This is a genomic window from Pseudomonas sp. MPB23 (assembly GCF_046605395.1).
In the GTDB taxonomy this organism is placed as follows: domain Bacteria; phylum Pseudomonadota; class Gammaproteobacteria; order Pseudomonadales; family Pseudomonadaceae; genus Aquipseudomonas.
In genome coordinates this window covers 3,073,919-3,996,664 of the sequence record NZ_CP176771.1, presented here as the reverse complement: position 1 = coordinate 3,996,664, position 922,746 = coordinate 3,073,919, and the positions used below count along the sequence as shown (strand labels likewise).

At 61.9% G+C, this 922,746-nt stretch carries 762 protein-coding genes, 5 tRNA genes, 17 pseudogenes and 2 riboswitches (2 of these 786 only partly in view); of the genes and pseudogenes, 309 read left to right on the top strand and 475 right to left on the bottom strand.

The window, feature by feature from the left end; all coding sequences use genetic code 11:
* Together ACLH0J_RS18135 and ACLH0J_RS18130 are read left to right on the top strand one after the other, a co-directional pair.
* Positions 1-86 carry the end of an isochorismate lyase gene (locus tag ACLH0J_RS18135; protein ID WP_411388425.1) on the top strand. Its footprint begins 220 nt before the window's first position, so the window shows 86 of its 306 coding nt (coding positions 221-306); its start codon lies beyond the left edge, outside the window; it ends in the stop codon at positions 84-86.
* Positions 83-1,480, top strand: a complete 1,398-nt coding sequence (locus ACLH0J_RS18130) for an isochorismate synthase (protein WP_411388424.1) — start codon at positions 83-85, stop codon at positions 1,478-1,480. Before ACLH0J_RS18135 ends, ACLH0J_RS18130 begins: the two co-directional genes overlap by 4 nt.
* 235 nt (positions 1,481-1,715) lie before the next feature.
* Here the strand turns inward: ACLH0J_RS18130 and ACLH0J_RS18125 are convergent, their stop codons facing one another.
* Positions 1,716-3,914 (bottom strand): TonB-dependent receptor, encoded by a 2,199-nt coding sequence (locus ACLH0J_RS18125; RefSeq protein WP_411388423.1) that lies wholly within the window; start codon positions 3,912-3,914, stop codon positions 1,716-1,718.
* Positions 3,915-4,089: 175 nt separating this feature from the next.
* Between ACLH0J_RS18125 and ACLH0J_RS18120 the strand changes: the two genes are divergently transcribed.
* From ACLH0J_RS18120 to ACLH0J_RS18085, 8 genes are all read left to right on the top strand, one after another.
* Positions 4,090-5,319, top strand: a complete 1,230-nt coding sequence (locus ACLH0J_RS18120; RefSeq protein ID WP_411388422.1) for an MFS transporter — start codon at positions 4,090-4,092, stop codon at positions 5,317-5,319.
* Positions 5,320-5,436: 117 nt separating this feature from the next.
* Positions 5,437-5,952: a sigma-70 family RNA polymerase sigma factor gene (locus tag ACLH0J_RS18115; protein ID WP_411388421.1), complete on the top strand. Its 516-nt coding sequence runs from the start codon at positions 5,437-5,439 to the stop codon at positions 5,950-5,952.
* A complete protein-coding gene (locus ACLH0J_RS18110) occupies positions 5,953-6,930 on the top strand; it encodes a FecR domain-containing protein (protein ID WP_411388420.1) in 978 nt (325 codons plus the stop codon). It begins immediately after the preceding gene.
* Between the two features lie 102 nt (positions 6,931-7,032).
* Complete coding sequence (locus ACLH0J_RS18105) at positions 7,033-9,435, top strand: TonB-dependent siderophore receptor (RefSeq protein ID WP_411388419.1); 2,403 nt, start codon at positions 7,033-7,035, stop codon at positions 9,433-9,435.
* A 64-nt stretch (positions 9,436-9,499) separates the two neighbouring features.
* Entirely contained in the window at positions 9,500-10,654 is a 1,155-nt protein-coding gene (locus ACLH0J_RS18100; RefSeq protein ID WP_411388418.1) for an ABC transporter substrate-binding protein, read from the top strand.
* On the top strand, positions 10,651-11,697 hold the full coding sequence (locus ACLH0J_RS18095) for a FecCD family ABC transporter permease (RefSeq protein WP_411388417.1): 1,047 nt from the start codon (positions 10,651-10,653) through the stop codon (positions 11,695-11,697). Before ACLH0J_RS18100 ends, ACLH0J_RS18095 begins: the two co-directional genes overlap by 4 nt.
* Positions 11,691-12,446, top strand: a complete 756-nt coding sequence (locus ACLH0J_RS18090; RefSeq protein ID WP_411388416.1) for an ABC transporter ATP-binding protein — start codon at positions 11,691-11,693, stop codon at positions 12,444-12,446. The genes ACLH0J_RS18095 and ACLH0J_RS18090 overlap by 7 nt, the downstream gene beginning before the upstream one ends.
* A gap of 440 nt (positions 12,447-12,886) precedes the next feature.
* Positions 12,887-13,816 carry a LysR substrate-binding domain-containing protein gene (locus ACLH0J_RS18085; protein WP_411388415.1) on the top strand — a complete coding sequence of 310 codons (930 nt, stop codon included), beginning with the start codon at positions 12,887-12,889 and terminating at the stop codon, positions 13,814-13,816.
* 8 nt (positions 13,817-13,824) lie between these two features.
* On the opposite strand, the gene cptA is transcribed toward ACLH0J_RS18085, so the two are convergent.
* Genes cptA through ACLH0J_RS18045 form a run of 8 tightly spaced genes read right to left on the bottom strand, consistent with a single transcriptional unit; the run spans position 13,825 to position 22,892 of the window.
* Positions 13,825-15,558, bottom strand: coding sequence for a phosphoethanolamine transferase CptA (gene cptA, locus ACLH0J_RS18080; protein ID WP_411392857.1), 1,734 nt, complete (start codon positions 15,556-15,558; stop codon positions 13,825-13,827).
* A gap of 28 nt (positions 15,559-15,586) precedes the next feature.
* Positions 15,587-16,306, bottom strand: coding sequence for a hypothetical protein (locus tag ACLH0J_RS18075; RefSeq protein ID WP_411388414.1), 720 nt, complete (start codon positions 16,304-16,306; stop codon positions 15,587-15,589).
* Positions 16,306-17,040 (bottom strand): nucleoside triphosphate hydrolase, encoded by a 735-nt coding sequence (locus ACLH0J_RS18070; protein ID WP_411388413.1) that lies wholly within the window; start codon positions 17,038-17,040, stop codon positions 16,306-16,308. The genes ACLH0J_RS18075 and ACLH0J_RS18070 overlap by 1 nt, the downstream gene beginning before the upstream one ends.
* Before the next feature lies 1 nt (position 17,041).
* On the bottom strand, positions 17,042-18,781 hold the full coding sequence (locus ACLH0J_RS18065; RefSeq protein WP_411388412.1) for an ABC transporter ATP-binding protein: 1,740 nt from the start codon (positions 18,779-18,781) through the stop codon (positions 17,042-17,044).
* Positions 18,778-19,977, bottom strand: a complete 1,200-nt coding sequence (gene spt / locus ACLH0J_RS18060; RefSeq protein WP_411388411.1) for a serine palmitoyltransferase — start codon at positions 19,975-19,977, stop codon at positions 18,778-18,780. The genes ACLH0J_RS18065 and spt overlap by 4 nt, the downstream gene beginning before the upstream one ends.
* On the bottom strand, positions 19,964-20,227 hold the full coding sequence (locus ACLH0J_RS18055) for an acyl carrier protein (RefSeq protein WP_411388410.1): 264 nt from the start codon (positions 20,225-20,227) through the stop codon (positions 19,964-19,966). Before ACLH0J_RS18055 ends, spt begins: the two co-directional genes overlap by 14 nt.
* Before the next feature lie 32 nt (positions 20,228-20,259).
* Positions 20,260-21,168 (bottom strand): NAD-dependent epimerase/dehydratase family protein, encoded by a 909-nt coding sequence (locus ACLH0J_RS18050; protein ID WP_411388409.1) that lies wholly within the window; start codon positions 21,166-21,168, stop codon positions 20,260-20,262.
* Entirely contained in the window at positions 21,168-22,892 is a 1,725-nt protein-coding gene (locus ACLH0J_RS18045; protein ID WP_411388408.1) for a fatty acyl-AMP ligase, read from the bottom strand. Before ACLH0J_RS18045 ends, ACLH0J_RS18050 begins: the two co-directional genes overlap by 1 nt.
* Before the next feature lie 378 nt (positions 22,893-23,270).
* Between ACLH0J_RS18045 and ACLH0J_RS18040 the strand changes: the two genes are divergently transcribed.
* The 7 genes from ACLH0J_RS18040 (at position 23,271) to ACLH0J_RS18010 (ending at position 30,168) form a co-directional block, all read left to right on the top strand.
* Complete coding sequence (locus tag ACLH0J_RS18040; protein WP_411388407.1) at positions 23,271-24,395, top strand: N-acetyltransferase; 1,125 nt, start codon at positions 23,271-23,273, stop codon at positions 24,393-24,395.
* Entirely contained in the window at positions 24,379-25,209 is an 831-nt protein-coding gene (locus ACLH0J_RS18035) for an NTP transferase domain-containing protein (RefSeq protein ID WP_411388406.1), read from the top strand. The genes ACLH0J_RS18040 and ACLH0J_RS18035 overlap by 17 nt, the downstream gene beginning before the upstream one ends.
* Before the next feature lie 67 nt (positions 25,210-25,276).
* Complete coding sequence (gene lptF, locus ACLH0J_RS18030; RefSeq protein ID WP_411388405.1) at positions 25,277-26,350, top strand: LPS export ABC transporter permease LptF; 1,074 nt, start codon at positions 25,277-25,279, stop codon at positions 26,348-26,350.
* Positions 26,347-27,426 carry an LPS export ABC transporter permease LptG gene (gene lptG, locus ACLH0J_RS18025; RefSeq protein ID WP_411388404.1) on the top strand — a complete coding sequence of 360 codons (1,080 nt, stop codon included), beginning with the start codon at positions 26,347-26,349 and terminating at the stop codon, positions 27,424-27,426. Before lptF ends, lptG begins: the two co-directional genes overlap by 4 nt.
* Positions 27,427-27,434: 8 nt before the next feature.
* Entirely contained in the window at positions 27,435-28,412 is a 978-nt protein-coding gene (locus ACLH0J_RS18020; protein ID WP_411388403.1) for a diacylglycerol/lipid kinase family protein, read from the top strand.
* A 9-nt stretch (positions 28,413-28,421) separates the two neighbouring features.
* A complete protein-coding gene (locus tag ACLH0J_RS18015) occupies positions 28,422-29,387 on the top strand; it encodes a hypothetical protein (protein WP_411388402.1) in 966 nt (321 codons plus the stop codon).
* Between the two features lie 19 nt (positions 29,388-29,406).
* Positions 29,407-30,168 (top strand): aspartyl/asparaginyl beta-hydroxylase domain-containing protein, encoded by a 762-nt coding sequence (locus ACLH0J_RS18010; RefSeq protein ID WP_411388401.1) that lies wholly within the window; start codon positions 29,407-29,409, stop codon positions 30,166-30,168.
* Positions 30,169-30,218: 50 nt separating this feature from the next.
* Here ACLH0J_RS18010 and ACLH0J_RS18005 read toward each other — a convergent pair whose 3' ends face one another.
* Complete coding sequence (locus tag ACLH0J_RS18005) at positions 30,219-30,752, bottom strand: RimK/LysX family protein (RefSeq protein WP_411388400.1); 534 nt, start codon at positions 30,750-30,752, stop codon at positions 30,219-30,221.
* A 260-nt stretch (positions 30,753-31,012) separates the two neighbouring features.
* Here ACLH0J_RS18005 and ACLH0J_RS18000 point away from each other — a divergent pair, with 260 nt between their 5' ends.
* Entirely contained in the window at positions 31,013-31,504 is a 492-nt protein-coding gene (locus ACLH0J_RS18000; RefSeq protein WP_411388399.1) for an acyl-CoA thioesterase, read from the top strand.
* Positions 31,505-32,083: 579 nt separating this feature from the next.
* Here ACLH0J_RS18000 and ACLH0J_RS17995 read toward each other — a convergent pair.
* The 24 genes from ACLH0J_RS17995 to ACLH0J_RS17880 all read right to left on the bottom strand — a co-directional run bounded on the left by ACLH0J_RS17995 (position 32,084) and on the right by ACLH0J_RS17880 (position 55,346).
* A complete protein-coding gene (locus tag ACLH0J_RS17995) occupies positions 32,084-33,289 on the bottom strand; it encodes an ISL3 family transposase (RefSeq protein WP_411388398.1) in 1,206 nt (401 codons plus the stop codon).
* A gap of 334 nt (positions 33,290-33,623) precedes the next feature.
* On the bottom strand, positions 33,624-34,688 hold the full coding sequence (locus tag ACLH0J_RS17990; RefSeq protein WP_411392856.1) for a 2,3-butanediol dehydrogenase: 1,065 nt from the start codon (positions 34,686-34,688) through the stop codon (positions 33,624-33,626).
* A 368-nt stretch (positions 34,689-35,056) separates the two neighbouring features.
* A complete protein-coding gene (gene hypE / locus ACLH0J_RS17985; protein ID WP_411388397.1) occupies positions 35,057-36,124 on the bottom strand; it encodes a hydrogenase expression/formation protein HypE in 1,068 nt (355 codons plus the stop codon).
* Positions 36,121-37,257 carry a hydrogenase formation protein HypD gene (hypD, locus tag ACLH0J_RS17980; RefSeq protein WP_411388396.1) on the bottom strand — a complete coding sequence of 379 codons (1,137 nt, stop codon included), beginning with the start codon at positions 37,255-37,257 and terminating at the stop codon, positions 36,121-36,123. Before hypD ends, hypE begins: the two co-directional genes overlap by 4 nt.
* Positions 37,254-37,487 carry a HypC/HybG/HupF family hydrogenase formation chaperone gene (locus tag ACLH0J_RS17975; protein WP_411388395.1) on the bottom strand — a complete coding sequence of 78 codons (234 nt, stop codon included), beginning with the start codon at positions 37,485-37,487 and terminating at the stop codon, positions 37,254-37,256. The genes hypD and ACLH0J_RS17975 overlap by 4 nt, the downstream gene beginning before the upstream one ends.
* Positions 37,478-38,641: a carbamoyltransferase HypF gene (locus ACLH0J_RS17970; RefSeq protein ID WP_411388394.1), complete on the bottom strand. Its 1,164-nt coding sequence runs from the start codon at positions 38,639-38,641 to the stop codon at positions 37,478-37,480. Before ACLH0J_RS17970 ends, ACLH0J_RS17975 begins: the two co-directional genes overlap by 10 nt.
* Positions 38,634-39,647 (bottom strand): hydrogenase nickel incorporation protein HypB, encoded by a 1,014-nt coding sequence (hypB, locus tag ACLH0J_RS17965; protein WP_411388393.1) that lies wholly within the window; start codon positions 39,645-39,647, stop codon positions 38,634-38,636. The genes ACLH0J_RS17970 and hypB overlap by 8 nt, the downstream gene beginning before the upstream one ends.
* 23 nt (positions 39,648-39,670) lie before the next feature.
* Positions 39,671-40,018 (bottom strand): hydrogenase maturation nickel metallochaperone HypA, encoded by a 348-nt coding sequence (locus tag ACLH0J_RS17960; RefSeq protein WP_411388392.1) that lies wholly within the window; start codon positions 40,016-40,018, stop codon positions 39,671-39,673.
* The gene (locus ACLH0J_RS17955; protein ID WP_411388391.1) at positions 40,011-41,093 is read right to left on the bottom strand and encodes a HoxV; all 1,083 of its coding nucleotides are present in this window, start codon (positions 41,091-41,093) and stop codon (positions 40,011-40,013) included. Before ACLH0J_RS17955 ends, ACLH0J_RS17960 begins: the two co-directional genes overlap by 8 nt.
* The gene (gene hybE, locus ACLH0J_RS17950) at positions 41,090-41,593 is read right to left on the bottom strand and encodes a [NiFe]-hydrogenase assembly chaperone HybE (protein ID WP_411388390.1); all 504 of its coding nucleotides are present in this window, start codon (positions 41,591-41,593) and stop codon (positions 41,090-41,092) included. The genes ACLH0J_RS17955 and hybE overlap by 4 nt, the downstream gene beginning before the upstream one ends.
* A complete protein-coding gene (locus ACLH0J_RS17945) occupies positions 41,580-41,810 on the bottom strand; it encodes a rubredoxin (protein ID WP_411388389.1) in 231 nt (76 codons plus the stop codon). Before ACLH0J_RS17945 ends, hybE begins: the two co-directional genes overlap by 14 nt.
* A 7-nt stretch (positions 41,811-41,817) precedes the next feature.
* Positions 41,818-42,711, bottom strand: a complete 894-nt coding sequence (locus ACLH0J_RS17940; protein WP_411388388.1) for a hydrogenase expression/formation protein — start codon at positions 42,709-42,711, stop codon at positions 41,818-41,820.
* Positions 42,708-43,190, bottom strand: coding sequence for a hydrogenase (locus ACLH0J_RS17935; RefSeq protein ID WP_411388387.1), 483 nt, complete (start codon positions 43,188-43,190; stop codon positions 42,708-42,710). Before ACLH0J_RS17935 ends, ACLH0J_RS17940 begins: the two co-directional genes overlap by 4 nt.
* Positions 43,187-43,561, bottom strand: a complete 375-nt coding sequence (locus tag ACLH0J_RS17930; RefSeq protein WP_411388386.1) for a HypC/HybG/HupF family hydrogenase formation chaperone — start codon at positions 43,559-43,561, stop codon at positions 43,187-43,189. The genes ACLH0J_RS17935 and ACLH0J_RS17930 overlap by 4 nt, the downstream gene beginning before the upstream one ends.
* Position 43,562: 1 nt before the next feature.
* A complete protein-coding gene (locus ACLH0J_RS17925) occupies positions 43,563-44,222 on the bottom strand; it encodes a HyaD/HybD family hydrogenase maturation endopeptidase (protein ID WP_411388385.1) in 660 nt (219 codons plus the stop codon).
* The gene (gene cybH, locus ACLH0J_RS17920) at positions 44,219-44,902 is read right to left on the bottom strand and encodes a Ni/Fe-hydrogenase, b-type cytochrome subunit (RefSeq protein ID WP_411388384.1); all 684 of its coding nucleotides are present in this window, start codon (positions 44,900-44,902) and stop codon (positions 44,219-44,221) included. Before cybH ends, ACLH0J_RS17925 begins: the two co-directional genes overlap by 4 nt.
* A 61-nt stretch (positions 44,903-44,963) precedes the next feature.
* Positions 44,964-46,820 carry a nickel-dependent hydrogenase large subunit gene (locus ACLH0J_RS17915; protein ID WP_411388383.1) on the bottom strand — a complete coding sequence of 619 codons (1,857 nt, stop codon included), beginning with the start codon at positions 46,818-46,820 and terminating at the stop codon, positions 44,964-44,966.
* Between the two features lie 6 nt (positions 46,821-46,826).
* Positions 46,827-47,927 (bottom strand): hydrogenase small subunit, encoded by a 1,101-nt coding sequence (locus ACLH0J_RS17910; protein WP_411388382.1) that lies wholly within the window; start codon positions 47,925-47,927, stop codon positions 46,827-46,829.
* A 435-nt stretch (positions 47,928-48,362) separates the two neighbouring features.
* Entirely contained in the window at positions 48,363-49,418 is a 1,056-nt protein-coding gene (locus ACLH0J_RS17905; protein ID WP_411388381.1) for a HoxN/HupN/NixA family nickel/cobalt transporter, read from the bottom strand.
* 201 nt (positions 49,419-49,619) lie between these two features.
* Entirely contained in the window at positions 49,620-50,945 is a 1,326-nt protein-coding gene (locus ACLH0J_RS17900) for an ATP-binding protein (protein WP_411388380.1), read from the bottom strand.
* A 5-nt stretch (positions 50,946-50,950) separates the two neighbouring features.
* A complete protein-coding gene (gene nikR / locus ACLH0J_RS17895) occupies positions 50,951-51,406 on the bottom strand; it encodes a nickel-responsive transcriptional regulator NikR (protein ID WP_411388379.1) in 456 nt (151 codons plus the stop codon).
* A gap of 12 nt (positions 51,407-51,418) precedes the next feature.
* Positions 51,419-52,876: a nickel-dependent hydrogenase large subunit gene (locus ACLH0J_RS17890; protein ID WP_411388378.1), complete on the bottom strand. Its 1,458-nt coding sequence runs from the start codon at positions 52,874-52,876 to the stop codon at positions 51,419-51,421.
* A gap of 8 nt (positions 52,877-52,884) precedes the next feature.
* On the bottom strand, positions 52,885-53,889 hold the full coding sequence (locus ACLH0J_RS17885) for a HupU protein (protein ID WP_411388377.1): 1,005 nt from the start codon (positions 53,887-53,889) through the stop codon (positions 52,885-52,887).
* Positions 53,886-55,346, bottom strand: coding sequence for a sigma-54-dependent transcriptional regulator (locus ACLH0J_RS17880; protein ID WP_411388376.1), 1,461 nt, complete (start codon positions 55,344-55,346; stop codon positions 53,886-53,888). The genes ACLH0J_RS17885 and ACLH0J_RS17880 overlap by 4 nt, the downstream gene beginning before the upstream one ends.
* 440 nt (positions 55,347-55,786) lie before the next feature.
* Here ACLH0J_RS17880 and ACLH0J_RS17875 point away from each other — a divergent pair, with 440 nt between their 5' ends.
* Positions 55,787-56,305: an isochorismatase family protein gene (locus ACLH0J_RS17875; RefSeq protein ID WP_411388375.1), complete on the top strand. Its 519-nt coding sequence runs from the start codon at positions 55,787-55,789 to the stop codon at positions 56,303-56,305.
* 240 nt (positions 56,306-56,545) lie between these two features.
* Here the strand turns inward: ACLH0J_RS17875 and ACLH0J_RS17870 are convergent, their stop codons facing one another.
* Positions 56,546-57,901 (bottom strand): FAD-dependent monooxygenase, encoded by a 1,356-nt coding sequence (locus tag ACLH0J_RS17870; protein ID WP_411392855.1) that lies wholly within the window; start codon positions 57,899-57,901, stop codon positions 56,546-56,548.
* Between ACLH0J_RS17870 and ACLH0J_RS17865 the strand changes: the two are divergent.
* Positions 57,898-58,683: pseudogene (locus ACLH0J_RS17865) on the top strand (AMP-binding enzyme); the annotation flags it as partial. The gene ACLH0J_RS17870 and the pseudogene ACLH0J_RS17865 sit on opposite strands and share 4 nt — an antisense overlap.
* 168 nt (positions 58,684-58,851) lie before the next feature.
* On the opposite strand, the pseudogene ACLH0J_RS17860 reads toward ACLH0J_RS17865, so the two are convergent.
* The 13 genes and pseudogenes from ACLH0J_RS17860 to ACLH0J_RS17800 form a co-directional block, all read right to left on the bottom strand.
* Positions 58,852-59,918, bottom strand: a pseudogene (locus ACLH0J_RS17860) (protein-glutamate methylesterase/protein-glutamine glutaminase).
* Positions 59,915-60,436: a chemotaxis protein CheD gene (locus ACLH0J_RS17855; protein ID WP_411388374.1), complete on the bottom strand. Its 522-nt coding sequence runs from the start codon at positions 60,434-60,436 to the stop codon at positions 59,915-59,917. The pseudogene ACLH0J_RS17860 and the gene ACLH0J_RS17855 overlap by 4 nt, the downstream one beginning before the upstream one ends.
* Entirely contained in the window at positions 60,429-61,232 is an 804-nt protein-coding gene (locus ACLH0J_RS17850; RefSeq protein WP_411388373.1) for a CheR family methyltransferase, read from the bottom strand. Before ACLH0J_RS17850 ends, ACLH0J_RS17855 begins: the two co-directional genes overlap by 8 nt.
* Positions 61,233-61,253: 21 nt before the next feature.
* Positions 61,254-61,778 (bottom strand): chemotaxis protein CheW, encoded by a 525-nt coding sequence (locus tag ACLH0J_RS17845; protein ID WP_411388372.1) that lies wholly within the window; start codon positions 61,776-61,778, stop codon positions 61,254-61,256.
* Between the two features lie 55 nt (positions 61,779-61,833).
* Complete coding sequence (locus ACLH0J_RS17840; RefSeq protein WP_411388371.1) at positions 61,834-62,340, bottom strand: chemotaxis protein CheW; 507 nt, start codon at positions 62,338-62,340, stop codon at positions 61,834-61,836.
* A gap of 3 nt (positions 62,341-62,343) precedes the next feature.
* Positions 62,344-63,405 (bottom strand): methyl-accepting chemotaxis protein, encoded by a 1,062-nt coding sequence (locus tag ACLH0J_RS17835; protein WP_411392854.1) that lies wholly within the window; start codon positions 63,403-63,405, stop codon positions 62,344-62,346.
* Between the two features lie 57 nt (positions 63,406-63,462).
* Positions 63,463-64,491, bottom strand: a pseudogene (locus tag ACLH0J_RS17830) (MCP four helix bundle domain-containing protein); the annotation flags it as partial.
* 23 nt (positions 64,492-64,514) lie between these two features.
* The gene (locus ACLH0J_RS17825) at positions 64,515-66,662 is read right to left on the bottom strand and encodes a chemotaxis protein CheA (protein ID WP_411388370.1); all 2,148 of its coding nucleotides are present in this window, start codon (positions 66,660-66,662) and stop codon (positions 64,515-64,517) included.
* Positions 66,663-66,666: 4 nt separating this feature from the next.
* The gene (locus ACLH0J_RS17820) at positions 66,667-66,984 is read right to left on the bottom strand and encodes a lipid asymmetry maintenance protein MlaB (protein ID WP_411388369.1); all 318 of its coding nucleotides are present in this window, start codon (positions 66,982-66,984) and stop codon (positions 66,667-66,669) included.
* A gap of 33 nt (positions 66,985-67,017) precedes the next feature.
* Complete coding sequence (locus ACLH0J_RS17815; protein WP_010563050.1) at positions 67,018-67,386, bottom strand: response regulator; 369 nt, start codon at positions 67,384-67,386, stop codon at positions 67,018-67,020.
* A gap of 13 nt (positions 67,387-67,399) precedes the next feature.
* Positions 67,400-68,008 (bottom strand): annotated as a pseudogene (locus ACLH0J_RS17810) (methyl-accepting chemotaxis protein); the annotation flags it as partial.
* Positions 68,009-68,741: 733 nt separating this feature from the next.
* Positions 68,742-69,371, bottom strand: coding sequence for a response regulator (locus ACLH0J_RS17805; RefSeq protein WP_411388368.1), 630 nt, complete (start codon positions 69,369-69,371; stop codon positions 68,742-68,744).
* A complete protein-coding gene (locus ACLH0J_RS17800) occupies positions 69,371-72,271 on the bottom strand; it encodes a PAS domain S-box protein (protein WP_411388367.1) in 2,901 nt (966 codons plus the stop codon). Before ACLH0J_RS17800 ends, ACLH0J_RS17805 begins: the two co-directional genes overlap by 1 nt.
* Positions 72,272-72,680: 409 nt before the next feature.
* Here ACLH0J_RS17800 and ACLH0J_RS17795 point away from each other — a divergent pair, with 409 nt between their 5' ends.
* The 6 genes from ACLH0J_RS17795 (at position 72,681) to ACLH0J_RS17770 (ending at position 79,754) form a co-directional block, all read left to right on the top strand.
* A complete protein-coding gene (locus ACLH0J_RS17795; RefSeq protein ID WP_411388366.1) occupies positions 72,681-73,802 on the top strand; it encodes a PAS domain-containing protein in 1,122 nt (373 codons plus the stop codon).
* Positions 73,799-75,253, top strand: a complete 1,455-nt coding sequence (locus tag ACLH0J_RS17790; RefSeq protein ID WP_411388365.1) for a sigma-54 interaction domain-containing protein — start codon at positions 73,799-73,801, stop codon at positions 75,251-75,253. The genes ACLH0J_RS17795 and ACLH0J_RS17790 overlap by 4 nt, the downstream gene beginning before the upstream one ends.
* 252 nt (positions 75,254-75,505) lie before the next feature.
* Complete coding sequence (locus tag ACLH0J_RS17785) at positions 75,506-76,105, top strand: dimethylamine monooxygenase subunit DmmA family protein (RefSeq protein WP_411388364.1); 600 nt, start codon at positions 75,506-75,508, stop codon at positions 76,103-76,105.
* A complete protein-coding gene (locus tag ACLH0J_RS17780; protein ID WP_411388363.1) occupies positions 76,102-77,070 on the top strand; it encodes a PDR/VanB family oxidoreductase in 969 nt (322 codons plus the stop codon). The genes ACLH0J_RS17785 and ACLH0J_RS17780 overlap by 4 nt, the downstream gene beginning before the upstream one ends.
* Before the next feature lie 13 nt (positions 77,071-77,083).
* Positions 77,084-78,124, top strand: coding sequence for a heme-dependent oxidative N-demethylase family protein (locus ACLH0J_RS17775; protein ID WP_411388362.1), 1,041 nt, complete (start codon positions 77,084-77,086; stop codon positions 78,122-78,124).
* A 103-nt stretch (positions 78,125-78,227) separates the two neighbouring features.
* Complete coding sequence (locus ACLH0J_RS17770) at positions 78,228-79,754, top strand: APC family permease (protein ID WP_411388361.1); 1,527 nt, start codon at positions 78,228-78,230, stop codon at positions 79,752-79,754.
* Positions 79,755-79,843: 89 nt separating this feature from the next.
* Here the strand turns inward: ACLH0J_RS17770 and ACLH0J_RS17765 are convergent, their stop codons facing one another.
* The 4 genes from ACLH0J_RS17765 to ACLH0J_RS17750 all read right to left on the bottom strand — a co-directional run bounded on the left by ACLH0J_RS17765 (position 79,844) and on the right by ACLH0J_RS17750 (position 84,895).
* Positions 79,844-80,392 carry a cupin domain-containing protein gene (locus ACLH0J_RS17765; protein WP_010563061.1) on the bottom strand — a complete coding sequence of 183 codons (549 nt, stop codon included), beginning with the start codon at positions 80,390-80,392 and terminating at the stop codon, positions 79,844-79,846.
* Between the two features lie 262 nt (positions 80,393-80,654).
* Positions 80,655-81,935, bottom strand: coding sequence for an NAD(P)/FAD-dependent oxidoreductase (locus ACLH0J_RS17760; RefSeq protein WP_411388360.1), 1,281 nt, complete (start codon positions 81,933-81,935; stop codon positions 80,655-80,657).
* A 59-nt stretch (positions 81,936-81,994) separates the two neighbouring features.
* Positions 81,995-83,485 (bottom strand): aldehyde dehydrogenase, encoded by a 1,491-nt coding sequence (locus tag ACLH0J_RS17755; RefSeq protein ID WP_411388359.1) that lies wholly within the window; start codon positions 83,483-83,485, stop codon positions 81,995-81,997.
* Between the two features lie 33 nt (positions 83,486-83,518).
* Positions 83,519-84,895: a glutamine synthetase family protein gene (locus ACLH0J_RS17750; RefSeq protein WP_411388358.1), complete on the bottom strand. Its 1,377-nt coding sequence runs from the start codon at positions 84,893-84,895 to the stop codon at positions 83,519-83,521.
* 265 nt (positions 84,896-85,160) lie between these two features.
* Here ACLH0J_RS17750 and ACLH0J_RS17745 point away from each other — a divergent pair, with 265 nt between their 5' ends.
* The 6 genes from ACLH0J_RS17745 (at position 85,161) to ACLH0J_RS17720 (ending at position 90,912) form a co-directional block, all read left to right on the top strand.
* Positions 85,161-85,922 (top strand): gamma-glutamyl-gamma-aminobutyrate hydrolase family protein, encoded by a 762-nt coding sequence (locus tag ACLH0J_RS17745; protein WP_411388357.1) that lies wholly within the window; start codon positions 85,161-85,163, stop codon positions 85,920-85,922.
* Between the two features lie 246 nt (positions 85,923-86,168).
* Entirely contained in the window at positions 86,169-87,311 is a 1,143-nt protein-coding gene (locus tag ACLH0J_RS17740; protein ID WP_411388356.1) for an ABC transporter ATP-binding protein, read from the top strand.
* A gap of 44 nt (positions 87,312-87,355) precedes the next feature.
* Positions 87,356-88,237, top strand: a complete 882-nt coding sequence (locus ACLH0J_RS17735; RefSeq protein WP_411392853.1) for an ABC transporter permease subunit — start codon at positions 87,356-87,358, stop codon at positions 88,235-88,237.
* The gene (locus ACLH0J_RS17730) at positions 88,234-89,124 is read left to right on the top strand and encodes an ABC transporter permease subunit (RefSeq protein WP_411388355.1); all 891 of its coding nucleotides are present in this window, start codon (positions 88,234-88,236) and stop codon (positions 89,122-89,124) included. The genes ACLH0J_RS17735 and ACLH0J_RS17730 overlap by 4 nt, the downstream gene beginning before the upstream one ends.
* Before the next feature lie 236 nt (positions 89,125-89,360).
* The gene (locus ACLH0J_RS17725; protein ID WP_411388354.1) at positions 89,361-90,347 is read left to right on the top strand and encodes a DUF6602 domain-containing protein; all 987 of its coding nucleotides are present in this window, start codon (positions 89,361-89,363) and stop codon (positions 90,345-90,347) included.
* Positions 90,348-90,387: 40 nt separating this feature from the next.
* Positions 90,388-90,912, top strand: coding sequence for a DUF2867 domain-containing protein (locus ACLH0J_RS17720; protein WP_411388353.1), 525 nt, complete (start codon positions 90,388-90,390; stop codon positions 90,910-90,912).
* A 67-nt stretch (positions 90,913-90,979) separates the two neighbouring features.
* Here ACLH0J_RS17720 and ACLH0J_RS17715 read toward each other — a convergent pair whose 3' ends face one another.
* Positions 90,980-92,320, bottom strand: coding sequence for an ABC transporter substrate-binding protein (locus ACLH0J_RS17715; protein ID WP_411388352.1), 1,341 nt, complete (start codon positions 92,318-92,320; stop codon positions 90,980-90,982).
* A gap of 538 nt (positions 92,321-92,858) precedes the next feature.
* Between ACLH0J_RS17715 and mexE the strand changes: the two genes are divergently transcribed.
* From mexE to ACLH0J_RS17700, 3 genes are read left to right on the top strand one after another with little or no spacing between them, the layout of a single operon-like run.
* Complete coding sequence (gene mexE, locus ACLH0J_RS17710) at positions 92,859-94,100, top strand: multidrug efflux RND transporter periplasmic adaptor subunit MexE (RefSeq protein WP_411388351.1); 1,242 nt, start codon at positions 92,859-92,861, stop codon at positions 94,098-94,100.
* Between the two features lie 15 nt (positions 94,101-94,115).
* Positions 94,116-97,295: an efflux RND transporter permease subunit gene (locus ACLH0J_RS17705; protein WP_411388350.1), complete on the top strand. Its 3,180-nt coding sequence runs from the start codon at positions 94,116-94,118 to the stop codon at positions 97,293-97,295.
* Complete coding sequence (locus ACLH0J_RS17700) at positions 97,292-98,707, top strand: efflux transporter outer membrane subunit (protein ID WP_411388349.1); 1,416 nt, start codon at positions 97,292-97,294, stop codon at positions 98,705-98,707. Before ACLH0J_RS17705 ends, ACLH0J_RS17700 begins: the two co-directional genes overlap by 4 nt.
* 97 nt (positions 98,708-98,804) lie before the next feature.
* Here the strand turns inward: ACLH0J_RS17700 and ACLH0J_RS17695 are convergent, their stop codons facing one another.
* The 10 genes from ACLH0J_RS17695 to ACLH0J_RS17650 form a co-directional block, all read right to left on the bottom strand.
* Positions 98,805-101,009, bottom strand: coding sequence for a lipase family protein (locus tag ACLH0J_RS17695; RefSeq protein WP_411388348.1), 2,205 nt, complete (start codon positions 101,007-101,009; stop codon positions 98,805-98,807).
* Positions 101,010-101,021: 12 nt separating this feature from the next.
* Positions 101,022-101,798: a hypothetical protein gene (locus ACLH0J_RS17690; RefSeq protein WP_411388347.1), complete on the bottom strand. Its 777-nt coding sequence runs from the start codon at positions 101,796-101,798 to the stop codon at positions 101,022-101,024.
* Between the two features lie 49 nt (positions 101,799-101,847).
* A complete protein-coding gene (locus ACLH0J_RS17685) occupies positions 101,848-102,624 on the bottom strand; it encodes a hypothetical protein (protein WP_411388346.1) in 777 nt (258 codons plus the stop codon).
* A gap of 49 nt (positions 102,625-102,673) precedes the next feature.
* Complete coding sequence (locus ACLH0J_RS17680) at positions 102,674-103,438, bottom strand: hypothetical protein (protein ID WP_411388345.1); 765 nt, start codon at positions 103,436-103,438, stop codon at positions 102,674-102,676.
* Positions 103,439-103,487: 49 nt separating this feature from the next.
* Complete coding sequence (locus tag ACLH0J_RS17675) at positions 103,488-104,261, bottom strand: hypothetical protein (RefSeq protein WP_411388344.1); 774 nt, start codon at positions 104,259-104,261, stop codon at positions 103,488-103,490.
* Between the two features lie 49 nt (positions 104,262-104,310).
* Positions 104,311-105,084 carry a hypothetical protein gene (locus ACLH0J_RS17670; protein WP_411388343.1) on the bottom strand — a complete coding sequence of 258 codons (774 nt, stop codon included), beginning with the start codon at positions 105,082-105,084 and terminating at the stop codon, positions 104,311-104,313.
* 49 nt (positions 105,085-105,133) lie between these two features.
* Positions 105,134-105,898: a hypothetical protein gene (locus tag ACLH0J_RS17665; RefSeq protein ID WP_411388342.1), complete on the bottom strand. Its 765-nt coding sequence runs from the start codon at positions 105,896-105,898 to the stop codon at positions 105,134-105,136.
* 49 nt (positions 105,899-105,947) lie between these two features.
* Positions 105,948-106,667 carry a hypothetical protein gene (locus ACLH0J_RS17660; protein ID WP_411388341.1) on the bottom strand — a complete coding sequence of 240 codons (720 nt, stop codon included), beginning with the start codon at positions 106,665-106,667 and terminating at the stop codon, positions 105,948-105,950.
* Between the two features lie 53 nt (positions 106,668-106,720).
* Positions 106,721-107,575, bottom strand: a complete 855-nt coding sequence (locus ACLH0J_RS17655; protein ID WP_411388340.1) for a DUF4123 domain-containing protein — start codon at positions 107,573-107,575, stop codon at positions 106,721-106,723.
* Between the two features lie 427 nt (positions 107,576-108,002).
* Positions 108,003-109,022: an AraC family transcriptional regulator gene (locus ACLH0J_RS17650; protein ID WP_411388339.1), complete on the bottom strand. Its 1,020-nt coding sequence runs from the start codon at positions 109,020-109,022 to the stop codon at positions 108,003-108,005.
* Positions 109,023-109,190: 168 nt separating this feature from the next.
* Between ACLH0J_RS17650 and efeU the strand changes: the two genes are divergently transcribed.
* From efeU to efeO (ACLH0J_RS17630), 4 genes are read left to right on the top strand one after another with little or no spacing between them, the layout of a single operon-like run.
* Positions 109,191-110,036 (top strand): iron uptake transporter permease EfeU, encoded by an 846-nt coding sequence (gene efeU / locus ACLH0J_RS17645; RefSeq protein ID WP_411388338.1) that lies wholly within the window; start codon positions 109,191-109,193, stop codon positions 110,034-110,036.
* Positions 110,037-110,046: 10 nt separating this feature from the next.
* On the top strand, positions 110,047-111,249 hold the full coding sequence (gene efeO / locus ACLH0J_RS17640; RefSeq protein WP_411388337.1) for an iron uptake system protein EfeO: 1,203 nt from the start codon (positions 110,047-110,049) through the stop codon (positions 111,247-111,249).
* A 13-nt stretch (positions 111,250-111,262) separates the two neighbouring features.
* Positions 111,263-112,567: an iron uptake transporter deferrochelatase/peroxidase subunit gene (gene efeB / locus ACLH0J_RS17635; protein WP_411388336.1), complete on the top strand. Its 1,305-nt coding sequence runs from the start codon at positions 111,263-111,265 to the stop codon at positions 112,565-112,567.
* Positions 112,568-112,594: 27 nt separating this feature from the next.
* Positions 112,595-113,413, top strand: a complete 819-nt coding sequence (gene efeO / locus ACLH0J_RS17630) for an iron uptake system protein EfeO (protein WP_411388335.1) — start codon at positions 112,595-112,597, stop codon at positions 113,411-113,413.
* Here efeO (ACLH0J_RS17630) and ACLH0J_RS17625 read toward each other — a convergent pair.
* Positions 113,311-116,703, bottom strand: coding sequence for a hypothetical protein (locus tag ACLH0J_RS17625; protein ID WP_411388334.1), 3,393 nt, complete (start codon positions 116,701-116,703; stop codon positions 113,311-113,313). The two genes, efeO (ACLH0J_RS17630) and ACLH0J_RS17625, sit on opposite strands and share 103 nt — an antisense overlap.
* A 124-nt stretch (positions 116,704-116,827) precedes the next feature.
* Positions 116,828-118,171, bottom strand: a complete 1,344-nt coding sequence (gene pssA, locus ACLH0J_RS17620) for a CDP-diacylglycerol--serine O-phosphatidyltransferase (protein ID WP_411388333.1) — start codon at positions 118,169-118,171, stop codon at positions 116,828-116,830.
* A 123-nt stretch (positions 118,172-118,294) separates the two neighbouring features.
* Between pssA and ACLH0J_RS17615 the strand changes: the two genes are divergently transcribed.
* Together ACLH0J_RS17615 and ACLH0J_RS17610 are read left to right on the top strand one after the other, a co-directional pair.
* Positions 118,295-118,846 (top strand): TetR/AcrR family transcriptional regulator, encoded by a 552-nt coding sequence (locus ACLH0J_RS17615; RefSeq protein WP_411392852.1) that lies wholly within the window; start codon positions 118,295-118,297, stop codon positions 118,844-118,846.
* Between the two features lie 28 nt (positions 118,847-118,874).
* A complete protein-coding gene (locus ACLH0J_RS17610; protein ID WP_411388332.1) occupies positions 118,875-119,354 on the top strand; it encodes a DUF1348 family protein in 480 nt (159 codons plus the stop codon).
* A gap of 25 nt (positions 119,355-119,379) precedes the next feature.
* Here the strand turns inward: ACLH0J_RS17610 and ACLH0J_RS17605 are convergent, their stop codons facing one another.
* Both ACLH0J_RS17605 and ACLH0J_RS17600 read right to left on the bottom strand, forming a co-directional pair.
* Entirely contained in the window at positions 119,380-120,534 is a 1,155-nt protein-coding gene (locus ACLH0J_RS17605; protein ID WP_411388331.1) for a PQQ-dependent sugar dehydrogenase, read from the bottom strand.
* 12 nt (positions 120,535-120,546) lie between these two features.
* Positions 120,547-120,864, bottom strand: a complete 318-nt coding sequence (locus ACLH0J_RS17600) for a hypothetical protein (RefSeq protein WP_411388330.1) — start codon at positions 120,862-120,864, stop codon at positions 120,547-120,549.
* 168 nt (positions 120,865-121,032) lie between these two features.
* Here ACLH0J_RS17600 and ligD point away from each other — a divergent pair, with 168 nt between their 5' ends.
* Entirely contained in the window at positions 121,033-122,415 is a 1,383-nt protein-coding gene (gene ligD / locus ACLH0J_RS17595; protein ID WP_411388329.1) for a non-homologous end-joining DNA ligase, read from the top strand.
* A gap of 22 nt (positions 122,416-122,437) precedes the next feature.
* Here ligD and lpxO read toward each other — a convergent pair whose 3' ends face one another.
* Positions 122,438-123,337 carry a lipid A hydroxylase LpxO gene (gene lpxO, locus ACLH0J_RS17590; protein ID WP_411388328.1) on the bottom strand — a complete coding sequence of 300 codons (900 nt, stop codon included), beginning with the start codon at positions 123,335-123,337 and terminating at the stop codon, positions 122,438-122,440.
* 625 nt (positions 123,338-123,962) lie between these two features.
* On the opposite strand from lpxO, the gene ACLH0J_RS17585 reads away from it, so the two are divergent.
* The 3 genes from ACLH0J_RS17585 to ACLH0J_RS17575 all read left to right on the top strand — a co-directional run bounded on the left by ACLH0J_RS17585 (position 123,963) and on the right by ACLH0J_RS17575 (position 128,212).
* Positions 123,963-125,201 (top strand): MFS transporter, encoded by a 1,239-nt coding sequence (locus ACLH0J_RS17585; RefSeq protein WP_411388327.1) that lies wholly within the window; start codon positions 123,963-123,965, stop codon positions 125,199-125,201.
* A gap of 142 nt (positions 125,202-125,343) precedes the next feature.
* Positions 125,344-126,930 carry an ABC-F family ATPase gene (locus ACLH0J_RS17580; RefSeq protein WP_010565450.1) on the top strand — a complete coding sequence of 529 codons (1,587 nt, stop codon included), beginning with the start codon at positions 125,344-125,346 and terminating at the stop codon, positions 126,928-126,930.
* 106 nt (positions 126,931-127,036) lie between these two features.
* A complete protein-coding gene (locus ACLH0J_RS17575) occupies positions 127,037-128,212 on the top strand; it encodes an MFS transporter (RefSeq protein ID WP_411388326.1) in 1,176 nt (391 codons plus the stop codon).
* Here the strand turns inward: ACLH0J_RS17575 and ACLH0J_RS17570 are convergent.
* Together ACLH0J_RS17570 and ACLH0J_RS17565 are read right to left on the bottom strand one after the other, a co-directional pair.
* A complete protein-coding gene (locus tag ACLH0J_RS17570) occupies positions 128,206-129,243 on the bottom strand; it encodes an alpha/beta hydrolase family protein (RefSeq protein ID WP_411388325.1) in 1,038 nt (345 codons plus the stop codon). The two genes, ACLH0J_RS17575 and ACLH0J_RS17570, sit on opposite strands and share 7 nt — an antisense overlap.
* A gap of 230 nt (positions 129,244-129,473) precedes the next feature.
* On the bottom strand, positions 129,474-130,085 hold the full coding sequence (locus tag ACLH0J_RS17565; protein ID WP_411388324.1) for an FMN-dependent NADH-azoreductase: 612 nt from the start codon (positions 130,083-130,085) through the stop codon (positions 129,474-129,476).
* A gap of 125 nt (positions 130,086-130,210) precedes the next feature.
* Between ACLH0J_RS17565 and ACLH0J_RS17560 the strand changes: the two genes are divergently transcribed.
* Entirely contained in the window at positions 130,211-131,119 is a 909-nt protein-coding gene (locus tag ACLH0J_RS17560; protein ID WP_411388323.1) for a LysR substrate-binding domain-containing protein, read from the top strand.
* Positions 131,116-131,472, top strand: coding sequence for an MmcQ/YjbR family DNA-binding protein (locus ACLH0J_RS17555; protein ID WP_042946946.1), 357 nt, complete (start codon positions 131,116-131,118; stop codon positions 131,470-131,472). Before ACLH0J_RS17560 ends, ACLH0J_RS17555 begins: the two co-directional genes overlap by 4 nt.
* On the opposite strand, the gene ACLH0J_RS17550 is transcribed toward ACLH0J_RS17555, so the two are convergent.
* The gene (locus ACLH0J_RS17550) at positions 131,461-131,844 is read right to left on the bottom strand and encodes a DUF1294 domain-containing protein (RefSeq protein ID WP_411388322.1); all 384 of its coding nucleotides are present in this window, start codon (positions 131,842-131,844) and stop codon (positions 131,461-131,463) included. The genes ACLH0J_RS17555 and ACLH0J_RS17550 overlap by 12 nt on opposite strands.
* Positions 131,841-132,671: an undecaprenyl-diphosphate phosphatase gene (locus tag ACLH0J_RS17545; protein ID WP_411388321.1), complete on the bottom strand. Its 831-nt coding sequence runs from the start codon at positions 132,669-132,671 to the stop codon at positions 131,841-131,843. Before ACLH0J_RS17545 ends, ACLH0J_RS17550 begins: the two co-directional genes overlap by 4 nt.
* Positions 132,672-132,893: 222 nt before the next feature.
* Between ACLH0J_RS17545 and ACLH0J_RS17540 the strand changes: the two genes are divergently transcribed.
* From ACLH0J_RS17540 to ACLH0J_RS17530, 3 genes are all read left to right on the top strand, one after another.
* A complete protein-coding gene (locus ACLH0J_RS17540) occupies positions 132,894-134,528 on the top strand; it encodes a methyl-accepting chemotaxis protein (protein ID WP_411388320.1) in 1,635 nt (544 codons plus the stop codon).
* Between the two features lie 159 nt (positions 134,529-134,687).
* Positions 134,688-135,251 (top strand): nicotinamide riboside transporter PnuC, encoded by a 564-nt coding sequence (gene pnuC, locus ACLH0J_RS17535; protein ID WP_411388319.1) that lies wholly within the window; start codon positions 134,688-134,690, stop codon positions 135,249-135,251.
* Positions 135,248-135,766, top strand: coding sequence for an AAA family ATPase (locus ACLH0J_RS17530; RefSeq protein ID WP_411392851.1), 519 nt, complete (start codon positions 135,248-135,250; stop codon positions 135,764-135,766). Before pnuC ends, ACLH0J_RS17530 begins: the two co-directional genes overlap by 4 nt.
* Before the next feature lie 38 nt (positions 135,767-135,804).
* Here the strand turns inward: ACLH0J_RS17530 and ggt are convergent, their stop codons facing one another.
* Positions 135,805-137,529: a gamma-glutamyltransferase gene (ggt, locus tag ACLH0J_RS17525; protein WP_411388318.1), complete on the bottom strand. Its 1,725-nt coding sequence runs from the start codon at positions 137,527-137,529 to the stop codon at positions 135,805-135,807.
* A 180-nt stretch (positions 137,530-137,709) separates the two neighbouring features.
* Between ggt and ACLH0J_RS17520 the strand changes: the two genes are divergently transcribed.
* Positions 137,710-138,855, top strand: a complete 1,146-nt coding sequence (locus ACLH0J_RS17520) for a MalY/PatB family protein (RefSeq protein ID WP_411388317.1) — start codon at positions 137,710-137,712, stop codon at positions 138,853-138,855.
* Positions 138,856-138,906: 51 nt separating this feature from the next.
* Here ACLH0J_RS17520 and ACLH0J_RS17515 read toward each other — a convergent pair whose 3' ends face one another.
* Positions 138,907-139,122 carry a molybdopterin-binding protein gene (locus ACLH0J_RS17515; protein WP_003173733.1) on the bottom strand — a complete coding sequence of 72 codons (216 nt, stop codon included), beginning with the start codon at positions 139,120-139,122 and terminating at the stop codon, positions 138,907-138,909.
* Between the two features lie 319 nt (positions 139,123-139,441).
* Between ACLH0J_RS17515 and ACLH0J_RS17510 the strand changes: the two genes are divergently transcribed.
* The 3 genes from ACLH0J_RS17510 to ACLH0J_RS17500 are packed head-to-tail and all read left to right on the top strand — an operon-like array spanning position 139,442 to position 141,964.
* Positions 139,442-140,413 (top strand): aliphatic sulfonate ABC transporter substrate-binding protein, encoded by a 972-nt coding sequence (locus ACLH0J_RS17510; RefSeq protein WP_411388316.1) that lies wholly within the window; start codon positions 139,442-139,444, stop codon positions 140,411-140,413.
* Positions 140,414-140,423: 10 nt separating this feature from the next.
* Entirely contained in the window at positions 140,424-141,251 is an 828-nt protein-coding gene (locus ACLH0J_RS17505; RefSeq protein WP_411388315.1) for an ABC transporter permease, read from the top strand.
* Positions 141,248-141,964 (top strand): ABC transporter ATP-binding protein, encoded by a 717-nt coding sequence (locus ACLH0J_RS17500; protein ID WP_411388314.1) that lies wholly within the window; start codon positions 141,248-141,250, stop codon positions 141,962-141,964. Before ACLH0J_RS17505 ends, ACLH0J_RS17500 begins: the two co-directional genes overlap by 4 nt.
* A gap of 48 nt (positions 141,965-142,012) precedes the next feature.
* On the opposite strand, the gene ACLH0J_RS17495 is transcribed toward ACLH0J_RS17500, so the two are convergent.
* Complete coding sequence (locus tag ACLH0J_RS17495; RefSeq protein WP_411388313.1) at positions 142,013-144,211, bottom strand: OsmC domain/YcaO domain-containing protein; 2,199 nt, start codon at positions 144,209-144,211, stop codon at positions 142,013-142,015.
* A 163-nt stretch (positions 144,212-144,374) separates the two neighbouring features.
* On the opposite strand from ACLH0J_RS17495, the pseudogene ACLH0J_RS17490 reads away from it, so the two are divergent.
* A pseudogene (locus tag ACLH0J_RS17490) lies at positions 144,375-144,641 on the top strand (PAS domain-containing protein); the annotation flags it as partial.
* A gap of 201 nt (positions 144,642-144,842) precedes the next feature.
* Entirely contained in the window at positions 144,843-145,940 is a 1,098-nt protein-coding gene (locus ACLH0J_RS17485; RefSeq protein WP_411392850.1) for a methyl-accepting chemotaxis protein, read from the top strand.
* A 51-nt stretch (positions 145,941-145,991) separates the two neighbouring features.
* Here the strand turns inward: ACLH0J_RS17485 and cysC are convergent, their stop codons facing one another.
* Genes cysC through ACLH0J_RS17465 form a run of 4 tightly spaced genes read right to left on the bottom strand, consistent with a single transcriptional unit; the run spans position 145,992 to position 151,397 of the window.
* The gene (gene cysC / locus ACLH0J_RS17480) at positions 145,992-146,573 is read right to left on the bottom strand and encodes an adenylyl-sulfate kinase (protein ID WP_411388312.1); all 582 of its coding nucleotides are present in this window, start codon (positions 146,571-146,573) and stop codon (positions 145,992-145,994) included.
* Positions 146,563-147,423 carry an alpha/beta hydrolase gene (locus tag ACLH0J_RS17475; protein ID WP_411388311.1) on the bottom strand — a complete coding sequence of 287 codons (861 nt, stop codon included), beginning with the start codon at positions 147,421-147,423 and terminating at the stop codon, positions 146,563-146,565. Before ACLH0J_RS17475 ends, cysC begins: the two co-directional genes overlap by 11 nt.
* A gap of 4 nt (positions 147,424-147,427) precedes the next feature.
* A complete protein-coding gene (locus ACLH0J_RS17470) occupies positions 147,428-150,535 on the bottom strand; it encodes an autotransporter domain-containing protein (RefSeq protein WP_411388310.1) in 3,108 nt (1,035 codons plus the stop codon).
* Positions 150,536-150,578: 43 nt separating this feature from the next.
* Positions 150,579-151,397 (bottom strand): sulfotransferase family protein, encoded by an 819-nt coding sequence (locus ACLH0J_RS17465; protein ID WP_411388309.1) that lies wholly within the window; start codon positions 151,395-151,397, stop codon positions 150,579-150,581.
* A 449-nt stretch (positions 151,398-151,846) separates the two neighbouring features.
* Between ACLH0J_RS17465 and ACLH0J_RS17460 the strand changes: the two genes are divergently transcribed.
* From ACLH0J_RS17460 to ACLH0J_RS17440, 5 genes are read left to right on the top strand one after another with little or no spacing between them, the layout of a single operon-like run.
* Positions 151,847-152,899: an AMP-binding protein gene (locus tag ACLH0J_RS17460; RefSeq protein WP_411388308.1), complete on the top strand. Its 1,053-nt coding sequence runs from the start codon at positions 151,847-151,849 to the stop codon at positions 152,897-152,899.
* A gap of 10 nt (positions 152,900-152,909) precedes the next feature.
* A complete protein-coding gene (locus ACLH0J_RS17455; protein ID WP_411388307.1) occupies positions 152,910-153,686 on the top strand; it encodes an ABC transporter ATP-binding protein in 777 nt (258 codons plus the stop codon).
* 2 nt (positions 153,687-153,688) lie between these two features.
* The gene (locus tag ACLH0J_RS17450; RefSeq protein WP_411388306.1) at positions 153,689-154,570 is read left to right on the top strand and encodes a branched-chain amino acid ABC transporter permease; all 882 of its coding nucleotides are present in this window, start codon (positions 153,689-153,691) and stop codon (positions 154,568-154,570) included.
* A gap of 22 nt (positions 154,571-154,592) precedes the next feature.
* Entirely contained in the window at positions 154,593-155,660 is a 1,068-nt protein-coding gene (locus ACLH0J_RS17445; RefSeq protein WP_411388305.1) for a branched-chain amino acid ABC transporter permease, read from the top strand.
* 59 nt (positions 155,661-155,719) lie between these two features.
* The gene (locus ACLH0J_RS17440) at positions 155,720-157,051 is read left to right on the top strand and encodes an ABC transporter substrate-binding protein (RefSeq protein WP_411388304.1); all 1,332 of its coding nucleotides are present in this window, start codon (positions 155,720-155,722) and stop codon (positions 157,049-157,051) included.
* Between the two features lie 2,006 nt (positions 157,052-159,057).
* Here the strand turns inward: ACLH0J_RS17440 and nirD are convergent.
* On the bottom strand, positions 159,058-159,420 hold the full coding sequence (gene nirD / locus ACLH0J_RS17435; protein WP_411388303.1) for a nitrite reductase small subunit NirD: 363 nt from the start codon (positions 159,418-159,420) through the stop codon (positions 159,058-159,060).
* Positions 159,420-161,981 carry a nitrite reductase large subunit NirB gene (gene nirB, locus ACLH0J_RS17430; RefSeq protein ID WP_411388302.1) on the bottom strand — a complete coding sequence of 854 codons (2,562 nt, stop codon included), beginning with the start codon at positions 161,979-161,981 and terminating at the stop codon, positions 159,420-159,422. Before nirB ends, nirD begins: the two co-directional genes overlap by 1 nt.
* A gap of 564 nt (positions 161,982-162,545) precedes the next feature.
* Between nirB and ACLH0J_RS17425 the strand changes: the two genes are divergently transcribed.
* From ACLH0J_RS17425 to ACLH0J_RS17410, 4 genes and pseudogenes are all read left to right on the top strand, one after another.
* Positions 162,546-166,550 carry a molybdopterin-dependent oxidoreductase gene (locus ACLH0J_RS17425; protein WP_411388301.1) on the top strand — a complete coding sequence of 1,335 codons (4,005 nt, stop codon included), beginning with the start codon at positions 162,546-162,548 and terminating at the stop codon, positions 166,548-166,550.
* Positions 166,540-167,787 (top strand): annotated as a pseudogene (locus ACLH0J_RS17420) (cache domain-containing protein); the annotation flags it as partial. The gene ACLH0J_RS17425 and the pseudogene ACLH0J_RS17420, both read left to right, overlap by 11 nt.
* An 87-nt stretch (positions 167,788-167,874) precedes the next feature.
* Entirely contained in the window at positions 167,875-168,642 is a 768-nt protein-coding gene (locus ACLH0J_RS17415) for a methyl-accepting chemotaxis protein (RefSeq protein WP_411392849.1), read from the top strand.
* 105 nt (positions 168,643-168,747) lie between these two features.
* Positions 168,748-169,668 (top strand): GNAT family N-acetyltransferase, encoded by a 921-nt coding sequence (locus ACLH0J_RS17410; protein ID WP_411388300.1) that lies wholly within the window; start codon positions 168,748-168,750, stop codon positions 169,666-169,668.
* Between the two features lie 34 nt (positions 169,669-169,702).
* Here the strand turns inward: ACLH0J_RS17410 and ACLH0J_RS17405 are convergent, their stop codons facing one another.
* Positions 169,703-171,106 carry an MFS transporter gene (locus ACLH0J_RS17405; protein WP_411388299.1) on the bottom strand — a complete coding sequence of 468 codons (1,404 nt, stop codon included), beginning with the start codon at positions 171,104-171,106 and terminating at the stop codon, positions 169,703-169,705.
* Positions 171,107-171,488: 382 nt separating this feature from the next.
* Here ACLH0J_RS17405 and ACLH0J_RS17400 point away from each other — a divergent pair, with 382 nt between their 5' ends.
* Entirely contained in the window at positions 171,489-174,041 is a 2,553-nt protein-coding gene (locus tag ACLH0J_RS17400; protein WP_411388298.1) for an EAL domain-containing protein, read from the top strand.
* Here ACLH0J_RS17400 and ACLH0J_RS17395 read toward each other — a convergent pair.
* A complete protein-coding gene (locus tag ACLH0J_RS17395) occupies positions 174,038-174,880 on the bottom strand; it encodes an AraC family transcriptional regulator (protein ID WP_411388297.1) in 843 nt (280 codons plus the stop codon). The two genes, ACLH0J_RS17400 and ACLH0J_RS17395, sit on opposite strands and share 4 nt — an antisense overlap.
* A 97-nt stretch (positions 174,881-174,977) precedes the next feature.
* Between ACLH0J_RS17395 and ACLH0J_RS17390 the strand changes: the two genes are divergently transcribed.
* From ACLH0J_RS17390 to ACLH0J_RS17380, 3 genes are all read left to right on the top strand, one after another.
* The gene (locus ACLH0J_RS17390) at positions 174,978-176,189 is read left to right on the top strand and encodes an MFS transporter (protein ID WP_411388296.1); all 1,212 of its coding nucleotides are present in this window, start codon (positions 174,978-174,980) and stop codon (positions 176,187-176,189) included.
* Positions 176,190-176,298: 109 nt separating this feature from the next.
* Complete coding sequence (locus tag ACLH0J_RS17385; protein ID WP_411388295.1) at positions 176,299-177,465, top strand: GGDEF domain-containing protein; 1,167 nt, start codon at positions 176,299-176,301, stop codon at positions 177,463-177,465.
* A 143-nt stretch (positions 177,466-177,608) separates the two neighbouring features.
* Positions 177,609-179,315, top strand: coding sequence for an amidase (locus tag ACLH0J_RS17380; RefSeq protein WP_411388294.1), 1,707 nt, complete (start codon positions 177,609-177,611; stop codon positions 179,313-179,315).
* Positions 179,316-179,346: 31 nt separating this feature from the next.
* On the opposite strand, the gene ACLH0J_RS17375 is transcribed toward ACLH0J_RS17380, so the two are convergent.
* Positions 179,347-180,672: a PLP-dependent aminotransferase family protein gene (locus ACLH0J_RS17375; protein WP_411388293.1), complete on the bottom strand. Its 1,326-nt coding sequence runs from the start codon at positions 180,670-180,672 to the stop codon at positions 179,347-179,349.
* 91 nt (positions 180,673-180,763) lie between these two features.
* Here ACLH0J_RS17375 and ACLH0J_RS17370 point away from each other — a divergent pair, with 91 nt between their 5' ends.
* From ACLH0J_RS17370 to ampC, 4 genes are all read left to right on the top strand, one after another.
* On the top strand, positions 180,764-181,678 hold the full coding sequence (locus ACLH0J_RS17370; protein ID WP_411388292.1) for a DMT family transporter: 915 nt from the start codon (positions 180,764-180,766) through the stop codon (positions 181,676-181,678).
* Positions 181,679-181,717: 39 nt separating this feature from the next.
* Positions 181,718-182,212 carry a PaaI family thioesterase gene (locus ACLH0J_RS17365; RefSeq protein WP_411388291.1) on the top strand — a complete coding sequence of 165 codons (495 nt, stop codon included), beginning with the start codon at positions 181,718-181,720 and terminating at the stop codon, positions 182,210-182,212.
* Between the two features lie 44 nt (positions 182,213-182,256).
* Complete coding sequence (yghX, locus tag ACLH0J_RS17360) at positions 182,257-183,144, top strand: YghX family hydrolase (protein WP_411388290.1); 888 nt, start codon at positions 182,257-182,259, stop codon at positions 183,142-183,144.
* 80 nt (positions 183,145-183,224) lie between these two features.
* Positions 183,225-184,379: a class C beta-lactamase gene (gene ampC, locus ACLH0J_RS17355; RefSeq protein ID WP_411388289.1), complete on the top strand. Its 1,155-nt coding sequence runs from the start codon at positions 183,225-183,227 to the stop codon at positions 184,377-184,379.
* A 12-nt stretch (positions 184,380-184,391) separates the two neighbouring features.
* Here ampC and ACLH0J_RS17350 read toward each other — a convergent pair whose 3' ends face one another.
* The 5 genes from ACLH0J_RS17350 to ACLH0J_RS17330 form a co-directional block, all read right to left on the bottom strand.
* Positions 184,392-187,283: a bpX6 domain-containing protein gene (locus tag ACLH0J_RS17350; protein ID WP_411388288.1), complete on the bottom strand. Its 2,892-nt coding sequence runs from the start codon at positions 187,281-187,283 to the stop codon at positions 184,392-184,394.
* A complete protein-coding gene (locus tag ACLH0J_RS17345; RefSeq protein ID WP_411388287.1) occupies positions 187,276-189,102 on the bottom strand; it encodes a hypothetical protein in 1,827 nt (608 codons plus the stop codon). The genes ACLH0J_RS17350 and ACLH0J_RS17345 overlap by 8 nt, the downstream gene beginning before the upstream one ends.
* Entirely contained in the window at positions 189,089-189,535 is a 447-nt protein-coding gene (locus ACLH0J_RS17340) for a hypothetical protein (protein WP_411388286.1), read from the bottom strand. Before ACLH0J_RS17340 ends, ACLH0J_RS17345 begins: the two co-directional genes overlap by 14 nt.
* Positions 189,532-190,653 (bottom strand): AAA family ATPase, encoded by a 1,122-nt coding sequence (locus tag ACLH0J_RS17335; RefSeq protein WP_411388285.1) that lies wholly within the window; start codon positions 190,651-190,653, stop codon positions 189,532-189,534. The genes ACLH0J_RS17340 and ACLH0J_RS17335 overlap by 4 nt, the downstream gene beginning before the upstream one ends.
* A gap of 156 nt (positions 190,654-190,809) precedes the next feature.
* Positions 190,810-191,412 carry a tRNA-(ms[2]io[6]A)-hydroxylase gene (locus ACLH0J_RS17330; RefSeq protein WP_411388284.1) on the bottom strand — a complete coding sequence of 201 codons (603 nt, stop codon included), beginning with the start codon at positions 191,410-191,412 and terminating at the stop codon, positions 190,810-190,812.
* A gap of 154 nt (positions 191,413-191,566) precedes the next feature.
* Between ACLH0J_RS17330 and ACLH0J_RS17325 the strand changes: the two genes are divergently transcribed.
* Positions 191,567-192,430: a universal stress protein gene (locus tag ACLH0J_RS17325; protein ID WP_411388283.1), complete on the top strand. Its 864-nt coding sequence runs from the start codon at positions 191,567-191,569 to the stop codon at positions 192,428-192,430.
* 3 nt (positions 192,431-192,433) lie between these two features.
* Here the strand turns inward: ACLH0J_RS17325 and ACLH0J_RS17320 are convergent, their stop codons facing one another.
* A complete protein-coding gene (locus tag ACLH0J_RS17320; RefSeq protein WP_411388282.1) occupies positions 192,434-192,904 on the bottom strand; it encodes a DUF1289 domain-containing protein in 471 nt (156 codons plus the stop codon).
* A gap of 400 nt (positions 192,905-193,304) precedes the next feature.
* Here ACLH0J_RS17320 and acnB point away from each other — a divergent pair, with 400 nt between their 5' ends.
* A complete protein-coding gene (acnB, locus tag ACLH0J_RS17315; protein WP_411392848.1) occupies positions 193,305-195,905 on the top strand; it encodes a bifunctional aconitate hydratase 2/2-methylisocitrate dehydratase in 2,601 nt (866 codons plus the stop codon).
* Between the two features lie 51 nt (positions 195,906-195,956).
* Here the strand turns inward: acnB and ACLH0J_RS17310 are convergent, their stop codons facing one another.
* Together ACLH0J_RS17310 and ACLH0J_RS17305 are read right to left on the bottom strand one after the other, a co-directional pair.
* Positions 195,957-197,609 (bottom strand): SulP family inorganic anion transporter, encoded by a 1,653-nt coding sequence (locus ACLH0J_RS17310; protein ID WP_411388281.1) that lies wholly within the window; start codon positions 197,607-197,609, stop codon positions 195,957-195,959.
* Between the two features lie 143 nt (positions 197,610-197,752).
* The gene (locus tag ACLH0J_RS17305) at positions 197,753-199,030 is read right to left on the bottom strand and encodes a serine/threonine transporter (protein WP_411388280.1); all 1,278 of its coding nucleotides are present in this window, start codon (positions 199,028-199,030) and stop codon (positions 197,753-197,755) included.
* 306 nt (positions 199,031-199,336) lie between these two features.
* Between ACLH0J_RS17305 and ACLH0J_RS17300 the strand changes: the two genes are divergently transcribed.
* The 4 genes from ACLH0J_RS17300 (at position 199,337) to ACLH0J_RS17285 (ending at position 202,606) form a co-directional block, all read left to right on the top strand.
* Positions 199,337-199,546 carry a hypothetical protein gene (locus tag ACLH0J_RS17300; protein WP_411388279.1) on the top strand — a complete coding sequence of 70 codons (210 nt, stop codon included), beginning with the start codon at positions 199,337-199,339 and terminating at the stop codon, positions 199,544-199,546.
* Positions 199,547-199,664: 118 nt separating this feature from the next.
* Positions 199,665-200,618 carry a 2-hydroxyacid dehydrogenase gene (locus tag ACLH0J_RS17295; RefSeq protein WP_411388278.1) on the top strand — a complete coding sequence of 318 codons (954 nt, stop codon included), beginning with the start codon at positions 199,665-199,667 and terminating at the stop codon, positions 200,616-200,618.
* Positions 200,619-200,747: 129 nt separating this feature from the next.
* Positions 200,748-201,815, top strand: a complete 1,068-nt coding sequence (locus ACLH0J_RS17290) for a phosphotransferase family protein (RefSeq protein ID WP_411388277.1) — start codon at positions 200,748-200,750, stop codon at positions 201,813-201,815.
* 23 nt (positions 201,816-201,838) lie between these two features.
* The gene (locus ACLH0J_RS17285; protein ID WP_411388276.1) at positions 201,839-202,606 is read left to right on the top strand and encodes an SDR family oxidoreductase; all 768 of its coding nucleotides are present in this window, start codon (positions 201,839-201,841) and stop codon (positions 202,604-202,606) included.
* Between the two features lie 59 nt (positions 202,607-202,665).
* Here ACLH0J_RS17285 and ACLH0J_RS17280 read toward each other — a convergent pair whose 3' ends face one another.
* Entirely contained in the window at positions 202,666-203,298 is a 633-nt protein-coding gene (locus ACLH0J_RS17280) for a DNA-3-methyladenine glycosylase I (protein WP_411388275.1), read from the bottom strand.
* A gap of 216 nt (positions 203,299-203,514) precedes the next feature.
* Between ACLH0J_RS17280 and ACLH0J_RS17275 the strand changes: the two genes are divergently transcribed.
* From ACLH0J_RS17275 to ACLH0J_RS17260, 4 genes are all read left to right on the top strand, one after another.
* On the top strand, positions 203,515-204,840 hold the full coding sequence (locus ACLH0J_RS17275; protein WP_411392847.1) for a C4-dicarboxylate transporter DctA: 1,326 nt from the start codon (positions 203,515-203,517) through the stop codon (positions 204,838-204,840).
* A 63-nt stretch (positions 204,841-204,903) separates the two neighbouring features.
* Positions 204,904-205,605 (top strand): FadR/GntR family transcriptional regulator, encoded by a 702-nt coding sequence (locus tag ACLH0J_RS17270; protein WP_411388274.1) that lies wholly within the window; start codon positions 204,904-204,906, stop codon positions 205,603-205,605.
* 17 nt (positions 205,606-205,622) lie between these two features.
* Positions 205,623-206,309 (top strand): GntR family transcriptional regulator, encoded by a 687-nt coding sequence (locus ACLH0J_RS17265; protein ID WP_411388273.1) that lies wholly within the window; start codon positions 205,623-205,625, stop codon positions 206,307-206,309.
* Between the two features lie 90 nt (positions 206,310-206,399).
* A complete protein-coding gene (locus ACLH0J_RS17260) occupies positions 206,400-207,425 on the top strand; it encodes a tetratricopeptide repeat protein (protein ID WP_411388272.1) in 1,026 nt (341 codons plus the stop codon).
* A gap of 95 nt (positions 207,426-207,520) precedes the next feature.
* Here the strand turns inward: ACLH0J_RS17260 and ACLH0J_RS17255 are convergent, their stop codons facing one another.
* Complete coding sequence (locus ACLH0J_RS17255; protein WP_411388271.1) at positions 207,521-212,380, bottom strand: NAD-glutamate dehydrogenase; 4,860 nt, start codon at positions 212,378-212,380, stop codon at positions 207,521-207,523.
* A gap of 490 nt (positions 212,381-212,870) precedes the next feature.
* Here ACLH0J_RS17255 and ACLH0J_RS17250 point away from each other — a divergent pair, with 490 nt between their 5' ends.
* The 11 genes from ACLH0J_RS17250 (at position 212,871) to ACLH0J_RS17200 (ending at position 232,721) form a co-directional block, all read left to right on the top strand.
* Entirely contained in the window at positions 212,871-213,221 is a 351-nt protein-coding gene (locus ACLH0J_RS17250; protein WP_411388270.1) for a hypothetical protein, read from the top strand.
* Between the two features lie 138 nt (positions 213,222-213,359).
* Positions 213,360-215,921: a S8 family serine peptidase gene (locus tag ACLH0J_RS17245; protein ID WP_411388269.1), complete on the top strand. Its 2,562-nt coding sequence runs from the start codon at positions 213,360-213,362 to the stop codon at positions 215,919-215,921.
* A 203-nt stretch (positions 215,922-216,124) separates the two neighbouring features.
* Positions 216,125-217,084, top strand: a complete 960-nt coding sequence (locus ACLH0J_RS17240; protein ID WP_411388268.1) for an AAA family ATPase — start codon at positions 216,125-216,127, stop codon at positions 217,082-217,084.
* Between the two features lie 5 nt (positions 217,085-217,089).
* Complete coding sequence (locus ACLH0J_RS17235) at positions 217,090-218,022, top strand: DUF58 domain-containing protein (protein WP_411388267.1); 933 nt, start codon at positions 217,090-217,092, stop codon at positions 218,020-218,022.
* On the top strand, positions 218,019-218,513 hold the full coding sequence (locus ACLH0J_RS17230; protein WP_411388266.1) for a DUF4381 domain-containing protein: 495 nt from the start codon (positions 218,019-218,021) through the stop codon (positions 218,511-218,513). Before ACLH0J_RS17235 ends, ACLH0J_RS17230 begins: the two co-directional genes overlap by 4 nt.
* Complete coding sequence (locus ACLH0J_RS17225; RefSeq protein WP_411388265.1) at positions 218,506-219,594, top strand: vWA domain-containing protein; 1,089 nt, start codon at positions 218,506-218,508, stop codon at positions 219,592-219,594. The genes ACLH0J_RS17230 and ACLH0J_RS17225 overlap by 8 nt, the downstream gene beginning before the upstream one ends.
* Positions 219,591-221,330, top strand: a complete 1,740-nt coding sequence (locus tag ACLH0J_RS17220) for a tetratricopeptide repeat protein (RefSeq protein WP_411388264.1) — start codon at positions 219,591-219,593, stop codon at positions 221,328-221,330. The genes ACLH0J_RS17225 and ACLH0J_RS17220 overlap by 4 nt, the downstream gene beginning before the upstream one ends.
* Positions 221,327-222,967 (top strand): BatD family protein, encoded by a 1,641-nt coding sequence (locus ACLH0J_RS17215; RefSeq protein WP_411388263.1) that lies wholly within the window; start codon positions 221,327-221,329, stop codon positions 222,965-222,967. The genes ACLH0J_RS17220 and ACLH0J_RS17215 overlap by 4 nt, the downstream gene beginning before the upstream one ends.
* Before the next feature lie 222 nt (positions 222,968-223,189).
* On the top strand, positions 223,190-227,362 hold the full coding sequence (locus ACLH0J_RS17210) for a YncE family protein (protein WP_411388262.1): 4,173 nt from the start codon (positions 223,190-223,192) through the stop codon (positions 227,360-227,362).
* A gap of 482 nt (positions 227,363-227,844) precedes the next feature.
* A complete protein-coding gene (locus tag ACLH0J_RS17205; protein ID WP_411388261.1) occupies positions 227,845-229,086 on the top strand; it encodes an exonuclease SbcCD subunit D C-terminal domain-containing protein in 1,242 nt (413 codons plus the stop codon).
* Positions 229,083-232,721 (top strand): AAA family ATPase, encoded by a 3,639-nt coding sequence (locus ACLH0J_RS17200; RefSeq protein ID WP_411388260.1) that lies wholly within the window; start codon positions 229,083-229,085, stop codon positions 232,719-232,721. The genes ACLH0J_RS17205 and ACLH0J_RS17200 overlap by 4 nt, the downstream gene beginning before the upstream one ends.
* A gap of 26 nt (positions 232,722-232,747) precedes the next feature.
* On the opposite strand, the gene ACLH0J_RS17195 is transcribed toward ACLH0J_RS17200, so the two are convergent.
* The 4 genes from ACLH0J_RS17195 to ACLH0J_RS17180 form a co-directional block, all read right to left on the bottom strand.
* The gene (locus ACLH0J_RS17195) at positions 232,748-232,873 is read right to left on the bottom strand and encodes a hypothetical protein (protein ID WP_411388259.1); all 126 of its coding nucleotides are present in this window, start codon (positions 232,871-232,873) and stop codon (positions 232,748-232,750) included.
* Positions 232,874-233,046: 173 nt separating this feature from the next.
* On the bottom strand, positions 233,047-233,223 hold the full coding sequence (locus ACLH0J_RS17190; protein WP_411388258.1) for a hypothetical protein: 177 nt from the start codon (positions 233,221-233,223) through the stop codon (positions 233,047-233,049).
* Between the two features lie 156 nt (positions 233,224-233,379).
* Positions 233,380-234,555 (bottom strand): lactonase family protein, encoded by a 1,176-nt coding sequence (locus tag ACLH0J_RS17185; protein WP_411388257.1) that lies wholly within the window; start codon positions 234,553-234,555, stop codon positions 233,380-233,382.
* Positions 234,542-234,832, bottom strand: coding sequence for a DUF5629 family protein (locus tag ACLH0J_RS17180; RefSeq protein ID WP_411388256.1), 291 nt, complete (start codon positions 234,830-234,832; stop codon positions 234,542-234,544). The genes ACLH0J_RS17185 and ACLH0J_RS17180 overlap by 14 nt, the downstream gene beginning before the upstream one ends.
* A gap of 151 nt (positions 234,833-234,983) precedes the next feature.
* On the opposite strand from ACLH0J_RS17180, the gene ACLH0J_RS17175 reads away from it, so the two are divergent.
* A complete protein-coding gene (locus tag ACLH0J_RS17175) occupies positions 234,984-239,579 on the top strand; it encodes a hypothetical protein (protein ID WP_411388255.1) in 4,596 nt (1,531 codons plus the stop codon).
* Positions 239,580-239,600: 21 nt separating this feature from the next.
* On the opposite strand, the gene ACLH0J_RS17170 is transcribed toward ACLH0J_RS17175, so the two are convergent.
* Together ACLH0J_RS17170 and ACLH0J_RS17165 are read right to left on the bottom strand one after the other, a co-directional pair.
* On the bottom strand, positions 239,601-241,976 hold the full coding sequence (locus ACLH0J_RS17170; RefSeq protein WP_411388254.1) for an efflux RND transporter permease subunit: 2,376 nt from the start codon (positions 241,974-241,976) through the stop codon (positions 239,601-239,603).
* 15 nt (positions 241,977-241,991) lie between these two features.
* Complete coding sequence (locus ACLH0J_RS17165) at positions 241,992-243,032, bottom strand: WD40/YVTN/BNR-like repeat-containing protein (protein WP_411392846.1); 1,041 nt, start codon at positions 243,030-243,032, stop codon at positions 241,992-241,994.
* A gap of 311 nt (positions 243,033-243,343) precedes the next feature.
* Between ACLH0J_RS17165 and ACLH0J_RS17160 the strand changes: the two genes are divergently transcribed.
* Positions 243,344-244,459 (top strand): Gfo/Idh/MocA family protein, encoded by a 1,116-nt coding sequence (locus ACLH0J_RS17160; RefSeq protein WP_411388253.1) that lies wholly within the window; start codon positions 243,344-243,346, stop codon positions 244,457-244,459.
* 87 nt (positions 244,460-244,546) lie between these two features.
* Here ACLH0J_RS17160 and ACLH0J_RS17155 read toward each other — a convergent pair whose 3' ends face one another.
* Together ACLH0J_RS17155 and ACLH0J_RS17150 are read right to left on the bottom strand one after the other, a co-directional pair.
* On the bottom strand, positions 244,547-245,851 hold the full coding sequence (locus ACLH0J_RS17155) for an ATP-binding protein (protein WP_411388252.1): 1,305 nt from the start codon (positions 245,849-245,851) through the stop codon (positions 244,547-244,549).
* Positions 245,852-245,854: 3 nt separating this feature from the next.
* Complete coding sequence (locus ACLH0J_RS17150; protein WP_411388251.1) at positions 245,855-246,556, bottom strand: response regulator; 702 nt, start codon at positions 246,554-246,556, stop codon at positions 245,855-245,857.
* 161 nt (positions 246,557-246,717) lie between these two features.
* Here ACLH0J_RS17150 and ACLH0J_RS17145 point away from each other — a divergent pair, with 161 nt between their 5' ends.
* The 5 genes and pseudogenes from ACLH0J_RS17145 to ACLH0J_RS17125 all read left to right on the top strand — a co-directional run bounded on the left by ACLH0J_RS17145 (position 246,718) and on the right by ACLH0J_RS17125 (position 252,807).
* The gene (locus ACLH0J_RS17145) at positions 246,718-247,872 is read left to right on the top strand and encodes an efflux RND transporter periplasmic adaptor subunit (RefSeq protein ID WP_411388250.1); all 1,155 of its coding nucleotides are present in this window, start codon (positions 246,718-246,720) and stop codon (positions 247,870-247,872) included.
* Positions 247,873-247,878: 6 nt separating this feature from the next.
* Positions 247,879-250,977 carry a multidrug efflux RND transporter permease subunit gene (locus ACLH0J_RS17140; protein WP_411388249.1) on the top strand — a complete coding sequence of 1,033 codons (3,099 nt, stop codon included), beginning with the start codon at positions 247,879-247,881 and terminating at the stop codon, positions 250,975-250,977.
* A 38-nt stretch (positions 250,978-251,015) separates the two neighbouring features.
* The gene (locus ACLH0J_RS17135) at positions 251,016-251,657 is read left to right on the top strand and encodes a DUF1345 domain-containing protein (protein WP_411388248.1); all 642 of its coding nucleotides are present in this window, start codon (positions 251,016-251,018) and stop codon (positions 251,655-251,657) included.
* A gap of 72 nt (positions 251,658-251,729) precedes the next feature.
* Positions 251,730-252,164 (top strand): AraC family transcriptional regulator, encoded by a 435-nt coding sequence (locus ACLH0J_RS17130; RefSeq protein ID WP_411388247.1) that lies wholly within the window; start codon positions 251,730-251,732, stop codon positions 252,162-252,164.
* A gap of 54 nt (positions 252,165-252,218) precedes the next feature.
* Positions 252,219-252,807: pseudogene (locus tag ACLH0J_RS17125) on the top strand (LysE family translocator).
* A gap of 53 nt (positions 252,808-252,860) precedes the next feature.
* On the opposite strand, the gene ACLH0J_RS17120 reads toward ACLH0J_RS17125, so the two are convergent.
* From ACLH0J_RS17120 to ACLH0J_RS17105, 4 genes are all read right to left on the bottom strand, one after another.
* Positions 252,861-255,134, bottom strand: coding sequence for an autotransporter outer membrane beta-barrel domain-containing protein (locus ACLH0J_RS17120; protein WP_411388246.1), 2,274 nt, complete (start codon positions 255,132-255,134; stop codon positions 252,861-252,863).
* Positions 255,135-255,343: 209 nt separating this feature from the next.
* Positions 255,344-257,341, bottom strand: coding sequence for a hypothetical protein (locus tag ACLH0J_RS17115; protein ID WP_411388245.1), 1,998 nt, complete (start codon positions 257,339-257,341; stop codon positions 255,344-255,346).
* Between the two features lie 192 nt (positions 257,342-257,533).
* Positions 257,534-259,549 carry a hypothetical protein gene (locus tag ACLH0J_RS17110; protein WP_411388244.1) on the bottom strand — a complete coding sequence of 672 codons (2,016 nt, stop codon included), beginning with the start codon at positions 259,547-259,549 and terminating at the stop codon, positions 257,534-257,536.
* Between the two features lie 408 nt (positions 259,550-259,957).
* Positions 259,958-261,583 (bottom strand): methyl-accepting chemotaxis protein, encoded by a 1,626-nt coding sequence (locus tag ACLH0J_RS17105; RefSeq protein WP_411388243.1) that lies wholly within the window; start codon positions 261,581-261,583, stop codon positions 259,958-259,960.
* A gap of 236 nt (positions 261,584-261,819) precedes the next feature.
* On the opposite strand from ACLH0J_RS17105, the gene ACLH0J_RS17100 reads away from it, so the two are divergent.
* Both ACLH0J_RS17100 and ACLH0J_RS17095 read left to right on the top strand, forming a co-directional pair.
* Positions 261,820-263,247 (top strand): nucleobase:cation symporter-2 family protein, encoded by a 1,428-nt coding sequence (locus tag ACLH0J_RS17100; protein ID WP_411388242.1) that lies wholly within the window; start codon positions 261,820-261,822, stop codon positions 263,245-263,247.
* 12 nt (positions 263,248-263,259) lie between these two features.
* The gene (locus tag ACLH0J_RS17095; RefSeq protein WP_411388241.1) at positions 263,260-263,721 is read left to right on the top strand and encodes an LEA type 2 family protein; all 462 of its coding nucleotides are present in this window, start codon (positions 263,260-263,262) and stop codon (positions 263,719-263,721) included.
* A gap of 44 nt (positions 263,722-263,765) precedes the next feature.
* On the opposite strand, the gene ACLH0J_RS17090 is transcribed toward ACLH0J_RS17095, so the two are convergent.
* Complete coding sequence (locus ACLH0J_RS17090) at positions 263,766-264,692, bottom strand: carbon-nitrogen hydrolase family protein (RefSeq protein ID WP_411388240.1); 927 nt, start codon at positions 264,690-264,692, stop codon at positions 263,766-263,768.
* 119 nt (positions 264,693-264,811) lie between these two features.
* Between ACLH0J_RS17090 and ACLH0J_RS17085 the strand changes: the two genes are divergently transcribed.
* A complete protein-coding gene (locus ACLH0J_RS17085) occupies positions 264,812-265,732 on the top strand; it encodes a LysR family transcriptional regulator (RefSeq protein ID WP_411388239.1) in 921 nt (306 codons plus the stop codon).
* On the opposite strand, the gene ACLH0J_RS17080 is transcribed toward ACLH0J_RS17085, so the two are convergent.
* Complete coding sequence (locus tag ACLH0J_RS17080) at positions 265,704-265,958, bottom strand: hypothetical protein (RefSeq protein ID WP_003190904.1); 255 nt, start codon at positions 265,956-265,958, stop codon at positions 265,704-265,706. The genes ACLH0J_RS17085 and ACLH0J_RS17080 overlap by 29 nt on opposite strands.
* A 163-nt stretch (positions 265,959-266,121) precedes the next feature.
* Between ACLH0J_RS17080 and ACLH0J_RS17075 the strand changes: the two genes are divergently transcribed.
* On the top strand, positions 266,122-266,442 hold the full coding sequence (locus tag ACLH0J_RS17075) for a YqjD family protein (protein ID WP_411388238.1): 321 nt from the start codon (positions 266,122-266,124) through the stop codon (positions 266,440-266,442).
* 34 nt (positions 266,443-266,476) lie between these two features.
* Here the strand turns inward: ACLH0J_RS17075 and ACLH0J_RS17070 are convergent, their stop codons facing one another.
* Positions 266,477-267,514, bottom strand: a complete 1,038-nt coding sequence (locus tag ACLH0J_RS17070) for an Ldh family oxidoreductase (protein ID WP_411388237.1) — start codon at positions 267,512-267,514, stop codon at positions 266,477-266,479.
* A 181-nt stretch (positions 267,515-267,695) separates the two neighbouring features.
* Here ACLH0J_RS17070 and ACLH0J_RS17065 point away from each other — a divergent pair, with 181 nt between their 5' ends.
* The 8 genes from ACLH0J_RS17065 (at position 267,696) to ACLH0J_RS17030 (ending at position 279,036) form a co-directional block, all read left to right on the top strand.
* Positions 267,696-272,855 (top strand): dermonecrotic toxin domain-containing protein, encoded by a 5,160-nt coding sequence (locus ACLH0J_RS17065; protein ID WP_411388236.1) that lies wholly within the window; start codon positions 267,696-267,698, stop codon positions 272,853-272,855.
* A gap of 187 nt (positions 272,856-273,042) precedes the next feature.
* Entirely contained in the window at positions 273,043-274,038 is a 996-nt protein-coding gene (locus ACLH0J_RS17060) for a FecR family protein (RefSeq protein ID WP_411388235.1), read from the top strand.
* Between the two features lie 432 nt (positions 274,039-274,470).
* Positions 274,471-274,818: a hypothetical protein gene (locus ACLH0J_RS17055; protein ID WP_411388234.1), complete on the top strand. Its 348-nt coding sequence runs from the start codon at positions 274,471-274,473 to the stop codon at positions 274,816-274,818.
* Position 274,819: 1 nt separating this feature from the next.
* Positions 274,820-275,383: an adhesin gene (locus ACLH0J_RS17050; RefSeq protein ID WP_411388233.1), complete on the top strand. Its 564-nt coding sequence runs from the start codon at positions 274,820-274,822 to the stop codon at positions 275,381-275,383.
* A 66-nt stretch (positions 275,384-275,449) separates the two neighbouring features.
* Complete coding sequence (locus ACLH0J_RS17045; RefSeq protein WP_411388232.1) at positions 275,450-276,154, top strand: heme utilization protein; 705 nt, start codon at positions 275,450-275,452, stop codon at positions 276,152-276,154.
* A 63-nt stretch (positions 276,155-276,217) separates the two neighbouring features.
* Positions 276,218-276,895, top strand: coding sequence for a C39 family peptidase (locus ACLH0J_RS17040; RefSeq protein ID WP_411388231.1), 678 nt, complete (start codon positions 276,218-276,220; stop codon positions 276,893-276,895).
* A gap of 36 nt (positions 276,896-276,931) precedes the next feature.
* On the top strand, positions 276,932-277,681 hold the full coding sequence (locus ACLH0J_RS17035; RefSeq protein WP_411388230.1) for a hypothetical protein: 750 nt from the start codon (positions 276,932-276,934) through the stop codon (positions 277,679-277,681).
* A 50-nt stretch (positions 277,682-277,731) separates the two neighbouring features.
* Positions 277,732-279,036, top strand: coding sequence for a hypothetical protein (locus tag ACLH0J_RS17030; RefSeq protein WP_411388229.1), 1,305 nt, complete (start codon positions 277,732-277,734; stop codon positions 279,034-279,036).
* 104 nt (positions 279,037-279,140) lie between these two features.
* Here the strand turns inward: ACLH0J_RS17030 and ACLH0J_RS17025 are convergent, their stop codons facing one another.
* The gene (locus ACLH0J_RS17025; RefSeq protein WP_411388228.1) at positions 279,141-280,466 is read right to left on the bottom strand and encodes a sigma 54-interacting transcriptional regulator; all 1,326 of its coding nucleotides are present in this window, start codon (positions 280,464-280,466) and stop codon (positions 279,141-279,143) included.
* Positions 280,467-280,738: 272 nt separating this feature from the next.
* A complete protein-coding gene (locus ACLH0J_RS17020) occupies positions 280,739-281,719 on the bottom strand; it encodes an IS5 family transposase (protein WP_198865554.1) in 981 nt (326 codons plus the stop codon).
* 300 nt (positions 281,720-282,019) lie between these two features.
* Here ACLH0J_RS17020 and ACLH0J_RS17015 point away from each other — a divergent pair, with 300 nt between their 5' ends.
* Positions 282,020-282,280 carry a hypothetical protein gene (locus ACLH0J_RS17015; protein ID WP_411388227.1) on the top strand — a complete coding sequence of 87 codons (261 nt, stop codon included), beginning with the start codon at positions 282,020-282,022 and terminating at the stop codon, positions 282,278-282,280.
* Between the two features lie 76 nt (positions 282,281-282,356).
* On the opposite strand, the gene ACLH0J_RS17010 is transcribed toward ACLH0J_RS17015, so the two are convergent.
* Genes ACLH0J_RS17010 through gnd form a run of 3 tightly spaced genes read right to left on the bottom strand, consistent with a single transcriptional unit; the run spans position 282,357 to position 285,681 of the window.
* Positions 282,357-283,181, bottom strand: coding sequence for an HAD family hydrolase (locus ACLH0J_RS17010; RefSeq protein WP_411388226.1), 825 nt, complete (start codon positions 283,179-283,181; stop codon positions 282,357-282,359).
* Positions 283,178-284,701, bottom strand: a complete 1,524-nt coding sequence (zwf, locus tag ACLH0J_RS17005; RefSeq protein WP_411388225.1) for a glucose-6-phosphate dehydrogenase — start codon at positions 284,699-284,701, stop codon at positions 283,178-283,180. Before zwf ends, ACLH0J_RS17010 begins: the two co-directional genes overlap by 4 nt.
* Entirely contained in the window at positions 284,698-285,681 is a 984-nt protein-coding gene (gene gnd, locus ACLH0J_RS17000) for a phosphogluconate dehydrogenase (NAD(+)-dependent, decarboxylating) (protein ID WP_411388224.1), read from the bottom strand. Before gnd ends, zwf begins: the two co-directional genes overlap by 4 nt.
* A gap of 270 nt (positions 285,682-285,951) precedes the next feature.
* Between gnd and ACLH0J_RS16995 the strand changes: the two genes are divergently transcribed.
* Complete coding sequence (locus ACLH0J_RS16995; protein ID WP_411388223.1) at positions 285,952-286,131, top strand: DUF6026 family protein; 180 nt, start codon at positions 285,952-285,954, stop codon at positions 286,129-286,131.
* A gap of 163 nt (positions 286,132-286,294) precedes the next feature.
* Positions 286,295-288,052 carry a phosphoethanolamine transferase CptA gene (locus tag ACLH0J_RS16990; RefSeq protein ID WP_411388222.1) on the top strand — a complete coding sequence of 586 codons (1,758 nt, stop codon included), beginning with the start codon at positions 286,295-286,297 and terminating at the stop codon, positions 288,050-288,052.
* Positions 288,053-288,192: 140 nt separating this feature from the next.
* On the opposite strand, the gene ACLH0J_RS16985 is transcribed toward ACLH0J_RS16990, so the two are convergent.
* The 8 genes from ACLH0J_RS16985 to ACLH0J_RS16950 form a co-directional block, all read right to left on the bottom strand.
* Positions 288,193-288,684, bottom strand: coding sequence for a GNAT family N-acetyltransferase (locus tag ACLH0J_RS16985; RefSeq protein ID WP_411388221.1), 492 nt, complete (start codon positions 288,682-288,684; stop codon positions 288,193-288,195).
* A 160-nt stretch (positions 288,685-288,844) separates the two neighbouring features.
* Positions 288,845-289,957 (bottom strand): cell division protein ZapE, encoded by a 1,113-nt coding sequence (gene zapE / locus ACLH0J_RS16980; RefSeq protein WP_411388220.1) that lies wholly within the window; start codon positions 289,955-289,957, stop codon positions 288,845-288,847.
* Positions 289,958-290,061: 104 nt separating this feature from the next.
* Positions 290,062-292,719: an aminopeptidase N gene (gene pepN, locus ACLH0J_RS16975; RefSeq protein WP_411388219.1), complete on the bottom strand. Its 2,658-nt coding sequence runs from the start codon at positions 292,717-292,719 to the stop codon at positions 290,062-290,064.
* Between the two features lie 13 nt (positions 292,720-292,732).
* Positions 292,733-293,563 carry a DUF2797 domain-containing protein gene (locus ACLH0J_RS16970; RefSeq protein WP_411392845.1) on the bottom strand — a complete coding sequence of 277 codons (831 nt, stop codon included), beginning with the start codon at positions 293,561-293,563 and terminating at the stop codon, positions 292,733-292,735.
* Positions 293,560-293,820: a YeaC family protein gene (locus ACLH0J_RS16965; protein ID WP_411388218.1), complete on the bottom strand. Its 261-nt coding sequence runs from the start codon at positions 293,818-293,820 to the stop codon at positions 293,560-293,562. Before ACLH0J_RS16965 ends, ACLH0J_RS16970 begins: the two co-directional genes overlap by 4 nt.
* A gap of 12 nt (positions 293,821-293,832) precedes the next feature.
* Positions 293,833-294,705, bottom strand: a complete 873-nt coding sequence (locus ACLH0J_RS16960) for a rhomboid family intramembrane serine protease (protein ID WP_411388217.1) — start codon at positions 294,703-294,705, stop codon at positions 293,833-293,835.
* The gene (locus ACLH0J_RS16955; RefSeq protein WP_411388216.1) at positions 294,702-295,673 is read right to left on the bottom strand and encodes a metallophosphoesterase; all 972 of its coding nucleotides are present in this window, start codon (positions 295,671-295,673) and stop codon (positions 294,702-294,704) included. Before ACLH0J_RS16955 ends, ACLH0J_RS16960 begins: the two co-directional genes overlap by 4 nt.
* A complete protein-coding gene (locus ACLH0J_RS16950) occupies positions 295,673-296,563 on the bottom strand; it encodes an NAD(+) kinase (protein WP_003190745.1) in 891 nt (296 codons plus the stop codon). The genes ACLH0J_RS16955 and ACLH0J_RS16950 overlap by 1 nt, the downstream gene beginning before the upstream one ends.
* Before the next feature lie 144 nt (positions 296,564-296,707).
* Between ACLH0J_RS16950 and ACLH0J_RS16945 the strand changes: the two genes are divergently transcribed.
* Positions 296,708-297,655, top strand: coding sequence for a DUF1853 family protein (locus tag ACLH0J_RS16945; protein WP_411388215.1), 948 nt, complete (start codon positions 296,708-296,710; stop codon positions 297,653-297,655).
* Positions 297,656-297,884: 229 nt separating this feature from the next.
* Here the strand turns inward: ACLH0J_RS16945 and ACLH0J_RS16940 are convergent, their stop codons facing one another.
* Genes ACLH0J_RS16940 through cobW form a run of 4 tightly spaced genes read right to left on the bottom strand, consistent with a single transcriptional unit; the run spans position 297,885 to position 304,365 of the window.
* On the bottom strand, positions 297,885-298,487 hold the full coding sequence (locus ACLH0J_RS16940) for a vWA domain-containing protein (protein ID WP_411392844.1): 603 nt from the start codon (positions 298,485-298,487) through the stop codon (positions 297,885-297,887).
* A 53-nt stretch (positions 298,488-298,540) separates the two neighbouring features.
* Positions 298,541-299,539 (bottom strand): ATP-binding protein, encoded by a 999-nt coding sequence (locus ACLH0J_RS16935; RefSeq protein WP_411388214.1) that lies wholly within the window; start codon positions 299,537-299,539, stop codon positions 298,541-298,543.
* Positions 299,539-303,300, bottom strand: a complete 3,762-nt coding sequence (cobN, locus tag ACLH0J_RS16930; protein WP_411388213.1) for a cobaltochelatase subunit CobN — start codon at positions 303,298-303,300, stop codon at positions 299,539-299,541. Before cobN ends, ACLH0J_RS16935 begins: the two co-directional genes overlap by 1 nt.
* Before the next feature lie 3 nt (positions 303,301-303,303).
* Positions 303,304-304,365 carry a cobalamin biosynthesis protein CobW gene (cobW, locus tag ACLH0J_RS16925; protein ID WP_411388212.1) on the bottom strand — a complete coding sequence of 354 codons (1,062 nt, stop codon included), beginning with the start codon at positions 304,363-304,365 and terminating at the stop codon, positions 303,304-303,306.
* 92 nt (positions 304,366-304,457) lie between these two features.
* Positions 304,458-304,658, bottom strand: a riboswitch (cobalamin riboswitch).
* A 41-nt stretch (positions 304,659-304,699) separates the two neighbouring features.
* A riboswitch (cobalamin riboswitch) is annotated at positions 304,700-304,910 on the top strand.
* Positions 304,911-305,006: 96 nt separating this feature from the next.
* Between cobW and ACLH0J_RS16920 the strand changes: the two genes are divergently transcribed.
* From ACLH0J_RS16920 to cobM, 4 genes are all read left to right on the top strand, one after another.
* Positions 305,007-305,195 (top strand): CbtB domain-containing protein, encoded by a 189-nt coding sequence (locus ACLH0J_RS16920; protein WP_010564748.1) that lies wholly within the window; start codon positions 305,007-305,009, stop codon positions 305,193-305,195.
* A gap of 11 nt (positions 305,196-305,206) precedes the next feature.
* On the top strand, positions 305,207-305,911 hold the full coding sequence (locus ACLH0J_RS16915) for a CbtA family protein (protein ID WP_411388211.1): 705 nt from the start codon (positions 305,207-305,209) through the stop codon (positions 305,909-305,911).
* Positions 305,908-306,300, top strand: a complete 393-nt coding sequence (locus ACLH0J_RS16910) for a cobalamin biosynthesis protein (RefSeq protein ID WP_411388210.1) — start codon at positions 305,908-305,910, stop codon at positions 306,298-306,300. Before ACLH0J_RS16915 ends, ACLH0J_RS16910 begins: the two co-directional genes overlap by 4 nt.
* A gap of 68 nt (positions 306,301-306,368) precedes the next feature.
* Positions 306,369-307,115 carry a precorrin-4 C(11)-methyltransferase gene (cobM, locus tag ACLH0J_RS16905; protein WP_411388209.1) on the top strand — a complete coding sequence of 249 codons (747 nt, stop codon included), beginning with the start codon at positions 306,369-306,371 and terminating at the stop codon, positions 307,113-307,115.
* 246 nt (positions 307,116-307,361) lie between these two features.
* Here the strand turns inward: cobM and nfuA are convergent, their stop codons facing one another.
* Both nfuA and ACLH0J_RS16895 read right to left on the bottom strand, forming a co-directional pair.
* On the bottom strand, positions 307,362-307,946 hold the full coding sequence (gene nfuA, locus ACLH0J_RS16900; protein ID WP_003190728.1) for a Fe-S biogenesis protein NfuA: 585 nt from the start codon (positions 307,944-307,946) through the stop codon (positions 307,362-307,364).
* A gap of 95 nt (positions 307,947-308,041) precedes the next feature.
* Positions 308,042-310,336, bottom strand: coding sequence for a fatty acid cis/trans isomerase (locus tag ACLH0J_RS16895; protein ID WP_411388208.1), 2,295 nt, complete (start codon positions 310,334-310,336; stop codon positions 308,042-308,044).
* Positions 310,337-310,499: 163 nt separating this feature from the next.
* Between ACLH0J_RS16895 and metH the strand changes: the two genes are divergently transcribed.
* The gene (gene metH, locus ACLH0J_RS16890; RefSeq protein WP_411388207.1) at positions 310,500-314,210 is read left to right on the top strand and encodes a methionine synthase; all 3,711 of its coding nucleotides are present in this window, start codon (positions 310,500-310,502) and stop codon (positions 314,208-314,210) included.
* Here the strand turns inward: metH and ACLH0J_RS16885 are convergent.
* Together ACLH0J_RS16885 and ACLH0J_RS16880 are read right to left on the bottom strand one after the other, a co-directional pair.
* The gene (locus ACLH0J_RS16885; protein ID WP_411392843.1) at positions 314,198-317,095 is read right to left on the bottom strand and encodes an NEL-type E3 ubiquitin ligase domain-containing protein; all 2,898 of its coding nucleotides are present in this window, start codon (positions 317,093-317,095) and stop codon (positions 314,198-314,200) included. The genes metH and ACLH0J_RS16885 overlap by 13 nt on opposite strands.
* Before the next feature lie 2,964 nt (positions 317,096-320,059).
* Positions 320,060-320,980 (bottom strand): annotated as a pseudogene (locus ACLH0J_RS16880) (dermonecrotic toxin domain-containing protein); the annotation flags it as partial.
* A 348-nt stretch (positions 320,981-321,328) separates the two neighbouring features.
* Here ACLH0J_RS16880 and ACLH0J_RS16875 point away from each other — a divergent pair.
* Positions 321,329-321,544: a DUF2970 domain-containing protein gene (locus ACLH0J_RS16875; RefSeq protein ID WP_411388206.1), complete on the top strand. Its 216-nt coding sequence runs from the start codon at positions 321,329-321,331 to the stop codon at positions 321,542-321,544.
* On the opposite strand, the gene ACLH0J_RS16870 is transcribed toward ACLH0J_RS16875, so the two are convergent.
* Positions 321,541-322,608, bottom strand: coding sequence for an ABC transporter substrate-binding protein (locus ACLH0J_RS16870; RefSeq protein ID WP_411388205.1), 1,068 nt, complete (start codon positions 322,606-322,608; stop codon positions 321,541-321,543). The genes ACLH0J_RS16875 and ACLH0J_RS16870 overlap by 4 nt on opposite strands.
* A gap of 422 nt (positions 322,609-323,030) precedes the next feature.
* On the opposite strand from ACLH0J_RS16870, the gene ACLH0J_RS16865 reads away from it, so the two are divergent.
* Together ACLH0J_RS16865 and ACLH0J_RS16860 are read left to right on the top strand one after the other, a co-directional pair.
* On the top strand, positions 323,031-324,689 hold the full coding sequence (locus tag ACLH0J_RS16865; RefSeq protein ID WP_411388204.1) for a nitrite/sulfite reductase: 1,659 nt from the start codon (positions 323,031-323,033) through the stop codon (positions 324,687-324,689).
* Entirely contained in the window at positions 324,673-325,170 is a 498-nt protein-coding gene (locus tag ACLH0J_RS16860) for a DUF934 domain-containing protein (RefSeq protein ID WP_411388203.1), read from the top strand. The genes ACLH0J_RS16865 and ACLH0J_RS16860 overlap by 17 nt, the downstream gene beginning before the upstream one ends.
* A gap of 25 nt (positions 325,171-325,195) precedes the next feature.
* Here the strand turns inward: ACLH0J_RS16860 and ACLH0J_RS16855 are convergent, their stop codons facing one another.
* Positions 325,196-325,603: a MerR family transcriptional regulator gene (locus tag ACLH0J_RS16855; protein ID WP_411388202.1), complete on the bottom strand. Its 408-nt coding sequence runs from the start codon at positions 325,601-325,603 to the stop codon at positions 325,196-325,198.
* 71 nt (positions 325,604-325,674) lie between these two features.
* Here ACLH0J_RS16855 and ACLH0J_RS16850 point away from each other — a divergent pair, with 71 nt between their 5' ends.
* Positions 325,675-326,907 carry an NADH:flavin oxidoreductase/NADH oxidase family protein gene (locus ACLH0J_RS16850; protein WP_411388201.1) on the top strand — a complete coding sequence of 411 codons (1,233 nt, stop codon included), beginning with the start codon at positions 325,675-325,677 and terminating at the stop codon, positions 326,905-326,907.
* Positions 326,908-326,984: 77 nt separating this feature from the next.
* Positions 326,985-328,709 (top strand): ubiquinone-dependent pyruvate dehydrogenase, encoded by a 1,725-nt coding sequence (gene poxB / locus ACLH0J_RS16845; protein ID WP_411388200.1) that lies wholly within the window; start codon positions 326,985-326,987, stop codon positions 328,707-328,709.
* Positions 328,710-328,725: 16 nt separating this feature from the next.
* Here poxB and ACLH0J_RS16840 read toward each other — a convergent pair whose 3' ends face one another.
* Positions 328,726-329,283, bottom strand: coding sequence for an NADPH-dependent FMN reductase (locus ACLH0J_RS16840; RefSeq protein WP_411388199.1), 558 nt, complete (start codon positions 329,281-329,283; stop codon positions 328,726-328,728).
* 228 nt (positions 329,284-329,511) lie between these two features.
* Between ACLH0J_RS16840 and ACLH0J_RS16835 the strand changes: the two genes are divergently transcribed.
* The gene (locus ACLH0J_RS16835) at positions 329,512-329,748 is read left to right on the top strand and encodes a hypothetical protein (protein WP_106578721.1); all 237 of its coding nucleotides are present in this window, start codon (positions 329,512-329,514) and stop codon (positions 329,746-329,748) included.
* Positions 329,749-329,811: 63 nt separating this feature from the next.
* Here the strand turns inward: ACLH0J_RS16835 and ACLH0J_RS16830 are convergent, their stop codons facing one another.
* Together ACLH0J_RS16830 and gspG (ACLH0J_RS16825) are read right to left on the bottom strand one after the other, a co-directional pair.
* Complete coding sequence (locus ACLH0J_RS16830) at positions 329,812-330,156, bottom strand: hypothetical protein (RefSeq protein WP_411388198.1); 345 nt, start codon at positions 330,154-330,156, stop codon at positions 329,812-329,814.
* A gap of 102 nt (positions 330,157-330,258) precedes the next feature.
* The gene (gspG, locus tag ACLH0J_RS16825; RefSeq protein WP_411388197.1) at positions 330,259-330,747 is read right to left on the bottom strand and encodes a type II secretion system major pseudopilin GspG; all 489 of its coding nucleotides are present in this window, start codon (positions 330,745-330,747) and stop codon (positions 330,259-330,261) included.
* 156 nt (positions 330,748-330,903) lie between these two features.
* On the opposite strand from gspG (ACLH0J_RS16825), the gene ACLH0J_RS16820 reads away from it, so the two are divergent.
* Positions 330,904-331,791 carry a LysR family transcriptional regulator gene (locus tag ACLH0J_RS16820; protein ID WP_411388196.1) on the top strand — a complete coding sequence of 296 codons (888 nt, stop codon included), beginning with the start codon at positions 330,904-330,906 and terminating at the stop codon, positions 331,789-331,791.
* A gap of 19 nt (positions 331,792-331,810) precedes the next feature.
* On the opposite strand, the gene ACLH0J_RS16815 is transcribed toward ACLH0J_RS16820, so the two are convergent.
* The 5 genes from ACLH0J_RS16815 to ACLH0J_RS16795 all read right to left on the bottom strand — a co-directional run bounded on the left by ACLH0J_RS16815 (position 331,811) and on the right by ACLH0J_RS16795 (position 336,893).
* Positions 331,811-332,380 (bottom strand): GNAT family N-acetyltransferase, encoded by a 570-nt coding sequence (locus ACLH0J_RS16815; RefSeq protein WP_411392842.1) that lies wholly within the window; start codon positions 332,378-332,380, stop codon positions 331,811-331,813.
* 20 nt (positions 332,381-332,400) lie between these two features.
* A complete protein-coding gene (locus tag ACLH0J_RS16810; protein ID WP_411388195.1) occupies positions 332,401-334,656 on the bottom strand; it encodes an Orn/Lys/Arg decarboxylase N-terminal domain-containing protein in 2,256 nt (751 codons plus the stop codon).
* 129 nt (positions 334,657-334,785) lie between these two features.
* Positions 334,786-335,526, bottom strand: a complete 741-nt coding sequence (gene dnaQ, locus ACLH0J_RS16805; RefSeq protein ID WP_411392841.1) for a DNA polymerase III subunit epsilon — start codon at positions 335,524-335,526, stop codon at positions 334,786-334,788.
* Between the two features lie 69 nt (positions 335,527-335,595).
* Positions 335,596-336,048 carry a ribonuclease HI gene (rnhA, locus tag ACLH0J_RS16800; protein ID WP_003173571.1) on the bottom strand — a complete coding sequence of 151 codons (453 nt, stop codon included), beginning with the start codon at positions 336,046-336,048 and terminating at the stop codon, positions 335,596-335,598.
* A gap of 86 nt (positions 336,049-336,134) precedes the next feature.
* The gene (locus tag ACLH0J_RS16795; RefSeq protein ID WP_411388194.1) at positions 336,135-336,893 is read right to left on the bottom strand and encodes a class I SAM-dependent methyltransferase; all 759 of its coding nucleotides are present in this window, start codon (positions 336,891-336,893) and stop codon (positions 336,135-336,137) included.
* 65 nt (positions 336,894-336,958) lie between these two features.
* Between ACLH0J_RS16795 and gloB the strand changes: the two genes are divergently transcribed.
* The 9 genes from gloB (at position 336,959) to ACLH0J_RS16750 (ending at position 351,378) form a co-directional block, all read left to right on the top strand.
* Positions 336,959-337,726, top strand: a complete 768-nt coding sequence (gloB, locus tag ACLH0J_RS16790) for a hydroxyacylglutathione hydrolase (RefSeq protein WP_411388193.1) — start codon at positions 336,959-336,961, stop codon at positions 337,724-337,726.
* Positions 337,727-337,824: 98 nt separating this feature from the next.
* On the top strand, positions 337,825-339,237 hold the full coding sequence (locus tag ACLH0J_RS16785) for a transglycosylase SLT domain-containing protein (RefSeq protein ID WP_411388192.1): 1,413 nt from the start codon (positions 337,825-337,827) through the stop codon (positions 339,235-339,237).
* Between the two features lie 211 nt (positions 339,238-339,448).
* Positions 339,449-341,278: an extracellular solute-binding protein gene (locus tag ACLH0J_RS16780; protein ID WP_411388191.1), complete on the top strand. Its 1,830-nt coding sequence runs from the start codon at positions 339,449-339,451 to the stop codon at positions 341,276-341,278.
* Complete coding sequence (locus ACLH0J_RS16775) at positions 341,275-343,113, top strand: extracellular solute-binding protein (protein WP_411388190.1); 1,839 nt, start codon at positions 341,275-341,277, stop codon at positions 343,111-343,113. Before ACLH0J_RS16780 ends, ACLH0J_RS16775 begins: the two co-directional genes overlap by 4 nt.
* Positions 343,114-344,190 carry a microcin C ABC transporter permease YejB gene (locus tag ACLH0J_RS16770; RefSeq protein WP_411388189.1) on the top strand — a complete coding sequence of 359 codons (1,077 nt, stop codon included), beginning with the start codon at positions 343,114-343,116 and terminating at the stop codon, positions 344,188-344,190.
* Position 344,191: 1 nt separating this feature from the next.
* Positions 344,192-345,211: an ABC transporter permease gene (locus ACLH0J_RS16765; protein ID WP_411388188.1), complete on the top strand. Its 1,020-nt coding sequence runs from the start codon at positions 344,192-344,194 to the stop codon at positions 345,209-345,211.
* Position 345,212: 1 nt separating this feature from the next.
* Positions 345,213-346,832 carry an ABC transporter ATP-binding protein gene (locus ACLH0J_RS16760; RefSeq protein WP_411388187.1) on the top strand — a complete coding sequence of 540 codons (1,620 nt, stop codon included), beginning with the start codon at positions 345,213-345,215 and terminating at the stop codon, positions 346,830-346,832.
* A gap of 111 nt (positions 346,833-346,943) precedes the next feature.
* Positions 346,944-350,429, top strand: a complete 3,486-nt coding sequence (locus ACLH0J_RS16755) for a hypothetical protein (protein ID WP_411388186.1) — start codon at positions 346,944-346,946, stop codon at positions 350,427-350,429.
* Positions 350,430-350,502: 73 nt separating this feature from the next.
* Complete coding sequence (locus ACLH0J_RS16750; RefSeq protein WP_411388185.1) at positions 350,503-351,378, top strand: AraC family ligand binding domain-containing protein; 876 nt, start codon at positions 350,503-350,505, stop codon at positions 351,376-351,378.
* Here the strand turns inward: ACLH0J_RS16750 and ACLH0J_RS16745 are convergent.
* The 3 genes from ACLH0J_RS16745 to ACLH0J_RS16735 form a co-directional block, all read right to left on the bottom strand.
* Positions 351,320-351,907, bottom strand: a complete 588-nt coding sequence (locus tag ACLH0J_RS16745) for a LysE family translocator (protein WP_411388184.1) — start codon at positions 351,905-351,907, stop codon at positions 351,320-351,322. The two genes, ACLH0J_RS16750 and ACLH0J_RS16745, sit on opposite strands and share 59 nt — an antisense overlap.
* A 119-nt stretch (positions 351,908-352,026) precedes the next feature.
* Positions 352,027-352,656, bottom strand: a complete 630-nt coding sequence (locus ACLH0J_RS16740; RefSeq protein WP_411388183.1) for a ribonuclease T2 family protein — start codon at positions 352,654-352,656, stop codon at positions 352,027-352,029.
* 36 nt (positions 352,657-352,692) lie between these two features.
* Positions 352,693-353,673 carry a Gfo/Idh/MocA family protein gene (locus tag ACLH0J_RS16735; RefSeq protein ID WP_411388182.1) on the bottom strand — a complete coding sequence of 327 codons (981 nt, stop codon included), beginning with the start codon at positions 353,671-353,673 and terminating at the stop codon, positions 352,693-352,695.
* A gap of 127 nt (positions 353,674-353,800) precedes the next feature.
* Here ACLH0J_RS16735 and ACLH0J_RS16730 point away from each other — a divergent pair, with 127 nt between their 5' ends.
* Both ACLH0J_RS16730 and ACLH0J_RS16725 read left to right on the top strand, forming a co-directional pair.
* On the top strand, positions 353,801-354,163 hold the full coding sequence (locus tag ACLH0J_RS16730) for an NUDIX hydrolase (RefSeq protein WP_411388181.1): 363 nt from the start codon (positions 353,801-353,803) through the stop codon (positions 354,161-354,163).
* Between the two features lie 188 nt (positions 354,164-354,351).
* Entirely contained in the window at positions 354,352-354,885 is a 534-nt protein-coding gene (locus tag ACLH0J_RS16725) for a hypothetical protein (protein WP_411388180.1), read from the top strand.
* A 49-nt stretch (positions 354,886-354,934) separates the two neighbouring features.
* Here ACLH0J_RS16725 and ACLH0J_RS16720 read toward each other — a convergent pair whose 3' ends face one another.
* From ACLH0J_RS16720 to ACLH0J_RS16705, 4 genes are read right to left on the bottom strand one after another with little or no spacing between them, the layout of a single operon-like run.
* Positions 354,935-355,438 (bottom strand): periplasmic heavy metal sensor, encoded by a 504-nt coding sequence (locus tag ACLH0J_RS16720; protein ID WP_411388179.1) that lies wholly within the window; start codon positions 355,436-355,438, stop codon positions 354,935-354,937.
* Entirely contained in the window at positions 355,435-355,866 is a 432-nt protein-coding gene (locus ACLH0J_RS16715; RefSeq protein ID WP_411388178.1) for a hypothetical protein, read from the bottom strand. The genes ACLH0J_RS16720 and ACLH0J_RS16715 overlap by 4 nt, the downstream gene beginning before the upstream one ends.
* On the bottom strand, positions 355,863-356,441 hold the full coding sequence (locus ACLH0J_RS16710; protein WP_411388177.1) for an RNA polymerase sigma factor: 579 nt from the start codon (positions 356,439-356,441) through the stop codon (positions 355,863-355,865). Before ACLH0J_RS16710 ends, ACLH0J_RS16715 begins: the two co-directional genes overlap by 4 nt.
* A gap of 31 nt (positions 356,442-356,472) precedes the next feature.
* Entirely contained in the window at positions 356,473-356,784 is a 312-nt protein-coding gene (locus tag ACLH0J_RS16705; protein ID WP_411388176.1) for a YXWGXW repeat-containing protein, read from the bottom strand.
* Positions 356,785-356,999: 215 nt separating this feature from the next.
* Here ACLH0J_RS16705 and ACLH0J_RS16700 point away from each other — a divergent pair, with 215 nt between their 5' ends.
* The gene (locus ACLH0J_RS16700; RefSeq protein WP_411388175.1) at positions 357,000-357,140 is read left to right on the top strand and encodes a hypothetical protein; all 141 of its coding nucleotides are present in this window, start codon (positions 357,000-357,002) and stop codon (positions 357,138-357,140) included.
* A gap of 354 nt (positions 357,141-357,494) precedes the next feature.
* Here ACLH0J_RS16700 and ACLH0J_RS16695 read toward each other — a convergent pair whose 3' ends face one another.
* The 5 genes and pseudogenes from ACLH0J_RS16695 to ACLH0J_RS16675 form a co-directional block, all read right to left on the bottom strand.
* Complete coding sequence (locus ACLH0J_RS16695) at positions 357,495-357,824, bottom strand: hypothetical protein (protein ID WP_065941186.1); 330 nt, start codon at positions 357,822-357,824, stop codon at positions 357,495-357,497.
* An 87-nt stretch (positions 357,825-357,911) separates the two neighbouring features.
* Positions 357,912-358,097: pseudogene (locus ACLH0J_RS16690) on the bottom strand (hypothetical protein); the annotation flags it as partial.
* A 36-nt stretch (positions 358,098-358,133) separates the two neighbouring features.
* Positions 358,134-358,571, bottom strand: a complete 438-nt coding sequence (locus ACLH0J_RS16685; protein ID WP_411388174.1) for a DUF3995 domain-containing protein — start codon at positions 358,569-358,571, stop codon at positions 358,134-358,136.
* 81 nt (positions 358,572-358,652) lie between these two features.
* Positions 358,653-359,669, bottom strand: a complete 1,017-nt coding sequence (locus ACLH0J_RS16680; RefSeq protein WP_411388173.1) for an ABC transporter substrate-binding protein — start codon at positions 359,667-359,669, stop codon at positions 358,653-358,655.
* Between the two features lie 132 nt (positions 359,670-359,801).
* Positions 359,802-360,251, bottom strand: coding sequence for a hypothetical protein (locus ACLH0J_RS16675; RefSeq protein ID WP_176463024.1), 450 nt, complete (start codon positions 360,249-360,251; stop codon positions 359,802-359,804).
* Between the two features lie 418 nt (positions 360,252-360,669).
* Between ACLH0J_RS16675 and ACLH0J_RS16670 the strand changes: the two genes are divergently transcribed.
* The 3 genes from ACLH0J_RS16670 to ACLH0J_RS16660 all read left to right on the top strand — a co-directional run bounded on the left by ACLH0J_RS16670 (position 360,670) and on the right by ACLH0J_RS16660 (position 361,601).
* Positions 360,670-360,942 (top strand): hypothetical protein, encoded by a 273-nt coding sequence (locus ACLH0J_RS16670; RefSeq protein ID WP_411388172.1) that lies wholly within the window; start codon positions 360,670-360,672, stop codon positions 360,940-360,942.
* A 114-nt stretch (positions 360,943-361,056) separates the two neighbouring features.
* Positions 361,057-361,287, top strand: a complete 231-nt coding sequence (locus tag ACLH0J_RS16665) for a hypothetical protein (protein WP_411388171.1) — start codon at positions 361,057-361,059, stop codon at positions 361,285-361,287.
* Positions 361,288-361,364: 77 nt separating this feature from the next.
* Positions 361,365-361,601, top strand: coding sequence for a DUF2789 domain-containing protein (locus tag ACLH0J_RS16660; RefSeq protein ID WP_411388170.1), 237 nt, complete (start codon positions 361,365-361,367; stop codon positions 361,599-361,601).
* A 7-nt stretch (positions 361,602-361,608) separates the two neighbouring features.
* Here ACLH0J_RS16660 and ACLH0J_RS16655 read toward each other — a convergent pair whose 3' ends face one another.
* The 13 genes from ACLH0J_RS16655 to ACLH0J_RS16595 form a co-directional block, all read right to left on the bottom strand.
* The gene (locus ACLH0J_RS16655; protein WP_411388169.1) at positions 361,609-361,812 is read right to left on the bottom strand and encodes a hypothetical protein; all 204 of its coding nucleotides are present in this window, start codon (positions 361,810-361,812) and stop codon (positions 361,609-361,611) included.
* A 133-nt stretch (positions 361,813-361,945) separates the two neighbouring features.
* Positions 361,946-363,172, bottom strand: a complete 1,227-nt coding sequence (locus ACLH0J_RS16650) for a methyl-accepting chemotaxis protein (RefSeq protein ID WP_411392840.1) — start codon at positions 363,170-363,172, stop codon at positions 361,946-361,948.
* A 563-nt stretch (positions 363,173-363,735) separates the two neighbouring features.
* Positions 363,736-364,140 carry a TraR/DksA family transcriptional regulator gene (locus tag ACLH0J_RS16645; protein WP_010564800.1) on the bottom strand — a complete coding sequence of 135 codons (405 nt, stop codon included), beginning with the start codon at positions 364,138-364,140 and terminating at the stop codon, positions 363,736-363,738.
* Positions 364,141-364,546: 406 nt separating this feature from the next.
* Positions 364,547-365,569 carry an ABC transporter permease gene (locus ACLH0J_RS16640; protein ID WP_411388168.1) on the bottom strand — a complete coding sequence of 341 codons (1,023 nt, stop codon included), beginning with the start codon at positions 365,567-365,569 and terminating at the stop codon, positions 364,547-364,549.
* 58 nt (positions 365,570-365,627) lie between these two features.
* On the bottom strand, positions 365,628-367,181 hold the full coding sequence (locus ACLH0J_RS16635) for a sugar ABC transporter ATP-binding protein (protein ID WP_411388167.1): 1,554 nt from the start codon (positions 367,179-367,181) through the stop codon (positions 365,628-365,630).
* A gap of 65 nt (positions 367,182-367,246) precedes the next feature.
* Positions 367,247-368,182 carry a sugar ABC transporter substrate-binding protein gene (locus ACLH0J_RS16630; RefSeq protein ID WP_411388166.1) on the bottom strand — a complete coding sequence of 312 codons (936 nt, stop codon included), beginning with the start codon at positions 368,180-368,182 and terminating at the stop codon, positions 367,247-367,249.
* A gap of 48 nt (positions 368,183-368,230) precedes the next feature.
* Positions 368,231-368,407, bottom strand: a complete 177-nt coding sequence (locus tag ACLH0J_RS16625; RefSeq protein ID WP_411388165.1) for a hypothetical protein — start codon at positions 368,405-368,407, stop codon at positions 368,231-368,233.
* A gap of 128 nt (positions 368,408-368,535) precedes the next feature.
* A complete protein-coding gene (locus tag ACLH0J_RS16620; protein WP_411388164.1) occupies positions 368,536-369,564 on the bottom strand; it encodes a Gfo/Idh/MocA family oxidoreductase in 1,029 nt (342 codons plus the stop codon).
* A gap of 135 nt (positions 369,565-369,699) precedes the next feature.
* Positions 369,700-370,710, bottom strand: coding sequence for a Gfo/Idh/MocA family protein (locus ACLH0J_RS16615; RefSeq protein WP_411388163.1), 1,011 nt, complete (start codon positions 370,708-370,710; stop codon positions 369,700-369,702).
* Between the two features lie 20 nt (positions 370,711-370,730).
* Positions 370,731-372,662, bottom strand: coding sequence for a 3D-(3,5/4)-trihydroxycyclohexane-1,2-dione acylhydrolase (decyclizing) (gene iolD / locus ACLH0J_RS16610; protein ID WP_411388162.1), 1,932 nt, complete (start codon positions 372,660-372,662; stop codon positions 370,731-370,733).
* 10 nt (positions 372,663-372,672) lie between these two features.
* Positions 372,673-373,461 carry a 5-deoxy-glucuronate isomerase gene (iolB, locus tag ACLH0J_RS16605; RefSeq protein ID WP_411388161.1) on the bottom strand — a complete coding sequence of 263 codons (789 nt, stop codon included), beginning with the start codon at positions 373,459-373,461 and terminating at the stop codon, positions 372,673-372,675.
* 3 nt (positions 373,462-373,464) lie between these two features.
* The gene (gene iolE / locus ACLH0J_RS16600) at positions 373,465-374,352 is read right to left on the bottom strand and encodes a myo-inosose-2 dehydratase (RefSeq protein ID WP_411388160.1); all 888 of its coding nucleotides are present in this window, start codon (positions 374,350-374,352) and stop codon (positions 373,465-373,467) included.
* Between the two features lie 105 nt (positions 374,353-374,457).
* Positions 374,458-376,395 carry a bifunctional 5-dehydro-2-deoxygluconokinase/5-dehydro-2-deoxyphosphogluconate aldolase gene (locus ACLH0J_RS16595; RefSeq protein ID WP_411388159.1) on the bottom strand — a complete coding sequence of 646 codons (1,938 nt, stop codon included), beginning with the start codon at positions 376,393-376,395 and terminating at the stop codon, positions 374,458-374,460.
* Positions 376,396-376,679: 284 nt separating this feature from the next.
* Between ACLH0J_RS16595 and ACLH0J_RS16590 the strand changes: the two genes are divergently transcribed.
* Positions 376,680-377,588, top strand: coding sequence for a MurR/RpiR family transcriptional regulator (locus ACLH0J_RS16590; protein WP_411388158.1), 909 nt, complete (start codon positions 376,680-376,682; stop codon positions 377,586-377,588).
* 159 nt (positions 377,589-377,747) lie between these two features.
* Here ACLH0J_RS16590 and ACLH0J_RS16585 read toward each other — a convergent pair whose 3' ends face one another.
* Positions 377,748-378,653: a hypothetical protein gene (locus ACLH0J_RS16585; RefSeq protein WP_411388157.1), complete on the bottom strand. Its 906-nt coding sequence runs from the start codon at positions 378,651-378,653 to the stop codon at positions 377,748-377,750.
* 336 nt (positions 378,654-378,989) lie between these two features.
* Here ACLH0J_RS16585 and ACLH0J_RS16580 point away from each other — a divergent pair, with 336 nt between their 5' ends.
* Complete coding sequence (locus tag ACLH0J_RS16580; RefSeq protein ID WP_010564812.1) at positions 378,990-379,673, top strand: response regulator transcription factor; 684 nt, start codon at positions 378,990-378,992, stop codon at positions 379,671-379,673.
* The gene (locus ACLH0J_RS16575; protein ID WP_411388156.1) at positions 379,651-381,045 is read left to right on the top strand and encodes a sensor histidine kinase; all 1,395 of its coding nucleotides are present in this window, start codon (positions 379,651-379,653) and stop codon (positions 381,043-381,045) included. The genes ACLH0J_RS16580 and ACLH0J_RS16575 overlap by 23 nt, the downstream gene beginning before the upstream one ends.
* Positions 381,046-381,561: 516 nt before the next feature.
* On the opposite strand, the gene ACLH0J_RS16570 is transcribed toward ACLH0J_RS16575, so the two are convergent.
* Genes ACLH0J_RS16570 through ACLH0J_RS16555 form a run of 4 tightly spaced genes read right to left on the bottom strand, consistent with a single transcriptional unit; the run spans position 381,562 to position 385,794 of the window.
* Positions 381,562-381,978, bottom strand: a complete 417-nt coding sequence (locus tag ACLH0J_RS16570) for an SRPBCC family protein (protein ID WP_411388155.1) — start codon at positions 381,976-381,978, stop codon at positions 381,562-381,564.
* 55 nt (positions 381,979-382,033) lie between these two features.
* A complete protein-coding gene (locus ACLH0J_RS16565) occupies positions 382,034-383,329 on the bottom strand; it encodes an NAD(P)/FAD-dependent oxidoreductase (RefSeq protein WP_411388154.1) in 1,296 nt (431 codons plus the stop codon).
* Complete coding sequence (locus ACLH0J_RS16560; protein WP_411388153.1) at positions 383,326-384,414, bottom strand: polyamine ABC transporter substrate-binding protein; 1,089 nt, start codon at positions 384,412-384,414, stop codon at positions 383,326-383,328. The genes ACLH0J_RS16565 and ACLH0J_RS16560 overlap by 4 nt, the downstream gene beginning before the upstream one ends.
* A gap of 21 nt (positions 384,415-384,435) precedes the next feature.
* Positions 384,436-385,794 carry a glutamine synthetase family protein gene (locus ACLH0J_RS16555; RefSeq protein ID WP_411388152.1) on the bottom strand — a complete coding sequence of 453 codons (1,359 nt, stop codon included), beginning with the start codon at positions 385,792-385,794 and terminating at the stop codon, positions 384,436-384,438.
* Positions 385,795-385,932: 138 nt separating this feature from the next.
* Between ACLH0J_RS16555 and ACLH0J_RS16550 the strand changes: the two genes are divergently transcribed.
* Entirely contained in the window at positions 385,933-386,829 is an 897-nt protein-coding gene (locus ACLH0J_RS16550) for a helix-turn-helix domain-containing protein (RefSeq protein WP_411388151.1), read from the top strand.
* 237 nt (positions 386,830-387,066) lie between these two features.
* Here the strand turns inward: ACLH0J_RS16550 and ACLH0J_RS16545 are convergent, their stop codons facing one another.
* The 3 genes from ACLH0J_RS16545 to ACLH0J_RS16535 are packed head-to-tail and all read right to left on the bottom strand — an operon-like array spanning position 387,067 to position 390,203.
* Positions 387,067-388,170, bottom strand: coding sequence for an acetoin dehydrogenase dihydrolipoyllysine-residue acetyltransferase subunit (locus tag ACLH0J_RS16545; protein WP_411388150.1), 1,104 nt, complete (start codon positions 388,168-388,170; stop codon positions 387,067-387,069).
* The gene (locus ACLH0J_RS16540; RefSeq protein WP_411388149.1) at positions 388,167-389,186 is read right to left on the bottom strand and encodes an alpha-ketoacid dehydrogenase subunit beta; all 1,020 of its coding nucleotides are present in this window, start codon (positions 389,184-389,186) and stop codon (positions 388,167-388,169) included. The genes ACLH0J_RS16545 and ACLH0J_RS16540 overlap by 4 nt, the downstream gene beginning before the upstream one ends.
* Before the next feature lie 39 nt (positions 389,187-389,225).
* Positions 389,226-390,203 (bottom strand): thiamine pyrophosphate-dependent dehydrogenase E1 component subunit alpha, encoded by a 978-nt coding sequence (locus ACLH0J_RS16535; RefSeq protein ID WP_411388148.1) that lies wholly within the window; start codon positions 390,201-390,203, stop codon positions 389,226-389,228.
* A 309-nt stretch (positions 390,204-390,512) separates the two neighbouring features.
* On the opposite strand from ACLH0J_RS16535, the gene ACLH0J_RS16530 reads away from it, so the two are divergent.
* Positions 390,513-392,375 (top strand): sigma-54-dependent Fis family transcriptional regulator, encoded by a 1,863-nt coding sequence (locus ACLH0J_RS16530; RefSeq protein ID WP_411388147.1) that lies wholly within the window; start codon positions 390,513-390,515, stop codon positions 392,373-392,375.
* A gap of 53 nt (positions 392,376-392,428) precedes the next feature.
* Here ACLH0J_RS16530 and ACLH0J_RS16525 read toward each other — a convergent pair whose 3' ends face one another.
* Entirely contained in the window at positions 392,429-393,223 is a 795-nt protein-coding gene (locus ACLH0J_RS16525; protein WP_411388146.1) for an acetoin reductase, read from the bottom strand.
* A 181-nt stretch (positions 393,224-393,404) separates the two neighbouring features.
* Between ACLH0J_RS16525 and ACLH0J_RS16520 the strand changes: the two genes are divergently transcribed.
* Positions 393,405-395,549 carry a TonB-dependent siderophore receptor gene (locus tag ACLH0J_RS16520; RefSeq protein WP_411388145.1) on the top strand — a complete coding sequence of 715 codons (2,145 nt, stop codon included), beginning with the start codon at positions 393,405-393,407 and terminating at the stop codon, positions 395,547-395,549.
* A 253-nt stretch (positions 395,550-395,802) separates the two neighbouring features.
* On the opposite strand, the gene ACLH0J_RS16515 is transcribed toward ACLH0J_RS16520, so the two are convergent.
* On the bottom strand, positions 395,803-396,711 hold the full coding sequence (locus ACLH0J_RS16515; protein ID WP_411388144.1) for a LysR substrate-binding domain-containing protein: 909 nt from the start codon (positions 396,709-396,711) through the stop codon (positions 395,803-395,805).
* Between the two features lie 216 nt (positions 396,712-396,927).
* On the opposite strand from ACLH0J_RS16515, the gene ACLH0J_RS16510 reads away from it, so the two are divergent.
* The gene (locus ACLH0J_RS16510) at positions 396,928-397,326 is read left to right on the top strand and encodes a helix-turn-helix domain-containing protein (RefSeq protein ID WP_411388143.1); all 399 of its coding nucleotides are present in this window, start codon (positions 396,928-396,930) and stop codon (positions 397,324-397,326) included.
* Between the two features lie 58 nt (positions 397,327-397,384).
* Entirely contained in the window at positions 397,385-400,147 is a 2,763-nt protein-coding gene (locus ACLH0J_RS16505; protein WP_411388142.1) for an ATP-binding protein, read from the top strand.
* Here the strand turns inward: ACLH0J_RS16505 and ACLH0J_RS16500 are convergent.
* Positions 400,094-401,617 (bottom strand): winged helix-turn-helix domain-containing protein, encoded by a 1,524-nt coding sequence (locus tag ACLH0J_RS16500; protein WP_411388141.1) that lies wholly within the window; start codon positions 401,615-401,617, stop codon positions 400,094-400,096. The two genes, ACLH0J_RS16505 and ACLH0J_RS16500, sit on opposite strands and share 54 nt — an antisense overlap.
* A 95-nt stretch (positions 401,618-401,712) precedes the next feature.
* Complete coding sequence (locus tag ACLH0J_RS16495) at positions 401,713-402,663, bottom strand: GlxA family transcriptional regulator (RefSeq protein WP_411388140.1); 951 nt, start codon at positions 402,661-402,663, stop codon at positions 401,713-401,715.
* A 181-nt stretch (positions 402,664-402,844) separates the two neighbouring features.
* On the opposite strand from ACLH0J_RS16495, the gene ACLH0J_RS16490 reads away from it, so the two are divergent.
* The 6 genes and pseudogenes from ACLH0J_RS16490 (at position 402,845) to ACLH0J_RS16465 (ending at position 408,042) form a co-directional block, all read left to right on the top strand.
* A complete protein-coding gene (locus ACLH0J_RS16490) occupies positions 402,845-403,567 on the top strand; it encodes a pirin family protein (RefSeq protein ID WP_411388139.1) in 723 nt (240 codons plus the stop codon).
* A gap of 144 nt (positions 403,568-403,711) precedes the next feature.
* A pseudogene (locus ACLH0J_RS16485) lies at positions 403,712-403,891 on the top strand (hypothetical protein); the annotation flags it as partial.
* 403 nt (positions 403,892-404,294) lie between these two features.
* Complete coding sequence (locus ACLH0J_RS16480; protein WP_411388138.1) at positions 404,295-405,023, top strand: winged helix-turn-helix domain-containing protein; 729 nt, start codon at positions 404,295-404,297, stop codon at positions 405,021-405,023.
* Positions 405,016-405,708: a hypothetical protein gene (locus tag ACLH0J_RS16475; RefSeq protein ID WP_411388137.1), complete on the top strand. Its 693-nt coding sequence runs from the start codon at positions 405,016-405,018 to the stop codon at positions 405,706-405,708. The genes ACLH0J_RS16480 and ACLH0J_RS16475 overlap by 8 nt, the downstream gene beginning before the upstream one ends.
* Positions 405,709-405,739: 31 nt before the next feature.
* Complete coding sequence (locus ACLH0J_RS16470) at positions 405,740-406,411, top strand: helix-turn-helix domain-containing protein (protein ID WP_411388136.1); 672 nt, start codon at positions 405,740-405,742, stop codon at positions 406,409-406,411.
* 239 nt (positions 406,412-406,650) lie between these two features.
* Positions 406,651-408,042: an undecaprenyl-phosphate glucose phosphotransferase gene (locus ACLH0J_RS16465; RefSeq protein ID WP_411388135.1), complete on the top strand. Its 1,392-nt coding sequence runs from the start codon at positions 406,651-406,653 to the stop codon at positions 408,040-408,042.
* A 53-nt stretch (positions 408,043-408,095) separates the two neighbouring features.
* Here the strand turns inward: ACLH0J_RS16465 and ACLH0J_RS16460 are convergent, their stop codons facing one another.
* The 18 genes from ACLH0J_RS16460 to ACLH0J_RS16375 form a co-directional block, all read right to left on the bottom strand.
* Positions 408,096-410,171: a YjbH domain-containing protein gene (locus ACLH0J_RS16460; protein ID WP_411388134.1), complete on the bottom strand. Its 2,076-nt coding sequence runs from the start codon at positions 410,169-410,171 to the stop codon at positions 408,096-408,098.
* A complete protein-coding gene (locus ACLH0J_RS16455) occupies positions 410,168-410,938 on the bottom strand; it encodes a capsule biosynthesis GfcC family protein (RefSeq protein ID WP_411388133.1) in 771 nt (256 codons plus the stop codon). Before ACLH0J_RS16455 ends, ACLH0J_RS16460 begins: the two co-directional genes overlap by 4 nt.
* Positions 410,935-411,594, bottom strand: a complete 660-nt coding sequence (locus ACLH0J_RS16450) for a YjbF family lipoprotein (RefSeq protein ID WP_411388132.1) — start codon at positions 411,592-411,594, stop codon at positions 410,935-410,937. Before ACLH0J_RS16450 ends, ACLH0J_RS16455 begins: the two co-directional genes overlap by 4 nt.
* Before the next feature lie 12 nt (positions 411,595-411,606).
* Entirely contained in the window at positions 411,607-412,719 is a 1,113-nt protein-coding gene (locus ACLH0J_RS16445) for a polysaccharide biosynthesis/export family protein (protein ID WP_411388131.1), read from the bottom strand.
* An 87-nt stretch (positions 412,720-412,806) separates the two neighbouring features.
* Positions 412,807-413,046, bottom strand: a complete 240-nt coding sequence (locus tag ACLH0J_RS16440; protein WP_411388130.1) for a hypothetical protein — start codon at positions 413,044-413,046, stop codon at positions 412,807-412,809.
* A gap of 180 nt (positions 413,047-413,226) precedes the next feature.
* Positions 413,227-414,636: a mannose-1-phosphate guanylyltransferase/mannose-6-phosphate isomerase gene (locus ACLH0J_RS16435; RefSeq protein WP_411388129.1), complete on the bottom strand. Its 1,410-nt coding sequence runs from the start codon at positions 414,634-414,636 to the stop codon at positions 413,227-413,229.
* A 23-nt stretch (positions 414,637-414,659) separates the two neighbouring features.
* Positions 414,660-415,118, bottom strand: a complete 459-nt coding sequence (locus ACLH0J_RS16430) for a GDP-mannose mannosyl hydrolase (protein ID WP_411388128.1) — start codon at positions 415,116-415,118, stop codon at positions 414,660-414,662.
* Between the two features lie 5 nt (positions 415,119-415,123).
* The gene (locus ACLH0J_RS16425) at positions 415,124-416,332 is read right to left on the bottom strand and encodes a glycosyltransferase WbuB (RefSeq protein WP_411388127.1); all 1,209 of its coding nucleotides are present in this window, start codon (positions 416,330-416,332) and stop codon (positions 415,124-415,126) included.
* The gene (fcl, locus tag ACLH0J_RS16420; protein WP_411388126.1) at positions 416,332-417,309 is read right to left on the bottom strand and encodes a GDP-L-fucose synthase; all 978 of its coding nucleotides are present in this window, start codon (positions 417,307-417,309) and stop codon (positions 416,332-416,334) included. The genes ACLH0J_RS16425 and fcl overlap by 1 nt, the downstream gene beginning before the upstream one ends.
* A 2-nt stretch (positions 417,310-417,311) precedes the next feature.
* Positions 417,312-418,433: a GDP-mannose 4,6-dehydratase gene (gene gmd, locus ACLH0J_RS16415; protein WP_411388125.1), complete on the bottom strand. Its 1,122-nt coding sequence runs from the start codon at positions 418,431-418,433 to the stop codon at positions 417,312-417,314.
* 69 nt (positions 418,434-418,502) lie between these two features.
* Positions 418,503-419,438: a glycosyltransferase family 2 protein gene (locus ACLH0J_RS16410; protein WP_411388124.1), complete on the bottom strand. Its 936-nt coding sequence runs from the start codon at positions 419,436-419,438 to the stop codon at positions 418,503-418,505.
* Position 419,439: 1 nt separating this feature from the next.
* The gene (locus ACLH0J_RS16405; RefSeq protein WP_411388123.1) at positions 419,440-420,399 is read right to left on the bottom strand and encodes a nitroreductase family protein; all 960 of its coding nucleotides are present in this window, start codon (positions 420,397-420,399) and stop codon (positions 419,440-419,442) included.
* 14 nt (positions 420,400-420,413) lie between these two features.
* Positions 420,414-420,965 carry a putative colanic acid biosynthesis acetyltransferase gene (locus ACLH0J_RS16400; RefSeq protein WP_411388122.1) on the bottom strand — a complete coding sequence of 184 codons (552 nt, stop codon included), beginning with the start codon at positions 420,963-420,965 and terminating at the stop codon, positions 420,414-420,416.
* Complete coding sequence (locus ACLH0J_RS16395; protein ID WP_411388121.1) at positions 420,962-422,125, bottom strand: polysaccharide pyruvyl transferase family protein; 1,164 nt, start codon at positions 422,123-422,125, stop codon at positions 420,962-420,964. Before ACLH0J_RS16395 ends, ACLH0J_RS16400 begins: the two co-directional genes overlap by 4 nt.
* Positions 422,122-423,297, bottom strand: a complete 1,176-nt coding sequence (locus tag ACLH0J_RS16390; protein WP_411388120.1) for an O-antigen ligase family protein — start codon at positions 423,295-423,297, stop codon at positions 422,122-422,124. The genes ACLH0J_RS16395 and ACLH0J_RS16390 overlap by 4 nt, the downstream gene beginning before the upstream one ends.
* Positions 423,294-424,589: a lipopolysaccharide biosynthesis protein gene (locus ACLH0J_RS16385; RefSeq protein ID WP_411388119.1), complete on the bottom strand. Its 1,296-nt coding sequence runs from the start codon at positions 424,587-424,589 to the stop codon at positions 423,294-423,296. The genes ACLH0J_RS16390 and ACLH0J_RS16385 overlap by 4 nt, the downstream gene beginning before the upstream one ends.
* Positions 424,590-424,613: 24 nt before the next feature.
* Complete coding sequence (locus tag ACLH0J_RS16380; protein WP_411388118.1) at positions 424,614-426,833, bottom strand: polysaccharide biosynthesis tyrosine autokinase; 2,220 nt, start codon at positions 426,831-426,833, stop codon at positions 424,614-424,616.
* Between the two features lie 41 nt (positions 426,834-426,874).
* Positions 426,875-427,315, bottom strand: a complete 441-nt coding sequence (locus ACLH0J_RS16375; RefSeq protein ID WP_411388117.1) for a low molecular weight protein-tyrosine-phosphatase — start codon at positions 427,313-427,315, stop codon at positions 426,875-426,877.
* 230 nt (positions 427,316-427,545) lie between these two features.
* On the opposite strand from ACLH0J_RS16375, the gene ACLH0J_RS16370 reads away from it, so the two are divergent.
* The gene (locus ACLH0J_RS16370; protein ID WP_275970382.1) at positions 427,546-427,854 is read left to right on the top strand and encodes a phosphomannomutase; all 309 of its coding nucleotides are present in this window, start codon (positions 427,546-427,548) and stop codon (positions 427,852-427,854) included.
* 59 nt (positions 427,855-427,913) lie between these two features.
* Here ACLH0J_RS16370 and ACLH0J_RS16365 read toward each other — a convergent pair whose 3' ends face one another.
* On the bottom strand, positions 427,914-428,537 hold the full coding sequence (locus ACLH0J_RS16365; RefSeq protein WP_411388116.1) for a hypothetical protein: 624 nt from the start codon (positions 428,535-428,537) through the stop codon (positions 427,914-427,916).
* 189 nt (positions 428,538-428,726) lie between these two features.
* Positions 428,727-429,632: a LysR family transcriptional regulator gene (locus ACLH0J_RS16360; protein ID WP_411388115.1), complete on the bottom strand. Its 906-nt coding sequence runs from the start codon at positions 429,630-429,632 to the stop codon at positions 428,727-428,729.
* 97 nt (positions 429,633-429,729) lie between these two features.
* Between ACLH0J_RS16360 and ACLH0J_RS16355 the strand changes: the two are divergent.
* Positions 429,730-429,986, top strand: a pseudogene (locus ACLH0J_RS16355) (rhodanese-related sulfurtransferase); the annotation flags it as partial.
* Between the two features lie 155 nt (positions 429,987-430,141).
* Positions 430,142-431,767 carry a methyl-accepting chemotaxis protein gene (locus ACLH0J_RS16350; protein WP_411388114.1) on the top strand — a complete coding sequence of 542 codons (1,626 nt, stop codon included), beginning with the start codon at positions 430,142-430,144 and terminating at the stop codon, positions 431,765-431,767.
* A 185-nt stretch (positions 431,768-431,952) separates the two neighbouring features.
* Here ACLH0J_RS16350 and ACLH0J_RS16345 read toward each other — a convergent pair whose 3' ends face one another.
* The 5 genes from ACLH0J_RS16345 to ACLH0J_RS16325 all read right to left on the bottom strand — a co-directional run bounded on the left by ACLH0J_RS16345 (position 431,953) and on the right by ACLH0J_RS16325 (position 438,393).
* Entirely contained in the window at positions 431,953-432,720 is a 768-nt protein-coding gene (locus tag ACLH0J_RS16345; RefSeq protein ID WP_411388113.1) for a TonB family protein, read from the bottom strand.
* Entirely contained in the window at positions 432,717-433,163 is a 447-nt protein-coding gene (tolR, locus tag ACLH0J_RS16340; RefSeq protein ID WP_411388112.1) for a protein TolR, read from the bottom strand. Before tolR ends, ACLH0J_RS16345 begins: the two co-directional genes overlap by 4 nt.
* Before the next feature lie 14 nt (positions 433,164-433,177).
* A complete protein-coding gene (gene tolQ / locus ACLH0J_RS16335) occupies positions 433,178-433,870 on the bottom strand; it encodes a protein TolQ (RefSeq protein ID WP_411388111.1) in 693 nt (230 codons plus the stop codon).
* A gap of 47 nt (positions 433,871-433,917) precedes the next feature.
* Positions 433,918-435,783, bottom strand: coding sequence for a phytase (locus ACLH0J_RS16330; protein WP_411388110.1), 1,866 nt, complete (start codon positions 435,781-435,783; stop codon positions 433,918-433,920).
* A gap of 96 nt (positions 435,784-435,879) precedes the next feature.
* The gene (locus ACLH0J_RS16325; RefSeq protein WP_411388109.1) at positions 435,880-438,393 is read right to left on the bottom strand and encodes a TonB-dependent receptor; all 2,514 of its coding nucleotides are present in this window, start codon (positions 438,391-438,393) and stop codon (positions 435,880-435,882) included.
* 382 nt (positions 438,394-438,775) lie between these two features.
* Here ACLH0J_RS16325 and ACLH0J_RS16320 point away from each other — a divergent pair, with 382 nt between their 5' ends.
* Together ACLH0J_RS16320 and ACLH0J_RS16315 are read left to right on the top strand one after the other, a co-directional pair.
* Positions 438,776-439,690, top strand: a complete 915-nt coding sequence (locus tag ACLH0J_RS16320) for a GGDEF domain-containing protein (RefSeq protein WP_411388108.1) — start codon at positions 438,776-438,778, stop codon at positions 439,688-439,690.
* Between the two features lies 1 nt (position 439,691).
* Positions 439,692-440,729 carry an AraC family transcriptional regulator ligand-binding domain-containing protein gene (locus ACLH0J_RS16315; RefSeq protein ID WP_411388107.1) on the top strand — a complete coding sequence of 346 codons (1,038 nt, stop codon included), beginning with the start codon at positions 439,692-439,694 and terminating at the stop codon, positions 440,727-440,729.
* Here ACLH0J_RS16315 and ACLH0J_RS16310 read toward each other — a convergent pair.
* The 5 genes from ACLH0J_RS16310 to ACLH0J_RS16290 all read right to left on the bottom strand — a co-directional run bounded on the left by ACLH0J_RS16310 (position 440,716) and on the right by ACLH0J_RS16290 (position 445,515).
* A complete protein-coding gene (locus ACLH0J_RS16310; protein WP_411388106.1) occupies positions 440,716-441,597 on the bottom strand; it encodes a LysR family transcriptional regulator in 882 nt (293 codons plus the stop codon). The genes ACLH0J_RS16315 and ACLH0J_RS16310 overlap by 14 nt on opposite strands.
* A gap of 166 nt (positions 441,598-441,763) precedes the next feature.
* Positions 441,764-442,381 carry an isochorismate family cysteine hydrolase YcaC gene (gene ycaC, locus ACLH0J_RS16305; RefSeq protein WP_411388105.1) on the bottom strand — a complete coding sequence of 206 codons (618 nt, stop codon included), beginning with the start codon at positions 442,379-442,381 and terminating at the stop codon, positions 441,764-441,766.
* 21 nt (positions 442,382-442,402) lie between these two features.
* Complete coding sequence (locus ACLH0J_RS16300) at positions 442,403-444,241, bottom strand: amidohydrolase (protein WP_411388104.1); 1,839 nt, start codon at positions 444,239-444,241, stop codon at positions 442,403-442,405.
* A complete protein-coding gene (locus ACLH0J_RS16295) occupies positions 444,238-444,828 on the bottom strand; it encodes an antibiotic biosynthesis monooxygenase (RefSeq protein WP_411388103.1) in 591 nt (196 codons plus the stop codon). Before ACLH0J_RS16295 ends, ACLH0J_RS16300 begins: the two co-directional genes overlap by 4 nt.
* Before the next feature lie 210 nt (positions 444,829-445,038).
* Positions 445,039-445,515: an Lrp/AsnC family transcriptional regulator gene (locus ACLH0J_RS16290; RefSeq protein ID WP_411388102.1), complete on the bottom strand. Its 477-nt coding sequence runs from the start codon at positions 445,513-445,515 to the stop codon at positions 445,039-445,041.
* A 123-nt stretch (positions 445,516-445,638) separates the two neighbouring features.
* On the opposite strand from ACLH0J_RS16290, the gene ACLH0J_RS16285 reads away from it, so the two are divergent.
* A complete protein-coding gene (locus ACLH0J_RS16285) occupies positions 445,639-446,886 on the top strand; it encodes a methionine gamma-lyase (protein WP_411388101.1) in 1,248 nt (415 codons plus the stop codon).
* On the opposite strand, the gene ACLH0J_RS16280 is transcribed toward ACLH0J_RS16285, so the two are convergent.
* Positions 446,883-448,508, bottom strand: coding sequence for a PvdJ/PvdD/PvdP-like protein (locus ACLH0J_RS16280; RefSeq protein WP_411388100.1), 1,626 nt, complete (start codon positions 448,506-448,508; stop codon positions 446,883-446,885). The genes ACLH0J_RS16285 and ACLH0J_RS16280 overlap by 4 nt on opposite strands.
* A gap of 142 nt (positions 448,509-448,650) precedes the next feature.
* Here ACLH0J_RS16280 and pvdM point away from each other — a divergent pair, with 142 nt between their 5' ends.
* Both pvdM and ACLH0J_RS16270 read left to right on the top strand, forming a co-directional pair.
* The gene (gene pvdM / locus ACLH0J_RS16275) at positions 448,651-450,009 is read left to right on the top strand and encodes a pyoverdine-tailoring dipeptidase-like protein PvdM (protein ID WP_411388099.1); all 1,359 of its coding nucleotides are present in this window, start codon (positions 448,651-448,653) and stop codon (positions 450,007-450,009) included.
* A gap of 76 nt (positions 450,010-450,085) precedes the next feature.
* Positions 450,086-450,952: a formylglycine-generating enzyme family protein gene (locus ACLH0J_RS16270; RefSeq protein ID WP_411388098.1), complete on the top strand. Its 867-nt coding sequence runs from the start codon at positions 450,086-450,088 to the stop codon at positions 450,950-450,952.
* A gap of 45 nt (positions 450,953-450,997) precedes the next feature.
* On the opposite strand, the gene ACLH0J_RS16265 is transcribed toward ACLH0J_RS16270, so the two are convergent.
* Positions 450,998-451,825 carry a formyltransferase family protein gene (locus ACLH0J_RS16265; protein ID WP_411388097.1) on the bottom strand — a complete coding sequence of 276 codons (828 nt, stop codon included), beginning with the start codon at positions 451,823-451,825 and terminating at the stop codon, positions 450,998-451,000.
* A gap of 199 nt (positions 451,826-452,024) precedes the next feature.
* On the opposite strand from ACLH0J_RS16265, the gene ACLH0J_RS16260 reads away from it, so the two are divergent.
* Both ACLH0J_RS16260 and ACLH0J_RS16255 read left to right on the top strand, forming a co-directional pair.
* Positions 452,025-453,677: a cyclic peptide export ABC transporter gene (locus tag ACLH0J_RS16260; RefSeq protein WP_411388096.1), complete on the top strand. Its 1,653-nt coding sequence runs from the start codon at positions 452,025-452,027 to the stop codon at positions 453,675-453,677.
* Positions 453,678-453,830: 153 nt separating this feature from the next.
* Positions 453,831-456,218, top strand: a complete 2,388-nt coding sequence (locus ACLH0J_RS16255; protein ID WP_411388095.1) for a TonB-dependent siderophore receptor — start codon at positions 453,831-453,833, stop codon at positions 456,216-456,218.
* A 134-nt stretch (positions 456,219-456,352) separates the two neighbouring features.
* Here the strand turns inward: ACLH0J_RS16255 and ACLH0J_RS16250 are convergent, their stop codons facing one another.
* Genes ACLH0J_RS16250 through ACLH0J_RS16235 form a run of 4 tightly spaced genes read right to left on the bottom strand, consistent with a single transcriptional unit; the run spans position 456,353 to position 496,444 of the window.
* Positions 456,353-460,471, bottom strand: a complete 4,119-nt coding sequence (locus ACLH0J_RS16250; protein WP_411388094.1) for an amino acid adenylation domain-containing protein — start codon at positions 460,469-460,471, stop codon at positions 456,353-456,355.
* The gene (locus ACLH0J_RS16245) at positions 460,471-474,618 is read right to left on the bottom strand and encodes a non-ribosomal peptide synthase/polyketide synthase (protein ID WP_411388093.1); all 14,148 of its coding nucleotides are present in this window, start codon (positions 474,616-474,618) and stop codon (positions 460,471-460,473) included. The genes ACLH0J_RS16250 and ACLH0J_RS16245 overlap by 1 nt, the downstream gene beginning before the upstream one ends.
* Positions 474,619-474,628: 10 nt before the next feature.
* Positions 474,629-482,410 carry an amino acid adenylation domain-containing protein gene (locus tag ACLH0J_RS16240; RefSeq protein WP_411388092.1) on the bottom strand — a complete coding sequence of 2,594 codons (7,782 nt, stop codon included), beginning with the start codon at positions 482,408-482,410 and terminating at the stop codon, positions 474,629-474,631.
* A gap of 3 nt (positions 482,411-482,413) precedes the next feature.
* A complete protein-coding gene (locus ACLH0J_RS16235; RefSeq protein ID WP_411388091.1) occupies positions 482,414-496,444 on the bottom strand; it encodes a non-ribosomal peptide synthase/polyketide synthase in 14,031 nt (4,676 codons plus the stop codon).
* Positions 496,445-496,594: 150 nt separating this feature from the next.
* Here ACLH0J_RS16235 and ACLH0J_RS16230 point away from each other — a divergent pair, with 150 nt between their 5' ends.
* A complete protein-coding gene (locus ACLH0J_RS16230) occupies positions 496,595-496,762 on the top strand; it encodes a hypothetical protein (protein ID WP_411388090.1) in 168 nt (55 codons plus the stop codon).
* On the opposite strand, the gene ACLH0J_RS16225 is transcribed toward ACLH0J_RS16230, so the two are convergent.
* The 11 genes from ACLH0J_RS16225 to urtA all read right to left on the bottom strand — a co-directional run bounded on the left by ACLH0J_RS16225 (position 496,754) and on the right by urtA (position 508,084).
* Complete coding sequence (locus ACLH0J_RS16225) at positions 496,754-497,926, bottom strand: MFS transporter (RefSeq protein ID WP_411388089.1); 1,173 nt, start codon at positions 497,924-497,926, stop codon at positions 496,754-496,756. The genes ACLH0J_RS16230 and ACLH0J_RS16225 overlap by 9 nt on opposite strands.
* Positions 497,927-497,966: 40 nt before the next feature.
* Positions 497,967-499,322, bottom strand: coding sequence for an MATE family efflux transporter (locus ACLH0J_RS16220; protein ID WP_411388088.1), 1,356 nt, complete (start codon positions 499,320-499,322; stop codon positions 497,967-497,969).
* Positions 499,323-499,392: 70 nt separating this feature from the next.
* Positions 499,393-500,352, bottom strand: coding sequence for an AAA family ATPase (locus tag ACLH0J_RS16215; protein WP_411388087.1), 960 nt, complete (start codon positions 500,350-500,352; stop codon positions 499,393-499,395).
* A gap of 3 nt (positions 500,353-500,355) precedes the next feature.
* A complete protein-coding gene (locus ACLH0J_RS16210; protein ID WP_411388086.1) occupies positions 500,356-501,399 on the bottom strand; it encodes an aliphatic amidase in 1,044 nt (347 codons plus the stop codon).
* A gap of 15 nt (positions 501,400-501,414) precedes the next feature.
* Positions 501,415-501,762 (bottom strand): FmdB family zinc ribbon protein, encoded by a 348-nt coding sequence (locus ACLH0J_RS16205; RefSeq protein WP_411388085.1) that lies wholly within the window; start codon positions 501,760-501,762, stop codon positions 501,415-501,417.
* A gap of 2 nt (positions 501,763-501,764) precedes the next feature.
* Positions 501,765-502,994, bottom strand: coding sequence for a formamidase (gene fmdA, locus ACLH0J_RS16200; RefSeq protein ID WP_411388084.1), 1,230 nt, complete (start codon positions 502,992-502,994; stop codon positions 501,765-501,767).
* A gap of 229 nt (positions 502,995-503,223) precedes the next feature.
* Positions 503,224-503,913 carry an urea ABC transporter ATP-binding subunit UrtE gene (gene urtE / locus ACLH0J_RS16195; RefSeq protein WP_411388083.1) on the bottom strand — a complete coding sequence of 230 codons (690 nt, stop codon included), beginning with the start codon at positions 503,911-503,913 and terminating at the stop codon, positions 503,224-503,226.
* A 10-nt stretch (positions 503,914-503,923) separates the two neighbouring features.
* Positions 503,924-504,682 carry an urea ABC transporter ATP-binding protein UrtD gene (gene urtD / locus ACLH0J_RS16190; RefSeq protein ID WP_048731454.1) on the bottom strand — a complete coding sequence of 253 codons (759 nt, stop codon included), beginning with the start codon at positions 504,680-504,682 and terminating at the stop codon, positions 503,924-503,926.
* Positions 504,679-505,839, bottom strand: a complete 1,161-nt coding sequence (urtC, locus tag ACLH0J_RS16185) for an urea ABC transporter permease subunit UrtC (protein WP_411388082.1) — start codon at positions 505,837-505,839, stop codon at positions 504,679-504,681. Before urtC ends, urtD begins: the two co-directional genes overlap by 4 nt.
* 10 nt (positions 505,840-505,849) lie before the next feature.
* Positions 505,850-506,767, bottom strand: coding sequence for an urea ABC transporter permease subunit UrtB (gene urtB, locus ACLH0J_RS16180; protein ID WP_010564283.1), 918 nt, complete (start codon positions 506,765-506,767; stop codon positions 505,850-505,852).
* A 108-nt stretch (positions 506,768-506,875) separates the two neighbouring features.
* On the bottom strand, positions 506,876-508,084 hold the full coding sequence (urtA, locus tag ACLH0J_RS16175) for an urea ABC transporter substrate-binding protein (protein ID WP_411388081.1): 1,209 nt from the start codon (positions 508,082-508,084) through the stop codon (positions 506,876-506,878).
* Positions 508,085-508,331: 247 nt separating this feature from the next.
* On the opposite strand from urtA, the gene ACLH0J_RS16170 reads away from it, so the two are divergent.
* On the top strand, positions 508,332-511,709 hold the full coding sequence (locus tag ACLH0J_RS16170) for an ATP-binding protein (RefSeq protein ID WP_411388080.1): 3,378 nt from the start codon (positions 508,332-508,334) through the stop codon (positions 511,707-511,709).
* On the top strand, positions 511,690-512,355 hold the full coding sequence (locus tag ACLH0J_RS16165; RefSeq protein WP_010564280.1) for a response regulator: 666 nt from the start codon (positions 511,690-511,692) through the stop codon (positions 512,353-512,355). Before ACLH0J_RS16170 ends, ACLH0J_RS16165 begins: the two co-directional genes overlap by 20 nt.
* 31 nt (positions 512,356-512,386) lie before the next feature.
* On the opposite strand, the gene ACLH0J_RS16160 is transcribed toward ACLH0J_RS16165, so the two are convergent.
* From ACLH0J_RS16160 to ACLH0J_RS16105, 12 genes and pseudogenes are all read right to left on the bottom strand, one after another.
* Positions 512,387-513,952 carry a methyl-accepting chemotaxis protein gene (locus ACLH0J_RS16160; RefSeq protein WP_411388079.1) on the bottom strand — a complete coding sequence of 522 codons (1,566 nt, stop codon included), beginning with the start codon at positions 513,950-513,952 and terminating at the stop codon, positions 512,387-512,389.
* 335 nt (positions 513,953-514,287) lie between these two features.
* Entirely contained in the window at positions 514,288-515,391 is a 1,104-nt protein-coding gene (locus tag ACLH0J_RS16155) for an HD domain-containing phosphohydrolase (RefSeq protein WP_411388078.1), read from the bottom strand.
* Complete coding sequence (locus tag ACLH0J_RS16150; RefSeq protein WP_411388077.1) at positions 515,384-517,567, bottom strand: ATP-binding protein; 2,184 nt, start codon at positions 517,565-517,567, stop codon at positions 515,384-515,386. Before ACLH0J_RS16150 ends, ACLH0J_RS16155 begins: the two co-directional genes overlap by 8 nt.
* Before the next feature lie 172 nt (positions 517,568-517,739).
* Entirely contained in the window at positions 517,740-518,720 is a 981-nt protein-coding gene (locus tag ACLH0J_RS16145; RefSeq protein WP_198865554.1) for an IS5 family transposase, read from the bottom strand.
* 53 nt (positions 518,721-518,773) lie between these two features.
* Positions 518,774-519,430: a hypothetical protein gene (locus ACLH0J_RS16140; protein WP_411388076.1), complete on the bottom strand. Its 657-nt coding sequence runs from the start codon at positions 519,428-519,430 to the stop codon at positions 518,774-518,776.
* 390 nt (positions 519,431-519,820) lie between these two features.
* Positions 519,821-521,008, bottom strand: coding sequence for a GGDEF domain-containing protein (locus ACLH0J_RS16135; protein ID WP_411388075.1), 1,188 nt, complete (start codon positions 521,006-521,008; stop codon positions 519,821-519,823).
* 141 nt (positions 521,009-521,149) lie between these two features.
* The gene (locus ACLH0J_RS16130) at positions 521,150-523,870 is read right to left on the bottom strand and encodes a cation-transporting P-type ATPase (protein ID WP_411388074.1); all 2,721 of its coding nucleotides are present in this window, start codon (positions 523,868-523,870) and stop codon (positions 521,150-521,152) included.
* Between the two features lie 350 nt (positions 523,871-524,220).
* Entirely contained in the window at positions 524,221-525,180 is a 960-nt protein-coding gene (locus tag ACLH0J_RS16125; RefSeq protein WP_411388073.1) for a quinone oxidoreductase family protein, read from the bottom strand.
* Between the two features lie 30 nt (positions 525,181-525,210).
* The gene (locus ACLH0J_RS16120; protein WP_010564275.1) at positions 525,211-525,384 is read right to left on the bottom strand and encodes a DUF1427 family protein; all 174 of its coding nucleotides are present in this window, start codon (positions 525,382-525,384) and stop codon (positions 525,211-525,213) included.
* 70 nt (positions 525,385-525,454) lie between these two features.
* Positions 525,455-526,239, bottom strand: a pseudogene (locus ACLH0J_RS16115) (AraC family transcriptional regulator).
* Between the two features lie 72 nt (positions 526,240-526,311).
* Positions 526,312-526,764: a DMT family transporter gene (locus ACLH0J_RS16110; protein ID WP_411388072.1), complete on the bottom strand. Its 453-nt coding sequence runs from the start codon at positions 526,762-526,764 to the stop codon at positions 526,312-526,314.
* 4 nt (positions 526,765-526,768) lie between these two features.
* Positions 526,769-527,257, bottom strand: coding sequence for a DMT family transporter (locus ACLH0J_RS16105; RefSeq protein ID WP_411388071.1), 489 nt, complete (start codon positions 527,255-527,257; stop codon positions 526,769-526,771).
* A 118-nt stretch (positions 527,258-527,375) separates the two neighbouring features.
* On the opposite strand from ACLH0J_RS16105, the gene ACLH0J_RS16100 reads away from it, so the two are divergent.
* From ACLH0J_RS16100 to ACLH0J_RS16090, 3 genes are all read left to right on the top strand, one after another.
* On the top strand, positions 527,376-528,308 hold the full coding sequence (locus tag ACLH0J_RS16100; protein ID WP_411392839.1) for a LysR family transcriptional regulator: 933 nt from the start codon (positions 527,376-527,378) through the stop codon (positions 528,306-528,308).
* 131 nt (positions 528,309-528,439) lie between these two features.
* Complete coding sequence (locus tag ACLH0J_RS16095; protein WP_411388070.1) at positions 528,440-528,799, top strand: type II toxin-antitoxin system Phd/YefM family antitoxin; 360 nt, start codon at positions 528,440-528,442, stop codon at positions 528,797-528,799.
* Positions 528,796-529,173: a type II toxin-antitoxin system VapC family toxin gene (locus tag ACLH0J_RS16090; protein WP_411388069.1), complete on the top strand. Its 378-nt coding sequence runs from the start codon at positions 528,796-528,798 to the stop codon at positions 529,171-529,173. Before ACLH0J_RS16095 ends, ACLH0J_RS16090 begins: the two co-directional genes overlap by 4 nt.
* Before the next feature lie 25 nt (positions 529,174-529,198).
* Here the strand turns inward: ACLH0J_RS16090 and ACLH0J_RS16085 are convergent, their stop codons facing one another.
* From ACLH0J_RS16085 to ACLH0J_RS16070, 4 genes are all read right to left on the bottom strand, one after another.
* Positions 529,199-530,518 (bottom strand): Nramp family divalent metal transporter, encoded by a 1,320-nt coding sequence (locus ACLH0J_RS16085; RefSeq protein WP_411388068.1) that lies wholly within the window; start codon positions 530,516-530,518, stop codon positions 529,199-529,201.
* A gap of 41 nt (positions 530,519-530,559) precedes the next feature.
* Positions 530,560-532,113, bottom strand: coding sequence for a DUF726 domain-containing protein (locus ACLH0J_RS16080; protein ID WP_411388067.1), 1,554 nt, complete (start codon positions 532,111-532,113; stop codon positions 530,560-530,562).
* Between the two features lie 141 nt (positions 532,114-532,254).
* Entirely contained in the window at positions 532,255-532,560 is a 306-nt protein-coding gene (locus ACLH0J_RS16075) for an XRE family transcriptional regulator (protein ID WP_411388066.1), read from the bottom strand.
* On the bottom strand, positions 532,553-532,867 hold the full coding sequence (locus ACLH0J_RS16070) for a type II toxin-antitoxin system RelE/ParE family toxin (protein ID WP_411388065.1): 315 nt from the start codon (positions 532,865-532,867) through the stop codon (positions 532,553-532,555). The genes ACLH0J_RS16075 and ACLH0J_RS16070 overlap by 8 nt, the downstream gene beginning before the upstream one ends.
* A gap of 262 nt (positions 532,868-533,129) precedes the next feature.
* Here ACLH0J_RS16070 and ACLH0J_RS16065 point away from each other — a divergent pair, with 262 nt between their 5' ends.
* Positions 533,130-534,938, top strand: coding sequence for a monovalent cation:proton antiporter-2 (CPA2) family protein (locus ACLH0J_RS16065; RefSeq protein WP_411388064.1), 1,809 nt, complete (start codon positions 533,130-533,132; stop codon positions 534,936-534,938).
* A gap of 72 nt (positions 534,939-535,010) precedes the next feature.
* A complete protein-coding gene (locus ACLH0J_RS16060) occupies positions 535,011-535,565 on the top strand; it encodes a hypothetical protein (protein ID WP_411388063.1) in 555 nt (184 codons plus the stop codon).
* Positions 535,566-535,595: 30 nt separating this feature from the next.
* Here ACLH0J_RS16060 and ACLH0J_RS16055 read toward each other — a convergent pair whose 3' ends face one another.
* The 15 genes from ACLH0J_RS16055 to ACLH0J_RS15985 all read right to left on the bottom strand — a co-directional run bounded on the left by ACLH0J_RS16055 (position 535,596) and on the right by ACLH0J_RS15985 (position 552,437).
* A complete protein-coding gene (locus ACLH0J_RS16055; RefSeq protein WP_411388062.1) occupies positions 535,596-536,315 on the bottom strand; it encodes an alpha/beta hydrolase in 720 nt (239 codons plus the stop codon).
* An 11-nt stretch (positions 536,316-536,326) separates the two neighbouring features.
* Complete coding sequence (gene cobF / locus ACLH0J_RS16050) at positions 536,327-537,082, bottom strand: precorrin-6A synthase (deacetylating) (protein WP_411388061.1); 756 nt, start codon at positions 537,080-537,082, stop codon at positions 536,327-536,329.
* A gap of 45 nt (positions 537,083-537,127) precedes the next feature.
* Entirely contained in the window at positions 537,128-537,682 is a 555-nt protein-coding gene (locus ACLH0J_RS16045) for a histidine phosphatase family protein (protein WP_411388060.1), read from the bottom strand.
* Positions 537,683-537,779: 97 nt separating this feature from the next.
* On the bottom strand, positions 537,780-538,757 hold the full coding sequence (locus tag ACLH0J_RS16040) for a LysR substrate-binding domain-containing protein (protein ID WP_411388059.1): 978 nt from the start codon (positions 538,755-538,757) through the stop codon (positions 537,780-537,782).
* Positions 538,758-538,808: 51 nt separating this feature from the next.
* Positions 538,809-539,756 carry a peptidylprolyl isomerase gene (locus ACLH0J_RS16035; RefSeq protein ID WP_411388058.1) on the bottom strand — a complete coding sequence of 316 codons (948 nt, stop codon included), beginning with the start codon at positions 539,754-539,756 and terminating at the stop codon, positions 538,809-538,811.
* A complete protein-coding gene (locus tag ACLH0J_RS16030; protein ID WP_411388057.1) occupies positions 539,753-540,223 on the bottom strand; it encodes a YbjN domain-containing protein in 471 nt (156 codons plus the stop codon). The genes ACLH0J_RS16035 and ACLH0J_RS16030 overlap by 4 nt, the downstream gene beginning before the upstream one ends.
* A gap of 20 nt (positions 540,224-540,243) precedes the next feature.
* Positions 540,244-540,870 carry a DNA repair protein gene (locus tag ACLH0J_RS16025; RefSeq protein WP_411388056.1) on the bottom strand — a complete coding sequence of 209 codons (627 nt, stop codon included), beginning with the start codon at positions 540,868-540,870 and terminating at the stop codon, positions 540,244-540,246.
* A gap of 18 nt (positions 540,871-540,888) precedes the next feature.
* The gene (locus tag ACLH0J_RS16020; RefSeq protein WP_411388055.1) at positions 540,889-542,589 is read right to left on the bottom strand and encodes a putative porin; all 1,701 of its coding nucleotides are present in this window, start codon (positions 542,587-542,589) and stop codon (positions 540,889-540,891) included.
* 43 nt (positions 542,590-542,632) lie between these two features.
* Positions 542,633-543,337, bottom strand: a complete 705-nt coding sequence (locus tag ACLH0J_RS16015; protein ID WP_411388054.1) for an energy transducer TonB — start codon at positions 543,335-543,337, stop codon at positions 542,633-542,635.
* A 3-nt stretch (positions 543,338-543,340) separates the two neighbouring features.
* Positions 543,341-543,766: an ExbD/TolR family protein gene (locus tag ACLH0J_RS16010; RefSeq protein WP_010564254.1), complete on the bottom strand. Its 426-nt coding sequence runs from the start codon at positions 543,764-543,766 to the stop codon at positions 543,341-543,343.
* Positions 543,767-543,777: 11 nt separating this feature from the next.
* Complete coding sequence (locus ACLH0J_RS16005; RefSeq protein WP_411388053.1) at positions 543,778-545,577, bottom strand: DUF2341 domain-containing protein; 1,800 nt, start codon at positions 545,575-545,577, stop codon at positions 543,778-543,780.
* 24 nt (positions 545,578-545,601) lie between these two features.
* Positions 545,602-547,188 (bottom strand): ShlB/FhaC/HecB family hemolysin secretion/activation protein, encoded by a 1,587-nt coding sequence (locus ACLH0J_RS16000; RefSeq protein ID WP_411388052.1) that lies wholly within the window; start codon positions 547,186-547,188, stop codon positions 545,602-545,604.
* Positions 547,189-547,247: 59 nt separating this feature from the next.
* Entirely contained in the window at positions 547,248-547,841 is a 594-nt protein-coding gene (locus tag ACLH0J_RS15995) for a transposase (RefSeq protein WP_411392838.1), read from the bottom strand.
* A 218-nt stretch (positions 547,842-548,059) separates the two neighbouring features.
* Positions 548,060-550,645 carry a leucine--tRNA ligase gene (leuS, locus tag ACLH0J_RS15990; RefSeq protein ID WP_411388051.1) on the bottom strand — a complete coding sequence of 862 codons (2,586 nt, stop codon included), beginning with the start codon at positions 550,643-550,645 and terminating at the stop codon, positions 548,060-548,062.
* Positions 550,646-551,456: 811 nt separating this feature from the next.
* Positions 551,457-552,437 carry an IS5 family transposase gene (locus tag ACLH0J_RS15985; RefSeq protein ID WP_198865554.1) on the bottom strand — a complete coding sequence of 327 codons (981 nt, stop codon included), beginning with the start codon at positions 552,435-552,437 and terminating at the stop codon, positions 551,457-551,459.
* A 113-nt stretch (positions 552,438-552,550) separates the two neighbouring features.
* Between ACLH0J_RS15985 and ACLH0J_RS15980 the strand changes: the two are divergent.
* Positions 552,551-553,245: pseudogene (locus tag ACLH0J_RS15980) on the top strand (SDR family NAD(P)-dependent oxidoreductase).
* A 173-nt stretch (positions 553,246-553,418) separates the two neighbouring features.
* On the opposite strand, the gene ACLH0J_RS15975 reads toward ACLH0J_RS15980, so the two are convergent.
* From ACLH0J_RS15975 to gspG (ACLH0J_RS15935), 9 genes are all read right to left on the bottom strand, one after another.
* Entirely contained in the window at positions 553,419-565,424 is a 12,006-nt protein-coding gene (locus tag ACLH0J_RS15975; RefSeq protein WP_411388050.1) for a filamentous haemagglutinin family protein, read from the bottom strand.
* Between the two features lie 205 nt (positions 565,425-565,629).
* Entirely contained in the window at positions 565,630-566,823 is a 1,194-nt protein-coding gene (locus ACLH0J_RS15970) for a substrate-binding domain-containing protein (RefSeq protein ID WP_411388049.1), read from the bottom strand.
* Between the two features lie 271 nt (positions 566,824-567,094).
* Positions 567,095-568,303, bottom strand: a complete 1,209-nt coding sequence (gene gspF / locus ACLH0J_RS15965) for a type II secretion system inner membrane protein GspF (protein WP_321143461.1) — start codon at positions 568,301-568,303, stop codon at positions 567,095-567,097.
* The gene (gene gspE, locus ACLH0J_RS15960; RefSeq protein ID WP_411388048.1) at positions 568,303-569,721 is read right to left on the bottom strand and encodes a type II secretion system ATPase GspE; all 1,419 of its coding nucleotides are present in this window, start codon (positions 569,719-569,721) and stop codon (positions 568,303-568,305) included. The genes gspF (ACLH0J_RS15965) and gspE (ACLH0J_RS15960) overlap by 1 nt, the downstream gene beginning before the upstream one ends.
* A 124-nt stretch (positions 569,722-569,845) precedes the next feature.
* Positions 569,846-572,164, bottom strand: a complete 2,319-nt coding sequence (gene gspD / locus ACLH0J_RS15955; protein ID WP_411388047.1) for a type II secretion system secretin GspD — start codon at positions 572,162-572,164, stop codon at positions 569,846-569,848.
* Entirely contained in the window at positions 572,161-572,673 is a 513-nt protein-coding gene (gene gspM, locus ACLH0J_RS15950) for a type II secretion system protein GspM (protein ID WP_411388046.1), read from the bottom strand. The genes gspD (ACLH0J_RS15955) and gspM (ACLH0J_RS15950) overlap by 4 nt, the downstream gene beginning before the upstream one ends.
* Complete coding sequence (gene gspL / locus ACLH0J_RS15945) at positions 572,666-573,736, bottom strand: type II secretion system protein GspL (protein WP_411388045.1); 1,071 nt, start codon at positions 573,734-573,736, stop codon at positions 572,666-572,668. Before gspL ends, gspM (ACLH0J_RS15950) begins: the two co-directional genes overlap by 8 nt.
* Positions 573,733-574,611 carry a type II secretion system minor pseudopilin GspK gene (gene gspK / locus ACLH0J_RS15940; RefSeq protein ID WP_411388044.1) on the bottom strand — a complete coding sequence of 293 codons (879 nt, stop codon included), beginning with the start codon at positions 574,609-574,611 and terminating at the stop codon, positions 573,733-573,735. The genes gspL and gspK overlap by 4 nt, the downstream gene beginning before the upstream one ends.
* Positions 574,612-574,619: 8 nt before the next feature.
* Positions 574,620-575,069 carry a type II secretion system major pseudopilin GspG gene (gspG, locus tag ACLH0J_RS15935; protein WP_411388043.1) on the bottom strand — a complete coding sequence of 150 codons (450 nt, stop codon included), beginning with the start codon at positions 575,067-575,069 and terminating at the stop codon, positions 574,620-574,622.
* A gap of 148 nt (positions 575,070-575,217) precedes the next feature.
* Here gspG (ACLH0J_RS15935) and gspI point away from each other — a divergent pair, with 148 nt between their 5' ends.
* A complete protein-coding gene (gene gspI, locus ACLH0J_RS15930) occupies positions 575,218-575,583 on the top strand; it encodes a type II secretion system minor pseudopilin GspI (RefSeq protein WP_411388042.1) in 366 nt (121 codons plus the stop codon).
* On the opposite strand, the gene ACLH0J_RS15925 is transcribed toward gspI, so the two are convergent.
* Positions 575,570-576,001, bottom strand: coding sequence for a type II secretion system protein N (locus tag ACLH0J_RS15925; RefSeq protein ID WP_411388041.1), 432 nt, complete (start codon positions 575,999-576,001; stop codon positions 575,570-575,572). The two genes, gspI and ACLH0J_RS15925, sit on opposite strands and share 14 nt — an antisense overlap.
* Before the next feature lie 93 nt (positions 576,002-576,094).
* Here ACLH0J_RS15925 and gspH point away from each other — a divergent pair, with 93 nt between their 5' ends.
* Positions 576,095-576,547, top strand: coding sequence for a type II secretion system minor pseudopilin GspH (gene gspH, locus ACLH0J_RS15920; RefSeq protein ID WP_411388040.1), 453 nt, complete (start codon positions 576,095-576,097; stop codon positions 576,545-576,547).
* A complete protein-coding gene (locus ACLH0J_RS15915) occupies positions 576,544-577,143 on the top strand; it encodes a type II secretion system protein GspJ (protein WP_411392755.1) in 600 nt (199 codons plus the stop codon). The genes gspH and ACLH0J_RS15915 overlap by 4 nt, the downstream gene beginning before the upstream one ends.
* Positions 577,144-577,255: 112 nt before the next feature.
* On the opposite strand, the gene ACLH0J_RS15910 is transcribed toward ACLH0J_RS15915, so the two are convergent.
* Positions 577,256-577,477 (bottom strand): hypothetical protein, encoded by a 222-nt coding sequence (locus tag ACLH0J_RS15910; protein ID WP_411392754.1) that lies wholly within the window; start codon positions 577,475-577,477, stop codon positions 577,256-577,258.
* Positions 577,478-577,496: 19 nt separating this feature from the next.
* Between ACLH0J_RS15910 and tssI the strand changes: the two are divergent.
* The 4 genes and pseudogenes from tssI to ACLH0J_RS15890 all read left to right on the top strand — a co-directional run.
* Positions 577,497-578,720: pseudogene (gene tssI / locus ACLH0J_RS15905) on the top strand (type VI secretion system tip protein TssI/VgrG); the annotation flags it as partial.
* Complete coding sequence (locus ACLH0J_RS15900) at positions 578,644-579,474, top strand: hypothetical protein (RefSeq protein ID WP_411392926.1); 831 nt, start codon at positions 578,644-578,646, stop codon at positions 579,472-579,474. The pseudogene tssI and the gene ACLH0J_RS15900, both read left to right, overlap by 77 nt.
* Before the next feature lie 195 nt (positions 579,475-579,669).
* Positions 579,670-580,404, top strand: a complete 735-nt coding sequence (locus tag ACLH0J_RS15895; RefSeq protein WP_411392753.1) for a hypothetical protein — start codon at positions 579,670-579,672, stop codon at positions 580,402-580,404.
* A gap of 338 nt (positions 580,405-580,742) precedes the next feature.
* Positions 580,743-580,934 carry a hypothetical protein gene (locus ACLH0J_RS15890; RefSeq protein WP_411392752.1) on the top strand — a complete coding sequence of 64 codons (192 nt, stop codon included), beginning with the start codon at positions 580,743-580,745 and terminating at the stop codon, positions 580,932-580,934.
* Positions 580,935-581,155: 221 nt separating this feature from the next.
* Here ACLH0J_RS15890 and ACLH0J_RS15885 read toward each other — a convergent pair whose 3' ends face one another.
* From ACLH0J_RS15885 to ACLH0J_RS15875, 3 genes are read right to left on the bottom strand one after another with little or no spacing between them, the layout of a single operon-like run.
* Positions 581,156-582,082 (bottom strand): FecR family protein, encoded by a 927-nt coding sequence (locus tag ACLH0J_RS15885; RefSeq protein WP_411392751.1) that lies wholly within the window; start codon positions 582,080-582,082, stop codon positions 581,156-581,158.
* Positions 582,083-582,119: 37 nt separating this feature from the next.
* On the bottom strand, positions 582,120-582,665 hold the full coding sequence (locus tag ACLH0J_RS15880) for an RNA polymerase sigma factor (protein WP_411392750.1): 546 nt from the start codon (positions 582,663-582,665) through the stop codon (positions 582,120-582,122).
* Positions 582,662-583,306, bottom strand: a complete 645-nt coding sequence (locus tag ACLH0J_RS15875) for a secretin and TonB N-terminal domain-containing protein (RefSeq protein ID WP_411392837.1) — start codon at positions 583,304-583,306, stop codon at positions 582,662-582,664. The genes ACLH0J_RS15880 and ACLH0J_RS15875 overlap by 4 nt, the downstream gene beginning before the upstream one ends.
* A 217-nt stretch (positions 583,307-583,523) precedes the next feature.
* Here ACLH0J_RS15875 and ACLH0J_RS15870 point away from each other — a divergent pair, with 217 nt between their 5' ends.
* The gene (locus tag ACLH0J_RS15870) at positions 583,524-583,823 is read left to right on the top strand and encodes a hypothetical protein (RefSeq protein ID WP_411392749.1); all 300 of its coding nucleotides are present in this window, start codon (positions 583,524-583,526) and stop codon (positions 583,821-583,823) included.
* A 4-nt stretch (positions 583,824-583,827) separates the two neighbouring features.
* Here the strand turns inward: ACLH0J_RS15870 and ACLH0J_RS15865 are convergent, their stop codons facing one another.
* Entirely contained in the window at positions 583,828-584,328 is a 501-nt protein-coding gene (locus ACLH0J_RS15865; RefSeq protein ID WP_411392748.1) for a hypothetical protein, read from the bottom strand.
* Between the two features lie 387 nt (positions 584,329-584,715).
* On the opposite strand from ACLH0J_RS15865, the gene ACLH0J_RS15860 reads away from it, so the two are divergent.
* The 6 genes from ACLH0J_RS15860 to ACLH0J_RS15835 all read left to right on the top strand — a co-directional run bounded on the left by ACLH0J_RS15860 (position 584,716) and on the right by ACLH0J_RS15835 (position 591,141).
* The gene (locus ACLH0J_RS15860) at positions 584,716-585,525 is read left to right on the top strand and encodes a response regulator transcription factor (RefSeq protein WP_411392747.1); all 810 of its coding nucleotides are present in this window, start codon (positions 584,716-584,718) and stop codon (positions 585,523-585,525) included.
* Positions 585,526-585,625: 100 nt separating this feature from the next.
* Complete coding sequence (locus ACLH0J_RS15855; protein ID WP_411392746.1) at positions 585,626-586,738, top strand: ABC transporter ATP-binding protein; 1,113 nt, start codon at positions 585,626-585,628, stop codon at positions 586,736-586,738.
* 32 nt (positions 586,739-586,770) lie between these two features.
* On the top strand, positions 586,771-587,913 hold the full coding sequence (locus ACLH0J_RS15850; protein ID WP_411392745.1) for an ABC transporter substrate-binding protein: 1,143 nt from the start codon (positions 586,771-586,773) through the stop codon (positions 587,911-587,913).
* A gap of 31 nt (positions 587,914-587,944) precedes the next feature.
* Positions 587,945-588,853 carry an ABC transporter permease gene (locus ACLH0J_RS15845; protein WP_411392744.1) on the top strand — a complete coding sequence of 303 codons (909 nt, stop codon included), beginning with the start codon at positions 587,945-587,947 and terminating at the stop codon, positions 588,851-588,853.
* Between the two features lies 1 nt (position 588,854).
* The gene (locus ACLH0J_RS15840) at positions 588,855-589,676 is read left to right on the top strand and encodes an ABC transporter permease (RefSeq protein ID WP_411392743.1); all 822 of its coding nucleotides are present in this window, start codon (positions 588,855-588,857) and stop codon (positions 589,674-589,676) included.
* Entirely contained in the window at positions 589,669-591,141 is a 1,473-nt protein-coding gene (locus tag ACLH0J_RS15835; protein WP_411392742.1) for an aldehyde dehydrogenase family protein, read from the top strand. Before ACLH0J_RS15840 ends, ACLH0J_RS15835 begins: the two co-directional genes overlap by 8 nt.
* A 137-nt stretch (positions 591,142-591,278) precedes the next feature.
* Here ACLH0J_RS15835 and ACLH0J_RS15830 read toward each other — a convergent pair whose 3' ends face one another.
* A complete protein-coding gene (locus ACLH0J_RS15830; RefSeq protein WP_411392741.1) occupies positions 591,279-592,346 on the bottom strand; it encodes an NAD(P)-dependent alcohol dehydrogenase in 1,068 nt (355 codons plus the stop codon).
* Between the two features lie 148 nt (positions 592,347-592,494).
* Here ACLH0J_RS15830 and ACLH0J_RS15825 point away from each other — a divergent pair, with 148 nt between their 5' ends.
* Positions 592,495-593,313, top strand: a complete 819-nt coding sequence (locus ACLH0J_RS15825) for an alpha/beta fold hydrolase (RefSeq protein ID WP_411392740.1) — start codon at positions 592,495-592,497, stop codon at positions 593,311-593,313.
* 46 nt (positions 593,314-593,359) lie between these two features.
* On the opposite strand, the gene ACLH0J_RS15820 is transcribed toward ACLH0J_RS15825, so the two are convergent.
* On the bottom strand, positions 593,360-593,734 hold the full coding sequence (locus ACLH0J_RS15820; RefSeq protein WP_411392739.1) for a DoxX family protein: 375 nt from the start codon (positions 593,732-593,734) through the stop codon (positions 593,360-593,362).
* A 75-nt stretch (positions 593,735-593,809) separates the two neighbouring features.
* Entirely contained in the window at positions 593,810-594,685 is an 876-nt protein-coding gene (locus tag ACLH0J_RS15815) for a LysR family transcriptional regulator (protein WP_411392738.1), read from the bottom strand.
* Positions 594,686-594,795: 110 nt separating this feature from the next.
* Between ACLH0J_RS15815 and ACLH0J_RS15810 the strand changes: the two genes are divergently transcribed.
* On the top strand, positions 594,796-596,037 hold the full coding sequence (locus ACLH0J_RS15810) for a YbfB/YjiJ family MFS transporter (RefSeq protein WP_411392737.1): 1,242 nt from the start codon (positions 594,796-594,798) through the stop codon (positions 596,035-596,037).
* Positions 596,024-597,022, top strand: coding sequence for an NAD(P)H-quinone oxidoreductase (locus ACLH0J_RS15805; RefSeq protein ID WP_411392736.1), 999 nt, complete (start codon positions 596,024-596,026; stop codon positions 597,020-597,022). Before ACLH0J_RS15810 ends, ACLH0J_RS15805 begins: the two co-directional genes overlap by 14 nt.
* Positions 597,023-597,154: 132 nt before the next feature.
* Here the strand turns inward: ACLH0J_RS15805 and ACLH0J_RS15800 are convergent, their stop codons facing one another.
* The 3 genes from ACLH0J_RS15800 to ACLH0J_RS15790 all read right to left on the bottom strand — a co-directional run bounded on the left by ACLH0J_RS15800 (position 597,155) and on the right by ACLH0J_RS15790 (position 599,662).
* A complete protein-coding gene (locus tag ACLH0J_RS15800; RefSeq protein WP_411392735.1) occupies positions 597,155-598,279 on the bottom strand; it encodes an alkene reductase in 1,125 nt (374 codons plus the stop codon).
* Positions 598,280-598,358: 79 nt separating this feature from the next.
* Positions 598,359-599,036, bottom strand: coding sequence for a type 1 glutamine amidotransferase domain-containing protein (locus tag ACLH0J_RS15795; protein WP_411392734.1), 678 nt, complete (start codon positions 599,034-599,036; stop codon positions 598,359-598,361).
* Positions 599,033-599,662, bottom strand: coding sequence for a TetR/AcrR family transcriptional regulator (locus tag ACLH0J_RS15790; protein ID WP_411392733.1), 630 nt, complete (start codon positions 599,660-599,662; stop codon positions 599,033-599,035). Before ACLH0J_RS15790 ends, ACLH0J_RS15795 begins: the two co-directional genes overlap by 4 nt.
* A 170-nt stretch (positions 599,663-599,832) precedes the next feature.
* Here ACLH0J_RS15790 and ACLH0J_RS15785 point away from each other — a divergent pair, with 170 nt between their 5' ends.
* Positions 599,833-600,777, top strand: a complete 945-nt coding sequence (locus tag ACLH0J_RS15785) for a GlxA family transcriptional regulator (RefSeq protein ID WP_411392732.1) — start codon at positions 599,833-599,835, stop codon at positions 600,775-600,777.
* Here ACLH0J_RS15785 and ACLH0J_RS15780 read toward each other — a convergent pair.
* A complete protein-coding gene (locus ACLH0J_RS15780) occupies positions 600,774-601,280 on the bottom strand; it encodes a GNAT family N-acetyltransferase (RefSeq protein ID WP_411392731.1) in 507 nt (168 codons plus the stop codon). The genes ACLH0J_RS15785 and ACLH0J_RS15780 overlap by 4 nt on opposite strands.
* 177 nt (positions 601,281-601,457) lie before the next feature.
* On the opposite strand from ACLH0J_RS15780, the gene ACLH0J_RS15775 reads away from it, so the two are divergent.
* Both ACLH0J_RS15775 and ACLH0J_RS15770 read left to right on the top strand, forming a co-directional pair.
* Positions 601,458-602,327 carry an undecaprenyl-diphosphate phosphatase gene (locus ACLH0J_RS15775; RefSeq protein ID WP_411392730.1) on the top strand — a complete coding sequence of 290 codons (870 nt, stop codon included), beginning with the start codon at positions 601,458-601,460 and terminating at the stop codon, positions 602,325-602,327.
* A gap of 491 nt (positions 602,328-602,818) precedes the next feature.
* Entirely contained in the window at positions 602,819-603,277 is a 459-nt protein-coding gene (locus ACLH0J_RS15770) for an REP-associated tyrosine transposase (RefSeq protein ID WP_262050296.1), read from the top strand.
* Positions 603,278-603,332: 55 nt separating this feature from the next.
* Here ACLH0J_RS15770 and ACLH0J_RS15765 read toward each other — a convergent pair whose 3' ends face one another.
* Positions 603,333-604,616: a Zn-dependent hydrolase gene (locus tag ACLH0J_RS15765; RefSeq protein ID WP_411392729.1), complete on the bottom strand. Its 1,284-nt coding sequence runs from the start codon at positions 604,614-604,616 to the stop codon at positions 603,333-603,335.
* A 60-nt stretch (positions 604,617-604,676) separates the two neighbouring features.
* Entirely contained in the window at positions 604,677-606,164 is a 1,488-nt protein-coding gene (locus ACLH0J_RS15760; protein ID WP_411392728.1) for an NCS1 family nucleobase:cation symporter-1, read from the bottom strand.
* 594 nt (positions 606,165-606,758) lie between these two features.
* On the opposite strand from ACLH0J_RS15760, the gene hydA reads away from it, so the two are divergent.
* The 3 genes from hydA to preA all read left to right on the top strand — a co-directional run bounded on the left by hydA (position 606,759) and on the right by preA (position 610,984).
* Positions 606,759-608,198: a dihydropyrimidinase gene (gene hydA / locus ACLH0J_RS15755; RefSeq protein ID WP_411392727.1), complete on the top strand. Its 1,440-nt coding sequence runs from the start codon at positions 606,759-606,761 to the stop codon at positions 608,196-608,198.
* A gap of 144 nt (positions 608,199-608,342) precedes the next feature.
* Positions 608,343-609,710 carry an NAD(P)-dependent oxidoreductase gene (locus ACLH0J_RS15750; protein WP_411392836.1) on the top strand — a complete coding sequence of 456 codons (1,368 nt, stop codon included), beginning with the start codon at positions 608,343-608,345 and terminating at the stop codon, positions 609,708-609,710.
* Entirely contained in the window at positions 609,710-610,984 is a 1,275-nt protein-coding gene (gene preA, locus ACLH0J_RS15745) for an NAD-dependent dihydropyrimidine dehydrogenase subunit PreA (RefSeq protein WP_411392726.1), read from the top strand. Before ACLH0J_RS15750 ends, preA begins: the two co-directional genes overlap by 1 nt.
* A gap of 114 nt (positions 610,985-611,098) precedes the next feature.
* Here the strand turns inward: preA and ACLH0J_RS15740 are convergent, their stop codons facing one another.
* The gene (locus ACLH0J_RS15740; RefSeq protein WP_411392725.1) at positions 611,099-611,719 is read right to left on the bottom strand and encodes a TetR/AcrR family transcriptional regulator; all 621 of its coding nucleotides are present in this window, start codon (positions 611,717-611,719) and stop codon (positions 611,099-611,101) included.
* A 154-nt stretch (positions 611,720-611,873) separates the two neighbouring features.
* On the opposite strand from ACLH0J_RS15740, the gene copD reads away from it, so the two are divergent.
* The 8 genes and pseudogenes from copD to ACLH0J_RS15700 form a co-directional block, all read left to right on the top strand.
* Positions 611,874-612,728, top strand: coding sequence for a copper homeostasis membrane protein CopD (gene copD, locus ACLH0J_RS15735; RefSeq protein ID WP_411392724.1), 855 nt, complete (start codon positions 611,874-611,876; stop codon positions 612,726-612,728).
* 142 nt (positions 612,729-612,870) lie between these two features.
* On the top strand, positions 612,871-614,133 hold the full coding sequence (locus ACLH0J_RS15730) for an OprD family porin (protein ID WP_411392723.1): 1,263 nt from the start codon (positions 612,871-612,873) through the stop codon (positions 614,131-614,133).
* Between the two features lie 121 nt (positions 614,134-614,254).
* Positions 614,255-615,070, top strand: a complete 816-nt coding sequence (locus ACLH0J_RS15725; protein WP_411392722.1) for an NAD-dependent epimerase/dehydratase family protein — start codon at positions 614,255-614,257, stop codon at positions 615,068-615,070.
* 30 nt (positions 615,071-615,100) lie between these two features.
* A complete protein-coding gene (locus tag ACLH0J_RS15720; RefSeq protein WP_411392721.1) occupies positions 615,101-615,976 on the top strand; it encodes an SMP-30/gluconolactonase/LRE family protein in 876 nt (291 codons plus the stop codon).
* 51 nt (positions 615,977-616,027) lie between these two features.
* Entirely contained in the window at positions 616,028-617,002 is a 975-nt protein-coding gene (locus ACLH0J_RS15715; protein WP_411392720.1) for a TRAP transporter substrate-binding protein, read from the top strand.
* A gap of 64 nt (positions 617,003-617,066) precedes the next feature.
* Positions 617,067-617,594 carry a TRAP transporter small permease gene (locus ACLH0J_RS15710; protein ID WP_411392719.1) on the top strand — a complete coding sequence of 176 codons (528 nt, stop codon included), beginning with the start codon at positions 617,067-617,069 and terminating at the stop codon, positions 617,592-617,594.
* Position 617,595: 1 nt separating this feature from the next.
* Entirely contained in the window at positions 617,596-618,876 is a 1,281-nt protein-coding gene (locus ACLH0J_RS15705) for a TRAP transporter large permease (protein WP_411392718.1), read from the top strand.
* 43 nt (positions 618,877-618,919) lie between these two features.
* Positions 618,920-619,006: pseudogene (locus tag ACLH0J_RS15700) on the top strand (aldose 1-epimerase); the annotation flags it as partial.
* Between the two features lie 117 nt (positions 619,007-619,123).
* Here the strand turns inward: ACLH0J_RS15700 and ACLH0J_RS15695 are convergent.
* The 16 genes and pseudogenes from ACLH0J_RS15695 to pedF form a co-directional block, all read right to left on the bottom strand.
* On the bottom strand, positions 619,124-620,275 hold the full coding sequence (locus tag ACLH0J_RS15695; RefSeq protein WP_411392717.1) for an HlyD family secretion protein: 1,152 nt from the start codon (positions 620,273-620,275) through the stop codon (positions 619,124-619,126).
* Positions 620,272-621,918, bottom strand: coding sequence for an MFS transporter (locus ACLH0J_RS15690; protein ID WP_411392716.1), 1,647 nt, complete (start codon positions 621,916-621,918; stop codon positions 620,272-620,274). Before ACLH0J_RS15690 ends, ACLH0J_RS15695 begins: the two co-directional genes overlap by 4 nt.
* 477 nt (positions 621,919-622,395) lie before the next feature.
* Complete coding sequence (locus tag ACLH0J_RS15685) at positions 622,396-622,698, bottom strand: hypothetical protein (protein WP_411392715.1); 303 nt, start codon at positions 622,696-622,698, stop codon at positions 622,396-622,398.
* Between the two features lie 70 nt (positions 622,699-622,768).
* A complete protein-coding gene (locus ACLH0J_RS15680) occupies positions 622,769-623,557 on the bottom strand; it encodes a hypothetical protein (RefSeq protein WP_411392714.1) in 789 nt (262 codons plus the stop codon).
* A 152-nt stretch (positions 623,558-623,709) separates the two neighbouring features.
* Positions 623,710-625,188 carry a DASS family sodium-coupled anion symporter gene (locus tag ACLH0J_RS15675; RefSeq protein ID WP_411392713.1) on the bottom strand — a complete coding sequence of 493 codons (1,479 nt, stop codon included), beginning with the start codon at positions 625,186-625,188 and terminating at the stop codon, positions 623,710-623,712.
* 134 nt (positions 625,189-625,322) lie between these two features.
* Positions 625,323-626,447, bottom strand: a complete 1,125-nt coding sequence (locus ACLH0J_RS15670; RefSeq protein WP_411392712.1) for a hypothetical protein — start codon at positions 626,445-626,447, stop codon at positions 625,323-625,325.
* Positions 626,448-626,500: 53 nt separating this feature from the next.
* Positions 626,501-627,286: a GNAT family N-acetyltransferase gene (locus ACLH0J_RS15665; RefSeq protein WP_411392711.1), complete on the bottom strand. Its 786-nt coding sequence runs from the start codon at positions 627,284-627,286 to the stop codon at positions 626,501-626,503.
* 160 nt (positions 627,287-627,446) lie between these two features.
* Positions 627,447-628,817, bottom strand: a complete 1,371-nt coding sequence (locus ACLH0J_RS15660) for a hybrid sensor histidine kinase/response regulator (RefSeq protein WP_411392710.1) — start codon at positions 628,815-628,817, stop codon at positions 627,447-627,449.
* Entirely contained in the window at positions 628,801-629,964 is a 1,164-nt protein-coding gene (gene ercA, locus ACLH0J_RS15655) for an alcohol dehydrogenase-like regulatory protein ErcA (RefSeq protein ID WP_411392709.1), read from the bottom strand. Before ercA ends, ACLH0J_RS15660 begins: the two co-directional genes overlap by 17 nt.
* Positions 629,965-630,092: 128 nt before the next feature.
* On the bottom strand, positions 630,093-630,164 hold the full coding sequence (gene pqqA / locus ACLH0J_RS15650; protein WP_010209364.1) for a pyrroloquinoline quinone precursor peptide PqqA: 72 nt from the start codon (positions 630,162-630,164) through the stop codon (positions 630,093-630,095).
* 176 nt (positions 630,165-630,340) lie between these two features.
* Positions 630,341-631,861 (bottom strand): aldehyde dehydrogenase family protein, encoded by a 1,521-nt coding sequence (locus ACLH0J_RS15645; RefSeq protein ID WP_411392708.1) that lies wholly within the window; start codon positions 631,859-631,861, stop codon positions 630,341-630,343.
* A 121-nt stretch (positions 631,862-631,982) separates the two neighbouring features.
* The gene (locus ACLH0J_RS15640; RefSeq protein ID WP_411392707.1) at positions 631,983-633,758 is read right to left on the bottom strand and encodes a PQQ-dependent methanol/ethanol family dehydrogenase; all 1,776 of its coding nucleotides are present in this window, start codon (positions 633,756-633,758) and stop codon (positions 631,983-631,985) included.
* A 135-nt stretch (positions 633,759-633,893) separates the two neighbouring features.
* A complete protein-coding gene (locus ACLH0J_RS15635) occupies positions 633,894-634,826 on the bottom strand; it encodes a quinoprotein relay system zinc metallohydrolase 1 (RefSeq protein ID WP_411392835.1) in 933 nt (310 codons plus the stop codon).
* Between the two features lie 18 nt (positions 634,827-634,844).
* Positions 634,845-635,603: pseudogene (locus ACLH0J_RS15630) on the bottom strand (quinoprotein dehydrogenase-associated SoxYZ-like carrier); the annotation flags it as partial.
* Between the two features lie 21 nt (positions 635,604-635,624).
* A complete protein-coding gene (locus ACLH0J_RS15625) occupies positions 635,625-636,500 on the bottom strand; it encodes a substrate-binding periplasmic protein (protein ID WP_411392706.1) in 876 nt (291 codons plus the stop codon).
* 3 nt (positions 636,501-636,503) lie between these two features.
* The gene (gene pedF, locus ACLH0J_RS15620; protein ID WP_411392705.1) at positions 636,504-636,965 is read right to left on the bottom strand and encodes a cytochrome c-550 PedF; all 462 of its coding nucleotides are present in this window, start codon (positions 636,963-636,965) and stop codon (positions 636,504-636,506) included.
* Positions 636,966-637,220: 255 nt separating this feature from the next.
* Here pedF and exaA point away from each other — a divergent pair, with 255 nt between their 5' ends.
* On the top strand, positions 637,221-639,116 hold the full coding sequence (exaA, locus tag ACLH0J_RS15615) for a quinoprotein ethanol dehydrogenase (RefSeq protein ID WP_411392704.1): 1,896 nt from the start codon (positions 637,221-637,223) through the stop codon (positions 639,114-639,116).
* A gap of 100 nt (positions 639,117-639,216) precedes the next feature.
* The gene (locus ACLH0J_RS15610) at positions 639,217-639,864 is read left to right on the top strand and encodes a pentapeptide repeat-containing protein (RefSeq protein ID WP_411392703.1); all 648 of its coding nucleotides are present in this window, start codon (positions 639,217-639,219) and stop codon (positions 639,862-639,864) included.
* Between the two features lie 58 nt (positions 639,865-639,922).
* Here ACLH0J_RS15610 and ACLH0J_RS15605 read toward each other — a convergent pair whose 3' ends face one another.
* Entirely contained in the window at positions 639,923-640,549 is a 627-nt protein-coding gene (locus ACLH0J_RS15605) for a response regulator (RefSeq protein ID WP_411392702.1), read from the bottom strand.
* Complete coding sequence (locus ACLH0J_RS15600; protein ID WP_411392701.1) at positions 640,549-641,808, bottom strand: histidine kinase; 1,260 nt, start codon at positions 641,806-641,808, stop codon at positions 640,549-640,551. The genes ACLH0J_RS15605 and ACLH0J_RS15600 overlap by 1 nt, the downstream gene beginning before the upstream one ends.
* Positions 641,809-642,087: 279 nt before the next feature.
* Between ACLH0J_RS15600 and ACLH0J_RS15595 the strand changes: the two genes are divergently transcribed.
* The 6 genes from ACLH0J_RS15595 to ACLH0J_RS15570 all read left to right on the top strand — a co-directional run bounded on the left by ACLH0J_RS15595 (position 642,088) and on the right by ACLH0J_RS15570 (position 647,125).
* On the top strand, positions 642,088-643,272 hold the full coding sequence (locus ACLH0J_RS15595) for an ABC transporter substrate-binding protein (protein ID WP_411392700.1): 1,185 nt from the start codon (positions 642,088-642,090) through the stop codon (positions 643,270-643,272).
* Between the two features lie 30 nt (positions 643,273-643,302).
* Positions 643,303-644,262, top strand: a complete 960-nt coding sequence (locus ACLH0J_RS15590; RefSeq protein ID WP_411392699.1) for a YVTN family beta-propeller repeat protein — start codon at positions 643,303-643,305, stop codon at positions 644,260-644,262.
* Positions 644,259-644,999 (top strand): ABC transporter ATP-binding protein, encoded by a 741-nt coding sequence (locus tag ACLH0J_RS15585; RefSeq protein ID WP_411392698.1) that lies wholly within the window; start codon positions 644,259-644,261, stop codon positions 644,997-644,999. The genes ACLH0J_RS15590 and ACLH0J_RS15585 overlap by 4 nt, the downstream gene beginning before the upstream one ends.
* The gene (locus ACLH0J_RS15580; protein WP_247402978.1) at positions 644,996-645,787 is read left to right on the top strand and encodes an ABC transporter permease; all 792 of its coding nucleotides are present in this window, start codon (positions 644,996-644,998) and stop codon (positions 645,785-645,787) included. Before ACLH0J_RS15585 ends, ACLH0J_RS15580 begins: the two co-directional genes overlap by 4 nt.
* A gap of 108 nt (positions 645,788-645,895) precedes the next feature.
* Positions 645,896-646,435 carry a PQQ-dependent catabolism-associated CXXCW motif protein gene (locus ACLH0J_RS15575; RefSeq protein WP_411392697.1) on the top strand — a complete coding sequence of 180 codons (540 nt, stop codon included), beginning with the start codon at positions 645,896-645,898 and terminating at the stop codon, positions 646,433-646,435.
* Between the two features lie 24 nt (positions 646,436-646,459).
* Positions 646,460-647,125 carry a response regulator gene (locus ACLH0J_RS15570; protein ID WP_411392696.1) on the top strand — a complete coding sequence of 222 codons (666 nt, stop codon included), beginning with the start codon at positions 646,460-646,462 and terminating at the stop codon, positions 647,123-647,125.
* A gap of 226 nt (positions 647,126-647,351) precedes the next feature.
* On the opposite strand, the gene ACLH0J_RS15565 is transcribed toward ACLH0J_RS15570, so the two are convergent.
* The 5 genes from ACLH0J_RS15565 to bkdR form a co-directional block, all read right to left on the bottom strand.
* Positions 647,352-649,295, bottom strand: a complete 1,944-nt coding sequence (locus ACLH0J_RS15565; protein ID WP_411392695.1) for a NahK/ErcS family hybrid sensor histidine kinase/response regulator — start codon at positions 649,293-649,295, stop codon at positions 647,352-647,354.
* Positions 649,237-650,382, bottom strand: coding sequence for a nitric oxide-sensing protein NosP (gene nosP / locus ACLH0J_RS15560; protein WP_411392694.1), 1,146 nt, complete (start codon positions 650,380-650,382; stop codon positions 649,237-649,239). The genes ACLH0J_RS15565 and nosP overlap by 59 nt, the downstream gene beginning before the upstream one ends.
* A gap of 136 nt (positions 650,383-650,518) precedes the next feature.
* Complete coding sequence (locus ACLH0J_RS15555; protein ID WP_411392693.1) at positions 650,519-651,694, bottom strand: porin; 1,176 nt, start codon at positions 651,692-651,694, stop codon at positions 650,519-650,521.
* A 260-nt stretch (positions 651,695-651,954) separates the two neighbouring features.
* Positions 651,955-653,574 (bottom strand): methyl-accepting chemotaxis protein, encoded by a 1,620-nt coding sequence (locus tag ACLH0J_RS15550; protein WP_411392834.1) that lies wholly within the window; start codon positions 653,572-653,574, stop codon positions 651,955-651,957.
* A gap of 347 nt (positions 653,575-653,921) precedes the next feature.
* Positions 653,922-654,404, bottom strand: coding sequence for a Bkd operon transcriptional regulator BkdR (bkdR, locus tag ACLH0J_RS15545; RefSeq protein WP_411392692.1), 483 nt, complete (start codon positions 654,402-654,404; stop codon positions 653,922-653,924).
* A gap of 195 nt (positions 654,405-654,599) precedes the next feature.
* Here bkdR and ACLH0J_RS15540 point away from each other — a divergent pair, with 195 nt between their 5' ends.
* The 5 genes from ACLH0J_RS15540 to ACLH0J_RS15520 all read left to right on the top strand — a co-directional run bounded on the left by ACLH0J_RS15540 (position 654,600) and on the right by ACLH0J_RS15520 (position 660,767).
* Positions 654,600-655,835: a 3-methyl-2-oxobutanoate dehydrogenase (2-methylpropanoyl-transferring) subunit alpha gene (locus tag ACLH0J_RS15540; protein ID WP_411392691.1), complete on the top strand. Its 1,236-nt coding sequence runs from the start codon at positions 654,600-654,602 to the stop codon at positions 655,833-655,835.
* A gap of 1 nt (position 655,836) precedes the next feature.
* Positions 655,837-656,895, top strand: a complete 1,059-nt coding sequence (locus ACLH0J_RS15535) for an alpha-ketoacid dehydrogenase subunit beta (protein WP_411392690.1) — start codon at positions 655,837-655,839, stop codon at positions 656,893-656,895.
* On the top strand, positions 656,896-658,155 hold the full coding sequence (locus tag ACLH0J_RS15530; protein ID WP_411392689.1) for a dihydrolipoamide acetyltransferase family protein: 1,260 nt from the start codon (positions 656,896-656,898) through the stop codon (positions 658,153-658,155). It abuts the gene before it with no gap.
* 4 nt (positions 658,156-658,159) lie between these two features.
* On the top strand, positions 658,160-659,539 hold the full coding sequence (gene lpdA / locus ACLH0J_RS15525) for a dihydrolipoyl dehydrogenase (protein WP_411392688.1): 1,380 nt from the start codon (positions 658,160-658,162) through the stop codon (positions 659,537-659,539).
* Between the two features lie 208 nt (positions 659,540-659,747).
* Positions 659,748-660,767, top strand: coding sequence for a branched-chain amino acid aminotransferase (locus ACLH0J_RS15520; protein ID WP_411392687.1), 1,020 nt, complete (start codon positions 659,748-659,750; stop codon positions 660,765-660,767).
* A gap of 128 nt (positions 660,768-660,895) precedes the next feature.
* On the opposite strand, the gene ACLH0J_RS15515 is transcribed toward ACLH0J_RS15520, so the two are convergent.
* From ACLH0J_RS15515 to ACLH0J_RS15495, 5 genes are all read right to left on the bottom strand, one after another.
* Positions 660,896-661,789, bottom strand: a complete 894-nt coding sequence (locus tag ACLH0J_RS15515) for a GNAT family acetyltransferase (protein ID WP_411392686.1) — start codon at positions 661,787-661,789, stop codon at positions 660,896-660,898.
* A gap of 91 nt (positions 661,790-661,880) precedes the next feature.
* Complete coding sequence (locus tag ACLH0J_RS15510) at positions 661,881-662,711, bottom strand: TIGR03915 family putative DNA repair protein (RefSeq protein ID WP_411392685.1); 831 nt, start codon at positions 662,709-662,711, stop codon at positions 661,881-661,883.
* Positions 662,708-663,928, bottom strand: coding sequence for a putative DNA modification/repair radical SAM protein (locus ACLH0J_RS15505; RefSeq protein ID WP_411392684.1), 1,221 nt, complete (start codon positions 663,926-663,928; stop codon positions 662,708-662,710). Before ACLH0J_RS15505 ends, ACLH0J_RS15510 begins: the two co-directional genes overlap by 4 nt.
* A gap of 78 nt (positions 663,929-664,006) precedes the next feature.
* Positions 664,007-665,344, bottom strand: a complete 1,338-nt coding sequence (locus tag ACLH0J_RS15500) for a lysine N(6)-hydroxylase/L-ornithine N(5)-oxygenase family protein (protein ID WP_411392683.1) — start codon at positions 665,342-665,344, stop codon at positions 664,007-664,009.
* Positions 665,345-665,463: 119 nt separating this feature from the next.
* Positions 665,464-665,946 (bottom strand): sigma-70 family RNA polymerase sigma factor, encoded by a 483-nt coding sequence (locus tag ACLH0J_RS15495; RefSeq protein ID WP_411392682.1) that lies wholly within the window; start codon positions 665,944-665,946, stop codon positions 665,464-665,466.
* Positions 665,947-666,319: 373 nt separating this feature from the next.
* On the opposite strand from ACLH0J_RS15495, the gene ACLH0J_RS15490 reads away from it, so the two are divergent.
* The 4 genes from ACLH0J_RS15490 to ACLH0J_RS15475 all read left to right on the top strand — a co-directional run bounded on the left by ACLH0J_RS15490 (position 666,320) and on the right by ACLH0J_RS15475 (position 671,714).
* The gene (locus ACLH0J_RS15490; RefSeq protein ID WP_411392681.1) at positions 666,320-667,489 is read left to right on the top strand and encodes an efflux RND transporter periplasmic adaptor subunit; all 1,170 of its coding nucleotides are present in this window, start codon (positions 666,320-666,322) and stop codon (positions 667,487-667,489) included.
* A gap of 1 nt (position 667,490) precedes the next feature.
* Positions 667,491-669,464, top strand: a complete 1,974-nt coding sequence (locus ACLH0J_RS15485) for a MacB family efflux pump subunit (RefSeq protein WP_411392680.1) — start codon at positions 667,491-667,493, stop codon at positions 669,462-669,464.
* Between the two features lie 13 nt (positions 669,465-669,477).
* On the top strand, positions 669,478-670,857 hold the full coding sequence (locus tag ACLH0J_RS15480; protein ID WP_411392833.1) for an efflux transporter outer membrane subunit: 1,380 nt from the start codon (positions 669,478-669,480) through the stop codon (positions 670,855-670,857).
* A 107-nt stretch (positions 670,858-670,964) separates the two neighbouring features.
* Complete coding sequence (locus ACLH0J_RS15475; protein ID WP_411392679.1) at positions 670,965-671,714, top strand: alpha/beta fold hydrolase; 750 nt, start codon at positions 670,965-670,967, stop codon at positions 671,712-671,714.
* Positions 671,715-671,908: 194 nt separating this feature from the next.
* Here ACLH0J_RS15475 and ACLH0J_RS15470 read toward each other — a convergent pair whose 3' ends face one another.
* Entirely contained in the window at positions 671,909-672,358 is a 450-nt protein-coding gene (locus ACLH0J_RS15470) for a hypothetical protein (RefSeq protein WP_411392678.1), read from the bottom strand.
* Between the two features lie 283 nt (positions 672,359-672,641).
* On the opposite strand from ACLH0J_RS15470, the gene ACLH0J_RS15465 reads away from it, so the two are divergent.
* On the top strand, positions 672,642-673,505 hold the full coding sequence (locus ACLH0J_RS15465; protein ID WP_411392677.1) for a LysR family transcriptional regulator: 864 nt from the start codon (positions 672,642-672,644) through the stop codon (positions 673,503-673,505).
* A gap of 58 nt (positions 673,506-673,563) precedes the next feature.
* Positions 673,564-674,568, top strand: a complete 1,005-nt coding sequence (locus ACLH0J_RS15460) for a LacI family DNA-binding transcriptional regulator (RefSeq protein WP_411392832.1) — start codon at positions 673,564-673,566, stop codon at positions 674,566-674,568.
* Here the strand turns inward: ACLH0J_RS15460 and ACLH0J_RS15455 are convergent.
* The 6 genes from ACLH0J_RS15455 to ACLH0J_RS15430 all read right to left on the bottom strand — a co-directional run bounded on the left by ACLH0J_RS15455 (position 674,565) and on the right by ACLH0J_RS15430 (position 681,467).
* Positions 674,565-675,290: an SDR family oxidoreductase gene (locus tag ACLH0J_RS15455; protein WP_411392676.1), complete on the bottom strand. Its 726-nt coding sequence runs from the start codon at positions 675,288-675,290 to the stop codon at positions 674,565-674,567. The genes ACLH0J_RS15460 and ACLH0J_RS15455 overlap by 4 nt on opposite strands.
* Positions 675,291-675,370: 80 nt before the next feature.
* A complete protein-coding gene (locus ACLH0J_RS15450) occupies positions 675,371-676,903 on the bottom strand; it encodes an FGGY-family carbohydrate kinase (RefSeq protein WP_411392831.1) in 1,533 nt (510 codons plus the stop codon).
* Positions 676,904-676,905: 2 nt separating this feature from the next.
* Positions 676,906-677,985 (bottom strand): alcohol dehydrogenase catalytic domain-containing protein, encoded by a 1,080-nt coding sequence (locus ACLH0J_RS15445; RefSeq protein ID WP_411392675.1) that lies wholly within the window; start codon positions 677,983-677,985, stop codon positions 676,906-676,908.
* A gap of 27 nt (positions 677,986-678,012) precedes the next feature.
* Entirely contained in the window at positions 678,013-679,005 is a 993-nt protein-coding gene (locus ACLH0J_RS15440; protein ID WP_411392674.1) for an ABC transporter permease, read from the bottom strand.
* Positions 678,971-680,479: a sugar ABC transporter ATP-binding protein gene (locus ACLH0J_RS15435; RefSeq protein ID WP_411392673.1), complete on the bottom strand. Its 1,509-nt coding sequence runs from the start codon at positions 680,477-680,479 to the stop codon at positions 678,971-678,973. Before ACLH0J_RS15435 ends, ACLH0J_RS15440 begins: the two co-directional genes overlap by 35 nt.
* A 64-nt stretch (positions 680,480-680,543) precedes the next feature.
* Positions 680,544-681,467 carry a substrate-binding domain-containing protein gene (locus tag ACLH0J_RS15430; protein ID WP_262050253.1) on the bottom strand — a complete coding sequence of 308 codons (924 nt, stop codon included), beginning with the start codon at positions 681,465-681,467 and terminating at the stop codon, positions 680,544-680,546.
* A 280-nt stretch (positions 681,468-681,747) separates the two neighbouring features.
* On the opposite strand from ACLH0J_RS15430, the gene ACLH0J_RS15425 reads away from it, so the two are divergent.
* On the top strand, positions 681,748-682,851 hold the full coding sequence (locus ACLH0J_RS15425) for an SMP-30/gluconolactonase/LRE family protein (protein ID WP_411392672.1): 1,104 nt from the start codon (positions 681,748-681,750) through the stop codon (positions 682,849-682,851).
* A 48-nt stretch (positions 682,852-682,899) separates the two neighbouring features.
* On the opposite strand, the gene ACLH0J_RS15420 is transcribed toward ACLH0J_RS15425, so the two are convergent.
* The 4 genes from ACLH0J_RS15420 to ACLH0J_RS15405 form a co-directional block, all read right to left on the bottom strand.
* Complete coding sequence (locus ACLH0J_RS15420) at positions 682,900-684,366, bottom strand: hypothetical protein (protein ID WP_411392671.1); 1,467 nt, start codon at positions 684,364-684,366, stop codon at positions 682,900-682,902.
* 115 nt (positions 684,367-684,481) lie between these two features.
* Entirely contained in the window at positions 684,482-685,546 is a 1,065-nt protein-coding gene (locus ACLH0J_RS15415; protein ID WP_411392670.1) for a lipocalin-like domain-containing protein, read from the bottom strand.
* Complete coding sequence (locus ACLH0J_RS15410; protein WP_411392669.1) at positions 685,536-687,998, bottom strand: FtsX-like permease family protein; 2,463 nt, start codon at positions 687,996-687,998, stop codon at positions 685,536-685,538. Before ACLH0J_RS15410 ends, ACLH0J_RS15415 begins: the two co-directional genes overlap by 11 nt.
* Before the next feature lies 1 nt (position 687,999).
* Positions 688,000-688,668 (bottom strand): ABC transporter ATP-binding protein, encoded by a 669-nt coding sequence (locus ACLH0J_RS15405; protein ID WP_411392668.1) that lies wholly within the window; start codon positions 688,666-688,668, stop codon positions 688,000-688,002.
* Positions 688,669-688,941: 273 nt separating this feature from the next.
* Between ACLH0J_RS15405 and ACLH0J_RS15400 the strand changes: the two genes are divergently transcribed.
* The 3 genes from ACLH0J_RS15400 to ACLH0J_RS15390 all read left to right on the top strand — a co-directional run bounded on the left by ACLH0J_RS15400 (position 688,942) and on the right by ACLH0J_RS15390 (position 692,968).
* The gene (locus ACLH0J_RS15400; RefSeq protein WP_411392667.1) at positions 688,942-689,616 is read left to right on the top strand and encodes a histidine phosphatase family protein; all 675 of its coding nucleotides are present in this window, start codon (positions 688,942-688,944) and stop codon (positions 689,614-689,616) included.
* A 173-nt stretch (positions 689,617-689,789) separates the two neighbouring features.
* Complete coding sequence (gene arnT, locus ACLH0J_RS15395; RefSeq protein ID WP_411392666.1) at positions 689,790-691,445, top strand: lipid IV(A) 4-amino-4-deoxy-L-arabinosyltransferase; 1,656 nt, start codon at positions 689,790-689,792, stop codon at positions 691,443-691,445.
* Entirely contained in the window at positions 691,445-692,968 is a 1,524-nt protein-coding gene (locus ACLH0J_RS15390; protein ID WP_411392665.1) for an ArnT family glycosyltransferase, read from the top strand. Before arnT ends, ACLH0J_RS15390 begins: the two co-directional genes overlap by 1 nt.
* 7 nt (positions 692,969-692,975) lie before the next feature.
* On the opposite strand, the gene ACLH0J_RS15385 is transcribed toward ACLH0J_RS15390, so the two are convergent.
* The gene (locus ACLH0J_RS15385) at positions 692,976-693,899 is read right to left on the bottom strand and encodes an ATP-binding cassette domain-containing protein (RefSeq protein ID WP_411392664.1); all 924 of its coding nucleotides are present in this window, start codon (positions 693,897-693,899) and stop codon (positions 692,976-692,978) included.
* 548 nt (positions 693,900-694,447) lie between these two features.
* On the opposite strand from ACLH0J_RS15385, the gene ACLH0J_RS15380 reads away from it, so the two are divergent.
* Positions 694,448-694,615, top strand: coding sequence for a DUF6124 family protein (locus tag ACLH0J_RS15380; RefSeq protein ID WP_411392663.1), 168 nt, complete (start codon positions 694,448-694,450; stop codon positions 694,613-694,615).
* An 81-nt stretch (positions 694,616-694,696) separates the two neighbouring features.
* On the opposite strand, the gene ACLH0J_RS15375 is transcribed toward ACLH0J_RS15380, so the two are convergent.
* The 6 genes from ACLH0J_RS15375 to ACLH0J_RS15350 all read right to left on the bottom strand — a co-directional run bounded on the left by ACLH0J_RS15375 (position 694,697) and on the right by ACLH0J_RS15350 (position 699,748).
* Positions 694,697-695,629 (bottom strand): pyridoxamine 5'-phosphate oxidase family protein, encoded by a 933-nt coding sequence (locus ACLH0J_RS15375; RefSeq protein ID WP_411392662.1) that lies wholly within the window; start codon positions 695,627-695,629, stop codon positions 694,697-694,699.
* A gap of 80 nt (positions 695,630-695,709) precedes the next feature.
* Positions 695,710-696,594, bottom strand: a complete 885-nt coding sequence (locus tag ACLH0J_RS15370; protein ID WP_411392661.1) for a LysR substrate-binding domain-containing protein — start codon at positions 696,592-696,594, stop codon at positions 695,710-695,712.
* Positions 696,594-697,514, bottom strand: a complete 921-nt coding sequence (locus tag ACLH0J_RS15365) for a LysR family transcriptional regulator (protein WP_411392660.1) — start codon at positions 697,512-697,514, stop codon at positions 696,594-696,596. The genes ACLH0J_RS15370 and ACLH0J_RS15365 overlap by 1 nt, the downstream gene beginning before the upstream one ends.
* Positions 697,515-697,532: 18 nt before the next feature.
* A complete protein-coding gene (locus ACLH0J_RS15360) occupies positions 697,533-698,165 on the bottom strand; it encodes a glutathione S-transferase family protein (RefSeq protein ID WP_411392659.1) in 633 nt (210 codons plus the stop codon).
* A 117-nt stretch (positions 698,166-698,282) separates the two neighbouring features.
* Positions 698,283-699,074 carry an ABC transporter permease gene (locus ACLH0J_RS15355; protein ID WP_411392658.1) on the bottom strand — a complete coding sequence of 264 codons (792 nt, stop codon included), beginning with the start codon at positions 699,072-699,074 and terminating at the stop codon, positions 698,283-698,285.
* Positions 699,071-699,748 (bottom strand): ATP-binding cassette domain-containing protein, encoded by a 678-nt coding sequence (locus tag ACLH0J_RS15350; RefSeq protein ID WP_411392657.1) that lies wholly within the window; start codon positions 699,746-699,748, stop codon positions 699,071-699,073. Before ACLH0J_RS15350 ends, ACLH0J_RS15355 begins: the two co-directional genes overlap by 4 nt.
* 282 nt (positions 699,749-700,030) lie before the next feature.
* On the opposite strand from ACLH0J_RS15350, the gene ACLH0J_RS15345 reads away from it, so the two are divergent.
* Entirely contained in the window at positions 700,031-701,251 is a 1,221-nt protein-coding gene (locus tag ACLH0J_RS15345; protein ID WP_411392656.1) for a DUF1835 domain-containing protein, read from the top strand.
* Between the two features lie 80 nt (positions 701,252-701,331).
* Here the strand turns inward: ACLH0J_RS15345 and ACLH0J_RS15340 are convergent, their stop codons facing one another.
* From ACLH0J_RS15340 to ACLH0J_RS15220, 25 genes are all read right to left on the bottom strand, one after another.
* On the bottom strand, positions 701,332-702,195 hold the full coding sequence (locus tag ACLH0J_RS15340) for an alpha/beta hydrolase (protein ID WP_411392655.1): 864 nt from the start codon (positions 702,193-702,195) through the stop codon (positions 701,332-701,334).
* A complete protein-coding gene (locus ACLH0J_RS15335; RefSeq protein ID WP_411392654.1) occupies positions 702,195-704,417 on the bottom strand; it encodes a TonB-dependent siderophore receptor in 2,223 nt (740 codons plus the stop codon). Before ACLH0J_RS15335 ends, ACLH0J_RS15340 begins: the two co-directional genes overlap by 1 nt.
* Positions 704,418-704,514: 97 nt before the next feature.
* Positions 704,515-705,858, bottom strand: coding sequence for a histidine kinase sensor domain-containing protein (locus tag ACLH0J_RS15330; protein WP_411392653.1), 1,344 nt, complete (start codon positions 705,856-705,858; stop codon positions 704,515-704,517).
* A complete protein-coding gene (locus ACLH0J_RS15325; protein WP_411392652.1) occupies positions 705,858-706,589 on the bottom strand; it encodes a response regulator transcription factor in 732 nt (243 codons plus the stop codon). The genes ACLH0J_RS15330 and ACLH0J_RS15325 overlap by 1 nt, the downstream gene beginning before the upstream one ends.
* Before the next feature lie 58 nt (positions 706,590-706,647).
* Positions 706,648-708,789, bottom strand: a complete 2,142-nt coding sequence (gspD, locus tag ACLH0J_RS15320; protein WP_411392830.1) for a type II secretion system secretin GspD — start codon at positions 708,787-708,789, stop codon at positions 706,648-706,650.
* A 5-nt stretch (positions 708,790-708,794) separates the two neighbouring features.
* Positions 708,795-709,313 carry a hypothetical protein gene (locus ACLH0J_RS15315; RefSeq protein ID WP_411392651.1) on the bottom strand — a complete coding sequence of 173 codons (519 nt, stop codon included), beginning with the start codon at positions 709,311-709,313 and terminating at the stop codon, positions 708,795-708,797.
* Entirely contained in the window at positions 709,310-709,909 is a 600-nt protein-coding gene (gene gspM, locus ACLH0J_RS15310) for a type II secretion system protein GspM (protein ID WP_411392650.1), read from the bottom strand. The genes ACLH0J_RS15315 and gspM (ACLH0J_RS15310) overlap by 4 nt, the downstream gene beginning before the upstream one ends.
* Entirely contained in the window at positions 709,884-710,876 is a 993-nt protein-coding gene (locus tag ACLH0J_RS15305) for a PilN domain-containing protein (RefSeq protein ID WP_411392649.1), read from the bottom strand. Before ACLH0J_RS15305 ends, gspM (ACLH0J_RS15310) begins: the two co-directional genes overlap by 26 nt.
* Positions 710,873-711,574, bottom strand: a complete 702-nt coding sequence (locus ACLH0J_RS15300) for a type II secretion system minor pseudopilin GspK (protein ID WP_411392648.1) — start codon at positions 711,572-711,574, stop codon at positions 710,873-710,875. Before ACLH0J_RS15300 ends, ACLH0J_RS15305 begins: the two co-directional genes overlap by 4 nt.
* Positions 711,571-712,179 carry a prepilin-type N-terminal cleavage/methylation domain-containing protein gene (locus tag ACLH0J_RS15295; RefSeq protein WP_411392647.1) on the bottom strand — a complete coding sequence of 203 codons (609 nt, stop codon included), beginning with the start codon at positions 712,177-712,179 and terminating at the stop codon, positions 711,571-711,573. The genes ACLH0J_RS15300 and ACLH0J_RS15295 overlap by 4 nt, the downstream gene beginning before the upstream one ends.
* Positions 712,176-712,508: a type II secretion system protein gene (locus tag ACLH0J_RS15290; protein WP_411392646.1), complete on the bottom strand. Its 333-nt coding sequence runs from the start codon at positions 712,506-712,508 to the stop codon at positions 712,176-712,178. Before ACLH0J_RS15290 ends, ACLH0J_RS15295 begins: the two co-directional genes overlap by 4 nt.
* The gene (locus ACLH0J_RS15285; RefSeq protein ID WP_411392645.1) at positions 712,505-712,930 is read right to left on the bottom strand and encodes a Tfp pilus assembly protein FimT/FimU; all 426 of its coding nucleotides are present in this window, start codon (positions 712,928-712,930) and stop codon (positions 712,505-712,507) included. Before ACLH0J_RS15285 ends, ACLH0J_RS15290 begins: the two co-directional genes overlap by 4 nt.
* 7 nt (positions 712,931-712,937) lie before the next feature.
* Entirely contained in the window at positions 712,938-713,348 is a 411-nt protein-coding gene (gene gspG / locus ACLH0J_RS15280) for a type II secretion system major pseudopilin GspG (protein WP_411392644.1), read from the bottom strand.
* A 20-nt stretch (positions 713,349-713,368) separates the two neighbouring features.
* A complete protein-coding gene (gspF, locus tag ACLH0J_RS15275) occupies positions 713,369-714,565 on the bottom strand; it encodes a type II secretion system inner membrane protein GspF (RefSeq protein WP_411392643.1) in 1,197 nt (398 codons plus the stop codon).
* Positions 714,562-716,259 carry a type II secretion system ATPase GspE gene (gene gspE, locus ACLH0J_RS15270; protein ID WP_411392642.1) on the bottom strand — a complete coding sequence of 566 codons (1,698 nt, stop codon included), beginning with the start codon at positions 716,257-716,259 and terminating at the stop codon, positions 714,562-714,564. Before gspE (ACLH0J_RS15270) ends, gspF (ACLH0J_RS15275) begins: the two co-directional genes overlap by 4 nt.
* Positions 716,260-716,823: 564 nt before the next feature.
* Positions 716,824-719,229: a TonB-dependent siderophore receptor gene (locus ACLH0J_RS15265; protein ID WP_411392641.1), complete on the bottom strand. Its 2,406-nt coding sequence runs from the start codon at positions 719,227-719,229 to the stop codon at positions 716,824-716,826.
* A gap of 125 nt (positions 719,230-719,354) precedes the next feature.
* A complete protein-coding gene (locus ACLH0J_RS15260; RefSeq protein WP_411392640.1) occupies positions 719,355-720,965 on the bottom strand; it encodes a gamma-glutamyltransferase family protein in 1,611 nt (536 codons plus the stop codon).
* 17 nt (positions 720,966-720,982) lie between these two features.
* On the bottom strand, positions 720,983-722,074 hold the full coding sequence (locus ACLH0J_RS15255; protein ID WP_411392639.1) for a polyamine ABC transporter substrate-binding protein: 1,092 nt from the start codon (positions 722,072-722,074) through the stop codon (positions 720,983-720,985).
* Between the two features lie 20 nt (positions 722,075-722,094).
* On the bottom strand, positions 722,095-722,874 hold the full coding sequence (locus ACLH0J_RS15250) for an amino acid ABC transporter ATP-binding protein (RefSeq protein ID WP_411392638.1): 780 nt from the start codon (positions 722,872-722,874) through the stop codon (positions 722,095-722,097).
* Between the two features lie 2 nt (positions 722,875-722,876).
* Positions 722,877-723,653, bottom strand: coding sequence for an amino acid ABC transporter permease (locus ACLH0J_RS15245; protein ID WP_411392637.1), 777 nt, complete (start codon positions 723,651-723,653; stop codon positions 722,877-722,879).
* 12 nt (positions 723,654-723,665) lie between these two features.
* On the bottom strand, positions 723,666-724,472 hold the full coding sequence (locus ACLH0J_RS15240; protein ID WP_411392636.1) for an ABC transporter substrate-binding protein: 807 nt from the start codon (positions 724,470-724,472) through the stop codon (positions 723,666-723,668).
* A 64-nt stretch (positions 724,473-724,536) separates the two neighbouring features.
* The gene (locus ACLH0J_RS15235) at positions 724,537-725,205 is read right to left on the bottom strand and encodes a GntR family transcriptional regulator (RefSeq protein ID WP_321847959.1); all 669 of its coding nucleotides are present in this window, start codon (positions 725,203-725,205) and stop codon (positions 724,537-724,539) included.
* A 250-nt stretch (positions 725,206-725,455) separates the two neighbouring features.
* A complete protein-coding gene (locus tag ACLH0J_RS15230; protein ID WP_411392635.1) occupies positions 725,456-725,908 on the bottom strand; it encodes a hypothetical protein in 453 nt (150 codons plus the stop codon).
* Positions 725,909-725,965: 57 nt separating this feature from the next.
* Positions 725,966-727,249, bottom strand: coding sequence for an ATP-binding protein (locus tag ACLH0J_RS15225; RefSeq protein WP_411392634.1), 1,284 nt, complete (start codon positions 727,247-727,249; stop codon positions 725,966-725,968).
* On the bottom strand, positions 727,246-727,929 hold the full coding sequence (locus ACLH0J_RS15220; protein WP_411392633.1) for a response regulator: 684 nt from the start codon (positions 727,927-727,929) through the stop codon (positions 727,246-727,248). The genes ACLH0J_RS15225 and ACLH0J_RS15220 overlap by 4 nt, the downstream gene beginning before the upstream one ends.
* Positions 727,930-728,116: 187 nt before the next feature.
* Between ACLH0J_RS15220 and bamA the strand changes: the two genes are divergently transcribed.
* Both bamA and ACLH0J_RS15210 read left to right on the top strand, forming a co-directional pair.
* Positions 728,117-730,483 carry an outer membrane protein assembly factor BamA gene (gene bamA, locus ACLH0J_RS15215; protein ID WP_411392632.1) on the top strand — a complete coding sequence of 789 codons (2,367 nt, stop codon included), beginning with the start codon at positions 728,117-728,119 and terminating at the stop codon, positions 730,481-730,483.
* Between the two features lie 213 nt (positions 730,484-730,696).
* On the top strand, positions 730,697-731,254 hold the full coding sequence (locus ACLH0J_RS15210) for a hypothetical protein (protein ID WP_411392829.1): 558 nt from the start codon (positions 730,697-730,699) through the stop codon (positions 731,252-731,254).
* 107 nt (positions 731,255-731,361) lie between these two features.
* Here the strand turns inward: ACLH0J_RS15210 and ACLH0J_RS15205 are convergent, their stop codons facing one another.
* The 6 genes from ACLH0J_RS15205 to ACLH0J_RS15180 all read right to left on the bottom strand — a co-directional run bounded on the left by ACLH0J_RS15205 (position 731,362) and on the right by ACLH0J_RS15180 (position 736,151).
* Complete coding sequence (locus ACLH0J_RS15205) at positions 731,362-731,652, bottom strand: cyd operon YbgE family protein (RefSeq protein ID WP_411392631.1); 291 nt, start codon at positions 731,650-731,652, stop codon at positions 731,362-731,364.
* Complete coding sequence (gene cydX / locus ACLH0J_RS15200) at positions 731,649-731,771, bottom strand: cytochrome bd-I oxidase subunit CydX (RefSeq protein WP_411392630.1); 123 nt, start codon at positions 731,769-731,771, stop codon at positions 731,649-731,651. The genes ACLH0J_RS15205 and cydX overlap by 4 nt, the downstream gene beginning before the upstream one ends.
* 22 nt (positions 731,772-731,793) lie before the next feature.
* Positions 731,794-732,930, bottom strand: coding sequence for a cytochrome d ubiquinol oxidase subunit II (cydB, locus tag ACLH0J_RS15195; RefSeq protein ID WP_010565773.1), 1,137 nt, complete (start codon positions 732,928-732,930; stop codon positions 731,794-731,796).
* Entirely contained in the window at positions 732,923-734,494 is a 1,572-nt protein-coding gene (locus tag ACLH0J_RS15190) for a cytochrome ubiquinol oxidase subunit I (RefSeq protein ID WP_411392629.1), read from the bottom strand. Before ACLH0J_RS15190 ends, cydB begins: the two co-directional genes overlap by 8 nt.
* Entirely contained in the window at positions 734,491-734,667 is a 177-nt protein-coding gene (cydP, locus tag ACLH0J_RS15185; protein WP_010565775.1) for a cytochrome oxidase putative small subunit CydP, read from the bottom strand. The genes ACLH0J_RS15190 and cydP overlap by 4 nt, the downstream gene beginning before the upstream one ends.
* Positions 734,668-734,825: 158 nt before the next feature.
* Positions 734,826-736,151 (bottom strand): sigma-54 interaction domain-containing protein, encoded by a 1,326-nt coding sequence (locus tag ACLH0J_RS15180; RefSeq protein WP_411392628.1) that lies wholly within the window; start codon positions 736,149-736,151, stop codon positions 734,826-734,828.
* Between the two features lie 246 nt (positions 736,152-736,397).
* Between ACLH0J_RS15180 and ACLH0J_RS15175 the strand changes: the two genes are divergently transcribed.
* From ACLH0J_RS15175 to ACLH0J_RS15150, 6 genes are all read left to right on the top strand, one after another.
* Entirely contained in the window at positions 736,398-737,276 is an 879-nt protein-coding gene (locus tag ACLH0J_RS15175) for an MBL fold metallo-hydrolase (protein WP_411392627.1), read from the top strand.
* A gap of 55 nt (positions 737,277-737,331) precedes the next feature.
* Positions 737,332-739,002 carry a TIGR01244 family sulfur transferase gene (locus ACLH0J_RS15170; RefSeq protein WP_411392626.1) on the top strand — a complete coding sequence of 557 codons (1,671 nt, stop codon included), beginning with the start codon at positions 737,332-737,334 and terminating at the stop codon, positions 739,000-739,002.
* A 28-nt stretch (positions 739,003-739,030) separates the two neighbouring features.
* The gene (locus tag ACLH0J_RS15165; protein WP_411392625.1) at positions 739,031-739,828 is read left to right on the top strand and encodes a sulfite exporter TauE/SafE family protein; all 798 of its coding nucleotides are present in this window, start codon (positions 739,031-739,033) and stop codon (positions 739,826-739,828) included.
* 64 nt (positions 739,829-739,892) lie between these two features.
* Entirely contained in the window at positions 739,893-740,327 is a 435-nt protein-coding gene (locus ACLH0J_RS15160; RefSeq protein WP_411392624.1) for a YeeE/YedE family protein, read from the top strand.
* Between the two features lie 2 nt (positions 740,328-740,329).
* Complete coding sequence (locus tag ACLH0J_RS15155; protein WP_411392623.1) at positions 740,330-740,749, top strand: DUF6691 family protein; 420 nt, start codon at positions 740,330-740,332, stop codon at positions 740,747-740,749.
* Between the two features lie 270 nt (positions 740,750-741,019).
* The gene (locus tag ACLH0J_RS15150; protein ID WP_411392622.1) at positions 741,020-741,253 is read left to right on the top strand and encodes a hypothetical protein; all 234 of its coding nucleotides are present in this window, start codon (positions 741,020-741,022) and stop codon (positions 741,251-741,253) included.
* A gap of 258 nt (positions 741,254-741,511) precedes the next feature.
* On the opposite strand, the gene ACLH0J_RS15145 is transcribed toward ACLH0J_RS15150, so the two are convergent.
* A complete protein-coding gene (locus ACLH0J_RS15145; RefSeq protein WP_014819555.1) occupies positions 741,512-742,492 on the bottom strand; it encodes an IS5-like element ISPst5 family transposase in 981 nt (326 codons plus the stop codon).
* Between the two features lie 284 nt (positions 742,493-742,776).
* Between ACLH0J_RS15145 and ACLH0J_RS15140 the strand changes: the two genes are divergently transcribed.
* Positions 742,777-744,333 (top strand): methyl-accepting chemotaxis protein, encoded by a 1,557-nt coding sequence (locus ACLH0J_RS15140; RefSeq protein WP_411392621.1) that lies wholly within the window; start codon positions 742,777-742,779, stop codon positions 744,331-744,333.
* Here ACLH0J_RS15140 and ACLH0J_RS15135 read toward each other — a convergent pair.
* The 4 genes from ACLH0J_RS15135 to ACLH0J_RS15120 form a co-directional block, all read right to left on the bottom strand.
* On the bottom strand, positions 744,330-745,703 hold the full coding sequence (locus tag ACLH0J_RS15135; RefSeq protein WP_411392620.1) for an MFS transporter: 1,374 nt from the start codon (positions 745,701-745,703) through the stop codon (positions 744,330-744,332). The two genes, ACLH0J_RS15140 and ACLH0J_RS15135, sit on opposite strands and share 4 nt — an antisense overlap.
* A gap of 83 nt (positions 745,704-745,786) precedes the next feature.
* Positions 745,787-746,119, bottom strand: coding sequence for an NIPSNAP family protein (locus ACLH0J_RS15130; protein ID WP_411392619.1), 333 nt, complete (start codon positions 746,117-746,119; stop codon positions 745,787-745,789).
* Positions 746,119-747,867 (bottom strand): FAD-dependent oxidoreductase, encoded by a 1,749-nt coding sequence (locus ACLH0J_RS15125; protein ID WP_411392618.1) that lies wholly within the window; start codon positions 747,865-747,867, stop codon positions 746,119-746,121. The genes ACLH0J_RS15130 and ACLH0J_RS15125 overlap by 1 nt, the downstream gene beginning before the upstream one ends.
* Positions 747,868-747,976: 109 nt before the next feature.
* The gene (locus ACLH0J_RS15120; protein ID WP_411392617.1) at positions 747,977-748,816 is read right to left on the bottom strand and encodes an SDR family NAD(P)-dependent oxidoreductase; all 840 of its coding nucleotides are present in this window, start codon (positions 748,814-748,816) and stop codon (positions 747,977-747,979) included.
* A gap of 205 nt (positions 748,817-749,021) precedes the next feature.
* On the opposite strand from ACLH0J_RS15120, the gene ACLH0J_RS15115 reads away from it, so the two are divergent.
* The gene (locus ACLH0J_RS15115; RefSeq protein WP_411392616.1) at positions 749,022-749,909 is read left to right on the top strand and encodes a helix-turn-helix domain-containing protein; all 888 of its coding nucleotides are present in this window, start codon (positions 749,022-749,024) and stop codon (positions 749,907-749,909) included.
* Between the two features lie 3 nt (positions 749,910-749,912).
* Here ACLH0J_RS15115 and ACLH0J_RS15110 read toward each other — a convergent pair whose 3' ends face one another.
* On the bottom strand, positions 749,913-750,686 hold the full coding sequence (locus tag ACLH0J_RS15110) for an IclR family transcriptional regulator C-terminal domain-containing protein (protein ID WP_411392615.1): 774 nt from the start codon (positions 750,684-750,686) through the stop codon (positions 749,913-749,915).
* A gap of 146 nt (positions 750,687-750,832) precedes the next feature.
* Here ACLH0J_RS15110 and ACLH0J_RS15105 point away from each other — a divergent pair, with 146 nt between their 5' ends.
* From ACLH0J_RS15105 to ACLH0J_RS15090, 4 genes are all read left to right on the top strand, one after another.
* The gene (locus ACLH0J_RS15105) at positions 750,833-751,651 is read left to right on the top strand and encodes a shikimate dehydrogenase family protein (protein WP_411392614.1); all 819 of its coding nucleotides are present in this window, start codon (positions 750,833-750,835) and stop codon (positions 751,649-751,651) included.
* Positions 751,652-751,684: 33 nt separating this feature from the next.
* Complete coding sequence (locus tag ACLH0J_RS15100; protein ID WP_411392613.1) at positions 751,685-753,463, top strand: FAD-dependent oxidoreductase; 1,779 nt, start codon at positions 751,685-751,687, stop codon at positions 753,461-753,463.
* On the top strand, positions 753,432-753,752 hold the full coding sequence (locus ACLH0J_RS15095; RefSeq protein WP_411392612.1) for an NIPSNAP family protein: 321 nt from the start codon (positions 753,432-753,434) through the stop codon (positions 753,750-753,752). Before ACLH0J_RS15100 ends, ACLH0J_RS15095 begins: the two co-directional genes overlap by 32 nt.
* Before the next feature lie 68 nt (positions 753,753-753,820).
* A complete protein-coding gene (locus tag ACLH0J_RS15090) occupies positions 753,821-755,521 on the top strand; it encodes an FAD-dependent oxidoreductase (protein WP_411392611.1) in 1,701 nt (566 codons plus the stop codon).
* Between the two features lie 861 nt (positions 755,522-756,382).
* Here the strand turns inward: ACLH0J_RS15090 and ACLH0J_RS15085 are convergent.
* Positions 756,383-757,099: a hypothetical protein gene (locus ACLH0J_RS15085; protein WP_411392610.1), complete on the bottom strand. Its 717-nt coding sequence runs from the start codon at positions 757,097-757,099 to the stop codon at positions 756,383-756,385.
* Positions 757,100-757,242: 143 nt separating this feature from the next.
* Between ACLH0J_RS15085 and tnpB the strand changes: the two genes are divergently transcribed.
* Positions 757,243-757,602, top strand: coding sequence for an IS66 family insertion sequence element accessory protein TnpB (gene tnpB / locus ACLH0J_RS15080; protein ID WP_346100154.1), 360 nt, complete (start codon positions 757,243-757,245; stop codon positions 757,600-757,602).
* A gap of 18 nt (positions 757,603-757,620) precedes the next feature.
* Positions 757,621-758,007 (top strand): annotated as a pseudogene (locus ACLH0J_RS15075) (transposase domain-containing protein); the annotation flags it as partial.
* A gap of 299 nt (positions 758,008-758,306) precedes the next feature.
* Here the strand turns inward: ACLH0J_RS15075 and ACLH0J_RS15070 are convergent.
* The 21 genes from ACLH0J_RS15070 to tssA all read right to left on the bottom strand — a co-directional run bounded on the left by ACLH0J_RS15070 (position 758,307) and on the right by tssA (position 785,981).
* On the bottom strand, positions 758,307-759,077 hold the full coding sequence (locus ACLH0J_RS15070) for a hypothetical protein (RefSeq protein WP_411392609.1): 771 nt from the start codon (positions 759,075-759,077) through the stop codon (positions 758,307-758,309).
* A 2-nt stretch (positions 759,078-759,079) separates the two neighbouring features.
* Positions 759,080-761,782 carry a glycoside hydrolase family 19 protein gene (locus ACLH0J_RS15065; RefSeq protein ID WP_411392608.1) on the bottom strand — a complete coding sequence of 901 codons (2,703 nt, stop codon included), beginning with the start codon at positions 761,780-761,782 and terminating at the stop codon, positions 759,080-759,082.
* Between the two features lie 130 nt (positions 761,783-761,912).
* Positions 761,913-763,835 carry a type VI secretion system tip protein VgrG gene (locus ACLH0J_RS15060; protein WP_411392607.1) on the bottom strand — a complete coding sequence of 641 codons (1,923 nt, stop codon included), beginning with the start codon at positions 763,833-763,835 and terminating at the stop codon, positions 761,913-761,915.
* Between the two features lie 12 nt (positions 763,836-763,847).
* Positions 763,848-764,861 (bottom strand): serine/threonine-protein kinase, encoded by a 1,014-nt coding sequence (locus tag ACLH0J_RS15055; RefSeq protein ID WP_411392606.1) that lies wholly within the window; start codon positions 764,859-764,861, stop codon positions 763,848-763,850.
* Complete coding sequence (locus tag ACLH0J_RS15050; RefSeq protein WP_411392605.1) at positions 764,858-765,586, bottom strand: PP2C family protein-serine/threonine phosphatase; 729 nt, start codon at positions 765,584-765,586, stop codon at positions 764,858-764,860. Before ACLH0J_RS15050 ends, ACLH0J_RS15055 begins: the two co-directional genes overlap by 4 nt.
* Positions 765,586-769,107, bottom strand: a complete 3,522-nt coding sequence (gene tssM / locus ACLH0J_RS15045; RefSeq protein WP_411392604.1) for a type VI secretion system membrane subunit TssM — start codon at positions 769,105-769,107, stop codon at positions 765,586-765,588. Before tssM ends, ACLH0J_RS15050 begins: the two co-directional genes overlap by 1 nt.
* Positions 769,108-769,120: 13 nt before the next feature.
* Positions 769,121-769,996 (bottom strand): type IVB secretion system protein IcmH/DotU, encoded by an 876-nt coding sequence (icmH, locus tag ACLH0J_RS15040; protein ID WP_411392603.1) that lies wholly within the window; start codon positions 769,994-769,996, stop codon positions 769,121-769,123.
* A gap of 5 nt (positions 769,997-770,001) precedes the next feature.
* Positions 770,002-771,333 carry a type VI secretion system baseplate subunit TssK gene (gene tssK, locus ACLH0J_RS15035; RefSeq protein ID WP_411392602.1) on the bottom strand — a complete coding sequence of 444 codons (1,332 nt, stop codon included), beginning with the start codon at positions 771,331-771,333 and terminating at the stop codon, positions 770,002-770,004.
* A 2-nt stretch (positions 771,334-771,335) separates the two neighbouring features.
* Positions 771,336-771,836 (bottom strand): type VI secretion system lipoprotein TssJ, encoded by a 501-nt coding sequence (gene tssJ, locus ACLH0J_RS15030; protein WP_411392601.1) that lies wholly within the window; start codon positions 771,834-771,836, stop codon positions 771,336-771,338.
* 5 nt (positions 771,837-771,841) lie between these two features.
* Positions 771,842-773,041, bottom strand: coding sequence for a type VI secretion system-associated FHA domain protein TagH (gene tagH / locus ACLH0J_RS15025; RefSeq protein WP_411392600.1), 1,200 nt, complete (start codon positions 773,039-773,041; stop codon positions 771,842-771,844).
* Between the two features lie 19 nt (positions 773,042-773,060).
* The gene (locus ACLH0J_RS15020) at positions 773,061-773,201 is read right to left on the bottom strand and encodes a type VI secretion protein (RefSeq protein ID WP_411392599.1); all 141 of its coding nucleotides are present in this window, start codon (positions 773,199-773,201) and stop codon (positions 773,061-773,063) included.
* Between the two features lie 81 nt (positions 773,202-773,282).
* The gene (locus ACLH0J_RS15015; protein ID WP_411392598.1) at positions 773,283-774,806 is read right to left on the bottom strand and encodes a sigma-54 interaction domain-containing protein; all 1,524 of its coding nucleotides are present in this window, start codon (positions 774,804-774,806) and stop codon (positions 773,283-773,285) included.
* A gap of 10 nt (positions 774,807-774,816) precedes the next feature.
* Positions 774,817-777,429, bottom strand: coding sequence for a type VI secretion system ATPase TssH (tssH, locus tag ACLH0J_RS15010; protein WP_411392597.1), 2,613 nt, complete (start codon positions 777,427-777,429; stop codon positions 774,817-774,819).
* Between the two features lie 12 nt (positions 777,430-777,441).
* The gene (tssG, locus tag ACLH0J_RS15005) at positions 777,442-778,449 is read right to left on the bottom strand and encodes a type VI secretion system baseplate subunit TssG (protein WP_411392596.1); all 1,008 of its coding nucleotides are present in this window, start codon (positions 778,447-778,449) and stop codon (positions 777,442-777,444) included.
* A complete protein-coding gene (tssF, locus tag ACLH0J_RS15000; RefSeq protein WP_411392595.1) occupies positions 778,413-780,200 on the bottom strand; it encodes a type VI secretion system baseplate subunit TssF in 1,788 nt (595 codons plus the stop codon). Before tssF ends, tssG begins: the two co-directional genes overlap by 37 nt.
* A gap of 211 nt (positions 780,201-780,411) precedes the next feature.
* Entirely contained in the window at positions 780,412-780,870 is a 459-nt protein-coding gene (locus tag ACLH0J_RS14995) for a hypothetical protein (RefSeq protein WP_411392594.1), read from the bottom strand.
* 565 nt (positions 780,871-781,435) lie between these two features.
* Positions 781,436-781,954: a PAAR domain-containing protein gene (locus ACLH0J_RS14990; protein ID WP_411392593.1), complete on the bottom strand. Its 519-nt coding sequence runs from the start codon at positions 781,952-781,954 to the stop codon at positions 781,436-781,438.
* A 10-nt stretch (positions 781,955-781,964) separates the two neighbouring features.
* Positions 781,965-782,372 (bottom strand): type VI secretion system baseplate subunit TssE, encoded by a 408-nt coding sequence (gene tssE, locus ACLH0J_RS14985; RefSeq protein WP_411392592.1) that lies wholly within the window; start codon positions 782,370-782,372, stop codon positions 781,965-781,967.
* A gap of 12 nt (positions 782,373-782,384) precedes the next feature.
* Positions 782,385-783,860 carry a type VI secretion system contractile sheath large subunit gene (gene tssC, locus ACLH0J_RS14980; RefSeq protein WP_411392591.1) on the bottom strand — a complete coding sequence of 492 codons (1,476 nt, stop codon included), beginning with the start codon at positions 783,858-783,860 and terminating at the stop codon, positions 782,385-782,387.
* Positions 783,861-783,888: 28 nt separating this feature from the next.
* The gene (gene tssB, locus ACLH0J_RS14975; RefSeq protein WP_411392590.1) at positions 783,889-784,392 is read right to left on the bottom strand and encodes a type VI secretion system contractile sheath small subunit; all 504 of its coding nucleotides are present in this window, start codon (positions 784,390-784,392) and stop codon (positions 783,889-783,891) included.
* A 32-nt stretch (positions 784,393-784,424) separates the two neighbouring features.
* Positions 784,425-785,981 (bottom strand): type VI secretion system protein TssA, encoded by a 1,557-nt coding sequence (gene tssA / locus ACLH0J_RS14970; RefSeq protein WP_411392589.1) that lies wholly within the window; start codon positions 785,979-785,981, stop codon positions 784,425-784,427.
* A gap of 774 nt (positions 785,982-786,755) precedes the next feature.
* On the opposite strand from tssA, the gene ACLH0J_RS14965 reads away from it, so the two are divergent.
* The 9 genes from ACLH0J_RS14965 to ACLH0J_RS14925 all read left to right on the top strand — a co-directional run bounded on the left by ACLH0J_RS14965 (position 786,756) and on the right by ACLH0J_RS14925 (position 798,189).
* The gene (locus ACLH0J_RS14965; protein WP_411392588.1) at positions 786,756-787,274 is read left to right on the top strand and encodes an Hcp family type VI secretion system effector; all 519 of its coding nucleotides are present in this window, start codon (positions 786,756-786,758) and stop codon (positions 787,272-787,274) included.
* 81 nt (positions 787,275-787,355) lie between these two features.
* Positions 787,356-789,395 carry a type VI secretion system tip protein VgrG gene (locus ACLH0J_RS14960; RefSeq protein ID WP_411392587.1) on the top strand — a complete coding sequence of 680 codons (2,040 nt, stop codon included), beginning with the start codon at positions 787,356-787,358 and terminating at the stop codon, positions 789,393-789,395.
* Positions 789,392-790,255, top strand: a complete 864-nt coding sequence (locus ACLH0J_RS14955) for a DUF4123 domain-containing protein (RefSeq protein WP_411392586.1) — start codon at positions 789,392-789,394, stop codon at positions 790,253-790,255. Before ACLH0J_RS14960 ends, ACLH0J_RS14955 begins: the two co-directional genes overlap by 4 nt.
* Complete coding sequence (locus ACLH0J_RS14950; RefSeq protein ID WP_411392585.1) at positions 790,252-793,539, top strand: toxin VasX; 3,288 nt, start codon at positions 790,252-790,254, stop codon at positions 793,537-793,539. Before ACLH0J_RS14955 ends, ACLH0J_RS14950 begins: the two co-directional genes overlap by 4 nt.
* Complete coding sequence (locus tag ACLH0J_RS14945) at positions 793,536-794,525, top strand: hypothetical protein (protein ID WP_411392584.1); 990 nt, start codon at positions 793,536-793,538, stop codon at positions 794,523-794,525. The genes ACLH0J_RS14950 and ACLH0J_RS14945 overlap by 4 nt, the downstream gene beginning before the upstream one ends.
* On the top strand, positions 794,473-795,405 hold the full coding sequence (locus tag ACLH0J_RS14940; RefSeq protein WP_411392583.1) for a hypothetical protein: 933 nt from the start codon (positions 794,473-794,475) through the stop codon (positions 795,403-795,405). The genes ACLH0J_RS14945 and ACLH0J_RS14940 overlap by 53 nt, the downstream gene beginning before the upstream one ends.
* Entirely contained in the window at positions 795,402-796,352 is a 951-nt protein-coding gene (locus ACLH0J_RS14935) for a hypothetical protein (RefSeq protein WP_411392582.1), read from the top strand. The genes ACLH0J_RS14940 and ACLH0J_RS14935 overlap by 4 nt, the downstream gene beginning before the upstream one ends.
* The gene (locus ACLH0J_RS14930) at positions 796,349-797,272 is read left to right on the top strand and encodes a hypothetical protein (protein WP_411392581.1); all 924 of its coding nucleotides are present in this window, start codon (positions 796,349-796,351) and stop codon (positions 797,270-797,272) included. The genes ACLH0J_RS14935 and ACLH0J_RS14930 overlap by 4 nt, the downstream gene beginning before the upstream one ends.
* Entirely contained in the window at positions 797,269-798,189 is a 921-nt protein-coding gene (locus tag ACLH0J_RS14925; protein WP_411392580.1) for a hypothetical protein, read from the top strand. Before ACLH0J_RS14930 ends, ACLH0J_RS14925 begins: the two co-directional genes overlap by 4 nt.
* Positions 798,190-798,268: 79 nt before the next feature.
* On the opposite strand, the gene ACLH0J_RS14920 is transcribed toward ACLH0J_RS14925, so the two are convergent.
* On the bottom strand, positions 798,269-799,297 hold the full coding sequence (locus ACLH0J_RS14920) for an Ldh family oxidoreductase (protein ID WP_411392579.1): 1,029 nt from the start codon (positions 799,295-799,297) through the stop codon (positions 798,269-798,271).
* A gap of 147 nt (positions 799,298-799,444) precedes the next feature.
* On the opposite strand from ACLH0J_RS14920, the gene ACLH0J_RS14915 reads away from it, so the two are divergent.
* From ACLH0J_RS14915 to ACLH0J_RS14890, 6 genes are all read left to right on the top strand, one after another.
* A complete protein-coding gene (locus ACLH0J_RS14915) occupies positions 799,445-800,326 on the top strand; it encodes a MurR/RpiR family transcriptional regulator (protein WP_411392578.1) in 882 nt (293 codons plus the stop codon).
* Between the two features lie 22 nt (positions 800,327-800,348).
* Positions 800,349-801,107, top strand: coding sequence for a transporter substrate-binding domain-containing protein (locus ACLH0J_RS14910; protein WP_411392577.1), 759 nt, complete (start codon positions 800,349-800,351; stop codon positions 801,105-801,107).
* A gap of 108 nt (positions 801,108-801,215) precedes the next feature.
* Positions 801,216-801,935, top strand: a complete 720-nt coding sequence (locus tag ACLH0J_RS14905) for an ABC transporter permease (protein WP_411392576.1) — start codon at positions 801,216-801,218, stop codon at positions 801,933-801,935.
* Complete coding sequence (locus ACLH0J_RS14900) at positions 801,932-802,642, top strand: ABC transporter permease (protein ID WP_411392575.1); 711 nt, start codon at positions 801,932-801,934, stop codon at positions 802,640-802,642. Before ACLH0J_RS14905 ends, ACLH0J_RS14900 begins: the two co-directional genes overlap by 4 nt.
* Positions 802,643-802,692: 50 nt before the next feature.
* Positions 802,693-803,934, top strand: a complete 1,242-nt coding sequence (locus tag ACLH0J_RS14895; protein WP_411392574.1) for an NAD(P)/FAD-dependent oxidoreductase — start codon at positions 802,693-802,695, stop codon at positions 803,932-803,934.
* A 56-nt stretch (positions 803,935-803,990) separates the two neighbouring features.
* Positions 803,991-804,743 (top strand): amino acid ABC transporter ATP-binding protein, encoded by a 753-nt coding sequence (locus ACLH0J_RS14890; protein WP_411392828.1) that lies wholly within the window; start codon positions 803,991-803,993, stop codon positions 804,741-804,743.
* A 26-nt stretch (positions 804,744-804,769) separates the two neighbouring features.
* On the opposite strand, the gene ACLH0J_RS14885 is transcribed toward ACLH0J_RS14890, so the two are convergent.
* A complete protein-coding gene (locus ACLH0J_RS14885) occupies positions 804,770-806,122 on the bottom strand; it encodes an amidase (RefSeq protein WP_411392573.1) in 1,353 nt (450 codons plus the stop codon).
* A gap of 11 nt (positions 806,123-806,133) precedes the next feature.
* The gene (locus ACLH0J_RS14880) at positions 806,134-807,465 is read right to left on the bottom strand and encodes an MFS transporter (RefSeq protein WP_411392572.1); all 1,332 of its coding nucleotides are present in this window, start codon (positions 807,463-807,465) and stop codon (positions 806,134-806,136) included.
* 245 nt (positions 807,466-807,710) lie between these two features.
* Here ACLH0J_RS14880 and ACLH0J_RS14875 point away from each other — a divergent pair, with 245 nt between their 5' ends.
* The 10 genes from ACLH0J_RS14875 (at position 807,711) to ACLH0J_RS14830 (ending at position 819,924) form a co-directional block, all read left to right on the top strand.
* Positions 807,711-808,712, top strand: coding sequence for a LacI family DNA-binding transcriptional regulator (locus ACLH0J_RS14875; protein WP_411392571.1), 1,002 nt, complete (start codon positions 807,711-807,713; stop codon positions 808,710-808,712).
* Positions 808,713-809,186: 474 nt separating this feature from the next.
* Positions 809,187-810,179, top strand: coding sequence for a transporter (locus ACLH0J_RS14870; RefSeq protein WP_411392570.1), 993 nt, complete (start codon positions 809,187-809,189; stop codon positions 810,177-810,179).
* Between the two features lie 15 nt (positions 810,180-810,194).
* Positions 810,195-811,376: an MFS transporter gene (locus ACLH0J_RS14865; protein ID WP_411392569.1), complete on the top strand. Its 1,182-nt coding sequence runs from the start codon at positions 810,195-810,197 to the stop codon at positions 811,374-811,376.
* Positions 811,377-811,421: 45 nt separating this feature from the next.
* Positions 811,422-812,867, top strand: coding sequence for a carotenoid oxygenase family protein (locus ACLH0J_RS14860; RefSeq protein ID WP_411392568.1), 1,446 nt, complete (start codon positions 811,422-811,424; stop codon positions 812,865-812,867).
* Positions 812,868-813,091: 224 nt separating this feature from the next.
* Positions 813,092-813,943, top strand: a complete 852-nt coding sequence (locus tag ACLH0J_RS14855) for a fumarylacetoacetate hydrolase family protein (RefSeq protein WP_411392567.1) — start codon at positions 813,092-813,094, stop codon at positions 813,941-813,943.
* A gap of 3 nt (positions 813,944-813,946) precedes the next feature.
* The gene (locus tag ACLH0J_RS14850; RefSeq protein ID WP_411392566.1) at positions 813,947-814,759 is read left to right on the top strand and encodes an IclR family transcriptional regulator; all 813 of its coding nucleotides are present in this window, start codon (positions 813,947-813,949) and stop codon (positions 814,757-814,759) included.
* A gap of 30 nt (positions 814,760-814,789) precedes the next feature.
* Entirely contained in the window at positions 814,790-816,436 is a 1,647-nt protein-coding gene (locus ACLH0J_RS14845; RefSeq protein WP_411392565.1) for a bifunctional 3-(3-hydroxy-phenyl)propionate/3-hydroxycinnamic acid hydroxylase, read from the top strand.
* 22 nt (positions 816,437-816,458) lie between these two features.
* On the top strand, positions 816,459-817,307 hold the full coding sequence (locus ACLH0J_RS14840) for a VOC family protein (RefSeq protein WP_411392564.1): 849 nt from the start codon (positions 816,459-816,461) through the stop codon (positions 817,305-817,307).
* A gap of 72 nt (positions 817,308-817,379) precedes the next feature.
* Complete coding sequence (locus ACLH0J_RS14835; protein ID WP_411392563.1) at positions 817,380-818,858, top strand: aldehyde dehydrogenase family protein; 1,479 nt, start codon at positions 817,380-817,382, stop codon at positions 818,856-818,858.
* Between the two features lie 67 nt (positions 818,859-818,925).
* Positions 818,926-819,924 (top strand): helix-turn-helix domain-containing protein, encoded by a 999-nt coding sequence (locus ACLH0J_RS14830; protein ID WP_411392562.1) that lies wholly within the window; start codon positions 818,926-818,928, stop codon positions 819,922-819,924.
* Positions 819,925-819,994: 70 nt separating this feature from the next.
* Here ACLH0J_RS14830 and ACLH0J_RS14825 read toward each other — a convergent pair whose 3' ends face one another.
* The 4 genes from ACLH0J_RS14825 to ACLH0J_RS14810 all read right to left on the bottom strand — a co-directional run bounded on the left by ACLH0J_RS14825 (position 819,995) and on the right by ACLH0J_RS14810 (position 826,509).
* Positions 819,995-820,696, bottom strand: coding sequence for a VacJ family lipoprotein (locus ACLH0J_RS14825; protein WP_411392827.1), 702 nt, complete (start codon positions 820,694-820,696; stop codon positions 819,995-819,997).
* 100 nt (positions 820,697-820,796) lie between these two features.
* Complete coding sequence (locus tag ACLH0J_RS14820; protein ID WP_411392561.1) at positions 820,797-822,191, bottom strand: efflux transporter outer membrane subunit; 1,395 nt, start codon at positions 822,189-822,191, stop codon at positions 820,797-820,799.
* Positions 822,188-825,322 carry an efflux RND transporter permease subunit gene (locus tag ACLH0J_RS14815; protein ID WP_411392560.1) on the bottom strand — a complete coding sequence of 1,045 codons (3,135 nt, stop codon included), beginning with the start codon at positions 825,320-825,322 and terminating at the stop codon, positions 822,188-822,190. Before ACLH0J_RS14815 ends, ACLH0J_RS14820 begins: the two co-directional genes overlap by 4 nt.
* A gap of 2 nt (positions 825,323-825,324) precedes the next feature.
* On the bottom strand, positions 825,325-826,509 hold the full coding sequence (locus tag ACLH0J_RS14810) for an efflux RND transporter periplasmic adaptor subunit (protein ID WP_411392559.1): 1,185 nt from the start codon (positions 826,507-826,509) through the stop codon (positions 825,325-825,327).
* 477 nt (positions 826,510-826,986) lie between these two features.
* Between ACLH0J_RS14810 and ACLH0J_RS14805 the strand changes: the two genes are divergently transcribed.
* Positions 826,987-827,589 carry an OmpW/AlkL family protein gene (locus ACLH0J_RS14805; RefSeq protein WP_411392558.1) on the top strand — a complete coding sequence of 201 codons (603 nt, stop codon included), beginning with the start codon at positions 826,987-826,989 and terminating at the stop codon, positions 827,587-827,589.
* A gap of 11 nt (positions 827,590-827,600) precedes the next feature.
* Positions 827,601-828,848, top strand: coding sequence for an SfnB family sulfur acquisition oxidoreductase (locus tag ACLH0J_RS14800; RefSeq protein WP_411392557.1), 1,248 nt, complete (start codon positions 827,601-827,603; stop codon positions 828,846-828,848).
* A 328-nt stretch (positions 828,849-829,176) separates the two neighbouring features.
* Here the strand turns inward: ACLH0J_RS14800 and ACLH0J_RS14795 are convergent, their stop codons facing one another.
* From ACLH0J_RS14795 to ACLH0J_RS14595, 41 genes are all read right to left on the bottom strand, one after another.
* The gene (locus tag ACLH0J_RS14795) at positions 829,177-829,698 is read right to left on the bottom strand and encodes a DUF2514 family protein (protein ID WP_411392556.1); all 522 of its coding nucleotides are present in this window, start codon (positions 829,696-829,698) and stop codon (positions 829,177-829,179) included.
* The gene (locus ACLH0J_RS14790) at positions 829,695-830,174 is read right to left on the bottom strand and encodes a lysozyme (protein ID WP_411392555.1); all 480 of its coding nucleotides are present in this window, start codon (positions 830,172-830,174) and stop codon (positions 829,695-829,697) included. Before ACLH0J_RS14790 ends, ACLH0J_RS14795 begins: the two co-directional genes overlap by 4 nt.
* Before the next feature lies 1 nt (position 830,175).
* Positions 830,176-830,757: a hypothetical protein gene (locus tag ACLH0J_RS14785; protein WP_411392554.1), complete on the bottom strand. Its 582-nt coding sequence runs from the start codon at positions 830,755-830,757 to the stop codon at positions 830,176-830,178.
* 54 nt (positions 830,758-830,811) lie between these two features.
* On the bottom strand, positions 830,812-831,144 hold the full coding sequence (locus tag ACLH0J_RS14780; RefSeq protein ID WP_411392553.1) for a hypothetical protein: 333 nt from the start codon (positions 831,142-831,144) through the stop codon (positions 830,812-830,814).
* A gap of 26 nt (positions 831,145-831,170) precedes the next feature.
* Positions 831,171-831,548, bottom strand: a complete 378-nt coding sequence (locus tag ACLH0J_RS14775) for a tail fiber assembly protein (RefSeq protein WP_411392552.1) — start codon at positions 831,546-831,548, stop codon at positions 831,171-831,173.
* Positions 831,549-831,566: 18 nt separating this feature from the next.
* Entirely contained in the window at positions 831,567-832,823 is a 1,257-nt protein-coding gene (locus ACLH0J_RS14770; RefSeq protein WP_411392551.1) for a hypothetical protein, read from the bottom strand.
* A 3-nt stretch (positions 832,824-832,826) separates the two neighbouring features.
* Complete coding sequence (locus tag ACLH0J_RS14765; protein ID WP_411392550.1) at positions 832,827-833,417, bottom strand: YmfQ family protein; 591 nt, start codon at positions 833,415-833,417, stop codon at positions 832,827-832,829.
* Between the two features lie 9 nt (positions 833,418-833,426).
* Positions 833,427-834,464, bottom strand: coding sequence for a baseplate J/gp47 family protein (locus ACLH0J_RS14760; protein ID WP_411392549.1), 1,038 nt, complete (start codon positions 834,462-834,464; stop codon positions 833,427-833,429).
* Between the two features lie 20 nt (positions 834,465-834,484).
* Positions 834,485-834,952 (bottom strand): phage GP46 family protein, encoded by a 468-nt coding sequence (locus ACLH0J_RS14755; RefSeq protein ID WP_224795844.1) that lies wholly within the window; start codon positions 834,950-834,952, stop codon positions 834,485-834,487.
* Positions 834,952-835,485, bottom strand: coding sequence for a phage baseplate assembly protein V (locus ACLH0J_RS14750; protein WP_411392548.1), 534 nt, complete (start codon positions 835,483-835,485; stop codon positions 834,952-834,954). Before ACLH0J_RS14750 ends, ACLH0J_RS14755 begins: the two co-directional genes overlap by 1 nt.
* Positions 835,478-836,596 (bottom strand): phage baseplate assembly protein, encoded by a 1,119-nt coding sequence (locus ACLH0J_RS14745; RefSeq protein ID WP_411392547.1) that lies wholly within the window; start codon positions 836,594-836,596, stop codon positions 835,478-835,480. Before ACLH0J_RS14745 ends, ACLH0J_RS14750 begins: the two co-directional genes overlap by 8 nt.
* Positions 836,589-837,839, bottom strand: coding sequence for a DNA circularization protein (locus ACLH0J_RS14740; protein ID WP_411392546.1), 1,251 nt, complete (start codon positions 837,837-837,839; stop codon positions 836,589-836,591). The genes ACLH0J_RS14745 and ACLH0J_RS14740 overlap by 8 nt, the downstream gene beginning before the upstream one ends.
* Before the next feature lie 12 nt (positions 837,840-837,851).
* Entirely contained in the window at positions 837,852-839,537 is a 1,686-nt protein-coding gene (locus tag ACLH0J_RS14735; RefSeq protein WP_411392545.1) for a hypothetical protein, read from the bottom strand.
* Between the two features lie 100 nt (positions 839,538-839,637).
* The gene (locus ACLH0J_RS14730; RefSeq protein ID WP_025858882.1) at positions 839,638-839,940 is read right to left on the bottom strand and encodes a hypothetical protein; all 303 of its coding nucleotides are present in this window, start codon (positions 839,938-839,940) and stop codon (positions 839,638-839,640) included.
* Entirely contained in the window at positions 839,940-840,308 is a 369-nt protein-coding gene (locus ACLH0J_RS14725; RefSeq protein ID WP_033901755.1) for a phage tail tube protein, read from the bottom strand. Before ACLH0J_RS14725 ends, ACLH0J_RS14730 begins: the two co-directional genes overlap by 1 nt.
* Before the next feature lie 23 nt (positions 840,309-840,331).
* The gene (locus tag ACLH0J_RS14720; RefSeq protein WP_411392544.1) at positions 840,332-841,792 is read right to left on the bottom strand and encodes a phage tail sheath subtilisin-like domain-containing protein; all 1,461 of its coding nucleotides are present in this window, start codon (positions 841,790-841,792) and stop codon (positions 840,332-840,334) included.
* Positions 841,793-841,800: 8 nt separating this feature from the next.
* Positions 841,801-841,989, bottom strand: coding sequence for a DUF2635 domain-containing protein (locus tag ACLH0J_RS14715; protein ID WP_411392543.1), 189 nt, complete (start codon positions 841,987-841,989; stop codon positions 841,801-841,803).
* Positions 841,986-842,540: a hypothetical protein gene (locus tag ACLH0J_RS14710; protein WP_411392542.1), complete on the bottom strand. Its 555-nt coding sequence runs from the start codon at positions 842,538-842,540 to the stop codon at positions 841,986-841,988. Before ACLH0J_RS14710 ends, ACLH0J_RS14715 begins: the two co-directional genes overlap by 4 nt.
* Positions 842,541-842,542: 2 nt before the next feature.
* Complete coding sequence (locus tag ACLH0J_RS14705) at positions 842,543-842,875, bottom strand: hypothetical protein (RefSeq protein ID WP_411392541.1); 333 nt, start codon at positions 842,873-842,875, stop codon at positions 842,543-842,545.
* A 15-nt stretch (positions 842,876-842,890) separates the two neighbouring features.
* Entirely contained in the window at positions 842,891-843,244 is a 354-nt protein-coding gene (locus tag ACLH0J_RS14700; protein ID WP_411392540.1) for a DUF2190 family protein, read from the bottom strand.
* Between the two features lie 83 nt (positions 843,245-843,327).
* On the bottom strand, positions 843,328-845,316 hold the full coding sequence (locus ACLH0J_RS14695) for a prohead protease/major capsid protein fusion protein (protein WP_258167339.1): 1,989 nt from the start codon (positions 845,314-845,316) through the stop codon (positions 843,328-843,330).
* Positions 845,297-846,820: a phage portal protein gene (locus tag ACLH0J_RS14690; RefSeq protein ID WP_411392539.1), complete on the bottom strand. Its 1,524-nt coding sequence runs from the start codon at positions 846,818-846,820 to the stop codon at positions 845,297-845,299. The genes ACLH0J_RS14695 and ACLH0J_RS14690 overlap by 20 nt, the downstream gene beginning before the upstream one ends.
* The gene (locus tag ACLH0J_RS14685) at positions 846,817-847,026 is read right to left on the bottom strand and encodes a phage head-tail joining protein (protein WP_154845502.1); all 210 of its coding nucleotides are present in this window, start codon (positions 847,024-847,026) and stop codon (positions 846,817-846,819) included. Before ACLH0J_RS14685 ends, ACLH0J_RS14690 begins: the two co-directional genes overlap by 4 nt.
* A gap of 8 nt (positions 847,027-847,034) precedes the next feature.
* On the bottom strand, positions 847,035-848,972 hold the full coding sequence (locus ACLH0J_RS14680; RefSeq protein WP_122774157.1) for a terminase gpA endonuclease subunit: 1,938 nt from the start codon (positions 848,970-848,972) through the stop codon (positions 847,035-847,037).
* Positions 848,944-849,489, bottom strand: coding sequence for a terminase small subunit (locus ACLH0J_RS14675; RefSeq protein WP_033901762.1), 546 nt, complete (start codon positions 849,487-849,489; stop codon positions 848,944-848,946). The genes ACLH0J_RS14680 and ACLH0J_RS14675 overlap by 29 nt, the downstream gene beginning before the upstream one ends.
* Before the next feature lie 151 nt (positions 849,490-849,640).
* Positions 849,641-850,381, bottom strand: a complete 741-nt coding sequence (locus ACLH0J_RS14670) for a hypothetical protein (RefSeq protein WP_411392538.1) — start codon at positions 850,379-850,381, stop codon at positions 849,641-849,643.
* Positions 850,382-850,430: 49 nt separating this feature from the next.
* A complete protein-coding gene (locus ACLH0J_RS14665) occupies positions 850,431-850,763 on the bottom strand; it encodes a phage holin, lambda family (RefSeq protein ID WP_411392537.1) in 333 nt (110 codons plus the stop codon).
* Positions 850,764-850,942: 179 nt separating this feature from the next.
* Positions 850,943-851,674, bottom strand: a complete 732-nt coding sequence (locus ACLH0J_RS14660; RefSeq protein WP_411392536.1) for a hypothetical protein — start codon at positions 851,672-851,674, stop codon at positions 850,943-850,945.
* A 195-nt stretch (positions 851,675-851,869) separates the two neighbouring features.
* The gene (locus ACLH0J_RS14655; RefSeq protein WP_411392535.1) at positions 851,870-852,433 is read right to left on the bottom strand and encodes a hypothetical protein; all 564 of its coding nucleotides are present in this window, start codon (positions 852,431-852,433) and stop codon (positions 851,870-851,872) included.
* Between the two features lie 3 nt (positions 852,434-852,436).
* The gene (locus ACLH0J_RS14650) at positions 852,437-852,649 is read right to left on the bottom strand and encodes a hypothetical protein (protein ID WP_411392534.1); all 213 of its coding nucleotides are present in this window, start codon (positions 852,647-852,649) and stop codon (positions 852,437-852,439) included.
* Positions 852,650-852,651: 2 nt separating this feature from the next.
* Positions 852,652-852,969: a hypothetical protein gene (locus ACLH0J_RS14645; protein ID WP_411392533.1), complete on the bottom strand. Its 318-nt coding sequence runs from the start codon at positions 852,967-852,969 to the stop codon at positions 852,652-852,654.
* Positions 852,966-853,166 (bottom strand): hypothetical protein, encoded by a 201-nt coding sequence (locus ACLH0J_RS14640; RefSeq protein WP_411392532.1) that lies wholly within the window; start codon positions 853,164-853,166, stop codon positions 852,966-852,968. The genes ACLH0J_RS14645 and ACLH0J_RS14640 overlap by 4 nt, the downstream gene beginning before the upstream one ends.
* Before the next feature lie 13 nt (positions 853,167-853,179).
* A complete protein-coding gene (locus tag ACLH0J_RS14635) occupies positions 853,180-854,463 on the bottom strand; it encodes a tyrosine-type recombinase/integrase (RefSeq protein ID WP_411392531.1) in 1,284 nt (427 codons plus the stop codon).
* Positions 854,460-854,891 (bottom strand): VRR-NUC domain-containing protein, encoded by a 432-nt coding sequence (locus ACLH0J_RS14630; protein ID WP_411392530.1) that lies wholly within the window; start codon positions 854,889-854,891, stop codon positions 854,460-854,462. Before ACLH0J_RS14630 ends, ACLH0J_RS14635 begins: the two co-directional genes overlap by 4 nt.
* Positions 854,888-855,184, bottom strand: a complete 297-nt coding sequence (locus ACLH0J_RS14625) for a DUF1364 domain-containing protein (RefSeq protein ID WP_411392529.1) — start codon at positions 855,182-855,184, stop codon at positions 854,888-854,890. The genes ACLH0J_RS14630 and ACLH0J_RS14625 overlap by 4 nt, the downstream gene beginning before the upstream one ends.
* A complete protein-coding gene (locus ACLH0J_RS14620) occupies positions 855,181-855,867 on the bottom strand; it encodes a replication protein P (RefSeq protein ID WP_411392528.1) in 687 nt (228 codons plus the stop codon). The genes ACLH0J_RS14625 and ACLH0J_RS14620 overlap by 4 nt, the downstream gene beginning before the upstream one ends.
* On the bottom strand, positions 855,864-856,616 hold the full coding sequence (locus ACLH0J_RS14615; RefSeq protein ID WP_411392527.1) for a DnaT-like ssDNA-binding domain-containing protein: 753 nt from the start codon (positions 856,614-856,616) through the stop codon (positions 855,864-855,866). The genes ACLH0J_RS14620 and ACLH0J_RS14615 overlap by 4 nt, the downstream gene beginning before the upstream one ends.
* A complete protein-coding gene (locus tag ACLH0J_RS14610) occupies positions 856,616-857,317 on the bottom strand; it encodes a phage antirepressor KilAC domain-containing protein (RefSeq protein WP_411392526.1) in 702 nt (233 codons plus the stop codon). The genes ACLH0J_RS14615 and ACLH0J_RS14610 overlap by 1 nt, the downstream gene beginning before the upstream one ends.
* A 241-nt stretch (positions 857,318-857,558) precedes the next feature.
* A complete protein-coding gene (locus ACLH0J_RS14605; RefSeq protein ID WP_411392525.1) occupies positions 857,559-857,954 on the bottom strand; it encodes a hypothetical protein in 396 nt (131 codons plus the stop codon).
* Between the two features lie 41 nt (positions 857,955-857,995).
* Positions 857,996-858,418 (bottom strand): phage regulatory CII family protein, encoded by a 423-nt coding sequence (locus ACLH0J_RS14600; protein WP_411392524.1) that lies wholly within the window; start codon positions 858,416-858,418, stop codon positions 857,996-857,998.
* A gap of 79 nt (positions 858,419-858,497) precedes the next feature.
* Positions 858,498-858,692: a hypothetical protein gene (locus ACLH0J_RS14595; RefSeq protein WP_411392523.1), complete on the bottom strand. Its 195-nt coding sequence runs from the start codon at positions 858,690-858,692 to the stop codon at positions 858,498-858,500.
* Positions 858,693-858,791: 99 nt separating this feature from the next.
* Between ACLH0J_RS14595 and ACLH0J_RS14590 the strand changes: the two genes are divergently transcribed.
* The 16 genes from ACLH0J_RS14590 to ACLH0J_RS14515 all read left to right on the top strand — a co-directional run bounded on the left by ACLH0J_RS14590 (position 858,792) and on the right by ACLH0J_RS14515 (position 870,740).
* Entirely contained in the window at positions 858,792-859,523 is a 732-nt protein-coding gene (locus ACLH0J_RS14590) for a S24 family peptidase (RefSeq protein WP_411392522.1), read from the top strand.
* 85 nt (positions 859,524-859,608) lie between these two features.
* A complete protein-coding gene (locus ACLH0J_RS14585; RefSeq protein ID WP_411392521.1) occupies positions 859,609-859,968 on the top strand; it encodes a hypothetical protein in 360 nt (119 codons plus the stop codon).
* Between the two features lie 782 nt (positions 859,969-860,750).
* Positions 860,751-861,023 carry a hypothetical protein gene (locus ACLH0J_RS14580; protein WP_407693226.1) on the top strand — a complete coding sequence of 91 codons (273 nt, stop codon included), beginning with the start codon at positions 860,751-860,753 and terminating at the stop codon, positions 861,021-861,023.
* A gap of 11 nt (positions 861,024-861,034) precedes the next feature.
* Positions 861,035-861,334 carry a hypothetical protein gene (locus tag ACLH0J_RS14575; protein WP_411392520.1) on the top strand — a complete coding sequence of 100 codons (300 nt, stop codon included), beginning with the start codon at positions 861,035-861,037 and terminating at the stop codon, positions 861,332-861,334.
* 81 nt (positions 861,335-861,415) lie between these two features.
* Positions 861,416-861,727 carry a hypothetical protein gene (locus ACLH0J_RS14570; protein WP_411392519.1) on the top strand — a complete coding sequence of 104 codons (312 nt, stop codon included), beginning with the start codon at positions 861,416-861,418 and terminating at the stop codon, positions 861,725-861,727.
* Positions 861,728-861,784: 57 nt separating this feature from the next.
* Positions 861,785-862,261, top strand: coding sequence for a hypothetical protein (locus ACLH0J_RS14565; protein ID WP_411392518.1), 477 nt, complete (start codon positions 861,785-861,787; stop codon positions 862,259-862,261).
* Between the two features lie 120 nt (positions 862,262-862,381).
* On the top strand, positions 862,382-862,975 hold the full coding sequence (locus ACLH0J_RS14560; RefSeq protein WP_411392517.1) for a DUF1566 domain-containing protein: 594 nt from the start codon (positions 862,382-862,384) through the stop codon (positions 862,973-862,975).
* 58 nt (positions 862,976-863,033) lie between these two features.
* Positions 863,034-863,387 (top strand): four helix bundle protein, encoded by a 354-nt coding sequence (locus ACLH0J_RS14555; protein ID WP_411392516.1) that lies wholly within the window; start codon positions 863,034-863,036, stop codon positions 863,385-863,387.
* Positions 863,388-863,760: 373 nt separating this feature from the next.
* Positions 863,761-864,756 carry an RNA-directed DNA polymerase gene (locus ACLH0J_RS14550; protein WP_411392515.1) on the top strand — a complete coding sequence of 332 codons (996 nt, stop codon included), beginning with the start codon at positions 863,761-863,763 and terminating at the stop codon, positions 864,754-864,756.
* A 41-nt stretch (positions 864,757-864,797) separates the two neighbouring features.
* The gene (locus tag ACLH0J_RS14545; protein WP_411392514.1) at positions 864,798-866,879 is read left to right on the top strand and encodes a DNA cytosine methyltransferase; all 2,082 of its coding nucleotides are present in this window, start codon (positions 864,798-864,800) and stop codon (positions 866,877-866,879) included.
* Positions 866,880-866,923: 44 nt separating this feature from the next.
* Positions 866,924-867,238, top strand: a complete 315-nt coding sequence (locus ACLH0J_RS14540; protein ID WP_411392513.1) for a DUF4406 domain-containing protein — start codon at positions 866,924-866,926, stop codon at positions 867,236-867,238.
* Positions 867,235-867,999 carry a hypothetical protein gene (locus tag ACLH0J_RS14535; RefSeq protein WP_411392512.1) on the top strand — a complete coding sequence of 255 codons (765 nt, stop codon included), beginning with the start codon at positions 867,235-867,237 and terminating at the stop codon, positions 867,997-867,999. The genes ACLH0J_RS14540 and ACLH0J_RS14535 overlap by 4 nt, the downstream gene beginning before the upstream one ends.
* A gap of 92 nt (positions 868,000-868,091) precedes the next feature.
* Positions 868,092-868,280: a hypothetical protein gene (locus ACLH0J_RS14530; protein WP_187601576.1), complete on the top strand. Its 189-nt coding sequence runs from the start codon at positions 868,092-868,094 to the stop codon at positions 868,278-868,280.
* A gap of 49 nt (positions 868,281-868,329) precedes the next feature.
* A complete protein-coding gene (locus tag ACLH0J_RS14525) occupies positions 868,330-868,536 on the top strand; it encodes a hypothetical protein (RefSeq protein WP_411392511.1) in 207 nt (68 codons plus the stop codon).
* A 175-nt stretch (positions 868,537-868,711) separates the two neighbouring features.
* Complete coding sequence (locus tag ACLH0J_RS14520) at positions 868,712-869,209, top strand: HNH endonuclease (RefSeq protein WP_411392510.1); 498 nt, start codon at positions 868,712-868,714, stop codon at positions 869,207-869,209.
* Positions 869,210-869,561: 352 nt separating this feature from the next.
* Positions 869,562-870,740, top strand: a complete 1,179-nt coding sequence (locus tag ACLH0J_RS14515) for a tyrosine-type recombinase/integrase (RefSeq protein WP_411392509.1) — start codon at positions 869,562-869,564, stop codon at positions 870,738-870,740.
* A 79-nt stretch (positions 870,741-870,819) separates the two neighbouring features.
* Here the strand turns inward: ACLH0J_RS14515 and ACLH0J_RS14510 are convergent.
* The 9 genes from ACLH0J_RS14510 to thrS form a co-directional block, all read right to left on the bottom strand.
* Positions 870,820-870,896 (bottom strand) — tRNA-Pro (locus ACLH0J_RS14510).
* Positions 870,897-870,986: 90 nt separating this feature from the next.
* Positions 870,987-871,343 (bottom strand): MerR family transcriptional regulator, encoded by a 357-nt coding sequence (locus ACLH0J_RS14505; protein WP_003174972.1) that lies wholly within the window; start codon positions 871,341-871,343, stop codon positions 870,987-870,989.
* Positions 871,324-871,626 (bottom strand): integration host factor subunit alpha, encoded by a 303-nt coding sequence (gene ihfA / locus ACLH0J_RS14500; protein WP_002553164.1) that lies wholly within the window; start codon positions 871,624-871,626, stop codon positions 871,324-871,326. The genes ACLH0J_RS14505 and ihfA overlap by 20 nt, the downstream gene beginning before the upstream one ends.
* 3 nt (positions 871,627-871,629) lie before the next feature.
* A complete protein-coding gene (pheT, locus tag ACLH0J_RS14495; protein ID WP_411392508.1) occupies positions 871,630-874,008 on the bottom strand; it encodes a phenylalanine--tRNA ligase subunit beta in 2,379 nt (792 codons plus the stop codon).
* 26 nt (positions 874,009-874,034) lie between these two features.
* On the bottom strand, positions 874,035-875,051 hold the full coding sequence (gene pheS, locus ACLH0J_RS14490; RefSeq protein ID WP_411392507.1) for a phenylalanine--tRNA ligase subunit alpha: 1,017 nt from the start codon (positions 875,049-875,051) through the stop codon (positions 874,035-874,037).
* A 109-nt stretch (positions 875,052-875,160) separates the two neighbouring features.
* Entirely contained in the window at positions 875,161-875,517 is a 357-nt protein-coding gene (rplT, locus tag ACLH0J_RS14485; RefSeq protein WP_002553161.1) for a 50S ribosomal protein L20, read from the bottom strand.
* A 30-nt stretch (positions 875,518-875,547) separates the two neighbouring features.
* On the bottom strand, positions 875,548-875,742 hold the full coding sequence (gene rpmI / locus ACLH0J_RS14480) for a 50S ribosomal protein L35 (protein WP_002553160.1): 195 nt from the start codon (positions 875,740-875,742) through the stop codon (positions 875,548-875,550).
* A gap of 60 nt (positions 875,743-875,802) precedes the next feature.
* A complete protein-coding gene (gene infC, locus ACLH0J_RS14475; protein ID WP_169850653.1) occupies positions 875,803-876,354 on the bottom strand; it encodes a translation initiation factor IF-3 in 552 nt (183 codons plus the stop codon).
* The gene (thrS, locus tag ACLH0J_RS14470) at positions 876,354-878,276 is read right to left on the bottom strand and encodes a threonine--tRNA ligase (protein ID WP_411392506.1); all 1,923 of its coding nucleotides are present in this window, start codon (positions 878,274-878,276) and stop codon (positions 876,354-876,356) included. The genes infC and thrS overlap by 1 nt, the downstream gene beginning before the upstream one ends.
* Positions 878,277-878,642: 366 nt before the next feature.
* Between thrS and ACLH0J_RS14465 the strand changes: the two genes are divergently transcribed.
* Both ACLH0J_RS14465 and ACLH0J_RS14460 read left to right on the top strand, forming a co-directional pair.
* Positions 878,643-878,957, top strand: coding sequence for a hypothetical protein (locus ACLH0J_RS14465; protein ID WP_411392505.1), 315 nt, complete (start codon positions 878,643-878,645; stop codon positions 878,955-878,957).
* 289 nt (positions 878,958-879,246) lie between these two features.
* Positions 879,247-879,459 (top strand): cold-shock protein, encoded by a 213-nt coding sequence (locus tag ACLH0J_RS14460; protein WP_003234260.1) that lies wholly within the window; start codon positions 879,247-879,249, stop codon positions 879,457-879,459.
* A gap of 73 nt (positions 879,460-879,532) precedes the next feature.
* Here ACLH0J_RS14460 and ACLH0J_RS14455 read toward each other — a convergent pair whose 3' ends face one another.
* Both ACLH0J_RS14455 and ACLH0J_RS14450 read right to left on the bottom strand, forming a co-directional pair.
* Positions 879,533-879,853, bottom strand: coding sequence for an I78 family peptidase inhibitor (locus tag ACLH0J_RS14455; RefSeq protein WP_411392504.1), 321 nt, complete (start codon positions 879,851-879,853; stop codon positions 879,533-879,535).
* Between the two features lie 143 nt (positions 879,854-879,996).
* A complete protein-coding gene (locus ACLH0J_RS14450) occupies positions 879,997-880,305 on the bottom strand; it encodes a hypothetical protein (protein ID WP_411392503.1) in 309 nt (102 codons plus the stop codon).
* A gap of 156 nt (positions 880,306-880,461) precedes the next feature.
* Between ACLH0J_RS14450 and ACLH0J_RS14445 the strand changes: the two genes are divergently transcribed.
* On the top strand, positions 880,462-880,674 hold the full coding sequence (locus tag ACLH0J_RS14445; protein ID WP_411392502.1) for a hypothetical protein: 213 nt from the start codon (positions 880,462-880,464) through the stop codon (positions 880,672-880,674).
* A gap of 33 nt (positions 880,675-880,707) precedes the next feature.
* Here the strand turns inward: ACLH0J_RS14445 and ACLH0J_RS14440 are convergent, their stop codons facing one another.
* The 7 genes from ACLH0J_RS14440 to ACLH0J_RS14410 are packed head-to-tail and all read right to left on the bottom strand — an operon-like array spanning position 880,708 to position 887,674.
* Entirely contained in the window at positions 880,708-881,736 is a 1,029-nt protein-coding gene (locus ACLH0J_RS14440; protein WP_411392501.1) for a nucleoside hydrolase, read from the bottom strand.
* Positions 881,737-881,761: 25 nt separating this feature from the next.
* Positions 881,762-882,166, bottom strand: a complete 405-nt coding sequence (gene rbsD, locus ACLH0J_RS14435; RefSeq protein ID WP_411392500.1) for a D-ribose pyranase — start codon at positions 882,164-882,166, stop codon at positions 881,762-881,764.
* Positions 882,163-883,080, bottom strand: coding sequence for a ribokinase (rbsK, locus tag ACLH0J_RS14430; RefSeq protein ID WP_411392499.1), 918 nt, complete (start codon positions 883,078-883,080; stop codon positions 882,163-882,165). The genes rbsD and rbsK overlap by 4 nt, the downstream gene beginning before the upstream one ends.
* Before the next feature lie 23 nt (positions 883,081-883,103).
* Positions 883,104-884,126: a LacI family DNA-binding transcriptional regulator gene (locus ACLH0J_RS14425; protein WP_411392498.1), complete on the bottom strand. Its 1,023-nt coding sequence runs from the start codon at positions 884,124-884,126 to the stop codon at positions 883,104-883,106.
* A 3-nt stretch (positions 884,127-884,129) separates the two neighbouring features.
* Complete coding sequence (locus ACLH0J_RS14420; protein WP_411392497.1) at positions 884,130-885,107, bottom strand: ABC transporter permease; 978 nt, start codon at positions 885,105-885,107, stop codon at positions 884,130-884,132.
* Entirely contained in the window at positions 885,104-886,657 is a 1,554-nt protein-coding gene (locus ACLH0J_RS14415; RefSeq protein ID WP_411392496.1) for a sugar ABC transporter ATP-binding protein, read from the bottom strand. Before ACLH0J_RS14415 ends, ACLH0J_RS14420 begins: the two co-directional genes overlap by 4 nt.
* A gap of 57 nt (positions 886,658-886,714) precedes the next feature.
* Positions 886,715-887,674, bottom strand: a complete 960-nt coding sequence (locus tag ACLH0J_RS14410; protein WP_411392495.1) for a sugar ABC transporter substrate-binding protein — start codon at positions 887,672-887,674, stop codon at positions 886,715-886,717.
* Positions 887,675-888,237: 563 nt separating this feature from the next.
* Here ACLH0J_RS14410 and ACLH0J_RS14405 point away from each other — a divergent pair.
* From ACLH0J_RS14405 to ACLH0J_RS14395, 3 genes are all read left to right on the top strand, one after another.
* A complete protein-coding gene (locus ACLH0J_RS14405) occupies positions 888,238-889,326 on the top strand; it encodes an asparaginase (RefSeq protein ID WP_411392494.1) in 1,089 nt (362 codons plus the stop codon).
* Positions 889,327-889,569: 243 nt separating this feature from the next.
* A complete protein-coding gene (locus tag ACLH0J_RS14400) occupies positions 889,570-889,821 on the top strand; it encodes a DUF1654 domain-containing protein (protein WP_411392493.1) in 252 nt (83 codons plus the stop codon).
* 4 nt (positions 889,822-889,825) lie between these two features.
* On the top strand, positions 889,826-890,518 hold the full coding sequence (locus ACLH0J_RS14395) for an endonuclease (protein WP_411392492.1): 693 nt from the start codon (positions 889,826-889,828) through the stop codon (positions 890,516-890,518).
* Positions 890,519-890,630: 112 nt separating this feature from the next.
* Here the strand turns inward: ACLH0J_RS14395 and ACLH0J_RS14390 are convergent, their stop codons facing one another.
* Positions 890,631-890,996 carry an SPOR domain-containing protein gene (locus ACLH0J_RS14390; protein WP_411392826.1) on the bottom strand — a complete coding sequence of 122 codons (366 nt, stop codon included), beginning with the start codon at positions 890,994-890,996 and terminating at the stop codon, positions 890,631-890,633.
* A 262-nt stretch (positions 890,997-891,258) separates the two neighbouring features.
* On the opposite strand from ACLH0J_RS14390, the gene csrA reads away from it, so the two are divergent.
* From csrA to ACLH0J_RS14375, 3 genes are all read left to right on the top strand, one after another.
* Positions 891,259-891,453 carry a carbon storage regulator CsrA gene (gene csrA, locus ACLH0J_RS14385; protein WP_010567010.1) on the top strand — a complete coding sequence of 65 codons (195 nt, stop codon included), beginning with the start codon at positions 891,259-891,261 and terminating at the stop codon, positions 891,451-891,453.
* 211 nt (positions 891,454-891,664) lie between these two features.
* A complete protein-coding gene (locus tag ACLH0J_RS14380) occupies positions 891,665-891,922 on the top strand; it encodes a hypothetical protein (RefSeq protein ID WP_411392491.1) in 258 nt (85 codons plus the stop codon).
* An 87-nt stretch (positions 891,923-892,009) separates the two neighbouring features.
* A complete protein-coding gene (locus ACLH0J_RS14375; RefSeq protein ID WP_411392490.1) occupies positions 892,010-892,294 on the top strand; it encodes a hypothetical protein in 285 nt (94 codons plus the stop codon).
* 20 nt (positions 892,295-892,314) lie between these two features.
* Here ACLH0J_RS14375 and ACLH0J_RS14370 read toward each other — a convergent pair whose 3' ends face one another.
* Positions 892,315-892,992: an HAD family hydrolase gene (locus ACLH0J_RS14370; RefSeq protein WP_411392489.1), complete on the bottom strand. Its 678-nt coding sequence runs from the start codon at positions 892,990-892,992 to the stop codon at positions 892,315-892,317.
* A 248-nt stretch (positions 892,993-893,240) separates the two neighbouring features.
* Between ACLH0J_RS14370 and ACLH0J_RS14365 the strand changes: the two genes are divergently transcribed.
* The 4 genes from ACLH0J_RS14365 (at position 893,241) to ACLH0J_RS14350 (ending at position 896,330) form a co-directional block, all read left to right on the top strand.
* Positions 893,241-893,486 carry a DUF2790 domain-containing protein gene (locus ACLH0J_RS14365; RefSeq protein WP_411392488.1) on the top strand — a complete coding sequence of 82 codons (246 nt, stop codon included), beginning with the start codon at positions 893,241-893,243 and terminating at the stop codon, positions 893,484-893,486.
* 42 nt (positions 893,487-893,528) lie between these two features.
* Positions 893,529-894,200, top strand: a complete 672-nt coding sequence (locus ACLH0J_RS14360) for a heavy metal response regulator transcription factor (protein WP_411392487.1) — start codon at positions 893,529-893,531, stop codon at positions 894,198-894,200.
* A complete protein-coding gene (locus ACLH0J_RS14355) occupies positions 894,197-895,594 on the top strand; it encodes a heavy metal sensor histidine kinase (protein ID WP_411392486.1) in 1,398 nt (465 codons plus the stop codon). The genes ACLH0J_RS14360 and ACLH0J_RS14355 overlap by 4 nt, the downstream gene beginning before the upstream one ends.
* Before the next feature lie 190 nt (positions 895,595-895,784).
* On the top strand, positions 895,785-896,330 hold the full coding sequence (locus ACLH0J_RS14350; protein ID WP_411392485.1) for a hypothetical protein: 546 nt from the start codon (positions 895,785-895,787) through the stop codon (positions 896,328-896,330).
* A 74-nt stretch (positions 896,331-896,404) separates the two neighbouring features.
* Here ACLH0J_RS14350 and ACLH0J_RS14345 read toward each other — a convergent pair whose 3' ends face one another.
* On the bottom strand, positions 896,405-897,031 hold the full coding sequence (locus tag ACLH0J_RS14345) for a flagellar biosynthesis protein (protein WP_411392484.1): 627 nt from the start codon (positions 897,029-897,031) through the stop codon (positions 896,405-896,407).
* Between the two features lie 187 nt (positions 897,032-897,218).
* Here ACLH0J_RS14345 and ACLH0J_RS14340 point away from each other — a divergent pair, with 187 nt between their 5' ends.
* Positions 897,219-898,646 carry an MFS transporter gene (locus tag ACLH0J_RS14340; protein ID WP_411392483.1) on the top strand — a complete coding sequence of 476 codons (1,428 nt, stop codon included), beginning with the start codon at positions 897,219-897,221 and terminating at the stop codon, positions 898,644-898,646.
* Between the two features lie 38 nt (positions 898,647-898,684).
* Here ACLH0J_RS14340 and ACLH0J_RS14335 read toward each other — a convergent pair whose 3' ends face one another.
* Together ACLH0J_RS14335 and ACLH0J_RS14330 are read right to left on the bottom strand one after the other, a co-directional pair.
* Positions 898,685-899,122, bottom strand: coding sequence for a hypothetical protein (locus ACLH0J_RS14335; RefSeq protein ID WP_411392482.1), 438 nt, complete (start codon positions 899,120-899,122; stop codon positions 898,685-898,687).
* 160 nt (positions 899,123-899,282) lie between these two features.
* Positions 899,283-899,359, bottom strand: a tRNA-Val gene (locus tag ACLH0J_RS14330).
* Between the two features lie 184 nt (positions 899,360-899,543).
* On the opposite strand from ACLH0J_RS14330, the gene ACLH0J_RS14325 reads away from it, so the two are divergent.
* The gene (locus ACLH0J_RS14325; RefSeq protein WP_411392481.1) at positions 899,544-900,827 is read left to right on the top strand and encodes an NAD(P)/FAD-dependent oxidoreductase; all 1,284 of its coding nucleotides are present in this window, start codon (positions 899,544-899,546) and stop codon (positions 900,825-900,827) included.
* A gap of 154 nt (positions 900,828-900,981) precedes the next feature.
* Here the strand turns inward: ACLH0J_RS14325 and ACLH0J_RS14320 are convergent.
* The 19 genes from ACLH0J_RS14320 to leuC all read right to left on the bottom strand — a co-directional run bounded on the left by ACLH0J_RS14320 (position 900,982) and on the right by leuC (position 919,719).
* A tRNA-Asp gene (locus ACLH0J_RS14320) sits at positions 900,982-901,058 on the bottom strand.
* 105 nt (positions 901,059-901,163) lie between these two features.
* Positions 901,164-901,240 (bottom strand) — tRNA-Asp (locus ACLH0J_RS14315).
* Positions 901,241-901,295: 55 nt separating this feature from the next.
* Positions 901,296-901,371, bottom strand: a tRNA-Val gene (locus tag ACLH0J_RS14310).
* 107 nt (positions 901,372-901,478) lie between these two features.
* Complete coding sequence (locus tag ACLH0J_RS14305) at positions 901,479-902,243, bottom strand: SDR family oxidoreductase (RefSeq protein ID WP_411392480.1); 765 nt, start codon at positions 902,241-902,243, stop codon at positions 901,479-901,481.
* Between the two features lie 11 nt (positions 902,244-902,254).
* Positions 902,255-903,466, bottom strand: coding sequence for an O-succinylhomoserine sulfhydrylase (locus tag ACLH0J_RS14300; RefSeq protein ID WP_010566994.1), 1,212 nt, complete (start codon positions 903,464-903,466; stop codon positions 902,255-902,257).
* A gap of 65 nt (positions 903,467-903,531) precedes the next feature.
* Complete coding sequence (gene purF, locus ACLH0J_RS14295; protein WP_010566993.1) at positions 903,532-905,037, bottom strand: amidophosphoribosyltransferase; 1,506 nt, start codon at positions 905,035-905,037, stop codon at positions 903,532-903,534.
* A 41-nt stretch (positions 905,038-905,078) separates the two neighbouring features.
* Positions 905,079-905,636 carry a CvpA family protein gene (locus ACLH0J_RS14290; RefSeq protein WP_003234314.1) on the bottom strand — a complete coding sequence of 186 codons (558 nt, stop codon included), beginning with the start codon at positions 905,634-905,636 and terminating at the stop codon, positions 905,079-905,081.
* A gap of 155 nt (positions 905,637-905,791) precedes the next feature.
* Positions 905,792-906,454, bottom strand: coding sequence for an SPOR domain-containing protein (locus ACLH0J_RS14285; protein WP_411392479.1), 663 nt, complete (start codon positions 906,452-906,454; stop codon positions 905,792-905,794).
* Positions 906,438-907,745, bottom strand: coding sequence for a bifunctional tetrahydrofolate synthase/dihydrofolate synthase (folC, locus tag ACLH0J_RS14280; protein ID WP_411392478.1), 1,308 nt, complete (start codon positions 907,743-907,745; stop codon positions 906,438-906,440). Before folC ends, ACLH0J_RS14285 begins: the two co-directional genes overlap by 17 nt.
* Positions 907,742-908,662, bottom strand: a complete 921-nt coding sequence (gene accD, locus ACLH0J_RS14275; RefSeq protein WP_411392477.1) for an acetyl-CoA carboxylase, carboxyltransferase subunit beta — start codon at positions 908,660-908,662, stop codon at positions 907,742-907,744. Before accD ends, folC begins: the two co-directional genes overlap by 4 nt.
* Positions 908,663-908,906: 244 nt before the next feature.
* Positions 908,907-909,539, bottom strand: a complete 633-nt coding sequence (locus ACLH0J_RS14270; RefSeq protein WP_411392476.1) for a phosphoribosylanthranilate isomerase — start codon at positions 909,537-909,539, stop codon at positions 908,907-908,909.
* A gap of 64 nt (positions 909,540-909,603) precedes the next feature.
* The gene (gene truA / locus ACLH0J_RS14265; protein ID WP_411392825.1) at positions 909,604-910,428 is read right to left on the bottom strand and encodes a tRNA pseudouridine(38-40) synthase TruA; all 825 of its coding nucleotides are present in this window, start codon (positions 910,426-910,428) and stop codon (positions 909,604-909,606) included.
* Positions 910,429-910,584: 156 nt separating this feature from the next.
* Complete coding sequence (locus ACLH0J_RS14260; protein WP_411392475.1) at positions 910,585-913,140, bottom strand: FimV/HubP family polar landmark protein; 2,556 nt, start codon at positions 913,138-913,140, stop codon at positions 910,585-910,587.
* Between the two features lie 162 nt (positions 913,141-913,302).
* The gene (locus ACLH0J_RS14255; protein WP_411392474.1) at positions 913,303-914,313 is read right to left on the bottom strand and encodes an aspartate-semialdehyde dehydrogenase; all 1,011 of its coding nucleotides are present in this window, start codon (positions 914,311-914,313) and stop codon (positions 913,303-913,305) included.
* Positions 914,314-914,481: 168 nt separating this feature from the next.
* Positions 914,482-915,594, bottom strand: coding sequence for an aspartate-semialdehyde dehydrogenase (gene asd, locus ACLH0J_RS14250; protein ID WP_411392473.1), 1,113 nt, complete (start codon positions 915,592-915,594; stop codon positions 914,482-914,484).
* Between the two features lie 64 nt (positions 915,595-915,658).
* A complete protein-coding gene (gene leuB / locus ACLH0J_RS14245) occupies positions 915,659-916,741 on the bottom strand; it encodes a 3-isopropylmalate dehydrogenase (RefSeq protein ID WP_411392472.1) in 1,083 nt (360 codons plus the stop codon).
* Between the two features lie 53 nt (positions 916,742-916,794).
* Entirely contained in the window at positions 916,795-917,559 is a 765-nt protein-coding gene (locus ACLH0J_RS14240; protein WP_411392471.1) for a class I SAM-dependent methyltransferase, read from the bottom strand.
* Positions 917,560-917,645: 86 nt separating this feature from the next.
* The gene (gene leuD / locus ACLH0J_RS14235; protein ID WP_010566982.1) at positions 917,646-918,290 is read right to left on the bottom strand and encodes a 3-isopropylmalate dehydratase small subunit; all 645 of its coding nucleotides are present in this window, start codon (positions 918,288-918,290) and stop codon (positions 917,646-917,648) included.
* Positions 918,291-918,300: 10 nt separating this feature from the next.
* Positions 918,301-919,719, bottom strand: a complete 1,419-nt coding sequence (gene leuC / locus ACLH0J_RS14230; protein ID WP_411392470.1) for a 3-isopropylmalate dehydratase large subunit — start codon at positions 919,717-919,719, stop codon at positions 918,301-918,303.
* 147 nt (positions 919,720-919,866) lie between these two features.
* Here leuC and ACLH0J_RS14225 point away from each other — a divergent pair, with 147 nt between their 5' ends.
* A complete protein-coding gene (locus ACLH0J_RS14225) occupies positions 919,867-920,757 on the top strand; it encodes a LysR family transcriptional regulator (protein ID WP_411392469.1) in 891 nt (296 codons plus the stop codon).
* 66 nt (positions 920,758-920,823) lie between these two features.
* Positions 920,824-922,746, top strand: partial view of an EAL domain-containing protein gene (locus ACLH0J_RS14220; protein WP_411392468.1) — the 5' portion only. 1,356 nt of this gene lie beyond the right edge of the window; the window shows 1,923 of its 3,279 coding nt (coding positions 1-1,923); it begins with the start codon at positions 920,824-920,826; its stop codon lies beyond the right edge, outside the window.

Below are 922,746 nucleotides of genomic sequence, written 5' to 3'. Positions count from 1 at the left end.
TCGTCGAAACCCTGTTTGCCCAGATCATCCATTGGTACATCGGCCAGCAAGTGCTGCACTGGCGCACGACGAGAACGCTGGCATGAGGGCCTTTGCACAGTTGCACGCCCATGCCGAGGGGATGACCGAGGTGTTCGAGCACGCCCAGCGGCGTGCGGTCGAACAAGGTGAACCGGTGTTGGCCAGTTACTCGATGAGGATCGCCCCGCTGGACTTGCTGGCGCTGTTTGGCAGTGTCGACCAGCCGGGTGCCGAGTGCCTGTTCTGGCGGGCGCCGGAAGACGACAAAAGCCTGTTCGGCTGGGGGGTGGCGGCGGAGCTGAGCAGCGCGGGCCCACAGCGTTTTGCCTCGGTCGATGCGCAATGGCGGCATTGGCTGGAAAGCGCGGTGATACGCGGCCCGCTGGCGCCTTCGGTGTGTGGCGGTTTTCGATTCGATCACCAGGTCAAGGCCAGCCCTGCCTGGCAGGGTTTTGGCGATGCGTCCCTGTTGCTGATGACGCTATTACTGGTGCGCGAGGGTGAAGACTGTTGGCTGGTGTGCCAACAGCGCGTCGCGCCCAGCGATGAGGCGCGTTGCTGTTGTGAGCACGTACTGAATGAGTGGAGCGCACTGATGGATCGCTACGTCAGCGGCGCCCCCACGACTGTTGCATTGCAGCACACCCGCGACCAGAGCCTGCCGCGGGCCTGCTGGGAAAGCAAAGTCGCGCATGCCCTGGACGTGTTGCGCGACACCGCGTTGAACAAGGTGGTGCTGGCGCGGGAAGTGGTCAGCGAATTTTCCCAGCCCATCAGCGCCGGGCACACCTTGGCCGCCCTGGCGACCAACGACCCCACGGCGTACTTGTTTGCGTTTCGACGCAACCACGCGTGTTTTATCGGCGCCTCCCCGGAGCGCCTGGTCAAACTGCACAACGGCCACCTGCAAACCCTGGCGCTGGCAGGCACTGCCCGGCGCGATCCCTGCCCGGCGCAGGATGCGCAACTGGCGCAAACGCTGCTCGGCTGCCAGAAGAACCAGCATGAACACGCCGTGGTGGTGCAGATCATTCAGCGTGACCTGGCGCCCTGGGTACGCCCGTTGCACGTTCCCCCGGCGCCGCACATCAAGCGGCTCAGCCGCGTGCAGCACTTGGCCACGCTGATCGAAGGCGCACTGCGCCCGCAGAGCAGTTTGCTGGACATGGTTGCAATCCTGCACCCGACGCCCGCCGTAGGCGGCCATGAACGCCGGCAGGCGCTGGAGCATATCCGCCAATTCGAGGGCTTTGACCGTGGCTGGTACGCGGCGCCGTTAGGCTGGCTGGATGCCCACGGCAACGGCGAATTTATCGTCGGCTTGCCCAGTGCCTTGCTCAACGGCAACCAAGCCCGCTTATTTGCCGGCTGTGGCATCGTCGAACATTCCGACCCCGCCAGCGAATACGATGAAACCTGCATCAAATTGGCGGGCATGCGCGCCGCGTTGCAGGTGTAGCGCAACAAGGCAACCTCGCCGTGCAACAGGCGCAGATTGCCCTGAGCCTGGCCGAAAAGGACATCAACAAGGAACAAGCCGGCCACTTGCCGACGTGACCCACGGCTTTGAGGCCGGTTCGCGCATCAACACCGATGTGCTGGACGCACAGCAGAAAGTCACCGATACCCAACAACGTTTGGCCCAGCAGCGCTAAGGTTATTGCTGGCGCATGATTAATCCATACCAGCCCCCGTCAAAAATCGACGGTAGCCGACAGTTGCAAGGTGCGTGGATACCCCGGGGAAAACGCACCGTAAGAGGCCACGCCGGACCAATACTCACGGTCGAACACGTTCTGTACCGTGGCGCGGAAGGTCGTCGGTCGCCCTTCTATTTTGGTGGCGTAACGCGCACCGGCATCAATGCGGGTCCAGGAATCGAGTGCCTGAGTGTTGGCCTGGTTGATGTATTGGCTGTCGGTGTAGATCGCGCCGCCGGTGAGGGTGAAACCTTCCAGCCACGGGGTGTCGTATTCCGCCCACAGGTTGGCCTGGATATCGGGCACGCCGACCGGCTTGTTGCCCTGGTTAGCGGCAGTCGCCGATTTGGTCAGCTCCCCATCGAGGAAGGTCACACCGCCCATCAAGCGGGTGCCGGTGGCCACTTCGCCGAACACGCTCAGTTCCAGGCCACGGTTGCGCTGTTCGGCCAGCACCGAATACACACCATTGGCGCCCAGTTCGCCGGCAGGTTTCTCGATCTGAAACAACGCCAGCGTGGTCATGAAGGTGCCGTGTTCATACTTCACCCCCAGTTCGTGCTGCTTGGACTCATACGGCGCAAAGGTTTCCCCGGCGTTGCTCGCCGTGCCCGGTGCCGCGTCGCCTTTGCTCAGCCCTTCGACATAGTTGTAGTAGAGGGAGACGTCCTCCCAAGGCTTGACCACCAATCCCAGCAAAGGCGTGGTGGCGTTGGCACTGTAACGAGCGCTGACGGTGCCGGCAGCATCGTAGTTACGTGACTCGATAAACTGCCGGCGCACGCCCAGGGTCAGTTGGAGACGGTCATCGAGCATCCCCAAGGTGTCGGTCAACGCCACGCCGGACAATTCCGACTCGGAAATTCGCAGCACTTTGGGCGTGTTGATGTATTGCTTGGGCGTGTCCACCGGGTGGTAGATATTGGAGAGGACTGTCGTGCCGTTGTTGATGCCCCGCGACAGCTCATCCTGGTAACGGGTCGCCATCAGCGTGGTGGTATGGGTGACCGGGCCGGTGGCGAAGAGCCCACGCATCCCCACATCGGCGGTAGAACGGTCGACGTTGAATTTGTAATAGCCCGGGACGTTGCTGGTATCACCGGCATCATTGAGGATGCGCGGCACCTGGTCGGACATGCGTTTCACATCCGACTTGCCGCCCCCTGCATGGGCGAACACCGTGAGGTTGTCGCTCAGATCATATTCACCGCCGAGCAATGCGGACTGTTCCCGGGTATCCGACCAGCCCCACTTTTGCGCCACGCTGGTGCGGCCATTCGGGGCGGATGGCACTTCAACGCCCGGTGCGACGGTGAACGGGCGTGAGGCCCCCTCGAAGCTTTCTTTCTGATTGATGTAGTCGAGGTTCAAGCGTAGCCGCTCGCCACGATAATCCAGGGCAATCGCACCGATCCCTACGTCGCGATGCTGGTCGTTCACGGCCGTGTCGCCGCCCTGCAGGCTGCCGTTAAAGCGCACGCCGAACTGGTTTTCCTCACCAAAACGCCGACTGATATCCAGGTGCCCGCCCGCTTGGGAGTCCGACGCGTAGCTGCCCGTAAACCGGGTCAGGTCTTGCTCCAGCGGCCGCTTGGGGACAATGTTGATGACCCCTCCGACGCCACTGTTGGGCGAGATGCCGTACATCAAGGCGCCCGGCCCCTTAAGCACTTCGATACGCTCGGCGTACTCGGTAAAAGCCCGGTAGTTGGGTGCTACGCCATACACACCGTCGTAGGCCAGCTCACCCAGGTTGCCTTCGCCGATGGCAAAACCGCGAATGAAAAACGAATCGACGATACCGCCCGTCTGCCCCGTGGAGCGCACCGAGGGGTCGCGTTCCAGGGCATCGGCAACGGTGACGGTTTGCAGGTCGGCAAGGGTTTTGGCGGTGTAGCTGGTGACGTTGAATGGCGTGTCCATTACGTCTTTATTGCCCATCATTCCGAGCCGCGCACCGCGCGCCACCTGCCCACCGGGAAGGACCTCGGGCAGCGCCGTCGGGCCGTTGTAGCGGCCGTCGATCGTGGTGGTGTCGAGGGTCAGGCTGGGCGTGCTGTCATCCGTGGCGACAGGCGTGGGTGTCTGCGCCCAGGCATTGGCGCCTGCTGCGACCAGGACGACATTCAACAGGGCAGTTCGAATGGCAAGTGTTAACGCGCGTTCACCGCAGGGCCGACTGGCAACAGGCATGATGAGGGGATCCTTTCAACGAGAGAAAATGGGAATCACTCCTAATGCCAGTCGACGTGCGAAAAAGTATCACTCGCCCATTTAATTTTTTTTGCACGGTGCGCAGGGTTGTACTGGACGCGGCGTTCCTCACACACTTGCAGGAAATGGCCCTGTGGCTGACCAAGGAGTACTGATGTCCCAAGCAGGTGCCATCCAGGGTTCGCGTGTAAGAATCCTCATTTATCTTCTGTTCACGATCCAGTTGGTCTCCATGGGCGCGATGGAAATGAGCGGACCATTCTGGCCCGTGCACCTGCGCGAACTGGCCTCCTCGGAGTCGGTATTCAGCTTCGCCAGCATCGCCGTGTACGTCGGGCCGATGCTGGGCATCATGCTGACCAGCGCATTCTGGGGCCGTGTCGGCGATCGCTACGGCCACAAGTTGATGATGATCCGCGCACTCGCGGGGCTGTCCCTGACCCAGCTCGGGCTGGCGTTTTTCAGTGACATCTGGGTAATTCTGGCGCTGCGTTTTCTGCAGGGTGCCTTTGCCGGCTACATAGCCCCGGCGCAGGCTTACGGGGTCAGTATCGAAGCGCCGTCGCGACGGGCCCGGTTGTTTGCGATCCTGCAGATATCGACCAATGTCGGCTCACTGCTGGGCGCGGTTGCTGGCGGCCTGATCCTCGATTACGCGACGTTTTTCTGGATCAACATCGTCGCTTCCGTGCTCTGCGCACTCTGTACCGTAATCGCCGCCGTGACGTTGCCGGATGTGCCTCCTGTCCCCAAGAAACCGACGGTGGCCACCAGCGCGCAGGCTGCAGGCACCGACAGCGTATGGCTCAACTCTCCCCTGCTGTCGCTGTTGTGCGTCATGGGGATCCTGCTGCTGGCGCGCATGCTGCCGCAGACATCGTTCTCGCTGTACGTGAGCTCGACGTTCGAGGTCAGCAATTCAGTTGTCGGCCTGTGCTACGGGTTGCTGGCGCTGGGCTTTATCCTGTCGGCAACGGCATGGTCGCGCTACTTCGAGCATCGTTCCCAGGCAGAAACGCTGCAACGCATCACGTATATCGTCGTGGGCTGCATCGCCTTGACCGCCGTGGCGGGCGTAACGCGCAGCCCCGTGGTATTTATCGTCGCCTACTTGATTTGGGGGGTACTGCTGGGAGCGACCACCCCCGTGCTGATGGCATTGGTCTCGAAAACCGCCGACAGCTCGCGACAAGGCTACGTACTGGGGATTGCTCAAAGTACTGCGCAGTTTGCCTCGATTGCCGGCATCTCCATCGGTGGCTTGCTGAGCCAGGTCTACGGCCTGCAATACACCTATCTTTTCGTGGGCCTGGCCTATGCCGTGGCGCTGATCCCCATGGTCGCGTTGCGGTACTGGTCGGTGCCCGCGCCGTCCAACCGCTGATTAACGCCTTGATATGCCTGTCACACGCCTGATCATCGGACATGATCGCGCTTGCGCTCACGTCAGTTTGTCAACTAGCATTGGGAATACTTCTCAATTACAAACAAATCTGCCGCCATGAGCGAAACCTCTTCTGCCAATCACCTCAATCACCTGCGCGCCATCGAAGCCCTGTACAGCGGGCATCACGGCTGGCTGTACGCCACGCTGAAGAGAAAACTGGGTAACGCCATGGATGCGGCGGATCTGGCGCAGGACACCTTCACCCGGATTCTGGCCTCACAAGTCACGGTGATTGACCAGCCACGGGCGTACTTGAGCTGCGTGGCCAAGGGCATTCTGATCAACTGGTACCAGCGCAAGGCACTGGAACGCGCCTACCTGGATGCACTGGCGAACGTGCCTGCCCACGAAGCGCCGTCGCCCGAGGCGCACTTCATGGTGCTGGAAACCCTGCACGAAATCGACGCCATGCTCGATACCCTTGCGCCACTGGTCAAGCGCGCCTTCCTGCTGTCGCAGATCAACGGCCTCAAGTACGACGACATCGCCGAGCAGTTGGGTGTGTCGCTGATCACCGTCAAACGCTACATGAAACAGGCCTTCGTACAGTGCCTGATGCTGGTGGCGTGAATGCTCGGCCTGCGCAAGGAACCGCCGCTGGACCCTCTGGTGCTCGAAGAAGCCGCCGAGTGGCTGATGCGCTTGAGCGAACGCGAACTGAGCGACCACGAACGCGCCGAATGGGAGCGCTGGAAGGTCAGCAGCCCGGAGCGGGATCGCGCCTGGTCGCGTGCGCAATTGCTGCAGAGCAAGTTCGGCGGCCTGCCATCCTCACTGGCGATGTCGGCGCTGGACCGACCAAACAGCCCGGAACGTCGTGCAGCGCTGGGCAAGCTGGCAATCCTGTTGGCGGTGATGCCGGTGGGCTGGGGAAGCTGGAAGCTGGCGCAATCGCAGCAATGGTCAGCGGACTACCGCACCGACGTTGGCCAGCGCCGCGAACTGACCCTGGCCGATGGCTCGCGCATCACCCTGAACACCGATACCGCCATCGACGTCATATTCGACGACCGCCAACGGCTTATTCACCTGCGCGAAGGCGAAATCCTGGTGCAGACCGCCGTGGACACCGCCCCCCTGCCCCGGCCTTTCCTGATCAGTTCCCGCCAGGGGCGCATGCAGGCGCTGGGCACACGCTTTACCGTACGTGAAGTGAGCCCACGCACGCACCTCGCGGTCATCGACGGCGCGGTGAGCGTGATATTGGCCGATAACCGCCAGACTCCGCCGCTGATCGTCAACGCCGGACAGCGCACCGACTTTTCCTCACAGACCTTTGGTGACCTGGCGCCGACCGATCGCTACATCGGCTCATGGACCCAAGGCATGTTGATGGCCGACAAGATGCGCCTGGCGGATTTCGTCGCGCAACTGACGCGCTACCGCAGAGGTTTCCTGCGCTGTGATCCCGCCATCGCCGACCTGCGCATTTCCGGGGCCTTTCCGCTCAGTGATACCGATCGCACCTTGAGCATGCTGGTGCACACCTACCCCGTGCGAGCGAACAGTCATTTGCACGGTTATTGGGTCACCCTGTCGCCCGCCTGATCGCGCGCCAAAAATAAACAGCGACCAGGGTGATACTTTTTTCGATCTCGGCTGGCAAAGACAAGAACAGCCTTTTCCTCTCGTCCATTGGGTCATCCTTTCATGCTCGTAGCGCGGCCCCTGCGTCCGGCTCGTCCGTTCAAACCAATGGTCCTCAGCCTGCTGCTGGCCAGTGCCGTGTGCCTGCCGGCATTGGCGGATGAACCCGTCCCATTGGACTCGGTCGCGTTGCAGACCTACCACATTGCCCCCGGCCCGCTCGGTGCGACGCTCTCAAGCTTTGCCGTGGACGCCGGCATTGCCTTGTCGTTCCAGCCGTCGATCACGGAGGGGCTGATCAGTCCCGAACTGAGCGGGACTTACTCCACGCAGGAGGCCGTCATGCGGTTGCTCGCAGGCAGCGGCCTGGAAATGCTGTTGCGCAGCGATGGCAGCTACACCCTGGTACTGCGCCGGGTAACGCTGTCGACCACCACGGTGGAGGCGGCGCAACAACATGTCGATAGCCTGCCGCCGGAGTACCCGGGCGGCCAGGTCGCGGAGGGTGGGCGTCTCGGCCTGCTCGGCAATACGGATGTGATGGACGCGCCTTTCAGCATCAGTACCTATACCGCGTCATTGATCAAAGACCAGCAGGCCACAACCGTGGGCGACGTGCTGGAGCGCGACTCCTCGGTGCGCTCCACCGGCCAGACGGGGGGCATCGTCGATTCATTCTTTATTCGTGGTTTTCCAGTGGGCGAAGGTAACCTCGGGGAACTCGCGTTCGACGGTGTGTACGGTGTGGCCTCCAATTACCGGGTATTCACCGACTACGCCGAACGCATCGAAGTGGTCAAAGGCCCCGGCGCCCTCCTCTACGGCATGTCCCCCAACAGCGCCGTCGGTGGCGTGATCAACGTGGTCCCCAAGCGCTCCCTGGACGAGGACCTGACCCGCGTCACCGCCACCTACGCCCAGGACCTGCAACTGGGCGCCCACATCGACCTGAGTCGGCGGTTTGGCGAGGACCGGCGATTCGGCCTGCGCGTCAACGGCCGTGTGCAGCAGGGTGACACCGTCATCGACAAGCAATCGCGGGGTGTCGGAGTCAGTGCCATCGCCCTGGATTACCAGGGTGATCGCCTGCGCACCAGCCTGGACCTGATCGCCCAGCAAGAGCAATTTGACGCGGCTTCACGGCCATTCCTGATCGCTCCCGGCGTGCCCATTCCCCACGCTGCCAACGGGCGTACCAACGTCAGCCAGGATTGGGGCTGGTCCAAGACCCGTGACGAATCGGCATTGCTGGGTGGCGAGTATGACGTGAGCGCCGCACTGACCCTGTTTGCCCATGCCGGCGGTGGGAAGTCGAACGTGGCCCGCCTTTCCGACCAGACCCCGACCATCATCAACACCGCCGGCGACACCTCGTCGATCCCCGGCTATTACAAATTCAAGGTCCGGCGCTACACGGTCGACACCGGAGCCCGACTGCGTTTCGACACGGGGCCGATCAGCCACAGCACCACGCTGCAAGTCACGCGTTATCGCGATGAATTGTCACGCGGCATCCTTTCCGGCCCGCCGATCCTGTCGAACATCTACCACCCAATCGCGCGTCCCGAGGCTGACCTTGCAACGCCTGCCACGCCAAAAGTCTCGGCGACCGAATTGTCCGGCGTCGCGGTTGCCGACACCTTGTCGATGTTCGATCAGCGCCTGCAGGTGACTGCCGGCCTGCGCAAACAGACGATCCGTTCCAACAACTACAACGCAGCAGGCGCGGTGACGACGGCTTATGACGACGGCAAGACGACGCCGCTGTTCGGGGCAGTTGTCAGGCCCTGGGAGCATGTGTCGCTCTACTACAACTACCTGGAAGGCTTGAGCAAAGGCGATATCGCCCCCGCCACGGCCTCGAACGCAGGCCAAATCTTTGCCCCCTATGTCTCACGCCAGCATGAGGTCGGGGTCAAGCTCGACTACGGCACGGTCATGTCCACCCTCGCGCTGTTCCAGATCACCAAACCCAGCGGCGAGTTGTCAGGCACAACCTTTGCGGTACAAGGCGAACAGCGTAACCGGGGCCTGGAGTTGAACGTATCCGGTGAGGCCGGCCGAGGCACACGCCTGCTCGGCGGCGTGACGCTGCTGGATGCACAACTGACCAAAAGCGGGGTTGCCGCCAACCGGGGCAACACCCCGGTGGGAGTGCCCAAGGTTCAAGCCAACCTCTGGGCCGAGTGGGACGTGCCCTGGGTCGAGGGGCTGACGTTGACCGGCGGCGCGTTGTACACCGCCCGCCAATACGTGGACCAGGCCAATACCCAGCAGTTGGCCCCCTGGACCCGCTTCGATATGGGCCTGCGCTACAGCACGCGCATCGCCCAGCGGCCGACGACCTTTCGCGCCACAGTACAGAACGTGTTCGACCGTGAGTATTGGTCGGGCGTCGCCTCCTACGGTGCGTTCTCTCAAGGCGCGCCCCGCACTTTTCTACTGTCGACCACGGTCGATTTCTGAAACCTTCGGCCCGGCACGGCGAGCTGCACCGCCACCCGGCCCGACCACTGCAAAGGCTTTAACCATGGTCACCATTGTTCGACGCAGCCACGCCTTCGCCGGGCTGCTGTTTGCGGGTTTGTTGGGATGGGCACTGCCGTCAACGGCAGCCGAGCCGCCGGCAACGCGCAGCACCGTCACCGATTTGCTCGGGCGCCAGGTCAAGGTGCACCTGCCGGTCAGGCGGGTCATTCTGGGGGAAGGTCGTCAGTTGTACCTGGTTGCCGCGTTGGATACGCAAAACCCCATCGAGCGAATTGTCGGCTGGCGCAAGGACTTGATCCAATCCGACCCGGACACCTATGGCGCTTACCTGCGTAAATTTCCCGCCATCGCCAAAATCCCCACCTTTGGCGGCTTTGAAGACGGCACCTTCGATATCGAGCAGGCCATCTCACAGCACCCGGACGTGATCATCCTCAATATCGAGGCCCAGCACGCGACCGAGGACGCCCGGTATATCGAAAAGCTCGACGCCTTGGGGATTCCCGTGGTGTATGTCGACTTTCGTAACCACCCGATGCAGAACACCGAACCCACCATGCGCCTGTTCGGCCAGTTGTTCGGCAAAGAGGCGCGTGCCGAGGCGTTTATCGACTTTCGCAACCAGCAGATCCGCCGCGTCATCGACGTGATCAACGCCCAACACCCTGCGCGCCCCAACGTGTTCATCGAGCGTATCGGTGGCTACACCGACGATTGCTGCCTGAGTTTCGGCAATGAAAACTTTGGTCTGTTCGTAGAGATGGCCGGTGGCAACAATATCGCCAGAAACGTCATCCCCAGTACCTTCGGCCAGTTGAACCCCGAGCAGGTGGTGGTCGCCAATCCGCAACAGGTGGTGGTCACCAGTGCCAACTGGGAAGCCTTTGCCCCCGGTGGCCACTGGGTCGGTGTGGGCCCCGGTGCCGACATGGCACAAGCCCGGCGCAAACTGGCGTGGTACACCCAGCGCGCGGCCTATGCCGGGATCAAGGCACAGGATGACCAGGCGTTCCACGCGATCTGGCATCAGTTCTACAACAGCCCGTATCAGTTCGTGGCCATCCAGCAGTTGGCCAAGTGGTTTCATCCGACACTGTTTACCGACCTGGACCCTGACGCCTCGTTTCGCGAATTGCACGAGCGATTCCTGCCGGTGCCCTATGAGCCGGGTTACTTCGTGAGCCTCAAACCATGAGCGCCGTGATTCAACGCGACACCTACCGGCGCCTGGTGCTGCGCAAACGCCTGATCCTCGGCGGCCTGGCCCTGCTGCTGTTGTGCAGTGTGCTGCTTGACCTGGCCCTGGGGCCGGCGAGCTACAGCTTCAATGAAGTGCTCGGTGCACTCTTTGCGCCGGACAGTGCGCCGGCGCAGGTTCGCGTGGTGATGTGGGACATCCGCCTGCCGATCGCGCTGATGGCGGTTGCCGTGGGGGCAGCGTTGTCACTGGCCGGAGCGCAGATGCAGACCATCCTCAACAACCCGCTGGCCAGCCCCTTCACCCTGGGCATTTCCGCCGCCGCAAGTTTTGGTGCAGCCATGGGGCTGGCGTTTGGTGTGGCGCTGTTTCCGTTGGCGGCGCAGTACATGGTGCCGGCCAACGCGTTCATCATGGCCATGCTTTCTGCGTTGCTGATTCACTTCCTGAGCATGCGTCGCGGGGTCACCGCAGAAACCATCGTGCTGCTGGGTATCGCCCTGGTGTTCACATTCAACGCGTTATTGGCCCTGGTGCAGTTTTTCGCCACCGAGCAAGCCGTGGCGGCCGTGGTGTTCTGGACCATGGGCAGCCTGACCAAAGCCACCTGGCCCAAACTCGGGGTGATCTGCCTGGTGATCGTGATCACCCTGCCGATCTTTGCCAAACGCGCCTGGGCCCTGACCGCGCTGCGACTGGGCGACGACAAGGCCGCCAGTTTCGGGATCAACGTGCGCAGCCTGCGCTTTCAGACGCTGATCATGGTCAGCCTGCTCGCCTCATTCCCCGTGGCCTTTGTTGGCACCATCGGTTTTATCGGGCTGGTCGGCCCGCATATCGCGCGGATGTTGATCGGCGAGGACCAACGTTTCTTCCTGCCCGCCTCGCTGCTGACCGGCGCTTTGATTCTGTCCGCCAGTTCAGTGGTGAGCAAAACCCTGATCCCGGGTGCCATCTTCCCGATTGGGGTGGTCACTTCGCTGATCGGCGTGCCGTTCTTCATTTCTCTGATCCTCAGCGGGAAGAAAAACTCATGGTGAAGATTCAACTGCAAGACCTGGGTGCCCGCTATGGCCAGCGCACGATCATCCGTGGCGTCAGCACTGCCGCGTTCACCGGTGGACAGGTGGTCGCCGTGGTGGGGCCCAATGCGGCAGGCAAGTCGACCCTGTTCAAACGCATGGCCGGGCTGATCGACGGGCCTGGGCAGGTGATCCTGCAGAACTCGAAAAAGGGCCAGCAGGGCATCTGCTATATGCCCCAGGGCTTGAATGCCAGTGCGCGGTTGACGGTCTACGAATCGGTGCTCCTGGCCCGCAAGCAACGGTCGCCGCAATGGACCGTCCACGATGACGAGTTGAACCGGGTGGACGAAATGCTCGAGGCCCTAGGCATCAGCGACTTGTCCTTTCGCAACCTTGGCGAACTCAGCGGCGGCCAGCAGCAACTGGTGTCCATCGCCCAGACCTTGGTGCGCGAACCGGAAATCCTGTTGATGGACGAGCCCACCAGCGCCCTCGATATGCATCGTCAGGTGCAGGTCTTGAACTTCATGGGCGCACTGGCCCGCAAACAGCAGGTCATCGTGTTTATTGCCCTGCATGACCTGAACCAGGCGTTGCGCTTCGCCGACCAGGTATTGGTGATTGCAGACGGCACCGCGCAGGGCAGCGGCGCGAGTCATGAGGTGATCACCGAACGCATGCTGCGCGAGGTGTACCAGGTTGAGGCGCGGATTGAGCAATGCAGCCGGGGACAACGACATATTTTGATCGACGGTATAAGTTGACAGCGTACCCCACGATTACGGCGTTTCATTACGCAGCATGCCCCTTGACACCTTTCAGGGCGCCACCGGGTCCATTTCGAACAGAAATTCTTCCTTGCTCAGTTGCTTGCGTTTGCCTGCGTACGCGGCAGCGGCAAAGGTCTTCGGCTTCATCATCGAAAAAGCTCGGCGACGGGTTGTCCGGTGGATTTGCCCAACCCGGAAGTCTTTTTCAGCGCTTCCCTAATAACGATCGCTCACCATTGTTGCGAAAACGGTAATTAGGCATTCCAGAAAGCGCCATGGTGCGACTGAAAAGCACATGCTAAGTTTCGCGCCGCGTAACAATTTGAAACGCTTTTCTATGGCATGAGTGCGTCTAGCTCAACCATTAGACACGTCTTCGCTCAACTTTCCAGGCACTGCCATGCGCCGACTTGCACGGCAGTTGAAAGGCGCCTATGAATCGAAATGAACTGCGAAAATCCGACATCAACCTGATGGTCATTTTCGAAGCGCTCATGCAGGAACAAAACGTCACCCGCGTCGCCGAAAAAATGTATTTGGGCCAGCCAACCGTCAGCACAGCCCTGGGCCGGCTGCGAACACTGTTCAATGACCCCCTGTTTGTTCGAGTGGGCCACCGCATGGAGCCCACTCGCCGCGCCGAAGAAATCATCCGGCATCTGTCGCCAGCGCTTGATGCCATGGCCACGGCGCTCAGCCTCGCCCACCAGTTCGATCCGCTGGAAAGCCGCCTGACCTTCAAGATCGGCCTTTCCGACGACGTCGAATTCGCCCTGCTGCCGCCCTTTCTGGCAGCGCTGCGCGATGAAGCCCCCAACGTGGTCGTGATCATCCAGCATGCCGACTATTGGCGTATTCCCGACCTATTGGCGTCCGGTGAGATCACCGTCGGCATCACCGAGACCCGCGAACTGCCCGCGAATGCCAAGCGCAAACTGCTCAGAAGCGTCGAACCACGCATCCTGCGCGCCGATAACGCTGACGCACCGTTGACCCTGGACGAGTTCTGTACCCGCCCCCATGTTCAAGTCTCTTACACGGCCAATATCCACGGTATCGTCGATGAATGCCTGGCTAAAATCGGCCGCGACCGCAAGGTGGTACTGTCGATCCCGCAGTTCAGCTCGCTGCCGGCGGCCCTCAACGCCACCAATCTGCTGGCGAGCTGCCCCGACTATGCGGCGAAGGCGTTGCTGGGGTGGGGTAATTTGCGCGACGAACCCTGCCCGTTCGAGGTGCCGGCGCAGGAGTTGTCCATGGTCTGGCTGAGCCTGACTGACAACGACCCGGCCGAGCGCTGGTTGCGCACCCGGCTAGAGCAGCACATGGGCAACCTGGGCAACCTGGCGGCCGCTGCGGCTTAGCCGGCCATTCAAGGTGCGCGGCCCAGCGTATTGAAGTCACGCAACTTGCCCGGTTGGCGCGGATCACCAATCAGTAGCCGGCCGCGGCGATAGGCCGGGTTGACGATGCTTTTCCACGGTTCGAACGTGTCGAAGCGCAGCCCGGCCAGATCCGCCCAGGTGTGGATGAAGTGCGACGTGGTCCACTCGCGATGCAATGCATCGCGCAGATCGAGCGGGTTGTCCGCTTTCCAGCTCGGCGAGCGCCATACCAGGAAAGGCACGGTGTACATCGGCGGTGTCGGCGCCTCTTCATTGCGCCCCAGCATGTGCGGGGCCACCGGGTCGTACACTGACTCACCATGATCTGACAGATACACCAGGAAGCCATGGGGGTTGGAGCGTTTGAAGCGATCAATCAACGAGCTGACCACGTAATCGTTGTAGAACACGGCATTGTCATAGTCGTTGTATTTGCGCAGCGTCTTGTCCGTGATGTAGCGCGGTACTTCGGCGCTGTCCTGGAAGCGCGCGTAGCTGCTGGGAAAACGGTAGCGGTAGTTCATGTGGGTGCCCAGCAGGTGCACGACGATCAGCTTGCGCGGTGCCGTGTCCTTGAGGACCTGGCTAAACGGCGCCAGCACGTCTTCGTCGTATTGGCTGGTGGAGTTCTGATCCCGGTTGTTATTCAGATAGACCTGCTCGTCCGCCTGCTTGGAGAAGGTGGTGAGCATGGTATTGCGCTGGGTCATGGTCTGCTGATTGGTGATCCAGAACGTTTTGTAACCCGCCTGCTTCATCACGCTGATCAACGAAGGCGTCGTCAGGTACAGGTCCGGGTGCTCCTGGTCGGCAAAGGTCAACACCTGCTGCAGCGCTTCGATGGTATACGGGCGCGACGCCACGACCTGATCAAACACGTCGAGCTCGAACCGCAAGGCATCCAGTTGTGGCGTGGTCTGGCGAGTGTAGCCGTACAGACTCATGCGCTGGCGATCGGTCGACTCGCCGATGACCAACACCATTGTCGCTGGCTGCCCGGCTTGGGCATCGACCAGGTGCTGCAAGGGCGCAATGGCTTTCCAGTCCTCGAACATACTCGCCATATCGGCCAATTGCTGATGGTACTGCGCGTAGCCAATGACCATCTGCCAGGGCGATGCCGACTGCAGATTCTGCTGAAACTTACCGATGCGCATGTCCAGGTCGCCACGCTTTCGATACTCATGGAGGGCTGAGTAGCCCACCGATGCAAAGGCAATCAGCAGGCACAACACCACCTTGGCGCGCCCCGAGAACGCAACGGGGCGAACCCTGAACCATAACCCCAGCGCGATGACGGTGTAGGCAACCAGCACGGCCAATTTAGACCAGGAAAAATACTGGGAAATATACTCACTGGACTCACTCATGTTGGATTCGAACATGATGAAGATCGCGCTTTGCGAAAACTCCTGGCCATAGATCAGGAAGTAAGCCAGCGCGGTCAGCGAGCACATCCACAACACCAGCCCTGTCAATCCGACGATGGGCCGTGTCCAGCGTGGAAACAGCAATGGCGGGATCAGCCACAGCAGGCTTGCCGCGCTGGCTTGCCAGAAGCCCTCAAGGCCGGCGACATCGCTGTGGTAGAACAACCATTGCAGGGGCCCGGAGAAATACCAGAAAAACAGATACATGATGGCCAGCGAGTAGACACTGGAACGGCGCAGGACCGGCGTGCCAGAGGCATTCGCAAAGGGCTGGGCGCCGGGATGGGGCATAGGCTTATTCAACGCGTGTGACCTGCGGTTAAAGAAATGAGGAAAAGCCTGGGGTCTCACTGACCAGCGTTTCGATGAGCTGACGGCAAATGGCGTGCACCTGGGCCTGCGGCAAACCCGCATCCACCTCGACCACCCGCGCGCCGGGGAACGTCAAGGCCGCGGTGGCGGCCACCTTGCGCTCGATCAGGGCCAGGTCATGGTCGGGCTTGCGCGCCCAGGCGGTGTGGGCGTCTATATTGAGCCGGATGACCAGCGTGGGCGGTATCTGGGCCATCTCGATATAGAGGTCGCGCTCACGCCGGGCCAGCAACGCGGTTAACCAGCCCGTGGCATGGGCGGCCGACAAGCCCGGGCCATCGTTGAGCCCGGCGATCTGCGCCTGGGGGTAGCGATCGCAGATCACCAACCGCCCGCTCTCGCGCACCTGCAGCATGCGCAGGAAACGACGCCAGCGCAGCCTGCCGAACAGGTAGATGACCGCCGCCGTGACAGGTCCGGGAATCCGCTCGCCGGGCGTTCGCGCCCGACGGGCCTTGTTGGACAGATGCCGCTCCAGGATCGCGCCTATCCACGGCAGTTGCCGAATCTTCAGCCCGAGCGCCCCGGAGCCCAGCCCCAGGTAGGCATATTGGCTATTGGCAATGACCGAGCACAGGTAGTGCGCCGTGGTGGTCTTGCCGGCACCGTCCGGGCCGATGATGGCAACCAGCGGCGCCAGGCGCCGGAAGGCGCTACGGCTGGCCATTACACGGCGCGCTGACGGGACAGGCATGCGCTGATGGCATGCTTGGCCTGGTCGATGACGGTCTCCAGGGGCTGGGTACTGTCCAGATCAATGATCGGACTACCCTGGTATTCCAGTTGCGGCACCAACGCGATCTTAGTGGCCAACGACGCGTAGCGGTGGTCCGGTTTGCGCTTGTAGGCCGTTTCCAGATCGACATTGAGCCGAATCACCACGTCAGGGCGATAGCTCACCATGTAGCAGTACAGCAAGCGTTCGCAACGTGCCAGGCAGCGCACCAGTGCATTGCGATGCTGTACGCCACTGAGGCCCGGGCCATCAATCTTCATTTTGGCCACGGCAATTTGCGGAAACCGATCGGCGATCACCGCAACCCCCTGGCGTCGCAGCGACATCATCTTCTGATAGCGCCGCCAACGCCGCACGGACAGCAGAAAAATCGCAGCCGCCGCCAGGGTACTCGGCGCCTCGATCGAAGGGCGCGACACTTCGTCAGGCGACACGGTCTTCGGCGAGTTTTTCGCAATCAGACGCTTGAATACGCCCCCCACCATCGGCAAGCGCACCAGCTTCTCGCCCAAGGCCTTGGATTGGATGCCCAGGTGGCAGCTTTCAACCTCTGCGGACTCGCGCATCCACGCCAGGATAGCGTCGGAAACAGTGGTCTTGCCCGCACCATCGCAGCCTACAAAGGCAATCACCGGTGCCAGTTCGTTCTCATGGTTCATCGACATTTCAGCGGCCTCCCGAGCCATGGATCAGAGCGGGACGCGACAGCGGCGCATGCCCACCTGTCACGACCTTGAATTTACCCTCGACCAACTCGACAACCTTGTCCGCCACTTCGATCAGGCGCGGACGGTGCGACACGGCAATAATGGTGATATTCGGCGTCAGCGCCTTGAGCGTGGCGCAGATGTCGGCTTCGGATTCGGCGTCCAGTGCACTGGTGGCCTCGTCCAGGATCAGCAGACGGGGCCGGTGCGCCAGCGCGCGGGCGATAATGATCCGCTGGCGCTGACCACCGGACAGTTGGCCGCCCCGCTCCCCAACCCGCGTGTGCAGGCCTTGATCCAGGCCCTGCACGAATTCCCAGGCGCCGGCCTGACGCAACGCATGCTCGGCATCGGCTTCGGTCAATGACGGCTCACCGAGGGTGACGTTGGCCAGCACACTGTCGTGCAGCAGCAGGGTTTCCTGGGTCACGTAGCCAATCATCCGGCGCCAACTGCGCCGTTGCAGATCGCCCAACGCCCGGCCATCCACACTGATGCGGCCGTCTTGCGCCACCAGCAACGCGCACAACAGGTCAAGCACCGTGGTTTTGCCGGTGCCCGACGGGCCGATCAGGGTTGTCATGGTCCCCACCTCGAAACTCACGCTGGCCTTGTCGAGGACGCATCGACCGCCGTAGGTAAACGAAACCTGATCGAACGCAATGTTCCGGGCCAACGTTGGCTGGAGGCTGCCACCGGCGGGTTCACGCTGGGCCTCGGCGGCTTCCACTGCTTCGCGCAGGGCCCAGAACGCGCTCTCCTGCCCGACCATGCGGTGGTAGCGCTGCTGGGCCTTGTGCATCAGCCCAAGCACGCGCACGACCATGAAGATCAGCACCATCACCGAGGACATCGGCAGCTTCCAGATCACCAGGCCGGCGTACAGACCGCCTGCGGCCAGCAGCGCCAGCAGTGGCTCCTGCAGGGCGCGCAGGGTCTCGCGGCTGGTGACTTCCTTTTCCATGGCGATGTTGAGCTCCGTCGCCTGGCTGCGCAGCAGCGAATCGGCGATGTCCTCGCGGGCCATGGCCTTCAGCGGTTTGACCGAACCCAGGGTGTCGCTCAGGTTGATCAGCAGATCGCGCATCAGCCCGGTCTGGCTTTTACCGGCCTGGCGCGAGGTTTTCACCAGGCCGCGCAAGGCCAGTAAAATCGCCAGGCCCAGGACAATGCACACCAGGGCGGCCTGCCAGGCCACCACTAAGGCAATGATGCTGTAGGCAATGGCCTGGATCGTCAGGGCCACCATGTTGGCGGCGTGCTCGTAGGCCGTCGAGGCGCGGAACGCCTCGGTGGCCACGGCGTTGGCCAGGGCCCCGCCCGGCTGACGCAGGTAATGCTCCCATCGGCTGCCCAGCGTGGCATTGATCAGGTCGACACGCAGGTCCGTGGCGACGTGTGCCACGGTGTAGCCCACCTGACGGTTGGCCAACAGAATGAGCAGGCTGGTCAAGGACATGCCGACCACGATGATAATCAGCAGTACGGTGATGGAGGGCTCCAGCCCCACGCTGTGCAGCACGCTGGCAACATGGCCGGCGACCATGCTCGAGTGGCCGCTGTCACCCAGCATGACCGACACCAGGGGCAGCATGGTGGTCAGGCTCACGCCCTCCACCACGCCGGCGACCACCAGGCTGAGCAGCATCAAGAGGGTGCGAAGGGGGTAGGATTTACCGAACGCCAGGATGATTCTCATGCCACCGACTCCAGGATATCGCTGTCACGCAGGGCGGCGAATGCCCCCACCATGGCGTCGATTTCCTGTTCCGAATGGGCCGCACTGACACTGCACCGCACCAGCGTGATGCCCGCCGGCGCGGCTGGCGGCAGCACCAGGTTCACGTACACCCCGTGCTCGATCAACGCTCGCCAGAAGCGCACGCCCTGCTCCTTGGTGCCGATCATCACCGGCACCACCGGACTGGCATGCGGGCCCACCTGGTAACCCAATGCTGCCAGGCCGTCATACAGGCGATGGGCGTTTTGCCAGAGCTTTTCGCGCAACTGAGGGGCTTGTGCAATGGTCTGCAACGCCGAGCGCACGGAGGCAATGGCCGATGGCGACGGCGAGGCGGTGAAAATATAAGGGCGACTGGCATAGCGCAGCACTTCCATGGCGCGGTCATTGCCCACCGCGAAACCGCCGATGGCCGCCAGGCTCTTGCTGAACGTCCCGAGGATGATGTCGACGTCCTGCTCCACGTCCAGCGCCTGGGCCAGGCCACGGCCAGTCGCGCCCATCACGCCGAAGGAGTGCGCCTCGTCCAGCAGCAGGTAGCCGCCCAGGCGGCGCTTGATCTCGACGATTTCCTTTAGCGGAGCCACGTCACCGAGCATGCTGTAGATGCCTTCGACGATGATCAGCGCATCCTTGGCCTGTTCGCCGAGGCGCACCATGCGTCGCTCAAGGTCCGCGGCGTCGTTGTGACGAAAACGGATGATCTGCGCCCCGCCCAGGGCGCACGCATCGTAGATGCTGGCGTGGCAATCGGCATCGAGCAGCACCACGGCCTTGGGCGTCGCCAGGGCGCTGATGATGCCCAGGTTGGCGACATAACCGGTGGAAAAGACAATGGCCGACGGCCGCTCGAAGAACGCCGCCAACTCCTGCTCCAGCGCCACGTGCCCGCCGTAACTGCCGTTGGCCATACGCGAACCGGTGGTGCCAGTGCCCAGCTCGACCAGGGCAGCCTGGGCGGCGGCAATCGCCTTGGGGTCAAACGTCAGGCCCAGGTAGTTGTTGGTACCGGCCAAAATGACGCGACGATTGCCGATGCGCCCCTGGGTGGCGGAATAGATCCCATCGATGCAGGTGCCAAAAGGGTTGAGGCCGCCGTCCTGGAACGCTTCGCGCTCCTGTGCCAGGCGGGAGAAACCGTCATACAACCCCATGATGCTCCTCCAGGTAGATCATCAGTGCATCGGTGAGGTCGGCAGGTGTGCTGACATCGATCAGGATATTGATTGGGATAGACAGGTCGAACCGGTCTTCCAGCATCATCAGCAAGTCCATGATCTTGATGGACTCAAGGCCCAGGTCTTCGATCAGGTTGCTGTGCAGGTTTAATGGCCGTTGCTTGTCGGCGGTCAAGCCGCTCAGGCATTCGAGGATGTAGTCGGTGACGACTTCGCGCTTCAACATAAAAAGAGTCTGATATCTGTATGAAAGTGGGATCAAAACAACCGTTCACGCAACGCGTGTTCAAGCTCGATGGCCGGGTACCAGCCCAGGTCCTTCGAGATAAGGCGGTTGCTGGATGACCAGTCGGGATGGATAAGCTCGTTGACCTTGCTCGGCGTCAGCATGGGCTCGCCACCTGCCAGGCGATGCCAGGCCAGGTTCAGGCGTGACAGTTGCAAGAGCAAGGCGGTGGGAACACCGATCAGGCGCACCGGCCCGCCGCGTATCAGCGCCCCCATGGCGGCCAGTTGCTTCCAACCATAGCCATCCTTGGCACCGTCATTGATTTCATAGCGCACGGCATGAATAGCCTCCGCGTCCAGCCAGCGCAGGGTGGCCTGGACCAGGTCTTCCACATGCAGAAAAGACAGGCGTGCATCGGCACGACCAAGCCGGGGCAGCCAGCCACGCAGCAGTGCCGACAGCACCGGCTGCAATTCGCTGTCGCCTGGCCCATAGACGGCCGTAGGCCGGAAAACGCTGATGGGCATATCGGCGGCCGCCTGGAGGGCGGCGACTTCGGCATCGAACTTGGATTCGGCGTACCACGACAGGTGCGGGTACCTGGCAGCCAGCGAAGAAAACAACAGGAAACGCTCGCAACCGGCCGCCTTGGCCGCTTGCACCAGGCGCTGGGTGCCCTCGACGTTACAGCGCTGAAACACCACGCGGCTGCGACCACGCACCTGTCCAGCGCAATGGATGACTGCACTGGCGCCGCTGACCAGCCTGGCCAGCGAGGCCTCATCTTCCAGCGAGCCGCGCACCCATGTCACGGCGTCCAGGCTCGCCACCGAACGGCGGGTCAGCGCACGCACGGCGATACCGCGCGCCAACAGGGCGTGCAGAATGCGCCGGCCGATAAAGCCGGTGGCCCCGGTGATTGCCACGGTCTGGCTCATCAGGCGATGGCCGCGGCAGGCAACGCGAGCGCGTCGAGCATGTTCAGGTAGCGACGTTTGGCCTCAGCACGAGCCGGTTTGCCAGACGAGGTACGCGGGATGCTTTGCGGCGGTACCAGTTGAATGTCGACGCTGACGCCGAACTCACTCTGGATGCGTCCCGACAGCGAGCGGACCATGTGCTCGCGCGATGCGGGCGAGGCCACCCGGCACTGGATCTGCATCACCACCACGGGCTCATCACCACGCGCCGTCACGAAGGCGATCGCATCGCCCGGGCGCACACCAGGCTCGCCCTCGGCCACGTGCTCGATATCCTGAGGCCAGATGTTGCGCCCGCGAATGATGATGAGGTCTTTCTTGCGGCCGGTGACATGCAGATCGCCCTCGAACAAGTAACCCAGGTCGCCGGTGCCCAGCCATTGGGAGGCCTGCAGTTGCGATTCAGGGTCGCGGAAATAGCCACTCATCAGGCTGGGGCCGGCAATGAAGATCTGCCCCACCTCGCGCTCGCCGAGCACCTCACCCTGGGTGTTGCGAATTTCCAGGCGGTGTCCGGGCAGGACCGCCCCACAGTTCACGAACGTACTGACAGCACGTGTACGTGGCGTGGGCGGTACGGCTTTGCCACTCTGCTCCAGTACATCGCGATCAATCACATCGGCACGCAGGCCTCGGGTGGCGTCGGCAAAGCTGACCGCCAGGGTGCTTTCTGCCAGGCCGAAGCACGGCATGAACGTCCCGCTGGCAAAACCGGTTGCCGCAAAACGTTCGGCAAATTGCGTCAAAGCCTCGAACGGTACCGGTTCGGCGCCTACCCCAGCGACCCGCCAACTGCTCAGGTCAAGCTCGGCCAGGTCCTTGTCACTGCACCGTCGCAGGCACAGGTTGTAACCGAACGGTGGCGCCACGGACACGGTGCCACGATTGCGGCTGATCAGCTTCAACCATTGCAAGGGGCGCATGGCGAAGTCCTGCGTGCGCAGATAGTCGACCGACAGTTGAGTAGCGACAGGGGTGAGGACGAACCCCACCAGGCCCATGTCGTGATAGAAAGGCAACCATGAAACGCAACGGTCGCCTTCGCGCAGCTTGATGCCGTCACGGCTGATAACCCGCAAGTTGGCCATGACCGCGCGCTGGGTAATCACCACGCCACGAGGAAAGCGCGTGCTGCCCGAGGTGTACTGAAGGTAAGCCACATCGTCTGCGCCAGGTGCCTGCAGTTCGACCTCGGCCTCTGGCAGCGCGTCGATGTCGACACCACTGAGCAAAGGCATCGGCGGCATATCGGCGGCGGCCTCTCGCACCAGCGGGAGCCATTCCTCGCCACCGCACACGGCGGCTGGGCTGCAACTGTTCAGCAACCCACGCAGCTTGTCCACGTAGGATGAATGCTGGCCAACCCCCATGGGAATGGGCAATGGCACGGGGATCAACCCCGCGTATTGGCAGGCGAAGAACACTTCGACGAAGGTGGCATTGGTGTCGGCGATCAGTGCCACCCGGTCGCCCCGCACCAGCCCCAGGCCGAGCAGGCGACGTGCGCCCTTAAGGGCGCGTCGTCTAAGCATGCGGTACTCGAACGAACTGACCAACTGACTGCGTCGGTCATAGAAGTTCATGCCGGTGTGACCGGTGGCGGCATAATCCAATGCCTCTACCAGACTTTCAAAGTCTGCATGACGCATGGGGACGGATTGATTTGAGCTTGTTTCTGACATATACAGCACAGCCATTAGATGTGAGCCTTCGGCCTGATCGCATGACGGCAAATCCACCCGCAATGTTTCATTTGGCCGATGCATTTATCAGGCGACAATAAGATAGGAAACAGCGCATCTGCGCCGCAGCCAGCAAGCGATTATTGCCTGCGCAGTGTTTAACTTCTGATTGAATCGAATTCGGCGCGAAGATTAACAGGAGTTGTTTTCTGAACGACTATTCATTTATCAGATACCCGCCATCTGAAACAGCGATGAAGATTTTATATACAAAATTAGTTAATAGCGGTTTCATTTACGCCGCATTTGCGGTGATCGACCGTGCAGTGCGTTAGTTAAGTTAGCACCTCCTCGAAGTTAGTTGGATTTAGGTCAGTCATGATTTCCATAGAACAGGTCAGCGACAAGGCGGGTTTAAAAGCCTTCATCTCCCTGCCCTCCCACTTGTACGCAGACGATCCCCACTGGGTCCAACCCCTGCATGTGGAGCGTATCGAGCATCTGTCGGCGAAGAACCCGGCATCGGACCACATTCACTGGCAGGCCTGGATTGCGCGACGCGGCAATGAAGTGGTGGGCCGCATTACCGCTCAGGTGGATTCACTGCATCGTGATCTGCATGGCATGGACACTGGCCATTTCGGCATGCTCGACGCCATTGATGACGAAGCCGTGTTCAGCCTGCTGACTCAGACGGCGGAAACCTGGTTGCGCACGCAGGGCGCCCACCGGATCACCGGCCCGTTTGGCTTGAACATCAATCAGGAAAGCGGCCTGCTGGTCGACGGGTTCGATACACCGCCGTCGGCGCTGATGGAACATGGCAAGCCCTACTACGCCGCACGCCTGGAGCAGCAAGGCTACGCCAAGGGCATGGACCTGCTGGCTTACTGGATGCGCCGCACCGACCTGTCCTTCACCCCAGCGCTGACATCACTGATGGGCTCCATGCGCAACAGAATCAAGATCCGGCAGCTTGATCGCAAGCGTTTCGCCCAGGAAATGCAGGTACTACGCGCCGTGTTCAACGATGCCTGGCAGAAAAACTGGGGGTTTGTACCGTTCACCGAACGTGAGTTCGATGAGATGGGCGCGCAACTGAAATTCCTGGTGCCCGAAGACATGATCTACATCGCCGAGGTCGACGGTGAGCCCTGTGCTTTCATCGTTGCCCTGCCCAACATCAACGAAGCCATCGCCGACCTGGACGGGCGCCTGCTGCCATTGGGCTGGGCCAAATTATTGTGGCGCCTGAAAGTCAGTGGCGTACGCACCGCGCGGGTACCGCTGATGGGCGTGCGCCAGCAGTACCAGTTCAGCCGAATGGGGCCGATCATCGCACTGCTGCTGATCGAAGCCTTGAAGGCGCCGTTCGAGAAACGTGACATCGAAGCACTGGAAATGTCCTGGATCCTGGAAACCAACACCGGTATGCGGGCGATTCTGGATCGCATCGGTGCCGCCCCCTACAAACGGTATCGCCTGTATGAAAAAGCAATTTGAGCCACCGCGTTTCGACGCGCTGGTACTGGGGGCGGATCGCCATGGCCATGACCCGGTGGCTGCGCTGGGCACGGCAGGTTGCAAGGCGCTGACGCCAATCGCAGGGGTGCCGATGCTGCACCGTGTGCTGGGCGCTTTGCACGACAGCGCCCAGGTTGGCCGGGTAACGCTGATCGGGCCTTCGCTGGCGCTGCTGGAGAAGGACCCCCATGTGCGGTCGCTGATCCTCAGCGAACAGTTGAGCTTTCTGCAACCCCAGGCAACCCCGGCTGCAAGCGTCGCCCATGGCCTGGCCAGGCGACAACACTGGCCACTGCTGGTGACGACCGCCGACCATGCCTTGCTGCGCGGCGACATGGTCGACTACTTCCTCACCCAGGCAGCCGCCCTGGATTGTGACGTGGCGGTGGCCGTGACGCCCCTGGCGACCGTCCTGCAACGATTCCCCGGCACAGCCAGAACGGCGATCCGGCTCAAGGGTGGCCCGTATTGCGGCAGCAACCTGTTCGCCTTCCTCACTCCACAGGGGGCCAAGGTGGCGCAGTACTGGCGTGGCATGGAAGAAGCGCGCAAGCGTCCCCGACAAGTGGTGGCCCGTGCGCTGGGCCCGCTGGCCACCGTGCGCTACCTGCTGGGCGAACTGTCCCTCCAGCATGCGCTGAACCAGCTTTCCCGGTTGTTGGGCGCACGCGTGGGCGCTGTGGTCATGCCCTTCCCGGAAGCGGCGGTGGATGTGGACTCAGCCAACGACTTCGCGCTGGTGGAACGCACCTTGCGCGAGATGGCCAAGGACCACGGGCGCCCTGCGGCCTGACCGACTCACCCAATTCATTTCCCTTTTTCCTGTGCACGGCTGACGCCGCGTTGAAGGCTTGCGGTACATGCTTACGATCGAGCGCTACATCATTTCCGAAGTACGCCGTCCTGTGACGATGATGGTCGGCTTCCTGACCTTTGTTTTCGCCAGTTACTCGGCCGAACGCTACCTGACCGAGGCCGCCAACGGCACCCTGGCGCTGAAGGTGGTCTTCGACATCGTGTTCTACAAAGTGCTGATCGCACTGGAGATGCTGCTGCCCGTCGGGCTGTATGCCTCGGTGGCCATCGCGCTGGGGCGGCTCTACAACGACTCGGAAATCACCGCCATCATGGCTTCCGGCGCCAGCCCGTTGCGTATCTACCGGGCCATTCTGATCATCGCCATGCCCCTGGCCCTGGCGGTGGCTGCGCTGTCGTTCTACGGCCGGCCCTGGGCCTATACGCAAACCTATCAGTTGGAACAGCAATCGCGCTCCGACCTCGACGTCAGCCACCTGCAGGCCCAACGCTTCAACCTCAACGATGACAACGGCCGGATGATCCTGGCCCAGCACATCGACGCGGACACCAACCAGCTCACCGACGCGCTGATCTACGACCCCACCGAAGGCAAAAGCCGCGTGCTGCGCGCCAACGTGGCGACCATCACCGATCCCGATCCCATGACGCCGGCGCTGACCCTGCAACAGGGCACCAGTTATACGCTGGAGCATCGCGGCAGCGAGGACAGCACACTCAACTACAAAGAGTTGCTGCTCCACCTCAAGCCGATGGAACCGACCGAGGAGTCAAAGCGCAAATCCACCCCCAGCGCGACGCTGGCCATGTCGGCCATGCCCCAGGACAAAGCCGAACTGCAATGGCGTGAAAGCCGTGGCCTGAACGCCATTCTCATGGCGCTGCTGGCCGTGCCGCTGAGCCGGACCGCACCGCGCAAAGGCCGGTTCTCGACCCTGCTGCCGATCGCGATCCTGTTCACGGTGATCTTCTATGCCGGCAACCTGTGCCGCAGCCTGGTAGCCAATACTGCCCTGCCCCTGGTCCCGGGCCTGTGGCTGGTGCCCCTGCTGATGCTGGTTGGCCTGGGGGCCTTGATGGCCCGTGACCTGCATCTGCTGCCGAGGTTTTCGCGATGAGCCTTTGGGGTCGCTACCTGGTCAGGAACGTGTTCGTGGGTTTCGGTGCTGCCGCTGCGCTGCTGATTCCGTTGTTCACGACGTTTGATCTGATCAGCGAACTCGACAATGTCAGCGCTGGCGGCTACCGCTGGACCCAGGCGGTGGCGGTGGTGCTGATGACCCTGCCCCGTCGCCTGATCGACCTGGGGCCCTTCATCGCCCTGTTGGGTGGCATCGTCGGCCTGGGCCAACTGGCCGTCAGCCAGGAGCTCACGGCCCTGCGCGCCGCCGGCGTGTCCATCGTGCGCATTGCCCTGGCGGCCGTCGCCGCAGGCGTGTTGCTGACCGCTAGCCTGGCAGCACTGGATGAATGGGTGGCCTCACCGTTGCAGCAGCGCGGCCTGCAGATGCGCAACGCCGCCATCACCAGCTCCGATGAGGCCGTCAATGCCAAGGGGACGCTGTGGGCCAGGCGCGGCAGTGAAGTCGCCAGGATCGACAGCGTGGCCGCGCACAACCGGCCCATGGGCATCGAGATATTCCGCTACAACCCGGACAACACCCTGGACAGCTACATTCACGCCGACAATGCCAGCGTCTCCCAGGACGGTAGCTGGACGCTCAACCAGGTCAACTTCAAGCAATGGAGCAACGGCGAAGAAACCGTCCGCGAGCTGGATAGCCTGCAATGGACGTCAATCTTTTCCAGTATTCATCTCAAGGAGCTGACCCTGCCCAGCGACAGTTTTTCCATCAAGCAACTGAGCCGCTACATCCACTTTCTCAAGGCCACCGATCAACCGGTCGATCAGTACAGCATCGCCCTGTGGCAGAAATTTGGCCGGCCGATCCTGACGCTGGCGATGATCCTGCTGGCGGTCCCCTTCACCTTCGTGCAACAGCGCGACCCCGGAATGGGCAGCCGCCTGGCGGTGGGCGCTGTCGTCGGTCTGCTGACCTATGTGGGTAATCAGATCATCGTCAACCTGGGGCTGCTGTTTGCCCTGAATCCGCTGTTGACCACCTTGTTGCCACCGCTGTTTATCCTGGGCGCGGCATTGATGCTGGTCTATCGCTTCGACCGCAACGCCTAGGCAACGTCATGAACATCAACCTACCTTCAATTGCTCAGCCACGATGCATCGGCGTGTTGATCAACCCCCTCAGCGGCCGCGTTCGTCGCCAGCGGGTACGCATGTACCGCCTGATCCATAGATTGCCCCGCGCCCGCGTCGCGCAGGTGCAGACCCCGGCCGAGATCGACATTGCCATCGCCAGTTGGGCACTGATGGAGAACGACTTGCTGGTCGTAATCGGCGGGGATGGCACCTTGCAGGCGGCGCTCACCAGCCTGCTGCAAACCCCGGGGGCGAACGTCCCCAAGGTGTTCATCGTCCCCGCGGGCACCACCAACATGAGCGCCAATGCCATCGGGTTGCGTGGCAGCCCACTCAAGGCAATCAAGGCACTGACGCGCTGGCTGACCCATGACGACCACACCGCGCGGGAGAAGCCCACGGCCGTACTGCAAGTGTCGGACTCGCACACCCAACGAGCACAATGCGGCCTGTTCTTTGGCGCGGGTTCAATCGTCACCGGTGTTCGCTATTTTCATGAACGGGTTCGCCCCACCGGCCTCAAGGGGCTGGCAGGGCCATTGACGGCCTTCGTGCGCATGCTGCTGGCGTTGTTTTCCCGCACGGCCAGCCATCTGCTGCCGACCGTCAACGCCGCTATCAGGGTGAATGACACGACATGCGAGGCGCCATGGCTGCTGGTATTGGCCACCACCCTCGACAAATTGCTGCTGGGCAGCACGCCATTTTGGGGCACCGAGCAGCAGCCCATGCGCCTGACTGCCATCGCCCAGGCCCCTGCCCGCCTGTGCCGGGCCTTGCCCGCCGTACTGCGCGGGCGACCCAGCGCTGCCATGCGCCGGGATCCGGGCTACCTGAGCCACAACACGCAGAACGCCAGCATTGACCACCTGCACGAATACCTACTGGACGGCGAGATATTCCCGGTGAGCGGAACACTTGAAATCAAGGCCAGCCCGCCCGTGCGCTTCATCACCTTGTAAGGACATTCCATGATCGAGATTGAACGGGACCCGGCGACACTCCCCCTGTTCGAGTTGGTGAGCCATGAACTGGCGCGCCCGGTGAGCCAAGACCTGCACGCACTGACTGAAGCGCTGATGGCGCGGTTCGGCGCAGGCATCTCGGCGATCCTGTTCTACGGTTCTTGCCTGCGCACACGCACCACCGATGGGGGGTTGATCGACCTGTACGTCCTGGTGGATCACTACCAGGACATCCACGCCTCCCGGCTCAGTCAATGGGCCAACGCCCTGCTGCCGCCCACGGTGTTTCTGTTCACGGCCACCGATACCGCCGGCAAAACCCTGCGCGCCAAGTGCGCCATTCTCTCGCTGAGCGACTTTGAACACGGCACCCATAGCTGGTTTCAAAGCTACCTGTGGGCGCGTTTCGCCCAGCCTAGCCGCCTGGTGTTCAGTCGCACGCCCTCGATCCAACTGCGCGTGGAGCGAGCGGTGTGCCGCGCGGCCTTGCGCATGATCAGCGAAACGGTCCCGCTGCAAGCCCCCGTGTTCAACAGCGACACGTTCTGGACCCGCGCCTTGAGCTTTACCTACGGCAGCGAACTGCGGCCCGAAAGCAGCGACCGCCCGGCTCTGATTACCCAGCAGAATCAAGGCTACCTCGCCGCCCTCCTGGTCGCGGCCGCCCACGTCGATGGCGTCGGCTTTGCCGGGTCGATGACCGATGAGCTGTATATCAACCACAGCACCGCTGAACAGCAGCGACGGCAGGCGCAAAACTGGCGGACCCGACGCCTTCAGGGCCGGGCATTGAACCTGGTGCGCCTGATCAAATCGCTGTTTACCGTCAAGGGTGGCGTCGATTACGCCATCTGGAAACTGGAGCGCCATTGGGGCGAGCCGATCAAACAGCCGGAGCGGTTACGCCGCTATCCGCTGGTGTTCTGCTGGCCGCTGCTGTGGAAGCTGCTGAAACAACGACCTCGTACATGAAACCGACAGGATATTTTCCATGATCGCCAGGAAGACGGCTTTGACCCCCAAGAAAAAACGCAAACATCGTCCCAGCGTCGCCATCGGCCTGTGGATCATCAAACGCCTTGAAAATCTGATACGGCGTAGCTCTACGGTGGGTAACACGCCGTTCTTCGACCCGGCCATCTTCGCCTGGACCCGGGAGCTGGAATCCCGGTCGGTGGTGATTCGCGCCGAACTCGATGCCGTGTTGCGCAACAGCGATGCCATCCCCAGTTTTCAGCAGATATCCAAAGACCAGGCCAGACTGACCCAGGACGACCGCTGGAAGACATTCTTCCTCTACGGCTATGGCTACAAGATCGACGGCAATTGCACACAGTGCCCACAAACGACCCAGATCATTGAGTCCATCCCGGGCATGTACACCGCGTTTTTCTCGATTCTCAGCCCCGGCAAGCACATTCCGCCCCACCGCGGGCCCTACAACGGATTGCTGCGGGTGCACCTGGGGCTGATCATCCCGCAACAGGCCGAACAGTGTCGTATAGAGGTGGGTGATGAAGTGCGCCATTGGCAGCAGGACAGTTGCCTGGTATTCGACGACACCTTCAAGCATCAGGTCTGGAACGACACTGACGAGCGGCGCGTGGTGCTGTTCCTGGATGTGCAGCGGCCCATGACATTACCGGGCCGCGTGCTGAACCGGGTAGTGCTCAAGTTGATCCAGTGGTCGCCGTTCATACAGGACGCGCGCAAGAACCAGCAGAACTGGGATCGCGGCATCCTCAACCAGTGAATCATCGCCCATCAGGCACCGGGCTCCCCCGGCGCCTGATGGGCGCGATATCAGAGCTTGCAATCAGGCTTGAGGGTGTCGGATCGTGACGCATCCACCAGGCCCAACCGTGGAAGCACATCACGCCCCAGCCTGACCGGCGACCCCCCTTTACCGTGGGTTTTCAGCGCAAGGTCCTCGACGTATACCTTGTCACCCAGGCACAGCGACATCCGCACCAACTGATGCTGACTGCTGCCAAAGGCGCCTTTGGATTTTTCGGTGCGCAGTACTTTCCTCTCCAGCGTCAAATCGGTCGTGCCCGTCAATGCGTGCATCACCGGGACACTGAAACGCACCCAATTCTCGCCATTTCTCTGGAATAGGACGAGGTCATGAACTTCAATGGAAGACTTGGGCGAAGTGGGATTAAGTTCGACCTCCACACTCCCTTGCTCAGGTTGAATCAGCGCCTTTTCCTGCCAACCGAAAACGTCGGCCTGGGTCACTTGCGGAATAATCAATGCCAACATAAAGCTGCTTAGAACCGTGGTATAACGACGCATTGTTTCACCTAAAGCAAATAGTAATTTCAGGTTTTGCAACAATAAAGCCCCATAACCGGCGCCCCGTGCTCGACGCACTTTATCATTAAGTCTGGGTTTACAATATTAAATTAAACTCAGCGATAGAGCACACACGCACTGCGCGCGCATTATTAACTTATCCGAAATACACTCTTCCATTTAACTACATAGCTACTTACGTCAACTGACTGTAACGTCATGCGGTCCAGACAAAGCCTCAAGCGCCAGACCTACATGGCGACATGGCCTATGACAATGCCTACCGTGATGAGGAAACTATGGAACCCGGCAGTTACCAACTGAGCATGAGCGTGCTCATGACCCCCGACAAAGCCAACTTCTCCGGCAACGTGCATGGCGGCGCGTTGTTGAAAATGCTCGACGAAGTGGCGTTCGCCTGCGCCAAGCGTTATGCAGGCCGCTACGTGGTCACCCTTTCGGTTGACCAGGTGATTTTCAAGGAGCCGATCCACGTCGGCGAACTGGTCACCTTCCTGGCGTCGGTCAACTACACCGGACGCACTTCGCTCGAGATCGGCGTGAAGGTCATGACCGAGAATATCCATGAGCGTACCGTGCGCCACACCAACAGCTGCTACTTCACCATGGTCGCCGTCGACGCCGCTGGGCGCCCCAGCCCCGTGCGCCCCTTGCAGCCCGACACGCTCATCGAGCGCCGTCGCTACGCCCAGGGCCAGTTACGCAAGCAACAGCGCCAGGAACTGCAGGCTCGCTACGACGAGATACGCGAACTGGGCACGCACCATTAGGCCCTTCGCTCACCCACCGCCCCGCCCGGAACACCAAGGATCAACTATGAACATCTCGCGCCTGAGTCGGATCCGACCCTGGATCCTCCAGTACATGCAGGAACGTGTTGACGAACAGTTGCCGTTTTCTCCTGCGCAGCGCTCCTTCGTCTGACAGCGGGCCAAGAATCAGCCGGCGGAAGAAGTCTAAGCAAGGCTTTCGAGAAACGCGGCAACCAACGCGTTGAATACCTCTCCCTGGTCATCGTGTACGGAGTGACTGGCGCCTGCGACCTCCACTGTCCGCACGTGCGGGTTACTGGCACTCATTGCCTGCGTCTTTCGAGAGGAAGAGTCGTATGCGGTAATTCCGCACGTGCGGATCTGTGCGGGGGGTGGCAGGTGACTGCCATTCCTCCCGCGACCGATGGTTTCGGCCGCGGCTCCAATATATAGTTTTAATTGGCCACTTTTATATCCCAGCCCCCACAGTAGTTCCCAGCAGCGAACAAGCGGCATCCTCGCCCTTAATAACACCTCCCCAATACGACCCACTTAAGTTAGCACCCACCGTGACCCCGCCCCCTATTTTTGGGTTCTTCACGGATTACCGGGAAAGACGCTCTTGATTTTCATGAAAAAGAATTCGCTATCCCGGTAACCGTACGCCATCCGTTTGATGACCTTTATTCGATTATTTATTCCTTCCAACTGACCGGTGTGCATCGGCCAGCGAACCCGGCTGACGATGCCCCGCCAGTAACTCTTTAGCCGTTTGGCGAACTGGATCAGTGCCGGTATTTCGCTTTCATGCGCATGGCGCAGCCATTGCTTCCAGGCCGATCGCCAACCCCAAGCGGTGCTCGGCGTCCAAAGCGTTTTGAGTTCAGTCTTCATCAAATAGACCTTCATCAACGCGTGGTTGGCCGCCAGCAGATCCTCCAAGCGGACCTGTTGCTCCGGTGTTTTCAGGTTCTGCGGGTTGCGCAGGAGCAGCCAACGCGCCTGCTTGATGACCTGTCGGGCCGGCTTGTCATGACGCAGTCGATTGGCTTCGTCGACGCGAACCCGATCAATCACCTCTCGGCCATACTTGGCCACCACATGGAAGAGGTCGTAGACCACTCGCGCGTTGGGACAGTGCTGACGAACCTCCAGGTCAAAAGCAGTGTTCATGTCCATTGCCACCGCTTCGATTCGGGCGCATCCCTCTGGCCCCAGCTCTTCGAAAAACGGCCTGACCGCCGCCCGGCTGCGGCCTTCGCCGACCCACAGCACTCGTCGTGTATCCGCATCCAGCACCACACTGGCGTAACGATGGCCCTTGAACAGGGCGAACTCGTCCATCACCAGACGCCGTGGTTGCGCCTTCGGCAGATCGCTCAATGCCGCTTGCAAGGCACGACGCTCCAGCAACCGAACGGTGTCCCAATGCAGCCCAAACATCTGCGCCACATGCAGCGTGGGAAGGCGTTCACAGGCTTGAATGACCGCCTCTGCCAGACGCCGCGTCATACGGGCATAGCGATCCAGCCAACTGACGGCCTCCATGCGTTTACCGCAGTCGCGGCAACCAACGCGTCGGAGCAAAACGCTCAGGCGCACCGCACGACCGAGAATGGGCAAATCACGAATGACTCGCTCGCAATACTCATGCGTGGTTGAACAGGGTTTTTGGCACCCGCCACAGGAAGGGAATCGGGTGGCGTGGGGTGTCAGATCGATCTGGAGGGCGTCACCATCAGGCTTGATCGTGACGACAGAAAAGCCCTCCCAAAAAGGAAGGAAAGTATTAATATCGCGCATAAGAACGCCGGTTTGTTAGATGTGTTTGCTCGCACGAACATCATCAATCAAATCGGCGTTCTTGTTTCTGTGTTTCCCGGGATTCCGTGAAGAACCCAAAAAAAGCGGACAGCAGGCAGAGCCAGGTCCGGTGTACCGAACGCCACATGTCTAGATCCCTCCGCATGGCTTTGTGCCATCAATGGGTGCAGATCGGATAGTGGCGTTTTAATGGCGTCAATAAAGTATGTAAATTTGTTTCAGCGTTGAATCAACAAACTCATCAGGCACTCGGCCCCTCCTCTACCCTGCCCGGCAGCAAGGCGTGGAGGGACCGAGTCAGTCATCGCGCGCCTCAGACTCGGGCGGGTGACACGATGATTTTCACGTTGTGTTCCTTGTTTTTGACCAGTTCCTCGAAGCCCTGCCCCACGATCTGTTCCAACTGAATGCGCCCCGTCACCAGCGGCGTAATGTCCAGCCGTCCATCGGCGATAAACGCGATCACGTCAGCGAATTCGCCGTTGTAGGCCAGCGCGCCCAGTACCTGTTTTTCCGTTGCCACCAACTCGAAGAAGTTGAACTCGCTGGGCTCCTCGAAGATCCCCACCAGTACGCACTTGCCGGCCTTGCGAATCAGGTCGATCGCGAGCTTGGCCGTGTGTTTGTTACCGATGCATTCGAAACTGACATCCGCCCCGAGCCCGCCCGTCAGGCGGCGCACCTCGGCCAGCACATCGCATTGATTGGGATCGAGCACATGGGTCGCCCCCACTTCATGGGCCTTGGCCTTGCGCGCACCGGACATTTCCAGCGCGATCACCTGCGCCGCGCCCGCCGCCTTGGCGCACATGATGGTGCACAGGCCAATGGTGCCCGCGCCGACCACCACCACGTTCTGCCCAAGCAGGCTGCCGGCTTTTTTCACCGCGTGCATGCCCACCGCCAGCGGCTCGATCAGCGCCCCGGCCTCAGGCGGAAAGTTCGCCGGCAACTTGTACAGCAGGTTGGCCGGCACGTTGACCAATTCAGCGAAGGCACCGTTGTTCATCAGCCCGGTGAAGGCCAGGTTTTCGCAAATGTTGTACAGCCCGTGGGTGCAGTAGTAGCACGTGCCGCAATGCTGGCACGCGTCGGCCGCCACCGGCTCGCCGACGCTGAAACCCTGCACGCCGGCGCCGAGTTCGACGATCTCGCCACAAAATTCATGACCGAGAATGCATTGGCCCTTTATCCCGGTCAGCGGATGCGGCGCGTCCACCGGGATGAACACCGGCCCGGCCACGTACTCATGCAAATCGGAGCCGCAAATGCCGCACCACTGCACGCGGATCTGCACCCAACCGGCAGGTGGCGAAATCGGCAACGGCACGTCTTCGACGCGGATATCGTTACGGCCGTGCCAGACAGCGGCACGCATGCTGCGTTGCGGAGTGAGCGAAAGGGTCATTGCGAAATCTCCTTGAACCGGTTGGGCCTGGCACCCCGCAAGCGTGTGTCGGGAGGGGCGTCAGTGCGGTTGCACGAGGTCCAGAACCAGCCGCTTGGGCAGGACATCGGCCACCACTTTTTATTATTGGATTGCCAGTCAGGCTGGTTGCCAGAGCTAGAGCAAGGCCGATGCCAGGTCGGCTGAAACACCCGCCGTGCCCGTTCTTAGAGCGTTCGCGGGAAACCCCAGGGTCGTCAGGACCACGTTCGGATGAGACGCTGGATGTCAGGCTGCATGAGGCTGCGACGAGACGGTGAGACGTTGCGTCTCACCGCCCGCCTCAAGATTTCAAGCGCTCAGCAGATTCTCGGTAGCTGTTCGCCGGACAACCAGTCGACCACCCTGCGTCCGCCGAATCGGGTCTGCATCTGCACGAAACCGTGCGCGTCTTCGAGGACCGTGCCGATGCGCACCGCCTGTTCGCCCAACGGGTGGAGGCGCATGCAGTCGAGCAGCGGCTGGGCGTCTTCTTCGGCGCAGATGGCGATCAGCTTCCCCTCGTTGGCGATGTAGAGCGCGTCCAGCCCCAACAGTTCGCAGGCGGCCTCGACCTGCGGCTGCACGGGAATCGCCGCTTCGTCCAACAGCATGCCGACCCCGGATTGACCGGCAATTTCGTTCAGCGTCGTCGCCAGGCCTCCGCGGGTCGGGTCGCGCAGTACGCGCAGGCCGGGAGCGACCGCGAGCATCTGCGCCACCAAGCCATGCAGGGCGGCGCTGTCAGACAGGATTTCGGTCTCGAACGTCAGCCCTTCTCGCTTGGACATGATCGCCACGCCGTGTTCGCCGATGCTGCCGGACACCAGGATCGCATCGCCAGGGCGTGCGCGATGCCCGCCGGTGTCGACCCCGTTGGGGATAATGCCGATGCCGGTGGTGCTGATGAACACACCGTCGCCACTGCCGCGTTCCACCACCTTGGTGTCACCAGTGATGATCGGCACCCCGGCCTCGCGAGAAGCGCGACCCATCGACTCGACGATGCGCTTGAGGTCGGCCAGGGCAAAGCCTTCTTCGATGATGAAGCTGGCAGAGAGATAAAGCGGGCGGGCGCCGCCCATGGCCACGTCGTTGAGGGTGCCGTGCACGGACAAGCTGCCAATGTCGCCACCGGGGAAAAACAGCGGCGACACCACGTGGGCGTCGGTGGCCATGACCATGCGTTCGCCGGGTTTGAGTGCCAGGCTGAAGGCGGCGCCGTCGTTGCCCTGGCGTAACCACGGGTTATCGAAGGCGGCGACGAACAGTTCTTCGATCAACTGCGCCGAAGCTCGCCCGCCGGCACCGTGGCCCATATCGACCACGCCGTCGCGAACATTGAGGGGGCGTACATAACCGCGTTTGACGGGAGAACGGCCGGTCATACTGCAACAACCTCGATGTCTTTATAGCGCCCGTAGGCATAGTGAGCGGCGCAGGCGCCTTCGTTGGAGACCATGCACGACCCCATGGGGTTTTCCGGGGTGCATACGCTGCCGAACAGGCGGCAGTCGGTGGGCTTTTTCTGCCCGCGCAGGATCGGTCCGCACTCGCAGGCTTTGTTATCGGCCACGGCGCGGTAATGCAGGTCGAAGCGTTTTTCGGCATCGAAGGCGGCGAATGCCGGGCGAATGCGCAAGGCGCTGAATGGCACCTCACCAAGCCCGCGCCATTCGAAGCTTTCCCGCAGTTCGAAGATCTCGTCCATCAATGTCAGGGCGGCGCTGTTGCCGTTGCGGCCCACGGCACGGACGAATTCGTTTTCGACCTCGGCGCGCCCGTCGTTGACCTGGCGCACCAGCATCAAAATCGCCTGCATGACGTCCAGCGGTTCAAACCCGGCAATCACCACCGGCTTGCGGTATTGGCGCGCAAACTCGGCGTAGGGTTCAGAGCCAATGATGATGCTCACATGCGCCGGGCCGACGAAGCCGTCCAGTTCCACCGCCGCCGGATCTTGCCCGGGGGCGGCAAGGATATGCTCGATGGCCGCCGGGGTGAGGACATGGCAGCACAGCACGCTGAAGTTTTTCAGGCCACGGGCGGCGGCGTCGCGGATCACCAAGGCGGTCGGCGGCGTGGTGGTTTCGAAACCGATGGCCAGGAACACCACCTCACGCTCGGGGTTGGCCTCGGCGATTTTCAGCGCATCGCTGGGTGAGTAGATCATGCGGATATCCGCGCCCTGGGCCTTGGCGCGTAGCAGCGAGAGGCCACCGGACGCCGGCACGCGCAGGGTGTCGCCGTAGCTGCAGAGGATCGCGCCGTGCTCCAACGCCAGCTTCACCGCCAGGTCGATACGCCCAATCGGCAAGACGCACACCGGGCAGCCAGGGCCGTGGATCATGCGCACATTGGCCGGCAGCAAATCACTCACGCCGTAACGCGAGATCGCGTGGGTATGGCCGCCACAGAACTCCATGAACCGGTATTGGCGTTCAGGCTGGACTTCGGCGCGGATGCGTTCGGCAATGCGTTGTGCCAGTTCGCCGTCGCGGTATTCATCGATGTACTTCATAGGGCTTCCGGTTGCAGGCGGTCCAGCTCTTCGAACATTTCCAGGGTGCGCTGGGCTTCTTCGGGGTCGATCAGGCCCAGGGCATAACCGACATGGACGATCACGTAGTCGTCGATCCGGGCGTGCGGCACCAGCGCCAGGGAGATTTCCTTGCGGATACCGCCCAAGTCGACGAGTGCGTTACCGCCGTTGCGCAATTCGATCACGCGGGCGGGAATGGCTAGGCACATGCTTGAGGTTCCTCCAATGGCAGAGCGGGTTGGCGTTGCGGGTCACGCCAGTGCGCGGCAACCCAGGCTTGACCGAGGGCCAGCCCGGCATCGCCGCACGACACGGCCTGCGCGCTGAACACCGCCAGGCCCTTGGCAGTCAAGCGTTGCGTGAGCCGGGCACTGAGCAGGCGATTGGCGAAGCAACCGCCCCCGAGCAGCACCGGCAGCGTGGTGGACTGGCGCTCGATCCAGTCGGCGAGAGCGGCGGCCAGCGTCAAGTGAAACAGGGCCGCGCCTTCTGCGCTGCGTCCGCTGTCGGCGAGTTCGAACAGGCGGGTCAGCAGCCGTTGCAGGTCGAGTACGCCGTCGGCGCGGATATGCCACAGGCCGTCGATGGCGGGCTCGGCGTGGGCGGTCAGGTATTCAGTCGCCAGACGCTCCAGGGCAATGGCGGCTTCGGCCTCGAATTGTTGCCGGACACTGATGCCGAGAATCCCGGCAGCGGCATCGAACCAACGGCCGGCGCCACTGCTCAGCGGGCAGTTGAGATTGCGCGCGAGCATCTGCGCGACCGTCTGGGCGCTTTGTTCGCCGACCAGCGGCCCGAGCCGGGCGAGGATTTCATCGTCGCGCCCCAGCAGATGCAGCGCCGCAGCGGCCAAGCGCCAGGGTTCGCGGGCGGCCACATCGCCACCGGGCAGTGGCAGTGGCAATAGATAGCCGAGTCGGCGCCAGGCATCGCTGGCCACCCACAGCAACTCGCCGCCCCAGGCTGCGCCGTCGCTGCCAAGGCCCACACCGTCGAGCGCCAGGCCGAGTACCGGCCCGTCGAGGCCATGTTCGGCCATCAGCGCGGCAATGTGCGCGTGGTGATGCTGCACCGCCACGGCGGGCACCTTGAGTTTTTCCGCCAGCGTCACCGCCAGTTGCGAGCTATAGAAATCCGGGTGCAGGTCGTGGGCGATGGCTTGCGGCGTGACTTCTGCACACGCCAACAGCGCGTCCAACGACGCCTCCAGCTCCAGGCAGCTTTGCGGGTCGCCCAAATCGCCGTGCAGCGGCGACCACAGCACCTGATCGCCTTGCAACAGGCAAGCGGTGTTCTTCAGCCACGCGCCACAGGCCAGCACCGGCGGCCAGACCTGCACGCCGGGCAGTTTTTCGCTACGCATGGGGGGCCTCCACCTGGCCTTTGAGGCGGGCCAGTTCCGCTTCCAGTTCAGCGATGCGCGCGGCGCGTCGGTCAACGTCGGGGGCGCCGGCCAGCAACCAGTCGAGCCAGGCATCCAACCCGGTGCCGTCGCGGGCGCTGAGCTGGATGATCTGAATCTGCGGGTTGACCTGTCGCGCGTAGTCCAGGCAGCGCTGCACGTCGAAATCCAGGTGCGGCAACAGGTCGATCTTGTTGAGGATCATCAGGCGCGCGGCGGCGAACATGTCCGGGTACTTGAGGGGCTTGTCTTCGCCCTCGGTCACCGACAGGATCGCCACTTTGCCCGCCTCGCCCAGATCCCATAGCGCGGGGCAGACCAGATTGCCGACGTTCTCGATGAACAGAATGCCGGCCGGCTCGCTGGCGTCATGGGCGTGGTGGCTGTGTTGATGCTGTGGCGTATGCACGTGGGCGTGGGGCTGCTGCTCGACGGGGCTGTGCACGTGGGGCTGATGCGCGTGACCGGCGGCATGCAACGCTTCATGCAGCGGCAGGCGGCTATAGGCTTCGGTGATCATCCGCGCATCGAGGTGGCAGCCTTTGCCGGTGTTGATCTGGATCGCGGGGACGCCGGTTTCGCGGATGCGCTCGGCGTCGTGACGGGTTTGCTGATCGCCCTCGATCACCGCCAGCGGCAAGTCGGCGCGGCGTTGGCGCAGGGCCATGAGGGTGCTGCACAACAGGGTCGTCTTGCCGGAACCGGGGCTGGAGACCAAATTCAGCGCCAGTACGCCGTGGGCGGTGAAGTTTTCCCGGTTGCGTGCGGCGTGCCGGTCGTTTTCGCCGAGGATGTCTTGCTCCAGGCGGATGGTGCGGGCCTGGCTCATGCCCGGCACTGAAACCCGTGCCTGGCCCGTGCCGTAATGCAGGTCGCCGGTAGCGTCGACCTGCACATCGCTATCGGTGGCTGGCGCTTCGGTCTTGTCGTGTGAATGCCCGGTTCCGCAACCGCAGACGACGCACATGGTGTACCTCCAAAATCAAACGATTAATGATCCTCGACCTGCAGGTCGAGGATGCGCAGTTCAGTCCCGCCGGTGGGTTGCAGCCAGAAGCCGCCGCATTGCGGGCAGCCGGCGCCACGCTCGGTCAGCGCCACGCTGATGGCGCAATCCAGGCACCAGGCCTGGCCCGGGGGTTGTTCAATATCGATGTGCGCACCGGCCAGCAAGGTGCCTGGCGCCAGGGCTTCGAGGGCGAAACGCAGCGCCTCGACTTCAACGCCGGCCAGTTGGCCGGCTTCCAGGCGCAGGCGGCTGACCCGTACGAACGGATCGCGCCTGGCCGCCGCCTCGACGGCGCTGAGAATGCCGCCCGCCAGACTCACTTCATGCATGAATAATTTCCTCGCTCGGTGCTGCTTCAAGTTCGAGGGTGAAGCCGATGCACGGGTCGAAGGCCGCGATCAACAGTTCGGTGCGACGTCGCGTGCGCGGATCGCCGGCTGACATCGTCGCCAAGCCCTGGGCCAGCGCGCCGTGGGGATGAAGGTTCCATTCGGTCGGCGCGATGACCTGATAATCGCTGATCAACACACCGGCATTCATTCGCGCCAGGCAGACCCGGTGCAGCAACAGGCCGCGCGATGTTTCGCTCCAGGCCAACGCCTCGTTGGGCCCCAACGCCAATGCGCCGAGCGCCAGGCCAGTGGGCTGTGGCAGTGACAGCCGCGCCAGTTCGGCGAGACGCGCGCCCAGGCGCAGCCAGACGCTGGTGTAGCGTTGCGGATCGGCCTCACGCTCGCGGGTCCAACTGCCCGTCTCACAGGGTAGCCCCTCGATCAGCGGATGCAACGCGAAATCGCTGGCCTCTGGCAGTTGGGCGGCCACCGCGTGCAACGCTTGGCGGTTGCCGGCCAGTGACAAGGCATGCACCGGCAGTTGCAGAGCGTGGGCATCCTCGCGGCAATCGGCCAGGGCGTGCGCCAGCCAATGGTCGCTGCGCTGGCTCCAGTCATCGAGCGCGCGGAACGGGTCGGCCTGCCATTGTTCAAGCCATTGCGCCACCGATTCGCCCAGCCAGACCTGCATCGCCTGCTGCGGAGCGTGTTCCCAGGCATGCAGTTGGCTGAGATCGGGGCGCACCGACGGGTTACCCAACAACCGCGGCCATTCGAGCAGCATACGCCGCACATGTTCGCGACGGGTTTCGGCCTCCAGCATGCGCTGGGCATTCGGGTCGATGGGCATTTCGCCGTGCAGTGCCGTGTTGACGGCCAACTCGGCGGTCAAGCGATGCGCTTGCCCGCACAGGCTATAGAGCAACGGCAAGTGGTGCGCAGCGGTCTGTGGCGGCTGGCCGCGCAACAAGGTCGCGGCCAACGCCGGGCGCCCACCGACAATGGCGGGCTGCTGACCGGGACGCACCCGCAACGATCCGCCGAGCCGCGTCAGGGTTGCCGTGGCGGTCATTGCGCGCCCCCGGACACGCGTCCGAACAGCAAGCCACGGCGGCTGATGGCCGGGCGTTCGGGGGCGGGTTCGGGAGCGTCCCGCAACAGCGCCAGCACCTGTTCAGCGGTTTGCCGGGCCGCGTCCTGATCGGCGAATTCAAACATCGGTGAAAACAGCGAGCAGCTCTCGTAGCCACCGATGTCTTCACCGTCCGCGCCAATGAAGGTCAGGCGCTGGCCGCCGAACTGATGCTCGCCTGACGCCCCTGGGGCCAGGGTGCTGTCGGTGTTCTCCGGCAGCCAGACCAGGTTCATGAACCAGGGCGTGATCAGAATGCCGAGCACGCCGGTGGCCGCGTTCTCCCCGGCGATCTGCGCGCTGAAACCCACCGCCTCGACTGCCAGTTGTTGATTGAGAAACGGCAACCCGCGCATGCGCGTATCGGCGATGCCCTGGAAGTGCGCGCACAGGGTCTGCGCCTGTTGCGCCGGGACGTCTTGCCACTCAGACAGATTCATCGAGCACCATGAACTGCTCAGCATCGCCATCGCAATTCGGGCAACGCCAATGGTCCGGCAAGGCCGAGAACGGCGTACCGGGCTCGATCTGCCAGACCGGGTCGCCTTCGCGCGGGTCATACACCCACCAGCAGATTTTGCATTCCAGGCGGGTGGCGTCGCTGATCCGCGCGTTGTCACCGCCGTAGCTGCCTTCGAAGCTGGTTTTTTCGTTCATCGTTGCCTCACTGCCCTTCAAACCACTGGATAACGTCTTCAAAGCGTTCCAGAGAGTCGGCCAGGTCTTCGGGGGCGGCGCAAATCACTTCCGGCAGGTCGGTAATTTCGATGGTGTCGAGGATTTGCGCATCCTGCGAGTTGAAGTACGTGATGCGCCAGCAGTTCTGGATCCGGGTCGCGCTGATCAGGCAATTGCCATAGCCCCGGGCCAAGGCGCGCACGGGGCCGGCGGGCAAATGGGTGTCGAGGAAGGCAAGGTCTTGTTCGGACAACGGCAGCAAGGTCAGGTTAATCACATGCACCTGGTCGCCGGGTTGCCAGTGTTGGCTGCGGTCCTGGACTTCGGTCAGGATCGCCGGGGCGTTCATGACGCCGAGCGGCAACGGTGACGACAAGTCGAAAGCCGCTGGCCGGGCCGCCGCTTGCGCCTTGCTGCGCAGTTGCGCGGGCGCGGCGCCCACTTCGACGTGATCGTAGCCCTGGCCGTAGAGGCGCCATACGCCGGCGAAGATCGATTCCTGGATGCGCAACGACGGCTGCGCGGCAATGATCGCGCTGACCTCGCCCTCCCCCAGCAATTGGTCGAGCAGCTTGCGGTCGCCGACTTCCAGGCCGCTGAGGTCGACGCTTTGCGTGGCCAGGCCGTTCGTGCAGTCGCGCAGGCATTGCAGCAGCGTCTGCAACGCTTGCCGGGCGCCGGGCAACGCCTGCAGCTCTTCAGGCTCGGGCAGCACCGGAATGCTATGGGTGTACATGCCCTGGGGCATGCTGATGTATTCGAGCACGTCCTCATCGTCGGGTTGGGAGCCGGGGCCGATATCCACCACGGGGATGTAGTTCAGCGGATCGAACGCCACGGCGTGGTTTTGCACGTCACGGTCATTGGCATCGTGGTTCATTGGCAGCCTCCAGGGGCGCTGACGGGGGCTCCGGCGAGCAAGGGAATGCGCGCATTGCTTTGGCTCACGGCACTGTCCGCCAGGCGCAGGTATTCATCCCAGTCGAGCATGCCGCTGAAGGTACTGACGTAACCGCCATCGCGCAGCCACACCAGCGACGGCCAGCGGCGCACGGCAAAGCGCTCGGCAATGGCTTCTTCATCGGCGCGACTGACCACGCCCAGGCGCAGGGTCAATTGGTGGCGGCGCGCGATTTCCACGCGCAGTTCCGGCAGCACCACGGCCACGTCCAGGCATTCAGGGTGGCGTATCGGGTCTCCGCACAGCAGCAACAGACAGTCGCCGCCTTGGGCAAGCCAGGCGTCGAGGTTGTCGGCGTCGATCCAGGCCGCGTCGAATTGTTCCACCAGGCGGCTGATCAAGGCCGGGATGGCGGGCGTCGCGGGAATGGGCGCCATGAAAACAGCGGATTCGCTCATGTGGGGTCCTTGCGTGACGGTTGAGGTGGGGTGAGCGCGGCACGCTCAAGGGGCGGCGATGCCTGGCCCAGCAAAGCGGCCAGTTGCCCGGCGCTCATGGCCGAGGGCAAGCTGAAACCCGGCGCGCTGTCGGGCTGCGGGGCCGTGCCGAACAAGGCGTCTTCGAGCAGGCCCAGGGTCGAGTCGATTTCGCTGGCGCGTTGGGCGTCGAGGCGTTCACGGGCGGCGTCGAGAAAGATCAACAGCCAGTCGCCGACGGCACAGGGGCCAACCAATGACAGGTCGATGCGCCGTTCTTCGCCGTGGCGGTCGCGGCATCGGGCGAAGCCCAACTCGGCCTCGACCACTTGCATGGGCAATCCGATGCACATATCAGACGCGCCTGGCGAGGATGCGTTCGTCGCCGATCCGGCAGGCTTGCTGTGCGGACGGGCGTTCGTTTTCGTAGCGTTGCAGCTCCAGGTGCGGCAGCGTCACGGCCTCTTCACCGGCGAGCGGCGTAGCGCGTTGCTGCGGCGCCGCGCCCCAACTGTCGAGCACGCGCAGCGCCTCATCCAGCGCCCCTTCCATGGCGGCCCGGACGCTGGGGCGCAGGCTGCCGCCGTAGTCCATCATGTTTTCCGGCTGGCAACCGATCAGCAACACTCGGGTCGGGTAATGGCCGGTCAATTGCGCGAGCATCAGCACTTCCTGAAAGCCGGTCTGATGCAGGCTGAGTTTTTTGATACCGAGGAATTTAGGCACCTCGTCGTCGGCGATGAACTTCAGTTCGCCCGGTGCGAGGTTGTAATCCACCGCGTCGAAAATCAGCAGGTAATCGGCTTGCTGGACATGCTGGATCAAGTACAGGCCTTGCGTGCCGCCATCGATCAGCGCCACGTTGTCGGCGAACTCATAACGCTGTTGCAAGGCTTCGACGCAACGTACGCCGAAACCTTCGTCGGCCCACAGCAGGTTGCCGATGCCCAGCACGGTGATCTGCGGCAGTGTCGGTTGGAGAGGACTCATGGCGGTTTCTACCAATGTGGTCATTTTTTGAAGGTCTTGTAGCCGGAAATCATGGCGCCGACCAAGCTCAGTCGGCCGTTGATTTCTTCGCGCACGGCGGCATAGATGTGGAACATGACGAATAGCACGATCACCCACATGCCCAAGTGATGCAGGACATGCACATTGTTGGATTGCCCCAACAGTGGCAGCACCCAACCGAAGGTGCGTTCCTGCCACGAGCCCATTTGCGCGCCTTCGCCGTACAGCGCGAAGCCGGTCAGGATCATGAACAGTGAGGTCAGCAGGAAGATGAAAAACATCGCGAACCGCGACAGCGGGTTGTGGCCGAACATCGGTTTGGGCGTCGGCCCGATGAACAGGTAGTAGCGCACCCAAGCGAGCATGTCGGCCCAGTAGACCTTGCTGGTCAGCGGCACCGAGAACAGTTCGCGGGCGTGATGATTGCCCACCAGCGCCCAATAGGCGCGCCCGATCATGGCGATGGTGAAAATGTACGCCGCGCTGAAATGCGCAAAGCGGATGTAGCCCATCACGAAATGGTCGCTGGCTTCGCCCGGTTGAGTCGCCAGCGGCGAGCCAATCAAGTAGCCGGTGATGGCCAGCACCACAATGCAGGCGGCATTGATCCAGTGCCACAGGCGCACGGGGGCCTCGTACACGTATTCCGACGCGTCGAGGGGGCTTTGAGTAGGTTGGGTCATAGCGTCACCTTTGGATGGGCAGGCGCCGTGGCGCCTGCCGAATGCAGCGTTGAACAATCGATCAACTGACCTTGACTGTGCTCAGCTCCGCGCCGTCCTCGCTCATCACGTGGGTGGCGCAGGCCATGCAAGGGTCAAAGGAATGCAGCGTGCGCAGGATTTCCACGGGCTGATCGGGGACGGCCACCGGCGTGTTCATCAGCGCGGCCTCGAAAGCACCGATCTGACCCTTGGCATCACGCGGGCTGCCGTTCCAGGTGCTGGGCACGACGCACTGGTAGTTTTCGATCTTGCCGTTCTTGATTCGGATCCAATGGCCCAGCGCGCCGCGTGGTGCGGCAACGATGCCGACCCCTTTGGCTTCGGCAGGCCAGGTGGACGGATCCCACTTTTCGACGTTGGCGGTGGCGCGGTCGCCGTTGCGGATGTTGGTCATCAACTCGTTCCAGTCGTCGACCATCATTTCTGCGCAGTACTCGGCTTCCAGGGCACGGGTCAGGGTTCGGCCGATCGTGCTGGGCAAGAGTTGCTTGGCACTGAGGTCGGTTTCCGCCAGGCCCAGGGCTTTTGGCAAGTCGTGGTTGACCGCTCGCAGCGAACCTTCCAGTTGCTCCTTGACCCGCTGGCAATGCGGGTTGCCCTTGAGGGCATGGGCGTAGCCAAGGATGTAACGCGCCAACGGCCCGACTTCCATGGCATGCCCGCGCCAGCGCGGAGATTTGACCCACGAATATTTGGCGCTTTCGTCCACTTCTTCGATGTTGGTGCGCGTGCCCTTGGTCTTGGCGCCCAGCTCGTAGTTCGGCTCGGTGATGCCGTCCCACGGGTGCAGGCCCTTGTCGTTGTCCGGGTAGTTGTACCAGGAGTGGGTCACGAACTCTTGCACTTGCTCGGGATCGCGCGCGTCCACAGGCAGGATTTCGTCCCAGTTGCCGTTGAGGATCGCGCCGCCCGGCAGTTGGTTGGTGCTGTCGTCGTAATTGACCTTGGCGTAGGTGCCGTAGTCCATCACGTTGGTCGCCGACAAGCCGCCGCCGTGCAGCCAGCCTTTTTGCTTATAGATAGTGCCGATGGCCAACACGTCCGGCACATACACGTTGCGGCAAAAGGTCAGCGCTTCATCGATGCGCGCACGCACGAAGTTCAGGCGTTCCATATTCAACGGCGCGCCGGCGGCCAGATCGCCGTCGATATTGATCGCGCAGGGCACGCCGCCGACCAGGTAGTTAGGGTGCGGGTTCTTGCCACCGAAGATGGTATGGATCTTCACCCACTCTTTCTGCAAGTCGAGGGCTTCGAGGTAATGGGTCACGGCCATCAGGTTGGCTTCAGGCGGCAACTGGTAAGCGGGGTTGCCCCAATAGCCATTCATGAACGGCCCGAGCTGACCGCTTTCGACAAACTTCTTCAGGCGGTTTTGCACGTCGCGGAAGTAACCCGGCGACGACAACGGGTGAGCCGGCGACACGGTCTGCTGCAATTCCGAGGTGCGTTTGGGGTCGGCCTTGAGCGCAGACACCACGTCCACCCAGTCCAGGGCATGCAGGTGGTAGAAATGCACGGCGTGGTCATGGACTTGCAGGGTCTTGGCCATCATCTCGCGAATCAAATGCGCGTTCGGCGGGATGCGAATACCCAGCGCGTCCTCGACCGAACGCACCGAGGCCAGCGCGTGGCAACCGGTGCAGACGCCGCAGATACGCTCCACGAACGCCCAGGCGTCACGCGGGTCGCGGCCCTTGAGGATGACTTCGAGGCCGCGCCACATGGTGCCGGTGGAAACGGCATTGCGGATGATGTTGTTGGCGTCGAGGTTGACCTCGACGCGCATGTGGCCTTCGATACGGGTCACAGGGTCGACAACGATACGTCGGCCTGTGTTGTTGAGGTCGAAACCCTGAGTCGAATAGGTGCTCATTGGTGCTTATTCCTGTCTTGTCGCTGGGGCGTCGGGCGACGGCGTGGACGCCTTGCCGTTACTGGCGCGTTTGAGGGCGGTGACGGCGGCGTGGGCAGTGATCGCTGCGCCTACGGTGACGCCGGCAGCCAGGCCGATTTCATCGGCGTTCGCTTCAACACCAAACTGGTTGATATCGGTCAGGTGCTGATAGAACGAGCCCTTGTCCCAGAAACCTTCCTCCGAGCAACCGATGCAGCCGTGGCCGGACTGAATCGGGAAGCTGGTGCCGCCATTCCAACGCACGGTCGAGCAGGCGTTGTAAGTGGTCGGGCCTTTGCAGCCGACTTTGTAGAGGCAGTAGCCCTTGCGCGCGGCGTCGTCGTCCCAGGACTCGACGAACTGGCCGGCGTCGAAGTTCGGGCGGCGGTAGCACTTGTCGTGGATGCGCTGGCTGTAGAACATTTTCGGCCGGCCCTGACGGTCCAGCTCAGGAATGCGGTCGAAGGTCAGCATGTAGGTGATCACCCCGGTCATGACTTCAGCGATGGGCGGGCAGCCCGGCACTTTGATGATCGGCTTGTCGGTGATGACCTTGTGAATCGGCACGGCCTGGGTCGGGTTGGGCTTGGCCGCTTGTACGCAGCCCCAACTGGCGCAGGAGCCCCAGGAAATGATCGCCTTGGCATCGCGTGAAACACGCTTCAACTGCTCGACGAAGGGCTTGCCGCCAATGATGCAGCTCATGCCGTCCTGGTTCAGCGGCGGGTTACCTTCGACGGCCAGGATGTAGTTGCCCTTGTACTTGGTCATGACCTCATCAAGGATCGCCTCGGCCTGGTGCCCGGCAGCAGCCATCAAGGTGTCGTCGTAATCCAGGGAGATCATCGACAGCACCACGTCCTTGGCCAGCGGATGCGCGGAGCGGATGAATGACTCCGAGCAACAGGTGCATTCCAGGCCGTGCAGCCAGAGGACTGGCGTACGCGGCTTGTTCTCCATGGCCCAGGCAATTTTGGGCATGAAGGCCGGGCCCAGGCCCAGCGAGGTTGCGGTCAAGGAACAAAATTTGAGAAAGCTGCGGCGCGAGATGCCTTGTCTGCGCATCACCTCGTAAAACGTTTCCATTACTTTATTTCTCCTCCCCGAGAAGGTGGTTCAACGGGGGCTGCACTCGGTGTGTTGGAAATCTGTGCCTGACCGGGTAAGTCAGGCGCCATGCCGTCGGCTACAAAGGCCATCAGTTCTATGGGGTGTTGAAGCTGCCGCCTGGTCATGATTGCGACGGCGGCTGGAAACATGCGGATAACCCATGACGTTCAGTTATCTGGTAAGTACAAGACCTGTGCCATTTCGCCGCGGCGCGGATAAATGCGTTGCCAAGTAATTTATCTATTTGTTTTTAAAGGAATTTTATTATTTAGCCGTGCATGCCGAAGCGCCTTGTAACAAAGCTGAAATGGAATGTTTGTTTCCACTATTTATGCAGGCTGGAAATCTTGTGTCCGGCCAGGCAAGTCGCTGGCGAGAGAACCTCGCCAGGCGCAGAAAGGAAGAGATGGCTCAGGCACGTGCCACGTCCAGGCGGTCGTAGCCCTTGAAGCGGTAGAACAGCACAGAAACGGCCCAGGTCAGGATGAATATCCCGACGATCAGGTAGCCGATCATGCCGAAGTTGTCGGTCAGTGCGCTGATGTAATCCCACACGCCGCCGTGCAGGTCCCACCGCGCCGCGACCAGCCCGAGCACTTCCACCCCGCCCACCAGCAATGCCACCACTACCGACATGGACGTGATGGTCAGGTTGTAATAGAGCTTGCGCGCCGGGTTGACCAGTGCCCAGTGGTAAGCCCCGGTCATCATCACGCTGTCGGCGGTGTCGACCAGCGCCATGCCGGCGGTGAAGAGCGCCGGGAACACCAGAATCGACCAGATCGGCAGGCTCTGCGAGGCTTGCACCGCCGCAATCCCCAGCAGGCCGATTTCCGTGGCGGTATCGAACCCCAGGCCGAACAGCAGGCCCAGCGGATACAGGTGCCAGGGCCGACTGATCAGCCGAAACAGCGGGCGCAATAGACGAGCAATCGGACCGCCGCCGGTGAGGATCGCGTTCATTTCTTGCTCGCCGATCCGTTCGCCGCGCCGCACGCGTCCAAACGCTTGATACACCGAGCGCAGGATCAGCAAGTTGATCAGCGCCACCAGCAACAGGAACGCGGCTGACACCGAGGTGCCGATCAGCCCGCCGATGCCATGAAAGGCTTCGATTTCGCTTTTGAATGCCGTGGCCGTCAGGGCGATACCGAGCGAAGCCAGGATCACCACGGTGCTGTGCCCGAGCGAGAAGAACAGCCCGACACTCGCGGTTTGCCGGCCTTCCTGGATCAGCTTGCGGGTGGCGTTGTCGATCGCGGCGATGTGATCGGCATCCACCGCATGGCGCAGGCCGAAGCTGTAGGCCAGAAAGGCGGTGCCGAGCAGCAGCGGATAGTCATGGAAGGCCGTGAACGCCCAGGCCCAGGCCAGCAGGTTGGCGGCGACCAGGCCGGCGAAAATCGCCAGAACGCGATGCTTGAACGTCAACGGCGCAACAGTCGGTGAAACAGGATGCAAGGGCATGCGAACTCCAGAAAGATGGGTTCAGGTATGAAGAATCTGAAAAACCTCATACAAACCCTGTGCCAGTTTGCCTGCCGAGGGCGATTCAGCTGTGGCCGGGCGACGGTCTAGCGCTCGCAGAACATCGCGACTGGACAGTGATTGTCCATCCACGCGGATAAATGGACAGTGAGCTTCCAGCCACAGCGCTGGATTATCGTCTCAGGCGAGCACGGCTTCGGGCAGCGTCACGGTGAATTGCGCACCGCCTTGCGGGTGATTGGCGGCCGTCATCCGACCGCCACAGCGTTCGATGATGCCGTAGCTGATCGACAGCCCCAGGCCCGTGCCTTTGCCCACGGGCTTGGTGCTGAAGAACGGGTCGAACACTTGGCCCAGATGTTTCTCGGCGATGCCCGCGCCATTGTCGCGTAAGCGCAACGTGACCCATCCCGGCGCCTGGGTCACCTCGATCCACACGGTCGGCGCGGTCTGGTTGGCGGTTTGCGCGGCATCGTAGGCGTTCTGCATCAGGTTCATCAGCACTTGCAGCAGTTGCCCGGCATTACCGCGCACCGGCGGCGTGTCAACGGCCTGCCAATGCACCTGCAGATCCGGCGCGACGCCACGGCAGACCCAGTGGATGGCGCGCTCGATGACGTCATTGAGATCGACCTCGCCCAGTGCTTCACGGTCCACCGCCGAGAAGCGCTTCAGGGCGCTGACGATGTCGGCGGTGCGTTGCGCGCCCTCCATGCTGCCCTCGATCAACGACGGCAAATCGCTGAGCAGCGGATCAATGCGCAGCTGTTGGCGCAAGGCGTGAAGATGGGTTTGCGGCTCGCCGTCGTGGACCGCTTGCAGGTACTGCTGCAAGCGTTTGCCATAGCTGTCGAGCACATGGGCGTTGGCCAGCACGAAGCTGATGGGGTTGTTCAGTTCGTGGGCGACACCCGCCACCAGGCGCCCCAGCGAAGCCATTTTTTCCGCGTGCAACAGTTGTTGTTGCGTGCGCTTGAGCGCTTCGTGGGCTTCGTGCAGTTGGCGATACGCGTGCTGGAGTTCGCCCAACGGTCGCCCTACCAGCACATGCCCGATAAAGCGTCCATTGCCGGCGCTGCGCACGGTGCAACTGACGTCCACGGGTACCGGCGCGCCGCTGGCATCCTTGAAGTTGACCTCCAGTGAGGCGCTGGCGTTGGGATGGCGCAGACTGGCGAGAACCTGGCGCAATTGACTTTCACTGTGTGGATCGGCCAACAAGGCATAGGCCGGGCTGCCGGACAATGACGGCTCATCACGGCCGACCAGCGTGCGCAGCGCGCTGTTGCTCTCTTCAATGCGCCCTTCGGGGTCGCAGGCCAGCAACACGTCGGACATCGACGACAACAGCCCGGCGATGAACTGTTGCGACTGTTCCAGCTCGACGTTCTTCTCTTCCAGGGCGATTTCGTCTTGCACCAGCTTGGAATAGACCTCGTCCATCCTGGCGATGACTTCAATCCAGGCGTCTTCGTCGAGGGCGCCGGGTGGCGGTTTACGGGCCATGGTCGTCAGCTTTTAGGGTGCAGATGCAGGTGACTGTGGGCCGGCTCGTGGCTTGCGCCCTGCTCCACCGGGATCAGGTTCAGCCAGCCATGGCGCACGCCGCGCTCAGCGCACAGGCGATTGGCGAACTCGCGCACTTGATCGGACGGCCCCTTGAGCATCAGGCTTTCCAGGCAGTTGTCGTGATCCAGGTGCGCATGCTGGCTGGCGATGGTCAGGTGATGATGGGCGTGTTGCAGCGCCATCACCCGTTCGGTCAGGGTGCGCGAGTGGTGATCGTAGACGAAGCTCAGGTTGGCCACGCAATGCGGCGCCTGGCCTTGTTCCAGGCGCGCCTGTTCGATATGCCGGCGCAAAATGTCACGCATGGCCTCGGAACGGTTGTGGTAACCCTGGTCGCGAATCAACGCGTCCAGTTCCTCAGCGAGGCCACGGTCCAGGGAAATGGTCAGGCGTTCCATGGGCTTTCCTTTTCAATGCACCGTGCAAACCATGCACGGGTCAAAAGAGCGAACGATATGTTGCACCGCGACCGGGCTTTTTTCACCGGGGAGCACTGGAGCACCTTGCAAGGCTTGTTCCAGTGCGCCGGGCTGACCCTGGGCATCCCGTGGCGAGAAGTTCCAGGTGGTCGGGGCGATGATCTGGTAGCGGGAGATTTTCCCCTGCTCCACCTCCAGCCAATGCCCCAGCGCGCCACGGGCCGCTTCGGTCAGGCCGACCGCGCGACCGCTGTCGGGCAATGCCGCGGCGCGGTAGTACGGTTCGCCGGGGCGCAGAGCGATCAACCAGCTTTCCATCAGCGGCACCACCTGCGCCAGTTCCAGCAAACGCGCGAGCAGGCGGGTATAAACCGTGGCTGAACAGCGTGCCACCGCATCGCGCAGCAGCGGTTGGCCGCTAATCAACTGACGCGCAATCGCGCCGGTTTCCAGCACCGCACCGGCCAGGCGTGGGGCCTTGTTCCAGGTATACGCGTCGGGTTTTTCCAGCAATGGCTGGGTTTGCCCCTCGGCCGGGTGGCGCGGGCCGCCCACGTCATCGAGCCAGGCATGGGCGCTGTCTTCACGGATGTCGCGCAGATCCAGCGCTTGCTCAGCCTGGGTGACGCCATTCCACAGACCGCGCGGGAACACCATCGAACCATCGGCCCGCGGATACGCCCCGTAGGACAGATAAAGCCCCGGCCCCGCCCCCAGATGCTCAAGCCCGGTGTCCAGGGCGATGTGCAGAAACTGGCGGAAATCGCCCTGCCCCGGCGCTTCGGCGTGCCATGCCCAAAGCGCGCTTTCGCTGCTCAAACCGTTGATGCGCTCCAGCGGCGCGGCGAACAGTTCGCTTTCCAGAAACTGCCGGAACTCGCGCACGCGGGTCAGCAGGCGCAAGCGCTCGGCGGCATCGATGGCGCGGGTCGAGCCGCCCGGCTGGATCGAACCGGTGTGCGGCCACTTGCCGCCCAGCGTGCCGATCAGGTCCAGCCAGCGTTTGCGCGCGGAAATGGCCAGGCGCTGCTGACAGCCCTGAAGCGGGGTAAACCGCGCCACCGCCGCCGGGTACCAAGGCCGGTCGGCGTACACCGGGCGCACGAAGTCCGGCATGAAAAACAGGTAGAAATGGCTCAGGTGATCGGCGAGGTTCTCGGTGGCGGCCATCAGATTGATTGCCAGCAGACCGTTGTCCGGCGGCTGTACGCCGGCCAGCCCGGCCAAGGCGCGGGCGGCGGCGATCGATTGCGACACCGAGCAGATTCCGCAGATGCGTGGCGCGTAGGTCAGGGCATCGAGCGGTGCGTGTTGCAGCAGGATTTGCTCGAAACCACGGTACATGGTGGCGTTGACCCGTGCCGTACGCACGTGGCCGTCCTCCACGTCCAGTTGAACTTCCAGATCGCCTTCAACCCGATTGAACGGGCCGACCACCAAACGTGACATGCAAACTCCTAACGGCGTGGGGTGCGCACCGACGGCGCGATCACCGCGTGATCGGACGTCGCATTCTGCTTGACGCGCTTGGGGGTGGCGGATTTGGACAGCGCCGACAGCGCGACGAACCAGGCCTTGGGCATGTCGATGGGCAGGCCGATGGGAATGCCCGCCAGTTTCGGCGTGCGCTGAAAGGCGTGCCCCGGTTCTTCGAAGCCCGGTGCGGTGCAGTTGATGCAGGCAAACCCGCCACGGGTGCAAGAGCCCTCACCGTTCCACAGGCGGGTATTGCAGTCGCCGTGGGCCTGGGTGCCTTTGCAGCCGAGGTTTTCCATCATGCAGCCCAGGTCCGAAGGTTTTTCCGCACTGGCTTTGTATTCATAAAACTCGTTACGTGTGCAGCCCTGGTGCACCAACTGGTCGGCGTAGAAACGCGGACGCCCGATGATGTCCAGATCGGCCTCGGCGAACAGCCCGGCGGCCAGCGCCATCAAGGTGTCGGTCACCCAGCCAGGGTGTGTGGGGCACCCGGCGACGTTGATCACCGGCAAGCCGCGCAACGACCGATAATCGGCGCCCAGCAGGCCGCCGCGATGTTCACCGTCAAATTGCAGGCCGCAGGCGTCGGTCGGGTTGCTGCCCGCGGCGGTGATGCCTCCGTAGGCCGCGCAGGTGCCGATACCCAAGGTGTATTGGGCCACCGCCGCGAGTTTGCGAACCCAGTCGATCATCGGCGCATCGGTACCCGCCAGCATATGAAAGCGTCCGGTGCCGTGCGGGCCGCGCAGCAATGAGCCTTCGATGCACAAGGCATCGAGCCGGGTGCGACCGTGCAGGCAGTCCTGCAGGATATCCAGCACCTGATCGCCACTTTCAAGGGACAGCGACGGATGCCAGAGCAACTCGATGCCCGCATTGCGCCACATCGCGGAAAAATCCTGGGTGTCAGCGCACAGCAAGGACATGTTGCAACCGCCGCAACCGCCCGACTGCAACCACAGCACTCTGAATGGGGTGTTCATCGGGCTTCCTCCAGGCCAAGACGGCGCAATTTCTGGCGCAGGCCCACGCGCGACAAGCCCAGTTCACGGGCTGCATGGGTTTTGTTCCAGCGGTGACGCAGCAGCGATTCCTTGAGTATGGTCGCTTCGATCGCGTCCAGTTGTTCTTGCAGTGTGCCGGTGGGTGGTGAAAGCCGTACGTCGTTGGTGTTGCGGCTCTGGCCTTGCATGACGCGCCAGGAAAACGAATGCGCACCGATTTGCGCGCCTTCCGACAACGCGGCGGCACGGTAGATTTCGTTGCGCAACTCGCGAATATTGCCAGGCCATGGATAACCGATCAGGCTCGCCAGGGCATCGTCGGCGAAGTGCAGACCCGGCAGGTCCAGTTCCAGGCGGGCATCGTCCAGCAGCTTTTTGGCGATGGGCATCAGGTCGGCGGTACGCTCGCGCAACGGCGGCAGGCCCAGGCTGACCGTAGATAAGCGGTAATACAGGTCGCTGCGGAAACGTCCGGTGGCCACATCCTGCTCCAGATCGCGATGGGTCGCCGCGATCACCCGCACATCCACGCGTACCGTGTTCGAGGCCCCGACCGGGCGCAACTCGCCTTCTTGCAAGACGCGCAACAACTTGACCTGAAAGGCCGGCGAGGTGTCGCCGATTTCGTCGAGCAGCAAGGTGCCGCCATTGGCACGCTGGAACAGCCCGATGTGATCCTGATGCGCACCGGTGAAGGCGCCGCGCTTGTGCCCGAACAACTCGGACTCCAGTAAGGTATCGGGCAACGCCGCGCAGTTCTCCATGACGAAGGCATTGCCCGCGCGTGGGCTGGCGTAATGAATGGCACGGGCCAGCAACTCTTTGCCGGTGCCCGATTCGCCCAACAGCAGCACCGACAAATCATAGCGAGCGACCCGCGCGGCCAACTCACAGACGGCATCCAGCGGACCGCCGGGACTGCGCACGATGCGCGAGAAATCGAAGGTATCGCGTACCCGCTCCAAGGTTTCGCGGCTGCGGCGGCGCAGCGCGGGCGTGCCGGCGCGCAGTTCCAGGTCCAGTCGCTGCATATGGTTTTGCAGCGATTGGCTTTCGACCGCGTTGCGCACGGTGTTGAGCAGGTTTTCCGGAAGCCAGGGTTTGAGCAGGTACTGATAGATACCGGCCTGATTGACGCCCGCGATGATGTCTTCCGAATCGGTGTAGCCCGACAGCACGATGCGCACCACATCCGGCCAGCGCTCGCGCACTTCCTTGAGAAACTCGATACCGCTGACATGGGGCATGCGCTGGTCGCAGAGGATCACCGCCACCCCATGCTGTTCAAGGAGTTCACGGGCTTGCGCGGCAGACTCGGCCAGCAGGACCTGGAATTCCTGATCGAGTACCCGGCGCAACGATTCGCGCGAACGTAGCTCATCGTCCACTACCAGGATCACGGGTAAGTCGGATTGCGAGTCAAATGGGGAGGTCATGAGTCAGCGAAAGGCAAATTATGGGGTTTCATTGCAACATTAATGTTGTAACGAGTCGTGGCGCCGATGGTAGCACGGTGCCAAAACGGCACGCGGGTTTTCCTTTTTTTGGGGGGCGTCACGACAACAAATAAACGTAGTGATACCGGCTTACTCAGCCTGCCTGAGTCAAACCAGACCTGATGTTCGTAGACTCACACTATCGGGTCCGCCAAAAGCACTCACTCCAAGAGCCAGGCTTGTCAGCGCGCGGCGATATTGCTAGTGTCGATTTATGACTAATTATTTCCTCACCTCGACGACCACCACCACGACCGCTGAAAGCGGAGCGTGCGAGGTGTCGTGAGCCAATAGCAGACGAACTTCAAAGGCCCGCCAGCGATGGACAGGGCCTTTTTCATGCCCTTGTGTCGCTGACTCAAACGCAAGGAGATGCCCCCATGTACGCCCTGTTGATACTCGATATCCAAGTCGGGCTTGTTCACGGCCCGGAAAAACCATGGCGCTGTGAAGCGTTGTTGGAAACAGTGAATACCCTGATGGAAAAGGCACGCAGCGCTGGCGCTCCGATTTTTCTTGCGCGTCACATCGGGCCCGCTGGTTCCCCAATCGAACCAGACAGCCCGCTGACGAAGATTGCGCAAGAGCTCAAGCTGCTGGGTGGCGAGGTGGTATTTGAAAAGCGGCGGCCCAACGCTTTTGAAATGACCGACCTGGCGGAGAATTTGCGCGCTCGCGAGGCTACCGGCGTGGTCATCACGGGCATGAAAACTCAATACTGCGTCGACAGCACCTGCCGTGCTGCTCGGGATCTTGGCTTCGATGCGGTACTCATCGCCGACGGTCATACCTGCTCAGACACGCCACTGATGAAAGCCAAAGACATCGTGGCTCATCACAATGCAACGCTTGACGGGCCGTTCTGCCAGTTGGTTCGGGCTGAAGCGTGGCGTTTCTAGCAGAACCAGGGACGATGGTACCGTCGCAGACTAGATCAACTCCGCCGTCGGACAGGCGTGCGCCCGCTGATGGGGCGGCAGTTGATCAACCTCACGGGTACGCTGCGTCGGTACCTCTTTGAGACAGAACACCATCGCCCTTAAATCGGGCGCTCGGTAAGCGTGTTTGCCGGTCGCCTACCGATAGTGTTTAAAACGGCTGTCGCAAGTGTCCAGCCTTGGGGAAATGGAAGCCCCCCTTCACTCACCACTGAAGATCGGACGCAAGAACGCCTCCAACGCCTCATATCCGTCCAAGGGCAACACATGGGCGATGAACTGATCCGGTCGCACGAGCACCATGGCGCCACGCTCACGATCAATGCCGCGTAACGCAAATACATCCACAGTGCTGTCTGGGGTGAAGACCTTCTCATAGTCAATCAACCCGTATCGTCCTTTTCGTGGCAGCAGAAACGCAGGCAGATCTTCCAGACGCAATGTACGGTGAGGCTGCTGGAAAATCGCCCGTACATCGAGAATGCCGTCTATCTCAGGGCTTAGGGCGGCGATTCGGCGCAACAAGGGGGACGCGGCTTCGCTCAAGAGATTGCATAGACCGCGTAGCGCTGTCTGCTCCCTGTCAGAAAAGGCATAGAGCGTCCAACGACCATCCGCACAGGCCGTGTGTCCCAAATGAACAGGTTTGGCGTCTGCCAGACGAATGACAGGTGCCGAGTGGAAGCGGGTTCCAACGAGCAAGCCCTCAGCCAGATGCTGCCAGTGCCCCTCCCCCGTCAGCAATCCCGGCGTGTAGCGTGTTGCCACACCGGCCGTATAACGCCCGGCGCGCACAAAATAGGCTTGCACTTGGGCGGGATCGATTCCGCTGGAGTCGGGGTTATGAGGGTCCTTTGGCCGGCCACCCATCAGCGCCGCCCAGTGCTTGTCGAAGTTGATCAGCTCCTGAGCGACTGGCTGACGCTCTTGCGTGTAGGTCGCCAGTAGCGAGGCCTCACTGCGCCCCTCGAGTACTGCCGCAATCTTCCAACCGAGGTTGTACGCGTCTTGCATAGACACGTTCATGCCCTGGCCAGCCTTGGCACTGTGCGTATGGCAAGCGTCACCGGCAATGAAAACCCTGGGTTCACGCTCATCACCCTGCTGATCCAGGGAGTCATCAAAGCGATCGGTCAGACGTTGCCCTACTTCGTAGACCGAGGACCAAGCGACTTCCTTCACCTCCAGCGTGTAAGGATGAAGAATGCTCCGTGCGATCGAGACCATCTGCTCGATACCGGTCTGTCGAATGGATTGACGATTGCCCTCATCGACAACGCCAAGATCGACATAGAAGCGCACGAGATGCCCGCCTTCGCGAGGAATGATCAGAAGATTGCCACCCGTCGCGGACTGAACAGCGGCTTTGAGACGAATATCGGGAAAATCGGTGACCGCCAATACGTCCATCACGCCCCAGGCATGGTTGGCCGCATCTCCGCGCAGGTGTTGCCCGATCGCGCCCCGCACCACACTGCGGGCACCATCGCAACCGACCACGTACTTGGCTCGAATCCGGCGCGTCTGCCCCTCGTGACCGGGATCGGTGCGGCGCAGGCTCGCCGACGGCTTATCGCTTGCTGATCGCCGAGGGCGCCACCTTCGCCGACGCCGTCCGCGGCCGCCTGCGTGTCGTCAGCAGTGCCGGAGAGCCGCTCAACCCGCAAGTCATCCGCTGGTTTGCCGAACACCTCGACGTGGTCATTCACGATCATTACGGCCAGACAGAAATCGGCATGGTGTTGTGCAATCACCACCAACTGCATCACCCGGTACGTGAGGGCTCGGCGGGTTATGCGGTTCCCGGCTACCGGATCGTGGTGCTGGATGAGGCGCATCGGGAGTTGCCGTCGGGTCAGCCGGGCGTGCTGGCGGTTGATCGCGAGCGCTCGCCGCTGTGCTGGTTCGACGGCTACCTTGGCATGCGTACCCAGGCGTTTGTGGGGCGCTACTATTTGAGCGGCGATACGGTGGAGCTCAATGACGACGGCAGTATCAGTTTCGTCGGCCGCAATGATGACGTGATCACCACGTCCGGCTATCGCGTCGGGCCTTTCGATGTCGAAAGCGCCCTGATCGAACACCCGGCGGTGGTCGAAGCGGCGGTGATCGGCAAGCCCGACCCGCAACGCACCGAGCTGATCAAAGCCTTTGTGGTGCTCAACAGCCAGTACCTGCCCAGCGTCGAGTTGGCCGAAACACTGCGCCTGCATGTGCACCAGCGCCTGGCCGCGCATGCCTACCCCCGGGAAGTGGAGTTCGTCGAACAATTACCCAAGACCCCCAGTGGCAAGTTGCAGCGATTCATTTTGCGTAACCAGGAAATTGCCAAGCAATAAAGACACTGCCTGAGAGGGGCAGGATTGGCGGCCGATCCGTCACGGAGACTGCCTGGGCTATCCGGTGCTTCACCGAGCCGGATAGCCGCTGATAAACCCTGCCAAGGCCGTCTAGAAACCCTGAATTCAAAAGCCTCGGCGCGTTTAACTATTCAGCCCTGCGCACCATCAACGCCGCTGATGCATGGCGTTCAGAATCGCCGCTGAAATATGTTCAAGCGGCAACTCACGCTCCACCGCCCCCAGCTTGAACGCCTCCTTGGGCATGCCATACACCACGCAGGACTCTTCATCCTGGCCAAGGGTGCGGGCGCCGTTGTCGTGCATTTCCTTCAGGCCACGGGCGCCGTCGTCGCCCATGCCCGTCATGATGATGCCCAAGGCGTTGCCACCGGCACTGCGGGCGACGGAGCGAAACAGCACATCAACCGAAGGCCGGTGTCGGCTGACAGGCGGGCCGTCGACGATTTCAACCTGGTATTGGGCGCCGTTGCGCTTGAGCAACATGTGCCGGCCTCCGGGGGCGATCAAGGCGCAACCGGGTATCACGCGGTCGCCGTTTTTGGCTTCTCTGACCTCAATCTCGCACAGCCGATTGAGGCGCTCGGCAAATGCCGCGGTGAAGTGTTCGGGCATGTGCTGCACGATCACGATGCCCGGACAGACCCGCGGCAAGGCGGTCAACACCAGCTCCAGCGCTTGGGTGCCGCCGGTGGAGGTGCCAATGGCGACAATGCTCTCGGTGGTGCGCGCCATCGCCTGAGTGCCGGCAGGCAGAATCACATCGGCATTCAGTCTTGCGGGCGGGCGGTGGATGGCACCATCCGTTTCATATTGGCCTTGGCGGCGGCCTTGACGGCCCCCGCCAGTTCTTCGGAACTGTCGGTCAGGAACTGGCGCAGGTTCAGCTGTGGCTTGGTCACGATGCTGACGGCACCGGCCGCCAGGGCTTGCATGGTGGTGGCCGCGCCCTTCTCGGTCAATGTGGAGCAAATGACCACCGGCGTGGGGTGTTCGGCCATCAGTTTCTTGAGGAACGTGATGCCATCCATTCGCGGCATCTCGACGTCCAGCACAATCACATCCGGCCATTGCTTGTTCATTTTGTCCATGGCGAACACCGGGTCCGCCGCCGCGCCGATCACTTCAATGGCCGGGTCTTGTCCCAGGGTCGCCGTCAGCACTTGGCGGACCACTGCGGAGTCGTCAATGATCAGAACTTTGATGGGGCTCATGTCGCACGCTCTCCGTGAGGGCTGCCGAGGGGTCGCTGCAGGGCCAGGTAATTGAGTTCGATGTTGCCATTGGCCAGATCGAACACCACGGTTCGATACCCCACGCCTTCCACATGGAGGTTGTGACACGGCAAATGATGCAGGTCGAGCAGTCGCCTGGCTTGCTCGACATTGCGTTGCCCGACGTAGTGATTGTCCGGGCGCACCAGCCCGGGAAACATGTTCCCACCGCCATACACACTGACCCTGAACTCCGTCGGCTGCGCCTTGGCCGCGCGCATCTGGCCGATCAACAACTGGAGCGCCTCATCGCCATAACGACCGTCCAGAACCCGCGAGTTCGCCACCGCACGCTTGGGTAGCAGGTAGTGACACATGCCCCCCAACAAACGCTGGGGGTGCCAGAACACCAGGGCAACGCACGAGCCCAGCACCGTACGCAGCCGGATCGAACCCGAGCCGAAAAACCATTCGCCGGGATTCAGGAAAACCTCGCGGGGGCGTCGGATTTCAGGCATGTGGCCTCCGGTAGATGGAAGGCTTGACCAGTCGCAGCTCATCAGTCACGCCATTGAGGCTTTCCGAATGACTGACCAGGAAATAACCGCCGGGCTTGAGGTGGCTGACCAGGCGCTTGACGACTTGCACTTTGGTGTCGCTGTCGAAATAGATCATCACGTTGCGCAGGAAAATCACATCGAACATGCCCAGCTTTGGCAGTGGATTGTTCAGGTTGATGGCCTGGAAATCGATCCGCGATGCCAGTGCCGGCTCGACCATGAAGCACCCGTGGTTGGTGCCGATGCCCTTGAGGCAATACTTGTTCAGCAGTGCTTCGGGGATCCCGCGCGTCGCCTCCAGCGGGTAGCGCCCCTGGCGGGCCTTGTCCAACACCCGGCTGCTGATGTCCGACGCCACGATCTCCCAGGGCCGGCCGGCGAGGTTGTCCGCCAGGACCATTGCCAGGGTATACGGCTCTTCGCCGGTCGAGCAGGCACCGCTCCAGACACGCAAAGTCCCGCTGCCGCGCAGTTCGGGCAGTGCGACATCGCGCAGGAAATCAAAATGCTTGGGTTCGCGGAAAAAATAGGTTTCGTTGGTGGTCAACATATCGACCGCCACCTGTAATTCCGTCGCGTCATTCATCAACACCTTGTAGTAAGCCCCGTAGGTATTGAGCTTGAACACTTGCAGTCGCTTGGCGAGACGGGCGCTCACCAACTGTTTCTTGGCATCGGACAGGCTGATGCCCGCGATCTGATGAATGAGGCTGCGAAACTGCTGGAATTCGGCGTCGGAGAGAATCACGTTCATAAATACATTCCCAAAAAAGCATCAGGCGGTTGAAGGCACCAGGGACTCGAGGTTTGCCAGCACATCAACCTGTTCCAGGGACAACACGCGACCGATATCCAGCAACAGCACGAACCCGCTGTCCAATTTGCCGATGCCCAATAGAAAGTCGGCCCTGACATCAGTGCCGAAATCCAGCGAAGGTTCGATAGCCTGATCGGCGATTTCAAGCACCTCGCTGACCGCATCCACAATGATGCCCACGGGCTTGCGCACGCAATCGGTCTCGACTTCGAGGATCACAAAGCACGTCTTGGGCGTCTGCACCGTGCGCTCGCCGCGAAAGCGCACGCCCAGGTCCAGCACCGGAACCGCAGCACCGCGCAGGTTGATCACACCGCGGATGCTGGGGGGCAACAACGGCACGCTGGTGATCGGCCCGTACTCGATGATCTCTCGCACATTGAGCGTGCCGACGGCGAACATCTCATCCCCCAGCTCGAAGGTGAGGTACTGGCTCGGACTGGCGGCAGTGGCCTTGCCTGGACTTTCAGTAGATAGCGCCATGATTCACCTCGGATCAATTACCTTGCGGTCGCGCCAGGAGGCGCGACCATTCGCGTCACGCTTTCATCAAGCCGGCCATCTCATCGACACACAAGACATGCTCGATTTGCAGCAGCGTGACAAACTCCCCGCGCACCTTGGTCATCCCCCGGATGAAGTCGGTGCGAATATGATTGCCGAAGGCCGGGGCGGGCTTGATATCGCTGTCGAGGATCTCGATCACTTCGCTGACCGAGTCCACCACCACCCCCAGCACCTGGGACTCGCCCTCCTTCGCCGCCTCCAGAATGACGATGCACGTACGGGCGCCCAATTGCGTCACCCCCTTGCCGAACCGGGCCTTGAGGTCCACGACCGGCACCACCGAACCACGAAGGTTGATCACCCCCCGCAGGAACGCCGGCATCATCGGCACGCTGGTCACCTGGCTGTATTCGATGATTTCGCGAACACTCAGGGTGTTGACCGCATACATCTCCTGATCCGCCAGGAAGGTCAGGTATTGCAGGGGCTCATCGACGGGTGGCTCAAACGTGCCCGGCATAACGGCTGAGGCACTCATGGGTCAACTCCCGAAGCGGACGAAACCGCCATCCGCCGAGCGGCTTTCGGCATCCGGCAGGGACGCCGAACGACTGTGGCTGGGCATCGCCATAGCCCGCCCGGCACGTTTGCTTTGTACGGTGAAAAAGCCCATGAGCTCCTGCAACTGCTCGGCCTGGCCACTCATTTCCTCGGCCGTTGCCGCCAGCTCCTCGGAGGCCGATGCGTTTTGCTGAGTCAACTGGCTCATCTGCGACATTGCGCTGTTGATTTGCTCGGACCCGATGGACTGTTCTTCCGAAGCGGCGGCGATTTCCTGGACCAGATCCGAGGTCTTGGCGATCGACGGCACAATCTCGTCGAGCAGGTTGCCCGCCCGTTCGGCCAGGGCCACGCTGTTCTTGGCCACTTCACTGATTTCCTGCGCGGCAATCTGGCTGCGCTCGGCCAATTTGCGCACTTCTGCCGCCACGACCGCGAACCCTTTGCCGTGCTCGCCGGCACGCGCCGCTTCGATGGCCGCATTGAGCGCCAACAGGTTGGTCTGGTAGGCGATGGAATCGACGATGCCGATTTTTTCGGCGATGGTCTTCATCGCCGCCACGGTGTCTTTCACCGCGCGACCGCCTTCGGACGCTTCCTTGTTGGCTTTGCCGGCCATGCCATCGGTCACCTTGGCGTTTTCGGTGTTCTGGGAAATCGACGCCGACATTTGTTCCATCGATGCCGACGTCTGTTCTACCGACGCGGCTTGTTCGGAGGCCGACTGCGCCATGCTTTGGGCGGTGGCGGAGATTTCTTCGGAGGCGCTGGACAGCGAATCGGCCGAACCGCGCACTTCACCGATGATTTCCGAGAGTTTTTCCACGGTGCCATTGACCGAGTTCTTCAGCTCCAGGAACTTGCCCTGGTAGTCGCCGCCGATGGTCCGGGTCAGGTCGCCGTTGGAGATCGCCGACAACACTTCCATGGCTTCGGTGATCGGCACGATGATCGCATCCAGCGAACCGTTGATCCCCAGGATGATGCGGCGGAAGTCGCCCTGATGCCGAGTGGCGTCAGGCCGGGTATCGAGCTTGCCAATCAGTGCGCTGTCGCTGATCTGACGCGTGTCCTCGACCAGGGCCAGGATGTTGGCCCGCAGTTGCTCGATGTTTTCGTTGATAAAGGCTTTTTTGCCGGGGAACTGCTCCAGGGGCGCCGACAGATCGCCTTCGCCGAAAGAGCGGATGCACGCCATGGCTTTTTTCTTGACCGCAATGTGGCCGTTGACCATCTCGTTGATGCCCTGGGCCATGGAGCGGTAACTGCCATGGAAGCGGCCCGTGTCGATCTGTGCGTCGATCTCGCCCTTGTCATGGTCACTGGACATATGGTCCATCTCCACGATCAATTCATGCAGGCACGCGCCCAACTGCTGCATGCTCGCCATCAGGCTGGTGGTGTCACCCTGCTTGAGCGTCACCTTGGCATTCAGCTCGCCGGCGGACAACCGCGCAGCGAAGTCTCGAACCACCGACGGCTCGGCGCCCAATTGACGCATCAGGCTGCGCCCCAGCAATGTGCCGATCAGCACGGTTGCCAGCAGCGTCAGGCCGCTGACCAACAGGATGATGCTGCGCGCATTTTTCTCGGTGGCGGTGGCGAGCACCTGGCCCTTGCGCCCCAGTTCCAGGTTGTATTCGCGCAGGTCGTCGATGGCCTTCAGCGCCGCGTTCTGCAAGGGCTGGCTGGTCTCGATCAGGGTGCGGGCGGAGGCTTGATCACCGCTGCCGATCAACTTGTCGAACTGTGCCTGCAACGCGGCAAACTCGCCCAAGTTGCCCTGCAGTTGCTTCAACAGCGTCGCGTCATGATCGTCGGAGACCAGTGCGGCCTGATAGTGATCCAAGGCTTTGCTCATCTCGCCTAACTGCTGCGCCACGCTTTGTTCGTAGTTCGGCAGAGCATTTTTTTCGCTCGCGTTCAGACGTTGCCATTTCAACGCATGAAGGCTGGTGATAGCCGCTGCGGCGCGGTCGATGTCCAGCAAGCTGGGCACTGTATTGACGTTGGCATAGCTGGCGCTCGTATTGATTTCACCGGCCAGGTAAAGGCTGGTGCCACCCAACACGGCGACACCCAGCATTGCCGTAAAAACCAACAGCATGATGTTTCTGATAACGGTCATGGCGAGGAACTCCTGATGACGCTTCATTGAGTCGATGAAAGATTTGGGATCGAACGGTGAGTGGCGTCCTTGGCAACGTGTCCTAACAGATTGGGTATATCCAGAATCAGGGCGACAGCTCCGCTGCCAAGAATGGTGAACCCGCCCAACCCATGGGCGTCACCAAACACTTTGCCCAAGGGTTTGATCACGGTTTGAAACTCCCCCTGCAAGCGATCGACCACCAGGCCGGCACGCATGCCGGCGTATTGCACGACGACCACGTTTTCGCGGTTACCTCCAGGTTCTTGCACCTCAAACATGTCCCGTAGCCGCAAGATCGGTAACACATCGCCCCTGAGGTCCAGGTAGCCGGTTTCCGCCACCTGCTCCGGCGCCAGCTCAATGCACTCCTCGACCATGTTCAGCGGGATGACATAAGAGGCCTTGCCCACACCGATCAGAAAACCGTCGATGATCGCCAGCGTCAGCGGCAGACGAATCCGCACCGTGGTGCCCTGCCCTTCTTCGCTCTCGAGACTTACACTGCCGCGCAAAGCCGTGATGTTGCGCTTCACCACGTCCATGCCCACGCCGCGGCCCGACAGGTTGCTGACCTGCTCGGCGGTGGAGAATCCCGGTTCGAAGATCAAATTCAGGATGTCTTTGTCCGCCGGTTGCTGGCCGTCCCCCACCAGGCCGCGCTCGCGGGCCTTGGCCAGAATCTTGTCTTTGCCCAGGCCGCCGCCGTCGTCCGACACCTCGATCACGATGCTGCCGGATTCGTGATAGGCATTCAGGCGCACCGTGCCCTGGGCGGGCTTGCCGCGTTGCAGGCGAATGGACGCGGCCTCGATGCCATGGTCCATGGCATTGCGCACCAGGTGCGTCAGCGGGTCGCCGATACGTTCGACGACGGTCTTGTCCAGCTCGGTCTCGCCCCCGCCGATGCGCAGCACGATGTCCTTGCCCAGCTCTTTGGAGACATCCCGCACCACCCGCTGGAAGCGCGTGAATGTCGCGCCAATCTGCACCATGCGCAGGGTCAATGCCGAGTCGCGTACCTCCTCCACCAACCGCGATAACAGACTGGTGGCCTCGATCATCTCGCCAATCCCGCTGCGCACCGCCACCAGGTTGGCGCCGGCCCCGGCGATGATCAGCTCACCGACCAGATTGATCAGTTGATCCAGCTTGGCGGCATCGACCCGGATCAGATTGCCTTCGTTGCTCGCCGCCGCTTTGCCGGCCTTGATCGACGGCGCGATGGAATCCTGCAATGCATCAAGCTCGCCGCGCAGTTCGGTCGGGGCTTGCTCCCCCTCGTGGGCGACGAGCAAGGCCTGGGCCTCGGTCAATGTGCCGCAACGGACCAGCAGTTCGAGCAATACCGCATTGTCTTCGGGCAACGCGTCGATATGCGCACGACAGGCTTGGGCAGTGGCTTGCGGGGCGAGGATCTGCACGATTGCGTCGTCGCGGACAAAATCAAAGGCGCCGTCGATGACTTCCCGCGAGGCCTGGCTTTCCAGGGCGAGCTCAAACCCCAGGTAGTTGCTTTCCGGGTCCATCGACGCCATCGGCGGCAGCGACTCGAAGAGTGTGACGGTATTGAGCAAGCGCCCCAACGTGCCCAGGTAACGCAGGAACGCCAGGGGGTCCATGCCATTGCGCAATACGTCCGGGCCAAAGCGCAGCGACAAATGCCAGTGGCCGGGAACGCCCTCCTGGTCATCCGTCGACGGCGTACCTTGAGGCGGGGTCGATGCGGTTGGCGGCGAACCTTCCAGGTACATCCCGAGCCGTTCGCCCAGGCGCTGGCCCTGAACCTGCAACGGTTCTTCCAGGCGATCGAGGTGGCCATCCTCGGCCAACAGGTCGATCAACTGGCCGATATGGTCACGGGCGTCGAGGAACAATGCGCTCAACGCCTCGTCGACGCGCACTTCCAGGCTGCGTACCCGATCCAGGACGCTTTCGGCGACATGGGTGAATTCAACGATGGGCATCAAGCCGAACAAGCCGGCCGAGCCTTTGATCGTGTGGGCCACGCGAAACAGGCCGTTGATGGTGTCCAGATCCTGCGGCGAACGCTCGATCTGCAGCAGCGCATCTTCCATTTGCAGCAGCAGCTCGCGGCTCTCGGCGATGAAGGTCTGCAGCACGTCATCCATGTTCATGGGCTGGGCCATACGGTCATGCTCCAGCAGACAGGGGGAAAGAGGCATTGGCGAAGTAGTCGTCAAGGCCGCTGAGCCGTATGGCTTCGATCACGGTGGGGCTGGGGTTGCTCAACAGCAACTGTGTGCCCTCCATGAGCGACTCGCGCTTGATGAGGATCAACAGTTGCAAGCCGGCGCTGTCCAGTTCATCGACATTGGACAAGTCCAACTCGACTTCATGGGCCAGGGGAAACAACGACAACAACACGTCTTTTTGTTCACTGGCGGTGTAGATCGTCAGGGGGCCTTCCATGACCTGGATTCGACGCAGCATCGGGACTGTGCTTTTCATGGAAACCTCCTGGCCAGCAGTCGCTGGTCATCGCTATGGCAGGATCAACTTGGAGACGGCGGTGAGCATTTGTGCAGGCTGAAAGGGCTTGACCATCCACGCCTTGGCGCCGGAGGCCTGGCCTTGCTGCTTCATCGCATCACTGGCTTCGGTGGTCAGCATGATCACCGGGGTGAACTTGTAGGCCGGCAGCAACTTGGCGGCCTTGACGAAACTCAGGCCATCCATGTTGGGCATGTTCACATCACTGACAATCAGGTGGATTTTGCGGCCGTCCAGCTTGCTCAGTGCGTCGCGGCCATCACAACCTTCGATCACGTCGTAACCCGCGCCTTTGAGCGTGATGCTCACCACCTGACGGATGGAGGCGGAATCGTCGACGATCAGAATGGTTTTGCTCATCGGAAAAACTCCTCTAGAAAAAGGTGATGTCGCTGGCCTCGGCCTTCACGTGGGTTTTGCCACCATGAATGACGTGTTGCTCGGGCATCGTGTAAGACGTCGAAAGCTCTTGCAGCCAACGCTCACTGGTCAGCGGCGCAAGGGTGTGGCCGCTCTGGCTCGATGCCTGGCGCGCGTCCAATTGCTGCTGCAACTTGTCCAGGTCGCGGGTGATCAGCGTCAACATCTGGCTGACGCGATCCTGAAACTGCAGGGCGACCAACACCTGGGCAATCTCGTCGGCGACGTTGGCGCTCTGCTGTTGCAGGTCGTGGCTGTTGCGCACGAGGGTCTGGGCGGTACCGCGAAAATGTTCGATGACCTGCGAGACCACGCGCTCCGAATCGGCGAGGGTCAAGGTGTCTTGTTCGGCGTGGTGGCGGGACATTTGCACCGTACGGGCGATGGCCGCGTTGACGGTGGCAACGGTTTCGCTGATCTTGCGCCCGGTCTCGCCGGACATGCTCGACAACTTGCGCACCTCGTCGGCCACCACCGCAAACCCTCGCCCCGCCTCACCGGCCCGCGCCGCTTCGATGGCGGCATTAAGGGCCAGCAAGTTGGTTTGACTGGCGATGTCGCCGACAAACTTGGCCATCTGCTGGAGCTGCTCGGTGAAGCCGGAGAGTTGCAGGACTTCCTTGAGCTCGCTCTCTTTATTCGAGAGCGCGGCGCGCAGGGCCAGGACGATGGAGTTGAGGTCATGCTGGCCAACTTCCAGCAAGTCGACCAAGTGTTGGGAAGCGTCTTGCCCCCCATGGCTGGTCACGCTGTGGCTGATGTTCGACGACAGCGCGCCAAAGCGTTCGCTGAGCTTGAGGATCGATGTTTCGCTGATCAACCGGGCGGCATCTATCTGCCGGGACCAGATCGGCAGCACGCCCAGGCATACGCCTGACAGGCCGTTATCGACGGCCAGTGTCGCCGAGGCCACGGCCGGTTGATCGAGCCGCAGGCTGTTCCACTGCGCCTGGTAGCGCCTGTTGGCCCAGAGACCCAGACCGATACACAGCGCCAGCAACAGGCTCCCCGCGCCTGCCGCCAACGCGCTGAAGCCGTTGCTGTAGGCAATCGCAAGACCGCCGAGCAGACCGGCCAAAGCCACGGAAAACAGGGGCAAGGCAGCCGAAGGGGGGGTGGTCTGTTGGCTCAAGGTCGGTCTCCCAGTCAGAGCCTCTCATCGCCGGTTGATCGGCAGTTCGAGTGCTTGAAGGGAATACTGGCCTAATAATGGCACCGCAACCATCAGACCATCCCGATTCTGGGGTAGGGATAACGGGAAGGCGGGTAGGAAAATCCCTACCCGAGCGGGTCGATCACGAAATCCCCAAGGTCATGGCGAAGCGAACGATGTCCGCCGTCGAGCTGAACCCCATCTTCTCCATGAGCCGAGTCTTGTGGGTACTGACGGTCTTGTTGCTGATGACCAGTTGCTCGGCAATCTGGTTGACGCTCATGCCATGCGCCAGCAAGCGCAGAATCTGGAATTCGCGATCGGACAGGCTTTCAACGTAGGTCTGTTGCTTCAAGCCACTGCTTTGCAGGGCGATCTGCTCCGCCAGGGCCGGGTCCAGGTAGCGTTGACCGCTGACCACGCGGCGCATGGCAACCAGCAGGGTCTCGGGGTCGCGATCCTTGGTGAGATAGCCCAGCGCACCGGCGCGCAATGCGCGTTGTGCGATGTGGATTTCGTTATGCATGCTCAACACCAGGATCGGCAGCTTCGGGTACTGGGAATGCAGCCGCGCAATCAGAATTTCGCCGCTGATGCCCGGCATATTCATATCGAGCAGCAGCAGGTCGATCTCCACCTGGCGTAACAGTTCGATCAACTGCGTTCCACTCTCGGCTTCGGCCACGACTTGCACATCGGCCACCAGGGTAAACAGCTGTTTGAGTCCTTCGCGCATGATGGTGTGGTCATCGGCGATCAACAGGCGAATCATCAATATGGATCCTTGTGCATCGGAATGAACGCCTGCACCGTAGTGCCGTGTCCGGGATGGCTGAAAATAATCACTTTGCCGCCCAGCATCAGGCCACGCTCACGCATCCCGGCCAGCCCCAGGGTCTGGTGCTTGACGGCTTCCGGGTCGAACCCCTTGCCGTTGTCCTGGACCTCCAGCAGCCAGTGGGTTTCCTGCGGGATGAGGGTGACGCTGACCTGCGTCGCTTCGGCGTATCGCGCAATGTTGGTCAGCGACTCCTGCACGATGCGAAACGCGGCGGTGACATGGGTATCGGGGAGCGTCAGGGGAATCGAAGGCAGGTGCAACACACAGGGAACCCGGGTCAAGGTGACGAATTGGGCTGTCAGCCATTCAAGGCCGGACACCAGCCCCAGGTTCAACGCCGACGGGCGCAGGCTGGTGGAGACGTCACGCACGACCTGGATCGTCTTATCGGTCAGTGCCATCAGCCGCTCGACCTGCGGGGTAAGCTCGGGTGTGGTGGCACCGAACTGAAACCTCAACAGGGAGATGCCCATGCGCAAGGCCGTGAGGTGCTGGCCGAGTTCGTCATGGATCTCCCTGGCGATCAGTTTGCGCTCCTCTTCCCGTGCCGTTTCCCGACGGGTCGACAGATCGCGCAAGTGCGCATTGGATTTGGCCAGGCGCCGTTCGGCGGCGCGCAGCTTGGAAATATCGCGTCCCACCGCCAACACGCTGACGACCCGCTGGCCGTCAACCTCTGGAACAAAGTGGATCAGCACCACTTTGGGCGCGGTGGTCAATCCCGAGAGGCGGAATTCTTGCTCCGTCGCTTTGTTTTCATGAATCACTTGGGCGACCAGTTCGCGAAACAGCTGGGCTTGATGATTCCCCGGCGCCACAGCGTCCATGGGCATTCCCACCAGCTCCGGCCCCGCCCCGCCCAGCCAGGTTCTCAACCGTGCATTGACGTAGAGCACTTCGCCATGGGCACTCAAGCGCGCGACCGCGTCCGGGCTGTTTTCGACCAGTGTGTTGATGTCGTGCTGGCGTTCGAGTTCTTTCTGGCGGGCCCTGGCCAACTGGGTGATGTCACGGCTGATCACCAGGATCTGTGGAGCCTGGCGCGCCGAGTCCAGCACCGGTACCAGGGTCAAGTGCAGTTGACGCACGTCGTGGCGCAGCACCATGCCCTCATCGGATTCCACCACCCGCCCGGCAGCCGTGCAGCGTTCGCACAGCGCCTGGATTTTTTGCGCGCTCAACCGACCAAAGATCGACGCCAGGGACTCACCGATCACCTCGGCATGCGCTTTGCCCAGCGCGCGCAACAACGTGGGGTTGACCTCGACACACCGCAGGCAACCGTCCGGGGTCATTTCCAACAGGCAAAGCATGTCCAACGTGTGGTCGAAAATATCCCGGTAACGACGCTCGCGCTCGCGCAGTAACGACGCTGATCGCCAGCGTTCGATCGCGATCGCCGCAATGTGACAGGTTTGGCGCACGCGCTGGATATCGCTCTCATCCGGCGCGCAGCCAGGCGACTGGGACAACTCGAACGTGCCAAGGACGTGCCCTTGTTTGTCGATGATCGGCTCGGACCAGCCCGCAGCAGGACTGTCAGCAGCCGGCGCCGCAAAATCCTCATGCGGCGCCGACTCAGGGCCGTGCGGCTCTACGAGCTGGACTGCGCAGGAGCGATGGGGCAAGGCCAATTGCAGATAGCCCACCAGTAACGCCAGCGTTTCCTCCAAGGACGCACCTGTCGCCATTTTTTCGAAAATGCCCAAGCGTGCGTCTTCCAGGACTTGTTGCTTGCGCAGCTCCGTAATGTCGTGGGCCAGGGCCAGCACGCCGATCACCTCGCCGGTCTGGCTGCGCTCGGCCGTCAGGCTGACCGCACAACTGACGAACTCAGCGCTGCCCGCGAAGGTCCAGCTATCCAAAAATTGCGCGGTTTCGCCGGTCGCGACCACATGGCGCAGTTGGTTGAGGTAGTCCCCGGCATCCGCTGCCGGGCTCGCGCCGATCGACTCCTCAGCCGACATGCCGGTCAAGAGCAAAAATGTCGGATTGACGTAAGTGCGCAACAGGTTGCGATCGTAACGGACAATGATGTTGGGGGAGTTTTCCGCGAGGGTGAGAAATTTGAGTTCGCTGCCCATCAGCGTTTCACGAAGCTGCCAGTTCTCGGTGATGTCCTCCAGTTGGGAGACAAAACACATCGGCTGCCCCTGATCGTCCCGGACCAGTCCCACCGTCAAGCGCACCCACACCACCCGCCCGTCGCGATGAATATAGCGTTTATGCAACGTAGCCCCAGCCCTTGCTCCGCGCTTGAGTTCGTCGATCAACTGCTTGCCGACCTCAAAGTCGTCGGGGTGGGTCAGGGCCATGAACGTGGTGGCTTGCAGTTGTGCTTCGCTATACCCCAGCAGCGTGCAAATGACCCCATTGGCCCGTAGCCAACGACCGTCCAGCGACACCAGCGCCAGGCCGGTACCGGAGGAGTCGAAAATGGACCGCAGGGGAATGTCCGCGAAGCGTTCGGTACTGGATGGCGGGGACGACGGTTGCGGGTCGGCAATGACCTCGACAATAAAATAATCGTCGCGCCACACCGTCAGGGAAATGTCCAGCCGGCACAAGCCCGTACTCAGCGCGGCGAAACGAGCGTGGGGTTTTCCCGCGGCGCCTGCTTCCAGCGCGGCGTCAAAAAGCCAATGGTCTTCGGACCGCAGAAGGGAAACAAACGCGCTGCCCACAGCCGGGCAAACACCCGTATGGATGTGCAGATCTGCGAACGCGGGATTGACAGCGACCACCCGTGCGTCGCGATCCAATGCGACAACCGCAACGGACAGGCAGCCGAGCACGCTCTCGAGGGTTTGCAATCGTTCATCGTCAGCCATTGCCTGCGCGCGGCAAATCATACTTCCCTGCACTTCCATTCAGCCTACCCGTTGTCTATCTCGTTTTAAGCAGGTCTTCAGCGTCAGCATCCGGATGCTCTGGTCGAACTGTAGCTCACTATCAGGCTTCAAAAAGCTTGCGCACAATACCACCACTGATTGTGTGGTGATCTTTCTATTTTGGTCCGCCGGCTGCGGTGCATCCAAATGGATTGAATGGTCGCCTGGCCCTCGGCGCGCACCTGTCGACCCGCCGATGGGTGGCGCTGCAATTTCGACAATCTGTGCTGCAATAATGCAACGCCTGGAAGACTTGATCGCCCTGTCGCCCCTGAGAACGCGGCCGCGGGGAGTTGGCACATATTGTGCGATTCCATTCATTTGTTCATCTCTTCGGCCTGGGCCCACCATGCAAATACTTCAAACGCTTGCTGACCGAGGCGTCTTTCACACCTGTTCTGTCGCCGAGAATGGGCAGCTCCTCAATGCCTCGGCGTCGTTGAGCGACCAGTTGGGCTATGGGGCCGCCGAACTGCGCAATGTCAGAATAGAAAGGATCTTCTCGGCCGAGTCCGTACTTCTGCTGCACAACCTTTTTGCGTGTCCGCCGCCGGATGAAAAACTGCATCACCTGGAACTGACCTTGATCCGCCACGGCAATAGCCTGTATCCGGTGCTTGCCAGCGGCCTGTTCGAGTGGGGTGAGGCGCGCGTTCCGAGCGTTCATCTGGCACTCATGCCGCTGGGGCCGTTGAATCACCGTCTGAACGAACTGCAGAACGCCAACGAAGTCATGAGCCAGATGCTCTATAGCGCCAAGGTCGCCTATTGGTGCATCGAATGGCTCGACCCCGTGGACGTCACCGACACGCCCGACGAGGTGGTCCGCCAGGTGTTCGAGAACCGCTCCCACTGGCGCATGTGCAACCGTGCCATGGCCGAAGTCTATGAGATGCCGGCGGACGTCGACTTCAACCAACAGCCAGTGCGGCTCTATTGGCCGCGCAGCCCGGCCAACGAGGAGTTCGTGCGCCGCCTGGTGGAAACCGGCTTCTGCGTCGACGGTGCGCTCTCGGTGGACCGTCGCCACGATGGCTCCCCCGCCTATGTGGAAAATGACGTGCGCGCCAGCATCCACAACGGTCAGTTGTCGCGCATGTGGGGCAGCATCCGCGATGTCAGCCAGGAACTGCGGGTGCAGCACGACGCCGAGCAGCGGATCGACGCGTTGCGCCGGGTGTTCGACGCCGTGCCCGACGCGGTGGTGGTGATCGACGAAGCCCTCCAGCCGCAATGGCGCAACGCCGCCTTCGAACACACCTTTGGCATCACCCAGGGTGCCGGCATCGCCCGCGCGCTGCTGGATCAGTCACTGCCCGAACGCACCTGGCGCAGCGTGCAGCTCCCGGACCTGAGCGGGCGGCACCAACGGTACAACGTCCATTGTTCGCGCATTCTCATGCAGGAAGGCGTGGCCTGGAAGGTCGCTGTGCTGCGGGCGGCCCGACACAGCAGTGAGTTGCATCCATGATCGAGAAGACGCTTCTGCCATCCTTGAAAATGGGCATGCGCTCCTCGGTGAACGTCAGCAGCGACGTGCTCTGCGCACTCTTGGAAACCCCGGCCTTGCATGCGCTGCTCGACAGCTTCAGCGAGGCGATCATCCTCTGTGACGGCGAATCGCGGGTGCGCTTCCTCAACCTGGCCGCCGAGCGGGTGAACCGCCTGTCCCGCCAGGAGGCGATCGGCCTGCCCACGGTCGAATTTTTCCAGCGCTCCGCCTTGAGCTTCGACGACTTCCAACAGGCCGTGGGCCGTGGCGCCACGCGCGCGCTGACCCGCTCGCGCGATGGCCGGATGTTCCTCACCAGCAGCCAAGCGGTGCCTACCGGCGCCTACGAGAAGCCTTACACCCTGTTGGTCCAGCATGACTTCGAAGGCCGCGAGAGCCAGCGCCGCCCAGCGCAACCGGCGTTCGCCCCGGCGCCGGACAACGGCTTGGGCGACCCACAGGACAACGCCCTGCACCTTTCGCCGCTGCTCTCCAGCATCGCCGACACCGGCGTGCGCGCCTTCCGCCGCCGCGCCCGTCTGCTTCTGCTGGGCGAATCCGGCGTCGGCAAAACCGCCATTGCCCGGCACATCCACCGCGCCGCCGGCTGGGGCGACCGCCCCTTCATCCACGTCAACTGCGGCAGCATCCCCGACAGCCTGTTCGAGTCCGAAATGTTCGGCTATGAGCGCGGCGCCTTCACCGGCGCGTTGCAGGGCGGCAAGCGCGGCTATATCGAGAGCGCGTCCGGCGGCACCCTGTTCCTCGACGAGATCGGCGAAATCCCCCTGCATGTGCAGGCCAAACTGCTCAAGTTTCTCGAGGACGGCACGATCCAATCGGTGGGCTCGCCCCTCTCCAAGACGGTTCAGGTGCAAGTCATCGCCGCCACCAACAAGGACCTGCGCCGCCTGGTGGAAACCGGGGAATTTCGCGCCGACCTCTACTACCGACTGGCGGTGTTGCCGATCGAAATCCCGCCGCTGCGCCAGCACCTGGAAGACTTGCCGGTGCTCATGGATATCCTCCTGATGCGCATCAACCGCGACCGCCAGCCCACCTTGCGGCTCGCCAACGGCTGTCGCCAGCGCCTGATGAACTACGACTATCCCGGCAATATCCGCGAGTTGGTGAATGTCTTCGAACGCCTGGCCGTGCTGGCGGACGAAGAAGCCCAGGAACACCACCTGCCCCCGGAATTGCTCGGCCTCGCCGCCCCGGTCTTCGCCCGCCCCGCCACGGAACGGGTAGAGCCGCAAAGCCTTGCGCGGTCCGACGAGGAAGCCGGCGACCCGCTCAAGGTCCAGGTGCAACGCTTCGAGCGCCAGATGATCCTGCAGGCGGTGCAGAGCCAGGGCAGCAAACGCAAGGCCGCGCAGCAGCTCGGCATCGACGTCGGCACCCTGATCCGCAAGCTGCAACGCGACTGATCCCAAAGGCACAGGGATGTGCCAGGTGCTGCCGTTGTTCCTCCCCGTGTCTCCCCCAGCGCTGCGAGAATGCCAACAAGGCATTTCATTTCTGCCTACATCACACCCCACCAAAAAATAAAAACCCTTTACTTTCAACACGTTAAGTAATTGGCACAGTCCATGCTCCAGTGAACTGCACCCCATCCACTTGAGTGGGTCATTGCATCGAAACCGGGCCCTGTGAAGCCCGGCAGTTCTGGAGGCACAACAATGCTAATAACCGGTATCAAGAGCCGGCCGGTCTACGACGAGCTTCGCCCGCTTTGCGGTGGTAACCACCACATCATCGCGGGCCAGGGCAGCGGCGGCAGCACCCTGCTCCGTCTGCTCGCCGAGATGCCGCGCACCGCGCCGATCCGCGTGCTCTATTCCACAGAGAGCTTCTCCGGGCACAACCACCTGGAAGCGCTCCAGGCTGTCGACGGCGTGGAGTTGCGGGTCTACCCGAGCAACCGCGCCCTGGTCGACGACCTGCACGTCTTGCTCGATCAGTCGCGTATGGGCTCGCGCCTGTACCTGGCCGGATCGGAAAGCTTCATCGGCACCGCCATGCAGGCCGCCACCGCGATCAACCTGAACACGGATGAAGTGCTGCGCGAGCACTGCGGCTCGTTCGTGCGCCGCGTCTGGTGCGTGCACTGCGACGGCTACACCGAGAACGTCACCCAGCGCGTCTTCGAGTGCCCGCACTGCGCGCGCACCCTGGTGGTCCGCGACCACTACTCCCGCCGCCTCGCCGCCTTCCAGGCCGTGAAGGCTGACGCTGAAGTCCCCGGCGAGCTGCCGGAAACCGAGGAACTCGACACATGAGCCAGTCCAGCGGAACCCTCAATGTCCGCGTCGCCCGTATCGAGGCGGTCACCCCAGAGATCAAGCGCTTCACCCTGGTCTCCCGCGATGGCGGGCACCTCCCGCCGTTCTCCGGCGGCAGCAACGTGGTGGTGCTGATCCCCCACGAGAGCGGCACCTACCGCAACGCCTACTCGCTGATGAGCTCGCCCTACGACGCCAGCGCCTATCAGATCGCCGTGCGTCGCGTGGAAGACGGTCGCGGCGGTTCCCAGCGCATGCACGACGCGGTGAAGGAAGGCGACGAGCTGGAAATCCTGCGCCCGGTGAACCTGTTTCCGCTGAGCAAACACGCGCGCCTGCACCTGTTCATCGCCGGCGGCGTGGGCATCACGCCGATCTGCTCGCAGTTGGCCGAGCTGCGCCTGCGCGGCACGCCCTTCGAAGTTCACCTGGCGGTGCGCGGCGCCGAACACGCACGCCTGGGTGAAGAGTTGCAGCGCGACTACGGCGATGCGGTGCGCCTCTACCACACTGACCGTGGCGAGCGCCTGGACATCCACGCCGTACTGGCCGACCGCCCGCTGGGCAGTGACGTCTACGTCTGCGGCCCGGAAGGCATGATCCAGGCAACGATCGACAGCGCCCACGCCCATGGCTGGACCGACAGCCACATCCACTATGAGCGGTTCCTGGAACAGGGCAGCTCCGGCGTCGCCTTCAGCGTGACCCTGGCGCGCAGCGGCGCGACCCTCGAGGTCTCGCCCGACCAGAGCCTGCTGGAAGCCGCCGAAGCCGCCGGCCACGAGCTCCCCTACCTGTGTCGCGGCGGCGCCTGCGGCATGTGCGAGACCGCCGTGCTCGAACTGGACGGCGAGATTCTCCACACCGACGACTGGCTGTCCGACGAAGACAAAGCCACCAACAAAAAAATCATGCCCTGCGTGTCGCGTGCCAAGTGCTCGCGACTGGTCATCGACTGCTGAACGGAGAACGACCATGACCATCCAATTCCGCCCCGACGAAACCTATCGCGACGACTACACCTACGCGAACAGCCCCGAGTGCATCGCCCGCGCGCCCTTCCCGTTCCCGGACGACGAGTACATGTACTCGATGAATCTGGAACCCCATGTCTCGGTGGGTGATGGTGCGTTCAGGGCCGTCTTCGACATCGACGAGCACTACATCAGCGAATGCCGCGACCGTGCCATCACCCTGGAGAAAGACCCGGGCATGCACTACGTCTCGGCGCCGCACATGATGGAAGCACAGTGGGACCTGCTCGAACTGATCATGCAAGCCTATGCCCAGGACTATCCCGAGTACTTCACCCTGGCGCGCGACGGCACCCGCTGGCACTGGACCAACAAGCTGCTGGGCATCGACGACACCTTCACCTTCGGCGATCCGACGACCCTGCCCTACGAGCCGATGGAGTACATCACCCGCCAGGCCCAGGGCGATTGGGTGCTGCAGGAGGAGCGCGATGGCACGCTTTACTGGGGCGCCGGCATCGCCACCCAGCGCGCCGATTATTCCCTGCGTTTCAACCTCGGCATGGCCTGGCACGAGTTCCACGGGCCAGTGCCATTGGTGAAGGAAACCGGGATGCTCGACCGCGCGTTGAAGTTCCTGCTGCGCCTGCGCTGTGGCCACCCGGTGCGACGACTGAACTGGTCGCTGACCGTCAACCCGCGCCTTGACGTCTCCGCCGAAAGCCTGCCGGACTGGGCGCCGGACCGCACCCTGGTGACTGCCGAGAACGCGGGCAAGCGGGTCTACCTGCGTATCGAGCTGCAACCGCTGCACCGTCTGCCGCGCAGCAACGCCATCGTGTTCCCGATCCGCACCTACCTGCTGAACCTGGAAGACATCGCCACCAACCCGGCCTGGGCCAAGCGCATGCACCGCGTGCTCAAGTCCCTCAACCAGGACCTGGTGGACTACAAGGGCTTCACCCGTTACCGCGATGCCGCTGTCGAGTGGCTCTCGCAGTTCGACGACGGCAGCGACGAGGAGATGGTCAAGGCCGTCTGACCGCGCTTCACCCATAACAACAAAAAAAGCTCTTCCATGAGCACCGGCGGGCCTGAGCCCGCCGTCCAAGCAAACGACTGCCATTCAAATGAGGAAAAATAATATGAGTGGGTCTTCTGCGGCGCGTGTAACCGCCACCCTCGACCAGGACGCCGAGCAACTGCGTGCGCTCGGCTACAGCTCCAACTTCGACCGCAGCATGAGCCTGTGGGAAAACTTCTCGCTCGGCTTCACCTATCTGTCGCCTGTGGTCGGCGTCTACACCTTGTTCGGCCTGTGCCTCGCGGCTGGCGGCCCGCCGATGTTCTGGTCCTACCTGCTGATCGGCCTCGGCCAACTGCTGGTGTGCCTGGTCTTCGGTGAAGTGGTTTCGCAATTCCCCATCTCCGGTGGCGCGTACCCCTGGGCACGTCGCCTGGTGGGCAAACGCTGGGCGTGGATGGTCGGCTGGGTGTATGCCTGGGCGCTCTGCGCCACCATCGCCGGCGTTGCCATCGGCGCCGGTCCGTACCTCGCCGCGATGCTGGGCTTCGAGCCCCATGCCAACGCGAACATCTACATCGCCCTGGTGCTGATCCTGCTCTCAACCGGCCTCAACCTGGTGGGTACCCAACTGCTGGCGCGCGTGGCCATGTTCGGCTTCCTCTGCGAACTGGTCGGCGCCATCCTGGTGGGCGCCTACCTGTTGGTGTTCGAACGCCATCAACCGTTCAGCGTGCTGTTCGACACCTTCGGGATCAACGTTAACGGTTCGTACCTGCCGGCGTTCCTCGCGGCGTCCCTGGCGGGGCTGTTCCAGTACTACGGCTTCGAGGCCTGCGGCGATGTGGCCGAAGAAACCCCCAACCCCGGCAAGCGCATCCCCAAGGCCATGCGCATGACCATTTACATCGGCGGCTCCGCAGCGATGTTTGCCTGCCTGGCGTTGATCCTCGCGGTACCGGACATCCAGAAGGTCATCGCCGGCGTGGACACCGACCCGGTTGCCACCATCCTCGCCAATGCCTTCGGCCCGGTCGGCTCGAAGCTGGTCATGGCGGTGGTGATGGTGTCCTTCATCTCCTGCGTGCTCAGCCTGCAAGCCGCCGCCAGCCGCCTGCTGTTCGCCTACGCCCGTGACGAGATGATTGTCGGCAGCCACCTGCTCAAGCGCCTTTCCGCCAACCATGTGCCGTCCTTCGCCCTGGTGGTCAGCGGTGTGGTGCCGGCTGCCATCGTGTGCCTGGGCCTGTTCATGGCCGACGCCGTGGCCACCATCGTCGGCTTTGCCGCGATCGGTATCTACGTCGCCTTCCAATTGATCGTCGTTGCCGCGCTGATTGCCCGCGCCAAGGGCTGGCGGCCGAGCGGCCAGTTCAGCCTGGGCGGCTGGGGCCTGTTGGTGAACCTGGCTGCGCTGATCTACGGCGTCGCCGCCATCGTCAACATGGTGTGGCCGCGCAGCCCGGATGCGGCCTGGTACATCAACTACTCGATGATCCTGACCACCGTGGTGGTGGTGGGTTCGGGCTTCCTGTACATGCTGCTGGCCAAGCCCTATGACAAGGGCACGGCACCGGCCGGTGATGCGTGGAAGTTCTCCAAGCCCACCGCAAAGGCGGCTGACGTCACCAACGTGGCGGCGCGCTGACCCTCTCGCTTGTCTACCCCTCTCCCGCACATGGGAGAGGGGCCTGCCGAAGAACGCTGGTGGCCCGCCGCCACATACCACCTCTCGACCTAGAAGTTCGCCGGCGTATTCGCGCTGATGATCTCCGCCTCGTCCTGCCCGATATTGCGAAACCGGTGGGGCAAGGTGGTGGGGAAGTAATAGCCATCCCCTGGGTTCAGGATGCTGACCTGGCCATCGACGGTGAGTTCGACGGTGCCCCGGGTCACAAGACCGCACTCCTCGCCTTCGACATGCACGATCGGCTCTTCGCCGGAGCTGGCGCCGGGCGCGTATTGCTCGCGCAGAAAGCGCATCTGGCGGCTGGGGATCGGTGCGCCCACCAGCAGCAGGCGCAGGCCGTCGCGGCCCAGGTCGGGCTGTTCGTTGGCGCGGAAGACGTATTGGTGTTCCCGTGGCGGCTGGTCGAAGGTGAAGAAGTCCGCCAGGGACATGGGGATGCTTTCCAGCAGCTTTTTCAAGGAACTGACGGAGGGGCTGACGCGATTCTGTTCGATCAGGGAAATGGTGGCGTTGGTCACACCGCTACGACGGGCCAGCTCACGCTGGGAGAGTTTGTAGCTTTCGCGAACGAGTTTGAGTCGGGTACCCGTGTCCATAGCGGCCTTATGTAAGGAGGTGATTGTAGCGGCGTTTATCGGTTGCGATAGCTCTGCGGGAGCCTGGGCGGGTACGGGCCGGCAAGGTGGCGAACGTCGCCGATTGTCTGGCCCGGGAACCTGAAAGGGGGCTATTAAATCACGTTTATGGATGGAGCTGTAGCCGTGCCGAAGATGCCTGTGCGCAGGCGAAAAACCAAGCCCGCCACCCCCGCCGAATACGGCGCGGGCTGGGGCTTGCGGTGCTCAGGCAACGGGCAGGTCAAATACCGAAGCGGTCGCGCAGGGCGTAGTAGGCAGCGCCCATGGCAGTCAGCGGGGCCTGGAAGGTGCGGCCGCCGAACATCGGCATGTGTGGCAGGGAGGCAAAGGCGTCGAAGCGCTCGGCGTCACCGCGGATCACTTCGCTGATCAGCTTGCCCGCCAGGTGCGAACAGGTGACGCCGTGGCCGCTATACCCTTGCATATAGTAGGCGTTCTTTTCGATACGCCCGAATTGCGGCATGCGCGACATGGTCAGCAGGAAGTTGCCGGTCCAGCGGTAGTCGATCTTGACGTTTTTCAGTTGAGGGAAGGTCTTGAGGATCTTCGGCCGGATCAACTGTTCGATATCGGCCGGCTCGCGAGCGCCATAGACCACGCCGCCGCCGTACAGCAGACGGTTGTCAGCGGTCAGGCGGTAATAGTCGAGCAGGTAGTTGCAGTCTTCGACGCAGTAATTGTGGGTAATCAGGCTGCGCGCGACTTCCGCCGACAGCGGCTCGGTGACCACGATCTGCGAACCGCAGGGCATGCTTTTGCGGGTCACCCGAGGGTCGAGATTCTGCGGCAGGTAGGCGTTGCCGGCGATCAGCAGGTACTTGGCGCGCACCACGCCTTTTGCCGTACGCACCACGTTGGGTTCGCCGTAAGTGATGTTCTCGGCGGCCGATTGCTCGAAGATCCTGCCGCCCAGACCGATGATGGCGCTGGCTTCGCCCAGGGCCAGGTTCAGCGGATGGACGTGGCCACCCTGCTTGTCCAGCAGGCCGCCGATGTAGTTTTCACAGCCCACTTCGCCGGCGATGTCCTTGGCGTCGAGCAGTTGCAGGTTGCGGTTGCCGTAGCGCTCCCAGCTGCGTTTCTGTTCGGCCAGGCCTTTGAATTGCTTTTTGTTCAGCGCGGCGAAGATCCCGCCCGGGTGGTAGTCGCACTGGATGTCGTAATGCTGGATGCGCTGGCGAATGATATCGGCGCCTTCGAACATCATGCTGCCGAGGATTTCGGCGCTCTTTTCGCCGTAGCGCTGTTCGATGACATCCACATCACGGCTGTAGGAGTTGACCAGTTGCCCGCCGTTGCGCCCGCTGGCGCCAAACCCGACCTTGGCCGCTTCGAGCACGGTGACGCTGTAACCGGCTTCCGCCAGGAACAGCGCCGACGACAGGCCGGTGTAGCCAGCGCCAATCACACAGACATCGCACTCCACCGACTCTTCAAGCACAGGAAAGTCGCCAGTGTGGTTGCGGGTCGCGGCGTAGTAGCTGTTGACATGGGTTTGCATGGTTGAGACTCCCTGGCGATCGGCCGGCACGGGCCGGCAATCGCCGTTGTTATTTGGGCTTAGAGCTTGATCCAGGTGGCTTTGAGCTCGGTGTACTTATCAAAGGCGTGCAGCGACTTGTCGCGGCCATTGCCCGACTGTTTAAAGCCGCCGAACGGCGCGGTCATGTCGCCGCCGTCGTACTGGTTGACCCACACACTGCCGGCGCGCAGGCCCCGGGCAAAGCGGTGGGCGCGACTGAGGTCGGCGGTCCACACCGCAGCCGCCAGGCCGAAGATGCTGTCATTGGCGATCGACAGCGCTTCCTCCTCGGTGTCGAAGCTGATCAGCGACAACACCGGGCCAAAGATTTCTTCGCGGGCGATGGCCATGGCGTTGGTCACGCCGTCGAAAAGCGTCGGTTCCACGTACTGGCCGCCGGTGTCTTGCAGGGTGCGCTGGCCGCCTACCAGCAGTTGAGCGCCCTGCTCCTTACCGATCTCGATATAGCGCAACACGTTATCCAGTTGCCGCTGATCGACCACCGCGCCGACCTTGGTCGCCGGGTCCAGGGGATGCCCCGGCTTCCAGGCCTTGAGCGCCTCCACCAGCAACGCAATGAACGGCTCGCGAATCGAACGCTGCACCAGCAGGCGCGAACCGGCCACGCAGACTTCGCCCTGGTTGAAGGCAATCGCGGCCGCTGCCGCTTCTGCCGCGGCGCGCAAGTCCGGGGCATCGGCGAACACCACGTTGGGGCTCTTGCCACCGGCCTCCAGCCACACCCGTTTCATATTGCTCTGGCCGGAATACACCAGCAGTTGCTTGGCCACCCCGGTCGAACCGGTAAAGGCCAGCACGTCCACATCGTTATGCAGGGCCAGCGCCTTGCCAACGGTGTGGCCGTAACCCGGCAACACGTTGAACACGCCTGGGGGAATACCGGCCTCGAGTGCCAACTGGGCCAGGCGGATCGCGGTCAGCGGCGACTTTTCCGAAGGCTTGAGGATGAACGAGTTACCCGCCGCCAGGGCCGGCGCGAACTTCCAACTGGCCATGATCATCGGGAAGTTCCACGGCACGATGGCCGCCACCACGCCGCAAGGTTCACGGGTGATCAGGCCCAACTGGTCGTGGGGCGTGGGCGCCACTTCGTCGTAGAGCTTGTCGATGGCCTCGGCGCTCCAGCGGATCGCGTTGGCGGTGGCCGGTACGTCGATGGCCATGGAGTCGCCAATCGGCTTGCCCATGTCCAGGGTTTCCAGGAGCGCCAGTTCTTCCTGGTGCGCGAGGATCAGATCGGCGAAGCGGATCAGCACGCGCTTGCGCGCCGCCGGGGCCAGCAGGCGCCAGCTCCCGGACTCGAACGCGCGGCGTGCGGCGAGCACCGCCGCGTCGGCGTCGGCCTCATCGGTGCTGGCGACCTTGGCCAGAAAACGCCCGTCCACCGGGCTGATGCTGTCAAAGGTCGCGCCGCTGGCGGCCCAACGGTACGCGCCGTCGATAAAGGCCCGGCCTTCAAGGTCCAGGGACTGGAAGTACTGCTCCCAGTCATTGCGATGCTTAGTCATATGCAGTGCTCAACGCAAAAAGAGGGAGGGCCGTCAGACCGTGTGCAGGTACCAGTTGTACTCAAGGTCGGAGATCGAGTTCTCGAACTCGGCCAGCTCGCTTTCCTTGCACGCCACGAACACGTCGATGTACAGCGGGTCGATGTAGCGCGCCATGACTTCGCTGTCGTCCAGCTCACGCAGGGCATCGCGCAGGTTGTTGGGCAGGCTCTGTTCGTTCTGCTCGTAGGAGTTGCCTTCGACCGGCGCCCCTGGCTCGATCTTGTTGGTCAGGCCGTGGTGAATACCGGCCAGCACCGAAGCCATCAGCAGATACGGGTTGGCGTCGGCACCGGCCACCCGGTGCTCGATGCGCACGGCATCCGCCGAACCGGTCGGCACGCGCACGGCCACGGTACGGTTGTCGATGCCCCAGCTCGGCGAGTTCGGCACATAGAACTGCGCGCCGAAACGGCGGTAGGAGTTGACGTTCGGGCACAGGAACGCCATCTGCGCCGGCAGGGTTTCCAGCACGCCGCCGATGGCGTGACGCAGGGCGTCGTTGGTTTCGGGGTCTTCGCTGGCGAAGATGTTGTTGCCCTGTTTGTCGAGGATCGAGATGTGCACATGCAAGCCGTTACCGGCCTGGCCCGGATAGGGCTTGGCCATAAAGGTGGTGTCCATCTCGTGGTCGTAGGCGATGTTTTTCACCAGGCGCTTGAGCAGTACCGCGTAGTCGCAGGCTTTGATCGGGTCGCTGACGTGGTGCAGGTTGACCTCGAACTGCGCCGGCGCGCTTTCCTTGACGATGGCGTCGGCAGGGATGCCCTGCTCTTTCGCGCCTTCAAGGATGTCTTGCAGGCAATCGACGTATTCGTCGAGGTCATCGATCAGGTAGACCTGGGTCGAATGCGGGCGCTTGCCGGAGATTGGCGAGCGCGGCGCTTGCGGGCGGCCGTTCACGTTGTCCTGGTCGATCAGGTAGAACTCCAGCTCGAACGCGGCGCAGATGGTCAGGCCCAGTTCGTCGAACTTGCTCACCACCTGGCGCAGCACTTCCCGTGGGTCGGCGAAGAACGGCTGGCCTTCGAGTTCATGCATGGTCATCAACAGTTGCGCGGTGGGGCGCTTCTGCCAGGGCTCGATGCACAGGGTGTCGGGGATTGGGTAGCAGATGCGGTCGGAGTCACCGATATCCAGGCCCAGGCCGGTGCTTTCCACGGTGGAGCCGTTGATGTCCAGGGCGAACAGCGACGCGGGGAGGTTGATGCCTTTTTCGTACACCTTGTGCAGCGCAGTGCGCTCGATGCGCTTGCCGCGCACTACGCCGTTCATGTCTGCAATCAGCAGATCGACGTAGAGGACTTCAGGGTGTTTTTTCAGAAAGGCGTTGGCTTCGTTGAGCTGAACGGTACGCAGTGGGACCGACATGATGCACCTATGTGTTAATTATTATGTTCAAACCTATTGAGTCGCAGCAGTCAATCCGAAAGGCAAACTGAAGTCAATAGCCAACACAGGCGGCCATCCGTTAATTATATTGATACCTGCAAGGCCAACACCGAGCGAAGACCCAATCAATCATCACGATCAACCCGGCAAGCGTTTAGAATTTTTTACATGAAAGTTGTTAATTAAAATCAACGGAGATAAGCTCTGGAAAAACTCGTCCAGCGTGAATTTCGAGGTGATAAAAATGGCACTCAAGCCATTGATCGGTGTTACAGCGTGCGTCAAAGAGATTGGCTTGCACCCCTACCATGTCAGCGGCGACAAGTATTTGCGCGCTGTCAGCGTCGCGGCCCTCGGGCTGCCGGTGATCATCCCTTCCCTGGCGGACCTCTGCGAGATCAAGGATCTGCTGCACTACGTCGACGGCCTGCTGTTCACCGGCTCGCCGTCCAATGTCGAACCCTTCCACTATCAAGGCCCTCCCAGCGCGCCGGGCACCGCCCATGATCCGCAGCGCGACGCCACCACCCTGCCCCTGTTGCGCGCAGCGGTGGCGGCCGGCGTGCCAGTGCTCGGTATTTGCCGCGGCTTCCAGGAAATGAACGTGGCCTTTGGCGGCAGCCTGCACCAGAAGGTGCATGAACTGCCGGGCTACCGGGACCACCGCGAAGCCGACGACCCACGTATCGAAGTCCAGTACGCCCCGGCGCACCCGGTGACAATCCAGCCCGGCGGCGTGTTCGAGGCCATGGGCCTGGCCGGCGAGATCCAGGTCAACTCGATCCACAGTCAGGGCATCGACCGCCTGGGCGATGGCCTGCGGGTCGAGGCCATTGCCCCGGATGGCCTGATCGAAGCCGTTTCGGTGGCGCACAGCCAGGCGTTTGCCTTCGGCGTGCAGTGGCACCCGGAATGGCAGGTTCTGTCGAACCCGGCCTACCTGCGTATTTTCCAGGCTTTTGGCGATGCCTGCCGGCAACGTGCCGCGCAGCGCCTGCCCCTTTAACCCAAGGCGGCCCGCACAGGGCTGCACACACAGATTCACCGATTGACACGCCCTGCCCACGCGGCGCGCGCACACCAGTGTGTGCTCGCCGTGCGGCGTGACCGGCAACACCCGAACAACAACAAGCAAGGCCAGGCAGCCAGGACGGCGGCGCCGAATAAACCTGCACGGCAATGAGCGTGCAGGTTTGCAATCAACCTTATTAAGTCAGGCCGCATTGGCCCGACGACCTGTTGGGAGTTTCACATGGCAAACGCCTCCAGCATTTATCGCAAGGCTCTGGAAGGTCATCAGCAACCGCAAAAGGTACTGATGAAGATCGACCGCGTGACCAAGAAGTTCGATGAAACCGTGGCCGTGGACGATGTGTCCCTGGAGATTCACCAGGGCGAAATCTTCGCCCTGCTGGGCGGTTCGGGTTCGGGCAAGTCCACCCTGCTGCGCATGCTCGCCGGTTTCGAGCGGCCCACCGAAGGCCGCATCCTGCTGGATGGCGTGGACATCACCGATATGCCGCCCTATGAGCGGCCGATCAACATGATGTTCCAGTCCTATGCCCTGTTCCCGCACATGACCGTGGCCCAGAACATCGCCTTCGGCCTCAAGCAGGACCGCCTGCCGGCCAGCGAGATCGAGGCGCGGGTCGAGGAAATGCTCAAGCTGGTGCACATGACCCAGTACGCCCGACGCAAACCCCACCAGCTCTCCGGCGGCCAGCGCCAACGTGTGGCCCTGGCCCGCTCCCTGGCCAAGCGCCCGAAACTGCTGCTGCTCGACGAGCCCATGGGCGCCCTGGATAAAAAGCTGCGCTCGCAGATGCAACTGGAGCTGGTGGAGATCATCGAACGCGTCGGAGTGACCTGCGTGATGGTGACCCACGATCAGGAAGAAGCCATGACCATGGCCCAACGCATCGCCATCATGCACTTGGGCTGGATCGCCCAGCTCGGCAGCCCGGTGGACATCTACGAAGCGCCGGTAAGCCGCCTGGTGTGCGAATTCATTGGTAACGTCAACATCTTCGACACCCAGGTGGTCGACGACGCCGAAGGCCACGCGGTGCTCCAGTGCCCGGACCTGGACCGCGACATTTACGTGGGCTACGGCATCGCCACCGCGGTGGAAGACAAGTCGGTGACCTACGCCATCCGCCCGGAAAAACTACTGGTCACCACCCAGATGCCGACCTGCGAGCACAACTGGTCCAGCGGCAAGGTGCACGACATCGCCTACCTCGGCGGCCACTCGGTGTTCTACGTAGAACTGCCGAGCGGCAAGCTGGTGCAGTCGTTCGTGGCCAACGCCGAACGCCGTGGCCAGCGGCCGACCTGGGGTGATCAGGTCTACGTATGGTGGGAAGACGACAGCGGCGTGGTACTGCGAGCATGAGTACGTCGACCATGAGCCCTGTCCATAAGGCATTGACCCGTGTGCTGCCCAGCGGTCGCAAGCTGGTGATCGGCATTCCCTTCCTCTGGCTGTTCCTGTTTTTCATGCTGCCGTTCTTCCTGGTGATGAAGATCAGCTTTTCCGAAGCGGCCTTGGCGATTCCGCCCTACTCGGAGATCTACAGCTTCGTCGACCAGAAATTCCACGTGCTGCTCAACCTGGGTAACTACAGCCTGCTGGGCGCCGACGACCTGTACATCTCGGCCTACCTGGGCTCGCTGAAGATCGCCCTGCTCAGCACCCTGATGTGCCTGGTGCTCGGTTTCCCCATGGCCTACGGGATTTCCAAGGCGCGCAAGGAAACGCAGAACGTGTTGCTGCTGCTGATCATGATGCCGACCTGGACCGCGATCCTGATCCGCGTCTATGCCTGGATGGGCATCCTCAGCAACAACGGCCTGCTCAATGCCTTCCTGATGTGGAGCGGCCTGACCTCAAGCCCGGTTGAGATTCTTAATACCAACACGGCGGTGTATATCGGCGTGGTCTACGCCTACCTGCCGTTCATGGTGCTGCCGCTGTACGCCAACCTGGTCAAGCACGACCAGAGCTTGCTGGAAGCCGCTTCGGACCTGGGTTCGAGCAACTTCAACAACTTCTGGAAAATCACCGTGCCCCTGGCCAAGAACGGCATCGTGGCCGGCTGCATGCTGGTGTTCATCCCGGTGGTCGGCGAGTTCGTGATCCCGGAACTGCTCGGCGGCCCGGAAACACTGATGATCGGGCGCGTGCTGTGGCAGGAGTTCTTCAATAACCGCGACTGGCCGGTGGCGTCCGCCCTGGCGGTGGTGATGCTGGCGATCCTGATTATTCCCATCTTGCTGTTCAACCGCAGCCAGGCCAAAGAAATGGAGGCACGGGCATGAAGCGTTTCAATTTTTCGACCCTGATGCTGGTGCTCGGCTTGTTGTTCATCTACTTGCCGATGCTGATTCTGGTGATCTACTCGTTCAACGAATCCAAGCTGGTGACGGTGTGGGGCGGTTGGTCGCTCAAGTGGTACCTGGGCCTGCTGGACAACACCCAATTGATGGGCTCGGTGGCGCGCTCCCTGGAGATTGCCTGCTACACCGCCGTGGCCGCCGTGGCCTTGGGCACCCTGGCCGCCTTCGTGCTGACCCGGGTCACGCGCTTCAAGGGCCGCACGCTGTTCGGCGGCCTGGTGACCGCGCCGCTGGTGATGCCGGAAGTGATCACAGGGCTGTCGCTGTTGCTGCTGTTCGTGGCCATGGCGCAGATGATCGGCTGGCCCCAGGAACGTGGCATCGTCACCATCTGGATCGCCCACACCACCTTCTGCGCCGCGTATGTGGCGGTGGTGGTGTCGGCGCGCCTGCGCGAGCTGGACCTGTCCATCGAAGAAGCAGCCATGGACCTTGGCGCACGGCCGCTGAAGGTATTTTTCCTGATCACCATCCCGATGATCGCGCCGTCGTTGGCGGCGGGCGGCATGATGTCGTTCGCCTTGTCCCTGGATGACCTGGTGCTCGCCAGCTTCGTCTCCGGGCCCGGCTCCACCACCCTGCCGATGGAAGTGTTTTCCGCCGTGCGCCTGGGGGTCAAACCGGAGATCAACGCCGTGGCCAGCCTGATTCTGCTGGCGGTGTCCCTGGTGACCTTCATGGTCTGGTATTTCAGCCGCAAGGCCGAAGCCAGCCGCAAGCGTGCGATCCAGGAAGCCATGGACCAGACCGCCAGCGAAGCCTGGCAGCCGCACCCCCAGCAGCCACAACGCACACCCGCGACGGCCTAGGCGTCGCACCCTGCTTCCGTTCCCGTCACGCCTTACCACCGTGACCTTTGCTGTGGACGGCTTCACCCGGCTCCCTCAATGTAGGGTGAACCTTTGGCGCCTTCGGGCGCCTTTTTTGCGTTCGGTTGGCGTGGCCCCAAGCCCAGGCGAAAAAAGGCGACGGCAGGTCAGTTCGGTCGATTGCCGTCAGAGATGGCAGAATGAAAGCCTCGCCCGCCCATACAGGACAGCGCTCGATGAGCCAGACCCCCACCAGCACCAATCCATGGACCGCCTACGTCACCGCCAGAATGGCGGCGCTGATCGTCGAATCCAAAAGCATCAATGCAGCCTTTGGGCACAACACGCTGCGCGGCTCCGCCAGGGAATTATTCGTCAAGCAATTCCTGCGGCCATTCCTGCCGCCGCAGATCGGCATCGGCACCGGCGAAATCATCAATCACCTGGGTCAGCGCTCCAAGCAAGTTGATGTCGTGTTGTACAACATCGACCGGATCGCGCCGGCACTGGTCAACGGCAGCGACGCGGGGGTCTTCCCCTGGGAATGCGTGATTGCCGTCATTGAAGTGAAAAGCCGCTTGACCGCCCAGGTCTGGGAAGACGCCCACCTCAATGCCTACAGCGTCGATCAGATCTACAAGGACCTGGCCGAGCCCGACCTACAGATCAACGGCAAAAGGCTGAACGAAAACAAGCTCAGCACCACGCCCATCCCCTACTACGTGTTTGGCTTTGACAGCGACCTGAAGGACGAAACTGAAATCAAGACCGTCTCGAACGGCAGACAGCCCTTCGATATCGGGCAAGAAGGCGCAAGACTTTTCAGTTCGTTCGACGCCCTCAAGGCCAAAGCACGCGAACGCGACGAGATTCAGGAAACGATCAAGAACCATCCGCCGGCCACGCCAGAGCAGAAGAAAAAACTGCGAGAGCTGCCGGCTGGTGACTTGCATGCCGACAACAGCAATGTGCTTGGCGTGTGCGTGGCCGGCAAAGAGTGGACGCACGGCCATATTCATTTTGACGATCGCGTTGATCCACGCTACGCCGTGCCGAATTACAGATTCATATCGAATTGGAACTTTCATTGGAGCACCGCGCTGAGCAAGGAAAAACTCGAGGATGTCCTGCACTTTCTCGGGCACTTGATCGAGCTTTCGTGCGAAATGCCCAAGTGCACACGGCACTACAGCCTGGCGCGCTACCTCGTCGAACCCAAATAACAATGCGCCACCTACGCTCAATGGCCTAAGGACAGACCTTATGAAATCCCGCGTCAGCCGCTGCGCCCTCCCGCCCGACTCAAGCATTGCCCGCCATGCTGCGGGCGCCCGTTTCATCGATTGCCAGAGCGCCTTTGCCGATGACCGCGAGCGCAGCGCCTTGCGTCACGGATTGCGGCTGATGGCCCGCACACCGGCTTGGATCGACCGCCTGATGGCGCTGCGCAATCGACTGGTGCAAGTGTTTGGCCTCAAGGACCTCGGCAGGCTGACCCGCATCGACCTTGAGCGCGCGGACGCCGACTATCGACCCGGCGACCGGGTGGGGATTTTCACCCTGGTGTCGCAAACCCTCGACGAAGTGGTGCTGGTCGACCAGGACCGGCACCTGGACGTGTACCTGGCCATCAACCGCATGCCACTCGACCCGCAAGGGGCCCGGCGGGTGGTGCTGTCCACTCTGGTCCATCCGCACAACTGGCTGGGCCGCCTGTATATGCTGCCGGTGGCGCCCTTCCATCGCTTCATCGCGCCACGCATGCTGGCGATGCTCAATCAGCCCTAGGGTTGCCTGCGTGCCAGCGCTGCGCAGGGTGGATAGGCCGGTCTCCGGCAGCGGCGTGATCAGCGCCTCACTCAGCCGCGCAGTTGCGCGCCGTGAGGCCTTTTTCCTGGGCATACGCGGCTGATTTGGCTTCGATCAGCGGACGCAAGGTGGCGCGGTCGGCCTGGACCCAATCGCTCACCAGCACCCACTTTTGCCCGTCCCACTGTTGCACCCGCGCCGAACCGCCGCCTTCGTGGTCGGCGCAAGACAGCTTCAACGGTGCCAGCAAACCTTCGAGGCCCAACGCTTTGATGCGCGCGGCGTCGATGTCCAGGTGCTCGAACGCCCAGCGGGTTTCTTCGCCGTTCAGCGCACGGTTGCCGAACTTGGCCTGGCCGGTGCGCAGGGCTTCGACGGCAATGGCGGCGTTGATCAGGCCGATGTTGTAGTAGACCTTGCCGAAGTAGCTGGTGTCCTTGAGGTTGCTCTTGCCCGGGTCGAGGATGAACTGCTTGAGTCTGCGGTGGATCTCGAAGTTATCGCCGCCGGGAAATGGCGCCAGCGCCTGATAGCCTTTGGCGGCGGTGCCGGCGGGAATCACGTCGGCTTCGGAGCCGGCCCACACATCACCGATCAACCGATCCGCCGGGATGCCGAAGCGTACGGCGGTCTTGATGCCGACCGGCGTGGACACGCCCCAGGTGCGCAGAAACACCCAGTCCGGATTGATCTGGCGCACCTGGCGCCATTGGGTCGATTGCTCGTTGCCGGGGTCTGCCACCGGGATCTGGATGTTCTCGAAACCATACTTTTGCGCCAGCAATTGCATGGCGGCCTGGGTTTCGCGACCGTAGGCAGAATCGTGATAGACCGTGACGATCTTCTTGCCCTTGAGCTTGTCCGGGCCGCCTTCGCGCTGGGCGATGTAGTTGATGCCCACCGAAGCCTGGCCGTAGTAGTTGAGCAGCAGCGGGAACGCATAAGGGAACACGCGGCCGTCAGTGGACTCGGTGCGTCCGCCGGCGCCGTCGATCAACGGGATATGGTCAACGGCAGCGCGGTCCATCAGCGCATAGGACGCCGGCGTACTGTGGGTGAAGAAGAAACCGGTGGGCGCGCCGTCCTGGCCGGCTTTGTAGCGCTCGTAGCATTCGATGATGCGGTCGGTCTTCCACTCGGTCTCGCACTCCTGCCAGACCAGCTTGACGCCGTTCACACCGCCTTCGACTTCGTTGATGTAGCGGAAGTAGTCGATCTCCCCCGCCCACCACGGAATGCCGCTGGAGGCATAGGCGCCGACCCGGTAGGTGGCCAGTGGGATGAACTGTTGATCGTTGGCGGCCTGGGCCGCTGCGGGCAGCAGGCCGCCCAGGGTGCCGAGGGCGACCAGGCTGGCGATAAGTGTGCGTTGCAAGGTTGTGTGCATGGTGTGGTTTCTTAACGAAGGTGGGTGTTTCCTCCCGTTGTCGGGTCAGCGTCAACTGACCGCAAACACAATTCATGCCAAGCCCACACACCCTGCGATTGAAGGCCTTGCGCCGGCCTCGAAGCCCACTTGGCGGCGCTGATCGGACAGTTTATTGAACCGGTGTTGCGCCACCAACACTTGGCTCACGGTTGGAATGCTCCAACTGCAGGGCCGACTTGGCATCGAGCGTGGACATGAATCTATCCACACGGCGATGGCCTTGGCGTACATGTAAAGGCTGAGCATGCCGAAACCGATGCCGAGAAAAACCACAGTTACCGGTCGGGGGGATACAGTAATCACCCCGTCGCAACGTGCGCAAAACACCATTGCCATCAATGGCATTGATAGGCTGCTAACAAAACCCCCAGGCTAGAGGGCTTGCCCCGCGCTTATATCATTCCGAATGATAGTTACCTTCGCTTCATTCGATTCGTGACATACCGCCTCGCCGCGCATGATCCGCCCATCTCAAATACATTGGCGGATGCACCTCATGGAACAGACACTCAAACAGTTGCGCTTCCCCCTGGCGGTTTTGGCCGTGGTGGTGATGAGCGCGTGCGGCAAGACCCCGGAACAAGCGGCCGCCATGCCTGCGGCCAAAGTCAGCGTGGCCAAGGTACTTGAGCAACCGGTCAACGAGTGGGATGAGTTCACCGGCCGCCTGGAAGCGCCAGAGACCGTGCAGATTCGTCCGCGCGTGTCCGGCCAGATCGACCAGGTAGCGTTCACCGAAGGCTCGTTGGTCAAGAAAGGCGACCTGCTGTTCCAGATCGATCCGCGTCCGTTCCAGGCCGAGGTGCGCCGCCTCGAAGCCCAGTTGCAACAGACCAAAGCCGCCGCCACCCGCAGCGATAACGAAGCCCAGCGCGGCGAGCGCCTGCGCCAGAGCAATGCGATCTCCGCCGAACTGGCCGACTCGCGCACCACCGCCGCCCAGGAAGCCCGCGCCGCCGTCGCCGGCATCCAGGCGCAGTTGGACCTGGCCAGGCTGAACCTGAGTTTCACCCGCGTCACTTCGCCCATCAGCGGCCGCGTCAGCCGTGCCGACATCACCGCCGGCAACCTGGTCACCGCCGATGTCACCGCGCTGACCAGCGTGGTCTCCACCGACAAGGTCTACGCCTACTTCGACGCCGATGAGCGTGTGTTCCTCAAGTACAGCGAACTGGCCCGCCAAGGCCGCCGTGGCGCGACCACCCCGGTTTACCTGGGCCTGTCCAACGAAACCGGCAACCCGCACCTGGGCCAGATGAACTTCGTCGACAACCAGGTCAACCCCGCCACCGGCACCATCCGTGGGCGCGCCGTGTTCGATAACAGCAAGGGCGAATACACCCCAGGCCTGTATGCGCGCTTGAAGCTGGTCGGCAGCGGCACTTACTCCGCCGTGTTGATCAACGACGAAGCCGTGGGCACCGACCTTGGCAAGAAATTCGTACTGGTGATGGACGGCGACAAACCCGCCTACCGCGCGGTGGAACTGGGGCCGAAGCTCGAAGGCTTGCGCATCGTGCGCAGCGGCCTGACCAAGGACGACACCATTATCGTCAAGGGCCTGCAGCGGGCGCGTCCGGGTGCGCCGGTCGCACCAGAAACCATTCCGATGGCCAGCAAGGAAACCCTCGCCGCCTTGGCCCAACAACGACAAGCGCTTGAAGCCAGCAACCTGGAGCAAGTGGCGCCGGAAAAAACCGCGCCCAAGCTCGCAGCCGTCGCGACGCCTCGCGGTTAAGGGATACGACTCAAGATGAATTTTTCCAAGTTCTTCATTTCGCGGCCGATCTTCGCAGCGGTACTGTCGCTGCTGATCCTGATCGCCGGTGCCATCTCGCTGTTCCAACTGCCCATCAGCGAATACCCGGAAGTGGTGCCGCCGACCGTGGTGGTACGCGCCAACTTCCCCGGCGCCAACCCCAAGGTCATCGGTGAAACCGTGGCCGCGCCGTTGGAGCAGGCAATCACCGGCGTCGAGAACATGCTGTACATGTCCTCGCAATCGACCGCCGACGGCAAGCTGACCCTGACCATCACCTTCGCCCTGGGCACCGACCTGGATAACGCGCAGGTGCAGGTGCAAAACCGTGTGACGCGCACGCAACCCAAGCTGCCCGAGGAAGTGACGCGCATTGGTATCACCGTGGACAAGGCCTCTCCCGACCTGACCATGGTGGTGCACTTGACCTCCCCGGATCAGCGCTACGACATGCTCTACCTGTCCAACTACGCGATCCTCAATATCAAGGATGAACTGGCGCGCCTGAACGGCGTGGGCGACGTGCAGTTGTTCGGCATGGGCGATTATTCCCTGCGCGTATGGCTCGATCCGAACAAGACCGCCTCGCGCAACCTGACCGCCACCGATGTGGTCAACGCCATCCGCGAGCAGAACCGTCAGGTGGCCGCCGGTGCCCTGGGTGCCCAGCCGGCACCGACGGACACCAGCTTCCAGTTGTCGGTGAATACCCAGGGCCGCCTGGTCACCGAGGAAGAGTTCGAGAACATTGTGATTCGCGCCGGCGACAACGGTGAAATCACGCGCCTCAAGGACATCGCCCGGGTCGAGCTGGGGTCCAGCCAATATGCGCTGCGCTCGCTGATCGACAACCAACCCGCCGTCGCGATTCCGATTTTCCAACGCCCCGGTTCCAATGCCATCGACATCTCCAACGATGTGCGCAGCAAGATGACCGAGCTGAAAAAGAACTTCCCGGCGGGCATGGATTACCGCATCGCCTATGACCCGACGATCTTCGTCCGTGGCTCCATCGAAGCGGTCGTGCACACGCTGTTTGAAGCGCTGATCCTCGTGGTGCTGGTGGTCATTCTGTTCCTGCAGACCTGGCGCGCCTCGATCATTCCGTTGGTGGCGGTCCCGGTTTCGTTGATCGGTACGTTTGCGGTGATGCACCTGTTCGGGTTCTCGCTCAACGCGCTGTCATTGTTCGGATTGGTGCTGGCCATCGGCATCGTGGTGGACGACGCCATCGTGGTGGTGGAGAACGTCGAACGTAATATCGAGCTGGGCCTGGCGCCGTTCCAGGCGACTGAAAAAGCCATGAGCGAAGTGACCGGTCCGATCATCGCCACGGCACTGGTGCTGTGTGCGGTGTTCATTCCAGCCGCGTTCATCAGCGGCTTGACCGGGCAGTTCTACAAACAGTTCGCCTTGACCATTGCGATTTCGACGGTGATCTCGGCGTTCAACTCGCTGACCCTGTCCCCTGCCCTGGCCGCTGTGTTGCTGCGCGGTCACGACGCGCCGAAGGATCGCTTCTCGAAGTTCCTCGACAGGATCTTCGGCGGCTGGCTGTTCCGACCCTTCAACCGCTTTTTCGAAAAGGCCAGCCATGGCTACGTAGGTACCGTGCGCCGGGTGATTCGCGGCAGTGGTATTGCGCTGTTCGTGTACGCCGGCCTGATGGTGCTGACCTTCTTCGGCTTTGCCCACACGCCGACCGGTTTCGTACCGGCCCAGGACAAGCAATACCTGGTGGCCTTCGCGCAATTGCCGGACGCCGCGAGCCTGGACCGCACCGAAAGCGTGATGAAGCGCATGTCGGATATCGCCCTGAAACAGCCCGGCGTGGAAGCCGCGATTGCCTTCCCTGGCCTGTCGATCAACGGGTTCACCAACAGCCCGAACAGCGGCATCGTGTTCGTGACCTTGAAGCCCTTCGATGAACGTAAAGACCCGAGCATGTCCGCCGGGGCGATTGCCGGGGCGTTGAACGGCCAGTACAGCAACATTGAAGAAGCCTACATGGCGATCTTCCCGCCGCCGCCGGTACAGGGCCTGGGCACCATCGGCGGGTTCCGCCTGCAGATCGAAGACCGTGGCAACCTGGGTTATGACGAGCTGTACAAAGAAGTGCAGAACGTCATCACCAAAAGCCGCAGCGTGCCGGAGTTGTTCGGCCTGTTCACCAGCTACACGGTCAACGTGCCCCAGGTCGATGCCGCCATCGACCGTGAAAAGGCCAAGACCCACGGCGTGGCAATCAGTGACATCTTCGACACCCTGCAGGTCTACCTGGGTTCGTTGTATGCCAACGACTTCAACCGCTTCGGGCGTACCTATCAGGTCAACGTGCAGGCCGAGCAACAGTTCCGCCAGGACTCCGACCAGATCGGTCAACTGAAAGTGCGCAACAACAAGGGCGAGATGATCCCGCTGGCGACCTTTATCAAGGTCAGCGACACCTCGGGGCCCGACCGCGTGATGCACTACAACGGCTTCATCACCGCTGAAATCAACGGCAACGCCGCACCGGGCTATAGCTCCGGCCAGGCCCAGGCCGCGATTGAAAAGCTGTTGAAAGAGGAACTGCCCAACGGCATGACCTACGAGTGGACCGACCTGACCTATCAGCAAATCCTCTCGGGCAATACCGCGCTGTTCGTGTTCCCGCTCTGCGTGCTGCTGGCGTTCCTGGTACTGGCCGCCCAATACGAAAGCTGGAGCCTGCCGTTGGCGGTGATCCTGATCGTCCCGATGACGCTGCTGTCGGCCATCACCGGGGTGATCATCTCCGGCGGCGACAACAACATCTTCACCCAGATCGGCCTGATCGTACTGGTGGGCCTGGCCTGTAAGAACGCGATCCTGATCGTCGAGTTCGCCAAGGATAAACAGCAGGAAGGCCTCGACCCGCTCGCCGCGGTACTGGAAGCCTGCCGCCTGCGGCTGCGGCCGATCCTGATGACCTCGTTCGCGTTCATCATGGGTGTGGTGCCACTGGTGCTGTCCAGCGGTGCCGGTGCCGAGATGCGCCATGCCATGGGCGTGGCGGTGTTCTCCGGGATGATCGGTGTGACCTTCTTCGGTCTGTTGCTGACGCCGGTGTTCTACGTACTGATCCGTCGCGCGGTGGAACGCAGTGAAGCGCGCAAAGCGGCCAAGGCCTTGAAGCTGGAGACACAGCAATGAATGTGAACGTCTTTGTGCCGAGCTTGCTGGTCCTGGCGTTGAGCGCCTGTGCCGTAGGCCCGGACTATAAAACCCAGACCCCGGAGGCGGCCAACATCAGCGCCGCCGCCGATGCCAAGCAGTATGACCACGCCAAGTTCGAAGGCATCTGGTGGCAGCAGTTCGACGACCCGACCCTCAACCAGTTGGTAACTCAATCGCTGCAAGGCAACCGCGACCTGCGCGTGGCGTTTGCCCGCCTACGGGCCGCTCGGGCGATCCGTGATGACGCCAGCAATGATGCGATGCCGACCATCACCAGCCGCGTCAGCAGTGACCTGGCCAAGGGACAGATCCCCGGCCAGACGACTAAACGCGTCAACAGCGAGCGTTATGACCTGGGCCTGGACATGGCCTGGGAGCTGGACCTGTTCGGCCGCATCCAGCGCAACCTGGAAGCCACCGACGCCGAGCAACAGGCAGCCGAAGCCGACCTGTACCAACTGCAGGTCACGATGATTGCCGAACTGGTGGACGCCTACGGTCAACTGCGTGGCGCGCAACTGCGTGAACGCATCGCCCTGGACAATCTGAAGAACCAGCAGGAATCGCGCACCATCACCGTCAGCCTGCGCGACGCCGGCGTGGGTGACCAACTCGACGTGGAGCGCGCCGACGCACGCCTGGCGGCGGTGGAAGCCAGCGTGCCGCAACTGCAGGCCGAACAGGTGCGCGAGCGCAACCGCATCGCCACCCTCCTCGGCCAGCGCCCCGACAAGCTGAGCGTGGACCTGAGCCCGAAAAACCTGCCGGCGATTGCCAAGGCGCTGCCGATCGGCGATCCAGGCCAACTGCTGCAACGGCGCCCGGACATCCTCAGTGCCGAACGCAAACTGGCCGCCGCCACGGCGCGCATCGGCGTGGCCAAGGCCGACCTGTTCCCGCGGGTCAGCCTCAGCGGTTTCCTCGGCTTTACCGCCGGGCGCGGCTCGCAGATCGGATCCTCGGCCGCCAACGCCTGGGCCCTCGGCCCGAGCATCACCTGGGCCGCGTTCGACCTGGGCAGCGTCCGCGCCCGCCTGCGCGGTGCGGACGCCGAGGCCGACGGCGCCCTGGCGACCTATGAGCAACAAGTCTTACTGGCATTGGAAGAGTCCGAAAACGCCTTTAGCGATTACGGCAAGCGCCAGCAGCGCCTGGTCTCGCTGATCCGCCAGAGCGAATCCAGCCGCGCCGCCGCCGACCTCGCGGCGATCCGCTACCGCGAAGGCACCGTGGACTTCCTCGTGCTGCTCGACGCCCAGCGCGAACGCCTGGCCGCCGAAGATTCCCAGGCCCAGGCCGAAGTCGACCTGTATCGCGGCATCGTCGCGATCTACAAGGCCTTGGGGGGTGGCTGGCAGCCGGACACGGTCGTGGCCAGCGTGAAGTGATGTAAGCGCTCCTTTGGTTGGTCGCATCCAGCCAATTTTTCGCCCCGTGGTCCATTCGGTCATGGGGCTTTTTTTGGTTTGGGATTTACCCCGGCCACTAGATCAGCGAATCAAGGTCCCGCACATAAGGCTTGATGCGGGTACCCGCAAGCATTTCCTCGACGCGGTTCGGCTCGGGAATCATTGCAATCTGCACCTGCTGGGTGTTCTCGCGCTGGTCTTTCCAGCGCGCCAACGCGACGTCAAAAGTGGGCGACTGCGCCGCGCTGCCGTACACATTGGCCAGGGTCAGTTTGGTTGCGTTCAGCAGACTGAGGCGTTGCAGCGAGGCGACAAGCTTGCCCGACTCGCGGGACAAGTCCGCCTCCGCCTGCTGGTAGTCGGGGTCGTTGAGATCCCGCTGGCTGTTGTGCATGTGCCAGGATTTATCCTGAACCTTGGCGCGCATGGCCTTCAATGCCTTTTCCAACAGGGCGTATTCACGGTCAGTGACCAGCGTCCCGCGGGTTTCCTGGGTTTGCTGCCAGCGTCGCAGGGTCACCCAGGACAACGGGATATAGGCGCCCGGGATGCTGTGGTCGCCCAGGCTCATGAGTTGGGTGATCCAACCCTCGCGGTAGGGCAGGTCGCCATCCTGGGCCAGCGCGCGGGTGCAGGCGGCTTGCTCGATGGAGTCGCAGCCCGGCTGCCACAGAATCGATGACATTTCCTTCGGGTTGAACGGCACGAGCATGAAGTGATGCAGCTTGCCGTGGTGTTGATAAGGCGCGCCGCCGACGCGCACCAGGCCGGCGACGAAGATCAAGGCGCCCAGCACCGGGTTGGTAATGAACAGGGACTTGAACCCCGGGATCCAGATGTTTCGTCGTGCGTTCATCCACGGCGCGGGGACGCTGGGGATCATGTCGTTGTTGTTCACCGTGCGGTGGTGCGCCAGCGGTTCGGCAGCGGCGACGAAGGTGGCATCGCCGGCGCGGGGGGAGCCGTAGGTGTAGAGGAGGATGTCGTATTTCTGAGCTTTATCGCATCGCAATGCTTCCGCCAGCAGCAATGCAATTGCGCCACCGAGGCTGTGGCCGCTGATGATGATTTTTTGCCCGATATAAAATCGAAAAAGATAGTCTTGGACAAATTTTTTCAATGCCTTGTAAGCCTCGTAAAAACCACGATGAACTTTGCCTTGTCCCTCTTCAAAAGGCACTTGTTCCGCATCCAGGTCACGCCACCAATCGGCCAACTCCAGGGTGCCACGGATGGCGATCAGAATGACCTCATCGTGATGGGTGATGAACGCCTGTGTGCTCTTCGCGCTCAGCCAATGGGTGCTGGTGTCATCGAAAAAGTGCAGCTTGGCGGGATGTTCCTGTTCTTCGCCCGGTTTGTTTTGCTCATACAGGGTGGGATCGAACGGCAAGATCTCGAAGCGTTTCGAGTAAGACACTTCTTCGTAGAGGGGGTAATAGCGGTGAACTGGCGATTGGGAATTGTCCACTTTCCAGCTTTCCCGGTAGTTCGAAAGGGCTTCACCAAAGAAGTGACCGACGCTGGGGTCCAACGGAAAACTCACCCGGTCCACCGGGTCTTTGGCGGGGTGCTGGCCGAAATCGCAATAACTCAAGTTCGCCATGATCGCCAGTTGGTACAGGTTCAAGGCACAGAACTTATTGTCGGTCGAGAACATGGGCCGGAACGCCCGCAGTGGGCGCACCTGGAGCACAGTGTGCCGGTTCGATAACAGCCCGACACCGAACGTCACGACGGGTTCGGGACTGAACCTCAGCTCATTGAGCGCTCTTATCAGGATGTCCTCGGGCGGGTATTTACGGTCAACAATCGGTGGCGGTAGATGTGCGCTGTGTTTGACCAGGTCTCGCACTTCGACCTGGATGAACTTATCTCCCGGTTTTAGCGCGGGGTTGTGCTCGCGAGGGAGCCCGTCTGTGTGAAAGAAGCGGGTTTGTTCGGCGCGAACTTGGAGTTCGGTGATGGGGAGCTTGTACGAAGGACGCTCCATGAGTGTTTTATATGGATTTTCTTCTCCTACATATTCCGCATTTAGCATTAATACGACAGGTCCTTGATAGCAGTCTTCAATTTTTGCAAATCCATCGGCATCCAACCTCCCCGAATATTGTTGCTCTGCGCTGTCCTGAAGGGTATACGCAAGGCCCCCATAAGGTTTGCCATCACCGAACTCATCCACCAACTGGAAACTAATAAAGTGTCCCCTTAATGGGCAGGCCAGCATCTTTCCGTTAAAGAACGGCCTATCCTCATCTTTCATAGGTTCATACAGACTCATGATTAATGTCCTTTATTCAGTGCAGTTGGGATAGACGGTGCAGTCACGGCCGTCAGGCATTTTGAAAGGTACGAAATCCGTAGTTTTGCCATGGCAAAAACCATAAAAATCGTTGGGTCCTTTACCCATGCAACGCTTCCAACCCGCTGGGAACTTAACCCAACTATCACCAAATGCCGGCCGTTCCTCTTTCGCCTCCACCAGCACCAGCTTTACGGTCCTGCCCGCTAACCCTTCGCGCAGCATCGATCCACCCGCCAGGCGTTTCTGGACGACGCCATTCGCGTCGAGTGCCCGGCACTGGAGGATTTTGACGATATACCGATGCGGTCCCATCGTGCGAAACAACCACTGGCACTGGCCCTGAAAGACCAGTGGTCCCGACGCGGGAAAAGGGCGAGTTGTTTCAGTGGGTTCATCGCGGATGGATAGCGCGCCACTTTCCAAACTCATGTCCAGTTCCCGCTTGCCCCATTGCCCTTCGATATTCAGCACAACGCTTTTCAATACCCTGGAGCACCCCTTCACCCTTGCTGTGAGTGGCAACTTGAGTTCAATCAGTTGTGTGCCCTTGGGTTGTTCGCTTTTGACCACTTTATGCCCCGGACACGACTCGCCCGAGGCGGCGTCATAATAAGTAGTGGCACTTATCGTGAAGTTTTCCGGCAACTCGGCCTGGAAGTTAAAACTTTCGGTTGGCAGCAGTGAGCAGCCTGAAACGGCCCAGGCCATTACGCTTATATATAAGAGCTGTAGGCAGTGGCGATTAAAGTGTTGCATGTGTTTCATATTGATTTTTCTCCTGGTGCGCGCTTATACGAGCTATTGTTTTATGTCCCTATTCAGTGCAGTTGGGATAGACGGTGCAGTCACGGCCGTCAGGCATTTTGAAAGGTACGAAATCCGTAGTTTTGCCATGGCAAAACCCATAAAAATCGTTGGGTCCTTTACCCATGCAACGCTTCCAACCCGCTGGGAACTTAACCCAACTATCACCAAATGCCGGCCGTTCCTCTTTCGCCTCCACCAGCACCAGCTTTACGGTCCTGCCCGCTAACCCATCGCGCAGCATCGATCCACCCGCCAGGCGTTTCTGGACGACGCCATTCGCGTCGAGTGCCCGACACTGGAGGATTTTCCTGATAACCCGGTTCGGTCCCGAGGTGCGAAACAACCACTGGCACTGGCCCTGAAAGACCAGTGGTCCCGACGCGGGAAAAGGGCGAGTTGTTTCAGTGGGTTCATCGCGGATTGATAAAACGCCCTTTTGCAAACTCATATCCAGATCACGTTTTCCCCATTGCCCTTTGATATTCAGCACAACGCTTTTCAACACCCTGGAACACCCCTTCACCCTTTCCGTGAGTGGCAACTTGAGTTCAATCAGTTGTGTGCCCTTGGGTTGTTCGCTTTTGACCACTTTATGCCCCGGACACGACTCGCCCGAGGCGGCGTCATAATAGGTAGTGGCACTTATCGTGAAGTTTTCCGGTAACTCGGCCTGAAAGTTAAAACTTTCGGTTGGCAGCAGTGAGCAGCCTGAAACGGTCCAGGCCATTACGCTTATATATAAGAGCTGCAGGCAGTGGCGATTAAAGTGTTGCATGTGTTTCATATTGATTTTTCTCCTGGTGCGCGCTTATACGAGCTATTGTTTTATGTCCCTATTCAGTGCAGTTGGGATAGACGGTGCAGTCACGTCCGTCAGGCATTTTGAAATCAGTGAAAGTTGGCGGATTTTGGCAGCGGAACGTTTCCTTGGTTTCGATACAGGGCTTCCAGCCTTTAGGTGTTTCCAGCCATGACCGCCCAAAATACGGCTCTTCCTCTTTCGCCTCCGTCAGTACCAACTTCACGGTCCTGCCCGCTAACCCTTCGCGCAGCATCGATCCACCCACCAGGCGTTTCTGGACGACGCCATTCGCGTCGAGTGCCCGACACTGGAGGATTTTCCTGATAACCCGGTTCGGTCCCGAGGTGCGAAACAACCACTGGCACTGGCCCTGAAAGACCAGTGGTCCCGACGCGGGAAAAGGGCGAGTTGTTTCGGTCGGTTCATCGCGGATGGATAGCGCGCCACTTTCCAAACTCATGTCCAGTTCCCGCTTGCCCCATTGCCCTTCGATATTCAGCACAACGCTTTTCAATACCCTGGAGCACCCCTTCACCCTTGCTGTGAGTGGCAACTTGAGTTCAATCAGTTGTGTGCCCTTGGGTTGTTCGCTTTTGACCACTTTATGCCCCGGACACGACTCGCCCGAGGCGGCGTCGTAATAGGTGGTGGCACTTATCGTGAAGTTTTCCGGTAACTCGGCCTGGAAGTTAAAACTTTCGGTTGGCAGCAGTGAGCAGCCTGAAACGGCCCAGGCCATTGCGCTTATACATACGGCTCGCAGGCATTGGCGAGTAAAGTGTTGCATGTGTTTCATATTGATTTTTCTCCTGGCGCGCGCTTATACGAGCTATTGTTTTATGTCCCTATTCAGTGCAGTTGGGATAGACGGTGCAGTCACGTCCGTCAGGCATTTTGAAAGTTTTGAATTGAGGGGGGCTGACACAGAGCTCTTCAATATCGCGCCCCCAATTCCCCTTGCACGGTTTCCATCCGCTCGTTGTTTTAATCCAATAACGATCAAAATATGGCTCTTCCTCTTTTGCCTCCGTCAGCACCAATTTCACGGTCCTGCCCGCTAACCCTTCGCGCAGCATCGATCCACCCACCAGGCGTTTCTGGACGACGCCATTCGCGTCGAGTGCCCGACACTGGAGGATTTTCCTGATAACCCGGTTCGGTCCCGAGGTGCGAAACAACCACTGGCACTGGCCCTGAAAGACCAGTGGTCCCGACGCGGGAAAAGGGCGAGTTGTTTCAGTGGGTTCATCGCGGATTGATAAAACGCCCTTTTGCAAACTCATATCCAGATCACGTTTTCCCCATTGCCCTTTGATATTCAGCACAACGCTTTTCAACACCCTGGAACACCCCTTCACCCTTTCCGTGAGTGGCAACTTGAGTTCAATCAGTTGTGTGCCCTTGGGTTGTTCGCTTTTGACCACTTTATGCCCCGGACACGACTCGCCCGAGGCGGCGTCATAATAAGTAGTGGCACTTATCGTGAAGTTTTCCGGCAACTCGGCCTGGAAGTTAAAACTTTCGGTTGGCAGCAGTGAGCAGCCTGAAACGGCCCAGGCCATTACGCTTATATATAAGAGCTGTAGGCAGTGGCGATTAAAGTGTTGCATGTGTTTCATATTGATTTTTCTCCTGGTGCGCGCTTATACGAGCTATTGTTTTATGTCCCTATTCAGTGCAGTTGGGATAGACGGTGCAGTCACGGCCGTCAGGCATTTTGAAAGTTTTGAATTGAGGGGGGCTGACACAGAGCTCTTCAATATCGCGCCCCCAATTCCCCTTGCACGGTTTCCATCCGCTCGTTGTTTTAATCCAATAACGATCAAAATATGGCTCTTCCTCTTTTGCCTCCGTCAGCACCAATTTCACGGTCCTGCCCGCTAACCCTTCGCGCAGCATCGATCCACCCACCAGGCGTTTCTGGACGACGCCATTCGCGTCGAGTGCCCGGCACTGGAGGATTTTCCTGATAACCCGGTTCGGTCCCGAGGTGCGAAACAACCACTGGCACTGGCCCTGAAAGACCAGTGGTCCCGACGCGGGAAAAGGGCGAGTTGTTTCAGTGGGTTCATCGCGGATGGATAGCGCGCCACTTTCCAAACTCATGTCCAGTTCCCGCTTGCCCCATTGCCCTTCGATATTCAGCACAACGCTTTTCAATACCCTGGAGCACCCCTTCACCCTTGCTGTGAGTGGCAACTTGAGTTCAATCAGTTGTGTGCCCTTGGGTTGTTCGCTTTTGACCACTTTATGCCCCGGACACGACTCGCCCGAGGCGGCGTCATAATAGGTAGTGGCACTTATCGTGAAGTTTTCCGGTAACTCGGCCTGAAAGTTAAAACTTTCGGTTGGCAGCAGTGAGCAGCCTGAAACGGTCCAGGCCATTACGCTTATATATAAGAGCTGCAGGCAGTGGCGATTAAAGTGTTGCATGTGTTTCATATTGATTTTTCTCCTGGTGCGCGCTTATACGAGCTATTGTTTTATGTCCCTATTCAGTGCAGTTGGGATAGACGGTGCAGTCACGTCCGTCAGGCATTTTGAAATCAGTGAAAGTTGGCGGATTTTGGCAGCGGAACGTTTCCTTGGTTTCGATACAGGGCTTCCAGCCTTTAGGTGTTTCCAGCCATGACCGCCCAAAATACGGTTTTTCCTCTTTTGCCTCCGTCAGTACCAATTTCACGGTCCTGCCCGCCAACTGATCGCGCTGTATCGCTCCTCCTGGCAGGCGTTTCTGGACGACGCCATTCGCGTCGAGTGCCCGGCACTGGAGGATTTTGACGATATACCGATGCGGTCCCATCGTGCGAAACAACCACTGGCACTGGCCCTGAAAGACCAGTGGTCCCGTCGCGGGAAAAGGCTGAGTTGTTTCAGAAAGTTCATCACGGATTGATAAACCGGCAGAGTCCATATCCATATCCAGTTCACGCTGCCCCCATCGCCCTTCGATATTCAGCACAACGCTTTTCAACACCCTGGAACACCCCTTCACCCTTTCTGCGAGTGGCAACTTGAGTTCAATCAGTTGTGTGCCCTTGGGTTGTTCGCTTTTGACCACTTTATGCCCCGGACACGACTCGCCCGAGGCGGCGTCATAATAGGTAGTGGCACTTATCGTGAAGTTTTCCGGTAACTCGGCCTGGAAGTTAAAACTTTCGGTTGGCAACAGTGAGCAGCCTGAAACTGCCCAGGCCATTGCGCTTATACATACGGCTCGCAGGCATTGGCGAGTAAAGTGTTGCATGTGTTTCATATTGATTTTTCTCCTGGTGCGCGCTTATACGAGCTATTGTTTTATGTCCCTATTCAGTGCAGTTGGGATAGACGGTGCAGTCACGGCCATCAGGCATTTTGAAAGACTCAAGGAACTTGTATGGCTCGGTGCAGTACTCTTCGTTATTCGTTCCCCACAAACCAGTGCAGGGTCTCCAGCCCTTGGGCGTTTCGAGCCACCAGCCTCTGTAATAAGGCTTCTCCTTCTGCGCGACACTAAGCACCAGCTTTACGGTCCTGCCCGCTAACCCTTCGCGCAGCATCGATCCACCCGCCAGGCGTTTCTGGACGACGCCATTCGCGTCGAGTGCCCGGCACTGGAGGATTTTGACGATATACCGATGCGGTCCCATCGTGCGAAACAACCACTGGCACTGGCCCTGAAAGACCAGTGGTCCCGACGCGGGAAAAGGGCGAGTTGTTTCAGTGGGTTCATCGCGGATGGATAGCGCGCCACTTTCCAAACTCATGTCCAGTTCCCGCTTGCCCCATTGCCCTTCGATATTCAGCACAACGCTTTTCAATACCCTGGAGCACCCCTTCACCCTTGCTGTGAGTGGCAACTTGAGTTCAATCAGTTGTGTGCCCTTGGGTTGTTCGCTTTTGACCACTTTATGCCCCGGACACGACTCGCCCGAGGCGGCGTCGTAATAGGTGGTGGCACTTATCGTGAAGTTTTCCGGCAACTCGGCCTGGAAGTTAAAACTCTCGGTTGGCAGCAGTGAGCAGCCTGAAACGGCCCAGGCCATTACGCTTATATAGACGGCCCGCCGATAGGGATGAGTAAGGTGTCGTATATGCCTCATAGCGATCCTTCTCCAGACCAGAACTTCATTTCATTGAACAGGCGTTCGTAATGAGCCTGTGGCGTTTCCCCTTCATGGGGCGCCCAGTTGTTGATGAGCGGCGGCTCGGTTTCAGTGAGTTTGCTGGTGATCAAAAAGTGCACCTGCTCAGGGTCCGTCCATCCCCATTGCTGAGCGTGTGAAAGTTGTTCTGTGAGCCAAGTGCCTGGGTCTTGGCGCTGACTGAGTCGTATCAGGTCTTCACCGTGTTTTGCCCACAGATACCGGTAGACAGTGGAATGAAGTATTTCCATCGCCCGATCAGCTGGCAACGGCACGCTCAGCCATGCCGGGTCGGCAGGCAGCGGGTATTCACCGGGCGCAGGATTGTGGGTGACGTTCCACTGGGCGCCGTGCCAATAACACACACTGATCGCCGGCCCCAGGTACTCAGGACGGGCTTCTTCAGGGATATGCGCCAAGGCACGGCCGAGTACGCGATTGTCGTGGAAACGGTACAGCGCCCGGTGGGGGCGCGTGCCGATAATCAGGCGCTCGCGCCAGTGCCGGGCCAGCGCCGGCAGGTCGCCGTTGCCGATGCTCGCCAGCCAGCCCCAACTGCGCTCAGGCTCGTCGAGAAGGGGTTTGAGGCGTGCATCGCCAGGATTGTCGATCAGGAAGATGAAGGGCCCCGCATTGGCTAATTCGCTGATCGGGGTCTGGCTGTAGACGCAGCAGTACTGCTCAGGGTCAGGGGTGTTCAACAAGGCTTGGCGGGCGACGAGTTCGCCTTCCGAGTCCAGGATCAGGCACAGGGTGTGGCCGAGTCTCAGCTGGTCGTTCATCCATTGGCGGGGGCAGGTCGTTGTCATGGCGTCATTCCTTTGGGCAGGCAAAGGAAGGAATCTGCAGCGTGAAGTGCACAGCGGAGGCAGGCGCATACATAGGCTTATCCTTAAGACGAAAGAGTAAACAAAACGCGAGACCCAGGCGGTGTCTGGCATAAGCGCGTTTAAACACGCGAGCACGCTAACAAAGGGGAAAAATAGATTGATGCAGGAAAGGCCTCGGAAATGCGTATGAAACTTCCGCAATCCACGGTGTTGCTTTGGCGAATATTTGTGAGGGAATAACCAACAGGCGCTTTCGCCCGCGCCTTAGCGCAAACGAAGAGGATTCGTCAGGAGAAATCACGTTTAAACGCAGGGGCTTGGTTTAAGTCCGGGTCGTGGATCAGATCGAGGCAGGGAGGTGGGCGCCAAACGCATGACGCGTGAGTGATCTCCCCCGCCCCACGGCCTACTGGCTGACCTCGTCCAAAATCAGACTCCGATAGTGCCCCGGATTCGATCCCGCCCACTTGCGAAAGGCCTTGTAGAACGAACTGGTATCGGCAAACCCCAGCCGCTCGGCAATCTGGGCAAAGCTGATCTGCGGTTCGGCCAGCCACACAATCGCCAACTCCTTGCGCACGCTGTCCTTGAGCCCCTGATAGGTTTGCCCCTCCTGCGCCAATCGGCGGCGCAGGGTGGACGCGGAGATGCACAGGCTGGCGGCCAGGCCCTCGGTTTCCGGCCAGGTGTCCGGGGGCATGTGGCGCAGGTCGTGTTTGACCCGGCTGGCCAGGCTGTCGGGATCGCGGTATTTGACCAGGATGTTGGCCGGGGCGTGGGCGAGAAAGCGCTTGAGTTCCTCCGGGCTGCGCTTGATCGGCAGGTCGAGGCAGTCGGCGGAAAAGATCATGCGGGTGCGTGGGCGATCGAAACGCAGGTTGTCGGAAAACATCACCTGGTAGTCATCGCAGAAGTCCGGCCGTGGACAGCGCAGTTCAATGGCCAGGATCGGAATGCGGCGCCCCACCAGCCAACAGGCCACGCCGTGGACGATCATCCAGTAGGTGAAATAGGTAAACGCCCGCCTCGGCTCGGGCTCAGATTCGAGCAAGACGATTTCCGCCAGGCTCTGTTGGCGCACCAACTGGGCCGGCATGCGCTCGAGCATCAGCGACAGAAACGCCAGGGCGGTGTCCAGGCTGGCCGCCAGGGTCGGTTGTGCCAGGGATGCGCGGCAGAGAAACGCCAGGCTGCCAGACCTGAGCTTGCGCGGGTCCATGCCAAAGAACTCATCGTCCAGGCGCCGCGCCAGCAGACGCCACAGGCGCGCATAGGCCGTGGCGGGCACGCGGGCGGCCGGCGTTTGCAGCAGCGCCGGATCAATACCGACTTTGTTCAGCGCCTCAACGGTGGCGGCGCCGGGCGCGCAGCTCTGCAACAAGGCTTCGCGCACCAGGTGAAGGGAAATGGTGTCTTTTTCCGACATGAGAAGTTAGGCGATCCGACGGCATACACGATGGCACGCATCATAAGGGCGCTGGCGGTTCGTCACCACCGTTCAGCCATTGTTCAGTAATCGTCAAGATTTCCTGTTTAGCAATGAGTATCATTATGTTACAAATTAGCATCCTCTCTACTGACCACGCGGTGCCGAATGCTCGTTCCCTTTCTCATCATGTTGCGCGAAGGCATTGAAGCCGCATTGATCGTTGGCATCATCGCCAGTTACCTGCAACAGACCGGTCGCGGCCAATGGATGCCCGCCGTGTGGATCGGTGTGTTTCTCGCGGCGGCGCTGGCCTTGCTGGTGGGCGGCGGCCTGGAACTGGTCAGCGCCGAATTCCCGCAAAAACAGCAGGAGTTGTTCGAGGGCGTGGTGGGCCTTGTGGCCGTGGGCATTCTCAGTTCCATGGTGTTCTGGATGCGCAAGGTGGCGCGCTCGATCAAGCATGCCCTGCACGCCTCCCTCGACCACGCCCTCGCCGGTTCCCGGCACCAGGTGACGGCACTGATCCTGATGGTGTTTTTCGCCGTGGCCCGTGAAGGCTTGGAAACCGTGTTCTTCCTGCTGGCCGTGTTTCAGCAGAGCGAAGGCCCGGGCGCGCCGATTGGCGCCCTGCTCGGCCTGGTCCTGGCAATCATCGTCGGCTTCCTGATCTACACCGGCAGCATGCGCCTGAACCTCGGTGCGTTTTTCCGCTGGACCGGCCTGTTCATCCTGGTGGTGGCCGCCGGCATTCTCGCCAACTCGGTGCAGGCCTTGCACGAGGCGGGTGTGTGGAACCACCTGCAAACCGTGCTGTTCGATTTCAGCACGGCACTGCCGATGGACAGCCCGCTGGGTTCGGTTCTGGCGGGAATGTTCGGTTACCAGGAAGCGCCGACCATCAGCACCCTGGGTGCGTATCTGATCTACCTGGTGGTGGCGTTGGTGATGTTTTTCCTGCCGGCGGCCCCGGCCACGCCTGCCGCCCCCTCTTCTTCCGTCTCCAGCCATTAAGGACCATCTCTTGTCCAAGCCAACTCCTCAACCGGCTTCGCCACCCCGCGCCCTGCGCTGGGCCGTGGCAGGCTCGGTGGTCGTGATGATCGCCGCCGGCGGCCTGTTTTATTACGCCTCGCAACTGGCGGCCGGCAAGCGCCAGGCCAACCACAATGAAATCGCCGTGACCATCCATGGCCATGCCTGCGAGCCCAACGCGCTGACCGTACCGGCCGGCCGCGCCAGCTTTCGCATCATCAACCGCTCCGACCGGGCGGTGGAATGGGAAATCCTCGACGGCGTGCTGGTGGTCGAAGAGCGGGAAAACATCGCTCCCGGCCTGAGCCAGGTGATCAACGCCAACCTGCTGCCCGGCGACTACGCGATCACCTGCGGGCTGTTGAGCAACCCGCGGGGCACCCTGCATGTGACGCCGACCGCTGAGTCCGACGCCCAGGCCAAGGCCAAGCCCGCAATGGTGGCGTTTATCGGCCCGTTGTCGGAGTTCCGCGTGTACTTGAGCAGCCAGGGCAGTGCGCTGGTCAAGGCTGTGAGCGACTTGCAGCACGCCATCGATGCCGGCGACCTGGCCCAGGCCCAGGCGCTTTACGTACCCGCCCGCGAGGCGTACCAGCGCCTGGCCCCGGCCTCCCAGCGCCTGGCAGAACTGGACAACGCCATCAACGCCCGCGCCGATTACTTTGAAAAACGCGAACAGGACCCCGCCTTCAGCGGCTTCCATCGCCTCGAATACAGCCTGTTCCAACAACGCTGCCTCGATGGCCTGGCGCCGATTGCACAGCGCCTGCTGAGCGACGTCACCACCCTCAAGCAGCAGTTGCTGGCCCAGTCGCTGCCACCGGAGCAACTGGTCGGCATTGTGGTGCGCAACCTCAACAGCCTGGCGGACGTGCGTGCCATCAGCGGTGAAGAAGAGCGCTACAGCCATGTCGACCTCAACGGGTTTGCCGCCAATCTGCAAGCCGCGCACAAAGTGGTCGAGTTGATGCGTCCGCTGTTGAGCAAATCCGCCGCGGATGTGCTGCCAACCGTCGACAGCGCCCTCGCCGCTTTCGACGCCGAACTCCAAGGTTTCAAGGTGGAAAAAGGCTACGCCCCGTACGACAGCGTTAGCGCCGATCAGCGCAAGCAGATCGCCGACAAGGCCAAGGCTCTGGCCGCCGCACTCGATGGAATCGACCCCGCCCTTGGCCTTTCCGGCCTGCAGTGAAACGAGCGCCTACATGAACGATCCAAAACAGTTTGACCTCCAGCGTCGCCGCGTCCTGCTGGGCATGGCCGCGACCGGCGCCGCGATTGCCGGCAGCAGCCTGAGCTGCCCGGCCATGGCGGCTGTCGCCGAGCAAGTCACCACCGCGCCGCGCAGTGACAAGACCCAGGACCACCATGATTTCTACGGCAAGCATCAGACCGGCATCGTCACCCCGCGCCCGGCGTGCGGCATGGTCGTGGCGTTCGACGTGCTGGCCGCCGACCGCCAAGACCTCGAGCGCCTGTTTCGCACCTTGAACGAGCGCATCGGTTTCCTGATGACCGGCGGCAGCGTGCCGCAAGTCGACCCGAAGTTGCCGCCCACCGATTCCGGCATCCTCGGCCCGGTGGTCACGCCCGACAACCTGACCATTACCGTATCGGTCGGTGAATCGCTGTTCGACGAGCGTTTCGGCCTGGCCACCGTCAAGCCCAAGCGCCTGAGCCGCATGGTCGGTTTCCCCAACGACGCGCTGGAAGCAGCGCAATGCCATGGCGACCTGAGCCTGCAGTTTTGCTCCAACACGACGGACACCAATATCCACGCCCTGCGCGACATCGTGAAAAACCTGCCCGACCTGCTGCTGGTGCGCTGGAAACAGGAAGGCAGCGTACCGCCCCAGGCGCCGGCCAAACCCGGCGAGCCGGCGCAGAGCGCGCGTAATTTCCTCGGGTTCCGGGACGGCTCGGCCAACCCCGACTCCAACGACAACAAGACCATGGACCAGATCGTGTGGGTCCAACCGGGCAGCGACGAACCGGCCTGGGCCGCCCATGGCAGTTACCAGGCGGTGCGCATCATCCGCAACTTCGTCGAACGCTGGGACCGCACGCCGCTGCAAGAACAGGAAAGCATCATCGGTCGCGTCAAGACCTCCGGCGCGCCCATGGATGGCCAGCGGGAAACCCAAGTGCCTGACTACAGCAAGGACCCGGAAGGCAAGGTGACCAAGCTCGATGCCCACATCCGCCTGGCCAACCCGCGCACCCCGCAGACCCAGGCCAACCTGATCCTGCGCCGGCCGTTCAACTACTCCAACGGCGTCAACAAAAACGGTCAGCTGGACATGGGGCTGCTGTTCATCTGCTACCAGGCTGACCTGGAGAAAGGCTTTATCAGCGTGCAAACCCGGCTCAACGGCGAGCCCCTGGAGGAATACCTCAAGCCGGTCGGCGGCGGGTACTTCTTCACCTTGCCGGGTGTCACGGGGCCCAAGGATTTCATTGGGCGCACGCTGCTGGCCGCATCACACCCTCGCACCCCTGCCAACGCCTAACCTAACCCCCATAGCGGAAACCGTCCCATGAAGAAGTCGACTCTCGCGTTGTCGTTGTTAATGACCCTCTCGCCACTGGCCGCGTTCGCCGCCACGGCGCCACTGGACCTGGTAGGCCCGGTATCGGACTACAAGATCTACGTCACCGAAGAAATCGGCGAGTTGGTCACCCAGACCCAGGCGTTTACCGACGCAATCAACAAAGGCGACCTGGCCACCGCCAAGAAGCTCTACGCGCCGACCCGCGTGCACTATGAGTCCATCGAGCCGATCGCCGAGCTGTTCAGCGACCTGGATGCGTCGATCGACTCGCGCGTCGATGACCATGAAAAAGGCGTGACCGCCGAAGACTTCACCGGCTTCCACCGCATCGAATACGCCCTGTTCTCGCAGAACTCCACCAAGGGCCTGGAGACGCTGACCGCCAAGCTCAACACTGACGTCAACGACCTCAAGACCCGTGTCGATGGCCTGACCTTCCCGCCGGAGAAAGTCGTCGGCGGCGCCGCTGCCCTGCTTGAAGAAGTCGCCGCCACCAAGATCTCCGGTGAAGAAGACCGTTACAGCCACACCGACCTGTACGACTTCCAGGGCAACATCGACGGCGCGAAGAAAATCGTCGACCTGTTCCGTGGCCAGATCGAGAAGCAGGACAAGGTGTTCCTGGCCAAAGTCGACAAAAACTTCGCCGCCGTCGACAAGATCCTGGCCAAGTACAAAACCAAGGACGGCGGCTTTGAAACCTACGACAAGGTCAAGGAAAACGACCGCAAGGCGTTGGTCGGTCCGGTCAACACGTTGGCTGAAGACCTCTCGACCCTGCGCGGCAAACTGGGCCTGAACTGATCGAACGGTAACCGTGCCGCCCGCGCCTCGGCGTTGGCGGTCATCGATGCCGTGGGAATGGCGGACGCCTCCGGGCTGCTCGCCTGCCCGGCTGCCACCAGCAAGTAAGCCCGCAGCTTCTCCTCCGCCGTGATCAAATGCGGCGCCATCTTGCCCCATTTCATTCCTCCTCCAGCCAACAGCACAGGCAGCTTTACCAAGCCTTTGGTCGCGGCACTGATCATTTGCGGGTAACCGTCCAGCGGGTTCAGCGCCGCATTGGTGAACAGCCCGGACTGCTTGAGGAAGTCAAACGCACGGTCGCTGAAGGTCGCGGCAGGTTTTGCCGAAGCCAACGTCGCGGCAGAAGGCTTGAGCCGCATGAGCAGGCGGTGCACCGGGTTAGGCACCAGGGCCTTGGCCGAGCGGATCAGCCCTCGCGCCTGCCCCCCGGCCCCAATGGCCACCCCCGCCATATCCAGCGTCAAATTGGCCAGGCCCTTGCCGATATTGCCTTGCTTGAACTCGTGGTACGCCCCCACGAACGGCACGAACCCCAGCAGGAACTCATGCTCGCGAGCGCGGGTTTCGCGGCGTTTTTCCAGGGGCAACGGCTCGCGTGCGCGTTGCAGCATGGATTCGATCGATTCGTAGAAATTATCCTGGGCGATCCTGTCGGCGATGCTCGCGACCTTTCTAGAGCCATACGTAGGCGGGACGAAGGACTGCAACGTATGGCTGGCGGGCAGTTCATTGCCGGCGAACGTGGCGCCCAACGGTTCCACGATCACCGCCGGGGACGTCACATCGGGCCGCGGTTTGGCGCCAGTGGCGTAGGCCTCGAAATCGAAGGCCATCTGCGTGCCGCGCACCACCGGCAAGTACACCGAACCATGGGGCGAGGCAAAACGTTGTGGCCGGACTACGCCGTTAAGTTCGAGCGCTTCGGGCAAGTCCGTGCGCTTGATGATCTTGCCGTTGGCGAACAGCTCGTAATACACCACCGTCTGCCCATGCTCTACGCGCATCAGGGTGCCTTGTCGTGCACGCTGCGCGGTTTTGTGTGCAGCGGTTTCCTCGGCCTGGGTGACACCGGTCTCGGCGCGCAGGGTGAAGAGTTCCACCGTGCCCAACTCGATCGCCTGGCGCTCGGCCAGAGGTAATTGCGCAAACATCAGCTTGAGCTTGGTGGCATAGGCGCTCTGCAACTGTTTGCGGTGCTGGTTGACGGCGGTTTCCAGCCGCCCGTCGAGGTCGGGCAGATGGCGAATGCGCCGGTCGAGCTCGTCACATGCCGCAGCCGACACCTGCGGCGCGCGGTCGCGCTGATAGGGCGTCGGCCCAGACGCAGGCGATTCGGACAGGTCTTCGCTGCGCACCCATTTACCCGGCTTCAGGTCGCCCGTCATGTAGGTTTCAACCAGCGAACGACGGCGCGGCTCCGAGACCGACAGATTGCGCCGATCCTCGGCACTGGCCGGTTGCACGGTCATGCGTTCGAGCTCGGCCGCGGTGGTATCGGGGAAAACCCGCAGCAGCTCCTTGATGGCCAGCGCCTTGCGCGTCGGCAGTTCTGCGCTGGCGCTGGTGAAGGCCGCCGTGGCCTCATCGCGCTGCCGGAAAAACGCCCGCGTCGCGTCCTGGATATCGTGCTGCGAGTACTCGCCGTCGCTGCGCAGCCTGATGACGCCGTTCAACACCCCCCAGTCAGCGATGATTTTCAGGGCATTGAGTTGCATCAATTGCGCCTGTCCCTCACGGGTGGGCGCCAAGGTGGCCAGGGCGGTAACTTGCCGTTCATTCATCATCCGCGACGTGCCCGGTGCATGGTGATCGGCCAATGCGCAGCCGAGGCGCAATTCCATCCAGGCCGGGGTGCCGACGCGCATCGAGTCCGGCACATCCTGCACCAGCATTTCCGGCGCCGCCTGTGCCAGGCTGATGTCGGCAACCCACACCGCCAACGCAGGTGTCAGGCCTTTGTGTTGCTGCAGGTGGCGCTCGATATCGCGACGCACCTCGGCGAAGCTACGGCCCATGTTCGCGGGCTGGTAGATCGAGTAGCCAGCGATTTCCCCGGGTTTGACGTCGTCCAGGCGGATGCCTGCGATCCGGGCCAGGGTGTGCTTGTCGTCCGCGCTCAGCGTGCCGGCCGACCACTGCCGCGTCGTCAGCCCGCTGTAGTCGCCCAGCGCGGGCGCCGGTGGCAAGGAGAGGCGCAGCCATTGGATCACGTTGCGGGTTTCGGCCACGGTACGCGGCGAGCCCAGCCCCTTGAAGTCGAGGATCTGGCGCAGGTCGTAACGCGGTGTCGAGTAAATCGCATTGCCCAGCGGCACGCTGAGCGCCGTCAATGCCTGGAGTTCTGCGCTCAACGCCGCGTCGGCATCCACGTAGTAGGTCAGGTTCACCCAACCGCCCACCGGGCTCAAGCGTTCAAGTCGACCTTCAGACACGCGAAACGGCTGGTCGGGCCAGTCGAAACCTTCGCGTTGCAGCAGGCAGAGCATCTCGGGACGGGCCACCAACCGCTGCAAGCGCTCCCGCGCCGCGCCGCTGCGCGCGGGCAATGGCGATGCCGGCGACAGCGCGCCGGCAGAGGTGGACCCGTCGGTGCGCGCCGCGTCCGGCAGGTCGTCGAGCCCGGCTTCCAGGCGATCCGCCAGGGCGTGGCGCTCCTGCAGGTCACAGATCAAGCGCCAGGTCTGCTCAAGGTTGCCGACATTGGCCTCGGCGACCCGCTGGCGCGGCAGCCACAAGGCGTCGTCAGGCCCGACAACCGGCAAGCCCTGGTCCGTGGGATCGAGCACGTCACGAATGGGTCGCAAGGTGTGCGACACCTCCTTCCAACCGGAGTCGTCGGTGAGGGTGAAGCGGACGGCGTGGCGCACACCGTTGTGGTTGACGTAACCCTCGACATGATGGCGATGCAAGGTAAGGGTCGAAGGTTCCAGGCCCTGATCGGCGATCCACTGTTGCAGCGCCGGCTGGTTGAACACCTGCTGGTACAGGCGCATCGCCGGGCCCAAGCGGCTGTCGGGCGGCACCTCGATCATCGTGTGGCCGCTGTCTTCGGCGGCAGCCACACGTTCGCTCAACTGCGCGTCGGCGGCAGCGGCGCGGTCAGGGTCCCGGGTCGGTAGCCGGGTCCATGGATAGTCGGCGATGGGCTCATCGGCAAGGGCGCGCCGTTGCCGTGCGACCGGCGTTTGAGGCCTGGCCCGATCCGGCGCAGCGGGCACTTCGGTGGACGGCAGCGCAGCGACGGAACTGGGCGAGTGGGTACTCGGCAGCGGCATCAACATAGTCATTCCTCTCTCGGATAGGGCCGTCCGTGAACGGTGAGAGGTCATCTAAAAACAGTTGATGCCGGCTGGATGTAAGCCCCATCCGACGCCTTTTACCCTTGCGTTGCCGATGATTTCAAGCAGTGGCCTACAGGATTCGGTACAACAGCCGCTCGATTCGCACACGGCTCACCCGGCGCAAAAACTTGCCGACGGCGGGCGGGTAATCCACCAGGGTCTGCAACTGCGCGTAACCGTCGATGCGGGTGGTGTGCTGGAAAATCTGCGCCAGTTCGGTACGCCGCGGCGCCAGCCACTGGCCTTGCGGGTCGTCGATCAGCAAGGCGTTTTCCAGATCGAGGCGGAACGCGCGCGGGTTGAGGTTGTTACCGGTGAGCAAGGTGTAACGCTGGTCGACCCACATGCCCTTGAGGTGGTAGGTGTTGTCGCCGTCGCGCCACAGGTGCAGGTTCAACTGGCCGCTGTCGATCATCGACTGATGGCGTTTGGCGAAACGGCGCAGGCTGATTTCATACAGGTAAGGCAACGCGGCGATGACCTTGAACGGCTCGCTGGGCGGGATGAAGAAATCGTTGGCGGTCTTGTCGCCGACGACGATGTCGATCTTCACCCCGCGCGCCAGGGCGCGGTTGATCTCGCGGGTCACCGGCAGTGGCAGGTTGAAATACGGCGTACAGATGGTCAATTGATGCTGGGCGCTGGCGATCAGTTCGAGAATCACCCGGTTCAAGGGGTTGCTCTTGCCGACGCCGAGCAACGGGCTGACCGACAGGTGGCCATTGGGCAACAGCCCCGCGGTGGTGTCGTAGGCCGCGTGCTTGAGACGACTGCGCAGGTCGCCGATGTCATTGCGCAAACTGCGGGTGGTGGGCGGGTTGGGCAAGTCCAGGCGATTGACGGCCTTGGAGGCCACCAGGCCGTGCTCCACCAGGTGCTGCATGGAGTCCGCCAGCGGCTTGCTATGGATCAGGTGGTAACGGTCGAAGCGGTACTTGTCGAACTTGTGCAGGTACACGTTGTTCAAACTGGCGCCGCTGTACAACACACTGTCGTCGATCACGAACCCCTTGAGGTGCAGCACGCCGAACAGTTCGCGGGTTTGCACCGGCACGCCGTACACCGGCACTTCGCTGCTGTGGCTCTGGGTCATGGCCTGGTACCAGGCGCTGTTGCCCGGCTGCTTGCCGGCGCCGATCAACCCGCGCTGGGCGCGCAGCCAGTCGACCACCACCACAATGTCCAACTCCGGTCGCGCGACCTTGGCGGCGTGCAGGGCGTCGTAGATCTCCTGCCCCGCTTCGTCCTGCTGCAAGTACAGCGCCACGATGTAGATGCGCCGTGTGGCCTGGGGGATTTTTTCCAACAGGCAACGGCGAAACGCGTCGGCGCCGGGTAGCACCTCAATGGCATCTGGAGTGAGGGGGAAACCACGCAGTTTGGGCAACAGAGAACGTTTGAAGAACGACGGCATAAGGCTCGCAATGGGTCGAATCCGAAGAGGCACCGAGCTTACACCATGGGGGTGCTCAGGTCTTGCTGTCACAGGTGGAAAAATGGGTTGACGAAGAAGAACGATCGTTCTACTTTTAAAGCCATGAACGACATGACTCGCACCATCATCCTCGACGTCACTGAAAAGCTGATCTACCGCCACGGCATCGCCGCCACCGGCATGGATTTGCTGGTGAAAACCGCCGGTGTCTCGCGCAAAAGTATCTACCGCTACTTCGCCAACAAAGACGACTTGGTGATCGCCGCACTGCAACGCCGCGACGCGCGCTGGCTGCAATGGCTGCGTGATGAAGTGGAGCGTGTCGAGGGCAGCGGCGAACGCTTGATCGCGCTGTTCGGCGCCCTCAAGGTCTGGTTTGACAGCGCGGATTTTCGCGGCTGCGCCTTTATCAACACCAGCGGCGAAACCGGCGACCCGCAGAACCCGGTACGCCTGCTGGCCAAGGCGCATAAACAGAAACTGTTCGAGTACGCCCTTGAGCTGTGTCAAGCACATGGCACCCCCGATCCCGAACGGCAGGCCGCGCAACTGCTGATCCTGATCGACGGCGCCATTACCGTTGCCCTGGTCATGGGCGATTCAACCGCCGCCGATAACGCCCAGCAGATGGCGCGGACGTTATTGGGGCTTTAATTAATCCCACCTTTGCAGGAGCCGGATAATGTCCTCTACCGCAGAAATTCGCCCGCCACTACCGCCCTTCACCCGCGAATCGGCCATTGAAAAAGTGCGCCTGGCCGAAGACGGCTGGAATTCCCGCGACCCTGAGCGGGTGTCCCTGGCCTACACCCTGGATACCCAGTGGCGCAACCGCGCCGAATTTGCGCATAACCGCGAACAAGCCAAAGCGTTCCTGACCCGCAAATGGGCCAAGGAGCTGGATTACCGGTTGATCAAGGAATTGTGGGCGTTCACCGAAAATCGTATCGCCGTGCGTTATGCCTATGAATGGCACGACGACTCCGGCAACTGGTTCCGCTCTTATGGCAACGAGAATTGGGAATTCGACGAGAACGGCCTGATGGCCAATCGGTTTGCCTGCATCAACGACCTGCCGATCAAGGCAAGCGAGCGCAAGTTCCATTGGCCGCTGGGACGGCGCCCGGACGCTCATCCGGGGCTGTCCGAGCTGGGCCTTTAGCGGCGGCGCTGGTTCGCGAAGACCATCAGTCCGGGTTCAGGCCAACCCGGTACAACACACCATTGTCCTCATCTGTCAGCACATACAGGTAACCATCCGGCCCCTGACGCACGTCCCGAATCCGCGCCTTCAGGCCACCCAGCAACCGTTCCTCGTGGATGATCCGGTCGCCGTCGAACTGCAACCGGATCAGCTCCTGGCTGGCCAGCGCACCAATAAACAGGTTGTGCTGCCAGGCCTTGAAACGGTCGGCGTCGTAGAACGCCATACCGCTGATGGCCGGCGATTTTTCCCAGACATGGTGGGGCGCAACCGTACCCTGCGCCGTCTTACCCTTGGCCTCTGGAATCGGTGTCAGCGAATAGTTGATGCCGTGGGTCGCCAGCGGCCAACCGTAGTTCTTGCCGCGCTCGATGATATTGATTTCATCACCACCGCGCGGGCCGTGCTCGTTTTCCCAGATCGTGCCACTCCATGGGTTCAACGCCAGCCCCTGGGGGTTGCGCTGGCCGTAGGACCAGATTTCGGGACGTACGCCTTGCTGGCCGACGAACGGATTGTCATCCGGCACGCGGCCATCCGGGTAGATCCGCACGACTTTGCCCTGCAACTTGTCCAGGTCCTGGGCGGTCGGGCGGTCGTTGTTTTCCCCCAGGGTCACGAAGAGGTAGCCATCCCGGTCAAAGGCCAGACGCGAGCCGAAGTGATTGCCAGTGGAGAGCTTGGGCTCCTGGCGCAGGATCACTTTGAAATCGGTCAGGCCACTCAGGTCTGTCGCCAGGCGCCCCCGGCCCACGGCGGTGCCGGCTTTACCGTCCTGGCCACCGCCTTCGGCATAGGTCAGGTAGACCATGCGGTCCTGCTTGAAGTCCGGCGACAACACCACATCGAGCAAACCGCCCTGCCCCTTGGCCCACACGTCAGGCACGCCGGTCAACGGCGCCGAAAGCTTGCCGTCCGGGCTGACGAAACGCAGGTGACCGGGGCGCTCGGTCACGAGGAAGCCTTGCTTGTCTGGCAGAAACGCCAGCGCCCAGGGATGGTCCAGACCTTTGGCAATCGGGGTGGCGGTGATGCGGCCCTGTTCACTGGGGAACTGCTGGGCATCGGCCGCGTAGACGGTGGCCAGGGGCAGCATCGCGGTGGCGCACAGGGCGGCCAGGGTTTTGTGTATCAACATAAGGCTGTGTCCTTACCGGCGATTGCCGTTGGCGTCATAGACGGGGGCTTTGGTGTCGGTGGCCGGACGACTTGGAGCGGTATCGCGCTGGGGATAGCGATTGCCGATGCCACCGTTTTCCAGGGTCGGCGTGCGCGTGGTCGGCCCGGTCTGGATACCGCGGGTCGCCGGCGCATTGGACTGGGTGCCCTGCATGCTGTTGGGGTTGGCGCGGTGAATCGGGCCATTGTTGTTGGCGTTGTTGCTGCCCGGCAGGTTCTGCGCTTGCGCCAAGGGAATAAGCGCCAAGCCCAACGCCAGCGCGGCAACGTGACGTACACAACTGTTCATGGCAAAGCCTCTCTGGGGTACGTGCTTTCGATAACACGCTACGCTGAGGGTTCGGCTTTGGTAATTAAATAGTTTCTCATCAGGTGTAACACGAACTGTCCGCACATCCGTTGCTGGCGCTGAGCAGGGAAACTTTTCGCGCCGCCTGCGAGTCACCCGAACACCTCCTTGCCACGGGCCATGCAGGAGAACGACATGGCAAAGCCACTGAGCTTCGTGATCCAGAAGCACAACGCGCGCAACCTGCACTATGACTTTCGCCTGGAGCTCGACGGCGCGCTGCTCAGTTGGGCCGTACCCAAGGGCCCCAGCCTCGATCCGAGCCAGAAACGCCTGGCCATCCACGTTGACGATCACCCCCTGAGCTATGGCGGTTTCGAGGGCAGCATCCCGGCCGGCCAATACGGCGCCGGGGATGTGATCGTGTGGGATCGGGGCGTGTGGCAGCCCCACGGCGACCCGCACGCAGCCTATGCCGCCGGCAAACTCACATTCACCCTGGTCGGCCAGAAACTCTCGGGCGACTGGGCGCTGGTGCGCACGCACCTCAAGGGTCGCGGCGCTCAGGAACAGTGGCTGCTGATCAAGGAAAAAGACGCCCAGGCGCGCGCCGCTGCCGACTACGACATCGTTCAGGCCGAGCCCGACAGCGTGCTCAGCGGCGCCGACGTGCACATCACCCACCCCGACCGGGTGATCGACAAGCAAAGCGGCACGCAAAAGCAGCAACTGGCAGCCTTCTACGCGAGCATCAGCGACCGGATCCTGCCCTTCCTGCGCCACCGGCCCGTGTCGCTGTTGCGCGCGCCGGAAGGCATCGACGGCGAACGGTTCTTCCAAAAACACGCCGAGCGCCTGGCCATTCCCCACATCAAGCAACTGGACCCGTCACTGGATCCCGGCCACCCGCGCCTGATGGAAATCGACAGCACCAACGCCCTGGTCGGTGCCGTGCAAATGGGCGCCATCGAGTTACATACCTGGGGCGCCACCTCGGACAAAATCGACACCCCGGACCTGTTTGTACTGGACCTTGACCCGGACCCGGCACTGCCGTGGACATCCATGCTCGAGGCGGCGCAACTGACGTTATCGTTGCTGGATGAATTGGGGCTGGAGGCCTTCGTCAAGACCAGCGGCGGTAAAGGCTTGCACCTCGTCGTACCGCTGGCACGACGCGATGGCTGGGACACCGTCAAGGCATTTGCCAAGGCCATCGCCCAGTTCATGACCCGGCAACGGCCCGAACGCTTTACCGCCGCCTCCGGGCCAAAGAACCGCGTGGGCAAGATCTTTATTGACTACCTGCGCAATGTGCGGGGTGCCAGCACCGTGGCGGCGTATTCGGTGCGGGCACGGCCAGGGCTGCCGGTGTCGGTACCGGTCAGTCGTGAGGAACTCGAGGAGGTGCGTGGCGCCCAGCAATGGACTATCGCCACTCTGCAGGAACGCTTGCGCGGGTTGAACGTCGATCCGTGGGCGGGGTATGCCCATCGACAAAAAATCAGCAAGGCCATGTGGGACACGCTGGGCGCCACGCCACCCCTGTGAGTGGCGCCGCCCGGGCCAGGCTTTAGATCAGCACAAAGATCGCGGCAAAAACAGCAAAGATCGCCCACTTTTCCAGGTAGTAACGCGTGCGATTGCGCTTTTTGAGCTCCTTGCCGCGCAAACGGATTTTGTACAGCCGGGTGAAGGCACGGTTCAGCCCGCCGGTCTTGTCGCCGACGTCATTGGGCGAGCCTGCGGCAGCCAACACCGTGCGGCTGAACCAGCGGTTGAACGCAGTGGCCCAGCGGTATTTCATCGGCCGCTCGATATCGCAGAACAGGATGATGCGGTTCTGCTGCGTGCTGTTTTCGGCATAGTGAATGTAGGTTTCGTCAAACATCACCGGCTCGCCGTCGCGCCAGTAATAGTTTTCGCCATCCACATTGATGTAGCAGCCCGGATCGTTCGGCGTGTCCAGGCCCAAGTGGTAGCGATAGGAGCCGGCATACGGATCGCGGTGGCGCACCAGCTTCGACCCCGGCGGCAGTTCGGCGAACATCGCCGCCTTGATCGAGCCAATGCTCTGCACCAGCTCAGTAGTGCGCGGGCACAGTTTCATCGCGGACGGATGACTGTCGCCGTACCACTTCAAGTAGAAACGTTTCCAGCCCGATTTGAAGAACGAGTTGAAACCCACATCGTTGTATTGGTCCGAACGCTTGATCTCGCCGGCGCGCATCAGGTTCTCGGCTTCCTGGCGAATCTCTTGCCAATGTGCCTGCAACGGGCTCAGGTCAGGAAAATCGCTGGTCGACAGAAACGGTCGGTTGGGCAACTTGGAAAACAGGTAAAGGAAGCAATTGACCGGGGCCAGGAAGGTTGAGTGATCACTGATCTGGCGGCCCAGTTTATGCCGCACCCGACCACGCAGATGGACATACGCAATGGAGGTAACGTAGAGAACAACGATGATGAGTTTCAAAGGATTTCGTCACACGTCAGAAGAGAACAGACTGCTCCTGCATGCCCACGACGGCCGAGGATGGATAGCAGCACCTGAAACCACAATTCACATAATGGGCACTCACGAGGGATTGAGAACCCCGTCGGCCATTGGCAGTTATTTAGCCACAACTTGTAACTAAAAGTTAACCAAGAATTACGAAAAGCGATCAATCGAATGTGCTGGAAGAACGCCTGAGCGGGCCGGTCTAGAGGCCTGCCCACAGGGCGTAGAGCCCGCGCTATCGGCAGGGTTGACGGTGATCGTCGAGTACAGAGAACGGTGCATTCTCACGGCGCAATTGGACGAAATGACGAGTCAACGCAATCAACATACCCAGCATCCGCCGCGCTTGATCGGTGAGCGTGCGAACTTGCGACGGCATTTTCACAAGGCCTTCACTTCACGGCCTATAGGGTGAAGCCTACCTACTCCAATGAATCCCTTGGCCCGCCTTTATCCGCGGGCATTTTTTTGCCCGTTGGAGATCGGCTGGCGGCACAGGGAAGAAAACCCCGGTCAGAGCGCGAAACTTAACGCAAAGCCCGCAGGTCACTAACGCAATGGGGTTCAGCCATTGAACGCCCGCTGCGAAGCCCTCACTGTGACCACACACTCCGACCTGCGTAATACCTTATCCCTGGACAGTCTGAATTTTTTCCTGGCGGATGTTCGCGACGGCCTGGGACCGTACCTGGCCATCTACCTGCTCGCGGTGCACCAGTGGGACCCGGCCAGCATCGGCGTGGTCATGACACTGGCGGGGATTGCCGCATTGATCACCCAGGGCCCGGCGGGGGCGCTGATCGATCGCACCCACAGCAAGCGCGCAGTGATTGCCGTGGCGGCCCTGCTGGTGACCGCCAGTTGCCTGCTGCTGCCCTTCGTCAGTTCTTTCAGCCTGGTGGCCTTGACCCAGGCGGCCAGTGCCATCGCCGCGTCCGTGTTCGCCCCGGCGATTTCCGCGATTTCCCTGGGCATCACCGGACCCCGTGCGTTCACCGGACGCACCGGGCGCAACGAAACCTTCAACCACGCCGGCAATGCCGTGGCCGCGCTGCTGGCCGGTGGCTTGGCGTACCTGTTCGGCCCGGTGGTGGTGTTCTACCTGATGGCGTTTATGGCGCTGGCCAGTGTCGTTGCGGTCAGTTGCGTGTCGGCAAAGGCCATCGACCACGAGGTCGCCCGCGGTTTCGACCCCGCCCATCACAGCGACCATGAGCAGCCCTCCGGCATGAACGTCTTGCTGGCCAACCGACCGCTGTTGTTGTTTGCGATTTGCTGCGCCCTGTTCCACCTGGCCAATGCCGCCATGTTGCCGCTGGTCAGCCAGAAGCTGTCGCAGATCAACCTGCAGATGGCCACGCCGCTGACCTCCGCGTGCATCGTCGCGGCGCAACTGGTCATGGTGCCCGTGGCCTGGCTGGTGGGGGTCAAGGCCGACCTGTGGGGACGCAAACCGCTGCTGCTGGCCGGCTTCATGATTCTGCCGCTGCGCGGCGTGCTGTATGCCTTGTCCAGCGACCCTTACTGGCTGGTGGCCGTGCAAATGCTCGACGGCGTCGGCGCGGGGATTTTCGGCGCGCTGTTCCCGGTGATCGTCAAGGACCTGACCCAAGGCACCGGGCGTTTCAATGTCAGCCTGGGCGCGCTGTCCACCGTGTTTGGCGTCGGCGCGGCGCTGAGCAGCAGCCTGGCCGGTTTCGTGGTGCAGCAGGCCGGCTACAACGCGGCGTTCCTGACCCTCGCCGGGGTGGCGGCCGTGGCCCTGGCGCTGTTATGGCTGGCGATGCCGGAGACGTTGGCGAAACCATCTTTCGCGCGCCATACAACTGTCGCCTGACATATGCGACAATGCGCGCCAAATTCCAACACACATCCCCCATTTTTTGCTCAGCGACCGGGTTTCGCGCCTTGATGTCGCTGTTGATGCATGCCTGAAGGCTCCTGCCGCCACGCTCGCAACCCATTGATAGGTAAAGTAATTGATCTCCACAGCTAACATCACCATGCAGTTCGGCGCCAAGCCGCTCTTCGAGAACGTCTCGGTCAAGTTCGGCCCCGGCAACCGGTATGGTCTGATCGGTGCCAACGGTTGCGGCAAGTCGACCTTCATGAAAATCCTCGGTGGCGACCTCGATCCGTCCGGCGGCCAGGTCATGCTCGAGCCGAATGTCCGCCTGGGTAAGCTGCGCCAGGACCAGTTCGCCTACGAAGAATTCACCGTGCTCGACACCGTGATCATGGGTCACGAAGAGCTGTGGAAGGTCAAGGCCGAGCGCGACCGTATCTACTCGCTGCCGGAAATGAGCGAAGACGACGGCATGGCCGTGGCCGAGCTGGAAACCGAGTTCGCCGAGATGGACGGCTACACCGCCGAATCCCGTGCCGGTGAACTGCTGCTGGGCCTGGGTATCCCGCTGGAACAGCACTTCGGCCCGATGAGCGAAGTGTCCCCAGGCTGGAAACTACGCGTGCTGCTGGCCCAGGCGCTGTTCTCCGATCCTGAAGTGCTGTTGCTCGACGAACCGACCAACCACTTGGACATCAACACCATCCGCTGGCTGGAAAACATCCTGACCCAGCGTTCCAGCCTGATGATCATCATCTCTCACGACCGTCACTTCCTGAACAGCGTGTGCACCCACATGGCTGACCTGGACTACGGCGAGTTGCGCCTGTTCCCGGGCAACTACGACGAGTACATGACCGTGGCGACCCAGTCCCGCGAGCAACTGCTGTCGGACAACGCCAAGAAGAAGGCGCAGATCTCCGAACTGCAATCCTTCGTCAGCCGCTTCTCGGCCAACGCCTCGAAAGCCAAGCAAGCCACGTCCCGCGCCAAGGCAATCGACAAGATCCAGTTGGCCGAGGTCAAGCCTTCGAGCCGTGTGAGCCCGTTCATCCGTTTCGAACAGACCAAGAAGCTGCACCGCCAGGCGGTCATTGTCGATCGCATGGCCAAAGGCTTCGACGGCAAGCCGCTGTTCAAGGACTTCAGCTTCCAAGTCGAAGCCGGCGAGCGCGTAGCGATCATCGGCCCGAACGGTATCGGCAAAACCACCCTGCTGCGCACCCTGGTCAACGAACTGACCCCGGATGCCGGCAGCATCAAGTGGACCGACGCCGCCGAGCTGGGCTACTACGCCCAGGACCATGCCCACGACTTCGAAGACGACATGAGCCTGTTCGACTGGATGGGCCAGTGGACGCAGGGTGAGCAAGTGATCCGCGGCACCCTGGGGCGCATGCTGTTCTCCAACGACGAGATCCTCAAGTCGGTCAAGGTCATCTCCGGTGGTGAGCAAGGTCGCATGCTGTTCGGCAAGCTGATCCTGCAAAAGCCGAACGTGCTGATCATGGACGAACCGACCAACCACTTGGACATGGAATCCATCGAGGCGCTGAACCTGGCGCTGGAAAACTACCCGGGCACGCTGATCTTCGTCAGCCACGACCGTGAGTTCGTATCTTCCCTGGCCACCCGCATCATCGAGTTGAGCGCCAACGGCGTGATCGACTTCAGCGGCACCTACGACGACTACCTGCGCAGCCAAGGCGTAGTGTTCTAAGCACCGCCCGCTGCCCCCAAAGCCCCGTCCACCGTGACGGGGCTTTTTATTTGTAGGCGCAGGTTATGCCATGATGCGCGCACCGCCCGCCCGCGAACGAGTGCTCATGTCCGACGCCGCCCCCTCCTCCCTGTCGATCACCCTGCAGATCGTCTCCATCGTCTTCTACACCTTTATCGCGTTCATCTGCATCGGCCTGCCGATTGCGGTGATCCCCGGCTACGTGCATGAACAACTGGGCTTCAGCGCGGTGGTGGCGGGACTCACGATCGGTTCGCAATACCTGGCCACCCTGCTCAGCCGCCCCATGGCCGGGCGCATGTCCGACAATGTGGGCACCAAGCGTGCGATTGTGCTGGGCCTGGCGGGCATCCTGGTCAGTGGCGTGCTGACGTTTTTTGCCACTCTGGTGCAAAACCTGCCCGAGCTGAGCCTGGGGATTCTGATCGTCGCACGGCTGCTATTGGGCGTGGCCCAGGGCCTGATCGGCGTAGGCACCATCAGTTGGTGCATGGGCCAGGTCGGCACCGAACACACCGCGCGCTCGATTTCGTGGAATGGCATTGCGTCCTACGGGGCCATCGCCATTGGCGCGCCGCTGGGGGTGGTGATGGTGACGGAGTACGGCTACAACAGCCTTGGCCTTGCCCTGACGGTACTAGCTGCGCTGAGCCTGGTGCTGATCCGCAACAAGCCCTCGGTGCCGGTGGTGCGCGGCGAGCGCCTGCCGTTCTGGGCGGTGTTCGGGCGCATCGCGCCGTTTGGTGCCGGCCTGTGCCTGGCGTCGATCGGCTATGGCACGCTCACCACCTTTATTACCCTCTACTACCTCAGTCGCGGTTGGAGCGGCGCGGCCTATTGCCTTACGGTGTTCGGCGTGTGCTTTATCCTCTCGCGGCTGCTGTTCATCTCGGCCATCAACCGCTTTGGTGGTTTTCGTGCCGCGATTGCCTGCATGGCCATCGAGACCCTGGGCCTGACATTGCTGTGGCTCGCGCCTTCTACCGGCGTGGCCTTGATCGGCGCCGGGCTGACCGGTTTTGGCTTGTCCCTGGTGTACCCGGCGCTGGGCGTGGAAGCCATCCGCCAGGTGCCCGACAGCAGCCGGGGCGCGGGGCTGAGTGCCTATGCGGTGTTTTTCGACCTGGCCCTGGCGATTGCCGGGCCATTGATGGGCTTCGTCGCACTGAACCTGGGCTACGGCTGGATTTTCTTCTGCGCGGCGCTGCTGTCGGTCACAGCACTGGGCCTGACTTTGCTGCTCAAGCGACGCGCTTACTGATCGGCGGTCTGCAAGCCAGCGCGCGTGGACTGACCGAGGGTGTGGGTGAAAAACCGCCCGGCCTCGGAGATCAGGTCGCGGTGAATGCCCTCGCGATCAACCCCATCGGCATCGGTGCAGAGGGCCGGCATCGCCGCCAACTGGTCGTTGTCGCACGGCGCCATGAACACGAAGTGCCCTGCCCCGGCCAGCAGCTTGAAGTCCGGCGGTTGCGGCAGCTTGCGCGCCAGGGCGGCGGCGTTCTTGTCCACGGCCACCAGCTTGTCGCCGTCGCCGCTGTAGAGCAGCACCGGCACATGCACATCGGCCAGGGTGTGACGGCCGAACATCAGGCTCAGCGGCGCCATCAGCATCAACGCATGAATGCGCGGGTCGGCTTGCGGTTGCAGGTCGTCGCGGTCCACTACCAGCTCGCCTTTGGTGGTGCAGGCGTCACGGTCTTCCGGGCGCTCCTGGCAATAGCGGCGCAGACGGTTGAAATCCGGCTTGGCGCCCGCCAGGATCAACGCCGTTTCCCCCCCCGCCGAATAGCCGATCACACCGACCTGATCGACGTTGACGAACGGCGACAGCATCGGATCGCCCAAGGTGGCGGTGATCGCTTCGGAAATCTGGATCGGCCGGCCATACAGGTTGCTCACCGTACCCAGGCGGCTGTGGTCCTTGTAGTTGTCGCCCGGATGCAGCACCGCGACCACCACAAAGCCCTTGCGCGCCAGGGACGTGGCCAGGTCATGCAGGGCCATCGGCGTGCCGGTGTTGCCATGGGACAGCATCAGCATCGGGAAACGCCCGATGGCGATCTTGGCGTCTTCGCTGGCGGCCACGCGATAGGCGCCCAACTGCGTGGAGTGTTCGAGGTCGGTGGAGGGGTAGAAGGCGACCGCTTTCATCGGCTGCAGATCCAGCGGATCGAGAAAGGTCATGCGATGGAAACCCACACTCCAGTGCGGGTGCGGCGCAGGCGCGGCATGCACTGAAATCAGGCCACCGAGCAGGGAAAGAACCATAACAGCACAAAGACGCATCATGAGGATGTCCACCTTTGCTGCGTGAAAACCGGTATGTCGGGTTGAAAAGTCCATGGTTCAAGGTACTCGCACCGGGTGATAAACCCATGCGTGCATAACCTGGGCCAAAGTAAAGACAGCAGGCAAACGAAAAAACTCCGCACTCCGGTCGTTTCAAGGCGACCAGAATACAGAGTTTAGGCGCCCGGTTTCAGATTGAAACCGGAAAAAAGTCGAATTTTACACAAGCCTTACGCGGCAGCGAACAACTGTTCGTTGATGAGCACGTTGGCGTCGTTCATGGCTTTGCTGCGCACTTCGTCACCGTAGGCCAGGCCTTCGGCCCGCACGATTTCGATATCGGTGATGCCCAGGAAGCCGAACAGCAGTTTCAGATAGCCTTCATGGGCGGCGCCCGACGCTTGCCCGGCGTGCAGGCCACCGGAGGTGGACACGATGATGACTTTCTTGTTGCCGCACAGGCCTTCGGGACCGGCTTCGGTGTAGCGGAAGGTCTGACCGGCGACTGCGATACGGTCGATCCAGGCTTTCAACTGGGTCGGAATGGTGAAGTTGTACATCGGCGCACCGACCACGATCGCGTCGGCGGCGAGGAATTCAGCCAGCGACGACGCACTCAGTTCGGCCTCGTGCTTTTGCGCGGCATCGCGCAGTTCAGCGGCGGTGCCCAGTGCGCCCAGGGTTGCGCCGGAGAAGTGGTTGATGGCTTCGCTGGCCAGGTCGCGGTAAGTCACTTGCACACCCGGCACAGCCGCTTGCCAGGCCTTGACCACGCCAGCGCTGAGCTGACGGGACGCCGAGTTGTCGCCGAGGATGCTGGAATCGATATGCAACAGTTTCATGGTGGATCTCCGAGGTGGGATCGTCAGTGGCGATCAGATGGCGGTGATGCTACGCATGAAACGAATAGACGATAAGATGCCTGCAATGCGATAGTTCGTCCCACTGACAGGACAATAGGCTGAGCATGCAAGATCTCAACGACCTCTACTATTTCGCCAAAGTCGTCGAAGCCGGAGGCTTCGCGGCCGCCGGGCGGCTGCTGGGGATACCCAAATCGCGACTGTCGCGGCGCATTGCCGAGCTGGAAGAACGCCTGGGCGCCCGCCTGCTGCAACGCACCACCCGCCAGTTGACCCTCACCGCCGTCGGCGAGCGCTACCTGCGCCATTGCCAGGCGATGCTGCTGGAAGCGGAAATGGCCGACGAAGCCGTGGCCAGCATGTCCAGCGAGCCCCGTGGACGGCTGCGAGTCACCTGCCCGGTGGGTCTGGCCCAGAACATCCTGCCGGAACTGGTGGCCGGTTTTCTCGCCGCCCACCCCCAGGTGCAGCTGGAAATGACCCTGGTCAACCGCCGTGTCGATCTGGTGGCCGAAGGGATCGACGTGGCCCTGCGCGTACGCGAACTGGGTGACGAAGACCCGCTGCTGGTGACCAAACGCCTGCGCCCGGCCCAGACGGTGCTGGTCGCCAGCCCGGAACTGCTGCGCGGCCGCCAGGTAAACACCCTGGAAGACCTCAAGCAACTGCCTATCCTCGGCGCGCTGGAAGCGGACCGCCTGGTGCATCATCGGATTCTCGACCCCCAGGGCAAGCCTCACGAACTGATGATGGAGGCGCGCCTGGGCATCGACGATTTCATCGTGCGCAAAGCCAGCGCAATCATGGCCCTGGGCTTTACCGTGCTGCCGATGATGTACTGCGAGGAGGAACTGGCCAACGGTCGCCTGGTGCAACTGCTGCCGCAATGGTCGTTGCCCGGCGGCTGGCTGCAGGCCGTGTACCCGCATCGGCGTGGCGTGCTGCCAGCGATTCGCGCCTGGATCGATTACCTGGAAGAAGGCTTTAAAAGCTGCGGAGACCGCTTGCTATGAAGATGACCGAAGCACAAGTCGCCGACTTCTGCCTGAGCCTGCCCGGTGCGCGGGAGGACTACAAATGGGGCGGCGTACGGGTGTTCTCGATTGCCGGCAACAAGATGTTCGCCCTGCAAGGCCTGCGCGGTGACTCGCTGGCGTTCAAGGTCGACAAGGACCTGTTCCTGGGCCATGTGGACCGCCCTGGTATCCATCCGGCGCCGTACCTGGCCCGCGCGCAATGGATCATCATGAACACGCCCTACCCGCTGGGCGCCGAGGAACTGCGAGGCTTGTTGCGCCGCTCCCACCAACTGGTGGTGAGCAAGCTGCCCAAGCGCACGCAGATCGGGTTGCGTCTAGAGGACTGACCCCAAGGTGCCGCCCAGGAACATCTGATCCAGCCAGAACACCTCGTGCAACAGCACGATGGCCCAGAACAGCACCTGGTAAGACACCTTGCGTGTCTTGTGGCGAAACACTTGCTGGGCAATCAACGCCCCCGGCCAGCCGCCCGCCAGCTCCACGGCATGCAGGATATTTTCCGGGATACGCCAGCTATCGGTGCGAGCCTTGCGCTTGTCGTTCCAGTAGAGGAAGAACGCGAGCAGGCTGACCACGCCATACACCGCCAGCGGCAGCACCGTTTCGCCGCGCAGCCACACCCGCACCGAGCCTAACAGCGGCGCGGCGCACAACGCCAAAAAGATCGCGGCTTTCAGGCGTGGGTGCTGGATCGTCATGCCTTGGCCGCTGCCCAGTCGATCCAGCCGAATTGCCAGGTCGCCAGGATCAGCAGACCGAACGCAATGCGGTACCAGGCGAACGCCGCGTAGCTGTGGTTGGCGATGAACTTGAGCAGGCCCTTGACCGCGATCATCGCGAAGATGAACGAGGTGACAAAACCGATAGCGAACACCGGCAGATCCGCCGGCTGGAACAGGTCGCGGTACTTGTAGCCCGAGTACACCGCCGCGCCGACCATGGTCGGCATGGCCAGGAAGAACGAGAACTCGGTGGCGGTCTTGCGCGACAGGCCGAACAGCAGGCCACCGATAATGGTCGAGCCCGAGCGCGAGGTCCCCGGAATCATCGCCAGGCACTGGGCAAAGCCGACCTTGAGCGCGTCCTTCCAGGTGATCTCATCGACGCTCTCGGCGTGCACTTCGTGCTGGCGACGCTCGGCCCACAACATGATGACGCCGCCCACCACCAGGGCCGTGGCCACGGTGATCGGGTTGAACAGGTAATGGTGGATCAGGTCGGCGAAGATCACCCCCAGCACCACGGCCGGCAGGAAGGCGATCAGCAGATTGAGCGTGAAACGCTGGGCATTGCGCTGAGTCGGCAGGCCGGTGACCACGTCGAGGATCTTGCGCCGGAACTCCCAGACCACCGCCAGGATGGCGCCGAGCTGAATGATGATATTGAACGCCATCGCGCGTTCGCCGCCGAAGTCGAGCAAGTCGGCGACGATAATCTGGTGGCCGGTGCTGGAAATCGGCAGGAACTCTGTGAGTCCCTCGACCACGCCCAAAATCAACGCCTGAATGGCGGTCCACAAATCCATACTTCCCCCAAAGGTCATGCTCGGTGGCATGCCTTATTGATCTTTTTTAGTGGTTCACTGACGACAAGGCATCGGCGCTAATGATCAACGCCGGTGTGCAAAAATTGCGTGAAAAATCAGACGCTACTCAGGTTTTCCGATTTCAGGCCGAAAGCCTATCTAGACAAGGCGTAAAAGTCGATGCGACGCCCGCAATTATAAAAAGCACGGAGTGACAGGACGATGAACAGTTTGCGCAATATGTCGATCAGCCGGCGTCTGTGGCTGATCCTGCTAGTCGCCGTGTTGATGCTGCTGGCCTTGGGTTTATTGATGCTCAAGCAGATTCATAGCGACCTGTATCAGGCCAAGCGCCAGCAGACCCAGCATGTGGTGCAGGCCGCCAGCGGAATCCTGACGTTTTATCACAGCCTCGAAACTGCCGGTGTCATGACCCGCGAAGCGGCGCAGAAACAAGCCCTGAGTGCGGTGCGCGTGATGCGTTATGACGAGGACGACTATTTCTGGATCAACGACCTCACGCCCGTGATGATCATGCATCCGGTCAACGCCAAGCTCGATGGTCAAAACCTCTCGGCGATTCGCGACCCGGACGGCGTTGCGATCTTCAACGAGTTCGCGAGCGTGGCCAAAGCCAAGGGTGCCGGCATCGTCAATTACCGCTGGCCAAAACCGGGCGCCGATGCGCCGGTGGAAAAGACCTCGTACATCCAACTGTTCGAACCGTGGGGCTGGATCATCGGCTCCGGCGTGTACGTGGACGACGTGCAAACCGAGTTCAACGTGCAAGTGTGGAAAGCCTCGGGCATCGGCCTGGTCATCGCCGTGATCATGACCCTGCTGGTCTCGTTGATTGTGCGCAGCATCGTGCGTCCGCTGCAGGCCGCCGTGAGCGCCATGGCCAATATCGCCAGCGGCGAAAGCGACCTGACCCGCAGCCTCGACACCCATGGCCAGGACGAAGTCACCCAACTGTCGCGGCACTTCAACAGCTTTACCGCCAAGCTGCGCCAGGTGGTCAGCCAGTTGCAGGTGTGCGCCACTGCGCTGGGCCAGTCGTCCCAGGAACTCGGCGCCAATGCCAGCCAGGCCCATGACCGTAGCCAGCAACAGTCCCAGCAGATGGAACTGGTGGCCACGGCCATCAATGAAGTCACCTACGGCGTGCAGGATGTGGCGAAAAACGCCGAACACGCCGCCAGTGAAATGCGCGACGCCCAGGCCCAGGCGCAGCAAGGCCAGGTCAATATCGACGGCAGCCTGCAACAGATCGACCAGCTCTCCACCACCATCAACCAGGCCGTGGAAGTGATCCGCACCCTGTCCAGCGAAAGCACCCAGATCGGTGGCGTGCTGGAGGTGATCCGCTCCATCGCCGACCAGACCAACCTGCTGGCGCTCAACGCGGCCATTGAAGCGGCACGCGCCGGCGAGCAAGGCCGCGGCTTTGCCGTGGTGGCCGATGAGGTTCGCCTGCTGGCCCAGCGCACGCAAAAATCCACCGCCGAAATCCAGGTGATGATCGAGCGCCTGCAAGGTCACTCCGAAGCGGCGGTCAAGGTGATCAGCGACAGCCACAGCGCCTCGCAACTGACCATCGAACAAGCCGGCCAGGCCGGCGCCAGCCTCACCGCCATCGGTCAGGCCCTGCACAACCTCAACGGCCTGAACGCCTCGATTGCCAGCGCGACCTTGCAACAGGCCCATGTGGTGGAAGACATCAACCAGAACGTGACCCAGGCGGCCGGTTTGTCCCACAGCACGGCGCTGGCGGCCGAGCAGTCGAGCGTGGCCAGCGCACAGTTGCGGGGGTTGAGTGAGCAGCTGGAGGGGTTGTTGCGCCAGTTCAAGGTGTAGTCAAACGCCCCCATGTGAGAGGAGGCTTGCTCCCGATGACGGTACATCAGTCAGACATATGCCGGCTGACACTCCGCTATCGGGAGCAAGCACCCTCCCACATTGGCCCACCTCTGGTTACAATCGCCGCCCTCTTCGACGCCCTCCCAAGGAACCACCATGTCCCAGCTTGAACTGTTCGCCGCCGCCCTGGGGGTGATCGCCGTGTGGCTGACGGTCAAGCAGAACCCGTGGTGCTGGCCCATCGGCCTGGTGATGGTGCTGCTCTACACCTGGGTGTTCTACGACGTGAAACTCTATTCCGACATGCTGCTGCAGGTGGTCTACGCCGCGTTGCAAGTCTATGGCTGGTGGCAGTGGACCCGCAGCGGTGAAGTCCGGCAAGGGCGCCAGGTCACACGCCTGGGCGGGCCCGCGATTATCGCCAGCCTGATGGCGGGCGCGGTCGGCAGCCTGCTGCTCGGCGCCGCCATGGCCCACTGGACCGACGCGGCCCAACCCTGGCTCGACGCCGCCCTCACCGGCTTCAGCCTGGTGGCACAGATGTGGATGGCGCAGAAACGCGTGCAATGCTGGCCGCTGTGGATTGCCGTGGATGTGATCTTCGTCGGGCTGTTCCTCTACAAAGGCCTCTACCTCACCGCCGCGCTCTATGGGCTGTTCACCGTGATCGCCGTGCAAGGCTGGCGTGAATGGCACGCCGACCCGGCGTTACGCCCATGAAGGTGGTGGTCCTGGCCGGGCCTGAATCCAGCGGCAAAAGCTGGTTGGCCGCGCAGTTGCAAGCGCACTTTGGCGGTTTGATGGTGGGCGAATACGTGCGGCATTTCATCGACCACCATCAACGCGACACCACGCTGGCCGATATCCCGGCCATCGCCCGTGGACAACTGGCCTGGGAAGACGCCGCGCGCGCCGAGCGTCCTGGGCTGTTGATCCTCGACACGCACCTGCTGACCAACAAACTCTGGAGCCAGACGCTGTTCGGCGACTACCCGACCTGGCTCGACGACGAACTGCTGGCCCGCCACTACGACCTGCACCTGCTGCTGTCCCCCGAGGACGTGGAATGGACGCCGGACGGCCAGCGCTGCCAACCGGAATTGGCCGACCGCCAGGCGTTTTTCCAGGACAGCCTGGATTGGATGCAACAGCATCGACAGGCCCTGGTGGTGATCAGAGGGAATTGGGAAGAACGCCGCGCCAAAGCCTTCGCGGCCGTCAAACAACTCCTGTAGGCGCGAGCAAGCTCGCTCCTACAGGGGGGGGGCGGCGCTTAGTAGCCCAGGGACAGGCCGGTATTGCGGCGCGGATCGTTGGCCCCGTAGAAACGGTTGTTACCGACCGGTTCACCGCCCAGTGACGGCGCGCCCACCAGGATCGCCGCCAAGTGGTTGGCGTCCTGGGGTCCGGCAAACTTGTGGCCCCAGCTTTCGAGGATCTTCTGGGTATCCGGGCTGACCGCGAAGGTCTCCAGGTTGGTGGTGTCCGGCATCCACTGCTGGTGGAAACGCGGCGCGTCCACGGCCTCCTGGATGTTCATTTTGTAGTCGATGACATTGAGGATGGTCAGCAGGGTTGCGGTGATGATGCGACTGCCGCCCGGCGTACCCACCACCATCACGGCCTTGCCATCCTTGGTGACGATGGTCGGGCTCATCGACGACAGCGGCGCTTTGCCCGGCGCGATGGCGTTGGCTTCGCCCTGGACCAGCCCGTACATGTTCGGCACGCCGACCTTGACGGTGAAGTCGTCCATTTCATCGTTGAGGATCACCCCGGTCTTGCTCGCCATTACGCCGGCACCGAACCAGTCGTTGAGGGTGTAGGTCACCGACACCGCGTTGCCCCACTTGTCGACGATGGAGTAGTGGGTGGTGTTGTTGCCTTCGTGGGGCGATACGCCCGGTTTGATCGCCTGGGAGTCGCCGGCCTTGTTCGGTTCGATGGCGTCACGCAGTTTCGTCGCGTAGTTTTTGTCCAGCAGATGTTCGATCGGGTTCTTCACGAAGTCCGGGTCGCCCAGGTAGCTGTTGCGGTCCACATAGGCGTGGCGCATGGCTTCGATCTGGTAGTGCAGGCCCTGGGCCGAGTGGTAGCCCAGGTCGGCCATCGGGTAGCCTTCGAGGATGTTCATGATCTGGCAGATCACCACACCACCGGAGCTCGGCGGCGGTGCCGAGACCACGTGGTAGCCCCGGTAGTCGCACTCGATGGGCGCCAGTTCGCGGGTTTTGTAGTGGTCGAGGTCGGCCTGGGTAATGATGCCTTTGCCGGCCTGGCTGGAATCCACCAGCGCCTTGGCCACCCAGCCTTTATAGAAACCGTCGGTGCCCTTGGCGGAGATTTCCTTCAGCGTCCTGGCCAGGTCTTTCTGCACCAGCTTCTGGCCCACCTGCAGCGGCTGGCCGTTGTGCAGGAAGATCGCGCGCATGTCCTTGTCTTTCTCGAACTCGCCGGTGGCGGTGTGCAGCAGGTCGATATCGCCCTGCTCCAGCGCGAAGCCGTTTTCCGCCAGCTTGATCGCCGGGGCAATCACCTGGGCACGCTTGAGGGTGCCGTATTTGTTCAGGGCCAGTTCCATGCCCGATACCGTGCCCGGCACGCCAACCGCCAGGTGGCCCTTGGCGCTCAGGCCTTCAACCACATTGCCGGCCTTGTCCAAGTACATGTCGGCCGTCGCCGCCAGGGGCGCTTTTTCGCGGAAGTCGAGGAAGGTCTTGCGCCCGTCCGCCAGTTGCACAGTCATGAATCCGCCGCCACCGAGGTTACCCGCTGCCGGGTAGACCACCGCCAGCGCGTAGCCCACAGCCACCGCCGCATCCACTGCGTTACCGCCGGACTTGAGCACATCCACGCCCACGTGGGTGGCCAAATGCTGGGCCGTGACCACCATGCCGTTTTCACCGGCCACCGGGGCCTGGGACGCGGCGTGCACACCACTGACCGTCAACACCAGGGCAGTGGCCATCAAGGTACGGCTGAAAGGTTGGTATTTCATCCATGGTTACTCGGGTTATTGAGATGCACCAAAATAGCCCGTACCGCCCCCAAGACCCAGCACAATGGCGTTTTTATGACAGAACCTGTCGGTCACGGAACGATTCAGCGCTGGCCTGGACGGCCAATGGCGCTAGAATCGGCGCCATTCTTCGCCTGACTCTCCGACACGAGCCTCCCCATGAGTTTTGATTTCGACACGATCCACCCCCGCCTCGGCACCGGCAGCACCAAGTGGAACCGTTACCCGCCCGACGTGTTGCCGATGTGGATCGCCGACATGGACATCGCCGCGCCGCCTGCCGTGTTGCAGGCCCTGCACGCGCGTCTCGACCAGCAGATCCTCGGCTACAGCGTGGCCGGCCCGGACGTGCGCGAAGCCATCGTCGCCGACTTGTGGGCCAAGTACGCCTGGCGCGTGCAGCCTGACGAGCTGCTGTTTCTGCCCGGCGTCGAACCGGGCTTCAATATGGGGCTGCACGCCTTCGTGCAACCCGGCCAACCGGTGGTGCTGCAAACCCCCAACTATCGGCCGATCCGCCTGGCGCCCGGCCACTGGAACCTGCCGCGTATCGAAGTGCCTTTCGAGCGGGTCGACGCTGAATACATCACGCCACTGCCAGCCCTGCGCCAGGCGCTCAACGGTGCCGGCGCGTTGCTGTTGAGCAACCCGCACAACCCCATGGGCAAGGTCTTCCCCCGCGAAGAGTTACTGGCCGTGGCCAACGCTTGCCTGGAACACGGCGCGCTGATCATCTCCGATGAGATCCACGCCGAGCTGTGCTTCGACGGCCGTCACCACATCCCCACCGCCAGCCTCAGCCCCGAGATTGCCCAGCGCACCATCACGCTGATGTCGGCGAGCAAGGCCTACAACGTGGCCGGTTTGAAAACCTGTTTTGCCGTGGTGCAAAACGCCGAGATCCGCGAGCGTTTCAATAACGCGCGCTGCGGCATGGTCGACAGCGTCAGCCCCCTGGGCCTGGAGGCCACGCGTGCGGCCTACGCTGAATGTGGCGAATGGCTGCAGGCGCTGGTGCAGTACCTGCAAGCCAACCGCGACTACCTGCTCGACGCGGTGCGCACACGCTTGCCCGGCATCGTCATGCACGCGCCGCAGGGCACGTTCCTGGCCTGGATGGATTGCAGTGCCCTGGGCCTGGATGACCCGCAGCGGTTCTTCCTGGAGCAAGCCAAGGTCGGGCTCAGCGCGGGGATCGAATTTGGTGATGACAGTCAGCAATTCGTGCGCCTGAACTTCGGCTGCCCACGGGCGCTGCTGGAAGAAGGTGTGCAGCGCATGGAACGGGCGCTGCGTCAGCGCTAGACGCGCGACTGCAACCGGCTGTGGGAGCGGCGCTCCCACAGTTTGCCGGGTTCACAGCTTGGCGATGGACACTTCGGTGGACTTCACGAAGGCAATCACTTCGCTGCCCACTTTCAATTCCAGGTCACGCACCGAACGGGTCGTGATCACGGACGTCACGATACCGGACGCGGTTTGCACGTCGATTTCGGACACCACCTCGCCCAGCAGAATTTCTTTGATCACGCCTTTGAACTGGTTGCGCACGTTGATCGCTTTAATGGTCATGTCGGGTTTCCTATTAGCTGTTGGGTCAATCCGCACGAATGCGCAGGCCTTCAAAATGCGCCATCCACGAAAACAATAAAAGGAATATATAACTCTTTATTTATTCCATTAGGGAATATACGAACTGTTGCGCTGCAAACACCGATTCAACAGTTTGTTGCCTTCCACACCAGCCTTAATGGCCCCATCCCCAGTAAATCCGGCGCCGCGCCAGATGGCACAGAGACTGCATATTCCTATAAAGCATTATTGAGTAGTCAAATTCAATTTTCTGAATATAAGAAAAGCCGTCTCTCAACGCCTTCTACGGAGCTGTTCCATGAAACCCTTCACCCAACGTTTACTCGGCGCCTGCGCCCTCGCCCTGTGCCTGCAACCGCAGGCGTTCGCGGCTGAAACCGATCCGGCCGAAGTCAATCTGGATTACGCCTACTACTCGCCCGTCAGCCTGGTGCTCAAGCACTTCGGCTGGCTCGAACAGGCCCTGCCCCATAGCAAGGTGGGTTGGGTACTGAGCCAGGGCAGCAACCGTTCCCTGGAATACCTCAACAGCGGCGGCGTGGATTTCGCCTCCTCGGCGAGCCTGTCGGCCGTGCTGAGCCGGGCCAACGGCAGCCCGATCAAATCGGTGTATGTCTACAGCCGCGCCGAATGGACCGCCCTGGTGGTGCGCAAGGACTCGCCGCTCAACAGCGTCACCGATCTGAAAGGCAAGAAAATCGCCGCCACCAAAGGCACCGACCCGTACCTGTTCACCCTGCGCAGCCTGGAAAAAGCCGGGCTGAAAAAAGACGACGTGGAACTGGTGCACCTGCAACACCCGGACGGCCGTACCGCGCTGGAAAAAGGCGATGTGGACGCCTGGGCCGGCCTCGACCCGCACATGGCCGCCAGTGAAGTCCAGGCCGGTTCGCGCCTGCTGTACCGCAACAAGGACTTCAACAGCTATGGCGTGGTCAGCGTCACCGAGCAGTTCGCCAAAGCCCATCCGCAGACCATCACCAAGGTGCTCGGCGCCTACGAAAAAGCCCGTGACTGGGCGGTGAAGCACCCGGATGAATTCGCCAAGCTGCTCGCCGACGAATCCGGCCTGCCGCTGGACGTGGCCAAGCTGCAACTGTCGCGTACCGACCTGAGCACGCCGCTGCTGAGCAGCCAGGATGTGCTGTCGTCCAAGGCGGCGGCGCCGATCCTGGTGTCCGAAGAGTTGGTGCGCCGTGGGGTCAATGTGGACCAGGTGATCGACCAGTTGATCGACACCTCGTTCGGCCAAACCCTGCCGAAACCGTAAGGGGCCCGCCATGACCAGCAAAAGCCAAGCATTGCCCCTTCCCGCACCGCTGGTGATCCGGCGCAGCGCCTGGCCCAGACGGCTCAAGGGCCTGGCCCTGCCGGTGCTGATCCTGGTGATCCTCGAAGCGGTGGTGCGGATCGGCTGGCTGCCGTCCTACCAGATGCCGGCACCGAGTGAGATCGCAGTCACGCTCACCGACCTGGCCGAAGGCGCGTTGTGGAAGCACATCAGCGCCAGCCTCGCACGGGTGCTGCTGGGCTTTGCCATCGGCGCCAGCCTGGCCCTGGTGTTCGCCGCCTGGGTCGGTTTGAGCCGTGAGGCCGAAGCCTATCTGGAGCCGACCTTCGCCGGGCTGCGTTCGATCCCGAGCCTGGCCTGGGTGCCGTTGCTGCTGCTGTGGCTGGGCATCGATGAAACCTCGAAGATCGTGCTGATCGCCATCGGCGCGTTCTTCCCGGTGTACGTCAACGGTGTGGCGGCGATCCGCGACATCGACCGCAAGCTGGTGGAAGTCGGGCAAATGTACGGCTTCAGCCGGCGCCGCCTGGTGCGCCGCATCCTGTTGCCCGCCGCCCTGCCCGGCCTGTTCACCGGATTGCGCAGCGGCTTGAGCCTGGCGTGGATGTTCCTGGTGGCGGCCGAGCTGATCGCGGCCACCAAAGGCTTGGGTTACTTGCTCAGCGATGGCCGCGAAACCTCACGGCCGGACATCGTGCTGGCAGCAATCATCGTGCTGGCGTTACTGGGCAAGGTCAGCGATGGCCTGCTCGCGGCCCTGGAAAAACGCTGCCTGGCCTGGCGCGACACGTTCAATGGTCAAGGGGCGGAGCAATGAGCATGCAGCCGTTATTGGACATTCGGGTGGAGCGTAAAAGCTTCGCCAGCACCACCGTATTGAAAAACGTCAGCCTGGCGCTGCAACCACGCGAAGCCGTGAGCCTGCTGGGCCCCAGCGGCTGCGGCAAAAGCACCTTGCTGCGCATCGTTGCCGGCCTGGAAACCGACTTCCAGGGCGAACTGCGCAGCCCGGAAGGCGAAGTGGCCTTTGTGTTCCAGGAACCGCGACTGATGCCCTGGCTCACGGTGGAGCAGAACATCGGCTTGAGCGATGACAACCACTACGACAAGGCCTGGGTCACGCAATTGATCGAGGAAGTCGGCCTCAAGGGCTTTGCCCAGGCATTGCCCAAGGCGCTGTCCGGCGGCATGGCCCAGCGGGTGGCCATCGCCCGCGGCCTGTATTCACGCCCCCAGGTGCTGTTGCTGGATGAACCGTTCAGCGCGGTGGATGCGTTTACCCGCATGAAACTGCAGGACCTGCTGCTGCAACTGGCCGCACACCATGCCATCGCCCTGTTGCTGGTGACCCATGACGTGGACGAAGCGCTGTACCTGAGTGATCGGGTGCTGGTGATGGACAACCGGCCGAGCAGCATTCGCCAGGAATTGACGGTGGACCTGCCCCACCCGCGAGACCGGCGCGACCCGCTGCTGGCCCGGCTCAAGGCGTTGTCCCTGACCGAATTGCAGCGCGCGCATGTGATCTGAGGGGATAGATCGTTGGGGTGAGCAGGGATGCTCACCCCCGTGCCAGCGTCAGCGGATAGACACCGCCGCCCGCGCGCCATGCAGCTTCTTATAGCTCTCAATCAAGCGCAAATGCCGATCCAGGCCTTCCAGCTTCATGCTGGTCGGCGTCAGCCCGTGGAACCGTACACTGCCGTTGACCGAGCCGATCACCGCATCCATGCGTTCATTGCCGAACATACGGCGGAAGTTGGCTTCGTAATCCGCCAGTTCCAGGTCCTCGTCCAGTTCCATTTCCAGCACCGCGTTCATCGCCTGGTAGAACAGGCCGCGCTCGGCGGTGTTGTCGTTGTACTGCAAGAACATCTCCACGCACTCCTTGGCCTCTTCAAACTGCCGCAAGGCGAGGAAGATCAGCAGCTTCAACTCCAGGATGGTCAGTTGACCCCAGGCGGTGTTGTCGTCGAACTCGATGCCGATCAGGGTGGTGATATCGGTGTAGTCGTCCAGCTCGCTTTCGATCAGGCGCTCGACCAATGCCTGCAGCTCAGCGTCATCCAGGCGGTGCAGGTTGAGGATGTCAGCGCGGAAAAACAGGGCCTTGTTGGTGTTGTCCCAGATCAGGTCGTCCACCGGGTAGATTTCCGAGTAGTCCGGCACCAGGATGCGGCACGCGGTGGCGCCGAGGTGCTCGTACACCGCCATGTAGGACTCTTTGCCCATGCTTTCCAGAATGCCGAACAGCGTCGCGGCTTCTTCGGCGTTGGAGTTTTCACCGTGCCCGGAGAAGTCCCATTCGACGAATTCGTAGTCCGAGCGGGCACTGAAGAAGCGCCACGAGACCACGCCGCTGGAGTCGATGAAGTGCTCGACGAAGTTGTTCGGCTCGGTGACCGCATGGCCCTCGAAAGTCGGTTGCGGCAAGTCGTTCAGGCCCTCGAAACTGCGGCCTTGCAGCAGTTCGGTGAGGCTGCGTTCCAGCGCGACTTCCAGGCTCGGGTGCGCGCCGAACGAGGCGAACACTCCGCCGGTGCGCGGGTTCATCAGGGTCACACACATCACCGGGAACTCCCCGCCCAGGGACGCGTCCTTGACCAGCACCGGGAAACCCTGGGCTTCCAGGCCTTGAATGCCAGCCAGAATGCCGGGGTATTTGGCCAACACCTCTGCCGGCACGTCCGGCAGGGCGAACTCACCTTCGATGATTTCGCGCTTCACCGCCCGCTCGAAAATCTCCGACAGGCACTGCACCTGGGCTTCGGCCAAGGTGTTGCCGGCGCTCATGCCGTTGCTGAGGTAGAGGTTTTCGATCAGGTTGGACGGGAAGTACACCACCTCGCCGTCCGACTGGCGCACGAACGGCAACGACACGATGCCACGGGCTTCGTTGCCGGAGTTGGTGTCGTACAAATGCGAGCCACGCAGCTCGCCGTCGCGGTTGTAGATCTTCAGGCAGTAGGCGTCGAGGATTTCCGCCGGCAGTTCGTCCTTGGGGCCCGGCTGGAACCAGCGCTCGTCCGGGTAATGCACGAACGGCGCGTTGGCCAGGGTTTCGCCCCAGAATTGATCGTTATAGAAGAAGTTGCAGTTGAGGCGCTCGATGAACTCGCCCAGCGCCGACGCCAGCGCGCCTTCCTTGGTCGCGCCCTTGCCGTTGGTGAAGCACATCGGCGAGTGCGCGTCGCGAATGTGCAGCGACCACACGTTGGGCACGATATTGCGCCACGAGGCGATCTCGATTTTCATCCCCAGGTCGGCGAGAATGCCCGACATATTGGCGATCGTCTGCTCCAGCGGCAGGTCCTTGCCGACGATGTAAGTGCCCGCCTGCGACGTCGAGTTGGGCATCAGCAACGCCTGGGCATCGGCGTCGAGGTTTTCCACTTCTTCGATGACGAACTGGGGCCCGGCCTGCACCACTTTCTTTACGGTGCAGCGCTCGATGGAGCGCAGAATGCCCTGGCGGTCTTTATCGGCGATATCCGCCGGCAACTCCACCTGGATCTTGAAGATCTGGTTATAGCGGTTTTCCGGGTCGACGATGTTGTTCTGCGACAGGCGAATATTGTCCGTGGGAATGTTGCGTGTGTCGCAGTACAACTTCACGAAGTACGCCGCACACAAGGCCGACGACGCCAGGAAGTAATCGAACGGCCCCGGTGCCGAACCATCGCCTTTATAGCGGATGGGTTGGTCGGCAATCACCGTGAAGTCGTCGAACTTGGCTTCAAGTCGGAGGTTGTCGAGAAAGTTGACCTTGATTTCCATGGGGGCACACCAGAATAACGGGCTAAACAAAAATGGCGGCCATTATGAGGGGTTTCATCGGGAAATTTCAGGCTTTTGACCGGCGGCTGGCTAAATGCCAAATGTGCATTAACCTTTTGCCTGTCGGCGCCGATGGTATGAGTGCACCCAGGGAGTAGTCGGAATGCGTAACAATCAGCCTGTCACACAGCGTGAGATATCCCTCACGTCGCAGCAAAAACTCATCTCCGCCACCGACGTACGCGGTGTCATTACTTACTGTAATGACGCGTTTGTTGATATCAGCGGTTTTAACCGCGCCGATCTGATCGGCGCGCCCCAGAACATTGTGCGTCACCCCGATGTACCTCCCGCCATATTTGCCCACATGTGGAGTGCACTCAAACAAGGCCAGCCCTGGATGGGCATCGTCAAGAACCGCTCCAAGAACGGCGATCACTATTGGGTCAACGCCTACGTCACGCCGATATTCGACGGCAACCAGGTGGTGGGTTTCGAGTCGGTCCGGGTCAAGCCCACCGCCGATGAAATCCGCCGCGCCCAGGCGTTGTACCAGCGCATCACCCAGGGCAAGGCCGGCGTACCGCGCCAGGATGCCTGGCTACCGGCAACCCTGAACTGCGTGCCGTACATGGCAACCGGTGTGGCGGGCAGCATTGCCGGGCTGTTCCTCAGCGCACCGGTGGCCATTGCGGTCGCCGTGGCGGTCGCGGTGCCCGTGGGCTTGCTGTGCTCGCGCTGGCGTCAAGGCAGCACCTTGCGCCTGTTGGCGGGTGTCGAGCCCTCGACCTCGGATGCGTTGATCGCACAAATGTACAGTGACGCAAGCGGCCCCCAAGGGCGTTTGGAAACCGCGTTCCTCAGCCAGACCGCGCGCCTGAAGACCTGCCTCACGCGCCTGCAGGACAGCGCCGAACAACTCAGCGCCCTGGCCGGGCAATCCGATCAACTGGCCCACGCCAGCTCCAAAGGCCTGGATCGTCAGCGCACGGAAACCGAACAGGTCTCCGCCGCGGTCAACCAGATGGCCGCGACCACCCAGGAAGTCGCCAGTCACGTGCAACGCACCGCCGATGCCACCCAGCAAGCCAATGTACTGACCGGGCGCGGCCGTGAGGTGGCGCGCGATACCCGTCAAGCCATCGAACGCCTGTCTGCCATGGTCGGCGAGACCGGCGCCACCGTGGCGCAATTGGCCAGGGACAGCGACGAGATCGGCAGCGTGGTCGATGTGATCAAAGGCATCGCCGATCAAACCAACCTCCTGGCGCTCAACGCCGCGATTGAAGCCGCACGCGCCGGGGACATGGGCCGGGGCTTTGCGGTGGTGGCCGACGAAGTGCGCCAGTTGGCCCAGCGCACCTCCCAGTCCACCACGCAGATCCACGGGCTGATTACCCAGTTGCAGGCGTCCTCCAACAACGCCGTGCAAAGCATGGAACACGGCCAGCGCCAGGCCCAGGAAGGCGTGGCCTGGGTGCTGGAAGCGGACCAGGCCCTGGTGGGCATCAGCGAAGCGGTGTCGCATATCACCGAAATGACCACCCAGATCGCCGCCGCCACCGAAGAACAAAGCGCGGTCGCCGAGGAGATCAGCCGCAACATCACCACCATCGCTGAACTGGCCGACCAGACCTCGGTACAGGCCCATCAATCCAACGACCTGAGCAAAGAGCTGACCAATACCGCCGCCACCCAATATGCGTTGGTCGAGCGTTTCAATCGCTGATTCGCACCGCGAAAGGTCGCCCGTTCAACGGGCGACCCGACGTGATTGCGCTTAATCGGCCTTGAGCGGTCGCGGTATTTTTTCCAGCACATAGCCCAGCAGCGTTGCCACGCTCGCCTCCAGGGATTCCCCCGCGGTTTCAAGCCGTAACTGCGGTTGCAGCGGGGCTTCATAGGGCGCGCTGATGCCGGTGAACTGGCTCAGCTCGCCCGCCCTCGCCTTACGGTATAAACCCTTCGGATCCCGCGCCTCGCACGTCTGCAAGTCCGCCGCCACATAGACTTCATGAAAACCCCGGGCATACGCCTGGCGCGCCAGCGCCCGGTCTGCGCGGTACGGTGAGATCACCGCGACGATGCACACCAACCCGGCATCGGCGAACAGCCCCGCCACGGCGGCGACCCGACGGATGTTCTCACCACGATCTTCGGGACTGAATCCCAGGTTGGCATTGAGGCCTTTGCGCAGGGTGTCGCCATCCAGCACATAACAGGCATAACCCCGCGCCAACAACGCGTGCTCAAGCCCATTGGCCAACGATGATTTACCCGAGGCCGACAGCCCGGTGAGCCAGATCACGGCGCCCTTGTGACCAAAACGCGGGGAGCCGGGCAGCATGGATTCATCGTTCATCGTCGGCTCTCTTCATACAGCGTGGCGGTTCACTCGATAGCGCCGGCCACGCCCGCGCCCAGTCACTGTCATGACGCATCGTCGGCACGACGCGCACCTGCGTACAGTGCCCGCCGGTCGCAGCGGCGAAGCGCTGGGCAATCACCGGGGGCACGACCGAATCGTCACTGCCGGTGTAGTGGATTTGCGGCAGGTCGATCAATCGCGGGGCGATGTCGATGGCGTTGAGTGAGCCCGGCATCGGCGTTACCCGGTGCAGGCGATTGACCTCGTCCACATCCAGATTACCCGCCACCGTGCGCAGGCTGATGACATCCCCGCGCCTGGCGGCGAGCAGCGCGGCGATAGTGGCACCGCCCGAGTAGCCGACCAGATGAATCGGCTGCCCAGGTACGCGGGCGGTGTACTGATTGATAGCCTGGTTCATCGCCACGACGACGTCTTCGGCGAAACGCTTGCCGGTCCAATAACTGACCTCGCAGCGCGGGTTGACGGCCATGGGCGTGAATTGGCAGGGCCGAGCGAGGTACAGCACATTCGGTGCCGGGTCCGCTGCGGCGAGTTTGAGCCCTTGCGCATTGATCGGGGTAGGGTTCGACGAGGGCTGGCTGCGCGTGCGCCAGGCAAAGCCGTCGCCTTCGATATACACCGTCAATGGCAGGTCCGGGCGGGTGATCCGGTAAAAACCGGTGAGGACAAAACGCTCGGTCGGCACCTGCGCCATGACCAGCCCGCTGGCCTGCGCAACCGTCTGCGCCTGCCGCGTGAGTTCGAGCTGATTCGGCGCAGCCGCGCACCCGGCCAGCAACAGGCTGAACAGCCCCGTCAGCAGGCCGCGTGCGCGCAACACCGGGCTAGAACGCCCAGCGCGCTTCGGCTGAAGCGGTCTGATTGAGGTAGTCAGTGCGTTTCTCCACGTCATAGCGCACACCCAATTGCAACTGGCCGTTGACCTGATAGTTCAGCCCCGTACCGCCGCGCACCAACCACCGTTGCGGATCGCCCGAATAGGTGGTGAAGCTGGCACCCGGCGCCCCGGCGAAGCTGGTGCTGATCGAGTCGCGGCTGGCCAGGAAATCGTAGCCCACCCCCAGATTGCCGCTGACACTGACCTGTTGGGTCAAGTCATGGCTGAGCTTGCCGTCGACGCCCAGGATGAACTGGTCGGTGGAGCGGCTCTTGGCGCTCAGGTCCAAGTCTTGCGCACCTTTTTCGCGGTAAGCCTCGTCTTTGATCCAGGTGTAGTCGGCACGCAGCGACGGCGTGAAGCGCGTGGCCGTACTCAAGTGGAAGGTTCGGTCCAGGGATGCGCCAGCGTGGGCCGTCCAGGAATCGTAGTTGGACTTGGCCTGCAACCCGGCAAAGTCGATATCCCGTGAGCCTTCGTTATGGTTCTGGCCGCCGTCGATCTGGAAGTTCAGGTCGGTGGTGTCGTCCAGGTGGTACGTGCCGTAGCCGACCAACTGATACACATTGGTCTTCAACTGTTGGCGCGCGGTGTCGCCACTGCTGCGCGTGTCGACATTGGCGTAGATGAACGCTGTGCCGAGCAGCCAACGGTCGTTGAGGCTGGCATCCAGGCCGAACGCCAGACCGCCCACCGTTGACTTGGCCCCGGCGAGACCGCCACGGCTTTCCTGGTCGGCCCAGCTGCCGAACGGTTTGATCCACAGATGCTGGTCGGTGAAGGCCGCATCGCCCGACGACAACCCGCGAACCGCCTCGCTGCGCCCCTGAATCACGCCGTTGATACCACTCAACGCCGTACGCGCCGACTCAGTGGAGCCGCCCGCCAGTATCGGCAAGGTCTGCGTCACGGCATTGGAGACTTCAGCCTCGGTGCTCAACGGGATGAAGTAGCCGGCCAGACGCCCACCGGGGTTGCTGGCGACAATACCGTCCAGCACCTGCGCGGCGCCGCGAGCCGGCGAGTTGCCGAGGGCCTGGACGCTGCCCAGCACCGTATTGCCACCGCCGCCGTTGCCAGCACCATCGGCGAGCACATTCAGGCTGACGCTGTTGGAGGTGTAGGTCGGGGTGAAATTGAACAGCAGGCTGTTGTCGCTCACGCTGTCGAAGGTGCCACTGATATGGCCGGTCGTCGTGACCACATTGAGCAGTTGATTACCGATGTCCAGAGTGTTGCCCGACTTCACATCGACATTGAGGGCACCTGCCAGGAACGCATTGCCCGTGATCGCAAGCTTGCTGTACTGCGACGTGCTGAACGCGTTGATATTCAGCGCGCCATGACTGCCTTGGGTGTAATCGCCGCCAATCGACAACGTCGCATATGGCGTCGCGACGGTGCCGATGCTCAGGTTGCCGGCGTTGATCACGCCGCCGGCGATGGACGCGGTGCCCGTGTTGAGCGTGCCGCTGTTCTGGATACCCAGCGCGCCCGCCAACTGTGCGCTGTCGTCCAGGACCAGCGTGCCGGCCTTCACCGCCCAGATCCTGCTGACGGTGTCGGTGCCCGTGAGCGTCCAGGTGCTGGTGCCGTCTTTTTCGAAACTGTCAAAACCCTGGTACTGCGCGGCACTGCCCACGGTCCCTAGTTGGCCGAGGTCGAAGCGGTTGCTCACCGCGTTGATGTCGCCGCCAAAGGCCAACGTATCGGCGCTGCCGGAGTGGCTCACGACCTTGCCGAGGATGACCGAGTTGGCTTCCAGGACCAGGGTGTTGCCGCCCCCGGACAGCTCGATGGCATTGGCCCGCACACCCGTTGCGCCATTGGCGAAGCCGCCGGCGATGGTCCCGGCGTTATGGATAGTCGAATTGCCCGTCGACACAAGACCCACACCGCCCGCGCCGGCGGTGCCTGCCAGGCCGGAGCTGCCCGCTAGGCCTGACGAACCTGCGTAGTAATAGCCATACCCTGTCGAGCCTGCGGTGCCCCCCTGGCCTGCGGTGCCTGCCAAACCACCGTTGCCGCCCTGAATCGTCCCCGTATTGAACACCTGCATACCGGCACCCGATACGCCAGCACCGCCAGCACCGCCGGTACCGCCATTACCGCCACGGCCGCCGTTACCGCCGTTGCCGCCATTTTGTCCCCAATTGCCACCGTTGCCTCCCGCTCCGCCCGCGCCACCGGCAACACCATTGGCACCGTTACCGCCGGAAATAGTGGAGTTGTTGACCAGCGCAAAAAAACTCCCCGAAACACCTGCGCCACCACTAGCGCTTACGCCACCGCTGCTACCCGCGCCGCCGTTGCCGCCGGTGCCACCGTGTGTCCCCGAATTAGAATAGTTGCTGTTGCCGCCGGCCCCGCCTCTTCCGCCGCTTCCTGCCGCCACTATGGACATACCCGCCCCGCCGGTCACCGTGGCATTGTTGGTGAGGGCAAAAAAGCTCCCACTGACGGCGCTGGAAGCATTGACCGTGCGGGCAACATAACTGCCAGCAGTCCCTGCGCTACCTGCGCCAGCGGTACCTATTCGGGAATAGGCCCCTGTAGCACCCGCGACACCATTGGACGCCGACCCCGTATTGGAAGCAGTGCCGGTAAACACACCCGAAATCGCCGTCGTCAACGTGCCGGCGTTAGAGCCGTTCAAGCTCAGCGAGCCGCCGCTACCAGCCAGGCTCGCGCCCGTAATGGTCAGCGGTGCGGAGGCGGTCAACGAGGTCAGCCCGTTGGCCGCCGCCACATTCGAGCTCAGGACAATGCTGCTGACACTGGGGTCGATCAGCACCGTGCCAAACGAACTCAAGCCTTCGCGCAACGACCCGGCGCCGGCATCGGCGCCCGTGGTGACGGTAATCCGGGGAATTGCCCAGGCGGAACTCGCCATGCTCAACGACAGCAATGCCAGGGGCCAGACCATGGCCTTGCACTGCCCGCCAAGACTGCGCGTTCCCGAACCACCGCAGCTTTTCGACTTCGCGGCCTCGGAAACCACCTGCAACGCCCCCAGACTGGTGTTCCATACCAACCGATAAATGCCCTTGTTCATCTAGACCGCTCCAGTGCTGTACTTCGAGTCGCATCCGGGCCGTTCATAGAATCCGAACCCCTTGCGTATTGTTTTGTGGGTGTTGCCAGAAGGCATCGTTGGTAAAACGGGCAAATACATCTGGAGGCAACAGCGTCGGCCGAGGCAGCGCCTGCACGCTGGGCCTGACATCGTGCAGGCCAGGGGTGCCGGCGCGCTTGTCGAATTCTTGGGCGTCAAACTGGATGTTGTGCAGGTCGTGGCTGAAGACCGGCTCGTCGATAAACGCGTAAATGCCGTCCAGCACCGCCTGCGGATCGCTGGCCAGGGTTTCGTAACGCACCAGCAACAAACGGCTGGCATGGGCGCCATAAAAAGCCTGTTTGAGCGCGTTGTAGGGGTAGCCGAGCATGCCTTCGGCATTCGCCAGCATATCGGCGCGGCTATACACCGTGCCGCCGGCCTGGAAGTTGAACAGCGCCGAAGGCAACAACATGTTGCTCTGCACCAGCCGCTCAACGCTGTCGATGATCCAGGGCACGTCACGCACACAGGCGATCACCTTGCTCTGGGGAAACAGACTGTGCAGCAGGGGCATCTGCGCGCACCAGGCGCGGTTGCTGTCGAACACCACCGGCTGGGCGAACTCTTCGCCGTAGAACTGCTCGAACAGGCCGCGCAGGATGCGCTGGCGCTGCGGGTCGGAGATGAACAACGAATATTCATTGCTGCCGCCCATGCCATTGATCAGGTTGGTGACCAGTCCGGCCAAGGGGCTGCTCATGTGCGCGTGAAAACGCGGGTTCTGCTGCAACAAGGCCGACAGCAACGTCGAACCGGAACGTGGCAACCCGGAGATAAAGTGCAGGGTTCGTTCGGCCATCATGGAGCCTCCTGGCGAGCCAAGGTGTCGAGTACGGGCACTCATCGGCAAAAGCCCGCGCAGGCGATCGTCGTTGAGAAGAATTTGCGGTGTTGGGAAGTAAGCTGGCGGGTAGACGTGGAGTATTAGCGAGTTAACACGCAAGTAATTGCATAGTGACATCACCTAGAGACACTGCGCAATGACTCGTTAGGCGGTAATAGGGCCATCGGTCGGGCAATGCAACTGCGACTCCGAATGCCCCAGGATCTCGTCAAGGCGAATGCGAACGACCCTCCTGTCACGCCCCCCAATCGGCTGTTGTTGCAACAACAGCAGTTGGACAGCTTGTGCTGAATCAACACAGGACGATCTCACAAAAAACAGATCTATCTCATTGAATTAAAAGCACTTATCCCTCTGGCACGGCGTGTGCAATCACCTTCGCATCAACCCCGAAGGAGGCCCCCATGCCGCAAACACTGCCCCAGGCACTGTTGCTTCAAGCCCGAACCCGAGGCGCGGCGATTGCCTTGCGCTATAAACGCCTGGGCATCTGGCACACGCGCAGTTGGAGCGAACTGGCGAACGAGGTCGGCCAGCTCGCCGCGGCCCTGCACCAGCGCGACTTTGGACCTGGCGATGATGTGTTGATCATCAGCCAGGCGCGTCACGAAGCGTTGCTGCTCGCACTGGCCGCGCAGTGGTTGGGTGGCAGCGTCACGCTGCTGGACCCCGACCGCGATAACCGCGCGCTGCTGGCGGCGCTGCGGCCGCGCTTTGTGCTGGCGCAAGACCTGGACGCGTTGCAACAACTCGATGAGCGCCAAGTGGTGCTGTACCTCGATGGGCGCGGCCTGAATCAGCACCTGGACGGCGGTTTGATCGCCTACGCCGACTTGATCGCGGACACGCCACCACCGGCCTGCGCCACGCAATCGGGCCACACCGCGTTTGTCTTTCATGCCGACACGACGCTGCGCCTGAACCACGATCAGTTGCTCGTCGGCGCACGCACCCTGGTCGAGCGCGAACACTTGAGCGCCAATGAGGAAGCCCTGGCCGCGCGGGTGTTCGCCGCCAGCGGACAGGCGCGCTACCTGCTTGCGCCGTGGCTGCACGCGGGCTTTCGCCTGAATTTTCCCGAGGCCCTCGCCACCCGCGATACCGACCGCCGGGAGCTGGGCCCCACCCTGGTGCTGGGCACCCGTGAATCCTATGCGCGCCTGGAACGGTGGGTGCGTGAACGCCTGCCGATGCCGGGCTCGTTCAGCCACCGCGTGTATCACTGGGCCCTGCAACCGAGCCGTTGGGCCGTGCGCCGATGGCTCGGCCATTGGCTGGTGCGGCGCCCGTTGCGCGATGTGCTGGGCATGAGCCGCCTGCGCGTGCCGTTGCTGGTGGGGCCGCCGCTGACGCCGGAAAGTGCGGCGTTCTTCGGCGCGCTGGGCATTCGTCCGGGCACCTGGCAAGAACCGCAGCACCACGCGACCACCGACCACCTGTTGTCTCAATCCGCCTGACGAGCCTTCCATGCACGCACCCACTGAATCGGTATTACTGCGGCTCGATGACATCTCCCTGTCGTTCAAGGGCATCAAGGCCATCACCTCCATCAGCTTTGACGTCAAGGCTGGCGATATCTGCGGGCTGATCGGCCCCAACGGCGCCGGTAAAAGCTCGTTGCTCAATGTGATCAACGGCGTCTACCCCCCCCAGAGCGGCAGCATCCGCTACGCCGGCCAGACCCGGCGGCGCATGCGCGCCCATCAGGCGGCCGAAGGCGGGATTGCACGGACCTTTCAAAACATCGCGCTGTTCAAGGGCATGAGCGTACTCGACAACGTGCTCACCGGCCGCAACCTCAAGCGCCGCAGCAGTTGGCTCGAACAGATGCTGCGCATCGGCCGTGCGCCCCGTGAAGACGACGCGCACCGCCTGCACGCGGAAAAGGTGATCGCCTTTTTGCACATCCATCCCTGGCGCCATGTGCTGGTCGGCACCCTGCCCTATGGCCTGCAAAAACGTGTCGAACTGGCCCGCGCACTGGCGGCCGAGCCCACCCTGCTGTTGCTGGACGAACCCATGGCCGGCATGAACGCCCAGGAGAAAGCGCAGATGAGCCAATTCATCCGCGACATCAACCGCGAATTCGGCACCACGGTGGTGTTGATCGAGCACGACATCGGCGTGGTCATGGGGCTGTGCGACCACGTGGTGGTGCTCGACTACGGTCGCAAGATCGGCGACGGCACCCCGGAACAGGTGCGCGCCAACCCCGATGTCATCGCGGCCTATTTGGGGACCTGAGCATGGAATTTTTCTTTGAAGTGCTGATCGGCGGGCTGCTGGCGGGCGTGATGTATTCCCTGGTGGCGATCGGCTTTGTGCTGATCTACAAGGCCTCGGGGGTGTTCAACTTTGCCCAGGGCGCCATGGTGCTGTTCGCCGCGCTGACATTCGTCAGCCTGCTGGAGCGCAACGTGCCGTTCTTCTGGGCGTTCCTGGCGACCCTGGCGAGCATGGTGGTGCTGGCGCTGCTGATCGAAAAAGTGGTGCTGCGGCCTCTGGTCAACCGGCCGCCGATCATCCTGTTCATGGCCACCCTGGGGCTGTCGTACATGGTCGAAGGCTTCGCGCAGTTTCTCTGGGGCGCGCAGGTGCATGGGCTGGACCTGGGCATCGCCGACGAACCGCTGGAAATCCGCGGCATGCTGCTCTCGCAATTCGACGTGTTCGCCGCCGGCACCGCCGCGGTGCTGGTGATCGCCCTGTCATTGCTGTTCAACAAAACTCGCGTGGGCCTGTCGTTGCGTGCCGTGGCCGACGATCCGTTGGCGTCCATTTCCATCGGTATTCGCCTGCCGCGCATCTGGGCGTTGGTCTGGGCCGTGGCCGGGTTTGTCGGCCTGGTGGCCGGGTTGCTCTGGGGCGCGCGCCTGGGCGTGCAGTTCTCGCTGTCGCTGGTGGTGCTCAAGGCCCTGCCGGTGCTGATCATCGGCGGCTTCTCTTCCATCGGCGGCGCGATTGTCGGCGGGTTGATCATCGGTGCCAGTGAAAAAGTCGCTGAGATCTACCTCGGTCCGCTCATCGGCAGCGGCATAGAAAACTGGGTGCCCTACGTCCTGGCCTTGCTGTTCCTGCTGGTGCGGCCTGCCGGGTTGTTCGGCGAGCGCGCCATCGAACGGGTCTGATTGTCCTTGAGGAAATGCCTGCATGCTGTATCAAGAAGTCGGTCAAATCAGTACCTCCTACGCGGCCGAGCGCCGCACCTTCCGTCTGTGCCAGGACCGCATCGCGCTGTGGCTGCTGCTGGGGTTCGCGTTTTTCGCAGTGCCGTGGCTGGGCAATGACTATTGGTTCAGCGCGATTCTGGTGCCGCTGCTGGTGCTGTCCCTGGCGGGGCTGGGGCTCAACCTGCTGACTGGCTATGCCGGGCAATTGTCATTGGGTTCGGCGGCGTTCATGGCAGTGGGCGCGTTTGCCGCCTACAACCTGCAATTGCGCGTCCCCGGCTTGCCGCTGCTGGTGAGCTTCGCCCTGGGCGGGGTGATCGCCGCACTGGTGGCGGTGCTGTTCGGCTTGCCGAGCCTGCGCATCAAGGGCTTTTACCTGCTGGTCTCGACCCTGGCCGCGCAGTTCGTGGTGGAGTGGGTCCTCACGCGCTTCAGTTGGTTTACCAACGACAATGCGTCCGGCGTGATCACCTCGCCGCCGTTGCTGATTGCCGGGCTGGATTTCAGCTCGCCGCGCGGCCGTTATGTGTTGACCCTGGCCGTGGTGGCCGCGCTGTTCTGGCTGGGTAAGAACCTGGTGCGCAGCGAGCTGGGGCGCAACTGGATGGCCGTGCGCGACATGGACACCGCCGCCGCCGTGATCGGCATTCGCCTGTTGAAGACCAAGTTGCTGGCCTTTGCGATCAGCGGCTTCTACCTGGGCGTCGCCGGCTCGCTGTGGGCGTTCGCCTACCTGGGCACGGTGGAACCCCACGGCTTTGACTTGAGCCGCTCGTTCCAGGTGCTGTTCATCATCATCATCGGTGGCCTGGGCAGCGTGCTCGGCAATTTTCTGGGGGCCGCATTCATCGTGCTGTTCCCGATCCTGCTGGCCCATCTTTTCGCCCTGCTGCCCACCGGCTTGATGGACGCAGGCCAACTGGAAAACATCCAGAAGATGCTGTTCGGCGCGCTGATCATCACCTTCCTCATCAAAGAACCCCAGGGCCTGGCGCGGCTGTGGCAGCGCTTTCGCCAGCGGGCCAGGGTCTGGCCGCTGCGTTACTGAATCCGTTTTTTCTCACCCCACAACAACCCACCCCCAGCTTTTCCCGAGGAAACGCCTCTATGAAACACCGTACATCGCTGCGCCGCCTGGCACTGGGCCTGGCTTTGATCACCGCCGGGCTCACGGCGAACGTCCAGGCCGCCAACGAACAATACTTCCCATTGCAGAGCTACCGGGTCGGCCCTTATGCGGCCGGCGGCACGGGTTTCTTCGGCGGTTTTATCGACTACCTGCAATACATCAACGCCAAGGGCGGTGTGAACGGCGTCAAGCTGACCTGGAGCGAGTGCGAAACCGAGTACGTGGTGGAAAAAGGCGTCGAGTGCTATGAGCGCCTCAAAGGTGGCCTCAACGGTGCACCGGCCGCCGCCACCAACCCGCTGTCGGTGGGCATCGCCTACGCCACACTGGATCGCTCCACCGCCGACAAGCTGCCGCTGATCACCATCAACCACGGCCGCACCGACTCCACCGACGGCAGCGTGTTCCCCTACGTGTTCCCGTTGCAACTGAACCCGTATTCGGAAGTCTCGGCGATCATCAACTACATCGGCCAACGCGAAGGCGGCGCCGACAAACTCAAGGGCAAGAAAATCGCGGTGCTCTACCACGGCTCGCCGTACGGCAAGGAAACCAACGGCGTGCTGGAAACCCTGGCGAAAAATGCCGGTTTCGAGCTGACCCTGCTCGAAGTGCCGCATCCGGGCAACGAGCAACAGTCCCAGTGGCTGAATATCCGCCGCCTCAAGCCGGACTGGGTGATCCTGCGCGGCTGGGGCGTGATGAACCCGGTGGCGCTTAAATCCGCGCAGAAAGTCGGTTACCCGGCCGATCACATCATCGGCAATATCTGGAGCAACTCGGAAGAAGACGTGGTACCGGCCGGCGCCGCCGCCAAGGGCTTTATCTCGATTACCACGCACCCGTCCGGCACCGACTTCCCGGTGTTGCAAGGCATCAAGCAAAGCGTGGTCGACGCCGGCAAAGGCAACCTGGCCGATCCGAAGCGCTTCGGGACGGTGTACTACAACCTCGGGGTGGTGAACGGCATTCTCAACGTCGAAGCCGTGCGTCTGGCCCAGGAAAAATACGGCAACAAGCCATTGACCGGTGAGCAAGTGCGCTGGGGCTTCGAACACCTGAACCTGGACGATGCACGCTTGCAGGCACTGGGCGCCAAGGGCCTGGTGCAACCGCTGAAACTGTCCTGCGCCGACCACGAAGGCGGCGGCGCCGTGCGCTTCCAGCAGTGGGACGGCCAACACTGGAACCTGATCAGCGATTGGGTACAAGCCGACCGCGCCCTGCTGCGCCCGATCATCGAAGCCTCCGCCGCACAATACGCCAAGGAAAAAGGCATCACCGCGCGCAACTGCAGCCAGGAACAATAACCCTCCCACATTGGTTTTTGTGGGTGGTTCCGAGGAAGCTCAAGACTGGCATGAGCCACTTGCTCAGCCGGCCCAGGCAAACGCGGATCAAAAGGTGGGGGCTTGCTCCCGATTGCACAGTGTCAGTCACCAGCAATCTCGACTGATCCACCGCCATCGGGAGCAAGCCCCCTCCCACACTGGACCTCGGTGAATCGCACCGGACCGGTTCACCTTCACTAAGGTCGCCAGGTAAGCCATTACCGGAATTTCGGCATACAGACCCAAAACCCAAAGCCTGCCCAGGCCAAATGTGGGAGGGGGCTTGCTCCCGATTGCACAGTGTCAGTCACCAGCAATCTCGACTGATCCACCGCCATCGGGAGCAAACCCCCTCCCACACTGGACCTCGGTGAATCGCACCGGACCGGTTCACCTTCACTAAGGTCGCCAGGTAAGCCATTACCGGAATTTCGGCATACAGACCCAAAACCCAAAGCCTGCCCAAGCCAAATGTGGGAGGGGGCTTGCTCCCGATTGCACAGTGTCAGTCACCAACAATCTCGACTGATCCACCGCCATCGGGAGCACGCCCCCTCCCACACTGGACCTCGGTGAATCGCACCGGACTGGTTCACCTTCACTAAGGTCGCCAGGTAAGCCATTACCGGAATTTCGGCATACAGACCCAAAACCCAAAGCCTGCCCAAGCCAAATGTGGGAGGGGGCTTGCTCCCGATTGCACAGTGTCAGTCACCAGCAATCTCGACTGATCCACCGCCATCGGGAGCAAGCCCCTCCCACACTGGACCTCGGTGAATCGCACCGGACTGGTTCACCTTCACTAAGGTCGCCAGGTAAGCCATTACCGGAATTTCGGCATACAGACCCAAAACCCAAAGCCTGCCCAAGCCAAATGTGGAGGGGCTTGCTCCCGATTGCACAGTGTCAGTCACCAGCAATCTCGACTGATCCACCGCCATCGGGAGCAAGCCCCCTCCCACACTGGACCTCGGTGAATCGCACCGGACCGGTTCACCTTCACTAAGGTCGCCAGGTAAGCCATTACCGGAATTTCGGCATACAGACCCAAAACCCAAAGCCTGCCAAGGCCAAATGTGGGAGGGGGCTTGCTCCCGATAGCGGAGTGTCAGTCACCAGCAATCTCGACTGATCCACCGCCATCGGGAGCACGCCCCCTCCCACACTGGACCTCGGTGAATCGCACCGGACTGGTTCACCTTCACTAAGGTCGCCAGGTAAGCCATTACCGGAATTTCGGCATACAGACCCAAAACCCAAAGCCTGCCCAAGCCAAATGTGGGAGGGGGCTTGCTCCCGATTGCACAGTGTCAGTCACCAACAATCTCGACTGATCCACCGCCATCGGGAGCACGCCCCCTCCCACACTGGACCTCGGTGAATCGCACCGGACTGGTTCACCTTCACTAAGGTCGCCAGGTAAGCCATTACCGGAATTTCGGCATACAGACCCAAAACCCAAAGCCTGCCCAAGCCAAATGTGGGAGGGGGCTTGCTCCCGATTGCACAGTGTCAGTCACCAGCAATCTCGACTGATCCACCGCCATCGGGAGCAAGCCCCCTCCCACACTGGACCTCGGTGAATCGCACCGGACCGGTTCACCTTCACTAAGGTCGCCAGGTAAGCCATTACCGGAATTTCGGCATACAGACCCAAAACCCAAAGCCTGCCCAAGCCAAATGTGGGAGGGGGCTTGCTCCCGATTGCACAGTGTCAGTCACCAACAATCTCGACTGATCCACCGCCATCGGGAGCACGCCCCCTCCCACACTGGACCTCGGTGAATCGCACCGGACCGGTTCACCTTCACTAAGGTCGCCAGGTAAGCCATTACCGGAATTTCGGCATACAGACCCAAAACCCAAAGCCTGCCCAAGCCAAATGTGGGAGGGGGCTTGCTCCCGATTGCACAGTGTCAGTCACCAACAATCTCGACTGATCCACCGCCATCGGGAGCAAGCCCCACATCAGCCTCTTCCCCTATTCAGTCCATTGCCAACTCCACCACCCCCCCCTTCAACCGCACCGGCCACACCCGCAGGCGCTGATGCGGTGCCTCCAGGCATTGGCCATCCTCCAGCCGGTAATGCTGCTTGTAGATCGGCGCCGCCACCACCAACTCACCCTTGATACTGGCGACCAGGCCACGCCCGATCACATTCGCGCCGGACTCCGGGTCGTGATTGTCGATGGCGTACAGCGTCTGCTCCTGCGCGCTGGGCAGGTAAAACAGCGCCACTTGCGCGCCGTCGACCCACACCACCACGCCGGAGTTGCGCACCAGGTCGCGCTCGTTGCACACGCTTTTCCAGAGAGCGAGGTTTCGTTGAGTGTTGGACTGGCTCATCAGGCAATCTCCTCGGTGACGGCTATCAGGTTGAGTTCGGCGGCCATGATCGGCCGGCGCTGGCCGCGTTCCTGGACAAAATGGATGTCCGGGTCGGGGCGTTTGTCGTTGACGAAGGTGCGGAAACGCTTGAGTTTTTCCGGGTCCTTGAGGGCGTTGGCCCATTCGCATTCGTAGCGATCGACGATCAATTGCATCTGCGCTTCAAGCTCGGCGCCCAGGCCCAGGCTGTCGTGCAGGATCACGTCCTTGAGGAAATCCAGGCCGCCTTCCAGGCTTTCGCGCCACACCGAGGTGCGTTGCAGCTTGTCGGCGGTGCGGATGTAGAACATCAGGAAGCGGTCGATGTACTGGATCAGCGTGGCGTCATCCAGGTCGGTGGCGAACAGCTCCGCATGGCGCGGACGCATGCCGCCATTGCCGGCGATGTAGAGGTTCCAGCCCTTCTCGGTGGCGATCACGCCGACGTCCTTGCTCTGGGCCTCGGCGCACTCGCGGGTGCAGCCGGACACCGCGAACTTGAGCTTGTGCGGCGAGCGCAGGCCCTTGTAGCGGTCCTCGATCAGCAGCGCCATTTTCACGCTGTCCTGCACGCCGTAGCGGCACCAGGTGCTGCCCACGCAGGACTTCACCGTGCGCGTGGATTTGCCGTAGGCATGCCCGGTCTCGAAGCCGGCCGCGATCAGCTCGGCCCAGATGTCCGGCAGCTCGTGCAACTGCGCGCCAAACAGGTCGATGCGCTGGCCGCCGGTGATCTTGGTGTAGAGCTCGTATTTCTTCGCCACTTCGCCGATCACGATGAGCTTGTCGGCCGTGATCTCGCCGCCGGGAATACGCGGCACCACCGAGTAGGTGCCGTTTTTCTGCATGTTGGCCATGAAGGTGTCGTTGGTGTCCTGCAACGGCACCAGGGACGCATCCATGATCGGCTGGTTCCAGCACGACGCCAGGATCGAGCCCACCGCCGGTTTGCACACGTCGCACCCGATGTGGCCACGGCCATGTTTGGCCAACAGTTCTTCGAAGCTGCTCAGCCCTTCCACGCGGACCAGCGCATACAGTTCCTGACGGGTGTAGGCGAAGTGTTCGCACAGGCTTTTGTCGACGCTGACGCCACGGGCCACCAGTTCGTGCTCGAACACCTGCTTGAGCAAGCCGGCGCAGCCGCCGCAACCGGTGCAGGCCTTGGTCTGGCTCTTGAGCCCGCCGAGGTCGCTGCAACCGCCGTCGATGGCCGAGCAGATCGCGCCCTTGGTCACGTTGTGGCATGAGCAGACGGTGGCCGATTCGGGCAAGGCGCCAGGGCCCAGGGTCGGCGCGCCGCTGGACGATGGCAGGATCAGGCTGGCCGGTTCCGACGGCAGCGCGATACGGTTTTGCAGGTACTGCAGCAAGGTGTCGTAGTAGCTGTTATCGCCCACCAACACCGCGCCGATCACGTGCTTGCCGCTGGCGTCCACCACCAGGCGGCGATAGCTGGCCGTGGCCTCGTCGATGAACTGGTAGCTGCGCGCGCCCGGCGTGTGGGCATGGGCATCGCCGATGGAGCCCACGTCCACGCCCAGCAGCTTGAGCTTGGTGGACATGTCGGCGCCGACAAAAGGTTCGGCGGTCTGTTCGCACAACAGCGCAGCGACGCCGCGGGCCATCTGGTAACCCGGCGCGACCAGGCCGAACAGGCTGCCGTTCCAGGACGCGCACTCGCCGATCGCGTAGATGTGCGGGTCGACGCTCCGGCATTCGTCGTTGATCACCACGCCGCCGCGCGGGCCGATCTCCAGGCCGGCCTGGCGGGCCAGGGCGTCCTGGGCGCGGATCCCGGCGGAGAACACGATCAGGTCGGTTTCGAGGAACTCGTCGTTGGCGAAATTCATGCGGTAGCGGTACTGCTCGCCCGCGCTGATCGACTGCGTGGCGCGCGACAGGTGCACGCCGACGCCGAGGCGTTCGATCTGCGCCTTGAGCGCCAGGCCGCCAAAATCATCCAGTTGCACCGGCATCAGGCGCGGCGCGAATTCCACCACATGAGCCTCCAGACCCAGGCTTTTCAGGGCGTTGGCAGCTTCCAGGCCGAGCAGGCCACCGCCGACCACCACACCGCGCCGGGCATTGGCCGCTGCGGCGCGAATCGCGTCGAGGTCCTGCAAGGTGCGATAGACCAGCCGCGAATCGCCTTCGGCGCCGTCGATGGGCGGTACGAACGGGTACGAACCGGTGGCCAGCACCAGCTTGTCATACGCGACGCAGCCTTGGGCGGTGATCACCTCGCAACGCTCGCGGTCGATCTCCAGCACCGGCACTCCCAGGTGCAAGGTCACGCCCGGCGTGTGGTACAGCGCCGCATCGGACAGCGCCAGCGACTCGGCATCGCGGCCAGTGAAGTATTCAGACAGATGCACACGGTCATAGGCACGCATCGGCTCCTCGCTGAACACATGCAGCCGGTAGTGATCCAGCGCACCACGCGCAATCAGTTGCTCCACGCAATGGTGGCCGACCATGCCATTGCCGACGACGATCAAGGTTTTCTTGTCTTTGCTACTGGCGATAGTGGAATTCATATCAAGCACCCGACACAGCTCATCACGGTTGAAAAAAGCAAAAAAAAACGCCTGAAACCTTGCGGTTCCAGGCGTCTTTGCCTGTTCTTATGCGGGGTCGGATCGGGCGACTTCGCCGGATCCACCGCTATTGCCCATGACCTTTTATGGCCTGTCGATCGTCGTTGACCGAGGTGGGTTGCAGATGAGCTTGCAGGCTCTGTGCCAACCCGCCGTCAGGCCCACGGCAGCGGCTTGCGGCCGTTTGAAGCGCGCCAATCACGCCTCCAACTGGTGCGCCCCGCCTCATAAACGCGCACACCCGCTGTAGGAGCGAGCTCGCCCGCGAAAACCCCAAAGACGCCGCATAGCCCCAGGAAGACCGCATTGTCGTTGGCGATTTTCGCGAGCGAGCTCGCGTCTACAGAGGGGGATGGGAAGCTGGCGCGTGACTTGCTAGGAACACCACAAGAGCAGTCAACGCTGATTGCCCATTCACGACAAAGGCGCCGTGCAATCCCCGTTTCCAACGGAGGGTTGCAGGGCGCTTTTTTGTTGGCGGGTAAAAAAGTTCGGGGGTTAGGAATGGCAAACCAAAGCGTACGCAGTGTGTGTCCTTATTGTGGCGTGGGCTGCGGCATCGTCATGCAGGTCGAGCACAACACAGTGGTCAAGGTGATCGGCGACAAGGCCCACCCCACCAACTTCGGCCGCCTGTGCACCAAAGGCACCACCTGCGGGCAAGCCATCGCCGAGTCCGGGCGCATGGAAAATGCCTATGTGCGCGAAAAGCGCGACCACGACCCGGTGCGTATCGCCATGGACCAGGCGATCCGCGACACCGCCAAGCGCCTGCGCCACATCATTGACCGCGACGGCCCGGATGCCGTGGCCTTCTATGTCTCCGGGCAGATGTCGCTGGAGGCCCAATACCTGGTCAACAAACTGGCCAAGGGCTTTGTGCGCACGCCCCACATCGAATCCAACTCGCGCCTGTGCATGGCCAGCGCCGGCAGCGGCTACAAGCTGTCCCTGGGCGCCGACGGGCCGCCGGGCTCCTATGAGGACTTCGACCGCGCCGACCTGTTCTTCGTGATCGGCGCGAACATGGCCGACTGTCACCCGATCCTGTTCCTGCGCATGATGGATCGGGTCAAGGCCGGCGCGAAGCTGATCGTGGTCGATCCCCGGCGCAGCGCCACCGCGGACAAGGCCAATCTGTTCCTGCAGATTTTGCCGGGCACCGACCTGGCCCTGCTCAATGGCCTGCTGCACCTGCTGGTGAAAAACGGTCACACCGACCCAGCGTTCATTGCCGCCTTTACCCAGGGCTGGGACGCCATGCCGGACTTTCTCGAGGACTACCCGCCCCAGCGCGTCGCCGAACTTACGGGCCTGGCCGAAGCGGATATCCGCCAGGCCGCCGACTGGATCGGCCACGCCGCCGAATGGATGAGTTGCTGGACCATGGGCCTCAACCAGAGCACCCATGGCACCTGGAACACCAACGCGCTGTGCAACCTGCACCTGGCCACCGGCGCCATCTGCCGCCCCGGCAGCGGGCCGTTTTCCCTCACCGGCCAGCCCAACGCCATGGGCGGGCGCGAAATGGGCTACATGGGCCCGGGCCTGCCGGGGCAACGCTCGCTGCTGGTGGAGGCCGACCGCGCCTTTATCGAAGACCTCTGGCACCTCCCCGATGGCAGCCTGCCGCGCCAGGCCGGCGACGGCACCGTGGCGATGTTCGAGCAGATGGCCGCCGGGCAGATCAAGGCCTGCTGGATCATCTGCACCAACCCGGTGGCCAGCGTGCCCAATCGCCGCACGGTCATCGACGCCCTGCAAGCCGCCGAACTGGTGATCACCCAGGACGCCTTCCTCGACACCGAGACCAACCGCTACGCCGACATCCTGTTGCCCGGCGCGCTGTGGGCCGAGGCCGAAGGCGTGATGATCAACTCCGAGCGCAACCTGACGCTGATGCAAAAAGCCGTCGAACCGCCCGGCGAGAGCTTGCCCGACTGGCAGATCATCGCCCGGGTCGCCTGCGCCATGGGCTTTGCCGAGGCCTTCACCTATACGTGCGCCGCCGAGGTGTTCGAGGAGATCAAACGCGCCTGGAACCCCCAGACCGGCTACGACATCCGCGGCGCCAGCCACTCGCGCCTGCGCGAACAACCGCTGCAATGGCCCTGCGCATCCGTCGACGCGGCGGACCGCAACCCGATCCGCTACCGCCAGGGCGACACACTCACCTTCCCCACCGACAGCGGCAAAGGCCAGTTCCTGCCGCGCCCGCATATGCCGCCAGCGGAAATGCCCGACGCGGCGTTTCCCTTCGTATTGAACACCGGCCGCGTGCAGCACCAGTGGCACACCCTGACCAAGACCGGCAAGGTCGCCACCCTGAACAAACTCAACCCAGGGCCGTTCGTCGAACTGCACCCCGAAGACGCCGCCCGCCTGGGCATCAAGGACAAAGACGCGGTGCAGATCCGCTCGCCGCGCGGTCATGCGGTGCTGCCCGCCGTGGTCACCGACCGGGTACGTCCCGGCAACTGCTTTGCGCCGTTTCATTGGAACGATGTGTTCGGCCAACACCTGGCGATCAACGCCGTGACCCATGACGCGGTCGACCCGATTTCGCTGCAGCCCGCATTCAAGTTCTGCGCCGTGACCCTGACGCGCGTCGAGTTGATCGACCATCAGTTCCTCGACGTGCCCACCCCTGCGGCCAACGATGCTTCCCCCTTAGCAGAGGACCTCACCTTGTCGCGCCTCGACGCCTTCGCCGACCTCGCCGGCATCCGCCACCTGTCGCCGCCGCCCCTGAGCGACCACGAACGCACCTACCTCGCCGGGTTCCTCAATGGCCTGCAAGCGAGCGCCGCACGCCAGGCCATCGGCGTGCCGAGCATGCCGGCAAATGCACCGCTGACCCAGGATGCACGCTTGTGGCTGGACGGTCTGCTCGGCGGCTTGTTCAACAGCCCGGCGACCACCGCGCCGTCCGCGCCGACCGTCACCCTGCTATGGGCCTCGCAAACCGGCAACGCCGAAGCCCTGGCCGAGCGTTTCGCCCAGCGCCTGCGTGAAGCAGGCATGGCGGTGCACCTGAGCGCCATGGCGGACTTCCCCGCCAGCCAACTGGCGCACACGCAAAACCTGGCGCTGATCAGCAGCACCTTCGGCGACGGCGACCCACCGGACAACGGCGAAGGTTTCTGGCACAGCCTCAGCACCGCCGAGATGCGCCTGGACTCACTGCGCTTCGCCGTGCTGGCCCTGGGCGATCCGAATTACGACCAGTTCTGCCGGCACGGCAAGCGACTCGACCAACGCCTGCTTGAACTGGGCGCCACCCGCCTGCTGGAGCGCGTCGACTGCGACACCGAATTCGAAGCGCGCGCCGATGCGTGGCTGACGCAGTTCCTGCACAGCCTCAACCCGGCCAAACCCGTCATACCCGCCTCGCCCGCCACCCCCGCTGGCAAAACCAAGCTGCATGCCTCACGGCTGCTGCTCAATCGGCACTTGAACCCGCAAAGCCGGCACAAGGAAACCCGCCAATTCGCCCTGGACCTGGCCGAATCGGGGCTGAGCTACGAGGCCGGCGATGCCCTCGGCGTGCGACCGCGCAACTGCCCTGAACTGGTCGACGAACTGCTCGACCTGGTCCGCCTGGACGCCAATACCTCGGTGAACATCGACACTTTCGGTGATATGCCACTGCAACAGGCACTGACCCAGCATTTCGAAATCGCCCGGCCCAGCAGCGACACCCTGGGGTTTATCGCCGAGCGCAGTGCCAATCCCGGCCTTAAGCAGTTGCTCGAACCCGAGCGCAAAGCCGAACTCCAGGACTGGCTGTGGGGCCGGCAACTGGCCGATATCCTTCAGGCGTACCCTATCGAGTGCTCGGCGGACGACCTGCTCGGCACCCTCAAGCGCCTGCAACCGCGCCTGTATTCGATCGCTTCCAGTGCCAAGGCCTGCCCCCATGAAGTCCATCTCACCGTGGCTGCCGTGCGCTATGGCAAGCGCAAGGGCGTGTCGTCGACCTTCCTCGCCGACCGCGCCAGCGACGGCGAAGTACCGGTGTTCGTGCAGCCGTCCAAGCACTTCCGCACGCCCGCCGACGGCACGCAGCCAATGATCATGATCGGCCCCGGCACCGGCGTGGCGCCATTCCGCGCGTTTCTGCAGGAGCGCCGGGCCCTGGGGCATGCCGGGCGCAACTGGCTGTTCTTTGGCGAACAACACGCCGCCAGCGACTTCTATTACCAGGACGAACTGCAAGGCATGCAGCGCGACGGCCTGCTCACCCACCTGAGCCTGGCGTTTTCCCGCGACCAGGCGCAGAAGGTCTACGTGCAGGACCGCATCCGCGAACAGGGCGCCGAACTGTGGCGCTGGTTGCAGGACGGCGCGAAGGTGTACATCTGCGGCGATGCCAGCCATATGGCCAAGGACGTCGACCAGGCCCTGCGTCAGGTCGCGCAAAGCCACGGCGGGCTTGGCGTGGACGACGCCACCGAGTACTGGCGCCAGTTGAGCGAACAGAAGCGTTATCTGCGTGATGTGTATTGATTGGATACAGAACAATCAGCACTTTGTATTGTGTACAAAAAACCCTAAAGATTTGCCGAAGACAAGCCGAAACAGCAGTGATAGCAAATCGCCGAGCCCTCGATTCCGGTCCGCGGCGATTTGGCCGCCCTCCACGCTGATGGTCGTCTCGATGAAAATAAAAAATAAGCTTGTACTGGCGTTTGTCTCGGTCGCGTTTATCCCCGTTAGCCTGGTGGCCGTGATTTCCGTGATGAACACACGGACCCAGGCGGTCGATCAGTTCATCGACGGCAGCACCCGGGAAATCCGCCAGATCGATGGCAACATCCGCCAGTTCTTCGACGGCACACAGCAAAACGTCGATCAAATGGCCACCGATCCTGTATACACGTCGATCAACACGCTGAAGAACTACCAGCCTGCCGACGCGGCCAGCCAGCCGATGCCGGCGGCCGCGCAAGCGATCATCGACCGCTTCGCCCGCTTTGGCGCCACCCACCCGGCGGCGGCGATCCTGTCCATTGGCCTGGAGGACGGCACCTACGTCAAATGGCCGGATGACCCGCAACTGGCCAAATACGACCCACGCGCACGCCCCTGGTACAAAGCGGCGCTGGCCAGCCCCGGCAAGACCGTGCGCACCCCGGCTTACTATTACGACAAGGACGACGTGGCCCTGGTGGGCACCGCGCGGGCCTTGCTGGATACCCGCGGTAAGCCCAAGGGCGTGTTCGTGGTCAGCGTCTCGCTGAAGAACCTGACCGAACTGGTCAAGAGCATCAAGCTCGGCGAAAGCGGCTACGTGATGCTGATCGAAGACGGCGTGGTGCTGGTGGACCCGCGCGATGCCGCCCACAGCTTCAAGCCGCTCAAGGACTTGGGCGCGCCCTATGCGCACCTGGCCGACACGCCCCAGGGTTCCACCGAGGTGGTGATCGACGGCGTGCGCTACATGGCCAACGTGTGGACCTCCCCCGGCCTGGGCTGGCGTTACATCGGGCTGATCGAACAGCGTGAAGTGATGGCCGAAGCCACGCGCATGACCTACCTGACCGCGCTGATCGTCGGCGTACTGGTGGCGATCTTCGGGCTGGTCGCGGCGGCGTTTTCCAAGGTCATCGTCAAGCCCATCGGCCAGGTCAGCAGCGGCTTGCAGTCGATTGCCCAGGGCGAAGGCGACCTGCGCCATGAACTGCAAGTGCAGGGCAAGGACGAAACCGCCGAACTGGCCGGCTGGTTCAACCAGTTTCTCGCGGCCATCCGCCAACTGATCCAGCATATCGGCGCGGCCTCGGCCAATTTGCACAACGCGTCGAAGGTCAACAGCGAGGTGGCGCACAACATGAACGAAGCCGCCGGACGCCAGCGCGAGGCAGTGGAACTGGTGTCTACCGCGTTCAATGAGATGGTCGCCACCGCCAACGAAGTCGCACGTTCCTGCAGCGGTGCGGCGGAGTCCGCCGAGAACGGACATCGCCGTGTGGCCGAGGGCAAGCAGCAGATCGAAGTCACCACCGACAACGTCAATCGCCTGGGCCGTCGTTTGACCGAGTCGTCCCAGGCCATGGTCGAGCTGGAAGCCGGCAGCCGCAGCATCAACCAGATCCTCGGCACCATCCGCGCGATTGCCGAGCAGACCAACCTGCTGGCGCTCAACGCCGCCATCGAAGCCGCCCGCGCCGGCGACCAGGGCCGCGGTTTCGCCGTGGTCGCCGATGAGGTGCGCGCTCTGGCCAAGCGCACCTCAGACTCCACCGGCGAGATCGAGCAACTGCTCGGCACCCTGGAGAACAAGACCCAGGAAGTCACACAAAAGATGGGCAGTTGCCTGGACCTGTCACGGGCCAGCGTGTCGTCCATCGAAAGCGCGCGGGACAGCTTCGAGGGCATCCAGTTATCGGTCAATGAGATCCGCGACCAGAACCTGCAGATCTCCGCCGCCGCCGAGGAACAACACAGCGTGGCCGAAGAGATCAACCGGCATATCCAGCAGATCTACGACGAGGCCCGCCTGGTGGAAAGCCTGGCCAACTCGGCCCAGGACGATTCAGGGCGGTTGTCGACGTTATCGGATGAATTGAATGGCTTGGTGGGGCGGTTCAAGTCCTGACGACTGCGACGGTGGGCGCAACCGCGACACACCTGATCAACGGATTTGACATGCTTGCCTGAAGCAACAATATTGTTGCCTCAGGCAACCATTCGAGCGTCCGCCATGTCGACCCCCCTGCTTGTCGAGCGCGCCGGCATCGTGCGCGGCTTCAACCGTTTCTACACCCACCAGATCGGCGTGCTGCAGGAACACCTGCTGCACAGCGACTATTCCCTGACTGAAATCCGCGTGCTGTACGAGCTGTCGTCGCGTGGCGACCTGACCGCCGCCGACCTGTGCCAGATGCTCAGCCTGGACGCCGGCTACCTCAGCCGGCTGACCGCTGGCCTGGAAAAAAACGCGCTGATCCAGAAAGTCCGCAGCGCCACCGATGCGCGCGCCGTGCAACTGCACCTCAGCGACCGTGGCCGCGCCGTGCTGGCGCCGCTGGAGCAGCAAACCCAGGACGAAGTCATCGCCCTGCTCGAAAGCCTGCCCGAACCCCAGCAGCGCCAACTCACCGACGCGATGCAACGCATCCAGGCCCTGCTGCAAGGCACCGCGCCCAGTTACCTGCTGCGTGATCCGCAACCGGGCGACATGGGGTTGGTGGTGCAGCAGCAAGCGGCGCTGTATGCGCGTGAATACCAGTGGAACTGGGAGTTCGAGGCGCTGGTGGCGGAGATCGTCGCCAAGTACCTGCGTGAATTCGACCCGACGCGCGAGCGCTGCTGGATCGCCGAGAAGGCGGGCGAAGTGGTGGGCTCAGTGTTTGTCGTGCGCCATGACGACCGCACCGCCAAGCTGCGCATGCTGTATGTCGACGCCAGCGCCAGGGGCCTGGGGATCGGCCAGCGCCTGGTGGACGAATGCCTGCGCTTTGCCCGCCATGCCGGCTACCAGCACATGATGCTGTGGACCATGAGCGCGTTGACCGATGCGCGCAAGCTCTACCAGAAGGCCGGTTTCGCCTTGGTTGAAGCCGAGCCCACGGTCAGTTTCGGCAAGGAACTGGTCAGCGAAACGTGGGCCCGCGATCTGTAGGAAACGGGCTTGGACGCCCCAAGCCCCGTGCCGTTTACAGATCAGTGATTTCCTTGTGGCGCGGCACCAGCGTCTTCATCACGCTCCAGGCCACCAGATAGGCCAGGGCACAGATCGCGAACATGATCATGTAACCGGTGTGAATATCATTGATGGATTTGTAGTAGTCGAACACCCAACCGCCGATCTTGGTCATCACCACACCACCGAGGCCGCCGGCCATGCCACCGATACCGACCACCGAGGCCACGGTTTTCTGCGGGAACATGTCGGACACCGTGGTGAAGATGTTGCACGACCATGCCTGATGCGCCGAGGCGCCCACGCCGATCAGCAGCACCGGCACCCAGAAACTGATGTAGCCCAGCGGTTGCGCCAGTAACACCACCAGCGGGAACAGGGCAATCACCAGCATGGCTTTCATGCGCCCGTCATACGGGGCATCGCCGCGCGCCATGAAGTAGCTGGGGAACCAGCCGCCGCCGATGCTGCCGACCATGGTCATGCTGTACAGCACCGCCAGCGGCATCACGATATCGGCGCCTTTCATGCCGTATTGCGCCGACAGGTAAGTGGGCAGCCAGAACAAGAAGAACCACCACACGCCGTCGGTCATGAACTTGCCGAAGGCAAAGGCCCAGGTCTGGCGATAGGTGAGCAACTTGAACCACGAGACTTTCTTGTCAACCGTGCCCGCCGGCACTGGCGCGAACGGCTGCACCGTCTGGTCGCTGCGGATATACGCCAGCTCGTCGGCCGACAGGCGTTTTTGCTGCTCGGGCCGCTCGTACACCGCCGCCCACACCGCCACCCACACGAAGCCGAGCATGCCGATCACCATAAAGGCCGCTTCCCAGCCCCACAGACCGGCGATCAACGGTACGCAGATCGGCGCCAGGATCGCCCCCACGTTGGCCCCGGAGTTGAAAATGCCGGTGGCCAGGGAGCGTTCTTTCTTGGGGAAATACTCGGCGGTGGCCTTGATCGCAATCGGGAAGTTTCCCGCCTCGCCAATCGCCAGCACCGCGCGGGACAGCATGAAACCCGCGATGGAGACGGGAATTACCGCCAGCCCGATCGCCCCGCTGACCGCCGCAATGCCCGCGCCCATCGGCACCGCAAACGCATGCATGATGGCGCCGGTGGACCAGATGGCGATCGCCACCCCGTAGGCGGCCTTGGTGCCGATCCGGTCGACAAAGCGCCCGGCGAACAGCATGGAAATCGCATACACAAACTGGAACACCGCCGCGATGTTCGCGTAATCGCTGTTGCTCCAGCCAAATTGCGTCGACAGCTGCGGCGCCAGCAGGCTGAGCACCTGGCGATCGAGGTAGTTGACGGTGGTGGCGAAAAACAGCATCGCGCAGATGGTCCAGCGGTAGTTGCCGACCGCCTGGCCAACACGATGGGCACGGATGGGCTCGTTAAGATTCATGGCATCACTTTTTATTTTTGTTAGGTAGGACACATGCAATGTCATATGTCGTCGTACAACTTCGACTTTTATATCGGGCTGCCTATCGGCTGTCAATCTGAAATATTGCGGGTTTACTCGGATGTTATGCAGTTTGGAAAATCATCAGACAGGCTGCGTTGTAGGATGACATGCGCGCATAACCCGATAATGGCATTTCGGCTCGACCCTGCCGGCGATGTTTGCCAAGCACCTGAGCTAAGCGCGCTGGCCAGTGCCTCAACGTCTCGGTATTGATCGCCAGTGTCACCCACAACACCCCCTTCGCCCGGTACTCAGTTTTCCCGATCGCTGCCGATAGCATGGCATCTACTCGACTTGCAGCGATGCCCTGCGAGGAACCATGCCGAACACTCTCGCACCGACCGTCAGCCCTGCCCCCCATCGCTCCAGCCTGTCGCTGGCGCGCACGTCGCTGTTGCAGTGCGTGATCCTGCTCACCTGCGTCTTTGCAGCCGCCGCCTACTCGCTGGTTTACCTGGCCCACGACCTGGACCGCAACGAAGAGCTTGAAAACGCCTTCTACACCCAGAAAGCCATGCAATCGCTGGAAAAATCCCTGCGCCTGACCCTCAAGGATTACGCGTTCTGGAGCGATGCCTACAAACACCTGCACATCAAGGTGGATACGGATTGGGCCTACGCACGTAAAAATTTGGGGCCTATCTTGTATAAGGATTTCGGCTTTCAGGGCGTGTTCGTCGTCAACGACCTCGATCGTACGGTCTATGCAGTGATCGACGGCAAACTGCAGCCGACCGGGCTCCCCGACTGGCTTGGTCAGCCCATCGACGCACTGCTGGCACAGGCACGCGCCGGTGCCGAGACCGAAACGCCGGTCACCACCTTTATGAACGTGGACGGCAGCCCCGTGCTGGTGGCGGCGGCGGCAATAACACCCGGCAGCGACCCAAGCGTCTTGAGCGATGGCCGGCCGGCGTCGGTGTTGTTCTTCATTGACAGACTTGACAGCAAAAAGATCAGCGAAATCGGTAACGACTTTGGCGTGAGTCACCTGCACATCGCCACGCCCGATGAAATCGGCAAGACCCGGCTGTTCGCCCTCGGCGACCACGGCACTGCCGGCAGCCTGCGTTGGCAGCCCGAACGGCCGGGCTTGCGGCTGATGAGTGTCGGCCTGCCCCTGCTGGGCCTGGCCGCGTTGCTGGTGTACCTGATGGCCGGGCTGATTCTGCGGCGAACCAGCGCGGATGCCCTCGCGCTCGATACCACCCACACCTCGTTGCAAGACAGCCAGAAGGCCCTGGCCACCAGCGAAGCGCGCTTTCGCGATGTGGTGGAAGCCAGTTCGGACTGGGTCTGGGAAATCGACACCGATTGGCGCTTCATCTATTTGTCGGAACGCTTTGAAAACGTCACCGGCCTGGCCCGGAAGACCTGGATCGGCGCGGCGATGGGCGACCTGCTGGACACTGAAGCCGGCCTGCTTTCACAGTGGCTGGGTACACCGGGGCGACGCCCGGATGCCAGCATCCAATGTCGCTACATCGACGCCCAGGGCCAGGAACGCACCACACGTCTTTGCGCGCGGGAAATGCCCTGTGGCGGATTTCGCGGCACGGCCACCGACGTCACCGAAGAAGTCGAAGCCCGTCGGCGTATCGAGTTCCTGTCCCAGCATGATGCGCTGACCGGGCTGGCCAATCGCACACGCTTACGGGCCTTTCTGGAGGGCAAACTCAAGACATCGCCGACGATGGAACACCCCTTGGTGATGCTGACCCTGGACCTCGATCGGTTCAAACCAGTGAATGATTTGCTCGGCCATGCGGCGGGCGATCGGGTCCTCAATGAAGTGGCCAACCGCCTGGCCGACTGCGTGCGTCATGGTGATCTGGTGGCCCGCGTCGGCGGCGATGAGTTTGTGTTGATCATCAACGACGCCGACACCCAGGACGACGTCGAGGCGCTGTGCAAGCGCTTGATCGAGTCCATCGAACACGCGATCGGAATCGACGACCAGGAAGTGTTTGTCAGCGCCAGCATTGGCATTGCCCTGGCGCCCAACGATGCCCGCGAGGCCGCCGAGCTGCTGCGCTACGCCGACATTGCGCTGTACGAAGCCAAGGCCGCCGGGCGCAACACCTGGCGTTTTTATTCCGGCGAAATGAATACGCGAATCATCGAGCGCCGCCGCCTGGAGAGCGACCTGCGGTACGGCATCAAGCATGGGGAATTGCGCCTGTACTTCCAACCGCGCTACCGCATCGCCGACGGGCAGATGGTGGGCGCCGAAGCGCTGGTGCGCTGGCAACACCCGGTGCGCGGCCTGATTTCACCGGATACCTTCATCCCGATTGCCGAGGAGTCGGGGCTGATCCTGGCGCTGAGCGACTGGGTGCTCAAAAGCGCCTGCACCTGCGCCGCCCGTTGGCCGGCCGCGTTGTTTGTGTCGGTAAACCTGTCGCCCAGCGAGTTCAAGCGCGGCAACCTGGTGGCCCGCGTAAACCATGCGCTGCAGGCCTCGGGTATCGACCCGGCGCGACTGGAACTGGAAATCACCGAGAGCGTGATGCTCGAAGACACCGTCAGCGCGCTCGACATCATGCACACGCTCAAAGACCTGGGTATCCGTATCGCCATGGATGATTTCGGTACCGGTTATTCCTCCCTGAGCTACCTGCGCGCGTTTCCGTTCGATGGGTTGAAGATCGACCGCAGCTTCCTCAGCCGGTTGGAAGACAGCGAGAATGACAAAACAATCATCCAGGCCATTGTCGGTCTGGGCCACGCCCTGGCGCTGACGGTGACCGCCGAAGGCATCGAAACGGCCGACCAGTTGGCCATGCTCAAGTCGGTCGCCTGCGGCGAGGGCCAGGGCTTCTTTCTCAGCCGGCCACTGGATAGCGATGCCTTCGACAATTTGCTGGGCTAGGCTCCGGCAAACCCGGCGCTACCAAAAAAATGACTCGGCGTCTTGCCGAACTGCTTCTTGAACATGCTGGTAAAAGCACTCGGGCTGTCATAGCCCAGCGCCAGTGCCACATCGATGATTTTCTCGCCCATCGCCATGCGCTCCAGGGCCAGCAACAGCCGCGCCTGCTGGCGCCATTGGCCGAAGGTCATGCCGGTGTCCTTGCGGAACAGGCGCTGGATGGTTTTCTGGTCCAGGGCCAGGCGCTCGCTCCAGTCGGCCACGGTGGAGGCATCGCCCGGCTCGTCTTGCAGGGCCTGGCAGATCCGCCGGATGCGGGTGTCGGCGGGCTGCGGCAGGGACAACGGCAAGGCCGGCAACAGGGCGAGTTCGTCGAGGATCAGGTGCATGATCCGCGCCTCCCGCGAATCCTCGGCGTACGGTGGCTTCAAGCTGACCGAGGCCTTGATCAGCTCGCTGAGCAGCGGTGAAATGCTCACCGCCTTGGTCTGGGCCGGCAGGTTGGGGAAACTGTCAGGGCGGACAAATACACTGCGCATTTTCAGCGCCCCCACGCAGCGCAGGGAATGCACGTGCCCGCTGGGCATCCAGAAGCCGCGATGGGGCGGCACCGTCCACTGGTTCTGCGCCGAATGCACCACCATCACGCCTTCGGTGGCATAGAGCAGTTGATGCTTCTCGTGGCTGTGCGCGGGGATCACCCAGTTTTCCGGGTAGTCGGTGGCCGAACTGATGACGGCCCACTCGCCCTCATCGATCTCCTGCAGAAATTTATCCAGTGACGTGATCATTTCGCCCTTTTTGCGAGAGTTGCCTCCCGAATTACGCGAGACAGGCATTTTTGGCGAATCTAGCATAAACGCCGAAACGATTTGAAACGGGCAGCCGGCTCAAGCACTGGCTGCCTCTATTCACTGCCTTGTATGGACCACTCCCATGACAACCCTGACCGCCACACCGGCCTCAACCGCCAGCCCGCCTCACACAAGCCCGTTGGTCATGCGCGTCCTCGGCGCCTGCGCCCTGGCGCACCTGGTCAATGACCTGATCCAAGCCGTGCTGCCGTCGATCTACCCGATGCTCAAAGCCGATTACGGACTGACCTTCACCCAGGTTGGCCTGATCACCCTGACCTTCCAATTGACCGCCTCGCTACTGCAGCCGTGGATCGGCTACCACACCGATCGCCACCCCAAGCCGTGGCTGCTGCCAGCGGGAATGGTGTGCACGCTGGTCGGCATCCTGATGCTGGCGTTCGTCGGCAACTTCCCGGCGATCCTGCTGGCGTCGGGCCTGGTGGGCGTGGGCTCGTCGACCTTCCACCCGGAAACGTCCCGCGTGGCGCGCCTGGCGTCCGGCGGGCGCTATGGCTTGGCGCAATCGACCTTCCAGGTCGGCGGCAACACCGGCAGCGCTCTGGGCCCATTGCTGGCAGCGGCGATCATCATCCCCTATGGCCAGCGCCATGTGGCCTGGTTCGGGCTGTTTGCGGTGTTCGCGATCCTGGTGCTCTACGGGTTGAGCCGCTGGTACCGCAACCACCTCAACCTGTTCAAGCTCAAGCAAGGCAGCCAGGCCACCCACGGCTTGTCCAAGGGCCGCGTGACCTTTGCCCTGGTGGTGCTGGCGATCCTGGTGTTCTCCAAATACTTCTACATGTCCAGCCTGACCAGCTACTTCACCTTCTACCTGATCGAAAAATTCAACCTGTCGGTGGCCAGTTCCCAGCTGTATCTGTTCCTGTTCCTTGGCGCCGTGGCCGCGGGCACCTTTTTCGGCGGGCCGATCGGCGACCGGATCGGGCGCAAGAAAGTCATCTGGTTCTCGATCCTCGGCGCCGCGCCGTTCACCCTCGCCCTGCCCTACGTCGATCTGTTCTGGACCGCCGTCCTAAGCGTGGTGATCGGCTTTATCCTGGCCTCGGCGTTCTCGGCCATCGTGGTGTTCGCCCAGGAACTGGTGCCGGGCAACGTGGGCATGATCGCCGGGGTGTTCTTTGGCCTGATGTTCGGCTTCAGCGGCATCGGCGCCGCCCTGCTCGGGCTGCTCGCCGATAACCATGGCATCGAGTACGTCTATAAGCTGTGCTCGTTCCTGCCGCTGGTGGGCATCCTGACGATCCTGCTGCCGTCCACCAAAGGCGTCTGATCGGTCGATTCATCGGGTGGCGGTGTGCCGTTCAGCTTTCTGTTCTGAAAAACCTGGGTGTGCGCTTACAATCCGGTTCAAACGCACCCCCAGGCAGCCCCGGCACGACATGACGCTCGACCCTCCTACGATTCTGGCCCTCTCGGTGGCCCTGGCCGCCGCTGCAGCCCTGTACCTGGCGATTGAATGGCGCAGCGTGCGCGAACCGTCGCTGCTGTTCTGGAGCGCCGGTTTCGCCACCATCACCCTCGGATCGACCCTGGCCCTGCTGCGCAGCAGTGGCTTTCTGATGATCGGCATCTGGTTCGCCAACGGCTTGCTGGTGACCGCGCACTTTCTGTTTTTGCTTGGCGTGGCGCGGTTCACCCAGGTGCGCCTGTCGCCGCTGTGGCTACTGATGCTGCTGGTCTGGCTCGGCATGCTGATGCTGCCGGCCGATCTGCCCTGGTCCAAGGCCATGCTGGGCGTGCAGTCACTGCTGGTGGCCTTGCCGACCTTGCACGCCAGTTTGCTGCTGCGGCCCCATGGCAAATCGTTGAGCGTCGGCGCGGTGCAACTGCGTTATGTGCTGCTGATCCACGGCTCGTTCTATGTGGCCAAGGCGCTGTCGGTGCTGATCCCCGGCACTTTGATCGACCTGGCCGCGTTCAAGGGTGAAATCATTCAGATATCCCTGGTGGAAGGCGCCATGGCGATCATGCTGATTGCCTTGTCCATGACCGGCTCCGAACGCTACCGCCGCGAACAACAGATCGCCCGCCTCGCCGCCCGCGACCCACTCACCGCCCTGTACAACCGCCGCGCCCTCGACCTGCGGGCCCCGCGTCTGCTGGCCCAGGTGTCGCCGACGCAACCGGGCGCGTTGCTGCTGATCGACATCGACAACTTCAAGTCGGTCAACGACCTTCACGGCCACACCGCCGGCGACCGCCTGCTGATCGCCTTGAGCGAAATGATCCGTGGCGTGGTGCCCCAGGGCGCGCTGGCGGCGCGGTTGGGCGGCGATGAATTCGTGATCCTGCTCAACCCGGCCTCGACCCAACAGATCGTCGAACTGGGCAGCAGCCTGCGCGAGCAGTTCCAGCAACTGGCCGCGCAGACCTTCGCCACGCCGCAATCGGTCACCCTGAGCATCGGCGCCAACCTGTTCGACCAACCGCCGTCCAGCCTGGCCGTATTGATCGAGCAAGGCGATACCACGCTGTATGAATCCAAGCGAGGTGGGCGCGACAGCATTCGGTTGGTGGATCGAACGGGGGCTGGCTCATATAGCTAGCGTTCGGGCCGGCATCGGTCCGGACACACGCCACCTGGCAGACGATGCGGACCGCGTATGCGGAATATGCGCCGCTGGTTTTGTGAAATATCTCTCCGTAGACTGCGGCCACACACCCAACTGAAGGCGGCGAAGAAAACGTCATGCAAGTTACCGAAGTCTCCATTGCCCAATTGCGCGCGGCGCTTGAATCCGGCCGGACCACGGCCGTTGAGCTGGTCCAGGCTTACCTGGCACGTATCGATGCCTATGACGGTCCGCAGACCGCCACGGCCTTGAACGCCGTGGTGGTGCGCAACCCCGAAGCCTTGCAAGAAGCCGAGGCGTCCGATGCGCGCCGGGCCAGGGGCGAAACCTTGGGGCCACTGGATGGCATTCCCTATACCGCCAAAGACAGTTACCTGGTCAAAGGGCTGACAGCGGCGTCGGGCAGCCCGGCGTTTGCCCGGCTTGTCGCCCAGCGCGATGCCTTCACCATCGAACGGTTGCGGGCCGGTGGTGCGATCTGCCTGGGCAAGACCAATATGCCGCCGATGGCCAATGGCGGCATGCAGCGTGGCGTGTATGGCCGGGCAGAAAGCCCGTATAACGCCGACTACCTGACCGCACCGTTCGCCTCCGGCTCGTCCAACGGTGCCGGCACCGCTACCGCCGCGAGCTTCTGCGCGTTCGGCGTGGCGGAAGAAACCTGGTCCAGCGGCCGAGGCCCGGCGTCCAACAATGGCTTGTGCGCCTACACCCCGTCCCGTGGGGTGATTTCGGTACGTGGCAACTGGCCGTTGACCCCGACCATGGACGTGGTGGTGCCGTACGCGCGCACCATGGCCGACCTGCTGGAAATCCTCGACGTGGTGGTCGCCGACGACCCGGACACCCGCGGCGACCTGTGGCGCCTGCAACCCTGGGTACCGATCCCCAGCGTCGCCTCGGTGCGCCCGGCGTCCTACGCTGAACTGGCTGCCACACCGGCCGCCCTCGCCGGCAAGCGCCTTGGCATACCGCGCATGTACATCAACGCCGACCCGGACGCCGGCACCAGCGAAAAGCCCGGCATCGGCGGCCCGACCGGGCAGAAGATCCACACCCGCGCCAGCGTGATCGACCTGTGGCAAGCCGCACGCCAGGCGCTTGAAGCCGCCGGGGCTGAAGTCGTCGAAGTGGATTTCCCGCTGGTGTCCAACTGTGAAGGCGACCGCCCCGGCGCGCCGACCGTGTTTACCCGCGGCCTGGTGTCCAAGGAGTTCCTCCACGATGAATTGTGGGAACTGTCGGCCTGGGCCTTTGACGATTTCCTGCGCGCCAACAACGATCCGACCCTGAACCGCCTGGCGGATGTGGACGGCCCCAAGATCTTCCCCCATGACCCCGGCACCCTGCCCAACCGTGAAGACGATCTGGCCGCCGGCATGGACGAATACGTGCGCATGGCCCAGCGCGGCATCAAGGCATGGAACGAGATCAGCACCGTCCCCGACGGCCTGCGTGGTCTGGAACAGACCCGCCGGATCGATCTGGAAGACTGGATGGATACGCTGGGGCTCGACGCGGTGCTGTTCCCGACGATGGCCGATGTGGGCCCGGCGGATGCCGACGTGAACGAAACCAGCGCGGATATCGCCTGGAGCAACGGCGTGTGGGTGGCCAACGGCAACCTTGCCATTCGCCACCTGGGCGTGCCCACCGTCACCGTGCCCATGGGTGTGATGGCGGATATCGGCATGCCGGTGGGGCTGACGTTCGCCGGCCGCGCCTATGACGACTCGACGCTGCTGCGCCTGGCCTCGGCGTACGAAGCCACCGGCAGCAAACGCCTGATTCCACCGCGTACACCGGCACTGACACCGCGCTAACACCGCAACGACGGCGAGGGGGCTTGTCCCCTCACCACACCACCGTCTTGCGCACGGTCGTCAACGCGTCCCGTAGCGCCACCATCTCCACCGACCCCAAGGCCAGGCGCAGCGCATGGGGGACATGGGCCGAGACGGCGAATGGCTCGGCGGTGGACACCGAAATGTGCTCGCGCTGCAGCGCCATGGCGATCTGGTCGGCGCGGGCATCTTCGCCCAGGGGCAACCACAAGAAATACGAGGAAGGATGGCTGATGTACGCCAGCCCCTTGAACACCTGAGCCGCCACGGCTTGCCGCGCCCGCGCGTCCTCGCGCTTTTGCGCTTCCAATTGCGCCACCGTGCCGTCCTCGATCCACGCGACCGCAATGGCACTCATGACCCCCGGCACGTTCCAGATAGTGGCCATGACGGTGCGCTCCAATCCCTTCACCCATGCGAGCGGCGCGGCGATAAAGCCCACGCGCAAACCGGTGGCGACGCTCTTGGACAACCCGCCCACATACACCGTGCGTTCCGGCGCCAATGTCGCCAACGGCGGCGGCGGGTGGTCGGCGAGAAACGCATAGGCCGCATCCTCGATGATCATCAGATCGTGCTGACGGGCGATCGCCACCAGTTGCTCGCGCTGCGCCAACTCCATGACCCAACCCAAGGGGTTATGCAACGTCGGCATGCAGTACACCGCCTGCACCGGGCGCTTGCGACACAGGTCTTGCAACGCATCAAGATCGGGGCCGCTGGCGGTGACTGGTATCGCGAGCATTTCCAGGTGCAGGGTCTCCGCCAGCACTTTGAACCCCGAATACGTCAGTGCGTCGACGGCGATCACATCGCCGGGCTTGAGCCGCGCCATCAGGGTCACCGCCAAACCGTGCTGGGCACCGCTGACCAGCAGCACCTGCCCGGCTTCCACGCTCAGCCCTCGGTTGAGCAGATGGCCCGCCATCGCCGCACGTTCATGCAGGCGGCCGGCGTGGGGCTGGTAACGCAGCAACGCCTCCAGATCGCCGGACAGCGCCAACTGGCGCAACGCCGTGCGCAGCAGTTCCGCCTGACCCGGCAACGACGGGTAGTTGAAATTCAGATCGAGCATGCCCGCCGCGACGTTCATCTGCCCGCTGCCCTGCCCCGGCGGCAACGCGATTTCGCGGACGAACGTGCCCCGGCCGGTTTCCCCGCTGACCAGGCCCATGGCCTCCAGTTCGGCATACACCCGGCTGGCGGTGACCAGCGCCAGGCCCTGGTCGGCCGCCAGTTGGCGATGGGTGGGCAGGCGCGTACCGGGCGCCAGTCTGCCGCTGCGGATGTCGTCGGCAAAGGTATCGACCAGGGATTTGTAGCGAGCGCGTGGCATCGGCGATGTATCCATGACAATTTTTTGATTGTCTTCATCCTGGTCCCTAGGATGCCCGTCACGCAACCTCTCCTTCATCCGGGCTCCCCTCATGGAACGTACCTCAGCGCTCAATCCCCCGAACATCAGCACCCAAGGCTGGATCAACGGCTTTATCGGCGTGGTGATCTTCAGCGGCTCCTTGCCGGCGACGCGCCTGGCGGTGATGGAGTTCGACCCGGTGTTCCTCACCATGCTGCGTGCCACCCTCGCCGCGCTGGTGGGATTGCTCCTGTTGGGGTGCTTCAAGGCCCAGCGCCCCGCCGGCCGCCAATGGGTGGCCCTGGCGATCGTATCCCTCGGCGTGGTGATCGGCTTTCCCCTGCTTACCGCGCTGGCCCTGCAATACGTGACGTCCGCGCATTCCATCGTGTTCATCGGCCTGCTGCCCCTGGCCACAGCGGTGTTTGGCGTACTGCGCGGCGGTGAGCGACCGCGTCCGGTGTTCTGGCTGTTTTCGATCCTGGGCAGCGCGCTGGTGATGGGCTATGCCGTGGCCCAGGGCCTGAGCGCCGCGCCCGCCGGCGATGTGCTGATGCTGTTGGCGGTATTGGTGTGCGGGCTGGGCTACGCCGAGGGCGCCACGCTATCGCGCAGCCTCGGCGGTTGGCAGGTGATCTGCTGGGCCTTGATGGTGGCGCTACCGGTGACGGCGGTGTTGAGCCTGATCCTGGCACCACCGCGGTTCACCGGCATCAGCCTGCCGGCCTGGCTGAGCCTGGGTTATGTGTCGCTGTTCAGCATGCTGATCGGCTTTGTGTTCTGGTACCGCGGGCTGGCCCTGGGTGGCATCGCCGCGGTCGGTCAGTTGCAGTTGCTGCAACCGTTTTTCGGCCTCGCGTTGGCGGCGGGGTTGCTGCATGAGCAGGTCAGCCTGGGCATGCTGCTGGTGACGCTCGCCGTCATCGGCTGCGTGGCCGGCGCCAAGCGTTTCAGTCGAGTGGTTCCCATCCGGCCCACGTCCTGATAAACAGAGCAGTCGCCCGCAAAACAATAAGGACGCTGCATGCACACCCCCTCTCTACAAGACACCACCGCACCGGAAGGCATCTGCTACGGCTGCGGTGGCAGCAACCCCCATGGCCTGCACATCAAAAGCCGCTGGGACAGCGACGGCGTGCACCTGATCGCCGAGCATCTGCCAGACGCCAAATACAGCGGCTGGCCCGACCTGGTCTACGGTGGCCTGATCGCCATGCTGGTGGACTGCCACTCCAACTGGGCCGCCATGGCCTACCACTACCGCGCCGAACAGCGCGAACCCGGGAGCCTGCCGCGTATCGACTGCGTCACCGGCCACCTGGGGATCAAATTCATCAAGCCGACGCCCATGGGCGTGACACTGACATTGCGCGCACGGGTCGAGGGCGAAGTCGGACGCAAAAGCCGGGTGGTCTGCGAGGTTTACGCTGGCGATGTGCTCACGGCGATCGGCGACTCGGTATTCGTGCGCGTGGACACCGGCCAACTGGCGGCGGCCGCCCACGGTCGCGAAGGCTGATCCTGGTCTACAGTGATTGCCACCGCTAATCGAGGACCGATCCGATGACTCGTCTCACCGCGAAAGACTTTGCCCCCGAACTGCTGGAACTCTACGACGGCTACGCCCACGGCACGCTCAACCGCCGTGAGTTTCTCGACCGCGCCGCGCTGTTCACTTTTGGCGGCCTCACCGCCTCGGCCCTGCTGGCGGCCCTGAGCCCCAACTATGCCCTGGCCGAACAGGTGAAATTCACCGACCCGGCTATCGTCGCCGACTACATCACCTACCCGTCGCCCAAGGGCAACGGCACGGTACGCGGCTACCTGGTGCGCCCGGCCAAAGCCGCCGGCAAGTTGCCGGCGGTGGTGGTGGTGCATGAAAACCGCGGCCTGAACCCCTATATCGAAGACGTCGCCCGGCGCCTGGCCAAAGCCGGGTTCATCGCTTTGGCGCCGGATGGCCTGAGCTCCGTCGGCGGCTATCCCGGCAACGATGAAAAAGGCGTCGCGCTGCAACAGACCGTCGACCCGACCAAGCTGATGAACGACTTCTTCGCCGCCATCGAATGGCTGATACACCACGACAGCAGCACCGGCAAGGTCGGCATCACCGGCTTTTGCTATGGCGGCGGCGTGACCAACGCAGCGGCGGTGGCCTACCCGGAACTGGGCGCGGCGGTGTCGTTCTACGGGCGCCAACCCGAGGCCAAGGACGTGCCGAAGATCAAGGCGCCGATCATGCTGCATTACGCTGAACTGGATACGCGGATCAACGAAGGCTGGCCCGCCTATGAAAAAGCCTTGAAAGCCGCCGGCACCCACTATGAGGCCTATATCTACAAGGGCACCAACCACGGTTTCCATAATGACTCGACACCGCGTTATGACGAGGCGGCGGCGAATCTGGCGTGGGAGCGCACGCTGGGGTGGTTCCGTAAATACCTCGTCTGACCCCATTGCCTGGAGCGGTCGGATTGACTTCATCCGCGCCGGCTCTTCAGCCAGTCGAACATGCTCAAGGAAGTGTCTTCATGCCCCACTCATTACGGTGTAGCGCGCGCAGTGCCTGCGCCCTCGCGGCCCTTCTCGCCGCCGGCAACTGCCTGGCCGCCACCGACTTGCGCACAGTGGTCGACGCCAGCGTCAAACCGTTGATGCAGCAGCAAGCCATTGCCGGTCTCGTCGTCGGCGTGGTTCAGGACGGCAAGGCGCGCTACTTCAACTACGGCGTCGCCTCCACAGACGCCCAGCAGCCCGTCAGCGAACACACCTTGTTCGAAATCGGCTCGGTGAGCAAAACCTTCACCGCGACCCTGGCCGGGTATGCCGTAGCCAGCGGCCGACTCAAACTCTCGGCCCCGGCCAGTCAATACCTGCCGGCACTGCGCGGCGGTAAGTTCGATCACATCAGCGTGCTCAACCTCGGCACCTACACCGCCGGCGGCCTGCCCCTGCAGTTCCCGGCGGATACCGACGATAACCCACGCATGATCGGCTACTTCCAACAGTGGAAACCCGACTTCGCCCCCGGCACCCAACGCCTGTATTCCAACCCCAGCCTGGGCCTGTTCGGCTACCTGGCGGCGCAGAGCCTGAAGCAGCCGTTCGACCGGTTGATGGAGCACACCCTGCTGCCCAAGCTCGGGCTCAAGCACACCTACCTGAGCGTGCCGAAAAGCCAGATGAACCTGTACGCCCAAGGCTATGGCAAAGACGGCAAGCCCGTGCGCGTCGGCCCCGGCGCCCTGGACAGCGAGGCCTACGGCATCAAGACCAGCGCCGCCGACCTGCTGCACTACGTTGAGGTGAATATGCACCCGGCACGCCTGGACAAAACCCTCCAGCAAGCGATCGCCACCACCCACACGGGCTACTACAGCGTTGACGGCATGACCCAGGGCCTGGGCTGGGAAATGTACCCCTACCCGATCACACTCGACGCCTTGATCGACGGAAACTCCACACCCATGGCCATGACACCGCACAAGGTCAACTGGCGCACGCCACCACAGGCGCCCCACGCCGATACCCTGGTGAACAAAACCGGCTCCACCAACGGCTTTGGCGCTTATGTGGCGTATGTGCCGAGCAAGGGGTTGGGCGTGGTGATCCTGGCGAACAAGAACTACCCGAACGCCGAACGGGTGAAAGTGGCCCATGCGATCTTGAGTGCGATGGACCACTGATGCCGGGCCTGTTCAGCGCAGGCTGAGGTGACGCTGACTGGCGTTATCGAGATTGATATGGCTCAGGCGCCCCTGGTCATCGAACAACAGCCAGTCCGCCCCCAGGCGCCGCGCATGGGCCCGCGCTGGCGGCCAGTGCAGACTGACGCAGAGCCGGTCGCTGGCGCGGTGAATGAACTGCCAGCAAGTGCCACCCTGCGCGACGCCGTAGCGAATCAGCAACCAGTCCTCGAACAGAAATGGCCAGACGCTCTCATCCCACTCTGCCTCCCCCAGAGTGCCCGGCAAGCGGTAGCCCTTGCGCACTGCGCCCTGTTTCAGCACCAGTATCGGCGCCCCTTCTTTGTCGTGTTTGATCAGGTACTGCGCCGCTTCACCGGTGGCACTGGGCTCCGCGAAATCCGCCTCGGCGACCTTCATCCCTGGGTCACGACTGATCAAGCGCCGCTCGGGCAAACGGTAATGCCAGAGCGCGAAACTCCCGTCCACGTCCAACAGCCACAGGTACTCATTGTGAGCATCCGTCTGGAGGGCATGCACCGGCGCCGGCAAATCAGCCACCTGCCATAGCGCTTCGAAACCATGATCGACGTCCACCACCCGCAACGCTCGTTCATGCCCGACGGTCCAGGCGCTGCCGTCAAATACGTTGGCAAATACATCCAGGGCCAGGACGCCAAGATCGGTGGCCGTACGATTGACCAGGTCCAACTTGCTGATGCGCCACAGCCTGTCGCGACGGGTCAACGCCAGCGCCACCTGGAGGCTATGGGCAATGACGATGTGCTGCGCCGGCACCGCAAAATGAAACAGCGTCCTGCCCCGCGCATCCACCACGCTCGCCCCCGATTCCCCCAACGCCACCAGGTAACGCTCATCGTCCAGGGGCACGGCGTCCAGGATCGGGCGATTGCCCGCCTCAGGCGCGGACCACTCCAGCGTGCCGGCCATTCGGTGCAACGCAGCAACGACCGGACGTTTCAACGCCTGGCCGGGTAAATCCGCCTGGAGCAGTTTGTCCCGGCTCATCTTGACCAGCGCCTGCATCTGACTGAGGTCCAAACGCCCGTGGCCACTGTATTGATCGGCCAGAATCGCGTGAACGGTGGCGCCTGTCAGCCAGGCCAGGGCCGTGGTTTCGGATTTGTGCAACAGCAACGCTTCAGCCAGGGCCGCCCGTTCGCTGGCGCGCGCGGGATCGTCGCGCAATTGCTCCACCCACTCGCCATAGGCCTCCAGCGTGTGCGGCAGCAAGATCGCGCGTTTGACCAGTGCGCCCATGGCCAGGCGCCCGCCGGCGGCTTCGGCATTCAGCAGCCATTGGGCGGCGCGGGGACGCTCGGCGGGCAGGCTCCAGATCACGTCGACCGCTTGCAGCCACAGGCCTTTGGCGATCAGCGATTGCGCCCATTCCAGGCGCAAACGCTCGGCCATCTCCGGCGACTTGGCCTGGAGCATCACCAGCGCATCGGCGAAGGCATTGTCGCGCCGCGCCACCAGCAAGGCGCGCTGCCAGTTCTCGGCCAGGCACAGCAGGCGCACGATCACCGCCGGCGGCATATCCCAGGCCAGCGCCAGGTCAGCGGCCTGCTGATAGCGCGCGTGTTTTTCCAGGTAATCGAGGGCTTGCTGCCGTTCCTTGAGCAGCTCGGCGAGCACAAATACGGCTTCTTCAACCCGGCCAGCGTGGTCGAGACGCTCGAAGGTTTGGCGATAGACCCGGCGCAGATGCTCGGTCAAATCCTCGTCGAACAACATCGCGCGGCTTGGCCCGCTCTGTTGGCTCAGCGTCAGGTCCTGGCGCCGCTGCGGCGTGCCGAAGCTCTGTTCGCCACTGGAGGGCTCAGCGTTCAACGGGATGGCGTGGCGCAAGGCCTCTTCAAAGTCACCGTCCTCGAACATCTCCAGCATGCGCCGCATATAAGCGGCCTGACGCTTGCCGTACAACTTGGACAGCTGTGAATTCGCGGTCAGGCGGGTCAGCCAGCGGCGCCAGGCGGCAGGCTTGTGGCGACGTGCCTCGGCACGCGGTGCAACGCCGGGTGCCGTCGCGGCGGCCGGCGCGACCGGCGTTGTCGCCGGGCGGCGGCGCAGGAAGCGATTCAGGCCCATTAACAGGCCGGTAAAAAACACCGCACCCAGTAATGTCGCCAGGATCACGCCGCTGAACGATTCCCGGCGCTCGGCGGGTATCGGTGACGAGGGTACAGGCTGGCCTTGGGTCGCCATCCAGACGAACGCCGCCAGCAGCGCCATGGTCGCGCCCAGCTTGAGTACAGGAAAAGAGCTCGGCTCGTGGGCAGCCCAAGGGTCGCCAGCGGGCGAAGCCGCAGCGGCGGGTGGGCGCTTCGGCGCATTGCGCTGACGCTCGATCAGCGCCTGCATCACCCCTTCCCGCTCCGGGCTGACCGGTTCCAGGTGCCCACCGAGAATTTCCCGTACATCGGTGACCACCGGTTCCGGCAGTCGCGCCACCAACGGGGCATGGCAGTCGAATGTATCGAGCAGCGTGTACATGCTGATATCCAGCCACTGCCCCGGTACCAGTAATTGGGCATCGCGCAACTGCAAGGCGTGCACCTGGCCGCCGCGCACCAGCCACAGGTCGGCGAAGGGCAAGGCTTGCAGCTCCTGCGGGTCCAACCGTGCCGAGCATAAGCCACGTCCCTGACGCACCAGCGGCCAACCGGCCAGGGCCTCGCACAGCATCGATTCGGGCCGCGCGAACTGCAACAGGTCGCCGTCGGCAAAACGATGGGCACGGGCGCCGGGCTGCCAGTGCGCAAGGATCAGCCCGGCGCGCTCCTGCATGCCAAAACGCTCACAGGAAAACCACAGCCCATCGACGGGTTGATACCCCGTCAACAACGGGCGCCGGACGCGTATTCCTTCCTGATCAAGCATGGTCACGCTCGTGAGTTAACAACGGTACCTGGTTGCACATGACTTGCAGGCGCATGGCCCGCTCTGCCACCGAGTAGACCAACAGTTCCCGGGCGCTGGTCAGCACGGCGACCAGGCCACTCATGGGGCAGAAGGTCGCCCGGGCAATCGGCGCAGAGGTGGTGAACAGCACGCGCTGCGAGCCCTCGGCGTAAACACCGACGGTGTCTTGGCCGGGGCCCAGCACGACCAATGAATGCACCGCGTGCACGCCGACTCCACAGAGCAGCCCGATGGCTTTCCAGCCGGGGGCCAGGTCAATCTGGGCGGCTTTCGTTGGGAAGCTGTCGTGAGTGACCACGCGCCAACGTTGGCTGCCGAGGTTATCGGTCAGCAGCGCGCACCCCCCAAAGTTGGACCTCCAAAAAGGGCTCGTCGCAAACAACACCTGGCTGACCCCATTGGACGCCCCGACCGCGTAACTGCCCGACCTCAACCCATCGCCCGTGCAGGCATAGACCACCACTTGCGCGCCTTCACTGCGTGCGTAGGCCAGGGTCAATGTGTCGACCTGCCCCAGGCTGATGACATTGTCGGTGATCTCGCAGCCATAACGTTCCGGGGCGTGGCGCATGCTGCTTTGCCAGCAGGCGAGCCGGCCCTTGCTCTCCAGCAGGTAGAGTCGCTCGTTCTTTTGACTGCGCAACCATACCGACGGCAGCAGCGTCGCCGTGCCAGCGGGCAGGTGCAGGTGTTCGGCGGGCGGTTTGGCGACGGCCGCGATGCCCGGAATGTTCCAGAAGCTCAAGGTATGGTCACTGCTGAGCACCGCCCCCAGGCTGCGGTAGTGAAAGCTCATGCTCAGCGCCCGTTGCTGACCCGACCACAGGCGACGGCGCACTTCCAGGGGCTTTTTCTGGTTCCTGGAGGGCAGCTTGATCACCACCATTCCCGTTTCATCCAGCATCCGCAGGGCGACATGACTGCCAGAACCGGAGATCACCGGCGGCAAGGTCAGCGCAACGCGCGGAACCACACCAGTCCTGATCGCCGGCGGCGCCTTGACCTCATGCTCGAACTGGCCCTTGAGCAAGGGCACAGCGTACTGGGCCGCTGGCATCGGCAGCGATACGCGTCGCACCTGGCCGGCCTTTAACTCGAACGACAAGCTATGCCCATCCAGGCTGCGGCTGATGTGAACGTGGTGAGTGCAATGCCGGGCGTCATCCGGCGGCAGACGCTGCCCGACCCTCCAGCACTCACCCACCGGCGTGTCCTGCGTAGCCAACCAGTCACTCCAGGCGCGCCAATGGCTGTCGCCCACCCCCTCGTAAGTACGGGCGTTGAGCAAGCGCTTGAGTTGCGTCGCGCCATCCAGCGCATGCAATACCGGCGCGCCTTGCAGGATGCCCCAGCGCAGCTCGGCGCCGGCCTCTTCGGCACGCCGTGCCAAGAGCACCAACAACGCGACATGCACCAGTCGCGCAGCGCCCAACTGCAAGGGGCCGGCGTCGAACAACACGACGATCAGGCGGTTGGCTTCGCGGGCGCGGTATTGGGGGGCCAGGAACATATGCTCGCCACCGACCGCGCGGCGCAGAAATTCATCGGGGACTTCCTCGGCCAGCAACCATTCACTGGACAGCAGGCGATCATACGGACCACGACGCTGCAGGTCGCCCAGACCGTCAGGCTCGGGCACACCGCCTTGCTGCAGGCCGCGCAAGGGACCGAGCAGCGGATTGAGGCGCCCCAGCAGGTCGGCAAACAGCGGCAGGTGTTCAGGGGCAAACCATTCCAGCCAGTGCCGCCAGGGTTGCAGGGCTTCAGGCAGTTGCATCGAGCGCCCCCCAGTGGACAGCGATGCGCTGCAAATGATCGGCACACACGGGCAACAGGCGATCCAGCGGGATCACCGCCCGGGGCTCGCGCCACAGCAACAACGGCGAGCGTTTGAAGCGTGCCGCCAGCGCTTGGCCCAGCACATCCACCGCCACCGTCGGCTCCCAATTGGTCGGTAACCACAAGCCCGGCGCGGCATCGACGGGCGCGGCGTAGGCCACTCCATCGATCCAGGGCAGATCGACGCCGGCACCGGTGACCACCAGAACCTCGCCATTGGCAGTCGCCTGCAGACGCGCGGCGTGTTCCGGAGCCAGGCGCAGCAAGCGCGCATGCAGGCGCCGCGCGGCGTCCCCCCAGGCGACCGCCGCCTGCGGCTCGGTCGGCACCGGTCGCGAACGCCAGGTCCAACGATGCAGCGCGGCACTCATGGCGCGGCGGTCAGCAAGCGAGTCAATTGCCCGCGCGCTTGCTGCAACGGCTCAGGCAGGGTGAGGCTATTGAAGTTGGCGTCTATTTCCCGGAGCAGGCCTTCGAGCACCGGGCTGGCCGGTGGTTCGCTGCGCGCCAGGTAGTCCTCGGCAGTTTCCAGCAAGCGATTGAAGCGCGACATGGGCTGCAACGTGGCTTCTTCCACCGCGCTGAACAGATGACGGTTGCTGGAGGCGGCAAACAGATCACGCAGCACCTCGCGACCATGCTGCTGGGTTTCCTTGGTCGGCAACACGTACAACAGTGGCCACAGGTCGGCATCGCTGGCTTGCAGGCGCCCGCCCAACAACGCGGCCGCCGCGATCAGCCGCTGGGACTTGACGATGCGTCGATCCGACAACTGAATGCCGGCCTCACGCAGACGCCGGATCGCCTGAGCCAGCACTGGCCGCACGGGGTTGAGGTCGACGTTTTTCAGCGCTTGCCCAAGCGTGTCCAACTGCGTCAGGCCAAGCAGTTGCGGGACCGGCCGCTGTTCCGACTGCCAGCCACCGGCGAGCATGGCCTCCAACTGGTTATCCGGCACCGACTCGACAAACAGGTGCAACAGGAAGCGATCGCCGAACGCCGCCAGCGCCTCATCGTCCGGCAGGCCGTTGGCGGCGCCGACGCATACGCGCAGCGGGCATTGGATCTGGGTGTGGCCACGGCGAAAACGGCGCTCGTTGAGCACGCCCAGCAAGGTATTGAGGATGGCGGTCGAGCCCAGGAAGACTTCATCGAGAAACACGATATCGGCTTCCGGCAGCATGCCGCTGACATCGGTTTCGACGCTGCCTTCGCGCAGTTTCTTCAGGTCCACCGCGCCGAACAGTTCCGACGGCTCGGTGAAACGCCCCAGCAGGTACTCGAAGTAACGCCCGCCCATGGACTGAGCCACGCGCCGGACCACCGCACTTTTGGCGGTACCGGGCGGGCCGACGACCAAGATGTGCTCCTGTGCCACCGCGGCCAGCACAATCAACTCGGCCAGTTGCTCACGCCCGACCAGGCCCTCGGTGGCCGCACGCACGGCGTGGCGAATTTGCGCGGCAGCGCTGTGCAACGGCTCTAGCATGGGTGTCTTCCCTGAAACCAAAGCGCGCAATTTAGCCTGGGGCCAAGGTATTAGCAAAGTGTTGTTACACTCGCCCGACAAGCATCAGGATCGCACAGTGGCATGAGCGACTGGGGTTGACCCGTTAGCCCCTTGGCAGTGGGCGTAGCGAGCGCCTCAGGCCGGCACACCACTGTGAAAGCGGAACTCGATGTCGGGGGATTCGATCAGTTCCTGCTCGGCCGCCCTCACCCGCTCGATCACCTGGGCGATGTCCTTGGCGTCGCCGTACTGATAGGCCAGCTTCAGGTACCCCTGGTAGTGCCGCGCCTCGCTTTTCAGCAAACCGAAGTAGAACCTGCCAAGCTCCTCGTCCAAATGCGGCACCAGCGCCTCGAAACGCTCGCAACTGCGCGCTTCGATAAACGCCCCGACCACCAGCGTGTCCACCAGTTTGACCGGCTCGTGGCTGCGTACCACCTTGCGCAACGCCGAGGCATAGCGTCCGGCGTGCAACTGGCGCAGCTCGACTTTGCGCTTTTTCATCAGGCGCATGACTTGTTCGTGGTGCACCAATTCTTCCCGGGCCAGGCGCGACATCATGTTGATCAGGTCGACATGGCTGTGGTATTTCGCGATCAGGCTCAGGGCGGTGCTGGCGGCTTTGAATTCGCAGTTCTTGTGGTCGATCAGCAGCGTGTCCTGATTGGCCAGCGCAGCCTGGACCCAGGCATCAGGGGTGCGGCAACCGAGGAATTCGTGGATTTCGGGCAGGTTCATCGGGCTCACGGGTCAAGAATCACAAAAGGGCGCCGATTATACCGACAGCGCCGCAGACCACCAGCCACTGGACTTGATGTGCATCAACATGACGTCTGACGAGCAGCAACTATAGTTGTCCCACACCCCGCTCTTTATTCTTGGAGATCCGTCCATGCAAGCTATCCGCAGCATTCTGGTGGTGATCGAGCCCGAGCATTCGGAAAGCCTGGCCCTCAAGCGCGCCAAGCTGATCGCCGGGGTTACCGGCGCGCACCTGCACCTGCTGGTGTGCGACAGGAAGCGTGAGCACTCGGCGCTGTTAAGCCTGCTCAAGTCCGGCTTGCAGGAGGACGGCTACAGCGTCACCACCGAGCAGGCGTGGAATGAAAGCCTGCATGAAACCATCATCGATGTGCAGCAGGCCGAAGGCTGTGGGTTGGTGATCAAGCAGCACTTCCCCGACAGCCCGTTGAAAAAGGCGCTGCTGACGCCGGGAGACTGGAAGCTGTTGCGCTACTGCCCCACACCCGTACTGCTGGTGAAAACGTCGAAGCCGTGGACCGGTGGCGTGATCCTGGCCGCCGTCGATGTCGGCAATACCGACAACGAACACCGCTCGCTGCACTACTCGATCATCGACTATGGCTTCGACATCGCCAACATGGCCAAGGCGCAGTTTCACGTGATCAGCGCCCATCCCTCGCCGATGCTTTCAGCGGCAGACCCGACGTTCCAGCTCAAAAGCACCATCGAGGCGCGCTATCGCGAGCAGTGCCAGGCGTTCCAGGCTGAGTTCGATCTGGACGATGCACACCTGCATGTCGAGGAAGGCCCGGCGGATGTACTGATTCAGCACTTCGTGCGCAAGTTGCAGGCGACGCTGACCATCATCGGCACTGTGGCGCGTACCGGGATTTCCGGCGCTTTGATCGGCAATACCGCCGAGGTGGTGCTGGATGCGGTGGAAAGCGATGTGCTGGTGCTCAAGCCGCAAGCGCTGATGACTCAGCTGGAAGCGCTGGCGAGCAAACGCTGACCGTCAGGCGCCGAACGTTTCCTGGAGAAACCCCGGCGCGATATAGCGCTGGTAATGGGCTTCGGACAAGATAAAAAACTCGCGGTCGATGGCATCGCGCAGGTCCGGCAAGGCCCATTCACGAAACTCCGGCAGCAGCACCATCCCGTAGGCCTCCAGGTTGCTGATCACCCGCGCGCCACGGGCAATCAACTGGTAGGCCCAGCAATACTCGGACTGGTGCGGCACGAAGCGAATCTTGCGCTGCTCGAGCTGGCCGCGCAGTTTTTTCGGGTCGAAGACTTCGAGCTTGCCGGCCATCACTTGTACCAACAGCTGTTCCAACCGCAGCCAGACCGCGCGTTTTTCTTCTTCGTTATAGCCATTCCACTGGATCACCTCGTGGTGGAAACGCTTGCAGCCGCGACACACAAGATCGCCATAGACCGTGGAACACAGGCCGACGCAGGGGGTCTTGATGGTGTGGTTGGACATGGGTAACGACACGCAGATCAGCGAAACAGTGCACCATCTTAGCCCTTTGTCTAACCTTCATCACCCGTCAAACTTGGCTTGGCAACTTACCTTTAGATTTTTTTTGCCGTAGAATCATCCGGCCTTGTAAGGCGCCAATAATCCGCTGGAAGCTGTTTTCAAAGCGTCACGAGCACAGTCTTTCCTTCAGAACGGTGTTGGCGATAATGAACGACCCGGTAGGTCGATCATCAGCGCCAACCCTCATCAGCTCCGTTCTGCAGGCGTAAAACTTTGAAAGCAGCTTCTGTAGGGAATGCCGGCAGCGCTGGCTTTGTGGCCCAAAAAGCCCCCGAGCGCATGCGTGCCGTTCATTTCTGGATGAGCGTCCCCCGTGGGACCACTGATGAGGGTAATAACTGTGCTTGAAGCCTATCGCAAACATATCGAAGAGCGTGCAGCACTGGGAATCGTTCCCCAGCCGCTTAATGCCGAACAAACCGCAGGCCTGGTCGAGCTGCTGAAAAATCCCCCGGCTGGCGAAGAAGAATTTCTCGTTGACCTGATCACCAACCGCATTCCACCAGGTGTTGACGAAGCTGCCTACGTCAAAGCTGGTTTCCTGTCTGCCCTGGCCAAGGGCGAAGCCACTTCCCCCCTGATCGACAAGAAACGCGCTGTTGAACTGCTTGGCACCATGCAAGGCGGCTACAACATCGTGACGTTGGTCGACCTGCTGGACAACGCCGAACTGGCACCTGTCGCGGCTGCCCAACTCAAGCACACCCTGCTGATGTTCGATGCGTTCCACGACGTGGCCGAAAAAGCCAAGAAAGGCAACGCACACGCCAAGGCCGTGATCCAGTCCTGGGCCGACGGCGAGTGGTTCAAGAACCGTCCGACCCTGGCCGACAAGATCAGCCTGCGCGTGTTCAAGGTTTCCGGTGAAACCAACACCGACGACCTGTCCCCTGCCCCGGACGCCTGGTCCCGCCCTGACATCCCGCTGCACGCCCTGGCCATGCTGAAAATGGCTCGCGACGGCATCGTGCCGGACGAGCAAGGCAAGACCGGCCCGATGAAGCAGATCGAAGAAATGCGCGGCCAAGGCTTCCCGATCGCCTACGTTGGCGACGTGGTCGGTACCGGTTCGTCGCGTAAGTCGGCAACCAACTCCGTACTGTGGTTCTTCGGCGACGACGTTCCTTACGTACCGAACAAGCGTGCCGGCGGTTTCTGCTTCGGCAGCAAGATCGCTCCGATCTTCTACAACACCATGGAAGATGCTGGCGCACTGCCAATCGAGTTCGACGTCTCCAAGCTGAACATGGGCGACGTGATCGACCTGTACCCGCATGCGGGCAAAGTCTGCAAGCACGGCACCGACGAAGTCCTGACCACCTTCGAAATGAAGACCCCGGTCCTGTTGGACGAAGTCCGCGCCGGTGGCCGTATCCCGCTGATCATCGGCCGTGGCCTGACCGAGAAGGCGCGTACCGAACTGGGTCTGCCACCGTCCGACCTGTTCAAGAAGCCTGAAGCACCTGCCGAAAGCACCAAGGGTTTCACCCTGGCGCAGAAGATGGTCGGCAAGGCCTGCGGCGTGGCTGGCGTTCGTCCAGGCACCTACTGCGAGCCTAAGATGACCACCGTGGGTTCCCAGGACACCACCGGTCCAATGACCCGTGACGAACTGAAAGACCTGGCATGCCTGGGCTTCTCGACCGACCTGGTGATGCAGTCCTTCTGCCACACCGCGGCCTATCCGAAGCCGATCGACGTGACCACCCACCACACCCTGCCTGACTTCATCATGACCCGTGGCGGTGTATCGCTGCGTCCAGGCGATGGCATCATCCACAGCTGGCTGAACCGCATGCTGCTGCCGGACACCGTCGGTACCGGTGGTGACTCCCACACCCGTTTCCCGATGGGCATCTCGTTCCCGGCCGGTTCTGGCCTGGTAGCGTTTGCCGCAGCCACTGGCGTCATGCCACTGGACATGCCGGAATCGATCCTGGTGCGCTTCAAAGGCAAAATGCAACCTGGCATCACCCTGCGTGACCTGGTTCACGCCATTCCTTACTACGCGATCCAGGCTGGCCTGCTGACCGTAGAGAAGAAAGGCAAGAAGAACGCCTTCTCCGGCCGCATCCTGGAAATCGAAGGCCTGGACAACCTGAGCATCGAACAAGCCTTCGAGCTGTCCGACGCCTCGGCTGAACGTTCGGCTGCCGGTTGCACCATCAAGCTGTCGAAAGAATCGATCACCGAATACCTGAACTCCAACATCACCCTGCTGCGCTGGATGATCGGCGAAGGCTACGGCGATGCACGCACCCTGGAACGTCGCGCCCAAGCGATGGAAGCCTGGGTTGCCAACCCGGAGCTGATGGTGGCCGATGCCGACGCGGAATACGCCGAAGTGATCGAGATCGACCTGGCCGACATCAAGGAGCCTGTGCTCTGCGCGCCAAACGATCCGGACGACGCCCGTCTGCTGTCCAGCGTTGCTGGCGAGAAGATCGACGAAGTGTTCATCGGTTCGTGCATGACCAACATCGGTCACTTCCGCGCTGCCGGTAAACTGCTGGATCAGGTCAAGGGTCAGCTGCCAACCCGTCTGTGGCTGTCGCCGCCGACCAAGATGGACGCTCACCAACTGACCGAAGAAGGCTACTACGGCATCTACGGCAAGGCTGGCGCGCGCATGGAAATGCCGGGCTGCTCGCTGTGCATGGGTAACCAGGCACGTGTAGAACCGAATTCGACCGTTGTGTCGACCTCGACCCGTAACTTCCCGAACCGTCTGGGCGATGGCGCCAACGTCTACCTGGCTTCGGCCGAGCTGGCGTCGGTGGCTTCGATCCTGGGTCGCCTGCCGACCGTCGAGGAGTACATGGAGTACGCCGCGAAGATCAACACCATGGCCAGCGATGTGTACCGCTACCTGAGTTTCGATCAGATCGCCGAGTTCCGTGAAAGCGCTGCAAACGCCAACATCCCGGTGCTGCAAGCCTAAGGGTGTGTTGATGTAAAGGACGCCGCGTATCGCAAGATACGCGGCGTTTTTTTATGCCTGGGAACTGCCCTGCAGCGCCAGTTTCACCGCACCGTCGACGCTCAAGCCGCTGAGCAACACCTGTGGCGCCGCGGCTTCGGGCAGTGACTGCAACACCTCATGAGCATCATGGCGCACCCGCGCCAGCACCAATTGCTTACCCTCCCCCCGCACCTGGGCAAAAAAAGCGGCCAGGGCTTCGACGCTGGTGCCGTCCAGATCAGGGGATTCTTCCAGGCTCAACACTACCGTCTGCGCGGATGAGTGACGTATCAAGCGCAGGGCGGCCCCGAGGATGCGCTCGGCATTGGCGAAAAACAGCGCTTCGCTCGGCCGGATGATCAACGTCCCCGGAACGGCCTGCGCATCGGCATGGTGCAGGCGATCCACGAAGTCATGACTGTCGCCCAGGCGCCCCAGCACCTGGATATCCGCTGCCGACATCTGGCGCAACATCAACACCACACTGATCGCCACCGACAACAGCAAACCATCCAGCACACCGAGCACCAGCACGGCCGCTACCGCACACACCACCAGCAAGCGGTCGCGCCGCCACAGGAAGTAACGTCCCAGGGGCTGCAGGCTCAAACCTCGAGCCAGGGCATAGATGACCACCGCCGCCAGCACCGGCTCCGGCGTGAGCGCCACATACGGCAGTACGGTCAGCACAATCACCAGAATCACCAGCGCCGCGACAATCCCGGCCATCCGCGAATAGGCGCCAGCGGCCTCGTTGGCCGAAGTCGCCGAGTACCCGGCGCCCGTCGGCATGCCGTGGAACAACCCGGACACCAGGTTGGCAGCGCCCAGCGCGAGCAAATCGCGGTTGGATGACACGCGATCGCCATGCTTGAGGGCGAAGGAACTGATGGAGCCGTAAGACTCCGCGTACAAAATCATGACCAACGCGAACGCCAATTCCCCCAGGCGCAGCCAGTCGGCAAACGGCAGGACGGGCAGATGCCCCAGCTCCAGGCGCAGGTCGATCAGGCCGATCAGTGCGACGCCGTGGGCCTGCAGGTTCAGGCCCTGGCCAGCGGCAATGCCCAGCACGATCACCACCAGCCCGCCGGGCAAGCGCGGAACGCGGGCGCATAGCCAGAGGACGATCAATGCCACGGCCGCCACCGCCGCAGCGGGCCAATTCCAGCGCGGCAGTTGCTCCAGCAACTGCGGCAGGAAGCGGATCAGGTTGTTATCGGTCAGGTGCACGCCCACCACACTGGCCAACTGCTTGAGGATGATGGTCAGCGCCAGGCCGAAGGCAAACCCGCGCAAGACCGGCTTGGCAATAAACGACGTTACGCCACCGAGCCTGAGCAGCCCGGCCAGGAGAAAAAACACGCCAATGAGCAGCACCAGCCCGAAGGCCAGGGACAGCCTCAACGCCGGGTCATCACCGGCCAGGCTGGCCGTGGCCGCCGCCAATACAGCGGCCGATGACGACGTGGCCGACACAATGGCAAAGCGGCTGGTGCCGAACACGCCGTAGCACACCAGCCCGGCAAACAACGCGATGACCCCGGCCTGGGGTGGCAGCGCCGCGATGCTGGAATAGGCCACGGCCTCCGGCAGCAACAAACCGGCAATGGATAACCCGGCGAGCAGGTCCTGGGTACGATTAGGCGGTACAACAACTGGCGTATCGGTTTGAGTATTCAATCGGCCCAATCCATCCTGGCAAATAACGTGCGCCAGCTTAACGCTCATTGCCCGGCTGTGGTTGAGCCCAGTCAGGTTTTCCTTGCACAAAAAAGGCCGATTCGCGGTGCGCGCGAATCGGCCTTTAGGGGCGAATCCCGCCGTCAGGACAGCAGCGAATAAATCAATGCAGTAATCGCCACCAGGCCTACCGCCGTGACAAACACATTGGACGCCTGCCCACGGTACTTGGCCATCGCCGGCACCTTGCGGATCGCGTACATCGGCATCAGGAACAGGATCGACGCAATGATCGGCCCGCCCAGGGTCTCGATCATGCGCAGGATGCTGGGATTGAGCGTGGCAACGATCCAGCACACCACCAGCATGAAGGCGGCGGTCATGCGGTCCAGCGCCTTCGGCGTGGGGCGACGGCCGCTTTTGAGCACCAGGCCCTTGAGGCCTTCGCTGGCGCCGATGTAGTGGCCCAGGAACGACTTGGCGATCGCCACGAACGCGATCAATGGCGCGGCAAACTCGATGGTCGGATTATTGAAGTGGTTGGCCAGGTACGACAGGATCGACAGGTTCTGCTGCTTGGCTTCAGCCAACTGCGCCGGCGACAACGTCAGCACGCAGCTGAACACGAAGAACAGCACCATCACCACCATCAACAGGTGCGCGCGGGACAGGATCTGCGAACTGCGCTCATCGGCGTTCGCGCCGTACTGACGCTTCTGGTCGACCGCAAACGCCGAGATGATCGGCGAATGGTTGAACGAGAACACCATCACCGGAATCGCCAGCCACAGGGTATTGAGCAACGCGGACGGCGCAGGTACCACGCTGGCGGTGCTGAGAATGCCGCCATTCCAATGGGGCACCAGGTACACCGCCAGGAACAGCAACGCCACGATAAACGGATACACCATCAGGCTCATGGCCTTGACGATAGCTTGCTCGCCGCAGCGCACCACAGCCAGCAGGCCCAGGATCAGCACAAACGACAGGATCGCCCGTGGCGGTGGCTGGATGTGCAACTGGTGCTCCATGAAGCTGCCGACAGTGTTGGTCAGCGCCACGCTGTAGATCAGCAGGATCGGGAAAATCGCAAAGAAGTACAGCAAGGTGATCAATGCACCGGCCCTGATGCCGAAATGCTCTTCGACCACGTCGGTGATGTCGGAACCCTCTCGACCGGACAGCACGAAACGGGTCAGGCCACGGTGGGCAAAGAACGTCATCGGGAAGGCCAGCACCGCCAGGACCATCAACGGCCAGAAGCCGCCCAGGCCGGCGTTGATCGGCAAGAACAAGGTCCCGGCGCCAATGGCGGTGCCAAACAGGCCGAGCATCCAAGTGGTGTCCTGGCGGCTCCAGCTTGTGAGGGTTACAGGTGTCGTTGCATAGCGTTCGTCGACGCTATTGGCCTGATCATTCATCCGGTCGGATCTCCGCATTTGCACGGTCGGGGCGAGTCAGAAAAACCCGACAGGCAGCGCCCCAACCCTAGAAGGGGCGCGATTGTCCGGGATTCTCTTGCATAAGCAAAGACTTAGCTGACGAATGCAGCAACGGCTCAGATGCGCTAGGAGGCCGCAGGCCACCGATGCTTTCATGACAAGGCGTGTTTGCCCAGGAACGCTTGCCGCTCGCCCGCCACCTAGATGACGCATCACTATGCCCGCTGCCAGCGGGAGAACGCGCATGTAACCCCCGACCAATCCCGTGTGCCAGGAGTACCCAACATGACCCTCATGCTGCCAAACATTCAGAACCCTTTCTTCAATACCGGCCTGATGGTGGATGCCGTCACGCAGCACGTCGAGGCGCAAATCAACCAGAAAAACGCCGTCGCCCCACAGCGACCTGAACCGCCCAGCTTCCCGTTCAACGGCACCGAGTACCAGGCGCCCAAATCCAGGCCCACCCTGATTCCCTACGCGCGAATCGGTTAAGTCTGTTCAAACTGCGTCGCGGGGTCTGAGCCGCGGCGCTTTTTCAACAAGGGATAGCCGAAACACCCGGTAAAATGTGCATACTCTCTTCCATCAAAGCCCCTGGAAGAGCCTTCCCATGCCTGTCACCGTTCTGGTCCTGGTTGAAACCATCAACGACTACCTGTCGATCATCGAAAGCAATGACTTCCACGTGATCCTGGCGCCGACCCCGGCCGAACGCAGCCAGGCGATCAAGACCCATGGCGAGCGGATTCAGGCGGTCCTGACCCGTGGTCCGCTGGGCTTGTATGCCGAGGAAATCGCCGCCCTGCCGCTGTTGGAAATCATCTGTGTGATCGGTGCCGGCTTCGAGCATGTCGACCTGCAGGCCGCGAGCAACCGCGGGATTGTGGTCACCAACGGCGCCGGGGTGAATGCACCGTCGGTGGCGGACCATGCCATGGCGCTGCTGCTGTCGCTGGTGCGCGGCATTCCCCAGACCGACGCCGCCGTGCGGCGCGGCGAATGGCCCAAGGTGATGCGCCCGTCCCTGGGCGGTAAACACTTGGGCATTCTCGGGCTGGGGGCGGTCGGCCTGGAGATCGCCACGCGCGCCGCCCTGGGCTTCGGCATGCACGTGAGCTACCACAACCGCCAACCCCGCGATGACGTGGACTACACCTATTGCGCATCGCCCGTGGAACTGGCGCGCACCTCGGACTTCCTGATCCTGGCCACACCCGGCGGCCCCGGCACTCGCCACCTGATCGATCGCTACGCCCTGGACGCCCTGGGCCCGAACGGCTTCCTGGTGAATATCGGCCGCGGCAGCGTGATCGTCACCGCCGACCTCGTCACCGCCCTTGAACAACGCCGTATCGGCGGCGCGGCCCTGGACGTGTTCGACGACGAGCCCGGCGTACCCGACGCCCTCAAGCGCCTGGGCAATACCGTGCTCACCTCCCACGTCGCCGGCCTGTCGCCGGAAGCGGCCCACGACACCGTGCAACGGGTGGCCGACAACCTGGTGGAATACTTTGCCGGCCGTCCGGTGCTCACGCCTGTGGCCTTGCCTGCGCCCGAAAAATGACCGATCAGGCACGCTGATCACCCTTCAACACGCTAACCTATTAAGCCGCCCCGACCTTGTCGCTGGGCGGCTACGCGCATTAGATTAGGAAATAGTCCGAGGCCTTTAAAATAAGCAGAAGGGATAAGCATGGCGCTGAACGACCAATCGACCCAGATTCGCCCAGGCGAAGAACTTGATGTCAGCCTGATCGATCCCTACCTCAAGGCCCATATCCCGGGCCTGAGCGGTACGCCCACCCTCAGCCAGTTCCCCGGCGGCGCGTCAAACCTGACCTACCTGCTGGAATACCCCGGCCAGGAATTTGTCCTGCGCCGCCCGCCCTTTGGCCACAAAGCCAAGTCCGCCCACGATATGGGGCGCGAGTTCCGCATCCTCAACCAGCTCAAGGACGGTTTCCCGTATTGCCCCAAGGCTTATGTGCACTGCACCGACACCTCGATGATCGGCACCGAGTTCTATGTGATGGAACGGGTCAAGGGCATTATCCTGCGCTCCGACCTGCCGGCCGAACTGGGCCTGGATGCGGCCAAGACCGAGGCGCTGTGCAAAAGCTTCATCGACAAGCTCGTCGAGCTGCACCAGGTGGACTACAACGCCTGCGGCCTGGCCGACCTGGGCAAACCCGAAGGCTACGTGCAACGGCAGATTCGCGGCTGGAGCGAGCGCTACGAAAAGGCCCTGACCCCCGATGCGCCCAAATGGGAAACGGTACGCGCCTGGCTCAACGACAAAATGCCCGCCGACCACCCGACCTCGAGCATCGTGCACAACGATTACCGCTTCGACAACGTGATCCTCGACCCGCACAACCCGATGCAGATCATCGGCGTGCTGGACTGGGAGCTGACCACCCTCGGCGACCCGCTGATGGACCTGGGCAACACCCTCGCCTACTGGATCGAAGCCAATGACCCGGCACCGGTGCAACTGATGCGCCGCCAGCCGAGCAACGCCCCCGGCATGCTCACACGCCGCGAGTTCGTGGATTACTACGCCGAGCGCGCCGGCCTGCAGATCGACAATTTCGACTTCTACTACACCTACGGCCTGTTCCGCCTGGCCGGCATCGTGCAGCAGATCTACTACCGTTTCTTCCATGGCCAGACCCAGGACAAACGCTTTGCGCAGTTCATCCAGATGAACAAGCTGCTGGAGCAGATGAGCCTGAACGTCATCGGCAAATCCGCGCTCTGATCGCCTATAACAAGGAACCTCCCATGTCCAAGACCCACCTGTTCGACCTCGACGGCAAGATTGCTTTTGTTTCCGGCGCCAGCCGTGGCATCGGCGAAGCCATCGCCAAGCTGCTGGCCCAGCAAGGCGCCCACGTGATCGTCTCCAGCCGCAAGCTCGAAGGCTGCCAGCACGTGGCGGACGCGATCATCGCCGACGGCGGCAAGGCCACCGCGATTGCTTGCCACATCGGCGAAATGGAACAGATCACCCAGGTGTTCGCCGGCATCCGCGAGCAGTTCGGGCGCCTGGATATCCTGGTCAACAACGCCGCGACCAACCCGCAATTCTGCAACGTGCTGGACACCGACCTCGGCGCCTTCCAGAAGACCGTCGATGTGAACATTCGCGGCTACTTCTTCATGTCGGTGGAAGCCGGCAAGCTGATGCGCGAAAACGGCGGCGGCAGCATCATCAACGTCGCCTCGATCAACGGCATCTCGCCAGGTGTGTTCCAGGGCATCTACTCGGTGACCAAGGCCGCCGTGATCAACATGACCAAGGTATTCGCCAAGGAGTGCGCGCCGTTCGGCATTCGCTGCAACGCCCTGCTGCCAGGCCTGACCGACACCAAGTTCGCCTCGGCGCTGGTGAAAAACGACGCGATCCTGAAAATGGCCCTGGCGCAGATCCCGCTCAAACGCGTGGCCGACCCGAGCGAGATGGCCGGCGCGGTGCTGTACCTGGCCAGCGATGCGTCGAGCTACACCACCGGCGTATCGCTGAATGTGGACGGCGGCTTCCTGTCCTGACCCCACAAACAACACAACCCCCTGTAGGCGCGGGCTTCGTCAACGATAATGCAGCGCTTTTAGGTGGGGCGTTTGAATTGGCGACGCAACGCTTCGATGCGTGGCCGGCAGGCGCAGCCTTCCAGGTGATCGTTGACCATGCCCGTCGCCTGCATCAGCGCATACATCGTGGTCGGGCCGACGTAGGTCCAGCCGCGTTTCTTCAAGGCTTTGGATAATCGCACCGAGGCGGGTGACGTCGGATTGGCCGTCCAGTAGGCCATGTCCACTACCGTCGGGCGTTCCTGCGCGCTAGGCTCGAACGCCCACAACCACTGCGCCAGCGAACCGGTTTCATCCACCCACTCACAGGCCCGGCGCGCATTGTTGATGGCAGAGACGATCTTCGCCCGGTTACGCACGATGCCCGCATCCTGCATCAGGCGCTGGATATCCGCCTCGCCATACTGCGCCACGCGACGAAAATCGAAGCCCTCGAACGCCACCCGGAACTGCTCGCGCTTGCGCAGGATGGTGATCCACGCCATGCCCGCCTGAAAGCCCTCCAGGCAGATCTTCTCGTACAACTGGATGTCATCCGCCACCGGCACGCCCCACTCGTGGTCGTGGTAACGCGGGTATTCCGGCGCCGCCGTGCGCCAACTGCAGTGGATCTGCCCGCGGTCATCGCTGCTCAAGCCTGGTCTGTCCATCCATCACCTCCTGTGCCGAGCGGCGGATGATAAGCGAAACATTTTCCCGCCCGCCAACCGCTCAAGCATCGCCCTTGGCGATCAACTGGTCAGACCGGGAGCTGTCAACCGACAAATAATGACTTGTGATTTCAAAAAAACCCGGCGTAGACTGGCCGCGCACTGGACTTACCGGTAAGACCACAACAATTAGCCCTGGAACCACCAGGGCACCGAATAGAGATTCCTCCCATGCTCAGATGGTGCTCGCGTTCGATTTTCCTGCAAGTCGTGATTGGCCTGATGCTCGGCATTGTCTGCGGCCTGGCCCTTCCCGAGTTCTCCTCGCAACTCAAACCCTTGGGCGACGGTTTTATCAAGCTGATCAAAATGCTGATCGGCCTGATCGTGTTCTGCGTGGTGGTCAGCGGCATTTCCGGTGCCGGCGACTTGAAAAAAGTCGGGCGCATCGGCCTCAAGTCGGTGATCTACTTTGAAGTGCTGACCACCGTGGCCCTGGTGATCGGCCTGATCATGGCGTTCAGCACCGGCATCGGCACCGGCGCCAATATCCACCTGGAGCAGCTCTCCTCCGCCGGTTTGAATGAACTGGCCAACAAAGGCCAGCACATCAAGGGTACCAGCCAGTTCCTGATGGACCTGATCCCCAACTCGGTGATCGGCGCCTTTGCCGACAACAACGTGCTGCAAGTGCTGTTGTTTTCGGTGCTGTTCGGCAGCGCGCTGAACCTGGTGGGCGAAGCGGCGTCGGGCATCTCGCGGCTGATCAACGAGCTGAGCCACGTCATCTTCCGCATCATGGGCATGATCGTACGCCTGGCGCCCATCGGCGTATTTGGCGCGATCGCCTTCACCACCAGCACCTATGGCCTGGACTCCCTGCAACACCTGGGCAGCCTGGTCGGTCTGTTCTACCTGACCTGCTTTGCGTTTGTCGCGCTGATCCTCGGCGCGGTCATGCGCCTGTCGGGCCTGCGCATGTTGCCGCTGCTCAAGTACCTGCGCGAAGAGCTGCTGATCGTGATGGGCACCGCTTCGTCCGACGCGGTGCTGCCACAGATCATGCGCAAGCTGGAACACCTGGGCATCGGCAGTTCGACCGTGGGCCTGGTGATTCCGACGGGGTATTCGTTCAACCTCGACGGTTTCTCGATCTACCTGACCCTGGCCATCGTGTTTATCGCCAATGCCACCGGCACGCCGCTGTCGATGACCGACCTGCTGACGATCCTGCTGGTCTCGCTGATCACCTCCAAGGGCGCCCACGGCATTCCCGGTTCCGCGCTGGTGATTCTGGCGGCGACGCTCACGGCGATCCCGGCGATTCCGGTGGTCGGCCTGGTCTTGGTGTTGGCGGTGGACTGGTTCATGGGCATCGGCCGTGCCTTGACCAACCTGATCGGCAACTGCGTGGCCACCGTGGCCATTGCGCGCTGGGAAAACGACATTGACCTGCAGCGCGCCAACAAGGTGCTCGACGGCCAGCAAGGCTATGCCTTCCAAACCAAAAAACCGGTGTTGCCCACCCACCAGGAATTCTAACCCCCCGTAGGCGCCGGCAAGCCGGTGCTTACACGCAACCGTCTTATTCAAGGAGCGCACGACGTGATCAGCACCTCAACCGTCGTCAATTCAGTCGTAGAAAAACTGCGCGCCGCCCTGGCGCGGGGCCAGTGGCGGCGTGGCGAAATGCTGCCCGGCCAACGCGAACTGGCCGAACAAATGGGCATCAGCCGGCCCAGCCTGCGTGAAGCGGTGATCGTGCTGGAAACCCTCGGCCTGGTGCGTTCCATGCCCGGCAAAGGCGTGGTGGTGCTGGAAACCAGCATCAGTGAACCGCAGTCCGGCGACGCCGTGGCCGACGCCAGCCTCGAAGATATCCTGCAACTGCGCTACACCCTCGAGCCCTTCATCGTCGGCCTGGTGGCCCAGTCCATCAGCAGCAAGGAAGTCGGCCAATTGCGCCTGACCCTGATGGACATGCGCGAAGCCCTGGATGCGGGCGACGCCGAAGCCGGCATGAACGCGTACATCGGCTTCCATGAAGAACTCTTCGCGCTGACCTCCAACCCGATCTTCCAGAACGTGGTGCAACAGACCAGCAACGCCCTCAAGCAAAGCGCCCAGGTGCTGCGCAACTCCCCCGAACACCTGGCGGAGCGCCTGCAGGAAAACGAGGCAGTGGTGCGCGCCATCCGCAACAAGAACAGCGCCCTGGCCAGTGCCGAGATGCGCCGGCACATCCTCCAGGAAGGCCTGCGCATGGGCATTCACTTGAACATCCCGGATGACCATCTGGGCAGTTGATTTTCTGGAGACCGGCCATGAGCGCCCACGCCCTGCAACGCGATCCCATTGTCCCGGCCCTGCGCCTGGTGGCAGGCAAAAAGCCCTCGGTGAACGACATCTACCCGCGGCTGTTCGATGCGATCCTCGAACAACGTATCGCCCCGTCCAGCCGCTTCACCGAAGAAGGCCTGGGGGAAACCTTTGGCGTGAGCCGCAGCGTGATTCGCCGGGTGCTGGCCAAGCTGTCCCATCAGCAAGTGATCATCCTACGTCCGAACCAACGGGCCCGGGTCGCCGCACCGGATGCCCAGCAGGCACGGCAGATTCTGGAAGCACGGCGGATGACGGAGATCACGGTGGTGCAACTGGCCTGCGCCCATGCAACGCCCGCGCAGATACATCAACTGCGCGAGCTGATTGCCCGCGAACGCGAATGCATCGAGGGCGACCAGCGCGGGCCGGCGATTCGCTTGTCGGGGGAGTTTCACCTGCAATTGGCCGCCATTGCCGGCAATGGGCCGCTGGCGCAGTTCCTCAATAGCCTGGTACCGCTGACGTCGCTGATCATTGCGCAGTATGAGAGGCAGGCCTGCACGTATTGTGCGTGGCAGGAACACAGGGCGATTGTCGACGCGGTGGAACAACGAGACTCGAACACCGCCGTGGCACTGATGACCCGGCATCTGGATCATCTGGAAACAAAACTTCTGAATCGCCACTGACGGTTTCCATAGGTATGTAGGGCTCCTGGTTGAGCCTGTTTTCATAACCTGTGTTTGCACACTTCAAGTGCCTAATCACAGGTAACACTCATGTACGTAGACGCTCAAACATTGCCAACGCTGTTCACCTTGCTTTCACAGCTGAACATCCAGAAAACCTCACTCGACGCGAGTCTCAACGAACCACTTGACCAACTGAATCAAATTGCAAGAAAGATCGGCCTTGAACTGTTCGCGCTTGAGAGCTTTGACAAAGCCGAACTGTGCCTGACTGTTGCGGCCGCGCAGGGTAACGTCGAGGCACAGTACGCCATGGCAACCTGCGTCACTCGTCGGGATGGCGGCTTTCGCGTACCGTCAGAAGAAACCAGGAAATGGCTCAGGCTCGCAGCCGCTCAGCACCATGTCCCCGCACTGCTGCGATTGGGCGACGCCGAATCCCTGGAGAAAGCCAGTGAACTGCTGACACCCGCGGCAACGGCGGGCGCGACAGAGGCCATGAGGCTGCTGTTTACCCTCACCAATGACGTGAAATGGCTGGATATGGCCGTTGCCCGCAACGATCACACCGCCCAATTCCAACTCGCCGACGCCTACCGCAAGGCACCACAACGGGTGCCCAATGCCGTAGAGCGCAATGCCCTGATTGAAGAACTCCTGCAGAAAGCCGCCGACGGCGGCGACCGGTCGGCGCTGGCTGACCGCGTATTTTCGCGCAACTCCACCGCAAGCGTTCTGGAAAAACAACAAAGGCTGATCCAGTTCGCCCGGTTGGGGCAGTTGGATGCGCTTCTGGAGTACGGGTACGCACTGGCCGCCATGCCACGCCACGGCGAAGGCATGTCCAACGTTGTACAGCGGCATCCGACCGCGCCGCGTACGTACGGGCTCGAAAAAGACCTGGCCAAGGCCTATGCAGTGCTCACATTTGCCCTGCCCAAACTGCCGGAATATCCGGTCGCTGAAACACTGAAAAACGACCTGGACGCCATTTGGCACCAAATGACCCCGCAGCAAATCTCAGCCGCCAACACCCTTCACACCGAGATGCAGGCAAGCATACCGACGGTATTCAAGTCCTTGGGGCCACTGAATCTGGTGGGCAGGCCATACTGATCACCAAGGCTCATTCAGCCTGACGGGCGGTCCATAAAAAAATCCCCGCATCGTTCAATGCGGGGATTTTTTCTGTTCAACAGCCGGTGAAGGGTTTAAAGCACCGACTGACCGCTCAACGCCAGGTCCAGCAGTTCACGGTTGGCCACCGCATACATGGCATAGTCCGTGCCAACCGCCGCACGGATTTCCACCATCATCGAGCGCCAGCGATCAGCCATGTCCTGGTGCTGCTCAAGCCACAGGGCCACACGGGCTTCCATGTCTTGTGGCGCGTCGGCCATTTGCAGGACCGAGATGGTGATCGCCCGTTGCTGCCAATCCACGTCATCGCGGAAGGCTTCGCGGGCCGCAGCCTGCCAATTGTTGGCCACCGGCAGATCGCTGATCTGCTGCAGGTACCATGGCAGGTCGAGCGCGCTGCCGACGGCGAAGTAGGCCTTGGCCACTTCGGCGGCGTCATGCCCGGTTACGTCGGCGGCTTCGATGATCGGCAGCAAGGTGTACAGGTGCGTCGTGCCTGCCACCATGCGTGCCAACAACTCCGGTACGCCGGCTTCGGTGTAGGCCTGGTAGCGGGTCTGCCAGCCTTCACGGGTCGGGCCTTCAAGCAGTTCGTCGAGCTTGAGGCCCAGCGCGGCCAGGTGCGGCCCGAAGTGCGCGGTGTCACGCCCAGCGTCCTGCTCGTTGCGACGGCTGCGCAGGAACCAGCGCGTAGCGCGACGGCCCAGGCGCATCAGTTCGTCCATCAGCTCCAGTTGCACGTCGGCGGAAACCTGGTGGTCCAGGGCTTCGATCTGACGGAACCAGTGCGGGAGGTGGAAGATGTCACGCACGATCACGTAGGCGCCGGCCACGTTCGCCGGGCTCATGCCGGTCGACTCTTTGAGTCGTTGCACGAAGGTGATGCCCATGTGGTTGACCAGGTCGTTGGCGATCTGGGTGCTGACGATCTCACGCTTCAGACGGTGGCGACGCATCGCCTCGCCGAACTTGGCCACCAGGCTCGGTGGGAACGCGGTCTCCATGTCGCGGGTCAGGTACTCGTCATCCGGTACCAGCGACTTGAGCAGCGCTTCCTTGAGGTCGATCTTGCTGTAGGAGATCAACACCGACAGCTCCGGACGCGTCAGGCCCTTGCCGGTCGACGCACGCTCGATGAGTTGCTCCTCGGTCGGCAGGTACTCGATGGCGCGGTCCAGCTTGCCACGGCTTTCCAGGTCGCTCATCAGGCGCTTGTACTCGGCGGCACGCTCATAGGCTTTGCGTGCGGCCAGGGACAGGGCCTGGGTCTGCTTGTAGTTGTTGCCCAGCACCAGGCTGCCGACTTCGTCGGTCATGCTCGCCAGCAACTGGTTGCGTTGCTTGTCGGTCATGTCACCGGCCTGCACCACTTCGTTGAGCAGGATCTTGATGTTCACTTCGTGGTCGGAGCAGTCCACGCCGCCGGCGTTGTCGATGAAGTCGGTGTTGGAACCGCCGCCATTGAGGCCGAACTCCACACGACCCAACTGGGTCATGCCGAGGTTACCGCCCTCGCCCACGACCTTGCAGCGCAGCTCGTTGCCGTTGACGCGCAGTGCGTCGTTGGCCTTGTCGCCCACATCGGCATGGCTTTCGGTGCTGGCCTTGACGTAAGTGCCGATACCGCCGTTCCACAACAGGTCCACCGGCGCCTTGAGCAAAGCGTTCAGCAGTTCGGTCGGGGTCAGCTTGTCGGCCTGGATGTCGAAGCGTTCTTTCATTTGCGGCGAGATCGCAATGCTCTTCGCGCTGCGCGAGAAGATACCGCCGCCTTCGGACATGATGCTGGTGTCGTAGTCGCTCCACGCCGAACGCGGCAGCTCGAACATGCGCTGGCGCTCGACGAAGCTGGTGGCCGGGTTCGGGTTCGGGTCGATGAAGATATGCAGGTGGTTGAAGGCCGCGACCAGTTGCAGCTTGTCGGACATCAACAGGCCGTTACCGAACACGTCGCCGGCCATGTCGCCGACGCCAACCACGGTGATGCTGTCTTCCTGCACGTTGATGCCGCGCTCACGGAAGTGGCGCTGAACACCGACCCACGCGCCCTTGGCGGTGATACCCATTTTCTTGTGGTCGTAACCGGCAGAACCGCCGGAGGCGAACGCATCGCCGAGCCAGAAGCCGTAGTCGATGGCGATACCGTTGGCGATGTCGGAGAAGGTCGCAGTGCCCTTGTCCGCCGCCACCACCAGGTACGGGTCATCGCCGTCATGGCGCACGACGTTGACCGGCGGCACCAGGGCGCCGTCCTTGAGGTTGTCGGTGATGTCCAGCAGGCCGGAAATGAAGATGCGGTAGCAGGCGATGCCCTCGGCCGCGATCTCGTCGCGGCTGCCGCCCAATGGCAGGCGACGCGGCAGGAAGCCGCCCTTGGCGCCGACCGGCACGATCACCGAGTTCTTCACTTGCTGGGCTTTTACCAGGCCGAGCACTTCGGTGCGGAAGTCTTCTTCACGGTCGGACCAGCGCAAGCCGCCACGCGCCACGTTGCCAAAGCGCAGGTGCACGCCTTCGACGCGTGGCGAGTAGACGAAGATTTCAAACTTCGGCACCGGCTTGGGCAGTTCAGGAATGGCCCGCGGGTCGAACTTGAAGCTGAAGTACGCCTTGTTCTGGCCGTTCGCGTCGGTCTGGTAGAAGTTGGTGCGCAGGGTCGCTTTGATGAGGTCCAGGTAGCGACGCAGGATGCGGTCTTCGTTGAGCACCTGAACGTCGTCCAGGGCGCTGAGGATCGCTTGTTCCAGGCGCTGCTGCTTGTCTTCCAGGTCGTCGGCGGTGAGCTTGCGCGCCAGGTAGAAACGGGTCTTGAACAACCGGGTCAACTCGCGGGCGATGTCGGTGTGGTTGTTCAGGGTGCTGGCGATGTAACCCAGGTCGAAGCCCAGGCGGATCTGCTTGAGGTAACGCGCGTAGGCACGCAGCAACGCCACGTCGCGCCATGGCAGGCCGGCGGTGAGTACCAGGCGGTTGAACGCATCGTTCTCGGCGTCGCCATGCACGATGTGCACGAACGCGTCCTGCAGGGTGTCGTTGAGCTGCTGGATATCCAGGTTCACGCCTTCGGCGGCGATGAACGCAAAGTCATGGATCCAGAACTCACGGCCATTGGCATGGCGCAGGCGGTACGGGAATTCACCCAGCACGCGCAGGCCGAGGTTTTCCAGGATCGGCAACACGTCGGACAGCGCCAGCGGCGTATCGGCGTGGTAGAGCTTGCAATGCAGCTCGCGCTGGCCAGAGACCTGGCCCAGCGGCTGATAGAAGCTCATCACCAGCGGGTTGGCTTCGGTGAGGCTGAGCAAATGCTGCATGTCGACCACCGCCGAATGCGCAGCAAAGCGCTCGCGGTAGCCGGCCGGGAAGCCTTTCGGGAAGTCCGCCAGCACGTTGGTGCCGTGGGCTTCGCCGAAGCTTTCGACCACCAGGCTGGAGTAGTCGTCCTGCCAGCTACGGCAGGCCTGCACCACTTCTTTTTCCAGTTGCAGCGGGTCGATGTCGATGCGGTTCTTCGGGTCGACCCGCAGAATCAGTTGCACGCGGGCCAGCACCGATTCGGAGAAGAAGGTCCAGAACTCGCAGTCCGAGGCCTTCAGGCGATCCATCAGCACTTGCTGGATCTTCTGGCGCACTTCGGTGGAATAGACGTCGCGCGGCACGTAGGCCAGGCAGTAGCAGAAACGACCGTACGGGTCTTTGCGCAGGAACACGCGGATCTTGTTGCGTTCCTGGATCTGCACGATCGACATCACGGTGCTGAACAGCTCGTCGACCGGGGTCTGGAACAGGTCGTCGCGTGGCAGCACTTCGACCACCTGGGCCAGTTCCTTGCCCAGGTGCGCCTTGGGCTGGAAGCCCGAACGGCGTTCGATTTCCGCGACCTTGCGGCGGATATAAGGGATGACCCGCACGCTTTCGCCATACACCGAGGAGGTGTAGAGGCCCATGAAGCGGCATTCCTTGATCACCTTGCCGTCGGCGTCGATCTGGCGGATCGACACATAGTCCGGGTAAGCCGGGCGGTGCACGCGGCTGGGGTGAGCGGCCTTGGCGAACGACAGCACGGTCGGCTCGCGCAGGTAGGACACGGCGTAGTCTTCGATGCGCAGGTCGTCGGCGGTGAGGCCGGCGCGCAGCAGCTTGGTCAGACCGAGGAAGGAGTTGGCGTCATACTCGATATGACCGCCGTCCGCCTCGTCACGTACCACGAATTCTTCATAGCCCAGGAAGGTGAAGTGGTTGCCCACCAGCCATTCGAGGAAGTTTTTGATCTCGGTTTTTTCTTCACCGTCGATGCTGAACGGGCTGGCGTCGATGCCTTCCAGCAGTTCCTGGACCTTGGCCTTCATCGGCTCGAAATCGGCCACGGCCACGCGCACTTCGCCCAGTACCTGCTCCAGCTCCTTGCTCAGCACGTTCAGCTCAGCGGCATTGGCGCAGCGGTCGATCTCCAGGTACATCAGCGATTCTTGCTGGATGCCTTCGCCCTGGGTGCCTTTTGGCAGGATTTCCAGCAGCTCGCCCTTCTTGCCACGGCGCACGCTGAGCACAGTGGTCTGCAGGGTGTGGATGCTGTAGCCACGGCGGTTCAGTTCGGTGCGTACCGAGTCCACCAAAAAGGGCAGGTCGTGGTGCAGCACTTCGACGGCGGTGTGGGTCGACTGCCAGCCATGACGTTCGTAATCGGGGTTGTAGACCCGCACTTGCGGTTGGGTGTGGTCGAAGCGCTCAAGCAGGCGCCAGGCAGACAGGGTGCAACCGGCCAGGTCGGAAAGGCGACGCTGGGTCAGTTCATCCAGGGAAATGATGCCGAAAAATTGCTCAGCGAACAGCGCCACTTGTGGCAGTGCCTGTTCACTGATGTGCTGCGCCAGTGCCGCTTGCAGTTGATGCTGGAAATCGGCCTTGCTGGCTGCGGTGAAGAACGCCATCTGTGGTACTCCGCTTGGGCTTGTTATTGATGGAAGCGTCGCGTGTTATCCCCTTGCGGGGAGACCGTCAGCTCTGTTCGCAGGTAACGCTGTAAGCACCATAAACGAATCAGGGTGACAGGTGGGTGAAGCTGGACAAGACAATGAGGTCACATACAACTTCCATAAGATACGCACCTTGCCAGGTGACGGTACGACGGGCAGGTCAAGCGCCCGGCACATGTACATCCGCTACGCAGCTTAACGGGTGTACGAAGACCGCTGCTTGCAACGCTGCGACATATTCGGTCATCGGTAAGCAGGCCGCTGGTTGCGACTTGGACAACCCGGAATCCACGGTGAAAAAACCAGCGGTTTTCTGCGATATGAGTATCGAAAATGACTGATTCGGCGCCTCAGGTCATGCGCTGTGCCTGACACAACCCACAGCACAAAATTCGCCGCAGTGGCACAATTGCCCGACCGCGCCCTCCCCTCTACAGGATTTCCCATGCAATTGACCACCGCCCACCTGATCGTCAACCCGTGCGATGACGAAGAAGACAACATGGCCATGCTCTGCTGCCATAGCGACAAGGGCGAGATGTTCATGCTGACCCGCTACCCCGACGAAGACGAAGTGGAACTGACCTGGGACTATGAGCCGTCGACCCTGGACGGCTTGAAGATCACCCTGAGTGACAGCACCCTGCGGGTAGAACTGGCCGCCGGCGACGCCGATGCCCTGGGCGGCAAGGATCATCTGGACATTACCCACGGCACCCGACCGGAAGATATGGCGGAAGTCGAAGAAACCCTGCAGAACATCCTCAAGGGCACCGGTACCTATATTCGCGCCTGAATAGCGTCTCACGCCCCCAGGTAGCCAACCACGAGGCGTTTGACCGTTCGTCGGCACTGTTATTTCTAACAGTATCCCCCCTGGTTTTTTACGCCTTAGCTGATCACAGCATTGGACGGTGACTGCCCAGGTGACGCGATGAAATCCCTCAGCAAAGTTCTGGCTATCGGTCTCTGGGCCGCCGCCGCGTCGGCACTCTCGGCGCCACCGGCCAACACCGACTATTCACACTTGATCCTGCTGATCAAAGACGATGGCTCCCGGTCGCACAGCGTCCAGGACAATGTCGATCCATCAAGCACCTTCCAGCACCGCGTGCCCAATATCAAACCCTTGGTGCCCCCCGCCAAGGCCCGCACGCTGGAGGACGCTCAAGCCCTGCATCGGCATCGACTGGACCGCTACTACATCATCGATACCCGCCACCTCACGCCCGCGCAGGCCCAAGCGCTGGCGGCGCAACTCAAGCAGGATCCGGCCATTGAGGACGCCGACTTCGAACCGCTGGTCGATGGCATGCACGACGACAGGGCCGCCCCCGTCGAGGCCAGCCCACGCAGCGGCATCCCGGACTACACCGAACGCCAGCACTATCTGTTTGGCCAGCAAGCCGTGGCGCCCTACAAGATCGGCGGCGTCAACGCGGTGCAAGCCTGGAAGGTGCCCGGAGGCAAGGGTGAGAACATGCGAGTGATTTCGTCGGAAATCGACCATTGGTCCTACGACCACGCGGACTTGCCCAAACCCTTTCTGGAAGTCGACGCCGGGGCCGAGACCGGCTATCACGACACCGCCAGCGTCGGCACAATCGCCTCCAGGGAAAATGCCTTCGGCACCACCGGCATCGTCCCCGCCGCACAACTGGGCTATGCCCAATTCGGCTCCGACCGCCTGATGCAAACCGCCGAGCGCCTGAGTGCGGGCGATGTCGTGCAATTAGGCGTGCACTACAAATACACCACACTGCCCGAGGCAGGCTGCACCGCCGATTGCTTTATGCCGCTCGAGTACAACAAGACCGTGCGCGACATCATTACCTACCTGACCGAAGAAAAAGGCGTGCATGTGGTACTCGCTGCCGCGAACGGCAATATCGATCTGGATCACCCCTACTTCAACGGTTGGTTCGATCGCAACCGATTCGATTCCGGGAGTATCTATGCCGGGGCCGTCGAGCCCAAGACCGGATTGAGAGCGTGGTTTTCCCAATATGGCAGCCGCGTGGACTTGTTCAGTTGGGGCGGCTCCGTCACCACGACCACCTGGAGTGCCAGCAACCCAACCAGCGGCTACACCCATACGTACAGCGGCACCTCGTCGGCCAACCCGATCATTGCCGGGGTAATGGCATCGCTCCAGGGCGTCGCACGGGCCCATGACCTGGGCAACCTGCCGCCCAAAGAACTGCGTCGAATCCTGGTTGCCACGGGCTACCCGCAGAGCGACGGCAACCGCACCCAGATCGGCGTGCAGCCTGACCTGGACGCGGCCATCAAGAAAATGCTCGCCGACGGCGTCGGTCAACCGCCCACCGGCCGCCTGGCCGTCCCTGAAGAGGCCAGATCGGGCGAGACGTTCATCAGCCATGTCTACGCCGAATCGCCTAAACTGCTGACGTTCCGCTGGAATGCCACCGGGTTCACCCCTGCGACCGGTGATGGCCCCACGTTGTCATTGACCGCCCCCACCGTACCCGTCGACACCCTGACCTCAATTTCCGTGGATGTTTCCGACGGCACCCACACCCTCGGCCTGACCGAAAACATCACCATCAAGGCCGCACCCCTGGGCGACTGCGCCACACCCTGGGTGGCCAACAAGGTGTATGCCGTTGCTGGCGAACGCGTGTCCTACAGCGGTTACAACTACCAAGTGGCGCACTGGACCCAAAACGCCCGTCCCGACTTGAACTTCGTTGAAACCGGCGCCGCCAAACCCTGGCGACGCCTGGGCACCTGCGGCGGCGGCAGTGAGCTTCCAGTCGCCCGGATAACCGGGCCAGCCAGTGTGGAAGCCGGCAAGGCCGTGCTGTTGTCAGGGGTCTCCTCGACAGGTCAAGGCTTGCGCTTTGCCTGGGCGGCAAACGGCTTCAACCCGGCTTCGTCGGCGCAGTCGTCCAGCAGCTTCGTGGCGCCGAATACAGCCGGAACCCGCACTATCACCCTGACCGTGACCGATGAACGCAGCCGAACCGCGACCACCAGCCACAGCGTGAACGTGACTGCCGGCGCCCCCGCAAACCGGCCACCTACGGGCAACGTGACGGGCAATGAGACGATCGAATCAGGCACGACCGTAAACTTCATCGCCAACACCAGCGATCCGGATGGCGACCCCATGACCTACGCCTGGACGCTTCCGGACGTGCTCACCGCGAGCATCCGCAACACCCGCAGCATCAGCGTGACTGCCCGCCCCGTCAGCAACGACACCCGTGCGACGATCAGTGTCGCGGTGAGCGACGGGCGCGGCGGCCTGACAAGACTGGACAAACAGTTCACCGTCAAACCCACGCCGGAGTCAGGCAATTGCGGCAACATTCCGCCCTGGTCTGCCACTAAGGTCTATTCGACCTATGCAGAGTCGGTGTCGTACAACGGCAAGGTCTACAAACAGAACTTCTACAACCTCAACAAGCCACCGGACGTCAACTCTGCCGCGTACGGCAAGGAATGGCAGCTTGGGGTGCCGTGCCCGTAACGTCGATCATTCGCTCAGGTGACGAGGGTGCTCTACGCCGACACCCTCGCCACAATCCCTCGTATCTTCAGATATTTCCCACATTTTCCACAAAATACCCCGCGCGCCGTTAGTCGCCACCCCGCCCGATGCATTAAAGTAGGCGCCCCAGGCCAGGCATTTTTCACCGTGCCCAGGGCTCATCTCTCCAGGAACCGTCATCGATGGAACATCGTGAAGCGCTGCTTGCGCTGCGAACCTTTCTTGCTACGCAGATTCTCGGCCAGGAAAAACTCATCGATCGCCTCCTGATCGCCCTGCTCGCCGACGGCCATATGCTGGTCGAAGGCGCGCCGGGCCTGGCCAAGACCAAGGCGATCAAAGAGCTGGCCGAAGGCATCGAAGCGCAGTTCCATCGCATCCAGTTCACCCCCGACCTGTTACCCGCCGACATCACCGGCACCGAGATCTATCGCCCGGAAACCGGCAGCTTCGTGTTCCAGCAAGGGCCGATCTTCCACAACCTGGTGCTGGCCGACGAGATCAACCGCGCGCCGGCCAAGGTGCAGTCGGCCCTGCTGGAAGCCATGGCCGAGCGTCAGGTCAGCGTCGGGCGCAGCACCTACGACCTGTCCCCGCTGTTTCTGGTGATGGCCACGCAAAACCCCATCGAGCAGGAAGGCACCTACCCGCTGCCCGAAGCCCAGCTCGACCGCTTCCTGATGCACGTCAAGATCGGCTTCCCGGACGCCGCCGTCGAACGCCGCATCCTGCAACAGGCCCGTGGCGAAGCGCTCAACGGTGAAACCAAGCCCGAGCGCCGCGTCAGCCAGCAGGCGATCTTCGCCGCGCGCAAGGAAATCCTCGGCCTGTACATGGCCGATGCAGTGGAGGAATACCTGGTGCAACTGGTCATGGCCACGCGCACCCCGGCCAAGTTCGACCCGGAAATGGCCGAGTGGATCGCCTACGGCGCCAGCCCGCGCGGCTCCATCGCCCTCGACCGCTGCGCGCGCGCCCATGCCTGGCTGGCCGGGCGTGAATTTGTCAGCCCGGAAGACATCCAGGCGGTGCTGTTCGACGTCTTGCGCCATCGCATCATTCTGTCGTTCGAGGCCGAAGCCGCCGGCATTGACCAGGACCGCGTGGTGCAGCGCATTCTCGACGTCGTTGCCGTCGCTTGAAATCCATGAACGCCAGCGATGGAGTCCGCGTCACGCTCAGCGAATTGATTGAGATGCGCCACCGCGTGCGCGAAGTGCAGCTGTTTTCCACGCCGAGCCAGCGCAGCCCGCTGATCGGCCTGCACCATTCCAAGCTGCGCGGACGCGGGGTCGACTTCGACCAGGTGCGGGTGTACCAGGCGGGCGACGACGTGCGCACCATCGACTGGCGCGTCACGGCGCGCACCCAGGAGCCGCACACCAAGCTGTTCCACGAAGAGCGCGAGCGGCCGATTTTCATCATGGTCGAACAAAGCTGCCGGCTGTTTTTCGGCTCGGGGCTGATGTTCAAGTCAGTACTGGCGGCCCAGGCGGCGAGCCTGATCGGCTGGGCGGCGCTGGGGCACAACGACCGCGTCGGCGGGCTGGTGTTCGGCGATAACGAGCACTACGAAATCAAACCGCGCCGCAGCAAGCAAAGCCTGCTGCAACTGCTCAACCGCCTGGTGCGCGTCAACCAGAGCCTGAACACCGAAAGCCGCCCCGAAACCGACGCCCTGGGCATGGCCCTGCGCCGTGGCCGCGAAGTGTTGCGCCCCGGCAGCCTGGTGATTGTGATCTGCGACGAACGAGCGCTGACCGACGGCGCCGAACAACAGTTGAGCCTGCTGTCGCGCCATTGCGACCTGCTGCTGCTGCCGATTTCCGACCCGCTGGACCACGCCCTGCCCGCCGCCGGGCTGCTGCGTTTCGCGCAAAGGGGCGCGCAGTTGGAACTGGATACGCTGAACGTCGATCTGCGCCAGGCCTACAAGGCCCAGGCTGAAGTGCGCAGCGCTCGCTGGGAATTGCTCGCACAGAAATTGCGCATCTTGCTGATGCCCTTGAGCACCCAGAGCGAAATGGTCGAGCAACTGCGCGAATACCTCAACCCGCAACGCCCGGTTAAAAAGCAATGAGCAGCCTCGACCAACTGCAACCGCTGATCGCCCCGCCCAGCATCGGCTTCTGGCCCCCTGCGCCGGGCTGGTGGCTGTTATTGCTGCTCATCCCGTTGCTCGGTTGGGGGCTGTGGTGGTTGCGACGCTTCTTGCCGGTGCGTCGCCCCGTGGCGCGTGCCGACCAGCCGCTGGACCCGCTGCGCATCGCCGCTCTGGCCGAACTGGCCTTGATGCCCCGCCCCTACGACGGCGCGCCCGCCGGTGCGTGGCTGCAACAGCTCAACGGCCTGCTCAAGCGCCTGTGCCGCAACGACTACCCCTACAGCCAGAGCCACACCCTCAACGGACGCAAATGGCTGGCCTTCCTCGATAACCGCTGCCCCGCCGCCGGCCTCACGCGCTGGATGGTGCTGGTCGAAGGAGCCTACAAGCCCGAATGCAAACTCGACGACAAAGCCATCGCCGGCCTGACCCAAGCTGTCGACACCTGGATTCGCAAACATGTTTGAGTTCGCCTGGCCATGGGTCTTCGTACTGCTGCCGTTGCCCTGGGTGATGCGGCTGATCCTGCCGGCGGCCGACAGCGGCGAGCCGGCGTTGAAAGTCAGCTACCTCGGCGACCTCGAAAGCCTCGCCGGCCGCCGTGCCCGGGTCAACCTGCCGGGCTGGCGCCAGCAAGCGCCGTTCGTGGTGCTCTGGCTGCTGCTGTTGAGCGCCGCCGCCCGCCCGGAATGGCTCGGCGAACCGCTGCCGATTGCCGCCAGCGGCCGCGACTTGCTGGTGGCGGTGGATGTGTCCGGCTCCATGGATTTCCCCGACATGCACTGGCACGACGACGACGTCAGCCGCCTGAACCTGGTGCAACATTTGCTCGGCGATTTTCTTGAAGACCGCGAAGGCGACCGCGTGGGCCTGATCCTGTTCGGCAGCCAGGCCTACCTGCAAGCGCCGTTGACCTTCGACCGGCACACCGTACGCACCTGGCTGGATGAAGCACGCATCGGCATCGCCGGCAAGAACACCGCCATCGGCGACGCCATCGGCCTGGCCCTCAAACGCCTGCGCCAGCGCCCCGCGCAAAGCCGGGTGCTGATCCTGGTGACCGACGGCGCCAACAACGCCGGGCAGATCGACCCGCTGACCGCCGCGCGCCTGGCCGCTGAAGAAGGCGTGAAGATCTACCCCATCGGCATCGGCGCCGACCCGGAACAGACCGGTTCCCTGGGAATCCTCGGCGTCAATCCGAGCCTGGACCTCGATGAGCCCGCGCTCAAGGCCATTGCCGAGGCCACCGGCGGGCAATACTTCCGTGCCCGCGATGGCCAAGAGTTGCAAGCGATCAAAGACACCCTCGACCGGCTTGAACCGGTCGAACAGCAACCGACCCAGGCCCGCCCGTCCCAGGCGCTGTACAGCGCGCCCCTGGCCCTGGCCCTGGTGCTGAGCATGTTGCTGGTGGTTCAGGAACGCTGGCCGAATAACGCATTGCAACGAGTCTTCAACAAACTGTCGAGCAAGGGGATTTTCCTGCAACAACACCCTGAATGGCGCCAGCGCCTCAAGCGCCTGCGTTTGCGGAGACGTCGATGATCGACCTGTGGCCGCATTGGTTCCGTCCTTGGTGGCTGTTGCTGCTGCCACTGCTCGGCTGGTTGCTGTGGCAACTGTGGCACCGGCAAAAGCGCGCCGGGCGCTGGCAGATGATCCTGCCGCCGGCCTTCCACGCCGTGTTGCTCAGCGGTGGCAGCGGTCGCGAAAGCCGTTCGCCGTGGGTCATGCTCGGCATTGCCTGGCTATTGGCCGTGCTGGCGTTGCTCGGCCCCAGTTGGCAACGGGTCGAACAGCCCAGCCAGAAACCCTCCGACCCGTTGGTGGTGTTGCTGGAGCTGACCCCGGAAATGCTCGCCACCGACAGCCCGCCCAATCGCCTCGAACAGGCACGGCGCAAGCTGTATGACCTGCTGCAAGCGCGCAGCGACGCGCAAACCGCCATCGTCGTCTACGCCGGCAGCGCCCACACCCTGGTGCCGCTGTCGGACGACCTCGCCACCAGCCGCAACCTGCTCGAAGCACTGCGCCCTTCGCTCATGCCCGAGTCCGGCCATCGCGCCGACCTGGCGGTGGACAAAGCCCTGGGCTTGCTCAAGCAAGGAGGACTCGGCCAGGGGCGCCTGCTGCTGATCGGCTCGTCGCTGTCCAAGCAGGAACGCCAGGGCATTCGCCTGTTGCTGCAAAGTGGCCAGGCGCCGAGCCTGTCGATCCTCGGCATTGGCAGCCGCGAAGGTACGCCGGTGACCCAGGAAAGCGGCGAATTCCTCAAGGACGAACAAGGCGCGATCCTCGTGCCGCGCCTCGACAGCCCCACCCTCAAGGCATTCGCCAGCGAAATGGGCGGACACTACCGCGCCGCCCGCCTGGACGACAAAGACCTGCGCCAACTCGGCGTGCTCGACGCGCCGCAAACCCTGCGCGACGACGGTCAACTGCTGCACCTCGACACCTGGGCCGACCAGGGTTACTGGCTGCTGCTGCCCTTGCTGCTGCTCGCCGCCTGCGCCGGGCGCCGTGGCTGGCTGTTCTGCCTGCCCCTGCTGCTGCTGACCGCGCCCCAGCCCAGCTACGCGTTTGGCCTGCAGGACCTGTGGCTGCGCCCCGACCAGCAAGGCCAATACCTGCTCAAGAAAAAACGCCCCGCCGAGGCCGCCGAGCACTTCGAAGACCCGCAATGGCAAGGTGTGGCGCTGTACGAAGCCGGCAACTATGCCGAGGCCATCAAGCGCTTCGCCCAGGGCAACGACGCCTACGCCCACTACAATCGCGGTAACGCCCTGGCCAAGTCCGGCGAGCTGGAAGCCGCGATCGACGCCTACGAACAGGCCCTGGAAGCCCAACCCGACCTGCAACCGGCGCTGAAAAACAAAGCCCTGGTGGAAACCCTGCTGCAGGAACAGGCCCAACCCGCCCCCGAGCAGCCGGCCGAAAACGAGGATGACGAAACCACCCAACCCGGCCAAACTGCACAACCGGGCACCACCGGGCAAAGTGCCACTGGCGCCGAGCCCTCCGCCGAAGGGCCGGGCGACACCGGCAGCGGCGAGACCCAGGCCGGCGGCACCGCCCAAGCCGGTGGCAATGAGGTGCCGGGCAGCGAGCTGGGCGACGAACAAACCACCACGCCGCCGCTGCGCCCCAGCGACACCAGCCTCGACGGCGAACGCCGCCAGGCCCTGGAACAATGGCTGCAGGAGATCCCGGACAACCCCGGCGAGCTGCTGCGGCGCAAATTCTGGTACGAACAGCAACAACATCAGGACAAGACTCGATGAGCCGCCGCACCACCCTACTGTTCCTGCTCGCGTTATCGGCAGGCCACGCCCAGGCGGCGAACCTGGTCGCCAGCGTCGACCGCGACCGCCTCAATTCCGGGGAAACGGTGGAGTTGACGGTGGAATCCACCGACGTCACCCAATTCGGCAAGCCCGACCTGTCGCCCCTGGATGCACAGTTCGAAGTCAGCGGCACACGCCAGCTCAACCAGCTCACCACCCTGGGCGGCGATAACCACGCGACCACGCGCTGGATCATCACCCTGCTGCCCAAGGAAAACGGCACGGTCGTCATCCCGCCGCTGCAAGTGGGCGAGTACAAGACCCAGCCGATCAGCCTGCAAGTGCTGGAAACCGCCAGCCAGGACACCAGCGCGGAACTGGCCCCGGTGTTCATCGAAGCCAACCTCGACCAGACCAGCGTGTACGTGCAGGCCCAGGCGCTGTTGACCGTGCGCGTGTACCACTCGGTGTCGCTGTATGACGACAGCAGCCTCACGCCCTTGCAGATTCCCGATGCCCGCGTGGAACAGTTGGGCGAGTCGCGCACCTATGAAAAGGTGATCAACAGCATTCGCCATGGCGTGATCGAAACCCGCTACGCGATCTATCCGCAACACAGCGGAGCCCTGGAGATTCCGGCGCAGACGTTCAGCGCGACCCTGGTGGAATCGCGCCCGCCCCAAGAGAACACCTTGCAAGGCACCAAGCCCGGCAAGTTGATTCATGTGAGTTCGGCGCCACTGGCGTTGACAGTCAAGCCCAAACCGGCGCTGTACCCCGCCGATACGCCCTGGTTGCCGGCGCGCAGCCTGACCTTGACGGAAAGCTGGAACCCTGAACCCGAGCACGTGCAGGTCGGCGACTCCCTGACCCGCAACCTCACGGTCAAGGCAGAAGGCTTGTCCAGCGCGCAACTGCCGGCCCTGGCCAGCCCCGACACCGCCGGCCTGCGCCGTTACCCGGACCAACCGGTGCTCGGCAACCAGAGCAACGACCGTGGCCTGATCGGCAGCCGCGAAGACCGCGAAGCCCTGGTGCCCATCCGCGTCGGTGCGCTTGAACTGCCCGCCGTGGAGGTGGTGTGGTGGAACACCTACGAAGACCATCTGGAACGCACCAGCATCGCGGCCCGCACCCTGCAGGTGGCGGTCAACCCGAGCCTGGTGGTGGACACGCCCGCTACGCCCACCATCATCACCGCCCCCGACGACAGCCGCCTGTGGCTGTGGCAACTGAGCACCTTGCTCCTGGCCTGCACCACCCTGCTGGGCTTTGGCCTGTGGTGGCGTGCCCGCCGCCAACCGGCCGTGCAGCGCGCGACCCAAACCGGCCCGAGCCCGCGTACCTTGCTCGACGACCTCAAGCGCGCCACCCAGGCCAACGACCCCCAGGCCACCCGCCAGGCCCTCGACGCCTGGGCCCGCCAACAACCGGAAACCCTGGCGGACATGGCCGCGCGTTTTGTACCGCTGTCGGATGCGCTGGATGGGTTGAATGGCGCGTTGTACAGCGAGAGCGGCCAGTATTGGCTGGGTGAGGACCTGTGGCGGGCAATCAGGGCCATTCCGATGGCCGAGCGCGAACAAGACCCGACGACTGACTCCACCAGCCTGCCACCGCTGTACCCAAAATGATGCCCATCGGGGGGCGCTTCATGATTGACGCCTGACAGCGATTCAGTTCCCCTTGCGGCGAAAAACGACAACTTCGAGCCCAGGTCAATCACCCTGCCTTTTGCACCGTTTGTCGCCACTGTCAAATCTAACAGCTAGTCGCCCGCGCCCTGCGGGTGTTTGATTTTCCTTGCCTATACGCGCCACCACACTCGCGCGTCCGTCCTGCAAGGAGTGTCTTCAATGTCCAATTTACCGAGTGATCCCTCAAAATCCCCTGCCGACGACACGCCAGCGTTGCCGCCGTCACAGGCGTTGATTCCCTATCAGACACCGGAGCAACCGCCCACACGCATCGAAGACCTCGATCCACCCTACTCGGCTTACCCTACTGTGCCGCTGGAACTGGTGCCGTACCCGGAAAACTGCGTCTACGCCCTCGGTATCCGCCATGTGTGGGCCTATTCGCAATGGATATTTGAAAAGTGGTTCAACTGGAACCTGGGTGACTTCCGCGCCATTTATTTCAATGACTTGATCAACGCCGCGAGCAGCGCCGTCACAAACGACGACAAGCCTCGTTACAACCTGTTCGTGCCGGGAGAAAAGATGCCGACAGGCGAAGTGGCGATGTACGGACGGGTCATACGCATCGGCTCCTTTCAGGAAAGTACCTCGCCCGTGCAAACCATTTTGATCAAGACCGACCGCCCCGGCGGCACTGATCAGGACCCAGGTGACAAGTGGCATAGCCGCCTGACGATGTCGATCGAAGGCTTTCCGGAAAACGCCTTGATCAATCAGGAGAATGCCGCAGCCGGGGTGTGGTGGCTGATCGTTCGCTATCCAAACATCCGCAAGAACGACAAGATCGAATGTTCCTGGGACGGCATCATCGTCTTCCATACTGTCAGCCCTGAAGAGGCGGCAGGACTGACGCCGATCCGTATCTGGATCAGCAAGGCCATCATCGATCAGGGCGGCCTGCAAGGTAAGTTGATCTTGCGCTATCGGGTGCAGGACGTGGCAGAAAATATCTCTGGAGGGGAAAAATACCAGTACTCCAAGCCCTACAACCTGGTGAGCGAGCTGGACCCCAGCCTGAGTTCTCCTCCGATCTTCCTGATCGACGGCCAAGAGTCCAGTCAGGTGGACTTCGATTCCGACAGCGAAAAAACCTTCACCCTGTCGTGCTACACCGGCCGGGTAATTCCCGCGCCCAACCCGCCCTACCAGGTCTTCGTCACGCTGTATGCCACGCTCATTGATGGCTCGACACACACGTTTACCATGCTGCCGGTGAACGCGACCAACCTGTACCTGACCGATGTGCCCGTCCCCCGCCAAGTGATCGAGCAAATCGTCGGCGGTTCCTTCCGTGCGTCCTTCCAGATCCATAACGCCGGCGGCGACCTCCTTGAACAATCGGGCAGCGTCACCGTGACGGTGGTCGGGACACCGGTGAGCATGCCGGGCGTGACCATCGTGCCGATCGAGCTGGGCCTGATTAATCCGGCCAACGCCATCGATATCCACCTTCCCGTCTACGAACCTCACGACGAGGACTGGCTGCTAACACTGGAGATGGAAACCCGCGAGCCGGGCGGTGACAATGAGTTCTATAGCGAGTCGCGACTGGCAGGCCCCCAGGGCGGCAGTTTCCACATCACCTCGCAAGTGCTGCAACGGTTCCAAAAGAAGTTCGTCTACTTCTACTACCTGGTCAACGATGGTAAGTCGCATCTCTTCGGCGGCCAGGCCATGGCAATCCGCAAATCCCTGGAGGTCGGCGCACAGGTGGGTGAACGTGTGGCCAGCCTGCCCGCGCCAGAACTGCAATACGCACAAGGCAACAACATCAACCCGGGCCATGTGCCCGGCACGAGCCTGTTGCTGACCTTGCCGTACGCCGGCACCCAAAGCGGTGACGAGGTGCACTGGGTGGTATTCGGCTCCGCCGTCGGCGGCTCGGCCAGCGGCATCATCACGGTCAATAGCGCCACCCAGGGCAAACCGCTGGTCTTTGAGATCAACCGCAACCTGATCGATGTCAACGTCAATGGCAGCCTGCGTATCAGCTACAGCCTGCAAAGCGGCGGCCCGTCCGGCACGATACTGCGCTCGGAGATCCTCGACCTCACCGTCGGCGTCGGTGTGCAACTGGATCGGCCGATCATCGAAGGTGCCTCCGTGCTGCCGGATCGACTCAACCCGCTGGCCGCCCTGGCCGGCGCCTACGTCATCGTGAAATTCCGGCCGATGGACGCGACCGACCAGATCGAAGTCGACTGGCTGAGCAGCGACGGCATCGGCAGCTACACCGCGCAACTTCAAGGCAACCCCAGCACCAACGAAGTGCGCGCATTTATCCCACCGGAAATCGTCGCCAAAGGCATTCGCCCCGGCGGTAACCACATCAGCGTGCAATACCGCTTCACCCGCGGCACGTTCCTGTATGAATCGCAAGTGGTTGACCTGGAACTGCAACCGTTGACCGGGCTGCCCACACCGGCCATCGATGGCATCGGCGAGAGCCTGGTGCTGCAACTGTCGCAATTGAACGAGGAGGCTCGCACTCGTATCGCACGGTGGAACTTTATCGCACCGAACCAACGGATGTGGATGACATACGAAGGTACCTTCAGCGACGGCACGCCTTATGTCGAAAACACCTACACCGCCAACCAGGTCACAGCGGCCGGAGTGCTCAATGGCATTTCCCCGCCGACGCCCGTCGATAAACTGCGCCGCCTCATGGATAACTCACCGCTGACTATTCGCTTTTGGGTGACCCTGTCGGAAAGCGCCGACAAGAACTCGGCAATACTGTTTGGCGTGCGCAACCACATTATCCAGGCGATACCGTCTACCCTGCCACGGCCGGCCTTTGCCAACCTGTCAGGCGAAGTCATCACCATCGACCCACTGACCTATGAAAACAACGCTTCGGTGGTCGTGGCCTACAACGGAATGAATTCGACCCACCGGATCAAACTGCTGTGGATGTTGCCGGATGGCAGCATGCCTTATATCGCCGATAAAAACGGTCTGGATGGTGGTCGGGTGGATTTCCAGATCAGCCAGGCAATCATGGCCAGTAGCGTGGGTAAAAAAGTCATCCTGCAGTACATCGCCACGATTGATAGCGTGGATGTGGACTCGTTTGTTCAAGAGGTCAACGTACAAATCATCCAGCCATCAAACCTGCCGCGGCCGTTGATCAACAGTATTGCCAGTGGCGGCACCCTCGACCTCACCGCCTTTACCGGCAATGCCACTGCGTCGGTGGCCAAATGGCGTTTGAGTGCGACCGGGCAGCGGGTGTGGTTGATTTGCAGCAGTGCCGGGGTGGGGGATTTGTATGTGCTCAATGGAGTAGCCATTACTGCGGCGGAAGCGGCGAATGGGTTGGTCAATAAAGCCGTGTTGCGGACTTGGTTGGGGGTATTGCCGACAGGCCGTCAAATTACTGTGAGGTGTAAGGTGACGTTTGATGGCTCAACGACGGAGGCCAATGCCATTACCTTCGCCACAACCAATTATTTTATTAATGCTTCGTCTGGATTCATAGGCCAAGTATTCATAGGCAGTGGGCAGTACGATATTGTTCCCAGTCTGACCAGAGCTGAAGTATATGTGAGTTATCCCGGCAACCTCGCCGTAATAGACACCAATACAAATCAGGTGATTCGCAGTATTTTTGCTTCGCCGGCAATAGATCGTATGGCCCTCCACCCGGACGGCATCCGCATGTATATCCCTCAATCAAACGAAAACAACATTGAAATCGTCAACATAAGCAATAGCACAAGATCTGTGATAACCAACATTCCATCCCCAAGCTTCCCAACATTTAATACAACGGGAAGCAGGCTTTATGTTTCAAACACCAACGCCGATCTTTTCTATGTTATAGACACTTTTACTGCAAAAATAATTCAATCAATTAGCTTAACAAGGCCCTATCACTCAATACTCGCCTCCAACAATAGACTATATGTGAGCACCTCCCCCTCACGAATTGCTATCATTGACGCTAACAACTACCAAATTCTTGGGTATATAAATATCGCGAGCAGGCCCTTGGCCTTGGCTCAAAGCCCTCACCGACCAGTGCTCTATGTAGGGCATATCGACAACAGAATTTCGGTGATCAATATGAATACCAACACCGTCGAAAAAGTCATAACTATCAATGGAGAACCTTCAGCCATCGCTTTTAGTAACGTCATTGAAAAAGCCTGCATACCTGGCTTCTACACCAACTCCTTAAACATCATAAACACTCAGACTGACTCAACTGCAAGTGTCTTACAACCAGCATATAGACCATTAGGAGTCGCCATCCCACCAGAAAGCTCAGTGGCGTACATTTGTAGTAATAGTGACCACGTTGTATATGTAGTACAGCTCTAAGAGACCTACAAATGGCTTGCACGATGGTCATATAGAGAACAAGTAAGCACCACTGGATCAGCCTTGACCTGGTGGTGTTTGCTTCGTCCGCATACTCGACAGGGTCGTTAGCACTTGTCAAAGGGGTACCACAAAAAATCGGCAAAAAAGCGGGACAGATCTATTTAAAAGACCTGTCCCGCTTTTACGTCATTAAAGCGCACCGCATTTACACGTCACGCCTCAACATTGTCGATGCTGGACTTAGAGCATTAGAACCGTCACTGACGGGGAAAGCGCGACACATTTCGTATAGCTTTTCAGAAATCCACAATTGGGAACGAAAACGCTGGTTTTCACGAAAGTAAACTCACACCGAACCACCCCCCATCCAGCAGGATATTTCAAAGACGCGTCCTGATTATCATCAAGGGTGTGCACACCCCCTCCCTGCTGTTTACAGGTAAACTCCCCTCCTTTTCCTCATCCCCACGGAGTTCGCCTTGCGTCTGTTCCACACCTCCGACTGGCACCTTGGCCAAAACCTCCACGGCCAGGAACGCGACTTCGAACACGCCTGTTTTCTCGAGTGGCTGCTGCGCCAGATCAGCGTCCACCAACCCGATGTACTGCTGATCGCCGGCGATATCTTCGACACGGTCAACCCGCCGCTCAAGGCCCAGGAGCGGTTGTATGACTTCATCATCAGCGCCCACGAACAAACCCCGAAGCTGACCATCGTGATGATCGCCGGCAACCACGACTCCGGCTCGCGCATCGAGTTGCCTGCGCCGTTGATGCGCCGTTTGCGCACCCATGCCTTGGGGCGCGTGCTGTGGCTGGATGATGGGCAACTGGATGCCGAACGCCTGCTGATCCCGCTGCCGGATGCCAAAGGCAAGATCGCCGCGTGGTGCCTGGCCTTGCCATTCCTGCGCCCGGCGGAAGTGACCGGCGCGCACCTGGGGGACGACTACCTGCGCGGTATTGGCCAGGTGCATGAGTGGCTCATTGCCGCCGCCAACGCCAAACGTAAAAAAGGCCAGGCGCTGGTCGCCATCAGCCATGCGCACATGGCCGGCGGTTCGGTGTCGGAAGATTCCGAGCGCAGCCTGATCATCGGCAATGCCGAGGCGCTGCCGGCCAGCCTGTTCGACAAGAGTGTCGGCTATGTCGCCCTCGGCCATTTGCACAAGCCGCAAAAGGTGAATGGCGAAGAGCGCATTCGCTACAGCGGCTCGCCGATTCCGCTGTCGTTTTCCGAAATTGGCTATAAGCACCAGATTCTCGACGTGACGTTCCAGGGCGAACGACTGGTCGGCGTCGAGCCAATCCTGATCCCGCGTTCGGTCAACCTGCAACGCCTGGACGCCGCGCCCCTGGCCGACATCCTCAAACAGTTGGCGGACTTGCCCGACATCGACCTGCTCGCCGAAACCCAGCGCCACCCCTGGCTGGAAGTGCGCGTACGCCTCGACGAGCCGCAACCCGACCTGCGCCAGCAAATCGAAACCGCGCTGCAAGGCAAGGCCGTGCGCCTGGTGCGCATCGCCGCCGAGTACGCCGGCAAGCGCGGCAGTGATGCCACGGATGAAGAGCGCCTGATCGAACTCGACCAACTCACGCCCCAGGAATTGTTCAGCCGCGCCTGGCAGGACAGCTACGGCAGCGAAGTGGATGAGCAGGCCTTGAAGGATTTCGCCGTGCTGCTCCAGGAAGTGCAACAGGAGGGCGAACAGCCATGAAGATCCTCGCCATCCGCTTGAAAAACCTCGCCTCCCTGGCCGGCCCGTTCGAGATCGACTTCACCGCCGAACCCCTGGCCAGCGCTGGCTTGTTTGCGATTACCGGGCCGACCGGTGCCGGCAAAAGCACGCTGCTCGATGCGCTGTGCCTGGCGTTGTTTGGCGCGGTGCCGCGCCTGGGCGATACCGGCCAGGCGAAGATGCCCGACGCCGACAGCGATATTTCCATCGGCGACCCGCGCACCCTGATCCGTCGCGGCACCGGCGGAGGCTATGCCGAGGTGGATTTCGTCGGGGTCAGCGGCCGTCGCTACCGCGCGCGGTGGGAAGCCAATCGCGCCCGCGACAAGGCCAGCGGCAAGTTGCAGAACAGCCGGCAAAGCCTGATCGACCTGGACAGTGACCAACTGCTGGCCAGCCAGAAAACCGAATACAAGACCCAGTTGGAACTGGCCCTGGGCCTGAATTTCGAGCAATTCACCCGTGCCGTGTTGCTGGCGCAAAGCGAGTTCAGTGCCTTCCTCAAGGCCAATGACAACGAGCGCAGCGAACTGCTGGAAAAGCTCACCGACACCGCGCTCTACACCCAACTGGGCCGTCGCGCGTTCGACAAGGCCAAAGACGCCAGGGACGCACACAAACGCCTGCAGGACCAGGCCACCGGCGTAGTGCCCCTGGCCGCTGAAGCCCGCGCCGAACTGGACCAGCAATTCGACGCGGCCCAGCAGCAGCTCAAGGCCCAGCAGGCCCAGCTCAAACAGTTGGAGTTGCAGCACACCTGGCTCAAGGAACTGCGCGAATGGCAGGACCGCCAACTCAGCGCGTCCGAAGACCTGCAGCGCGCCCAAGCCGATTGGGACAGCCAGGCCGCGCAACGCCAGGACCTGAGCCGCCTGGAACAACTGGCACCGCAACGTCATGCCTTCGCGCGCCAGGCCGAACTGCACACCGTGCTCACGCCATTGGCCGCGCAGATTCAGGCGCATATCGAGCAACAGGCCGAGCTGCACACACGCCAGGCGCACCTGCAACAACAGCAGGCCGACGCCCAGACCGCGCTGGTTGCCGCGCAGCAACAACAGACCGCCGCCGCGCCGCTGCTACGCCAGGCCTTCGATGCGCAAAACACCCTCGCCCACCTGACCGACAGCCTGGGCAAACGCCAAGCGGAAAAACAGTTGGCTGAAACCGCTTGCACGGACGGCCAGGCCCACCTGAATGGCTTGCTCGACAAGCAAAAATACGTCGACGAACGCCTGCAACGCCTGGCCGCCGAGCTTGAGCGCACGCTGTTTTTGGCGCCCTTGAGTGAAGGCTGGAGCTTCCAACGCGAGCGTTTGCAACAGTTGATGGTGATCGGCAACCGCCTGAAAAAAGGCCAGGAAGAACTGCCACAACTGGAGCAACGCGCCAACCGTCTCGCCGAAAAATGGACGGAACAACGCGACGCCCTCGACCTGCTTTACCACGAAGCCGGCGCCGAGCCCCATGCCGTCGCCGAGCAGATCCAATTGCTGGGCGGCCTGCTGCAAGACAATCGCAAACAGCAGCGCGGCCTTGAGGAGCTGACGCGGCTGTGGGACAGCCATCAGCAACTGGACACCCAGAGCCAAGCCCTGGGCGAAAAGCTCGTCGCGGTACAACAGCAGCGAGAACAGCTGATTCAGATCGGGCTCAAATCCAAGACCGAACTGACCGCCGCCGAGCAAGCCCTGGCGGTGACCAAGCAATTGCTCGATCGCCAGCGCCACGCGCGCAGCGAGAGCGTTGAAGAACTGCGCGCCCAGCTTCAGGACGACCAGCCCTGCCCGGTTTGCGGCAGTCATGAGCATCCCTACCATCAGCCGCAAGCCCTGCTGAACAGTTTGGGACGCCACGATGCGAAGGAAGAGGCGACCGCGCAGAAAGCCGTTGATGACCTCAACACTAAACTCATCGAGTTGCGCGGCGATCTGGGCGGCGTCAATGCCCAGATCAAAGAGTTCCTGAGCCAGCAGGAGCAGCTCGCGGCCAAACTGCACAGCTCGGCGTCGGAGCTTGAAGCCCATTCGCTCTCGGCCACGCTGTTCAATCACGACGTCGCCCAGCGCAGCGCCTGGTTGACCCAGCAATTGAGCCAGCTCAACCAGCGCATTGGCCAAGACGAACAACGCCAAAGCGCCCTGCTCAACCTGCAAAAGAATGCCGGTCAGTTGCAGCAGCAGTTGCAAGCCGCACAGGACGCGAGTCAGCAGGCTCGCCAGCAGTTGATCGACCAGCAACGGGAACTGGCCAACGACCGCGAACGCCTCGACGAAGAACTCAATGGGTTTGCCAGTTTGGTCCCTGGCGAAACCCTCGAAGGCCTGCGCAACGATCCGGCAAACACCTTCCTGCGGCTGGACCAGCACGTCAGCCAACGCTTGGAGCAGTTGGATCATCAGCGCGAAGAACAGCTCGAGCAACAGCAACGGCAGCAGGCCATCGACAAGGAACAGGACCGTCAACAGCATCGCCAACAACAGTTGGAGGTGCTGCAAGGCCAGTACCACGAACTGGCCACGCAACAACAGGCCGCGCAGGAAACGCTGGCCGCATTGGTGGGCGAGCATGGCAACGCCGAACGCTGGCAACAGCAGTTGGAGCAGGCTGTCGAACGGTCACGCCAAAGCGAGAGCGACGCCAACCAGCAGTTGCAGGAAACGCGCAACGCCCTGGTGCAACTGGCCGCCGACCTCAAGGCCCAGCAGGAGCGCCAGCAAGCGCTGCAAGCCGAACAGCTCAGCCTCGAGGCCCGCCTCAACGACTGGCGCGCCCTGCATCCAGAGTTGGATGATGCCGGCCTCAACCGGTTGCTGGCCTTCGACGATGCCCAGGTCAACGCGCTGCGCCAACAACTGCAACACAGCGAAAAAACCGTCGAACAGGCCAAGGTTCGGCTGCAAGAACGCGAGCAGCGCCTCGCCGAACACCAGGCCCTGCACAACGGCAACCTCGACGCCGAACAGCTGGACGCCACCTTGGCCGCGCTCAACCAGCACTTGGCCGACGGCGAAAAACACTGCGCCGAACTGCGCGCACGCCAGGCCGAAGACCAGCGCCGCCAGGAGGCCAATCACGCCCTGGACGCGCAGATCGCCGAGGCCTATGCCGAGTGGCAGCGCTGGGCACGCCTGAATGCGCTGATCGGCTCGGCCACCGGCGACACCTTCCGCAAGATCGCCCAGGCCTACAACCTCGACCTGCTGGTGCACCACGCCAACGTGCAACTGCGCCAACTGGTACGCCGCTACCGCCTCAAGCGCGGCGGCAGCATGCTCGGTCTGCTGGTGCTCGATACGGAAATGGGCGACGAATTGCGCTCGGTGCATTCATTGTCGGGGGGCGAGACGTTCCTGGTGTCCCTGGCGCTGGCGCTGGGCCTGGCGTCGATGGCGTCGAGCACCTTGAAGATCGAGTCGCTGTTTATCGACGAAGGCTTTGGCAGCCTCGACCCGGAATCGCTGCAATTGGCGATGGATGCCCTCGACGGCTTGCAGGCCCAGGGCCGCAAGGTGGCAGTGATCTCCCATGTGCAGGAAATGCACGAACGCATCCCGGTGCAGATCCAGGTCAAGCGCCAGGGCAATGGGCTGAGTACGCTGGAGGTCAAGTAAGCGGGGTTGTCTGTGGCGAGCCCGCTTTACCCTTCCAACAAACTCAACAATCGCTCGCGAGCCACCTCCGGTTCACCGTCGGCCGCCTGCGCAGACGACAGAATCGGAGCGGAGTAGAGGAACAGGATTACTGCAGCGATTCGAAGTGCCATGCTGTCAATTCCATGATGAAAGGCGTCAATATTCGAGCGCCAAATTAAAGCACATGGCAATGTGACATTACACAATTATTATCGCCGTTGATGCACAAACGCCAAACCACTGGAACGCGCAAGGTTGCGTTTCAGTGGTTTGGCGTTTGAGTGCAGCGGCCAATCAATGCTTGTTACAGGGTTTTGTGATCGAGGGCGGCGTAGAAGTTGGCGCTTTGTTGCAGGTATTTCTGGGTGTAGGCGCTGGTGCTGGAGTTTTTACCGGCCACGTCCACGCTGGCGGCGGCAGGCAGGGCCACGGTGGCGGAAACAGCAGAAGCGGCGATGACGGAGAAGAGATTCAAATTCATGTCGGTAACCCTTGTGTTCGTTTGGTTGGGTGGCCGGGGGAGGCCTTGGAACCCAACTTACGCCCGAGGGTTGAGCCTTAGAAATGCTTTGAAACAGTAGCTGATATCAGTGCGATTAATACAAAGGGTCAGGCCCCGCCGTGCGGGGCCTGTGGCTTATTGACGCAGCAGGAACTTGAGGTCGCTGGGGGCATCCATCGGCAATGTCTGCACGGTTTTACCCAGCAGGCCGGTCTTGGGGTCACGTTCGACCACCACGATCTGGTTGCTTTTCTGGTTGGCGATCAGCAGGAATTTGCCGCTGGGGTCGAGGCTGAATTCACGCGGGTGATCGCCTTCCACGGAGCGTCGTTGGACTTCCTTGAGGTGCGCGGTCGCCGGGTCGATGCTGAACACCACGATCTGATTGGCCGTGCCACGGTTGCTCACATACAGGAATTTGCCATCACTGGAGGCGTGCAACGCCGCGCCGGCTTTATCCGTCACCGGTTGCCCGGCGGCATAGTCCACCAGTTGGGTCTGCATCAACTTGCCGTCGCGGTAATCGAACACTGCGACCTGGGCGCTCATCTCGGTGGTCAGCCAGGCGTGCTTGCCGTCGGCACTGAACAGCAGATGACGCGGGCCGCTGCCCGGTGGCAACTGCACGGAGGCGGGATCGGCCGGGGTCAGTGGCAGTTCGGGGTTGGCCTTGGGGTCGTAGCGGTAGGCAAACACCTTGTCCGCGCCCAGGTCCTGAACGAACACGTATTTGCCATCCGGCGACGACACCACTGAGTGCACGTGGTTGGAGGCCTGGCGCTCGGGGTTGACCCGGCTGGCCGGGTGCCCGCTCAACTGCACCGGCGCCGACAGCTTGCCTTCGGCGTCCACCGGCAGCACCGCGAGGCTGCCGCCCGGATCTTCCAGCACCGAATAGTTGGCGACAAACAGGTAGCGCCCATCGGCGGCGAGGCTGGAATGGGTCGGCTCACTGCCCAGGCTCTGCACCTGGTTGATCAGGGTCAGTTGATGATGCTTCGGGTCGATGCGGTAGCTGCTCACGCGGCCGACCGGGTCTTGCTGGCCCGGGCCGTTTTCATTGACCACGAACAGATGGGTCTGGTCCTTGGAGACCGTCAGCCACGACGGGTTGGCCGCTTTCGCCGCCAGCACCGGCGGGCCCTGGAACCGGCCGGTGCGGCTGTCGAATTGCAGGCGGTAGATCCCTTCGCTGCTGCCGGCGGTGTAGCTGCCCACCAGCAGTTCATAGGTGTCGGCCGGTGCGGCCTGCACCGACATCGCGCCAACGCTGCCGGCCATCAGCAGGGGCCAGAATTTACGCATCATCATGCTCGTCATCCTCGTCGTTATTGTTGCCGGTGACCGCCGTCATGCACACCAGGCGGTGTTCGCCCGTATCACCGGTGAGGGTCCAGCTTTGCAAGGCGTCATCAAAGGTCGCGGCCTGCAGTTGCGCCGCACTGAACGACCAGCGTTTTTCAGCACGGCCATCCATGCACACGATCAGCAGCTTTTGATCGTCGAGGGTGAAATCGAAGGCGTACAGGCCGTCAATTTCGAGCATGTCGCTGGAGGCAAGTTCAGTCGGCAGGTTGGCAGCAGTCATCGGGATCGGTCATCAGAGGGAAAGACGCTGATGATAGGCCAATCCACCCGCGCTTTCTCGTCTTGTGTCGCCCGACGGTAGCCCATTACCCCATCCCCCCCGCCCTGACTTGGCATCCTCGGCGCGACAGTTCAATCAACCAAGGATGTGTATGCCAACCCCCATTCCCGACCCTTTTACCCACCCCCCAGCGTTGCAGACGGTGATCCGGCAATTGCTCGGCGACGCGTTGTCCGAGCGCTATCCCGCCCTGGTCATCGACCTGTCCACGCTGCAACTGGCGATTCCGAGCGCCAGGCAATGGACGTTCCGGCCGCTGATGAGCGTGGTCCAGGACTACTTGGGCGGCACGGCGCCATTGGATTTCAGCGAGGTCGAGGGCCTCGATTATTACGTGTCCGAACGCCCGCCGACACGCCTCAAATATCCCGATGCCACCCGCAGCCGGCTGGACATGAGTGTCATTGAAGCGCTGATCAAGGAGCTGCCGCAGACACTGCCCACCGCCCTGCAGAACGCCTTGATCGAGTATTGGAATGCCGACGCCGGCCGCTGTCGTCGGCTGGCGGATGCACTGCTGGACAGGCTGCGGATCGCGGCCATCCGCCAGGTCGGGTTGACGGCGCAGGCGCGGCAGACCGTGGACCAGCTCGTCACCACTCCCGACCGTGAACAACGGATCGCCCGCCATGACCAACGCGCGGTGTTTGCCTATTGCCTGGAAACCCTGCTGACCCACGACGCTCGTCAAGTCACGCTGCTGGGGCCGGAACTGGTGCTCACCCAGACCGGCAACGGTGTCACCCCCGCGCTGCTGTGCACGCCGGCGGGGGCCATCGAAGTGTTCGACTCCATGGACGACCTGCTGCAAGCCTGGGGGCAGCGCCTGGCCGCCCGCTATCGCTGCGACGCGATCCTCGTCCGACGCTATGAGCCCCAAGGCAACGTGTTCGACCATCAAGCGTCGCTGCTGATCAATCGGCAACAGGAACGCTTGGGCGCCCTGCGCCTACCCGCCACGCGCGGATTCGACGCCCTGCAAACCGAGTACCTGACCCTCGCCGACCCCAGCCATGAGCTGTCGCCATCCGCGCTGCTTGCACCGGCGGCCCTCGAGCCCCTGCGCGCCAAGCTGCCGGCCTGGTTGCAACAGGCCGACAGCGCCGCGCAAGCCCACTACCGGCGCCTGAGCCTGGGCCTGGCCAGTGCGAAACTGCGCAGCGGGGGCCGCACCTTTCTCAGTGACATCCCGGATATCCGCACCTTCGCGCGCGACGCCCTGCATCGGGAGTTGCAAGAGGATGCCGTCGCGGGCGCGCCCGACCCGGACGATATCGAACTGATCTTCGCCGTCGTCGCCGGCTACCCCGGCACGGCCGGCATCATCAAACATGAGCGCATGAGCCTGACCGATCTGGCCATCGGCAACCTGGCCGGACGCCCCCATGGCGAGCTGAGCATTCGCCATCGCCAGGGCCTGCCACTGCCCGACGGGCTCACCCCGCAGGCCATCATCGGCACCGGCGGGCTGATCGAACGGGTCAACATCGGCCAGCGCTATCCGAACATGCTGCAAACCCAACTGCTCGGCGACACACCCGCGGCACGCGAACGGGAAAGCCTGTTTGCCGATCAGCAGTGCCTGCAATTGCCGCTGCTGGCCCTCGAACTGAGCCTGCAACAACGCCATGGGTTGACCCTGGCCGGGGCGCGCCGGGTCGAGGCCCTGATGCAGCCGGAGGTGGCCGACCAACAGGTGGACGGCCAGCGCATCGTGATTCGCCACCTGAGCCTGGTGCGTTCAACCGGTGCCAAGCCCGATCCGGTGACCAATATGTACCTCATCGAAGCCGAGGACACGGCGCTCGGCCCGCATCTGCTCTACCGACCGTTGTACGCCGAGCCGCTTCAGCAGTTCGCCAGCCGCGCCGCGCTGTTCGAGGCGATTGCCACACCGGGCGAGCTGCAATCGAGCGTGCTGCTGTGGCTGAGCGACGCCGCCCGGCCGATCTACGATCACGGCGGCTTTCGCGAACCCCACTACGTGCGCTTCGGGCTGGGTGACGAGTTCGCGGTGATCCGCACCCCCGAACCGGCGCAACTGGGCGCCGATGGCACCCACGACGAACTGCATCAGTACCTGATCACCGGACGGTTGTTGCAGTACCTGTACACCGAAAACGCCAACACCATGATCAGCCAGGCCGACCGCGAGTCGATCTCCAACAGCGAAAGCCGCTGGCAACTGCTGCTCGAAGGCGGCGGCTTGCTGTTCGGCAGCCTGTTGTATCCGTTCCTGCGGGGGCCGGCCATGCTCACCGGCTGGCTGTTGAGCCTGATCGCGGGTTTCTCGATGGATATCCAGGCGCTGCAAGCCGACGATCCCAAGGTCCGGGAGCTGGCGACGGTGGACCTGCTGCTGAACCTGGGGCAGATTCTGCTCGAAGGCATACCATCGACCACCGCGCCCAGGGGCGCCCGGCGCGACTTCCCCGCCCTGCCCCTGCCTGCGCGGATCGCCGAACAATGGCCCGCACCCGCGCAAACGCAAATCCGCGAAGGCGTGGTGTACCTGCCCGGTGTGCTGCCCCAACCCGACCAGACCGTGCTGGATTTCAGCTATGCCCAGGCACGCCAGCGACTGACGCCCGAGCAACGTACGCGCCTGGCCAGTTTCAAGGAGCAGCGCCCGGCCACTTTGCCCGCAGCAGTCCGGGAAGGGCCGCACAAGGGGCTGTACCGCGACGGGCAACGCTGGCACGCACAGGTCGCGGGCGATTGGTTCCGGGTGAGCCTGGATGCCGACGCCGGGGTCCGCGTGGTCGACCCCCGTAACCCGCAACGCCAGGGCCCGCCCCTGCGCGTCGACGAACAGGGCAACTGGTCGGTGGATACGCGCTTGCGCCTGCGCGGCGGTATGCCGCCCAAGCGCATCCAGGCGGCCCGCCTGCAGCGGGCGCAACGGGTCGATCAGTTACGCGCGGACTATGAGCGCTTCGTCACCGGGCAAGTCGCCCAGCAACGCACGGTGGATATCGCCCATTCGGTCATGGAGCGCGCCGGCCAGGACCCGCGGTTCAGAGCCGCCCAACGCCAGAGCGCCCGCGAGCGCTTTGACACGGCGCTGCGCGACCAGACCACCGATTACCAACGCATCCTTGACGCCCAAAAAGAACGCCAGGCACTGGGCATTCCGCTGTCAACCGCCACCGTCGCGGCCTTGCTGGAAAACCTGGTCAATAACGCACGCAAACACGTGGTGGTCTCCGAGCACGACAGAATGGCCCTGTACACAGCGCATCCGCAGTTCATGGTCAGAAGCCCGCAGTTGTACCTGGCGGTGGCCGGCGCGCCGGCCAGCTATAAACAGTTCGTCAAACAGTCGCTGGCGATCAACGAGCGCTCGATCCACTGGCTCGACGTGCGCGATCGCTACCGCGATGAGCTGTTCAACCTCGGACCGCCGGGCGCTGAAGGGTATGCACGGCTGACCCTGGATCGCCCCAAGGAAATCAGCGCCCTGGCGGTCAAGGACTTGCAGATTCGCAGCCTGAAACTGGTGGTGATCAAACAGCTTGAACACACTTTGTTCGAGACCCTGGACGACGTGCTGGCGCCGTTACATGCCCAAGTGCGCACCCACAGTGAACTCAACGCCCTGGAGCTGTCCGCACAAGAGCGAGTGACAATCCTGCAGAGCCTGGTGGAGCGCTACGGCAGCGTGCTGGACGCCTTGCAGGGCGTTGGCATCCTCAATAGCGACGAGCTGGAAAGCGCGTACTTCAATCAGTTGTTCCAACTGGTCGAAAGCCTTTACCAAGAGGCCGCGCGCCAATTCGCCGGCGAGCTCAAGCCGGTGGCCGTGCCAGCCAAGCGCCCGGCCCGGCGCAAACCGGTCATGCCGGGCAAACCGGTGAAGAAAATCATTCGGACCGCCCGCCAAGGCACCTTGATCGGCGAACTCAAACCCATCGGCAACGTCGAGGTGGTAGAGGTGCGGGACGAGGTCAGCAACCAGGTGCTGGACATGTACTCGCACAATGGCGATGAGTGGGTCGAGTACCGCGAGCAGCGCCCGCCCCAATCGCCCAGGCCGACCCGGGCCCTCAGTCTGATCAAGGGCGAAGCACGCAAACTGGTGGCCATGCTGGACGCGCACCTGCAACGGGGCACGGCTTATAAAAAGGTCTCGCGTCACCCCCAGGAAGTCGAGGAGATCCTGCACTTCGAGGCGACCCGCTACACCAAGCTGGCCACCGAACTGGACCAGGCCATCCAGGCGCTGCCCCCGGCGACACGCTCAGTGGCCGACCAGGCGCTGGTCACGCAGATGCTGGCGGCGGCGCAGCAGTTGATCGGGCTGGGGACCGAGTTGCGCATCGCGTTGTGCCTGGAATTGCCGCCGACCCACGGCAACCTCGATTACCTGGCGGCGCAGAAACAGGTCTATGTGGCGCGATGGGGAGAACGCCTGCCGTTAAGCGGCGAGCGGCGGGATTTCATCCAGGAATATGCGATCACCGATCCCAACGGACAGCCCCTGTGGTATGCGCATTTTCACTACCCGGCCGTCGACACGCCGAAGGCCGACTACAGCGCTGCCCACCTCAAGACCCGTGAGCAGCGCCAGGTCAGTTACTACACCTTGCTCGCCAGCGCCCAAGGGACCCAGGCGGTGGTGAATGTGCACCGCGGGCTGATCGGCAAACCGTTGGCCGAGCGCCTGTTCCTGCCCCTGGCGCCGTAGTCGCCAGGGGCCTGGCGGGGCTCAGTGGGCAAACAGCGAGTTGCCCTTCTGTCCTGCCAGCTTCTCCGGTTTGATCAGGAAGCGCGCCAGTGCCGGCAGCAGCCACAGCGCACCGAACATGTTCCACAGCAGCATGAAGGTCAGCATCAGGCCCATGTCGGCCTGGAACTTGATGGCCGAAAAGATCCAGGTGCACACGCCGATAGCCAGGCACAAACCGGTGAACAGCACGGCCTTACCGGTGGACTTGAGCGTCTGGTAATAGGCTTCCTGCAACGGCAGGCCCGCACGCAGGAAGCTTTCCAGGCGGCTGTAGATGTAGATGCCGTAGTCCACGCCGATCCCCACGCCCAGGGCCACCACCGGCAAAGTCGCGACCTTGACGCCGATGCCCATGAACGCCATCAGCGCGTTGCCCAGCACCGAGGTCAGCACCAGCGGCAGCACGATGCACAGGGTCGCCGCCCAGGAGCGGAAGGTGATCATGCACATGGTCGCCACGCACAGGTACACCAGGATCAGGATGGTCAGTTCCGACTCCTTGATCACCTCGTTGGTGGCCGCTTCGATCCCGGCGTTACCGGCGGCGAGGATGAACTCCAGGCCGTCCTTGTTGTTTTCCTTGGCGAACTCCTGCACCGCATGCACGGCGCGGTCGAGGGTTTCGGCCTTGTGATCGTTGAGGAACACCAGCACCGGCGCCAGGGAACAATTGTTGTTGTACAGGCCATCGGCGCGGGCGATGGAGTTGTTCAGCACATCCGGGTTACGCGACAGGGTTTCCCATTTCAGGTTGCCCTCGTTCATGCCCTTGATCATCTGCTTGGACACAGTCACTAGCGAGATCGCCGACTGCACGCCCTCGGTGTTCTGCATCTTCCACATCAACTGGTCGATGGGCGCCATGGCCTCGTAGCGCGAGCAGCCTTCGGCCTTGGTCTTGACCATCACCACCAGCACGTCGGAGCTGGTGGAGTAGTTGCTGATGATGAAGTTGTTGTCCTTGTTGTAACGCGAGTCCGGACGCAGTTCCGGCGCGCCTTGATCGAGGTCGCCGATCTTCAGGTTCTGGCTGTACCAGAGGCCGCCACCAAAGGCGACCAACGCGAGCAGGACCGACACCGGCGCCACTTTGGGGCTGGCGAATTTGGACAGCAGGCGCCAGAACGGATGCTCGCGGTGCGCGTCCTTCTTGCTCCTGGCGATGGCGCGCTTGCTGATGCCGGCATAGGAAATCGCCACCGGCAGCAGGATCAGGTTGGTGAACACGATCACCGCCACGCCGATGGAGGCGCCGATGGCCAGTTCGCGGATCACACCGATGTCGATGATCAGCAGCGTGATGAACCCCACCGCATCCGCCAGGATCGCGATCATCCCCGGCAGGAACAGTTGCCGGAAAGTCCGCCGGGCGGCGGTCAACGCGTTGTCCGCGTCGCTCGATTGCAGGGCGATACCGTTGATCTTCTGCACGCCGTGGGAAATCCCGATGGCGAAGATCAGGAACGGCACCAGCATCGAATACGGATCCAGCCCGAAGCCGAAGAAGTGCATCAGGCCCAGTTGCCAGACCACCGCCACCAGTGTCGTGCTCAACACTGCGACGGTGCTGCGCAGGCAGTTGGTGAACCACAGCAACAGCACCAGGGTGATGACGAAGGCAATGCCGAAGAACAGCACGACCATCACCAGGCCGTCGATCAGGTCGCCGACCTTCTTAGCGAAACCGACGATGTGGATCTTGACGTTGGGGTTCTGCGCCTCGAACTTGTCGCGGATCTTGTCTTCCAGTTCATGGGAGAACTTGCGGTAGTCCAGGGCCAGCAACTTGCCCTGGTCCTGCGGGTCCGGGTAGGACTCCAGCAGCGGGATGTCGACGATGCTCGACTTGAAGTCGTTGGACACCAGGCGCCCGACCTGGCCGGACTTGAGCACGTTGTTGCGCAGTTGATCGAGGCTTTGCGGCGAGCCGTTATAGCTCTGGGGGATCACTTCACCGCCGGCAAAGCCTTCTTCGGTGACTTCAGTCCAGCGCACGCTGGGGCTCCACAGCGACTTGAGGCCCGAGCGATCGACGCCAGAGATGTAGAACACCTCGTCGTTGATCTGGCGCAGGGTCTCCATGTATTCCTTGGTGAAGATGTCACCGTCCCTGGCCTCCACCGAGATGCGCACGGTGTTGCCCAGGTTGGCCAGATCGTTGCGGTGCTCCAGCATCTTTTCGATGAAGGGGTGCTTGAGCGGGATCATTTTTTCGAAGCTGGTGGACGGGCGAATCAACGTCGCCTGCCAGAACAGGAAAATACTCACCAGCAGGCAGATGACGATCACTGCCGGGCGGTTGTTGAAGATCAGGCGCTCAAGAAAGGTCGCTTTATCGTTGTGATGACTGCTCATTCTTTCCCCGCCTTCTTATTGTTTTGTGGGTTCGGCGCCGGTTGGCGTAGCAACACGAACACCACCCTGCCCGACCAGAATCAAGTTGCCATTGCCCGCCGCCGTCACCGCCGAGAGTGAAATGCGGTCCGGGCGATTGAACACGCTGAAGCTCTGGCCGTCGTCATGGCTGACCACCACGCTGCCGCCGTTGCCGACCACCACCAGCGAACCGTCTTCGAGCAAGGTCGCGCCCGACAGGCCGAACTCCAGGGCGCCACGGGCGGCCTTCAGTTCGACCTGCTCCCAGGTGCTGCCGAAATCCGTGGAGCGGTAAAGATTGCCGCGCAAGCCATAGGCCAGCAGGGTCTGCGGTTGGGCGGTGCTGATGACACCGAACAGCGAACCCTCGTAGGGGCCTTCGAGTTTTTCCCAGGTCTGGCCGTCGTCGCTGGAGCGGAACATGCTGCCCTGCTCGCCGACGATAAACAGGCCGGCGTCCTTGATGTGGGCGATGGCGTTGAGGTGGAACTGGTCTTCGTTGTCGAGGCGGTCGCTGACGTCTTCCCAGGTAGTGCCGCCGTCGGTGGTTTCGATCAACGCACCATAGGCGCCGACGGCCAGGCCGTGGTTGGCGTCGTTGAACCACAGGTCGAGCAACGGCGCTTCGCGCTTGAGGTCCTGGTATTGCTGGGTCCAGGTCGCGCCGCCATCGGTGCTGGCGAGGATTTGCGCATCGTGGCCCACGGCCCAGCCGTGTTTGTCATCGACGAAGAACACCGCCGTGAGCAACTGGCGGGTGGGGACTTTGGCTTGGGTCCAGGTGCTGCCCTGGTCATCGGAATAGAGGATGTGCCCGCGATCACCGACCGCCACCAGGCGCGAGCCGGCGTGGACCACGTCGATCATCAGGCCTTTGGCGGCCTTGGGGGACTCAATTGCAAACACCGGCGGTGCGGCGGTATCGCTGGCTGCCAGCACGGGAGTCGGCAACGCGACACCTGCCAACAGCGAGAGCGCTGCGGCCAGCAACGCAACCCTGCGTGCGGCGCGTGGGCGGCAAACAACCCAACCCATGACAGGCTCACTCATAGACCTTTCTCCCCATTTATTATTGTTAGGTCGTCTTACCTGCCCGGGCTCTGAAACCTGCAATCTAGAGCGCCTGGAGGAAGCAGGGGCCATCCTATCGGGCTTTGGAATCGTCTGACAATCGGCGCTACGTTATCTTTTGTTAACTGGCGGCTTTTGGCTATGGGCTGAATATAGCTGTATTCGCCAGGCTGATTGCGCAGACCCTAATGAATTTTTATTCCATCTATTGAGTTATGGGAATTTTTATTCCATTAATAGCCTTCCTGAAAACAATAATCCAAAGGACCACGGCGATGCGTGAACTCGGAATCGGCTTGATCGGCACAGGCTTCATGGGCCGCGCCCATGCCTTGGCGTTCAACCATGCCCGCGCGGTATTCGAACTGCCCGTCACCCTCAAGCTGGCCGCACTGGCCGATGCCGACACCGAACGCGCCAGGCACTGCGCCAACGCCTGGGGGTTCGCCCAGGCCCATGGCGACTGGCAGGCGCTGGTCAACGACCCTACGGTCGATGTCGTGGCGATCACCACGCCGAACCACTTGCACTACCCCATGGCCATGGCGGCGATCGCGGCGGGCAAGGCGGTGTATTGCGAAAAGCCCCTGGCGGTCAGCCTGCCGCAGGCCGACGCGATGCGCCGCGCCGCGAGTGCGGCGGGCGTGGTGACGCGGGTCGGCTATAACTACCAGCACAACCCGATGATCGGGTGGGCAAAGCAGATCATCGCCAACGGCGAATTGGGCGAAATCATCAGTTTCCAGGGTGAGTTCAGCGAAGACTTTATGGCCGACCCGGCTTCACCCTGGTCGTGGCGCTGTGAAGTGGAACATGCCGGCGGCGCCCTGGCGGATCTGGGCAGCCATTTGCTGTCGATGGCGCGTTACCTGATGGGCGATGTGGTCAGCGTGTGCGCCGATACGCAGACCGTGCATGCGCAGCGCCCCGCCGTCAAAGGCGGCGACACACTCAAGTCCATTGCCGTGGATGATCAGGTACACGCCCTGCTGCGTTTCGCCAACGGCGCGCGCGGCACGGTGAGCAGTAGTTGGCTCAAGCACGGTTACAAGAACCACCTGAGCTTCGAGATCAGCGGCACCCTGGGCACCTTGGCGTTCGATCAGGAACGCTTGAACGAACTGCGCCTGTGCCGCGCAGGCCAGGACGGCTTCCAGCGCCTGCTGGCGGGCCCCGCCCTGCCCGGCTACGCGGCGTTCAGCCCCGCTGCGGGGCACCAGTTGGGTTACAACGAGTTGAAGACCCTGGAAGTGCAGGAATTGATCATGGCCGTGGCCGGCCAGGGCGCGGACGGCAGCGACTTTGACGCGGCGTGGGAAGTGGAGCGGCTGGCGACGGCGATCCGCGTGGCCGCCCGAGAAGAGCGCTGGGTCAAGCCACAAGACCTCTGACACCCATCCTAAATGGGGCACGGGAGTCATGATTTCAGTGGCAGGGCGTTCATGTTTGATGACGAAGCCTGCCTGCTGGCCGTACGGTCAAGGGGCTCTAGTGGGCAACCACAGTCGAAACCGCGCACCGCCCAACGGTGAGGCCAAGGCGGTCAAAGTGCCGCCTTGGGCTTCCAGGGCGCGCCGACTGATGGCCAGACCGAGGCCGAAGCCGCCGGTGGAACGGTCGCGGCTGCGATCGAGACGGTAGAACGGTTCGAAAATACGTTCGCGCTGGTCCGGCGGAATGCCGATGCCATCGTCGTCCACCCAGATTTCACAGCCTTTGGCGCAGACCTTGACCCCCACCTGAATGCGCTTGTCGCAGTAGCGCGTGGCGTTGCGCAGCAGGTTCTGCAATGCGCGGGCGGTGAGGCGCGGGTCGAGGCTGAAACGCTCCACGGCGCAGTCGAGTGCCACATCGATCACGATCTCGGGGTTTTCCAGTTCGTCGTCCACGCTGCCCAGTACGCTGTCGATAAATTCATCGAGCACCACTTCAACCCGCTCCGGCAGTTGCGCCGGGTTTTGCAGGCGGCTGTAGGAGAGCAATTCGAGCACCAGTTCATCCAGCTCGCGAATATGCGCCACCAGGCTTTGCAAGCGTTCGCGGCTGGCGGCCGGCAGGTCTTCCGAGAGGGCCAGGGCCAGGCCGAAATCCAGGCGCGTGAGCGGCGTGCGCAGTTCGTGGGACACCGCGTTGAGCAGGTCGCGCTGCTGGTTGAGCAGGTGTTCGATATCGTCGGCCATGGTGTCGAACACCGAGGCCAGGCTGCCGATGTTGGAGCTGGGGGGAATCTGCGTACGCGCGCCCAGGTTGCCCTTGCCCAGTTGCACGGCGGTGGTCTTCAGACGCTCCAGGTCACGCCAATGCGGACGCAACCACACCAGAAGACACGCCAGCAGCGCAGCACCGATCAGCACGTTCATCGACCAGTACAGCAGGTTCATGTCCAGCGGATCCGGCGGAATGGTCAACTTGACCACAAACTGTGCGTTGATCGGCGAGCTGATCTGCTCCATCCAGCCCCACTCCCCCAGGTGAATCACCGGTTTGCCCTGCTCCAGCAGCGCCGCCTCTTCGGGGGTGTAACTGGCGTCCTGGCGCAGCAGCAATTGCACTTTCAGCGGCGCAAAGTCGCGTCCCAGTTGCTCGGTCACCTTCGACCAGCGCTCCACCGGCGCCCGTAGGTATTGCTTGACGATCAACGTCTGCATGCCGCGGGACTGCTCGACGTTGTAGTCCAGGTAGCGGTGCTCGAACAGTTGGATCACCAGTTTGGGAATCAGAAAGATCGCCGCGCTGTAAGTCACGATGGTGATCAGGTAGAGGCGCAGCAGCACACGAAACATGGCTCAGCACTCCCACTCGGAACGGCTGAACAGATAGCCCTTGCCCCACACCGTCTTGATCTTGCGCGCCTCACCGGCGTGGTCGTCGAACTTGCGGCGCAGCTTGGAGATAGCCACGTCCACCGAACGGTCGGTGCCGTTGAACTCGATACCGCGCAGGCGTTGCAGGATCTGGTCGCGGCTGAGCACCTCGCCGGCATGGCGGGCGAGCACCACCAGCAGGTTGTATTCGCCGCTGGACAACTCCACCGCCTGCCCGCGCCAGGTCACGGCGCGTTCCGACAGGTCGATGCACAGGTTGCCCATGAGTATCCGGTCGTTGGCCACCTGGGGCTCGGACAAACTGCTGCGGCGCAACAGCGTGCGCACCCGCGCCAGCAGCACACGGGGCTCGCAGGGTTTGGTGACGTAGTCGTCGGCGCCCATTTCCAGGCCCAGCACCTGGTCGTGGCTGTCGTCGCGGGCGGTAAGCATCAGGATCGGCAGCCCCGCCGAGTCGGCGCGCAGCAGGCGGCACACTTGCAGGCCGTCGAGGCCCGGCAGCATCAGGTCGAGGATCACCAGGTCCGGCGGATTGCGGCGCGCACGCTCGCGGACGAGGTCACCGCGGCTGAGCACGCTGACGTGGTAGCCGTTGCGTTCCAGGTAGCTGGCAATCAGCTCGGAAAGGGCGGCGTCGTCTTCCACCAGAAGGATGTTGGGCATGATGTTTCCGAATAATGCGGTTTTGCAGGAGCGTGCAAGGATATACGCCCGCAGCCCGACGCGGGCCGCACCTTACATTTCTTCACAGACGCTCTACACAGCTTTACAGCACCGCGACGCAGGTGACCTTAGGATGCGCCAGTCATTATTGGGATAAGAGCATGTCGAAGAATCTGTTTGCGCCGTTTTGTCTGCTGGCCCTGACGCTGGCCCTGAGTGCGTGTGACAAATCGGCCACCGAGGCGCCGACCATGCCCCCGGCCAAAGTGCGCATCGAAACCCTGGAAGCCAAGCCCCTGTCGATCAGCAGTGAGCTGAGCGGACGCATCGCCGCGCCGCGTATCGCCGAAGTGCGCGCACGGGTCGCCGGGGTGGTGATGCAGCGCGTCTTCAAGGAAGGCCATGACGTGAAACAGGGCGACGTACTGTTTCGCATCGACCCCGCCCCCTTCAAGGCTGACCTCGACAGCGCCCAGGCCAACCTGAGCAAGGCCGAGGCCAATGCCTTCCAGGCTCGCCTGCAAGAACAGCGCTACAGCCAATTGGTGGAAGGCAACGCCATCAGCGGCCAGGACTACGACAATGCCCGCGCAGCCCTGCGCCAGACCAACGCCGAAGTCGCCGCCAACAAGGCCGCCGTCGAGCGCGCCAGGTTGAACCTGGGCTACGCCACCGTGACCGCGCCGATCGCCGGGCGCATCGGCCGCGCGTTGGTGACCGAAGGCGCGCTGGTGGGCCAGAACGAGGCCACGCCCCTGGCGATCATCCAGCAACTGGACCCGATCCACGCCGACCTCACCCAGTCCACCCGCGAGCTGAACGATCTGCGCCGTGCCTTCCGCGCCGGCAGCTTGAAGCAAGTCGGCCAGGACCAGGCCAAGGCCACGCTGATCCAGGACGACGGCAGCCTCTACCCGCTGCCGGGCAAATTGCTGTTCGCCGAGATCAGCGTCGACCCCGGCACCGGGCAGATCATCCTGCGCAGCGAATTCCCCAACCCGGACCTCGACCTGCTGCCCGGCAGCTTTGTGCGGGTGCGCGTGGAGCAAGCGGTCGACCGCCAAGGCATCAGCGTGCCGCAACGCGCCATCACCCGTGACAGCGCCGGTGTCCCCATGGTGTTGCGCCTGGATGCCACACAGACCGTGAACCTGCAACCGGTGGAGCTGGGCGCGGTGATCGGTGATCGCTGGGTGGTCAGCAGCGGCCTCAAGGCCGGCGATCGCATCGTCGTCGAGGGCCTGCAACACGCACGTCCCGGTGAACAAGTGGAAGTGGACGACAGCCCAGCCTCCGGCCCGCTCGTAAAGGAATAACCCGCCATGCCGCAGTTCTTTATTGACCGCCCGATCTTCGCCTGGGTGGTCGCCCTGTTTATCCTGCTCGCCGGCCTGCTGGCGATCCCGCAATTGCCAGTGGCCCAGTACCCCAACGTCGCGCCGCCGAAAGTGGAGATCTACGCGGTGTACCCCGGCGCTTCGGCCCAGACCCTCGACGAGAGCGTGGTCAGCCTGATCGAACAGGAGCTCAACGGCGCCGATCACCTGCTGTATTTCGAATCCCAGAGCAGCCTGGGCTCGGCGACGATTACCGCGACGTTCCAGCCCGGCACCAACCCGGAAATGGCCCAGGTCGATGTGCAAAACCGGCTCAAGGCGGTGGAGCCGCGCTTGCCCCAGGCCGTGACCCAGCAAGGCTTGCAGGTGGAGAAAGTCTCCGCCGGTTTCCTGCTGCTGGTGACCCTGACCTCCAGCGACGGCAAGCTCGACGATGTGGCGCTCAGCGATTACCTGGCGCGCAACGTGATGAACGAACTCAAGCGCCTGGACGGCGTCGGCAAGGCCCAGCTGTATGGGGCCGAACGCGCCATGCGCATCTGGATCGATCCGCAGAAGCTGATCGGTTTCAACCTCACACCGGCCGATGTGAACGCCGCGATCAGCGCGCAGAACGCCCAGGTCTCGGCCGGCAGCATCGGTGATCTGCCGGGGCCCCAGACCCAGGAAATCACCGCCGCGATCCTGGTCAAGGGCCAGTTGTCGACACCGGCGGAGTTCGCCGACATTGTGCTCAAGGCCAACCCGGACGGCTCCACCGTGCGCATCGGCGATGTGGCGCGGGTGGAAATCGGCAGCCAGGAATACCAATTCTCCACGCGTCTGAACGGCAAGCCATCCACCGCCGTCAGCGTGCAATTGTCGCCCGGCGCCAATGCGCTGAACACCGCGACCCTGGTACGGGCGAAGATGGATGAGTTGTCGCGCTACTTCCCGGCCAATGTGGAATACAAGATCCCCTATGACACGTCGCCGTTCGTCAAGGTCTCGATCACCAAGGTGGTCTACACCTTGCTCGAAGCCATGGCGCTGGTGTTTGCGGTGATGTTCCTGTTCCTGCAGAACGTGCGCTATACGCTGATCCCGACCCTGGTGGTGCCGATCGCGCTGATGGGCACCTTTGCCACCCTGCTGTTGCTGGGGTTCTCGATCAACGTGCTGACCATGTTCGGCATGGTGCTGGCCATCGGCATCCTGGTGGACGACGCGATTGTGGTGGTGGAGAACGTCGAGCGCATCATGGTCACCGAAGGCCTGTCGCCCAAGGAAGCGACGCGCAAGGCCATGGGCCAGATCACCGGTGCCATCGTCGGTATCACCCTGGTGCTGGTGGCAGTGTTTCTGCCGATGGCGTTCATGGCCGGCTCGGTGGGGGTGATCTACCAGCAGTTCTCATTGTCGATGGCCACCTCGATTCTGTTCTCGGCGTTCCTGGCCCTGACCTTGACCCCGGCCCTGTGCGCCACCCTGCTCAAGCCGATCGCCAAAGGCGAGCATCATGCCAAGGGCGGGTTCTTCGGCTGGTTCAATAAACGCTTCGAGCAACTCACCGACCGTTACGAAGGCTGGGTCGCCTACGCGCTCAAACGCAGTGGCCGCTTCCTGCTGATCTACCTGGTGCTGCTGGTGGGCCTGGGGCTGTTGTTCAGTCGCCTGCCCTCCTCGTTCCTGCCGGTGGAAGACCAGGGTTACACCATCACCGATATCCAACTGCCACCGGGCGCGAGCAAGAACCGCACGGTGCAGGTCGCCGAGCAGATCGAGGCGCACAACGCGGGCGAACCGGGGGTGGGGGACACGACCATGATCATGGGCTTCAGTTTCTCCGGTTCCGGACAGAACGCAGCGCTGGCGTTTACCACGCTCAAGGACTGGTCGGAGCGCGGCAGCGATGACTCCGCGTCGTCGATTGCCGACCGCGCCAATATGGCCTTCAGCGAGCTCAAGGATGCGATTGCCTATGCGATCCTGCCGCCGCCGGTGGATGGCCTGGGCACCTCCAGCGGTTTCGAGTTCCGCTTGCAGGACCGCGGCGGTGTCGGCCATGCGGCGTTGATGGCTGCACGTACCGAGTTGCTCGACGCCGCCGGAAAAAGCCCGATCCTGGCCAATGTGCGCGAAAGTGCCCTGGCCGAGGCCCCGCAAGTACAGCTGGAAGTGGACCGTAAGCAGGCCAACGCGCTGGGCGTCTCATTTGCCGATGTCGGCAATGTACTGGCTTCGGCCATCGGTTCGGCCTACGTCAACGACTTCCCCAACCAGGGGCGCATGCAGCGCGTGGTGGTGCAGGCCGAAGGTGACCGGCGCAGCCAGGTCGAAGACCTGATGAAGATTCACGTACGCAACAATGCCGGGAAGATGGTGCCGCTGTCGTCGTTCGTGCAGGCCAAATGGACCCAGGGCCCGGCGCAGTTGACCCGTTATAACGGCTACCCGGCGATTGCCATTTCCGGCGAAGCGGCACCGGGGCATAGCACCGGCGAGGCCATGGACGAAATCCAGCGCCTGGTCAGCCAGTTGCCGGCCGGTCTGGGCCAGGAATGGACCGGGCTGTCGTTGCAGGAACGCTTGTCCGGCGCCCAGGCACCGATCCTGCTGGGCCTGTCGCTGCTGATCGTGTTCCTGTGCCTGGCGGCGCTGTATGAAAGCTGGTCGATCCCGACCTCGGTGCTGCTGGTAGTACCGCTGGGCGTGCTCGGCGCGGTACTGGCCGTGACCTTGCGCGGCATGCCCAACGATGTGTTCTTCAAGGTCGGCCTGATCACCATCATCGGCCTGTCGGCGAAAAACGCGATCCTGATCATCGAGTTCGCCAAGGACTTGTACGACCAGGGCGAAGACCTGGTCGATGCGACCCTGAAGGCCGCGCGGTTGAGGTTGCGACCGATCATCATGACCTCGCTGGCGTTCATCCTCGGCGTGGTGCCGTTGGCAATCGCCACCGGCGCCAGTTCGGCGAGCCAGCAGGCGATCGGTACAGGGGTGATCGGCGGGATGATCACCGCGACGCTGGCAGTGGTGTTTGTGCCGGTGTTCTTTGTGGTCGTCATGAAGCTTGTGCGCAAGCGCCAAAAAGCCGAGTGATGCTATGGTGCTCACAACCGTCGTTGTTGTGAGCACCTATGCCCTTCCTTGCCCGTACCCACCCTCGCCTCTCCGCCGCCGCCATCCTCGGCCTCGTCGTGGGCATCCTCGCGCCAGCCGACACGCTCGTCAGCAAAATCCTCATTGGCTGGAACGCTGGAGTTTGGACTTATCTGGTGCTGATGCTGTGGCTGACCAGCCGTGCCAGGGCCGACGACGTAAAGCGCATCGCCGAAGTCGAGGACGAGAACGCCGGGCTTGTGCTGTTCACCGTGTGCATCGCCGCCATCGCGAGCTTGGCCACCATCACCTTTGAACTGGTGGGCAGCAAAGACCTGGCCACCTCCGAACGCCTGCTGCACTACGGGTTTACCGGCCTGACGGTGATCGGTTCATGGTTGCTGATCGGGGTGATTTTCAGCGTGCATTACGCCCGTCTGTATTACACCTGGGACGGCAAGGAACCGGCGCTGCGCTTTGCCGAAGGACTGTTGACGCCCAACTACTGGGACTTCCTGTATTTCTCCTTCACCATCGGCGTGGCGGTGCAAACCTCCGACGTGGGCGTCGCCACGCGGGGCATGCGCAAGGTAGTGCTGGGGCAGTCGTTGATCGGGTTTCTATTCAACACCGCGATCCTGGGTTTCTCGATCAATATCGCCGCCGGCTTGTTCGGTTAGGCTGCACAAACCTTCTAGACGCCCACGCACCGCTGGGCGCTAATGGCCGAACCTATTCAACCTCGGTGTGTTATGACCGCGCACAACTGGATCGACCTGTCCCAGGACGCCGACACCGGCATCGAGACCCTGCGCGCACATTTCCAGGGCCATGCCTACGATCCCCATTGGCATGACAGCTATCTGGTCGGCGTCACCGAGCAAGGCGTGCAGCAATTCAACTGCCGGCGCACCCGCCACAACAGCGTGCCCGGCCAGGTGTTCCTGGTGGAACCCGGCGAGTTGCATGACGGCGATGCGCCCACGGCGGAGGGTTTTACCTACCATATGCTCTACCTCGACCCCCAATGGTTGGCACGGGAAATCAGCGCAGTGTTCGAAGAGGCGCCGGTCCGCCGCCAACTGGGATTTGCCGACCAGAGCCACCTGGGCCGCTGGTTCGTGCGCGCCTACGGCCTGACGCCCGCCGCGTACCGCAAGCGCTGCTCAAATCTTCCAGACAGGTAACGCGCCGGCTTGTGAAGATCGACTCCATCGCTTGGTTTACCGGAGTCACCCACCATGCTGTCGTCCTTGCTGCCCTTCATGCTGTTCGCCTTCGTCGCCTCCATCACCCCCGGCCCCACCAATATCCTGGTGCTGAGCAACAGCGCGCGTTATGGCCTCAAAGCCGCCTTGCCGATCATCCTGGGCGCCTGCGCGGGGGCCGCCGGCCTTGTGTTGCTGGTGGGGTCGGGGTTTGGCCAGTCCCTGGTGCACTGGCCCAAGGTGCAGACCGCAATGCACTGGATCGGCATCGCCTGGTTGAGTTACCTGGCCTGGCAGATCTTCAGCGCCCCCACCCAAGCCCTCGACGTGGCGGTCACCGATAAGCCCCTGGGCCTGATCGGCGCCGCGTGCCTGCAAGTGATCAACCCGAAGACCTGGATGATGGCCCTCGCGGTGGTCAGTGTGTTCGCCGGCAACGGCGCCGAGCACCAGGTGCTGTACCTGCCCCTGGTGTTTTTCCTGATCGCCCTGCCTCGGCGCCTGGGCCGTGCTGGGCGCGGGGTCAGGCCGGGTGTTGCGTTCGCCCAGGGCGATGCGACGCTTCAATCGCTGCATGGCCCTGCTCTTGCTGGGTTCGACCTGGCTGAGTGTACTGATCTGAAGGCATAAAAAAGGGGAAGCCAAAGCTTCCCCCTGTTCAAGTGCGCGAGTGTCTTAGAAGTCGTAACGCACGCCAAAGTTGACACCCCAAGGCTGGTCGATCTTCTTGCCTTTGCTGGTTTCGAAGTCGGCATGCAACTTGACGTTCTTCGACACCGACATCGCCACGCCGACCGCCAGCTCGATGCGCGAGCCCGACAGGTCGTTGTTGAAGCTCTGGTCGTTGATGAACACCTTGTTGCTCTGGTCAAACTCATGTGCCCATGCGGTGCGCAGGTAAGGCTGCAACACCCCACCGTTGTCCAATTGGATGTTCTTGCCGGCGGTCACGCCGAGTTTGCTGACCACGGTGCTGGAGCGATCACCCTTGGCCTTCAAGCCGTTGGACAGCTCATAGCTCTGCGCCTGGGTGATCGTCGCCGACAACTGGCCATATGGCTCGACGAAGTAATCGTTGTCCAGCTTGATGTGGCGACCGAGTTCGGCCGATGCACCGACAGCGTTTTGCGCATAGCTGCCCTTGGCTTTCTTGCCGTCACTCATGTTCACATTGACTTCATTGTGCAAGCGGTTGAGCTTGGCAACGCCGTCGAAATACAGACCGCTCTCATCATCCAGCCAAGTGGCATAGGCACCCAGGTAGTAACTCTTGACCTCACCTTTGCTGCCACGGTTCAGACTCAAGTCCGAGGTGCTGTGGCCCGCCATCACACCGGCCAGCCACTGCCCATCACCGCTGGACAGCGGTGCATCGGCACCGAGGGTGAAGCCTTTCTGGGTTTGCGCATAACCGCTGCCGTTTTTGTTGGCGGCCACCTCATATTTGTTGCCGTAGCTGCGCATCCACAGGCCATTGTCCTGGCCATTGCCGAAGCGCAATTCACCCATGCGGGTGCGCAGGATGGACGACTCGCCATACAACACGGTCGGTGCACTGTTGAACAACGCCAATACCGAATGGGCGCTGGTGCTGGTGCCGCGACGGGTCGGGTCGAGCAACCAGTCGGTGCCGTCCTGCTGCAAGCCGTAGGCATAGGCGCCGATATCCACGGTGTCGCCGACTAGGGAAAAGTGTGCGTCACCGCCTTCGGTGTGCACGACCTTGATCGGCGCACCACTGGCCAGTTCCGAACCCGTCGCGGCAAGCAACAGGCTGTGGTTACCCTCGGCCCGGCCTTCCACGTTGAGGAAGTCGGTCTGGTGGGTGGAGAAGTCCGTGTGCATGACGAACGTGCCGTTGCCGTCCAGGCTCTTCACATCCAACTGATAGAACTCGTCCTCGGCGCCAAAGTGCACCGTGCCGCCGCCCATCTTCAAGGCCTCGACATTGCTGTCGCCCACCAGCACCCAGTGGGACGCGTCGTTCACACTCAACTCGGCGACATTTTTCAGTTGGCCGGTCAGCCAGGAGCCGTTGTTGAGCTGAACCTTGGCGGTGCTGCCGTCTTCGACCACCACGTCGCCGACCAGGAAGCTGCGGTCAACATTCATATTGGCGGTGGAGTTGCCGGTGACTTCGAGAATGTTGCCGTTGCCGCCGGTAAGGGTCGAGCCATTGAGTACATGGATATCCGCATTGGTGCCAGCGGTGGCTCCCCCACTGACGAGCAATGCCGCACCGTTACGGCCTTCGACACTTGAGCTGTCCAGCACCAGGCTGCTTGAATTCAGGTCAGCGGACTCTTGTTGCAATCTCACGCCATTCTCGCCACCGATAATACGGCTGCCGATCGCCGTGGCGTCAGCCCCCAGCAGCCGGATGCCAATACCGGTTTCATTCGTCGCAATGACGTCCGAGTCGATGAAATTCAACTGGCTGAACGCCGAAGCGATAGCGCCTGTGGTCGAGCCCGTGATGGTGCTGCCGAAGACGTTCACGGTCGAGCCGTCCGACGTCAGGAAATTACGACCCGCACTGATGCCCTGGCCATTCGCATTGGTGACGGTACTGTTGATGATGTCCGCGTCGCTGCTGGTTAAATGAATCGCGTACGCAGAAGAACTACGCGCATCGACTGTGGCGCCGTTGAGGGTGATTTTCGAGCCGGCGGAAGCCTGAATGTCTTGCGCGGTGGTCCCTTCATTGAGGGTCAGCCACGAACCGACGACTTGGGACTGAAGCAGGTTTGCCCCATTGGAGATCAAATGGGAACCTTCGTTGAGGTACCAGTTGTCCGTGAAATAACCAGGGGCAATGACGCGCTCCTCACCTGGTGACAACTCCAGGCGAGCTTCGGCAACAGAAGCGCCCAGCATGAAAAAGCCAAGGGCCGGCGCCTGGATCGCCAGTGCCAATGGGTGTTTTTTGAAAAAAGCGTTGATCGTCATTTTGCGTGCATACCCGTAAAGAACCTTCCCATAGGGAACGAATTGACCGGCACCAAGCGTGGTAGGAGCAGGCCTTGAAGGGCCGCAGAGTAGAGAGAGGGGGAGAAGTAATATGTAGGACTTATCGGAAGTGCGACGTAGAAAGATAACCGGAGGAAATCGGACGCTTGAAGAAGAGCAGCGTCTGCTCTTCTTCAAGCGGTACAGCGCTAAGGAAAGGCGGTTCCGTCGCAATAGACGGGCGTTGACCCAGACAGATAGGTCCTGACCCTTGCATGCGTCTCGGCGGACTCGATAGGTGTAGGCCCCAGAACAGGCACCGAATACCTGATACGCGCGGAGCCGGCAGACAGCGAAGCCTCGTTGATAGGTCTGACGTAGGTATTACCCGGCGTGACTCGCACTTTGAAACCCGCAACCACTTCTGTAGGCGTCAGTGGCGTGTGCGCGAAGCTGCCCGATGCCGCAATGAGGGGCACCGTGCCGGCGTCGTCGCTGAAGGCCTCCCAGATCACGGTGATCACCATTCCGACTGTAAACAGCGAATGGGGCGGTACCGAAATCACCAGGTCGCGATTCGGCAAGGGGAGCGCAGAACAACCGATGACGACAACGCCAGCCGGCGTTGTGACTGCGCCGTCCACTGTGGGCGGGTCAAATGAGATGACATTTGCCGACACGTCAATCCCTTGTGTCGGTGAGACGTTGCGGTTATTGGTGCCCGCCGTCACGACCTCGTAGTGCAGCGGAATATTCGTGCCATTGCCATGTTTGCTGATGTATGGCCAGGGGATCATTAAATCGATCACGCCACTGGGCGGCAGTGCGGTGTTATCAACCAACACACTGGCAACTACCTCGCCTGCGTAATACAGAACAATGGTAAACGCCCGGACTGAAGGCAGGGGTGCAGCGGTCCACAACGGGATGACAACAGGAATGTCCATGGGCGCATCACGCGGGTCCAGTTGATTCGTCAGACCAGACCCCGGCCCGGTCAGCACTGGCAGTGGCAAGTTGGGATTGACCAAGTCGGGATAATCGGGATTATCCGGCCCTGCCTTGAACAGATCCAACTCAATCGTGGCTTCATTGGCGGTCGGCAACCAATAAAACATGCCGCCACGCTCAACCCCATAACTGACCACCATCGCAATGGGGCCAACGCTGGTGTTGTACAGCTCCCTCAGCGTCGCAGCAGACACCTGGAAGTAAAACGGCAGGCTTCCCGACCCCAGCGCAACCGGACCGACTTGGCGATTGCCGTGGAGCGTCGTCAGCCTCACGTACAAATTGTCCTGAAGACGATCCTCATCGTAATCGGGGATGATGACATCCATGCCAGCGGCGGCGGCGACATCAGCCAGATCAATCAGGCGGTCGCCCGCCCCCGCAAGCGTCAGTGCGTATCTGACACCCGGTGTTTGCAATACCGGGGCGGGTCGAATGGAGATGGTCACGGGCAACCCGAGCGAGGTGGTACTGACGTTTCCAGAGACATCCCTGAGTCGGTAGTACAGTGATTTTGCCCCCTCCCAAAGCGACGCCTGCGCAATCGTCAGTATCACCACCTCATCCGGGAATACCTCACCTTGGGCGACAACGGCTCCATTAGGGCCGTCGAGCAGCTCCCAGGTGTCGCCCGGTTGAGCGTCATAAGCGTCGTAATCCGGAATCGGAAATCTCGCCTCGTTGCCATTAGCGGCAAAGTAGTCGGCATCCAACGGCCCGGAATGCCCGGCAGGCATCATCAAGGGGCGTGGCGATATTCCAGCGGTGCCATAGGGCGCCAGTCGATCGACAATAAAGGTGACCGCTGCAGAACCTGCGATGTTAGTGCCAAAGGTGTTGGTGACTTTATAACTGTAGGTGTGCGTTCCCTGAGTCAACCATATGAGCGGGATTCTGGCCACATAGGGACCTGGAACGCTATGTACCGTGGTGCCGATATAGCCGGTTTGAAAGTCGCCAACATCATCAATGTGATCGTCTTTTAAATCGCCGGGCTCCGGTGGTGGTTCCGGTGGAGGCAACCACCCTGGCAAGTCAAGTAATAGATCCTGATCAACAGCAGCCCGTGTCAGCAAACCTGGATAAAGTGCGTTATTGACATACCCTCGAGGTACGGCTGGGGGCAGCGTGACGGGAACGGCAACAATAGTATTTTTATTTCGTTCATTGGCGAACGGGCCTAATTTCTTTTTCATATCTGATCACTCACCATAGTTAAAGCACACTATTATCGAAACTCCCCAGCACGAGGAGACCCTATTTAATACGCGCCATACAGCGAACGCCTGACACATTGAATCAGCAGGCAATACAGGCCCTAGAACATCCAACCACCACCCGTCAGAGTGTTAAATGAATTCCCCCACGTATTATTATTTACGCAACCCTCAAGTTTGCGTGTCGTCCAACGCCACTGTATCCAGCCATTGCGTATCCGTGCCGTCGCAAAACCCGGGATCTCCGGGTTGGCAGATGTGACCGGACCCAGCGAACTTACGATCTATCCGCACCCGTCCGCGCACGCCCTCGACTGACTTGCCGCGCAATGCACCTTCTCGATACACAAAATACTTGGCTGTCGCAGACGCATAGTCACGCATGGGCTCAACTTTGGTATCCCAAGGCAATACCACCACCAGAACTCCATCGTTCAAGTGCTCGGGGGTAATAAAAACATGGGCTTCGAAGTCGGTTCCACTGATGGGGTCCGACCAATTATTGCTTCTGAAACCTTGCCAGTAAAAAGCAACTTCATCATTGAGTTGTATACGTGGATCAGGGGGGATATGCCACCGTACGCCATGACAGATAGCGGGCTGAGAATCACAACTCAGGTAATTCGCGCCACCATGCAACGTGTGTTGAATTTCCGGATCGGGAAACTCAATTAATGGCTCGATATGAACATTGACCAATGTAGCTGGTGACTGTTGCTCATTGATGCCGTTACTGGTGGTGTAATAGACCGGTAGTTGCGGGTGATTCCCCTCGTCGACAATAACGGTACCGGAGACATCGGGAACGAACTCGACCAACTGATCGAATACATCGCCGGCCTGGACAGTGTAATGGGCGACCGGTCCCCGGCTCCCCCAATACAGTGCGAGCACTTCTCCCGGTTGTGGATCGACATAGAGTCGAACCCAGACACTGGCGCCCACGATTCGGTCCTGCAGATCCAATTCGTTCAACATCCCCGAGCCATTGCCGAATACCTGTACCCGCGAAAGGGTCGAGTTGAGCAATGCCGGGGCATTGGAATGGTCCTGGCCTGCAATCGTAAAGTCTGCCCAGAAAAAGCGAACGGGCGATGGAATAGGTGGCCGGCCCGTTCGATGGACTTCGTAGCGCACAGGCACCAACTCACGTACCAGCGGACCGGGTATGCGCAGAATGTCCCATGGAATCGGAACGGTGATCGGAAACCCGGAGATCGGAACCGCCGGTAGCACCGATCGACCCTCCCAAATCACTAACACACTGTCGCCGGGGGCATAGCCGTCGTACATCGTCGGTATCACCACCGCGATACCCGAGCGCGCATCGTCGCGCTTGAGCAGCAGATCGTTGTAAGCCGGTGGCCGGATCTCAGGCGGTGGAAGGTCGCTGGGGGAAGCCGTCAGGTTGACCGTAAAATCCGTAGAGGCACTCAGCGGGCTGTAGTTTCCCGCCCGATCATACACACGCACCGTCAGGTAGGCCGTGCCATTGGGCAGCACGCGGAACAAATCGCGATGAACCCTGAGGATCAACGGTTCATCGGTAAAATTGAAGGTCTGGATGTAGCTATGTATCAACGGAAAAGGCGGCGTCTCATCCGACAAATACAGGGCTCCCTGGTCGCCCGCCGCACGAACGAAAAAGTCGGGCACGCGAACTTCAATAAATTCATTGGCGTCAAGAACGGCTTCGGTAATCCCGGATAAGGCAATCGACGGATCAACAAACTGCGGGGCGTCGGAAGGTAGCAGGAACGCCGGAGGGTTACGATCCAGCTTCAGCAGCCTGTGGGGCGAATCCACATCTGGGCTGCCGTCCTCTTTGAGCCGATACCGCAGCTCGATGACTGCCTCAAAATCCAGCATGAAATAGGTCGGTACAAACAGTGAGTAGGGAAAAGTTGCAGCGGCAAAGGACGCTTCGTCAAAGACCACCGAGTCGGCGACCACGTCAATACCGCCCACTCTCCAAATCACTTCGAGTGTATTGGTACGCCCCAACGACGGTCCCGGCGCCCATTTTTTGATACGGCACTCCAGCGGCATCTCACTGTAGGGACGGACGATCAGCCCTTCGGGGTCGGAGACGGGAACACCGACTATTTCTTCAAACGGTTCCAACATCAGCACACCACGACGCTGTTGGCGAGTGCTCGAAGATGATCTCTGACGGATCGTTGCCATGATGCAGGCTCCTCATGAAAGGCATACGTCGTTGGTTACGATTAGGCACCTGATTGGTGGGAGCGACTACTGTCAGAGTTGACAGGTCTGCACCACCGCTCGTCGCTTTCCAACGTGAATGCCCTACACACGCCTTGGCGAAAGCAGGGCGGGAGGAATACCAGGGATATTGAGTTTCTTCTGACGGCAGCGACGGTGTTGTTTATCTTCAGCGTGATCAGCGCAGCCGTGGCTCTTTGCTGGCCGAAAGCGCCCAGGTTATAGAACCCAGCACTTGAAGCTGAAAAACCAGGGGAGATTGAGTCAACGTTCACCGCTATTGATCTGAACCACCGTTGTGCATCTTTTGGGGAGCACTTCAAGCCTGCAGCCTGAAGCCTCCCCCACACGGTTTGCCCGCGTGTCAGATCAGATCACGAAGCGCGCCACCATCCCGCTCAAATCCACTGCCAGGCGCGACAGCTCATGGCTGGCCGCGCTGGTCTGGTTGGCGCCCGCCGCCGACTGCGTGGCCAGGTCGCGGATGTTCACCAGGTTGCGGTCGACTTCGCGGGAGACCTGGGCCTGTTCTTCCGAGGCGCTGGCAATCACCAGGTTGCGCTCGTTGATCAGGCTGATGGACTGGGTGATCTGCTCCAGCGCCACGCCGGCGGCGCGGGCCAATTCCAGGGTGCTTTGGGTGCGCTGGTTGCTCTGTTCCATGGAGTGCACGGCTTGACCGGTGCCGTTCTGGATACCGGCGACCATTTTCTCGATTTCCTGGGTCGACTGCGCCGTGCGATGAGCCAAGGCGCGCACTTCGTCCGCCACCACCGCGAACCCACGCCCCGCTTCACCGGCGCGCGCGGCCTCAATGGCGGCGTTGAGCGCCAGCAGGTTGGTCTGCTCGGCAATCGCGCGGATCACATCGAGCACCTTGCCGATATCACGGCCTTGAGTGGCCAGGCCTTCGATCATCGCTGCGGTGTTTTGCACATCCTGGGTCATGGTCTGGATTGCGCCGACGGTTTCCACCACACGGTCGCGGCCTTCCCGCGCGGCCTGGTTGGACTGGGTAGACGCCTCGGAGGTGGAGACGGCATTGCGCGCCACTTCCTCGACCGCGGCGGTCATCTCGTTGACCGCCGTGGCGGCCTGGTCGATTTCGGTGTTCTGTTGCTGCAAGCCGCGGGAGGCTTCCTCGGTGACCGCACTCAGCTCTTCAGCGGCTGAGGCAAGCTGGGTGGCCGAACCGGCGATGTGCTGGATGGTCTGGCGCAGGTTGTTCTGCATGGTCGACAACGCGCTGATCAGCCGCGCGGGTTCATCCTTGCCATCATCTTCGATCACTTGGGTGAGGTTGCCGCCGGCGATGGTTTGCGCCACTTCCACGGCTTTGCGCAGCGGTGTGACGATGCTGCGGGTCAGCAGCCAGGCCAGCAGCACCGTAAGTAATGCGGCGGCCACTGCCACGACGATGATGCCGGTGATCGCACTGTCGTAGCTGTGCTTGGCCTGTTCGTTGGCTTGTTTGGCACCGGCGGAGTTGATGGCGATCAGCTTGTTCAACTGCTCGCCCATCTGGTCGGTACCGTCCTTGATCCGGGTGTTGATCAAGGTACGCATCTCATCGACCTTGTTTTGCTGGGACAGGGCCAGCATGTCGGCCTGGGCCTTCAGGTAGTTGTCCAAGGTGCCGACGAATGTCTTGTACAACGCCGCCTCCTCAGGCACGGAGGGTAACGCCGCGTAACTGGCCTGGGCCGCTCTGACCTTGTCGACCAGCACACCGATACGCGTTTGGGCCTCTTGCAAACTGGCCGGCTCCCGGTTGACCAATACGCGAAACGACAGGATGCGCAGGCGCAGCACGTTTTCCGTCATGACGCCCAGGGAGGCCACGCTGGGCAGTTGGTTGGTGCTCATGTCCACCGAGGCCTGGCGGATCAGCGTCATGCGATGGACCGCAAACGCCCCCAACAACACGACTAACAACGCGATAAACGCGAAACCTAAAGAAGCTCGAGGGGCAATATTCAAATGGCGAAGAGACATAGAGGCTTTTCTCTAGCAAGAGTGTTTGCGCGCATCCCTGCCGCGAAACGATCAGCCGGCGCCTATGCGCTGTCCTGACCTTGGTCACCACGTGTTGTTGTTTATTAGGTGGGCCTATAAGGGATATCGGCCGGGCCAGGGGTTTTCGCAGGAGATTCATAAATATTTTTTTACACTTCTGACGACCGGCGGTTTCTGGCATCCTGCGCCTCCATTTTCTGACCCGAGCCCGCATTTTGTCTGACGCTCAAGCGCCCCGCCCCCGCTATAAATCCGACCTGATCTACGGCCTGGAAGACCGCCCGCATTTCACGGCGGCGCTGTTTGCCGCGTTGCAGCATGTGTTGGCGAGTTTTGTCGGCATCATCACCCCGACCCTGATCGTCGGCGGCGTGCTCGGCCTGGAAAGCGAAGTGCCGTACCTGGTGAGCATGGCGTTATTCGTGTCGGGGCTCGGCACCTTCGTGCAGGCGCGCACGTTCGGCCCGATCGGTTCGGGGCTGTTGTGCCTGCAGGGCACCAGTTTCTCGTTTATCAGCGTGATTCTCAGTGCCGGCTTCATGGTCAAGGCCCGGGGCGGCGGCACCGACGAGATCCTCTCGACGATCTTTGGCATCTGCTTTTTCGCGGCGTTTATCGAAGTGGTGCTCAGCCAGTTCATCGGCAAGCTGCGCAAGCTGATCACCCCGGTAGTGACCGGCACCATCATTACCCTGATGGGCCTGTCGCTGATCAAGGTTGCGGTCACCGACATGGCCGGCGGTTTTGGCGCCAGCGACCTGGGCGCGGCGAGCAATATGGGGTTGGCGGCCCTGGTGCTGCTGACCATCGTGGTGCTCAACCGCTTCGACAATCCGTTTCTGCGCCTGGGTTCGATCGTGATCGGCCTGACCCTGGGCTTCGTGGTGGCCTGGTGGCTGGGCCGTGTCGATATGAGCGCATTACCCAACGTGCCATTGATCAGCGTGCCGGTGCCGTTCAAGTACGGTTTCTCGTTCGACTGGGTGGCGTTTATCCCGGTGGCGGTGATCTTCCTGATTTCGCCCCTGGAAGCCGCCGGTGACCTGACCGCCAACTCGATGATTTCCCAACAGCCGGTCAAAGGCCCGCTGTATATCAAGCGCATCAAGTCCGGCCTGCTGGCCGACGGCCTCAACTCGGCGATGGCTGCCACCTTCAATAGCCTGCCGATGGTGACCTTCGCCCAGAACAACGGCGTGATCCAGTTGACCGGCGTGGCCAGCCGCTATGTGGCGTACTTTATCGCCGGCCTGTTGGTGTTGCTGGGGCTGTTCCCGATGATCGGCGCGGTGCTGCAACTGATGCCCAAGCCGGTATTGGGCGGCGCGACCCTGATTATGTTCGGCACCGTGGCGGTGGCCGGCATCAAGATCCTTACCGAAGCCGGGCTGCATCGGCGCAATATGCTGATCGTGGCAATCTCCCTGGGCATGGGCCTGGGCGTCGCGGCCGTGCCGGAAGTGCTGCGCGACCTGCCCAAAGCGCTGCACAACATCTTTGAATCGCCCATCACCGTCGGCGCGTTCTGTGCCATCGTGCTGAACATTTTCCTGCCCGAAGAGTTCATAGCCCTTAAAGAAGATGAATTTGATCCGGAGTCCTCTACCCTCAAAGTGATGCAGGACCCGGACGTCACGAAATAGGAGCACCTTTGCATGCGCAAGCTCATGGTTCTATCACTGCTGTTGCTGACCCTGAGCGCGTGCGCGCTGTTCCCCAACCGCGACCCGGTGAATATCAACGTGGTTGGCATCGAACCCTTGCAAAGCCAGGACCTGGAAGTGCGCTTCGCGGTGAAGCTGAGGGTGCAGAACCCCAATGAAACGGCGATCGACTACAACGGCGTGGCCCTGGACCTGGAGGTCAATGGCCGGCCGTTGGCGTCGGGGGTGAGCGACCAGCACGGAAGCATCCCCCGGTTTTCCGAGACCGTGCTGATGGTGCCGGTCAGCGTTTCGGCGTTTTCCGTGCTGCGCCAGACCCTGGGCCTGAGCCAGACCCAGAGCCTGAACAACCTGCCCTACGTGCTGCGAGGCAAACTGGCGGGCGGGCTGTTTGGCACCATGCGTTTTGTGGACCGTGGCACGCTGGACCTGCCAAATACGGCTGCCTGGTAACCGTTATACAGCCGAGACAATTTGTGGCAAGCGGGCGACCGCATTCAATCGGTGATGTAGCGCACGCCCGGCTTGGCGCGCTCATCCACCACCAGTTCAAACACATCCGGTCGGGCGTAATGCCCCACCACGTCATAGTCGTACCGCGCCCGCACCAACTCATCGGTGTCGATCTGCGCCGTCAGCAATCCCGCTTCCCCCAGCAGCGGCCCGGCCAGGATGTCGCCCATGGGCCCGACGATCACACTGCCGCCGGCGATCAACGGGCGGTCCGAAGGCCAATTGGCGATCTTCACCCCCAGCGCCTCGGGTGAAGCCTGCACCTGGCAGGCACTGACCACAAAGCAGCGCCCCTCGTGGGCCACATGGCGCATGCTCACCTGCCACATCTCGCGCTCGTCCACCGTCGGCGCACACCACACTTGCACACCCTTGGCATACATCGCCGTGCGCAGCAGCGGCATCATGTTTTCCCAGCACACCGCGCCGCCGATGCGCCCTACCGCCGTGTCGATCACCGGCAAGGTGGAACCGTCGCCCTTGCCCCAGATCAGCCGCTCGGTGCCGGTGGGCATCAGCTTGCGGTGCTTGGCCACCAGCCCGCCCGTGGGCTCGAAATACAGCACCGTGCAATACAAGGTGCTGCCACTGCGCTCAATCACGCCGAGCACCAGACTCGCCCCAGTACGTGCCGACAGACCAGCCAACGCGTCGGTTTCGACGCCCGGCACGTCGATGGCGTTGGCAAAGTAGCGGGCAAAGGCTTCGCGGCCTTCGGGCAGGCGATAGCCCAGTTGAGTGCCAAAGCCCTCGCCCTTGGGATAGCCACCGAGCAGCGCTTCGGGCATCACCACCAATTGCGCGCCGCTGCCCAGGATCTCGTCCTCGTAGGCAAGGATCTGCGCCAGGGTCTCGGCCTTGCCGCCAGGCAGGGAACCGATTTGCAGGGCCGCCACAGTAGAAACAGGCATCACGATCACTCCAGATAAAGAAAGATAAGGCATCCACTTGTAGGAGTGGGGTTGCGCCATTCTCGTGGGGGCAGCCATCATGAATAAAGCCCACTTCAGTGCTGAATGATATGAGCCAAATGAATATCACCCAGATCGACTTGAACCTGCTGAAAACCTTTGAAGCCCTGCATGACGAATCCAGCGCCAGCCGCGCGGCATTGCGCCTGGGCGTCACACAGTCGGCGATCAGCGCAGGCTTGCGACGTTTGCGCGAGGTGTACGGCGACCCACTGTTCGTGCGCACCGGCCGGGGGCTAGCGCCGACGCTGCGGGCCAATCAGTTGAAACCGGTGATCAGTGAAGCGCTGGACCGCTGCCGCCAGAGCCTGGCGATGGTCAATCCGCAAAACCCGGATTATCAGGGGCGTTCGGTGGCGGTGGGCCTGTCCGACGACTTTGAGATCGCCTATGGCCGGCGCCTGATGGACGCCATCGCACAGCGTCTGCCGAAACTGCGGGTGATCTTCCGTCAGACCCACAGCCAAATCGTCGCCAGCGCCCTGCTCGACCGCACGCTGGACCTGGCGATTACCGCCGGCGGTTTTGCCCAAAGCCGGCTGAGCCGGCAGGTGTTGGCGGAAGGTGATTACCGCTGCCTGGTCGACCCCGGCAGTCTGGCAGCGGACGCGGACGGCATCAGCCTCGATGAGTTCGTCGCGCGCGAGCATGTGCTGGTGTCGTCGGGCGGGTTTATCGGCATCACCGACGAGGGCTTGGCGGCGCGGGGGTTGAGCCGGCAGGTGTGCGCTTCGACCAGCCATTTTGCCGCGCTGCCCTTTTTGCTCAAGGGCAGCCACGCGGTGGCGACCATTCCCGGGCATGCGGCGCAGGCCATCGCCGAGATGAGCGGCTTGCGCATGCTGCCCTGCCCTCTGGCACTGCCGCGTTACCCGGTGGAATTGGGTTGGCGCACCCAGGCCCAGCTCGATCCGATGTTGCTCAAGGTGCGCGAAGCGATCGTGGCGAGCTTTACTTTGCCGCCGCCATCAGCTTGTTGACTTCACTGCGTACCATGTTGGAAAACTCCGGCGGCGACATGCCGTCGAGTTCCGCACGCACCCATTCGGCCCATTTGCCCTTGCGCTTGGCGCGCTCGCCGAACAAGCGCGCGGCTTCGCCCTTGGCCTTACCCAGATTGGTTTGCCACAGGTCGTAGAGGCGGGACTTTTCATCTTCCAGCTCGGCGCGTTCGGCGAGGGTTTTGTTGGCGAGATTGAAGCTCATGTGGAATTACCTGCTGCACAAATAGATGACATCTTACACTGTAGGTCGAAATTTCCTGATTCGGATTTCGCCCAGAACCTCGCCCCGGCAAAAAAACTGCAACTTTTGCCGGCGCGCAACACTCCATTGTTCACTGTCACATTCACCCGCAAGGAGTCACCCAATGGCCCGCAAAACCGCCGCCCAAGTCGTCGATGATCAAATCAAGGATCAAGCCTTCAGCGAACTCACCGCGCTGATCGAAGAATCGGACAAGCTGCTCAAGAGCAGCGCTTCGCTGGTGGGCGAGGAAGGCGAAACCCTGCGCGAGCAGGTTGCGATCAAACTCAAGCAGGCGCTGGACTCGGTGTCCAACGTGCGCGAGCGCAGCAAGCCGGTGGTCGATGCCACCGAAACCTACATCGGTGGCCATCCATGGCAGACCGTGGCCATCTCCGCAGGCTTCGGCCTGGTGGTCGGCCTGCTGCTGGGTCGTCGTAACTGATGCAACCGGGGCTGCGCCGCTGGCGCAGCCCGCTTCAATCGGCCAGCAGTGCCTGCAATTGCGCCAGGTCCCGGGCCTCTATTTCTATACCGGTGAGCGCCGACTTCGCCCGCGTGCGATGACGTCGATCCCCCGGCAAGCGCCGCAACCCCACCGCATGCATCTGCCGCACCAGCTCCTGGCTGCGCTCGGCGAAGCTTTGCCCGGCGGTCTTGCTCGGGTCGATCACGATCAGCAACTGCCCGGTCCAGGGCGTGCGCGCACCCGGATGGTCGGCCCAACTGAACTCGAAGGAAAAGTGCCCCCCGGTCAAGGCCGCCGCCAGCAGCTCGACCATCATCGACAAGGCCGAGCCCTTGTGCCCGCCAAACGGCAGCAGCGCGCCGCCTTCCAGCACGGCTTTGGGGTCGGTGGTGGGCTGGCCGAGGCTATCGACGCCCATGCCCGGCGCCAAGCGCTCGCCCTTGCGCGCGGCAATCTGCACATCGCCGTGGGCAATGGCGCTGGTGGCCAGGTCGAAGACGATCGGTGCGCCATCGGCACGCGGTGCGGCGAAGGCAATGGGGTTGGTGCCGAACAGCGGGCGGTCGGCGCCATGGGGCACCACGCAGGTCATGCTGTTGACCACGCTCAGGGCCACCAGGCCTTCTTCGGCAAAGGGCTCGACATCCGGCCACAACGCCGCGAAGTGATGGGAATTATGGATGGCCAGCAAGGCAATGCCGGCGCTGCGGGCCTTCTCCACCAGCAGCGCGCGAGCCGCCGCCAGGGCCGGCTGGGCAAAGCCGTTGGCGGCATCCACCCGCACCCAGCCGGACGCAACATCCGTGACCACCGGCACCGCCTTGCCGTCGACCCAGCCGCTGGCCAGCGTGCTGAGATAGCCGGGGATGCGGAAGATACCGTGACTATGGGCACCGTCGCGCTCGGCACTCGCGCAATTGTGCGCCAGGATCGCTGCGACTTCCGGGGAGGTGCCGTGCTTTACAAACACCGCGTGCAGCAACCCCACCAGGTCGTTGAAACCGATGAGCGCGGTGGCACCTTCAACTATCGGGGACTGAGCAGACATCTGGAGCTCCGATTTTGTAATTAAGAGAAACGACAAGAAGCCAGGCCGTCGATTAAACAACGCAGCACGTGCCCACTGTCAACGGGCGCTTGCAGCCCGCCTCAGTTATGTAACGCCATGACGCCGCCGCCATCCCCCAACCTTGAAGCGACATAATCGCCTCAACGCTGGAGAGTGCCCTATGGCGAGCGTCACCCCGCCCTATTTTTTCGATGAATTCCTGAGCACCGTCAAACGCAAGACCCCGACGCCGAGGGAGCGTGAACTGGGGTTTACGGTCAAGGATCTTGAATGGCTGCACACGCTGTATTACGCCACTGACGCGGCACGCATGAACGCTGCGACACACGGCAATCCCATGCGCGTGGAACGGTTGCTGGTCAACCTCGCCAACCAGCCCGCGCTGCCATTGGCGGGTAGCTTCATGATGAGCCCGACACCCGACGACGCCAAAGCCGTGCTCTACACCCCCTATGGCGGCCTGGAGCTGTTCGACAGCCACGCCGACCTGCTCGACAACGTGACCAAGCGTCTGACCCAACCGAGCCAGCGCAACGATTTGCTGCGGTTCGTATCTATCGGCGAGCGGGATGGGCTGCCGGCGGACGCACACCTGACCCTCACCACCGCCGTGATCCAGGGCGCGGTGATGCAGGACCAGGAGCACGCCATTCTCGCGGGGCAGCACAAAAATGCCCTGACCATGCTCGATGAGCTGCGCAAACTCCCCAGCCTGCGCCAGATGCTCGACACCTTGCTGGGGATCATGGCGCGCCCGTATTTCCCCGGTTTGAATCAAGGCGACACCCGCGTGAATGCCTTCAGCCGTGCCGCGGCGGAAAAAGACCGCCAATCGCTCGGCTCGGAACCGTTACGCGAGGCGCTGTTGCGTTTTTACGTTCAGCAAGGCTGGCCAGCGGAGCAAACCCACACGTTTTTCAACCCCGCCCATGACACCAGCGCCTTTACCCAGGACCGGCTGGCCGACGACCAGCAGCGCTGGGACAACGTGGTCGAACACACCAGCGGGATTCTCTCGACGTTATTGAACAGCCTGCTACAGACCTACTGGAATGAAGAACTCAACGGCAACCAGTCCCGCCTGCGCCTGTTCACACGCGGCCTGCGCGACACGTTTCGCGCCGACCTTTTGCTCAAGCACCAGGCCACAATCCTGTCCACCGAAGAAAGCCTGACACTGCAGGCCCTGTTCCTTCCGGATCATGCCGCGCGCAGCGCTTTTGCCAGCCACCTGAACATCGAAAAAGTGCGGGTCCATGCGCCTTTCCAGCACTACGTCGACCTGGCCAGCACCTTGATGATGAGCAATACCCACGCGTACCTCTACACGCAATCGCGTGGTTTGCAGGTGCTCGAGCACCTCGACGACCTGCGGGACACCCTGCTGAGCATGCTCAAAGCCGACGGGCATGAAGATGAACTGCTCAACTTCCTGTCCCTGGACGAGCGCAGTGTGTTTATCGGCATGGAACACATACAAGTGACCGGCCAGCCTATCGCCGGCGATGTGTTCCAGGAAATGGTCGAGGACATCATCGCCAAGCAGTGCGATAACCTGGAGCACGCCCTTGGGCTGTATCGACGCAGCGCCGGCGGGATCGACCTGGGCGCCCTGCTCGACAGCGCCCTGGACGTGCGCCATATGCTCGACAACCGCCTGCTGGCGCTGGATGCCGGCGGGCGCTGGAGCGTGCACCCCATCACCAGCGACAGCGGCCGCCCGAGCACGGTCCAGGCAGAAAAGGCCAAGGATCACCTGCAACGCCTGCAAAGCGTCGAGGCGGCCATGACGCTGGAGCGCACCACACAACCGACCTTGCGGGACCTGGCAAGCCACGCGCTGGACGCAGAACTGGCCCGCAACCGCTTGGACCTCGTGGCCGCCGATGTCTACATCAATACCTACACCACCCACGCCGACGAGCGCGAAGAGCGCCTGCCGCAACGGTCTTCGAGCATGGTCGAACACTTCATCGCGCGCCTGGCACGGCAAGCCGAGGAACTGACCGATTCTCCCCTGACCGGGCTCTACGGGCCGCGCCGCGAAGGCGCCGCCCACAAGCTGCACAACCTGGGCCCCGCGCGCTTCAATGCGATCATCGAAACGATCCTGGCCACCTTCGCCGAACACGACCTGCGCACGCTGCCACACGTGCTCCTGGACAATAACCGCGCCAATCTGAGCCATGGCATGTTGCAGGGTCTCAGCGGTGAAGTCGCACTGCGGCGCCTGAATAAAAGCCTGTCACCCGCCAACCTCGCAGTACTCGACAGCGTTTTTCACGCCGATGGCATGACCCGCCTGAAGCGCCGCGGCCTGAACGGATTCATTCCAGACGCGTTTGGCTTGACCGTGGAAATCGGCATCGAATCGGCGCCCGTGGCGCTGGCCCATTGTTTCGTACTGACCGAACGCGGCGGCCTGGACCCCGTTCATTCGGGGGCGGCGCTGCTGTGGACGCCCCGACGCGGCTTCGAGGCCTTCGCCTCGGTCAAGGAGTTGCGCGAGGCCATTGAGCGACGCTTGCAAGATCCCCTGGAGCGCCTGCCCCTGATGGAGAACCTGCCGGTGTCCAAGCGCGTGCCTCATCAAGCCTGTCATCTCGGGCCGCTGCGTCGCATCGACGAGCATCTGCTACATGACCGCCAACAGACCCACAGCGACTTCACACGGGATGAAATTGACTGTCTGCTCTTGATGAAACTCGATGCCAACCGCTTTCAGGACTGCATGGACAGCCTGATCCGCCGTGCACCGCCGACCAACCTGCAGCGCGACATCGCTCTGGCGCGCGCCATGATCCATCAGCAAGCGCTGCCGGTATGGCTGGGCATGGCGCGGCCCCATGAGCAAGTCCTGCACGCCGAGTTGCTTGAGCAGTACCGCATCAGCGCCCCACAGGAGCGCGACTACCTGCACAGCATCACGCCCCTGCGCGAACAGGTCATGAGCAACCTCTCGGCCCTGCTCAGCGCCCGCTTCCCAGGGCAACTCACCAACCCGGATCACGTGCTGATCCCCGGCCGCCTGGACCTGGAGGGCAATACCCAGACCCTGACGGAATTCGCCCTGCGGCACTTGCCCGACCTGCATGCCGATGACATCCGGCCCCGCTCGCGCACCGCCACGCCACTGCCGGCGACGCTGGACGGCGGCGCCGTGGTGCAACTGGTCCGGCAGTTGGACCTGAAAAGCCTCTACCAGCAACGCCTGACCACCCATCTCGACGGCCAGACCGAGGACAGCCGCGAGCGTCGCCGGTTGTTCTGTCGGCAGTTGCCCTGGCAAGTGCTGCAATACGCCCACGAACACATGCTGCAGGAACGGCTGTCGGCGTCGGCGTGGGGGTTTATCCAGCAAGTCTTCGATATGCCCGATGCCCTGGCACGCGCTGCGGTGCAGGGCGCAACGGCGATCATTCGCCCGCTCGAACTGATCGCCACCCCCGGCGCCTCCCTGGCCTTGGCCCTGGGCTGCTACCTGATAGGCGCGGGACCCGACACCGCCGGGCCGCTGGTGCTATTTGCACCCTACAGCCCCAGGCATTTACTCAAGGAGTACGCGAACGAAGCGGCGTTACTCAACGAGTTCACCACCCCCGGCGCACTCCAGGACTGGGTCGTTGGCCAGTTGCCAGCCCCCAACCAAGCCACCTATCGCAACTTGCTGAGCCAACCGTGGAGCCGAGGGCTTGCGGAAATCCAGCTCGGCGCATCCCCCATCAGCGGCAACCTGTTGAACCGACTGTTCAAGGACAACAGCGCGATGCTGCAACAGATGCTGGGTTGCCAGTTTTCGCCGTCGGGCCAGACACAATGGGATGCCGTGACCAGCCTGCTGACGCGGGAGATCCCCAAAGGCTTGCAGTTCATGGCCGGTAAACTGGCGTTCCCGCTGGTGGTATGGCGCAGCTACCAACTGTTCAAGACCTCCGCGCAAGACCTGCAGCAACACCGTTGGCAACCCGCGCTCAACACCTTTGCCAGAGGCGTGGCCGAGTTGGCGTCCTTGCGTCAGGAACTCGATCGGCTGCTGCCGCAGACGCCCGCTCAGGAACCCGTCCCTCTCGAACAATGGCTGCAAGCACCCGCGCCAGACGCGCCGAGCCTGACGGAGCTGAATCTGACCGCCCCGGAGCGCACGCAGTTGCAACCGTTTGAAAGCCACGAAGTGGCCCTGCAAGACCTGGAAAAACGCGCACACACCAGCCCTTACCGCGATGAGACCGGCACCCGACATTTCGTGCCGTTGGCCGGCAAGGTGTACCTGGTGAAAAAAGCCGGCGAACACTGGCGCCTGAGTACCGGCGAGCAGCACGGCCCTTATGTACAGTGCAATGCCCAGGGCCAGTGGACGCTGGACCTCGACCGGCATCAGCCGCGCTACGGCAAAACCTTGAGTCGCTACGCCCGGCGGCCTCACACCCCGAACGTCCTACGCGCGATCATCAATATCGAAGCCGTGGGCATCCGGGAAATCGCGGCGTTATCCAGTTGGAAAGCGCAATGTATAAACGAGGCGCTCAATGTTGCGACGTACTATGCGGTCAACTGTAAGCGCAACCTTCTGCACTTCGCGACACGTCTGGACCCCGACAGCCGGCTGGGGCGGTTTTTCAGCGAGTTGTTCGGCGTTGTGACGCTGACACCCGAGCAGGTGCAAAGGGTCGAGCGGCGAATCGACGAACTGCTCGATGAACTGACCAACCACACCCTGATCGGTCCCGACTCACAGCGCTTTGTCAGTGGTACCCATCACTACCGTCCGCAAAGCACATTCGCGTTCGTACTGCCTGATGATCCCGACAACCGGATCTACTTGCTGGACCGTTTTTTCGATCCGCCCATGGACGTCTATCAGAACTGCTTGACCACACCATTCAACATTTCCGCCCATGCGCGGGCGACCGTATTGATTCATGAGATATCGCACATCAAGTCCCTGACCGAGGACCTGGCCTACCTGGACAGCATGCGGCCGTTCCACGACCTGATCAATGTGGATATCCGTGGCGCGCGGATGATGCAGACCGACCTTGCCGACTTGCGCGACACCGCGCTGTCGACCCTGACGCCGGCCACGCTGCTGTTCAAGACCTGGGACGAATTCAGCCAGCAATGGGAAGATTTCGGCCGCCATCGCTCGACCTCGTCGCTCAAGAGCAAAGTCCTGAGCACCACGGGCGGGCGCACCCTCGAGGACGCACGGGGAATCTTCATGAGCAATGTCGACAAGCGTATCGACACGATTCTGGCCAATGCCGACTCGGTCACGTACATGATCAGCCAGCTCGGCCGGGAACTGGATGCAGGCGCCTGAGCCGCAGGCTGATTGCACACGATGCGACTAAGGATTCTTTCGGCATTTTCGTACTCCTCTGTGAGATTGTTCTGAGTTTTTAGGCAATCCCCAACGAGAATAAGTAGCAATTGATGTTCAATTGCCATGACGGCAGTTCTCGCTACCCGCCCCGCGAGGTTAGAATGTGCGAAATCAGGATGAGTAAATGAGCGAAAAGTCCGTTTCAGAAGCCGAATATGACGCGATCACCGATGCCGCCGCGCATTGGTGCATGCGCCTGCATGCGAGTGATTGCACCGCGGGCGAACGTCAGGCTTTCACCCAGTGGCATGACGCGGACCCGCTACACGCCTTTGAATACGCGGCCATGCTCGAAATCTGGGACGTCGCCGACCACCTGCCGCGCAACGCCATCGCGCCGGTGGTGGTGCCGTTCAAACCCCGCCACCGGCTGCGCACTTACGCAGTCGCCGCAGCGATCTGCCTCGCCGCACTGCCCCTGGCGGCGTTTACCGGCTGGGAAGCCGGCTGGCTGCCGAGTTCCTATGAACGCTTCCAGGCCGCCGACGGGTTACGTCAGGTGACACTGGGTGATGGCAGCCAGGTGGAACTCAATCTGGGCACCGAGTTGGTCTACAGCCACTACAAAGACCAGCGCCGGGTCACGCTGAAAAAGGGCGAAGCGTTCTTCAAGGTCAGCCATGACAGCGCTCACCCATTTATCGTGCGGGCTGGCGAAGGTCAGGTGCGGGTCACGGGCACCCAGTTCAACGTCTGGAAGTACGAAGACCAGGTGCGGGTGATGTTGCTCGAAGGCTCGGTGCAGATTGCCAGCGACCCGGTGCACGGCAGCGTGCCCTTGACCCCCGGCATGCAGGCCAGCTATCAACAGGGCGACGCTACGCCCCACGTACGGGCGATCACGCCCAATGACACCGCCCTGGCCTGGCGCCAGGGCAAGCTGATCCTCGACAACCTGGCCCTGGCCGATGCGTTGCCGCTGATCAACCGCTACCTGAACAAACCAGTGATGCTGGCGGACGCCAACACCGGGGCGATCCGTATTGGTGGCATCTACGATATCCATGAGGTCGACAACCTCATTCCCTCTCTGCCCAAGGTTTTGCCGGTCTACCTGACCCAGAACCAGGACGGCAACCCCGTACTCAACGCCATCCCCCGTAAAGCGCCCAAAGGCTAAGCCCGACCGCCAGGCTCGGGCTTTTTTACGCCTGTTGTGTCCATTTCCTTTACACCCTGCTCCCCTGAACGGCCCGCGCTGAGCGGTGTCATCGTTTCGTCATGCACGGTGTTACAGCACTGATACAACCGGGTGAAGCGGTTGTGCAGCAGCCGGGTATATAGCGCTGCGAGGCGCACTGTTTCATCCCTGAAACAGTGCGCGCATCGCCTTGCCCGACCATAACGATAAGCCCATGAATAACCTCGACAAATCAAAAGCGGCACGGCTTCTGCTCTATCCCTGACAGCGCTGTTTAGGGTCAGCGCGAAGAAAAAAGGAAATAGTGCCGTGGTCACTCACACTCAAGGTTCATTGAACCTGCTCCTGATCAGTTGCGTACTCAGTACCAGCATAAGCCTGCCAGCGCTTGCGGCAGGAGACGGTGAGATCGTGATTGAACGGGCTGTCCGTGGCCATATGTATGGCCGCACCTCCGGCTCCGACCCCAGCCCCGTCACCGCCAGTACCAACCCATCCGCGCTGATCCTGCGGGCATCGAGCACCGAACTGAACGACAACGATATCGCCGGCATCGCCAGCGGCACCGGCATCACACGTACCGTTCTGCCTGGCGGCAACCTCCCCGGATTTGACAACAACGGCGCCGGTATCGGCCTGGGCGCGGGCAGCGCCGCCAGCCACAGCGGTGGCAGCAGCCTCTCGAGCACAATCAATGGCGCACTCTCCAGCGGCCTCGCCCCGCTGAACAGTGTCGGCAGCATGGTAGGAGGGCGTTGAAATGAACCATTCCTGGATGCTGCTGGCCGTGTTCGGTTGCGCCACTGCGATGGCCGACAGCGATAACAACGCGATCGTCAATAACTCGGGCACGCACTACAACGGCGTGGTCACGATCAACCAGGCCGCTGGCGACCAGCAGCAACTGAGCAACAACGTCGTCATCGCGGTAGGCCGCAACGCCCAGGCGAATATCGCCATCACCCAGAAAAGCAGCGGTGCTCCCGCCGACCGCTCGCTGGACGCCAAGGCGGCCATTCAGGGCAACTCATTCAGCAATGGCAGCGGTGTACTGAGCGTCAATCAGTCGGCCGGGGCCCAGAACCAATCTATCAATGCCGTGCGAATCAGCATCAATGCCGGTCCGCAAAGCATCGATGACAGTGTCATGTCGCAACAGACCGTTGCGCTTGCAACAGACTCAGGGTCGATCTCTACCACTGGCAGCCGCCAGGTCGTTACCAGCGACCAGGCCTTCACCGGCAGCCGTGGAGTGGTACAGGTCACCCAGAGCGCCGGGGTGGGGAACCGAGTGGCTAACACCCTGAACTTACGACTCAACTGATGGAGCTGAGTCGACAGCTGGACCGTACCAACACTTAACCAACTAATAGAAGCAAGGAGATACACCATGAAACCTACAATGGCTCTCAAACCACTGGCTTTCGCTCTCGCTGCTCTCATGGCTGTTGCTGCTCAAGCGAGTCCACCTAATTATCATCCACAACCGCCAACTGTCGCTGCCGCAGCCGCCAATGACGGTCAAAGCAACCATGGCAACGTGGTGATCAATGACAAAACCAAAAACAACGCGTCGGCCAATGAGTCGTACAACCACACCAGTGGCGTAGCCAACGGCAACGTTCTCAGCGGTGACAACAACCAAGGCAAAAACGACGTAGTCGTTCAGTCCGCCGATGCTGATTTCGTGTTCGCCGCCGTGAACTCCGCACAATCGAACACCGGTAACCTGGTGATCAACAAAGGCACCAAAAACAATGCTTCCCTCAACGATAGCGGTAACAACGCGTCGGGCATCATTCAGTTGAACGCTGCAGCGGGCACTTCCAACCAAGCCAGCAACAGCACTGTCGTTCAGTCGAACAAAGCAGGTAATGGCGGCCTCGCAACCGTCAATGGCGTGCAGGAAGTATCCAGCAACCTGACCCTCAACCTGTCCACCGGCCATGGCTGGAGCACCAAGCCTGTGGTCAACAACGCCAGCGTGAACAACTCGATGAACTACAGCTCCGGGGTGTCGAACTCCAACGTTCTGTCGGGTAGCAACAACCAAGGTCAGAACAACGTAGTCGTGCAATCCATCACTCGCTTCTGATCCTGACGAGGGCCTTGGCAACAAGGCCCTTTTTCATTCCAGTGTCCAACAGGTCATATGATCATGCGCCTCGTTGCCGCCTTCCTTCTGCTAGCACTCACCGGCCCGACCTGGGCAGGCCAAATGGGCGTGGTTATTCCCGGTGGTGGGGTGATCTATAAAAAGGTCGAAAGCATTCGCGAGCGCAAGTTTTCCAACCTGGTGGAACAGAAAACCGATTTCAGCTGTGGCGCCGCCGCACTGGCGACCATCATGCGTCAAGCCTATTGGATGGATGTGGACGAAGAGCACGTCATCAAGGGCATGTTGGTCAACGCCGACCAGGACCTGGTACGCACCCAGGGCTTCTCGATGCTCGACATGAAGCGCTACCTGGAAAGCATCGGCATGCGGGCCAAGGGTTATCGCATCACGCCTGAAGTGCTTATCACCGTAAAAGTACCCGTTGTGGTGCTGCTGGAGATCCGCGGCTACAAGCACTTTGTCGTGTTGCAGCGCGCCGACAAGGACTGGGTCTATATCGGCGACCCTGTGCTGGGCCACAAGCGTTATACAAAGGACGATTTCATCAAGGGCTGGAACGGCATTGTGTTTGCCGTACTGGGTGAAGGCTACGACAAGACCAACGCCCTGCTCTCCCCGCCCACGCCGTTGACCGCCAAGAATCAACTGAACGAGTTCAGCCCGGTGCGCGACAGCGAACTGATGGATTTCGGTTTCATCCAAAGCGACTTCTTCTAGAAGCGCACAAGGAGCAGGACGCTCCAGGAGCACACGATGAACACTTACCGTTGGCTGACGGTCATGTGCCTGGCAGCCTCAATGCCCGCTTACGCATCAACGGCCTTCAAGCCCATCGAACTCAAGGATTCGGAAATGGCGAATCTGCGCGGTCGGTATGTGATGCCCGGGCGAATCATCAGTTTCGGCATTGTCATGAGTAGCACCTGGACGAACTCTGCGGGGGCCACCGTTACAGGCAGTGCCAGCATGCAGATCGACAAATCGACCGTCACGCCGCAGTTCTACGTGCAGATTACTGGCAGCGATGGCGACGGCGTCACCCAACAACCCAACGGCACCGGCACGGTCGTGGGCGGCTCTGGATTGGGCAGCGGCCAAGGCGTCACCCAAAGCGTACGCGCTGCCGGTGATGGCAACACCGCCAACAACGCGGTTGATGTCAACGTCACACAAAATGGCCTGGCGCCGGCGAACTACGCACAATCCGGGCAGGCCCTGGTGGCCGGCCAAACGATTACCGGCAGTACCGCCGCCGGCCAAGTCAGCGTCTCGGCCAAGAACGGTGGGCTGCAGATGTCGCTCCTGGCCAATAACAATCAGGGCAATGTCGTGCAGCAAATCGGCGGCGGTAACGTCCTGCAAGGCACGGTGATCCAGGGCAACAGCAACTTGATCAATAACCTGACCCAACTTAACGTAGTAATGGGAAACAACGGCCTTAACAACATCACGCAAAACCTTAACTTAGATCAACTCAAGGGCCTACGCACGATCGGTTATTGAACTACGCTGAGCCACGACACTTACGCAGTTAGAATGGGACGGCTGACTTCATGCATCGATCTTTATCACTACGTGCCGTGATTTGTTTGAGTACACTCCTGCCCGCATCGATCGTGTATGCCGCGCCGGATGCCGACATTGAAACGCTGAAACAGGAACTTCTAGAACTCAAACAGCGCTACGAAGTGCAGCAAAAAGCGCTGGCGGTATTGGAACAACGGGTTCGTCAGGTGGAAGATCAGCCGGCGACGCCCGCGCCCAAGCGCCTGGTCAAATCGCCCGCCGACCTCAGAAAAGGCACCACGGTGGCGGGCGCGCCAGGGGTTGGCGCGGGTGCAGCGTCGGGCGGTGCCGGTGGCGGCAGCTCCTACGGGCAAAGCCTCAAGGACGACTCGACCCCCGCGCAGAGCGTCAGCAACCTCTACAACGAGGCCAGCGGCTTTTTCGGCAATGGCAAGTTCAGCTTCGAGACGGGCCTCACCTACGCCCACTATGATGCGCGCCAGTTGACCCTCAACGGCTTTCTGGCGCTGGACTCGATCTTCCTCGGTAACATCAACCTGGACCGGATCAAGGCGGATAACTGGACCCTGGACCTGACCGGGCGCTACAACCTCGATAACCGCTGGCAGTTCGATATAAACGTGCCGGTGGTGTACCGCGAATCGACGTACCAATCCGGGGGGGCCAACAACAGCGGCACCACCACCTCGGAAGCTTCGGTCACCCGCGACCCGACCATCGGCGACGTCAATTTCGGCATTGCCTACAAATTCCTCGACGAAACCGACAGCTTGCCGGATGCGGTCGTATCGTTACGGGTCAAGGCGCCTACGGGTAAAGAGCCCTATGGCATCAAGCTGATCGAATCGCAGAACAACAGCAACCTGTATGTGCCGGAAAGCCTGCCCACGGGTAACGGCGTCTGGTCGGTCACACCGGGCATTTCCCTGGTCAAGACCTTCGACCCGGCGGTTCTGTTCGGTTCGCTGTCCTACACCCACAACTTCGAGGACTCTTTCAGCGATATCAGCTCCAATGCCGGCCAGAAAGTCGGTGGCAAGGTCAGCCTGGGTGACAGCTTCCAGTTGGGTGTCGGTGTTGCCTTCGCGCTGAACGAGAAGATGAGTATGTCGTTCTCGGTGTCCGACCTGGTGCAACGCAAAAGCAAGCTCAAACCGGATGGCGGCGACTGGCAGTCGGTGGTGTCCAGCGATGGCAACGCGGGCTACTTCAACGTGGGCATGACCATTGCGGCATCGCAGAACCTGACCATCGTGCCAAACCTGGCGATTGGGATGACGGATGATGCGCCGGACTTTACGTTTAGCTTGAAGTTTCCGTATTACTTTTGAGTGAGGGCGGGGGGGCAAGCCCGCTCGCCATAGTGGTGTGTCTGGACACAAGGAAAAGCCCCACAACGATAAGGGTCGTTGCGGGGCTTTTCGGTTTACCCGCCCTAGCGGATCTGGTGTTTGTGCAGCAACCGGTAGAACGTCGGCCGGGAAATCCCCAGGACGCGGGCCGCGACGCTCAGGTTGTCGCTGTGCCGGTTGAGCACATCGCACAGCGCCTGACGTTCGGCGCGGTGCTTATAGTCTTCCAGTGTAGCCATCGGCGGCGAAATTGCCTGTTCGCCCTGCAATCCCAGATCAGCGGCCTCGATCTGGCGTCCTTCGGCGAGCACCAGGCCACGACGCACACGGTTAGCCAGCTCTCTGACATTCCCCGGCCAGGCGTGCTCACCCATGGCGACCAGCGCATCGTCACTGAAGCTGCGCGGGCGGCGTCCGGTTTCCTGGCTGTAGAAACGCGAAAAATGGTTGGCCAGCATCGCTATATCGCCATGCCGTTCGCGCAAGGGGGCGGTGACCACCTGCAAGACATTGAGACGGTAATACAGGTCTTCGCGAAAGGCGCCCTTGGCCACCGCGGCCTCCAGGTCGACGTGGGTCGCGGCCAAGACCCGCACATCGACGGGAATCGGCTGACTACCGCCCACCCGTTCGATCTGTTTCTCCTGTAGGAAACGCAGCAGATTGGCTTGCAGCTCCATCGGCAAATCGCCGATTTCATCGAGGAACAGGGTCCCGCCGTTGGCCGCCTCGATACGCCCGATCTTGCGCTGATGGGCGCCGGTGAACGCGCCCTTCTCGTGGCCGAACAATTCCGACTGGATCAAATGTTCCGGGATCGCTCCGCAGTTGATCGCCACGAACGGCTTGGCGTGGCGCTGGGATTGGCGATGCAGGGTCTTGGCCACCAGCTCTTTACCGGTGCCGCTGTCACCCCGGATCAACACCGGGGATTCGGTGGGCGCCAGTTTGGACAACAATTTGCGCAACTCACGAATCGGTCGGCTGTCACCCAGCAACTCATGCTCGGGTTCATCCACCTGCGTGTAGCCCTTGCCGCGCAGACGCGCCATGCCAAACGCACGGCCCAGGGTGACCTGCACGCGGGCAACGTCGAACGGCAAGGTATGGAAGTCGAAAAACCATTCGCAGACAAAATCGCCCACGTTCTGCAGGCGCAGTACGTCTTGGCTCAGCACCGCAATCCACTCGGTACCGCTGCGGCCGATCAGCTCCTTGACCGCTTCGGGGCGCTCAAGGTGATAGGGCTGCAAACGCAGCAGGCCCACGTCGCAGGAACGGTCGCCCACCGACTCCAGCGCACAACTGTCAACCTCCCAGCCGGCGGCGCGCAAACCGGGTAATAGCGCGTAGCAGTCGTCACAGGGGTCGACCACAAGCAAGCGACGCTGCGCAGGTGTAACAATCATGACTAATCCTTGGCGTCAAAATTGCTGGGTTTATTTAGCGATAAAGTTATTTATAAACAAGGGTTTGTGACGCCTGACAGTTACACTAGCAAGACCTTGACGCGGCGCTTGTACCGTTTCGCTATAAGGATAGTCTGAAGTAGGCCGCTATTTTTCGACTGCTAAGCCATAGGTGCTTTCAAAAAACGGCGGCCGTTCAAAACCGATCACGTCTGCCGCCTATTCCATCCATTTTTTCCGCTGAACGCTCCTCGCAGCAGCTATTTTCCTCATTACGGACGCACCTCTCCTGCGCTGGAGAGCAAATATCGACGCGCCATCCAAAGGTTCGACAGGGCGAACAGCGTCACCATCTGAGCAGTGTTTTTCACCAAGCCTCGGAAACGCACTTTCGTATAACCAAACTGACGCTTGATCACTCGAAATGGATGCTCAACCTTGGCGCGAACCTGGGCCTTGGCTTTCTCGATCTTGCGCATCGCTTTGTACAGCGCGCTGCGTTTACCGTGTTTTTTGTAGGTACTGCGCCGGGCTGCAATCTGCCAGATGACGTGGCGTCCCGCATGCTCTTCGCGCTTCTCGACACCGGTATAGCCTGCATCGGCGCAGACCACGTTCTCAGCACCGTGTAGCAGTTTGTCGAGTTGGGTTATGTCCGCGACGTTGGCCGCAGTGACCACCACGCTGTGCACCAGCCCTGACTCATCGTCGACACCAATGTGAGCTTTGGCACCGAAGTAATACTGGTTACCTTTCTTGGTTTGATGCATCTCAGGGTCGCGTTTGCCGTCCTTGTTCTTGGTCGAACTGGGCGCATGAATCAGCGTGGCATCGACGATGGTGCCTTGTCGCAGCGACAAGCCACGGTCGCCCAGATAGCCATTGATCACGCCGAGAATACCAGCGGCCAACTCGTGCTTTTCCAGCAGGCGACGGAAGTTGAGGATGGTAGTTTCATCTGGGATCCGCTCCAGGCTCAGACCGGAAAACTGGCGCAAGATCGTCGTCTCGTACAGCGCTTCTTCCATCGCAGGATCGCTGTAACCGAACCAGTTCTGCATGAGATGAACCCGCAGCATCGCCATCAAAGGATAGGCCGGACGACCCCCTTCGCCCTTCGGGTAATGAGGTTCGATCAGGGCAATCAAACCCTTCCAGGGTACGACCCGATCCATCTCGATCAGGAACAATTCCTTGCGGGTCTGCTTGCGCTTACCGGCGTACTCGGCATCGGCGAAGGTCATTTGCTTCATTGAAAAGCTCGGCGATTGGTGTCCGGAGATTTTGCCAAATCAGGAAGTCTTTTTCAGGATTTCCATAAGTAAGGGCAAAAGCCAACGCAGGATGTTTTCGGCAAAAAAGTGATGTGCCGCCGAAACTTTCATTCGGCTTTTAAAACAGCCGCTTACATGACCCCCATCAGGGAAAGTTAAAATTTCTCGCACTAACATGTGACCCGTACCCCGTCATCGTGCATCAGTACAAGTAATCCGCCGTACGGTCAGCCCAACCGACGGCAATCACTTGAATGGGCAATGAGAGAGAAGACTCACATGAACGCTCCGCTCCGCATCAACGAAGCTCTTTTGATCGCAGACCGTGCTTTCCAGCCCTTTCAGTGCGTGGCCTGGCAAGATGGCAATGGCGCCCTCAGCCTGAGCGTCATCGACCGCACCAATAACCGTATTGGCAGCAAACAAGTGTCGTCGAGTACTTATACCGATCCGGCGCAATTGGAAGACTTGCTCTTGCAAGCCCGCGCCGAGCTCGACAAACATGGCTACCAGTTACAATCCTGGGAAATGCCGAAGTAATTCGAGACTGTAACGTGCGCTCATTGCCCGTCAATAAAACAATGAGTGCACGTTCTAGCGTTAGAGCGAAAGTTGCTTATCGCCCCGCAAGAATAAACCGCTCGAATGCCTCCGCCGCACCCTCTTCGATATTACTGCCAGTCACTACAGTGGCCCGACGCTTGACCGCTTCTTCCGCCTGCCCCATGGCAATCGACAACCCGGCCACTTCGAACATCGCCGGATCATTGCCACCATCGCCAATCGCTACCGTCTGTTCCAGCGCAACCCCGAGATGAGTCGCCAGGGTCTTCAAGGCTTCGCCCTTGTTGGCCAGCATCGCCGTCACGTCCAGATACACCGGTTGCGAACGTGATACCTGGGCCAATCCGTGCACCTTGGGCTGCAATTGCGCTTCCAATTGCACCAGCAGCTCTGTGTTGGTGCTGGCGGCGACGATCTTGTCGACCCGGTCCAGGAACGGCTCAAAACTCTCCACCCCCCGTGGCCCATAACCCAAGCCATGGGCTTCGCGCGGCTCCATTGGGCCAGGCGCGTCACGGCGCAGCCAGTCACCGTCGGCAAATACCCACACTTCCACATCCGGCTCGGCCGAGAACAGCGCCAGCGTCACCAGTGCGGCGTCAGCCGGCAGATAGTGAGCAACCAGAATGCTGCCATCCGGGTTGAACAGCGTGCCGCCGTTGAAGGCTGCGACCGGAATATCGATGGCAAACGTCTCGATCAGGTGCCGCATGGCCTTGGGCGGTCGCCCGCTGGCCAGGCTGAACAGCACGCCGGCTTCACGCAAAGCGCGAACGGCATCGGCGGTGCGCTGGCCGAGGCTGTGATCCGGATGCAGCAACGTGCCATCCACGTCACTGAGGATAAAACGGATGGGATGAATCGCCGCGTCACTCATCCGAGCGAATGCCAGGCACGGCCATCGCGGGCCAGCAACGCGTCGGCGGCGGCCGGTCCGTCCTCACCGGCTTTGTAGGCTTGAATTCCGCTATCTTCCTTCCAGGCGTCGAGGAACGGTTGCACTGCCCGCCAGCCGTTCTCGATATTGTCGGCGCGCTGAAACAAGGTCTGGTCGCCGGTCATGCAGTCATAGATCAGGGTTTCGTAACCTGTCGACGGTTGCATCTCGAAGAAGTCCTCGTAGGCAAAACCCAGTTCGATGTTGGCCACGTCCAGTGTCGGCCCAGGCCGTTTCGCCAGCAGGTCGAACCACATGCCTTCATTGGGCTGGATCTGGATTTTCAGGTGGGTGGGCTTGAGCTCATCGACCTCGGTGTCGCGGAACTGCGCATAGGGCGCCGGCTTGAAACAGATCACGATCTCGGTATCGCGAATGCTCATGCGCTTGCCGGTCCGCAGGTAGAACGGCACGCCGACCCAGCGCCAGTTGTCGATCATCACCTTGAGGGCCACGAAGGTCTCGGTGCTGCTGTCGGGGGCGACGTTGGCTTCTTCGCGGTAGCCGGGCACTGGCTTGCCGCCGATTTCGCCGGCGGTGTACTGGCCACGTACCGAGTTGGCCCGCGCATCCTCCGGGGCCCAGGGCCGTACCGCGCCGATCACCTTGGCCTTCTCTCCGCGCACTGCGTCGGCGCCGAACGCCGCCGGCGGTTCCATGGCCACCATCGCCAGTAACTGGAACAGGTGGTTGGGCACCATGTCGCGCAGGGTGCCGGTTTTCTCGAAGAAATTGCCCCGGGTTTCCACGCCGACGGTTTCGGCGGCGGTGATTTGCACGTGATCGATGTAGTGGTTGTTCCAGAACGCCTCGAACAGCACGTTGGAAAAACGGCTGACCAGGATGTTCTGCACCGTCTCTTTGCCCAGGTAATGGTCGATGCGATAGATCTGCTTCTCGCTCATCACTTTCAGGAGACTGGCGTTCAGCGCTTCAGCGGTGGCCAGGTCGGAACCAAAAGGCTTTTCGATCACCACGCGACGGAAACTGTGCTCGGTTTCCGTCAGCAGGCCGGCACTGCCCAGGCGCTGCACCACGTCACTGAAGAAACGCGGCGCAGTGGCCAGGTAAAACACCGCGTTGCCGGTACCGCTGTCGGCGATCTTGGTGCCGATGTCGGTGTAAGTGTTGTCGTCGAGGAAATCGCCCTTGACGTAGCTGATGCCGCTGGCCAACTGCGCCCAGAGTTGCGGGTCCAGGGCGTTGTCGGCATTGCCCTTGACCTTGCTGGCCGCTTCAGTGCGAATGAAGTCTTCAAGCTTCTTGGCAAAGTCGGCATCGCTGATGGCGTTGTGATCCACGCCCACGATGCGCAGGCCGGCACCCAGCAGCCCATCACGACTGAGGTTGTACAACGCAGGCATGAGCAGGCGCTTGACCAGGTCGCCATGGGCGCCAAACAGAAACAAGGTGGTGGGTGGAGCGGGTTCGGCCTTGGTTTTCTTGCCGTTGGCGGTCATTTTTTGGAAGTCTCCACGTGGCCGCCAAAGCCAAAGCGCATGGCGGACAGCATCTTGTCACCGTAGGTGCTCTGCTGGCGCGAACGGAACCGCGCGAACAACGAGGTGGACAGTACCGGCACCGGCACCGCTTGTTCCATCGCCGCTTCGATGGTCCAGCGGCCTTCGCCACTGTCGGCCACGGACCCGGAATAACCGTCGAGTTTCGGGTCGGTCGCCAGGGCATCGGCGGTCAAGTCCAGCAGCCAGGACGACACCACGCTGCCACGGCGCCAGACTTCGGCGATATCGGCGACGTTGAGGTCGAAGCGCTGGTCTTCGGCAAGGTTTTCCGAGTTCTTGGTCTTGAGGATGTCAAAGCCTTCGGCAAACGCCTGCATCATCCCGTACTCGATGCCGTTGTGGATCATCTTGACGAAATGCCCGGAACCCGCAGGGCCGGCGTGGATGTAACCGTGTTCGGCGCGTGGGTCGGCGGCGGCGGAACGGTCCTTGGTCCGAGGGATGTTGCCCAGGCCCGGCGCCAGGCTGGCGAAGATCGGATCGAGACGCTGCACGGTGTCGGCGTCGCCACCGATCATCATGCAATAGCCACGCTCCAGGCCCCATACGCCGCCGGATGTACCCACGTCGACATAGTGCAAGCCTTTTTCCGCCAGTGCCTTGGCCCGGCGAACGTCGTCCTTATAGTGGGTGTTGCCGCCGTCGATGATCACATCACCGTCTTGCAGCAATTCACTCAGTTCATTGATCGTATTTTCAGTAGGGTCGCCTGCTGGCAACATGACCCAGATGGTGCGAGGCTGCTGCAGCCCGGCGACCAGGGCTTTCAAGTCGGCGACGCCGGTGGCGCCCTCCTCGCTCAAGCCTTTGACAAATGCTTCGTTACGGTCGAAAACAACGGTGGTATGCCCATTGAGCATCAGGCGCCGTGCAATATTCCCGCCCATGCGGCCTAGTCCGATAATCCCCAGTTGCATGTGCTGATGCTCCTAACTACAAAAAAATGTGTGACACAGTTTATAGCGCAATGAGGCTAATGAGGGTTAGTCCAGCGCAGATCGGCGTAGTTTCATGCCCAATAGTTGCCACTACTTCACCATCACGGCATAAAAAGTCACGCGACCACAAAAAATAAAAAAGTTCCCTTACCCGCGAAAAGAATTCAGAATCGCCTCCAACTGTTGCCGAGAACCTCGACTCAAGCGTTCTGGCACACCGCGACACACTGGCTATTTGCGAGGTAAGCAATGAGCACTGCACAGATGACCCGTCCGCCACAGACCCTCTACGTCACTCTCCGTCGCGACGAGTTACGCCAGTTGAAAGACGAGCGCGACCAACTGCAGCAGGAAGTCATGCGCCTGCGCGCGCATATCCTCCAAGCCCAACTGGATCAGCCCGCCGGTGCGCAACCTGCGCTCTGCTGAACCCGTTCAGCAATTTGTAAGATAACGGCTACAGAAATCTCACAAATTTTTCACATCCACCTCCCGATACTCCCGCGCTCAAGGGCCATCCCATGCAAGGGTGGCCTATGTTTGCGTGCAGTTATGCGTGTCGAGCAAAAGACTCACCGGGTTGGAGCGCTGGATGGCAATGTTCAAACGCAGCACTACGTCTGCGAAAGGTTTTGATTGGGCCGGTCTGGGCTGGCTGTTTCTGTTTTTCTGGTATTTCTCCGGCATTACCCAACTGCTGATCCAGCTCAGCGGCACCTCCGGGTTCAGCGGTTTTCGCCAAGCGTTCTTCATGAGTGCCGTGTGGCTCGCGCCCCTGCTGATATTCCCTCGTCGTACACGCGTGCTCGCCGCCTTGATCGGCGTGGTGCTCTGGGCCTGCTCCCTGGCCAGCCTGGGTTATTTCTTCATCTACCAGCAGGAATTCTCCCAAAGCGTCATCTTCATCATGTTCGAGTCGAACATCTCGGAAGCCGGGGAATACCTCACCCAATATTTTGCCTGGTGGATCGTACTCGCATTCATTGCCCACACCGCTGTCGCGATTTTCCTGTGGACCCGGGTTCGCCCGGTGTATTTGCCACGCGGTCAGGCGCTGCTGGCGGCAACGGCGATCCTGGTGGCCATCATCGGTTACCCGCTGGTCAAGCAGATCGCGCGCAGTGACACCCTGGAAGATGCCATCGACCGCTTTGAATCGCGTATCGAGCCGGCCGTGCCTTGGCAGATGATCGTCGGCTACCACCGTTACACCCAACAGCTGGACAACATGCAAGGCATGCTCGACAGCGCCAGCCAGATCCCGCCCTTGACCAACCTCAAGGACAACATGGCCGGCCAACCCTCGACCCTGGTGCTGGTCATCGGCGAATCCACCAACCGCCAACGCATGAGCCTCTACGGTTACCCGCGCAACACCACGCCGGAACTGGACAAGCTGCGCGACCAACTGGCGGTGTTCGACAATGTCATCACCCCGCGCCCCTACACCATCGAAGCGCTGCAACAGGTGCTGACGTTCGCCGACGAGGAAAACCCGGACCTGTACCTGAAGACGCCGTCGATCGTCAGCGTGATGAAGCAGGCCGGCTACAAGACCTACTGGATCACCAACCAGCAGACCATGACCAAGCGCAACACCATGCTCACGACCTTTTCCGAACAGGCCGATGAACAGGTGTACCTGAACAACAACCGCAACCAGAACGCCCGCCAGTACGACGGCGACGTGCTGGAGCCGTTCTCCAAGGCGCTGGCTGATCCTGCCGAGCGTAAATTCATTGTGGTACACCTGCTGGGTACCCACATGAGCTACCAGTACCGCTATCCGCAGACATTCGAGAAATTCACTGACCGCCAAGGCGTGCCCGACGGGATCAGCGACGATCAACTGCCGGTCTACAACAGCTACGACAATGCGGTGCTGTACAACGACTTCGTGGTATCGAGCCTGATCAAGGACTACGCCAAGACCGACCCTAATGGTTTTCTGCTGTATCTGTCGGACCACGGCGAAGATGTATTCGACTCGGCCGGCCACGCCACCCTGGGGCGCAACGAAGGCAAACCGACGGCGCCGATGTACACCATTCCGTTCATGGCCTATGCCTCGCCGAAATGGCGTGAAAGCCACGACTGGAAGTTCGGCGGCGACCTGCAACGGCCTTACAGCAGCTCGCAATTGATTCACACCTGGGCGGATCTGGCCGGGCTGAGCTTCAATGAGCTGGACCGCAGTAAAAGTCTGGTGAGCGACAGCTTCACCCCACGCCCGCTGTTGATCGGCAACCCTTACCTGCGTGACCAGAAGGCCTTGATCGACTTCAGCTTGATCAAGCCGAAGAAGGCCACCCCGAACGATGTGGTACTGCAGGACAAGCCAGCCTTGTAACAGGAAGATAACAATCGTTCTCGTTAAAGCCTGAGGCTCTCCCCTCCTTGTCGCCTTTGAGCCAGCCCTCAACGGCGACAAGACGTTCCACGCTTTGAATTGGCGCCATGTGATGGCGCCTTTTTTTCGCCTGTCACTCGTTAAAGCGACTTGCTCCAGAACAACATGCGCCCATACGCCGGATCGAACATCGAATCATCGAAGCCAAACTTGCGGTAGGCCGATTGGGCCACGGCATTGCCTTCAAGCACTTCCAGGGTGATCTTGCAGCAGCCACGCTGCCGGGCAATTTCCTCGACCTTCTGCAGCATTTTCTGACTCAGCCCCAGACCACGAAACGGCTTCATCACCACCACATCATGGACATTGACCAGAGGGCGGCAGGCGAACGTGGAAAAGCCTTCAAAACAGTTCACCAGCCCCGCCGGCTCACCGCCGACGAATGCCAGCACACTGAAAGCATGAGGGCGCTTGGCCAGTTCGGCCGGCAGTTGCTCCAGAAGGTCGGCCGGCAGGCTGTGGCCTCCTCCCATGGGGTCTTGAGCGTAATGGTTGAGCACGCGGCCAATGGCTTCGGCGTGCACAGGGTTGCTGTAGCTGGCTTGCAGCACCAGGATATCTGGGGTGTCCATGTCCTTCCTCAATCACTACAAGGGAGTCGGTTCCCTTTGAGGCGGACGATTGTAAGCGTGGAGTCGGCAGCAGATGAAGGAGATTACCGACAAATAGCTGCCTGAAAATGCGAAGGTTACGCCGCCAGAAAACCGTGATCGCTCAATCCAGGTTTTTTTCCTACACGCCTTCGCCGAAGCGCTGCAGTTGCATTTCCTGCAGCCGGCTGAGGGTGCGACGAAAAGGAAAGGCCAGGTAGCCCTCGGTGTAAAGCTGCGCCAGCGGCACCCGGGCGTCGATGAACAACGGCACCTTACGGTCGTAGCATTCGTCCACCAAGGCGATGAAGCGACGCACGCTGTCATCGTGCACCGACAGTTGCGGCAACTCGCGATCACCGGCCACCACGCGCTCGGCGCCGTCCTCGGTGCCACGGGCGATGCGGCCCGGACGTTGTTGCGCGCTCAGGTTGGGGACCTCACCCAGCAGAATCGCGTTGAAGCGATCACACAGCAGCATGAAGTCCATCGCCGACAGCGGTTGCTCGCACAGGTCCGCGTAGCGGCACCAGAGCACGCTGTCGCTGGACTGCACCGCGACGATAGACCGATGGCCCACACTGATCGGCCCGCTGCTCACCGCCTGCCCTTCGCTCAATTGCCGGAACAGCGTGGCCAGCGCTTCGGGCTGATTGACCCAATAGCGCTGCAAGCCAACGCCTGGGTGCAGACGATGGTCTTCACCGCCATCCACCGCCACCACCTGCATGTGCTGCCTGATCGCCGCGATGCCCGGCAGGAATCGCTCACGGTTGAAGCCATCGGCGTACAACTGCTCGGGCGGCTGGTTGGAGGTGCATACCATCACCACGCCCTCCTCGAACATCACTTGGAACAGGCGGCCGAGAATGATCGCGTCACCGATGTCATTGACGAACAATTCGTCGAAGCACAGTACCCGCACTTCCCGGCTCAGCTCCCGCGCCAGCGCCTGCAACGGGTCGGGGATGCCGGTGAGCTGGAACAGACGTTGGTGCACCCAGCCCATGAAATGATGAAAGTGCTGACGCCGGGCAGGCACCCGCAGGCTTTGGTAGAACTGGTCCATCAACCAGGTCTTGCCGCGGCCCACCGGCCCCCACAGGTAAACACCGGTGATCGGCGAGCGGCCCTGATGCAGGGCGTCATGACAGGCTTGCAAGGCGTCCACCGCGCGGCGCTGGGCGTCGTCGGCGACGAAGCCCTGCTGGGCGATGGCGTGTTGGTAGGCGGTGAGAGGCGAGTCGAACTTCATGTGCGCGCGTATGACCTGCGGGAAAGTATCCAGTTGCGAATCGTGCCCTGAAAAAAACGGCGCGCTGTGATCCAACAGCGCGCCGCTTTTTTCAACGGTGCAATTTAAGCAAGGCTCTTGCTGACCACCTCGAACACATCGCTCGACAGCTCGCCGGAACCACGAATGCGCTCCAGCTCCGCCTTCATCAGCGCCTGGCGTGCGCTGTCGTATTTACGCCAGCGTGTCAGCGGTGCCAATTGGCGCGAAGCGATTTGTGGGTTGAAGCCGTTGAGCTGAATCACCAGGTCGGCCAGGAAGCGATAGCCCGAACCATCCGCGGCGTGGAAGTTGATCAGGTTCTGCCCGGCAAACGCGCCGATCAGCGCCCGCACCTTGTTCGGGTTCTTGAGGTTGAACGCCGGGTGCTCCATCAACGCCTTGACCCGTGCCAGCCCGCCCGGCAGGGTACTGCCGGCCTGCACGCTGAACCACTGGTCCATGACCAGCGGATTGTCCTTGAAGGTGTCGGCAAACACCGTCAGCGCCTGGTTTTTTTCCGCCTCGAACGGCGAGTTCACCAGCACCGCCAGCGCGGTGAGGCGCTCGGTCATGTTGTCGCTGGTGTCGAACTGATCCAGCGTCGCCGCCAGCACTTCGGGCTTGCCGCTGAGCATCAGGTACGACAGCGCAATATTCTGCAAGGCGCGACGGGCGAAGTGTTCGGCTGCGGCGACATAAGGCGTGCGCTTGGACAGCTCGCGATTGGCCTGGTAACGCGACCACAAGCCTTCGAACAGATGGTCGGCCAGTTGCTGGCGCGCGAACTCGCGAGCGGCGTGGATAGCCTCTACATCGGCGACGTCGCTGATTTCGGTCAGGTAGGCTTCGCCTGGCAACGAGAGCATTTCCGCGACCATCGCCTGGTCCAGACGTTCGTCGTTCAATACCGTGCGCAAGGCGTCGATCAGGCGCTGATCCAGCTTCAGCGGCTGACCCGCCTGATGCTGGCCGATCAGTTCCTGCAACACCTGCACGGACAATTGCTGGCCGGCATCCCAGCGATTGAAGCCGTCGCTGTCGTGCTGCATGAGGAACATCAACTGATCGCGGGAGTACGGGAAGCTCAGCTTCACCGGCGCCGAGAAGCCACGCAGCAGCGACGGCAATGGCTGCTCAGGGATATCGACGAAGGTAAAGGTCTGTTCGGCTTCGGTCACCGAGATCACGCGGGACGTGGCGCCGGCGGTGACTTCACCCGCCAGGCGCAGGGCGATAGCGGCGCCCTTCGCGTCCAGCAGGCCCACTTCCACCGGAATCACGAACGGCAGTTTTTCTACTTTATCCGGGGTGGCCGGGCAGCTCTGGCGGAAGGTCAGGCTGTAGGTTTTGGCTGCGGCATCGTAGGACTCGCTCACCGCCAGGCGCGGCGTACCGGCCTGGCTGTACCAGCGTTTGAACTGGGTCAGGTCGGCGCCGTTGGCGTCTTCCATAGCCTTGATGAAGTCGTCACAGGTCACGGCCTGGCCGTCATGGCGCTCGAAGTACAGGTCGCTGCCTTTGCGGAAGCCTTCGGCGCCGAGCAAGGTGTGGATCATGCCGACCACTTCCGAGCCCTTTTCGTACACGGTCAGGGTGTAGAAGTTGGAGATCTCGATAAAGCTGTCCGGGCGCACGGCGTGGGCCATGGGGCCGGCGTCTTCGGCAAACTGGTGGGTGCGCAGGTACGCCACGTCCTGGATGCGCTTGACCGTGGCCGAGTTCATGTCGGCGGAGAAGCCCGAGTCACGGAACACGGTGAAGCCTTCCTTGAGCGACAGTTGGAACCAGTCGCGGCAGGTCACGCGGTTGCCCGACCAGTTGTGGAAGTATTCGTGGGCGACGATGGCTTCGACCCGCTGGTGCGCGGCATCGGTGGCGGTTTCGGCACGGGCCAGCACGGCGCTGGAGTTGAAGATGTTGAGGCCCTTGTTCTCCATGGCGCCCATGTTGAAGTCGTTGACCGCAACGATCATGAAGATGTCGAGGTCGTACTCGCGGCCGTAGGTTTCTTCGTCCCAGCGCATGGATTTCTTCAGGCTGGTCATGGCGTGCTGGCACTTGTCGATATTTTCCGGCTCGACATAGATGCGCAGCGCCACGGTGCGGTTGGTCATGGTGGTGAAGCTGTCTTCGACACACCACAAATCACCGGCCACCAGCGCGAACAGGTACGCCGGCTTCTTGAACGGGTCTTCCCAGGTCGCCCAGTGGCGACCGTCTTCGCCCGGCCCGCTGGCAATCGGGTTGCCGTTGGAGAGCAGCACCGGGTAGCTGTGCTGTTCGGCGATCACCGTAGTGGTGAAGGTGCTCATCACGTCCGGGCGGTCGAGGTAATAGGTGATCTTGCGGAAACCTTCAGCCTCGCACTGGGTGCAGAACATGCCGCTGGATTTGTACAGGCCTTCCAGGGCGGTGTTGGTTTCCGGGTGGATACGCACGCTGGTGTCGAGCGTGAACGTGTCGCTGGTCGGGTGCAGGGTCAGGTGGCTGTCGGTCAGTTGGTAGTCAGCCGCCGTCAGTTCCCGGTCGCCCAGGTTGACGCTGAGCAGTTCAAGCTGCTGGCCATCGAGCACCAGCGGCGGCAAGCCGGCGCCGTGCTCGGGGTTGCGGCGCATCACCAGTTGCGCGTGGACCAGGCTGTGGTCCTCGAACAACTCGAAGGTCAGGTGTGTCTCGTCGATCAGGTAGTCCGGCGCCTGATAGTCCTTCAGGTAAATCATCTTCGGTTGTTCGGTGCGCATGGGTGGCATCCTTCTACTGATGCACGGCGAGCTGGTAGGCCGTGTACTTGCGAATATTGATAACGCCGGTGTCGAAGATCAGGTATTGGCCCTTGATCCCCAGCAGCGTGCCTTCGGCAATCGGGTTCTTGTCCAGATTGAAGCTGACGATCTTGGTCGGATACTGCTCGACCGGGTAGCGGATTTCGATCGGCTCGACATCGGCAATGGCTTGGATGGCTTGCAGGCCAAAGCGTTCCTGCAGCGTCACCAGGCCTTCGGCGCAGGCGGCGAACAGCTCATCGCGGACCTGCTTGAGGTCGACCGCTTGCGCATCGCCCTTGAGCAAGGCGCGCCAGTTGGTCTTGTCGGCCACCTGGCTGCGGAACAGGTCTTCGACGAAACCCGACTGCTGGCGCGTGGACACCCGCACGATCGGCAGCGCCTGGCTCGCGCCCTGGTCCAGCCAACGGGTCGGCAGTTGGGTGGCGCGGGTGATACCGACCTTGATCCCCGACGAATTGGCCAGGTACACCACATGATCGGTCATGCAGAACTGCTCGCCCCAGCCCGGATCACGGCAGGTGCCGGCGTCGTAATGGCAACGCTCGGGGCTCATGATGCACAGGTCGCACTGGGCCAGCTTGGTCATGCACGGGTAGCAATAGCCCTGGCTGAAACTGGTCTTGGTCTTGCGGCCGCAATGACTGCAATGAATGGCCCCGAGGTACTCGAGGCGCACGTGAGTGCCGATCAGCGGGTTGACCGGCACCTCGGTATCGCCCAGGCGAAACGCGTATTGAACGGTCGGCTCACCGAGTTGCGCCGACATCTTGCTGACTGCACCGCGACCGATTTCGATCAATGGATCGCATCCGACTTGAACAGGATGTTCGGCACCGTGGTCGACTTCGAATGACATTCCTGCGCGCCCATGTAGCCGGTACGCTGGTCTTCGGGCAGGTTCTGGATTTCCCAGGCGATCATCGCCTGCAACGACAGTTCACGCTGCTCGGCAGTGAGCTTGCGGCCATCGGCCCACTTACCGATTTCGACGGCGAGCTTGAGGCTCTCGTAGATGTCCGGCGTGATGTTTTCGATCATTTCTGCAAAAGAGGACATGGCGACTCTTCCTTAATAAATAGATGTTTTGCGGCGGTTATAGAGACCGCCGAGCAAGCCGGTCAGGCAACCGATGACCAGGCCGCCCACATGGGCCGCATTGGCGATTTCGCCGAAGCCGATCATCGAGACCAGCCCCGACAGGCATAGCACCAGCCACACCAGCATCATCGCCAGCACCCCACGGGGCAGGCAATAGGCCGGGTTGGGCGAGAGTAACTGAAAGATCCAGCAATGCCCGAGCAGGCCGTACAACACGCCGGACAAGCCGCCAAACAGGCCAGGGCCGCCATAAACGTATTGCGCGTAGTTGGAGACCAGGCTGAACAACAGGGTCAGGCCCAGCAGGTTGATACCGCCCTGGCGTGCTTCGATGCGCCGGCCCAGCTCCCAGTACCACATGCCGTTCATGGCCAGGTGCAGGATGCCGAAGTGGATCAGCATCGGCGTGACCAACCGCCACCACTGTCCCGAGGCCAAGGTCTCGGCCAGCGGCGTGAACTGGATGTATTCACCCATCACCCGGAACGGCAGGAAGGTCAGCCAACTCATGGCTTGCAGGTTTTCACCGAGCAACGTCACCGCGCCGACGGTCAGGCTCGCCAGCAACACCAGCGCCGTCACCGGGCTACGGCGCACTTGCTGGACAAAGCTGGGCCGCGAAACGGGCGCCTGTTCGGGAATCACCAGTTGCTGGTCCGGGTCGCCAGCGGGAAAGCGCTCATACAATACGCGCACGTCGTCGCTGATGCTCTCGGGCACCCACAACACCTGCTCGCCGGCTTCTTCACTGACGCGATGGGGCACCTGCATGCGTTGCAGCAGTTTGACGAAACCGCCCAGGTCGACGCTCAGGGGCAAGCGCAATACGGGCACGGCACTCATGCAATCACCTCGGGCCGTTCAACATCGACCCATACGAATTTATGCGGGTCGAGGCGGGTTTCCTGATCCAGTCGATACGCCACCAGCTTGCCGTAGAGCACCGCGCTGTAGTCCAGGCAGGCCAGGTTCGGACGGATCGGCGCCGGTTTGCCGCTGCGCCAGTAATGCCCGACGAACAGCACAGGCTCGTCGACGCCGTAGCGCAGCAGGGAATTCTTCTCGGAAGACGACAACGGCGTGCGTGCCACCGGTTCCGGCAATGCATCGGGCTGGAACACGATGTCGCCGTAGGTTTTCGGGTCTTCTTCCCAGAACTTGGTGCGAAAGAACGAACGCGTCAGGCCATCGCCACCGGTCAAGGTCAACCCGTCCGGCAGGCGCATGTCGGTGCCGCGCAGCAGGCGATCGAAGGCGTTGCTGGCGAAACTGCCCGAGACGGCGGCAGCCTGGAGGAAGTGCTGGTCGATGCAGCCATCGGGGAACGTCGCGCGCAGCGGCTGGATAAACCCATCGTCCCAGCACGCATGCACCACGCGGAAACGTCCGGCGTCGACGAACAGCGGCATGTCGTAGAACCAGCCGAGGAAGTCGTGCCAGTCACCGGGGTGGTGCTCAAATTGGGTCAGGGTCTCGTGGATCAAGCGCTCGTGCCGCGGGGTGTGCTCGCGCACGAACTGCTTGCCGCTGCCCGGCGGCGCGGGCGTGGCCCAGCCCAGGGCATTGAACTCGTGGTTGCCCATGATGCACAGCGCCTGTCCGGCCTCGGCCATGTCATGGACGATATGCAGCGCCTCGCGAATGCGTGGGCCACGGTCGATGATATCGCCGAGGAACACCGCCATGCGCGAGGGGTGGCGCCAGGTGCCAGCGTGCTTGTGGTAGCCCAACTGGTCGAGCAGGTGCTCAAGGGTGTGGGCACAACCGTGCACATCACCAATCAGGTCGTAGCTACGCGCGGGATCGAGCATCAGTCGCCTCCACCCCCCAAGCGGCTGCCCCAGCCCAACTTGGTGCGGCACACTTCGTAGTAGTTGTGGTCCAGCGGGTGGATCAGCCGCAGCTTCTGCGCCTTTTTGCTCACGGTGATGGTGTCACCGGGGGCGCAGGTGAAATGGTTCTGCCCATCACAGGAGACTTGCGGGTAGATCTGCATGTCTTTGGACACCACGATTTTCAGCTCACTGTTGCCATCGACCACAATCGGCCGGCTGGACAACATATGGGGGTACATCGGCACGATCACAATGGCATCCAGCTTGGGGTGCATGATCGGGCCACCGGCTGACAGCGCATACGCCGTGGAACCGGTGGGCGTGGCGACGATCAGGCCGTCGGCCTTCTGGCTGCACACGAACTGGCCGTCGATATACAGCTCGAACTCGATCATGCGCGTGGACTTGCCAGGGTGCAGCACCACATCATTGAGGGCATCGCCCTGGCCGATGGCTTCGCCGTGGCGGCGCACTTCGGCTTGCAGCAGGAAGCGGTTTTCCACCAGGTAATGACCGTCGAGGACCTTGGCCACTTCGACTTCCAGCTCATCGGGGCGGATATCGGTGAGGAAACCCAGGCTGCCACGGTTGATCCCCAGCACCGGCACGTTATGCCGCGCCAGGGCCCGGGCCGCGCCGAGCAGGCTGCCGTCGCCGCCGACCACGATGACCATGTCGCAGACTTCGCCGAGCATCTTGCGCGACGAGGTCTGCAGGCCGTGACCGGGGAGGATTTCGGCGATGGTGTCTTCGAGGATCACATGCAGGTGGCGTTCCAGCAGGAATTTTTTCAGCCGGCGGACGGTGTCCAACACCTGGGTACTGCCCAGGCGACCGATAATGCCGATATTGCGAAAGTGCTCCATGGGGCTCCTGCGGGATTGGGGTGTGGCAAAGAACGACGATTATGGGCGAAAGGCTGCGCCAGGCAAAATCCTTTGTCGCCCCAAGCCCTGGATGACAACGGTTCTCAGCCCCCCGCACACGACGTAAAAGGCTATGCTCGGACCATGACTCTGTTCCCTGACCTGTTCACCCTGCCCCGCCAATTGCGTCACCCAGAGGTGCGCGATCTGGCGTGGGTGATGCTCGCCCCGCCGATGCTGGCACAAACGCCCTGGCCACAGCGTCATCCGCTGGCCGGCAGCGATTGGGTGCAGGCGCCCCATCTTCTCGAACAGTGGTTGCGCGCACTCGATCACGACAGCAGCGCCCTGCAGCTTTGGCTGAGCCAGTCACGCACCCGCCGCCTGGGCCTGTATTACGAACGCCTGTGGCAGTTCGCCGTGCAACAGGCGCCGGGCGTGGAATTGCTCGCTGCCAACCTGCCGATCCGCCGCGCCGGGCATACCCTGGGCGAGCTGGACATGCTGCTGCGTGACCGCGATGGCGTGCACCACCTGGAGTTGGCGATCAAACTCTACCTGGGCCCTCAGGACGGCAATGGCCAGGACCCCGCGCAGTGGCTGGGCCCAGGCTGCCATGACCGACTGGACCGCAAGCTGGCGCACCTGGCCCAGCACCAACTGCCGATCTCGGCGCGACCGGAAAGCCGCGAAGCACTGGCCGCCCTGGATATTCAGCAGTTCGATGCGCATTTATGGCTCGGCGGGTACCTGCTCTACCCCTGGCCGGGCCAGGCTGAACCACCCCATGGCGTCCATCCGCAGCATTTGCGTGGGCGCTGGCTGCATCAGCGTGATTGGCGGGACTTCGTCAGCGCCAGCGCCCCTGGCCGCTGGCAACCCCTGCCCCGCCATGCATGGCTGGCGCCGGCGCATTACCTGACGAGCGAGGTGTGGAGCGAAGAACACATGCACGGATGGCTGGCGGAACTGGCGCCGATGGCACCGGCACAGTTGCTGGTGCGGCTGGTGCAAAACGGCGAAGACTGGGAAGAGGCCGAACGGCTGTTCCTCGTCGCCGACCTCTGGCCCAACGTCCCCGGAACCGTGTAGGTGTGGGTTTGTTCGGGATGGTGGTGGTCAGTGCTGGATGTGCTGGCTGATACACCGCTATCGGGAGCAAGCCCCCTCCCACAGGGGATCTGTGGTGTTTGGGGCAGTTCACATTCAAGCGAACCCGCGTACGGCTTCCCCCCACATTCCTTGTGGGGGGGCTTGCTCCCGATAACGGTGTGTCAGTAGCGAATGGGCTAGCTGACACACCACCATCCCGGACAAGCACCTAAAGGGTGTCGATGTGTCGATAATCCAGCTGCAATCCTGTCGCCAGCTCTTGAGCCCGACCCAGCCTGATCGGTCCGCGCTCGATGTCCACCAGCATCCCAGGACAGACCAGCGACGGCAATCCGGCGATCGCCTTCAACCGCCCATCCGTAATCACCAGCAAGCGCTGCTGCTCGGCCGGATAACGCGTGCGCCGCGCCGTCAGCCACTGCCCGGCCTCGGTCAGCGCCGCCAGCAATGGCGTGCCACCGCCCGCCCCTAACGACGCCAGCCAGCCCGCCAGGCTTTTCGCCGCTTTCAATCCTTGCACCTGCCACTTGGGCGATTGCCCGCTGGCGGTCAGTAGCGCCATGCGCGCACGTTGCCGATAAGCGTCATCGAACAACTGCGCCAATACACCTTTGGCATCGCTCAACGCCTGGTGCCGCCGGGTGGAAGCCGACGCGTCGACGATCACCAGCCACAGTTCATGGGCCGCGTGGCTGCGCAGGTGGTAACGCAGGTCTTCACGGGATTGCGGCCGACCACCGAGCAAAGTGCCCGGCCAATTGATCGTGCCGTGCTGCGCACTACGTGCCTTACCGTGCCTGCCGTGGTCCAGTCGCCCCGCCGTGGGCCGTGCATCCGCCGCCGTGTCAGGTCGAGGGCGGATGCCTAGGGCTTTTTTGGCCAGGAGGGCACGTCTCGGCGGGTGCCCGTGGGCAAGGCTGGTGCAGGCATGTCGCCCCATTGCCCCTGGCCCGGCGAGGTGTCCGACGGCTTGGGCGCCTGGCCCTGGCTGGATGCATCGGCGGGCGGGGTGTGTTCCTGGCGACGATGACGCAAGGCGAATTCCGCCACCGCCTCGATATCCTCCTCGGCAATCGCTGACGCGCCCCGCCACGCCGCATGGGCCCGGGCGCCGCGCAGCCAGACCAGGTCGGCGCGCAAGCCATCGACCCCGGCGGCAAAACAGCGTTCGCTGATCTGCGCCAACGCCTGGTCATCCAGCGCAATGCCGGCCAGCCGTGCCCGCGCCTGGGTGCAACGCTCGCGCAAGGCCGCCTGCGGTTCGGCCCACTGCGCGCAGAACGCCGCCGGATCGCTGTCGAAATCCAGGCGGCGACGGATGATCTGCCCGCGCTCGGCCGGCAAGGTCTGCCCGCTCAACGCCACATTGAAGCCGAAGCGGTCCAGCAACTGCGGGCGCAACTCGCCCTCCTCCGGGTTCATCGTGCCGATCAGCACAAAGCGCGCCGAATGCCGGTGGGAAATGCCGTCGCGCTCGATCAGATTGGTGCCGCTGGCAGCCACGTCCAGCAACAGGTCGACCAGGTGATCGGCCAGCAAGTTGACTTCATCGACGTACAGCACGCCGCCGTCAGCCTTGGCCAACACGCCCGGGGAAAACTGCGCACGGCCTTCGCCCAGCGCCGCGTCCAGGTCCAGGGTGCCCACCAGGCGCTCTTCGGTGGCGCCCAGCGGCAAGGTGACAAACTGCCCGCTGGCCAACAGGTCCGCGAGGCCACGCGCCAGGGTGGACTTGGCCATGCCGCGCGGGCCTTCGATCAGCACGCCGCCGATCCGCGGGTCGATGGCGGTCAGGCACAGCGCCAGTTTCAGGTCGTCGGCGCCGACCACGGCGGACAGCGGGAAATGGGGAATATCAGTCATCAGCTGTCTTCTTCTATATCCAGCAACAGGTTTTCCAACGCTTCGCGATACGCGCCCGGCGCTTGCCACAGACCACGCTGCTGGGCTTCAAGCAGGCGTTCGGTCATGTCGCGCAGCGCAGCGGGATTGTGCTGCTGTACAAAGGCGCGGGTGTCGGGGTCCAGCAGGTAGGCGTCGGCGAGCAAGGCGTATTGGTGATCGTCGATCAACGCAGTGGTGGCGTCGAAGGCGAACAGGTTGTCCACGGTCGCCGCCATCTCGAACGCGCCTTTATAGCCGTGGCGTTTCACCCCGTCGATCCACTTGGGGTTGGCGGCGCGGGAACGGATCACCCGGTTCAGCTCTTCCTTCAAGGTACGGATCTTCGGCAGGTCCGGCTGACTGTGGTCGCCATGGTAGCTGGCGGCCTTGGTGCCGCTCAGGGTTTCCACGGCGGCGAGCATGCCGCCCTGGAACTGGTAGTAGTCATTCGAGTCGAGCAGGTCGTGCTCGCGGTTGTCCTGGTTCTGCAACACCGCCTGCACCTGGCTCAGGCGCTGGGCGAATTGCTCACGGGCGGCGGTGCCTTCATCGGCAGCGCCATAGGCATAGCCACCCCAATTCAGGTAGACCTCGGCCAAGTCCTCACGGCTTTGCCACAAGCGCCCGTCGATCGCACCCTGCACGCCCGCGCCATAGGCCCCGGGCTTGGCCCCGAAAATGCGCCAGCCGGCCTGTTTCGCCGCCGCCTCGGCATCCAGGCCAGACGCAAGCAGCGCTTCATGCTCGCTGCGGACCTTGGCGGCCAGCGGGTTCATATCGTCGGGTTCATCCAGGGCTGCCACGGCCTGCACCGCTGCATCGAACAGGCGGATCAGGTTGGCGAAGGCATCGCGGAAGAACCCCGAGACCCGCAGCGTGACGTCGACGCGCGGACGGTCCAGCAGACTGATCGGCAGGATCTCAAAGTCGTCCACCCGCTGGCTGCCCGTGGCCCACACCGGACGCACGCCCATCAGCGCCATGGCCTGGGCGATATCGTCGCCGCCGGTGCGCATGGTGGCGGTGCCCCACACCGACAGGCCGAGCTGACGCAAGTGGTCGCCGTGGTCCTGCAAATGCCGCTCAAGGATCAGGTTGGCGGACTGGAAGCCGATGCGCCAGGCCGTGGTGGTCGGCAGGTTACGTACATCGACCGTGAAGAAATTGCGCCCGGTCGGCAGCACATCCAGGCGCCCGCGACTCGGCGCGCCGCTCGGCCCCGCCGGTACGAAGCGACCGTTCAAGGCATCGAGCAAGCCGTGCATCTCCGCCGGGCCGCAGGCATCCAGGCGCGGCGCGACGACAATGCGCAGGCTCTCGATCACCTCCTTCACGTCTTGCCAGCCAGGCTCTTCGAGCTGTTCGAGCGGGCCTTCCAGTGCCTGCTCGATCAACCGCGCGGCATACAACTCCAGGCGCTCGCGGGTATCCCCGGCGGTGCGCCACAGCTGCGGGTCGATGTCTTGCAGCACCGGCGGGCGCCGTCCGCTCCAGGGCTCGGCCAGGGCGCAATCGAGCGGATCAAAGCCCAGCTCGAAGGCCTTGGCCAGCACGCGCAGCAGACTCGATTGCGGACCACGCCCATCGCCACGGGGAATTCGCAACAACGCCAGCAAGGTGTCGATGCGCAAACGGCCCTGAGGCGACTCGCCAAAGATATGCAGGCCGTCGCGGATCTGCGACTCCTTCAAGTCACACAGGTAGGTGTCCAGGCGCGGCAACCACACCGCGGCGTCGGCATCGCTGTCCAGTTCAAGCTCCTGGTCGATACGGGTTTCGCGCACCAGCTTGAGGATGTCTTTCTGCAACGCCAGGGCGCGACGCGGATCGAGCAACTGCGCTTCGTAATACTCGTCCGCCAGCAACTCCAGGTCGCGCAACGGCCCATAGGTTTCGGCGCGGGTCAGCGGCGGCATCAAGTGATCAATGATCACCGCCTGGGTGCGGCGCTTGGCCTGGGCGCCCTCGCCCGGGTCGTTGACGATGAACGGATAGATATTCGGCAGCGGCCCCAGCAGCGCATCCGGCCAGCAGTGCTGCGACAGCCCCACACCCTTGCCCGGCAGCCACTCCAGATTGCCGTGCTTGCCCACGTGGATCAGGGCGTGGGCGCCGTAGGTGTGACGCAGCCAGAAGTAGAACGCCAGGTAGCCATGGGGCGGCACCAGGTCCGGGTCGTGGTACACCGCGCTGGCGTCCACCTGGTAACCCCGCGCCGGTTGGATGCCGACAAAGGTCAGGCCCAGGCGCAAGCCGGCGATCATCAGGCGGCCGTCGCGGCACATCGGGTCGTGATGGGGCGCGCCCCAGCGTGCCAGCACGGCCTGGCGATTGGCTTCGGGCAGGCGCATGAACATCGCCTCGTACTCGTCCAGGCCGAGGCTTTGGTGACAGGGGCGCAGGTCGAGGCTGTCGAGATCGTTGGTGACGCCGCCAAGCAGTTCGTGGATCAGCGCCGTGCCGCTGGCGGGCAGTTGCTCGGGCAGCGGATACCCTTCAGCCTGCAACGCCCGCAGGATATTCAGCGCCGCGGCGGGTGTATCCAGGCCCACGCCGTTGCCGATGCGGCCGTCGCGGGTCGGGTAGTTGGCGAGGATCAGGGCGATGCGCTTGTGTGCATTGGGCACCCGCGCCAGTTCGACCCAACGGCGCGCCAGCTCGGCGACAAAGTCCATGCGCTCCGGCGCGGCGCGGTAGCACACCACGTCCGACTGGCTGCGCTCGCTGCGCCAGGCCAGGTCCTTGAAGCTGATGGGCCGACTGATGATGCGCCCGTCCAGCTCCGGCAAGGCGATGTGCATCGCCAGATCGCGGGGGCCGAGGCCCTGTTCGCTGGCTTCCCAGCCGGGCTGGTTGTCCTGGGCACAGATCGCCTGGATTACCGGGATATTGCGGCGAAACGGGCGCAGATGCGGCGCTTCGGGGCTGGACTGGGCAAACCCGGTGGTGTTCAGAATCACCGCCGCCCCAACCTCGTCCAGCAGGTCCTCGACCGTCGTCAGGCAGCCGGGCTCTTTCAGACTGGCCACCGCCATCGGCAACGGGTTGAGGCCCGCCGCCTGCAAACGCTGGCAGAACACGTCGATAAAACCGGTATTGGCCGCCTGCAAATGGGAGCGGTAGAACAGCACGGCCGCCACGGGCCAATCGGCGTTCCAGTCCATCTGCCAGTCATTGAGACGCGCGTCGGCTTTATGCGGGTGATAAATCGCGGTGCGCGGCAGGGTCTGCGGCTCGCTCCAGGCATAGTCGCGGCCCAGGTAACCGCTGGCCAGGCAGCGATAGAAATCCAGCGCATTGCCCAGGCCGCCCTGGCGCAGGAACTGCCACAGGCGGTCACGCTCCGGTGCAGCCACGGTGCTCAGGCCACTGAGTTCCGGATCGGGGCGATCGTCCCCCGGCACCAGGATCAGTTGCACGCCGCGCTCGGCCAACGCCACCAGGCGCTCGATGCCGTAGCGCCAATAGCCGATGCCGCCGTGCAGCGAAATCAGGATGACCCTGGCGTGGCGCAGCACTGCATCGACGTACAGGTCGACCGAGGCGTGGTTCTGCACCTGCATCGGGTTGGCCAGGCGAAAGCTGGGGTAATCCTGCGGCAGTTGCTGGGCGGCTTCGGCCAGCAGCGCCAGGCTGGAATCGCCGCTGCACAGGATCACCAACTCTGCGGGGGTTTGTCCAAGGTCGGCGATGTTGTCGTCCGAAACGAAACCACCGGGCTGGGTCCTGAGCAGGTGCATGGGTCAGACGCTGAGGGCGGCGCGCAATTGCGCTTCGAGGCCCGCCGCATCCAGCTCCTGGCCGATCAGCACCAGGCGCGTGGTGCGCGCTTCGTCGGCGCTCCAGGCGCGGTCGAAGTGTTTATCGAAGCGGGTGCCCACGCCCTGGATCAGCAGGCGCATCGGTTTGTTCGGGATCGCGGCGAAGCCTTTGACGCGCAGGATGCCGTGCTGCACCACCAGTTGGGTCAGGGCGTCGAGCAGCAGCGCTTCGTCGGACTGCGGCAGATTGATGGAGATGGAATCAAAGGCGTCGTGGTCGTGGTCGTCTTCACCTTCGTGGTGATGATCGTGATGACTGTGGCGAGCGTCGATGTGCGCTTCGGAACCGGCGCCCAGGCCGATCAACACGTCCAGCGGCACCCGACCGCTGCTGGCTTCGATGATCTTGACCGCCGGCGGCAGCTCTTCGGCGACTTCCAGGCGCACGCGGGCCAGGTCTTCGGGGTTGATCAGGTCACACTTGTTGAGGATCACCAGGTCGGCGCTGGCCAGTTGGTCGGCGAACAGCTCGTGCAGCGGCGATTCGTGGTCCAGGTTCGGGTCGAGCTTGCGCTGGGCATCGACCTGGTCCGGGAATGCGGCAAAGGTGCCGGCGGCCACGGCCGGGCTGTCGACCACGGTGATCACGGCGTCCACCGTGCAGGCGCTGCGGATTTCCGGCCACTGGAAGGCCTGGACCAAGGGTTTGGGCAGGGCCAGGCCCGAGGTTTCGATGAGGATATGGTCGAGGTCGCCGCGACGGGCCACCAATTCACGCATCACCGGGAAGAACTCTTCCTGCACGGTGCAGCACAGGCAACCGTTGGCCAGCTCATACACACGGCCGTTGGCTTCTTCCTCGGTGCAACCGATGGAGCACTGCTTGAGGATTTCACCGTCGATACCCAGCTCGCCGAACTCGTTGACGATCACCGCAATGCGACGGCCCTGGGCGTTGTCGAGCATATGGCGCAGCAAGGTGGTTTTGCCCGAGCCGAGAAAGCCGGTAACGATGGTGACGGGGAGTTTGGCCAGTGTTTTCATCGGATGCCCTTGGGGGCGGGCATACGGGACGATAGGCCCTGCGGCACGGCGCAGCAGCGGATTTCGTCACCGGATCACCCCGCCCGGTTGAAATGGAAAATCGAGTGCGAGGCAGGTCTCCTGGCTTGGGGCTTGCAGGTCTTGCGACCGGCGCTGGCTGCGCCTTCCCGCCGTATCGGCAGTGGCGTGGCAGTCAGATGAACCCTTCACAGTTGCGGGGGCAGCCGCGGCTTGAACCGCGTTCCCTTCTTAGCTTCGGCCTGGGCCGAAGAACCTCGAAGGTGCAAGGCTACAGGGGCTCGGTCAATTTGACTACCGTCGCTCTGCATGCTTTCCTACACGCCTTGTTTCGGGTGCCCTTCACAGGGTGAAACGGGAAACCGGTGCGTCATAGCGTTATGACCAGTCCGGTGCTGCCCCCGCAACGGTAAGCGAGCGAAGCGTCACAGCCACTGTGCTTTTGCATGGGAAGGCGATGCTTTTCAGGACTCGATGGATGAGCCCCCTCGCAAGCCCGGAGACCGGCCCGAAAAATTCCAGATAACAAACCCGCGGTGGGCGGGCGCTGTTTGAACCCTGCGTGCCCGGCTCGCGGGGTTTGCATGCGCTCGTTTCACCCTGACACCTGAAAGGGACGCGCCATGTCGATCATCAGCAGCACTTCGCACACCACCCACCGCACCACCACTCTCAGCCAACGCCTGACCGCCGCCATCGGTGCGTCAATCCTCGGCGCGTGCCTGGTGTACTTCGCCGGTTTCTCCCATATCGAAGCCGTGCACAACGCGGCCCACGATACCCGCCACAGCGCCGCGTTCCCGTGCCACTGAGACCTGCCGACATGATCAAGCGTATTGCGCAAACCGCAGGCTTCACCGGCCTGCTGGCCGCCCTGCTGCTGACCCTGCTGCAAAGCTTCTGGGTCGCCCCGCTGATTTTGCAGGCGGAATCCTTTGAAAAAGCCCCGGCCGCGACACAAATGCCCCACGAGCATGCCGCCGGCGCCGCCGCACATGGCCATGACGCTGAAGCCTGGGAGCCGGAAGACGGCTGGCAGCGCGTGCTGTCCACCACGGGTGGCAATCTGGTGGTCGCCGTCGGTTTTGCCCTGATGCTGGCCGGTCTCTACACCCTGCGTGCACCGACCCGCACCGCACAAGGCCTGCTGTGGGGCCTGGCCGGTTACGCGACCTTTGTGCTGGCGCCAACCCTGGGCCTGCCACCGGAGTTGCCGGGCACCGCCGCCGCCGACCTGACGCTGCGCCAGACCTGGTGGATCGGCACCGCCGCATCTACCGCTGTCGGCATCGCGCTGATCGTGTTCGGACGCAACTGGCTGCTCAAAGTGCTGGGCGTGGCGATCCTGGCCGTCCCCCACCTGATCGGCGCGCCGCAGCCGCAAGTGCATTCGATGCTGGCCCCGGAGGCCCTGGAAGCACAGTTCAAGATCGCTTCGCAGTTGACCAACGTGGCGTTCTGGCTGGCCCTGGGCCTGATCAGCGCCTGGTTGTTCCGCCGCAACCGCGACGATCAATACTCGGCATGACCCTGGTGGTCGGGCTGGGTTGCCAACGGGGCTGTGATGTTCACGCCCTGCTGGCGCTGCTCGACGCCGCCCTGGCCGAAGGTGGAGTCGAGCGCCGGCGCATCACGGCGCTGGCGAGTATCGACCTCAAGCAGGCTGAGCCGGGGCTGGTGGCCCTGTCGCGGTTGCTGCAGGTGCCTTTGCAGTGTTTCAACGCCGAGCAGTTGGCCGCTTACGAGGGTCGGTTGTGCCATAAATCCGCCGTCGCTTTCGCGCACACCGGCTGCCATGGCATCGCCGAAAGCGCCGCCCTGGCCCTGGCCGAACACCTCGCCCACGCTCCCGCCCACCTGCTGATCACCCGCCGCAAAAACGCCCGGGCCACCGTTGCATTGGCCTGCGCCGGGTAAAATCCCGATAATTGCCGCTCACGATCATGAGCAATCTTCATGCTCGCCCGGTTTGCACAGGAATTTCCATGACCGTCTACTTCATCGGCGCCGGCCCCGGCGACCCCGAACTGATCACCGTCAAAGGCCAGCGCCTGATCCGCAGTTGCCCGGTGATTATCTATGCCGGCTCGCTGGTGCCGATGGCGGTCCTGGAAGGCCATCAGGCGCAGCAGGTGGTCAACAGCGCCGAACTGCACCTGGAACAGATCATTGCGCTGATCCAGACCGCCCACGCCAATGGCCAGGACGTGGCCCGCGTGCATTCCGGCGATCCGAGCCTGTATGGGGCGATCGGCGAGCAGATTCGTCACTTGCGCGAATTGGGCATCCCCTTTCAGATCATTCCCGGCGTGACGGCGGTAGCGGCCTGCGCAGCGCTGCTGGAAACCGAACTGACCCTGCCGGACATCGCCCAAAGCGTCATCCTGACCCGTTACGCCGATAAAACCAGCATGCCCGCCGGCGAGGACTTCGACAGCCTGGCGCGGCACGGCACGACCATGGCGATCCATCTGGGGGTCAACCATCTGGACAAAATCGTCGCCGAACTGCTGCCGCACTATGGCGCGGATTGCCCGATTGCCGTGGTGCACCGCGCGACCTGGCCGGATCAGGATTGGGCCGTGGGCACGTTGAGTGATATTGCCGCAAAGGTTGCGGCCAAGGGCTTCAGGCGCACGGCGTTGATTGTGGTGGGCCGGGTGCTGGCGAGCGACAGTTTCAATGAGTCGTCGCTGTATCGGGCGGGGCATGTACACCTTTATCGACCTTGATCTTTCACATCATAAAAACAACACAACCACTTGATTTAAATTACAAAATAAAACTGTAGGAGCGGGCTTGCCCGCGATGGCGGTGTGTCAGGCGCCAGATCGGTCGCCTGTTGGTCCGCTATCGCGAGCAAGCTCGCGCCTACAGTTGATTTTTTGCATTAGATTAGCGGTGTAACCGCATGAAATTAAAGCAAAAAAAACGGCGCTCACGGGGCGCCGTTTTTTTGTTCGCAGTGAACGCCTTACTCAGTAGTAGGCATTTTCTTTCTGCGTGTGGTCAGTCACGTCGCGTACGCCCTTGAGCTCCGGAATACGCTCCAGCAGGGTGCGCTCGATGCCTTCGCGCAAGGTGACGTCCGCCTGGCCACAGCCCTGGCAACCGCCGCCGAACTTCAGTACGGCAATGCCGTCGTCGACCACGTCGATCAAGCTGACCTGACCGCCGTGGCTGGCCAGCCCCGGGTTGATCTCGGTCTGCAGGTAGTAGTTGATGCGCTCGTTGACCGGGCTGTCGGCATTGACGTTCGGCACCTTGGCGTTCGGCGCCTTGATGGTCAGTTGGCCGCCCATGCGGTCGGTGGCGTAATCCACCACGGCATCGTCAAGGAAGGCTTCGCTGAATGCATCGATATACGCGGTGAAGCTTTTCAGCCCCAGGGCGGTATCTTCAGGCTTTTCTTCGCCGGGCTTGCAGTAGGCAATGCACGTCTCGGCATACTGAGTGCCAGGCTGGGTGATAAAGACGCGGATGCCGATACCTGGGGTGTTCTGCTTGGACAGCAGGTCAGCCAGGTAATCGTGGGCGGCGTCGGTAATGGTTATGGCAGTCATGGAAACTCCTCACAGGCTTGCCGGCAGTTTACGCCAAAATATTACACAGATACAAAGTCCCAGTAATTTTGTCGGAAAAGACTCACCCCCCCTGATCAGAGGTTTTCATAGCGGTTCATATCCAACACCCCTTCTTCCACCGGCGTGGTTTCGCGGATGTAGGTCGAAAGATCGTGGAAGTACTGCCAGAACTGCGGATGACTGCGGCGGATCCCCCAACGATCGACGATCTTCTCGAAGCTGTGGGCGCCCTTGGCGCTTTCCATGGCCTCGACAAACTCGGGGACTTGCTCGGCGGGGATATTGAACATGAAATTCGGATAGCTGCTCAGCACGCCAGGGTAGATGGTCGCGGTGTCCAGACCTGGCTGATAGCGATAAGCCTCGCCTAGCATGAACGCGACATTACTGTGCGCGCGGTTACGCAACAGGCTGTAGAACTCGCGCTGACCAGTGCGCGTCTCGATGCGCAGCATGGTCGCTTCAGGCAATTGCTCGATGACCCTGAGCCCCGCTGCCGGACGCGACGTCAAGCGACTCAGCGCCTGTTCGGCATCGCGCAGCGCCGGGACGATACCCGGCCGCGAGCAATAGGCACCAGCGCAGCGGTTGATCGGGTCCGGGCTGGCATTGAGATCGCCATAGCGGGCCAGCAACTGGTTGGCGAAATCACGCTTGGGGTCGCTTTCATTCAGTTTCAGGCCGGTGGGCTTGTCGTCGTCGATGGACTCATAGTCCATCCACAGCTTGACCTTGCCGCTGCTCTGATACCAATCGTCAAGAAAATCCTCGCGTGAATTGGCCGGCATCAGGCGCAGGAAGTTCAGCTCGGCGCCGTTGCGGATCAGGTCGAAGTACAAGCGGGTCTGGGCCTGGTGCGAGACATTGCCGAACACGTCAAAGTTGACCACCAGTTGGTAATAGGTGCGTTCCAGCAAGGGATAGTCGAACAACCACAGCGTCTGCGGGACTTCGCCGATCAAGCCTTTATTCACCGAGGCGCTGTCGAAGTGGCGGAAGATGCTCAGCAACGCATTGTCGTTGCCAGCCCACAGCGTCGACCAACTGGGCGCCGGCAGGTTGGCATAGCTGTACCGGCGCAGCGTTTCATACTCGTTGCGCTTGTCACGGTATTTGAGCCACAGGCTGACTACGCTGCCCACGTCGTCATTCTGCCCCGGCATCGCCAACAGCGGCGTGGCCTTGCCGCGGTAACGCGCATCGGTGATGTACAGGTCGTGATCGGGGGCCTGGAACATCGCCCAGAAATTGTCGCGGATCACGTCCGTGGCGATCTGCCCGCGACACACCGGCCCGCGAATGAAGGTACGCACGAAATACTCGGCGTTATCGAGCATGAACTGGTAACGCGCCCACGCCGGTATCGCCTCGAACGTCTCGAAGGGGTTGGCGCGGCGGCCAGGGCCATAACCCGGCAAGGCGGTGGCCTGCCAGTCGCCGCTGTAGAACAGCGACTTGACCCGCTCCATTTTCGCCGCACTGAGCGGGTACGTAATGTGGGTCTTGTGCACGATCACCCCTTGTATCGGCCACAGACGGTAATAAATCCGCGTGCCCGGATCATCGTTGGCGCGACGGGTATTGATCAGGTCGATCGGCTGGCCGCTGGGCGTGCGGGAACGTACCCACTGGAAGAAATGCCCCGGCTCACCGCCTTCAAAATAAATGTGTGCAATGAACAGATGCTCAAACAGCCAACGGGCCACCAGGCTTTCCCGGGCTCCGGGCGCATTGAGCAGGTTTTCCCATTGCAGGACCTGCGCGGCTTCCTGGGCGCTTGGCGCCAGGCCTTGCTGGTCAATCGGCGCACCGGAAGCCAGCCAGCGTTGCAGGGTCTGGTATTGCTGATCGCTCAAGCCGGTCACGGCCAATGGCATGCCTTCGTTGGGGTGTACATCGGCATAGGTGTCGAACTCCCCCGGCAGCGGGCACATGTTCTCGCGGTTCAGGCCCAGCACGATGTCGTCGGGCAGCTTACCGTTGGGCTCCAGGGGAGTGCGACGATGGCCCAGCTCGAGCATGCGCGCCATCAGCGCGGCCTGGCTGCCCTGGGCGTCGAGTACCGAGGTAAACCCCTCGCGCTGCCAGGCAGCCTTGCCGAACGCATCATAGAACAGCCGGGTCGGCTTGCTCGCCTGGCTGCGCTCGCCGTCGTAGACCAGCGCCTTGGTCGCGCCCCGCGCCGCGCCCTCGCCGCTGCCCAGGTTCAACTGGCAGGCCGAGTCGTAGCAGGCATGGCATGCCACGCACTTCTCGGTGAAGATCGGTTGGATATCACGGGTATAGGAAATGGCCGGAGCGCGATCCTGGGCCTGTGTGGTAGTGCCAATCAGCAAAAAAGCAAGGCTGATGATGATGCGATACGGCATGTGCCTGGTCCCGAAATGAAGCCAAAATAAAAAAACCTGCGGATTTTAGCGATCTGCCACTCCCCCAACATGAGCGATATTCATGCAAAAGCCTGGCATGCTGCAAATCCATACAGGTTTGCTATGATCCACGCCCTCCGTAATGCCTGAACAGAGTAGTCCCATGTCCGATCGTAGCGCGCGTCTGCAAGCCCTTCACCAAGCCCTCAAGGAACGTATCCTGATCCTCGATGGCGGCATGGGCACTATGATCCAAAGCTATAAGCTGGAGGAAGAAGACTATCGTGGTAAACGCTTCGCCGACTGGCCCAGCGACGTCAAGGGCAACAACGACCTGTTGCTGCTCAGCCGTCCGGACGTCATCGCCTCCATCGAGAAGGCCTACCTGGACGCCGGCGCCGACATCCTCGAAACCAACACCTTCAACGCCACCCGCGTGTCCCAGGCCGACTACGGCATGGAGGAACTCACCTACGAGTTGAACGTGGAAGGCGCCCGGGTCGCCCGCAAGGTCGCCGACGCCAAGACCCTCGAAACCCCGGACAAGCCGCGCTTCGTCGCCGGCGTGCTCGGCCCGACCAGCCGCACCTGCTCGCTGTCGCCGGATGTGAACAACCCCGGCTACCGCAACGTGACCTTCGATGAACTGGTGGAGAACTATACCGAGGCCACCAAAGGCCTGATCGAAGGCGGCGCGGACATGATCCTCATCGAAACCATCTTCGACACCCTCAACGCCAAGGCCGCGATCTTTGCCGTGCAGGGCGTGTTCGAAGAACTGGGCTTTGAACTGCCGATCATGATCTCCGGCACCATCACCGACGCCTCCGGCCGCACCCTCTCGGGCCAGACCACCGAAGCGTTCTGGAACTCCGTCAGCCACGCCAAGCCGATTTCCGTGGGCCTGAACTGCGCCCTGGGCGCCAGCGAGCTGCGTCCGTACCTCGAAGAGCTGTCGAACAAGGCCAACACTTATGTGTCCGCGCACCCCAACGCCGGCCTGCCCAACGAATTCGGCGAGTACGACGAACTGCCGGCGCAAACCGCCAAAGTCATCGAGGAATTCGCCCAGAGCGGCTTCCTGAACATTGTCGGCGGTTGCTGCGGCACCACGCCGGGGCATATCGAAGCCATCGCCAAGGCCGTGGCCGGTTATGCGCCGCGCCAGATCCCGGACATCCCCAAGGCCTGCCGCCTGTCGGGCCTGGAGCCGTTCACCATTGATCGCCAGTCGTTGTTCGTCAACGTCGGCGAACGCACCAACATCACCGGCTCCGCGCGTTTCGCCCGCCTGATCCGTGAAGACAACTACACCGAAGCCCTTGAAGTCGCCCTGCAGCAGGTGGAAGCCGGCGCCCAGGTGATCGATATCAACATGGACGAAGGCATGCTCGATTCGAAGAAGGCCATGGTGACCTTCCTCAATCTGATTGCCGGCGAGCCGGACATCTCCCGCGTGCCGATCATGATCGACTCCTCCAAGTGGGAAGTGATCGAAGCCGGCCTCAAGTGCATCCAGGGCAAGGGCATCGTCAACTCCATCAGCATGAAGGAAGGCGTCGAGCAGTTCATTCATCACGCCAGGCTGTGCAAACGCTACGGTGCCGCCGTGGTGGTGATGGCCTTCGACGAAGCCGGCCAGGCCGACACCGAAGCGCGCAAGAAAGAGATCTGCAAACGCTCCTACGACATCCTGGTCAATGAAGTTGGTTTCCCGCCGGAAGACATCATCTTCGACCCGAACATCTTCGCCGTCGCCACCGGTATCGAAGAGCACAACAACTATGCCGTCGATTTCATCAACGCCTGCGCCTATATCCGCGACGAGCTGCCGTATGCGCTGACGTCCGGCGGTGTGTCCAACGTGTCGTTCTCGTTCCGCGGCAACAACCCGGTGCGCGAGGCGATCCACTCGGTGTTCCTGCTGTATGCAATCCGCAACGGCCTGACCATGGGCATCGTCAACGCCGGTCAGCTGGAGATCTACGACCAGATCCCGGCCGAGCTGCGCGACGCGGTGGAAGACGTGGTGCTCAACCGCACCCCGAACGGCACCGACGCCCTCCTCGCCATCGCCGACAAGTACAAGGGCGATGGCAGCGTCAAGGAAGCCGAGACCGAGGAATGGCGCGGCTGGCCGGTCAACAAGCGCCTGGAGCATGCGCTGGTCAAGGGCATCACCACCCACATCGTCGAAGACACCGAAGAATCCCGCCAGTCGTTCGCGCGCCCGATCGAAGTGATCGAAGGTCCGTTGATGTCCGGCATGAACATCGTCGGCGACCTGTTCGGCGCCGGCAAAATGTTCCTGCCCCAAGTGGTGAAGTCCGCCCGCGTGATGAAACAGGCCGTGGCCCACCTGATCCCGTTCATCGAGCTGGAAAAAGGCGACAAACCGGAAGCCAAGGGCAAGATCCTGATGGCCACAGTCAAGGGCGATGTGCACGACATCGGCAAGAACATTGTCGGCGTGGTACTTGGCTGCAACGGCTATGACATTGTCGACCTGGGCGTGATGGTGCCAGCGGAGAAAATCCTGCAGGTGGCCAAGGAACAGAAGTGCGACATCATCGGCCTGTCCGGCCTGATCACCCCGTCCCTCGACGAGATGGTGCACGTGGCACGCGAGATGCAGCGCCAGGACTTCCATTTGCCGCTGATGATCGGCGGCGCGACCACCTCCAAGGCCCACACGGCGGTGAAGATCGAGCCCAAGTACAGCAACGACGCGGTGATCTACGTGACCGACGCCTCGCGCGCCGTGGGCGTGGCCACGCAGTTGCTGTCCAAGGAGCTGAAGGCCGGTTTCGTCGAGAAGACCCGCCTGGAATACATCGAAGTGCGCGAACGCACCGCCAACCGCAGCGCCCGCACCGAACGCCTGAGCTACCCGGCGGCCATCGCCAAGAAGCCGCAGTTCGACTGGAGCACCTACACGCCGGTCAAACCGACCTTCACCGGCGCCAAGGTGCTGGACAATATCGACCTCAACGTCCTGGCCGAGTACATCGACTGGACGCCGTTCTTTGTCTCCTGGGACCTGGCCGGCAAGTTCCCGCGCATCCTCACCGATGAAGTGGTCGGTGAAGCCGCCACCGCGCTGTACGCCGATGCCCGGGAAATGCTCAAGAAGCTGATCGACGAAAAACTCATCAGCGCCCGTGCGGTGTTCGGTTTCTGGCCCGCCAACCAGGTCAGGGACGACGACCTGGAGGTCTACGGTGACGACGGCAAACCGTTGACGACCCTGCATCACCTGCGCCAGCAGATCATCAAGACCGACGGCAAGCCAAACTTCTCCCTGGCCGACTTCGTGGCCCCCAAGGACAGCGGCGTGACCGACTACGTGGGGGGCTTTATCACCACCGCCGGCATCGGCGCCGAGGAAGTGGCCAAGGCCTACCAGGACGCGGGCGACGACTACAACTCGATCATGGTCAAGGCCCTGGCCGACCGCCTGGCCGAAGCCTGCGCCGAGTGGCTGCACCAGCAAGTGCGCAAAAACTACTGGGGCTACGCCAAGGACGAACAACTGAACAACGAGGCGCTGATCAAGGAGCAGTACAGCGGCATCCGCCCTGCCCCCGGCTACCCAGCCTGCCCGGATCACACCGAGAAGGCCCAGTTGTTCCAACTGCTCGACCCCGAGGCCCGCGAAATGCACGCCGGCCGCAGCGGCGTGTTCCTCACCGAACACTACGCGATGTTCCCGGCGGCGGCGGTCAGCGGCTGGTACTTCGCCCACCCGCAGGCGCAATACTTCGCCGTGGGCAAGGTCGACAAGGACCAGGTCGCCAGCTACACCGCGCGCAAGGGCCAGGACCTGGCCGTGACCGAACGCTGGCTGGCGCCGAACCTGGGTTACGACAACTGATTCTGCGCCAACTCAGTGGTGGAGAGCCGAACAGCCAGTTGCCGGCTTTCGGCGCTGTGCTCCAGGCCCATGGCGGTCATGGCCGCCGCATGGGCCCCGTCGAATGCGGGAAACTGATCGTCAAGGGCTTCGCTTTTTTCGGCAAACCGCTGTGAAAGCTCGGAAAACTCAGCGGTATAGCGTTCCCTCAGGTAATCCATCCAATAAGGGCGGTTGATAAGCTCCTCGGTAAACGCCGGGGTCTTTTCCGCCGCGATGACGGCATCGAACGCCTCGTCGAGCGCCTGATCGGTCACCTGCGCCAGATTGGCATACGTCATGGCCTTGGGTTGTTGGGGCAGTCCAAGGCGCTGGGTCAGGCCAATGCGATAGGCCAGACGAATTTCCGCCGAGTCGATACGCGGCCTACGCTGGCTGTCGGCACGCGCGATCTCTTCAACTTTACCCAGGCGAAACAGCCCCTTGGAGAGCTTCAATAATTCACGGCCCCTGTGCTGCGGCTCGATGTTTTTCAGGGCATTGAATTCGCCCACCTTGATTTCCAGATCGTTGAACAACAGCATGCGTCCGTCACCGCACGTCTCGAGCCCGCGGGATGTATTGGACAGACTGAACAACGTTTCGCGCAGCGCCTGATTGTCGTGAGCGGAGTGCAGGATCCTCCAGACCCGCTGGACCAGATCGGCGCGCGTTCGTTTGAAATCCTCGGTGTGCCGCAATTGTGAAAGCACCCCGAAAAAATCCTGACTGTTGTCCTCCGCGACGAGGGCGTCCCACACCTGATGCTTTTCAGAGCCATCGGGCACATCGACAAACCAGCGCTTTTTTTGTTCGGCCACACTCTCCACACCGCTGATTGCCTGGTCTTCAGTGCTGCTGTCGGTGCTGCCACTGGACACCTCATAAGCCTCCAGCAAGCGGTCGATCTCCTCCATGCTGAAACCCAGCCCCTGCCCTGTGCCCTCCAGATAGTCACGCATGCGCCACAGATCCGCTTCCTGCAACAGATTATCGGCAAGGTCGATGCCAGCCATCAGCCGGGCATGGGCCGGCAACAACGCATCGACGGGGATCGACTCGATCTGGTTGTTACTCAGGTTCAAGGTCGTCAGCGATGGCGACTGGAACACGCCCTCAGGCCACTCCCCCAGAACATTGCCCCGCAGGTCGAGGCCTTTGAGGTGCTCAAGCCCGGTCAAATCAAACTCACCCAACGTGTTGTCACTCAAGTCGAGCCACTCCAGACGCACCAGTTTGCGCAGTTGCAGCTGCAGTGAAGTGTTATCTCGCAAGTCGTTTTGGCCAGCCTCCAGATGGGTGAGCCGTTCGCACTCGAACAGGGACTCAGGCAGGGTGTCCAGTTCATTGCCACGGATCGCCAGGCGCTCCAACCGCTTGAACGAGCGGAAAAAACCGTTGGAGCCGTGCGCTGTCAGGCGTATGGCACTGACATCGAGCACACCGACGTGATCGAACGCGATAGGCAACTCAGGCAAGTCTGCGCAGTTCAACCCGCTGAGATCCAACTGTGACTGCCCCGCCTGGGGCGCCGCCTGCAGGGTTTCGCACCAACTCCTGAGGATTCGATCAGCGGCGCGCCGCCGATCGACGGCACTGATCCACTGCGCGCCCTCCCGATAGGCACGCATGTCAATCCACGCGTTCAAACGGCTGACCAGCGCCCGGTGTTCTTGCTGCCAAGCCGTCAGACGAGCCTCGATCTCAAGCGCACCCAGCCCCTGCTCACCCAGCGCTTCGATGCGCCGCACGGCCTCGGCGTCGCTCAACTGTGGATCCAGGCTCTGCAACCTGGTCGCGGACGTCAGGCGTGAATCGGTGCCCAGCGGTTCCAGTGGCAGCGGCAAGAGCAGGTCCGGTTCATCGGCGACCTCGGCGGGAAAGAACTCCGGATCGCCACCGGTACTGCCTGCCAGCAACCGCTGCCGGGCAATACCGACAGGTGTCGCCAGCCCCGAACGTTCGGCAAAGCGCTGCAACGCCTCCATCGACGAGGCGTTCAACCGGCACCCACGCAACTGCAGGCCGGCCAGCAACGGCTCATGACCACTGAACACAGCCTCAGGCACGTCTGTGATCGCACTGTGGCTTAGATCGAGTCGCCGCAAACGGGCCAACTCCAAGGCGCCCTCGGGCCAGGTACGGATTGCGCTATGACTCAGGTCCACGACTTCCAGGGCCGCCATCGAACTCAGGTTCAGCGTCTCGACCCGGTTGTACGAAAAACCGAGCATCTTCAACGAGGCCAGGCGGTTCAAGCGCCGCTGCAATGACGCCGTGATGGTCAGTTCATTACGCGACAGGAACAATTGCTCAAGCTGGCTCATTGAGTCCAATGCGGCGGGCAATTGAGTCATTCGGTTGTCATTGAGATTCAACTGTCGCAGGTTGGGGAACGGTTCCAGAAATGCATTCAGGTCATCCGCCGCAAGCCTTGCTCCGGTCAAGTCAAGGACACGGATATGCTCAAAGCTCACCTTGGGCAGCACCGGCAAGTCCCCCAGCGGGCCGCCCGCCAGATCGAGGATTTCATCCGCTATCGGTGTACGCCAGGAAGGCCCGGCTATCGGGGCGCTCGGTGCATAGCGCGTCCTCAAGCTCCTGCGCCAGCATGCGAGCAGCTTGTCGGCTGCACGCTTGCGAGTATGAACATCAGCGACGCGTCGGTCGACACGCACGACCTTGGCTTGCCATTCATTCAATTGCCGCACGAACGACGCCCCTTCCCGGTGTAACTGGTCCACCCGCGCGAGTAACGCATGCCCCGCAAGACCTTCGGACTTGAGCTGCACAAGTACCGCGCCGGCAAACTGAACATCCCCGGGGATCAACGGTTGCAATCGGGCCTGACAGTAGTTCTCCAGCATGCGTACCGGCGCGAACTGGTGGGGTAGATGGCTGGACAGATGGTCGTAGACCTTGGCAAACATCGGCGGCTCGAGCGACGACCACTCAAACTGCAGGGCTCGCCAGACTCGCTCATGCCCCTCGAACAGTTGCTCAGGCAGTGTATTGAGGCGCGTACCTTGCAAATCGAGGGTTTCGAGACGAGGCAAGTCCAGGGCGCCGGCCGGCCAGGTCGACATTGCGCCGCGCACCTGCAACGTGCGCAGACGGGTCAGCCGGCTGACGTCCAGCGCTTGATTCCAGCCCGCCAACCACAATGCTTCAAGCTGCGACAGGTTCTGCAAGGACCGGGACAGGTCAGAAGCATCGAGCCCATCCGGGGTTTCAAGGGAAAGCTCGGTGATTGTCGACAACGTCTCAAGACGTCGGCAGAGGGCGGGTAAATGTTCGTCCCGAACCTCGACATTCAAGCGCCTGGCCTGGGGGAAACGCCCAAGCAGGTCATTGCCGGCCTCGCCGAGCAACTGTTCGCTGGACAGGCTTAACGTACGCACATGGGAAAAATCCGCGGCCCAGTGCGGCAAGCGGCCCGCGCCCCGCAGGTCGAGCGCGGCGACAGGCCCTGCCTCACGGCTGAAGCCCTCCCGCCAGCCGGCCATGATGCGCTCTGCCATGAAGCGGCGACTGGACGATCCATAGTGCTGGGGCTCGGGGCCGGACTGTACCCAGTCTAAAAGCACCGTTCCCAGGGCATCACTCTCGCGCTGGCGATTGTTCAGCAAATGCATGACTTGCTGGTCGGACCGGCCCATGCGCAGAAGATCATTGATAAACGTGCGGGCCTGCGGGTCGGTGAGGTTGGGGTAAATCATCCTTGCGCGGTTGACCAATAGCGCATCGGCAAACCCCTCGCCTCGACCGCTGGCCAGATAGCCCAGGCGTCCCGACGGTAAGCGCAGCGACGGGCCGCGCCCGGTGCCTATGGGACGCTGCTTGAGCAGGCGTGCCATTTCCTCACGGTGGGCGCAAGCGTAACCGGCCAGGCGACGTTGCAACAGAGGCGCAGCATCGCCTGTGCCGAGGTTTTCGCTGCCGGGTGGCAAGGCTGCGGCCAGCGATTCAAAGAGATTGCGTCCATGCGAGGGCTTGCCATTCAATGCGCGTCCAACCGCGTCGAACACCTGGAAACCCTGGTTTTTCTTGACCAGTATCTTGCGCACCGATGCCTGCTCACTGCCGATGCTGTCGAGCAGCGCACCGTTGATCGTATCGCTGCGCACTTCCACCCGCAGGTCCGCCGGCCAATCGGGTAAATGTGGCAGGCTGTGCAGCGCCAGGCGGTCGCTGGCGGCAGAGGCCATGTTTTCCAGGTACAGACCCGCGAGCGCACGATTCAATGCCCCTTGCTGGACATGCACGCGAATCTCGCTGGCCATGCGCAAAGGGATTCGGCCGTTGGCGCGTAACTGCGTCAGCTCGTCCACGGGCGCATGCTCCAGCACATCCCGCGCAGCGGCGCGGGCCAGGCCGGGAAAGTGCCGTTGCAGGCGATCGATGTCTGGATCAGGGCGGGCCTGACGACGGTAGAGGCTGTCGAACAGTGTCTTTCTCCTTTCACCGGCGACGCGGGCAAGACGATCGCGAAACCTATGCTCGCGCTGTCCCGCGCTCATGCTTGCGTCCGTTCCAAGCAGTTCAGCGACCTGCCGCTCATCCAGCGCCGACAACACGCGATTGGCCATTTGACCCTGCATGATCTCGCCCCGGGTAATTCGAATGGGGGGCTTCGTATCGCTGGCCGTCAACGCGGCACCATAGCGTTGAGAAGCGCCCTGCAGTTGCTCGCCCTGGAACACCTCCAACACGTGTCCTTCAGGCCAGCCGGGCATTTTCACCGACAACGGTGCCTCGTACTCGCACAACCCCTGTACACAGGAGCCGCTGCGAATCTGCTCGGCCAACGCGTTCACGTCCCGCTCGACCTGAAACTGGCGCAAGGTTTCCGCCAGCGCAGGCGGTGGCAAGGTTCGATCCATGTGCATCTTGCGCAGCGCATCGTCATGCACGCCGCTGACCTCACCGATCTGACGCAAGGCTTCATCGTCAAGCCCCCGGGTCGCGTGGCCCATGCGCCGTAACAAGGTCAGCCGATCCCATTGCAGGGGCTGCTCGTGACGGTGACGCCAGGCGCCCGCCTGGTTATGTTCCAGTTCGGGCTGGTAAGCGTCGGGATCGTTCGGGTGCTTGATGCGCCAGACCTTGAGTTCGGCATCGTAGGTCTGCTCATACAGGTGTTCGCCCAGGCGCGCATAGGTCCGGCCGTCTACTTCGTATTGGCCTGAGGCATTGGGCGACTGGGCAGGATCCAGCTGGATATCGCTGCGATAAGGCTCGATATCCGGCTTCCACAAGCGCGCCTGGCCGTTGGGCAATTTGACCGGCACCAGCCCGCCGACCCACTTGGACACCTGGACCTTGGGGACAATACGTGCAGCCGCCCCTGCCCCCATCAATGCGGCGGCGAAACCGACGTTCAGGGCCACGGACTCGAAATGCGCCCACGCCTGCGCCCGATCACCGACGCTCCAGGCTTCGAACCCCTGATACACCGCCACCGACAGTTGAACGGCGGTCACCGCCAGCATCACGTGCCCCAGCACCGGCACAAAAAATGCCGCCACGTTCAACACGTCCAGGCCGATTTCCGCGTAGTGCTTGAGCCTTGCCCACATCGCCGCGTTGTCCACCACCGCGGTGGGTACGGCCAATAGTCGAGCGTTGTCACGCATACGGGTCTGGTGACGTTCGTGCAAGGCGTCGAACAAACGCTCACTGAGCCAGGTTTCCTTCAGGCTCAGGTCGGGTTCAGGGTTATCGATCTGCTCATAGAAGCCATTGGAGTTCCAGCGCTTGCCATAGCGCTGAGCCTTCAGGCGCCGCTGGAAGGTTTGCCGTTCGTCGTGTTTCACCCACTGTATAAACACGTTTTGCATCGACGTGGAACGCAACGCCACTGCCAGTGTTTTTTCAAACTCAAGGATCGAACTGTATTCCCCCCATTCATACTGCCCGGCACCGGGCATGTAGACGATGACCTTTTGCTCGTCGGCACTGAGCGACGCACCCAGCAGAGGACGGGGATTGAACGGCAGGAACGCCTCGGCAACCTTTGTTTGCCAGTCCGCCACGGGCAGACCCACGACGCGCGTGGCGCAGCCGATGACAAACACCTCGCCGATGGCCGAGCCGAACAGTTCAAGCTCGGTGAATGCCAGCGCATGCCCGTTGTAGCGCGGGCGCTCGCCCTTGAGCAGCCCTTGCAGCAGCGCAAACACATCTTCGCTGATATAGCCTTTCATTCGCGCGCGGCGGGCGTGCACAGCCATCAGGTCGTTGCGCGCACGCTTCATTTGTTCGTGGACCCGGTCGCGATTGTCACCGTCGAACACCTGGTCCAGATGCTCCTGATAGCGCTTGCCAAGGTCCAGGGTGCGGCAAAGATCGGCAAAATCGGCCGGTTTGATCGAGGACTTGCAGGTGTAGCGATAGCGGTAGGGTTGGTAGGTCTTGTTGAGGGGGAAGCTGTACTTCGGCGGCCCATCCTTCTCCCGCAATAACGCGCCTGCCGGGGCAATGGCGCTGGTCTCTTGCAAGGACACCTGATCGAAATCCGTGTCACTTTCAAAGTTCAGCAACGCAGCCTGCAGCAACGATTGATCAATATTTGGCGCTGCCGCGCCCAGATGGTAAAGCCGGTTCTGGTTGACGTCGGTGGCCGTGCCGAATCGTTCCTGCAATGCCTGCTCAAGCAGCGGCTGCGCGAACTCGGTGATGCCCTGTAAACCTTTGAGGCTCTGCGCCAGCGCGTGACTGGAGGCCACGCTGGCGGCGATACAGTCGAGCATGTCCTTGCGCTGATCTTCACGGGCCTGGGTCAGCCAGGCGGCCCGCAGATCCGCGCCGTCCAGGCCTGCCAGCACGCCGTTGCCCAGGGTCTTGAGATCGTCGGGGCCCAATCGGTGCAGCCAGTCGGGAACACGGTGCTTGATGAAGGCGGTATGCAGGCCTGTTGACGCGCGCGCAGCAGTCGGCGCCGGTGATTCAGTCATGATGTTGCTCCGTAAAGAAAGAGCAACAGCACACCATGGGGAGCCGGATCGACGGCGGTAACTACCTATGCCGCCTGCAGACGGCGAGTCCTTGACTATCCTCTGGGTACGTCCATCGATTCACACCTGCTCAGGGAGGGTTCCATGGAAGAACCAGACAACAAGCCGCCGACCTTCTGGCAGATGCTCCACAGCGTCATGGCCGCCGCCTTTGGCGTACAAAGCGGCAAGAACCGCGCCCGCGACTTCAGCCACGGCAAGCCCAGCCACTTTGTGGTGCTGGGCATTCTGTTCACCGGGGTATTCGCGCTGACCTTGTTCGGTATCGTCAAGCTGGTGCTGCACCTGGCTGGCGTCTAGCGCAGCAGCAGACGCAGGCTGAAGGGGTATCGGTAGGAGGCCGGTTTGCCCTGGGCGGACAATGCACGGAAATTCGCCGATGGCATCGGCCCCAGCAAACGACGCGCCTGGGCGGGAGTAATCAGCTGGAATACATCCTCCTGACGGCGGAGCCCGCCGAACGCGCCAATGTTCAGGCCCTTGGCATCATCATGGATCAGCACCATGGCCCAGCCACCCATGGTGAAATGCCCGGCCACCAGGCTCGACAAGCGCCCGTCCAGACGCGCCTGCAAGATCTCCGGCGAGCTGTTGACCGCGCTGAACAACACATCTTTGCCCGGGACACGCCCGCTGTCCTGGAGCGCCTGCATGGCACCCAGCGCCATCTGATCGTTGGCCGACCACACCAGGGTGGTCTGCGGATAGCGCTTGAACATCTGCGTCGCTTGCTCGAAGGCGCGCTCACGGCTCCACTCACCGTAGACCAACTGACGCAGGCGCACCTCAGGGTGCTCGGCCAGTGCACGGCGCATGCCCTGTTCGCGCAATAGCGCAACCGGAGTGGTCTTGATGCCGGAAAATGCCAACAGGTCGAGGGATTGACCGGGGGCAACCGGGCCGTGCTGGCGCAGCAGGTCAGTGAGCATCAGGTAGCCGGCCTGTTCGTCGTCGGCGACCAGGCTGCCAATCACGTTGATGCCCCGGCGGGCACCCATCATTTGCTCTTGATCGGGGGTCAGCGCGCTGTTCACCAGCAACAACTTGACGCCACTGCCCTCGGCCATCCGCATGACCTGCGGGGCCGCGTACTGTTCATTCGACAGCACCAGGTAATCGGGCCGCTCGCGCCCCTGCAGCGCCTCGCGGGCCTGGCTCAAGGTGTTGGCATTGTCACGCTCGGAATAACGCACGCGCAAATCCAGGCCGAGGTCCTTGGCCGCGGCCTGCATGAATTGCGCGTAGCTGACCCAGTAGGTTTCATTCGACAGGCCGGGATTGAGAAACACCACCGACGTCGCATGAGCCATCACCCCATACGTCGATCCCAGCAAACACACACACGTGATCAAAACCTTCAACATCGTTGCATGAGCCTTGAAAAGGGGCAGCCATCATAGTGGCAACGCATCATTGAATCGAGGCTCAATCAGCACCGTTTACTGGTGGCTGACCCAAAATACGGCCGTTCCCACCACCAGGATGATCAGGAACAGAATGGCCCAGGCGTCCACGCTACTGTCGGGTTTACGGGCTTTCGTCGAGTTGCTCATCGCATCGCCTCTTGTCGGTTTTATAGGTGATTGCACTCAAACACGCTCACAGTAAAGTTGAGAATTGCCCGCATGACAAATGTGGGTAAGCCGATAATCGATCTCATTAGTCGATTTGGTTCTTTGCATATACTCAAACATCACTTTTGCGCATAAACGCAAACTGGTATCGTGCGCCGGCTCCGTTGGGAGTGCGCGGCCGTGCGCGCAGATTTGCCGAGAACAGGACCTATATGTACGTATACGACGAATACGATCAGCGCATCATCGAGGACCGCGTCAAGCAGTTCCGTGATCAGACCCGACGCTACCTAGCAGGTGAACTGAGCGAAGAAGAGTTCCGCCCTCTGCGCCTGCAAAATGGCCTTTATGTGCAGCGCTTTGCGCCGATGCTGCGGGTGGCCGTGCCTTATGGCCAACTGACTTCGCGCCAGACGCGCATGATGGCCAAGATTGCCCGCGACTACGACAAAGGCTATGCCCACATCAGTACCCGCCAGAACGTGCAGTTCAACTGGCCGGCGCTGGAAGATGTGCCGGATATCCTGGCGGAACTGGCGACCGTGCAGATGCACGCCATCCAGACCAGCGGTAACTGCCTGCGCAACGTGACCACCGACCAATTCGCTGGCGTCGCCGCCGACGAACTGATCGATCCACGTCCCTGGTGCGAAATCGTCCGCCAGTGGACCACCTTCCACCCCGAATTCGCCTACCTGCCGCGCAAGTTCAAGATCGCCATCAATGGCTCGACCTCGGACCGTGCAGCCATCGAAGTGCACGATATCGGCCTGGAGCCGGTATACAACGCGGCCGGCGAGCTGGGTTTCCGTGTGTTGGTGGGTGGCGGCCTGGGCCGTACTCCGGTGGTCGGGGCCTTCATCAACGAGTTTCTGCCGTGGCAGGACCTGTTGAGCTACCTTGACGCCATCCTGCGGGTCTACAACCGCTATGGCCGTCGTGACAACAAATACAAGGCCCGGATCAAGATCCTGGTCAAGGCGCTGACCCCTGAGGTATTCGCCCAGAAGGTCGACGCCGAGATGGAACACCTGCGCGGCGGCCAGACCACCCTGACCGAAGCCGAAGTCCACCGCGTGGCCAAGCACTTCGTCGACCCGCAGTACAAGGCCCTGAGCAATCAGGACGCCGAACTCGCCACGCTCGACCAGCAGCATCCAGGTTTCGCCCGCTGGCGTACGCGCAACACCCTGGCGCACAAAAAGCCGGGCTATGTGGCCGTGACCCTGTCGCTGAAACCCACCGGCGTCGCGCCGGGCGACATCACCGACAAGCAACTGGACGCCGTCGCCGACCTGGCCGAGCGCTACAGCTTCGGTCAACTGCGCACTTCCCACGAGCAGAACATCATCCTCGCGGACGTTGAACAGAGCCAACTGTTCACCCTGTGGGGCGAGCTGCGCGAAGGCGGTTTCGCCACGCCGAACATCGGCCTGTTGACCGACATCATCTGCTGCCCGGGCGGCGACTTCTGCTCCCTGGCCAACGCCAAGTCGATCCCGATCGCCGAATCGATCCAGCGCCGTTTCGACGACCTGGACTACCTGTTCGACATCGGCGAGCTGGACCTGAACATTTCCGGGTGCATGAACGCCTGTGGTCACCACCACGTCGGCCACATCGGCATCCTGGGCGTGGACAAGAAAGGCGAAGAATTCTATCAAGTGTCCCTGGGTGGCAGCGCCAGCCGCGATGCGAGCCTGGGCAAGATCCTCGGCCCGTCCTTCGCCCAGGAAGCCATGCCCGAGGTGATCGGCAAACTGATCGATGTGTACATCGAACAGCGCACCGAAGATGAGCGTTTCATCGACACCTACCAGCGCATCGGCATTGACCTGTTCAAGGAGCGCGTCTATGCAGCGAATCATTAAGAACAACGAAGTGGTCGACGAAACCTGGCACCTGCTGCCCAAGGACGCGACCTTCGACGGCATCTCCAACTGCGACGACCTGATCGTGCCGCTGGCCCTGTGGCGCGAGCATGGTCATGCGCTCAAGGCCCGCGATGGCGGCCTGGGTGTGTGGCTGGACGCCGATGAAGAAGCCGAAGAGATCGGCGACGACGTGAAGTACTTCCAGGTCATCGCCCTGAACTTCCCGGCCTTCACCGACGGTCGCAACTACTCCAACGCACGCTTGCTGCGTGACCGCTATGGTTACAAAGGCGAACTGCGGGCGATTGGCGATGTACTGCGCGACCAGTTGTTCTACCTGCACCGTTGCGGCTTCGATGCCTTCGCCCTGCGCGCCGACAAAGACCCGTACGAAGCGCTGCAAAGCCTCAAGGACTTCTCGGTGACGTACCAGGCCGCAACGGATGAACCGCTGCCACTGTTCCGCCGCCGCCAATAACCTGTAGGCGCGGGCTCGCCCGCGCCTACGTTATGGGGGCCTGGATTACCCCTAACACCTGCTTCTGCCCCATAGAGCACGGCACGCCTTCCGGCTGCGCGCGCACGGCTTCGATCACCCCGAGCAACTGCGCCTTGCTGTGGGCCAGTTGCGCCTGCATCCCTTCGATCTGCGCCACCTTACGCTCCAGCGCCTCGATCAACTCGTCACGTTTGTGCTCACCGGGGGCCGGCATCAACGCCTTGAGCTCCTGCAAGGTAAATCCGGCCTGTTGCGCGCTCTGGATCAATTGCAGTGTCTGCAAGGCTTGCGGCGCATAGCGCCGATAGCCATTGGCTTGCCTGCCCACCTGGCTGATCAACCCTTCGGCTTCATAAAACCGAATACGCGACGCCGCCAGCCCGCTCTGTTTTGCCAGCTCACCAATATTCATCGCCACGCCCTGCTTGACATTAAAGTTAACTTTAAGCTTAGCCTGAGGCCTCCCCCGCTCAGGAGTCAACCATGTCCCCCTTCGAACCCTTGCAACTGCCCAACGGCCAGATTCTTTCCAATCGTATCGCCAAGGCCGCGATGGAAGAGAATATGGCGGATGCCCGCCAGGCGCCCTCTCGCCAACTGAAGCAGCTATACAAGGCCTGGGCGGACGGCGAGCCCGGCCTATTGCTCAGCGGCAACGTGATGATCGACCGCCGCGCCATGACCGGCCCCGGCGGCGTCGCCCTGGAAGACGAACAGCAGCTCGACAGCTTTCGCGAATGGGCCGATGTGGCCCGGGGCAAGGGCGTGCAGTTTTGGCTGCAACTGAGTCATCCAGGGCGCCAGACCCCGGCCAACCTGCGCCAGCAAGCCTTGGCGCCTTCCGCCGTGGCCCTCGACCTGGGCGGCTTTTCAAAGATGTTCGCCAAGCCCAAGGCAATGACCGAGGACGATATCCAAGACGTGATCAAGCGCTTTGCCACCAGCGCACGCCTGGCCGAAAAAGCCGGGTTCACCGGGGTACAAATCCACGGGGCCCATGGTTACTTGCTCAGCCAGTTTCTCTCGCCGCTCAGCAACCAGCGCACCGACCGTTGGGGCGGTTCGCTGGAGAATCGCGCGCGCCTGCTGCTGGCGGTGATCAACGCCGTGCGCGCCAGCGTCAGCCCGTCCTTTTGCGTGGCGGTAAAGCTCAACTCGGCGGACTTCCAGCGTGGCGGGTTTGAAGAGGCCGACGCGCGCGCTGTGATCGAGATGCTCAACCCGTTACCCATCGACCTGTTGGAATTGTCCGGCGGCAGCTACGAAGCGCCGGCCATGCAAGGCGATGCGCGGGATGGCCGCACCCTGGCCCGTGAAGCGTACTTCCTCGAATTTGCCAGCGAAGTGGCCGCCATCGCCAACATGCCAGTGATGGTCACCGGTGGCATCCGCCGCCTGCCGGTGGTGCAGCAAGTACTCGACAGCGGCATCGCCATGGCCGGTATCGCCACCGCCCTGACCCTGGAACCGCAGTTGATCAAACATTGGCGCGAAGGCCGCGATCTCAACCCGCAACTCAAACCGATCAACTGGCAGCGCAAACCGCTGGCCGCCCTCGCCACCCTGGCCGTGGTGCGTGACCAGATGCGCCGCCTGAGCCTGGGCCAGCCGCCAAAACCCAAGGCCGCCCCGTGCATGGCCTTGGTCCGTGACCAGTGGTTTATCGCCCGGCGCACCCGGCAATACCGTGCAACCATGACGCAATCTTCACATTAACGACGGAGCATTCGCCGTGATCGAACTGTCCCCTATTGATCAGCAGTTTTTAACCTCACTGACGATTGGAGTTCTTCATGGCGAAAATCAACCTGGCCCAGCAATTGGCGACCACCCTTGAACAGGCGGGCATCAAGCGCATCTGGGGCCTGACCGGCGACAGCCTCAACGGCCTCACCGACGCCCTGCGCACCATGGACAGCATCGAATGGATGCACGTGCGCCACGAAGAGGTGGCCGCCTTCGCCGCCGGTGCCGAGGCCGCCGCCACCGGTGAGTTGGCGGTATGCGCCGGCAGTTGCGGGCCGGGCAACCTGCATTTGATCAATGGGCTGTTCGACTGCCATCGCAACCATGTACCGGTGCTGGCGATTGCCGCACAGATTCCATCGTCCGAAATCGGCCTGAACTACTTCCAGGAAACCCATCCCCAGGAGCTGTTCAAGGAGTGCAGCCACTTTATCGAGCTGGTGACCAACCCCGAACAGATGCCCCAGGTGCTGCACCGCGCCATGCGCTCGGCGATCCTCAATCGCGGCGTGGCGGTGGTGGTGATTCCGGGGGATGTGTCGCTGCTGGAAGTCGAAAACTCGCTCAAGCCCTGGCCGGCCCTGCACGCACCGCGCACCTTGCCGGCGGAACAGGACCTGCAGCGCCTCACCGAGATACTCGACAGCAGCCGGAAAGTCACCCTGCTGTGCGGCAGTGGCTGCGCCGGTGCCCACGATCAAGTCGTCGCGCTGGCCGATGCCCTGGGTGCGCCGGTGGTGCACGCCTTGCGCGGCAAGGAACATGTGGAATGGGACAACCCGTTCGACGTGGGCATGACCGGCCTGATCGGCTTCAGCTCCGGTTACCACGCCATGCTCGACTGTGACACGCTGATCATGCTCGGCACCGACTTCCCGTATCGCCAGTTCTACCCCACCGGTGCGAAGATCATCCAGGTCGACCGCAACCCCCAGGCTCTGGGCCGTCGCGCCACGCTGGACCTGGGTATCGCCGCCGACGTCAGCGAAACCATCGATGCACTGCTGCCACGCCTGACACGCAAGAGCGATCGCAGCTTCCTGGACACTTCGCTGAAGCATTACGCAAAAGCCCGCCAAGGCCTGGATGACCTGGCGCAACCGTCGAAGGCCAACCGCCCGATCCATCCACAATACGTAGCGCGTCTACTCAGTGAGCTGGCCGATGACGACGCGATCTTCACCGCCGATGTGGGCTCACCGACCGTGTGGGCCGCGCGCTACTTGAAAATGAACGGCCAGCGCCGCCTGATCGGCTCGTTCAACCACGGCTCGATGGCCAACGCCATGCCCCAGGCCATCGGTGCGCAGGCAGCGTTCCCTGGCAGGCAGGTGATTTCTCTGTCGGGCGACGGCGGCTTCACCATGCTGATGGGGGATTTCATTTCGTTGGCGCAGTTGAACTTGCCGGTCAAAGTCATCGTGTTCGATAACGCGTCCTTGGGTTTCGTCGCCATGGAAATGAAGGCCGCGGGCTACCTGGAAGCCGGTACCGCGCTGAAAAACCCGGACTTCGCCGCCATGTCCAACGCCATGGGTATCCTGGGCATTCGCGTGGAGCAGTCCGAAGACCTGGAACCGGCCCTGCGCCGCGCCCTGGCCCATGACGGCCCGGTGCTGGTGGATGTGGTCACAGCGACCCAGGAACTGGTGATGCCGCCGAGCATCAAGCTGGAACAGGCCAAGGGTTTCAGCCTGTATATGCTCAAGGCGGTGATGAGCGGGCGTGGCGATGAGGTGATCGAACTGGCGCGGACCAACTGGCTCCGATAACCCCACCGGGCATGGATCAGGCCGACTGTTTTTCGACCCATTTGCCGTAGGCATCAATGAAGGCCTGCAGGAACGGCTTGGTTTTTTCCGACACCTTGCCGGCCTCGTCGAACACACTGCCCGCGCCGCCCAGGTAGGCTTCCGGCTGCTGCATGCACGGCACATCGAGGAACACCAGGGACTGGCGCAGGTGATGGTTGGCGCCAAAACCGCCAATCGCACCCGGCGACACGCTGATGATCGCCCCTGGCTTGCCGCTCCAGGCGCTCTGCCCGTATGGGCGCGAACCCACGTCAATCGCGTTCTTCAACGGGGCGGGCACGGAACGGTTGTATTCCGGGGTCACGAACAGCACCGCGTCGGATGAACTCACCTGCTGACGGAAAGTACTGTAGGCTGCCGGCGGGGCCGCACCGTCGAGGTCTTCGTTGTAGAGCGGCAAATCGCCGATTTCCACAATATTCAACTTCAGGTTGGCAGGGGCCAGTTCGGCCAAAGCCAGGGCGACCTTGCGGTTGATCGAGTCTTTTCTCAAGCTGCCAACCAGGACGGCAATCGTGTAGACCTTGCTCATTGGGGTTTCCCGACGTCTGACTAATGGAGCTTGTAGTTATAGAGCCTTCGCGGCGCGTTCACCAGAAGGTTTTGATAATCCTGCAAGCGTTTGCCTCGCACCTCAACGCGTAGGACACGTCTGAAAATCATCAGCGAATAGTATTTTTTTTCCATAGGTAAACTACCCCTGTTTATGACGGTCTACAGAACCGCAAATCGAGTGTTTATCTCCAGAGGTTCTAAACAGATGGCAGCAGTACTAGTCGGACAGTTTCATGCCAGAGACGCTGAAGGGCGTGTCTATTCGGTGCATGAGTTCCAGGAATCCAACCCGGTGCAAGGCGACCTGGCTGGCTCGGCACCTACCACCACCTACAAACTGGCCATTGGCGACCGCGTAGAAAAGCTGGAGGGCGATGAATTCAAACTGATTCAGTCAGGCACCATTATCGTCCGTGAATCGCAGACCACACTCGCTTCATAAGCTTGATCCCCCGAACGTACCTGCTCAGTCCTGGCCAATGACGGCATTGACTGGGCCGGGCGATCACGGGCCGCGAATCTCCGTCACTTCAAGTTCTTGCTCGCCGTCCATTTGCTTGAGCATCACCATCAACCTCCCCCGCTCGCCCTCCACCGCATAGATCAAACGTTTGTAACCCGGCGAGTTGTAGGCGGGGTATGCGACCACCTGCCTGACCAACGTCATGCCCACTACTGCGCCCACCTGCTCAGCCACCCGTTCCTGGGAACGGATGAACGCCTCGATGGCGAGGTCTTGCGCGGTGGTTTCGTCGTGATTACTCAAGAGATAAGCGGCCACGCAGCCGACGGTCACCAGGACCAGCAGTTGCTTGGCCGTTACCCCGAGGATTGTCGAGGGCAAAGACATATGAGACCGGACCTGTTTTTGTTGTATGTGCCGATAACCGGCATTGGTCGTTGATGATCAGACGAGCCATTCTAATCAGGTCGATAGGTAATGCCTGATGAATTAGAGATCTCCGTAGGTAATATCCTTGTTATCGCCGACACCGCCCAACGTCCGATCCTTGCCGAAGGAAAACAGGTCAAACGGGGTCCGTGGCTGGGTCGGCGGGTAGTGATACTGGTAGGCAATGCCCCAGGGATCGCTCAACAGATCTTCATTGACGTAAGGCCCTTTCCATTTCGCTTCGGCGGCCGGCCGCTTGACGAGCACGTCCAAACCTTCCTCATCCGTCGGGTAGCGGCCGATGTCTTGATGAAACTGTTCGACGGCCCCGCCCAGCTCGGCGACCTGAACCTTGGCCATGGCAATTTCCTTCAGCGTCATATCACCAAACAGCCGCGGCCCCACCGCCAAGGCCAGCAAACCAATGATGACCAACACGATCAGCACCGCCCACCGCGTAAAGCCTCGCTGGTCATGCACGATCAGCACCGCCCACCGCGTAAAGCCTCGCTGGTCATGCAGGTTGCCGGCGCCAATTCGTCCAGGCATTGTCAGTCTCCCCGTGTCTCTCGATTGATACGCTCGTTGTATGACTTGTTCGTTGCAGCAGCGCGCAAGGCTCACGTTAGTCTGCCGCGAATCAACGCACGAGCTCTTTTTTCCCCGGCCATTGAATCCCCGCCCTGCTGACCCTAGACTCCGGCGATGCGTTTACGTCATATCGAAGTGATTCAGGCCATCTTGCAGACCGGACACCTCGGCACGGCCGCCGAATGGTTGCAACTCCCCGTGGGCGATGTAGACGCCGCCCTCAAGGACGCCGAGCGGCAATTGGGCTTCATGCTGTTTGCCAGTGTGCGCGGGCGCCTGCAAGCGACGCGCGAGACCCTGGAAATGCAAGCCGAGATCGCCCATGTGTACGAAGCATTGGAACCGCTGCAGCGCCTGGCCAGCCGTTTGAAACACCATCACGCCCCCACCCTGCGGGCGCTGTGCACCCCGCCCCTGGCCAATCAATTGCTGCCACAGAGCATCGCGGTATTGCGCCGACGCTTCCAGGACACGCCATGCAATCTGTCGAGCCAACCGACGCGGGAAATCGTCAGGAGCCTGCTGCTGCATGAGGCGGACGTGGGCCTGAGCCTGCATGACCCTGAACACGCGCAAATCCAGAGCCGAGTGCTGGCCCAGGGCAAACTGCAACTGCTGGCCCCCCACGGCTGGCTCAAGCCCAAGCAGAAGTACATTACGCTGCAGGACCTGGCCGGTCAGTCGATGATCGGGCTCGAAGGGCAAGACCCGCTCAGCCGCCTGCTGGACGCCAAGCTGCAGGCCCTGCGCCCGCTGCCGGTGGTGCAGACGCGGGTGCAGACCTATCAGATGATGCGCAGCATGGTGGAGGCCGGAGAAGGCCTGGCGATTGTCGACCCGTTTACCGCGTCTGGCGCACGCGAGGCCGGGCTGGATGTGTGCCCGGTGTCGCCGCCGATGATGGTCAGCCTGTATGCGCTGACGCTCAAGGACGGCGTTGCTTCCCCGGCACTGAATGCGTTGTTGGAAATCGTCACGCACAAAGCCGAAGGCCTGATGTAGAGGAGCGAGCTGCTACCGATCAGATTCCCTCGATTTCGGTCTTGAACAACCGATACCAGAAAATCGCCACTTCACGGGTCTGCGGATCAATGCCGCGATATCGCAGGTGGTCGATCCCGCCCATCACATAGCCGCAACGCTCATACAGACGGCACGCTCCGAGGTTGTTGTTCTGGGTTTCCAGCATCATGCCCGGCAGGTTTTTCTTGCGGCTCCAGAACTGCGCCACATCCAGCAAGGCCTTGGCCACCCCATGCCGGCGGGCGGGCAACGCTACCGCCAACTCATCCACGTGGGCAAAACCGTTCCAGTTGGTGCTGACCACGACATGTCCCACCGGACGATCATCGAGGTAGGCCATGAAAATCGCACTGTCTGGCACATCGCGGAAACTGGCGAACTCTTCCGGGTCGATGCCATAGCATTTGCGGTACGGCAGGATGCGTTCCACCGGCCATTGGTCGACGCGCTTGCCCATCTGCGGCACAGCATAGGCGCTGACCTCAAAGCTGAAATCATTGCCCCACACGTAGGCATCAAAGCCTTCGTCGGCGACCCGCACACTGAGCCCCGGATACTTCGGGTTCATTACAGCTTGCATAAACATCCTTATCCTTTGATGCAATCGACGGTGTAACAACGACCACTGCCGTCGTCTTCGTGTTGCAATCCATGAACATCGGCGACAAATCCGGGGAAACTGCTATCGAAGGTCCGGGCAAACGCCAGGTAATCGATGATCGATCGCGTCGCTTCGGTAAAGCGCTCGCCCGGCATGATCAGCGGAATACCGGGCGGGTAAGGCACCAGCATCACGGCTGCGATACGCCCTGGCAAGGCGTCGATGGAAACAGCCTCTACTTCCCCCTTGACCAATTGATCGTAGGCGTCGGCAGGCTTCATCGCGATCTGCGGCAAAACCGTGTACATCCGCTTAAGGTGTCTGGCGGTGGCGTTGCTACGGTAGCAGCTATGCAATTGATCGCACAGGTCGCGCAACCCCAGGCCCTGGTAGCGCACCGGTCCTTGGGCGAATACCGACGGCAGGCAACTGGCCAGGCTGACATTGGCGTCGTAGTTGCGTTTGAATTCCAGCAACTCGGTGAGCAAGGTACTCCATTTGCCTTTGGTGATCCCCATGGAAAACAGCACGAGGAAGGAATACAGCCCGGTCTTCTCCACCACCAGGCCGCGCTCCCAGAGGAATTTACTTACCACCGCTGCGGGAATCCCACAGTCGCTCAAGGCGCCGCCGGCATTGAGGCCAGGCATGACCAGCGTGACTTTGATGGGGTCCAGCAGCACATAGTCGTCGGCAACATCCCCAAAACCGTGCCAATCATCCTGCGGCTGCAGCAGCCAATCGGCCGTGGCGACCCGGTCAATGCCGGCCACCGAAGGCGGCTGCCAGATGGAAAACCACCAGTCTTCAGCGGCAATGTGCTGGCGCAGGTTGGCCAGGGCACGACGAAAGCTCAAGGCCTCATCGAACATTTCCTGCAGCAGCGAGCGCCCGGCCGGGCCTTCCATCATCGCCGAGGCCACATCCAGCGAGGCGATGATGCTGTATTGCGGCGAGGTGGAGATGTGCATCATGAACGCTTCGTTGAAGCGGTCACGGTCCAGTTGACGGGCGCCGCCGTCCTGCACATGGATCATCGAGGCCTGGCTGAAGGCCGCCAGCAGCTTGTGGGTGGAATGGGTGGTGAACACCAGCGGGCTGTCCGGGGTGCGCGAGGTGCCCATGCCATAGCGCCCGGCAAAGAACTCGTGGAACGCCGCGTAGGCGTACCAGGCTTCGTCGAAGTGCAACACCTCGACACTGCTGCCCAATTGCTGCTTGATCAGTTCAGCGTTGTAACACAAGCCGTCGTAGGTGGAATTGGTGACCACCGCCAGCTTCACTTTCGGCGGCCGGCCACGGGTCAGCGGGCTGGCGTCGATCTTGGCGCGGATCGACTCGGGGCTGAACTCGCTCAGGGGAATCGGGCCGATGATCCCCAGCTCGTTGCGCTCCGGGCACAGGTACAGGGGGATGGCGCCGGTCATGATGATCGAGTGCAGCACCGACTTGTGGCAGTTGCGGTCCACCAGCACCAGGTCATCGCGCCCTACCATGGAGTGCCAGACGATCTTGTTGGCGGTGGACGTGCCGTTGATCACGAAGAAGGTATGGTCGGCGCCAAAGTTGCGTGCGGCACGGGCTTCGGCTTCGGCCAGGGGGCCGGTGTGATCCAGCAGCGAACCCAGTTCAGGTACCGAGACCGACAGGTCGGAGCGCAGGGTGTTTTCCCCGAAGAACTGATGAAACGCCTGCCCCACCGGGCTTTTGCGGTACGCCACGCCACCACCATGGCCAGGGGTGTGCCAGGAGTAATTGGAGTCGGCGGTGTGCTGCACCAGGGCTTTGAAGAACGGCGGCAACAGGCCGTCCAGGTACGTGCGGGCCGCCCGGGCCACTTGGCGGGCGAGAAACGCCACGGTGTCTTCGAACAGATAAAGGATGCCGCGCAGTTGGTTGAGTTCGCTCATGGCATCGGCCGGCGCGTTTTCCAGGGTGACTTGCTCGCCCAGGGCAAAGATCGGCAGGTTCGGCGCCCTCACCCGCGCCAGGCGGATCAGTTCGACCATGTTTTGCAGCAAGTGGGTATTTTCACCGGCGCCTTCGGCCGCGATCAGCATGCATGCCAGGCCATGATGGGTGGAAGCCACCAGCCGGCCTTCGGCATAGTCCACGGCGCAGAAGATACTGAAGCCTTCTTGTTCCAACTCTTGGGCGATGCCGCGGACCCGTTCACCGGCAACGGTGTCGGCCTTGATGTCACGGTGCACGATAAGGACGGGGAACTTCAGGTCTTTGTACATGAGGCATGTCGTCCTGAGGGCTATGCACTCAGGTTAGAAGCTGCGAGGGGATGTGGCGAATGAAGATTTTGCAGGCCATGGTGATCAAGCGGTGAGAGGGAGCAAGCCCTCTCTCACCGTCTGATCGCGCTATTGTTGTGTCAGTTGGGTCCACAACGCTGGCGCACCGGCCGCCTTGGCAATCGCTTCCAGTCGCGTCGCATGCTCGGCCAGGTCCTGCTCGCTGGCGCGGATGATCGGGGTCGGCTTGCGATCCGCCGGCAGGCGCCGGATTTCCGAAGGGCGGTTGCCCGAGCCTTCGGCCGAGCCGGCACCGTCGGAAGCATTACCGGCCAGGGACAGGCTGGTCTGCCCGCCGGTCATGGTCAGGTAAACGTCGGCGAGAATCTCGGAGTCGAGCAAGGCGCCGTGGAGCTCACGACCGGAGTTGTCGACCCCATAGCGTTTGCACAACGCATCGAGGCTGTTGCGCTGGCCGGGGTGACGCTCCCGGGCCATCATCAAGGTGTCGAGGATCGTGCAGTGCTGGGAAATGTCCGCGCGATCGGCCTGCCCCATCAGGGCGAATTCGTTGTTGATGAAGCCGATGTCGAACGCCGCGTTATGGATGATCAACTGGGCGCCGTTGATGAATTCGAAGAACTCGTCGGCCACTTCGGCGAAGCGCGGCTTGCCCTTGAGGAATTCGTCGGTGATACCGTGGACGCCGATTGCGCCTTCGTCACTGTCGCGGTCCGGTTGCAGGTAGACGTGGAAATGACGACCGGTGAGGCGCCGCCCCATGAGTTCGACACAGCCGATTTCAATGATCCGGTGGCCGTCGGTCACCGGCATGCCGGTGGTTTCGGTATCGAGTACAACAGATCGGATGGCCATCAGGGTTCAGCTCTCAACGGTGTGGTGTATTTCAAGGGGCGCAATGTTAACACGTCAGCCGGATCAGCTCTGCTTGTAGCCGCGCACTTCGTCCACGCCACGGTTGGCCAGTTGGTCGGCGCGCTCGTTACCCGGATGGCCGATGTGCCCGCGCACCCATTTCCAGGTGATGTCGTGGCGATTGCATTGTTCATCGAGCAACTGCCACAGGTCGGCATTTTTCACCGGTTCCTTGGCCGCGGTCTTCCAGCCACGTTTCTTCCAGTTGACCATCCATTCATTGATGCCTTTCATCACGTATTGCGAGTCGGTCACCAGCAACACGTTGCAGCGGCGCTTGAGTTCTTCCAGGCCGCGAATGGCGCCCATCAGCTCCATGCGGTTGTTGGTGGTATTGGCTTCGCCGCCCCACAATTCCTTCTCCACGCCCTTGCACACCAGCAACGCGCCCCAGCCGCCGGGGCCGGGGTTGCCCTTGCAGGCGCCATCGGTGAAGAGTTCTACGCTATCGGTCATCGGTTACATCCATCAAAACGGGCTGCCGGTAATTGACCGACAGTATCCCGAGGCCAGGAGACCTGGCCTGAAATCAAAAGGGGGGTTTACGTCTCGCTTGGCTTGCGATTGACCTTGGCCATCGGCATCGGCACCAGCTTGCCCATGGGTTGGCGCAGCACCTGGCGTACCGGCCGCAGCCCGACCACGATCTTGCGCGCCACCAGTAAATAAAAGCCGCCACCGGACAATTGCCAGGCACCCGCGCGGCGTTCCCAGCCGGCCAGACGGCCCTGCCACTTGGGCGACGCAAGCGGCGGACGATAGCATCCGAAGCGGCGTTTCTCCAGCGCGAAGCCCAGCAGATTCAGCCAGTCGCCTACCCGCGACGGCGAGATGCAGCGCGCCTGGCGCAAGCCATCATGGGCGAACACATGGCGCAAGCCCCAACTGCTCCAGGGGTTGATGCCGACGATCAGCAAGTGACCACCGGGACGCACACTGCTCGCCGCTTCGCGCAACAAACCGTGGGGCGACAGGCAGAAATCCAGGCCGTGCTGCAACACCACCACATCGGCGGCGTGCTCGCTCAACGGCCAGGCCTGCTCCTCGCACACGATCTCAACCCCCGGCAACGGCGCGCCCAGCCGCACGTTGCGTTGCACCTGGGGCGCGGCGGGCGGTGTCTGGGCCGACGGGCCGTAATGCACCAGGTAGCCACCGAAGAACCGGCCCAGCTCGTCTTCGAGCATGCGCCGTTCCTCGTCCAGCAAAAATTGCCCGATCGGCCCGGACAGCCATTCGCGGGCTGCGCTGATCAGGGCCAGCCATTCAGGATCGGCCTGGGCGAACGCTTTATCAGTCATTGCATTCTCCAACTCGCCTAGACGTTCTAAGATGCACCAATGTGTTCAGCTTGGCGAATCGAAGAATGATACAGATCAGTGCCCTGCCCGCCTTCACGGATAACTACATCTGGTTATTGCGTGAACCCCAGACCCGCCGCTGCGCCGTGGTCGACCCCGGCGATGCCGCGCCCGTACTGGCGTGGCTCAGGCAGAATCCGCAATGGACCCTCAGCGACATCATGATCACCCATCACCACCATGATCACGTGGGCGGTGTCGAGCAACTCAAACGTGTAACGGGGGCCAAGGTCTATGGGCCGGCCAACGAGAATATCCCGGCGCGGGACGTCGCCCTGCAGGATAACGACCGTATCCACGTACTGGGCTGGGATTTTGACGTGTACGCCGTGCCGGGTCATACCCTGGGGCACATCGCGTTCTATCACCCCGGTGTACTGCTGTGTGGCGACACCCTGTTCGCCGCCGGATGCGGTCGCCTGTTCGAAGGCACCCCGCAACAGATGCACACCTCGCTCGAACGCCTCGCCGCCCTGCCTGCCGACACCTTGGTGTACTGCACCCACGAATACACCCAAAGCAACCTCGCGTTTGCCCAGGCGGTGGAACCGGACAATGCCGATATCGCCGAACGAGTGGAAAACGTCCGCCAACTGCGCGCCCGTGGCGAGATGACGCTGCCGTCCAACCTGGCCCTGGAAAAACGCACCAATCCGTTTTTACGCACCGCTGAAACATCCGTTAAACAAAAAGCGGACGAACGGAACGGTCGCGACAACCGCTCTGGGGCCGAGGTATTTGCTAGCTTGAGGGCTTGGAAAGATAAGTTCTAAAGGGAAGCAATCTGATACGCAATTTCTGAATGGTTGACCGGAACCACTGCGCTTTCTAGAATCGCCCGACATTTTTGCCCGGAACTTACTTCCAGCCAATGTCGTCATCTACTCGTAAATCCAACCATTCAGACGCATTGACCCGCCTGGCTCAAGCTGTGGCGGTGGCTGTGTCCGCGACTCTGGCGGGCTGCCAATCGACAAATTTCGCTGCACAATCCACCGTGCAACCCAAACCCAATCTTGTCGCCAAGATCAAGCAGAAACCTATCTGGCTCTCAGAGAAGCCAAGCCCCGAAGTGCCCCAGGATGTCTGGGAACGCATGCGACGGGGCTTTCAATTGCAGGATGGCCTGGGCGTCAACCCGCGCATCGAGCAACAGCGCCTGTGGTTCGCCAGCAACCCGTCCTTTCTGGAGAGTGCCGGTGAACGCGGCAGCCTCTACATTCATTACATCGTCGAACGCCTTGAAGAACGCAACATGCCCCTGGAGCTGGCCCTGCTGCCAGTGATTGAAAGTGCCTACAACCCAATGGCCTATTCGCGCAGCGACGCGGTCGGTTTGTGGCAGTTCATCCCCTCCACCGGGCGCTACTTCAACCTGCGCCAGACCCGCGCCTACGACGGCCGCCGCGATATCACCGCCTCCACCACCGCCGCCCTGGACTATCTGACCCGTCTGCACGATATGTTCAACGGCGACTGGTTGCTGGCCCTGGCCGCCTACAACGCCGGCGAAGGCACGGTCAGCCGGGCCATCGAGCGCAATGAGAAGCTCGGCCTGCCCACCGACTACTGGAACCTGCCGCTGCCCCAGGAAACCAAGGACTATGTACCCAAGTTCCTGGCGCTGTCCCAGGTGGTGCTGGCCCCCGAGGCCTACGGCGTCAACCTGAACCCGATTGCCAACGCGCCGTACTTCGAGGTGGTTGAAGTCAAGCAAAGCATGGACCTGTCACGGGTTGCCGCGCTGGCCGAAATCGACGAGGACGAACTGTTCCAGCTCAACCCGGCGCTCAAGCAACGCACCACCCTGGACGGCCCGCAACATCTGCTGGTCCCAAGCTCCAAGGCACAACTGCTCACCAGCAGCCTGTCGGCGATGAAACCTGAAGAACTGCTGGCACTGCGCCCGAAAAAACCGGTGTTCGATGAAGTCGAGACCACGAGGGTGGCCGGGCGTACCCGCAGCTACAAGGTGCGCAATGGCGACAACCTGACACTGATCGCCAAGGCCAACAAGGTCGATGTGCATGACCTGCAGCGCTGGAACAAGCTCAACGGCCAGGCACTCAAGGTCGGCCAGACCCTGGTGATGCAGGACACTCGCCGCGCCGTGGCCCAGGCCAGCAGCAAAAAGCCGGTGCACTACAAGGTCCAGAAAGGCGACTCGCTGTATATCGTCGCCAAGCGTTTCAACGTGGAGATGCAACATCTCAAGCGCTGGAACCCGCGCACCGGCCAGGCCTTGAAGCCGGGGCAGATGCTGGTGGTTTCCGGGCCGCGCTGACACCTCAAGAACACCAGAGCGCCAATTGTAAGAGGGGGCTTGCTCCCGATGGCTGTGTGTCAGTCAGTACATAAACCGACTGACACACAGCCATCGGGAGCAAGCCCTCTCCCACATGGGATCGCCATCATCCCAACTGGCTTTTTCCAAGCGGAACAAGCTGTTACTGTACCGATCCTAAAGCCCAAGCCGCCTGGATCGGATCTCTGACTTGAAGCGTCCCCTCCTTCTACTAATAAGTCTGGCCTTGAGCTTTGGTGCGAACGCGACGATTACCGAAAGCCACGGTTACACGCAGTTCGGCACGCTCAAGTACCCGGCCAAATTCACCCACTTCGATTGGGTAAACCCTGCCGCGCCGAAAGGCGGGACGCTGCGGGTGATGGCGTTTGGCACGTTCGATACGCTCAACCCTTATACCTTCAAGGGCTCCAGCCCGGTCTCCACCCCCAATTTCCTGCAATACGGCGTCAATGAGCTGAACGAGCCCTTGATGGTCGGCACCGGCCTGTACGCGCCGTCCGGCGACGAACCGACCTCCAGCTATGGCCTGATTGCCCAGTCGGTGGAGTACAGCGAGGACCGCAGTTGGGTGGTGTTCAACCTGCGCCCCGAAGCACGCTTCCACGATGGCAAGCCGATCACTGCGTATGACGTGGCGTTTTCCTATCGCACCCTGCTGACCGAAGGCCACCCGCAATACCGCACCAACCTGCAGGAAGTGGCGCGGGTGGATATCCTCAATCGCCATCGCATCCGCTTCGTGTTCAAGCGCGCCGGCAATCCACTGCTCATCCTGCGCCTGGGCGAGTTGCCTGTGCTGCCCCAGCATTACTGGAAAAACCGCGACTTCAAGGCCACCACCTTCGAGCCGCCGCTGGGCAGCGGCCCCTACCGGATCAGCAAGGTCACCCCCGGCCGCCAGTTGGTGTTCGAACGGGTCAAGGATTACTGGGGCAAGGACCTGCCGGTCAACCAGGGTTTCTATAACTACGACAAGGTCGAAGTGGAGTTCTACCGCGACAGCGACGTGGCCTTCGAAGCCTTCAAGGCCGGCGAGTTCGATATCTATATCGAGCACCAGGCCAAGAACTGGGCCAACGGCTACAACTTCCCGGCGATCAACCGCGGCGACGTGATCAAGGCGCAGATCGCCCACCAGATCCCGACCCAGAGCCAGGGCCTGTTCATGAACACGCGGCGGCCGACCTTCAGCCAGACCAAGGTGCGCGAAGCCCTGGGACTGATGTTCGACTTCGAGTGGACCAACCGCACCCTGTTCAGCAGTGCCTACAAGCGCACCTTGAGCTACTACCCCAATAGCGAATTCTCCGCGACCGGCCTGCCGGTGGGGCGCGAATGGCTGATGCTCTCGCCCTACCGCGACCAGTTGCCCGCCAACCTGTTCACGCAAGCCTTCAGCCTGCCCCAGACAGACGGACGCGGCATTCCCCGCGAAACCCTGCGCCATGCCCTGGCGCTGCTTGGCGAAGCCGGCTGGAAGCTGTCCGGTCAACGCCTGCTCAACAAGGACGGGCAACCGCTGCGCTTCGAGATCCTGCTGGTCAACCCGAACCTGGAGCGCATCCTGCAGCCCTATGTCGAGAACCTGATCAGCATCGGCATCGACGCACGCCTGCGTACCGTCGACCGCGCCCAATACAAGCAGCGCCTGGATCAGTTCGACTTCGACATGATCCTGATCACCCTCAACCAGACCTTGAGCCCGGGCCTCGAACAGTGGCAATACTTCCACTCCAGCCAGGCCGCGATCAAGGGCAGCAAGAACTACGCCGGCATCGCCAACCCCATCGTCGATCACCTGCTGGAACAACTGCTGGCAGCGCAGACCCGCGAAGAACAACTGGCCGCCGGCCGTGCCCTGGACCGGGTGCTGCTGTGGCAGCACTACAGCATTCCCAACTGGTACCTCAACTATCATCGCCTGGCGTACCGCAACCGGTTCGCCTTCGTCACCACGCCGCCCTACAACCTGGGCCTGAGCGCGTGGTGGCTGAAAGCTTCGGAGAAAGCCCAATGATGTCTCTGCGCAACGCACTGCTTGGCAGCCTGTTGCTGTGCACCGCGGCCCACGCCGCCCCGCAACATGCGCTGACGCTCTACAACGAACCACCGAAATACCCCGCGGGCTTCAAGCACTTCGACTATGTCAACCCGAACGCCCCCAAAGGCGGGACCTTTCGCGAATCGAGCATGGGCGGCTTCGACAGCCTCAACCCGTTCATCAGCAAGGGCGTGCCGGCCGACAATATCAACCTGATCTACGACACCCTGGCCATGCAAAGCCTGGATGAACCGATCACCGAATACGGCCTGGTCGCCGGCCAGATCGAAAAGGCCCCTGACAACAGTTGGGTGCGCTTCTACCTGCGCCCCGAAGCACGCTTCCACGACGGCCATCCGATCCGCGCCGAAGACGTGGTGTTCACGTTCCAGACCTTGCTCAAGGAAGGCTCGCCGATCTACCGCACCTACTACGCCGACGTCGACGAAGTGGTGGCCGAAGACCCGCTGCGGGTGCTGTTCAAATTCAAGCGCACCAATAACCGCGAACTGCCGCTGATCCTCGGGCAATTGCCGGTATTGCCCAAGCACTGGTGGGCCACGCGGGACTTTGCCAAGGGCAACCTGGAAGTGCCGTTGGGCAGCGGGCCGTACAAGGTCGCCGAGGTCAAGGCCGGGCGCATGATCCGCTACGAGCGGGTCAAGGACTACTGGGCCAAGGACCTGCCCGTGGCCAAGGGTTTCTACAATTTCGATTACCGCATCACCGACTATTACCGCGACAACACCGTGGCCCTGGAAGCGCTGAAGGCCGGGCAGTTCGATTACTGGCTGGAGATGAGCGCGAAGAATTGGGCCAATGCCTACAACATTCCGGCGGTGACCCAGGGCCGCTTGATCAAGGAAGAAATCCCCAACGGCAACCCCACCGGCATGCAGGGTTTCGTGTTCAACACGCGCAAGCCGATGTTCCAGGATGTGCGGGTGCGCAAGGCTATCAGCCTGTTGCTGGATTTCGAGTGGAGCAACAAGCAACTGTTCAACGGCGCCTACACCCGCAGCCGCAGTTACTTTGAAAACTCGGAAATGGCCGCCACCGGCCTGCCCGGCCCCGCCGAGCTGGAGATCCTCGAACCGCTGCGCGACAAGATCCCGGCCGAAGTCTTCACCCAGGCATTCGAGCCGGCGAAAACCGATGGCAGCGGCATGATCCGCAGCCAGCAGCGCGAGGCCTACCAACTGCTGCAGGAAGCCGGCTGGCGTATCGTCGATGACAAAATGGTCGACACCACCGGCAAACCGGTGACCATCGAGTTCCTGCTGGCCCAGACTGAATTCGAACGCGTGCTGCTGCCCTTCAAGCGCAACCTGGCCGACCTGGGCATCGACCTGGTGATTCGCCGGGTCGACGTTTCGCAGTACATCAACCGCGTCCGCTCGCGGGATTTCGACATGGTGGTGGGCAGTTTCCCGCAATCCACCTCGCCGGGTAACGAGCAGCGTGAATTCTGGAAGTCCACCAGCGCCGACAAACCCGGCAGCCGCAACTACATGGGGCTCAAGGACCCGGCCGTCGACCAACTGGTGGAAGCACTGATCGACGCCGACTCGCGTAAAAACCTGGTGGCCCACGCCAAGGCCCTGGACCGTGTGCTGCAGTTCGGCTACTACGTGATCCCCAACTGGCACATCAAAACGTACCGCGTGGCTTACTGGGACCATCTCGGTCACCCGAAAGTCCCGCCGCGCTACGACGTCGGCACCGCCACCTGGTGGGTCAAGCCCGACGCCAAGCCGGCAGTCACCCTGGACCCAACCGAGACCGCCGAACCGGCGAGCGGAGGCGATTGAATGCTGGCCTATATTGTTCGTCGCCTGTTGCTGATCATCCCCACGCTGTTCGGGATTCTGCTGATCAACTTCGTCATCATCCAGGCCGCCCCCGGTGGCCCGGTCGAGCAGATGATCGCCAAGCTCGAAGGCTTTGAAGGCGCCACCAGCCGCATCGCCGGCGGCGGGGCCGAAGTCTCGGTGGCCGGCTCCAGCAGCTATCGCGGTGCCCAAGGCCTGGACCCGGCGCTGATCAAGGAAATCGAAAAGATGTACGGCTTCGACAAGTCGGCGCCGGAACGCTTGTGGATCATGGTGAAGAACTACGCCAGGCTGGATTTTGGCGACAGCTTCTTCCGCGACGCCAAGGTCATCGACCTGATCAAGGAAAAAATGCCGGTGTCCATCTCCCTCGGGTTATGGAGCACGCTGATCATGTACCTGGTGTCGATCCCCCTGGGGATCGCCAAGGCCACCCGGCACGGTAGCCATTTCGACGTGTGGACCAGTTCGTTGATCATCGTCGGCTATGCAATCCCGGCGTTCCTGTTTGCAATCCTGCTGATCGTGCTGTTTGCCGGCGGCAGTTATTTCGACTGGTTCCCCCTGCGCGGGCTCACCTCCAACAACTTCGACGACTTGAGCTGGGGTGGCAAGATCCTCGACTACTTCTGGCACCTGGCGCTGCCGATCACCGCATTGGTGATCGGCAACTTCGCGACCATGACCCTGCTGACCAAGAACAGCTTTCTCGACGAGATCAACAAACAGTATGTGGTCACCGCCAAGGCCAAGGGCCTGACCAACCACCGCGTGCTCTACGGCCATGTGTTCCGCAACGCCATGCTGCTGGTGATCGCCGGTTTCCCCTCGGCGTTCATCGGGATTTTCTTCACCGGCTCCTTGCTGGTAGAGGTGATCTTCTCCCTCGACGGCCTGGGCCTGATGAGCTTTGAAGCAGCGATCAACCGTGACTACCCGGTGGTGTTCGGCACGCTGTTTATCTTCACCCTGCTGGGGCTGATCGTGAAGCTGATCGGCGACCTCACCTACACCCTGGTCGATCCGCGCATCGACTTCGCCAGCCGGGAGCATTGAGATGAATCTGTCCCCCCTCAATCGCCGCCGGTTCGAGCGGTTCAAGGCCAACAAGCGTGGCTGGTGGTCGCTGTGGCTGTTCCTGATCCTGTTCGGCCTGAGCCTGGGCGCCGAGCTGATCGCCAACGACAAACCGCTGGCGGTGCATTACGACGGCGACTGGTATTTCCCGGCGCTCAAGCGCTACCCGGAGACCACCTTCGGCGGCGAATTCCCCCTGGAAGCCAACTACAAGAGCCCGTATATCCAGGAGCTGCTCAAGGCCAAGGACGCCTGGACGTTGTGGGCGCCGATCCCCTTCAGCTACCAGAGCATCAACTACGACCTGCGGGTGCCGGCCCCCGCGCCGCCGTCGTCGGTCAACCTGCTGGGTACCGATGACCAGGGCCGCGATGTGTTGGCCCGGGTGATCTACGGTTTTCGCGTGTCGGTGCTGTTTGCCCTGACCCTGACCGTGCTCAGCTCGATCATCGGCGTGATCGCCGGCGCGTTGCAGGGTTTCTACGGCGGCTGGGTCGACCTGGCCGGGCAGCGCTTCCTGGAGATCTGGTCGGGGTTGCCGGTGCTGTACCTGTTGATCATCCTCGCCAGTTTCGTGCAGCCCAACTTCTGGTGGCTGCTGGGGATCATGCTGCTGTTTTCCTGGATGAGCCTGGTGGACGTGGTGCGCGCCGAGTTCCTGCGCGGGCGCAACCTGGAATATGTGCGCGCAGCCCGGGCGCTGGGCATGCAGAACGGCGCGATCATGTTCCGCCATATCCTGCCCAACGCCATGGTGTCGACCATGACCTTCATGCCGTTCATTCTGACCGGCGCCATCGGCACCCTCACCGCCCTCGACTTCCTCGGCTTTGGCCTGCCGGCCGGCTCGCCGTCCCTGGGTGAACTGGTGGCCCAGGGCAAATCCAACCTGCAAGCACCGTGGCTGGGCATGAGCGCGTTTGCCGTGCTGGCGATCATGTTGAGCCTGCTGGTGTTTATCGGCGAGTCCGCTCGCGATGCCTTCGACCCGAGGAAATGAGATGAATCAGGACAATCTGATCGAAGTCCGCGACCTCTGCGTCGAGTTCGTCACCGGCGAGCATCACCATCGCGTGGTGAACAACGTCAGCTTCGATATCAAGCGCGGCGAAACCCTGGCCCTGGTCGGCGAGAGCGGTTCCGGCAAATCGGTGACCGCCCACTCGATCCTGCGCCTGCTGCCCTATCCGCTCGCGCGGCACCCTGCGGGCACCATCGAGTATTCCGGGCAAGACCTGCTGACCCTGAAAGAAAAAACCATCCGCCACATTCGCGGCAACCGCATTGCGATGATCTTCCAGGAGCCGATGACGTCGTTGAACCCGCTGCACTCCATCGAGAAGCAGATCAACGAAGTGCTCGGCCTGCACAAAGGCCTGACCGGCAAAGTCGCGACCCAGCGCACCCTGGAATTGCTGGAGCTGGTGGGCATCCCCGAACCGCGCAAGCGCCTCAAGGCCCTGCCCCACGAATTGTCCGGCGGCCAGCGCCAGCGGGTGATGATCGCCATGGCCCTGGCCAACGAGCCGGAGCTGCTGATCGCCGACGAGCCGACCACGGCCCTCGACGTCACCGTGCAGTTGAAGATCCTCGAACTGCTCAAGGAGCTGCAGGCGCGACTGGGCATGGCCTTGCTGCTGATCAGCCATGACTTGAACCTGGTGCGGCGCATCGCCCATCGGGTCTGTGTGATGCAGCAGGGGTGCATCGTCGAGCAGGCTGAGTGCGAAACACTGTTCCAGTCGCCCCAGCACCCGTACACCCAGGAGCTGCTGGCCGCCGAACCCAGCGGCGGGCCGGCCACCAATGAAGTGGGGCCACCGTTGCTGGAGGTCGACGACCTCAAGGTGTGGTTCCCGATCAAGAAGGGCTTTTTGCGCAACACCGTCGATTACGTCAAGGCGGTGGATGGCATCAACTTCAGCCTGCCGCAAGGCCAGACATTGGGGATCGTCGGCGAAAGCGGCTCGGGCAAATCCACCCTGGGCCTGGCGATTCTGCGGTTGATCGCCAGCAAAGGCGGGATTCGCTTCGAAGGCCAGCAACTGGACAAGCTGACCCAGCAGCAGGTGCGCCCGCTGCGCCGGGAAATGCAGGTGGTCTTCCAGGACCCGTTCGGCAGCCTGAGCCCGCGCATGTGCGTCAGCGAAATCGTCGGCGAAGGTCTGCGCATCCACAAGATGGGCACGCCGGCCGAGCAGGAAGCGGCGATTATCGCCGCGCTCAAGGAAGTCGGCCTCGACCCCCAATCGCGACATCGCTACCCCCACGAATTCTCCGGCGGCCAGCGCCAGCGCATCGCCATCGCCCGTGCGCTGGTGCTCAAGCCGCGCCTGATTCTGCTGGACGAACCCACCTCGGCGCTGGACCGCACGGTACAACGCCAGGTGGTGGAATTGCTGCGCAACCTGCAGGCCAAGTACAACCTGACCTACCTGTTCATCAGCCATGACCTGGCGGTGGTGAAGGCGCTGAGTCATCAGTTGATGGTGGTCAAGCATGGGCAAGTGGTGGAACAAGGCGATGCGCCGGCGATTTTCGCCGACCCGCAGCATGCCTATACCCGCCAGTTGCTGGAGGCGGCGTTCCTGGTGCCGGTGGCCAGCCCCCTGCAGGCGTAAGCTTGCTCGCCGCCGTGGCTGACACAAGCCACGGCATTGGCGGAAACGCCTGCTACTGACGCCGTGCCGCCACAGCGATCATCCGGAGTTCCTCAACCCGGAGCTGCCTTCATGGATGATTTATATGCCCTCGCCGAGACGTGGGAAACCCTGCCCGGCGACATCGCCCTGGCGATAACCGCCGGCCCTGCCTACGCCTATTTGAGTGATCCCCAGACATTGCACGCCGAGGGCGATAAAGCCCTGATCGCGCAGTTGATCAACCTGCTGTCCACACCGCCCGACGCGCAATTACCGTCCCCGTCACAGCCGGTGCAGATTGCCGAGCAGTCCATGCTGGGCCATTGGAGCGGGGCATTCAGCAAGGCCATCAATGGCAAAACCTTCATGGCCTGGGCCGAACCGCAGGGCTTCGATTTCAACACGCTGCGGGTGCTCGACAGCCGACTCCACGTGACCACGCACGGCCAACCCAGGGTGTTCAGCCTGGCGGATGAATCCGGTTGGTGGGCACTGGCCAATCCCATCATCTACATCAGCCAGCGGGTCGATCCCACGGCGCTGGGCATGCCGTACCTGGGGCCCAAGTCGGGCACGGGCGCAATCAGCCTGGCGCTGGATCTCACGCTGGCCTTCCATGGCTATCCCATGCCGACCAATCGCCTCGCGGCAATGACCATCGTCGAAGAATTGCAAGCCCTGCAAGGCTTTCCCGTGTTTGACGATAACGGCCGCGGCAAATCGATCATCCACGCCGAACTGACTCAGCAGGTCCACGACTACCGCCAGTTGGCCGATACCCTCGAACCGCTGATCAGGGATGAACAGAGCTTCTTCGCACTGGACATCTATCGGACACGCCTGCACCTGACGTCCGACTCGAGGCTGGCCAGAAACCTGAAAGAAGCCGCCGCGCTGCTGCAGGCCATCCTCGATGAAAACGGTCTAGGCGGCACAGTGGAAGCACCCACCAACGCTCATTTCGATTTCAAGCGCAAGCTGATCTGTGTCCTGGCCCACGGCAACGGGCAGGAAGAAACAACCCTGGTGCCGGCCTTGCCCGATACCCGCTGGGACCGCCTGGTATTGTTGGGCGAGCAACTGGGCATACACCTTTACCCCGCTTATAGCGTCAGCCTCGTGGACGCCTTGCAGGCCTATGCCATCGAGCAGCCATTGGGACGCGAGGCGATCAGCGCACTGATCCAACGCCTGCGCGATGAGTCGGTGCCTGCGCGGCCGGTGATATTAAACACCACACGCTCATTCAGCGAGCTCCAGCGCTTTCGCCGTTATGTCGGCAAATTGAATGATCGCCATGCCCTGCGCAGGGTGCTGGCGCAGGTGATCGATGATGGCAACCTGCAAGGGCCCGATGGCCTGGACCGGGTCGTGAGCGCCGACCCGGACGCTCTCCTGGCGGTGGTGAAAGGGGCTTATACCCACCTTGGCCGGCTGACCGAAGACCCGGACTTTCTGAAGATTCGTACCCGCGAACGGATCGATCCGGCCAGCCATGTATTGTTATCGGCCTCCGGCAATATCGGTGCATTCGACCTGGATGGCACCTGGAAATCCCTGTCTGAAGCGGTCGCCGAGCATGACCATCTGGTGCTACTGAAACTGGCACTCATGAAGCTGGCGGCCAGGACCGGCGGCCAGTTGCGCACCAACGATATCGTGAGTGTCACCCAGGCGCTGAAGCTCTATCAGTTGCGCCTGCCCGACACATTGGAAGAAGCGCGCACACTCCTGCAACGCCTGGAAATCACCCTGCCCTTGCCTTCCGGCACCGGCCCTTACTGGAGAGCCCTCACATCGGTTGGGGCACAACCCTCGGCCTGGACGTTGTCTCCACTCGAGCGCCGGCAAATCATGGCGATCAGTACCGAATTCATGGCCGGGCGTACCGGTACGCTGTTTGAATACCTCTGCCAACCCTTGCTGGAGGGCAAGTCCGCCGCCGATGTGCGCGCGGAGGCCGATTACCTGATGGTGCGTCTGCTCGCATCGCCCACCGCCCAGCAACTGGGCCAGGCGCTGGCCGACTCTCTGCATTGGCATGGTCGCCATGCCGCCGACAGTTCGGGAAGCGGCAGCCGCAACGCGCTGATATTCGCCGCGTTGATCCTGAGCCTGGACCCGCAATGCGACGCCCAGACCACTCGTATTACCTATCTGGACTGGCACGCCGACTATTTCTGGGGCGAACCCCTGTCATCGGTGCGCAATCACATCGAAACTGCCTTGGGTGGCTCGGGCAAACCGCTCGCGGCCCTGGCCACTCACCTGATCCTCAGTGAAAAAAGCCCACAACTGCTGGTCCGCGGCATTCCCGACGAAACGCCCTACCTGGGTTCGCATACCTGGGTGCTGTTTTGCCAGTACGTCATGCATATGGAAAAAATCAGCCCAGGCTCCTCTCGCCAACTGAGCTACGCCCAGATCATGTCCCTGGCCTTCTCGCCACCCCAGGGTCGCTGGAAAACCTTCCTGGGCAGCCCTCATGCGGCGGTGCCGATCCTGGACTGGGCGGTGGTCAATGGCGTACTGGCGCCCCAGCCCCGCTACAACCGGGAGGCGGTCAACACCGCCATCGACGCCCTCAACGCGCAGCGCACACGCTTGGCCAGCAGCCTTGAAACGTTCGCCAAACCCAACGTGTCATTGCGTGAGGCCGCCAGAGACGACCTGCGCAGGGTCTATCCGGATAACCCCTGGCTGGACGCACCGATTCTGATGTGGCTGCCGGACGATTCGCCGTTTTCCGAAGACCACCATTTCGAGGGCATCTACACCGGCGCCCAGTACTCGTTCACCGACCTGCACATGGCCGACCGCCTGGATGTCACCTCGACGAATTGGCACTCCTCGCACGCCACCGTCAAATACCAGGAGATGGCCAAGCGCTTTCATTTGCTGGGGCGCATCTACAACGTGTTTTTCCAAGCATTCGACCAAAAGCTCAACCAATTGAGGGCGGCTTACCGCGAGTCGATTTGCTACTGGCTGTCGCAACTCACCTTGGCGCGGCGAGAAGCCCTGGAATATGGCCATATACGGTTTTTCAGCCTGGGCCGGCCGGGCGCGTCGGCTCAAGCCCCTGTCAGCGTGGGTCGATTCGGCTTACTGCTGCAGGTCACTTACCTCACCGACCAGCATTTCTATGAGTGCTTCCCCAGGCAGTTGTTGATACGTCCACGATATGACTTCAACGACCGTCAGCTCAGGCACGCCGTCGACACCGGCACCCGCCAGCCGTGGATGCGTTTCGACTGGGCGGCGTACGAACACGGGGCATGGCCTGCCGATCTTTCATCGCTCGCGGCGAACACCCCTGTGGTGATCCAGCCACTCGGCAAAGACTTGCCCGAAGCGACGGAGGTTGCACCGCTGGACGCCCAGGGCCGACGCGTGCCCCGCACCCTGGATTCACCCCGCTCCCACGCGCTGGCGGAGACGCTCTTGTCCCACCCGTTGGAAGACGGCCTGACCTTGCGCGAAAAAGCCAAGCTGCCAATCACCCTGGAAGAGGCCGTGAGCGAGCACGACCCCTGGGCCGACTTCCTGCGCGACATGGCACCGAAGTCCGGTTGAAGCTTGAACAATCGCGGTTTTTGTATGAGGCTGCTGCCCTGTTGATTCGATTCGTGCCAGGAAGCACTTGCCCATGACCGCCGCCACCGCACCGTTGTTCTGGCGTGACCCCTCGCTTGCGTTCATCGAAGCGCGCACCATCGCCGACGGGCGCAAGGTGACCTATGCGCGTCACGCCCATGAGCACTTTTCCATTGGTGCGGTCACCGGCGGGCGCAGTTATTACCTCTACGGCGCGGACCGGTTCGAGATCAGCGCCGGCACGGTGGTACTGATGAACCCCGGCGATGTGCACGCCTGCAACCCCATCGACAACGAGCGGTGGTCCTATCAGATGTTGTATATCGATACGCCCTGGCTCACCGAGCTGCAGCACCAGTTGGGCTTCAGCACCGACCAGGGTTACCGACCGTTTACCACGCCCTACAGCCGTGACCCGGTGCTGTACCGTGGCCTGCTGGAGCTGTACCGGACCGTGGTGGATGAACGGGCCGAGCACCTGCACAAGCAGAGCACGCTGGTGAGTTACTTCACCGAGGTCCAGCAACGCCTGAACCCTTCGCCCATGCCGATGCGGGAGGTCAACCACAAGCTGGAACGGGCGGCCGAGTACATCCGCGAGCACTGCACCCAAGCCCTGAGGCTGGAAGACATCTGCCTGGCGGCCGAGCTGTCGCCTTCCTACCTGATCCGCGCCTTCAAGCACTATTACGGGCTCACGCCCCATGCATTCCTGGTCAACCAACGCATTCAGTTTGCTCGCGCCCAATTGCGCCAGGGCGAGCTGATCGCCGATGTCGCCCTCGCCGCCGGTTTCGCCGACCAGGCGCATTTCCAGCGCGCGTTCAAGCAGCATTTCGCCGCCACGCCGGGCCAATACCGCGAGGTGCTCAAGCCATCAGCAAATAACCCACACTGGCCACCAGCAACGCGGCCATTGAGCGGTTGAACAGGCGTACGCCCTGGGGGTTGCTCAGGTAGCGGCGCAAAAAGGTCCCGGCATAGGCCCAGCACGCCACCGACAGGTAGCAGATCACCAGGTAAAGGCCGGCAAACAACCAGACCTGCCGCGCATCGCCGTCCGCCACGAACAGCCCCATCCCCGCCACGCACGCCAGCCAGGCCTTGGGGTTGAGCCATTGCATGATCGCGCCGTAGAGCATCGACGGCGCTGTCGCCGCGCCCTGGGCATCCAGCCGGCCGTCATCCACCGCCAGTTTCCAGGCCATGTAGAGCAAAAAGGCGACCCCGCCCCATTGGATCAACTGGGTCAACAAGGGCCAGCGCACCAACACCTCATGCAAACCGAGGCCGATCAATACCAGCAGCAGAGTGAAGCCGACGGCGGCACCGAACACATGTTGCTGACTGGCGACAAACCCGAAGCGCGCCCCGGAACTCAGGGCGACCACATTGACCGGGCCCGGCGTGATGGACGTGGCCAGGGCGAAAGCGGCCATGGAGAGGATCAAGCTCATTGCGATTCCTTTTTGCTGTGGCTTTTGAAGACAGCGCCACAGTAAAACGGCGAAGCAATCGGGGTATTGAACAAAATACCCCTTTCATTACAAACCACACCCGAGCGTGCGCCGGCCGCCTAGCGCTGCGAAGGGATACGGATATCGCCGTCGCGGCACTGGCTTTTCACGCTGCGGGGGCAACCGGCGAAAGCCAGGTCTTTGCTCAGGCACACGCGCACTTCCGACAGCACCTTGCCTTTGCAGATCACCGCCAGGCCATGGTTGCCCAGGCGCGGGTTGCTCTCGCGAAACAGTGCCTCGATCTCACGGGCCTGTAACGTCGGTGGCGTGTTGAACGGCTGCAATTGCGGCGGGATGGCCACCACGCCCAACGCCGCGTCCGTCTTCTCCAGGTACGCCAGCGGCTCGAGCCCGCTGCAGGTACCGTGCTTGGCCCATTCATGCTTGAGCAGCGAACGCGTCGGAAACAGCGCGGCGCCCTTGTCCATCTCTTCGCGGCTCAATGCCGACTGCGGTGCACACGACGCTGGCCACCCGCCCCGCACGTATTGCGGCCACAAACCATGCAGCACGAAGCCGTAACCCTTGCCCGAACACTGTTCGTTGTCCGGGTGCGTCAGGCAAAAGGTCGGCGACCACGACAATGACAGCACATAAAAATCAAACTCCCCGGGCGTCCCTTGGTTACGCGGGCCCGCCATCACACCCGTGGCCAGGACCAGCCACAACGTCATCCAGTATTTCATGCCTCTATTCCTTGGAAAAAAACAGGTATACCGCGACTACTCCGGATGATAGGGGTTACGTTGTAGCACCTTGTCCATGATCCGATCGGTCTTCAGCGCCTCGATCGCCAGCGAAGGATGCTCGGCCTCCCCGCGAATATGGGCGTTCATGGCCAGTACGTGGTGCCACTGGATATGCGCGTGACACGGTATTTCCAACACCTCGTGGGTCTCGCCTTCGAGCCGCAGTGGCTGATCTTCGAACACTGAAAACTGGATACGCCCGAGACTGCCGATCAACTCGACGCGGTCCTCGCGGCGGTCGGCGACGAAGTTCCAGCAGCCCATGCCCAATGCCCCCGAGCTGAACGTCCAGCAGGCCGTCACTGCGTCCTCTGCCGCATAGCGTCCGGCCTGTCGCGCGGTAAAGCCCGAGACTTCGACAATATCCCCGGCCAGGTACTGGAACAGGTCGAAGCCATGGCTGGCCAGGTCGGCAAAGTAACCACCACCGGCAATCGCCGGGTCGGTGCGCCAGTTGCTGGCGCTGGTATCCTCGGCGGCCGGCGGTTTGCACAGGGTCCAGCTCAGGTGGCGCAACTCGCCGATGCGCCCGTCGCGCAGCCAATCGCGCACCTGCTGGAAACGCGGCAATGAACGCCGGTAATAGGACACGAACAAGTGCAGGCCGGCGCGCTCGAAGGTGCGCTGCATCAACGCGCTCTGCTCGGCATTCAGGGACATGGGTTTCTCGACGCAGCAGTGCTTGCCGGCCGCCGCCGCCATCAGGCTGTATTCCAGATGGCTATCGGGCGGCGTGGCGATGTACACCGCATCCACCTCGGGGTCGTTGATCAGTGCCCGGGCGTCGGTGTAGGAACGGCCAATCCCATGACGCGCCGCATAATCGCGCACGGCCTCCTCGCGGCGCCCCATCACGGCTACCAGGGCCGAACCTGGCGCTTTATAAAAAGCGGGTCCACTCTTCAATTCAGTGACATGACCACAACCGATCATGCCCCAACGTACGGTGTTCATCTGTTTTCCTCGTCCGTTTTTATCCATCCGGCAGTATCCACATACCCACCCCAGGGTGCCATAGCCACTTAGCATGACAATTGCATTACACTTTTATGACAATCATCCCACTGCGGGGACACAGACGATGAAAATCAGGGCAACTGTCATTTGCGAACACGAGGGGCATATCCTCTTCGTGCGCAAGGCCAGATCGAAATGGGCCTTGCCGGGCGGCAAGGTCGAGCGCGACGAGCGCCCGGTCGGCGCGGCCGAACGGGAATTGGAAGAAGAAACCGGGTTGAATGTGGACGGGCTGCTGTACTTGCAGGAGATGAAGGCCAGCGACACCGTGCACCACGTCTTTGAAGCCTCGGTGGTCAATGTCCGTGAGGCGCGGCCCTGCAACGAGATCGTCGACTGCCAGTGGCATCCCTATGGCGCCGTGGACGAGCTGAATGCCACCGACGCCACCAAGCGCATCGTCAAATCCTTTCTGCGTCGCCTGTAGCTGCAACCCTCGCACCACACGACCTCTGGTTTTCTGCCGTTCGACAAGGGATTTGACGAACTCGGCAGCATGCCGATTCGTCGCCACTGGATGGGCAAACACCTGTCAACTCTGACAGTAGACCGCTCAAAACCGCCCGTTTAGTGTCGTAGATGACAGTCCCACTCTCATTGAAAGGACAGGCGGCGATGAAACAACTCTTCGAATTCAAAGAGGTGTTCGGTGACGATGATGCTCCTGAAGTGCTGATGTCTCGCCTGAACGATGAAAACAACGATCTCGAACATCCCGACTACACGGTTCGCTTGTCTTCACTCGGCAACAACGGGACGTATTATGTGATCAGCAAACCGGAAGACGTTGATGGGGACAATGACCGTGACGAGGATGACGCTTCCTACTATGAACTCGCCGCACAGCTAGTAATGGCTCTGGTCACCCTGAGCGCGGTGGGTGAGCAAAAGCGATTTGAGCGCGTGTTGATCAAATTCAATCCAGCCTCGAAAACAGACGTCGATATTTTGCACTTCAAACACGCCAATACAGACATCTCTGCGCCAGACTATGTGGTGACGGCAACGAACCCCGACCGCGTCGGACGCTATCGCACCATCAACAATCCGATAGACGCGGATGGTGATGGCGACATCGACAACAATGACAGCCTGATCTACAGGCAACTGGCGACGTCGTTTGCGTCAATGAAGGATTTGCGCCCATAGCGAGTCAGCAACGTTCTGGCGTTCGACCAAGGCGCTGGCTGCGCGTTGTTCAAGGGGTTGAAGGCGCGAGCGTGCGCGCCACTTCGTGGGCCCTCGTCGCCTTCGCGTTTGCCGCACCGCGCACGTACAGCGCCTGCACCAGCGCCTTGCGCTCATCCAGCGGTAACGTACTGGCAAATTGCGCCAGCGTACTGTCCACCAACGCCCTGAGCGCCATATCCGCCTCGCGCGCCTTGGCCAACTCGGCCACCAGCACATCGCGGTCCAGGGTCGGCGCTTCCAATTGCTTGATCACACCCAACCGCGCTTCACGCCCGGCCATGATCAGCGGCTGACTGTCGTCGCGATTGTGGCGCAGCAGTTGGCGCAGTTCCCGGCGCCGCTCCACGGGCAACTTGACCATGGCCTGACGCAGACCGTGCTGGTTGACTACCGCTTCGACCGGCCTGGCGATGGCCATCCAGTGGTAGAGCCCACCACCCACCCCGCCGAGCAGAAATACATTGAGCACGACCGACACGAACAGCCATGGCTTGAGGGATTTGCCTGTCATTGCTCGGTTTCCTCGGCGTTGACGGTGAACACGACTTCCGCGTCGCCTTGATCGAAGACGCTGGGCAGTACATCGGAGGACATCAAGGGCAGCGGCACGCTCATGGATGCCACCAGCATGCCGGTGACGATCCCGGCGATGCCCACGCCCACCAGGCCGGCGGGTGACAACCAACGGGCGTAGCGCGACCACCACGCGGTGCGGCGCGGCGCGGATTGGCAGATCTGCCTGGCCAATGCCGAGTCGGCACTTGCCCATTGGTGGCTGTCCAACTGGCTGTCGAGCCAGCGCGCCTGGCGCAAGGCTTCGCGGGCGGGCCCATCGCCGCCGTCGAGCAACATTTGGGCCGCTGGCCGCTCGGTGGCCGGCCAGCGTTGCAGGTCCGCCCCATAGGCATCGGCCAGGTAGGCAAAACGTTCAGGTGTCATGGTGTTCCCCTTCCTGGGCGGGCGAGCCCGGGTGTGTCGGCCAGTTGCCGGCGCAACTGGCGTCGGGCCCGCGACAGCAGGCTCTCCAATGCCTCGACGCTGATATTCATCAGCGCTGCGGCGTCGATGTTCGACAGCTCCTGGTAATACTGCAGCACAATGGCTTCGCGCTGGCGGTCGGGCAAAGCCGCCAACGCGGCGGCCATGCGGGCACTGCGGTCCAGGCCTTCCAACTGTTCGTGCGGTGAGGGCGCGCTGTCCACCGGCTCCAACGCTTGCTCGTCACTCAACGGCTGCTCCTTGCGTCGGCGCAGGCGGTCGTGGCACAGGTTGAGGGCGACCCGGTGCAGCCAGGTGTCGAAACGCGCTTCGCCACTGCGCCAATGGGCGGCCTGGCGCCAAATGCGCAGGAAGCTTTCCTGGGCCACGTCCTTGGCTTCGTCGGCATCCCCCAGGAGACGACCGGCCAGCGCGAGCAAACGCGGAAGCTTGCGCGTCACCATTTCGTTGACAGCGGCAGGTTCGTTGTTGCCGATGCGGGCCAGCAGCTCAACATCTGGATCAAGGTCTTTCAATCAGGGAATTCTCAGGGCCAGGGCTGTCGTTTCAGCGGGACCAATGCCCTTCGCGCCAGTACCAGTTGGGACCATGGGCCTCCCAATGGCCTGGCCTCCAACGTGCGTTGCGCATCACCGGCTGCCAGTGCCCCGGCACCCAGGCGTAGCCACGCCCTTCCCAGCGCCAGTGGCCTTGGTCCCAGGCGTAGCCTGGGCGTTCGCCGGGGATCATCTCCACACGCGGCGGCGGCGGCGCCTGCTGAATGATGATCTCGGGCTGGGCAAACGTCGGGGTGCTGACAAACGCGGCGAGGGCCAGCGGGGCAAGCAAGACAAAACGCAATCTGGCCAGGGGTCTCATGGCAACTCCTTCAGGCAACGAACGAAAATGCAGGTTGCTGATGGGTTGAACGGCGCGGGCCTGGAAATCCGTCGCGGGCGGCGCAAATTTATTTCTCAAGGCCAGTATTGCGCAGCAGATGTAAGGGCTTGATGAAATATCTGAACGCTTGGCGACGGATTTATCCGCGTGGCCACGTTGAAGGATTAACGCCGCTCATCCCAAGAGGAAACACCATGTACCGTCGTCTTACCCTGCTGGTTGCCGCCTTGCTGATCGCCAGCCTCAGCGGTTGCATCATCCTGCCGGAACACCGCCATTGCTGCTGGCGTTATTACGGCGCGCTCGATACGCCTACCCGCACCGTCATTGGTTAGCCTACCGCCGCAATCTCACGGCGTCCGCCGGGGATGAAATGTAAAGCCGAGGTCAAATCGCGGGCAAAAAAAATCCCAAGTAGCTGATGGAAACTTGGGATTTAAAAATGCATAAACCGTGGGAGGTGAACGCCGGGTAATAATAATGGCTGTCAAAAGCTGTAACAAGATTTTTTCAATCCTTCCGTCGGATTAAAAACGTCGTAAGTCATTCAATAACCACACATTTTTAAAGGTGGTCGAGCATATGAATGCTACTTTTTGGTGCAACTACCGTTGATATTTCCCGCCTATAAAATGGTTATAAAACCGTGATCGTACTGCAAGTACCGCACTGTTCGTGGTGTTGCCCTTCTATTTGCGCGCCACTTTATAGCGCACGCAATCCTGATAAAAACTCTGGCGAATTGCCTCGGGCTTGAGCCGCGAACGACTGTCGTAGGTCTGCTCGGTGATGCCCATGGCCATCATGCGCATCCACGATTTACTGAACTTGATGGTCTGGATCTTCTGTCGTGCGGCGTACAAAGACACCCCCGACAGCTTCAACTCCTGGGCCCTGGCGGCGGTGCCGGCCCCCCAACTGCACATGTACTTGTCACCTTCGCGCAGCTCCCGTGCCTGCACGGCAGCCGCGCCGCCGGCCAATGAGCAGGCGATCAGCATGATTCCAACAGTGCGCATTTGCTTCCTCACCTAACCACCTGAAAATGAAAGCGATTCTGGCGAGGATTTTGTTACAAAGGGGCCATTAAATTGCCTTATCGGCTATCACCACCGGTAGGTTGCACTCGCTTGTACCGTGCGCGGGGAGCCATACCAGCACCACGAGTACGAATAACACGACGCCACATACTCTTTATTCGCCAGCTTGGTGCCGTTGAGCGCCAGGCGCAGGCTGTCCTTGAGACGGGCGGTGTTCGGGATGTCGTAGTGCAGCGCCGCATCGAACAGGGTGACGCGGTCGTCTACTCGTGGGCCCAGCGCATCCGCTCACCCCCACGCCACCACCAACAGCCCCAGCCCCAATGCCAGGCACAATGGGGAATAAAAATACGTATCCAACCTGGCGAACCGCGAGCCGCCGACCTTCTTGAAAAAGCCCACCAACTCCGAATCCCCAATCGCCCTGGCGAACATCAGCACCGCAATCGCGCTGATCCCCCACTGCAATGCGCCATGGGACACCGGCGAGAAATACAGCCCGGCCCGCAGGCAGACCAGCAGTGCAATCGCCACCAGCGCCATCGCCACCAGAAAAGTGCCCAGGGCCGAGGGTTTGAACGCGGGGCGCGGCCCACCGGCGAATTCGCCGGGTAGTTGGGGTATGGCCGCGAGGCTGCCGAGTTTGCCGCCGACGGCCCAGTACAGGTGCACCATGCTGATGCAGGTAAACACCCCGACGACCCATCGTGCGACGACAAAGCTCATGGCGGTTCTCCCTGAAAAGGTGCGAGACAGGATAGTCGCCGTGGGATTTTTTGCCGGTATTTCGTCGGACAGAAGCGACCGTTATTTCAAGCTCGCCTCAACCTTCTGCGCCACGTCCTGCGGCAACCAGGCCTTCCACACCTCGGGATGTTCCTTGAGAAACGCCTGAGCCACCGCCCGTGGCGCCGTGTGACGCTCGCTCATGCTCGCCAAGGCTTTGTTCAGCGGCTCGATCGGAAACTCAACCTTCTCGAAAACCTGTGCAATCTGCGGATATTCCTTCTGGAACGGCGCGGACACCCCAATGCTCAACTTGGACGCCAACGACCGCGTAGGCTTCGGATCAGGGTTATCCGCATCGGTCAACGTCTTCCAGGCCTCGGCGTCGAACGGCGGCTCTTGCAGTTGGATCAGCTTGTAGCGCCCCATCAACGGTGTCGGCGACCAGTAGTAAAACAATATCGGCTTGCCACGGCGGATCGACGAAGCGATTTCGGCATCCAGTGCCGCCCCCGAACCGCTGCGGAAGTTCACGTAGCTGTCATCAAGGCCATAGGCCTTGAGTTTCTGTTTGTTGACCACTTCCGAGGTCCAGCCGATGGGGCTGTTGAGAAAGCGCCCCTTGCCTGGGGATTCGGGGTCCTTGAACACGTCCTTGTAGCGCGCCAGGTCCGTCACGCTCTTGAGCTCCGGGGCCAGGGGTTTTATGCCTTTGGCCGGGTCGCCCTTGACCACGTATTCCGGCACCCACCAGCCTTCGGTGGCGCCCTTGACGGTATCCCCCAGGCCGATCACCTTGCCTTCGGCCTCGGCCTTGACCCACACAGGGCTGCGGCCGGCCCACTCTTCGCCGATAACCTGGATATCATTCTTGGCCAGCGCGGTTTCCAGGGTGATGGTCGTGCCGGGCAACGTGTCGGTGGGCAGCTCATAGCCCTTCTCGACAATCACCCGCAGCACTTCAGTGATGAGGCTGCCGCTCTCCCAGTTCAGATCGGCAAAATGTATCGGCGCCTGGGCGGCCGAAACCGGCAACGCGGCCACGGACAACCCCAGGGTCGTCAGGGACGCGGCCAACAGCGTTCTCAATCCTTTCATCCTTCGCACCTCGCGATATCGCAGCCAATAGCGGACGGCTTTGCTGCCCATACGCGAAGCCTCTGAATAGTTAAGTCAACTCAACTGTAGTAGAGGTTCCGGAAGACAAAGGATCTTCGTGGGAATGGCTGATTACTCGCTGGCCTTGAAGGTGACCAGTTCACCCTTGCGCCATTTGGCGGCCTTGCCGGTCACGGCCTTCAGGGTTTTGGTCAGGCCTTCCTGCAGTTGCTCGTTGGCGGCGAACACCAGCATCACGCTGTGGCCTTCCTTGAATACGATGCCCTGGCCTTCGGCCGAAGAAACGAAGGCGTAATCGCCCAGGCCATACACCGTCAACTTGATGTCACGGAACTTCAACTCAAACTTGCCGCCTTCACGACTGGGCAATACCGCCGCGCGGAAATGATCGCCCACTTTGAGTTCCAGATGCTGTTTGTCGTCGACCACCAGCGCCGTTTCGGTATCGATCTCGGCGATGTAGATGCCTTCCGGCGTCTGCTCGGTGATGTAGACAAAACGTGATTGAAACTGTTTGACCAACTTTGCGCGCAAATCACCCAGCACGAATAACGCGTGCATATCCAAATTACTGACTGCCAAGGAAACGCCCCCATCTTGAAAAGAGCGCTGTCCGCCACGGCGGGCAGCACAAAAAAACGGCCATCACGGCACGCGCGCACAACACACTCGTAGAAAAAACTGAAGAAGATCCCGCTGTCGCGCCATGAGACTAGTACAGACATACGCGATATACCTTAGGCAAGGTCATCAGGCATTACAGGAAATCACAGGTTCAACGACCCGAGAATACGGATCGACCAACTTCAGAAAACAACCCAGTTAAAAACGCAGTTTTCAGACAGCCCACATAAAAGTAAATACCTGGTGTATGGAACCAGTGTTTGGCGGCCGACGACAATACTAAAACAGCTGCACCGCTCAAAACCACTCAAAACGCTACACGCGGGTCAACCAAATCGATCGAAAGGAGCAGGCCATGCAACGACCCCCCTACGACGCTATGTCTTCGCGCACTCGCTCACCTTCTCAGCACGAGGCTCAATACTACCGCTTGCACGGCGGCGACGGGTACCCGGATTCAGTTCTTTACCAAGTCGTACCTGCCGGCCGAAACTTTTTCCATATTCGTGAGGTGCTCAGCGGGCGCATAAAAGGCTTTCGCAGCGATCATATCCAAGCCTGCGAACTGGCGAAAAAACTTGAAGCCATCCTGCATGAATCCCCTGGAGGGACCGTTTCGTCACCTTAATGACTTTACTGCGCCGCCGACCCGCAACAACTGCCATACTGGTCCGTCCACTGAACTTTGCCCCTCCCCGGGTAAGGTTTCACCAGTGCAGTTATCTCCAAGGGAAGGCTATACGTGACGGAATTTGATATTGGCGAATTTTTTATCCATGGCGAAGCAAGGGAGGTTGAGGGTGAGTTTCAAGCGGTGATCGTGATGCGGGCCAAACCGCCGCTGACCACCATGACCACGCACCAGGTGGAAAAAGACCGCTGGTTCAAAACCGCCGACGCGGCCGCCATGGCTGCCAAGGACGCAGCCAAGGCCCTCAAGAATGCCGTGGACGCCGGGGCCTTGAATTCCTGAGATTCTGCGACATCCGACAGAACTATGCCGCGTGACAAGCCTCCCATGCATAACGCCCCCCTTGCATGGAGAACGAAATGGACGCGCCAATTCCCACCCTTGAAACCCTGTTCGCACAATTGGGCCTGGACTCAACCCCGGACGCCATCGACGCGTTCATCGCTGCGCATCCGTTGGCCGAGGATGTGAAACTGATCGATGCCCACTTCTGGTCGCCCCAACAGGCACAGTTTCTCAAGGAAGAACTTCGCGAGGACGCCGATTGGGCGATGGCGGTGGACGAATTGAATCAACGCCTGCATCAATCGCACTGACAGCGGCTCAGTGCAGGCTGTCTGACTGCTCCTGGCGCAACAGGGCTTGCCAGGCAGCCCTGCACTCTTCAGCCTCATCACGGCTGGAGAACGCCGTACCGCGCCGCTCGCCGTTGAGCAACACGACCCAACAGGCTTTCTGCCCCATCGCACGCAGGGTTGGGGGTACGCCGCTGCCAATCATCACGGCGACATCGACTTTGGTTTGCATGGAACTTCTCCGCAACACTAGTTAGCTGACTAACAATGCGCGCCATGCTACGGTTTTCCGCCCACTGGAAAAAGCTATCCCCCGGAATAGCTTTATTGCATAAGCCGCAATAATTCGCAGGCGCAAGCCGACCTCAACGCTGGGCCGCCTCGGGTTTATACCCCAGGCGCAGTCCGCCCCAATGCCGGCCGTTGACCATGATCGGCACCGACAGGTCATGCATCAGCTCCCCGGTATCGCGGGTGTAGGTCTGCAGCAACATCGCTTGCTGATGGCTGCCACAACGAATACCGGTGCGGTCATCGAATTTGCGCTTGGTGCGGTTGTGCACGGCGTCCACTTGGACATCGCCGGTCAGCGCCTGGGAAAACGCCTTGTTGTGCGTCGGCACATAACCCTGGGGCGTGCAGGCAATAGCGAACACCAACCCTTCGTGACGCGGCAGCAGTGCCTCCTGGATCTGCGGCAATACCCGGTCGGTGTAGCCGTCAAACCGGCTGTGGTATTTGCTCGGGCTGGTATTGGCAATCAGCGTGTAGCTGCGATCGAACAGGTCCTCCTGGCTGATGCGGTTCTGCTGCAGATCAGCCTCGAACTGCGCGGAGATCTGGCTCGCGCCTTCACGCGCCAGGTCATAGACGCGCTGGTGATAGTCATCCAGCCCGACTTCCGCCAGGCGTTCGCTGATGGTTTCGGCCTGGCCTTCCATCTGCACGGCGGCTTCGGCCAGTTGGCGCGTCTGCTGGTCGCTCACCGTCAGGTCGCTGCGCATTTGCTCGACGGCATGGAACAGACTGTCGAGCTGGGTACGGTTGGTGTCGGTGCCTTGGGCGATTTCATTGACCTGGCCTTCCACATCCGCGGCCAGGCTGGCGATCGTTTCCAATTGTTCACCGGCCTGCTCAACCTGCTCCACCCCGGCGTGCAAATCCGCCGAGAGCTGACGAATCTGCTCCACCACCTGGGCGGTGCGTTGCTGGATATCGGCGACCATCACCCCGACTTCATCGGTGGCCGTGGCCGTGCGGCCGGCCAGCCCACGCACTTCATCCGCCACCACGGCGAACCCGCGCCCGTGTTCACCGGCCCGCGCCGCTTCAATCGCCGCGTTGAGCGCCAGCAGGTTGGTCTGGCTGGCAATCGACTGGATCACCAGGGTCACCCGCTGGATTTCCTCGCTGCGCTGGCTCAGGGCCTCGATCAGCTCGCGGCTGGCGTTGGCGCGCTGGCTGAGCTGGTGCATGCGGGTGATTGACTGGCCCAGCACTTCACGGCCTTCGGTACTGCGTTGATGGGCCTGGCTGGCCGCCGCCAGCGCTTCGCGGCTGAGTTGAGAGGTGAGTTTCTCAGTATCGATCATCACTTCGGCGCTGCTGACAATCTGCTTGGCCGCGCCCAATTGCGACTGCACGCGGGCCGCCAGTTGCTTGACCGAGTAGGCCACGGCAGCGGCAGAGAGTGCGTTATGACTGGTGGTATGGGACAGGTCGCGGGTCAGCTCACCAATGGCATCGGTGGCTTCGGACGGTACCGCGCGGGGCGTATGATTTTTCAGCCGAGGCAGCCAGATCACCAGCAGCGCCAGCGGCAGACAGAGGTATATCGAAAGGTTGGCCAACGCCAGGCCCAGCAGTACCAGCACCAGGGCGGTGCTCTGCAGGAGCGGCGTCAACCAGCCGGGCAACCCGCTCGCCACCGGTTGCGGTGGCACAGCTACGCCCATCAGAGATCCGTCTCCAGCCATGTTTGTCACCCCACTGCTTGTCATTATTGTCCCTGCATTAAACGCCACTATCGGGCCATTATCCATGGGCCTTTAGTGGGGTAGCTTGCAGCAGATCAATAGACGGAGTGTGACGGGGTCTTTCCCGGGAAATCGCTTTCTCTGGGGAATCACGCAGGCGATCCCCCAGCTTCACCGCATCAGGCTTGGCGCTGGTGCTTGTCGATCTGCTCGTGGCGCTCTTGCGCTTCGATGCAGTACTTGGTGGTCGGGCTGATCAGCAGGCGCTTGAGGCCGATAGGCTCGCCGCTGTCATCGCACCAGCCGAAGGAATCTTCCTTGATGCGTTCCAGGGCACGTTCGAGCTGCGGCAGCATGCGCTGGTCGCGGTCGATGGCGTTCACCAGCCAGGTACGCTCTTCTTCAACGGAAGCGGCGTCGGCCGGGTCGGCCGGGGTGTCCAGGCTTTCAATGGCGATACGGTTCTGTTCAATGCGCTCGTGGTGTTCCACTTTCATGTCTTGCAGCAACTGCTCAAAAAAAGCGTGCTGTTCGGCATTCATGTAGTCATCCGCCGGCATGGCCAGCAACTTTTCCTTTGTCATTGATTTCTCTATAAAAAATACGTGCATTAAGGCGAATAAGGGAGCGTTCCGGAGGGCCTGTGCAGGTCTCGGAAAGGCGCCGTCCATTTCAAGCGCCACTCGGCACTCAATTTACGAGGGGCGGCAGTCTAAGGCCGAGTTGAGGGCTCAGCAACTGAAATGACAGGCATTTTTCCGATATAACCCCAAAACACACCGGGACGGGCTTGGCGAATGGTTATCGGAGTGCGTTTATAGCAAGAAATTCATATGTGTGGAGCTATATAGAAGACAAACGGTTAGAACGGGCTCACACCGATCAACCTATAAGAGGGGCTTGCTGCCGATGGCGGGGTGTCAGTCGCGGGCAATCTCGACGGTTCCACCGCAATCGGGAGCAAGCCCCCTCCCACCTGTTGTACGGCGATCAGCGCTTGAGCTTGCGTTTGTTGCGGTACTGGTCGATCACCACCGCCACCACGATGATCAGGCCCTTGATGATGTCCTGGATATACGCGTCCACGCCGACAAAGGTGAACCCGCTGGCCATCACCCCAAGGATCAACGCGCCGATCACCGTGCCGGTGATGCGCCCTACCCCGCCCGCCAGGCTGGTGCCGCCGATGACCGCCGCGGCGATCGCATCCAGCTCATAGGACATGCCCATGCCTGCCTGGCCGGTGGCTGCGCGCGCCGAGGCGACCACGCCCGCCAGGCCGGCCAGCAAGCCGGCGATGCTGTAGACGATGATCAGGTGGCGCTTGACGTTGATCCCCGAGGTCCGCGCCGCCTGCATGTTGCCGCCGATGGCATAGGTGTACTTGCCGTACTTGGTGTAGCGCAGGGCGATGTGGAAGATCACCGCCACCACCAGAAAGATGATCACCGGCATCGCGCCATGGCCGATGGCCGTGTACGAATCCGAAAGCATGCTCACCGGCTGGCCTTCGGTGTAGTAACGCGCCAGGCCGCGGGCCGAGACCATCATGCCCAGGGTCGCAATGAACGGCGGGATGCCGGTGACGGCGATGATGCTGCCGTTGATCGCCCCCGCCAACAGCCCCACTCCCAAGCCCATCGCCACCGGAATCCACACCGGCAAGTCAGTCAGGCTGGGAAACACCGCGCGGGAAAAATCCGAAGTTTGCGCCAGACTGGCAGCGATCATCGCCGACAACGCCAGCACCGAGCCCGACGACAAGTCGATCCCCGTGGTGATGATCACCTGGGTCACGCCAATCGCCAGCAAGCCGATGATCGAGACTTGCAGGATCATCAGCACCAGGCGCTGGGAGTTCATCAGGAAGCTCTGGTCGCGCACGATCCAGCCGAACACCTCAAAAACCAGGCCGATGCCAATCAGCACCAAAAAGATGCTCAGTTCGGTCGGCAGCCGCCGGCGACTTTTGTTCGGCACCGTCGCCGGCTTGTTATCGGTTATCGCGTTCATCACCCATCACCTTCTTATTCTGTGGCGCAGGCCAACCGCAGGCCCGCGCGTCTGTTCGTCAGTGGACCGCAGTCATGCCGGAGGCCAGTTGCATGACTTTTTCCTGGGTCGCGTCGGCGCGGTCCAGGGTGCCCATCAGTTCGCCTTCGTGCATCACCATGACCCGGTCGCTCATGCCCAGCACTTCGGGCAGCTCCGAGGAAATCAGGATCACCGCCATGCCTTCGCTGGCGAGGAAGGCGATCAAGCGATAAATCTCGGCCTTGGCGCCCACGTCGATGCCGCGGGTCGGCTCATCGAGGATCAGCAAGCGTGGATTGGTCATCAGCCAGCGCGCCAACAGGGCCTTCTGCTGGTTGCCGCCGGACAAGGTGTCGATGCACTGCTCCAGGGACGGCGTCTTGACCCGCAGCTTCTTGCACATGTCTTCGCACAGCGCACGCAGGGCCTTCTGCTGGATGAAACCGTTGCCCGAATACAGCGGCAGCACCGCCATTTCCATGTTTTCCAGCACCGACAGGCACGGGAACAGCCCGCTGAGCTTGCGGTCCTCGGTCAGCAGCGCGAAGCCTTTTTCGATGGCCATGTGCGGGTCGCTGATGCGCACCGGTTTGCCGTCGAGTTCGATCTGCCCGCCATCGCTGGGGGTGATGCCGAACAGGGTTTCCGCCACATTGGTGCGGCCCGAGCCCATCAGCCCGGCGATGCCGAGGATCTCGCCGGCGTGCAGGTCGAAGGACACGTCCTTGAACACCCCGTCCAGGCGCAGGTCGCGCACCGACAACAGCCGCTCGCCGATGGGCGTCTCGCGCACCGGGAACAACTGGTTCAACTCGCGACCGACCATCATCGAGATCAGGCTGTCGCTGTCCATGCTGTCGGCGCGCTGCAGGCCGATGTACTGGCCGTCGCGAAACACCGCCACTTCATCGGCGATGGCGAACACTTCGTTCATTTTGTGCGTGATGTAGACAATGCCTTTGCCCTGGGCCTTGAGGTCGGCAATGATCGAAAACAGGTGGGCCACTTCCTTCTCGGTAATGGCCGACGTCGGCTCATCCATGATCAGGATGTCGGAATCGTAGGACACCGCCTTGGCGATCTCGACCATCTGCCGCTCGGCGATGCTCAGGTTGCCGACGTGTTCCTCCGGGTCCAGGTTGATGCGCAGGCGCGCCAGCAGTTCGGCGGTGCAGCGGTGCATTTCGCGGTGATTGACCATGTGCAGGCTGTTGAGCTGCTCGCGGCCGATCCAGATGTTCTCGGCGATGCTCATGTGCGGCATCAGGTTGAGTTCCTGGTGGATCATCGCGATCCCGGCCTTTTGCGCCGCCAGCGGTGTCTCGAACACGATCGGCTTGCCGCGCAGGCGGATTTCCCCGGCGTCGGGCTGGTAGATGCCGGCGATGATTTTCATCAGGGTCGATTTGCCCGCGCCGTTCTCGCCCATCAGCGCCAGCACCGAACCTGGGCGCACGCGCAGTTGCACATCGGCCAGGGCGACGACGCCGGGAAAGCCTTTGCTGATATTGAGGATTTCCAGCAGGTAGGGCGCTTCCAGCGGCGGCGGCTGGAGACCGGGAGGCTGCGAGACAGTCGCTTGAGCGAGCATAAGGAGGTACTCCATCTGCAGGGCGGCCCATGCCGCCCTGCCGGCTTATTGTTGTTATGTCGGGGCTACTTGAAGTCTTTGACGTTGTCCGGGGTGATCAGCTTGAACGGGATGACGATGTTCTGTTCGATCGTCTCGTGCTTGGCCATCTTGCGGGCCGCCTCCAACGAGCCGACCCCTTGGCCCTTGGCATCCTGGAACACCGACACGGTCATCTCGCCCTTGGTGATCGCGTTCAAACCGTCCGGCGTGCCGTCGACCCCGGCAATCAACACGCTGCCCGGCTTGGTCCCGGCGGACTTGAGCGCCATGGCCGCGCCAATCGCCATCTCATCGTTGTTGGCCAGCACCGCATTGAATTCGCGGCCCTGGGTCAACCAGTCGTTGACCAGGGTCATCCCGCGGTCGCGCAGCCAGATGCCGGTCTGTTCCTGCTCGATCTTGATGTCCGGGTATTTGGCGAGCACTTCCTTGATGCCCTTGGTGCGATTGGTGGTGGAGTTGTTCGCCAGGTCGCCCAGCAGGATCACGATCTTGCCCTTGCCGCCGAGTTTGTCGGCGATGTACTGCATTTGCAGGCGGCCGGCCTCTTCGTCATCGGAGGTCACGGCGGCCACGCCTTTGGGCAAGTCTTTCTGGTCAGGGCGACGGTTGACGTAGACCAGCGGAATCCCCGCCTCGATCGCCGACTTGCTGATGCGCGCGGTGGACGCGGTGTCCACCGGGTTGACGATGATCGCATCGACTTTCTGGCTGATGAAATTCTCAACCTGGCTCAATTGCTTGACCACGTCGGCGCGCGCGTCCTCGAACTGCAGCTGCACGCCATCGCCCTTGGGATAGGCCTTGGCGTGCTTGTCCATGTACTCGCGCACGTTGGTCAGGTAGGTGTCATCGAACTGGGACATGCTCACGCCAATCTTCAGATCGGCAGCCAGGGCAGCACCGCTGCTCAGCAACAGGGACAAGGCCAGGGCGGTGAAACGGATCGGGGTCTTCATGAACGGTCTGTCTCCACTTTATTGTTGGTTTTTTGGACGTTGCGTTTATCAGAGCGCGTCGGGCAGCCGTACGATGGGGGCGCCGGGGATGCAGCAGACCAGCGCGCCTTTGTTTTCGACGCACAGCACGTTGAGGAAAGAGAAGTAGAACGGCCGGGCGCGGGGCAGACCGCGGGGCGTGTGGGCAGGGCGTAAAACTCGCAGTACAGCGTTGAAGATTTTCATCTGACGGTACCTGGTTGTTTTTGATCTTGTTTTTGTCGAGTCGCCCGGATCGAGTCCGAGACGTACTTTATGCAACCTGGAAAAGACTTTATTGGAAAATAATTTCCATATCAACATGTTTTAGAATTTTATTCTATTTTTGTTGAAACCACCTGCTGACGCTCGGCGCTCAGGCGTGCGGCGTCCAATATCCGTGTGGTTTCCAGCGCGTCATAGGCGTCCACGGGCAGCGCGCCCTGGCCCTGCACGGCACGTTGCAACTGGCGATAGAACTGCGTCCAGCAACCCTTTTCCGACGGCACGCGCTCGCGCTCCGGCCCCTGTTCGAACCAACCCCAGCGACGATGCTCCTCGGCGCCCCAATGCTCGCCTTCGGTTTTCGGCGACTTGCCGGCCATCAATGCCTCTTCCTGGCCGTCCAGCCCTTCGACGCTGTAGCAACCCAATGTGCCGCTGACGCGAAACCGCGGCGCCTGACTGTTCTGCAGGGCGTTACCCCACAGGTGGGAAATCACCCCGTTGGCGTGGGTCAGGGACACGAAGAAACCGTGGTCGAGGGTCGGATGCTCGGGGCTGAACTGCAACTGCGCAAACACCCGGTCCACCGGGCCGAACAGTTGCAGCGCCTGGTCCACCAGGTGGCTGCCCAGGTCGCGCAGCCAGCCACCACCGCTGGCATTGCCGACGGCCTGCGGGCTGTAGCGTTCGACGCGGGATTCAAAACGGGTGATGGTGCCCAGGGCGCCGGCATCCATGAGTTTGCGCAAGGTCAGGTAATCCGAGTCCCAGCGCCGGTTCTGATAGACGCTGAGCAACACGCCCTGGCGCTCGGCGGCGGTGATCAGCGCCCGGGCCTGTTCCGCGTTGGCGGCGAACGGTTTGTCGCTGACCACCGCGACGCCGTGTTCGATGGCCTCCAGCACCAGGGCCGGGCGGCCCTTGAGGGTGGTGGAAATCACCAGGGCATCGACGCCGGCCTCGACGATCTGGCCGATGGAGTCGAAGGCCTTGAGGCCCGGGTGGTCGCTTGCCAGTTGTTGACGGCGTTCGGCGGAACGGGTCACCACGCCGACAAACGTCGCGCCGGGCAACGTCGCAATCAGCGGCGCATGAAAGAAACGCCCGCCATGGCCATAGCCAACCAGTCCAATTCGCATGATTCACTCCTTCTGTGAAGTGCAAACCCAATCCACATGTGGGAGGGGGCTCGCTCCCGATAGCAGTGTGTCAGTCAACTAATGTGTCCCTGATCCACCGTCATCGGGAGCAAGCCCCCTCCCACACTGATCGCGTCAGCCGTAGAAATGGGGGCGTTCGGGCAGGCTGACTTTGACGATCTGCCCACTGCCCTGCGCCTGGATGCACGCATCCGCCGCCACCGCCGCCGCAAACCCGTCCCACGCCGACGGGCCGTCGACCTGGCCGGCCAGCACGCTGTCGATAAACGCCTGCAACTCCACGTCATAGGCACCGATAAACCGGTCCTTCCAGTCCATCAGAATCGCGTTGGACAGCTTGGCGCCACTGCGCAGTTGCACCTGGGACGGCTCGGGCAATTTGGCGATGCCGGTCTCCCCCACCACTTCGCACTGGATGTCGTAGCCGTACTGGCAGTTCACGAACACTTCCACATCGATACGCGTGCCCTTGGCGGTTTCCAGCAGCACGATCTGCGGGTCGCGCAGGTGGGCCAGGGCTTTGCTGGTCTTGCGCGGGAACACCACTTGCACGGACACATAGTCGTCGTCGAGCAACCAGCGCAGCACATCCAGCTCGTGGATCAGCGTGTCGGTGATCGCCATGCCGGTGGTGTAGTTTTCGCCCACGGTCGGGTTGCGGTGCGCGCAGTGCAGCATCAACGGCTCGCCGATCTGGCCGCTGTCGATCACCGCCTTGAGGGCGCGATAGCCTTCGTCGTAAGGGCGCATGAAACCGACTTGCACCAGGCGCTTGCCGTGGGCGACTTCGGCCTCGACGATGTTGCGGCAACCGTCGGCGGTGACCGCCAGGGGTTTTTCGCAGAACACCGGTTTGCCGGCAGCGATGGCGGCGAGCACGAACGCCTCGTGGCTCGGGCCCCATGACGTCACGAGAATGGCTTCGACCTGCGGCGACTGGATCAGCGCATGGCCGTCGGGATACACCTCGGCGTCCAGCTTCAATTCAGCGACCACCTTGGCCGCCTGTTCCAGATTGATGTCGGTCACCGCCACCACCTGGCTGTTGAGCAAGGTCTGGCTGCAACGCCGAATATGATCCCGGCCGATGGCGCCCGTCCCGATAACACCCAGCTTCAAAGACATACATTCACTCCTCTTGTTATTTAGTACTGCCGGGCCTTGGCCAGCTGTTCATTGAGTTTTTTCGCCGCGGCGTTGGTGCGCTCGCTGGTGGACACCTGCGCCACGCCCACCCGCCACCACGACAGGTAGCCGTGCACCATGGTCTTGGGCAGCACCTTGATATCGATCAGCGTCGACACCGTTTGCGTGCGCGCATCGGCCAGGGCCGCTTGCAGCTGTTCCACGCTGGTGACCTTGTAGGTCTTGCAGCCATAGGCCGCCGCGCTCATGGCGAAATCCACCGGCACCAGGCCGCCGTCGAGCTTGCCGCTCTCGGGGTTGCGGTAGCGGAACTCGGTGCCGAAGCTGTCCATGCCGTTGCCGATCTGCAGGTTGTTGATGCAACCGAAGGCCATGTTGTCCAGCAGCACCACGTTGATCTTGCGCCGCTCCTGGATCGAGGTGGCCAACTCCGAATGCAGCATCAGGTAAGAGCCATCACCGACCAGGGCATACACCTCCCGGCTCGGCTCGGCCAGTTTCACGCCGAGGGCGGCGTTGATCTCGTAGCCCATGCACGAATAGCCGTATTCGACGTGGTAGGTGTTCACCCCTTTGCTGCGCCACACGCGCTGCAGGTCGCCGGGCAGGCTGCCGGCGGCGGCGACGATGATGGCGTCGTCGGCCAGCGTGTCGTTGAGCACGCCGAGCACGCGGCTCTGGGTCAGGCACGAACCGGTCAATTCGATGAATTCACGCAGCACGGCGCGGTCCAGCCGGTCATCGACCTCGGGCACGAACCCGTCGCCCTGATACTCCACCTGCTGCACGCGATCCACTTCCGCCGCCAACTGCGCCTTGGCCTCGCGCACCTGCTCGCCCCAGCCGGCGCGGTAATCGCCGAGGGCATCGGCCAGCGCTTCGAGGGCGACTTTGGCATCGCCCAACACTTGCACGCCGTCGAGTTTCAACGCATCGCAGGGGCTGATATTGAGGTTGAGGAACGTCACCTCGGCATGTGTGAACAGGGATTTTGACGCGGTGGTGAAGTCGGTATAACGCGTGCCGATCCCGATGATCAGATCCGCCTCGGGCGCCAGCAGGTTGGCGGCCAGGCAGCCGGTCTCGCCGATGCCGCCGACGTTCAGCGCATGGCTGGAGACCACTGCGCTCTTGCCCGCCTGGGTTTCGGCGAAGGGAATCTCAAAACGTTCGGCAAAGGCTTGCAGCGCAACATTCGCGCCGGCGTACTTCACGCCGCCGCCACAGATGATCAACGGTTTGCGCTTGCCCCTGAAGGCCGCCAGCGCATCGCCGATCATCGCCGTGGTGGGCGCACGCCGCTCGATGCGGTGCACACGTTTTTGCAGGAAATAATCCGGATAGTCCCAGGCTTCGGCCTGCACGTCCTGGGGCAGCGCCAGGGTCACCGCGCCGGTTTCGGCGGGGTCGGTGAGCACGCGCATGGCGTGGATCGCGGCGCTCATCAACTGCTCGGGACGGTTGATGCGGTCCCAGTATTTGCTCACGGCACGGAAGGCGTCGTTGGTGCTGATGCTCAGGTCGTGGAACTGTTCGATCTGTTGCAGCACCGGGTCGGGCTGGCGGCTGGCATACACATCGCCGGGCAACAGCAGCAGCGGGATGCGATTGGCGGTGGCGGTGGCGGCGGCGGTCAGCATGTTCGCCGCACCGGGGCCGACGGACGCGGTGCACGCGTAGATCTTGCGACGCAAATGCTGCTTGGCGAAACCGATGGCGGCGTGGGCCATGCCCTGCTCGTTGCGGCCCTGATGCACCACCAGGTCGCCGCTGTCCTGCTCCAGGGCCTGGCCCAGACCGAGCACATTGCCGTGGCCGAAAATCGTGAACACCCCGGCGACGAACTTGCTCTGCACGCCATCGACTTCGATGTATTGGTTATCCAGGAACTTCACCAGGGCCTGGGCCATGGTCAGTCGGGTTGTGGTCATGTCGCGCCCCTCAGAGGTCCAGCAGCCAGCTGTGCTGCGGGTCGTTATGGAAATGCCAGGCACGCTTGGGGCCGGCCATCACGTTCAGGTAATAGGACTCGTAGCCGTATGGCACGCTGACCGGGTGATAGCCCCTGGGCACCACCACCAGGTCGCTGTTTTCCACGGCCATGGCCTGGTCGATGCTGCGGTCATCGGTGTAGACCCGCTGGAACACGAAGCCCTGGGGCGGATTGACCTGGTGGTAATAGGTTTCTTCGAGAAAGCTCTGGTGCGGCAGGTCGTCGGTGTCGTGCTTGTGCGGCGGGTAGCTGGACGAATGCCCGGACGGCGTGCGCACTTCCACCACCAGCAGCGAATGGGCCGGCTCGCTGTCGGGCAGGATGTCGCACACGTAACGGGTGTTGGCGCCTTTGCCGCGCACGCTGCGCTTGCAGGCTTCGGGGCGGATCAGGCGCGGTGCGTAACCGGGCGCACCAGGCGCGGCGCACACGGCGATCTGCACGTCGCTCAAGGCGGTGACCTGGGCGTCGGTGCCCGGCGGCAGGTAGGCGGCGAACGGGGATTTGTCCTCGAACACCGATTGACGATCGCCGAGGTTCTGCCAGTCGAAGCCCTCACCCTGGATAGTCACCCGGCCGCTGAGTAACACCAGGCACAGCTCCTGATCGCCGGCACTGACCGGCAGGATTTCGCCCAGGCTCAGGCGGTAAGCGGCAAAGCCCACGTACTCAAGACGTCCGTCTTCCAGGGCGACCATGGTGCGTGCGCGTTGGTTGCTTTTGACCAGCAAGCTCATCAGTCAAGTCCTCTCGTTGAGCAGCGCGCGCAAGGTGTCGTAGCCCTTTTTCGCATAGACATAGCTGGGCGCCACGGCCGGGTCCTGCTCGGCTTCTACCACCAGCCAGCCTTGGTAGCCGGCGGCCAGCAGTTCGTCGAGCAACGGTGCGAAGTCGATATCACCATCGCCGGGCACGGTGAAGGTGCCGTTGACGATGCAGTCGGGGAAGCTCCACATCTGGTTGCGCGCCAGTTGCACCACCGGTTTGCGCACGTCCTTGAAGTGCACATGGCAAACGCGGTCGATGTGTTGACGCAGCACTTCGAGGGGTTCGCCGCCGCCCATGTAGCAGTGGCCCGAATCGAACAGCAGGCCGACTTCGGGGCCGGTGCGACGCATCAACTGGTCGATGTCTTGCGGGGATTCGACGTACGCACCCATATGGTGGTGGTAGGCCAGGCGCACGCCCTGGGACAGGGTAAAGCGCGCCAGTTCGGTGAGCTTGTCGGCGTAATCCTGCCAGGCGTGCTCGCTGTGGAAACGCGGGCGTTCGATCAGGCGGATGCGCGAGCCCTGAATGGAGTCGGCAACTTCGCCGTACACCAGCACGGTGGCGCCATTGCGCTTGAGCAGATCGACATGGCCGGCGATGGCTTCGATTTCTTCGGCCACCGAGCGCTGCGCCAGACGACTGGAGTACCAGCCGGAGACCAGCACCAGGTCATAGGGGCGCAACACGTCGCCGACGCCTTTGGCGTCCTTGGGGAATTTGCCGTTGAGCTCGAAACCTTCGTAGCCGATGTCCTTGCCTTCGCTCAAAGCGGTGCTCAGCGGCGTTTCACCGCCCAGCGCCGGCAAGTCGTCGTTGCTCCAGGAGATCGGGTTGATGCCAATTCGGATGACGGGCATGACAGCACCTTTTATTGTTTTTCAACGTTGCATGAGAGCTGCTTTAGGTGGGAGGGGGCTTGCTCCCTCCCACCTTGGAATTGCATTGCACATTTAGAACGGTGATCAGGTCCGGGCACTGCACCAGGCGTCGATGAGTTGTTCGAAGGTGGCCTGGACCCGTTGAATCAATACCTCGTCGTCGATCTCCCCCGCCATCCACGCGCGGCTCGGCGCCTGGAAAATCGTACGGCCCACCGCGAACCCTCGGCAGGTGCTGCTCTGGCGCGCTTGCCGGAAGCCTTCGGCCAGGCATTCGGCCGAGGCATTCAGGCCCAGCAGCACCACGCCACGGCAGTACGGGTCGCGTTCATGGATCAGTTCATCGAGCTGTTTCCACGCCTCGGCCGACTGCGCTTCGATCTTCCACCACGCCGGGTAGATGCCCAGGTTGTACAGGCGCTTGAGGCTGCGGTAGAGCACATCCGGGTAGGTGGACGGGTGATCCTTGGGCGGGATGACTTCCAGCAGCAGCTCATGGCCGCTGACCAGCGAGGCCTCGTACACCGCCTTGAGTTGCGCCTCCTGTTCCAGGCGCAGCATGGGTTCGTCGTCGGGGTGGAATTGCACCAGGCACTTGATGATCTGTTCCTGGGGCCAGGCGATCAGGTTGCTGCCGATCGAACGGCCATGCTCGAACACCAGCGGCCGCGAGTTCTGCACTTCCACCGGACGGCCAATCCACCAGCCACGACCGCTGGCGGCGTTGAGCGCGTCCTGGCCGAAGCGCTGGTCGGCCAACAGGCCCACATCGGCGTCGATGCCTTGCGCGGCGAGCTTTTTTTCGACGCGTTCGATGGCCTGGATAAACAGTTGCTTGATCGCGCTGATGCGGCTCGGGTCCTGGCCGCCGCGTTGCGCCAGGTCCACCAGTTGCCAGCGATGGTCGAAGGCGAACACGAACAGTTGCTTCCAGGCCTTGCGCGGCACACTGACGCGGTGCAGGCGTTGCAGGGTCAGGTCCTGATCCGGGCGCGTGATCGGTACCGGGCTGTTGAACAGGTATTCGAGTTCGGCGGGGGTCGGCATTGCCGGTGCGCAGGCGTGGCGCGATACCACCAGACCGCCGCAGGCGTTGGCCAACTGGCTGCAGCGTTCATCGCTGGCGTCGTTCAGCCAACCGCTGAGGAAGCCGGCCATAAACGCATCGCCAGCGCCCAACACATTCAGCACTTCAACGCGCACGCCGGGGTAGATCGCACCGTCTTCGAGGCGTGCAGGGATCGCGCCGTGGATCACCGTGCAGCCTTGCGGGCCGAGCTTGACCACCAGGGTCGCCGGGGTCAGTTCGCGCACGGTGCGCAACGCGCTGAGCAAATCCTCACTGCCGCCGGCGATCAAAAATTCTTCTTCGGTGCCGACGATCAGGTCAAAACGCGGCAGGATGTTCTGCACGTGCTGGCTGACATTCCGGTCGGCGACAAACCGCGTTTCGCCATCGGCCTTGCCCGCCAGGCCCCACAGCACCGGGCGATAGTCGATGTCCAGCACGCGCTTGACGTGGTGCCTGGCCGCATAGTCCAGCGCCTGGATGCTGGCCTTGTACACGCCGTCGGTGGAGAAATGCGTGCCGGTGATCAACAGCGCCTTGCTGGAGGCGATAAAGGCTTCGCTGACGTCTTCGGCGCGCACCGCCATGTCGGCGCAGTTCTCGCGGTAGAACACCAGGGGGAAGGTTTCGCGGTCCTTGAGGCCCAGCAGCACCAGGGCGGTGAGGCGTTCCGGGTCGACCTGGATGCCGCTGACATCGCAGCCTTCGCGGGCCAGGGATTCGACCAGGAAACGCCCCATGTGGTCGTCCCCTACCCGGCTCAGCATCGCCGACTTGAGGCCCAGCCGTGCGGTGCCGAAGGCGATATTGGCGGAGGAACCGCCGAGGTATTTGGCAAAGCTGGACACGTCCTCAAGCCGCGCCCCCACTTGTTGCGCATAAAGGTCGACGCCCAGGCGCCCGAGGCAAATCAGATCCAATTGACGCCCACTGGCAAAACGAGTCTGGCCCATGCTGGCTCCTGTTATTTTTATCAGCCTGCGTTGTGCCGCCGTGGCGATGGCACACGCTCTTGGTGGGAGCAGACTAGAACGTCCGGCGAGCGCAATCAATATTTATTCCAGAATTATTTTTAGTGGAATATTTTTTCCAATACGTCAGCATAGGCGCCAGCCTGCTCCCGTGGATCGTTTCAGCAGGCCACGGCGGCCGTGATGCCGGGGTATTTTTTTACGCCTACCCTGTAGACTTGCGCCATTCACCAGCGCACCAGAAGAACACGCCAGAAGGATTGCCCATGTCCCGCACCGATCCCGAGACCCACCTGGAAGACACTGTCCCCAGCCCTCCGATCAATGCCGAACGCCTGTTGCAGCTGATCACCGACGAATACGAAAGCCTGCCGCGCCAACTCAAGCGCATCGCCAGCTACATGAGCCAGCAAAGCGACCGGATCATGGTCGATCGCATCAGCGACATCGCCCGCGAATGCGAAGTGCACCCGTCGGCCATCGTGCGGTTTTCCCAGCGGTTCGGTTTCAGTGGGTTCAGCGAGATGCAGGCGCTGTTTCGCGAGGCCTACACCCACAAGACCACGCCGGTGCAGAACTACCAGCAGCGCATCCGCAGCATGATCGCCAACAAGTCGCAGAAAGCCAGTGGCGGCGACCTGGCGCGCGAGTGCGTGAATGCCACGCTGTCGGGGATCGAGCGCCTGGGGCTGGAGCTCGATGACGCAGCCTTCGAGAAAGCCGTGGACCTGGTGGTCAACGCCGACAACATCTATGTGGTCGGTGTGCGCCGTTCTTTTGCGGTGGCCGATTACCTGGTCTACAACCTGCAGCACACCAACAAGCGCATCCACCTGATCTCCGGCCTGGGCGGCAGCTACCGCGAGCAGATGCGCAGCGTGCGCGCCAATGACCTGGTGATCGCCATCAGCTTCACGCCCTATGGCAAAGAAACCCAGCACTGCCTGCGCATCGCCCAGCATCACCAGGCCAAGACCCTGATCATCACCGACAGCAACCTGTCGCCCCTGGCCAAGCGGGCCAACGCGGTGCTGCTGGTCAATGAAGGTTCTTCGTTCGCCTTCCGCTCGCTGAGCGCCACCTTGTGCCTGTGCCAGGCGTTGTTCATTGCGGTGGCGTATCGGTTGGAATTGAAGGTGGATGAGATTCACGAGCAGGTCGGCTTCGACGACTGACCGCACCCAAAAAGCAAAAAAACGGGAGGGGTTTGCCCCCTCCCATATCGGACCGAGCGACGCCCGGAATCAGTGCATGAAAATCGCGATCAGGATGATGAGCGGGATCGGCACACCGAGGAACCACAGCAGTAATGAGCGCATGATGTTCTCCTTGAATTAACGAACGTAGGCGTCGGTTTCGACATACACCACCGCGTCCCGACGACGACCGCCGAAGGTGGCTGCGAAGCTGGCGAAGAAGGCACCGATCAGCAGCGCCACGAATGTCCACAGCGAAGTCCAGGCGGCGACTTTGGCGGCGGTCTCGGCGGCTTGCTTGGCTTTGAGCTTGGCGTCTTCGATGGCTTTACGGGCGTCGCCGTAGACCTTGTCGATACGCGCTTCGGCCTCGGACTGGCTGAGGTTGGTGCGCTGGCTGATCAACTGCGCAAGGTACGCACGGTCTTCGGCGGCGAGTTGGCCGTCGTTGCTCAAGGTCCGGGCGAAGATGCGCGCAACGACACCGTGCACCGCATCATCGCTGACGGCTGCAGGGCGGTCGTCGCGGAACAGGCTGTCGACGTAGTAACCGAAGTCCTCGCCGTGGGCGCCCTTGGCCATGCTGCCCGCCGCCTGGCTGATCCCGCTGGCGGCACCGGAAGCCACGCTGGCACCGGCTTGCACGCCACCGCCGACCACACTGCTGACCGAGCCGACCACCAGGGTCGCCGTCACCAGCGTTGCCACGGCCCAGGCCAGGAAGCCATGGGCGGTGTCGCGAAAGTACACTTCATCGCCGTGCAGGTTGGCCCACTTCACGCGCAATCGACCGGCGATATAACCACCGAGCCCGGACGCGACGATCTGGGTGAACGCCAGCCAGATAATGGTGGAAATGCCAAGCCCTTTGGCGCTGATGCCACTGTCGGCCCACGGCGACACCGCCGAAAAGCCCAGGCCGAAGCCCAGTAACACCAGAATCAGCGAGAGCGCGGCCGCCGCAGCGGCCCCGGCAAAGATCGCACCCCAGGAAACCCCGGAGCGCGCGCTCGATTCTTGCAGCGTGGATGACGATGTGATCATTGTTGTTGTGCTCCCGGCAGGAAAAATAGTGTTACACGTCTCAAAAGGGACAGTGCAGCCGGCGTGCCAGTCGCGCTTTAAATTAAAATCCTTACATTTCAATGTGTTAAGTAAATTGAACTTACTCGATCCTTGCAACTTGCAAGAAATGACCGCTGACGGCGTGCGTTATGCATTCCCAGGGCGAACGCGCATGAAAGCTGTGTCAGTTTTGCCAACATGAAGTTTTATTTAGGAAGCGTTCAGGTATTTCTTGGCAAAATGCCTCCAATTCCGTAGCAGCCGGCTTGCCGGCGATCGCGGTCTTCCAGTGTGAATCGCTCACCAGGTAACCCTATGACCCGCATTTTGACCATCGAGGATGACGCCGTAACGGCCCGCGAGATCGTCGCCGAGCTGAGTAGCCATGGACTGGACGTAGATTGGGTGGACAACGGCCGCGAAGGCCTGGTCCGCGCGGTCAGTGGTGATTACGACCTGATCACCCTCGACCGCATGCTGCCGGAACTCGATGGCCTGGCCATCGTCACCACCTTGCGCACCATCGGCGTGTCGACGCCGATCCTGATGATCAGCGCCCTCTCTGACGTAGACGAACGCGTGCGCGGCCTGCGCGCCGGCGGCGACGATTACCTGACCAAGCCGTTCGCCTCCGACGAAATGGCCGCCCGCGTCGAAGTGCTGCTGCGGCGCAAAAGCACGGTCAAGGAATTCGAAACCGCCCTGCGCGTGGCCGACCTGGAGCTGAACCTGATCAGCCGCGAAGCCAGCCGCGCCGATCAGCCGCTGAGCCTGTTGCCCACCGAATACAAACTGCTGGAGTTCCTGATGCGCAACACCGGGCAGATCCTGTCGCGGATGATGATCTTCGAGGAAGTCTGGGGTTATCACTTCGACCCCGGCACCAACCTGATCGACGTGCACATCGGTCGCCTGCGCAAGAAGATCGATCCCCCGGGCCTCACGCCGCTGATCCGCACGGTACGAGGTTCAGGGTATGTCATTGCTGAACCCCTCTAAGGGCTGGCGCTCTTCCAGCAGTCGGCTGCTGGCGCTGTACAGTTCGCTGTTCGTGGCCTGGAGTTGCATCCTCATGGGGGTGCTGTACTTCGAGGTATCGGGTTACCTCAGCGACCTGTCGCGCCACTCCCTGATGCAGCGTCAGCACCTGTTCCAGCGTTTCGACGGCGAAGAACTGGTGGAGGCGCTGACCACCAGCATGACCTTCGACATGAAGGGCGTGGATGCCTATGGCCTGTTCGATGAGCAATTCAATCCGCTGAGCGGGCCGATCCGCGCGATTCCGCCGGACCTGCCGCTGGATGGCAAGATCCACACCCTGTCCAACTGCGTCAATTCCGACGACCCCAAACTGCCCAAGGACAGCTGCGACGCCGTGGCCACCCACACCGATGACGGACGCTGGCTGGTGCTGGTGCGCGCCAATGGTTCGCTGTTCGGCGTCACACGGATCATCTGGCATGCGTTGCTGTGGGCGCTGTCGCTGACGATCATCCCCGGCGCCGCCGGCTGGCACCTGTTGCGCCGCCGCCCGCTGCGGCGGATTCGCGGGATCCAGGCCAGCGCCGAAGCCATCGTCGCCGGTGACCTGACCCACCGCTTGCCGCTGTCCAACCGCCGTGACGAACTGGACATGCTCGCGGCCATCGTCAACGCCATGCTCGACCGCATCGAGAAGCTGATGAACGAGGTCAAAGGCGTGTGCGACAACATCGCCCACGACCTGCGCACCCCGCTCACCCGGTTGCGTGCGCAGCTTTACCGCATCAAGCAGGAGGCTGAGCAGGAGTCGGACTACGCGGTAAAACTCGACGATGCGATTGCCGAGACCGACACCCTGATGGCGCGCTTTCGCGGGCTGTTGCGCATCTCCGAACTGGAAGACCACCAACGCCGCTCGGGTTTCCTGGTCATGGACCCGCTGCCGCTGTTACGCGAACTGCACGACTTCTACCTGCCCCTGGCGGAAGAAGGCGAACTGCAACTGCGCCTGGAAACCCCGGAGTCCCTGCCGTGGATCACCGGCGACCGCGCACTGCTGTTCGAAGCCCTGGCCAACCTGCTGAGCAACTCGATCAAGTTCTCGCCACCGGGCGGCGAAGTGATTTTGCGCGGGCTCAACGATGGCGGCAGTACGCGCATCGAAGTGCACGATTCAGGCCCAGGCATACCGGTAGCCGAACGCAAGGCGGTGTTTCAACGTTTTTACCGGGTGGACGAAAGCGACCAGTCAGGCGGGTTTGGCCTGGGCCTGTCGATTGTCGCGGCGATCATCAACCTGCATGGGTTCAAGCTGGAAGTGGGCAGCAGCGCACAAGGCGGCGCACGCCTGATCCTGGAGTGCCGCCAACAACTGATGCCCGACACCTGAGACCTATGCAGGCCAAATGTGTGGGGCTTGCTCCCGATAGCGTAGTGTCAGTCACCAACAATCTCGACTGCGACACCGCCATCGGGAGCAAGCCCCCTCCCACACTGGACCTCAGTGAATCGCACCGGACCGGTTCACCTTCACTGGCGATTTCATCAGCACCCCGACCTGCAAAGTCGCCAGGTAAGCCATTACCGGAATTTCGGCATACAGACCCAAAACCCGAAGCCTGACCAGGCCAAATGTGGGAGGGGGCTTGCTCCCGATTGCACAGTGTCAGTCACCAGCAATCTCGACTGCTACACCGCCATCGGGAGCAAGCCCCCTCCCACACTGGACCTCAGTGAATCGCACCGGACCGGTTCACCTTCACTGGCGATTTCATCAGCACCCCGACCTGCAAAGTCGCCAGGTAAACCATTACCGGAATTTCGGCATACAGACCCAAAACCCGAAGCCTGCCCAGGCCAAATGTGGGAGGGGGCTTGCCACACTGGGCCTCGGTTGCCTGTCGGATCAGCCGGGGAAGTTGGCGCGCAGTGCTTCCAGCCCGCCGCTGTAGACGCCGGCAAACAAGGCCTCTGCGGCGGCGTCCGTGGTGCCCGGCGCCGGGGTGAACACGCCCGACCACGTCACCTTCGCCGACGCCTCCGTCAGCGCCTCGACCTGCACGGTCGCCAGGTACGCCGTCACCGGAAACGGCGATTCTTCAATGGTGTAGCTGTACGTGCGGCCAACGTTATCGAAGGTCTGCATACGCTCCACGACCACACTGCCGTCGGCGGTTTGCAGGTGGCGCACGCGGCCGCCTTCGAGTGGCTCGCTCTTGGCGATCAGCGGCAGCCAGTCCGGCAGGCTGTTGAAGCCGCCGACCAATTGCCAGACCTGATCGGCCGATACCGGGATTTCAATCACTGCTGATGCTTTTGGCACAGTCAATCTCCACAAGTCGTAGGAAAACGTCGTCCAGACTGCCACGCCCGACGCCTCAATGCATCCATTCCCGCCACCGGTACCACAACATCCCCAGCGCCAGCAGCGGCGAACGCAACGCCTTGCCGCCGGGGAAGGTCATGTGCGGCACCCGGCTGAACAGGTCCAGGCCGTGGCTGTGCCCGGCGTGTATGCCCTCGGCCAGCAAGCGCGCGCACCAGTGGGTCACATTCAAGCCATGGCCGGAATAGCCCTGGGCGTAGAACACATTCGGGTACTGCTGCAAGCGCCCGACCTGCGGAAAACGGTTGGCAGTGATACCGATCTTGCCGCCCCACTGGAAGGCAATGGCGGTGTCGGCCAGTTGCGGGAACACCTTGAGCATTTTCGGGCGCATGTACGCGGCGATGTCCGCCGGGTCGCGCCCCGAGTAATGGCAGGCGCCGCCGAACAGCAGGCGACGGTCGGCAGAGAGCCGGTAGTAATCCAGGCCGACTTTCTGGTCGCACAGCGCCAGGTTCTGCGGGATCAGTTGCCGGGCCAGGTCCGCCGACAGCGGCTCGGTGGCAATGATGTAGCTGCCCGCCGGCAGCACCTTGCCGCCCAGGCGCGGTTCCAGGTCATCCAGGTGCGCATTGCACGCCAGCACCAGGCTGGCGGCGCGCACGCTGCCACCGGCGCAACGCACGCGCACGCTGTCGCCATGGATCAGCTCCAGCACCTCGCTGTGCTCGAAGATCCGCACCCCCAGGGCCTCGGCCACCCGCGCCTCGCCCAGCACCAGGTTCAGCGGGTGCAGGTGCCCGGAGCCCATGTCCACCAGGCCGCCGGCGTACTGCGTCGAATCCACCACCTCGCGGATGTCCTGCGGGCCCACCAGACGGGTCTCGTGGGGATACCCCGTGCGGGCCAGGCGCGCCTGCTCATCCTTGAACGCCGCGAACTGCGCCGGGGTGTTGGCCAGCTCGCAGAAGCCCCAGCGCAGATCGCAGTCGATGCCGTGCTTGAGAATGCGCTCGCCCACCAACGTCACCGAGTCGATCCCGGCCCGCTCCAGCTCGCGCACGCCCTCCTCGCCCACGTACCTGGCAAAACCCGACACGTCATGGCCGATGCCGCGAATCAACTGCCCGCCGTTGCGCCCGCTGGCGCCCCAGCCGATACGCCGGGCTTCCAGCAGAATCACCGACAGCCCGCGCTGGGCCAGTTCAATCGCGGTGTTGACCCCGGTGAAACCGCCGCCGATCACACACACATCGGCGCTCAAGTCAGCGTCCAGCGACGGACGCTCGGGCATGGCATGGGCCGAAGCCAGGTAATAGGAGCGGGCGTGGTCGCTGGATCGAATCATTTGTTGGTCTTCACTTTGCTCCACGCGCGGGTCATCACGCGCATGATCGCCGGGGTCGGCGTGGTGGAAATGTAGAGTTTGTCGAGCACTTCCTGAGGCGGGTACACCTCAGGGTTGTTCACCAGTTCCGGGTCCATGAAAGCCTGGGCCGCCGGGTTGGCGTTGGCATAACCCACCGAGGCGCTGACCTTGGCGATCACTTCGGGGTCGAGCAGGTAGTTGATGAATGCGTGGGCTTCTTTCGGATTGCCGGCGTCGGCGGGGATCGCCAACAGGTCGAACCACAGGTTGGAGCCTTCCTTGGGAATCGAGTAGGCGATATTCACCCCGTTCTTGGCTTCCTTGGCGCGGTTGGCGGCCTGGAACACGTCGCCGGAATAACCGAAGGCCACGCAGATATCGCCGTTGGCCAGGTCCGAGATGTACTTGGAGGAATGGAAGTACGTGATGTACGGGCGCAGCGTCAGCAGCTTGGCTTCGGCCTCTTGGTAATCCTTGGGATTGGTGCTGTTCGGGTCCTTGCCCATGTAGTTGAGCATCGCCGGGAACAGTTCATCCGCCGAGTCGAGGAAGGCCACGCCGCATTGGTTGAGCTTCTTGATGTTCTGCGGCTCGAACAGCACCGCCCACGAGTCGATATGGTCGATGCCCAGCACCTGCTTGACCTTGTCGACGTTATAGCCGATGCCGTCGGTGCCCCACAGGTACGGCACCGAGTGCGCGTTGCCCGGATCGTTTTTCTCCAGCAGCTTGAGCAGCTTGGGGTCGAGGTTCTTGAAGTTGGGCAACTGCGCGCGGTCGAGCTTGAGGAACGCGCCGGCCTTCACCTGGCGCGCCAGGAAGTGGTTGGACGGCACCACCACGTCATACCCGGTGCGCCCCGCCAGCAACTTGCCCTCCAGGGTTTCGTTGGAGTCGAACACGTCGTAGATCACCTTGATCCCGGTCTTGGCCTGGAAATCGGCCAGCGTGGTCTCGCCGATGTAGTCGGTCCAGTTGTAGACGCTCACCGTCGGCGCCGCCTGGCTGGCACTGCTGAACGCGGCCACGAGGGCCAGCGGGAGAAGCTTTTTCACAAGACGCATATCGACACCCCTTTGGTTGTTTTAGACGCTCAGCAGCAGGAACTCGCGTTCCCAGGAACTGATCACGCGCTTGAAATTCTCGTGCTCGGCGCGCTTGACCGCGACGTAGCCGCGCACGAACTTGTCGCCCAGGTAACGCTTGACCGTGTCGCAGTCCTCCATCCGCGCCAGGGCGTCTTCGAGGGTGAACGGCAGGCGCAGGTTGCGCCGCTCATAGGCGCGGCCTTCGACCGGCGCACTCGGTTCGATGCGTTCGATCATGCCCAGGTAGCCGCACAGCAGGCTCGCCGCAATCGCCAGGTACGGGTTGGCATCCGCACCCGGCAGGCGGTTTTCCACGCGCATGGCGTCGGGGCTGGAGGTGGGCACGCGCAGGCCGACGGTGCGGTTTTCTTCACCCCACTCCACGTTGACCGGCGCCGAGGTGTCCGGCAGAAAGCGGCGGAACGAGTTCACGTTCGGCGCGAACATCGGCAGCAGCTTGGGGATGTACTTCTGCAGGCCGCCGATGTGATGCAGGAACAACTGGCTCATGTTGCCGTCGGCGTCGACGAACACCGGTTGGCCGGTGGCGATGTCCACCACGCTCTGGTGCAGGTGCATGGCGCTGCCCGGCTCGTCGGCCACTGGCTTGGCCATGAAGGTCGCGGCCACGTTGTGCTTGAGCGCGGCTTCGCGCAGGGTGCGCTTGAACACGGTGATCTGGTCGGCCAGGTCGAGGGCGTCGCCGTGGCGGAAGTTGATTTCCATCTGCGCCGGGCCGTCTTCGTGGATCAGCGTATCGAGGTCCAGGCCCTGGGCTTCGCACCAGTCGTAGACGTCTTCGAACAGCGGGTCGAACTCGTTGGCCGCGTCGATGGAGAACGACTGGCGCCCGGTTTCGGCGCGGCCGGAGCGGCCCACCGGGGTTTTCAGCGGCAGGTCCGGGTCTTCGCAGCGTTGGGTCAGGTAGAACTCCATTTCCGGCGCGACGATCGGTTGCCAACCCTGGTCGGTGTAGAGCTGCAGGACTTTTTTCAGCACGTTGCGCGGCGACAGTTCGATGGGGTTGCCCTGTTTGTCGAAGGTGTCGTGGATCACGATCGCGGTGGGTTCGATGGCCCAGGGCACCACGTAGGTGGCGTTCGCGACGGGCCGGCAGATCATGTCGATATCGGCCGGGTCGAGCAGGTCGTAGTAGATGTCGTCGTCGACGAAGTCCCCGGTCACCGTTTGCAGCAGCACACTTTCCGGCAGGCGCATGCCTCGCTCATGCAGGAACTTGTTGGTGGGCGCAATCTTGCCGCGTGCGATGCCAGTCAAGTCGCTGATCACGCATTCGACTTCAGTGATCTTGTGTTCTTTCAGCCAGGCCGACAGCTGATCGAAGGGGGCATTCATAGGGACCTCGTCATGGGTGGGGTGCGGCACCGGCTTGTACTCCCGGCGCATTGAGGTCTATCTTGGGCCAGCCTTCACAGGCCATCTATCCACTTTGCACGAACCACAGCGCACCAATAGAGTGCGCACGGATCATCCATGACACAGGCAACCGCTTTGCGCGTACAGGCCTTCACTACCGGTGACGTGGCCGCTCAATGCAGCGCGACCCCCGGCTGGGTCCAGCACTACCAGCAGATGTCCCCGGGGCATTTCGCCGGGCAGATCCGTTACCTCGATCTGCAAGGCGTGCACGTCTACGAAGAGTGCATGAACACCCGCGTGGAACAGCACTTCAACGCACCGCCGGGCGCCCTCGCGTTCTGTTTCGACGGCAGCGACAACGCGCTGTACCTGCTCAATGGCGAAAGCCGCAACACCTGGATCACCCCGGAGAACTATCGCGAAGTGGCGGTGGTATTCGGGCCGCAGTTCGTGCAGCGCCATGGCTTGGACGTGGCCAAACTCGAAGGCCTGTTCATGGCGCCGCTGACCGGTCAGCAGAACGCGCTGTTCACCCGCTGGCTCAGCGGCACCCTCACCCGCCTGGCGAGCACCCACGACCCGATCGGCCGCGATGCCCTGACCCAGCAGTTGCTCGACGATTGCCTGTTCATTCTCGATAACGCCTGCGTGGGCCTGGACCGCAGCGCCTTGCGGCGGCGCAGCGAAGAGCGGCGGCTGATGGTGCGCATTGGCGAATGGGCGGCGGATGCGCCGGATGAAAGCGTCAACGTGCTGGAGCTGGCGCAGATCGCCGGCGTGCCGCTGCGCCAGTTGCAGCAGGGCTTCAAGACCTACACCGGGATGAGCCCGGCGCAGTGGTTGCGCCTGCGCCGGTTGAACGGCGCGCGGCGCGAGTTGTTGAGTTCAGCCCAGACAACCGTGGCCGAGGTGGCGATGAATTGGTCGTTCTGGCATTTGGGGCGGTTCTCCCATAGCTACCGCGCCCTGTTCAAGGAACTGCCCAGCGAGACATTGAGACGATCCTGCTGAAACACCGTTGCGCCATATGGATTGCCATGACCACAAAAACCACTACCTGAACAGGGTCAAAAATGTGGGAGGGGGCTTGCTCCCGATAGCGGTGTATCAGTCTCTACATCAGTTGACTGGACCACCGCCATCGGGAGCAAGCCCCCTCCCACAGGGACTGCGTTTCAGGGTTGGATCGGCGGGGTCAGTGGCGTTGCGGAAGATCACCATGACCACAAAAACCACTGCCTGCCCCCATCAAGGCTGGGATTTGAGGAAGGCTGCCATCAGTTGGTTGACCCGCTCCGCCGCCTCCAACTGCACCATGTGCCCCTGCCCCGGCAGGATCTCGACCTGGGCCTCCAAACCTTGAGCATGGCCTGCCGGGATGATTGCATCGTCGCTGCCCCAGATCACCAGGCTCGGTTGCTGCCCCACCACGTTGCGCAGATCCACGCGCTGTCGCCCGCCTTCGAACAGTTGGGTATTGAGCTGGCGCAGGGCCTGATCCACGCCCTCCAGGCGCTTGAACTTGAGCATGTCTTCGAGCATCTGCCGCGTGACCAACGCCGGGTCGCTGAACAGTTGCACCAACTGCGGCTTGAGCGCGTTGCGGTTGGCGGCGTCGGTAAAGCCTTGCAGGTAGTCAGCGTTGATGTCCGCGCCGAGGCCGGCGCTGGCGATCAGGGTCAGGGAGGCGACGCGCGCGGGGGCCTGGCGCGCCACGCTCAGGCTGACCAGCCCGCCCATGGAGTGCCCGGCCAGGTGCACGCGATCGAGTTTGAGGTGATCGAGCAAGGCCAGTACCGCCTGGCTCAACTCCTCGGCATCGCCCGTGTGCAGGGTCTTGCCCGACTCGCCATGCCCCGGCAGGTCGAGGGCGATCACCCGGCGCTCGGCGGCCAGGGCCGGTTGGTTGAACAGCCAGTTGTTCAAGTCGCCACCGAAGCCATGCACCAGCACCAGTGGCGTACCGCCCTCGCCCTGGTCGAGGTAGCGCAACAAGCGCCCGCCCAGTTCGACTTTCTGCGCACTCGGCCCGCACGCTTCGGCCTCGGCGGCATTCGACACGAAGCCGGCGTTGAAGCTGTCGATCACCGCGTCGATCTCCGCTTCCGTGGCCTCGCCCTCCACCACGATCCCCAGCAGCGCGCCCACCGGCAAGGTCTCGTCGCTCAGCGCCAGCACGCGGCGCAGTACGCCGCTGAACGGCGCCTCGACGCTGCTGGAGATCTTGTCGGTTTCCACATCCAGCACTTCCTCGCCCTTCTCCACCCGGTCGCCGGGTTGCTTGAGCCAGACATCGACGCGGCCTTCGGTCATCGACAAGCCCCACTTGGGCATGGTCAAGGTATGGATCATGCGGCGTTCCTCTTGTCGGCGATCTTCAGCACCGCGGCTTCGATCTTCGCGGCGTTGGGGATGTACAGGTCTTCCAGCGCGTCGGAGAACGGCACCGGCGTGTGCGGCGCGGTGACCATCTCGATCGGCGCGCGCAGGAAAGAAAAGCCCTGCTGGGCCACCAGCGCACTGATGTCGGTGGCGATGGAGCAGCGCGGGTTGGACTCGTCGATCACCACCAGGCGCCCGGTTTTCTCTACGCTTTCGAGGATGCTGTCTTCGTCCAGCGGGCTGGTGGTGCGCAGGTCCAGCACTTCGCAGTCAATGCCCTGGCGGGCCAGGTTGGCGGCAGCTTCGAGGGCGATGTGCACCATGCGCCCGTAGGTCACCAGGGTCACGTCGCGGCCTTCGCGGACAAAGTTGGCTTCGCCGAAGGGCACGGTGTACAGCTCTTCCGGCACTTCGCCCTGCAGGCTGTAGAGCATCTTGTGTTCGAGGAAGATCACCGGGTCGTTGTCGCGGATCGCCTGGATCAGCATGCCCTTGGCGTCATAAGGCGTGGCCGGGCACACCACCTTGAGGCCGGGAATGTGCGTCCACATCGAGGTGAGCATCTGCGAGTGCTGGGCCGCGGCGCGCAGGCCGGCGCCATACATGGCGCGCACCACCAGCGGCGTGGTGGTCTTGCCGCCGAACATGTAGCGGAACTTGGCGGCCTGGTTGAGCAACTGGTCGAGGCAGCAGCCGATAAAGTCGACGAACATCAACTCGCACACCGGGCGCATGCCACGGGTGGCGGCGCCGACCGCCATGCCGACGTAGCCGACTTCGGACAACGGCGCATCGAGTACGCGGTCGGGAAACTGCGGGTACAGGCCCTTGGTCACGCCGAGCACACCGCCCCAGGCGTCTTGCTCACCAGGGGAACCGGTGCCGCCGGAGACGTCCTGGCCAATGATGAACACGCTCTGGTCCCGGCGCATTTCCTGGGCCAGCGCTTCGTTGATTGCCTGCTGATAGCTGATTTTGCGAGCCATGAAAGTCTCTCCACATCTTGTTTTTGTAGGGGATGGCGATTAGCGGTAAGCGACGTACACATCGCTGAGCAGGTCGGCGGCCTGGGGCTTGGGATCGGACTTGGCCAGGCGCACGGCGTCTTCGATCAGTTGCGCGACTTCGCCGTCGATGCGCTCGAACTGCGCGCTGTCGAGCCAGCCTTCGGCGGTGCAGCGCTGGCGGAACAGCGCCAGGCAATCGTGGGATTCGCGCAGGTTTTTCACTTCGTCCGGGCCGCGATAGGTTTGTGCATCGCCCTCGAAGTGACCATAGAAGCGACTCAGCTTGACCTCGACCAGCGTCGGCCCCTGGCCCTGGCGCGCCCGCTCAACCGCGACGCCCAGCGCCGCGTGCACGGCAAAGAAATCGTTGCCGTCGACGATCACCCCCGGCATGCCGAAGCCCACGGCGCGCTCGGCGATGTCCTTGCACGCCACCGACCAGCCGGAGCCGGTGGCTTCGGCGTACCCGTTGTTCTCGGCGACGAACAGGCACGGCAGCTTCATGATCGACGCCAGGTTCATCGCCTCGAACACCGCGCCTTCGTTGGAGCCGCCGTCGCCGAAGAACGCCACGGCCACGCCCTGGCTGCCCTTGAGCTTGGACGCCAGCGCCGCCCCGGCCGCCAGCGGTGCACCGGCGCCGACGATACCGTTGGCGCCGAGCATGCCCTTCTCCTGGTCGGCGATGTGCATGGAGCCGCCCTTGCCGCCGCACACGCCGGTTTTCTTGCCGTAGATCTCGGCCATCATGCCGAACACATCCACGCCCTTGGCGATGCAATGGCCGTGGCCACGGTGGTTGGAGGCAATGCAATCTTCATCGTTGAGGTGGGCCATGACCCCGGCGGCGCTGGCTTCCTGGCCGGCATACAAGTGCACGAAACCGGGGATCTCGCCGGTGGCGAATTCCACGTGCAGGCGTTCTTCGAAATCGCGGATGGTGCGCATCACGGTGTAGGCATGGAGCAATTGATCGGTGGACAGGTGAGTGGACATCTTGTTGTTCTCCAGGTTGTCTCGACACACAAAAGGCTGGCGGCGGCCAGCTGTAAGCGCTTCAGCACAGCCTGTGCCAAGACCCGGCAAAACCTGGCAAAGCCTTGATCCAGAGCAGTGCCGCGCGGTTGTGCCGGGGCCACCGGCCTGCGCAGAATGAGACGCGCCATTGCAGTCTGCAGGCCGCGTCTCAGGCCGGATGAGACGCTGCGTCTCACCTCGGGCAGTTGGTCAGGCCGCCCTTGTTCCCTCGCGCTCATCGGCGCTTAATGGCGGGCATAACAACAAAGATCGAGAACCGGAGGCCTTATGCTCGCCGCGAACTCCAGAGATCACGTCGACTGCGTCAGTCGTGTGGTCCGCAATGCCGATCGGCTGCCCCAGGCGCCGGTGCCCTCGCTGATTTTCGATTCATGGCGCCGTTCCATGGAGCAACACCATCTCGACCCCGGCTCGCTGCAGGGGCCACGCATCCTCACCGAACCGCTGCTCAAGGAATGCCGCGAACGCGCCGAGCTGTTCATGCGCATCGCCAGCGAAGAGGTCGGCCAACTGCACCACCGCGTACGCCACGCCGACTACTGCGTGATGCTCACCGACGCTCAGGGCCAGACCATCGACCACCGCGTGGACACTGCCATTCGCAACGACTGCCGCAAAGCCGGCCTGTACCTGGGCACCTGCTGGTCGGAAGCCGAAGAAGGCACCTGCGGCGTGGCCACGGTGCTGACCAGCAAGGCGGCGGTGACGGTGCACAAGCGCGATCACTTTCGCGCGGCGTTCATCGCCCTGACCTGCTCCGCGGCGCCGATCTTCGATCCCCAGGGCAACCTGCTGGGGGTGATGGACGCCTCGGCGCTCAAATCCCCGGATGACCGCCGCAGCCAGCACCTGGTGCGGCAGATGGTGGCGCAGAGCGCGCAAGCCATCGAAAACGCTTTCTTCATGCACAGCGCCCAACAGCATTGGGTGCTGCAGGCCCACAGCACGCCCGGCTATGTGGACAGCCAGCCTGACCTGCTGCTGGCCTGGGACCAGGACGGTCGCCTGCACGCCTTGAACAGCAAGGCGCGTCAGGCCCTGCGCCGGCGTTTTGGCCAGGTGCCGGAATATATCGGCGATGTGTTCGACCTCGATGCATTGCGCGCGGCGACCGATCAATCGACCCAGCAACTGCACTGGCTGGGCGAGCCGGGCGCGCTGCACGTGCGGGTCAATGCGCCACGACGCAAGCCGGCGCGGGTGCTCGCGAACACCCAGGTCGATCCACGCGTGGAAGAACACCTGCGCCTGGCCGTGCGGGTCAAGGATCGCAACCTGCCAGTGCTGGTGCAGGGGGAAACCGGCGCCGGCAAGGAAGTCTTCGCCCGCCAGTTGCACGAACGCAGCGCCCGCCGTTCGGGGCCGTTCGTGGCGGTGAACTGCGCGGCCATCCCGGAGAACCTGATTGAAAGCGAGCTGTTCGGCTATGTGGCCGGGGCCTTTACCGGTGCGTCGAGCAAAGGCATGCCCGGGCTGTTGGTGCAGGCCGATGGCGGCACGCTGTTTCTCGATGAAATCGGCGATATGCCCCTGGCCTTGCAGACGCGCCTGCTGCGGGTGATGGCCGAGGGCGAAGTGGCGCCTCTGGGCGCGGCGAAAACCCGCGCAGTGGATATCCAGGTGATCTGCGCCAGCCACCGCGACCTGGCGGCGCTGGTGACCGAAGGTCGCTTTCGCGAAGACCTGTACTTTCGCCTCGGCTGCGCACGCTTCTGCCTGCCGCCCTTGCGCGAACGCAGCGACAAACTGGTCCTGATCAATCGGCTGCTGGAGCAGCAGGCTCACACCAGCGCGATCAGGGTCGGCATCGGCCAGGCCGCCCTGGAATTACTGCTGGGCTATGCCTGGCCGGGCAACGTGCGGCAACTGCGCCACGTGCTGGCGTATGCCTGCGCGGTGTGTGAAGGCGACACGATCCAACTGGCGGACTTGCCGGTGGAGGTGCGCGGTGAACAGGTCGAGGCGCTGGCCGAACACAGTGCCAGCCCGGAACGCCAGTTGGTGTTGGATGCCTTGATCCGGCATCGCTGGAAGCCGCTGCCGACCGCGCAGGCGCTGGGGATCTCAAGGGCGACGCTGTACCGCCGCGTCAACCAGTTGGGCATCGACATGCCCGGCAAAGTCACCTGACCCAATCAAGGCAAACACTGTGGGAGGGGGCTTGCCCCCTCCCACACCGGACCTCAGCGGTAGACGAGGCCGCCATCGATCAACGGCGACTGCCCGGTGATGTAATCCGCATCCGGCCCGGCCAGGAACGCCACCAACCCGGCCACATCCTCCGGCGTTTCGGCGCGGCCCAGGGCGATGCCGTCCACGTACTTCTTGTAGGTCGCGCCCACTTCAGCCCCGGTAATCTCGGCCATGCGCTTGTCGATCTCGACCCACATATCGGTGCCGACCACGCCGGGGCAATAGGCATTGACGGTAATCCCGTCGCTCGCCAGTTCCTTGGCCGCCGCCTGGGTCAAGGCGCGCACCGCGAACTTGGTGGCCGAATACACCCCCAGCAGCGCGAAGCCTTCGTGCCCGGCGATGGAACAGGCGTTGATGATCTTGCCCTTCTGCTTGAGCGCCTTGAACTTCTTGCCGGCGGCCTGGATGCCCCACAACACGCCCTGCACGTTGATGCCCAGGGTGCGTTCGACCTGCTCCGGGCTGACGTCCAGCAGCGAATCGATCTGCGCCACACCGGCGTTATTGACGATGATGTCGAAGCCACCGAGCGCCTGGTGTGCATGCTCGACCGCCGCCACCACCTGCTCGCGTTTGGACACATCGGCGATGAACACCGAGGCCTTGCGCCCCAGGGCCAGCACCTCGGCGGCCACGGCGTCGAGCTTGGCGCCGTTGATGTCTACCAGGGCGATATCGGCACCGTCCCGGGCCAGGCGCAACGCGATGGCGCGGCCAATGCCCTGCCCGGCACCAGTCACCAGCGCGACCTTTCCAGCGATAACGTTTCCAGCGGTACTCATGACGACCTCCTGCAACGATGAGAGAAGCCTTGTCTATCGCAGAAGCCCAGCGGGGCTGTCGAGGCGCGAGTGGATCGGCGTGCGCCCTGAGACGGGATGTCTCAATGCACCAATCCTTGTAAAAGCGCGCACTTATGCCTAGCTTATGCGCCCCCCGCCCCGCGCTCTAAGGCCCTGCCCCATGGTTTTGCGTTTTCGCCCCGTCGCCCCGTCCCGTTTCGCCCTCGGCCTGCTGCTCAGCGGTGGCATCGGCAGCAGCCTGGCTGCGGAAATCGAACTGCCGGCGGTGCAGGTCCAGGGCCTGGATGAGTCCGGCTATCGCAGCGAAACGGCCGCGGTGGCCGGCTTCGACGCAGCGCCGTTGCTGGACACCCCGGCGTCGATCAGCGTGATCAATGCCGCGATGATCAAGGACCAGCAAGCGCGCCTGCTCAGTGAAGTGCTGCGCAACGATGCCTCGGTCGGCGACAGCTACGCGCCCATCGGTTACTACGAAAACTTCGTGGTACGCGGCTTCTCGCTCAATGCCGCGAGCAGCTACAAAATCAACGGGCGCACCATCACCGGCGAGCAAAACGTCGCCCTGGAAAACAAGCAGCAGGTCGAAGTGCTCAAGGGCCTGGCCGGGCTGCAAAGCGGGATTTCCGAACCCGGCGGCGTGATCAACTACGTGACCAAGCGCCCGCAAGACATACGCTCGGTGACGGTCTCCACCGATGATCGCGGCAGCGGCTATCTCGCCACCGATGTCGGCGGCTGGTTCGGCAGCGAGCAGCAATTCGGCCTGCGCGCCAACGTCGCCCATGAAGACCTCCATTCCTATGTGGAACACGCCAACGGCCAACGCGATTTCGTGTCCCTGGCCTTCGACTGGAACATCAGCCCCGACGCGGTGTTGCAACTGGACGCCGAATACCAGAACAAGCAACAACGCTCGGTGCCCGGTTACCAACTGCTGGGCGGTACCGAAGTGCCCCACGATGCCTCGCCGAAAAAACTGCTGGGGCACCAGAGCGGCGCCAAACCCGTGGGCATCGACGCGCTGAACCTCAACGGCACGTTTGACTACCGCTTCAGCGATCAGTGGAAAGGCAGCGTCAGCGCCGCGCGCAGCAAGGTGGTGATCGACGACTACAGCTCATTTGCCTGGGGTGGCGACACCCAGGGGGTCGGCAACTACTTCACCCCCGCAGGCAACTACGACATCTACGACTACCGCAGCCCCGACGACACCCGCCGCGACGACGAAGTGCAGGCCGCCATGACCGGCCTGTTCGACACCGCCGGCCTGGGCCACGAACTGACCTTTGGCACCAGCGCGTTTCGCCGGGTGATCGAAAAGCGTGCAGCGGTCAACGAATGGCTCGGCAGCGCCAATATCGATCAGGATGCACCGACCTATACGCCGACCGACGTGCCGTTGAACGACAGCCATCGCACCCTCGATAGCCGCCAGTACGGGCTGTTCGTCACCGACCGCATCCGCTTCAACGAGCAGTGGCAAACCGTCCTCGGCGGGCGCGAAGTACGCCTGGATGAGAAAGCCTTCGACAGCGACGGCAACCAGGCCCGCCACACTCAGCAGTACGTGTTTCTGCCCCAGGCGGCGTTGATTTATAAGCCGATCGAAAACATCTCGCTGTACACCCGCTACAGCAAGGGCCTGTCCCTGGGCGGTAGCGCGCCGTGGTTCGCCAGCAACAAGGATGAAACCCTGGCGCCGACCACCTCACGCCAGATCGAAGCCGGGGTGAAATACGACTGGCGCCGCATCAGCTTCGCCGCCGCCGTGTTCCAGATGCGCCAGGCCTACCAGTACGCCCGGCCGGACGGCGCCGGCAACTTCACCTACGTGCAACAGGGTCAACAGAAAAACACCGGGCTGGAATTGTCGGCCAACGGCTGGGCCACTGACCGCCTGCAGATATCCAGCAGCGTCGCAGCGATTCGCGCACGGGTGACCGGCAGCGGCACGCCGGACTATGAAGGCCACCAGGCGATCAACGTGCCCAAGCTGCGCGCCAGCGTGTACGCCGACTACGCATTGCCGTGGGTGAACGGCCTGGCGGTGCTGGGCGGCGTGCAATACAGCGCCAAAAAGTACGCCAATCGCACGGGGAATGTGGAGGTGGGGGATTATGCGGTGGTCAATGTCGGCAGCCGCTACACCACCAAGCTCGACGGCTACGAGACGGTGTTTCGCCTGAGCGTCGACAACCTGTTCGACAAGCGCTACTGGCGCGACGCGGGCGAATACATGGGCGACGACTACCTGTTCCAGGGCGCGCCACTGACGGCGCGGTTGAGTGCGACGGTCAACTTCTGAGGTTTGGTCCCGATAGCAGCGTGTCAGTCACTGCATGAGCTGGCTGAACTACCGCTATCGGGAGCAAGCCCCCTCCCACAATTTAGACCGAGCTCAAAGAGCGAGTACCGAATTGGCCAAGACCACGAAAGGCAACGTTCTGCGTTGATTTGAATATGGGCAGGTTCTCTAAATGTGGGAGGGGGCTTGCTCCCGATAGCGGAGTGTCAGTCACCACATAAGCTAGCTGAACAGCCCCCCTGCGACCTTCCGCTCAAACCGTTTGCGCCATATGCTCCGCAATCCGCGCCCTCAGCCAGCGCTCCGCCGGGTCGTTGTCATGCACCCCGCTCCAGACCATCGACAGCTCCGCCGCATCGATCGCAAACGGCGGGTCTTCAGCGCGTAACGTCGTGCCTTCGGTCAACGCACACGCGGCGTAATCCGGGACTGTCGCAATAATCTGCGTACCCGCCAGCAACGCCCGCAGACCACTGAATTGCGGTACGGCCAGCACCACCCGCCGCGCACGACCGATGCGCGCCAGGTCGAGGTCGATGTTGCCGCTCAGATCCCCCGAGAACGACACCATCGCATGGGGCCGCTCGCAGTAGTCGTCCAAGGTCAGTGGCGCCATCCCCCCATCCCCACGCAGCACCTTGCAGGGAATGTCGCGCAGTTTCTTGCGCTTGGCATTGGCCGGCAATTCGGTGGTGTAACTCACCCCCACCGTAATCTCGCCACTGGCCAATAACGACGACATCAGCAGGTAATTGGCACGACGCACCACCACGACAATGCCCGGGGCTTCTTCGCGCAATTGGCTGAGCAGCGGCGGGAACAGGCCGAATTCGGCGTCGTCGGACAGGCCGATGCGGAACACCGCGCAACTGGTGGAAGGGTCGAAATCCTTGGCGCGGCTGACGGCGCCGGAGATGGTGTCCATGGCCGGTTGCAGCTCCTTGAGTATCGCCAGCGCCCGTGGCGTGGGCTCCATCCCGCGCCCGTTGCGCAGCAGCAACGGGTCGTCGAACAGGTCGCGCAAACGCCCCAGTGCCGCGCTCACTGCCGGTTGGCCCATAAAGAGCTTTTCGGCGACCCGGGTCAGGTTCTTCTCGAACATCAGCGCTTCGAAAATCACCAGCAGGTTCATGTCGACGCGGCGCAGGTCGTTGCGGTTCATGGCGATATCCAAACGGTGACAAGCGCTCAGCTAACCATGCCGCCCATCAGTGGGATTGCATGGCTGTGCTGTCTTTTTTTCGCCATTTTTGCACCTGCGCACCTGGCAAAATTAACAACGATTAACTCGTCAGCCAGACGGTCCGGCACCAAGAATGACGCGGTCTACACTGCATCCATTCACCGGGAACGCTCCCATCGACTGCGGATATCTGTCATGGCCCGACTTGAGTATTGTCCTTCGCGCTTATCCGCCACCGGCGGCCTCTGCCCCCGGCGCGAGCGCATCGCCAAACAACTGATCCTCGCCAATCTTGGCGAAAGCCTGGCCATCGCCGACCTGGCCCAGGCCTGTGCGCTGTCGCGCAGCCACTTCTCCCGCGCGTTCAAATGCAGCACCGGGCTGTCGCCGCAGCAATGGATTCGCCAGCAGCGACTGCTGCGGGCCAAGGAGCTGATCACCCAATCGAACCTGAGCCTGACGCAAATCAGCCTGGAATGCGGGTTCTGCGACCAGGCGCACTTCTGCCATATCTTTACCCGCAGCGAAGGCATCAACCCGATGGCCTGGCGAAATCGCCAATTGCGTCACAAGCCTCGTGTGATCGCTGCCTAGTGGTCGGCACGCCCGTGGAATATGCTGGCGGCCTACCGTTTCCAAGGCATGGGCAGCCATGAATGACCTGAGCGACCAGGCCGTGCACTTCGGCCCCTACCGCATCCACCCGCGTCAGCGCGTGGTGCTGGAAGCCGGTCGTCCGTTGCGCCTGGGACGGCGCGCGGTGGATATCCTGCTGATCCTGCTGGAGCAGGCCGGCAATGTGGTGAGCAAGCAGGAACTGATCGCTCGGGTCTGGCCGAAAAGCGTGGTGGAAGACGGCAACCTGCGGGTGCATATGGCGGCCTTGCGCAAAGCCCTGGGCGATGGCCAGGCCGGCCAGCGTTACATCGTCACCGTGGCCCAGCGCGGCTACAGTTTTGTGGCCCCACTGAGCATCGAACCGATGACGCTACCCACCGACGGTGCGCCCCAACACCCGTGCCACAACCTGCCGTTGCGCCGCACCCGGATGATCGGCCGCCAGGCGCTGATCGACTGCCTGGTGCAGCAACTGCCCACGCAACGCTTTATCACCCTCACCGGCGCCGGCGGCATCGGCAAGACCACCGTCGCATTGCGGGTCGCGGAACTGCTGATCGGGCATTACCGCGATGGCATTCGCCTGCTGGACCTGGCGCCCCTCAGCGCCGCGTCGATGATCCTGCCCAACCTCGCCGCCCTGCTCGACCTCTCGCACGCCGAACATGAACCGTTGACCACTTTTGCGCGCCGCGTGCAGGAGCGCCAGTTATTGCTGGTGATCGACAACTGCGAACACCTGCTCGACGACATCGCCCTGATCAGCGAAACCCTGCTGCGCCATGCGCCCAAGCTGCACATTCTGGCCACCAGCCGCGAGGCGTTGCGCGCCGAAGGCGAGTCGGTGCAACGCCTGGAGCCCCTGGCCTGCCCGCCCGCCACCGGCAACCGCGCCCAGGCCATGGGCTACCCGGCCCTGCAATTGCTGATCGAACGCGCCATGTCCTATCAGGACAGCTTCGAGCTGAGCGACGCCGAACTGCCACTGGCCATCGACCTCTGCCAGCGCCTGGACGGCATTCCCCTGGCGATCGAACTGGTGGCCGCGCAGATAGAGCGCTTCGGCCTGCCCGGACTGTTGGTGCAGATGGAGGACAACGTGGGCCTGCTCAGCCGTGGCCGGCGCAGCACCCTGCCCCGGCATCAAACCCTGCGCGCCACGCTGGATTGGAGTTTCGACCTGCTGACCGCCTGCGAACAGATCTGCCTGCGCCGCCTGGCGGTATTCCGCGGCGGCTTCAGCCTCGCCAGCGCAGCGGCAGTGATCGCCGGGGAACAGGTGGCTCCGGCGCAAGTGTTGGGTTCGATCACCCAACTGGTGGCCAAATCCTTGCTCAACGTCGAGGCCGGTGACGACGAGGTGGTCTACCGCCTGCTGGATATCACCCGCACCTATGCCCTGGAAAAACTCGGCCTCGCCGACGAACTCGACGCCACCCGCGAGCGCCATGGCGCACGCTGCCTGGCGCTGATGGAGCAAGCCGCGCACGAGTGGGAGTCGATCTCGACCCAGGCCTGGATCGACCGCTATGCGCCGTTGCGCGAAGACGTGCGTGCCGCGCTTGACTGGGGCCTGGGCGACGGCGGCGAGCACGTGCAGGCTATCCGCCTGACGGTCAGTGCGATGCCACTGTGGCAGGAGCTGTCCCTGCTGCGGGAACACGCGCTCTATGTAGACAAGGCACTGGCCCTGATCGACCAGGCCAGCGCCCCCAGCGCGCGCTTGAAAATGCAGTTGCAACTGGCCCTGGGCAGCCTGACGTACCACGCGCGGGGTGGCGCACCCCGCACCATCGCGGCGTTCGAGAGTGCCAGGCGCCTGGCGGACGAGTGCCAGGACCTTGCCGGCCAAATGCGCGCGATCTCCGGGCACATGGCGGTGAACCTGTGTGCCGGTCGCTATCGCCAGGCGCTGGAATTGAGCGTGCAATTCGATCGCCTCGACCCACGCACCGATCCGCTGCTGGACCTGAGCGCCCAGCGTCTGCGCGTGCTCGCGCAGCATTTCACCGGAAACCAGACACTCGCCCGGCACAATGCCGAGCAGGTGCTCCAACGCATGGCGCACAGCGGCTCGCTGAACCGCTTTGCCTACCGGGTGGGCGTGCAATACGACCAGAGCGTGGCCTCGCTCACGGTGTTGGCGCGAATCCTCTGGCTGCAGGGTTTTCCCGAACGCGCGTGGGCCGTCGCCAGCCAGGCCCTGGAACTGGCGCTGCACATCCATCACGGCACCTCGGTCTGCTACACCCTGGCCCTCGCGGGCGTGGTGATCGCCCGCTACAACGGTGACGACGAAGCGGCCCAGGCCCTGCAGACGCTGCTGTTGGAGCAGTCGCACAAGCATTCGGTGCAATTGTTCCAGACCTGGGCCGGTCACTACGCCGGCACCCTGGAACCCAAGGAGTTGCAAGGCCTTGGGCTGATCGAGGACATCCTGATCACGCTGGGCGCCAAAGATGTCGCTGACCCGGCGTACGAGCGCGCGCGCCTGGGCGCTGCAGGCTGGTGCGCTCCGGAGATTCTGCGGGTGCGCGCCGAAAGCCTGGCCGATGAGCGCGCGGCCGAAGCGTTGCTGCTCGAAGCCCTCGGCCTGGCGCACCAACAAGGCGCCCTGGCCTGGGAGCTGCGGTGCGCCACGTCACTGGCCCGGCTATGGCAGACGCAAGGCCGCGCGCAGCCTGCGCGTGAGTTGCTGGGTTCGGTCTACGGCCGATTCACCGAAGGCTTTGCCACCCGCGACCTACTCCGCGTACGCCGCCTGCTCGATGAGTTGCAGGACAAGCACCCGGCCTGAAAACGGCCCCAGGTAATGCCCATAGCCGCGCTGCAAACGCGCGACCTGCTGCGGATCGCGCAATTGCGCCAGGGCGTAGCTGCGCGTGCTGTTGAGCAAGCGATAGCGCTCGGGCCCCAGACCCGGTTCCAAGCACAGCAATGAGGTGCCTACCAGACGCGCCAACAGGTAGGCCAGGTCGGCGTGCTCCAGTTCGGTGCCGGCGACCAGCGCGCTCAAGGTGGGCAAAGTGACGGCCATCTTGAACAACCCCAGTTGCAGGAACAGCCAGCGCTCCGGCAGGCTCAGGCGTTCGTAGGTCCAATCCAGCGCGGCCGCCAGGGATTGATGGCGCTCGACCGCCGTGCGTCGGCCCCGTGTCAGCACCTGGAGCCCTCGGCACAACTGCGCGTGCACCCCGCGCACGCCGAGGGCCTCCACTTGGGCGGCGGCCAGTTCCAGGGCCAGGGGAATGCCATCGAGGCGTCGGCAGATATCCCGCAGCGGTGTCAGGTCCTGAGGACGCAACGCGTACCCCGGCTGACCGGCACGCACCCGTGCGACGAACAACTGCACCGCCGGGTAAGCCATCGCCTGTTCGACGCTGCCCACGGCCGAAGGTCCCGGCACCGCCAGGCGCGGCACGCGCAGCACCCACTCGCCCGGTGCCCGCAAGGCTTCGCGGCAGGTGACCAGCACGCTGACCTCGGGCGCCTGTTGGCGCAATGCCAACAGCAGATGCCGGCAGACGCCGAGCAGCAGGTCGGCGCCGTCGAGTACCAGCAATAACTGGCGCGAGGCCATTTGGCGGCACAGCTCAATGGCGCTGGCACAGGGATCGAGGTGCAGCGCCACGGCCAGGTGACGCAGCAGGGTGATCGGCGCCTCGACCGTGTCCAGGTCGACCCACCACACTCCGTCGCGGTAACGCGGCAGGACGCGCTCGGCCAGCGCCAGGGCCAGGGTGCTCTTGCCCACGCCGGCGCAACCGGTGAGGGTCATCAGCCGCGCCCCGGACAGGCGCCGCACCAGCACGCCCAACAGCTCCTCGCGGCCGATTACCGGGTTCAGTCGCGTCGCCAGGTTGTGCTGCGCGATCACCTCCGGCGCGGCGCCATGCACTGGTGCGGCCAAGCAGTAACCACGCTGGGGATCGTTGAGGATAGAGCGTTGGCCATCAAGGGCACGGCGCAGTGCGGCGATATGCACGCGCAGGTTGTTCTCTTCCACCACGCTGCACGGCCACACCCGCTCGATCAGCGTGGCCTTGCTGATGAATTGCCCAGGCGCTTCGAGCAGCACGGCGAGGATATCCAACGCCCGACCGCCCAGCGGCACCGGCCAGCCGGACTTGCTGACCAGCCGCTGTTGCCGGTGGAAGGCATAAGCACCGAAACGCACGGTGCCATCCGCGCCAATCGCCTGAGGGTCATTCATATCCGCAATAGCGCCGAAACGCCCGGTCTTGGGCGGTCGCGCATCCTTTTCCATGGGCTTGTGGCTATCTTGCCAGTTGGCAATGACAGGACAATGCTGGCACAGGGAGCGATACGGACAATCGAGTGCGCCAGACGGACATCCTGTCGTTAACTGAACTGCTGTCGGTATTGGGTCGGGTTCAGGCCGAGCTTTTCACTGAATAGCGCACGCATGTGCCGCACGCTGCCGAAGCCTGCGTGAAAGGCTACGGTCTTGAGCGGCAGGTCGGTGGCTTCCAGTAACTGGCGCGCGCGGTCGATGCGCGCGCCTTGCAGGAAGGCCATCGGAGTCATCTGCACCTCCTTGGCGAACAACCGGGCAAAGTGACGCGGGCTCAGGCCGGCGAGTTCGGCCATCGACTCGATGCTATGCGGCTGCTCAAGGTGTGCCAGCACCTGGTTCTGCACCCGGGTGATCGCGGTTTCCTGGGGCGATACCGCGGCGGTCATCGGGCTGAACTGGGCTTGGCCGCCCTGGCGCTTCATCACCACCAGCAGCACCTTGGCCACTTCCACCGCGACTTCCTTGCCGTGGTCCTGGGCCACGACCGACAGCGCCAGGTCGATACCCGCAGTGACCCCGCCCGAGGTGATCAACCGTCCATCCTGCAGGTAGATGCGGTCGGTCTCGACGATGGCCTTGGGGAAGGCCTTGATCAAACGCTCGGTGTAGTGCCAGTGCGTGGTGACCCGGTGATGGTCGAGCAGGCCGGCATGCCCCAGCACGAACGCCCCGGTGCAGATCGAGCCGAAGCGCCGCGCCCGAGGGACAGCGTCTTTCAGCCAGGGCAACAAGTCGGGATGGCATTCGTTATAGGCACCGGGCCCGCCGGGCACCAGTAATAAGTCATAGGCGCCCTGGGCCTGCTCCAGCAGCAGATCGGCCTGCACCACCACGCCGTTGGAGGCACGCAACGGGCCCGGTTCGGTGCCGACCGTGAGGATCTGGTAATGCGCCGCTGGCGGCAGGTAGCGGTTGGCAATGGAAAACACTTCGAGCGGCCCGGCCATGTCGAGCAGCAGGAAGTCCGGAAAGAGCGCCATGGCCACGGTGTTCATAGGGGAAGAATCCATCGAGTAGAAAAAGGCAGACAGCATTATGGCACGCCCTTTATTGTCAATCTGAACGCGACAGTTATTCAGACTTCAGCTTCTTAATGAACATTTCAGTAACCAGTAATCTTCTTCCCAACACCAGCGCACTGCATCTCGCAGCCCGCGCTCACTTGAGGACAAGACCATGCTGACCCTTCGCAAAGCTTCCGAACGCGGCGCCGCCAATCACGGTTGGTTGAAGTCGTTTCATACGTTCTCGTTCGCCAACTACTGGAACCCCGCCGAACAGGGTTTTTCCGACCTGCTGGTGATCAACGATGACCGCGTCGCCGCCGGCCGTGGCTTCGGCCAGCACCCGCACCGCGACATGGAAATCTTCTCCTATGTGCTCGAAGGCGCCCTGGAACACAAGGACACCCTGGGCACCGGTTCGGTGATTCGTCCCGGCGATGTGCAACTGATGAGCGCCGGCACCGGCGTGGCCCACAGCGAGTTCAACCACAGTCAGAGCCGTGGTGTGCACTTCCTGCAGATCTGGATCGTGCCCGCCATCGCCGGTGCCGAGCCGCGCTATCAACAGGAGCACTTCAGCGAGGCGCAGAAACGTGGGCGCTTGCAACTGATCATCTCGCCGGACGGCGCCGACGGCTCCTTGAGCGTACGTCAGGATGCACGGGTGTACGCCGGGCTGTTCAACGCTGACGAAGCCGCGACCCTGGACCTGCCGCCGGACCGCCATGCCTACGTCCATGTGGCGCGGGGCAGCGTTGAAGTCAACGGCCAGCGCTTGCAGGAAGGCGACGGTGCCCGGGTGCGGGACGAGCGGCAGATCCGCTTGAGCCATGGCGAGGATGCCGAGGTGCTGGTGTTCGACCTGCGCCCTCTAGAGCTGCCGCAGATGCCATGACCGACTCGACGATGGCCCGCGCAACGGGCCATCGCTGGCGTCGATAGTCACCATCACCCCAATGAAGTTCTCCAAAAAAATGCAACGCGTAACATCAACCCCATACCCGGCAACACCCCACTAAAACACTCGGAGTACACACTCATGAAACGCCAAATCTTGCTTAGCCTTGCTTTCTCGGTACTGGCTGCAAACGCTTTTGCTCACCCTGTGGTCGCTGAAGGCGGTGCGGATCGCCTGATCGACAGCCGTGTCGCTGAAGGCGGTGCTGATCGTCTGCTGGAACGTGGTCTGGCCGAAGGCGGTGCTGATCGTCTGCTGGACAACCACGCCTGACCTTGCAACGTCTGCGAGGTCCCCCAAAACCGGCCTGATCAGCCGGTTTTTTTTCGCCTGACACTATTAGCGTCACTCTGCCGCATCATGTCCCTGTCGTCGGGTCGCCGTGGGTGATGGCCTTTTAACCATACACAATAAAGGGCCAAGCCCCGCGCGGCGAAAAAACCGTTGAGGCTAAAATACTTATCGAAGATTAAATATTTGCACTAGCCTGTGTGTAAGTCAGTGCAACCACCCCCGTTATATCCCTCTATACCTCCCTTCTCTCGTGCAAACCAAGTGCAAATGTTAAAATTTGTCACGTTTGCCCGTAATCAATTCGATTAGTATCTAAACGCTAGCAGCGATTGAACTGACGGCCTTGCATGCCGGGAAAGGGAGTAGGGTAATGCATTTTTCCAATGTCCTCGCTATTGCACGGACTCAATCGAAATCGGAGGATTTTCGGGAGCTTATAGTTCGCACTGTAGCGAATAATTTAAAAGTCGATACACGTTGCTACGGGCAACTAGTCGACCCCCACGAAAGTCACGACCACTACCGTGCCATCATTATAGAAGTCGATACACCCTCCGCCAGCAGTCAAACCCTGGACATAATAAAAAAAGCCCGAGATGAAAATCCGGAGTGCACGATATTTGTCGTCGTCACTTTCGCCTCCACGTTGAGCAAGACAAAATACTACCTGGCCGGTGCGGATTATTGCGTCAAGGTCGTAGAAACCTCCCCTGAAAAAAAATTAAGCGTGTTTGATGCGTTTCTCAGTGAAAGTGCTCGGCTCAATCATTGCACACTGATACTCGATCAGGATCGCATGTGCCTGTATGGTGACGGCAAAAAGCTGGAAATATCCTTTGTTGAAATGAGAGTGCTGGACGCCCTCATTCAAAATCGCCTGCTTAGTCACAATGAGATTGCCAGCGTCATGGGCCTTAATACCAAGTATTACGATTCGAGAGCGCTGGAAAAATCCATCAGCCGTTTACGCAGCAAAATCAAAGCGCACTACGGAGAAAACGTCATCCAGAATATCCGCGGATATGGCTACAAACTCAGCCAGGGCCTCATTTGCGCCAGCCATTTCCAATCCGCCAAGGAGAGGTCTAACCGTGAATAGCGAAAAAAAATCCCCGGCAGAAAACATGGACTTCAGGATCGTCAGACAAGCAATCGTCGATCGTGCCCATGGGTTATGGGGCAGTGAAATCAGGGTCATCGGCGACCTGGATCGCGAACACTGTGACAGTGCCTGCCTCCACGCATTGCGGCATGTCCGCCCCGGCCCCAAAGCGTCCCAGGTGCTGAACCACAAGTTTCTGCGCATTGGCCAACTCGCCTTGATGAACAACGACGTACTCAAGGCGATCATCCAGACAGCCCGCGAACTGGAAAAGCAGAAACAACCCTTCACCCTCAGTATCGACAACCCCCTGGATGCCCTGCCCGGCCCGCTGGAACGCCGGGCAATGGTGCGCCAGCTCTACACGTTGAAAGACCAGTGTGGTATCACCCTCGCCTACAATAACTACCGACTCGATACAAAGCCGGCAGACCTGCTGATCGACCTCAAGCTCTACGACTATATAAAGATGCCCTTCCCGGATTCTGCCCTCAGGCTGAGCCTCAACACGCGTTCCGATTTGTTCGATCGGCTCTATGACCGCATGCTAGAGCTGATCAGCGCATCCAGAGTGTGCTTCATCGCTGATACCATCGAGTTCGCCGACAGTGCGCTGCTGGCCAAGAACCTGCCTTTTGAATACTTTCAGGGCGGTTATTACTCCCCTGCTGACTGTCTATAACAACTTCACCTTCCTGAGATCGGTGGACACTATGAGCTCCTTAAAGAAGTACGATTTCACTTCGCAACTGGCGGCAATCGGGCTGCAGGACTTCACCCCCAATGCAGATTTTTTTTATTACGACGGCAATGCCCCCTCACCAGCGGACCGCGCTGAGGACCACCCATCGCTCACGCACCCGCACGCCGGCGCGCGCGACACGCAACCGATCCGCCAGCGTTTGAGCACCTACGTCTTTACTCACAACATCAGCTTGCCCTCGCATCCGTTCAACACGGTACGACAAGAATCCAGAATGCCAACGCCCAAGGATCATGACAGCACGCTGCATCACCCGGCTCTCGCCGAACAGACAAGCACCGAGAACACTCACCTGCATGCGCAGGATTTCTGGCTGCTCACTCAACATGACCGAGCACTGGTCAAAGGCGGCCTGCGCATTTCCTTGACCACCATTGAATCGGCGCTGATTAAAAAGATGTTGCACCATGAAGAACGTGTGGTCAGTAAAGAAGAGTTGATCCGCAATATAGGCCGCGAACCCGATTTATATCGTGGGTTGGAAATGTGCCTGAGTCGCCTGCAGGATAAGTTCAAGCGAGCCAACGACGGTGAACGCCTGTTCCGTGCTGTCAGGAACCGGGGTTATTGCCTGACGCAGAAAATCAAGAAACCATTGGACCTCAACCCGTCGCGCCGATAAAACAAAAAAAACAACTTGGACGTTAGCAGTCACCCGGCCTTTTATCACACTCTTCTATCTGCCTTTTTATAACATCCAGCACTAAGTATATGCCCCTGACCTTGTTATAACTCGTCAGCCATTGCCCCCTGCCCTTCATTACTATCAATGGGTACGCGACTTCGCGTGCCCATTGTTTTTATACCTTTAATTTCTTAAATCCTGCCACCACGTGCGTGGTCACCACCGGGAGCAGAACTATGCTGAACAACACGAGAATGCATCGAAACCTGACCCCCAAAGGCTTGACGTTCTGGGGCCAATGGACACTCGCATCGAGTTTGGTCGTCGCCGTATTATTTATGTTGGCGTTATGGAAAACGGGGCAACTTGAGTATAACTATCGAGTGCTGGCCGCCTTTACCATACTGGCCTCGCTCCCGGCATATAGCCTGTGCGATGTCTATAGTAAGAAAGATGATTACGCCGTGGGCCTGGGGCGCTTATTCATGGGCTGGCTGCTCACCATTGGCATCTTGTTTGCCGTGGGTATAGTGTGTAATGCCGGTTCGTTATTTCCGCTGGAAACGCTATTACTGTGGGCTGCCGTCAGCTATCCGTTATTGGCACTCAGTTATATACCGCTGCATAGTTTATCCCGGTATTACCACCGCCAACTTCACGAGCGACATAAGTCACTGATCGTGGGCACCGGCAAACTGGCGGTGGACCTGGCCAACACTCTCTCGCGCCAAAAGCGCTCGCCGCTGGTAGGGCTGGTGGGCAGCCACACCGATGCCGCCGAAGGCGCGACCTCGCGCATCCTCGGCGAACTGCCACAATTGCCGCAACTGATCCGCCAGCATGGCATTCGCCGGCTCTACATCACCCACTCATTGCAAGATGCCACCCACATCGAGGCGTTGTACCTCAACTTGCTGGACATCAGTGTGGATGTGATCTGGGTACCCGACCTCAATAACATGCTGCTGCTCAACCATTGCGTGGCCGAGGTGGACGGGTTGCCGGCGATCTATCTCAACGAAAGCCCGCTGACCAGCCGCCCCACGGCAGCCCTGAGCAAAGCGCTGCTGGACAAAACCCTGGCCCTGCTGGCGATCATCGTGCTGAGCCCGCTGTTGTTGCTGTTCGCCGTGCTGATCAAGCTCACCTCCCCTGGACCGGTGATCTTCAAGCAGGACCGCCACGGCTGGAACGGCCAGGTGATCAAAGTGTGGAAGTTCCGCTCGATGCGCGTGCACGACGACCACGAGGTACGCCAGGCCAGCCGCAACGACTCACGCATCACCCCGGTGGGCCGATTTATCCGGCGCACGTCCATCGACGAACTGCCGCAGCTGTTCAACGTGCTGCAAGGCACTATGGCGCTGGTGGGCCCACGCCCCCATGCGATTGCGCACAACGATTTTTACTCGGGGAAAATCCACGCGTACATGGCCCGCCATCGCATCAAGCCCGGCATCACCGGGCTGGCGCAGATCAATGGTTGCCGGGGAGAGACCGAGACCCTGGATAAGATGCAAAAGCGCGTGGATATCGACCTGCGCTACATCAACACCTGGTCGCTGTGGCTGGATATCAAGATCCTGATCAAGACGCCGTTTACCCTGCTGTCCAAAGACATCTACTGACCCCCTACCCGTGTAGGAGCGAGCTTGCTCGCTCCTACACGGGTATCGAGGTGTTATTCGGTGATCTTGTCGATGTTCTTGTAGAACAGCTCACTGTCGCGCCCGTCGGTCATCGAATGCAGTGAATAGGCGCGATTCAAACGTGCCCCACCATCACGTGTCAGCGGCGCCCAGACCACGTTGGCACGGCGCATGGTCGACAGGCTCATCAACTCATCGAACGGAATGGACAGGTAGAGGCCTTTGTCGAAGCTGCCTTCGCCGAAGTCTTGCTTGGACACGTTGGTGCGGGTGACCCACGCGCCAATGCGTACGCCATTGTTGAATTCCCGCGACAAATCCAGGGTGGCGCCCCAATCCCTGGCCAGGTAACGGCCGACGCTCAAGGCGCCCTGCAGGTTGAACGGCAAGTCGGTGTAGCCGGTGATATGCCCGGTGACGGTGCGGTAGTCGCGCAGGCTGAAGTCCTGCTCGAAGCCGCGTTGGCGCACGTAGTTCAGATCCGCCCCCACCGCCCAGCCCTGGCCCATCGGGCGGTACAGCACTTCACTGCCGACACCGGCGTACATCGACTCCAGCAAACCGCCATAGACCATGCCATACAAGTCCTGGTCCAGCCGCGCCGCGTGGTTGAGCTGGAAGGTCGGCAGCGTCACATCGGAGGTGGTCATGTACTTGCGCAGGTCGGTGCGTACCCGCGGCAAGCCACTGGGTGCGTCGTAGGTGAAGCCGTCGTAGTTGTTCAGCAGGTTGACACTCAGCAAGCCGCTCCACCAGGTGTTGCGGGTGAAACGGTACTCAGCGTCAAGGTCGGCGGATATCTGGTAGAGCAAGCCATCCGGGCCACCGACGTTCTGCTTGTAGCCCAGGCCCAGGCCGTAGCTGAAGGGTTTCGGCGTTTGGGTGTAGAGCACGGTCTGGGTAGGGGGGTCGGCGCGATTGACTTCGGTTTGCCGGTGCAGGTCCTGCAAGTCCTCGCGGTTGTTGACCACTTCACGGAAGGTGTTGCGCGGCACGCTGGTGGCCTCGATCGGCATGGCGTAGCGTTCGTTCACCAGGGTGAACCAATCGATCTGGTCATTGACGCTGTTGTCGAGGATACGGCTGGCGCGCCCCACCGCCTTGGCGCTGTAGAAATAGCGCTGTTGCTCACCGTACACCAACAACTCCGGCCCGCGCTGGGTGATGCTGCGCACGTTGTAGCCGGCGTTGTCGTGCAGGCGCTGGGACACGGCGGCCCAATCCACCTGGTCCATCGGCGTGGTCGGTGCCTGCTCGGGCAACTTGGGCGCCGGCGGGTCGTAGGTTTTCACCGGCGCCTTGCGGCTGACGAAATTGGTGTGCAGGGTGATGCCGAACATCGCAGTGTTACCCCGCTCCCACCCGGCACTCACGTCGATGGAATCGGCGAGCTTGTAGACCAGGCCGACGTTGACCGGCGAATCCTGGCGAAAGCTGTTGCTGCGCGGTTCGTTCTTGTAGTCGTTGCCTTCCACTTCGAGCTTGAGGCTCAAGGGCGCCCAGGGCGTCTGGTAGGCAACGCCGCCAAACAGCGCGGCCCGCCCGCGAAAGTAGCCGTTGGAAAAACTGCCGGAGCCTTCGGCGGTGGGCCGCTCGTTGAAGCGGTCATCCAGCGCCCCCAACGGGTTGCCAATATCGCCGCGACTGCCCATGTAGCCCCAGGCGATACCGGCACTGAAGTCCAGATCGCCATAGCGTTTGCTGGCCACCAGGTACTCGCTGGAAAACAGCCCGGTACCGCCCAGGTCCATGAACCCCACGGCCACCTCGGGCAGCCAATGGCTTTCCTGATACAAACGCACTTTGGCATCGACGGCCTTGTCCTTGTAACTCTGGCTGCCGCTGAAGGATTCAGCGCCATAAGGACGGTTGGTGATCGCGGTGTAGCGGAAAGTGCCTTCCAACCAGTCCAGCGGCTGCATCGAAAAACTGTAGCGGCTGTAAGGTTCGGTGCGGTTGGCATTCACGCTGAGTTCGCCGGCCGGGGCCATGCGGGCGGTGGGGGTCTGCAGCAATCCGACACCGCCAAAATCGCTTTGGGTGTAACGGGGATCGCCGTGTGCAACGCCACAAGGCACCAGCAGCACGGCCGCAATACATAATTTCAAGGCGTGACCTCGGCCAGGGGTTGGGTGGCGATGAATTCGGCCAATTGCTGATTCAGTTCGGGGGTGGGCGGGTCCAGGTCATCGCTGCGGATCGGCACCAGCAAGGTGCTGCCGGGCGCGGGCGGCACGCCGTCTTCACGGTTCCACGGGGCATTGCCCAGGCGCGTGACGTGGCCGTCGGGCTGGATCAGCCACAGGTAGTCGGCATCCGCCTGCGCCCCTGACGGGCAAGCGCGCAGGTAGTCGCGGGCCCGTTGCATCGGCTGGAAGGCCAGGGTGCAGGCCGTGGCGACGGCACCCAGCACGCGCACGCTGTCGGGGCGTGGCGGGTAGACCAGGCGGTCGCCATCGCTGATCGACGGGTTAGGCGCAAAGCCGACTTCCACCGCTACCGGGTCCAGCGACGTCAGGCGGCGGCCGGTCACCGGCAGCGCCTGCACCTGTTCATAGAGCTGCGCGGCCACATGGGCCCTGCCCTCGCGGCCGGCGGCCAAGGCGGCGCGGCGCAGGGTGTCGAGGTCGAACAGGACGCCGGCCTTGAGCCGCGCCTGGCGTTCCAGCAAGGGTTGATGCAGCCAGGCCGCGCCCAGCCAATAACCCTCGGCATCCGGCTGCGACGCCGTGAGCACGTCAAGCAAGCGGGTCTCGGGTTGCAGGGCGACCGGCCCGGGATGGGCCACTTGGCCGCTGACCGACACGGCGGCAGCCAGGCACACCGGCGTGCAGCCGTACAACAGCGCCAGCGCCGCGAGTTTTCGAACAGTCATGGGGCGTCCTTGCGGGTCGGTTGCAGCTGGGTGATGGTCAAGGTCAGGCGGGGGGTGAGGTGCTGCTCGCTGTGCACGATAAAACCGTTGGCGGGGTCGACCCAGTAACGGTTGCGCGCATGAAAGTCTAATGCTGCAGCCTCGATGTCTTCGTCGACCCGCAGCAGCGCGTAGGGTTTGTCGAGAATTTCCAGGGTCTCCATGCCCTTGCGGGTCAGGCGACTGGTGACCGCAATGCCCAGCCGATAGCCGTCGACCAGGTCGATCCGGCGCGTGCTGCGATAGCCGTCCGGCACGCGATGCAGCCCTTGCGCGAACGGCGACGGGTCTTGCCAGCGCGTGCCATTGAGGTCGACGCCCAGACCCACCGTGCGCACCACCAGGCCGTCGCGCATCAGCAGCACCTGCTTGCCGGAGGCGACCCAGAACTGCAGGTCGCCGCGCTGGCGAATCAGCGCCATCACCCCTTCGCTGGACACCGTGGTGACCTTGATCTGGGGAAACGGCACCGCGTCGACCTGAGCCTGGGTCAACGCCAGCGGCTCAGGCCCGGCCACGGCCGCCTTGAAGGTATCCATGGAGGCGGTCATCAGCGGATTGCAGCCAGCCAGCAGCCACGCCAACCCCGCGTAAGTTGCGATGTTCAGACTGTTCACGCAGGTTCCACCTTATCGGCTGTTGGCTTCGCTCAAATTGTTTTGAGTGGAGGCACCAATGCCGATGATCGACGCGGATGGCACCAACTGGCTGATAAAGCGGTTCCAGCGCGTGATATTGGCCGGGCCGACAAACACCACGTCCTGGGGCTGCACATCGAAGCGGGTGGCCAGGGCCATGGCCGAAGGCGATGTGGCTTCGAGCTTGAACACCTTGGCCGGTTCCACGTCGATGTTCTGCGCGCCGCGAATCACGTAGATGGCGTCGGCATTGGCGGTGTTCTGGTTCATCCCGCCCGCCGAGCCCAGCACGTCGGACAGGTTCATGTTGCGGGTCTTGAACGTCAGCGCGCGAGGCTGCATGACTTCACCCATCACGTAGATGCGCTTGCGGTCGTTGTACGGCAGGTACAACTGATCGCCGTCCTTGAGGTAGATATCGTTCAAGCGCGACTGCTCCAGGTTGAGCGTGTCGAGGTCGAGGATGTAGCGCTTGCCACCACGGGTGAGCGTGAGGTTGGACAGATCGGCATTGTTCGAGTCGATGCCCGACGCGGCAACGGCTTCCATCACGCTCATCGGGATCGTGGTGATCGGCACCGGCCCGGCCTTGACCACCGCACCGGTGACCACGACGCGCTGGCTGGCAAAGCGCAGGATGCTGATGTCCACCTGAGGGCTGTCGATGTATTGGCGCAGTTTCTCGGTGATTTCAACGCGCAACGCAGCCAGGGTCCGCCCTTTGGCGACCACTTCACCGACGTAGGGGTAGAACAGATTGCCGTCCGGGTTGACCAGCCGGCCGTTGGCGTCGATCTGCTGCTGCGGGCCGGAAGGCGCGGTCAGTTCGGGGTGATCCCACACCGTGATATACAACGCATCGTTGGCGCCGATCAGATAAGGGCTCGGTTTATAGTTCAATAATTCCGGCGCGATGGAATAAGGCACTTGAGTCGCCGCGTCCATGGCCAATAACTTTGGCGTAATCGGAATTAATTCCACGCGACTACTTTCAGCGCCGCCTTCTTCGGTCAAGGCCGCGGTATCCATATATTGACCGGGGGCAAACATGCAGCCTTGCAACAATGCAGCGGCCACGGCCGCCACAGAAAAAATACGCATCATGGTGCTAGGACACTCGCGATAATCGACAAGAAAAAAAGACCGCTTGGGCGGGGAATCCAAGCGGTCTGAAAGCGGAAGGTTTACAACTTAGTTACCGGTACCGGTGGTACCGGTCGTGCCTGTGGTACCGGTGGTGGTGCCGCCGTTGGAGCTGCCGCCGCTGTTGGAGGCGGCGGCGGCGCCGGCGATGAGGGCGCTGCCGACGAGCAGGGTTTCACCGACCGTCACCGACCCGACCACCGTGGTGTTGAGCCACAACGGCAACTCAGCGGCCAATGCAGAAGTACTCATCACACTGAGCAAAACAATAGCCAATGGTTTTCTCATAACAGACTCCTTATCGTCAGTGAGTAGCCGGGCCGATAGTGCCATCCAACTAAACAACGCACCAGCGACGTAACTTTAAGTACACCGAGTTGAAAATAACGTTTTTCCAGCCAAGCGCCCGGCTGCCAATGCATTGCGGCACCGTAAGTTATATAAAACGTTATTAATTGTCGGAAAACGTCAGACCCTGCCGTACTTGTCCTCGAAGCGCACAATATCGTCCTCGCCCAGATAAGTGCCGGACTGCACCTCGATCAGTTCCAGGGGAATCACCCCTGGATTTTCCAGGGCATGCACCTGACCGATGGGGATATAGGTCGACTGGTTTTCCGAGACCAGGTACGTCTGCTCGCCATTGGTGACGCGGGCCGTGCCGCTGACCACGATCCAGTGCTCGGCACGGTGATGATGCATCTGCACCGACAACTTGGCCCCCGGCTTCACGGTGATGCGCTTGACCTGATAACGCAGGCCATTGTCGACCGAGTCGTACATGCCCCAGGGCCGATACACCTCGCGGTGGTTGAGGTGCTCGTGGCGCCCGGCCTGCTTGAGCTGGTCGACGATGCCCTTGACCTGCTGCACCTGGTCCTTGTGGGCGACGAGCACCGCGTCCTTGGTCTCGACGATGATCAAGTCCCGCACCCCCACCGTGGCCACCAGCCGACTGTCGGCGTGCACATAGGTGTCGCGGGTGTCCAGGACCAGTCCATCGCCACGGATCACGTTGCCATCGGCGTCTTTCTCACTGGCGTCCCACAGCGCCGACCAGGAGCCGATATCGCTCCAGCCGGCCCGCAACGGCACCATCACTGCGTCGTCGGTTTTTTCCATCACCGCGTAGTCGATCGAGTCGTCCGGGCACGCGGCGAAGGTGGCCGCATGCACGCGGGTAAACGGAAGGTCCTGGCTGCCGCCTTCCAATGCCACGCGACAGGCTTCGAGGATGGCCGGCTGGAAGCGTTCCAGCTCTTGCAGGTAGCGGCTGGCGCGGAACATGAACATGCCGCTGTTCCAGAAATACGCGCCACTGGCCACATACGCCGCCGCGGTGGCTTCATCCGGTTTCTCGACAAACCGCCGGACCCGATAACCGCCCTCGCCCACTGCGTCGCCTTGCTCGATGTAGCCGTAGCCGGTGTGGGCGCTGGTGGGGGTGATGCCAAACGTCACCAGCTTGCCGTCCCGTGCCAGCGGCAGCGCCACTTCCAGGCTGGCATGAAACGCCGGGATATCTTCGATCAAGTGGTCCGCCGCCAGTACCAGCAGAATCGGGTCATCGGCTTCGGTCAGCGCCTTGCATGCCGCCAGCGCGATGGCCGGCGCAGTGTTGCGCCCCACCGGTTCGAGCAGGATGCTCGCGTGTTCCATGTCCAGTTGGCGCAATTGCTCGGCCACCAGGAAGCGGTGCTGTTCGTTGCAGATCAACTGCGGCAAGGCGACATTGGCGCCTTCGAGCCGAGTGATGGTCTGCTGCAGCATCGACAGGTGTGCATCGGTCAGACGCAGGAACTGCTTGGGGTTCAGCTGCCGCGAGAGCGGCCACAGGCGAGACCCCGAACCTCCCGCCATGATCACGGGTAATAACATGAGAGCATCCTTGGGAGAGAGAGTCAGAAATAGGCACGGGTGTTTTCATGCACCCGTGGGCTGATACGCAGTTCATCCTGTGGCCACCAATGGAATTGCTGGTGTTGCTCCGTGGGCGGCTGCAGGGTTTCATCGTCGGCCAGCTCCAGGCAATAGCAGAGCACCACATAATGGGTGTCCGGCCCGAAACCGGCGTTGGCAAACACACTGTCATCGTAGAAATGCTCGAACACGCCCAACAGTCTGGCATTGGCGCGCTCGAAAGGCTGCCCCAATTCGTCGCGCGCAATGCGCCGGAACGCGTCATCCAGGCGTTCGTTCTTTTGAATGCGCCCGCCGGGCACGAACCAGTAACCATACGCCGGCCGATTGAGCCGCAGGCCCAGCAAGACCTCGTTGCGACTGTTGCGCACCACCAGGTCGATCGCCACCAACGGCGTCGACGTTACGACCGTATTGAAGGTCGGTAAATCAAGCCACATACCCGTCAAACCTGTGCCAGAAAACGTTGCAGAATGTGTTCCTTGTCAAGGAACTCCTTGGCGTAGTTCAACGCCACATTATTTCGTACGGGCAATGCCAGTACCCGTTCGATCCCCGCGTTCAGCGCCGCGACGGACTCCGGTTCGATCAACACCGCGATACCAGGGTGTTCCTCGCACAAGCGGCCGAGGGTGGTATCGGGGTCGGCGGTGATGATGGCGTTGCCGCCCGCCGCCAGGATGTTGGTGAGCTTGGACGGCAACACCGCGTCCGCCACCCCACGCTTCTGAATCACCAGATGCGCGTCGGCCGATGCCAGCAGCGCCGGCAGATCGTCATAGGCCTGCAAGGGCGCAAACAGCACATTGTGCAGATCGTCGCGTTGTACGCGGTCCAGCAAGCGCGCCTTGCCGGTGCCCTGGCCGACGATCAGAAACACCAGGTCCGCGCGATCAGCGTAGGCCTGGGCGGCGTCGAGAATCAGTTCCAGGCCCTGCTTTTCGCCGATGTTGCCCGAGTACAACAACACCCGCGCCCCGGACGGCACACCCAGGCGCTGCAGCAACGCGTGGTTGCGCGGCACCTGGCGAAAGCGCGCGGTTTCCGACCAGTTGGGAAAGAACAGCAAGCGCTCGCCGTTCACCCCTTTGCTGCGGGCCTTGTCGAGCATGCCGCTGGAAATCGTCGAGACCCGATCGAAGCGCCGCAACAGCCAGCGCTCGATGCCAAATGCCAGGCGGCGCAGAGAGGAGCCGCCGCCGATCCCCAGACCGAACATCGCATCCACTTCGTAGTCCTGGATATGCAGCACCGAGCGCGCGCCGCTGAGCTTGGCCAGCAACAGCGCCTGGGGCGCACAAAACAGCGTGGGCACCACCAGGATCACCAGGTCCGGTTTCCAGCGCAGTTGCCCCAGCACCGCCAGGCACGAACTGGCGGAAAAACTCACCAGGTGCAGCAACCGCGTCAACGCGCTGGGCTGGCGCGGCACATACAGCGGGCAGCGAATCACCGTCACGCCGTCATCCTGTTCGGTGCGATAACGCCACGACGAATAGCCCTCGCCCACCTGCCACTGCGGGTAATACGGCGGCGCCGTCACCACCCGGACCTCATGCCCCCGGCCCGCCAGCCAGCGTGCCTGTTCGCCGCTGTACTTGCCGATGCCAGTGAGCTCCGGGCTGTAATTGATGCCATACAGGAGGATCTTCATTACTGGCCCCGAGGTTGTTCGAGCGCCGCCAGATAAGCGTTGTAGGCATCGCGCAGACCGTCCTCCAGCGGCACGTAGGCCTCCCAGCCCAGAGCGTTGATACGGCTCACATCGAGCAACTTGCGCGGTGCGCCGTCGGGCTTGCTCGCGTCGAAACGCAGGCGCCCCTTGAACCCGGTGACCCGCACCAGGGCCTGGGCCAGTTCGGCGATGGTGCAATCCACGCCGGTGCCGACGTTCAAGTGCGAGCGCATCGGCTGGGTCTGCTCGCGATAGCGCTCGGGGCTCAGTTCCATCACGTGCACGCTGGCTGCCGCCATGTCGTCGACGTGGAGAAATTCGCGCCGCGGCCGGCCACTGCCCCAGATCACCACTTCCTCATCGCCGCGCTGCGTGGCCTCATGGAAACGTCGCAGCAACGCGGCGATCACATGGCTGTTTTCCGGGTGGTAGTTGTCGCCAGGCCCGTACAGGTTGGTGGGCATCACGCTGCGGTAATCGCGACCATGCTGGCGGTTGTAGCTTTCGCACAGCTTGATGCCAGCGATCTTGGCCACTGCATAGGGTTCGTTGGTGGGCTCCAGCGCACCGTCGAGCAACACCGCTTCGATCATCGGTTGCGGCGCGTGCACCGGGTAGATGCACGAGGAGCCGAGGAACAACAGATGCTCCACGCCATGGCTGTGGGCGGCGTGGATCACGTTGGCCTGGATCATCAGGTTCTGGTAGATGAAATCGGCGGGGTACGTCGCGTTGGCGTGAATCCCGCCGACCTTGGCGGCCGCCAGGTACACCTGGTCCACCCGCTGCCGGGCGAAGTACGCCTGCACCGCCGCCGGGTCGAGCAGGTCCAGCTCATCGCGGCTGGCCGTGAGGATCTGCGTATACCCCAGGGCCCACAGGCGGCGCACGATGGCCGAACCGACCATGCCGCGATGGCCGGCGACAAAGATCCGTGCATCAAGATCACGAGCCATGCTCAATTCTCCACGGCAATCGGGGTGTCGTGCCCGTGGGAGCGCAACAGCGCGTGACGCTGGGCGATTTTCAGGTCTTCGCGGACCATCTCCGCACACATCTCCTGCGCACTGATCTCCGGGGTCCAGCCCAGTTTCTGCTTGGCCTTGGACGGATCGCCCAGCAGCGTTTCAACTTCCGCCGGACGGAAGTAACGCGGGTCGACGCGCACAATCACATCCCCCACCAGAATGCCCGGCGCCAGGTCGCCGTCGATCTTCTCGACCACCGCGACTTCCTCCAGGCCTTCGCCGACAAAGCGCAGGTGCAGGCCCAGTTCCGCCGCCGACCAGCGAATGAAGTCACGCACCGAATACTGCACGCCGGTGGCGATCACGAAGTCTTCGGGGCTGTCCTGTTGCAGCATCATCCACTGCATGCGCACGTAGTCCTTGGCATGACCCCAGTCACGCAAGGCGTCCATGTTGCCCATGTACAGGCACTGCTCCAGGCCCAGGGCGATGTTGCTCAGGGCGCGGGTGATCTTGCGGGTCACGAAGGTTTCACCGCGACGCGGCGACTCGTGGTTGAACAGGATGCCGTTGCACGCATACAGCCCATAGGCTTCGCGGAAGTTCACGGTGATCCAGTAGGCGTACAGCTTGGCCACCGCATAGGGCGAGCGCGGGTAGAACGGCGTGGTTTCCTTTTGCGGGGTTTCCTGCACCAGCCCGTACAGCTCGGAAGTGGAGGCCTGGTAGAAGCGGGTCTTTTTTTCCAGGCCCAGCAGACGGATCGCTTCGAGGATGCGCAAGGTGCCCAGGGCGTCCACATCGGCGGTGTATTCCGGCGAGTCGAAGCTCACGGCCACGTGGGATTGGGCGCCGAGGTTGTAGATTTCATCGGGCTGGATCTGCTGGATGATGCGCGTCAGGTTCGACGAATCCGCCAGGTCGCCATAGTGCAGAATCAGGTTTTTATGCAGGGCCTGGGGGTCCTGGTAAATGTGGTCGATGCGCTGGGTATTGAACGACGAAGAACGTCGCTTGAGGCCGTGGACCGTATAGCCTTTTTCCAGCAGCAGCTCCGCCAGGTACGAACCATCCTGACCGGTGATCCCGGTGATAAGCGCAACTTTGTTCATGTCTGTCTCCCAATTGATAGGCGAGCGAAGGCCGACACCCAAACTTGGGTGTTTGTTAAAAACGCTCAGTTACTTCGGTGTGGGCAGGTTCAAGTTATGTCCGGTCAACTTCGAGAGTTCCCGGACAATGGCTTCCTTATCGTGTAAATGTGCAATGGCGGTTTCCAACTCGAGCACTTTGGCGCCCACCAGAAAGCGGTACCAATAGCCTTGCAGCAGGTGATAGACCAGGCCGCTGCGGCCATCGAGAAATCCCAGTTGAATGAAGTAGCGCCACAAGAAATACGCGGTCGAACTCAGGGTGAACGGCACGCGGTTATACACGCGGTTCTTCACCAGCCGCTTGGCCTTGGCCTGGAACGAACTCTGCCCCGTATGCAACTCATCGCGGATCTCAAACAGCCCCAGGCGCGCGTTCAACACTTCGATCGCTTCACGGGTGGCATAGCCGTTGTGCTTGTGGGTGAAGAACGTCAAGTCCTGCAGGTTATGGTCGGCAAACCCGCCTTCGAAGGTGACGGTGCGACCCTCGGCCACCGAGATGTGCTCATCCATCCAGCGGTCTTCCATGCGCCCCAACCCCGTGCGCCACAACCGCAGCATCTTCAACGGGTACCGGCCGCCATGGCGCACCCAGCGCCCCATGAAAATATGCTTGCGCTTGAAGTTGATGCCGGTGATGTCACTGGCCAGCGTCGGCAACCGCGTATTGATCTCGGCAGCCAGGTCGGCCTCGATGATCTCGTCGGCGTCCAGGCGCAGGGTCCAATTGCCGGTAATCGGCAAATTATCCAGCGCCCACTGGAACTGCTTGGCCTGGTTGACGAACGGGTGCTGCACCACCAGCGCGCCGTGGCGGCGGGCGATGTCGCAGGTGTCGTCGGTAGAGAACGAATCCAGCACCAGCACTTCGTCGCTGAAAGCGCGCACGGAGTCGATGGCCCGGGCGATGTGCAGGCTTTCGTTGTAGGTGAGGATGATGACGCTGATGGTTTCGCGCTTCATCTTAACCACCGTGCAGTTGCAGGACTTCGGTGGTGAGCCTGCGCGGTGAACGCGCGGCCCGGAAATGGCTCTCCACGGGCAGCCCCACGGCGATCATCATGATCAACCGCTCGCTGGCCGCGATGGCGCCGACGCTGCGAATCTTCTTTTCCACCGAGTTGAGGATCGCCAGGTTCAGCGGGCACGCCCCGAGGCCATTGGCATGACAGGCGAGCAGCAGCCCCATGGAAAACAAGGCGCCGTCCACATACAACTGATTGCGCTGGCCGGCGCCGCCCCAGGCGGTGACTTCCGATGTGACCACGAACAGGTTGTCCACCGACTGGGCAAACCCGCGCGAGCCGCCTTGCAGTTCCAGCAGTTGCGCGATCACCGCGCGGTCCTGGTACACATGCACCCGCGACGACTGACGATTGCATTGCGAGGGTGATGATTGCGCCAGCTCCACCAGTGACGTCAGCAAGCCACTGTCGATCTTGCCGGCCTGGAACATGCGGCAGCTAGAGCGCGATTGCAGGAACGCCTTGGCGTCCAGCCCGGCATTGCCCGACCACGGCGTGGCCTGTTTGATACCCCCGCTGGCGGCGGTGCCATCACGCTTGAGGTGCTCCACATAAGCTTCCAGGTAATACACAAAATCGTCGCTGATGCCCAAGGTGCGATGCAGATCGAGGTAGCCTTGGAAGGCACCGAGAGCCATCTCCACCGGCAGCGCGGAATAGGTGCGGTCGTACTCGTTGAGCATGTGGATGATGCTGTTGATCTTGTCCTTGCCGAACAGCGGCTTGGGTTCCTTGAGGGACAGGCCTTTCTCCACCGTGTGGGTTTCGATGATGATTTTGTAGAACAGCTTCTTGTTGCGGCTTTCGAACGGCGAGTAGCCGTTGTGGCGAATAAACGTGAGCATGTCGCGAAAGAACTCGCTGACGAACAACATCAACTTCCATGCTTTATCCATCATGCGTTTCACCTGTTTCATAGTGCGATGTCTCTTGGTTTGAGGGGGCGGCACGGCGCACCGATGCAAATCGTCCAGGCCGGCAGGTTCGATGTGACCACCGAACGCGCCCCGACCACACAGCCCTCCTCCAGCAAGCACCCGGGATGGATAAACGCCTCGGCGGCCACCCACACGTGGTCCTTGATTACGATCTCGCGGGTCACCAGGGGCCGCAGCAGACTGCGGGTGTCGTGGGTGCCGGTGCACAGGAAGCTGCGTTGGCTGATGGCGACTTTGGAGCCCAGGGTGATCTTGGCCATGGCGTACACATCCACCCCATCGGCGATAGCGGTGTAGTCGCCGATTTCCAGGTTCCACGGCGCCCAGATACTGCATGTGGGCGCAATCCGACAGCCCACGCCGACCTTGGCGCCAAAGCAACGCAGCAGCCCACGCCGCCAGCCATGCAACATCCAGCGTGGCGTGGGACGAAACAGCAGTTGGTAGACGATGCCCCATAACAGGCGTCGCGCCTTGTCGCGGCGGGGCAAGGTGTCGACATATTTAAGTTGTGCGAAGTCGTTCATGGTCGCAGCGCTGCCAGTTGTTCCAACAGATAGCGTTCGCCCACCTGCTGCAGCGCCTGACGCCGGGCCCGGACCGCCACCCAGTCGATGGGCGCTGCGATCAGCCTCTGCACCTGGTCGGCGTCATCCGCCGGCAGGAAGCGTTGCGACAGTTCCAGCTTCTCCAGCAGGTTGCGCACCCGAGCGTTCAGCGACGCTTTGTTGCCCGGCAGGCCCACAGAGATAAACGGCTTTTCGAAAATGATCGCGAACACCGTGGCATGGAAAGAGTTGGTTACCACGTAGGCGCTCTCCTTGAGCAGCTTGAGCCAGTCCTGGGGCCCGACCTGCACGGTCTCGCCGATCTGCCGCCAGCGTCGGTGCGCGTTGTACGGCGAGACAATCGGCCCGGCCACGTGCCGCGACAGCGCCTGAGCCACATCGCGCACCCCCACAGCGGTGCGCAACGCGTAGCAGAACACATGGCCGGTGCGGGTCTGGGTGGCCGTGGCGAGCAGCGCCGAATAGTCGCGGTGCAACAGCGTCGGATCAGGCACGCACTGGGCGGCGAGCCCCGCGACCTGCTGCACGATGGCCACCCCGCTCTCTTCGCGCACACTGATCGCCGACAGCTGCTTGAGCAGGCCTTCGGCTTCGGCGTGGTATTCGGGCTCCAGGTATTCCTTGCCGAAACTGGCGGCATAGGAGATGCGTCGAGTCGCCTTGTCGCAATCGAAAGCCAGGAAGTACGCCGGGTCCAGCCCGGTCTGGCCCGAGGGGTTCCAGATCTGGTCACTGCCCGCCACCAGCAACTGCTGGCCGGCGACGGCCTGGTTGAGCTGGTCGGCGTGGGCGTACCGCGGTTCCTGGATATTCAGGAACCGCGCCTTGAACGCCTGGAACTGCCGCGACTGGGCATTCGGCCCCAGCACCCGGGTTTTCAACGTCAGGGCCTTGAGGTACAGCGCCTTGAGATTGGCCTTGAGCTGGCGCGGGTTGAACAATTGCCGAATCTCACTGCCGTCCTCGACGTAGGCCGGGTGGTAATTGATCAGGCTCACCTGCAAGCCTTGCTGCTGCAGCCAGCGCTGCAAGGCATAGGCTTGCAGCACCGCGCCGAAGTTCTCGCTGAAATGGTAGGTCAGTATCCCGGCCCTGACGGGGCGTGCCGATGCGCTCATGATCCAGCCTGTTTTAATAAGTAATTTGGGGAAACGGTCTGGCGTGCGGGCGCTGTCTTGTTGAGCAGGCCGATAAACACCGACCACACCAGCAAATAGCTGCCATCGAAGGTGGTGAAGAACTGGTAGCTGGTCTTGAACGAGAAGATCAGCAAAATCGCCACCACCGCCAGCGACACCGGGTTGCGTGGCAAGGTGCTGAACAGCAGGCCAAACAGCGCCACGCCGACCACCCCCAGCTTGGCCGTCACGCCCCAGTAGCCGTTCTCGATATCGAACTTGGAATTCTCGAACCAGCGCTCGTCATTGGTCGGCACGCCGGGGGTCAATTGCTTGGCCAGGCCATTGCCGAGAAACACCGTGGCCGGGTTATCGAGAAACGACTCCTTGGCATGAGCGATCTCGAAGGCACGGGTCACGTCCTCACCCTTCTCCTCGAACAGGTAAGTGGCAAAGCGCGAGACCGCCAGGGGGCTGGCATAGAACGTCAGCGTGCCCAAGGCGCCGATGGCCACCACCAGCACCGCGAGGGACTTGAGCTTGCGTTGGGTAATGGCCGACAACAGGATCATCACCGCCATTGCCGCAAGGATGGTCTTGGAGCCCGCCGCGAGCAGCGTGACCGCCAGGATCAGCATCAGGCCGATCTTGCGTTGGCAACAGGCATAGAAAAACAGCAGCACCGCCGAACTGGTGGGAAACAGCATGATCCGTCCCACTTCGTCGCTGGACTTGGACGCCGCGTTGGTCAGGTCGATCCCCACCCCGTACAGGCTGACCTGCAGCAACTGGCCGAGGGCGAAGATGTAGATGGCCCGCTCGATGATGCGCCGATAGTTGAAGCTATGGGCCCGGGCGATTTTTTCCACATTGGCCGACACATAGCTGTACCCGGCCAGCAGCAGCACAAAATACAAAAACGGAATGCCCGAACGCAGAAACTGGTACAGCGAGATTTTCGCGCCGCTGGATACCAGCACCTGCAATACGCTGGACACCACCACCAGAGCCAGCAACGCCGACGCTCGGGTGAAGCCGCGCGCCGCATACACCACGAACGGCATCAACAGCAGCAACGCCAATGGCTGCGACAAGTTGTTGCTCAGCGCCATGGGCAAGGCGAAAAACATCAGCGGCAAGTAGAGGGTAAGGCGCGCCTGGGACAGCATCATGGGCCCACCTCGCCGACGCGAATCACCCGCAGGTACACCAACACCACCAACTCCGGCAGTGACAGCAACAGCGACGCGCCCAACAGCGGATCAATGCGCTCCTTGCACGCCAGCCACAGCAGCAAGGCCGCCACACTGCTCAACGCGTAGATCACCGAGGTGCGGGTGTGACGATTGGTGGAAATCAGCATCGCCGCGAGGATGAACCAGGCCACGTTCAAGATCGTATGGGAGCCGATCAGTGCCAGCGACAGGCGATCGACCTGCACCAGCCCATGGCTCCACAACAGGATGATCTGCGGCCCGGCCCAGATCCCGGCGGCATACACCAACACGCACAGGCCCAGCACCAGGGAGCTGGCGCGCTGGGTGAAGCGTCGCGCCTGCTCGAACTCGCCGCGCCCGGCCAGCCGTGAAATCTCGGGCGTGAGCGCGTTGCTGCAGGTGATGCCCAACTGGATGATCAGGCGCATCAGCGTACGGGCCATGGTGTAGCCGACCACCACCGCCGGGCCGGCGATCTGGTTGAGCACTTGCAGGCCGCCCTGCAGGGTGATCGCTTGCGCCAGCGGAATCGCCGCGCTGCCCACCGCCGGCTTCCAGATACCGCGAAACTCGGCCCAGGACGCCGACGCCAGCCCTAGCAGCGGCCACGGTGAAATACGCCGCACAAACAAGGTCACCAGTACCAGAAACAGCATCTGGCTGAAAAACATGCCCTGGGCCAATTGCAGTTCCGAACCGCCAAGCAGCAGCACGCCGATGGACAGCAGAATATCCAGGGTCCTGCGGTTGGCCATGATAAAGACCCCGCCGACGGTCCTGTCGATGGTGCGAAACCACGCGTCGATCGGCCCACCCAGCAACCGGGTGCACAGGTAACCGGACATGAACAGCACCACCAGACTGGCCTGCTCGGATGTCAGGGTCTTTAACTTGAGCAGTGCCACCCAGTCGAGCCACTGGCCCAGGGTCAAGGCGAACACCAGCACCAACACGACCACCGCCAGGGTAAAGGCCAATGCAGTCTGCACGCTGCGTCGCGCACCGGGCACATCGCCCTGGCTGGCGCGCAAGGTGGCACTGGTGGCCGATGCCTGGGCAACGCCCAGGTCGAGCAGGCTGAGCATCGACGGGATCCCGGTGAGCACCAGCCAGTCGGCATAGCGCCCCGTGCCCCAGGCATGCAAAAAGAACGGCACCAGCACCAGTTGCGCCGCCAGCGTCACCAGTTGGGTGTAACCGTAGCTGAGCACGTTGAGGCGAAAACGACGCGCCAACGAACGAGGCATTTCAAGCACCTTGTCCATGGGGCATCAGGCCTTGTCGGATTTATAGGCGTAGCTGTAATAGCCGTAGTCGCCATAGCCATAGCTGGCGGAACGGCGTTTTTCCACGCCATTGAAGATCGCGCCCTTGAGTTCGATACCGTTCTGATGAAAGCGGCGCAGGGTCAGCTCGATTTCCTTCGCCGAATTCACACCGAACCGCGTGACCATCAGGCTGGTACCCGCCTGGCGCCCGACGATCGCCGCGTCCGTCACCGCCAGCAGCGGCGGCGTGTCGATGATCACCAGGTCGTAGCGCTCGCTGACTTCGTCGAGCAACGCCGAGAAGTTGGGGTGCATCAGCAGTTCCGACGGGTTGGGCGGGATCTCCCCACGGCCGATGAAATCGAAGCGCTCGACCGCCGTCGGGTGAATCGCTTCCTGCAAATCGCAGCGCTTGGCCAGCAGGTCGGACAACCCGGTCTCCACGGCTTTGCCGAGCATTTTGTGCAGGTAGCCCTTGCGCATGTCTGCATCGATCAGCAGCACGCGCTGACCTGACTGCGCGACGATCGCCGCCAGGTTGGCCGAGACAAACGTCTTGCCCACCTCAGGACTTGGACCGGTGATCATCAGGCGGTTGTTCTTCGCCTCGAGCATCGCGAAGTGCAGGCTGGTGCGCAGGCTGCGCATGGCCTCCATCACCAGGTCATGGGGATGGTTGATGGCCAGCAATGAGGGCACTGTCGAACGGTTTTTCGCAGCGTTGGTTTCCTCGGCTTTTTGCAACTGACTGAAGGGAATCGATGCGTACACTGGCAGGCCGAGCTTCTCGATCTCATCCGGGCTTTCCAGGCCACGATTGAGCAAGCTGCGCACCAGTACCAGGCCGACCGAGAGCATTCCGCCGAGCAGCATCGCCAACAGCACCACAATGGCCTTGCGCGGCGCTACCGGTTTGCTGAGGTTGACGTCGGCGTTGTCGATCAGGCGCACGTTGCCCACGGTGCCGGCGCGCATCACATCGAGTTCCTGGGAGCGGTTGAGCAGTTGGGTGTAGATCTCGGTGCCTACCTGTACGTCGCGGGTCAGGCTGAGCAATTCCTGCTGGGTGCTGGGCAAGCCTTCGACCCGCTTGGTCATTTGCGCCTGCTTGGCGTTGAGTTCATCGAGCTTGGCCAGCAATGCCCGGTACGCCGGGTGTTGGCGAGTGAACTTGCGGTCCATCTCGGCCTGTTGCAGCTTGAGTTCGGAGATACCGGTGTCCAGGGCTACCACTTGGTCGAGTACAGCCTTGGCTTCCAGGCTGATATCAATGGATTTGCTGCGGGTCTGGAAGCGGTTAAGGGCGTTTTCGGCTTTCTCCAGATCGCGTCGTACCTGAGGCAACTGATCGTTGAGGAATGACAGGCTCTGAGCGGCCTCGGCCGACGTGCGGTCGACGTTCTGCTTCACATACAGTTTGGAAATTTCATTGAGAGTGCGCACCGCCAGGGCCGGACGAGTGCTCTCCAGGGACAGGCTGATGATCCCCGATTCCTTACCGCGTTCGACCACCGTGAGCAGGTCCTGGTAGTCCGCCACCGTATCCAGGCGCGGCTTGCGCACAATCTTGAAACGCGCGCCCGGGTTGGCCCGCAGCTCTGTGACGAACACCTCGACGCCTTCGGCGGAAAACGGTTCGCCGACGCGGCCGGCGGCGATCTGTCGACCATCTTCATCCAATAACGTATAGGCCTGGTCTTCGCCGGCGATCAGCACCAGGGTGGTGCCGAGCAGTGCGGCGGGCAGGTTCAACGTGCTCAGCGCCAGACGCTCACCTCCCGCCGAGTAACGGCTGAACCCCAGTAGCGGCGGCGCGACATCACCCGGCATTTCAGGCACATAACGCCGGGCAAGAAAGCCACCGACCAAGGGGAAATGCTGGGGCGTGATGACGATATCCAACGCCAGGGTATCAACGGTCTTGCCGATGATGGTGCGCGATTTGATCAACTCAATCTCGGTCACCGCCGGCGATTCTTTGCCCAGCAGGCTGCTGACGTCCGAGAAGCCGAGCATGTCGTTCTTCTTCGGCTCCACTTGGATCAACGCGTTCGCCTGGAACACCGGCGCCGCCAGGATCGCGTAGGTCGCGCCGAGCAGCATGCAGGTACCGGTTATCCCTGCGATCAGCCATTTATGATCGATCAGAGTACCGAGCATGGCGAGCACGTCGATCTCGTCACGGTGGGCGTTGTCAGAGGAAGCGTTCTGGGGTGAATACATAAATCGCGTCTTCGTCCTTGCAATCATTAAAAAAGAGAGCCTCAGCGCGCCAAGCGCTGTGCCCAGGCCTGCGCAGCCTGTTCGATCAAGACATAGGCCTGCACGAAGGCGGGTTTGCCCTGGCGATAGGGGTCGGTGATCTCGCGGTCGTGCTGCCACTTACCCAACAGGAACACCTTGCCGCGCGCCTCGGGGGCAAGCTTGAGCACACCGTCGATATGGTGCTGTTCCATTACCAGGATCAGGTCGGCCTCGCTCACCGCCTCGGCGCTGAGTTGCCGCGCTTTGTGTGCCGACGGCACATACCCGCGCTCCAGCAGCACCTGCTCGGCCGTCGGCTCCAGCGGATGGTCACGCAAGGCCGCCAGGCCCGCCGAACTCACCTGGATCGCCGACGGCGCCAGCGCGGCGCCCAGCACCTGTTGCGCAGTGGGGCTGCGACAGACATTGCCGATGCACACAATCAATATCTTTTTGAACAAGGTAACCTCCCACGCACCGCACACTTATTCTTCGGCAAAAGGGACGACCTTATTTAATAACTGGCAACTAATGACCGAGCAATTATGACCACAGCCGATAAACATCGACCATCTATCGCGCAAGACAAAAAATAACAAATACGGCATTAACCGACTAAAAATAACATTCCATTACTTTTTCACCCTCGCATAATAAAGTGCCAACCGAATGCAACAACTAAGGCACGGCCATGAATACTTCAAAGTTATTGGTAGAGCGTATTGGCCTATTTCCTTCTTCGGGAAATATTCACATCGAGGTGAATAACTCGACGCGCGTCGTCGAGCGCATGCACGTGTTATATGCCGACAACTCCCTGGACAGCGACGAGTCCTGCTCCGGCCTGTCCATGGTCTTCGCCGATTGGCGCTTCAAGTTGCAGGTCAGCGATGCGCTGTCGGTATGCCTGTGTGTGGAGAGTCGCGGTGACAGCCAGTTCATGCAGGTCAAGACCGCTGAACTGCTGGCGAATATCTCCGGCACCGAGGAGCGGCCATGAGTCGGTTGGGGTATGTGCGACGCGCCAGGCGGTGAGAACGCTGCCTCTGGATCGGGTGTTCACTCGGTCTTTCTGCGTGCCGCGCCCAGCCGCCAAAAAGGCTCCTGATGGGCCAGTTCTGCACCTGAAAGGCTCACCGCGATGCGGTCGAGCAGCCTCTCGGCGTTGAACTTGGGCACGAGGCAACAGGCCAGCAGCGCAACCAGGCCGGCGCCGATGAACGCAGGGGAAACCTTGACCTCGGCGGGGTCGATCCGCCACAGAAAACCGAGGGCCGCGACCGTCCCCAGGGCTGCACCGGCCAGGGCCTCATTGAGCGGGTGGATATAAGGCGCGACGCAATAGGCGCTGAACACGCCACCGAGTGCTGCGCCCGCCAGCGCCGCCGGCCAGCGCCAGGCCGGATTGAATTGGCGCGCCACCAGACTCAATCCCACGGTGAGCATCAAGCAGGTATTCATCGCATGGCCACTGAGTACCGCGATGTCCATATGTTGAAACGCCAAGCCCCAGCCTTTGAACAACAACTTACTCAACGCAACAATCGAATAAGTTAGACCGACCGTTACAACCCAGGCCCGAAGTGCCCAGGGATTGGAATATCTCAACCAGACGGCAATGATGATAGCGGCCGGAATCATCACGGTAATCCCGCCATACTGTGCAAGTTCTGCGCGCATCATTCCCCAACCGTTGACGTGTCCGTTTCGGCGCCCATCAGACCGTAGGCCTTGGGTAATTACAACGTTATAAAAGGTCAGGCTTGACCTGCCTCCAGCTATAAAATGCCCATTTCTAATCAATTAATAAAATAATCATTCATTTTTTTAATAATCAGATTGGAACCAATCGGCATTTTACAGGGCGCTGGGTCAGGCCGCGTTGCGGATTTTGTCCAGGGCCGCCGCCACCCATTGGCCGAACGCATCCACCGGCCCTTGCAGGTTGCCGAGGAAGTGCGGGTAGATCAGCCATAAATCCATCACCGGCTTGAAGTCCTTGAGCGGCATCACCGCCAGTTGCTCACGATGGGCGCTGCGTTCGAGCAAGGGTCGCGGTACCAGGCCCAGGCCCAGGCCGTCCGCCACCAGGCCCAGTTGCAGCTCGGTGCCGAAGGTTTCCAGGTTGACCCGCAAGGCCAGGCCCTGATCCGATAGCGTGCGCTGCAAACCTGCGCGAAAGCCGCAGCCGTCCGGGTTCAGGATCCAGCCGTGCGGGTAGATATCGGCCAGCTTGCACGGCTTCTTCGGCAACTGGGCCTTGGCGCAGACCACCACCAGTTCCATCTTGCCGATGGATTCGCCGATGACGTTGTCCGGGAAGATTTTGCCCGCCGGAAACAGCGCCGCCGCCGCGTCCAGCTCGCCGCGTTCGATCTTGCCCACCAGTTGGCTGCCCCAGCCGGTGGCGACCTGGGCGCGCAGGTCGGGGTATTCGCTGCGCAGGTGCTTGAGCGCATCGAGCAGCACCACGTCGCCGATGGTCTGCGGCACGCCCAGGCGCAACACGCCGGTGGGCGGGGCGTCGGTGGCCACCAGTTCGCGCAGGGCGTCCATTTCACGCAGGATCAGCCGGCACTGCTCATAGACGCGGGTGCCGATCAGCGTAGGTTTGAGGGGTTTGGTATTGCGGTCGAACAGCGCCACCCCCAGCGCCTGCTCGAAGTTCTGCACGCGACGGGTAATGGCTGGCTGGGTCAGGTGCAACGACTCGGCGGCATGGCTGATGGACTGGCAACGAATCACTTCGACAAAGGCATCGATATCGTCAATTTTCATTTGGGCCGCACATAGAGAACAGTCATTAAGATGTGTGCGAAGCATAGTTGCAGGACAGTTGGCTGGATAGCCCGCCCGGTGTTTGATTGCCGCACACACCCTCGCCGAGTGGCTGGCCCATGGCGACACCGTGGTGCCGGATTTCACCGCCAGCGCCAACTATGTCAAACGCCATATCCCCGGCGCCTGGTGGGTCCTGCGCGCGCAATTGACCGAGGCCCCGGCCAACGTGCCAGCCGCCCATACGAAGGCACCGACAACCCCAAGGAAGCCATGCAGGCCTAACTGGATTGGGAATTCGGCCTGGTCGAGCAACTGGCCCGCGACGGCACCCACGGTTTCTATGTGATCTGAAATGACTGCGTCGCGGCGCCCAATCAGCGCGTGTACCCACACCGTTGAACTCTGGGTTCGATAATCGAACGGGTTTCCACTTCGGCCATTCAAGTTCCGGAAGTGAATGCGGATAGTTCGAACATTGTTAATCCTGTGGTCCACGGAGTACGTCCATGTTCGCCCATCTGAAAGTTCGCACCGGCATGATCGGGGTGCTGCTGCTGTTCGTCGTTGCGCTGCTGTTTTCGACCCTCAACGGTTGGCGGTCGGCGGTGCTCAGTCACGACCAGATCGACGAGTTGGGGCGCACCGCGCGACAAATCGACGGCATCAACAACGCGTTGCTGCTGGCAATCCGTACCAGCGCCAACGTGTCCTCGGCGTTTATCGAAACAGTCGGCGGACGTGCCGATGACGCTGAAGCCCGGCTGGTGCGCAGCGAGGCGATCTGGAGTGAAGCCATCGCCAAGGTCAATGCCTCGACCACCGACTTGCGTGACCCGCAGTTAATGGCCCTCGCCGACGATCTCAAGCAGGCGTTCGCCGAATACGGCGCGGCCGTCGTCGGCCAGCGCGCCGCCACGCGTGCGCGCTCCGCCGATGCGTATTTTCACGTGAATATCGCCGCAGGCAACGGCATGACCAAGCTTCAGGAAATTCGCGTCAAACTGGTCGGCGCACTGGATGCGCGGACCCAGGCGATCAACACGCAGGCGGCGGCGCGGCTACAGGCTGCGCAAACCCTGGCCATCGCCTTGATCCTGCTGACCCTGGCGCTCGCCGTCGCCTGCTGGCTCTTCATCTCGGGCGCCGTCCTGCGGCCCTTGCGCGTGGCCGGCGAGCACTTCAAGCGCATTGCCGGCGGCGACTTGACCCATGAGGTCGTCGCGCCCGGCCGCAATGAAATCGGCGAGTTGTTCGTTGAACTCCAACGCATGCAAGCGAGCCAGCGCGAAACGCTGATCCAGATCGGCGACTCAGCCACGCAGTTGGCCTCGGCCGCCGAAGAACTCAATGCCGTGACCGAAGAAAGCAACCGTGGCTTGCAGCAGCAGGACATGCAACTGGAACAGGCCGCGACCGCCGTCAACCAGATGACCAGTGCGGTCGAAGAGGTGGCGCGCAACGCGGTGTCGACCTCACAGGCGGCCACCGCCTCCAATACGCTGTCGGAAAAAAGCCGCCAGCAGGTGCGCGAGAACATCGACGGTACGCAATCGATGACCGCCGAGATTCAAGGCAGCGCCGAACAGATCCAGCACCTCGCCGATGAGGTGCGCAACATCGGCAAGGTGCTGGACGTGATCCGCGCCGTCTCGGAGCAGACCAACCTGCTGGCCCTCAACGCAGCCATCGAAGCCGCCCGCGCGGGTGAAGCCGGACGCGGGTTCGCGGTGGTGGCCGACGAGGTGCGCACCCTCGCCTACCGCACCCAGCAATCGACCCGCGAGATCGAACAGATGATTGCGAGCGTGCAGAGCACGGCCGAACAGGCGGTGGACTCGATGCGCAGCAGCACGGCGCGGGCGCGCAACACCCTGGAGATCACCCAGGCGTCAGGCGTCGTGCTGGAAGATATCTTCGCGGCCATCGGCCAGATCAATGAGCGCAACCTGGTGATTGCCAGTGCCGCCGAAGAGCAGGCCCAGGTCGCCCGTGAGGTGGACAGCAACCTGGTGGCGATCCGCGACCTGTCGGCGCAATCCGCGGCGGGCGCCTTGCAGACCAACGCCGCCAGCCATGCCCTGTCGCGGCTGGCGGCCGAACTGAGCGGGCTGGTGGGACGCTTTCGCACCTGATCCTGTGGGTTTGTTGGGGGTGGCGCGCGAGATGCGCTGAACCACAAAGGCGAGTTTTTCTCGGTGAAGGGCCCGCTGAACATCGCGCGCGCGCCAGGGCCAACCGGCGATTTTTCAGGCCGGTACATGGCGTTGACGCGATCGGGAGCAAGCCCCCACATGGGCCCGGTGTAGGCTGGCACATCTCATTTGATGCGGTAGTGGAAGGTGTTGCGCACCGCCGGCACCGCGACCGCCTTGCCCTCGACGATCCTTGGCTGGTAGCGGAAGGTAGTCGCCGCCGCCAGTGACGGCCGGATAAACAACGGATGACAGCCCTCCAGCACCTTGGGGTTTTCCACGCGGCCCTGGGTGTTGACGGTGTATTCGACCGAGCAGTCGCCTTCGATCTGCTTGTCCAGGGCGCGCTCGGGGTAGTCCGGGGCTTCCTTGCTCAAGGGTTGGTATTGGCGGCTGTCGAAGGCCGGCGCGGGTGCGGGTGCGGCGGCGCGAGCCGTGGCGGCGGCCAGGCGTTCCTGGTTCAGCCGTTGTTGCTCCAGCTCGCGGTTGCGCTGTTCGGTGGCCAGGCGCTGTTGTTGCTGTTCGACCTTCTGCTCTTCGACCCGCTTGCGCGCCAGGGCGGCTTTCTCCAGTTTCTGCGCCTGGACCTGCGGGTCCACCGTGGGTTTCAGCGATGCCGGCACCGCCACAGGCTCCGGCGCTGGCGGCGTAACCGCTACCGGTTCAGGAACCGGTGCGAGTAGCGGTGCCGCCGGCAACATCACCAGTTGGGTATGCATCACCCGCGGCGCCTCCACCGGCGGTGTTTCCGTCGACCAGCCCAGCATCAGCAGCGCCCCCACGCCCACGTGCAGGGCCACCGCCAGGCTGGCGGCGAGGCTGTTTCTCCACACCCTGGACGTCTGCCGGGGCGCCATCGCCAGCATCGGATTGTGCATGCTCATCGCCGTCATTGCGGGGCCTCGGTCACCAGCCCCAGGTTGCTGACACCGCCTTTCTGCAGCACCGCCATGGCCGCCACCACACGGCCATAACCGGCGCTGTCGTCGGCGCGGATATACACCTGGGTGTCGCTGCGCGCCGCCACCACCTGCATGACCTTGGCGCCCATTTCCTCCAGGGTCACGGCGCTGTCGGTCTGGTGCTGGGTATCGAGTTCGGCGCCGAGGTTCCAGAAGTAGCCGCCGTCGGCCTTCACCGACAACGTGAGAATCTGCTGGCGGGTATCGGTGGCCAGCGCTTCGGCGGCGACCTTGGGCAGTTCGACCTTCACGCCCTGGGTCAGCATCGGCGCGGTGACCATGAAGATCACCAGCAGCACCAGCATCACGTCGATATAGGGCACCACGTTCATTTCGGCCTTGGGCCCGTGCTTGCGTTGCGGCCTCACTAACATCGGAGTGCTCCTGTTCAGGCGGCGGCAGCCAGGTTGATCGGCGTACCGCGCAGGGTGCGGTGCAGGCGTACTTGCAGTTCGTTGCCAAAGGCATAGTAGCGAGTGAGCAAGGTCTGGCTGCGCGACGCGAAGCGGTTATAGGCAATCACCGCCGGAATCGCAGCGAACAGGCCGATGGCCGTGGCGATCAGCGCTTCGGCAATGCCCGGCGCCACCGTGGACAGCGTGGCCTGCTGCACCTGGGACAGGCCGAGGAACGAATTCATGATGCCCCACACCGTACCGAACAGGCCGATGTAGGGGCTCACCGACCCCACGGTCGCGAGAAATTGCAAGCCCTTTTCCAGCTCGACTTCCTGCTCGGTGATCGCCACTTGCAGGGCGCGCTCCACACCTTCGAGCACCGCCGGATCATGGCTGTGCAGGTGCTGGTATTCCTGGACCCCGGCGATAAAGATCGGCGCAATGCCGCCCTCGCCCGCCTGCACGGCGTCGCGGTACAGCGCCTGCACATCCGGCGTCGCGCGAAAGCGCGGCACAAAATCGTTCATCTGCCGTTCCAGGCGCCGCAACACGCTGCCGCGCTGGATGATCAGATACCAACTGAGCAAGGACGCCAGCAGCAACGTGACCATTACCGCCTTGACCAACAGGCTGGCGTCGCTGATCAAACCCCAGATCGTCATATGTTCCATCGTCGCGTGCATGGTGAATCTCCCATTCGATTAAAAAGTGATGACCGGTTGATGACGGTTCACGGCAATTTCAATGCGCGGGTGACCTCGGCCCAGGGCACGAACTTGAAGTTCTGGGTCTGCTCGGGCATGCGCTTGCGCCCGTCCTGCACCACCAGCATGCCTTGGCTCCATGGCCCGCCGAGGTTGATGGCGGTGACTTCCAGGCCATCGGTTTCCGAGGCGCCGTCGATGCCTGCAGCGGCGTTCAAGCCGACGCGAAAGCCGCCGTGCACGGCAAACGGCGGTTCGGCATCCACCACCAGGTAGCTGTCATTGCCTTGGCTGGAGATCACCAGGTAGTCATGTTTATCGCTCTGGTACAACGCCAGGCCCTCGACATCCGCATGCAATTGCGGGCCGACCTTGATCACGCTGGTCAGCGTCGCCGGTTGGTCGGCGCGGGCATCCACCGCCCACACGCCGACGTCTTCCTCGCCGATGAACAGGCGCTGGCGCTGGTCGTCGGCCACGCAGCCTTCGGGCTGGCTGTCGACCTTGAACTGGCGCACCAGCTCGCCCTGCACACGGCCATCCGGCGCACTGAGGCGGTATTGCAGGAAGGTGCCGTCCTTGCCATTGGCGATGGCGTAGAGCTCGCCGCTGGCGGGCTGGAACAGGCAGATGCCATAGATTTCCTTGAGGGGCGTCGGCACTTCACCGGCTTCGCGCAGTTCGCCGCTCTGGCGGTCGATGCTGAACAGGCTCAGGCTGTTGTGATCGCGATTGCTCGCCACGGCCAGGTCGACGGTGCGCTGGCCGAGCTTGAAGCCAGGGCGTACGTCGACGTTGTTCAGGCGCCCCACCGCCAATTCCTGCAGCAGCTTGCCGTCGAGGTCATAGGCCAACAGGCCCTGTTTCTTGTTGGTGCCGAGCACGCGGCTTTTGGCCGGTTGCTCGGGGTGAATCCAGATCGCCGGGTCATCCGCCGCATCGCCCTGGCGCCCGACCGGATCGCTCTGGCGCAGTGCAGCGACTTCCGGCAGCACCGCTTCGGCCGCCACCGGTTTGGCCTGCCAACCGAGCGTGCCCTGGTAGAACGTGCCGCTGTCATCGTCGCGTACCAGCAACTGTTGACCGTTGAGGCTCAGTTGCTCCGCCTCCTTCACGCCCGGCAGGGTCAGGCTCGACTGCTCCCGCCAACGCTCGCCGGTGTGCTGGAACAGGTGCAGTTGCGCGGTCTTCGGGTCCAGCGCGACCATGCCCCCCGGCATCAACGCCATGGCCCCGGCCTGGCGCTTGGGATCGTCGAACAGCGCCACCGGCGTGCGTTTCGCCTCGGCCTCCGGGTGCGCCGGGTAGGCCCACCAGCCGACATTCTCTTCATTCACCAGCAACTGCTGGGTGGCCTCGTCCACCTGGCAGAACTGCGCCGACGGCGGCAGCGGCAAACCACGTACGCGCTGGGGTTCGGTGAGCAGCGTCGAGCCGTTGCCCACCAACCACTGCTCGCCCTTGCCCTCCTCGCCCACCAGAAACACAAACAGTTTGGCCGCCCCATCGCGGTACAGGCACAGACCGTTCACCGGGAAGTCGCGGGTCGGCAGGTACAGCGGTTTACCAAAGGTCCTGGCGGCGGCATCGAGGTTGATCAACACGGCCTGCTGGCGATGGTTATCGAGGCTGGCGACCAGCACCTGGGTACCTGTGGCGCGGGTGTCGAGGCTGCTGAAGTTACCCTTGAAACGCGCCAGCTCGGCGCCCTTGCTGTCGAGCAGTTGCAGGCCGTCGCGGGTGCTGGCGGCCACGCGCTCGGTGGCGTTGGGCAGGAAGGCCACGGCTTCGGCCTTCAGGCTGGGTGCCCACGGGGTCAGCGCCAGGTCGGCGGCGAACGTATTGCCGCTGGTGACCAGGGCGATCAGCAGATACAGCTTGGAAATTCTCATGAACAAACAAATCCTTCGGAAGCAATAGAAATCCAATGTGGGAGGGGCGGCGCGACGACTCGACTTGCTCCCTCCCACATTTGGCATGTGTTGAATTCAAAAATGGGTGAAGGTCAGGCCGACTTTGTAGGTGGGGCCGTACTCTTCGTACTGGCCGTTGTAGCTGCGGTTGCCGGTGTAGACGAAGTACGACTCGTCGGTGAGGTTCTGCGCCTCGAAGCTCACTTGCAGGTTCTTGGTCAGTGAGTAGCGCGCGCTGAAGTCGACGAAGGTCTGCGCATCGACGTGCAGGTCGTGGGCCTTGTCGTTGATCGAGGCCAGTTCGTAGAGGTAGGCCGACTTGTAGTTGGCCGACAGGCGCAGGCTGAGCTTGTCGTTTTCCCAGCCGAGCATCAGGTTGCCGACGGTGTCCGACTGGTTTGGCAGGCTGATGTTGCGTTTGCGGTTGCGACCGCTGGTGCTGTCGAAGCCTTCGATGTCCGCGCTGGAGCGGCTGAAGGTGGAGTTGGCACCAATCAGCAAGCCGTTCCAGGGTGCGGGCAGCCAGTCGAATTTCTGTGAGTAGGCCAGTTCCAGGCCGTAGAGCTTGGCGCTGTCGCCATTGGCGTAGGTGTGGGCTTCGGCGAAGTTGGTCCAGGCGCCGGTGCCGGCCAGGTCAGTGTTGTAGACGAAATTCTTGATGTCCTTGTAGAACACAAACGCCGACACGGTCCCGGCGCGGCCCATGAAGTGTTCGATGCCCAGGTCCAGGTTGCTCGACTCCAGAGGCTTGAGGTCCGGGTTGCCGAAGGTGGCTTCGTCATCGTCGATGACAAACCCCGGCGCCAGTTGGCCGAAGGTCGGGCGCACCACGGATTTGGTCCAGGCCGCGCGCACCTGGGTGTTCTTGTCGATCTTGTAGCGTGCATGCAGGCCCGGCAGCCAGTGGTGATAGCGGCGCTTGGTCTCGGTGGGGGTGAACACGCCATCGGTGGCGCCGGTGCCCTTGGCTTCGAACTCGGTGCCCTCGTAGCGCAGGCCGGCGATAAAGCGCCAGTCGTCGATATCGACGGTGTTCATCAGGTAGCCGGCGTTGATGTCTTCGCGAATGGTGAAGTCGTTGACCCGCGATTCGGTCTCGTCATAGAAATCCGCCGCGTTGAGGCTGCCGATCAATTGCTTGATGCTGCTGGCGCTGATGCCCGGGCCGTAGTTGCCGAGACGGTAATCGACGCTGCCTTTCTGGAACTGGGTGAGGTTGAGTTGGTCGGCGGTAAAGCCCAGGGTGTCGAAGTCTTTGTAGACCCAGGCTTCCAGGTCGTTGTCTTTGTGGCGCCGGCTGACCTTGCCGCCGAACTTGAGCTGGGACGCGTAGCCGCTCAGGTCGTAGTCGCGGGCCAGGTCCAGGCGCAGGTTTTTCTCAGTGTCCTGGGTGTTCTGTTTTTCCCAGTCGACTTTGTCGAGGGTGAAGTTGCTGGCGTCGTAGAAGCCGCTGCCGATGATCGGGCGAGGCTTGTCCGAGTCGTAGAAGCCACTGTTGGCGAAATCGCCGCCGTCGAAGGTGGCGCTGGCGATATGCGCCGGGCTGTCTTCGCTGGACTGGCTGTAGCCGGCCTGGCCGCTGAGGGTCCACAGGCCAAGCATGCGTTCGCCGCCGAACACGTAGGACTGGATTTTCTGGGTTTCTTCGCGGTTCTTCAGCTTGCGCTTGGCTTCAGCGTCGCCCAGCTCGCCAGCGGCCTGGGGATCGGCGAATTCGAGGCTGGTGGAGTTACGGGTTTCGGTGTCGGTGTAGCGGCTGTAGAGGGTGCGCAGGTAGTAGCTGCTGAGGTCATCGGGCTTGTAGTCGAAGTTCAGGCCGCCGCCGGCGCGCTCGCGGCTGATGTCGTAGTCGCGCTGTTCGAACTCGCTGAGCTTGGCGCCGCCGGTGAAGTCCCAGGCGCCGCCGGTTTCGACGTTATCCGAGCCGAAGTCGCGCTTCTGCCAGCTCAGCGCGGCCGCCACGCCGAAGTTATCGATGCCGTCGCCGAGGCTGAAACGGTCACTGGCGGCGCCGGAGAATTTGGGGCTGGTCTGCTGGGTGTTCTTGTCATAGCTGGCTTCGGTGCTGCCGGTGTAGAACAGGCCTTTGTGATCGAACGCCGACAGGCTCTGCACATCGACGGTGCCGCCCAGGGAGTTGGCGTCCATGTCCGGGGTCAGGGTCTTGATCACCGACAGCGACTGCACCAGTTCCGAGGGCAGCACATCGAGGGCCACGGCACGGCGTTCGCTTTCCGGGGCGGGCACCATGGTGCCGTTGATGGTCACGCTGTTGAGGTCCGGGCCCAGGCCACGCACGCTGACAAAGCGCCCTTCTCCCTGGTCGCGCTCGACGCTGATACCCGGCAGGCGCTGCGCCGCTTCGGCGACGTTTTCATCCGGCAACTGGGCCACGCCGTCGGCATGCACCACGCTCTTGATGCTGTCGGCACTGCGTTGTTCCTTGAGTGCCTGGTCGATGGCGGCCGCCTGGCCGACCACATCGACATGTTCAGTGGTGGCCGCGTCGGCCGCATAGAGCCGCTCGCTGATCATCGCCAGGGCCAAGGCGGTAAGCGTGAAGCTGACGAGCCCGGTGCGCTTGTACATGAAATCCTCCCCAAGAGTCCGTTGGCGCCAGGCAAAGGGCCCGGCAACTGGGAGGGCACGCTAGGGTGGGGGGATGACGGTTCTGTGACAGGGATCGGCGCAAAGCCACGAAAACCGGGGGTTTGAGCGGGTTCCGGGGGTGGAATGAGCTGAAATGACCTCAACCGATCTGATGTGGAAGGGGGCTTGCTCCCGATCGCGATGGATCGGCCAGCCGTTTTTTCACTGATGCTCCGCTATCGGGAGCAAGCCCCCTCCCACTTTTTTTTGATCGTTGGTGTGTTTGAGATGAGCTGATCCGACCCTCCCCCGCCGTCATCCAACCGTCACATCCATCTGCTGTGCTGGCGCCCATCGCTCATTCGCCCAAGGACTCGCGGCCATGTTTTCCGTGCTCAAACCCCACCGCTGGAAACTCGCCCTGTTGCTACTCGCGGCCAATCTCGGGCTGATCCTGCACCTGGCCTGCGGCGAACTCAAAAGCGTCAGCGAATGGGTGTGGCTGGACATCGTCGGCGAAGGCGGCTCGGCCCTGCTCGCCCTGGTGTGGTTGGCCCTGGTGCTGAAAAGCCGCCCCGCCGGACGCGTCACCAACTACCTGGCGCTGGGCCTGTCGTGCATCTTCTTTTCCTGGTGGATCGACAGCCTCGACGAATTTATCCGCCTGCCCGCCAGCATCACCTGGGACCACTGGCTGGAGTCCGGGCCGATGCCGGTGGGCATGATTCTGCTGACCATCGGCATCTACCACTGGCACCGCGAACAACTGGCGATCAGTGCGCAGATGGAAAAGCGCGAGCGGCTGTTTCGCGAGCATCGGCTGTTCGACAAGCTCACGCCCCTGGCCGGTGCCGATTACCTCAAGCGCCAGTTGGCCGACAGCCTGCAGGACAGCCGCGACCAGCAGCAACCGCTGTCGCTGCTGGCCCTGGACCTGGACCACTTCGCCGCCATCAACCAGGCCTATGGGCATGCCGAGGGCGACGCGGTGTTGCAGGCCCTCAGCCATTTGCTGCTGCTCAACCTGCGCCGCCAGGACTTGCTCTGCCGCCTGGCCGGCGACCGCTTTGTGGTGCTGCTGCCCAACACCGGCGAACGCCAGGCCCGGGAGCTGGCGCTGGAGTTGCAGCACGCGGTGCGCAGCCTGGCCCACAAGACCCGCCTGCAGGGCGAGCGCCTGCAACTGGCGGCGACCACGGCGGTGGTGATGGCCCTGGACGAACCGCCCCAGGATTTGCTCAAGCGCCTGAACCTGGCGCTGGCCAGGGCCAAGCAACCGCTGGCGAAAAGTGCCTGAGATGGCCGTCAAAACCAGTTGGTATGAAAGCGACAGCCGCTTCATTCCCGGGCATTACCAACCCGCCACGCTGATCGACCTGGCCTTGTCCCGCGACATCGACAGCCATCGCCTGCTGCGCGGCACCGGGCTGTTTCATGAGGACATTCTGGCCGGTCACGCATGCCTGAGCCCGCAGCAGTTCCTCGGTCTGATCGGCAACAGCCGCAAGCTCCTGGACGCCGACGACAGCAGCTTCCTCTTTGGCCAACGCCTGCTGCCCGGCTATTACGGCGCGGCCAGCCACGCCCTGGGCCATGCGCAGAACTTGCACCAGGCGCTGGAGATCCTGATCCAGCAACAGGTGCTGCTCAGCCCGTTGGTCACCCTGCAACTGGAGCTGGATGAGCACCACGCCTACCTGTATTGGCTGGACAGCTGCGGCGCCGGCGAGCACTGGCGATTCCTGCTCGAAGCCAGCATGACCTCGCTGGTTGCCATGAGCCAATGGCTCGGAGGCCAGCGCCTGCCGTGGGTGTGCAGTTTCAGCCACGCCGAGCCGCGTTACGTCGAACAGTATTGGGTGCACCTGGGGGAAACCACGCGCTTCGAGCGTCCGCTGGACATGATGTGCATCCCGCGCCACTACCTCACCGACGCCTGGCCCGGCGCGTCGGCCACCGCTGGCCAGGTCGCACGTCGGCAAGCCCGCGAGCAGATCGAACAGCTAGGCTTTGCCGCGAGCTTTCTCGACTGCCTGTACGAGTACCTGCACGATCAGGTGCGCCAGCCGCCGAGCCTGGAACAGGCCGCGCAGGCCTTCGCCATGAGCCCGGCGACCCTCAAGCGCAAGCTGCACAAGCACGACACCGGTTTTCAACAGCAGGTGGACCGGGTCCGCAAGCAGGTGGCGCTGCACCTGTACCAGGTCAAGGGCTACAGCAATGACGAGGTGGCGGCGTACCTGAACTTCAACGATGCGGCGAACTTCCGACGCTCGTTCAAGCGCTGGACCGGCAGTACGCCCAACCTGATCCGCCAGCTGTTCAACAGCCGCTAGCCAGGCGCTCGCGCAAAAAGTCCACCAGCGCCTGCACCGGTCGTGAGCTTTGCCGATGCTGGGGATACACCGCCGACAGGGTCAGGGGGTCAGGGGCGAAGTCGTCGAGGATGCTTACCAGGCGACCGTCCTTCAACGCGTCGCCGACGATAAAGGTCGGCAGGTAAGTGATGCCCAGCCCGGCGATGGCCGTGTCGCGCAGCAGCTCGCCGTTGTTGACGCGCATGCGCCCGCTGACACTCAGCGCCTGCACCTTGCCCTTGAAGCGCCATTGCACCTGGCGGCCATGGCCGTAGGGCAGGCAATCGTGGGCGGCAAGGTCATCGGGCAGCAACGGCGCGCCGCGCCGCGCCAGGTAGTCGGGGCTGGCGCAATACACCCGCGGGATGCTGGCGATGCGGCGCGCGATCAAGGTGGAATCTTCCAGGGTGCCGATCCGCAGCACCAGGTCGTAGCCTTCGCCGATCAGGTCCACAGGGCGGTCGCTGAGGTCGACTTCCACCGATACCTGCGGATGGCGCTGCAAGAACAGCGGCAGCAGGCAGCCCAGGTGGGCCATGGCGAACGACAACGGCGCACTCAGGCGCAGAGTGCCGCGCGGTTCGCTGTTCTGGCCGGCGATGCCCTGCTCCACTTGCTCGACTTCACCGAGCAGGCGCAAGGCGGATTCGTAGTAACTCTGGCCCAGGGGGGTGATGTCCAGGCGGCGGGTGGAGCGGTTGAGCAGACGCACGCCCAGGCGGTCTTCGAGTTGGATCAGGCGGCGGCTGACGAATTGCTTGGACAGCCCCAGTTGCTCGGCGGCGGCGGTGAAGCTGCCGGATTCCATGACCTGGCAGAACAGGCGCATGTCTTCGAAGGGGTTCATTGTCGCTTCTCGGTGGACAGTTTGGAGTCTTATAACCGGATGGTCGCGACACCACAAATCAAATGTGGGAGGGGGCTTGCTCCCGATGGCGATGGTTCAGACACAGAGGCTGTGACTGTCACACCGCTATCGGGAGCAAGCCCCCTCCCACAAGGGATTACCGGCGTTACTTGGCAGTAAAGGCCGAGTAGCTGTTCATCAGGTTGCGGTAGTTGGGAATGCGCGGCGACAGCAGGTTGGCCAGGCCTTCCATGTCGTTGCGCCAGTCGACTTGCAGCTCGCAGGCCACGGAGAACCAGTTGACCAGTTGCGCGCCGGCCGCAGTCATACGCGCCCAGGCCGCCTGTTGCACGGTTTCGTTGAAGGTGCCGGAAGCGTCGGTGACCACGAACACCTCAAAGCCTTCGTCGAGGGCGCACAGGGTCGGGAACGCTACGCACACATCCGTCACCACGCCGGCAATGATGATCTGCTTGCGGCCGGTGGCCTTTACCGCCTTGACGAAATCTGCGTTGTCCCAGGCGTTGATCTGGCCAGGGCGCGGGATGTACGGCGCGTCCGGGAACAGTTCCTTGAGCTCCGGCACCAGCGGGCCGTTGGGGCCGCTTTCGAAGCTGGTGGTGAGGATGGTCGGCAGGTTGAAAAACTTCGCTACGTCGGCCAGGGCCAATACGTTGTTCTTGAATTCGTTGGGGGAGAAATCCTGCACCAGGGAGATCAGGCCAGTCTGGTGGTCCACCAACAGCACCACGGCGTCATCTTTGTTCAAGCGCTTGTAAGTCATGGGTTAACTCCTTTGAGGGTTTTAAAAAGCAAAGCATGAGCAGCCGAACGCGCCCCAGAAACCCTGGAAGTCGCTGACCGGCACGCTGGACAGACGCGCTTTCTCATGGCTATGGGAATGCACGCCACAGGGGCCACTGCATTGGTGAACCTGCGCCTGCAGCGGCGAAGCGGGACGCCAGTGCCCCGGTACCTTGACCACCGGCGACCAGTCCGGCAGTACCGGGACGCGCGGCGGTGCGTAATCTTCAAAGTCGCCGGCGCCGTACACCACCTTGCCGCCGACCACGGTGAGCACCGATTCGATCCACTTGATGGCGTCTTCGTCGACGCTGAAAAAATCCGCCGACAGCGCGGCGACGTCCGCCAGTTGGCCGACCTTGATCTGGCCTTTCTTGCCCTGCTCGGACGAGAACCAGGCGCTGCCGTGGGTGAACAGTTCCAGCGCGGTGAGGCGCGGCAGGCCTTCGGCGTGCAACGCCAGGCCGCCGACGGTGCGACCGCTGACCATCCAGTACAGCGAGGTCCATGGGTTGTAGCTCGACACCCGCGTGGCATCGGTACCGGCGCCGACCGGTACGCCTTCGGCGAGCATCCGCGTGATTGGTGGCGTGGCTTCGGCGGCCTTGGCGCCGTAGCGCTCGACGAAGTATTCGCCCTGGAACGCCATGCGGTCCTGGATCGCAATCCCGCCACCGAGGGCGCGCACGCGCTCGATGTTGTGCGGGGTGATGGTTTCGGCGTGGTCGAAGAACCACGGCAAGCCATTGAACGGAATGTCGCGGTTGACCTTCTCGAACACGTCGAGCATGCGCGAGATCGACTCGTTATAGGTGGCGTGCAGGCGGAACGGCCAGCGCTGCTCGACGAGGTGACGCACCACCGGCTCCAGCTCCTGCTCCATGGTCAGCGGCAGGTCGGGGCGCGGTTCGAGGAAGTCTTCGAAATCGGCGGCGGAGAACACCAGCATCTCGCCGGCGCCGTTGTGGCGCAGGTAATCATCGCCCTGGTGCAGGGTGACGCTGCCGGTCCAGTTTTTGAAGTCGCTGAGTTCTTCCTTGGGCTTCTGGGTGAACAGGTTGTAGGCGATGCGCACCGTCAACTGTTCGTCCTTGGCCAGTTGCTCGATCACCGCGTAATCGTCGGGATAGTTCTGGAAGCCGCCGCCGGCGTCGATGGCACTGGTGAGGCCGAGGCGATTGAGTTCGCGCATGAACTGGCGGGTGGAGTTGACCTGGTATTCCAGCGGCAGTTTCGGCCCTTTGGCCAGGGTCGCATACAGGATCATTGCGTTGGGCCGCGCCACCAGCATGCCGGTGGGGTTGCCGTGGCTGTCGCGCACGATCTCGCCGCCCGGCGGGTTCGGGGTGTCTTTGGTGTAGCCGGCCACGCGCAGGGCCGCGCGGTTGAGCAAGGCGCGGTCGTACAGGTGCAGCACGAACACCGGGGTGTCCGGCGCGGCCTGGTTGAGTTCTTCGAGGGTGGGCATGCGTTTTTCGGCGAACTGGAATTCGTTCCAGCCACCGACCACGCGCACCCATTGCGGCGTGGGGGTGCGGTCGGCCTGGTCCTTGAGCATGCGCAAGGCATCGGCCAGGGACGGCACGCCTTCCCAGCGCAGTTCGAGGTTGTAGTTCAAGCCGCCACGGATCAGGTGCAGGTGCGAGTCGTTGAGGCCCGGAATGACCGTGCGGCCCTTGAGGTCGATGACCTGGGTGCCGCTGCCGCGCAGGGCCATGGCCTCGCCATCGGTACCCACGGCGACGAAACGCCCCTGGTGGATGGCGACGGCGGTGGCGCGCGGGTTTTCACGGTCCACGGTGTGGAACTGGCCATTGAACAGAATCAGATCGGCGTTCATAGGGTTTCCTTTACAGAGGCTTCGAGCCAGGGAGCGAACAGGCGGGTGGCCGCCGGCATCAGCAGGTAGACCACCAGCAACACGATGGTCAGGGTCACCAGGAAGGTGGCGACCACGTAGTTGGACAGGAACGGGTGCAGGCGCAATATCGGGCCCCACACGATCGGCACCAGCAGGGTCAGCGGCAGGATCACGAACAGGGTGACCACCGCCTGCTTCCAGCGCGGCGGCTTGGCGGCACTGTCGGCCAGGGGCGCGAACCAGAACTCGTTGACCGCGCCGATTTCGGTGTTGTCGCCGTCGGCCAGCATCGGGGTGGCTTCGGCGATCAGGGTCTTGCGTTCGGGGGAATCGAGCCAGGCTTGCAGGTCGTCGGTGGAGCGGTAGCGCAACACGCAGGTGAACAGCGCCAGGCCGTGCTGTTTGCTGCGCACGACATCGACGCCGAGGTGGCCGGGACGCTCGCCGGCGATACGCACAATGCGGCGCAGCCAGGCTTCGTAGTCGGCTTCCAGGCCTTGCTTGATCAGGTGTTTGACGACCAGGGTGACGACTTCGTCGGGTCCTGTTTTTGCTGCCGGCTCCATGGGGTGCCCCTCTGCTTCGGGAATTCAGCGATGAGAGGAGTTTGGCGGGGATGGGCAGGCGAAAATTGGATGTACGTGCTGTTTGGATTTCGCCCTTACGGCGGGATACCTTCCCGTAGGAGCGGAGCTTGCCCGCGAAGATCGTTAACGATGACGCGGTAAACCAGGATCAACGCGGCGGCCTTGGGTTTTTCGCGAGCAAGCTTGCGCCTACAGGTGGTTCGGCAAGGGAATCACCCGCAACGTCCGCACCGATTTGTAGGAAAAACTCGAGTAGATCTCCTTCACGCAAGGCAACGCCTGCAACACTTCCCGCGCGAATTCGCCGAACGACTCCAGATCCTTGGCCACCACTTCGAGCAAAAAGTCATAGCGCCCCGACACGTTATGGCAGGCCACGATCTCGGGAATCTCCTGCAAGCGCTGTTCAAACGCCCGGGCGATCTCCTGGGTGTGGCTTTCCATCATGATGCTGACGAACGCTGTCACTCCATACCCCAGCGCCTTGGGCGAGAGGATTGCCTGGTAGCCGCTGATCACCCCGCTCTCTTCCAGGTTGCGCACCCGGCGCCAGCACGGTGAGGTGGTCAGGGACACGCGGTCGGCCAGTTCGGCCACGGTGAGGCGGGCGTTGCCTTGCAGGGCGTTTAACAGGGCTTTGTCGGTGCGATCCAGGCTGATGGGCATAACGTGCCTCGAATTGTTGTTTTTATCGGACTTTCATCCCCTGACAGGGAATTTCGCAGCAAACTTTGCAAAGTTCGGCCGTGGTTATGAGCATAGCATCGTAGGAAATAAGGAGCGCCCGACATGAACAATAAACACCACCCATTCGGCTTTTCCACCCGTGCCATCCACCACGGTTATGACCCCAAGGACCACCATGGCGCCCTGGTCCCGCCGATCTATCTCTCAGCCACTTTCGCCTTCCCCACTGCCGAATACGGCGCCGCCTGTTTTGCCGGTGAGGCCAGCGGCTATTTCTATACACGCATTTCCAACCCGACCCTGGCGCTGCTGGAGTCGCGCATGGCCAGCCTGGAAAACGGTGAAGCCGCGGTGGCGTTCAGTTCCGGCATGGGTGCGATTGCCGCAACGTTCTGGACCCTGTTGCGCCCCGGCGACGAGGTGATCGTCAGCCAGACCCTCTACGGTTGCACCTTTGCCCTGCTGCACCATGGCATCGGCGAATTCGGCATCAAGGTGCGGCATGTGGACCTCACCGACCTGGCGGCCCTGCACGCCGCGCTCAGTCCCGCCACGCGGATGATCTACTGCGAAACCCCGGCTAATCCCAACCTGCAACTGGTGGATATCGCCGCCGTGGCCGCCCTCGCCCACCGCCAGCCCAACGTGACCGTGGTGGTCGACAACACCTACTGCACGCCCTACCTGCAACGCCCCCTCGACCTCGGCGCCGATGTGGTGGTGCATTCGGCCACCAAGTACCTCAGCGGCCACGGCGATATCACCGCCGGTATCGCCGTGAGCAGCCAGGCCCTGGCCCAGCGCATTCGCCTGCAAGGTCTCAAGGATTTGACCGGCGCGGTAATGTCGCCCCAGGACGCCTCCCTGCTGATGCGCGGGCTCAAGACCCTGGCCCTGCGCATGGACCGCCATTGCAGCAATGCCCAGGCCGTGGCCGAAGCCTTGCAGGCGCATCCGGCGGTGGAACGGGTGACGTATCCGGGGCTGCGCACCTTCGCGCAATACGAGCTGGCGGCGCGGCAGATGAAACTGCCCGGTGGCATGATCGCCTTCGAGCTCAAGGGCGGGATCGACAGCGGCCGTCGCTTCATGAATGCACTCAAGCTGTTCACCCGCGCAGTCAGCCTGGGCGATGCCGAGTCGCTGGCCCAGCACCCGGCGAGCATGACCCATTCCACCTACACCCCGGAGCAACGGGCGCAGCATGGGATCAGCGAGGGCCTGGTGCGGCTGTCGGTGGGCCTTGAAGACGTCGCCGACCTGCTGGCGGATGTGCGCCAGGCGCTGGGCAAATGCACACGCGCGCTGCCGCGCCAGGCCTCGATGGCGCTCAGCGAGAAAGCGAACTAAGCAGTCTTGACCTTCAAATGCCGCGCATACCAGGGCCGCTTCGGCACGCGCTTGAACAGGCCCTGCAACAGCCCTTCGTCTTCGCCGAAGGTGATGCGCAACGCCAGCTTCATGGTCTCCGGGTCCATCTCCATCGACCGGCCCATCTGCAGCCCCGGCGTGGTGCTGCAGCCATGGGTGTCCGGGCCCAGCCAGGGGTCGCCCACTTCCACCCAGCGCCCCGGCGCGAACCAGGCCACACCGTTGACGTCCAGGCGGCTGACTTCGCCGGGGTGGAAGCGTTCGTGGGCGCGGTACCAGTCTTCGATGCGGTCGTCGATCCAGCCGTGGAAACGCCAGAACACCGGGCTGACGTGGGACGAAAACGGGTCGCCCAGAAAGTCGTTTTCCGCCGTATACCAGCGCGGGGCGAAGTCTGCCGGGTCGCGGGCGAAGGGCACGGGCGCGCCGTTGGAAGGGTCACGAGGCACCGAGGCCCAGCGCATATGCAGCCAGTCGTGCAGGCCCAGTTCCATTTCGGAGCCGAGCTGGCCCAGGGTCAGTTTGGCCAGGTAGCGCGGGTCGCGGTATTGGGATTCCCAGACCTGGAAGTTGCTGTGGTAGGTCTCGGCGGCCTTGATGTCGCTGACCCACTGCGTGTAGTCGCGGTCATCCGGCGCGGTCCAGGCCGGCGGCAAGGCGAAGCCGTCGTGGTTGTCGAAGTAACGCAGGAAGCCCTGGCGATCGAGCTCCAGCGCCGGTTGGGGCGCGGGGAATTGCGGCCATGAGGGCAAGTGCTGCATGGAACGCGCGGTGCCGAGCATGTGCCGGTGCATGAAGAAAAAGTCGATGCCCGAACCGTTGCGGTCCTTGTGTTTGCCGCGCGCATCGCGCTCCTTGCCGCGCGGCCCGGGTTGCCAGCCGATGCCACGCAGGGCGTCACGTTTGTCTTCGGAGAGTTTGTGCCACTGGTCGCGGGTGGCGTGCCATAGCTGGTGAAACAGGCGGTGCTCGGGGGAGATCAGCCAGGCCAGCAGGGTCGGGTTGAGGCCGATGCGCTGACGGGCTTCGGGAAACCGGTGTTTGTGCGCGATGCAGCGGTTGTCGCGCTCGGTCAACGCCAGCGGTCGATCCAGGTCGACGATCTGCCCGCTGAGGGTGCCGCTGCCGGCGTTGGCAAAATCGGCCCAGACCTCGTCGAGGGTCATCTTGAATTCATAGGCGGGGCTGCCGTCGGCCGTGTCGCGGTCGATCAGGCGCCAGTACAGCACGGCGCCGTCGCCGGTCAGCACATCACCGAGCACGCGGTAGCGCGGCTCGCCCTCGGCGCGCAGGTTGTCGGCGGTGTCCAGGTAGCCGCGCAGGCCACGGCCACGCGGGGCGATGTCGAGCAGCAGCGCCAGGCCTTGCAGCGGCAGGCCCTTGAGGCCGGCGTCGCGCCCTTCCAGGCGCAGGCTCCAGACCCCACGCAAGGTGTTCGCCAGGTGCTGGCCGGCGGTGTCGGCCAGGTCCACCGTGGCTTCGCCGGGGGTGATGGGCAATTCGTCTTCGCGCGTCAACTCGCGATGGGCATAAAAGGCCGCCGGCACAGCGGCACCGGTCAGCGCCAGGCCGGCGATGAACCCACGTCGAGAGATGGTCATTGTCTACCTTAGGAAACGGCTTTATCAGAGCTAGAACGTTTGCACGCCGGGGAAATTTACCGCCCCGTCCCGGCCGCCTAAATTTCCCCGCCGATCACTCGTTCCTCCCTGATAGCGAAGGCCTCAACTGACTGAGATGGCAATGACAAAACCACGTTCGAAAAAGGCGCTGTATATCGGCCTGCCGCTGGCACTGGCCATCGGGGCCGGCTTGCTGGTCTGGGATCACTGGTTCCGGGGCACTGCCGGCTACCCGCTGGAAGTCATCAAGCAGGCCGATGAGCTGCAGGACCGCCTGCTGTCCTTCGACAGCCATATCACCGTGCCGTTGGATTTCGGCACCGCCGGCAACGAGGCCGACAAAGACGGCAGCGGCCAGTTCGACCTGGCCAAGGCCGCACGCGGGCGCCTGTCCGGTGCGGCGCTGACGATTTTCGGCTGGCCGGAAATCTGGAACGGCGCCAACGCCCCGCACAGGCCTACCGAGGGTTTCGTCGAAGCGGCGCGCAACGAACAGGAAGTGCGCTACAAGATCATCAGCGCCATGGTGCGCGACTACCCCAACCAGGTCGCCATCGCCTACACCCCTGACGACTTCCGCCGTCTGCACGGCGAGGGCAAGTTTGCGATCTTCATGAGCATGCTCAACGCCTACCCCCTGGGCAACGACCTGAACCAACTGGACCTGTGGGCCGCGCGCGGCATGCGCATGTTCGGATTCAGTTATGTGGGCAACAACGCCTGGTCCGACTCGTCGCGCCCGCTGCCGTTTTTCAATGACTCGGTGGACGCCCTCGACGGCCTCTCGGACATCGGCAAACAAGCGGTGCATCGCCTCAATGACCTGGGGGTGATCATTGATGTGTCGCAGATGTCGACCAAGGCCCTGGAGCAGGTGGCGCAGTTGAGCCGCACACCGATGGTGGCGTCCCATTCGGCGCCACGCGCGGCGGTGGATATCCCGCGTAACCTCAGCGACAAGGAACTGCAACTGATCAAGCGCAGCGGCGGCGTGGTGCAGATCGTGGCCTTCTCCGCCTATCTGCGCCCGCTGAGCCAGCCGACCCAGGACAAGCTCAACCGCCTGCGCGCCCGCTTCAACCTGCCGCCCCTGCCCAACCTGGCCGTGGCCCTGATGCCGGGTGACGCGATCATCGCCGCCTGGCCCGAGCACACGTTCGGTGAATACGCCAGCGCGCTGTACGCCATCCTCGACGAAGAACCCAAGGCCACCCTCAAGGACCTGGGCGATGCCATCGACTACACCGTGCGCAAGATCGGCATCGACCACGTCGGCCTGGCGTCGGACTTCAACGACGGCGGCGGGATCGACGGCTGGAACAACGTCGGCGAGATCCGCAACGTCACCGCCGAGCTGATCCAGCGCGGTTACTCCGAAGCCGACATCGCCAAGCTGTGGGGCGGCAACTTCCTGCGGGTGTGGGACCAGGTACAAAAAGCCGCCAAGCCTTTGGCCGACCGCTCATCACCCACGACGTGAATCCGTGAGCGCACCATGACCTTGCCGAGCCGGCGGTGGTGATGCACGCCCTTTTCCCTTTGAACGAGAAGCCCACATGACGCCATCCAACGCCCTGACCACCCTGGCCCTCACCGCCCTGTGCGCGGCGCTGCTGCCCAACCTGGCCCACGCCGCCACGCCGCAACCCGGCAAGGTGTTCAAGGACTGCAAGGACTGCCCGGAAATGGTAGTGCTGCCCGCCGGCACTTTCACCATGGGCACGCCCGACGATGAAATCGGCCGCGAGCCCGACGAAGGCCCGATGCATGCCGTGACCTTCGCCAAGCCGTTCGCCATGAGCCGCTTCCAGATCACCGCCGGCGAGTGGGACAGCTACATCCGCCAGACCGGAGTGAAAATCGCCGACGGCGATACCCGCCCCGGCCGCGAATGCATCGCCAGCAAGCCGCGCTACCCCCAGGGCCCGCGTCAGCCGGCGGTGTGCATGGACATGGATGACATCAAACGCTACGTGGCCTGGCTGTCGAAAAAGACCGGGCAGTCGTACCACATGGTCAGCGAAGCCCAGCGCGAATACGCCGCGCGCGCCGGCTCCAGCGGGCCCTTCCCGTTTCCGTTCGACGAGGGCAAGGCTTACAGCATCGCCGAGCATGCCAACACCTATGGCCCGGCGGATGGCTACAGTTTTTCCTCGCCGGCGGGCAGCTACCCGCCGAACGCATTCGGCATGTACGACATGCACGGCAACGTCTACGAGCGCGTCGCCGACTGCGAACACCCCAACTACATCGGCGCGCCCACCGACGGCAGCGCCTGGGTGGAACCGAACTGCGAGAGCTACCAGATCCGTGGCAATGACTGGGGCGAAGCGCCGGTGTTCTCGCGTTCGGGCAACCGCAACAACATCTACCCACAGACACGCGGGGACTGGATCGGCTTTCGCGTCGTACGCGACCTCTAACCCCTTTGCAGGAGCGAGCTTGCTCGCCCCTACAGGGGGCGTGCGTCAGCTTTGCTGGGCGAACCGTTCCAGGCCTTCATGCAACGCCGGGAACAGGCTGTTGTTGAAGTTGTTCCAGCGCAATTCGAGGATGGTGTCGTCCGGTGAAATCTCGGTCTTGAGCACGTCGTGGAACACTTCGCCGGAGTCGATGCCGTTGTCCACGTAGTGGAACGACGCCCCGGTCAGGTACAGCGGCTCGCACGGTTGTGTCTCTTTGGTCGTCCAATCCACCACTGCCTGGCCACGGGCACCGTACAAAGCGTTCCAGGTGGCGTAGGCGCCACGGCGCTCGTAAGGCGATTCGAGACGGGTGATGCCCGGGTGAATATTCATGATCCGCCGCGCAAACGGCGCCCCCGGACGCACCAGTTCGTCGAGGATCACCAACAGGCCGTCCAGCACCACGACATCGGCCTTCAGCTCCACCAGCGTGTCATGCAGGCGCCGCTCGAAATCCTGCTTGCCGGCGATGTGTTGCGCGCTGCCACGCGGCAGGCGGCGGTAGGTGGACGGTACGCTCAGCAGCAAATCGTTGACCAGACGCCCTTGCACCCGCAGGTCCGCCGGGTACAGCCACTGGCGGCCCGGCTGATAGGCAAAGCCGTAGTCCGCGACCAATTGCCGGTCGCGCGGGTTTTGCTCGTCGTCGTCATACACCACGCCCACCAACTTATAGGCCTCGCCCAGCGACGTGTCGTTGAGCGAGCCCACCAGAAACTCCAGCACCGACTTCATATAGAGCTCGTGGTCCTTGTAGGCCACCGGCTGCCCGGCCTTGTCGGCAGCGGCATTGCGCAGGGACCACACATACACCAGGTTCTTTTTCGTCATTGTTTCGCTCTCACTGGATCAATCCGGCACGCGACCCTACGCGTGCGCCTACCCAACAAGAACGAACCAGCCCCCGGGCAATTTATCCGCCACCGCCGCCACCGGGCACGCCGCGCTAAATACTCGCGCCGACGCTTCGTTTGTCATGGGTAAGGGTCTGTGTGCCCAGCCCCCTCCATTCACTTTCCGGGAAGTACCTATGACCGACCCCAAGCGCGGCGCCTTCAAAGGTTTGCTCGCATTGCTCAGGCCCTTTCGCGCCATCGTGAGCGTCTCCGTCGCCCTGGGCATGGCCGGCGGCCTGGCCATCACGTTGCTGCTGGCGACTATCAATAATGCGCTGCACTCGCCCCAGGGCATGACCCAAGGGGTGATCCTGAGCTTTGCGGCCTTGTGCGTACTGGCGCTGGTCAGTTCGATCGTATCGGACATCGGCACCAACTTTGTCGGCCAACGCATCATTGCCGCCTTGCGCAAGGACCTCGGCGAGAAAGTGCTGTCGGCGCCCATTGAGCAGATCGAGCGCTACCGCACGCACAAACTGATTCCGGTGCTGACCCATGACGTGGACACCATCAGCGACTTTTCCTTTTCGTTCACGCCTCTGGCCATTGCCACCACGGTCACACTGGGCTGCCTGGGGTACCTGGCGTACCTGTCAGTGCCGATGTTCCTGATGATGGTAGTGGCGATCATGATAGGTACTGCTGTGCAGTACGTGGCCCGCTCGGCGGGCATCAAGGGATTTGAAGCCGCTCGCAACCAGGAAGACGAGCTGCAACGCTACTACACCGCCATCGCATCGGGGGCCAAGGAGCTGCGCATCCATCGACCGCGTCGCTACCGCATGAATACCCATCGCATCCAGGCCACCGCTGACCGAATCGGCGATATCCAGATTCGCTCGGTCAACATCTTTATCGTCGCCAAGACCTTCGGCTCCATGCTGTTCTTCGTAGTCATCGGCCTGGCGCTGGCGTTCCAGGCCTACAACCCCAACCCCGACCCGGCGGTGATCACCGGTTTTGTGCTGGTGCTCTTGTATATGAAGGGCCCGCTGGAGCACGTGGTGACCGCACTGCCGATTGTCAGCCGCGCACAGATCGCATTCTCGCGCATCGCCGAACTGTCCGAGCGCTTTTCATCCCCCGAGCCGCATCTGCTGCTGGACGACAGCGAAGCTCCCAAGCCCGAAGTCCGCAGCCTGGAACTGCGGGGCGTGACTTACAGTCCACCACCGGTGGAAGGCAGCGAGCCCTTCCACCTGGGGCCGATCAATCTGAGCATCAAGCATGGCGATATCGTGTTTATTGTCGGCGAGAATGGTTGTGGAAAGACCACCCTGATCAAGCTGCTGCTGGGCCTGTATCAACCCCAGGCAGGGGAAATCCACCTCAACGGCGAAGCCGTGATCGCCCCTACCCGCGATGATTACCGCCAATTATTCACCACGGTTTTCGCCGACTATTACCTATTCGACGATCTGGTCCAGGGCGGCGGGCAGACATCGTTGGACAGTGCGACGCAATACTTGGATCGCCTGGAAATCGCCCACAAAGTCACCATCAAGGACGGAGCGTTCAGCACCACCGACCTGTCCACCGGGCAACGCAAGCGCCTGGCGCTGGTCAATGCCTGGCTGGAAGAACGCCCGGTGCTGGTGTTCGACGAGTGGGCCGCCGACCAGGACCCGGCCTTCCGCCGGATCTTCTATACCGAGCTGCTGCCGGACCTCAAGCGCCTGGGCAAAACCATCATCGTGATCAGTCATGACGACCGCTATTTCGATATCGCCGACCAATTGGTGCGCCTGCGCGCCGGCCAGGTCGTGCACGAAATGGCCCCTGCGTGAATTTTCTTTTCCGGGTTTGCCAACTAGGAACGTCTCACTACTGTTAATGAGAAACAAACTCATAAACACCTACAATCTGCCCAATCCAACATAGAAGAGAAAGCATCCATGTCAGTAAGACTCGGTCTCAGTCCCTTGAGCAAAGCGCTATCCATGCGCAGAGCCTTGAACGTCAACCTGAAGCCATGCGCCCTTGCACTGGCGGTTTCTTTACCGTTGTCAGGCTATGTACAGGCTCAAGAGATCGAGATTGACATTCCTGCACAGCCGTTGGGGGCGGCACTGCAGGAATTTGGCCGCCAGACCAACCTGCAGGTGCTGTACAGCCCGACGGATGTGCAGAATAAAAGCAGCACGGCGGTGAAAGGCAAGCTGGAGCCCACGCAGGCCATCTCTGCCCTGCTCAAAGACACCGGCATCAGCTACAGCCTGCAGGGCAACGCCGTCACCATCACCGCCAGCGCCTCCTCAGGGCTAGAACTGGGGACCACCCAGATCACCGTCAACCAGTTGGGTACAGTCACCGAAGGGACCGGTTCCTATACGCCAGGAACCATCGCTACGGCTACCCGCATGGTGCTGACCCCGCGTGAAACACCTCAGTCAATCAGTGTCATCACCCGTCAACACATGGACGATTTCGCGCTCAACTCCATCGATGACGTGATGCGCCATACCCCAGGCATTACCCTGTCGACCCTGGACAGCGAGCGCACCAACTATTACTCACGGGGGTTCTCGGTCGAGAACTTCCAATACGACGGCATCCCGACCTTGCGTAACTCGGCCTATTCGTCCGGGCAAACCCTCAGTGACATGGCGATCTACGACCGTGTGGAGATCCTCAAGGGGGCCAGCGGCCTGTTGACGGGTGCCGGGGCGCCTGGGGCCACCATCAACCTGATCCGCAAGAAGCCTACCCGTGAGTTCAAAGGCAGTGTGGAACTGGGTGCGGGAAGCTGGGACAACTACCGTTCCCAGGTCGACGTCAGTGGACCGCTGACCGACAGCGGCAACGTGCGCGGCCGCGCCGTGGCGGCTTACCAGGACAAGCATTCGTTCGTGGACCGCTATGAGCGCAAGACCAATGTGTACTTCGGCACCCTGGAAGCAGACCTCGACGAAGACACCCTGCTGACCGTGGGCTTCGACTACCAGAACAGCGACCCTAAAGGTTCTGGCTGGTCGGGTAGCCGTCCCCTGTTCGACCGCAGCGGTAACCGCATCGATGTAAAGCGCTCGTTCAACAACGGCGCCAAGTGGAGCAGTTGGGAGCAATACACCCAGAGCGTGTTCTCCACTCTGGAACACAATTTCGACAACGGTTGGGTCGTGAAGGGGCAATACACCCATCAGTTCAGCGGGTATGACGCACCGATGGGTGCGATCCAGCTTGGCCCATTCACTGCAACCGGTCTGTCGACGCTCTATGCGAACAAATTCACCGGCCACACCCGCGCCGACTCTGGCGACATCTACGCCAGTGGTCCATTCAGCCTGGGCGGCCGAGAGCACGAATTGGTGATTGGTGGCTCGGCCTCGAACTCCCATTGGAAGGGTAAAGACTACGGCTCACCCACCTACGCCAACGGTCGCGTGGTCGACTTCTGGAACTTCGACGGCAACTTCGCAGAGCCGGATTGGGGCACGCCGACCAGAGTCATTGATGAAACCACTCGGCAAACCGCAGGCTACATGACCGCGCGCTTCAACCTGACGGATGACTTGAACGTCTTCCTCGGCAGCCGCGTAGCCAACTACTGGCTGACAGGCGATAACAAATCCACTGAAACCGGCAAGGTCGTGCCCTACGCCGGCGTCACCTACGACCTGAACGACAACTTCACCGCGTATGCAAGCTACAGCGAAATCTTCATGCCGCAGGTGTATAACCGCGACAGTGAGAACAAGCTGCTTGAACCTGACGAAGGCAAGAACTACGAAGTGGGTGTGAAGGGCGAGTTCTTCAACGGGGGGCTGAACACCAGCCTGGCCTACTTTGAAGTGCACGAAACCAACCGCGCGGAAGCCGATGCGAAGTACAACGCCAACCCGACCAACTCCGCCATTTCATATGCCTACAAAGGCATTACCGCCAAGACCAAAGGCTTCGAGGCCGAGCTGTCCGGCGAACTGGCGCCTGGCTGGCAGGCACAGGCGGGTTATACCCACAAAATCATCCGCGACGAGAGTGGCGACAAGGTCTCGACCTGGGAACCCCAGGATCAAGTCAGCTTCTTTACCTCCTACAAACTCAAAGGGGCTTTGGACCGCCTGACCATCGGCGGTGGCGCACGCTGGCAGGGCAAGGCCTGGCAAGACGTGTACAACAGTGGCAAGAGCCGTTACGAAGAGTTCACCCAGGAAGCCTACTGGGTGGTTGACGCAATGGCCAAATACCAGATCACCGACAACGTCTCCGCGACGCTTAACGTGAACAACCTGTTCGACAAGTACTACTACACCAACATCGGCTTCTATAACACTGCCTACTACGGTGACCCGCGCAACGTCATGCTGACCACGCGCTGGAACTTCTAACGCCCGGTCGTTGCACGCAAGCCCCCAAGAACCCCCGCCCTCAAGCGGGGGTTTTCTTTGCCCATGGATAAACCACCGGGCAAAAAAACACCGGCGCGGGGCCGGTGTCCGGGAGTAAGGAGGCGTGTTACTGGCTAGTACCTGGCGCCTTTCAGAGCGCAAACGAATGAGGCGATGAATTCAGGGTTGTCGACGATTCGATCATGGGTCGTGTCGATGACCACCGATGCGTGCACCCCATGGCCAATCCCCTCTTCAAGCGCGGAGCAGATGACATGCCGATCATTGACAGACTTGCTTTGTGCCGCCCACCAGCAACTTACCGGTGCTGCGAGGGGAGAATAGTCGGCATCCTTCAAGCGCTCATCGAGCATGTGCTTCAATGCCCACGACACCTCCAGCTCGCCCCCCTGACGCAGTTCGTCGCGCAGGCTGACAAACACCTCGCCAAGGGCCAAATGTGCCCACTCACAAAACGCCTCCCATTGCTGATCAGCCGTGGTACCGGCGTGCTCGATATCTCGCCAGGCCTGGGCAATGGCCTGCGCCGACTCAGGCAACATGACCGTCAGCAATTCCACGCGTTTGTCCCCCGTCCCCAATGATTCAACGGCGGGTTTGAGGCACTTGTCCCTGTCCCAGAACGCCTTGACGCGCATCGGCGGAGGCGCATCGATGCACCCCAGAAAGGCCACATCCGCGCCCCGAGCCTCCAGATACGCGGCAACCTGCAACGCGAGATTGCCGCCCAGCGACCACCCTGCGAAGTAATACGGCCCGTCCGGCTGGGTCACCAGAATCTGCCGGGCATAGTCCTCGACCATGGCATCCCACGTCGGCACCGGGCTTTGCGGATCCATCAGTGCGCGGCAAATGATGCCCTGTACGGGCATCTCCAGGCGCAAGGCCATACCGATGGCCTTGTAGCAATGTACCGAACCGAAGCTTGGGTGAAACAGGAACAATGACGGGCCGCCCTTGCAGCCATTCAAGTCAACGATAAGCGAGGGCTCCCGCTCATCCAGCGTACCGCGTGCCAACGCTCTCACGGTTGAACGCGTCATCAGTTGGTTGACTGTGAACACCAGCCCACATTGAAGCGCCAGACGTTCTTTCACCACCAGTAGCAGCAACGAATGCCCGCCAAGCTCGAAAAAATTATCGTCCAGGCCGATCCGTTCGACCCCCAGCACCTGTTGCCATATCTGCGCAATCTGCTGTTCCAGCGCCGTGTGCGGCGCTGCATAGTTGCGTTGCTGGCTGCCGGCTTCAGGGCGCGGCAGCGCCTTGCGCTCCAGTTTGCCGTTGGGGCTCAGCGGCATCTTGTCCAGCAAGACCCACTGGGCCGGCACCATGAAGGCCGGCAGGTGGCTTGAAAGATGGGCGGCGAGGGTTTCACGCCAATGCGGCAATGGCTCAGCGAGCACCACGTAACCCACCAGTTGGGTACCGTCCAGCGCCAACACCGCCGCTTCGCGTACCCATTGATGTTCAAGCAGGCGTGCTTCGATCTCACCCAACTCGATACGCAGGCCGCGTAATTTGACTTGATGGTCGATGCGCCCGGCGTACTCGATGACCCCGTCAGGACGGTAACGCGCCAGGTCTCCGGTACGGTACATCCGCTCCCCGGCCCCGAACGGGCTGGCGACAAAACGCTCGGCGGTCAGTACCGGCTGGCGATGATACCCACGCGCCAGGCCCTTGCCCGTCAGGTACAACTCGCCCAGGACACCGATCGGCACCGGTTCCAAATGACCGTCCAGGATGTGGCAACCCAGATTGGCGATGGGTTTCCCAATGGGCACGGCATCCTTGCCTTCGTCGACACAGGTCCAACTGGTGACATCAATGGCCGCTTCCGTGGGGCCATAAAGGTTGTACAACCGAGCCTGTGGTAGCTTGGCGAACACCTGTTGCTGCGCATCGACCGGCAAGGCCTCACCACTGCAGATGATGCGCTTCACGCTGCTGCAACTGCCCACCGGACCATGCTGCAGGAAGGCTTGCAACATCGACGGTACAAAGTGCAGCGTGGTAACCCCCTCACGTTTGATCACCTCCACCAGCTTCGCCGGGTCACGGTGGTCCCCCGGCGCTGCCATCACCAAGCGGGCGCCGCTGAGCAAAGGCCAGAAAAACTCCCACACCGACACATCAAAACTGAACGGCGTCTTCTGCAATACCGTATCGCTGGCGCCCAAGGCATACGCCTGTTGCATCCAGCACAAACGGTTGGTGAGGGCCCTATGGCTGTTGCCCGCCCCCTTGGGTTTCCCGGTAGAACCAGAGGTGTAGATCACATACGCAAGGTGCTCGCCACTCACCGCCACGCCAGGGTTGGCCTCGTCGTAAGCGTCCAGCCATTGCCCGTCGCCGTCCAAATCAATGCGTTGTACGTTGTCGGTGACCGGCAGTGTCAAGTGAGACTGGCTGAGCACCAGGTTTACCGCACTGTCCTCCAGCATGTAGCACTGGCGTTCCTTGGGGTATTCCGGGTCCACGGGCACGTAGGCACCGCCGGCCTTGAGGACCGCCAACAGGCCAACGACCATCTCCACCGAGCGCTCCATTGCCACGCCCACCAGGCTGTCCGGGCCGACACCCCGCGCGATCAAGGCATGGGCCAAGCGGTTGGCGCGACGGTTCAGGGCGTCGTAGCTCAACTGCATCGCGCCAAACGCCAGGGCAGGTCGGTGCGGTGTGCATTCGGCATGCTCTTCAAACAGTTGATGCACAGTCTTTTCAAGGGGGTAAGCGGTAGTCGTCGCATTCCAGGTAGCGACGATCTGCCGACGCTCCTGCGCGTCCAGCATCGCCAACGTATCGACCAAGGCCTCGGGCGCGGCAACCATTGCACCGAGCAGGCGTCGCCAGTGTCGCGCCATACGTTCGACGGTCGCCGCATCGAACAGATCGGTCGCGTAACCAAATGAAGCGCCGATACCCGACGCTTCCTCCGAGACGTTCAAGATCAGGTCGAACTGGGCCGTTCGGCTATCCCAGTCCAGCCCCTCCAGCACCAGGCCGGAGGTTCCCGGCTCACTCGCGTGGGCTGTCCCTCGGTTCTGGTGGTTGAACATCACCTGGAACAAAGGGCTGTAACTCAAGCTGCGTTGCGGACGAAGCGCTTCCACCAGTTGCTCGAAAGGCAGATCCTGATGCGCCTGGGCTTCCAGCACCCGCTGACGGGTCTGGCGCAACAGCGCCAGCGCGCTGGTATGCTCGTCCACATCGGCTTTGAGTACCTGGGTGTTGACGAAAAACCCTACCAGCCGCTGCGTCTCCACGCGGTTACGGTTGGCGGTCGGCACACCGACACGGATGTCCCGTTGCCCGCTGTAGCGATGCAGCAGGGCCTGAAAGGACGCCAGCAGCACCATGAAACTGGTCGCCCCTTCACGCTGCGCCAGCGCCCGGATTCCCGCAGCCAACTGATCATCCAGCACCACGTCCAGGGACGCCCCCCGAAAGCTCTGCACGGCCGGGCGTGGCCGGTCCAGAGGCAGCTCCAACACCGGTTGATCACCGCCGAGCACGCCTTGCCAGTATTCCAATTGGCGTTGTTTTTCCCCCGCTTCCATCCAACTGCGCTGCCACAGGGCATAGTCCGCATACTGGATCGGCAGCGCAGGTAACTCAAACTCAAGACCCCGGCTATAGGCCGTGTAGGCCTGCACCACTTCCTCCACCATCACTTGCATCGAAGCACCGTCGGAGATGATGTGGTGCTGTACCAGAACCAGTACATGCTCCTGTTCTGAGAGGCGCAGCAGGGTCATGCGTAAAAGTGGGCCACGCGCCAAGTCGAAGGGGTGTGCAATGGCCTGCTCGACGCGTGCCTTCAATTGGCTTTCAGCAAGGGTTTCAGGTTCCAGCACCACAGCATAGGTGGGCTGGATCTCCTGGCGCATGCCTTCACCGACCTGCCTGAACTGTGTACGCAGGCTCTCATGCCGGGCGATCAGCGATTCAAAACTCTTCTGCAACGCGGCAATATCCAGGCGACCTTTGAGTCGCAAGGCACTGGGAATGTGATAAGCCGCGCTTTGTGGGTCCAATTGCCAGAGAAACCACTGACGCTCCTGAGCGTACGAAAGCGGCAAGGCAGTCGCTTCAAGCCGTACCTGCGGGATCGGCAGGTTGGCCGGTGAAACGCCTTCCTGCAGCATCTTCTGCAGGTAGATCTTGCGCTGCTCAAGCGGTAGCCCGATAAATCGCTGCATGATTCTGTACGCCATCTGGTCGTCCATTACCGCTGCTCCATTTCGTCAAGGAGTGAATCCAGGAACGCCAACTTCTCTGTGCTGACACCGCTGCCCAGCGCTTGCAGATGATCCGCCAGTTGCCCGAGCCGGGTATGCTGGAACAGCTCATGCACGCTGATCTTCACGCCCAACTCCAACTGAATGCGCGACATCACATTGATCACCAGCAGCGAATGCCCACCCAGCTCGAAAAAGTTGTCATTCAAGCCCACTTGCTTAACGTCCAACACCTCCTGCCAGATCGCCGCCAGTTGCTTTTCAAGGTCGCTGTGAGGCGCCGCATACTGGCCCTGCACAACTTGGCTGTCGGGTTCAGGCAGGGCCTTGAAATCCAGCTTGCCACTGGGGCTTAACGGCATGTGCGGCAGACGCACGAACTGCTTGGGCACCATGTAGTCCGGCAACTGCGCCTGCAATGCGCTGCGCAAAGCCTGGCCGTGCTCGGCGTCATCCGGGGCTGAAGGGCGAGCCACGTAGTAGCCGATCAATTGGGCGCCGCCGCTGCCCTGACGCAGAATCACCTCAGCCTGGGCGACATCGGCCTGCAGCATTACCCGCGCACGGATTTCCTCCAATTCAACCCGGAAGCCGCGAATCTTGATCTGATGATCCAGGCGTCCCAGGTATTCCAACGCGCCATCGTCGGCCCACCGCACGCGGTCGCCGGTGCGGTACAGACGCGCACCGGAACTGTCGAACGGGTCGGCGACAAAGCGCTCAGCCGACAACCCCGGTCGCCCTAGATAGCCGCGCGCCAAGCCGGAACCACCGACGCACAACTCGCCGGCAACACCGACCGGGACCGGGTTCAGATCCCCATCCAATACGCGGCAAATCACATTGCCCAACGGCCGGCCAATCGGCGAACGCACACCCTCCTCCAGGGAACAGGCCCACCATGTCGCGTTGATGGTCGTTTCAGTCGGACCATAGCGGTTGTGCAGTACCACAGCGGGAAGGGTCCGCAGGATCTGATCACGCAGGTCGGCCGTCAGCGCCTCGCCGCCAGAGAACACTCGGCGCACGCTGGAACATTGGGCGACACCCGGCGTATCAATGAACAATTGCAAGAGTGATGGCACAAAGTGCAGCGTGGTCACGCCGAATGCCTGGATCAGCTCCATCAGGCGCACCGGGTCGCGGTGTTCGCCCGGTGCCGCGATTACCACGCGGCTGCCGCTGATCAGCGGCCAGAAGCACTCCCACACTGACACGTCAAAACTCATCGGTGCCTTTTGCAACAGCACATCGTCAGCCTGTAACGCGTAAGTGTTCTGCATCCATTGCAGGCGCTGCGCCAAGGCTTCGTGGGTTACGCCCACGCCTTTCGGGTTGCCCGTGGTGCCTGAGGTGTAGATCACATACATCAGGTTCTGGCCACTGACGGCCACCTGCGGGTCGGTCTCGGCGCACCCCTGCAACCACGCTTGATCGCCTTCCAGGCTCAGGCATTGCACGCCGTTGGCCGCCGGCAGGTTCAGGTGCGACTGTGTCAGCAGCCACTTCACACCACTGTCCTTGAGCATGTAGGCAAGGCGCGCTTCGGGATAGTCTGCGTCAAGCGGTACATACGCACCGCCAGCCTTGAGAATGGCCAGCAGCCCCGCCAGCATGTCGAAGGAGCGCTCCAACGCAATGCCCACCAGCGAATCCGGTCCAACACCCTGCTTGATCAGTCCGTTCGCCAGACGGTTGGCACGCCGGTTCAATGCATCGTAGGTCAACTGTTGCTCGCCAAAGATCGCAGCCGTTGCCTGCGGCGTACGGCGTACCTGCTGTTCAAATTGGTGCTGGACGAGAGGGCAAAGGGTGTCGTCAAACGGCCCTTTGCCTTGCTCCATCAGTGCCTTGTGTTCAGGCTCCGTCAACAGCGTCAACTGCGCCAGGGGTGCCTGGGGCTTGGCGACCAGTTCTGCCAGCAAGTGCAGCAGGTGCTGATTGATACGCTCGACCGTCGGGGCCTCCACCTCTGCCAGGTCATAGCTGTAGTGCAGCGTGAGCGTTTCACCGACGCCGACGGCAATCGACAAGGGATAGTGCGTCTGTTCCCGGCTGCTCACATGGCCGAAGCGAACACCCTGCGGTGCCCCCTGCTCCAACACCGCTGATACGGGGTAGTTTTCAAACACCAGAATGGTGTCGAACAACGCCTCGCCACCCAGCCCCGCCCAGCGTTGCAGCTCGAACAAGGGCGTGTGCTCTTGCTCGCGCAACGCAAGGTTCTGTTGCTGGATCTGTTGCATCCATTGTGACGCTGGCATGTCCGGCCGAGGTGTTGCCACCACCGGCAAGGTATTGATGAACAATCCGACTTGCTGCTCCACCCCACGCAGCTCTGCGGGGCGCCCCGATACCGTGGCGCCGAAAGCAACGGTGTCCTGGCCGGTATAGCGTTGCAGCAGCAACAACCAGGCCGATTGCACCAGGGTGTTGAGCGTTATCTTCTGCCCCTGGGCAAAGGCCTTGAGCCGGGCCATCTGCGTGACATCCAGTTCATGGGCGTGCTCACCCAGGCCGGACGCGTTACGCTCCTTGTTGCGCGGCAGCGCCTGGAACAGCCGCGTGGGCTCATCCAGCTCAGCCAACTGGTTTTTCCAGAAAGCTTCCCGCCGCGTTTTATCCTGGGCTTGCAGCCAGGCGATGAAATCCCGGTAACGCGCGACTTGGGCTGGCGGCACGTGCCCGGCATAACGCTCCAGCACTTCGCCGAGCAATTGGGAGCTGCTCCAACCATCCATCAAAATGTGGTGGCTGGTGTAGATCAGGTGGCAACGCTGCGGCCCGGTATGCGCCAGCGCAATTCGCACCAGCGGCGGGCTCTCCAGGCTGAAGCCTTGCAGGCGTTGCGAGTCAGCCAACAGGTCCAGCTGCTTGTGTTGATCGGCGCCCTCAGGGCACTCGGTTTCGATAAAGGGCAACCGGGCCTGACGATGCACTACCTGCAAGGGTTGCTCAAGATCCCCGTGCCAGATAAAACCGGTACGCAGGATATCGTGATTATCCAGCGCAGCCTGCCAGGCCGCGCGGAAACGCGGGATATCCAGACCGTCCACATCCACGCGCATCTGGTTGACATAGTCACCCGCCTGCGGCTCGTACAGGGCGTGGAACAACATGCCCTGCTGCATCGGCGACAAGGGGTACACATCATCGGCGGCGGCCAACGCAAACTCGTCCAACTGTACCTGGCTGAGCCGGGCCAGCGGGAAGTCCGACGGCGTCACGCCCTGATGCGCGGCCAGGCAGCAATGCTCGATCAGCGCCTTGAGTTCCTGCTCATACGCATCGGCCAGGCGTTGTACTGTGGCCTCGCTGAACATCGCGCGGCTGAAACTCCAGCTCAGGTTCAGCTCACCGCCATACACCTGTCCGTTGATGTCCAGCCAGTTGCCCAGAGAGGCATGCTCGCTCTGGTCGGCGCCGGCACCTTCGCCCGTAGGGGTAAAGAAAGCGTGCGCGATATCGCCCTCGAAGCTGCCATCGAACTGGCCTAAGTAGTTGAAGGTGATCCTGGGTTGCGCCAACCCGTCCAGTGTCCGCCGGGCCTCATCGTCTCCCAGATAGCGCAGCGCGCCGAAGCCGATGCCTTTGTCCGGAACGGCGCGTAACTGCTCCTTGATACGCTTGATCGAATCGGCCAGAGACGCAGCCGGGGTCAACGCCAGCGGGTACATGCTGGTGAACCACCCGACCGTGCGAGTCAGGTCGATATCATCGAACAGGTCTTCCCGACCGTGCCCTTCCAGCTTGACCGCCAGGGAGTCACCGCCCGTCCAGCGCGTGATGACCCGGGCCAGGGCGGTCAGCAGCAGGTCGTTGATCTGCGTACGGTAAGCCGCCGGGGCCTCTTGCAACAGGCGACGGGTCCAGGATTGGTCCAGATGCGTGCCCACGGTGATAGCCAGGGAATTCTGCCGGCCACCTTGCGGGTTATCACAAGGTAGATCGGCATCGACCCCTTGCAACTGCGCCTGCCAGAACCGCAGTTCCGCTTGCAATGCCGGGCTCTGCGCGTGGGCCTGCAACCGTTTGGCCCACGCCTGGGTCGAGCTGGTCTTGGCCGGCAGCGCAACGACCTGCCCGGCCTGAAGTTGGGTGTAGGCCGTCTGCAGGTCTTCGAGCAGAATTCGCCACGACACACCATCCACCACCAGGTGATGGATCACGAGCAATAGCCGTTGCGATTGGTCCGGCAACTCGACCAGCACAGCGCGCATCAACGGCCCCCCTGCCAGATCCAGGCTGCACTGGGCTTGCAGACCCAGGGCCTCAAGCGCATCAAGATCAGCGAGGGTGGTTTGCCAAAGCAGGCTGTCGCCCGATTCAACCTCTCGATAATGGGCCTGCCAGCCAGCCGATGGCCGGGTGAAACTCAAGCGCAGTGCGTCGTGGTGCGAGAGCAATGCCGCGAGGGCGGTGCTCAGGATCGCAGCATCCAGTCGCGCACCAGGGCGCAATACCACGGATTGGTTCCAGTGATGACGCTCGGCAATGTCTTCCTGGAAAAAATACTGGTGAATCGGCAAGAGCAACGTCTCGCCAGTGGCCGGCCCCTGATCGATGACAAGGCCCTGCCCGCCGGTCTGCGCAACGGCGGCCAGGCTCTGCACCGTCTGGTGCTGGAACAGGTCCTTGGGCGTAAAGAGAATACCGGCCTGGCGTGCGCGGCTGACCACCTGGATCGAGATGATCGAATCGCCGCCCAGCTCGAAGAAGTTGTCGTTCAAACCCACGCGTGGCAAGCGCAAGACGTCGGCCCAGAGACCGGCGATCTTCTGCTCCAGCTCACTGCGCGGTGCAACATAGGTTTGCTGCATCAGGCTGATATCGGGTTGCGGCAGGCCCTTGCGGTCGAGTTTGCCGTTGGGGGTCAGCGGCATTTGCGCCAGGAACATGAAGTGCGCGGGCACCATGTAGTCCGGCAAACGGGTTTTGAGCGCTCGGCGCAGGGTGTCGCGCCACTCGGTTTCGTTGATCGCAGAGGACGCCGGCACCACATAAGCCACCAGTTGCTTGCCCGTCGGGCCTTCCTGGGCCACCACCACGCTTTCGCCGACATTGTCCTGCTCGCGCAACCGCGCTTCGATCTCGCCCAGTTCGATACGGAAACCGCGGATTTTCACCTGATGGTCGACACGGCCGAGGTAATCCACCACGCCATCCGGGCGGCCACGGGTCAGATCACCGCTGCGATACACGCGGCTGCCGGGTTTACCGAACGGGTCCGGCACGAAGCGTTCGGCGGTGAGTGCCGGACGTTCCAGATAACCGCGCGCCACACCCTCGCCGCCCAGGTACAGCTCGCCGGCGACGCCGATGGGTTGCAGGTTGAGGTGGGCGTCGAGGATGTAGCCGCTGCGGTTGCCCAGCAGCGTGCCGATGGGTGCATACACGGCGCCGCAAGGGTCGCCCTTGCGCGCCTTCCACAGCAGCGGCGTGACCACCGTTTCGGTCGGGCCGTAGCCGTTGAACAGATAAGTGGGTTTCAGCGCACGCCAGGCCAGGTCGTAGCTCGCTTGCGCCACCGCGTCACCGCCAAAGCAATACACGCGCACCTTCGGCGGATTGCCGTCGCGCTCGGCATGCTCGGCCAGTTGTTGCAGGTACACCGGCGGGAACACCGCCATGGTCACGTTGTGGCGGTGCATTTGCGCGTAGGTGTATTCCGGCAGCCACAGGCTGTCATCGCGGATCAGCACGCTGGCGCCGTTGATCAGCGGGTGCATCCAACCTTCGTGGGAGCCGTCGAAAGCGAACGACATAAAGTGCAATTCGCAATCGGCCGGGCCGGTTTCGTAGCGCTCGCCGGTGGCGATGATGTGCGCCACCAGCGGACCGTGGGCCACTGCCACGCCTTTGGGCATGCCGGTGGAGCCGGAGGTGTAGATCACGTAGGCGAGGTTGTCGCCGTCGAGGTCAACCGATGGCGCGGTATCGCTGAAGCCGCTCCAGGCTTCGGTGCGGTCGATGGCCAGCGTATCCAGGCCTTCGGCAATCGGCAGTTGCTGCTGGACTGCGCTGTGGGTCAACAGCAGCCTGGCGCGGCTGTCCTGCATCATGTACAGCAGGCGATCACGCGGGTACTCGATATCCAGCGGCACATACACGCCGCCGGCTTTCATCACCGCGAGGAACGCCACCATGATCTCCGCACTGCGCGGCATGGCAATCGCCACGCGCACTTCCGGTCCGACGCCACGGGCGATCAACGCGTGGGCCAATTGGTTGGCCTGGCGGTCCAGTTCGCCGTAGGTCGGGGTTTGTGTGTCGAACTTGATCGCGATTGCCTGCGGGTTTTCCCGCGCGCGGTCGGCGACCAACTCGTGCACCAGGCGTTGGGCCGGGAAGCCGGCGTTGGATTGATTCCACACCTGCAGGATGTGCTGCTGCTCATCCTCGTCCAGCAGGTTCAACTGGCCGATGGTTTGTTGCTGATCAGCGACCATCGCCTGCAACAGGTTCTGCCAGTGGCCGGCCATGCGCGCGATGGTCGCCGGGGCGAACAAATCGGTGGCATAACCCAGGGAGGCACTGACCCCCTCGCCCCACTCATACACGTCCAGGTCCAGGTCGAAATGCGCGGTGTGGCTGTTCCAGGCCAGTTCCTCGACGCGCAATTCACTCGACGCTTGCTCCATGAAGGCCGCACGACTGGCCACCTGATGGTTGAACATCACTTGGAACAACGGGTTCAGGCTCAGGCTGCGCTCCGGTTGCAGCGCTTCCACGAGTTGCTCGAACGGCAGGTCCTGATGGGCCTGGGCGTCCAGCGCGCGCTGTCTGACCTGCTGCAACAACTGGGCAACGGTGATCCGCCCATCGATATCGGCCTTGAGTACCTGGGTGTTGACGAAGAAGCCAATGAGTCGTTCGGTTTCAGCGCGGTTGCGGTTGGCAATCGGCACGCCAACGCGGATATCTTCCTGGCCGCTGTAGCGGTGCAACAACGTCTGGAACGACGCCAGCAGCAGCATGAACATCGTCACGCCTTCTTGCCGGGCCAGGGCATTGAGGCCGGACACCAGCGGTGCCGGCAACTCCACGCGCAGACGCGCGCCGCGATGGCTCTGTTGCGCTGGACGCTGGAAGTCGAATGGCAACTCAAGAACCGGCTGCTCACCAGCCAGCAGACCATGCCAGTAGTCGAGTTGACGCGCCTTTTCACCCGCAGCCATCCAGTCGCGTTGCCACACGGCGTAATCGGCGTATTGGATCGGCAGCGTCGGCAATTGCAGGTCCTGCCCCTGGCTGAACGCGCCATACAATTGCACCAGCTCATCGACCATCACTTGCATCGACCAGCCATCGGAGACGATGTGGTGCTGCACCAGCACCAGCACATGATCATCCTCGGCTATACGCAGCAGATCGACGCGCAGCAGTGGGCCCTGCTCCAAGTCGAATGTGCGCGCGATACTCGCTTCCACCCGCGCCTGGAGGTCAGTCGCCAATACGGCGCCATGGGTGATCGCGACAGGCGCAGGCTCACCCACGACTTGCACGGCACCGGCACTGTCCTGGCGCAGCACGGTGCGCAGGCTCTCATGACGCGCTACCAGGCGATCAAAACTGCGTTGCAGCGCGGTCAGATCCAGGGGCCCCTTCAGGCGCAGCACGCTGGGTACGTGGTAGGCGGCGCTTTCGGGATCCAATTGCCAGAGGAACCACTGGCGTTCCTGGGCATACGACAGCGGCAACCGGCGATCTCGCGCCACGCGGACCAGCGCTGGCGCGCTGACGCCACCGGCCCCTTGGAGGGCCAGCAACGCCGCCACAAACCCTTGCAGGCGGGGCTGCTCGAACAGCATTTTGAGCGGGACTTCCAGCGCCAACACCTGACGCAGCCGCGAGGCTACTTGCATCGCCAGCAGCGAATGCCCACCCAACTCGAAGAAGTGATCCGTGCGGCCAACCTGCACCACACCGAGGATATCCGCCCAAATTGCTGCCACTTGCTGCTCGATGGCGCCGACGGGCGCCACCCAATTGCGCAGCGAATGGCGGGCATCCGGCTTTGGCAATGCCTGGCGATCCAGCTTGCCGTTGGGGTTCAGCGGCAGACGCTCAAGGAATATCAGGTGAGCGGGCACCATGTAGTCGGGCAGCTGTTCACGCAGCGTGGTGTTGAGCACTTCACCCAGGGCGTCGGTGTCGTGCTGCTCTGCAACCAGATAGGCCAGCAACTGGTTATCCGACGCCAAGACCACGGCTTCGCGGATGCCGGCTTGGGCCAGCAACAGCGCTTGGATTTCACCCAATTCGATACGGAAACCGCGAACTTTCACTTGGTGATCGACACGACCGACGTATTCGATGATGCCGTCGGCTCGGTAGCGTGCCAGGTCGCCGGTGCGATACAGGCGCCCGCCACTGCCGGTGAAGGGATCGGCGACAAACCGTTCGGCGGTCAACAACGGACGGTTCAGGTAGGCCCGCGCCAGGCCACAGGCGCTGCCGATATACAGTTCGCCAACCGTGCCCAGTGGCGCGAGGTTGAGATCGCGGTCCAGCACGTACAAACCACGCCCAGGCAACGAGCGGCCAATCGGACTGGCAGTGGTGCCGATGACCTCCTGGCCCGCCGTGCAATCCAGCGTACTGGAAACCACCGTAGCCTCGGTCGGTCCGTAGGTATTGAGCAGGCGCACATGCCCCAGGCCCGCCCGCAACCATTGGGCCGGACCGTCCAAGGGCATGGCTTCGCCGCCGATATGCACTTGTCGCAGGGCCCCATAACTACGCGGCCCGGCCGCCAGGCAGTCGAGCAGGAACAGGTTCCAATAGGCCGTCGGCAGGTCGGCCACGGTAATGCCCTGGCCCAGAATCTCGATGTATAAGCGCCCACTGTCCCACAGCTCCGGACCGCGCAATACCACAGCGGCGCCATGGATCAAGGCCGGGTACAACTGCTCGACGAAGCCATCGAAGTTCAGCGTGGCGAACTGCAATACGCGGTCATTCGGGGTCAGCCGCGAGTAGTCGGCGGCAATTTGCGCGAATTCATTCAACGCACCATGGTCGATAGCCACGCCCTTGGGTTTACCGGTGGAGCCAGAGGTGTAAATCACATAGGCCAGGTTGTGCGGACCGATCATTACCGCCAGGTTGTCCTCGGCATAGTGGGCCATCGGCACCCAGTCGATCGCCAACGCGGCAACGCCTTCGGGTAGCGCTATCGGCACATGCGACTGCGTCAGCACCAGGCCTACGCCACTGTCCTCAAGCATGTGGGCCAAGCGTTCACGCGGGTATTGCGGGTCGAGGGGTACATAGGCGCCACCGGCCTTGAGGACCGCCAACAGGCTGACCACCATGGCGAAGGAGCGCTCCACCGCGACCCCAACCAGCACTTCGGGGCCCACGCCCTGCTCCACCAGACAATGGGCCAGGCGGTTGGCCTGGCGGTTTAGCTCGGCGTAGCTCAGCGATTCGCCATCGAGCACCAGCGCCACGGCCTGCGGACGTTGCAGCACCTGCGCCTCGAACAGACGATGAACACCGGCCTGCCACAATGCCGCCGGGCTACTGCTGTTCCAGGCCTGTTGCAAGCGGTGCTGCTCTTCAGTCGCCAGCAGAGGCAAGCGCCCAACAGGTTGAGTGGGTGTCTTCACCACACTGCGCAGCAGGCCCAGCCAGTGGCCAGCCATGCGCTCAATGGTCCGCGCGTCAAACAGGTCCGTGGCATAGGTCAGCGATGCCCAAAGCCCGTCGGCGGATACCTGGGTGTCCAGGCTCAAGTCAAAGTGTGCGGTGTGGCTGTCCCAGGCCAGGCCTTCGACACACAGTCCCGCAATCGACTGCGCGCTCGCCTCACTGCGAGCGTCGGTCTGGTGGTTGAACATCACTTGGAACAAGGGGCTGTGGCTCAGGCTGCGCTCAGGTTGCAGCGCCTCGACCAATTGCTCGAACGGCAGGTCCTGATGAGCCTGCGCCTCCAGGGCCGCGCGCTTGACCTGTTGCAGCAGCTCGGCAAACGCCAGTTCACCGGTGATATCGGCCTTGAGCACCTGGGTGTTGACGAAAAAGCCAATCAGCCGCTCCGTCTCAACCCGGTTGCGGTTGGCAATCGGCACGCCGACGCGAACATCCGATTGGCCACTGTAGCGATACAACAACGTCTGGAACGATGCGAGCAACAGCACGAACAGGGTCACACCCTGGCTGCGGGCCAGGGTGTGCAGCGCATCGACCAGCGCCGCCTCCAGCGTCAGGTCCAGGCGCGCGCCACGATGGCTTTGCACCGCCGGGCGTGGATAGTCCAGCGGCAGCTCCAACACCCGCTGCTCACCGGCCAGACGTTCACGCCAATAGGTCAACTGGCGTGCCTGTTCGCCCGCCGCCATCCAGTCGCGCTGCCACACCGCGTAGTCGGCATATTGAATCGGCAACGTCGGTAGATCGGGCTCCAGGCCCTGGCTGAACGCGGCATAGCCTTGCACCCATTCTTCGACCATCACCTCCATCGACCAGGCGTCGGAGATGATGTGATGCAGCACCAGCACCAGCACGTGATCGTCCGCCGCCAGGCGCAGCAGCTTGACCCGTAGCAGTGGTCCTTTGCACAAGTCGAATGGCCGGGCGATTTCCTCTTCGATCCTGGCCTTCAACGCGTCGGGGTCATCGCTGTACAGCACCTCTTCGTCGATCAGCAACCTTGCCGACGCGACGAGATGCTGCACAGCGCGCTCGCCCTCGACGGCAAACACGGTGCGCAGGGTTTCATGGCGCTCGATCAAACAGTCGAAGCTGCGTTGCAGGGCCTGGCGATCCAGTGCACCGCGCAGGCGCAGGGCGACCGGGATGTGATACGCGGCGCTCTGCGGCTCCAGTTGCCAGAGGAACCACTGACGCTCCTGGGCAAAGGACAGGGCCGATGAGCGATCGGGCGCCGAACGGGTAATCGGCAACATGTCATGGGCAGTGCCCGACAACGACTGCACAAAACGGCCAAGCACCGGCTGTTCGAACAGGTTTTTCAACGGTACATCGATACCGAGCGCCTGGCGTACGCGAGACACCACGCGTGTGGCCAACAGGGAATGCCCGCCGATTTCAAAGAAGTGATCGTCCAGGCCAACCTGCGGCATACCCAATACTTGCGCCCAAATGGCCGCGACCTGGCACTCACGCTCAGTGACGGGCGCAACATAACGCTTTTGCAGCACACCGGCATCGGGCTTAGGCAGCGCCTTGCGATCCAACTTGCCATTGGGGGTCAAGGGCATCCGCGGCAGAAACACCAGATAAGCCGGCACCATGTACTCCGGCAACTGCTCACGAAGGGCGGCCTTGAACTGCTCACGCAATCGGGCCTGTTCGTCCTCGGGTATCGGCTGCCCGGTAACCAGATAGGCGAGCAGTTGATCGTGATCCGCCACCACGGCGGCCTCGCGCACGGCAGGCTGCTCGCGCAAACACGCCTCGATCTCTCCCAACTCAATCCGGAACCCCCGCACCTTGACCTGATGATCAACACGGCCGATGTACTCGACCACGCCGTCCACGCGATACCGCGCCAGGTCGCCGGTGCGATACAGCCGCTCGCCGTGACGGGCAAACGGATTGGGCACAAAGCGCTCGGCGGTCATCGCCGCACGGCCGTGATAACCCCGGGCCAGGCCGACGCCGCCGATCAACAACTCGCCTGAAGCCCCGACCGGGCACGGGGTGAAGTCGGCATTGAGAATGAACAGGGAGGTATTGGCGATCGGGCGACCGACAAAAGGCAGCGGCTCGAGCAATTCGTGGGCGGCCGACCAAATGGTGGTTTCGGTCGGGCCATACAGGTTCCACACCGAGCCCTGCTGGGCCAACATGCGTTGGGCCAGATCGGCCGGCAGCGCTTCGCCACCGCACAAGCACTTGACCCCCCGCAGCAAGGCACGGCGCTCGCTGTCCAGGAGCATGCGCCAGGTCGACGGCGTGGCTTGCACCACACTGATCGCTTCGCGCTGCACCAGGCTCAGGATCGCTTCAGGGTCCAGGGACACGTCCTTGTCGGCCAGCACCACGGTCGCGCCTGCGGCCAGGGGTACGTAGAGCTCCAGGGCGAAGATATCGAACGAGAACGTGGTCAACGACAACAGGCGCGCGTCAGCGCCGATGACCAGGGTGTCGGCCATGCCATGGGTGAAGCTGCTCAGGGCAGCATGACGCACCATCACCCCTTTGGGTTTGCCGGTGGAACCGGAGGTGTAGATCACATAGGCCAGATGCTCACCCGTCAACTCGATGTCGGGATTGGCGTGGCTGTAGCGCCCATCTTCCTGCGCGTCCATGAACAGCACGTGCTGCTCGGCGGCCAGAGGCAACCGTTGGTGCAGGTCGCCGGCGGTCAGCAACACGTGGGCCCGACTGTCTTCGAGCATGAAGGCCAACCGATCCGCCGGGAACTGCGGATCAAGCGGCACATAGGCACCGCCCGCCTTGAGGGTTGCCAGCAAGGCCACCACCATGTCTACCGAACGGTCCAGCGCCACGGCCACCAACACATCGGGACCGACTCCGGCGGCGCGCAGACGGTGGGCCAGGCCATTGGCGCGGCGGTTCAGCTCACCGTAACTGAGCGCCTGGCCGTTGCAGACCAATGCCGTCGCGTCCGGCCGCACGTGGGCCCGGGCTTCCAGCAGGCGATGCACACCCACGTCCTGCGCGAAGGCTTTGTGCGTGTCGTTCCAGCCGTGCACCTGCTGCTGCCACTGGGCATCGTCCAGCAGCGGCAGCTCGCCGATGCGACCACTGCAATCCTTGGCCACCCGCTGTAGCAAGCGGTGCCAATGCGCAAGGAAACGTTCAAGGCTCGGGGCGTCGAACAGGTCGGTGGCGTAAGTCAGGGAGGCCTGGATACCGTCGGCCGACTCCTGAGTGTCGAGGCTGAGGTCGAACTGCGAGGTCTTGCTGTCCCACTCCAGCCCCTGCACATGCAGGCCGGTCACGCTAGCGCCGGTAAGCCGGGTGTCGGTCTGGTGATTGAACATCACCTGGAACAACGGGTTGTAGCTCAGGCTGCGCTCCGGCTGCAGCGCTTCCACCAACTGCTCGAATGGCAAGTCCTGATGAGCCTGGGCTTGCACCGCGCGCAGACGGGTTTGCTGCAGCAGTTCGCGGAAGGTCATCTGGCCGTCGAGATCGGCCTTGAGGATCTGCGTGTTGACAAAAAAACCGATCAGGCGCTCGGTTTCCACGCGGTTGCGGTTGGCCACCGGCACGCCGATGCGAATGTCGTTCTGGCCGGTGTAGCAATGCAGGACCGCCTGGAACGACGCCAGCAACAACATGAAAACCGTCACGCCTTCGCGCTGCGCCAGCGTCTTCAGGCCCTCAACCAGAGAGGCTTCCAGGCTCAGGTCCAGACGCGCACCACGGTAGCTCTGCACCGCAGGCCGTGGGCGATCCATGGGCATTTCCAATACCGGCTGCACACCGCCGAGCATGCCTTGCCAGTAATCCAGTTGACGCTCACGCTCGCCGGCTTCCATCCAACTGCGCTGCCACAGCGCATAGTCGGCGTACTGGATCGGCAAAGCCGGCAATTGCAGGTCGCGCCCCTGAACATTGGCGGCATACAGCTGCACCAGCTCGTCGACCATCACCTGCATCGACCAGCCATCGGACAGGATGTGATGCTGCACCAGCACCAGCACATGCTCCTGCGGGGCCAGGCGCAGCAGCTTGACCCGCAACAGCGGGCCTTGCTGCAAATCGAACGGCTGGGCGATTTGCGCCTCGACCAGCGCCTTGAGTTCCGACTCCTCGGCCTCGACCAGCGCGATATCCACCTGCGCCCTATCGGCGATGACCTGCAAAGCACCGTCGCCGTCCTGCTGCACATGCGTGCGCAGGCTTTCATGGCGCATCACCAATGTGTCAAAGCTGCGCTGCAACGCGGCCACGTCCAAGTGACCGCTCAGGCGCAAAGCCCGGGGCACGTGATAGGCCGTGCTCTGCGGCTCCAACTGCCACAGAAACCACTGCCGCTCCTGGGCATAAGAGAGTCGAAGCGGCTCGCCTTCCTGGCGCTTGAAAACCGGGGCAATCTCAAACAGGTTGATGCCTTGCTGCTTGAGCATTACCGCCAACGCTTTCTTCTGTTGCGCAGAAAGTGAACCTACCGACTCGATTAATGCTTGCACGCCACGCCCCTCAGGAAATCAATTTATCCAAATCTTCTGCTGATAGACGTTTGAGGGCCTCCAAGGATTTAGCCAATGCGTCCTGCACCGGCGAATTATTTGTCTGCCGGGCCGCCACATAGGCGCTGAAATCAGCCAGGGTCGGGGTGCTGAACATCGACTTCACATCGAACTCGGCATGCAACTGCTCACGCAGGCGCACCACCACCTGGGTGGCCAGCAGGGAATGCCCGCCCAGTTCGAAGAAATTGTCGTCAAGCCCGACCCGCGCGACGCCCAGCACCTCGGCCCAGATCGCGGCGATCTGCTGTTCCAGCGCACTCTGCGGCGCCACGTACGCCCGCGCCTGCAAGCTGGCATCGGGCTTGGGCAGGGCCTTGCGGTCCAGCTTGCCGTTGGGGCTCAGAGGCATCTGTTCCAGCCGCACCCATAGCGCCGGCACCATGTAGTCCGGCAGGTATTCGGTCAGATGGGCACTCAGCACATCGCGCCAATCGTCACCGGCGTTGTGCAGCACCGCGTAGCCCACCAGGTATTGGCCATCGACCGCCAGCACGGCGGCTTCACGAACCAGAGCGTGCTCCAGCAGGCGCGCTTCGATTTCGCCCAGTTCGATCCGCAGGCCACGCAGTTTGACTTGATGGTCGATACGCCCGGCGTATTCGATCACGCCGTCTTCGCGATAGCGCGCCAGGTCGCCGGTGCGATACAGCCGCTCGCCGTTGACGAACGGATGGGCGATAAAACGTTCGGCAGTCAGCGATGGACGGCGATGGTAACCACGCGCCAGGCCGACGCCGCCCAGGTACAGCTCGCCGAGCACGCCGAGCGGCACCGGCTCGAAGTTGCTGTCGAGGATGTAGCAACCGAGATTGGCGATTGGACGGCCAATCGGCACCGCATCGCGGCCTTCGTCGATGCAGGTCCAATGCGTCACATCAATGGCCGCCTCGGTCGGGCCATACAGGTTGTAGAGCCCGGCTTGCGGCAGGTGGGCGAAGACTTGTTGCTGCGCGTCCACCGGTAAGGCTTCGCCGCTGCACACGATGCGTTGCAGGCTCTGACAACTGCCGACTTCCCGGTCTTGAAGGAACGCCTGCAGCATCGAGGGCACGAAATGCAGCGTGGTGATCCGTTCGGCCTTGATCAGCGCGATCAACTTCGCCGGATCGCGGTGATCACCCGGCGCGGCAACCACCAGGCGCGCGCCGGTCAGCAGCGGCCAGAAGAACTCCCACACCGACACGTCGAAGCTGAACGGGGTCTTTTGCAGCACGCTATCGCCGGGATTCAGGCCGTAGGCGTCCTGCATCCATTGCAGGCGGTTGAGCAACGCCGCATGACGGTTGCCCGCGCCCTTCGGCTGGCCGGTGGAGCCCGAGGTGTAGATCACGTAGGCAAGGTTTTCGCCGTCCACTGCGACATCCGGGTTTTGCTCGCTGTAGCCGGCAAACGTCGATTCGCCCAGCACCAGGGTTTCCACGCCGGGTGGAATCGGCAGTTGCGCCAGCAGAGGCGCCTGGGTCAGCAGCAGTGTCACGCCGCTGTCGTCGAGCATGTAGGCCAGGCGCTCGCGCGGGTATTCCGGGTCCAGCGGCACGTAGGCGCCGCCGGCCTTGAGCACCGCCAACAACCCCACAACCATGTCGACCGAGCGCTCCACGGCCAGGCCGACCAGCACGTCCGGGCCGACACCGGCTTCGATCAAACGATGGGCCAGGCGGTTGGCGCGGCGGTTCAGCTCGGCGTAGCTCAAGCGCTGATCGGCGAACACCAGCGCCGGCGCCTGCGGGGTGCGCGCCACCTGCGCCTCGATCCATTGATGCACCGGTTGCTGCGACGGGTAATCCCGCGCCGTGGCGTTCCAGTCCTGCAGCACTTGCTGGCGTTCGGTCACGTCCAGCATTGCCAATTCGCCCAGGCGTTGTTGTCCGTCGTGGAGCATGGCCTGCAGCAGGTTGGCCAGGTGGCGGGCGTACCCGGCCACCGCAGACTCGCTGAAATGCGCACGGGCAAAGCTGAACTGCACCGACAGCGTATCGCCCACGTCCACCAAGACCGTCAACGGGAAGCTGGTCTGCTCATGGGCATGCGGCGTACCAAACCGAATCCCGCTGCCTGCGCTCTGTTCCAGGGCCTTGGAGACCGGGTAGTTTTCAAATACCAGAATGTTGTCGAACAACGCCTCGCCGCCGTGCCCGGCCCAGCGCTGGATATCGTACAGGCCGGTGTGCTCATGCTCGCGCAAGGCCAGGTTCTGCGCCTGCACCGCTTGCAACCAGTGCGCCACCGACCCTTGGGCATCCACCGCGCAGATCACCGGCAAGGTGTTGATGAACAGGCCGATCTGTTGTTCCACGCCCGCCAGGTCCGCCGGGCGCCCGGCCACGGTGGCGCCGAACGACACCACCGACTGGCCAGTGTGACGATGCAGCAGAATCAGCCAGGCGGCCTGGATCAAGGTGTTGAGGGTGACCTTTTGACCGCGCGCGAAAGCTTCAAGGCGCCCGGTCAATGGGCGGTCCAGAGCCAGCCGGTGCTCGCCATGGCCCGGCACGGCCATCGGCTGGCTGCTGCCCAGGCGCGTCGGGGTTTGCAACGCACCCAATTGCTCACGCCAGAAGGTTTCGGTGGCCTGGGCGTCACGCTGTTGCAGCCAGCCGATGTAATCGCGATAGCGCCCGCTCGCCTGCGGCAATGCCACGCCGGCGTAGCGTTGCAGCACTTCGCCGAACAACCGCGAATTGCTCCAGCCGTCCATCAGGATGTGGTGGTGGGTGTAGATCAGTTCATGGCGTTGGTCGTCGGTGCGCACCAGCACCAGGCGCACCAGCGGCGCCGTGGCCAGGTCGAACCCCTGGCGACGCTGGGCCTGCTGCAGATTGCGCAGCGCCAACTCATGCTCGGGCATGGCCCGCCAGTCGAGCACTTCGATGGGCAAGCGCGCCTGGCGGTACACCACCTGGCACGGCCCTTCCAGTTGCCCTTGCCAGAAAAACCCGCTGCGCAGCACGTCATGGGCCTGCACCGTGGCGTCCCAGGCCTGCTGGAAGCACACCACATCCAGGCCGTCGACCGTGACGCGGATCTGGTTGATGTAGTCACCCGCCGCCTGTTCATACAGGGTGTGGAACAGCATGCCCTGCTGCATCGGCGACAAGGTGTAGATGTCTTCGATGGCCTCGGCAGCCAGCCGCAAGGATTCCAGCTGCGGCTGGCTCAAGCGCGACAACGGAAAGTCGGAGGCGGTCACGCCGCTGTTGCCGGGGGTGCAGCAATGCTCCACCAGCGCGTTGAGTTCCTCGGTGTAGGCCACGCTCAGGGCTTCGATCACCGCCGGGTCGAACATCAGCGGGCTGAAGGTCCAGGCCAATTGCAGTTCACCGCCATACACCTGGCCGTTGACGGTCAGCCAGTTGGCCAAGGGCGCATCCGGGCTCTGTTCAGCGCCGGTGCTCTCCTTGGCCGGTGCGAACAACGCGTCCGGCTGGTCGAAACTGCCATCGATCTGGCCCAGGTAGTTGAAGGTGATGCGCGGCACCGGCAAGGCACCGAACGCCTGGCGTGTGGCGTCGTCGCCCAGGTAGCGCAGCGCGCCGAAGCTCAAGCCCTTGTCGGGCACGGCGCGCAGTTGTTCCTTGATCTGCTTGATCGAGTCGGCCAGGGACGCGGCCGGGGTCAGGCGCACCGGGAACAGACTGGTGAACCAGCCCAGGGTGCGGGTCAGGTCGATGTCGTCGAACAGGTCTTCACGGCCGTGGCCTTCAAGTTGGATCAGGCTGGAGGCGTGCCCGGTCCAGCCGCAAATCACGCGTGCCAGGGCGGTGAGCAGCAGGTCATTGATCTGCGTACGGTAGGCGGTGGGTGCCTGTTGCAGAAGCTGGCGCGTGCGCTCTGCATCCAGTTGGCTGACCACGGTCCGGGCCACGCGGCCCGGACGCGCACCCTGAGGATCACGGCACGGCAACTCGGAGGGCACGCCTTGCAGTTGTTGCAGCCAGAAGGTTTTCGCCGATGCGGTCGACTCGCTACGGACATGGGCTTGCAGGCGTTCGGCCCAAGCCTTGAACGACGAGGTCTTGGCCGGCAATGGACGCTGGCGATACAGGCTTTGCAGGTCTTCGAGGAACACCCGCCAGGACACGCCGTCCACCACCAGGTGATGCATTACCAGCAGCAGGCGTTGGGAGCCGTCGGCCAACTCGGCGAGCACGGCGCGCAGCAGCGGGCCTTGTTGCAGATCGAGGCTGCGCTGCGCACGTTCACACAGGGCAAGCCATTCGGCGTCATCCTGCACGCGCGCCTGCCACAGCCATGTCGCGGGCGGCGCGTCATGGCGAGCGGTCCAGCAGTGTGACTGTCGGCTGAAGGTCAGGCGCAGTGCATCGTGATGCTGGACAAGCGCGGACAGCGCCGATTCCAACCGGTCAGCACGAATCGGTTGGCGTGGCGTCAGCAGCAACGACTGATTCCAGTGATGCGGGTCCGGCAGTTCCATCTCGAAAAACAGCTGCTGGAACGGCAGCAACGGCGTCTCGCCCTGCACCGGCCCCTGATCGATCACCTGCACGGTCTGCAATTGCGCAACGCGGGCCAGGCTGCGCACCGTCTGGTGCTGGAACAGCGCCTTGGCCGTGAAGTGAATGCCGGCGGCACGCGCGCGGCTGACCACCTGGATCGAGATGATCGAGTCGCCGCCGCGCTCGAAGAAGTTGTCGTTCACGCCCACTTGCTCGATACCCAGCACATCGGCCCAGATCGCGGCAATGCGTTGCTCAAGCGCACTGCGCGGAGCTTCGTAGGGCTGCGCGGCCTCAGGTTTGGGCAGGGCCTTGCGGTCCAGCTTGCCGTTGGGGCTCAGGGGCATCTGTTCCAGCCGCACCCATAGCGCCGGCACCATGTAGTCCGGCAGGTATTCGGCCAGATGGGCACTCAGCACATCGCGCCAATCGTCACCGGCGTTGTGCAGCACCGCGTAGCCCACCAGGTATTGGCCATCGACCGCCAGCACGGCGGCTTCACGAACCAGAGCGTGCTCCAGCAGGCGCGCTTCGATTTCGCCCAGCTCGATCCGCAGGCCACGCAGTTTGACTTGATGGTCGATACGCCCCGCGTATTCGATCACGCCGTCTTCGCGATAGCGCGCCAGGTCGCCGGTGCGATACAGCCGCTCGCCGTTGACGAACGGATGGGCGATAAAACGCTCGGCAGTCAACGATGGACGGCGATGGTAACCACGCGCCAGGCCGACGCCGCCCAGGTACAGCTCGCCGAGCACGCCGAGCGGCACCGGCTCGAAGTTGTCGTCGAGGATGTAGCAACCGAGATTGGCGATCGGACGGCCAATCGGCACCGCATCGCGGCCTTCGTCGATGCAGGTCCAATGGGTCACATCAATGGCCGCCTCGGTCGGGCCATACAGGTTGTAGAGCCCGGCTTGCGGCAGGTGGGCGAAGACTTGTTGCTGCGCGTCCACCGGTAAGGCTTCGCCGCTGCACACGATGCGTTGCAGGCTCTGACAACTGCCGACTTCCCGGTCTTGAAGGAACGCCTGCAGCATCGAGGGCACGAAATGCAGCGTGGTGATCCGTTCGGCCTTGATCAGCGCGATCAACTTCGCCGGATCGCGGTGATCACCCGGCGCGGCAACCACCAGGCGCGCGCCGCTCAGCAGCGGCCAGAAGAACTCCCACACCGACACGTCGAAGCTGAACGGGGTCTTTTGCAGCACGCTATCGCCGGCATTCAGGCCGTAGGCGTCCTGCATCCATTGCAGGCGGTTGAGCAACGCCGCATGACGGTTGCCCGCGCCCTTCGGCTGGCCGGTGGAGCCCGAGGTGTAGATCACGTAGGCAAGGTTTTCGCCGTCCACTGCGACATCCGGGTTTTGCTCGCTGTAGCCGGCAAACGTCGATTCGCCCAGCACCAGGGTTTCCACGCCGGGTGGAATCGGCAGTTGCGCCAGCAAAGGCGCCTGGGTCAGCAGCAGTTTCACGCCGCTGTCGTCGAGCATGTAGGCCAGGCGCTCGCGCGGGTATTCCGGGTCCAGCGGCACGTAGGCGCCGCCGGCCTTGAGCACCGCCAACAACCCCACAACCATGTCGACCGAGCGCTCCACGGCCAGGCCGACCAGCACGTCCGGACCGACACCGGCTTCGATCAAACGATGGGCCAGGCGGTTGGCGCGGCGGTTCAGCTCGGCGTAGTCCAGGCGTTGATTGCCAAATGCCAATGCGGGGGCATGCGGCTGTGCTTGCACCTGGGCTTCGATCAACTGATGCACGCACCGCCCTTGCGGGTAGTCGCGCGTGGTGGCATTCCATTGCTCGAGCATCTGCCGGCGTTCATCGGCGGCCAATACGGGCAGGTCCTGCAGCGGCCGCGCCGTGTCGGCGACGGCCGCACGCAGCAGGCCCAACCAATGCCGGGTCATGCGCGCGGCCGTCGCGGCGTCGAACAGGTCAGTGGCATAGGTCAGGGAAGCCCACACACCGTCCAAGGTTTCCTGGGTATCCAGGCTCAAGTCGAACTGAGCGGTGCGGGTCTCCCACTCCAGGTGGGCCACACGCAGCTCCGGCAATTGCTGCACGGCCGCCTGGGCCTTCGCCTGGTGGTTGAACATCACCTGGAACAGCGGGTTATGGCTGAGGCTGCGCTCGGGCTGCAGCGCTTCCACCAGGTGTTCGAAGGGCAAATCCTGATGGGCCTGGGCTTGCAGCGCCCGCTGCTTGGTGTGCTGCAGCAACTCGGCAAAGGACATTTGCCCGTCGATATCGGCCTTGAGGACCTGGGTGTTGACGAAGAAGCCGATCAGCGACTCGGTCTCGACGCGATTGCGATTGGCAATCGGCACCCCGACACGGATGTCTTGCTGGCCGCTGTAGCGATACAGAAACAGCTGGAACGATGCCAGCAACAGCATGAACAGGGTGACGCCTTCGCGTTGCGCCAAGGCTTTGAGTTGCGCGACCAGCGCCGGCTCCAGGGCGATGTCCTGGCGTGCGCCGAGGAAACGCTGCTGCGCCGGGCGCGGATGATCGAGCGGCAACGCCAATACCGGTTGCGTGCCACCGAGCAACGCTTGCCAGTACGCCAGTTGACGCGTCTTCTCCCCCGCTTCCATCCAGCGGCGCTGCCACAGTGCGTAGTCGGCGTACTGGATCGGCAGTGGTGCCAAGGTGCATGCCTGGTCCTGGCTATAGGCGCTGTACAGTTGCATCAGCTCTTGCACCATGACGCCCATGGACCAACCGTCGGAAACGATATGGTGCTGCACCAACACCAACACATGCTCTTCTTCGCTGAGGGCCATGAGGCTGACCCGCCATAACGGACCGTGCTGCAAATCGAACGGCCGGGCGATTTCAGCCTCGACCCGCGCCTTGAGCCGGGCTTCGTCAACCGTGCTTTCGGCGATCTCGATCACACCGTGGGCGAGCACGTGCTGGGAGCGCTGCTCTTCCTGCAGGTCTAAGCGCGTGCGCAGGCTTTCGTGGCGCGCCACCAGTGTGTCGAAGCTGCGTTGCAGGGCAGCCTTGTTCAGCCGCCCGCTCAGGCGCAGGGCGCCGGGCACGTGATAGGCCGCACTGTCCGGGTCCAACTGCCACAGAAACCACTGGCGCTCCTGGGCGTAGGACAGCGGCAGCGCTTGGCCGTCCTCGCGGATCGAGGCGATCGGCAGTTGGGCGAAGCTCATGCCGCGGCTTTGCAGGCGCTGGTAAAACTGCTGGCGTTGTTCCAGGGGCAGGCGAAGGAAGCGCGAAACCAGGTCGATATTAGGGTTGGAAAGCATGGGTCAAATCGCCTCTAGTTCGCTCAAAAAGTCACGAAGATCGTCGAAATCTTCCGCGCTGCCGGCGCGGAAGGTGGCAGCGGCCTGCACGTACGCGCGCAGGGTTTCGGTCTGGAACACTTCCACCAGCGGCACTTCCAGGCCCAGTTCGGCCTGGACCCGCGAGGTGATCTGGATCGCCAGCAACGAGTGGCCGCCGACCTCGAAGAAGTTGTCGTTCAGGCCCACACGCGGCAGGCGCAGCACCTCGGCCCAGATCGCGGCGATGTGCTGTTCCAGCTCGGTTTCGGCGGCGACGTAGGCCTGTTGCATCAGGCTCGCGTCCGGCTCGGGCAGGCCCTTGCGGTCGAGTTTGCCGTTGGGGGTCAGGGGCATTTGCGCCAGGAACATGAAGTGCGCGGGCACCATGTAGTCTGGCAAACGGGTTTTGAGCGCTCGGCGCAGGGTGTCGCGCCACTCGGTTTCGTTGATCGCAGAGGACGCCGGCACCACATAAGCCACCAGTTGCTTGCCCGTCGGGCCTTCCTGGGCAACCACCACGCTTTCGCCGACGTTGTCCTGCTCGCGCAGACGCGCTTCGATCTCGCCCAGTTCGATACGGAAACCGCGGATTTTCACCTGATGGTCGACACGGCCGAGGTAATCCACCACGCCATCCGGGCGGCCACGGGTCAGGTCGCCGCTGCGATACACGCGGCTGCCGGGTTTACCGAACGGGTCCGGCACGAAGCGTTCGGCGGTGAGTGCCGGGCGCTCCAGATAACCGCGCGCCACGCCCTCGCCGCCCAGGTACAGCTCGCCGGCGACGCCGATGGGTTGCAGGTTGAGGTGGGCGTCGAGGATGTAGCCGCTGCGGTTGCCCAGCAGCGTGCCGATGGGTGCATACACGGCGCCGCAAGGGTCGCCCTTGCGCGCCTTCCACAGCAGCGGCGTGACCACCGTTTCGGTCGGGCCGTAGCCATTGAACAGATAAGTGGGTTTCAGCGCACGCCAGGCCAGGTCGTAGCTCGCTTGCGCCACCGCGTCACCGCCAAAGCAATACACGCGCACCTTCGGCGGATTGCCGTCGCGCTCGGCATGCTCGGCCAGTTGTTGCAGGTACACCGGCGGGAACACCGCCATGGTCACGTTGTGGCGGTGCATTTGCGCGTAGGTGTATTCCGGCAGCCACAGGCTGTCATCGCGGATCAGCACGCTGGCGCCGTTGATCAGTGGGTGCATCCAACCTTCGTGGGAACCGTCGAAGGCGAACGACATAAAGTGCAATTCGCAATCGGCCGGGCCGGTTTCGTAGCGCTCGCCGGTGGCGATGATATGCGCCACCAGCGGACCGTGGGCCACTGCCACGCCTTTGGGCATGCCGGTGGAGCCTGAGGTGTAGATCACGTAGGCGAGGTTGTCGCCGTCGAGGTCAACCGATGGCGCGGTATCGCTGAAGCCGCTCCAGGCTTCGGTGCGGTCGATGGCCAGCGTATCCAGGCCTTCGGCAATCGGCAGTTGCTGCTGGGCTGCGCTGTGGGTCAACAGCAGCCTGGCGCGGCTGTCCTGCATCATGTACAGCAGGCGATCACGCGGGTACTCGATATCCAGCGGCACATACACGCCGCCGGCTTTCATCACCGCGAGGAACGCCACCATGATCTCCGCACTGCGCGGCATGGCAATCGCCACGCGCACTTCCGGTCCGACGCCACGGGCGATCAACGCGTGGGCCAATTGGTTGGCCTGGCGGTCCAGTTCGCCGTAGGTCAGGGTTTGTGTGTCGAACTTGATCGCGATTGCCTGCGGGGTTTCCCGCGCGCGGTCGGCGACCAATTCGTGCACCAGGCGTTGGGCCGGGAAGCCGGCGTCGGATTGATTCCACACCTGCAGGATGTGCTGCTGCTCATCCTCGTCCAGCAGGTTCAACTGGCCGATGGTTTGTTGCTGATCAGCGACCATCGCCTGCAACAGGTTCTGCCAGTGGCCGGCCATGCGCGCGATGGTCGCCGGGGCGAACAGGTCGGTAGCGTAGCTCAGGGACGCACGCAACAGCGTCTGGCTTTCCTCGATGTCCAACGCCAGGTCGAACTGGGCGACGCCTTCATCCCAATTCAGGACCTCGACGTCAAGCTCGGCGAGGTGCTGCCAATGGCGGTCGGCCGAGGTCACGCGGTGGTTGAACAACACCTGGAACAGCGGGCTCAGGCTCATGCTGCGCTCGGGCTGCAAGGCCTCCACCAATTGCTCGAACGGCAGGTCCTGATGGGCCTGGGCCTCTAGAGAGCGTTGACGCGCCTGGTGCAGCAAGTGCTCGACGCTCATCTGCCCGTGGATATCGGCCTTGAGCACCTGGGTGTTGACGAAGAAGCCGATCAGCCCTTCGGTTTCCAGGCGATTGCGGTTGGCAATCGGCACGCCGACGCGCACGTCTTCCTGACCGCTGTAGCGATGCAGCAAGGCCTGGTACGACGCCAGCAACACCATCGGCAATGTCACCCCGGTGCGCTGCGCCAGGCTGCGCAAACCGGCGAACAACGGTGCCGGCAGCTCAATGCCCAGGCGCGCGCCGCGATGGCTTTGCAGCGCTGGACGCTGGTAGTCGAACGGCAATTCCAGCACCGGCTGCACACCGCCCAGTTGCGCGCGCCAGTAGGCGAGTTGACGCTCTTTTTCACCGGCCTCCATCCAGTCGCGCTGCCACAGGGCGTAGTCGGCGTACTGGATCGGCAGGGCCGGCAGGTGCGGCGTGGTCCCCTGGCTGAACGCGGCGTAGAGCTGCACCAGTTCTTCGACCATCAGTTGCATCGACCAGCCATCGGAAACGATATGGTGCTGCACCAGCACCAGCACGTGGTCGTCGTCGGCCAGACGCAGCAAGGTGACCCGCAGCAACGGCCCGCGCAGCAGATCGAACGGGCGCGCGACCTCGGCCGCGACCTGAGCCTTGAGCCCGGCTGCGTCGCTGTCGATCTGCTCGACGTCGATCAGGCCCGACTCTTCGATCACTTGCCGTGTGCCGCCGGCGTCCTGGCGCAGATGGGTGCGCAGGCTTTCGTGGCGTGCCAGCAAGGTGTCGAAACTGCGTTGCAGCGCGGCCAGGTCCAGCCTGCCTTTCAGGCGCAGGGCGCTGGGGATGTGGTACGCAGCGCTGTGCGGGTCGAGTTGCCAGAGGAACCATTGGCGTTCCTGGGCATAGGACAGTGGCAACGGTTGAGTGCGGTCAGCCTTGAGCATGGCCGGTGCGACCACGCCCTCCTCGCCCAGCGCCGCGACGAAGTCACCCAGCGCCGGGTGTTCAAACAGGGTCTTGAGCGGCACCTCCAACGCCAGCGCCTGACGGACCCTCGACACCACGCGGGTAGCCAGCAGCGAATGCCCGCCCAGTTCAAAGAAGTGGTCGTCAAGGCCGACCTGGGGCACGTCCAGCACCTCGGCCCAGATCGCCGCCACCTGCTGTTGGCGCAGCGTGACGGGGGCGACATGACCTTTGAGCAACAGGCTGGCGTCCACGCTGGGCAGGGCCTTGCGGTCGAGCTTGCCATTGGGGGTCAAGGGCAGGCTGTCGAGGCACATCAGGTACGCCGGCACCATGTAGTCCGGCAGGCGCTCGCGCAAAGCGGCTTGGTAGACCGCCGGCGTCTGTGGGGCGCAGGTCACCAGGTAGGCGATCAAGCGGTCGTTGTCGGCCAGCACCACGGCCTCGCACACGCCGGGGTGTTCGCGCAGGCAGGCTTCGATTTCGCCCAGTTCGATACGGAAACCGCGGACCTTGACCTGATGGTCGACCCGGCCGATGTACTCCACCACGCCGTGGTCACGGTAGCGCGCCAGGTCACCGGTGCGGTACAGGCGTTCGCCCGGCGCGCCATAAGGGTTGGGCACGAAGCGTTCGGCGGTGAGGGCCGGCCGCGCGTGGTAACCGCGCGCCAGGCCGACACCGCCGATCAGCAGCTCACCGGCCGCGCCCAATGGGCATGGGCTGAGCCCGGCGTTGAGGATGAACAACGCGGTATTGGCAATCGGCCGCCCGACAAAGGGCTGCGGCGCCAACACGCGATGGGCCGCCGACCAGATGGTGGTTTCGGTGGGGCCATACAGGTTCCACACCGGGCCTTGCAGGTGGAGCAGGCGCTGGGCCAGGTCAGCCGGCAGCGCCTCGCCGCCGCACAGCGCCTTGATGCCATACAGCCGTTCGGCACGCGGGCTGTCCAGCAGCATGCGCCAGGTCGACGGCGTGGCTTGCAGCACGTTGGCGCACTGGCGGTGTGCGAGGTCGATAATCGCCTCCGGGTCGAGGGCCATGGCCTGGTCGCTCAGCAGCACCGTGGCGCCAACGGTCAACGGTACGTACAGCTCCAGGGCGAAGATGTCGAACGAGAAGGTGGTCAGCGACAGCACCCGCGCCTCACGGCCGATGTCCAGGCTGGCGGCCATGCCGCAGGTGAAACTGCACAGCCCGCGGTGGCGCACCATCACGCCCTTGGGCTGGCCGGTGGAGCCGGAGGTGTAGATCACGTAGGCCAGGTGTTCCGGGGTGACGTCCACCTGCGGGTTGCGCTCGTCAGCACTGGCGTCATCGACCAGCAGCACCTGCAGGCCTTGGGGTTGCGCCAGTCGGCCGATCAGCGCTGGCTGGGTCAGCAGCACCCGGGCGCGGCTGTCTTCGAGCATGAACGCCAGGCGCTCCGCCGGAAACTGCGGGTCGAGCGGCACATAGGCGCCGCCGGCCTTGAGGGTCGCCAGCAGGCCGACCGCCATGTCCAGGGAACGCTCCACGTGCACCGCCACCAGCACGTCCGGGCCGACACCCGCCGCGATCAGACGATGGGCCAGGCGATTGGCGCGGCGGTTGAGTTCGGCGTAGCTCAAGACGTCGTCGTTGAATTGCACGGCAATGGCGTCGGGCTGGGCCAGGGCCTGCGCTTCGAACAACTGATGCACACAGCGTTCACGGGGGTAATCGAAGGTCGTGTGGTTCCACGCTTCGAGCATCTGCCGCGACTGCGACGCGCTGAGCAGCGCCAGCTCATCCAGGGGCTGGGAGGCATCGCGCACCACGGCGCGCAGCAGGTTTTGCCAATGCTCGGCCAGGCGCTCGATGGTCGCCGGTTCGAACAGGTCGGTGGCGTAGGTCAGTGCAGCCCAGAGGCCATCGGCTGACTCCTCGGTTTCCAGGTTGAGGTCGAATTGAGTACTGTGGCCGGCCCAATCCACTGGTTGCAGGACCAGGCCAGGCAATTGCAGCGGGCCGGCGCGCAGGTTGTCCTGGTGATTGAACATCACCTGGAACAGCGGGTTATGGCTGAGGCTGCGTTCCGGTTGCAGCGCTTCTACCAGTTGTTCAAAGGGCAAGTCCTGATGGGCCTGGGCTTGCACCGCTCGCTGCTTGACCTGGGCCAGCAACCGGTCAAAACCCATCTGCCCATGCAGCTCGGCCTGCAGTACCTGGGTGTTGACGAAGAAGCCGATCAGCCGCTCGGTTTCCAGGCGATTGCGGTTGGCGATCGGCACCCCTACACGGATCGCGGACTGGCCGCTGTAGCGAAACAGCAGGGCCTGGAACGCGGCGAGCAGCAGCATGAACAGGGTCACGTCCTGACGCTGGGCGAGGGCCTTGAGTTCGGCGACCAGCGCGGCGTCCAGATGCAATTGTCGACGCGCGCCGCGATGGCTTTGCGACGCCGGACGCGGGTGGTCCAGGGGCAGCTCCAGCAGCGGGTGTTCGCTGCCCAGGCGGGCGCACCAGTAATCGAGTTGGCGCTGTTTCTCTCCGGCGGCCATCCACTCGCGCTGCCACGCGGCATAGTCGGCGTAGTGGAGCGGCAGCGCCGGCAACGGCGCCCGGCCCTGATACAGGGCCAGCAGTTCGTCGACCATCACCTGCATCGACCCACCATCGGAGATGATGTGGTGCTGGGTAATCACCAGCACGTGGTGCTCCGCTTCGACGTGCAGCAACTTGACACGCATCAGCGGGCCATTGACCAGGTCGAACGGACGCTGGATTTCCTCCGCCACCGCCGCTTCGATCGCTGCGGCGTCGATGTGCTGATGCGCCGGCGCAATCGCCAGGTGGGGGTGAATCACCTGCCAGGTCTGCGCGCCCTCCTCCACAAAGGTGGTGCGCAGCGATTCATGGCGCTGCACCAGGGCGTGGAAAGCGTGTTCCAGCGCGGCGATGTCCAACAGGCCGCGCAGATGCAGGGCGGCGGGGACATGATAAGCGGCGCTGGTCGGGTCCAGTTGCCAGAGGAACCATTGGCGCTCCTGGGCGAAGGACAACGCCAGCGGCCGGTCGCGCCCCACGGCCCTCAGCGCCGGAGCCGTGTCGGCGTGCATGCTGGCGCATACTGCGGCGAACGCCTCCAGCGTCGGCTGCTCGAACAGCGCGCGCAACGGCACTTCCAGCTTGAGGTCATGGCGCACGCGGGAGATCACTTGGGTGGCCAGTAACGAATGGCCGCCGCGCTCGAAGAAGTGGTCATCGAGCCCCACACGCTCGACCTGCAACACCGCTTGCCAGATCGCCGCCAACCGCATCGCCAGCGGGCTGTGCGGGGCGCGGTAGGCCTGTCGGGACTGGTTCAGGTCCGGCGTCGGCAGGGCGCGGCGGTCCAGCTTGCCGTTGTTGTTCAGCGGCAAGGCGTCGAGCACCACCCACTGGGCCGGCACCATGTAGTCCGGCAACGTACGCTGCAAGGTTGCCGCCAGCACCTGGGTGTCCAGGCGTTGAGCGTCGACCGGCACCACATACGCCACCAGTTGCGCACCATTGGCGCCCGGCTGCGCGATGACCGCCGCCTCACGCACCTGCGGCACGCCTTGCAGGCTGGCTTCTATTTCACCGATTTCGATACGGAACCCGCGAATCTTCACCTGATGGTCGATGCGCCCGACGTACTCCAACGCACCGGCCTGGTTGTAGCGCGCCAGGTCGCCGCTGCGGTAGAGCCGCGCACCGGACACGGCGGAAAACGGGTCGGGCAGGAAGCGTTCGGCGGTCAGCGCCGGACGCTCGAAATAGCCCTGGGCCAGGCCGTATTCGGCGCCGATGCACAGTTCGCCGACGCCCTCGGTGGCCAGCAGTTCGAACGCACTGTCGAGCACATACAGCGAACGGCCTTCGATGGCCTGGCCGATGGGCACGCCGAATGCGTCACTGGCATCCAGCAACTGGCAGTCGTGCACGCTGGACACCACTGTGGCTTCGGTCGGCCCATAGGTGTTGACCAGCCGCACGTGGCCGAGGCCGGCGGCGTGCCAGGCGCGCAGGCCTTCCACCGACATAGCCTCGCCGCCCACATGCACCTGGCGCAGATGGCCCAGGGTGAGGCGCTCGCTTGCACATTCCTTGGCCAGCAGGTACCAGTACGCCGCCGGCAAGTCGGCGAGGGTCACGCCCTGCTCGACGATTTCCCGCGCCAGTTGCCCGGCGTCCCAAAGCTCATCGCCACGCATGATCAACGCAGCGCCCACACACAACGGCGGGTAGCACTGCTCGACAAAGCCGTCGAAGCTGAACGTGGCGAACTGCAGCACCCGGTCCGCTGCACGCAGCCGGCTATAGACCTCGGCACTGTCGCAGAACTGGCCGAGGGCGGCGTGATCGATGGCCACGCCCTTGGGTTGGCCGGTGGAGCCGGAGGTGTAGATCACATAGGCCAGGTCGGCGGCGGACACATGGCTGGGTGGATTGGCGTGCGGGTAATCGGCCAGCTCAGCGCCGGCGGCGCTGAAGTCCACACGGACCAGGCCTTGGGGCAGTGGCAGGTCGGCCAGCAGCCCGGTTTCGCTGAGCAGCAGGTCCACGCGACTGTCCGCCAACAGATAAGCCAGGCGTTCATTGGGGTATTTCGGGTCCAGCGGCACATAGGCAGCGCCGCTTTTCAGCACCGCCAGCAGGCTGACGATCAACTGCGGGCCACGTCGGCAGGCCAGGCCCACGCGCTGCCCAGGCCCCACGCCCAACGCGAGCAGGCGATGGGCCAGACGGTTGGCGTGGTCATTGAGCTGGGCATAGCTCAGGCGCGCTTCGCCGGCCTGCACCGCCAGCGCATCCGGGGTGGCGGCGGCCTGGGCGGCAATGCGTTGATGCACATGCAGCTCACGCGGGGCAGCAGCGGGCGACTGGCCCAGGGCGAGCATGCCGTGCTGCGCAGTGGGGTCAAGCAGGCGCAGGTTGCCGAGGGGCGCCTGGGCATTGGCGAGCAGTTGCACCAGCAGGTGCTGGAGGTTGGCGCTCAATCGCGCGACCTGATCGGCACTGAACCGCGCGCGGTCGTAGCTCCATTCCAGGCGCAGGCTGGCCCCCAGTTCAATCCCCAGGGTCAGCGGGTAATGGGTGCGTTCATGGTTGTGCATCCGGCCGAAGGTCAGGCCTGCCGGCGCGCCTTGCTTGAGGGCTTCGGCCACCGGGAAGTTTTTAAAGACCAGCAAGGTGTCGAACAACGCCCCCTGCTGGCCGGCCCAGCCCTGGATGTCGTAGAGCGGCACATGTTCGTGATCGCGCAGGCTCAGGTTCAGCGCTTGCAGCTCGCCGAGCCAGCGGGCGGCCGATTGGGCCGGCGCGGCCAGGCTGATGATCGGCAAGGTGTTGATAAACAGCCCCAGTTGCTGCTCGATCCCCGGCAACGGCGCCGAACGCCCGGCGACCGTGGCGCCGAATGCCACGCAATCCTGGCCGGTGTAGCGCTGCAGCAACAGGCTCCACGCCCCTTGCAGCAGGGTGTTGAGGGTGATTTTCTGGCGGCGGGCAAACGCGCCGAGGGCTTGGGTGAAGTCGCTGTCGAGCACGACGTGATGGTCGGCCACCCCCGTGCCGCGGCCCGGTAAGCGCAGCGCCTGCGCCAGCAAGGTGGGTGCTTGCAACGGCGCCAGTGCGGCTTTCCAAAACGCTTCGCCCGATCCTTGCTGTTGCAGCCAACCCAGGTAGTCGCGGAACTGTCCCAGCGGTGCCGGCACGTTATGGCCGGCATAGTCGGCGATGACTTCGCCCAGCAACTGGGCGTTGCTCCAGCCATCCATCAGGATGTGGTGGCTGGTGAAAATCAGCTGCCAGGTCGCGCCGACACCGCGCACCAGCAGCAGGCGAAACAGCGGCGCGGCGTCGAACGCGAAGCCCTTGTCGCGCTCGGCAGTGGCGAGGGCCTCGACGTCGGCGTCGAGGTCTTCGATCACGTGCAACGGCAAGTCGACCTGCCGCTCAATCAACTGATGGGCGCTGTCCAGGCCCAGCCAATGGAAGCTGCTGCGCAGGATGTCATGACGGTCCAACGCGGCCTGCCAGGCGCGAGCGAACGCCAATCGATCGAGGCCGCCGATGTCCAGGCGCAACTGGTTGACATAGGCCTGGGCCTCGGGCTCGTAGAGGCTGTGGAACAGCATGCCCTGCTGCATCGGCGACAGTGGGTAGAGATCGGCGATGGCCGGTCCCGCCACGGGCAATCCCTCCAACTGCCGTTGTGTCAGACGCGCCAGCGGGAAGTCCGATGGGGTCACCTGCCCTGCCGGCGCGGCACAGCAATGCTCGATCAACGCCTTGAGTTGCGCCGAATAGTCATCCGCCAGACGCTGGATCGTCGCCGCCTCGAACATCTCACGGCTGAACCCCCACTGCAGGGTCAATTCGCCGCCATACACCTGCCCTTCCACCGTCAGCCAGTTGGCCAGCGGCGCTTCGGGGTCCTGGGCTTGGCCGCTGCCGCCGGTGGCGGGTACGAACAGTGCCGATTCGTTGAACTGGCGGTCGAACTGGCCCAGGTAGTTGAAGGTGATGCGCGGCGCAGCAAGGCTTGATAGGGCTTCGCGGGCGTCCGATGAGCCCAGGTAACGCAACAGGCCGTAGCCGATACCTTTATCGGGCACGCCACGCAGCTGTTCCTTGACCGACTTGATCCCATCCGCCAGTTCGCCATCGGCTTGCAGGCGCAGCGGGAACAGGCTGGTGAACCAACCGACGGTGCGGCTCAGGTCGACGCCGTCGAACAGGTCTTCACGGCCATGGCCTTCCAGTTGGATCAGCGCCGCAGGCTGGCCGCTCCATCGGCAGATCACCCGCGCCAATGCAGTCAACAGCAGGTCGTTGACCTGGGTGCGATAGGCCGCCGGGGCGTCTTGCAGCAGTTGACGGGTGTGTTCGGCATCCAGGCGGATTTCCAGCTTGGCGCCCAGGCGGTTTTGCAGGCCGCCTTGCGGGTTGTCGCAGGGCAAATCGGCATCGGCGGTCTGCGCCTGCCAGTACGGCAGTTGCGCGTCGAGGGTCTGCGCATGGGCCTGCAACTGCCTGGCCCACACTTGGTAGGCGCAGGTCTTGGCCGGCAGCGGCGCTGCGCCGTAGGCCTGTTGCAGGTCTTCGAGCAGGATGCGCCAGGACACGCCGTCCACCACCAGGTGATGGATCACCAGCAACAGGCGCTGGGTGCCGTCGGCCATGTTCACCAGGGCGGCGCGCAGCAACGGGCCGTGTGCAAGATCGAGGCTGCGCTGGGCCGCCTCGCAGAGCGCGGTCAGTTCGGTATCGTCGGCGGCGTCGGATTGCCACAATCCGGGCGCGGTGATCGGCGCGGCATGGGTTTGCTGCCAGCCGTCGGCCTGTTCGACAAAACGCAGGCGCAGGGCGTCGTGATGATTGATCACCTGGGTCAAGGCCGCTTCGAGACGCGCGGGCTCCAGGGCTTCGCGCGGGGTCAGCAGCAACGACTGGTTCCAATGCGCGCGCGCCGGGATGGCCTGGGCGAAAAAGCCCTGCTGCACCGGGGTCAGCAGCACCTCACCGCTGACCGGGCCCTGGTCGACGAGCGTGGCCTGCTCGAAGGTCGCCACCAGCGCCAGGCTGCGCACGCTCTGGTACTGGAACAGGTCGCGCGGGCTGAGGCGAATCCCGGCCTGTCGCGCGCGGCTGACCACTTGGATGGAGATGATCGAATCGCCGCCCAGCTCGAAAAAATTGTCGTCCAGGCCGACCTGCGGGATGCCGAGCACATCGGCCCAGATCGCGGCCAGCGCCTGCTGCACGGGGGTTTGCGGTGCGCTATAGGCCTGCTGCGCGGCGGCGTCCGGCACTGGCAGGGCTTTGCGGTCCAGCTTGCCGTTGGCGGTCACCGGCAACTTGTCCAGGTGCAGCATGTGGGTCGGTACCATGTACTCCGGCAGGCTGCCGAGCAGCCACGCCTTGAGGTCGGTGGGCGCTTCGCCTTCCGGCACCAGGTAGGCCACCAATTGCTTGCCGCCCTGCACCAGCACCACCGCCTCACGCACGCCGGGATGTTGCAGCAGGCGCGTCTCGATTTCGCCCAACTCGATGCGCAGGCCGCGCAACTTGACCTGATGATCGAGACGGCCGAGGTACTCGATCACGCCGTCGAACCGCTGGCGCACGCGGTCGCCGGTGCGGTACAGGCGTGTGCCGTCCGCGAACGGGCTGGGCACGAAGCGCTCGGCAGTCAGGGCCGCACGCCGGTGGTAACTGCGCGCCAGGCCGCTGCCGCCCAGGTAGAGCTCGCCGGACACGCCGGCCGGCACCGGGTTGAGCTGCGCGTCGAGCACGTAGGTATTGAGGTTGGCAATCGGGCGGCCGATGGGCACGCTGTCGGTACCTTCGTCGACACAGGTCCAGTGGGTCACGTCGATGGCCGCTTCGGTCGGGCCATAGAGGTTGAACAGACCCGCTTGTGGCAGCTTGGCGAACACTTGGATCTGCGCATCCAACGGCAGGGCTTCACCGCTGCAAACGATGCGCTTGAGGCGGGTACAGGCCTGCACGCCCGGCTCATGGATAAACGCCTGGAGCATCGACGGCACGAAATGCACGGTGGTGATCGCGTGACGGCCGATGGTCTCGATCAGGCGCGCCGGCTCGCGGTGTTCGCCAGGGGCCGCGACCACCAGGCGCGCGCCGGTCATCAACGGCCAGAAGAACTCCCACACCGACACGTCGAAGCTGAACGGGGTTTTCTGCAGCACCGCATCACTGGCTTGCAGCGTGTAGGCCTGTTGCATCCAGCACAGGCGGTTGACCAGCGCACGATGGCTGTTGCCGGCGCCCTTGGGTTGGCCGGTGGAACCGGAGGTGTAGATCACGTAGGCGAGGTTCAGCCCGTGAATCGCCACGGCGGGCGCTTCGCAGCTATAGCCGTCGAGCCATAGCGCGGGCTGGTCCAGGGCAATCACGCAGATACCGGCGGCGGGCAGCGATGGCAGCAGGCTTTGCTGGCTGAGCAGCAGTTGGATGCCGCTGTCTTCGATCATGTAGGCCAGGCGGTCCTGGGGATACTCGGGATCGAGGGGGACATAGGCGCCGCCAGCCTTGAGAATCGCCAGCAGGCCGACCACCATTTCGATCGAACGCTCGATGCAGAGCCCCACCAGCACATCGGGGCCAACCCCCTGCTCGCGCAAGGCATGGGCCAGTTGGTTGGCGCGGGCGTCGAGCTGGGCGTAGGTCAGCGTGGTCGCGCCGAACACCAGCGCCGGCGCATCCGGCGTGGCGCGCACCTGGTCTTCGATCAGTTGGTGAATGCCGCGCTCGGTCGGATAGGTCTGCGCGGTCTGGTTCCAGGCGCTCACCAGCACCTGCTGCTCATCGGCGGCGAGCATCGGCAATTCACCGATACGCTGTTCGCCATCGGCGACCATGGCCTGCAACAGGCTGATCCAGTGCCGGGCCATGCGCGCGATGGATGCGGCGTCGAACAGGTCGTTGGCGTAGGTCAGCGCGGCGTGCAGGGTGCCGGACTGTTCGTAGGTGTCGAGGGTCAGGTCGAACTGGGTGGTGCGGCCCTGCCACTCCACCGCGGCCAGTTCCAGGCCGGAGGCGGTGCGGATCGAGGTGATGTCGGCCACCACCGGCTGGTGGTTGTACATCACCTGGAACAACGGTGTATGGCTCAGGCTGCGCTCGACATTCAGCGCTTCCACCAGGCGCTCGAAGGGCAACTCCTGATGAGCCTGGGCGCCCAGGGCATGTTCCTTGACGGTGTGCAGCAGCTCGCTGACGCGGGTTTGCCCGGTCAGTTCGGTGCGCAGCACTTGGGTGTTGACGAAGAAACCGATCAGCCCTTCGACTTCGGTGCGATTGCGGTTGGCGATGGGCACGCCGACGCGGATATCGCCCTGGCCGGTGTAGCGATGCAGCAGCACATTGAACGCAGCGAGCAGCAGCATGAACAGCGTGACGTTGTGTGTTTGCGCGCAACTGCGCAGTTGCGCGGCCAGGTCCGGATCAATCGCGAAGGTGTGCCGAGTGCCGCTGTAGCTGGGCATGGCCGGACGAGGGCGGTCGGTGGGCAGTTCCAGCAACGGGTGCTCATCGCCCAGACGGGCCTGCCAGTATTCCAACTGACGCGCCTGTTCCCCGGCTTCCAGCCAGCGGCGTTGCCACAGGGCGTAGTCGCTGTACTGGATCGGCAACGGCGGCAGTTGCGGCGTTTCGTTGCGTTCGTGGGCGTCGTAGAAGCGGATGAACTCGTCGATCAAGACGTTCATCGACCAGCCATCGGCGACGATGTGGTGCAGGGTCAGCAGCAGCACGTGTTCCTGCGCGTCGAGTTTCAACAACTGCACGCGCAGCAACGGGCCGTGTTCCAGGTCGAACGGCAGCAGTGACTGACGGGTGGCCGCATCATTGACGGCCTGCTCGCGCTCGGCGGCGGCCAGGTCGCAAAGGTCGTGCTGCTCGATCGCCAGCGCCGGCGGTGCCGCCACCTGTGCCAGACGCTCGTCGGCCTGGCGCTGGAACACCGTGCGCAGGGTTTCGTGACGCGCGACCAGGCTGGCGAACGCTTGCTGCATCGCGCCAAGGTTCAGCGCGCCCTTGAGCCGCACGGCGCCCGGCAGGTTGTAGGCGCCGCTGGCCGGGTCCAACTGCCAGAGAAACCACATGCGTTGCTGCGCGTAGGACAGCGCATCGCGATCCTCCACGTCCACGCCGGCCGGAATCGGAAACCGTGAAAAATCCACCCCTTCCTTCTGCAACGCCTGGAGGAACAGCTGGCGTTTTTCCAGGGGCAACCCGATAAACCGGCGAGCAAGTTTCAAGGAGTCTTCAGCATTCATTTCTTGGAGTCCGGAGCAATAGGCGGGAAGCACAAAGGCACGTCGTCCCTATAAAACGAACCGGAGAGGGAAAAATTAGCGGGGGGGGGTTGGGAGGCTGTTGACTGCGAGGAATGCGGGTTGCCGGGCAATGCCCTACACGAAACCCGTATGCAACTGATATTTCTTAAAGCGCTTCGGGCCCAGGTTAAACGGCGCCAGGTCGTCGACCCACTGGTCAGTTATGAAGGGCAAACCGAAGAGGAACTGGAGGCCGCCTTTCGCCAGGCGGTGGATGACCTCCTCAGCGGTGAGTACACCGCTCATCCATCACCCTAATCGCCGATACCCCAACACCGCCGACCCCATCACCACGGCCCCCGCCGCCAGCGCCATCCAGAACCCGCTGGTGGCGCCGAAGTGGTCGATCATCCAGCCGGAGCTGGCGGCGCCGATGGCCACGCCGATGCTCAGGCCGGTGATCAGCCAGGTCATGCCTTCGGTCAGGCGGCTGGGCGGGACGATGCGCTCCACCAGGCCCATGGACACGATCAGGGTCGGGGCGAAGAACAGCCCGGAAATGAAGATCGCCACGGCCAGTCCGGGGATGTTGGTGACCAGCAGCAACGGCAAGGTGGTCAGCGCCGTGGCGACCCCGCAGCACAGGAACTGCCGGGGCAACGGCGCCGTGAGTTTGAGCGTGCCGAACGCCAACCCCGCCAGGCACGAGCCGATGGCGTAGACCGAGAGCACGATGCTCGCCGCCGCCGGCTGGCCCTGGTGCTGGGCGAAGGCCACGCTGACCACGTCGACCACGCCGACGATCACGCCCATGGCCAGCAGCAGAATCATCAGGATCAGCACCGAGGGCGAGGCGATCAGCCAGCGGCCGTGGTGATCGTGGTGTTCGTGCACCGGCGGTTCGGTGTCGCGTTGCAGCACGAAGGTGGTGACGCCCACCGCCAGCAACAACGCGGCGACCAACGGCCCGGCCTCCGGAAACAGCACCACGCTCAAGCCCACCGAGATCGGCGGGCCGATGATAAAGCACACTTCATCGAGCACCGATTCGAGGGCAAAGGCGGTTTGCAGCCTGGGCTGGCCACGCAGCAACTCGGTCCAGCGTGCGCGCACCATGGCCGACATGTTCGGCATGCACCCGGCCAGGGCGGCGAACAGGAACAACGTCCAACTCGGCGCCTGCAAACGGGTGCACAGCAATAACAGCAGCAACGCCCCGCCGCCGATCAGCGCGGCAATCGGCAGCACCCGGCCCTGGCTGTAGCGGTCCACCCAGCGTGACACCTGGGGCGCGCAAAACGCCGTGGCCAGGGCGAACACCGCCGCCACCGAACCGGCCAGGCCATAGCCGCCATGCACCTGCGAGAGCATGGTGATCAAGCCGATACCGGTCATCGACACCGGCATACGCGCGAGCATGCCTGCCAATACAAAAGCCCGGGCGCCAGGCACCTGGAACAACGCGGCGTAGGGGTTCGCCATGACTTAACTGCCTTGCGTGCCTAAAGTGCGCATCCTTTTATCACACCAACCGCGTGATCTGTTTATGCCGCCACACCAGCCGGTAATACGCGACCTGCAAGCCGAGCATCGCCAGGTACGTCACCGGAAAGGCCATCCAGACACCTTCCAGGCCGAAGTGGGCATTGAACAGGTACGCCATCGGCAACTCGACGCACAGCACACAAAAGATCGAAATGAACACCGGCATCAGCACCACGCCGCTGGCGCGCATGATCCCGCCGAACACCGCCTGGAAACCGAACACCAGGATGCTCCAAAGCATGATGTGCAGCAGGTGCTCGGCATTTACCCGCGCGGCGTCGTCGGTGATGAACAGGCCCAGCAGCCAGTGGGATGAGGCATAACCGAGCAGGATCAGCGCACCGGTCAGGCACAGATTGATCAACAGGCCAGTGCGCAGGATCGGCCCGATGCGCTCCAGATGCCCGGCACCAATCGCCTGGGCCCCGAGGATCGACGCGGTGATGGCAATCGACAGCGCCGGGAACTGCACGTAGTTGACGATCTGCGTCACCGCACCATAGGCCGCCGTGGCCTGGGAGCCGTGGCTGTTGACCAGGGCGAGGATGACCAATTCCGACAGCGACAGCACCACCATCTGTAAACCGGTAGGCAGTCCGATGCGCAGGACCTTGGCCAAGATCGCGCGATCCAGGCGCAAGGCCGCCAGCAGTTCCCGGTCCGGCGCCATCACATGCTGTTTATGGCGCAAGCGCAGGATCAGAAACAGCATCGCCGCGGCGTTCCCCACCAGCCCTGCATACACCGCACTCTGGATGCCCATGGGCGGCAGGCCGATCCAGCCGCGAATCAGCGCCGGGGTCAGCAGCAGGCCGACCAGCGTGGAGACTATCAGCGCCAGCAGCGGCGAAACCGTGTCACTGACCCCACGCAGCAACTGGGTGTACAGGATGAACACCAGCAGCAGCGGCATGATCAACATCATCATCTGCGCATAACCCACCGCCTCTTCGAGCACATCCAGCGGCGTCCCCAGGACCTGCAACGCCGGGCGCGCAAACAGGCTGCCCAGCACGGCCGCGATCAACCCCACCAGCGCACCGAGGGTCAGGGTCGCGCCGGTAATCGCCTTGACCATCGCGGTTTCGCGGGCGCCCCAGGCCTGGCCGATCAACACCGAAGCGCCCGCCCCCAGGCCGATCACCAGGGCGATGAAGAAAAACACGATGGGGAACATGCCCGACACCGCTGCCAGCGCCTGGGTACCGAGCATTTGCCCGATATAGATGCCGTTGAGGGTGCCGGAAAAACCTTGCAGAAAGTTGGACAGCACCATCGGTGCGAGAAAGATCAGGTAGACCTGCCACAGGGGACGTTGCAAAGGGCTGTGCATGAAAAACGGGGCCTCGAAGACTAAACGCGTCCGAGGGTTATACCGTAATTGGATCCTATCTTCCCGTGCTTTAACCGCCCAAGGCTTCGACAACCAGGTCAGCGCCCCGGACCGTCGCCAGCAGACGTGGCGCATCGCTCTGCAAGACGCACTCGGCAATCGCCGGCTCCAACTCGACCCGCAGACGCCGCCCCAAGGCCCGCGCGCCAAACCGCGCATCGTGGTGACGGCACAGCCACGCCCGCGCCTGCGCGTCCACCTCCAAAGACCGCTGCCGCGCCGCCAAACGCTGATTGAGCTTGCTCAACTCGACGTCCAGCAACGCCTGCAACCACTGGGCGTCAATGGGCTCGAACATCAGGATGCGGTCGATACGGTTGAGAAACTCCGGCTCGAAATGCCCGTGTAAGGCGTCTTCCAGCACCGCCGCCTCGTCCCGCACAAAACCGCGCAGCAAGCGCCGCCAGCCCTGGGCAAAGCGCTGGCGATGGCGACGCGCCTGGTGCGCGCCGATGTTGCTGGTCATGAAGATCAGGCTGTTGCGAAAGTCCAGGGTGCGCGTGCCGCCGGCCAGGGTCAGTTGGCCGTTTTCGAGGATGCCCAGCAGGCTGCGCACCACTTCCTGGCTGGCTTTTTCCAGCTCATCGAACAGCACGATCCCCGGCCGGCTGTAGGTGCCCTGGATCAACTCGCTGTCGAACAGGCTGATGCCCTCCTTGCTACCCACGTAGCCAGGCGGCGCACCGGTGAGCGCAGCGGCGTAATGCTCCTGGGCCAGGGTGTGCATGTCGATGCGGCAAAAACCGTCGGCGCGACCGTGCAGCGCCTGGGCCAGCAGGCGCACGATTTCAGTCTTGCCGACACCGGTCGGGCCCATGAACAGGTTGACGCTCAAGGGCCGGTCACGCTCGCCGATATCGGCCTTGACCACCTTGAGCAAACCTTCCACCTGGGCCAGCGCCGCCTCCTGGCCGACGATGCGACTGCGCAGCAACGCCATCACCTGCGCCGGTTCAAAGGTAAAACGCATGCCCTACCCCGCGGTTTTTTCGTGGCCGCCATGGGGCAGTTGTCCCACCGGGCATTCGGCGACGCCCACGGTACTGCGGGTGATTTTCTCCACGTTTTCCTGGGCTTTTTGCGCATCCAGCACCCAGGTGCGGTAGAACTCGAACGGACAGTCGGCCACGCCCTTGTCGCCGTCGCCCGAGGCGTGCATGCCGGTGTAGCCGCGGTGCAGCAGCTTGAACAGGTGGTTCTGCGACTGGTCGTTGGCCCGTGCATCGCGAATCTGCGACACCGACAGTTGGGCGTACTGGATGCCCATTTCCTCCTCGCCACACTCGCCCAAGGTGCGCCCATCGAAGCCGATGATCGCCGAGTGACCGAAGTACGAATACACCCCGTCAAAACCCGCCGCGTTGGCCACGGCCACGTAACAGTTATTGGCCCAGGCCATGCTCTTGGACATCAACACCTGTTGCTCCTTGGCCGGGTACATGTAGCCCTGGCAGCGCACAATCAGCTCCGCGCCCTTCATCGCGCAATCGCGCCAGATCTCCGGGTAGTTGCCGTCGTCGCAGATGATCAGGCTGATCTTCATGCCCTTGGGGCCGTCGCACACGTAAGTGCGATCACCGGGGTACCAGCCTTCGATGGGGCACCAGGGGATGCACTTGCGATAGCGCTGCACGATCTCGCCGAGGTTGTTGATCAGCACCAGGGTGTTGTAGGGCGCCTTGTGGGGATGCTCTTCGTGACGCTCCCCGGTCAGGGAAAACACGCCCCAGGTGTTGGCCTGGCGACACGCGGCGGAAAAGATCGCGGTCTCTTCGCCGGGGATGCTTGCGGCGGTGGCCATCATCTCGTCGTGGTCGTACATGATGCCCATGGTGCTGTATTCCGGGAACACCACCAGGTCCATGCCGGGCAGGCCCTGCTTCATGCCGACCATGATCTCGGCGATCTTCTTCGCGTTGTCGATGACCTCGGCCTTGCTGTGCAGGCGCGGCATCTTGTAGTTCACCACCGCGACACCGACGGTGTCCGGGCTGCTGGAAATATCGCCATGACGCATTGCAACGCTCCTGGTCTAGTGACTGATCATCCACGGACGTGGACCGGTCTTGGTCTTGAGGCCCAGCGGGTTGGCCTTGCTCGGCAGCACCTTTTTGCTGGTGCCGCAGCAACTGCAACCGGCCGGATGGCGACGGTTTTCCTGGTACTCGCCGACCGTTTGCGGCGCGTTGGCGCTGCGCTCGTTGCCGGCGATGGCCTTGCGCTGGTTGGCCGACAGCAACTGCAAGGCCGGGGCCGATACCTGCAACGGCCCTCCCGGCCCTGCGCAGTAGGGGCACTGGCTGGGTTCGTTGCGCTGGGCGATCGGCCGCAACATCGTGAACGTGCCGCACGCCTCGCAGGCGTATTCGTAGGTCGGCATGGCTACAGATCCGGTGCGATGGGCAGGTCGATGCTGCCGTCGAGGAACTTGGTGGGGCCGTTGGCGTTGGGGTTGATGTCGAACTCGAAGATTTCCGTAGGCAGCCACAAGGTCGCGCAGGCATTCGGGATATCCACCACGCCGCTGATATGCCCTTGCACCGGCGCCGAGCCGAGCAGCGCATAACCCTGGGCCGGCGAGTAACCGAACTTGGTCAGGTAGTTGATCGCATTCAGGCAGGCCTGACGGTAGGCGATGTTGACGTCCAGATAGTGCTGCTGGCCCTGCTCGTCCACCGAGATGCCTTCGAAGATCAGGTAGTTCTTGTAGTTCGGCGTGATCGGGCTCGGTTTGAACACCGGGTTCTTGATCCCGTACTTGGCCATGCCGCCCTTGATCAGCTCGACCTTCATGTGCACCCAGCCGGCCATTTCGATGGCGCCGCAAAAGGTGATTTCGCCGTCGCCCTGGCTGAAGTGCAAGTCGCCCACCGACAGCCCGGCGCCGTTGACGTAGACCGGGAAGAAGATCTTCGAGCCACGGGACAAATCCTTGATGTCGCAGTTACCGCCATGCTCACGCGGCGGCACGGTGCGCGCGCCGGTAGCGGCGGCATCGTCGCGGGCCTGGCCCTTGAGTTTGCCCATGTGCGCGGTGGCGGCCAGCGGGGCGTTGGCCAGCGGCGGTACGCGGGTGGGGTTGGTGTCGATCAGTTCCTGTTCGCGGCGGTTCCAGTCGGCGAGCATCACCGGGTCCGGCAGGCAGCCGATCAGGCCGGGGTGGATCAGGCCGGCGAAGTTCACCCCCGGGATGTGCCGCGAGCGGGTGAACATGCCCTTGAAGTCCCAGATGGCTTTTTGCGCGCTGGGGAAGTGGTCAGTGAGGAAGCCCCCGCCGTTCTGCCGCGAGAAAAAGCCGTTGAAGCCCCACTGGGAGTCGGCCTTGGCGCCGATATCGAGCAGGTCCACCACCAGCAAATCGCCCGGCTCGGCGCCGTGTACACCTACCGGACCGGACAGGTAATGCACGGTGGACAGGTCCACATCGCGCACGTCGCTGGCGTCGTCGTTGTTCTTGATCGCGCCGGCGGTCCAGTCGTAGGTTTCGAGGATGAAGTCATCGCCCGGCTTGACCCAGCAGGCCATCGGGATATCCGGGTGCCAACGGTTGTGGATCTGCTCGTTTTCGGTGACGGGTTGGTTGAGGTCGACTTTGATCAGCGTTTCGGTCATGGACTGGCTCCTGGACGGATGGCGTGGTGCGTTGAAACCAGTCTCGTGGAGCGGGGTAAAACGGGAAATACGTTGGATGACGTATAAACAAAAGCACCTGAACATGTGGGAGGGGGCTTGCTCCCGATAGCGGTGTGTCAGTCAATAAATTCATGGCTGACACAGCGCTATCGGGAGCAAGCCCCCTCCCACAATTGATTGCATTTCAAGGTTGGATTGGCGGCGTTGTTTAGACGGACAGGTAGCGGCTGATGGTTGCCTCATCCACCCGGTCCCGGGTCTCTTCGATGACGAAGCGGCCCTTTTCGATCACCAAAAACCGGTCGGCGATGTCCAGGGTGAACGACAGCACCTGCTCGGACACCACGATGGTCAAATCCCGCAGGTTGCGAATCTCCTTCAGCGTGCGCGCGATGTCCTTGATGATCGATGGCTGGATGCCTTCCGTCGGTTCATCCAGCAGCAGCACCTTGGGGTTGGTCGCCAGCGCCCGGGCTATCGCCAGTTGCTGTTGCTGCCCGCCCGACAGGTTGCCGCCCTTGCGCGATTGCATGTCGTAGAGCACCGGGAACAGCGCGTACAAATCCTCCGGCACCTTGCCCCGTGCCGAGGCCGGCAGGCCGGTCTGGATGTTTTCCAGCACGCTCATGCTCGGGAAAATCATGCGTCCCTGGGGCACATAGGCGATCCCGCGTTCCACCCGCTCATGGGTTTCCAGCGCCGACACATCCTGCCCGTCCACGCTCACCTGGCCTTTCCACTGCGGCAGGATGCCCATCAGGCTCTTGAACAAGGTGGTCTTGCCCATGCCATTGCGGCCCATCACCGCGACGATCTCACGCTTGGCCACGTTCAGGTCCAGGTCGTGGAGGATCTGGCTCTGCCCGTAGCCGCAGGACAACTGGTCGATCTTGAACATGCCTGCTTCCTCAGTGGCCCAAATACACTTCGATGACTTTAGGGTTGCTTTGCACCGACTCCATGCTGCCCTCGGCGAGCACCTTGCCCTGGTGCAGCACCGTGACCTTGTGGGCGATGCTTTTGACGAATTCCATGTCGTGTTCGATCACCAGTACCGAACGGCCCTGGCTGATGCGGTTGAGCAGCTCGGCGGTTTGCGCGCGTTCGTTGACGCTCATGCCGGCCACCGGTTCGTCGAGCATCAGCAGCTCGGGGTCCTGCATCAACAACATGCCGATCTCCAGCCACTGCTTTTGCCCGTGGGACAGCAGGTCGGCCTGTTGTTGCAGCAAATCGCCGAGGAAGATCTCCCGGGCGACTTCCTCTACCCGCGCGATCACCTGGGCGCTGCGCTTGAAAAACAGCGCACCCCAGACCTTGCGCCCGGCCGGATAGGACATCTCGAGGTTCTCGAACACCGTGAGGTTCTCGTAGATCGACGGGTTCTGGAACTTGCGCCCGACACCGGCGCGCACGATGTTGTACTCGCGCATCTTGGTCAGTTCCTGGCCGTCGAACTGGATGCTGCCGCTGGTGGCGCGGGTCTTGCCGCAGATCAGGTCGAGCACTGTGGTCTTGCCGGCGCCGTTGGGGCCGATCACCACGCGCACTTCGTTGCGGTCGATATACAGGTTGAGGTTGTCGACGGCCTTGAAGCCGTCGAAGGACACGGTGAGGCCTTCGATGGCCAGCACCGGTTTTTTCATTTCAAAGCCGACGGCGGTCATGGCTGGGTCTCCAGGATTTTGCTTTCAGTCTTGGGCTTGACCAGCGGTGCCACGGCTTTCACCGGCGGCTGACGGCGCAGCAGCCGCGCCAATGCCTGGCGCCCATGGCTGTCCCACAAGCCGGCCAGGCCATTGGGGAAGTACATGACCACGGCGATGAACAGCCCGCCCATCAGGTACAGCCACAGCTCGGGAAAGGATTCGGAAAAGTAGGTCTTGCCGTAGTTCACCAGCAGCGCGCCATACACCGCGCCGAGCAGCGACATGCGCCCGCCCACCGCCGCGAAGATCACCATCTCGATCGACGGCACGATGCCCACGAACGACGGTGACATAAAGCCCACCTGCAAGGCGAACATCGCCCCGCCAATCGCCGAAAACGCCGCCGCCACGCAGAACACGAAGATCTTGAAGCTGGCCACGTCATACCCAGAGAACCGCACGCGCTCTTCCTTGTCGCGCATGGCCATCAACAGCCGGCCGAGCTTGGAGGCGAGGATGAAGCGCCCGATGAAGATGCAGCCGAACAGCAAGCCGGCGTTGATGAAGTACAGAATCAGCTTCGCGCTGTCGGTGCGCAGGTCCCAGCCGAGCAGGGTCTTGAGGTCGGTGATGCCGTTGACGCCGCCGGTCAGGCCTTGCTGGCCGACGATCAGCACGGTGAGGATCAGCGCAATCGCCTGGGTCACGATGGAGAAATACACATCGCCCACGCGCCGCTTGAACAGCGCCATGCCGATGATGAACGCGAGCAGCACCGGCACCGCGATCACCGCCACCAGGGTGAAGCTGAAGCTGTGGAACGGTTGCCACAACAGCGGCAACTCGGTGATCTGGTTCCAGTCCATGAAATCCGGGATGCCCGGCGTGGACTGGATCTTGGTGCTTTCCGGATCGGATGCTTCCAGCTTGAGGAACATCGCCATGCAGTAGCCGCCGACGCCAAAGAACACGCCCTGCCCCAGGCTGAGAATGCCGCCATAGCCCCAGCACAACACCAGGCCCACGGCGACGAACGCGTAGGTCAGGTACTTGCCGACCATGTTCAGCCGGAACGCATCCAACGTCAGGGGGAACACTACGAGAATCAGCAGCGCCAGCAGCACGATACCGATCAGGTTTTGCTGGCCGCCCAGCAGCTTGTCTAAAGCCTTCATCTGCTCGCCTCTACTTGCGCACTTTGATGGAAAACAACCCTTGCGGGCGCAGCATCAGGATCAGAATCACCGAGGACAAGGTCAGTACCTTGGCCATCGAGCCGCTGAGGAAAAACTCCGACAGCGATTGGGTCTGGGCGATCACGAACGCCGAGGCAATGGTGCCGAACAGGCTTTGCGCACCGCCGAACACCACCACCAGGAAGGTGTCGACGATGTACTGCGAACCCGCCGTCGGCCCGGTGGAGCCGATGGTGGTGAAGGCCGCACCCGCCACGCCGGCCACGCCGCAGCCGAGGGCGAAGGTCATGCGGTCGACCTTGCGCGTATTGATGCCCACCGCGCGGCTCATCAGGCGGTTCTGCACGGTGGCACGCACCTGCAGGCCCCAGCGCGAGCGATAGAGCATCAGGAAGATCGCCGCCGTCAGCAGCACGGTCAGGGCCATCATGAACAGGCCGTTGCGCGGGATCTCGATGGCGTCGGTGAAGTTCACCGAACCCATCAGCCAGGCCGGTGGCTCGGCGCTGACTTCGCGGGCGCCGAACACTGAGCGGAAGGTCTGCTGCATTACCAGGGACAGGCCCCAGGTGGCGAGCAAGGTGTCCAGCGGGCGCTTGTACAAGCGGCTGATCATCGCCCACTCCACCAGCCAGCCGACGGCGCCGGCGACAAGGAATGACAGGGCGATGGCAAAGAAGAAGTAATAGGGTTGGAAGCTTGGCGCAAAGTGCGCGGTGAGGCTGGAACACACGTAGGTGGTGTAGGCGCCGATGGTCAGGAACTCGCCGTGGGCCATGTTGATCACGCCCATCTGGCCAAAGATGATCGCCAACCCCAATGCCATCAGCAGCAGCACACAGAACACGGACAAGCCGTTGAACCCCTGCATCGCCGCGATGGCTCCAAATTCCGATAGCCATTCCATGATGATGGTCTCCTGAGAGCGGGAGGTGATAGTTGGAATGCGATGTGCTTTTGCTCTATGTGGGAGGGGGCAAGCCCCCTCCCACATTTGAATCGGTGTGCTTGAAGCTTATTGGTAACCCTTTGGAAACGGGTTCGGTTCGATCAGGTCCGACTCGTAGATCACCTTGAACTGACCGTTAGGCAGCACTTCACCGATGCGCGACTTGCTCCACAGGTGATGGTTCTCGTGGATCTTCACGTAGCCTTCCGGCGCGGTTTTCAGCTCGATGCCAGGGGAGGCGGCGACGACTTTATCCACGTCGAAACTGCCGGCCTTCTCCACCGCGGCTTTCCACAGCCATGGGCCGAGGTAGGCGGCCTGGGTTACGTCGCCGATCACCGCGTCCTTGCCGTACTTGGCCTTGAAGGCTTCGACGAAAGCTTTGTTGTTCGGGTTGTCCAGGCTCTGGAAGTACTTCATCGAGGCATAGAAGCCGGCCATGTTTTCGCCGCCGATGCCGAGCAATTCGTCTTCGGTCACCGACAGAGTCAGCAGGGTCTGCTTGGACGCGTTCACGCCCGCCGCGTTGAGTTGTTTGTAGAACGCCACGTTGGAACCGCCCACTACTGCGGCGAAGACCACATCAGGTTTTTTCAGCTTGACCTTGTTGATCAGCGAACCGAACTGGGTGTTGCCCAGTGGGTAGTAGTCTTCGCCGACCACGGTGCCGTGCAGCACGTTCTCGATGTGCTTGCGCGCGATCTTCATCGAGGTGCGCGGCCAGATGTAGTCGGAGCCGACCAGGTAGAAGGTTTTCGCGCCCTTGGTCTTGGCGATCCAGTCGAGGCTGGCGAGGATTTGCTGGGTGGCTTCCTGGCCGGTGTAGATCACGTTTTTCGACTGTTCCAGGCCTTCATAGAAGGTCGGGTAGTAGAGCAGGCCGTTTTCTTTCTCGAAGATCGGCAGCACGGCTTTACGCGAGGCCGAGGTCCAGCAGCCGAACACGGCGGCGACCTTGTCGTTGACCAGCAGTTTCTTGGCCTTTTCGGCGAAGGTCGGCCAGTCGGACGCGCCGTCTTCCTGGATCACCTTGATCTGCCGTCCCAGAATCCCGCCCGAGGCGTTGATCTGCTCGATGGCCAGGCGTTCGGCCTGGATCGAACCCGTCTCGGAAATGGCCATGGTGCCGGTGGCCGAGTGCAACTGGCCGACGGTGACTTCGGTCGGGGTGACGGCGAGGCCTTCGTTATCGGCCAGCACGCCCTGGCTGAACAGTGCGGCCGCCAGTAATGACAGGGCCAACAGCGGTTTGGAGCGGATCAATCGTTGTGCCATGGGGCGACTCCTCTGCAATGAGGGGTTCAGCATGGCGGCAGCGGGTCAGTGCGGGTATACGCAGCCTGACGTAACGGCATACGTCATTTGACGTATGCCGCTGCGCACCAATGCAGGGCAGGATCGCGCTCGCCCAGCCACCACTGACCAATGTGGGAGGGGGCTTGCTCCCACATTTGGCGCCCAGCGCACTTGAGGGCATGGAACTTGCTCACTCCCTTCGTCCACTCTGCGGAGCCTCCCCACCGTGCAATCCCCACCCGGCACCCAGCGCATCGTCAAGATCCGCCGCGACTACAACTCCTGGGTCGCCGACGAGACCATGGAAGACTACGCCCTGCGCTACACCCCCAAGTCGTTTCGCAAATGGTCGGAGCTGCGCATTGCCAACACCGCCCTGGGCGCGGTGTCATTCCTGGCGCTGGAGGCCATCGGCGGGGTATTGGCCCTCAGTTACGGCTTCACCAACACCTTCTGGGCGATCCTCACCATCAGCCTGGTGATCTTCCTCACTGGCCTGCCCATCAGTTATTACGCCGCGCGCTACGGCGTGGACATGGACCTGCTGACCCGCGGCGCCGGCTTCGGTTATATCGGCTCCACCATCACCTCGCTGATCTACGCCAGCTTCACCTTTCTGTTCTTCGCCCTGGAAGCGGCGATCATGGCCCTGGCGCTGGAGCTGTATTTCCATATCCCGCTGGCCTTCGCCTATGTGATCTGCTCGCTGCTGGTGATCCCGCTGGTGGCCTATGGCGTGACCCTGATCAGCCGCCTGCAACTGTGGACCCAACCGCTGTGGCTGCTGTTGCTGGTGCTGCCCTACGGCTTCGTGTGGTGGAAAAACCCCGACGCCTTCAGCGACTGGACCAGCTTTGTCGGGCGCAGCGGCGATGGCGGCGGCTTCAACCTGCTGGCGTTCTGCGCCGCCTGTACCGTGGCGCTGTCGCTGGTGACGCAGATCGGCGAGCAAGTGGACTACCTGCGCTTTCTCCCGGAAAAGACCGCCGCCAACCGCAAGCGCTGGTGGGCCGCCCTGCTCTGCTCCGGCCCCGGCTGGATCATCCCCGGCGCATTGAAGATGTTTGGCGGCGCGTTCCTGGCGTTCCTGGCCCTGCAACATGAAATCCCCATGGAGCGCGCCGCCGAGCCGACGCAGATGTACCTGGTCGCCTTCCGCTACGTGTTCAGCTCGCCGGAATGGGCCCTCGGCGCCATGGTGCTGTTCGTGCTCATCTCGCAGATGAAGATCAACCTGACCAACGCCTACGCCGGCTCCCTGGCCTGGTCGAACTTCTTCGCCCGCGTCACCCACAGCCACCCTGGACGCGTGGTGTGGCTGGTGTTCAACGTGGCGATTGCGCTGATGCTGATGGAGCTGGGCGTGTTCGATGTGATCGACCAGGTGCTGGGCCTCTACGCCAATATCGCCATCGCCTGGATCGGCACGCTGGTGGCGGACCTGGTGATCAACAAGCCCCTGGGCCTGTCGCCCAGACACATCGAGTTCAAGCGCGCGCACCTCTACGACATCAACCCGGTGGGCGTCGGTTCGATGCTGATCGCCTCGTTGCTGTCGATCCTCGCCCACTTCGGCCTGTTCGGCGCCCTCGCCCAGGCGGCGCCGCCCTTCGTGGCGCTGGGCACGGCGTTGATCATGGCGCCGCTGCTGGCCTGGCTGACCAAGGGCAAGTACTACATCGCACGCACCAGCGACGCCCAGTTGATTCACCCGGTGGCGCCCGCCACCCACGCCGTGTGCGGGCTGTGCAGCAACCCGTTCGAGACCGCCGACATGGCGTTCTGCCCGGCCTACAGCACGCCGATCTGTTCGCTGTGCTGTTCGCTGGATGCGCGCTGCGGCGACCGTTGCAAACCCCACGCCCGCCTGGTCAGCCAGTTCGAAGGCGCGTTGCGCTGGTTGCTGCCCAACACCCTGATGCCGCGCCTGCATACGCGACTGGCCCATTACCTGGGGCTGCTGTTGGTGCTGGTGCTGCTGCTCGCCGGCGCCCTGGCCTTGATCTACGTGCAGGCGGCCCAGGGCTTGCCGCATTCCGAGACCTTGTACCAGGCGTTCTTCAAGGCCTTCCTGACCCTCTCGGTGCTGGCCGCCGTGCTCGCCTGGTGGGTGGTGCTGACCCGCGAAAGCCGGCGCGTCGCCCAGGAAGAATCCGACCGCCAGACCCTGCTGCTGATGCAGGAGATCGACGCCCACAGCCTCACCGACCAGGCCCTGCAACAGGCCAAAGAAGCCTCGGAAGCGGCGAACGCCGCCAAGAGCCGCTACGTCACCGGACTGTCCCACGAACTGCGCACGCCGCTGAACAGCATCCTCGGTTTCACCCAGATCCTGCAGCGCGACAGCGCCATGCCCGAACAGCATCAGGATGCGTTGGCGACCATCCTGCGCAGCGGCTCGCACCTGCTGTCGCTGATCGACGGCCTGCTCGACGTGGCCAAGATCGAGGCCGGCAAGCTGCGCCTGGAACTCACCGAAATCCCCTTCCCCGAACTGATCCACGACCTGGAGCAGATGTTCACCCCGCAAGCCCAGGACAAAGGCCTGCGCTTTCGCCTGGACTGCGTGGGCAAGATCCCGGCGGTGGTGCGCGGTGATGAAAAACGCGTGCGCCAGATCCTGATCAACCTGCTGGGCAACGCGGTGAACTTCACCGACAGCGGCGAGGTGTGCCTGCGGGTCAGCTACATGCGCGAAACCGCCAACTTTGAAATCATCGACACCGGCATCGGCATCGATCCGGGGCAACTGGAGCGGATCTTCCAGCCGTTCGAGCGCGGCGACCTGATGCGCCAGGACAAGGGCGTGGGCCTGGGGCTGACCATCACACGCATGCTCACCGCGCTGATGGGCGGCGAGTTGCGCGTCACCAGCGAACTGGACAAGGGCACCTGCTTCCAGGTGCGGCTGTTCCTGTCCCAAGTGCGCGCGCCGCAGGCGGTGGTGCATGTGGAGCACGACATCATCGGCTACCACGGCGAGCGCCGGCGCATCCTGGTGGTGGACGACCATGTGGACCATCGCAAGGTGCTCAGCGGCATGCTCACGCCCCTGGGTTTTGAAGTGGTCCAGGCCAGCAATGGCCAGGACGCAATCCGCCAGGTGGCGCTGCTGGCGCCGGACCTGATTCTGATGGACCTGTCGATGCCGACCCTGGACGGTTACGAAACCAGCCGGCTGATCCGTCGCAATGCGCTGTCCACCGCGCCGATCATCGTGATCTCGGCCAATGCCTTCACCGACGACCGCGAACGCAGCATCGCCGCAGCCTGCAACGACTACCTGGCCAAGCCGGTGCGCACCCCGGAACTGCTCGGGCGCCTGCAACAGCACCTGGGCCTGCAGTGGCTGCGCCGCACCAAAACCTTCGTCGCGCCGCCGCCACCGAGCGTGCTGCCGAGCCCCGAAGACCTCGCCGCGCTCGCCGAACTCAGCGCCATCGGCTATGTGCGCGGGCTGCACGAAAAACTCGACACGATCCTTGAATACCGACCCGACACCGAACCTTTCATCAGCAAGGTGCGCGGGCTGCTCAAGGGTTTCCGCCTGGATGAACTGAACCGAACCCTCAAGGAGGCCGAAGATGAATGCACTCACCCATAGCACTGAACCTGGCGTCGTGCTGATCGTCGACGACACCCCGGACAACCTGGCCATGCTCTCCGACGCCCTCGACGACGCCGGCTACATGGTGCTGGTGGCCCTCGACGGTCTCAGCGCGCTGAACCGCGTGCAGCGCCGGCGCCCGGACCTGATCCTGCTCGACGCGATGATGCCCGGCCTCGACGGTTTCGAAACCTGCCGCCGGCTCAAGGCGATGCCGGCCAGCGCGGATATCCCGGTGGTGTTCATGACCGGGCTGACCGACAGCAAGCATGTGGTGCAGGGCTTTGAGGTGGGCGGCAGCGACTATGTGACCAAGCCGATCCAGACCGATGAAGTGCTGGCGCGGGTCGCGGCGCATCTGCGCACCTCGCGCATTCTGATGTCGGCGCGGGCGGCCATCCAGCCGAGTGCCTTGACGCTGGAGGATGAATCGGCGCACCGGCTGCTGTCGGCCCGGTTCCAATTGACCGAACGCGAGGTGGAGGTGTTGCGCTGGGTGGCCTGCGGGAAAACCAATCGGGACATCGGCGACATCCTCGGGTTGAGCCCAAGAACGGTGAACAAGCATCTGGAGCATGTGTATGTGAAGTTGGGCGTCGAAACCCGCACGGCAGCCACGTCAGTCGCCCTGGCCGCGATCTGATTGACGATGCGCAAGCCAGGGAAGGCGCGGCCTAACTGTTGAAACGCGTCACTAACGTATTGAGTGCATGGGCGGTCTCTTGCAACTCGTCTCCCACGTTCGAGGAGTGTTGCGCGATATCGGCGTTCTGATCGGAGACCTGGGCAATCCGGGTGATCTGTTGGGAGATCTCTTCCGCCACACTGGCTTGTTCTTCCGACGCGGCAGCCATTTGTTGCGCCATTTGATGAATGCGTTCCACCGCGCCATTGATCCCGTCCAAGGCGCCTTGGGTGCTGATCACCTGAGCCACCCCGGACAGTGCTTCCACGCTGCCCTGTTTGGCGATATCCACCGCCTGGTTGGCCACCTCCTGCAGCGTCAGGATGATCCGCTGAATACTCATGGTCGACTCTTGCGTCTTCGACGCCAGGGCGCGCACTTCGTCTGCAACCACGGCAAAACCGCGACCTTGTTCGCCGGCACGGGCGGCTTCGATGGCGGCGTTCAAGGCCAGCAGGTTGGTCTGGTCGGCGATGGCGCGGATGATGTTCGCCGCCTGCTGGATCGACTGGGTTTCCTCGGCCAAGCCGATGACCGAACGACTGATGGCCTCGACGGTATCGGCAAGTTTTTCGATCACCTGGCGTGTTTTCTGGGCTTCCTGGGAGCCGGTATGGGTCAAGGTGTTGACCTCATCGGCGGCGATGGCGGTATCACTGATGTGCACCGCCACTTCGGAAATGGACGCCGCCATTTGATTCATCGCCGTGGCGGCCATATCGGCTTCGTCGCGCTGCTGGCCGAGCGCCGACTCCGATTGCTTGGAGAGTGACTGACTCTGGCTGGCCAACGTTGCGGCCTGATGGGCGTAGTCGCCCAGGCGGCTCAGTGCGGTCCTGATCTTCGCGCTTTCGCTGATCAGCACCATTTGCAACTGAGCGGCCTGGCCCGTCTCGTCGGAATAGGTGCGAGCGATCAATTCGCTGTCGAAACACCCTTGCGCCACCGCGACGACGCGCTTGAGCGTATTGCGCGCCTGGACAACGCCAACACCCTGCAGCGCAAAGAGCCCGGCCACGGCGACCAGTGCACTCACGCCGGGCCCCGCCCACTGGAATGCGGCGGCGCAGGCGATCGTAATCGCGCCAGGCGCGAGCAAAAAGCGCGCTGCCGACAGCAGGCGTTGCTTGAGCATCCCGGTAGCGTTTTGTCCGTGCATCCCCGCGTAAAGCGCCGACGCCCGTTCGACTTGCCGCCGATCGGGCTTGACCCGCACCGACTCGTAACCGGTGAGTTGTCCCTGCACGAAAATGGGGGTGACATACGCATCGACCCAGTAGAAATCGCCGTTGCTGCATCGATTCTTCACGATGCCCATCCAACTTTTACCGTCCTTGAGATAGGACCACATATGCGCAAATACCGCTTCGGGCATATCGGGGTGACGGACGATATTATGCGGCTGCCCAATCAACTGTTCGCGACTGAAGCCACTGATCGCCACAAACTCATCGTTGCAATAAGTGATATTGCCCTGCCTGTCGGTGGCGGAAATCAAACGTTGACTGTCGGAAAAAACCAATTCCTTTTGCGAGACCGGAAGATTATTTCTCACTACAAAACCTCACGCGCCAGACAATAACAATTGCCCTTGCTCGACTGTATAAAAACTCAATTATCGAAAAATCAAACAATCGTTTGGCACGTCACACACGGCATTTCGGATGTTTAACCTTAAGAAATGTTTGCACACACAAAAAACGCCGTCAACAATAATAAGCAATAAACGAATACTTCCTTAGTCTTAACTTAGTTAGTCAAGCACTACTAACCAGACTAACTTTTATTGATAGCGGATTTCATTGTAACCCCTGTTTTTTCACATTTTTTTGACGCCAGGTATTATCCGGGCGCTATAACTTCGCCGCCCTCTTCGTGGGTACACGCGGCTCACGCCGTCGGGCCTGCGCGAAGAGTATTGCGATCCCGCGTGGCACGATGGGCGGCATCTTCTTCGATAAGTCGTTCTATTGCGGCAAAACAACGGCTCATGATGGTGACCAGGTTCGGATCGAAATGCCGGCCCGACTGCTCCAGGATATAAGCCTGCGCACGCTCAGGGCTCCAGGCACTTTTGTAGGGTCGATCCATGCGTAAAGCGTCATAAACATCGCACAGCGCGACGATCCGCGCAGAGAGTGGAATCGCCTCGCCCGACAAGCCTCTGGGGTAGCCCCCGCCCTCCCATTTTTCATGATGGTTATAGGCAATCTCTGCCGCCATATCGGTGAGATCGGTGGAGTGTTCGTCCGTCAGAATGGCGTGCCCTATGGTCGGGTGCTCCATCATCTGTTGGCGTTCTTCGGCCGTTAATTGCCCCTCTTTGTGCAATATCCGATCAGGAATGCCGATTTTTCCAAGGTCATGCATCGGGGCGGCCATGAGAATAAGATCGCACCATCGCTGCGGCAGCCCCATCGCCTCGGCCATCAAGGCCGAGCTCTTGCCGATTCGCAACACGTGGTCGCCGGTTTCGTCATCGCGGTAGCAGGCCGCGCGGCTCAGGGCTCGAATCATGGCGCCAAAACTGTTTTGCAACTGCAGGGTGCGTTCAAGGACCCTTTCTTCAAGCGCTTTGTTCAGGTCCTGCAGTTGACCGGTCGCATGGGACAGGCGCAGGGCATTACGGATCCTGAGTAACAGCTCAGGCAGATCCAGGGGTTTGGTCAGGTAGTCATTCGCCCCCAGTTCCAGGCCCAGGCGACGATTCTGCGGCTCGCTCAATGCCGTCAGGATAATCACCGGCAACCGCGAACGATCGCGCCCACTGAGCTGGCGCAAAATCTCAAAACCATCGGGTGCGGGCATATCCAGATCCAGCAGCAGCAAATCCCATGGCTGTTCTTTCAGCCAGGCCAGGCCGGCAGCGGAGTTGGCAAAACTCTTGACCTCACGCAACCCGAAGGCTTTCAGGCTTGACTCCAGCAAGCGCAGATTGGCGGCGACATCATCGATGATCACGATCCTTATATCAGCGGGAATATCACTAAACATTCGGCTTCTCCACTTGCAGCATCGCGTGAATCAGTTCACGCAGATCATTAGGGTCCAACGGTTGTTTGAGCACCGCTTGAAACTCGCATCCCAGCGACGCGATCGCCCGGGGTGAGGTGCACAGCAGAATCAGCGGGGTCTGATCCCCTCCCGCCGCACGCCGTAGCGCGTATAACGCATCAACCAAGCCATCTCCCAGCGCGTCGCAATCAATCAACATGACGTCCGGCGCGGAGTCGCGCTGTATCTGCGCCACGCATTGCGCAAGCAGCCCATGACTCAGTTGCACCAGGCCTGCCAAGGTGTGTTCCAGGCAGCGCAGGGTGGCTTCGTCATTGCCCACGAAGCACAGCGATAACAAGCGCTTGCGCACGGTGGGCACCGTGCTGCCTTCCGGGAGATCGACCCAGAAGCGGCTGCCAACCCCCGACTCACTGACCAGGCCCATGCTGCCGTTCATCAACGTCGCCAGCTCACGGCACAAGGCAAGACCGATACCGGTGCCTTGGATGGCGGTGTTTTCCTTACCCAGCCGCTGAAACGGCTCAAACAAGGCGCCCTGCAACTCGGCGGATATCCCCGCCCCGCCGTCCTCGACAAACAGTTCGACGCGCCCATCGCCCCCCGGCGCCGCGCCCATGAGCAGTCGGCCGTGGGGACGGTTGTACTTGATGGCGTTGGATAACAGGTTCAACAGAATCTGGCGCAGGCGTCGGGCGTCGGCCAGCACGCTGAGGGCCGGTGAGGTGATCTGCAGTTCAAGGTCGAGGCCCGCCGCCTTCGCTTGGGAACGTACCATTTCGGCACATTCGCGCATCAGCCCGTTGACCTCCAGGACACGCAACTGCACGCGCGGGGTCTCGGCCTGCAAACTCGACCAGTCCAGCAAGTCATCGACCAAGTGGGCCAGGTGCTGGCTGGCACCGAGGATTTCATCAAGGGACTTGGCTTCCTCCTGATCGTCGGTCGTTTGCATACGCAGCAGTTGTGCAAACCCGTGAATGGAGTTCAGCGGTGTGCGCAATTCGTGGCTCATGCTGGAGATAAAACGCGACTTGGCCTTGCTGACGCCTTGCGCCTCCAGGGTGCGCCGGCGTAAATCCTCTTCAACCTGTTTGAGCGTGTCGATATCGACAAACGTGCCGGCGGCCAGGCTCACCTTTTGGTCGGGGGCATCGATCAGGCGGCCTCGGCACAGAAACCAGATAGAGGACCCATCGGGCCGTAATAACCGTAGCTCCAGGTCGATCACCGACGCACTGCCGGATCGCAACGCACTCAGGGCCAGGTCCAGCGCCGGAACATCCTCCCTGTCGACATGCTCATAAAAGCGCGGGCGCTCCAGCAAGGTGGCCGGTACGCCAAAACGCTTGCAGAACTCTTCGCTCAGCGACAGGCAGTCCATGTCGAGGCGGTACTCCCAAAGCCCGGCCGTGACACTTTCGACCACCAGGTTCAAACGGCTCTGAGCGTTGTTGCGGCGTATTTCACTGAACGACAGTTGCGCGCCCATGGCGAGCACGTTGCCGGCCATTTCATCCAGCTCGCGGATAGCGGACCGCGCCCGCACGGGATGCCACTGGCCATTGCCGATCTCTCCCAGCATCGCGCCGATATCGCGGATGGGCCGCCGCAGGTTATGGCTCAACGTGCGCGCCCGAACCCACATGTAGGTGAAGAAGGCCAGGTAGAACATCACCAGGCCAGCAATCATCAGGTAACCGATGTTGCGGTAATGGCTGGCCAGGTTGTTCGTGGCCGCCATGACGTCTTCCTCGTCAGCGACGGCCAGCAATCGCCAGCCCGCAGGTTGCACCTCGGCCCAGGAGACCAGATGGGTTCGTCCCCGAAGTACGACTTCGGTGTTGCCGCGCTGGTGTAATGCAAGCGCGGCCGCCAACTCGCGGGTTTCCAACGTTTGCGCGAGGTCCAGGCTCTCAGCCTTGACCTCGCCGGCGTTCGACATTGCCGGGGTGCTCAACGCGTGCGTGTCGAAGTCGTGTTCGGCTTCGGGCGGTAACACCATGATCTTCATGTCATGGCTGACCAACATCAAATAACCGCCCCAGGGCACCTTGAGCTTGGAAATTTCCTTGAGCAGATTTCCGACAGTGATATCCACCCCCACCACGCCTTCGAGAAAGTCCTGGTTATAAACGGGTGCGATAGCAGACATCATCCAGCCATGCCCTGCCGGATCTAAGGATAGTCTGAAGTAGGCCGCTATTTTTCGACTGCTAAGCCATAGGTGCTTTCAAAAAACGGCGGCCGTTCAAAACCGATCACGTCTGCCGCCTATTCCATCCATTTTTTCCGCTGAACGCTCCTCGCAGCAGCTATTTTCCTCATTACGGACGCACCTCTCCTGCGCTGGAGAGCAAATATCGACGCGCCATCCAAAGGTTCGACAGGGCGAACAGCGTCACCATCTGAGCAGTGTTTTTCACCAAGCCTCGGAAACGCACTTTCGTATAACCAAACTGACGCTTGATCACTCGAAATGGATGCTCAACCTTGGCGCGAACCTGGGCCTTGGCTTTCTCGATCTTGCGCATCGCTTTGTACAGCGCGCTGCGTTTACCGTGTTTTTTGTAGGTACTGCGCCGGGCTGCAATCTGCCAGATGACGTGGCGTCCCGCATGCTCTTCGCGCTTCTCGACACCGGTATAGCCTGCATCGGCGCAGACCACGTTCTCAGCACCGTGTAGCAGTTTGTCGAGTTGGGTTATGTCCGCGACGTTGGCCGCAGTGACCACCACGCTGTGCACCAGCCCTGACTCATCGTCGACACCAATGTGAGCTTTGGCACCGAAGTAATACTGGTTACCTTTCTTGGTTTGATGCATCTCAGGGTCGCGTTTGCCGTCCTTGTTCTTGGTCGAACTGGGCGCATGAATCAGCGTGGCATCGACGATGGTGCCTTGTCGCAGCGACAAGCCACGGTCGCCCAGATAGCCATTGATCACGCCGAGAATACCAGCGGCCAACTCGTGCTTTTCCAGCAGGCGACGGAAGTTGAGGATGGTAGTTTCATCTGGGATCCGCTCCAGGCTCAGACCGGAAAACTGGCGCAAGATCGTCGTCTCGTACAGCGCTTCTTCCATCGCAGGATCGCTGTAACCGAACCAGTTCTGCATGAGATGAACCCGCAGCATCGCCATCAAAGGATAGGCCGGACGACCCCCTTCGCCCTTCGGGTAATGAGGTTCGATCAGGGCAATCAAACCCTTCCAGGGTACGACCCGATCCATCTCGATCAGGAACAATTCCTTGCGGGTCTGCTTGCGCTTACCGGCGTACTCGGCATCGGCGAAGGTCATTTGCTTCATTGAAAAGCTCGGCGATTGGTGTCCGGAGATTTTGCCAAATCAGGAAGTCTTTTTCAGGATTTCCCTAAGTAAACATCGGTCCAGCGCACCTCACGCTTGGGGTTATGTTCAGCATCGGCCAAGTAATAAAAGTTATAACTGGGTATGGCCATGTCGGGCGGATACAGTTCGTTGGCCTGAATCCACGGGTAAATCCGGTTGTAGCTGTCCCAACTGTTGAAGTAAACACTGGCCACCATCGGCTCGTGCTCTTTGAGCGAACGCATCAAGGGGTCGAGGCTTGATAACTTTCCAACTTTAAGCAAATCCTGTTTATCGGCGGGAATGATCGAAGAGTAAAAAGATGCCGCACCGCCCGTATCCCGGGCACTAAAAAGTGCCCCCTCTGCGGTCGAACTTAATGTTTCGTTTGATAAGCCCGTCGCAGTATTAAGCGCTTGCGCTGTCATGTCAGCAAACAAGTGCGTGACCCCTGAAATATGGGTCAACTGGTCCTGAATGATCCGGCTGTTTTGCTCGGCGGTTACACCCAGGCTTTCCACAGCATTGCGTTCCAGATAATCGAGTTGGGATTCACGGATCGCCTGATTGGTCAGTAAGTAGCACGCTATCAATATAGTCTCTACCAACACCAACGGGATTAATGCACTTTGCATGAAACCCCGCCAAATCCACTGGCGCAGCCCTATTTGAGAAGAGGTGTCATTCAACTTGATGCTCCTGCAATGGCACCCGCTTTTTTTTGAATAATGGCAAAGTGACTTAAAAAAACCATAGCTGATCCAATAAAACCTTTCCAGACGTTTTACGAAGCGATCATCAACGCGATAATTCAACGCCGCGCAGACCTTTGCTTTAGAGCATTCGGCGCCAGAAACAATGAGGTATTCGACTAAAGTCGGTCATAAATAACTTGCCAACCCGCAACAATCGAACACACACAACTAATGCACTAACAAGCACATTAAAAACAGGATGTTAGTTCGCCTGTGAAGATCAAGAGTGACACGACGTCAAAATTCCCCCGCCGACACGAGAGGTCTGAAGATCCGGACGGCAGTGCACGCCCAACCGTGCACTGCCACTGCTCCGGTTCAGTGCTATGAGATACGAACGGGGGTGGTTTCACTGTGAGGGGGGTACGGCGGTGCCGACCGCAGGCTATTACGGCCCGCCCCCTTGGCGTCATAGAGCGCTGCGTCAGCCCTGGCAAGCAGGCTTGCCGTCGTGTCATCTGCGTTGGGGACCACGCAGCAAACACCGATGCTGATGTGCAATGAGATGGTTGACTCACCGAACCGAGCCGGTGACTCGGCCAAAGAGGCGCGCAGCGCGTCCAGAACAGCCACCGCACCTTCGGGACGGGTGCGAGGAAGCAAAACCAGAAACTCCTCGCCACCATAACGGCCAATACTGTCGGTGTGCCGAATTCGCTGGGTGAGGTGATTGACGCAGTGGCAAATCACTTCATCGCCGGCTAGATGGCCATGTACATCATTGATCTGCTTGAAATGGTCGATGTCGACCATCGCCACCGCCAAGTAGCAAACATCTCGGCGCGCGCGCTCCAACTCGTTGGAAAATTGCTCAAGGATCGCGCGGCGATTGAGAATACCGGTCAACACATCACGCTGCGCGAGGTGCTGAAGTAAAGACTCACTGCGTTCCTTGGACAACAGCACCAGGCCCAGCGAGATCATCATCGCGGTGAACGTGCCGATACTCACCGAGATAGTCTGCTTCAGGTTGCTGACGTCGTAACGCATTTCGGCAGCCCCTGCGCCGAGTATGGCGACCACCCGCATGCCCAAGCCTATCAGGCTGATACTCGAACCGATGATCAGCAGCATGCGTGCACGCCCCTGGGCCGGGATGTAGCGGCGAGTCCAGTAGATGATCAAGGTGCACTGCACCATCAACACCAGGCTGGCAGCGAGCATTCGCGGTTCCAGGGTGTCGATCAGTTCGACCATCAAGACGAGCATCAATGCGGCAGGCGCAAATATCCGCCACCAGGACACTGGCCGCTCGATAATCCGAAACACGCTGGCGCCGTAGAACGCCAGCGCGACCGACAGCAGTGTATTCGCGGCCCCATAGGTCAACCACAATGGGGCGTGTCCATACAAGGTGTAGCCAATGTACGCCAGGGCGTGCGCCAGCAAACCAAAGCCAATGGTCAGCAAGCCGTCACGTTGGTTGAACTGGCCGACCAAAATCAGACAAAACGCCATGATCGTAGCCACTAGGGCAACGCAGGCAAAAAGCGTGGGGGTATGGGCAATCATGAAATCTCACCAGGCGCTGTCAGGAGCAGCTCCCGGTCGAGTTTAGTTGAGTAGGCCGTCCGTTTGTCGATCACAGGCATCATTAAGTCAATCGCCCTTTTAGCCCGATAAGGCCATACATGAGGCGGCTTGCACGCCGTTCTACGCGGACAAACGAATCCGAATCTGTTTTTCAATCTCAATGACCGCAAACAGCGCAACGCCCACCCCGATGATCAGCAGACCATCAAGGAAGGGCACCGCTTCAGTGGCAAACACCTTTTGCAGCGGCGGTGCGTACGTGATGGCGAACTGAGCGACGGTTACCACCGCGATGGTCATCCACACGACCTTGGTGCCGCGAATGCCCTTCCAGGTAAGCGATGTGCTGTAGAGATTACGAATGAAGAACAGATGGAATATTTCCATCACGACTAACGTATTGACCGCGATGGTTCGGGCCAACTCCACCGAGTAACCCCGGTCGAGCGCATACGAAAAAATACCGTAGACGCCGCAGAGGAACAGCATGGAAACAAGCACCATATGCCAGACCAGAGCACCGCTTATCAGTGGTTCTTCGCGCGAACGGGGCGGTCTGCGCATGGTGTTTTCTTCGGTGGGCTCGAATGCCAAGGCGAGGCCGAGCGTTATTGCGGTGATCAGATTAATCCACAGAATCTGTATCGCCGTTACCGGCAGTGTAAGACCGAGCAGCAGGGCCACGATGATGGTCATGGTCTCTCCCGCGTTGGTCGGCAGCGTCCAGCTCAGCACTTTCTTGATGTTGTCGTAGACCGTCCGCCCTTCGCGCACCGCCGCCACGATGGATGCGAAGTTGTCGTCGGCCAGCACCAGGTCGGCGGCTTCCTTGGCGGCTTCACTGCCTTTTCCACCCATGGCGATCCCCGCATCGGCACGCTTGAGCGCAGGTGCGTCGTTGACGCCATCGCCGGTCATTGCCACGGTCATGCCGTTCGATTGCAGCAGCATGACCAACCTGAGCTTATGTTCAGGGCTGGTACGCGCAAAGATATTGACGTCCTTCAGCGCCTCCTTGAGCGCTGCATCGTTCATGGCGTCCAGGTCGGCACCTGTCAGCACCTTGTCGGGACGTTGCAAGCCGATCTCACGACCGATGGCGGCGGCGGTGCCGCCATGGTCACCCGTGATCATTTTTACGACAATGCCCGCCGCCTGGCATTGTTGAATGGCTTGGATCGTCTCGGGTCTCGGCGGGTCAATCAGCCCGACCATCCCCAATAGGGTCAACGTGCCTTGCACGTCGCCAAACTCCAGCACGGTGTGCTCGGGTTGGACTGATCTCACGGCAAACGCCAATACGCGCTGGCCTTTGGCAGCAATCATGTTCGCCTGTTCGTGCCAGTAGTTCACGTTCAGCGGCTCAGTCCCGCCAGCGTTGCCCCTCTGCTGCGTGCTCATGGCCAGTATTTGCTCTGGCGCGCCTTTTACATAGATACAGGCCTTTCGATCATGGTTGTGATGCAGGGTCGCCATGAAGCGGTGTTTCGCGTCAAAAGGAATGGCATCGGTGCGGGACCAGGCCCGATCACTTTCATCGCTATCAATTCCGGTCTTGGCGGAAAATGCCAGCAAGGCCCCCTCCATCGGATCGCCCTCGACCTTCCATAAGTCTTCATGCAATCGCAGCACGGCATCGTTGCACAAGCCAGCGGCCCGTCCCAACTCTGCCAGCGCAGGGTGACTCGACAGGTCGATGCACTGCTCTGCAAGGCTGATGCTGCCCGCCGGCTGATAACCCGCGCCGTCGACGGTGAAGATGAGATCGTTCATGACGACCAACGCCACCATCATTTCGTTGCGGGTCAGTGTGCCCGTCTTGTCAGTGCAGATGACGGATACCGAGCCCAGTGTTTCGATGGCAGGCAAGCGACGCACGATGGCGTTGCGGCGAGCCATTGCGCGAACGCCCACCGCCAACGTGATGGTGAGCACGGCGGGAAGCCCTTCAGGTATCGCCGCGACTGACATCCCGACCACGACCATGAAGATCTCGGTGAACACGTAGTGCCCGACATAATGGCCGTACACCAGCAACAGCCCGCCGATTAACAAGATCAAGATCGTCAGCCAGCGCGCAAATACATTCATTTGCTGCACCAGCGGCGTGGTCAGCGTTTCCACTTCTGACAGTAGAGTGCTGATACGTCCTATCTCGGCTGCAGCTGCAGTCGCGACTACCACCCCTGTCGCTTGGCCGCACGTCACGAGCGTGCCGCTGAATGCCATGCAGGTACGATCACCCAGGTCGGCATCCCGACCGACAGGTTTCACATCTTTTTCGACGGGCAGGGATTCACCGGTGAGAATCGCTTCCTGAATCTGCAGTCGGTTCACGTGCAGCAGGCGTAGATCGGCGGGTACTTTGTCTCCGGCCTCCAGCAAGACGATATCGCCCGGCACCAACGCCTCACCTGCAACACTCAAGCGTTGACCTGCGCGAATCACGGCAGCGTGCGGGGCCAGCATCTGCCGGATAGCGTCCATGGCCTTTTCCGCTTTACCTTCCTGGACGTAGCCAATGATCGCGTTGGCCACGACTACCGCCAGAATCACCAGCGTATCCCACAGATGTTGCAGCATCGCGGTAATAGCCGCCGATCCCAGAAGCGCATAAATCAGAATGTTGTGAAACTGCAGCAAAAATCGCAGCCACGCAGGTCGCCGTGCGACTTCTGGCAGGCGATTGAAACCCGTGCGGTCAAGCCGGGTTTGAACGTCGGCGGCCTCCAGTCCGACACGCTCATCGACTTTCAGCAGGTTCGTTACCTGCTCTACAGGCAGGGTATGCCAGGCCAGGGCATCTGTTTGTTCGGTAGCGGCATCGACCACCGGCTTCATCAATGAGTACCTCGTGCGCGTGCAGCCCAAGTGCAACGGGCTGAGGTGGTCATGGGCGGTCGCGGGTCTATCAGAATGCAAAAAGTCGTCTGTCGTTCTGACATTCTCTCTGCCTGGTAGCTGATACGAAGTCAAAGACCCTCGCAACCAACAGCCTGATGGTTGTTGACCCAAATCAAATTATGGGCGTTTGGCAGTGTGACAAGATGTTTTGCGGCGCAATCTGAACGCTCAGGGCCGAGGTGAAGGGGAAGGCGAAGAGTGGGCGCAGCTTGACGGTAAAAGTCGACGGGCTGATTTTGCCCCGCCCCAGTCCCTGCGCCCCCTTCAAACGAGGTTGATCGCTGGGATCAAGGCAGGAAGATGATCTTGTCCGCACTGCCTCGGTTCACCTCGTCGTAACACTGCAGGCCCTCGGCCAGAGGCACTTCGCGCAGGCCCGTGGGCAGCGGCAGCGAGCCCTCATCGAAGAAGCGCCCGAACTGCTCCAGCATCACCGCGCATTGTTCGCAGTTGTAGAGCAACGAGTTGATGCCCACCACCGAGCCGCCCTTGCGGTACAGCGCCAGGGCCGGTAGTTGGACGTGGCCGTCCACCGGGGCGGCGATGATTGCGATGCGACCGAACGGCGCCAGGCCTGCCACCGCCGCTGGCAGCCAGAAGCCGGTGGTGTCGAAGATCACATCGGCACCGCCCTTGAACACGGCATTGACCTGCGCGCCCAGCTCTTGCGGCGTGCCCAGGGCCATCGCGTCGACACCTTGGGCGCGCAACACGTCAACCTGATCGGCCCTGCGCACCGCCGCCAGCACCTGGGCGCCGCGGATTTTCGCCAAGGCCAAGGCCGCGCTGCCGACCGCACCATTGGCGCCAATCACCAGTAACCGCGTGCCTGGGCCCACACCACTGCGCTCCAGCGCGTCCCAGGCGGTGGTGTACGGCACCCCGAGGCTGGCGGCCTGGGCAAAACTCAGATGATCCGGCTTATGCGCCACGCCCTTGGCCGACACGCTGAGGTACTGGGCGTGGGAACCGTCGGCGAAAAAGCCCAGGTCGCGGCCAGTGCCCCAGACGGCCTGGCCTACCAATGCCTGTGGGCCCTCCACGACGATGCCGGCGAAGTCGCGGCCGGGAATGCGCGGCAAGGTGGTGTAGGGAAAACGGCCGAGGACGTTTTTCACGTCGCTGGGGTTCAAACCCGCCGCTTTGATCTGTACCAGCACCTCACCGGCGGCCGGCACCGGGGTGGCGACGTCGACGAAGCTCAGGGCGGCGAGGTCGCCGGTGGCGGAAAATTGCAGTGCTTTCATAGCCAATATCCATCGAAGGGAAGTGAGGAATCAGGACAACCAACCGCTGACCAGTTGCCGCCCCATGGGCCAGAGCTTTTCGCCGAGCAGCATGCCCATCAGGCCGACCAGGGCGATGGCCGGCGGTGCGGGCGAGCGAAAGTCCAAGGCGCCGTAAATCACGCCGACAAACAGACCGATAGCCAGGGAAATCAGATAATTCATGGGAATGGGCGCCTGAGGGGTCGATGGGCGAAGTGTAGAGAGCCCCTTTCCCTGGCATCGGCCAAGTGCTTCAGGATTTCGGCCAACCCCTCAACCGCTGTAGTGCGAGGGCGCCACGCCGAGTTCACGGCGGAACATGTCGCTGAAGCTGCTGGGCGAATACCCGAGGGCGCGGGCAATGCCGCTGACGGACTGGCCCTGGATCAACGCCGCCACCGCCGTGGCCAACTGCACCTGCCGGCGCCATTCGGCGAAGCCCATGCCCAGGTTGTTCTGGAACAGCCGCGCCAGGGTGCGCACGCTGGCGCCCGCGGCCTCGGCATGTTGCTCGAAAGGAATCGCCAGGGACGGCGCGGTCATGACCGCCTGGCACGCGTTAGTCAGTCGGCGGTCGGCGTCCACCGGCAGGGCGATGCGGATCTGCGAGCGGCGCGCCCGTTGCAACTCCAGCAACGCCAGGCCGACCACCGCGTCGTAATACCCCGCGTCACCGCCGTCGCCCTGCTCCACCAGCGTGACGATCAACTCGCGCAGCAACCCGCCGACGTCGATCACTTGCACCTGGCTGTCCAAGGTCGCCGCCAAGGCCGGGCGCAGGTAGATGTTGCGCATCTGCAAATCCGACACCACACGAATCCCATGTTCCACCCCCGGCGGCAGCCACACAGCGCGCTGGGGCGGTACCACCAGGGCTTCCCGGGGCGTCTCGACCCACATCACCCCGCTCATGGCGTAGAGCAATTGGCCCCAGTCGTGGCTGTGGGGTTCGACATACCAGCCGCGCGGGTACGTGCGCGCCAAGGGTTGCACGGGGACGGCGTGATCACTGAGGTCGGGGGGCGCAGCCAGGGCCATGGGGGCACGTCAGTCAAGGAAGAACCGCCATGGTAATCAGCGCCGCGTGACAATCCGAGTGAATTTTTACCGTCAGTCGGCGCGCGTATTGCTGCGGTACATGAACACCAGGGCCAGGGCCAGACAGGCCATCGCCACGATACGACTGCCCGATAGTTCTATCGCCGGGTTGCCCAGCCAGCCGAAGTTGTCGATCAGCATGCCCATGCCCAATTGCCCGACGATCACCGCCACGGTGGCGACCGCGGTACCGACCACCGGCACCGCGCCAACCATCACCAGCATGTACACCACGCCGAACAACGCGCCGGTCAGTTGCCATTTGGGCACGTCCAGCAGGCTCACGGCCTGGGCCGGTTCAAAGAAGAAAATCAGCAGCGCCGTGACGAGCGCGCCCACCGCAAAGGTCAGCAAGCTGCTGCGCAATACGCCCACCGCCTGGCCCAAACGCCCATTGATGGCGGCCTGCACACTCAAGACCGCACCTGCGGCGATCACCAAACCCAACAACATCATCACATTCATCGTCTTAACACCGCGCAATCAGAACAAGTGCCGCCACAATCAACGCCAGGGCAATCCAGCGCTCGCCATTCACGCGTTTGCGCGCCGTGCCGAACCAGCCGAAATGGTCGATCAGCACGCTCTTGCCCACCTGCCCGGACAAGATCGCGATCATCGTCATGGCGATGCCGATATGCGGCGTGGCCAAGGTCAGCACCACCACGTACATCGGTCCAAGGAACCCACCGATCAACTGCCAGCGCGGCAGGTCGGTCAGCGCCGGGCCCTTTTGCGGGCCGCTGAACAGCAACAGCAGCAACAGAATCGCCGTACCGACGCCAAAGATGCTCAACGTCGCCCATAAATGCCCCACCTGCACACCCAGCGGCCCGAGCAGTCCGGCCTCCACTGACAGGCCCATGCCGGCCAGGATCACCAGCGGCAACAGCAGCAGCCGGAGCAGGTTTTTTTTCGGCGTAGCCTGGGCTACACCCTCGATAGAACTGGCCTGCATGCATCACCTGCGCGTCGATAAAGGAGTGGATGGCGCGCATTATCCAGTGGCCGTGCTGTGCGATAAATGGGAGCATGCCGACAACACTTTTGCGCATCACGCACAGCCCGGAGACCGCATGCAGGGTTTGAATGAATTGAGTTTCAAGGCGCTGCGCCTGTTCGTCGCCGTGCTGGACCTGGGCAGTTTCTCCGAAGTGGCACGTCGTGAAGGCCTGGCGCCCTCCTCGATCTCGCGACAAATCCAGCTGATGGAACAGGCCCTCGGCCAGCAATTGCTCTATCGCCACACCCGTGCGGTCAGCCCCACCGAAGCCGGGCGCCTGCTGGGGCGGCACGCCCGGGTGATGCTGGAACAACTGGAAGCCGCCGGCCAGGCCCTGCAGGAACAGGAAAGCGAACCCAGCGGCCTGGTACGCATCAACGCGCCGATGGTGTTCGGCCAGCGTCATCTGTCACCGTGGCTGGGCGAGTTGTGCCGGCGTTACCCGAAGCTGCAACTGGACATCCAGCAGACCGACACCTACGTCGACCCGCTGCAAGACGGCACTGACCTGCTGTTCCGCATCGGCGTGCTCAACGACTCCAGCATGCAGGCACGCATCTTCGCGCCCCAGCGCTTTCGCCTCGCCGCCAGCCCCGCTTACCTGGCCCGCCATGGCACGCCCCGCCACCCTGAAGAACTGCTGCACCACCAATGCCTGGCCTACAAGGGCATCACCGGCCAACAGCGCTGGTTCTTCCGCAAGGGCCAGGGCGAGTGGACACCCTACAGCGTCAAGGGCCCGATCACCGGCAACCACGCCGACACCCTGACCCACGCCGCCGAACAAGGCCTGGGGTTTGTGGTGTTCCCGTCCTGGTTGATCGGCGATGGCTTGCGCGCGGGCACCTTGCAGGCGGTGCTGAGCGACTATGAGGTGGCGACCACGCTCGAACCGCAGCAGATCGCGGCGTTGTGGCCGGGCAGCCGCAGGTTGTCGCTGAAGGTGCGCACGGTGATCGACTACTTCGTGGCGTGTTTCGGGGAGGTGCCGTATTGGGATCGATGAGCGACGCAGCGCCGGGGCGAGGGAAAATTCCTTATTGAAAAACGTAGGGCCGTTCTGATTTTACGGGCCAGTATTTGCGGGCACGGCACACTGCGGCAGACTCCGACGCACTCTTTTTTTGGAGAAATGCCATGGAAGTCACGTACCACAAAAAATCCCGCGATGAGCGCGTCGCTTCCGCCAGCGGTCGAGCGGTCTTTGATAGCGCACCTAGTTTTGGCTATATTTGGCCAAAATACGGGGATAACCACATGATGACCGTACCCTTGGGTGAAGCCAAAAATAACCTGTCAAAACTGGTCGATGAAGCCGCCGCCGGTAAAGTCATCACCATCGCCAAGCATGGCCGCGCAATGGCTCAGCTTGTTCCCCTGGGAAAATCCAGAGGTCGAAGAATCGGTGCCCTGAAAGGCAAGCTCGTCCTTCCCGAAGACTTCGATGCCCCTTTGCCTGACGCTCTATTGGATGCCTTCGAAGGCCGTCATCCATGAGAGTGCTGTTGGACACCCATATCCTGTTGTGGGCACTGACGGACGACCCCAGGCTATCGAGCAAAGCCCGGAAGCTGATTGAACAGGCAGCGGATATTTACATCAGCGCTGCAACATTCTGGGAGATGGCAATCAAGGTCGGCCTGGGGAAACTCACGGTCGACCTGGATGAAATCCGTGAGTCCTGCCTGGAAAGCGGATTTGTCGAACTGCCCATCACCTCGGAACATGCCATTGCGGTAAAGGATCTCGAGCACCATCACAAGGACCCGTTCGATCGGCTCATCGTGGCGACGGCCATGAGCGAACCAATGAAACTGTTGACGGCCGATCCACAGCTCGCGCACTACACACCCCTGGCGATCCTGGTTTAGCGCCCCCGCAATCACACGCCTTGCGTCAAAACACCCACTGCCCGATCAACCACGCGTTCGCGCCGCTGATCAGCGCAAACAGAAACCACACCAACACCCTGGTGTGCAGCCGATTGACGAATGGCCCCATCAGTTGCTTGTCGCCGGTCATACGGATCAGCGGGTACAGCGCAAACGGCAATTGCAGGCTGAGCACCACCTGGCTGAGGACCAGCAGCTTGCCGATAGCGGCATCTCCCATCAGCCACACCCCCAGGAACGCCGGGATCAGCGCCAGCCCGCGGGTGATCAGGCGGCGTTGCCAGCAGGGAATGCGCAGGTTCAGGTAGCCCTCCATGATCACTTGCCCGGCGATGGTGCCGGTGAAGGTCGAGCTTTGCCCGGACGCCAGCAAGGCAACGCCGAACAGGATGCTGGCAAACGCGCCGCCCACCAGCGGGTCAAGCAGGTGGTAGGCGTCCTGGATATCGACCACATCGCTGTGGCCGGTGTTGTGGAAGGCGGCGGCGGCAAGTATCAGGATCGCGGCGTTGACCAGCAGCGCCAGGGCCAGGGAACCGATGGTGTCGATACGGGCCAGCTTGACCGCGTCCTGTTTGCTGGCGAGGTCCTTGCCGATCAGCCGGGTTTGCACGATCGAACTGTGCAGGTAGAGGTTATGGGGCATCACCGTCGCGCCGAGGATACCGATGGCCAGGTACAGCGGTGCGGCATCGCTGATCGCCGACAGCGACGGCGTGAAGCCGCTGAAGACGTCCGGCCAGTAAGGTTTGATCAGCACCAGTTCGATGAAGAAGCACACGCCGATGGTTGCCACCAGCGCCAACATGATCGCTTCAAGACGCCGGAAGCCCCGGTTTTGCAGGGCCAGGACCAAGAGGGTATCGAAGGCGGTGATGACAATGCCGGTGGTCAGCGAGACCCCCAGCAGCAAATGAAACGCCAGGGCGCAACCGAGCACTTCGGCCAGGTCGGTGGCAATGATGGAGATTTCCGCCAACAGCCACTGGGTGCGTGCGGAACGTTTGCTGTAGCGTTCGCGACACAGTTGCGCCAAATCCTTGCCGGTGGCGATGCCCAGCCGCGAGCACAGGCACTGCACCGCCATCCCCGCCAGGCTGGCCAGCAACACCACGAACAACAAGCTGTAGCCGTAGCGCGACCCGGCCTCAATGGCCGTGGCCCAGTTACCGGGGTCCATGTAGCCGATGGAGATCAGCAGGCCGGGGCCGGCAAACATCAGAATGCGTTTGAAGAACGAAGCCTTGGGATCAACGACGACGGAGCCGGCCACTTCCGGCGGGCAGAACGGAGCGGTGGCGATTTTTGGCAGGCTGAATTTCACGCGGTATCCCAGGCAAACACACAAGACAGGTCCGCAGCTTATCAGTCGGACGCGACCGTGCGCATCACCGTCTCTCGAGGCAGGTCAAACGCTTCCACCACGTGCACCACCAGGTCCATTTCCTGGTTCAGGGCTTCACGTTCCATGCGCTGGCGAACCATCCCGATGACCAGTACCGACAGCGTCGTGATCGAATACGCCGGGCCGGAAAACGCCCGCACACCGCTCACCAGCAGCATCGCGGCGGCCAACGCCTGGCCCACCACCGGGATCGCCGTAGCGGCACCACGGCGCAGGATAAACCCGGTCAACCCCGCCAGCGCAGTGCCGCTCAACGCAGCCGTGGCCGACCGACCGACACCGAAGTGCCTGAATACCCGCTGCTCTTTTTGCGCGGCCGCCTTGAGTTCAGCGTCGAATACCTGGCGGTCGGCGCTGCTGAGCTTGTCCTTGTACTGCTCGATCAGTTTTTCCGCGACCTGGGTTTCGATATCAGCCAGCACTACGGTGGCCAGGGGTTCGTCGAACTTGATCCCCAGGCGCTGCGCCGCATCTTCGGCGATCTGGCGATAACTCACGCCGTGTCCACGGGCCAGGTTCATGAAGCTGTCGCCGCCCATGCGCTGCAACTCGATGGCCAGCTTGAGCGGCTCGCGCACCGTGGCGTCAATCGAGGCACTGCGCTTTTGCGCCATCAATTCGGCAAGGAATTTCAACTCCTCGGGCCGCGCCTGCACCAGGGCCGGGAACAGGTCCGCGTCGTCTTCGGCAAAGCGCACCTCGCTGCTGCGCTGGTCGGCGCGAATCATGCCGCGCCGCTCGTGCAACAGGTCGGTGTACTGCACCACCGTCTGCAACTGCGGCCAATAGGCGGCGTGATCGAAGGTGGCCAGGTGCACATTGGTGACCTTGGCCTTGAGCGCTGGCGTCACCGGGATCGCATACCGGCCGATGCAACGTTCGGTGTCCGGCTTCAGGGCCAGGGCCCAGTCCTTGCTCGAGTGGCAGTTGATCACCCGCCCCCGGAGCGGTGCCGACACCTCGTCCCACGGGCTCGACGTACAGATCACGCCGCCCATCAACAGCAGGTTGTCCAACGGCAGTTCGCGGGCGGTCTCGGGGCTGGCCAGCAAGCTTTTGACCAGGATCCGCGCGCCCAGGGAATGCCCGATCAGGTTGATACGCCGCACTTCAAGGGACTCACCGTGCAGATAGCCGGCCAATTCCGGCAGCAGACTCCTGGCGACCTCGTCCACCCGGGCTTCGACGCTTTTGTAGTGATCGAGGAAATAGGCAATCGCCTTGCCCACCCCTACGGTCGCCGCACCGAGGCCGCCACCGCCGAGCATCGACGCGATGACATCCTTGAACGGCGCAAACAGGTTTTCCAGGAAATGCCCCGCCGGCCAGAACAGCATCAGGTTGGTCGAGCCTTCGATGGCCGCCAGTTGTTGCTTGAAGTTGCCCAGTTGCTGCCGGTTGAAGAACGCCGAATAACCGTGCACGTAGAGATTGAGCACATCGCCCTGGGGCTCGCCGCACAGTACGAACGTGGGCTTGCGGGTGCGGTGCATTTCATCCCACTGGTGCTGCATGGGGCAAAGACTCCTGATGATGAGGCGGCGATAGTAACAAAGGGTGAGCGACAGAACGGTGAATCCTGACCGACGTGGCGGCTGCGAAGGTCGACCTGACAGAAAAACGCCCGGCAACCAGGCCGGGCGCGGGCAATCCCCTCAAACAGCGAAATTGTCGATCTTGACCTGGCCATCGGGAAACGTCGCGATAATTTCCAGCTCGCCGCCCATTGCACGGATGTAGTCGCGCAACGTGCTGATGTACATGTCGGTACGCCGCTCCATCTTGGAGACCGCCGCCTGGTTGATATTCAACCGTTTGGCCAGATTCTCCTGGCTCAGTTGCTGCGCCTTGCGCAGCTCATGCAGCGGCATTTCCTTCAGGTGTTGCTGGAGCAACTGCCCGGCTTCGGCGCGCGCCTGCGGTGTCATGCGCGCTTGAAGTTCAGCGAATTTCTTAGCCATGGGTACGGCCCTCTTTACGCAATGTCTGCAAATGTATGTCGTACAGTTTTTCTGCCACTGGCACGTATTCCTCATACCAACGGCGCTGTGCGGTTTTATCAGCACCGATCAGCAATAACGCGCATCGTCGTGGATCAAATGCATACAGCACCCGGAAAGGACGCCCCGCGTGCTGTATACGCAGTTCCCTCAGGTGACCGTGCCGCGCGCCCTTGATGTCACTGGTGTGGGGAAAGCGCAGGCCAGGCCCGAAAAGCCCCAGGAGATCAACGCTGGCAGACACCGAAACCTGCTCATTTTCGTCCAATTGCTCCCACCAGGCGCCGAATTCATCCGTGTACTCAATTTCCCAATTCGTGCAAATATGCCATCCATGGAATATAAACTCAAGAGCATAAAACCTAGCTGACGGAGGCGGTGATCTGCCACCTGCCACCGCCGGAAACCTCTAGCCCGTAACAGGCAATGCCCTTCACGCGCCAACCACGCTGCAAAAACACAATTATCGAAATGTAAAAAGCGCTCTAATACCTGCCTGTTGATTGGTTTTAAAGATTTTGGAGTTCGCAATGCCCCATGAAGGCAACCTGTTACAAGCAGCCGTGGTGTTCCTGCTCGCCGCGGTGTTGACCGTGCCGCTGGCCAAGCGCCTGCAATTGGGCGCGGTGCTCGGCTATCTGTTCGCCGGCGTGATCATCGGCCCGTCGGTATTGGGCCTGATTGGTAATCCGCAAAGCGTGGCGCAGTTCTCCGAGCTGGGTGTGGTGCTGCTGCTGTTCATCATCGGGTTGGAACTGTCGCCCAAGCGTTTGTGGGTGATGCGCAAGGCGGTATTCGGTGTCGGTCTGGCTCAGGTGCTGCTCACCGGGCTGGTGATGGGGGCGGTAGCGCTGTGGCTGTTCGGCCAGTCGTGGAACAGCGCCATCGTGCTGGGCCTGGGCCTGGCGCTGTCGTCCACCGCGTTTGGCCTGCAAAGCCTGGCCGAGCGCAAGGAGCTGAACCAGCCCCACGGGCGCCTGGCGTTTGCGATCCTGCTGTTCCAGGACATCGCGGCGATCCCGCTGATCGCCATGGTGCCGTTGCTGGCCGGCAGCGATCACCCCACCAATGAAGCGCAGGGCGTGCAGCATGTGTTGCAGATCCTCGGCAGCATCGCCGTGGTGATCATCGGCGGGCGCTACATGTTGCGGCCAGTGTTTCGTGTCGTCGCCAAGACCGGCCTGCGCGAAGTGTCCACCGCCACCGCTCTGCTGGTGGTGATCGGCACCGCCTGGCTGATGGAACTGGTGGGTGTGTCCATGGCCCTCGGCGCGTTCCTCGCCGGCCTGCTGCTGGCGGACTCGGAGTACCGCCACGAACTGGAATCCCAGATCGAGCCGTTCAAGGGCCTGTTGCTGGGGTTGTTTTTCATCAGCGTGGGCATGGGCGCCAACCTCAGCCTGCTGCTCAGCTCGCCGCTGATCGTGATCGGCCTGACCCTGCTGTTGATCGGGTTGAAGTTGCCATTGCTGTACGCGGTCGGTCGATGGGTGGGTGACCTCAACCGCGAAAGCGCCCTGCGCCTGGGCGTGGTCCTGGCGGCCGGCGGTGAGTTCGCATTCGTGGTGTTCAAGATCGGCCGCGATCAGGGCCTGTTCGAACCCCATCTCTACGATGTGCTGGTGCTGACCATCACCCTGTCCATGGCCGTCACCCCGCTGCTGCTGTTGGTGTGCCCGAAGCTGTTCAAGCCCAAGGTCAAAACCGTGGAAGTCCCGGAGGAATACCGCACCTTCGAAAGCGATGCACCGCGCGTGGTGATCGCCGGCATGGGCCGGATGGGCCAGATCGTGGCGCGAATCCTGCGCGCGCAGAACATCTCGTTCATCGCCCTGGACACCTCGGTGGAAACCATCGAGCTGACCCGCAGCTTCGGCGGCATGCCAGTGTTCTACGGCGACCCGCAACGCCCGGAGATCCTCCACGCGGCCAAGGTCGACCGCGCGGAATTCTTCGTGATCGCCATGGACGACCCGGAGATCAACATCAAGACCGCCGAGCTGGTGCGCAACCTCTACCCGCACATGCAGATCATCGCCCGCGCGCGCAACCGCCAGCACGTACACCGCCTGGTGGACCTGGAGGCCTCGCCGGTGCGCGAAACCTTCTACTCCAGCCTGGAAATGAGCCGCCGCACCCTGGTGGGCCTGGGCTTGAGCCAGGCCCAGGCCGACGCCCGCATCACCCGCTTCAAGAACCACGACCTGCAACTGCTCGCCGCCCAACACGCGGTGTACGACGACGCGGCCAAGGTCATGCAGACCGCAGAGGAAGCCCGCGCGGAATTGGCGCGGCTGTTTGAGATGGATCGGCTTGAGGAAGAGTCCGACAAGGTGTAACGCCATGGGTGAACGACATTGCGATTTTTCTGACAGAATACGCCGCAATTTCGTTCATCCCTGGAGCGCTTCATGGCCACTTTCACCAAGACCGCAGTCCTGTTGGCCCTTGCGCTGACCGCCGGCAGCGTGTTCGCCGCCACCAAGCCGAGCACGCAAACCATCTCCACCTTGGGCGGCAAGTTCACTTTCAATCTGCCCAAGGCCTACACCGCCGACACCTTGCCGGCGGGCAAGGCCGAAGATGGCAGCGCCGACACCCAAGGCACGATGTACGCCAACCAGACCACCAAAAGTGTGGTGATCGTCGCCGAAACCGTGCGTAACGACGGGGTCACGATCAAGGACAACGACGCGCAATTCCTCGATGGCGCCGTGGCCGGCTTCGTCAAGGACCAGAGCGCCGCCCTGCCCGACTTCAAGAAGCAAGCCGAGAAAAAACTGACCATCAAGGGACTGGGCCTGCGCCAAGTAGACAGCACCGCGACCCAGGGCGGTGGCAAGACGCTGAACTCCACCTTCCTCGGCGGCTCGGGCAATCGCCTGCTGGTGATCCAGGCGATCTCGCGGGCCGACGATGTGAAGGGGCATGCCGAGTTGGTCAAGCAGATTACCGACGGCCAATAACCCGATCGACCAAAGGGCACACCTCCCACATTATTTCAGGCTGTTTTGCAGCCAGGCTTTCAGGTCCTGCACTTCCAACTCGCTGATGGTGTGGTTCATGCCCGGGTAAGTATGAAACTCGGGCTTCAATCCCAACCCCGACAGCAGCTCATTCGCCTGCGTCGCCGAGGCATACGGCAGCGCCTGGTCCAGGGTGCCGTGGCCAATAAAGATCGCCAGCGTGTCCAGGCGCGGGTCGGGTTTGAGCTCGGCCTTGAGCACCGGCAATACGCTGCCACTCAAGGCGGCAATGCCCCGCACCCATTGCGGCTGACGCAGCGCCACTTCGTAGGACATGATCGCGCCCTGGCTGAACCCCACCAGGAACACCCGGTCGCTGCGGGTGTGGTACTTGGCGGTGGCCTGGGTCACGAAGTCTTCGATCAACCGCGCGCTGCTCTGCAAATCGGCGCTCACCCCGTCGTAATCACCGTCGCCGGGGGTCTTGGTAAACCAGCGATACCCCTGGGGATCCACCGGCATCGGCGCGCGGGCCGACAGGTACGTCCAGGTGGAAGGCAACGCGTCCTTGATGCCGAACAGGTCTTGCTCGTTGCTGCCAAAGCCGTGCAGGAAAATCACCAGCGGCTGGTTGCGCGCATCGCCCTGGGTCTGTTCCAGGTACGACAGCGGCAAGTCAGTGTGCAAGGTGGCATCGGCCTGGGCCGCGCCGGCCACCAGGGTCAGCATCAGGGCAAACAGTTTGAGCATGGGACGTGACCTCAGGGCTTGCGCAATAAATAGGTGTCCATGATCCAGCCATTCTCCAGGCGCGCGGCCTTGCGCACCCGTTCGATCTGTTCGGCCACTTCGCTGACCTTGCCGCTGATGAGGATTTCATCCGGCGTGCCCAGGTAGGCGCCCCAGTAAATATCCAGGTCCTGATCGGCCACACTGCGGTAGGAATCTTCGGCGTCGAGCATCACCACCAGGGTATCGGCATCACTCGCCTGCCCCGCCGCCAGACGGCGCCCGGTGGTGATTTCGATGGACTTGCCGATGCGGTTCAGCGCCACCTTATGCTGGGCCGCCAGCGCCTGCACGCTGGTGATACCGGGGATCACCTCGAACTCGAAGGTGCAGCGGCCACTGGCCAGGATCGCCTGCAGGATACGAATGGTGCTGTCATACAACGCAGGGTCGCCCCAGGCCAGGAAAGCGCCCACTTCACCGTCGGCCATTTCCTCGTTGATCATGCGCTCGAAGGTCTGCTGCTTGTCGCGGTTGAGGTCTTGTACCGCCGTGGTGTAGTCGATATTGCCGCGCACGCGCTCGGGGCAATCGGCCTCGACGAAGCGATAGCCGGGCTCGGTGATGTAGGTTTCGCAGATCTCTCGGCGCAGGTCGATCAGCTTGTCCTTGCTCTGGCCCTTGTCCATCAGGAAAAACACGTCGGTGCGGTTCAGCGCTTTCACGGCCTGCATCGTGATGTAGTCAGGGTTGCCGGCGCCAATGCCGATGATCAGGATGCGTTTCATGGGGTGCTCTCATTGCGGGGCGTGGATTTTGCCATGTTCGGGCGCTCAGGCGTGAGTGTCCAGGCGCAGGCGCCACACGCGATTGAAGCGCAGCTCGGTGGCGGACAGCGGCTCGACGTCGATGCGGTAGAACATCGAGACCGGGAACTGCATGACGTACAGCAACGCGGCGCGGATCACAAAGGGATGGGTGATGGCCACGATGTGCCCCGGTTGGGTCTCGAGGGTTTTCATCCACTGCGCCACCCGCGCGCACATCTGGTCGACCGACTCGCCGCCGTGGGGCGCACTGGCGCTATCCGTGAGCCAGGAGTGCAACTCATCGCTATCGAGGCGACCGATGTCCACGCCCTTCCAACGCCCGAAATCGCCATCGCGCAGGGCGCCTTCAATGACCGCTTCACCCGCGTACAGACCCGCCGTCTGCCGCGCCCGCGCCTCCGGTGCACATACCAGGCGCAGCTTTTTCGGGTAGCGATCGGCCAGGGATAACGCCGCGCGTTGCCAGTCCATGGCCACTGATTCGTCATCGGGAAAACGCCCCTGTTTTTGCAGGGGCGTGACGGCATGGCAGATGAGGGTCAAACGGGTGGATTGCATCGTGGGTCGCTGATACGCAGAGGTCGAGGCCACCAAGACTGGCGCAGTTGGCCTCGTGACGCAACGCCCTCGCCCATCCGGCGAGCACGCGGGCGTATCAATCAAACCACTCCCGCCGCCCCTCGAACGTGCTGACGATCAATTCGACAATCATCTGCACCGCGTCGGCATGCTGGACCTGGGCATTGACCGCCAGCCACACCTGGCGATGCATGCTGTCGGCCAGCAGTCCCGGCAAGGCCACCAGGCCTCGGTCGAAGCTGCTCATGTAGTGCGGCAGCAGGCCGATGCAGGCGCCGCAGCGGATCATCTCCAGCATCAGCGAATAGGCCTGCACCTGCACCACCGCGGCCAGGCGTTGTTCCACGACTTGGTTCCAGGGCTGCAAGGCGTCGACCTGGGCGTCGGGCTGCCATTGCACCAGCATGTAGTCATCCAGGTCGTCGACGCTGTCCGGGCGGGTGGTCAGGCGCGAATAGCGCTTGGCGATGTGCGGCAAGTAGTGCAGGCGAGCCAGGGGGCGCGGGGCTTCGGTGATAAAGCTCGGGCCGGGCGTGGGCCCCTCGGCATCCGACAGCCACAGCACCACGTCGACGTCCACCGCTTGCAGGGACAAGTAGCTGTCGAGGGAAATGATCTCCAGGCGCACGCTGGCGTTGCGGCGCAGCAAGGCGATCAGGTCGCGGCCGAGGATGTCATGCAGGATCGGCTCGGCCACGGCCAGGCGGATCAGCGGTTGTTCTATCACGGGCAGGCGCCGCTCATGGGCCAGGGCGATCAGTTGGGCCTGCAGGTGCTGGCCGTCGCGGCTGAGCACCAGGCCGTTGCCCTGGTAACTGAACAGCGCATGGCGCGCCTGCGCCTCCAACTGCACCAGGCGCTTGCGCAGCAGCGTCGCCTTGATATTCAAGCTGCGCGCGGCCTGCATGAAACAGCCACAGCGCGCACTCACGAGGAAATAGCGGGCCACCTCCGGGTCGATCTCATGGGCCAGGGCCAACCATGAACTGCGCGGCTCCGAAGGTGCGCGATAAGCTGCTGGGCCCTGTGGGCCGGACGGTTCCAGTAATGCCATGTGAGACTCCCTGTCTTATCGGTCTGTGCATCCCCTGCGGGTCGGCGCGTATCACTCCAGCACTTTGTTCAACTCGGCGCCGTCGATGCTCAAGGTCGCGGTGTTGAGCATGCCTTCCAGATAGGCCTTGGCGATCTGCTCCTGACGTTGGGCGCGCAGGGCCTGGGTCAAGCGTTCGCGCAGTTCGTCGAGGCTGGCGGTGCGCGCCGGTTGCTGGGCGGTGAGCTTGAGCACATGGAACCCCGCCGCGCTTTGCACCGCGTCCGAGACCGCGCCGACCTTGAGCCGCGACACCGCGCCACGCACCTCCGGCACCAGTTGCTGCAACGGCTGCAGCCCCGAATCGCCACCGCGGGCGGCGGTGTCCGGGTCCTGGGAAAACTGCGTGGCCAACGCGGCGAAATCGCCCGGCGCGGCCTGGGCGCGACGACTCAGTTCCTGGGCCTGGCGACGCACCGTGTCGAGGTTCTGCGGGTCATTGGCCGCGAGGAAAATCTGGCTGACCCGGTACAACGGCGGCGTCACCCATTGCGCCTTGCCGCTGTCGTAGGCCTGTTGCAGTTCGGCGGCGCTGGGGTAATCGGCCGGCACCTGGCTGACCGATAGCATGTAGTCGCGAAACACGATCTGCTCGGTGGCGGCGCGGGTCTGTTGCTCCACCTCCGGGCGCTGCCGCCAGCCCTGGGCGTCGGCCTGTTCGAGCACGGCCTTTTGCGCCAGGCGCGAGCGCAGCCAGGTTTCCAGGGCGCCACGGTTGGCGCGCAGTTGTTCGCGGGATTCGGCCGGCAGGCTGGCCAGCACGCTTTTCAGCTCCGCCAGGTCGATCTGCTGATTGCCCAGGCGCGCCACCGCCGGGCCGGAGGATGCCGTTGCAGGTGTCGGCACCGGCGTCGGTTGCTGGGCCGCGACCGGGTCGCTGCCGGGGCGCAGGCTCAGCACCACGGCCATGACCAGCACGGCCAGCGCACCCGCGCCGAGCATCAGGGTTGGCTTCTTCACAGGACAGGCGCCTCTTCGTCAACCGGAGCGGCGGCCTGGGCCTGCAATTGCGCGGCCTGCTGGCTGAACTCCCGCAGGTAGACGATGAATTCCTGCAGCAAACGGTCCCACAGTTCCAACTGGCTGCGCAGGTGCGGGGCGCCGACACCGGCCACCACCACGTCCATTTCCATCAGCAAGAATTCGCCCTGCTGCGACAACCGCGCAAAGCGGCGCGACGCATTCCACACCTGGGTCAAGCCTTCGGGCAATTCGCCCTGGACCCGTAAGGCGCAGCTATAGGTGAAATCCACATAGCTGTCCTGCTCGGGCGACGGATTACCGAAACGCACGGCAAAACCAATGCCCTGGCTGGCGCTGAGCAATTGCACGATGCCGTTCTGTTCGCTCGGGTTGACCCGATAGCCGGCGTCCTGCAGCAAGTCGGTGAGGCTCTGGACGGTCACACGGGTGATCAATTCGTTCATGGTCTGTGCTTCCTTGTCGATCAATGGTTGGCGCCCGCCTGGGGCGCATCGAAACGGGTCTTGTACAAATCGTCGCCAAAGCCTTGGGCCAGTTCCTCGAACTTGACCCGCGCACTGCTGGCGAAGGGCTGGCGAATACTCATCACCTCGGCCACGTCGATCTTTTCGTAGGCTGCGAGCAACTGCTGGGCCACGCCGTACATCTGTTGATTCTTGGCTGAACATTGCTGCACTTGTGTGTCACGTTCGGCCAGTTGCGCCTGCAAACGGGCGCGCTCGGCCTCCTTGGCCTTGGCCAGCACCAGCAATTCCTCATAGGCCTTCTTGAACTTGCCGGTCTGCTCGTTGCTCGCCGCCACCTGAGCTTGCGCCTGGCTGTGCAGGCTCTGTTGCTGGCCGGCCAGTTGCTCGGCGGTGCCCCGGGCTTTTTCCAGTTCGGCGCTCAACTGTTTGATCTGGGCCTGGGCCTGCTTGGCCTGGTTTTCGGCGGCCAGGCGTGCAGCGCTGGCCTGGGCCTGTTCGCTTTGCAGGGCCTGCAATTGCTGGGTAGTGCTGCGCAGTTGCGTGCGCAGGCGCTCCTCCATGCCTTCGGCCGACGCGCCGGTGGCTACCAGCAGCAGTAACAGCCCGCAGATTCGCGTGTTCATGTGGCATCCCCCTGCGCATCAAAAGCGCGTGTTGAGTTCCAGTTGCATCACATCGACTTCGAACGGCTGGCCATACACTTCGGACGCGCTCAACCAACGCGCACTGGCGTAGATGTTCTTGTCGATGCCGTAGTTGGCGCCAATGAAGTAGCCCTTGGCGTTGGTGCCGCCCAGGTGATACGAGGAGTCGTTGAAGCCGTCGGGCAAGGCATCGGGCTGGATGTACTTGTAGCCGGCCAATACGTTCCAGTCGCCGCGCTTGTGCATCTCCAGCGCGCTACCGAGGGTGAACGACACCATCATCGCGTTGCCGCCACTTTCAAACTCGCCCTGGCTGTTGATGTTGGTGACGATCTCGCCTTCGCTGCGCCGGAGCATCTCGCCCTTGTCGTAGGCCAGGTTGCGGATGAAGTTGGCGTGGCTGCGCAGCTTGAGGTCGCTTGGCAGTTCGGTGTCCCAGACCAGATTGAGGTCCAGCACATCGAACTTGGACGCCAGGCCCACGAACTGCGGGTCGGGTGTCTTGGCAGGATCGGTCGGGTTGGTGGTGTTGTTGCGCAGGTTGAACACGGTGTTGCCTTTTTGCATGAAGGCCACGCGCGTGCCATCGGTGTCGCAACCTGCATCGCCCTTCCACGGCGAGCAAGGGCTGGAACGCTCGCCTTCGATGTCCTTGAACTGGTAGTAGGCGCCGGCGACTTTGACGCGGTTGCTGCGATTGATAGTCCAGTCAGCCCCCACCTGCCCGCCAAACAGCCATTTGGTGTTGCTGTCTTCCTTGTCGATGCCATTGGTGCTGGCGGTGTCGGAGGTGTACTCGATCGGGAAGGCGCCGAGGGTACCGAACAGGCCCCACTCGTTGTTGAGGCGGTGGTTGAAGACCGCGGCCACGCCGTCGAAGTTGAGTTCTTTGGCATACATCATGTCGGTGGAATAGAACGGGTTGCCCATGCGTCCGCCGGTCAACGTCAGGTAGTCGGTGGTTTTCCAGCTCAGGTAACCCTGGTCCAGCCAGATGTCCTTTTTGCCGAAGCCGCCGCCCAGGGTCTGGGTGGTGGACACCGGGTTGTTGTCGGAGCCGGTGGCGATGCGAACGCCAGCGGTCCATTCCGGCGAGATCACCGCTTTCATGCCCAGGCGCGCCCGCACGCGGAATAGGTTTTCGCGGTCCTCACGGGTATTGAGCAAGGGCGGGAACTGGCTGTTGGAGTTTTTGTTGACGTCGTACGGGCCGGTGCTATTGACCTTGGCAAAGTCCGTGATGTTGTTGCTGTTGTTGCCCGAAAAGTAGCGCGACTCGTCACGCAAGCGCATATCGCCATCGAAGCTGATGCGCGAGATCCAGTCAGGGAAGGTATTGGGCTGCGCCCAGTTTTCCTTCTTGGCGGTGGACATCACCTCGGCCTTCACCTGGTCGCGAATCTGGTCGCGCACCGCTTGCGGCACGTACTGCACGCGCACGTCGCCCGGCGCTGCGGTCGGGCCAGCGGCGACCGCCGGCGCGGCGTTGGCCTGACGCGCCTGCTGGGCTTCTTTCTCCGCCTGGGCGATCAGCCCATTGGCGGTGTCCTGGGTCAGCACACCTTGCTGCACCAACAGGCGGATCAGGTTGATGGTGACGTTTTCCGAGGGGGCGACCGGGGCTGCCGTCGCCTGGCCGACCAGGGTCGCGATGACCATGCCGACCGCCAGGGTCAGTCGATTCACGGGGGAAATCATGTGTACGCAACTCCTGTAAAAAACTGCGAAAAATTAGGTGGGTTCATTCCGGGCGTCGGCCCTTGAGCGACAGGCGTACCGGCAGGGTCACCGAGGCCGGGACGCGTTGCGTGGCGTGGGGCATGCGCAAGGCCGCCAGCACCTGGGCGTCGGTCTCGGCGTCGCCGCTGGACTTGGCCAACTCCACACGCGTGATCTGGCCTTCGGCGCTCAACCACACATCGGCCTGGACCGCGTACGCCTTCTTGCGCAACTCCGGGTCGTCCCGCAGCAGGCGCTGAAACACGCCGGCCAGGTACTGCTTGTAAGTACCGGCGCCGAGGCCGCCGCCACCGGAACCGGCCATGCCGCCGCCCTTGCCCGCGCCGATGTTGAAACCGTCGTTACCGGACTGGGCATCGCCGTCGATCTGCATCGGGTTGGCCAGGTCGTCGGCCGGCGAAGGCGGTGCTTCTTCGGCCGGCTTGACCTCTTCAGGCTCGGGCGTGGGCACCGGCTCCGGGACTTTTTCCTCGACCTGGGGCTCGGGCTCCTTGGGTTTTTCCGGCGGCGGTGGCGGCGGTGGCGGCAACGGGATAATCGTCGGCACTTTCGGCGCTTCGCGGCGTACGCCACTCATGTCATTGGCCCATTGCCAGAGCAACCAGGCCGCCACGGCGCCCAGCAGCAGGCCGGCGCCCCACTTCAGCGGACGCAACGGCGCTTTGTTCTTCACAGGCAACGGCGGCATCGGGATCTGTGCGGTCATGGCTCAACCCTGGCTCGGTTTGCCGGTGACCAGCCCGACCTGGGACAGCTCCAGCCGGCGCAACAGGTCGAGGACCTCGATCACCTTCTGGTACTGCACCATGGCGTCGCCGCGCACGATTACCGGGAAGTCCGGGTTCAGCGCTTTCTCGATGCGCAGGCGCTCTTCCAGCTCGCCAAGGGTCACCGGATAAGCGTCGAGGAACACCTGGCCGCCGTCATTCACGGAGATGGCCTTGGTCTTGGCCTGCGACAGCGACACCGAGGCGCTGGCCTTGGGCAAGTGGATCTGGATGCCCGACACCTGGGCAGTGGCGGTGAGGATAAACATCACCAGCACCACCATCAGCACGTCCACCAGGGGGGTGATATTGATGCTGTCGACGGCGGCATCATCGTCATCGTCGTGGGAGGCATTTACGGAAGCCATGGCGATTCTCCTCAGGCCGGCACAGACGCGTGATGGTCGCGACGCAGCGCCGCGTCACTGGACTGGCCCTCGCCGTGCATCTCCGCCAGGCGGGTGATGAACTCGTCGACGAACACGCGCATGTCGGCGCTGACTTCCTTGTTGCGCGTGATCAGGCGGTTGTAGCCGAACAGCGCCGGGATCGCGACGAACAGGCCCATGGCCGTGGCCAGCAAGGCCGCTGCCATGCCGGGGGCGATGGCGTTGATGTTGACGTCACCGGCCATGGCCGTGCCGAGGAACACCACCATGATCCCCAGCACCGTCCCGAGCAGGCCGATGTAGGGGCCGCCGGCGATGGCGTTGGACAGCGTCGAGAGTTTGGAACTGAGCTGCTGGTTCTCGCGGGTGCGCACGCCGTCCATGGAGCAGCGGATCGCTTCGATGGTGGCCGCCGAGACCGACGAGGTGTCGGCGCCCTGGGCGCGGCGGGTGCGGATCTCCTTGACCGCCACGCTGTACAGGCGCCACAGCGAAGAATGGGTCAGGCGCTCAGCCAGTTGCGCGTCGTCGGCATACATCTCCAGGCGGGTACCGATCTGGGCGAAGTGCTCGCGGAAGATCTCGTTGGCACTGCTCACGCGGCTGACCTGACGGTTCTTGCGCAGCATGATGAACCACGACTGGAACATCATCGCCACCAGCACCAGGATGATCACCCAGGCGTCCACCGGCACGGCGTTGAGTAGAAAGCCCAGGCTACCGAAGCCCATGCCCGACTGTTCTTCATCCACCCCGTACGCCACCAGTTTCGATTCGGCGCCCTGGGCACTCGCGTCGGCGAGCAACAGCGCGGCCGGGCGCGCCACTTTGGACAGGCGCAGCTCATCCATGGCCCCGGCGTAGGGCTGATGCGTGCTGCCCGCATCCGGCAGGTCGGCACCGATGGCGAGTTGGGTATTGAAGGCCGGCAACGCGACGGCGAGGGTGGCGGTTTCGCGGCCACTCACATACAGCGTGACTTTTTCGCCCTCGGCGCTGAATGCCAGGTGCTGCCATTGGCCGGGGTTCAGCGGCTGGGTCGAGACGGCGCGCTGGCCGTCGATCTCCACGAACGGCATGCCCTGGTTCAAGCCCAGCAGCAGGCTGTGGGGGCCGTCGCGCCGGGCCAGGACGATTTGCTCGCCGCTGGCCTGGTCCAGGCGCAGCCAGGCACTGAAGGTGAACGCACCGCCGGCGGCCTGTTGCAGCGACGGGCTGGCCGGCAACATCAGCGGTTGGCCGCCGAACTGCAAGGCGCGGCCGATCACGCCGTCGATACTCGCACCGGTGGCGTTCAACGCGGTGTTGGCGTAGGCCGTGGTGTCGCGGGCCGGTGTGCCATTGGCCCCGTCAAAGTGATAGAGCGCGGTGTAGTTCGGGTCGAAGGTCAACTGGCCGTTCGCCGTGGCCGCGGCCTTCTGGTTGCCGTAGTACATCCACAGGTCCTGGCGCTGGCCGCCTTCGACCTTGGGCACATCGACCCAGATCAGCGCCATGCCCATCAGTGGGTCGAAGCTTTCGATCTGGTGATTGAACACGGTCTTGTCATCGGCACTGACAAAGCGCAGGTCGCTGCCGTCATCCTTGACCCCATCAAAGGTGAAGTTGCCGGTGTGCAGGCGCACCAGCAGCGCGGTGCGGCCCAGGGCCTGGTTGATCGCGGCGCCCTGGGCGGTGGTGTCCACCGAAATCTGTTTGCGGTAATGCCAGTCGTCCTGCCACCAGGCATGGGCGGTGGCCGGGAGCGCGAAGCCCAGGCAGATCAACAGGCTCAGGAATAGGCGTTGCATGGGAAGAATCTCCGGGAAAAAAGGTCAGAAAGTCGCCTGCACACTGAAGTGCAGTCGCGAGTCCTGTTTCTGGGTGTTCGGTCCATCGAGCAGCGGGTAGCCCCAATCCAGGCTGCCGGACAACCATTTGCTCAAACTGGCGCGGGTGCCCAGGCCGACACTGGCCAGGCTGTATTCGTCTTCTTGCTCGGGCAGCGGGTCGTGCAGACGCATGCGCGCCCCTTCGGCGAACGCATAGAAGCGCCACTCCTGCACATAACTGCCGAGGAACTTGGCCAGGGATGGGGTGCGCAACTCCTGGGACAGCAGGTAACCGTCGTCCCCGGTGCGCTCGGCCGCCAGGTAGCCGCGCACCGACGTGGCGCCGCCGGCCGAATACTGCTCGTTGGAAACCAAGGGCCCCGAGGCCAGTTGGAAGCCGGCCTTGGACGCCGATTGCCAATCGTTGGCGAAGGTGTAGGTGTAATTCAGGTCGCCCTTGAGCACGGCGAAACTGGCACTGGCCTTGTAGCGCTTGTAGTCGAATTCTTCGGCGTCGCTGCCATAGCCAAAGAAAGCGCGGGTGCCGATGACCAGGTTCAAGCCCAGGCCCAGTTGGGATTTTTCGCTGTAGCGATAGCCGTTGTAGCCCAGGGTGAACGGCGCGTACTTGAGCGGCACCTGGTCGCTGCTGGAACCGAACTTCATCTGCTCGTCGAAGTCCTTGAAGTCGACCCCGAACGACAACGAATGGGCCCAGTTGCCCGCCACCGGCAAGTTGTAGATCGCCGACACACCGTAGGAGTGACCCTTGCCCAATACGTTGCTGCCGCCGATGGTGGCGATGTTGCTGTCGGACTGGTAGCCGGAGAACTGCAAGGTCCAGCGTTCATTCAGCGGGGCGCTATAGGCACCCGACCAGACCTTGGCATTGTCGGTGTCTTCGGGCGCGGTGAAGTAGGTCAAGGAAATGCTGTGGCCCAGTTGCCACAGGTTGTCGTAGCCCAGGGTGGCGACCGAACGCAGTTCCTTGGTGTCGGCGCTGTAGTCGTTGTTCAGACCGAGGCTGGCGTGCCAGGGGTTCTGGTCCTCGACCTGCAAATCCACATCCATGGTGCCCGGCCGCTGGCCCTCGCGCACCAGTGGCGTGACCTGCCGACCGGCACTGCGGTTGAGCCCGGTCAGTTGGGTTTGCACTGCGGCGAAATCCGGCACTGCGCCCTCCTCCAGGCCCGGCACCTGCTCGCGGATCTCCACCGGCGAATAGTGCTTGGCGCCGACCACACGCACACGGCCGACCTTGGTTTCGCTGACATGCAGATAGACGATACCGTCATCGACCTTCTGCTCCGGCAGCTCCACGAACACCGACTGGTAGCCGCGCGCCTGGTAGATCTTCTGCAGCGCATCGCGGGCGCCTTCGATATCGCCCAGGGTCTTTTGCGGACCGAGAAACGGGTACACCGCTTCTTCGATCGTCGCCGCATCGAGCACGGTATTGCCGCGCACGAAATACTCATTGACGTCCACCCGGCGCGCTGGGGCATCGCCCTCCTCGGCCAGCGCCGGCTGCACCAAAGTGCCCAGCGCCAGGCAACACAGCGCCAGCGTTGACTTGAACAGATGCTCCACACAGCCCCCTAACTTTCTGAAATATTGCGCCGTCGCCGCATGCACGGCGTTTGGCCTGCTCAATTGCGAGTGGTCGACACTTGGCTGTGCCGGGCCAGCCAGGTGTGCAGCAACGCGAAGTTCAGGGAGAACTCCGGCATGTGCAGCAAGGCTGCGCAAAACACTTCGCCGACGATGGTCTGGATCAACTGCACCGCCCGTGGGTTGTCCAGCAGGGTGGCGATGTCGCGCTGCAGGGCCTGGATGCCCCACACCTTCTGGTGCAGGTCGAGGCCGACGAACCAGCGGAACAGCAGGTTGTAACTGAGCTGTTCGTGCAATTGCTGTTCGCTGGGTACGGCGTACAGCAGTTGCAACAACAGGATCTGCACCACGGTGCGCGGTGCGATCAGCATCCCCGGCGCCGGCTGCAACAGGTCGTGGTGCCGGTCGAACACCTCGTCGATCTGCGGGCGCAACAGCACCAGCGAATGGCCCGCCGGGATGTAGCTGGAGACTTCCTTCAAGGCGCCCTGCCAATCGTCCTGGGAGACGATCCACACCCAGGGCGCGCCGTAGCGGTACACCGAAACCGGCTTCTTGCGCGCGGCTTCGACGATCTTCGACAGGCGCTGATCGAGCTCCTGCATGCCGACTTTCGAGTAACGTTCCATAGTTCCCATGTGCCCCACTCCTGGCGTCCTGCTGACGGCTCGGGAGACAACGTGTGATTGTCTCCAGCGCGTTACATAGGCAAGACAGGCGTGGGTGGGAGCTACCGAACTTTTGTCATGAAAGCTTCATTTGGGATTGAGTGGGGGGCAATTTTTGGGTGGCATGACCACAACTCATCAGCGCATAGGTGGGGGCTAGCGGAGTCAGCGATCGAGAATCAGATAACGAAGTTAACCAGTCGGTTGGGCACCACAATCATCCTTCTCGCGCCTTCCAGATAGCTGCGCAACACTGGATCAGCCAAGGCCCGGATCCGTATCGCATCGTGATCCGCATCAGCCTGGATCAGGATGTCCCCACGCAATTTGCCGTTGACTTGCACCATCATTTTCACTTCGTCCTGCTTCAAGGCTTCGTCGTCCGGCGCAGGCCATGAACTGTCATATATGTCGCCCGGGAAACCCAGCTCCGCCCAGAGTACCTGGGTGATGTGCGGCGTCACGGGATTCAGGACCCGCAGCAGGATCGCCATCCCCTCGCGGGTCACCTTGAGGCCGGCAGCCCTGCCCCCCTCCAACACCTTGAGCATCTTCATCGCACCCGACACTACGGTGTTGTATTGCATCCGTTCGTAATCGCTGTTGACCTGCCGTAGCAAGCGATGCATCTCAAAGCGCACACGCCTGGATTCGCCAACGTCCTCAACCCAATCGCCCACCCTCGCCTGACCTTCATAGGCAAACGTCCATAGCCGACGCAGGAAGCGATAAGCCCCCTCAACCCCGCTGTCGCTCCAGATCGTGTCCTGGTCGGGAGGGCCCGCGAAAATGGTAAACAAACGGGCAGTGTCGGCGCCGAACCTGCTGATGATGTCCTTCGGCTCGACAACGTTGTTCTTCGACTTGGACATTTTTTCCACGCCGCCAATGATGACGGGCAAACCGTCCTCAAGCGCCGTAGCCTTCACCGGGCGACTTTTTTCATCGTACTCGACCGTCACCTGCGCCGGATAAAACCATTGCCGGCTGCCATCGTCCGCTGTGCGGTAATAACTTTCACGCAACAGCATGCCTTGGGTGAACAGGTTCTTGAACGGCTCGCTGAACGCCACCAGCCCCTCATCGCGCATCGCCCGGGTCCAGAACCTGGCGTACAGCAAATGCAGCACCGCGTGCTCGATACCGCCGATGTATTGATCGATGGCCATCCAGTATCGACTGCCGGGCCCGACCATCTCAGTATCACTGTCGGGATCGCAATAGCGCATGAAATACCAGCTTGAGTCGACGAAGGTATCCAGGGTGTCGGTTTCCCGTAGCGCCGGAGCCGCGCAGCGAGGGCAAGCCACCTGGCGAAACCCGGCATGCGCCAGCAACGGATTTGCGCGGCCGTCGGGAACGCAATCGGTCGGCAACACCACAGGCAGATCCGAATAAGGGACCGGAACGTCGCCACACTGTTCACAACGGATGATGGGGATTGGGGTCCCCCAGTAACGTTGCCGTGAAATCCCCCAATCGCGCAGGCGCCAGGTGGTGGATTCCTCACCCATCCCACGCTCAACCAACGCCGCGATGATGGCCTGAGTGGCCTGTGTGACTGTCAACCCATCGTAGGCGCCGGAGTTGATGAGATGGCCGTCCCGGCTGGCATGGCTGTCCGACCAGTCCTGAAAGTCATAGACCTGATCGTCGCAAGCAATGACCTGACGAACAGACAACCCGTATTGATTGGCAAAGTCGAAGTCACGCTCATCGTGGGCAGGCACAGCCATCAAGGCGCCTTCCCCATATTCGCTGAGCACATAGCTGGTAATCCACAGGGCGACAGGCTCACCGGTCAACGGGTGCTCGACGTGCAAACCGCTGGGAACGCCAATCTTGACCTGGGCGCTGGAGCCCGGATCGGCATCTGCCGCTTGACGACACGCCCGCACCTGAGATTCCAGGCGCGGATCGAGTTCCAGAGCACGCCTGGCCAGTGCATGCCCGGGTGAAATGGCACAGAAGGTCACCCCCATGAGCGTATCCACGCGGCTTGTGAACACCCACAACTTGCCAGCATCGATCAGTTGCTCCGACGCATCCCGGACCTGGTGGGCAAATGCCAGACGAACACCGCTGGCCTTGCCGATCCAGTTGTGCTGCATGGTGCGCACCCTGTCGGGCCAGCCATCCAGAGTGTCGATGTCTGAGAGCAACTCTTCGGCATATTGCGTGATACGCAGGTAGTACCCGGGAATTTCCCGCTGCTCGACCAACGCCCCCGAGCGCCAGCCCCGACCGTCGATCACCTGCTCATTGGCCAGCACCGTCTGATCGACAGGATCCCAATTGACTATCTGGGTTTTCCTGTAGGCCACGCCCTTTTCCAGCAATTTGAGGAAGAACCACTGACTCCATTTGTAATACTGCGGGTCGCAGGTGGCGATCTCGCGCGGCCAGTCGAAGGCCAGTCCCAGCGGCTGCATTTGCGCCTTCATGTCCGCAATGTTCAGCCGTGTCCACTCGGCAGGAGAAACATCCGACTGCATGGCCGCGTTCTCTGCCGGCAAGCCAAAAGCATCCCAACCCATCGGCATTAGCACGTTGAATCCTTTCATGCGCATATGACGGGCCAACATGTCGTTGATCGTATAGTTACGCACGTGCCCCATATGCAACTTTCCCGAGGGATAAGGGAGCATCGAGCAGGCATAAAATTTGGGCCGGGTTTCATCTTCGACTGCCCTGAATACATCATCTTCAAGCCATTTGGCCTGCGCCGTACTTTCTACCCGGGCTGGATCATATTGCGGTCGCATAGAGGTTCCTTGACATTGCTGGAGCTGAAGGACAAATGACTCGCTCGGCTCACACTCCTTGAAAATTGCCGGTCGATTTGCGTTAGCTCCTGTCCGGCGATGAAACACGCGGTGCTACAGCCGTCCTGGCAGCAGCCTCCGAACAGTATTCATGAACTCATGCCCGTTCTGATCTTGCATGCGCCCCTGCCGAGTATGTTCGACACTCAAATCGGTAAGCCCTGAATCTTGTGCAAGTGCCCAAGAAGGATTCCCGATATCGACGGATCTGGCAGTATCAATGTATTTATTTTTTTGCTCTGACATTAACGACCTCCATCATTCATGACGCAAGAAGAGCCATTACAGCAACGAAACTCAACACACCGACCACTTCCTGCCCGCCCCAGCAGGCTTGCACATTCATTTTTTCTCGGCAACTAAGAAAATTCGTTAATTTGCGAATGAAAGTTCCGTAGGAATTTTCGACAAAACCAAGACGCCACTTAAACAGTGCATCAACAGATGACACATACGACATGCGACCCCGATGAGAAATGACACCCAGCGCCAACCAGAAATATCATGTAACGAAACAAGCTAATATTGCTGGACTTCACACCAGCAAAGTTTAGACGCCACTCTATATTGAGGCGTTACGCCCACCTTATTACAACCGACCTCTAAGGATAGTCTGAAGTAGGCCGCTATTTTTCGACTGCTAAGCCATAGGTGCTTTCAAAAAACGGCGGCCGTTCAAAACCGATCACGTCTGCCGCCTATTCCATCCATTTTTTCCGCTGAACGCTCCTCGCAGCAGCTATTTTCCTCATTACGGACGCACCTCTCCTGCGCTGGAGAGCAAATATCGACGCGCCATCCAAAGGTTCGACAGGGCGAACAGCGTCACCATCTGAGCAGTGTTTTTCACCAAGCCTCGGAAACGCACTTTCGTATAACCAAACTGACGCTTGATCACTCGAAATGGATGCTCAACCTTGGCGCGAACCTGGGCCTTGGCTTTCTCGATCTTGCGCATCGCTTTGTACAGCGCGCTGCGTTTACCGTGTTTTTTGTAGGTACTGCGCCGGGCTGCAATCTGCCAGATGACGTGGCGTCCCGCATGCTCTTCGCGCTTCTCGACACCGGTATAGCCTGCATCGGCGCAGACCACGTTCTCAGCACCGTGTAGCAGTTTGTCGAGTTGGGTTATGTCCGCGACGTTGGCCGCAGTGACCACCACGCTGTGCACCAGCCCTGACTCATCGTCGACACCAATGTGAGCTTTGGCACCGAAGTAATACTGGTTACCTTTCTTGGTTTGATGCATCTCAGGGTCGCGTTTGCCATCCTTGTTCTTGGTCGAACTGGGCGCATGAATCAGCGTGGCATCGACGATGGTGCCTTGTCGCAGTGACAGGCCACGGTCGCCCAGATAGCCATTGATCACGCCGAGAATACCAGCGGCCAACTCGTGCTTTTCCAGCAGGCGACGGAAGTTGAGAATGGTAGTTTCATCTGGGATCCGCTCCAGGCTCAGACCGGAAAACTGGCGCAAGATCGTCGTCTCGTACAGCGCTTCCTCCATCGCAGGATCGCTGTAACCGAACCAGTTCTGCATGAGATGAACCCGCAGCATCGCCATCAAAGGATAGGCTGGACGACCACCTTCGCCCTTCGGGTAATGAGGTTCGATCAGGGCAATCAAACCCTTCCAGGGTACGACCCGATCCATCTCGATCAGGAACAATTCCTTGCGGGTCTGCTTGCGCTTACCGGCGTACTCGGCATCGGCGAAGGTCATTTGCTTCATTGAAAAGCTCGGCGATTGGTGTCCGGGGATTTTGCCAAATCAGGAAGTCTTTTTCAGGATTTCCCTAAACGGAGGCGCAATCATGGAAGGAAGATTGAAAGGTAAGCGAGCTAATAACAGGTGCTTCGACAGCCATTGGAAGAGCGATAGCCGAAGCGTTCATTACCCAAGGGGTCGATGTCTGCATTAGCCGGGGGGGGGGGGGGGGTCTTGAACAGCGGGCCAGTTTCATGTTTATGGATGTTGCAAGCTGTACCGTAGATGTACTCTTCGAGACAGCGCGCGCGAACATCGAACCGATAGATATACTTGTCAATAATCCCGCATTTATAACCCGCACTCCGTTCATGGAGGTGAGCGGAGAGGAGTACGAAGAAACCCTCGCAGCCAACCTCAGCTTTCCCTTCTTTGCAACTCAACGCTTTGCAACAGATTGCATAGCACGTAAACAGAGCGGCATCATCATTAACATTTCATCTGTCAGTGCCGTCAAGGCGGTCAGCCGAATGTCAGCTTATCAAGCCAGCAACGCAGCACTGTCGATACTTACACGAAGCTGTGCGCTGGAGCTTGCGCCCTATGGCATCAGGGTCAACACCATTTCACCTGGGCTGAACGCCACCAACAGCAACGCCAACCAGCGGCGGGACGCTCCAGAGGTATGGCAGAACAGAAAAAAGACATTCCAATGCAACGCGCAGGAATTACCTCGGATATGACAGGCGCGGCCATCCTCCTGGCATCTGATGAGTCATCATGGATGACCGGTGTCGATTTGCTCATTGATGGCGGGTATAGCTGTGTTTAGAGCGTCGGAGCCGGCTTGTCGGATCGCCGCACCGCAGCGAAGCGTCCGTTCATCCAACGCATGGCTTTCGGTCCTCTTCGCTGGCAAGCCAGCTCCACAAGAGCGGATTCAGCGAAAAAAAGGGCGATCATTGATCGCCCCAAACGGTACATCCAGAGGTCCCTGCCAAACCCTTACAACGTGATTTGCTTGCGCTCTTCATCCGTCAACCGCGCCCGCGCCTGCTCGCTCAAAGGCCCTGCGCCCAACACCTGCACCGGGCTGTTGGGGTTGTAGCCGGAGGTCTTCTGTTGTTCCTGCGGCTCGCGCTGCACCGGCTCGGAGCCAAAGCTCAACACTTCCACCGTGACGATCGACGCCCGGCCCTGGCGGGACGCCGCCTGTTGGCTGCGCGCCGCGTCTTGCGCCGCCTGGGACGCCGCCGCCCCCGCCGCGCTGGCCGAACTCATGGCGCCGGTGTTGACCGCCGCCGTCACCGGCACCCCGGACGACTTGCCCTGGGTCTGGATATTCGCCGCGTTCACCACCCGCAAGGCGGCAATGTTGACGTTACCGGACACACGAATGCCCGCCTCCCCCGCATCGATGGTGCCCAACGGCGCAATCAGGTCGATATCCCCCGCCGGCACTTCCGGGATCGGGTTGAGTGTGGCAATCCCCGCACCGGTACTCGGCACCGACGGCGACAGGCTCACGTTGCCCCAGTTGTCATAGACGCGCTTGGGCGGCGTGTACACCACGGTGGTCTTGGAGCCGCGCCCGGCGTTGATGTCGCCCTCGCTGGTCCATGCCATGATCGAGCCGCCGAAGGTGGTCATGATGCGGCTCTGGCCGAGCAGGATGCTGCCCAGGGAGTACAGCTGGATATCTCCCGCGCCCTGGGTGATCACACCCGCCGTCGATGGGGGCGCCGCGCCTTCGATGCCGAAGGTCTGGCGGCCGCCGGGGGTGAGCATCTGGATCGAGCCGCCGAAGTTGGTGTGCACGCCCGCGCCGCCGAACATCGTGATGTCGCCTTTGTAGGTGATCGGGTTACCGGCCACGTCCCTGTTCGGGAACAGCGCCGCAATCGCCTCACGGCCGCGCAGGTAACTGCCCTGGCGCACGCTGCCGTCCTGGTTGTACTCACGGCCGGCGGCCTTGAGTTCAGCGAAGTACACGTCGCGGGCGAAGATCCGTTGCTGCTCGGCCGGCAGGGCGGCGTAGTAGGCGCGGGCCTGGTCGGGGCCGCCGACAAAACCGAAGCGCTCGGCGAGCCAACTGACCAGTTCGTTTTCGTAAGTCTTGGCGACTTTGCCGCCCTGGATCGACTCACCCGGTTGCGCCAGGTTGGCCGGGTTCAGGTAGGCCTCGACGAAACGCAGGTAATCCGGGCCGTCAGGGCCGACGCCAGCTTGCATGACGATACTCGCGCCAGGGCGGTTGTCGCCTGCCGCCACGGCGCCCAGGCTGGTAATGGCGACCTTGTCGTCCATGACGATATTGCGGCCGGCTGTCACTTCCAGAGTGCCAGGCCCGGCGACGTTGAAGCTGCTGTAGAGAATGTCGCGGCCGGCGCTGACGACAGAGATATCGGTGGGGCCGTTATGCACAAACAGATTGCCGGCGATGGTGTATTCGCCAGTCCCGCCGTCACCGCCGCTGGCACCACTCAAGCGCGTACCGCTGCTGACGATGTCTCGTCCGGCCAACATCCACACCGCGCCTGTACCTTCCTGATAGGTCTGGCCAAAACGCGGGTCGTCCGAGGTCGTAATGGTGATCGAACGCCCGCTGTTGACACCCAGCAGATCGCCGGTCAAGGCATAGAAACGCGCAGGTTCCAAAGCGTCACCCCATAACGTGCTGGCGGTATTGGGACCGAACGCGAACAGAGGAGCGACGCGCCCCAGGTCGGCCCGAACGGCATCCGTGGAAGCATTACCGCCAACAAGCAGATAATTGCCGTCGGGGTCTTTGACATACCCTTGGAACGCTGGGCGCAGGATCGTCGCAAGGGTATCCGGTGCCGCACTGGAGCGACTGATGGTCAGGTCGCCGCCATAGATCGAGTCCGCCGCCAGCAATTGCAATTGACCTTTGGCTGACGGCGCCAACACCATCGCCTGGAGCGGTGGCAACACATTGGTATTAAAGCTCGAAGCACGCCCGTAATACAGGCTTCCACCAGCGGCGACCGCGCGCAATGTCGCGGGATACACCGCCGCCATGTCCGACTCAGTGGTTTGGGTCAGCGGCGTCAGGTTGCCGCCGGCGGAGAACAGATCTACGGCTGTGCGATCAGTCCACAGGCTGAACCAGCTCTGACCGATACCCACCGTGCCGTCTTTCTCGTAGGCCGAGGCATTCATCTGCGGCGCTCGCCCCGGGTCGGCCACGTCCTGCAGCACCAGGTCCCCACGGGTGGCCAGGCTGAAGGTCGCGTCCCCCGGCAACAGGCTCCAACCGCCGGTGGCTGCCGCGGAGGTCGAGCGTATTGAGTCATAGGCGCGGACTTCGCTTGGGCTCTGGTCCGTTGCCAGGCTGCCATAACGCAAGGTCAAGCTACCCAGGGCGCCGCCCGTGAGCTGTACATGCCCACGCAAATCCACCACCGCACCATTGAGGTGACCGAGTGCAACTTGACTGCCAGGGTTCACCGCACCGCCGACCCGTACGTTTAGATCGCCACCGCCGGTCAGTTGCAGACTGCCATCGGCCGCGACCCGGCCAGTGCTGCCCACCGCCAGCACCAGGCCTTGGCTGCGGGCGTTGACATTTACTGGCACGGAACCCGCTGCCAGCGGCCTGATAATCCCGGCATCGCCTCCGACGTCGACGTTCAGGTTGCCCCCGCCCAGCGTGCCGAACCCGGTGAACCCGACCATCTGGTCAGGCGCATTATTTATTGAATAGTTAGGGGTATAGGCACCAAAGTTGATCCACCATGCGGTCGCCTGGGCCTGGCTACCGGACAAGCCATTGCCTTGACGCCACAACCAACTGCCTACGTTGGCGGAGTCATAGCCCACATCACCCTCGACTGGGCGCGCAGCGTTCCCGGCTTCCTTGGTAATGTTCCCCGTCAGGTTGCCGCCTGCCTTCACCAGCAAATTACCTCCGCCCTCCGGGTACCATTCGCCGGAGGGACTCGCGGCAGAGCTGCCGGCGGTATAGACGCCGAAGAGCGAATCCACACTCAGGTCGCCCCCGGCCAGCAGTTCCAAGTCTGCCGCGCCGGTGCGGATCACGCTGAAACGCGTACTGCCGCCCCCCGCAGAAGAATGACTATCGGCCAGACGCAGGTTACCCGCCTGTGGATGAGGCTGGAGCAGACGGCTGTCGGCCGCCTGGGTATCGGCGCCGGCCACCAGGCGCATCGACCAGGACTGCGAGCCCTCGGCCAGCATCGGCGCGACTGCCCACAGCTTGCCCTCGCCCCCCGTACGCAGGTTTACCGACGCCACGCCACCCGGCAACTTGACGTTGGTGCCCACCGGCAACAAGGCCCCACGGGGCAGCAGCTTGGTACCGCTGAGCGTCATTGTCACAGGCAATGGCACGCCCGCCGGCCACATCATGACCTTCACACTGGTGAGGCTCACCAGCACCGTACCGGCATCCAGGATGCTGCCGCTCGGTAAGCTCACGCGCGCGGTCAATATCGTACCGGCCGGATACAGCACGGTACCGGCGGCATTACGCACCGCACCCGCCAGTACCGTACCGGCCGGGAGTGCCAACGAGGAATTGAGGGTGACCGCCACCGGCAATCGCGTACCGGCAGGCAAGCTGCGGGCCTTGATCGGCAGATCGAAATTGAGGATCGCGCCGCTTGGGAACGTGGTGCCATCCGCCAGGCTCACGCCGTCACCAGGCACCGTAATCGTGCCGCCGGTGTAGTCGATGCCGGCGCGCAACACCCAGCCTTTGTCGTCCGGGGTCGCCGCAGGTTCTGCAAAACCGTCGTTGATGCTGCCGTAGATGTTCAGGTCGCCCCCGGCACGCAGGGTCAGGCTGCCGGCCTCGGTCACCGCATGGGTCGGCGATGTGAGGCTGGCGTAGCGATAGCCGGACAGGTTCAGGTCATCCTGTACCACCAGGTCGCCATCGGGGGTTTTGCTGATGATTTCTACGCCGGGACGCAGGTGGAACGTGTCGCCGTAGGTCGTATTGTTCAGACCGGCCAGCTTGTTCTGTACCAGGTTGGTGTTACCCAGCGCCGCATTGATGAACGTGGTGCTCAGGTCATGCTTTTTATCCAGATAAGCCTTGTCGATGACTTGATAGGGCCTGCCGCTGACAGTCGTGCCAGGCCCGAAATCCGCATCGTCATAGGTCGCCATGCCGTTGAGGGCAATCGAGCGCGCGCCCTGGATCGTCAAGCGTCCACTCGCGTCGATCGCAATGTCATCGGCACCCAAGCGCGGTGCATTCAGCTCCAACGTGCCCCGGTTGCGCCCGTCATTGCCGGTGACGGCTTCGGTGCCATGGCGCAGGTCGATGCGCATGCCATCGGCCAGGGTCAGTTGGCCGGTACCGGAACCCAGGACTACGATGGCGCGGTTCGGCGAATCAATGATCTTGCCGTAGCTGTCCACGCGCAATTGCGTGCCATGGGCGTCGAGCACCGCTGTGCCGTCCACCGTCAGGCCGTTCTTGCCGGCCAGATTGATGCTGCCGACGCGCTCGCCGCTGGCGTCCACCCACCCCGTCACGCGCAGGCTGCCGTTGTCCACCGAGACATTCACGGTATTGGCTTTGACGCCATCGCCGATGACCAGGTCGCCCTGTTTGAGCTGGAAGCTGCGCGTGCCATAAACCTGGCCCTGGTTGAGACGTTGGTTGAGGGCGGCGAACCGCTCGTTCAGGGTCCCGTTGCCCCCCAGGTGCTGGGCCTGGACTTCCACCGCACCAGCCAGGTAAGGCACCAGGGTGCCGCCGGCATCGTAGTAGCCGCTGCTGCCGGCGAGGATCTTGCCCGCCAGGTCGACAGTGCCGGCCGCGCTGCCCACCGCCACGGCGCGCAGTTTGCCCGCCTGGTTGTACTTGGCCGACAGGTCGATGGTCGAGCCCGTCGCCTGCTGCACATTGCCCTCACGGCTTTCCAGCAGCACTTCGCCGCCGGCGCTGTATTGGGTCAGGTCATTGAACGCAATGTCCCGGCCGGACACATCAATCGCTGCATTGTCCGTCAGCACCACGTCGCCCCGAGCGCCCAGGGTCACCTTGCCGCTGGGCAGTACCACCGCGCTGGCCAGGCGAATACTGTCGCCCTGCAATGACAACTCGCCGCCCAGGCCGTCCACCTTGCCGACCGGGCCGGCCGAAGCGCTGATATCAATCGCGCCACCGGCAGTGATTTTATTCACCGAGCCCGCCGCGCCGGTCATCAAGGGCGTGAGGATATTCAGGTTGCCGCCGCTGTAGGCAAAGCCCTTGAGCGCGTCATAGGCGCCCTGGTTCTGGTACACCGACAGACTGCCTTTGTGGTTGGCGGTGATGCGGTCGCTGGCGTTGAGGTTGACGTTGGCAAAGCCCAGGGCCAAGCGGTTCAAGGTCGCGGTGGTGCTGGCCTGGGCAAACTCGCCATAGCCGAACTCGATGCGCTCGGCGTTGATATCCAGACGCCCGCTACCGGTGCCCGCGCCGCCTGCCACGACCGTGCCAGGGGATGCTTCGGCGCCCTGCCAGATCAGGTTGGCGGTATGGATGGTGGCCACATCGTTGGCAGCACCAGAGCCGTAGATCGCGGGAGTGGACAGCATCAGGTTGTTCAACAGCGACTTGCCGGTCACCGCATCGTAGGTGTCCAGGGTCACGGTGCCGTAGAAGTTGAAGCTGTCGCGCGCTGACAGTTGCAGGGTTTCCAGGGCCGGTGCGCCGAACTCGGTATCGCCGCGCAGCAGGCGGTTGAGCACGTCCTGGGTCAGGGTCAGCCCCGCCGGCAGACGATTGGCGGCAGCCGCATCCGCCAACGCTTGCGGGCTACCGACGTTGATTCTGGTCAGTCCCAGGTTGAGGTGGCGGGTGCCGTATCGCACCTGGTCGCTCATTTGCAGGGTGCTATCGGTCAAGCCGACGATGCTGCCTTCTGAGTACAGAGCGGTTTGCCCAGTGCATGGCGCACTGTTGCAGACCCCGATCTGGATACCTTTACCCGCCGAGGCTTGCGTCTTGGCGACCACATTGAGCGTGCCATTGGACACCGCCAACACGTTGGCCAAGTTATAGACAAAGCCATCGCGAGCGTCATAACTGGCCTTGCCACGCCCGATGGTATTGATCGAAGCGCCCTGCTCCACCACGATGGAGCCGGTCGAGGCCACCAGAAATACTTCCGGCGCCGCCAGGGTCGCGCCGTCTCGAAGGATAAGAGACCCCGTGGTGCCGCCGGCCAATTCAATGTAGTTACCACCCTGGCCATACACGACCACTGTCATCCCGCCGATCATCATGCGGGCAGCGCCCAACGCATTGAGGCTTTCTGCCCCCAGGGTGATGCCGCTGAACCCACTGGTAGCGTCCTTGCCGGGCCCGACGATTTCGATATCCCGGCCAATCGAACCTGTATTCATCACCGACACCGTGCCGCCAAAGCCACCCGCCGCCGCCTCAAAGTGTCCGATGCCCTGGAAGGAAAACGCCTCTGCGCCCGCCCCCGATTGCAGGGACAATTGCAAGGTCTTGGCATCCACCGGCAACAAGGGCCGAGGCACACCGAGCCTGGCAGCGTCGGCCAGGGCGAATTGCGCATAGCCGGTTTCGTTGTATTGGGAGTAACGGCGCAAGGTATCGGCAGGCGTCAGAATCACTTGGCTTGCGATATTGCTGGCGATACCGGTATTGGCGATGGACAGGCGCCCCGCCGTTGACCAGGAGCCATTGCGCATCGCCTGGGGCAAACCTTCGCTCGCGGTGCCGGCCAGGCCGTTGATTTCCACGCGGAAGGCCCCCGGCATCAAGGCGTAGGTGGACGGCATCAAGGTATAGGTACCCGCCGCCAGCCCCGGCACACCGGCACCGATCGTGATCTGCTGGCCAATCAGCGGGTCGACCGCGCCGCCCTCGGGCGCCACCGGCGCGTAGCCCGGTTGCACGCCTGGCACAATCGCATAGATCGGGTTGGTCGCCAGCCCCGGCAGCACGAACCCGCCGTTGGCGCCAAACTGCACCAACGGGTTGTAACGCGCATCCGTAGAGCCGCCGCGCCCGGAAATGAATCCGGCACCGAGCAGCTCACCACCGCCGGACAGATCCAGGGTGGCGTCGGGCAACACCGCCACCGACTGCCCGCCCATGATCACGCCGACGCTCAGCCCACCGTTCAAATTCGGTTTGCCGCCCTGACCAAGGAAGGTGACGGTCTTGCCGTTGTACTGATAAATCTGGCCATCCGTGGTCCCGCCGTAAGGCAACACCAGGCCCTTTCCGCTCACCGAGGTGAGGCTGCCGGGCAGCAGTTCGACTTTGCTGGTGCCCCGGGTGCCGATTTCGATCAGCCCCAGCGGCGCGCGCACCACCCCACCTTGCTTGATGGTGGGGCCGCCCAATAGCAAGCGACCGAACGCCGAGTAAGGCATGGCGGCATGACTGTTCGCGGTGCGAGCGATCGTCAGGGTACGCGCCGGATCGTAGATGAAGCCGCTCGAGACATCACCGCTCAGGTAGCCCGCCAGCACCCGCGCCCCGACGTCCGTTGCCGGATACAACTGCGCTGCGCGCAGGGTCATGTCGCCGCGGGTCATCAGTTGCGTACTGATACCCGTGGCGATCACATCCTCGCCGGCCCCGGCCAGAAAGCGCAGGTCGCCCTGGCTGCTCAATTGCACATCATCGAACCCGCGACGGTCGACGTTCGCCAGGCTGCCATCGCTCAGCGGCAGGTCAGTCGTGTTGCCGAACAGCACATTGCCGCGTACATCGATCAGGTTGCCGCTGGCCTCGAATATCCCTTGGCTGGCGCGTTGCGACATGCCGCTGGCCAATACCGGGTGCAGGTACTGATCCTTGTCCGCAAGAATCGGCGCAAGAATGCCTGCCAGCAATACGTAAGGTGCCGAGAGGTTGACGCGCGCGTTGTCGGCAGCCGTCTCGGTGAGGCCCATGGCGCCGCTGTACAGACGCAGGCTTTGGCCCATGCTCAACGACACGTCACCGTCAAACCCCAGCAGGCCGTTGCTGAGCAACGCCAGGTTGTCAAAACCACCGGCGCTGACCTGATCCACCCCTAGGCGACCATGGCCATACTCCAGGCTGGCCGCCGCCGCATCAGCGCTGCCTGGCAACGTGCTGTCCTGGTGGACTTGGCTGAGCACCAACTCTCGCACGTTGAGCACCCTGTCGGTGACTGCGTTCTTGGCGTAATACGGGCTTTCCAGCGCCAGCGACAAACTGCCGCCTGCCGCTCCCGCGCCCCCGGCGCGGGCGACGAAGCTGCCATCCAGGTAAAGGCCGTTGTTGGAGGCAAAGCTGATGTTGCCGCCATTGCTTGCCACCTGCACCCGGCCCTGACCTGAAACATCGAGCGCCGCCTGACTACCGGAAGCCTCCAGGCGCGCACCGTCGCGCACCACCACAAACAGGTCGCTGGCCGTGGCAATGCCAGTGGCCAGGTTGATGTCGCCACCGATGCTGATCTTGCCGCCATTGCGCACCAGACCGTAGACATTGCCGCGATTGCTCACCGCCGTGACCGCGCGCGAGGCGACGTCGATCACCGCGTGCTCGCCCACCCAGATCGAGCGGCCATGCCCGGCGGCGTTCACTTGCTCGGCAGCCTGAACCGTCAACCCGCCCAGGCTGACGCTACCGCCCCAGGCGTTGAGGGTGCCGTCCAGGGTCAGTTGGCCAACGCTGCGCAGGTTGATGCCCTGGCCGGGGTCGACGTTGATCACCGCACCCTGGCCCACGGTCAGCGCCGTGGTGGCCAGCTCAGCCGCCGTGGAATCCAGATAGCCGGCGGTGAGGTTCAGGCTGGCGCCTTGGCGCTGGGTCAGCACGCCTTTGACCGGGTCTTCCTGGTACAGCGCCGGCGTCCAGCGTTCCAGGGCCGTGGCCGGGTCGCTGCCACTGGGCAGGCCCGAGGTCTGTTCGCCCAGGCGGTAGACCGGCGTGGTCACATCCACCTGGGTGCCGTCCGTGACCAACAACCCTTCGTTGCCGGTGATGTCATAGGCCGAGAAACCCTTGTTGAAGAAATCGCCAGCCAGTTTCAGGGTGTCGGCGGCCGGTGCCGTGGCGCTGTCGCCGATCTGCACCTTACGCCCCTGCAACGCCAGGGTGCCGCCACCGCTGACGCCATAACCGCGAATCTCGCCGTCCAGCCCCAGGGCGCCGAACGAGGCCAGGGTCACGTCGCCGCCCTTGCCGCCAGTGAGGCTGCCACTCACGCCGAGGATGCCGCCGGAGGATGCATCCACCACACTGCCCGCCGCCAGGCTCACATTGCCGGTGCCGCGCAGCGAGATCTTGCCGCCGTTCACATAGGCCACACCGAGGGTGTTGTCAGCGTCCAGCAGCAGATTGTTCCAGCGCCCGGAAGTGTCCAGCCTGACGCCGCTGGCCACGTTGACGGTGCCGCTCCCGGCCACGATCGCATCCAGGACGCTGCCTTTGAGCGGGTCGACCTGATTGAGAATATTGCCCGCATTAAGGCTGCCGCCATGGGCTGTCAAGTTGGCGTTGACCGTGACCCCAGCCGCGAACAGGGTGATATTCCCGCCGTCCGCGACATTGAGCGCGCCGTTGACGGTCACCTGTTGCGTGGCACCGACCTTGATCGCACCCAACCGATAGCCATTGAGCTGGTCGCTGTCGAGCACCATCTTGCCTTGGCGATCCGCTGGCAGCGCGGTCGTCAGGTCCAGGCCCTCGGCGATTTTCTGGGTGTTGCTGTCGATCAGCACCTCGCCGGTCGTGCCGGTCAACGCATAACGCAGGGTGCCGGTAGTCTTGTTGTAGACCGGCGTGTACCCACCAATGATCAACTGCGCGCGCTGGGCCATGGCCTTCTGCGACTGCTGGTAACCGTCAAGGTCGATGTTCGGCGCCTGGGTCTGGCGGGTGCCCTGGAACACGTCGCTGACCACCTGGCCTTCGAGCACCGCGCTGGTGGTGCCGACCACCAGCTTGCCGGCATCGCGACCCACGGTGTAACCGCTCTCGTAACGGCGTTGCTTGGCGATCATCGGGTTGTAGTAGTAATCGGTCTGGCCCCAGCGCTTGCTGGTGTCTTCATAACCTTTGTAGAGCCCGGAATAGAGGATGTCGCCCGGCGCGTTGGACAGCTCATACAGGCGCCCGTCCGGGCCCTTGAGCCAGGTCTGCTGGATATAACCACCCTGCACGTCGACGGTGCCGCCCGACAGGTTGATCTGCGCGCCCTTCTGCGTCACCACATCCTTGCCGGTAAACGTCACGGTGCCGCCCTGGGCCATCCACTCGCCCACCGAGTGGCCTTGGGTGCCGAGGTAACCGCCGACTTCCAGCAAGCCGCCGGCGGTGTACCAGCGATCCGTGGCATAGCCGTTGGTGCCGGCGGGCACGAACACCAGCTCGCGCAAGTCGACCCACACATCGTTGTTGATCAGCTTGCCGTCATCGCGGTTGACCGACGCATCGCGCTGCTCGTTGCCCTGCACGTTGATCTTGATGTTGTTGGCTTCCATCGCCACCTTGACGCCAACCGCGCCGGACACGTCGATCATCGCCCCGTCGCGTACCAGGCTGCGCCCGGCCGCGCTGACCGCGACCTGGCCACCGGTGGCCAGGGTGATCGAGCCTTTCTGGAAATCCACGCTGCCGCCGCTGACGATCTCGATGCGCGACTGGTCGGTGCGGTCGGCCACCGTGCTGAGGTTGTTGAACTGCCCGGTGGCCAGGTTGGCGGGTGTGCCATCGAGGTTGACCAGGCCGTTGCTCTTCTGACTGTTGAGCGCGGTACTGCCGCTGCTGTCCAGCAGGATCGCGGTGGTGCTGCCCTCGCCCAGCGTCACGCTGCCGGTGGTGTCGGTGGCGGAATTGAGCAAGTGGATCGTGCCGCGGGTGTCCACCGAGGTACTGGCCAGCGCCACGCCATTTTGCTGCACTTGGTGGCCGGTCAGGGTGATGTCGCCGGTGGAGGCCATGATCAGGCCGCTGTTGCTGACCTTGCCGGCGCTGCTGCCCGTGTTGAGGCCGGTCGCCACTTCATTGCCGCGCGTGGTGGAACGGTCGTTGCCGGTGGTGCCGACGCCCTTGCGAATGTAGAAGCTGTCGCCGGCCGCCAGGGTGGTCTGGCCCTTGGCAGTGTTGATAGTGCCGGCGTTTTCCACTTCCGAACCGAGCAGCAAGGCATAGCCGCCGGCATCCGTGGAACTGGCCGGGGCGTGGGTCTGGATCAGCGCACCGCGCTGCACCTCGACCTTGCCTGCCGCATCGGTAAAGGTCGGCTGGGAACCGGTGCTGTCCACATAGATCCCGCGCTGGGTGAACTGCTCGTCGGTGATGTTCGCGGCGGCGGCAACGAGGTTGCGCACGTTGACCTGGCTGGTGCCACTGAAGACCACGCCGTTGCGGTTCATGATCATCACCGTGCCGGCGCCGTTGATCTGGCCCTGGATCTGGCTGGGCCGCGCATCGGGGTCGTTGACGCGGTTAAGCACGGCCCAACTGGCCTGCTGCTGGAAATCCACCGTGGTGTTGCGCCCGACGTTGAAGGTCTCCCAGTTGAGGATCGCCTTGTCGGCGGTCTGCTCGATGCTCACCGTGGTCTTGCCGCCCGCCTGGGTCTGGGTCGGCGCCTTGGCGTTGGTCCAGCCTTGGGTGAGGCTGTTGTCGACCTGCAGGCCGCCCTTGCCCAAACCATCGGGGATCGTCGACACCTGGCCGAACGCCGCCTGGCGCCCCGCCGCTTGTGCCGCCTGCTGCGCCGCAATCGCCGCGACGCTGGTGTTCAAGGTGCTGATGGAACGCGCCAACTGCTGGTTGACCCGCGCCTGCTCGTTGAGCGACGGAATGCCCGGCACCTGCCCGGCACTGATCCGCGCCGCCGTCGCCGCCTGGCTCGCGCCCTTTTCGGCAAACCAACTGGAACTGAACGCCGTGGCCGCATGGGCATTGCCCGCCACCATCAACAGGGCAATGGCCTGGGCCAGTGGTTTCAGGTGCAGGATCGTCTCTTGGGCTTTCAGGTTAACCGGCGATTTGCAGCGGACCATCGGGAATCTTCCTTCTTTGTTATCACGCAGGGAGCAAGACAGGCTCACGTATGAGGGTTAGGCGGTTGGCGAGGGACGGGACTGAACTTCTGTCATGCAAAGTTCATAAAGGCCTGGTAACGGATCGAAAAACCGTACAAACGCAAAAATCAGCAACGGCACAGGCCGTTGCTGATCGGGTGTTGCGGGTCGTTGAGCGCTTGGGTTACAGCGGACGACCGATACCGTTGCAGACGTCGGACTTGCCGATGCTCAAGGCACTGGTGGAGGTCACGAAGGTGTCGGTGATGGCGGTTTTCCAGTTAGCAGGCAGCGGCACGAAACGGTTGGCCGAAATGGCGGCGTCGTTGTTGGCGGTTGCGCCGAAGTGCTTGGTGAAGAAATCGCGCACTTGGCCGGTCTGGCCGGCGTTGGCGTAGCACTGGCTGAAGATCAGGTTGGTGAAGCCCAGGATCGGGTAGCCCGACGCTGGGTAAGGTTGAACACCGGTGACACCGTCTTTGCCAAACACAGGTACCCAGTTGTCCTGGTTGGCGCGCACGCTGGCTGGGCTCGTTGCAGGAACCGGTACCAGTGCGATAGCGGCAGAAACGTTGTCTGGCGCTGGCGACACACCTTCAACGCCCTGCGCTTCGTCCTTGCCGACGCGAGCGACTTTGGTAGCGTCGTCCAGACCTTCCAGGGTGGAAGCAGCATAGTCAGGGCTCATGTAGGTGATACGGCCTTCGGCGGCGCCCAGGGCATTCATCACACCCTGGCTGCCCGCGGCAGAAACGGCGCCGGCCGGCAGGCCACCGGAGAAGCTGGTGCCGAAGGTGGTGGTGACCGCGAAGGTACCGGCTTCTGCATTGCACTTGGCATTGAGGAAACGGGTGAACAACTCGGTGGTGCCGCTGCTTTCGCTGCGATAAACCACAGTGATGGGGCCGGTACGGTCGGCGCCAGAGATGTCGCCCCAATCAGTGATACGGCCGGAGAACACACCGCACAGCTCTTGAACGCTCAGGTCAACCGCTGCATCGCCGGCCTTGTTGAACGGAATGGCAACCGAAGTCGCCACCGATGGCACCTGGATCAATTTGCCCCAGGTCGGTTGTTTGTTGGTGGCGTAGGTCGACAGTTCAGTTGCGCTCAACTTCGAATCGCTACCGGCCCAGTGCACGTTCTTGTTCGTCACACCGGCCACGAACTTGGTGTAGTCGTTGGTCAGGAAGGCGGCCTTGCCATTACCGCTGCCCACGCCGATGTATTGGGCGAAACCGGCCGTCAGTACGCCGGCAGTCTGATACAGCTGCTGAGGCAGGGTTGCACCACCGCCGTTGATGTCAGCCATTGCAGCCTGTGCCGAGCACAGTGCAGCGAGGGTCATGGATACCGCGAGAACGTTGCGCTTAAACATGAAGAATCTCCTTTCGTCGTGTTTGTACGTTTGGGTAGAGGGCTCTTGCATGACGCCATGGCTTCGGTCCAGGCCGTGTTCCGGGGGTGGCAGGGGTGAGGCCATGGGTAGGTAATTTCGCAGCATCCGATGACAGCAAAAGGAAAAAACCTCGGGAGGAAGGGCTTGATTTTTAAAAAGATTCTCGGGTGTTTCGGTCATGATTTTGAGCGGTTTGGCGCCCCCATGTGGAAGGGGGCAAGCCCCCTCCCACATTTTTAATTGCAGACATTCAGGTAACGAGTTGGTTGATCTCGATGATCGGCAACAGCACCGCCATCACGATCACCAGCACCACCGCGCCCATCACCACGATCATCAGCGGCTCCAGCAACGCAGTCATGCCCATGGCGCGGCGTTCGATGTCCCGCGACAGGGTCTGCGCGGCGCGTTCGAGCATCGGCGGCAGCGAGCCGGTTTTTTCGCCGCTGGCGATCAGGTGGATCAGCACCGGCGGGAACACCTTCTCCACCGCCAGCGCCGGAGCCAGGTTGACGCCTTCGCGCACCTTGGCGGTGGCGTCGTTGACGCACTGGCTCAGGCGCTCGTTGGACAGGGTCTGGCGTGCCGCTTCGAGGGCACGTAACAACGGCACGCCGGCACCGCCGAGGATCGCCAGGGTCGAGGCAAAGCGCGCGGTGTTCAGGCCCAGCACGAAGCGCCCGATCAGTGGCAAGCGCAGCACGCGGCTGTGCCAGTTCAAGCGCGCCACCGGGTCGCGCAGGTACAGGCGCCAGCCCCAGAAACTGCCGACGATCCCGGCAAAACACAGCCAGCCCCAGGCGCGGATAAAGTCACTGGCGTTGAGCATCGCCAGGGTCAGCCCCGGCAGGTCCTGGCGCGCCTGGGAAAACGCGCTGACCACCTGGGGCACCACGTAGCTGAGCAGGAAAATCACGATGCCGATGGACACCAGCCCCACCACGCCAGGGTAGATAAAGGCCGTGAGGATTTTGCCGCGCAGGTTGTTGCGCTCCTCGATGTAGTCGGCCAGGCGCTCCATGACCTGGGCCAGGTCACCGGACTCCTCCCCCGCCGCGATCAGCGCGCGGTAGATCGACGGAAAGTCCCGTGGCCGTGCGGCCAACGCATCCGCCAGGCGCATGCCGCCGCGCACATCGGCACGCACGGCGGCCAGGGTCTGGGCGATGTGTTTTTTCTCGGCCTGCTCCACCGTGGCACTCAGCGCCGCTTCCAATGGCAGGCTGGCGCCAAGCAGGCTCGCCAGTTGCCGCGTGGCCCAGGCCAGGTCGTTGTCCGACAGCTTGGCGCTGAACAGGCTGGCGCCGGCGCTGTGCTGACTGCCTTCGACCTGCACCATTAGCGCGGTCAGGCCACGACTGCGCAACGCGGCGAACGCCCCGCTCTGGCTGTCGGCCTCCACATGCCCGGCCTCGACCTTGCCAGTGGCATCGGCGGCTTCATAACGATAGCGATTCATCAGGCGTCCCGTGTCACGCGCAGGATTTCTTCGGTCGCGGTGGTGCCGCTGCGCACCCAGCGCTCGCCGTCTTCACGCAGGCTGAACATTCCGGCGCGACGCGCGGCCACGCGCAGATCCTGTTCGTTGGCGCCCTGATGGATCAGGCTGCGCACCGCGTCGTCGACGCAGAACAACTCATGGATACCGGTACGCCCGCTGTAGCCGATCTGGTTGCACTGCGCGCAGCCCACCGGGCGCCAGGTGCCGGGCGCGGCCGGGTCTTCCTGCTTGCAATGGGGGCACAGGCGGCGCACCAGGCGCTGGGCCAATACGCCCAACAACGACGAGGCCAACAGGAACGGTTCGACGCCCATGTCGACCAGGCGGTTGACCGCCGACACCGCGTCGTTGGTGTGCAGGGTGGCGAGCACCAAGTGCCCGGTGAGCGAGGCCTGCACCGCGATTTGCGCGGTCTCCAGGTCGCGGATTTCACCGATCATGATGATGTCCGGGTCCTGGCGCAGAATCGCGCGCAGGGCCAGGCCGAAGGTCATGTCGATCTTGGCGTTGACCTGGATCTGGCTGATGCCCGGCAGGTCGTATTCCACCGGGTCTTCGACGGTGAGGATATTGCTGGTGCTCGCATCCAGCCGCGCCAGGGCGGCGTAGAGGCTGGTGGTCTTGCCGCTGCCGGTGGGCCCGGTGACCAGCACGATGCCGTGGGGTTGGCGGATCAGGGTGTCGAGGCGCGCCAGCAACTGCGGCTCCATGCCCAGGGTCTCCAGTTGCAAACGCCCGGCCTGCTTGTCGAGCAAGCGCATCACCACGCGCTCGCCATGCCCGGTGGGCACCGTGGACACGCGAATATCAATTGGCCGCCCCGCCACGCGCAACGCAATGCGACCGTCCTGGGGCAAGCGTTTTTCGGCGATGTCGAGCTGGGCCATGATCTTGATCCGCGACACCAGCGCGCCATGCAGCGCCTTGCGCGGTGACACCACGTCGCGCAGGGTGCCGTCGACGCGATAGCGCACCACGGAATGGGTTTCGTAGGGCTCGATATGGATATCACTGGCCTCATCGCGGGCGGCCTGGGTCAGCAAGGCGTTGATCATGCGAATCACCGGCGCGCCGTCCTGGGTGTCGAGCAGGTCGGTGATCTCGGGCATGTCTTGCATCAGGCGGTCGAGGTCCACCTCGTTTTCAGCGGCGCCCACCACGGCGGCGGCGCTGCCGGTATCGGCGTAGGCACTGGCCAGCAGGCCGTCGAGTTCGTCGTCGCGCACCTGTTGGAGCCGGGACTGGCCGAACTGGCGCTGCACTTCGCTGATCGACCAGCCGGGGGTCGAGGGGCAGACGGTGAGCAACATGCCCTCCTCGCCGGGGCGCAGGAGGATGCGCTGGGATTTGGCCCAGGCGTAGGGGAGCAGGCTCAAGAGACAGCCTCCTGATTGATCGCCGTGCAACGGTGGGAGGGGGCTTGCTCCCGATAGCGGTGTATCAGCTGCCCCATGTGAAACTGACACACCGCTATCGGGAGCAAGCCCCCTCCCACATGGCTCATGGTCGTGTGCCTACCGGCACCGCGCGGATCACCGCCCTGGGCCCCTGCTGCTGCGGAATCGCCTTCTCCACCGACGGCAACTGCGGCGCCTGCACATCCGGCATCGCCCAACTGTGCTCCGGCTGCAGCCCACCCTGGGCGCGACGCATGAACTCATAGCGGTTCAAGGTAATACTGCGCCCCGCGCCGCTGTCGCGAATGATGTAGGGCCGCAAGAACACCATCAGGTTGGTCTTACTCACACTGCGCTTTTCATTGCGAAACAACGCGCCCAACCCAGGGATACTCGAAAGCCAGGGCACCGCATCGTTGCTCTGGCTGTAACCGTCCTGCAGCAGCCCGCCGAGCACCATGATCTGCCCGTCGTCCAACAGAATGCTGGTGTCGATCGCGCGCTTGTTGGTCACCGTGCCCGCATCCACCGAGGTGCGCGTGTCCACGCTGCTGACCTCCTGGTAGATATCCAGCTTCACCGTACCGCCTTCGGAGATCTGCGGCCGCACGTTCAGCTTGAGCCCCACCTCTTCGCGCTGCACGGTCTGGAACGGGTTGTTGCTGGTACCCCCGCCGCCGGTCACGTAGCTGCCGGTAACGAACGGGATGGTCTGCCCGACGAAAATGCTCGCCGCTTCGTTGTCCAGGGTCAGCAGGTTGGGCGTGGACAGCACGTTGGTGCCGCCCTTGCTCTTGAGCGCCCGGGCCAGCACCTTGAGGTCGAGCACCTTGCCGATCCCCGGGATGTCGACGGTGCCGTTGACCACGCCGATATTCAAGCCCTTGGGCAGTACGTCAATGCCGGTCTTGCCAGTGCTCACCAGGCCGCTGCCACCGAGGTTGACCCCACCAAACCCACCGCTGCCCGCCAGGTTACCGGCCTGCCATTGCACGCCGAACTCGGTGGCATCGTCCTCACCCACTTCGACGATCAGGCTTTCGATCACCACTTGGGCGCGGCGCTGGTCGAGCATGTCGATCACTTCGCGCAGGTTGCGGTACAGCGGGTCCGGCGCGGAGATCAGCAAGGTGTTGGTGGTGGCGTCCGCCTGGAGGGTCACGCCGCCGGCGCTGAAGGCGGTGTCCGGCTCGCTGGCGGTGCTGCCGCTGCTGGTGCCGCTACTGGCACCGCTGGTTTGCCCATAGCCCGACTGCGCGACGCTGCCGGTGGACGTGCCGCTGCTGTTCTGGGCGCTGCCGGTGCCCTGGCCGGTCTTGCTGTTGCCGCCCATGGCACTGAGCTTGCCACGGGCCTCGTCGCTCACCCCGGCATCGCTCTCGCCGGTGAGCAGCCCGCGCAGCGACTGGGCGAGCTTGGTCGCCTGGGCGTTGCGCAGGTACACCACATGCATGTTGCTGGGGTTGCTCTGGGCATTGTCGAGTTTGTAGATCAGGTTGCGCGCCAGTTCCGTACGTTCGGGGCTGCCGGAACGGATGATGATCGAATTGGAGCGCGGGTCGCCGATCACGTTGATCTTCTGGGTCTGGTCGGCGCCCTGGGTTTCGAGCAACTCGCTGACCATCGCGGCGATGTCCACGGCGATGCCGTTCTGCACGCTGACCACGTCGGTGTCGATGGCGCTGGGGGTGTCGATGCCGTTGATGATCTGGGCCACGCGTGCGAGGTTTTCCGCATAGTCGGTGATGACGATGCTGTTGTTGCCGGGGTAGGCGTTGATCGGGTTGTTCGGCGACACGATGGGCCGCAGCACCGGGATCAGGTTCACCGCATTCTCGTACTGCAGGCGGAAGGTGCGAGTCTGCATGCCGCTGCTGCCGGCGCTGTACATCGGCCCGCCGAGCAACTTGGCATCGGCCTCCGGCACCACCTGGGCCACACCCCCCACATCCACCACGCTGAAACCCTGCATGCGCAGCGCCGCCAGCAACATGTCATAGGCCTGGTGCGCGGGCACCTGGCCTTCGCTGACCAGGGTGAGGTTGCCCTTCACCCGTGGGTCCACCAGAAACTGCTGGCCAGTGGCGCGGGACAACGCACGCACCACCGCCTGGATGTCCGCGTCGACAAAATTGAGCTGCACCGGCTGGTCGCCCAGGGGGTTGCGCGCCTTGATGGGCGCCGGGGCGTGGCCACGGGCGCTGCTGGTCACCGGGTGCGGCTGGCGCGCCTTCGGGGTGTCTTCGCGCTGACGATCCAACAGGCTTTCACCGCTGCGGCGGGTATCGGCCAGCGGCTGGCCGAGTTCGCTGTCCACCAGCAACGGCGTCTTGGGCCCGGGGGTGCTGCACGCGCTCAACGCCAGCAGCAACAACGGCGCGACCTTGCGAAAAGGCGCGTGATTAGGGACTGACCACTTCATGAAGCGTCCTTAGCGCCAAGCGCCTGATCCATGCGAACGGTCCCGGACACAGTGCCGGCCGAATGGTTGATGGCGTCCGGGGTGCGCTGCAAACGCGCCTCGGACACCTCCAAAGCAAATGAACGGGGATTGCCCAGCAGCCAGCCCACCACCGCGTCGGCCGGCGCGTTGTCGAAGCTCAGGCGCCAGGCGCCGGCGTCCAGCGCCTGCACCTGGTAATGCCCGTGCAGGCCGGCGTCATCCAGGGCCTGGCGCAACCCGGCTTCGTCGGCGGGCCGAGGCGCGGTGACGCCCTGCAACAGCACCTGCAAGGCCGCGGCCTGGGCGCGCAACTTGGGGGTTTCGGTCTGCCAGTAGGTGATCTTTTTCAACGCCGGCTGCACCAGCACCAGCCAGGTCAACAGGCTCGCCAGGACCAGCCCGGCGCCGATCAGCAAGTGCTTTTCGCGCGGGGCCAGACCCCGCCAGAACGCCTGGGCTCGGTTGCGCAAACGCTGAACGCTATTCATCGCCGGCCTGCGCTTTCTCGGCAACCTGGGCCGGGCCGAAACGCCAGGCATGCCCGTCGCGTTCGGCGGCTACACCGACCTGGGCCAGCGCCGCCTGCCAGTCGCCCGGCGTCGTGGGCGGGCGACTGTCGGCGAGTAGTGCCAACTGCAAGCGGCCTTGCTCGAAGGTCAGGCTGTCGACGCTGCCCACCATGAACGGCAAGTGACTGCCCGCCAGTTGCAGCAGGCTGCTGAAACGTTGGCCGGTGTCGGCCGCCGCGCCGCTCTGGCGCGCGGCCAGTTGCTGGCGGGCCTGCTGCAAGGGGTTGAGCACCACCGGCACTTCAGGAAATGCCTGGCGCACCTGCTGGCTCATCAACGCCTTGAGCCGTTGGCCTTCGTCCGCCTGACGGGCGGCGTACAGGTTCAGGCCGATCGTCCAGATGGCCGTCGCCAGCGCGACACAGGCCAGCGCCCGGCCCCAGCCGCCGCTGGGCGCTTGGCTAAGGCGTGCGTGCAAGCCCCAGCCGGGCACCGGGCCGCTCCAACGCCGCGTTATCTCCACCAGCGATACATCCAGCGCCTGCAACCCCAACGGGTGCACGGCGCCTTGTTGCAGGCTGTCGCGTGTCAGCAGATAGCCGTCGTGCAACGCCGCCGCGCCCACCGGCAAGGCATAGGGCGCCGGATACAGGCCGTGCAGTTTGAGCGGCACCTGCGCCAAAACCTGGGCCAACCGCTCCAGCCCGGCCTTGGGTACCCAGCCCACGTGCACACGCCCATCGCTTTCGCGCGGGCCGTAGGCCACATGCATCGCTTCCACGGGGCCGAGGATCAGTGCCTGCGCCGCACAGGCCACAGCGGCGGCGGTTTTCGCGCCCGGCAATGGCGGCAGCTCGAGGCTGGTCAGCAGGCTGTCGCGGGGGTGCAGAAAGGCGTCGAGTGCCTGACGCTGCTTGCCCAGCTGCGCCAGGCTGGCGAACCCCTCATCCACCACGACGCCACGCTCCAGCCAGGCGAAGGTCACGCGGCTGTCGATGCTCAGTTGATCCAGGGGCGGCAAACCGATGCGCAAGCGTTTCATACGCCCACCCGCGACCAGATCACCTTGGGCTGGCCGGCTTCAGGACGCTGCAACAGCGCGTCGATCGTCACCCGCCGCTGTTCGCGCCGCGCCTGGCCCTGCAAGCGAAACCACTCACTGGTGATGCCCACTTGCACCGTATCCACCGCGACCTGGGGCAACTGCAAGCGGTTGACGAAATCCCCCCGATTGATAAACCAGCGCCCACTGTCGCGCTCGGCTACCAGCCCGTGAGCCTGGGCCAGACTGAGCTGGGGCACCACCGCGCTGAGCACTTCGGCGCTGGCGGTGTTGCCGTTGACCCAGGTCTGGCCGGGCAACACGCTGATGTAGCGCTGCATGCGCTGCAACATCAGCGGGTCGAGGCCTTCGAGGCCACTCAAGTCATCGAGGCTGCGCAACATCGGGTAGCGGGCAGGCAAGCCGTTCTGCGGGTAGGACGCGATCACCCGCTGGCTGATACGCCGGCTCACGGCCGGGTCCACGCCGATCAGCCGGCACAGGCGCTCGAAGCTCTGCAATTGTTCGGTATCCGGCTGCTGGCGATTGACCAGGTTGCGCAGGTTGAACTTGCCCTGCTCGTCTTCCAGCCGCCCCTCGAACACGCCGGTCTGGGCGCGGGCCCAGGGCTGGTCGAGGCGTGTCAGCACGTCCTTCTGGCGCGCGTCCCAGAGCAACTGCTGGCTGCGTTCAAGGCCGCCCTGCAACAGCCATTGGCCCTGGATGCGCAGTTGCTCGGCTTCCAGGCCGCGGGTGAACACGGTCTGGCGCGTGAGCATGGCGCCCGCCATCACCGCCACCACCGCCGCGATCAGCAAGGCGCTGATAATCGCCATGCCGCGCTGCTTCGCCGCTGTGGGCGAATACCGTTTCATGGCGCGCCTTACAACTGCCAGGAGCCGATATCGGCATTTACGCCATCGCCATCGGGCTGGCCGTCGGCACCGAGGGAGAACACATCGACCTCACCATTGGCGCCCGGGTTAAGGTAGTGATACGGGTTGCCCCAGGGGTCGTTGGGCAGGCGGTCGAGGTAGGCGCGCCAGGTGCTGTTCTTCGCATCGGCCGGGCGCTCCACCAGCACTTTGAGGCCCTGGTTCATGCTCGGGTAAGTGCCGTGGTCCAGGCGATAGAGCTTCAAGGCCTGCATCAACCCGCCGATGTCCTGTTTGGCCGCCGTGGCCCGCGCCTGGTCCGGCCGATCGAGCACCTTGGGCACCACCATCGCCGCCAGGATCCCGAGGATGACCACCACCACCATGATCTCGATCAGGGTGAAACCACGCTGGCCGCGAGGGCCTGGCAATGGGGATGTTAGGCGCGCGATATCCATCTCGACATTCCTCGGCTTGAGTGCATTTCGTGGCGCAGTGTTGCAAGAACACATGTCAGTCGTATTGAAAATGCTCGGGAGGTTCAGTCGCCAATCGGTCAACTGCCGGCGCTAGTCTGCGGGCCTGTTTCCCGGCTTTGAGAGCGCCATGTATCGCCGTCGCAAGGAGCAAGGCTTTACCCTGATCGAGGTGCTGGTGGCACTGGCGATCATCGCCGTGGCCATGGCGGCGGCCGTGCGCGTGGCCGGGTTGATGACCCAGAGCAACGGCTTGCTGCGGGACAAGTCCATGGCGCTGCTGGCGGCGCAGAGTCGCCTGGCGGAACTGCGCCTGGAGGGGCATTTACGCAGCGGCAAGAGGACCTTTGAATGCGATCAAGGCCGGTTGAAACTGCGTTGCGAACAAACCCTCAGTGCGGATGGGCCGCTATTCCAGGTCGATGTGCAAGTGCTCGACGCCAGCCACGAAGCGCCGCCGCTGGCAAGGCTGGCGACGCAGGTCAGGGCCGAGTGAGGCGCGGCAGCACCGGTCCCTGGGGCAACGTGTCGAGCTTCACGCGCTGCTTCTCGCCGCCGCGCTCGATCTCCACGCCGTCGCCTTCAATGGCGGTCAAGCGCACGCCGGGGCTGAGGCGCTCGCCCAACAGAAAACTGCGCGGCGGGCCGTCGTTGAGGCTGAGGATCGCCACCGCCCCGTGCGCCCCGGCCAGCACGCCGGAGACCTTGACCTGCAGCGCCGTCGGCACGTTGGAGAACCATTGCAGCGCCGGGTTTTCGTTACCCGCCGCCAGGGCCTGGGGCGCGACCGGTGGGGTGTGGGATTCGGCGGAGGTGAGCAGCAGCGGCGTCCAGATCACCGCACCCGCCACCGCCGCCAGCAACGCGACGAGTTGTACGCCGTGGGCCGGCGAAAAACGCGAGGTAAAGAACATGGGCAGGACCTCCTGTTTGTCCATCGCCACAGCGTACCGACCCATTCGCACGTTTTTATGTCACAAGCTCCCCGGTTCTCCAGAGGCCACACGATGAAACAGCAAGGCTTCACCCTGATCGAGCTGATGGTGGTGCTGGTGATCATCGGCATCGCCAGCGCCGCCATCAGCCTGACGATCAAACCCGATCCGTTGCACCTGCTGCGCAAAGACGCCGAGCGCCTCGGCCAACTGCTGCAAATCGCCCAGGCCGAAGCCCGCGCCGATGGCCGCCCGATCACCTGGCGCGCCGACGCCAAGGGCTTTCGCTTCAACCGCCGCAGCGACGACGGCAGCGGCGTCGACACCTTCGCGCACGACGCCCAACTGCGCCCGCGCCAATGGGAAAGCACGCCGATGCAGGTCAACATCGAACCGCGCCAAACCCTGGTACTCGACACGGAATGGATCAACCCACCGCTGCGGGTGGTGCTGTCCGACGGCCAACACAGCCTGAGCCTGCAACGCGACACCGCAGGCTTGATGCGCGTGGTGACCCCACCATGAACACCTCCCAGCAAGGCTTCACCCTGATCGAAGTGATGGTGGCGATCATGCTGATGGCCCTGGTCAGCGTGATCGCCTGGCGCGGACTCGACAGTGTGACCCGCGCCGATCAACACCTGCAGGCCAGCACCGAACAGACCGAAGCACTGCTGCGCGCGCTGAACCAGATGCAGCGCGATATCAGCCTGAGGGCCAGCGTCGAACTGAACTCGCGAGACGATGCCAGCAAAGAAACAGGGCTGGCAGCCGTGACTGTGCGTAGTTCCGACAGCAAAGGCTTTCGGCTGGACGTGATCCGTAGCGCCCCCGTCGCGGGAGATGGCCTGCAACGGGTGCGCTGGTGGCTCAAGGGCGACAGCCTGTATCGCGCCGCCGCCCCTGCAAGGAACCGGTTCCCGTTACCGGCGGCGAAGGATGGCGTGGTGGTGTTGAGCGGGGTCAGGGATGTACAGGTGCGCGTGTGGGAAGCGGACAAGGGATGGCGGCAGTTGAGCGGGAACCACCGCGAAGATCCGTTGGGGCTGGAAATCAGCCTGGTAAGGGACACACCCCAGGGGGTGGAACGGTATCGGCAGGTGGTGGGGCCGCTCTGGTAGTTTTTTACCCGGTCGCCCGCTACAGAAACCCGTTTTCATCCCACCCCCTACATGGCAAAAAGTTGCACAGTGAAAAGCTGAAAATCACCCCCTGAATCCTCTGCAAGCCTTGTCATTCAAGGCCTGTAGCCAAGTGCGCAACTTCTTGCACACCACTGTGCAAGAAGTTGCGCACTTTTCCCTCCTTTTCCGTGCAAAAAAGCGGTTTTTCCACCTCTTTCGCCGCTAAGCCACTGTCCTCAATAGCAATTATTTTTTTGGCATGCCGCTTGAATATAAGCCCGTCCCCGACGGCGTATTTTTTCAAGACAGCAGGAAAAAAAGGGATGTTCACAGCGGCCAACCAGACCCACTTCAGTCTCACCCTCGAAAACTTCACCGGCGACCTGCAAGTCCTCTCGTTCACCGGCACCGAAGGCATCAGCCAACCCTATCGCTTCGACCTCGAACTGGTCAGCGAAAAAGCCGACTACAAACCCCACGGCGATGACCCCGGCCCGGACCTTGAAGACTACGACTACCCAGGCCGCTTTCTTACTCGCGACCGTGGAAACGTCCTCAGCCAACGCGCCGTCGAGCGCCACCGTGCCGACTATCAGCAGGCAGAGGGCTGGGGCGACCAGACCACGTTGACCAGTGGCCACTTCCTCGAACTCTCCGATCACCCGCGCAAAGCCTGGAACGACCGGTGGCTGCTGACCCAAGTCAGCCATGAAGGCAAACAGCCTCAAGTGTTGGAAGAATCCATCACCAGCGAAGACGATTTCCACCAGGGCTACCGCAACCGTTTTCTTGCCACCCCGTGGGACGTGTTCTACCGCCCGCCGTTGAAACATCCCAAACCGCGCATCCTCGGCAGCCAAAGCGCAGTGGTCACCGGCCCTAAAGGCGAAGAAATCCACTGCGACGAGTACGGCCGCGTCAAAGTGCAATTCCACTGGGACCGCGAAGGAGGCGGGGACGACAAAAAAGGGGCGGAACAAATCTTCCTGCACGCCCAGCGCGACTGGGATGAAAACATCGAACACGACCAGAAAATCCGCGTCGGCAACGAACGCCACGACACGGTCGAGCAGAACGCCTACACCGAACTCAAGGCCGAAGAACACCGCATCACCCACGCCGACCGCAAGGTTGAAGTGCGCATGGACGACCACCTGACCATCGCAAAAAACCAGCACATCAAGGTGGGCACGGCGCAGTTGGTGAGCGCGGGAAACGAAATTCACCTGAAGGCCGGCGAGAAGATCGTCATCGACGCCGGGATGGAACTCACGGTGAAAGCCGGGGGCAGTTTTATCAAGGTGGATGTGGGTGGGATCGCAGTGATGGGGCCGGAGGTGAAGGTGAATGCGGGCGGTTCAGTGGGGAATGGGACGGGGATCGGGATCAAATCGCCGGTGTTGCCGGGGGCGGCGGATAGGGATAAGGCGGGGAGTTTGATGGAGTGGGCGTTTTGGAAGCATTGCCGGCTGAGAAGAAATCAAGGTGCCAGTGGTGATGGCCGGGGTTACTACCTATACATATTGGTGGCGTCTGGATGGTCTGTTAGGGGACTCGGACGGAAATGGGATTGACGGTTGGTTTGCGGAGCCGGATACCGTGTTATCGCGCCATTCGCCTTTTGAATGGGAAGGTTTCGACTTTATTGAAGAACGTGTGAGTAACGAAGAGAACCTGGCCGCTTATCTTCACGACCTCAATCAACTTGAAGATTCTGAAAAAGAGACATTTCTGCCCAAGGCTAACGCTTCTACCAGCGGGCCGCTGAAGGAGCGGCTGTATAGCATCGTTGATACCGATAAGAATGAAAAACTGACGCTGGCGGAGATTCGGGGGGCTTTGGCTAAACCTTGGTTTTCGCAGCCTATTTCGCAGCTAGTGATTAAGTGTGAAAGTGAATGGTTCTATAGCGCAGAAAAATGGAATGCGTTGGATGAGTTGATGGGGCATACGCCAGAGCAGCCAAATGCGATTTGGTTATCTGAGAAAAAACGGATTGAACATCTTGCTTGGTGGAAAAGTATTGACGTTGGATCGGAGATAATCTGGAGTTTTAACCCTGTTATTTTTATTTGCGCAATGTCGACTATACCCACATCGTTAATCTGCAAAGCATGCGGTAAAAATATCGCACTCACAGTAGAGATGATGAAGAAAGTCGCGATCAGTGGCATTGCCGATACATTTCTTAGCGAATTTGTTTTAAGGGCTAATGAGCTTTTTCCTAAGTATGGTGTAGATACATGTTCACAGATAGTTCATTTGCTTGGTCAGGGGAAGCATGAAACGCAGAGATTCACTGCTTTCAGAGAGAGTCTGATCTGTTGAAGCGGGCTGGTTGTCAGTCATATATAAAACCTCAAAAGGAAAAGAGGTTCGTGGTTGGATTCAATGCGAGAATGCGGATGGTTGTTGATGATGAGAAGGTTTTCATGATTGACCTGAGTTCAGCCTGGAAAGCGCACCGAATGAATGTCTTTTTGAGCTTTTTACGAGTACTATTTTTTACCACTCCTTTGTGCAATGCATACTTATGCATGTGAAACAAATGAAGGCGGTGCATCATATTCTCCGCTGCCAGTCGATGGAGGCTTTTTAGTCTTTGGCCCAGTTGTGGTTCTTGAAGACGAGGGAAAGCCAAACCCGGAAATGGGAATAGGACTGAGCTTTATTGACTATTCTACTGGAACTAAAAAACTTATCGCCAGATTGCCGTATGTTGCGGGGCCTGGCGAAGTACAAGATGCTTTTTGGGCAGATGTTGAATCGGGCAGTAAGGCACTTGTAATAATTCATAGCGCGCCTATTCGCGCATTTACTGGCGTTAGCTATGGCAGTGATTATTTTAGCGTGATGGTTTTCCATATAGAAGGTAATAATCTTAATTTCGACAAGAAACTAACTGACTATTTTGGAAGCGGTGCTGACGTTGTAAATTATCGTGATGAAGGCGGTACACCAGTTAATACATACCCGTACAAGACGCGCAGCGTAATTATCAGCGAATTAAAGTCAGAGAGGTATAGACATTGGACGAGTGATGTTCTGCCAGAACTGGCAGTTCTTCATAAGGCATTTATATACTCATCAATGAACGTTGCGACGCCTACAAAAATGTATTTAATTCGGGGTGATAAAGTAAGGCAAGAATCTATTTCGGCCGGATGGATATCTGTTTTATATGAAACTGCAAGAGGCAAAAAATACGCGGCTGGATGCTGTGTGAAGATATCGCTGGATGTTGAGTTTGGGCATTGACTTCAGTGTATTTATTGGTGGGTTTTGGTGCATGGCATAACATAAAGGAAAGCAAATTTAATAAAGCGGCAGTAGTTGCATTGATGGTGTGGCCGATGTGCGCAGGTGCGTGGCCAGTCCAGCATTCGGGACTCGGTCTAAAGGGTATTCAATATGAAGCTTTTTATACGCGGGCAAAAAACCAAGTTGGCTTAAGAAAAATCATGAGCTCATCAAGGCATATTTGAGTGCTCATAGAGTTGAGCGCTTGAGCAGGGACTTTCCTGCTGAGAAATCAAATGGGTGATTTATAACGATTTTGGATATGCACTTACCACATAAAACACAGGGATTCTATGATGTTTAAAGAGGACGGTACTGCTCCGTTTGCCTTCATATCTAAACCAGACAGTAGATTATTAATTATTATTGGCGTTTCAGCTGACCCAGAGATTGGTATGCGTGGTGAAGAAATAGGTCAGTACAATAGGCAGCGGCATTATGAATTTATAGATAACAAACTGCATTTAATTAGGATACTTGAGAAATAACTCATTTGATGTCCACTCGTCAAACGCGCCGTTCAAACACATCAAACGGCGGAACGAACACTCCCAAGGCTCTGTATGAGAAGTATTGAGATGAAGTTCAGACACGGCGAAAACAGCCGAGGAACGGTCGGAGTCGCGCTCGACTTTACGGGTTGTAAATGAGCCTTCCGAGGCTGTTTTCAACGCAGCATCACCGAGTATCAAGGCTTTTCGTACAGAGCCTAACTCAACAACACAACCCCCCCCGGCAACTCCGTGCACTTGGCCCCGTACGCATCCCGAATCAACAACGCCACCCCCGCCAATTGCTGCAGGCTGAACCGCGCCTGCACGCGGCGTTGGCCCAGTTGCTTGTTCAGCAGTACCAGCATCCCCGGCCGGTAACGGTTGATCTCGTCCACCACCGTGGCCAGGGTGGCGTTGTTGAAGACCAGTATCTGTTCGCGCCAGGCCACGACGGCCTGGGTGTCCACCACCACGGGTTCGCCCATGCCGCCAGCGCCATAGGTCAGTTGCCGGCCGCTCTCCAGGCGCACGCTGCGGCCGGCGACGTCCACCGACAGCCAGCCGTCGATGCAGGTCACACACACGGTCTGGTCGGTATTGCGCAGGTTGAACCGCGCCTGGGCGGCGCTTACCGCGCCTTCGCCGGCCTGGACCCTGAGCGGCTGCGCGACATGGGCGAGCACTTCGACTTCGCCTTCGAGCAGTTCAATGCCCTGCCCCACTCGGCTGACGCGGGTCTGTGTGTTGAGTTCCAGGCTGATGCCTTCGCTGAGCAGCACTTGCCGCTGCTCGCCGACTTCAGTGCGATAGTCCGCCGTGAGGCCGGCAAAGCCGCCGGGGGAGCCGACCTGCACCATCACCAGGGCCGCCGAGGCGGCGATTGCACCACCAAGGAACGCGCGCCGGCCAAACTGGCGGGGCTGTGAGACCCGTTCGGCGGCCGGTGCCAGTTGTTGCCACAAGCGCTTGGCCTGTTCGAACGCCTGGGCATGTTCGGGGCTCTGGGCGCACCACGCCTTGAGGGCCTTGGCGTCGGCCACGGTGGCGCGGCCCGAGGTCAGCAGGAGCAGCCAGTCGCGGGCTTCATCGTGCAGGGGGCTGGCGGCGGATTGCCGGGTGGCACAGAGGCTAAAAATATTCAAGCGCGCACATACTCACGGTTTTATCAGGGACTCAACTCTAAGACGGTTTTCCGGCCCCGGGACCGAACCGCTGGATCACTTTTCTTTCCAGGCGCTTGGCACAGTGGCCCAGGGCGGCCTTGATTTCCTTCTCGACCATGCGCGTGGAAATGCCGAAGCGCTGGGAGATTTCCACGTGCGGCGCTTCCTCAAGGCGCGCGGCGATGAGGATCTTGCGGCGGCGCGCCGGCAGCTCATAGAGGGCTTTGACCAGGGATTGGATTTCTTTCTGACCGCCCACCACCCGCGAGGGGTCCTGGGCTTCGTCGGCGCTTTGCAGCAGTTCTTCCACCTCGCTGCCGGTGAGCAGGCGCGCATCGGCCTGGCGGCGGTCGGCGGCGATGTTCAGGGCCATGCGGTACAGGTAGGCATTGGGTTGCGCCAGGTTGGGCGGCACGTCCATGCGGTCGACGCGCAGGTAGGTTTCGTGCAGGACGTCATTGGCCAGGTCCTCCGAACCCAGACGCTTGCGCAAGCGCACCTTGAAGTCTTCGTAGGAGGCCAGAAACAAGCTGACCATCGTACTGTGCCCGGTGTCTTTCATCCGTCCGAGCCTCCTTTTCCGGCTGTGCAGTCCATGCGCGTTCCTGTTGTGTCGGGCATCAAAAGTAAAGTCAGCGGTTGGCGCAGCGAACTCGGCGCCGGGCGTTCGACCCGCGCAGTGCCCAGGCTGCGCACCAGTGCTTCATCGCGTTGTTCATCGCCGGTGGAACTGACCAGCCGGCTGTGTTCAATCATCCCTTGCGGGTTGACCCAGACCTGCACCAGCGCCCTGAAACTGCCGGGGCGCGTCAGTGACGAGCGGCACAGGCTGACTTCGATGGCCCGCTGCAAGGCGGTGGCGTAACTGCTGTTGATCCGTGCTGCACGACGTGCCGCCTCACCACGGGCCACGGGCGGTGCGCTGACGACGGGCAACTGCAGGGTGAATGCATCACCGCGTGCATAGCGCGCCATCAGGCCACTCCCTGTCAGCAACATCGCCAACGCCTCCTGCGCCGTGAAACGACCGCGCACACTGATAGAGCGCCGGCCCCGCGTCAGTTCACGGTCGACCAGCACCGCCATCCCGGTGGCGCGGCTGTACGCTTGCAGTGCATGTTCCAAGTCCTGCGCCGGCAGGTCCAACGACAGTTGGGGTGACTCCGCCTGCGCCGCGCGACCACCGGCCAGCAGCAACAGCAGGACCAGGGCGCATACGCCACGCCTCCAGGCCCTCTGTTCACCCCAAGCTCTGCATCGCGGCACGACCAACGCACCCTAGAAAACCGTCATCCTGAGGCCAGTGTATGAACCTGATGTTACGGTGATAGCAAAAAAAACATCACGGTGACGGGAGGCCCGCTGCACTAAACTTGCCCACCATAACGGCCCACCCTACCGGGCCCGCCAGGAGGCCCCGATGAAACGTTTACCGACCCTCGCCAGCCTGTTGCTGTGCACCGCCCTGCCCTTGCTCGCCCATGCCGACAGCTGCACCGAAGTCGCGGTGGATGGCTACAAGGCCCCCGACTATGGCTGTTTGAGCCAGCAGATGGGCAGTGAGACGAATGCGACCAAGGCCGCGCAAAAAAACCGCGAGGCGCAGAACGTCTCCGTGGAAAAAAAGCTGCCGAACAAGGTGGGGCTGGCCACCCCGGCGGCGACCAGTGTGCGCATGGGCAATACCTTCGGCACGTCGGTGAAGCCGCAGCGGCCTTGAGGGATCAGTCCCGATAGAACATCCCGTAGGACACTTCCTTGTAGAGGTGTTCAGTCCAGCCCGAATTGCGCACATAGATTTGCTGGCGTGAGCGAAACGTGTCGACGCCACGAATATTCACCATGTCTTCATGCCAATTCGCATAGATCAACATGCCTTCAATATCTTCGATCGTGCCAGGGTCATCTCGGCCAACCAGAAAAGTCGGCACACCCAGGCAAATGCTGAACGTCACTCCCGGATGGTTCTCACGCAGTTTGGCCAGACGCCGCACATGGTCCCCTTGTCGATGGCGCACAGCAGCGGTTTGCCGGTAAGTCATCCCGATGTAGTAAGGCCACCAGCCCTTATCGACCCTCGCAACGATGGCGTAGAAATAAGCGTATTCATTTTCAGGAATGCCGTTGGAAAACAGCAGGTCGTGGGGTGCAGGGGGCGTCCAGGCAATGTCGACATTGACGTCAAAATAATCAGGCCAGCAGGCCGTAAACGTATTGCTGATCATAGGGTCTCCCTTCGGACCGTCCCGTAAGGGAAACGGCCACTACAGTCCTTATCTTTCCTGGCGCACCATAAGCAATGCCAGTGGGCACCAGTGCGAAAGCGGACAATAGCCGATGACATGGCCTTGAGCCACTACTCCTGACAAACGCCCTGTTCAACTACTGGTCACCGATCGACGACTTGGCATCCGCCCCGAAAAAGCGATTCATTTTCCTCGACATCCGCGTCGACTCTGCGGAAACAAAAATGTAGCACTCGGTAACATTGCCGCCCCGTCGCGGGGCATGTCGGTGCCTTGCCGTTGAGCGCCGTCCCCGCGCCTGCGGGTCCGCGGGGCCATGGCGCAGTTCGTGCATCCTTCGCCATTCCCTTGCCATCCGAATCCACCATGCGCCCCAAGGAACTGAAGCTCTGGACCACCGGCGTCGCCCACCTCTTGTCGCTGGCGCCCGGCCACGCGCGGCTGTCAGGCCTCAGCCAGTGGCTGCGCCAGGTCTGCCCGGTGGATCACTTCGTGCTGTTCGTCTACGAAGGCAACCACCGTCCGCTGGCGCTGTTCGATACCTTCGGCGCCGACAAGCGCGGCGTGTACGTGGATGACTACCAGTGCGGCCCCTACCTGCTCGACCCGTTCTACCTGGCCTGCACCCGTGGCCAGGCGCCCGGCTTGTGGCGCCTGCGCCAGTTCGCGCCGGACCACTTCTACCTGGGCGAGTACTACCTCACCTACTACCAGCAAACCGGCCTGGCGGAAGAAATCGCGTTTTTCGTCGACCTCGGCGCGGGGGCCACGGCGGTGCTGTCGTTGATGCGCTCGACCGCCAGTTGTGCGTTCAGCCGCGACGAAATGCAGTTGATCGAATGCGCCCAGGCGGTGGTCGAACAGGTGATCGGCGAGGCCTGGCGCCTGCGCCAGGCCCAGCAGCCGCGTCCGGCCCAGGACCTGGACTTCAAGATCCGCGAAGCCTTCGACCAGTTCGGCGCGCACATTCTCACCGGGCGTGAACAGGAGATCGTGCAACTGCTGCTGCGCGGCCACTCCAGCGCCTCGGTGGCCGAGCAACTGAACATCAGCCCCGGCACGGTGAAGATCCACCGCAAGAACATCTACGCCAAGCTCGGCATCGGCAGCCAATCGGAATTGCTCGGCCTGTTTATCCGCGACCTCACCGGCCAGGAACCCCTTGCCGTCGCCTGATAGCTGAAAACGACTCTATCCCCCAAGGGATATATACAGCGCAAAACCCCCATTGCTAGTTTGGCCCTCGACGCAAACCGCACTTCGAGGAAGCCAGACCGTGAACGACACTTCGCCCAGCGACATCGAGTTTTGCAACGTGGTCAAACGCTACGGCGCGGTGCAGGCCGTCAATGGCCTGAACTTCTCGGTGCGCCGGGGTTCATTCCATTCGTTTCTCGGCGGCTCGGGCTGCGGCAAGACCACCACCCTGCGCATGATCGCAGGCTTCGAACAACCCACCAGCGGCGAGGTGCGCCTGGCCGGACAGAACGTGGCCGGGGTGCCGGCGTTCGAGCGCCCGGTGAACATGGTGTTCCAGCATTACGCGCTGTTCCCGCACCTGACGGTCGCGCAAAACATCGCCTACGGCCTGCGCTACCGCACTCCGCGCCCGGACAAGAAAACCCAACTGCGCATGGCCGACGAGGCCCTGGAGATGGTGCGCCTGAGCGGCTACGGCCAGCGCAAGCCGAGCGAACTGTCCGGCGGCCAGCAACAGCGCGTGGCCCTGGCCCGCGCCCTGGTCAACAAGCCCACGGTGCTGTTGCTGGACGAACCCCTGGCCGCCCTGGATCGCAAGCTGCGCAAGGAGATGCAATCGGAACTGCTGCGCCTGCAACGCGAAGTGGGGATCACCTTTGTGCTGGTGACTCACGATCAGGAAGAAGCGTTGTCGATGAGCGACAGCATCAGCGTGATGCACAACGGCTCGATCATCCAGACCGCCACCCCGGAGCAGCTCTACGAAACCCCGGCCAGCCGTTACGTCGCCGACTTCATTGGCGAGTCCAACCTGTTCAACGGCACGGTGCGCCGCCTGCACGGCAACGCGGTGGTATTACGCACTGCCCAGGGCCTGGAACTGACCAGCCCGCTGACCCCCACCGGGCAGGCGCTCGGCGCGGATGCCGAGGGCTGCATCGCGGTGCGCCCGGAGCTGATCAGCATCACCGGCGCGGACGCCGAACTTGCCCGTGAAGTGTCACTGCCCGGCTGCGTGGAAGACCGCATCTACCTGGGCAACTGTACCGAATACCGTGTGCGCACCCAGGCCTTCGGCGTGGTCTGCGTGCGCGTGCCACGCCAGCAGGAAGGCGTACAGGCGTTCGAACACGGCGCGGCGGTCAGCGTCGGCTGGGATCATGCCAATGGCCTGGCCATGGCGTTGTAAATCACTTTTCTCAAACGAGTGTGGAGCGTGTCATGGACCAGAAAACCTTTCTCAAAACCCTGCGCAGCTGGCAGAACGGTTCCATCAGCCGCCGTGAGTTCCTCGGCCGCACCGGCCTGGGGCTGGCCGCGGCAGTCGTCGCCACTAACATGCCGGGGCTGCTGACCTCCAGCGCCGAGGCCGCCGAACCGGGCAAGCTCGGCGATCGCCTGTCGCTGGCCACCTGGCCCAACTACCACAGCCAGGAAAACCTCGACGCCTTCGCCAAGACCACCGGCGCCCGCGTCGCCATGAGCGTGTTCGGCTCCAACGAAGAAATGCTCGCCAAGCTGCAGGCCGGCGGCAGCGGCTGGGATGTGCTGGTGCCGACCAACTACACCATCAGCACCTACGTGGGCCTTGGGCTGATCGAGCCGCTGGACCTGTCGCGCATCCCCAACTTCGACGCTGCAGCGTTCCAACAGAAATTCATCGCCCAGGGCACGGTCGACGGCAAGGTCTACGCAGTGCCGAAAAACTGGGGCACCACCGGCATGTGCTACGACACCGAGAAACTGAAAAACGGCCCCGCCAGTTGGAAGGCCTTCTGGGCCGCCGCCCAAGGCCCGGCCAGCGGGCGCACCATGGTCCACGACTACCAGTTGACGGCCATCGGCAATGCCCTGAAAAGCTTCGGCTACAGCTTCAATTCCCTGGACCCCAAGGAACTGGCCGACGCCGAAAAGCTGCTGATCGAGGTCAAGCCGCACCTGTTCGCGATCAACTCGGACATCCAGCCGTCGATGCGCAGCGGCGATGCCTGGCTGGCCATGTCCTGGACCGGCGACGCGTCGCAGTTGCACCGCGATATGCCGCAGATGCATTTCACCCTGGGCCAGGAAGGCGGCGAGTTGTGGAGTGATTTTTTCGCCATCCCCAAAAGTTCGGAGCACAAGGACGCCGCCTACGCCTTCATCAACTACCTGCTGGACCCGCAGCACAACAAGCTGGAAGTGCTGAGCCACGGCTACCCCAGCGGCGACACTCGCGTCGACGCACTGCTGCCGCCGGCGATGCTGGAGGACCCGATCATGTACCCGGCCGCCGAAGCCCTCAGCCCTCTGGAATTCGGCGCCGCCGCCACGCTCACCAGCCCGGCCCGCGCCGAGTTGATGGCGCGGTTCAAGTCCGCCTGATCGTTCAGCCATGGCCACTGAGGAGCCCACTATGCATGCCGCCACGCACCCGTCCACGGTGACCGCCCTGCCCGTTCCCGAACGCCAGCGGCGCAGCCTTGGCCGGCGTATCACCCTGCTGATGCTGTTGCCGTCGACCCTGTGGTTCCTGCTGCTGTTGTTGATGCCGCTGGTGATCATCCTGGTGTTCAGCTTCGGTGAACGCAGTGCCGTAGGCGGCTACGCCGGGGGCTTCACCCTGGCCAATTACCTGAACCTCGGTTCGCGGGCAGCGGCGTTCGGCAATACCCTGATGCTGGCGCCGCTGGGCACGCTGGTGTGCCTGGTGGCCGCCTACCCGCTGGCGTATTTCCTCGCGGTCAAGGTCAGCCGCAACCGCTCGTTGCTGCTGACGCTGGTGATCGTGCCGTTCTGGACCAGCTTCCTGATCCGCACCTACGCATGGATCTTCATCCTCAGCGGCAAAGGCATTCCGGCGCTGCTGGCCAGCCTGGGCCTGGAGGATGTGCGCTTGATCAACACGCCGTGGGCGGTGCTGATCGGCATCGTCTACGGCTACCTGCCGCTGATGGTGTTTCCGATTTACGTGAGCCTGGAGAAACTCGACAAACGCCTGCTTGAAGCCTCGGCCGACCTCGGTGCCAGCGCCTTCGAGAGCTTTCGGCGCATCACCTTGCCGCTGTCGGCGCCGGGGATCATCACCGGGGTGATGCTGGTGTTCATCCTGCTGATGGGCGAGTTCCTGATCCCGGCGATCCTCGGCGGCGGCAAGGTGTTTTTTGTCGGCAATGCCCTGGTGGACCTGTTCCTGCAATCGCGCAACTGGCCGTTCGGCAGTGCGTTGGCGATGACCCTGGTGGCGATGATGCTGGTGATCATCGGCGTGTATTTGAAGCTGGTGGCGCGCTATGGCGGCCGCCCTGCCGACGGAGGCCTGTGATATGTGGCTGCGCAGTTACTCGACCTCGCTGTACCTGTTTCTGTATGCGCCGATTGCACTGATCGTGCTGTTCAGTTTCAACGCCGGGCGCAGTGGCCTGGCGTTCGAATGCTGCTCGGTGCAGTGGTTCGGTCGCGCGTTCAGCAACCCGTTCATCATGGAAGCCCTGGGGCACAGCGCCTTTATCGCGCTGTGTTCGGCGCTGATCGCCACGCTGTTCGGCACCCTGGCGGTGTTCGGCCTGCAGCGGGCCGGGGCGCGGGTGCGCATGCTGTTCGATGCGCTGACCTACTGCGCGATCATCGTGCCGGGGATCGTCATCGGCATCTCTACGCTGATCGCCTTCATCAGCCTGTTCGACCTGATCAACCCATTGCTCGCCACTTGGATGCCGGGCGTGCCACGCCTGAACATGGGCTTCTTCACAGTGATCGCCGCGCACTCGCTGTTCACCATGGCCCTGGTGATGGTCATCGTGCGCAGCCGCGTCGACACCCTGGACAAAGCACTGCTGGAAGCGTCGGCCGACCTGTATGCGCCGCCGATGCAGACGTTCTGGCGCGTGACCCTGCCGCAGATCAGCCCGGCGATCATGGCCGGCTTCCTGTTGGCGTTCACCTTCAGCTTTGACGATTTCATCATCGCGTTCTTTGTGGCCGGCCCGGAAACCACCTTGCCGATCTACATCTTTTCGTCGATTCGCCGTGGGGTCACGCCCGAGATCAATGCCGTGTCGACGGTGATCATCTGCGTGTCGCTGATCCTGCTGTTCACTTCCCGCCACCTGCAAAACCGCCGCGCCCAGGAGCCTGCCCATGCGTGACCACCTGTATATCAACGGCCAGTGGGTCAGCCCTGACCTGGGCGGCTACCTCGATGTGATCGATCCGGCCACCGAGCAGGTCTTCGAGCGCGTCGCCGCCGGCACCGAAGAAGACATCGACCACGCTGTCCGCGCGGCCCGTCGTGCGTTCGACAACGGCTGGAGCCAGACCGGCGGCCAGGAACGCGGGCAATGGCTCGACGCCCTGGCCGACGAACTGGAACGCGCGCAGCCGGCGCTGGCCGAACTGGAAGTGCGCGACAACGGCAAGCCGCTGCCCGAAGCGTTGTGGGACGTGGGCGATGCCATCGGCTGTTTCCGTTACTACGCCGGCCTGGCCCGGGAACTGGACGCACGCCAGGATCAGCCGCTGGCCTTGCCCGATGCGCGGTTTCGCTGCCGCATCCGCCATGAGCCGATCGGCGTGGCCGGGCAGATCATTCCCTGGAACTACCCGCTGCTGATGGCCGCGTGGAAGGTCGCCCCCGCCTTGGCCGCCGGCGCCACGGTGGTGTTGAAGCCTTCGGAACTGACCCCCCTCACCGCCCTGGAGCTGGCGGGCGCCGCAGACCGTATCGGCCTGCCGCCCGGCGTGTTGAACGTGGTCACCGGCCTGGGCGCCGAGGCTGGCAGTGCGCTGACCGAGCACCCCGGCGTCGACAAACTGGCCTTCACCGGCAGCGTGCCCACCGGGGCGAAAATCATGTCGGCGGCGGCGCGGGACATCAAGAACATCAGCCTGGAACTGGGTGGTAAATCCGCGTTTATCGTGTTCGATGACGCCGATGTCGAAGCGGCGGTGGAGTGGATTCTGTTCGGGATTTTCTGGAACCAGGGCCAAGTGTGCAGCGCCACTTCGCGCCTGTTGGTGCAGGACGGCATCGCCGCGCGCCTGATCGAGCGGCTGGTGGATGAAACCCGCAAAATCACCCTCGGCCCGGGCCTGGAACCCGGTGTGCTACTCGGGCCGCTGGTCAGCCAGGGGCAATATGACAAGGTGCTCGGGTTTGTCGACCAGGGCCTGGCCAGCGGCGCCCGCCTGCTCACCGGCGGCAAACGTCCTGCTCACCTGGACAAGGGCTATTTCATGGAGCCGGCGATCTTCGACGAGCCGGCGCACAACAGCATCCTCTGGCGCGAAGAAGTGTTCGGACCGCTGCTGTGTGTGAAGCGCTTCAAGACTGAGGAGCAGGCGCTGCAGATGGCCAACGCCAGCCGCTTCGGCCTGGCGGCGGCGGTGATGAGCGCCGACCCGCAACGCAGTACGCGGGTGGCCAACCAACTGCGGGCCGGGATTGTCTGGGTCAACTGCTCGCAACCCACCTTCGTCGAAGCGCCATGGGGCGGCATGAAACACAGCGGCATCGGCCGCGAACTGGGGGAATGGGGCTTACACAACTACCTGGAGGTCAAGCAGGTCACGGAGTACGTCAGCGAAGAGCCGTGGGGCTGGTACCTGAAATAGACCTTTTGAGCGGATTTTCATCGCCCCCTGGCGACGCTGCTGGGGGCGACGATCCCTTTCAAACACCGCGCCTACAACTGCCGGCCATTGTAGGCGCGAGCTTGGGTTCTTCGCGGGCAAGCCGGCTCCTACCAGGGTCAGGCGGCGTGGCTTTGTTTTTTCAGGCTGTCCATGTCGATCACGAACCGATACTTCACATCGCCCTTGAGCATGCGCTCGTAAGCCTCGTTGATGCCCTGGATATCAATCATTTCGATATCCGAGACGATCCCGTGCGTGGCGCAGAAATCCAGCATGTCCTGGGTTTCCTGGATACCGCCGATCAACGAACCGGCCAGGCTGCGGCGCTTGAAGATCAGGTTGAACACCGTCGGCGACGGATGCGGGCTGTCGGGGGCGCCGACCAGGGTCATGGTGCCGTCGCGCTTGAGCAGGTTGAGGAACGCATCCAGGTTGTGCGGCGCGGCCACGGTGTTGAGGATGAAATCCAGGCTGTTGGCGAGCTTGGCCATTTCGTCCGGGTTCTTCGACACCACCACCCGGTCGGCGCCCAGGCGCAGGCCATCTTCGCGTTTGTTCGGTGAGGTGGTGAACAACGTGACGTGGGCGCCCATGGCGTGGGCGATCTTCACCGCCATATGGCCCAGGCCTCCCAGGCCGACCACGCCGACCTGGGTACCGGGGCCGACCTTCCAGTGGTGCAGCGGCGAATAGGTGGTAATGCCCGCACACAACAGCGGCGCCACGGCGGCCAGGTTGCTGTCGTCGTGGGAGATGCGCAGCACGAACTTCTCCTTGACCACGATGGAGTCCGAGTAACCGCCGAAGGTATTTTCACCGCCGAACACCGGGCCGTTGTAGGTACCGGTGAAGCCGTTCTCGCAGTATTGCTCCTCGCCTTCGGCGCAGGACGCACAGTGCTGGCAGCTGTCGACCATGCACCCGACACCGGCCAGGTCGCCGACCTTGAATGTCTTCACATCGGCGCCCACCGCTGTCACGCGGCCGACAATTTCATGGCCTGGCACCGACGGGTACAGGGTGTTGTTCCACTCGTTGCGCACGGTGTGCAGGTCGGAGTGGCAGACGCCACAGTAAAGAATGTCGATCTGGACATCCTCGGCCCCCGGCGCGCGGCGCTCGAAGGTGAAGGGCTTGAGTGAGTCCTTGGCGTTCTGCGCGGCGTAACTGTAAGTCTTGGCCATTTCGTTCACCTGTGTGAGCTGACGGTAGAGGTCAGTGGACCAGCATAGACCCGGAACCGTTCAACCGAGCACACCCGTACAAGCCCTTCGTCCGGTTTACGGCAATAGTCAGCTGGAGCATTTCCGCCCCTCAACCAGGAGTTTTTGCATGAGCACATTTGTGGCAAAAGACGGTACCCAGATCTATTTCAAGGACTGGGGCAGCGGCAAGCCCGTGCTGTTCAGCCACGGCTGGCCACTGGATGCCGACATGTGGGAATACCAGATGGAATACCTGAGCAGCCGTGGCTTTCGCACCATTGCGTTCGACCGCCGTGGTTTTGGCCGCTCGGACCAACCGTGGACCGGCAACGACTACGACACCTTCGCCGACGACATCGCCCAGTTGATCGAACACCTGGACCTCAAGGACGTGACCCTGGTGGGCTTCTCCATGGGCGGCGGCGACGTGACCCGCTACATCGCCCGCCACGGCAGTGCAAGGGTGGCCGGCCTGGTGCTGCTGGGCGCGGTCACGCCGGCGTTCGGGCAGAAAGCGGACTACCCGCAAGGCGTTCCCGCCGACGTGTTCGAGGGCATCAAGGCCGGGCTGCTCAAGGATCGCGCGCAATTTATCGCGGACTTCAACACGCCCTTCTTCGGCATCAACAAAGGCCAGAAAGTCTCCCCAGGCGTGCTGACCCAGACCCTGCAAATCGCCCTGCTGGCGTCGCTCAAATCCACCGTGGATTGCGTCACCGCCTTCGCCGACACCGACTTCCGCCCGGACATGGCCACGATCGACGTACCGACCCTGGTGATCCACGGCGATGGCGACCAGATCGTGCCGTTCGAGACCACCGGCAAGGTGGCCGCCGCGTCGATCAAGGGCGCCGAGCTGAAAGTCTACAAGGACGCGCCCCACGGGTTTGCGGTGACCCACACCCAACAGCTCAACGAAGACCTGTTGGCGTTCCTGACCCGCTGATACACCCTCTCCTTATTTGGCCGGGCTTGCCCGGCCTTTTTTTATCTCAGGCCAGACGCAAACGCCCCGGCCCCGCAATCAGAAGGCTGGTGAAGATGATCAGCAACAGCCAGCCGAACTGCCCCTCGAACACGCTCCACTCAGGATGCACCACCACCATCGCGATCAGCAGCACCGCCAGGATCGGCAGGCACGCCAGGCGCACCAGCAGCCCGGCGACGATCAGCAGCGGGCACAGCACTTCGGCAAAAATCGCCAGCAGCAGCGTCACATGCGCCCCCAGGTGGAAAGGGTCTTCGATGAGCTTCAACTGCTCGCTGTAGTTGAGCACTTTAGGCAGGCCATGCACCCCCAACAGGAACAGCGCCCCGCTGATCCGCAGAAACAACAGGCCCAGGTCCTGAGCTTTTGACTCGTTCATACGCACTCCCCGTTCGTTAACCGACTGGCATTCTGTCGCCTGGGTCGCGCGTGCGCTTGCAACCGTGTGCTCACCTCACTCCCCCGTCGCGGCGAACCCGGCGACGATTTCATCGATCACCGCGCGCACCCGCGCGGTATGCCGCAGATCGGCGTGGGTCACCAGCCAGATATCGTAGGGCAACGGCCGGGTCCGCTGGGGCCACAGGCGGACCAGCCCATCCCGTTCGCCGGTGTTCACCGGGATTTCGCCGATGCCGATCCCGGCGGCAATGGAGCGACGCACCAGCAGGCTGGAACTCAAGGCCGCGACAATACGCCCGCGCCCCAGGGGCTCCGACACCAGCGTCATGTCCTTGTGGGTATGCAGATAGGGTTGATAGACCACCAGGTCATGGCCTTCGAACAGGCTGCCCGGTTCCGGCACACCGTGTTGCTCGATATAGCCCTGGGAGGCAAACAGGCCCACCGGCCAACGGGCGAGGCGCCGGGCGATCAGGTCCGGGTTGTCCGGGCGGGTGTTGCGCACGGCGATGTCGGCTTCGCGCTTGGCCAGGCTGAGGATCTGGGTGGAGGCGTCCAGTTGCACGCGCACGTCGGGGTGCTTGTGATGCAGGCGGGCGATGGCGGGGATCAGGAAGTCGATGGCCAGGGAGTCGGTGGTGCTGACCCTGACGGTGCCGATCAGACGGTCATCCAGGCCCTGGATCTGGCGCTCCAGGTCGAGCGCCGAGCGTTCCATTTTTTCCACTGAGAGCAACGCGGCTTCGCCGACGGCGGTCAGTGCGTAACCTTCGGAGGTGCGCAGGAACAAGGTCGCGCTGAGGGATTTTTCCAGGGCATTGACCCGTCGGCCGACGGTGGCCTGGTCGACGCCCAGGACCCGTGCGGCACCGCGCAGTGTCGACTCGCGGCATACCGCCAGGAACACCCGTGCATCGTCCCAATTCATGCTGCCTCCTGATGATGCATATATGCATCGCTGTGACGTATATTCGCCGCATTATTGCATCGAAAAACCTGGATATGCTGGACCCCGGCAAAAAAACCAGGACCGCCATCATGCCCGACATTCACGCCCCACCCCGCCGCTCAGTGTGGTTGCCGATCTTCGCCGGTCTGTGCGCCAGCCTGGTCGGCATCGGCCTGGCACGCTTTGCGTATACGCCATTGCTGCCGACGCTGATCCAGGCCCACTGGTTTGGTGCCAGTGACGTGGTGTACCTCGGCGCCGCCAACCTGGTGGGCTACCTGATCGGCGCACTGATCGGTCGCCCCATCGCCCGGCGCACCTCCCACCAGACCGCCCTGCGCAGCATGATGGTCGCCGTGACCCTGGCCTTTTTCGCCTGTGGCTTCCCGCTGTCGGTGGTGTGGTTCTTCGCCTGGCGCCTGCTGTCGGGGATCGCCGGTGGCGCGATCATGGTGCTGGTGGCGGCGACCGTGCTGCCCCATGTACCCGCTGAACGCCGGGGCCTGGCCAGCGGCGCGATCTTTTTGGGCATCGGCCTGGGCATTGCCGCCTCCGGCACGCTGGTGCCGCCGCTGCTGAGCCTTGGATTGCAGCAGACCTGGTTCGGCCTGGGCCTATTGGCGCTGGTATTGACCGCCGCCAGTTGGTTCGCCTGGCCCGCCAGCACGCCGCACGAAACCGCAGCCCACGGAGGCGCGCCGGCACCGACGCCGGCCGGCGTGTACCTGTTGTTCGCCCAGTACGCCTTCATGGCGGCGGGCCTGGTGCCGGCCATGGTGTTCCTGGTGGATTACGTGGCGCGCGGGCTGGGTGACGGGGCACAGGTGGGCGCGCTGATCTGGGTGATGTATGGCCTGGGTGCGATTGTCGGGCCGGTCACTTATGGGTTCCTGGCCGACAAGCTCGGCGCGCGCGTGAGTATTCGTGCGGTGCTGGTGGTGCAAGCGATCGCCGTTGGCGCGCTGCCCTTTGCCGGCTCGTTTAGCGCCCTCGCGGTGCTGGCCGTGATCCTCGGTTCGTTTCCGCCTGGCATCGTGCCGCTGGCCCTGGCGCGCGTGCATGAATTGTTGCCCGAGCCCCATCGGCAGCACGTGGCCTGGAGCCGCGCGACGGTGTCCTTCGCGTCATTCCAGGCGCTGTCCGGCTTTGCCTACTCGGCCCTGTTCAACAGCAGCGGCGGCCAGCATGCGCTGTTGTTCATGCTCGCGGCCGGGGCCATAGTGGTCGCGTTGCCGCTGGAGCTGGGCATGATCGTGCTGAACCGCCGCCCCTCACTACAGTCCCACCCCCTATGCTCACCGCTACAGGTACTCTCAAATGACGCTTCCTAAAGAAATGACCCTGATCGAAATCACCACCCCCGGTGGCCCCGAGGTGCTGCAACCGCGCCGCGCGGACGTACCGGTGGCCGGGCCCGGCGAGATTTTGATTCGCGTGCACGCCGCCGGGGTCAATCGCCCCGACGCTTTGCAACGCGCCGGCAAGTACCCGATGAGGCCCGACATGAACCCGCTCCCCGGTCTGGAAGTGGCCGGTGAAGTGGTGGCGCTGGGTGACGGCGTCACGGCGTACACCCTCGGCGACAAGGTCTGTGCCCTGACCAACGGCGGCGGCTATGCGCAATTTTGCAGCGTGCCGGCCAGCCAGGCGCTGCCGATCCCCGACGGCATGGACTGGATTCAAGCCGCCGCCGTGCCGGAAACCTTCTTCACCGTGTGGGCCAACCTGTTCGGTCTCGGCGATGCGCACCATGGCCAGCGCGTGTTGATCCACGGCGGCACCAGTGGCATCGGCACCACCGCCTTGATGCTCTGCCACGAGTTCGGCATCCAGGCCTTCGCCACAGCCGGCAGCGCCGACAAATGCGCAGCCATCGCCACCCTGGGCGCCGAGCCGATCAATTACCGCGAGCAGGACTTTGCCCAGGTCATCGCCGAACGCACCGCCGGCCAGGGCGTGAACGTGATCCTCGACATCATGGGAGCCTCGTACCTGAACAACAACCTCAAGGCCCTGGCCATGGACGGTCACCTGGTGATGCTCGGCTTCCTCGGCGGCGGCAAGGCCCATGACGTCGACCTATTGACCATCCTCGCCAAGCGCGCGGTGATCACCGGTTCACTGTTGCGCCCGCGCAGCACGGATGAAAAGGCCGCGATTGCCGAGCAACTGCGCGATTACGTGTGGCCAGTGCTGGCCGCCGGGCGCTGCCTGCCGATCATCGACAAAGTCTACGCCTACACCGACGCCGCCCAGGCCCATGCGCGGATGGAAGCCGGGGACCACATTGGCAAGATCATGTTGCGCGTGAACTGATCTGGAACTCACCACAAAACACCTGTGGGAGGGGGGCTTGCTCCCGATAGCGATCCTCCAGATACAGATCATCTGACTGATACACCGCCATCGGGAGCAAGCCCCCTCCCACATCGATCGGTGGCGCCATGCTTATGCGGGGTAGGCGGGGTAATCGATGTACCCTGCCTCCGTTCCGCCATACAACCCTTCTGCCTTCAGCGGATTCAACGGCCAGCCATTGAACATCCGCTGCGGCAGATCCGGGTTGGCAATGAACGGCCGCCCGAACGCAATCAGGTCCGCCAACCCCGCTTGCACCAAGTCCGCGCCACGCTCGGCGGTGTAACGGCCGGCGTAAATGATGCGGCCGCTGAAGGTGTTGCGCACCGCGGCGCGGAACGTGTCCGGCAACACCGGGGCGTTATCCCAATCGGCCTCGGCGATGGAAACGTAAGCGATGCCCGATTGCTCCAATACCTTGATCGCTTCGATATAGGTGTGGTGCGGGTCGTCTTCCACCAGGCCGATGTACACGCGGTCCTCATCGGTGCCGCTGAATAGCGGTGAAAAACGCACGCCCAAACGTTCCGGCCCGACGACCTTGCACACGGCTTCGACGATCTCGCGCAGAAAACGCAGGCGGTTGTGCAGCGAGCCGCCGTATTCGTCGTCACGCTGGTTGGAATGGGCGGAGATGAACTGGTTGACCAGGTAACCGTTGGCCGAATGGATCTCCACGCCGTCAAACCCTGCGTCCAATGCATTGCGCGCCGCCTGTGCGTACTGCGCGACCAATGCCTCGATCTCAAGCACGCTCAGTGCGCGCGGCACCGGCGGTTGCATCAGTTCACCGACGCCCGGCCCGGTTTCGATAAAGGCTTTGGCTTGCACCGCCTGGATCGCCGACGGGGCCACAGGTGCTGCGCCGCCGGGCTGCAAGGCGTTATGGGACACGCGGCCCACATGCCACAGTTGGGCAAAGATCACCCCGCCGTCGGCATGCACGGCGTCGGTGACCTTGCGCCAGCCGTCGATCTGCGCCGCCGAATAGATCCCCGGCGTCCACGCGTAACCCTGGCCACGGGGCTCGATCTGCGTACCTTCGCTGACCATGAAACCGGCACCGGCGCGCTGACGGTAATACTCGGCCATCAGGTCGGTGGCGATATCGCCGGGTTGCGCACTGCGCTGACGGGTCAGGGGCGGCAGGACCACCCGGTTGTTTAACGTGTGGTGCCCCAGTTTGATCGGGGAACTTAATACGTGAGCAGTCATTGGCAATATTCCAAATTCAGGACGAACTAAAGCCTTGGCGACTCTTGAGAGTCGCCAATTCATCGAGCGGTTGATTAACTTAAGCGGTGAGTGTCAGCAGGGCTTTTGCGACAGCGCTGGAACTTGCAGGATTCTGGCCGGTGATCAACAACCCATCTTCCAGGACAAAGGACTGCCAATCGGCACCCTTCTCATACTTGCCGCCCAGGGCCTTGAATTCATTTTCGATCAAGAACGGCACCACATCCGTCAAGCCCACCGCCGCCTCTTCGGCGTTGGAGAAGCCGGTGACGCGACGCCCCTTGACCAGCGGTTCGCCATTGACCGCCTTGACGTGACGCAAGGCGCCCGGCGCATGGCAGACAAAGCCGATGGGCTTGCCGGCGCGCTCGAACGACTCGATCAGCGCGATGGACACCGGCGACTCCGCCAGGTCCCACAGTGGCCCGTGACCGCCGGGGTAGAACACCGTATCGAAGTCGGCGGTGTTGACCGTGTCCAGCTTGACGGTAGTCGCCAGAGCCTGTTGCGCGGCCGGGTCGGCGGCGAAGCGGCGGGTCTGTTCGGTTTGTGCATCCGCCTGGTCGCTCACCGGGTCCAGCGGCGGCTGGCCACCGGCCGGGGATGCCAGCACCACGTCGGCGCCGGCGTCCTTGAACACGTAATAGGGTGCGGCGAATTCTTCCAGCCAGAAGCCGGTCTTGCGACCGGTGTCGCCCAGTTGGTCGTGAGAGGTCAGTACCATTAATACTTTCATGTTCCAGTGCCTCGGTCGGTGTGAATGTCGGTGTGTTCAGGGCAGCCCAACAGCTGTCGGGTCAACCGCAACGCCTCGTCGAACGGCGTGGAGGTTCGGGTGATCTTGCCCATGACGCTGGCCCCCAGCCACAGCGCGTACAGCTGGCGGGCCAGGTCCTGTGGGCGGTGTTGCAGCAACAGAGAGCCGTCGGCAACCCCGCGCGCCATGGCCACGGCGAGCAGTTCGATGGTGCGTGAAGTGCCGCGTTGCAGCGCCAGGCGCATGGGTTCTGAAAGGTCAGACACCTCCGCGCCGAGTTTGACGGCAAGGCATTTGCCCGCATCGGTGCAGCCGGTCTGATTGTCGATCCAGCATTGCCAATACCGCATCAACTTGGCGAGTTGGGATAAACCCGGCTGGTCGAACAGGTGCTGCATGCCCTGCACATAGTTATCGAAGTAGGTGTCGAGCAAGACCACGCCAAATGCGTCTTTGGAGCTGAAGTAGTGATAGAACGAACCTTTGGGCACGTCGGCGGCTTGAAGTATTTCGTTCAACCCCACCGCAGAAAATCCTTTACGGCCCACAATCGACTGCGCCGTGTCCAGAATGGTCTGCCGTGCATTTTTCGTTTCGCTGCTCATGCTTCACTCCGCCGATTAGACCAGTCGTCTAGTTCGTGGCGTGAATGTTAGGAGCCGGGACTGATGCCCACAATGTCATATGCGCAAGGATTCCGGACACGCCATGAAGTCGGTTGCCGTTTTCCCGGCAGCCGCCGACAATCCCCTCCCCCACGCCCCGGAGACAGACGATGCACAGCGTTGCGCTGATGGTTTACCCGAACTTTCAATCCCTGAGCCTCAGCCTGGGCTCGGTGTTCGAGTGCGCGAACCTGCTGCGCGGAGAGCCGGCCTACGAGTTTCACCTGGTGTCGGAGAACGGCGGCGCGGTGATGACGTCCCAGGGTTTTTCGGTGAACACCACGCCGATCCGCGCCCAGGGCTATGACACGCTGATCGTCAGCGGCTACCTGGAATTTCGCCTGCCGGAAGCCAACCTGCTGGCGTTGGTCAAGGCGGCCTCGGCGCAATCGCGGCGGATCGCCTCGCTGTGCACCGGTATTTTCGTATTGGCCGAGGCAGGTTTATTGGCCGGCAAGCGCGCTACCACCCATTGGATTCACGCCCCGGCGTTTCGCAAGCGTTACCCGGATATCGCGCTGGAAGACGACAAGCTGTTCATCGTCGACGGCCAGATCTGGACCGGCGCCGGCATGAGCGCCGGGGTCGATCTGGCGCTGGCCATGGTGGAGAACGACCTGGGCAGCGACCTCGCCCGGCGCATCGCGCGCAAGCTGGTGATCGCCCAGCGCCGCGGCAGCGAACAGTCGCAGCTATCGGCCCTGCTGGAGCTGGACCCCAAGTCCGACCGCGTGCAACTGGCCCTGGCCTATGCCCGCGAGAACCTGACCCACGACCTGTCGGTGGACGCCCTGGCCGATGTGGCGCGGTTGAGTCCGCGCCAGTTCAGCCGGGTGTTTCGTGAAGAAACCGGGCAAACCCCGGCCAAGGCTATCGAGTCACTGCGGGTGGAAGCCGCACGGGCGATGATGGAAACCAGTCGCCATCCGGTGGAAGTGGTGGCCCGCGAAACCGGCTTCGGCGATCGCGAGCGCATGCGCCAGGCGTTTCTGCGCGCCTTCGGCCAGCCGCCGCAGGCCATGCAGCAGGCGTTTTTCGGCGACCGCAACGCTTAGTGCAGCGCCGCCCGCGTGATCAGGTAACTCACCAATTGCGGCTCGTCGTCCAGCTCGATGGTGTTCACCGGGCGCGGCAGGTTATCCAGCACCCTGCGCCAGAACGCCTGGGACACTTCGTCCTGGTCGTAGAACCGCACCAGCCAATTGGCCTCGCCGCTGCACAACACCTGGGTGGCGATGGCGCTGCCGATGCCTTTGCGGCGGTAGCGCTTGAGGATAAACAGGTCGGCCAGCTCCAGGGCGTCGATGCCCGGTAACTCACTGCCTTCGATCAGCAGGAACCCGGCGATATAGCCATCGACCAGCAGCAGGTTGGCGCTCCACTGCGGGTCGTGCCAGTAACGGTTCAGGTGCTCGTCATGGATGTAGAAGCGCCCGTCGGCCTCGACATCTTCCTGCTCCCAGTCCGACGACTCATAGGCGTAGTACTGGTAGAGATTGCGGATCAGTTCGGCGTGCTCCGGGCCGGTCTGGATCAGTTCGACGGTGGTTTCAGGCATGGAATTCTCGGTCAAAAAATGCAGGGCGCCATTGTTCACAAAAGTGCCGCACAAGCCAATGGACGCCCCAACCTTTCTGGTTGCTGAACCGATTGCGGATAGTGGCTACCAGGGCCAAAACGCCGAAACATTTCGCATAGACTTCGCCGGTTCGCCTCTTTTTCAAGGACACGCACCGTGACCAACGTCTGTACCGCCGGCCTGGATGTAGGCTTCGCTTCCCTGGACTACCTGCAGATCTTCATTCTGGGGGTGATCCAGGGCATTACCGAGCTGTTGCCGGTGTCGTCCACTGCCCACATGCGCGTGGTCCCCGCCCTGCTCGGCTGGCAGGACCCGGGCTCGGCGTTTTCGGCGGCGATGCAGTTGGCGGCGCTGGCGGCGGTGGTCAGTTACTTCTGGCGCGATGTGCGCCAGGTGGTCAGCGGCAGCATCGGCGCGGTGCGCCAGGGCGACTACGACAATCAGTGGTTCAAGCTGGCGGTGGCGATTGTGCTGGCGACCGTGCCGATCGGCATCGCCGGCCTGGTCTTGTCTTCGACCCTGAACGCCTGCAACTCGCCGTTGCGCGGGCTGATGGTGATCGGCATTTCCTGCGTGGTGATGGCGGTGCTGTTGGCGGCGGCCGAGTTGCGCGCCCGGCATACCCGGGACATGGGCCAGATGCGCCTGCGCGATGCGTTGATCGTCGGGGTTGCGCAGATTGGCGCCCTGATTCCGGGCGTGTCGCGCTCCGGTTCGACACTGACGGCGGCGCTGTTCCTCAACTTCAAACGCGAAGAGGCCGCGCGTTTTTCCTTCCTGCTGGGCCTGCCGGCCATCGCCCTCGCCGGCCTGAAAGAGCTGTGGGTGCTGCTGCACGCGGACATGCCCGCCCATGCCTGGCCCCATCTGCTGTTTGGCCTGGTGGTGGCGAGTGTCTCGGCATTCTTTGCGATCTGGGGCCTGATGAAGTTCCTGGAGCGGTTCTCCACCTGGCCGTTCGTGATCTACCGCGCGCTGCTGGGGGTATTCCTGATCGTCGCCGTCAGCTCCGGCTGGTTGTAAGGGCAAGCCCCCTCTCACAGGGGTCTGTGGTGGCTTTAGCTCGGTGTCCAATGCGCGGCGCAACGCCGGTTCGGTCTTGCTGAGAAATGCCCCACACATGAATCCAGTGTGGGAGGGGGCTTGCTCCCGATTAGTGGTGGATCAGTACCGAATGCACCGACTGACGCACCGCCATCGGGAGCAAGCCCCCACACTGATCCTGGGTCAGACAGGCACTGTCTGCATGCCGCAGATTCTCTGGGGGAGTGAGTTTGCTGCTGATGGTGGTGGATCAGTCACATAGGTATTGGCTGAAAAATTGCTATCGGGAGCAAGCCCCCTCTCACACGGGTTTGGGGGCCGACATGGATTGTATGAATGCCGCAGATCCAATGTGGGAGGGGGCTTGCTCCCGATAGCGTCCGTCCAGACACATCCTGCCAAAAGCCTGCCTCTCAACCTGTGGCATCCCCATCTAGCCTCTCAAGACACCCCCAGAGAGAGGCCAAGGAATGCCTGATTTACCCGCTTCACATCGCCTGCGTATCGGTCGATTCAGCGAGCCGAACCGCATCTATCTCATCACCACCAACACCCACGAACGCGTACCGATATTCAGCGACTTCCACCTCGGTCGCCTGGTTGTCCGGCAGTTGCGGGCAGCCCAGTACCAAGGGCTGGCGAACTCCCTGGCGTGGGTGATCATGCCGGACCACTTTCACTGGATGCTAGAACTGCAAAAAGGCTCGCTGGCTGACCTGATGTGCCAGGTGAAGTCCAAAAGTACACGGACCGTCAACGGCGCGAGCGGACGCAAAGGCCGGCTTTGGCAAACCAGTTTTCATGACCGGGCGCTGCGCAAGGAGGAGGACCTGGTGAAAATGGCCAGGTATGTGGTGGCTAATCCATTACGTGCGGGGTTGGTTAGCCGGATCGGCGATTACCCGTTGTGGGATGCGATTTGGATATAGACACCGTTCAACTGTGGGAGCGAGCCCCCTCCCACATTGGTTTTGGGTCAGAGATTCAGGCGGCGAGTTGGCCGCTGGCGATGGCGGCCGATGCGGCTAGCATCGCCCGCAACAGCACCGCACACCCCGCCGCCAAATCATCCGGTGCGGCGTTCTCGATTTCGTTGTGGCTGATGCCACCTTCGCACGGGACGAAGATCATCCCCGCCGGGCCGAGTTCGGCGAGGAAGATCGCGTCGTGCCCGGCGCCGCTGACGATGTCCATGTTCGACAAGCCCAAGCCATTCGCCGCATCGCGTACGGCGTCCACGCAGCCTTTGTCGAAGTACAGCGGCGGGAAGTCGGCGGTGGGTTCCATTTCATAACTCAACCCATGCTTGGCGCAGGTCTCGTCAATCACCTGGCGCACCTGAGCGATCATCGAATCCAAGCGCGCCGGTTCCAGATGACGGAAGTCCAGGGTCATGCGCACTTCGCCGGGGATGACGTTGCGTGAACCGGGGTACGCCTGCAGGCAACCGACGGTGCCGCACGCATGGGGTTGGTGCCCCAACGCGGCGGCATTCACCGCCGCCACCACGGCCGCCGCACCGACCAGGGCGTCCTTGCGCAAGTGCATCGGGGTCGGTCCGGCGTGGGCTTCGACACCATGCAGTTTCAGGTCGAACCATTTTTGCCCGAGGGCGCCGAGCACCACGCCGATGGTTTTCTTCTCGTCCTCAAGAATCGGCCCTTGTTCGATATGCGCCTCGAAATACGCGCCGACCTTGTGTCCACTCTCAGGCCGCGTACCGGCATAACCGATCGCATTCAGCGCTTCGCCGACGCTGATCCCATCGGCATCGACCTTGGCCAAGGTGTCGGCCAGGGTGAATTTCTCGGCAAACACCCCCGAGCCCATCATGCACGGCGGAAAGCGCGAGCCTTCCTCGTTGGTCCACACCACCACTTCCAGCGGCGCCTCGGTTTCCACCTTGAGGTCATTGAGGGTGCGCAGCACTTCCACCCCCGCCAGCACGCCGAAGCAGCCGTCGAACTTGCCGCCGGTGGGCTGGGTGTCGATATGGCTGCCGGTCATCACCGGCGGCAGGTCGGGATTGCGTCCGGGACGGCGGGCGAAGATGTTGCCGATACCGTCGATGGTCACGGTGCAGCCGGCGTCTTCGCACCACTGCACGAACAGGTCGCGGGCCTTGCGGTCGAGGTCAGTGAGGGCCAGGCGGCACACGCCGCCCTTGGCGGTGGCGCCGAGTGTGGCCAGTTCCATCAGCGACTGCCACAGGCGGTCGCGGTTGACGTGCGGATGGGTCGATTGCAGAACGTCGAGGGCAGCGTTCATGGGGTTCTCCTCAGGCTGTTTCTTAGGTACGTCCGGGCATTGGCGTAGGCGCCAACGCGGTTATGAGGGGGTGTTCAGTGTCAGTGCCTGGGGTCTGCGCGTGGCATTGAGGCCGTAATACAACACGCCACCCAACGCCGAACCGGTAAACCAGCCATAGCTGTAGAACCAGCTGAACGCATCGCTGCCCAGCGACAGCAAGGTCAGCACCACCGGCACGCCAAAGGCGACGAAACCGCTCCAGTTCCACGCCGGGTACACGTCGTCACGGTACAAACCGGCCAGGTCCAGGCGCTGTTTACGGGTGATGAAGTAGTCCACCACCATGATCCCGGCGATCGGCCCGAGCAGGCTGGAATAACCGAGCAACCAGTTGGAATACACCGTCTCCAGGCTCACATCGGAAACGATCAGCCCGAGCTTTTTCAGCAGTTCGTGGCCCATCAACACCAGCCCCACCAAGCCGGTGAGAATCACCGCCGTGGTGCGGTTGATCAGCTTGGGGGCGATGTTCTGGAAGTCATTGGTGGGCGAGACGATGTTCGCCGCGGTGTTGGTGGACAAGGTGGCGACGATGATCAACGCCATGGCCACCGCGACCCACACCGGGCTCTGTATATGCCCGATCAGCGTCACCGGGTCGGACACGCTGACGCCCACCAGTTTTACCGACGCGGCGGTCATGATCACGCCGAGAGCGGCGAACAGGAACATGGTCAGCGGCAGGCCGAAGATCTGCCCGAGAATCTGGTCCTTCTGGCTTTTGGCGTAGCGGCTGAAGTCGGGAATGTTCAGTGACAAGGTGGCCCAGAAGCCCACCATCGCGGTCAGGCCGGCCATGAAGTACCCGGTCAGGCTCGCGCCTTCGGGGCGTTTGGGCGGGATCGCCATCAACTCGCTGAGGGACACGTTCGGCATCGCCCACACCAGCAGGCCGATGCCCACCGCCACCAGCAGCGGTGCCGACAGGGTTTCCAGGCGCTTGATCGACTCGGCACCGCGCAGCACCACCCACAGGTTGAGCGTCCAGAAGATCATGAAGCCGATCACTTCACCGGTGCCGCCCAGGGATTTCCAGCCCTCGAAAATCGAGCCGAGAAACAGGTGAATCGCCAACCCGCCGAACATGGTCTGGATGCCGAACCAGCCACAGGCCACCAGCGCGCGGATCAGGCACGGCACGTTGGAGCCGAGGATGCCGAACGACGAACGCAGCAACACCGGGAACGGAATGCCGTACTTGGTACCGGGGAAGGCGTTGAGGGTCAGCGGGATCAGCACCACGATATTGGCCAGGAGGATCGCCATCAGCGCCTCGCCCACCGACAACCCGAAGTACGCGGTGAGCACCCCGCCCAGCGTGTAGGTGGGCACGCAGATCGACATGCCGACCCACAGTGCGGTGATGTGCCACTTGTTCCAGGTGCGTTCGTGCACCTTGGTCGGTGCCATGTCGTGGTTGTAGCGAGGGCTGTCGAGGACGTCGGGGCCGGCGTCGAGTTCGTACAGCCCGTTGCGTTCAATGACTTGCGATCTGTTCTGTTGCATGGCCGCTCCACGGTTTTTTTTAAATTGTTGTTGCTCACCTGCCAGGTCGATGCAGGTGGCCGGAGTACCTCGTAAACAACATGACATCACGGGTCCGGCCAGCCGCCACTGCACTCAATAACCGTGCCGACAACCACCCTTGAACCCACACCGCTTATATAACTTGCTGATGTTAATCAGTTTTCCGATTGAACCCTGGATACTTGCCGCGTGACGCAGGCTACATAACGTGGAAGTTGTCCGAAGCGTCAGGACTCAATCTGGTGCAGCACAATTATTTTTATTTCCTGCCGGCGTCAAGCGGCATGTCTCAAGCGTCTGATTTGCAATAAGAAATGTTGCTCAATTTGCAAACCTGTCAAGTGCGTCAAAATGGTGAGTGGCCGCTACATTTTGGTGATTTTGATTTTTTATTCATATAAATCAATAAGTTAAATGAGATATAAGCTTATAAAAAATATCCTTGCCCAATCTAAAAACTCGGGCTAGTTTCTATTCCTGTCACCGATGACAGGTTTTATTTGAGCCTGCAGTGAACCGAATTAAAACACTTAGAACTGGCACAAGCCGGTCAAGCCCTGTGAGGAACTCGACATGTCACTGTTGATCCGTGGCGCCACCGTAATCACCCATGATGAAACTTACCGCGCCGATGTTTTATGCGCAGGCGGTCTGATTCGCGCCATTGGCACGGACCTGGATATTCCCGCCGGCACTGAAATACTCGACGGCAGCGGCCAGTACCTGATGCCCGGCGGCATCGACCCGCATACCCATATGCAATTGCCCTTCATGGGCACCGTGGCCAGTGAAGATTTCTTCAGCGGCACCGCGGCCGGTCTGGCTGGCGGTACCACGTCGATCATCGATTTTGTGATTCCCAATCCGCAGCAGTCCTTGCTCGAAGCGTTCCACCAGTGGCGCGGCTGGGCGGAAAAATCGGCGGCCGACTACGGTTTTCACGTGGCGATCACCTGGTGGAGCGAGCAGGTGCGCGAGGACATGGCCGAGCTGGTCAGCCACCACGGCATCAACAGCTTCAAGCACTTCATGGCCTACAAGAACGCGATCATGGCGGCCGACGACACCCTGGTCGCGAGCTTCGAACGCTGCCTGGAACTGGGCGCAGTGCCCACCGTGCACGCGGAAAACGGCGAACTGGTGTATCACCTGCAACGCAAGCTGATGGCCCAGGGCATCACCGGGCCGGAAGCCCATCCGCTGTCGCGCCCCTCTCAAGTCGAGGGCGAAGCGGCCAGCCGTGCGATCCGCATCGCCGAGACCATCGGCACGCCGCTGTACCTGGTGCACGTCTCGACCAAAGAGGCGCTGGATGAAATCACCTACGCCCGTGGCAAGGGCCAGGCGGTGTACGGTGAAGTCCTCGCCGGCCACCTGCTGCTGGACGACAGCGTCTACCGCCACCCCGACTGGCAGACCGCCGCCGGCTATGTGATGAGCCCGCCGTTCCGCCCGCGCGGGCATCAAGAGGCGCTGTGGCATGGCCTGCAATCCGGCAACCTGCACACCACCGCCACCGACCATTGCTGCTTCTGCGCCGAGCAGAAAGCCGCCGGCCGTGACGACTTCAGCAAGATCCCCAACGGCACCGCCGGCATCGAGGACCGCATGGCGCTGCTGTGGGACGAAGGGGTGAATACCGGGCGCCTGTCGATGCAGGCCTTCGTCGCGCTGACCTCCACCAACACTGCGAAGATCTTCAACCTCTACCCACGCAAAGGCGCGATCCGCGTCGGTGCCGATGCCGACCTGGTGCTGTGGGATCCGCAAGGCACCCGCACGATCTCCGCCAAGACCCACCACCAGAACGTCGACTTCAACATCTTCGAAGGCAAGACCGTGCGCGGCGTGCCGAGCCACACCATCAGCCAGGGCAAGCTGGTCTGGGCCGACGGCGACCTGCGCGCCGAACGCGGGGCCGGGCGCTATGTGGAACGGCCGGCGTATCCGTCGGTGTTCGAGCAGTTGAGCAAGCGGGCCGAGCGTTCCAAGCCCGTTGCCGTCAACCGCTGACATCGCTTATCGGGAGCAAGCCCCACCTTTGATCGGGTTCACACCATTCAAGTGTGGGAGGGGGCTTGCCCCCGATAAGGCCAGCACAGGCAACAAAAAATGCCCGCCAGAGGCAATCCGAAAAAACATCGTGAGGCCAACACCGTGATCCAGACCCTGACCCACCTCCCCCATCCCCATGAAGATGGGCCGACCCTCGCCAGCCATTTCACCGACCTGGCGCCGCCCCTCAACGCGCGCCAGGCCCAATTGGAAGCCTCGCGCTGCCTGTATTGCTACGACGCGCCGTGCGTGAATGCGTGCCCCAGCGAAATCGACATCCCGTCGTTCATCCGCAATATCCACACCGACAACGTGCAAGGCGCCGCGCAAAAAATTCTCTCGGCCAACATCCTCGGCGGTAGCTGCGCCCGCGTCTGCCCCACCGAGATCCTGTGCCAGCAGGCCTGTGTGCGGAACAACGCCGAAGAATGCGCCCCGGTGCTGATCGGCCTGTTGCAACGCTACGCCATCGACAACGCGCACTTCAGCGAACACCCGTTCCAGCGCGCGGCCGCCACCGGCAAACGCATCGCGGTGGTCGGCGCCGGGCCTGCGGGCCTGGCTTGCGCCCATCGCGCCGCCCTGCACGGCCACGACGTGGTGATCTTCGAAGCACGGGAAAAAGCCGGCGGCCTGAACGAATACGGGATCGCCAAGTACAAGCTGGTGGATGACTTCGCACAGAAGGAGCTCGAGTTCCTGCTGCAGATCGGCGGCATCGAGATCCGTCACGGCCAGCGCCTGGGCGACAACCTCAGCCTCAGCGAACTGCATCAGCACTTCGATGCGGTGTTCCTCGGCCTTGGCCTGGCCGCCAGCAAGCAACTGGGCCTGCCCCACGAGGACGCCCCCGGCCTGCTCGCCGCCACCGACTATATCCGCGAACTGCGCCAGACCGACGACCTCACCCAACTGCCGCTGGCCGACCGCTGCATCGTGCTCGGCGCCGGCAATACCGCCATCGACATGGCCGTGCAAATGGCCCGCCTCGGCGCCCGCGAGGTGAACCTCGTCTACCGCCGTGGGCTGGCCGACATGGGCGCCACCGGCCATGAGCAGGACATCGCCAAGGCCAATCAGGTACGCCTGCTGACCTGGGCCCAACCCGAAGAGGTCCTGCTCGACGACCAGGGCCATGTGCGCGGCATGCGGTTCCTGCGCACGCGCATGCACAACGGCCGTCTGCACCCCACCGGCGAAACCTTCGAACTGGCCGCCGATGCGATCTTCAAGGCCATCGGCCAAGGCTTCGACAACGCCGCACTGCACGACCCGCTGGCTCAGCAACTGCAACGCGTGGGTGAGCGGATTTTCGTCGACGAACACCTGCGCACCAGCATCCCCGGCGTGTATGCCGGCGGCGATTGCGTCAGTCTCGGCCAGGACCTCACCGTCCAGGCGGTGCAACACGGCAAGCTGGCCGCCGAAGCCATGCACGCCCAACTCATGCTCAACGTGGAGGCTGCGTAATGGCCGATCTCTCGATTGTCTTCGCCGGTATCAAAGCCCCCAATCCGTTCTGGCTGGCCTCCGCACCGCCCACCGACAAGGCCTACAACGTGGTCCGCGCCTTTGAAGCCGGCTGGGGCGGCGTGGTCTGGAAAACCCTGGGTGAAGACCCGGCGGCGGTCAACGTGTCGTCACGCTACTCGGCGCACTACGGCGCCAACCGCGAAGTGCTGGGCATCAACAATATCGAGCTGATCACCGACCGTTCCCTGGAGATCAACCTGCGGGAAATCACCCAGGTCAAAAAGGACTGGCCCGACCGCGCGCTGATCGTGTCGCTGATGGTGCCGTGCGTTGAAGCATCCTGGAAAAACATCCTGCCCCTGGTGGAAGCCACCGGCTGCGACGGTATCGAGCTGAACTTCGGCTGCCCCCACGGCATGCCCGAACGCGGCATGGGCGCAGCGGTCGGCCAGGTGCCGGAGTATGTGGAACAGGTGACGCGCTGGTGCAAGACGTACAGCTCGCTGCCGGTGATCGTCAAGCTCACGCCGAACATCACCGACATCCGCGTGGCCGCGCGCGCGGCGTATCGCGGTGGGGCGGATGCGGTGTCGCTGATCAACACCATCAACTCCATCACCAGCGTCGACCTGGAGCGCATGGTCGCCCTGCCGACCGTCGGCACCCAAAGCACCCATGGCGGTTATTGCGGCTCGGCGGTCAAGCCGATTGCGCTGAACATGGTCGCCGAAATCGCCCGCGACCCGCAGACCCACGGCCTGCCGATCTGCGGCATCGGCGGCATCGGCAACTGGCGCGACGCGGCGGAATTCGTCGCCCTCGGCTGTGGTGCGGTGCAAGTGTGCACGGCAGCGATGCTGCACGGGTTTCGCATCGTCGAAGAGATGAAGGACGGACTGTCGCGGTGGATGGACAGTCAGGGTTACACCAGCCTGCAGGATTTTTCCGGGCGCGCGGTGGGCAATACCACGGATTGGAAGTACCTGGACATCAACTACCAGGTCATCGCCAAGATCGACCAGGCCGCCTGTATTGGCTGTGGGCGTTGCCATATTGCCTGTGAAGACACCTCGCACCAGGCGATTGCCAGTTTGAAACAGGCGGATGGCACACATAAATACGAGGTGATCGACGATGAGTGCGTGGGCTGCAACCTGTGCCAGATCACCTGCCCGGTGGCCGATTGCATCGAGATGGTGACGGTGGACACCGGCAAGCCGTTTTTGAACTGGACCCAGGATCCGCGCAATCCGTATCGGGAGGCGGTGTAGGTCTTTAGAGCGCTATCGGGGGCAAGCCCCCTCCCACACTTGGCCGCATTTATCCAATTGGAATGAGGCCATTGTGGGAGGGGGCTTGCTCCCGATGGCGCCCTCCGCCCCCCCTCAAGGCTCCAAGCCAATCCCGCGCAAAATCACCCCGGTCACCGTCTGAATCGCCCTCTCGAACTGCATGTCCGACAACGGCTGGTGATCATTCAGGATCTTCACCTGGTGATCGAAGTCGGCGTAGTGCTGGGTCGAGGCCCAGATCATGTACAGCAGGCTCGACGGCTCCACCGGCAGGATGCGTTTGTCCTCCACCCACTGGCGAATTTTCGCTTCTTTCATCTTGGCCCAGTCGTACAGGCTTTCATCCAGCGCCTCACCGAGCGTCGGCGCGCCGTGGATGATTTCGTTGGCCCAGACTTTCGAGCCATAGGGCCGCGTGCGCGAGCGTTGCATCTTGGCGCGGATGTAGCTGCTGAGCACCACCCGTGGATCATCGAAGGTCTCGAAGCTCAGGGCGTCCTGCTTCCACACTTCCAGCAGGTCGAACAGCACCGCGCTGTACAGCTCGCTCTTGGTGGTGAAGTAGTAATGCAGGTTGGAGCGCGGCAGTTGCACTTCTTCGGCGATGTCGGCCATGGCGGTGCTGCCATACCCCTTCTCGGCGAAAATTTTCTCCGCCGCCAGCAGGATTTTTTCCACGTTGACTCGACGAATTCCGCTCTTGTGATTGCCCATAAGGGCTCCCTGACAAAGACATGGCCCAAAGACTACCACCGCTCTAGATCGGGGCGACAGGCACAGAAGAAACTTCGTACACTGCCCGCCCCTAATCATTGGCGGCTATCGCAACATGATGATCCGTAAACCCCTGGCGACGGGCCGATAATCCATGACAACCCTGCTGGTGCTGTGCCGCTTCCTGCATTTCATCGTCGTGCTGCTGATGTTCGGCGCCTGTGTGTTCAGGCCCTGGCTGCTCGGCGCTGAACCGCAGCCGGCGCTGGACCGGCGCTTACTGCGCATCACCCGCGCACTGGCCTGGCTGGGGCTGGGTTCCGGCTTGGCCTGGTTGGTGTTGATCACCGCCAGCATGGCCGGCTCATGGTCTGCGGCGTGGGACGTGTCGACCATGGGGTTGGTGCTGGGCAAGACCTTCTTCGGCCAGGTGTGGACCTCGCACCTGCTGGTGAATGGGTTGCTGGTGGTCGTCCTGATGACAGGCTGGAAGGCCCCGCGCCTGGCGTTGATCACCGTGCTGCTGGCGACCCTGGCGCCGGTCGGCCATGGCGCCATGCTCGATGGGCTCAGCGGGCAATTGCTGATCCTCAACCAGGTGGTGCACCTGCTGTGCGTGGGCGCGTGGCTGGGAGGTTTGTTGCTGCTGGTGCTGATCCTGCGCCAGTCGGATCGCCCTGCATTGACACCGATCCTCAGGCGTTTCAGCGGCGTGGGTTATGCCCTGGTCGCCGGCTTGCTGGTGACCGGGTTGATCAACGTGCGCGTGCTGACCGGGCAGTGGTGGCCCACGCCGTTGTTCAATGGGTTTGCGTTGATTCTGTTGATCAAGGTGATGCTGGTGCTGGGCATGCTGGCCCTGGCCCTGTTGAACCGCCTACGCCTGGATCGCTGCGAGCAACATCTGAGCAGCCTGAAAGCCAGCGTGATGCTGGAATGGTTACTAGGTGTTTCAGCAGTAGCCGCCGTCTCCCTGCTAGGCACCCTGCCCCCCATGCTCAGCGCTTAACCCCCTGGTAGAAGCGTCCGCTCACGGCCAGTCATCGTATAACTTCTGATTGACAAGCGACTAAAACCTCGCAAATATCCGCTCCAATGTTGTACGACAACGTATAACAAACAATAAAAACAACAAAAAAGGGAGCTTCACTGTGAGTCAATCCGCCCGCAATGCCTCCTCGCGCCTGAGCCTTCTCAGCCTCGGCAGTCTGGCCCTCACCCTGCCGCTGGCCACCCAGGCCGAAGGGTTCGTCGACGACGCCAAGGCCACGCTCAACCTGCGCAATGCTTACTTCAATCGCAATTTCACCAACCCGACCAATGCCCAGGGCAAGGCCGAAGAGTGGACGCAGAGCTTCATCCTCGACGCCAAGTCCGGCTACACCCAAGGCACGCTGGGTTTCGGGATTGACGTGCTGGGGCTGTACTCGCAAAAGCTCGACGGCGGCAAAGGCACCGGCGGCACCCAACTGCTGCCGATCCACGATGACGGCCGCCCGGCCGACAACTTCGGCCGCCTCGGTGTGGCATTGAAGACCAAGCTGTCGAAGACCGAATTGAAGGTGGGCGAATGGATGCCGGTGCTGCCGATCCTGCGCTCCGACGACGGCCGCTCCCTGCCCCAGACCTTTCGCGGCGGCCAGGTCACTTCCAACGAAATCGCCGGCCTGACCCTCTACGGCGGGCAGTTTCGCGGTAACAGCCCGCGCAACGACGCGAGCATGGAAGACATGTTCATGAACGGCAAAGCCGCGTTCACCTCGGACCGCTTCAATTTCGGCGGCGGTGAATACAGCTTCAACGACAAACGCACCCAGGTCGGCCTGTGGTACGCCGAACTGAGCGATATCTACCAGCAACAGTACGTCAACCTGACCCACAGCCAGCCGGTGGGCGACTGGACCCTGGGCGCCAATCTCGGGTTCTTCAACGGCAAGGAAGACGGCAGCGCCCTGGCCGGCGACCTGGACAACAAAACCGCGTTCGCCCTGCTCTCGGCCAAATACCAGGGCCACACCTTCTACGTGGGCCTGCAGAAACTCAGCGGCGACAGCGCGTGGATGCGCGTCAACGGCACCAGCGGCGGTACCCTGGCCAACGACAGCTACAACGCCAGCTACGACAACGCCAGGGAAAAATCCTGGCAGGTGCGCCACGACTTCAACTTCGTGGTGCTCGGGGTTCCTGGGCTGACGATGATGAACCGCTATATCAGCGGCAGTAACGTGCACACCGGCGCGATCACCGACGGCAAGGAATGGGGCCGCGAATCGGAACTGGCCTACACGGTGCAGAGCGGTGCGCTGAAGAACCTCAACGTGAAATGGCGCAACTCGACCATGCGGCGGGATTTCAGCAACAACGAGTTCGACGAAAACCGCATCTTCATCAGCTATCCGATTTCGTTGCTTTAAAGATCTAAAACCCGTGCACATCCATTGTGGGAGCAAGCCTCCTCCCACATTGACAAGCGGAGACGCCCTGACAATACTTCGATGCAGTCATACGACAACCTACAACAAAACTGGAATCCAGATGACCATCACTACCCCAGCGCCCTTCAACCGCCTCCTCCTCACCGGTGCCGCTGGCGGCCTGGGCAAAGTCCTGCGCGAACGCCTGCGCCCTTACGCCCAGGTGCTGCGCCTGTCGGATATCGCCGCCATGGCCCCCGCCGCCGCCCATGAAGAAGTGCATCCCTGCGACCTGGCCGACAAACAAGCCGTGCACCACTTGGTGGAAGGCGTCGATGCCATCCTGCATTTTGGCGGTGTGTCGGTGGAGCGCTCGTTCGAGGAAGTGCTCGGGGCCAATATCAGCGGCACGTTCCATCTCTATGAGGCCGCCCGCCGTCATGGGGTCAAGCGCGTGATTTTCGCCAGTTCCAACCATGTCATCGGTTTCTACAAACAGGGCGAACAACTCGACGCCCACTCCCTGCGTCGCCCGGACAGCTACTACGGCCTGTCCAAGTCCTACGGCGAAGACATGGCCAGTTTCTACTTCGACCGCTATGGCATCGAGACCGTGAGCATCCGCATCGGCTCGTCGTTCCCCGAGCCGCAGAACCGTCGGATGATGCACACCTGGCTGAGTTTCGACGACCTCACCCAACTGCTCGAACGCGCGCTGTACACGCCGAACGTCGGCCACACCGTGGTCTACGGCATGTCGGCCAACCTCGACACCTGGTGGGACAACCGCTACGCCGCGCACCTGGGCTTTGCCCCCAAGGACAGCTCCGAAGTGTTCCGCGCCCAGGTCGAGGCCCAGCCACCGGTGGCTGCCGACGATCCGGCCAAGGTCTATCAGGGCGGGGCGTTCTGCGTCGCGGGGCCGTTCGGTGACTGACGCCAGACCAACCCAAGGGAATGAGTGGCCATGACTGCACACTTGATTGTCGATGCGCGCAACGCCGTGGGCGAATGCCCGGTGTGGGTGCCCGAGGAAAACGCCCTGTACTGGGTGGATATTCCCAACGGCGGCCTGCAACGCTGGAACGCCGCCACCGGGCATATCGCCGCCTGGAAAGCCCCGCAGATGCTCGCCTGCATGGCCCGCACCGATGCGGGCAACTGGGTCGCCGGCCTGGAAACCGGCTTCTTCCAACTCACCCCACACAACGATGGCAGCCTCGACACCACGCCCCTGGCGAGCGTCGAGCACCCGCGCCCGGACATGCGCCTGAACGACGGACGTTGCGATCGCCAGGGCCGCTTCTGGGCGGGCAGCATGGTGCTGGACATGGGCGCGAACGCCGCCGCCGGCATTCTTTATCGCTATGCATCGGGCCGTGCCCCCCATGCCCAGTTGGACGGGTTTATCACCCTCAACGGCCTGGCCTTCAGCCCCGATGGCCGCACGATGTACGCCTCGGATTCGCACCCGCAGGTCCAGCAAATCTGGGCCTTCGACTACGACACCGACACCGGCTTGCCGTCCAATCGCCGGGTGTTCGTCGACATGCACCAGTACCCCGGTCGCCCCGATGGCGCGGCGGTGGATGTCGACGGCTGCTATTGGATCTGCGCCAACGACGCCGGCCTGATCCACCGCTTCACCCCCGAAGGTCGCCTGGACCGCTCCCTGCGCGTGCCGGTGAAAAAACCCACCATGTGCGCCTTCGGCGGCAGTCGCCTGGACACCCTGTTCGTCACCTCGATCCGTGACGATCAGAGCGAACAGTCACTGTCCGGCGGCGTGTTCGCCCTCGACCCCGGCGTCCAGGGACTGCCCGAACCCTGCTTCATCCTCTAGCTGCATCGCTGTGCCTTGAATACAAAAATAACAAGACAGGAGACACACCCCATGGACTTCAAACGCACCTTGCTCGCCGTTGCTGTATTCCCCCTCGTCGCCACCCTCAGCAGCGCCGCCCACGCGCTGGAAATCAAATTCGCCGACGTTCACCCCGCCGGCTACCCCACCGTCGTCGCCGAAGAAAACATGGGCAAGGCCCTGACCCAAGCGAGCAACGGCGAACTGACCTTCAAGTACTTCCCCGGCGGTGTGCTGGGTTCCGAAAAAGAAGTGGTCGAACAGGCCCAGGTCGGCGCGGTGCAGATGACCCGCGTCAGCCTCGGCATCGTCGGGCCCGTGGTGCCGGACGTGAACGTGTTCAACCTGCCGTTCGTGTTCCGCGACCAGGCGCACATGCGCATGGTCATCGACGGCGAGATCGGCGACGAGATCCTCGCCAAGATCACCGACTCCGAATTCGGCCTGGTGGCCCTGGCCTGGATGGACGGCGGCACGCGCAACCTCTACACCAAGAAACCGGTGCGCAGCCTCGCCGACCTCAAGGGCATGAAGATTCGCGTGCAGGGCAACCCGCTGTTCATCGACGCCTTCAACGCCATGGGCGCCAACGGCATCGCCATGGACACCGGCGAGATCTTCAGCGCCTTGCAGACCGGGGTCATCGACGGCGCGGAAAACAACCCGCCGACCTTGCTCGAACACAACCACTTCCAGAACGCCAAGTACTACACCCTCACCGAACACCTGATCCTGCCCGAGCCCATCGTGATGTCGAAGATCACCTGGAACAAGCTCACCCCGGCGCAACAGGTCATGGTGAAAAACGCCGCCAAGGCCGCCCAGGCCGATGAACGCGTGCTGTGGGACGCCAAGTCCACCAGCAGCGAAGCCAAGCTCAAGGCCGCCGGCGTGGAGTTCATCAGCGTCGACAAAAAGCCCTTCTATGACGCCACCGCCGCGGTTCGCGCCAAGTACGGCGCGCCTTACGCCGACATCATCGCGCGCATCGACGCCGTGCAGTAACGCCCTCCTTCCCTAGCAAGGCCCGGCGCGGTCGGCCTCGACGCGCCCGGTTACGGTGAACGCCATGAAGAATCTACTGCTGCGCATCAACGACCGCCTGTACATGACCTGCATCTGGGTCGCCGGCCTCTCGGTCCTCGGGGTCGCGCTGATCATTCCCTGGGGCATCTTCGCCCGCTACATCCTCGGCACCGGCGCAAGCTGGCCGGAGCCCACCGCCATCCTGCTGATGCTGGTGTTCACTTTTATCGGCGCCGCCGCCAGTTACCGCGCCGGCGCGCACATGTCGGTGGCCATGGTCACCGACCGCCTGCCGCCGCGCCAACGCCAGGCCGTCGGCATCCTCTCGCAACTGCTGATGGGCACCATCTGCCTGTTCATGGCGATCTGGGGCACCAAGTTGTGCCTGTCCACCTGGAACCAGTTCATGAGTGCGATCCCCACCCTGCGCGTGGGCATCACCTATATGCCTATCCCCATCGGCGGGCTGCTGACCCTGGTGTTCGTGGTGGAAAAACTCCTGCTGGGCGACCAGAGCCACCGGCGCGTGGTGCGCTTCGATTTGGTTGAAGAAAGCGAAGGGGCTGCCTGATATGGACGCATTGATACTGTTGGGCAGTTTTATCGCCTTGATCCTGATCGGCATGCCGGTGGCCTATGCCCTGGGGATGTCGGCGCTGATAGGCGCGTGGTGGATCGACATTCCGTTCCAGGCCCTGATGATTCAGGTGGCCGGCGGGGTGAACAAGTTTTCGCTGATGGCGATTCCGTTCTTCGTGCTGGCCGGCGCGATCATGGCCGAGGGCGGCATGTCGCGGCGCCTGGTGGCGTTTGCCGGGGTGCTGGTGGGCTTTGTGCGCGGCGGCTTGTCGCTGGTGAACATCATGGCCTCGACGTTTTTCGGCGCGATCTCCGGCTCGTCGGTGGCCGACACGGCGTCGGTGGGTTCGGTGCTGATCCCGGAAATGGAACGCCGTGGCTACCCGCGCGAGTTCGCCACGGCGGTGACCATCAGCGGCTCGGTGCAGGCCCTGCTGACCCCGCCCAGCCACAACTCGGTGCTCTATTCCCTGGCGGCTGGCGGCACGGTGTCCATCGCCTCGCTGTTCATGGCCGGCGTGGTTCCGGGCCTGCTGATGAGCGCGTGCCTGATGGTGCTGTGCCTGATCTTCGCGAAGAAGCGCGACTACCCCAAGGGCGAAGTCATCCCGCTCAAGCAAGCGCTGAAAATCTGCGCCGACGCGCTGTGGGGCCTGATGGCCATGGTGATCATCCTCGGCGGCATCCTCTCGGGCATTTTCACCGCCACCGAGTCCGCCGCGATTGCCGTGCTGTGGGCGTTCTTCGTGACCATGTTCATCTACCGCGACTACACATGGAGCGAGCTGCCCAAGCTGATGCACCGCACGGTGCGCACGATTTCCATCGTGATGATCCTGATCGCCTTCGCCGCCAGCTTCGGCTACATCATGACGCTGATGCAGATCCCGGCGAAGATCACCACGCTGTTCCTGACCCTGTCGGACAACCGCTACGTGATCCTGATGTGCATCAACGCCATGCTGCTGTTGCTCGGCACGGTGATGGACATGGCGCCGCTGATTCTGATCCTCACGCCGATCCTGCTGCCGGTGGTGCTGGGTATCGGCGTCGACCCGGTGCACTTCGGCATGATCATGCTGGTTAACCTGGGCATCGGTTTGATCACCCCGCCGGTGGGCGCGGTGCTGTTCGTGGGCGCGGCGGTGGGCAAGGTGAGCATCGAGAAAACCGTGAAGGCGTTGCTGCCGTTCTATGCGGTGCTGTTCCTGGTGCTGATGGCGGTGACGTACATTCCGGCCTTGTCGCTGTGGCTGCCAGGGTTGGTGCTGTGATGCTGATTGAGCTGCAAGCCCCCCTGACCCGCCTCACCCTCGCCCCGACGGCTGGCTGGCCCTCGCGCCCAACAGCCTCACCGACCCGCTGCCGATTCACGGCTCGGCCTGGCAGCAGGCTTCGCAGGTGTGGCTGAGCGATGGGGCCAAGTTGCCGACCGGGCAGGCCGGGCCTGAAACTGCTGGAACGACACCAGTCCACCCACCTCGACTTCACCCTGAAATACCCCCCCCTGTAGGAGCCGGCTCAGGGTGGGGAGTTTTTCAGGCGCCCGGCGGTGTCGATGCTGACGACCACCGACAACCCCGGCCGCAAGCGTTCGCTGTCGATCTGATCCGGCTCAACCGTGATCCGCACCGGCACGCGCTGGGCGATCTTCACGAAGTTGCCGGTGGCGTTGTCCGCCTGCAACAGGCTGAACTCCGAGCCGGTCGCCGGGGAAATATGCTCGACCGTGCCGCGAAATCTGCGGTGGTTGAGCGCGTCCACGGTGAACGTCACCGGTTGCCCCACCTGCACGTTGTCCATCTGGGTTTCTTTCATATTGGCGATCACCCACAGTTGCTTCGGCACCAACGCCATCAACTGCGCACCGGAGTTGACGTAGGCGCCCAGGCGCACGCCGATTTGCCCCAACTGGCCGTCGCGCGGCGCGGTGATGCGGGTGTTGGACAGGTCGATGCGGGCCAGTTCCACCGCGGCCTCGGTACTGGCCACCGCCGCTTCCAGGGAACCGCGATTGACGATCACCGTCTGCAGGTCCTGCCGCGCGATGTCCAGACTGGCCTGGGCCTGGGCCACGGCAGCGATGGTCTGGGCATTGGCGGCGCGGGTCACGTCCAGCTCGCGCCGGGACACCGAACCGTCGCTGATCAGTTCTTCATTGCGGCGCAGGTCGGCGGTGCTTTTGCGCGCCTGGGCCTGGCTGTCCACCACGGCGGCCTGGCGCAGTTTGATCGTCGCTTCGGCGCTGTTGCGTTGCTGTACCACATTGGCCAGCGCGGCCTTCTGTACCGCCAGTTGCGCCAGAGCCTGATCCAGATGCTGCTTGTAGATGCGGTCATCCAGGCGCACCAGCAGGTCGCCGGTCTTGACGTACTGGAAGTCCTGCACCGGCACCTCGAACACATAGCCGCTGAGCTGCGGGCCGATGACCGTCACCTGGCCGCGCACCAGGGCGTTCTCGGTGGTTTCCACCGCGCTGCTGAACGGCGGCAATTGCCAGGCATACAGCACGATCGACACGCCGACGATGGCAATCGCGGCAAAGCCCAGGGACGAGAGGATGCGCACCCCCAGGGAGCGCGGTTCGGTGACCGTCGCCCCCGGCGGCAGGGCGCCTTCCGGGGTGGCGGCGATCGCGTTGGTGGTGGTCGAGGTGGTCGTTGGTTCGGTCATTGAGAAGTGCCGCTGGGTTGAACGGAAGTGGCTGCCGGCTTGGTGGTGCTGATCAGCCACAGACTGCGGGTAAAGATCCAGAGCATGGTCAGCATCGCGATGATCGCGATCAGCATGAACACATCGTTATAGGCCATGACATTCGCCTCGCGGGTCGCCGCCGTGGCGAGACTGCGAATGCCCATGAGGTTGCGCAGATCGGGGTCGGCGACGATGCCGCCATAGGCCGAGCCGCCGCTTTGCACTCGCGCGGCCACACGCGGGTCGAGCAAGGTCAGGTGTTCGACGATCATGCTCGAGTGAAACTTTTCGCGCATCACCTGGAAGGTGCCGAGCAACGCCGCGCCGATCAGGCCGCCGAGGTTCTGGCAGATGCCGAACATCACCGAAAAACTCACCAGGTTGCGCGGGTTGGTCAGCACGTTTTTGGTGCCCAGCACCATGGTCGGCCCAAGGAAAAACGTGCCGCCAAACCCCAGCAGGAACTGGCTGATGTACAGGTTCTGCGGGCGGGTCAGGTTGCTGGAAAAACTGTCCATCACCGAGCCCACGGCCATCAGCGCCAGGGAGATGACCAGCGGCATCAGCAGGTGCGCCGGGTTGATCGTCAACGCACTGACCGCCAATCCGGCGAGCGCCCCCGCCAGCATTACCACATACAACGTGTGCATCTGCTCGTAGCTCATGTTCAGCATCTGCATGAACCCCACCGCGCCGGTGGACTGCTCCGACAGCACCATGCGAATCAGGATCACCGCCAGCGCCAGGCGAATCATGGCGCCGCTGCCCAGCCAACGGGTCATCAGCAGCGGGTTGGCGCGGTTATGCTCGATGGCCAGGCCAGTCATGATCAGTACCAGGGAACAGGCCGACGCCACGCCGATCCACGGTGCTTCCAGCCACCAGTCGATACGCCCCAACGACAGCACCGCGCAGAGCAGCGCCACGCCGCTGGAGAGGATAGCGAAGGTGAGGAAGTCGAGTGCTTCAAAGGTCTTGAAGCGGTCGCCCGGCGGTAGCTTGAGCAGGAACACACAACCCAGGCAGATCAGCGCCAAGCCCAATTCAAACAGGTACAAGCCGCGCCATTCGGCGATTTGCAGCAGGTCTTCGGAGAACAGCCGCGCCAGCGGCAAGGCCAGCTGCGCGGTGCCCAGGCCCAGTACCAGCGCCTTCAAGCGCCACTTGGCGGGGAACGCCTGGATCATGTAGTACAAACCCAGGGAACTGAGCGCCGCACCGACCATGCCGTGAGCGGCCCGCACGGCAATGGCCGAATTGAGGTCGTTGACGAACAAGTGGCCGAAGGTCACCAGCGCATACAGCACCAGGAACACCTCGGTAAACGCCCGCAGGCCGAACTGTTGGCGGAACTTGACCAGCAGCAGGTTCATGCAGACGTTGGTCATCACATAGGCGGCGGGCAGCCAGGCCATTTCCGCCGTGGTCGCGCCGAGGACGCCTTGCAGGTATTGCAGGTTGGCGATCACCAGCGAATTGCCCAGGCCGCCGGTGATCGCGACGAGCACACCGACCAGGGCGAAGAGCCAGCGTTTGTGGGTGGGATGCAGCGGCGTCGACGGCGAACCCGGAAGCGCCGGGCGCTCGTGAGGCTGCCAGGTGCGGGGGGTGTATTTGTCCATTCAGTGACCTTGATGAACCGACACGCAAGGTCGGCGGTTCCGTTACTCAGGCGTTAGTAAACCTGAGAGGCGTTCATCTTGCCATGTCGAGGCCACAATTGATCCCTGGCCACATGTGGGAGGGGCTTGCTCCCGATGGCGGAGTGTCAGTCACAGCATTCGTAACTGATCCACCGCCATCGGGAGCAAGCCCCCTCCCACAGTTTTGATGCGGTTGTGCTTTAGAAGTGTTTGAGCAGCAGCATCTTCAATACCCGGCACTTCATGTAGCACCTGCCCAGATCCTGGGCTGTAAACCCAATCCAATGTGGGAGGGGGCTTGCTCCCACAGTTTTGATGCGGTTGTGCTTTAGAAGTGTTTGAGCAGGAGCATCTTCAATACCCGGCACTTCATGCAGCACCTGCCCAGATCCTGGGCTGTAAACCCAATCCAATGTGGGAGGGGGCTTGCTCCCACAGTTTTGATGCGGTTATGCGTTAGAAGTGTTTGAGCAGCAGCATCTTCAATACCCGGCACTTCATGCAGCACCTGCCCAGATCCTGGGCTGTAAACCCAATCCAATGTGGGAGGGGGCTTGCTCCCACAGTTTTGATGCGGTTATGCGTTAGAAGTGTTTGAGCAGCAGCATCTTCAATACCCGGCACTTCATGCAGCACCTGCCCAGATCCTGGGCTGTAAACCCAATCCAATGTGGGGCTTGCTCCCACAGTTTTGATGCGGTTATGCGTTAGAAGTGTTTGAGCAGGAGCATCTTCAATACCTGGCACTTCATGCAGCACCTGCCCAGGTCCTGGGCTGTAAACCCAATCCAATGTGGGGCTGCTCCCACAGTTTTGATGCGGTTGTGCGTTAGAAGTGTTTGAGCAGCAGCATCTTCAATACCCGGCACTTCATGCAGCACCTGCCCAGGTCCTGGGCTGTAAACCCAATCCAATGTGGGGCTGCTCCCACAGTTTTGATGCGGTTGTGCGTTAGAAGTGTTTGAGCAGGAGCATCTTCAATACCCGGCACTTCATGCAGCACCTGCCCAGGTCCTGGGCTGTAAACCCAATCCAATGTGGGGCTTGCTCCCACAGTTTTGATGCGGTTATGCGTTAGAAGTGTTTGAGCAGCAGCATCTTCAATACCCGGCACTTCATGCAGCACCTGCCCAGGTCCTGGGCTGTAAACCCAATCCAATGTGGGGCTTGCTCCCACAGTTTTGATGCGGTTGTGCTTTAGAAGTGTTTGAGCAGGAGCATCTTCAATACCCGGCACTTCATGCAGCACCTGCCCAGGTCCTGGGCTGTAAACCCAATCCAATGTGGGGCTTGCTCCCACAGTTTTGATGCAGTTGTGCTTTAGAAGTGTTTGAGCAGGAGCATCTTCAATACCCGGCACTTCATGCAGCACCTGCCCAGATCCTGGGCTGTAAACCCAATCCAATGTGGGGCTTGCTCCCACAGTTTTGATGCGGTTATGCGTTAGAAGTGTTTGAGCAGCAGCATCTTCAATACCCGGCACTTCATGTAGCACCTGCCCAGGTCCTTGGCTGTAAACCCAATCCAATGTGGGGCTTGCTCCCACAGTTTTGATGCGATTATGCGTTAGAAGTGTTTGAGCAGCAGCATCTTCAATACCCGGCACTTCATGTAGCACCTGCCCAGGTCCTGGGCTGTAAACCCAATCCAATGTGGGAGGGGGCTTGCTCCCGATGGCGGTGGGCCAGCCACATCACTTTTGACTGACATACCGTTATCTGGAGCAAGCCCCCACATCGGATCTCTTTTGTCAGGGAGACCACATACCAGTCAGATCCAGCCGAGCCAGCTCCAATACGTCGCGGCAAACACCAGCATCAGCAGGTAGCCAATCAGCGTCACCAGGATCCCCACCTTGGCGAACTGCCGCGCGGTAAAGGTGCCGGTCCCCAGGCACACCATGTTCTGCGGCGCATTGATCGGCAGGATAAACCCGTAACTCACCACAAACCCCAACAGCATCGTCACCCCCAACCGGTTGAACTCGCCCGGCAAGGTTTGCAACACCGCGATCAGGATCGGCAGCAACGCCGAGGTCAACGCCGTGGCGCTGGCGAACCCGAGGTGGATCACGATCAAAAACGCCCCGAGGATCGCAAACACCCCCAACGGCCCGACCTGATCCAGCCCGGTGTGCGCCACTACCTGGGAGCCCAGCCATTGGCCGGCCTGGGTGGTCAGTAATGCCGTGCCGAGGCTGATGCCGACGCCGAACACAATCACCGTGCCCCACGGAATCCGCGACTGCACATCCTTCCAGGTCATCACGCCGATCCCCGGCAGCAGCAGGAACACCAACCCGGCGTAGGTGGTCGAGGTGGTGTCGAAGTTGTGCAGGCGCCCTTCGGTGGCCCAGGCCAGCAGCAACAGCAACGACACTGCGAGCAGGCGTTTCTGCGGGCCGGTCATTGGGCCGATGTCCACCAGGGATTGGGCCACGGCTTCTTTGCCACCGGGGATGCTGTCGCTTTCCGGCGGCAGCAGCTTGATCACCAGGAACAGCAGCACCGCCGACATGATCAGCGCCCACGGCGCGCCGGCGATCAACCAGTCGATCCACGACACGCGCTGGCCGAGCATCTTGTCCATGAACCCCACGGTCAGCAGGTTCTGCGCGGCGGCGGTCTGGATGCCGACGTTCCAGATGCTGGTGCCCTGGGCCACGACGATCATCAGGCCAGCGGCGATGTTCGAGCGCTTGTCGACGCCAAACGCGGCGACCACGCCCATCATGATCGGCACCACACAGGCGCTGCGCGCCGTGGCGCTGGGGACCACCAGGCTGAGCAGGATGGTCACCGCGATCGCCCCCAGCAGAATGCCGCGGGTGCTGGTGCCGACCCGCGTCAGGGTGACCAGGGCGATGCGCCGGTCGAGGCCGGTGTGGGTCATGGCGGCGGCGATGAACAACGCGCCCGCCACCAGGGCCAGCGCGGGGTTGGAGAAGCCGGTCAACGCCATGCTGATCGCCGGGCTGGTGCCGATCAGGTGCGTGGGGTCTTGCAGCGACGGCGCGGTGCCGAGCAAAAACGCCATGAGCGAGGTGATCATGATCGCGCTGGCTTCATAGGACACCGCTTCGGTGATCCATACCACCACCGCAAACGCGAGGATCGCCAGCATGCGATGCCCGGCCACCGGCAAGTCGGCCGGCAGCGGCAACAGCAGCACGCCGGCCATCACCAGCACGGCGACGACCAGGCCCAAGGGCAACTTGAAGGATGTTGCGGTTGTTGCGGGGGCGCTCATGGCGTTCTCCATCGGCCAGGACATTATGACCAGGAGCATGAGGCAAAGGGTCGCGGTGGATGTTGACAGGTATCAAGTGAGGAGGCTGATTGGCCAGGTTCGCCGCGTCTGCGACTCCCCGGCCAGCAGGTGTGCTAGCTGAGCTGCTCACACAAGAAGGCAGTACTGGCCAGCCTGGATGTCGGATGAAATGCCAACAACCGAGTGACAACCAGCAGATAGGCCACTTCCTCAGAGGACATGAAGGTCATGCCTCCCAAGATGTCGAAGGATCGACTGGCGATGCGATTCACCGCTTCCTGTACGCAGAACCGTGTTGCCTGTGCACGCGCCAGATCAGCATGTGAAAACCGCTGCTCATCGATTGAGGCCGCCAGGCCGCGCAAGGCCATGGTCGCGCCCTGCAAATCGATGAGCAGCATGGCGCGATCATCCTGTGACCCTTTATGACCCGACAGTGCCCGCGTAGCCAGCGCCGATGCCATTCCCAGGTAAGACGCAGAAGCCAACAACTGAAACCAGATCGCGCACAGGTTGTTGCCCATTCCGTGTTGAGCGTCCTCCAACTGATCATCCACGGCGGTGCTGAAACACATCATGGCTTCGGGGACAAACAGATTGTTGAACACCACTTCATGGCTGTCGGCGGCCTGCAAATACGGGACAGACCAGAACGTTTTACGCTCGATGCCCGGGTCGTCCGCAAAGCCCATACCGATGCCGACATGGGAGCGACCCTCAGGGTCAACGTAATTGACGCCAAACGTAATCGCGTCAAAGTGATGCGTCATCGTGCACGGCTTCTTGCTGCCATTGACGACATAGCCTTCAGCGTGTTTTTTCACCGCCATTCTCGATTCCAGGATAGGCGTCTGCGTACGCCCCTCGGAAAAGCCTGATGCGACCAGGAGCTTTTCCCGCGCAACGGTAGTTAACAACCCTTGAATATCAGGGAAGAACTGCATGCCCGCCATCATCCCCGCGACAGTGTGGTGATGCATGGTCATCATCATCGCCAGCGAAGGGCAATGAGCCCCCACCCAAGTCTGTAATTGCGCCATCTCGACCGCGCTGGCGCCCCCGCCGCCCAGTGCCTTTGTGACGGTAAGACCCGGCTGGCCGAACGCTCGAAACTGACGAGCCAATAATTGAGATTCTCCCTGCTCAAGTTCAAGCAGTGAGGCGGACTCAAGAAAGGCAACCATTTCTGGCATCAAGACAAAAGCGCAATTTCTTTCTTCCTGCAAAAGCATACTCATTGAACCCTCATACATTAATGACAATAAACACGGCACTACCGAACCCGATCACTTCAACTTTCATTGCGCCCCGCGGGTTTAAAGTAATGACGTGAATAACGACGGCCCAGCCTGGACAACGGCAACAACATGAAAAAATCCGCCACATTGAATTCGGCATCCAGCGCAGGCATGCCGCACACCCACGCTCCGCTGCGCAAGTAACCTTTCAACAGGGGCGGCATGTTGGGCGCGTGCCCGGCGCCATGCGCCTGGATGGGAAAGGGTGTATGGGGCGTCACCTGATAGTCGGACGGTGCAAAATGTTCCGCTGTGAATGCCCGGTACAAAGCCTGCGCGTTATCGCCACCGTCAGACAGACTGACACTGGCGCAACCGATCAAATAACCACCGCGCTCACGCTGCATATACGCCGCTATACCGGACCACAACAGTGCAAGCACGCCACCACTGCGGTAATCCGGATGCACACAGGCATGCCCCGCTTCAACGAGTTGAGCGCGTAAAGGATTCAACCGCCCCAGGTCAAACTCCCGCTCGGAGTAATAACCACCGACACGGAGTGCCGCTGCTGGACTCATCATGCGATAGGTACCGACCACGCAGGATGTTTCAGTGTCCTGAACAATCAAATGATCGCAGCACTCATCAAACTCATCGACATGGATACCGTCAGCATTCGCTAATGTAGAAAAAGGGAACGTCTCAATAAAGACGTTATAACGCAGGCGCTGCAACGCTCGTATTTCTTCTTGCGTACTCGCAAGGCCGACAATTAATTTCTTACGAACGGCGTTCGCACTTGAACAGGCCTCACTATTTACTGTTAGCAACTGCATCGACCTTCCTTATTGGACGCGCCATATAACCCTGCCGAATGGCAGGAAAAACATTAGCGCGCCGTCTTAAACAACCGACATAAGGAAAGTCCGAGCTCCTGGGGTTTTTTGATGTATTAACTTACTTAAAAAGCACCGTGAAAGCGTGACCACTCACACCTTATCCCAACAACTGGCTCAACACCGCCCGCAACTTCCCGGGTTTGACCGGTTTGTTCAACATCGGTGCTTCCAGCCGCCGCAGCGCACGGCGGCATTGGTCGGTGCGGTCGGCGGTGATGATCACCGCCGGGATCGACTGTTCGAAATGCTCGCGCAGGTGCTTGACCACCGCACAGCCCACTACCCCGTGGTCGAGGTGATAGTCGGCGAGGATCAATTCCGGCGCCCTGCCCTGCAACGCCAGCATGGCCCCGGCCTGATCGGTGGCGGTGATCACCTCGCAGCCCCACTGTTCGAGCAGCGCATGCATGCTTTCGAGGATGCTCACCTCGTTGTCGATCACCAGCAGGCGCCGCCCCGGCAACGGATTGCCCGTGGTCGCTTGCGCCGGCAACTGGCTGATGGCCAACGGCATCTCTTCGCTGATGGGCACCTCGATGCTGAACATCGAGCCGCGCCCCGGCCACGAACGCACCGCCACCGGGTAGCCGAGGATCTCGGCGATGCGCTCGACAATCGCCAGGCCCAGGCCCACACCCTTGCGGTCCGAGGCGCGGCCCACATCCAACTGGTTGAATTCGAGGAAGATCGCATCGAGCCGGTCGGCCGCGATGCCGCGCCCGGTGTCCCATACTTCCAGGCGCAGGCGATCGCCGCGACGGCGAGCGCCGAGCAGGATGCAGCCGTCGTCGGTGTAGCGGCAGGCGTTGCTGAGGAAGTTGCGCAGGATGCGCGTCACCAGGCGCAGGTCGGTGCGGATCGCGTAATGGCCGGTGTGGGCACGCAGGTTGAGCCCGGCGGCCAGGGCCACCGATTGGAATTCGGAGACCAGCGGCGCAAACAGCTCGTCCAGGCGATACAGCGCCACATCCGGCTTGACCGCTGCCTGATCCAGTCGCGAGATATCCAGCAGGTCGGTGAGCAAATCTTCGGCGCCTTCCAGGGCCTGGTGGGTGCGCTCCACCAGCACCTGCTCGACGCTGGGCAAGTTGCGCTCGCGCAGGGTCGAGATCAGCAAGCGCGCCGCATTGAGCGGTTGCAGCAGGTCATGGCTGGCGGCGGCCAGGTACTTGTCCTTGCTGCGGTTGGCGGCTTCGGCGGCGTCGCGGGCGTCGCGCAGGTCCTTTTCGACCCTTTCGCGCTGGGCGATCTGCTGTTGCAGGTTGCGGTTGGCTTCGAGCAACTCGTCGGTGCGCGCCGCGACGCGCTGTTCCAGCTCATCGTTCAGGCGGATGTAGCGGTTGCGCTCGGCCTCCAGCTCGTCCAGACGCGCGGCCAGTTCCGGGTAATGGCTCTTGCGCGCCGACTGGTCACCCAACCCCAGCAACCCGGCCAGGGCACGCTGCTGGTCGTCAGAGCGCTTCGCCATAGACGACCTCGACATCACGCTGGCTCGACTCACGCGGGTTGGTGAGGATGCACGGGTCGTGCATCGCATGCTGGGACAGGAACGGGATATCCGCGACGCGCACCCCGTGCAAACCGAGGGTTTCGTGGAAGCCGATCGCGTGTTTGAGGGCGATCAGATGCTCCACCAGGCGCCCGCGAATCTGCCGATGGTTGAGGCCCCGGCAGTCGATGCCGAACGTCTCGGCGATGACCTTGAAACGCTCCGGCGCCGAGTTGTAGTTGAACGCCACCACGTGCTCGACCAGCACCGCGTTGCACAGCCCATGGGGCAGGTCGAGAAAGCCGCCGAGGCTGTGGGACATGGCATGCACCGCGCCGAGGATCGCGTTGGAGAACGCCAGCCCGGCCTGCATGCTGCCGAGCATGATCTTCTCGCGCAGGGCGATGTCCGCCGGGTTGGCGATCATCTGCACCAGGTTGCCGTTGATCAGGCGCATGGCCTCCAGCGCATGGGGGTCGGTCAGCGGGCCGTGGCCGGTGGAAACGAACGCCTCGATAGCATGCACCAGCGCATCGATGCCGGTGCAGGCGGACAGGAACGGGTCCATGCTCGCCGTGGTTTCCGGGTCGATCAGCGACACATCGGGCACCACCGCCTTGCTGACGATGGAGAACTTCATGCGCTCCTGCTGGTTGGAAATGATCACGAACTGCGAGACATCCGCCGAAGTGCCGGCGGTGGTAGGGATCAGGATCAACGGCGGGCTGGGCACGCGAATGGTGTCCACGCCTTCGAAGTCGAGGATGTTGCGCCCATGGGCGACCACAATGCCGATGGCCTTGCCGCAGTCCATCGGGCTGCCGCCGCCGATGGCCACGATCACGTCGCAATGGTTCTCGCGGTACACCTCGGCACCGAGCATGACTTCTTCGACACGGGGGTTGGGCGAGACGCCGCTGTACAGGCAGTAGTCGATGCCGATGGCCTGCAGGCTGGCTTCCACGTCGGCGACCCAGCCGGCGGCGATCACACCGGGGTCACTGACCACCAGCACCTTGCGCGCACCGAAGGTCTTGGCGTAATTGCCGACGTTGTGCCGGCAACCGGCACCAAAGATGATTTCAGGCGAGACGAATTTACGCAGGAGGCTCAGATTGGGGCTCATTGGAAAGCCTGTTTTTATTATTTTTGGAAGATGCGCTCCACACTAACCGATCCGCGCGTGAATGCAATCAGACCAAAGAGTCATTCCCCAAACGACCCCGGCCAGCACGAGGCTGGCCGGGGGGTGAATCAGCGGCTGGCGAAGTACATGGTCACTTCGAAGCCGATACGCAGGTCGGTAAACGCGGGTTTAGTCCACATGGGGCGTTCCTCTTGTTGTGCCGGAAGATTCCGGTAATGGCATTAATGCATGGGGGGATGGGGGTGCGAATGCTACTTTCGAACGAACCGGCGCCTGCGTTGGTAGCGAGTTTACGCCGATCAAAATGTGGGAGGGGGGCTTGCTCCCTCCCACATTGGGTGGCTTCAAGTCGGGGTTAGAAGAAGCCCAGTGGGTTGATGTCGTAGCTCACCAGCAGGTTTTTGGTCTGTTGGTAGTGGTCCAGCATCATCTTGTGGTTCTCACGGCCCACACCCGACTTCTTGTAGCCGCCGAACGCCGCGTGCGCCGGGTACAGGTGGTAGCAGTTGGTCCACACGCGACCGGCCTTGATCGCGCGGCCCATGCGGTAGGCACGGTTGATGTCGCGGGTCCACAGGCCGGCGCCGAGGCCGAATTCGCTGTCGTTGGCAATAGCCAGGGCTTCGGCTTCGTCCTTGAAGGTGGTGATCCCCACCACCGGGCCGAAGATTTCTTCCTGGAACACGCGCATCTTGTTGTGGCCCTTGAGCAGGGTCGGCTGGATGTAGTAACCGGTGGACAGGTCGCCCTCCAGGCGTTCGGCCGCGCCGCCGGTGAGCAGCTCGGCGCCCTCTTCCTGGGCGATCTTCAGGTAGGAGAGGATCTTGTCGTACTGCTGCTCGGACGCCTGGGCGCCGACCATGGTTTCGGTGTCCAGCGGGTTGCCGCGCTTGATCTTGACGATCTTTTTCATCACCACTTTCATGAAGTCGTCGTAGATCGACTCCTGCACCAGCGCCCGCGACGGGCAGGTGCACACTTCACCCTGGTTGAAGAACGCCAGCACCAGGCCTTCGGCGGCCTTTTCGATGAACTGTGGCTCAGCCTGCATGATGTCTTCGAAGAAGATGTTCGGCGACTTGCCGCCCAGTTCCACGGTGGACGGAATGATGTTCTCGGCGGCCGCATGCATGATGTGCGCGCCGATGGGCGTCGAGCCGGTGAAGGCGATCTTGGCGATGCGCTTGCTGGTGGCCAGCGCTTCGCCGGCTTCGCGGCCAAAGCCCTGGACGATGTTGAGCACGCCCGGTGGCAGCAGGTCGTTGATCAGCTCGGCGAACACCATGATCGACAGCGGCGTCTGCTCGGCCGGTTTGAGCACGATGCAGTTACCGGCGGCCAGGGCCGGGGCGAGTTTCCACGCGGCCATCAGCAGTGGGAAGTTCCACGGAATGATCTGCCCGACCACGCCCAGCGGCTCGTGGAAGTGATAGGCGGCGGTCAGTTCGTTGATTTCGGCGGCGCCGCCTTCCTGGGCGCGGATGCAGCCGGCGAAGTAACGGAAGTGGTCGGCGGCCAGCGGCACGTCGGCGTTGAGGGTTTCGCGCACGGCCTTGCCGTTGTCCCAGGTTTCGGCAACAGCCAACACTTCGAGGTTCTGCTCGATGCGATCAGCGATTTTCAGCAGCACCAGGGAGCGGTCCTGGGCCGAGGTCTTGCCCCAGGCATCAGCGGCGGCGTGGGCGGCGTCAAGCGCGGCGTCGATGTCGGCGGCGTTGGAGCGCGGGAATTCGGCGATCAGTTCACCGGTCACCGGCGAGGTGTTGGTGAAGTATTGACCGCTGAGCGGCGCGACGAATTCGCCGCCGATGTAGTTACCGTAGCGCGACTTGAAGCTGACGATGGCGCCAGGGGTGCCAGGTTGTGCGTAGATCATGTTGAGGCCTCTGTCTGGGTCCGGGCCTGTCGGTCAACAGGCGATGACCCGATAGTAAAGAGCCCCCGCTGCCGGGCGAATGCGCCGTTGGCAGGGGGGGTCTTGTCATTTGGTCGTAGTTTTAGTGTTTGGCGACCAGTTCTTTGGGCAGCTTGAAGGTCCAGAGCATCCCGCCCTGGTTGAAATCCTTGATGCGCTTGGCCACTTCACCGCCCCACAACGGCACCGCGCCGCCCCAGCCGGAGAGCACCGACACGTACTGTTCGCCGTCCATTTCCCAGGTCACAGGCGAGCCGAGCACGCCGGAACCGGTCTGGAATTCCCAGACCTTCTCGCCGGTCTTGGCGTTGAACGCCTGCAGAAAACCTTCCGGCGTACCGGTGAACACCAGGTTGCCCTTGGTGGTCAGCACCCCGCCCCACAGCGGCGCGTAGTTCTTGTGGCGCCAGACTTCCTTGCCGGTCTTCGGATCGATGGCGCGCAGCACGCCGATGTAGTCTTCGTTGAGCGGCTTGATGGTGAAGCCGGCACCGAGGAACGCCGCGCCTTTCTTGTAGGCGATGTCTTCGTTCCAGATGTCCATGCCCCACTCGTTGGACGGCACATAGAACAGCCCGGTGTCACGGTTGTAGGCCATCGGCATCCAGTTTTTCGCGCCGAGGAACGCCGGGGCGACGAATACCGAGGTGCCTTTGGTTTCGCTGCCCGGCGCGCCTGGGCGGCTGGCTTCGTTGTAGATCGGGCGACCGTCCTTATCCAGGCCGGTGGCCCAGGTGATCTTGTCGACAAACGGGAAGCCACGGATGAACTTGCCGTTGGTGCGGTCGAGCACGTAGAAGAAGCCGTTACGGTCGGCGGTGGCCGCCGCTTTGATTTCCTTGCCGCCTTCGGTGTAGTTGAAGGAGATCAGCTCGTTGACGCCGTCATAGTCCCAGCCATCGTGAGGCGTGCTTTGGAAGTGCCACTTGATGGTGCCGTCATCCGGGTTCAGCGCCAGGCGCGAGGACGAATACAGGTTGTCGCCGGGGCGCAGGTGCGAGTTCCACGGCGCCGGGTTGCCGGTGCCGAACAGCAACAGGTTGGTTTCCGGGTCGTAGTAGCCGCCCAGCCACGGCGCCGCGCCGCCGGTCTTCCACAGGTCGCCGGGCCAGGTCTTGCCCGCCTCGCCGCCGGAAATACCGTTTTCCACGGCCTTGCCGTCTTTATAGACGTAGCCCATATGGCCTTCGACGGTCGGACGGCTCCACAGCAGGTTGCCGTTTTTTGGGTCATAGGCCTGGATCTTGCCCACCACGCCGAACTCACCGCCAGCCACGCCGGTAATCAGCTTGCCATTGATGACCAGGGGGGCGGCGCTGATCGAGTAGCCTTCCTTGTGGTCGGCGACTTGCTTGCTCCACACCACTTTGCCGGTGTCTTTGTTCAGGGCCACCAGCTTGGCGTCGAGGGTGCCGAAGAACACCAGGTCGCCGTACAGCGCCACGCCACGGTTGATCACGTCGCAGCACGGACGGATGTCATCGGGCAGGCGCGCATCGTACTGCCAGAGTTTCTTGCCGGTGCGCGCATCCACCGCGAACACCCGCGAGTAGGAACCGGTGAGGTACATCACCCCGTCCTTGATCATCGGCTGCGCCTGTTGGCCGCGCTGTTTCTCGCCACCGAAGGAGAAGGCCCAGACCGGGCGCAGGTCCTTGACGTTGTCCACGTTGAGGGTGTCGAGGGGGCTGTAGCGCTGGCCCTGCACGCCCAGGCCGTTGGTGACGATCTGCCCGGGGTTTTTCGGGTCCTGGAGGATGTCCTGATCGGTGACCGAGGCCATGGCCTGGCCGGATAACAGGATGGCACCGAGCAACACACTCAAGGCGAAGGGTTGGCGGCGTGCGGGTTGGGTCATGACGGCTACCTCTGCGGTTTTTTGTTATACCCGGGAAATTTTCCCGGTCTGGTGGTGATTCTTGGGCGCAGGGGCAGTTGTCACAATTGACCGCAGTATCGAGATTGCTAGTTCCTTAGTAGCGGGTACGACCGCTCAGCGGGCCGAATCCACCCGTTGCATCTGCTCGCGCTCGTAGCGCGGGTACAGATGGCTGACGCTGCGGATCAGCTCATAGCGGCTCAGGTTGATGGCGGCAAAGCGCTCGGGGATGGGGCTGCGGATCATCTCGGCCATGTCGCTGCCGTGGGCGGCGCCGTCGCGCAGCAGGTGGTCGAGCCAGGTGAGGTAGTCGCGCATCTGCGCGAAGGGCTGTGCATCGCTGGCCACCGGGCCGTGGCCGGGCACGATCAAGGTCCAGGGCAAGGCTTGCAGGGTGTCGAGGTCGGCCTGCCACGCCGCCAGCCCCGGACTGTTGGGGGTGGTCAGGGCGCGCTGGTAGAACACCAGGTCGCCGGTGAACAGCACGCCGGTGCTCTGGTCGAGGATCGCCAGGTCGGCGCCGGTGTGACCGGTGAGCGCGAGCAGACGCAAATCGTGGCGACCGACACTGATGACGCCGGGCTCCAGCACTTGGGTCGGCAGCACCACCTCGGTGCCGCGCATCCAGTCGCCGACCATGCGGTAGAGGTTTTCCGCCATGCCGTCGCCCTGTTCGTGCAACAGCCGCGTGGTCTCGGCCAGGGCGCCGATGGGCACGTCCTTGAAGGCCTGGTTGCCCAGCGCATGGTCGGGATGATGGTGGGTCAGCAGCACCTGGATCACCGGCTTGGGGGTGACCTGGGCGATGGCCTGACGCATGGCTTCGCCGTAGCGCCGCGAGGGCCCGGTGTCGATCACTACCACGCCGGCGTCAGTGACGATGAACGCAGTGTTGACGATGTTGCCGCCATTGGCCTTGGCGAAGTTGTCGGTGCTGCCTTCGAGCAGCCAGGTGTCCTCGGCGATCAGCCGCGGCTTGAGGGCGTAGTCGAGGTCGGCCAGGGCCGGCAGGCTCAGGCTCAGGCACAGCAATAGAATCCAGCGCATGCCGCGCTCCTTCTGGTCAGGAATGGCTGCGTCGAATTCATTGCCGCTGTTGTCGCGCAGCACCAGGCGGGTCGGCCCTGGCGCTTCGATGTCGAAGGCCAGGTTGGGGTTTTCGCTGACCGCCGGGAACAGCGCCAGCTCGGCCAGCACTCGGTCGTCGCTGCCACGCAGTTGCGCATGGTTGATGTAGAACTCGGGGATGCCGTTGACCATGCCGTTGTCCATCGGGTGCGCCACCTGCACGCGCACGCGGCTGAATTCGCCGCGCGGGTAGCGTCCGCCGAGCACCTCGCCGATGTGGTCCTCCCAGCCGGGCTGGGTACGCACCACGCTGGGCGCGGTGCAGCCGCCGCCGGCTGCGTCGATCAGGGTCGAACCGACGTGCCACAGGCCGTCATCGGTGAGCACCGCCGCGCGCAACGGCGTGGCCTGTTCGATGCGGATACGCAGCGACAGCCACGGCAGCACCCCGGCCTTGGGTTGGAAGTCGACGATTTTCGGCAAGGGGTTGAGTTCGGCCCAGGCGAGGATTTTCACCACATGGCCGTTGAACGCCCGGGCGTCGATTTCCAGCGGCACCTGGCGCGCATCTTCGGCGAACGGCGGCGCCAGCAGCTTGACCCGCTCGTCGAACACGAACGGCGCGTCGGCCAGCAACTGCTTGTGGTAGAAGGCCCACATCACCGAGGGCACCGGGTCCTTGCCGGGGTCGACGTCCGCGGCATGCGCCGCCCACGGCAACAGGCAGGCCAACACGCAGCTCAGTCGCACGTTCAGTCGCCAGATCATCGCCTGCTCCTATTGGTACATCTCGGGCACTTCGTATTGCAGGCCGTAATGGCTGTAGATGCCTTGCACCGCGCCGTCGCGGATCAGGCCTTCCAGCGCCTCCTCCACTGCGTAGGCCAACTGGCGATTGCTTTCGTGCACCGCCATGCCGATTTCCCAGCGCTGTTTGCCCATGTTCGGGTAGGCGTTCTCGGCCAGGGCCAGTTGCGGGTCGTGGGCCTCATGCACCTGCCAGTCGATCTCGCCACGCATGGCCATGACCGCGTCGACTTCACCGGCTTTCATCGCCGCAAAGGCCTGGGGCACGTCGGGGTAGTGATGGGTCTTGGCGGCGAGCATGCCGTTGAACACCGAGGTCAGGTAGAACGAGGGCACGCTGTCGACTTCGACGCCGATCGGGTGCTGCTCGAACACGGCGACACTGGCGACTTTATCCAGGCGCCGGCGGTCGTAGGCCACCTGCCATTGTTCGTTCTGGTATGGCCCGAACATCACCACGTGGCCGTTTTCCAGTTCGCCCTGGTCGTTACGCTTTTGCGCGTAATTGCGGTCGTAGGGCGCGCGCATCATCAGGTCGGCCAGTTGCTGGTTATGCAACTGGCTGCCGCGCCAGATGTAGTCGCGCAGGTCGTCGTCGAGTTTTTCCCCGGCCGGCGCCCAGATCAGCGTCAACTGCACCCCCATCGCTTTGGCCAGGGCCTGGGCCAGTTCGACGTCCACACCCCGTGGGGTGTCGCCGTCCTGGAAGCTGTAGGGCGCGAAGTCCTTGTACACCGCCACTTTGATTTCGCCGGCGGCGATCATCTGGTCATAGCTGCGCACCTGCGCCTGTGCCGTCTGGCAACACAGCAGGGCCAGGCCGAGCACATAAGCGAACAGGCGCATGGCTTACTCCTCGACGTGCACGGTGTCCAGGTAGGTGCGCACCGCCCACAGGGCTTCCTGGCTCAAGTAGTCGGCCATTTTCGGCATGTACACGCGGCCGTCGCGCACGGCGCCGTGGCGCACACGTTCAACGAACCACTCATCACCGGCTTCGCCGACATCCAGCATGCGCAGGTCAGGGGCGATCCCGCCGGACTTGGCTTCCAGGCCGTGGCAAGCGGCGCAGTTCTGGTTATAGGCAGACGAGCCGATCTCTACGGCACGGTCATGTTCTGGCGAGGTGCGATACGGGTTCACCGCCGCCCAGCCGTCTTCGTTGACCGGCACACCGGCGTCTTTGATGGAGGTCAGGCCCTTGGTTTCGACCGCTTGTGGAACCACGTTGCCATGGGCCCAGGCCGAGCCTGCACCGATCAAACCGGCCAACAGCCCGGCGACGAGCAAGGCATTGTGTTTTGTTGTCATTATTTTTGCCCTCAGGATTGCACGCAAAACCTCATTGCAGAGGCTATGGCAACCATCTTAGGAACCACGGGGCATGGGCCGTATGCTGCTTTGGTGGCCGCCTTATCCTCCCTTGGTAGTAGGGCTTGTGGGGCACGCCTAAAACAGCGGCGCCTCGGGAAGTCTTCCCGGCCACAGCGGGACTTTTTCCGTATCCGTCCCAGGCCCCGGCGCTCCACCCTGTGCAGGCCAAAACCTCCACTGGGAACTGCAACCATGACAATAAGATCGCTACCCGCCCTCTCACCTTTAAGCCTTGCCCTGCAAGCCTTCTTGCTGGTGGGCAGCCTGTCCCTCAGTGCCGCGAGCCAAGCCGCCGCAGAACCTGCTGCGAAGCCAACCCGCAACGTCACCTGGGAAGACATCGCCAACGACCACCTGACCACCAAGGACGTGCTGCAATACGGCATGGGCACCAACGCCCAGCGCTGGAGCCCGCTGGCCCAGGTCAACGACAAGAACGTGTTCAAGCTCACCCCGGCCTGGTCCTACTCGTTCGGCGACGAGAAACAGCGCGGCCAGGAATCCCAGGCCATCGTCAGCGACGGCGTGGTCTACGTCACCGGTTCCTACTCCCGCGTGTTCGCCCTCGACGCCAAGACCGGCAAGCGCCTGTGGACCTACAACCACCGCCTGCCCGACAACATTCGCCCGTGCTGCGACGTGGTCAACCGCGGTGCGGCGATCTTCGGCGACAAGATCTACTTCGGCACCCTCGACGCGCGCCTGATCGCCCTCGACAAAAACACCGGCAAAGTGGTGTGGAACAAGAAATTCGGCGACCACGCCGCCGGCTACACCATGACCGGCGCCCCGGTGCTGATCAAAGACAAAGTGACTGGCAAGGTGTTGCTGATCCACGGCAGCTCCGGCGATGAATTCGGCGTGGTCGGCCAGTTGTTCGCACGCGACCCGGACACCGGCGAAGAAGTGTGGATGCGCCCGTTCGTGGAAGGCCACATGGGCCGCCTCAACGGCAAGGACAGCACCACCACCGGCGACGTCAAGGCGCCGTCCTGGCCGGATGACCCGACCACCGAAACCGGCAAGGTCGAGGCCTGGAGCCACGGCGGCGGCGCCCCTTGGCAGAGCGCGAGCTTCGATGCCGAGACCAACACCATCATTGTCGGCGCCGGCAACCCCGGCCCGTGGAACACCTGGGCGCGCACCTCCAAGGACGGCAACCCCCACGACTTCGACAGCCTCTACACCTCCGGCCAGGTCGGCGTCGACCCGAGCACCGGCGAAGTGAAATGGTTCTACCAGCACACCCCGAACGATGCCTGGGACTTCTCCGGCAACAACGAGCTGGTGCTGTTCGACTACAAGGACAAGGACGGCAAAGTGGTCAAGGCCACCGGCCACGCCGACCGCAACGGCTTCTTCTACGTGGTCGACCGCAACAACGGCAAGCTGCAGAACGCCTTCCCGTTCGTCGACAACATCACCTGGGCCAGCCACATCGACCTGAAGACCGGTCGCCCGGTGGAAAACGAAGGTCAGCGTCCGGCCAAGCCGTTGCCGGGAGAAACCAAGGGCAAGCCGGTGGAAGTCTCGCCGCCGTTTCTCGGTGGTAAGAACTGGAACCCCATGGCCTACAGCCAGGACACCGGTCTGTTCTACATCCCGGGCAACCAGTGGAAAGAGGAATACTGGACCGAAGAGGTCAACTACAAGAAAGGCTCGGCGTACCTGGGCATGGGCTTCCGCATCAAGCGCATGTATGACGACCACGTCGGCACCCTGCGGGCGATGAACCCGACTACCGGCAAGGTGGTATGGGAGCACAAGGAAGCCCTGCCGCTGTGGGCCGGCGTGCTGGCGACCAAGGGCAACCTGGTGTTCACCGGCACCGGCGACGGCTTCTTCAAAGCCTTCGACGCGAAAACCGGCAAGGAGCTGTGGAAGTTTCAGACCGGCAGCGGCATCGTCTCGCCGCCGATCACCTGGGAACAGGATGGCGAGCAGTACATCGGCGTGACCGTCGGCTACGGCGGCGCGGTGCCGTTGTGGGGCGGCGACATGGCCGAGCTGACCAAGCCGGTGGCACAGGGTGGCTCGTTCTGGGTGTTCAAGATCCCGAGCTGGGATAACAAGACCGCGCAGAAATAACCCACCCCAGGGCAAGGGGCCGCTTTTGTGCTGAGGGGGGTTCGTCCCCCGCTGGGCCGCGTTGCGGCCCCTTGCCCACTCCCCTCTTCGAGGTGTTGTGATGAACTACCTACCCTTCCTGCTACTCCTGGCCTTACCGCTGGCCCACGCCGACGACGGTGACGACCAACCCCTGATCGTCAACGGCTGCACCATCGCCCCCCACAGCCAATGCCCCGGCGCCCAGCTCAAGGGGGCCAACTTGAGCAACCAGGACTTGAGCCACATGAACCTGGCCGGCGCCGACCTGCGCGATGCGGATCTGCGCCACGCCAACCTCGACCTGGCCAACCTGGAAAAAGCCCAACTGCAGGGCGCCAACCTGACCCGCGCCAGCCTGCAACAGAGCAACCTGCGCCTGGCGGACTTCACCGGCGCGACGTTGATGGCGATCCAGGGTTGGGGCCTGTTCGGCCAGGGCGCGCAGTTCGAAAACGCCAACCTCAGCGCCGCCTACCTGCAATTCGCCCGGCTCTCCGGGGCGAAAATGCACAAGGTCAACCTGAGGGCCGCGGACCTGGAAATGACCTGGCTGAGCAAGGCCGACCTGCAAGGGGCGGATCTGAGCGATGCGAATCTGCAAGAAGCCAAGTTCGGCGAAAGCAACCTGGAAAACGCCACCCTCAGCGGCAGCCGCCAGCACTATGCGAACTTCCAGGATGCCAACATGGAAGGCTGCAAGGACTGCCCCACCACCTGGAATCGTTAGCACACCGCCATTTGAATGTAGGAGCGAACTCGCTCCTACAGTGGGGCATGGGGGCGGATCAGCCGGCCACGCGCACCACGCCCAGGTCGATCCCCAGGTGCACCAGTTCGGCATGGGAGCTGACCTGCAATTTGCTCTTGAGCAAGGTCAGGTGGTTGGACACGGTCTTGCTGCTGATATTGAGTTGGTCGGCAATCGCCCGGGTCGGGGTGCCTCTGGCCAGCATCAGGAAAATCTCCAGCTCACGCGGGGTCATGCCTTGCAAGCGTTGGTCGCTTGGCGTGTAGGCGAGTTCGGTGGCCAGGGCCTGTTCGATATAGGCGTGGCCGTCGAGAATGCGCCGCACCGCTTCGATCAACACATCAGGCGCCGAGCTTTTGGTCAGGTAGCCCGAGGCGCCCGCGTCCAGGGCCTGGCGCACCAGCGGTAGTTCGTCGTGCATGCTGAAGAACAGCACGCGCAGTTGCGGCAGGCGCTGGCGCAGGCGGCGGGTGGTTTCCAGGCCGCTGATGCCGGGCAGGCCGAAGTCCATGATCACCAGGTTCGGCACCGCTTCCTGCACACGGCTGAGGGCTTCTTCGCCACTGGCCGCTTCGCGCACTTCAATGGCCGGCAGCAAGGCCCGCAACAGGCTCGCATAGCCCTGGCGCACCACCGCGTGGTCATCCACCAACAAGATATTCATCAGGCCTCCAATGGCATGTTCAACGCCAGCGCCCAACCGGCGCCGGGGTGGCTGAGGATTTTCAGTTCGCCGCCCAGGCAGCGCGCGCGTTCATACATCGAGTACAGGCCCACGCCGGGACGCTGCGGCGTGGATGCGCCGCGCCCGTTGTCGCGCACCCACAGGCGCAGGCGCGAACCGTGATGCTGCAGGCGCACGTGCACCTGGCTGGCATCGGCATGCCGCACGATATTGGTCAGGGCTTCCTGCAACAGCCGGTACAGATGGGTCTTGCTCGCCCCGGACAACGCCGGCAGATCGGCGCTGACCCGCAATCGGCAGTCGATGCCATGGCTTGCCTGCCACTGGGTCACCAGCATCGCGAAGGCCTCGGCCATCGGCAGGTGTTGCAGGGCCACCGGGTAGAGGTCGTGGACCAGCGCACGAAAGCCTTGCTGCAAGTGGTCGCAGTGATCTTCCAGTTGCGCCACCGTGCGCGCCAGCAACTGTGGCTGATCGGTGACCAGGCGTAGCAAACAGGCCTGGGCGCGGATGCCGGCCAGGTATTGGCCAAGGTCGTCGTGCAGGGTCTGGGCCAGGTGGTTGCGCTCCTGCTCCTGCACCGCCATCAGGGTCTGGGTCAATTGGGTGTTGTCGGTGCGCGCCTGTTCCAGGGCGCCGGTCATGCGGTTGAAATGCAGCGCCAGTTGCCGCGCTTCCGGTGAGCCGGCGCTGCGCAGGCGCACATTGAGCTGGCCGGCGCATACCTGTTGCAGGGCACGCAGCAGTTCGTCGAGTACGCCCATGCCACGGCGCACCGCCCAGCGAATAGTCAGCAGGCTCACGGCCAGGGCCAGGGCGCACAGGCTCAACAGTTGTTGCAGGGAGTCCCAGACTTCGTCGATCTCATCCCGAGGGTCGACGGCGATGGACACGCGGCGGCCATCCGGCAGGTCGAGCACCTGGGCACTGCGCCGCGCCTCGGCAAACAGCAGGCGGCCGAGCCAGGCATCCAGGCCGTCCGGCAGCGGTGCCTGCAGGGTTTCGCCGGGGGCCAGCCAATGCACGCGCACATGGCGCAGGCTCGCGGTGAGGCGCGGTTGCAGGCTGCCGGGGTCGCGTTCGGCGGTTTCGCTCAGGTAGTGCACCACCGCTTCGGCCGATTGCAGCTCACGTTCCACATCCGCCAGGGCCTGGTGCAGCAACAGCGCGGTGCAGGCACTGGCGACCAGCGCGAAGAAGCCGCACACCCACAGGTTGATACGCCACAGGGCCGACATGCCTAATGCGCCAAGCGGGCGGGCGCGTTCACCGCTTGCAGGGGCGCGTGCAGCTTGTCGACGCCGATCAGGCTGATGATCAGCAGGAACGGCAACAGCAATGCTTTGAGGATTTGCATGATCGGTCATCTCCCAAGTCAGCCTGAAGGGGGTAACCCATGCTAAGACCCCATCACGCAGGCGGGGCTACTACCTTGGTACTGCCCCAGCGCTACTTTCTGCATATTTGCAGCGACCCCAAGGGTTCCTATGCTGAAGCGACCTGACATGGAGTGCCTTATGCGCCAGCTCGCCCCCTACGCCGTGATCTACCTGCTGGCGATCGCTTGCGCCGCCGGGCTGGCCACCGCCACCCAGGCCGCCGAGGCGCCGTTGGCGGTGCAGATCGGCTACCTGGGCTACCGGCCCGATCCGGGGCCACTGCTGTCGAATGTGATTCCCGAGCCAACCGATGCCGGGCAACGCGGCGCCGAACTGGCGATCATCGATAGCAACAGCACCGGCGCGTTTCTCAACCAGCGCTACAGCCTGACCACCGCCACGGCGGACAGCCCCGACGCCCTCCTCGCCGCCGCCCAGGCCCAGCACGCCCAGGGCCTGCGCCTGTTCGTGGTCAACGCCCCGGCCGCCAGCCTGCGCCAACTCAGCGCGGCGCTGCCCGACAGCCTGCTGTTCAACGCCGGCAGCCCCGATGACAGCCTGCGCAGCACCGACTGCCTGAGCAACGTGCTGCATACGCTGCCGAGCCGCGCCATGCTCGCCGATGCCTTGGCGCAGTTCCTGGTGGTGCGCAAATGGCAGAAGGCGCTGCTGATCGTCGGCCCCACCGACGACGACCAGGCCTACGCCGCCGCCCTGCGCCGCGCCGCCAAGCGCTTCGGCGTGCAACTGGTGGCCGAGAAAGCCTGGCGCTTCGACAACGACCAACGCCGCAGCGCACAAGCAGACATGCCGCTGTTCACCCAGACCGCCGAATACGATGTGGTGCTGGTGGCCGACGAGCGCGGCGACTTCGGCGAATACGTGCCCTACCAGACGTGGTACCCGCGCCCCGTCGCCGGCACCCAGGGCCTGACGCCCACCGGCTGGCACAAAACCGTGGAGACCTACGGCGCCGCCCAATTGCAAAAACGCTTCGAGGCCCTGGCCGGGCGCTGGATGAACGACCGCGACTTCGCCGCCTGGATGGCCGTGCGTAGCATCGCCAGTGCCGTGAGCAAACTGCGCCAGGTCGACCCGATGCCCCTCCGCCAACTGGAAATCAGCGAACAACTGCCCCTGGACGGCTTCAAGGGCCGCAAGCTCAGCTATCGTCCCTGGAACGGCCAACTGCGCCAACCGATCCCCATCGTGCAACCCCGCGCCCTGGTCACCACCTCGCCCCAGGACGGTTTCCTGCACCCCGTCAACGAAATGGACAGCCTGGGCTACGACAAGCCCGAGGTGACCTGCCGCTTTCCCTGATCGCCCACCCACAATAATAAGGAATCCGCCATGCGCCGCACCCTGCTCTCATGCGCCCTGCTGCTTGCCGCCGGGCACGCCGTGGCCAGTACCGCCTGGGTCTCCAACGAAAAAGACAACACCTTGAGCCTGATCGACATGCAGACCCTGCAAGTCACCGATACCCTCAAGGTCGGCCAGCGCCCACGCGGGCTGCTGCTGTCCCATGACAAGAAGCTGCTGTACATCTGCGCCAGCGACTCGGACCGCGTGCAAGTGATGGACGTGGCCACGCGCAAGATCATCAAGGAACTGCCCTCCGGCAAGGACCCCGAGCAGTTCGCCCTGCACCCCAATGACCGCTGGCTGTACGTGTCCAACGAAGATGATGCGCTGGTCACGGTGATCGACACCGAGACCTCCAAAGTGCTCGGCCAGATCAACGTCGGCGTCGAGCCCGAAGGCATGGCCGTGAGCCCGGACGGCAAGTGGGCGGTGAACACCAGCGAAACCACAAACATGCTGCACTGGATCGACACCAGCACCCAGACCCTGGTCGACAGCACCCTGGTGGACCAGCGCCCGCGCTTCGTCGAGTTCAACCACGATGGCTCGCAGTTGTGGGCCTCGGCGGAAATCGGCGGCACCGTGACCATCCTCGACGTGGCCAGCCGCGCCATCCTCAAGACCCTGACCTTCAAGATCAAGGGCGTGCACCCGGACAAGGTGCAGCCGGTGGGGATCAAGCTCAGCGCCGACGGCAAGTACGGCTTCGTCGCGCTCGGCCCGGCCAACCATGTGGCGGTGATCGACGCCAAGACCTTCGAGATCCTCGACTATCTGCTGGTGGGCCGCCGCGTGTGGCAGCTGACATTCACCCCGGACGAAAAACAGTTGCTGGCCACCAATGGCGTCAGCGGCGATGTGTCGGTGATCGATGTGGACAGCCTCAAGGTCATCAAGTCGGTGAAGGTCGGGCGCTATCCATGGGGCGTGGTGGTCACGCCATGAATGCGCTCGACGTGCACGCCCTGAGCTTCGCCTATGGCGCCCGCCAGGCCTTGCATGAGGTGAGTTTCAGCCTGGCACCGGGGCGCTTTGCCGCGTTGCTGGGGCCCAACGGCGCGGGCAAATCCACCTTGATCGCCCTGCTCACGCGGCTGTATGACCTGCAAAGCGGCGACATCCGCGTCGGCGGCCATTCCCTGCGCGACGCACCGCGCGCGGCCCTCACCCAACTGGGCGTAGTGTTCCAGCAAAGCACTCTGGACCTGGACTTGAGCGTCGAACAGAACCTGCGCTACCACGCCGCGCTGCACGGCCTGTCGCGGCGCCAGACCAACCTGCGTGTGGACGCCGAACTGGCGCGCCAGGCCCTCACCGAACGACGCCGCGAAAAAGTCCGCGAGCTCAACGGCGGGCACCGGCGCCGCGTGGAAATCGCCCGGGCATTGCTGCATGAACCGCGCTTGCTGCTGCTCGACGAAGCCAGCGTCGGCCTCGACCCCGCCAGCCGCCTGGCGCTGAACCAGCACGTGCGCAGCCTGTGCCTCGAACACGGCATCAGCGTGCTGTGGACCACCCACCTGCTCGATGAAGTGCAGGCCAACGATGCGTTGATGATTCTGCACCAGGGCCACTTGGTGGCCAGCGGGCAAGTCGATGCGTTGATCGCGCAACAAGGTGGCGACCTGGGCAGCGTGTTCGCCCGCCTGACCCGCCCCAGCGCCACGGGAGCCGCCGCATGAACGCTTACTGGCAATGCTTGCGCGGCATCGTGCTGCGCGAATGGCTGCGCTTTGTGTTGCAGCGCACGCGGTTTCTCAGCGCCCTGGTGCGCCCGCTGCTGTGGCTGCTGGTGTTCGCCGCCGGCTTTCGCGCTGCGCTGGGTATCTCGGTGATCGAACCCTACGACACCTACATCCCCTACGAGGTCTACATCATCCCGGGGTTGGCCTGCATGATCCTGCTGTTCAACGGCATGCAGGGCTCGCTGTCGATGGTCTACGACCGCGAGATGGGCAGCATGCGCGTGCTGCTGACCAGCCCGCTGCCGCGCACGTTTTTGCTGTGCAGCAAGTTGCTCGCCACCGCGCTGATTTCGTTGTTGCAGGTGTACGGCTTCCTGGCGATTGCCTGGGTCTACGGCGTGCAACCGCCGGCCATGGGCCTGTTGATCGCCCTGCCCGCCTTGCTGCTGGTGGCGTTGATGCTCAGCGCCCTGGGCCTGTTGCTGTCGAACGCAATCCGCCAACTGGAGAACTTCGCCGGGGTGATGAATTTCGTGATCTTCCCGCTGTTCTTCATGTCATCGGCGCTGTACCCGTTGTGGAAGATGCGCGACTCCAGCGAGTGGCTGTATTGGCTGTGCGCAATCAACCCCTTCACCCATGCCGTCGAGCTGGTGCGCTTTGCCCTCTACGAACGCTTCGCCGGCCTGGCCCTGGCGGTGTGCCTGGGCTTGACCGTGCTGTTCGCGCTGCTGGCGGTGCTGACCTTCAACCCCCAGCATGCGGCGTTGCGCAAAAAGGGCTGAGGGCGCACAAAACTACTACTTTAGTACCGGTTTTCCTGTCTATCGTCGCATTCCCAAGGGCTCGGGACTCACGTGTAATGGCCGCATAACGATAAGGATCGACCTGCCATGCTGCACGCCCGACTGCCCCTGCTGGCACTGCTGTGTCTGTTCGCCTTCAACACCCAGGCCGATACGCCGTTATTTTCCGCCGACGGCTACCGCATCAGCCTGTATCGCAGCCCCACGCCCGATCATCTGCAGGGCGCGACCATCGTCGACACCCCGGCCCTGCAAGCCTTGCTCACCCAAACCCCGGCCCCGGTGCTGATCGACGTGTACCGCCGCCAGTGGCTGCAAGGCCGCTTTATCGAAGACCAGCCCCACGCCAACCTGCCCGGCAGCCACTGGCTGGCCAACACCGGCGACGGCGACCTCACGCCAGAATGGCAAAGCTATTTCGTGCGCCACCTGTACACCTACAGCGGCGGCAACCTCGCCCGACCGTTGGTCTTCTATTGCCGCTCCGATTGCTGGCTGAGTTGGAACGCGGTAAAACGTGCCGCCAGCCTGGGCTATACCTCTGTGTATTGGTATCGCGACGGTCTGGATGCCTGGGAAGCGGCGAAGCTGCCGGTAGCGGTCGCGCAACCCGAGCCATTTGAATAACCACAATAAGAAAGGTGAACGGCCATGTACAAAATCCTGATTGCCGACGATCACCCACTGTTTCGCGAAGCGATCCACAACGTCATCAGCGACGGTTTCCCCGGCAGTGAAGTGATGGAAACCGCCGACCTGGACAGCGCCCTGGCGTTGACCCAGGACCACGACGACCTCGACCTGATCCTGCTCGACCTGAACATGCCCGGCATGCACGGCCTCAACGGCCTGATCAACCTGCGCAACGAAGCGCCGACCATTCCGGTGGTGATTGTCTCCGCCGAGCAGGACAAGCAGATCGTGCTGCAAGCCATCACCTATGGCGCCGTGGGGTTTATCACCAAGTCCTCGCCGCGCCAGCAGATGACCGACGCGATCCAACAGATTCTCAACGGCAACGTGTACCTGCCGCCGGACATCATCCGCACGCAGAAAACCGGCACGCACCGGCGCCTCAACGAAAACCCCGGCTTCGCCCCCGAACTGCTGCAGGCACTGACGCGCAAGCAATTGCTGGTGCTGGAACGGATGACCAAGGGCGAGTCGAACAAGCAGATCGCCTACACCCTGGAAATCGCCGAAACCACGGTGAAGGCCCACGTGTCGGCGATTTTGCGCAAGTTGAATGTGCATAACCGGGTGCAAGCGATCCTCAGCGCCGGGGACATCGACTTCGGCTCGTACCTGCGCCGCTGATCGCTCAGACACCACACAAAACCCAAAGTGGGAGGAAGCCCTCCCACCTTTGATCCATGCCTGTCAGGGCCGGCCGGGTGCAGGTGATCCTCAGTGTGGGAGGGGGCTTGCTCCCGATAGCGGTGCATCAGTCAGTGCGATATCGACTGACAGCCCGCCATCGGGAGCAAGCCCCCTCCCACAGTGGAATGGCGGTGCTCTAAGATCTTCAGGTGGTTCCCACATGTCAGGGCCGGCCGAGCAGGTGGCTCATGGCGGTCTTGAGTTTCATTGGCCGCACCGGCTTGTGCATCAGGGTATGCCCCAACTCGCGAATCTGTTGCTTGAGCTCATTGCTGTAGTTGGCGGTAATCATCAGCGCCGGGATCGCCTGGCCGCGCCGCGCGTTGATGCGGGCTACGGCGTCCACGCCGTTCTGGTCGTCGTCGAGGTGGTAGTCGGCAATCAACAGGTCCGCCTCGGCATGGTAGTTGTCCACCTGCCGCGCCAGGTCCTGCTCCGACAACGCCGTCACCACCCGGCAACCCCAGCCTTCGAGCAAGGTGCGCATGCCCGCGCAGATCGCCGCGTCGTTATCCAGCACCCACACCCGTGCGCCCTGCAGGCGTTCGAGCATCGCGTCGCTCATGGTCGGTATCGCCAGAGGGGCCGGCGCGGTGGCGCTCAACGGCACTTCCACGGAAAACATCGAACCCTTGCCCGGCCACGACCTGACGCTGATGCGGTGCCCGAGAATCCCGGCGATTTTCTCCACGATCGCCAGGCCCAGGCCGAGCCCGCGATCCTGGTCCGGGCGCTGCACATCGCCGCGCTTGAACTCCTGGAAAATCTCCTCCAAGCGCTCCTCGGCGATGCCCATGCCGCTGTCCCACACCTGGATCGACAAACGCTGATGCTGGCGCCGACAGCCCAGCACCACACGGCCCTTGTAGGTGTAGCGGATGGCATTGCTCAGCAGGTTGCGCAGGATGCGCGCCAGCAGCTGGATATCGCTGCGCACCAGCGCCGAACAACCGACAAAGTGCAAGGCCAGCCCTTCGCTGCGGGCCAGTTCGGTGTATTCCGCCGCCAGGTTGTCGAGCAATTCACTGAGGGCGAACGGCGCGATATCGGCCTTGATCACGCCGGCATCGAGCTTGGAAATATCGACGAGGGTGCCCAGCAGGTTTTCCACGTCTTCCAGGGAATTGCTCACGTTGCGCACCAGGGTTTCGCTGGGGCGTTCCAGCAAGGCACTGGTGAACAGGCGCGCGGCGTTGAGCGGTTGCAGCAAGTCATGGCTGACGGCCGCCAGGAATTTGGTTTTCGACAGGTTGGCCTGCTCGGCCTCCAGCTTGGCCTCGCGCAGACGGGTTTCCATGCGCCGGCGCTCGTCGATCTCTTTCAACAATTGATCGTTGAGCGAAGTCAGTTCCGAGGTGCGCTGGGCCACGCGCTGCTCCAGGTGCTGATAGGCCTGGTGCAAGGCTTCGGCGGTGCGACGCCGTTCGGTGATGTCGCGGATCAGTACGAAGATTCCCACCACTTCGCCGCTGGCCAACATGTTCGGTACATAGGAGCGCAGCATGTAGCGCTCCTGGTTGTTGATGTTGGTTTCGGCGAACTCGAAGGTCACGCTCTCCCCGGCCAGGGCGCGGGAGACATAGGCATCCAGGCGCTCGCAATGCTGCTCGCTGTGAACTTCGCGCAGGCTCAGCCCGAGCATCATGCCGCGCGGCCAGCAGTACCATTCTTCGTAGACTTTGTTGGTGAACTCGTAGACCAGGTCGGCGTTCAGGTAGCCGATCAGGGCCGGCACGTGGTCGGTGATCAGACGGATCCAGCGTTCGCTTTCCTGGGCCTTTTGCGCGGCCGCCTGTTCGCCGCGCAGGGTTTCGGCGCGCAACTGGGCGTTGATCAGCAAGTGATTGCTGGCCTTGAGCTCGGCCATCGCCTGGTTCAGCGCATCGGTGCGTTCGCGCACTTGCTCGGCCAGCACCACCGAATGCTGGAAGGTGGTGTAGGGGTTGTTGCCCTGGCTCATGCCGGACTCGATGCGCTCGATCAATGCCGCGTTGATGCGCGCCAGCTTGTGGTTGTCCTGTTGCAGTTGGGCAACCTGGGCCAGCAGTTCAGCGTCGGCCTCGGGCAATGGCGACCCCGGTGAAGGTCTGGTTGATGTGCATGCCATTGAACTGTTCTCCGTAGGTGTTGAAGCCCAGCACCCGCTGGTCGCGCAGGTAACGGCCGATCTGTTCCAGGTTATCGCTGTCTTCCAGCTCCAGGCGCCGCAGGAAGCAGTCGCAGCCGATGGTCAGCAACAGGTCGCCGAGGCGCGCTTGCAGGCCGTCGAACAGGGTTTGCAGGTTCGGCAGAATCGGCCCGGGTTTCATCACGGTGAGCACGATGCCGTTTTCCACCGCGCAGTAGAAACTCAGGCTCAGGTCGTCGTGCACCTGCTGGATGGCGCGCACGTAATACTGGTCGTGGATGCGCACCGCCAACGGGTGGGCAGCGAAGATGCGGTGGTCGAGGTCGGCCACGGCCACGCCGATATGCCGCGCGTATTCTGCGGCGGCCGGTTCCGCATTGAGCTCGAAGACCCGGCGCGACGGGCTGTCGGCGCCGGTCACCACCAGTTTTTCCGTGCGCGGCAGGATGTGATGGGTGGTGAACACCTCGAAATCCAGCCAGGTATTGACCATCACCACCACCGCCGCGCCGCTGTGGAACGCGCCGTTGAAGTACACGTGGGTGTGGGTGAGGAAGTTGTCGTCGCCGGCCGAACCGCCGAAATGCGGGATATCGCCCAGGGCCGCGCTGAGGGCGGCGAGCACCATTTCTTCGCGGCTGGACAGGCCGTCGAGCAAGGTCAGGGCGAAGGTGTTGCCCTTGATCGGCGCCAGGGTGTTGCTGCGACAGCCGCCCACCAGGCGTTCGACCATCTGTTGGGCGTCAATCAGGCTGAAGTGTTCCACCTGGTCGATCAACTCGGTGGCAATCGAAAAATGCGCATGGTTGAAGCCCATCGCGGTCACGCAATTGCGCCCGTAGCCCTGGGGCGTGATCTCGCCGGCGCTGGTGCAACCCACCACGCGGACCTTGCCGAAGCACTCTTGCAGCGCATGGCCGAGCGCTTCCAGGTCGTAGGACGCCGAGCAGAAGAACAGCACGAAGCCCAGGTACGGATGCAGCAGTTGCCGGGCCAGTTCCTCGGCGGCCTGCCCGGGGTCGGTGGCCTGGGACATGGCACTGACTACGCCTTCACTGTTGTGCATCGTTGGTTCCCCCTCTGAAGCATGAGTGTACGAAGGGCCAGGGGCGGGACCTATGCTACTTGGGTACTGGGTCGGGGGCTTCAATGGGATGAATTACCGCTGTAGGCGCCGGCTTGCCGGCGCCTACAGCGGGGAGTTACCAGGTGAGGACGGCGCCGACGGCGAAGGTGTTGGTGTCTTCGTTTTGCGCGCTGGTGTCATGGCCCCTGATCTGAAACTGGTTGTACTCGGCCACCAGCGTCAGGTTGGCGTTAACGTCGTGAAACAGCGCAACCCCACGGGTGTCATAGTCCGCGCCGCTGCCCACCACGCCGTTGCCGTCGTCCTTGGTCTTGCCGTAGGACAACGCCAGGCGGTTTTTGCCCAGCTTGTAGGAGCCCTGCAGCAAGTAGCCGTTGCTGTCGACATTACGCAGGGTGGCTTCGCCGGCGTTGTTGGTGAAGAACGGGTTGATGCCCTTGGCCTGGAAACCCGAACCGGTCAGGGACAAGCCGCCCATTTTCGCCTGCACGCCGTAGCCCAGGCCCTTGGAGGTGACGCTGTCGACGTTGGAGTCGGTGTTCTCCGAAGTCTGGTAGCTGCCGTTGAGCCAGCTGTAGATCTTCGCCCCGCCCAACTCGAACTGGTAGGTGATCTCGCTCTCGGTACGCGGGTTCTTCTGGTAGGCCTTGCCCTGGGCGCTGCTGTCGTTGGTGTCCACCGGATCGAGGATGCCGACGGCGACCCGCAGGCCGTCCATCACCGGAGTGCGGTAGGTGATCTGCGAGGTCGGGAACGGGTACGGATAACCGCTGCCGATATTGCCGAACGACACCCCGCCGCCGTCCACCAGGCCGAGGCTGTCGCTGACCTGGCCGTAACCGGCCAACAGTTCATCGAGCAGGATGTTGGAGCGGGCGAACAGGCCGAAGTCCTTGCCGATCAGCACTTCGCCCCATTCCGGGTTGGCCACGGTGCCGTAGAACTGGCGCACATCGATGGCGGTGTCGGTGCCGTTGGTTTCGCTGTCGTTGATGGTCACCCAGAACGACGCCCGGGCGCCGAGCTTGAGGTCGTCGACCTGCTTGCTCATGTTGAAGCCCAGGTAGTTGGGCAAAAAGCCCATCTTCACCCGCGCCTGGCGGCGGTCATATTGGTCACCGGCACGGTCGACATTGCTGTTGACGTAGAAGGCGTTGATGTAGCCATCGGTGGAAAACGTGGTGTCGTCTTTGTCGTACAGCATGATTTCGGCGTCGGCGAATGGGCTCAGGCCCAAGCCGAGGATAAAAACAGGTAACAGACGCAGGGGGAGATTTTTATTGTTATGCATGGTGCGCTCCGCATCGAGGACGTGATGTCGGAGGTGATTATCGAAAACGGTCAGGCCACGGCCTACGCTGCCTTGGCGCTGATTGGAGGGTGCTTTGGGCGCGCAGTGGGTGCCCGGCAAATTCGGTGTAAGACGGGCCCGGTCACAGGCCCGGCACTTAGGGTGTAAGACCGGGCGTGAACCGCCGGCCGAGGACCTTGCGTTACATCAGCGCCGCGTGCGCGCCAGACGGCGCGCACGCGGGGCCGGATCGGCTGGACTCAGTTGATGGCGAACTTGGAAACGATCTGCTTGAGGTCCATGGCCAGCTTCGACAGTTCGTGGCTGGCGATCGACGTTTGCCCGGCGGCGGACGAACTCTGGATCGACAGGTCGCGAATGCTGATCAGGTTCTGGTCCACGGAGCGCGCCACGTGCGCCTGTTCCTCGGAGGCCGTGGCAATCAGCAGGTTGCGCTCGTTGATGTCGGCGATCGCTTCGGTGATCTGGGTGATGGCCTGGCCCGCTTCGTGAGCGATTTTCAGCGAGTCCACCGCTTCGCTGCGGTTCATGGTCATGGACGACACCGCGTCGTTGGAGCAGGTCTGGATCTTCGCGATCATCTGCTCGATTTCCTGGGTCGAGGTCTGGGTCCGATGGGCCAGTGCCCGCACTTCGTCGGCCACCACCGCAAACCCGCGACCTTGCTCGCCGGCCCGTGCCGCTTCGATGGCGGCGTTCAGCGCCAGCAGGTTGGTCTGTTCGGCAATGGAGCGGATCACTTCCACCACCCGTGCGATGTCCTGGGCCTGCTTGGCCAGGCCTTCGACTTCCACACCGGTCTGCTGCACGGTGGCGCTGAGTTTTTCGATCGAGGCGATGGTCTGGGTCACACGCTCCTGGCCGATTTGGGCCGAGCGCTGGGAATCCTGGGTCGACTGCGAAGCCGAGACGGCGTTGCGCGCGACTTCTTCCACCGCTGCGGTCATCTCATTGACCGCCGTGGCGGCCTGGTCGGTTTCCATGCTCTGGCGCTCGATACCGGCGCTGGACTCACGGGTAATCGAACTCATCTCTTCGGCAGCCGAGGCCAACTGCCCGGAGGCTTCGGAGATGTGCTGCAAGGTGGCTTTGAGGTTCATCTGCATGGCGGCCGTGGATTGCTGCAGGGTGGTCAGTTCATCGTTGCCATTGACCGCAATCGCCACGCGCAGATCACCGTCGGCGATCTTGGTGGTCGATGCCAGCAACTCACGTACCGGCGTAATGATGCTGCGGGTGAACAGGCTGGCGACGACCACGGTCAACAGCACTGAAGCGCCCATCAGCACCCAGGTAAACAGACGAGTAGCGTTGTAGTCGCTGGAGGCGACCTGCACCGCCTCATTGGACCCGCGCTCGTTCAGGACGATCAGGTCGTTGATCGAGTTCTGCGCCTTGAGGGCGACGGGGGCTTGCACGTTGCTCAGATAAGCGGCGATCTGCTCGGAGGAACCTGTGGTGGAGAGCGTCAGAAATTCGTCGATCTTCTGGTTGTAAGTGGCAATACCGCTCATCACTTCGTCATATTTGGCCTGCTCCTCGGGGCTCGACACCATGACAGCGTAGCTCTGGGCGATCTTCATCAACTCCGATCGGACACTTTGAAGGCTATCCAGTGAACTTTGACCCTCCCGGGCGCTGTCCATGGCAAAACGACGCAACTCCAGACGCAACTTAAACAGAGCTGAATCGATTCTTCCGGCCAGGCGAATACTGGGCAGCCAGTTACTTTCAATCTCGTTGGTTGAAGAATAGACGGAATCAACTTTTACCAGCGTCATGCCCCCTTGTATTAACAGCAGAATGCAAACCACTCCGAAACACAGAGTGGTACGTAGATTCAATTTCAGGGATCTCATGGACATATCGATTCACCTTTACGTGGACTTGTTAGTTAGGTGGCTTATAGCTACTAATTTGTTTAATAAAGCGTGAAAAATTCGTGAGCAATCAAGGAAATTTTTATGATGCGAGAAAAAAACTCCGTTCTTTTAAATTACTTAGCTAAACAACAAAATTCATTCAGCCTGAAGCCCCGTGTGCGTTGGCGGCTGATTTCCCATGACTTGTCCGACCACTTAAATGAGGAACGTAGCGGCTACAATAGAGCGCTCAGATAAAACATACATTGACAGGTATCAATACTAAAAAGCGCGCACGCCAATAAAGAGCAATGCTTCAACTGCAGTGCGTCACGAACCTTGTCTCAGACCATCAATCCATCCCGCGGCAGCGGCAACGCGGTCTTATAGCGCACTTGTTTAAGAGCGAAACTGGAGCGGATATTGGCAACCCCTGGCACTTTCGTCAGAAAGTCCATCATGAAACGCTCCAGCGCCTGGATCGTCGGCACCAACACGCGGATCAAATAGTCCGGATCGCCGGCCATCAAGTAGCACTCCATCACCTCGGGCCGGTCGGCAATCGCCCCTTCGAACTGCTGCAATGCCAGCTCATTCTGCTTTTCCAGGCTTACATGGATAAACACGTTGACGTGCAGCCCCAGCAGGTCGGCGTCGAGCAGCGTGACCTGCTCGCGAATCAGGCCCAGTTCTTCCATGGCCTTGACCCGGTTGAAGCACGGCGTGGGCGACAGGTTGACCGAGCGGGCCAGGTCAGCGTTGGTGATCCGGGCATTCTCCTGCAGGGCGTTGAGAATGCCGATATCGGTACGGTCCAGTTTGCGCATGAGACAAATTCACCTGTTTATTGTGTTTATGCAGTTTTTTTATCCGCAAATGAGCCCCGGCGCAATGAAACACAGATAAATATTCTTCTACGCCACGCCTATGATGTTTGTAGGACAAGATTCCGCCTACCCGGAGGATGACGGTCAGCTAGCGCGCCCACTACAAGAAATTCACAAGATCGAGCGTAGAAAGCCATGAACCAGCCGTATGCCCCATTGCGCCTGCACGTTCCCGAACCCTCGGGCCGCCCAGGCTGCAAGACCGACTTTACCTACCTGCGTCTGACCGACGCCGGCCTGGTGCGTAAACCCAGCATCGACGTCGAACCCGCCGACACCGCCGACTTGGCCAAGGGCCTGATCCGCGTGCTCGACGACCAGGGCCAGGCCCTCGGCCCCTGGGCTGAAGGCATCCCCGTCGAGATCCTGCGCCGCGGCATGCGCGCCATGCTCAAGACGCGCATCTTCGACAACCGCATGGTGGTCGCCCAGCGTCAGAAAAAAATGTCGTTCTATATGCAAAGCCTTGGCGAAGAAGCCATCGGTAGCGCCCAGGCCCTGGCCTTGAACATCGACGACATGTGCTTTCCCACCTATCGCCAGCAAAGCATCCTGATGGCCCGTGACGTGCCGCTGGTGGACCTGATCTGCCAACTGCTGTCCAACGAGCGCGACCCGCTCAAGGGCCGCCAGTTGCCGATCATGTATTCGGTGAAAGACGCCGGTTTTTTCACCATTTCCGGCAACCTCGCCACCCAATTCGTACAGGGTGTGGGCTGGGGCATGGCCTCGGCGATCAAGGGCGATACCAAGATCGCCTCGGCCTGGATCGGCGACGGCGCCACCGCTGAATCGGACTTCCACACCGCCCTCACCTTCGCCCACGTGTACCGCGCGCCGGTGATTCTCAACGTGGTCAACAACCAGTGGGCGATCTCCACCTTCCAGGCCATCGCCGGCGGTGAAGCCACCACCTTCGCCGGACGCGGCGTCGGCTGCGGCATCGCCTCCCTGCGCGTGGATGGCAACGACTTCATTGCGGTGTACGCCGCCTCCGCCTGGGCCGCCGAACGCGCGCGGCGCAACCTCGGCCCGACGCTGATCGAATGGGTCACCTACCGCGCCGGCCCGCACTCCACCTCCGACGATCCGTCCAAATACCGCCCGGCCGACGACTGGAGCCACTTCCCGCTGGGCGACCCGATTGCGCGCCTCAAGCAGCACCTGATCAAGATCGGCCAGTGGTCGGACGAGGAACACGCGGCCGTCAGTGCCGAGCTGGAAGCCGAGGTCATCGCGGCGCAAAAACAAGCCGAACAGTACGGCACCCTCGCCGGCGGCCAGATTCCAAGCGCCGCGACCATGTTCGAAGACGTCTACAAAGAGATGCCGGAGCACTTGAAGCGCCAGCGTCAGGAGTTGGGGATCTGACATGAACGATCACAACAACAGTATTGAACTGGAAACCGCCATGACCACCACCACCATGACCATGATCCAGGCCCTGCGCTCGGCCATGGATGTGATGCTTGAACGTGATGACGATGTGGTGGTGTTCGGCCAGGACGTCGGTTACTTCGGCGGCGTGTTCCGTTGCACCGAAGGTTTGCAGACCAAGTACGGCACCTCGCGGGTGTTCGACGCGCCGATCTCTGAAAGCGGCATCGTCGGTGTGGCGGTGGGTATGGGCGCTTACGGCCTGCGCCCGGTGGCAGAAATCCAGTTCGCCGACTACGTCTACCCGGCCAGCGACCAGATCATCTCCGAGGCCGCGCGCCTGCGTTATCGCTCCGCCGGCCAGTTCACCGCACCGCTGACCCTGCGCATGCCCTGCGGCGGCGGCATCTACGGCGGCCAGACCCACAGCCAGAGCATCGAAGCAGTGTTCACCCAGGTCTGCGGCCTGCGCACGGTGATGCCGTCCAACCCGTATGACGCCAAGGGCCTGTTGATCGCCTCGATCGAAAACGACGACCCGGTGATCTTCCTCGAACCCAAGCGCCTGTATAACGGCCCGTTCGACGGCCACCACGACCGCCCGGTAACGCCGTGGTCGAAACACCCGCAAGCGCAAGTGCCGGACGGTTACTACACCGTGCCGCTGGACGTGGCCGCCATCGTGCGTCCGGGCTCGGCCGTCACCGTGCTGACCTACGGCACCACGGTGTATGTGTCGCAAGTCGCCGCCGAAGAAACCGGCATCGACGCCGAGGTCATCGACCTGCGCAGCCTGTGGCCGCTGGACCTGGAAACCATCGTCAAGTCAGTGAAAAAGACCGGCCGTTGCGTGGTGGTGCATGAAGCCACCCGCACCTGCGGCTTCGGCGCCGAGTTGGTGGCGCTGGTGCAGGAACATTGCTTCCACCACCTGGAAGCGCCGATCGAGCGCGTCACCGGCTGGGACACCCCCTACCCGCACGCGCAGGAATGGGCGTATTTCCCAGGGCCGTCCCGCGTGGGCGCGGCGTTGAAACGGGTCATGGAGGTCTGAATGGGCACGCACGTTATCAAGATGCCGGACATTGGCGAAGGCATCGCGGAAGTTGAACTGTCGGCCTGGCATGTGAAGGTCGGCGACATGGTTGTCGAAGACCAGGTGCTGGCCGATGTGATGACCGACAAGGCGATGGTGGACATTCCCTCGCCGGTGCACGGCAAGGTGATTGCCCTCGGCGGCGAGCCGGGTGAAGTCATGGCCGTGGGCAGTATTTTGATCAGCATCGAAGTCGAAGGGGCGGGCAATGCCAAGGACGCGCCGGCCGTGGCTGAACCGGTGACGGCGGCGCCTGCGGTTGAAGCCCGACCGGCAGCGGTCGTACGCACAGCGGCGCCAGCGCCGGCCATGGCCGCCCAGGCGCCCGTGGCCCGTGAAACCGACGAACGCCCGCTGGCCTCCCCCGCCGTGCGCAAGCATGCGTTGGATGCGGGTATACCCCTGCGCCTGGTACAGGGCTCCGGTCCGGCGGGCCGGATTCTGCACGAAGATTTGGACGCTTACTTGCTCCAGCGTCCGGGGCAAACAACCACGGCAGCCAACCCCTATGCCGAACGCAACGACGAGGAACAGATCCCGGTGATCGGCATGCGCCGCAAGATCGCCCAGCGCATGCAGGACGCCACTCGGCGCGCCGCGCATTTCAGCTATGTGGAAGAGATCGACGTCACGGCCCTCGACGAGTTGCGCGTGCACCTCAATGAGAAGCACGGCGCGACACGCGGCAAGCTGACGCTGCTGCCGTTCATCGTGCGCGCCATGGTCGTGGCACTGCGCGAGTTCCCGCAGATCAACGCGCGTTACGACGACGAAGCCCAAGTCATCACCCGCCTCGGTGCGGTGCATGTGGGCGTCGCCACCCAGAGCGACGTGGGCCTGATGGTGCCGGTGGTGCGCCACGCCGAGGCCCGCAGCCTGTGGGGCAATGCCGAAGAAATCAGCCGTTTGGCCACGGCCGCGCGCACGGGCAAGGCCAGCCGCGAGGAGTTGTCGGGGTCGACCATCACCCTGACCAGCCTCGGGGCGCTGGGCGGCATCGTCAGCACGCCGGTGCTGAACCTGCCGGAAGTGGCCATCGTCGGCGTCAACCGCATCGTTGAACGGCCGATGGTGATCAAGGGCCAGATCGTGATCCGCAAGATGATGAACCTCTCCAGCTCGTTCGATCACCGCGTGGTCGACGGCATGGACGCGGCGCAATTCATCCAGGCCATTCGCGGCCTGCTCGAACAACCCGCCAGCCTGTTCCTGGAGTAAGCGCATGACGCAGACATTGCATACCACCCTGCTGATCATCGGCGGCGGGCCTGGCGGTTATGTGGCGGCGATCCGCGCCGGCCAACTGGGCATCCCGACCCTCCTGGTGGAAGGCCAGGCGCTCGGCGGCACCTGCCTGAATATCGGCTGCATCCCGTCCAAGGCCTTGATCCATGTGGCCGAGCAATTCCAGCAAAGCGTGCACCACAGCCAGGGCTCACCCCTGGGGATCGAAGTGGACGTGCCGACCCTGGACATCCGCAAGAGCGTGGAATGGAAGGACGGCATCGTCGACCGCCTGACCACCGGCGTCGCCGCGCTGCTTAAAAAGCACAAGGTGCAGGTGATCCACGGCTGGGCCAAGGTAGTGGACGGCAAGACCGTCGACGTCGGCGACCAGCGCATCCAATGCGAGCACCTGCTGCTGGCCACCGGTTCGAAGAGCGTCAACCTGCCAATGCTGCCGCCGGGCGGGCCGATCATCTCGTCCACCGAAGCCCTGGCGCCGACCCGCGTGCCCAAGCGGCTGGTGGTGGTCGGCGGCGGCTATATCGGCCTGGAGCTGGGGATTGCCTACCGCAAGCTCGGCGCCGAGGTCAGTGTGGTCGAGGCCCAGGAGCGCATCCTGCCGGCCTACGACGCCGAGTTGACCCAGCCGGTGAACGAATCCCTCAAGCAACTGGGGGTGAAGCTGTACCTCAAGCACAGCGTCACCGGGTTTGCGGACAACCGCCTGCAAGTCCGCGACCCGCATGGCGACACCGTGTCGCTGGAGGCCGACCAGGTACTGGTGGCCGTCGGTCGCACACCCAATACCCAAGGCTGGAACCTGGAGGCGCTGAACCTGGACATGAACGGTGCGGCGATCAAGATCGACCACCGCTGCCAGACCAGCATGCGCAATGTGTGGGCCATCGGCGACCTGAGCGGCGAACCGATGCTCGCGCACCGGGCCATGGCCCAGGGCGAAATGGTCGCCGAACTGATCAGCGGCAGGCACCGCGAATTCAGCCCGGCGGCGATACCGGCGGTGTGCTTCACCGACCCGGAACTGGTGGTGGTCGGCAAGACGCCCGACGAGGCCAAGGCGGCGGGGCTGGACTGCATCGTGTCGAGCTTCCCGTTCGCGGCCAATGGCCGGGCGATGACCCTGGAATCGAAAACCGGCTTCGTGCGGGTGGTGGCGCGGCGGGACAATCACCTGATCGTCGGCTGGCAGGCCGTGGGCGTCGGCGTGTCCGAGCTGTCCACCGCGTTTGGCCTGAGCCTGGAAATGGGCGCGCGCCTGGAAGACGTGGCCGGCACCATCCACGCCCACCCGACCCTGGGCGAAGCCGTCCAGGAAGCCGCACTACGCGCCCTGGGCCACGCCCTGCACCTCTAGTGGGAGCGGGCCCTTGTGGGAGGGGGGAGGGCTTTTGTGGGAGGGGGCTTGCTCCCGATAGCGGTGGGCCGGTCAACACATGTACCGACTGTCGCGCCCTCATCGGGAGCAAGCCCCCCCACAAAAGCCCGCTCCCACATAAAGCAAGAATGCAGTATTGTTGCGCCCATTCAGAAAAAAACCGACTTGACCAGAGATAGAGGGTGTCATGGGTAACGAAAGCATCAATTGGGACAAGCTGGGTTTTGACTACATCAAGACCGACAAGCGCTATATCCAGACCTTTAAAAACGGCGAGTGGCAACCCGGCACCCTGACCGAAGACAACGTGCTGCACATCAGCGAGGGCTCCACCGCCCTGCACTATGGCCAGCAATGCTTCGAAGGCCTCAAGGCCTACCGTTGCAAGGACGGTTCGATTAACCTGTTCCGCCCGGACCAGAACGCCGCCCGCATGCAACGCAGCTGCGCCCGCCTGCTGATGCCGCATGTACCGACCGACGTGTTCATCGAAGCCTGCCGACAAGTGGTCAAGGCTAACGAGCGCTTCATCCCGCCGTACGGCAGCGGCGGCGCGCTGTACCTGCGTCCGTTCGTGATCGGCACCGGTGACAATATCGGCGTGCGCACTGCACCGGAATTCATCTTCTCGGTGTTCTGCATCCCGGTCGGCGCCTACTTCAAGGGCGGCCTGGTGCCGCACAACTTCCAGATCTCCACCTTCGACCGCGCCGCGCCACAAGGCACCGGTGCCGCGAAAGTGGGCGGCAACTACGCCGCCAGCCTGATGCCGGGTTCCGAAGCGAAGAAATCCGGTTTCGCCGACGCGATCTACCTGGACCCGATGACCCACTCGAAAATCGAAGAAGTCGGCTCGGCCAACTTCTTCGGGATCACCCACGACAACAAGTTCGTCACCCCGCGCTCGCCTTCGGTGCTGCCAGGCATCACCCGCCTGTCGCTGATCGAACTGGCCAAGACCCGCCTGGGCCTGGAAGTGGTCGAGGGCGAAGTGTTCATCGACAAACTGGCCGACTTCAAGGAAGCCGGCGCCTGCGGTACCGCCGCGGTGATCTCGCCGATCGGCGGCATCCAGTACAACGGCAAGCTGCACGTGTTCTACAGCGAGACCGAAGTCGGCCCGATCACCCAGAAGCTCTACAAAGAGCTGACCGGCGTGCAGACCGGTGACGTCGAAGCCCCAGAAGGCTGGATCGTCAAAGTCTAACCCCCAAACACCGCAAAACCCCGTGGGAGGGGGCTTGCTCCCGATAGCAGTGGCTCAGTCAATATTGCCGGTGACTGTCACTCCGCTATCGGGAGCAAGCCCCCTCCCACATTGGGTCCCCCGTGTCTTCAAGCGCCCTTGGGGATGTTGTCGGCAATCTTCTTGCCCATGCTGATCCTCGGCTCCACCCCATACCCCAACGCCTCGTAGAACCCCACCACCGCGTCATTGCCGCCGGTGATTTGCAGGTTGATCTTCATACACCCCAAGGCCGTCAATGCCTGCTCCGCATGCCGCACCAGCGACGCACCCAGCCCTTGCCGGCGATAGTCAGCGCGCACCGCCACCGAATACAACCAACCGCGATGCCCGTCGTACCCCGCCAGCAGGGTGCCAATCACGACTTTCTTATCCGTCGCCACGAAGAACAGCCCGTCATTGACCGCCAGTTTCTTATCGATCGCCAGGCTCGGCAGGTTGTGCGCGGTGTCATAACCAAACGCTTCCTGCCATAACGCCACCACCTGCGCCCGGTGCAGACGGTCACGATAGGCGCCGATGGGGTGACGCGACGACAGCGCTTTCTCCATCACCACTGTGCGTTCGTTGCCATGGTAGACATCGCGCACGGTGTGAAAGCCCAGCTTGGTATAGAACGGTTCGGCGGTCAGCGAGGACGGCACGCTCAGCACCGTCACCCCGGCTTCACGGGCGCGCAATTCGATTTCGATCATCAGCAGCCGACCGATGCCCTGCCCTTGCAACGCCGGGTCGACGAACACCGAGCGCACCACGTTGCCGTCCAGGGAAGCGGTGGCGACAATCGCCTCGTCCTGCACCGCCACCAGCACCCTCCGGCGCTTGAGCAGTTCCCGCACCGCGTCAGGCGTGAAATTGCCCGCCACCCGCGCAATCACATCGGCCGGGTAATCCCGTGCGTTGCTGCTGTGCAAGGCTGCCAGGATCAACTGGCTGATCGCCTCGGCATCGGCTGCCTCGGCGAGTCGAACGGCGGTAGACATAAAGACTCCCTGCTAAAACGGGCCTCGGAAGCGCCCCATACTAATGTAGGCGCTGGCTCGCCAGCGATAGCGGTCTGTCAGTGACCGGCGCCTACGCCAGGGTGTTGATGCGCTTGCCCGGTTTTGCAGCAATCAGCGTGGCCTGCCCATCCCGCTGCTTGCCCGTGCGCGCCTCGCTGATCAACCCCGGGATCAACTTGCCTTCCGGCAGGTTCTTCCAGAACCGACTGGGCAAATGCCCCTCCATCACCTTGGGGTTCAATCGCGCCGGGTTGAAGATGTGGCTGTAGTAGGTCAGCCACATGGCGCTGTGGGGGTCTTCGACCGTTTGCGCCAGTTGCCGCCACGCCTCGGGGCATTGGCGTTGATGGATCAACTGTTCACCGTCGTAATACACCCCATCCAGCGGCGTGGCGATCATCCAGCGATGCCGGCCCATGCGCCCGATAAAGTGCTGGCTGGCGCCCTTGAGAATGTCGTGGGCCGGTTCATGCCAGGCCACGTATTCCGGCAACGCCGGCCCGGCCTCTGCCGGCAGGGCGATAAAACGCACAAACGCATGCAGGTGATGGGCCTCGCGGTTGACCTGCTTGATCCGCCGTTGCAGTTCACTGCCCAGCTTGTCCCCCGCCAGCATTGCGGTGCGGTCGCCATGGCTGACGCGCCACAACACCTCGTACAACAGGCTCCAGCGCTGGTCGCCGCGGTAACAGGCGGCCGATTCCAGCAACTCCAGCAATACCTTGGGGATCCGCGCCTGGAACGGGCCCATGCCCTCGGGGATCGGCTCGTCGGTGGCAAACAGGTCCGCGACTTCGGCCTCGCCCCAGCTCACCTGGCTGGGGTCGACCTGATGGCTGAGCAACCAGCGCGCCTGTTCGCGCCAGGTGCCAAACAGGTTGTCGCATTCCAGGCTGATCATCCCCACAACCCCATCTGCTGCGGCGCCGGGCGGTCGCGCAGTTGTTCGCGCAGCAGCACGCTGGTGCTCTCGGCCTGTTGCGGGTGGTAGTCGCTGGTGATGAAGAACGGCTTGGCCTTGGCCAGCACACAGCGCATGCGCGCCAGGTCTTCGAAGCGGATCTTGCGCTCGCGGCGCAGGTCCACCAGGCGTTGGGTGGTGCGCAGGCCGATGCCGGGAATGCGCGCGATCAGGGTCGGTTCGGCGCGATTCAGGTCCAGCGGGAACACCTCGCGATGTTCCAGCGCCCAGGCCAGCTTGGGGTCGATGTCCAGGGCCAGGTGGCCGGGGCCTTCGAACAGTTCGTTGGCGCTGAAGCCATAGCTGCGTAGCAAAAAGTCCGCCTGGTACAAACGGTGCTCGCGCATCAGCGGCGGCGCGGCCAGGGGCACGCTTTTCGGGCTGTTGGGGATGGGGCTGAACGCCGAGTAATACACGCGGCGCAGCTTGAAATTGCCATACAAGGCCTCGGCGCCGTGGAGGATGGTGCTGTCGTCGGTGTCGTCGGCGCCGACGATCATCTGCGTGCTCTGCCCGGCCGGGGCAAAACGTGGCGCGCGGGGTTCGTTGAGCACCGTCTGCTCGCCGGTGTAGATGGTCTGCATGGCCTGCTTGATCGAACCGATGTCCTTCTCCGGCGCCAGGGTCTGCAGGCTGGCGTCGGTGGGCAGCTCGATGTTCACACTGAGGCGATCGGCGTAGCGCCCGGCCTCGGCAATCAGCGCCGGGTCGGCGTCGGGGATGGTCTTGAGGTGGATGTAGCCGCGAAAGTCGTGCACTTCGCGCAGCAGCTTGGCGACGCGGACCAGTTGCTCCATGGTGTAGTCGGCCGAGCGGATGATGCCGGAGCTGAGAAACAGCCCGCTGACGCAATTGCGCCGGTAGAAATCCAGGGTCAGGGTCACCACCTCCTCCGGGCTGAAGCGTGCACGCGGCACGTCGCTGGAGCGGCGGTTGACGCAGTATTGGCAGTCGTAGAGACAGAAATTGGTCAGCAGCACCTTGAGCAGCGAGACGCAGCGGCCATCGGGTGTGTAGCTGTGGCAAATGCCCATGCCATCGGTGGACCCCAGCCCCGCCTTGCCCTCCGAGCTGCGCTTGGGCGCGCCGCTGCTGGCGCAGGAAGCGTCGTACTTGGCGGCATCGGCGAGGATGCTGAGTTTTTCGATCAACTGCATGGGGGGTACCGACACTGGTTTTTTATACAGTATCAGTCGCCCCCCATTACCGCCACCCCCTTCTCCTACAAGGGTGTGTCAGCTGGCGGTGGCCAGGAGCAGGTCTTGCACGGAGCGGCCCTGGCCACGGCGGCGATCATGCTCGAACAATGACGCCGCAATCTCATCCGCCCGAATCGGCAGCACCGACAGCAAGGTGTCGCTCAATCCATGGCTGGCCTGGCTGAAGCCCTGGATGTAAATGCCGGCCTTGCAGCGTTCGTCGGTGACGATGCGGTAATCGCGGCTGACCTCGAAGTCGCCCATGTAGGCGTCCAGCGGTGCCAGCAGCTCGCGGTGCATCTGACGCTCGTAGCCGGTGGCGAGGATCACCGCGTCGTAATGATCGACGCTGGTTTCGCCGCTGGCGTTGTGGCGCAGGACCAGTTCGATACCCAGCGGGCCGGCGGTGGCCTTTTCGACCACGGTCAGGGTGCGAAATGCCTGGCGGGCGATGCCGGAGACTTTCTGGCGGTAGAAAATCCCGTAGATGCGCTCGATCAAATCCAGGTCCACCACCGAATAGTTGGTGTTCTGGTACTCGGCGACCAGGCGCTCGCGCTCGGCGCCGACCTGCTGGAACACCAGGTCGGTAAAGGCCGGCGAGAACACTTCGTTGACGAACGGGCTGTCATCGGCCGGCTTGAGCGCCGAACCGCGCAGGATCATGTCGACCTGCACCGACGGGAAGCTGTCGTTCAGGTCGATAAAGGCTTCGGCCGCGCTCTGGCCACCGCCGATGATCGCGATGCGCATCGCCTTGCCGTCCACGCACGGCTGAGTGGCCATGCGCTCGAGGTAGTGGGAATGGTGGAACACCCGGCTGTCGCCCTTGAGCGCTTTGAACTCGTCGGGAATCTTCGGCGTGCCACCGGCGCTGACCACCACCGAACGGGTGGTGCGCACATGCTGCTCACCCAGCGCATCGCGGGAGATCACGCGCAGCGCCTCGACCTGCTGCTGGTGCAGGATCGGCTCAATGGCCAGCACTTCCTCACCGTAGCGGGCCTGGGCCTGGAACTGCCCCGCGACCCAGCGCAGGTAGTCGTTGAACTCCATGCGGCACGGGTAAAAGGTGCCCAGGTTGATGAAATCCACCAACCGATCATGAGCCTTCAGGTAATTGACGAAGGAGTAAGGGCTGGTGGGGTTGCGCAGGGTCACCAGGTCCTTGAGGAAGGAAATCTGCAGTTCACTCATGGTCACCAGGGTATTGCCGTGCCAACGGTAATCGGCCTGCTTGTCGAGAAACAGCACGTCCAGTTTGCCCTGCGTCTTTTCGCGCTCCTGCAGGGCGATGGCCAGCGCCAGGTTCGAAGGGCCGAAACCGATACCGATCAGGTCATGAACCGCGGGCGAAGCAATTGCCTGTGTCATTCCAGTGTCCTCTGGATAAGCCCCTTGGCGATGGGGCGGGAATACCTTCAAGACCTGCACAACAGGTCATGTGTTGATAGGAAACGAGGACAGTGAAATAAAATTTAACCGATCAGCGATCAGTGCGCGTCCCACTCGCGCATCCGCACCCGGCAGTGCTTCATGGCGTTGACGATGTGTTTTTCCACCAGGGCGCGGGAAATCCCCAGGCGCTCGGCGATTTGCACGTGGGTCAGGCCGTCGAGCTTGCGCAGCAGGAAACTGTCGCGACAGACCGCCGGCAATTCGGCCAGGGCGCGTTCGAGCAGCTCCAGGCGCAGGCTGTGGTCGTGGGAGGTATGGGGCGAACTGGCGGCAAAGCGTTCTTCGCTGTCCAGCACGTCCAGAGGCTCGACCTGGCGCAGGGCGTTGCGTCGATGGCCGTCGATCACCAGGTTCAATGCGGTGCGGTACAAAAATGCGCGGGGTTGTTCGATGGGGGTGTCGCTGGAACGTTCCAGCACCCGGACGTAAGCGTCATGCACCACATCCTCGGCCACCTGACGGTTGCCCAGCTTGGCGTTGAGGAAACACACCAGCTCGCGATAGTAGTTTTCCAACATGACTCCCGACCGCCGGTGGGCGGTATTAGACCCTTAAGCGCAAAAAAACACAGCGTCTGTCTGTAGGAGCGAGCGTGCTCGCGAAGACCCCACAAGCGCCGCATTCACCCAGACTGCCCGCGTTATCGTTGGCGATTTTCGCGAGCAAGCTCGCGCCTACAACAATCCATCCCAATGCGTAATGGCAGTTTGGGCAGACGCAATTTATAGTAATTCTCATCTAGTTTTAATCAAGACTTGCATCAACGGGTGTTTTTTTTCTTCAAGTGGCCTGTATCCGCCGGTGTAACCGCCTAAATTCCACGGCCATTCTCTCGTTTACCTGTCAGCTCTGCGCAACTGCGCTCCGAACTTTCCTGGCTGGAACCTAAGCATGAAACGCCCTCGCCCCGCCCGACGCGCCTTGCTCGTTATCGCCTGCATGATCCCCCTCATCGCCGTCGCCACCTGGCAGGTGCTGCCGCCGGGGCGGGACAACCTGACCACCGTGACCGTCAGTCTCGGCACCATCGAAAGCAGCGTCACCGCCCTGGGCACCCTGCAACCGCGGCGCTATGTCGACGTCGGCGCTCAAGCCTCCGGGCAGATCCGCCAGATCCACGTCGAAGCCGGCGACCCGGTACAGGAAGGCCAATTGCTGGTGGAGATCGACCCATCCACGCAAAAGGCCAAGCTCGACGCCAGCCGCTACGCCATCGAAAACCTCAAGGCCCAGTTGCAGGAACAAAAAGCCCAGCACCAACTGGCGCGCCAGAAATACCAGCGCCAGCAGCGCCTGGCGGCCGGCAACGCCACCCGCGAAGAAGACGTGCAGACCGCCAAGGCCGAACTGAGCGCGACCCAGGCGCGGGTGGACATGTTCCAGGCGCAGATCCTTCAGGCCCAGGCCAGCCTGCGCAGCGACGAAGCCGAGCTGGGTTACACCCGCATTTATGCACCGATGACCGGCACCGTGGTCGCGGTGGATGCGCGCGTCGGCCAGACCCTCAACGCCCAGCAGCAGACCCCGCTGATCCTGCGCATTGCCAAATTGTCGCCGATGACTGTATGGGCCGAAGTTTCCGAAGCCGACATCGGCCACGTCAAGCCAGGCATGACCGCCTACTTCACCACCCTGAGCGGCGGCAACCGGCGCTGGACCAGCACCGTGCGGCAGATCCTGCCGATCCCGCCCAAGCCCCTGATTGAAAGCCAGGGCAGCGGCAGCCCCAACAGTTCCAACAAGAGCGGCAGCGGTCGCGTGGTGCTCTACACCGTGCTGCTGGACGTGGACAACAGCGACAATGCCCTGATGGCCGAAATGACCACCCAGGTGTTCTTTGTCGCCGGCGCCGCCAAGGATGTGCTCACCGTGCCGGTCGCGGCATTGCAGGGCGCCTCGGGCACCGACCGGCAGATCGCCCGCGTGGTCGCGGCGAACGGCCACATCGAAGCACGCGAAGTGCGCCTGGGCCTCAGCGATCGCCTGCGCGTCGAGGTGCTCGACGGCTTGCACGAAGGCGATCACGTGCTGATCGGCCCGGCCGACGGCAACGGGGGTTGAGGTGACGACGCCCCTGATCGAACTCAAAAACATCCGCAAGTCCTACGGCGGCGGCGACAGCCCGCAGGTCGACGTGTTGCGCGGTATCGACCTGGCGATCCACGCCGGGGAATTCGTGGCGATTGTCGGCGCGTCCGGCTCGGGCAAGTCCACGTTGATGAATATCCTCGGCTGCCTCGACCGCCCCACGCAGGGCGAGTATCTGTTCGCCGGGGAAAACGTCGCGCACCTGGACAGCGACGAACTGGCCTGGCTGCGGCGCGAAGCGTTCGGCTTCGTGTTCCAGGGCTATCACTTGATTGCCTCGGGGTCGGCCCAGGAAAACGTCGAGATGCCGGCGATTTATGCCGGCATCAGCGCCAGCGAACGCCACGCCCGCGCCCATGCCCTGCTCACACGCCTGGGCCTGGCCGAGCGCACCGGCAACCGCCCGCACCAGTTGTCCGGCGGCCAGCAGCAGCGCGTGTCGATTGCCCGTGCGTTGATGAACGGCGGCCATATCATCCTCGCCGACGAGCCCACCGGCGCCCTCGACAGCCACAGCGGCGCCGAAGTGATGACGCTGCTGGACGAACTGGCCAGCCAGGGCCATGTGGTCATCCTGATTACCCACGACCGCGAAGTCGCGGCGCGGGCCAATCGCATCATCGAGATTCGCGATGGCCTGATCATCAGCGACTCGGCGCACAGCGACACCTACGTCCCCGCCCCGACCAGCCACGGCGCCTTGCAGGCCGTGGACCTGCGCCAGCGCCTGGCCGACGGTAGCGAACACAACGGCGCCTGGAAAGCCGAACTGCTGGACGCGGTGCAGGCAGCCTGGCGGGTGATGTGGATCAACCGCTTCCGCACCGCGCTGACCCTGCTGGGGATCATCATCGGCGTGGCGTCGGTGGTGGTGATGCTGGCGGTGGGCGAAGGCAGCAAGCGCCAGGTCATGGCGCAGATGGGCGCGTTCGGGTCCAACATCCTGTACCTGAGCGGTTCATCGCCCAACCCGCGCACGCCGCTGGGCATCGTCACCCTCGATGACGTCGCGGCGCTGGCGGCGTTGCCCCAGGTCAAGCGCATCATGCCGGTCAACGGCAGCGAAGCCGGGGTGCGCTTCGGCAACGTCGACTACATGGCGTATGTGGGCGGCAATGACACCAATTTCCCGGACATCTTCAACTGGCCGGTGGTCGAGGGCAGCTACTTCACCGCCGCCGACGAGCGCGCCGCGGCCACGGTCGCCGTGATCGGCCATCGCGTGCGGGAAAAACTGTTCCAGGGCCGGGGCAACCCGATCGGCCAGTACATCCTCATCGAGAACGTGCCATTCCAGGTGGTCGGCGTGCTCGCGGAAAAGGGCGCCAGCTCCGGCAACAAGGACAGCGACAACCGCATCGCCATTCCCTACACCGCCGCCAGCGTGCGCCTGTTCGGCAGCTACAACCCCGAATACGTGGTGATCGCGGCTGCCGATGCGCGCAAGGTCCGCGCGACCGAAGTGGCCATCGACCAACTCATGCAAAAGCTGCACAACGGCAAACGCGACTACGAACTGACCAACAACGCCGCAATGATCCAGGCCGAGGCGCGCACCCAGAACACCCTGTCGTTGATGCTCGGCTCGATTGCCGCGATTTCCCTGTTGGTGGGCGGTATCGGCGTGATGAATATCATGCTGATGACCGTGCGCGAGCGGACCCGCGAAATCGGCATCCGCATGGCCACCGGCGCGCGCCAGCGCGACATCCTGCGCCAGTTTCTCACCGAAGCGGTGATGCTCTCGGTGGTCGGCGGCCTGTGCGGCATCGCCCTGGCGCTACTGGTGGGCGGCGTGCTGGTGCTGGCCAAGGTGGCGGTGCAGTTTTCTTTGGTGGCCGTGCTTGGCGCATTTGCCTGCGCACTGGTCACCGGCGTCGTATTCGGCTTTATGCCGGCCCGTAAAGCTGCCCGGCTCGATCCGGTTAAGGCGTTGACCAGTGAATAAACGATCCCCGTGCATGCTCAGCCTGTGCCTGTTGCTCAATGCCTGCGCCAGTCACACCGCCCCCGTCGACAGCGGCATCGCGCCGCCCACCGCCTGGCAATTCGCCGAGCGTGACGCGGCCCAGGCCACCCATGCGCGCTGGTGGACGCACTTCGGCAGCCCGCAACTCAACCGCCTGATCGATCAGGCCCGGCGCGACAGCTTCGACGTCGCCGCCGCCATGGCCCGCGTGCGCCAGGCCGAGGCCAGCGCGGTGATCGCCGGCGCGCCGCTGTTGCCCGAGGTCAAGTTCAACCTCGACACCAGTCGCCAGCAACTGTTGCACGGCAAGGGCGGGCCGAGCCTGGATGCGTCGCAAAGCGATAAGGTGGTCGACAACTACGGCGCCAACTTCACCGCCAGCTATGAAGTGGACTTCTGGGGCGGCCGCGCCGCTGCCCGCGACAGCGCCCTGCACAGCCTGCGCGCCAGCGCCTTCGACCAGGCCACGGTAGAGCTGACCTTGCTCGGCAACGTGGCCGACCGTTACGCGCAAACCCTGGCGGCCCGTGAGCGCGAACAGATCGCCGAACTGAACCTGGCCAATGCGCGCAACGTGCTGGAGCTGGTGCAAACCCGCTACGACGCCGGTTCCGCCACCGCCCTGGAGCTGGCCCAGCAGAAAAGCCTTGTCGCCAGCCAGCAACGCCAACTGCCGCTGATCCAGCAACTGGCCGAAGACTCGCGGATCACCCTGGCCGCGCTGCTCGGCCAACCGGCACAGGCCCTGGACCTGGACAGCGAACCGTTCCAGACGCTGACCTGGCCGAGCATCGGCGCCGGCCTGCCCAGCCAGTTACTCAGCCGCCGACCCGACATCGCCAAGGCCGAGGCACAGTTGGCCGCCGCGCAAGCGGACGTCAGCGTGGCGCGGGCCGCGATGCTGCCGACGATCACCCTGGGCGCAACCCTGGGCTCGGACGCCTACAAGGCCATAGAAGTCCTGCGCAGCCCTTACTACACGCTGACTGCCGGCCTGGTCGGGCCGGTCTTCAACAACGGCCGTCTAAGCGCCGAGCGCGACAAGGCTCGCGCCCGCCAGGACGAACTGCTGCAGACCTATCGCGGCGCGATCATCAACGGCTTTGCCGATGTGGAAAAAGCCCTCAGCAGCATCACCCGCCTCGACCAGCAGCGCCAATGGCAACGCGAAGAACTGCAACAGGCCCAGGCGGCCTTCCAGATCGCACAAAACCGCTACCAGGCCGGGGCCGAAGACCTGCTCACCGTGTTGGAAACCCAACGCACCCTGTACACAGCCCAGGACTTGAACGTACAACTGCGGCTGTCGCGCCTGCAGGCCAGCATCGCCTTGTACAAGGCCTTGGGCGGCGGTTGGAAAACCGATATCTGATAAACAAAACTCCGATTTCGTACACGAGCCGTCTTTTACACCTACATTCTTCCCCCCGAGGTCCTTGGTAAAAAAGCCGCCTTCACACGGCTGCCCAGGACCTCTTGATGACTGCTTCAAAGCACCTCGCCTGTGCCTGTCTCTGGCTGATTGCAAGCCATGGCCATGCCGAACCGCTGATCCGGCCCAGCGCCATCGACTGGCTGCTGGACTGCCCGCTTCCCACGGCTGAGCGCCTGGACCCCGAGGTGCTGGAACGCACTCAGTGCGGCATCGTCACGGTGCCGCGCAACCATGCCGCGCCCCGCCAAGGCAGCCTGCGCCTGCACCTGACCCGCGTCGGCGCACGGGAACCGCTGAGCCGCTGGGGCGTGGTCTTCACCCAAGCGGGCGAGCCCCCCAAAAGGAACCACAGCGGCACCTTCGTCATTCACCTGGCCAGCCGCTGGAGCGCCTATTCCACGCCAGCCTATCGCACGCTGCTCAACCGCTATGACCTGATCGAACTCAGCCCCCGCGACCTCCGGCCACAGCACGCCGTGGAACAGGCCGCGAAGGACCTGGAGTTCGTGCGCGCGCAACTGGGCGACGCCCAAGTGCATTACCTGGGCAACGCTGACGCCACACGCCAGGGCAATCGCTACGCGACGCTGCATCCCGAACGCGTCGCGCGCATGGTGCTGGTCAACGCGCCCGCCGGTGAACAGGCCGCGCCGCTGGTGGAACAACTGCGCCTGCGGGAACCGGAAAACCCGGGCGCCGGCGGGTGCGTCAACCGCTGGGTGGGCGACTTTCTGGTCTATGGCAGAGCACCGCCGCCGTCCACCCGCTGCCTGGATTCCGGGAGGTGGGAGTAGTGTCGTTTACATCGTCACCGATGCACTCTAGGAGCCGGTTCGCCGGCGATAAAGCCCGCAGGATCAACGCAAGATTTCAGGATGCCATCGCCGGCAAGCCGGCTCCGAAGGCAGCGTTCACTTCTGCCAATAACTGAACCGGGCAATCACCCTATGCAACGGACTGCATAGGATGAGCCCTCCGACAGCCCGACTTATGATTCAATCCTAATTGACTTGATGCCCACTTCGAAATAATCGCTTGGGGCGACGGGGTCTTGGAGAAAAATATGGATTTGGTTCAATTCCGGTTTTTCCGGCGTCCAGAATCCACCCACGGTATGCCACGTCCCATCAGCGGGCGGCGCGCTGATGGAATGCCCGGAGCCTGTTTCACCTGGTGCGGTGATGACAATATTGCGCACACTGACGCCATGGGGTATCCGAACTTCCAGGGTGACCTGCACCCCCGCCATATCAAACGCTTCAGGGAAAATTTTTCTCATGTCGGCAGACATGTTTGTAACGATCGGAATGGAGAAATATGAATCCGAACCGCTCAGGTCGTCTTCGCGCAGACTATGCAGACCACTGGTCGAGAACCAGCCGTGAAAAGGAGCGGGATAAAACCTGGTGTAATCGTTTATAGCCTTCGAGCTGCTCATATTGAAATTCCTTACACCTAGTGCCATTGAGTTAGTTTCAACAAGCGATTAGCGAACCATTGAATGGCGAGTTAACGACTCGCGAAACTATTCAAACCTGGCCCCAAAAAGCTGTCTACTGTCAGAGTTAACAGGTTTTTTCGCTGTGCCCTACCGTTTACCCTATTGAATTTTCGAGCGATCCGGCGTTTGAGTAAGCGTTCCTCTGTGCGCGTGCGCTTCGTCCGCCCTTTTATGGCCTATCAGTTCTACAATGCCCCCCATTCATCTCCCGGGGGGCTTCATGGACATCGAACTGGCACGCACCTTCCTCGAAATCACCCGCTGCGGCAGCCTGGCCGCGGCCGCCGAGAAACTCCACGTCACCCAGACCGCCATCACCGCGCGGGTCAAGAACCTCGAAAGCCAGTTGGGCAGCACGCTGTTCGTGCGCAACCGCGCCGGCGCGCGGCTGACCGCCGATGGCGAGGCCTTTGTGGTGTACGCCAACCAGTTGCTGCAGACCTGGGAAGCCGCGCGCCGCGACCTGCCGTTGCCCGATGGTTATCGCAATGTGCTGCATATCGGCGGCGAGGTCAGCCTGTGCAACCCGCTGATGCTCGGCTGGGCCCAAGCGCTGCGCGAGCACATCCCCGGACATGCGCTGCGCACCGAAATTCGTGAAGGCGACTACCTGCTGCGCCAACTGGAGCTGGGCGTACTCGACGCCGCGCTGGTGTTCCAGCCGCAATACTGGCCGGGGTTGCAGGTGGAGCAGGTGCTGGAAGAAAAACTGATCCTGGTGCAATTGGTGAGCAAGCCGGACCCATACGTCTATATCGACTGGGGCCCGGGCTTTCGCCAGCAGCATGACGCCGCCCTGCCCGAACGGGCCCGCGCCGCGTTGAGTTTCAACCTCGGGCCGCTGGCGTTGCAGTACATCCTCGAGAATGGCGGTGCCGGGTATTTCCGCACGCGGGTGGTGCAGAGCTACCTGGACAGCGGCGTGATGCAACGCGTGCCCAAGGCCCCGGAGTTCAGCTTCCCGACGTTCCTGGTGTACTCGCGGGCGCGGGATTCGGCGGTGCTGCAACAGGCGCTGGCGTTGCTGCGTGGCGTGGTCGCGGCTGAGAGCGACTGGTCGCAGCGCTGGGACCCGATGATTTGAGGCGCCTGGCGCCTGTGTGCATGCTAGCCTGCTGGTGTTCCCTCTCGCAGCCTTCCCGATGAACAAGAAAAAAGCCGTCACCATCAGCGACATCGCCAAACGGGTCAACATGACCACCATCACCGTGTCCCGCGCGCTGAACAAACCCGATCAGGTCAAGCCGGCCACCCTGGCGCGCATCCTCGAAGTGGCGCGGGAGCTGGACTATGTGCCCAACGCCTTCGCCCGTGGGCTCAAGCGCAGCGAAAGCCTGATCATCGGCGTGATCACCGCGTCGGTGGACAACCCGTTCTACAGCGAGATGATCAAGGCGATTTCCCGCGAGGCCAAACAACACGGCTACACCATCATGCTGGTGGACACCGATGAACTCGAAGAGTTGGAAAGCAAGGCGGTGGACACCCTGCTGGGCTACCGCGTGGCCGGGATCATTCTGTCGCCGGTCTCCGACGAGCCGAGCTACCAGCCCGACTACCTGGAACGCCTGGGCAACGGCAAGACGCCGGTGGTGCTGCTCGATCGCACGATCCACGACAGCCCGTTCAGCCGCGTGGTGCTGGACAACTACCACAGCGGCATCCAGGCCGCGCACTACCTGCTGCGCCAGACCCCCGACCTCAAGCGTCTGCTGGTGCTGACCGGCCCCGAACACTCGCGCATCACCGTCGAGCGCCTCAAGGGCCTGCGCGAAGTGCTGGCCGAACATCCGCACATCAAGGTCGAAGTGCAGGCCGGCGACTACACGCTGATGCCCGCCTACCTGCACACCCTCGACTACCTGGCCAAACACGCGCCGCCGGACGCGATCATGGGCTTCAACCAGTTGATCACCCTCGGCGCCCTGCGGGCCTTGCGCATGCACAACATCGCCCATGACAGCCTGACCATCTGCGGCATCGACCGCCTGCCCTTCGCCGATATCTTCGGAGTGCCCATCGCCTGCGTGGCCCACGACGCCTCCCTGGCCGGCAGCAGCGCGGTGCGCTTGCTGCTCGACCGCCTGGAAGATCCGCACAAACCACGGGACAAGGTGGTGATCGCCGGCCGCCTGGAAAACGGCTAGCGGCTGGTGTAGCCGCCGTCGATGGGCAGGCTGACGCCGCTGATCATGCTGGCGGCGTCGCTCAACAGAAACAGCACCGGCCAGGCGACCTCCGCGGGTTGCGCAAACCGTCCCAGGGGAATCGCCGCCAGCGCCGGGTCGCGCTTGGCCGGATCGGACCAGGCCATGGTCGCCATCGGCGTCAGCGTCACCGTGGGGTTGACGCTGTTGACCCGAATCCCGAAGCGCCCCCATTCGGCGCACTGCACGCGGGTGATCGCGTCCAGCGCGGCCTTGGAGGCGCAGTAGCCGAGGTGGTCGTCCAGCGCGATCAAGGACGCCTGGCTGGACACATTGACGATGCTGCCGGCGATCTTCGCCGCGATCATCCTGGCCGCCACGCGACTGGCGACCTGGGCTGCGGCGCGGGCGTTGACCGTCATCACCTGGTCGAACGCCTGCGCACTGATCGCGGCAGCGGGCTCCAGGCGCGCGATGCCGGCGCAGTTGACCAGCCCGTGCAACGGTGGCAAGTCTTGCAGGCGGGTGTCGAGGGCGACGCTGTCGGCGATGTCCAGGCACAGGCTGTGACAACCGAGTTGCGACAAGGCGTGCGCGTCGCGGCCAAGGGCGAAGACTTCGGCGCCGCTGGCGATCAGTTGCACGGCGATTTCGCGACCGATGCCGCTGCTGGCGCCGGTGACGAGGATGCGTTGGTGAGTGAAGTCAAAGGCTGCGTTCATGAATTACGCTCTCAAAAACCATGAAAAACCCCTGTAGGCGCCGGCGAGCCAGCGCCTACTACATTGTTGGGTTGTGTGAGTCAGTGGGTTTGCAGGTTGTACATGATCGGTTTAAGCGCCGGGTACAGCTTCAGGTACTCGGCAAACGCGCGGTCGTACGCCACGACATTTTCCGCCTTGGGCTCGGCCCGCAACTGCAGTTGCACCCAGCCCTTGTCCATCTCGCCGTCACTCACCAGGCCCACCGTGTGCGCCGCCAGCAACGCCGCACCGAGTGCCGCTTCCACTTCCTGGACGATGGTGTACACCGGGTACCGCGTGACGTCGGCGATGATCTGCATCCACAGATCCGAATGGCTCGCCCCGCCCACCACGATCAAGCGCGGGTCCAGGGAGTGCGCGCCACGGGTGCCGGCTTCGATGTTGTGGCGCAGGGCAAAACTCACCCCTTCCAGCACCGCGCGGTACAGGTGGATACGGCTGTGATACAGGTTGAGCCCGACAAAACTGCCACTGGCGCGGTCGTCCCACACCGGGCTGCGTTCGCCCATCAGGTAGGGCAAAAACAGCACGCCTTCGCTGCCCGCCGGTATCTGCTGCGCGCGCTGTTCCAGCAACACCAGGCTGTCCTGGCCGCTGGCCTTGGCGTGCAGCGCTTCGGCCTGGCAGAACTGCTCGCGAAACCAACTGACCGACGCCCCGGCGGTGATCGCGCCGCCGAAGATGTACAGGTCCCGGTGGCCGTTGTAGACGTGGGGAAAACTCACCAGACCATGGCGCGCATCCACCTGCTGGTTCAGGTAGCCCCAGCACATGCTGGTGCCAATCATCGCCACATGGTTGCCCGGCCGGGTCACGCCCGCCGCCAGGGTCGCCATGGCCGCATCGACACCGCCGGCCAACACCGGTGTGCCCGCCCGCAACCCCAGGCGCGTGGCCCACTGCGCCAGCAGGCCGCCGACCACCTCGCCGGAATGCAGCAGACGCTGCGGCATCATCGCCGGCGGTATGCCCAGCGCTTCAAGCATCTCGCTCGACCAGCCGCGCGCCGCCACATCGTAGATGCCACCGATATTGCCGGCGCTGCTGTGGTCCACCGCCAGTTCGCCGGTCAGGCACCAGTTCAGGTAACTGTTGGGCGGCAGCAGGTAGCGCGTGTTCGCCCACACTTCGGGCTGGTGCTGTTTGAGCCAGAGCATCTTGGTGAAGCCGTAGTAGCTGTCCACCGAATTGCCGGTGATCGCGCACAAGCGCTCCAGGTCGACGTGCTCGCGCACCCACGCCACCTGCTCGCCGGCGCGTCGGTCCATCCAGATCAGGCACGGGTGCAGCGGGGTGATCTGCGCGTCCACGGCAATCCCCGAGCCGCCGTACAGGCTGCTGATGCACAGCGCCTTGACCTGCTCAGCGGCCACCCCCGCCTTGGCCATGCACTGCGCCACGCAGGCCTCGACCGCATCCAGCCACACCTGCGGCCATTGCTCGGCCCAGCGCACTTTCGGGGTATCCACGCGATACCCCTGGCTGTGCTGGGCGACGATCCGGCCTTGGGCATCTACCAGCAACGCCTTGGTGCTCTGGGTTCCAATGTCGCCCCCCATCACGTAATTCATCATCACACCACCGGCTTGAGCAGCACCTTGATCGACTTCGTCGAGTTGGCCAGTTCGAACGCTTCGGCGTAATCGTCGAGCGGGAAGTCGTGGGTGACGATGCCTTTGGAGGTGACCAGGCCGCGCTCGAACAGGTCGATGGCGATCGGGTAGCAATACGGCCCGAGGTGAGCACCGCGCACGTCCAGTTCCTTGCGGTCGCCGATGATCGACCAGTCGACGCTGGTCTCGGCGCCGAACACGCTGAACTCGACGAAGCGCCCGAGCTTGCGGATCAGGTCCAGGCCCTGGGTCACGCCTGCCGGTACGCCGGTGGTTTCGATGTACACGTCGCAACCGTAGTGATCGGTCAGGCCATTGATGATGTCACGGGCATTGTCGCGGGACGGGTTGATCACCACATCGGCGCCGAATTGCTTCGCCAGGGCCAGACGCTCGTCGACCATGTCGATCACCACCAGTTTCTTCGGCGTCTTCAACGCGGCAACCTGCACCATGCACAGGCCGAGCGTGCCGGCGCCGGCGATCACCACCACGTCATCGAGCTGCACATCGCCGCGATTGACCGTGTGGATCGAGCACGCCATGGGCTCCACCAGCGCCGAGTCTTCCAGGGACACCGATTCGGGGATCTTGTGCACGATGGCGGTCTTGGGGATGCGCATGTACTGGGCCATGCCGCCTTCGGCCACTTCACGCTGGAAGCCGAAGATGTTGTGCACTTCGCACATCCAGTATTTGCCCGATTTGCAGAAACGGCACTTGCCGCAGGGCACGATCTGCTCGGCGATCACCTTGTCGCCCACCTGGACTTCAAAGTGCTCCTCGGCGCCCTCGCCCGCTTCCACCACGTAGCCGAAAAACTCGTGGCCGGGCACCACCGGCGCCTTGACCCAGGGGTTGTCGCCGCCCCAGAACATCGCCGCGCCCGAGTGGCATTTGCAGTCACTGGCGCAGATGCCGCAGGCGGCGATGCGGATCACCAGTTCATGAGGGCGCGCCTGGGGTTTGCCGATGCGTTCCAGGCGGTAGTCTTTGGGGCCGTGGCAGACGACGGCTTGCATGTCAGTGTGCTTATCCATGGTGTTCGGTCCTGTGTGCAGAGGTAGTTAACGATGGCGCTGACGGCTGATAAAAATCGCCAGCAAAATGATCCCGCCCTTGATCACGCTCTGGACGTAGGGCGAGACCCCGAGCATGTTCAATCCGTTGTTCAAGACGCCCAGCAGCATGGCGCCGAGCAAGGTGCCGACGATCACCCCGCGCCCGCCGGCGATCGAGGCTCCGCCCAGTACCACGGCGGCAATCGCGTCCAGCTCGAAGGACACGCCGGCATTCGGCTGGCCGCTCATCAAGCGCGAAGTGAGCACCAGCCCGGCAATCGCCGCCGTCAGGCCGCTGATGGCGTACACCAGCAATTTGAAGCGCGCCGCGCGCACGCCAGACAAGCGCACCGCTTCTTCATTGCCGCCGATGGCGTAGATGTAGCGACCGATGCGTGTGTGTTGCAGCAGCACATACGCGGCGGCGTAGGTGATCAGCATGATCAGGATCGGCACTTCAATGCCGAACAGGCTCTGGCGGCCGAAGAAACCGAACCACTCCGGCAACCCGGAAATCGGGTAGCCATCGGTGTACATCAGGCCCAGGCCACGGGCGATGCCCATGGTCGCCAGGGTCACGATGATCGGCGGCATGTGCAGGTAGGCGACGAACAGGCCGTTGCCGACACCGAAGGCCACGCCGATCAGCATCCCGGCGCCAATCGCCAGGCCCGGCGGCAGGCCCGCGACCATCAGCCCGGCGGTCAAGGTGCCGGACAACGCCATCACCGGCCCCACCGACAGATCAATACCGCCGGTGAGGATCACGCAGGTCATGCCCACCGCGATGATCGCGTTGATCGACACCTGGCGCGCGATGTTCGACAGGTTGCTGGCGGTGAGGAAAGTGTCGCTGGCGAAGATCATCACCACGGTCACCACCACCAGCCCTATGAACGGGTAGAAGGCCGGCGAGCGCACCAGCCGCGCCAGGTTCAGGCGCAGCCGGCTGGCGTCGATGACGTTAATGGATGTATTCACTGGAGCCCCCTGTTGCATGGCGCATGACCTCTTGAGGATTGACGGCGGCGCCTTCGAGTACCTTGACGATCGCGCCTTTGTGGAACACGGCGACGCGGTCGCACATGCCGATGACTTCGGGCAGTTCGGAGGAAATCATGATGATTGCGTAGCCCTGCTCCGTGAGGCTGCGCATCAGCGCGTAGATCTGCGCCTTGGCACCGACGTCGATGCCACGGGTGGGTTCGTCGAACACCAGCACGTCGCAGTGATGGTTGATCCAGCGTGCGATCACCACCTTTTGCTGGTTGCCGCCACTGAGGTTGAACACGCGGCTCTCGCCACTGGGGGCCTTGATCGACAGTTGGCGCATCAGCGCTTCGACGCTGGCGCACTCCCTGGCCTTGTCGATCAGGCCACTGGCGTTCTGGTATTTGGGCAGGTTGTTCAGGGAGATGTTTTCACGAATGCTGAAATCGGTGATCAGCCCTTCGCTCTTGCGGCTCTCCGGGAGCAGGCCGATGCCGTGGGCCAGGGCTTGGGCCGGGTCGTCGAGGCTGACTTTCTCGCCACGCAGCCACACCTCTTTGCTCACCGACGGCAACGCGCCCATCATGCCCAGGGCCAGTTCGGTGCGGCCGGAACCGACCAGCCCGGCAAAGCCGAGGATCTCGCCCTTATGCAGATCGAAGCGGTTGCGCGGGCCGTTGCGCACCAGTTGGATGTCCTTGACCTCCAACAGCAGCGGGCCGAGGCCGTCGCCGGGCTTGGGCGGGAAGCTGCATTCGAGGCGACGGCCGACCATCATTTCCACCAGGTGGTCGATGTCGCTGTCGGCCACGGCGGTCACGCCCACATTGCCGCCGTCGCGCAGCACGCTGATGCGGTCGCACACCTGGAAAATTTCCTCGAGGTGATGGGAGATGAAAATCACCGCCACGCCCTGGCGCTTGAGCTCGCGCATGATGTCGAACAGCAGCTCGGCTTCGCTGGGCGTGAGGGTCGCGGTGGGTTCGTCGAGCACCAACAGGCGCGCATCCAGGGCCAGGGCCTTAGCGATTTCGACGAACTGCTGCTCGGCCACGCTCAGGTGCTTGACTGCGCAGTGCAGGTCAATCGTCACGCCCAGGCGTTTGAACAACGCTTCGCTCGCCTCGATCATCTCGCGCTTGCGCAGCAGGCCGAAGCGATTGCTCAGCTCATGGCCGAGGAAGATATTTTCCACCGCCGTGAGGTAGGGAATCAGGCTGAATTCCTGGAACACGATGCCGATGCCGGCGCCGATCGCATCGCGGTAAGTCGCAAAATGCCGGGGCTGACCGTCGATCAGGATCTGCCCTTCGTCCTGATGCTCGACGCCGCCGAGGATCTTCATCAGGGTCGATTTGCCCGCGCCGTTTTCCCCGAGCAACGCATGAATTTCACCGCGCTCGACTTGCAGGTTGATGGACTTGAGGGCCTGCACCCCAGGGTAACGCTTACAGATGTTTTCCAGCTTCAGAAGACTGCTCATACCGCCGACCTCGTATTCAGAAGGAGACCTCAAGGCCCCACGGTTGGCGTGGGGCCTGGACGATTTACCAGCTGAAGTCCTTGGCCTTGGCCTGGTCGATCAGGGTGATGTCCACCGGAAGCGTGGCGGGCACTTGCGCGCCCCACTTCTTGGCCAGGGCAATGCCCAGGGCGAGGCGGATCTGGTCGCGGGGATATTGGGCGGAGGTGGCGATGAATTTACTGCCGGGTTTCTGGATCGCCTTGATCGCTTCCGGCGCGCCGTCGACGCTCACCAGTTTCACGTCCAGGCCGCTGGCTTCGATGGCCGAGAGTGCGCCAAGGGAGCCATTGTCGTTGACGCTGAAAATGCCCTTGAGGGTGGGCTGGGCCTGCAGCATGTTCTCGGTGACGGTCAGCGCCTGGTCACGTTCCTGCTTGCCGTTCTGGATGCTGACAATCTTGATGTCCGGGTGCTTGGCCACCGCCTCTTTGCAACCGCGCACACGCTCCAGGATCGGCACCACGGCAATGCCGTCGAGGATGGCGATATTGCCTTTGTCGCCGATGTGTTTGGCCAGGTATTCGCAGGCCTGGAAACCGGCGTCGAAGTTCTTCGAGCCGACGAAGGAATCCAGCGGGCCTTCGGCCTGGGCGTCCACCGCCACCACCACGACACCGGCGGCGTGCGCGGATTTGACCGCCGATTGCACGCCGACCGAATCCGTGGGGTTGATCAGCAGGATATCGATGCCTTTTTGCAGCATGTCTTCCACATCGCTGACCTGCTTGGACACGTCGTGACGGGCGTCGGTGATGATCAGTTTCGCACCGATGGTCGCGCCGGCTTCTTCCAGGGCGTTTTTCATGGTGACGAAATAAGGGTTGTTGATTTCCTGGAAGGATGCACCGATGCGAATCGGTTTGGCCGCCTCGGCAAAGGCGGTGGAGGCGGTGCCGAGGGCGATGCTTACAGCCAATAAACACAGGGTTTTCGGGAGCATTTTCATGGCGTGGGTCTCTGTTTTGTTTTTATTGTTAGAGCAAATGTTATCGTTAACATTTTGCCAGAAGCTAGCAAGTAACTGATGCCGATGCAAGGGGCCGTTGGTCGCCACGGCTCAACGGTGGGCGCAACGCCCCTCCCAACGCCGATGGGCGCACCTGGGCAAAAACTCGCGGATTCCCCACCGCCGACTAAGCTCACCCTCCAACAAAAAAACACCGAGTCGCCTGCCCGGAACTCGCCCGATGCAGGCAGCCGGGCCCCTCCGACCACCAGGAATCGTCATGAGTACCCGTCCAAAAAAACTGCGTCATCTGTTGTTTGTCCTGCTGCTGGCGGTGATCGCGTTTCTGCTGCTGATGCCCACCCCGGTGCAACCGGTGAACTGGACGCCGCCCAAGGCGCCGTCGATGAAGGACGGCCCCTACGCGCAAAACCAGCGCCTCAAGGGCGTGCAGAGAATCGGCGCCCAGGACATCACCGGGCCCGAGGCCTTGGTGCTGGATGCCCAGGGTTGGCTGATCAGCGGGCTGCATGACGGGCGCATCATCCGCACTTCGCCCGACAGCCGCAGCCTGGACGTGCTGGCCAATACCGGCGGTCGCCCGCTGGGCCTGGCGCTGCACCCGGATGGGCGCTTGATCATTGCCGATGGGATCAAGGGCCTGCTGGCGCTGGACGCCAATCGCCAGCTCAGCACCTTGAGCACCGCCGCCAATGGCGTGCCCTTTGGCTTTACCGACGACGTGGCCGTGGACGCCAGCGGTCGTTATGCGTATTTCAGCGATGCGTCGAGCCGTTGGGGTTACGGCCAGGATGGCGAGGCGGTGATCGAACATGGCGGCGATGGGCGGCTGTTGCGCTATGACTTCAGCAGCGGCAGCACCGAGGTGTTGCTGGACCAGCTGCAATTCGCCAACGGTGTGGCCCTGGGCCCGGATGAACGCTACGTGCTGGTCAATGAAACCGGGGCCTATCGCATCAGCCGCTATTGGCTCAAGGGCGAGCGCGCCGGCAGCCATGACCTGTTTATCGACAACCTGCCGGGCCTGCCGGACAACCTCAGTTTCAACGGTCGGGACCGCTTCTGGGTGGCGCTGTACTCACCGCGCAATCCGTTGCTCGACAGCGTTGCCGGCTACCCGCTGCTGCGCAAGGTGATGGTGCGCGCGCTGATGGTGGTGCCCAAGCCCATCGAGCGCAAAGGCTTTGTGCTGGGGCTGGACACCGAGGGCAAGGTCATCGCCAATCTGCAGGATGGCAGCGCGGGCAATTACTCGCCGATCACCACCGCGCGGGAATATGGCGACTGGTTGTACCTGGGCTCATTGAAGAACACGAGCATGGCGCGCTTGCCGTTGGCCCTGGCATTGGCGCCGGCGGAATGAAAAAAGGGCAGCCCGGTCAGGCTGCCCCCGCTCATTGACGATGGCGTATCAGTGTGTGATGTCCTGGGTGCAGATATGCCCCAGGCTCACATACGGCACGTTGTCGCCCCCTACCCCCACACCGGGGAATTCGTCCAACTCGATACGCCAGCCACCGAAGTTGAAGGTGGTGTCCCAGTTGTACGCCACGCCGGTGCTGCTGTCCGGGATTACCACGCGGTACTCGCCAAAGCACTCACCCAGGCCGGCGCTGGCCAGGGACGCCCCCGCACTGTTGGTGGTGGCCTTGAAGTCGGTCCAGTGAAACTCCGCGCCGTCAAAGCGCTTGTCGACACGCAGGATCGGCGTCACGCCCAACAGCGGCGCCCCCGTGGAGTCGGACCACTGGGTCGACCAGTTCAACGTCCGCGCGGTCTGGGTCGCCAGGGAGAACACCGAATACGGCACGCGCACGATGTTGTCGCCCTTCACATCGAAGGTGTTCAAGCGCGGCGCCGACCCCAGGGTGAGCCGGTACTGCGCCGTGGGGTCCTGGACCACGGCCGGGTTGGCCCGTACCCGCACCTGGGCGACATAACCCGGCGCCACACCGGAGGTGGTCAGGCTGGTGCCGGCCGGGACCAGGACCCAGTTGTTGCCCTCCAGGCGCTCGAAGATCCACTGATCGCGCACGCCCTTTTTATCGTCGCTCAAGGACATCGCCACGTTCTGGCCACGGGTGGCCTGGAACGCGAAGTAATCGACATCGTTGGGGTTGTCGATATTGCCCGTCACTCTGTTCAGGGCATCGGGCAGTACGAACGAGGCCTGGGGTGTGTCATTGGGTTCATAGGCGTCGATATTGGTGTCCACCGCCACGCCAAAACTGAATTGTGCGTTGTCGGCCGCGTTGGCCACCATGTACCAGTAGTAATCCCCCGCCGGCAGCACACCGCCGAGGTACTCGTCGGCGTTGCCGGGGTTATCGGACGTGTCGATCAACTGCGGGTTGCCCTGGCCATCATCGCGAAACAGGCTCAGGGACATGTTGGCGCCGGCACTCTGGTCGATCAGTTGCACCAGCACCCGAGCGCTCTGCGGCAGGTTGAAGTGGTAAGGGAACGCCTGGCCGGTTTGCACCTCGGTGATGGTGTACAGGGTGTTGACGTCCAGCGTCGGAAACAGCGGTACAAACTCGGCGACCGCCGTTTTGAGGGCGTCCTGAGCGGGTTTCTTCACTTCGCTGTCGACGGTGACCACCGTGGTGACTGTCGCCGCCTTGCTGGCAACCGCCTTGGACTGACCGGCGGCTTTCACCGCCATGGCCGCCTTGAGCTTTTGCTGCAACGGCGCGGAGATAGGCTTGGACGCCAGCGTGCCCCCCGACTTCAGCGCTTTTTCAGCGGCTTGCTTGACCGCTTGGGCGCTCAGTGTGGGGAGCGGTTGCGAGGGATATTGCGCGGCCAGGGCAAAGGCCGAAACGAAGCAGGTGGCCGCCATGGCCGCGCCCAGCATAAAGGCTTTTTTCGATTTCATTTTTTATCCATCCATAGTTAAAAACTGAAGGTCAGGTGACATCCGGTCACCTGGGATGGAATCTAGCCATATACTGTATGGATGTCCAGTATTTTTTGTAGGAAATTTCCCAAACCTAATAACCGGTCATCTCCAGGTAACCCACCCCACCCTCGAACCGCACCGGCCCTTCCCAGTAAGGGATGCTCAAGTTCATCCAGGCGTTCGGGTTGACGGCCTCGGTGGTGATATCCAACTGTTTGCCGGGTATTTTCAGCGACCAGCGTGTGGGCAGGTTGCGCCCGTCGATGCGCGTGGTTTGCACCGGCGTCAGTTGGATATCGGCGTTGTGCAGGGTTTGGGTATGGCCCTCGCGGTCGATCCAGGTGCCGGTCAGGTAGGACGTGCCGTCGGTTTGCCGCACCCGAAACAGCATCAACTGCTCGCCACGGTCCAGGTGCAGGGAGAACCAGTCCCAGCCGGTCTGGCTGGCGCTCAAGGGTTGGCTGCTCCATTCGCGGTCGAGCCAGGCGGGGCCGCTGACCTGGTAGGTTTTACCGTCGATGGTGACGCTGCCTTCGGCGCGAAAAAACGGCTGGCTGTAGTAGTACGACGCCTGGCCCTGGTCGGATTTACGGCTGTAGCCGTTCTCGCCCTGCTGCACCAGCGGGCGGCTGGAGGTCAGGTGCAGGTCGTAGGCAAATTGCGCGCCGCTGGCCTTGAGTTGCATATCCGCCAGGGGGCTCACGGCACCGGCGCGGGTGGAGAAACGCCAGTCGTCGATCCAGGCATCGAACGGCGCCGCCTGGGCCCCGGCCTGGCCGACGCCGCCACGGGCGTAACGTTCGGCGGCGTAATGCCGGGTCGCGGAAGTGACGGCGGCGTGGCCGAGCCAAATCGTCGCGTCTTGCCAGCCCGCCTGGCTCGGCCCGGCCTTGAGGGCGTTGCGAAACAGCGTCCATTGCACGCCGAACGCATTGCCCTGGGCATCCTTGAGGTTGGCGGTGACGTACCACCACTCGATGCGAAAGCCGTCGTGGGGGCCGTGGTCTTCGGGGAAGCTGAAGACTTTTCCCGGCACCACCTGGGCAAAGTCCGCGGCGTCACTGCCCAGGCCGGCGAAGCTTTCCGGCGGCGCGGGGGGCGCATCGCACGCGCTCAATAACACCAAAACCGCGCACAGCAGCGCCTTACGCTTCATGGGCAAATGTCCTCAACAGGTCAGCCGGACGGCTGCGGTACAACTGCCACAGCGGCCAGGCCGAGGCCAGGAGCGTGGCCAGCAGCGCCAGGCCGAGCAATTGCGCCAACTGCCAGGGGAATACCTGCAACGGCAGGCGCCAGCCAAACGCCTGCACGTTGATCACTGCGTCCAGGCACCACGCCAACAGCAGGCCCAGGGGCAACGCCAGGATCAAGGTGAGCACCGCCAGCAGCCAGGTCTGGCCCAGGTTCAGCAGCATCAATTGGCGGCGCGTCACCCCCAGTGCCCACAGCGGTGCGAGTTGGCCCAGGCGGCTTTGGCTCTGGGTCAGCAGGCTGATGAACAGCGCCACGCCGGCCACGCCCAGGGTCAGGCTGTTGAGGGCGGCGGTCGCGGCGAAGGTGCGCTCGAACACTTGACTCGACCAGCCTTTGAGCTGCTGCTGATCGACGATACGGCTGTCATCCAGGGCAAAGGCGCGCTGCACCTCATGCACCAGCGGCGCCACGTTGTCCGGCGACACCCGCAGGTTGAAGCGCGCCGGCGCCAGCGTCGGCCAATGGGCCAGCAGGTGCGCAGAATTGACCAGGATGTGGCCCTTGGGGTTGCCGTAATCGGCGTAGATCCCCACCACCGTGGGAGCCCAAGGCCCTTGCGGCGTGGGAATGCTCAGCGTATCGCCGAGCTGCACCGCCAGCCGCCGCGCCAGTTGCTCGCTGAGCATCAGCGTGTCGTCGTGCTGCAAGCGGTCCCACGGCGTGCTGGCGGCGTCGAGCAACGGCCAGTGCTGGCGATAGGTCGGGTCGTCGACCACGCCGAACAGGTCCGCCGGCCAGCCCTGCAATTGCACGGCGACCTGCCAGGTGGGCAGCACCGTCTGCACCAACGGTTGCTGCATCAGCCAACTGCCGAGTTGTTGCGCCTGGGCCGGGGTTTGCGGGTTGAGGTATAGCTCGGCGGTGAGGCGTTGTTCCAACCAGTTCGAGAAGGTGTGACGAAAGCCCGAGGTCATCGAACCTGCACCGATGTTCGCCGCCAGGGCCAACAGCAGCGCCATCAGGGCCAGGCTCAGGGCCGGCAATTGCTGGCGGCAGTCGGCGAGAAACCATTGACCCAGCACCGAACGGCTGCGCCCCAGCACGGTCGTCAACAGGCCGTTGAGCAGCACGGGCAAACCGAGGGCGGCGCCGAGCAGCAAGGCTGCCATCAGCACAAAGCCGGCGGCCAGGCTGTCGCCCTGCCACAGCGCCAGCAGCGCAATCAGCAGCGCCGAGGCCGCGACCCAGCCCTGGCGCCGCAACCAGCGTCCATGGGCCTCCTGCCAGGCCTGGGCGTTGGCCAGCGCCAGCAACGGCAAACGCGCCGCGCGCCACAGGCTGCCGGCGCCGGCGAGCAACGCGCCGAGCAAGCTCAAGCCCAGTCCCGCCAGCCACCACCACGGGCTCAGGTTCAATTGCCCCGGCACCTCGGCGCCATACAGGCCGCGCAGGCTGGCGGCCACATCCGGCAGCAGCAGGCTGGCCAGCAGGTAACCGCTGGCGACCCCCAGCACACCGCCGAGCACCGACAACGCGCCCAGTTCGACGCCCAGGCCGAGGATCAACATCCGCGCACTGACCCCACAGGCGCGCAGGGTGCGCAGCAGTCCGCGCCGTTGTTCCAGGGCCAGGCCGATGGCGGCGTGCACGATGAACAAGCCCACCACGAAGGACAGAAAGCCCAGCGCGTCGAGGTTCAGGTGAAAGCTCTCAGTCAGGCGTGCGAGGTTATTGTCCTCGGCCTGCTGGAGTTGCAGTTCGGCCGGCGGCGCGGGATGGCCGGCGGCGAAGGCCTTGTCCACTAGCAGGCGCGACAGTTGGCCGGGCATCGCCAACAGCGGCTGGGCGAAACCGATGTCGGTGAGCAGCAGGCCGGGCGCCATGTCGGCCTGCACCTGCAAGGGCGGCAGGCGCTGCCCGCTCAGCGTCAGCGCTTGCTCACCGGCGTGCAGCCCCAGGGCCTGCAAGGTCTGCGGGGCGATCCAGGTACGCCCCGGCGGTTCGAAGAAGGCGAGCATTTGCGCCTGGCTCAAACGTTGCCCGGCCACCGCGCCGCTGCCGGGCAACGACACCGGGTCGATGCCCATCAATTGCAGGCGCACGTCCTCATGCCCCTTGAGCTGCAGCCGCCCCTGGACCACCGGCGACACCGGCCACCCGGCGCGGCGCAACTGGGCGAACAGCGCCTGCGGGAAACCGGATCCGTCCGGCGCGCTGAGGCTGGCCTGGGGTTCGCCGCCGATCAATTGGCTGGCGCGGGCATAGCTGTCACGCGCCTGGCTGTTGAGCGCCTGCACCCCGGTCAACAACGCGGTGGCGAGCCACAGGCCGGTGAGCACGCTGAAAAACTGCACGGGGTGCCGCCGCCAATGGCTGAGCAGCGCGCGCAGCGTCCACACAAACACCGCCATCTCAGCGCTCGTCCGCTGGCAGCAAGCGACCGCGCTGCAGCACCACCTGGCGGTCCAGGCGTGCAGCGATGCATGGGCTGTGGGTGACCATCAACAGGCTGGTGGGCGTGTCGCGCAACAGCTCCAGCATCAATTGCAGCACTTCGTCGCTGGTGGCCTCGTCGAGGTTGCCGGTGGGTTCGTCGGCCAACAGCAAGCCTGGGCGCGAGGCCAGCGCGCGCCCCACCGCTACCCGTTGTTGCTGGCCGCCCGAGAGTTGTTCCGGGTAACGCTTGAGCAAATCCCCGAGGCCCAGGCGTTCCACCAGTTGCGCTTGCCATTGGGCATCGAAGCGCCCCGCCAGCCGCGCCTGGAAGGCCAGGTTGGCGTCGACGCGCAAGCTGCCGATCAGGTTGAACTGCTGGAACACCAGGCCGATCTCGGTGCGACGCCAGTGGGCCAGTTGCGCTTCACTCATCCGGTCGAGGCGCCGCTCGCCGACTTGAATGCTGCCGCCATCCACCCGATCGAGACCCGCCACCAGATGCATGAGCGTGCTCTTGCCGCTGCCCGACTCGCCCATCAACGCCAGGCTGCTGCGCGCCGCCAAGTGCAGGTCGACGCCGGCCAACACCGCCAACGGGCCCTGGGGCGTGGCATAGCTTTTGAAAACACCTTGCACCTGCAGCATGGGAACGCTCGTTTGAGGGACGGCCATCGAGAATAACGGCTGCGGATCGAGGCCATGCAAATTTTTCACATGCATTTCACCGCGCACCGACTCGCCGCCTTTTAAATTGCCGGCCACGGGTGACTCGCCGGCAACTTGTTAGTTGCCACGGGTGGCAACTTTTAACGGCCTCCGTTCAGCGAAAAGACAGCAACTCTGTGACAGTTTCTTTTTGGCTACGGGCACCCGCCAACACGTTGCGCCTAATTGAATACAACACTGCCAACAGTGCCCATGGTGAATAAAGTGATCGACCTGACCTTGACCAAGCCGCGCTCGCTGCGGGCCTTAATCAAGCGCCCGAAAGCGCTGTGGCTGGGCATCGCCGTGATCGGTCTGCTGCTCACTGCCAGCCTGCTGTGGCCGGCGTCTCCCCGTGACCTGGGGGTGGGCGATCGCCTGCTGACGTCCCAGGTATTGCCACTGTGGCGCGACGGCGATCTGATCGTGCTGGTGCGTCATGAAGAGCGCTGCGACCGCTCGACCAACCCGTGCCTGGGGCCGGTCGAAGGCGTGACGATCAACGGCAGCCAGCACGCTGAAAACCTGGGCAAAGCCTTTAAATCCTTGGGCATGGACGGCAGCGACGTACTCGCCAGCCCGGCCATTCGCACGGCCCAGACCGCGCGTTTCATGTTTGGCAAAACCGATACGACCGCCAGCCAGACCGCCGTCTGCGGTGCGGCCATGGGTGAGGAATTGCTCAGCAATAAACAGCCCGGACGCAACCTGGTATTTGTCACCCACAGCGGCTGTATCGCCGACTTCGAAACCGCCCTGGGCTTCCCCCATGCCCGGTTTCCCGAATACGGCAGCGCGCTGTTTGTGCAGGTACTGCCCAACGGTAAATTCAAGTCCCTGGGTATTGTGAAAAATCCGGATTGGCCGAATGCGTTAAAACAACGCTAAATGCTCTAGCGCCTGCTTCTGCGATTAATGTTCAGCAAAAAGACAGCCTTCTTCTGGCATGTTTAGTTGCGCCCTTTGATTAAGGACGTCATGAATACTTTCTGTTATTTAGTGACGGCGGTTACTTCGTCACTTCAACATTGCGCCATTAAACGTCAAGGAGCGACGTTATCATGACCCGATTAAAACCCCTGCCGATTTTATTATTGGCCTTCGCTGCGTTTTATCTGTTGCCCCTGGGCCTGCACGGTTTATGGACGCCGGACGAGACGCGCTACGCCCAGGTCAGCCAGGAAATGCTGCTGAGCGGCAACTGGGTGTCGCCGCATTACATGGGCATCCGTTATTTCGAAAAACCGGCCGCCGGCTATTGGCTGATCGCCCTGGGCCAGGCGGTGTTTGGCCAGAACCTGTTCGGCGTGCGCATCGCCTCGGCCCTGACCAGCGGTTTGAGCGTGCTGCTGGCCTACCTGATTGCCCGTCGGTTGTGGAATGACCCGCGCAAAAGTTTCGCCTGCGCCCTGCTCTACCTGAGCTTTGGCCTGGTGGCCGGGCAAGCCGGGTATTCCAACCTCGATCCGCAATTCACCCTGTGGGTCAACCTCAGCCTGGTAGCCCTGTGGTTCGCCCTCGACAGCACCACCACTCGCCACCGTCTGATCGCCTGGGCGGTGCTCGGGCTGGCCTGCGCCATGGGGTTCATGACCAAAGGCTTTCTGGCCTGGGCATTGCCGGTGCTGATTGCCGTGCCGTACATGCTCTGGCAACGGCGCCTGGGGGAGTTGCTCGTGTACGGCCCGTTGGCGGTGGGAGTGGCCGCGCTGGTGTGCCTGCCGTGGGTCATGGCGATCCACCTGCAGGAACCGGACTTCTGGCGCTTTTTCTTCTGGAACGAACACATTCGCCGCTTCAGCGCCGACAACGCGCAACACGTGCGGCCGTGGTGGTTTTTCCTGCCGATTCTGGTGGTGTCCTGCTTGCCCTGGGCCGGGCTGCTGCCCAACACCCTGCTACAGGCCTGGAAGGAAAAGCGCCAGCCGTCGATCGGCTTTCTGGTCCTGTGGCTGCTGCTGCCGCTGGGGTTCTTCAGCCTGAGCAACGGCAAGCTGCCGACCTACATCATGCCGTGCCTGCTGCCCCTGGCCTTGCTGATGGGACACACCCTGATCGACCTGCTCCACCGCGGCAAAGCGCGCGCCCTGTGCCTCAATGGCCTGCTCAATGTGGCGATCGGCGTGGTGGCCATGATCGGCCTGATCTACCTGCAAGTCGCCAGGCCGCTGTATGGCCACAGCCATGCCGAGATGTTCAGCCTGTCCCTGGCCTTTATCGTGCTGCTGGTGTGGATCCTCACCCACCTGCTGCAAACCATGCGCCCGCTGACGCTGTGGGCCATGCCGGCGCTGGGCATCGGCGTGCTGGTGATCCTGCTGCCGGCCAGCATGCCGGCGCAGATCACGGACAACGAAATGCCCGACCAGTTTGTACTTGAGCACCTGGATGAGTTGCAGCAAACCCACGCTTTGCTGGGCAATACCCTGGAAAACGCCAGCGCGCTGGCCTGGCGCCTGAAGCGCGCGGACGTAACGCTGTACAACACCGAGGGTGAACTGCAATACGGCCTGCAATACGCAGATTCGGCGCAGCGCAAAGTGGCATTGGATCAAGTCCAGGCCTGGCTCGCCGAAGCGCGCCGGCGCGGTCCGGTCGGCGTGCTGCTGCAGGTCAGCAGCACCAGTGAAATGCGCGAGGCCGGGCAACTGCCGCTGGGCGGCAAACGCTATACCAGGGGCCACCTGGAACTGATCCTCTACCCGCAGGTGCCTTGATGCTTCGATTTTTCCGGACTGAGCGCGGCGCCCTGCTGCTCTTGCTGGGCGTTTCGGCCCTGCTGCTGCTCACCGGCCTCGGCGCCCGCGACCTATGGGGCCCGGAAACCCGCTGGGCGAACATCGCCATGCAGATGCTGCAAAGCGGCGACTATTTCGACCCGTACCTCAAGGGCGTGCCGTATTACGACAAACCCCTGCCGTCCTACTGGCTGATCACCGGTTTCGCCCACCTGATGGGCGGCCTCGGCCCCTGGTCGTTGCGCCTGCCATCGGTGATCGGCGCCTGGTTGAGCGTGTGGCTGGTGTACCTGATCGGCGAACGCCTGTTCGCCAAGGGCACGGGGTTGATCGCCGGCTGGATGCTCGCCACCACCTTCTACTTCCTGTTCTGGGCGCGCGTGGCCACGGCGGACGTGCTCACCGTGTGCGGCGTGCTGGCGGCCGTGTGGTGGTACTGGCGCGGGCCGGATGACACGCGACTGGGGCGCTACACGGTGTTTTTCCTGATACTGGCGCTGACGTCCCTGCTCAAGGGCCTGATCGGCTTCGTGCTGCCCGGCCTGGTGCTGCTGCCGCACGTGCTCAGCGAGCAGCGCTACAAACGTCACCTCAATCTGCGCCTGCTGCTGGCGCTGCTGATCGCCACGGCGGTGTATGCCACGCCGTTCGTGCTGTCCCGCGTCTACGGCGCACCGACCTATGGCGAGAGCGGCCTGGCCCTGGTGTTCCGGGAAAACGTGGTGCGCTTCTTCGACCCGTTCGACCATATGGGGCCGATTTACACCTACCTCATTTACCTGCCGGCCTACACCCTGCCCTGGGTTCCGTGCTGGCTGCTCGGCCTGTGGCTGGCCGTGCGGCACTGGCGCCAGACGCCGCCCACTGTGCGTTGGCTGGTGTGGGGCCTGGGCCTGTTGTTTGTGTTCTTCACCGCCAGCGGCAGCCGGCGCAGCTACTACGTGCTGCCGCTGGTGCCGTTCGCGCAGTTGTTGGGCGCGTGGTGGCTGAGCGAACGGCTGGAGAAAAAACCCGCCAGTCGGCCGCGCTGGCAAAAGGGTTTTGCCTGCGCCGCCGCGCTGATGCTGCTGATCCTCGGCGCGGCCTATCCCTGGTCCAACGGCAACGGCGGCGTGACCCGCTTCGCCCAGGACGTGCAGGCCCAAGCCGTCAAAACCGCTCCCTGGAACCAATGGCAGATGGTGCTGGTGGAAGTCGACAACAAATTGCCCATGTACCTGCAAAATGGCGGCCAACCGTTCTACTACGTCGCCCAGACCCAGGACTTCCCGCGCCAGGGCGACAGCGCCGCGTTCACGGCCTGGCTGGACACCACCAGCGGCCAGCACTTCGACCCGCGGCGCACGATTATTGTCGCGGCGTTTTCCAAGGACGACCCGACGCCATTGGCCTACCTGGGGGCGGATCATCAACTGATCACGACCCAACCGGACAATGGCGAGCGGCTGTTCAAGCCACGTGAGGAAGGCAGTGTGGCGTTCATCCCGGCATCCCGGCGCTGATCGCGCCTCAGGTGCGCTCGGTTTTGCTGCAGGGCAGCACGTCCGCCGCCACGCTGCCGTCCAGCCCCGCCACCTGCTCCTGCACGGCCCGCCCCTCGGCACGATTGCGAATGAACCCGGCGCGGGTAAAGCGCTCAAGGAACGGTACCGGCAAGGCTTGGCCGGGGGTGACCGATGGGTTTTCGGTGATATCACCGAACAAGGTGTAGGCCGCGCTCGGCAAGTGACGGGTACTGAGGTCGCCGGTGACCCGGCCGTCTTGCAGGACGATGGCGCGGTTGGTGACCCGTTGCAGATCGGACAGGCGCTGGGAAATGTAGAGAATTGCGACCCCCCGCGCACGCTGGCTGTCGATCAGGCCGAGCAGACGTTCGGCATCGGCTTCAGACAAGGCGGCGGTAGGTTCATCGAGGATCAGCAGCCGGGGTTGCAGCGCGAACGCACGGGCCAGCACCAGCAGTTGCCGGTCCGCCAGGCCCAGGCGCTCGACCGGGTGTTGCAGCGGCAACTCCAGGCCAAGCCCGGCGGCAATGGCCTGGGCGCGTTGCAGCAGGCTTTTGCGGTTGAGCAGGAAGTCGGCGTCGGGTTGGCCCAGCTCATCGAGCAACAGGTTCTCGGCCACGCTCAGGCCCGGGGCGATAGCGTCGTCGGGGCTCTGGTGCACCGCCACGATCCCGACCCGCCGCGCCGACAAAGGCGAGGAAAAGCGCTGCCGCTGCCCATCGACCCACAGCTCCCCGGCGTCCGCCGCCAGGGCGCCGCTGAGGATTCTCACCAACGTCGACTTGCCGGCACCACGGGGCCCCAGCAACGCCACGCCCTCGCCCGGATAGATATCCAGACTGACCTGATCCAGCGCGCACTGCGCGCCAAAGGTCTTGCACAGGCCCAACAGACGGACCAGGGGCTCGGGGGCAACGGGGTTGCTCATGGCTAACCTCAACGGCGCAACGATGACTCATTACAACGCCCGAAAGCGCCGATTTATTCCGTACAACAATGAGTTAGGTTCCGAATTAAAGGCATTACCTCAGGAACAATCCAATAGCTGAATCGAATAGCAAAATGCTTTTAGGTTATAAGCGGATTACCCCCCGGTCACAGGACCGTTCTTACGCAACTGTCGGGTTGCGTCCGATGAACCTCGTCGCTAACCTTCGCGGGTCGCTGCAAATTCAGCGAATGGGTGTGGTAGCCCAGTTCTCTCATAGACCCCAAAACGCTCAAGGGCGTTTTTTTGTGCGGGCTGCTTTGTGGTGGCTGTGCATGGGAGGCTTCGGCCTGCCGGGTTTCTATGACCGGTCTACCACCCCGTGTACAGTCGCCTCCTGACTTCGTGTGGTAGCGAAATGGAGGTGCTCATTCATAGGAGTTTCACCATGAAAAAAGCCACCCCCCCGCCGTCCTCCTCGACCAACATCGACCCGCCCCCCTGAAATAATCTTTACCGTTCGTCCTGGCCTGAGCACCGAAGCAGCCTTGAGCAATGCCAGCGAGATGCTGGAATCGGCGACGGTCTGTGCATACGACTGCGCGGAACACCTCGAGGGTCAACACCGCAAACACGTGCTGGCAGTGGTGCAAATGATCGAGATCGCACAGTTATTGGTAGATGACGCATTGAACCGGGAGTGTCCGGTGGCCTGATGCCGACCGGGCTTTTGTGGCAAGTGCGCTTGTCGCGGCTAGTGAGTTTGTCGTGGCGAGCGGGCTTGCCGACCCGACCACCTACCAATGCCCCATCGCCAAACTGAACGGTGAAAACTGCCCAACCTGCCACTTCAACGCCAACGCCGCCGGGCGCCGTACGAGGTGGTCCACCGTTACCGTCCACAACCGCTGCGCGCCTTCGAACGCCGCCACTTGCGGCCCGTCGAGGATCAGTGTCGTGCGCCCGGCCACCTGCAGCACCTCGCCAGAATCGAAGTCGATAAACAACAACCCCGCCACCGGATTCGCCGCCAGGTTGCCCAGGGTGTTGAAGAACAGGTTGCCGGCAAAGTCGGGGATGGTCAGCACATTGCCCTCCACGCGCACAAAACCGGTGTTGCCGCCGCGATGGGATACGTCCACCGAGCGTTCGCCGTCCATGTCCACGTAGCTGGCGACGAAAAAAGTATCCGCATTGCGAATCATCGCTTGTGCAGCAGCGTCCAGGCCGTTGAGGCGTTCGACCTGCGTGCCCGGTTTACGCGCCACCCCATCCACCGGGCGCAGTTGGATGTACTTGGGGCAGTTGCCGAAGGTCTGCACCACGTCGACCGAAAAACCCTCGAGGTCCCGCCCGCCGATGCGGCCGTTCATGCGGTTGCGGCGGCGGGTGTTGAGGTCGATGCCCAGCAGGCCCACGGCAGCGCCCTCGCGCAGGGCGGCCCGCGCCGGGTCGCCGCTGGACGGCAGGCTGTCGACCTGCAAGGTGTACGGGTCGGGCGAGTGGGCAAACCCTGGCGCACCTTCAATCATCGTCGCCCAGGGAATGCCCAGCTCATCCACCACGCCGAGCAGCAGGTACGGCAACAAGGGATAGAAATCCCGATGCTGTTCGGGCAGGTGGTCACGAATCACCTTGGGGCCGATCATGGCCATGCGTTCGGCCACGCCAACCGTTTCCTGCAGCTGCCGTTCGCCGGCATGCCAGGGGGACTGTTCGATCGGGTTCATGGCAATCGCCTCCATGTGGGATGTAACAAGACTGCGCCCAGCCCGCCAGCGAGGGAATAACCAGCCCAGGCAATCCAGTATTACGCCAACTGAAATGCCGGATGCCCGCGCAGGGCCGTTACACAGTGATCGACAAAACTGCGCACGCGCAGCGGCGCATGGCGGCCTTCGCGGTACACCACCTGCACGGGCAGCGACGGCGGTTCATACGCGGATAAGACCCGACGCAACTGCCCAGTGCACACAGCGTCATGAACCGGGTAACTCAAGCATCGAATCACCCCCGCGCCCTGCACCGCCGCGTTGATCGCGCCTTGCACCGTGGAGCAGCTCAAGCGCGCACGGGCCTTGAGCGAATAGCCCTGGAATTCCCAGTCGACCCGATGGGCGCCGGCGATCAGGCGATGCTGTTTCAGCGCTTCGGGATGCCGGGGTTCGCCGTGGGCGGCGAGGTAATCGGGGCTGGCGCACAGGATCGGGCGCACCTGCCCGACGGTCCGCGCGATCAACGATGAGTTGGGCAGCTCGCCCACCAGGATCGCCACGTCCAGGCCCTCTTCGTGCAGGTTCGGGTAATAGTCGTGATAGCGGAGCGTGAGGCGCACATCGGGATGGCGGTCCATGTAGTCGGCCAGGATCGGCGCCATCACATAGCGACTGAACAGCAACGGCAAGAACACCCGCACATGACCCTGGGCCTGCACCTGCAAGCCCTTGGCCGAGGCTTCGGCTGTTTCGACGGCGGCCAGCAGGCGCACGCAGTCGGCCAGGTAGGCGCGGCCGGCGTCGGTCATGCTGACGCCCTGGGTACTGCGCAACAGCAGCGCCACGCGCAGGCGTGCTTCCAGGCGTGCCACCGCGCGCACCAGGGTCGCGCCCGACACCCGGGCACGGCGCGCCGCCGCCGCCAGGCTCGGTTGCCCGGCCAGCGCGGCGAACAGCTGCATATCGTGATGACGCTCCATCAGCCGCGCCGCTGCAGTGTCGGGTTCAAGGCCGCGTCCTGACCAAGCCGCTGGCTGAGAAAGTCGACAAAAGTGTGGACCTTGGCCGGCACGCGGACGCTGGGGTGGAACACCACCTGGATCGGCAGCGGCGCCGGCTCAAAATCCTCAAGGACAATCTCCAGTTCCCCGGCCGCCACCGCCGCCGCGACCTGATAGGACAGCACCCGCGTCACGCCCCAGCCCAATCGCGCCAGGTTGATCGCCGCATTGTTCGCGGTGACCACCAGCCGCGGTTCGATAGCCACCGTCAGCGGCTGGCCGCCCTCGGTGAAGGTCCATTCACCCGTCTGCTGGCTGGCGGATGAGGTGACGAGCCTGGCGTCACGCAACTGCGCGGGATGCTGCGGCCGACCGTGTTGATCGAGATAAGCGGGGGATGCGCAGACCACCCGGCGCACTTCCCCCACCGTGATCGCCTGCTGGCCGGAGTCGTGCAGATGACCGATGCGCACCGCCACATCGACGCCTTCATCGCTCATATTGACCACCCGATCGACCAGCAACGCCTGGATATTCACCAGGGCAAACCGCTCCAGGTACTCGCCCAGCACCGGCGCCACGTACAGCTCGCCGAACAGCACCGGCGCGGTCACGGTGAGGTGACCGCAAGGGATCGAATAACTGCCCGCCGCCGCGTCCTCGGCCTCCTCCAGCTCGGCAAGAATGCGTCGGCAATCGTCCAGATAACGCTGGCCTGCTTCCGTCAGGTGCAGGCTGCGGGTGGTGCGCGCCAGCAGTTGGGTGCCGATGCGCGCTTCCATGGCGGCGATGGCCCGGGTCACGCTGGGTGGCGAGGTGTTCAGGCGGCGCGCGGCGGCGGCAAAGCCCTCCTCCTCGGCCACCGCGATGAACACCTGCATTTCATGGAATCGGTCCATCGACACGCCTCGTGAGGATTACTGTGATTGCAGCCCCACCGCCGTGCGCGGCATGCCGACAAACCCTGGCAAGGCTTCGATGCTCGCCAGCCAGGCGCGTACATGAGGGTAGTCGGCCAGCGACACATTGCCTTCCGGTGCGTGGGCCACGTAGGTGTAGAGGGCGATATCGGCGATGCTCGGCTGCGCGTCGACCAGGAAGCGGGTCTGGCTCAGTTGCTGCTCGACCACTGCCAGCAAGGCGTGGGAGCGGCTGATGGCGGCGTCGAGGTCGACCGGCGCCCCAAACACTAGGGCCAGGCGAGCGGTGGCGGGGCCGACATGCAACTGCCCGGCAGCGACCGACAGCCAGCGCTGTACGCGGGCCTGCCCCAGCGCGTCGGCCGGCAGCCATAGGCCGTTGCCGTATTGCGTGGCGAGGTAGACCAGGATCGCGTTGGAATCGGCAAGGACGGTGCCATTGTCATCAATCACCGGCACCTGGCCGAAAGCGTTGAGGGTGGCGAGAAATTCCGGCGTCTTGTGGGCGCCTTGCTTGAGGTCGACCAGGATGAATTCGCTGGACAGCCCCAACAGGGACAACATCAGCTCCACGCGATGGGAGTGGCCGGACAGCTTGAAACCATAGAGTTTGATCGGATGCGCAGACATGAAAAGCTCCAGAAGGTTGGGGTTCGACACCACGCATGTTCCGCCGCTGCCCCGGTCGATGGAATCACCAGGTTTTACAATCGAGCATTTCACCCGCTGAAACAATCATCCCGACGATCAGCGTTCTTCAAGCCGATCACGCAGAAACCGATGGCTGCTGGAAAACAAGCGCCGATACGTGAGCAGCACCGCCCCCACCGTGCCCAGCGCCGACGACGCCGCGATCAGGAACATGATCACGATCTGATAACGCACCGCGTCCACCGGGCTCTCCCCCGCCAGCACCTGACCGGTCATCATGCCCGGCAGGCTGACGATGCCGACCACAGTCATCTGGTTGAGCGTCGGGATCATCCCGGCGCGCACCGCCTGGCGGATCGCTTCCTGGGCAGCCTCCCAGCGTGTGCCGCCCAGGGCCAGGATCATCTCAATGGTGTTGCGTCCGGTGGTCAGTTCCTGGGTCATGCGCTCTATGCCCAGGGACACGCCGGTCAGGGTATTGCCGAGGATCATGCCGAGGATCGGGATCGCGTACTGCGGTTCGTACCACGGGTGGATGCGGATCACCGCGAACAACCCCACCGCCGTCACCAGCCACGAACTGCCCCACACCGACAGGATGCTGTCGACCCGCTGACCCCGATAGGTACGCCGCCCGCGCCCCGCCGCCGACAGGCCGGCGATCAGCGTCATCGCGCACATCAACGGCAGCACCACGTACCAATAGGCGAATTCGAACACCCAGCCCAGCAGGTAACCGATGGCCAACAGTTGCACCACAGTGCGCACCGCCGCCCACAGCAACTGGCGGCCCAGGCCCAGGCGCAGCAGCAGCGACAGCGCGCCGTTGATCAGGATCAGTGACGCGGCGATGCCCATGTCCAGGGCGCTCAGGTTTTGATAGTTCATGGCCGGGCCACCGCGCTCAAGACGCCTGCGCTCATCTGCAAGTGGATGTCGCTCATGCGCCGGGCCTGTTCCAGATCGTGGGACACCCAGATACACGCGCGGGCTTTATCGCCGGCAAACCAGGCGTTGATCAACGCTTCCACTTCGCGAGAGGACGTGGGGTCCAGGGCTGCGGTGGGCTCATCCAACAGCAGCACTTCGGGGTCGAGCTGCAAGGTGCGGATCAGCGACACCACCTGGGACTCGCCGCCCGACAAGTCAGCAGCGCGCTTGTCCAGGAAGTCCGCGGCCTTGCCGGCATGCGCCAGCAGCGTGGTCACCGCCTGCGCCTCGAAGCGCCGCCCGCGCAGGGTCTTGAGGCTGAAGGGAAAGCGCAGATTGTCCTCCACCGTGCCTTCGATCAGCGCCGGGCGTTGGGACAGGTAGCTGATGTGGCTGCGGTAATGGGGGATTTGTGCGTCGGCGATCACCTGGCCATTCCACAGGATCTGCCCCGCGCTGGGTGCATCCAGCAGCGCCAGCACGCGCAGGAACACGCTTTTGCCGGAGCCGGAGGCACCGGTGATCGACACGCGGTCGCCACGGTTCAAGCTGAAATCCGTCGGCTGGAGCAACGGCACCTGGCGGCGTTCGTCCAGGCGCGTGAGGGCGCGGGTTTCGATCAGTGCGCTCATGGACGCGGGGTTCCTTGGTGAATTCGTCGGGCGCCATGGTGAGGCAGGCGCGCACAGTTTTCATGAAAAAGTTCAACCTGTCGCCACCCCGGTGGCTCGGCGCTTCGCGGTCAACGGGCAGGAACACGCCATTTGCAATCGCGCACGGCACTGCCTATATTTCCCGCCGGGCGCTCTCTACGCCTCCTTCCGCGGAAAGGGCTGCGCCCAGGACACTCACGCAACACCTCATTTCTACGACTCCCCACCTTGAAGCGGAAAAGGTTTGTGCAAGGAGCTCGTATGTCGCAACGCCCTGTTTCTTCGAACACCGATGGCCGTCTCAACCTTGAGCAACAGCGCAAGCGCGCCAAGGAATGGTTGGCGCAGCTAAAAATCCACGACCCGGACGCCACCTTGTCCCAGGCCCAATGGCAGATCGCCAAACAGTTGGGCTTCAGCAGTTGGCCCAAGCTCAAAGCCCATGTCGACGCCCTCGACTTCGCCGCCCGCCATCCCGACTTCGAGGCCAGCGACGAAGCCCGCACCACCCACTGGCGCTGCGGCAACGACATCGCCCATAGCTTGCAACTGGCCGGCTTCAAGGGGCGTTTCCAGATGCTCAGCGACCCGCTGTGCATGGGCCCGGTTCGCGAGCTGCCCGCCGAAGCATTCCGCGCCCTGCGCAGCGCGTTTATCAGCCACGCCTTTGCCATGGACAGCACGGAGGTGGCGCGCCGCGTCGACGACGAATACCAGCAACTCGAAGCCCTGGCCCACGCCGAACACAGCGTGCTGTGGTGCGAGGCGGATGCCTATGACCAACTGTTCCTGATCCGCGCACTGGCCGGCCTCGATCATGTGCCACCCCGGCTGGAGCTGATCGAGGTGGATCGCATTCCCGGCGTCGAGCGGTTTATCGGCATCGGCCAACTGGCGCCCGACGTCCTCGCCTGGTTATGGCCGCAGCGCCGCTTGATCGGTGACGACGCGCTGCAACTGGCCAAACAGGCCTGGTCGGCGTATTGCGCCCCGACACCGACGGCCTGGGCGCAACTGGCCCACGGCAACCATCCCGCGCTGCCCTTACTGGCACCGGCGCTGTTGCGCCAGTTGCAGGAATTGCCGGGGATCCGCGATGGCCTGTCACTCACCGAACGCCTGGCCCTGACCTGCCTCGCCGAAGCCGGGCCGATGCCGTTTGGACGCGTGTTCGCGCAGTTGATGGCCAAGCGCGAGCCGCTGCCATTCCTGGGGGACATGATGTTTCATGCACTGTTGCGACCGTTGATCGAGGGCAAGCAGCCGTTGCTCACGCAAACCGAGACGCATCTGGACTGGCCTCGGCGCGTGCTGGGGTTGACGCCGCTGGGTCATCAGGTGCTCAACCGGCAGACTTACTGGCCCGACCATGGGTCGCACGAACGCTGGGTAGGCGGTATCTGCATCCGGCCTGGCGAGCCGCATTGGATGATCGACGAAACCCTGCGCCCAGTGCACAGAAGCGCGCTGGGCCAGGGGTAAGACGACGCGCCTGCCGCCCGATAACGCGCAGCGCCAGATTAAACGCGGTGCCCTTGCGTTCGTCGCGAGCAAGCTCGCTTCTACAGGTTTTCCAGGGTGTAGCGCAGCGAGGCTGGCAACATCGGGCCATGGCTCAAGCCTGGAAACGCCTGGTACCGCACGTTCAACCCCTGCACCTGGCGCAGCGCCAAGAGTAATTCTGTCGCTGCGCCATCCTGTTTGCCCGTAGGCCCGGTGCGCATCGCCGGGCTTGCCGGCTCCTCGTCTCCACGCATCAACAGCAACGTCGGTCGCTGGCCGTTCAGGCGCTGCGCCAGGCACTCGGGGTGGATCACGCCGTTGTTCCACCACAGCGACGGGCTGGCGGCGGCGTATTCGTCGAAGGCGTCCGGGCGGGTCATCAGTGTGTACAGCACCAGCAATCCGCCATAGGAATGCCCCCACAACACCTGGCGCTTGGGTTGTATCTCCAGGCGCTGGTTGATCAGTGGGCGAATCTGCTGCGTGAGCAGATCCAGGAACGCCTCCGCGCCGCCGCTGGGCAGGTCGGTCAGCGGATCACGCTGGGCGCCCTCGCCCACCTTTGGCGTGTAGTCGAAGGTGCGCGCGTTGCGGTCGATGCGCAGCGGCGTGGCGTAGCCCACCGCCACCAGCACCGGCGGCGTGGCGCTGTGGGACAGGCGGTCGAGCAGCGCGGTGTCCAGTGCCGCCATGGCCGCGTTGCCGTCGAGCAAATACGCGACCGGGTTGGCGGCCGTGACCTTGAGCGGGCGACCGAGCCAGAGGCGGTAGTGCCGGGCGCCGTCGGCGGAGTCCAGTTCCAGGGTGCTGAACTGGTAGTCGCTGGCCTCACGCAGCACCGGCGCCTCCATCACTTGATCGGGGGCCGGCCGGGCCTGCACCCACGAGGTGAACAACAACGCGAGCCAGAATGCGCGGCCCATCAGAACGACGCCGTCAGGCTGGTGTACAGGGTGCGGCCGGACTGGTTGTAGGTGGCGGCGCCCGCGCCTTCGATGTTGGTCACGCCCTGGGCATTGCCTTCGCGCCACAGGCGTTTGTCGAAGACGTTATCGACGCCGGCGGTGAGGCTCAGGTGCTTGGTCAGCGCGTAAGTGCCGCTGACGCCGGCGATGGCGTACGGCGACAGTTGCTGGTTGCCGGTGCCGGTCACGCGGTAGCCGTGGTAGTCGTATTTTTTCGGCGTCTGCTTGCCGTACCAGGCGACGCTGGCCTGCAGGGACAGGTCCTGGGTGGCTTGCCAGTCGAGCATGGAATTGAGCGTGTACTTGGGCGTGACCGAGAGCACATCGCCGGTCTGTTTGTTTTTCGATTGCAGCATGTAGGTGAAGTTGTTGGTCCAGGTCAGCGACTCGGCCAGCGGTAACGTGAGGTTGCCTTCAAGCCCTTCGACCAGCGCCTTGGGCACGTTTTCCCACTGGAACACGTTGGCATTGGCGGTGGTGCCGGTGCCGCCGGATGCCGTGCCGACCGGGGTCAGGCCGGACTCGATCTTGTTCTTGTAGTCGTTGCGAAAGTACGTCAGGCCGGCGACCACACCGTGATGGCGATACTCGATGCCCAGTTCCTTGTTGACGCTGGTTTCGGCCTCGAGGTCGGCGTTGCCTTGCAGGTAGCAGCTCTTGGTCGAGCCGTAGCAACCCTGGCCGTTGCTGTACAGCAGGTAGTTGGGGTTGAGCTGGTAGAGGTTCGGCGCCTTGTAGGAGCGGGCGATGCCGGCCTTGAGGGTCAGGGTGTCGGTGAGCACCTGGGATAGGTTGAGCGACGGGCTCCAGTTGTCGCCGACGATATCGTGGTGATCCAGGCGCAGGCCCGGGGTCAGGCGCGTGCCGGGGAACAGTTCGATGTTGTCTTCGGCGAACACCGAGAAGATCCGCGCCGACGAGGTGGTGCTGCGGTTGGTGCTCGTCAGGCCCGCGACGCTGCCGCCTGCGGTGGTGGTCTGGGTGTTGGCGCTGGGGTCGTCGAGCCGGGATTCGACCCACTCGGTGCCCAGGGTCAGCACCTGGTCGACACCGGCGTGCAGCGGCAGGCTGACCTCGCCGTGGGCGGTGAGGTCACGCAGTACGCTGGTGTAGAAGTCGGTGCTGGAAAAGATGCCTTCAGTGCCGCCCGCCAGGCCCTCGTTGATGCGGCTGTTGCGGGTCTTGGCGTATTGCAGATAGGCCAGGCTGCTGCCGAAATCCCATTCGCCGCGATGGGTCAGCGCGAAGTTTTCGCGGTAGAGGATGTTGGTCTCATGGCCGAGCATGCTCTTGACGTTGGCGTTGCTGTTGGTGTTCTGGGTGTCGCCGGTGTAGATGTTGCCCTGGCGGCTGAAACCGGCCTCCAGGTCGAGGGTTTGCTCGGGGGTCATCTTCCAGCTGAGCAGGCCGTTGACGTCCTTGTTGCGCACGCCTTCGCGCCCCGCCGGCAAGGTGCCGAGCTGGTTGCCGGTGCGGGTCGATTCGTGGCCGCTGTTGATGTCGGCGTCGTCGGCGTTGGTCTTGGCGATGTTGCCATACACGCGATAGCTGAGAGTGTCGGTGAGCGGGCCGTTGAGGCCGAAGTTCATGCGCTCGGTCTCGCCTTCGGCTTTGTGCTGGGCGAAGTTGTGGTAGATCGTCGCCGAGCCATGGGTTTCGCTGCCCGGTTGCTTGGTGATGATATTCACCACGCCGCCCGCCGCACCGTTGCCATAACGCGCCGCCGCCGGGCCACGGATGACTTCGATGCGCTCGACCTGATCGGCCGGCACCCAGTTGCTGTCGCCACGGCTGTCACGTTCGCCGCGCCAGCCGTAGCGCACCGAGTTGCGGCTGCTGACGGGCTTGCCGTCGATCAGGATCAAGGTGTTTTCCGGGCCCATGCCACGGATGTCGATCTGACGATTGTTGCCGCGCTGGCCGCTGCTGGAGTTACCGGTGAGGTTGACGCCGGGCATGGTGCGGATGATCTCCGACAGGTCGTTGGCCGGCGGGCGCTTCTTGATGTCGTCGGCGGTGATGATCGACACACCGGGCATCTGCTTGATCTCTTCCTGTGCGGTGCCCAACACGGTCTGGGTCGGCAGTTCCAGCGACGCGGGCGCGTCGGCCTCGGCGGCGAAACTGCTGACGGGCAACAGGCTGCAAATACTCACGGCAAGCAGGGATAAGCGGAACATGCGGGGATCTCCAAACGTCAGCCCGACCGATAGCGGCAGGCCATCAAAGATCGCCGATGATAATCAGATGCAATTGCGAGTAAAGAACATTAACTTTCTAAACATTTGCCGCCGGCAGGCGCAGGTTCATGCGCAGCCCCTGGGCGCCACGGCTGGCCCATAACTCGCCGCCCTGCAGTTCGATGGCGCGCCGGGCGATGCTCAGGCCCAGGCCGAAACCGCTGCCCTGGGTGCCGTCCAGGCGCAGGTAGGGATCGAAGATGCGTTCCAGATCGGCCTCGGCCACGCCCGGTCCCTGGTCTTCGACGACCAGGCACCAACTGTCGCCATCGCGCCGGCCTCTCAAGCGCACCACACCGTGTGCCGGCGAGTGGCGGATGGCATTGCGCAGGACGTTTTCCAGAGCCTGGGCAAAGCTGTTGAGGTGCACGCGCAACTGGCAGGTGCTGTCCAGCTCACACACCAGCGCCTCCAGCGACCAGCCGGTTTCGAAATGTGCATCCTGCACCAAGGCTTCCCACACTGAGGCCACCACCACCGTTTCGGTCGGCAGGCGCGGTTTTTCGGTGTCGAGCCAGGCCAGGTTGAGGGAGTCGTCCACCAGCCGGCGCATGTCTTCCACCTCACGTGCCAGGCGTTGTTCCAGTTGATCGGGTGGCAGGCCGCTTTCGCTGGCGATCTTCAAGCGCGCCAGGGGCGTGCGGATTTCATGGGACAAGGTGCGCAGCAACTGGCGTTGCTGGTCAAGGCTCTGGCGCAGGCGCTCGGCCATGTGCTCGTAGGCGCGGGCCAACTCGCCCAGTTCATCCGGGCGCCGCGTGACGCGGCTGCTGGCCAGGGGCGCCAGGTCGCCGCCGCTCAGGGTGTTGGCGCGCTCGCGCAGTTCGTTCAGCGGCTGCACCAGGTGGCGATACAGCACCAATCCCAGGCCCAGTGCCAGCAGCACCGGCACCACGCCGTGGGTCAACACATGGGTCCACGGCGTGAGCCCCGGCGGCAACAGGCGTTCGGGCAATTGCATCACCAGCCGCCCGCGCTCCGGGTGTTGGGGAAAGGCGATGCTCACATACGGCAGCTCATCCTCCAGGCGTTTGCTCATCGGCCAACTGAGCTTGCGCATGAAAGTCAGGTGGCCGATCTGCGAGGCGCTGAGCGGCGACGTGCCCAGGCTCTGCAGGCGCTCGTCCAGCACCGCAACCCAGGTGTGTTCACGCTGTTGCAACGCCAGCCGCCAGCGCTCCACCGCCTGCGCATCGCCACGGGCCGCGACCTGTTCGGCCTCGGCGGCATAGGCGGCCAGGGCGACCCGATCAGACGGTTCCAGAAAATAGGTGTTGCGCTCCACCCGCAGGCCCCAGTTCCACACCAGCCACACCAGCAGCAGGCAGGCGCACACGTGCAGCACGGCCATTTTCCACAGCAGTGGATGACGACACCGCATCAGACGCCTTCGCACAGCAGTACATAGCCCTGATGACGCACCGCGTCGATGCGCAGGCCCTGCACGTCGATGGCCGTCAACTTGCGTCGCAGGTTGCACACATGCACATCCAGGCCACGGTCCAGCCGGGTGTAGGGCCGATGCAGCACATGCTGGTAGAGGAAGGCCTTGCTCAACGCCTCGCCCCGGTGTTCGTGGAGCGTGCACAACAGGCGGAATTCGGAGGACGTCAGCCCGGCGGCGTGGCCGTTGAAACACACGTCCCGCGCATCGGGGTCAAAATCCAATGCCGCACGACGGCCAGCGGCGGGCGGCGCGCGGGTGCCGCAGTCGATCGCCACGCGGCGCAGCAAGGCGTCGATGCGCACATCGAGTTCCGCCAGGCTGAACGGCTTGGGCAAGTAGTCGTCGGCGCCCTGGCTGAAGCCGGTGATCCGGTCCTGCTCGGCGCCCAGGGCCGACATCAGGATCACCGGCGTACCCCGCTCATGGCGCAGGCGCGCGAGGATATTCAGGCCACTTTCGTGGGGCAGCATGATGTCCAGCAGGATCAGTTCCACCGGCGAATGCAGGGCCAGGTCCAAGCCTTGATCGCCGCGATGGGTGCTGTTCAAGGCAAAGCCGCGCCGGCTCAGATGAGTGCTCAGGTGCGTGCACAGCTCGACGTCATCCTCGATGATCAGGATGCGCGCGGGTGCAGAAGGGAGCTGGTGATGATGATAACTATTCACAATTACGCCAGTTTCTCATTCGGCGTAATAATTCGCAACAACCTCCCCTGCGCAACGTTTACGGTGCCTCTGTAGAAGCCGCCTTCAACAACTGCATCTGCTGGCGATAATCATCCGTCACCTGCCGCGCCTGGCTGCTGCTGGTGATGACCCTGGGCGTAATCAGCACGATCAACTCGGTGCGGTCCTTGGACTTGCTGGTCGAGCCGAACAACCAGCGCAACCCCGGGATCTTCCCCAGGTAGGGCACGGCACTGACGCTCTCGGCGTTATCCTGCTTGATCAAGCCGCCCAGCAACACCGTCTGCCCGCTCTGCACCGCCACCTGGGTCGACACCGAGCGCGTGGAAATACGCGGGTTCACCGGAGTGTCGCTGGTGCTGCTCTGGCTCTCGGCATCGCTGACCTGCTGCTGAATATCCATGTACACCAGGCCCCCCGGATTGATGCGCGGCACCACGTCCAGAATCACCCCGGTCTGCACATACTCGACGCTGCTCAAGGTGGTGTCGGCATCCCCGGTGTTCACGGTGGTCTGGCTGATGGGAATGTTGTCCCCCACCTGAATCTGTGCCGGCTGGTTGTTCATCACCACCAGCGACGGCGCCGACAACACCTGGGTGCGGCCATTGGTTTCCAGGGCGTGCAACGCCACCTGCAGGTTGGAACTGACGAACGAATAGAACAACGAATCCGCAGCCCCCAGCCCGGCCCCGCCACCGCCCAGCGCGCCCTGGCTGCCGGAGGCGTTGGCCACGGTGGTGCTGGTGGAATTGCCGGCCAGCCGGCCCAGGTACCACTGCACGCCAAGGTCGAGTTCGCCGGTGAGCTTGACCTCGAGGATGCGTGTCTCGATCTGCACTTGCAGCGGTGGGTTGTCGAGGCGCTTGATCGCGGCTTCGATCTCTTTCCATTGCGCCGGACGGGTGCGCACCAGCAGTTGGTTGCTGCTTTTCTGCGCGGTGATGCGTGTGCCGGCTTCGAGGCTTTTGTCCGGCGCGGTGTCTGTCACCTCGGGAGCTGCCTCGGGTTCGTCGGCGACCGGCGCGGGGGTGTTCTGCAAGCCGCCGGTATTGCCGTTGAGCGATGACAAGGTGGTGGTGCGCAGTCCCGGCGCGACCCTGGCCGGGGTGTCGTCCTTGATCGCGCCGGTGCCGTAGATCTGGCGCAGGTACTTGGCCAGGTCCGAGGCCTTCATGTTGCGCACGTCGTAGACGTACATCTGCGGCTCGTTGCCGCCGCCTTCGTCGATGGTGCGGATCCAGTCGCCCACCTCGCTGAGGTACTGGGGCTGGGAAGAAATCGCCACCACCGAGTTGGTGCGCTCGATCGGCAACAAGCGCAGCATGCCGGCCAATGGCATGCCGCTGTCCGGGCCGAACAGGGCTTGCAGTTGCGGCATCAGTTCGGCCACCGACGCGCGTTGCAGGCCGAACACGCCCACGGACATGCCCTTGAGCCAGTCCACGTCGAAGGTGTCGATGGTGTCCTGGTAGTTGGCCAGTTCCTCCGGCGTGCCGGCAAGGCTCAGCACGTTGCGCGCCGGGTCCACCAGCAAAAACGCAGTGTCACGGGCGAACGGCTTGAGCAGTTTCTGCATCTCGGTGGCCGAGATATAACGCAATGCAAACAGCCGCGCCGACAGGCCGCTCGACGGCTTGGCCACGTGCATCTGCGGCACCAGCTTGCCCGCCACCGCCTGGTTGGCGGGCAGGATCACGTAGCGGTTGCCCTGGCGGATCATGGCGTTGTCGGTCCAGGACAGCAGGGTTTCGAGAATCGACAGTGCCTGCTGTTTGTCCACCGGTTTTGAGGTGGAAAAGCTGACGCTGCCCTTCACGCCCTGGGCGATGCTGTAGTTTTCGTGCAGCAGGTCGCCCATCACGCTGTTGATCACCGCCTCGATCGGCTGATCCTGGAAGTTGAACACGATATCGCCGACGCTCTGAGCATTCCCTTCTGCGGTTGCCTTAGGGGGGCGCACGAACTGCTGGTTGCCGCGAATCAACTGGCGCTGTGCAGGGGGTTTGGTCGTCGGCGGCGGGCTTTCGGCCGGCGGCTGTTCGGTCGGCGGACGTTGCGAACCGGTGCCTTGCATCGCCTCGTGTAGCAGATCGTCGTCCGATTGCAGGCGGTCGGGGAATGAGCCACAGCCGCCCAGGGCAAGGGCGGTGGCCAGGCAAAACGTTGAGGGGCGCATATCGATCAAGGGAGGGGCTCGCGGGGAAGAGAAGTCGGTGGCCGGGTGGACGGCGGCGGCAGGCGCTTGGCGTAGAGGCTCAAGGTGTGCGTGCGGCCGTCCAGCGTGAAACGCGCGGATTGCGGGGTAAGGTGGTCCAGGCGCCAGCCGTTGGGCAGCGTCTGGCCCAGGCGGACCGTCAGCGCACGGCCGTCGGCCTGTTTGAGCATGGCCATGTGCAGGTTGCCGGTGATCATGATGCCGCTGAGGGTCAGGTTGGCCAGGCTCGACACCTGGGCCTGGCCCACTGTCCGGTCCGGGCGGCGATCCGCGCTGAACAGCGGTGCCTGCCAGGTGGCGGCGAGGCTGTCCAACGGCACGCTGGGCGCCACCGGCAGCGTGGCCGAAAGGTGGGCGCGGGCACTGGGTTCGGGCAGCCACTGCGGCTCGTCGCCGAGGCTGCTGAGGATCACCGCCATCAACCCGCCCAGCGCGGCGGCCAGGCCGAGCAAGCCCCATTCCAGGGGACGCAGTGCACTGATCATCGCGCCACCTGCGGTTGCAGGTAGCCGCGCACTAACATGTGCACGCGCAATTTGCCCGCGCCGCCACTGGCCGGTGCGTCGTCGTTGCGGCGGATGCGCAGTTCATCGACGAACAGAAACGGCGGCTGGTATTCCAGCGTGTGCAACACCGCCGCCAACGGTTCGATGGCGCAGTCGAGGGTGAGACTGACCTGGACCTGGCGATAGGGCTCACTGCCGTCCTGCTCAGGCGTGATGGGCTTGCGCTGGGTCAGGTTGCAGCCGCCGCCGAGGTTGGCCTGGCTGTTGATCAGATCGGCGAGGCGTTGCATCAGGTCGGCGGCCACGGCATCGGGGTCATCCCCCGGCAACAGGCTGGTGCTGCTGGCCGGGTCCTGCTGCGCCTGCTCAAGCTGCTGGCGCAGGGCATCGCGTTGGCGCAGCACGCCGGCGTAGCGTTGCTGTTGCTCGCGCAATTGCTCGGCCTGCTCGCCCATCTCGCGCAAGGGGCCGGCGAACCAGCTGTCGATCAACAGCCAATAGGCCGCGCCGAGCAGCACGGCCAACAGCAGCAAGGCCGCGCCGCGACGTTCACGGGGCGTGAGGGGGCGGCGCATCGACGGTCTCCTGGCGTAAGTGAGCGCGCAAGGCAAACTGGTCCTTGCCGGTACGCGCGTCGGGTTGAATCACCCCTTCGAACTGGGCGTTCTCCAGGCTATGGCAGCCTTTGATGCGGGTGATCAAGGCGCTGGCCTCGGCGCTCTGCCCGGAGAAGGCGACCTCGCCGTCCTTGACGTCCAGTTGATCCAGCCAGGTGTCGGCGGGCAGGCAGGTGCTCAGGTCATTGAGCAACGCGGCCAGCGGCGGTTGCGCCCATTTGCGCCGAGTGAGGTACTGCGCCGCACCGCGGGTGTTGAGCAATTGCTGGCGCAGCGCGTGCACCTCGGCGACCTGGGCGTGTTGCTGGCGCACGCTGTCGCGCATGACGTCGAGTACGCGTTGGCGGTCGTTGAGCCACAGCAGCATCGCCGCGATCAGCAAGGCGCCGCACAGCCACGGCAGGCTGCGTTGCAAGCCCATGCCCGGCGGGCGTTGGCGCGGGCGCAGGGGCGCGGGCAACAGGTCGATGCCCAGGTTGAGCACATCCACCCGATGGGGACGCAAGCCGAGGGCCGCGCACTCGCTGAGGATCGGGTCCAGGCGCTCGCGCAGGATCGCCACCAGGGTCACATCAAGGTGGCTCGGCGTGCGCCGTTCCTGGCGTGCGACGAAGTACAGCTGCTCGGCCTCGAATGGCGTGTAGCGGTCCAGTTCGTAGCCGACCACCGCCCGCAGATTGCGCGCAGCGGCCAGGGGCAACTGCACGGTCTGGTGCAGCACGGCGTCGGGCGCCAGCATCAGCACCTGGCGCGCGCTGCCCGCTGCCACCGGCGCGGTCAGCGGCCAAAGGTGGATCTGCTCCGGCGGCTCGCGCAGTACCCGCCAGGCCGGCAGACAATCGCGCAGCTCGCTGAGCCACAGGTGCCAGCCTTGTCGCAACAGGCTGCCGCGCCAATAGCGGGCGAGGGGTTCGAGTCGATTCATTCTTGCCAACGCAGCACCCGATAGGGTTGCGCGCTGTCCTCCGTGGGGCTCAATAAAACCGTGACGCGCAGCCGCGCCTGGTAACCGCCGGGGCGCGTGGCGCGGCTGTCGACTTCCAGCACTTCGCCGGGGTCGGCGCCCTCGGCCGTCTGGTGCGGCAGGTTCAGGGCCTGGCGCATCAGCGGGCTGGCGAAGGCCGGATCGGGGCGATCGAGGTCGCTCCACAGGGTGATTTCGGGCAGCAACCGGCTGTACAGCGCCTGGGTCATGCCGGGCAGTTGGCGAACTTCTTCCAAAACCCGCAACGGCGCCTGGCCCTGATTGCGCCGTGTCTCCAGGGCCTTGACCCACTGACCGGCCTGGGCCCGACTGGCACCACAGGCCAGGGCCAGGCGCATAAGGTCATCCGCCTCGGCGTTAACCAGGTACAACTTGCCGCGCTCGCTGCGCAGGCTGACGCGCAAATCGGCGTCGTCAAAGCGCAGGGACCTGTCGCGCCCCTCGGCAATCCAGCGCCGGTCCGCCATGGCCAGGGCGATTCCGGCTTCGGCCGCCAGCACGGTCTGGGTGTGCTGGCGCAGCCACAGTGCCTGGCGACTTTCCAACTGCACCCAACCGGCCAGGCCGCCGAGCAATACGCTGAGCAAGGCCAGCACCCACAGCACCAGCAACAAGGCCGCCCCGCGTTGGCGCGTCATTCTTCGACGCTGCCACTGGACAGGTTCAGGCGCAGGGCAACCACCTGGGTGACCCAGGCCACCGGCCCGTCGACCTGCACGGCGATACGCACCGCCGCGGGCAGGCGCCGCGGCCACGGCCATGCGTCGAGCCATCCGGTCGGCTGGCCCAGGGGCGAGACGCCGCGATAGCTGAACTGCACGGCGCGCAGGTTGCTCAGCAGCACTTGCGGCGTATCGCGCAGGGCCGTGGGCTGGGACGCCGACTGCGAAAACGCCACCTGCAGATCCTGCGCGACGCGCTGCACGGTAAAGCGCTGAATCCCTCCGCCGAGCACACCGGGCAAGGTCGCGACAAACTGCACGCGCTCGGACGTGCCGACAAAAAAGCCCTCGACCTGGCTGTCGTCTTCGTTCACATCCAGGGGCAGCGCCTCGCTGATGGCCGTGCGCAGAAACTGCTGGGCGGCGCGCAGTTCATCCAGGCTGGCGGTATAGCGCTGGGCCTTGGCCACCGCTCGATTGGCGCCCAGCAGCGCACCGCTCACCAGTACCAGCAGCCCACTGAGCAAGCTGAGCACCACAAGGATTTCCAGCACGGTAAAGCCCTGCTCGCCGCGCTTCACAGGCGCGCCTTCAGGGTGCTGAAGCGAGCCTGGTGCGGGCCCTCGCTGACGCTCAGGTCGAGGCGCAACAGCTGCGATTGCTCGCGGGTGACGCTCAGTTGCCAATGGATGCCATCGAGCTCGCCCTGGCGGCGACCTTCGACCAGGCGCCCCGCGGCTTCCTGGTCCAGCACACTCAGCGCCGCCTGGGTAAGCCGATCGCTGCGGGCGACGTGCGCCAACGAGCGCGCACTCTGGCCGAACGCGACCAGCAGCACGCTGCTGCACAGCGCCATCAGCGTCAGCGCGGCAAGCATTTCGAGCAAGGTGAAACCGCCCTGGCGCTTCATGGCAGGGCCTTGGACTGCACGCTGCCGGTCAGCCAGCCGATGTCGATGCGCCAACGCCGGGGGCCGTTGGCCACTGACAGGTGGCCGCCGGTGGAGCTGCCGTCGGGATAAAACTCGATGGCCGCGCCCAGTTGTTCCGCGCTGTGCACGCTGACCTGCAGCTCTGCCGGCCACGGCTGCCGCGCGCGGCCCGGCGCCTGGAACGTGAGGCGCTGCAGGTCGAATTCGGTGCGCGCCGTCTGGCCGCTCACAATCGCCGTGGCCCGTGTGCTGCGCAGCGCTTCGACCATCTGCGCGACCGCCCGCCGCTCTTTGGCCACTTGCACGCCCTGGCGCACGCCGAGCCCGAGCATGCCGGCGGCGATGCCGATCAACAGGATCACCACCAGCATCTCCAGCAGGGTAAAGCCGCGCTGGGCCATGGCGAGGTTATTGCCAATTGCCCAGGTCGGCGCTGTAGCCGTCGCCGCCCGGTTGGCCGTCCTGGCCGTAGAAGATCAGGTCAAAGGCGCCGTGTTCACCGGGGAAGCGATAACCGAAGGCATGGCCGAACGGGTCCTTGAGGTCCGAGGGCTTGGCATACGGCCCGGCCCAACTGGCGGCGTTGCCGGGCTTGTCCACCAGTTGCTGCAGGCTGTTGGGCGGCGCGCCGACGTCGAGGGCGTAGCTGTCGATCTTCATGCCCAGGCTCGCCAGTTGCGCCTTGCCCGCGCCGTACTTGCCCTTGTCCACATTGCCGCCGACCTGGCGCACCACAATGGTCGCGACAATGCCCAGCAGGACGATGACCGCGAGCATTTCCAGGAGGGTGAAACCGTTTTGACGGCGTGCAGCTCTCATCGTTTTAGCTCCTTGAAGGTTCATATGTGGCTGGTCAGGCTCATCAGCGGCAGCATGATCGCCAGCATGATCACCGCCACCAGCACGGCCATGACCACGGTCAGGGACGGCACCAGCGCGGCGAGCAGGCGGTCGATGCCGCGTTTGGCTTCGACGTCGAAAATATCGGCGACCTTGAGCAACATGCTGTGCAGTTCGCCGGCCTGTTCGCCGACTTCGATCATTTGCAGCACCAGGTCCGGCAGCAGCGGATGCGTGCCGAAGGCGCTGGCCAGGGTGCCGCCGCCTTTCACCGCTTCGGCGGCAGCGGCCACCTGGGCCTGCAATGCGCGGTTGCTGCTGACTTGCTGCGCGATGACCAGCGCTGGCAGCAAGGCCACACCGTTACTGAGCAAGGTGCCGAGGGTGCGCGCCAGGCGCGCCGCTTCGACCCGTTGCAACAACGGGCCGAGCACGCGCAGGCCGAGCAGGCGGCGGTCGTATGTCTGCCGAAGCTTTGGATCACGCAGGCGTGCGGCCAGGGTCAGCAGGCCGACCAGCACCCCGGCCAACACCACGAGGCCATAGGCACCGAGGAACGTGCCAAGGGCGAGAATCACTTCGGTGATCAGCGGAATCGGCACATCCAGGTCGTGGAAGATCGGCACGAACTGCGGCACCACATAGGCCAGCAACAGCGCCAGGGAGCCGAGCACACCGACCACCAGGAACGCCGGGTAGATCAGCGCATTGATCACCTCGCCGCGCAGCGACTGGCTGCGTTCCAGGTACAGGCTGAGCTGCTGCAAGGTAGTCTCCAGTGCACCGCCGGCCTCACCGGCGCGCACCATGCTCAGGTACAGCGGCGAGAACGTGTCGCCCTCCTCCATCAGCGCGGCGGACAACGGCTTGCCCGCCTTGACCCGCTCGCGCAGGCGCTCGATCAGGGCGCGCATCCGTGGGTGGCCGGGTTGCCTGAGCAGCAGGTTCAGGCAGCGTTCCAGAGGTTGCCCGGCGCCCAGCAGGGTCGCCAGTTGCTGGGTAAACCCCACCAGCACCGCGCCCTTCAACGCCCCGCGCGACGTGCGCAACAGCGGGCCGGCGGCGGTGTCAATCTGCAACAGCAACCAGCCGCGCTTGTGCAGGGCGGCGATGGCAGCGGCCTGGTCCGGCGCTTCCAGCGTGCCGTGCTGGGTCACGCCCTGGCGGTCGAGGGCGCGGAACTTGAACAGGCTCACGCGCCCTCTCCACGGGTCACGCGCAGCACTTCTTCCAGCGAGGTCACGCCCGCCAATGCCTGGCGCAGCCCTTCTTCATGCAAGGTACGCAGGCCGGCGCGGCGCGCGGCCTGTTCAAGGGTTGCGGCGTCGGCGTGGCCCATCAGCAGGCCGCGCAGTTCATCGTTCATCACCAGCAATTCGGTGATGGCGCTGCGGCCGTGATAAGCGCCCTGGTAGAGCAGGATCGGGCGTTGCGCGGTCAAGCGGTCCAGGCCATGTTCGGCGATCAACGCCGGCGGCGCTTCAAAGGCGACGCGGGTGGCCGGGTCGAGGCGGCGCACCAGGCGCTGGGCGAGAATGCCGCTGACGGTCGAGGCGATCAGGTAGCTATCCACCCCCATGTCCAGCAGCCGCGTGATGCTCGCCGCCGCGCTGTTGGTGTGCAGGGTCGACAGCACCAGGTGGCCGGTGAGGGACGACTGGATGGCGATGCGGCAGGTTTCCAGGTCGCGGATTTCGCCGATCATGATCACGTCCGGGTCCTGGCGCACGATGGCGCGCAATGCCCCGGCGAAGTCCAGGCCGATGGCGGGTTTGACCTGGATCTGGTTGATGCCTTCGAGCTGGTACTCCACCGGGTCTTCCACGGTGATGATCTTGCGTTCGGCGGTGTTGAGCCGCGACAACGCGGTGTAGAGCGTGGTGGTTTTACCGGAACCGGTGGGCCCGGTGACCAGCAGGATGCCGTGGGGCCGCTCCAGCAGATCGAGGAAGGCCGCCAGGCGCTGGCCGTCGAAGCCCAGGCTGGGGAAGTCGAACTGCACGGTTTGCCGGTCGAGCAGGCGCATCACCACCGACTCGCCGAAACCGGTCGGCACCGTCGACACCCGCAGGTCCAGTTCCTTGCCCTGGATGCGCAGCATGATCCGCCCGTCCTGGGGCAGCCGGCGCTCGGCAATGTCCAGGCGCGCCATGATCTTCAGCCGCGAGATCACCGCCGCCGACAGACTGGCCGGCGGCGCTTCGGCGTCATGCAATACGCCGTCGATGCGGTAGCGCACCTTGAGTTGGTGTTCGAAGGGTTCGATATGGATATCCGACGCGCGCTGCTCCACGGCGCGCTGCAGGATCAGGTTGACCAGGCGGATCACCGGCGCTTCGGAGGCCATGTCCTTGAGGTGCTCGATATCCTCCAGCGCCCCGCCCTGCTCATCGAGGTTTTCGATCAGGGTGCCCATGGCCGAGCGGCCCTGGCCGTAGTAACGCTCGATCAGCGTGTCGACTTCAGTGCGCGGGCCGATGGCCAGCCACACCGGCACCTGGCAGGCGTAGGCCAGGGCCTGCAACGGATAGCGCTGCGCCGGGTTGGCCGCCAGGACCCGCAAGCCGCCCTGGCTCCAGCCCATGGGCACCACTTGGTAGTGGCGCATGAAACGCTCGGTCACGCCGGGCAAAGGGTCGAGCAACGGCGCTGCAGCGTCGGCCAGCAACAACGGCGCGCCGAGCAACGCCGCCCAGGCGCGGGCCAGCTCGATTTCGGAAACCAACCCCAGGCACGTGAGCACCCCCAACAACTCGCTGGCCTCGGCGGACAAGCGCCGGGCACGCTCCAGATCGACGGTTTTCAACCCGGCGTGCTGCATCAGCCACGCGCACACGGTGTCGGTGTGCGGTATCTGCAGGTGGCAGGCATCAATGGGCATGGACGACATAGTTTGGAGATCTGGTTGCGGGAAAGTATGGCTATTTGGAACTAATGGCCATTAGCCGAAAGTGCCATTAGTTCGCCACGCCGTGGTTGGCGTTAACCAGGCTTATCGACTGAAAGTTCCTACGCTAGTTCCGGAAAGAGAGAAACAAACTGAAATGAATAGCCCCACGCCGCCTCGAACGTCCACAACCTCTTGATTGACAGGCCGACAGACCTAGGGGGTTGCACTTAGCCACTTTCAGCGTGTTTAAGCGTGCTCACGTTCAATCGAATGATGTTGGGGCGCGACCGCTGCGACTGTTTTTAATCACGGCATGGCAATGCTTGGCCGGATTAAAAGAGACGACGTAAAGTTCTGCGATAACAACAAGCACACGTCTTTAGCCCTACAGAACTTTACACTTTGGTTTTCAGAAGTATCCGAATTTACTTACAACTTTCAGGTGCTCAAGTTAGCGAGCTGGCACGTTAATGCTCAGTCAGCCAGTAGTCCGATCTATTTCGGGGACTGGCTTGTTGTGGCGAGCGGGCTTGCCACAGCAAGCCCGCTCACAAAAAAACCTTGTCAGAAGTCGATCGTCGCCGACAGCAGATAAGTGCGCGGTGTCGACAAGGTCAGCCCCGGTTCGCTGTCGTCCGAGGCGCCCGCCGAACTCCAGTAGCGTTTATCGGCGACGTTCTCCACATTCGCCCGCAAGGTGATGCGTTTGTCGTCCACCTTGAACCCATAGCGCGCGCCCACGTCGAGACGGGTCCAGGCGTCGATCTGCTTGACGTTGGAGGCGTCCAGGTATTGCGAGCTGGAGTACAGGCCACGGCTGCTCAAGGTCAGGCCTTCCAACCCCGGGACGTCCCATTCGGCGCCGAGGTTGACGTTGTACTTGGGCGTGGCCGGCGCGCGGTTGCCGTCGTAGGTGCCGTTGGTGGTGTCGGTCAGTTCGCTGTCGGTGTACATCACCCCGCCGAGCAAACGCACGCCCTTGAGCGGTTCGCCGAATACGCTCAGTTCCACCCCTTGGTTCTGGCGCTTGCCGTTGGGGCCGAACAGCCGCGTGGTGGCGTTGGTTTCATAGGCCGGCTGCCTGATGCGGAACACCGCCGCCGTCAGCGCGACAGCCCCGGCGTCGTATTTGGCGCCCACTTCCACCTGGCGGCTGATGAACGGCGGGAAGATCTGATTTTCGTTGCGCGAGGTCGACGGCGCGATCTTGCCCTGGCTCAGGCCTTCCATGTAGTTGGCGTACAGCGACAGTTTGTCGGTGGCCTTGAACAGCAGGCCCCCGGAGGGCGAAATCTTTTCTTCGTCGTAGCCGGTGACGCCTTTGACGTCGTTGGTCCAGTCGTCCACTTTCACACGCTGCCAACGCGCGCCGAGGGTCAGCAGCAGGCGGTCGTCGAAGAAGCCCAGGGTGTCGGACAACGCCAGGCCGCTGAAGCTGTTTTCGGTATACACCTTCGCATCCTGGCGCGTGGCGGTGGACGGCGTCGGCGTTTGCACCGGGTTGTAGAGATTGCTCTGCGCCGTCGCATACCGCGCGCCGCCGTTGGTGAAGTCCATGTAGAAGTAGCTGGCCGCCAGGTTGACCTCATGGCTCACGGGCCCGGTGTGGAACCCGTTGCGGACCCCGCCCGTGGCGGTGCGCACATTTTCGTCGCGGGTGAAATACCGCGGCTGCACGGTGAAATTGCCGGCCGCATCGGCCACGGACACCGCATGGCGCAGGAAGTCATGGTTGCTTTTGCGCGCGCCGACGCCGCCGTAGAGCATCACCGAATCACTCAGGTCATATTCGGCATTCACCGTGCCGAAGGTGTCGTTGGTGCTGGCCTTGCTCCAGGACTGCGCATAGTTGCGGCGCACGTCGTTGGCGCTCGGCACTGGCGCGGCGGCGGCCACCTGCACGCGCTCCTGAGGGGCATCGGTGTCGCGCTCGGTGTGGCCGATGTCGGTGGACAGGCGCAGGCGCTCGCCACGGAAATCCAGGCCCAGCACCGCCATCTCGCGGTCGACGCTCTGGTGGTCCCATTCGGTATCGCCGGACTGCTTCACGCCGTTGAAGCGCAGGCCGAACCGGTTGTCCTCGCCAAAGCGCCGGCCCACATCCACCGCGCCGCCGGCCTGGCTATCGGAGGCCCAGGTGCCGGTGAGCGAGGTGATGTCTTTGTCGGTGGCGCGCTTGGGCACCACGTTGATCCCGCCACCCACGCTGCCCCGTGGCGAGATGCCGTTGATCAACTGGGTGGGGCCTTTGAAGATGTCGACGCGGTCGGCCATTTCCATGTCGATGGTGTACGTCGGCAGCACGCCGTACAGGCCGTTGTAGGCCACATCACTGTTGAACAGGCTGAAACCGCGAATGGTGAACTGCTCGAAGCGCCCGCCCGCCGGGTTGGTGGCGCGTACCGACGGGTCGTTGGCGATCAGGTCGCCGAGGGTGCGGGCCTGCTGGTTTTTCACCGTTTCCTGGGTGTAGGTGGTCATGCTGAACGGCGTTTCCATGAAGTCCCGCGTGCCCAGCAAGCCTTGGGAGCCACGCCGCGCCACCTGGCCGCCGGCGTAGGTATCGCCGTCGTACAGGCCGGTGGTGCCGAGGATCGACGTCGGCGCCAGTTCCAGGCTGCTGCCCTCGGGCGCCGGCACCAGCATGTACGCCTGCTCCCCCACGGCTTGCAGTTGCAGGCCCGAGCCTTGCAGCAGGCGGGCAAAGCCCTCCTCCACCCCATACTCGCCGGACAACCCGCTGCTGGTGCGCCCGCTGACCAGCGCCGGGTCCACCGACAGGTTGATCCCGGAAAGTCCGGCGAAACGGGTCAGCGCCGCACTCAGGCTGCCGGCGGGCACCTGATAGCTGCGGCGGCTGGCGGTGTCTTCGGCATAGCTGATGGGCACGAACAACGGGCTGGCGCTGAGGCTCAGCAACAGGCTCAGTTTGAGCAACGGGCGCAAGCGCAAGGAAGGGACTGCGGACATGGGAAGAAGCTCTCGATTTTGTTCACTTACCTGGGATGACAGGCGAGGTGAAAAAAAGGGACAGGCTTCGTCAAACTATTTTCCGCAACGGCTACCCACCGCCTCGCGATGCGCGGGCCGCCCGTTTACCACACGGCGATATGCGAGTCCGCCCGCGGCTCGGTGCCTGCGCACAGCACCCCGCTGACCGGATCGCGCAGGATGATCTGCCCGCGCCCATAGTCGGTAAGGTCGCTGTCGATCTGCACTGTGTGGCCACGCCGTGCCAACCCATTGGCCAGATCGCGAGAAGCGCCCTGCTCAATCCCGACCTTCATGTCGCCCAGCCATTGCCAGCGCGGCGCATCCAGTGCGGCCTGGGGGTTGAGGCCGAAGTCCACCAGGTTCATCACCATCTGCACATGGCCCTGAGGCTGCATGTACCCGCCCATCACGCCGAACGGCCCGAGGGCTTCACCGTTTTGTGTCAGAAAGCCGGGGATGATGGTGTGAAAGGTTTTCTTGCCCGGCGCCAGGCAGTTGGCGTGGGTCGGGTCGAGGCTGAATTCCTGCCCGCGATTCTGCAGCGCGATGCCGCTGTCGGGCAGTACCACGCCGGAGCCGAAGCCGTGGTAGTTGCTCTGGATGAACGAGACCATATTGCCTTCGGCGTCCGCCGTGGCCAGGTACACCGTACCGCTGGCGTGAGGGTCGCCGGGCTTGGGCGCCTGTGCCTGCTCGCCGATCTGGTTGCGGCGGCGGGTGCTGTAGTCGTCGCTCAGCAGGTCGGCCACCGCCACGCGCATGTGCTGGGGGTCGGTGATGTAGTGCAAGCCATCGCTGTAGGCGAGCTTCATCGCTTCGAGTTGGCGATGCCAGGTTTGCTGGCTGTCGCGGTGATCGAAGCTGAAGCCTTCGAGGATCTTCAGCGCCATCAGCGCCACCAGGCCCTGGCCGCTGGGAGGGATTTCCCAGACGTCGACGCCGCGATAGTTGATGTGGATCGGCTCCACCCACTGTGCACGGTAATCCTTGAGGTCGCTGGCGCGCAGGTAGCCGCCGCTGGCCTGGGAATGCGCATCCAGGCGTTCGGCCAGGGCCCCGCGATAGAGGCTTTCGCAGCGGGTCGCGGCAAGCTCTTCCAGGGTTCTGGCCTGGGCCGGGTTGCGGAAAATCTGCCCCGCCTGGGGCGCGCATCCATCGATCAGGAAGGTCTCGAACCAGGCGTCCAGTACCGCGTCGCGATGGGGGGTGAATTCGTTCAGTGCAATCTGCCATTGATGGGCAACCACCGGCGACACCGGGAACCCTTCCCGCGCCAGGCTGATGGCCGGTTGCAGCAGTTCGGCAAACGGCAGCTTGCCGAAGCGTTGTGACAGCTCCGCCCAGGCCGAGGGGCAACCGGGCACAGTGACTGGGGTCCAGCCATACAGCGGCATCCGGTCATGCCCGGCAGCCTTGACCGCCTCGATGCTCAAGGCCGCCGGTGCGTGACCGTTGCCGTTGAGGCCGTGCAACCGGCCCTTGCACCACACCAGCGCAAAGGCATCGCCGCCCAGACCGCAGCCGGTGGGTTCCACCACCGTCAGGGCCGCCGCCGTGGCAATGGCCGCGTCGATCGCGTTGCCGCCCTTTTGCATGATCTCGATACCGGCTTGAGCGGCCAGGGGCTGGGATGCGGCGACCATGCCGCGCCGGGCAAACACAGTCTGGCGTTGCGACGGATAAGGGTACTCGTGAGCAGAAAATTTCAACATGGCAAAGACTCTTCGATTTATTGACCGGATTTGATCCGGTTCCATTCCCGGGTCATCAGGCGCTGGATGTTTTCCGGCAGGTCGGCGGAGACGAAGGTGTGGCTGATCACGTCGTCGCCGGGGTAGATGCCCGGGTTGCCGCTGACCTTGGGGTCCATCAGCGCCGTAGCATCCTGGTTGGGGTTGGCGTAGCCCACGTAGTCGCTGATCGGCGCGATCACCTCGGGGCGCAGCAGGTAGTTGATCAGTGCATGGGCGTTGGCTGCGTTACCGGCATCCTTGGGAATCGCCAGCATGTCGAACCACAGGTTCACGCCTTCTTTGGGGATCAGGTAGCGGATGTCGATGTGCTTGCCGGCCTCCTTGGCCCGGCTCTGGGCCTGCATGACATCGCCGGAATAACCGATCGCCACACAGATATCGCCGTTGGCCAGGTCAGCGGTGTATTTCGATGAATTGAAGTAGGTCACCGACGGCCGCAGCGCCATCAGCCGTTTCGACGCCTGCTTGTAGTCGTCGGGCTTGACGCTGTTGGGGTCCAGGCCGAGGTAGAGCATGACCTGGGGAATGATCTTCACCGGCGCATCGAGAAAGGCGACGCCGCAGCTTTTGAGTTTGGCCAGGTTGCCGGGCTCGAACACCATCGACCAGGAGTCCAGCACCGCCTCTTTGCCCAGCACCGCCCGCACTTTTTCCGCGTTGTAGCCGATGCCCACGGTGCCCCACATGTACGGCACGGCGTAGCGGTTGCCGGGGTCGGCCGCTTCCAGGCGTTGCATCAGGCGCGGGTCGAGGTGCTTCCAGTTATCCAGCAGCCCGCGTTGCAGTGGCTGGTAGGCACCGGCACGAATCTGCTTGGACAGAAACTGGCTGGATGGCACCACCACGTCATACCCCGAGTGCCCGGAAAGCAGCTTGGCCTCGAGCATTTCGTTGGTGTCGAAGATGTCGTACTGCACCTTGATGCCGCTGTCTTTCTCGAAGTTCTTCAAGGTATCGGGCCCGATGTAATCGGACCAGTTATAGACCTTCACCACCGGGTCGGCGGCCTCGGTCATGGGGACAATGGCGGCGCAGCACAGGGCCGCGAAAAGACTCGATAAGCGCATGGAAAATCTCCTTGGACGGGTCATAACACGCGGCTCAAAAAAGCCCGGGTGCGCGGGTGACGGGGCTGGCTGAAAATCTGTTCCGGCGGGCCCTGTTCGATGAGTTCGCCCTGGTCGAGCACCACCACGCGGTCGGCCACTTCACGGGCAAAGCCCATCTCATGGGTGACCACCACCATGGTCATGCCCTCCTCGGCCAACGCCTTCATCACCTGCAGCACTTCACCGACGGTTTCCGGGTCGAGGGCGCTGGTGGGTTCGTCGAACAGCATGGCCTGGGGTTTCATCGCCAGGGCGCGGGCAATCGCCACCCGTTGTTGCTGGCCGCCAGAGAGCATCGACGGGTAATGGCTGGCCTTGTCCGCCAGGCCGACCCGCGCCAGCAGGGCACGCGCCTGTTCCAGTGCCTCGGCACGCGGGGTGCCGAGCACGTGGATCGGCGCTTCGCTGATGTTTTCCAGGGCGGTCATATGGGGGAACAGGTTGAAGCGTTGGAACACCATGCCGATGTCGCGGCGCTGCCGGGCGATGTTGCGCTCAGAATCGCGCACCAGGCTGCCGTCGCGGCGTTCGCGATAGCCCATGTCTCGGCCATTGACACGAATGCGTCCGCTCTGGATGTCTTCGAGCAGGTTGATGCAGCGGATGAACGTGGTCTTGCCGGAACCGGAGGCACCGATCAGCACCACCACTTCGCCGCGCCGCACTTGCAGGGAAATGCCCTTGAGGATCTGCAGGTGGCCGAACGACTTGTGGACGTCCAGCGCTTCGATGATCAGTTCTTCACTTTGATGCGCCATGGTTAACGTCCCCTCAGCAGTTTCAGGGTGCTGCGCCCGAACATACGGCTGGCGGCCGGTGGCGGCGCGTCAGGCCGGTCGGATTGGCTGAAGCGCTTCTCCAGCCAGCGCTGGAAAAAGCCCCACAAGGTGGTCAGCGTCAGGAAGTACAGGGCCACGACCAGGTACAGCTCAAAGACGCGGAAGGTCGCCGAGGTGATCATCTGGGTACTGAGCAGCAGTTCCTGCACGCCAATCACACTGACCAGAGTGGTGTTCTTGAGCATCACGTTGAACTCATTGCCCAGCGGCGGCACGATCACCCGGAACGCCTGGGGCAGCACGATGCGCCGCATCAGCTTGGCAAAGCCCATGCCCAGGCAACGCCCGGCTTCATATTGGCCCTTGTCCACCGCACCGATACCGGCGCGGATGATCTCGGCCATGTACGCGCCTTCGTTAAGGCCCAGGGCAATGATCGCCGCCTGGACATTGCCGGGCACGATCAGGCCGAACAGCTCGATGTCCTCGAAGCGGAAAATCCCGCCCGCCGCCAATGCGGTGTACAGAAACACGATCTGCACCAGCAACGGTGTGCCGCGCATCAGCCACACATAAAAACGTACCGGCAGGTGCAACAGTGGGTTCTTCGACAAGCGCAGCAGCGCCGCCGCCAGCCCCAGCACACAGCCGAGCAGCATCGCCAACACACTGATCACGCAGGTCAGCCACAACCCGGTGAGGTACACCCCACTGGGCTGCAGCAGGTACTGCCAGAACACATCCCAATTGAAATTCATCGCCGGTTTGCCTCAGTCGAGTGTGTCGCTGCTGACATGCCACTTGTTGAGCAACTGCGTGTAGCTGCCGTCACTGCGCATGTCGCTGATGATCTGCTGCACTGCGGCGGTCAATTGCGGATCGTCCTTGCGCATGCCCAGGCCGGTGAGGATGCGGCTGAATGCCGGCACGCCTTCCTGGAACAGCTCCGGGGCCATCGCCGCGTAGTAGCCGGCGGTTTCCACGGTGGTGCCATAGGCGTCGACCTGGCGGATGCGCAGGGCCTGGAACGCGTCGGTGTCGGTGTTGTAGACCACCAGCTTCATCGGTGGCTTGCCGGCTTGCGCCAGGCTGTCGTTTTGCGCGTCCAACAGGGTCTTGATGGTGGAGCCGTTGAGCACCGCGACCTTGTGCCCGGACAGGTCATCCAGTGCCTTGATGCCCTTGGGGTTGCCCTTGGGCACCACCACCGACTGGCTGGAGTACATGTAGTTGACGATGTCGATCACTTGGCGCCGCTCGGGCTTGTCGAACAACTGGTCGACGATCATGTCGCACTGCTGGGCGAGCAGCGCCGGCACTAAACCGGAGAATGGAATCACCCGCCATTGCACCTGTTTGTCGCCCAGGCGCTTGGCGATTTCCAGGCCCAGGTCGACGGTGAGCCCGCGCGGTTTCTGCGCTTCGTCGAAGGATACCAGGGGCGGTGAATCCATCCCCGAGCAGTACGTGAGCTTATCGACTTTCTGCAGGCGCTCCGGCACCTGGGGCGCAGCAAACGTCCATTGGGTACAGAGGCCGAGGGAGACAGCCATCAGCAAGGCGCGGCGTTTATGCATGACCAGACACTCCAATTCGTTGAATAACGGGGGCAGGAATCAACGTCAAAACACGACAGCTTTTTTATTGTTGGTTTTGCAGGAATTGAATCAGCGCCGGCACCGTGCCTTCGATGTGTTCACGCACCACGGCTTCGGCGCGCGCGGCATCACCGGCGCGAATCGCGTCGAGGATCACCGCGTGTTCCTGGCGTGCGCTGAGGGGTTTTTCGCCGTGCTGCAACCACAGGCGCATGGGCGCCTCGACCAGCGAGTACAGCGCCGAAATCTGCTTCATCAAGCGCGGCCGACCGCTGAGGCTGCACAGGTATTCATGGAACGCACGGTGCCGGCCGACCCATGCGGCGCTCTCGTCGCGGTAGTCATCCATCTCATCCAGCAGGCGCTCCAGCGCCGCGAGCTGGCGCTCACCGATACGACCGACCGCCACACGCACTGCCAGGCCTTCGAGGGCGCTGCGCATCTCGAACACCTCGTGCAGTTCGTCGATATCCAGGCCACTGACGATGGCCCCGCGATTGGGGCGCAGGGTCACCAGGCCCTGGGCATCCAGGCGCCGGAATGCCTCGCGCACGGGCATGCGGCTCATGCCGATCTCGCTGGCGATGTCTTCGGCGATCAGCCGGTCGCCCTTGCAGTAGCGGCCACGACAAATGGCTTCGAGCAGGAAGTTATAAGCCTCTTCCTCGGCGGTCAGCGGCTGACGATCAACGTAAGCGCGGGCAAATTGCATCGGCGGCACCTTTTGAATTTTTGTATCCAATTATCCACGGATACATAAAAGCAGGATGCGTGCCAACGCCTTGAGCGCAGTGCCAAGTGATTGATTCAGATGAAATCGGCGAGAACGTGTCGGCAGGCGACCGGGGGAAGGACGGGGGGATTTGCTACCAAATGGCTCAAACCGCACCATCGGTGGGCAGCGGTAACACGCATGAAGGGGTGAACAGGCGAGCCTTGCGCTCGCCAGGTTGCGCAAATAATCACACGCTCCGAGCGGATGACTCGGCCGAATAGATGACCGTCTGCGCACTGCCCGGCGCCACGGTCGGCCGGGTGAAGTAAGTGTCGCCTTCGTCGGTGAGGATCTCGTAGTCGGCTTTGCGCGTGGCGCTGGCGTGCTTGATGATTTTCAGCACGCGCTGGAATTTCACGCTTTGCGTGCCGTTCTGGTTGGGTCCGGTCAACACGTTGACGCTTTGAAACCAGCCAGCGTGCTGTTTGTTGCTCACCAGTGCGTTGCTCATCGCCTCGAACCGCTCCAGCCGGGTGAAGCCCCACAGCGTCTGCTCCTCGACCGTGGCGTCCGGCGTGGCGGCGCCGGTGAACACGAAGAGATTGATCGCCGGGCTGTCTTCGCAAAAAAAGTCGTACGGCACCAGACCATCGACCATTTTCCTGCCGGGCACAAAGCCCTTTTTATGCACCTGAAACATCGCCACCTCCACTCAATCAATGGCGACAAGTCTAATGAGCAGCGACGTACAGGGCGGTCAAGCCAATGTAATGTCGTGTAAAGATCGCGCGCTGTGCAGGTTGATCTCCACGGTCAGCCCGCCGCCCGCTTCGTTGCGGGCCGCGATGCTGCCGCCGTGCATCTGCACCGCCCGCGAGGCAATGGCCAAGCCCAGGCCGAAGCCGACGCTGGCATCTCCCGTACCCCGCTCGAACGGCTCGAAAATGCTGTGCAAGCGCTCATCGTCGACCCCCGGCCCGTGGTCGGTGATGCGCACCGTGAGGCGGTTCCCGTCGTGGTTGATATGCGCCGACACCCGCACCGTGGTGTCCGGTCGGGTGTAGCGCACGGCGTTGCGGATCACATTCTCGAAGCAGCGGTAGAGCAACTCGCCGCTGACACACGCGATAAACGGCGGGCACGCCTGCAGGTGCACGCGACAGCCTTTGATCCCGGCCTCGAACTGCGCGTCTTCGACAATCATCGCCAGCAACTCGGTGATGTCCACGGGCTCGCGCTCGATGCTTTCGGGCCGGCCTTGCAGACGGGCCAGGGTCAGCAGCGCTTCGATCAGGGTGTCCATGCGTTCGGATTCGTGCTCGATGCGTTCGAGCATTTCCAGGCGCGCGGCGTCCTGGCGCAACAGGCCGATGGCCGCTTGCATGCGCGTGAGCGGCGAGCGCAGTTCATGGGAGATGTCGTGCAGCAGATGCTGCTGGGCTTGCACCAGCACCTTGAGTTGGTTGGCCATGCGGTCGCAGTCTTCGGCCAGGTCGACGATTTCATCGCGGCGCTTGCCCATGGAGGGCTTGACCCGGGTTTCGAAGCGCCCCTGGGCCACATCGCTCATGGCCCGGCGCAGATGGGCCAGGGGCCAGGCCAGATAGTACGCCATGTAGCCGCTGAACAGCGCGCTCATCAGCGTGCCGATGAGCAGTGGGATCTGGGTCAATGGTCTGCCCGCGTCGTTGCCGGGGGCGTGGGTGGACTTGATCGTCAGCGCCAGGCCCTCCTTGCTGGTGACCGCCTGTTCATACTCCGGTTGCGGGACGGGCGCCCCCGCCATCAAGTGCCCCTGGCTGTCATAGATGCCGATATTCTCATCCGGCGGACGCTCCCATACGGTGAGAAACTGGTTCGCCGTCTCGACACCGAAGTGCTCCAGCAACCGGGCTTCCGCCGCCAGAATGGCTTCCACATACGGATCGACGGGGTGAAAGCGGGTCAGTTCCAGCACACCGACGCCGACGAAAAACGTTGAAGTGGTCGCCAGCCAGAAGGCCAGGAACAGTTTCCAGAACAACAGGCTGGGCTTGATCATTCAGCGATCAACAGGTAACCCAGGCCGCGCACGCTCTGGATCCAGGCCTTGGCGTCCGGGCGCGGCCCCAGCTTTTGCCGGATGCTGCTGATGTGCACGTCGATGCGCCGGTCATAGCGTGTCAGCGGGCAGCCCAGGGCATTGAGGGACAGATCCTTCTTGCTCACCACCTGGCCGGCGCTGCGGGCCAGTGCTTCGAGCAGGCTGAATTCGGTGCTGGTCACGCACAACTCGATACCGTTCCACTGCGCCTGGCGCCTGCCGGGCCATAACACCAGCGCGCCGCTCTTGATCACCTCGCTAGTCGGCTGGCCCGCCGGCTGCACCCTGCGCATGATCGCGCGCAAGCGTGCCACCAACTCGCCGGGGGAGCTGGGCTTGGGCACGTAATCATCGGCGCCCAGTTCCAGGCCGGTGATGCGGTCGATGTTATCGCCACGGGCAGTCAGCAGTAACACGGGCACCTGGCTGACCGCGCGGATACGGCGCAGCACCTCGATACCCGAACGCTGGGGCAGCATCACGTCCAGCACCACAATGCTGTAGCGCCCCGACAGCGCCTCGACCTCGCCCTCCTCGCCCGTGTGCACGGCCGTGGCCTCGAAGCCTTCGCGCGCCAGGTACTGGCTCAGCATTTCGGTCAATTCCTGGTCGTCGTCGACCAACAGTACACAGATCATCGTGGGCTCGTCAGTGAGGGGGTACGCATTATCAGGCTTGCCGCCGGTTTCCAGGCCAACCTTTACCTAACTTGACATTCAGTTAACCGCATCAAACGCCGCGCGCTCTTATGCTGGCTATTCACCGGTCGGCGAGTGATCCAAGCGCGCCGGCGCTGCTTGTCGATGTGTTCTGGAAAAGATCTTGATGAATTTTTCGCGCCTGCTCTGCTCGGTTGCGCTACTGCTCAATGCCTCACTGGCCCTCGCCCAAGGCTTCAAAATCTCGGATATTCGAATCAATGGCCTGCAACGGGTCTCGGCGGGCAGCGTGTTCGGCGCATTGCCGCTGAACGTCGGCGACGAAGCCGATGACCGACGCCTGGTGGATTCTACTCGCGCATTGTTCAAAACCGGTTTTTTCCAGGACATCCAGTTGAGCCGCGAAGGCGACGTGCTGATTATCAATGTAGTCGAACGCCCTTCGGTTGCCAGTATCGAGTTCGAGGGCAACAAGGCGATCTCCACCGACGACTTGATGAAAGGCATGAAGCAATCGGGCCTGGCCGAAGGCGAGATCTTCCAGCGCGCTACCCTCGAAGGCGTGCGCAACGAGTTGCAGCGCCAGTACGTTGCCCAGGGCCGTTACTCGGCGTCGGTTGAAACCGAGGTCGTGGCCCAGCCGCGCAATCGGGTCGGCGTGAAGATCAAGATCGATGAAGGCCAAGTGGCGTCGATCCAGCACATCAACGTGGTAGGCAATACGGTGTTCCCCGACGAGGCGTTGACCGACCAGTTCACGCTCAAGACCAGCAACTGGCTGTCCTTTTTCAAGAACGACGATAAATACGCGCGGGAGAAACTCTCCGGCGACCTCGAACGGCTGCGCTCCTATTACCTGGACCGTGGCTACATCAACATGGACATCACCTCGACCCAGGTCTCGATGACCCCGGACAAAAAACACGTCTATATCACCGTGAACATCCAGGAAGGCCAGAAATACACGGTGCGCGACGTCAAGCTCAGTGGCGAGCTGAAAGTCCCCCAGGACCAGGTCCAGTCACTCTTGCTGGTGCAAAAGGGCCAAGTGTTTTCGCGCAAACTGATGACCACCACCTCGGAGCTGATCACCCGTCGCCTGGGTAACGAAGGCTATACGTTCGCCAACGTCAACGGCACGCCCCAGGTGTATGACGCGGACCACACGGTCGAGATTATTTTCAGCGTCGACCCCGGCAAGCGTGCTTATGTCAATCGCATCAACTTCCGCGGCAATACCAAGACCGACGACAAGGTGCTACGTCGCGAAATGCGCCAGATGGAAGGCGGCTGGGCGTCGACCTACCTGATCGACCAATCCAAGGTGCGCCTGGAACGCCTGGGGTACTTCAAGGAGGTCAACGTCGAGACGCCGGCGGTGGCCGGGGTGGATGACCAGTTGGACGTGAACTACACCGTGGAAGAACAAGCCTCGGGCTCGATCACCGCCAGCATCGGCTTCGCCCAGAGCTCGGGCCTGATCCTCGGCGGCTCGATTACCCAGAACAACTTTCTCGGCACCGGTAACTACGCCAGCCTGGGCCTGACCCGCTCGTCCTACCAGAGCAAGTACAACATCGGTTTCACCGACCCCTACTTCACCACCGACGGCGTGAGCCTGGGCTACAACGCGTTCTACAGCAAGACCGACTACAACAAGTACTACGATGACGGCGTGTCCTATTACGCCATCAACAGTTTTGGCCTGGGCACCACCTTCGGCTACCCGATCAACGAGACCTCGCGCCTGACCTTCGGCCTCACCGCGCAACACGACAGCATCGAGCCAGGCACCTACAGCGCCGACGAGATCTACGATTTCATCGAGCGTGAAGGCAAAGAGTTCACCAACTTCAAGGCCAACCTCGGCTGGTCGGAATCGACCCTGAACAAAGGCGTCCTGGCGACGCGCGGGCATTCGCAAAACCTCAACCTGATGGTGACGGTGCCGGGCAGTGACCTGAGCTTCTACAAGATCGACTACACCGGGCAAACCTTCCTGCCGATCAGCAACGACACAGCCCTGCGTTTGCACACCAAGCTCGGTTACGGCAATGGCTATGGCTCCACGGACGGCTTGCCCTTCTATGAAAGCTATACGGCGGGCGGCGAAGGCACGGTGCGCGGGTTTAAAAGCGGCACCCTCGGCCCACGCAGCACGCCGGCAACCGGCGCGTATGCCAGCGAAGGCCAGGCGTACTATTCGGACCGGGACACGGACGCGCTGGGCGGCAATATCCTGATTACAGGCGGCGCGGAGTACTTGTTCCCCGTACCGTTCATCAAGGACAACAAATCCGTGCGCACCTCGGTGTTCTGGGATGTGGGTTCGGTGTATTCGGACAAGTGCTACCTGACCACCACCCAAGGCTGCGACGGTGTGGACCTGAGCCAGATGGCCAGTTCGGTGGGGGTCGGGGTGACGTGGTACAGCCCGCTGGGGCCGCTGAGTTTCAACCTGGCCTATCCGATTCGCACGCCCGAGAACGCGGAGAAGCAAATATTCCAGTTTTCCATGGGGCAGACGTTCTGAGTGCTTCAGCCGGTCATGGCGCTTGACCTCGCCGCTAAACCGAGACGACTCCGACACCCTGCAGGGAACTCATCTGACATCCGTTTATGAATTATTTCTTATAAAGGAACGCGTCTGAAGACCCCGGGTCGTCTGAGGTGTATATGTTTTCATTTAGCTGAACGAGGGGGGGGCGAATGAAACAGATGTCCTTCAAGGCAACGCGAGTTGACCGTGCACGACTTTGGTAGCTGTCGGAATCTCGAATCAGGCGCGGTGTTTATTCTTGCTTCCGGCCTGTCGGCAACATCGTTCCCCCTCGAACGATTCGCGCACGTTCCGATGATCACGATGAACGGCGCTATTTCGATATTTTTGAACACCGGGGTAAAACCGTTTTTTTATGTCTGCTCGGATAGAAGTTTTTCCGAACAGCAGCCGCATTTGTTCGACTGCGCCATGGCGATCAGCCAAAGAGTCGCACTGCGGGAACACCACGCGCGCACTTGCGGTCGTTGTCCCAGCGGGCAGCTCTACGGGTTGTCCAAGGTGTTTCTGGTGGGGGTGGATCTGCACGAGAACTCGGGACGATTCTATGAAAATCACGAGTCCAAAAACTCACCCTGCGGACTCGATCAGCACGACCACACTCGCATACTTCCATCGTTGGAGCTGATGGCGCAGAAGATCATCGGCGACGACTTCCGGGTCTACAACTTATCCGACTGTTCAAGAATTCCGGCGAGCGTCATCCCGCGCGTCACGCTTGCGCAAGCGCAGGCGTTGATTTAGGCGCAGGCTCGTGCGATGCATCCCGCCGCAGACCTGACCAAAACGGCGTGAATCGACGATCCCGGCGCCGCGAAGAGACGCCCACGCGGCACCGGAATCGTCTGTACTTACAGTGGGAACTTCAACACGCCCGCCAATGCGAGTGCGGCAAAGCAGGTCCAGCCCGAGAACAGCCAGCGCCACACCCGCGCGCGCGGCACGAACCCGACACCGCGCACAAACGCCACACTCATCGCCACGAACAAGGCCGTTGCCAGCCCGTGATCGGCTTTCCCGTCCGGGGACGCCATCAGCGGCGGATAGAGCGTACACACGAGCATGATCGCGATCGCGATAAACAGGCTCAGCGGGTGAAGGCGTGAGGACGCCGGAGCGTCGTCGGCGACACGCGACATCATGGCTGTGTCTCGTCGCGATCGCCCTGGGCGCGACCGGCTTCGGTCTCGCCCCACATCGCATTCAATATCGCCAGCAGCAGCGCAAAACCGACTCCCAGCATCCAGGCGAAATACCACATAGTCCTTGCTCCTCTGAGGGCGTTAGTAGGCCGAGTGTTCGTTGGCTTTGATGTGTGCCACGGTGACCTTGCCGCGCATGACGCGATAGGCCCACGAGGTGTAGATCACGATCAGCGGCATGAAGATCAACGTGGCCCAGAACATGATCGCCAGGCTCAGATGACTGGCCACGCTGTCCCACACGGTCAGGCTTGCCGCCGGTACGGTGGACGACGGCATGACGAACGGGAACATCGACACACCAGCGGTGCTGATCACCCCGACCACTGCCAGCGACGAGGCGACAAACGCAGCCAGCGTACGGCGCATCAGCATCAACAATGCGGCACCGGCGGCGCCCGCCAGGCCCAGCGCAGGCAGCAGCCACAGCGCTGGATAATGACCATAGTTGGCCATCCAGGCGCCGGCTTCGCGTACCACGGTCTTGTTGAGAATGTCCGGCAGCCCGGCGATGTCCACCACCGAGGTAATGCGATAGCCGTCGATCGACTGCAACCACACCCCGGCAATGACGAATGTGCACATCAGCACCAGCGCCGCGCCAACCCCGCCCTTGATGGCGCGAGCCTGGATCACGCCTTCAGTGCGGTGCGCCAGGTAGGTACCGCCTTGCAGGGTGATCATTGCACTGCTCACCACACCGGTCAGCAGCGCGAAGGGGTTCAGCAGTTGCCAGAAACTCCCGGTGTATGTCGACACCAGCATGTTACTGAAGTGGAACGGTACGCCTTGCAGCAGGTTGCCGAACGCGATGCCGAACACAAGCGGCGGTACGGCGCCGCCGATGAACAGGCCCCAGTCCCAGGTGCTGCGCCATTTGGCATTGTGAATCTTGCTGCGATAGTCAAACCCCACCGGGCGGAAGAACAGCGCCCACAGGACCAGAATCATCGCCCAATAGAACCCGCTGAACGCGGTGGCGTACACCACCGGCCACGCGGCGAACAACGCCCCGCCTGCGGTGATGAACCACACCTGGTTGCCGTCCCAGTGCGGCCCCACGGTGTTGATCGCGACGCGGCGTTCCACGTCCGAGCGGCCGACGAAGGGCAGCAAGGTGCCGACGCCCATGTCGTGGCCGTCCATGATGGCGAAGCCGATCAGCAGTACGCCGACCAGTGCCCACCAGATAAGTTTCAGGGTGACGTAATCAAACATGGTGGAGTTCCTTCATGTTGGCATCGTGGGCATAACGGCCGGTTCCGAGGCTGCCCGGCCCCTGGCGGGCGAACTTGACCATCAGGAACATTTCAACCACCAGCAGCACGGTGTAGAAACCGACGAATCCTGCCAGCGAGCCATAGATGTTATTGACGCTAAGGGTGGAAACACTCATGTGAGTGGGCAACACGCCGTAGATGGTCCAGGGTTGACGGCCATATTCAGCGACGAACCAGCCCAACTCACAGGCCAGCCAAGGCGCAGGCAGCATGCACAGGGCCCAACGCAGCAGCCAGCGGCGGCGTGTGCAGGCCGACTGCAAGGTGCTCCAGAAAGCCAGACCGAACAGCAGGAGCATGGCGAAGCCCATCGCGACCATGACCCGGAACGACCAGAACATCGGGGTCACGTGCGGTACGGTATCGTTCACCGCTTTGTCGATGATCTCCGGCGTGGCCTGGTTGACGTCTTCAACGTACTTTTTCAGCAGCAGGCCAAAACCGAGGTCTGTCTTGTACGCTTCAAAGGTCTCGAACGCGGCCTTGTCGTTGCGATCGGCCCGCAGGGCTTCCAGCGCATTGACGGCGGTAATGCCACGCAGGATGCGCGCGCGGTTTTTCGCTTTGATGTCGTGAATGCCTGGGATCTGCTTGCTGATCGAGCGTGTGCCGATCAGGCCCATCACCCAGGGCACATCGACTTCCCAGTTATTCTTGGACTCGGCTTCGTTGATGCTGGCCAGCAAGGTCAGGCCCGCCGGCGCGGGTTTGGTTTCCCACATGGCTTCCATGGCCGCCAGCTTGGTTTGCTGCGCCTCACCCACGGTGTAACCCGATTCATCCCCCAGCACGATCACGCTCAGCACCGACGCCAGGCCGAACGCCGCCGCCACCCGGAAGCTGCGTTTGGCAAACTCGACATCACGACGCTTGAGCAGGTACCAGCTGGAAATCGACAGCACGAACATCGAACCGGTGACATAACCGGCCGACACCGTGTGCACAAACTTGGCCTGGGCGACCGGGTTGAACACCACCGCCCAGAAATCGACCATCTCCATGCGCATGGTGATGTAGCTGAATTCCGAGCCCACCGGGTTCTGCATCCAGCCATTGGCGATCAGAATCCACAGCGCCGACAGGTTGGTACCCACGGCCATCAGCAGCGTGACCAGCAAGTGGTGCTCTTTCTTCAGGCGATCCCAGCCAAAGAAGAACAGACCGATCATGGTCGATTCGAGGAAGAACGCCATCAAGCCTTCGATGGCCAGCGGCGCACCGAAGATGTCGCCCACGTAGTGGGAGTAGTACGCCCAGTTGGTACCGAACTGGAATTCCATGGTGATACCGGTTGTCACCCCCAGGGCGAAGTTAATGCCGAATAACTTGCCCCAGAAGCGCGTCATGTCCTTCCAGATGACATTCCCGGTCATCACATAGACGCTTTCCATGATGACGAGCAGCCAGACCATGCCAACCGTCAGCGGTACGAATAGAAAGTGGTAAAGCGCAGTAGCTGCGAACTGCAGCCGTGACAAATCCACCAGTTGTTCTGATATCACTTGCTTGCCCCTTGAGTCGAGGTGGGTACACCGAAACGGTTGCCGACGATGTTCGGGTCGACACTGACGTGCGAATCCCGGATGAACAGCCACCACAGCACGCTCAACAGCAGGAGCTTGATCAGCACCGCTGTAATCAGTTGGCGTAGTAGGCGTTTGTCGGAAATGGTCATGCCTTGTAGTTAGCACAGGGCATGCCAAACCCAGGGGATGTTTTAATATCGTTATAAAACAGACAGTTACTAAAACAAGGGAGAGGGCGCGGGGAGTTTTGGCTGGTTAATACGCTGCCACCTCTGGCAGCGTGGCAGTCACTGGCAGTCGTAGAGGGCTAGGCCAGGCCTTGTTCTTTCAGGCGGCGGTACAAGGTCCGGTCGCTGATTCCCAGGTATTTGGCCAGCTCGCTGCGGGTGCCTTTGAATGTCGCCAGTGTTTGCGCCAGCGAGCTGTCGTCGAGCGGCGTCGACGCCGCCGCCTGAGGGGGCGGCGCTACGAAAACCTGGGGTAAATGGATGGCGCGGATGACCCCATCGTCAGCGAACAGACTCGCTCTTTCCAGGACATTGCGTAACTCACGGACATTGCCAGGCCATGAGTGCTGTTCCAGGGCAGCCAGGGCTTGGGCATCGATGGTCAGCCGCCGCCTGCCGGCACCGCGACGCTGCAGGAATGAATTCACCAGCAGGGCAATGTCTTCGACCCGATTGCGCAAGGGCGGCAAGTGGATGGGGAACGCGCTGATGCGGTAGTACAGGTCTTGCCTGAACTCACCTTTTTCCATCATTTTTTCCAGCGGCTTGTGGGTGGCGGCAATCAATCTGAAATTGGCGTGGAAGGTCTCGACGCTGCCGACCCGGCGGTAGGTGCCCGATTCGATCAGGCGCAACAGTTTGACCTGCATGGCCAGCGGCACATCGCCAATCTCATCGAGGAACAAGGTGCCGCCCTGGGCCGTCTCGACCAGGCCGGGCTTGCGTGTGATGGCGCCGGTGAAGGCGCCTTTTTCATGGCCGAACAGCTCGCTCTCAAAGAGTGTCTCGGTCAAGCCCGAGCAATCCACCACCACAAACGGCCCATCGGCGCGCTCGCTGGTTTCATGCACGGCCCGCGCGAACAGCTCCTTGCCGGTGCCTGACTCGCCCAGCAGCAGCACCGGCAACATGGACGGCGCCACGCGCTGCAGCTCTGCCAGGGCGAGGTTGAAGGCCGGCGAAGAGCCGACCAGGCCTTCGTCGCTCGGACGCGCCGAGGCGCTGCGCACCAGGGTCAGGCGCTCCACATAGGCGGTAATCGCACCGTGCTCATCGAGGATCGGCCGCAACTCGACGTCGACATGCTCAGGCCCCCGCGGCGTGTGGTGGATGTGCAGGACCCGATCCGGCCCGCGCATTTCCTGGGCCTTTTTCATCGGACAATTCTCACCGGCCTGGTCACAAGGGACGTCGTAGTGATGTGAGATCTGATAACACTTATGCCCGATAAACGGTTTGTCAGCGCTACCGAACTGGCGCTGATAGGCGGTGTTGGCCGCCAGGATGTTGTAGTTCGGATCGAGAACGATCATCGGATTGGGTTCGTGCTCCAGAAACGAAACAAGCGACTGCACTTGATCCGGGTGTGGGACAGCGTTGGTTGGGGTCGGCAAGAAAGTCTTCATCATGGCTCCTGGAATCCATCGCTCCATCCTGTTGTGGCACTGCCACCTCTGTCAACAGGCACTGCCAATGGCAGAGACGTCCACTCGATGCAGGCCTGAATACCCCCATACACAAACACAAAGCCCAATAAAATCAATTGGATATTAGGCTACCGGGGAAAAACCACGGCCTGGCAAACTTATTGCACTGTCAGTCTTTAGTCTGAGCGGCTCGCTAAAAAAGCCCCCCTATAAGGAGACAGTTTCATGCGCGTCAAACTTCACGTCGAAGGCTTCTTCGATGCTGCTACCCACACCGTCAGCTACCTGGTGCTGGATGAGGCCACCCTTCACTGCGCGATCATCGACAGCGTATTGGATTACGACCCTAAGTCCGGTCACACCACCACCACGTCCGCCGATCGCTTGATCGCACGGGTGAACGAGCTGAATGCCAAGGTCGAGTGGATTCTCGAAACCCACGTCCACGCCGACCACCTGACCGCCGCGCCCTACCTGAAGGAAAAGCTCGGCGGGAAAATCGGCATCGGCAGCCAGATTTCGACGGTGCAGGAAGTGTTCGGCACACTGTTCAACACCGGCAGCGAAATGCCCCGCGATGGCAGTCAGTTCGACCACCTGTTCGTGAACGACGAGTCGTTCAGCATCGGCACGCTGCACTGCACCACGCTGCATACACCCGGCCATACGCCGGCCTGTATGTCGTACCTGATCAGCAATGGCAACGAAATGGCGGCCTTCGTCGGCGATACGCTGTTCATGCCCGACTACGGCACCGCCCGCTGCGATTTCCCCGGTGGCAATGCGCGCACGCTGTTCCAGTCCATCAACAAGGTGCTGAGCCTGCCGGCCGATACGCTGCTGTACCTGTGCCACGACTACCAGCCGGGTGGCCGCGAGGTGCAGTTCGTCAGCACCGTGGCCGAACAGCGCGCGCACAACGTGCATGTGCGCAATGGCATCAGCGAAGAAGAGTTCGTGGCGATGCGCACCAAACGCGATGCCTCACTGGAAATGCCGACGCTGATCCTGCCCTCGGTGCAGGTCAACATGCGCGCCGGGCATTTTCCCGAGCCTGAATCGAACGGGACCCGGTACCTGAAAATCCCGCTCAACGTCGCCTGACATTCCCTCTAACCCAAAAAAACCATAAGAAAAAATGCCCATCACGGAGACATTTATGGATTTGCGCCGCCTTGCCCCTGCTCTATCAGTATCGGAACAGATTTTCCCCAGCCAACTGGCTGAACTCAAAGCCGAAGGCTTTCGCGCCATTGTGTGCAACCGCCCCGACGGCGAAGGCAGTGACCAACCGCTGTTCGCCGAGATAAAACGCGCCGCCGACGCCGTCGGTATCGAAGCGCACTACCTGCCCGCCGAATCGGGCAAGGTCACGGACGAACAGGGGGTTGCCTTCGGCAAGCTCCTGGAAACGCTGCCCAAGCCGGTGTTGGCCTATTGCCGTTCGGGGATGCGCTCGACCACGATGTGGGCGCTGTCGCAAGCCGGTCAACACGACTTGCCGCACATCGTCGAAAGCGCCAAGAAAGCCGGGTTCGACATGAAGGGCGTGATCCGCCGGATCGCGAACCAGGGCCGCACCCCGATCGAAGTGGCCGAAGCGCAACACAGCGTGGTCATCATCGGCGCCGGCGCGGCGGGGATCGCCACCGCCTCCAGCCTGCTGGCCCGCGAACCGGGGCTCGACATTGCGATCATCGACCCGGCTGATGTGCACTACTACCAGCCCGGTTGGACGCTGGTGGGCGGCGGTGTCTTCGATGCGCGCCAAACGGCCCACACGATGGGCACCACCCTGCCCCGTGGCGTGCATTGGATCAAGGCGGCGGTGGCGGCGTTCGAGCCCGAGCGCAATGCGGTCATTCTGGATGGCTGCCGGGTGGTCAAATACGAGCAACTGATCGTCTGCCCCGGCCTGAAGCTCAATTGGCATGCCATCGAGGGGTTGTCGCAGACCCTGGGCCGCAACGGCGTGACCTCCAACTACCTGTATCACCTGGCGCCTTACACCTGGGAACAGGTGCAGCAGTTGCGCGGTGGCCGGGCGATCTTCACGCAGCCGCCCATGCCGATCAAATGTGCCGGCGCGCCGCAAAAAGCCATGTACTTGTCGGCCGACCATTGGAAACGCAGCGGCGTGCTGAATGACGTCGAGATCGAGTTCTACAGCGCCGGTGCGGTGCTGTTCGGGGTGCCCGACTATGTGCCGGCGCTGATGGAATACGTCAAGGCTTACAGGATCGACCTGAATTTCGGCCACACCCTCACCCGCGTCGATGGCCCGGCGCGCACCGCCACGTTCAACAGCGCGAATGCGGACGGCACGAACCACGAGGTGACCTGCGAGTTCGATTTGCTGCACGTGGTGCCGCCGCAGATCGCGCCGGATTTCATCCGGGTCAGCCCGCTGGCCGACGCGGCCGGCTGGATTGATGTCGACCCCGCCACGCTGCGGCATAAAACCTGGGCAAACATTCATGCACTGGGCGACGCGGCCAACTCGAGCAACGCCAAGACCGCCGCCGCCGCTCGCAAGCAGGCGCCGGTGGTGGCCCATAACGTGTTGGCGGCCATGGGCAAGGCGAACGGCTGCGCCCAGTACGACGGCTATGGCTCCTGCCCGCTGACGGTGGAGCGCGGCAAGATCGTCCTGGCGGAATTCACCTATGGCGGCAAGGTCGCCCCCAGCTTCCCGTCCTGGTTGATCGACGGCACCCGCCCTTCCCGACTGGCCTGGTTGCTCAAAGAGCGGATTCTGCCGCCGCTGTATTGGAAGGGCATGCTCAAGGGCCGGGAATGGTTGGCCAAACCCGAGTTGACCGACCAATGAAAACCGCATTGAAGGCAAGGAGACTGGGATGATCATCGTCTTACTGCTGGGGCTGACGGTGGGTGTGATCCTGGCCCTGACCGGCGCCGGCGGCGGCATACTCGCGGTGCCATTGCTGGTGTTCGGGGCGGGGCTGAGCATGGCCGAGGCCGGGCCCATCGGTTTGCTCGCGGTCGGCCTGGCGGCGACCCTGGGCGCGGTGATGGGCCTCAAGAACGGCACCGTGCGCTACAAGGCCGCGCTGTTGATCGCCGCCGCGGGGATCATCTGCTCGCCCCTGGGCCTGTGGCTGGCGCAGCGCACGCCGAATCGTCCGTTGACGATCATGTTTGCCTGCGTGCTGATGTACGTGGCGTTCCGGGTGTTCAAACGCTCGTTGCCGGCGTCCAAGGCGCCGGTCGCGACCAAGCTGCCGCCGTGCGTCCTCGACACCCAGCGCGGAAAGCTCAACTGGACCGCGCCCTGCGCCTGGGCGCTCACCGTGTCTGGCATAGTCGCGGGCGGGCTTTCGGGCCTGCTCGGCGTGGGCGGCGGATTCGTGATGGTGCCGGCGTTGCAGCGCTACACCAACTTGAACGCGCAATCGGTGCTGGCAACGTCCCTGGCGGTGATTGCATTGGTGTCGATGTCCGGCGTGGCCGCCAGTTCGGCGGCCGGGCATTTGCAGTGGGCGGTTGCCCTGCCGTTCTCTGTGGGCGCATTGTTTGGCATGACTGGCGGGCGCCTGATCGCAGCGCGGCTGGCAGGCCCGCACTTGCAACGCGGGTTTGCCGCCGTGTCGATGCTGGTGGCGGTGGCCCTGCTGGTCAAGGCGCTTGGATCATGAGCCCGAACTGCCGACGTCCAGGCGTGCCTGAAGCACGCCTCTCACCCCCCACCGGAGAAGCCCCATGACTGTCGACTGGATCAACTTCACGCCCTGGTCGTCCCTGGCCGGCGGCGCCTTGATTGGCCTGGCCGCCAGTCTGTTCGCCGTCGGCAACGGCCGGATCGCCGGCATCAGCGGCCTGATCGGCAGTCTGCTGCAGCGCGGTGGCGAAGGCGTGAGTGAGAAAGCCCTGTTTCTGCTCGGCCTGCTCGTCGCCCCGCTGCTCTGGGGGCTGTTCGCCGTAATGCCGCTGATCGAGTTCCAGAGCGGCTGGCTCGGGCTGATCCTCGCCGGAGTCCTGGTGGGCGTTGGCACACGCTACGGCTCGGGTTGCACCAGTGGCCATGGAGTGTGCGGCCTGTCGCGCCTGTCGCCACGCTCGATGGTTGCCACGCTGTGCTTCATGCTCAGCGGCTTTCTTACGGTGTTTGTGCTGCGTCATCTACTGGGGGGCTGAACATGCTCAAATTCACCGCGTTCATTGCGGGCCTGTTGTTCGGCCTGGGCCTGCTGCTGGCGGGCATGGCCAACCCGCGAAAAGTGCTGGCATTCCTGGATGTCGCCGGCGCCTGGGACCCGTCCCTGGGGCTGGTCATGGTCGGCGCGATTGCCGTGGCCATTGGCCCGATGACCTGGGCACGCCGGCAGTCCCGTTCGCTCCTGGGCAGCCCCATGCAGTTCCCCGCCAAACGTGAACCGGACCGACGCCTGATCGGCGGCAGCCTGTTGTTTGGCATCGGTTGGGGCATTGCCGGGATTTGTCCTGGCCCGGCCGTGGCCATCCTGCTCACCGGTCACTGGCAAGCCATCCTGTTCATGCTGGCCATGTTGGCTGGCATGTTGTTGTTCACGGCCCTGGAGAATCGACGCAGCCGTTGATCACGCTGGCATCTAAAAGATCAGCAGCGTTTTATTCGATAACGGTTACATGCCGAGTCAACTTGTCGGCTGAATCGAATCACCGGCTTAACGCAGTCAAACACGACACCGATAAAGGAAACTGTATAAACAAGCTGAATATCCATACCCAAAAAAGCCATATAGACGCCGCCGTCGCGTTAGCCATTAGTCGAATACTGCCGCTCGCGAACGGCGCCTTATAGTGCGCGGTATATATCCCCCTGTTTAAATTGAGTCCCGGTACTTTTAATGTCGTCCATACACGCGTCATCGAACACCCTTGCGATAAGTGAAGAGCTGTTGCAATTACTTCAAGCGACGGCCACCGCCCAAACGGCCTGGATGACCACCGTCAATCATTTGGAAGCCGCCTGCGATGAGGTCTGGCTGGCGCGCATGTGGGAAGTCGAGCACCTTGAAAACCAATACAGGGCCTGCCAGGACCAACTGTTTTCTTATCTGAAAAAATCGATCGCGTTCTAAACTCCTCGTGACCGCCCTGCACTCTTTTCGATTACTGCCCACCAGACTCCAGGCTTTTTTTATATTCGACTAAAGCACAAGACAACACGCTTAGTACCGAAAAAGACACTTAGGGATGGTCTGAAGTAGTCAGGTATTTCTGGCTGACTCCAGCCCTTGCCGATTTCAAAACGGTGATTCGGCTAAAAAACGATCAAATCATCCCCTCTTTCCGGATTTATAGCCGGCGCGAGCACCTCGCGCCGGCCATTTCCCGCATTACAGACGCACCTCTCCTGCATTCGTCAGCAAATGTCGGCGCGCCATCCACAGGTTCGACAGCGCGAACAGTGTCACCAACTGCGCGGTGTTCTTCGCCAGGCCACGGAAGCGTGTCTTCACATAACCGAACTGGCGCTTGATCACCCGGAACGGGTGCTCGACCTTGGCGCGCACCTGGGCCTTGGCCTTCTCGATCTTGCGCTTGGCTTTGTACAGCGCGCTGCGCTTACTCAGCTTCTTGTACGTACTGCGGCGGGCCGCGATCTGCCAGATCACCTCCCGGCCTTCATGTTCCGGGCGCTTCTCGACGCCGGTGTAACCCGCGTCGGCACCCACCATGTTTTCCTCACCGTGCAGCAGCTTGTCGACCTGGGTAACGTCTGCAACGTTGGCTGCCGTCCCTACCACGCTGTGCACCAGGCCGGACTCGGCATCGGCGCCGATGTGGGCCTTCATGCCGAAGTAATACTGATTGCCCTTCTTGGTCTGGTGCATTTCCGGGTCACGCTTACCGTCCTTGTTCTTGGTCGAACTCGGCGCATGGATCAGCGTGGCATCGACGATGGTGCCCTGGCGCAGCGACAGGCCCCGATCGCCCAGGTAACCATTGATCACCGCCAGAATCCCGGCCGCCAACTCGTGCTTCTCCAGCAGGCGACGGAAATTGAGGATGGTGGTTTCGTCGGGAATACGCTCTAGGTTCAGCCCGGCAAACTGGCGCAAGATTGTGGTCTCGTACAGCGCCTCCTCCATCGCCGGATCGCTGTAGCCGAACCAGTTCTGCATCAAATGTACGCGCAGCATCGCCATCAGCTGATACGCCGGACGACCACCTTCACCCTTGGGGTAGTGCGGCTCGATCAGGGCAATCAAACCCTTCCACGGCACCACCTGATCCATCTCGATCAGGAACAACTCTTTGCGGGTCTGCTTGCGCTTGCCGGCGTACTCGGCGTCGGCGAAGGTCATTTGCTTCATCGGGAAACTCGGGCAACGGGATCGGCGTATTTCACCAGATTCGGGAAGTCTTTTTCAGACCATCCTTAGCCTAAACACCTCTATCTGCATAAACACCTGACAGATAGCGGGCTGTAACCTTTCAGCTATCGCATCGAACAATGCCCCTCGTACTACTAATTTTTTTATCCAAGGCCCGAATGGCCATCTGAAACACCCTGACCTCCCCGTTAGCACTAAAGCATTGGGTTTGAGGGTCGACACTCAGGGAATCAAGGATCAACTAACCATTTTCTGGAGGCCATATGTCCGGCTGGATCAGTAATATCCGCGTCAGCGCTAAATTGAGTTGGGGATTCGGCCTGGTGCTGGGGCTTACGTTATTACTGGCCGCAACAGGCTGGTATGCCGTGGTGACATTGACCGATCGCGGACTGAAGGTTGAGGAGATTGCTCAGATCAGCGATTACACCAAAGACCTGCGGATCATTCGTTTACGCATCGGCACGAGCACCCAAGCGGATGCCTTTCAACCGCTGCAGCAAACCCTGGATCATCTTGCGGCCCACCTGGACCGTATCAGGGCCCAATTCATCGACCCACACGATGACGACCTGATTCGCCAACAGCAAGATGCCGCCAAGGAGTACGGGAAACTGCTGAAGGACCTGGCCACGCCCAACGTTGACCAAGCGCCCCTGTTCAAACGGATGGCACAGTTGGGCGACCTGTTGCTCGACACCACGCAAAAACTCATTGACTCGCAAAACACCAAGCGCGATGCCGATGCCGCGTCCGCCAAAACCCTGCTCAGCCTGGTCGCGACCCTGGCCCTGTTGCTCGGCGCACTGGCCGCATGGGTCATCACACGACAAATCGTCAACCCCCTGCAGCACACGCTCCAGGCGGTGAACCGCATCGCCAGGGGCGATTTGACCGAGAAGGTGGCAGTGACCCGGCGTGACGAACTGGGCCAACTGCAATCCGGGCTTCAGCAGATGATGCTCAACCTGCATGAACTGATCGATGGCATTCGATCCGGCGTCATCCAGGTGGCCAGCGCCGCCGAACAACTGTCGGCGGTGACTGAGCAAACGAACTCTGGCATCAGCAACCAGAAGGCCGAAACGGATCATGTCGCCACCGCCATGAACGAGATGACGGCCACCGTACAGAACGTCGCACGCAACGCCGAAGAAGCCTCCGTCGCGGCGTCCATCGCCGATCAGCAGGCCAGCGAGGGCGAGCAGATCGTGGCTGAAACCATCGCACAGATCCAGCGCCTGGCGACGGAACTCAACCAGTCAGCCGACGCGGTCCGTCACCTGCAGGAACAAAGCGATAAAATCGGCGGCGTGCTGGATGTGATCAAGGCCGTTGCCCAGCAGACCAACCTGCTGGCGCTGAACGCCGCGATCGAAGCCGCGCGCGCCGGAGAAGCCGGGCGTGGTTTTGCGGTGGTGGCCGACGAGGTGCGCAACCTTGCCCTGCGCACCCAGCGCTCCACCGAAGAAATTGAAAGCCTGGTCGCCGGGGTCCAGAGCGGCACCCAAGCCGTGGCCTCCGGCATGGAAAGCAGCCTGCTGTTGAGCGAAAGCAGCGTGGAATGCACCCATCGCGCGGTCAGCGCGCTGGAGAACATCACCAGCAAGGTCTCGATCATCCAGAGCATGAACCAGCAGATCGCAACGGCGGCGGAACAGCAAAGCGCCGTCACCGAAGAGATCAATCGCGCCGTGATCAGCGTTCGCGACATCTCCGACCAGACGGCCAACACCTGCGAAGAAACCGCCGCGTCGAGTAACGAACTGGCGCGGCTGGGGCATGAGTTGGAACGCCTGGTGGAGCGTTTCAAGGTCTAGGCGTTCGTCCGGCCCGGTGGCGCGGACGCGACCTGGCGATCGCTCGACACCGTGCCGGCGCTGCGCCCCAGCCCATAGATCGCCAGGGCCGCCAGAGCGGACGGCACCACCAGCGCCGCGAACACTTGCGCGAAGGTCCAGCCCCAACTGAGCATCTGCGCGCCGGCAAAGGCGCTGAGGATCGCGCCGAAGCGACCGATGCCGCTCATCCAACTGGCGCCCGTGGCGCGCGCCTGGGTGGGGTAGAACGTGGCGGCCAGCGCGTTCATGCCAACGCTGGCGCCATTGAGGCCGAACCCGACCAGCCAGGCGATCAGGCACAACAACACGAAGTGCCCGGTGGCCTGGCCGATCGCATAGATCACCCCACCGCTCAACACGAACACCGCCATCAACACCCGGTATTTATTCCAGCGATCCATGACCCAGCCGACACACAACGCGCCGGCGGGCCCGCCGATCTGGAACATCGCGGTCACAATGGCCGCGTCCGCGACGCTATAACCGCCGCCGTCTTTCACCAGAGTCGGTAACCAGCCGCTGAACAGGTAGACCAGAAACAACGCCAGCACATAACCGCTCCACAACATCAACGTGCCGAAGCGATAGGACGGCGACAACACGATCTGTATCGCCGAAGACCGCATCAGCGGATGAGCCGGCAGGCAGAAGGTCGATGTCGCGTCACTGACGCCCGGCGCGAGCTTTTCCACAATGGCGCGGATACGTGCGTTCGGCGCGCGCTTGGCGACCAGGAAGGTCACCGACTCGGGCAGTTTGAAATACAGCAGCGGCGCCACCAGCAGGGGCAGAACGCCGCCGAGGATCAGCATGCTTTTCCAGCCGAAGGCCGGGATCATCCAGGCCGACAGAAACCCGCCGCCGGCAGCGCCCAGGGAGAACCCGCAAAACGCCACCGTGATCAGGAACGAACGGCTGCGCTGCGGCGCGTACTCCGACACCAAGGTACTGGCATTCGGCATGGCCGCGCCGAGCCCCAGCCCGGTGAGGAAGCGCAGGATCACCATGGTGCTGATGTCCGGGGAAAACGCCGTCGCCAGCGTCCACAGGCCAAACATGGACACACTGCTCACCAGCACGATCTTGCGCCCGTAACGGTCGGCCAGCGGCCCGGCGACCAGTGCGCCGACCGCCAGGCCGATCAGCGCCGCACTCAATACCGGGCCCAACTGCTGATGGCTCAAGCCCCAGTCCATTTTCAGTTGTGGGGCGATAAAGCCCATGATTGCCACATCGAAGCCATCCAGGCCGATGATCAGGAAACCGAGGAATACCACCCACTTCTGAAAGGCGCCGATGGGGCGACTGTTGATCAGCGCGTGGATGTCGATGGGTTGGGTTGTCAGCATGAAAATCACCTCTGTGTTGTGGGGGCGCGCAACCACGGCGCCCGCTTTTTTATTGGGGTGAAACGAGGACGTTAATCGGCGGTTCAGGCACCGCCGAGGCTGTGGAACCGCACCGGACGGATAATCCGGGTTTCCTGGGCAATGATCAGATGCGCCGACGCCTGCAGGTAGGCCGGGAAGCGCGGGTCGCTGTCTCGTGCCTGGCTGCGTCGCTCGAAGTCATCGAGGCTGTCGTAGCCCCAGAGGTGCACGACTTGGTTCAACGGGCCGATGCTGCTGGTAAAGAACCCCAGCGGCGCGCCCAGATGCTCGAGCAAAACCGGCATGGCCAGGCGATCGAAGACCTCGATGAACTCGGGCATGCCCCGTGGGCGGATGGTGTAGATGCGGTGGTCGATGACCGGCTTGTGATGCATCAGGCCACCTCCTGCCGAGGGTTGCCCGGTGTTGTTGCGGCGGCCACCCGCGCCAGGTGCAGGCCGGTGAGATAGCCGAAGGTCATGATCGGCCCGAGGGTGATGCCGGCGGCGGGATAGTTGCCGCCCATGATGCTCGCGCGGTCGTTGCCCACCGCGTAAAGCCCGTTGATCGCCTGGCCCTGATGATCGAGCACTTCCCCGCACACGCTGGTTTGGATGCCGTCAAAGGTGCCCAGATCGCCCATGATCACTTTGAGGGCGTAGTAAGGCCCGTCGCCAATCGGCGCCACGCACGGGTTGGGCAGGTGCTGCGGGTCGGCGAGGTAACGGTTGAAGGTGGTGGTGCCACGGCCGAACTGCCGGTCCACGCCCTGCCCCGCCGTGCGATTGTAATCCCGCACGGTCTGTTCCAGCCCGGCTGCGTCGAGCCCGGCGCTCTGCGCCAATTGCGCCAGGGTGCGGCCGCTGTGCAGGTAGCCGTTGCGCAGCAAGGGCGCGAGGGGCATCGGCGCCGGCTTGGCGTAACCCAGGCCATACTTGGCCATGGTCCGGCGGTCGCAGATCAGCCACATGGCGGTTTCGGTTTGATTGGCACAGGCCTCGATCATCGCCGCGCCGACGTCGTGGTAGGAGTTGGACTCGTTGGTGAAGCGTTGGCCATTGCGCGTCACACCGATCACGCCGGGCTTGTAACGATCGAGCAGATGGGGGAAGGCCGTGAAGGTGCCGTTACCCATCGGCACTTTCGAGACCGGCATCCAGGCCGCAGGCGCCTTGAGCCGTATGTCGACGCGGCCGCCCAAGGCCTCGGCCATGCGCGCGCCGTCCCCGGTGTTGGTCTGCGGCACCGGTGAGAAATGCTCGCCCCCACGACGCACATGGGGATAGGCCTGCGTCAACCGTTGCAGGTCATGGGAAAACCCACCGCTGGCCAGTACCACGCCCTGGCGGGCTTCAAAGCGTACTTCACCGCCTTCGGTCTGAGCGATCACTCCGGTGACCCGGTCCGCGTCTTTCAACAATTGCCGCGCGCTGGTTTGCGTGAGAATCGGAATCCCCAGGTCCAGCGCCGACTTCGCCAACCGCGCAGCCAAGGCATTGCCGCTGGTGACCTGGATGCCGCGCCGGTACAGCAGCAACTCCTTGGCGTGGGTCATCAGGCGCTTGGCGACATAGAGGAATGAAGTCAGGGACTTGGTGGCATTGAAGAAATGCTTGAGGTCGGCATTCGACGAATTGAACATCATCCCAATGAACGTGATGGTTTTGAGCGGCGGGCGCAGACGTGCCATGTCGGCCCCCAACCGGCGGATGTCGAACGGCGCGGCGAGGATCGAACGGCCGATGTCGACGCCACCGGCCACGTCCGGGTGATAGTCCGGGTAGAGGGTCGGGATGAACTGGACCTCGGTCTCTCGCTGGAAAAAGTCGATCATCTGCGGCGCGTTATCGAGAAACGCCTCGACCGCCTCGGCATCGTAGAAATCGCCCGTTTCGTTTTTCATGTAGGTCAGCGCGGCCTCCCGGCTGTCCGCGATGCCCTTGGCCTTGGACAGCGCGTTGCCGGGAATCCACAGCACACCTCCCGAGAACGCGGTGGTGCCGCCGAAGTACGCATCCTTTTCAATCACAATGACTTCCAGCCCCTGCTTACGCGCGGTGATGGCGGTCGCCAGGCCACCGGCGCCGGCGCCGATCACCAGCACGTCGCAGCGACGGATCGCCGCGGTCGTTGTCGTCGTCATAGTCAGTCTCTCTCGGTAAAAGCCAGCCGAACGCTCGCCGTCATCGACAGCACGACAGACGCAGGTTCGCTGGGGGATTCGGAGTCGGCCGTCATCGACCGAACGCAGGTCAGGCCTGGCGGCTGGCCATGGGGGATTCAAAGCCGGGGCGTGGAATCAACGCCATCAGCATGCTTTCCAGGCCACCGTCGACGGTCAACTCGGCCGCGTTGACATAACCGGCCCGCGGGCTCGCGAGGAAGAGGACGGCATCGGCAATGTCCTGGGGCTCGCCGATGCGCTGGTTGGCGGTCATCGCCTTGCGCTGCTGCTCGACCTTGGGGTCGGCATAGAACGCCGCCGACAGCGGCGTGCGGATCAGGCCCGGGCAGATGACATTGCTGCGAATGCCCCGTGGCCCCCACTCTGCCGCGATCTGCCGCGAGAGCATGGCGACCCCGGCCTTGGCGGCACTGTAGGCGCCGCTGAAGGTTTGCGGGCAATGCGCGGCGATCGACGCGATGTGCACGATGCTGCCGCTTTGCCGGGCCAGCATCAGCCGCCCGAAGGCCTGGGCACACAACAGATAGCCGGTCAGGTTGACCGACAGCACCTGGTTCCAGTGGTCCAGGCTCAGCGTTTCCAGCGCCCCGGCCTGCAACACGCTGGCGTTGTTGATCAGTACATCGCAGCGCCCGTGGAGCGCCTGCACCTGTTCGGCGGCGTGTTGCACGCTGACGGGGTCGGCAATATCGCAGTGCAGCACCGAGACATCCGCTTCACTGTGTTGCGCCAATTCGGCGGCCAGCTCGCGGCATTTTTGTTCATCGCGATCAAGCAGCACCACATGGGCGTTCTGGCGCACCAGCGCGCCAGCAATCGCGCTACCGATGCCGCCGGCCGCGCCCGTGAGGACACAGACCTTGGAGTCCAGATTCAGCCAGCTTTTCTGCAGGTCGTTATTATTCATTGTTATCTCCAACACGCATTTCAAGACAATTCACCCACTGCACGGGATGCAGCCAGCGATGCTCAGGATAGAAGCGTGGGACGGCTCGCAAGAATGGACAAAACCTTCAACCGTCGAGACTTTTACGACAAATCGGCGGCGAATTGCCCAACGCGCGGATTCTTCGCTAAGGTAGGAAACACGTGCCCGTAGACCCATAAAAATAATGAACAAGATTCCCAGCTATGCCCTGTATGGCGAGGCGGCGGCGCCGATCTGGCACGACTCCCTGCATGTCGAGTCGATCTCCCTGCGCTCCGGCGCCTATAACTGGGAGATCGCCGCCCATCGACACGAGGGGTTGTTGCAGATGCTGTACCTGCAAAGCGGCGAAGGCGAGGTGCTGCTGGACAACCAGCGGATCGAGGTCAAGGCGCCGTGCCTGCTGTTCATCCCTGAGCAGATCGTCCATGGCTTCGCCTGGCACGGGCGGGTCGACGGGCATGTGATCACCGCCGTGCAGCATCCGCTGGAAAGCATCGTCCAGGTGCTCTCTCCAGGCCTGTTGGCGCAAATCCAGAAACCCTGGGTGGTCGCCCTGCCGCAGTGGGCGCCGGCCGACAATCCGCTGGAGCCGCTGTATCGGGCCTTGTACGAGGAGTACCACGGTCGCGGCCGGGAGCACGTCGCGTGCAGCATGTCATTGTTGCTCGCGCTGGTGATCCAGATGCTGCGCCTGAGCGAGCCCACCCACGAGCCGCATGCGCAGCGTCACGATCGACGCAGCCAGCAGATGATCGCCTTCCGCGAACGGGTCAACCGGCATTTTCGCGAACACCTTTCGCTGCATGACTACGCCAATTTCCTCGGGATCACCGTGGTCACCCTGAGCCGGCTGTGCCATGAACAACTGGGCATGACCCCCATGACCCTGATCAATGCCCGGCTGATCCTCGAAGCCAAGCGCGAGCTGGCCCATTCAACCCAAAGCGTCAAGCAGATTGCCCACGGCATGGGCTTTGCCGATGTCGGTTACTTCAGCCGCTTTTTTCGCAAACACGCCCAGTGCAGCCCCAGCGAGTTTCGCCTCCAGGCCCAGGCCACACGTCATTGAGGCTCAGAGCGTCATGATCGGGCGCAGCAACGCCTGCCCTTCGTACAACGCCGACAGATAACGCTCGCGCATGTCCTCGACGCTCATGCGCGAGGCGTGGGTGGTCAGGGTCAAGGTCGCCTGCAAGCGCCCTTCCCGATCAATCAGCGGCACGCTCAATACACGCATGCCCACTTCATATTCCTGGTCCACCAGGACATACCCACGCTCGCCCGCCAAGGCAATCTCGGCGCGGATGCGCGCTTCGTCCGTCACGGTGTAAGGGGTGATCGCACGGAGTTCGTTACGGCTGAAATACGCGGTGAGCGCCTCTTCGCTCACACTCGCCAGCCAGAGCCGGCCACTGCCGGTGCAATACATCGGCACCCGGGAGCCGGGGCGGATCGACATCGAGGTGATATGGCTGTAGCGGCTGCGCACGATATGCACGATGTCATCACCATCGCGCACGCCCACCGACACATGCTCCTGGGTGGTCCGCGCCACCTGTTCCACAATCGGTCGCAGCATGCGCGGCAGCACCGCCGAATCGACGTAGGCCTGGCCGATCCGCAAGGTCTTGGCGGTCAGCCAGTAGTGGCGCCCGTCGGTCTGCGCGAAATCGTCATGCACCAAGGTCAGCAGAAAACGCCGGGCGGCGCTTTGGGTCATGTCGGCCATGCGCGCCACTTGCGGCACGCTCAGGCGCGGATGCTCCTGGGAAAACAACTGCAATAACGCCAGGCCTTTTTGCAGGCCGACGATCAAATCCCGCGAATGAATGGTGGGTTGCTTCATCGACTCAGGCTCTCAATCAGGCAAATGCTGCGATTATCGCACTGCTACTGCGATTATCAACGTATTCGCCCGCGCACTTGATTGTTCGCTGGGGGCCCCGCTTGCAGTATCGGCCCCACAACACAGCCAATAAGCGGGTACACAGCATGATTCAGGGTTCGACTGAACTGGTCGCCATTGTCGGCTCACCGATTGCCCAGGTGAAATCGCCGGAAAACTTCAACCGCTGGTTCGCCAGCCACCAGCACAACGTCGCAATGCTCGCCATCGACCTTGCGCCGTCGGCCCTGCAGAACTTCGTTCAGACCCTGCGCGGCTGGCAAAACCTGCGCGGTTGCGTGGTGACGGTGCCTTACAAACAACTCTTGGCCAATCGCCTGGACAGCGTCAGCGAGCGCTCGGCGGCCCTGCGCTCGGTCAATGTGATCCGCCGCGAGGCCGACGGTCGGCTGGTGGGCGATATCGTCGACGGCGAAGGCTTTCTCAACGCCGCGCGCAAGCACGGCTTCAATCCCGAAGGCAAACAGGCCCTGGTGATCGGCACGGGCGGTGTCGGCAGCGCGATTGCCTATTCGTTGTGCGAGGGTGGGGTCAGCCACCTGGTGATCAGCGACCTGAACCACGAGCGTGTCGAGGTGCTGAGCGAGTTGTTGTGCAGCGTGTTCCCGGAGATCGTGATCAGCGCCAACCCGACCTCGCTCGCGCCCTTTGACCTGGTGGTGAACGCCTCACCGGTCGGCATGAACGCCACGGACGATGACGGCCAGATGCCGCTCCCGCTGCCGCTGATGGAAACCCTGAGCGCTACCACGCTGGTCGCCGACGTCGTCACCTCGCCGGCGGTGACACCCTTTCTCGCCTGCGCCCAGCGCCTGGGCTGTGGGATTCAGACCGGCCCGGAAATGGCTCTGGCGCAGTTGGGCAACCTCGGTCACTTCATGGGCGTGACGCCGCTGGAAATCTGAATGTCCGCGCGCATCTTCAACAGGCGATAAACAATGAACACGACCCCTTCCGTGCACCGCGCCCCGGCCGAGCTGACCTATGACGTGATTGTCCTGGGCAGCGGCGCGGCCGGTTTTGCCGCCGCCGTGACGGCCAGCGCTCGCGGCCTCAAGGTCCTGCTGGTGGAAAAGACCGAAGTCTTTGGCGGCACGTCGGCGATTTCCGGTGGCGCGGTCTGGCTGCACGATACCGACCAGGCCCGGGCCGCCGGGCATCACCTGAGCGCCGAACAGATGCGCCGTTACCTCAAGGCAGTCATCGGCGCGGGCTACAACCCGACATTGATCGACGCATTCATCGAACAGGGACGTGAAGCGCTGCGCTATCTGCAAGCCAACAGCGAGCTGAGTTACAGCCTGCGACCGCTGTCGCCGGACTATTACCCGGACCTGCCCGGCGGTACGCAAACCGGCCGCGCGCTGGAAATCGACGAATACGACGGACGCCGCCTCGGTGAGCATTTCAAGGACCTGAAACGGCCACCGGACGGCATGCTGCTGTTCGGCGGCATGATGGTCAATCGTGTCGATATCCAGCACTTCCTCAGTTTCAAGCGCTCGCCGAAATCCCTCTGGCACTGCGTCAAACTCTTGGGGCGGTATGCCGTCGACCGACTCAGGCACCCACGCGGGACCCGCCTGACCGTAGGCAATGCCTTGATCGCACGCCTGGCGACCACCGCCCTGGCCAACGGCGTCGACCTGTGGCTGCAAGCCACGCCCGAGGCGTTGATCGTGGAACAGGGTTCGGTCAAGGGCGTACGGATTTCCCGCGGCGGTGTCACCCATTCGGTCCGTGCACGGGGCGGTGTGGTGCTGGCCATGGGCGGTTTCGCGGCGGGTGCGCAAGCGGCCGAACAGCGGCCATCGACGGCGTCGGAGCACTGGAGCATGTCGCCTGCCGCCAACGTCGGTGACGGGCAACGCCTGGCCGCCTCGGTGCATGCGGCCATTGGCGACAACCTGGCAGCGAACTTTTTCTGGGCGCCTGTCTCGGTGCTGCGCAAGGCCGATGGCAGCGTGGAACGCTTTCCGCACTTGGTGACCGACCGCGCCAAACCTGGCGTGATCGCGGTCAATCGCGCCGGGCAGCGGTTCGTCAATGAATCCGACTCCTACCATTGCTTCGTCGAGGCCATGTTCGCCAATGGCGGCGCCAATGCGCCCTGCTGGCTGATCTGCGACAGCGAAGCGCTGAACCGTTACGGCATGGGACTGGCGCGGCCGCGGCCGGTCGACAACAGCGCGCTGATCAAGGCCGGCTATCTGTTTCGTGCCGACAGCCTCACCGAACTGGCGCAGGTCACCGGCATCGACGCGGCCACCCTGGCGCAGACCGTCGTGCACTACAACGCCGATGCCGAACAGGGTGTCGACCGCCAATTCGGCAAGGGCAGCAGCGCCTACAACCGCTACATGGGCGACCCGCTGCATCAGCCCAACCCGTGCCTGAAACCGCTGCACAAGGCGCCTTTCTATGCCGTGCGGGTATTCACCGGCGACCTGGGTTCGGCCCGTGGGCTGGTGACCAACGCCCAGGCCAACGTACTCGATCGCCACCACGCGCCGATCCCCGGGCTCTATGCGGCCGGCAACGAAATGAATTCGATCATGGACGGCACCTACCCCGGCCCCGGTATCACCCTCGGTCCTGGCATCACCTTCGGCTACCTCGCTGCCAGCGACATTGCCCGGCGGCTCGACCGCCAAACGGCACAACCTGCCCCCACTGGAGAACACCATGTACTACGAACTGCGCACCTACACGATTAAACCGACCAAGCTCGGCGACTGGCTGGCCCTGTACAAAAGCGCCGCCTTGGCCGTGCAACAAGAACACCTGGGCAACCTGATCGGCTTCTTCACCACCGAAATCGGTGAGGTCAATCAAGTGGTGCACATCTGGGGCTACGCCAGCCTCGACGAGCGCATCACCCGCCGCAACGCGATGGCGGCCGATCCGCGCTGGCAGGACTTCGCCCAGCAGAACAAGGCACTGGACGCCGTGGTGAGCCTGGAATCACGCCTGCTGCGTCCGACCGACTTTTCGCCACTCCAATAACCCCGTCGCACGGTTGCGCCGTTTCTGCTCAAGAGCGGCCAACCTCACGCCTTCTCACGGTAGTCCCTATGTGCCTCAGCGATTCCCTGCTTTGTGATGTGTTGGTCGTCGGCTCCGGCGCTTCCGGTCTGGCCGCGGCGGTGACCGCGGCGCAACTGGGCCTGGAGGTGATCGTGGTGGAAAAAGAACCCCTGCTCGGCGGCACCAGTGCCTGGTCGGGGGGTTGGCTGTGGATTCCGCGCAATCCACTGGCCATCGCCGACGACATCGTGGAAGACCTCGAACAAGCGCGGGTTTACCTGCGTCATGAACTGCACACCGACGTGCTCAGTCCCCACGTGGAAACCTTTCTCGAACAAGGCCCGAAGATGGTCGAGTTCTTTCAAGGCCACACCGAGGTGCAGTTTTTCTCCGGCAGCAAAATGCCCGACTTTCACGCCAGCGAAGGCTACGCCAAAGGGGGCCGTTCGGTGTGTGCGCAACCTTTCGACGGTCGTCGCCTCGGCCCCTGGATCAACAAGTTGCGGCGCCCGCTCGACCTCATCAGCCCGGCCGGAATGGGCATCGCCGGCGGTGCCGATCTCAATCACTTTCTCAATGCGCGCCAGTCGCCGTCGTCACTGCTCTACGCCGGCAAGCGCCTGTTGCGACACGCCCGTGACGTGCTGCGTCATGGGCGCGGCATGCACCTGGTGAACGGCAACGCACTGGTGGCCCGCCTGCTCAAAAGCGCGCTGGACCGCAACGTGCGCCTGCTGACCGAAACGCCCGTGCGCGAACTGCTGCGCGACGGGGCGCGGGTGGTCGGCGCGCGCGTCGAATCTGCCGGTCGCCTGACCGAGATCCACGCCCGGCGCGGCGTGGTCCTCGCGTGTGGCGGCTTCCCCCACGATCAACAGCGCATCGCCCGCCTGTTCACCCATGCCCCCAACGGCACCGAACACCTGAGCGCAGCGCCCAAAGGCAATACCGGCGATGGCCTGCGCCTGGGCGAACGCGTCGGCGCGTGCGTAGCATCCGACCTGCCCCACCCCGCCGCATGGGCACCGGTGTCCCGGGTCCCACGCGAAGACGGCGGCTTCAGCGGCTTCCCGCACCTGATGGAACGCGCCAAACCCGGCTTCATCGCCGTGCGCCAGGATGGCCGCCGCTTCGTCAACGAAGCCGACTCCTACCACGACTACATGTGCGCCCTGTTCAACGCCACCGGCCCAGGAGAAACCCCAACCTCCTGGCTGATCTGCGATCACCGCGCCCAACGTCGCTATGGCTTGGGCTGGTCCAAACCGTTCCCGTTCCCGACCGCGCACTACATACGCTCAGGCTACCTGCTCAAAGCCCCGACACTGACCGACCTGGCACACCAATGCGGCATCGACGCGCAACAACTGAACGCCACGGTCAACGCCTTCAACCTCGGCGCAGAACGCGGCCACGACCCACTCTTCCAGCGCGGAGAATCGCTATACAACAAAGCACAAGGCGAAGCCCTGCACGGACCCAACCCATCCCTCGGCAGCCTGCGCGACGCGCCGTTCTACGCAATAAAACTAGTCCCCGGCAGCCTCGGCACCTTCGCCGGCCTCAAGACCGACGCCAGCGCCCGCGCATTGGACGAACAGGGCGTGGCGATTCCGGGGTTATTTGTCGTGGGTAATGACATGAATAGCATCATGAATGGGTATTACCCGAGTGGGGGGATCACACTGGGGCCTGGGATGACGTTTGGGTATGTTGCGGCGAGGGTTCTTGCGGGGGGGGATAGTTGATGGGGGGGAACACCTCACCCACTTGACTTAAAAATACCTTGTTCACGAAAGGCAGAATCATAACGACTGCATAATCCTTCAACAACCAATCACTCATCCCGCACTCTTCGATTCTTGTCAATTACCCGAAGTATTTTTTTAAATTAGATATATTAACCTCACAAAAGGCATTACATTGAAAGACAAACACATAACTGCCACCCAGTCTCTTAGAGAGGGTGCTATAGGCAATCCCGGGGCCTGCCTCACCGTCCTGCCGCCCATAGACAATATTTTTCACATTCAAAACCTTCCGCCATTATTTTAGATTTGGCACTTTTGGCCGCATCTAAATAACCAACTACTTACTCAACACAGGGCAATCGAATCAAATTATTATAATAGCCTCCTCCACCACCAACGACATTAGCTACCAAATCAACACTTAACCCAGATATAGACACATCAATATCGCACCGTTCACCTGCGGATAATACCGCATTCGAAACTATCAAAAGACAAACCCCACAAAAGCAAGAAGCAACCGTTAATGTACACAATCATTAATTACCCTCCAGACCGATACATTTAAATAGCGCACCCAATAACCGCCCTTATCTTTTGAGCAAAAAATCAAAATCAAACATTCAACATCAAATCCCCTTATGCCGCCGTAGCAATAGCCTGCCCAGCCGTTGGAGACCGCAGTTGGGGCGCCGCCGGATAGTCGGTCCAGTACAACATGCAAACGAACAAAGGGCCACGTAACTTTTACATTAGATAATTTCCAACTTTTACCCTCACCCTAAGTATTGTATGTATAGCCCCCACTGCATGTATAAAAACAAGCCAGCCAAGTATCCGTCGTCGAGACGTAGAAATCTATTTAGCCTTGCTTTTTTCAAATACAGACAAATACCTCAAAGCAGCTTCATATGATAAATACTTCTGAGCTTCTAAATTAAAAACAAGAGCATCTGTAACACACCCGTCTTTCATAACCCACTCATCTGGCGTGGATTTTTCAAGGGCTTCTGAGATTTTCATGAGAGCATCACCACCGAGCCCTGCCACACAGCTTCCATATATTCGGCCAAACAGCATTTCGGCATTTTCATTATTCTCAATCAATGACTCATAAGTTAATGAACTCAACAGAATTTCGGTTTTTTGATAAAACGCGTCGCTCAGGGAAATTTTATCCGCAGCGGCCACAACCTCTTCCTTCAGCAGAATAAATTTCTTGCCCTTAAATACCCAGACGAGATTTCTATCATAGCAAATACTACTTGAGGGACCGCAAAAGCGATATCGTATTGAAATATTGTAATCGGCAACTGATACCCCTTGAAAAATATCTAGCCCGCCCTCATTGGAAATTTTTTTAGGGATTAGTTTTTCATTATGTAGAATCTCGTCACCCTTTGAAACAACTCTTAACGTGTAGAACGGGCCACCATTATCAAGCAATTTAATTTCATCTAATTCCCCATCCCGCGTGACATCTTGATACATCACTAAAAAATCAGATGCAACGGCTCGGCCAACAGTTGCGACAAGAAAAAATAGCAAAACTGCTTTACCAAAATATCTTTTCATCTTCCTAAATCTTCCTGAATCGCAAGTTTCTATTTCTATAGCATATATTCTTTTAAAAGTAACCGCTCCATGAACTCCACATTCCAAGCCGCAATTTGATGTTCGATGCTGTGCTCCCGATCTCTTTCTGGAGCCAGCCCCTCATGATGCGACCCGACGCCAAAGTCGAAAAAGTCTATCTCTACCCCAAGCCCGTGGACTTTCGAAAATCCATTGACGGCTTGGCCGCTCTGGTTGAGTTGGATATTAAAGTCGCGGTGTTCGATCCCGTGCTTTTCGTTTTCCTGAATCGCCCACGTAATCGCGTGAAAATCCTCTACTGGGAGCGCAACGGCTTTTGCCTTTGGCTCAAACGCCTCGAATCCGAACGGTTCAAAACATCGCCCGATGAAAGTGACGAAGCCATTGTGTTGAGCGTTCAGGAGCTGAACTGGCTGCTCGACGGCTTTGACCTCTGGCGCAATCGTCCGCATCAGGTTTTAACGCCTCGCTTCGTGGCCTGAGCCGGTATAATCCGGGCCATGATTTCCCGGCCCGATGACCTCCCAGATGATCCTGTTTTGCTCAAGAAGTTGCTGCTTGAGGCGCTGGCTCGTCAGGCAAAAACAGCCGAAGTGTTGCAAGCGCATGAAGGCCATATCGTCGACCTGAAAGAGCAGATCAAGCTGCTGCGCGACCGTTTGTTCGGGCGCAAATCCGAACAAACCGCCGAACCCAACACCCCGCAACTGGCCCTGTTCAACGAGCCGGAAAGCGACCCGATGTTGGCGGTCCAGGACGCGGAAGAAGAAGTGGTGGCGCCCACTGCGCGCCGTGGCAAGCGCAAGCCGTTGTCGGCAGACCTGCCGCGTATCGAGGTCATTCATGAGCTGCCCGAGCACGAACTGACCTGCGCCTGCGGTTGCCGCACGCCTCATCGGTCGAAGACTACGAAGCCTTACTGCTGTGGAACTGCTCGCCAGAGATGCCACGGTAAGCCGTTGCCCCGTCTTGCGGTAGGTGGGGTTCATGGATCGCATACGTGCGTTCTGCCCCCCCCCCCAATTAATCACTTTGCGTACACCTTCATTCATTTGTTTCACATGCATAAGTATGCATTGCACAAAGGAGTGGTAAAAAAAATAGCACTCGTAAAAAGCTTAAAAAGACATTCATTCGGTGCACTTTCCAGGCTGAACTCAGGTCAATCATGAAAACCTTCTCATCATCAACAACCATCCGCATTCTCGCATTGAATCCAACCACGAACCTCTTTTCCTTTTGAGGTTTTATATATGACTGACAACCAGCCCGCTTCAACTTCACTTTGTGAAACCACATCCCCTGCCAAGAGATACATACGAGTAACATCGGCTAAAACTGGTGAGTTATGTATCGCAGTTTTTTTGTTTATCACTAGGTTGACCGGAGCGCCTGCACGCCATTTTTTATAGGCTTCAGATTTTAGTGATCTTAAAATTGATATTTTATTTTTATACGGAAATATATATAGAAATTCCTTGTAGTCCTCATCAAAAATATCTCCACCCTTGCCAAAATAAGTCGATAGCTGCTCATTTCGCGTAAAGTCATCGCCATCTTTTTTGTAAACATTAATAGTATAATACCTACCGGAGTAGTTGACGCCCGTATCAGATCTTATTTCAACGCTATGAATGACAAAAATCCCCTCCACTGTCCCATTATCAGTTCTATAAAGAAATGCATCCTCAATTTTCCCCGTGTCGGCCAAATAGGGCAGTTGACCAATTAATGTCTTGGTACCATCGGAACATCTGAAAAAAATCACATCAATTCCAATTTCGTGAGAATGACTTGTATTGCTCGATTCTTTTTCTATAGAGACAAAGTCAAATACTATTGCCGCCCCATCAAGGGGGATAGCTTTAAATGCCGCGACCTGGGGGGTATCACAAGCAAAAACATTGCAGGTGATAAAAATTGAAATCGTCAAAAAAACAATCTTTAGAGTTCTCATATCTACTCCGAACAGCCACCCAATTCAGATTTAAAAATAGACGAGACATCCTTAGTAAATGCTGCTCGCTCTTCAAGCGCCTTCAAGCCTGTATTAATTTTTGCAGTAACTGCACTTACTTTTGCATCCATTGACATCTTATCGCTATCAGCTATATATCCAATGGAGTTGATTCTCCAATACCACAAACCAGTTTCAATCATCACTCCGATATCGCTCTCAACCAACATTGGATTTGCGTCAATATCGACTCCAATGTCAAGAGCGCAAGCCCGATAGTTTGAGTAGTGAGTCAAATGAAGCAAGCCGCGTCCTCTGTAATCATTGTTCGGATGTAGAGAGTTTCCGAAACTATGCTTCCCATAACCCACATCGTTAGCAATCAAATTTCTATCGATGTATAAGATTTTTTCTGCCCGCGTAAGATTCATACCTAGCCGGGCAAACCCGTTATCAATTGCGGAAGGCGCCATTCGGTATAAACTTTCGGCTGTGTAACTTCTCCGGCTATAGATCAGGCTTTCTCTGAAAGCAGTGAATCTCTGCGTTTCATGCTTCCCCTGACCAAGCAAATGAACTATCTGTGAACATGTATCTACACCATACTTAGGAAAAAGCTCATTAGCCCTTAAAACAAATTCGCTAAGAAATGTATCGGCAATGCCACTGATCGCGACTTTCTTCATCACCTCTACTGTTAGTGCGATATTTTTACCGCATGCTTTGCAGATTAACGATCTGGGTATAGTCGACATTGCGCAAATAAAAATAACAGGGTTAAAACTCCAGATTATCTCCGATCCAACGTCAATACTTTTCCACCAAGCAAGATGTTCAATCCGTTTTTTCTCAGATAACCAAATCGCATTTGGCTGCTCTGGCGTATGCCCCATCAACTCATCCAGTGCATTCCATTTTTCTGCGCTATAGAACCATTCACTTTCACACTTAATCACTAGCTGCGAAATAGGCTGCGAAAACCAAGGTTTGGCCAAAGCCCCCCGAATCTCCGCCAGCGTCAGTTTTTCATTCTTATCGGTATCAACGATGCTATACAACCGCTCCTTCAGCGGCCCGCTGGTAGAAGCGTTAGCCTTGGGCAGAAATGTCTCTTTTTCAGAGTCTTCAAGTTGATTGAGGTCGTGAAGATAAGCGGCCAGGTTCTCTTCGTTACTCACACGTTCTTCAATAAAGTCGAAACCTTCCCATTCAAAAGGCGAATGGCGCGATAACACTGTATCCGGCTCTGCAAACCAACCGTCAATCCCATTTCCGTCCGAGTCCCCTAACAGACCATCCAGACGCCACCAATATGTATAGGTAGTAACCCCGGCCATCACCACTGGCACCTTGATTTTCTTCTCAGCCGGCAATGCTTCCAAAACGCCCACTGGAATCATGAAGTCATACCCAACTTTTTTGGATGGGTCGCTCACCTTCGGAGGATTTTCGGCACACATGCCTTGCACATGGGTGATCAAAGGAGTGTCTTTAGGGATTTTTACCAGTGTCTTTTCGCTTACCGGCAGTCTGGTCGCGCTGGATTTGCTCAGTTGCGCAAATGCTTTCACGTCCTCACAACTGAACACCTCCAAATGCAGCAAGTTTTTAGGCGTGGAATCATCGAGATTCTGATACTTCCCCACGTGACCAATCACGCTACCCGCTTTGATGGGATAAGGCCGATCCAATAAATGAACGGTATCTTTCGCCGCCGGCTCATTCTTCGCATCCAACAACCCTTCCCAGATATAGCCCAGGATGCCGTCGGAGGGGGTCAGTTCCGGAACGGGGTTGCCACTGACGATTTCCAGCAGCTTCTGATATTTACCCCGTGGTCCGTCATTGCCAATTTTTACTTCGGTTCCAATCGGCAAGATGGCGGTGGTGACACTCGTTTGGTTTGCGGCTGCATGCACCGCCAAGCCTGTGCGAGGCGGGTTCATTTCGTCTTTGGCTTCGCTGCCAATGATGTAGGTGTCAGGTGTTGCACTGGCCGTCATTTCCCTTTTGAAGATCCAACCGGTTCCGGCAGGGACATTAGGGTCCGCAGGGCTAATGCTGACGACCTTGAGCCATCCATTTTCCTCTTCCCCCGTCTCCACGACGGTACCTCGTGGCAGCACGCTCAAGATTGTGGCGTAGCCTGGTTTTCCTCTCCGGTCTTGCCGGACCCTCAGGCCGAGTATTTTGTCATCGGCAGTGGCTTTGACCTGCCATGAACCCCCACTCCAAAAGGGCGGCCGGGCGAGTACCGGATTCGCGCGATACCCCTCCCAATCGAGCAAATGCATGTACAGGCTAAAAAACGTCAGGCCAGGCCCAGGTGCCGCAGCAGTAGGTTGCGCACCTGGCGCCGGGGCGGGAGGCGATGGCGCTTCAAGACGCTGTTTGATCAATACAAACCCGGTCGAGTAGACCGCTTGCGTCGAACCGTAGTCCGATTTTGGATAGACCTCGTCAATCCGATACGCCACTACTTCACCATCGGCGATGCATCGGACTTCCGTCAAATCCGCCACCAGCCCCGTGGCTTCATCGAAGTGAACGCCGCCGTGCCAGAGCCCATTAGCCCCCAGTGGGTAGTACCCATTCTTGGCTTTTGCCAATGCCGCGTAGTATTGCTGCGGGTCCGTCACCTCTGCGCCATCGACTTTCAACGGATATGCCCACTTTTCTACCTTGCTTGTTGTTGTCTCAGTCATTGCCCATTACCTGAAGTCTGATCCTTGGTGGCAGTGCGTGCCGTTGGTGTGTGTCAACCAGAAAAGTGGGTCTTGCGTTTAGGCTTACTTTTCGTTTTCTCACCCCCCTCATTCCCCAACGCCCACTCCATCAAACTTCCCGCCTGATCCCTATCCCCGTCCCATTCCCCACTGAACCGCCCGCATTCACTTTCACCTCCGGCCCCATTACTGCGATCCCACCCACATCCACCTTGATAAAACTCCCTCCGGCTTTCACCGTGAGTTCCATCCCGGCGTCGATGACGATCTTCTCGCCGGCCTTCAGGTGAATTTCGTTTCCCGCGCTCACCAACTGCGCCGTGCCCACCTTGATGTGTTGGTTTTTTGCGATGGTCAGGTGGTCGTCCATGCGCACTTCCACCTTGCGGTCGGCGTGGGTGATGCGGTGTTCTTCGGCCTTGAGTTCGGTGTAGGTGTTCTGCTCGACCGTGTCGTGGCGCTCGTTGCCGACGCGGATTTTCTGGTCGTGTTCGATGTTTTCATCCCAGTCGCGCTGGGCGTGCAGGAAGATTTGTTCCGCGCCTTTTTTGTCTTCGATGCGCAGTTCGTTGAAGCCACTACCGCCGGGCGAACTCAGGGTTTTGAACACGGTGCGGGTTTTGTTCGCTGGCAGTGGGTAAGGAACTGGGTGTTCTTTGTGGTACAGGCAGCCGCTGATCAGCGGTTGGTCGGGGTCGCCTTCGAGGAAGGCCACCAGCACTTCCATGCCGACGCGGGGGATGGCGATGCCGCCATAGCGGTCGCCGGCCCAACTGCTGGAAACACGCAGCCAGCAACTACTTTTGTCGTCGCCCCGTCCTTCGCGGTCCCAGTGAAATTGCACTTTGACGCGGCCGTACTCGTCGCAGTGGATTTCTTCGCCTTTAGGGCCGGTGACCACTGCGCTTTGGCTGCCGAGGATGCGCGGTTTGGGATGTTTCAACGGCGGGCGGTAGAACACGTCCCACGGGGTGGCAAGAAAACGGTTGCGGTAGCCCTGGTGGAAATCGTCCTGGGTGGTGTCGCTGGTGATGGATTCTTCGAGGACTTGGGGCTGTTTGCCTTCGTGGCTGACTTGGGTCAGCAGCCACCGGTCGTTCCAGGCTTTGCGCGGGTGATCGGAGAGTTCGAGGAAGTGGCCACTGGTCAACGTGGTCTGGTCGCCCCAGCCCTCTGCCTGCTGATAGTCGGCACGGTGGCGCTCGACGGCGCGTTGGCTGAGGACGTTGCCACGGTCGCGTGTAAGAAAGCGGCCGGGGTAGTCGTAGTCTTCAAGGTCCGGGCCGGGGTCATCGCCGTGGGGTTTGTAGTCGGCTTCGAGTTGCAGTTTGGGCTTTTCAAAGTCGTAGTCGCGACGGGTCACGCGACCGGTGCGCGCGGCCAGGCGGACGCTGAAGCCTTTGATCACCGGCTCGTCGGCCACCAGGCCGCTGCCTTGGACGTAGGCGGTGGGTTGGCCGAGCCTGGGGAAGACGGTCTGGTCGTCGCCGAACACCAAAACATGGCCGCGGGTGCTGTGCTGGAAGTGGTAGTGCACGCCTTCTTCTTCACACAGGCGCTGGATGAAATGCAGGTCGGTTTCATCGTATTGCACGCAGTAATCGCGATCCGGGCATGGCTGGCTGAGGTGGAAGCGGTAGGCGTTGCTGTGGATGCCATGTTCTTCGAGGATCAGGGCGATGATCTGCGGTGCCGACATCTGCTGATAAATACGTTGGTTGGTGCGGTGATGCAGGTAGTACAGGTGCGGCACCAAGGACACGCGGTAGCGGTTTAGACGCTTGCCGGCGTCGCCTTGGGCGACACGGTAGACCTGGCCGTGTATGCCGTGGCCTTGTGGGTCGAAGGACAGGAACGCCTGTTTATGCAGGAGTTTTTCCAGGTCGATGTCAGGTTTTTCGCTGACCAGTTCGAGGTCGAAGCGATAGGGTTGGCTGATGCCTTCGGTACCGGTGAAGGACAGCACTTGCAGGTCGCCGGTGAAGTCTTCGATGGTGAGGCTGAAGTGGGTTTCGTTGGATGGGTTGAACATGATGTGCTCCCTCTACGTCCAGAATCGCAGGCGTTGCCGCAAAGTTGACGTGGCGCCCAGTGCGTCACGCAATTGAGTGGCAGTGGTTCGCTCCACCGCCTCGAAAGTCAATGCTGAGCGCAAGGCCGGCCAGCAGTGCTTGGGTAAATGCGCGGGCGCTCGCAGGTCGCGCTCCAAGCGCTCATCCCGGGCCTGGGTCGACGGCAGGCGGCGAAAGGGGTGCTTGCCGCCCGCCAACTCGTAGATCACGCAGGCCACGCCGTAGAGGTCGGCACTGGTCGCCAGCGGCTGACCTTCGAGCGTTTCCGGGGCGGCGTAGCCGGGGGTCCAGGCGTTGAAGCGATCACGGCTCAGTCGGGGCAGGCCACGCAGTACGCCTTCCTGCGCCTGGCCAAGACCGAAATCGAATACGCGCACGCCCTCCTCGCTGACCATCACGTTGCTTGGCTTCATGTCACCATGGGTGACGCCGCGCGCATGGGCGTACGCCAAGGCATCGAGCAACGGCAGCACGATCCCGCGCAGCTCGTTCCAGGGCAGGCCAAGTGGGCGTTCGCATAACAGCCTGTCCAGGGTCAGCCCGCGCATGAGTTCCATGGTGATAAAGGCGCGCTGGTATTCGGTGTCCACTTCAAAGCTGTGCAGGCGCACGACGTTGTCATGGCGCAGATGCCGGGTCAGGGCAAATTCGCTGTAGAGCAGCGCGCTGGCGTCAGGGCTTTCGGAAAATGCTTCGCTGAGGAATTTCAGCGCGATATAGGGGTCGGGAGCGCCAAACTGCTCGATCAACAGGTCCCGTGCGCGGTAAACCACGCCCATGCCACCGGCACCCAACAGGCGTTCGATGCGGTAACGACCGGCGAGCAGCTCGGGCAATGCTTCCACGCCAGCCTTGGTCGGGGCCGACGCGGCAACGGCCGTGCGCGGTTTTGCGTTGAGGGACTGGACGAACGCAAAGTAGGTCAGTTTCTCGTCCTGCTCTTCGTTCATCCGCAGGTCATCGACAGATGGCGCATCGTTGGTCATTGTCGGATCACCACGGCCGTCAGGTTGTCCCGTGCCGAGCCGCGCAACGCGACATCGAATAGGCGCGCCAGCGCGACGTGCGGCGCAGACTGACTCAAGGCGCTGCCCAGCGCATCGCAGGTCAGGCCTTGATACAAACCATCGCTACACAGCAAAAACACATCGCTGGCGTGCACCTCGAGCTCCAGCACATCCAGGGTCAGTTGCTCCGCCGCGCCCACTGCACGGGTCAATGCATGGGCGGACGGATGCGCCCTGGCCTGCTCGGCGCTGTAGTCTTGCTCGTCCATCAACTGTTGTTGAAACGAGTGGTCCTTGGACAACTGGTACAAACGCTGGCCGCGCCACAAGTAGCAGCGGCTGTCACCGGCCCAGACACAGGCCGCGCGCTTGCCTTCTACCAGCAGCGCCACGACGGTACTGCCCATGATGCTGTCGTGGCGCCCAGCGACGACCGTCAACTCCTGGCCCAAGCGCCGATTGAGCCAGTGCAGGCACTGGCGGATATCGGTCAGACGCGCATCGAAGTCCGCCTGGACCGGCAACTCGGCGAGGCTGGCGACGATCAACTGACTGGCGATGTCGCCCCCCTGGTGGCCCCCCATGCCATCCGCCACCACCCACAGCCCCTGCTGGGGGCTGTCGAGGAAGGCGTCTTCATTACACGAGCGCACCTTGCCGATATCGGTACGCGCCGCACTGCGCCAACGGCTGGCCAATCGCATCAGAGCTGCACCGGCATGCGGAAGGTGCGCAACACGCCCATGTCGAAAGGGTTTGGCGTGCGCTGGCTGGTCAGCAGGTAGTTGGCGCGCAGACCGCCCACATCGGCCTTGAGTACCAACACGTCACGGCCCGTCAGGTATTCGGTCTGCATAAGGTCGAACAGGCGGAACAGCGACCAGGGGCCGGTGTTTTTCTCGATGCCAATCGGGCGGCCGACCGTCTTGTCGAGCACCAGGCTGGTACGCCCGTCTTCAGCATCGGTCGGCCATTTGAAAGACACCGGCACGATCGGGCCGTGGCGGTACTCGATGGTCTTGTCGCCAAACTTGAACTCGGAGCGGCTGACCACAGGGTCCAGCGTGTACGGTTCCAGTTTGAACTGCACCTGCGGCTGCGCCGGGTTATCGGCGAAGAAGCTCTGGCGGATGACCTGGGCCGCGGCCATTTGGTCCAGGTACACCTTCGAGACCGGCAGGCTGCGGCCATCCACGCTACGCATGCGGTAGTTGCCGGGATCGCCGCTGACGAACGGACGCATGTAGCTGTCGAAGAAACGGTCAGCAATGCCCTGCGCCTTGAAGAACTCACGGAAGTCGCTGATCGCCACGTCGCTGGCACTGTGGGCGTTGAACGGGTAGCGCTGGCTGATCGCCTTGCGGTAGAAGCCGTACAACTCGCTCTGATAGCGCTGGTTGAGGTATTGGTAGGCATCGCCCAACACCAGCCGCCAACTGTCTTCGGCCAGCACGCTGAACCATGCGCTCACTGGCCGTGGCAAACGCCCGGCGGTATTGCGCAGGCTGCTCAGGGCATCACGCTGGCCGCCCATGCGCATCCTGGCCATTTCAAACGCGGCCTGCTCCGGTGCGCTGGCACGTGCCAGGCTGGCCATCTGCAATTGCAGGTCGTTGAGCGCAGTCAACGCCGGGGTCAGATCGGCTGCCGGGCCGTTTTCGCCATCGAGTAAACGGTGCAATGGCTCGAAGCGTCGCTGCAGGGATTTTTTCGCCGTGTCCGGCAGGTTTTTCGCCAGCGCACCGGCGGTTTTATCCGCCACCGCCGCGGCGAGCTTACCGCCCTTCCCGCCCTTCTCCGCCAGCTTGCCTGCTGCGTCAGCCGCCTCTCCGGCATCGTCGGCCACCACCGGGAAACGCGTGTTCTCACGTACCTCGACCAACAACTGCAGAATCGGCAAGTTGGCAGACGTCAAGCCTGCCAGTTGTTCGGCGGCTTCACCGAAGTCGTTGATCGGCAGCAGCGCCACGCTGCCCACCGCTTCGCTCCAGTGGTTGGCGTAGTCACGGAAGTACAGTTGCTCCAGCTCGACCATCAGGCGACGCAGGTCCATGCCGCTGATGCCCGAACCTTCACCCAGCACCCAATTGTCGCGCAGGATATCGGTGACCAGCAGGGAGCCGCGCACCGAGAAATACTGCTGATAGCCTTGCTGGGTATAGAACCCCGGGATCACATAATCGGTGCCGATAAACAGCGCGCCCTGCGGTCCCAGGTGTTGACTCAGGCGGTACTCGGGCACATTGCGCGCCTGTTCACGCAGCATGCGATACACCACGGTGGCCAACGACTCACTGCGCAGCACCTGGCGGGCCTGGGCCACCAACGGCTCGTCGATCGGATGGATGAACGGCAATTGGAGCAAGCGCTCGAAGTGCACGTTCAGGTCATTCTGCACCGCCGTGTTGCCGGTATAGCGTTGGGACCACTCGGCAGCGACCCATTCCTTGAGCCACGGCACGTCGCGGCGGTCCTTCATGTTCAGCATCAGGTAAGCGCGCAGGCTGTTAAGCAGGCGGTCGCGGTCCTTCATGCTGGCGCGGATCTGCCCTTCCAGCAGCGTGGCCACCCGTGGCAACAGTTGTGCTTGCAACTCACGCTCATAAGCTGCTTCGACCACCGGGTTGACGGCGTCACCGAGGTACAGGCCCGCGCGTTCCTGATAACCCACATCGCCCTTTTCCGGGAAGACCTGGGTGGCGGCATAGCTGCTGTCTAGGGTCTTGAGCGCCGCCATCGCATCATCGCGCGCGGCCAGAGCCGAGCGTTGCTGCGTCCAGCTTTGCGCCAGATTGCGCAGGTGCTCCAGTCGCTCGTAGTTGGCAGAAAAACCACTGGCCCAGAGCACACCAAACAGCGTCAGCGCAGCCAACGCGCCCATGTACAGGGCGCGTTGGCCCCAATGGATACGGCTGCGCTCGCGCTGGTCCAGGCCTGCCAGATCGGCCTCGGGGAAGATCACCCGGCTGAGCAGATGATGAATAAAGTGCGAACGGCCACGGTGCAGGGTCGGTGGAGCAGCGCCAGTCGTGCCCGGTTCTGAACCCGCAAAGGGTTGGTCGTTGTTTTCGATCAGGTGCAGCGCACTGGTCAGGTAGAAGCCACGCAGTTGAGTGACAAGCTGGGAGCGATTAGCGCTGAATGCCAATCCAACGAATACGCACAGGTTCTGCCCAATCTGGCCCAACTGATGGGGAAAATCGAGGATACGACCACGGTGCTGCGTGTTGCGCTGCTGGTGCATGCGCATGATCACTTGGCTGTTGAGGCGGTGCAGCAAGGCTTCGAACTCGGCACGCAATGCAATCATGTCGGTGCCGCTCTGCCCTTTGCGGAAGCTGGCGCCCAGGACTTGATCGCTTTCTTCGCGGGTCAGTTGGTCGAAGAACTCTTCGAAGCCCACCAGGCGATCGGCCTTGCTCAGCACCAGGTAAACCGGCACATCCACATGCAGTTTCTGGTGCACCTCCAGCAGTCGCGCACAGGCCTGTTGGGCGAATGGTTTCACTTGCTCTTCAGTGCTCTTGAGGAGATCTTCCACCGGTATGGTCACCAGCACACCATTGAGTGGGCGGTTGCGCCGGCGTTTGCGCAGCAGCTCCAACAAGGTGTTCCAGGCGCTGCCGTCGACTTCGATGTCTGGCTGGCTGAAGTAGCGGCCGGCAGTATCGACCAGCACGGCGTGATCCGCGAAATACCAGTCGCAATGCTGGGTACCCTGGGCATTGCGCGTGGGTTTGGGATCGATCTTGTTGAGCGGGAACTCCAACCCGGAGAAATCCAACAGGCTGGTCTTGCCACTGCCCTCCGGGCCGATCAGCAGGTACCAGGGCAAATCGCCGCGCCAGCGTTCGCTGCGGCCACGGTAGCGGCTCGAGGTTTTCAGGGTGTGGAGGGCGTCCTTGAAACGCGCCTTCAGTTCCTTTTGCTGATCGTCCATCTGCGTTTCACGGAGCAGACGCGCCTGACCGTCCTTGCTGTCCTCGACAGCTTTTTTCCGTACGCCGGCGCGCCAATTGGCGAAGACCATTGTCAAGCCCCAGAGCAGGAACAGCACGCTGATGGTCAGCAAACGGGCCGTCGCGGCTTCCCAGAACTTATAGTCATCCACCGCCAGCAATGGCCCGGCAAACCACACCAGCAGCGCGACGCACAGCACCGCCAGCAAGGTCCAGACCCAGGTTTTGCGCAGGAATGCGCCGAGCTTCTTGAATAGCTTTTTCATCACACGTCCCTGTTTACGGCTGTGACTGCGGCACGACCGCAGCGGGGTCAATGGGTTGGTAAGCTTGCAAAACCGTGTTGCGCTGTTCGCTCAGCACCCAGGCAAAGCCGGAATACATCACCACCAGGCAGACCACGCTGAACAGCGCCACCATCCATACCGGCACGATGCGCACCAGGTTACGGCGCTGCTCATTCAAGCCTTCCCAATTCGGCGACAGCTCCCGTGGCACATCCCCGCGCACGTGGCGGATCTGGCGGTACAAGGCGTCGCGCAGGCCTTCCAGCTCCAGCATCCCGCGTGGTTGCACGCGGTACTTGCCCTCAAAACCCAGGGCCAGGCACAGGTACATCAGCTCGAGCAGGGGCAAGTACTTGACCGGGTCCTTCAACAGCAGATCCAGCATCTGGAAGAACTTCTCGCCGCCAAAGGTCTCGTTGTGGAAACTGCTGAGCAGACTCATCTGCGACCACTCGCTTTCAGTGCCCCACGGCGTAGTGACCACCGCTTCGTCGAGCACCGAGCACAACACGTAGCGTGCCGACGAGATCTGCCCGTTTTCGGCGCCATTGTTCAAGGCGCGCGCACTGAAGTTGTTCAGCTCGGTCGTCAGCCGGCGGTTGAGCGCATGCAAGTCTTCGCGGGCTCCACCTTGTTTAAGTCGCACCACCTCCGAGAGCAATGTGCCGGCGGCGGCCACCAGCGCATTGAGGCTGATGTTGAAGGCTTCAGGCGATGACGATTGCGCGGCGTAAATCATGCGCGTCCTCAACTGCTCGAAACGCGGTGGTGCCGCAAAGTCGGTGAGCGGTCGCGAATCCGGGCCATGGCCCTGGTGGTCGAGCAGGACTGTTTTATCGTCCTGATGGTGTTCCATGTCCTTGATCATGTCGGTCAGTTCCTGATGGCCCAGAAATTCAGCTCGATCTCGGAGAATTCGCCGGAGACGTGGAACGCGAAGCCGCCGGAACGCTCCAGCTGTGCCAGGTCGTCAGAACTGAGTTCGAGAATGAAATAGGTTTTGTTGGCGTGAAACGCGATCTGCCGCGGCGCCACCGGCAAAGGTTTGATCTTGATACCCGGCAGATGCAGGTTGACCAGTTGGCGGATGCGTTCCACCGGGCCGACCTTCAAGTGCGCCGGCAGGCGCCGGCGCAGTTCTTCGCTATCGCAATTGGCGCTGGCGGCCAGTACGAACGACGCCGTGCCCAGCAGTTTGTGGTCATGTAACGGCGACACGATGATGCCGTACTGGCGCGTCTGCAGGATCAGCTCGATCGCATGCTGCTCCAGCACCATCGACAACACCTGGCGGATAGCCTCCATCAGTTTGCGAAAGCTCGCGCCCTGGTCACCGTGTTGGTATTGGCTCTCCAGACGCGGGCGCTTGGTGTCGCTGGAAAAGGTCGCCAGGTCACCGAGCAAGGTCAACAACTCACGGTACAAGGCTTCGGGGTGCACCTGTTCCACGTTCAGGTAGTGCCGCAGCAACAGTTCGGTGCGGTTGATCAGTTGCAGCATCATGAAGTCGCCGACTTCCGCACCGCCGACCTTGCCATTGGAGCGAATCCGCTCGGCGATGGACTCGCCGCGATTGCCCAACAGGCTGATCACTTCCTTGAGGCACGACAGCAGGTAGCTGGAGGCACGGATCTGCATGTAGGTCGGCACGTAATCGGGATCGAGGGTGATGGCGCCGTCGGGGGTGGTGTCGAGCACTTCGCAGAGCTTGAGCTTCACATAGGCCTGGTCGGTCTGTTGCTCACCCAGCAGCAATTTGAAATCCGGGCGTGCGCAACTGACCTGCCTGGCGGAATCATCGCCGGCGTTGGAGTCGGCCACCTCGGCGTCGTAGGCGATGTAGCGCGCCAATACATCGGATTGCTCCAGGCGCCGCGTCTCGATGTGGTTGCCCGTGACCAGCGGCAGCGCCAGGTAAACCGGCGTATGGCCGGTGTTCGGCGGCACATCCAGAGCCAGCGGTTCGGTGTTGCCACCCAGGTCGAACAGGCTGCCGTCGGGCAGGACTCCCGAGGCCTGACTGACGACCAACTTGCCCATGCTGAGGAACTGCAAGTCGATCTCCATGTCGAGAAAGCCCCAGGTGTAGCCGCCCAGCAAGCGGGTGCGCGTCTTCATCTGGTGGTCGTAGTAGCGATCGTTATGCTGGAAGTGCTGCGGGCGCAGCAGCATGCCTTCCTGCCAAATGACTTTATGGGTGCTCATGGTCAGTCAGCCGCCTTGGCGAGGGTTGAATGGGTGTTGCGAATGCCGTTCTGGTCGAGGGTCAGGTCAGCGTCGGTCGCCTCGGTCGGGGTCACTTGCAGGGTGTAGCGCCACTGGGTGTCCGACAGATCCCGGTAGGCCGCGAGCACGCCCACATAGCGACTGCCCTCCTCCACGCTGAGCTTGAGTTCCACGGTTTCGCCTGGGCGCAATTCCATTTCTTCGCTGGCGACCAAGTCCGGTGCCAGCGCTTCCTTGGCGCGTTCATAGAGGCTGAAAAAATCAGCGTTCTCAAACGACACCGGATGCTTGAGCTCGAACAGGCGCAGGACAATCGGTGACGGGCGTCCGTTGAGGTCCGGGTTCAACCGGTCGCTGGCGGTCAGCTTCAGGTTGAGTTTGGTGATATGGGAATACGGTGACAGCGACGAGCACCCGGCCATCAGCACCAGTGCGGTCAGCGCGGTCAGCGTCTTGAAGAAAACAGTCGATCGGCGAGACATGGGCTTCATCCTTGGAGGTCAACGTTGAGGGTGGAAATCAGGCGGATCTGCTCTTCGTAGGCCTGGGCGAAATCCCGTGCCAGCAGGCGCTCGCTCCAGTCATCGTCCTGGCGCAACGCCTGGTGGTAGCGCCCGTAGGCTCTCCAGCGGCTGCCGGAGGTGGCGAGCAAGGGTTTGTTATCGCGCTCGAAGCGCAAGGTCAGTTGTTGCGGTGAAAAATGCTCCAGGGTGCCGCGAATCGCGGCACGGCTGGCGCTCAGCAACGCCACTTGATGGGCTTGCAGGTCACGGAAGGCACGGGAAACCGCCTGCGCGGCCGGCATCTGGCCCGGCTTGCCAGGCCGCAACAGGATGTCCAGGGCCTCGGCGGCATCGACGGCGGACTTCAGCGGGTTCTTTTGCGGGCCTTGGGCGAGGGTCTGGGCCAGGCGCAGCTCGTTTTTCAATTCGCTGCGAGTGCGCAGGGTCTGCTGCAGGCCGCCTATGCTTTGCTTGAGCAAGCGCGCAGCATTCAGGGCCAGCGCCTCTTTGGCATCGTGGTCCAACTGCTCGAGGTCGACGCCCAAGGCCGCACCGAACTGCTCCCAAAAACCATCGGCCTGGCGCTCAACGACTTCCGGGGCCACGGGCTCAGGGGCCACCGGGGCCTCCACCAGTTCCGGAACAATCAGGCTTTCCATATCGATACGCGCATAGTCGGCGCGCTGGGGGGCGTCCTGAATGACGGGGCGGGATGAAATCAGCTCATCGAGCTCCGAATACGTGCACGCTTGCTGAGTCAGGGCTTTGAGCGGGTCCAGGTCCAGGAACGCATCGTCAGGGATAAGGCTGCCGGCGGCTTGGGGACGCCCGACGTCCACGTCGAACACAGCCGGATCGCGGATCAACCGGGCACGCATTTCATAGTCGCCCATGACGTACAGGCTGCCGTGCTCGATGCGCACCGCTTCACCCTTGCGCAGACGCGCACCGTTGGCTCCGGCGCCGGCGCGAATACCATTGCTGCTGGTATCGGTGAGGTAAAAGGCGCCATCGCGATAACTGACCAGCGCGTGGTGACTGGACAGATGACGCTTACGGTCGGGGATGATCCAATCACAATCACTGCCCCGGCCAATCACACCGCCAGCCTGCTTGAAGGTCTTCTGGCATAGCTGACCGGGCATGAACTGCTGGGTGTTGAGCATTTCAAAAACCAATTCCATGGGGGGGGTACTCCTTCGTTCACTTGCCGCGATTGATGGCCTGCGGATCCCCCAGGGGGCGGTAGGCAGCGTCGTTGAATTTGTAGTTGCCGCTGCAGCCAACCAGGCCACATAGAACAGCGAGGGTCAGCAGCACGGCTTGCCAGTGACGAATAGACATCAGGGGGTCTCCAGGGAACAGCAAAGGGCACCGACCGCTTGGGTGGCACAGTTAACGGAAAATGCGTGGGAATCGAACGGTTCAGGCCTGGCCATCAGGACCCTCCACGCTGATATTCAGGCGGCCCAGGCGGTACAGAAAGGTACGGCGTGGCAGGCCAAGTTCACGGGCTGCGTTGGTCCGGTTACCAGCGTGCTTGCGCAGGCAATCGAGCATCAGGCTGCGCTCGACTTGATCAAGCCGTTCGCGCAGGTTCAGGCTGCAGCCTCCCGGTACGGCGCCCACGCACAAGGAGAAATGCTCAACCTGTAATTCGCTGCCCTCGCACAGCAGCAGCGCCCGTTCGACCAGGCCTTTGAGCTCGCGCACGTTGCCGGGAAAGGTGTAGTTGGACAGATGATCGAGTGCGTCGCTGGACCAGCTCACTTCGTCGCGTTGCAAAAAGGCGCAGGCCCTGTCGGCGAAGTGGCGTGCCAGGAGCAGGATGTCTCCTTCGCGCTCACGCAGGGGCGGCAACTCGATGGGGAATTGCGCCAGGCGGTAGTACAGGTCTTCACGAAACAGCCCGACACTGACCAGGGTCGACAGATCCCGGTGGGTGGCGGCAACGATGCGCACGTCGACTTTGTGAGTGGCGTTGGAGCCCAGCGGGCGAACCTCGCCCTCCTGCAACACTCGCAAGAGCTTGGCTTGCAACGACAGCGGCATGTCGCCCACTTCATCAAGCAATAGCGTGCCGCCGTCGGCCGCGTCGAACAGCCCGGCCCGGTCGCGGTCGGCGCCGGTAAACGCACCTTTGCGATAGCCAAATAGCTCGCTTTCCAGCAGGTTTTCCGGCAGTGCCGCGCAGTTCTGCACGATGAATCCCTTGGTGCGACGCGGGCCATAATCATGAATGGCCCGGGCCACCAGTTCCTTGCCGGTGCCGGTCTCTCCACGTAGCAATACGGTGCAGGGGCTGTGCAGGACTTTGCTGATCAGCAAGTAGACTTGGCGCATGGCCGCGCTGTTACCGATCAAGCCATAGCCACTGACGCTCGAAGGACGGACCGGCAATGCCGGCTGATCGGCGCTGAGCCGGCTCAAACGACGCAGCACATGCAACTGCCCGAGTACGAACGCGCCGAGCAGGCCAAATGAGCTGGCAAACCCCAGCAGATCGAGGTGCCGGGGGCTCGCGCAAAGCAGTACGCCTTCCACCGCCTCCCGTTGATTGATCAAGGGCACGCACAACAGCGATTCCCATGGCTGCGCCTGACTCGGCAGGAAACTGGTCTCATGAAGGCTGCCGCTCAACCCGCAGAGGCCAATCACACGGTTCTGACACAGCACGAATTGCAGCAACTGCTCGCCGTTGTAGTCCGCTGGCAGGCTTCCTACTTCACGGGGTTGCAGGTTGCCGTTCAGGCACTCGGCATTCATCCCCAGCCGCGTATGGGTCGCGTCCAGCAGGTACACCTGCGCCAGTTCGCAGCCGCTGAGCTCGGCCAAACCGCGCACGAAAGCCCCCAGCAGCACCGCACCGTCCCTGGCCCGGGACAGGCCGGCGAACTGGGCCAGCAGCGCTTCGGCATACGCCAGTGGGTGCGGCACGCAGGCAAACATCAGGCCCACCTCAGGTGAATTCGCATGTGACACTGGCGTTGTCGTCCAGTGTGGCGTGAACACGCTTGAGGCTTTCGCCCGTGGCCATTGCGTCCAGCAAGCGATCGGCAACCAGCGGCAGCACATGCAGATCGAGCAGGTGGTCGATAAGTCGCGCACCGCTGTCGCTCTGGGTGCAACGTTGCGCCAGGTGATCAACGAGGTTCTGGCAGTAGGTGAACGCCAACTGGCGACGGTTCAAGCGCTCGCCGAGACGATCGAGTTTGATCTCGATCAGCTCGCGCAGGACCGGGCCGCCGACCGGGTAATACGGCACCACGCGCATACGTGCCAGCAATGCCGGCTTGAAGTGCTTGCTGAGCACCGGGCGGATAGTTTCTTCGAGCACGTCGGCGCTTGGCCGCTCACCGTTTTCACAGAGGGCACCGATGCGGTCGCTGCCCAGGTTGGAGGTCATCAGGATCAGCGTGTTGCGAAAATCGATTTCGCGCCCTTCGCCGTCGTTGACCACTCCTTTGTCAAAGATTTGGTAAAACAGGTTGAGCACGTCCGGGTCGGCCTTTTCGACTTCATCCAGCAGCACTACGGAATAGGGCTTCTGCCGGACCGCTTCGGTGAGCATGCCACCCTCGCCGTAGCCCACATAGCCCGGCGGCGCGCCGATCAGGCGCGATACGGTGTGTTTCTCCTGGAATTCCGACATGTTGATGGTGGTGATAAAGCGTTCACCGCCGTAGAGCAGATCGGCCAGCACCAGGGCGGTTTCGGTTTTGCCAACACCGCTGGGGCCCACTAGCAGGAAGACCCCCACCGGCGCATCCGGCTTGTTCAAGCCGGCGGCGGTGGCCCGCATCGAACGGTCCAGCGCGTGCACCGCCTGTTCCTGGCCGCGAATGCGCAGGCGCAGGTCGGTGGCGAAGCTGGCGACCTTGGCGTTGTGCTCGCGGGCCAGTTGCGCCAGCGGCACGCCGGTCCAGGCACTGATCACTTCGGCCACCAGCCGGGGGCACACCTCAAAACTTACCAACCGTTCCTGCGCTTGCAATGCCGTCAGGGCGCTGTGGGTGTCGTTCAGCGCGGACTCCAGGGACTCAATAGTGTCGACCGCGCTGTTTTCAGCGTTCTCAGTGCCAGGCGCAGCGGCGGATTGGCGCGCGTCGGCCAATTGCTGACGCAACGCCAGCAAACGTTCGGCCAGTTCCTTCTGTTCCATCCAGAGGGATTCCAGCGCCGCGCTTTGCGCTTGGGCTTCTTCCAGGCGGGCCTCCAGTGCCGCCAATGCTTCGTGATCCACCGACAGACCGGCCTCGGCATCACGACGCAAGGCCTGACGCTGCCGGCCACCCTCGGCCAGTTCGCCGTGCAGGCGCTCCAGACTTTCCGGCACGGCAGCCAGGCTGATGCGCACGCGGGCACAGGCGGTGTCGAGCACATCAACGGCCTTGTCCGGCAACTGCCGACCCGCCAGGTAGCGCGCCGACAGTTCGGCGGCGGCTACCACGGCGTCATCACGCAGGTAGATGCCGTGGCTTTTTTCATAGACCTGAGCCAGGCCACGCAGGATAGTCACCGCTTCATTGACGGTCGGCTCATGCAATTGCACCGGCTGGAAACGCCGCGCCAGCGCCGGGTCTTTCTCGAAATATTTCTTGTACTCCGCCCAGGTGGTGGCCGCGATGGTGCGCAACTCGCCACGGGCCAGCGCGGGCTTGAGCAGGTTGGCGGCGTCGGAACCGCCCGCGTTGGCGCCGGCACCGATCAGCGTGTGCGCCTCGTCGATAAACAGAATGATGGGTTTGGGCGACGCCTTGACCTCATCGATCACGCCTTTAAGACGACGCTCGAACTCGCCTTTGACGCTGGCCCCGGCCTGCAACAAGCCCATGTCCAGGGACAGCAACTCGACCCCTTTGAGCACCTGCGGCACTTCACCGGCGACGATACGCAACGCCAGTCCTTCGACGATCGCGGTTTTACCCACACCGGCTTCGCCGACCACAATGGGATTGTTCTTGCGGCGTCGGGCGAGGATATCGACCATCTGCCGAATGGCGCCGTCGCGACACAATACGGGGTCAAGCACGCCGTCACGCGCCTGCTGGGTGAGGTTGTGGGTGAAGCGTTCGAGCAGCGATTCCCCCGGTACAGCCACTTTGGCGGTGGTGGTTTTTTCCTGCTGGGACAGCGCGAATGCTTTCAACCGCTCGATATTCAACTTGGCCAGAAGCGCCAGGTAGCGACTGCCGGCGTAGCGTATCGGGTTACGCAACAGTGCAAGAATCAGCGCGGCCTGTTCGACCTGGGTCTGGCCCAACTCGAGGTTGGCCACCAACAAACCATCTTGCAGCCACTGCACCAGTTCCGGAGCAAACACCGGGTTTCGCGAGGCGCTGTGCTCGACGCGCGATTGCAGGGCGGCACTCAATTCGCCAGCGTCCACTTCGGCATCCTGCAAGGCGCGCGCAAGCAGGCCTTGCGGACGCTCGAGCAAACCGAGCAGCAAGTCTTCCACGAGGACCTTGCTGCCACCGCGGCCCACACAACGCTCTGCCGAGCGCTCCAGGTCACGGCGGGTTTCGGCGTCCAGCGCCTGTATCAGTTGTTGCAGATCTACGTTGCTCATACGCTCACATCCTTAATGAATTTTGCTGCCCAGGGTGACGACACCGTCTGCGTATTCGTGGCCGAGCCAACTGGTCCATCCCAGCCGGCAGGCGTTTTGTTCGCCAATGCGCAACTCACGAACTTCTTCGTGGCGCAATACCAGCCGTATGTCGTAATCCAGCGGGTCGCGCAGGGTGAACCGCACCAACGCGCACAGCGGCTGATACCCGAAACCGATCGGCAGGAACTCGTGAAAACGCTGCCAGTCCAGTTGGCGAATGTGGATACGGAATTTGCCGCTGCGGTCGCGTACGCTCTCGCCCAACACCACGCTTTCACCGAGCAAGGTGTTGGCCAGCCCCAGGCAGTTACGTTGCTCGTCGAGGATCTGGACTCGGCGTTCGATGCACTGCTCGATGATCAACTCTGCGTGCTTGAAGTAGTAACGCAGTACCGCTTCGATCAAGGCCGCCGAGTGCGCCCGCAAGCTCAACAGACCGAGGTAGGGCAACAGGCGCTTCCAGTTCAGTTCCGTGGCGAGGCGGATCTCTTCGCCGCCCAGGCCGATCAGTGCGAACAGCTGTGCGGAAAACGGATCGATCGCACCGCTTTCAAAGCTGGCGCGGTAGCGATACTTCTTCCAGATCGGCAGCATCAGCCGTTGCAGGCGATGGTGAAACAGATCCAGGAAGTTGCGGGTCGGGTTTCCATCCTCGCTATCGCCCAGTGCCTGCTCGCCATAAAACGCCGGAAGCGGCGAGCCTGCGCCCACCAGACCAATCAGGTTGAAGCGCAGGCGCGCGCGCATTTGCCCGTGCTCCTGGAAAAACTCCACACGATCGACGTCACTGCCGGGGAAGCCGAGACTCGGGTTGGCCTGGAATTCCAACTGGTCGTAGAGATCGTCCTGACTCAGATACGGGTGTGCCTCGCGCAGCCGGTCAATCACCAGCAGCACGGCCTGAAACAGTGAGTACTCGCGTATAGCTCGGCTCAGCGCGCTTAAAGAAGCGGCTGGAGGCCCATACGGGGCGTCCATTGGTACACCTCTCCCTGTGTGCTTTTTACCCGCAGCTCGTGAAACGAATTGAGACTGGCGTAAAGCGCGAAGAACTCGTTGAGAACAGAGGCGAACACGAACAGGTCGCCCTCACCGATATAGCCTTGTGGGTCGATGGTCAGCTCGGTGCGCAAGCCACGTACCGGTAGCCCGCGATGCAAGCGGTCGACGTGGTGGTGCTTGATGGACTTGAGTCCGCCGAGCAGGCACTTGCTGACCTTTTCTGCCTGCTGATCGTAGTAACGCGGAAAGTCATAGGTTTCGAGAATCACCTTCAAGGCGTTGACGTCGGCCAGTGACAGGTAGTTGAGCGACATATTGCTGATCAGCTTCCACAGAAAATCGCGGTTCAGCGGCGGCGCAAAGCTCGACGTGGGCAGGGTGATATTGCGAAAGCTGAGAAATGCCGGGGTTTTGTCGCACGCCAGGTTGATGTCGCCCAGCTTGAGCTGGCGCGGCAGATTCTGATTGGTGCACATCAGCTCGATCGACAAGGTTTCATCCGCTTCGGTGTCGCCGATGCCGAAGCTCAGGTAGCTGTCGAGGCCGTCGTGCAGCATCGAGGAACGCTGACGGAGGCTGTAATGCGGACGGCTGTTGGATACATCGAAGCTGGGGTCGTGCTCGAATGACTCGAATGGCACGTATTCCCGATAACCGACACCGCCAGACTTCCAGCCGATGACGGCCTCTACGGAGAACACGCCGCAATGTTCCAGGGCGTGCCGGGAGGGCAACAGCAGATATTCATCCTGTTTCCCGTCGAGGCGGATCGGTAGCGCGTCGTGCTTGAACAGGTTGACGATAGGCGTGCAGTGCAGCTTCACGTTGTCCAGGCTCGGGCGCACGCGCAACACACCGCTCTTGCGGATATCGAAGCGCAACTCTACGCCGCGCAGTTGCTTGAGGGTGTCCTCCGGCAACGCGTTGAGCAGGTCGAGACCGTTGACGTCGACGAAGAGGAACTTGTCCTGGAAGGCGAAATATTCCTGCAGGTAGCGGTAGCCGCGGAAGGTATTCAGCGGGTATGGGATCAGCGCTTCTTCTTCGGCAAAGCCCACCGGCTGCACACGGTTGCCGGGCAGTTTGAACGCCATCGGCTGGCCGTTCACGCCAATGATCGGTTTACCGGAACCGTCCAGGGGCACCATCTCGATCCCGGCCAAGTTGCGCAACAGGCTCAGGTAGAGCATCTGGCTGATATAGCGCTCACCGGCAAAATGCAGGCGCACTCGACTCAACTCCAACTCACCGAGGTGGCCGTCAGCGCTCATCTCCAGGCGCAGGCTCAACAGCGAACCGTCGCCCTTGACCGAATACGTCAGCGCGGTCAGGTCCAGCGCCTGTACCTCCGTCGGGTAGCAGGTACGGAAACAGCAGCGCACATCGTTGACCGGCTGACTTTCAATCGGCGTATCGCGCTCGACCCTCATTGCCGGGCCGGTGTGTTGCAACGGGTCGAACTGGAGAATGCTGAATGCCGGCAACGGCCGCATGTAGTTGGGCCACAGCAGTTGCATCAAGGAATGACTGAGTTCGGGCAACTCATCGTCGAGCTTCTGACGCAGGCGACCTGTCAGGAACGCAAAGCCTTCCAATAACCGCTCCACATCCGGGTCCCGCCCGGCCTGGCCGAGAAAAGGCGCCAACGCCGGGCTACGCTCGGCGAATCGACGACCCAACTGTCGAAGTGCGGTGAGTTCGCTTTGGTAGTAGTGATTAAAGGACATGGGTTACCTGTCTTATTTATTCGTTTGATTTAGCAATAGTGCGAGTCGCCACAGGTGCCACTAAACTTCAGAACGAGCCGAACCAAAAATCTCTCATCAACCAATGAAAACTAGCCTCTTGAAAAAATCTCACAAGACAATAAAAACAAGCGATAAAAAACACATCAACCCAACATCATTAGGAGTTCGACCCGAGACAAAAAAAATGCTTTCAACCTTTGCCACCAACAAATATTCCAGGAAGAGCAAAAAGCACGATCACGGACAGACCCCAGATCACCAAATGAATATAATTTCCACGCATACCACAAGCAGACCATCCTTTTACAACACCAAAACCAATAGCAAATTGCAGAACACCGAAAGAAAAAACAACTATAGGAATAGACAGAAAATAGCTATACGGCTCCGCAAAGCCCAATTTAAAAACTGCATATATCTCGAACACCGAAAATGGCAACACAAGCACTACTGCAAGAAGAATCAATGATTTGACTTTTAGCGCATAGCTCATCACCGCAACCCCAAACGCCAATATATACATCTGAAAAAACTGTTCTCTTGCTACAAATCTGGTCACAGGCGCCAGCAAAGCATCAGCGACCAGCAGAAGCGGCAATATGATCGCCGGAGCCCACACCGCGCCTTTAAAATATTTTAAATATGTCACCTTACAATCTACTCATTTTGAGTTTCTGGCAGCGATTCAAAATAGATAGACCTCCAACGTTTATCATTCGGATTCAGCCTTAAGAAAAAATCGTTCCGACCCACTCTTTGACTTTCGAAGAAAAAGGAACTGCATGATTTTCTCCTGCATATTTCCCTTCTATAACTATTGTGGTGACTGCGCCTTTCGTCGTTTTGACAGTAGGCGTTCGGTCCCCCTTGGCTTTAGCTCTCCGCCATAGCGGATATGTTTCTCTCCAGCTATGCCGGAGTCATTGGATTCCGTTTGAGTGAAAAGAACTTCACCTATAGCCGAATTTATAAAAAATCTATGCCATATGCGGGATGTCACCACTGTGTCGGCTTCCCCTGAAAGCCCGCTTGGCTTCAAAGAATAACTCCTTGCGTCCCCCTCAAAAAACAACCCAAACAATCCGAAATTTTTGCCAGGATGAAAAAATCGAATATTAATTTCGTAGGTCCCCAGCTTCGCCAGTTTCACTATTACAACTTGACCCTCATTATTATGAGAGGGTGTTGATGGCGGCCGGGCCAACAAAGCTGGATTAGGCATTAGCCACACCTCCCGATGTAATCAGCGAAATGTTTAACATCTGAGATGACCAACCCGTAGTAACGCACTTGGTATAGCCCATCGCATCAGTGACACCTTCGTGTATTTCACCGTCCTCTGTTTCTATCCGATATCCATAATTTGCAATTGGGTGACCTTCATCGTCGCGCAGGACAAAAAAATCGCTGAAGACTCCTGGCATTGGCAACGGTGCAACAAACGGCGCCGGCGTATGCGAATTCCCAATAATCACCGTCCCCGATCCCGCCGTAACCTTATTGCCATGCGTCCCCACGGAGTCCACCGTCGCAGCCGGTTTACCGTTGATAAAAACAGTTGCTGCCAACCCGCTGGACATCACCCCGCCGCACTCGGTGGTATCACCTTGGCGAGCAGCCGGCAGGCCGTCGAAAAATACGTCGCCGGAACCTTCGACGATCGGGTTGCTACCGTGGCCGGGGAGCGGGCAATCGGTAGGGTCGGTAACGCGGGCCGCGGGTTTGCCGGACATAGGGGCCTCCTTAACTGACCTTGACTTGGCCGCTGCCATCCAGGCACGCGGCGAAACTGACCTGGCGCTTGAAACCTTCAACTTCCAACAGGCCTTCGATACTGAAGGACAGGCGAAGCTGATCGTGGTCACGCGGCAGGGAAATGACACGCACATTGCTCAGGCGCGGCTCGTAGGCTTCGATGAAGTTTTCGATGGCCGTGCGCGCTTGACTCAGGGAGTCGTGCAGGCTCAGGCGCATATCATTGAGATCCGGTAGCCCGTAGTCGGACAGCGTCTGCACGCTGCCCGCCCGGGTACTGAGCATCTTGGCCAGATGGGCAGCCACCGATGCCATGGCGGAAACCTCGCGGCTCCAGCCGTCGCGTATGTTCGCGTCGCCGCCCAGGCGTTCGAAAAGGCTGCCGTATCCGCTCATGATTGGCCCCGTTTACTCTTTGTCCAACTTGCCGACCAGCGACAAGGTGAAGTCAGCGCCCATGTACTTGAAGTGCGGGCGCACGTTGAGGCTTACGCGGTACCAACCCGGCTCGCCCTCGACATCGCTAACGATGACCTGGGCGGCGCGCAGTGGACGGCGACCACGGACTTCGGCACTTGGGTTCTCTTGGTCGGCAACGTACTGGCGAATCCACTTGTTGAGTTCCAGTTCGAGGTCGGTACGTTCTTTCCATGAACCGAGTTGCTCGCGCTGCAGCACTTTCAAATAGTGAGCCAGGCGGTTGACGATCATCATGTACGGCAGTTGGGTGCCGAGTTTGTAGTTCAGCTCCGCAGTCTTGCCTTCCGCGCTGATGCCGAACAACTTCGGCTTCTGCACCGAGCTGGCGGAGAAAAACGCAGCATTGTCGGAACCCTTGCGCATGGTCAGGGAAATGAAGCCTTCCTCGGCCAACTCGTATTCACGGCGGTCAGATACCAGCACTTCCGTCGGGATCTTGGTTTCGATCTCACCCATGCTTTCGAAATGGTGCAACGGCAGATCTTCCACCGCGCCACCGCTTTGCGGGCCAATGATGTTCGGGCACCAGCGGAACTTGGCGAAGCTGTCGGTCAGCTTGGTGCCGAACGCATAGGCCGTGTTGCCCCACAGGTAATGTTCGTGACTGTTGGCGACGGTTTCCTTGTACACGAACGATTTCACCGGGTTTTCTTCCGGGTCGTACGGGTTACGCAGCAGGAAACGCGGTACGGTCAGGCCGATGTAGCGGGAATCTTCGGACTGGCGGAAGCTCTGCCATTTAGCGAACTGCGGGCCTTCGAAGTGATCTTTCAGGTCCTTCAGGTCCGGCAGCCCAGTGAAACTTTCCAGGCCGAAGAATTGCGGGCCCGCCGCCGCAATGAATGGCGCATGGGACATGCAGGCAACACTGGAAACGTACTGCATCAGTTTCACGTCCGGCGAGCTCGGAGACATGAAGTAGTTAGCGATGATCGCGCCCACCGGCTGGCCACCGAACTGGCCGTATTCAGCGGTGTAGATGTGCTTGTACAAGCCCGACTGCATGACTTCCGGCGAGTCGTCGAAATCGTCCAGCAGGTCGTCTTTGGAGACGTTGAGGATTTCGATTTTGATGTTTTCGCGGAAATTGGTGCGATCAACCAGCAGTTGCAGGCCACGCCATGCCGATTCCAGGGACTGGAAGTCAGCGTGGTGGAGGATCTCGTCCATCTGCCGGCTGAGCTTGGCATCGATCTCGGCGATCATGCGATCGACCATGGCCTTCTTGACCGGCTCACCGTTGTTCTGCGGCTTGAGCAGTTCTTCGATGAAGGCCGACACACCGCGCCTGGCGATGCCGTAGGCTTCATCGTCCGGGGTCAGGCGGGTTTCGGCGATGATGCTGTCGAGAATACTGAGTTCGCCGCTTTCGGCGCTTTTTTGCTTTGCTGCGCTAGTGCTCATGGTATTGGCTTCCTTGGCTGATGGGGGCTCAGGCGTCTGGGGCGGCGGCGTTAAGGCCCAGCTCACCCAGCACGCGACCGCGGGATTCGTCGTCGGCGAGCACGCCTTCGATGGCTTTACGGAACGCCGGCGCATTCCCCAGCGGACCTTTGAGGGCCATCAGTGCGTCGCGCAACTCCATCAGTTTCTTGAGCTCCGGCACCTGCTCGACCAGACTGGCCGGGTTGAAGTCCTTCATCGAATTGACGCGCAACTTCACGGCCAACTCTTCGGTTTCACCCTCCTCCTGAAGACGGTTCGGCACGCTCAGCGTCAGTTGCAGCTCTTGCTTGGCCAGCACCTCATCGAAGGTCGTTTTGTCGATGCCGATCGGTTTGCGATCTTCGACTTTGCGCTCGTCCTTGCGATGGGTGTAGTCACCTACCGCCAGCAGTTTCAGTGGCAGTTCGATCTCTTCCTGAGCCCCGCCAGTGGCAGGTTTGAAAGTGACGTTGATGCGTTCCTTGGGGGCTACCGAGCCTTCTTTGGCCATGGCTTTTCTCCTTGCTGTTGTGGCCGTTTGGCCTATTCGAGTACCACTTCGAGATCGAGGTGGCACAACCTGCGATAAATCTCTTCCTTGCGTTCGCGCACCGCGTGGTTTTGCGGCAATAACTCGCAGCAGCTATGCAGCAGGTGGAGTACTTCCAGCGCAAGGTCCGGCTCCCAGTCGTGCAGACCTGAGTCCTGTAATGTTTGATCGAGCGTTTCGAGTTGGGTCTTGGCCAGTTCGTATTTCTTGGCCAGAAAACAGAGGCGTGCCATGGCGAACTGCCAGAAAAATCGCGCGCGACCGCCCTGGGCGTTCTGCAGGCCCTGCTTGAGTATCTGCACGGCAACCTTGAGGCCGTCCTTGCGTAATACCGGCAGGGCCTCTTCCAGCGCCAGCTCCCAGGCGGGCTGTGTATGCGAGACCTCTACCTTGCGCGGCGCGCTGGCGGTCTGCAGGTGCGGCATAACGTTTGCGCTGATCCAGGCGCGTGTGGCGGGGTCGGCAAAAGGCGCCCCGTCGTGAAAGCGCAGTTCGATGATGCCGGGCAAACGTTGAATCAACAGGGCGAAGTGAATTTCCACTTCGCGCATGGCCTGGTCGGCGTTCAGGCCTTGCAGGCATTCCCAGACCATGCGCTGTCCATCGAACCAGAATGGCGTCTTGGCCAGGCTCGCCTCGACCTCAACGATAAGATCCGCGTATGCCGCCTCTTTGTAGCGATCCTGGTAGGACTTGAGCTTGTCCGCCGGCAGCCCACGTAATGCAGTGATGTGTTCGGCATTGCGCTCGGGCACCGCGTCGATGGGTAGCCACAACAGCGTGCGATTGAGGCGCAAAGCACGCAAATCAGTCGCTTTCTGCTTGAGCCACCAGGCACATAATGGCCGCGCACTGTCCTGTTGAGCACGCAGCGCCTTGTGAGCGTCCTTTTCATTGTCGATCGGCGCTCCTGCTGCGAACAGCTGCGTTGCGGCCTGCTTGACTTGTGCAACCGCCGCGCCGACCACGCCCGGCTCCGGTTGATTATCGGCCGCGCGCTGGACCATGCTTTTCAACCGACGCGACATCGGCAAGAGTAGCGGCGCATCGTCACCCAAATGCTGAGTACAAGCGGCATCCAGCCCTTCGAGGTGCTCAACCAATTGACGGAACAGAGGCAGTTGCTCTTTGATCGCGATGTTTTCGTTCAGCACCTGCTCGAGGCGCGGCACGAGCCAGCTGATCGCGGCACTTCGGGTTCGGGCTTTAGAGGGGTGGACATCGGCCCAATGGTGCTCGCACAGGTGGTGCAAAAAGCCGAGCCCCGCCAACAGCCCCTGAAACGATTCGCGCTGGTACAGTGCCCAGGTCAGCCAGGCACCGACTCGCAAATCCTTTGATTGGGTGCGTAACAAACTCTCGCTGTTCTCTCGAACTTTCAGCCAATCGATCTGGCCACTTTCGTGCATGGATTGGGCTTTGGCCAGTTCATTTTCCAGCGCTTCGTATTCGCTCGAAAAACGAACATCCTCGCCCGAAAAACTCTCTTCGGAAATGGAGATTTTTGCGAGCTCAAGATAGTGAGCGGATAGTTTGCTGGAGTAGGACATCCCTGACCTTCAAGTTAACAAATCGCTGGACAGTGCATTACGCGCACGCCAAGCGACAGATGGGAAATATGATGTTTCAACCCATTTAGACCATACCCTTTCACCCACCCAGGATAATGAGCCTTTGCAAACGGCATTGAAGCAGTCGTAAAAATCACACATTTAAATAGCCTGAACCGATCCAAAAAAATCACAGTCAATTGAAGCGGCTCGACATCCTCATCAGGCAGTCGCGCAATGCGCCTTAACCCCCTGAATAGAGCCATTCCAGCAGAGAAAACCAGGACTTAACCCATGGGACATGCCCGCCACCCTGATGTAAGCCATTCACCTGACCATGGGTAGGATGGTTTCTCTACCGGGCCAAAGTCTACACTTGGGACCTAACGCCAAGTAAATAAGAAACATCTTAAAAAAATGCATGAAACTTCCTACGACCACCCAAATCCCCATGAAGCGCTAATCAATCCACAACCACCCTACATGGCAAGTTCTTGCACACCTATTTGTGGACAACCCTGTGGATACCTCTCTGCGAACCTTATATTTACTGACGCCAAGGCAAGTGCGCAAGAAGTTGCACACTACTGTGCAAGAAGTTGCCATCTTTTAGGCTAAAAACTTAGTAAAACAACAGCTCGCGCCACTGACTTACAACTACATCACTGATTTACTTAGCAAATAAATAACATGGCACGATGTTTGATACTTCCGGCCACCCAACAGGCAATTTCGCCTATTGGGTTTCTCATTTTTCAAGCAAGGAGCATCTCCATGGCAACCCCCGCTTACATGTCCATCACCGGCACCAAACAAGGCCTGATCACCGCCGGGGCCTTCACTGCCGACTCGGTGGGCAATACCTATCAGGAAGGTCACGAAGACCAGGTCATGGTCCAGGGTTTCAGTCACGAAGTGATCATCCCCCGCGATCCGCAGTCCGGCCAGCCCACCGGCCAGCGCGTGCACAGGCCCGTCAAGATCACCAAGGTCTTCGACAAATCCTCGCCGCTGCTGCTCGCGGCGCTCACCTCCGGCGAGCGCCTGAGCGAAATCACCATCCAGTGGTTCCGTACCTCGGCGGCCGGCACCCAGGAGCACTACTTCACCACCAAGCTTGAGGACGCAATCATCGTCGATATCAAGGACCACATGCACAACTGCCAGGACCCGGCGAACGCGCATTTCACTCACTTGGAAGACGTTGCATTCACCTACCGCAAAATCACTTGGACCCATGAAGTATCCGGCACTTCCGGCTCCGATGACTGGCGCGCGCCGGTCACTGGCTAAGCCTGGCTGACCCTGCGGGACATCGGCCAGCCGCACTGGCCGATGTCGTTTTTTTCGCTGCATGACAGAAGGAAAAAAGGGATGTTCGCACCAGCCGACCAGACCCACTTCAGCCTCGCCCTCAAGGGGCTCAAATACGAGCTTCTAGTCCTTTCCCTGACGGGACGCGAAGCCATCAGCCAACCGTTCGCGTTCGACCTTGAACTGGTCAGTGAACACTCGTCGCTCGACCTCGAGAGCCTGCTGCACAAGCCGGCTTTTTTGCAGCTCGCACCGGACGGCCGCGGCATTCATGGCCAGGTTTATCGCGTGGCCCAGGGCGACGCCGGCAAGCGTCTGAGCCGTTATTCGATGACCCTGCGCCCGCAACTGGCGTACCTCGCGCACCGCTTCAACCAGCGCATCTTCCAGAACCTCACGGTGCCCAGCATCATTGCCCAGGTTCTCGAAGCACATGGCATCCAGAGCAATGCCTACACCTTTCACCTGGGGACGACGTATCCCACACGCGATTACTGCGTTCAATACGACGAATCCGACCTGCAGTTCATCCAGCGTCTGTGCGAAGAAGAAGGGATTCACTACCACTTCCAGCACAGCGCCACGGCCCACAAAGTCGTGTTCGGCGACGACCAGACGGTGTTCCCCAGGCTCACCCCCGTGGCCTACCAGCAAGACTCCGGCCTGGTCGCCAGCGAACCGGTCATCAAGCACTTCGGCCTGCGCCTGGAAACCCGCACCAGCCGCACCACCCGCCGCGACTACCACTTTGAAATCCCGCACGTCAGCCTCGAAGGCGACGAGCGCAGCGACGCCCTGCCCGACCTCGAAGACTACGACTACCCCGGCCGTTTCCACGACAGCCAACGCGGCAGGCACCTGGCCAAACGCGCCCTCGAACGCCACCGCAGCGACTACCGGCTCGCCGAAGGCACAAGCGATCAACCGCTGCTGCTCAGCGGCCATTTCCTACCCCTGACCCACCACCCCAAGGCCCGCTGGAATGACCTGTGGCTACTGACCGAAGTCCTCCACGAAGGCAAACAGCCCCAAGTCCTCGAAGAATCCATCACCAGCGACACCCCCGATGACGATTTCCACCAGGGCTACCGCAACCGTTTTCTCGCCACCCCGTGGGACGCGTTCTACCGCCCGCCGCTGAAACATCCCAAACCGCGCATCCTCGGCAGCCAAACCGCCGTGGTCACCGGTCCCCAAGGCGAAGAGATCCACTGCGACGAATACGGCCGCGTCAAAGTGCAATTCCACTGGGACCGCGAAGGCCAGGGCGACGACCACAGCAGTTGCTGGCTGCGCGTCTCGTCCGCCTGGGCCGGCGCCCGCTACGGCGGCATCGCCATCCCCCGCGTCGGCATGGAAGTGCTGGTGACCTTCCTCGAAGGCGACCCCGACCAACCGCTGATCAGCGGTTGCCTGTATCACAAGACAAACCCCGCCCCCTACCCACTGCCGGCGAACAAAACCCGCACCGTGTTCAAAACCCTCAGTTCACCGGGCGGCGGTGGCTTCAACGAACTGCGCATCGAAGACAAAAAAGGTCAGGAACAAATCTTCCTGCACGCCCAGCGCGACTGGGATGAAAACATCGAACACGACCAAAAGATCCGCGTCGGCAACGAACGCCACGACACGGTCGAGAAGAACGCCTACAGCGAATTCAAGGCCGAGGAGCACCACACCGTCCACGCCGACCGCAAGGTCCAAGCACGGGCGGATGACCACCTCACAGTGGCGCTGAATCAGCACATCAAGATCGGCACGGGGCTATTCGTCGAGGCAGGCCAGGAGATTCACCTGAGCAGCGGGCTGAAGGCCGTGCTGGAAGCCGGTATGGAACTGACGCTCAAGGCCGGCGGGAGTTTTATCAAGATCGACCCCAGCGGCGTATGGATCAGCGGGCCGGCGACGAATCTGAATTCCGGGGGCAGCCCTGGCAATGGCACAGGGGCAGCGCCGTTGTTGCCGGGGCTGTTGAAGGCGGTGGATGCGGATAAGGCTGGAGCGTTGTTGGGACCCGCCTTGCGTCAGAACCTGCTATGGGCAGCCACAACAGCTCAGCCGGTCTGCGAGATATGCCAGAAGCCGGGGGCGAAAAAATGATGCCAAGCACCTCACGTTATTTGCTTCTGGATGGGGCAAAGATAGAAAACCTGCCGGGCCACCTGTACAGGCTGGAAGGCAACCCGACGTTCGAGTGGCTCTACCTGACGACGCCCTACAAGGCGGTATTCGATATTGGCCCTGTCCTGGTCGTCTTGCGTGCCAACAGCCCCCTGGAACACCGGTTCACCACGCACTGGCAATACGATGCCGGGCTAATGATTGAAAGCGACGCCCCCATGCAAGCACTGGCTGAACATCTGCGCAGCCTGATTCACGCGCGAGTAAACGGTGATGTTTCGTTACTGTTTCGTTTTTACGACCCGCGTGTCATGCGTCATTGGCTGCCCATTCTCGATTCAACTGAAAGGGACCACAGGATGGGCCCGATCAGCCGTGTGCGCCTGCCCGCAACGCAAGACCAGGGCGAACAGTGGATCGTTCGCGCACACCGGCAAAACGCCGAGCACTATGCCGAGCGTCCGTGGCTTTACCTCGACGAGCAGCAGCTTCAATACCTTAACCAAGGCCAGCTGGAAGCCTTCGACCAGCAACTGCTGGAACATGCACGCACCTACTTTCCCGAATGCCTGACACAGCGCTCGATCGCCGAACAGCGGGCGTGGGCGGCAGCGTGCCGCGAAGGCGCCGCCCGTTATGGATACTCGAGCCCCAGCGAAGTCGCGCGCTGGTCGGCTTTGGTCGCCGCCCACGGCACGGCGTTTGCGCAAGCGCCCGAACACCAGGTTTATCGCGACCTTCTCCAACAGCCATCGCTCAACGCCACACAACGCCTGGATGCCTTGCTGGAAGAACTGCATCGCCATTGGTTATTGACTGATAAAGAGTCCTTTTCATGACCGTCCAACCGCGCAATAAAAACCGCAACCTGGCCGCTGCCGATCAGGCCGCGCAATCTCAGTTCGGCCACGAAGACCTGTCGAGCCCGGTCGCCGCCTGCCCCGCCCGCCAGCCTGAAATCTTTGTGGTTCCCGCTCGCTACGCCATGGCTGAACAGGCCGCCGAACATGCGGACTTCCAGCCTTCCAACCCACCCCAAAGCCATCCGATGGGACTGCGCCGCTTGCGTGCCGGCTACCTGTATCTGTGGCACGCCGAAGGGCCACTCAGCCGTTATGCCGTAGCGGTCGATGGCCTGTTGGTGGAACAACCGCTGACGCAACCCCATGTGGCCATCACGACAGGAGAAAAGGCTGGGATCGCGTTGAACAAGAGCACCGATGCCTGGATGCTCTACAGCGAAATGCCGTTAAGCAACGATGCCTGCGAACGCCTGAAGAAGAGTGACGAACGACGTCTACGCATGCGCCAGATAGGCCTTCCCGATGTCGCCAAACGCCTATCGGCCCAGCACTGTCCACCGCTCGAAAAGGCGCCTGCACTGGTGGCCGAGCTCATGCCAGCGGTGCGAGATAAAGCCTTGGCACACGACTATCAGCAGAACGGCGCGACCTACCGTGAAGACCTGAAAACGCTCGGCAACGTGGTCCACGACAACCCAACGCAAGACAACATAAAGGTCTTCGTTGCCCGCTCGCAGTCACTGCGCGAACGCGAAGAGGCGGCTGGCGCACGACCACCGGGAGAAACCCTGGTCGAACCCGGCGTCTGGAGCGCCTGCCCTTGGGAGGTCGACGCCACCCAGGCATGGCTCGATGCAGCCAAGCGCCAGGCGGCCGCGCTGTATGCCGTGTTTGCTGCCCTCGACGATGACCTGGGCGTGCTGCGTGATATCAACCATGAGCAAGAGTCGGTCGAAGCGGGTCATGAACAATGGGTCGGTGATAACAACCTGCGGTTGAGCGTCGGTGGTTTTGTACGCAGCCTGGTCAGCGAAGACGGCGCCGAATTGGCGGGCATCCTCAGCTACCGTTACAAGGATTACGACATCACCCTCACGCCGGAGCAGGGTCAGGTGATGCTCGATGCACAGCATCAACTGGATGCCGAACTCAAGGCTGAAACCCTGGCCCGCCAATACGGTGGTCACCCAGGTCGAAACGAGGCCGCAGCGCGCGATGCACGTATTGCCGCTATCGTGGCGCCGGTACGCGCCTTTATTCCGGCGCAGTTGTACAACGAGGCGGAATACGTGGTGCGCGAATACCGTGCCGAAAAACAGGCCAATCTCGACAACGACACCTTCAGCGCCAAGGTAAGTCAGTACATCGATCTGGAGGCGATGAACACCTGGCTCGATACCACCGCGCCCTTGCATTTCGAGCAGATCGAACAACGCCATCAAGTCCTGTTCAGCGACCGAGAGGTGTACCTCAAACGTTCGAGCACCGGCACGTGGTTTGTCGATTACCACGACATCGACACTCGACACTGGTTGACCGAAATGGCCCTCGGCTGCCTGAGCGCCCAATGCATTCGTGCCCAGGGCGCCGAACAATACGCCAACTATGTGCGGGCGGCCGATGGCGGCGCGCTGACCCAACTGTTCCGCGCCTGGACCCCCTCCCTCGATGCCGGCCTTAACAACACGGCTCGCCTGGGCGAACTGATGGCGGCACTGGCGTCCGAGAACATCACCGCGACCTATCAAGCCCTTGCGCCGCTGACCGCGCCCATTTTGGACGACCTGGCGGCCATGGCCCGCGACGCCAACAGCCTATGGAGCGTGCTGGTCAACCGGCTGGCGGCGGCGTTGCTGTTGCTCAACACAGATAAAACGTTCAGCAGCGCCTGGCTCGGCATTTTCGTCACGGCTCGTTTGGGCAGCGACACGCGTGTCGAGGAGCTGATTAAAAATGGCCGACCGTTTTGGAAGTTGCTGGGGCAAAAAGCCGAAGGGCTGACCCGATGGGCAGCCGCCACGGGAAGAGCCATTGGCGCCGGACATGTGGCCGGGATCACCCACTCCACCTTTGTGACCAATAGCGGCGGAGTCGTTCCCCTGGCGGCCTTGCTGCTGAATACCCTCAATGCGGGTAATCAATTGGGTCAGGTCGGGACCTTGGAGGGGATGGATAGCCGGAGAGAGAACGATGTGGTTTCCGCGTCGTTGTATGCGGGGGCGGCGTTGGTGGCGGTAGTTGATAGTCAGGTGCGGTTGGGGCTGAAGAAAAACAGTTTCCTTTTCCTTAATTCTATGACCCCAACTCTCACTCTGTTTGGTGGGGTAATTGGTGCACTATCCACTGGCGCAGCACTTACAGAACTTCAATCCCTGAAAATACAGCTAGAGAGTGCCCAGACTCGTGCAGATCCTTGGCTGGAAATGCGCCAAACTGTAGTTGCTGGGCAAGCAACAGCTTATGGCGCTCAGGCGATCTTAGGCTTCAGCCAAACAGTAAGGGCCTTGGCAGGATTAGTTGAAGTCAACATCGCCACCCTGCGCTATACGTTATTCATGGGCCCGCTGAACTGGATCATTGCCGTACTGGGTGTTCTGTACCTGATCACCTGGTTCTTTCAGCAAACGCCCTTGCAAAACTTCCTCAACTTCTGCTGCTGGTCAAAAGCGCGGGCAGGCAATCTGGGGCCTATCGCAGCCCAGGCGCAACAAGACGAGCTCAATCAACTCTACAGCATCCTCTACACACCGCGGGTCAGCATGGAGAGCCGCTCGGTGACGATGCCATCCAACGGGTACTCTGGACTGACCTTCGTGAGTTCTATCGAAGCCCTGACCATTGACTTGCCGGGAGCAGAGCCTGGAAGCGCTTATCTGGAACTGGCCCTGATCGGTGACCCCGTCGATAGCCAGGCTTACAGCGCCCTGTTCAAAAACAGTTCGACCTATAACTTCCTCCCACCCACGCCATGGCGGGATATGGCACCTCACTGGCTGCCAAGTAGCACCTGTGTATGGATACCGGCCAAGGAAGGCCAAGGCTTGCGCCTGAGTGGCCCGTTCAACACAGAGCCAGGTGTCCTCGGCTCGAAGCCCCGCACCATTTCACTGCGATTGCGCTACCGCACGCCGTTGACGGCATTGCTGGGCGCCAACAGCTTTATCGGCGGAGAACGTGGCGTCGCCTTTACCCTCAGCAATAACGCGGGCGTCATTATCCTGCGAGACGACCCCACACCTGAACTCGACCGTGCGCCCTTCTATCGGCTCGGCGAAGGCTATCCCAACGCCATTTATCTGCAACCGGAGGAAAAACCATGAGCACGCCACCAGCAGGCACCACTCAAAAACGGTTGTTTTCGCGCAATGATTATCTGGCGCCACTGCCCATTCCCACAGGTGAAAAACCGTGTGATGTACTCAACACCATCTGGCGTAAGAACGATGTTTTTGTCGACATTGGCAATTACAGCATCGCATCTGCGGTAATGACGATTTGGCCTGGTGTGATGGTGTTTTTAGCCATGTCTTACTTCACCCGAAATCTCAACTCCGACTTCAGTCAGGATATTTTGATGTGGGGCTTAGTTATCATGGCTCTTCCTGTTTTTTTTTTAATCCAGGGCCTATTCCGCGAAGTCCCCTTACCCGTGCGCTTCAACCGCCAACGCCGAGAAGTCTGCGTCCCCCGAGGAGACGATGAATATTGGATTGTTCCCTGGGAAAGCGTGACAGCAGCAGCCACGCAACACTCCTCGGTCAGCCAGGCCGGCAGGACCACAATGGGACTGCTGATCATCGGCTTTGAGAACCCGGACCCGCAGGCTAAAGACGACAACAAGCATTTTTCATTTGGCTTCAATTGTGGTGGCGGCACCACGGCCATGGCGTTGTGGGAATGCATCCGCAGTTATATGGAGATTGGGCCGCAGGCGGTGCCTGACAGCCGAGTCGGCATACCCCTCTACGAAGAAACGCAAATCGGCTCGATCATCACAGATCTGCGTAAAGGCGACCTGATAATGGTTGTATGGGGGATATTCTGCATCACGATGCTGGGCACTTATTTGGCGGAGAAGCTGCAGAATTTAAAGCTGTCGCACCCACCTGAACTGCCCTATCCCGACATCATCGAATGGTCCAAACCACTCCCCCCGAACAATGGGCCAAGCGCTCCGCAGAACTGGAAACCGCCATCGCCAAACGTGAAGCCGAATTGGCCATACAGACGACTCAAGCGTCAGAGGACAGGCCATGAGCACGCCACCGGCAGGCACCACTCAAAAACGGTTGTTTTCGCGCAATGATTATCTGGCGCCATTGCCCATTCCCACAGGCGAAGAACCTTGTGATGTGCTCACCACCATCTGGCGTAAGAACGATGTGTTTGTCGACATCGGCAATTACAGCATCGGTGCGGCAGTGATGACGATTTGGCCGATGATGGTGCTCTTTGCGCTTATGAGTTACATCACACCTGACCCTCTAATATGGGGCGGGGGACTAATCATCGTGGGCATCCCCATCTTATTTGTAATCCAGGGCCTACTCCGCGAAGTCCCCTTACCCGTGCGCTTCAACCGCCAACGACGAGAGGTCTGCGTCCCACGAGGAGACGATGAATATTGGATCGTTCCCTGGGAAAGCGTGACAGCAGCAGCCACGCAACATTCCTCGGTCAGCCAGGCCGGCAGGACCACAATGGGACTGCTGATCATCGGCTTTGAGAACCCGGACCCGCAGGCTAAAGACGACAACAAGCATTTTTCATTTGGCTTCAATTGTGGTGGCGGTACCACGGCCATGGCGTTGTGGGAATGCATCCGCAGCTATATGGAAATTGGGCCGCAGGCGGTGCCGAAAGCGGCTGCACTTAACGCAGGCGAGAGTCTGCGTTTCTACCTTGACTACATGAGGGATAAGGCCAAAACCCGTGGCTGGATTCTGACGTTACTGTGGGATGGAGTCTTCGGCGTGTTTATTTTTAACGCACCTTTGGCGCAATACCTGCAAAGGAAAAAACTGTATCCGCCACCCGACCTGACGTATCCGCCCATCATCGAATGGTCCAAACCACTGCCACCCGAACAGTGGGCCAAGCGCTCCGCAGCATTGGAAACCGCCATCGCCAAACGTGAAGCCGAATTGGCCGTACAGACGGCTCAAGCGTCGGAGGACAGGCCATGAGCACGCCACCCGCAGGCACCACTCAAAAACGGTTGTTTTCACGCAATGATTATCTGGCGCCATTGCCCATTCCCACAGGTGAAAAACCGTGTGATGTACTCAACACCATCTGGCGTAAGAACGATGTTTTTGTCGACATTGGCAATTACAGCATCGCATCTGCGGTAATGACGATTTGGCCTGGTGTGATGGTGTTTTTAGCCATGTCTTACTTCACCCGAAATCTCAACTCCGACTTCAGTCAGGATATTTTGATGTGGGGCTTAGTTATCATGGCTCTTCCTGTTTCTTTTTTAATCCAGGGCCTATTCCGCGAAGTCCCCTTACCCGTGCGCTTCAACCGCCAACGCCGAGAGGTCTGCGTCCCCCGAGGAGACGATGAATATTGGATTGTTCCCTGGGAAAGCGTGACAGCAGCAGCCACGCAACACTCCTCGGTCAGCCAGGCCGGCAGGACCACAATGGGACTGCTGATCATCGGCTTTGAGAACCCGGACCCGCAGGCTAAAGACGACAACAAGCATTTTTCATTTGGCTTCAATTGTGGTGGCGGTACCACGGCAATGGCGTTGTGGGAATGCATCCGCAGCTATATGGAAATTGGGCCGCAGGCGGTGCCGAAAGCGGCAGCACTTAACGCAGGCGAGAGTCTGCGTTTCTACCTTGACTACATGAGGGATAAGGCCAAAACCCGTGGCTGGATTCTGACGTTACTGTGGGACGGCATACTCGGCGTGTTTATTTTTAACGCACCTTTGGCGCAATACCTGCAAAGGAAAAAACTGTATCCGCCACCCGACCTGACGTATCCGCCCATCATCGAATGGTCCAAACCACTCCCCCCCGAACAATGGGCCAAGCGCTCCGCAGAACTGGAAACTGCCATCGCCAAACGTGAAGCCGAATTGGCGGTACAGACGGCTCATGCGTCGGAGGACAGGCCATGAGCACGCCACCCGCAGGCACCACTCAAAAACGGTTGTTTTCGCGCAATGATTATCTGGCGCCACTGCCCATTCCCACAGGTGAAAAACCGTGTGATGTGCTCAATACCATCTGGCGTAAGAACGATGTGTTTGTCGATATCGGCAATTACAGCATCGGTTCGGCGGTGATGGTGATTTGGCCAATATTGGTTATTTTTTTGGGACTGGCATATGCATTAAATGACCCTGATGCACTCATCGTGGGGGCGTGTATTACAGGCATCCCCATCTTGTTTGTACTCCAGGGCCTATTCCGCGCAGTACCTTTACCCGTGCGCTTCAACCGCCAACGCCGAGAAGTCTGCGTCCCGCGAGGAGACGATGAATATTGGATTGTTCCCTGGGAAAGCGTGACAGCGGCGGCCACGCAACATTCCTCGGTCAGCCAGGCCGGCAGGGCCACGATGGGGCTGCTGATCATCGGCTTTGAAAACCCGGACCCGCAGGCTAAAGACGACAACAAGCATTTTTCCTTTGGCTTCAGTTGTGGCGGCGGCACCACGGCCATGGCGTTGTGGGAATGCATCCGCAGCTATATGGAAATTGGGCCGCAGGCGGTGCCTGACAGCCAAGTCGGCATACCCCTCTACGAAGAAACGCAAATCGGCTCGATCATCACCGACCTGCGTAAAGGTGACCTGATAGGGGTTGTATGGGGGATATTCTGCATCACGATCCTGGGTACTTATTTGGCGGAGAAGCTGCAGAATTTAAAGCTGTCGTACCCACCTGAACTGCTCTATCCCGACATCATCGAATGGTCCAAACCACTGCCACCCGAACAATGGGCCAAGCGCTCCGCAGAACTGGAAACCGCCATCGCCAAACGTGAAGCCGAATTGGCCGTACAGACGGCTCAAGCGTCGGAGGACAGGCCATGAGCACGCCACCAGCAGGCACCACTCAAAAACGGTTGTTTTCGCGCAATGATTATCTGGCGCCATTGCCCATTCCCACAGGCGAAGAACCTTGTGATGTGCTCACCACCATCTGGCGTAAGAACGATGTGTTTGTCGACATCGGCAATTACAGCATCGGTGCGGCAGTGATGACGATTTGGCCGATGATAGTGCTCTTTGCGCTTATGAGTTACATCACGCCTCACCCTCTAATATGGGGCGGAGGGCTAATCATCGTGGGCGTCCCCATCTTGCTTGTAATCCAGGGCCTACTCCGCGAAGTCCCCTTACCCGTGCGCTTCAACCGCCAACGACGAGAGGTCTGCGTCCCGCGAGGAGACGATGAATATTGGATTGTTCCCTGGGAAAGCGTGACAGCGGCGGCCACGCAACATTCCTCGGTCAGCCAGGCCGGCAGGACCACAATGGGACTGCTGATCATCGGCTTTGAGAACCCGGACCCGCAGGCTAAAGACGACAACAAGCATTTTTCATTTGGCTTCAATTGTGGTGGCGGTACCACGGCAATGGCGTTGTGGGAATGCATCCGCAGTTATATGGAGATTGGGCCGCAGGCGGTGCCTGACAGCCGAGTCGGCATACCCCTCTACGAAGAAACGCAAATCGGCTCGATCATCACCGATCTGCGTAAAGGCGACCTGATAATGGTTGTATGGGGGATATTCTGCATCACGATGCTGGGCACTTATTTGGCGGAGAAGCTGCAGAATTTAAAGCTGTCGCACCCACCTGAACTGCTCTATCCCGACATCATCGAATGGTCCAAACCATTACCACCCGAACAGTGGGCCAAGCGCTCCGAAGCACTGGAAACCGCCATCGCCAAACGTGAAGCCGAATGGGCCGTACAGACCGCTCAAGCATCAGAGAGGACGTAACGGGCTACACACGCCGCCAAGCCCTCCGATTGTTCCGGGGGCTGGCGTCGGTGCCGCGCGGATGCTTTTGTCGGCCGCCTCATTCCCCGGCCATAGCCCGCAGTTGCACAAGCTCCTGCTCCGCAATTGCCACGCCATGCTGCGCGGAATGTTCACGTTCGCGGTAACGACGTTCGCCCGGCATACGCGACAAGCCGGCTTCATGCATATGCGCCACCAGGGTCTGGGCACGCCGGGCAAAACTCTCACCCACGGACTTGCGCGGATCGATCACGATAATCAGTTGCCCGGTCCACGGCGTTTTCGCCCCGGGGTGCTGATCCCAGTCGAACTCAAACGAGAAATTGCCACCGGTCAGGGCGGCCGCCAGCAACTCCACCATCATCGATAGGGCCGAGCCCTTGTGTCCGCCAAACGGCAGCAGTGCCCCGCCGTTGAGGATGGCGTTGGGGTCCTGTGTCGCCAGCCCCTGGCTATCGACCCCCATGCCCTGCGGCAAGGTCTCACCCGCACGCGCCGCGATCTGCACATCGCCATGGGCCATGGCACTGGTCGCCATGTCGAACACGATCGGCGCGCTTGCGGCACAAGGCGCAGCGAAGGCGATCGGGTTGGTGCCAAACAGGGGTCGTCGAGCGCCATGGGGCACTACACAGGTCATGCTATTGACCACACTCAAGGCAATCAGCCCTTCCTCGGCGAAGGGTTCGACATCTGGCCAGAGCGCCGCGAAATGGTGGGAGTTGTGAATCGCCAACACGGCAATCCCGGCGCTGCGGGCTTTTTCCAGCAACAACCCGCGAGCAGCGGCCAGGGCCGGTTGGGCGAAACCGTTGCGGGCATCGACCCGGACATAACCCGAGGCCACATCTTCGACCACCGGCACCGCACGCCCATCGACCCAGCCGCTGGCCAGGGTAGAGACGTAGCCGGGCATGCGAAACACCCCATGGCTGTGAGCGCCGTCGCGCTGGGCACTGGCGCAGTTAGTGGCGAGGACCGCAGCGACGTCGGCCGAAGTGCCATGGCGCTCGAAAATAGCGCGCAGCAACACAACCAGATCGCTGAAAGCAATGTGCGCCAAGGCAGGGCGTGCAGGTGAAGACATATGAAAACTCCCAGGTCGAGGTCGGTCAACGCGATGGCCGTTGCAGGCATTTGACTATCCAGAGGTGACAGCAAACTGTCAATTGTTGACTTGATGACAGAAAACATTCATTTTCTATCGCAAGCAAAAAAGACAGCGAGTCGTACCGTGAGCCAACCGATCAAACAACGCCTTGAAAACAGCCTGTCTACAGCTGCCGCTTCCGGTCGGACGATTGCCACGTACATGCTCGCCAACCTGCATGAGCTGCCCTTTCAGACTGCCGCCGATATCGCCCAGAAACTCGGGGTCAGCGAATCGAGCGTCGGACGCTTTTGCCGTTCACTCGGCTACAGCCATTTCAAGGATCTGAAAAACGACCTGAAAGATGACCTCGGCGATGGCCCGTGGCTGGTGGGCGACCGGTTGCAAGAGTTCCGTCAGCAACAGAGCCACGACCCGCAAGGACCTTCACGCAGCCTGGAACTGGAAGTCGCCGCGCTGGTAAGCGTCTATGAACACAGCCAGACGCCGGCCTGGGATACCGTAGCCAAACGCTTGGCTGAAACACCCAAAATCTTCGTTGCCGGCTTTCAGACCGAACGCGGCATCGCCCTCTCGATGGTGCACCTGTTGCAGTACCTGCGCGATGGCGTGCAGGGGGTGGACGGCTCTGCCGGGCATTTCGGCGATGTATTGCTTAGCAACCCTGAACACACCGCCCTGGTAGTGTTCGAGGCGCGCCGCTATTCGCGCCACGCCCTGACCCTGTGCCGCAAGGCGCGGGCCGCGGGCATTCCGGTGACGCTGATCACCGACACCTTTTGCGACTGGGCCGAGCTGCACGCCGACGAGGTCTTTCGCCTGCCTACCGAATTCAATCTTTTCTGGGAATCGACGTCGGCGATGCTGTCGCTGGTTCACCTGATGGTCAACGAGGTCTGCAAGAAACTCGGGCCCGATGTTGAGAAACGCTTGGAAGCCACTGCCGCGCTACACAACGAGTTCGTGGGTTACACATCGTCACTCGCGAGCAAACAAGAGCAATAGGCCAGCAGATTGAGAGGCAACGATGAAACGAGTCATTCGCTTTGCAAGTGTGTGTGCAATATTCGCCGCCAGTGTCGGTATCGCTCAGGCTGACGTCTTGAAAATCGCCACTGAAGGTGCATACCCGCCCTTTAACTATGTGGATTCGGATAACAAGCTCCATGGCTTTGACGTCGATATCGCCCTCGCCCTGTGCGAGCGCATGCAGGCCCAATGCACCCTGGTGGCACAGGACTGGGACGGCATCATTCCGGCTTTGATGGCCAAGAAATATGACGCGGTGGTGGCGTCGATGATCGACACCGAAGAGCGCCGCAAGAAAATCAGCTTCACCCATCACTACTACAAAACCCCACTGTCAGTCGCGGTTCCCAAAGACTCGGACATCAGCGACGCGCAGACCCACTTCAAAGGGAAAACCGTCGGCGCACAATCCTCGTCCACCCAGTCCATTTATGCTGAAGACGTCTACGGCAAGGCCGGCGCCAATGTGAAGCTCTACCCGACGCTGGACGAGGCCAACAGCGACCTGGCGTCTGGTCGGCTCGACGGTGTGATTGCCGACAAATTCCCGCTCGCCGACTGGATCGACAAGGCCGGCAAGAGCTGCTGCAAAATGCTCGGCGACGTCAATGGCACCCAGGCCGACGCCTCGATTGCGGTGCGCAAGGAAGACGACGCGCTGCGTGAACGCTTCAACAAAGCCCTCGATGAAATCGTGGCCGATGGCACCTATCAGAAGATCTCCAGCAAGTATTTTGCTTTCGATATCTATCACTGATTCGTCGCCTCTGGAGCACTGACGGTCCACCCGCTGCCTGAGCCCAGTCTGGCCGGACGCGGGTGCGCCAGTGCTCATCCCACGATGTGCTTTCACGAGGGTTCGAGCATGATCGAACATCTATCATTGTTGTCGTTTGCCAGCGGTGGCTGGGGGCAAGCGCTGCTGGCCGGAGCGCTGGTGACCCTGGGGCTGGCGCTGGCCTGCCTGCCGGTCGGCTTGCCCCTGGGGCTTGGGCTGGCCTTGGCCGCCCGTTCGAAAAAACCCTGGCTGCGTTCATTCGCCACGCTGTTTTCCACGGTGTTTCGCGGCCTGCCGGAGTTGCTGACGCTGCTGATCATTTATTACGGCTGCCAGATTGGCGCCCAAAAAATCCTCGCCGCGATGGGCTACGAAACACAGGTCACCATCAATACCTTTCTGGCGGCCATGATCGCCTTCAGTTTCGTCTTTGCCGCGTTCTCCAGCGAGATCTGGCTCGGTGCGTTCAAGACGGTACACAAGGGTCAGTACGAGGCGTCTGCCGCACTCGGGCTGAGCAAGGCCACGACCTTTCGCAAAGTGGTGTTCCCGCAACTGGTGCGCATCGCCTTGCCCGGACTGTCGAATAATTGGTTGTCGCTGCTCAAGGACACGTCGCTGGTCTCCACCATTTCTCTGGTCGATCTGATGCGCCAGACCAACCTGGCGGTGAGCGTGACCAAGGAGCCGTTGTTCTTCTATGCCGTGGCCTGCTTTGGCTACCTGTTTTTCTCGGCGCTGTCGGGGCGCGCGTTCGCGTGGATCGAGCGGCACTTCAGTCGGCATCTGCGGAGCGCACGACCATGACATTGGAAAATTTTGCGCAGGGGCTGATCGACCTCGACCTGTTACAACGCTATGGCCCGCGAATGCTCGAAGGCTTGCTGGTCACGGGTAAGCTGGTGGCGATTTCATTCACACTCGGCGCCCTGCTCGGCCTGCTGATTGCCTTGGCCCGGGTGTCCAACAACCTGCTGTTGCAGCGCATGAGCGCGCTGTATGTCTACTGCTTTCGCGGCTCGCCATTACTTGCGCAGTTGTTCCTGCTGTATTACGGCCTGGGGTCATTCAAGGAATTTTGGCAAGACGTGGGGCTATGGTGGTTTTTCCGCGATGCGTGGATGTGCACGCTGCTGGCCTTCACCTTGAATACGGCGGCTTATCAGGCCGAGATTTTCCGCGGCAGCCTGCTCTCGGTCTCCCTGGGGCAGCATGAAGCGGCCAAGGCCTTGAGCCTGAAACGTTCAACGACATTCTTCAAAGTCATCCTGCCGCAATCGCTGTTGGTCGCCATCGGCCCGCTGGGTAACGAGCTGATTCTGATGGTCAAGGCCAGCGCCATCGCTTCGCTGGTGACCATTTACGACCTGATGGGCGTGACCAAGCTGGCCTTCTCGCGCAGCCTCGATTTCCAGGTTTACCTGTGGGCAGCCGTTCTTTATCTGCTGATCGTCGAAATCATCCGCCGCGTCCTCAAGCGCGTCGAAGCGCGACTTGGCCGCCATCTGCTTTGATGCCTGTCGTTTACCCGTCCTCCTGCACGACGTGTCACAAGGAATTTTTCATGCACTGCCAAACCATCGTTCTGGGCGCCGGGATTGTCGGCGTCTGTACTGCACTGCACCTGCAAGCGCGTGGCGTTCAGGTCATCCTGATCGACCGCCAGCAACCCGGAAACGGCACCAGCCATGGCAATGCCGGGTTGATCGAACGCTCCAGTGTGATTCCCTATGCATTCCCGCGAGAACTGACAAGCCTGGTGCGCTATAGCCTCAACCAGCAATCCGATGTGCGTTACAGCTGGCGCTACCTGCCCAAAGTCGCGCCCTGGCTGTTCACCTACTGGCAGAACTCGTCACCGACCCGGTTGAACCAGGCCGCTCGCGCCATGCTGCCGTTGGTGCAGCGTTGCGTGGATGAACACGATGTGCTGATCGAGGCCGCCGGTATGGGGCATCTGATCAAAGCCAATGGCTGGATCGAGGTGTTTCGCAATCAACCGGCCTTTAGCAAGGCTCAGGCCGATGCCCATGCCTTGCAGCCATATGGCTTGCGTTATGAAGTGCTGGACGGCGAGCAATTGCACGCCCATGAACCGTCACTGCGCGACCAGGCGGTGGGCGGCATTCACTGGCTTGATCCGAAAACCGTCAGCGATCCGGGAGCCTTGACCCGTGGCTACGCCGCGCTCTTTATCAAACGTGGCGGACGCTTCATCCAGGGCGATGCGCTGACCCTGAAACAGCTCGATGGCCGCTGGCAGGTGCAGACCGAACAAGGCCCGGTGAGTGCCGAACAGGCGGTAATCGCCCTCGGCCCACAAGCGCCCGAGCTGTTCAAGCCGCTGGGCTATCGTATTCCGCTGGCGATCAAGCGCGGCTACCACATGCACTACAGCTCGTTGGACGGCGCGCAGTTGCAGCACTCGATTTGCGATGCGCAGGGCGGCTATGTGCTGGCACCGATGGCTCAGGGGATCCGTTTGACCACGGGCATCGAGTTTGCCGAGAGCAGCGACCAGGCCAATGACATTCAGCTCAGTCGCTGTGAAGCCCTGGCGCGCAAACTCTATCCACTCGGCGAACGACTGGACCCCGAACCCTGGCTGGGCCGCCGTCCGTGCCTGCCGGACATGCGCCCGGTGATCGGCCCGGCGGCGCATCACCCCGGCCTGTGGTTCAACTTCGGCCATGCCCACCACGGCCTGACCCTCGGCCCGGTCAGCGGGCGCCTGCTCGCCGAGATGCTTACCGGCGCTCCTACCTTTACCGATCCGGCGCCTTACAGCGCGCAGCGATTCCACTGACTTGCGGAGCGACCGTCATGCCTGCGACCCCCCCCCTGCTTCACCTGCCCGGCAATATGGCGTTGCCAAACACGCGCACTGTAGTGGTCAGTATTGAAGGGCTGAACAAATTCTACGGCGCCTATCATGTCTTGCATGACATCGAACTGAAGGTGCGCGAAGGCGAACGCATCGTGCTGTGCGGACCTTCCGGCTCTGGGAAATCCACCCTGATCCGCTGTATCAACCGCCTGGAAATCGCCGAGAAAGGCCATATCCGGGTCAACGACACCGACCTGGCGCTGAACACCCGCCAGGCGGCGCAGGTGCGTAGCGAGATCGGCATGGTGTTCCAGCACTTCAACCTGTTCCCGCACCTGAGCGTCCTGCAAAACTGCATGCTGGCGCCAATGTCGGTGCGTGGCCTGTCGCGCAAGGAGGCGCAAGAGCTGGGCCGTTTCTATTTGAACAAAGTCGGCATCGAGAGCCAGGCCGACAAGTTCCCCAGCCAGTTGTCCGGTGGACAACAGCAGCGCGTGGCCATTGCCCGAGCGTTGTGCATGAAACCGAGGATCATGCTGTTTGATGAACCGACCTCGGCCCTCGACCCGGAGATGGTCGCCGAGGTGCTGGATGTGTTGGTCAAGCTTGCCGACACCGGTATGACCATGCTCTGCGTCACCCATGAAATGGGCTTTGCCCGGCAGGTCGCGGAGCGGGTGCTGTTTCTCGACGGCGGCCGGATCATTGAAGACAGCCCACCAGAGGCCTTCTTCAATCGGCCGCAAAGCCCCAGGGCGCAGAGCTTTCTTGCGCAGATTCTGCATTAGCGCTCAGCACACCTGGAGCAACGGCATTACCGGGCGAATCGTTGCGCCATCAGCGACAACAATCGATCATCCTGTCCCGCCGCGCCAGTGACCTGCAGCCCCACTGGCATCCCCCGCACCAGCCCCACCGGCAGGCTGATTGCAGGTAACCCGGTGAGGTTCCAGGCACTGGTATGACTGAGCAAGGCGGCGCGCACATCCATATCCTGCGCGCCCATCTGCACCGCACGGGCATCCACCGGCGTCGCCGTGATCGGCACGCAGGGCGAGACCAGCAAGTCATAGCACTCGAAGACCTGCGCTATCGCGGCCTTGAGCCGTGCCTGGCTGGACTGGGCGCGGATGTATTGCCAGCCCCTGACTTCACCCGACAACTCGAGGCGCTCGCGCACCTCGTCCTCGAACAGGTGCGGCGCACACTGCATGCGCTCGGCGTGGACGTTGAAAGCCTCGGCACGTTGCAGCATCAGCAAGGTCGCTTTCATTTCGGCCGACAGCAGCGCCAGTTCGTCAACCGTTTGCAGGCCCTCGTCAAAGAGCTGTTGCGCCGCCTGGTACACCTGGCTGTCCAGCTCTGCGTCAACCGGGCCGAAGCTGCCGGATGTGATCCAGCCAACCCGCAACGGTCTGGCGTCAGTCGACGCTGCACACCGCCGCCCGGCGATCACCTCGTACACCAGGCGCGCGTCCTCGACAGAGTTGGCGATCGGGCCCACGTGGTCGAGACTCGACGCCAGCGGGAACACGCCCTCCAGCGGCACGCTGGCAAACGATGGCTTGAAGCCGACCACGCCGCACAACGCCGCGGGAATACGGATCGACCCTCCGGTATCGGTGCCCAGCGCCAGCGGCACCATACCGCTGGCGACTGCGGCGGCGCTGCCGGCACTCGAGCCGCCGGTGATGCAGGTGGCGTCCCAGGGATTGCGCGCAGCGCCCTGCAGCGAGCGGTCGCCCGTCGGCCCGTAGGCGAATTCATGCGTCAGGGTCTTGCCCACGATCACTGCGCCGGCCTCACGCAAACGCTGCACGCACACCGCATCGCGCTCGGGTTTGAAACCGGCGAAGTGTGCCGAACCGTAAGTGGTGACATGGTCGAACGTATCGATGTTGTCTTTGACCGCGACCGGAATACCCTGCAGCGGCCCCAGGTCCAGGCCCTGTTTGAATAGTTCATCAGCCTTGCTCGCCTGCGCCAGCGCCACGGCGGCATCGACACAAACGAAGGCGTTCAGGATCGGGTTCAGGCGCTTGATGCTGTCAAGGGCCGCCTCGGTCAGTTCGACACTCGTCAGGCTGCCGGCACGAAGGCGCTGAGCCAGATCAATGACCGATTGCCCGCAAAAATAGCCCGCATGGGTAGGCTTCGTCAGCTTCATACACACATCCATCACACTGCGGCGGTTGAAGGGGAAAGCGCAACGTGCCGACTGCCGGGACGCACCATCAGCATCGCCCCCATGCCCAGCGCCGTGGCCACCGCCGCCGCGACGAACATCGACGAGTAGCCATAGCGAACGGTCAAGTAGCCGGTCAGCATCGGCGCGATGAACGAGGCGGTGTTGGCAATGAAATGGGTCATGCCGCTGTAGGCGCCCACGCGGTTCGACGGTGCGGTATCGATCACCACGGCCCAGTAGACCGAGTTCGGTAGCGCATTGAGGGCGTTGGCCACCGTCATCAGGGCAATCACACCCCACACCGTCTCGGCCTGCGATACCAGGATGAAGCACAAGGTGGTCAACAACAGGCACGTCGCGGCCAGCCAACTGCGCGCCACCTTCAGGTTGCCGGTGCGGCGTAGCAGCAGGTCGGATATCTTGCCGCCCAGCAACACGGTGAAACAGGCACCGGTCCACGGGATCATGCCCATGTACCACAACGACGACAGGTTGTAGTGAAACTCGTCCTGCAGGTACTTGGGGGTCCAGGTCAGCAGCAGGAAGGTCACATACACGAACGAGAAATAACCGACAGCGTTGAGCAGCAGGTCCTTGTTCTTGAAGAAATGCCACACCGGCGTAACGCTGGTGCCAGGAGGCGAGGCCGCGGTCTGCGCCGCACGCTCCTTGTGCAAGAACTCAAGCTCGGCCTTGGACATCCGCGGGTTCTCATCCGGGGTGTTGGTGAAGCGTGTCATGAAGAAAATCAGCAGCGCCAGGCTGATCACGCCCAGCACCACGAACATGCTGCGCCAGTCGCCGGTCAGGGTTTGCAGGCCCACCGCCACCGGCGCCGTGAGCAGCGCGCCAAGGGGTGTGCTCAGCAGGCCGACCGAGACCACGAAGCCTCGCTCCTTGGGCGTCGCCCAGTTAGCCACGCTCTTGTTGATCACTGAATACGCCGGGCCTTCGGCAAAGCCAAACAAAACGCGAATGGTGGCGAAACCGGCCATGGCCGAGCCGCCCATGAACGCAAGCCCAAAGTCACCTGCAAACGCGGTGGCAATCTCAAAGATCGACCAGGTACCACCGGCAATCAGCCAGATGCGCTTGGCACCAAAACGGTCGGCCAGAATGCCGCCGATCAGCGCGCCGAGAATGTAGCCGTAGCCGAAAAAACCCAACACATTGCCCCAGTCAGCCTTGTCGAAGCCGTACTCGGGAAGAATGCTCGCCGAGGCATAAGAAATCGCGCCACGGTCGATGTAGTTGAGCAATGCCATCAGCATGATCAGGAAGAAAATCTGGTAGCGCAAGCGCGGGATAGCGGGACTGTTCATAGGATCTGACTCTTCAAATGACGGCAGAAGTCAAAAAATCGGCCGCGTCCGGCGTATTTTTATTGTTTTACCCAAACGTTTGGGTTGGCAAAATGTAGAGATTGAAAAAGTGTTAGTCAATCGTTTGGGTAAAGATTTATTTCGAGGGCTGGCGCATCGATTGAGATAGAATCGCGCGCCGGAAATAAAAGCTTGGAAGCCTCTCAGACATGCCGAATCAATCTCGCCCCGCCACACTGAAGTCCATGGCGACTGCTCTCGGGGTACACGTCTCTACGGTGTCGCGCGTGCTCAATGGCGACCCGGCAGGGGTGGAGCGCGCGGCTTCGGCTGAGGTTGTGGCACGTATTCGTGCGTTGGCCAAAGAGCTGGATTATCAACCGAACACGCAGGCATCCAACCTGAAGTTGCGTAAAAGTCAGGAAATCTGCGTACTCATGCCACGCCTCACCGACCTGGTGATGGCGACCATTTACGACAGTATCGACAGCGCGGCCGAGCAAGCGGGCTATCTCACCTTCGTCTCCAACACCGACGACCAGCAGGTGCGCCAAATGGCACGTGCCGAGCACGCTTTACGCCGTTCGGTGGCCGGGCTGATCGTCGGTGACTCTCACGTGGGTGAAACCCAGCCATTGCTTGACTTGCTTCAACGCAAACACATTCCCTACGTGCTCGTCAGCCGCCAGATTGCCGGGCACCTGACGGCGGGCAGCGACGACGAAATGGGCGGCTGGTTGGCGGCCGAACATCTGTACCAACAGGGCTGCCGCGAGGTAGCGATATTGGCCGGCGAACGGCACGCGTCCACCGGCGCAGATCGGACCCGTGGGTTCATCCGTTATTACCGCGAGCAAGGTATAACACTGCGTCCAGAGTGGATCCTCAATGGCCGTTTTGACAGCCTCACCGGGCACCAGCAAGGCGAGTATCTGCTGGGACTCAACCCTCCCCCGCAGGCGTTTTTCGCGGTCAACGACTTCCTCGCCATCGGCCTGATGGGCGCGGCGCGTGACAAGGGGTTGGAACCAGGCAAGGACATTGCCGTGGTGGGTTTCAACGACATCCCGCTGGCCAAGGAACTGTTCGTGCCGCTGACCAGCGTGCGCCTGCCGCTGGCGCAGATGGGCGTGCATGCGGTGGAGTTGCTGCACAAGCGCATTCAGGGCGAACCCGCCGAGTCGATTATCCTGGCGCCGCAGTTACAGGTACGGGCCAGTTCCTCGCGGTTGCGTCGCACTGACTGACAGGCCGGTAGCCACGTCCATCAGAACCGCACTTAAACGAGCACGTAACATCGCCAGTGTCTTCAACCGCGTCCGATGAACGAACGCAATCCCCCTATCGGCGTAGTGATTGGCTGAAACAGCGATGGTAACCTCGCCGCCACGTTCGCCAGACATTAAGGGATGGAGGCGAAAATAGAAGCCCTGAAGCCGCGAACCTTCAGGGCTTTGATTTTTAGGCCGCAAAAAAATATGTCGGTGATCGGGGTATTGGTAATCCATCTCTGGTAGCCGCCACAGACTTTCCCCCCAGGGGTGATCATTGAGCCTGGACCCGAACCATGATCGGGTTCCGCCAGGCCACGCCTCTTTCGAAATGACGCTCTCAGTCAACTCTGACCGTTGTGTACAAGCAACCGCAACGCTCTGCTTTTAAAGTTGAAGCGCCAGGGGATGCACACCCCAGCTCACAACTCCAATAATAGAGCGACGTCAATGAGACTGACACCATCCTTGCCAGCGTGCCTGGCACTCAGCTTCGTATTCTCTGCTGCCAGTGCCGCGGACGGCCCTCCTCCGCCCACCGTCAGCCAGCCCAGCGGTATCAATCTGGGCGGCACCAGCTTCTACGACGGGTTCGCCGGGCCACCTGGGCTGACGCACCAGACGTATCTGAAGTTCAGTACGTCCAGCAGCATTCGTGACAATGGCGGCAAGGACAACCGCAACTTCGATAACCCGAAGATCAATGTCATCACCTTGATCAACCAGTTCAGCTATTACTCGCCCGACACCATTGGCGGCGGCGCGCATCTGGGATGGAGCCTGTTGGTTCCGGTGGTGTCCCTGGACGGCGACTTTGGCGACAACGGCGTCAAGCTCAAGGACAACGGCGTCGGTCTGGGTGACATCACAGCAGGTCCCCAAATCCAGTTCGACCCGATCGTCAACGCCGAAGGCCGGCCGGTGTTCGTGCAGCGGGTTGCCTTCGACACCATCCTGCCCACGGGCAAGTATGACAAGCACAAGGACTTGAACCCCGGCTCCAACTACTTCTCCTTCAACCCCTACTGGGCCGCGACCTGGATGCCGGCGCCGCGCTGGGAAATGAGCTGGCGCTTGAACTACCTGTACAACTTCAAGAACGACGACCCGGCCAGCAGCTCGGCGCAGGTCTTTGAAGGGCAGTCAGTACGCGACACCCAGGCGGGGCAATCGGCCTGGGCCAACTTCACCGTCTCGTATGAGGTGTTCCCGAAGGTCTCGCTCGGGATCAACGGCTATTACTTCAGGCAAATCACGGATGACCAGGCCAACGGTGACCGCTTGAGTAACTCGCGCGAGAAGGTATTGGGCATTGGCCCGGGCCTGTTCTGGAAAATCAACGAAGAGCAGGCTTTCTGGCTCAATACCTATAAAGAGACCGGCGTGGAAAACCGTAGCAAAACGGATTACGCCATGCAGGTCCGCTACGTCCACAAGTTCTGACTGAGGTGATATGTGATGAATGCGCTCGACGCCATCGACAGCAAGAAATCACTGGGCGCGATCTGCCTGATGATGGTCATTTCCCTGGGAACCTTGCAAATCCAGCCCATCCTGGGCGGCGCGTTGATTGATCAATGGGGGCTGCCGCTCAATGCCATCGGCGCGATCTTCGCCGCCGAGCTGATAGCGATGGCTGCGGCTTGCGGCCTCTGTGCCCTGTTCATGGCGCGGGTCGACCGCCGCCGTTTTGCGCTGGCGGCCTTGCTGATCCTGGCCGCCGGCAACCTGGCGAGCACGCAACTGCACAGCCAGGCTTGGTTGGTGGTGTTCAGGATCATCTGCGGTGCCAGCGGTGGCGCGGTCATGGCAGTGGTGTATGCGACGGCCGCGCTGCGCCGGTCGAAAGACGCGACGTTTGCGGTCATCAATATCGGCAACCTGCTCTGGGGCATGCTGCTGGTGACGTCCATGCCGATGCTCCTGCAAGCCTTTGGCGTGCAGGGCGCGTTTTACGTGCTGGCCATCACCAGCCTGCTCGCGGCGCTGGGTTGCTGGAAAATCCCCAGGCACTATCCTGATGCCCATCGCATCGCCCATGGCGCGGCTCAGCCGTTCGGGTTGACCGCCGTGCTGCTGATCCTGTTGTTTGCGCTGTTGTTTTTCGGGCACTCCGCGCTGTGGGTGTATCAGGAACGCATCGGCAAGAGCATTGGCCTGGAACCCCAGCAGATCGGCGCCATCCTCGGCGGCAGCATCCTCGCCGGCGCCCTGGGCGCGGGGCTCTCCGGGTTGTTGGGACGCCGCCTGGGCCTGTTGTTTCCGCAACTGCTGAGCTTTGGTACGGCATTGCTGGCGACCCTGGTGATGGTCTACGGCGACAGTACCGTCGCATTTGCCGCCACGGCGTGCCTGATCCATATGGTGTGGTTTTTCAGCCTGCCTTACCTGCTGTCGATGGCAGCCGAACTGGACCCTTCCGGTCGATTGGCCGGCCTGGGCAACGCGGCGATTTTTGTCGGCCAGGGGCTGGGCCCGTTTGGCGCCGCGCTGGTGGTCGGCGAAGGGCATTTTCGCGCGGTGGGCTGGCTGGCAGCCTCGGCGTATGGCGTGGCCTTGATCATTTCGTGCGTGGTGGTGGCGCGCTTTCGGCGAGGCGCCAAACCTCGCACGCAAGCCCTGTCACCGCAATCGGCCTGAATACCCTGCCCTGACGTGAACCCACTGGATCAATGAGATGACGCGATGAATACTCCATTTCCCAAGACCCCCGAGTTTTCCGGCGCGCTGTATACCCCCAGCCGTGTAGAGGCCGACGTGTTCGACCTGGAGATCGAAGGCGCTGTACCTGAAGCGATCCGCGGGACCTTTTATCAGGTCTCGCCGGACCCGCAGTACCCGCCCATGCTCGGCACCGATATCTTCTTCAACGGCGACGCCATGGTCAGCGGCTTCTCCTTCGCCGATGGCAGGGTTTCGCTGCGCCGGCGCTATGTCCTCACGGATCGCTTGGTGGCCCAGCGCCGCGAGGGACGTTCGCTCAACGGCGTGTATCGCAACGTCTACACCAACGACCCCCTCGCGGCAAAAAACAACACCACGGCCAACACTTCCGTGATCCCGCACAACAACGTCCTGCTGGCACTCAAGGAAGATGCCATGCCATGGGCGCTGGACCCAGAGACCCTGGAAACCCTCGGCGAGTGGAATTTCGACGGGCAGATCGACTCAGCCACCTTCACCGCCCATCCCAAGCTCGACCCGGTGAGCGGAAACCTGCTGGCCTTCAGCTATGAAGCCAAAGGCGATGGCACCCCCGACATGGCGTATTTCGAAATTTCGCCGCAGGGCAAACTGCTGCACCAGATCTGGTTCCAGGCGCCCTACGCCGCCATGGTCCACGACTTCGCGGTCACCGAGCATTACGTGGTGTTCCCGCTGATCCCCCTGACGGTGGACGTCGAACGCATGAAACAAGGCGGCCAGCATTTCCAGTGGCAGCCCGAACTGCCGCAGTTGTTTGCGGTGGTGCCCCGCCACGGGCACGCGCAAGACGTGCGCTGGTTCAAAGGGCCCAAGGACGGCTTCCAGGGCCACACGCTTAACGCCTTCGACAAAGACGGCAAGGTCTACCTGGACATGCCAGTCACCGGCGGCAATATCTTTTACTTCTTTCCCCAGGCGGACGGTTTCGTACCGCCGCCGGAAACCCTGGCGGCGAGCCTGATGCGCTGGGTCTTTGACCTGAACGGCAGGCTGGAGGAGGTGCAGCCGCAGCCACTGACGGACTACCCCTGTGAGTTTCCCCGGTGCGATGACCGCTATATCGGTCGACCGTATGAACACGGGTTCCTGCTGGCCTTTGACCCGGAGCGCCCGTATGACCCGGCGAATGGGCCAATGCCGTTTCAGTTCTTCAACCTGCTGGCGCATGTCAACCTGACCACCGGCATCACCGATGCCTGGTTTCCTGGAGATAGCGGTTGCTTTCAGGAGCCGATTTTCATCCCCCGCTCTGCCGACGCGCCGGAAGCCGATGGCTACGTGGTCAGTTTGCTCAACCTGATTGCCGAAGGCCGCAGCGAGCTGGTGATACTGGATTCAACCGACATGGCCGCCGGCCCCATCGCACGCATCAAAGTGCCGTTTCGCATGCGCATGTCGCTGCACGGCTGCTGGGCGCCACGCTAGGTCCATAGCGCTTTTACCTCGTTCCCACCCGCGCAGGCCCGTCGCCATCCACTTGCTGGAATGGCCCGGGCCTTTTTGCGTTTGGGCTTCTATCCGATGATCGAACAGAAAAAAACGCATTTATTCCTAAATGCAGGATTTAAGCAAAAATCCCACTTTACAGGATTTATGCACAAGCCTAGATTGACCCCATCTTCCGCGCCCTTTTTCTGAGAGGACACTGCATGAAATTCGCAAGTTTTACTGTTCAGGGCCGTAGCACCTACGGCGTCGTTGACGGTGACCAGGTGATTGACCTGGAATCGGTCAAATCCACCTTCGGCGCCGACCTCAAGCAGGCCATCGCCGCCAACCGCCTGGCCGAACTGACACCGGCCCTGCTGGCCACGCTGCCACGCATGCCGTTGGCCGAAGTGGTGTTCCTGCCGGTGATCCCCAACCCAGGCAAAGTGCTCTGCATCGGCATCAACTACGCGACCCATGTGCGCGAAACCGGTCGGGAGATGCCGACCTATCCGATGATTTTCACGCGGTTCGCAGACAGTCAAACGGCGCACCTGCAACCGATCATTCGTCCGAAGGCGTCGCACAAACTGGACTTTGAAGGCGAACTGGCGGTGGTCATCGGCAAAGCGGCCCGCCACGTCAAGGCCGCCGACGCGCTGGACTATGTGGCGGGCTATGCCTGCTACAACGACGGCAGTGTGCGCGATTGGCAGAAGCACACCATTCAGTTCGTGCCGGGCAAGAACTTCCCGAATACCGGCGGTTTCGGTCCCTGGCTGGTGACCGGCGATGAAATCGGCGACCCGCAGGACCTCGAATTGACCACACGGCTGAACGGCGAAGTGATGCAACACACCCGTACCAGCGACATGATTTTCGACGTGCGCCACCTGATCGAATACTGCTCCACCTTCACTGAACTGGCGCCCGGCGACGTGATTGTCAGCGGCACCACGGGGGGCGTCGGCGCGTTCCGCGAACCGCCGGTGTGGATGAAACCCGGCGACAGCGTTGAGATCGAAATCTCGGGCATCGGCATCCTGCGTAACAGCATCGCTGACGAGCAATAAGCCATGACCTCATTGCCAACGTCGGAGCACCCGCCAGAGCAGGAGGCCGACCTCAAGGGTTCGAGCCTGGAGCGCATGTTGCGGGTCCTGGATTTGTTCACCGAGGCCAGCCCGATCTGGGCGGTCGACGAGATGGGTGCCGCGCTGGGCTACACGCGGTCGACCATCTACCGCTACGTGCGCGAGTTGGCCGAGGCGAACCTGCTGTTTCAGGTCGAAGCCGGGCGCTACGCACTGGGCGCGCGAATTATCACCTGGGACCGTCAACTGCGTCTGAGCGACCCGCTGGTGCGTGCTGCGCAGGCCCTGGAGCAGGACCTGCCACGCTGGAGCGAGCAACAGGTGTGGCTGATCTGCCGGCTGTTCAAGGACCAGGTGGTGTGTATCCACCAACACGGCGACTTGTTCAGCGAGGTCAGCTACTCCCGCGGTTCACCCAGGCCGCTGTTCCTCGGCGCGACCTCGAAGGCGATCCTCGCCAACATGACGTCGCGCCAGCACAGTCAGCTGTTTCTGGAAAACCCCGATGAAGTGCGCGCCAGCCATCTGGGACAGACCTGGGAACAATTCCGCCGCTCACTGCAGCAACTGCGCCGCCAGGGCTACGTCGCCAGCGCGGCTGAAATTGATCCCGGCGTCTATGGCCTGGCGGCACCGATCTTCGACAACGACGGCAAGGTGGTCGGCAGCATCAGTTGCCTGCGTCCGATTCAGGAGCGCGACAACGCCCAGGAAGCGCAACAAGGGGCACAAATGCAGGCCCTCGCGCAGGCGTTGTCGCAGCGCATGGCGACGCTCACCCACCGCCCCGCGTAGCCAGACTGAAAACTTTGGAAGGGAACAACAATGACAACCCTCAACAGCTTCAGCACCCAAGTCCTGATCATCGGTGCCGGCCCGACTGGCCTGACCCTGGCCAACCTGCTTGGCCAGGCTAATGTGGACACCCTGATCATCGACCGCAAACCCGGCACCGTGACCGAACCTCGCGCCGTCTCGATCGACGATGAATCCTTGCGCACCATGCAAGCCATCGGGTTGGATGACGCCGTGTTGCGCGATGTGGTGCCCGGCTATGGCGTGCATTACTTCACCCGCGCGGGCGGGCGTTGCTTCGGCAAGGTCGAGCCGACCGGCAAGGTCTATGGCTTCCCCAAGCGCAATGCGTTTCGACAACCGCTGTTCGAAAACACGCTTAAAACCGGCCTTGAGCGTTTTGCCAGCGTCACAGCGCGCTTCAATCACGAACTGCTGGAGTTCACTCAAGACCCGCACGGCGTACGCGCGCTGGTTCGGGATGCCGATGGCCAACTGATCGACGTCAAGGCCCATTACCTGATCGCCTGCGACGGCGGCCGCAGCTCGGTGCGTAAGCAGCTCGGGATCGAGATGGTGGGGTCGAGCTTTTCCTCGCGCTGGCTGGTGGTCGATACCGACCAGGATGACGACCCCTTCTGGCAGACCCGCGTGTACTGCGATGCCAGGCGTCCGGTGGTCGAGGTACCCGGCCCGCACCGTACGCGGCGCTTCGAGTTTCTGGTCAAGCCGGGCGAGACCGATGCGCAGGTGCTGAGCCCCGAATGTCTGCACACACTGCTTCGTCCGTTCAAGGGCGATGCCCCGGTGTCCATCGTGCGCAAGACGGTCTATACCTTTCATGCCCGCATTGCCGAGCGTTGGCAGGTCGGCCGCGTATTTCTCGCCGGCGATGCCGCGCACTTGACCCCGCCCTACGCTGGGCAAGGGATGAACAGCGGCGTTCGCGATGCCCATAATCTGGGCTGGAAGCTGGTCGCCGTGCTCAAGGGCCAACTGGCCGCGAACGCCCTGCTGTCCTACGAAAGCGAGCGGCGCGACCATGCCTGGGCCTTGATCAAGCTGGCCCTGAACCTTGGTGTGGTCATGGCGCCAGCCACCGTGCTGCGGGCTCGCCTGATCAGCGCGGCATTCGCGGTCATCGGCCTGGTGCCGCCACTGCGCGATTATTTCCTGCAAATGCGCTTCAAGCCCAAACCGCGCTTTACCAAAGGCCTGGTATTGCCCGAAGGCAAGGCCGGGAAGCTGGCCTGCGGGCAAATGTTTCCTCAGCCGTTACTGACCGATGCCCAAGGCCGCGCTCACCTGCTGGACACGACCATCGGTGCCGGCTTTGCCCTGATCCAATATGGCGACCCGACCCACCCACGTATCGATGAACTGCGGCACGGTCTTTGGGACCACCTGGAGGCCAAACGCATCCTGATCCTGCCCGCGCACGTTCGGACGCTGCCGTCGATCCCCGGCTGCACCGTGCTGCAAGACCGTGAGAATGCGCTCAAGGACCTGCTCGGCGACAGCCAGAAGTTTCTGCTGCTGCGCCCCGATCGCTATATCGCGGCCATCTTCGAGATGGCCACGCAAGACCCGGTTGCCGATGCATTGCAGTCGCTGTTCGGCATCACCCTGACGAACAACTGCTCGGATCAGCCAGACATGGCGCCCGTCTACCCCTGAACCTTCAGCCCCAGAGGTGTTTATGCAAACCTTGCAGACTTCCACCCCCGCCCGCCTGTGTTACCTGCACCTGGCAAGCAAAGCGCCACAGCAGCAAGTCGATTTCTATCGGCGCCTGCTGGACATGGACAGCCAGGCGCAGGCTGATGGCAGCTGGCTGCTCCAGGGCCCGCAACGGGCCATGCTGGTTTCGCCCGCCGACCATAGCGGCCTGCTCGCCGCAGCTTATGACCTGGGCAACCCCGCCAGCTTGGACCTGCTGCGCGCACGCCTGATCGAACGCGGCTGCGCGATTGACGCTATCGACTCGCCGCTGCTCGAAGCGGGTGCCTTCCAGATCCGCGACCCGCAGGGCCGGCAAACATTGTTTGGGGTATCCCGCGGCACACCGCGAAGCGCCCGCCCTGGCATGCCGGGGCGCTTGCAGCATGTGGTCTTCCAGACCACGGAACTGGAAGCGATGATCGACTTCTACGTCAACACGGTGGGGTTCACCGTTTCGGACACTGTCGTCGACGAGCAGAGCGGCCAGCTCACCACGTGTTTTCTGCGCTCGGACGATGAGCACCATTCCCTGGCGTTTTTCCGCGGGTCGAAGAACGAATGGGATCACCATTGTTATGAAACCAACGAATGGAATGACATTCGGGACTGGGGTGATCGCTTCGCCAAGGAACGTATCACCTTATTCTTCGGGCCTGGCCGGCATGGCCCGGGTAACAACCTGTTCTTCATGGTGGTCGACGCCGATCGCAACCGCCTGGAGTTCTCCGCCGAGCTGGAAATCACCGAGGCCTCGCGCCCGGCAGGCGTCTGGCCTCAGGAGGAATACACCCTCAATTCCTGGGGCCGCGCATGGATCCGTAGCTGAATACGCACAACTTACAGGGGCTGCCCTACCCCACCCTCAACCGACGCGGCTATCTGCCTAAAAGGTAAGACGATGACAACTACAACAATCGCGGCTTACGCCATCAACGGCGACCAATACATCAACGGCACCTGGCGCGCAGGCCGGTCTACACGACGCCTGGACGACCGCAACCCCTTCAACGGCGAACAACTGCTGGAAATGCCCCTGGCCTCAGTGGCCGACCTGGACGACGCCTACCAGGCCGCCCAACGCGCGCAAACCGGCTGGGCAGCGCTGCACCCGACCCAGCGCAGCGCGCAGTTGGACAAGCTCGCTCAGGTCATCCAGAACCGCAGCGAAGAAATCATCGACTGGCTGATCCGCGAGTCCGGCAGTACCCGTATCAAAGCGGGCATGGAATGGCAGTTCACCCTCAACCTGGTACGCGAGTGCGCAACGCTGCCGATGCAGGTCGAGGGCCGGATCCTGAGCAGCTACAAGCCTGGCGAACAGAGCTTTGTGTTTCGCGAGCCGCTGGGCGTGGTCGGGGTGATCAGCCCGTGGAATTTCCCGCTGTACCTGAGCATGCGCTCGGTGGTGCCGGCCCTTGCGCTGGGCAATACCGTGGTGCTCAAGCCCGCCAGTGATACGGCGGTCACCGGCGGCCTGTTGATTGCCCATCTGTTCGAAGAAGCCGGGTTCCCGGCGGGCGCGCTGAATGTGGTGGTCGGCGCGGGTTCGGAGATCGGTGATGCGTTCGTCGAGCACCCGATACCGAGCCTGATCTCCTTCACCGGCTCCACCGACGTGGGGCGCAATGTCGGGCGCATCGCCACCGGCGGCAAGCACATCAAGCGCGTGGCCCTGGAGTTGGGCGGTAACGCACCGCTGGTGGTGCTGGACGATGCGGACATCGAGATCGCGGCGCATGCCGCGGTGGTCGGGCGCTTCTTGCATCAAGGCCAGATCTGCATGAGCGTCAACCGGGTCATTGTCGATCGCTCGCTGTACGCCGACTTCGCGGCGCTGGTGGTCGAACGGGTGCGCAATCTCAAGACCGGTGACCCGGCCAAGGCCGACACGGTGATCGGGCCAGTGGTCAACCAAAGCCAGCTCGATGGCCTGCTGGGGAAGATCGACGCCGCCGAACATGCCGGTCTCAAGCAGTTGTGTGGCGGCCCGGCCCAAGGCCTGGTGCTACCGGCCCATGTCTTCGGCGAAGTGAGCCCCGACCACGCCTTGGCCCACGATGAAACCTTCGGGCCGTTGCTGCCGCTGCTGATCGCCGACAACCAGGCCCATGCCCTGGAGTTGGCCAACGCAAGCGAGTACGGTCTGTCCAGTGCGGTGTTTACCCGAGACATGGCGCGCGGCCTGAGCTTTGCCCGTGGCATCGTGGCGGGCATGACCCATATCAACGACATCACCGTCGACGATCAGCCCAACGCACCGTTCGGCGGCGAAAAGAACTCCGGCCTTGGGCGCTTTAACGGTCACTATGCCCTGGACGAGTTTACCCGCGCCCATTGGGTCACCTGGCAAGCCGGGGGCCATCACTACCCGTTCTAATCGTCTGGACCGGGCAAGGCTCACCCCTTGCCCCGTCAGCCCAAAACAAAAAACAAAAGGCGAAACAATGAATAATCTAGCCTGTGTGTCCACCGATCAGGTCGTTCACTCTGATCGACTGATGAAGTGGAAAGAGTTCATGAGCGATCACCTGGGCCGCACGCCGGACTATATAAAACGCCTGGAAGCCACCAACATCGACCCGTTGCACAACGGTAACTTCCAGGGACGTCTGGAATACGGCGACCTGGGCCATCTGCGTTTCTGCCGCATGACGGCCAGTGCCCATCGCTATTCACGCCACTTGAGCAAGGCACTCGATGTCCGCGACACTCCGCGAATGTTGATCCTGCAAGTCGCCGGCGTCAGTCACTTCGAGCAAGACCAGCACAGCAGCACCGTCGCGCCGGACGAAATGCTGCTGGTCGACTGCGGCAAACCCTTCAGCGTCACCAGTACCCAGGGCTGCGAGCACTTTATCCTGCTGTTCCAGGGCTCCGCCGGGCAACTGACGCAGACCGGCGACATGCACCTGAGCGGTCGCAACGGATTGGGGCGCATGCTGATGCACTTGATCAGCGACGCTTACCATCAATATCCGTTACTCAACAGCCAGTCGGCCGGGCTGATTGGCGACAGTATCGCGGGGCTGCTGAACAATGCGCTGAAGAACAAGCAAGATGAAAAGCAACTGGACCATGACTTCCGTTTCTTCAAACAGAATCGCCTCAAGGCGTATATCGAGCGGCACCTGGCGGACCGCGACCTGAGCATAGAACGCATCGCCAACGCCGAGCAGTGTTCGGTGCGCAGCTTGCACCGGGCCTTTCAAGATGAGCTGGGGTGCAGCGTCAGCGAGTACATCTGGCAGCGTCGGTTGTCCCGTTGCGCCGAGGACCTGCGCAACCACGAACAGGCCCATCGCTCCCTCACCGAGATTGCTTATGCCTGGGGCTACGGCAGCAGTTCCCACTTCAGCCGACATTTCAAATCCACCTTCGGCATGTCGCCGCGGCTGTTTCGTGAAACCGCCAGCGACGCCCGCGTGAAATCCACGGCGGCATGACGCCAATCGCCCATCAGAGCCGAGACTCTGATGGGCGACACACCGGGATCACAAGGTCAAAACGCACCGATCAAAAGTCGTCCTTTACGTTGCCATCCTTAATCTTGAACTCACGGCTTTGCAGATAAACACTGCGGATAAAGTTGTACTTATCGCCGGTGATGAGCTTTTCGGATTTTATGTATTGAGCGCGTCCGTCGATCAGGCCCACACCGTACAGGCTGTTGCGCGTGGGGACATCGCCGATGTAGCGAACCGGGTTGGCGTAGGCATCGGGGACCAGGGCCGGCGCATCGCGAAGCGTGCTTGGCCCCAAGAGCGGCAAGACAAGATAAGGGCCGCTATCCACACCCCAATAGCCGAGGGTTTGGCCGAAATCCTCGTCACTGCGCTGCAGTCCCATCGGCGTCGCGACGTCGACCAATCCCACCAGGCCAAGGGTGCTGTTAAGTAAGAGCCGACTCGTATCCACCCCGGCACGGTAAAACTTGGCTTGCAGCAAATTGTTCGCCAGATTTCCGACATCCCCCAGGTTGTTGAAAAAATGATGAATGCCGTCCTGTGCCAAACGGGGAGTGACCCATTGATAGCCCTGGGCAAGTGGTTTCAGGGCATAGGTATCCAAGGTGTCGTTGAACGAGAAGATCGGCCGGTTGATGCGCTCCCATGGATCCTTGTCGGTGGCCCCATGGGAAAGGGGTGAAAGCGTGATGAAACCGGCGCAGGTCAGTACCTGGATGCAACGGCTTAACGTGGAACGATAGGCACACATGTTGATTTCCCATTGAATGAAGTAAGCCGGTTTGGTGCGCGCAAGTCGTTCCATCGCTGCGAGGCTGTGTGCGGGTGGCAGAGCCATTTCCCATGGGCGGTCAATTCCAACCGCCCCCTAATACTTTGTACAACGTGATGCGATTACTCTGCTCGGTCAGGCGCAGGGTGATCAGGTCCTGTTGCGCGCTGTAGAGCGAGCGCTGCGCATCCAAGGCTTCCAGGTAGCTTTTCGACCCGCCCCGATACAACGCATCCGAGAGTTCGAAGCTTTTGCGGCTGGCGTCGGTCAGTGCCTGTTGTGCGGCGATACGACGATCCAGGGTGCTACGTACAGCCAGTGCGTCGGCCACTTCGCGGAACGCGGTCTGCAGGGTCTGCTGATACGTCTGTATCTGGATGTCGCGCTCGACCTTGGCCGAATCCAAGGTCGCGCGGTTACTCCCGCCATCGAAAATCGGCACGCTGATGCTCGGTGCAAAGGTCCAGGCACCGCTGCCGGATTTGAACAGGCCGGCCAACGCCGCACTGGACGAGCCAGCGTTGGCGGTCAGGCTGATGCTGGGGTAGAACGCCGCACGGGCGGCGCCGATGTCGATGTTGGCCGACTTGAGCGTGTGCTCCGCCGACAACACATCCGGGCGTTGTTGCAACAGGCTCGAAGGCAGGCCCGCCGGTATGTCCACCAGCACCGCCGCCGATTCCAAGTGCGTGCCCGGCAGGAGCGCTTCGGGAAGGTCACTGCCGACCAACAGGCGCAAGGCATTGCGGTCCTGCAGAATCTGGCTCTCGTAGGACGCCACATCGCCGCGCGCCGACTCGACGGTGGTCTGGGCTTGCGCCACCGACAACGCGGAGGAGCCGCCCAGGGCATAGCTACGCTGGGTCAGGTCGTAGGTGGCCAATTGGCTGGTCAGGGTTTCCTGGGCCAGCAATAGCCGTTCGTTGTCGGCGGCCAGGGTCAGCCAGGCGGTGGCCACTTCGGCCACCAGGCTGATTTGCGTGCTGCGTCGGGTTTCCGTCAGCGCCAGGTAGTTTTCCAGCGCTTCGTCGCGAAGGTTGCGGACCCGGCCAAACACGTCCAGTTCATAACTGCTCAGGCCCAATTGCGCGCTGTAATCGTGGCTGGTGACCGCCGTACCGGTGTTGGACAGCGACCCAGGCGTACGGCTATGGGTGCCGCTGACGCTCGCATCGATGGTAGGAAACAGGTCTGCGCGCTTGATGCGGTATTGCGCCTGCGCTTTTTCAACATTCAGGCTGGCCAGGCGCAAGTCGCGGTTATTGGCCAGCGCCAACGCCTGCAACTGCGCCAGGCGGCTGTCGGTGAAGAACTGTTGCCATTTCACATCAGCACCCACCTGCCCTTTCGGCAGGTTGGCCGCCGGCAGCCATTGGCCGGAGACGGGTGCTTCAGGACGCTCATACTGGGGCGCCAGGTTGACGCAGCCCCCCAGGACCATGGCGGCCAGCAAAGGCCAGTGAGACTTGATCATGCATCACCTGTCGGGGCAGATTGGTTAGCGCTGCGCTCGCCGCCAAAACGGCGGCGGATCAGCACAAAAAACAGCGGGACCAAGAAGATCCCCAGCACCGTGGCGCTGAACATGCCGCCCAGTACGCCCGTACCGATGGCCTGGCGCCCGGCAGAGCCTGCGCCGGTACTCAAGGCCAGCGGCAGCACGCCGAACATAAAGGCCAGGGACGTCATCAGGATCGGCCGCAAGCGTTGGCGCACGGCGATCAGCGTCGCGTCGATCAGGCTGTTGCCCTGCTCTTGCAGGTGCTTGGCGAACTCCACGATCAGGATCGCGTTCTTCGCGGCCAGGCCCACGGTGGTCAACAGCCCCACCTGGAAATACACGTCGTTGCTCAACCCGGCGACGCGGGTCGCCAGCACGGCACCGATCACCCCCAGGGGCACCACCAGAATCACCGAGAACGGCACCGACCAACTCTCGTAGAGCGCGGCCAGGCACAGGAACACAAACAAGACGGAGATGGCATAGAGCAGCGGGGCCTGGGACCCGGACAGTCGCAGTTGATAGGACTGCCCGGTCCATTCGTAGCCGATGCCCTGGGGCAATTGCCGGACGATGGCCTCCACTGCGTCCATGGCATCCCCGGCACTTACCCCCGGCGCGGGGTCACCGACGATTTCCAGCGAGGCGTTACCGTTGTAGCGCTCCAGTAACGGTGAACCGTAGCTCCAGGCGCTGCTGGCAAACGATGAGAACGGCACCATTTCATTGTCGCTGTTGCGCACAAACCAATGATCCAGGTCGGCGGCCTGCATGCGCGAGGATGCCTGGCCCTGCACATAGACTTTTTTCACCCGGCCCTGGTTGAGAAAGTCATTCACGTAAGTGCCGCCCAATGCCGTCGACAACGTGGTGTTGATGTCGCTGGTACTCAGGCTCAGGGCCCCGGCCTTGCGGTCGTCAATGCTGACCTTGAGTTGCGGTGCATCGTCCAGGCCGTTGCTGCGCACTCCGAGCAAGCGTGGATCTTTTCTGGCCAGCTCAAGAAACTGTTCACGGGCCGCCACCAGCGCATCATGGCCCAGGCCACCGAGGTCCTTGAGTTGCAGGTCGAACCCCGAGCTCTGGCCCAGACCGCGGACGGTCGGCGGTTGCATGACGAAAGCGTCGGCATCGCCGATGCTGGCCAGTGCCATGGTCGCTCGCTGGGCAATCGCGGCCGCACTCTGGCCGCGACCACCGCGTTCGGCCCAGTCCTTGAGGCGAATAAACGCCCGCGCGGTGTTCTGGCTGTTGCCCCCCATGCCCAACCCACTGATGCTGATCATCGCTTCGACTTCGGGCTGTTTGAGGATGTAGTCCTCGAACTGCTTGACCACCGCCTGTGTACGGCTGTCGGTCGCGCCCACCGGCAACTGGATCTGCGCCAGGAGGATCCCTTGGTCTTCGTCCGGCAGGAATGAAGTGGCCAGGCTCATGTAGCCCACCGCCATGATCACCAGCACCCCGCCATAGAGCAGCAGACTGCGTACCCAATGCCGCAGCACCGCCCCGACCCAGCGCTCATAACCGGCGCTGGCACGCTCGAAGGTGCGGTTGAACCAGCCGAAAAACCCGCGCTGGGCACCATGCCCGTGACCGTCGCGGATCTTGAGCAACGATGCACAGAGCGCGGGTGTCAGGGTCATGGCCACCAACACCGAGAGGACCATGGCCGAGACAATGGTCACGGAAAACTGCCGATAGATAATCCCGGTGGAGCCGCCGAAAAACGCCATGGGGATAAACACCGCGCTCAGTACCAGGGTGATGCCCACCAGCGCGCTGCTGATTTCCCCCATTGATTGACGCGTGGCAGCCACGGGCGATAACCCCTCGCCCATCAGCCGCTCGACGTTCTCCACCACCACAATGGCGTCGTCCACCAGCAGGCCGATCGCCAGGACCATGGCAAACATCGTCAAGGTGTTGATCGAGTAGCCAAACATCGCCAGCACACCGAACGTGCCCAGCAGCACCACCGGCACGGTAATCGCGGGGATCAGCGTCGCGCGCAGGTTTTGCAGGAACAGAAACATGATCAACACCACCAGCACGATGGCCTCGCCCAAGGCTTTGACCACTTCCTCGATGGACAGGCTGACAAACGGCGTGGTGTCGTAGGCAATCACGTTTTTAAGTTGCATTTCGCTCGGGTAGAACGGCTCCATCTCTTTGAGCTTGGCCTTGACCGCCTTGCCGACGTTCAGCGCATTGGCGCCTGCCGCCAACTGCACCCCCATGGCGGCGGCGGGCTTGCCGTTGAGGGCGGTGCTGATGTCGTAGCTTTCACTGCCCAATTCCAAGGTCGCGACATCGCCCAGCAGCACGACGGCGCCGTCGCTGTTGGACTTGACCACCACGTTGCGAAACTCGTCGACCGTCTGCAGTTTGCTGCGGGCGCTGATCGTGGCGTTCAACTGCTGCCCCTTGATCGCCGGCAAGCCACCGAGCTGGCCAGCGGAGACTTCGGTGTTCTGCGCTTCCAGGGCACTGCTGATGTCTGACGGCATCAGCGCGTATTTTTCCAGCAGGGCCGGGTCCAGCCAGATACGCATGGCGTAGCCTGATCCCAGGGTCTGCACATCGCCGACGCCGTCGATGCGGCTGATGGAGTCCAGCAAGGTGGTGGAAATGTAGTCGCCGATCTGGGTGCCGGTCACGCTGGGGTCATCCGACGCCAGGGCGACAATCATCAAGAAGTCCGAACCGCCCTTGGTCACGGTCAGGCCTTCGCTCTGTACCGATTGCGGCAGTCTCGACTCGGCCTGTTGCAGCTTGTTCTGCACCTGCATCTGGGCCACATCCGGGTCGGTGCCGGCGGTAAAGGTCAGACTGATGCTGGCACTGCCCGCCGAACTGCTGGTGGCGGACATGTAGGTCAGGTTATCCAGGCCTTTCATCTGCTGTTCGATGACCTGGGTCACCGAGTCTTCCACGGTCTTGGCCGAAGCCCCGGTGTAAGTCGCGGAAATCTTCACCGTGGGCGGCGCAATGTCCGGGTATTGCTCCAGCGGCAACTGGCTGATGGACAGGCTGCCACCGAGCATGATCACGATGGCGATGACCCAGGCGAAAATCGGTCGATCAATAAAAAAACTTGCCACGCTCAACCCTCCTTCACTGGAGTGGACGGTGTGGCCGCTTGAGCATTGGCGTCCTGCACTTGCACGGCGGCGCCGGCACGGACTTTTTGTCCACCCTCGACGATCAACTGATCACCTGCCTTCAGACCCGAAGTGACCCACCATTGATTACCTATCGCGCGATCGAGGGTCAGCTCACGTTGTTCGACCTTGCCGTCGACCACCAGCAACGCCGTGGTCACACCGCTGGCACTGCGGGTCACGGCTTTTTGCGGAATCAGAATGGCCTGGTCATCGCGCGCCTGCTCCAGCACCGCGCGTACATACATGCCCGGCAGCAGCAGGTGATCGGGGTTGGCGAAGACAGCGCGCAGGGTCACGGTGCCCGTGCCCTCGTTGACGCTGATACCGCTGACCTTGAGCCGCCCCGGCTGGTTGTAGGTGCTGCCGTCGTCCAGCTTCAGGCTGATCGATGCCTCGCCATCGCCATTGGACTGCAACACGCCGCTGGCCAAGTCACGCTTGAGCCGCAGCAGTTCCGTGGTTGATTGGGTAACGTCCACATAGATCGGATCGAGTTGCTGCACCGTGGTCAATGCGCTGTCCTGATTGGCCACCACCAGCGCCCCTGGGGTCACCGTGGAGGTTTCAATCCGTCCGCTGACCGGCGAGGTAATGCGTGTGTAAGCCAGGTTGATCCGCGCGGTTTGCACTTCGGCCTCGGCGACCTGCACGTCGGCGGCGGCGGTCAGCAAGGTCGCTTGGGCGTCCTCGTTATCTTGCTGACTGATGGCATTGATCTTCACCAGTTCGGTATCGCGCTTGGCGGTGGCCTGCGCTGATTTAAGCGTGGCGCGGTACTTGGCCAGGCTCGCCTGGGACTGCGCCAGCGCGGCCGTATAGGACGCCGCATCCAATTGGTACAGCGCTTGCCCGACCTTGACGTCCGCCCCCTCGACAAACAAACGCCGCTGCACGATGCCGCCGACTTGCGGACGAATCTGCGCCACCATAAAGGCCTGAGTGCGCCCCGCAAGCTCAGTGGTCAACACTTGGCTCTGGGGCTTGATGCTGATCACCGAGACCTTGGGAGTGATCGCTTCAGGCGCCGGCTCACCACCGGAACAACCGCCCAGCAGGACCAGAATGAACAAGGACAGGCAAACCGCAGCGGTCACCAGGTATTTGGCAAAAATTTTCGTCGACATAGCGGCCTCTGCAAGACGGGATGGCTTGAGTCAGCGCCATCCTGCAGGGCAAATGTGCAGGAAAATTGAAGATTTCCCGGCAGGCCTACCTTCATGACGTTGAGTCTCGCCACCTGGCCGAAGGCAAAACTGCGTCAGGTCGACTCGGTGAGTCCTATCGCGTTTTCAGCGACCACTTCGCCGATTTTGTCTATCAACGCCTACGCGGCTATTGCGGTGGCCTTCGTCTATTGCGCGCCACAGTCAACCAACTGTCGGGCCAGCAACACAACTTCATCAACACTGTCACTCGACAGACACTTGCACTTAACCAAACCGGTTTAAAACCCTTTAAAAACAGCAGGTTAAAGTCTGGCACAAAGCCTGCACCATGGCCTTGTGCTTCCCTGCATACCGAATGTACGGACGTGGCGGAGCGACCCCCTATCGGCGTTGGTAAAACGCTGTCCGTTATATCTGGAATCAAGGAAGTGCTTTATGCAATACCGCTGGCTAAGACGAACAACCCTTGGCGCCCTGCTATGTGTCGCGGCACCACTGGTCTACGCAGAAAGTCCGTGGCAAGTGCGTGTAGGCATCAGTGACATTGTGCCGACCTCCGACCCTGGCAACATCTCCCCCGGGACGATAGACATCAATAGCTCTGTCGGGCCCACCTTCAATATCGCCTACTTCCTCACACCCAACTGGGCCATCGACGTACTGGGCGGCCTACCGTTCAAGCACGACATCAAGCTCAACGGCGACAAGGTTGGCAGCACCCGCCACTTGCCGCCGATTGTTTCTCTGCAGTACCACTTTTTGCCCGGCGCCAAAGTGCAGCCCTTCGTAGGCGTAGGTGTCAATTACACCTACTTCTTCGACGAGCACCTGGACAACGGCGCCAAACTCGAGCTCTCCGACTCGTGGGGCGCAGCCTTTCAGGCCGGAGTGGATGTCGCCATCGACGAACACTGGAGTCTGGGCGCCGATGTGCGTTACGCGAAGATCAACAGCGAGGTAAGAATCGCTGGCACCAAGGTCGGCAGTGTCGATGTCGACCCCACCATCTACAGCTTCAATCTCGGCTACCGCTTCTAAAGGAAATCATCATGAGTTCATTACCTAAAGTCGATACCGCCAGCTCGAGCGATCCGTATCTGCAGATCCAGTCAAAAACACCCGCCACTCGCCTGGAAAGCGAAGCCCAGGCCATTGATGCCGCCAAGCACCTGGCCAGCCAGTTCGCCCAAGAGACGATCCAGCGCGACCGTGAACGCCGGCTGCCATTCGCCGAACTGGACGCCTATTCACAAAGCGGCCTGTGGAGCATCGTCGTACCCAAGTCGTTCGGCGGTTTAGGGGCCAGTTACCGTACCGTGGCCGAAGTATTCAAGCTGATCGCGGCCGCCGATGCGTCGCTGGGGCAACTGCCTCAGAACCACTTTGTCATTCTCGTCCACATCGCGCTGGACGGCACCGAGGAGCAGAAGCGCTTTTTCTTCGACCTCGCGCTGTCCGGCACTCGCTTCGGCAATGCCTTCTCCGAACGTGGGGGGCGCAACGTTGCAGAGTTCCAGACGAAAATCAGCACAGAGGGCGACGACTTCATCGTCGAAGGGCAGAAGTTTTTCTCCACCGGGGCCTTGCTGGCGCACTGGATTCCTATCGTTGCGGTTAATGATGAAGGCTTGCCGCATCTGGCCATCGTCCCGCGCGAGACCTCAGGGCTCAAGGTCGTCAACGACTGGTCCAGCTTCGGCCTGCGCACCACCGCAAGCGGCACAGTGTTGATCGACAAAGTGCGCGTACCGGCCAGTCATGTCATCCCGATCTGGCGCGCATTTGCCAACCCTACCGCTGCAGGGCCCATCTCCCAATTCCTGCAGGCAGCCATCGACGCAGGCCTTGCCCGCAGCGCCCTGGAAGACGCGCTGAAATACGTGCGCAGCTTCACTCGGCCGTGGATTGACTCAGGCCTGGAAGCCGCCACACAAGACCCTTACATCCTGCAGCAGGTGGGCGATGTCCAAGTTCGGTTACGCGCCGCCGAAGCGGTGCTCGACCTTGCTGCCGACGCCATTGATCACGCCTTGCTTGAGCCTAGTGAAGACAGTGTTGCACAGGCATCCATCCTGACGGCCGAAGCCAAGATTCTCACCACGGAGGTGGCTATTCTTGCCAGCAACAAGTTGTTTGAACTAGCAGGCACTCGCGCCACATTAGAGGAATATGGCCTTGATCGTCATTGGCGTAACGCTCGAACCCATACCCTCCACGATCCCGTCCGTTGGAAGTTCCATGCGATAGGTAACTACGTGCTGAACAATATAAAGCCACCTCGTCATCCGTGGCTTTAATCCCAGAAAAAAGTGTAAATCCGGCCTGAAAAACACCCAGTATCCATAACAATGCCCGCATCGAAAGAGACGGGCATTTTTTAGGCATGAAAAAGCCCAACCTTTGCAGATTGGGCTAAGTCATTGAAAAATATGGTCGGGACGGAGTGATTCGAACACTCTACCCCTAGCACCCCATGCACGCAGTACACCTGCAAGCCATTGTTAACTAGCTGTTTTTATTGGCGCTCGCTGCAATCGACTGCCCACAAGAGCTTGCAAGTGCGTGAGAGAGTCACGCAAATGTCACGCCCCCTCCCCGGCGTCCTGCCGACCGAACACAATCCCCCTATTTCCCCAAACTGTCATACGCCTGCTCGCAGGTCACTCCCCGGCCGTGGCTTTGGTCAGCATATCCTGCCAGGTCGCCCGCTCGCTGGTCAGCACGCTTGAGCACGTCGGCAAGCACCATGACGGCGCGGGTAGCTGCCGCGCTTGCGGCGGCAGTGCAGGAATTGCTGCCGGCTTTACTGGCTGTGAGTCGAGCGGCAAGCTTGTCTGCTTGCCCGCGCAGGCTGTCAGCAGAAGCGCGAGCGACAACAGCATCAGCAGTCGCTTGGTCAATGAGCTGTTGTCCATCTTGAATCACCTTGTTGATTGCTTGTTGATGGGCTTGTTCTTTTGCGCGCTCAGCCGCCTCGTTCTGTTCCTTGGCCCGCGCATCGCGCGTATCGCGGGCGTTCCATTCGGCCTGCCAGTCGTCGTTGGTGACAGACACGCCGTGGTGGTACGCGCCATACAGTGCACCCAGGGCCAGGGCCAGCAGCAGCGCAGCGATATAAGGAAGTGCTTTCAGCAGGATCGCGTTCATGCTGCGGCCACTCCAATAGCGATGGCCTGCGTGCCAGTCTTGCCGGCGAACAGAGCAGCTTCAGCCGCACGACGACGCGTCAGGCCGCGCATAGGCTTGCCTGCTGCCCGGTTCCAGCGCGCGAACTGAGCAGCAGCGCCACTCATGTCACCAGCGTTCACCAGCTTCAGCAGTGTCGAACCTTCAAAGTTACCGGCGCCCAGGTTGTACACGAAGTCGACCAGCGCATCGAACTGGCCCTGGGTTACGGTTTTGGTGACAGAGCACGAAACCGCAAGCTCACGCTCCGCAAGGTCAGCAAGCAACTGCGCATCAGCCTTCGCCTGGTTCCATACTAGGCCTGGAATAACTTCTGGTCCTGTGTGCCCCCAGCCGATAGTCCACGGCGCGCCACCGGTGGCTGGGTCTGGGTACGCACTGAGCGAGCAGCTCTCGAAATGCTTCAGTACAGCGATGCCGTTCTGTGATGTGCGCATGTCAGATCGCCTTGTAGAAGTTGATTTTCGTTGTCATGCCTACAGGCTCGCCATCGGTGCCTGCATCGTCCGGCTGCACCTTGAAGCCCAGGCGGATCACAAAGGCCCGCGTCTCGCTCCACTGGTGAACAAGGTAGAACCCATACCAATGCTTGCCGTCGTTCTCGGTAGTCACGAACTGCCAGCCAGCTTCGCCCGGATGGTCCCTGACGTTGAAGTCGCCGACATAGGTGATCGTGCTACCCTTGATCGGGGCCTGCCAGAGCTTGACGAATCGCATGTTGTTGACCGGGTTGCGCACCGCCGCCCACCACCACATCGCCATGAACGAATCAACAGGCCAGCCGAAAGGCGTGTTCTCAGCCCACCACCCGCGCCGGTCACCCAACAGGCCGTCGTAATCATTGCCGAACAGCCATACCCACTTCGGCAGGTTGACGATTGGCCTGCCGTCACTCTTGCTGATGTCATCAACCCGAAATGGAATTGCGATCGCCACAACAAACAATCCGATCAGGTCGACGACGATATTGCAGGCGAGCAGAAACACCCACTGGCATATCGCCTTGGTTATATTGAGCATTAGTTTTCTCCAGGCGTAAAAAAACCGCCCGGAGGCGGCTCAGTACTGTTTGGTTTATGGCGCCGGCAGAAGTAAGGCGGCTTCGATCGCTGCCAGGCGAGCAGCAACATTTCCCGGAAGCGTCTCAATGGTGATCTCTGCCATCGTGTCAGCGTTTTTCAGCTTGCCCTCGTGGTAAACCACCTGAAATGGAGGATCCGGGTATTTCACCCACTGATAGGTCCCGTCGGCGCTTGCAAACCACGCGCCGAACCTGTCAGGACTCACTTCTGGTGGCAAACCAATCATCATCACACTGCCTTCCTCCGGGACGTAATCGTCATCGAAGTACATACAAGAAATGAAGCTAGTGCCAATTACCCCGCGACATCTGAACGACTCGGTCATTTCGCTGATCCTCATGGTGGCTTAAGTCAAACAATTGGTACTGGTGGCTCCGGCCATTGCGGAGACTCGGGCCAGCCTGGCTGACTTTCGGTCTTGTTCACTGCCGAGCTATATTTCTTCCACAGTTTCAACAGAGCCAGGTCTTCGTCATTCGCTTCGTCAAGGTCTGCCGCGTATTGCAGCGGGTTGATGCGCAAAGTAGCGTAAGTTAGCAGGCGATCACGCTCAGTGCGCGCCGCTGCCAGCAACTGCTCAGCGGTCGGCGGTGCCTCAACTGTTTCAGGAAGTGGGTCGCCGTCCTTCACAAACCCCCATCCTTCAGGAACATCCGCCTCAGACTCAACGGGGCTCAGGTACTTAGGCTGGCCGCTAGGCCAGTATTCAACAGAGTGTCCAGCAGGCATGGCATGAATCCTCAAAAGTTAAAGGCTGTCTTCGTAACCGAGGCAGAACAATTTTTCATTGGTGCTAGTCCAATAAATATTTGGACCTTCAATAACGAAGTCGCCCGGTAGTTTTGAAGTTGCACCACCACTGCCGCCTATAAAGTATGTGCTTACGGGTGGAGGGTTCACGTTGTCATTATATGTGCCATAGCTGCTGTTTGGTGCGACACACGCTGCGCTGGCAGTTACCTGCACAAGCAAGACCTGAATCGTGCGCGCAGAATTTGGAACAAACGCGGCAAGAGGAACGGCAGTATTGGTTGCTCCGCCGGATGTCATCATACGGAGGGATGTGCTGTTAGAACTCGCTGCTACGCCCCATTGCACCCTGTCTCCAGTCTGGATAAATCGCAAAGGGTATTTGTTTGCCGTGCCGTCGGTCCTGAAAGATCCGCGCTTTGCCCACAAATCAAAACCGGCGGCCGGAGGGGTTGGCGCAAGTCCGGTTGTGTGGTTGTTATCTCCTGTTACGCGCTTAACTCCTGTGGCGGAGTTCTGCCACACATATACGTTGTACCAAGTACTAGCTGCAACTGCGCCTGTAGCCATCCCGTCAACTGTCGCCGAAGCCGTCGCAGCGGTATTCAGTGTAAGCGCGATGTTGTCGACTACTGTTGTGTCACCAGCAGTATTGGCAAGAATTACGCTATCGGCTGAACAAATGTAGCTGCTGGACAACCCATCAGCCGACGATTTCCAGTTCACCGCTTGGCCGCGAAGACTTTGACGACGCTGAACAGAGTTGGAAGGCAACTGGTCGAGTAGAACAAAATCTACGCCGTCGTAAATCACGTCAGAAACTTGATCGGCAAAGAAAGCCGCTGCAACCTTCGCCCCAGAGGCGTCGTATTGCATCAAAAACTTTGGGCCTTTTGCGGATACATTCAGCGTTGGATTCAACCCAGACGAAACACTGAACTTCACATGAAAGCGCAGTGGGGCCGTGTATGCAGGGATCGCAGGTGCGGGGGTCAAGGTCAAGGCTGTCGAGGTTCCGGCAGTGGTAAAAGCCGTAGACTTCTGATTTTGCGCAAACTTGTAGATGGCTTGAAGCACCTGATCCTGTGTGCCCTTCACTGGAGACACGCCCGCCGCGGCGAGCACGCTTATGAGCTCCTCCTGAACATCATTAAGAAAATCGTCAGTGACTACCGTCGCCTGGACTCCAGCGACAGGATCCCCTTCGGTGAATTTTCCGTCGGCCGTGGCGCCAGGCCCGTCAATTCTGTGCATGCGTCATTCTCCGTAGGCGAATAGCGCAATCGTATGCGCCGGTTTCAATTGATTAATTTTGCATTCGAGGGTGTCGTTACCCCATGTGCGCAGCCTCTCGCCCGCCGCAGAAACCCCTGCGCGGAACGAAATAACCGATGTTTCAGGAGCACGGATCAACCAGGTGAAAACCCAATCGCCGTTGGTAAGCGCATCGCCTGCGCGAGAGAGACCGACCCGAAACGGCCGGTACTCTTCGAGGGTTACCGTGTAACCGAGCACACCCGCCAACTCGATGAAGTACCCCGCCGACTGCCCGCCAGTGCTGGATAGTTTCGCCAACAGAGCGTTCTTCCGGCCTTGCAGCGTTTCTTCCAAAACACCTGAGCATTTGTCGGGGAGGCCTGCGACCCTTTCCCAGTCGCTCAGCATCTCGCTGGTGGTGGATGGGTTTGCCTCCATGGGCAGCGCCTCGCCGCGGTCATCCACCCGGGCCAACTCAATCGACATGCCATCAAGCAGGCTGTGAAGCGTGGTTCCAGATTCTCGCGGGAAAGCTTGTCCAGGAGGCAGCAGCGTTTTCAGCTGCTCCAGGTAGTCGGCAGCTGTCGGCATTACGCCTCCTTAAAAGCTGGAGAAGGTTATGGTGCCGGGCACTGCCATGTGTCCGGTGGCGTGCGCAACGTCCGCTGTCGGGTCCGTAATCTGGTTGTCCGCTTCACCAGCGGCGATAGACACAGCTTCGCGGAGTCGACTTATGTAGATTGGACTGCCCGGTTTCGAGTCGCGGACGATGAGGTCAGCGACTTCTGCTCGCACCGCGACCTGGACAGCGGCCGTGTTCGGCGATAGTTTCACCGCCAAATTGAGCGGGTCAGCCACAGGAGCCGCGACAAACACCTCGGCAGTCACCGGTCGACGGGCATCAATGTAGGCCTGAACCTCTGCGACCTTCGCCGCGTCCGGGATGATGTCGGCCTCCCCATCACAGACGAACAAGACCGTTACAGTCCCGGCGCCCATCTGAAGTGGGTAAACCCATACCCGGGTGACGCCTGGCACCTCAAGAGCCCAAAGTTCATAATCTGAGGCAGCACCGCCGTGTGGCGGCTGCCTGATACGCTTCAGTAGCCGACTGAGCAACTGGTCGTCCGTCTCGACATCAAGACCACCATCAATATCCGTGGCCGCAGAGCCGGTCGATTGAACGCCGGCTACTGGAGACAACAGAAAGAGTGGCGTTCCTGCCGGGGCATCGCCAGCGGCACCAGCCTCTACGGCGACAACAGTCGGCTGGAGCGTGATATCAGTGAAGACCGCATCAGCCAGGACGCGGTACTGCACGCCATCTTGCCGCTGTAGGATTGTCCCGGCCGGAAGCGTCGACCCGATTGCGCCGGAAAGCAGCCCGGCACCCGTCGAGTAATCAGCGGCCTTGCGAAAGACTTTCCAGATTGCTGCCCAGCGCTCGAGGTATTCCTTCTCGGCCGTGTCGATGATCGCCTGCTTGGCCGCCCACTCAAGGAAGCCGTAGAGCATGTGCACTGCGCCAGCCTCAGACCGGGCGAGGATCCCCAACAGCGAGCGGCGTAGCACTGCGCTTTGGACGCCGGTCACGCGGCCGCTGATGTCGGTAGTAACCCGGTCAATGAGCTCAGGCAAGGTTGGTCTAGCAAATGGCATCAGGCAGCCCTCTTGCCGGCCTGCGCCGACCATTCATAGTTGTATCGGTAGCGAACGGCCGGGCCGGTCGGGCGATAGATATCGATAACGAGCAGCATCACGCCGCGCGAGTGATATGAAGCGGCGACCTCGATCGTCGTGGCCACCACGTCATCAATCATCCAGGCCAGGGCGTCTCGGCAATATTGCTCGGCGCGGCTCAACGTTTGCGGCAGTTCTTTTTCCCTGGCCAGCAGCCAGAGCAACGAGCCCGTCTGGTCGGTCGCCGAGGCGTTTGTGATATCTCCCCAGTAGCCGCGTAAATCGTCCTGCTCATATTCGGGCGGGATCTGCTCGGCACTTGCGCGGCGATCAGTGAATAGGCTGATGATCACCGCAGTTTCAAGGCCGTCATCGCGCTCAAGGTCGAAACCAAAAAGCACCAAGTCCCCGCCGAACTCGGTCATTACCATTGCGGCGTCAGCCATTAAATGGGCGCTCCCGTGTTCGCAGGTCCAGACAACACGCCACCGTGCTGGTGAGTGCTGCCGATGTTCTTACCGTTGTTTGTAACGGTGCCGGTGGAATCAATATTCCCCTGGATTTTTACGTTACCGACCATCTCAATTTCGCCGATCAGCTTGATGGTCGGGGCCTCAACCTCTGCATGCTGAACGGCTGTGACCTTCACCATCTCCCTCAGCAGTTCGAACTTATTGCCCAGGTCGTCGTATATGGCGACCTCGCCCGCCTTCAGGGTGATGCGATAGCGCCTGTCATCAACTGCGAGAACAATCCCCTGCTCGCGGTTGCCCCCAATGAACGCTACCGCTACGTCTCCACCTGTTGCGTGGCTGGTGAATCCGTAGTTCTGCATGTGTTCGATATCGTCTCGCAGCTCGTCCTTGAGCAACTCCACCTGCAACTGCTGCCGTCCGTTCGTGTCGGTGACGCGGCGCACAACACCACGGGCAAACATCATCATCACGCGGTTGCTTAGATCGCGAAGTGGGTTACCCATCTTTTTTGTCCTCTTCCCCGATGGCTTCCGCCCAAATATTCCGACCGCCCTTTTTCCCTGCCTTGCCTTTCTTCGAATCGGGAGGCTCTGGCGAAAAGGCTTGCGGGCTGACGATGTCGAGCTTGGTAGTGGTACCGCCCTCCCCACGCTCGTAGGTGGCCTGCCGAATAATCATTTGCCCATCCATGCGCAACCATGGCGACCTGACCTGCACCAGCATTCCGGGCTCCCAGATTGGCCCACCCGGGCTTTGCCGCCAGCCCTGGACGGTTATGGAAGCGGAAGCTGATTTCCCCAGCCGGCTATTGGCCTCCCAGGTAGCTCGCTCTTGGGCGCTGCCGTTCGATCCACCGGACTCAGCGACGATCAGCATTGGTCGATAACGTTTGACTCCGCTGTCGCTTGCTCCACCCTCGACATGCGCCTCAGTGCCTCCATCACTGTTTGGGTTGTATCCAGCCTGCCCTTTAACCAGGTAATTGCGGAAACGCTGGCTGTGATCGATGCTTCCGGTGGCACTGAGGATGTTTTCGCCCTGAACCAGTCCAACGGTGGCCCGCTTGTTACCCGCCCGGGTGATTAATAGGCCGCCGGCACCATCCGTCGTCAGCAATAGGCGTCTTTGCTTGGCGTAACGCTCAATTGCTTCGAACGCTGTTTCGCCCTGCTGCAGTTTGCATATCGTGAATGGAGTGCCCACTGGGACATCCGCCGAAACGCCGACGCCGAATGGTTGAGCCAGGACCTGAGCGAAGCGCAATAGATCGATGTTCTTCCACTCGTCCGGCGTGTGCACGGCACTACAGTCGATCAGGTCCGATGTCCGGTCACGGCCTTGAATATTGATGGTGTGGTCATTCGCACTGAACGAAGGCTTGAAGATGTCGACATAGCCGACCACCATCGTTATCCCGCCGAGACGGACCTCACACTTATCGCCAGGGAGAATGGGCCAGGGCTCGACCTGAGCCCCCCTGCCCTCCTGCCCTTCCCAGCGCTCCGTCAGGGTCACAGTGAACGCGCCAGAGGAAGCATCAACAGCGCGCGTTACTCCAACCTGGGTCCATCCCGCGTAATTCATGCCGTTGACCAACAGCTCAAGGTCATCCATTTGCGAGAACCTCAAGCTGTTGGCCGCCAATCAGAAAGCCTGGGCGACGGGGGTCATTGCGCAACACGATTTCTTCCGCTCTACCGGCATCGCCATAGAGCTGGTATGCAACAACCAGAGATGGCAGCGTCTGTCTCGGTGAGAACTTCGAGAGCCTGGGCAAGTCCTGCTCGGGATCCGGAACGGCCTGAACCACGGCCGTCCTTAAATCGGTAACCGCGACATAAACCAGGTCGTTACTGGTCAACTCGCTCTCTTCATCCAACCTGTCGGAAAGCTCAGTGCGCACCGCAATGGCCGCCTCGTAGCTATCGTATTTGGTCGGTTCGGAGGTTGTTTTTGTGCCGCCGTTGGAAACATCCTCGGTTGCCTGCGTGACCACTGCGGCGACAGCTGCCTCAGAAATTGCGGCCTGACGAACGAGCGCGGAAACGGCGCTGGTATTCCTCACGACCTGCTGACGGCTCGGCGTAGCAGAAGAGGATGTATCGTCGGAGCCTGGGAAATACTGGCTGTAAAGACTCATCAGCATTCCGAACGCGCTGCTACCGAAGGCTGACCGGATGCTGCTGATCGCGTCAACGACCTGGCCAGCGAACTCGAACGGCGCCTGGATCAGATTGAACGCATCAGAGCCGATGCCTTTGACCTTGTCGTAGTAGTCGGATACTGCCTGTATGTCGCTTGAAACGATGAACTCAGGCGAGCTCAAAAAATCGCTCAACCCTTTTATCTGCGTAGTGGCCGCCTCGGCTACGAACGACGGGTAACCCTTGGTGAGGAAGTCGGCAACGAAGTTTTCCTTGCTGGCCTCGGTGACCTCGCCCGCCTTTGCGCTGATCGCATTGACGCTGTCGACCTTGGCAGACGGGTAAGACGCCTCGCCGGCCTCGAGGAAAGTCATCGAGAGCGTGCATTTACCCCCCTCGTCCGACGACTCGCTGACGGTGAGCCCCCGGCAGACGACAGTCAGCTCACCCCGGTACGGGTGAACCAACACACCAGGGCCCGCTTGTTCGCAGACCTTGATCAGCTCTTCACGGGCGACATCGTATTCCTTTCCCAGCAGGTAGCCGGTGATACTGAATTCACGAGACTTTCGGCCCAGGTCTTCGGTATAGGGAATATCGCGCTGGGCCGCCTCGTGTACTGCCTGGCGCCGACCGTGACTGCTGTCTGCCGTAGCCACAAAAAAGCCCACGCCGCGAAAGGTCGCGGCGCGGTAGTTGTCTCGCCAAGCCATAGGGAACTCCGGTTACGGGGCCATCATCGAGTAACCGATGTCGGTATCGAATGTCGCTCCCTGGCTGCCCTCGGTTTTCACCTTGGACCCTGCTGGGACATTGTTCAGGTCGACCTGCACCCTTACTGCTTGCTCCGGCGGGGCCAACTGCTGAACAGCGTCCCGGCCGATCTGCGCAGCGCGCCGGCCCAAGTCAGTATCAGCACCACCGGTGGCAGCCGACGGCGAGCCACCCTCAGCGCCGCCGCTGACCCCGGCACCATCAATGCCAAGCAACTTCTTAGCCCAATCGGGTAAGCCGTTCTTGATGGCGGCAACTGCCTCGGTGATCTTGCTGCCGAGGATTGCGCCCAGGTCCCAACCTGTCAGGTACTTGATCAGGCCGTTGAAGCCTTCCATCATCAAGGTGACTGGGTTGTATTCCTTCCACAGCTTCCAGATACCATTGATTATTCCGTCACTGAACGCCGCCTTGACGCCCGCCCACTTCTCTTCAAAGAACCCGACGATTTTGTCCCAGTTTTTGTAGATCAAATAAGCAGCTCCAGCAATCGCAGCAATAGCAACCAGGAACCACCCAACAGGCGTTGTCAGCAGTGCGATGCCGACCTTAACCAATGCAACGCTCAGGGTTGCAAGCGCGCCGATAAGAGGGCCAAAGATAATCGCTGCAACTGCGGCAAGGGCGACCTTGGCGCCACCGAACCTCTCGGAAAGCATCTTGATCTTTTCGGCAATTGGCTCGAACTCATCCTTTAGATCAACGAGAAAGTTTTTCACCTTCTCAATATTGGCTGGCAAATTATCGGCGAATGACTTCGCAAAAGCCTCGATCTGCGGCCGATACTTCACGATGGTTTCTATCAGTTGGGTTCCGAGCTTGTTCAGTTGAGGAACCAGAGCGCTGCCGATAGTGTTGCCAACGCCACTGAGCGCTGCGTGAATCGTGTCGAGCGTGTCGCCGAAGTCCTCTCCCTCACGAACAGCACTATCCGAAATGACAATGCCCAAGCGTTGGGCCTCGGCAGACATTTTACTTAAACCTTCGCTCCCCCCGCGGATCAGCGGGAGTAGCTCGGTGGCACTCTTGCCGAAGATCTTCACGGCCGCCTGAGCCTGCAGCGATGGGTCTTTGATCTTCGAGATTCGATCAACGAAGGTGTCGAACAAAGCATCGGAGCTTTTCAACTTCCCGGACGAATCCTTGATGTTGATGCCCAGACCTTTGAACATTTGAGAGAGCTCTTTCGATCCCGCCGTCGCGGCGCCGACATTGATTTGCATCTTCTGCAAGGCGCCGCCCAGGGTCTCGGCGGACGAACCTGTGAGCTTCGCTGCAAAGCTCAGTTCCTGGAATCGCTCACGACTGATGCCAGTGCGCTCGGCAGTGTCACCAATAGCGCCGGTCGCATCAGCGAAGCCCTGGAAAAACATGTTCAGCGCAGCGCCTGTGATGCCCAGCGTGGCCCCTAGCCCCAGTAGCTTCCGTGTGCTTGAAGCAACCGCGCTACCCACGCCACCAATCGCACCGCCGACGTTCTTCAGGCTGTTAGCGAAGATCGGCAAGCCAGTTCGGTCAAGCGCACCTACAATTCCGGCACTCGCCGCTTTGACCTTGCCGAAAATCCCACGCAGCGGCGCCGTGATCTTGTCCACGGCGGCGATGATGACGTTTAGGGAGTATCCTTTGTCTGCCATCCAACCCACTCCTCGGTGCGCTCAAGCCACCAGTTCAGTTCGTCGAAATCCATCTCCATGACTTCCGACGGCTGAACGCTCATAACTTTGACAACGACGGTTACGCCTCCTTCCCACCCCCGAGGTGCTTCAGCAAAAAATCCCGGGCCTCGCCGATGACGGCGGCTTGATCGTCCTCGCTCAGCTCGTCGAGCAATGCAGGAGGATGGCCAACCATCTTGGCGCCGAGGTCAATCAGCGTGGCGAAGTCCATGTCCGCGCCGCCGTTGCCCTTGCCGTCGGAGGTAATACGCAAAGCATGCCCACGCAGGTATTTCAGCTTGCGGGTCACGGTCAGCTCAGTGAACGTGTCCTTGCCGAACGTGATTTGCTCGGCGAGTTGAATCGTTTTTTCCTTTGCCATTACGAGATTTCCTCGGCAGAGATGCCTTCGAAGCGGCAAGCGATGTTGCCTTCTTCGGTGTTGCCGGTGCCCTCACCTGCGTACCAGGCCTCACTCAGGGTGATGACCTTGCCGTTGGCGAGTTCCAGCGTGATGGTTGCGTCATCGAGCGTGACCAGATCTTCAAGGCTCAGCTCGTTGCGATCGGTGATCTCACCCTCAATAAATGGAATCTGAGGGGTTTCCTTGTAGCCGTGGACAACGTCGGAGCCCACCACGCCTTCGCGCTTGGGCTTGCCGAGGTTGTAAGTGAAAGCGCCCTTGGCGAAGTAAATGTCGCCGTTGACTTTCAAGGCGATGAGTCCGCCAATACGGTTTTTTCCTGCCATGTTCTTTCTCCTGGCAATCGCCGTTACAGGCGGAACTGAATTTTGTTGGCGACGATTCGCAGCTGGTTGACCAGGTCAGGCGGGATCAGCAGATCCAGGCGATTTGGGTCGCTCTCGTTACGCTCGGCGATCAGGTTGGCCTTGAAGTCTTCCATGTTCTCCACCAGACCCAGACGCTCCCACTCACGGAACTTCGAGACCGCCTCGGCCTTCATCACCACCGGCGTTACCACTGGCTGCCCGACGCCGTAGCGCGTGCCATCGTTGGCAAGCTTGTGCCGCGGGTACTTGCGCAGGATGTAGTCGCGCCAGTCGTGGCGGATGTACATCAGGGTGAACAGCGTTTCGCTGTCCAGGTAGCTGATGTCAGTGCCGCCGGCGGTGTTGGTTTTGTAGGTGGTGATCAGGCGCTCAACAACCATGGTGCCGTCGTTGTTGACCTTGCTGGTCGCGATACCGTCGAACAACAACAGGTTCCGTTCCTGGTTGGTGAGCTTGTCCGCCGTGGCAGGCGCCAGGCACCAGGCGTACTGAAGATTCTGGATTGGCCGGGCCGGGTCGATGGCGGCGTAGAGAGCAGCGATCGCCATGGTCTCGGCGGCCTTCTCGTAGGTCGGCATCGGCTCGTCGTTGGCCATCATGATGACCAGGTGCTGACTGTTGTGGCTGTCGCCAAGGGTTCCGAGGGAGCCCTGAGTGCCGCGCGCTGCGGTAAAAGCGTGGGCCTCGATTTCTCGATCCCAGGCAAAGCGGCTGTTCAGTTCAGTCTTCACCGTCGCCAGGGTGGCTGCGTCGGTATATGCCAGCCCCCATACCTGGAACCACTCATCACCCAGAGCCGCCAACGCCGAACCCAGTTCTGGGTTTCCAGAGCCACCGGTGAAAGCGCTGATGGTGACCGCGACACCGGAAGGCAGTACCTGGCCGGTGTAGTAGTTCACGCGGGCGTTCAGGCTGTTGCCGGCCTCGCCTTTGTGGCGGCTGGTCAGCGTGACGGTGCCCGTAGCCGCCGTGGCCGTTACGGGCATGTCATCCGCGGCGGTGATAGCGGCGACTACAGATGCCGCGATCACGGTGGCGGTGTCGGCGCTGATCACGCCGACAGAGACGCGACGCCCGGCGATCATCAACTCAATGGTGCCTGATGCGGTGGCAGGGCCAGTGAACGCTAGCGTGGCAGCAGCAGCTACCCCTGCGGCATTGTCGACAACCGGGAGAACCTGCAGCTCGGTGTAGGTATCGATCGCCATCGCGGCGCGAACCATGCCCGCCAGCATCGAGCCCTTCCCGAACTGAGCGTCCGCTTGGGCTTGGCTGGTGATGCGGATCAGGGTATTGGCAGCGGCAGCGCCGCTGGCCAGCTTCTGACCAATCAGCAGCCGGCGGTAGCTGACTGGCTGAGGGCCGCGAACGGCCTTGCTGTTGTCGATCTCGCTGTAGACACCAGGCTTACGAAGCGCGCTGGCACCAGGAATCGTATCCATTCCGACGGTCATTGTTTTTCACCCTTGGTTTCGGCCGGCACTGCAGCCTCTTTGATGACGATGTCACCGGCCTTTTCCTTGCGGACCCAGTAACTGTTGAGTTCCACAGTCAAGCCTTCTGGCTTTATCTGCTCATAGGTGTCGGGGTGACGCACCAGGCGGCCCTCGGCCGGCTTCACGAGCACGCGCGTGGTCATGGGTTCAGGTCCTCGATGATGGTTATTGCGCGATCAGCCGGATTCGGCTGCGCGTTGCCCAGGCTGTATTCGGTCTTAACCGACTTCAGGTCAGGCAGGGTTTCGTTGAACAGGTCGTCAGGGTGGCGATCAAAATATTCAGCATCGAAGGTGAGACGGCACGCGCCCGTCAGGTGCTCCGACTGATCCAACAGAACCATGCGCGATCGCACGTACTGCAGGTCATTCACCGTATCGCCGAGCGTGTCGTCCATGAGTAGGAGACGCTCTACCTGGCGAGCCAGCGTATCGAGCGTATCGTCCAGCGCCTCGTTGCCTTCGGCGTGTATTTCCACCACCAGTTCGACGCGCCTCCTGTATTCCCTGGGCGCCTGGTTAAAGATCTCCGCCGATTCATCCATCGTGTATACGATGATCGCCGGCAACTCACTCTGCCAGCCGTTGGAAATGAGCGGCGCCACGCGGCTGGCATAGACGCTGCCCCCCGCATTCGTGGCACCAAGAAGCACCGCAACGGCCTGCTTGCGGATCAGTTCTCGTGGGTGAGCCATATTCAAACCTTGCGAAGGAACAGCGTCACGCCCGCCACGCCGTCCGCCTGCACGTCATGGATTTTGTACAAAACGCCCCGCGCCTGCACGCGATCCCGGTTCGTGGGATCATTTGGCAAGTCAATGACCCGAACCCCGAGGATGGGGTTGTTCGAGGACACCGGCGCGCCGGTCTCAGGATCGACGGTAACGTGGGCGCTATCGAACACGGCCTGCGCCAGCGGCACACCAGGCGCAACACCATCGGTCAGCCAGTACACAGCGCCCAATGGATCGAGCGCTGCTGTCGGCTCACTGAAGGTGCGGATCGAAACGCCGAGCATGCGCTGGGCCATTGAGGCCCAGCCCATTTACGCCACCGCCGACGGCGCGGATACGCCGTTCAGGCGGCAGGCGCCGGTGGCAGATGGGTTAGCGGCAACCTCAGTCGCCACACCCACCAACACCAGGCCGGTGGCCGACACGTTCGTCAGGGCACGGCTGGTGGTGTTCATGTAGATCGGGTCACCGATTGCCCATGCTTGGGCGCTGATTTTGTTCAGGCCGAACACGCCGTCGAGCTTGAGCACCACTGGTGCAGCAGCTGCTTCGGTAGTAGCCGCCACGCCGACAATCGAACCGACTTTGTAGATCTCGCCCGAAACAGTGCCGCCGGCTGGTGCTGGAACAGTCAGGCAGTCGCCGCGCTGGATGAAAGTCTTCATGCTAGGTCCCCTTTAGAGACAAGAACTGAAAAACAAAAAGGGCGCCACACGGCGCCCTTTTGGGTTTGGATCGAACAGCAGGCTTACGCGCCCGGGTTCTTGTAAGCGCCGCGGTAATCGATCCAGGCTGCGCCGAACACCAGGCGGGCTTTGATTTCCATGCCGTCGACTTCGAAGCCCTCGCGGGTTTCGGTGAACACACCCTGCTCACCTTCGAGGTAGGCGTATTCAAAGGTGTCGATGGAACCAGGTGCAGCGAACAGGTACCACTGGTTGCCGGTGATACGGGCATCGACGATTACAGTCAGCGAGGCGTTGCGCACATCGTTGATGTCGGCGTTCTTCGCTGGAACGTAGTTGGAGCTGGTGAACTGGTAAGCCTCCAGCTCTTTGTCCGGGCCGACCACCAGGTACTCAGGAGCCAGGTTGAGGAACTCGCCTGCCTTGCTCTTCTGCTTACGCATCGCTGCGCGGGCAGCCGCCAAGGTTGTGGTATTGATTGCCCCGCCGCTGGCCGCGAGGTTGGCGTGGCCCGCGTCGTAGAACGGAACACCGTCGGTAAAGGTAGGGTTGCCCAGCAGCAGGGCCCAGACCACGTTGGACTCGGTCGCCGCAGCAGCATTACCGAGTGCTGCCGGGATGCGGGTCAGCGCACCCAGGTCATCGTTCACGATGGTTTCCCACGTGATGGCGATGATCTTGCCGAACTTGGCGACTTTGATCGGGGCACCGTCTTCGGACAGCGTGCCGTACTTGTATTCGCCGTGTTCCTTGACCTGCTCGAGCGCCGCAATGTCGCCAAGGGCTGCGCGAGTTACAGCGCGGAAGTCTGGCACAGTGGTCGGACGGCCCAGCGGGCGCCAGGTTTGAGGGGCGTTGGTGTACGCATCACGCAGTGTGCGGTTCACAGTGCTGCCGAGCAGCAGCGGGAAGTCGCTGGTGCTGTGCATGCCTGCGGCGCGCACTGCTTGGCGATCACAGCCCAATGCTGCGCGGGCCAGTTCCTGCGGCGTCATGCCCCGCGCGTTACCGCCAGCCATCTCGACGAACTCACGAGCCATGTCCACCAGGCGCATGCCACGGAACTCACGACCAGCGTCTTCCAGCTTGACGGTGGCATCGCAGCGGTGCAGCAACGCGTTCTGCATGGCAGAACGTTTGGCGTTCAGGACGGTGACATCTTGGCCGCCATTCACGTTCGTAGGCTGGCTGTTGCGGGTGTTTGGCTGATCTTTATTCTGGCGCTCGGCCACGGCATCGATCAGCGCGGCGCTCGCATCGCTCACGGAAACCCCGCGGGCGATCAAGTCTTCGACGACGGCTTCGTCATCGAGACCAACCTTGCGGGCCATGGTGCGAATCGTCAGGCTGCGCTTACGCTCTTCTTCAGCCGATTCACGGCGAAGCTTCTCGTCGGCCGCGCGCTTCTCTTCTTCGGTCATTGCAACTTCCTCTTGGATAATAGGCACGGCGGCCGGTTCTACGATCGGCTCAACTGCCGACCGAACTTCAAAAATTGTGTGGAATCGTTGGCCTTCGTACTCGGCCGGGGTTTTGGCGCTGCGCACTTTTGCGCCGTCATCGAAACCGATCGGGACGAGAGACAGCTCCAAAGGCTCCCAATCGACAGCGCGGTAAGTGGGGAGCTTGTCGTCTTCCTCCTCCACAACTTCGTACCGGTGCACCGCATAGCCGACGCTGATGTTTCGAAGGATGCCGTCAACAACGTCCTTGAAGACCACGTCAGCGTCTTCACGCTTGCTGAACCGGACCAAAGCATGACCTTCGCCACCATCGAGCCAGGCTCGCTCTACCACTGCGAGTACCGCACTCAGCTGATACTGGTTGTGCGTATCGAGCAGTGGCGCGCCGTTGTTGAGCCGATCAAGGCGAACCGCACCTTCGCTGACATCAAGCTCTTCCATGTAGCTGCCGACATCCCATGACCAGCGCCGGCCTTTAGCGCCGGTCGTCCAGGTCAGCTCGACGGTTCGCGCGTCAATATCGACCGAGCCAGGACGCACGGCAGCACGCAGGCTGAGCATCGGCGTCTCATGTGTCTTGCGTGTCATCACCTGATTCGGAGTTGGCATCGTCTGGTTTCTCTTCGTTTGATGGTGGCTGACTCGGCGAACCTGCGGCCGCTACTCGGCGCGGGTCGCAGTCCAGCACCAGCCCGTACTCGTCGATCATGTCGTTTGCTTTCTTGATTTGTTCGGCGTGACGCTTAGGGTCAGTGATGCCAAGTTCGCGGAGTGCGTCGGGCCAGGTAGTCAGGCCGTTGCGCACGCGAGTGATGACGTTCTCTGTTTCCGCCTTCGGGTCGACCATGTCGCGGCGAGGCGGAACCCAATAGGCCTTCACGTCTTCGGTTACTCCACCAGGGAGAAGCACCTGCGCTTCCATAAACCAGCGCCAAACCTGATCGCACAGCTGAGGGATCAACATGCGCCACTGCCAAACGTCGACCCGCCGCGCGAAGTTCAACCACCCCATTCGACCGCTGGAGAAGTTGACGCCCTTTAGGTCACCGGTGAGCAGCTCATACGGAACGCCAAGACCCACAGCAATTGCGTGAAGTGCCTGCAATGAATAAGGCGCATAGCCGTTGAAGGTCGGCGGTGTACCGAAACTCACCTCCTCCCCCGTCGACAGTTCCTGAAGCATTCCAGGCTCCATGCGGTCAATCAGTGGCGGGCGTTTCGTGGTGCCATGAGGGCTGTTGTCTGGGTCTTTGGTTATGAATCCAGCGAAGCAGGCGGCTATCTTTGCCTGCTCCATCACCGCATCTTCCATTTCATCAAAGTTGCGCATGCGCTGAATTACCGGCGCCAGCCAGGTGTAGCCTCGTGCCTGCCCGGGTCTCTTCCGGAAGAACACATGAATCACGTCTTCCGCAGGGACCCGACGAGATTGGAGCGAACCCCAAGCAACGTTTGCGCCGGGGTGTTCATCAAACAACCAATAGGCGACTCGCTTACCAAGTGCGTCGAACTCGATCCCTTGAATAATGCGGTTGAGCCCAACTATGGCGGCCTTCGACTCGTCGAGAAAGTCGGCCTCGATTACCTGAAGCTGGACCGGAACCGGCAGACCATCGGAGCTGAACCGGCGCCGGCGGCGAATCAAGCACTCGCCACTTTCGGCGACTGCCTCCATGATCATGTGCTGCAGGCCGTAGAAATCCTCCAGCCCATCAGCATCGCAGGCGGTTGTCTCTGCCCACGCCTGCCAAAGGTCCATCAGCTTCACGCCGTCTCGATCACGCTTGGCCAACGGCAGCGGAACTATCCCCGCCCCGACCACGTTATCGGCAATACCGGTGATAGCGCGCTCGGCAAAAGGGTTGTTCCGGCGCTGGTCCCGCGCGCGGTTACGAAGCTTGGCCAACGCCGGCGCATTCTCGGCGTTGGCGTCAGTTCCGCTGGTACGCCATCCATCATTCCTCCGGCCGCTCGCCGCCCCCTCGAAGCGACGCTTGATCACGTCCATGGTCATTTCAGTGCGGAGCTTTTTAAGGCGCGCATCTGATCTTTTAGCGGCGTACCCAGGAAACAGGCTGTCGAGCATGCTCATGGGCAGTGTCCTTTCGAAAACGAGGTATAACGGCGACCGCCGTCGTTACATGCATTCAGCCCCAGCTCGGTTGCCATCAGCTTGAGGATCCGGATCATCTCGTCGAGTGACCTGTAGGTAACGCTTTTGTCGGCGTAGCGGACGGACAGCGCGCCTTCGGCGATGGCCGCCTGCAAGGCCTGGTACTGCTCGATTGTGAAAGCCATAAGTCTCGCTACCAGAATGTGGATTTCTTCCGCGGCCGCTCTTCCGTGTCTGGTTCATTGCCGCCAGTGACAGCAGCAACCAGAAGATCGAGATCAAGCCCGAACCGTTGCTGGCAGATGCGCAGGGCGGCGAGCGCGTAAACGAAGCAGTCAAGGGCTTCGTTTCGTCGGCCACCGCTGTCCCAGCGCATCACGCGCTTGCCTTTGGATATGGCTGCCTTTTTCTTTTCTGAGGTGAGTTGCTTGACCTCCGACTCATCGCAGATCGTGTCATTTGCCGGAAGGTGAACAACGCCTGGCTGAGACACGCCTGCCTGTGAGGCAGCCGTATCGACAGGAAGCACCATGCGGCTGTACAGCAACTCTTTGGCGTTGTCGGTGCCCACCTCGGTGAGGAAGACCTTGTGCACCTTGTTCTTCGTGCGAGGGAAGTTCGCGATCGGCTTGCCGTAGATGGTCGCACCACGGATTGGCACGACCCAGTGCACGCCATGCTTACGGCTTTCGGCGTACACCTCGTCGGCATAGTGGCCGCCGGCGTCCCACGTCCAGCGCTCAACCTTCATGACCGTGCCGTCAACCCGGGTGAATTGTCGGTGCAACTCGAGCCCCACCTTGCGGCGAAGCTCTTCGCTGGCCGGATCGCCCATCAGAATGAAACGATGGACCAGCCATGCCTCCTCGCCTGGGCCGAACGCCCAGACACGCCCCTCGAAACGGTCGTCCTGGGTATCGATGCCACCAACAAGAACAAGCCCAAGGGCCGGAACCTGCGGATAGACTTCGCGGCGCCCGTACAGAACTTCGGAGTCGAGCTTCTCGCCCTGGTCGTCGTCCCACGTTTCGCCGCGCGTGGTGTTCATGAAGGTGATCAGCTTTGAGACATCGCCTTTCACCTTCAGCCACTCTTCCGCAAGGCTGAGCCAGGTACTCCAGGTGCTGTAAATCGCCCAGATGCTGAAGCTGACAGAACGCGGGGTGCGCATAATTTCGCCGTCAACCCCAAACCAGTCCATTCCGTCACGGGTCCAGATGCCGGTGTGCTCGCAGATCCAGCGACCGGTCTTCGACGCCTCGACCATCTCGTTGTGCCAGATTACGCAGGCTGCGTGCTCGCACAAGTACCAAGCTTTTTCCGCCTCGCCGAGTGCGTTCTTTTCCCACTTCAGGCCGAATTCGCAATCCTTGCCGCCCCACTTGAGCGTCTGCTCTTGGTGGCAGTGCGGGCAGTCGATGTGAAACTTCAGCAGGTATGGAGACTCCTCGACCGCCTTGGTGATCTGGCAGGAGCCGACACGCTTTGGCGTTGAGCCACGAATCGACTTAGGGTAGATCGCACCATTGAGGCGCTTGTCACCCAGGGTGATCGGCGAGCCCTCACCTTCGACGCTCTCGTCGAAGTTGGACAACTCGTCGTAGATCACCTCGTCGGCTGACTTCTCGCGGTAGTTGCGCGAAGCCTTGCCGCCGCGGATCCAGAGCGTGCGGCGGTTGGCGAATATCTTCTGGTCGAGTGTGTTATCGCTGTGCTTGCGCCCGAACCATGGGGCCAGGTCGCCCACCGCCGGCACGTCACGGATCATGCCGTTAACGTGGCTCTTGCTGATGTCCTCGGCGTCTGGGTCCGTCGGACTCCACATCATCACGTTGCGGCGCTTGTGCTGAATCTTGTAGCCGATGTTCGCCATCAACAACTTGGTGTAACCGATCCGCGCCGACTTGATGAAGTTGACGACGTTGATCAGGTCATTGCCCATGCTGTTCAGGATCGCAACCTGGAACGGCTCGGTCGTCCACTTGCCCTCGTTGTAGGAGGACTCAGCCGACATGTAAAAATTCTTGTCCGCCCACTCGACGGCGGTTTGCGGTGGTTCTTTGTAGAGCGCCTGGAGTCCTAGCTTGATCGACTTGCGCAGATCATTCAGCCACGGACTCAGCGTACTCATCTAATAATTCCGGAAGTTGCTCGCCAAAGCTGGCGGCAATATTTCGAGCAAGCGCAATCTCCCGCTCGACCGACTCGATGATGCGAGGGTCAACCTCCGGGTGGCGTCGAGTGACGGTCTTGCCGACGGTGTCCAGTTTCGAGCCGATCTGAGCGGCGATTTTTGCCAGGGCAAATGTGGCGAATGGAACGGGGACGAGCTGCTTGTCCAGCACCAGGTTCTTCTTCTCCTGGGCAATGCGCTGAGCGGCAGTGAGGCCGCGGCGCTCTTCGAGCAGCTTGTATTCGATCAGCGGATCGAGACCTTCGGTTCCATCCCCCGCCGGTTGTTGTTTCCGCTGCGCATGTTCAACGCGGTTTTCCACCACGTTCTGCACGGTGTAGAACGCCTCTCGACCGATGCGTGCGACAGGCGCAACTCCCCATTTGTCAAAGGCTTGCGGGGAAATCCCGAGGCTCGACGCCATCTCGGATTTGTTCAACCACCCGCGCTGTTTGGTTGTTTCGTTTTTGGCCATGATTAAACAACAACCAACCGTGGGAAAAAGGTCATACATATTTGGCGCGCGGGGCCCGAATTACCCGCATGGGGCTGGGGGCCGGGGAAGGACCCAAAGGGGGGGGGTACGCACCAGCTTGGTGCTATCCTCCTACCGCATTCGAGAACCACTATCGTTTGGTGGCGAGCGCCGCGTCCATCGCGCTCTGGAACTCGCGCACACGGTTCGCCTTCACGATGTTGTCGGCGATCTTGAAGAACGGAAGGATGACTTGGTAGCCAGGCTCACCATCACTGAAGATGAACACCGGTCTGACTGCATCGCCCCACGCCGTCTTCTTCCGCTCCCATACACCCTGGGTACCGTCGACTTCGCCGGCGAAATACTTTTGGGCATTGCCCTTGCGCTTACTTCGCTTGCTGCCCGTGGCATTGGCCTGCACACCACTGACAGTCTCTGCCGCACCAAGGCCCGACAGGATCTTCATGATCGTGCCGCGAGGAACGTTACCGAACTGATTGAGCGCTGATGCCGCCGGCAGTGCGTACTGCCCTGGCTTCATGATCCCTTTAGCGATCAGTGCTTTCTCGAAACGCTTATGAGGCCGGCGACCACCCTTCACTGCCTGCTGCAGGTATGTGTCAGCGGGAACACCAGATGTCCACGCGTCCTTGAAGAACGTGCGGGCTTCCGGCTTACCCTTCGTGGCGGGTTTCACATAAAGGCTATTCAGGGTCGTTGTTGTGGGCCGATCAATGCGCGCCTTCAATACCGACAACTCACCTTTCTTCACCAGCACAGCCAGGCGGGTCGCCATCAGCGCAAGGGCGAATGGCAGTTGTTTTTCACCAACCGTTCGCAGTGCCTTAGAAAGCTCCTCGATATTGGTTCGAGCATTGATCTGGAACATCTGCGTTCCCCACGGCTGACTACTTTCTCTGACTGCCCGATGCAGGCAATCAGTCCGCCTTACGGCTTGGCAGCTTGAAGTCCGTGACCCTATCGGCAATCGAGCGGATCTTCTCCACGCCCAGGAAGCCAACCCAACCACCCGCGAAGGTGGCCATGCTCTGAGGCAGGCCGAAGAAGTCCAGACCGCTGATAATAGTCAGCGTTAGACCGCCACAGATCGCACCCTCTACAAGCATCTGGCGGCGCGTGCCGCCTCCGTAGGTGATGCGAAGTACAGCCATCGCACAGGACAGCGCAGCCGCATAGAGGATTGGCGAATGCTGGCTTAACCACGCAAGCGCAATCGCCCAGGTGTCTGGCTTGTCTGGCATGTTCGACATCTCAGGTTCCTCCCTTTCGGGAAGTGAATAGATCCGGCTCCAGCAGCACTCCCAGCTCAGCGCGATGGGCGTGGTGGGGCCGAAAAAGAAAAACCCCGGCGAATGCCGAGGCTTTGTGAACTGCAAAAAACAACTTCTCGCCCGAGGGCGGAACTCAACAGGCTCCGACTTCAGGCAGGCTAGATTCGGCCTGCTTCCAACGTCACATCAAGAACCGCTTTCCGGGAGGTGTCATATTGGCAAGCATATCGATGACGAAGGAAGTTACCGAAACCATTTTGCATTTTGATCTCGTCACCGTAATAGGTAATGGACGCCTTTTTCTTGTCCCCCCATGCAAGCTTGGAGAAAATCGGGGAAGTTATGCCGTCTGTCCATTCGTAATCGTACTTTGCCATTTTTTGAATGACCGGCTTGCAAGCGATTATGGCGTCAATTTCGTTTTTTTCTGCCCAACACTGGAGATCTGCTTTGCAGCCAGCCTGTTTTCTTAGCTCTTCTTCCTTGGCTCGGGCTTCTGCGAGCTGCACTTCTTCCTGCTTTTTCTTTTCAGCAGCCGCAACATCCAACTGATGCTTCGCATAGCCGGCAGCATCCAGTCCGAGAGATTTAGCGGCACGGTACTCCGTCAAACCTGTAAAACCTTGCTCTTTGGCTTTTTTTTCATCAGTGCCAGTAATGGCCGTACTGCCGATAGATGCAAAAACAAACCCAGCTACAACAAAACCCCAAACAGGCAAGTTTCGCGCAGTTGCTTTCCTCGCGAAAATCCAAGTGAGTGGAAACAGAAGCAACGAGCCAACCAACATGAATACGCCAGCGAAAGCATTTTCAGAAAATGCGCCCATCGCCGCGAAGAAGCAGGAAATCGCAACAACTCCACACAGCACTTTTAGAATCGTCTTGCCCATCAGAACACTCCTTTGTGATGTGTGGATTCTATGGCAGATAGCCACACACAAAAAGCCCAGAGCGCTGACGCCTAAAATTACGACGATTCAGACACAAAAAAGCCCAACTCAATGATTGGGCTTCTATATGTGTCGCCGCTCATAACGCGCAAGATCGACATGATGGGGTTAATTTACGGCCAGTCGGCCAACTGGTCAAGCGGCATCTACAAAGATTTGCTCGCTGTCGAATATCTCGGTGGCGTGGATCACGGCCTGCTCTTCGAGTTTCTCCAAACGCTTGTGGATTCCGCCTCTCCAGTTACGGCGCGTGCGCTCCGGGGATCCCTCCAAGTCCCAAGTGTTCATGTCGTAGAACTCAGCAGGAAGCACGATCATGTCGGTGGAGCGCTTACCGACCTGAACGCCCTTCAGCTTCGGTATGGCCCAGGCCGTCAGTGCCTTATAGATGAACAGCTGCGGCGCCGGCGAAACCATGCGGGCAACCAGCCTACCGATGGCAGCGACCTTATTGGCCTTGTGCGTCGAGTACTTGGCCACCAGCACATCCCACTGAGCCGGCTCAAGCTGGCGGTGCAGCAGAGCGTACAGGCAGCAGTCGTAATCAAACTTGTCGCGCACTGACAATGTGCTGCCGGTGCCACCCTGCCGAAGGTCGGCGTCGATCAGCTTCTGCCAGGACTGCTTGGTGCTGTTGTCGATGTTGTCCGCTGCCAGCACCCGCACCAGGGTACCCATCACGTCGTTGTACATAGCCATGGATCAATCCCCTGCTTGTGCATTGATGGCGCGACGACCACCGCGAGCCAATATCTTGTCTTGGCAGGAATGAATCGCCGTGCAGAACTCGCGCTGCTCCATTGGATGCTCTATCGGCAACTTCAGAAACTCATTCCAGGCCTCTGCCAGAAGCCCAACCACCACCACTTCTTGATCGGTAACTCGAGCCTGATCTTCGGTAAATTTGATGGCCATGCTCAATCCCCCGTGTAGTTGGTGCCGCCGGCGCCGCGGCGGTTGTTCTCGTTGTACCGCGCTTCAGCACCGGTAGGCTTGAAGCAGTTGAATTGCGCGATCTGGTGCTCAGCGGCCTGGAGACGAATGCTCAGCTGCGTCACCAGCACCTCCAGCGGCAGCGCCTCGCCGGTTTCGGCGGTGATCCAGCCCGAGGCGTTGCACTGCACGCAGGCCAATTCATGGAAAACACCCTTGATCACCGCCCTGCCGCCGCATATCGGGCACTTGGCCAGGTCGAGCTGGGCGGCGCGGAATGCTGGGCCGTGGGACTTCTTCATTTGGCCTCCAGCAGTTGCTCGTGCAGACGGTAGACGTTTGGGCCATCGCCATGAGGCCAATGCTCCACCGAAAGCTCCTTGCCGGTCTGCATGGTCAACACAAGGTACTTGCCGCCATTCCAATTCTCGTACCGCATCGAGCTGACTTCGGCGGGATTCACGGCGAGGCCGGATGCCTTATCGAGCAAAATCATCATTTTTAAACCTCGCCTATGGTTTGTCGTTGATCTGGCTAGAGGTCACGCAATCCGTGGCCTCTACCGGAATATGGGAAACTTCGCGTAATGGCTCTGCAATGGTGTGGATCACAGCAAACCCGCGCGCGTCTAACCATTCGTGCCACTTCTCCAGCGCCTCTCGCTTGCCTGCCTCTACCCACGTGTGGATGTATGCCTGCACGTTGTGCCCCATCGCGTGGTTCAACAGCAGCTCGCCAATGAGGAAGTCCACCCCCAGATCCACCCAGCCCGTTCTGGCAACCTTGCGAAGGTCATGGCTTGTCCACTCGCCTCCTGCCAAGCGGGTAAACACGGCGCATGCCTGGCTGTCGGTCAGTGGCTTGCCGCCACGGGACGGGAATAGGTACTTGCCCTGGTAACCCGTGGCCGCCTGAGCTGCGTGATATCTCTTCAACAAGGCGCAAACCTGGGCAGTAAGCGGAAGGGTCAACTGACACCGAGTCTTCGTGTGCTCAGCCGGGATATGCCACTGGCGCTCTTCGAAACTGAAGTCCGACCACTCAGCCATCCGCGTTTCGCCGGCACGTGAGCCATGGCACAGCATCATCAACGCCAACATTGCATCAGCCGGGGCCGAGCTGAACCTGGTCGCCAGACCGCTCAGCACCTCCTCCACCTGGACGTCACGCAGGCGCGCCGCCTTGGGCTTGATTTTTGTTTTGGAGAAGTCGCTGAACCGGATCGCATTCATGGGGTTCGTTTCGATCAGGCCGAGACGTGCCGCCTGGCGAAACGCTAACACCAGCAACCGAAAGATCAGGCGCAGGTATTCAAGCGACAACTCAGCCTGTAGGGGCCACATCAGTCGCTGGTCAATCTCGGACTTGTTCACGCTGGACAGCAGGAGGTCGCCGAGGCGCGGGCGAAGGTGCTTGCTCATTACAGATCGCGCAGTGGTCTTGCGCTTGGAAGACAGATTACGGTCGCGACCCATGCGGTCGTCGAACCATTCAAGCAGTTGACCGACTGTCGCCCACATCCCGATCGCCGTGCCTGCCTCAGGCTCAGTGACCAGGCGAGCACGTACCGCCGGGAGGGCCGCTAACATTTGCTTGGCGTTCAGATCGGGGTAATTTGCGATCTTGTTCCATGCACTGCCCACGACCAGATACCAAGATCCTTTGGTGCGGTCCTTCTTATACCGAAACCTGAACGCAGGTTGACGGGCGTCTCGAAGGTCGCGCACCTCGCTGGCCGCATGCCGGCGAATCTCGGCATCAGAGAGAGCTATGGTCAAGGTCTTGGATTGAGTCACGCGGCCACCACTGTAGGAGCGAGTTGAAGGTAGGCCCTAATCGCCTCAATGGCGTCGAAGTGCCCACGGCAGACGATGGCCAGGTAACCCTGATCGGTCAGCGCCTGCAGGTATGCGTCCTGGGCCGGGGATACCGCGGCGTCGTGCGGAGCGGTCGCCTTGAATTCGATGTACAGGCCGAAGTACCCACCGCGCGCCATCGGCAGCACCAGGTCGGGAACGCCGGCCTTCACGCCCTGTTCTTTCAACTTGATAGCCACCAGCTTGTGCCGGTGCCCACCGTTCGGGACGTGGTAGATCAACTTCGCGGCGGCGGGATAGCGCAGGCTGATTTCCTTGATCAGGGCGGCCTGCTCCAGGCCCTCACGGTCAATTGACTTGGCGCGCACTGGCTTCGCGCTGAAGGCCTTCGGGCTGAACGCTTTCAAATCTTCACCTTCCCTTCACGAATCAGGATGTCCTGGGTGCGCATGACGCCCTCAGCCAGAAACAGCCGGATCTCGTATTTGGTCAGTTGCCCAGGCGCGCGCAGGCGCCCGTCGGCGATGTCGTGGCAGTAACCGCAGGCCCATGCGGCCTGGAAGTCGTTGGGCTTCATGCCCATGCCGCAGGTGCCGGCCAGGCGGTAGTGCGCCAGGACGGTAGTAGACGGTTCGCACGAGCAGCCCGGAAATCGAACCTGGCAATCGCGGTCACGGGCGGCGGCGGTGAGCCTGCTCATTTGGCCCCTCCTGCAAGGCGTGCGCGGAGCTCAGCGAGTGCGCCTTTGCCGACTTCGGGGGTGATTCGGCCATCAACCTTGGCAGGAAGCGCCTTAGGCATTGGCTGAAGTGGCAGGCCGTCGAGCAGGCGCCGAATGGTGATCGTGTAGTTCCGGTCGAAGAGCTTGAGGCTGAGCGCAGCATCGAGCTTGTTCAGGCTCTCGAAACCGCATTCCTTGGCCGTGTGCCAGACAGCGTCATGCGACCACCGGCCCTGCCCCGCCATGCTCGGATGGGCGTTTCGCACTGCTTCACGGTGTGCAGCCGCCAGTGGAGGAAGCCCGAGCATTTCGGGGGTTGGCTTGCACCACTCGATGAACTGCCCAGGGCTTGGGATGAAATCAGAAACCTGCTTGCGCGCCTTGATCATGCCGAACTCGATTTGCCCCTGAGTGCGAATACCTTCGTCGAGGAAGGCCTGCATCCACTGGACCTTGGCGGCTCGGTAGGTCTCCTTGTCCGGCCATGCCTGCCGCCAGGCCGAACGAATCAGGCGCAGCTCGGTGAACAGGTCGTTGATTGCCACGGCCATCTGGCGGCGGCCTTCGTCCTGGGGAGCCTGCACCTCATCTGCCGAGATGAACTCGCCGGCCTTGGGATTGGCCCACAGGCCCTGGGTTACTGCGGCTACCTGCTTAATCACGATTGCACCCCGTTCTGCCAGTCGGTGCTGTCGTCATCGAACTCAGATGCGGGGGCGGGCCTCTGCCGAATTGGGGTGACGTTGGTAGCGGCGGCGCGGACCTTGTCGTTGTTCACCCACTTGACCAGCATGCTCACCCATTCAGCCTGGGTGTTGACCTGGTGCTGCGGCTCGTAATGCGCAGTGAAGGCAACCCGCACTTCCTCGGTGAACAGGTCCAGCGCCAGGCCTCGGTGAAACGCGTAGGTGGTCAGCAGCTTTTGGTCAGGCACCCAGTCGAGGGTCATCTCGCTGGGCATGCGAGGATCTACAGGCTCATGCGCAGAGGGAGGGTTTTGATCTTCTCTTCTCTTCTCTTCTTTAGGTAACGCACCGCTAACGCTCGAAGCGTTACCTTTGCCGTTACTTGCCTTGTGGTTTGCTACCCGCTTTGCCGTGAGAAGCCTGTTTTTAGCGGTCTTCCCGTTGTGTCGGTCGAAATGAGGGAGGCTGATAACGCCGTCGATCTCGATCATCCAAGCAACAGATTTCATGTGTTCGCAGAAACCGATAACGCCAACGAGACGATCAAGTAACTTTTTGCTAACGCTCGGAGCGTTACCGTTCTCTGTTTGTTGGTCGAACCAGCCCCACACACGCATCAGCTTGCCGACGACAGCATCAGGGTCGATATCGGCCAAGTCAGCGATCTGGCAAACCTCGGGCTTATCCAGGGTGGTGAGTTCGAATTTTATCCAGTCGCCGGCCATTACAAAGCCTCCTGAAGGACTGTTGCGAGATGGGTGATGCCTTTCCGGGTGACCATGACCTGCTCCACGACCTTGAGGTCTTCCTCGGCGCCCTTGCCTACCTTGACCAGCTTGTGCTCGAGCAGGCCGGCGGTGAGGCGGGGCTGGTACGCAGACCAGGCCGAGAACGCGGCGCGGCGGTATATCCAGCGGTTGTCGCTGAGCCACTTGAAGAGTTTCAGCGGGCCGATGCCCAACTGCTTGGCAGCCGAGGTGATGCAGATAGAGCCGTCGGTGGCGGACAGGCGCTCCAGGGCTTGAACCTTGGGCGCCTGCTGCTGGATGACCTGGTGCAGCGAAGCGTTCTGCTTGGCCTGATCGGCGGCGAGCTGGAGGGCTTCGGCGAAGTTGGTAGGCAGCGACATCGAGTGTCGCGACACATTTTCCAGTTCCTGCAATCGTGTCACGACACGATGACGAAGAGGGATGCTGTAGCCGGTGAGCAAGGTCTCGGTCAGTACGCGATCCAGACGAACTTCCGAGGTGCGGCCGCGCTCATCCGTATATCGAACTGCCTGGCTCAGATCTGAGCCAGCCTTTTCGAGCGACTCAAGCATCACATTCACATCCCTAAGGACGTTCTTGTGCTGTTTGCCTGTGAGCTCAGCAATCTCCCGGCTCGACATGGTGACGGTATTGCTTGGAGCGACAAGTGTGTTCATAATGGCCCCACGAGTTTTATTGCTGTTGAAAGGACCGCCCTGCCAGGCGGTTTTTTTATGCCTGTGATTCAGGCGTTATGGGTGTCCGGCGCATCCGTGGTAGCTTTTTGCTTCCCAACGAAAAGGCCTTGGAGGCCGGACATGGCAATCGAAAGAATTCCAGTCGTGACGCGCGAATATTTATTGAAAAAATTGCAGGATCTTCCTGTAGGAACTGAAATCAGCTTCTCTGGACTTGAGTTCATTGATTTTGAGTACACGTGTCGGTCACCCAATCGAGTCCAGGCAGTGCTCGATCCAAGGGTGTACCGAACGGCGGCAGGCGAAGTGGTGGTTGAAAACCCTGAATGATGTGAAAAGCAGCCTGGCAAGCATCTTCGGCGGATTTCGCCAAGCGTCCTGAGAAACACTCCCCCCCGAGTCGAGTGGTTACGCTGTAATGCCCCGTCATTCCAATTGCGGGAGTTATCAGGACGCTGACATCTGCCTTGGCGCGCAATGCGCGCGCTTCGTCGTAAAGCGCATGAGCCTGCTTTTCGAGAACTTCAGCTTGATCGAACGCGAGTGCGAATTCGTATCCGTCTGCCTGCACGTCAATAGCGTCGATCACCATCTTCCCTTCGCTCTTGTCCGCCATATCTTTTCCCTTCCTATGCACTGTATGAATTGGCCTGAAGATCAGGCTGCCTTTAGCGATTCGCGCAGGACCTGCAGCGCGTCTATCGCCTCAAGGATTGCTTTCTCGCCCTGGGCTTTTTCGTGCTGGCTGATGTGGTTGTCAGCGGCTGCATCGAAGATCAATCGGCCAACGTCACCGCACTCCGCCGAAAGGTGGCCGAGGGCAACCATCAGCGGTTTGGCTACCGGCTTCTCACGGGGGGCCAGGTCATAGCCAAACTTTTCAGCGAGGGCCATCAGGGGGCGCATGTCGCCGGTGTGCAGCAGGACGCCGAACAGATGCTCAATCGTCAGGTGGTGAGCGGAGTTATCCGGGTTCGAGCGCTGCAGCAGACTCACGTGCGCAAGGCACATCTTTCCGGCCAACTCCTCTGCCCCACTTTCCTTGATGGTGGTGTGGCAGGCCCTCAAGAAATCTTCCATTCGTAAAACCTCAAATATGTTTCCGTGGCGCCCTGCTGGTGCGGAGGCGATCATTTCGATGGTCAGGCGCGCAATGGCTTCAGGCAGCGGTCTTCTTCGAGACTTCCGCGTCCAATGCTTCAAAAACTTCCGGCTTGGCGATACGCAGAAACATCATTCTTGCCCTTGGGATGCCGTACTTCCTCCAATCGCTAACCGATGGAGGGCGTACCTCGCACAGCTCGGCAACACGAGAGGTGCCGCCGAGAGCGTCGATAATTACATTTGGGTTCATGCCTGATTTCTCCGGCTATTCGCATAGGTACGGATATTAGGCATACCTTTTATTCAGGTCAATAGGAATACCTTACATGCCTAGTGTTAGGCTCGCCTAATGAGGACACTTCAAGAACGTTTGAAACTGGCTATGTCTGGCCCTCCAAAGGTCACTCAAGCCGCCCTGGCGCGTGCTTGCGGCGTTCGCGCGCCTTCTGTAAATGACTGGATTTCAGGCAAAACAAAAACGATTGAGGGACAGAATCTTTTGATCGCCGCCGACTATCTGAAGGTGATGCCTATGTGGCTGGCCACCGGAAAGGGACCTATGCGTAAAGGTTCGGGTGAGGGGGGGCAACCTGAAAGCAAGGAGAGCAATGTGGTGCCTATTGATTCTCGCCGCAAATCACAGGATTCCTGTTTCATTACTATTCCTCAGATGGACGTAGCTGGATCAATGGGGCATGGGAGAGTGCCACCAGACCATATCGAAGTGATCAGGGACATCACTGTTCATCTTGACTGGTTGAAGACGCAGGGACTGTCTTATTCCAGGCTGGAGAACTTGGCCATCATTGATGGCGATGGCGACAGCATGGAGGGCACTTTTCGCAATGGTGACGCACTGCTGGTGGATCGAGGCATAAGCGATATACGGACCGATGCGATCTATGTCTTTACGCTGGATGGTGAGCTTTTCATAAAGAGGATTCAGCGCCTGACCGGTGGTGCTCTACGCATAATTTCGGACAATCCGGTGTATCCGGCGATCTTGATTGAGGGCGACACACTTGCGCGCGTGCACATCCAGGCCCGTGTCTTGCTTGTGTGGAATGCTCGCAAGCTTTAGGGGTGATCAATGCCGCTCTGAAAGACCAATCAGTGGCTGTGTTGACACCAGTTCCAGGTTTCAGAATTTTTAAAGGAGTAAATCTATGAAATGGATAGCGCTGATCGTGGTTGTACTTATAGTTGTCGGCATAATCCAGGGCGTGCTCGGTAAGGCATCCAAGCCAGGAACAAGAGATACAGCCAATAGCCATCCTGGCAAGCAAGGTCGCCTCACTGAAAGCCAAATTTTGTGCTTAACCAGTGCGAGTAAAAGCGAGCCAATCTACGCGGAAAACCCATCTCATGTGCACAGTCAAATGCCGGGTGAGGCGGCATGCTTCAATCTAAGAACCGTCGAATCCCTTGTTAAACGCGGTTTCCTGGCTTCCGATCAGAGGGGTGGCTACTTGCTCACTGATGACGGCATGGTCGGATTGGGGCGTGGTATGGGATACCGGGATTAAGGTTCTAAATATAGGCGCACTCAATATCGAGAAACGCCCGCCGATCTGTTGTCTACACGCGCCATCATTACAGCCCGCCCAAGAGCGGGCTTTTTCATGCCCTGCAAAAATAAATTAGGGATGCCTATTGACTAAAAAAGAAGGAATGCCTAATGTTTGTTCTATCGCAGCGACATACAGCTACTGCGAACCGCTCTTTAACAGTCAGCGCAACAAACAACAGACCGCATTGCCTCTACCGGCGACCGGCGAGCAGACAGGCCCGAAAGCCTGCCAACGACAGGAACAACCTGGACGGCTGCTCGATGGTGAAACGCCAGAACCGAGTGAATGACCCGGCATGCAATGCGCCCCGCTTCTCCAGCGGCAATAGGAAACAAATTGCACCTCATCAGAAGAGTTTTTCCACACCCAACACGGAGGGTTTGCACCAATGCCGCATTAACGGCTTCACCCTGGTAGCGCAGAAAGCCTGAAGGCTGCGCCGCACAACCTGACAGGCAGCGGCATCTGGGTCGTCGGTGTCACCGCGCACTGGCCGAGCAATCGGTAGGCCACCCCAAGCAAGTCCACCGCTGATGATTCAAACCCAGGCCGTCGCCAGTAGCGGGCCTGGGAGGCTGTCACGTAGGGAGGTCTTCGTGATGCCAACAAAAGCCCGGTTTCGACTGGGCTTTTTTACACCTCGTCTTTATTCGTCAGCACCCTCCCCTGGGCCCACCGGCGCCCACCAGGTTGTCAGGCTGCTGACGAATAAACGCAACCCACACCGAGGATCAACCATGCATCCATCATTTCAAGAGCGCATCGATGAACTCGGTGCGCTTCTACGCAAAACCCACGCAGCCAGAATTGATTTCTTCGAGCGTGTTGAGCGCGTCATGCCCACCAAGAAGGTTCGCTTTCAGGTGTCCGGCGAGAGCGGCGGCATGTATCGGGTGATTGATTTGAGCACCGGCAAGACGCGCGCTTTCCGCGAAACCTTCAAGGCCGCATACGACATCGCGCTTCAGTTCGAAGAGAAGGCCAATCGCCTTCCTGGCGGTGCCCAGTGATCGGCGTGCCTATGCCCAACCCGCGCGACTCTATCATCGAGACCCTGAACCAGCAGGTGGACGCTTTCTTCAGTTCAGGGAAGACCGCCCAGGTCATCCCGCGCGGCGTTGGAGTAGACGGCCCCTACAACGGGACCACCGCTCACCACGAACGCCTCCGCAAAGAACGCGACAAGCTGGCACCGGCCGTGCGCGCAGAAGCTGCCAAGGGCGTCGTAGCCAGCGTGGCCGCAAAGAACCTGGGCATGCACATCAAGCGCGTGACGCTGATCGCCCAGGAGAACGGCTTCAAGTTCGCCGACACCCCATGAAGCGCATCAGCAACCAGGTGCGACAGCGCCGTCGGCAGGCATGGCTTGATTTGCCAGCACATGAAATCGAAGAGGTAGGCCATGGCCAAGGACAACGCGCAGATCCAGCGGGACAAGCGCGCGAAAGAGAAGGCGCTGCTCGACAGGATAGGCGCCGAGAAGCGAACGCTGATTGTATCGAAAGCGCTCGATGATGCACTTCAGGTGCTTGGCGAGCGCCACGATTTCGAGGAATGGCAGGAAACGGTATCCACGTTCCTGATCAACCTGGCAGCAGCGCCGGCCGAAGAATCTTCGCGATTCGTAAACATGTCGCGACCGGTTTTCGAAGTTACAGAAAAGCAGTCGCGACAGCTTAAAGAGTTCAGCAAGACCGGCATCGAACCAGCATAACCCACCCTACTCGCTGCATCCGTTAACCGGAGGGCGGCGCTTACCCGGAGTAACCCCATGACCAAGCAAGCACAGCAAATAGTACTCGCCGCCGAACTCCCTGAGCGCGGCCAACCTCTGGCCGGCGGCGTGTTCGTCACCCGCTACTGGCTCAACGGCGTTGAGCGCGCCCTGATCCTGCTGCCCGACGAGATCAGCGGCCCGTGGGGCGAGTACGGCATCGAGATCAAAGGCGCGGGCAGCTACAGCGACGGCGAGGCGAATACCCGCGCTATGGCCGAGGCAGGCAGCGTAATCGCCATCAAGGCTTTGGAGCTGGATGGCTTCATCCCGTCTTGCCTGGAAGGCCAACTGCTGATGGCAGCCAAGGCCGAAGGCCTGGTGGAGCTCCGCGAAGATCGTTGGCACTGGCTGAGCACGCAGCGCTCCGCCTACTACGCCTACCTCATGGCCTTTGAAGATGGCTGGCTCAGCTACGGCGGCAAGTACGACGAGCGGCTCGCGCGCCCTGTCCGCAGCCTCCCTATTCAGTAATTCATTCCTTCAATCGTTTTTCGCAGGTGATTCCCGGGAGCACCAGGACGACGCTCAGACCAGAAGCATGTCGGGAAGCGCCGGCTACCTGCACTCTTATCTCGCTCACAGGAGCATCCCATGCGCGCCAATGAACTGACCACGTACACCCGTGGAGATCTGACTATCAGCAGCCCGGACGAAGGTGTGGTGCTGAAACTCGCAACCCTGGCCATCGCCGCCGCGCCAGCCATTGCGGCAATCGGCATCCCCGCAATCGGCGAATACTGGCTCGGTGAAGGCGGCGTGAACGGCGGCCTGTTCCCCGGCGGCGACAAGCCCTACTACCTGATCGTGCCGACCGGCAGCGATGCAGAGGCGACCCATGAGTGGGGTGGCTACGGCGATGAACTTAGCGGCGCCAAATCTCCATGGGACGGCCAGGCGAACACCGCTTACCTCGCCAACAGCAACCGGAAGCACGACCACCCGGCCGCCCAGTTCTGCGCATCCTTCGAGCGAGACGGTCACAAGGACTTCTACCTGATGGCGCGCCGTGAGGCGTCCTTCCTCGAGATCACAGTGCCCGAGGTGTTCACCCAGGCCTATCACTGGACGAGTTCGCAGCGCTCCGCCACCAGCGCCTACTACGTGGACTTTGGAGATGGCTGGCTCAGCAGCTACGGCAAGGGCTACGAGCGGCTCGCGCGCCCTGTCCGCAGAAAGTTTATTTGATCATTCAATCCTTCATTCATGGGCGCGATAGCGCCCTCGCTTTTCAGGGAGGCCAGGGATGGCACTGCATACGGATTTGGAAATCCACAAAGTCGCCGAGGAGTTGCTCGGACTTTCACTTGACCTGGTGCGCAACATCCCGCGCGATCTGAAACAGGTGGTCGGGGCAAAGATCCGGGACGAGTGCTTGCAGGTCTTGGTGCTGATTGGTCGGGCCAATATGACCCGGGACAAACTGCCCCAAATCAACCTGTTGCTGGAAAGTATTTGGATGCTCAGCTACTTGCTGCGCGCCCTCACCAACCGAGGGTTGATCAGCAAGGGGCAGCACGCCAAAGCAATGAAGATGACGGCCTCTATAGGTCGACAGGCAAACGCCTGGAAGAAATCCGCAACCGCGCCCGCTGCTTGAGGGTCAAGGCCCTCTTGCCTGTGCGCCAAATCTGGTCGAGCCGCTGACCTCTGGTCACCGCCATGCGCACAACAGAAACCGCCGGTCTAAAGCGTCCGCGTAGGTCTCGCGCAGTTTCCAAGCTGATCGGTACTGCCTTCGGTTTGGCGATGTAGATAGCTCGACAGGTCGCAGCGCTCCGCCAACAACGCCTACAACATGGACTTTGAAGATGGCTGGCTCAACAACAACGACAAGAACAACGAGCGGCTCGCGCGCCCTGTCCGCAGATTTAAGTGTTGCTCCCTTCCAGTTCGAGGATCTCGTCCAGGCTTACTACGACTGCCGGCGCAACAAGCGGAATTCCGCAAGTGCCCGGTTGTTCGAGAAGGACATGGAGATCAACTTGCTGGAGCTGCACGACGACCTGATAGCCGGTACTTACCGGCCGGGCCGATCCATCTGTTTTGTGGTCACCCGACCGAAAGCCCGCGAGGTCTGGGCGGCAGCCTTTCGGGACCGCGTCATCCACCACCTGCTGTACAACCATGTGGCACCGCGCTTCTACGCCAGCTTCATAGCGGACAGTTGCGCATGCATTCCAGGGCGCGGCACGTTGTACGCCGCCAAGCGTCTTGAATCGAAGATCCGCAGCGCCTCGCAGAACTGGTCAAAGCCGATCTTCTACCTCAAGTGCGACCTGGCCAACTTCTTCGTCGCCATCGACAAGGCGGTGCTTCGCAAGCAGCTAGAGGCCAGGATCACCGAACCCTGGTGGCTGGCCCTGGCCTCGCAGATCCTCATGCACGACCCGCGCGAGAATTACGAGACCCGCAGCCCGGCTCACCTGTTCAACCGGGTGCCGCAGCACAAGCGCCTGGTTGCGCAGCCCGCGCGCCTCGGCCTGCCGATCGGCAATCTGTCATCGCAGTTCTTCGCCAACATCTACCTCGACGCCCTGGACCAGTTCGCCAAGCACACGCTGCGCGCCAAGCACTACATCCGGTACGTGGATGACTTCGTATTCCTGCATGAGTCGCCCCAGCAGCTAAACCAGTGGCTGGCCGAGGTCGAAGCGTTCCTACCCAGGCTCGGCGCCAAGCTGAACCCTACCAAGACGATCCTGCAGCCTGTGGATCGCGGTGTCGACTTCGTTGGCCACGTCATCAGGCCCTGGCGCCGCACCACTCGTAAGCGGTCACTGGCCCAGGCACTGAAGCGCACGGCCGCAGCGCCTGCCGAGGATCTGCGCGAGACAGCCAACAGCTACTTCGGCCTGCTCAGCCAGGCCAGCCACAGCGAGAAAGATCGGGCCGCACTTGCCCGCGTCGTGCTCAAGCGCGGCAACAGCGTCAATGCCGACCTGACCAAGACCTTCCAGAAGAAGTAATCCCCCCATTTTCGAATAGCGCCAGCCGGCGAGGATCCCCTATGTCCGCACAACAGAAGAAACACCCCTTCGATTTCAAGACCCAATACGGACTCGGTTTCAACCATCAGGACGATGAGATCGTTGTCGACTTCTTCTGTGGCGGCGGCGGTGCTGGTACGGGCCTGGAGATGGGCCTGGGCCGTGCGGTGAACGTGGCGAAGAACCACAGCCCGCAGGCGATCAGCATGCACACCGTGAACCACCCAGGCGCGAAGCACTTCACCACCGACGTGTTCGAGGGTGATCCGGACACCGAATGCGGCGGCAAGGCCGTGGGCTGGTTCCACATGTCCCCGGACTGCACGCACCACAGCCAGGCGGCCGGCGGCCAACCGCGCAAGCGCGAGATCCGCAACCTGTCGTGGATCGGCTTGAAGTGGGGAGGCAAGAAGCGGCCCCGGGTGATCAGTCTGGAGAACGTGAAGCAGATCCTGCAGTGGGGCCGGCTGATCGCCAAGCGCGACAAGGCCACCGGCCGCGTTGTTACCCTTGACCAGATTCCGCACCCAACCAAGAAGGGAGCGACCACCAACCGAGTGGCGTCGCCAGGCGAGCAGGTGCCGGTTTCCAACCAGTTCTTGGTGCCTGACCCGAAGCAGCGCGGCCGCACCTGGCGCCGCTTCGTGGCCCTGCTGGAAGCTATGGGCTATGTGGTGGAATGGAAGGTGATAAAGGCCTGCGACTTCGGCGCGCCGACCAGCCGGGAACGCCTTTTCATGATCGCCCGGTGCGATGGCCGGCCGATCGTGTGGCCTGAGCCAACCCACGCCAAGAACCCCGCCAAAGGCCAGCAGAAGTGGAAAACAGCCGCTGACTGCATCGACTTCACCGACTTGGGCAAAAGCATCTTCGGCCGCAAGAAGGAACTGGCCCCGGCCACCCTGCGCCGCGTTGCCAAGGGCATGAAGAAGTTCGTCATCGACAGCGCGACGCCATTCATTGTGCCGATCGCCAATTGGTCAGGCGAAACGGTGCAGTCTGCCGACGAGCCCCTACGCACCGTCACCTCCTACCCGAAGGGCGGCGCCTTCAGTGTGGTCAGCCCAATCATCGCACCGGCAACGCACCAGGGCAGCGACCGAATCAATGACCCGCTCGACCCTCTGCCCACGGTGACGTGCGCAAACCGAGGCGAGCTGACACTGATCAGCCCATTGATGGTTGGAGCCGGTGGGCCTGAGTACTCCGGCAAGCCGGTGGGCATGGACCAGCCTGTGGGCACGCTGATGACCCAGAACCACCGCGCGATCGCAGCAGCACACCTGGTGAAGTTCCGCTTCGATGACGCGGGCAAGGCGCTGGACGAGCCGCTGCCGACCATCACCAGCGGCGGCAACTATCAGCGCCCGGCCGGTGCCGCCCATGCAATGGGCATATCCACGGTGTTCATGGCCCAGATGAATGGCGGCTTCAACACCACGGCCGCCAAGAGCATCGAAGACCCGATGACCACGGTGACCAACACCGGCAGTCAGCAGCAGCTGGTGGCGGCGAACCTGGTGCACCTGCGCGGCAACTGCGATGCGCGCGACGTAAACGACCCGCTGCACACCATCAGCGCCGGCGGCCAGCACCACGGGTTGGCCAGCGCATTCATGGAGCGGGCATTCGGCGGCAGTGTTGGCCAGGGCGTGGAAGGCCCGGCGCCGACCATAACGGCAGGCGGCGGTGGCAAGAGCTCGCTGGTATCGCTCACCTTGTCGCCAGAACACGAAGCCGGTGCCCTTCGGGTCGCTGCCTTCCTGATCAGCTACTACGGCACCGAGAACATCAGCGCTTGCGATGCCCCCGCGCCGACAATCACCACCAAGGACCGCCTGGCCATGGTCACCGTGATGGTGAAGGGAACACCCTATGTGATCGTCGACATCTGCCTGCGGATGCTCAAGCCGTCCGAGCTGTACAAGGCCCAGGGCTTCCCGGCCGACTACATCATCAGCCACGGGGCCGACGGCAAGCCCTTCACCAAGACCCAGCAGGTGCACATGTGCGGCAACAGCGTAAGCCCGCCGCCGATGGCAGCTCTGGCACGAGCCAACGACCCGTGGCGCACTGAGCAACGCCAAGCGCGCGCCGCGTAACTCCCCCACTCCACCGCCCGGGCATGACCCGGCAAGGACTCCCCGTGAAACGAATTTACCTCAGCGGGCCCATGACCAACATGCTGGACCTGAACTTCCCGCTGTTCCATTCCGTCGCCGCCAGCCTTCGCGCCGCAGGGTACAGCGTCATCAACCCGGCCGAACTCAATCCAGACCCAGGGACGTGGAGCGAGTGCATGCGCCGCGATATTGCCGCCCTGATGGACTGCGACACCGTGGCCACGCTGCGCGGCTGGCAGAACTCCCGCGGCGCCAGTCTTGAAGTGCACATCGGCAAGGAACTCGGCATGACGGTTGTGAATGCCCATGATCTGGTAATGAGGGAGGTTGCAGGATGAGCAAACATTTCAATGAGGCTGTCGAGGGTGACGACGGCGGTCTGGTGATCTGTCGTGGCTGCAAAGCGAGCGGCACCTATGCGGCTCTGCCAAGCGGCGAATGCCCGACACCATACAAACCAGACAGCGTTCTGCTGAATGAATCCTTGGCCCGCGAGCAAGCCCTGCAACAGCGCCTCACGGCAGCAGATCAACAGACAGATGATTTGCGTGCCGAACTTGCTGCAAATCCAAAGCCCGATCCGGTGCTCTGCAAGTTCTACGACGTGGACGACTGGCCCGGCCTTGTACGCGAGCTGGTCGGACATGTGGCTCAACTCCAGGAATCGGCAAAGCGCAACGTAAAGCCATGGGAAGACACATTTCCACCCACGCTGCTGCCTGCCTACATTGAGCGTGTGAATGCTGAGAATGCGTGCGCCCAGCCAAAAGGCGAACAGTTGGCATGCATGCCGGTGGAGCGCTGCTACGACGTTCGCGCAAAGATGATCATCGCCTTCAACGAGGCCAAGAAAGCTGGCGGTGATCTGGATGACGCCCTTGACGCTGCATATAAGTCGGCGTTGCGCTATTCGCAGAACCCAATGAGCGCCGAGCAGCCCGCGTCAGTGGCAGTGGCTCGCCCGGCACACGCAAATACACCGTCAGGATCAGCTCCATGCGGCACGCACCGCGATAACGACGGGCTGGATGAAATGCGCAAACCGGCCATGTGCGACTGCAACCAGGGGCGATTACCGTGCAACGGGAAGTGTAAATAAACGCACTCATCTAATAGCTGAAACGCCTCAACCCCTCTCTGTAACCCCCCCCTTCAAAGTCAGCCGCTATAGCGGCAAGGACGAAGTCGCCCATGAAAAGAACAGTCGTGCTCACCGGCAAAGCAGTCGTGAACTTCCGAAAGGTCATTGAGAACGTCGATGACGACGAGGTGGAGGAACTGTTGGCAAGCAATGACCATCGTGAATCGCAGATTGACGACGATGACCTGCTCGATATCGAGTGGATCCATGACGACGTCGATATCAAGGTGACGCCATGATCGCCACCCTCTGGTTCGCCTACGTCCTCATCTACCGAGGGCCCAGGCAATGAATGACCGCGAGCTCTTGGACCTGGCAGCCAAAGCGGTCGGCATTGAGCTTGAAGAGAATCGCCACTGCCCATCCGGCGGTATGTGGATCGTCGATAAAAAGTCCGGACTAGATGTCGTCTGGTCCCCGCTGACCAATGACGGCGACGCATTGCGCCTTGCGACAAGCCTCCAGCTCAGCATCCTCTGGTTCACCAACCTGTAGTACGTGATGGTCGAGCGCGGCGGCTTCGGCGAGAACGTCGGCTGGACCGACGACGAGGATCGATATGGCGCGCTCTGCCAGGCAATCACCATCGTAGCAGCGCAAATCGGTAGCACGCTTCCCTAACCCCAATCCCCCTACATGCCTGCCGGTGAGCGGCGGGCGAGGAGTCTTTGTGCCCGTCAAACCTATGCGAGTCGCCGAGCTCACCCAGGAGCGCCTGCTGGAGATCCTGAGTTATGACCCTGAAACTGGAGTTTTCACCCGAAGAAACTACCGCAACGGGATGATGGCTGGAAAGCTAGACCGAGAGAACTACGTGATCATCGGTATCGGCAAGATCTATCACCGAGCTCATCGGCTGGCCTGGCTTTATATGACGGGCCAGCACCCTCCCAATCAAATAGACCACATTAACGGAATCCCAAACGATAACCGGTGGGGAAACTTGCGCCTTGCTACGCCAACCCAAAACGCATGGAACAAAAAAGGCAGGCAAGGAAAGTCTGGAGCTAAAGGTGTGATTTTTATCCCCTCATCTGGCAAGTGGCTTGCCAGGTGCAAGATGGCCGGAGTCGAGTACAGGCTGGGGCACTTCGATGAAGTCGAGCTTGCCGCGGCATGCCTGAGCGAATTTCGCCTCAAGCACCAGGGCGAATTCGCTCACAACTGACACCAACTCAAAAACACCTTCTGCCGCCCAGCGCGGCAAGGACACCCCATGACCATTAATTCAGAACGGCCCGGAATGGGCTGTGGGAGGTAGCTATGGGTGCTCAACAGCTAATCCCGCGATTCATTCGAGCAAAGGAGGCGCCCGGCTATCTGGGCATGTGTCGGGCAATTTTCGACGAAACCGTCCGGCCCTACGTTAGTGAATTCCCCATTGGGGGTCGCGGCGTCGGGTTCGATCGGCAAGAGTTGGACGACTGGGCCACGGCATACGTCGAGGCCAAGGCGATTGATAAAAAAGGCGCAACGGAGCAACAATCGCCCCGCAGCGAGCGCCAGAAGGGAGATAAATCATGGCGCGAAAATCGATCACAGGTCTCTCCCAAAGGAAAGGTATCTGGCATATCGACAAGAAGATCAACGGCGAAAGACTTTACGAATCTACTGGCACAACTGACCGACAAGAAGCAGAGCAGTACCTGATCTTCCGGCTGGAGCAGATCCGGCAACAGAAGGTTTATGGTGTCAGGGAAGTGAGGACGTGGCGGGATGCTGCGATGAAGTTCCTTCTGGAGATCAAGGACCAGCCATCGTTCAAGCTTTCGGCTCACCACCTGGGCCAGTTGGACCCGTTCATTGGCGATGTTCCGCTGACCCACATTGATGATCAGGCCCTGGCGCCATTCATCAAGGACAGGCTGGCGACAAAGAAGCTGGAAGACGGGAAGGTAAAGAAGGGAGTCAGCAACAGGACGGTGAATATCTCGATCGAGCGTGTGGTTCGGGTTTTGTCGTTGTGTGCCAGGAAGTGGCGAGACGATGAGCGCAGGCCGTGGCTGGATAGCGTGCCGATGCTCACGAAGCTGGAAGAGAAGAAGTCGAGCCGCAAGCCGTACCCAATGTCATGGCCGGAGCAGTCGATTCTTTTCGGGGAGTTGCCGGCGCACCTGCAAACGATGGCGCTGTTCAAGGTGAACACCGGTACGCGGGAGCAGGAGGTCTGCAAACTGAGGTGGGATTGGGAAATCGCGGTACCGGAACTGGGCACCAGCGTATTTCTGATACCGGCCGACTTTGGGGGAAGGCACGAACGCTCAGGCGTGAAGAACGGTGATGAGAGGCTGGTGGTGCTGAACAGCGTGGCCAGGTCGATCATTGAGAAGCAGCGCGGCATCAGCAAGGAGTGGGTTTTCCCATACAACGGCACCGCGATGCACCGCATGAACGACTCAGCCTGGAAGAAGGCGCGGGCGAGAGCGGCGAAACTCTGGCAGGAGGAAAACCTTCGCCCCGCTCACCCTGGGTATGCATCCATCAGGATCCATGACCTCAAGCACACGTTTGGCCGCCGGCTGCGTGCAGCAGGCGTAACCGAGGAAGATCGAAAGGCCCTACTGGGGCACAAGAACGGCAGCATCACCAGTCACTACTCGGGCGCAGAGCTTGGGCATTTGATTGAAGCTGCGAACATGGTATCAGCAACCGATTCTCGCGGACCGGTCCTGACAATTTTGAAGAGGAAGCAAGCGTGAAAAATCGGCAAGTCACGCAAAAGTCACGCGTATGAAAAAGGCCAATGCTGTGAACATTGGCCTAAGTCATTGAAAAATATGGTCGGGACGGAGTGATTCGAACACTCGACCCCTAGCACCCCATGCTAGTGCGCTACCGGACTGCGCTACGCCCCGACTAGGCGTGTTACTGGGTTCGCTTCGCAACGAAGCGATCAGGAATATACCGCAAGCTTTTGAAATGTGGAAGTATTTTAAAAGCCTGAATCATTTTTTCAAAACCACCAGCACATCTTCGAGCTCGGAGATCATCTGGCGGATCAGTTGCTTGTATTGGGTGGTATCGTCTTTGGCTTCATCCCCGGACATGCGCTGCCGCGCGCCGCTGATGGTGAACCCCTGATCGTACAGCAATGCACGGATCTGTCGGATCATCAGCACATCCTGGCGCTGATAATACCGACGGTTCCCTGTGCGTTTGACGGGGTTGAGTTGAGGAAACTCCTGCTCCCAATAGCGCAGCACGTGCGGTTTTACCGCACAGAGCTCGCTGACTTCACCGATGGTGAAGTAGCGTTTGCCTGGGATGACGGGCAGCTCGTCGTTATGACTTGGTTCCAGCATAAGCCTCAACTCGGGCCTTCAACTTCTGCCCTGGACGAAAGGTGACCACACGGCGAGCCGTGATCGGGATTTCTTCTCCCGTTTTTGGATTACGGCCAGGCCGCTGGCGTTTGTCCCGCAGGTCAAAATTGCCGAAACCGGACAATTTGACCTGTTCGTTGTCTTCCAGAGCGTGCCTGATTTCTTCAAAAAACAACTCGACCAATTCCTTGGCCTCGCGCTTGTTCAGACCCAACTCTTCGTACAGACGTTCCGCCATCTCAGCTTTCGTCAAAGCCCCCATACGTCACTTCCTTAACGTGGCGTTCAACCTTTGTTCGAGCGAGGTGAGGATATTTTGTGTCGTGGTATTCACCTCATCGTCATTAAGAGTGCGCGATGGATGCTGCCAGGTCAAGCCAACTGCAAGGCTTTTTCTATGCGGATCAATGCCTTTACCCTGATAGACGTCAAATAGCCTGAGGTCTGTCAGCCATTCCCCTGCATTTTCACGGATTACGTCCAGAACGGCAGTGGCAGCCACTTCACGGTCGGCGATCAAGGCCAGGTCGCGACGCACTTCAGGGAAGCGCGACAATTCGCTGAATTTAGGCATCTTGCCCAAGGCCACTTCGGCCAGGACCAGTTCGAAAACAAAAACCGGGCGATCCAGCCCCAGGGTTTTCGACAGCTCCGGGTGAATAGCACCGACAAAACCGACCAGACGCCCTTCGCGCTCGATACGTGCAGTCTGGCCCGGATGCAGCGCCGGGTGGCTGCCAGCCACGAACTTGAATGCATCCAGCGCACCCGCAAAGCCCAGTACCGCTTCCACATCAGCCTTGACGTCGAAGAAGTCCACAGCATCGCGGCCCTGCGCCCAGCCTTCCGGCAGGCGGCTACCGCAAACGACACCCGCCAGCATCGGCTCCTGCTTCAAGTCATCCAACTGGCCAACGAAACGCAGGCCACTTTCAAACATGCGCACGCGGTCTTGCTGACGGTTCAGGTTATGGGAAAGCGCTTTCACCAGGCCCGGCCACAGGGACGAACGCATGGCCGCCATGTCGTTAGAGATCGGGTTAGCCAGCAACAACGGCTCAACGCCCGGGTTGAACAGTTCGAATTGCTTGGGATCGATAAAGCTGTAGGTCACCGCTTCCTGGTAGCCACGGGCAACCAGCAGGCGACGTAACTCAGGCAGATGTGCACGCGCTTCAGCCTTGGGCTGCGGTGCCAAGCGCGCTTGCGGGTAACGAACCGGCAGGCGATTGTAACCATACAGGCGAGCCAGCTCTTCGATCAGGTCGACTTCCAGGCTTATGTCGAAGCGATGGCTAGGCACTTCAACATGCCACTGCCCTTCCCCACTCGCGGAAATACCCAGACCGAGGGCGGACAAGAGTTGCTCGATTTCAGTCGGATCAATCACCAGGCCAAGCATCTGCTCAACACTTTTGGCACGCAGGGTGATCGGCGCCACGGATGGCAGATACTGTTCGCTGACGGTTTCAGTGATCGGACCAGCTTCGCCACCGGTGATTTCCAGCAGCAGGCCAGTGGCGCGCTCCATGGCTTCACGGGCAAGCTTCCAGTCCACACCACGCTCGTAACGGTGCGAGGCATCGGTGTGCAGGCCATAGGAACGAGCCTTACCAGCAATGGCGATCTGGTCGAAGAAGGCGCTCTCAAGAAAGATGTCACGCGTGGTTGCGGACACACCACTGTGTTCGCCCCCCATCACACCGGCAATCGCCAAGGCGCGGGAATGGTCGGCGATCACCAGGGTGTCGGCACGCAGGCTGACTTCCTGGCCGTCGAGCAGAACCAGCTTCTCGCCTTCTTCCGCCATCCGCACACGGATGCCGCCATTGATTTCGGCAAGATCAAACGCGTGCAACGGCTGGCCGAGCTCAATCATCACATAGTTGGTGATATCAACGGCAGCGTCGATGCTGCGCACGTCGGCGCGACGCAGGCGCTCAACCATCCACAGCGGCGTTGGCGTGGACAAGTCGACATTACGAATCACACGCCCCAAGTAACGTGGGCAGGCGTTTGGCGCCAGCACTTCGATAGGGCGCACTTCATCGTGCACGGCAGGCACGGCGGCAATCACGGGACGGGTGACCGGCGCGTTGTACAAAGCGCCCACTTCACGGGCCAGGCCCGCCAAGGACAGGCAGTCGCCACGGTTCGGGGTCAAGTCAACCTCGATGCTGGCGTCTTCCAGTTCCAGGTAGACACGAATGTCCTGGCCCACGGGCGCGTCGGCCGGCAGCTCCATCAGGCCGTCATTGCCCTCGCCCACCTGCAGTTCCGCTTGGGAGCACAGCATGCCGTTGGACTCAACGCCACGCAGCTTGGCTTTCTTGATCTTGAAGTCGCCCGGCAGTTCGGCGCCGATCATGGCGAATGGGATCTTCAGGCCTGGGCGCACATTAGGCGCTCCGCACACGACCTGGAACGTCTCCGCGCCATTGCTGACCTGACACACACGCAATTTATCGGCATCGGGGTGCTGCTCGGTGCTCAGCACCTCGCCCACCACCACACCGCTGAATACGCCGGCGGCCGGGGTAACGCTATCGACCTCAAGACCGGCCATCGACAGACGAGCAACCAGCTCGTCGCGACTTACTTGCGGGCTTACCCAGCCACGCAGCCATTGTTCACTGAATTTCATCCTGCTCTCCTAAAGATTCGTTACGACTAGCGAAATTGCGCAAGGAACCGCAAGTCGTTGTCGAAGAACAGACGCAAGTCGTTCACGCCGTAACGCAGCATGGCCAGACGCTCAACGCCCATGCCGAAGGCAAAGCCCGAGAACTCTTCCGGGTCGATCCCGGACATGCGCAGCACGTTAGGGTGAACCATGCCGCAGCCCATCACTTCCAGCCAACCGGTCTGCTTGCAGACGCGGCAGCCTTTACCGCTGCACATCACACATTCCATGTCAACTTCGGCGGAAGGCTCGGTGAACGGGAAGAATGATGGACGGAAACGCACCGCCAACTCTTTCTCGAAGAACACCCGCAGGAACTCTTCGATGGTGCCTTTGAGGTCGGCGAAGTTGATATCGCGATCGACCAGCAGGCCTTCGACCTGGTGAAACATCGGCGAGTGGGTGATATCGGAGTCGCTTCGGTACACACGGCCTGGGCAGACAATGCGGATCGGCGGCTTGTTCGCTTCCATGGTGCGGACCTGTACCGGCGAGGTATGGGTGCGCAACAACATGTTCGCGTTGAAATAAAAGGTGTCGTGCATCGACCGGGCCGGGTGATGGCCTGGGATGTTGAGCGCCTCGAAGTTGTGATAATCGTCTTCGACCTCAGGGCCTTCGGCGATGCCGTAGCCGATATGAGTGAAGAACTGCTCGATACGTTCCAGAGTCCGGGTAATCGGATGCAGACCGCCCGAGGCCTGGCCACGGCCAGGCAAGGTGACGTCAATGGACTCGGCGGCGAGCTTGGCCGAAAGCTCGGCCTCCTCGAGCGACGCCTTGCGCGCATTGAGTACCTCTGTGACACGCTCCTTGGCGACGTTGATCAGCGCACCGACTTGCGGACGCTCTTCAGCCGGCAAATGCCCCAGGGTCTTCATCACCTGAGTCAATTCACCCTTCTTGCCAAGGTAGTGAACCCGGATTTGCTCCAGGGCATTGATATCTTCAGCGCTTTGCACGGCCTCAAGAGCTTGAGCGACGAGCGCGTCCAGGTTTTCCATGTACAGACTCCAGATACAAAATAGGGGAAGAGCTTGAAGGCTCTTCCCCTATTTATGACGTTTAACACCTTGGGCCACAGGAGTAGCCCAGGGTGACTGTCGGGGGTACTTAAGCCAAGGTGGCTTTAGCTTTCTCGACAATCGCAGCAAACGCCGCTTTTTCGTTCACTGCCAGATCAGCCAGAACCTTACGGTCGATCTCGATGGACGCTTTTTTCAGGCCAGCAATGAAACGGCTGTAGGACAGACCGTTAACACGAGCACCAGCGTTGATACGAGCGATCCACAGAGCGCGGAACTGACGTTTTTTCTGACGACGGTCACGGTAGGCGTATTGGCCTGCCTTGATTACCGCTTGCTTGGCAACACGGAATACGCGTGAACGCGCGCCGTAGTAGCCTTTAGCAAGTTTCAGAATTTTTTTGTGACGTTTACGGGCAATGACGCCACGCTTTACACGAGCCATGAGTTACTTCCTCTATTCTTGATCCAAAAATTAACGAAGGCGCAGCATGCGCTCGACTTTTGCCACGTCAGACGGATGCAGCAAGCTGCTACCGCGCAGTTGACGCTTACGCTTGGTCGACATTTTGGTCAGGATGTGGCTCTTGAAAGCGTGCTTGTGCTTGATACCGTTAGCAGTTTTCAGAAACCGCTTAGCAGCACCACTTTTAGTCTTCATCTTTGGCATGTTCGGATACTCCGCATTCAGTTGATAAACATAATCAGAAGGCCTGCCGTGCCCTGTTGATTACTTCTTCTTTTTCGGGGCGATGACCATGATCAGCTGGCGTCCTTCCATCTTAGGATGCTGTTCGACCGAACCGTACTCGAGCAGGTCAGCTTCAACCCGCTTGAGGAGTTCCATCCCCAGCTCCTGGTGGGCCATCTCACGGCCGCGGAATCGCAAGGATACCTTGGCCCTGTCCCCATCACTCAGGAAACGTACCAGGTTGCGCAGTTTTACCTGGTAATCCCCTTCCTCCGTCCCTGGACGAAACTTGATTTCTTTTACTTGAATCTGCTTCTGGTTCTTCTTCGCTGCAGCAATCTGCTTCTTCTTTTCGAAGATCGACTTGCCGTAGTCCATCACCCGGCAAACAGGCGGGACTGCGTCGGCGGAAATTTCCACCAGGTCCAATTTGGACTCTTCAGCGATACGAAGCGCTTCATCAATCGAGACGATGCCAATCTGCTCGCCGTCAGCGCCAATTAACCGAACCTCGCGTGCCGAGATATTCTCGTTGATCGGGGCTTTCGGTGCAGCTCGTTTATCTTGTCTCATTTCACGCTTAATAATAATTACTCCGAATCTGGGCGACCACGCCGGGAAACCGCTTGCGCGAGGAACTCAGCGAACTGGGCGACGGGCATCGAGCCCAGGTCAGCACCTTCACGAGTACGCACAGCGACAGTCTGCATCTCGACTTCCCGATCTCCGATAACCAAAAGATAGGGAACCTTGAGCAAAGTATGCTCGCGGATTTTAAAGCCGATCTTTTCATTTCTCAAGTCGGACTTGGCACGAAATCCGCTTTCGTTGAGAGTTTTTTCAACTTCAGCGGCAAAATCGGCCTGTTTATCAGTGATATTCATGATCACTGCCTGGGTCGGAGCCAACCACGCGGGGAATGCGCCCTCGTAGTGCTCGATCAGGATACCGACGAACCGCTCGAACGAACCGAGAATCGCCCGGTGCAGCATAACCGGGTGTTTACGGCAGTTGTCTTCGGTGACGTATTCGGCTCCCAGACGGATCGGCAGGTTAAAATCGAGCTGCAAAGTACCACATTGCCAGACACGACCAAGACAATCTTTCAGCGAAAATTCGATTTTAGGTCCGTAGAAGGCACCCTCACCCGGCTGCAGGTCGTACGCAAGGCCCGCGCTATCTAGCGCAGCGGCCAGTGCCGCTTCGGCGCGATCCCACAACTCGTCGGAACCAACGCGTTTTTCCGGACGAGTGGACAGCTTCATTTCGACTTCGGTAAAGCCAAAATCGCGATAAACGTCCATGGTCAGCTTGATGAACGCAGCGGACTCGGCCTGCATCTGCTCTTCGGTGCAGAAAATGTGGGCGTCGTCCTGAGTGAAGCCGCGTACGCGCATGATGCCGTGCAGCGCACCCGATGGCTCGTTACGGTGGCAGGCACCGAATTCGGCCAGGCGCATCGGCAACTCGCGGTAGCTCTTCAGGCCTTGGTTGAACACCTGCACGTGGCAAGGGCAGTTCATCGGCTTGATGGCGTAGTCGCGGTTTTCCGACTGGGTAGTGAACATGTTGTCGGCGTAGTTGGCCCAGTGCCCGGATTTTTCCCACAGGCTGCGGTCAACGACCTGGGGAGTCTTGATTTCCAGGTAGCCGTTCTCGCGCTGAACCTTGCGCATGTACTGCTCGAGCACCTGATACAGGGTCCAGCCATTCGGGTGCCAGAACACCATACCCGGCGCTTCTTCCTGAAGGTGGAACAGGTTCAGGCGCTTGCCGATCTTGCGGTGATCGCGCTTCTCGGCTTCTTCGATGCGCTGGACGTAGGCCGCCAGCTGCTTCTTGTCAGCCCAGGCAGTACCGTAGATCCGCTGCAATTGCTCGTTCTTCGCGTCGCCGCGCCAGTAGGCACCCGACAGCTTGGTCAACTTGAACGACTTGAGGAAACGCGTGTTCGGCACGTGCGGGCCACGGCACATGTCGACGTATTCTTCGTGGTAGTACAGGCCCATGGCCTGCTCGTCCGGCATGTCTTCTACCAGCCGCAGCTTGTAGTCTTCGCCACGGGCGGTGAACACGTCGATCACTTCGGCGCGCGGCGTGACTTTCTTGATCACGTCGTAATCTTTTTCGATCAGCGCGTGCATGCGCTGTTCAATCGCGGCCAGGTCGTCCGGAGTAAAAGGACGCTCGTAGGCGATATCGTAATAGAAGCCCTCGTCAATGACAGGACCGATCACCATCTTAGCTGTCGGGTACAACTGCTTGACCGCGTGGCCAATCAGGTGCGCGCAAGAGTGGCGAATGATCTCCAGCCCCTCTTGATCCTTGGGCGTGATGATTTGCAGGCTGACATCGGCGGTGATCAGGTCGCTGGCGTCAACCAGCTTGCCGTCGACCTTGCCAGCCACAGTGGCCTTGGCCAGGCCGGCACCAATGGATGCAGCGACCTCGGCTACGGAAACCGAATGATCGAATGAACGTTGACTGCCATCGGGAAGAGTAATAGTTGGCATGGCGCCTCCTCTCCTAGTGGTGACCCCTACCAAAGGTCACGTGGGTTGGGATGAGCCAGTACAAGATCCAATACCAGGCCGTTCAGTGATGAACGCGTGCCTTACAGCGGCAGGAGCCTTTCGGCCAACCGGTGATCGAACCAGAGTGACTGGAGTGAACAAAAAGAAACCTGACAGGGCGGCGAATGGCGCGCCGGGAAATAGCCAGGCCAAAGATGCTAGCACAGATGAACGGTCATCGCGCCGGCCCGCGCTTATGTACTGGCAAATTTCTGCCGTTATTGCTGCAAAAGTGAACTTGAGCTGTACGCGATACCTCAAACACCTTGAGAATCGCCGTTCGTCCTCGACCCATAGGAGCATCCCATGATGCGTTTTACCTCGACCCTCGCTCTCGCTGCCTCCCTGACCCTCCTTTCCGTCGGCGCACAGGCCGCAGCACCCTCCAACTGGCCCGCCGGTGCCCGCGACAGCTTCGTCAAGGACTGCGCTGCCGCTGCCAGCCAGAACGTGGACGTCAAAACTGCCAAAACCCATTGCGAATGTGGTGCCGACAAAATCAACGCTGAATTGAGCACGGCCGAAATCAAGGAACTCATGACCAACCAGAACGCCAGCCCGCAGCTTAAAAACAAAGCCGTCGCGGCTATTTCGTCCTGCAAGGTCATGAAGAAAAAGTAAGACCGGCCCCTGACCAGGCGGCTTTTTTGCTGGAAAAATAGCCTGAAAACTGCCATTTCTCACAAATTACGCAGCTTTTACGGCTTTTTTTACCAGTTGATATTTCGTGCGAAAGCCCCGTAGAACGGGGCTTTCAGCCAGCCAATGCATTAAAGGCAACATTGTTGATCAGCAAACAATGCCTTGGGGGGGCTCCCAAGCCGAACATTTCGACTATGATAGCCCAGTGTGCCCAGTTGGCCTGAGCAGCACAGCACTACTGAAAATATATGTTTCTTGGAGATACACCATGTCTAATCGCCAAACCGGCACCGTTAAATGGTTCAACGATGAAAAAGGCTTCGGCTTCATCACTCCTCAAGGTGGCGGTGACGACCTGTTCGTACACTTCAAAGCTATCGAAAGCGACGGTTTCAAAAGCCTGAAAGAAGGCCAAACCGTTTCCTTCGTGGCTGAGAAAGGCCAAAAGGGTATGCAAGCTGCACAGGTTCGCGGCGAGTAATTCTCCGCTGAGCTAAAAAAACCCCGTCCATGTGACGGGGTTTTTTATAGGCGATACAAAAGCCAGTTGGCTATCAGCCGCAATTGACCCGCGTGATCACCAGGTTGTCGTCGGTGTTCAGGTTCAGGCGGTCGGAGCGGTATTCAAGGGTGATCATATCGTTGGGCTTGAGGATGCGCGCATTCTGCGCACCGGCGCGAGTGCGGGCCTGCTCGAGCAACTGTGGCGAGGCTTTCTGGCCGATGGTGAATTCGGCGGCCTTCGCCTCACAGCGACTATGACCGGCATCGGTTGCGCCGGTATCTTTGGCTGGCTCAGAAGCACCTGGGGTGCTGCAACCCGCCAACGCGAGTGCTGCCAACAAAGTACCGAATGATGCGAGCTTCCAAGGCATGAAGCCTCCTATGAAAAAAATGGACAGAGATCGTGCGACAGCGGTCAGACAGATTGGTTTCAAGACGTAAAGCGCCGCCGGCCAAGTCTGCCAGAGTCTCGACGGGCATTCGCCCGGTCAATCGTGACCAGATATGAATGCACTCAGTAAATGTCGATGTAGTCAAACGGCGGCTTCGGCCAGTTTTGCTTCAGCGCATTGAAAATCTGCATGACCCAAACCTCGTCGCTAGCGGCCACATTCCCAACGTAGCCAGAGCCCTTGGCCCAGGTCTCCAGGCGAAACAGCAGCCCACCGATGTCTACACCGCCAACTGCGGTTCCAGAAGATATGTAGGCGATGCCGCTCTTGGTTACCCGCAGTTGGGTATGTTCGTCGTCACTGGCACTGGCGATCAGTTGGCGCACGGCCGTCAGTGTCAGATTCTCGGGGTTGTTCAAATCGATCTGCACGCGGTATTCCCCGGCAATTAAACAGGTCGACAGTGTCGCACAGCCCCCGCTTCATGCCTAAGTAGCAGTGCCAAATGCCGCCCAAAATGGTTAACTACGCCGTTTAAAACCGCGTTCCTGCGCACTGCCCAGCACTTTTAGCCCCGCGAGACATTCATGACCACCGTAGCGCTCCAAGCCGATATCAAAGCCAAGTGGCCTCAAGGACAAAGCTCCTACAGCCCGGGAAGCCCTGAGGAATTGGCGATCATCGGCATCGACCTGCTGGTCAAGGAACTAGGCACTCAAGCGGCACAAGCGTTCATCGGCCAGATATTCGAGAAGTACCCGACCGACTACAAAGGCGCGCACGATCCGGCGCGCGAATAAGAACCGGTCGGCGAGCGCCGACCAGATCAGGCATCACTTCAGACGCGCCAGGCGCTCGGTCAGCAGATCGAAGAAGCCTTGGGCGTCGCCGCTCTCAACCCAGAACGCGTTCTTCGGTTGTTTCAGGCCGCCGTACCAATCGACGATGGTCTGGCCGAAGGTCGGGCCTTCACGACTGTCCACGACCACATTGACCTCACGGCCGCTGAACAGCGAAGGCTTGAGCAGGTAAGCAACGACGGTGGCATCGTGCACCGGTCCGCCGGGGAGGCCGTAGTGCTCCATGTCGCCCTTGACGTACTCGTTAAGAATATCGCCGACGATCTTGCTCGCGTTGCTATTGAGGTCGGCGATCTGCTTCAGGCGTGCCTCACTGGTCAGTACCTTGTGGGTCACGTCCAGGGGTAGATAGGTCAGTTTGACGCCACTCTTGAGCACAATCTCGGCGGCAATCGGGTCGGCGAACAGGTTGAACTCCGCCACTAGCGTGATATTGCCGCCATTGAAGTGCGCGCCGCCCATCACCACCACTTCCTTGATGCCTTGGGTGATTTCCGGCGCCTGGGTCAACGCCAGTGCCAGGTTGGTCTGCGGACCGAGCATGGCGATGGTGATGCTGTGGGGTTTGGCGCTGCTCAGGGTCTTGATCAGGTAGTCAACAGCATTGCCTTCGGCCAGGCCCTTTTTGGGTTCGTGGACAGCGACCCCGGAAATGCCTTCCTTGCCATGGATATTTTCAGCATAGATCGGCGTGCGCAGAATCGGCTTGGGCGCGCCGGCATACACCGGAATATCCTCGCGCCCCGCCCACTCACGGGCCAGCCGCGCGTTACGGGACGTCTTGTCCAGGCGCACGTTGCCGGCCACGGTGGTCAGCGCACGAATGTTCAGTTCCTCAGGCGAGGCCATGGCAAACAACAAAGCCACCACATCGTCAGCGCCAGGATCGGTGTCGATGATCAGGTCGATTTTTTCCGCCGCGTGGGCGCTTGCAGCAGTGAGCGCGGACAAAAGCAGAACACTCCGGAACAGATTTTTCAGGGCTGGGAGACCACGATGCATAAAACACTCCTTGTCATTGAGAACGCTAAAACGTTACGCCGGACACCAGCGCGATATTGCAGTAAGGCTGGCACTCACCCGTGCGCACCACTGCGCGCGCCTTGCGACTGAGTTGCTTGAATGCCTCATGACTGACCAGCCGCCGCTCACCCACCGCCGCCTGCTCTGTGAGGGCATCGAGCGCGCTCAGCGCAGGCGGCTGCTTGAGCAGGATTTCTTCGGCCAGCACATGGCTTTCCACCTGCATTTCACTGAGCACAATGCGCAACGTACTGATGAAATCGGGGATACCTTGGGTCAACGCCAGGTCGATCAACTCGACGCCTGGTGGCACGGGCAAGCCGGCATCACCGATCACCAGGATGTCGCCGTGCCCCAGGGAAGCGATCACGCGCGACAGGGCGATATTGAGCAGCGGAGTCTTTTTCATGAAGGTACAAAACCTTGTACGTCGTGCAGCGTAGGAATGGAGGGTTGCGCACCGGCGCGGGTCACCGACAATGCCGCTGCGACCTGACCAAAACGAATGGCCTCGGCCTCGCTTTCACCTTTGGCCAAGGCGGCGGCGAAGCCCCCGACAAACGTATCGCCGGCTGCCGTGGTATCCACCGCCTTGACCTTGGGTGGCACCAGGTGCTCGAACACCTGGCCATCGCTAAACAGCACACCTTGTGCGCCCAGCGTGATAATGACTTTGCCTGCACCGGCCTGAATCAGCTGAGTTGCAGCAACCTTGGCGCTGTCAAGCGAGTCGACCGCCACGCCGCTCAATGCGCTGGCTTCACTTTCGTTGGGGATCAAGTAATCGATCGAGGCGTACCATTCGGCGGGCAGTGGCGCGCTGGCCGGGGCAGGATTGAGGATCATCGTCTTGCCCAGCTCACGACCGCGCTTGAGGGCATACCCCACGGTGTCCATAGGCACCTCCAACTGGCAGACGATCACCTCGGCAGCCTGCAACACCGCATCAAATGCCAGCAGCGAGGCTGGCGTCAGTTCGCCATTGCTGCCGGCGACGATCACAATGGCGTTCTGGCTGCTGTCATCCACCACGATCAACGCCACGCCACTGGAACCCTCCACGGTACTGACTGCCCGGCAATCGATGCCTTCCACCAGCAACGCGTCACGCAGTTGGATGCCATATGCGTCGGTGCCAACGCAGCCGATCATCGAGACATCAGCCCCCAGACGAGCCGACGCCACGGCCTGGTTGGCGCCCTTGCCGCCGGGCACGGTGGTGAACGTCTGGCCGATCAGGGTTTCACCGGCTCGCGGCAGTCGACTGGCACGGGTGACCAGGTCCATGTTCAAGCTGCCTATTACCACTACTTTTGCGGGCATACATCAGTACTCATCAATTCGGTTCAGCGGTATTGGGCAAATGTACCGGCGACTGGCGCCGTCGACTCACGCAACACAATGCTCGGCGTCACGATGCGTTGATCGATCGGCAGTTGGGGGGTTGCAATTCGTCGCAGTAAAAGCTCGGCCGCCGTCTCGCCCAACTGCACGATCGATTGCCCGACCGTGGTCAGTGCCGGGTAGACGTAGCGGCCCATTTGAATGTCATCGAAACCGATCACCGACAGCTCGGTCGGCACGCGGATATTGCGCTCGGCTGCTGCGCGCAATACACCGAAACCGATCATGTCGTTGCTGGCGAAAATCGCGCTGGGCGGGTTTTCCGACAGCAACTTCACCGCGGCGGCATACCCCCCCGTGCTGGTGAAGTCGCTTTCTTCGGTGCGATTGGCCGCCACCTCCACGCCCGCCTCGCGCAGTGCACGTTGATAACCCGCCAGACGCATCTGCGCTACACGGGTACGGCTGGGGCCGGCGATGCAGGCAATGTCGCGGTGGCCGAGTTCGAGCAAGTGTCGAGTCGCGAGGTAAGCGCCCTGCTCGTGATCGATGCGCACCAGGTCGACATCAATGCCATCCAGCGCGCGGTCGACGATGACCATGGGCGTGCGCACCGCGCTCAAGCCTGCGGCAAGACCACTGTCATCGCCGCCTACCGAAGTCACGATCAAGCCATCGACGCGCTTCTCAAGCAGCACCCGCAAATAGCTGCGCTGCTTTTCAGCGTTGTCGTCGGAGTTACAGAGGATTACGCAGTAGCCATTACGCTCGCAGTAATCCTCGATCCCCCGGGCCAATTCCGCGAAATACGGGTTGAGGCTATTGGGCACCAGCAGCCCAATAGTGGCGGTGGTCTTGGCCTTGAGCGAGCGAGCAACCGCACTGGGCACATAATCGAGCTGCTTGATCGCCGCTTCCACTTTGACGCGTACCGGCTCGCTGACCGGGCGCGTCTTGTTCACCACGTGGGACACGGTGGTGTAGGAAATGCCCGCAAGCGCTGCCACATCTTTGATCGTTGCCATGAGTCAACCTCGCCGACTGGCGCGCTGGCTGCGGTAGGTATCGAGGACCACGGCAATCACGATCACGGCACCGGTGATGATGCGCTTCGTGGGTTCCGTGGCACCGATCTGTGCCAAACCGGCAGCCAGTACCGAGATAATCAACACGCCAAAGAAGGTGCTGATCACTGAACCGCGCCCCCCCATCAGGCTGGTACCACCGATCACCACCGCTGCGATCACTTGCAGCTCCAGGCCAGAGCCGGCGTTAGGATCCGCCGCTTCCAGGCGCGAAATCTGGAACAACGCCGCCACGCCCGCCAACAGGCCCATCAGGCTGAACACCAGGATTTTGTATGGCTTGGGGTTGATCCCCGCCAGACGCACCGCTTCTTCATTGGTGCCGATACCGATCAGGTAACGGCCGAACACCGTACGAGTCAATACCAGTTGGGCGACGACGATCACCAGCAAGGCAATGATGAATGAAGGCGAAATGCCGAAGGCAATCGGGTTGGACAGCCAGGCAAAGGAGTCACCGATATAGGCGGTGCGCGAGCCCGTCATCTGGTAGGCCACGCCACGGGCCATTTCCAGCACACCCAGGGACACGATAAACGACGGAATCCGCCAAGCCACCGTGATCGAACCGGTGATCGTACCTGTCAGTGCCGCGCAGGCCATGCCAAGCAAGGCCGCCGGCAATACGCTCCAGCCCCAGCCGAGGATCGCCACGCTGACGGCGGAGGCGGCGAGCGCCAGCACCGATCCCACGGACAGGTCGATACCGCCGATGATCAGAATGAAGGTCATGCCGACCGCCAGTACCATCAGGTCCGGAATCTGGTTGGCCAGGGTGCTGAAGGTGTCATAGGACAGAAAGTGATCGCTGAGCACCGAGAACAGCGCAATCATCGCCAGCAACGCACCCGCCAGGCCGAGGTAGGTACCCAGGCCATAGAAGTTGCCGCCAGTTTTACCGGGGGAAGTTGTTGTTTTCATGGGGTATCCCTAAGCACTGCGTCATTGAGCAGAGCATCACGTTTCTGATAACCGGCAAAGGCGGCGGCGAGCAATTCGTCCTGGGTCCAGTTGTCGCGCTCGAAAGTCTCGATCAGGCGCCCGGCGGACAGCACGCCGATGCGGTCGCAGATCAGCATGAGCTCACGCAGGTCACTGGACACCACCACCAGCGCTTTGCCCTGGCGGGTCAATTCGCCGAGCAAGGCATAAATGTCGAACTTGGCACCGACGTCGATACCACGGGTGGGCTCGTCGAACAGCATCACCGAACAGTCGCGCTCCAGCCAGCGGCCAATCACCACTTTCTGCTGGTTGCCGCCGGACAGTTCCGACACAAGCTGCGCCGGACTGGAACTGCGGATACGCATGGCATCAATCTGGCGCTTGGCCAACGCGGTTTCGTCGCGACTGTTGACTACCCCGCCGCCGGAGATTTCCGGCATGTTGCCCAAGGCGATATTCGCGCTGATGGACTGAGTCAGCAGCAGGCCTTCGCCCTTACGGTCCTCGGTGATCAGGGCGATACCATGGCCTACGGCGTCCACTGGCGAGCGAATGCTCACTACCTGGGTCGGTGAGCCGAGGGCCACGGTGCCGCTGTCGGCCAGGTCCGCACCGAAGATCAGGCGCAGCAACTCAGTGCGACCGGCACCGATCAGCCCGGAAATGCCATAGATTTCTCCGGCGCGCACTTCAAAGGAGACATCGCGGACTTTGTCCCCACGGGTCAGCCCTTTTACCGTGAGGGCCGGACCACCGATGGTGCGCGGGCCCAAGTCAATGTGCTCGCCCAGCTCGCGACCGACCATCAAGGTCACCAGTTGCTCGCTGTTGTAATTGGCCATCGGCTCGACGCAGACCAGTTTTCCGTCACGCAGCACCGCAATGCGTTGGGCGACACGGGCCAACTCTTCAAGCCGGTGCGAAATATAAACGATCGCCACGCCCCGGGCCTGCAAGCGGGTGATTTGCTCAAACAGCATCTCGACTTCACGGGCGGTCAGCATGGCCGTGGGTTCGTCGAGGATCAGTACGTGGCAGTCGCCGATCAGGTTGCGGGCGATCTCGACCATTTGCTGATGGCCGATCCCGAGACTGCCGACCAAGGTGTCTGGATCGATTGCGTCCAGGCCGACCTGGGCCATGGCCTCGATCGCGGCGTTGCGCAGTTGCTTGCGGCTGATCCAGCCGCAGTGGCTGGGTAGATTATCCAGGAACAGGTTTTCGGCCACGGTCAGCGTCGGCAGCAGATTGAGCTCCTGCATGACCATGCGCACACCCAGCTCTTCTGCCTGGGTGCGACTACCCGGGCGGTAATCCTGGCCATTGAATTGCATATGCCCGGTGGTCGGCGTGACCAGCCCGCCGATGATCTTCGACAAGGTGCTTTTGCCTGCGCCGTTCTCACCGGTGAGCGCCAGCACCTCCCCACGATTGAGCGTCAGGGTGATGTCGGACAGAACCGGTTGGGCATAGGTCTTGCCGATACCGCTGACCGAGAGGACAGCGTTCGGGGCGGAAGATGACATAGGAAAATCTCCAGGCGCCCGCTCAGGACGAGCGGACGCTGTTGGGCGCAGCCAGGATTACTTTTTGACGACGAGCTCGACCGGGGTTTCGATCACGCCACCTTTGGCGTCGACCTTCTCGCCCTTGACCAGCTTGAGCGCATTCTGGATACCGAACACGGCTTGCTGAGCGGCGGCCTGGTCGGCGGTCGCGAGGACGCGGTTATCCTTCAGCATCTGCTTGATGGCGTCGATGTTGTCGTAGCCCACCACCAAAACTTTACCGGTCTTGCCGGCAGCACGGATGGCAGAGACAGCGCCCAAGGCCATGTTGTCGTTACCAGCCAGCAATGCCTTGAGGTCCGGGTATTCGCTCAGCATGGCAGCGGCCACTTTCTGGCCTTGATCGATTTCCCAGTTGCCGGATTGAGTGGAAACGATCTTCATGCCGGCAGCGTCCATCGCATCCTTGAAGCCTGCGGTGCGCTGCTGTGCGTTGGTGGTGGTCGGTACGCCCTCGATGATGCCGACTTTGTCGCCCGCAGCCAGTCGCTTGGCCAGGTAGTCGCCCACCAGCTTGGCACCTTTGCGGTTGTCGGGGCCGACGAAGGGAATATCCAGATGTTTGCTTTTGAGTACGTCCGGATCCAGGCGGTTGTCGATATTGACGACCTTGATGCCGGCATCGGAGGCTTTCTTCAACACCGTGACCAGTGCCTTGGAGTCAGCAGGCGCGATAACGATGGCGTTGACCTTGGAGAGAATCATCTGATTGACGATGTCGATCTGGGCGCTGGTATCGGTTTCGTTCTTGATCCCGTTGGTGATCATGTCGAAACCGCCGGCGTGGTCTTTCTGATAGGCCTTGGCGCCATCCTGCATGGTCACGAAAAACTCATTGGCAAGGGACTTCATTACCAGACCGACCTTGGGTTTGGCGGTGGCGTCATCAGCGAAGGCAGAGGAAACAGGTAAGGCGACGGATGCGGCAGCAAGCACAGCGACAGCAAGAAGACGTCCGGCAAATGGCAGCTTCATGGGTTCACTCCGATCTTATGATTATTGTGAGCAACGCTTGCACCGAAGCATGCTTCGGCAGCCTTCCCACCCGGGCGGCTGATACGAGTTGTCACGATACCCAGCAGTATCTTGTGAAACATCTCGCAAACGTTTGCATTATCCGAACTATGAGAATCTTGTCGAGATTTGTCAACGATAGAAAACAACCTTTCATGCAAGCCCGCCAACGCTGCTTTCGCGGCGTGGATGGGAGGTCTTTAAACATCATCCCCTCCCAGTCGTTCTCTAAAACGACAGCCTTTTCGCGGCGTTACAGCGTAACGCTCCCTGTCAAATCGCTATCTTTTTCGGACAACCGAACGCGATGCCGTCCGATATTCGGAAAGCCGGACAGCTCCTTGATCAAGCCCATCAACACCAAACAAAAAAATCCTTTTAAATCAATAATTTATTTTATAAAGACAAACACCCTCAGCCTGGTACAGATCCTGCTCATACCCTACGCCTCGTGGCATTCAGAACTGCCCGGGTGTTCTAGATGAACCTGCTACAGCACTCATCAAAAACCAGAGAGAAAAATAATGAAATCTGCACTGAAGACTTTTGTTCCGGGCGCATTAGCCCTCCTGCTGCTGTTCCCCGTTGCCGCCCAGGCAAAGGACGTCGAAACCAAGACCAAGCTGTCCAACGTGGTGATCCTCGCCACTGGCGGCACCATTGCCGGTGCCGGTGCCAGTGCGGCCAACAGCGCCACCTATCAGGCGGCGAAAGTCGGCATCGATCAATTGATCGCGGGTGTTCCTGAGCTTAGTCAGATCGCCAATGTGCGCGGCGAGCAAGTGATGCAAATTGCGTCCGAAAGCATCAACAATGAAAACCTGCTGCAACTGGGTCGCCGCGTGGCCGAACTGGCCGACAGCAAGGACGTGGACGGCATTGTGATCACCCACGGTACCGACACCCTGGAAGAGACCGCCTACTTCCTGAACCTGGTGGAAAAAACCGACAAGCCAATCGTTGTCGTCGGCTCCATGCGTCCGGGTACCGCCATGTCGGCGGATGGCATGCTCAACCTGTATAACGCCGTGGCCGTTGCCGGCAGCAAAGACGCCCGCGGCAAAGGCGTACTCGTGACCATGAACGACGAGATCCAGTCGGGTCGTGACGTCAGCAAGATGATCAACATCAAGACCGAAGCCTTCAAGAGCCCATGGGGCCCGCTGGGGATGGTGGTTGAAGGCAAATCCTACTGGTTCCGCCTGCCTGCCAAGCGCCATACCATGGATTCGGAATTTGACATCAAGACCATCAAGAGCCTGCCTGACGTTGAAATCGCCTATGGCTATGGCAACGTGAGTGATACCGCCTACAAGGCCCTGGCCCAGGCTGGCGCCAAAGCCATCATCCACGCCGGTACCGGCAATGGTTCTGTGTCGTCCAAAGTGGTACCCGCGCTGGTGGAACTGCGCAAGCAAGGGGTGCAAATCATTCGCTCTTCCCATGTAAATGCCGGCGGGATGGTTCTGCGCAATGCCGAACAGCCTGACGACAAGTACGACTGGGTAGCCGCCCTCGACCTGAACCCGCAGAAAGCTCGCATCCTGGCAATGGTCGCCCTGACCAAGACCCAGGACAGCAAAGAGCTGCAACGGATGTTCTGGGAATACTGATTCCTAGCCTTACCTGGTAGGAGCGAGTTTGCTCGCGAAGGTCGTTAACGAGGGCGCGGTCTGCCTGGTTTAACCCATCGTCCTCAAGCTTTTCGCGGGCACGCTCGCTCCTACAGTTCGTCTCCCCCGCCCTAGACCAAATCGCCCGAATAGCTGTCGGACGAATCTCTTTAAATTTAAGCAGTTGCGAAATCACTTACAGTTAAATACTGTATGTGCGTACAGCTAATTAAGGAACACTCCATGGCAAAGCCCTCTTCCGCAACGCCAACCCCGCCTGATGCCTACGAACGCTTGGCTCTTCGTGTGCAAAAGATCATCAATTCAACCAACGCTCAGAAAGCCAAGGCAGCCTTGATCTTCCGTTTGCCGGATGAACCCGAAGATGAATGGGCACGTTTGCTGGAGGAAATCGCGGAAAACGACAACGTCACACTCGCCTATCGGGACGACGGCGGCGTACAGATTTTCTGGGTTGTGCCGAAGGAAGATTGATTCAATGATTGTCCGTTTTATCGCGGTGTGTTGCCTGTTGTTTACCCTCACTGCCAACGCCCAGGCCCCCCGCACGTTCAGCGAAGCAAAAAAAATTGCCTGGAAGCTCTACGCCCCGCAATCCACCGAGTTCTATTGCGGATGCAAATACACCGGCAACCGCGTGGACCTGAAAGCCTGTGGCTACATCCCGCGCAAAAACCCCAACCGCGCGGCACGCATCGAGTGGGAGCACATTGTTCCGGCCTGGCAGATCGGACATCAGCGCCAGTGCTGGCAGAATGGCGGACGCAAGAACTGCGCGCGCAATGATGACGTGTTCAAACGCGCCGAAGCGGACCTGCACAACCTGGTACCAAGCATCGGCGAGGTCAATGGCGACCGTAATAACTTCAGCTTTGGCTGGCTGCCGGTGCAAAGCGGGCAGTACGGCTCATGCCTGACCCAAGTGGACTTCAAAGCTAAAAAGGTCATGCCCCGCCCCTCCATTCGAGGAATGATCGCGCGCACTTATTTCTACATGAGCAAGCAATACGGCTTGCGCTTGTCGAAACAGGATCGCCAGTTGTATGAAGCCTGGAACAGAACCTATCCGGTGCAGGCGTGGGAGCGCCAGCGCAACCAGACCGTAGCCTGTGTGATGGGGCGCGGCAATGAATTCGTGGGCCCGGTAAACCTCAAAGCCTGCGGGCTGTAGGAGTGAGTTTGCTCGCGAAAAACTCGTAAGCGATACGTTTATCCAAAAATAAACGCAATAGCGCCGATGTCTTTCGCAAGCAAACGCTCCTACAACGGCCAGCACATCCCCCCTACTGCGCAGCCTTGTGTTCGATGATTTGCGACTCGGTATCGTTTTTCTTGGCGCGCGCCAGCTTTTCTGTGAGTTGCGCTTGCTTGGCCTCTGCTTGTTCCTTGGTTGCGAACGGCCCCAACAGCACTTCGTCCTTGCCGTCCGTCTTCACGATGTAAAAATTGAATCCATGTTCCAACAACCAGGCAGTGAGGTCAGTGATCGCCTGCAGCTTGTGATCCGGCGGGCCCACCCGCACATCCCATTCCTGAGCGGCAATCGCACCGGCCTGTGGCTGGCTTTCGGTCACGGCAGGCTTGACCCTGGGGGTATCGACGCTCTTACCTTCACCGCAACCGGCCAATGCCAACACCGCAATTGCCATCGCTACTTTACGCACAGCCCTGCTCCTTTAAGGATAAATAGGCGACTTTATCATTCACTGTCTATTCTGGCCGTCATAAACGTTGGCTTAAACAATGCGAATGATGTATCGCAGACCTGTATGATGCCGCCATGGGAATTAATGTCGCCTCTATGCGTCCTAAAAGAGGCAGTCACAGGGAAGCGCTTAGCAGTAAGCTACACACATCCGACACCTGCCCTGTCTGAAACATGTGTCCTTAAAAGTAATCAAGGAGAAGTCCATGCTGATACTCACCCGCAAAGTCGGTGAAAGCATAAACATCGGTGATGACATCACGATCACCATCCTGGGCGTCAGCGGCCAGCAAGTACGAATCGGCATCAACGCCCCCAAGAATGTCGCGGTGCATCGCGAGGAGATCTACCAGCGCATCCAGGCCGGTCTGACCGCCCCGGACAAAAACCAGACGCCTTGAAGCGCCCTCAGTAGCCAGCCCTTTCGTTCACTGTAACGGCTGGCGAAAACCCCTTCGAACTGCTTTTTTCCGTGTTATGTCACCGGCGTTGCCAATGACTTCATTGGCGCCGCAAGATGAAACTGCCTTCATGCCAGGAACTTGTCGCTTCATTCGCAGCCGAATCATCTGACTCACACCTTGCCATCCGTGTGCGCCGAGGAGCATGTCGATGAGGCCCACCGCCGCGCCGCGATTTGCGCTCAGAGCCTGGGTGATCGCCCTGCTGATAGGGCTGGTCTTCGTAGGACTGGAATATGGCCTGAGACTTGAAATCGAAGGCGCCGACACTACCGACACCCATTCTGGGCTGGACTTGGCCCTGTTGCTGGGCGGCTACCTGTTCATGTTCTGCCTCAAGCCCATCCAGAAGGCCGTGCAGCGTAAACTCTGCCAACAAACCGCTCGAAAACGGCACGCTGATGGCTAGCTCTGCGCTATTAGATCGCCGGTGTTTACAGTCTCGCAAGACGACCTATGCTTTGCTTTTCACTGTCATTGAAAGGCGCTGAAGCAGATGGACACCCTGAGTAAATCCCAAATCGAATCTGCACTGTCAGCTCGCCTGCCCAGCTACAGGGTCACTTGTTCCTTGCACGCCGATGGCACTCTTTCGGCCGTACTCAGCGGCCCGGAAACCGACCATTTCGCGATTACCGGAATCGTACGCGCGCATTATCGCGGCGCCGAAGCGATTGCCCGACTGGCCAACGAAATCCTCAGGGAGATGGTGATGTCTCGCCAGGGAATGAGAAACGATCGGATGCAGCCACCGTCTGACCCGGCCCGTCAAGAGCGCTAGCGAGCCCGATCTTTTTCGTATCAACCCACCCCGTTCAGCAAGTACAACAAGCCGTCGGCAGCGCGCCTGGCTTGTAACTGCTCATATCCGTCAATCGAAGGATGCGGGGTGGCCATGGGCTGGAGGTGTGTGGCGGTCACGACCATCACATCCGTCCCTGCGGCTTCTCCCGCACGGATGCCGACCGGCGCATCTTCAAACACCAGGCAATCCTGCACCGACACGCCCAGGCGCTGCGCGCCCAACACATAACAGGCAGGGTCCGGTTTGCCCGCGGCGACATCTTCAGCCGTGACCAGCACTGCCGGCGGCGCAATACCCGCCGCTTGCAGTCGACGCAACGCCAGTTCCCTGGGCGCGGACGTCACCAGCGCCCATTGATCGCCCGGCAGGCTGCTCAGAAATGCAATGGCACCGGGAATCGCTATGACCCCCTCGACATCATTGAGCTCAGCCTCGGTAATCCATTGCGCCTCAACCTCAGGGTCAACGCCGGGCAATGCCTGGCGAGTGATGGTATCGATTGCGCGCGCGCCGTGAATGGTGGTCAGGAAAGCCGTCACATCCAGCCCGTGGCGTTCGGCCCAAATGCTCCATACCCGCTCGGCAGCGGCGATAGAATTGAGCAGGGTCCCATCCATATCAAACAGAAAGGCGCGATAGCGACGGGTGAATATGGCTGAACCTCGGATGGACACTGCGTGGCTTCCTCGTGATCGGTAATAAATAATCGGCCCGAAGCAATCTACGGATCACATCGTTGCTTGTAAACGCTACCGACGCTTCGTCCCGCTTGAGGCCTGCAAACAAACGCTCTTGTTCTGCGCCAGTCTTAACCGCTTGATTACAAACTTGTCATCAACCTGTTGGTCGTGTGTTCGGGACGCCTGGTTACTGTGAGCTCACTGTCACGACTGGGCAGCCCCCCTTTAAGAGAGACACCGCCATGAAACTGCTTATCCTGAGTCTTGCCGCTTTGCTGACCACCGGCTCTGTGTTTGCCGCCGACCCCGTCATCCACGACAAGACTGGTTTTTTCGTACACCTGGATGTGGACAAAGTACTGTCAAGTACCGATACCTACGGCCAGTGCGGCATCGTCCCCGCACGTCTCGACTACCTGGACCATCAGGGCCGCGAACACGTCCTGGACTACCAGGTGTATGGCACCGGCTGCGCCAGTGATAATTGATCGGGCTACACTGGCGTCACGCATTGAAACAGGACACACCCCATGAACATCCTCGTAGTCGAAGACGAACCCAAGGCCGGCAATTACCTGCTCAACGGCTTGCAGGAACTGGGCTACTCCGTCTGCCTGGCCCGCGACGGCGTGGACGGTTTGCACCAGGCGCTGGAAACGCCGTTCGACGTGATCGTGCTGGATGTGATGATGCCGAAAATGGACGGTTGGGAAGTCCTGCGCCGCTTGCGCAAGGAGGCCGATACACCGGTGCTTTTTCTGACGGCTCGCGATGACATTGCCGACCGCATCAAAGGCCTGGAACTGGGCGCCGACGACTACCTGATCAAGCCCTTCTCCTTCGCCGAACTGGTGGCGCGCTTACGCACCCTGACCCGTCGCGGCCCGAGCCGCGAAGAAGAACAACTGCAGATCGCTGACTTGCAAGTCGACGTGCTCAAACGCCGTGTTACCCGCGCCGGCACCCGCATCACCCTGACCAATAAAGAGTTCGCTCTGCTGCACCTGTTTGCCACCCACCAGGATCAGGTGTTGTCCCGTTCTCTCATCGCGTCGCGGGTGTGGGACATGAACTTCGACAGCGACACCAATGTGGTGGACGTCGCCGTACGGCGACTGCGCCTGAAGATCGACGACCCGTTCCAGCTCAAATTGATCCACAGCGTGCGAGGCATCGGTTACCGCTTCGATACCCAGCCATGACTCGCCGCCATTATTCGCTGACCCTGCGCCTGGCGCTGATCTTCGCCTTGCTGGCGTTCGCCCTGCTGGCAACCCTGGGCGTGGCACTGTACCGCGAACTCGAGCGTGAACTGATCATGCGCGACGACGCGGCACTGATATACCGTGCAGATCAGTTGCGCAATCTGCTCAACGACAGCAACACACTGGAACTGATCAGGACCAAGCCGGAATTGTTCCAGAACATGATGGGCAACCGCGAATCGGTGCTGAGCATCGCCGCGCCCGGCCAAACGCCGTTACTGCTGGTCAACCCGGCCAACATCGAACTGCCAGCGGTCAAGCCGGTTCCCAAAGACCACGTTCTCAACCTGACCGACGTGCGACATTTGCCGGGCCTCGACGGGGTGCCCTTCGCTACCGTTGCCGTGTCCATCGACTCCGGCGACCTGGGCAGCCTGCAAGTCACCACCGGTCGATTGATGACCGAGCGCACCGCTGTGCTCGCCAGCTACCGCTTGAGCGTTTACATCCTGGCGAGCATCGCCGCTCTCGTCCTGGCGCTGGTGGGCTATCTGCTGATGCATCGCGGCCTGCGACCCTTGCGACACCTGGCGCGGCACGCCCAAGGCATCGGCGTCGGCAACCTCGCCGAACGCCTCGACAGCCACAGCTCCCCCAAAGAACTACTGCCGATGATCGACGCCTTCAACACCATGCTCGAACGCCTGGCCAAAGGGTTTGTCCAGTTGGGCCAGGTGTCCACCGACATGGCCCATGAACTGCGCACGCCGATCAACAACCTGCTGGGAGAAACCCAGGTCGCCCTGCAGCAGAACCGTAGTATCGAGAGCTATCAGCAATTGCTGGCGTCCAATGTCGAAGAGCTCGAACGCTTGGCGCGAATGCTCGACAACATGCTGTTCCTGGCTCGCACCGACCCGGCCAGCGCGCTGCGTCAGCGCCAGGAACTGAGTGCCGCGGAGGAAGTGGAACGCATCGCTGATTACTTCGAAGGCCTGGCCAGCGATGCAGAGATCAGCATCCATGCCGAGGGAGAAGGTGTGATCTGGGCAGAACCGATGCTGTTGCGAAGGGCCCTGGCGAACCTGTGCGCCAATGCCATCAAATATGGCGCACCTGGCACCGAACTGGTGATCCAGGCGGTACCGAATCCCGAGGGAATCAATCTGCGGGTCAGCAATCGGGGTGAAACCATTACCGCCGAACATCTGCCGCGACTGTTCGAACGGTTTTATCGGGTGGATGGGTCGCGGGAACGTTCGGCCCAGTCAAACGGCTTGGGCCTATCTATTGTGGCGACCATCATGCAATTGCATAACGGTCGGTACAGCGTAAGCAGCGAGGCCACAGTCACGTGTTTTGAGTTGTTTTTCCCAGGACGAGAGGACTGAACACCACGCGTTCGATGGAAATATCACTGCCCTGACGCCAGGCCGATGGCAATCATCCGCGGCAGTCGCGCGTAACAAAATGTGGACAGCATGCCGGGGTTTCCCGCATCTTAACGCCGCCCGTTTATCGGGTGCGACGCTCAAGCGCAGCGCGCGCCCCTCTCAATACTGTTGTGGATATGGAAATTCAATGAAAACCCAAAAGGTCCTGATCGCCCTCTCGTGTGCCGTTGCACTGTCGATGCTGGGCGGCTGTGCTGCGAAGGTAAAAAGTGGCGGCAGCGCTGCGCTGACTATCCCGGAATCCGCCAAGCAGAACCTGGTGGTCAGTATCAAAGGCGAAAATCAAGTCGAGCAGAACCCCGACTGGAACCTGCTCAAGCGCGACTGGGATAACGCACTCCAGGTCGAAGCACGCCAAGCCGGCTTCAATGTCACGCCAAGCCCGGCGGTGTCCGCCAGTGGTGAAGAGGGTGTCGGCATCACCATCAATGTGAGTAAGTTTCGCTACATCGAGCCGGGGTCGCGGTATGTCGCCGGCGCGCTGGTGGGTAACGCCTGGGTGTTCTCCCGCGCCGATTATTCCGACCTGAAATCCGGTGCGCCGATCGGTTCGCGTACCTATGACACCTCGTCATCCGCCTGGGAAGGGGTCGCCTCGGCCATGACGCAGAAGCAAGTTCAGGCGATTGCCAAACAGATGATCAGCGATATCAAGAGCGCCAAGGCCAAGTAGACCGGTTTTGTCATACAAAAAGGGTCAACCGACTGGTTGACCCTTTTCTCACACACCGGACAGAAAGACCTACGTCAAAGCTGCTTGTAGGTCTCACGCGACACTTCCTGAAGATCCGCCTCGGTGATCTTCTTCCAATCGTTTTCCATCACCGCCTGCATACTCTGGTTTTGCCGGGTCACCACGTTCAGCACTTTTTCCCCCGGCGTCTCGATACGCAGAAGGGATTTGCTGCTGACGTCAACCGAGAAGAAACCAGGGGTAAACCAGGACCAGAACTCGACGATATGCACCTTCACCGCCGTGGCATCGGCGGCGCCTGGCTCAGTCACCACTTCATAGCCCGCCTGTTTGTAGGCCGAGGCCACCGACTCATTGACCAATTGCGAAAGGGTACGACCGGACGGCAGCAACACATCGCCCAGGGCCATGCCGTAACCATTGCGCTTGCGGGCAATGGCGCGCTCGGTAATGGATTTATCAGTGACTTCGTTATTCTTCAACGAAGGAATATCCGGGCTGCGGGGGTCTATCTGGAAAACCCGCTCATCCACCGTACTGATCTGCACCTTCTTGCCATTGCTCGCCGCAACCTGCGCACTGCTCATGGGCGCGACATTGATATCAATCTCCGAGCGGCTGGTGGCGCATCCCGCCAGAACCATCAAAGCCGCAATCCCCATTACTAACCGAATGCCCATATACACACCATTCCTTATCGCCATCATTGGCTGGACCGGTCATCGGCCGAAGGCAATTTTACATGAATGATGGCACTTGGCTACCCATCGCTAACGCCTGAAAAACCGAGCGCCTACAGGTGTAGATTGCAGCCTGAGCAGGTATCGTCAGACTCCAGCGACCGTTCTTGAACAAGGAGCAGCACCGGTGACATCTCCCGCCACACCCACCGCCGAAACCGGCCTGAGTATGCAAACCCGCCTGATCGCCCTGGTTGTCGCCGTCACCTTCTTCATGGAAAACCTCGATGCCACAGTCATTGCCACCGCCCTGCCGACCATGGCGAGGGCCTTTGGCGTGACACCGGTGGACATGAATATCGGCATCACCGCCTATATTCTGGCAGTGGCGATTTTCATACCGTTGTCCAGTTGGATCGCTGATCGCTTTGGCGCTCGACGGGTGTTTGCCGGCGCGATCATTGTCTTCACCCTCGCTTCGCTGCTCTGCGGGCTGAGCCAAAGTCTCGAAATGTTCGTGTTCGCCCGGGTCCTGCAAGGTATCGGAGGTGCGCTGATGGTGCCTGTGGGGCGACTGGCCGTTCTACGCAATACGGACAAAAAAGACTTGGTGAAGATGATTGCCGTGATTACCTGGCCCGGCCTGGTGGCACCGATTCTTGGACCATTGGCGGGTGGACTGATCGTGACCCATGCCTCCTGGCCGTGGATTTTTTACGTGAATCTGCCGCTGGGCGTGCTGGCATTGGTCGCCGCGCTATGGCTGGTGCCCGAAGGCCGCGAGGCGAATGTGCGCAAGTTCGACGCCAAGGGTTTTGTGCTGCTGGCCGGCGCCTGTGTGGCACTGCTGGGAGGGCTGGAGTGGCTGGGCAACCAGACCGGCGAAAGGCTTATCCCCGGCGTCGCGCTGGTGGCGGCCGGATCGCTGCTGGCGGTGTGGGCTGCGCGGCACTGCAGACAGTCCAGCGCGCCTTTGTTACCGCTGGAGACCTTGTCCATCAATACCTTTCGCGTCAGCATCTATGGCGGATCGTTGTTCCGCCTGGCCATCAGCGCCCTGCCATTCCTGCTGCCCCTACTGTTTCAGGTCGCCTTTGGTCTATCTCCCGTGGATGCCGGTTTGCTGGTGCTGGCGGTATTTGCCGGCAACCTGGCCATGAAGCCCTTTACCACGGCGATCATGCAGCGCTACGGGTTTCGCAGGGTCCTGCTGGTGAATGGCGCGATCGGCGTGGTGTCGATTGTGGCTTGTGTGTTTTTCACAGTTCAGACACCGTTTGCAATCATTGCCGCGGTGTTGTTTGTGGGCGGGCTATCACGCTCGATGCAGTTCACTTGCTACAACTCGATCGGCTTCGCAGACGTGAGTAAACCGCGCATGAGCGAGGCGTCGGCGCTGTTCAGCATGGCGTTCCAACTGGCCATGGGCATGGGCGTCACGGTGGCGGCACTCTTGTTGCGAGCATCCATGAGTGTGCAAGGGCATGAGGCTCAGGCACAGGCTGGGGACTTTCGAGTGGCGTTTGTGGGGGTGGCGTTGCTGGGAGCGTTGGCGCTGATAGATGTATATCGGTTGCCAGCGCGAGCAGGGGAAAGTGTGTTGAAGCGTGGCTGAGTCTTGAAGACTAACGCATCAACACACATCCCCAACACTCAAGCGGTGGTGCTGACGATTGAACCCGTGCCGCTGCCACCTTCAGCAGTGACGGCCTGCAACAGAGAGGCCGTCACGGTCTGCAAAGCCGCTGAAGTAGCTGCAATCTGCGATTGCGCTGCTGCTACGGCCGCCGCTTTGGCGTCTGCACTCTGATTGCTGGACTGCGCCTGTTGCAAAGCACGCTGTTGCTCTTGAAGCTGCTTTTGTAGCTGTTCGATCTGTTTCTTCAACTCTTTGACGGTATCGGACTCCGTCGAACTCGATGACGACTGGGTGCCGGAACTGGCTTGAGCAGCGTCGCTATTGGAAGCCTTCATGTCGACGGTCAGGCCGCCAGTACTGCTTGTACTTTCGGTTGCCGTAGCATCACCCGTGGTGGTGGCAGTGCTTTGAGCGCTTGATACGGAGGAAGGATTGCTAATATTGATAAGCATGCCAAATGTCCGAAAATTAAGAGTTACAGGTTATATCGGCTTACCAGCCGCTAACTTTAGGGTACCGTTTCAATTTCTCAACGACACCAAATTTCAGGCAAAGAAAAAGGGGAACCCTTTCGGATTCCCCTTCACACCGCCCAGCAGAGCGGATTTTGTTTGGTAGGCGCGATTGGACTCGAACCAACGACCCCCACCATGTCAAGGTGGTGCTCTAACCAACTGAGCTACGTGCCTGCTGTGAGGCGGCATTCTACGGAAATCCGAAGGGGTGTCAACATCTTTTTTGCAGCTAACCCTATGAATATGCGAATTTTTTATTTGCGGTCAGCTCATCTGCATTTTTTGACTGGTTGGCAGGCGATTTTCAACTCAGGTAGGATCGACTCACTCGTAAAAAATATAAAACAGAGGTTCCAGGATGGCGAACACCCCCTACCCCCAGTCGTATTACGCCGCTTCTGCGAATACAGTTCCGCCCCGCTCAATGCTGCAAGGCGACGTCGAAACGGATGTATGCGTAATTGGTGCCGGCTATACCGGCCTGTCCAGCGCACTGTTCCTGCTGGAGAACGGTTTTCGCGTGACAGTACTGGAAGCCGCCAAGGTAGGTTTTGGAGCCTCGGGCCGCAATGGCGGTCAGATCGTCAACAGCTATAGCCGCGACATTGACGTAATCGAACGCAGTGTCGGCCCCAAGCAGGCGCAATTGCTGGGACAAATGGCGTTTGAGGGCGACAAGATCATTCGCGAGCGGGTGACCGAGTACCAAATCCAGTGCGACCTTAAGGACGGCGGCGTGTTCGCGGCACTGAACAGCAAGCACATGGACCATCTGGAGTCGCAGAAGCGCTTATGGGAGCGCTACGGCCATACGCAACTGGAGCTGCTGGATGAGCGCCGCATTCGCGATGTGGTCGCCTGTGACAATTATGTCGGCGGCCTGCTGGACATGAGCGGCGGGCACATTCACCCGCTCAACCTGGCATTGGGCGAAGCGGCGGCCGTGGAGTCCCTGGGCGGCATGATCTACGAACAGTCAGCGGCGATACGTATAGAACGCGGCGCCAACCCCGTGGTGCATACCGCCGAAGGTAAGGTGAGGGCCAAGTTCATCATCGTCGCGGGCAATGCCTACCTGGGCAACCTGGTGCCGGAGTTGGCGGCGAAGTCGATGCCATGCGGCACACAAGTCATTACCACGGCCCCGCTAGGCGATGAGCTGGCCAAGTCATTGCTGCCCCAGGACTACTGTGTGGAAGATTGTAACTACCTACTCGACTACTACCGACTCACCAGCGACAAGCGCCTGATCTTCGGCGGCGGCGTGGTGTATGGTGCCAGGGACCCGGCGAATATTGAAGCGATCATCCGACCGAAGATGCTCAAAGCCTTCCCACAGCTCAAGGATGTGAAAATCGACTTCGCCTGGACCGGCAATTTCCTACTGACCCTGTCGCGCCTGCCACAAGTCGGTCGCCTGGGCGACAACATCTACTATTCACAGGGCTGCAGCGGCCATGGCGTGACATACACGCACCTGGCGGGCAAGGTACTGGCGGAAGCCATTCGAGGCCAGGCAGAGCGTTTTGATGCGTTTGCCGACCTGCCGCACTATCCGTTCCCTGGCGGGCAATTGCTGCGTACACCGTTTGCGGCACTGGGAGCCTGGTATTACGGGCTGCGGGACAAGCTGGGCTTCTGAGTCATCCGATAGAGCCGGTTCGCCGGCTCCTGCAGAGGGTCAAATTGCACAAACAAAAAACCCCGGTCTTTCGACCAGGGTCTTTGCTATCGGATCAAAGTAGCCAGCGGCTTTCTTTGTGCTCCAAGGCGTTCAGTGGGCCTTGATGCAGATATGGCGCAGCGGACGGGACTCGAACCCGCGACCCCCGGCGTGACAGGCCGGTATTCTAACCGACTGAACTACCGCTGCGTATCGCTTGACTGATTGAGCGTACAACCTCAATCGTCTTTAAACATCTGATCGACCAGCCTAAGCTGTTCAATCTCAAGCCCGACGAATCGAACCTGGAAAATATGGCGCAGCGGACGGGACTCGAACCCGCGACCCCCGGCGTGACAGGCCGGTATTCTAACCGACTGAACTACCGCTGCGCGTCGGTGCAACCTTTAACGTTGCGTCTTGCCTGAAGACAAAACTCTCAAGAAGTGGTGGGTGATGACGGGATCGAACCGCCGACCCTCTGCTTGTAAGGCAGATGCTCTCCCAGCTGAGCTAATCACCCTTTGCTTCGTTGAGGCCGCGAAATTTACGCAGGTAGCGGTCCTAAGTCAATAGCCCGCTTGAAGTTTTTCTGAAAAAGACAAAATAGTGTCAAGACGGCTATGCGCCCTACTCGCTGTAAATCATCTTCTTGCTCATGCCGCCATCCACCACGAACTCCTGCCCGGTGACGAACCCTGCCTGGCGAGACAGCAACCACGCCACCATCGCCGCCACATCCTCCACGGTGCCAACCCTACCTGCCGGATGCTGGGCATGATCGGCATCGCTCAGTGGCTCGGCACGCCGCGCCCCAGGGTCACGGGCATCGATCCAGCCAGGACTGACGGCATTTACCCGCACCTCCGGCCCAAGGCTCATGGCCAGCGCATGAGTCAGGGCCAACAAGCCGCCCTTACTGGCCGCATAGGCTTCGGTGTCCGGTTCCGATTGACGGGCGCGGGTCGATGCCAGGTTGACGATCGCCCCTCCATGGGCGCGCAGGTACGGCGCACAATGCTTGGCCAGCAACATCGGCCCACTGAGATTGACCGCCAGTACACGATTCCAGTTCGCCAGATCGAGGCTTTCCAAGGTGATATTGCGCGGATCGGCCACTGCCGCGTTGCACACCAACGCATCCAGGCGCCCGAACTGCCCGAGCACCTCGGCAACACCCTGGGCAACTTGCTTCTCGTCCGCCACGTCCATGGTGATGAACCAGGCATTTTCCCCAAGCACCTTGGACACCCTGGAACCCCGCTCGCGATCCAAGTCGGCCAACACCACCTGCCAGCCTTCACTGATCAGCCACGCAGCAATCCCCAGACCAATGCCCCGAGCCGCGCCCGTCACCAACGCGACACGCCCGTTGGTAGCCGCGGCGGCGTCCATGGACCACTCGATCACAAGGCTGCCAGCCCGCGAGCCAGGTCAGCCTGCAAATCAGCCACATCTTCCAGGCCCACCGCGATACGGATCAGGCTATCGCGAATACCGGCCGCCTCACGCTCTTGCGGCGCCAGGCGACCGTGGGAGGTGGTGCTCGGATGGGTAATGGTGGTCTTGCTGTCGCCCAGGTTGGCGGTGATGGAGATCAGGCGTGTCGCGTCGATAAAGCGCCAGGCGCCCTCTTTGCCACCCTTCACCTCAAAACTCACCACAGCCCCGAAACCACGCTGCTGGCGCTGGGCCAATTCGTGTTGCGGATGACTCTTGAGGCCCGCGTAATGCACCTTCTCGATACCGTCCTGCTGCTCCAGCCATTCGGCCAGCGCCTGGGCATTGGCGCAATGGGCCTTCATGCGCAGGCTGAGGGTTTCCAGGCCCTTGAGGAAGATCCAGGCGTTGAACGGACTCAGGGTCGGGCCCGCAGTGCGCAAAAAGCCCACCACTTCCTTCATCTGTTCGCTGCGACCGGCCACCACGCCGCCCATGCAACGGCCTTGGCCGTCGATGAACTTGGTCGCCGAGTGCACCACAATGTCCGCCCCCAGCTTCAGAGGCTGTTGCAGCGCTGGCGTGCAGAAACAGTTGTCGACCACCAGCATTGCGCCCTTGGCATGGGCCACTTCGGACAACGCAGCGATATCCACCAGCTCGGCCAGGGGATTGGACGGCGACTCGACGAACAGCAGCTTGGTATTGGCCTTGATCGCCGCATCCCAGCCGGAAAGATCCGCCAGGGGCACGTAGTCCACTTCGATGCCGAAGCGCTTGAAATACTTTTCAAACAAACTAATGGTCGAACCGAACACGCTGCGTGACACCAGTACATGGTCGCCGGCACTGCATAGGCTCATCACCACGGCCAGGATCGCCGCCATGCCTGTGGCAGTAGCCACGGCCTGTTCAGCGCCTTCCAGGGCAGCGATACGCTCTTCGAATGCACGCACCGTCGGGTTGGTGTAGCGCGAATAGACGTTGCCCGGCACTTCACCGGCAAAACGTGCAGCGGCGTCCGCAGCGGTGCGGAACACATAGCTGGAGGTAAAGAACATCGGATCACCGTGCTCACCTTCCGGTGTGCGGTGCTGGCCGGCGCGCACAGCCAGGGTATCGAAAGCTACGCCATCGAGGTCGCTGTCCAGCCGACCGGCATCCCATTCCTGACTCATGCTGCGACTCCTTACTCAATTCTTTATTTAAGATACAAAACCGGCCCCTCAGGGCCGGTGTCTACTCAGTTGTTGTACAGATCAATGATCGCGCTGACCGCCTGGGTCTTGATCTTCGACGAGTCGTTACGTGCCTGCTCGATCTTGTTCAAGTAGGCCTCGTCGATGTCACCGGTCACATACTTACCGTCGAACACCGCGCAATCGAACTCCTCGATCTTGATCTTGCCACCGCCAACGGCTTCGATCAGGTCCGACAGGTCCTGGTAGATCAGCCAATCGGCGCCGATCAGGTCAGCCACGTCCTGGGTCGAACGGTTGTGAGCGATCAGCTCGTGGGCGCTCGGCATGTCGATGCCGTAGACGTTCGGGTAACGCACGGCAGGGGCGGCGGAGCAGAAGTACACGTTCTTCGCACCGGCTTCGCGGGCCATCTGGATGATCTGCTTGCACGTGGTACCGCGCACGATGGAGTCGTCCACCAGCATCACGTTCTTGCCGCGAAACTCCAGCTCGATCGCGTTGAGCTTCTGGCGTACCGATTTCTTGCGCGCCGCCTGGCCCGGCATGATGAAAGTACGGCCAATGTAGCGATTCTTGACGAAGCCTTCGCGGAACTTGACGCCCAAGTGGTTGGCCAGCTCCAGCGCAGCGGTACGGCTGGTGTCCGGGATCGGGATCACCACGTCGATGTCATGATTCGGGCGCTCGCGCAGGATCTTGTCGGCCAGCTTCTCACCCATGCGCAGGCGTGCCTTGTACACCGAAACGCCGTCGATGATTGAGTCAGGACGCGCCAGGTAGACATGTTCGAAGATACACGGAGTGAGCTTAGGGGACACAGCACACTGACGGGTGTGCAACTTGCCATCTTCGGTGATGTACACCGCTTCGCCCGGCGCGAGGTCGCGGATCAGGGTGAAGCCCAGCACGTCCAGGGACACGCTTTCAGAAGCGATCATGTACTCGACGCCTTCGTCGGTATGACGCTGGCCGAACACGATCGGGCGGATGCCATGGGGATCGCGGAAACCGACGATGCCATAACCGGTGACCATGGCCACTACCGCGTAACCACCAACGCAGCGGTTGTGCACATCGGTGACGGCGGCAAACACGTCTTCTTCGGTCGGCTGCAACTTGCCGCGCTGGGCCAGTTCGTGGGCGAACACGTTGAGCAACACTTCCGAATCGGAGTTGGTGTTGACGTGGCGCAGGTCAGATTCGTAAATCTCCTTGGCCAGCTGTTCAACGTTGGTCAGGTTACCGTTGTGCGCCAGGGTGATGCCGTAAGGCGAGTTGACGTAAAACGGTTGAGCTTCGGCCGAAGTCGAGCTACCGGCAGTCGGGTAACGCACATGGCCAATGCCCATGTGCCCGACCAGGCGCTGCATGTGACGTTGATGGAACACGTCACGTACCAGCCCGTTGTCCTTGCGCAGGAATAACCGGCCGTCATGGCTGGTCACAATACCGGCAGCGTCCTGGCCGCGGTGCTGGAGGACGGTTAGCGCGTCATACAGCGCCTGATTGACGTTCGACTTACCGACGATACCGACGATGCCACACATGCGACGCAACCCCTACTTAATGAATCTTGACTGAACACAACTTACTGAGGCGTTTTGGCCGGCAGGAGGTGTTCCTTGAACGGAAGATCAGCGGGTACGCTGATCCCGCTGGCCAGCCACTGACTGCTCCACCCCAATATGAGGTTCTTGGACCAATCTGCAACCAATAGAAATTTTGGCACGAGTACCGACTCCTGCCACCATGCATCCTGCTGTACCGGCCCCAGGCTCAACAGCCCGACCGCCACGACCACCAGCAACGCGCCACGCGCTGCGCCGAAGGCCATGCCGAGAAATCGATCGGTCCCGGAGAGGCCGGTGACGCGTATCAACTCGCCAATAAGATAATTGACCATTGCTCCCACCAGCAGCGTGGCGATGAACATGATGGCGCAGCCCGCGATGACGCGAGCCGAAGGTGTCTCGATGTATCCGGCCAGGTAAACCGACAGTGAACCACCGAACATCCAGGCTACGACTCCTGCGATGATCCAAGTCAGCAACGACAGTGCTTCTTTTACGAAGCCGCGGCTCAGACTGATCAAAGCGGAGATGGCGACGATTGCAACGATCGCCCAATCAACCCAGGTAAATGGCACGGTGCAGCCTACGGATGGATAAGGCGGCGCATTTTAGCAGAGCGCCGGGCTGTCGGTAAGCTGTGATTGGCAGCGCTTTGCAAATCAATACGATAGAAATGACTGATGTATCCATGCCGAGAGGATTTGCACCCGCTCGGCACACCACGCCCCGGTCAGCCGCGCTCAGGCTGGAAACGGGTAACGAAGCCCTTAAGGTTCTGCTGGCGATCCAACAAATCCCGCAGACGGTCAGCCTCGGCACGTTCGATCAGCGGCCCGATAAACACCCGGTTCTTGCCATCGGCACTGCGGATATAGGCGTTGTAACCCTGAGTCCGCAGCTTTTTCTGCAACGCTTCGGCACTTTCACGGTTCGCCAGGCTGGCCAACTGGATCGACCAACTGATTGGTAGGCCATTGGGATCGATGCGGCTCTGGCCCACATCCGGCTTGCCCGGTGCGGCGGGCTGTGGCGCGACGGGCTTGGGTGCCGGTGCCGGCGCAGCGGGCTTGGCGGCGACGGCAGGCACAGCGGGAGCCGGCTTGACCACCGGCACGCTCGGCTGCACTGGCTTCGAAGGCGCCTGTTGCGCAGCCACTTCATCATCGCTGGGCACAGGCTCTTCTTCCGGCAATGCCTGGGGCTCAGGCACCACCACCGGCTCAACCTGCACCTGTGGCACTGCCGGCGCCTGGGGCGCTGCAGGCGCCTCGACAACCACTTGGCGCTGTTCGTCCTGGCGGGAAAACAGCATCGGCAGAAAAATCACCGCCAACGCCACCAGAACCAGGGCTCCGACCATTCGCTGCTTGTATGCGCTATCCAGTAATGCCATGTGCAGCTTCCTCCGTGGAGCGCCGGGCCAACCACTCGAGCGCCTCGGCGACACAATAAAATGATCCGAACAACAGAATCTCGTCCTCGGCCGTCGCGACCGCACACTGAGCCTCCAGGGCCGCCGTGACGCTTGCATACGACGCCACCGGCGCACCAAGGTTCTGCAATGCCACCTCCAGCTCGGCAGCCGGACGACTGCGCGGGGTCTCCAGCGGCGCCACCGCCCACGCCTGGACACTGCCCAATAACGGCGCAACCACGCCGTCCAGATCCTTATCGGCCAGCAAACCGAATACGGCAAGGCGGCGCCCGACCGGCGGCGTGCGCGCCAAACGTTGCGCCAGATATTCGGCCGCATGGGGGTTATGCCCCACATCCAACAGCAGGTTCAAACGCTTGCCATGCCAGTCGAACTCACGACGATCAAGGCGCCCAACCACACGGGTCGCCAGCAATGTCGCAGCGATCTGCTCGGCATTCCACGGTAGATCCAGCAGCAGATAGGCTTGCAGCGCAAGCGCCGCATTTTCCATCGGCAGGTTCAACAGCGGCAGGTCGTGCAGGGCGACAGCCTGGCCGTGCGCATCGCGACCGTGCCATTGCCAGTTGCGCTCACCGATCTCGAGATTGAATTCACGACCACGCAGAAAGAATGGGCTGTGCAGTTCGCGCACCTTGTCCAGCAACGGTTGCGGCGGGCTCACGTCACCGCACAGCGCGGGCTTGCCCTGGCGGAAGATCCCGGCCTTTTCATAGGCCACGGACTCGCGGGTATTACCCAGATAGTCGGCATGATCGACACCAATACTGGTGACCAGCGCCAGGTCGGCATCCACCACATTGACCGTGTCCAGGCGACCACCCAGGCCGACTTCCAGGACGACCACATCCAGTTGCGCACGCTCGAACAGCCAGAAGGCCGCCAGCGTACCCATCTCGAAGTAAGTCAGGGAAACGTCGCCGCGCCCAGCATCGAGAGCTGCGAACGCTTCACAGAGTTGCTCGTCAGTGGCTTCGACACCATTGAGCTGGACCCGCTCGTTATAACGCAGCAGGTGCGGCGAGCTGTACACGCCCACTGCCAGCCCCTGGGCTTGCAGCAGCGCGGCGACAAAGGCACAGGTAGAGCCTTTGCCGTTGGTGCCAGTCACCGTGATCACACGGGGTGCCGGGCGCCCCAACCCAAGGCGGGCCGCTACCTGTTGCGAGCGCTCCAGGCCCATATCGATGGCGGACGGATGCAACTGCTCAAGGTAGGCGAGCCATTCGCCCAGGGTCCGTTGGGTCATAGATTTGCAGGCACCGGCGGCACAACGATCGGCTCGACCTTAGGCGCAACGTACACGGGCGTCGGCAGGCCCATCATTTGCGCCAGCAGTTTACCCAGGCGTGGACGCAGCTCGCCGCGCGGGATGATCAAGTCGATCGCGCCATGCTCCAAAAGGAACTCGCTGCGCTGGAAGCCTTCCGGCAGTTTTTCGCGCACGGTCTGCTCGATCACACGCGGGCCGGCAAAGCCGATCAGGGCTTTCGGCTCGCCGACGATCACGTCACCCAGCATGGCCAGGCTGGCGGAAACGCCACCATAGACCGGGTCGGTCAGCACGGAAATGAACGGGATGCCTTCTTCACGCAGACGCGCCAGAACCGCGGAGGTCTTGGCCATTTGCATCAGGGAGATCAGGGCTTCCTGCATGCGCGCACCACCGGAGGCGGCGAAGCAGATCATCGGGCAACGGTTTTCCAGGGCGTAGTTGGCGGCGCGCACAAAGCGCTCACCGACGATGGCGCCCATGGAACCGCCCATGAAGGAGAACTCGAACGCCGAGACCACCACCGGCATGCCCAGCAGCTTGCCGCTGACGGAGATCAGCGCGTCTTTTTCACCGGTCTGCTTCTGCGCAGCGCTCAGGCGGTCCTTGTACTTCTTGCCATCGCGAAACTTGAGGCGGTCAACCGGCTCCAGGTCGGCCCCCAGCTCGTTACGGCCTTCGGCGTCGAGGAAGATGTCGATACGGGCGCGGGCGCCGATACGCATGTGGTGGTTGCACTTGGGGCAAACGTCCAGGGTCTTTTCCAGCTCTGGGCGGTACAGCACCGCATCGCAGGATGGGCACTTGTGCCACAGACCTTCAGGAACCGAGCTTTTTTTCACCTCGGAACGCATGATCGAAGGGATCAGTTTGTCTACTAACCAGTTGCTCATGCTTTCTTTCTCCAGTACCGGTGGCTTGAACACAGCCCCGCGTATGCCCTTGAGCTAAATTCATATGTGGCGATGACGCATGCTGGACGGGGTCAGACGTTCGACCGGCCATTTCCCGCATGCCTCCTCAGCCTTCCAGACAACCTGCCAGCGCAGGGTTGCCACTTCGTTTCCGGGCCTCCCACAGGCGGCGCCGGGCTGTTTTACACAGTGGTAGTTATGGACGGCGGCAGACTGCCCGCCGTCACATCTGGCCACTGCTGTTGCGCACGGCCTGCATAAATGCGCGAATCTTACTGTGATCCTTGATGCCCTTGCCCTGCTCTACCCCGCCGCTGACATCCACGGCATACGGCCGAACCTGCTCGATCGCCGCCGCGACGTTCGCGGGGTTGAGCCCACCGGCCAGGATGATCGGCTTGCTCAGCCCTGCGGGGATCAGCGACCAATCGAAGGCTTCGCCCGTACCGCCGGGTACGCCTTCGACGTAGGTGTCCAACAGAATGCCGCGTGCTGCGCCATAAGCATTACAGGCGCCAGCGATATCATCCCCGGCCTTGACCCGCAGCGCCTTGATGTACGGGCGTTGATAGCTTTCACACTCGTCCGGGGTTTCGTCGCCATGGAACTGCAGCAGATCCAGCTGTACGGCATCCAGCGTTTCGTTGAGTTCGCAACGGCTGGCGTTGACGAACAGGCCCACGGTGGTCACGAACGGCGGCAATGCGGCGATGATCGCCCGCGCCTGCAGCACATTCACCGCCCGCGGGCTTTTGGCATAAAACACCAGACCGATGGCGTCAGCCCCTGCCTCGACTGCCGCCAGCGCGTCCTCTATGCGGGTAATCCCGCAAATCTTGCTGCGAATGGCTGACATATCGTAGAAACCTCAGGGGTTTAACCGAGAAAGTCCCGGATGGTAACAAAAGCTTTTCCGGGCGTCAGCCGCCAAGTTCGCTGAAACCGGTGAGGAAGTGTGGCCCGATGAAACGATCCGGCAGTTCGAACTCGTCGCGGTACTCCACATCCACCAAGTACAAGCCAAACGGATGAGCCGTCACCCCGCCGGTGCGACGAATACGGCTCTCCAGCACTTCCTTGGCCCATTCCACCGGACGTTCGCCGGTGCCGATGGTCATCAACACGCCGGCAATATTGCGCACCATATGGTGCAGGAACGCCCCGGCGCGGATATCCAGCACGATCATCTTGCCGTGTCGGGTCACCCGCAAGTGATGGACTTCCTTGATCGGCGACTTGGCCTGGCACTGCCCCGCCCGGAAGGCGCTGAAATCATGCACGCCCACCAGATGCTGCGCGGCCTCGGCCATGCGCTCGGCATCCAGCGGGCGGTGATTCCAGGTGATTTCTTCGTTGAGATGCGCCGGACGGATCTGATCGTTGTAGATCACATAGCGATAACGCCGCGCGATGGCCTTGAAGCGCGCATGAAAGTGCGCAGGCATGACCTTGGCCCAGCTGACACTGACGTCATGGGGCAAATTGATATTGGCGCCCATCACCCAGGCTTTCATCGAGCGCTCGGCCTGGGTGTCGAAGTGCACTACCTGGCCACACGCATGCACTCCGGCGTCGGTACGCCCGGCACACATCAGCGACACAGGCGAGTCCGCGACTTTCGACAGGGCATTCTCCAGGGTTTCCTGTACCGTCAACACGCCCGACGCCTGGCGCTGCCAGCCGCGATAGCGCGAACCTTTGTATTCCACGCCCAGGGCGATGCGGTAAAAGCCTGCAGCGGCCATTTCGGCTGCCGGGTTATCTATATTTGCCAAGAACTGAGAGCCTGATGAGTTGCGTGAAGGCGGCCATTATAAGGCGGCAGGTCCCAGACGCCATGATTTGCTGTGCATAAAGAAAAACGGCGACCCGAAGGTCGCCGCTCTGCTCAAGATGAACGATTAAGCCAGGCGACCCAACATTTCCTTGGCCTCGCCGCGTTGCACTTCACTGCCCTCGGTCAGCACTTCGGAGAGAATGTCCCGCGCACCGTCGGCGTCGCCCATATCGATATAGGCCTGGGCCAAGTCGAGCTTAGTCGCCACTTCATCGGTGCCGGAGAGGAAGTCGAACTCCGGCTCATCCCCGCCCGACGCCGCGTCTTCAGCGGTAAAGGAAGGTTCGATGGAAGGACTTTCCAGGCTCTGGGACAGACGATCCAGCTCGGCGTTGACGTCGCCCAGCTCCGATGCGAAGGCGTCGGGCTTGGCGACCTCAGGTTCATCCGCCAGGGACAAGTCGAAATCTTCCGGCAGATCGAAGTCGTCCAGCGCCGCAGGGGTCAGGGTCGGTGGCTCGACGGCGGGCACACCTTTCACCGGATCTTCAAGGCCCGAGAGGAAGTCATCGTCCGATTGCGCCGACGCCGGGGCATCCAGTTGCAGGTCCAGGTCGAAGTCCGACAGATCATCCGTACTGGCCTTGGCTTCGGTCTGCTGTTGAAGCAGCGATTCAAACGTCTGCTGGTCGTCCTTGATTTCGGCCGGGGAAGCCGCTTCCAACTCGTCAAGGCTCAGATCGAAATCAGTGTCGAAGGCTTCCGGCTCAGGCGCGGCGGGCTTGTCTTCCATCAGATCCTTGACGTACTGCGCGTCAAGGGCAGCCGCGGCGACGGCGGCACTGACACCGGCCGCCAGTACGGCCATGGCCGGGAAGCGGCTCTTGAGCTGCTCGACCTGGGCATGGTTTTCACCGTTGGCCACCAGTTGACGCTCCTGAGTGACGAAACCGTCCTTGTCGCTTTGCAGGCCGTAGACCTCCATCAGCTTCAAACGCAGGTCGCTGCGCGCGGGCTCGTGCTTGATCGCCTGCTCCAGCATGTCGGCAGCCTGGTTCAAGTGACCACGATCGATATGGGACTGGGCTTGCGTCAGCGCATCGTTTGCGTTTTGCGGGGCCACGGCAGCGGCCAGCGGCGAGAGCACGGACGCGACGCTCGGCGTCACCACCGCCGGCTCAGGCACTGCAGCGGGTGCGGGTGCGGGTGCGGCCGCCAGCTTGACGTTCGGCGGCGGTACTTCGAGGCCTTCGAAACTGTCCGGCGGCAGGTCTTGATCGATATTCGAGGTGAACACCGGCTCTTCAGCCAGGGCCCGCGCCATGCGCAAGTGCTTTTCTTCCGCGCGACGGGCGTTGCGATGACGCATCCACAGCAACAGAAGCAACAACACAAGCAGGCCTGCGGCGCCGCCGATCACACTCAGCACGATCGGGTTGGTCAACAGATCGTTGAATTTGCCTTCGGTGGTGGCAGGCGTGGCATCCGGCTTGATTGGCTCGGGCGCAGTCGGCGCGATCGGCTCGGGAGCCACAGCAGCAGGCGCAGCGGGACTGGCCACCGGTTCGCCGACCAATTGAGCAGGCATCGCCGCAGCCGCTTGAGTGGCGGGGGCGCTCTTGTCGGCTTGCAAACGCGCCAACTGATCGTTTTTCAGTTGAATCAGTTTTTGCAGTTTGTCCAACTGGCTCTGCAAATCCGCCGCGCGACTTTTCAACTCTTCGTTGTCGCGACGGGTGGTGTCGAGCTGTTCCTGGGTCATCGCCAGCTTGTCGCTCAGGGCCTTGCCATCGCCGGCCTTGCCCTTGGCCCCCTTCCTGGCGGCGTCACCGGAGACCAGGCTCAGGTTGTCCTGGCCATTGGTGCTCGCCGGCGCATTACCGGCCCGGGTGCGTTTGGTGGCATCCAACTGCTGCTTGCCCGCGGCCTGGTTGGTTGCGGTGCGGCGGCCGTGGCGCCAGGCGGTATTCTGCGTATGCACTTCAGCAATCGCCTTGGCTTGCGGCAGCGCGGTGCTCTGTACGGTGTCCGGCAGGCGCAGGACCTGACCGGTTTTCAGGCGGTTGATATTGCCGTCGATAAACGCGTCAGGGTTCAGCGCCTGGATGGCCAGCATGGTCTGTTGCACCGAAGCACCGTTGCGGTTCTTTGCGGCAATTTCCCACAAGGTATCGCGAGAGGTGGTGGTGTACTGAACGGGCTTGCTCACCGCCGGCGCGGTGGCAGCCGGCGTAGCCAGATGCGGCGCCGGGGCCACGGCAGCCGGCGCCGACGCGTCGAATTTAGACGGGTCGAGCAATACGCTGTAGTCGCGCATCAGGCGCCCATTGGGCCATTGCACCTGCAATAAAAAGCGTACGTAGGAATCGGGCAACGGTTTGCTGGAGGTGACACGCACCACACTGCGACCATTGGGGTTGACCACAGGAGTGAACGTCAGGTCATTGAGAAACGCCTGGCGGTCAACGCCGGCATCCACAAACGCCTGGGACGACGCCAGGCTCGGCGTGATCTCGGCAGCCGTGAGGCCACCGACATCGAGCAATTCGATTTCCACCGACAATGGCTGGTTCAACTTCGACTTGAGGGTCATCTCTCCCAGTTGAAGCGCCTGCGCCATACCGGAGGACAGCGCCGAGGCGGCCGCTATTGCTAACACCAGTTTGCGAACTTGAACCATAGCCTCATCCTTTGTCTGAACACTCCCCGGCCTGCGAGAAGGTTGGTAACCGCTGCCATAAGGCATGGCGAGCCGATAGGTCACCGACACGCTTCTGTTCCTGCATGGGGCCAAGCATAGCGCCTGGCTAGAATCAATCTACAAATTGCCGCCAAGTATCTTTTACGCAAGGCCTTTTATCAACAACTGCGCCAGTTGCACGGCGTTAAGCGCTGCGCCTTTGCGTACGTTATCTGACGTCAGCCACAGATTTAGTTCCGCTGGGTCATCCACCCCCGCCCGAACCCGACCGACATACACCACGTCCTGGCCCACCGCATCGCCCACAGCGGTCGGGTAATCGCCCTCTTCCACTAACTCGATCCCCGGTGCGGCATCAAGCACACGGTTGACGGCGGCAAGGTCGACCGGCGCGCCCAATTGCAATGACACAGTCAGGCTATCGCCAAAAAACACCGGGGCTTGAACGCAAGTTGCGGAAATCTTTAGCAAAGGAGTTTCCAGCACGGCACGCAGTTCGTGTATCAGCCTTTTCTCCAGCTCAGTGTGGCCCTGGGCATCCGGCTTGCCGACTTGTGCCAGCAGGTTGAAGGCCATCTGCCGATCAAAGAACTGTGGTTCCAGCGGGCGCACATTCAACAGTTCGGCGGTTTGCCGGGCCAACTCGCTGACGGCTTCACGGCCTTGGGCCGATACCGCCAGGTTGGCGGTGACGCTGAGCCGCAGGATATCCAGCAAACCGCGCAACGGCGCAAGGACCACCGCCAGGTGCGTCGCACAGGGGCTCGGGCTGCTGAGCAGGAATGGTTTTTTCAGACCGGCGAGCACATGGGCGTTCGCTTCCGGCACCACCTGGGGCGCTTGATCGGCCGGCAAAGCACCTGACAGGTCGATCACCGAACAGCCGGCTGCCGTGGCGCGCGGTGCGAAACTCAAAGTCACCGCCGGACCTGCGGCGAAAAACGCCAGTTGCGCCTTGCTGAAATCGAACTCGTCGACTTCGCGCACCCGCACATTCTTGCCGCGAAACGGCACCGATGCGCCGGCGGAATTGTTGCCCGCCAGCAGATACAGCGTGCCCACCGGGAAATCCAGTTCTTCGAGGATCTGCACCAGGGTTTCGCCGACGGTGCCGGTGGCGCCGATCACGGCGATTTCAAAGGTCTGAGTCATGGGGGCTGCCTCGGGCATTGCGGGGGGAGCGGCACTTTACCGGGTGGATGGGGGTGAGGCAATTGGGCGGGGCCTTGTGGGAGGCGCTTGCTCCCGATGCCTTCCTGAAAGCCAACAAAAAACCCGCACCTGTCACCAGTCGCGGGTTTTTCGTTGCACCTCAAGCGATCAACGCTCCAGCAGAATCCGCAGCATGCGGCGCAGCGGCTCGGCCGCCCCCCACAACAGCTGGTCGCCGACGGTGAACGCGCCGAGGAACTGGTTGCCCATGTTCAGCTTGCGCAGACGGCCCACCGGGACATTCAGGGTGCCGGTGACCTTGGTCGGGCTCAGCTCCTGCATGCTGATGTCGCGGTTGTTCGGCACCAGCTTGACCCATGGGTTGTGCTGGCTGATCAGCGATTCGATATCGGCGATCGGCACGTCTTTGTTCAGCTTGATGGTCAGCGCCTGACTGTGGCAGCGCATGGCGCCGATGCGCACGCAGATGCCGTCCACCGGGATCGGGCTCTTGAAGCGACCGAGGATCTTGTTGGTCTCGGCCTGGGCCTTCCACTCTTCGCGGCTCTGGCCATTCGGCAGTTCTTTGTCGATCCAAGGGATCAGGCTGCCGGCCAACGGCACGCCGAAGTTCTCGGTTGGGTAGGCATCGCTGCGCATGGCTTCGGCCACACGGCGATCGATGTCGAGGATCGCGCTGGCCGGGTCGGCCAGTTGATCGGCGACTGCGGCGTGGGTCGCGCCCATCTGCTTGATCAGTTCGCGCATGTTCTGCGCGCCGGCACCGGAGGCCGCCTGATAGGTCATGGCGCTCATCCACTCGACCAGGCCGGCTTCGAACAAGCCGCCCAGGCCCATCAGCATCAGGCTGACGGTGCAGTTGCCGCCCACGTAGTTCTTGGTACCGGCGTCGAGCTGCTGGTCGATGACCTTGCGGTTGACCGGGTCGAGGACGATCACGGCGTCGTCCTGCATGCGCAGGCTCGACGCGGCGTCGATCCAGTAACCCTGCCAGCCGGCTTCACGCAGCTTGGGGAAGACTTCGCTGGTGTAGTCGCCACCCTGGCAGGTCAGAATCACGTCGAGGGTTTTCAGCTCTTCAATGCTGTAGGCATCCTTGAGCGGGGCAATATCCTTGCCCACGGAAGGCCCTTGGCCACCCACGTTGGAAGTGGTGAAAAACACCGGCTCAATAAGATCGAAATCCTGCTCTTCCAGCATCCGCTGCATGAGCACGGAACCGACCATACCGCGCCAACCGATCAGACCTACACGTTTCATCGCAACTACACCTTGTTAAAAAGTGGGCCGACTTGCAGCAACAACGGCAAGCGGGCCCGAGAGATTACAGATTCCGCAACGCGGCGACTACTGCGTCGCCCATTTCTTGCGTACCGACTTTGGTGCAACCCTTCGACCAGATGTCGCCGGTGCGCAGCCCCTGGTCCAGCACCAGGCTCACGGCCTTCTCGATCGCATTCGCCGCATCCGCCTGGTTGAAGCTGTAACGCAGCATCATCGACACCGACAAAATGGTCGCCAGCGGGTTGGCAATGCCAAGGCCTGCGATGTCCGGCGCCGAACCGTGGCAAGGCTCGTACATGCCCTTGTTGTGGGTGTCCAGGGACGCCGACGGCAGCATGCCGATGGAACCGGTGAGCATTGAGGCCTGGTCGGACAGGATGTCGCCGAACAGGTTGTCGGTGACGATCACATCGAACTGCTTCGGTGCACGCACCAGTTGCATAGCGGCGTTGTCGACGTACATGTGGCTCAGTTCGACGTCCGGGTAGTCCTTGGCCACTTCTTCGACGATTTCGCGCCACAGTTGGCTGGACGCCAGTACGTTGGCCTTGTCCACCGAGCAGAGCTTCTTGCCGCGCACGCGGGCCATGTCGAAACCGACACGGGCGATACGGCGGATTTCGCTTTCGCTGTACGGCAGGGTGTCGTAAGCCTGACGCTCGCCATTCTCCAACTCACGCACGCCACGTGGCGAGCCGAAGTAGATACCGCCGGTCAGTTCACGCACGATCAGGATGTCCAGGCCCGCGACTACTTCCGGCTTGAGGCTCGATGCGTCGGCCAGTTGTGGGTACAGGATCGCCGGACGCAGGTTGCCGAACAGGCCCAGTTGCGCACGGATTTTCAGCAGGCCACGTTCAGGGCGGATGTCACGTTCGATCTTGTCCCATTTCGGGCCACCCACGGCGCCCAGCAGCACGGCGTCAGCGGCACGGGCGCGGGCCAGGGTTTCGTCGGCCAGGGGCACGCCGTGCTTGTCGATGGCGGCGCCGCCGATCACGTCGTGGCTCAATTCAAAGCCCAGGCTGTACTTGGTGTTGGCCACTTCCAGGACCTTGACCGCTTCGGCCATGATTTCCGGACCAATACCGTCGCCAGGGAGAATCAGAATCTGCTTGCTCATGGGTTCCTCATTTCATCAAGCGACCCGCCCGCAGGCAGGTCGGGAAAAATTAATCAGCGTTCGGCCCACACCACCAGCACGTCGGTGCTGAATGTGCCGTCGGCTTGAATCTCGTAGTAATCACGCACTTCCTGGCCCATCGCCTGCTGCAGCTCGAGGATCGCGGCGCGCAACGCCTGCGGCGTGCGCATGCGCTCGACCCACGAGGTGTATTCCAGGCGCAGGCGCTGGCGACTGCTGCTGCGTACATGCAGACCGGCTTCGCTGAGCTGGCGCGTCCACTCGGCGGCGGAGTAGTCGCGCACGTGGCTGGTGTCGCGCAGCACTTCGACGGTTTGCAGGTACGTGTCCAGCAGCGGGCTGCCGGGTGACAACACATCGACGAATGCCGCCACGCCGCCCGGCTTGAGCACTCGACGCACTTCGCGCAGGGCCAGGCCCAGGTCGCTCCAATGGTGCGCCGAATAGCGGCTGAACACGAAGTCAAATTCGCCATCGGCGAACGGCAAGCGTTCGGCGGCGCCGTGTACGGTGCGGATGTTGTCGAGGTTACGGTCCACGGCAGCGGCGGCGACCACGTCGAGCATCTGCTGGGACAGGTCGTAGGCCACCACTTCCTTTACCAGCGGCGCCACATGGAAACTGACATGACCGGCACCGCAACCCAAATCCAGCAGTCGTGCAGCGCCCTGCCCGGCCAGTTCGGCCTGCAGCAGCGCGAATTCGGTGCCCTGGGCGTGCACGGCACTGCTCAGGTAGGCCGAGGCTTGCTCGCCGAATTGTTTTTGCACGACTTGGGTATGGGCGGTGTTGCTCATGGGAGTTTCCTCAATGGGCCTTGCGGTGTTTGTTCTGGCCCCATCGGGGGCTTGCTTCCGATGGCGGCGGTCCTGCCTACATCACATCAAGCATCGCGAAACAACCAGGGCTGGCTGGCCCGGTGCTTGGCTTCAAACGCAGCAATCGCGTCGCCGTCCTGCAAGGTCAGGCCGATATCGTCCAGGCCGTTGAGCAGGCAGTGCTTGCGGAAGGCGTCCACTTCAAAGTGGTACACCTTGCCGTCCGGACGCGTCACGGTCTGCGCGGCGAGGTCGACGGTCAACTGGTAGCCCACCTCGGCTTCCACTTGCTTGAACAGTTCGTCGACTTCTTCGTCGGTCAAGATGATCGGCAGCAGGCCGTTCTTGAAGCTGTTGTTGAAGAAAATATCGGCGTAGCTCGGCGCGATGATGCTGCGAAAGCCATATTCTTCCAGGGCCCACGGCGCGTGCTCACGGCTGGAGCCGCAACCGAAGTTCTCGCGGGCCAGCAACACGCTGGCGCCCTGGTAACGCTCGGCGTTGAGCACGAAATCCTTGTTCAGCGGGCGCTTGGAGTTGTCCTGATAGGCGTAGCCCACGTCCAGGTAGCGCCACTCGTCGAACAGGTTGGGGCCGAAACCGGTGCGCTTGATCGACTTCAAGAACTGCTTGGGGATGATCTGGTCGGTGTCCACGTTGGCACGGTCCAACGGCGCGACTAAACCGGTGTGTTGGGTAAAAGCTCTCATCGGGTATTCCTCAGATCAATTCGCGAACGTCGATGAAACGACCGTTGACGGCAGCGGCTGCGGCCATGGCCGGGCTGACCAGGTGGGTACGGCCACCGGCGCCCTGACGCCCTTCGAAGTTCCGGTTGGAGGTCGACGCGCAATGCTCGCCCGACTCCAAACGGTCCGGGTTCATCGCCAGGCACATGGAGCAGCCCGGTTCGCGCCATTCAAAACCGGCTTCGAGGAAGATCTTGTCCAGGCCTTCGGCTTCGGCTTGGGCTTTGACCAGACCCGAGCCTGGTACCACGATGGCTTGCTTGATGGTCGAAGCGACTTTACGGCCCTTGGCGATCACCGCCGCGGCGCGCAGGTCTTCGATCCGCGAGTTGGTGCAGGAACCGATGAACACGCGGTCCAACTGGATATCAGTGATCGCCTGGTTGGCTTTCAAGCCCATGTATTTCAAGGCGCGCTCGATGGAACCGCGCTTGACCAGGTCGGCTTCCTTGGCCGGATCCGGTACGTTCTGGTCGACGGCCAGGACCATTTCCGGCGAAGTGCCCCAGCTGACTTGCGGCTTGATCTGGGCGGCGTCGAGCTCGACCACGGTGTCGAACACGGCATCGGCATCGGAGACCAGGTCTTTCCAGGCCTCGACGGCGGCATCCCAGTCGGCGCCTTTCGGGGCGAACGGACGGCCTTTGACGTATTCGACGGTTTTTTCGTCCGCCGCCACCATGCCTACACGGGCACCGGCTTCGATGGACATGTTGCAGATGGTCATGCGGCCCTCGATGGACAGGTCGCGGATGGCGCTGCCGGCGAATTCGATGGCATGGCCGTTACCGCCGGCGGTGCCGATCTTGCCGATCACGGCGAGCACGATGTCCTTGGCGGTCACACCGAAAGGCAATTGGCCTTCGACGCGCACCAGCATGTTCTTCATTTTCTTGGCGACCAGGCACTGGGTGGCGAACACATGTTCCACCTCCGAGGTGCCGATGCCGTGGGCCAGGGCGCCGAACGCACCGTGGGTGGAGGTGTGGGAGTCGCCGCAGACCACGGTCATGCCGGGCAAGGTCGCGCCCTGCTCCGGGCCGATCACGTGGACGATGCCTTGGCGCACGTCATTCATCTTGAATTCGGTGATGCCATATTCGTCGCAGAAATCGTCGAGGGTCTGCACCTGCAAACGCGACACGGTATCGACAATGGCGTCGATGCCGCCCTTGCGTTCCGGGGTGGTCGGCACGTTGTGGTCCGGCGTGGCGATGATCGAGTCGACGCGCCAAGGCTTGCGCCCGGCCAGCCGCAGGCCTTCGAACGCTTGGGGCGAGGTCACTTCATGGATGATGTGACGGTCGATATAGATCAGCGACGACCCATCATCGCGCCGTTTCACTTCATGGGAATCCCAAAGCTTGTCGTAAAGCGTTTTGCCGGCCATCAGTCGGTCCTCATCAGCGGTCTTTCTATGCCCCGGGTCTTGAGACATTCAATAACCCTTTGGCTTGTGAGGCTGATGGTATGGCGCTACATTAAATAACTCAAATTCATATTTTTCATGCTTTGGATTACCAATTGGAATACCACAATGGACCTGGCCAACCTTAATGCTTTTATCGCGATCGCCGAGACCGGCAGCTTCTCCGGCGCCGGCGAACGCCTGCACCTGACCCAACCGGCCATCAGCAAACGTATTGCCGGCCTTGAGCAGCAATTAAAAGTCCGTTTGTTCGACCGCCTGGGCCGTGAAGTCGGCCTGACCGAAGCCGGACGCGCCCTGCTGCCGCGCGCTTATCAGATTCTGAATGTGCTGGACGACACCCGCCGCGCCCTCACCAACCTCACCGGCGAAGTCAGCGGTCGCCTGACCTTGGCCACCAGCCACCATATCGGCCTGCATCGCCTGCCGCCGATACTGCGCGCCTTTACCCGGCAATATCCGAACGTGGCATTGGATATTCAGTTTCTGGATTCGGAAGTGGCCTACGAAGAAATCCTCCACGGCCGCGCCGAAGTGGCGGTGATCACCCTGGCGCCCGATCCCCACAACCTGGTGCGCGCCACCCCGGTCTGGGACGACCCGCTGGATTTCGTGGTGGCGCCGGAGCACAGCCTGGCCAGCACCGGTTCGGTCAACCTGGCGGACATCGCCGGGCACCCGGCGGTCTTCCCCGGCGGCAACACCTTTACCCACCATATCGTCAGCCGGCTGTTCGAGGCCCAGGGCCTGACGCCTAACATCGCGATGAGCACGAACTATCTGGAAACCATCAAGATGATGGTGTCCATCGGCTTGGCCTGGAGCGTATTACCGCGCACCATGCTCGATGACCAGGTGGCAAGTATCGCTTTGCCGGGCATACAGCTCAGTCGCCAGCTAGGCTATATCGTGCACACTGAAAGGACGCTGTCGAATGCTGCGCGGGCTTTCATGAGCCTCTTGGATGCACAGGTCGATCTGCCAGGGAATCCGGCATGAAGCTGTGCGACCTCAAGGCCTGAACCCCGCCGCGACAAACGCCCATTGAGCCAAGGCCCTTTGATAATGCGCAACCCCGTCGACCCCGTACCACCTTTACCTCGCATCTACGCCCTTGACCCTCAAGAGGCGGAACAAAGCTGGGACAGCGCCCCTCAATTGCTGGCGGCCCTCAACGCCGCCCGGCTGGGGGCGTGGTGCTGGGAAATCGATACCGGGCGCATCAGTTGGTCCCGCGGCACTCAAGCGCTGTTCGGTTTCGATCCGCACCAACCGCTGCCCAAGGACATTGACTACCTGGACCTGCTGGCGCCACAGGATCGCGACCGAGTGGTACGCGCCTTCCACGCCGTGCTGGCGGGCGAACCGTTCGAGCAGGCCATGCATCACCATATCCAGTGGCCGGATGGCAGTCATCACTGGCTGGAAATCAACGGTAGCCTGGCGCCCGATAAAGCCGGCAGGCGCCGCATGATTGGCGTGATCCGCGAGACCACCCGCCAGCGCCAGCGGGAGCACGCCCTCAGCCACTCCGAAAAGCGCTTCGCCACGTTGTTCCACCTGTGTCCGAACATGGTGCTGCTGACCCGCCAGTCCGACGGACTGATCAGCGAAGCCAACCAGTATTTCGAGATGCACTTTGGCTGGCCCCTGGCCGACGCCATTGGCCGCACCACCCTGGACCTGGGCCTGTGGCGCCACCCCGAGCAGCGCGCGCAACTGGTCAAGGCCACCCAGCGCAAGGGCGAACCGATCTCCATGGATGTGCAGTTCTGCGCCAGTAACGGCCAGATCCACGACGGCACCCTCAGTGCGCAGAAGGTCGAACTGGAGGGCGAGGCCTACCTGATCAGCACCTTTGTCGACACCACCGAACGCAAAAATGCCGAACAAGCCCTCAAGGACAGCCAGGAGCGCCTCGACCTGGCGCTGGATTCGGCGCAACTGGGCACCTGGGACTGGCACATCCCCAGCGGCATGCTCTATGGCTCGGCCCGCGCCGCGCAGTTGCATGGGCTGCCCGCCGTACCGTTCCATGAATCCTTCGACGAATTTTTCGAGGGCATGCCCAGGGAAGAGCGCGACAACATGCGCAACGCCTATCGCACCTTGCGCGAGGGCCCGGCCGGCAACTACCAGTTGACTTACCGCGTGCAATTGGAAGATGGCACGTCGCGCTACCTGGAAAGTCGCGCGCGCCTCTACCGCGACGACCAGGGCGCGCCGCTGCGCATGGCCGGGACCTTGCTGGACATCACCGACCAGGTCGAGCGCGAACAACGCCTGACTGCCTCCGAAGAAAAATTCGCCAGCCTGTTCCAGGCCAGCCCCGACCCTATCTGCGTCACCGGCCTGGACGGCGGCGCGTTCATCGAGATCAACCCGGCGTTTACCCAGACCTTCGGCTGGACGGCGGCCGAGGTGATCGACAAAAGTGCCGAGCAGATCGGCCTGTGGGACGAGTCGAGCAAGCGCCTGCAGCGTATCGAGCGGGTGATTCGCGAACAGGCGCTGAGCAACGTGGCCATCGTGGTGCACCACAAGAATGGCCAGGCCCTGACCTGCGTGATTTCCAGCCGGCTGATCAAGGTGGGCGACCAGCCGTGCATCGTCACCACCTTGCGCGACATCACCCAGCAGCAACGCTCGGAGGCGGCGCTGAAGGCCAGCGAGGAGAAATTCGCCAAGGCCTTCCACTCCAGCCCCGACGCGATCTCCATTACCGAGCGCGACACCGGCCGTTATGTGGAGGTCAACGACGGTTTCTGTCGCCTCACCGGCTTCCGCGCCGAAGAAGCCATCGGCCTGACGCTGTACCAGATCGGCATTTGGGCCGATGAAAACCAGCGGGCGGCGCTCTTGGCCGAACTGCAGATCAAAGGGCGCATCCATCACCTGGAAATGCTCTGGCACAACAAGCGCGGCGACGTGCTGGCGGTGGAAGTGTCGGTGGAGCCGATCACCCTCAATGAAACCCCGTGCCTGCTG

What these genes read in the sequence shown, in the direction of transcription:
- ACLH0J_RS18130 (WP_411388424.1), top strand. Translation starts at nt 83, where the DNA reads ATGAGGGCCTTTGCACAGTTGCACGCCCATGCCGAGGGGATGACCGAG.
- ACLH0J_RS18125 (WP_411388423.1), bottom strand. Translation starts at nt 3,914, where the DNA reads ATGCCTGTTGCCAGTCGGCCCTGCGGTGAACGCGCGTTAACACTTGCC.
- ACLH0J_RS18120 (WP_411388422.1), top strand. Translation starts at nt 4,090, where the DNA reads ATGTCCCAAGCAGGTGCCATCCAGGGTTCGCGTGTAAGAATCCTCATT.
- ACLH0J_RS18115 (WP_411388421.1), top strand. Translation starts at nt 5,437, where the DNA reads ATGAGCGAAACCTCTTCTGCCAATCACCTCAATCACCTGCGCGCCATC.
- ACLH0J_RS18110 (WP_411388420.1), top strand. Translation starts at nt 5,953, where the DNA reads ATGCTCGGCCTGCGCAAGGAACCGCCGCTGGACCCTCTGGTGCTCGAA.
- ACLH0J_RS18105 (WP_411388419.1), top strand. Translation starts at nt 7,033, where the DNA reads ATGCTCGTAGCGCGGCCCCTGCGTCCGGCTCGTCCGTTCAAACCAATG.
- ACLH0J_RS18100 (WP_411388418.1), top strand. Translation starts at nt 9,500, where the DNA reads ATGGTCACCATTGTTCGACGCAGCCACGCCTTCGCCGGGCTGCTGTTT.
- ACLH0J_RS18095 (WP_411388417.1), top strand. Translation starts at nt 10,651, where the DNA reads ATGAGCGCCGTGATTCAACGCGACACCTACCGGCGCCTGGTGCTGCGC.
- ACLH0J_RS18090 (WP_411388416.1), top strand. Translation starts at nt 11,691, where the DNA reads ATGGTGAAGATTCAACTGCAAGACCTGGGTGCCCGCTATGGCCAGCGC.
- ACLH0J_RS18085 (WP_411388415.1), top strand. Translation starts at nt 12,887, where the DNA reads ATGAATCGAAATGAACTGCGAAAATCCGACATCAACCTGATGGTCATT.
- cptA (WP_411392857.1), bottom strand. Translation starts at nt 15,558, where the DNA reads ATGCCCCATCCCGGCGCCCAGCCCTTTGCGAATGCCTCTGGCACGCCG.
- ACLH0J_RS18075 (WP_411388414.1), bottom strand. Translation starts at nt 16,306, where the DNA reads ATGGCCAGCCGTAGCGCCTTCCGGCGCCTGGCGCCGCTGGTTGCCATC.
- ACLH0J_RS18070 (WP_411388413.1), bottom strand. Translation starts at nt 17,040, where the DNA reads ATGTCGATGAACCATGAGAACGAACTGGCACCGGTGATTGCCTTTGTA.
- ACLH0J_RS18065 (WP_411388412.1), bottom strand. Translation starts at nt 18,781, where the DNA reads ATGAGAATCATCCTGGCGTTCGGTAAATCCTACCCCCTTCGCACCCTC.
- spt (WP_411388411.1), bottom strand. Translation starts at nt 19,977, where the DNA reads ATGGGGTTGTATGACGGTTTCTCCCGCCTGGCACAGGAGCGCGAAGCG.
- ACLH0J_RS18055 (WP_411388410.1), bottom strand. Translation starts at nt 20,227, where the DNA reads ATGTTGAAGCGCGAAGTCGTCACCGACTACATCCTCGAATGCCTGAGC.
- ACLH0J_RS18050 (WP_411388409.1), bottom strand. Translation starts at nt 21,168, where the DNA reads ATGAGCCAGACCGTGGCAATCACCGGGGCCACCGGCTTTATCGGCCGG.
- ACLH0J_RS18045 (WP_411388408.1), bottom strand. Translation starts at nt 22,892, where the DNA reads ATGTCAGAAACAAGCTCAAATCAATCCGTCCCCATGCGTCATGCAGAC.
- ACLH0J_RS18040 (WP_411388407.1), top strand. Translation starts at nt 23,271, where the DNA reads ATGATTTCCATAGAACAGGTCAGCGACAAGGCGGGTTTAAAAGCCTTC.
- ACLH0J_RS18035 (WP_411388406.1), top strand. Translation starts at nt 24,379, where the DNA reads ATGAAAAAGCAATTTGAGCCACCGCGTTTCGACGCGCTGGTACTGGGG.
- lptF (WP_411388405.1), top strand. Translation starts at nt 25,277, where the DNA reads ATGCTTACGATCGAGCGCTACATCATTTCCGAAGTACGCCGTCCTGTG.
- lptG (WP_411388404.1), top strand. Translation starts at nt 26,347, where the DNA reads ATGAGCCTTTGGGGTCGCTACCTGGTCAGGAACGTGTTCGTGGGTTTC.
- ACLH0J_RS18020 (WP_411388403.1), top strand. Translation starts at nt 27,435, where the DNA reads ATGAACATCAACCTACCTTCAATTGCTCAGCCACGATGCATCGGCGTG.
- ACLH0J_RS18015 (WP_411388402.1), top strand. Translation starts at nt 28,422, where the DNA reads ATGATCGAGATTGAACGGGACCCGGCGACACTCCCCCTGTTCGAGTTG.
- ACLH0J_RS18010 (WP_411388401.1), top strand. Translation starts at nt 29,407, where the DNA reads ATGATCGCCAGGAAGACGGCTTTGACCCCCAAGAAAAAACGCAAACAT.
- ACLH0J_RS18000 (WP_411388399.1), top strand. Translation starts at nt 31,013, where the DNA reads ATGGAACCCGGCAGTTACCAACTGAGCATGAGCGTGCTCATGACCCCC.
- ACLH0J_RS17995 (WP_411388398.1), bottom strand. Translation starts at nt 33,289, where the DNA reads ATGCGCGATATTAATACTTTCCTTCCTTTTTGGGAGGGCTTTTCTGTC.
- ACLH0J_RS17990 (WP_411392856.1), bottom strand. Translation starts at nt 34,688, where the DNA reads ATGCGTGCCGCTGTCTGGCACGGCCGTAACGATATCCGCGTCGAAGAC.
- hypE (WP_411388397.1), bottom strand. Translation starts at nt 36,124, where the DNA reads ATGACCGGCCGTTCTCCCGTCAAACGCGGTTATGTACGCCCCCTCAAT.
- hypD (WP_411388396.1), bottom strand. Translation starts at nt 37,257, where the DNA reads ATGAAGTACATCGATGAATACCGCGACGGCGAACTGGCACAACGCATT.
- ACLH0J_RS17975 (WP_411388395.1), bottom strand. Translation starts at nt 37,487, where the DNA reads ATGTGCCTAGCCATTCCCGCCCGCGTGATCGAATTGCGCAACGGCGGT.
- ACLH0J_RS17970 (WP_411388394.1), bottom strand. Translation starts at nt 38,641, where the DNA reads ATGCGTAGCGAAAAACTGCCCGGCGTGCAGGTCTGGCCGCCGGTGCTG.
- hypB (WP_411388393.1), bottom strand. Translation starts at nt 39,647, where the DNA reads ATGTGCGTCGTCTGCGGTTGCGGAACCGGGCATTCACACGACAAGACC.
- ACLH0J_RS17960 (WP_411388392.1), bottom strand. Translation starts at nt 40,018, where the DNA reads ATGCATGAAGTGAGTCTGGCGGGCGGCATTCTCAGCGCCGTCGAGGCG.
- ACLH0J_RS17955 (WP_411388391.1), bottom strand. Translation starts at nt 41,093, where the DNA reads ATGACCGCCACGGCAACCCTGACGCGGCTCGGCGGATCGTTGCGGGTG.
- hybE (WP_411388390.1), bottom strand. Translation starts at nt 41,593, where the DNA reads ATGAATCTGTCTGAGTGGCAAGACGTCCCGGCGCAACAGGCGCAGACC.
- ACLH0J_RS17945 (WP_411388389.1), bottom strand. Translation starts at nt 41,810, where the DNA reads ATGAACGAAAAAACCAGCTTCGAAGGCAGCTACGGCGGTGACAACGCG.
- ACLH0J_RS17940 (WP_411388388.1), bottom strand. Translation starts at nt 42,711, where the DNA reads ATGAACCACGATGCCAATGACCGTGACGTGCAAAACCACGCCGTGGCG.
- ACLH0J_RS17935 (WP_411388387.1), bottom strand. Translation starts at nt 43,190, where the DNA reads ATGAGCGAATCCGCTGTTTTCATGGCGCCCATTCCCGCGACGCCCGCC.
- ACLH0J_RS17930 (WP_411388386.1), bottom strand. Translation starts at nt 43,561, where the DNA reads ATGTGCATCGGATTGCCCATGCAAGTGGTCGAGGCCGAGTTGGGCTTC.
- ACLH0J_RS17925 (WP_411388385.1), bottom strand. Translation starts at nt 44,222, where the DNA reads ATGACCACATTGGTAGAAACCGCCATGAGTCCTCTCCAACCGACACTG.
- cybH (WP_411388384.1), bottom strand. Translation starts at nt 44,902, where the DNA reads ATGACCCAACCTACTCAAAGCCCCCTCGACGCGTCGGAATACGTGTAC.
- ACLH0J_RS17915 (WP_411388383.1), bottom strand. Translation starts at nt 46,820, where the DNA reads ATGAGCACCTATTCGACTCAGGGTTTCGACCTCAACAACACAGGCCGA.
- ACLH0J_RS17910 (WP_411388382.1), bottom strand. Translation starts at nt 47,927, where the DNA reads ATGGAAACGTTTTACGAGGTGATGCGCAGACAAGGCATCTCGCGCCGC.
- ACLH0J_RS17905 (WP_411388381.1), bottom strand. Translation starts at nt 49,418, where the DNA reads ATGCCCTTGCATCCTGTTTCACCGACTGTTGCGCCGTTGACGTTCAAG.
- ACLH0J_RS17900 (WP_411388380.1), bottom strand. Translation starts at nt 50,945, where the DNA reads ATGGCCCGTAAACCGCCACCCGGCGCCCTCGACGAAGACGCCTGGATT.
- nikR (WP_411388379.1), bottom strand. Translation starts at nt 51,406, where the DNA reads ATGGAACGCCTGACCATTTCCCTGGACCGTGGCCTCGCTGAGGAACTG.
- ACLH0J_RS17890 (WP_411388378.1), bottom strand. Translation starts at nt 52,876, where the DNA reads ATGTCACGTTTGGTGGTCGGCCCGTTCAATCGGGTTGAAGGCGATCTG.
- ACLH0J_RS17885 (WP_411388377.1), bottom strand. Translation starts at nt 53,889, where the DNA reads ATGAACACCCCATTCAGAGTGCTGTGGTTGCAGTCGGGCGGTTGCGGC.
- ACLH0J_RS17880 (WP_411388376.1), bottom strand. Translation starts at nt 55,346, where the DNA reads ATGACCTCCCCATTTGACTCGCAATCCGACTTACCCGTGATCCTGGTA.
- ACLH0J_RS17875 (WP_411388375.1), top strand. Translation starts at nt 55,787, where the DNA reads ATGTACGCCCTGTTGATACTCGATATCCAAGTCGGGCTTGTTCACGGC.
- ACLH0J_RS17855 (WP_411388374.1), bottom strand. Translation starts at nt 60,436, where the DNA reads ATGCCTGAAATCCGACGCCCCCGCGAGGTTTTCCTGAATCCCGGCGAA.
- ACLH0J_RS17850 (WP_411388373.1), bottom strand. Translation starts at nt 61,232, where the DNA reads ATGAACGTGATTCTCTCCGACGCCGAATTCCAGCAGTTTCGCAGCCTC.
- ACLH0J_RS17845 (WP_411388372.1), bottom strand. Translation starts at nt 61,778, where the DNA reads ATGGCGCTATCTACTGAAAGTCCAGGCAAGGCCACTGCCGCCAGTCCG.
- ACLH0J_RS17840 (WP_411388371.1), bottom strand. Translation starts at nt 62,340, where the DNA reads ATGAGTGCCTCAGCCGTTATGCCGGGCACGTTTGAGCCACCCGTCGAT.
- ACLH0J_RS17825 (WP_411388370.1), bottom strand. Translation starts at nt 66,662, where the DNA reads ATGGCCCAGCCCATGAACATGGATGACGTGCTGCAGACCTTCATCGCC.
- ACLH0J_RS17820 (WP_411388369.1), bottom strand. Translation starts at nt 66,984, where the DNA reads ATGAAAAGCACAGTCCCGATGCTGCGTCGAATCCAGGTCATGGAAGGC.
- ACLH0J_RS17815 (WP_010563050.1), bottom strand. Translation starts at nt 67,386, where the DNA reads ATGAGCAAAACCATTCTGATCGTCGACGATTCCGCCTCCATCCGTCAG.
- ACLH0J_RS17805 (WP_411388368.1), bottom strand. Translation starts at nt 69,371, where the DNA reads ATGATTCGCCTGTTGATCGCCGATGACCACACCATCATGCGCGAAGGA.
- ACLH0J_RS17800 (WP_411388367.1), bottom strand. Translation starts at nt 72,271, where the DNA reads ATGGCTGACGATGAACGATTGCAAACCCTCGAGAGCGTGCTCGGCTGC.
- ACLH0J_RS17795 (WP_411388366.1), top strand. Translation starts at nt 72,681, where the DNA reads ATGCAAATACTTCAAACGCTTGCTGACCGAGGCGTCTTTCACACCTGT.
- ACLH0J_RS17790 (WP_411388365.1), top strand. Translation starts at nt 73,799, where the DNA reads ATGATCGAGAAGACGCTTCTGCCATCCTTGAAAATGGGCATGCGCTCC.
- ACLH0J_RS17785 (WP_411388364.1), top strand. Translation starts at nt 75,506, where the DNA reads ATGCTAATAACCGGTATCAAGAGCCGGCCGGTCTACGACGAGCTTCGC.
- ACLH0J_RS17780 (WP_411388363.1), top strand. Translation starts at nt 76,102, where the DNA reads ATGAGCCAGTCCAGCGGAACCCTCAATGTCCGCGTCGCCCGTATCGAG.
- ACLH0J_RS17775 (WP_411388362.1), top strand. Translation starts at nt 77,084, where the DNA reads ATGACCATCCAATTCCGCCCCGACGAAACCTATCGCGACGACTACACC.
- ACLH0J_RS17770 (WP_411388361.1), top strand. Translation starts at nt 78,228, where the DNA reads ATGAGTGGGTCTTCTGCGGCGCGTGTAACCGCCACCCTCGACCAGGAC.
- ACLH0J_RS17765 (WP_010563061.1), bottom strand. Translation starts at nt 80,392, where the DNA reads ATGGACACGGGTACCCGACTCAAACTCGTTCGCGAAAGCTACAAACTC.
- ACLH0J_RS17760 (WP_411388360.1), bottom strand. Translation starts at nt 81,935, where the DNA reads ATGCAAACCCATGTCAACAGCTACTACGCCGCGACCCGCAACCACACT.
- ACLH0J_RS17755 (WP_411388359.1), bottom strand. Translation starts at nt 83,485, where the DNA reads ATGACTAAGCATCGCAATGACTGGGAGCAGTACTTCCAGTCCCTGGAC.
- ACLH0J_RS17750 (WP_411388358.1), bottom strand. Translation starts at nt 84,895, where the DNA reads ATGTCGGTCCCACTGCGTACCGTTCAGCTCAACGAAGCCAACGCCTTT.
- ACLH0J_RS17745 (WP_411388357.1), top strand. Translation starts at nt 85,161, where the DNA reads ATGGCACTCAAGCCATTGATCGGTGTTACAGCGTGCGTCAAAGAGATT.
- ACLH0J_RS17740 (WP_411388356.1), top strand. Translation starts at nt 86,169, where the DNA reads ATGGCAAACGCCTCCAGCATTTATCGCAAGGCTCTGGAAGGTCATCAG.
- ACLH0J_RS17730 (WP_411388355.1), top strand. Translation starts at nt 88,234, where the DNA reads ATGAAGCGTTTCAATTTTTCGACCCTGATGCTGGTGCTCGGCTTGTTG.
- ACLH0J_RS17725 (WP_411388354.1), top strand. Translation starts at nt 89,361, where the DNA reads ATGAGCCAGACCCCCACCAGCACCAATCCATGGACCGCCTACGTCACC.
- ACLH0J_RS17720 (WP_411388353.1), top strand. Translation starts at nt 90,388, where the DNA reads ATGAAATCCCGCGTCAGCCGCTGCGCCCTCCCGCCCGACTCAAGCATT.
- ACLH0J_RS17715 (WP_411388352.1), bottom strand. Translation starts at nt 92,320, where the DNA reads ATGCACACAACCTTGCAACGCACACTTATCGCCAGCCTGGTCGCCCTC.
- mexE (WP_411388351.1), top strand. Translation starts at nt 92,859, where the DNA reads ATGGAACAGACACTCAAACAGTTGCGCTTCCCCCTGGCGGTTTTGGCC.
- ACLH0J_RS17705 (WP_411388350.1), top strand. Translation starts at nt 94,116, where the DNA reads ATGAATTTTTCCAAGTTCTTCATTTCGCGGCCGATCTTCGCAGCGGTA.
- ACLH0J_RS17700 (WP_411388349.1), top strand. Translation starts at nt 97,292, where the DNA reads ATGAATGTGAACGTCTTTGTGCCGAGCTTGCTGGTCCTGGCGTTGAGC.
- ACLH0J_RS17695 (WP_411388348.1), bottom strand. Translation starts at nt 101,009, where the DNA reads ATGAGTCTGTATGAACCTATGAAAGATGAGGATAGGCCGTTCTTTAAC.
- ACLH0J_RS17690 (WP_411388347.1), bottom strand. Translation starts at nt 101,798, where the DNA reads ATGAAACACATGCAACACTTTAATCGCCACTGCCTACAGCTCTTATAT.
- ACLH0J_RS17685 (WP_411388346.1), bottom strand. Translation starts at nt 102,624, where the DNA reads ATGAAACACATGCAACACTTTAATCGCCACTGCCTGCAGCTCTTATAT.
- ACLH0J_RS17680 (WP_411388345.1), bottom strand. Translation starts at nt 103,438, where the DNA reads ATGAAACACATGCAACACTTTACTCGCCAATGCCTGCGAGCCGTATGT.
- ACLH0J_RS17675 (WP_411388344.1), bottom strand. Translation starts at nt 104,261, where the DNA reads ATGAAACACATGCAACACTTTAATCGCCACTGCCTACAGCTCTTATAT.
- ACLH0J_RS17670 (WP_411388343.1), bottom strand. Translation starts at nt 105,084, where the DNA reads ATGAAACACATGCAACACTTTAATCGCCACTGCCTGCAGCTCTTATAT.
- ACLH0J_RS17665 (WP_411388342.1), bottom strand. Translation starts at nt 105,898, where the DNA reads ATGAAACACATGCAACACTTTACTCGCCAATGCCTGCGAGCCGTATGT.
- ACLH0J_RS17660 (WP_411388341.1), bottom strand. Translation starts at nt 106,667, where the DNA reads ATGGCCTGGGCCGTTTCAGGCTGCTCACTGCTGCCAACCGAGAGTTTT.
- ACLH0J_RS17655 (WP_411388340.1), bottom strand. Translation starts at nt 107,575, where the DNA reads ATGACAACGACCTGCCCCCGCCAATGGATGAACGACCAGCTGAGACTC.
- ACLH0J_RS17650 (WP_411388339.1), bottom strand. Translation starts at nt 109,022, where the DNA reads ATGTCGGAAAAAGACACCATTTCCCTTCACCTGGTGCGCGAAGCCTTG.
- efeU (WP_411388338.1), top strand. Translation starts at nt 109,191, where the DNA reads ATGCTCGTTCCCTTTCTCATCATGTTGCGCGAAGGCATTGAAGCCGCA.
- efeB (WP_411388336.1), top strand. Translation starts at nt 111,263, where the DNA reads ATGAACGATCCAAAACAGTTTGACCTCCAGCGTCGCCGCGTCCTGCTG.
- efeO (WP_411388335.1), top strand. Translation starts at nt 112,595, where the DNA reads ATGAAGAAGTCGACTCTCGCGTTGTCGTTGTTAATGACCCTCTCGCCA.
- ACLH0J_RS17625 (WP_411388334.1), bottom strand. Translation starts at nt 116,703, where the DNA reads ATGACTATGTTGATGCCGCTGCCGAGTACCCACTCGCCCAGTTCCGTC.
- pssA (WP_411388333.1), bottom strand. Translation starts at nt 118,171, where the DNA reads ATGCCGTCGTTCTTCAAACGTTCTCTGTTGCCCAAACTGCGTGGTTTC.
- ACLH0J_RS17615 (WP_411392852.1), top strand. Translation starts at nt 118,295, where the DNA reads ATGAACGACATGACTCGCACCATCATCCTCGACGTCACTGAAAAGCTG.
- ACLH0J_RS17610 (WP_411388332.1), top strand. Translation starts at nt 118,875, where the DNA reads ATGTCCTCTACCGCAGAAATTCGCCCGCCACTACCGCCCTTCACCCGC.
- ACLH0J_RS17605 (WP_411388331.1), bottom strand. Translation starts at nt 120,534, where the DNA reads ATGTTGATACACAAAACCCTGGCCGCCCTGTGCGCCACCGCGATGCTG.
- ACLH0J_RS17600 (WP_411388330.1), bottom strand. Translation starts at nt 120,864, where the DNA reads ATGAACAGTTGTGTACGTCACGTTGCCGCGCTGGCGTTGGGCTTGGCG.
- ACLH0J_RS17575 (WP_411388326.1), top strand. Translation starts at nt 127,037, where the DNA reads ATGTCCGACGCCGCCCCCTCCTCCCTGTCGATCACCCTGCAGATCGTC.
- ACLH0J_RS17570 (WP_411388325.1), bottom strand. Translation starts at nt 129,243, where the DNA reads ATGATGCGTCTTTGTGCTGTTATGGTTCTTTCCCTGCTCGGTGGCCTG.
- ACLH0J_RS17565 (WP_411388324.1), bottom strand. Translation starts at nt 130,085, where the DNA reads ATGAAACTGTTGCATATCGATTCCAGCATCCTCGGCGACAACTCGGCG.
- ACLH0J_RS17560 (WP_411388323.1), top strand. Translation starts at nt 130,211, where the DNA reads ATGCAAGATCTCAACGACCTCTACTATTTCGCCAAAGTCGTCGAAGCC.
- ACLH0J_RS17555 (WP_042946946.1), top strand. Translation starts at nt 131,116, where the DNA reads ATGAAGATGACCGAAGCACAAGTCGCCGACTTCTGCCTGAGCCTGCCC.
- ACLH0J_RS17550 (WP_411388322.1), bottom strand. Translation starts at nt 131,844, where the DNA reads ATGACGATCCAGCACCCACGCCTGAAAGCCGCGATCTTTTTGGCGTTG.
- ACLH0J_RS17545 (WP_411388321.1), bottom strand. Translation starts at nt 132,671, where the DNA reads ATGGATTTGTGGACCGCCATTCAGGCGTTGATTTTGGGCGTGGTCGAG.
- ACLH0J_RS17540 (WP_411388320.1), top strand. Translation starts at nt 132,894, where the DNA reads ATGAACAGTTTGCGCAATATGTCGATCAGCCGGCGTCTGTGGCTGATC.
- pnuC (WP_411388319.1), top strand. Translation starts at nt 134,688, where the DNA reads ATGTCCCAGCTTGAACTGTTCGCCGCCGCCCTGGGGGTGATCGCCGTG.
- ACLH0J_RS17530 (WP_411392851.1), top strand. Translation starts at nt 135,248, where the DNA reads ATGAAGGTGGTGGTCCTGGCCGGGCCTGAATCCAGCGGCAAAAGCTGG.
- ggt (WP_411388318.1), bottom strand. Translation starts at nt 137,529, where the DNA reads ATGAAATACCAACCTTTCAGCCGTACCTTGATGGCCACTGCCCTGGTG.
- ACLH0J_RS17520 (WP_411388317.1), top strand. Translation starts at nt 137,710, where the DNA reads ATGAGTTTTGATTTCGACACGATCCACCCCCGCCTCGGCACCGGCAGC.
- ACLH0J_RS17515 (WP_003173733.1), bottom strand. Translation starts at nt 139,122, where the DNA reads ATGACCATTAAAGCGATCAACGTGCGCAACCAGTTCAAAGGCGTGATC.
- ACLH0J_RS17510 (WP_411388316.1), top strand. Translation starts at nt 139,442, where the DNA reads ATGAAACCCTTCACCCAACGTTTACTCGGCGCCTGCGCCCTCGCCCTG.
- ACLH0J_RS17505 (WP_411388315.1), top strand. Translation starts at nt 140,424, where the DNA reads ATGACCAGCAAAAGCCAAGCATTGCCCCTTCCCGCACCGCTGGTGATC.
- ACLH0J_RS17500 (WP_411388314.1), top strand. Translation starts at nt 141,248, where the DNA reads ATGAGCATGCAGCCGTTATTGGACATTCGGGTGGAGCGTAAAAGCTTC.
- ACLH0J_RS17495 (WP_411388313.1), bottom strand. Translation starts at nt 144,211, where the DNA reads ATGGAAATCAAGGTCAACTTTCTCGACAACCTCCGACTTGAAGCCAAG.
- ACLH0J_RS17485 (WP_411392850.1), top strand. Translation starts at nt 144,843, where the DNA reads ATGGCAACCGGTGTGGCGGGCAGCATTGCCGGGCTGTTCCTCAGCGCA.
- cysC (WP_411388312.1), bottom strand. Translation starts at nt 146,573, where the DNA reads ATGAACGATGAATCCATGCTGCCCGGCTCCCCGCGTTTTGGTCACAAG.
- ACLH0J_RS17470 (WP_411388310.1), bottom strand. Translation starts at nt 150,535, where the DNA reads ATGAACAAGGGCATTTATCGGTTGGTATGGAACACCAGTCTGGGGGCG.
- ACLH0J_RS17465 (WP_411388309.1), bottom strand. Translation starts at nt 151,397, where the DNA reads ATGGCCGAACGAACCCTGCACTTTATCTCCGGGTTGCCACGTTCCGGT.
- ACLH0J_RS17460 (WP_411388308.1), top strand. Translation starts at nt 151,847, where the DNA reads ATGCCGCAAACACTGCCCCAGGCACTGTTGCTTCAAGCCCGAACCCGA.
- ACLH0J_RS17455 (WP_411388307.1), top strand. Translation starts at nt 152,910, where the DNA reads ATGCACGCACCCACTGAATCGGTATTACTGCGGCTCGATGACATCTCC.
- ACLH0J_RS17450 (WP_411388306.1), top strand. Translation starts at nt 153,689, where the DNA reads ATGGAATTTTTCTTTGAAGTGCTGATCGGCGGGCTGCTGGCGGGCGTG.
- ACLH0J_RS17445 (WP_411388305.1), top strand. Translation starts at nt 154,593, where the DNA reads ATGCTGTATCAAGAAGTCGGTCAAATCAGTACCTCCTACGCGGCCGAG.
- ACLH0J_RS17440 (WP_411388304.1), top strand. Translation starts at nt 155,720, where the DNA reads ATGAAACACCGTACATCGCTGCGCCGCCTGGCACTGGGCCTGGCTTTG.
- nirD (WP_411388303.1), bottom strand. Translation starts at nt 159,420, where the DNA reads ATGAGCCAGTCCAACACTCAACGAAACCTCGCTCTCTGGAAAAGCGTG.
- nirB (WP_411388302.1), bottom strand. Translation starts at nt 161,981, where the DNA reads ATGAATTCCACTATCGCCAGTAGCAAAGACAAGAAAACCTTGATCGTC.
- ACLH0J_RS17425 (WP_411388301.1), top strand. Translation starts at nt 162,546, where the DNA reads ATGGCAAACCAAAGCGTACGCAGTGTGTGTCCTTATTGTGGCGTGGGC.
- ACLH0J_RS17415 (WP_411392849.1), top strand. Translation starts at nt 167,875, where the DNA reads ATGAACGAAGCCGCCGGACGCCAGCGCGAGGCAGTGGAACTGGTGTCT.
- ACLH0J_RS17410 (WP_411388300.1), top strand. Translation starts at nt 168,748, where the DNA reads ATGTCGACCCCCCTGCTTGTCGAGCGCGCCGGCATCGTGCGCGGCTTC.
- ACLH0J_RS17405 (WP_411388299.1), bottom strand. Translation starts at nt 171,106, where the DNA reads ATGAATCTTAACGAGCCCATCCGTGCCCATCGTGTTGGCCAGGCGGTC.
- ACLH0J_RS17400 (WP_411388298.1), top strand. Translation starts at nt 171,489, where the DNA reads ATGCCGAACACTCTCGCACCGACCGTCAGCCCTGCCCCCCATCGCTCC.
- ACLH0J_RS17395 (WP_411388297.1), bottom strand. Translation starts at nt 174,880, where the DNA reads ATGCCTGTCTCGCGTAATTCGGGAGGCAACTCTCGCAAAAAGGGCGAA.
- ACLH0J_RS17390 (WP_411388296.1), top strand. Translation starts at nt 174,978, where the DNA reads ATGACAACCCTGACCGCCACACCGGCCTCAACCGCCAGCCCGCCTCAC.
- ACLH0J_RS17385 (WP_411388295.1), top strand. Translation starts at nt 176,299, where the DNA reads ATGACGCTCGACCCTCCTACGATTCTGGCCCTCTCGGTGGCCCTGGCC.
- ACLH0J_RS17380 (WP_411388294.1), top strand. Translation starts at nt 177,609, where the DNA reads ATGCAAGTTACCGAAGTCTCCATTGCCCAATTGCGCGCGGCGCTTGAA.
- ACLH0J_RS17375 (WP_411388293.1), bottom strand. Translation starts at nt 180,672, where the DNA reads ATGCCACGCGCTCGCTACAAATCCCTGGTCGATACCTTTGCCGACGAC.
- ACLH0J_RS17370 (WP_411388292.1), top strand. Translation starts at nt 180,764, where the DNA reads ATGGAACGTACCTCAGCGCTCAATCCCCCGAACATCAGCACCCAAGGC.
- ACLH0J_RS17365 (WP_411388291.1), top strand. Translation starts at nt 181,718, where the DNA reads ATGCACACCCCCTCTCTACAAGACACCACCGCACCGGAAGGCATCTGC.
- yghX (WP_411388290.1), top strand. Translation starts at nt 182,257, where the DNA reads ATGACTCGTCTCACCGCGAAAGACTTTGCCCCCGAACTGCTGGAACTC.
- ampC (WP_411388289.1), top strand. Translation starts at nt 183,225, where the DNA reads ATGCCCCACTCATTACGGTGTAGCGCGCGCAGTGCCTGCGCCCTCGCG.
- ACLH0J_RS17350 (WP_411388288.1), bottom strand. Translation starts at nt 187,283, where the DNA reads ATGCTTGATCAGGAAGGAATACGCGTCCGGCGCCCGTTGTTGACGGGG.
- ACLH0J_RS17345 (WP_411388287.1), bottom strand. Translation starts at nt 189,102, where the DNA reads ATGCAACTGCCTGAAGCCCTGCAACCCTGGCGGCACTGGCTGGAATGG.
- ACLH0J_RS17340 (WP_411388286.1), bottom strand. Translation starts at nt 189,535, where the DNA reads ATGAGTGCCGCGCTGCATCGTTGGACCTGGCGTTCGCGACCGGTGCCG.
- ACLH0J_RS17335 (WP_411388285.1), bottom strand. Translation starts at nt 190,653, where the DNA reads ATGCTAGAGCCGTTGCACAGCGCTGCCGCGCAAATTCGCCACGCCGTG.
- ACLH0J_RS17330 (WP_411388284.1), bottom strand. Translation starts at nt 191,412, where the DNA reads ATGAACCTGCCCGAAATCCACGAATTCCTCGGTTGCCGCACCCCTGAT.
- ACLH0J_RS17325 (WP_411388283.1), top strand. Translation starts at nt 191,567, where the DNA reads ATGCAAGCTATCCGCAGCATTCTGGTGGTGATCGAGCCCGAGCATTCG.
- ACLH0J_RS17320 (WP_411388282.1), bottom strand. Translation starts at nt 192,904, where the DNA reads ATGTCCAACCACACCATCAAGACCCCCTGCGTCGGCCTGTGTTCCACG.
- ACLH0J_RS17305 (WP_411388280.1), bottom strand. Translation starts at nt 199,030, where the DNA reads ATGAATGATCAGGCCAATAGCGTCGACGAACGCTATGCAACGACACCT.
- ACLH0J_RS17300 (WP_411388279.1), top strand. Translation starts at nt 199,337, where the DNA reads ATGACCCTCATGCTGCCAAACATTCAGAACCCTTTCTTCAATACCGGC.
- ACLH0J_RS17295 (WP_411388278.1), top strand. Translation starts at nt 199,665, where the DNA reads ATGCCTGTCACCGTTCTGGTCCTGGTTGAAACCATCAACGACTACCTG.
- ACLH0J_RS17290 (WP_411388277.1), top strand. Translation starts at nt 200,748, where the DNA reads ATGGCGCTGAACGACCAATCGACCCAGATTCGCCCAGGCGAAGAACTT.
- ACLH0J_RS17285 (WP_411388276.1), top strand. Translation starts at nt 201,839, where the DNA reads ATGTCCAAGACCCACCTGTTCGACCTCGACGGCAAGATTGCTTTTGTT.
- ACLH0J_RS17280 (WP_411388275.1), bottom strand. Translation starts at nt 203,298, where the DNA reads ATGGACAGACCAGGCTTGAGCAGCGATGACCGCGGGCAGATCCACTGC.
- ACLH0J_RS17265 (WP_411388273.1), top strand. Translation starts at nt 205,623, where the DNA reads ATGAGCGCCCACGCCCTGCAACGCGATCCCATTGTCCCGGCCCTGCGC.
- ACLH0J_RS17260 (WP_411388272.1), top strand. Translation starts at nt 206,400, where the DNA reads ATGTACGTAGACGCTCAAACATTGCCAACGCTGTTCACCTTGCTTTCA.
- ACLH0J_RS17255 (WP_411388271.1), bottom strand. Translation starts at nt 212,380, where the DNA reads ATGGCGTTCTTCACCGCAGCCAGCAAGGCCGATTTCCAGCATCAACTG.
- ACLH0J_RS17250 (WP_411388270.1), top strand. Translation starts at nt 212,871, where the DNA reads ATGCAATTGACCACCGCCCACCTGATCGTCAACCCGTGCGATGACGAA.
- ACLH0J_RS17245 (WP_411388269.1), top strand. Translation starts at nt 213,360, where the DNA reads ATGAAATCCCTCAGCAAAGTTCTGGCTATCGGTCTCTGGGCCGCCGCC.
- ACLH0J_RS17240 (WP_411388268.1), top strand. Translation starts at nt 216,125, where the DNA reads ATGGAACATCGTGAAGCGCTGCTTGCGCTGCGAACCTTTCTTGCTACG.
- ACLH0J_RS17235 (WP_411388267.1), top strand. Translation starts at nt 217,090, where the DNA reads ATGAACGCCAGCGATGGAGTCCGCGTCACGCTCAGCGAATTGATTGAG.
- ACLH0J_RS17230 (WP_411388266.1), top strand. Translation starts at nt 218,019, where the DNA reads ATGAGCAGCCTCGACCAACTGCAACCGCTGATCGCCCCGCCCAGCATC.
- ACLH0J_RS17225 (WP_411388265.1), top strand. Translation starts at nt 218,506, where the DNA reads ATGTTTGAGTTCGCCTGGCCATGGGTCTTCGTACTGCTGCCGTTGCCC.
- ACLH0J_RS17220 (WP_411388264.1), top strand. Translation starts at nt 219,591, where the DNA reads ATGATCGACCTGTGGCCGCATTGGTTCCGTCCTTGGTGGCTGTTGCTG.
- ACLH0J_RS17215 (WP_411388263.1), top strand. Translation starts at nt 221,327, where the DNA reads ATGAGCCGCCGCACCACCCTACTGTTCCTGCTCGCGTTATCGGCAGGC.
- ACLH0J_RS17210 (WP_411388262.1), top strand. Translation starts at nt 223,190, where the DNA reads ATGTCCAATTTACCGAGTGATCCCTCAAAATCCCCTGCCGACGACACG.
- ACLH0J_RS17200 (WP_411388260.1), top strand. Translation starts at nt 229,083, where the DNA reads ATGAAGATCCTCGCCATCCGCTTGAAAAACCTCGCCTCCCTGGCCGGC.
- ACLH0J_RS17195 (WP_411388259.1), bottom strand. Translation starts at nt 232,873, where the DNA reads ATGGCACTTCGAATCGCTGCAGTAATCCTGTTCCTCTACTCCGCTCCG.
- ACLH0J_RS17190 (WP_411388258.1), bottom strand. Translation starts at nt 233,223, where the DNA reads ATGAATTTGAATCTCTTCTCCGTCATCGCCGCTTCTGCTGTTTCCGCC.
- ACLH0J_RS17185 (WP_411388257.1), bottom strand. Translation starts at nt 234,555, where the DNA reads ATGATGATGCGTAAATTCTGGCCCCTGCTGATGGCCGGCAGCGTTGGC.
- ACLH0J_RS17180 (WP_411388256.1), bottom strand. Translation starts at nt 234,832, where the DNA reads ATGACTGCTGCCAACCTGCCGACTGAACTTGCCTCCAGCGACATGCTC.
- ACLH0J_RS17175 (WP_411388255.1), top strand. Translation starts at nt 234,984, where the DNA reads ATGCCAACCCCCATTCCCGACCCTTTTACCCACCCCCCAGCGTTGCAG.
- ACLH0J_RS17170 (WP_411388254.1), bottom strand. Translation starts at nt 241,976, where the DNA reads ATGAGCAGTCATCACAACGATAAAGCGACCTTTCTTGAGCGCCTGATC.
- ACLH0J_RS17165 (WP_411392846.1), bottom strand. Translation starts at nt 243,032, where the DNA reads ATGGGTTGGGTTGTTTGCCGCCCACGCGCCGCACGCAGGGTTGCGTTG.
- ACLH0J_RS17160 (WP_411388253.1), top strand. Translation starts at nt 243,344, where the DNA reads ATGCGTGAACTCGGAATCGGCTTGATCGGCACAGGCTTCATGGGCCGC.
- ACLH0J_RS17155 (WP_411388252.1), bottom strand. Translation starts at nt 245,851, where the DNA reads ATGTTTCGTGTGCTGCTGCGCCTCTACCTGATCACCATCGTGACTTAC.
- ACLH0J_RS17150 (WP_411388251.1), bottom strand. Translation starts at nt 246,556, where the DNA reads ATGCCCAACATCCTTCTGGTGGAAGACGACGCCGCCCTTTCCGAGCTG.
- ACLH0J_RS17145 (WP_411388250.1), top strand. Translation starts at nt 246,718, where the DNA reads ATGTCGAAGAATCTGTTTGCGCCGTTTTGTCTGCTGGCCCTGACGCTG.
- ACLH0J_RS17140 (WP_411388249.1), top strand. Translation starts at nt 247,879, where the DNA reads ATGCCGCAGTTCTTTATTGACCGCCCGATCTTCGCCTGGGTGGTCGCC.
- ACLH0J_RS17135 (WP_411388248.1), top strand. Translation starts at nt 251,016, where the DNA reads ATGCCCTTCCTTGCCCGTACCCACCCTCGCCTCTCCGCCGCCGCCATC.
- ACLH0J_RS17130 (WP_411388247.1), top strand. Translation starts at nt 251,730, where the DNA reads ATGACCGCGCACAACTGGATCGACCTGTCCCAGGACGCCGACACCGGC.
- ACLH0J_RS17120 (WP_411388246.1), bottom strand. Translation starts at nt 255,134, where the DNA reads ATGACGATCAACGCTTTTTTCAAAAAACACCCATTGGCACTGGCGATC.
- ACLH0J_RS17115 (WP_411388245.1), bottom strand. Translation starts at nt 257,341, where the DNA reads ATGAAAAAGAAATTAGGCCCGTTCGCCAATGAACGAAATAAAAATACT.
- ACLH0J_RS17110 (WP_411388244.1), bottom strand. Translation starts at nt 259,549, where the DNA reads ATGGCAACGATCCGTCAGAGATCATCTTCGAGCACTCGCCAACAGCGT.
- ACLH0J_RS17105 (WP_411388243.1), bottom strand. Translation starts at nt 261,583, where the DNA reads ATGTCTCTTCGCCATTTGAATATTGCCCCTCGAGCTTCTTTAGGTTTC.
- ACLH0J_RS17095 (WP_411388241.1), top strand. Translation starts at nt 263,260, where the DNA reads ATGCGCAAGCTCATGGTTCTATCACTGCTGTTGCTGACCCTGAGCGCG.
- ACLH0J_RS17090 (WP_411388240.1), bottom strand. Translation starts at nt 264,692, where the DNA reads ATGCCTGTTTCTACTGTGGCGGCCCTGCAAATCGGTTCCCTGCCTGGC.
- ACLH0J_RS17085 (WP_411388239.1), top strand. Translation starts at nt 264,812, where the DNA reads ATGAATATCACCCAGATCGACTTGAACCTGCTGAAAACCTTTGAAGCC.
- ACLH0J_RS17080 (WP_003190904.1), bottom strand. Translation starts at nt 265,958, where the DNA reads ATGAGCTTCAATCTCGCCAACAAAACCCTCGCCGAACGCGCCGAGCTG.
- ACLH0J_RS17075 (WP_411388238.1), top strand. Translation starts at nt 266,122, where the DNA reads ATGGCCCGCAAAACCGCCGCCCAAGTCGTCGATGATCAAATCAAGGAT.
- ACLH0J_RS17070 (WP_411388237.1), bottom strand. Translation starts at nt 267,514, where the DNA reads ATGTCTGCTCAGTCCCCGATAGTTGAAGGTGCCACCGCGCTCATCGGT.
- ACLH0J_RS17065 (WP_411388236.1), top strand. Translation starts at nt 267,696, where the DNA reads ATGGCGAGCGTCACCCCGCCCTATTTTTTCGATGAATTCCTGAGCACC.
- ACLH0J_RS17060 (WP_411388235.1), top strand. Translation starts at nt 273,043, where the DNA reads ATGAGCGAAAAGTCCGTTTCAGAAGCCGAATATGACGCGATCACCGAT.
- ACLH0J_RS17050 (WP_411388233.1), top strand. Translation starts at nt 274,820, where the DNA reads ATGAACCATTCCTGGATGCTGCTGGCCGTGTTCGGTTGCGCCACTGCG.
- ACLH0J_RS17045 (WP_411388232.1), top strand. Translation starts at nt 275,450, where the DNA reads ATGAAACCTACAATGGCTCTCAAACCACTGGCTTTCGCTCTCGCTGCT.
- ACLH0J_RS17040 (WP_411388231.1), top strand. Translation starts at nt 276,218, where the DNA reads ATGCGCCTCGTTGCCGCCTTCCTTCTGCTAGCACTCACCGGCCCGACC.
- ACLH0J_RS17035 (WP_411388230.1), top strand. Translation starts at nt 276,932, where the DNA reads ATGAACACTTACCGTTGGCTGACGGTCATGTGCCTGGCAGCCTCAATG.
- ACLH0J_RS17030 (WP_411388229.1), top strand. Translation starts at nt 277,732, where the DNA reads ATGCATCGATCTTTATCACTACGTGCCGTGATTTGTTTGAGTACACTC.
- ACLH0J_RS17025 (WP_411388228.1), bottom strand. Translation starts at nt 280,466, where the DNA reads ATGATTGTTACACCTGCGCAGCGTCGCTTGCTTGTGGTCGACCCCTGT.
- ACLH0J_RS17020 (WP_198865554.1), bottom strand. Translation starts at nt 281,719, where the DNA reads ATGAAGCAAATGACCTTCGCCGATGCCGAGTACGCCGGTAAGCGCAAG.
- ACLH0J_RS17015 (WP_411388227.1), top strand. Translation starts at nt 282,020, where the DNA reads ATGAACGCTCCGCTCCGCATCAACGAAGCTCTTTTGATCGCAGACCGT.
- ACLH0J_RS17010 (WP_411388226.1), bottom strand. Translation starts at nt 283,181, where the DNA reads ATGAGTGACGCGGCGATTCATCCCATCCGTTTTATCCTCAGTGACGTG.
- zwf (WP_411388225.1), bottom strand. Translation starts at nt 284,701, where the DNA reads ATGACCGCCAACGGCAAGAAAACCAAGGCCGAACCCGCTCCACCCACC.
- gnd (WP_411388224.1), bottom strand. Translation starts at nt 285,681, where the DNA reads ATGCAACTGGGGATTATCGGACTAGGCCGCATGGGCGGGAATATTGCA.
- ACLH0J_RS16995 (WP_411388223.1), top strand. Translation starts at nt 285,952, where the DNA reads ATGAGCACTGCACAGATGACCCGTCCGCCACAGACCCTCTACGTCACT.
- ACLH0J_RS16990 (WP_411388222.1), top strand. Translation starts at nt 286,295, where the DNA reads ATGGCAATGTTCAAACGCAGCACTACGTCTGCGAAAGGTTTTGATTGG.
- ACLH0J_RS16985 (WP_411388221.1), bottom strand. Translation starts at nt 288,684, where the DNA reads ATGGACACCCCAGATATCCTGGTGCTGCAAGCCAGCTACAGCAACCCT.
- zapE (WP_411388220.1), bottom strand. Translation starts at nt 289,957, where the DNA reads ATGAAGTTCGACTCGCCTCTCACCGCCTACCAACACGCCATCGCCCAG.
- pepN (WP_411388219.1), bottom strand. Translation starts at nt 292,719, where the DNA reads ATGCGCACCGAACAACCGAAGATGATTTACCTGAAGGACTATCAGGCG.
- ACLH0J_RS16965 (WP_411388218.1), bottom strand. Translation starts at nt 293,820, where the DNA reads ATGTCCTCTTTTGCAGAAATGATCGAAAACATCACGCCGGACATCTAC.
- ACLH0J_RS16960 (WP_411388217.1), bottom strand. Translation starts at nt 294,705, where the DNA reads ATGAGTGCCGTGCCCGTATTGCGCTTGCCCCTGAGCGTCGACCTGGGC.
- ACLH0J_RS16955 (WP_411388216.1), bottom strand. Translation starts at nt 295,673, where the DNA reads ATGCTCGATCCCGCGCGTAGCTACGACCTGATTGGTGATGTGCACGGT.
- ACLH0J_RS16950 (WP_003190745.1), bottom strand. Translation starts at nt 296,563, where the DNA reads ATGGAGCACTTTCGCAATATCGGCATTATCGGTCGCCTGGGCAGTACC.
- ACLH0J_RS16945 (WP_411388215.1), top strand. Translation starts at nt 296,708, where the DNA reads ATGACTCTGTTCCCTGACCTGTTCACCCTGCCCCGCCAATTGCGTCAC.
- ACLH0J_RS16935 (WP_411388214.1), bottom strand. Translation starts at nt 299,539, where the DNA reads ATGACTGATATTCCCCATTTCCCGCTGTCCGCCGTGGTCGGCGCCGAC.
- cobN (WP_411388213.1), bottom strand. Translation starts at nt 303,300, where the DNA reads ATGCACCTGCTCAGGACCCAGCCCGGTGGTTTCGTTTCGGACGACAAC.
- cobW (WP_411388212.1), bottom strand. Translation starts at nt 304,365, where the DNA reads ATGAAAACACTGGCCAAACTCCCCGTCACCATCGTTACCGGCTTTCTC.
- ACLH0J_RS16920 (WP_010564748.1), top strand. Translation starts at nt 305,007, where the DNA reads ATGTCGATCATCAGCAGCACTTCGCACACCACCCACCGCACCACCACT.
- ACLH0J_RS16915 (WP_411388211.1), top strand. Translation starts at nt 305,207, where the DNA reads ATGATCAAGCGTATTGCGCAAACCGCAGGCTTCACCGGCCTGCTGGCC.
- ACLH0J_RS16910 (WP_411388210.1), top strand. Translation starts at nt 305,908, where the DNA reads ATGACCCTGGTGGTCGGGCTGGGTTGCCAACGGGGCTGTGATGTTCAC.
- cobM (WP_411388209.1), top strand. Translation starts at nt 306,369, where the DNA reads ATGACCGTCTACTTCATCGGCGCCGGCCCCGGCGACCCCGAACTGATC.
- nfuA (WP_003190728.1), bottom strand. Translation starts at nt 307,946, where the DNA reads ATGACTGCCATAACCATTACCGACGCCGCCCACGATTACCTGGCTGAC.
- ACLH0J_RS16895 (WP_411388208.1), bottom strand. Translation starts at nt 310,336, where the DNA reads ATGCCGTATCGCATCATCATCAGCCTTGCTTTTTTGCTGATTGGCACT.
- metH (WP_411388207.1), top strand. Translation starts at nt 310,500, where the DNA reads ATGTCCGATCGTAGCGCGCGTCTGCAAGCCCTTCACCAAGCCCTCAAG.
- ACLH0J_RS16885 (WP_411392843.1), bottom strand. Translation starts at nt 317,095, where the DNA reads ATGCTGGAGAACTACTGTCAGGCCCGATTGCAACCGTTGATCCCCGGG.
- ACLH0J_RS16875 (WP_411388206.1), top strand. Translation starts at nt 321,329, where the DNA reads ATGGAAGAACCAGACAACAAGCCGCCGACCTTCTGGCAGATGCTCCAC.
- ACLH0J_RS16870 (WP_411388205.1), bottom strand. Translation starts at nt 322,608, where the DNA reads ATGTTGAAGGTTTTGATCACGTGTGTGTGTTTGCTGGGATCGACGTAT.
- ACLH0J_RS16865 (WP_411388204.1), top strand. Translation starts at nt 323,031, where the DNA reads ATGTACGTATACGACGAATACGATCAGCGCATCATCGAGGACCGCGTC.
- ACLH0J_RS16860 (WP_411388203.1), top strand. Translation starts at nt 324,673, where the DNA reads ATGCAGCGAATCATTAAGAACAACGAAGTGGTCGACGAAACCTGGCAC.
- ACLH0J_RS16855 (WP_411388202.1), bottom strand. Translation starts at nt 325,603, where the DNA reads ATGAATATTGGTGAGCTGGCAAAACAGAGCGGGCTGGCGGCGTCGCGT.
- ACLH0J_RS16850 (WP_411388201.1), top strand. Translation starts at nt 325,675, where the DNA reads ATGTCCCCCTTCGAACCCTTGCAACTGCCCAACGGCCAGATTCTTTCC.
- poxB (WP_411388200.1), top strand. Translation starts at nt 326,985, where the DNA reads ATGGCGAAAATCAACCTGGCCCAGCAATTGGCGACCACCCTTGAACAG.
- ACLH0J_RS16840 (WP_411388199.1), bottom strand. Translation starts at nt 329,283, where the DNA reads ATGAGCAAGGTCTACACGATTGCCGTCCTGGTTGGCAGCTTGAGAAAA.
- ACLH0J_RS16835 (WP_106578721.1), top strand. Translation starts at nt 329,512, where the DNA reads ATGGCAGCAGTACTAGTCGGACAGTTTCATGCCAGAGACGCTGAAGGG.
- ACLH0J_RS16830 (WP_411388198.1), bottom strand. Translation starts at nt 330,156, where the DNA reads ATGTCTTTGCCCTCGACAATCCTCGGGGTAACGGCCAAGCAACTGCTG.
- gspG (WP_411388197.1), bottom strand. Translation starts at nt 330,747, where the DNA reads ATGCCTGGACGAATTGGCGCCGGCAACCTGCATGACCAGCGAGGCTTT.
- ACLH0J_RS16820 (WP_411388196.1), top strand. Translation starts at nt 330,904, where the DNA reads ATGCGTTTACGTCATATCGAAGTGATTCAGGCCATCTTGCAGACCGGA.
- ACLH0J_RS16815 (WP_411392842.1), bottom strand. Translation starts at nt 332,380, where the DNA reads ATGAACCCGAAGTATCCGGGGCTCAGTGTGCGGGTCGCCGACGAAGGC.
- ACLH0J_RS16810 (WP_411388195.1), bottom strand. Translation starts at nt 334,656, where the DNA reads ATGTACAAAGACCTGAAGTTCCCCGTCCTTATCGTGCACCGTGACATC.
- rnhA (WP_003173571.1), bottom strand. Translation starts at nt 336,048, where the DNA reads ATGACCGATAGCGTAGAACTCTTCACCGATGGCGCCTGCAAGGGCAAC.
- ACLH0J_RS16795 (WP_411388194.1), bottom strand. Translation starts at nt 336,893, where the DNA reads ATGACTGATAAAGCGTTCGCCCAGGCCGATCCTGAATGGCTGGCCCTG.
- gloB (WP_411388193.1), top strand. Translation starts at nt 336,959, where the DNA reads ATGATACAGATCAGTGCCCTGCCCGCCTTCACGGATAACTACATCTGG.
- ACLH0J_RS16785 (WP_411388192.1), top strand. Translation starts at nt 337,825, where the DNA reads ATGTCGTCATCTACTCGTAAATCCAACCATTCAGACGCATTGACCCGC.
- ACLH0J_RS16775 (WP_411388190.1), top strand. Translation starts at nt 341,275, where the DNA reads ATGATGTCTCTGCGCAACGCACTGCTTGGCAGCCTGTTGCTGTGCACC.
- ACLH0J_RS16770 (WP_411388189.1), top strand. Translation starts at nt 343,114, where the DNA reads ATGCTGGCCTATATTGTTCGTCGCCTGTTGCTGATCATCCCCACGCTG.
- ACLH0J_RS16765 (WP_411388188.1), top strand. Translation starts at nt 344,192, where the DNA reads ATGAATCTGTCCCCCCTCAATCGCCGCCGGTTCGAGCGGTTCAAGGCC.
- ACLH0J_RS16760 (WP_411388187.1), top strand. Translation starts at nt 345,213, where the DNA reads ATGAATCAGGACAATCTGATCGAAGTCCGCGACCTCTGCGTCGAGTTC.
- ACLH0J_RS16755 (WP_411388186.1), top strand. Translation starts at nt 346,944, where the DNA reads ATGGATGATTTATATGCCCTCGCCGAGACGTGGGAAACCCTGCCCGGC.
- ACLH0J_RS16750 (WP_411388185.1), top strand. Translation starts at nt 350,503, where the DNA reads ATGACCGCCGCCACCGCACCGTTGTTCTGGCGTGACCCCTCGCTTGCG.
- ACLH0J_RS16745 (WP_411388184.1), bottom strand. Translation starts at nt 351,907, where the DNA reads ATGAGCTTGATCCTCTCCATGGCCGCTTTCGCCCTGGCCACGTCCATC.
- ACLH0J_RS16740 (WP_411388183.1), bottom strand. Translation starts at nt 352,656, where the DNA reads ATGAAATACTGGATGACGTTGTGGCTGGTCCTGGCCACGGGTGTGATG.
- ACLH0J_RS16735 (WP_411388182.1), bottom strand. Translation starts at nt 353,673, where the DNA reads ATGAACACCGTACGTTGGGGCATGATCGGTTGTGGTCATGTCACTGAA.
- ACLH0J_RS16730 (WP_411388181.1), top strand. Translation starts at nt 353,801, where the DNA reads ATGAAAATCAGGGCAACTGTCATTTGCGAACACGAGGGGCATATCCTC.
- ACLH0J_RS16725 (WP_411388180.1), top strand. Translation starts at nt 354,352, where the DNA reads ATGAAACAACTCTTCGAATTCAAAGAGGTGTTCGGTGACGATGATGCT.
- ACLH0J_RS16720 (WP_411388179.1), bottom strand. Translation starts at nt 355,438, where the DNA reads ATGACAGGCAAATCCCTCAAGCCATGGCTGTTCGTGTCGGTCGTGCTC.
- ACLH0J_RS16715 (WP_411388178.1), bottom strand. Translation starts at nt 355,866, where the DNA reads ATGACACCTGAACGTTTTGCCTACCTGGCCGATGCCTATGGGGCGGAC.
- ACLH0J_RS16705 (WP_411388176.1), bottom strand. Translation starts at nt 356,784, where the DNA reads ATGAGACCCCTGGCCAGATTGCGTTTTGTCTTGCTTGCCCCGCTGGCC.
- ACLH0J_RS16700 (WP_411388175.1), top strand. Translation starts at nt 357,000, where the DNA reads ATGTACCGTCGTCTTACCCTGCTGGTTGCCGCCTTGCTGATCGCCAGC.
- ACLH0J_RS16695 (WP_065941186.1), bottom strand. Translation starts at nt 357,824, where the DNA reads ATGCGCACTGTTGGAATCATGCTGATCGCCTGCTCATTGGCCGGCGGC.
- ACLH0J_RS16685 (WP_411388174.1), bottom strand. Translation starts at nt 358,571, where the DNA reads ATGAGCTTTGTCGTCGCACGATGGGTCGTCGGGGTGTTTACCTGCATC.
- ACLH0J_RS16680 (WP_411388173.1), bottom strand. Translation starts at nt 359,669, where the DNA reads ATGAAAGGATTGAGAACGCTGTTGGCCGCGTCCCTGACGACCCTGGGG.
- ACLH0J_RS16675 (WP_176463024.1), bottom strand. Translation starts at nt 360,251, where the DNA reads ATGCACGCGTTATTCGTGCTGGGTGATTTGCGCGCAAAGTTGGTCAAA.
- ACLH0J_RS16670 (WP_411388172.1), top strand. Translation starts at nt 360,670, where the DNA reads ATGCAACGACCCCCCTACGACGCTATGTCTTCGCGCACTCGCTCACCT.
- ACLH0J_RS16660 (WP_411388170.1), top strand. Translation starts at nt 361,365, where the DNA reads ATGGACGCGCCAATTCCCACCCTTGAAACCCTGTTCGCACAATTGGGC.
- ACLH0J_RS16655 (WP_411388169.1), bottom strand. Translation starts at nt 361,812, where the DNA reads ATGCAAACCAAAGTCGATGTCGCCGTGATGATTGGCAGCGGCGTACCC.
- ACLH0J_RS16650 (WP_411392840.1), bottom strand. Translation starts at nt 363,172, where the DNA reads ATGATCGATACTGAGAAACTCACCTCTCAACTCAGCCGCGAAGCGCTG.
- ACLH0J_RS16645 (WP_010564800.1), bottom strand. Translation starts at nt 364,140, where the DNA reads ATGACAAAGGAAAAGTTGCTGGCCATGCCGGCGGATGACTACATGAAT.
- ACLH0J_RS16640 (WP_411388168.1), bottom strand. Translation starts at nt 365,569, where the DNA reads ATGAACGCGATAACCGATAACAAGCCGGCGACGGTGCCGAACAAAAGT.
- ACLH0J_RS16635 (WP_411388167.1), bottom strand. Translation starts at nt 367,181, where the DNA reads ATGCTCGCTCAAGCGACTGTCTCGCAGCCTCCCGGTCTCCAGCCGCCG.
- ACLH0J_RS16630 (WP_411388166.1), bottom strand. Translation starts at nt 368,182, where the DNA reads ATGAAGACCCCGATCCGTTTCACCGCCCTGGCCTTGTCCCTGTTGCTG.
- ACLH0J_RS16625 (WP_411388165.1), bottom strand. Translation starts at nt 368,407, where the DNA reads ATGAAAATCTTCAACGCTGTACTGCGAGTTTTACGCCCTGCCCACACG.
- ACLH0J_RS16620 (WP_411388164.1), bottom strand. Translation starts at nt 369,564, where the DNA reads ATGCGAATTGGACTGGTTGGCTATGGCCATGGCGGGCGTTTCTTTCAT.
- ACLH0J_RS16615 (WP_411388163.1), bottom strand. Translation starts at nt 370,710, where the DNA reads ATGTCTTTGAAGCTGGGTGTTATCGGGACGGGCGCCATCGGCCGGGAT.
- iolD (WP_411388162.1), bottom strand. Translation starts at nt 372,662, where the DNA reads ATGACCACAACCCGACTGACCATGGCCCAGGCCCTGGTGAAGTTCCTG.
- iolB (WP_411388161.1), bottom strand. Translation starts at nt 373,461, where the DNA reads ATGAGCTTGCTGGTCAAAAGCAACCAACGCGCACGCACCATGGTCGCC.
- iolE (WP_411388160.1), bottom strand. Translation starts at nt 374,352, where the DNA reads ATGCCCGTCATCCGAATTGGCATCAACCCGATCTCCTGGAGCAACGAC.
- ACLH0J_RS16595 (WP_411388159.1), bottom strand. Translation starts at nt 376,395, where the DNA reads ATGGGCCAGACTCGTTTTGCCAGTGGGCGTCAATTGGATCTGATTTGC.
- ACLH0J_RS16590 (WP_411388158.1), top strand. Translation starts at nt 376,680, where the DNA reads ATGTCCCGCACCGATCCCGAGACCCACCTGGAAGACACTGTCCCCAGC.
- ACLH0J_RS16585 (WP_411388157.1), bottom strand. Translation starts at nt 378,653, where the DNA reads ATGATCACATCGTCATCCACGCTGCAAGAATCGAGCGCGCGCTCCGGG.
- ACLH0J_RS16580 (WP_010564812.1), top strand. Translation starts at nt 378,990, where the DNA reads ATGACCCGCATTTTGACCATCGAGGATGACGCCGTAACGGCCCGCGAG.
- ACLH0J_RS16575 (WP_411388156.1), top strand. Translation starts at nt 379,651, where the DNA reads ATGTCATTGCTGAACCCCTCTAAGGGCTGGCGCTCTTCCAGCAGTCGG.
- ACLH0J_RS16565 (WP_411388154.1), bottom strand. Translation starts at nt 383,329, where the DNA reads ATGATTCGATCCAGCGACCACGCCCGCTCCTATTACCTGGCTTCGGCC.
- ACLH0J_RS16560 (WP_411388153.1), bottom strand. Translation starts at nt 384,414, where the DNA reads ATGCGTCTTGTGAAAAAGCTTCTCCCGCTGGCCCTCGTGGCCGCGTTC.
- ACLH0J_RS16555 (WP_411388152.1), bottom strand. Translation starts at nt 385,794, where the DNA reads ATGAATGCCCCCTTCGATCAGCTGTCGGCCTGGCTGAAAGAACACAAG.
- ACLH0J_RS16550 (WP_411388151.1), top strand. Translation starts at nt 385,933, where the DNA reads ATGACACAGGCAACCGCTTTGCGCGTACAGGCCTTCACTACCGGTGAC.
- ACLH0J_RS16545 (WP_411388150.1), bottom strand. Translation starts at nt 388,170, where the DNA reads ATGATCCATACCTTGACCATGCCCAAGTGGGGCTTGTCGATGACCGAA.
- ACLH0J_RS16540 (WP_411388149.1), bottom strand. Translation starts at nt 389,186, where the DNA reads ATGGCTCGCAAAATCAGCTATCAGCAGGCAATCAACGAAGCGCTGGCC.
- ACLH0J_RS16535 (WP_411388148.1), bottom strand. Translation starts at nt 390,203, where the DNA reads ATGTCCACTCACCTGTCCACCGATCAATTGCTCCATGCCTACACCGTG.
- ACLH0J_RS16530 (WP_411388147.1), top strand. Translation starts at nt 390,513, where the DNA reads ATGCTCGCCGCGAACTCCAGAGATCACGTCGACTGCGTCAGTCGTGTG.
- ACLH0J_RS16525 (WP_411388146.1), bottom strand. Translation starts at nt 393,223, where the DNA reads ATGAGTACCGCTGGAAACGTTATCGCTGGAAAGGTCGCGCTGGTGACT.
- ACLH0J_RS16520 (WP_411388145.1), top strand. Translation starts at nt 393,405, where the DNA reads ATGGTTTTGCGTTTTCGCCCCGTCGCCCCGTCCCGTTTCGCCCTCGGC.
- ACLH0J_RS16515 (WP_411388144.1), bottom strand. Translation starts at nt 396,711, where the DNA reads ATGAACCGCAACGACCTGCGCCGCGTCGACATGAACCTGCTGGTGATT.
- ACLH0J_RS16510 (WP_411388143.1), top strand. Translation starts at nt 396,928, where the DNA reads ATGGCCCGACTTGAGTATTGTCCTTCGCGCTTATCCGCCACCGGCGGC.
- ACLH0J_RS16505 (WP_411388142.1), top strand. Translation starts at nt 397,385, where the DNA reads ATGAATGACCTGAGCGACCAGGCCGTGCACTTCGGCCCCTACCGCATC.
- ACLH0J_RS16500 (WP_411388141.1), bottom strand. Translation starts at nt 401,617, where the DNA reads ATGGAAAAGGATGCGCGACCGCCCAAGACCGGGCGTTTCGGCGCTATT.
- ACLH0J_RS16495 (WP_411388140.1), bottom strand. Translation starts at nt 402,663, where the DNA reads ATGAACACCGTGGCCATGGCGCTCTTTCCGGACTTCCTGCTGCTCGAC.
- ACLH0J_RS16490 (WP_411388139.1), top strand. Translation starts at nt 402,845, where the DNA reads ATGCTGACCCTTCGCAAAGCTTCCGAACGCGGCGCCGCCAATCACGGT.
- ACLH0J_RS16480 (WP_411388138.1), top strand. Translation starts at nt 404,295, where the DNA reads ATGCATTTTTCCAATGTCCTCGCTATTGCACGGACTCAATCGAAATCG.
- ACLH0J_RS16470 (WP_411388136.1), top strand. Translation starts at nt 405,740, where the DNA reads ATGAGCTCCTTAAAGAAGTACGATTTCACTTCGCAACTGGCGGCAATC.
- ACLH0J_RS16465 (WP_411388135.1), top strand. Translation starts at nt 406,651, where the DNA reads ATGCTGAACAACACGAGAATGCATCGAAACCTGACCCCCAAAGGCTTG.
- ACLH0J_RS16455 (WP_411388133.1), bottom strand. Translation starts at nt 410,938, where the DNA reads ATGACTGTTCGAAAACTCGCGGCGCTGGCGCTGTTGTACGGCTGCACG.
- ACLH0J_RS16445 (WP_411388131.1), bottom strand. Translation starts at nt 412,719, where the DNA reads ATGATGCGTATTTTTTCTGTGGCGGCCGTGGCCGCTGCATTGTTGCAA.
- ACLH0J_RS16440 (WP_411388130.1), bottom strand. Translation starts at nt 413,046, where the DNA reads ATGAGAAAACCATTGGCTATTGTTTTGCTCAGTGTGATGAGTACTTCT.
- ACLH0J_RS16435 (WP_411388129.1), bottom strand. Translation starts at nt 414,636, where the DNA reads ATGTTATTACCCGTGATCATGGCGGGAGGTTCGGGGTCTCGCCTGTGG.
- ACLH0J_RS16430 (WP_411388128.1), bottom strand. Translation starts at nt 415,118, where the DNA reads ATGTGGCTTGATTTACCGACCTTCAATACGGTCGTAACGTCGACGCCG.
- ACLH0J_RS16425 (WP_411388127.1), bottom strand. Translation starts at nt 416,332, where the DNA reads ATGAAGATCCTCCTGTATGGCATCAATTACAGCCCGGAGCTCACTGGC.
- fcl (WP_411388126.1), bottom strand. Translation starts at nt 417,309, where the DNA reads ATGGCTCGTGATCTTGATGCACGGATCTTTGTCGCCGGCCATCGCGGC.
- gmd (WP_411388125.1), bottom strand. Translation starts at nt 418,433, where the DNA reads ATGAACAAAGTTGCGCTTATCACCGGGATCACCGGTCAGGATGGTTCG.
- ACLH0J_RS16410 (WP_411388124.1), bottom strand. Translation starts at nt 419,438, where the DNA reads ATGAAGCGCGAAACCATCAGCGTCATCATCCTCACCTACAACGAAAGC.
- ACLH0J_RS16405 (WP_411388123.1), bottom strand. Translation starts at nt 420,399, where the DNA reads ATGATGGATAAAGCATGGAAGTTGATGTTGTTCGTCAGCGAGTTCTTT.
- ACLH0J_RS16400 (WP_411388122.1), bottom strand. Translation starts at nt 420,965, where the DNA reads ATGAACGACTTCGCACAACTTAAATATGTCGACACCTTGCCCCGCCGC.
- ACLH0J_RS16395 (WP_411388121.1), bottom strand. Translation starts at nt 422,125, where the DNA reads ATGAGCGCATCGGCACGCCCCGTCAGGGCCGGGATACTGACCTACCAT.
- ACLH0J_RS16390 (WP_411388120.1), bottom strand. Translation starts at nt 423,297, where the DNA reads ATGATGCTGTCCCAGGCGCGCCTTACCCTCTACTTGCCGCTGATGTTT.
- ACLH0J_RS16385 (WP_411388119.1), bottom strand. Translation starts at nt 424,589, where the DNA reads ATGCCTCGTTCGTTGGCGCGTCGTTTTCGCCTCAACGTGCTCAGCTAC.
- ACLH0J_RS16380 (WP_411388118.1), bottom strand. Translation starts at nt 426,833, where the DNA reads ATGTATTCACCCCAGAACGCTTCCTCTGACAACGCCCACCGTGACGAG.
- ACLH0J_RS16370 (WP_275970382.1), top strand. Translation starts at nt 427,546, where the DNA reads ATGAATACTTCAAAGTTATTGGTAGAGCGTATTGGCCTATTTCCTTCT.
- ACLH0J_RS16365 (WP_411388116.1), bottom strand. Translation starts at nt 428,537, where the DNA reads ATGATGCGCGCAGAACTTGCACAGTATGGCGGGATTACCGTGATGATT.
- ACLH0J_RS16360 (WP_411388115.1), bottom strand. Translation starts at nt 429,632, where the DNA reads ATGAAAATTGACGATATCGATGCCTTTGTCGAAGTGATTCGTTGCCAG.
- ACLH0J_RS16350 (WP_411388114.1), top strand. Translation starts at nt 430,142, where the DNA reads ATGTTCGCCCATCTGAAAGTTCGCACCGGCATGATCGGGGTGCTGCTG.
- ACLH0J_RS16345 (WP_411388113.1), bottom strand. Translation starts at nt 432,720, where the DNA reads ATGACGGCGATGAGCATGCACAATCCGATGCTGGCGATGGCGCCCCGG.
- tolR (WP_411388112.1), bottom strand. Translation starts at nt 433,163, where the DNA reads ATGTTAGTGAGGCCGCAACGCAAGCACGGGCCCAAGGCCGAAATGAAC.
- tolQ (WP_411388111.1), bottom strand. Translation starts at nt 433,870, where the DNA reads ATGCACGCGACGATGGAACATATGACGATCTGGGGTTTGATCAGCGAC.
- ACLH0J_RS16330 (WP_411388110.1), bottom strand. Translation starts at nt 435,783, where the DNA reads ATGAGAATTTCCAAGCTGTATCTGCTGATCGCCCTGGTCACCAGCGGC.
- ACLH0J_RS16325 (WP_411388109.1), bottom strand. Translation starts at nt 438,393, where the DNA reads ATGTACAAGCGCACCGGGCTCGTCAGCTTCACGCTTACCGCCTTGGCC.
- ACLH0J_RS16320 (WP_411388108.1), top strand. Translation starts at nt 438,776, where the DNA reads ATGTTTTCCGTGCTCAAACCCCACCGCTGGAAACTCGCCCTGTTGCTA.
- ACLH0J_RS16315 (WP_411388107.1), top strand. Translation starts at nt 439,692, where the DNA reads ATGGCCGTCAAAACCAGTTGGTATGAAAGCGACAGCCGCTTCATTCCC.
- ACLH0J_RS16310 (WP_411388106.1), bottom strand. Translation starts at nt 441,597, where the DNA reads ATGAACCCCTTCGAAGACATGCGCCTGTTCTGCCAGGTCATGGAATCC.
- ycaC (WP_411388105.1), bottom strand. Translation starts at nt 442,381, where the DNA reads ATGACTTACAAGCGCTTGAACAAAGATGACGCCGTGGTGCTGTTGGTG.
- ACLH0J_RS16300 (WP_411388104.1), bottom strand. Translation starts at nt 444,241, where the DNA reads ATGAACGCCGATCTGATTCTGTTCAATGGCCAGTTCCACACCGTGGAC.
- ACLH0J_RS16295 (WP_411388103.1), bottom strand. Translation starts at nt 444,828, where the DNA reads ATGGAGCCGGCAGCAAAAACAGGACCCGACGAAGTCGTCACCCTGGTC.
- ACLH0J_RS16290 (WP_411388102.1), bottom strand. Translation starts at nt 445,515, where the DNA reads ATGCCCATCAGCCTGGATCGCACCGACAAAGCCCTGTTAAACGCCCTG.
- ACLH0J_RS16285 (WP_411388101.1), top strand. Translation starts at nt 445,639, where the DNA reads ATGAACAATAAACACCACCCATTCGGCTTTTCCACCCGTGCCATCCAC.
- ACLH0J_RS16280 (WP_411388100.1), bottom strand. Translation starts at nt 448,508, where the DNA reads ATGACCATCTCTCGACGTGGGTTCATCGCCGGCCTGGCGCTGACCGGT.
- pvdM (WP_411388099.1), top strand. Translation starts at nt 448,651, where the DNA reads ATGACAAAACCACGTTCGAAAAAGGCGCTGTATATCGGCCTGCCGCTG.
- ACLH0J_RS16270 (WP_411388098.1), top strand. Translation starts at nt 450,086, where the DNA reads ATGACGCCATCCAACGCCCTGACCACCCTGGCCCTCACCGCCCTGTGC.
- ACLH0J_RS16265 (WP_411388097.1), bottom strand. Translation starts at nt 451,825, where the DNA reads ATGACGAAAAAGAACCTGGTGTATGTGTGGTCCCTGCGCAATGCCGCT.
- ACLH0J_RS16260 (WP_411388096.1), top strand. Translation starts at nt 452,025, where the DNA reads ATGACCGACCCCAAGCGCGGCGCCTTCAAAGGTTTGCTCGCATTGCTC.
- ACLH0J_RS16255 (WP_411388095.1), top strand. Translation starts at nt 453,831, where the DNA reads ATGCGCAGAGCCTTGAACGTCAACCTGAAGCCATGCGCCCTTGCACTG.
- ACLH0J_RS16250 (WP_411388094.1), bottom strand. Translation starts at nt 460,471, where the DNA reads ATGGACGACCAGATGGCGTACAGAATCATGCAGCGATTTATCGGGCTA.
- ACLH0J_RS16240 (WP_411388092.1), bottom strand. Translation starts at nt 482,410, where the DNA reads ATGCTTTCCAACCCTAATATCGACCTGGTTTCGCGCTTCCTTCGCCTG.
- ACLH0J_RS16235 (WP_411388091.1), bottom strand. Translation starts at nt 496,444, where the DNA reads ATGAATGCTGAAGACTCCTTGAAACTTGCTCGCCGGTTTATCGGGTTG.
- ACLH0J_RS16230 (WP_411388090.1), top strand. Translation starts at nt 496,595, where the DNA reads ATGCAACTGATATTTCTTAAAGCGCTTCGGGCCCAGGTTAAACGGCGC.
- ACLH0J_RS16225 (WP_411388089.1), bottom strand. Translation starts at nt 497,926, where the DNA reads ATGGCGAACCCCTACGCCGCGTTGTTCCAGGTGCCTGGCGCCCGGGCT.
- ACLH0J_RS16220 (WP_411388088.1), bottom strand. Translation starts at nt 499,322, where the DNA reads ATGCACAGCCCTTTGCAACGTCCCCTGTGGCAGGTCTACCTGATCTTT.
- ACLH0J_RS16215 (WP_411388087.1), bottom strand. Translation starts at nt 500,352, where the DNA reads ATGCGTTTTACCTTTGAACCGGCGCAGGTGATGGCGTTGCTGCGCAGT.
- ACLH0J_RS16210 (WP_411388086.1), bottom strand. Translation starts at nt 501,399, where the DNA reads ATGCGTCATGGCGATATTTCCAGCAGCCCGGACACCGTCGGTGTCGCG.
- ACLH0J_RS16205 (WP_411388085.1), bottom strand. Translation starts at nt 501,762, where the DNA reads ATGCCGACCTACGAATACGCCTGCGAGGCGTGCGGCACGTTCACGATG.
- fmdA (WP_411388084.1), bottom strand. Translation starts at nt 502,994, where the DNA reads ATGACCGAAACGCTGATCAAAGTCGACCTCAACCAACCCGTCACCGAA.
- urtE (WP_411388083.1), bottom strand. Translation starts at nt 503,913, where the DNA reads ATGTTCAAGATCGACCAGTTGTCCTGCGGCTACGGGCAGAGCCAGATC.
- urtD (WP_048731454.1), bottom strand. Translation starts at nt 504,682, where the DNA reads ATGACCGCCGTCGGCTTTGAAATGAAAAAACCGGTGCTGGCCATCGAA.
- urtC (WP_411388082.1), bottom strand. Translation starts at nt 505,839, where the DNA reads ATGAAGGCTTTAGACAAGCTGCTGGGCGGCCAGCAAAACCTGATCGGT.
- urtB (WP_010564283.1), bottom strand. Translation starts at nt 506,767, where the DNA reads ATGGAATGGCTATCGGAATTTGGAGCCATCGCGGCGATGCAGGGGTTC.
- urtA (WP_411388081.1), bottom strand. Translation starts at nt 508,084, where the DNA reads ATGGCACAACGATTGATCCGCTCCAAACCGCTGTTGGCCCTGTCATTA.
- ACLH0J_RS16165 (WP_010564280.1), top strand. Translation starts at nt 511,690, where the DNA reads ATGAATGCACTCACCCATAGCACTGAACCTGGCGTCGTGCTGATCGTC.
- ACLH0J_RS16155 (WP_411388078.1), bottom strand. Translation starts at nt 515,391, where the DNA reads ATGTTTAGTGATATTCCCGCTGATATAAGGATCGTGATCATCGATGAT.
- ACLH0J_RS16150 (WP_411388077.1), bottom strand. Translation starts at nt 517,567, where the DNA reads ATGTCTGCTATCGCACCCGTTTATAACCAGGACTTTCTCGAAGGCGTG.
- ACLH0J_RS16145 (WP_198865554.1), bottom strand. Translation starts at nt 518,720, where the DNA reads ATGAAGCAAATGACCTTCGCCGATGCCGAGTACGCCGGTAAGCGCAAG.
- ACLH0J_RS16135 (WP_411388075.1), bottom strand. Translation starts at nt 521,008, where the DNA reads ATGATTGCCCATACCCCCACGCTTTTTGCCTGCGTTGCCCTAGTGGCT.
- ACLH0J_RS16130 (WP_411388074.1), bottom strand. Translation starts at nt 523,870, where the DNA reads ATGAAGCCGGTGGTCGATGCCGCTACCGAACAAACAGATGCCCTGGCC.
- ACLH0J_RS16125 (WP_411388073.1), bottom strand. Translation starts at nt 525,180, where the DNA reads ATGAAAGCACTGCAATTTTCCGCCACCGGCGACCTCGCCGCCCTGAGC.
- ACLH0J_RS16120 (WP_010564275.1), bottom strand. Translation starts at nt 525,384, where the DNA reads ATGAATTATCTGATTTCCCTGGCTATCGGTCTGTTTGTCGGCGTGATT.
- ACLH0J_RS16110 (WP_411388072.1), bottom strand. Translation starts at nt 526,764, where the DNA reads ATGAATGTGATGATGTTGTTGGGTTTGGTGATCGCCGCAGGTGCGGTC.
- ACLH0J_RS16105 (WP_411388071.1), bottom strand. Translation starts at nt 527,257, where the DNA reads ATGCAGGCCAGTTCTATCGAGGGTGTAGCCCAGGCTACGCCGAAAAAA.
- ACLH0J_RS16100 (WP_411392839.1), top strand. Translation starts at nt 527,376, where the DNA reads ATGCAGGGTTTGAATGAATTGAGTTTCAAGGCGCTGCGCCTGTTCGTC.
- ACLH0J_RS16095 (WP_411388070.1), top strand. Translation starts at nt 528,440, where the DNA reads ATGGAAGTCACGTACCACAAAAAATCCCGCGATGAGCGCGTCGCTTCC.
- ACLH0J_RS16090 (WP_411388069.1), top strand. Translation starts at nt 528,796, where the DNA reads ATGAGAGTGCTGTTGGACACCCATATCCTGTTGTGGGCACTGACGGAC.
- ACLH0J_RS16080 (WP_411388067.1), bottom strand. Translation starts at nt 532,113, where the DNA reads ATGCAGCACCAGTGGGATGAAATGCACCGCACCCGCAAGCCCACGTTC.
- ACLH0J_RS16075 (WP_411388066.1), bottom strand. Translation starts at nt 532,560, where the DNA reads ATGGCTAAGAAATTCGCTGAACTTCAAGCGCGCATGACACCGCAGGCG.
- ACLH0J_RS16065 (WP_411388064.1), top strand. Translation starts at nt 533,130, where the DNA reads ATGCCCCATGAAGGCAACCTGTTACAAGCAGCCGTGGTGTTCCTGCTC.
- ACLH0J_RS16060 (WP_411388063.1), top strand. Translation starts at nt 535,011, where the DNA reads ATGGCCACTTTCACCAAGACCGCAGTCCTGTTGGCCCTTGCGCTGACC.
- ACLH0J_RS16055 (WP_411388062.1), bottom strand. Translation starts at nt 536,315, where the DNA reads ATGCTCAAACTGTTTGCCCTGATGCTGACCCTGGTGGCCGGCGCGGCC.
- cobF (WP_411388061.1), bottom strand. Translation starts at nt 537,082, where the DNA reads ATGAAACGCATCCTGATCATCGGCATTGGCGCCGGCAACCCTGACTAC.
- ACLH0J_RS16045 (WP_411388060.1), bottom strand. Translation starts at nt 537,682, where the DNA reads ATGCAATCCACCCGTTTGACCCTCATCTGCCATGCCGTCACGCCCCTG.
- ACLH0J_RS16040 (WP_411388059.1), bottom strand. Translation starts at nt 538,757, where the DNA reads ATGGCATTACTGGAACCGTCCGGCCCACAGGGCCCAGCAGCTTATCGC.
- ACLH0J_RS16030 (WP_411388057.1), bottom strand. Translation starts at nt 540,223, where the DNA reads ATGAACGAATTGATCACCCGTGTGACCGTCCAGAGCCTCACCGACTTG.
- ACLH0J_RS16025 (WP_411388056.1), bottom strand. Translation starts at nt 540,870, where the DNA reads ATGAACACGCGAATCTGCGGGCTGTTACTGCTGCTGGTAGCCACCGGC.
- ACLH0J_RS16020 (WP_411388055.1), bottom strand. Translation starts at nt 542,589, where the DNA reads ATGATTTCCCCCGTGAATCGACTGACCCTGGCGGTCGGCATGGTCATC.
- ACLH0J_RS16015 (WP_411388054.1), bottom strand. Translation starts at nt 543,337, where the DNA reads ATGACCGCACAGATCCCGATGCCGCCGTTGCCTGTGAAGAACAAAGCG.
- ACLH0J_RS16010 (WP_010564254.1), bottom strand. Translation starts at nt 543,766, where the DNA reads ATGGCTTCCGTAAATGCCTCCCACGACGATGACGATGATGCCGCCGTC.
- ACLH0J_RS16005 (WP_411388053.1), bottom strand. Translation starts at nt 545,577, where the DNA reads ATGCAACGCCTATTCCTGAGCCTGTTGATCTGCCTGGGCTTCGCGCTC.
- ACLH0J_RS15995 (WP_411392838.1), bottom strand. Translation starts at nt 547,841, where the DNA reads ATGGAACGTTACTCGAAAGTCGGCATGCAGGAGCTCGATCAGCGCCTG.
- leuS (WP_411388051.1), bottom strand. Translation starts at nt 550,645, where the DNA reads ATGCGACCGCAATATGATCCAGCCCGGGTAGAAAGTACGGCGCAGGCC.
- ACLH0J_RS15985 (WP_198865554.1), bottom strand. Translation starts at nt 552,437, where the DNA reads ATGAAGCAAATGACCTTCGCCGATGCCGAGTACGCCGGTAAGCGCAAG.
- ACLH0J_RS15975 (WP_411388050.1), bottom strand. Translation starts at nt 565,424, where the DNA reads ATGGTCCGCTGCAAATCGCCGGTTAACCTGAAAGCCCAAGAGACGATC.
- ACLH0J_RS15970 (WP_411388049.1), bottom strand. Translation starts at nt 566,823, where the DNA reads ATGTTTAAGCGCAACGTTCTCGCGGTATCCATGACCCTCGCTGCACTG.
- gspF (WP_321143461.1), bottom strand. Translation starts at nt 568,303, where the DNA reads ATGAATCGCTATCGTTATGAAGCCGCCGATGCCACTGGCAAGGTCGAG.
- gspD (WP_411388047.1), bottom strand. Translation starts at nt 572,164, where the DNA reads ATGAAGTGGTCAGTCCCTAATCACGCGCCTTTTCGCAAGGTCGCGCCG.
- gspM (WP_411388046.1), bottom strand. Translation starts at nt 572,673, where the DNA reads ATGAATAGCGTTCAGCGTTTGCGCAACCGAGCCCAGGCGTTCTGGCGG.
- gspL (WP_411388045.1), bottom strand. Translation starts at nt 573,736, where the DNA reads ATGAAACGCTTGCGCATCGGTTTGCCGCCCCTGGATCAACTGAGCATC.
- gspK (WP_411388044.1), bottom strand. Translation starts at nt 574,611, where the DNA reads ATGAAACGGTATTCGCCCACAGCGGCGAAGCAGCGCGGCATGGCGATT.
- gspG (WP_411388043.1), bottom strand. Translation starts at nt 575,069, where the DNA reads ATGGATATCGCGCGCCTAACATCCCCATTGCCAGGCCCTCGCGGCCAG.
- gspI (WP_411388042.1), top strand. Translation starts at nt 575,218, where the DNA reads ATGTATCGCCGTCGCAAGGAGCAAGGCTTTACCCTGATCGAGGTGCTG.
- ACLH0J_RS15925 (WP_411388041.1), bottom strand. Translation starts at nt 576,001, where the DNA reads ATGTTCTTTACCTCGCGTTTTTCGCCGGCCCACGGCGTACAACTCGTC.
- gspH (WP_411388040.1), top strand. Translation starts at nt 576,095, where the DNA reads ATGAAACAGCAAGGCTTCACCCTGATCGAGCTGATGGTGGTGCTGGTG.
- ACLH0J_RS15915 (WP_411392755.1), top strand. Translation starts at nt 576,544, where the DNA reads ATGAACACCTCCCAGCAAGGCTTCACCCTGATCGAAGTGATGGTGGCG.
- ACLH0J_RS15900 (WP_411392926.1), top strand. Translation starts at nt 578,644, where the DNA reads ATGGCCGGGGTTACTACCTATACATATTGGTGGCGTCTGGATGGTCTG.
- ACLH0J_RS15895 (WP_411392753.1), top strand. Translation starts at nt 579,670, where the DNA reads ATGCATACTTATGCATGTGAAACAAATGAAGGCGGTGCATCATATTCT.
- ACLH0J_RS15890 (WP_411392752.1), top strand. Translation starts at nt 580,743, where the DNA reads ATGTTTAAAGAGGACGGTACTGCTCCGTTTGCCTTCATATCTAAACCA.
- ACLH0J_RS15880 (WP_411392750.1), bottom strand. Translation starts at nt 582,665, where the DNA reads ATGAAAGACACCGGGCACAGTACGATGGTCAGCTTGTTTCTGGCCTCC.
- ACLH0J_RS15870 (WP_411392749.1), top strand. Translation starts at nt 583,524, where the DNA reads ATGAAACGTTTACCGACCCTCGCCAGCCTGTTGCTGTGCACCGCCCTG.
- ACLH0J_RS15865 (WP_411392748.1), bottom strand. Translation starts at nt 584,328, where the DNA reads ATGATCAGCAATACGTTTACGGCCTGCTGGCCTGATTATTTTGACGTC.
- ACLH0J_RS15860 (WP_411392747.1), top strand. Translation starts at nt 584,716, where the DNA reads ATGCGCCCCAAGGAACTGAAGCTCTGGACCACCGGCGTCGCCCACCTC.
- ACLH0J_RS15850 (WP_411392745.1), top strand. Translation starts at nt 586,771, where the DNA reads ATGGACCAGAAAACCTTTCTCAAAACCCTGCGCAGCTGGCAGAACGGT.
- ACLH0J_RS15845 (WP_411392744.1), top strand. Translation starts at nt 587,945, where the DNA reads ATGCATGCCGCCACGCACCCGTCCACGGTGACCGCCCTGCCCGTTCCC.
- ACLH0J_RS15840 (WP_411392743.1), top strand. Translation starts at nt 588,855, where the DNA reads ATGTGGCTGCGCAGTTACTCGACCTCGCTGTACCTGTTTCTGTATGCG.
- ACLH0J_RS15835 (WP_411392742.1), top strand. Translation starts at nt 589,669, where the DNA reads ATGCGTGACCACCTGTATATCAACGGCCAGTGGGTCAGCCCTGACCTG.
- ACLH0J_RS15830 (WP_411392741.1), bottom strand. Translation starts at nt 592,346, where the DNA reads ATGGCCAAGACTTACAGTTACGCCGCGCAGAACGCCAAGGACTCACTC.
- ACLH0J_RS15825 (WP_411392740.1), top strand. Translation starts at nt 592,495, where the DNA reads ATGAGCACATTTGTGGCAAAAGACGGTACCCAGATCTATTTCAAGGAC.
- ACLH0J_RS15820 (WP_411392739.1), bottom strand. Translation starts at nt 593,734, where the DNA reads ATGAACGAGTCAAAAGCTCAGGACCTGGGCCTGTTGTTTCTGCGGATC.
- ACLH0J_RS15815 (WP_411392738.1), bottom strand. Translation starts at nt 594,685, where the DNA reads ATGAATTGGGACGATGCACGGGTGTTCCTGGCGGTATGCCGCGAGTCG.
- ACLH0J_RS15810 (WP_411392737.1), top strand. Translation starts at nt 594,796, where the DNA reads ATGCCCGACATTCACGCCCCACCCCGCCGCTCAGTGTGGTTGCCGATC.
- ACLH0J_RS15805 (WP_411392736.1), top strand. Translation starts at nt 596,024, where the DNA reads ATGACGCTTCCTAAAGAAATGACCCTGATCGAAATCACCACCCCCGGT.
- ACLH0J_RS15800 (WP_411392735.1), bottom strand. Translation starts at nt 598,279, where the DNA reads ATGACTGCTCACGTATTAAGTTCCCCGATCAAACTGGGGCACCACACG.
- ACLH0J_RS15795 (WP_411392734.1), bottom strand. Translation starts at nt 599,036, where the DNA reads ATGAAAGTATTAATGGTACTGACCTCTCACGACCAACTGGGCGACACC.
- ACLH0J_RS15790 (WP_411392733.1), bottom strand. Translation starts at nt 599,662, where the DNA reads ATGAGCAGCGAAACGAAAAATGCACGGCAGACCATTCTGGACACGGCG.
- ACLH0J_RS15785 (WP_411392732.1), top strand. Translation starts at nt 599,833, where the DNA reads ATGCACAGCGTTGCGCTGATGGTTTACCCGAACTTTCAATCCCTGAGC.
- ACLH0J_RS15780 (WP_411392731.1), bottom strand. Translation starts at nt 601,280, where the DNA reads ATGCCTGAAACCACCGTCGAACTGATCCAGACCGGCCCGGAGCACGCC.
- ACLH0J_RS15770 (WP_262050296.1), top strand. Translation starts at nt 602,819, where the DNA reads ATGCCTGATTTACCCGCTTCACATCGCCTGCGTATCGGTCGATTCAGC.
- ACLH0J_RS15765 (WP_411392729.1), bottom strand. Translation starts at nt 604,616, where the DNA reads ATGAACGCTGCCCTCGACGTTCTGCAATCGACCCATCCGCACGTCAAC.
- ACLH0J_RS15760 (WP_411392728.1), bottom strand. Translation starts at nt 606,164, where the DNA reads ATGCAACAGAACAGATCGCAAGTCATTGAACGCAACGGGCTGTACGAA.
- hydA (WP_411392727.1), top strand. Translation starts at nt 606,759, where the DNA reads ATGTCACTGTTGATCCGTGGCGCCACCGTAATCACCCATGATGAAACT.
- preA (WP_411392726.1), top strand. Translation starts at nt 609,710, where the DNA reads ATGGCCGATCTCTCGATTGTCTTCGCCGGTATCAAAGCCCCCAATCCG.
- ACLH0J_RS15740 (WP_411392725.1), bottom strand. Translation starts at nt 611,719, where the DNA reads ATGGGCAATCACAAGAGCGGAATTCGTCGAGTCAACGTGGAAAAAATC.
- copD (WP_411392724.1), top strand. Translation starts at nt 611,874, where the DNA reads ATGACAACCCTGCTGGTGCTGTGCCGCTTCCTGCATTTCATCGTCGTG.
- ACLH0J_RS15725 (WP_411392722.1), top strand. Translation starts at nt 614,255, where the DNA reads ATGACCATCACTACCCCAGCGCCCTTCAACCGCCTCCTCCTCACCGGT.
- ACLH0J_RS15720 (WP_411392721.1), top strand. Translation starts at nt 615,101, where the DNA reads ATGACTGCACACTTGATTGTCGATGCGCGCAACGCCGTGGGCGAATGC.
- ACLH0J_RS15715 (WP_411392720.1), top strand. Translation starts at nt 616,028, where the DNA reads ATGGACTTCAAACGCACCTTGCTCGCCGTTGCTGTATTCCCCCTCGTC.
- ACLH0J_RS15710 (WP_411392719.1), top strand. Translation starts at nt 617,067, where the DNA reads ATGAAGAATCTACTGCTGCGCATCAACGACCGCCTGTACATGACCTGC.
- ACLH0J_RS15705 (WP_411392718.1), top strand. Translation starts at nt 617,596, where the DNA reads ATGGACGCATTGATACTGTTGGGCAGTTTTATCGCCTTGATCCTGATC.
- ACLH0J_RS15695 (WP_411392717.1), bottom strand. Translation starts at nt 620,275, where the DNA reads ATGACCGAACCAACGACCACCTCGACCACCACCAACGCGATCGCCGCC.
- ACLH0J_RS15690 (WP_411392716.1), bottom strand. Translation starts at nt 621,918, where the DNA reads ATGGACAAATACACCCCCCGCACCTGGCAGCCTCACGAGCGCCCGGCG.
- ACLH0J_RS15675 (WP_411392713.1), bottom strand. Translation starts at nt 625,188, where the DNA reads ATGAGCGCCCCCGCAACAACCGCAACATCCTTCAAGTTGCCCTTGGGC.
- ACLH0J_RS15670 (WP_411392712.1), bottom strand. Translation starts at nt 626,447, where the DNA reads ATGAGTATGCTTTTGCAGGAAGAAAGAAATTGCGCTTTTGTCTTGATG.
- ACLH0J_RS15665 (WP_411392711.1), bottom strand. Translation starts at nt 627,286, where the DNA reads ATGCAGTTGCTAACAGTAAATAGTGAGGCCTGTTCAAGTGCGAACGCC.
- ACLH0J_RS15660 (WP_411392710.1), bottom strand. Translation starts at nt 628,817, where the DNA reads ATGGCGAAGCGCTCTGACGACCAGCAGCGTGCCCTGGCCGGGTTGCTG.
- ercA (WP_411392709.1), bottom strand. Translation starts at nt 629,964, where the DNA reads ATGAGCCCCAATCTGAGCCTCCTGCGTAAATTCGTCTCGCCTGAAATC.
- ACLH0J_RS15645 (WP_411392708.1), bottom strand. Translation starts at nt 631,861, where the DNA reads ATGATCTACGCACAACCTGGCACCCCTGGCGCCATCGTCAGCTTCAAG.
- ACLH0J_RS15640 (WP_411392707.1), bottom strand. Translation starts at nt 633,758, where the DNA reads ATGACCCAACCCGCACGCCGCCAACCCTTCGCCTTGAGTGTGTTGCTC.
- ACLH0J_RS15635 (WP_411392835.1), bottom strand. Translation starts at nt 634,826, where the DNA reads ATGCGCTGGATTCTATTGCTGTGCCTGAGCCTGAGCCTGCCGGCCCTG.
- ACLH0J_RS15625 (WP_411392706.1), bottom strand. Translation starts at nt 636,500, where the DNA reads ATGCGCCTGTTCGCTTATGTGCTCGGCCTGGCCCTGCTGTGTTGCCAG.
- pedF (WP_411392705.1), bottom strand. Translation starts at nt 636,965, where the DNA reads ATGACAACAAAACACAATGCCTTGCTCGTCGCCGGGCTGTTGGCCGGT.
- exaA (WP_411392704.1), top strand. Translation starts at nt 637,221, where the DNA reads ATGACAATAAGATCGCTACCCGCCCTCTCACCTTTAAGCCTTGCCCTG.
- ACLH0J_RS15610 (WP_411392703.1), top strand. Translation starts at nt 639,217, where the DNA reads ATGAACTACCTACCCTTCCTGCTACTCCTGGCCTTACCGCTGGCCCAC.
- ACLH0J_RS15605 (WP_411392702.1), bottom strand. Translation starts at nt 640,549, where the DNA reads ATGAATATCTTGTTGGTGGATGACCACGCGGTGGTGCGCCAGGGCTAT.
- ACLH0J_RS15600 (WP_411392701.1), bottom strand. Translation starts at nt 641,808, where the DNA reads ATGTCGGCCCTGTGGCGTATCAACCTGTGGGTGTGCGGCTTCTTCGCG.
- ACLH0J_RS15595 (WP_411392700.1), top strand. Translation starts at nt 642,088, where the DNA reads ATGCGCCAGCTCGCCCCCTACGCCGTGATCTACCTGCTGGCGATCGCT.
- ACLH0J_RS15590 (WP_411392699.1), top strand. Translation starts at nt 643,303, where the DNA reads ATGCGCCGCACCCTGCTCTCATGCGCCCTGCTGCTTGCCGCCGGGCAC.
- ACLH0J_RS15585 (WP_411392698.1), top strand. Translation starts at nt 644,259, where the DNA reads ATGAATGCGCTCGACGTGCACGCCCTGAGCTTCGCCTATGGCGCCCGC.
- ACLH0J_RS15580 (WP_247402978.1), top strand. Translation starts at nt 644,996, where the DNA reads ATGAACGCTTACTGGCAATGCTTGCGCGGCATCGTGCTGCGCGAATGG.
- ACLH0J_RS15575 (WP_411392697.1), top strand. Translation starts at nt 645,896, where the DNA reads ATGCTGCACGCCCGACTGCCCCTGCTGGCACTGCTGTGTCTGTTCGCC.
- ACLH0J_RS15570 (WP_411392696.1), top strand. Translation starts at nt 646,460, where the DNA reads ATGTACAAAATCCTGATTGCCGACGATCACCCACTGTTTCGCGAAGCG.
- ACLH0J_RS15565 (WP_411392695.1), bottom strand. Translation starts at nt 649,295, where the DNA reads ATGGCATGCACATCAACCAGACCTTCACCGGGGTCGCCATTGCCCGAG.
- nosP (WP_411392694.1), bottom strand. Translation starts at nt 650,382, where the DNA reads ATGCACAACAGTGAAGGCGTAGTCAGTGCCATGTCCCAGGCCACCGAC.
- ACLH0J_RS15555 (WP_411392693.1), bottom strand. Translation starts at nt 651,694, where the DNA reads ATGCATAACAATAAAAATCTCCCCCTGCGTCTGTTACCTGTTTTTATC.
- ACLH0J_RS15550 (WP_411392834.1), bottom strand. Translation starts at nt 653,574, where the DNA reads ATGAGATCCCTGAAATTGAATCTACGTACCACTCTGTGTTTCGGAGTG.
- bkdR (WP_411392692.1), bottom strand. Translation starts at nt 654,404, where the DNA reads ATGCGCAAACTGGACCGTACCGATATCGGCATTCTCAACGCCCTGCAG.
- ACLH0J_RS15540 (WP_411392691.1), top strand. Translation starts at nt 654,600, where the DNA reads ATGAACCAGCCGTATGCCCCATTGCGCCTGCACGTTCCCGAACCCTCG.
- ACLH0J_RS15535 (WP_411392690.1), top strand. Translation starts at nt 655,837, where the DNA reads ATGAACGATCACAACAACAGTATTGAACTGGAAACCGCCATGACCACC.
- ACLH0J_RS15530 (WP_411392689.1), top strand. Translation starts at nt 656,896, where the DNA reads ATGGGCACGCACGTTATCAAGATGCCGGACATTGGCGAAGGCATCGCG.
- lpdA (WP_411392688.1), top strand. Translation starts at nt 658,160, where the DNA reads ATGACGCAGACATTGCATACCACCCTGCTGATCATCGGCGGCGGGCCT.
- ACLH0J_RS15520 (WP_411392687.1), top strand. Translation starts at nt 659,748, where the DNA reads ATGGGTAACGAAAGCATCAATTGGGACAAGCTGGGTTTTGACTACATC.
- ACLH0J_RS15515 (WP_411392686.1), bottom strand. Translation starts at nt 661,789, where the DNA reads ATGTCTACCGCCGTTCGACTCGCCGAGGCAGCCGATGCCGAGGCGATC.
- ACLH0J_RS15510 (WP_411392685.1), bottom strand. Translation starts at nt 662,711, where the DNA reads ATGATCAGCCTGGAATGCGACAACCTGTTTGGCACCTGGCGCGAACAG.
- ACLH0J_RS15505 (WP_411392684.1), bottom strand. Translation starts at nt 663,928, where the DNA reads ATGCAGTTGATCGAAAAACTCAGCATCCTCGCCGATGCCGCCAAGTAC.
- ACLH0J_RS15500 (WP_411392683.1), bottom strand. Translation starts at nt 665,344, where the DNA reads ATGACACAGGCAATTGCTTCGCCCGCGGTTCATGACCTGATCGGTATC.
- ACLH0J_RS15495 (WP_411392682.1), bottom strand. Translation starts at nt 665,946, where the DNA reads ATGTTGGAAAACTACTATCGCGAGCTGGTGTGTTTCCTCAACGCCAAG.
- ACLH0J_RS15490 (WP_411392681.1), top strand. Translation starts at nt 666,320, where the DNA reads ATGAAACGCCCTCGCCCCGCCCGACGCGCCTTGCTCGTTATCGCCTGC.
- ACLH0J_RS15480 (WP_411392833.1), top strand. Translation starts at nt 669,478, where the DNA reads ATGCTCAGCCTGTGCCTGTTGCTCAATGCCTGCGCCAGTCACACCGCC.
- ACLH0J_RS15475 (WP_411392679.1), top strand. Translation starts at nt 670,965, where the DNA reads ATGACTGCTTCAAAGCACCTCGCCTGTGCCTGTCTCTGGCTGATTGCA.
- ACLH0J_RS15470 (WP_411392678.1), bottom strand. Translation starts at nt 672,358, where the DNA reads ATGAGCAGCTCGAAGGCTATAAACGATTACACCAGGTTTTATCCCGCT.
- ACLH0J_RS15465 (WP_411392677.1), top strand. Translation starts at nt 672,642, where the DNA reads ATGGACATCGAACTGGCACGCACCTTCCTCGAAATCACCCGCTGCGGC.
- ACLH0J_RS15460 (WP_411392832.1), top strand. Translation starts at nt 673,564, where the DNA reads ATGAACAAGAAAAAAGCCGTCACCATCAGCGACATCGCCAAACGGGTC.
- ACLH0J_RS15455 (WP_411392676.1), bottom strand. Translation starts at nt 675,290, where the DNA reads ATGAACGCAGCCTTTGACTTCACTCACCAACGCATCCTCGTCACCGGC.
- ACLH0J_RS15450 (WP_411392831.1), bottom strand. Translation starts at nt 676,903, where the DNA reads ATGAATTACGTGATGGGGGGCGACATTGGAACCCAGAGCACCAAGGCG.
- ACLH0J_RS15445 (WP_411392675.1), bottom strand. Translation starts at nt 677,985, where the DNA reads ATGGATAAGCACACTGACATGCAAGCCGTCGTCTGCCACGGCCCCAAA.
- ACLH0J_RS15440 (WP_411392674.1), bottom strand. Translation starts at nt 679,005, where the DNA reads ATGCAACAGGGGGCTCCAGTGAATACATCCATTAACGTCATCGACGCC.
- ACLH0J_RS15435 (WP_411392673.1), bottom strand. Translation starts at nt 680,479, where the DNA reads ATGAGCAGTCTTCTGAAGCTGGAAAACATCTGTAAGCGTTACCCTGGG.
- ACLH0J_RS15430 (WP_262050253.1), bottom strand. Translation starts at nt 681,467, where the DNA reads ATGAAAATGCTCCCGAAAACCCTGTGTTTATTGGCTGTAAGCATCGCC.
- ACLH0J_RS15425 (WP_411392672.1), top strand. Translation starts at nt 681,748, where the DNA reads ATGAGTACCCGTCCAAAAAAACTGCGTCATCTGTTGTTTGTCCTGCTG.
- ACLH0J_RS15420 (WP_411392671.1), bottom strand. Translation starts at nt 684,366, where the DNA reads ATGAAATCGAAAAAAGCCTTTATGCTGGGCGCGGCCATGGCGGCCACC.
- ACLH0J_RS15415 (WP_411392670.1), bottom strand. Translation starts at nt 685,546, where the DNA reads ATGAAGCGTAAGGCGCTGCTGTGCGCGGTTTTGGTGTTATTGAGCGCG.
- ACLH0J_RS15410 (WP_411392669.1), bottom strand. Translation starts at nt 687,998, where the DNA reads ATGGCGGTGTTTGTGTGGACGCTGCGCGCGCTGCTCAGCCATTGGCGG.
- ACLH0J_RS15405 (WP_411392668.1), bottom strand. Translation starts at nt 688,668, where the DNA reads ATGCTGCAGGTGCAAGGTGTTTTCAAAAGCTATGCCACGCCCCAGGGC.
- ACLH0J_RS15400 (WP_411392667.1), top strand. Translation starts at nt 688,942, where the DNA reads ATGGTGAATAAAGTGATCGACCTGACCTTGACCAAGCCGCGCTCGCTG.
- arnT (WP_411392666.1), top strand. Translation starts at nt 689,790, where the DNA reads ATGACCCGATTAAAACCCCTGCCGATTTTATTATTGGCCTTCGCTGCG.
- ACLH0J_RS15390 (WP_411392665.1), top strand. Translation starts at nt 691,445, where the DNA reads ATGCTTCGATTTTTCCGGACTGAGCGCGGCGCCCTGCTGCTCTTGCTG.
- ACLH0J_RS15385 (WP_411392664.1), bottom strand. Translation starts at nt 693,899, where the DNA reads ATGAGCAACCCCGTTGCCCCCGAGCCCCTGGTCCGTCTGTTGGGCCTG.
- ACLH0J_RS15375 (WP_411392662.1), bottom strand. Translation starts at nt 695,629, where the DNA reads ATGAACCCGATCGAACAGTCCCCCTGGCATGCCGGCGAACGGCAGCTG.
- ACLH0J_RS15370 (WP_411392661.1), bottom strand. Translation starts at nt 696,594, where the DNA reads ATGGAGCGTCATCACGATATGCAGCTGTTCGCCGCGCTGGCCGGGCAA.
- ACLH0J_RS15365 (WP_411392660.1), bottom strand. Translation starts at nt 697,514, where the DNA reads ATGGACCGATTCCATGAAATGCAGGTGTTCATCGCGGTGGCCGAGGAG.
- ACLH0J_RS15360 (WP_411392659.1), bottom strand. Translation starts at nt 698,165, where the DNA reads ATGTCTGCGCATCCGATCAAACTCTATGGTTTCAAGCTGTCCGGCCAC.
- ACLH0J_RS15355 (WP_411392658.1), bottom strand. Translation starts at nt 699,074, where the DNA reads ATGAACTATCAAAACCTGAGCGCCCTGGACATGGGCATCGCCGCGTCA.
- ACLH0J_RS15350 (WP_411392657.1), bottom strand. Translation starts at nt 699,748, where the DNA reads ATGAGCGCACTGATCGAAACCCGCGCCCTCACGCGCCTGGACGAACGC.
- ACLH0J_RS15345 (WP_411392656.1), top strand. Translation starts at nt 700,031, where the DNA reads ATGTCGCAACGCCCTGTTTCTTCGAACACCGATGGCCGTCTCAACCTT.
- ACLH0J_RS15340 (WP_411392655.1), bottom strand. Translation starts at nt 702,195, where the DNA reads ATGGGCCGCGCATTCTGGCTCGCGTTGTTGTTCACCTCGTGGGTGCAG.
- ACLH0J_RS15335 (WP_411392654.1), bottom strand. Translation starts at nt 704,417, where the DNA reads ATGTTCCGCTTATCCCTGCTTGCCGTGAGTATTTGCAGCCTGTTGCCC.
- ACLH0J_RS15330 (WP_411392653.1), bottom strand. Translation starts at nt 705,858, where the DNA reads ATGCGGTGTCGTCATCCACTGCTGTGGAAAATGGCCGTGCTGCACGTG.
- gspD (WP_411392830.1), bottom strand. Translation starts at nt 708,789, where the DNA reads ATGCGCCCCTCAACGTTTTGCCTGGCCACCGCCCTTGCCCTGGGCGGC.
- ACLH0J_RS15315 (WP_411392651.1), bottom strand. Translation starts at nt 709,313, where the DNA reads ATGATCAGTGCACTGCGTCCCCTGGAATGGGGCTTGCTCGGCCTGGCC.
- gspM (WP_411392650.1), bottom strand. Translation starts at nt 709,909, where the DNA reads ATGCGCCGCCCCCTCACGCCCCGTGAACGTCGCGGCGCGGCCTTGCTG.
- ACLH0J_RS15305 (WP_411392649.1), bottom strand. Translation starts at nt 710,876, where the DNA reads ATGAATCGACTCGAACCCCTCGCCCGCTATTGGCGCGGCAGCCTGTTG.
- ACLH0J_RS15300 (WP_411392648.1), bottom strand. Translation starts at nt 711,574, where the DNA reads ATGACGCGCCAACGCGGGGCGGCCTTGTTGCTGGTGCTGTGGGTGCTG.
- ACLH0J_RS15290 (WP_411392646.1), bottom strand. Translation starts at nt 712,508, where the DNA reads ATGAAGCGCCAGGGCGGTTTCACCTTGCTCGAAATGCTTGCCGCGCTG.
- ACLH0J_RS15285 (WP_411392645.1), bottom strand. Translation starts at nt 712,930, where the DNA reads ATGGCCCAGCGCGGCTTTACCCTGCTGGAGATGCTGGTGGTGATCCTG.
- gspG (WP_411392644.1), bottom strand. Translation starts at nt 713,348, where the DNA reads ATGAGAGCTGCACGCCGTCAAAACGGTTTCACCCTCCTGGAAATGCTC.
- gspE (WP_411392642.1), bottom strand. Translation starts at nt 716,259, where the DNA reads ATGTCGTCCATGCCCATTGATGCCTGCCACCTGCAGATACCGCACACC.
- ACLH0J_RS15265 (WP_411392641.1), bottom strand. Translation starts at nt 719,229, where the DNA reads ATGTCCGCAGTCCCTTCCTTGCGCTTGCGCCCGTTGCTCAAACTGAGC.
- ACLH0J_RS15260 (WP_411392640.1), bottom strand. Translation starts at nt 720,965, where the DNA reads ATGTTGAAATTTTCTGCTCACGAGTACCCTTATCCGTCGCAACGCCAG.
- ACLH0J_RS15255 (WP_411392639.1), bottom strand. Translation starts at nt 722,074, where the DNA reads ATGCGCTTATCGAGTCTTTTCGCGGCCCTGTGCTGCGCCGCCATTGTC.
- ACLH0J_RS15250 (WP_411392638.1), bottom strand. Translation starts at nt 722,874, where the DNA reads ATGGCGCATCAAAGTGAAGAACTGATCATCGAAGCGCTGGACGTCCAC.
- ACLH0J_RS15245 (WP_411392637.1), bottom strand. Translation starts at nt 723,653, where the DNA reads ATGAATTTCAATTGGGATGTGTTCTGGCAGTACCTGCTGCAGCCCAGT.
- ACLH0J_RS15240 (WP_411392636.1), bottom strand. Translation starts at nt 724,472, where the DNA reads ATGCATAAACGCCGCGCCTTGCTGATGGCTGTCTCCCTCGGCCTCTGT.
- ACLH0J_RS15235 (WP_321847959.1), bottom strand. Translation starts at nt 725,205, where the DNA reads ATGCAATTTGCCCGCGCTTACGTTGATCGTCAGCCGCTGACCGCCGAG.
- ACLH0J_RS15230 (WP_411392635.1), bottom strand. Translation starts at nt 725,908, where the DNA reads ATGTTTCAGGTGCATAAAAAGGGCTTTGTGCCCGGCAGGAAAATGGTC.
- ACLH0J_RS15225 (WP_411392634.1), bottom strand. Translation starts at nt 727,249, where the DNA reads ATGATCAAGCCCAGCCTGTTGTTCTGGAAACTGTTCCTGGCCTTCTGG.
- ACLH0J_RS15220 (WP_411392633.1), bottom strand. Translation starts at nt 727,929, where the DNA reads ATGATCTGTGTACTGTTGGTCGACGACGACCAGGAATTGACCGAAATG.
- bamA (WP_411392632.1), top strand. Translation starts at nt 728,117, where the DNA reads ATGAATTTTTCGCGCCTGCTCTGCTCGGTTGCGCTACTGCTCAATGCC.
- ACLH0J_RS15205 (WP_411392631.1), bottom strand. Translation starts at nt 731,652, where the DNA reads ATGATGTCGCGTGTCGCCGACGACGCTCCGGCGTCCTCACGCCTTCAC.
- cydX (WP_411392630.1), bottom strand. Translation starts at nt 731,771, where the DNA reads ATGTGGTATTTCGCCTGGATGCTGGGAGTCGGTTTTGCGCTGCTGCTG.
- cydB (WP_010565773.1), bottom strand. Translation starts at nt 732,930, where the DNA reads ATGTTTGATTACGTCACCCTGAAACTTATCTGGTGGGCACTGGTCGGC.
- cydP (WP_010565775.1), bottom strand. Translation starts at nt 734,667, where the DNA reads ATGACCATTTCCGACAAACGCCTACTACGCCAACTGATTACAGCGGTG.
- ACLH0J_RS15180 (WP_411392628.1), bottom strand. Translation starts at nt 736,151, where the DNA reads ATGAAGACTTTCTTGCCGACCCCAACCAACGCTGTCCCACACCCGGAT.
- ACLH0J_RS15175 (WP_411392627.1), top strand. Translation starts at nt 736,398, where the DNA reads ATGCGCGTCAAACTTCACGTCGAAGGCTTCTTCGATGCTGCTACCCAC.
- ACLH0J_RS15170 (WP_411392626.1), top strand. Translation starts at nt 737,332, where the DNA reads ATGGATTTGCGCCGCCTTGCCCCTGCTCTATCAGTATCGGAACAGATT.
- ACLH0J_RS15165 (WP_411392625.1), top strand. Translation starts at nt 739,031, where the DNA reads ATGATCATCGTCTTACTGCTGGGGCTGACGGTGGGTGTGATCCTGGCC.
- ACLH0J_RS15160 (WP_411392624.1), top strand. Translation starts at nt 739,893, where the DNA reads ATGACTGTCGACTGGATCAACTTCACGCCCTGGTCGTCCCTGGCCGGC.
- ACLH0J_RS15155 (WP_411392623.1), top strand. Translation starts at nt 740,330, where the DNA reads ATGCTCAAATTCACCGCGTTCATTGCGGGCCTGTTGTTCGGCCTGGGC.
- ACLH0J_RS15150 (WP_411392622.1), top strand. Translation starts at nt 741,020, where the DNA reads ATGTCGTCCATACACGCGTCATCGAACACCCTTGCGATAAGTGAAGAG.
- ACLH0J_RS15145 (WP_014819555.1), bottom strand. Translation starts at nt 742,492, where the DNA reads ATGAAGCAAATGACCTTCGCCGACGCCGAGTACGCCGGCAAGCGCAAG.
- ACLH0J_RS15140 (WP_411392621.1), top strand. Translation starts at nt 742,777, where the DNA reads ATGTCCGGCTGGATCAGTAATATCCGCGTCAGCGCTAAATTGAGTTGG.
- ACLH0J_RS15135 (WP_411392620.1), bottom strand. Translation starts at nt 745,703, where the DNA reads ATGCTGACAACCCAACCCATCGACATCCACGCGCTGATCAACAGTCGC.
- ACLH0J_RS15130 (WP_411392619.1), bottom strand. Translation starts at nt 746,119, where the DNA reads ATGCATCACAAGCCGGTCATCGACCACCGCATCTACACCATCCGCCCA.
- ACLH0J_RS15125 (WP_411392618.1), bottom strand. Translation starts at nt 747,867, where the DNA reads ATGACGACGACAACGACCGCGGCGATCCGTCGCTGCGACGTGCTGGTG.
- ACLH0J_RS15120 (WP_411392617.1), bottom strand. Translation starts at nt 748,816, where the DNA reads ATGAATAATAACGACCTGCAGAAAAGCTGGCTGAATCTGGACTCCAAG.
- ACLH0J_RS15115 (WP_411392616.1), top strand. Translation starts at nt 749,022, where the DNA reads ATGAACAAGATTCCCAGCTATGCCCTGTATGGCGAGGCGGCGGCGCCG.
- ACLH0J_RS15110 (WP_411392615.1), bottom strand. Translation starts at nt 750,686, where the DNA reads ATGAAGCAACCCACCATTCATTCGCGGGATTTGATCGTCGGCCTGCAA.
- ACLH0J_RS15105 (WP_411392614.1), top strand. Translation starts at nt 750,833, where the DNA reads ATGATTCAGGGTTCGACTGAACTGGTCGCCATTGTCGGCTCACCGATT.
- ACLH0J_RS15100 (WP_411392613.1), top strand. Translation starts at nt 751,685, where the DNA reads ATGAACACGACCCCTTCCGTGCACCGCGCCCCGGCCGAGCTGACCTAT.
- ACLH0J_RS15095 (WP_411392612.1), top strand. Translation starts at nt 753,432, where the DNA reads ATGTACTACGAACTGCGCACCTACACGATTAAACCGACCAAGCTCGGC.
- ACLH0J_RS15090 (WP_411392611.1), top strand. Translation starts at nt 753,821, where the DNA reads ATGTGCCTCAGCGATTCCCTGCTTTGTGATGTGTTGGTCGTCGGCTCC.
- ACLH0J_RS15085 (WP_411392610.1), bottom strand. Translation starts at nt 757,099, where the DNA reads ATGAAAAGATATTTTGGTAAAGCAGTTTTGCTATTTTTTCTTGTCGCA.
- tnpB (WP_346100154.1), top strand. Translation starts at nt 757,243, where the DNA reads ATGATGCGACCCGACGCCAAAGTCGAAAAAGTCTATCTCTACCCCAAG.
- ACLH0J_RS15070 (WP_411392609.1), bottom strand. Translation starts at nt 759,077, where the DNA reads ATGAGAACTCTAAAGATTGTTTTTTTGACGATTTCAATTTTTATCACC.
- ACLH0J_RS15065 (WP_411392608.1), bottom strand. Translation starts at nt 761,782, where the DNA reads ATGACTGAGACAACAACAAGCAAGGTAGAAAAGTGGGCATATCCGTTG.
- ACLH0J_RS15060 (WP_411392607.1), bottom strand. Translation starts at nt 763,835, where the DNA reads ATGTTCAACCCATCCAACGAAACCCACTTCAGCCTCACCATCGAAGAC.
- ACLH0J_RS15055 (WP_411392606.1), bottom strand. Translation starts at nt 764,861, where the DNA reads ATGACCAACGATGCGCCATCTGTCGATGACCTGCGGATGAACGAAGAG.
- ACLH0J_RS15050 (WP_411392605.1), bottom strand. Translation starts at nt 765,586, where the DNA reads ATGCGATTGGCCAGCCGTTGGCGCAGTGCGGCGCGTACCGATATCGGC.
- tssM (WP_411392604.1), bottom strand. Translation starts at nt 769,107, where the DNA reads ATGAAAAAGCTATTCAAGAAGCTCGGCGCATTCCTGCGCAAAACCTGG.
- icmH (WP_411392603.1), bottom strand. Translation starts at nt 769,996, where the DNA reads ATGATCAAGGACATGGAACACCATCAGGACGATAAAACAGTCCTGCTC.
- tssK (WP_411392602.1), bottom strand. Translation starts at nt 771,333, where the DNA reads ATGAGCACCCATAAAGTCATTTGGCAGGAAGGCATGCTGCTGCGCCCG.
- tssJ (WP_411392601.1), bottom strand. Translation starts at nt 771,836, where the DNA reads ATGTCTCGCCGATCGACTGTTTTCTTCAAGACGCTGACCGCGCTGACC.
- tagH (WP_411392600.1), bottom strand. Translation starts at nt 773,041, where the DNA reads ATGGAATTGGTTTTTGAAATGCTCAACACCCAGCAGTTCATGCCCGGT.
- ACLH0J_RS15020 (WP_411392599.1), bottom strand. Translation starts at nt 773,201, where the DNA reads ATGTCTATTCGTCACTGGCAAGCCGTGCTGCTGACCCTCGCTGTTCTA.
- ACLH0J_RS15015 (WP_411392598.1), bottom strand. Translation starts at nt 774,806, where the DNA reads ATGTTTGCCTGCGTGCCGCACCCACTGGCGTATGCCGAAGCGCTGCTG.
- tssH (WP_411392597.1), bottom strand. Translation starts at nt 777,429, where the DNA reads ATGAGCAACGTAGATCTGCAACAACTGATACAGGCGCTGGACGCCGAA.
- tssG (WP_411392596.1), bottom strand. Translation starts at nt 778,449, where the DNA reads ATGGACGCCCCGTATGGGCCTCCAGCCGCTTCTTTAAGCGCGCTGAGC.
- tssF (WP_411392595.1), bottom strand. Translation starts at nt 780,200, where the DNA reads ATGTCCTTTAATCACTACTACCAAAGCGAACTCACCGCACTTCGACAG.
- ACLH0J_RS14990 (WP_411392593.1), bottom strand. Translation starts at nt 781,954, where the DNA reads ATGTCCGGCAAACCCGCGGCCCGCGTTACCGACCCTACCGATTGCCCG.
- tssE (WP_411392592.1), bottom strand. Translation starts at nt 782,372, where the DNA reads ATGAGCGGATACGGCAGCCTTTTCGAACGCCTGGGCGGCGACGCGAAC.
- tssC (WP_411392591.1), bottom strand. Translation starts at nt 783,860, where the DNA reads ATGAGCACTAGCGCAGCAAAGCAAAAAAGCGCCGAAAGCGGCGAACTC.
- tssB (WP_411392590.1), bottom strand. Translation starts at nt 784,392, where the DNA reads ATGGCCAAAGAAGGCTCGGTAGCCCCCAAGGAACGCATCAACGTCACT.
- tssA (WP_411392589.1), bottom strand. Translation starts at nt 785,981, where the DNA reads ATGTCCTACTCCAGCAAACTATCCGCTCACTATCTTGAGCTCGCAAAA.
- ACLH0J_RS14965 (WP_411392588.1), top strand. Translation starts at nt 786,756, where the DNA reads ATGGCAACCCCCGCTTACATGTCCATCACCGGCACCAAACAAGGCCTG.
- ACLH0J_RS14960 (WP_411392587.1), top strand. Translation starts at nt 787,356, where the DNA reads ATGTTCGCACCAGCCGACCAGACCCACTTCAGCCTCGCCCTCAAGGGG.
- ACLH0J_RS14955 (WP_411392586.1), top strand. Translation starts at nt 789,392, where the DNA reads ATGATGCCAAGCACCTCACGTTATTTGCTTCTGGATGGGGCAAAGATA.
- ACLH0J_RS14950 (WP_411392585.1), top strand. Translation starts at nt 790,252, where the DNA reads ATGACCGTCCAACCGCGCAATAAAAACCGCAACCTGGCCGCTGCCGAT.
- ACLH0J_RS14945 (WP_411392584.1), top strand. Translation starts at nt 793,536, where the DNA reads ATGAGCACGCCACCAGCAGGCACCACTCAAAAACGGTTGTTTTCGCGC.
- ACLH0J_RS14940 (WP_411392583.1), top strand. Translation starts at nt 794,473, where the DNA reads ATGAGCACGCCACCGGCAGGCACCACTCAAAAACGGTTGTTTTCGCGC.
- ACLH0J_RS14935 (WP_411392582.1), top strand. Translation starts at nt 795,402, where the DNA reads ATGAGCACGCCACCCGCAGGCACCACTCAAAAACGGTTGTTTTCACGC.
- ACLH0J_RS14930 (WP_411392581.1), top strand. Translation starts at nt 796,349, where the DNA reads ATGAGCACGCCACCCGCAGGCACCACTCAAAAACGGTTGTTTTCGCGC.
- ACLH0J_RS14925 (WP_411392580.1), top strand. Translation starts at nt 797,269, where the DNA reads ATGAGCACGCCACCAGCAGGCACCACTCAAAAACGGTTGTTTTCGCGC.
- ACLH0J_RS14920 (WP_411392579.1), bottom strand. Translation starts at nt 799,297, where the DNA reads ATGTCTTCACCTGCACGCCCTGCCTTGGCGCACATTGCTTTCAGCGAT.
- ACLH0J_RS14910 (WP_411392577.1), top strand. Translation starts at nt 800,349, where the DNA reads ATGAAACGAGTCATTCGCTTTGCAAGTGTGTGTGCAATATTCGCCGCC.
- ACLH0J_RS14905 (WP_411392576.1), top strand. Translation starts at nt 801,216, where the DNA reads ATGATCGAACATCTATCATTGTTGTCGTTTGCCAGCGGTGGCTGGGGG.
- ACLH0J_RS14900 (WP_411392575.1), top strand. Translation starts at nt 801,932, where the DNA reads ATGACATTGGAAAATTTTGCGCAGGGGCTGATCGACCTCGACCTGTTA.
- ACLH0J_RS14895 (WP_411392574.1), top strand. Translation starts at nt 802,693, where the DNA reads ATGCACTGCCAAACCATCGTTCTGGGCGCCGGGATTGTCGGCGTCTGT.
- ACLH0J_RS14890 (WP_411392828.1), top strand. Translation starts at nt 803,991, where the DNA reads ATGGCGTTGCCAAACACGCGCACTGTAGTGGTCAGTATTGAAGGGCTG.
- ACLH0J_RS14885 (WP_411392573.1), bottom strand. Translation starts at nt 806,122, where the DNA reads ATGAAGCTGACGAAGCCTACCCATGCGGGCTATTTTTGCGGGCAATCG.
- ACLH0J_RS14880 (WP_411392572.1), bottom strand. Translation starts at nt 807,465, where the DNA reads ATGAACAGTCCCGCTATCCCGCGCTTGCGCTACCAGATTTTCTTCCTG.
- ACLH0J_RS14875 (WP_411392571.1), top strand. Translation starts at nt 807,711, where the DNA reads ATGGCGACTGCTCTCGGGGTACACGTCTCTACGGTGTCGCGCGTGCTC.
- ACLH0J_RS14870 (WP_411392570.1), top strand. Translation starts at nt 809,187, where the DNA reads ATGAGACTGACACCATCCTTGCCAGCGTGCCTGGCACTCAGCTTCGTA.
- ACLH0J_RS14865 (WP_411392569.1), top strand. Translation starts at nt 810,195, where the DNA reads ATGAATGCGCTCGACGCCATCGACAGCAAGAAATCACTGGGCGCGATC.
- ACLH0J_RS14860 (WP_411392568.1), top strand. Translation starts at nt 811,422, where the DNA reads ATGAATACTCCATTTCCCAAGACCCCCGAGTTTTCCGGCGCGCTGTAT.
- ACLH0J_RS14855 (WP_411392567.1), top strand. Translation starts at nt 813,092, where the DNA reads ATGAAATTCGCAAGTTTTACTGTTCAGGGCCGTAGCACCTACGGCGTC.
- ACLH0J_RS14850 (WP_411392566.1), top strand. Translation starts at nt 813,947, where the DNA reads ATGACCTCATTGCCAACGTCGGAGCACCCGCCAGAGCAGGAGGCCGAC.
- ACLH0J_RS14845 (WP_411392565.1), top strand. Translation starts at nt 814,790, where the DNA reads ATGACAACCCTCAACAGCTTCAGCACCCAAGTCCTGATCATCGGTGCC.
- ACLH0J_RS14840 (WP_411392564.1), top strand. Translation starts at nt 816,459, where the DNA reads ATGCAAACCTTGCAGACTTCCACCCCCGCCCGCCTGTGTTACCTGCAC.
- ACLH0J_RS14835 (WP_411392563.1), top strand. Translation starts at nt 817,380, where the DNA reads ATGACAACTACAACAATCGCGGCTTACGCCATCAACGGCGACCAATAC.
- ACLH0J_RS14830 (WP_411392562.1), top strand. Translation starts at nt 818,926, where the DNA reads ATGAATAATCTAGCCTGTGTGTCCACCGATCAGGTCGTTCACTCTGAT.
- ACLH0J_RS14825 (WP_411392827.1), bottom strand. Translation starts at nt 820,696, where the DNA reads ATGTGTGCCTATCGTTCCACGTTAAGCCGTTGCATCCAGGTACTGACC.
- ACLH0J_RS14820 (WP_411392561.1), bottom strand. Translation starts at nt 822,191, where the DNA reads ATGATCAAGTCTCACTGGCCTTTGCTGGCCGCCATGGTCCTGGGGGGC.
- ACLH0J_RS14810 (WP_411392559.1), bottom strand. Translation starts at nt 826,509, where the DNA reads ATGTCGACGAAAATTTTTGCCAAATACCTGGTGACCGCTGCGGTTTGC.
- ACLH0J_RS14805 (WP_411392558.1), top strand. Translation starts at nt 826,987, where the DNA reads ATGCAATACCGCTGGCTAAGACGAACAACCCTTGGCGCCCTGCTATGT.
- ACLH0J_RS14800 (WP_411392557.1), top strand. Translation starts at nt 827,601, where the DNA reads ATGAGTTCATTACCTAAAGTCGATACCGCCAGCTCGAGCGATCCGTAT.
- ACLH0J_RS14795 (WP_411392556.1), bottom strand. Translation starts at nt 829,698, where the DNA reads ATGAACGCGATCCTGCTGAAAGCACTTCCTTATATCGCTGCGCTGCTG.
- ACLH0J_RS14790 (WP_411392555.1), bottom strand. Translation starts at nt 830,174, where the DNA reads ATGCGCACATCACAGAACGGCATCGCTGTACTGAAGCATTTCGAGAGC.
- ACLH0J_RS14785 (WP_411392554.1), bottom strand. Translation starts at nt 830,757, where the DNA reads ATGCTCAATATAACCAAGGCGATATGCCAGTGGGTGTTTCTGCTCGCC.
- ACLH0J_RS14780 (WP_411392553.1), bottom strand. Translation starts at nt 831,144, where the DNA reads ATGACCGAGTCGTTCAGATGTCGCGGGGTAATTGGCACTAGCTTCATT.
- ACLH0J_RS14775 (WP_411392552.1), bottom strand. Translation starts at nt 831,548, where the DNA reads ATGCCTGCTGGACACTCTGTTGAATACTGGCCTAGCGGCCAGCCTAAG.
- ACLH0J_RS14770 (WP_411392551.1), bottom strand. Translation starts at nt 832,823, where the DNA reads ATGCACAGAATTGACGGGCCTGGCGCCACGGCCGACGGAAAATTCACC.
- ACLH0J_RS14765 (WP_411392550.1), bottom strand. Translation starts at nt 833,417, where the DNA reads ATGCCGACAGCTGCCGACTACCTGGAGCAGCTGAAAACGCTGCTGCCT.
- ACLH0J_RS14755 (WP_224795844.1), bottom strand. Translation starts at nt 834,952, where the DNA reads ATGGCTGACGCCGCAATGGTAATGACCGAGTTCGGCGGGGACTTGGTG.
- ACLH0J_RS14750 (WP_411392548.1), bottom strand. Translation starts at nt 835,485, where the DNA reads ATGGGTAACCCACTTCGCGATCTAAGCAACCGCGTGATGATGATGTTT.
- ACLH0J_RS14745 (WP_411392547.1), bottom strand. Translation starts at nt 836,596, where the DNA reads ATGGATGACCTTGAGCTGTTGGTCAACGGCATGAATTACGCGGGATGG.
- ACLH0J_RS14740 (WP_411392546.1), bottom strand. Translation starts at nt 837,839, where the DNA reads ATGGCTTGGCGAGACAACTACCGCGCCGCGACCTTTCGCGGCGTGGGC.
- ACLH0J_RS14735 (WP_411392545.1), bottom strand. Translation starts at nt 839,537, where the DNA reads ATGGCAGACAAAGGATACTCCCTAAACGTCATCATCGCCGCCGTGGAC.
- ACLH0J_RS14730 (WP_025858882.1), bottom strand. Translation starts at nt 839,940, where the DNA reads ATGGCAAAGGAAAAAACGATTCAACTCGCCGAGCAAATCACGTTCGGC.
- ACLH0J_RS14725 (WP_033901755.1), bottom strand. Translation starts at nt 840,308, where the DNA reads ATGGCAGGAAAAAACCGTATTGGCGGACTCATCGCCTTGAAAGTCAAC.
- ACLH0J_RS14720 (WP_411392544.1), bottom strand. Translation starts at nt 841,792, where the DNA reads ATGGATACGATTCCTGGTGCCAGCGCGCTTCGTAAGCCTGGTGTCTAC.
- ACLH0J_RS14715 (WP_411392543.1), bottom strand. Translation starts at nt 841,989, where the DNA reads ATGACCACGCGCGTGCTCGTGAAGCCGGCCGAGGGCCGCCTGGTGCGT.
- ACLH0J_RS14710 (WP_411392542.1), bottom strand. Translation starts at nt 842,540, where the DNA reads ATGGCTCACCCACGAGAACTGATCCGCAAGCAGGCCGTTGCGGTGCTT.
- ACLH0J_RS14705 (WP_411392541.1), bottom strand. Translation starts at nt 842,875, where the DNA reads ATGGCCCAGCGCATGCTCGGCGTTTCGATCCGCACCTTCAGTGAGCCG.
- ACLH0J_RS14700 (WP_411392540.1), bottom strand. Translation starts at nt 843,244, where the DNA reads ATGAAGACTTTCATCCAGCGCGGCGACTGCCTGACTGTTCCAGCACCA.
- ACLH0J_RS14695 (WP_258167339.1), bottom strand. Translation starts at nt 845,316, where the DNA reads ATGACACGCAAGACACATGAGACGCCGATGCTCAGCCTGCGTGCTGCC.
- ACLH0J_RS14690 (WP_411392539.1), bottom strand. Translation starts at nt 846,820, where the DNA reads ATGAGCATGCTCGACAGCCTGTTTCCTGGGTACGCCGCTAAAAGATCA.
- ACLH0J_RS14685 (WP_154845502.1), bottom strand. Translation starts at nt 847,026, where the DNA reads ATGGCTTTCACAATCGAGCAGTACCAGGCCTTGCAGGCGGCCATCGCC.
- ACLH0J_RS14680 (WP_122774157.1), bottom strand. Translation starts at nt 848,972, where the DNA reads ATGAGTACGCTGAGTCCGTGGCTGAATGATCTGCGCAAGTCGATCAAG.
- ACLH0J_RS14675 (WP_033901762.1), bottom strand. Translation starts at nt 849,489, where the DNA reads ATGGCCAAAAACGAAACAACCAAACAGCGCGGGTGGTTGAACAAATCC.
- ACLH0J_RS14670 (WP_411392538.1), bottom strand. Translation starts at nt 850,381, where the DNA reads ATGTTCCAGATCAATGCTCGAACCAATATCGAGGAGCTTTCTAAGGCA.
- ACLH0J_RS14665 (WP_411392537.1), bottom strand. Translation starts at nt 850,763, where the DNA reads ATGTCGAACATGCCAGACAAGCCAGACACCTGGGCGATTGCGCTTGCG.
- ACLH0J_RS14660 (WP_411392536.1), bottom strand. Translation starts at nt 851,674, where the DNA reads ATGGGCAAGACGATTCTAAAAGTGCTGTGTGGAGTTGTTGCGATTTCC.
- ACLH0J_RS14655 (WP_411392535.1), bottom strand. Translation starts at nt 852,433, where the DNA reads ATGGCTATGTACAACGACGTGATGGGTACCCTGGTGCGGGTGCTGGCA.
- ACLH0J_RS14650 (WP_411392534.1), bottom strand. Translation starts at nt 852,649, where the DNA reads ATGGCCATCAAATTTACCGAAGATCAGGCTCGAGTTACCGATCAAGAA.
- ACLH0J_RS14645 (WP_411392533.1), bottom strand. Translation starts at nt 852,969, where the DNA reads ATGAAGAAGTCCCACGGCCCAGCATTCCGCGCCGCCCAGCTCGACCTG.
- ACLH0J_RS14640 (WP_411392532.1), bottom strand. Translation starts at nt 853,166, where the DNA reads ATGATGATTTTGCTCGATAAGGCATCCGGCCTCGCCGTGAATCCCGCC.
- ACLH0J_RS14625 (WP_411392529.1), bottom strand. Translation starts at nt 855,184, where the DNA reads ATGAGCAGGCTCACCGCCGCCGCCCGTGACCGCGATTGCCAGGTTCGA.
- ACLH0J_RS14615 (WP_411392527.1), bottom strand. Translation starts at nt 856,616, where the DNA reads ATGGCCGGCGACTGGATAAAATTCGAACTCACCACCCTGGATAAGCCC.
- ACLH0J_RS14610 (WP_411392526.1), bottom strand. Translation starts at nt 857,317, where the DNA reads ATGAACACACTTGTCGCTCCAAGCAATACCGTCACCATGTCGAGCCGG.
- ACLH0J_RS14605 (WP_411392525.1), bottom strand. Translation starts at nt 857,954, where the DNA reads ATGGCGGACAAGAGCGAAGGGAAGATGGTGATCGACGCTATTGACGTG.
- ACLH0J_RS14600 (WP_411392524.1), bottom strand. Translation starts at nt 858,418, where the DNA reads ATGGAAGATTTCTTGAGGGCCTGCCACACCACCATCAAGGAAAGTGGG.
- ACLH0J_RS14595 (WP_411392523.1), bottom strand. Translation starts at nt 858,692, where the DNA reads ATGAACCCAAATGTAATTATCGACGCTCTCGGCGGCACCTCTCGTGTT.
- ACLH0J_RS14590 (WP_411392522.1), top strand. Translation starts at nt 858,792, where the DNA reads ATGAGGACACTTCAAGAACGTTTGAAACTGGCTATGTCTGGCCCTCCA.
- ACLH0J_RS14585 (WP_411392521.1), top strand. Translation starts at nt 859,609, where the DNA reads ATGAAATGGATAGCGCTGATCGTGGTTGTACTTATAGTTGTCGGCATA.
- ACLH0J_RS14580 (WP_407693226.1), top strand. Translation starts at nt 860,751, where the DNA reads ATGCATCCATCATTTCAAGAGCGCATCGATGAACTCGGTGCGCTTCTA.
- ACLH0J_RS14575 (WP_411392520.1), top strand. Translation starts at nt 861,035, where the DNA reads ATGCCCAACCCGCGCGACTCTATCATCGAGACCCTGAACCAGCAGGTG.
- ACLH0J_RS14570 (WP_411392519.1), top strand. Translation starts at nt 861,416, where the DNA reads ATGGCCAAGGACAACGCGCAGATCCAGCGGGACAAGCGCGCGAAAGAG.
- ACLH0J_RS14565 (WP_411392518.1), top strand. Translation starts at nt 861,785, where the DNA reads ATGACCAAGCAAGCACAGCAAATAGTACTCGCCGCCGAACTCCCTGAG.
- ACLH0J_RS14560 (WP_411392517.1), top strand. Translation starts at nt 862,382, where the DNA reads ATGCGCGCCAATGAACTGACCACGTACACCCGTGGAGATCTGACTATC.
- ACLH0J_RS14555 (WP_411392516.1), top strand. Translation starts at nt 863,034, where the DNA reads ATGGCACTGCATACGGATTTGGAAATCCACAAAGTCGCCGAGGAGTTG.
- ACLH0J_RS14550 (WP_411392515.1), top strand. Translation starts at nt 863,761, where the DNA reads ATGGAGATCAACTTGCTGGAGCTGCACGACGACCTGATAGCCGGTACT.
- ACLH0J_RS14545 (WP_411392514.1), top strand. Translation starts at nt 864,798, where the DNA reads ATGTCCGCACAACAGAAGAAACACCCCTTCGATTTCAAGACCCAATAC.
- ACLH0J_RS14535 (WP_411392512.1), top strand. Translation starts at nt 867,235, where the DNA reads ATGAGCAAACATTTCAATGAGGCTGTCGAGGGTGACGACGGCGGTCTG.
- ACLH0J_RS14530 (WP_187601576.1), top strand. Translation starts at nt 868,092, where the DNA reads ATGAAAAGAACAGTCGTGCTCACCGGCAAAGCAGTCGTGAACTTCCGA.
- ACLH0J_RS14525 (WP_411392511.1), top strand. Translation starts at nt 868,330, where the DNA reads ATGAATGACCGCGAGCTCTTGGACCTGGCAGCCAAAGCGGTCGGCATT.
- ACLH0J_RS14515 (WP_411392509.1), top strand. Translation starts at nt 869,562, where the DNA reads ATGGCGCGAAAATCGATCACAGGTCTCTCCCAAAGGAAAGGTATCTGG.
- ACLH0J_RS14505 (WP_003174972.1), bottom strand. Translation starts at nt 871,343, where the DNA reads ATGCTGGAACCAAGTCATAACGACGAGCTGCCCGTCATCCCAGGCAAA.
- ihfA (WP_002553164.1), bottom strand. Translation starts at nt 871,626, where the DNA reads ATGGGGGCTTTGACGAAAGCTGAGATGGCGGAACGTCTGTACGAAGAG.
- pheT (WP_411392508.1), bottom strand. Translation starts at nt 874,008, where the DNA reads ATGAAATTCAGTGAACAATGGCTGCGTGGCTGGGTAAGCCCGCAAGTA.
- pheS (WP_411392507.1), bottom strand. Translation starts at nt 875,051, where the DNA reads ATGGAAAACCTGGACGCGCTCGTCGCTCAAGCTCTTGAGGCCGTGCAA.
- rplT (WP_002553161.1), bottom strand. Translation starts at nt 875,517, where the DNA reads ATGGCTCGTGTAAAGCGTGGCGTCATTGCCCGTAAACGTCACAAAAAA.
- rpmI (WP_002553160.1), bottom strand. Translation starts at nt 875,742, where the DNA reads ATGCCAAAGATGAAGACTAAAAGTGGTGCTGCTAAGCGGTTTCTGAAA.
- thrS (WP_411392506.1), bottom strand. Translation starts at nt 878,276, where the DNA reads ATGCCAACTATTACTCTTCCCGATGGCAGTCAACGTTCATTCGATCAT.
- ACLH0J_RS14465 (WP_411392505.1), top strand. Translation starts at nt 878,643, where the DNA reads ATGATGCGTTTTACCTCGACCCTCGCTCTCGCTGCCTCCCTGACCCTC.
- ACLH0J_RS14460 (WP_003234260.1), top strand. Translation starts at nt 879,247, where the DNA reads ATGTCTAATCGCCAAACCGGCACCGTTAAATGGTTCAACGATGAAAAA.
- ACLH0J_RS14455 (WP_411392504.1), bottom strand. Translation starts at nt 879,853, where the DNA reads ATGCCTTGGAAGCTCGCATCATTCGGTACTTTGTTGGCAGCACTCGCG.
- ACLH0J_RS14445 (WP_411392502.1), top strand. Translation starts at nt 880,462, where the DNA reads ATGACCACCGTAGCGCTCCAAGCCGATATCAAAGCCAAGTGGCCTCAA.
- ACLH0J_RS14440 (WP_411392501.1), bottom strand. Translation starts at nt 881,736, where the DNA reads ATGCATCGTGGTCTCCCAGCCCTGAAAAATCTGTTCCGGAGTGTTCTG.
- rbsD (WP_411392500.1), bottom strand. Translation starts at nt 882,166, where the DNA reads ATGAAAAAGACTCCGCTGCTCAATATCGCCCTGTCGCGCGTGATCGCT.
- rbsK (WP_411392499.1), bottom strand. Translation starts at nt 883,080, where the DNA reads ATGCCCGCAAAAGTAGTGGTAATAGGCAGCTTGAACATGGACCTGGTC.
- ACLH0J_RS14425 (WP_411392498.1), bottom strand. Translation starts at nt 884,126, where the DNA reads ATGGCAACGATCAAAGATGTGGCAGCGCTTGCGGGCATTTCCTACACC.
- ACLH0J_RS14420 (WP_411392497.1), bottom strand. Translation starts at nt 885,107, where the DNA reads ATGAAAACAACAACTTCCCCCGGTAAAACTGGCGGCAACTTCTATGGC.
- ACLH0J_RS14415 (WP_411392496.1), bottom strand. Translation starts at nt 886,657, where the DNA reads ATGTCATCTTCCGCCCCGAACGCTGTCCTCTCGGTCAGCGGTATCGGC.
- ACLH0J_RS14410 (WP_411392495.1), bottom strand. Translation starts at nt 887,674, where the DNA reads ATGAAGCTGCCATTTGCCGGACGTCTTCTTGCTGTCGCTGTGCTTGCT.
- ACLH0J_RS14405 (WP_411392494.1), top strand. Translation starts at nt 888,238, where the DNA reads ATGAAATCTGCACTGAAGACTTTTGTTCCGGGCGCATTAGCCCTCCTG.
- ACLH0J_RS14400 (WP_411392493.1), top strand. Translation starts at nt 889,570, where the DNA reads ATGGCAAAGCCCTCTTCCGCAACGCCAACCCCGCCTGATGCCTACGAA.
- ACLH0J_RS14395 (WP_411392492.1), top strand. Translation starts at nt 889,826, where the DNA reads ATGATTGTCCGTTTTATCGCGGTGTGTTGCCTGTTGTTTACCCTCACT.
- ACLH0J_RS14390 (WP_411392826.1), bottom strand. Translation starts at nt 890,996, where the DNA reads ATGGCAATTGCGGTGTTGGCATTGGCCGGTTGCGGTGAAGGTAAGAGC.
- csrA (WP_010567010.1), top strand. Translation starts at nt 891,259, where the DNA reads ATGCTGATACTCACCCGCAAAGTCGGTGAAAGCATAAACATCGGTGAT.
- ACLH0J_RS14380 (WP_411392491.1), top strand. Translation starts at nt 891,665, where the DNA reads ATGAGGCCCACCGCCGCGCCGCGATTTGCGCTCAGAGCCTGGGTGATC.
- ACLH0J_RS14375 (WP_411392490.1), top strand. Translation starts at nt 892,010, where the DNA reads ATGGACACCCTGAGTAAATCCCAAATCGAATCTGCACTGTCAGCTCGC.
- ACLH0J_RS14365 (WP_411392488.1), top strand. Translation starts at nt 893,241, where the DNA reads ATGAAACTGCTTATCCTGAGTCTTGCCGCTTTGCTGACCACCGGCTCT.
- ACLH0J_RS14360 (WP_411392487.1), top strand. Translation starts at nt 893,529, where the DNA reads ATGAACATCCTCGTAGTCGAAGACGAACCCAAGGCCGGCAATTACCTG.
- ACLH0J_RS14355 (WP_411392486.1), top strand. Translation starts at nt 894,197, where the DNA reads ATGACTCGCCGCCATTATTCGCTGACCCTGCGCCTGGCGCTGATCTTC.
- ACLH0J_RS14350 (WP_411392485.1), top strand. Translation starts at nt 895,785, where the DNA reads ATGAAAACCCAAAAGGTCCTGATCGCCCTCTCGTGTGCCGTTGCACTG.
- ACLH0J_RS14345 (WP_411392484.1), bottom strand. Translation starts at nt 897,031, where the DNA reads ATGGGCATTCGGTTAGTAATGGGGATTGCGGCTTTGATGGTTCTGGCG.
- ACLH0J_RS14335 (WP_411392482.1), bottom strand. Translation starts at nt 899,122, where the DNA reads ATGCTTATCAATATTAGCAATCCTTCCTCCGTATCAAGCGCTCAAAGC.
- ACLH0J_RS14325 (WP_411392481.1), top strand. Translation starts at nt 899,544, where the DNA reads ATGGCGAACACCCCCTACCCCCAGTCGTATTACGCCGCTTCTGCGAAT.
- ACLH0J_RS14305 (WP_411392480.1), bottom strand. Translation starts at nt 902,243, where the DNA reads ATGGACGCCGCCGCGGCTACCAACGGGCGTGTCGCGTTGGTGACGGGC.
- ACLH0J_RS14300 (WP_010566994.1), bottom strand. Translation starts at nt 903,466, where the DNA reads ATGAGTCAGGAATGGGATGCCGGTCGGCTGGACAGCGACCTCGATGGC.
- purF (WP_010566993.1), bottom strand. Translation starts at nt 905,037, where the DNA reads ATGTGTGGCATCGTCGGTATCGTCGGTAAGTCGAACGTCAATCAGGCG.
- ACLH0J_RS14285 (WP_411392479.1), bottom strand. Translation starts at nt 906,454, where the DNA reads ATGGCATTACTGGATAGCGCATACAAGCAGCGAATGGTCGGAGCCCTG.
- folC (WP_411392478.1), bottom strand. Translation starts at nt 907,745, where the DNA reads ATGACCCAACGGACCCTGGGCGAATGGCTCGCCTACCTTGAGCAGTTG.
- accD (WP_411392477.1), bottom strand. Translation starts at nt 908,662, where the DNA reads ATGAGCAACTGGTTAGTAGACAAACTGATCCCTTCGATCATGCGTTCC.
- ACLH0J_RS14270 (WP_411392476.1), bottom strand. Translation starts at nt 909,539, where the DNA reads ATGTCAGCCATTCGCAGCAAGATTTGCGGGATTACCCGCATAGAGGAC.
- truA (WP_411392825.1), bottom strand. Translation starts at nt 910,428, where the DNA reads ATGGCCGCTGCAGGCTTTTACCGCATCGCCCTGGGCGTGGAATACAAA.
- ACLH0J_RS14260 (WP_411392475.1), bottom strand. Translation starts at nt 913,140, where the DNA reads ATGGTTCAAGTTCGCAAACTGGTGTTAGCAATAGCGGCCGCCTCGGCG.
- ACLH0J_RS14255 (WP_411392474.1), bottom strand. Translation starts at nt 914,313, where the DNA reads ATGACTCAGACCTTTGAAATCGCCGTGATCGGCGCCACCGGCACCGTC.
- asd (WP_411392473.1), bottom strand. Translation starts at nt 915,594, where the DNA reads ATGAAACGTGTAGGTCTGATCGGTTGGCGCGGTATGGTCGGTTCCGTG.
- leuB (WP_411392472.1), bottom strand. Translation starts at nt 916,741, where the DNA reads ATGAGCAAGCAGATTCTGATTCTCCCTGGCGACGGTATTGGTCCGGAA.
- ACLH0J_RS14240 (WP_411392471.1), bottom strand. Translation starts at nt 917,559, where the DNA reads ATGAGCAACACCGCCCATACCCAAGTCGTGCAAAAACAATTCGGCGAG.
- leuD (WP_010566982.1), bottom strand. Translation starts at nt 918,290, where the DNA reads ATGAGAGCTTTTACCCAACACACCGGTTTAGTCGCGCCGTTGGACCGT.
- leuC (WP_411392470.1), bottom strand. Translation starts at nt 919,719, where the DNA reads ATGGCCGGCAAAACGCTTTACGACAAGCTTTGGGATTCCCATGAAGTG.
- ACLH0J_RS14225 (WP_411392469.1), top strand. Translation starts at nt 919,867, where the DNA reads ATGGACCTGGCCAACCTTAATGCTTTTATCGCGATCGCCGAGACCGGC.